The organism is Symbiopectobacterium sp. Eva_TO (genome assembly GCF_053848865.1).
The window spans coordinates 2991297-3914042 of the sequence record NZ_JBSPEY010000004.1; the positions used below are offsets into that span (position 1 = coordinate 2991297).

At 52.2% G+C, this 922746-nt stretch carries 735 protein-coding genes, 10 tRNA genes, 296 pseudogenes, 3 riboswitches and 3 other annotated features (2 of these 1047 running past the window's edge); of the genes and pseudogenes, 540 read left to right on the top strand and 501 right to left on the bottom strand.

The features are described 5' to 3' along the window. On the bottom strand, positions 1 to 86 hold the start of the coding sequence (locus ACWWJF_RS17865) for a hypothetical protein (RefSeq protein ID WP_455870180.1). Its footprint begins 154 nt before the window's first position; only the first 86 of its 240 coding nucleotides appear in the window; its start codon is at positions 84 to 86; its stop codon lies beyond the left edge, outside the window. A gap of 362 nt (positions 87 to 448) precedes the next feature. Further along, a pseudogene (locus ACWWJF_RS17870) lies at positions 449 to 700 on the bottom strand (IS4 family transposase); the annotation flags it as partial. A 101-nt stretch (positions 701 to 801) separates the two neighbouring features. On the opposite strand from ACWWJF_RS17870, the gene ACWWJF_RS17875 reads away from it, so the two are divergent. After that, positions 802 to 1245 (top strand): Hsp20 family protein, encoded by a 444-nt coding sequence (locus ACWWJF_RS17875; protein WP_455870181.1) that lies wholly within the window; start codon positions 802 to 804, stop codon positions 1243 to 1245. Between the two features lie 95 nt (positions 1246 to 1340). Here the strand turns inward: ACWWJF_RS17875 and ACWWJF_RS17880 are convergent, their stop codons facing one another. From ACWWJF_RS17880 to ACWWJF_RS17920, 9 genes and pseudogenes are all read right to left on the bottom strand, one after another. Beyond that, positions 1341 to 2522 carry a glycoside hydrolase family 10 protein gene (locus tag ACWWJF_RS17880; RefSeq protein ID WP_455870182.1) on the bottom strand — a complete coding sequence of 394 codons (1182 nt, stop codon included), beginning with the start codon at positions 2520 to 2522 and terminating at the stop codon, positions 1341 to 1343. Between the two features lie 58 nt (positions 2523 to 2580). Further along, positions 2581 to 3612, bottom strand: a pseudogene (locus tag ACWWJF_RS17885) (IS630 family transposase). Positions 3613 to 3718: 106 nt separating this feature from the next. Further along, positions 3719 to 4327, bottom strand: a pseudogene (locus tag ACWWJF_RS17890) (IS110 family RNA-guided transposase); the annotation flags it as partial. A gap of 167 nt (positions 4328 to 4494) precedes the next feature. Further along, the gene (locus ACWWJF_RS17895) at positions 4495 to 5130 is read right to left on the bottom strand and encodes an ORF6N domain-containing protein (protein WP_455870183.1); all 636 of its coding nucleotides are present in this window, start codon (positions 5128 to 5130) and stop codon (positions 4495 to 4497) included. 248 nt (positions 5131 to 5378) lie between these two features. Continuing rightward, positions 5379 to 5717: an antiterminator Q family protein gene (locus ACWWJF_RS17900; RefSeq protein WP_455870184.1), complete on the bottom strand. Its 339-nt coding sequence runs from the start codon at positions 5715 to 5717 to the stop codon at positions 5379 to 5381. A gap of 151 nt (positions 5718 to 5868) precedes the next feature. After that, positions 5869 to 6231 carry a RusA family crossover junction endodeoxyribonuclease gene (locus ACWWJF_RS17905; RefSeq protein WP_455870185.1) on the bottom strand — a complete coding sequence of 121 codons (363 nt, stop codon included), beginning with the start codon at positions 6229 to 6231 and terminating at the stop codon, positions 5869 to 5871. After that, positions 6228 to 6440, bottom strand: a pseudogene (locus ACWWJF_RS17910) (nuclease domain-containing protein); the annotation flags it as partial. The pseudogene ACWWJF_RS17910 and the gene ACWWJF_RS17905, both read right to left, overlap by 4 nt. A gap of 8 nt (positions 6441 to 6448) precedes the next feature. After that, positions 6449 to 7531: pseudogene (locus ACWWJF_RS17915) on the bottom strand (IS3 family transposase); the annotation flags it as partial. A gap of 147 nt (positions 7532 to 7678) precedes the next feature. Then, positions 7679 to 7801 carry a hypothetical protein gene (locus ACWWJF_RS17920; RefSeq protein ID WP_455870186.1) on the bottom strand — a complete coding sequence of 41 codons (123 nt, stop codon included), beginning with the start codon at positions 7799 to 7801 and terminating at the stop codon, positions 7679 to 7681. 70 nt (positions 7802 to 7871) lie between these two features. On the opposite strand from ACWWJF_RS17920, the pseudogene ACWWJF_RS17925 reads away from it, so the two are divergent. From ACWWJF_RS17925 to ACWWJF_RS17945, 5 genes and pseudogenes are all read left to right on the top strand, one after another. Then, positions 7872 to 8387: pseudogene (locus ACWWJF_RS17925) on the top strand (IS630 family transposase); the annotation flags it as partial. A gap of 35 nt (positions 8388 to 8422) precedes the next feature. Further along, positions 8423 to 9048 (top strand): annotated as a pseudogene (locus ACWWJF_RS17930) (transposase); the annotation flags it as partial. 183 nt (positions 9049 to 9231) lie between these two features. After that, positions 9232 to 9810 (top strand): annotated as a pseudogene (locus ACWWJF_RS17935) (DDE-type integrase/transposase/recombinase); the annotation flags it as partial. 418 nt (positions 9811 to 10228) lie between these two features. Beyond that, on the top strand, positions 10229 to 11482 hold the full coding sequence (glyA, locus tag ACWWJF_RS17940) for a serine hydroxymethyltransferase (RefSeq protein ID WP_455870187.1): 1254 nt from the start codon (positions 10229 to 10231) through the stop codon (positions 11480 to 11482). Between the two features lie 344 nt (positions 11483 to 11826). Then, positions 11827 to 12015 carry a hypothetical protein gene (locus ACWWJF_RS17945; protein WP_455870188.1) on the top strand — a complete coding sequence of 63 codons (189 nt, stop codon included), beginning with the start codon at positions 11827 to 11829 and terminating at the stop codon, positions 12013 to 12015. A gap of 9 nt (positions 12016 to 12024) precedes the next feature. Here the strand turns inward: ACWWJF_RS17945 and ACWWJF_RS17950 are convergent. Next, positions 12025 to 12719 (bottom strand): IS1 family transposase gene (locus tag ACWWJF_RS17950; RefSeq protein ID WP_455870189.1). Its coding sequence is split into 2 segments (ribosomal slippage): positions 12025 to 12479 and positions 12479 to 12719, totalling 696 coding nucleotides; the frame shifts between segments, so codons are not numbered across the junction. A 385-nt stretch (positions 12720 to 13104) separates the two neighbouring features. Here ACWWJF_RS17950 and ACWWJF_RS17955 point away from each other — a divergent pair. The 4 genes and pseudogenes from ACWWJF_RS17955 to ACWWJF_RS17970 all read left to right on the top strand — a co-directional run. Beyond that, a complete protein-coding gene (locus tag ACWWJF_RS17955) occupies positions 13105 to 14778 on the top strand; it encodes an autotransporter outer membrane beta-barrel domain-containing protein (RefSeq protein ID WP_455870190.1) in 1674 nt (557 codons plus the stop codon). Positions 14779 to 14861: 83 nt separating this feature from the next. Next, positions 14862 to 15257 (top strand): annotated as a pseudogene (locus ACWWJF_RS17960) (helix-turn-helix domain-containing protein); the annotation flags it as partial. Between the two features lie 73 nt (positions 15258 to 15330). After that, positions 15331 to 16499, top strand: a protein-coding gene (locus tag ACWWJF_RS17965) for an IS3 family transposase (RefSeq protein ID WP_455868400.1) whose coding sequence is annotated in 2 segments (ribosomal slippage) — positions 15331 to 15586 and positions 15586 to 16499 — 1170 coding nt in all. Because the reading frame shifts where the segments join, the coding sequence is not laid out codon by codon here. 8 nt (positions 16500 to 16507) lie between these two features. Then, positions 16508 to 17155, top strand: a pseudogene (locus ACWWJF_RS17970) (integrase core domain-containing protein); the annotation flags it as partial. A 135-nt stretch (positions 17156 to 17290) separates the two neighbouring features. Here the strand turns inward: ACWWJF_RS17970 and ACWWJF_RS17975 are convergent. After that, positions 17291 to 18103 (bottom strand): annotated as a pseudogene (locus ACWWJF_RS17975) (IS4 family transposase); the annotation flags it as partial. Between ACWWJF_RS17975 and ACWWJF_RS17980 the strand changes: the two are divergent. The 6 genes from ACWWJF_RS17980 (at position 18093) to ACWWJF_RS18005 (ending at position 23277) form a co-directional block, all read left to right on the top strand. Further along, positions 18093 to 18368 (top strand): hypothetical protein, encoded by a 276-nt coding sequence (locus ACWWJF_RS17980; RefSeq protein ID WP_455870191.1) that lies wholly within the window; start codon positions 18093 to 18095, stop codon positions 18366 to 18368. The pseudogene ACWWJF_RS17975 and the gene ACWWJF_RS17980 overlap by 11 nt on opposite strands. An 84-nt stretch (positions 18369 to 18452) precedes the next feature. Beyond that, complete coding sequence (locus ACWWJF_RS17985) at positions 18453 to 18896, top strand: hypothetical protein (protein ID WP_455870192.1); 444 nt, start codon at positions 18453 to 18455, stop codon at positions 18894 to 18896. 135 nt (positions 18897 to 19031) lie between these two features. Further along, positions 19032 to 20180 (top strand): 3-phenylpropionate MFS transporter, encoded by a 1149-nt coding sequence (locus tag ACWWJF_RS17990; RefSeq protein WP_455870193.1) that lies wholly within the window; start codon positions 19032 to 19034, stop codon positions 20178 to 20180. A gap of 111 nt (positions 20181 to 20291) precedes the next feature. Beyond that, the gene (locus ACWWJF_RS17995) at positions 20292 to 20966 is read left to right on the top strand and encodes a DUF1007 family protein (protein ID WP_455870194.1); all 675 of its coding nucleotides are present in this window, start codon (positions 20292 to 20294) and stop codon (positions 20964 to 20966) included. Next, entirely contained in the window at positions 20957 to 22015 is a 1059-nt protein-coding gene (locus ACWWJF_RS18000; protein WP_455870195.1) for a nickel/cobalt transporter, read from the top strand. The genes ACWWJF_RS17995 and ACWWJF_RS18000 overlap by 10 nt, the downstream gene beginning before the upstream one ends. A 131-nt stretch (positions 22016 to 22146) precedes the next feature. Beyond that, on the top strand, positions 22147 to 23277 hold the full coding sequence (locus tag ACWWJF_RS18005) for an ABC transporter substrate-binding protein (protein WP_455870196.1): 1131 nt from the start codon (positions 22147 to 22149) through the stop codon (positions 23275 to 23277). A gap of 187 nt (positions 23278 to 23464) precedes the next feature. Here ACWWJF_RS18005 and ACWWJF_RS18010 read toward each other — a convergent pair whose 3' ends face one another. The 4 genes from ACWWJF_RS18010 to suhB form a co-directional block, all read right to left on the bottom strand. After that, positions 23465 to 24268 carry an ABC transporter ATP-binding protein gene (locus tag ACWWJF_RS18010; protein WP_455870197.1) on the bottom strand — a complete coding sequence of 268 codons (804 nt, stop codon included), beginning with the start codon at positions 24266 to 24268 and terminating at the stop codon, positions 23465 to 23467. After that, positions 24265 to 25341: a FecCD family ABC transporter permease gene (locus tag ACWWJF_RS18015; RefSeq protein ID WP_455870198.1), complete on the bottom strand. Its 1077-nt coding sequence runs from the start codon at positions 25339 to 25341 to the stop codon at positions 24265 to 24267. Before ACWWJF_RS18015 ends, ACWWJF_RS18010 begins: the two co-directional genes overlap by 4 nt. A 3-nt stretch (positions 25342 to 25344) precedes the next feature. Beyond that, the gene (locus ACWWJF_RS18020) at positions 25345 to 26469 is read right to left on the bottom strand and encodes an ABC transporter substrate-binding protein (protein WP_455870199.1); all 1125 of its coding nucleotides are present in this window, start codon (positions 26467 to 26469) and stop codon (positions 25345 to 25347) included. A 183-nt stretch (positions 26470 to 26652) separates the two neighbouring features. After that, the gene (gene suhB, locus ACWWJF_RS18025; protein ID WP_438814002.1) at positions 26653 to 27456 is read right to left on the bottom strand and encodes an inositol-1-monophosphatase; all 804 of its coding nucleotides are present in this window, start codon (positions 27454 to 27456) and stop codon (positions 26653 to 26655) included. A 215-nt stretch (positions 27457 to 27671) separates the two neighbouring features. Between suhB and ACWWJF_RS18030 the strand changes: the two genes are divergently transcribed. The 13 genes and pseudogenes from ACWWJF_RS18030 to sseB all read left to right on the top strand — a co-directional run bounded on the left by ACWWJF_RS18030 (position 27672) and on the right by sseB (position 39214). After that, positions 27672 to 28840 (top strand): IS3 family transposase gene (locus ACWWJF_RS18030; protein WP_455868740.1). Its coding sequence is split into 2 segments (ribosomal slippage): positions 27672 to 27927 and positions 27927 to 28840, totalling 1170 coding nucleotides; the frame shifts between segments, so codons are not numbered across the junction. A 285-nt stretch (positions 28841 to 29125) separates the two neighbouring features. Further along, positions 29126 to 29776, top strand: a pseudogene (gene trmJ, locus ACWWJF_RS18035) (tRNA (cytosine(32)/uridine(32)-2'-O)-methyltransferase TrmJ); the annotation flags it as partial. A 165-nt stretch (positions 29777 to 29941) separates the two neighbouring features. Continuing rightward, positions 29942 to 30436, top strand: coding sequence for a Fe-S cluster assembly transcriptional regulator IscR (gene iscR / locus ACWWJF_RS18040; RefSeq protein WP_264623420.1), 495 nt, complete (start codon positions 29942 to 29944; stop codon positions 30434 to 30436). Between the two features lie 74 nt (positions 30437 to 30510). After that, on the top strand, positions 30511 to 31725 hold the full coding sequence (locus ACWWJF_RS18045; RefSeq protein WP_455870200.1) for an IscS subfamily cysteine desulfurase: 1215 nt from the start codon (positions 30511 to 30513) through the stop codon (positions 31723 to 31725). Between the two features lie 24 nt (positions 31726 to 31749). Continuing rightward, complete coding sequence (iscU, locus tag ACWWJF_RS18050; protein WP_455870201.1) at positions 31750 to 32136, top strand: Fe-S cluster assembly scaffold IscU; 387 nt, start codon at positions 31750 to 31752, stop codon at positions 32134 to 32136. Between the two features lie 73 nt (positions 32137 to 32209). Next, complete coding sequence (iscA, locus tag ACWWJF_RS18055) at positions 32210 to 32533, top strand: iron-sulfur cluster assembly protein IscA (RefSeq protein WP_196905571.1); 324 nt, start codon at positions 32210 to 32212, stop codon at positions 32531 to 32533. 87 nt (positions 32534 to 32620) lie between these two features. Beyond that, positions 32621 to 33139, top strand: coding sequence for a co-chaperone HscB (gene hscB, locus ACWWJF_RS18060; RefSeq protein WP_455870202.1), 519 nt, complete (start codon positions 32621 to 32623; stop codon positions 33137 to 33139). Between the two features lie 88 nt (positions 33140 to 33227). Further along, entirely contained in the window at positions 33228 to 35078 is a 1851-nt protein-coding gene (gene hscA, locus ACWWJF_RS18065) for a Fe-S protein assembly chaperone HscA (RefSeq protein WP_455870203.1), read from the top strand. 2 nt (positions 35079 to 35080) lie between these two features. After that, a complete protein-coding gene (gene fdx / locus ACWWJF_RS18070; RefSeq protein WP_264643637.1) occupies positions 35081 to 35416 on the top strand; it encodes an ISC system 2Fe-2S type ferredoxin in 336 nt (111 codons plus the stop codon). 12 nt (positions 35417 to 35428) lie between these two features. Continuing rightward, positions 35429 to 35629, top strand: coding sequence for a Fe-S cluster assembly protein IscX (gene iscX / locus ACWWJF_RS18075; RefSeq protein ID WP_455870204.1), 201 nt, complete (start codon positions 35429 to 35431; stop codon positions 35627 to 35629). Positions 35630 to 35852: 223 nt separating this feature from the next. Further along, positions 35853 to 37060, top strand: a protein-coding gene (locus ACWWJF_RS18080) for an IS3 family transposase (protein ID WP_455870954.1) whose coding sequence is annotated in 2 segments (ribosomal slippage) — positions 35853 to 36174 and positions 36174 to 37060 — 1209 coding nt in all. Because the reading frame shifts where the segments join, the coding sequence is not laid out codon by codon here. 36 nt (positions 37061 to 37096) lie between these two features. Continuing rightward, complete coding sequence (gene pepB / locus ACWWJF_RS18085) at positions 37097 to 38392, top strand: aminopeptidase PepB (protein ID WP_455870205.1); 1296 nt, start codon at positions 37097 to 37099, stop codon at positions 38390 to 38392. 21 nt (positions 38393 to 38413) lie between these two features. After that, positions 38414 to 39214 (top strand): enhanced serine sensitivity protein SseB, encoded by an 801-nt coding sequence (gene sseB, locus ACWWJF_RS18090; RefSeq protein WP_455870206.1) that lies wholly within the window; start codon positions 38414 to 38416, stop codon positions 39212 to 39214. A gap of 35 nt (positions 39215 to 39249) precedes the next feature. Here sseB and ACWWJF_RS18095 read toward each other — a convergent pair. The 5 pseudogenes from ACWWJF_RS18095 to ACWWJF_RS18115 form a co-directional block, all read right to left on the bottom strand. Next, positions 39250 to 40040: pseudogene (locus ACWWJF_RS18095) on the bottom strand (MurR/RpiR family transcriptional regulator). 21 nt (positions 40041 to 40061) lie between these two features. Continuing rightward, positions 40062 to 40801, bottom strand: a pseudogene (gene sseA, locus ACWWJF_RS18100) (3-mercaptopyruvate sulfurtransferase); the annotation flags it as partial. Positions 40802 to 40813: 12 nt separating this feature from the next. Further along, positions 40814 to 41657, bottom strand: a pseudogene (locus tag ACWWJF_RS18105) (IS5 family transposase). Positions 41658 to 41911: 254 nt separating this feature from the next. Continuing rightward, positions 41912 to 43290, bottom strand: a pseudogene (locus ACWWJF_RS18110) (6-phospho-alpha-glucosidase). 13 nt (positions 43291 to 43303) lie between these two features. Continuing rightward, positions 43304 to 44170 (bottom strand): annotated as a pseudogene (locus ACWWJF_RS18115) (PTS transporter subunit EIIC); the annotation flags it as partial. Positions 44171 to 44286: 116 nt separating this feature from the next. Between ACWWJF_RS18115 and ACWWJF_RS18120 the strand changes: the two are divergent. Both ACWWJF_RS18120 and ACWWJF_RS18125 read left to right on the top strand, forming a co-directional pair. Further along, positions 44287 to 45120, top strand: a pseudogene (locus ACWWJF_RS18120) (IS4 family transposase); the annotation flags it as partial. A 180-nt stretch (positions 45121 to 45300) separates the two neighbouring features. Further along, positions 45301 to 45798: pseudogene (locus tag ACWWJF_RS18125) on the top strand (IS4 family transposase); the annotation flags it as partial. A 7-nt stretch (positions 45799 to 45805) separates the two neighbouring features. On the opposite strand, the pseudogene ACWWJF_RS18130 reads toward ACWWJF_RS18125, so the two are convergent. Further along, a pseudogene (locus ACWWJF_RS18130) lies at positions 45806 to 46513 on the bottom strand (PTS transporter subunit EIIC); the annotation flags it as partial. Between the two features lie 182 nt (positions 46514 to 46695). Between ACWWJF_RS18130 and ACWWJF_RS18135 the strand changes: the two are divergent. From ACWWJF_RS18135 to ACWWJF_RS18185, 11 genes and pseudogenes are all read left to right on the top strand, one after another. Continuing rightward, positions 46696 to 47726, top strand: a pseudogene (locus tag ACWWJF_RS18135) (IS630 family transposase). A gap of 320 nt (positions 47727 to 48046) precedes the next feature. Next, on the top strand, positions 48047 to 48478 hold the full coding sequence (ndk, locus tag ACWWJF_RS18140) for a nucleoside-diphosphate kinase (RefSeq protein ID WP_455870207.1): 432 nt from the start codon (positions 48047 to 48049) through the stop codon (positions 48476 to 48478). 191 nt (positions 48479 to 48669) lie between these two features. Next, positions 48670 to 49878: a bifunctional tRNA (adenosine(37)-C2)-methyltransferase TrmG/ribosomal RNA large subunit methyltransferase RlmN gene (locus ACWWJF_RS18145; RefSeq protein WP_455871161.1), complete on the top strand. Its 1209-nt coding sequence runs from the start codon at positions 48670 to 48672 to the stop codon at positions 49876 to 49878. Between the two features lie 192 nt (positions 49879 to 50070). Further along, positions 50071 to 50862: a type IV pilus biogenesis/stability protein PilW gene (gene pilW / locus ACWWJF_RS18150; RefSeq protein ID WP_455870208.1), complete on the top strand. Its 792-nt coding sequence runs from the start codon at positions 50071 to 50073 to the stop codon at positions 50860 to 50862. Continuing rightward, positions 50852 to 51841: a cytoskeleton protein RodZ gene (gene rodZ, locus ACWWJF_RS18155; RefSeq protein ID WP_455870209.1), complete on the top strand. Its 990-nt coding sequence runs from the start codon at positions 50852 to 50854 to the stop codon at positions 51839 to 51841. The genes pilW and rodZ overlap by 11 nt, the downstream gene beginning before the upstream one ends. Before the next feature lie 40 nt (positions 51842 to 51881). After that, a complete protein-coding gene (gene ispG, locus ACWWJF_RS18160) occupies positions 51882 to 53003 on the top strand; it encodes a flavodoxin-dependent (E)-4-hydroxy-3-methylbut-2-enyl-diphosphate synthase (RefSeq protein WP_455870210.1) in 1122 nt (373 codons plus the stop codon). A gap of 122 nt (positions 53004 to 53125) precedes the next feature. Continuing rightward, positions 53126 to 54400: a histidine--tRNA ligase gene (gene hisS / locus ACWWJF_RS18165; RefSeq protein WP_455870211.1), complete on the top strand. Its 1275-nt coding sequence runs from the start codon at positions 53126 to 53128 to the stop codon at positions 54398 to 54400. Between the two features lie 13 nt (positions 54401 to 54413). Further along, positions 54414 to 55034: a YfgM family protein gene (locus tag ACWWJF_RS18170; RefSeq protein WP_455870212.1), complete on the top strand. Its 621-nt coding sequence runs from the start codon at positions 54414 to 54416 to the stop codon at positions 55032 to 55034. Positions 55035 to 55044: 10 nt separating this feature from the next. Next, positions 55045 to 56226, top strand: a complete 1182-nt coding sequence (gene bamB, locus ACWWJF_RS18175; protein ID WP_455870213.1) for an outer membrane protein assembly factor BamB — start codon at positions 55045 to 55047, stop codon at positions 56224 to 56226. 144 nt (positions 56227 to 56370) lie between these two features. Continuing rightward, complete coding sequence (der, locus tag ACWWJF_RS18180) at positions 56371 to 57855, top strand: ribosome biogenesis GTPase Der (RefSeq protein WP_455870214.1); 1485 nt, start codon at positions 56371 to 56373, stop codon at positions 57853 to 57855. Between the two features lie 90 nt (positions 57856 to 57945). Then, a pseudogene (locus tag ACWWJF_RS18185) lies at positions 57946 to 58800 on the top strand (AEC family transporter); the annotation flags it as partial. 6 nt (positions 58801 to 58806) lie between these two features. On the opposite strand, the pseudogene ACWWJF_RS18190 reads toward ACWWJF_RS18185, so the two are convergent. Further along, positions 58807 to 59655, bottom strand: a pseudogene (locus tag ACWWJF_RS18190) (IS4 family transposase); the annotation flags it as partial. Between the two features lie 76 nt (positions 59656 to 59731). On the opposite strand from ACWWJF_RS18190, the gene ACWWJF_RS18195 reads away from it, so the two are divergent. After that, a protein-coding gene (locus ACWWJF_RS18195; RefSeq protein ID WP_455868400.1) for an IS3 family transposase occupies positions 59732 to 60900 on the top strand; the annotation gives its coding sequence in 2 pieces (ribosomal slippage) (positions 59732 to 59987 and positions 59987 to 60900; 1170 coding nt in all). A 220-nt stretch (positions 60901 to 61120) separates the two neighbouring features. Here the strand turns inward: ACWWJF_RS18195 and ACWWJF_RS18200 are convergent. After that, positions 61121 to 61711 carry a BRO-N domain-containing protein gene (locus tag ACWWJF_RS18200; RefSeq protein ID WP_455870215.1) on the bottom strand — a complete coding sequence of 197 codons (591 nt, stop codon included), beginning with the start codon at positions 61709 to 61711 and terminating at the stop codon, positions 61121 to 61123. Between the two features lie 460 nt (positions 61712 to 62171). Here ACWWJF_RS18200 and ACWWJF_RS18205 point away from each other — a divergent pair, with 460 nt between their 5' ends. From ACWWJF_RS18205 to ACWWJF_RS18215, 3 genes and pseudogenes are all read left to right on the top strand, one after another. Further along, complete coding sequence (locus ACWWJF_RS18205; protein WP_455870216.1) at positions 62172 to 62771, top strand: hypothetical protein; 600 nt, start codon at positions 62172 to 62174, stop codon at positions 62769 to 62771. Positions 62772 to 62898: 127 nt separating this feature from the next. Next, a pseudogene (locus ACWWJF_RS18210) lies at positions 62899 to 63171 on the top strand (helix-turn-helix domain-containing protein); the annotation flags it as partial. Positions 63172 to 63262: 91 nt separating this feature from the next. Beyond that, positions 63263 to 64068, top strand: a pseudogene (locus tag ACWWJF_RS18215) (transposase); the annotation flags it as partial. 7 nt (positions 64069 to 64075) lie between these two features. Here the strand turns inward: ACWWJF_RS18215 and ACWWJF_RS18220 are convergent. After that, positions 64076 to 64833 (bottom strand): annotated as a pseudogene (locus ACWWJF_RS18220) (IS4 family transposase); the annotation flags it as partial. A 93-nt stretch (positions 64834 to 64926) separates the two neighbouring features. Continuing rightward, complete coding sequence (locus ACWWJF_RS18225; RefSeq protein ID WP_455870217.1) at positions 64927 to 65517, bottom strand: recombinase family protein; 591 nt, start codon at positions 65515 to 65517, stop codon at positions 64927 to 64929. 44 nt (positions 65518 to 65561) lie between these two features. On the opposite strand from ACWWJF_RS18225, the gene ACWWJF_RS18230 reads away from it, so the two are divergent. Together ACWWJF_RS18230 and ACWWJF_RS18235 are read left to right on the top strand one after the other, a co-directional pair. Next, complete coding sequence (locus ACWWJF_RS18230; RefSeq protein ID WP_455870218.1) at positions 65562 to 66026, top strand: hypothetical protein; 465 nt, start codon at positions 65562 to 65564, stop codon at positions 66024 to 66026. Then, positions 66026 to 66568, top strand: coding sequence for a tail fiber assembly protein (locus tag ACWWJF_RS18235; RefSeq protein WP_455871162.1), 543 nt, complete (start codon positions 66026 to 66028; stop codon positions 66566 to 66568). The genes ACWWJF_RS18230 and ACWWJF_RS18235 overlap by 1 nt, the downstream gene beginning before the upstream one ends. On the opposite strand, the gene ACWWJF_RS18240 is transcribed toward ACWWJF_RS18235, so the two are convergent. The 29 genes from ACWWJF_RS18240 to ACWWJF_RS18380 all read right to left on the bottom strand — a co-directional run bounded on the left by ACWWJF_RS18240 (position 66551) and on the right by ACWWJF_RS18380 (position 88829). Further along, positions 66551 to 67720: a tail fiber protein gene (locus ACWWJF_RS18240; protein WP_455870219.1), complete on the bottom strand. Its 1170-nt coding sequence runs from the start codon at positions 67718 to 67720 to the stop codon at positions 66551 to 66553. The genes ACWWJF_RS18235 and ACWWJF_RS18240 overlap by 18 nt on opposite strands. Before the next feature lie 80 nt (positions 67721 to 67800). Next, positions 67801 to 68367, bottom strand: coding sequence for a phage tail protein I (locus tag ACWWJF_RS18245; protein ID WP_455870220.1), 567 nt, complete (start codon positions 68365 to 68367; stop codon positions 67801 to 67803). After that, positions 68357 to 69481 (bottom strand): baseplate assembly protein, encoded by a 1125-nt coding sequence (locus ACWWJF_RS18250; RefSeq protein WP_455870221.1) that lies wholly within the window; start codon positions 69479 to 69481, stop codon positions 68357 to 68359. Before ACWWJF_RS18250 ends, ACWWJF_RS18245 begins: the two co-directional genes overlap by 11 nt. After that, the gene (locus tag ACWWJF_RS18255; RefSeq protein WP_455871163.1) at positions 69472 to 69834 is read right to left on the bottom strand and encodes a GPW/gp25 family protein; all 363 of its coding nucleotides are present in this window, start codon (positions 69832 to 69834) and stop codon (positions 69472 to 69474) included. Before ACWWJF_RS18255 ends, ACWWJF_RS18250 begins: the two co-directional genes overlap by 10 nt. Positions 69835 to 69854: 20 nt before the next feature. Next, entirely contained in the window at positions 69855 to 70496 is a 642-nt protein-coding gene (locus ACWWJF_RS18260; protein ID WP_455870222.1) for a phage baseplate assembly protein V, read from the bottom strand. After that, positions 70493 to 71677, bottom strand: coding sequence for a phage late control D family protein (locus ACWWJF_RS18265; protein WP_455870223.1), 1185 nt, complete (start codon positions 71675 to 71677; stop codon positions 70493 to 70495). Before ACWWJF_RS18265 ends, ACWWJF_RS18260 begins: the two co-directional genes overlap by 4 nt. Beyond that, positions 71665 to 71907 carry a tail protein X gene (locus tag ACWWJF_RS18270; RefSeq protein ID WP_455870224.1) on the bottom strand — a complete coding sequence of 81 codons (243 nt, stop codon included), beginning with the start codon at positions 71905 to 71907 and terminating at the stop codon, positions 71665 to 71667. The genes ACWWJF_RS18265 and ACWWJF_RS18270 overlap by 13 nt, the downstream gene beginning before the upstream one ends. Before the next feature lie 150 nt (positions 71908 to 72057). Then, positions 72058 to 72939, bottom strand: a complete 882-nt coding sequence (locus ACWWJF_RS18275) for a phage tail protein (protein ID WP_455870225.1) — start codon at positions 72937 to 72939, stop codon at positions 72058 to 72060. Beyond that, positions 72939 to 75377: a phage tail tape measure protein gene (locus tag ACWWJF_RS18280; RefSeq protein ID WP_455870226.1), complete on the bottom strand. Its 2439-nt coding sequence runs from the start codon at positions 75375 to 75377 to the stop codon at positions 72939 to 72941. The genes ACWWJF_RS18275 and ACWWJF_RS18280 overlap by 1 nt, the downstream gene beginning before the upstream one ends. Positions 75378 to 75404: 27 nt before the next feature. Beyond that, positions 75405 to 75530, bottom strand: a complete 126-nt coding sequence (locus ACWWJF_RS18285) for a hypothetical protein (RefSeq protein WP_455870227.1) — start codon at positions 75528 to 75530, stop codon at positions 75405 to 75407. Further along, positions 75499 to 75822, bottom strand: a complete 324-nt coding sequence (locus ACWWJF_RS18290; protein ID WP_455870228.1) for a phage tail assembly protein — start codon at positions 75820 to 75822, stop codon at positions 75499 to 75501. The genes ACWWJF_RS18285 and ACWWJF_RS18290 overlap by 32 nt, the downstream gene beginning before the upstream one ends. Positions 75823 to 75844: 22 nt before the next feature. Next, positions 75845 to 76369 carry a phage major tail tube protein gene (locus ACWWJF_RS18295; protein ID WP_455870229.1) on the bottom strand — a complete coding sequence of 175 codons (525 nt, stop codon included), beginning with the start codon at positions 76367 to 76369 and terminating at the stop codon, positions 75845 to 75847. Between the two features lie 36 nt (positions 76370 to 76405). After that, on the bottom strand, positions 76406 to 77842 hold the full coding sequence (locus tag ACWWJF_RS18300) for a phage tail sheath subtilisin-like domain-containing protein (RefSeq protein WP_455870230.1): 1437 nt from the start codon (positions 77840 to 77842) through the stop codon (positions 76406 to 76408). Then, complete coding sequence (locus tag ACWWJF_RS18305) at positions 77839 to 78462, bottom strand: hypothetical protein (RefSeq protein WP_455870231.1); 624 nt, start codon at positions 78460 to 78462, stop codon at positions 77839 to 77841. Before ACWWJF_RS18305 ends, ACWWJF_RS18300 begins: the two co-directional genes overlap by 4 nt. Continuing rightward, positions 78437 to 78934: a Gp37 family protein gene (locus tag ACWWJF_RS18310; RefSeq protein WP_455870232.1), complete on the bottom strand. Its 498-nt coding sequence runs from the start codon at positions 78932 to 78934 to the stop codon at positions 78437 to 78439. The genes ACWWJF_RS18305 and ACWWJF_RS18310 overlap by 26 nt, the downstream gene beginning before the upstream one ends. Next, on the bottom strand, positions 78931 to 79383 hold the full coding sequence (locus ACWWJF_RS18315; protein WP_455870233.1) for a DUF1320 domain-containing protein: 453 nt from the start codon (positions 79381 to 79383) through the stop codon (positions 78931 to 78933). The genes ACWWJF_RS18310 and ACWWJF_RS18315 overlap by 4 nt, the downstream gene beginning before the upstream one ends. A 14-nt stretch (positions 79384 to 79397) precedes the next feature. Then, on the bottom strand, positions 79398 to 79751 hold the full coding sequence (locus tag ACWWJF_RS18320) for a DUF2190 family protein (RefSeq protein ID WP_455870234.1): 354 nt from the start codon (positions 79749 to 79751) through the stop codon (positions 79398 to 79400). A gap of 3 nt (positions 79752 to 79754) precedes the next feature. After that, entirely contained in the window at positions 79755 to 80693 is a 939-nt protein-coding gene (locus ACWWJF_RS18325; protein ID WP_455870235.1) for a hypothetical protein, read from the bottom strand. Then, positions 80686 to 81699, bottom strand: coding sequence for a peptidase (locus tag ACWWJF_RS18330; RefSeq protein WP_455870236.1), 1014 nt, complete (start codon positions 81697 to 81699; stop codon positions 80686 to 80688). The genes ACWWJF_RS18325 and ACWWJF_RS18330 overlap by 8 nt, the downstream gene beginning before the upstream one ends. Before the next feature lie 289 nt (positions 81700 to 81988). Further along, positions 81989 to 82444 carry a phage virion morphogenesis protein gene (locus ACWWJF_RS18335; protein WP_455870237.1) on the bottom strand — a complete coding sequence of 152 codons (456 nt, stop codon included), beginning with the start codon at positions 82442 to 82444 and terminating at the stop codon, positions 81989 to 81991. Further along, positions 82441 to 83274: a phage head morphogenesis protein gene (locus ACWWJF_RS18340; RefSeq protein WP_455870238.1), complete on the bottom strand. Its 834-nt coding sequence runs from the start codon at positions 83272 to 83274 to the stop codon at positions 82441 to 82443. The genes ACWWJF_RS18335 and ACWWJF_RS18340 overlap by 4 nt, the downstream gene beginning before the upstream one ends. Continuing rightward, positions 83258 to 84718, bottom strand: a complete 1461-nt coding sequence (locus ACWWJF_RS18345) for a DUF935 domain-containing protein (RefSeq protein ID WP_455871164.1) — start codon at positions 84716 to 84718, stop codon at positions 83258 to 83260. Before ACWWJF_RS18345 ends, ACWWJF_RS18340 begins: the two co-directional genes overlap by 17 nt. Next, positions 84718 to 86034, bottom strand: a complete 1317-nt coding sequence (locus ACWWJF_RS18350) for a phage terminase large subunit family protein (protein WP_455870239.1) — start codon at positions 86032 to 86034, stop codon at positions 84718 to 84720. The genes ACWWJF_RS18345 and ACWWJF_RS18350 overlap by 1 nt, the downstream gene beginning before the upstream one ends. After that, positions 86031 to 86582, bottom strand: coding sequence for a DUF3486 family protein (locus tag ACWWJF_RS18355; RefSeq protein ID WP_455870240.1), 552 nt, complete (start codon positions 86580 to 86582; stop codon positions 86031 to 86033). Before ACWWJF_RS18355 ends, ACWWJF_RS18350 begins: the two co-directional genes overlap by 4 nt. A 2-nt stretch (positions 86583 to 86584) precedes the next feature. After that, entirely contained in the window at positions 86585 to 86896 is a 312-nt protein-coding gene (locus tag ACWWJF_RS18360) for a hypothetical protein (RefSeq protein WP_032116669.1), read from the bottom strand. Between the two features lie 2 nt (positions 86897 to 86898). Then, positions 86899 to 87222, bottom strand: a complete 324-nt coding sequence (locus ACWWJF_RS18365; protein WP_016858261.1) for a hypothetical protein — start codon at positions 87220 to 87222, stop codon at positions 86899 to 86901. Then, the gene (locus ACWWJF_RS18370) at positions 87219 to 87797 is read right to left on the bottom strand and encodes a hypothetical protein (protein ID WP_455870241.1); all 579 of its coding nucleotides are present in this window, start codon (positions 87795 to 87797) and stop codon (positions 87219 to 87221) included. Before ACWWJF_RS18370 ends, ACWWJF_RS18365 begins: the two co-directional genes overlap by 4 nt. Before the next feature lie 37 nt (positions 87798 to 87834). Then, positions 87835 to 88437, bottom strand: a complete 603-nt coding sequence (locus tag ACWWJF_RS18375) for a transglycosylase SLT domain-containing protein (RefSeq protein ID WP_455870242.1) — start codon at positions 88435 to 88437, stop codon at positions 87835 to 87837. Positions 88438 to 88475: 38 nt separating this feature from the next. Further along, the gene (locus ACWWJF_RS18380) at positions 88476 to 88829 is read right to left on the bottom strand and encodes a putative holin (protein ID WP_455870243.1); all 354 of its coding nucleotides are present in this window, start codon (positions 88827 to 88829) and stop codon (positions 88476 to 88478) included. A gap of 276 nt (positions 88830 to 89105) precedes the next feature. On the opposite strand from ACWWJF_RS18380, the gene ACWWJF_RS18385 reads away from it, so the two are divergent. After that, entirely contained in the window at positions 89106 to 89873 is a 768-nt protein-coding gene (locus ACWWJF_RS18385; RefSeq protein WP_455870244.1) for a DNA adenine methylase, read from the top strand. 29 nt (positions 89874 to 89902) lie between these two features. Here the strand turns inward: ACWWJF_RS18385 and ACWWJF_RS18390 are convergent, their stop codons facing one another. After that, positions 89903 to 90940, bottom strand: coding sequence for a hypothetical protein (locus tag ACWWJF_RS18390; protein ID WP_455870245.1), 1038 nt, complete (start codon positions 90938 to 90940; stop codon positions 89903 to 89905). An 88-nt stretch (positions 90941 to 91028) separates the two neighbouring features. On the opposite strand from ACWWJF_RS18390, the gene ACWWJF_RS18395 reads away from it, so the two are divergent. From ACWWJF_RS18395 to ACWWJF_RS18465, 15 genes are all read left to right on the top strand, one after another. Beyond that, positions 91029 to 91313, top strand: a complete 285-nt coding sequence (locus ACWWJF_RS18395; RefSeq protein ID WP_455870246.1) for a hypothetical protein — start codon at positions 91029 to 91031, stop codon at positions 91311 to 91313. A 57-nt stretch (positions 91314 to 91370) separates the two neighbouring features. Further along, positions 91371 to 91691 (top strand): IclR family transcriptional regulator, encoded by a 321-nt coding sequence (locus ACWWJF_RS18400; protein ID WP_455870247.1) that lies wholly within the window; start codon positions 91371 to 91373, stop codon positions 91689 to 91691. Positions 91692 to 91703: 12 nt separating this feature from the next. Next, on the top strand, positions 91704 to 92654 hold the full coding sequence (locus tag ACWWJF_RS18405; protein ID WP_455870248.1) for a DUF3102 domain-containing protein: 951 nt from the start codon (positions 91704 to 91706) through the stop codon (positions 92652 to 92654). Continuing rightward, positions 92654 to 94441 (top strand): integrase catalytic domain-containing protein, encoded by a 1788-nt coding sequence (locus tag ACWWJF_RS18410; protein WP_455870249.1) that lies wholly within the window; start codon positions 92654 to 92656, stop codon positions 94439 to 94441. The genes ACWWJF_RS18405 and ACWWJF_RS18410 overlap by 1 nt, the downstream gene beginning before the upstream one ends. A 12-nt stretch (positions 94442 to 94453) precedes the next feature. After that, on the top strand, positions 94454 to 95608 hold the full coding sequence (locus tag ACWWJF_RS18415) for an AAA family ATPase (RefSeq protein ID WP_455870250.1): 1155 nt from the start codon (positions 94454 to 94456) through the stop codon (positions 95606 to 95608). An 11-nt stretch (positions 95609 to 95619) separates the two neighbouring features. Continuing rightward, entirely contained in the window at positions 95620 to 95922 is a 303-nt protein-coding gene (locus ACWWJF_RS18420; RefSeq protein WP_455870251.1) for a hypothetical protein, read from the top strand. Positions 95923 to 95924: 2 nt separating this feature from the next. Next, the gene (locus ACWWJF_RS18425) at positions 95925 to 96155 is read left to right on the top strand and encodes a hypothetical protein (RefSeq protein WP_455870252.1); all 231 of its coding nucleotides are present in this window, start codon (positions 95925 to 95927) and stop codon (positions 96153 to 96155) included. A 31-nt stretch (positions 96156 to 96186) separates the two neighbouring features. Further along, on the top strand, positions 96187 to 96717 hold the full coding sequence (locus ACWWJF_RS18430; RefSeq protein WP_455870253.1) for a host-nuclease inhibitor Gam family protein: 531 nt from the start codon (positions 96187 to 96189) through the stop codon (positions 96715 to 96717). After that, positions 96714 to 96884, top strand: coding sequence for a hypothetical protein (locus ACWWJF_RS18435; protein ID WP_455870254.1), 171 nt, complete (start codon positions 96714 to 96716; stop codon positions 96882 to 96884). The genes ACWWJF_RS18430 and ACWWJF_RS18435 overlap by 4 nt, the downstream gene beginning before the upstream one ends. A 236-nt stretch (positions 96885 to 97120) precedes the next feature. Beyond that, positions 97121 to 97750, top strand: a complete 630-nt coding sequence (locus ACWWJF_RS18440) for a LysE family translocator (protein WP_455870255.1) — start codon at positions 97121 to 97123, stop codon at positions 97748 to 97750. Between the two features lie 16 nt (positions 97751 to 97766). Next, entirely contained in the window at positions 97767 to 97946 is a 180-nt protein-coding gene (locus tag ACWWJF_RS18445; RefSeq protein WP_290605674.1) for a hypothetical protein, read from the top strand. Positions 97947 to 98083: 137 nt separating this feature from the next. Continuing rightward, on the top strand, positions 98084 to 98506 hold the full coding sequence (locus tag ACWWJF_RS18450) for a gp16 family protein (RefSeq protein ID WP_455870256.1): 423 nt from the start codon (positions 98084 to 98086) through the stop codon (positions 98504 to 98506). After that, positions 98500 to 98874 (top strand): Mor transcription activator family protein, encoded by a 375-nt coding sequence (locus ACWWJF_RS18455; protein WP_455870257.1) that lies wholly within the window; start codon positions 98500 to 98502, stop codon positions 98872 to 98874. Before ACWWJF_RS18450 ends, ACWWJF_RS18455 begins: the two co-directional genes overlap by 7 nt. 106 nt (positions 98875 to 98980) lie before the next feature. Further along, positions 98981 to 99223: a DUF551 domain-containing protein gene (locus tag ACWWJF_RS18460; protein ID WP_022547376.1), complete on the top strand. Its 243-nt coding sequence runs from the start codon at positions 98981 to 98983 to the stop codon at positions 99221 to 99223. Further along, positions 99224 to 99868 carry a hypothetical protein gene (locus ACWWJF_RS18465; RefSeq protein ID WP_455870258.1) on the top strand — a complete coding sequence of 215 codons (645 nt, stop codon included), beginning with the start codon at positions 99224 to 99226 and terminating at the stop codon, positions 99866 to 99868. A 179-nt stretch (positions 99869 to 100047) separates the two neighbouring features. Here ACWWJF_RS18465 and ACWWJF_RS18470 read toward each other — a convergent pair. Next, positions 100048 to 100614: pseudogene (locus tag ACWWJF_RS18470) on the bottom strand (IS4/Tn5 family transposase DNA-binding protein); the annotation flags it as partial. A 134-nt stretch (positions 100615 to 100748) separates the two neighbouring features. On the opposite strand from ACWWJF_RS18470, the gene ACWWJF_RS18475 reads away from it, so the two are divergent. Together ACWWJF_RS18475 and ACWWJF_RS18480 are read left to right on the top strand one after the other, a co-directional pair. Then, a complete protein-coding gene (locus ACWWJF_RS18475; protein WP_455871280.1) occupies positions 100749 to 100991 on the top strand; it encodes a hypothetical protein in 243 nt (80 codons plus the stop codon). Further along, positions 100933 to 101142 (top strand): helix-turn-helix domain-containing protein, encoded by a 210-nt coding sequence (locus tag ACWWJF_RS18480; RefSeq protein WP_455870259.1) that lies wholly within the window; start codon positions 100933 to 100935, stop codon positions 101140 to 101142. Before ACWWJF_RS18475 ends, ACWWJF_RS18480 begins: the two co-directional genes overlap by 59 nt. Positions 101143 to 101194: 52 nt before the next feature. On the opposite strand, the pseudogene ACWWJF_RS18485 reads toward ACWWJF_RS18480, so the two are convergent. Beyond that, positions 101195 to 102648 (bottom strand): annotated as a pseudogene (locus tag ACWWJF_RS18485) (mannitol dehydrogenase family protein). 110 nt (positions 102649 to 102758) lie between these two features. Between ACWWJF_RS18485 and ACWWJF_RS18490 the strand changes: the two are divergent. The 6 genes and pseudogenes from ACWWJF_RS18490 to ACWWJF_RS18515 form a co-directional block, all read left to right on the top strand. Next, the gene (locus tag ACWWJF_RS18490; protein ID WP_455869330.1) at positions 102759 to 104090 is read left to right on the top strand and encodes an IS4 family transposase; all 1332 of its coding nucleotides are present in this window, start codon (positions 102759 to 102761) and stop codon (positions 104088 to 104090) included. A 184-nt stretch (positions 104091 to 104274) separates the two neighbouring features. Then, a protein-coding gene (locus ACWWJF_RS18495) for an IS5 family transposase (RefSeq protein WP_455869069.1) occupies positions 104275 to 105119 on the top strand; the annotation gives its coding sequence in 2 pieces (ribosomal slippage) (positions 104275 to 104620 and positions 104620 to 105119; 846 coding nt in all). Positions 105120 to 105237: 118 nt separating this feature from the next. Next, a complete protein-coding gene (locus ACWWJF_RS18500; RefSeq protein ID WP_455870260.1) occupies positions 105238 to 106278 on the top strand; it encodes an IS481 family transposase in 1041 nt (346 codons plus the stop codon). Between the two features lie 133 nt (positions 106279 to 106411). Next, positions 106412 to 107580 (top strand): IS3 family transposase gene (locus ACWWJF_RS18505; RefSeq protein WP_455869332.1). Its coding sequence is split into 2 segments (ribosomal slippage): positions 106412 to 106667 and positions 106667 to 107580, totalling 1170 coding nucleotides; the frame shifts between segments, so codons are not numbered across the junction. A gap of 152 nt (positions 107581 to 107732) precedes the next feature. Beyond that, a complete protein-coding gene (locus ACWWJF_RS18510) occupies positions 107733 to 107945 on the top strand; it encodes a PLP-dependent transferase (RefSeq protein WP_455869333.1) in 213 nt (70 codons plus the stop codon). Positions 107946 to 108054: 109 nt separating this feature from the next. Beyond that, a pseudogene (locus ACWWJF_RS18515) lies at positions 108055 to 108483 on the top strand (integrase core domain-containing protein); the annotation flags it as partial. Between the two features lie 49 nt (positions 108484 to 108532). Here ACWWJF_RS18515 and ACWWJF_RS18520 read toward each other — a convergent pair. Next, entirely contained in the window at positions 108533 to 108802 is a 270-nt protein-coding gene (locus tag ACWWJF_RS18520; protein WP_455870261.1) for a KilA-N domain-containing protein, read from the bottom strand. Positions 108803 to 108912: 110 nt separating this feature from the next. On the opposite strand from ACWWJF_RS18520, the gene ACWWJF_RS18525 reads away from it, so the two are divergent. The 3 genes and pseudogenes from ACWWJF_RS18525 (at position 108913) to ACWWJF_RS18535 (ending at position 110557) form a co-directional block, all read left to right on the top strand. Further along, positions 108913 to 109320 (top strand): hypothetical protein, encoded by a 408-nt coding sequence (locus tag ACWWJF_RS18525; protein WP_455871165.1) that lies wholly within the window; start codon positions 108913 to 108915, stop codon positions 109318 to 109320. Positions 109321 to 109333: 13 nt separating this feature from the next. Continuing rightward, positions 109334 to 109408, top strand: a tRNA-OTHER gene (locus ACWWJF_RS18530). Positions 109409 to 109517: 109 nt separating this feature from the next. Next, positions 109518 to 110557: pseudogene (locus ACWWJF_RS18535) on the top strand (IS481 family transposase). A 160-nt stretch (positions 110558 to 110717) separates the two neighbouring features. Here ACWWJF_RS18535 and ACWWJF_RS18540 read toward each other — a convergent pair. From ACWWJF_RS18540 to ACWWJF_RS18565, 6 genes and pseudogenes are all read right to left on the bottom strand, one after another. Next, a complete protein-coding gene (locus ACWWJF_RS18540) occupies positions 110718 to 111641 on the bottom strand; it encodes an IS5 family transposase (RefSeq protein ID WP_455870262.1) in 924 nt (307 codons plus the stop codon). 297 nt (positions 111642 to 111938) lie between these two features. Continuing rightward, a pseudogene (locus ACWWJF_RS18545) lies at positions 111939 to 112559 on the bottom strand (IS3 family transposase); the annotation flags it as partial. A gap of 186 nt (positions 112560 to 112745) precedes the next feature. Further along, positions 112746 to 113913 (bottom strand): annotated as a pseudogene (locus ACWWJF_RS18550) (IS3 family transposase). Between the two features lie 68 nt (positions 113914 to 113981). Further along, positions 113982 to 114665 carry an IS21-like element helper ATPase IstB gene (gene istB, locus ACWWJF_RS18555; protein WP_455870263.1) on the bottom strand — a complete coding sequence of 228 codons (684 nt, stop codon included), beginning with the start codon at positions 114663 to 114665 and terminating at the stop codon, positions 113982 to 113984. 14 nt (positions 114666 to 114679) lie between these two features. Next, positions 114680 to 116209 carry an IS21 family transposase gene (gene istA / locus ACWWJF_RS18560; protein WP_455870264.1) on the bottom strand — a complete coding sequence of 510 codons (1530 nt, stop codon included), beginning with the start codon at positions 116207 to 116209 and terminating at the stop codon, positions 114680 to 114682. A 192-nt stretch (positions 116210 to 116401) separates the two neighbouring features. Then, positions 116402 to 116988: pseudogene (locus ACWWJF_RS18565) on the bottom strand (transposase); the annotation flags it as partial. Between the two features lie 128 nt (positions 116989 to 117116). Between ACWWJF_RS18565 and ACWWJF_RS18570 the strand changes: the two are divergent. Further along, positions 117117 to 118526 (top strand): phage tail fiber protein, encoded by a 1410-nt coding sequence (locus ACWWJF_RS18570; RefSeq protein ID WP_455870265.1) that lies wholly within the window; start codon positions 117117 to 117119, stop codon positions 118524 to 118526. 559 nt (positions 118527 to 119085) lie between these two features. Here the strand turns inward: ACWWJF_RS18570 and ACWWJF_RS18575 are convergent. The 3 genes and pseudogenes from ACWWJF_RS18575 to ACWWJF_RS18585 form a co-directional block, all read right to left on the bottom strand. Further along, on the bottom strand, positions 119086 to 120858 hold the full coding sequence (locus ACWWJF_RS18575) for a hypothetical protein (protein WP_455870266.1): 1773 nt from the start codon (positions 120856 to 120858) through the stop codon (positions 119086 to 119088). 852 nt (positions 120859 to 121710) lie between these two features. Then, a pseudogene (locus tag ACWWJF_RS18580) lies at positions 121711 to 123041 on the bottom strand (IS4 family transposase). Positions 123042 to 123119: 78 nt separating this feature from the next. Then, a complete protein-coding gene (locus tag ACWWJF_RS18585) occupies positions 123120 to 123443 on the bottom strand; it encodes a tyrosine-type recombinase/integrase (protein ID WP_455871166.1) in 324 nt (107 codons plus the stop codon). A 122-nt stretch (positions 123444 to 123565) separates the two neighbouring features. Here ACWWJF_RS18585 and ACWWJF_RS18590 point away from each other — a divergent pair, with 122 nt between their 5' ends. After that, complete coding sequence (locus ACWWJF_RS18590) at positions 123566 to 124606, top strand: IS481 family transposase (RefSeq protein ID WP_455868673.1); 1041 nt, start codon at positions 123566 to 123568, stop codon at positions 124604 to 124606. Positions 124607 to 124645: 39 nt separating this feature from the next. Here ACWWJF_RS18590 and ACWWJF_RS18595 read toward each other — a convergent pair whose 3' ends face one another. Beyond that, entirely contained in the window at positions 124646 to 125425 is a 780-nt protein-coding gene (locus ACWWJF_RS18595) for a phage integrase Arm DNA-binding domain-containing protein (protein ID WP_455870267.1), read from the bottom strand. Then, positions 125403 to 125642 carry an excisionase gene (locus ACWWJF_RS18600; protein WP_455869951.1) on the bottom strand — a complete coding sequence of 80 codons (240 nt, stop codon included), beginning with the start codon at positions 125640 to 125642 and terminating at the stop codon, positions 125403 to 125405. The genes ACWWJF_RS18595 and ACWWJF_RS18600 overlap by 23 nt, the downstream gene beginning before the upstream one ends. A 115-nt stretch (positions 125643 to 125757) precedes the next feature. On the opposite strand from ACWWJF_RS18600, the gene ACWWJF_RS18605 reads away from it, so the two are divergent. Continuing rightward, positions 125758 to 126926 (top strand): IS3 family transposase gene (locus ACWWJF_RS18605; protein WP_455870163.1). Its coding sequence is split into 2 segments (ribosomal slippage): positions 125758 to 126013 and positions 126013 to 126926, totalling 1170 coding nucleotides; the frame shifts between segments, so codons are not numbered across the junction. A gap of 223 nt (positions 126927 to 127149) precedes the next feature. Here ACWWJF_RS18605 and istB (ACWWJF_RS18610) read toward each other — a convergent pair. The 3 genes from istB (ACWWJF_RS18610) to xseA form a co-directional block, all read right to left on the bottom strand. Then, positions 127150 to 127905 (bottom strand): IS21-like element helper ATPase IstB, encoded by a 756-nt coding sequence (istB, locus tag ACWWJF_RS18610; RefSeq protein WP_455868472.1) that lies wholly within the window; start codon positions 127903 to 127905, stop codon positions 127150 to 127152. Between the two features lie 14 nt (positions 127906 to 127919). Then, entirely contained in the window at positions 127920 to 129449 is a 1530-nt protein-coding gene (gene istA / locus ACWWJF_RS18615) for an IS21 family transposase (protein WP_455868378.1), read from the bottom strand. Between the two features lie 560 nt (positions 129450 to 130009). Continuing rightward, entirely contained in the window at positions 130010 to 131386 is a 1377-nt protein-coding gene (gene xseA / locus ACWWJF_RS18620) for an exodeoxyribonuclease VII large subunit (protein WP_455870268.1), read from the bottom strand. Between the two features lie 181 nt (positions 131387 to 131567). On the opposite strand from xseA, the gene guaB reads away from it, so the two are divergent. Both guaB and guaA read left to right on the top strand, forming a co-directional pair. Continuing rightward, a complete protein-coding gene (guaB, locus tag ACWWJF_RS18625; protein ID WP_455870269.1) occupies positions 131568 to 133031 on the top strand; it encodes an IMP dehydrogenase in 1464 nt (487 codons plus the stop codon). A 111-nt stretch (positions 133032 to 133142) separates the two neighbouring features. Continuing rightward, positions 133143 to 134720: a glutamine-hydrolyzing GMP synthase gene (gene guaA, locus ACWWJF_RS18630; RefSeq protein ID WP_455870270.1), complete on the top strand. Its 1578-nt coding sequence runs from the start codon at positions 133143 to 133145 to the stop codon at positions 134718 to 134720. 126 nt (positions 134721 to 134846) lie between these two features. Here the strand turns inward: guaA and ACWWJF_RS18635 are convergent, their stop codons facing one another. Next, positions 134847 to 135482 carry a glycoside hydrolase family 25 protein gene (locus ACWWJF_RS18635; RefSeq protein WP_455870271.1) on the bottom strand — a complete coding sequence of 212 codons (636 nt, stop codon included), beginning with the start codon at positions 135480 to 135482 and terminating at the stop codon, positions 134847 to 134849. A 196-nt stretch (positions 135483 to 135678) separates the two neighbouring features. After that, positions 135679 to 135897: pseudogene (locus tag ACWWJF_RS18640) on the bottom strand (DUF2000 family protein); the annotation flags it as partial. 305 nt (positions 135898 to 136202) lie between these two features. Between ACWWJF_RS18640 and ACWWJF_RS18645 the strand changes: the two are divergent. Continuing rightward, positions 136203 to 136706 (top strand): annotated as a pseudogene (locus ACWWJF_RS18645) (IS4/Tn5 family transposase DNA-binding protein); the annotation flags it as partial. A 226-nt stretch (positions 136707 to 136932) separates the two neighbouring features. Then, complete coding sequence (locus ACWWJF_RS18650) at positions 136933 to 137973, top strand: IS481 family transposase (protein WP_455868660.1); 1041 nt, start codon at positions 136933 to 136935, stop codon at positions 137971 to 137973. Between the two features lie 126 nt (positions 137974 to 138099). On the opposite strand, the gene ACWWJF_RS18655 is transcribed toward ACWWJF_RS18650, so the two are convergent. From ACWWJF_RS18655 to ACWWJF_RS18670, 4 genes and pseudogenes are all read right to left on the bottom strand, one after another. Beyond that, positions 138100 to 138333, bottom strand: a complete 234-nt coding sequence (locus ACWWJF_RS18655) for a hypothetical protein (protein WP_455870272.1) — start codon at positions 138331 to 138333, stop codon at positions 138100 to 138102. Positions 138334 to 138337: 4 nt separating this feature from the next. Beyond that, positions 138338 to 139669, bottom strand: a pseudogene (locus tag ACWWJF_RS18660) (IS4 family transposase). Between the two features lie 111 nt (positions 139670 to 139780). After that, positions 139781 to 140949, bottom strand: a protein-coding gene (locus tag ACWWJF_RS18665) for an IS3 family transposase (RefSeq protein ID WP_455870163.1) whose coding sequence is annotated in 2 segments (ribosomal slippage) — positions 139781 to 140694 and positions 140694 to 140949 — 1170 coding nt in all. Because the reading frame shifts where the segments join, the coding sequence is not laid out codon by codon here. A gap of 61 nt (positions 140950 to 141010) precedes the next feature. After that, positions 141011 to 141376 (bottom strand): annotated as a pseudogene (locus tag ACWWJF_RS18670) (IS4/Tn5 family transposase DNA-binding protein); the annotation flags it as partial. A gap of 647 nt (positions 141377 to 142023) precedes the next feature. On the opposite strand from ACWWJF_RS18670, the gene ACWWJF_RS18675 reads away from it, so the two are divergent. Then, entirely contained in the window at positions 142024 to 143394 is a 1371-nt protein-coding gene (locus ACWWJF_RS18675) for an amino acid permease (RefSeq protein WP_455870273.1), read from the top strand. Positions 143395 to 143819: 425 nt separating this feature from the next. Here ACWWJF_RS18675 and ACWWJF_RS18680 read toward each other — a convergent pair. Next, positions 143820 to 144664, bottom strand: a protein-coding gene (locus ACWWJF_RS18680; RefSeq protein ID WP_455871167.1) for an IS5 family transposase whose coding sequence is annotated in 2 segments (ribosomal slippage) — positions 143820 to 144319 and positions 144319 to 144664 — 846 coding nt in all. Because the reading frame shifts where the segments join, the coding sequence is not laid out codon by codon here. Positions 144665 to 144765: 101 nt separating this feature from the next. Between ACWWJF_RS18680 and ACWWJF_RS18685 the strand changes: the two genes are divergently transcribed. Then, positions 144766 to 145233: a hypothetical protein gene (locus ACWWJF_RS18685; RefSeq protein ID WP_455870274.1), complete on the top strand. Its 468-nt coding sequence runs from the start codon at positions 144766 to 144768 to the stop codon at positions 145231 to 145233. Here ACWWJF_RS18685 and ACWWJF_RS18690 read toward each other — a convergent pair. From ACWWJF_RS18690 to ACWWJF_RS18700, 3 genes are all read right to left on the bottom strand, one after another. Further along, a protein-coding gene (locus tag ACWWJF_RS18690) for an IS1 family transposase (RefSeq protein WP_455870275.1) occupies positions 145208 to 145902 on the bottom strand; the annotation gives its coding sequence in 2 pieces (ribosomal slippage) (positions 145208 to 145659 and positions 145659 to 145902; 696 coding nt in all). The genes ACWWJF_RS18685 and ACWWJF_RS18690 overlap by 26 nt on opposite strands. A 294-nt stretch (positions 145903 to 146196) precedes the next feature. Next, positions 146197 to 146595 carry an H-NS family histone-like protein gene (locus ACWWJF_RS18695; RefSeq protein WP_455870276.1) on the bottom strand — a complete coding sequence of 133 codons (399 nt, stop codon included), beginning with the start codon at positions 146593 to 146595 and terminating at the stop codon, positions 146197 to 146199. Positions 146596 to 146867: 272 nt separating this feature from the next. Beyond that, the gene (locus tag ACWWJF_RS18700; RefSeq protein ID WP_455871168.1) at positions 146868 to 147377 is read right to left on the bottom strand and encodes an IS5 family transposase; all 510 of its coding nucleotides are present in this window, start codon (positions 147375 to 147377) and stop codon (positions 146868 to 146870) included. Positions 147378 to 147417: 40 nt separating this feature from the next. On the opposite strand from ACWWJF_RS18700, the gene ACWWJF_RS18705 reads away from it, so the two are divergent. After that, complete coding sequence (locus tag ACWWJF_RS18705) at positions 147418 to 148458, top strand: IS481 family transposase (protein ID WP_455868673.1); 1041 nt, start codon at positions 147418 to 147420, stop codon at positions 148456 to 148458. Between the two features lie 151 nt (positions 148459 to 148609). On the opposite strand, the pseudogene ACWWJF_RS18710 reads toward ACWWJF_RS18705, so the two are convergent. Beyond that, a pseudogene (locus ACWWJF_RS18710) lies at positions 148610 to 149940 on the bottom strand (IS4 family transposase). 180 nt (positions 149941 to 150120) lie between these two features. On the opposite strand from ACWWJF_RS18710, the gene ACWWJF_RS18715 reads away from it, so the two are divergent. Then, on the top strand, positions 150121 to 150897 hold the full coding sequence (locus tag ACWWJF_RS18715) for a hypothetical protein (RefSeq protein ID WP_455870277.1): 777 nt from the start codon (positions 150121 to 150123) through the stop codon (positions 150895 to 150897). Here ACWWJF_RS18715 and ACWWJF_RS18720 read toward each other — a convergent pair. Beyond that, positions 150872 to 151945 (bottom strand): annotated as a pseudogene (locus ACWWJF_RS18720) (IS4 family transposase); the annotation flags it as partial. The gene ACWWJF_RS18715 and the pseudogene ACWWJF_RS18720 sit on opposite strands and share 26 nt — an antisense overlap. A gap of 87 nt (positions 151946 to 152032) precedes the next feature. On the opposite strand from ACWWJF_RS18720, the gene ACWWJF_RS18725 reads away from it, so the two are divergent. Next, positions 152033 to 153240, top strand: a protein-coding gene (locus tag ACWWJF_RS18725) for an IS3 family transposase (protein WP_455871169.1) whose coding sequence is annotated in 2 segments (ribosomal slippage) — positions 152033 to 152354 and positions 152354 to 153240 — 1209 coding nt in all. Because the reading frame shifts where the segments join, the coding sequence is not laid out codon by codon here. On the opposite strand, the gene ACWWJF_RS18730 is transcribed toward ACWWJF_RS18725, so the two are convergent. Then, a complete protein-coding gene (locus tag ACWWJF_RS18730; protein ID WP_455870278.1) occupies positions 153232 to 153555 on the bottom strand; it encodes an IS4/Tn5 family transposase DNA-binding protein in 324 nt (107 codons plus the stop codon). The genes ACWWJF_RS18725 and ACWWJF_RS18730 overlap by 9 nt on opposite strands. 201 nt (positions 153556 to 153756) lie before the next feature. On the opposite strand from ACWWJF_RS18730, the gene ACWWJF_RS18735 reads away from it, so the two are divergent. Then, a complete protein-coding gene (locus ACWWJF_RS18735; RefSeq protein ID WP_455870279.1) occupies positions 153757 to 153927 on the top strand; it encodes a hypothetical protein in 171 nt (56 codons plus the stop codon). Positions 153928 to 153941: 14 nt separating this feature from the next. Here the strand turns inward: ACWWJF_RS18735 and ACWWJF_RS18740 are convergent. After that, positions 153942 to 154154, bottom strand: a pseudogene (locus ACWWJF_RS18740) (IS110 family transposase); the annotation flags it as partial. A gap of 12 nt (positions 154155 to 154166) precedes the next feature. Then, positions 154167 to 155011 (bottom strand): IS5 family transposase gene (locus tag ACWWJF_RS18745; RefSeq protein ID WP_455870280.1). Its coding sequence is split into 2 segments (ribosomal slippage): positions 154167 to 154666 and positions 154666 to 155011, totalling 846 coding nucleotides; the frame shifts between segments, so codons are not numbered across the junction. Positions 155012 to 155153: 142 nt separating this feature from the next. On the opposite strand from ACWWJF_RS18745, the pseudogene ACWWJF_RS18750 reads away from it, so the two are divergent. The 4 genes and pseudogenes from ACWWJF_RS18750 (at position 155154) to ACWWJF_RS18765 (ending at position 159514) form a co-directional block, all read left to right on the top strand. Next, positions 155154 to 156184: pseudogene (locus ACWWJF_RS18750) on the top strand (IS630 family transposase). A 281-nt stretch (positions 156185 to 156465) separates the two neighbouring features. Beyond that, positions 156466 to 156562: riboswitch (TPP riboswitch) on the top strand. 37 nt (positions 156563 to 156599) lie between these two features. Next, complete coding sequence (gene thiM, locus ACWWJF_RS18755; protein WP_455870281.1) at positions 156600 to 157403, top strand: hydroxyethylthiazole kinase; 804 nt, start codon at positions 156600 to 156602, stop codon at positions 157401 to 157403. Next, positions 157391 to 158215: a bifunctional hydroxymethylpyrimidine kinase/phosphomethylpyrimidine kinase gene (gene thiD / locus ACWWJF_RS18760; RefSeq protein ID WP_455870282.1), complete on the top strand. Its 825-nt coding sequence runs from the start codon at positions 157391 to 157393 to the stop codon at positions 158213 to 158215. Before thiM ends, thiD begins: the two co-directional genes overlap by 13 nt. Positions 158216 to 158473: 258 nt before the next feature. Continuing rightward, complete coding sequence (locus ACWWJF_RS18765; protein WP_455870283.1) at positions 158474 to 159514, top strand: IS481 family transposase; 1041 nt, start codon at positions 158474 to 158476, stop codon at positions 159512 to 159514. Positions 159515 to 159868: 354 nt separating this feature from the next. Here ACWWJF_RS18765 and ACWWJF_RS18770 read toward each other — a convergent pair whose 3' ends face one another. Further along, positions 159869 to 160903, bottom strand: a complete 1035-nt coding sequence (locus tag ACWWJF_RS18770; RefSeq protein WP_455870938.1) for an IS630 family transposase — start codon at positions 160901 to 160903, stop codon at positions 159869 to 159871. A 105-nt stretch (positions 160904 to 161008) separates the two neighbouring features. Here ACWWJF_RS18770 and ACWWJF_RS18775 point away from each other — a divergent pair. The 6 genes and pseudogenes from ACWWJF_RS18775 to ACWWJF_RS18800 form a co-directional block, all read left to right on the top strand. Continuing rightward, positions 161009 to 161722, top strand: a pseudogene (locus tag ACWWJF_RS18775) (IS4/Tn5 family transposase DNA-binding protein); the annotation flags it as partial. Positions 161723 to 161788: 66 nt separating this feature from the next. After that, positions 161789 to 162957 (top strand): IS3 family transposase gene (locus ACWWJF_RS18780; protein WP_455868400.1). Its coding sequence is split into 2 segments (ribosomal slippage): positions 161789 to 162044 and positions 162044 to 162957, totalling 1170 coding nucleotides; the frame shifts between segments, so codons are not numbered across the junction. 9 nt (positions 162958 to 162966) lie between these two features. Then, positions 162967 to 163593 (top strand): annotated as a pseudogene (locus tag ACWWJF_RS18785) (IS4 family transposase); the annotation flags it as partial. A 115-nt stretch (positions 163594 to 163708) separates the two neighbouring features. Next, positions 163709 to 164212 (top strand): annotated as a pseudogene (locus ACWWJF_RS18790) (helix-turn-helix domain-containing protein); the annotation flags it as partial. A gap of 118 nt (positions 164213 to 164330) precedes the next feature. Further along, the gene (locus ACWWJF_RS18795) at positions 164331 to 165662 is read left to right on the top strand and encodes an IS4 family transposase (RefSeq protein ID WP_455869047.1); all 1332 of its coding nucleotides are present in this window, start codon (positions 164331 to 164333) and stop codon (positions 165660 to 165662) included. 8 nt (positions 165663 to 165670) lie between these two features. After that, positions 165671 to 166223 (top strand): annotated as a pseudogene (locus ACWWJF_RS18800) (integrase core domain-containing protein); the annotation flags it as partial. Between the two features lie 34 nt (positions 166224 to 166257). Here ACWWJF_RS18800 and ACWWJF_RS18805 read toward each other — a convergent pair. Both ACWWJF_RS18805 and ACWWJF_RS18810 read right to left on the bottom strand, forming a co-directional pair. Then, on the bottom strand, positions 166258 to 166437 hold the full coding sequence (locus ACWWJF_RS18805; RefSeq protein ID WP_455870284.1) for an Arm DNA-binding domain-containing protein: 180 nt from the start codon (positions 166435 to 166437) through the stop codon (positions 166258 to 166260). A gap of 166 nt (positions 166438 to 166603) precedes the next feature. Next, positions 166604 to 166675, bottom strand: a tRNA-Arg gene (locus ACWWJF_RS18810). Positions 166676 to 166868: 193 nt separating this feature from the next. Between ACWWJF_RS18810 and ACWWJF_RS18815 the strand changes: the two are divergent. The 3 pseudogenes from ACWWJF_RS18815 to ACWWJF_RS18825 all read left to right on the top strand — a co-directional run. Beyond that, positions 166869 to 167552 (top strand): annotated as a pseudogene (locus ACWWJF_RS18815) (integrase arm-type DNA-binding domain-containing protein); the annotation flags it as partial. A 147-nt stretch (positions 167553 to 167699) separates the two neighbouring features. Then, positions 167700 to 168244, top strand: a pseudogene (locus ACWWJF_RS18820) (transposase); the annotation flags it as partial. 180 nt (positions 168245 to 168424) lie between these two features. Continuing rightward, positions 168425 to 169087 (top strand): annotated as a pseudogene (locus ACWWJF_RS18825) (DDE-type integrase/transposase/recombinase); the annotation flags it as partial. Positions 169088 to 169206: 119 nt separating this feature from the next. On the opposite strand, the pseudogene ACWWJF_RS18830 reads toward ACWWJF_RS18825, so the two are convergent. Beyond that, positions 169207 to 170415, bottom strand: a pseudogene (locus tag ACWWJF_RS18830) (IS256 family transposase). A gap of 117 nt (positions 170416 to 170532) precedes the next feature. Here ACWWJF_RS18830 and ACWWJF_RS18835 point away from each other — a divergent pair. From ACWWJF_RS18835 to ACWWJF_RS18845, 3 genes and pseudogenes are all read left to right on the top strand, one after another. Continuing rightward, positions 170533 to 171227, top strand: a protein-coding gene (locus tag ACWWJF_RS18835; RefSeq protein WP_455870285.1) for an IS1 family transposase whose coding sequence is annotated in 2 segments (ribosomal slippage) — positions 170533 to 170788 and positions 170788 to 171227 — 696 coding nt in all. Because the reading frame shifts where the segments join, the coding sequence is not laid out codon by codon here. 15 nt (positions 171228 to 171242) lie between these two features. Next, a pseudogene (locus ACWWJF_RS18840) lies at positions 171243 to 172085 on the top strand (aldo/keto reductase); the annotation flags it as partial. A gap of 20 nt (positions 172086 to 172105) precedes the next feature. Next, entirely contained in the window at positions 172106 to 173155 is a 1050-nt protein-coding gene (locus ACWWJF_RS18845; RefSeq protein WP_455870286.1) for an NAD(P)-dependent alcohol dehydrogenase, read from the top strand. 9 nt (positions 173156 to 173164) lie between these two features. Here ACWWJF_RS18845 and ACWWJF_RS18850 read toward each other — a convergent pair. From ACWWJF_RS18850 to ACWWJF_RS18875, 6 genes and pseudogenes are all read right to left on the bottom strand, one after another. Then, positions 173165 to 173773 (bottom strand): annotated as a pseudogene (locus ACWWJF_RS18850) (STAS domain-containing protein); the annotation flags it as partial. Positions 173774 to 173798: 25 nt separating this feature from the next. Continuing rightward, positions 173799 to 174644, bottom strand: a pseudogene (locus ACWWJF_RS18855) (IS5 family transposase). A gap of 120 nt (positions 174645 to 174764) precedes the next feature. After that, positions 174765 to 175725: pseudogene (gene yjiA, locus ACWWJF_RS18860) on the bottom strand (GTPase). A 45-nt stretch (positions 175726 to 175770) separates the two neighbouring features. After that, on the bottom strand, positions 175771 to 175974 hold the full coding sequence (locus tag ACWWJF_RS18865; protein WP_195313178.1) for a YbdD/YjiX family protein: 204 nt from the start codon (positions 175972 to 175974) through the stop codon (positions 175771 to 175773). 107 nt (positions 175975 to 176081) lie between these two features. Beyond that, on the bottom strand, positions 176082 to 178247 hold the full coding sequence (locus ACWWJF_RS18870; RefSeq protein WP_455870287.1) for a carbon starvation CstA family protein: 2166 nt from the start codon (positions 178245 to 178247) through the stop codon (positions 176082 to 176084). Between the two features lie 512 nt (positions 178248 to 178759). Continuing rightward, positions 178760 to 179677, bottom strand: coding sequence for an EamA family transporter (locus ACWWJF_RS18875; RefSeq protein WP_455870288.1), 918 nt, complete (start codon positions 179675 to 179677; stop codon positions 178760 to 178762). A 289-nt stretch (positions 179678 to 179966) separates the two neighbouring features. Here ACWWJF_RS18875 and ACWWJF_RS18880 point away from each other — a divergent pair, with 289 nt between their 5' ends. Continuing rightward, positions 179967 to 180761 (top strand): SDR family NAD(P)-dependent oxidoreductase, encoded by a 795-nt coding sequence (locus ACWWJF_RS18880; RefSeq protein WP_455870289.1) that lies wholly within the window; start codon positions 179967 to 179969, stop codon positions 180759 to 180761. Positions 180762 to 180832: 71 nt separating this feature from the next. On the opposite strand, the gene dppF is transcribed toward ACWWJF_RS18880, so the two are convergent. The 7 genes and pseudogenes from dppF to ACWWJF_RS18915 all read right to left on the bottom strand — a co-directional run bounded on the left by dppF (position 180833) and on the right by ACWWJF_RS18915 (position 188448). Next, positions 180833 to 181828: a dipeptide ABC transporter ATP-binding subunit DppF gene (dppF, locus tag ACWWJF_RS18885; protein ID WP_455871170.1), complete on the bottom strand. Its 996-nt coding sequence runs from the start codon at positions 181826 to 181828 to the stop codon at positions 180833 to 180835. 8 nt (positions 181829 to 181836) lie between these two features. Continuing rightward, positions 181837 to 182817, bottom strand: a complete 981-nt coding sequence (gene dppD / locus ACWWJF_RS18890; protein ID WP_455870290.1) for a dipeptide ABC transporter ATP-binding protein — start codon at positions 182815 to 182817, stop codon at positions 181837 to 181839. Positions 182818 to 182830: 13 nt separating this feature from the next. Then, a complete protein-coding gene (dppC, locus tag ACWWJF_RS18895; RefSeq protein ID WP_455870291.1) occupies positions 182831 to 183733 on the bottom strand; it encodes a dipeptide ABC transporter permease DppC in 903 nt (300 codons plus the stop codon). A gap of 14 nt (positions 183734 to 183747) precedes the next feature. Continuing rightward, complete coding sequence (gene dppB / locus ACWWJF_RS18900) at positions 183748 to 184767, bottom strand: dipeptide ABC transporter permease DppB (RefSeq protein ID WP_455870292.1); 1020 nt, start codon at positions 184765 to 184767, stop codon at positions 183748 to 183750. Positions 184768 to 184924: 157 nt separating this feature from the next. Continuing rightward, on the bottom strand, positions 184925 to 186532 hold the full coding sequence (gene dppA / locus ACWWJF_RS18905) for a dipeptide ABC transporter periplasmic-binding protein DppA (protein WP_455870293.1): 1608 nt from the start codon (positions 186530 to 186532) through the stop codon (positions 184925 to 184927). A gap of 601 nt (positions 186533 to 187133) precedes the next feature. Continuing rightward, positions 187134 to 188164, bottom strand: a pseudogene (locus ACWWJF_RS18910) (IS630 family transposase). Positions 188165 to 188298: 134 nt separating this feature from the next. Then, positions 188299 to 188448 (bottom strand): hypothetical protein, encoded by a 150-nt coding sequence (locus ACWWJF_RS18915; protein WP_455870294.1) that lies wholly within the window; start codon positions 188446 to 188448, stop codon positions 188299 to 188301. 323 nt (positions 188449 to 188771) lie between these two features. Here ACWWJF_RS18915 and dps point away from each other — a divergent pair, with 323 nt between their 5' ends. Together dps and ACWWJF_RS18925 are read left to right on the top strand one after the other, a co-directional pair. Continuing rightward, positions 188772 to 189275, top strand: coding sequence for a DNA starvation/stationary phase protection protein Dps (gene dps, locus ACWWJF_RS18920; protein ID WP_455870295.1), 504 nt, complete (start codon positions 188772 to 188774; stop codon positions 189273 to 189275). A 127-nt stretch (positions 189276 to 189402) separates the two neighbouring features. Beyond that, a pseudogene (locus ACWWJF_RS18925) lies at positions 189403 to 190011 on the top strand (IS110 family RNA-guided transposase); the annotation flags it as partial. 29 nt (positions 190012 to 190040) lie between these two features. Here the strand turns inward: ACWWJF_RS18925 and ACWWJF_RS18930 are convergent. Then, positions 190041 to 191209 (bottom strand): IS3 family transposase gene (locus ACWWJF_RS18930; RefSeq protein ID WP_455868400.1). Its coding sequence is split into 2 segments (ribosomal slippage): positions 190041 to 190954 and positions 190954 to 191209, totalling 1170 coding nucleotides; the frame shifts between segments, so codons are not numbered across the junction. Positions 191210 to 191370: 161 nt separating this feature from the next. Between ACWWJF_RS18930 and ACWWJF_RS18935 the strand changes: the two are divergent. The 4 genes and pseudogenes from ACWWJF_RS18935 to mqo all read left to right on the top strand — a co-directional run bounded on the left by ACWWJF_RS18935 (position 191371) and on the right by mqo (position 197273). Continuing rightward, a pseudogene (locus ACWWJF_RS18935) lies at positions 191371 to 192401 on the top strand (IS630 family transposase). A gap of 119 nt (positions 192402 to 192520) precedes the next feature. After that, complete coding sequence (locus ACWWJF_RS18940; RefSeq protein ID WP_455870296.1) at positions 192521 to 194053, top strand: phage tail fiber protein; 1533 nt, start codon at positions 192521 to 192523, stop codon at positions 194051 to 194053. A 561-nt stretch (positions 194054 to 194614) separates the two neighbouring features. Then, the gene (gene mlaA, locus ACWWJF_RS18945; RefSeq protein ID WP_455870297.1) at positions 194615 to 195400 is read left to right on the top strand and encodes a phospholipid-binding lipoprotein MlaA; all 786 of its coding nucleotides are present in this window, start codon (positions 194615 to 194617) and stop codon (positions 195398 to 195400) included. Between the two features lie 325 nt (positions 195401 to 195725). Further along, on the top strand, positions 195726 to 197273 hold the full coding sequence (mqo, locus tag ACWWJF_RS18950; protein ID WP_455870298.1) for a malate dehydrogenase (quinone): 1548 nt from the start codon (positions 195726 to 195728) through the stop codon (positions 197271 to 197273). Between the two features lie 15 nt (positions 197274 to 197288). On the opposite strand, the pseudogene ACWWJF_RS18955 reads toward mqo, so the two are convergent. From ACWWJF_RS18955 to ACWWJF_RS18990, 8 genes and pseudogenes are all read right to left on the bottom strand, one after another. Further along, positions 197289 to 198319, bottom strand: a pseudogene (locus ACWWJF_RS18955) (IS630 family transposase). A 76-nt stretch (positions 198320 to 198395) separates the two neighbouring features. After that, positions 198396 to 199436 carry an IS481 family transposase gene (locus ACWWJF_RS18960; RefSeq protein WP_455868660.1) on the bottom strand — a complete coding sequence of 347 codons (1041 nt, stop codon included), beginning with the start codon at positions 199434 to 199436 and terminating at the stop codon, positions 198396 to 198398. A gap of 197 nt (positions 199437 to 199633) precedes the next feature. Beyond that, positions 199634 to 200242, bottom strand: a pseudogene (locus ACWWJF_RS18965) (IS110 family RNA-guided transposase); the annotation flags it as partial. A 102-nt stretch (positions 200243 to 200344) separates the two neighbouring features. Beyond that, a pseudogene (locus tag ACWWJF_RS18970) lies at positions 200345 to 200461 on the bottom strand (IS5/IS1182 family transposase); the annotation flags it as partial. 37 nt (positions 200462 to 200498) lie between these two features. After that, positions 200499 to 201706 (bottom strand): IS3 family transposase gene (locus ACWWJF_RS18975; protein WP_455871153.1). Its coding sequence is split into 2 segments (ribosomal slippage): positions 200499 to 201385 and positions 201385 to 201706, totalling 1209 coding nucleotides; the frame shifts between segments, so codons are not numbered across the junction. Between the two features lie 91 nt (positions 201707 to 201797). Further along, a pseudogene (locus tag ACWWJF_RS18980) lies at positions 201798 to 202115 on the bottom strand (transposase); the annotation flags it as partial. Next, a protein-coding gene (locus ACWWJF_RS18985; protein WP_455868400.1) for an IS3 family transposase occupies positions 202115 to 203283 on the bottom strand; the annotation gives its coding sequence in 2 pieces (ribosomal slippage) (positions 202115 to 203028 and positions 203028 to 203283; 1170 coding nt in all). The pseudogene ACWWJF_RS18980 and the gene ACWWJF_RS18985, both read right to left, overlap by 1 nt. 128 nt (positions 203284 to 203411) lie before the next feature. Then, a protein-coding gene (locus ACWWJF_RS18990) for an IS5 family transposase (protein WP_455869069.1) occupies positions 203412 to 204256 on the bottom strand; the annotation gives its coding sequence in 2 pieces (ribosomal slippage) (positions 203412 to 203911 and positions 203911 to 204256; 846 coding nt in all). Positions 204257 to 204426: 170 nt separating this feature from the next. Between ACWWJF_RS18990 and ACWWJF_RS18995 the strand changes: the two genes are divergently transcribed. The 6 genes and pseudogenes from ACWWJF_RS18995 to ACWWJF_RS19020 all read left to right on the top strand — a co-directional run bounded on the left by ACWWJF_RS18995 (position 204427) and on the right by ACWWJF_RS19020 (position 208961). Next, positions 204427 to 205121, top strand: a protein-coding gene (locus tag ACWWJF_RS18995; protein ID WP_455870299.1) for an IS1 family transposase whose coding sequence is annotated in 2 segments (ribosomal slippage) — positions 204427 to 204670 and positions 204670 to 205121 — 696 coding nt in all. Because the reading frame shifts where the segments join, the coding sequence is not laid out codon by codon here. Between the two features lie 100 nt (positions 205122 to 205221). Beyond that, a complete protein-coding gene (locus ACWWJF_RS19000) occupies positions 205222 to 205482 on the top strand; it encodes a FimD/PapC C-terminal domain-containing protein (RefSeq protein WP_455871171.1) in 261 nt (86 codons plus the stop codon). 110 nt (positions 205483 to 205592) lie between these two features. After that, a pseudogene (gene stbD / locus ACWWJF_RS19005) lies at positions 205593 to 206480 on the top strand (fimbrial usher protein StbD); the annotation flags it as partial. A 127-nt stretch (positions 206481 to 206607) separates the two neighbouring features. Further along, positions 206608 to 207939 (top strand): IS4 family transposase, encoded by a 1332-nt coding sequence (locus ACWWJF_RS19010; RefSeq protein WP_455870300.1) that lies wholly within the window; start codon positions 206608 to 206610, stop codon positions 207937 to 207939. A gap of 7 nt (positions 207940 to 207946) precedes the next feature. After that, positions 207947 to 208246 (top strand): annotated as a pseudogene (locus ACWWJF_RS19015) (fimbrial protein); the annotation flags it as partial. Between the two features lie 22 nt (positions 208247 to 208268). Continuing rightward, positions 208269 to 208961: a fimbria/pilus periplasmic chaperone gene (locus tag ACWWJF_RS19020; protein ID WP_455870301.1), complete on the top strand. Its 693-nt coding sequence runs from the start codon at positions 208269 to 208271 to the stop codon at positions 208959 to 208961. Between the two features lie 10 nt (positions 208962 to 208971). Here ACWWJF_RS19020 and mnmC read toward each other — a convergent pair whose 3' ends face one another. After that, positions 208972 to 210990 (bottom strand): bifunctional tRNA (5-methylaminomethyl-2-thiouridine)(34)-methyltransferase MnmD/FAD-dependent 5-carboxymethylaminomethyl-2-thiouridine(34) oxidoreductase MnmC, encoded by a 2019-nt coding sequence (gene mnmC / locus ACWWJF_RS19025; protein WP_455870302.1) that lies wholly within the window; start codon positions 210988 to 210990, stop codon positions 208972 to 208974. 162 nt (positions 210991 to 211152) lie between these two features. Between mnmC and fabB the strand changes: the two genes are divergently transcribed. Then, entirely contained in the window at positions 211153 to 212367 is a 1215-nt protein-coding gene (gene fabB, locus ACWWJF_RS19030) for a beta-ketoacyl-ACP synthase I (RefSeq protein ID WP_455870303.1), read from the top strand. Between the two features lie 63 nt (positions 212368 to 212430). On the opposite strand, the gene ACWWJF_RS19035 is transcribed toward fabB, so the two are convergent. The 3 genes and pseudogenes from ACWWJF_RS19035 to ACWWJF_RS19045 form a co-directional block, all read right to left on the bottom strand. Beyond that, entirely contained in the window at positions 212431 to 213636 is a 1206-nt protein-coding gene (locus ACWWJF_RS19035) for a flagella biosynthesis regulator Flk (protein WP_455870304.1), read from the bottom strand. Between the two features lie 119 nt (positions 213637 to 213755). After that, entirely contained in the window at positions 213756 to 214007 is a 252-nt protein-coding gene (locus ACWWJF_RS19040) for a hypothetical protein (RefSeq protein WP_455870305.1), read from the bottom strand. A 98-nt stretch (positions 214008 to 214105) separates the two neighbouring features. After that, a pseudogene (locus ACWWJF_RS19045) lies at positions 214106 to 214883 on the bottom strand (DMT family transporter); the annotation flags it as partial. 96 nt (positions 214884 to 214979) lie between these two features. On the opposite strand from ACWWJF_RS19045, the gene ACWWJF_RS19050 reads away from it, so the two are divergent. From ACWWJF_RS19050 to ACWWJF_RS19100, 11 genes and pseudogenes are all read left to right on the top strand, one after another. After that, on the top strand, positions 214980 to 215756 hold the full coding sequence (locus ACWWJF_RS19050) for an AraC family transcriptional regulator (protein ID WP_455870306.1): 777 nt from the start codon (positions 214980 to 214982) through the stop codon (positions 215754 to 215756). A gap of 90 nt (positions 215757 to 215846) precedes the next feature. Continuing rightward, on the top strand, positions 215847 to 216974 hold the full coding sequence (gene pdxB / locus ACWWJF_RS19055) for a 4-phosphoerythronate dehydrogenase PdxB (protein WP_455870307.1): 1128 nt from the start codon (positions 215847 to 215849) through the stop codon (positions 216972 to 216974). 102 nt (positions 216975 to 217076) lie between these two features. After that, positions 217077 to 218087: an aspartate-semialdehyde dehydrogenase gene (locus ACWWJF_RS19060; protein WP_455871172.1), complete on the top strand. Its 1011-nt coding sequence runs from the start codon at positions 217077 to 217079 to the stop codon at positions 218085 to 218087. Beyond that, positions 218087 to 218908, top strand: a complete 822-nt coding sequence (gene truA / locus ACWWJF_RS19065; RefSeq protein WP_455870308.1) for a tRNA pseudouridine(38-40) synthase TruA — start codon at positions 218087 to 218089, stop codon at positions 218906 to 218908. Before ACWWJF_RS19060 ends, truA begins: the two co-directional genes overlap by 1 nt. Before the next feature lie 78 nt (positions 218909 to 218986). Next, positions 218987 to 219660: pseudogene (locus ACWWJF_RS19070) on the top strand (DedA family protein). A 213-nt stretch (positions 219661 to 219873) separates the two neighbouring features. Then, positions 219874 to 220791, top strand: coding sequence for an acetyl-CoA carboxylase, carboxyltransferase subunit beta (gene accD, locus ACWWJF_RS19075; RefSeq protein WP_455870309.1), 918 nt, complete (start codon positions 219874 to 219876; stop codon positions 220789 to 220791). A gap of 87 nt (positions 220792 to 220878) precedes the next feature. Beyond that, on the top strand, positions 220879 to 222147 hold the full coding sequence (gene folC / locus ACWWJF_RS19080; protein WP_455870310.1) for a bifunctional tetrahydrofolate synthase/dihydrofolate synthase: 1269 nt from the start codon (positions 220879 to 220881) through the stop codon (positions 222145 to 222147). Then, positions 222137 to 222826: a cell division protein DedD gene (dedD, locus tag ACWWJF_RS19085; RefSeq protein ID WP_455870311.1), complete on the top strand. Its 690-nt coding sequence runs from the start codon at positions 222137 to 222139 to the stop codon at positions 222824 to 222826. Before folC ends, dedD begins: the two co-directional genes overlap by 11 nt. A 360-nt stretch (positions 222827 to 223186) precedes the next feature. Then, positions 223187 to 223687, top strand: coding sequence for a colicin V production protein (gene cvpA, locus ACWWJF_RS19090; protein ID WP_455870312.1), 501 nt, complete (start codon positions 223187 to 223189; stop codon positions 223685 to 223687). 21 nt (positions 223688 to 223708) lie between these two features. Beyond that, positions 223709 to 225226 carry an amidophosphoribosyltransferase gene (gene purF, locus ACWWJF_RS19095; protein WP_455870313.1) on the top strand — a complete coding sequence of 506 codons (1518 nt, stop codon included), beginning with the start codon at positions 223709 to 223711 and terminating at the stop codon, positions 225224 to 225226. A gap of 202 nt (positions 225227 to 225428) precedes the next feature. Next, on the top strand, positions 225429 to 225998 hold the full coding sequence (locus ACWWJF_RS19100) for a UbiX family flavin prenyltransferase (protein ID WP_455870314.1): 570 nt from the start codon (positions 225429 to 225431) through the stop codon (positions 225996 to 225998). Between the two features lie 212 nt (positions 225999 to 226210). Here ACWWJF_RS19100 and ACWWJF_RS19105 read toward each other — a convergent pair. Further along, positions 226211 to 227379, bottom strand: a protein-coding gene (locus ACWWJF_RS19105) for an IS3 family transposase (protein WP_455868400.1) whose coding sequence is annotated in 2 segments (ribosomal slippage) — positions 226211 to 227124 and positions 227124 to 227379 — 1170 coding nt in all. Because the reading frame shifts where the segments join, the coding sequence is not laid out codon by codon here. An 81-nt stretch (positions 227380 to 227460) separates the two neighbouring features. Here ACWWJF_RS19105 and yfcE point away from each other — a divergent pair. Then, positions 227461 to 227972: pseudogene (yfcE, locus tag ACWWJF_RS19110) on the top strand (phosphodiesterase). A gap of 85 nt (positions 227973 to 228057) precedes the next feature. After that, on the top strand, positions 228058 to 228651 hold the full coding sequence (gene yfcD, locus ACWWJF_RS19115; protein WP_455870315.1) for an NUDIX hydrolase YfcD: 594 nt from the start codon (positions 228058 to 228060) through the stop codon (positions 228649 to 228651). Between the two features lie 52 nt (positions 228652 to 228703). Here the strand turns inward: yfcD and ACWWJF_RS19120 are convergent. Continuing rightward, positions 228704 to 229529, bottom strand: a pseudogene (locus ACWWJF_RS19120) (hypothetical protein). A 200-nt stretch (positions 229530 to 229729) separates the two neighbouring features. Between ACWWJF_RS19120 and ACWWJF_RS19125 the strand changes: the two are divergent. From ACWWJF_RS19125 to ACWWJF_RS19140, 4 genes and pseudogenes are all read left to right on the top strand, one after another. Then, a protein-coding gene (locus ACWWJF_RS19125; protein WP_455870316.1) for an IS5 family transposase occupies positions 229730 to 230574 on the top strand; the annotation gives its coding sequence in 2 pieces (ribosomal slippage) (positions 229730 to 230075 and positions 230075 to 230574; 846 coding nt in all). A gap of 186 nt (positions 230575 to 230760) precedes the next feature. After that, entirely contained in the window at positions 230761 to 231780 is a 1020-nt protein-coding gene (locus tag ACWWJF_RS19130) for an IS110 family RNA-guided transposase (protein WP_455870317.1), read from the top strand. 278 nt (positions 231781 to 232058) lie between these two features. Beyond that, a pseudogene (locus ACWWJF_RS19135) lies at positions 232059 to 232208 on the top strand (glutathione S-transferase); the annotation flags it as partial. Positions 232209 to 232311: 103 nt separating this feature from the next. After that, positions 232312 to 233352, top strand: a complete 1041-nt coding sequence (locus ACWWJF_RS19140) for an IS481 family transposase (protein ID WP_455868673.1) — start codon at positions 232312 to 232314, stop codon at positions 233350 to 233352. A 94-nt stretch (positions 233353 to 233446) separates the two neighbouring features. On the opposite strand, the pseudogene ACWWJF_RS19145 reads toward ACWWJF_RS19140, so the two are convergent. Together ACWWJF_RS19145 and ACWWJF_RS19150 are read right to left on the bottom strand one after the other, a co-directional pair. Continuing rightward, positions 233447 to 234466, bottom strand: a pseudogene (locus ACWWJF_RS19145) (IS4 family transposase); the annotation flags it as partial. 96 nt (positions 234467 to 234562) lie between these two features. Continuing rightward, on the bottom strand, positions 234563 to 234958 hold the full coding sequence (locus ACWWJF_RS19150) for an IS4/Tn5 family transposase DNA-binding protein (RefSeq protein ID WP_455870318.1): 396 nt from the start codon (positions 234956 to 234958) through the stop codon (positions 234563 to 234565). 258 nt (positions 234959 to 235216) lie between these two features. On the opposite strand from ACWWJF_RS19150, the gene ACWWJF_RS19155 reads away from it, so the two are divergent. After that, a protein-coding gene (locus ACWWJF_RS19155; protein ID WP_455871153.1) for an IS3 family transposase occupies positions 235217 to 236424 on the top strand; the annotation gives its coding sequence in 2 pieces (ribosomal slippage) (positions 235217 to 235538 and positions 235538 to 236424; 1209 coding nt in all). Positions 236425 to 236462: 38 nt separating this feature from the next. Then, positions 236463 to 236909, top strand: a pseudogene (locus tag ACWWJF_RS19160) (glutathione binding-like protein); the annotation flags it as partial. Positions 236910 to 237002: 93 nt separating this feature from the next. Here ACWWJF_RS19160 and pta read toward each other — a convergent pair. The 3 genes from pta to ACWWJF_RS19175 all read right to left on the bottom strand — a co-directional run bounded on the left by pta (position 237003) and on the right by ACWWJF_RS19175 (position 241280). Beyond that, positions 237003 to 239141, bottom strand: a complete 2139-nt coding sequence (pta, locus tag ACWWJF_RS19165; protein ID WP_455870319.1) for a phosphate acetyltransferase — start codon at positions 239139 to 239141, stop codon at positions 237003 to 237005. A gap of 93 nt (positions 239142 to 239234) precedes the next feature. Next, on the bottom strand, positions 239235 to 240437 hold the full coding sequence (ackA, locus tag ACWWJF_RS19170) for an acetate kinase (protein ID WP_455870320.1): 1203 nt from the start codon (positions 240435 to 240437) through the stop codon (positions 239235 to 239237). Between the two features lie 172 nt (positions 240438 to 240609). Continuing rightward, a protein-coding gene (locus tag ACWWJF_RS19175) for an IS1 family transposase (protein ID WP_455871173.1) occupies positions 240610 to 241280 on the bottom strand; the annotation gives its coding sequence in 2 pieces (ribosomal slippage) (positions 240610 to 241061 and positions 241061 to 241280; 672 coding nt in all). Between the two features lie 92 nt (positions 241281 to 241372). Here ACWWJF_RS19175 and ACWWJF_RS19180 point away from each other — a divergent pair. Further along, entirely contained in the window at positions 241373 to 242704 is a 1332-nt protein-coding gene (locus tag ACWWJF_RS19180) for an IS4 family transposase (protein WP_455868936.1), read from the top strand. On the opposite strand, the gene ACWWJF_RS19185 is transcribed toward ACWWJF_RS19180, so the two are convergent. Then, on the bottom strand, positions 242679 to 242777 hold the full coding sequence (locus ACWWJF_RS19185) for an IS1 family transposase (RefSeq protein ID WP_455870321.1): 99 nt from the start codon (positions 242775 to 242777) through the stop codon (positions 242679 to 242681). The genes ACWWJF_RS19180 and ACWWJF_RS19185 overlap by 26 nt on opposite strands. Before the next feature lie 182 nt (positions 242778 to 242959). Between ACWWJF_RS19185 and ACWWJF_RS19190 the strand changes: the two genes are divergently transcribed. From ACWWJF_RS19190 to yfbR, 3 genes are all read left to right on the top strand, one after another. Next, positions 242960 to 244128, top strand: a protein-coding gene (locus ACWWJF_RS19190) for an IS3 family transposase (protein ID WP_455870322.1) whose coding sequence is annotated in 2 segments (ribosomal slippage) — positions 242960 to 243215 and positions 243215 to 244128 — 1170 coding nt in all. Because the reading frame shifts where the segments join, the coding sequence is not laid out codon by codon here. 272 nt (positions 244129 to 244400) lie between these two features. After that, positions 244401 to 245615: a pyridoxal phosphate-dependent aminotransferase gene (locus ACWWJF_RS19195; RefSeq protein ID WP_455871174.1), complete on the top strand. Its 1215-nt coding sequence runs from the start codon at positions 244401 to 244403 to the stop codon at positions 245613 to 245615. 112 nt (positions 245616 to 245727) lie between these two features. Then, positions 245728 to 246327 carry a 5'-deoxynucleotidase gene (gene yfbR, locus ACWWJF_RS19200; RefSeq protein ID WP_455870323.1) on the top strand — a complete coding sequence of 200 codons (600 nt, stop codon included), beginning with the start codon at positions 245728 to 245730 and terminating at the stop codon, positions 246325 to 246327. Positions 246328 to 246663: 336 nt separating this feature from the next. On the opposite strand, the pseudogene ACWWJF_RS19205 reads toward yfbR, so the two are convergent. From ACWWJF_RS19205 to ACWWJF_RS19225, 5 genes and pseudogenes are all read right to left on the bottom strand, one after another. Beyond that, positions 246664 to 247428: pseudogene (locus ACWWJF_RS19205) on the bottom strand (SLC13 family permease); the annotation flags it as partial. 22 nt (positions 247429 to 247450) lie between these two features. After that, a protein-coding gene (locus ACWWJF_RS19210) for an IS3 family transposase (protein ID WP_455871153.1) occupies positions 247451 to 248658 on the bottom strand; the annotation gives its coding sequence in 2 pieces (ribosomal slippage) (positions 247451 to 248337 and positions 248337 to 248658; 1209 coding nt in all). A gap of 92 nt (positions 248659 to 248750) precedes the next feature. Beyond that, a pseudogene (locus ACWWJF_RS19215) lies at positions 248751 to 249851 on the bottom strand (SLC13 family permease); the annotation flags it as partial. 165 nt (positions 249852 to 250016) lie between these two features. Continuing rightward, on the bottom strand, positions 250017 to 250676 hold the full coding sequence (locus tag ACWWJF_RS19220; protein WP_455871175.1) for a sugar phosphatase: 660 nt from the start codon (positions 250674 to 250676) through the stop codon (positions 250017 to 250019). Positions 250677 to 250704: 28 nt separating this feature from the next. Continuing rightward, positions 250705 to 250998: pseudogene (locus tag ACWWJF_RS19225) on the bottom strand (YfbU family protein); the annotation flags it as partial. A 68-nt stretch (positions 250999 to 251066) separates the two neighbouring features. On the opposite strand from ACWWJF_RS19225, the pseudogene ACWWJF_RS19230 reads away from it, so the two are divergent. The 3 genes and pseudogenes from ACWWJF_RS19230 to ACWWJF_RS19240 form a co-directional block, all read left to right on the top strand. Further along, positions 251067 to 251855 (top strand): annotated as a pseudogene (locus ACWWJF_RS19230) (ISL3 family transposase); the annotation flags it as partial. A 170-nt stretch (positions 251856 to 252025) separates the two neighbouring features. Continuing rightward, a pseudogene (locus ACWWJF_RS19235) lies at positions 252026 to 252279 on the top strand (ISL3 family transposase); the annotation flags it as partial. Positions 252280 to 252354: 75 nt separating this feature from the next. Next, positions 252355 to 253523 (top strand): IS3 family transposase gene (locus tag ACWWJF_RS19240; RefSeq protein WP_455870324.1). Its coding sequence is split into 2 segments (ribosomal slippage): positions 252355 to 252610 and positions 252610 to 253523, totalling 1170 coding nucleotides; the frame shifts between segments, so codons are not numbered across the junction. 3 nt (positions 253524 to 253526) lie between these two features. Here the strand turns inward: ACWWJF_RS19240 and ACWWJF_RS19245 are convergent. Next, positions 253527 to 255071 carry a DUF5906 domain-containing protein gene (locus ACWWJF_RS19245; RefSeq protein WP_455870325.1) on the bottom strand — a complete coding sequence of 515 codons (1545 nt, stop codon included), beginning with the start codon at positions 255069 to 255071 and terminating at the stop codon, positions 253527 to 253529. Between the two features lie 106 nt (positions 255072 to 255177). On the opposite strand from ACWWJF_RS19245, the pseudogene ACWWJF_RS19250 reads away from it, so the two are divergent. Next, positions 255178 to 255985 (top strand): annotated as a pseudogene (locus ACWWJF_RS19250) (IS5 family transposase). On the opposite strand, the gene ACWWJF_RS19255 reads toward ACWWJF_RS19250, so the two are convergent. From ACWWJF_RS19255 to ACWWJF_RS19270, 4 genes are read right to left on the bottom strand one after another with little or no spacing between them, the layout of a single operon-like run. Then, a complete protein-coding gene (locus ACWWJF_RS19255) occupies positions 255974 to 256300 on the bottom strand; it encodes a primase-helicase zinc-binding domain-containing protein (RefSeq protein ID WP_455870326.1) in 327 nt (108 codons plus the stop codon). The pseudogene ACWWJF_RS19250 and the gene ACWWJF_RS19255 sit on opposite strands and share 12 nt — an antisense overlap. Next, a complete protein-coding gene (locus ACWWJF_RS19260) occupies positions 256281 to 256628 on the bottom strand; it encodes a hypothetical protein (RefSeq protein ID WP_455871176.1) in 348 nt (115 codons plus the stop codon). Before ACWWJF_RS19260 ends, ACWWJF_RS19255 begins: the two co-directional genes overlap by 20 nt. 15 nt (positions 256629 to 256643) lie before the next feature. Next, on the bottom strand, positions 256644 to 257222 hold the full coding sequence (locus ACWWJF_RS19265; protein WP_455870327.1) for a hypothetical protein: 579 nt from the start codon (positions 257220 to 257222) through the stop codon (positions 256644 to 256646). Beyond that, positions 257219 to 257413 carry a hypothetical protein gene (locus ACWWJF_RS19270; RefSeq protein WP_455870328.1) on the bottom strand — a complete coding sequence of 65 codons (195 nt, stop codon included), beginning with the start codon at positions 257411 to 257413 and terminating at the stop codon, positions 257219 to 257221. Before ACWWJF_RS19270 ends, ACWWJF_RS19265 begins: the two co-directional genes overlap by 4 nt. A gap of 169 nt (positions 257414 to 257582) precedes the next feature. Here ACWWJF_RS19270 and ACWWJF_RS19275 point away from each other — a divergent pair, with 169 nt between their 5' ends. After that, complete coding sequence (locus ACWWJF_RS19275) at positions 257583 to 258914, top strand: IS4 family transposase (protein WP_455868936.1); 1332 nt, start codon at positions 257583 to 257585, stop codon at positions 258912 to 258914. Here the strand turns inward: ACWWJF_RS19275 and ACWWJF_RS19280 are convergent. After that, positions 258889 to 259155, bottom strand: a complete 267-nt coding sequence (locus tag ACWWJF_RS19280) for a hypothetical protein (RefSeq protein WP_455870329.1) — start codon at positions 259153 to 259155, stop codon at positions 258889 to 258891. The two genes, ACWWJF_RS19275 and ACWWJF_RS19280, sit on opposite strands and share 26 nt — an antisense overlap. A 136-nt stretch (positions 259156 to 259291) precedes the next feature. Between ACWWJF_RS19280 and ACWWJF_RS19285 the strand changes: the two genes are divergently transcribed. Beyond that, complete coding sequence (locus ACWWJF_RS19285) at positions 259292 to 259471, top strand: hypothetical protein (protein WP_455871281.1); 180 nt, start codon at positions 259292 to 259294, stop codon at positions 259469 to 259471. A 14-nt stretch (positions 259472 to 259485) separates the two neighbouring features. On the opposite strand, the gene ACWWJF_RS19290 is transcribed toward ACWWJF_RS19285, so the two are convergent. Beyond that, positions 259486 to 260330, bottom strand: a protein-coding gene (locus ACWWJF_RS19290; RefSeq protein ID WP_455870330.1) for an IS5 family transposase whose coding sequence is annotated in 2 segments (ribosomal slippage) — positions 259486 to 259985 and positions 259985 to 260330 — 846 coding nt in all. Because the reading frame shifts where the segments join, the coding sequence is not laid out codon by codon here. Between the two features lie 611 nt (positions 260331 to 260941). Beyond that, positions 260942 to 261259, bottom strand: coding sequence for a helix-turn-helix transcriptional regulator (locus ACWWJF_RS19295; RefSeq protein ID WP_455870331.1), 318 nt, complete (start codon positions 261257 to 261259; stop codon positions 260942 to 260944). 210 nt (positions 261260 to 261469) lie between these two features. On the opposite strand from ACWWJF_RS19295, the gene ACWWJF_RS19300 reads away from it, so the two are divergent. Continuing rightward, positions 261470 to 262393: an IS5 family transposase gene (locus tag ACWWJF_RS19300; protein ID WP_455870332.1), complete on the top strand. Its 924-nt coding sequence runs from the start codon at positions 261470 to 261472 to the stop codon at positions 262391 to 262393. Between the two features lie 77 nt (positions 262394 to 262470). Here ACWWJF_RS19300 and ACWWJF_RS19305 read toward each other — a convergent pair. The 3 genes and pseudogenes from ACWWJF_RS19305 to ACWWJF_RS19315 all read right to left on the bottom strand — a co-directional run. Further along, positions 262471 to 263157 (bottom strand): annotated as a pseudogene (locus ACWWJF_RS19305) (site-specific integrase); the annotation flags it as partial. Positions 263158 to 263189: 32 nt separating this feature from the next. Continuing rightward, positions 263190 to 264230, bottom strand: coding sequence for an IS481 family transposase (locus ACWWJF_RS19310; protein ID WP_455868660.1), 1041 nt, complete (start codon positions 264228 to 264230; stop codon positions 263190 to 263192). Between the two features lie 84 nt (positions 264231 to 264314). Continuing rightward, a pseudogene (locus ACWWJF_RS19315) lies at positions 264315 to 264899 on the bottom strand (tyrosine-type recombinase/integrase); the annotation flags it as partial. A 170-nt stretch (positions 264900 to 265069) separates the two neighbouring features. On the opposite strand from ACWWJF_RS19315, the pseudogene ACWWJF_RS19320 reads away from it, so the two are divergent. Further along, positions 265070 to 265306 (top strand): annotated as a pseudogene (locus tag ACWWJF_RS19320) (IS1 family transposase); the annotation flags it as partial. A gap of 368 nt (positions 265307 to 265674) precedes the next feature. Further along, entirely contained in the window at positions 265675 to 266157 is a 483-nt protein-coding gene (gene sixA / locus ACWWJF_RS19325) for a phosphohistidine phosphatase SixA (protein ID WP_455870333.1), read from the top strand. A gap of 52 nt (positions 266158 to 266209) precedes the next feature. Here sixA and smrB read toward each other — a convergent pair. Both smrB and ACWWJF_RS19335 read right to left on the bottom strand, forming a co-directional pair. Further along, positions 266210 to 266476: pseudogene (gene smrB / locus ACWWJF_RS19330) on the bottom strand (endonuclease SmrB); the annotation flags it as partial. Positions 266477 to 266656: 180 nt separating this feature from the next. Further along, positions 266657 to 266962 (bottom strand): annotated as a pseudogene (locus ACWWJF_RS19335) (endonuclease SmrB); the annotation flags it as partial. 315 nt (positions 266963 to 267277) lie between these two features. Here ACWWJF_RS19335 and prmB point away from each other — a divergent pair. The 21 genes and pseudogenes from prmB (at position 267278) to ACWWJF_RS19440 (ending at position 289402) form a co-directional block, all read left to right on the top strand. Further along, a complete protein-coding gene (gene prmB / locus ACWWJF_RS19340) occupies positions 267278 to 268210 on the top strand; it encodes a 50S ribosomal protein L3 N(5)-glutamine methyltransferase (protein ID WP_455870334.1) in 933 nt (310 codons plus the stop codon). Positions 268211 to 268294: 84 nt separating this feature from the next. Next, positions 268295 to 269380, top strand: a complete 1086-nt coding sequence (aroC, locus tag ACWWJF_RS19345; protein WP_455871177.1) for a chorismate synthase — start codon at positions 268295 to 268297, stop codon at positions 269378 to 269380. 7 nt (positions 269381 to 269387) lie between these two features. Next, the gene (gene mepA / locus ACWWJF_RS19350) at positions 269388 to 270215 is read left to right on the top strand and encodes a penicillin-insensitive murein endopeptidase (RefSeq protein ID WP_455870335.1); all 828 of its coding nucleotides are present in this window, start codon (positions 269388 to 269390) and stop codon (positions 270213 to 270215) included. Positions 270216 to 270218: 3 nt separating this feature from the next. Continuing rightward, positions 270219 to 271022, top strand: coding sequence for a sulfite exporter TauE/SafE family protein (locus ACWWJF_RS19355; protein ID WP_455870336.1), 804 nt, complete (start codon positions 270219 to 270221; stop codon positions 271020 to 271022). Then, on the top strand, positions 271019 to 271591 hold the full coding sequence (locus ACWWJF_RS19360; RefSeq protein WP_455870337.1) for an elongation factor P hydroxylase: 573 nt from the start codon (positions 271019 to 271021) through the stop codon (positions 271589 to 271591). Before ACWWJF_RS19355 ends, ACWWJF_RS19360 begins: the two co-directional genes overlap by 4 nt. 22 nt (positions 271592 to 271613) lie before the next feature. Then, positions 271614 to 271811: pseudogene (locus ACWWJF_RS19365) on the top strand (YfcL family protein); the annotation flags it as partial. Positions 271812 to 271869: 58 nt separating this feature from the next. Beyond that, positions 271870 to 272564, top strand: a protein-coding gene (locus ACWWJF_RS19370) for an IS1 family transposase (RefSeq protein WP_455870338.1) whose coding sequence is annotated in 2 segments (ribosomal slippage) — positions 271870 to 272110 and positions 272110 to 272564 — 696 coding nt in all. Because the reading frame shifts where the segments join, the coding sequence is not laid out codon by codon here. 546 nt (positions 272565 to 273110) lie between these two features. Then, positions 273111 to 273554: an NADH-quinone oxidoreductase subunit A gene (locus ACWWJF_RS19375; RefSeq protein ID WP_455870339.1), complete on the top strand. Its 444-nt coding sequence runs from the start codon at positions 273111 to 273113 to the stop codon at positions 273552 to 273554. A 17-nt stretch (positions 273555 to 273571) separates the two neighbouring features. Then, positions 273572 to 274246 (top strand): NuoB/complex I 20 kDa subunit family protein, encoded by a 675-nt coding sequence (locus tag ACWWJF_RS19380; protein ID WP_222157560.1) that lies wholly within the window; start codon positions 273572 to 273574, stop codon positions 274244 to 274246. A 112-nt stretch (positions 274247 to 274358) separates the two neighbouring features. Then, positions 274359 to 276158, top strand: coding sequence for an NADH-quinone oxidoreductase subunit C/D (nuoC, locus tag ACWWJF_RS19385; RefSeq protein WP_455870340.1), 1800 nt, complete (start codon positions 274359 to 274361; stop codon positions 276156 to 276158). Positions 276159 to 276160: 2 nt separating this feature from the next. Next, a complete protein-coding gene (gene nuoE / locus ACWWJF_RS19390) occupies positions 276161 to 276694 on the top strand; it encodes an NADH-quinone oxidoreductase subunit NuoE (protein WP_455870341.1) in 534 nt (177 codons plus the stop codon). Then, complete coding sequence (gene nuoF / locus ACWWJF_RS19395; RefSeq protein WP_455870342.1) at positions 276691 to 278040, top strand: NADH-quinone oxidoreductase subunit NuoF; 1350 nt, start codon at positions 276691 to 276693, stop codon at positions 278038 to 278040. The genes nuoE and nuoF overlap by 4 nt, the downstream gene beginning before the upstream one ends. 117 nt (positions 278041 to 278157) lie before the next feature. After that, on the top strand, positions 278158 to 280884 hold the full coding sequence (gene nuoG, locus ACWWJF_RS19400) for an NADH-quinone oxidoreductase subunit NuoG (protein ID WP_455870343.1): 2727 nt from the start codon (positions 278158 to 278160) through the stop codon (positions 280882 to 280884). Continuing rightward, entirely contained in the window at positions 280881 to 281858 is a 978-nt protein-coding gene (nuoH, locus tag ACWWJF_RS19405; RefSeq protein WP_455870344.1) for an NADH-quinone oxidoreductase subunit NuoH, read from the top strand. The genes nuoG and nuoH overlap by 4 nt, the downstream gene beginning before the upstream one ends. A 13-nt stretch (positions 281859 to 281871) precedes the next feature. Then, positions 281872 to 282414, top strand: coding sequence for an NADH-quinone oxidoreductase subunit NuoI (gene nuoI, locus ACWWJF_RS19410; RefSeq protein ID WP_222157554.1), 543 nt, complete (start codon positions 281872 to 281874; stop codon positions 282412 to 282414). A 10-nt stretch (positions 282415 to 282424) separates the two neighbouring features. After that, entirely contained in the window at positions 282425 to 282973 is a 549-nt protein-coding gene (nuoJ, locus tag ACWWJF_RS19415) for an NADH-quinone oxidoreductase subunit J (protein ID WP_455870345.1), read from the top strand. Continuing rightward, entirely contained in the window at positions 282970 to 283272 is a 303-nt protein-coding gene (nuoK, locus tag ACWWJF_RS19420; protein WP_455870346.1) for an NADH-quinone oxidoreductase subunit NuoK, read from the top strand. The genes nuoJ and nuoK overlap by 4 nt, the downstream gene beginning before the upstream one ends. Then, a complete protein-coding gene (gene nuoL / locus ACWWJF_RS19425; RefSeq protein ID WP_455870347.1) occupies positions 283269 to 285119 on the top strand; it encodes an NADH-quinone oxidoreductase subunit L in 1851 nt (616 codons plus the stop codon). The genes nuoK and nuoL overlap by 4 nt, the downstream gene beginning before the upstream one ends. A 144-nt stretch (positions 285120 to 285263) precedes the next feature. After that, on the top strand, positions 285264 to 286799 hold the full coding sequence (gene nuoM / locus ACWWJF_RS19430; RefSeq protein WP_455870348.1) for an NADH-quinone oxidoreductase subunit M: 1536 nt from the start codon (positions 285264 to 285266) through the stop codon (positions 286797 to 286799). A 6-nt stretch (positions 286800 to 286805) separates the two neighbouring features. After that, the gene (nuoN, locus tag ACWWJF_RS19435; RefSeq protein WP_455870349.1) at positions 286806 to 288263 is read left to right on the top strand and encodes an NADH-quinone oxidoreductase subunit NuoN; all 1458 of its coding nucleotides are present in this window, start codon (positions 286806 to 286808) and stop codon (positions 288261 to 288263) included. 107 nt (positions 288264 to 288370) lie between these two features. Further along, positions 288371 to 289402: pseudogene (locus tag ACWWJF_RS19440) on the top strand (IS630 family transposase). 68 nt (positions 289403 to 289470) lie between these two features. On the opposite strand, the gene ACWWJF_RS19445 reads toward ACWWJF_RS19440, so the two are convergent. Further along, positions 289471 to 290511 (bottom strand): IS481 family transposase, encoded by a 1041-nt coding sequence (locus ACWWJF_RS19445; RefSeq protein ID WP_455868660.1) that lies wholly within the window; start codon positions 290509 to 290511, stop codon positions 289471 to 289473. 213 nt (positions 290512 to 290724) lie between these two features. Between ACWWJF_RS19445 and istA (ACWWJF_RS19450) the strand changes: the two genes are divergently transcribed. The 3 genes and pseudogenes from istA (ACWWJF_RS19450) to ACWWJF_RS19460 all read left to right on the top strand — a co-directional run. Beyond that, positions 290725 to 292254 (top strand): IS21 family transposase, encoded by a 1530-nt coding sequence (gene istA / locus ACWWJF_RS19450; RefSeq protein ID WP_455868471.1) that lies wholly within the window; start codon positions 290725 to 290727, stop codon positions 292252 to 292254. A gap of 14 nt (positions 292255 to 292268) precedes the next feature. After that, a complete protein-coding gene (gene istB / locus ACWWJF_RS19455; RefSeq protein WP_455868472.1) occupies positions 292269 to 293024 on the top strand; it encodes an IS21-like element helper ATPase IstB in 756 nt (251 codons plus the stop codon). Between the two features lie 101 nt (positions 293025 to 293125). Next, positions 293126 to 293515 (top strand): annotated as a pseudogene (locus ACWWJF_RS19460) (transporter substrate-binding domain-containing protein); the annotation flags it as partial. Between the two features lie 58 nt (positions 293516 to 293573). On the opposite strand, the pseudogene rumB reads toward ACWWJF_RS19460, so the two are convergent. After that, positions 293574 to 293693, bottom strand: a pseudogene (rumB, locus tag ACWWJF_RS19465) (23S rRNA (uracil(747)-C(5))-methyltransferase RlmC); the annotation flags it as partial. A gap of 71 nt (positions 293694 to 293764) precedes the next feature. On the opposite strand from rumB, the gene ACWWJF_RS19470 reads away from it, so the two are divergent. The 4 genes from ACWWJF_RS19470 to clpA all read left to right on the top strand — a co-directional run bounded on the left by ACWWJF_RS19470 (position 293765) and on the right by clpA (position 297942). Next, positions 293765 to 294933, top strand: a protein-coding gene (locus ACWWJF_RS19470; protein WP_455868400.1) for an IS3 family transposase whose coding sequence is annotated in 2 segments (ribosomal slippage) — positions 293765 to 294020 and positions 294020 to 294933 — 1170 coding nt in all. Because the reading frame shifts where the segments join, the coding sequence is not laid out codon by codon here. A 118-nt stretch (positions 294934 to 295051) separates the two neighbouring features. Next, positions 295052 to 295243: a hypothetical protein gene (locus ACWWJF_RS19475; RefSeq protein ID WP_430359721.1), complete on the top strand. Its 192-nt coding sequence runs from the start codon at positions 295052 to 295054 to the stop codon at positions 295241 to 295243. A gap of 74 nt (positions 295244 to 295317) precedes the next feature. Beyond that, entirely contained in the window at positions 295318 to 295635 is a 318-nt protein-coding gene (clpS, locus tag ACWWJF_RS19480; RefSeq protein ID WP_196906873.1) for an ATP-dependent Clp protease adapter ClpS, read from the top strand. Between the two features lie 30 nt (positions 295636 to 295665). Then, positions 295666 to 297942 (top strand): ATP-dependent Clp protease ATP-binding subunit ClpA, encoded by a 2277-nt coding sequence (gene clpA, locus ACWWJF_RS19485; protein WP_455870350.1) that lies wholly within the window; start codon positions 295666 to 295668, stop codon positions 297940 to 297942. A gap of 179 nt (positions 297943 to 298121) precedes the next feature. Here the strand turns inward: clpA and infA are convergent, their stop codons facing one another. The 5 genes from infA to trxB form a co-directional block, all read right to left on the bottom strand. Next, complete coding sequence (infA, locus tag ACWWJF_RS19490) at positions 298122 to 298340, bottom strand: translation initiation factor IF-1 (RefSeq protein WP_455870351.1); 219 nt, start codon at positions 298338 to 298340, stop codon at positions 298122 to 298124. A gap of 128 nt (positions 298341 to 298468) precedes the next feature. Next, positions 298469 to 299182 (bottom strand): leucyl/phenylalanyl-tRNA--protein transferase, encoded by a 714-nt coding sequence (aat, locus tag ACWWJF_RS19495; protein ID WP_455871178.1) that lies wholly within the window; start codon positions 299180 to 299182, stop codon positions 298469 to 298471. Continuing rightward, positions 299182 to 300924, bottom strand: a complete 1743-nt coding sequence (gene cydC, locus ACWWJF_RS19500) for a heme ABC transporter ATP-binding protein/permease CydC (RefSeq protein ID WP_455871179.1) — start codon at positions 300922 to 300924, stop codon at positions 299182 to 299184. Before cydC ends, aat begins: the two co-directional genes overlap by 1 nt. A gap of 19 nt (positions 300925 to 300943) precedes the next feature. Further along, complete coding sequence (gene cydD / locus ACWWJF_RS19505) at positions 300944 to 302707, bottom strand: heme ABC transporter permease/ATP-binding protein CydD (protein ID WP_455870352.1); 1764 nt, start codon at positions 302705 to 302707, stop codon at positions 300944 to 300946. Between the two features lie 236 nt (positions 302708 to 302943). Beyond that, complete coding sequence (gene trxB, locus ACWWJF_RS19510; protein ID WP_455870353.1) at positions 302944 to 303903, bottom strand: thioredoxin-disulfide reductase; 960 nt, start codon at positions 303901 to 303903, stop codon at positions 302944 to 302946. Positions 303904 to 304449: 546 nt separating this feature from the next. Between trxB and lrp the strand changes: the two genes are divergently transcribed. From lrp to ACWWJF_RS19545, 7 genes and pseudogenes are all read left to right on the top strand, one after another. After that, entirely contained in the window at positions 304450 to 304944 is a 495-nt protein-coding gene (lrp, locus tag ACWWJF_RS19515; RefSeq protein WP_455870354.1) for a leucine-responsive transcriptional regulator Lrp, read from the top strand. Positions 304945 to 305061: 117 nt separating this feature from the next. Then, positions 305062 to 308502 (top strand): DNA translocase FtsK 4TM domain-containing protein, encoded by a 3441-nt coding sequence (locus tag ACWWJF_RS19520; protein WP_455870355.1) that lies wholly within the window; start codon positions 305062 to 305064, stop codon positions 308500 to 308502. A gap of 157 nt (positions 308503 to 308659) precedes the next feature. Beyond that, positions 308660 to 309271 (top strand): outer membrane lipoprotein chaperone LolA, encoded by a 612-nt coding sequence (lolA, locus tag ACWWJF_RS19525; RefSeq protein WP_455870356.1) that lies wholly within the window; start codon positions 308660 to 308662, stop codon positions 309269 to 309271. Positions 309272 to 309278: 7 nt separating this feature from the next. After that, positions 309279 to 310622 carry a replication-associated recombination protein A gene (locus tag ACWWJF_RS19530; RefSeq protein ID WP_455870357.1) on the top strand — a complete coding sequence of 448 codons (1344 nt, stop codon included), beginning with the start codon at positions 309279 to 309281 and terminating at the stop codon, positions 310620 to 310622. 97 nt (positions 310623 to 310719) lie between these two features. Beyond that, positions 310720 to 312015 (top strand): serine--tRNA ligase, encoded by a 1296-nt coding sequence (gene serS / locus ACWWJF_RS19535; RefSeq protein ID WP_455870358.1) that lies wholly within the window; start codon positions 310720 to 310722, stop codon positions 312013 to 312015. Positions 312016 to 312181: 166 nt separating this feature from the next. Beyond that, the gene (locus ACWWJF_RS19540; RefSeq protein ID WP_455870359.1) at positions 312182 to 313330 is read left to right on the top strand and encodes an MFS transporter; all 1149 of its coding nucleotides are present in this window, start codon (positions 312182 to 312184) and stop codon (positions 313328 to 313330) included. 181 nt (positions 313331 to 313511) lie between these two features. Next, positions 313512 to 314801, top strand: a pseudogene (locus tag ACWWJF_RS19545) (IS4 family transposase); the annotation flags it as partial. 83 nt (positions 314802 to 314884) lie between these two features. Here the strand turns inward: ACWWJF_RS19545 and ACWWJF_RS19550 are convergent. The 5 genes and pseudogenes from ACWWJF_RS19550 to ycaO form a co-directional block, all read right to left on the bottom strand. Continuing rightward, positions 314885 to 315925, bottom strand: a complete 1041-nt coding sequence (locus tag ACWWJF_RS19550; protein ID WP_455868673.1) for an IS481 family transposase — start codon at positions 315923 to 315925, stop codon at positions 314885 to 314887. A gap of 83 nt (positions 315926 to 316008) precedes the next feature. Then, positions 316009 to 316206 (bottom strand): annotated as a pseudogene (locus tag ACWWJF_RS19555) (LysR family transcriptional regulator); the annotation flags it as partial. Positions 316207 to 316230: 24 nt separating this feature from the next. Next, positions 316231 to 317261, bottom strand: a pseudogene (locus ACWWJF_RS19560) (IS630 family transposase). Positions 317262 to 317374: 113 nt separating this feature from the next. Continuing rightward, a protein-coding gene (locus tag ACWWJF_RS19565; protein WP_455870360.1) for an IS5 family transposase occupies positions 317375 to 318219 on the bottom strand; the annotation gives its coding sequence in 2 pieces (ribosomal slippage) (positions 317375 to 317874 and positions 317874 to 318219; 846 coding nt in all). A gap of 529 nt (positions 318220 to 318748) precedes the next feature. After that, a complete protein-coding gene (ycaO, locus tag ACWWJF_RS19570; protein WP_455870361.1) occupies positions 318749 to 320506 on the bottom strand; it encodes a 30S ribosomal protein S12 methylthiotransferase accessory factor YcaO in 1758 nt (585 codons plus the stop codon). Positions 320507 to 320776: 270 nt separating this feature from the next. Between ycaO and serC the strand changes: the two genes are divergently transcribed. The 7 genes and pseudogenes from serC to ACWWJF_RS19605 all read left to right on the top strand — a co-directional run bounded on the left by serC (position 320777) and on the right by ACWWJF_RS19605 (position 329525). Next, the gene (gene serC, locus ACWWJF_RS19575; protein WP_455870362.1) at positions 320777 to 321862 is read left to right on the top strand and encodes a 3-phosphoserine/phosphohydroxythreonine transaminase; all 1086 of its coding nucleotides are present in this window, start codon (positions 320777 to 320779) and stop codon (positions 321860 to 321862) included. A gap of 141 nt (positions 321863 to 322003) precedes the next feature. After that, entirely contained in the window at positions 322004 to 323290 is a 1287-nt protein-coding gene (gene aroA / locus ACWWJF_RS19580) for a 3-phosphoshikimate 1-carboxyvinyltransferase (RefSeq protein WP_455871180.1), read from the top strand. 186 nt (positions 323291 to 323476) lie between these two features. Continuing rightward, the gene (cmk, locus tag ACWWJF_RS19585) at positions 323477 to 324166 is read left to right on the top strand and encodes a (d)CMP kinase (RefSeq protein WP_455870363.1); all 690 of its coding nucleotides are present in this window, start codon (positions 323477 to 323479) and stop codon (positions 324164 to 324166) included. Positions 324167 to 324289: 123 nt separating this feature from the next. Then, the gene (rpsA, locus tag ACWWJF_RS19590) at positions 324290 to 325963 is read left to right on the top strand and encodes a 30S ribosomal protein S1 (RefSeq protein ID WP_455870364.1); all 1674 of its coding nucleotides are present in this window, start codon (positions 324290 to 324292) and stop codon (positions 325961 to 325963) included. Between the two features lie 100 nt (positions 325964 to 326063). Beyond that, entirely contained in the window at positions 326064 to 326348 is a 285-nt protein-coding gene (gene ihfB / locus ACWWJF_RS19595) for an integration host factor subunit beta (RefSeq protein WP_455870365.1), read from the top strand. Positions 326349 to 326585: 237 nt separating this feature from the next. Continuing rightward, positions 326586 to 328205: pseudogene (locus tag ACWWJF_RS19600) on the top strand (methyl-accepting chemotaxis protein). A 111-nt stretch (positions 328206 to 328316) separates the two neighbouring features. Then, positions 328317 to 329525, top strand: a pseudogene (locus ACWWJF_RS19605) (IS256 family transposase). Positions 329526 to 329591: 66 nt separating this feature from the next. Here ACWWJF_RS19605 and hisIE read toward each other — a convergent pair. From hisIE to hisG, 8 genes are read right to left on the bottom strand one after another with little or no spacing between them, the layout of a single operon-like run. After that, entirely contained in the window at positions 329592 to 330206 is a 615-nt protein-coding gene (gene hisIE, locus ACWWJF_RS19610) for a bifunctional phosphoribosyl-AMP cyclohydrolase/phosphoribosyl-ATP diphosphatase HisIE (protein ID WP_455870366.1), read from the bottom strand. Next, entirely contained in the window at positions 330200 to 330976 is a 777-nt protein-coding gene (gene hisF, locus ACWWJF_RS19615; protein ID WP_455870367.1) for an imidazole glycerol phosphate synthase subunit HisF, read from the bottom strand. Before hisF ends, hisIE begins: the two co-directional genes overlap by 7 nt. Then, a complete protein-coding gene (gene hisA / locus ACWWJF_RS19620) occupies positions 330958 to 331695 on the bottom strand; it encodes a 1-(5-phosphoribosyl)-5-[(5-phosphoribosylamino)methylideneamino]imidazole-4-carboxamide isomerase (RefSeq protein WP_455870368.1) in 738 nt (245 codons plus the stop codon). The genes hisF and hisA overlap by 19 nt, the downstream gene beginning before the upstream one ends. 5 nt (positions 331696 to 331700) lie before the next feature. Then, positions 331701 to 332291 carry an imidazole glycerol phosphate synthase subunit HisH gene (gene hisH / locus ACWWJF_RS19625; RefSeq protein WP_455870369.1) on the bottom strand — a complete coding sequence of 197 codons (591 nt, stop codon included), beginning with the start codon at positions 332289 to 332291 and terminating at the stop codon, positions 331701 to 331703. Beyond that, positions 332291 to 333358, bottom strand: a complete 1068-nt coding sequence (gene hisB, locus ACWWJF_RS19630; RefSeq protein ID WP_455870370.1) for a bifunctional histidinol-phosphatase/imidazoleglycerol-phosphate dehydratase HisB — start codon at positions 333356 to 333358, stop codon at positions 332291 to 332293. The genes hisH and hisB overlap by 1 nt, the downstream gene beginning before the upstream one ends. 15 nt (positions 333359 to 333373) lie before the next feature. Beyond that, positions 333374 to 334444: a histidinol-phosphate transaminase gene (gene hisC / locus ACWWJF_RS19635; protein ID WP_455870371.1), complete on the bottom strand. Its 1071-nt coding sequence runs from the start codon at positions 334442 to 334444 to the stop codon at positions 333374 to 333376. Then, positions 334441 to 335760, bottom strand: coding sequence for a histidinol dehydrogenase (gene hisD / locus ACWWJF_RS19640; RefSeq protein ID WP_455870372.1), 1320 nt, complete (start codon positions 335758 to 335760; stop codon positions 334441 to 334443). Before hisD ends, hisC begins: the two co-directional genes overlap by 4 nt. 5 nt (positions 335761 to 335765) lie before the next feature. Then, positions 335766 to 336665, bottom strand: coding sequence for an ATP phosphoribosyltransferase (gene hisG / locus ACWWJF_RS19645; RefSeq protein ID WP_455870373.1), 900 nt, complete (start codon positions 336663 to 336665; stop codon positions 335766 to 335768). 66 nt (positions 336666 to 336731) lie between these two features. Continuing rightward, positions 336732 to 336853 (bottom strand) — a sequence feature (His leader region). 373 nt (positions 336854 to 337226) lie between these two features. Between hisG and ACWWJF_RS19650 the strand changes: the two genes are divergently transcribed. Continuing rightward, a complete protein-coding gene (locus ACWWJF_RS19650; protein ID WP_455870374.1) occupies positions 337227 to 338048 on the top strand; it encodes an SDR family oxidoreductase in 822 nt (273 codons plus the stop codon). A 54-nt stretch (positions 338049 to 338102) separates the two neighbouring features. Here the strand turns inward: ACWWJF_RS19650 and ACWWJF_RS19655 are convergent. Further along, positions 338103 to 339272 (bottom strand): annotated as a pseudogene (locus ACWWJF_RS19655) (methyl-accepting chemotaxis protein); the annotation flags it as partial. 677 nt (positions 339273 to 339949) lie between these two features. On the opposite strand from ACWWJF_RS19655, the pseudogene ACWWJF_RS19660 reads away from it, so the two are divergent. Beyond that, a pseudogene (locus ACWWJF_RS19660) lies at positions 339950 to 340177 on the top strand (transposase); the annotation flags it as partial. Between the two features lie 180 nt (positions 340178 to 340357). Then, positions 340358 to 341337: pseudogene (locus ACWWJF_RS19665) on the top strand (IS3 family transposase); the annotation flags it as partial. Positions 341338 to 341501: 164 nt separating this feature from the next. Here ACWWJF_RS19665 and ACWWJF_RS19670 read toward each other — a convergent pair. Continuing rightward, positions 341502 to 342346, bottom strand: a pseudogene (locus ACWWJF_RS19670) (IS5 family transposase). A gap of 32 nt (positions 342347 to 342378) precedes the next feature. Between ACWWJF_RS19670 and ACWWJF_RS19675 the strand changes: the two are divergent. From ACWWJF_RS19675 to ACWWJF_RS19695, 5 genes and pseudogenes are all read left to right on the top strand, one after another. Next, positions 342379 to 342825: pseudogene (locus ACWWJF_RS19675) on the top strand (2-hydroxycarboxylate transporter family protein); the annotation flags it as partial. Positions 342826 to 342885: 60 nt separating this feature from the next. Next, positions 342886 to 343730: pseudogene (locus ACWWJF_RS19680) on the top strand (IS5 family transposase). A 10-nt stretch (positions 343731 to 343740) separates the two neighbouring features. Beyond that, positions 343741 to 344556, top strand: a pseudogene (locus tag ACWWJF_RS19685) (2-hydroxycarboxylate transporter family protein); the annotation flags it as partial. Between the two features lie 194 nt (positions 344557 to 344750). Continuing rightward, positions 344751 to 345506, top strand: coding sequence for a flagellar brake protein (locus tag ACWWJF_RS19690; RefSeq protein ID WP_455870375.1), 756 nt, complete (start codon positions 344751 to 344753; stop codon positions 345504 to 345506). Between the two features lie 348 nt (positions 345507 to 345854). Further along, the gene (locus ACWWJF_RS19695) at positions 345855 to 347219 is read left to right on the top strand and encodes an APC family permease (RefSeq protein WP_455870376.1); all 1365 of its coding nucleotides are present in this window, start codon (positions 345855 to 345857) and stop codon (positions 347217 to 347219) included. An 85-nt stretch (positions 347220 to 347304) separates the two neighbouring features. On the opposite strand, the gene sbcB is transcribed toward ACWWJF_RS19695, so the two are convergent. After that, positions 347305 to 348735 carry an exodeoxyribonuclease I gene (sbcB, locus tag ACWWJF_RS19700; RefSeq protein WP_455871181.1) on the bottom strand — a complete coding sequence of 477 codons (1431 nt, stop codon included), beginning with the start codon at positions 348733 to 348735 and terminating at the stop codon, positions 347305 to 347307. A gap of 180 nt (positions 348736 to 348915) precedes the next feature. Here sbcB and ACWWJF_RS19705 point away from each other — a divergent pair, with 180 nt between their 5' ends. The 3 genes and pseudogenes from ACWWJF_RS19705 to ACWWJF_RS19715 all read left to right on the top strand — a co-directional run. After that, positions 348916 to 349158, top strand: a complete 243-nt coding sequence (locus ACWWJF_RS19705; protein ID WP_455870377.1) for an Arm DNA-binding domain-containing protein — start codon at positions 348916 to 348918, stop codon at positions 349156 to 349158. Between the two features lie 117 nt (positions 349159 to 349275). After that, on the top strand, positions 349276 to 349887 hold the full coding sequence (locus tag ACWWJF_RS19710; RefSeq protein ID WP_455870378.1) for a hypothetical protein: 612 nt from the start codon (positions 349276 to 349278) through the stop codon (positions 349885 to 349887). A gap of 15 nt (positions 349888 to 349902) precedes the next feature. After that, positions 349903 to 350274: pseudogene (locus ACWWJF_RS19715) on the top strand (tyrosine-type recombinase/integrase); the annotation flags it as partial. Positions 350275 to 350354: 80 nt separating this feature from the next. On the opposite strand, the pseudogene ACWWJF_RS19720 reads toward ACWWJF_RS19715, so the two are convergent. The 3 genes and pseudogenes from ACWWJF_RS19720 to ACWWJF_RS19730 all read right to left on the bottom strand — a co-directional run. Further along, positions 350355 to 351565 (bottom strand): annotated as a pseudogene (locus tag ACWWJF_RS19720) (IS256 family transposase). Between the two features lie 503 nt (positions 351566 to 352068). Then, a protein-coding gene (locus ACWWJF_RS19725; protein WP_455868400.1) for an IS3 family transposase occupies positions 352069 to 353237 on the bottom strand; the annotation gives its coding sequence in 2 pieces (ribosomal slippage) (positions 352069 to 352982 and positions 352982 to 353237; 1170 coding nt in all). Between the two features lie 71 nt (positions 353238 to 353308). Next, a pseudogene (locus ACWWJF_RS19730) lies at positions 353309 to 353491 on the bottom strand (phage tailspike protein); the annotation flags it as partial. Between the two features lie 147 nt (positions 353492 to 353638). Between ACWWJF_RS19730 and ACWWJF_RS19735 the strand changes: the two are divergent. After that, positions 353639 to 353902: an Arc family DNA-binding protein gene (locus ACWWJF_RS19735; protein ID WP_455870379.1), complete on the top strand. Its 264-nt coding sequence runs from the start codon at positions 353639 to 353641 to the stop codon at positions 353900 to 353902. 178 nt (positions 353903 to 354080) lie between these two features. Continuing rightward, complete coding sequence (locus ACWWJF_RS19740; protein WP_455870380.1) at positions 354081 to 354713, top strand: hypothetical protein; 633 nt, start codon at positions 354081 to 354083, stop codon at positions 354711 to 354713. Between the two features lie 526 nt (positions 354714 to 355239). Here the strand turns inward: ACWWJF_RS19740 and ACWWJF_RS19745 are convergent. Continuing rightward, positions 355240 to 356448: pseudogene (locus tag ACWWJF_RS19745) on the bottom strand (IS256 family transposase). 245 nt (positions 356449 to 356693) lie between these two features. On the opposite strand from ACWWJF_RS19745, the gene ACWWJF_RS19750 reads away from it, so the two are divergent. The 3 genes and pseudogenes from ACWWJF_RS19750 to ACWWJF_RS19760 all read left to right on the top strand — a co-directional run. Next, on the top strand, positions 356694 to 357599 hold the full coding sequence (locus ACWWJF_RS19750) for an IS630 family transposase (protein WP_455871182.1): 906 nt from the start codon (positions 356694 to 356696) through the stop codon (positions 357597 to 357599). Positions 357600 to 357677: 78 nt separating this feature from the next. Further along, a pseudogene (locus ACWWJF_RS19755) lies at positions 357678 to 359008 on the top strand (IS4 family transposase). Between the two features lie 189 nt (positions 359009 to 359197). Then, positions 359198 to 359335, top strand: a pseudogene (locus tag ACWWJF_RS19760) (IS630 family transposase); the annotation flags it as partial. Between the two features lie 144 nt (positions 359336 to 359479). Here the strand turns inward: ACWWJF_RS19760 and ACWWJF_RS19765 are convergent. After that, positions 359480 to 360649, bottom strand: a complete 1170-nt coding sequence (locus ACWWJF_RS19765) for an O-antigen polymerase (RefSeq protein WP_455870381.1) — start codon at positions 360647 to 360649, stop codon at positions 359480 to 359482. A gap of 269 nt (positions 360650 to 360918) precedes the next feature. Here ACWWJF_RS19765 and ACWWJF_RS19770 point away from each other — a divergent pair. After that, a pseudogene (locus ACWWJF_RS19770) lies at positions 360919 to 362058 on the top strand (IS4 family transposase); the annotation flags it as partial. A 59-nt stretch (positions 362059 to 362117) separates the two neighbouring features. Here ACWWJF_RS19770 and ACWWJF_RS19775 read toward each other — a convergent pair. Further along, positions 362118 to 362909, bottom strand: a pseudogene (locus ACWWJF_RS19775) (integrase core domain-containing protein); the annotation flags it as partial. A 93-nt stretch (positions 362910 to 363002) separates the two neighbouring features. Between ACWWJF_RS19775 and ACWWJF_RS19780 the strand changes: the two are divergent. Next, positions 363003 to 363164: pseudogene (locus ACWWJF_RS19780) on the top strand (transposase); the annotation flags it as partial. Between the two features lie 126 nt (positions 363165 to 363290). On the opposite strand, the gene ACWWJF_RS19785 reads toward ACWWJF_RS19780, so the two are convergent. Next, positions 363291 to 364010: a Mom family adenine methylcarbamoylation protein gene (locus tag ACWWJF_RS19785; RefSeq protein ID WP_455870382.1), complete on the bottom strand. Its 720-nt coding sequence runs from the start codon at positions 364008 to 364010 to the stop codon at positions 363291 to 363293. Continuing rightward, positions 363955 to 364167, bottom strand: coding sequence for a Com family DNA-binding transcriptional regulator (locus ACWWJF_RS19790; RefSeq protein WP_455870383.1), 213 nt, complete (start codon positions 364165 to 364167; stop codon positions 363955 to 363957). The genes ACWWJF_RS19785 and ACWWJF_RS19790 overlap by 56 nt, the downstream gene beginning before the upstream one ends. Positions 364168 to 364527: 360 nt before the next feature. Between ACWWJF_RS19790 and ACWWJF_RS19795 the strand changes: the two genes are divergently transcribed. Next, a complete protein-coding gene (locus ACWWJF_RS19795; RefSeq protein WP_455870384.1) occupies positions 364528 to 365193 on the top strand; it encodes a gp53-like domain-containing protein in 666 nt (221 codons plus the stop codon). A 9-nt stretch (positions 365194 to 365202) separates the two neighbouring features. Here the strand turns inward: ACWWJF_RS19795 and ACWWJF_RS19800 are convergent. The 18 genes and pseudogenes from ACWWJF_RS19800 to ACWWJF_RS19885 all read right to left on the bottom strand — a co-directional run. Beyond that, positions 365203 to 365277, bottom strand: a pseudogene (locus ACWWJF_RS19800) (tail fiber assembly protein); the annotation flags it as partial. Beyond that, complete coding sequence (locus tag ACWWJF_RS19805; RefSeq protein ID WP_455870385.1) at positions 365267 to 366544, bottom strand: phage tail protein; 1278 nt, start codon at positions 366542 to 366544, stop codon at positions 365267 to 365269. The gene ACWWJF_RS19805 and the pseudogene ACWWJF_RS19800, both read right to left, overlap by 11 nt. Then, on the bottom strand, positions 366544 to 367095 hold the full coding sequence (locus tag ACWWJF_RS19810) for a YmfQ family protein (RefSeq protein ID WP_455870386.1): 552 nt from the start codon (positions 367093 to 367095) through the stop codon (positions 366544 to 366546). The genes ACWWJF_RS19805 and ACWWJF_RS19810 overlap by 1 nt, the downstream gene beginning before the upstream one ends. After that, the gene (locus ACWWJF_RS19815) at positions 367086 to 368165 is read right to left on the bottom strand and encodes a baseplate J/gp47 family protein (RefSeq protein ID WP_455870387.1); all 1080 of its coding nucleotides are present in this window, start codon (positions 368163 to 368165) and stop codon (positions 367086 to 367088) included. The genes ACWWJF_RS19810 and ACWWJF_RS19815 overlap by 10 nt, the downstream gene beginning before the upstream one ends. Next, positions 368166 to 368603, bottom strand: a complete 438-nt coding sequence (locus tag ACWWJF_RS19820; protein WP_455870388.1) for a phage GP46 family protein — start codon at positions 368601 to 368603, stop codon at positions 368166 to 368168. After that, entirely contained in the window at positions 368600 to 369205 is a 606-nt protein-coding gene (locus tag ACWWJF_RS19825; RefSeq protein WP_455870389.1) for a phage baseplate assembly protein V, read from the bottom strand. Before ACWWJF_RS19825 ends, ACWWJF_RS19820 begins: the two co-directional genes overlap by 4 nt. Beyond that, positions 369198 to 370313, bottom strand: coding sequence for a phage baseplate assembly protein (locus tag ACWWJF_RS19830; RefSeq protein ID WP_455870390.1), 1116 nt, complete (start codon positions 370311 to 370313; stop codon positions 369198 to 369200). The genes ACWWJF_RS19825 and ACWWJF_RS19830 overlap by 8 nt, the downstream gene beginning before the upstream one ends. Further along, entirely contained in the window at positions 370306 to 371655 is a 1350-nt protein-coding gene (locus tag ACWWJF_RS19835) for a DNA circularization protein (RefSeq protein ID WP_455870391.1), read from the bottom strand. The genes ACWWJF_RS19830 and ACWWJF_RS19835 overlap by 8 nt, the downstream gene beginning before the upstream one ends. Before the next feature lie 9 nt (positions 371656 to 371664). After that, entirely contained in the window at positions 371665 to 373797 is a 2133-nt protein-coding gene (locus tag ACWWJF_RS19840; protein WP_455870392.1) for a tape measure protein, read from the bottom strand. Positions 373798 to 373921: 124 nt separating this feature from the next. Next, positions 373922 to 374386, bottom strand: coding sequence for a hypothetical protein (locus ACWWJF_RS19845; protein ID WP_455870393.1), 465 nt, complete (start codon positions 374384 to 374386; stop codon positions 373922 to 373924). A gap of 9 nt (positions 374387 to 374395) precedes the next feature. Next, on the bottom strand, positions 374396 to 374761 hold the full coding sequence (locus tag ACWWJF_RS19850; RefSeq protein ID WP_455870394.1) for a phage tail tube protein: 366 nt from the start codon (positions 374759 to 374761) through the stop codon (positions 374396 to 374398). 9 nt (positions 374762 to 374770) lie between these two features. After that, positions 374771 to 376276 (bottom strand): phage tail sheath subtilisin-like domain-containing protein, encoded by a 1506-nt coding sequence (locus ACWWJF_RS19855; RefSeq protein ID WP_455870395.1) that lies wholly within the window; start codon positions 376274 to 376276, stop codon positions 374771 to 374773. Between the two features lie 3 nt (positions 376277 to 376279). Then, complete coding sequence (locus ACWWJF_RS19860; protein WP_455870396.1) at positions 376280 to 376519, bottom strand: DUF2635 domain-containing protein; 240 nt, start codon at positions 376517 to 376519, stop codon at positions 376280 to 376282. 16 nt (positions 376520 to 376535) lie between these two features. Next, positions 376536 to 377078 (bottom strand): phage protein Gp37, encoded by a 543-nt coding sequence (locus ACWWJF_RS19865; protein ID WP_455870397.1) that lies wholly within the window; start codon positions 377076 to 377078, stop codon positions 376536 to 376538. Continuing rightward, positions 377078 to 377494: a gp436 family protein gene (locus tag ACWWJF_RS19870; protein ID WP_455870398.1), complete on the bottom strand. Its 417-nt coding sequence runs from the start codon at positions 377492 to 377494 to the stop codon at positions 377078 to 377080. The genes ACWWJF_RS19865 and ACWWJF_RS19870 overlap by 1 nt, the downstream gene beginning before the upstream one ends. A gap of 47 nt (positions 377495 to 377541) precedes the next feature. Continuing rightward, a complete protein-coding gene (locus tag ACWWJF_RS19875; RefSeq protein ID WP_455870399.1) occupies positions 377542 to 378489 on the bottom strand; it encodes a Mu-like prophage major head subunit gpT family protein in 948 nt (315 codons plus the stop codon). Then, complete coding sequence (locus ACWWJF_RS19880) at positions 378489 to 379637, bottom strand: phage protease (protein ID WP_455870400.1); 1149 nt, start codon at positions 379635 to 379637, stop codon at positions 378489 to 378491. Before ACWWJF_RS19880 ends, ACWWJF_RS19875 begins: the two co-directional genes overlap by 1 nt. A 240-nt stretch (positions 379638 to 379877) precedes the next feature. Further along, entirely contained in the window at positions 379878 to 380354 is a 477-nt protein-coding gene (locus tag ACWWJF_RS19885) for a phage virion morphogenesis protein (protein ID WP_455870401.1), read from the bottom strand. Between the two features lie 38 nt (positions 380355 to 380392). Between ACWWJF_RS19885 and ACWWJF_RS19890 the strand changes: the two genes are divergently transcribed. Further along, positions 380393 to 380475: transfer RNA gene (locus tag ACWWJF_RS19890), tRNA-OTHER, on the top strand. Positions 380476 to 380478: 3 nt separating this feature from the next. Here the strand turns inward: ACWWJF_RS19890 and ACWWJF_RS19895 are convergent. From ACWWJF_RS19895 to lysC (ACWWJF_RS19930), 8 genes are read right to left on the bottom strand one after another with little or no spacing between them, the layout of a single operon-like run. After that, positions 380479 to 381807 carry a phage minor head protein gene (locus tag ACWWJF_RS19895; protein WP_455870402.1) on the bottom strand — a complete coding sequence of 443 codons (1329 nt, stop codon included), beginning with the start codon at positions 381805 to 381807 and terminating at the stop codon, positions 380479 to 380481. Beyond that, on the bottom strand, positions 381791 to 383323 hold the full coding sequence (locus ACWWJF_RS19900; RefSeq protein ID WP_455870403.1) for a DUF935 domain-containing protein: 1533 nt from the start codon (positions 383321 to 383323) through the stop codon (positions 381791 to 381793). The genes ACWWJF_RS19895 and ACWWJF_RS19900 overlap by 17 nt, the downstream gene beginning before the upstream one ends. After that, positions 383323 to 384990, bottom strand: a complete 1668-nt coding sequence (locus ACWWJF_RS19905) for a hypothetical protein (protein WP_455870404.1) — start codon at positions 384988 to 384990, stop codon at positions 383323 to 383325. The genes ACWWJF_RS19900 and ACWWJF_RS19905 overlap by 1 nt, the downstream gene beginning before the upstream one ends. Before the next feature lie 39 nt (positions 384991 to 385029). Continuing rightward, a complete protein-coding gene (locus tag ACWWJF_RS19910; protein WP_455870405.1) occupies positions 385030 to 385614 on the bottom strand; it encodes a DUF3486 family protein in 585 nt (194 codons plus the stop codon). A 10-nt stretch (positions 385615 to 385624) separates the two neighbouring features. Beyond that, positions 385625 to 385915 carry a VpaChn25_0724 family phage protein gene (locus ACWWJF_RS19915; RefSeq protein ID WP_010618208.1) on the bottom strand — a complete coding sequence of 97 codons (291 nt, stop codon included), beginning with the start codon at positions 385913 to 385915 and terminating at the stop codon, positions 385625 to 385627. Then, positions 385912 to 386220: a DUF2730 family protein gene (locus tag ACWWJF_RS19920; protein WP_058948931.1), complete on the bottom strand. Its 309-nt coding sequence runs from the start codon at positions 386218 to 386220 to the stop codon at positions 385912 to 385914. Before ACWWJF_RS19920 ends, ACWWJF_RS19915 begins: the two co-directional genes overlap by 4 nt. Next, positions 386210 to 386365 carry a TraR/DksA family transcriptional regulator gene (locus tag ACWWJF_RS19925; protein WP_455870406.1) on the bottom strand — a complete coding sequence of 52 codons (156 nt, stop codon included), beginning with the start codon at positions 386363 to 386365 and terminating at the stop codon, positions 386210 to 386212. Before ACWWJF_RS19925 ends, ACWWJF_RS19920 begins: the two co-directional genes overlap by 11 nt. Positions 386366 to 386368: 3 nt before the next feature. Then, positions 386369 to 386704 (bottom strand): Rz1-like lysis system protein LysC, encoded by a 336-nt coding sequence (gene lysC, locus ACWWJF_RS19930; RefSeq protein ID WP_455870407.1) that lies wholly within the window; start codon positions 386702 to 386704, stop codon positions 386369 to 386371. Between lysC (ACWWJF_RS19930) and ACWWJF_RS19935 the strand changes: the two genes are divergently transcribed. Further along, entirely contained in the window at positions 386703 to 386855 is a 153-nt protein-coding gene (locus ACWWJF_RS19935) for a hypothetical protein (protein ID WP_455870408.1), read from the top strand. The genes lysC (ACWWJF_RS19930) and ACWWJF_RS19935 overlap by 2 nt on opposite strands. 47 nt (positions 386856 to 386902) lie before the next feature. On the opposite strand, the gene ACWWJF_RS19940 is transcribed toward ACWWJF_RS19935, so the two are convergent. The 13 genes from ACWWJF_RS19940 to ACWWJF_RS20000 all read right to left on the bottom strand — a co-directional run bounded on the left by ACWWJF_RS19940 (position 386903) and on the right by ACWWJF_RS20000 (position 395419). Continuing rightward, a complete protein-coding gene (locus ACWWJF_RS19940) occupies positions 386903 to 387388 on the bottom strand; it encodes a lysozyme (RefSeq protein WP_455870409.1) in 486 nt (161 codons plus the stop codon). 142 nt (positions 387389 to 387530) lie between these two features. Further along, positions 387531 to 387959, bottom strand: coding sequence for a Mor transcription activator family protein (locus tag ACWWJF_RS19945; RefSeq protein ID WP_455870410.1), 429 nt, complete (start codon positions 387957 to 387959; stop codon positions 387531 to 387533). Next, the gene (locus ACWWJF_RS19950; protein ID WP_455870411.1) at positions 387956 to 388189 is read right to left on the bottom strand and encodes a hypothetical protein; all 234 of its coding nucleotides are present in this window, start codon (positions 388187 to 388189) and stop codon (positions 387956 to 387958) included. The genes ACWWJF_RS19945 and ACWWJF_RS19950 overlap by 4 nt, the downstream gene beginning before the upstream one ends. 363 nt (positions 388190 to 388552) lie before the next feature. After that, positions 388553 to 389086: a gp16 family protein gene (locus ACWWJF_RS19955; RefSeq protein ID WP_455870412.1), complete on the bottom strand. Its 534-nt coding sequence runs from the start codon at positions 389084 to 389086 to the stop codon at positions 388553 to 388555. Further along, the gene (locus ACWWJF_RS19960; RefSeq protein WP_455870413.1) at positions 389083 to 389424 is read right to left on the bottom strand and encodes a DUF7694 domain-containing protein; all 342 of its coding nucleotides are present in this window, start codon (positions 389422 to 389424) and stop codon (positions 389083 to 389085) included. Before ACWWJF_RS19960 ends, ACWWJF_RS19955 begins: the two co-directional genes overlap by 4 nt. Before the next feature lie 2 nt (positions 389425 to 389426). Continuing rightward, positions 389427 to 389882, bottom strand: a complete 456-nt coding sequence (locus ACWWJF_RS19965) for a hypothetical protein (protein WP_455870414.1) — start codon at positions 389880 to 389882, stop codon at positions 389427 to 389429. After that, positions 389879 to 390382, bottom strand: coding sequence for a hypothetical protein (locus ACWWJF_RS19970; RefSeq protein WP_455870415.1), 504 nt, complete (start codon positions 390380 to 390382; stop codon positions 389879 to 389881). The genes ACWWJF_RS19965 and ACWWJF_RS19970 overlap by 4 nt, the downstream gene beginning before the upstream one ends. A gap of 78 nt (positions 390383 to 390460) precedes the next feature. Continuing rightward, on the bottom strand, positions 390461 to 391087 hold the full coding sequence (locus tag ACWWJF_RS19975; RefSeq protein WP_455870416.1) for a DUF3164 family protein: 627 nt from the start codon (positions 391085 to 391087) through the stop codon (positions 390461 to 390463). 94 nt (positions 391088 to 391181) lie between these two features. Further along, entirely contained in the window at positions 391182 to 391415 is a 234-nt protein-coding gene (locus ACWWJF_RS19980) for a hypothetical protein (protein ID WP_455870417.1), read from the bottom strand. Between the two features lie 392 nt (positions 391416 to 391807). Continuing rightward, positions 391808 to 392020: a hypothetical protein gene (locus ACWWJF_RS19985; protein WP_010618224.1), complete on the bottom strand. Its 213-nt coding sequence runs from the start codon at positions 392018 to 392020 to the stop codon at positions 391808 to 391810. Positions 392021 to 392022: 2 nt separating this feature from the next. Next, the gene (locus ACWWJF_RS19990; protein ID WP_455870418.1) at positions 392023 to 392964 is read right to left on the bottom strand and encodes an AAA family ATPase; all 942 of its coding nucleotides are present in this window, start codon (positions 392962 to 392964) and stop codon (positions 392023 to 392025) included. Positions 392965 to 393035: 71 nt separating this feature from the next. Continuing rightward, a complete protein-coding gene (locus ACWWJF_RS19995) occupies positions 393036 to 395135 on the bottom strand; it encodes a Mu transposase C-terminal domain-containing protein (protein WP_455871183.1) in 2100 nt (699 codons plus the stop codon). A 29-nt stretch (positions 395136 to 395164) separates the two neighbouring features. Beyond that, positions 395165 to 395419: a helix-turn-helix domain-containing protein gene (locus ACWWJF_RS20000; protein WP_455870419.1), complete on the bottom strand. Its 255-nt coding sequence runs from the start codon at positions 395417 to 395419 to the stop codon at positions 395165 to 395167. A gap of 115 nt (positions 395420 to 395534) precedes the next feature. On the opposite strand from ACWWJF_RS20000, the gene ACWWJF_RS20005 reads away from it, so the two are divergent. Both ACWWJF_RS20005 and ACWWJF_RS20010 read left to right on the top strand, forming a co-directional pair. Next, a complete protein-coding gene (locus ACWWJF_RS20005; protein ID WP_455870420.1) occupies positions 395535 to 396179 on the top strand; it encodes a helix-turn-helix domain-containing protein in 645 nt (214 codons plus the stop codon). A 234-nt stretch (positions 396180 to 396413) separates the two neighbouring features. Then, positions 396414 to 397459: pseudogene (locus tag ACWWJF_RS20010) on the top strand (IS3 family transposase); the annotation flags it as partial. A gap of 38 nt (positions 397460 to 397497) precedes the next feature. On the opposite strand, the pseudogene ACWWJF_RS20015 reads toward ACWWJF_RS20010, so the two are convergent. The 4 genes and pseudogenes from ACWWJF_RS20015 to ACWWJF_RS20030 all read right to left on the bottom strand — a co-directional run. Continuing rightward, a pseudogene (locus ACWWJF_RS20015) lies at positions 397498 to 397758 on the bottom strand (helix-turn-helix domain-containing protein); the annotation flags it as partial. Positions 397759 to 397807: 49 nt separating this feature from the next. Continuing rightward, a protein-coding gene (locus tag ACWWJF_RS20020; protein ID WP_455868400.1) for an IS3 family transposase occupies positions 397808 to 398976 on the bottom strand; the annotation gives its coding sequence in 2 pieces (ribosomal slippage) (positions 397808 to 398721 and positions 398721 to 398976; 1170 coding nt in all). Between the two features lie 138 nt (positions 398977 to 399114). After that, positions 399115 to 399363, bottom strand: a pseudogene (locus ACWWJF_RS20025) (Arm DNA-binding domain-containing protein); the annotation flags it as partial. Next, positions 399344 to 400372 (bottom strand): annotated as a pseudogene (locus ACWWJF_RS20030) (IS630 family transposase). The pseudogenes ACWWJF_RS20025 and ACWWJF_RS20030, both read right to left, overlap by 20 nt. A 107-nt stretch (positions 400373 to 400479) precedes the next feature. On the opposite strand from ACWWJF_RS20030, the pseudogene ACWWJF_RS20035 reads away from it, so the two are divergent. Next, positions 400480 to 400668, top strand: a pseudogene (locus ACWWJF_RS20035) (transposase); the annotation flags it as partial. 121 nt (positions 400669 to 400789) lie between these two features. Further along, complete coding sequence (locus ACWWJF_RS20040) at positions 400790 to 401809, top strand: IS110 family RNA-guided transposase (RefSeq protein ID WP_455869016.1); 1020 nt, start codon at positions 400790 to 400792, stop codon at positions 401807 to 401809. Positions 401810 to 402151: 342 nt separating this feature from the next. Here ACWWJF_RS20040 and ACWWJF_RS20045 read toward each other — a convergent pair whose 3' ends face one another. From ACWWJF_RS20045 to ACWWJF_RS20070, 6 genes and pseudogenes are all read right to left on the bottom strand, one after another. Continuing rightward, the gene (locus tag ACWWJF_RS20045) at positions 402152 to 403225 is read right to left on the bottom strand and encodes a hypothetical protein (protein ID WP_455870421.1); all 1074 of its coding nucleotides are present in this window, start codon (positions 403223 to 403225) and stop codon (positions 402152 to 402154) included. 32 nt (positions 403226 to 403257) lie between these two features. After that, positions 403258 to 403419: a hypothetical protein gene (locus ACWWJF_RS20050; RefSeq protein ID WP_455870422.1), complete on the bottom strand. Its 162-nt coding sequence runs from the start codon at positions 403417 to 403419 to the stop codon at positions 403258 to 403260. Between the two features lie 56 nt (positions 403420 to 403475). Further along, on the bottom strand, positions 403476 to 404807 hold the full coding sequence (locus ACWWJF_RS20055; protein WP_455870423.1) for an IS4 family transposase: 1332 nt from the start codon (positions 404805 to 404807) through the stop codon (positions 403476 to 403478). 119 nt (positions 404808 to 404926) lie between these two features. Continuing rightward, positions 404927 to 405619 (bottom strand): annotated as a pseudogene (locus ACWWJF_RS20060) (Rpn family recombination-promoting nuclease/putative transposase); the annotation flags it as partial. A 346-nt stretch (positions 405620 to 405965) separates the two neighbouring features. Beyond that, on the bottom strand, positions 405966 to 406196 hold the full coding sequence (locus ACWWJF_RS20065; protein WP_455870424.1) for a helix-turn-helix transcriptional regulator: 231 nt from the start codon (positions 406194 to 406196) through the stop codon (positions 405966 to 405968). Between the two features lie 167 nt (positions 406197 to 406363). Next, a pseudogene (locus tag ACWWJF_RS20070) lies at positions 406364 to 407394 on the bottom strand (IS630 family transposase). Positions 407395 to 407531: 137 nt separating this feature from the next. On the opposite strand from ACWWJF_RS20070, the gene ACWWJF_RS20075 reads away from it, so the two are divergent. From ACWWJF_RS20075 to ACWWJF_RS20105, 7 genes and pseudogenes are all read left to right on the top strand, one after another. Beyond that, a protein-coding gene (locus ACWWJF_RS20075) for an IS3 family transposase (protein ID WP_455868400.1) occupies positions 407532 to 408700 on the top strand; the annotation gives its coding sequence in 2 pieces (ribosomal slippage) (positions 407532 to 407787 and positions 407787 to 408700; 1170 coding nt in all). A gap of 9 nt (positions 408701 to 408709) precedes the next feature. Then, a complete protein-coding gene (locus ACWWJF_RS20080; RefSeq protein ID WP_455870425.1) occupies positions 408710 to 408853 on the top strand; it encodes a hypothetical protein in 144 nt (47 codons plus the stop codon). 21 nt (positions 408854 to 408874) lie between these two features. After that, positions 408875 to 409834 (top strand): annotated as a pseudogene (locus ACWWJF_RS20085) (ABC transporter permease). Positions 409835 to 409868: 34 nt separating this feature from the next. After that, positions 409869 to 410828: an iron chelate uptake ABC transporter family permease subunit gene (locus ACWWJF_RS20090; RefSeq protein WP_455870426.1), complete on the top strand. Its 960-nt coding sequence runs from the start codon at positions 409869 to 409871 to the stop codon at positions 410826 to 410828. Continuing rightward, positions 410825 to 411583, top strand: coding sequence for an iron ABC transporter ATP-binding protein (locus tag ACWWJF_RS20095; protein ID WP_455870427.1), 759 nt, complete (start codon positions 410825 to 410827; stop codon positions 411581 to 411583). Before ACWWJF_RS20090 ends, ACWWJF_RS20095 begins: the two co-directional genes overlap by 4 nt. Before the next feature lie 152 nt (positions 411584 to 411735). Beyond that, entirely contained in the window at positions 411736 to 412077 is a 342-nt protein-coding gene (gene tmaR, locus ACWWJF_RS20100; protein ID WP_252318555.1) for a PTS system regulator TmaR, read from the top strand. 95 nt (positions 412078 to 412172) lie between these two features. Beyond that, positions 412173 to 413341 (top strand): IS3 family transposase gene (locus ACWWJF_RS20105; protein ID WP_455870428.1). Its coding sequence is split into 2 segments (ribosomal slippage): positions 412173 to 412428 and positions 412428 to 413341, totalling 1170 coding nucleotides; the frame shifts between segments, so codons are not numbered across the junction. Between the two features lie 12 nt (positions 413342 to 413353). Here ACWWJF_RS20105 and ACWWJF_RS20110 read toward each other — a convergent pair. After that, a pseudogene (locus ACWWJF_RS20110) lies at positions 413354 to 413806 on the bottom strand (IS4/Tn5 family transposase DNA-binding protein); the annotation flags it as partial. A gap of 65 nt (positions 413807 to 413871) precedes the next feature. Here ACWWJF_RS20110 and ACWWJF_RS20115 point away from each other — a divergent pair. Further along, positions 413872 to 414048: pseudogene (locus ACWWJF_RS20115) on the top strand (IS630 family transposase); the annotation flags it as partial. 99 nt (positions 414049 to 414147) lie between these two features. Then, positions 414148 to 414891 (top strand): annotated as a pseudogene (locus ACWWJF_RS20120) (ComEC/Rec2 family competence protein); the annotation flags it as partial. 145 nt (positions 414892 to 415036) lie between these two features. On the opposite strand, the pseudogene ACWWJF_RS20125 reads toward ACWWJF_RS20120, so the two are convergent. Then, positions 415037 to 415504, bottom strand: a pseudogene (locus ACWWJF_RS20125) (IS4/Tn5 family transposase DNA-binding protein); the annotation flags it as partial. Between the two features lie 238 nt (positions 415505 to 415742). Here ACWWJF_RS20125 and msbA point away from each other — a divergent pair. From msbA to ACWWJF_RS20155, 6 genes are all read left to right on the top strand, one after another. Then, positions 415743 to 417491 carry a lipid A ABC transporter ATP-binding protein/permease MsbA gene (gene msbA, locus ACWWJF_RS20130; protein ID WP_455870429.1) on the top strand — a complete coding sequence of 583 codons (1749 nt, stop codon included), beginning with the start codon at positions 415743 to 415745 and terminating at the stop codon, positions 417489 to 417491. Then, positions 417488 to 418480, top strand: coding sequence for a tetraacyldisaccharide 4'-kinase (gene lpxK / locus ACWWJF_RS20135; protein ID WP_455870430.1), 993 nt, complete (start codon positions 417488 to 417490; stop codon positions 418478 to 418480). Before msbA ends, lpxK begins: the two co-directional genes overlap by 4 nt. A gap of 44 nt (positions 418481 to 418524) precedes the next feature. Beyond that, positions 418525 to 418707: a Trm112 family protein gene (locus tag ACWWJF_RS20140; protein WP_291971880.1), complete on the top strand. Its 183-nt coding sequence runs from the start codon at positions 418525 to 418527 to the stop codon at positions 418705 to 418707. Beyond that, entirely contained in the window at positions 418704 to 419450 is a 747-nt protein-coding gene (gene kdsB, locus ACWWJF_RS20145; protein WP_455870431.1) for a 3-deoxy-manno-octulosonate cytidylyltransferase, read from the top strand. Before ACWWJF_RS20140 ends, kdsB begins: the two co-directional genes overlap by 4 nt. Positions 419451 to 420337: 887 nt before the next feature. Beyond that, a protein-coding gene (locus tag ACWWJF_RS20150; RefSeq protein ID WP_455871153.1) for an IS3 family transposase occupies positions 420338 to 421545 on the top strand; the annotation gives its coding sequence in 2 pieces (ribosomal slippage) (positions 420338 to 420659 and positions 420659 to 421545; 1209 coding nt in all). 277 nt (positions 421546 to 421822) lie between these two features. Beyond that, entirely contained in the window at positions 421823 to 422056 is a 234-nt protein-coding gene (locus tag ACWWJF_RS20155; RefSeq protein WP_455870432.1) for a hypothetical protein, read from the top strand. A 535-nt stretch (positions 422057 to 422591) separates the two neighbouring features. Here the strand turns inward: ACWWJF_RS20155 and ACWWJF_RS20160 are convergent. The 13 genes and pseudogenes from ACWWJF_RS20160 to ACWWJF_RS20220 form a co-directional block, all read right to left on the bottom strand. Continuing rightward, on the bottom strand, positions 422592 to 423161 hold the full coding sequence (locus tag ACWWJF_RS20160) for a plasmid pRiA4b ORF-3 family protein (RefSeq protein WP_455870433.1): 570 nt from the start codon (positions 423159 to 423161) through the stop codon (positions 422592 to 422594). A 37-nt stretch (positions 423162 to 423198) separates the two neighbouring features. Beyond that, positions 423199 to 424866: a terminase large subunit gene (locus ACWWJF_RS20165; RefSeq protein WP_455870434.1), complete on the bottom strand. Its 1668-nt coding sequence runs from the start codon at positions 424864 to 424866 to the stop codon at positions 423199 to 423201. Further along, positions 424844 to 425221, bottom strand: a complete 378-nt coding sequence (locus ACWWJF_RS20170; protein WP_455869996.1) for a phage terminase small subunit P27 family — start codon at positions 425219 to 425221, stop codon at positions 424844 to 424846. Before ACWWJF_RS20170 ends, ACWWJF_RS20165 begins: the two co-directional genes overlap by 23 nt. A gap of 143 nt (positions 425222 to 425364) precedes the next feature. Continuing rightward, positions 425365 to 425772, bottom strand: coding sequence for an HNH endonuclease (locus ACWWJF_RS20175; RefSeq protein WP_455870435.1), 408 nt, complete (start codon positions 425770 to 425772; stop codon positions 425365 to 425367). 231 nt (positions 425773 to 426003) lie between these two features. After that, on the bottom strand, positions 426004 to 426300 hold the full coding sequence (locus ACWWJF_RS20180) for a head-tail connector protein (protein WP_455870436.1): 297 nt from the start codon (positions 426298 to 426300) through the stop codon (positions 426004 to 426006). After that, a pseudogene (locus ACWWJF_RS20185) lies at positions 426293 to 426538 on the bottom strand (phage head closure protein); the annotation flags it as partial. The pseudogene ACWWJF_RS20185 and the gene ACWWJF_RS20180, both read right to left, overlap by 8 nt. A gap of 114 nt (positions 426539 to 426652) precedes the next feature. After that, complete coding sequence (locus ACWWJF_RS20190; RefSeq protein WP_455870437.1) at positions 426653 to 426853, bottom strand: phage head completion protein; 201 nt, start codon at positions 426851 to 426853, stop codon at positions 426653 to 426655. Further along, entirely contained in the window at positions 426811 to 428037 is a 1227-nt protein-coding gene (locus ACWWJF_RS20195) for a phage portal protein (RefSeq protein ID WP_455870438.1), read from the bottom strand. The genes ACWWJF_RS20190 and ACWWJF_RS20195 overlap by 43 nt, the downstream gene beginning before the upstream one ends. Beyond that, a pseudogene (locus ACWWJF_RS20200) lies at positions 428022 to 428572 on the bottom strand (HK97 family phage prohead protease). The gene ACWWJF_RS20195 and the pseudogene ACWWJF_RS20200 overlap by 16 nt, the downstream one beginning before the upstream one ends. Before the next feature lie 14 nt (positions 428573 to 428586). Next, entirely contained in the window at positions 428587 to 429777 is a 1191-nt protein-coding gene (locus ACWWJF_RS20205; RefSeq protein ID WP_455870439.1) for a phage major capsid protein, read from the bottom strand. A gap of 252 nt (positions 429778 to 430029) precedes the next feature. Next, positions 430030 to 430425: an antiterminator Q family protein gene (locus ACWWJF_RS20210; RefSeq protein WP_455869992.1), complete on the bottom strand. Its 396-nt coding sequence runs from the start codon at positions 430423 to 430425 to the stop codon at positions 430030 to 430032. A gap of 44 nt (positions 430426 to 430469) precedes the next feature. Beyond that, positions 430470 to 430649, bottom strand: coding sequence for a hypothetical protein (locus ACWWJF_RS20215; protein WP_455870440.1), 180 nt, complete (start codon positions 430647 to 430649; stop codon positions 430470 to 430472). 216 nt (positions 430650 to 430865) lie between these two features. Beyond that, a complete protein-coding gene (locus ACWWJF_RS20220; protein WP_455868634.1) occupies positions 430866 to 431789 on the bottom strand; it encodes an IS5 family transposase in 924 nt (307 codons plus the stop codon). A 340-nt stretch (positions 431790 to 432129) separates the two neighbouring features. Here ACWWJF_RS20220 and ACWWJF_RS20225 point away from each other — a divergent pair, with 340 nt between their 5' ends. Next, on the top strand, positions 432130 to 433053 hold the full coding sequence (locus ACWWJF_RS20225; RefSeq protein WP_455868634.1) for an IS5 family transposase: 924 nt from the start codon (positions 432130 to 432132) through the stop codon (positions 433051 to 433053). A gap of 172 nt (positions 433054 to 433225) precedes the next feature. On the opposite strand, the gene ACWWJF_RS20230 is transcribed toward ACWWJF_RS20225, so the two are convergent. After that, positions 433226 to 433441, bottom strand: coding sequence for a hypothetical protein (locus ACWWJF_RS20230; RefSeq protein WP_455870441.1), 216 nt, complete (start codon positions 433439 to 433441; stop codon positions 433226 to 433228). Between the two features lie 140 nt (positions 433442 to 433581). On the opposite strand from ACWWJF_RS20230, the gene ACWWJF_RS20235 reads away from it, so the two are divergent. After that, the gene (locus ACWWJF_RS20235) at positions 433582 to 434505 is read left to right on the top strand and encodes an IS5 family transposase (RefSeq protein ID WP_455868634.1); all 924 of its coding nucleotides are present in this window, start codon (positions 433582 to 433584) and stop codon (positions 434503 to 434505) included. Positions 434506 to 434551: 46 nt separating this feature from the next. Here the strand turns inward: ACWWJF_RS20235 and ACWWJF_RS20240 are convergent. The 10 genes and pseudogenes from ACWWJF_RS20240 to ACWWJF_RS20285 all read right to left on the bottom strand — a co-directional run. After that, a pseudogene (locus ACWWJF_RS20240) lies at positions 434552 to 435031 on the bottom strand (DNA primase); the annotation flags it as partial. Positions 435032 to 435181: 150 nt separating this feature from the next. Further along, positions 435182 to 437152, bottom strand: coding sequence for a DUF927 domain-containing protein (locus ACWWJF_RS20245; RefSeq protein WP_455870442.1), 1971 nt, complete (start codon positions 437150 to 437152; stop codon positions 435182 to 435184). Next, positions 437133 to 437480: a hypothetical protein gene (locus ACWWJF_RS20250; protein WP_455871184.1), complete on the bottom strand. Its 348-nt coding sequence runs from the start codon at positions 437478 to 437480 to the stop codon at positions 437133 to 437135. The genes ACWWJF_RS20245 and ACWWJF_RS20250 overlap by 20 nt, the downstream gene beginning before the upstream one ends. 15 nt (positions 437481 to 437495) lie before the next feature. Then, the gene (locus ACWWJF_RS20255) at positions 437496 to 438074 is read right to left on the bottom strand and encodes a hypothetical protein (protein WP_455870443.1); all 579 of its coding nucleotides are present in this window, start codon (positions 438072 to 438074) and stop codon (positions 437496 to 437498) included. Further along, a complete protein-coding gene (locus tag ACWWJF_RS20260) occupies positions 438071 to 438265 on the bottom strand; it encodes a hypothetical protein (protein ID WP_455870444.1) in 195 nt (64 codons plus the stop codon). Before ACWWJF_RS20260 ends, ACWWJF_RS20255 begins: the two co-directional genes overlap by 4 nt. After that, entirely contained in the window at positions 438258 to 439238 is a 981-nt protein-coding gene (locus tag ACWWJF_RS20265; RefSeq protein ID WP_455870445.1) for a hypothetical protein, read from the bottom strand. Before ACWWJF_RS20265 ends, ACWWJF_RS20260 begins: the two co-directional genes overlap by 8 nt. A 70-nt stretch (positions 439239 to 439308) precedes the next feature. Next, positions 439309 to 439626: a helix-turn-helix transcriptional regulator gene (locus ACWWJF_RS20270; protein ID WP_455870446.1), complete on the bottom strand. Its 318-nt coding sequence runs from the start codon at positions 439624 to 439626 to the stop codon at positions 439309 to 439311. Between the two features lie 153 nt (positions 439627 to 439779). Further along, positions 439780 to 440712 (bottom strand): tyrosine-type recombinase/integrase, encoded by a 933-nt coding sequence (locus ACWWJF_RS20275; protein WP_455870447.1) that lies wholly within the window; start codon positions 440710 to 440712, stop codon positions 439780 to 439782. Between the two features lie 23 nt (positions 440713 to 440735). After that, positions 440736 to 441943 (bottom strand): IS3 family transposase gene (locus ACWWJF_RS20280; RefSeq protein ID WP_455871153.1). Its coding sequence is split into 2 segments (ribosomal slippage): positions 440736 to 441622 and positions 441622 to 441943, totalling 1209 coding nucleotides; the frame shifts between segments, so codons are not numbered across the junction. Positions 441944 to 442035: 92 nt separating this feature from the next. After that, positions 442036 to 442353, bottom strand: a pseudogene (locus ACWWJF_RS20285) (Arm DNA-binding domain-containing protein); the annotation flags it as partial. 182 nt (positions 442354 to 442535) lie between these two features. Between ACWWJF_RS20285 and ACWWJF_RS20290 the strand changes: the two are divergent. After that, positions 442536 to 443316 (top strand): annotated as a pseudogene (locus ACWWJF_RS20290) (YcbJ family phosphotransferase); the annotation flags it as partial. Between the two features lie 5 nt (positions 443317 to 443321). Here ACWWJF_RS20290 and elyC read toward each other — a convergent pair. Then, the gene (gene elyC, locus ACWWJF_RS20295) at positions 443322 to 444050 is read right to left on the bottom strand and encodes an envelope biogenesis factor ElyC (RefSeq protein WP_455871185.1); all 729 of its coding nucleotides are present in this window, start codon (positions 444048 to 444050) and stop codon (positions 443322 to 443324) included. Positions 444051 to 444297: 247 nt separating this feature from the next. On the opposite strand from elyC, the gene cmoM reads away from it, so the two are divergent. The 5 genes from cmoM (at position 444298) to ACWWJF_RS20320 (ending at position 452395) form a co-directional block, all read left to right on the top strand. Next, positions 444298 to 445083: a tRNA uridine 5-oxyacetic acid(34) methyltransferase CmoM gene (cmoM, locus tag ACWWJF_RS20300; RefSeq protein ID WP_455870448.1), complete on the top strand. Its 786-nt coding sequence runs from the start codon at positions 444298 to 444300 to the stop codon at positions 445081 to 445083. Then, entirely contained in the window at positions 445080 to 446402 is a 1323-nt protein-coding gene (gene mukF, locus ACWWJF_RS20305; protein ID WP_455870449.1) for a chromosome partition protein MukF, read from the top strand. The genes cmoM and mukF overlap by 4 nt, the downstream gene beginning before the upstream one ends. Beyond that, on the top strand, positions 446383 to 447105 hold the full coding sequence (gene mukE, locus ACWWJF_RS20310) for a chromosome partition protein MukE (RefSeq protein WP_455870450.1): 723 nt from the start codon (positions 446383 to 446385) through the stop codon (positions 447103 to 447105). The genes mukF and mukE overlap by 20 nt, the downstream gene beginning before the upstream one ends. Positions 447106 to 447107: 2 nt before the next feature. Then, a complete protein-coding gene (gene mukB, locus ACWWJF_RS20315) occupies positions 447108 to 451547 on the top strand; it encodes a chromosome partition protein MukB (RefSeq protein ID WP_455870451.1) in 4440 nt (1479 codons plus the stop codon). A 563-nt stretch (positions 451548 to 452110) separates the two neighbouring features. Beyond that, positions 452111 to 452395 carry a hypothetical protein gene (locus ACWWJF_RS20320; protein WP_455870452.1) on the top strand — a complete coding sequence of 95 codons (285 nt, stop codon included), beginning with the start codon at positions 452111 to 452113 and terminating at the stop codon, positions 452393 to 452395. Between the two features lie 136 nt (positions 452396 to 452531). Here the strand turns inward: ACWWJF_RS20320 and ACWWJF_RS20325 are convergent. After that, positions 452532 to 453573, bottom strand: a pseudogene (locus tag ACWWJF_RS20325) (IS481 family transposase). Between the two features lie 449 nt (positions 453574 to 454022). Here ACWWJF_RS20325 and ACWWJF_RS20330 point away from each other — a divergent pair. Both ACWWJF_RS20330 and ACWWJF_RS20335 read left to right on the top strand, forming a co-directional pair. Then, the gene (locus ACWWJF_RS20330) at positions 454023 to 454814 is read left to right on the top strand and encodes a hypothetical protein (RefSeq protein ID WP_455870453.1); all 792 of its coding nucleotides are present in this window, start codon (positions 454023 to 454025) and stop codon (positions 454812 to 454814) included. Positions 454815 to 455020: 206 nt separating this feature from the next. Then, positions 455021 to 456352, top strand: a pseudogene (locus tag ACWWJF_RS20335) (IS4 family transposase). Between the two features lie 175 nt (positions 456353 to 456527). On the opposite strand, the pseudogene ACWWJF_RS20340 reads toward ACWWJF_RS20335, so the two are convergent. From ACWWJF_RS20340 to ACWWJF_RS20365, 6 genes and pseudogenes are all read right to left on the bottom strand, one after another. After that, positions 456528 to 457606: pseudogene (locus ACWWJF_RS20340) on the bottom strand (IS3 family transposase); the annotation flags it as partial. A 147-nt stretch (positions 457607 to 457753) separates the two neighbouring features. Beyond that, on the bottom strand, positions 457754 to 457876 hold the full coding sequence (locus tag ACWWJF_RS20345; RefSeq protein WP_455868630.1) for a hypothetical protein: 123 nt from the start codon (positions 457874 to 457876) through the stop codon (positions 457754 to 457756). A 74-nt stretch (positions 457877 to 457950) separates the two neighbouring features. Beyond that, a pseudogene (locus ACWWJF_RS20350) lies at positions 457951 to 458739 on the bottom strand (helix-turn-helix domain-containing protein); the annotation flags it as partial. Between the two features lie 78 nt (positions 458740 to 458817). Then, positions 458818 to 459021, bottom strand: a complete 204-nt coding sequence (locus ACWWJF_RS20355; protein WP_455870454.1) for a hypothetical protein — start codon at positions 459019 to 459021, stop codon at positions 458818 to 458820. Between the two features lie 189 nt (positions 459022 to 459210). After that, a pseudogene (locus ACWWJF_RS20360) lies at positions 459211 to 459840 on the bottom strand (transposase); the annotation flags it as partial. Between the two features lie 185 nt (positions 459841 to 460025). After that, a protein-coding gene (locus tag ACWWJF_RS20365; protein ID WP_455868802.1) for an IS1 family transposase occupies positions 460026 to 460720 on the bottom strand; the annotation gives its coding sequence in 2 pieces (ribosomal slippage) (positions 460026 to 460477 and positions 460477 to 460720; 696 coding nt in all). A 67-nt stretch (positions 460721 to 460787) separates the two neighbouring features. On the opposite strand from ACWWJF_RS20365, the gene ACWWJF_RS20370 reads away from it, so the two are divergent. Both ACWWJF_RS20370 and ACWWJF_RS20375 read left to right on the top strand, forming a co-directional pair. Next, positions 460788 to 461336, top strand: coding sequence for a DUF882 domain-containing protein (locus tag ACWWJF_RS20370; protein WP_455870455.1), 549 nt, complete (start codon positions 460788 to 460790; stop codon positions 461334 to 461336). 82 nt (positions 461337 to 461418) lie between these two features. Continuing rightward, positions 461419 to 462051, top strand: a complete 633-nt coding sequence (locus ACWWJF_RS20375; protein ID WP_455870456.1) for an MBL fold metallo-hydrolase — start codon at positions 461419 to 461421, stop codon at positions 462049 to 462051. A gap of 43 nt (positions 462052 to 462094) precedes the next feature. On the opposite strand, the gene ACWWJF_RS20380 is transcribed toward ACWWJF_RS20375, so the two are convergent. The 6 genes and pseudogenes from ACWWJF_RS20380 to ACWWJF_RS20405 all read right to left on the bottom strand — a co-directional run. Further along, positions 462095 to 463285 carry an amino acid aminotransferase gene (locus ACWWJF_RS20380; RefSeq protein ID WP_455870457.1) on the bottom strand — a complete coding sequence of 397 codons (1191 nt, stop codon included), beginning with the start codon at positions 463283 to 463285 and terminating at the stop codon, positions 462095 to 462097. A 230-nt stretch (positions 463286 to 463515) separates the two neighbouring features. Next, complete coding sequence (locus tag ACWWJF_RS20385) at positions 463516 to 464601, bottom strand: porin (protein WP_455870458.1); 1086 nt, start codon at positions 464599 to 464601, stop codon at positions 463516 to 463518. Positions 464602 to 464915: 314 nt separating this feature from the next. Continuing rightward, the gene (asnS, locus tag ACWWJF_RS20390) at positions 464916 to 466316 is read right to left on the bottom strand and encodes an asparagine--tRNA ligase (protein WP_455870459.1); all 1401 of its coding nucleotides are present in this window, start codon (positions 466314 to 466316) and stop codon (positions 464916 to 464918) included. A 161-nt stretch (positions 466317 to 466477) separates the two neighbouring features. Then, positions 466478 to 467683 (bottom strand): nicotinate phosphoribosyltransferase, encoded by a 1206-nt coding sequence (pncB, locus tag ACWWJF_RS20395; RefSeq protein ID WP_455870460.1) that lies wholly within the window; start codon positions 467681 to 467683, stop codon positions 466478 to 466480. 229 nt (positions 467684 to 467912) lie between these two features. Beyond that, a protein-coding gene (locus ACWWJF_RS20400; protein WP_455870461.1) for an IS3 family transposase occupies positions 467913 to 469081 on the bottom strand; the annotation gives its coding sequence in 2 pieces (ribosomal slippage) (positions 467913 to 468826 and positions 468826 to 469081; 1170 coding nt in all). Between the two features lie 72 nt (positions 469082 to 469153). After that, positions 469154 to 469887 (bottom strand): annotated as a pseudogene (locus ACWWJF_RS20405) (DDE-type integrase/transposase/recombinase); the annotation flags it as partial. A gap of 124 nt (positions 469888 to 470011) precedes the next feature. On the opposite strand from ACWWJF_RS20405, the pseudogene ACWWJF_RS20410 reads away from it, so the two are divergent. From ACWWJF_RS20410 to ACWWJF_RS20435, 6 genes and pseudogenes are all read left to right on the top strand, one after another. Then, a pseudogene (locus tag ACWWJF_RS20410) lies at positions 470012 to 470845 on the top strand (IS4 family transposase); the annotation flags it as partial. Positions 470846 to 471025: 180 nt separating this feature from the next. Then, positions 471026 to 471523, top strand: a pseudogene (locus ACWWJF_RS20415) (IS4 family transposase); the annotation flags it as partial. Between the two features lie 8 nt (positions 471524 to 471531). Beyond that, positions 471532 to 472083, top strand: a pseudogene (locus tag ACWWJF_RS20420) (integrase core domain-containing protein); the annotation flags it as partial. A 97-nt stretch (positions 472084 to 472180) separates the two neighbouring features. Next, positions 472181 to 472762, top strand: a pseudogene (locus tag ACWWJF_RS20425) (oligopeptide/dipeptide ABC transporter ATP-binding protein); the annotation flags it as partial. 266 nt (positions 472763 to 473028) lie between these two features. After that, positions 473029 to 473196 (top strand): ribosome modulation factor, encoded by a 168-nt coding sequence (rmf, locus tag ACWWJF_RS20430; RefSeq protein WP_455870462.1) that lies wholly within the window; start codon positions 473029 to 473031, stop codon positions 473194 to 473196. 196 nt (positions 473197 to 473392) lie between these two features. Beyond that, positions 473393 to 473626, top strand: a complete 234-nt coding sequence (locus tag ACWWJF_RS20435) for a hypothetical protein (protein ID WP_455870463.1) — start codon at positions 473393 to 473395, stop codon at positions 473624 to 473626. A 27-nt stretch (positions 473627 to 473653) separates the two neighbouring features. On the opposite strand, the gene ACWWJF_RS20440 is transcribed toward ACWWJF_RS20435, so the two are convergent. After that, positions 473654 to 474822, bottom strand: a protein-coding gene (locus ACWWJF_RS20440; RefSeq protein ID WP_455870163.1) for an IS3 family transposase whose coding sequence is annotated in 2 segments (ribosomal slippage) — positions 473654 to 474567 and positions 474567 to 474822 — 1170 coding nt in all. Because the reading frame shifts where the segments join, the coding sequence is not laid out codon by codon here. A 73-nt stretch (positions 474823 to 474895) separates the two neighbouring features. Here ACWWJF_RS20440 and ACWWJF_RS20445 point away from each other — a divergent pair. Beyond that, positions 474896 to 476038 (top strand): annotated as a pseudogene (locus ACWWJF_RS20445) (IS256 family transposase); the annotation flags it as partial. Positions 476039 to 476094: 56 nt separating this feature from the next. On the opposite strand, the gene ACWWJF_RS20450 reads toward ACWWJF_RS20445, so the two are convergent. Continuing rightward, positions 476095 to 476184: transfer RNA gene (locus tag ACWWJF_RS20450), tRNA-Ser, on the bottom strand. 335 nt (positions 476185 to 476519) lie between these two features. On the opposite strand from ACWWJF_RS20450, the pseudogene ACWWJF_RS20455 reads away from it, so the two are divergent. Both ACWWJF_RS20455 and ACWWJF_RS20460 read left to right on the top strand, forming a co-directional pair. Beyond that, positions 476520 to 477551, top strand: a pseudogene (locus ACWWJF_RS20455) (IS630 family transposase). A 68-nt stretch (positions 477552 to 477619) separates the two neighbouring features. Beyond that, positions 477620 to 478464, top strand: a protein-coding gene (locus ACWWJF_RS20460) for an IS5 family transposase (protein ID WP_455869069.1) whose coding sequence is annotated in 2 segments (ribosomal slippage) — positions 477620 to 477965 and positions 477965 to 478464 — 846 coding nt in all. Because the reading frame shifts where the segments join, the coding sequence is not laid out codon by codon here. Positions 478465 to 478582: 118 nt separating this feature from the next. On the opposite strand, the pseudogene ACWWJF_RS20465 reads toward ACWWJF_RS20460, so the two are convergent. Beyond that, positions 478583 to 479152 (bottom strand): annotated as a pseudogene (locus ACWWJF_RS20465) (integrase core domain-containing protein); the annotation flags it as partial. Then, a protein-coding gene (locus ACWWJF_RS20470; protein ID WP_455868400.1) for an IS3 family transposase occupies positions 479149 to 480317 on the bottom strand; the annotation gives its coding sequence in 2 pieces (ribosomal slippage) (positions 479149 to 480062 and positions 480062 to 480317; 1170 coding nt in all). The pseudogene ACWWJF_RS20465 and the gene ACWWJF_RS20470, both read right to left, overlap by 4 nt. A gap of 74 nt (positions 480318 to 480391) precedes the next feature. Here ACWWJF_RS20470 and ACWWJF_RS20475 point away from each other — a divergent pair. Further along, positions 480392 to 480493 (top strand): annotated as a pseudogene (locus tag ACWWJF_RS20475) (phosphatase); the annotation flags it as partial. 37 nt (positions 480494 to 480530) lie between these two features. On the opposite strand, the gene ACWWJF_RS20480 reads toward ACWWJF_RS20475, so the two are convergent. The 7 genes from ACWWJF_RS20480 to ACWWJF_RS20510 form a co-directional block, all read right to left on the bottom strand. Beyond that, positions 480531 to 481793, bottom strand: a complete 1263-nt coding sequence (locus tag ACWWJF_RS20480; protein WP_455870464.1) for an Arm DNA-binding domain-containing protein — start codon at positions 481791 to 481793, stop codon at positions 480531 to 480533. A gap of 30 nt (positions 481794 to 481823) precedes the next feature. Next, positions 481824 to 482075, bottom strand: coding sequence for an excisionase family protein (locus ACWWJF_RS20485; protein ID WP_455870465.1), 252 nt, complete (start codon positions 482073 to 482075; stop codon positions 481824 to 481826). A gap of 309 nt (positions 482076 to 482384) precedes the next feature. Continuing rightward, positions 482385 to 482594 carry a ParE family toxin-like protein gene (locus ACWWJF_RS20490; RefSeq protein ID WP_455870466.1) on the bottom strand — a complete coding sequence of 70 codons (210 nt, stop codon included), beginning with the start codon at positions 482592 to 482594 and terminating at the stop codon, positions 482385 to 482387. After that, entirely contained in the window at positions 482584 to 482898 is a 315-nt protein-coding gene (locus ACWWJF_RS20495; protein WP_455870467.1) for a hypothetical protein, read from the bottom strand. Before ACWWJF_RS20495 ends, ACWWJF_RS20490 begins: the two co-directional genes overlap by 11 nt. A 278-nt stretch (positions 482899 to 483176) precedes the next feature. Then, positions 483177 to 484196 (bottom strand): IS110 family RNA-guided transposase, encoded by a 1020-nt coding sequence (locus ACWWJF_RS20500; protein WP_455869016.1) that lies wholly within the window; start codon positions 484194 to 484196, stop codon positions 483177 to 483179. Between the two features lie 153 nt (positions 484197 to 484349). Next, a complete protein-coding gene (locus tag ACWWJF_RS20505) occupies positions 484350 to 485102 on the bottom strand; it encodes a Rha family transcriptional regulator (protein WP_455870468.1) in 753 nt (250 codons plus the stop codon). Positions 485103 to 485168: 66 nt separating this feature from the next. Continuing rightward, a complete protein-coding gene (locus tag ACWWJF_RS20510; RefSeq protein ID WP_455870469.1) occupies positions 485169 to 485684 on the bottom strand; it encodes a hypothetical protein in 516 nt (171 codons plus the stop codon). Between the two features lie 269 nt (positions 485685 to 485953). Here ACWWJF_RS20510 and ACWWJF_RS20515 point away from each other — a divergent pair, with 269 nt between their 5' ends. After that, the gene (locus tag ACWWJF_RS20515) at positions 485954 to 486376 is read left to right on the top strand and encodes a DUF1640 domain-containing protein (RefSeq protein WP_455870470.1); all 423 of its coding nucleotides are present in this window, start codon (positions 485954 to 485956) and stop codon (positions 486374 to 486376) included. Between the two features lie 815 nt (positions 486377 to 487191). Here ACWWJF_RS20515 and ACWWJF_RS20520 read toward each other — a convergent pair. The 4 genes from ACWWJF_RS20520 to ACWWJF_RS20535 all read right to left on the bottom strand — a co-directional run bounded on the left by ACWWJF_RS20520 (position 487192) and on the right by ACWWJF_RS20535 (position 491733). Further along, positions 487192 to 487761, bottom strand: a complete 570-nt coding sequence (locus tag ACWWJF_RS20520) for a hypothetical protein (protein WP_455870471.1) — start codon at positions 487759 to 487761, stop codon at positions 487192 to 487194. A 20-nt stretch (positions 487762 to 487781) separates the two neighbouring features. Then, positions 487782 to 490166: a fimbria/pilus outer membrane usher protein gene (locus ACWWJF_RS20525; RefSeq protein WP_455870472.1), complete on the bottom strand. Its 2385-nt coding sequence runs from the start codon at positions 490164 to 490166 to the stop codon at positions 487782 to 487784. A 10-nt stretch (positions 490167 to 490176) separates the two neighbouring features. Then, positions 490177 to 490872 carry a fimbria/pilus chaperone family protein gene (locus ACWWJF_RS20530; RefSeq protein WP_455870473.1) on the bottom strand — a complete coding sequence of 232 codons (696 nt, stop codon included), beginning with the start codon at positions 490870 to 490872 and terminating at the stop codon, positions 490177 to 490179. 99 nt (positions 490873 to 490971) lie between these two features. After that, complete coding sequence (locus ACWWJF_RS20535; RefSeq protein ID WP_455870474.1) at positions 490972 to 491733, bottom strand: hypothetical protein; 762 nt, start codon at positions 491731 to 491733, stop codon at positions 490972 to 490974. A 469-nt stretch (positions 491734 to 492202) separates the two neighbouring features. Between ACWWJF_RS20535 and ACWWJF_RS20540 the strand changes: the two genes are divergently transcribed. The 4 genes from ACWWJF_RS20540 to ACWWJF_RS20555 all read left to right on the top strand — a co-directional run bounded on the left by ACWWJF_RS20540 (position 492203) and on the right by ACWWJF_RS20555 (position 495283). Next, positions 492203 to 493126 (top strand): IS5 family transposase, encoded by a 924-nt coding sequence (locus ACWWJF_RS20540; protein WP_455870475.1) that lies wholly within the window; start codon positions 492203 to 492205, stop codon positions 493124 to 493126. A 469-nt stretch (positions 493127 to 493595) separates the two neighbouring features. Beyond that, positions 493596 to 493982, top strand: a complete 387-nt coding sequence (locus tag ACWWJF_RS20545) for a coiled-coil domain-containing protein (protein WP_455871186.1) — start codon at positions 493596 to 493598, stop codon at positions 493980 to 493982. Positions 493983 to 494089: 107 nt separating this feature from the next. Next, on the top strand, positions 494090 to 495130 hold the full coding sequence (locus ACWWJF_RS20550; RefSeq protein ID WP_455868660.1) for an IS481 family transposase: 1041 nt from the start codon (positions 494090 to 494092) through the stop codon (positions 495128 to 495130). A gap of 75 nt (positions 495131 to 495205) precedes the next feature. After that, positions 495206 to 495283, top strand: a tRNA-Gly gene (locus ACWWJF_RS20555). Between the two features lie 71 nt (positions 495284 to 495354). Here ACWWJF_RS20555 and ACWWJF_RS20560 read toward each other — a convergent pair. After that, positions 495355 to 495978, bottom strand: a complete 624-nt coding sequence (locus ACWWJF_RS20560; RefSeq protein ID WP_455870476.1) for a lambda exonuclease family protein — start codon at positions 495976 to 495978, stop codon at positions 495355 to 495357. Further along, positions 495962 to 496438 (bottom strand): annotated as a pseudogene (locus tag ACWWJF_RS20565) (recombinase RecT); the annotation flags it as partial. The gene ACWWJF_RS20560 and the pseudogene ACWWJF_RS20565, both read right to left, overlap by 17 nt. A 71-nt stretch (positions 496439 to 496509) precedes the next feature. On the opposite strand from ACWWJF_RS20565, the gene ACWWJF_RS20570 reads away from it, so the two are divergent. After that, positions 496510 to 497678 (top strand): IS3 family transposase gene (locus ACWWJF_RS20570; RefSeq protein ID WP_455868400.1). Its coding sequence is split into 2 segments (ribosomal slippage): positions 496510 to 496765 and positions 496765 to 497678, totalling 1170 coding nucleotides; the frame shifts between segments, so codons are not numbered across the junction. A gap of 7 nt (positions 497679 to 497685) precedes the next feature. On the opposite strand, the pseudogene ACWWJF_RS20575 reads toward ACWWJF_RS20570, so the two are convergent. From ACWWJF_RS20575 to ACWWJF_RS20615, 9 genes and pseudogenes are all read right to left on the bottom strand, one after another. Then, positions 497686 to 497955, bottom strand: a pseudogene (locus ACWWJF_RS20575) (recombinase RecT); the annotation flags it as partial. Beyond that, entirely contained in the window at positions 497952 to 498260 is a 309-nt protein-coding gene (locus ACWWJF_RS20580; protein ID WP_455870477.1) for a hypothetical protein, read from the bottom strand. The gene ACWWJF_RS20580 and the pseudogene ACWWJF_RS20575, both read right to left, overlap by 4 nt. A gap of 108 nt (positions 498261 to 498368) precedes the next feature. Then, the gene (locus ACWWJF_RS20585) at positions 498369 to 498497 is read right to left on the bottom strand and encodes a protease FtsH-inhibitory lysogeny factor CIII (RefSeq protein WP_222159407.1); all 129 of its coding nucleotides are present in this window, start codon (positions 498495 to 498497) and stop codon (positions 498369 to 498371) included. Positions 498498 to 498642: 145 nt separating this feature from the next. Next, positions 498643 to 498879: a hypothetical protein gene (locus tag ACWWJF_RS20590; RefSeq protein WP_455870478.1), complete on the bottom strand. Its 237-nt coding sequence runs from the start codon at positions 498877 to 498879 to the stop codon at positions 498643 to 498645. Beyond that, positions 498876 to 499079 (bottom strand): hypothetical protein, encoded by a 204-nt coding sequence (locus ACWWJF_RS20595; RefSeq protein WP_455870479.1) that lies wholly within the window; start codon positions 499077 to 499079, stop codon positions 498876 to 498878. Before ACWWJF_RS20595 ends, ACWWJF_RS20590 begins: the two co-directional genes overlap by 4 nt. Positions 499080 to 499097: 18 nt before the next feature. Then, complete coding sequence (locus tag ACWWJF_RS20600) at positions 499098 to 499517, bottom strand: hypothetical protein (RefSeq protein WP_455870480.1); 420 nt, start codon at positions 499515 to 499517, stop codon at positions 499098 to 499100. A 31-nt stretch (positions 499518 to 499548) separates the two neighbouring features. Further along, positions 499549 to 500717, bottom strand: a protein-coding gene (locus tag ACWWJF_RS20605) for an IS3 family transposase (protein ID WP_455868400.1) whose coding sequence is annotated in 2 segments (ribosomal slippage) — positions 499549 to 500462 and positions 500462 to 500717 — 1170 coding nt in all. Because the reading frame shifts where the segments join, the coding sequence is not laid out codon by codon here. A 197-nt stretch (positions 500718 to 500914) separates the two neighbouring features. Next, positions 500915 to 501286, bottom strand: a complete 372-nt coding sequence (locus ACWWJF_RS20610; RefSeq protein WP_455870481.1) for an antitermination protein — start codon at positions 501284 to 501286, stop codon at positions 500915 to 500917. Between the two features lie 499 nt (positions 501287 to 501785). Continuing rightward, a complete protein-coding gene (locus ACWWJF_RS20615; protein ID WP_455868446.1) occupies positions 501786 to 502475 on the bottom strand; it encodes a helix-turn-helix domain-containing protein in 690 nt (229 codons plus the stop codon). Positions 502476 to 502521: 46 nt separating this feature from the next. On the opposite strand from ACWWJF_RS20615, the gene ACWWJF_RS20620 reads away from it, so the two are divergent. Together ACWWJF_RS20620 and ACWWJF_RS20625 are read left to right on the top strand one after the other, a co-directional pair. Beyond that, on the top strand, positions 502522 to 502749 hold the full coding sequence (locus tag ACWWJF_RS20620; protein WP_455868470.1) for a YdaS family helix-turn-helix protein: 228 nt from the start codon (positions 502522 to 502524) through the stop codon (positions 502747 to 502749). Positions 502750 to 502946: 197 nt separating this feature from the next. After that, positions 502947 to 503189 (top strand): CII family transcriptional regulator, encoded by a 243-nt coding sequence (locus tag ACWWJF_RS20625; protein WP_455868447.1) that lies wholly within the window; start codon positions 502947 to 502949, stop codon positions 503187 to 503189. A gap of 719 nt (positions 503190 to 503908) precedes the next feature. Here the strand turns inward: ACWWJF_RS20625 and ACWWJF_RS20630 are convergent. Then, the gene (locus tag ACWWJF_RS20630) at positions 503909 to 504472 is read right to left on the bottom strand and encodes a helix-turn-helix domain-containing protein (protein WP_455868448.1); all 564 of its coding nucleotides are present in this window, start codon (positions 504470 to 504472) and stop codon (positions 503909 to 503911) included. A gap of 143 nt (positions 504473 to 504615) precedes the next feature. On the opposite strand from ACWWJF_RS20630, the gene ACWWJF_RS20635 reads away from it, so the two are divergent. The 11 genes from ACWWJF_RS20635 (at position 504616) to ACWWJF_RS20685 (ending at position 510906) form a co-directional block, all read left to right on the top strand. Beyond that, the gene (locus ACWWJF_RS20635) at positions 504616 to 504825 is read left to right on the top strand and encodes a transcriptional regulator (RefSeq protein ID WP_440866682.1); all 210 of its coding nucleotides are present in this window, start codon (positions 504616 to 504618) and stop codon (positions 504823 to 504825) included. 104 nt (positions 504826 to 504929) lie between these two features. Beyond that, the gene (locus ACWWJF_RS20640) at positions 504930 to 505208 is read left to right on the top strand and encodes a CII family transcriptional regulator (protein WP_455868449.1); all 279 of its coding nucleotides are present in this window, start codon (positions 504930 to 504932) and stop codon (positions 505206 to 505208) included. Positions 505209 to 505283: 75 nt separating this feature from the next. Beyond that, the gene (locus ACWWJF_RS20645; RefSeq protein WP_455868450.1) at positions 505284 to 505616 is read left to right on the top strand and encodes a hypothetical protein; all 333 of its coding nucleotides are present in this window, start codon (positions 505284 to 505286) and stop codon (positions 505614 to 505616) included. 286 nt (positions 505617 to 505902) lie between these two features. Next, positions 505903 to 506412 carry a replication/maintenance protein RepL gene (locus tag ACWWJF_RS20650; RefSeq protein WP_455868451.1) on the top strand — a complete coding sequence of 170 codons (510 nt, stop codon included), beginning with the start codon at positions 505903 to 505905 and terminating at the stop codon, positions 506410 to 506412. 66 nt (positions 506413 to 506478) lie between these two features. Continuing rightward, positions 506479 to 508134, top strand: a complete 1656-nt coding sequence (locus tag ACWWJF_RS20655; protein WP_455868452.1) for a DEAD/DEAH box helicase family protein — start codon at positions 506479 to 506481, stop codon at positions 508132 to 508134. Further along, a complete protein-coding gene (locus ACWWJF_RS20660) occupies positions 508088 to 509047 on the top strand; it encodes a primase-helicase zinc-binding domain-containing protein (protein WP_455868453.1) in 960 nt (319 codons plus the stop codon). The genes ACWWJF_RS20655 and ACWWJF_RS20660 overlap by 47 nt, the downstream gene beginning before the upstream one ends. 82 nt (positions 509048 to 509129) lie before the next feature. Continuing rightward, complete coding sequence (locus tag ACWWJF_RS20665) at positions 509130 to 509567, top strand: recombination protein NinB (RefSeq protein WP_455868454.1); 438 nt, start codon at positions 509130 to 509132, stop codon at positions 509565 to 509567. 199 nt (positions 509568 to 509766) lie between these two features. After that, complete coding sequence (locus ACWWJF_RS20670; RefSeq protein ID WP_455868455.1) at positions 509767 to 510057, top strand: DUF1364 domain-containing protein; 291 nt, start codon at positions 509767 to 509769, stop codon at positions 510055 to 510057. Next, positions 510054 to 510416, top strand: coding sequence for a RusA family crossover junction endodeoxyribonuclease (locus ACWWJF_RS20675; RefSeq protein WP_455868456.1), 363 nt, complete (start codon positions 510054 to 510056; stop codon positions 510414 to 510416). Before ACWWJF_RS20670 ends, ACWWJF_RS20675 begins: the two co-directional genes overlap by 4 nt. After that, positions 510413 to 510571: a helix-turn-helix domain-containing protein gene (locus tag ACWWJF_RS20680; RefSeq protein ID WP_455868457.1), complete on the top strand. Its 159-nt coding sequence runs from the start codon at positions 510413 to 510415 to the stop codon at positions 510569 to 510571. Before ACWWJF_RS20675 ends, ACWWJF_RS20680 begins: the two co-directional genes overlap by 4 nt. Next, positions 510568 to 510906 (top strand): antiterminator Q family protein, encoded by a 339-nt coding sequence (locus tag ACWWJF_RS20685; protein WP_455868458.1) that lies wholly within the window; start codon positions 510568 to 510570, stop codon positions 510904 to 510906. The genes ACWWJF_RS20680 and ACWWJF_RS20685 overlap by 4 nt, the downstream gene beginning before the upstream one ends. A gap of 2 nt (positions 510907 to 510908) precedes the next feature. Here ACWWJF_RS20685 and ACWWJF_RS20690 read toward each other — a convergent pair whose 3' ends face one another. Beyond that, positions 510909 to 511220, bottom strand: a complete 312-nt coding sequence (locus ACWWJF_RS20690) for a hypothetical protein (protein WP_455868459.1) — start codon at positions 511218 to 511220, stop codon at positions 510909 to 510911. 319 nt (positions 511221 to 511539) lie between these two features. On the opposite strand from ACWWJF_RS20690, the gene ACWWJF_RS20695 reads away from it, so the two are divergent. Then, positions 511540 to 512337: an ORF6N domain-containing protein gene (locus tag ACWWJF_RS20695; RefSeq protein ID WP_455868460.1), complete on the top strand. Its 798-nt coding sequence runs from the start codon at positions 511540 to 511542 to the stop codon at positions 512335 to 512337. A 265-nt stretch (positions 512338 to 512602) separates the two neighbouring features. Here the strand turns inward: ACWWJF_RS20695 and ACWWJF_RS20700 are convergent, their stop codons facing one another. Then, positions 512603 to 512827 carry a YdiH family protein gene (locus ACWWJF_RS20700; protein WP_455868461.1) on the bottom strand — a complete coding sequence of 75 codons (225 nt, stop codon included), beginning with the start codon at positions 512825 to 512827 and terminating at the stop codon, positions 512603 to 512605. A gap of 280 nt (positions 512828 to 513107) precedes the next feature. On the opposite strand from ACWWJF_RS20700, the gene ACWWJF_RS20705 reads away from it, so the two are divergent. The 4 genes from ACWWJF_RS20705 (at position 513108) to ACWWJF_RS20720 (ending at position 515800) form a co-directional block, all read left to right on the top strand. Then, complete coding sequence (locus ACWWJF_RS20705) at positions 513108 to 513596, top strand: ricin-type beta-trefoil lectin domain protein (RefSeq protein WP_455868462.1); 489 nt, start codon at positions 513108 to 513110, stop codon at positions 513594 to 513596. Positions 513597 to 513865: 269 nt separating this feature from the next. Beyond that, entirely contained in the window at positions 513866 to 514198 is a 333-nt protein-coding gene (locus ACWWJF_RS20710; protein ID WP_455868463.1) for a phage holin, lambda family, read from the top strand. A gap of 2 nt (positions 514199 to 514200) precedes the next feature. Continuing rightward, positions 514201 to 514650, top strand: a complete 450-nt coding sequence (locus ACWWJF_RS20715; protein ID WP_455868376.1) for a lysozyme — start codon at positions 514201 to 514203, stop codon at positions 514648 to 514650. A gap of 109 nt (positions 514651 to 514759) precedes the next feature. Then, on the top strand, positions 514760 to 515800 hold the full coding sequence (locus ACWWJF_RS20720) for an IS481 family transposase (RefSeq protein ID WP_455868377.1): 1041 nt from the start codon (positions 514760 to 514762) through the stop codon (positions 515798 to 515800). A gap of 56 nt (positions 515801 to 515856) precedes the next feature. Here the strand turns inward: ACWWJF_RS20720 and ACWWJF_RS20725 are convergent. Both ACWWJF_RS20725 and istA (ACWWJF_RS20730) read right to left on the bottom strand, forming a co-directional pair. Continuing rightward, positions 515857 to 516129: pseudogene (locus tag ACWWJF_RS20725) on the bottom strand (ATP-binding protein); the annotation flags it as partial. 14 nt (positions 516130 to 516143) lie between these two features. Beyond that, positions 516144 to 517673 (bottom strand): IS21 family transposase, encoded by a 1530-nt coding sequence (gene istA / locus ACWWJF_RS20730; RefSeq protein ID WP_455868378.1) that lies wholly within the window; start codon positions 517671 to 517673, stop codon positions 516144 to 516146. A gap of 282 nt (positions 517674 to 517955) precedes the next feature. On the opposite strand from istA (ACWWJF_RS20730), the gene ACWWJF_RS20735 reads away from it, so the two are divergent. From ACWWJF_RS20735 to ACWWJF_RS20750, 4 genes are all read left to right on the top strand, one after another. Then, the gene (locus ACWWJF_RS20735) at positions 517956 to 518645 is read left to right on the top strand and encodes a Rha family transcriptional regulator (protein ID WP_455868379.1); all 690 of its coding nucleotides are present in this window, start codon (positions 517956 to 517958) and stop codon (positions 518643 to 518645) included. After that, positions 518617 to 519093, top strand: coding sequence for a hypothetical protein (locus ACWWJF_RS20740; protein ID WP_455868380.1), 477 nt, complete (start codon positions 518617 to 518619; stop codon positions 519091 to 519093). The genes ACWWJF_RS20735 and ACWWJF_RS20740 overlap by 29 nt, the downstream gene beginning before the upstream one ends. Beyond that, positions 519065 to 519256 (top strand): Rz1-like lysis system protein LysC, encoded by a 192-nt coding sequence (gene lysC, locus ACWWJF_RS20745; protein ID WP_455868381.1) that lies wholly within the window; start codon positions 519065 to 519067, stop codon positions 519254 to 519256. Before ACWWJF_RS20740 ends, lysC (ACWWJF_RS20745) begins: the two co-directional genes overlap by 29 nt. 212 nt (positions 519257 to 519468) lie before the next feature. After that, positions 519469 to 520002, top strand: coding sequence for a phage antirepressor N-terminal domain-containing protein (locus ACWWJF_RS20750; RefSeq protein WP_455868382.1), 534 nt, complete (start codon positions 519469 to 519471; stop codon positions 520000 to 520002). Between the two features lie 135 nt (positions 520003 to 520137). On the opposite strand, the gene ACWWJF_RS20755 is transcribed toward ACWWJF_RS20750, so the two are convergent. Next, the gene (locus ACWWJF_RS20755; RefSeq protein ID WP_455868383.1) at positions 520138 to 520344 is read right to left on the bottom strand and encodes a hypothetical protein; all 207 of its coding nucleotides are present in this window, start codon (positions 520342 to 520344) and stop codon (positions 520138 to 520140) included. 139 nt (positions 520345 to 520483) lie between these two features. On the opposite strand from ACWWJF_RS20755, the gene ACWWJF_RS20760 reads away from it, so the two are divergent. From ACWWJF_RS20760 to ACWWJF_RS20920, 33 genes and pseudogenes are all read left to right on the top strand, one after another. After that, a complete protein-coding gene (locus ACWWJF_RS20760) occupies positions 520484 to 520615 on the top strand; it encodes a hypothetical protein (protein ID WP_455868384.1) in 132 nt (43 codons plus the stop codon). A gap of 10 nt (positions 520616 to 520625) precedes the next feature. Next, positions 520626 to 520841, top strand: a complete 216-nt coding sequence (locus ACWWJF_RS20765; protein WP_455868385.1) for a hypothetical protein — start codon at positions 520626 to 520628, stop codon at positions 520839 to 520841. 203 nt (positions 520842 to 521044) lie between these two features. Then, a pseudogene (locus ACWWJF_RS20770) lies at positions 521045 to 521275 on the top strand (phage regulatory protein/antirepressor Ant); the annotation flags it as partial. Between the two features lie 70 nt (positions 521276 to 521345). After that, a complete protein-coding gene (locus ACWWJF_RS20775) occupies positions 521346 to 522803 on the top strand; it encodes a glycosyltransferase family 2 protein (protein ID WP_455868386.1) in 1458 nt (485 codons plus the stop codon). Continuing rightward, a complete protein-coding gene (locus tag ACWWJF_RS20780) occupies positions 522785 to 523384 on the top strand; it encodes a hypothetical protein (RefSeq protein WP_455868465.1) in 600 nt (199 codons plus the stop codon). Before ACWWJF_RS20775 ends, ACWWJF_RS20780 begins: the two co-directional genes overlap by 19 nt. Further along, positions 523377 to 523745 carry an HNH endonuclease gene (locus ACWWJF_RS20785; RefSeq protein WP_455868387.1) on the top strand — a complete coding sequence of 123 codons (369 nt, stop codon included), beginning with the start codon at positions 523377 to 523379 and terminating at the stop codon, positions 523743 to 523745. The genes ACWWJF_RS20780 and ACWWJF_RS20785 overlap by 8 nt, the downstream gene beginning before the upstream one ends. Positions 523746 to 523927: 182 nt before the next feature. Continuing rightward, positions 523928 to 524419 carry a terminase small subunit gene (locus tag ACWWJF_RS20790; RefSeq protein ID WP_455868388.1) on the top strand — a complete coding sequence of 164 codons (492 nt, stop codon included), beginning with the start codon at positions 523928 to 523930 and terminating at the stop codon, positions 524417 to 524419. A gap of 2 nt (positions 524420 to 524421) precedes the next feature. After that, positions 524422 to 526080: a terminase large subunit gene (locus ACWWJF_RS20795; RefSeq protein WP_455868389.1), complete on the top strand. Its 1659-nt coding sequence runs from the start codon at positions 524422 to 524424 to the stop codon at positions 526078 to 526080. A gap of 82 nt (positions 526081 to 526162) precedes the next feature. Then, positions 526163 to 528097 (top strand): phage major capsid protein, encoded by a 1935-nt coding sequence (locus tag ACWWJF_RS20800; RefSeq protein ID WP_455868390.1) that lies wholly within the window; start codon positions 526163 to 526165, stop codon positions 528095 to 528097. Positions 528098 to 528135: 38 nt separating this feature from the next. After that, positions 528136 to 528303 carry a hypothetical protein gene (locus ACWWJF_RS20805; protein WP_455868391.1) on the top strand — a complete coding sequence of 56 codons (168 nt, stop codon included), beginning with the start codon at positions 528136 to 528138 and terminating at the stop codon, positions 528301 to 528303. After that, entirely contained in the window at positions 528303 to 529661 is a 1359-nt protein-coding gene (locus tag ACWWJF_RS20810; protein WP_455868392.1) for a phage portal protein, read from the top strand. Before ACWWJF_RS20805 ends, ACWWJF_RS20810 begins: the two co-directional genes overlap by 1 nt. After that, positions 529658 to 531223 carry a phage portal protein gene (locus tag ACWWJF_RS20815; protein ID WP_455868393.1) on the top strand — a complete coding sequence of 522 codons (1566 nt, stop codon included), beginning with the start codon at positions 529658 to 529660 and terminating at the stop codon, positions 531221 to 531223. Before ACWWJF_RS20810 ends, ACWWJF_RS20815 begins: the two co-directional genes overlap by 4 nt. Beyond that, on the top strand, positions 531220 to 531546 hold the full coding sequence (locus ACWWJF_RS20820) for a head-tail connector protein (RefSeq protein WP_455868394.1): 327 nt from the start codon (positions 531220 to 531222) through the stop codon (positions 531544 to 531546). The genes ACWWJF_RS20815 and ACWWJF_RS20820 overlap by 4 nt, the downstream gene beginning before the upstream one ends. Positions 531547 to 531555: 9 nt before the next feature. Then, on the top strand, positions 531556 to 531897 hold the full coding sequence (locus ACWWJF_RS20825) for a phage head closure protein (protein WP_455868395.1): 342 nt from the start codon (positions 531556 to 531558) through the stop codon (positions 531895 to 531897). After that, positions 531890 to 532339, top strand: coding sequence for an HK97-gp10 family putative phage morphogenesis protein (locus ACWWJF_RS20830; protein WP_455868396.1), 450 nt, complete (start codon positions 531890 to 531892; stop codon positions 532337 to 532339). Before ACWWJF_RS20825 ends, ACWWJF_RS20830 begins: the two co-directional genes overlap by 8 nt. Next, positions 532336 to 532683, top strand: a complete 348-nt coding sequence (locus ACWWJF_RS20835; RefSeq protein WP_455868397.1) for a hypothetical protein — start codon at positions 532336 to 532338, stop codon at positions 532681 to 532683. Before ACWWJF_RS20830 ends, ACWWJF_RS20835 begins: the two co-directional genes overlap by 4 nt. Before the next feature lie 64 nt (positions 532684 to 532747). Then, a complete protein-coding gene (locus ACWWJF_RS20840) occupies positions 532748 to 533455 on the top strand; it encodes an immunoglobulin domain-containing protein (protein ID WP_455868466.1) in 708 nt (235 codons plus the stop codon). Between the two features lie 17 nt (positions 533456 to 533472). After that, positions 533473 to 533847, top strand: a complete 375-nt coding sequence (locus tag ACWWJF_RS20845; protein WP_455870482.1) for a phage tail assembly chaperone — start codon at positions 533473 to 533475, stop codon at positions 533845 to 533847. 23 nt (positions 533848 to 533870) lie between these two features. Further along, positions 533871 to 534146: a phage tail assembly protein T gene (locus ACWWJF_RS20850; RefSeq protein ID WP_455868467.1), complete on the top strand. Its 276-nt coding sequence runs from the start codon at positions 533871 to 533873 to the stop codon at positions 534144 to 534146. A gap of 65 nt (positions 534147 to 534211) precedes the next feature. After that, a complete protein-coding gene (locus ACWWJF_RS20855; RefSeq protein ID WP_455868399.1) occupies positions 534212 to 534373 on the top strand; it encodes a YebO family protein in 162 nt (53 codons plus the stop codon). A gap of 57 nt (positions 534374 to 534430) precedes the next feature. Next, positions 534431 to 535599 (top strand): IS3 family transposase gene (locus ACWWJF_RS20860; RefSeq protein WP_455868400.1). Its coding sequence is split into 2 segments (ribosomal slippage): positions 534431 to 534686 and positions 534686 to 535599, totalling 1170 coding nucleotides; the frame shifts between segments, so codons are not numbered across the junction. Positions 535600 to 535830: 231 nt separating this feature from the next. After that, positions 535831 to 536085 (top strand): hypothetical protein, encoded by a 255-nt coding sequence (locus ACWWJF_RS20865; RefSeq protein ID WP_455868401.1) that lies wholly within the window; start codon positions 535831 to 535833, stop codon positions 536083 to 536085. A 61-nt stretch (positions 536086 to 536146) separates the two neighbouring features. After that, on the top strand, positions 536147 to 539437 hold the full coding sequence (locus ACWWJF_RS20870) for a phage tail tape measure protein (protein ID WP_455871187.1): 3291 nt from the start codon (positions 536147 to 536149) through the stop codon (positions 539435 to 539437). After that, positions 539437 to 539793 carry a phage tail protein gene (locus ACWWJF_RS20875; RefSeq protein ID WP_455868403.1) on the top strand — a complete coding sequence of 119 codons (357 nt, stop codon included), beginning with the start codon at positions 539437 to 539439 and terminating at the stop codon, positions 539791 to 539793. Before ACWWJF_RS20870 ends, ACWWJF_RS20875 begins: the two co-directional genes overlap by 1 nt. Before the next feature lie 49 nt (positions 539794 to 539842). Next, complete coding sequence (locus ACWWJF_RS20880; protein WP_455868404.1) at positions 539843 to 540595, top strand: phage minor tail protein L; 753 nt, start codon at positions 539843 to 539845, stop codon at positions 540593 to 540595. Positions 540596 to 540598: 3 nt separating this feature from the next. After that, on the top strand, positions 540599 to 541327 hold the full coding sequence (locus ACWWJF_RS20885; protein WP_455868405.1) for a C40 family peptidase: 729 nt from the start codon (positions 540599 to 540601) through the stop codon (positions 541325 to 541327). Further along, positions 541311 to 541916 carry a tail assembly protein gene (locus ACWWJF_RS20890; RefSeq protein WP_455868406.1) on the top strand — a complete coding sequence of 202 codons (606 nt, stop codon included), beginning with the start codon at positions 541311 to 541313 and terminating at the stop codon, positions 541914 to 541916. Before ACWWJF_RS20885 ends, ACWWJF_RS20890 begins: the two co-directional genes overlap by 17 nt. Before the next feature lie 56 nt (positions 541917 to 541972). Continuing rightward, positions 541973 to 545419 carry a host specificity protein J gene (locus ACWWJF_RS20895; protein WP_455868407.1) on the top strand — a complete coding sequence of 1149 codons (3447 nt, stop codon included), beginning with the start codon at positions 541973 to 541975 and terminating at the stop codon, positions 545417 to 545419. Positions 545420 to 545503: 84 nt separating this feature from the next. Next, entirely contained in the window at positions 545504 to 546481 is a 978-nt protein-coding gene (locus ACWWJF_RS20900) for a DUF6453 family protein (protein WP_455868408.1), read from the top strand. 33 nt (positions 546482 to 546514) lie between these two features. Next, positions 546515 to 548035: a phage tail fiber protein gene (locus ACWWJF_RS20905; RefSeq protein ID WP_455870483.1), complete on the top strand. Its 1521-nt coding sequence runs from the start codon at positions 546515 to 546517 to the stop codon at positions 548033 to 548035. A gap of 231 nt (positions 548036 to 548266) precedes the next feature. Continuing rightward, positions 548267 to 548368 (top strand): annotated as a pseudogene (locus tag ACWWJF_RS20910) (phosphatase); the annotation flags it as partial. A 90-nt stretch (positions 548369 to 548458) separates the two neighbouring features. Continuing rightward, positions 548459 to 548695: pseudogene (locus ACWWJF_RS20915) on the top strand (transposase); the annotation flags it as partial. 171 nt (positions 548696 to 548866) lie between these two features. Then, a pseudogene (locus ACWWJF_RS20920) lies at positions 548867 to 549138 on the top strand (IS3 family transposase); the annotation flags it as partial. A gap of 51 nt (positions 549139 to 549189) precedes the next feature. On the opposite strand, the pseudogene ACWWJF_RS20925 reads toward ACWWJF_RS20920, so the two are convergent. The 4 genes and pseudogenes from ACWWJF_RS20925 to ACWWJF_RS20940 all read right to left on the bottom strand — a co-directional run. After that, positions 549190 to 549351, bottom strand: a pseudogene (locus ACWWJF_RS20925) (IS481 family transposase); the annotation flags it as partial. Positions 549352 to 549360: 9 nt separating this feature from the next. Further along, positions 549361 to 550529, bottom strand: a protein-coding gene (locus ACWWJF_RS20930; protein ID WP_455868400.1) for an IS3 family transposase whose coding sequence is annotated in 2 segments (ribosomal slippage) — positions 549361 to 550274 and positions 550274 to 550529 — 1170 coding nt in all. Because the reading frame shifts where the segments join, the coding sequence is not laid out codon by codon here. 72 nt (positions 550530 to 550601) lie between these two features. Beyond that, positions 550602 to 551483: pseudogene (locus ACWWJF_RS20935) on the bottom strand (IS481 family transposase); the annotation flags it as partial. Positions 551484 to 551586: 103 nt separating this feature from the next. Further along, positions 551587 to 552153, bottom strand: a complete 567-nt coding sequence (locus tag ACWWJF_RS20940) for a lipoprotein (protein ID WP_196906906.1) — start codon at positions 552151 to 552153, stop codon at positions 551587 to 551589. Between the two features lie 167 nt (positions 552154 to 552320). Here ACWWJF_RS20940 and ACWWJF_RS20945 point away from each other — a divergent pair. Both ACWWJF_RS20945 and ACWWJF_RS20950 read left to right on the top strand, forming a co-directional pair. Beyond that, positions 552321 to 553528, top strand: a protein-coding gene (locus ACWWJF_RS20945) for an IS3 family transposase (RefSeq protein ID WP_455871188.1) whose coding sequence is annotated in 2 segments (ribosomal slippage) — positions 552321 to 552642 and positions 552642 to 553528 — 1209 coding nt in all. Because the reading frame shifts where the segments join, the coding sequence is not laid out codon by codon here. A gap of 37 nt (positions 553529 to 553565) precedes the next feature. Further along, positions 553566 to 554357: pseudogene (locus ACWWJF_RS20950) on the top strand (integrase core domain-containing protein); the annotation flags it as partial. A gap of 124 nt (positions 554358 to 554481) precedes the next feature. On the opposite strand, the gene ACWWJF_RS20955 reads toward ACWWJF_RS20950, so the two are convergent. The 3 genes and pseudogenes from ACWWJF_RS20955 to ACWWJF_RS20965 all read right to left on the bottom strand — a co-directional run. Then, positions 554482 to 555689 (bottom strand): IS3 family transposase gene (locus ACWWJF_RS20955; protein WP_455871188.1). Its coding sequence is split into 2 segments (ribosomal slippage): positions 554482 to 555368 and positions 555368 to 555689, totalling 1209 coding nucleotides; the frame shifts between segments, so codons are not numbered across the junction. A gap of 91 nt (positions 555690 to 555780) precedes the next feature. Then, positions 555781 to 556044, bottom strand: a pseudogene (locus ACWWJF_RS20960) (helix-turn-helix domain-containing protein); the annotation flags it as partial. Positions 556045 to 556127: 83 nt separating this feature from the next. Beyond that, positions 556128 to 556838: pseudogene (locus ACWWJF_RS20965) on the bottom strand (IS5 family transposase); the annotation flags it as partial. Positions 556839 to 556914: 76 nt separating this feature from the next. Here ACWWJF_RS20965 and ACWWJF_RS20970 point away from each other — a divergent pair. Next, positions 556915 to 557154, top strand: a complete 240-nt coding sequence (locus ACWWJF_RS20970) for a hypothetical protein (protein ID WP_455868475.1) — start codon at positions 556915 to 556917, stop codon at positions 557152 to 557154. Here ACWWJF_RS20970 and ACWWJF_RS20975 read toward each other — a convergent pair. The 6 genes and pseudogenes from ACWWJF_RS20975 to ACWWJF_RS21000 form a co-directional block, all read right to left on the bottom strand. Next, a pseudogene (locus ACWWJF_RS20975) lies at positions 557101 to 557670 on the bottom strand (transposase); the annotation flags it as partial. The gene ACWWJF_RS20970 and the pseudogene ACWWJF_RS20975 overlap by 54 nt on opposite strands. Before the next feature lie 22 nt (positions 557671 to 557692). Then, positions 557693 to 558724 (bottom strand): annotated as a pseudogene (locus tag ACWWJF_RS20980) (IS630 family transposase). 106 nt (positions 558725 to 558830) lie between these two features. After that, a pseudogene (locus tag ACWWJF_RS20985) lies at positions 558831 to 559346 on the bottom strand (IS110 family RNA-guided transposase); the annotation flags it as partial. A 1-nt stretch (position 559347) separates the two neighbouring features. Then, positions 559348 to 560516, bottom strand: a protein-coding gene (locus ACWWJF_RS20990; protein ID WP_455870484.1) for an IS3 family transposase whose coding sequence is annotated in 2 segments (ribosomal slippage) — positions 559348 to 560261 and positions 560261 to 560516 — 1170 coding nt in all. Because the reading frame shifts where the segments join, the coding sequence is not laid out codon by codon here. A 74-nt stretch (positions 560517 to 560590) separates the two neighbouring features. Further along, positions 560591 to 560695, bottom strand: a pseudogene (locus tag ACWWJF_RS20995) (IS5/IS1182 family transposase); the annotation flags it as partial. Positions 560696 to 560776: 81 nt separating this feature from the next. Next, positions 560777 to 560953, bottom strand: a pseudogene (locus ACWWJF_RS21000) (multidrug efflux MFS transporter MdtH); the annotation flags it as partial. A gap of 532 nt (positions 560954 to 561485) precedes the next feature. Between ACWWJF_RS21000 and rimJ the strand changes: the two are divergent. From rimJ to murJ, 4 genes and pseudogenes are all read left to right on the top strand, one after another. Further along, complete coding sequence (gene rimJ / locus ACWWJF_RS21005) at positions 561486 to 562070, top strand: ribosomal protein S5-alanine N-acetyltransferase (RefSeq protein WP_455870485.1); 585 nt, start codon at positions 561486 to 561488, stop codon at positions 562068 to 562070. Between the two features lie 11 nt (positions 562071 to 562081). Further along, positions 562082 to 562735: a YceH family protein gene (locus tag ACWWJF_RS21010; protein ID WP_455870486.1), complete on the top strand. Its 654-nt coding sequence runs from the start codon at positions 562082 to 562084 to the stop codon at positions 562733 to 562735. Positions 562736 to 562776: 41 nt separating this feature from the next. Then, positions 562777 to 563710: pseudogene (locus ACWWJF_RS21015) on the top strand (Gfo/Idh/MocA family protein). 114 nt (positions 563711 to 563824) lie between these two features. Next, positions 563825 to 565360 carry a murein biosynthesis integral membrane protein MurJ gene (murJ, locus tag ACWWJF_RS21020; protein ID WP_455870487.1) on the top strand — a complete coding sequence of 512 codons (1536 nt, stop codon included), beginning with the start codon at positions 563825 to 563827 and terminating at the stop codon, positions 565358 to 565360. A 59-nt stretch (positions 565361 to 565419) separates the two neighbouring features. Here murJ and argS read toward each other — a convergent pair whose 3' ends face one another. The 4 genes and pseudogenes from argS to ACWWJF_RS21040 all read right to left on the bottom strand — a co-directional run bounded on the left by argS (position 565420) and on the right by ACWWJF_RS21040 (position 571824). Continuing rightward, on the bottom strand, positions 565420 to 567150 hold the full coding sequence (gene argS, locus ACWWJF_RS21025) for an arginine--tRNA ligase (protein WP_455870488.1): 1731 nt from the start codon (positions 567148 to 567150) through the stop codon (positions 565420 to 565422). A 238-nt stretch (positions 567151 to 567388) separates the two neighbouring features. Next, a pseudogene (locus tag ACWWJF_RS21030) lies at positions 567389 to 568556 on the bottom strand (IS3 family transposase). Positions 568557 to 569334: 778 nt separating this feature from the next. Further along, entirely contained in the window at positions 569335 to 570375 is a 1041-nt protein-coding gene (locus ACWWJF_RS21035; protein WP_455870489.1) for an IS481 family transposase, read from the bottom strand. A 117-nt stretch (positions 570376 to 570492) separates the two neighbouring features. Then, entirely contained in the window at positions 570493 to 571824 is a 1332-nt protein-coding gene (locus tag ACWWJF_RS21040; protein ID WP_455870490.1) for an IS4 family transposase, read from the bottom strand. 139 nt (positions 571825 to 571963) lie between these two features. Here ACWWJF_RS21040 and ACWWJF_RS21045 point away from each other — a divergent pair. The 3 pseudogenes from ACWWJF_RS21045 to ACWWJF_RS21055 form a co-directional block, all read left to right on the top strand. Further along, positions 571964 to 572242 (top strand): annotated as a pseudogene (locus ACWWJF_RS21045) (VOC family protein); the annotation flags it as partial. 60 nt (positions 572243 to 572302) lie between these two features. Further along, positions 572303 to 573146: pseudogene (locus tag ACWWJF_RS21050) on the top strand (IS5 family transposase). A gap of 10 nt (positions 573147 to 573156) precedes the next feature. Continuing rightward, a pseudogene (locus tag ACWWJF_RS21055) lies at positions 573157 to 573375 on the top strand (VOC family protein); the annotation flags it as partial. A 148-nt stretch (positions 573376 to 573523) separates the two neighbouring features. Here ACWWJF_RS21055 and ACWWJF_RS21060 read toward each other — a convergent pair. From ACWWJF_RS21060 to ACWWJF_RS21080, 5 genes and pseudogenes are all read right to left on the bottom strand, one after another. Next, positions 573524 to 574218 (bottom strand): annotated as a pseudogene (locus ACWWJF_RS21060) (IS1 family transposase). Positions 574219 to 574416: 198 nt separating this feature from the next. Next, a complete protein-coding gene (cmoB, locus tag ACWWJF_RS21065; RefSeq protein ID WP_455870491.1) occupies positions 574417 to 575388 on the bottom strand; it encodes a tRNA 5-methoxyuridine(34)/uridine 5-oxyacetic acid(34) synthase CmoB in 972 nt (323 codons plus the stop codon). Next, a complete protein-coding gene (gene cmoA, locus ACWWJF_RS21070) occupies positions 575385 to 576128 on the bottom strand; it encodes a carboxy-S-adenosyl-L-methionine synthase CmoA (RefSeq protein WP_455871189.1) in 744 nt (247 codons plus the stop codon). The genes cmoB and cmoA overlap by 4 nt, the downstream gene beginning before the upstream one ends. 127 nt (positions 576129 to 576255) lie before the next feature. Then, positions 576256 to 576651: an MAPEG family protein gene (locus tag ACWWJF_RS21075; protein ID WP_455871190.1), complete on the bottom strand. Its 396-nt coding sequence runs from the start codon at positions 576649 to 576651 to the stop codon at positions 576256 to 576258. A 192-nt stretch (positions 576652 to 576843) separates the two neighbouring features. After that, on the bottom strand, positions 576844 to 577656 hold the full coding sequence (locus ACWWJF_RS21080) for a DUF72 domain-containing protein (protein ID WP_455871191.1): 813 nt from the start codon (positions 577654 to 577656) through the stop codon (positions 576844 to 576846). A gap of 391 nt (positions 577657 to 578047) precedes the next feature. Between ACWWJF_RS21080 and aspS the strand changes: the two genes are divergently transcribed. From aspS to ruvB, 6 genes are all read left to right on the top strand, one after another. Beyond that, the gene (aspS, locus tag ACWWJF_RS21085) at positions 578048 to 579832 is read left to right on the top strand and encodes an aspartate--tRNA ligase (RefSeq protein WP_455871192.1); all 1785 of its coding nucleotides are present in this window, start codon (positions 578048 to 578050) and stop codon (positions 579830 to 579832) included. A 6-nt stretch (positions 579833 to 579838) separates the two neighbouring features. Continuing rightward, entirely contained in the window at positions 579839 to 580282 is a 444-nt protein-coding gene (gene nudB, locus ACWWJF_RS21090) for a dihydroneopterin triphosphate diphosphatase (RefSeq protein WP_264624941.1), read from the top strand. Positions 580283 to 580305: 23 nt separating this feature from the next. Beyond that, the gene (locus ACWWJF_RS21095) at positions 580306 to 581049 is read left to right on the top strand and encodes a YebC/PmpR family DNA-binding transcriptional regulator (protein ID WP_455870492.1); all 744 of its coding nucleotides are present in this window, start codon (positions 580306 to 580308) and stop codon (positions 581047 to 581049) included. A gap of 49 nt (positions 581050 to 581098) precedes the next feature. After that, positions 581099 to 581620 carry a crossover junction endodeoxyribonuclease RuvC gene (gene ruvC / locus ACWWJF_RS21100; protein ID WP_455870493.1) on the top strand — a complete coding sequence of 174 codons (522 nt, stop codon included), beginning with the start codon at positions 581099 to 581101 and terminating at the stop codon, positions 581618 to 581620. 82 nt (positions 581621 to 581702) lie between these two features. Further along, on the top strand, positions 581703 to 582323 hold the full coding sequence (gene ruvA, locus ACWWJF_RS21105; protein WP_455870494.1) for a Holliday junction branch migration protein RuvA: 621 nt from the start codon (positions 581703 to 581705) through the stop codon (positions 582321 to 582323). 10 nt (positions 582324 to 582333) lie between these two features. Next, positions 582334 to 583335, top strand: a complete 1002-nt coding sequence (ruvB, locus tag ACWWJF_RS21110) for a Holliday junction branch migration DNA helicase RuvB (protein ID WP_455870495.1) — start codon at positions 582334 to 582336, stop codon at positions 583333 to 583335. Between the two features lie 7 nt (positions 583336 to 583342). Here the strand turns inward: ruvB and znuB are convergent. The 4 genes and pseudogenes from znuB to ACWWJF_RS21130 form a co-directional block, all read right to left on the bottom strand. After that, positions 583343 to 584056: pseudogene (gene znuB / locus ACWWJF_RS21115) on the bottom strand (zinc ABC transporter permease subunit ZnuB). Beyond that, positions 584053 to 584531: pseudogene (gene znuC / locus ACWWJF_RS21120) on the bottom strand (zinc ABC transporter ATP-binding protein ZnuC); the annotation flags it as partial. The pseudogenes znuB and znuC, both read right to left, overlap by 4 nt. An 11-nt stretch (positions 584532 to 584542) precedes the next feature. Next, a protein-coding gene (locus ACWWJF_RS21125) for an IS3 family transposase (RefSeq protein ID WP_455870496.1) occupies positions 584543 to 585711 on the bottom strand; the annotation gives its coding sequence in 2 pieces (ribosomal slippage) (positions 584543 to 585456 and positions 585456 to 585711; 1170 coding nt in all). Positions 585712 to 585784: 73 nt separating this feature from the next. Then, a pseudogene (locus tag ACWWJF_RS21130) lies at positions 585785 to 586072 on the bottom strand (ATP-binding cassette domain-containing protein); the annotation flags it as partial. A 73-nt stretch (positions 586073 to 586145) separates the two neighbouring features. Here ACWWJF_RS21130 and znuA point away from each other — a divergent pair. The 5 genes and pseudogenes from znuA to ACWWJF_RS21155 all read left to right on the top strand — a co-directional run. Further along, positions 586146 to 587213 carry a zinc ABC transporter substrate-binding protein ZnuA gene (znuA, locus tag ACWWJF_RS21135; RefSeq protein WP_455871193.1) on the top strand — a complete coding sequence of 356 codons (1068 nt, stop codon included), beginning with the start codon at positions 586146 to 586148 and terminating at the stop codon, positions 587211 to 587213. Between the two features lie 12 nt (positions 587214 to 587225). Then, complete coding sequence (gene mepM, locus ACWWJF_RS21140; protein ID WP_455870497.1) at positions 587226 to 588587, top strand: murein DD-endopeptidase MepM; 1362 nt, start codon at positions 587226 to 587228, stop codon at positions 588585 to 588587. Between the two features lie 140 nt (positions 588588 to 588727). After that, positions 588728 to 589699 carry a lauroyl-Kdo(2)-lipid IV(A) myristoyltransferase gene (lpxM, locus tag ACWWJF_RS21145; protein WP_455870498.1) on the top strand — a complete coding sequence of 324 codons (972 nt, stop codon included), beginning with the start codon at positions 588728 to 588730 and terminating at the stop codon, positions 589697 to 589699. A 335-nt stretch (positions 589700 to 590034) separates the two neighbouring features. Continuing rightward, positions 590035 to 590970, top strand: a complete 936-nt coding sequence (locus tag ACWWJF_RS21150; RefSeq protein WP_455870499.1) for a Tar ligand binding domain-containing protein — start codon at positions 590035 to 590037, stop codon at positions 590968 to 590970. Beyond that, positions 590930 to 591232, top strand: a pseudogene (locus tag ACWWJF_RS21155) (methyl-accepting chemotaxis protein); the annotation flags it as partial. The gene ACWWJF_RS21150 and the pseudogene ACWWJF_RS21155, both read left to right, overlap by 41 nt. 101 nt (positions 591233 to 591333) lie before the next feature. Here the strand turns inward: ACWWJF_RS21155 and ACWWJF_RS21160 are convergent. Both ACWWJF_RS21160 and ACWWJF_RS21165 read right to left on the bottom strand, forming a co-directional pair. Then, positions 591334 to 592292: pseudogene (locus tag ACWWJF_RS21160) on the bottom strand (IS3 family transposase); the annotation flags it as partial. Positions 592293 to 592352: 60 nt separating this feature from the next. Beyond that, positions 592353 to 592661, bottom strand: coding sequence for an IS4/Tn5 family transposase DNA-binding protein (locus ACWWJF_RS21165; protein ID WP_455870500.1), 309 nt, complete (start codon positions 592659 to 592661; stop codon positions 592353 to 592355). Between the two features lie 192 nt (positions 592662 to 592853). On the opposite strand from ACWWJF_RS21165, the gene ACWWJF_RS21170 reads away from it, so the two are divergent. After that, complete coding sequence (locus tag ACWWJF_RS21170; protein WP_455870501.1) at positions 592854 to 593084, top strand: DNA polymerase III subunit theta; 231 nt, start codon at positions 592854 to 592856, stop codon at positions 593082 to 593084. A 263-nt stretch (positions 593085 to 593347) separates the two neighbouring features. Here the strand turns inward: ACWWJF_RS21170 and ACWWJF_RS21175 are convergent. Further along, a protein-coding gene (locus ACWWJF_RS21175; protein WP_455868400.1) for an IS3 family transposase occupies positions 593348 to 594516 on the bottom strand; the annotation gives its coding sequence in 2 pieces (ribosomal slippage) (positions 593348 to 594261 and positions 594261 to 594516; 1170 coding nt in all). 164 nt (positions 594517 to 594680) lie between these two features. On the opposite strand from ACWWJF_RS21175, the gene zwf reads away from it, so the two are divergent. Together zwf and ACWWJF_RS21185 are read left to right on the top strand one after the other, a co-directional pair. After that, positions 594681 to 596156 carry a glucose-6-phosphate dehydrogenase gene (gene zwf, locus ACWWJF_RS21180; RefSeq protein WP_455870502.1) on the top strand — a complete coding sequence of 492 codons (1476 nt, stop codon included), beginning with the start codon at positions 594681 to 594683 and terminating at the stop codon, positions 596154 to 596156. A gap of 178 nt (positions 596157 to 596334) precedes the next feature. Continuing rightward, entirely contained in the window at positions 596335 to 596976 is a 642-nt protein-coding gene (locus ACWWJF_RS21185; RefSeq protein WP_455870503.1) for a bifunctional 4-hydroxy-2-oxoglutarate aldolase/2-dehydro-3-deoxy-phosphogluconate aldolase, read from the top strand. Between the two features lie 59 nt (positions 596977 to 597035). Here the strand turns inward: ACWWJF_RS21185 and ACWWJF_RS21190 are convergent. Then, positions 597036 to 597437: pseudogene (locus tag ACWWJF_RS21190) on the bottom strand (ATP-grasp domain-containing protein); the annotation flags it as partial. Between the two features lie 180 nt (positions 597438 to 597617). After that, positions 597618 to 598349: pseudogene (purT, locus tag ACWWJF_RS21195) on the bottom strand (formate-dependent phosphoribosylglycinamide formyltransferase); the annotation flags it as partial. A 416-nt stretch (positions 598350 to 598765) separates the two neighbouring features. Between purT and ACWWJF_RS21200 the strand changes: the two are divergent. The 8 genes and pseudogenes from ACWWJF_RS21200 to ACWWJF_RS21235 all read left to right on the top strand — a co-directional run. Further along, positions 598766 to 599973, top strand: a protein-coding gene (locus ACWWJF_RS21200; RefSeq protein WP_455871194.1) for an IS3 family transposase whose coding sequence is annotated in 2 segments (ribosomal slippage) — positions 598766 to 599087 and positions 599087 to 599973 — 1209 coding nt in all. Because the reading frame shifts where the segments join, the coding sequence is not laid out codon by codon here. 38 nt (positions 599974 to 600011) lie between these two features. Next, a pseudogene (locus tag ACWWJF_RS21205) lies at positions 600012 to 601079 on the top strand (IS4 family transposase); the annotation flags it as partial. A 133-nt stretch (positions 601080 to 601212) separates the two neighbouring features. Continuing rightward, a pseudogene (locus ACWWJF_RS21210) lies at positions 601213 to 602254 on the top strand (IS481 family transposase). 350 nt (positions 602255 to 602604) lie between these two features. Further along, positions 602605 to 603111, top strand: a complete 507-nt coding sequence (ftnA, locus tag ACWWJF_RS21215) for a non-heme ferritin (RefSeq protein ID WP_455870504.1) — start codon at positions 602605 to 602607, stop codon at positions 603109 to 603111. 104 nt (positions 603112 to 603215) lie between these two features. Continuing rightward, a pseudogene (locus tag ACWWJF_RS21220) lies at positions 603216 to 603632 on the top strand (helix-turn-helix domain-containing protein); the annotation flags it as partial. Between the two features lie 72 nt (positions 603633 to 603704). After that, positions 603705 to 604872, top strand: a pseudogene (locus tag ACWWJF_RS21225) (IS3 family transposase). A gap of 3 nt (positions 604873 to 604875) precedes the next feature. Beyond that, positions 604876 to 605508 (top strand): annotated as a pseudogene (locus ACWWJF_RS21230) (integrase core domain-containing protein); the annotation flags it as partial. 60 nt (positions 605509 to 605568) lie between these two features. After that, positions 605569 to 606357 (top strand): annotated as a pseudogene (locus tag ACWWJF_RS21235) (IS4 family transposase); the annotation flags it as partial. A gap of 334 nt (positions 606358 to 606691) precedes the next feature. Here the strand turns inward: ACWWJF_RS21235 and ACWWJF_RS21240 are convergent. Then, a pseudogene (locus tag ACWWJF_RS21240) lies at positions 606692 to 606853 on the bottom strand (CAP-Gly protein); the annotation flags it as partial. Between the two features lie 235 nt (positions 606854 to 607088). Between ACWWJF_RS21240 and ACWWJF_RS21245 the strand changes: the two are divergent. Together ACWWJF_RS21245 and ACWWJF_RS21250 are read left to right on the top strand one after the other, a co-directional pair. Then, the gene (locus tag ACWWJF_RS21245; protein WP_455870505.1) at positions 607089 to 607415 is read left to right on the top strand and encodes an ankyrin repeat domain-containing protein; all 327 of its coding nucleotides are present in this window, start codon (positions 607089 to 607091) and stop codon (positions 607413 to 607415) included. 224 nt (positions 607416 to 607639) lie between these two features. Continuing rightward, positions 607640 to 608026: a DUF4354 family protein gene (locus tag ACWWJF_RS21250; RefSeq protein ID WP_455870506.1), complete on the top strand. Its 387-nt coding sequence runs from the start codon at positions 607640 to 607642 to the stop codon at positions 608024 to 608026. Positions 608027 to 608085: 59 nt separating this feature from the next. On the opposite strand, the gene ACWWJF_RS21255 is transcribed toward ACWWJF_RS21250, so the two are convergent. After that, entirely contained in the window at positions 608086 to 609249 is a 1164-nt protein-coding gene (locus ACWWJF_RS21255; protein WP_455871195.1) for an IS256 family transposase, read from the bottom strand. A gap of 13 nt (positions 609250 to 609262) precedes the next feature. Between ACWWJF_RS21255 and ACWWJF_RS21260 the strand changes: the two are divergent. Beyond that, a pseudogene (locus ACWWJF_RS21260) lies at positions 609263 to 609896 on the top strand (IS1 family transposase). Here the strand turns inward: ACWWJF_RS21260 and ACWWJF_RS21265 are convergent. Beyond that, the gene (locus tag ACWWJF_RS21265) at positions 609871 to 610008 is read right to left on the bottom strand and encodes a hypothetical protein (protein ID WP_455871282.1); all 138 of its coding nucleotides are present in this window, start codon (positions 610006 to 610008) and stop codon (positions 609871 to 609873) included. The pseudogene ACWWJF_RS21260 and the gene ACWWJF_RS21265 overlap by 26 nt on opposite strands. Before the next feature lie 745 nt (positions 610009 to 610753). Continuing rightward, complete coding sequence (locus ACWWJF_RS21270) at positions 610754 to 611794, bottom strand: IS481 family transposase (protein ID WP_455868660.1); 1041 nt, start codon at positions 611792 to 611794, stop codon at positions 610754 to 610756. Positions 611795 to 612013: 219 nt separating this feature from the next. On the opposite strand from ACWWJF_RS21270, the gene ACWWJF_RS21275 reads away from it, so the two are divergent. The 4 genes and pseudogenes from ACWWJF_RS21275 (at position 612014) to ACWWJF_RS21290 (ending at position 615464) form a co-directional block, all read left to right on the top strand. Further along, on the top strand, positions 612014 to 612358 hold the full coding sequence (locus ACWWJF_RS21275) for a YebY family protein (protein ID WP_455870507.1): 345 nt from the start codon (positions 612014 to 612016) through the stop codon (positions 612356 to 612358). Positions 612359 to 612629: 271 nt separating this feature from the next. Then, positions 612630 to 613475: pseudogene (locus ACWWJF_RS21280) on the top strand (IS5 family transposase). A 73-nt stretch (positions 613476 to 613548) separates the two neighbouring features. Beyond that, positions 613549 to 614392, top strand: a pseudogene (locus tag ACWWJF_RS21285) (IS5 family transposase). Positions 614393 to 614405: 13 nt separating this feature from the next. Then, positions 614406 to 615464, top strand: a pseudogene (locus ACWWJF_RS21290) (malate/lactate/ureidoglycolate dehydrogenase). 38 nt (positions 615465 to 615502) lie between these two features. On the opposite strand, the gene ACWWJF_RS21295 reads toward ACWWJF_RS21290, so the two are convergent. The 4 genes from ACWWJF_RS21295 to ACWWJF_RS21310 all read right to left on the bottom strand — a co-directional run bounded on the left by ACWWJF_RS21295 (position 615503) and on the right by ACWWJF_RS21310 (position 620733). Next, a complete protein-coding gene (locus ACWWJF_RS21295) occupies positions 615503 to 615694 on the bottom strand; it encodes a YebW family protein (RefSeq protein WP_455870508.1) in 192 nt (63 codons plus the stop codon). 74 nt (positions 615695 to 615768) lie between these two features. Then, complete coding sequence (gene rsmF, locus ACWWJF_RS21300) at positions 615769 to 617187, bottom strand: 16S rRNA (cytosine(1407)-C(5))-methyltransferase RsmF (protein ID WP_455870509.1); 1419 nt, start codon at positions 617185 to 617187, stop codon at positions 615769 to 615771. Between the two features lie 168 nt (positions 617188 to 617355). Continuing rightward, a complete protein-coding gene (locus tag ACWWJF_RS21305) occupies positions 617356 to 619587 on the bottom strand; it encodes an MlaD family protein (RefSeq protein ID WP_455870510.1) in 2232 nt (743 codons plus the stop codon). Continuing rightward, a protein-coding gene (locus ACWWJF_RS21310) for an IS3 family transposase (RefSeq protein WP_455868400.1) occupies positions 619565 to 620733 on the bottom strand; the annotation gives its coding sequence in 2 pieces (ribosomal slippage) (positions 619565 to 620478 and positions 620478 to 620733; 1170 coding nt in all). The genes ACWWJF_RS21305 and ACWWJF_RS21310 overlap by 23 nt, the downstream gene beginning before the upstream one ends. Before the next feature lie 280 nt (positions 620734 to 621013). Here ACWWJF_RS21310 and ACWWJF_RS21315 point away from each other — a divergent pair. The 3 genes from ACWWJF_RS21315 to prc all read left to right on the top strand — a co-directional run bounded on the left by ACWWJF_RS21315 (position 621014) and on the right by prc (position 624378). Beyond that, positions 621014 to 621520: a GAF domain-containing protein gene (locus tag ACWWJF_RS21315; protein WP_455870511.1), complete on the top strand. Its 507-nt coding sequence runs from the start codon at positions 621014 to 621016 to the stop codon at positions 621518 to 621520. 84 nt (positions 621521 to 621604) lie between these two features. Beyond that, complete coding sequence (gene proQ, locus ACWWJF_RS21320; RefSeq protein WP_455870512.1) at positions 621605 to 622306, top strand: RNA chaperone ProQ; 702 nt, start codon at positions 621605 to 621607, stop codon at positions 622304 to 622306. 20 nt (positions 622307 to 622326) lie between these two features. Then, entirely contained in the window at positions 622327 to 624378 is a 2052-nt protein-coding gene (prc, locus tag ACWWJF_RS21325; RefSeq protein ID WP_455870513.1) for a carboxy terminal-processing peptidase, read from the top strand. An 89-nt stretch (positions 624379 to 624467) separates the two neighbouring features. Here prc and ACWWJF_RS21330 read toward each other — a convergent pair. Next, a protein-coding gene (locus ACWWJF_RS21330) for an IS3 family transposase (protein WP_455868400.1) occupies positions 624468 to 625636 on the bottom strand; the annotation gives its coding sequence in 2 pieces (ribosomal slippage) (positions 624468 to 625381 and positions 625381 to 625636; 1170 coding nt in all). 83 nt (positions 625637 to 625719) lie between these two features. Here ACWWJF_RS21330 and ACWWJF_RS21335 point away from each other — a divergent pair. Together ACWWJF_RS21335 and ACWWJF_RS21340 are read left to right on the top strand one after the other, a co-directional pair. Next, a pseudogene (locus ACWWJF_RS21335) lies at positions 625720 to 626253 on the top strand (IS4 family transposase); the annotation flags it as partial. A 135-nt stretch (positions 626254 to 626388) separates the two neighbouring features. Then, positions 626389 to 627519, top strand: coding sequence for a hypothetical protein (locus tag ACWWJF_RS21340; RefSeq protein ID WP_455870514.1), 1131 nt, complete (start codon positions 626389 to 626391; stop codon positions 627517 to 627519). Between the two features lie 75 nt (positions 627520 to 627594). On the opposite strand, the pseudogene ACWWJF_RS21345 reads toward ACWWJF_RS21340, so the two are convergent. From ACWWJF_RS21345 to ACWWJF_RS21355, 3 genes and pseudogenes are all read right to left on the bottom strand, one after another. Continuing rightward, a pseudogene (locus tag ACWWJF_RS21345) lies at positions 627595 to 627926 on the bottom strand (IS5/IS1182 family transposase); the annotation flags it as partial. A gap of 63 nt (positions 627927 to 627989) precedes the next feature. After that, a pseudogene (locus ACWWJF_RS21350) lies at positions 627990 to 628064 on the bottom strand (helix-turn-helix domain-containing protein); the annotation flags it as partial. A gap of 80 nt (positions 628065 to 628144) precedes the next feature. Beyond that, entirely contained in the window at positions 628145 to 628513 is a 369-nt protein-coding gene (locus tag ACWWJF_RS21355) for a KilA-N domain-containing protein (RefSeq protein WP_455870515.1), read from the bottom strand. A 109-nt stretch (positions 628514 to 628622) separates the two neighbouring features. Here ACWWJF_RS21355 and ACWWJF_RS21360 point away from each other — a divergent pair, with 109 nt between their 5' ends. After that, positions 628623 to 629024 carry a hypothetical protein gene (locus ACWWJF_RS21360; RefSeq protein ID WP_455869127.1) on the top strand — a complete coding sequence of 134 codons (402 nt, stop codon included), beginning with the start codon at positions 628623 to 628625 and terminating at the stop codon, positions 629022 to 629024. A gap of 34 nt (positions 629025 to 629058) precedes the next feature. Here ACWWJF_RS21360 and ACWWJF_RS21365 read toward each other — a convergent pair whose 3' ends face one another. After that, positions 629059 to 630099 (bottom strand): IS481 family transposase, encoded by a 1041-nt coding sequence (locus tag ACWWJF_RS21365; RefSeq protein ID WP_455870516.1) that lies wholly within the window; start codon positions 630097 to 630099, stop codon positions 629059 to 629061. A 183-nt stretch (positions 630100 to 630282) separates the two neighbouring features. On the opposite strand from ACWWJF_RS21365, the gene ACWWJF_RS21370 reads away from it, so the two are divergent. Next, positions 630283 to 630358, top strand: a tRNA-Lys gene (locus tag ACWWJF_RS21370). 227 nt (positions 630359 to 630585) lie between these two features. Here ACWWJF_RS21370 and ACWWJF_RS21375 read toward each other — a convergent pair. After that, positions 630586 to 630960: an IS4 family transposase gene (locus tag ACWWJF_RS21375; RefSeq protein ID WP_455870517.1), complete on the bottom strand. Its 375-nt coding sequence runs from the start codon at positions 630958 to 630960 to the stop codon at positions 630586 to 630588. Here ACWWJF_RS21375 and ACWWJF_RS21380 point away from each other — a divergent pair. Beyond that, positions 630856 to 631589, top strand: a pseudogene (locus ACWWJF_RS21380) (IS3 family transposase); the annotation flags it as partial. The gene ACWWJF_RS21375 and the pseudogene ACWWJF_RS21380 sit on opposite strands and share 105 nt — an antisense overlap. A 166-nt stretch (positions 631590 to 631755) precedes the next feature. On the opposite strand, the pseudogene ACWWJF_RS21385 reads toward ACWWJF_RS21380, so the two are convergent. The 8 genes and pseudogenes from ACWWJF_RS21385 to rluE all read right to left on the bottom strand — a co-directional run. Continuing rightward, positions 631756 to 632673: pseudogene (locus ACWWJF_RS21385) on the bottom strand (JmjC domain-containing protein); the annotation flags it as partial. A gap of 96 nt (positions 632674 to 632769) precedes the next feature. Further along, a complete protein-coding gene (phoQ, locus tag ACWWJF_RS21390; RefSeq protein WP_455870518.1) occupies positions 632770 to 634221 on the bottom strand; it encodes a two-component system sensor histidine kinase PhoQ in 1452 nt (483 codons plus the stop codon). Between the two features lie 2 nt (positions 634222 to 634223). Next, positions 634224 to 634904 carry a two-component system response regulator PhoP gene (gene phoP / locus ACWWJF_RS21395; RefSeq protein ID WP_195313029.1) on the bottom strand — a complete coding sequence of 227 codons (681 nt, stop codon included), beginning with the start codon at positions 634902 to 634904 and terminating at the stop codon, positions 634224 to 634226. A 215-nt stretch (positions 634905 to 635119) separates the two neighbouring features. Continuing rightward, positions 635120 to 636490 carry an adenylosuccinate lyase gene (gene purB / locus ACWWJF_RS21400; RefSeq protein WP_455870519.1) on the bottom strand — a complete coding sequence of 457 codons (1371 nt, stop codon included), beginning with the start codon at positions 636488 to 636490 and terminating at the stop codon, positions 635120 to 635122. 148 nt (positions 636491 to 636638) lie between these two features. Continuing rightward, the gene (gene hflD, locus ACWWJF_RS21405) at positions 636639 to 637265 is read right to left on the bottom strand and encodes a high frequency lysogenization protein HflD (protein WP_455870520.1); all 627 of its coding nucleotides are present in this window, start codon (positions 637263 to 637265) and stop codon (positions 636639 to 636641) included. A 3-nt stretch (positions 637266 to 637268) separates the two neighbouring features. Beyond that, complete coding sequence (gene mnmA / locus ACWWJF_RS21410) at positions 637269 to 638375, bottom strand: tRNA 2-thiouridine(34) synthase MnmA (protein ID WP_455871196.1); 1107 nt, start codon at positions 638373 to 638375, stop codon at positions 637269 to 637271. A gap of 106 nt (positions 638376 to 638481) precedes the next feature. Next, complete coding sequence (locus tag ACWWJF_RS21415; RefSeq protein ID WP_455870521.1) at positions 638482 to 638949, bottom strand: NUDIX hydrolase; 468 nt, start codon at positions 638947 to 638949, stop codon at positions 638482 to 638484. After that, on the bottom strand, positions 638942 to 639568 hold the full coding sequence (gene rluE, locus ACWWJF_RS21420; protein WP_455870522.1) for a 23S rRNA pseudouridine(2457) synthase RluE: 627 nt from the start codon (positions 639566 to 639568) through the stop codon (positions 638942 to 638944). Before rluE ends, ACWWJF_RS21415 begins: the two co-directional genes overlap by 8 nt. Positions 639569 to 639699: 131 nt before the next feature. On the opposite strand from rluE, the gene icd reads away from it, so the two are divergent. Beyond that, a complete protein-coding gene (gene icd / locus ACWWJF_RS21425) occupies positions 639700 to 640953 on the top strand; it encodes an NADP-dependent isocitrate dehydrogenase (protein ID WP_455870523.1) in 1254 nt (417 codons plus the stop codon). Between the two features lie 104 nt (positions 640954 to 641057). On the opposite strand, the gene ACWWJF_RS21430 is transcribed toward icd, so the two are convergent. The 4 genes and pseudogenes from ACWWJF_RS21430 to istA (ACWWJF_RS21445) form a co-directional block, all read right to left on the bottom strand. Next, the gene (locus ACWWJF_RS21430) at positions 641058 to 641192 is read right to left on the bottom strand and encodes a hypothetical protein (RefSeq protein ID WP_455871283.1); all 135 of its coding nucleotides are present in this window, start codon (positions 641190 to 641192) and stop codon (positions 641058 to 641060) included. A 45-nt stretch (positions 641193 to 641237) separates the two neighbouring features. Further along, positions 641238 to 641657 (bottom strand): annotated as a pseudogene (locus ACWWJF_RS21435) (DDE-type integrase/transposase/recombinase); the annotation flags it as partial. A gap of 95 nt (positions 641658 to 641752) precedes the next feature. Continuing rightward, positions 641753 to 642508 carry an IS21-like element helper ATPase IstB gene (istB, locus tag ACWWJF_RS21440; protein ID WP_455868472.1) on the bottom strand — a complete coding sequence of 252 codons (756 nt, stop codon included), beginning with the start codon at positions 642506 to 642508 and terminating at the stop codon, positions 641753 to 641755. A gap of 14 nt (positions 642509 to 642522) precedes the next feature. Further along, positions 642523 to 643751: pseudogene (istA, locus tag ACWWJF_RS21445) on the bottom strand (IS21 family transposase); the annotation flags it as partial. Positions 643752 to 643785: 34 nt separating this feature from the next. Here istA (ACWWJF_RS21445) and ACWWJF_RS21450 point away from each other — a divergent pair. Continuing rightward, positions 643786 to 644987 (top strand): annotated as a pseudogene (locus tag ACWWJF_RS21450) (IS3 family transposase). Here ACWWJF_RS21450 and ACWWJF_RS21455 read toward each other — a convergent pair. Both ACWWJF_RS21455 and ACWWJF_RS21460 read right to left on the bottom strand, forming a co-directional pair. After that, on the bottom strand, positions 644951 to 645145 hold the full coding sequence (locus tag ACWWJF_RS21455) for a hypothetical protein (RefSeq protein WP_455870524.1): 195 nt from the start codon (positions 645143 to 645145) through the stop codon (positions 644951 to 644953). The pseudogene ACWWJF_RS21450 and the gene ACWWJF_RS21455 sit on opposite strands and share 37 nt — an antisense overlap. Positions 645146 to 645327: 182 nt before the next feature. Beyond that, positions 645328 to 646004: pseudogene (locus tag ACWWJF_RS21460) on the bottom strand (transposase); the annotation flags it as partial. Positions 646005 to 646092: 88 nt separating this feature from the next. Here ACWWJF_RS21460 and ACWWJF_RS21465 point away from each other — a divergent pair. Beyond that, positions 646093 to 646353: pseudogene (locus tag ACWWJF_RS21465) on the top strand (CoA-binding protein); the annotation flags it as partial. 36 nt (positions 646354 to 646389) lie between these two features. On the opposite strand, the gene hspQ reads toward ACWWJF_RS21465, so the two are convergent. Beyond that, a complete protein-coding gene (hspQ, locus tag ACWWJF_RS21470; protein WP_455870525.1) occupies positions 646390 to 646698 on the bottom strand; it encodes a heat shock protein HspQ in 309 nt (102 codons plus the stop codon). Between the two features lie 193 nt (positions 646699 to 646891). On the opposite strand from hspQ, the pseudogene yccX reads away from it, so the two are divergent. After that, positions 646892 to 647170: pseudogene (yccX, locus tag ACWWJF_RS21475) on the top strand (acylphosphatase). Positions 647171 to 647177: 7 nt separating this feature from the next. Here yccX and tusE read toward each other — a convergent pair. Then, a complete protein-coding gene (gene tusE / locus ACWWJF_RS21480; RefSeq protein WP_455870526.1) occupies positions 647178 to 647507 on the bottom strand; it encodes a sulfurtransferase TusE in 330 nt (109 codons plus the stop codon). 154 nt (positions 647508 to 647661) lie between these two features. Next, positions 647662 to 648321, bottom strand: a complete 660-nt coding sequence (gene yccA, locus ACWWJF_RS21485; RefSeq protein ID WP_455870527.1) for an FtsH protease modulator YccA — start codon at positions 648319 to 648321, stop codon at positions 647662 to 647664. Positions 648322 to 648731: 410 nt separating this feature from the next. Here yccA and ACWWJF_RS21490 point away from each other — a divergent pair. Beyond that, positions 648732 to 648819: transfer RNA gene (locus ACWWJF_RS21490), tRNA-Ser, on the top strand. 102 nt (positions 648820 to 648921) lie between these two features. Here the strand turns inward: ACWWJF_RS21490 and ACWWJF_RS21495 are convergent. After that, positions 648922 to 649017: pseudogene (locus tag ACWWJF_RS21495) on the bottom strand (tyrosine-type recombinase/integrase); the annotation flags it as partial. Positions 649018 to 649087: 70 nt separating this feature from the next. Here ACWWJF_RS21495 and ACWWJF_RS21500 point away from each other — a divergent pair. After that, a pseudogene (locus tag ACWWJF_RS21500) lies at positions 649088 to 650295 on the top strand (IS256 family transposase). A gap of 9 nt (positions 650296 to 650304) precedes the next feature. Here ACWWJF_RS21500 and ACWWJF_RS21505 read toward each other — a convergent pair. Both ACWWJF_RS21505 and ACWWJF_RS21510 read right to left on the bottom strand, forming a co-directional pair. Further along, the gene (locus ACWWJF_RS21505) at positions 650305 to 650598 is read right to left on the bottom strand and encodes a leucine-rich repeat domain-containing protein (RefSeq protein ID WP_455870528.1); all 294 of its coding nucleotides are present in this window, start codon (positions 650596 to 650598) and stop codon (positions 650305 to 650307) included. After that, positions 650576 to 651744, bottom strand: a protein-coding gene (locus ACWWJF_RS21510; protein WP_455870529.1) for an IS3 family transposase whose coding sequence is annotated in 2 segments (ribosomal slippage) — positions 650576 to 651489 and positions 651489 to 651744 — 1170 coding nt in all. Because the reading frame shifts where the segments join, the coding sequence is not laid out codon by codon here. The genes ACWWJF_RS21505 and ACWWJF_RS21510 overlap by 23 nt, the downstream gene beginning before the upstream one ends. A 181-nt stretch (positions 651745 to 651925) precedes the next feature. On the opposite strand from ACWWJF_RS21510, the gene ACWWJF_RS21515 reads away from it, so the two are divergent. The 3 genes from ACWWJF_RS21515 (at position 651926) to ACWWJF_RS21525 (ending at position 654809) form a co-directional block, all read left to right on the top strand. Beyond that, positions 651926 to 652786: a pyocin knob domain-containing protein gene (locus tag ACWWJF_RS21515; protein WP_455870530.1), complete on the top strand. Its 861-nt coding sequence runs from the start codon at positions 651926 to 651928 to the stop codon at positions 652784 to 652786. Positions 652787 to 652869: 83 nt separating this feature from the next. After that, positions 652870 to 654077 (top strand): IS3 family transposase gene (locus ACWWJF_RS21520; RefSeq protein ID WP_455871197.1). Its coding sequence is split into 2 segments (ribosomal slippage): positions 652870 to 653191 and positions 653191 to 654077, totalling 1209 coding nucleotides; the frame shifts between segments, so codons are not numbered across the junction. Between the two features lie 51 nt (positions 654078 to 654128). Beyond that, the gene (locus ACWWJF_RS21525) at positions 654129 to 654809 is read left to right on the top strand and encodes a phage tail fiber protein (RefSeq protein ID WP_455871198.1); all 681 of its coding nucleotides are present in this window, start codon (positions 654129 to 654131) and stop codon (positions 654807 to 654809) included. A gap of 607 nt (positions 654810 to 655416) precedes the next feature. Here ACWWJF_RS21525 and ACWWJF_RS21530 read toward each other — a convergent pair. After that, positions 655417 to 655746 carry a GNAT family N-acetyltransferase gene (locus ACWWJF_RS21530; RefSeq protein WP_455870531.1) on the bottom strand — a complete coding sequence of 110 codons (330 nt, stop codon included), beginning with the start codon at positions 655744 to 655746 and terminating at the stop codon, positions 655417 to 655419. Between the two features lie 280 nt (positions 655747 to 656026). On the opposite strand from ACWWJF_RS21530, the gene rluB reads away from it, so the two are divergent. The 5 genes and pseudogenes from rluB to ACWWJF_RS21555 all read left to right on the top strand — a co-directional run. Next, the gene (gene rluB / locus ACWWJF_RS21535; RefSeq protein ID WP_455870532.1) at positions 656027 to 656899 is read left to right on the top strand and encodes a 23S rRNA pseudouridine(2605) synthase RluB; all 873 of its coding nucleotides are present in this window, start codon (positions 656027 to 656029) and stop codon (positions 656897 to 656899) included. Between the two features lie 137 nt (positions 656900 to 657036). Beyond that, positions 657037 to 657216, top strand: coding sequence for a hypothetical protein (locus tag ACWWJF_RS21540; RefSeq protein WP_455870533.1), 180 nt, complete (start codon positions 657037 to 657039; stop codon positions 657214 to 657216). Between the two features lie 183 nt (positions 657217 to 657399). Next, positions 657400 to 658362 (top strand): annotated as a pseudogene (locus ACWWJF_RS21545) (IS256 family transposase); the annotation flags it as partial. A gap of 73 nt (positions 658363 to 658435) precedes the next feature. Beyond that, positions 658436 to 659604 (top strand): IS3 family transposase gene (locus ACWWJF_RS21550; protein ID WP_455870534.1). Its coding sequence is split into 2 segments (ribosomal slippage): positions 658436 to 658691 and positions 658691 to 659604, totalling 1170 coding nucleotides; the frame shifts between segments, so codons are not numbered across the junction. Between the two features lie 9 nt (positions 659605 to 659613). After that, positions 659614 to 660117, top strand: a pseudogene (locus ACWWJF_RS21555) (ATP-binding protein); the annotation flags it as partial. 115 nt (positions 660118 to 660232) lie between these two features. Here the strand turns inward: ACWWJF_RS21555 and ACWWJF_RS21560 are convergent. Both ACWWJF_RS21560 and ACWWJF_RS21565 read right to left on the bottom strand, forming a co-directional pair. Then, a pseudogene (locus ACWWJF_RS21560) lies at positions 660233 to 660904 on the bottom strand (tyrosine-type recombinase/integrase); the annotation flags it as partial. Positions 660905 to 661122: 218 nt separating this feature from the next. Continuing rightward, positions 661123 to 661198 (bottom strand) — tRNA-Asn (locus tag ACWWJF_RS21565). A gap of 180 nt (positions 661199 to 661378) precedes the next feature. Between ACWWJF_RS21565 and ACWWJF_RS21570 the strand changes: the two genes are divergently transcribed. The 7 genes and pseudogenes from ACWWJF_RS21570 to ACWWJF_RS21600 form a co-directional block, all read left to right on the top strand. Next, positions 661379 to 661618: a hypothetical protein gene (locus ACWWJF_RS21570; RefSeq protein ID WP_455870535.1), complete on the top strand. Its 240-nt coding sequence runs from the start codon at positions 661379 to 661381 to the stop codon at positions 661616 to 661618. Positions 661619 to 661683: 65 nt separating this feature from the next. After that, positions 661684 to 662378 (top strand): IS1 family transposase gene (locus ACWWJF_RS21575; protein ID WP_455870536.1). Its coding sequence is split into 2 segments (ribosomal slippage): positions 661684 to 661927 and positions 661927 to 662378, totalling 696 coding nucleotides; the frame shifts between segments, so codons are not numbered across the junction. A 16-nt stretch (positions 662379 to 662394) separates the two neighbouring features. After that, positions 662395 to 662839, top strand: a pseudogene (locus ACWWJF_RS21580) (IS5 family transposase); the annotation flags it as partial. A gap of 97 nt (positions 662840 to 662936) precedes the next feature. After that, positions 662937 to 664144 (top strand): IS3 family transposase gene (locus tag ACWWJF_RS21585; protein ID WP_455871199.1). Its coding sequence is split into 2 segments (ribosomal slippage): positions 662937 to 663258 and positions 663258 to 664144, totalling 1209 coding nucleotides; the frame shifts between segments, so codons are not numbered across the junction. 240 nt (positions 664145 to 664384) lie between these two features. Next, positions 664385 to 665425, top strand: coding sequence for an IS481 family transposase (locus ACWWJF_RS21590; protein ID WP_455868660.1), 1041 nt, complete (start codon positions 664385 to 664387; stop codon positions 665423 to 665425). Between the two features lie 135 nt (positions 665426 to 665560). Then, positions 665561 to 665815 (top strand): annotated as a pseudogene (locus tag ACWWJF_RS21595) (serine hydrolase); the annotation flags it as partial. Between the two features lie 174 nt (positions 665816 to 665989). Beyond that, positions 665990 to 666127, top strand: a pseudogene (locus ACWWJF_RS21600) (serine hydrolase); the annotation flags it as partial. A gap of 336 nt (positions 666128 to 666463) precedes the next feature. Here the strand turns inward: ACWWJF_RS21600 and ACWWJF_RS21605 are convergent. Next, positions 666464 to 667390, bottom strand: a complete 927-nt coding sequence (locus ACWWJF_RS21605) for a hypothetical protein (RefSeq protein ID WP_455870537.1) — start codon at positions 667388 to 667390, stop codon at positions 666464 to 666466. A 170-nt stretch (positions 667391 to 667560) separates the two neighbouring features. Here ACWWJF_RS21605 and ACWWJF_RS21610 point away from each other — a divergent pair, with 170 nt between their 5' ends. The 5 genes and pseudogenes from ACWWJF_RS21610 (at position 667561) to ACWWJF_RS21630 (ending at position 671196) form a co-directional block, all read left to right on the top strand. Then, positions 667561 to 667827, top strand: a complete 267-nt coding sequence (locus ACWWJF_RS21610; protein ID WP_455870538.1) for a DUF3811 domain-containing protein — start codon at positions 667561 to 667563, stop codon at positions 667825 to 667827. Between the two features lie 238 nt (positions 667828 to 668065). Further along, positions 668066 to 668675: pseudogene (locus ACWWJF_RS21615) on the top strand (IS256 family transposase); the annotation flags it as partial. A gap of 230 nt (positions 668676 to 668905) precedes the next feature. Further along, positions 668906 to 669462 (top strand): annotated as a pseudogene (locus ACWWJF_RS21620) (transposase). Positions 669463 to 669571: 109 nt separating this feature from the next. Then, a protein-coding gene (locus tag ACWWJF_RS21625) for an IS1 family transposase (protein WP_455868638.1) occupies positions 669572 to 670266 on the top strand; the annotation gives its coding sequence in 2 pieces (ribosomal slippage) (positions 669572 to 669815 and positions 669815 to 670266; 696 coding nt in all). Between the two features lie 216 nt (positions 670267 to 670482). Then, positions 670483 to 671196: an oligogalacturonate-specific porin KdgM family protein gene (locus ACWWJF_RS21630; RefSeq protein WP_455870539.1), complete on the top strand. Its 714-nt coding sequence runs from the start codon at positions 670483 to 670485 to the stop codon at positions 671194 to 671196. Between the two features lie 61 nt (positions 671197 to 671257). Here ACWWJF_RS21630 and ACWWJF_RS21635 read toward each other — a convergent pair whose 3' ends face one another. Continuing rightward, positions 671258 to 672721 carry a pyridoxal phosphate-dependent decarboxylase family protein gene (locus ACWWJF_RS21635; RefSeq protein ID WP_455870540.1) on the bottom strand — a complete coding sequence of 488 codons (1464 nt, stop codon included), beginning with the start codon at positions 672719 to 672721 and terminating at the stop codon, positions 671258 to 671260. Between the two features lie 8 nt (positions 672722 to 672729). Continuing rightward, entirely contained in the window at positions 672730 to 674124 is a 1395-nt protein-coding gene (locus ACWWJF_RS21640; RefSeq protein WP_455870541.1) for a diaminobutyrate--2-oxoglutarate transaminase, read from the bottom strand. A 287-nt stretch (positions 674125 to 674411) separates the two neighbouring features. On the opposite strand from ACWWJF_RS21640, the pseudogene ACWWJF_RS21645 reads away from it, so the two are divergent. The 5 genes and pseudogenes from ACWWJF_RS21645 to ACWWJF_RS21665 all read left to right on the top strand — a co-directional run. Continuing rightward, positions 674412 to 674505: pseudogene (locus ACWWJF_RS21645) on the top strand (VF530 family DNA-binding protein); the annotation flags it as partial. A gap of 304 nt (positions 674506 to 674809) precedes the next feature. After that, positions 674810 to 675358 (top strand): annotated as a pseudogene (locus ACWWJF_RS21650) (IS4/Tn5 family transposase DNA-binding protein); the annotation flags it as partial. A gap of 101 nt (positions 675359 to 675459) precedes the next feature. Beyond that, positions 675460 to 675816: pseudogene (locus ACWWJF_RS21655) on the top strand (helix-turn-helix domain-containing protein); the annotation flags it as partial. 43 nt (positions 675817 to 675859) lie between these two features. Continuing rightward, a pseudogene (locus ACWWJF_RS21660) lies at positions 675860 to 676237 on the top strand (ATP-binding cassette domain-containing protein); the annotation flags it as partial. Between the two features lie 161 nt (positions 676238 to 676398). Continuing rightward, positions 676399 to 676809, top strand: a complete 411-nt coding sequence (locus ACWWJF_RS21665) for a nitrous oxide-stimulated promoter family protein (protein ID WP_455870542.1) — start codon at positions 676399 to 676401, stop codon at positions 676807 to 676809. A 30-nt stretch (positions 676810 to 676839) separates the two neighbouring features. Here ACWWJF_RS21665 and ihfA read toward each other — a convergent pair whose 3' ends face one another. The 9 genes and pseudogenes from ihfA to ACWWJF_RS21710 form a co-directional block, all read right to left on the bottom strand. Further along, entirely contained in the window at positions 676840 to 677136 is a 297-nt protein-coding gene (gene ihfA / locus ACWWJF_RS21670) for an integration host factor subunit alpha (RefSeq protein WP_009112984.1), read from the bottom strand. Positions 677137 to 677140: 4 nt separating this feature from the next. Next, positions 677141 to 679528: a phenylalanine--tRNA ligase subunit beta gene (gene pheT / locus ACWWJF_RS21675; protein WP_455870543.1), complete on the bottom strand. Its 2388-nt coding sequence runs from the start codon at positions 679526 to 679528 to the stop codon at positions 677141 to 677143. A 15-nt stretch (positions 679529 to 679543) separates the two neighbouring features. Continuing rightward, a complete protein-coding gene (pheS, locus tag ACWWJF_RS21680; protein ID WP_455870544.1) occupies positions 679544 to 680527 on the bottom strand; it encodes a phenylalanine--tRNA ligase subunit alpha in 984 nt (327 codons plus the stop codon). 55 nt (positions 680528 to 680582) lie between these two features. Then, positions 680583 to 680707 (bottom strand) — a sequence feature (Phe leader region). Continuing rightward, a complete protein-coding gene (gene pheM, locus ACWWJF_RS21685; protein WP_455871200.1) occupies positions 680658 to 680702 on the bottom strand; it encodes a pheST operon leader peptide PheM in 45 nt (14 codons plus the stop codon). Its footprint overlaps the feature before it by 45 nt. A gap of 239 nt (positions 680708 to 680946) precedes the next feature. Continuing rightward, the gene (gene rplT / locus ACWWJF_RS21690; RefSeq protein WP_009112987.1) at positions 680947 to 681303 is read right to left on the bottom strand and encodes a 50S ribosomal protein L20; all 357 of its coding nucleotides are present in this window, start codon (positions 681301 to 681303) and stop codon (positions 680947 to 680949) included. Positions 681304 to 681345: 42 nt separating this feature from the next. Then, a complete protein-coding gene (rpmI, locus tag ACWWJF_RS21695) occupies positions 681346 to 681543 on the bottom strand; it encodes a 50S ribosomal protein L35 (protein ID WP_455871201.1) in 198 nt (65 codons plus the stop codon). A gap of 97 nt (positions 681544 to 681640) precedes the next feature. Continuing rightward, positions 681641 to 682183, bottom strand: coding sequence for a translation initiation factor IF-3 (gene infC, locus ACWWJF_RS21700; RefSeq protein WP_455871202.1), 543 nt, complete (start codon positions 682181 to 682183; stop codon positions 681641 to 681643). Then, the gene (thrS, locus tag ACWWJF_RS21705) at positions 682146 to 684116 is read right to left on the bottom strand and encodes a threonine--tRNA ligase (RefSeq protein ID WP_455871203.1); all 1971 of its coding nucleotides are present in this window, start codon (positions 684114 to 684116) and stop codon (positions 682146 to 682148) included. The genes infC and thrS overlap by 38 nt, the downstream gene beginning before the upstream one ends. 330 nt (positions 684117 to 684446) lie before the next feature. Then, positions 684447 to 685163 (bottom strand): annotated as a pseudogene (locus ACWWJF_RS21710) (IS5 family transposase); the annotation flags it as partial. A 79-nt stretch (positions 685164 to 685242) separates the two neighbouring features. On the opposite strand from ACWWJF_RS21710, the gene ACWWJF_RS21715 reads away from it, so the two are divergent. Beyond that, complete coding sequence (locus tag ACWWJF_RS21715; protein WP_455868475.1) at positions 685243 to 685482, top strand: hypothetical protein; 240 nt, start codon at positions 685243 to 685245, stop codon at positions 685480 to 685482. On the opposite strand, the gene ACWWJF_RS21720 is transcribed toward ACWWJF_RS21715, so the two are convergent. Next, on the bottom strand, positions 685429 to 686433 hold the full coding sequence (locus ACWWJF_RS21720; RefSeq protein ID WP_455871204.1) for an IS110 family RNA-guided transposase: 1005 nt from the start codon (positions 686431 to 686433) through the stop codon (positions 685429 to 685431). The two genes, ACWWJF_RS21715 and ACWWJF_RS21720, sit on opposite strands and share 54 nt — an antisense overlap. A 67-nt stretch (positions 686434 to 686500) precedes the next feature. Next, positions 686501 to 686704: pseudogene (locus ACWWJF_RS21725) on the bottom strand (transposase); the annotation flags it as partial. Positions 686705 to 686892: 188 nt separating this feature from the next. Here ACWWJF_RS21725 and ACWWJF_RS21730 point away from each other — a divergent pair. Beyond that, positions 686893 to 687924, top strand: a complete 1032-nt coding sequence (locus ACWWJF_RS21730; protein WP_455870545.1) for an IS630 family transposase — start codon at positions 686893 to 686895, stop codon at positions 687922 to 687924. A 48-nt stretch (positions 687925 to 687972) separates the two neighbouring features. Here the strand turns inward: ACWWJF_RS21730 and ACWWJF_RS21735 are convergent. After that, positions 687973 to 688230 (bottom strand): annotated as a pseudogene (locus ACWWJF_RS21735) (transposase); the annotation flags it as partial. Between the two features lie 199 nt (positions 688231 to 688429). Between ACWWJF_RS21735 and ACWWJF_RS21740 the strand changes: the two are divergent. Then, positions 688430 to 689257, top strand: a pseudogene (locus tag ACWWJF_RS21740) (helix-turn-helix domain-containing protein); the annotation flags it as partial. Between the two features lie 7 nt (positions 689258 to 689264). On the opposite strand, the gene ACWWJF_RS21745 reads toward ACWWJF_RS21740, so the two are convergent. Beyond that, a protein-coding gene (locus ACWWJF_RS21745) for an IS3 family transposase (protein ID WP_455869332.1) occupies positions 689265 to 690433 on the bottom strand; the annotation gives its coding sequence in 2 pieces (ribosomal slippage) (positions 689265 to 690178 and positions 690178 to 690433; 1170 coding nt in all). 74 nt (positions 690434 to 690507) lie between these two features. Between ACWWJF_RS21745 and ACWWJF_RS21750 the strand changes: the two are divergent. Further along, positions 690508 to 690723 (top strand): annotated as a pseudogene (locus ACWWJF_RS21750) (IS481 family transposase); the annotation flags it as partial. Positions 690724 to 690783: 60 nt separating this feature from the next. On the opposite strand, the pseudogene ACWWJF_RS21755 reads toward ACWWJF_RS21750, so the two are convergent. Beyond that, positions 690784 to 690891: pseudogene (locus ACWWJF_RS21755) on the bottom strand (IS1 family transposase); the annotation flags it as partial. Further along, positions 690892 to 691764 (bottom strand): annotated as a pseudogene (locus tag ACWWJF_RS21760) (IS4 family transposase); the annotation flags it as partial. Positions 691765 to 691890: 126 nt separating this feature from the next. On the opposite strand from ACWWJF_RS21760, the gene ACWWJF_RS21765 reads away from it, so the two are divergent. Next, entirely contained in the window at positions 691891 to 693222 is a 1332-nt protein-coding gene (locus ACWWJF_RS21765) for an IS4 family transposase (protein ID WP_455870546.1), read from the top strand. On the opposite strand, the pseudogene ACWWJF_RS21770 reads toward ACWWJF_RS21765, so the two are convergent. From ACWWJF_RS21770 to ACWWJF_RS21780, 3 genes and pseudogenes are all read right to left on the bottom strand, one after another. After that, positions 693223 to 693696, bottom strand: a pseudogene (locus tag ACWWJF_RS21770) (IS4/Tn5 family transposase DNA-binding protein); the annotation flags it as partial. It abuts the gene before it with no gap. 78 nt (positions 693697 to 693774) lie between these two features. Then, complete coding sequence (locus tag ACWWJF_RS21775) at positions 693775 to 694104, bottom strand: IS1 family transposase (RefSeq protein ID WP_455870547.1); 330 nt, start codon at positions 694102 to 694104, stop codon at positions 693775 to 693777. 48 nt (positions 694105 to 694152) lie between these two features. After that, complete coding sequence (locus ACWWJF_RS21780) at positions 694153 to 694425, bottom strand: IS1-like element transposase (protein WP_455870548.1); 273 nt, start codon at positions 694423 to 694425, stop codon at positions 694153 to 694155. 207 nt (positions 694426 to 694632) lie between these two features. On the opposite strand from ACWWJF_RS21780, the gene ACWWJF_RS21785 reads away from it, so the two are divergent. The 4 genes and pseudogenes from ACWWJF_RS21785 to ACWWJF_RS21800 all read left to right on the top strand — a co-directional run bounded on the left by ACWWJF_RS21785 (position 694633) and on the right by ACWWJF_RS21800 (position 698055). Further along, complete coding sequence (locus ACWWJF_RS21785) at positions 694633 to 695553, top strand: pentapeptide repeat-containing protein (protein WP_455870549.1); 921 nt, start codon at positions 694633 to 694635, stop codon at positions 695551 to 695553. A gap of 81 nt (positions 695554 to 695634) precedes the next feature. Beyond that, a pseudogene (locus ACWWJF_RS21790) lies at positions 695635 to 695838 on the top strand (transposase); the annotation flags it as partial. A 67-nt stretch (positions 695839 to 695905) separates the two neighbouring features. After that, entirely contained in the window at positions 695906 to 696910 is a 1005-nt protein-coding gene (locus tag ACWWJF_RS21795) for an IS110 family RNA-guided transposase (protein WP_455871205.1), read from the top strand. A gap of 104 nt (positions 696911 to 697014) precedes the next feature. Further along, the gene (locus ACWWJF_RS21800) at positions 697015 to 698055 is read left to right on the top strand and encodes an IS481 family transposase (protein ID WP_455870550.1); all 1041 of its coding nucleotides are present in this window, start codon (positions 697015 to 697017) and stop codon (positions 698053 to 698055) included. A 114-nt stretch (positions 698056 to 698169) separates the two neighbouring features. Here ACWWJF_RS21800 and ACWWJF_RS21805 read toward each other — a convergent pair. The 3 pseudogenes from ACWWJF_RS21805 to ACWWJF_RS21815 form a co-directional block, all read right to left on the bottom strand. Next, positions 698170 to 698331 (bottom strand): annotated as a pseudogene (locus tag ACWWJF_RS21805) (acyl-CoA thioesterase); the annotation flags it as partial. 34 nt (positions 698332 to 698365) lie between these two features. Continuing rightward, positions 698366 to 699575 (bottom strand): annotated as a pseudogene (locus ACWWJF_RS21810) (IS256 family transposase). A gap of 77 nt (positions 699576 to 699652) precedes the next feature. Further along, positions 699653 to 700054, bottom strand: a pseudogene (locus tag ACWWJF_RS21815) (OsmC family protein); the annotation flags it as partial. Positions 700055 to 700288: 234 nt separating this feature from the next. Between ACWWJF_RS21815 and tus the strand changes: the two are divergent. Further along, on the top strand, positions 700289 to 701218 hold the full coding sequence (gene tus / locus ACWWJF_RS21820; RefSeq protein WP_455870551.1) for a DNA replication terminus site-binding protein: 930 nt from the start codon (positions 700289 to 700291) through the stop codon (positions 701216 to 701218). Between the two features lie 10 nt (positions 701219 to 701228). On the opposite strand, the gene fumC is transcribed toward tus, so the two are convergent. After that, entirely contained in the window at positions 701229 to 702626 is a 1398-nt protein-coding gene (gene fumC / locus ACWWJF_RS21825; protein ID WP_455870552.1) for a class II fumarate hydratase, read from the bottom strand. Positions 702627 to 702816: 190 nt separating this feature from the next. On the opposite strand from fumC, the gene manA reads away from it, so the two are divergent. The 3 genes from manA (at position 702817) to add (ending at position 706697) form a co-directional block, all read left to right on the top strand. Next, a complete protein-coding gene (gene manA / locus ACWWJF_RS21830) occupies positions 702817 to 703989 on the top strand; it encodes a mannose-6-phosphate isomerase (protein WP_455870553.1) in 1173 nt (390 codons plus the stop codon). 47 nt (positions 703990 to 704036) lie between these two features. Further along, positions 704037 to 705599 (top strand): YdgA family protein, encoded by a 1563-nt coding sequence (locus tag ACWWJF_RS21835; protein ID WP_455870554.1) that lies wholly within the window; start codon positions 704037 to 704039, stop codon positions 705597 to 705599. 105 nt (positions 705600 to 705704) lie between these two features. Further along, complete coding sequence (gene add / locus ACWWJF_RS21840; protein WP_455870555.1) at positions 705705 to 706697, top strand: adenosine deaminase; 993 nt, start codon at positions 705705 to 705707, stop codon at positions 706695 to 706697. Positions 706698 to 706748: 51 nt separating this feature from the next. On the opposite strand, the gene ACWWJF_RS21845 is transcribed toward add, so the two are convergent. The 3 genes from ACWWJF_RS21845 to ACWWJF_RS21855 form a co-directional block, all read right to left on the bottom strand. After that, positions 706749 to 707105 (bottom strand): hypothetical protein, encoded by a 357-nt coding sequence (locus ACWWJF_RS21845; protein WP_455870556.1) that lies wholly within the window; start codon positions 707103 to 707105, stop codon positions 706749 to 706751. Then, positions 707102 to 708270, bottom strand: a protein-coding gene (locus tag ACWWJF_RS21850) for an IS3 family transposase (protein ID WP_455868400.1) whose coding sequence is annotated in 2 segments (ribosomal slippage) — positions 707102 to 708015 and positions 708015 to 708270 — 1170 coding nt in all. Because the reading frame shifts where the segments join, the coding sequence is not laid out codon by codon here. Before ACWWJF_RS21850 ends, ACWWJF_RS21845 begins: the two co-directional genes overlap by 4 nt. Positions 708271 to 708313: 43 nt before the next feature. Beyond that, positions 708314 to 708538: a hypothetical protein gene (locus tag ACWWJF_RS21855; protein ID WP_455870557.1), complete on the bottom strand. Its 225-nt coding sequence runs from the start codon at positions 708536 to 708538 to the stop codon at positions 708314 to 708316. A 92-nt stretch (positions 708539 to 708630) separates the two neighbouring features. Between ACWWJF_RS21855 and ACWWJF_RS21860 the strand changes: the two are divergent. From ACWWJF_RS21860 to ACWWJF_RS21870, 3 genes and pseudogenes are all read left to right on the top strand, one after another. Continuing rightward, positions 708631 to 709138 (top strand): annotated as a pseudogene (locus ACWWJF_RS21860) (IS1 family transposase); the annotation flags it as partial. A 114-nt stretch (positions 709139 to 709252) separates the two neighbouring features. Next, complete coding sequence (locus tag ACWWJF_RS21865) at positions 709253 to 710584, top strand: IS4 family transposase (protein ID WP_455870558.1); 1332 nt, start codon at positions 709253 to 709255, stop codon at positions 710582 to 710584. A 9-nt stretch (positions 710585 to 710593) separates the two neighbouring features. Continuing rightward, positions 710594 to 710719 (top strand): annotated as a pseudogene (locus tag ACWWJF_RS21870) (IS1 family transposase); the annotation flags it as partial. A 59-nt stretch (positions 710720 to 710778) separates the two neighbouring features. Here the strand turns inward: ACWWJF_RS21870 and ACWWJF_RS21875 are convergent. Both ACWWJF_RS21875 and ACWWJF_RS21880 read right to left on the bottom strand, forming a co-directional pair. Continuing rightward, positions 710779 to 711818: pseudogene (locus ACWWJF_RS21875) on the bottom strand (IS481 family transposase). A gap of 170 nt (positions 711819 to 711988) precedes the next feature. Continuing rightward, positions 711989 to 713320, bottom strand: a complete 1332-nt coding sequence (locus ACWWJF_RS21880) for an IS4 family transposase (protein ID WP_455870559.1) — start codon at positions 713318 to 713320, stop codon at positions 711989 to 711991. A 388-nt stretch (positions 713321 to 713708) separates the two neighbouring features. Here ACWWJF_RS21880 and osmB point away from each other — a divergent pair, with 388 nt between their 5' ends. Further along, positions 713709 to 713921, top strand: coding sequence for an osmotically-inducible lipoprotein OsmB (gene osmB, locus ACWWJF_RS21885; RefSeq protein ID WP_455870560.1), 213 nt, complete (start codon positions 713709 to 713711; stop codon positions 713919 to 713921). Positions 713922 to 713963: 42 nt separating this feature from the next. Here the strand turns inward: osmB and yciH are convergent, their stop codons facing one another. The 5 genes from yciH to ACWWJF_RS21910 form a co-directional block, all read right to left on the bottom strand. After that, positions 713964 to 714290, bottom strand: coding sequence for a stress response translation initiation inhibitor YciH (gene yciH / locus ACWWJF_RS21890; RefSeq protein ID WP_455870561.1), 327 nt, complete (start codon positions 714288 to 714290; stop codon positions 713964 to 713966). After that, complete coding sequence (pyrF, locus tag ACWWJF_RS21895) at positions 714287 to 715024, bottom strand: orotidine-5'-phosphate decarboxylase (RefSeq protein WP_455870562.1); 738 nt, start codon at positions 715022 to 715024, stop codon at positions 714287 to 714289. The genes yciH and pyrF overlap by 4 nt, the downstream gene beginning before the upstream one ends. A 224-nt stretch (positions 715025 to 715248) precedes the next feature. Next, positions 715249 to 716418, bottom strand: a complete 1170-nt coding sequence (lapB, locus tag ACWWJF_RS21900) for a lipopolysaccharide assembly protein LapB (protein WP_455870563.1) — start codon at positions 716416 to 716418, stop codon at positions 715249 to 715251. Between the two features lie 12 nt (positions 716419 to 716430). Further along, complete coding sequence (locus tag ACWWJF_RS21905) at positions 716431 to 716736, bottom strand: LapA family protein (RefSeq protein WP_455870564.1); 306 nt, start codon at positions 716734 to 716736, stop codon at positions 716431 to 716433. Positions 716737 to 716849: 113 nt separating this feature from the next. Continuing rightward, positions 716850 to 717068 (bottom strand): hypothetical protein, encoded by a 219-nt coding sequence (locus ACWWJF_RS21910; protein ID WP_455870565.1) that lies wholly within the window; start codon positions 717066 to 717068, stop codon positions 716850 to 716852. 163 nt (positions 717069 to 717231) lie between these two features. On the opposite strand from ACWWJF_RS21910, the gene ACWWJF_RS21915 reads away from it, so the two are divergent. Continuing rightward, positions 717232 to 717330, top strand: a complete 99-nt coding sequence (locus ACWWJF_RS21915; RefSeq protein WP_455870566.1) for an IS1 family transposase — start codon at positions 717232 to 717234, stop codon at positions 717328 to 717330. Here the strand turns inward: ACWWJF_RS21915 and ACWWJF_RS21920 are convergent. Further along, complete coding sequence (locus ACWWJF_RS21920) at positions 717305 to 718636, bottom strand: IS4 family transposase (RefSeq protein WP_455870567.1); 1332 nt, start codon at positions 718634 to 718636, stop codon at positions 717305 to 717307. The two genes, ACWWJF_RS21915 and ACWWJF_RS21920, sit on opposite strands and share 26 nt — an antisense overlap. A gap of 122 nt (positions 718637 to 718758) precedes the next feature. Between ACWWJF_RS21920 and ACWWJF_RS21925 the strand changes: the two genes are divergently transcribed. Both ACWWJF_RS21925 and ACWWJF_RS21930 read left to right on the top strand, forming a co-directional pair. Beyond that, a complete protein-coding gene (locus tag ACWWJF_RS21925) occupies positions 718759 to 718977 on the top strand; it encodes an IS1-like element transposase (RefSeq protein WP_455871206.1) in 219 nt (72 codons plus the stop codon). Positions 718978 to 719012: 35 nt separating this feature from the next. After that, positions 719013 to 719343: pseudogene (locus ACWWJF_RS21930) on the top strand (IS1 family transposase). Positions 719344 to 719808: 465 nt separating this feature from the next. Here the strand turns inward: ACWWJF_RS21930 and pgpB are convergent. Further along, positions 719809 to 720576, bottom strand: coding sequence for a phosphatidylglycerophosphatase B (pgpB, locus tag ACWWJF_RS21935; RefSeq protein WP_455870568.1), 768 nt, complete (start codon positions 720574 to 720576; stop codon positions 719809 to 719811). A gap of 311 nt (positions 720577 to 720887) precedes the next feature. Between pgpB and ribA the strand changes: the two genes are divergently transcribed. Continuing rightward, positions 720888 to 721487: a GTP cyclohydrolase II gene (gene ribA, locus ACWWJF_RS21940; RefSeq protein WP_455870569.1), complete on the top strand. Its 600-nt coding sequence runs from the start codon at positions 720888 to 720890 to the stop codon at positions 721485 to 721487. 88 nt (positions 721488 to 721575) lie between these two features. Here the strand turns inward: ribA and acnA are convergent. Then, positions 721576 to 723678: pseudogene (acnA, locus tag ACWWJF_RS21945) on the bottom strand (aconitate hydratase AcnA); the annotation flags it as partial. On the opposite strand from acnA, the pseudogene ACWWJF_RS21950 reads away from it, so the two are divergent. Further along, positions 723679 to 724014, top strand: a pseudogene (locus ACWWJF_RS21950) (integrase core domain-containing protein); the annotation flags it as partial. A 40-nt stretch (positions 724015 to 724054) separates the two neighbouring features. On the opposite strand, the gene ACWWJF_RS21955 reads toward ACWWJF_RS21950, so the two are convergent. The 3 genes and pseudogenes from ACWWJF_RS21955 to ACWWJF_RS21965 form a co-directional block, all read right to left on the bottom strand. Further along, a protein-coding gene (locus ACWWJF_RS21955) for an IS3 family transposase (RefSeq protein WP_455869332.1) occupies positions 724055 to 725223 on the bottom strand; the annotation gives its coding sequence in 2 pieces (ribosomal slippage) (positions 724055 to 724968 and positions 724968 to 725223; 1170 coding nt in all). A 103-nt stretch (positions 725224 to 725326) separates the two neighbouring features. Next, positions 725327 to 726368: pseudogene (locus tag ACWWJF_RS21960) on the bottom strand (IS481 family transposase). A 94-nt stretch (positions 726369 to 726462) separates the two neighbouring features. Beyond that, positions 726463 to 728232 (bottom strand): inositol phosphate phosphatase SopB, encoded by a 1770-nt coding sequence (locus tag ACWWJF_RS21965; RefSeq protein WP_455870570.1) that lies wholly within the window; start codon positions 728230 to 728232, stop codon positions 726463 to 726465. Between the two features lie 356 nt (positions 728233 to 728588). On the opposite strand from ACWWJF_RS21965, the pseudogene ACWWJF_RS21970 reads away from it, so the two are divergent. Beyond that, positions 728589 to 728792, top strand: a pseudogene (locus ACWWJF_RS21970) (transposase); the annotation flags it as partial. Positions 728793 to 728943: 151 nt separating this feature from the next. Here the strand turns inward: ACWWJF_RS21970 and ACWWJF_RS21975 are convergent. Beyond that, a protein-coding gene (locus ACWWJF_RS21975; RefSeq protein WP_455870571.1) for an IS3 family transposase occupies positions 728944 to 730112 on the bottom strand; the annotation gives its coding sequence in 2 pieces (ribosomal slippage) (positions 728944 to 729857 and positions 729857 to 730112; 1170 coding nt in all). Positions 730113 to 730180: 68 nt separating this feature from the next. Beyond that, complete coding sequence (locus tag ACWWJF_RS21980; protein WP_455870572.1) at positions 730181 to 730408, bottom strand: hypothetical protein; 228 nt, start codon at positions 730406 to 730408, stop codon at positions 730181 to 730183. Positions 730409 to 730487: 79 nt separating this feature from the next. On the opposite strand from ACWWJF_RS21980, the pseudogene ACWWJF_RS21985 reads away from it, so the two are divergent. Next, positions 730488 to 731204, top strand: a pseudogene (locus ACWWJF_RS21985) (IS5 family transposase); the annotation flags it as partial. A 60-nt stretch (positions 731205 to 731264) separates the two neighbouring features. Here the strand turns inward: ACWWJF_RS21985 and ACWWJF_RS21990 are convergent. From ACWWJF_RS21990 to ACWWJF_RS22010, 5 genes and pseudogenes are all read right to left on the bottom strand, one after another. Further along, positions 731265 to 732305: pseudogene (locus tag ACWWJF_RS21990) on the bottom strand (IS481 family transposase). Positions 732306 to 732487: 182 nt separating this feature from the next. Next, positions 732488 to 733819: an IS4 family transposase gene (locus tag ACWWJF_RS21995; RefSeq protein WP_455870573.1), complete on the bottom strand. Its 1332-nt coding sequence runs from the start codon at positions 733817 to 733819 to the stop codon at positions 732488 to 732490. A 78-nt stretch (positions 733820 to 733897) separates the two neighbouring features. Then, positions 733898 to 734089: a DNA polymerase III subunit theta gene (locus tag ACWWJF_RS22000; RefSeq protein ID WP_455871207.1), complete on the bottom strand. Its 192-nt coding sequence runs from the start codon at positions 734087 to 734089 to the stop codon at positions 733898 to 733900. 15 nt (positions 734090 to 734104) lie between these two features. After that, a protein-coding gene (locus ACWWJF_RS22005) for an IS3 family transposase (protein WP_455870574.1) occupies positions 734105 to 735312 on the bottom strand; the annotation gives its coding sequence in 2 pieces (ribosomal slippage) (positions 734105 to 734991 and positions 734991 to 735312; 1209 coding nt in all). A 240-nt stretch (positions 735313 to 735552) separates the two neighbouring features. Next, positions 735553 to 736247 (bottom strand): IS1 family transposase gene (locus ACWWJF_RS22010; RefSeq protein ID WP_455870575.1). Its coding sequence is split into 2 segments (ribosomal slippage): positions 735553 to 736004 and positions 736004 to 736247, totalling 696 coding nucleotides; the frame shifts between segments, so codons are not numbered across the junction. Positions 736248 to 736305: 58 nt separating this feature from the next. Here ACWWJF_RS22010 and lpxL point away from each other — a divergent pair. From lpxL to prs, 5 genes and pseudogenes are all read left to right on the top strand, one after another. Beyond that, positions 736306 to 737049 (top strand): annotated as a pseudogene (lpxL, locus tag ACWWJF_RS22015) (LpxL/LpxP family Kdo(2)-lipid IV(A) lauroyl/palmitoleoyl acyltransferase); the annotation flags it as partial. A 235-nt stretch (positions 737050 to 737284) separates the two neighbouring features. Further along, positions 737285 to 738493 (top strand): IS256 family transposase, encoded by a 1209-nt coding sequence (locus ACWWJF_RS22020; RefSeq protein WP_455870576.1) that lies wholly within the window; start codon positions 737285 to 737287, stop codon positions 738491 to 738493. A 152-nt stretch (positions 738494 to 738645) separates the two neighbouring features. Beyond that, complete coding sequence (lolB, locus tag ACWWJF_RS22025; RefSeq protein ID WP_455870577.1) at positions 738646 to 739269, top strand: lipoprotein insertase outer membrane protein LolB; 624 nt, start codon at positions 738646 to 738648, stop codon at positions 739267 to 739269. Between the two features lie 2 nt (positions 739270 to 739271). Beyond that, on the top strand, positions 739272 to 740147 hold the full coding sequence (gene ispE / locus ACWWJF_RS22030; RefSeq protein WP_455870578.1) for a 4-(cytidine 5'-diphospho)-2-C-methyl-D-erythritol kinase: 876 nt from the start codon (positions 739272 to 739274) through the stop codon (positions 740145 to 740147). 153 nt (positions 740148 to 740300) lie between these two features. Then, on the top strand, positions 740301 to 741248 hold the full coding sequence (gene prs, locus ACWWJF_RS22035) for a ribose-phosphate diphosphokinase (protein WP_195313487.1): 948 nt from the start codon (positions 740301 to 740303) through the stop codon (positions 741246 to 741248). 48 nt (positions 741249 to 741296) lie between these two features. Here the strand turns inward: prs and ACWWJF_RS22040 are convergent. The 4 genes and pseudogenes from ACWWJF_RS22040 to ychH all read right to left on the bottom strand — a co-directional run. Continuing rightward, positions 741297 to 742143 (bottom strand): annotated as a pseudogene (locus ACWWJF_RS22040) (IS3 family transposase); the annotation flags it as partial. A 174-nt stretch (positions 742144 to 742317) separates the two neighbouring features. Continuing rightward, positions 742318 to 742685: pseudogene (locus ACWWJF_RS22045) on the bottom strand (transposase); the annotation flags it as partial. Between the two features lie 126 nt (positions 742686 to 742811). Then, a complete protein-coding gene (locus ACWWJF_RS22050) occupies positions 742812 to 743768 on the bottom strand; it encodes an IS630 family transposase (RefSeq protein ID WP_455870579.1) in 957 nt (318 codons plus the stop codon). 313 nt (positions 743769 to 744081) lie between these two features. Then, a complete protein-coding gene (gene ychH, locus ACWWJF_RS22055; protein WP_222160621.1) occupies positions 744082 to 744354 on the bottom strand; it encodes a stress-induced protein YchH in 273 nt (90 codons plus the stop codon). A gap of 364 nt (positions 744355 to 744718) precedes the next feature. Here ychH and pth point away from each other — a divergent pair, with 364 nt between their 5' ends. The 3 genes and pseudogenes from pth to ACWWJF_RS22070 all read left to right on the top strand — a co-directional run. After that, positions 744719 to 745306 carry an aminoacyl-tRNA hydrolase gene (gene pth / locus ACWWJF_RS22060; protein WP_455870580.1) on the top strand — a complete coding sequence of 196 codons (588 nt, stop codon included), beginning with the start codon at positions 744719 to 744721 and terminating at the stop codon, positions 745304 to 745306. Between the two features lie 127 nt (positions 745307 to 745433). Further along, a complete protein-coding gene (gene ychF, locus ACWWJF_RS22065; RefSeq protein WP_455870581.1) occupies positions 745434 to 746528 on the top strand; it encodes a redox-regulated ATPase YchF in 1095 nt (364 codons plus the stop codon). A 94-nt stretch (positions 746529 to 746622) separates the two neighbouring features. After that, positions 746623 to 747353, top strand: a pseudogene (locus ACWWJF_RS22070) (helix-turn-helix domain-containing protein); the annotation flags it as partial. A gap of 7 nt (positions 747354 to 747360) precedes the next feature. Here ACWWJF_RS22070 and ACWWJF_RS22075 read toward each other — a convergent pair. Beyond that, a pseudogene (locus ACWWJF_RS22075) lies at positions 747361 to 748525 on the bottom strand (IS3 family transposase). Positions 748526 to 748635: 110 nt separating this feature from the next. Then, complete coding sequence (locus ACWWJF_RS22080) at positions 748636 to 749055, bottom strand: coiled-coil domain-containing protein (protein ID WP_455870582.1); 420 nt, start codon at positions 749053 to 749055, stop codon at positions 748636 to 748638. A 324-nt stretch (positions 749056 to 749379) separates the two neighbouring features. Here ACWWJF_RS22080 and ACWWJF_RS22085 point away from each other — a divergent pair, with 324 nt between their 5' ends. From ACWWJF_RS22085 to ACWWJF_RS22095, 3 genes are all read left to right on the top strand, one after another. Further along, positions 749380 to 750126: an ORF6N domain-containing protein gene (locus ACWWJF_RS22085; RefSeq protein ID WP_455870583.1), complete on the top strand. Its 747-nt coding sequence runs from the start codon at positions 749380 to 749382 to the stop codon at positions 750124 to 750126. 18 nt (positions 750127 to 750144) lie between these two features. After that, positions 750145 to 751016 (top strand): IS5 family transposase gene (locus ACWWJF_RS22090; protein ID WP_455871208.1). Its coding sequence is split into 2 segments (ribosomal slippage): positions 750145 to 750517 and positions 750517 to 751016, totalling 873 coding nucleotides; the frame shifts between segments, so codons are not numbered across the junction. A gap of 530 nt (positions 751017 to 751546) precedes the next feature. Next, positions 751547 to 752362: a C1 family peptidase gene (locus ACWWJF_RS22095; RefSeq protein ID WP_455870584.1), complete on the top strand. Its 816-nt coding sequence runs from the start codon at positions 751547 to 751549 to the stop codon at positions 752360 to 752362. A 92-nt stretch (positions 752363 to 752454) separates the two neighbouring features. Here the strand turns inward: ACWWJF_RS22095 and ACWWJF_RS22100 are convergent. Beyond that, positions 752455 to 752625: pseudogene (locus ACWWJF_RS22100) on the bottom strand (transposase); the annotation flags it as partial. Between the two features lie 253 nt (positions 752626 to 752878). Here ACWWJF_RS22100 and ACWWJF_RS22105 point away from each other — a divergent pair. The 6 genes and pseudogenes from ACWWJF_RS22105 to ACWWJF_RS22130 form a co-directional block, all read left to right on the top strand. Next, a complete protein-coding gene (locus tag ACWWJF_RS22105; protein ID WP_455870585.1) occupies positions 752879 to 753481 on the top strand; it encodes a site-specific integrase in 603 nt (200 codons plus the stop codon). Positions 753482 to 753663: 182 nt separating this feature from the next. After that, positions 753664 to 753852, top strand: a complete 189-nt coding sequence (locus ACWWJF_RS22110) for an AlpA family phage regulatory protein (RefSeq protein ID WP_455870586.1) — start codon at positions 753664 to 753666, stop codon at positions 753850 to 753852. A gap of 40 nt (positions 753853 to 753892) precedes the next feature. Beyond that, positions 753893 to 754587, top strand: a protein-coding gene (locus ACWWJF_RS22115; protein WP_455870587.1) for an IS1 family transposase whose coding sequence is annotated in 2 segments (ribosomal slippage) — positions 753893 to 754136 and positions 754136 to 754587 — 696 coding nt in all. Because the reading frame shifts where the segments join, the coding sequence is not laid out codon by codon here. A 13-nt stretch (positions 754588 to 754600) separates the two neighbouring features. Continuing rightward, positions 754601 to 754681, top strand: a pseudogene (locus ACWWJF_RS22120) (transposase); the annotation flags it as partial. A 71-nt stretch (positions 754682 to 754752) separates the two neighbouring features. Then, positions 754753 to 755921 (top strand): IS3 family transposase gene (locus ACWWJF_RS22125; RefSeq protein ID WP_455870571.1). Its coding sequence is split into 2 segments (ribosomal slippage): positions 754753 to 755008 and positions 755008 to 755921, totalling 1170 coding nucleotides; the frame shifts between segments, so codons are not numbered across the junction. Between the two features lie 7 nt (positions 755922 to 755928). Then, a pseudogene (locus ACWWJF_RS22130) lies at positions 755929 to 756111 on the top strand (IS110 family transposase); the annotation flags it as partial. On the opposite strand, the gene ACWWJF_RS22135 reads toward ACWWJF_RS22130, so the two are convergent. After that, entirely contained in the window at positions 756058 to 756297 is a 240-nt protein-coding gene (locus ACWWJF_RS22135) for a hypothetical protein (protein ID WP_455870588.1), read from the bottom strand. The pseudogene ACWWJF_RS22130 and the gene ACWWJF_RS22135 overlap by 54 nt on opposite strands. A gap of 76 nt (positions 756298 to 756373) precedes the next feature. On the opposite strand from ACWWJF_RS22135, the pseudogene ACWWJF_RS22140 reads away from it, so the two are divergent. From ACWWJF_RS22140 to ACWWJF_RS22150, 3 genes and pseudogenes are all read left to right on the top strand, one after another. Further along, positions 756374 to 757093, top strand: a pseudogene (locus ACWWJF_RS22140) (IS5 family transposase); the annotation flags it as partial. Between the two features lie 57 nt (positions 757094 to 757150). Further along, positions 757151 to 757988: pseudogene (locus ACWWJF_RS22145) on the top strand (methyl-accepting chemotaxis protein); the annotation flags it as partial. A gap of 119 nt (positions 757989 to 758107) precedes the next feature. Then, positions 758108 to 759100, top strand: a complete 993-nt coding sequence (locus ACWWJF_RS22150) for a 2-hydroxyacid dehydrogenase (RefSeq protein WP_455870589.1) — start codon at positions 758108 to 758110, stop codon at positions 759098 to 759100. A gap of 106 nt (positions 759101 to 759206) precedes the next feature. On the opposite strand, the pseudogene ACWWJF_RS22155 reads toward ACWWJF_RS22150, so the two are convergent. Beyond that, positions 759207 to 759332 (bottom strand): annotated as a pseudogene (locus ACWWJF_RS22155) (IS630 family transposase); the annotation flags it as partial. Positions 759333 to 759400: 68 nt separating this feature from the next. Between ACWWJF_RS22155 and ACWWJF_RS22160 the strand changes: the two are divergent. Both ACWWJF_RS22160 and ACWWJF_RS22165 read left to right on the top strand, forming a co-directional pair. After that, positions 759401 to 760569 (top strand): IS3 family transposase gene (locus ACWWJF_RS22160; RefSeq protein ID WP_455868400.1). Its coding sequence is split into 2 segments (ribosomal slippage): positions 759401 to 759656 and positions 759656 to 760569, totalling 1170 coding nucleotides; the frame shifts between segments, so codons are not numbered across the junction. Between the two features lie 15 nt (positions 760570 to 760584). After that, the gene (locus tag ACWWJF_RS22165; protein ID WP_455871209.1) at positions 760585 to 760926 is read left to right on the top strand and encodes a YqaJ viral recombinase family protein; all 342 of its coding nucleotides are present in this window, start codon (positions 760585 to 760587) and stop codon (positions 760924 to 760926) included. Between the two features lie 72 nt (positions 760927 to 760998). Here ACWWJF_RS22165 and ACWWJF_RS22170 read toward each other — a convergent pair. Next, positions 760999 to 761076, bottom strand: a tRNA-Gly gene (locus ACWWJF_RS22170). A 16-nt stretch (positions 761077 to 761092) separates the two neighbouring features. Further along, positions 761093 to 761545 carry a hypothetical protein gene (locus tag ACWWJF_RS22175; protein ID WP_455871210.1) on the bottom strand — a complete coding sequence of 151 codons (453 nt, stop codon included), beginning with the start codon at positions 761543 to 761545 and terminating at the stop codon, positions 761093 to 761095. Between the two features lie 429 nt (positions 761546 to 761974). Between ACWWJF_RS22175 and ACWWJF_RS22180 the strand changes: the two are divergent. Beyond that, positions 761975 to 762202, top strand: a pseudogene (locus ACWWJF_RS22180) (DNA cytosine methyltransferase); the annotation flags it as partial. Here the strand turns inward: ACWWJF_RS22180 and ACWWJF_RS22185 are convergent. Beyond that, positions 762197 to 763150, bottom strand: coding sequence for an omptin family outer membrane protease (locus ACWWJF_RS22185; RefSeq protein ID WP_455871211.1), 954 nt, complete (start codon positions 763148 to 763150; stop codon positions 762197 to 762199). The pseudogene ACWWJF_RS22180 and the gene ACWWJF_RS22185 sit on opposite strands and share 6 nt — an antisense overlap. Positions 763151 to 763498: 348 nt before the next feature. Then, a protein-coding gene (locus ACWWJF_RS22190) for an IS3 family transposase (RefSeq protein ID WP_455871212.1) occupies positions 763499 to 764706 on the bottom strand; the annotation gives its coding sequence in 2 pieces (ribosomal slippage) (positions 763499 to 764385 and positions 764385 to 764706; 1209 coding nt in all). Between the two features lie 491 nt (positions 764707 to 765197). On the opposite strand from ACWWJF_RS22190, the pseudogene ACWWJF_RS22195 reads away from it, so the two are divergent. Further along, a pseudogene (locus ACWWJF_RS22195) lies at positions 765198 to 765559 on the top strand (transposase); the annotation flags it as partial. 180 nt (positions 765560 to 765739) lie between these two features. Then, positions 765740 to 766585: pseudogene (locus ACWWJF_RS22200) on the top strand (IS3 family transposase); the annotation flags it as partial. Between the two features lie 34 nt (positions 766586 to 766619). Here ACWWJF_RS22200 and ACWWJF_RS22205 read toward each other — a convergent pair. Continuing rightward, positions 766620 to 767021, bottom strand: a complete 402-nt coding sequence (locus ACWWJF_RS22205; protein WP_455870590.1) for a DUF1640 domain-containing protein — start codon at positions 767019 to 767021, stop codon at positions 766620 to 766622. Between the two features lie 431 nt (positions 767022 to 767452). On the opposite strand from ACWWJF_RS22205, the gene ACWWJF_RS22210 reads away from it, so the two are divergent. The 10 genes and pseudogenes from ACWWJF_RS22210 to ACWWJF_RS22255 all read left to right on the top strand — a co-directional run bounded on the left by ACWWJF_RS22210 (position 767453) and on the right by ACWWJF_RS22255 (position 776078). Then, positions 767453 to 768621, top strand: a protein-coding gene (locus ACWWJF_RS22210) for an IS3 family transposase (RefSeq protein WP_455870571.1) whose coding sequence is annotated in 2 segments (ribosomal slippage) — positions 767453 to 767708 and positions 767708 to 768621 — 1170 coding nt in all. Because the reading frame shifts where the segments join, the coding sequence is not laid out codon by codon here. 3 nt (positions 768622 to 768624) lie between these two features. Continuing rightward, positions 768625 to 768849, top strand: a pseudogene (locus ACWWJF_RS22215) (Rha family transcriptional regulator); the annotation flags it as partial. 161 nt (positions 768850 to 769010) lie between these two features. Further along, the gene (locus ACWWJF_RS22220) at positions 769011 to 770231 is read left to right on the top strand and encodes a tyrosine-type recombinase/integrase (protein ID WP_455870591.1); all 1221 of its coding nucleotides are present in this window, start codon (positions 769011 to 769013) and stop codon (positions 770229 to 770231) included. Between the two features lie 151 nt (positions 770232 to 770382). Continuing rightward, on the top strand, positions 770383 to 770700 hold the full coding sequence (locus ACWWJF_RS22225; RefSeq protein ID WP_455870592.1) for a helix-turn-helix transcriptional regulator: 318 nt from the start codon (positions 770383 to 770385) through the stop codon (positions 770698 to 770700). Between the two features lie 13 nt (positions 770701 to 770713). Further along, the gene (locus ACWWJF_RS22230) at positions 770714 to 771964 is read left to right on the top strand and encodes a hypothetical protein (RefSeq protein ID WP_455870593.1); all 1251 of its coding nucleotides are present in this window, start codon (positions 770714 to 770716) and stop codon (positions 771962 to 771964) included. A 105-nt stretch (positions 771965 to 772069) separates the two neighbouring features. Next, entirely contained in the window at positions 772070 to 772579 is a 510-nt protein-coding gene (locus ACWWJF_RS22235) for a hypothetical protein (RefSeq protein WP_455870594.1), read from the top strand. A 183-nt stretch (positions 772580 to 772762) separates the two neighbouring features. After that, positions 772763 to 773341 (top strand): hypothetical protein, encoded by a 579-nt coding sequence (locus tag ACWWJF_RS22240; protein WP_455870595.1) that lies wholly within the window; start codon positions 772763 to 772765, stop codon positions 773339 to 773341. A 15-nt stretch (positions 773342 to 773356) separates the two neighbouring features. After that, the gene (locus ACWWJF_RS22245) at positions 773357 to 773704 is read left to right on the top strand and encodes a hypothetical protein (protein WP_455871213.1); all 348 of its coding nucleotides are present in this window, start codon (positions 773357 to 773359) and stop codon (positions 773702 to 773704) included. Further along, a complete protein-coding gene (locus tag ACWWJF_RS22250; RefSeq protein WP_455871214.1) occupies positions 773685 to 774644 on the top strand; it encodes a toprim domain-containing protein in 960 nt (319 codons plus the stop codon). Before ACWWJF_RS22245 ends, ACWWJF_RS22250 begins: the two co-directional genes overlap by 20 nt. Positions 774645 to 774785: 141 nt before the next feature. Further along, positions 774786 to 776078, top strand: coding sequence for a primase-helicase family protein (locus tag ACWWJF_RS22255; protein WP_455870596.1), 1293 nt, complete (start codon positions 774786 to 774788; stop codon positions 776076 to 776078). Positions 776079 to 776117: 39 nt separating this feature from the next. On the opposite strand, the gene ACWWJF_RS22260 is transcribed toward ACWWJF_RS22255, so the two are convergent. The 9 genes and pseudogenes from ACWWJF_RS22260 to ACWWJF_RS22300 form a co-directional block, all read right to left on the bottom strand. Beyond that, a complete protein-coding gene (locus tag ACWWJF_RS22260; protein WP_455868985.1) occupies positions 776118 to 777158 on the bottom strand; it encodes an IS481 family transposase in 1041 nt (346 codons plus the stop codon). Positions 777159 to 777345: 187 nt separating this feature from the next. Then, positions 777346 to 777576, bottom strand: a pseudogene (locus ACWWJF_RS22265) (phage regulatory protein/antirepressor Ant); the annotation flags it as partial. A 203-nt stretch (positions 777577 to 777779) separates the two neighbouring features. Beyond that, a complete protein-coding gene (locus ACWWJF_RS22270; RefSeq protein WP_455868385.1) occupies positions 777780 to 777995 on the bottom strand; it encodes a hypothetical protein in 216 nt (71 codons plus the stop codon). Between the two features lie 10 nt (positions 777996 to 778005). Then, positions 778006 to 778137, bottom strand: coding sequence for a hypothetical protein (locus ACWWJF_RS22275; RefSeq protein ID WP_455868384.1), 132 nt, complete (start codon positions 778135 to 778137; stop codon positions 778006 to 778008). 47 nt (positions 778138 to 778184) lie between these two features. Continuing rightward, on the bottom strand, positions 778185 to 779516 hold the full coding sequence (locus ACWWJF_RS22280) for an IS4 family transposase (RefSeq protein WP_455870597.1): 1332 nt from the start codon (positions 779514 to 779516) through the stop codon (positions 778185 to 778187). A 70-nt stretch (positions 779517 to 779586) separates the two neighbouring features. Continuing rightward, the gene (locus ACWWJF_RS22285) at positions 779587 to 779901 is read right to left on the bottom strand and encodes a hypothetical protein (protein WP_455870598.1); all 315 of its coding nucleotides are present in this window, start codon (positions 779899 to 779901) and stop codon (positions 779587 to 779589) included. A gap of 10 nt (positions 779902 to 779911) precedes the next feature. Then, complete coding sequence (locus ACWWJF_RS22290; RefSeq protein WP_455868382.1) at positions 779912 to 780445, bottom strand: phage antirepressor N-terminal domain-containing protein; 534 nt, start codon at positions 780443 to 780445, stop codon at positions 779912 to 779914. Positions 780446 to 780626: 181 nt separating this feature from the next. After that, positions 780627 to 780875, bottom strand: a pseudogene (locus ACWWJF_RS22295) (phage antirepressor N-terminal domain-containing protein); the annotation flags it as partial. A 204-nt stretch (positions 780876 to 781079) separates the two neighbouring features. Further along, positions 781080 to 782287 (bottom strand): IS3 family transposase gene (locus ACWWJF_RS22300; RefSeq protein ID WP_455871215.1). Its coding sequence is split into 2 segments (ribosomal slippage): positions 781080 to 781966 and positions 781966 to 782287, totalling 1209 coding nucleotides; the frame shifts between segments, so codons are not numbered across the junction. Positions 782288 to 782663: 376 nt separating this feature from the next. Here ACWWJF_RS22300 and ACWWJF_RS22305 point away from each other — a divergent pair. Continuing rightward, positions 782664 to 783508, top strand: a protein-coding gene (locus tag ACWWJF_RS22305; protein WP_455870599.1) for an IS5 family transposase whose coding sequence is annotated in 2 segments (ribosomal slippage) — positions 782664 to 783009 and positions 783009 to 783508 — 846 coding nt in all. Because the reading frame shifts where the segments join, the coding sequence is not laid out codon by codon here. A gap of 21 nt (positions 783509 to 783529) precedes the next feature. Here ACWWJF_RS22305 and ACWWJF_RS22310 read toward each other — a convergent pair. Genes ACWWJF_RS22310 through ACWWJF_RS22320 form a run of 3 tightly spaced genes read right to left on the bottom strand, consistent with a single transcriptional unit; the run spans position 783530 to position 785222 of the window. Continuing rightward, a complete protein-coding gene (locus ACWWJF_RS22310) occupies positions 783530 to 784618 on the bottom strand; it encodes a CfaE/CblD family pilus tip adhesin (protein ID WP_455870600.1) in 1089 nt (362 codons plus the stop codon). A 50-nt stretch (positions 784619 to 784668) separates the two neighbouring features. Beyond that, positions 784669 to 784920 carry an ANR family transcriptional regulator gene (locus ACWWJF_RS22315; protein WP_455870601.1) on the bottom strand — a complete coding sequence of 84 codons (252 nt, stop codon included), beginning with the start codon at positions 784918 to 784920 and terminating at the stop codon, positions 784669 to 784671. Then, the gene (locus tag ACWWJF_RS22320) at positions 784905 to 785222 is read right to left on the bottom strand and encodes a hypothetical protein (RefSeq protein WP_455870602.1); all 318 of its coding nucleotides are present in this window, start codon (positions 785220 to 785222) and stop codon (positions 784905 to 784907) included. Before ACWWJF_RS22320 ends, ACWWJF_RS22315 begins: the two co-directional genes overlap by 16 nt. Positions 785223 to 785855: 633 nt before the next feature. Here ACWWJF_RS22320 and ACWWJF_RS22325 point away from each other — a divergent pair. The 7 genes from ACWWJF_RS22325 to ACWWJF_RS22355 all read left to right on the top strand — a co-directional run bounded on the left by ACWWJF_RS22325 (position 785856) and on the right by ACWWJF_RS22355 (position 791079). Beyond that, a protein-coding gene (locus tag ACWWJF_RS22325) for an IS1 family transposase (protein WP_455870603.1) occupies positions 785856 to 786550 on the top strand; the annotation gives its coding sequence in 2 pieces (ribosomal slippage) (positions 785856 to 786099 and positions 786099 to 786550; 696 coding nt in all). Positions 786551 to 786699: 149 nt separating this feature from the next. Further along, a protein-coding gene (locus ACWWJF_RS22330; protein WP_455871216.1) for an IS3 family transposase occupies positions 786700 to 787907 on the top strand; the annotation gives its coding sequence in 2 pieces (ribosomal slippage) (positions 786700 to 787021 and positions 787021 to 787907; 1209 coding nt in all). Between the two features lie 148 nt (positions 787908 to 788055). Further along, positions 788056 to 788885, top strand: a protein-coding gene (locus tag ACWWJF_RS22335) for an IS5 family transposase (protein ID WP_455870604.1) whose coding sequence is annotated in 2 segments (ribosomal slippage) — positions 788056 to 788401 and positions 788401 to 788885 — 831 coding nt in all. Because the reading frame shifts where the segments join, the coding sequence is not laid out codon by codon here. Between the two features lie 301 nt (positions 788886 to 789186). Next, positions 789187 to 789315 carry a protease FtsH-inhibitory lysogeny factor CIII gene (locus tag ACWWJF_RS22340; protein ID WP_222159407.1) on the top strand — a complete coding sequence of 43 codons (129 nt, stop codon included), beginning with the start codon at positions 789187 to 789189 and terminating at the stop codon, positions 789313 to 789315. A 111-nt stretch (positions 789316 to 789426) separates the two neighbouring features. Further along, positions 789427 to 789735: a hypothetical protein gene (locus tag ACWWJF_RS22345; RefSeq protein WP_455870605.1), complete on the top strand. Its 309-nt coding sequence runs from the start codon at positions 789427 to 789429 to the stop codon at positions 789733 to 789735. Beyond that, positions 789732 to 790472 carry a phage recombination protein Bet gene (gene bet, locus ACWWJF_RS22350; RefSeq protein WP_455870606.1) on the top strand — a complete coding sequence of 247 codons (741 nt, stop codon included), beginning with the start codon at positions 789732 to 789734 and terminating at the stop codon, positions 790470 to 790472. Before ACWWJF_RS22345 ends, bet begins: the two co-directional genes overlap by 4 nt. Beyond that, complete coding sequence (locus ACWWJF_RS22355; RefSeq protein ID WP_455870607.1) at positions 790456 to 791079, top strand: lambda exonuclease family protein; 624 nt, start codon at positions 790456 to 790458, stop codon at positions 791077 to 791079. Before bet ends, ACWWJF_RS22355 begins: the two co-directional genes overlap by 17 nt. A 72-nt stretch (positions 791080 to 791151) precedes the next feature. Here the strand turns inward: ACWWJF_RS22355 and ACWWJF_RS22360 are convergent. Then, positions 791152 to 791229, bottom strand: a tRNA-Gly gene (locus ACWWJF_RS22360). A 16-nt stretch (positions 791230 to 791245) separates the two neighbouring features. Then, positions 791246 to 791698 carry a hypothetical protein gene (locus ACWWJF_RS22365; RefSeq protein ID WP_455871217.1) on the bottom strand — a complete coding sequence of 151 codons (453 nt, stop codon included), beginning with the start codon at positions 791696 to 791698 and terminating at the stop codon, positions 791246 to 791248. Positions 791699 to 791808: 110 nt separating this feature from the next. On the opposite strand from ACWWJF_RS22365, the gene ACWWJF_RS22370 reads away from it, so the two are divergent. From ACWWJF_RS22370 to ACWWJF_RS22380, 3 genes are all read left to right on the top strand, one after another. Further along, positions 791809 to 792600, top strand: a complete 792-nt coding sequence (locus ACWWJF_RS22370) for a BRO-N domain-containing protein (protein ID WP_455870608.1) — start codon at positions 791809 to 791811, stop codon at positions 792598 to 792600. A 161-nt stretch (positions 792601 to 792761) separates the two neighbouring features. Next, a complete protein-coding gene (locus ACWWJF_RS22375; RefSeq protein WP_455870609.1) occupies positions 792762 to 793475 on the top strand; it encodes a Rha family transcriptional regulator in 714 nt (237 codons plus the stop codon). 116 nt (positions 793476 to 793591) lie between these two features. Then, the gene (locus ACWWJF_RS22380) at positions 793592 to 794113 is read left to right on the top strand and encodes a Rha family transcriptional regulator (RefSeq protein ID WP_455870610.1); all 522 of its coding nucleotides are present in this window, start codon (positions 793592 to 793594) and stop codon (positions 794111 to 794113) included. Here ACWWJF_RS22380 and ACWWJF_RS22385 read toward each other — a convergent pair. From ACWWJF_RS22385 to ACWWJF_RS22395, 3 genes and pseudogenes are all read right to left on the bottom strand, one after another. Beyond that, positions 794078 to 795217, bottom strand: a pseudogene (locus ACWWJF_RS22385) (IS4 family transposase); the annotation flags it as partial. The gene ACWWJF_RS22380 and the pseudogene ACWWJF_RS22385 sit on opposite strands and share 36 nt — an antisense overlap. A gap of 17 nt (positions 795218 to 795234) precedes the next feature. Beyond that, positions 795235 to 796403 (bottom strand): IS3 family transposase gene (locus ACWWJF_RS22390; protein WP_455868400.1). Its coding sequence is split into 2 segments (ribosomal slippage): positions 795235 to 796148 and positions 796148 to 796403, totalling 1170 coding nucleotides; the frame shifts between segments, so codons are not numbered across the junction. Between the two features lie 43 nt (positions 796404 to 796446). After that, the gene (locus tag ACWWJF_RS22395) at positions 796447 to 796662 is read right to left on the bottom strand and encodes an IS4/Tn5 family transposase DNA-binding protein (protein WP_455870611.1); all 216 of its coding nucleotides are present in this window, start codon (positions 796660 to 796662) and stop codon (positions 796447 to 796449) included. A 144-nt stretch (positions 796663 to 796806) separates the two neighbouring features. On the opposite strand from ACWWJF_RS22395, the gene ACWWJF_RS22400 reads away from it, so the two are divergent. The 8 genes from ACWWJF_RS22400 to ACWWJF_RS22435 all read left to right on the top strand — a co-directional run bounded on the left by ACWWJF_RS22400 (position 796807) and on the right by ACWWJF_RS22435 (position 800141). After that, entirely contained in the window at positions 796807 to 797091 is a 285-nt protein-coding gene (locus ACWWJF_RS22400; protein WP_455870612.1) for a hypothetical protein, read from the top strand. A gap of 9 nt (positions 797092 to 797100) precedes the next feature. Beyond that, positions 797101 to 797283 carry a hypothetical protein gene (locus ACWWJF_RS22405; protein WP_455870613.1) on the top strand — a complete coding sequence of 61 codons (183 nt, stop codon included), beginning with the start codon at positions 797101 to 797103 and terminating at the stop codon, positions 797281 to 797283. Between the two features lie 113 nt (positions 797284 to 797396). Then, on the top strand, positions 797397 to 797606 hold the full coding sequence (locus ACWWJF_RS22410; protein ID WP_455870614.1) for a hypothetical protein: 210 nt from the start codon (positions 797397 to 797399) through the stop codon (positions 797604 to 797606). Next, positions 797596 to 797805 carry a ParE family toxin-like protein gene (locus ACWWJF_RS22415; RefSeq protein WP_455868414.1) on the top strand — a complete coding sequence of 70 codons (210 nt, stop codon included), beginning with the start codon at positions 797596 to 797598 and terminating at the stop codon, positions 797803 to 797805. Before ACWWJF_RS22410 ends, ACWWJF_RS22415 begins: the two co-directional genes overlap by 11 nt. Before the next feature lie 14 nt (positions 797806 to 797819). Further along, entirely contained in the window at positions 797820 to 797981 is a 162-nt protein-coding gene (locus tag ACWWJF_RS22420; protein WP_455868413.1) for a protease FtsH-inhibitory lysogeny factor CIII, read from the top strand. Positions 797982 to 798184: 203 nt separating this feature from the next. Then, the gene (locus ACWWJF_RS22425; protein ID WP_455870615.1) at positions 798185 to 798370 is read left to right on the top strand and encodes an excisionase; all 186 of its coding nucleotides are present in this window, start codon (positions 798185 to 798187) and stop codon (positions 798368 to 798370) included. Further along, a complete protein-coding gene (locus tag ACWWJF_RS22430) occupies positions 798348 to 799472 on the top strand; it encodes a phage integrase Arm DNA-binding domain-containing protein (RefSeq protein ID WP_455870616.1) in 1125 nt (374 codons plus the stop codon). Before ACWWJF_RS22425 ends, ACWWJF_RS22430 begins: the two co-directional genes overlap by 23 nt. Before the next feature lie 198 nt (positions 799473 to 799670). After that, positions 799671 to 800141, top strand: a complete 471-nt coding sequence (locus tag ACWWJF_RS22435; protein ID WP_455870617.1) for a GNAT family N-acetyltransferase — start codon at positions 799671 to 799673, stop codon at positions 800139 to 800141. A gap of 289 nt (positions 800142 to 800430) precedes the next feature. Here the strand turns inward: ACWWJF_RS22435 and ACWWJF_RS22440 are convergent, their stop codons facing one another. The 3 genes and pseudogenes from ACWWJF_RS22440 to rnm all read right to left on the bottom strand — a co-directional run bounded on the left by ACWWJF_RS22440 (position 800431) and on the right by rnm (position 803450). Beyond that, positions 800431 to 801051, bottom strand: coding sequence for an L-threonylcarbamoyladenylate synthase (locus tag ACWWJF_RS22440; protein WP_455870618.1), 621 nt, complete (start codon positions 801049 to 801051; stop codon positions 800431 to 800433). A 278-nt stretch (positions 801052 to 801329) separates the two neighbouring features. Then, a complete protein-coding gene (locus ACWWJF_RS22445; RefSeq protein WP_455869016.1) occupies positions 801330 to 802349 on the bottom strand; it encodes an IS110 family RNA-guided transposase in 1020 nt (339 codons plus the stop codon). Positions 802350 to 802515: 166 nt separating this feature from the next. Beyond that, positions 802516 to 803450, bottom strand: a pseudogene (gene rnm / locus ACWWJF_RS22450) (RNase RNM). Between the two features lie 237 nt (positions 803451 to 803687). Then, positions 803688 to 803791: a sequence feature (Trp leader region), on the top strand. A gap of 66 nt (positions 803792 to 803857) precedes the next feature. On the opposite strand from rnm, the gene ACWWJF_RS22455 reads away from it, so the two are divergent. The 6 genes and pseudogenes from ACWWJF_RS22455 to ACWWJF_RS22480 all read left to right on the top strand — a co-directional run bounded on the left by ACWWJF_RS22455 (position 803858) and on the right by ACWWJF_RS22480 (position 811478). After that, positions 803858 to 805444: an anthranilate synthase component 1 gene (locus ACWWJF_RS22455; protein WP_455870619.1), complete on the top strand. Its 1587-nt coding sequence runs from the start codon at positions 803858 to 803860 to the stop codon at positions 805442 to 805444. Next, positions 805444 to 807126 (top strand): annotated as a pseudogene (gene trpD / locus ACWWJF_RS22460) (bifunctional anthranilate synthase glutamate amidotransferase component TrpG/anthranilate phosphoribosyltransferase TrpD). The gene ACWWJF_RS22455 and the pseudogene trpD overlap by 1 nt, the downstream one beginning before the upstream one ends. 7 nt (positions 807127 to 807133) lie before the next feature. After that, positions 807134 to 808509 (top strand): annotated as a pseudogene (gene trpCF / locus ACWWJF_RS22465) (bifunctional indole-3-glycerol-phosphate synthase TrpC/phosphoribosylanthranilate isomerase TrpF). A gap of 68 nt (positions 808510 to 808577) precedes the next feature. Continuing rightward, a pseudogene (trpB, locus tag ACWWJF_RS22470) lies at positions 808578 to 809757 on the top strand (tryptophan synthase subunit beta). Next, the gene (gene trpA, locus ACWWJF_RS22475; RefSeq protein ID WP_455870620.1) at positions 809757 to 810563 is read left to right on the top strand and encodes a tryptophan synthase subunit alpha; all 807 of its coding nucleotides are present in this window, start codon (positions 809757 to 809759) and stop codon (positions 810561 to 810563) included. The pseudogene trpB and the gene trpA overlap by 1 nt, the downstream one beginning before the upstream one ends. A gap of 221 nt (positions 810564 to 810784) precedes the next feature. Then, a pseudogene (locus ACWWJF_RS22480) lies at positions 810785 to 811478 on the top strand (IS1 family transposase). Positions 811479 to 811493: 15 nt separating this feature from the next. Here the strand turns inward: ACWWJF_RS22480 and ompW are convergent. Next, complete coding sequence (gene ompW, locus ACWWJF_RS22485; protein ID WP_455870621.1) at positions 811494 to 812132, bottom strand: outer membrane protein OmpW; 639 nt, start codon at positions 812130 to 812132, stop codon at positions 811494 to 811496. 282 nt (positions 812133 to 812414) lie between these two features. Here ompW and ACWWJF_RS22490 point away from each other — a divergent pair, with 282 nt between their 5' ends. From ACWWJF_RS22490 to yciA, 4 genes are all read left to right on the top strand, one after another. Next, positions 812415 to 812828 (top strand): YkgJ family cysteine cluster protein, encoded by a 414-nt coding sequence (locus tag ACWWJF_RS22490; RefSeq protein ID WP_455870622.1) that lies wholly within the window; start codon positions 812415 to 812417, stop codon positions 812826 to 812828. Between the two features lie 89 nt (positions 812829 to 812917). After that, positions 812918 to 813670, top strand: coding sequence for a YciC family protein (locus ACWWJF_RS22495; protein ID WP_455870623.1), 753 nt, complete (start codon positions 812918 to 812920; stop codon positions 813668 to 813670). Positions 813671 to 813852: 182 nt separating this feature from the next. After that, positions 813853 to 814407 (top strand): septation protein A, encoded by a 555-nt coding sequence (locus tag ACWWJF_RS22500; RefSeq protein ID WP_455870624.1) that lies wholly within the window; start codon positions 813853 to 813855, stop codon positions 814405 to 814407. A gap of 27 nt (positions 814408 to 814434) precedes the next feature. Further along, the gene (yciA, locus tag ACWWJF_RS22505) at positions 814435 to 814869 is read left to right on the top strand and encodes an acyl-CoA thioester hydrolase YciA (protein ID WP_455870625.1); all 435 of its coding nucleotides are present in this window, start codon (positions 814435 to 814437) and stop codon (positions 814867 to 814869) included. Positions 814870 to 815055: 186 nt separating this feature from the next. On the opposite strand, the gene tonB is transcribed toward yciA, so the two are convergent. After that, positions 815056 to 815808 (bottom strand): TonB system transport protein TonB, encoded by a 753-nt coding sequence (tonB, locus tag ACWWJF_RS22510; protein ID WP_455871218.1) that lies wholly within the window; start codon positions 815806 to 815808, stop codon positions 815056 to 815058. A 138-nt stretch (positions 815809 to 815946) separates the two neighbouring features. Between tonB and ACWWJF_RS22515 the strand changes: the two genes are divergently transcribed. Both ACWWJF_RS22515 and ACWWJF_RS22520 read left to right on the top strand, forming a co-directional pair. Further along, complete coding sequence (locus tag ACWWJF_RS22515; protein ID WP_455870626.1) at positions 815947 to 816243, top strand: YciI family protein; 297 nt, start codon at positions 815947 to 815949, stop codon at positions 816241 to 816243. A gap of 217 nt (positions 816244 to 816460) precedes the next feature. After that, a pseudogene (locus ACWWJF_RS22520) lies at positions 816461 to 818002 on the top strand (methyl-accepting chemotaxis protein); the annotation flags it as partial. Positions 818003 to 818010: 8 nt separating this feature from the next. On the opposite strand, the gene ACWWJF_RS22525 reads toward ACWWJF_RS22520, so the two are convergent. Further along, positions 818011 to 819179 (bottom strand): IS3 family transposase gene (locus tag ACWWJF_RS22525; protein WP_455870627.1). Its coding sequence is split into 2 segments (ribosomal slippage): positions 818011 to 818924 and positions 818924 to 819179, totalling 1170 coding nucleotides; the frame shifts between segments, so codons are not numbered across the junction. Between the two features lie 266 nt (positions 819180 to 819445). Then, positions 819446 to 819618, bottom strand: a pseudogene (locus ACWWJF_RS22530) (YciY family protein). Between the two features lie 203 nt (positions 819619 to 819821). Between ACWWJF_RS22530 and cls the strand changes: the two are divergent. The 4 genes and pseudogenes from cls to ACWWJF_RS22550 form a co-directional block, all read left to right on the top strand. After that, on the top strand, positions 819822 to 821282 hold the full coding sequence (gene cls, locus ACWWJF_RS22535; RefSeq protein ID WP_455870628.1) for a cardiolipin synthase: 1461 nt from the start codon (positions 819822 to 819824) through the stop codon (positions 821280 to 821282). A gap of 94 nt (positions 821283 to 821376) precedes the next feature. Beyond that, entirely contained in the window at positions 821377 to 821700 is a 324-nt protein-coding gene (locus tag ACWWJF_RS22540; RefSeq protein ID WP_222160700.1) for an HI1450 family dsDNA-mimic protein, read from the top strand. A 134-nt stretch (positions 821701 to 821834) separates the two neighbouring features. Next, positions 821835 to 822541, top strand: a pseudogene (locus ACWWJF_RS22545) (transposase); the annotation flags it as partial. A gap of 198 nt (positions 822542 to 822739) precedes the next feature. After that, positions 822740 to 823183, top strand: a pseudogene (locus ACWWJF_RS22550) (IS3 family transposase); the annotation flags it as partial. Positions 823184 to 823200: 17 nt separating this feature from the next. Here the strand turns inward: ACWWJF_RS22550 and oppD are convergent. The 4 genes and pseudogenes from oppD to ACWWJF_RS22570 form a co-directional block, all read right to left on the bottom strand. Next, positions 823201 to 824136: pseudogene (gene oppD / locus ACWWJF_RS22555) on the bottom strand (oligopeptide ABC transporter ATP-binding protein OppD); the annotation flags it as partial. 9 nt (positions 824137 to 824145) lie between these two features. Continuing rightward, complete coding sequence (oppC, locus tag ACWWJF_RS22560; RefSeq protein ID WP_455870629.1) at positions 824146 to 825048, bottom strand: oligopeptide ABC transporter permease OppC; 903 nt, start codon at positions 825046 to 825048, stop codon at positions 824146 to 824148. Positions 825049 to 825059: 11 nt separating this feature from the next. Then, a complete protein-coding gene (oppB, locus tag ACWWJF_RS22565; protein ID WP_455870630.1) occupies positions 825060 to 825980 on the bottom strand; it encodes an oligopeptide ABC transporter permease OppB in 921 nt (306 codons plus the stop codon). 100 nt (positions 825981 to 826080) lie between these two features. Further along, positions 826081 to 826626: pseudogene (locus ACWWJF_RS22570) on the bottom strand (ABC transporter substrate-binding protein); the annotation flags it as partial. Between the two features lie 139 nt (positions 826627 to 826765). Between ACWWJF_RS22570 and ACWWJF_RS22575 the strand changes: the two are divergent. Together ACWWJF_RS22575 and ACWWJF_RS22580 are read left to right on the top strand one after the other, a co-directional pair. Continuing rightward, positions 826766 to 828097, top strand: coding sequence for an IS4 family transposase (locus tag ACWWJF_RS22575; protein ID WP_455870631.1), 1332 nt, complete (start codon positions 826766 to 826768; stop codon positions 828095 to 828097). A 139-nt stretch (positions 828098 to 828236) separates the two neighbouring features. Further along, positions 828237 to 829277 (top strand): IS481 family transposase, encoded by a 1041-nt coding sequence (locus ACWWJF_RS22580; RefSeq protein ID WP_455868660.1) that lies wholly within the window; start codon positions 828237 to 828239, stop codon positions 829275 to 829277. 235 nt (positions 829278 to 829512) lie between these two features. Here ACWWJF_RS22580 and ACWWJF_RS22585 read toward each other — a convergent pair. Then, positions 829513 to 829590, bottom strand: a pseudogene (locus ACWWJF_RS22585) (thymidine kinase); the annotation flags it as partial. Positions 829591 to 830201: 611 nt separating this feature from the next. Between ACWWJF_RS22585 and hns the strand changes: the two are divergent. Beyond that, entirely contained in the window at positions 830202 to 830609 is a 408-nt protein-coding gene (gene hns / locus ACWWJF_RS22590; RefSeq protein WP_455870632.1) for a histone-like nucleoid-structuring protein H-NS, read from the top strand. Between the two features lie 40 nt (positions 830610 to 830649). Here hns and ACWWJF_RS22595 read toward each other — a convergent pair. The 3 genes and pseudogenes from ACWWJF_RS22595 to ACWWJF_RS22605 form a co-directional block, all read right to left on the bottom strand. Further along, positions 830650 to 831846 (bottom strand): annotated as a pseudogene (locus ACWWJF_RS22595) (IS256 family transposase). A gap of 187 nt (positions 831847 to 832033) precedes the next feature. Beyond that, a complete protein-coding gene (gene galU, locus ACWWJF_RS22600; RefSeq protein WP_455871219.1) occupies positions 832034 to 832948 on the bottom strand; it encodes a UTP--glucose-1-phosphate uridylyltransferase GalU in 915 nt (304 codons plus the stop codon). Positions 832949 to 833195: 247 nt separating this feature from the next. After that, positions 833196 to 833900: pseudogene (locus tag ACWWJF_RS22605) on the bottom strand (integrase core domain-containing protein); the annotation flags it as partial. 76 nt (positions 833901 to 833976) lie between these two features. Here ACWWJF_RS22605 and ACWWJF_RS22610 point away from each other — a divergent pair. Next, a protein-coding gene (locus ACWWJF_RS22610; RefSeq protein WP_455870633.1) for an IS3 family transposase occupies positions 833977 to 835145 on the top strand; the annotation gives its coding sequence in 2 pieces (ribosomal slippage) (positions 833977 to 834232 and positions 834232 to 835145; 1170 coding nt in all). A gap of 40 nt (positions 835146 to 835185) precedes the next feature. Here ACWWJF_RS22610 and rssB read toward each other — a convergent pair. Both rssB and rssA read right to left on the bottom strand, forming a co-directional pair. After that, on the bottom strand, positions 835186 to 836202 hold the full coding sequence (gene rssB / locus ACWWJF_RS22615) for a two-component system response regulator RssB (RefSeq protein ID WP_455870634.1): 1017 nt from the start codon (positions 836200 to 836202) through the stop codon (positions 835186 to 835188). Positions 836203 to 836312: 110 nt separating this feature from the next. Further along, positions 836313 to 837227: a patatin-like phospholipase RssA gene (gene rssA, locus ACWWJF_RS22620; RefSeq protein WP_455870635.1), complete on the bottom strand. Its 915-nt coding sequence runs from the start codon at positions 837225 to 837227 to the stop codon at positions 836313 to 836315. 150 nt (positions 837228 to 837377) lie between these two features. Here rssA and ACWWJF_RS22625 point away from each other — a divergent pair, with 150 nt between their 5' ends. Further along, positions 837378 to 837854, top strand: a complete 477-nt coding sequence (locus tag ACWWJF_RS22625; protein WP_455870636.1) for a YchJ family metal-binding protein — start codon at positions 837378 to 837380, stop codon at positions 837852 to 837854. A 140-nt stretch (positions 837855 to 837994) separates the two neighbouring features. Continuing rightward, positions 837995 to 838843 (top strand): formyltetrahydrofolate deformylase, encoded by an 849-nt coding sequence (gene purU, locus ACWWJF_RS22630; RefSeq protein ID WP_455871220.1) that lies wholly within the window; start codon positions 837995 to 837997, stop codon positions 838841 to 838843. A gap of 437 nt (positions 838844 to 839280) precedes the next feature. Here the strand turns inward: purU and ACWWJF_RS22635 are convergent. Next, a pseudogene (locus ACWWJF_RS22635) lies at positions 839281 to 839799 on the bottom strand (helix-turn-helix domain-containing protein); the annotation flags it as partial. Positions 839800 to 839954: 155 nt separating this feature from the next. Here ACWWJF_RS22635 and ACWWJF_RS22640 point away from each other — a divergent pair. Further along, positions 839955 to 841155, top strand: a pseudogene (locus tag ACWWJF_RS22640) (IS256 family transposase). 392 nt (positions 841156 to 841547) lie between these two features. Here ACWWJF_RS22640 and ACWWJF_RS22645 read toward each other — a convergent pair. After that, entirely contained in the window at positions 841548 to 842174 is a 627-nt protein-coding gene (locus tag ACWWJF_RS22645; RefSeq protein WP_455870637.1) for a trimeric intracellular cation channel family protein, read from the bottom strand. 22 nt (positions 842175 to 842196) lie between these two features. Continuing rightward, a riboswitch (glycine riboswitch) is annotated at positions 842197 to 842307 on the bottom strand. Further along, a riboswitch (glycine riboswitch) is annotated at positions 842308 to 842400 on the bottom strand. It lies immediately after the preceding riboswitch. Between the two features lie 141 nt (positions 842401 to 842541). Between ACWWJF_RS22645 and xthA the strand changes: the two are divergent. Then, positions 842542 to 843352 (top strand): annotated as a pseudogene (xthA, locus tag ACWWJF_RS22650) (exodeoxyribonuclease III). A gap of 46 nt (positions 843353 to 843398) precedes the next feature. Here xthA and ACWWJF_RS22655 read toward each other — a convergent pair. Next, the gene (locus ACWWJF_RS22655) at positions 843399 to 843644 is read right to left on the bottom strand and encodes a DUF1496 domain-containing protein (RefSeq protein WP_455870638.1); all 246 of its coding nucleotides are present in this window, start codon (positions 843642 to 843644) and stop codon (positions 843399 to 843401) included. 76 nt (positions 843645 to 843720) lie between these two features. Here ACWWJF_RS22655 and ACWWJF_RS22660 point away from each other — a divergent pair. After that, a pseudogene (locus ACWWJF_RS22660) lies at positions 843721 to 844881 on the top strand (IS3 family transposase). Between the two features lie 77 nt (positions 844882 to 844958). Here the strand turns inward: ACWWJF_RS22660 and ACWWJF_RS22665 are convergent. The 3 genes from ACWWJF_RS22665 to ACWWJF_RS22675 all read right to left on the bottom strand — a co-directional run bounded on the left by ACWWJF_RS22665 (position 844959) and on the right by ACWWJF_RS22675 (position 848654). Further along, entirely contained in the window at positions 844959 to 846887 is a 1929-nt protein-coding gene (locus ACWWJF_RS22665; protein WP_455870639.1) for a DNA topoisomerase III, read from the bottom strand. A gap of 2 nt (positions 846888 to 846889) precedes the next feature. Continuing rightward, the gene (locus ACWWJF_RS22670) at positions 846890 to 847441 is read right to left on the bottom strand and encodes an NAD(P)H nitroreductase (RefSeq protein ID WP_455871221.1); all 552 of its coding nucleotides are present in this window, start codon (positions 847439 to 847441) and stop codon (positions 846890 to 846892) included. Between the two features lie 265 nt (positions 847442 to 847706). Beyond that, a complete protein-coding gene (locus ACWWJF_RS22675) occupies positions 847707 to 848654 on the bottom strand; it encodes a hypothetical protein (protein ID WP_455870640.1) in 948 nt (315 codons plus the stop codon). A 185-nt stretch (positions 848655 to 848839) separates the two neighbouring features. Between ACWWJF_RS22675 and ACWWJF_RS22680 the strand changes: the two are divergent. The 6 genes and pseudogenes from ACWWJF_RS22680 to pncA all read left to right on the top strand — a co-directional run. Continuing rightward, positions 848840 to 849802, top strand: a pseudogene (locus tag ACWWJF_RS22680) (IS481 family transposase); the annotation flags it as partial. Positions 849803 to 849873: 71 nt separating this feature from the next. After that, positions 849874 to 851042 (top strand): IS3 family transposase gene (locus ACWWJF_RS22685; protein ID WP_455868400.1). Its coding sequence is split into 2 segments (ribosomal slippage): positions 849874 to 850129 and positions 850129 to 851042, totalling 1170 coding nucleotides; the frame shifts between segments, so codons are not numbered across the junction. An 85-nt stretch (positions 851043 to 851127) separates the two neighbouring features. Next, complete coding sequence (gene sppA, locus ACWWJF_RS22690) at positions 851128 to 852978, top strand: signal peptide peptidase SppA (RefSeq protein WP_455871222.1); 1851 nt, start codon at positions 851128 to 851130, stop codon at positions 852976 to 852978. A 164-nt stretch (positions 852979 to 853142) separates the two neighbouring features. Further along, positions 853143 to 854474, top strand: coding sequence for an IS4 family transposase (locus ACWWJF_RS22695; protein ID WP_455868420.1), 1332 nt, complete (start codon positions 853143 to 853145; stop codon positions 854472 to 854474). Positions 854475 to 854490: 16 nt separating this feature from the next. Continuing rightward, a complete protein-coding gene (ansA, locus tag ACWWJF_RS22700) occupies positions 854491 to 855462 on the top strand; it encodes an asparaginase (RefSeq protein ID WP_455870641.1) in 972 nt (323 codons plus the stop codon). A gap of 38 nt (positions 855463 to 855500) precedes the next feature. Continuing rightward, a pseudogene (gene pncA / locus ACWWJF_RS22705) lies at positions 855501 to 856155 on the top strand (bifunctional nicotinamidase/pyrazinamidase). Between the two features lie 31 nt (positions 856156 to 856186). Here pncA and ACWWJF_RS22710 read toward each other — a convergent pair. Beyond that, positions 856187 to 856468 carry a YeaC family protein gene (locus ACWWJF_RS22710; protein WP_455870642.1) on the bottom strand — a complete coding sequence of 94 codons (282 nt, stop codon included), beginning with the start codon at positions 856466 to 856468 and terminating at the stop codon, positions 856187 to 856189. Positions 856469 to 856565: 97 nt separating this feature from the next. Continuing rightward, a complete protein-coding gene (gene msrB / locus ACWWJF_RS22715; protein ID WP_455870643.1) occupies positions 856566 to 856985 on the bottom strand; it encodes a peptide-methionine (R)-S-oxide reductase MsrB in 420 nt (139 codons plus the stop codon). A 349-nt stretch (positions 856986 to 857334) separates the two neighbouring features. Between msrB and gapA the strand changes: the two genes are divergently transcribed. Both gapA and ACWWJF_RS22725 read left to right on the top strand, forming a co-directional pair. Next, the gene (gene gapA / locus ACWWJF_RS22720) at positions 857335 to 858330 is read left to right on the top strand and encodes a glyceraldehyde-3-phosphate dehydrogenase (protein ID WP_455870644.1); all 996 of its coding nucleotides are present in this window, start codon (positions 857335 to 857337) and stop codon (positions 858328 to 858330) included. A 72-nt stretch (positions 858331 to 858402) separates the two neighbouring features. Then, positions 858403 to 859273, top strand: a pseudogene (locus ACWWJF_RS22725) (D-hexose-6-phosphate mutarotase). Between the two features lie 92 nt (positions 859274 to 859365). On the opposite strand, the gene ACWWJF_RS22730 reads toward ACWWJF_RS22725, so the two are convergent. From ACWWJF_RS22730 to ACWWJF_RS22740, 3 genes are all read right to left on the bottom strand, one after another. Beyond that, the gene (locus tag ACWWJF_RS22730; RefSeq protein WP_455870645.1) at positions 859366 to 860220 is read right to left on the bottom strand and encodes an aldo/keto reductase; all 855 of its coding nucleotides are present in this window, start codon (positions 860218 to 860220) and stop codon (positions 859366 to 859368) included. A 121-nt stretch (positions 860221 to 860341) separates the two neighbouring features. Beyond that, entirely contained in the window at positions 860342 to 861091 is a 750-nt protein-coding gene (locus ACWWJF_RS22735; RefSeq protein ID WP_455870646.1) for a MipA/OmpV family protein, read from the bottom strand. A 301-nt stretch (positions 861092 to 861392) separates the two neighbouring features. Then, positions 861393 to 862237 (bottom strand): IS5 family transposase gene (locus ACWWJF_RS22740; RefSeq protein WP_455870647.1). Its coding sequence is split into 2 segments (ribosomal slippage): positions 861393 to 861892 and positions 861892 to 862237, totalling 846 coding nucleotides; the frame shifts between segments, so codons are not numbered across the junction. A 132-nt stretch (positions 862238 to 862369) separates the two neighbouring features. On the opposite strand from ACWWJF_RS22740, the gene ACWWJF_RS22745 reads away from it, so the two are divergent. From ACWWJF_RS22745 to ACWWJF_RS22760, 4 genes and pseudogenes are all read left to right on the top strand, one after another. After that, positions 862370 to 863152 carry an ATP-binding cassette domain-containing protein gene (locus tag ACWWJF_RS22745; protein WP_455870648.1) on the top strand — a complete coding sequence of 261 codons (783 nt, stop codon included), beginning with the start codon at positions 862370 to 862372 and terminating at the stop codon, positions 863150 to 863152. Positions 863153 to 863293: 141 nt separating this feature from the next. Beyond that, positions 863294 to 863679 (top strand): annotated as a pseudogene (locus ACWWJF_RS22750) (ATP-binding cassette domain-containing protein); the annotation flags it as partial. Positions 863680 to 863739: 60 nt separating this feature from the next. Continuing rightward, a protein-coding gene (locus ACWWJF_RS22755) for an IS5 family transposase (RefSeq protein ID WP_455870649.1) occupies positions 863740 to 864584 on the top strand; the annotation gives its coding sequence in 2 pieces (ribosomal slippage) (positions 863740 to 864085 and positions 864085 to 864584; 846 coding nt in all). Positions 864585 to 864594: 10 nt separating this feature from the next. Next, positions 864595 to 864798: pseudogene (locus ACWWJF_RS22760) on the top strand (ABC transporter ATP-binding protein); the annotation flags it as partial. A gap of 130 nt (positions 864799 to 864928) precedes the next feature. Here the strand turns inward: ACWWJF_RS22760 and ACWWJF_RS22765 are convergent. Beyond that, a pseudogene (locus ACWWJF_RS22765) lies at positions 864929 to 865102 on the bottom strand (Bcr/CflA family drug resistance efflux transporter); the annotation flags it as partial. On the opposite strand from ACWWJF_RS22765, the gene ACWWJF_RS22770 reads away from it, so the two are divergent. The 3 genes and pseudogenes from ACWWJF_RS22770 to ACWWJF_RS22780 all read left to right on the top strand — a co-directional run bounded on the left by ACWWJF_RS22770 (position 865020) and on the right by ACWWJF_RS22780 (position 869686). Then, positions 865020 to 866510: an ABC transporter substrate-binding protein gene (locus tag ACWWJF_RS22770; protein WP_455870650.1), complete on the top strand. Its 1491-nt coding sequence runs from the start codon at positions 865020 to 865022 to the stop codon at positions 866508 to 866510. The pseudogene ACWWJF_RS22765 and the gene ACWWJF_RS22770 overlap by 83 nt on opposite strands. Then, a pseudogene (locus ACWWJF_RS22775) lies at positions 866507 to 868248 on the top strand (ABC transporter permease subunit). The gene ACWWJF_RS22770 and the pseudogene ACWWJF_RS22775 overlap by 4 nt, the downstream one beginning before the upstream one ends. A gap of 245 nt (positions 868249 to 868493) precedes the next feature. Continuing rightward, positions 868494 to 869686: pseudogene (locus tag ACWWJF_RS22780) on the top strand (multidrug effflux MFS transporter). 24 nt (positions 869687 to 869710) lie between these two features. On the opposite strand, the pseudogene ACWWJF_RS22785 reads toward ACWWJF_RS22780, so the two are convergent. Beyond that, positions 869711 to 870967 (bottom strand): annotated as a pseudogene (locus tag ACWWJF_RS22785) (D-amino acid dehydrogenase). Between the two features lie 282 nt (positions 870968 to 871249). Here ACWWJF_RS22785 and ACWWJF_RS22790 point away from each other — a divergent pair. The 3 pseudogenes from ACWWJF_RS22790 to ACWWJF_RS22800 all read left to right on the top strand — a co-directional run. Beyond that, positions 871250 to 872059: pseudogene (locus tag ACWWJF_RS22790) on the top strand (SpoVR family protein); the annotation flags it as partial. A 100-nt stretch (positions 872060 to 872159) separates the two neighbouring features. After that, a pseudogene (locus ACWWJF_RS22795) lies at positions 872160 to 873199 on the top strand (IS481 family transposase). A 58-nt stretch (positions 873200 to 873257) separates the two neighbouring features. Further along, positions 873258 to 873998: pseudogene (locus ACWWJF_RS22800) on the top strand (SpoVR family protein); the annotation flags it as partial. A 52-nt stretch (positions 873999 to 874050) separates the two neighbouring features. On the opposite strand, the gene fadR reads toward ACWWJF_RS22800, so the two are convergent. Beyond that, positions 874051 to 874770 carry a fatty acid metabolism transcriptional regulator FadR gene (fadR, locus tag ACWWJF_RS22805; protein WP_455870651.1) on the bottom strand — a complete coding sequence of 240 codons (720 nt, stop codon included), beginning with the start codon at positions 874768 to 874770 and terminating at the stop codon, positions 874051 to 874053. Between the two features lie 231 nt (positions 874771 to 875001). On the opposite strand from fadR, the pseudogene nhaB (ACWWJF_RS22810) reads away from it, so the two are divergent. From nhaB (ACWWJF_RS22810) to dsbB, 4 genes and pseudogenes are all read left to right on the top strand, one after another. Then, a pseudogene (gene nhaB / locus ACWWJF_RS22810) lies at positions 875002 to 875196 on the top strand (sodium/proton antiporter); the annotation flags it as partial. Between the two features lie 180 nt (positions 875197 to 875376). Next, a pseudogene (nhaB, locus tag ACWWJF_RS22815) lies at positions 875377 to 876627 on the top strand (sodium/proton antiporter NhaB); the annotation flags it as partial. Between the two features lie 74 nt (positions 876628 to 876701). Continuing rightward, a protein-coding gene (locus tag ACWWJF_RS22820; protein ID WP_455868685.1) for an IS3 family transposase occupies positions 876702 to 877870 on the top strand; the annotation gives its coding sequence in 2 pieces (ribosomal slippage) (positions 876702 to 876957 and positions 876957 to 877870; 1170 coding nt in all). A gap of 323 nt (positions 877871 to 878193) precedes the next feature. Then, positions 878194 to 878724, top strand: coding sequence for a disulfide bond formation protein DsbB (gene dsbB, locus ACWWJF_RS22825; protein WP_455870652.1), 531 nt, complete (start codon positions 878194 to 878196; stop codon positions 878722 to 878724). A 72-nt stretch (positions 878725 to 878796) separates the two neighbouring features. Here the strand turns inward: dsbB and ACWWJF_RS22830 are convergent, their stop codons facing one another. Further along, the gene (locus ACWWJF_RS22830) at positions 878797 to 879057 is read right to left on the bottom strand and encodes a hypothetical protein (RefSeq protein WP_455871223.1); all 261 of its coding nucleotides are present in this window, start codon (positions 879055 to 879057) and stop codon (positions 878797 to 878799) included. A gap of 43 nt (positions 879058 to 879100) precedes the next feature. Between ACWWJF_RS22830 and ACWWJF_RS22835 the strand changes: the two genes are divergently transcribed. From ACWWJF_RS22835 to ACWWJF_RS22860, 6 genes and pseudogenes are all read left to right on the top strand, one after another. After that, positions 879101 to 880135 carry an IS630 family transposase gene (locus ACWWJF_RS22835; RefSeq protein WP_455870938.1) on the top strand — a complete coding sequence of 345 codons (1035 nt, stop codon included), beginning with the start codon at positions 879101 to 879103 and terminating at the stop codon, positions 880133 to 880135. A gap of 167 nt (positions 880136 to 880302) precedes the next feature. Then, positions 880303 to 881634 carry an IS4 family transposase gene (locus tag ACWWJF_RS22840; RefSeq protein ID WP_455870653.1) on the top strand — a complete coding sequence of 444 codons (1332 nt, stop codon included), beginning with the start codon at positions 880303 to 880305 and terminating at the stop codon, positions 881632 to 881634. Between the two features lie 170 nt (positions 881635 to 881804). Beyond that, complete coding sequence (locus ACWWJF_RS22845) at positions 881805 to 882845, top strand: IS481 family transposase (RefSeq protein WP_455870654.1); 1041 nt, start codon at positions 881805 to 881807, stop codon at positions 882843 to 882845. 422 nt (positions 882846 to 883267) lie between these two features. Further along, entirely contained in the window at positions 883268 to 885205 is a 1938-nt protein-coding gene (locus tag ACWWJF_RS22850; protein WP_455870655.1) for an exoribonuclease II, read from the top strand. 324 nt (positions 885206 to 885529) lie between these two features. Then, a complete protein-coding gene (locus ACWWJF_RS22855) occupies positions 885530 to 885736 on the top strand; it encodes a carbon starvation CstA family protein (RefSeq protein ID WP_455871224.1) in 207 nt (68 codons plus the stop codon). Further along, positions 885715 to 886622, top strand: a pseudogene (locus tag ACWWJF_RS22860) (carbon starvation CstA family protein); the annotation flags it as partial. The gene ACWWJF_RS22855 and the pseudogene ACWWJF_RS22860, both read left to right, overlap by 22 nt. Before the next feature lie 82 nt (positions 886623 to 886704). Here the strand turns inward: ACWWJF_RS22860 and ACWWJF_RS22865 are convergent. The 3 genes and pseudogenes from ACWWJF_RS22865 to ACWWJF_RS22875 all read right to left on the bottom strand — a co-directional run bounded on the left by ACWWJF_RS22865 (position 886705) and on the right by ACWWJF_RS22875 (position 889245). Then, a protein-coding gene (locus ACWWJF_RS22865) for an IS5 family transposase (protein WP_455870656.1) occupies positions 886705 to 887519 on the bottom strand; the annotation gives its coding sequence in 2 pieces (ribosomal slippage) (positions 886705 to 887204 and positions 887204 to 887519; 816 coding nt in all). Between the two features lie 11 nt (positions 887520 to 887530). Then, a pseudogene (locus tag ACWWJF_RS22870) lies at positions 887531 to 888076 on the bottom strand (transposase); the annotation flags it as partial. Between the two features lie 4 nt (positions 888077 to 888080). Next, positions 888081 to 889245, bottom strand: a pseudogene (locus ACWWJF_RS22875) (IS3 family transposase). A 72-nt stretch (positions 889246 to 889317) separates the two neighbouring features. Between ACWWJF_RS22875 and ACWWJF_RS22880 the strand changes: the two are divergent. Both ACWWJF_RS22880 and rnd read left to right on the top strand, forming a co-directional pair. Next, positions 889318 to 889440: pseudogene (locus ACWWJF_RS22880) on the top strand (IS256 family transposase); the annotation flags it as partial. 86 nt (positions 889441 to 889526) lie between these two features. Next, positions 889527 to 890654, top strand: coding sequence for a ribonuclease D (gene rnd / locus ACWWJF_RS22885; protein WP_455870657.1), 1128 nt, complete (start codon positions 889527 to 889529; stop codon positions 890652 to 890654). A gap of 48 nt (positions 890655 to 890702) precedes the next feature. Here rnd and minE read toward each other — a convergent pair whose 3' ends face one another. From minE to minC, 3 genes and pseudogenes are all read right to left on the bottom strand, one after another. Beyond that, positions 890703 to 890972 carry a cell division topological specificity factor MinE gene (gene minE, locus ACWWJF_RS22890; RefSeq protein ID WP_222160745.1) on the bottom strand — a complete coding sequence of 90 codons (270 nt, stop codon included), beginning with the start codon at positions 890970 to 890972 and terminating at the stop codon, positions 890703 to 890705. Between the two features lie 3 nt (positions 890973 to 890975). Then, positions 890976 to 891787 (bottom strand): annotated as a pseudogene (gene minD, locus ACWWJF_RS22895) (septum site-determining protein MinD). A 22-nt stretch (positions 891788 to 891809) separates the two neighbouring features. Continuing rightward, the gene (gene minC, locus ACWWJF_RS22900) at positions 891810 to 892496 is read right to left on the bottom strand and encodes a septum site-determining protein MinC (RefSeq protein WP_455870658.1); all 687 of its coding nucleotides are present in this window, start codon (positions 892494 to 892496) and stop codon (positions 891810 to 891812) included. Between the two features lie 133 nt (positions 892497 to 892629). On the opposite strand from minC, the pseudogene ACWWJF_RS22905 reads away from it, so the two are divergent. Continuing rightward, a pseudogene (locus ACWWJF_RS22905) lies at positions 892630 to 892794 on the top strand (YcgL domain-containing protein); the annotation flags it as partial. A gap of 350 nt (positions 892795 to 893144) precedes the next feature. Next, positions 893145 to 894208 (top strand): annotated as a pseudogene (locus tag ACWWJF_RS22910) (IS3 family transposase); the annotation flags it as partial. Here ACWWJF_RS22910 and ACWWJF_RS22915 read toward each other — a convergent pair. The 4 genes and pseudogenes from ACWWJF_RS22915 to ACWWJF_RS22930 form a co-directional block, all read right to left on the bottom strand. Then, a pseudogene (locus tag ACWWJF_RS22915) lies at positions 894207 to 894353 on the bottom strand (hypothetical protein); the annotation flags it as partial. The pseudogenes ACWWJF_RS22910 and ACWWJF_RS22915 sit on opposite strands and share 2 nt — an antisense overlap. Positions 894354 to 894568: 215 nt before the next feature. Further along, positions 894569 to 895138, bottom strand: coding sequence for a Slp family lipoprotein (locus ACWWJF_RS22920; protein ID WP_455870659.1), 570 nt, complete (start codon positions 895136 to 895138; stop codon positions 894569 to 894571). Positions 895139 to 895204: 66 nt separating this feature from the next. After that, positions 895205 to 895906, bottom strand: coding sequence for a tRNA (adenosine(37)-N6)-threonylcarbamoyltransferase complex dimerization subunit type 1 TsaB (gene tsaB / locus ACWWJF_RS22925; RefSeq protein ID WP_455870660.1), 702 nt, complete (start codon positions 895904 to 895906; stop codon positions 895205 to 895207). Between the two features lie 73 nt (positions 895907 to 895979). Beyond that, entirely contained in the window at positions 895980 to 897905 is a 1926-nt protein-coding gene (locus ACWWJF_RS22930) for an ATP-dependent DNA helicase (RefSeq protein ID WP_455870661.1), read from the bottom strand. A 194-nt stretch (positions 897906 to 898099) separates the two neighbouring features. Between ACWWJF_RS22930 and ACWWJF_RS22935 the strand changes: the two genes are divergently transcribed. Continuing rightward, a complete protein-coding gene (locus tag ACWWJF_RS22935; RefSeq protein WP_455870662.1) occupies positions 898100 to 898447 on the top strand; it encodes a RidA family protein in 348 nt (115 codons plus the stop codon). Between the two features lie 40 nt (positions 898448 to 898487). Here the strand turns inward: ACWWJF_RS22935 and ACWWJF_RS22940 are convergent, their stop codons facing one another. Further along, positions 898488 to 898652: a YoaH family protein gene (locus ACWWJF_RS22940; RefSeq protein WP_455870663.1), complete on the bottom strand. Its 165-nt coding sequence runs from the start codon at positions 898650 to 898652 to the stop codon at positions 898488 to 898490. Between the two features lie 319 nt (positions 898653 to 898971). On the opposite strand from ACWWJF_RS22940, the gene pabB reads away from it, so the two are divergent. The 3 genes from pabB (at position 898972) to ACWWJF_RS22955 (ending at position 902567) form a co-directional block, all read left to right on the top strand. Further along, positions 898972 to 900348, top strand: coding sequence for an aminodeoxychorismate synthase component 1 (gene pabB, locus ACWWJF_RS22945; protein WP_455870664.1), 1377 nt, complete (start codon positions 898972 to 898974; stop codon positions 900346 to 900348). Next, the gene (locus ACWWJF_RS22950) at positions 900345 to 900962 is read left to right on the top strand and encodes a CoA pyrophosphatase (protein ID WP_455870665.1); all 618 of its coding nucleotides are present in this window, start codon (positions 900345 to 900347) and stop codon (positions 900960 to 900962) included. The genes pabB and ACWWJF_RS22950 overlap by 4 nt, the downstream gene beginning before the upstream one ends. Before the next feature lie 240 nt (positions 900963 to 901202). After that, a complete protein-coding gene (locus tag ACWWJF_RS22955; protein ID WP_455870666.1) occupies positions 901203 to 902567 on the top strand; it encodes an L-serine ammonia-lyase in 1365 nt (454 codons plus the stop codon). A 149-nt stretch (positions 902568 to 902716) separates the two neighbouring features. Here ACWWJF_RS22955 and ACWWJF_RS22960 read toward each other — a convergent pair whose 3' ends face one another. The 3 genes and pseudogenes from ACWWJF_RS22960 to ACWWJF_RS22970 all read right to left on the bottom strand — a co-directional run bounded on the left by ACWWJF_RS22960 (position 902717) and on the right by ACWWJF_RS22970 (position 906074). Further along, the gene (locus tag ACWWJF_RS22960) at positions 902717 to 904267 is read right to left on the bottom strand and encodes a TerC family protein (RefSeq protein WP_455870667.1); all 1551 of its coding nucleotides are present in this window, start codon (positions 904265 to 904267) and stop codon (positions 902717 to 902719) included. 458 nt (positions 904268 to 904725) lie between these two features. Continuing rightward, positions 904726 to 905475, bottom strand: a pseudogene (locus ACWWJF_RS22965) (IS3 family transposase); the annotation flags it as partial. Between the two features lie 299 nt (positions 905476 to 905774). Then, positions 905775 to 906074 carry a transposase gene (locus ACWWJF_RS22970; RefSeq protein ID WP_455869719.1) on the bottom strand — a complete coding sequence of 100 codons (300 nt, stop codon included), beginning with the start codon at positions 906072 to 906074 and terminating at the stop codon, positions 905775 to 905777. Between the two features lie 90 nt (positions 906075 to 906164). Here ACWWJF_RS22970 and ACWWJF_RS22975 point away from each other — a divergent pair. Then, positions 906165 to 906491, top strand: a pseudogene (locus ACWWJF_RS22975) (mannose/fructose/sorbose PTS transporter subunit IIA); the annotation flags it as partial. 21 nt (positions 906492 to 906512) lie between these two features. Here the strand turns inward: ACWWJF_RS22975 and ACWWJF_RS22980 are convergent. Both ACWWJF_RS22980 and ACWWJF_RS22985 read right to left on the bottom strand, forming a co-directional pair. Then, positions 906513 to 907544, bottom strand: a pseudogene (locus ACWWJF_RS22980) (IS630 family transposase). A 113-nt stretch (positions 907545 to 907657) separates the two neighbouring features. Then, positions 907658 to 908472, bottom strand: a pseudogene (locus tag ACWWJF_RS22985) (IS5 family transposase). 254 nt (positions 908473 to 908726) lie between these two features. Between ACWWJF_RS22985 and ACWWJF_RS22990 the strand changes: the two are divergent. The 5 genes and pseudogenes from ACWWJF_RS22990 to ACWWJF_RS23010 all read left to right on the top strand — a co-directional run bounded on the left by ACWWJF_RS22990 (position 908727) and on the right by ACWWJF_RS23010 (position 911727). After that, entirely contained in the window at positions 908727 to 908849 is a 123-nt protein-coding gene (locus ACWWJF_RS22990; RefSeq protein ID WP_455868630.1) for a hypothetical protein, read from the top strand. A 147-nt stretch (positions 908850 to 908996) separates the two neighbouring features. Then, positions 908997 to 910075, top strand: a pseudogene (locus ACWWJF_RS22995) (IS3 family transposase); the annotation flags it as partial. 58 nt (positions 910076 to 910133) lie between these two features. Next, positions 910134 to 910385 carry a hypothetical protein gene (locus ACWWJF_RS23000; RefSeq protein WP_455870668.1) on the top strand — a complete coding sequence of 84 codons (252 nt, stop codon included), beginning with the start codon at positions 910134 to 910136 and terminating at the stop codon, positions 910383 to 910385. Between the two features lie 60 nt (positions 910386 to 910445). After that, positions 910446 to 910649 (top strand): annotated as a pseudogene (locus ACWWJF_RS23005) (transposase); the annotation flags it as partial. A gap of 67 nt (positions 910650 to 910716) precedes the next feature. Beyond that, positions 910717 to 911727, top strand: a complete 1011-nt coding sequence (locus ACWWJF_RS23010; RefSeq protein WP_455871225.1) for an IS110 family RNA-guided transposase — start codon at positions 910717 to 910719, stop codon at positions 911725 to 911727. 40 nt (positions 911728 to 911767) lie between these two features. Here the strand turns inward: ACWWJF_RS23010 and ACWWJF_RS23015 are convergent. The 7 genes and pseudogenes from ACWWJF_RS23015 to ACWWJF_RS23045 all read right to left on the bottom strand — a co-directional run. Then, positions 911768 to 912691 (bottom strand): annotated as a pseudogene (locus ACWWJF_RS23015) (IS5 family transposase). A gap of 56 nt (positions 912692 to 912747) precedes the next feature. Continuing rightward, a complete protein-coding gene (locus ACWWJF_RS23020) occupies positions 912748 to 912966 on the bottom strand; it encodes a hypothetical protein (protein ID WP_455870669.1) in 219 nt (72 codons plus the stop codon). A 37-nt stretch (positions 912967 to 913003) separates the two neighbouring features. Further along, on the bottom strand, positions 913004 to 914002 hold the full coding sequence (locus ACWWJF_RS23025; RefSeq protein ID WP_455871226.1) for a bile acid:sodium symporter family protein: 999 nt from the start codon (positions 914000 to 914002) through the stop codon (positions 913004 to 913006). A gap of 150 nt (positions 914003 to 914152) precedes the next feature. Beyond that, positions 914153 to 915199, bottom strand: a complete 1047-nt coding sequence (locus tag ACWWJF_RS23030) for an oxidoreductase (protein WP_455870670.1) — start codon at positions 915197 to 915199, stop codon at positions 914153 to 914155. Positions 915200 to 915357: 158 nt separating this feature from the next. After that, a pseudogene (locus ACWWJF_RS23035) lies at positions 915358 to 916036 on the bottom strand (IS1 family transposase). Between the two features lie 63 nt (positions 916037 to 916099). Continuing rightward, positions 916100 to 916453 (bottom strand): annotated as a pseudogene (gene araC, locus ACWWJF_RS23040) (arabinose operon transcriptional regulator AraC); the annotation flags it as partial. A 120-nt stretch (positions 916454 to 916573) separates the two neighbouring features. Continuing rightward, a pseudogene (locus ACWWJF_RS23045) lies at positions 916574 to 917101 on the bottom strand (ABC transporter permease subunit); the annotation flags it as partial. Between the two features lie 73 nt (positions 917102 to 917174). On the opposite strand from ACWWJF_RS23045, the pseudogene ACWWJF_RS23050 reads away from it, so the two are divergent. Next, positions 917175 to 918339, top strand: a pseudogene (locus tag ACWWJF_RS23050) (IS3 family transposase). 64 nt (positions 918340 to 918403) lie between these two features. On the opposite strand, the pseudogene araG reads toward ACWWJF_RS23050, so the two are convergent. Then, a pseudogene (gene araG, locus ACWWJF_RS23055) lies at positions 918404 to 919662 on the bottom strand (L-arabinose ABC transporter ATP-binding protein AraG); the annotation flags it as partial. A gap of 37 nt (positions 919663 to 919699) precedes the next feature. Next, positions 919700 to 920907, bottom strand: a protein-coding gene (locus ACWWJF_RS23060; protein ID WP_455870574.1) for an IS3 family transposase whose coding sequence is annotated in 2 segments (ribosomal slippage) — positions 919700 to 920586 and positions 920586 to 920907 — 1209 coding nt in all. Because the reading frame shifts where the segments join, the coding sequence is not laid out codon by codon here. 524 nt (positions 920908 to 921431) lie between these two features. Here ACWWJF_RS23060 and ACWWJF_RS23065 point away from each other — a divergent pair. After that, on the top strand, positions 921432 to 922746 hold the 5' portion of the coding sequence (locus tag ACWWJF_RS23065; protein ID WP_455870671.1) for a ribulokinase. Its footprint extends 371 nt past the window's final position; the window shows 1315 of its 1686 coding nt (coding positions 1-1315); it begins with the start codon at positions 921432 to 921434; its stop codon lies beyond the right edge, outside the window.

The window sequence follows — 922746 nt, forward strand, 5'->3', positions numbered from 1 at the left end:
TTGCGGCCAAAATCGGTGACCACATTGCGCATATCGATAAAGGCTTGCTGCAACGATTTGTTGTTATCCAGCAAAAAGGCCAGCATGTCGTAGAAGGCGATGCGGTCTTTGGCGGAAAAGGTTTTTTGATAAATCCAGTGGATAGTAGTGTTAATGTGCGGTTTAACAGCGAGAAAATCGACATTTAATCGAGATGACATATTTTACTCCAAAAAATGGTAGGTAACTTGAAAATGCCTTATATGCCCCCAATATATTTACTATTGAAGATCAACTTTGCTCTTTAACACAGACCCTCAAGGAGGGCATATGACTTCTTATCGTTCTTTATCTCTAATTCCTACCTTCAGTAATTATCTTCCTGATCGCATTACCCAAATGGATCGGCTGTTTAGTCGACTCACCGGTGAAAAGCCTCTTGGCGATAATCCAGCTTATAACCACCTCGTTATACACATCTCTGTTCGTGCCTGAGCGCGCGTAGCGTTTCGGCGGCCGTCATGACTTTCTGCAAGCCTTTCCAGATAGTTTTTGCGCCTGGTTCACCGTCGCCTTTTCGAGCAAGAAAGCCTCCGAGTTGCGCAACTAAGCGCAATACTTCGTTTAGCTTAGGGCGGCCCTTGGGCATACGCTTGTTCATCAGTAGGTAAGCGCCATGAGTCTCGTCGGAATCAAAGAACAACATTGCGCCCAGCTCTGGACCATATCGTTATACACATCTTTCTAACGCACTGTTTAATCAATGAGTTACGGGTTTATCTCAGAGTGGCATTTTGAACCTCAAAAAGCCAATGGGATGGCTTGAATGCCTTAATTCACGGGGTTCTGAGCATCCTGTTCAAAAAATGGCCAAAAGATGTGTATAACGATATGGCTTATAACCTACGTCAAAAAGACAAGAATCATTATGAGCTAACGTTTAGCGTGCCGGGTTATTCACAAGATGAACTGGATATTTCTGTGCACAATCACCAGATAACCATCAGCGGTAAAGCGATCGATGAGAAAAATGAATCAGAAGATGAAAAAGAAGGTGTAAAATGGTTACATCAAGGCATTAGTAAAAATGGATTTTCTGTAAGTTTCAGCCTTGAGCATCGAATAACGATTCAACAGGCAAATCTAGATAAAGGATTATTAACACTGCAATTTACCTACGAGATCCCTGAACAGGAAAAACCACAGAAGATTCCCATTGGCGTTCAAAATGAATCCGGGTGTGTCCTTGAACACAACGCTGCTTAATCATAGCGCCCCTAATTGGGGCGTTTTTTTCAAAATCTAATTATACAGTTATGAATCTAATTACTAATAAAATCATAAAGTTATATTAACTTGCATTAAGATCTCTCGTGCTCCTGCCACCGTCTCTTCATATATTGAACGACTTGTTGTGTTTGTGATTCTCTTAAAAAAAGATGACGAAATAACACACATCCTTTTACTTCTGGTAAAGAATCATTCAGATCTAATTGCCGGGTTATTTCAGGTACTCCACCTTCAATAGACCAATCAGGCTCTACATTAGACGGTGTACCTACCTTATAAAGTGCCATTCCGATATATAATTTCGTTTTGGTTTGTTTTACTGTTTCTGCCCACCATCTGGTAATAACATCATAACGAGCAACCTGACGAGCGAAAGGCCAATATACTTGAGGTACAATATAATCAATAATTTCTTCAATAACCCATTTTCGTGTGTCTGCATACGCAGAATCGTAATTTGGGTTTCCTGCCTGCGTATCTGAACCTAATGGGTCATCTTTTTTGTTTCGCCATACTCCCGCTGGACTAATTCCGAATGCTACTTGAGGATTTATTTCCTTTATTTTTTCATGACATTTTTTCACTAAAGAATAGGTGTTATTTCTTCTCCAGTCCGCTTTGCTATTAAACCCTTGGCCATGTTTTTTATAAGTCACATCATCATTTAATTTTGAGTTAGATGATTCATAATAGAAGTAATCATCAAAGTGAATGCCATCAACTTCATAGTTTTTCACGACTTCTTCGATGATATTTACCATCCAGTCCCTCACTTCAGGGATGCCCGGATTGAGAACAAACCTATTATAGGCGGTGCCTACCCAGTCAGCGTGCGTTTTAAACACACTAGCAGGAGAATCTGATGATGAATTGTTAAGCTCTTCAATAGTGGATGGGTCTGTATTCATTGATATGCGATAAGGATTTAGCCATGCGTGTAACTTAATACCTCGAGAATGAGCTTGTTCTATCGCATAAGAAAGTGGATCAAAACCAGGATTTTTTCCTAATACCCCTGTCAAATATTTAGACCATGGAAGTATTTCGGAACGATATAATGCATCAGCGCAAGGTTTAATCTGAAGCATGATAGTATTCATGTTCATTTTCTTTATTTCGTCAAGAATGAGTATTAGTTCATTTTTCTGCGCATTGATTCTTTCTTCATCATTAGTAATGCTTAGGGTGGATTTAGAAGGCCAATCAAGATTGATAACGCTTGATACCCATGTTGCTCTCAATTGTTTTTGCATAATATGCATCCTTATTTTAAGTAAGTTAATAAGAACTAAATAGCTGTTCCTAATACCGCTACACTTTTGCCTGTCCATGTTTTCCACTGGGAAACGGGCTGACGGTTTCCATGAAGCGGCGAACCTTGTTCAGTCACTGCCACATTGAACAGCATTGATGATTGCGGGTGATGGTTTCATGCAACGCCTGCCATAACCGCTCTACATGATTTAGCCATGGTGAGTACACCGGCTGATAAATAACCCTGAATTTCGGGTTTTCTTCCAGCCAGCGCTGCGTCTCCTGGCTTTTGTGAATAATGTAGTTATCAACTATCAGCGTGAGCGTTTTTGCCCGTCTGTACGTTGCTCTCAGATGCTCTAACATACTGATAAACAAACACGAACTTTTACTGTTTCCTCCAACATCGCTGACTTTTCCCGTCCCGCTGTGTAATGCACCCGCCAGATAATATTTCTCGTTCTGGCCCGGCGTCACGATGCGTTTCTGCTTCCCGCGAACCTGCCAGTCCGCGCCAATTTTGGGATTCAGATGAATATCCACTTCGTCTTCGTAAAAGACGGGATGTTCCGCGCTGCATTGTTCCAGCGCCATCGCGATGGCCTCCATTTTTTCTTCCTTATGCGGGTCGCGGATACGCAGCGTAGGAGCTGCGCGTCGCCACACCAGACCGGCAGAAGGCCGCCAACGGCGCACCGTGGAAGCATGCAACTGGCAACCGGTTATCTCATTGATTTTTATCGCTAGCAGTTCCGTGCTCCAGCGCGAACGCTGATAGCCAAAATCATGAGGGGAACGCTTTACGAGCTGGATTAACAGTGCGCAGATCTGTTCAAACGGCCAGCGACGGCCACGACCGGGCCGCAGAGATTTGAGGCCTTCAATGCCGTACAGGGTGAGCCAGTTAATCCATCTGCCGATTGACGAACGGGCGCAGCAAAGCATTCTGGCGACATCGCTCACGCGCTCGCCCCGGTGCAACATCAGGATGGCGGTCAGCCTGCGGGCGTGATTCTTGTCACGCGTTTTATGGAGAGTTTTCTTCATCAGGCGTCGTTCGTTACGGGGTATCGGTGCTATGCTCGACATCGCTCAGTCCGGTTGATGATTTGGGATCTTTATCGATTGATCAGATCGCTCAACTCGGACTGAGTTCCCTTCAGGTGATCTACTATTCGGAACAGTTATTTAGAGAGAGTGCCTGCCCAAGTTCTCTTTCGAGCTCTGCTATCTGCCCAACCAAATATTGGTAATGATCGTGTAATCGAAGCAGCAACTGTGCCAGATAAGGTGGCAAGTCATTATCAGCCAGAACAGCTGAAAGCCTTTTGATTACCGCAATACCTTTCGGCATGCTGATACCAAACTCCAGTAAAAAAGCATGCATTTGGTTAGTCGTTTTAACGTTGTCTCTGACCAACGACTCCCTGACGCGATGCAAGGCTCGCATAGCCTGCTGAGCCTCAGTTCTTGGCTGCACAAACCGCATGGAAGGGCGTGATCCGGCTTCGCATATTGCTTCGGCATCAACGAAATCGTTCTTGTTGCTCTTGACAAAAGGGCGGACAAACTGCGGAAAGATCAACTTTACTTCATGCCCCAGCTCACTGATCCGACGAGCCATAAAATGGGCACCGGCGCAGGCTTCCATTACAACGGTAGTAGGTGTACACGTAGCCAGAAACTCGATGAGTTTGGTGCGGGTAAACTTTTTCCGCAGTAATGCGTTGCCTGATTTATCCTGACAATGAATGTGAAAAGAATGTTTGCCGAGATCGATACCAATAAGCGTGACGTTTTGCATGATGGCCTTCTCCATAAAGAAACACCCTGTCAGCGTACCGCTCACAGGGTGGGGGTGACCATCTCATTAAGCCCCAACCACCAGAGGGAGTTGAGGCTTCATGTCCTGCGCACTTTTGCCCCAGCATGGGGGTATTATGTGTTCGAACGTTCGAACAGTCAAGCACTTTATCTGATCGTTTGATCAGTATTTTCAATAAGTGGTTTATTTAATCGCGTAGGACTGGCATCACCAGACATAACTAATGTGCGATAGCCAAAATCCTGTAGTGTCTGAACGAGCAGATGGACATCGCGCCGCAGTTTTCGGATATACTCACCATCGACACAGTCCTTGCCATCGATATTAATAATCTGATGTTGTCTATTTCGGTAACAAACCAGCCAACGCCCTTCTCTCGGTATCGTGACAGTGATGGCAGAATCAGTATCGAAGAGATCTCGCTGACGTTGATTGAAGTAACAGTCCTCCAACTTTTCGAATACTTCCCATGCTTGATCGGTTTCGAGCATCTTGGCGTGACGGGCCGCTCCGCGTTCTGTCCAGAGCATCAGATGCCGGACGTTGCGAGCGATTTTCACAAAGGGACAATTAGTCACCTTGTACTTGAACTCACGTAATTTCTCGCCCTCGAGCTTGAAGTAGTGCTTACCTTCAACAAAGCGATCTATGTTGCGACCGTAGTTTTTCTTTACGTTTTCGCAATCGGTTCCATATAGATTAGCGAGTAACTCGGTCGTTACTACAGGAATAGACTTGAAAGAAATAGGGGATAATGATTCAACTGAAATTTGATTAGCCACAATTGGCCTCCTTTGGATTTTAAGTTGAGATCACCAGTTAGTAGTTGGTGATCGGGTGTCAACTAGAGCATCCAAAGCCGCTCCGGGCATATTCCCCATTCGGGTGTTTTATTACGCCTCTCCACCCGATCTTTGTCTGGATGTAGTTATGCCGGATCGCAGGCATAAAAAAGCCGCAAAGCTATCGGGTGCGGATGACCGCTCTGGAATTTCTAGTGCGGCCAGTATCTCGATAGCCGTATGCGTTGTCAAGCCGCCTCCAAAAGTTCAGCCACGCGGCCTGCAATGTAGGCTTCAGCGCGTGAAAGACATGCAGTAATATAATTGGGCCGACTTTCAAGTTTTCTGGCTATCGCCCTGCACGACACTTTCCCCCTGTAATACGCCACCACGATATCGTATCCCAGCGGGTCGAAATGCTTGAGCCGCCCTACCGCCCGGTCAACTATCTCACCGTCGGCATCAGACAGCATGGGCCGGATATCGCTGCTGGCCGTGACGAGGGGCCATGCTGCCTTGTACTCGGTGCCAATGCGTGAGCCGCTCCAGTTTCCCCATGCCGTCAACAGGTATCGAATATCTTTCATGTCACCGCCCCCCAGTTTTTGCCGTTCCTGATGCTGTAGATATGCTGCTTGCTGGTCTCGAATTTCCTCGCCACCTCAGCCACCGGCATACCGGAGGTCAGTAATGCCCTAATAAGCGGAATGTCACTCTCAGTAAGTCGTCCTCGTGGTCTCATGCTGCCTCCAATTCCGTGATGACGATATCCAAACTGCCTCCACGCTCTTGCTGCCCGCTTTTTACCCTGAAATCGTCTATCTGTTCGTCGTCCAGCATGAATCCGGCGTGCGTGAGCGAATCGAAAACCGCCTTTTGCAGGTTGTCGAGGTCACGGCGTCGTTTGTCTGGTGCGTGGGCGGTGATGGCGATTTTCAGTCTTGCTGAGGTGTTGATATCGAGGTTTTGCTGCTGGATTATCTGGGTGATGCTTTGTCGGTATGCTTTGCCTTTCTCGCTGATGTAGTGCCGATGTCGTGCGTGTCGCCAGTATGTGTTTAACGATGGTGGCCACGGCAGTTTCAGGTGATATTCGGTCATCGCTTAATCTTCCCCTCCTCTAGCAAAACGGTCTGCGTCCTGATAATGCCCTCAAGATGATGCAGTCGGGCATATTCAGCATCGGTGATACGCGTACGGCGGTCTATTTCGTCGTGACACCCCGAACAGGCCCATGCGCCAAAAAGGTCGTCAGGCTTCATTCCTGTGCCGCAAATTCCTGACATTCGATAATGGGCCAGCACTACGGTTGTAGTGGTCAACTAATATTGGCCACCGCATTAGACTGTATGTAGAACAGTCGCTCAGATTCGTTTGGAGTTAAGCCGCCGTTATACCAGTGAGGCCGGATAGCGCTGTAATACCCCGTGATGTAGCGGATAATCGCGTCCTGGGCTTCGCTGAAGCTGTTGTAACCCTTTGTCGGCACCCATTCTGTCTTCAGGCTGCGGAAGAACCGCTCCATTGGCGCATTATCCCAGCAGTTACCCCGCCGACTCATACTCTGCTTTATCCGGCAGCGCCACAGGGCTTGCCGGTATTGACGGCTGGTATAGTGGCTGCCCTGGTCGCTGTGGAACATGACTCCTGTTGGTTGTCCCCGGAGTTCCCAGGCCATCTGCAACGCTTTAACTGTCAGCGCCGAGTCCGGCGACGTCGACATGGCCCAGCCCACCGGTTTGCGGGCGAACAGGTCTAGCACCACCGCAAGGTAAGCCCAGCATTTGCCCGTCCAGATGTAGGTCACATCGCCGCACCAGACCTGATCCGGCGCGGTAACCGCGAACTGGCGGTTGAGATAGTTCGGTATTTCAACGTGTTCATTGCCGCCGCGTTTGTATTTGTGAGCCGGTCGCTGGCAGCTGGCGATACCCAGCTCCTTCATCAGCTTGCCAGCCAGCCAGCCAGCGCCCCATTTTGACACCAGAGCTGCCGGTGACGATGGTCGCGATACTTCGAGCGCCGGCAGAGCCGCCGCTGGCGTTCCAGGCTTCCATGACGCGGCTACACTTAACCACGCGCTCACCGTCGGGTTCATTAGCGGAAGCCTGCCAGTGCCTGTAGCTGCTGCGATGTACCTCAAAAGTTTGGCACAACGCCGTGACCGGGTATCGCGCCCTCAGCCTGTCGACTACCGTGAACCGTTGAGTGAGTCCGACATTAAGAGCGCCGTAGCCTTTTTTAGGATTTCGTTCTCCATTTCAAGGCATTGGACTTTTTTCTTCATCTCACGCAGCTCGAGCTGTTCAGGGGTAAGAGGAAGTCCCGTTGGCGTTTTTCCCTGTCGTTCAAGGCGAAGCTTATTGACCCAGCGACTAATGGCAGAATGGCTGACATTAACCCATATCGTTATACACATCTTTTGGCCATTTTTTGAACAGGATGCTCAGAACCCCGTGAATTAAGGCATTCAAGCCATCCCATTGGCTTTTTGAGGTTCAAAATGCCACTCTGAGATAAACCCGTAACTCATTGATTAAACAGTGCGTTAGAAAGATGTGTATAACGATATGACATTAACCGCCTCTGCGGACTTAACGTATGTGTAGCCGTGGTCGACAACCAGCTTTGCGGCTTCGAGCTTAAATTCCGCCGTAAAATGTTTACCCATGAGGTCACCTGTCGTGTTGATGAGGTGAGCATATCACCTCCGATCAGGTGGCCAGTATCAGTGTGCCACTACACAGGGAACAAAACTGGCATATGGCTGGATGCCTGCGGGAAAAAAATCTCAGCCAGTGGAAACCACCGGTAGTCGTACCCGTCTGAACATCATGGGAGCCCTGAACCTGAACGACATCGGCAGCACGGTGGTTCGGGAGTACGACAGCATCAACAGTCTCAATATCGCCCGCTTTTTTATCGCCATCCGGGAAACTTACCCGATAAGACAGAAGGTGCATATCATACTCGACGGAGCGGGTTACCACCGGGCGGAGCTGGTGAAAAAGTGGGCATATGTGATGAATATCGACCTCCACTATCTGCCGCCTTACAGCCCGAATCTGAACCCGATAGAAAGACTGTGGAAAGTGATGAATGAAAAGGTGAGAAACAACCGCTACTTCGCTTCACCAAAGGCGTTTCGGCAGGAAATACACCACTTCTTCCGCAATATATTACCGGGACTGGCGGGGGGCTTGTCGCGCAGGATTAATGACAACTTCCAGACGCTGAAAAATGCAACTTCAAGTTAATCGAGTATATGTCTAACAATCATGCTAATTTTGAAATGACCGGGATCCTGTTAGGGCAAGAAGTCCGTAAGCGTAAAACTCCGCAAGAGAAAATCGCCATCATTCAGCAGACAATGGAGCCGGGGATGAACGTCTCCCATGTAGCCCGCCTGCATGGCATCCAGCCCAGCCTTTTGTTTAAGTGGAAGAAGCAATACCAGGAAGGAAGCCTCACCGCCGTTGCGGCCGGAGAAGAAGTGGTTCCAGCTTCGGCGCTGGCGACTGCCCTCAAGCAGGTCCGGGAGCTACAGCGCCTTCTGGGTAAGAAGACGATGGAAGTTGAGATCCTCAAAGAAGCAGTGGAGTACGGCCAGTCGCGAAAATGGATAGCGCACGCGCCCTTGTTGCCAAAGGACGGGGAATAGCTCTGGTCAGCCGCGCCATGAGCGTGTCGCGTGCGCAGCTGTCACTGCGGGTTAACCGTTCTGCCGACTGGCTGGACAGGCGCAGCAACCGGCGTAATGACGAAGCTGATGCTGAGATATTATCGGACATCCTCCGTATCATCAGCGACATGCCCAGTTACGGTTACCGCCGAGTGTGGGGTATCCTGGGTAAGCAACGTCGTGCAGAGGGACTTCCACCGGTGAACGCCAAACGGCTTTACAGGATAATGAGCGAGCATAACCCATATCGTTATACACATCTTTTGGCCATTTTTTGAACAGGATGCTCAGAACCCCGTGAATTAAGGCATTCAAGCCATCCCATTGGCTTTTTGAGGTTCAAAATGCCACTCTGAGATAAACCCGTAACTCATTGATTAAACAGTGCGTTAGAAAGATGTGTATAACGATATGAGCATAACCTGCTGTTGTTGCATGATAAAACTGAACGTCCGAAGCGGGAGCATAAAGGCAAAATCGCGGTAGCAGAGAGCGATATGCGCTGGTGCTCAGATGGCTTCGAGTTCGGTTGTGACAACGGCGAGAAGCTGCGGGTGACGTTCGCACTGGACTGCTGCGACCGGGAGGCCATAGACTGGGCAGCGAGCACCAGGGGTTATGACAGTTCAACCGTGCAGGATGTGATGCTGAGGTCGGTGGAAAAACGCTTCGGTAGCGCGCTGCCGGATAAACCAGTGCAATGGCTGACGGATAATGGTTCAGCGTACACAGCGCATGAAACGCGGAAGTTCGCCAGAGAACTGAATCTGGAGCCCTGCACAACAGCAGTGAGCAGTCCACAGAGTAACGGCATGGCAGAACGGTTCGTGAAGACGATGAAGGAAGATTACATCGCTTTCATGCCAAAACCCGATGTGCGAACAGCGCTGAAGAATCTTGCAGCGGCGTTCAATCATTACAATGAAAACCATCCGCACAGTGCGCTGGGATACAACTCCCCAAGAGAATATCGGCGCCAGTGGGCATCGTTAACTTAAGATACAAAAGCTGTCCGGAGATGGTGGGTCAAGATCAGTGGAAAACATGGACAGGCAAAAGTGTAGCGGTATTAGGAGCAGCTATTTAGCATGGTGACTCCAGGTGTTTTTATAAGATGTGTTTTAAATGCATCTTATTCGAGCATTGACCCGTTGTAAATCCCTGCTTTGTGTTGGTGTTTATTGTGCCAACGGGAACACAATAATGAAGAAAATGCAGGATGCAGATGAAGAAAACTCCCTTGCCTGCACATGAAGTCATTAGGCCGCTAAGCCTTGTGCTGCTTGAAGCTAATCGTTTGTGTAAAAACCTCTGTCAAGCCCTATCATGCAAGGGGATAAACGGTTTACACTATAGGCCAATACCCGTTGCGGGCATTTTTACTGTACATATAGTTAGCTGAGTCAGGAGATGCGGATGTTAAAGCGTGAAATGAACATTGCCGATTACGATGCCGAACTGTGGCACGCGATGCAGCAAGAAGTGGTGCGTCAGGAAGAGCATATTGAACTGATAGCGTCAGAAAACTACACCAGCCCACGTGTTATGCAGGCTCAAGGGTCTCAGTTAACCAACAAATATGCGGAAGGATATCCCGGTAAACGTTACTACGGCGGCTGCGAATATGTTGACATCGTAGAGCAACTGGCGATTGACCGTGCTAAAGCGCTGTTCGGTGCTGACTACGCTAACGTGCAACCGCACTCCGGTTCCCAGGCCAACTTTGCCGTGTATACCGCGCTGCTGCAACCGGGTGATACCATTCTGGGGATGAACCTGGCTCACGGCGGTCACCTGACCCATGGCTCTCCGGTTAACCTGTCTGGCAAACTGTACAAAGTGATTCCTTACGGTATCGATGAAAGCGGTAAAATCGATTACGAAGAAATGGCTGAACTGGCACAAACCCACAAACCGAAAATGATCGTAGGTGGTTTTTCTGCTTACTCAGGCGTGGTTGACTGGGCGAGAATGCGTGAAATCGCTGACAGCATTGGTGCTTATCTGTTTGTGGATATGGCACACGTTGCGGGTCTGGTCGCGGCTGACGTTTATCCTAACCCAGTTCCTCATGCGCATATCGTCACGACCACTACCCATAAAACGCTGGCGGGTCCGCGCGGCGGCCTGATTCTGGCCAAGGGTGGTGATGAAGAACTGTACAAAAAACTGAACTCTGCCGTCTTCCCTGGCGGCCAGGGCGGCCCATTGATGCACGTTATCGCCGGTAAAGCGGTTGCGCTGAAAGAAGCGATGGAACCTGAGTTCAAAGTTTACCAGCAACAAGTGGCGAAGAATGCCAAGGCCATGGTTGAGGTGTTCCTGACGCGCGGTTTCAACGTGGTTTCTGGTGGCACCAGCAACCACCTGTTCCTGCTCGATCTGGTAAGCAAAAACCTGACCGGTAAAGAAGCCGATGCCGCTCTGGGTTGCGCTAATATTACCGTTAACAAAAACAGCGTGCCGAACGATCCGAAGAGCCCGTTTGTTACCTCCGGTATCCGTATCGGTACGCCAGCGGCAACCCGTCGTGGCTTCAAGGAAGCGGAAGTGCGTGAGCTGGCAGGCTGGATCTGTGACGTTCTGGATAACATCAATGACGAAGCGACCATTGAACGCGTGAAACAAAAAGTCCTCGCTATTTGTGAGCGTTTCCCGGTTTATGCCTGATAGCCAGTCACCGATAAGTTAACGCCAGCCCTCGGGCTGGCGTTTTTTTTACCGCTCTTTCTCACCATCTTCGCGTAAGCCTCTGATATATCAGCCCTGACCCTCTGATAGCAAGAATCAGAATATGAAAGTTTTCTCCCGCGCCCCGTCTACCCTTTGAGACAGTTCTGATAGCAAACATGCTGTTTCCAGGAGGTTTGCTTTTAATTAATAATCATAAATTATGTTTATTCATGGTTATTAATTAATAAACTATCAATATAAGTGGAATGATTAAATATCAATAATTTATTATATATTGGGAGAAGTACCGGATGAGGTCTTCGTCATTCAAAGTCAAACCGTTGGTGGTGGCAGTAAGTGCTGTACTAGGCGTTCTTTCTACTTACCCATCATCCGCTGCATCGATCGATGTTTCCACCAACATCAGCGGCCTGATCATCACAACTGCGCAGGATTATCTGAGCATAACCAATACCGGTACGATCACCGGAACCGATTTCGGCGTCACCAATACCTCAACCATTGGGTAATGACTCCAATTAGTAGAACATGTTTTTTTCGATGAAGGCTCCGATGACTTTTTCGTGGATCTTGACGGAGCGCGAGAAGCAAATCGTTTTACGCGCCAGTCGTTTAATGCGGGTACGGAGCGTCAGGTTATTGCGCTCTATGCGTTGCGTGAAGATCTTGCCAGTCAGATGTTTCTGCTTCGGAACCTCTCTTGCATAGCTGCCCCAGTTGTCACTGGTAATCATGCCGATGTTGAACGATGTCAACAGAGCCAGCAATTCACGGCAGGTCTCATCGGTTCGGGGGCTAAAAGTGTAGGCCAGAACACCGCCCGTTTTGGTATTGTAAGCGTACCAGAGCCAGTGCTGTAGCGCCTTACTGCCAACGAAGCTCCATTGCTCATCAAGTTCACAGATAAGGGCGACGTCGGCGTGAGCAACGGGAGAAGACGTTATCCTGCGGGGCGAGAGCTTTTTAAAGCCCGGATGACCGTATTGATGCCGATTTTCAACGTTCTGGCGGTATCGCTAACACCGGCACCGTTGAAGGCCATATCAACGATCTGCTCTTTGACTCCCGGCTTTCGCGCTTCATAGCGGTAGGTAAGCTGGAATACACGGCGACAGCAGTGACACCGGAAGCGTTCGCGCTTAGTTGGACTAAGGCCATGTCGATAAACTTTATCTGAATGGCAGCGAGGGCAATGAACAAAAACAGTAACCACGTGGAAACCTCAAATAGCGGCAGAATATCACAAAAGCCAACTATTTGAAGGTATTACCAACCATTGGTACGCTCAGCAACGCTGGCGTTATCACAGGTAGTGATGGGATTTACAACACCGGGTCGATCGGTCCATTAACCAACTCCGGTTTAATTTCTGCCAGTGACAACAGTGGTATTGGAGTGATGCGGGTAACATTGATTCGCTGTTTAACACCGGCACCATTTCGGGACATAAGGGCGTTTACCTCGAGAACAGCAGCTTTCTGGGGGAATTCAACAACTCCGGGTATATCGAAGGTGATGAAGATACGGCCGTTTTAATCAACGCGAGCAACCTATGCTCTTTCGAGAACTCTGGTGAGATCAGTGGTGACAAGGGCATCGTGCTGGAAAATGACGCCATGCTGTATGAATTCGTCAACTCCGGTGTGATTTCCTCTGATAACGACGCCGCCATCCTGCTCAACAGTTCCAGTATCTATTCCACTAGTAACACCGGATTGATTACCGGTGACGCGGGGATCGTTCTGGAAAATGATGCCAGCGTAGCGTCATTAATTAACGGCGATACCATCAACGCGAGCTTAGGTATTGGCGTGTTTGGTGACAATGTCGAAGAGTTAAGTTCGATTGGATCTATTTCCAACACTGGCCTTATTGATGCTGACGATGGGCTGATTGTATCAGGCGGCGGGTATGTAGGTACCTTCTTCAACTCGGGTACCCTGAGTGCCAATCTGGGTATCGGTGCGTTTGGTAACCCGGAAGACGCTGTCGGTACGATCGCCGCCATTAATAACAGCGGACTGATTGATGTGGAGGATGACCTGGTGGTGGAAGGTGGTTCCTATGTCGGGACATTTTTCAACTCGGGCTCCATCGACACCAATATCGCCATGGGAATTTACAACGGTGGTACCCTTGGCTCCCTCAGCAATGAAGGCATTATCAGCGGTGAGTCTGCCGCCCTCTCCATTGATGGCGGGAGTATCGGGTCGATTTATAACGATGGGGTGATTGCAGGAAATATCTACTCTACCAGCGGCCTGACCTTCTTTGGCAGTGAAGGCGAGGACATCGGGACCTTGACTGGCTATGACAAAGGCAGTATCGGCACCATTTCCATTGCGGCCGGTGACCTGACTTTTGTTACGGGCAATACGGTGCTGAATGACAACGTCATTCTGGGGGAAGGTCAACTGGTGAATGGCTCAGCCCAACTGATGGTCAACAATGTGCTCACGATCGACGGCGACTATCAGCAGGGCGGCGGTGCCTGCCTGCTGTTTGGTGTCAATAACTACCTTGCTACCAACGGTGATATCAACGCCTACAACGGGTATGGCCGCCTGGTGGTGTCCGGCAGCGCCAATATCGTCAGCGGATCTCACGTGGGGCTAATGGGTAACGGCCAATATGCGTTTGCACAAGGGCAGCGCTATGTGGTGATTCGGGCAAACAGTGATGGTACCGATTACAACGCCGACAAACTGGATTACTGGGCTGAGAATTACACCGGACTGCTTACCGGTAATACGGTAACGCACGGTAGCACCAGCGATCTGGTGGTGACGCTCGGTGACTGCAATGGCGACTACAAGCCGATTGGTTACGCGACGACGTCAAACGCCATCTCCGCATTGAACGGCCTGTTTAACTATGGTGGTACGGAGTCGTCCCTGCTCAATCTGTTTAACGCCGGCGCTGCGGTAGGCGATACAGCAGAGGCTAACCGTGCGGGGGCGCAACTTAGCCCAGCGGCGATCGCCTCAGCCTCGGTACAGGCGGCAGCACTGCCCGCCATGTCGGTACTGGACGTATTGGCGCAACGCGGTGAAGCCATTCGTCTGGCAGGCGCAGGCAGCGGTATTTCGACCGGGGAAAATGATGACGGTCCGGTAGCGTGGGGGCAAGCCTTTGGCGGCAAGGTCAACCGAGGTCAGCAGGGGGATATCGCGGGTTACGACGGACACTTCGTTGGCGTGATGTTAGGGGGCGATGGTGAGGTCAACGATAATTGGCGTCTGGGGGGATTAGGTGTATTAGTCGCGACTTGATCTGACACTGGACCTTGAAAGGTTGAGAGTTACCGGTTTTGATATGGGTGTCGAATCCTTATACAAAACACGAGGTAACTCTCATGCTTCATACTAACAATCCCATCATCAAACACAAAGCCGGCCTGCTCAATCTCGCCGAAGAACTCGGTAACGTATCAAAAGCCTGTAAAATCATGGGGGTGTCACGCGACACGTTTTATCGCTATCAGGAACTGGCGGCAGAAGGCGGCATTGACGCTCTGGTTAACCAAAACCGCCGGGTTCCCAACCTGAAAAACCGTGCTGATGAAGCCACTGAACGTGCGGTTGTTGATTACGCCATTGAGTTCCCGGCTCATGGCCAGCACCGGACCAGTAATGAGCTGCGTAAAAAAGGCGTCTTCATTTCTGGCAGCGGTGTGCGCTCCATCTGGCAACGACACGATCTGGAAAACTTTCGTAAGCGCCTGAAGGCACTTGAGGAAAAAGTTGCCAGATGTAGTGGCACACTGATACTGGCCACCTGATCGGAGGTGATATGCTCACCTCATCAACACGACAGGTGACCTCATGGGTAAACATTTTACGGCGGAATTTAAGCTCGAAGCCGCAAAGCTGGTTGTCGACCACGGCTACACATACGTTAAGGCCGCAGAGGCGGTTAATGTCAGCCATTCTGCCATTAGTCGCTGGGTCAATAAGCTTCGCCTTGAACGACAGGGAAAAACGCCAACGGGACTTCCTCTTACCCCTGAACAGCTCGAGCTGCGTGAGATGAAGAAAAAAGTCCAATGCCTTGAAATGGAGAACGAAATCCTAAAAAAGGCTACGGCGCTCTTAATGTCGGACTCACTCAACGGTTCACGGTAGTCGACAGGCTGAGGGCGCGATACCCGGTCACGGCGTTGTGCCAAACTTTTGAGGTACATCGCAGCAGCTACAGGCACTGGCAGGCTTCCGCTAATGAACCCGACGGTGAGCGCGTGGTTAAGTGTAGTCGCGTCATGGAAGCCTGGAACGCCAGCGGCGGCTCTGCCGGCGCTCGAAGTATCGCGACCATCGTCACCGGCAGCTCCGGTGTCAAAATGGGGCGCTGGCTGGCTGGCAAGCTGATGAAGGAGCTGGGTATCGCCAGCTGCCAGCGACCGGCTCACAAATACAAACGCGGCGGCAATGAACACGTTGAAATACCGAACTATCTCAACCGCCAGTTCGCGGTTACCGCGCCGGATCAGGTCTGGTGCGGCGATGTGACCTACATCTGGACGGGCAAATGCTGGGCTTACCTTGCGGTGGTGCTAGACCTGTTCGCCCGCAAACCGGTGGGCTGGGCCATGTCGACGTCGCCGGACTCGGCGCTGACAGTTAAAGCGTTGCAGATGGCCTGGGAACTCCGGGGACAACCAACAGGAGTCATGTTCCACAGCGACCAGGGCAGCCACTATACCAGCCGTCAATACCGGCAAGCCCTGTGGCGCTGCCGGATAAAGCAGAGTATGAGTCGGCGGGGTAACTGCTGGGATAATGCGCCAATGGAGCGGTTCTTCCGCAGCCTGAAGACAGAATGGGTGCCGACAAAGGGTTACAACAGCTTCAGCGAAGCCCAGGACGCGATTATCCGCTACATCACGGGGTATTACAGCGCTATCCGGCCTCACTGGTATAACGGCGGCTTAACTCCAAACGAATCTGAGCGACTGTTCTACATACAGTCTAATGCGGTGGCCAATATTAGTTGACCACTACAAGAGAAGGCATCGTACTTACTGATGCTCAAATCGCTGCACTGGAGAAGAAGGCGCACGACGACGAAGCCTGTGGTGAAATAGAGACTGCTCACCCGGGTTATCTGGGGTCGCAGGACACCTTCTACGTGGGTAATCTGAAAGGTGTTGGCCGTATCTACCAGCAGACGTTCGTGGATACGTACTCGAAAGTGGCGCACTGCAAGCTTTACACGAGTAAAGCACCGATCTCTGCCGCCGACCTGCTCAATGATCGCGTGCTGCCGTTCTACGAAGCTCAGGGGCTGCCAATGCTAAGAATACTGACGGACAGGGGGACGGAGTACTGCGGTAAAGTGGAACAACATGACTATCAGCTGTACTTGGCTATCAACGATATAGACCATACGAAAACGAAAGCGATGTCTCCGCAGACAAACGGTATCTGCGAGCGCTTCCATAAAACTATTTTGCAGGATTTTTATCAGGTTGCGTTCCGTAAGACGTTATACGAGGACCTAGAAAGTCTACAAAAGGATCTGGACAACTGGTTGTGGCATTACAATAATGAGCGAACTCATCAGGGTAAAATGTGCTGCGGGCGTACGCCAATGGCCACGTTACTTGATGGTAAACGAGTCTGGGCAGAAAAAAATCTGAACCAGATTTAATCTGACAGACACCTGTATAAATAACCGGTAACTGTCAGATCAGGTCTGAGCTAATACAGGTTATTACTCGTGCACGGGATTTCATTCAGCGTTTCGGCATGTCTCGTTTTCAACCTTATACCTATAGCCACCTCGTTATACACATCTCTGTTCGTGCCTGAGCGCGCGTAGCGTTTCGGCGGCCGTCATGACTTTCTGCAAGCCTTTCCAGATAGTTTTTGCGCCTGGTTCACCGTCGCCTTTTCGAGCAAGAAAGCCTCCGAGTTGCGCAACTAAGCGCAATACTTCGTTTAGCTTAGGGCGGCCCTTGGGCATACGCTTGTTCATCAGTAGGTAAGCTCCATGAGTCTCGTCGGAATCAAAGAACAACATTGCGTCCAGCTCTGGACAGGTTCGTCCCATACGCATTAAATAGGCGATGCGCCATGCCACGATCATGAACAGCGCCAATGCCCGCTCAATGCGATCCACGGTCGATAACTGTAACGCTTCGACACAGCAGCCGTTCTTCAGCACATTGAAGAACATCTCGATTTCCCATCTAGCCCGATACCAGTCGATCAGCTCCACGATATCTTCTCGTCCTTCAGGTACGCGATTGCTCAGCAACCGCCACTCGACCGGCTTCACGCCTGCTGGCGGCTCAATTTCCTTGGCTATCACACAAGTCACTGCCAACCCGCAACGCAGCGACACTTGCTTCACGCGCAGCACCTGTTTCACCGTACGCGCCTTCTGCCCCGCGCGAGCCGCCATAACGAATTGGATTTCTCCCACCGGCACGGTCTTTCCAACCTTCTGCCAAAGCTTCTCATTACAGTCCAGACTGCGATTATGAGTCGAACGGATCAACCAGTCAGCCGGAGTGCCAAGGTCATCAGCGAGCTGCATCAACGCCTTGATATCCGCTTCGCGATCGGCTAAGTACACCAGACGTGTGTTTGGCAACTCCGATCCGCGTCATCATGCCGATCAACTGGCGCAGCGCGGTGATTTGCAACATGGCACGCTGTGTGTCGCCCCTTTTCACTTAACCACCTATACGCGCATTACGCGTGTCGACAGGCCCTTACATATCTATATCGAGGGGGATGGGCGCGCCTGGCGCGATCGCTACCGGGTATCGGGCGACCCCACGCCGCGACGTGCGATGGGGCTGGCATTAGCGGCGGAGGATACGGCGACCAACGTGGTTTATCTGGCGCGTCCCTGACAATTTACTGCTGCCGAGCACGCCTCTGCTTGCCGCCCTGAATACTGGACGGGAAAACGTTTTGCACCCGATGTTGTTGCGTCGATGGATGCGGCCATTTCCCACTACTTGCGCCAGACACCGGGGCAACCGGTGGTGTTGACCGGGTACTCTGGCGGTGGCGCTATTGCGGTGTTGATTGCTGCACGGTGTAAAGACATTGCCCTGCTACGCACGGTGGCGGGCAACCTCAATCATGTCGCGGTTAATCGCTTACACCGTGTCGCCCCCATGCCCGATTCGCTTAACCCGGCCGATGTCGCGAGCGAGATTGCCGCAGTACCACAACTGCATTTCAGCGGCGATACCGATCGCATTGTGCCTTCGGTTATTGCCCACTTTTTTGTTTCTGCTGTCGGGCGTTGTGCCGATGTGCGTGAAGTGCACGATATGGATCATGAGGGCGATTGGCCTGCGCTTTGGCCTGCCTTATTGCAGATGCGTGTCCCCTGTGAAGACCCTGCGCAGCGTTCTCAGCTCCGCGCCTGATAAACTGAATTTTGCGAGCCCACGCTGGGAAGCCATCGCCTTACCTGTTAGGCTAAGACGCCTTTTTAGGGCGCGATGATCGGGCTGTAGCCGCCGTAGTGACGCTATGTGCTGCGCAGTTGACAAGGAGAGACGATGGTTTTGCAATCCACCTACTGGCTGGCGCTCAGTTATTTCACCTACTTTTTCTGCTACGGCATTTTCCTGCCGTTCTGGAGCGGCTGGCTAAAAGGGGAAGGCCTTAGCGCGGAAAACATCGGTTTGCTGCTTGGTGCCGGTCTGGTCGCGCGCTGTATAGGGAGTCTCTTCATTACGCCTTGTGTAAAAAATCCCGCTCATCTTATTAATGCGATACGTCTTTTGGCGTTGTTGTCACTGCTCCTTGCGCTGGGTTTCTGGCTGGGAAATGCCTGGGTATGGTTGCTGCTGGTGATTGTGGGTTTTAATCTGTTCTTTTCACCGCTGGTGCCGCTCAACGATGGGTTGGCCGCCACCTGGCAACGCCAGATCGCTATGGATTATGGCAAAGTGCGCGTCTGGGGCTCGATAGCCTTTGTGATTGGCTCTGCTGTCACCGGTGAATTGGTGGCCGCCTGGGGGCACACGGCAATCCTGGCAACGCTGACCGCCGGGTTGGTTTGTATGCTGTTGGGCATGTTGCTGCGACCTTCTGTGATGCCACTGGCCAGCGCGGGGGGCGAGCACGCTGCGGCGGTAACCCCCTGGCCGCAATTGTTACGTGAAGCGGGCGTGTGGCGCTTTCTGCTTTGCGTGGCGTTGTTGCAAGGGGCGCATGCGGCCTATTACGGTTTCAGTGTTATCTACTGGCAGGATGCCGGGTATTCGCCAGCGGTGATAGGCTATTTGTGGTCGCTGGGGGTGGTGGCTGAAGTGGTGGTGTTTATGTTCAGTAAACGCTGGTTTGCGCGTTTCAGCGCCCGCGACCTGTTGCTGCTGTCAGCGGTGGCAGGCATTGTTCGCTGGGGGCTGATGGGGGCCACCGTAGCGCTACCCTGGCTGATTGTGATACAGATATTGCACTGCGGTACCTTTACTCTGTGCCACCTGGCCGCCATGCGCTTTATCTCTGCGCGTAGCGGTGGCGACGTGCTGCGTTTGCAGGCTGTCTACTCGGCACTGGCAATGGGCGGCAGCATTGCGGTGATGACGGTGGTGTCGGGATTTTTGTTTGAACATCTGCAACACGCTACCTTCTGGGTGATGGCGGCGCTAGTGGTTCCCGCGCTGTTTTTGCGACCCTCCACGCCCGTTCAGCACGCATAGACCGGGTATCAGGTTCATTTTGGAATAGGATGACGAGGTAAAGTGATTTTGTCATCAGTCTGACACCTGGAAAATCCGGGTGTCATTATCTGCGTCAAGAGACGATACATTATGTTACTTTATAACACTTTCAGTCGCTGTAGTGCTCGGTTAGGGTGGCGGTGGGGTGTGTTGTTCTCGCTGCTGTCGCTTGCCTCGCCTTCGGTGTGGGCGCATCCCCACAGTTTTATTGATATCCAAACCACGGTTGAAGGTGAGAATGACACCATCACCGGGTTGCGTATGCACTGGACGATGGACCCGATCACCTCAGCAGATCTGCTCTACGATGCGGGCAAGGCGAAAAGTGACTCTGAAATCTGGAAAAAGCTGGCGGCGGAAGTGATGGCGAACGTGTTGGGCCAGCACTATTTTACTGAGATCTACCGGGATAACGCAGCGGTGAAATTTCAACCGCTGCCGACAGAATATCATCTGTCGCGTCAAGGTAACAAAGCGGTGCTGGAGTTTGTGCTGCCGCTGGCGCATCCACAGCCTTTGAAAGGCGCGCCGCTACAGATTTCTACCTATGACCCGACTTATTTTGTCGATATGTCCTATCAGGATAAAAACGCTGTCCGCCTCGCGCCTGTGCTGGCGGAACACTGTAAAACAGCGCTATTTACCCCGAAACCCAGCGCTGATTTACGTTCTTATGCGCTGTCGCTGGATAAAGCCGATGCCCCCGATGAGGATCTGGCGCTGGGCAAACAGTTTGCACAACAAATTACGCTGGAATGCCACTGACTGTGTTTGAAAAACGAAAACGTCATCACACCTTGAGACTGTGTCTTGGCCTGTGGCCGTTAGTGGTTTTTTTACTGCTGTTGGCGCTGGGGGCTCAGGTGGTGCTGCGCTACTGGCCGGATATTCTGCTGCAAAGCGTTGCCTGGCAGAAGGTGATGCATCAACAGATGTCAGCGCTGCTTGAGGCGGTGCACGAACAGCCGCATCAGGCGGGGCTGAGCCTGCTGGCGTTCAGTCTGGTCTACGGCATCTTGCACGCGGTGGGGCCGGGACACGGTAAAGTGGTGATCGCCACCTACCTTGCCACCCATCCGACGCAGCTTAAAAATAGTCTGAAACTGACGCTGGCATCCTCGCTGCTGCAAGGCATGATGGCGATTGGGTTAGTGAGCGTCACGTTGGGGGTTTTGCAACTCTCCAGCCGGGCACTGCACGCCAGCAGTTTCTGGATGGAAAAGGCCAGTTTTATGCTGGTGGCGCTACTGGGATTGTGGCTCAGCGTGCGCGCCCTTAAACGTCTGTGGGCGGCTATTACCCATGCCCGACATGCCAGCAAACCAAATATTCAGCGTATTCACGTGTTAACCGCAGAGGCGCGGCCGTTACCGTTAGCGCCGTTATCGCCCGTGACGGATGATGGCGTATGCGGTTGCGGCCATCGTCATCTCCCCTCCCAGGAGGAATTGCAACGTGGTGATGGCTGGCGTACCCGAGTGGCGATTGTGTTTGCTATGGGGTTGCGTCCCTGCTCGGGGGCTATCCTGGTGCTGTTGTTCTCCAAAGTGATCGGTGTGTTTGCCTGGGGCGTTGCTTCTGCACTCGCCATGGCGCTGGGCACGGCCATTACCCTCTCGGTGTTGGCGCTGCTGGTGTTCTTTTGCCGCCGAGTGATTGAACGTATGGGTCGCTCACGTTCGCCTACGTTGTGGCAACAGACCGCCTGGAGCACGTTGTCGCTGGCGGGTGGTATGGTACTGTTTGGCGTGGGGGTTCTGCTTTATATCTCGGCGCAACCTGCCATTAACGGTGGTATCCGTCCGTTCTCCTGACGTGCCTGATTCTGGTTTTTCTCTCTGAACGTGCCTGACGTCAAAAATCCATTGCGTCTGCTCTGGCGCGCAGCATATTATTTTAAAGATGATAATGAGTCTCATTATTCATATAAAAACCAGGGATAAAAATGAAGAAAACGCTACATTGGATAGCTACCATCGCGTTATGGAGTGTCACCTGCCTGTCGTATGCCGCCCCAATCATTATCGAAGATGTTAGTGGTCGCAAGGTTGAAATTGCCGCAGAAGCCAAACGCATCATTTTAGGCGAAGGGCGACAGATTTACCTGCTGGCGGCCTTTGACACCGAAGCACCGTTTAAACGCGTGGTTGGTTGGCGTGACGATCTGCCCAAAGCAGATTTTGATGGCTATAAGGCCTATGAAAAACAGTACCCGAGCATCACATCGCTGCCAACGTTTGGCGGCGCGAAAGACGGCACCTTTAACGTTGAGCAGGCGTTAACGCTCAAACCTGATTTGGTGCTGATGAACCTGGAGTCAAAAGCGGCGACGGATGAAGGCAAACTGATTGAAAAGCTGGGGCAGTTGGGTATTCCGGTGGTGTTTATCGATTTCCGCGAGAAGCCGTTTGAGAATGCGGAAAAGAGCATCCGTATCATGGGGCAACTGCTGAACAAGCCGCAGCGTGCCGAGGAGATCGTTCAGTTTCGCCGCGAGCAGATCGCCGTGGTGGAAGATCGCCTGAAAAATTATCAGGGACCGCGTCCGAAAGTCATGATCGATCGTGCTGGCGGCTATGATGATGAGTTATGCATGTCCTTTGGTGATGAGAACTTTGGCAAAATGGTGGAAGTCGCCGGTGGAAGCAATATCGCCAAAACGGCGATCCCCGGCACCTTTGGTACCTTGAATCCGGAATTTATCATTAGCGCTCGTCCGGATGTGGTGATTGTCACGGGGGCTAACTGGAATAATTACAACACGGCGAACAAGTGGGTTGGCGTGGGGCCTGGGGCGGACACGACGGAAGCCACCAAACGTCTGACTGCGTTGATGCAGCGTTCTGCGTTCAAAACCTTGCCGGTAGCGACCAACGGCAATGCCCACGCTATCTGGCACCAGTTCTACGATAGCCCGTATCAGTTTGTTGCGATTCAGGCGATGGCGAAATGGCTGCATCCGGATTTGTTTAAGTATATCGATCCGGACGCGACGTTCAGAACCTTTCATGAGAAGTTCTTGCCGCTGCCGTATCAACCGGGATATTGGGTAACGCTGCCACCGCAGCAGAAATAATTACCCATAAAAAAGCCCGCATAACGAGGGTTTGAATTGATGACAAAGTCATTTTCCCCTTTGCCATCCCCGGCGAAAGCCGGGGGTCTCTGTGAGAAGAAACGCGTTTCATCTGCAAGAGATTCCCGCTTGCACGGGAATGACGGAGGTGGGTGACAATGGCCGTTTTAGATGGGATCGTCAGCAATCATATCGTCGGTTCAGACACCAACCCATCAATCATCACTTGCGGTATGTCCAGCGAACAGCGCTCAATGCGCCCGCGTACGCCATACACCTGCGCCAAACTATCAGCGCTGATCACTTCGGCAGGCGCGCCGTCGGCAATCAGCTCACCGTTTTTCAGCATCAGCACATGGTCGCCGTGACGTAGGGCGATATTGATGTCGTGCACCACCACTAGCGTGACGATATTGCGCTTGCGCGTCTCTTTACGCACCAAATCCATGACGTGAAACTGGTAGTTGAGATCCAGCGCGCTTAACGGTTCATCCAGTAACAGCAGGGAAGGTTGGCGAATCAGCGATTGCGCCAGCCCTACCAGCTGTTTTTGGCCGCCGGAGAGTTGGTCCAGATAGCTCATTGCCAGATGTTCAATACCGAGCTGGCGCAGCAGCGTCAACACTTCATTCTCTTTCTCGCGTGAGTTCAAACCACCGGAAGCCCGCTGCGCCACGATGATCGACTCCAGCACGTGCAAATGCACGCCTGCGGGCAAGGATTGTGGCAGATAAACCACCTGCTCGGCACGATTGGCGAACGGCAATTGCATCAGTTCGGTATCGTCCAGATGCAGTTCACCGTTGGCGTTGCCTAGTCCGGCCAGTGCCCGCAGCAGCGTTGATTTACCGCTGCCGTTGGGGCCAAGCAGCACCGTGATTTTACCGCGCGGCAACAGCGGCACATTGAGGTTGTGAATGATTTGTCGTTTCGGATAACCGGCTTCGAAACGGGAGATACGCAAACCGGTGTGCGACAACGTCTGCTTCATACATTCCCCCGGTGGCGCAGAATAATACTCAGGAAGAAGGGCACCCCAACCAGCGATGTCACGATCCCAACAGGAATAATCACGCCGGGGATCAGGTTTTTAGACGCCACCGATGCCAGTGATAACACCAGTGCACCAATCAGGGCGCTGGCGGGCAAATAAAAGCGATGATCTTCGCCGAATACCATGCGGGCAATGTGTGGCGCAACCATACCAATAAAACCGATCGGGCCGACAAACGCCACCGACAGCGCAGAGAGAATACTGATGCGTAGCAGCGTCGCCAGACGTAAACGGCGCACGTTGATGCCAAAACTGGTGGCGCGATCTTCCCCGAGACGCAAGGCGGTGAGCTTCCATGAGCTCATAAACGACAGCGGCATTAATACCACCAGCGCCAACAGCAGTACGCCCAGCTTTTCCCATGAGGCGCGCGCCAGGCTGCCCATGGTCCAGAACACCAGTCCTTGCAAGGTATATTCATTGGCGATGAATTGCAGCATCGATACCAGCGCATTGAAGGTGAACACCAGCGCGATACCGAACAGGACCACGCCGGACGTCGCGACGTTGGTCCAGCGGGTAATGCCATCAAGTAACAGTGCGGCCATTAGCGCAAAGAGAAAGGCGTTGGCGGAGATAAACCACTGAGCCGGAATGCCGGGGATACCAATCCCCAGCACAATCGCCAGGGCAGCACCGAAGGCGGCCGCTGAGGAGACGCCCAGCGTGAACGGGCTGGCTAGCGGGTTATTCAGGATAGTTTGCATCTCTGCGCCTGCCAACCCTAAGGCCAGACCGACGATCAGCGCCATCAGCGCGTAGGGCAGGCGAATATCCCACACAATCACCCGCGTGCCGGCATCGGCCTGCGCGGGGTTAGTCAGCGTTTGCCAGAGCACATCAAGTGAAAGCCCGGATGGCCCCATGGTGAAATCCAACAGCAGGGAAGCCACGATGGCGGCGATCAGCAGCAGCATGATCAGCAACCGATGGCGCAGAATATCTTGATAATGACGGAGGATATCCGAGTCAGCCGCCTTTTGGCGGCTGATGTCAGTGGTTGTACTCATCGACTACTTGGCCAACTTTTGACTGAAGATAAACGGTGTGTCTGGAAGCGTGGTAAAGCGACGCACGATATCGTGGTAAGTTTGATCCGGATTTAACGTTACCAGCGCTTGCGGATAGGCAATTTTCGCCAGATATTCCATGCCGACAATGTTATACGGATGGTTATAGAAATGGTGATACACCCCGTAAACCTGACCGGCCTTAATGGCGGGAACCTGATCGATACCCGGGCGGCTTAGCAGCACATCAGCTTTGGACTGAATATCCTCAGCGGTGGCGTTATAGCCGAAAGACAGAATTTTGTTGGCGCTGTTGCCGCGTTTGGAACCGGTCATGATGTAAACATCCGGTTTTTCCGCAATCACTTTTTCCAGTGAGATAAAACCAGTGGCACCCGGCAGCAGATCGGCGGCGATATTGGTCACCCCAACCGCTCTCAGCAAACCGCCCCAGCCGTTATCTTTATGGCTAAAGCAGCAGGCATAGCTGTTACCCGCGATAGGTTCGATAAACACGCGCGGTTTTGGCGTAATCGCTGCGGTTTTTTGCTGAATGTCTGCGGAGTGCTGACGGTAGAAGTCGGTATAGGCTTTAGCGTTCTCTTCACGGTTAAGCACCTTGCCGAGCAGATCGATGCTGTCTGCGGTGTTCTTGGCCGGATCGATTTCATAATCGACAAACAGCAATGGAATGTGCAGTTCGTTCAGCTTGTTAACGACGCCATTGCCTTCCAGTGACGCTTTGGCACGCAGTTGCGCCACCATCAAATCCGGTTTTTTCACCAGCACGCTTTCCAGCTCGATATCGCCTTTGTCACCAAAGCCCATATCAAGGATGTTTTCTGCGTCCGGCCATTTGCCCTTCAACAGGTTCCAGGTAGCGGTATCCTGTTTTTTCGGCAGGTTGTTCCACGCCACTAAACGCTGGAATGGATCGTCGCGATCCAGCAGAGCCAGCGCCATAATATCGCGCCCGTCTTGCAGCACCAGATGCTTCGGCTCTTGTTGCAGCGTAACGGTATTGCCCGCCATATCGGTGACAGTTAAAGGATATTGTGTGGCGTGGCTGAAAAACGGTGTGGCAAGGAGTGCGGTGAAAAACAGCGAGTTGATGGATTTTTTAAACATGGTGTCGTCCCGTTACCACCTGTCCTGATGAATTAGGCCTCTCCTAATACAAATCAGACAGATGTAATGCATTTGATAATCATTATCGTATTACCATACGCCAAAACTTAACAGGAACGCAATGTAAGGAAAAATATCAGATGTTGCCCCGCCCACGAACGGCGAACGGGACAAAGGACTGCCTTAGCGTTTCAGGGCTTCGCTAAGTTGTTCACGAATGGCTGCCAGAATGGACTTCACCACGCGCGGGTTGCCCGCCACCAGATTGCCAGAAGCGAGATAGTTGTGGCCGCCGACGAAGTCAGTCACGATACCGCCTGCTTCACGCACCAGCAGCTCGCCACCAGCGAAATCCCAGGGTTTCAGGCCAATCTCGAAGAAACCGTCTACGCGGCCCGCAGCCACATAGGCCAGATCCAGCGCGGCAGAACCGGTGCGACGGAAGTCAGCGCAGGTGGTAAACAGGGCTGACACCATATTGATGTAAGGGGTCGCGTGCTGTTTCTGCTTGAAAGGGAAGCCGGTCGCCAGAATGGTGCCTTCCAGATCGCGCGCGTTGCCGCTGCGCAGACGATAGCCGTTCAGCTGTGCGCCCTGACCGCGCGTGGCGGTAAACAGCTCATTGCGCATCGGATCGTAAACCACAGCGACTTCAGTGCGGCCTTTAATGCGCACTGCAATGGAAACAGCAAAATGGGGGAGACGTTTAACGAAGTTGGTGGTGCCATCCAGCGGATCGATAATCCATTGCACTGTGTCGTCTTCACCGACTACTTCGCCACATTCTTCACCGATAATGGTGTGCTGGGGGTAGGATTTGCGAATCACCTCAATAATCAGGCGTTCGGCGTCGCGGTCAACGTTGGTAACGAAGTCGTTGGTGCCTTTTTGGCTCGCTTCAACGGCGTCAGGGGTTTCATAATTCTTGGCAATTAAATTACCGCCCTTGCGCGCAGCGCGCACAGCGATGTTAAGCATCGGATGCATGGTATCGTCCACTAGGATGTTAAAGAACAGAAAGCGAGGCGCAGTATAGCAGGGGAAAGAGAAAATAGCGAAGTCTGTGATACACTAATCTTGTTTTTCACTCTTTTTCTTTTTTCTTACTGCTGTAGTGGCACACTGATACTGTAGTGGCACACTGATACTGGCCACCTGATCGGAGGTGATATGCTCACCTCATCAACACGACAGGTGACCTCATGGGTAAACATTTTACGGCGGAATTTAAGCTCGAAGCCGCAAAGCTGGTTGTCGACCACGGCTACACATACGTTAAGGCCGCAGAGGCGGTTAATGTCAGCCATTCTGCCATTAGTCGCTGGGTCAATAAGCTTCGCCTTGAACGACAGGGAAAAACGCCAACGGGACTTCCTCTTACCCCTGAACAGCTCGAGCTGCGTGAGATGAAGAAAAAAGTCCAATGCCTTGAAATGGAGAACGAAATCCTAAAAAAGGCTACGGCGCTCTTAATGTCGGACTCACTCAACGGTTCACGGTAGTCGACAGGCTGAGGGCGCGATACCCGGTCACGGCGTTGTGCCAAACTTTTGAGGTACATCGCAGCAGCTACAGGCACTGGCAGGCTTCCGCTAATGAACCCGACGGTGAGCGCGTGGTTAAGTGTAGCCGCGTCATGGAAGCCTGGAACGCCAGCGGCGGCTCTGCCGGCGCTCGAAGTATCGCGACCATCGTCACCGGCAGCTCCGGTGTCAAAATGGGGCGCTGGCTGGCTGGCAAGCTGATGAAGGAGCTGGGTATCGCCAGCTGCCAGCGACCGGCTCACAAATACAAACGCGGCGGCAATGAACACGTTGAAATACCGAACTATCTCAACCGCCAGTTCGCGGTTACCGCGCCGGATCAGGTCTGGTGCGGCGATGTGACCTACATCTGGACGGGCAAATGCTGCGCTTACCTTGCGGTGGTGCTAGATCTGTTCGCCCGCAAACCGGTGGGCTGGGCCATGTCGACGTCGCCGGACTCGGCGCTGACAGTTAAAGCGTTGCAGATGGCCTGGGAACTCCGGGGACAACCAACAGGAGTCATGTTCCACAGCGACCAGGGCAGCCACTATACCAGCCGTCAATACCGGCAAGCCCTGTGGCGCTGCCGGATAAAGCAGAGTATGAGTCGGCGGGGTAACTGCTGGGATAATGCGCCAATGGAGCGGTTCTTCCGCAGCCTGAAGACAGAATGGGTGCCGACAAAGGGTTACAACAGCTTCAGCGAAGCCCAGGACGCGATTATCCGCTACATCACGGGGTATTACAGCGCTATCCGGCCTCACTGGTATAACGGCGGCTTAACTCCAAACGAATCTGAGCGACTGTTCTACATACAGTCTAATGCGGTGGCCAATATTAGTTGACCACTACACTGCCGAGTCAACATGTTAGAGAATATTCGTATCGTTCTGGTGGAAACCTCGCACACGGGCAACATGGGGTCCACCGCCAGAGCGATGAAAACCATGGGGTTAAAGACATATCGTTATACACATCTTTTGGCCATTTTTTGAACAGGATGCTCAGAACCCCGTGAATTAAGGCATTCAAGCCATCCCATTGGCTTTTTGAGGTTCAAAATGCCACTCTGAGATAAACCCGTAACTCATTGATTAAACAGTGCGTTAGAAAGATGTGTATAACGATATGGGTTAAAGAACCTCTATCTGGTGAACCCACTGATCAAACCGGATTCACAGGCGATCGCACTGGCCGCCGGTGCCAGCGATATTATTGGTAACGCCACGCTGGTCAATACCTTGGATGAAGCGCTGGTTGGCTGCAACCTGGTGGTTGGCACCAGCGCGCGTTCCCGTTCGCTGCCTTGGCCAATGCTCGAACCGCGCGAATGTGGCGTGCGCGGTGCGCACGAAGCGCAGCACGCACCGGTGGCGCTGGTGTTTGGCCGCGAGCGCGTGGGGTTAACCAACGATGAACTGCAAAAGTGCCACTATCACGTCTGCATTCCCGCCAATCCCGAGTACAGTTCGTTAAATCTGGCGATGGCAGTACAACTGATCGCTTATGAAGTGCGCGTTGCGCATTTGGATTTGCAGGCGCAGGGAGCACCGCAGATTGCGAAAGAACCTTACCCGCTGGTTGACGATCTGGAACGCTTCTATACCCATCTGGAAGAAACGCTGCACTACACCGGTTTTATTCGTAAGGCTCATCAGGGGCAGGTGATGCACAAGCTGCGCCGTTTATTTACCCGTGCCCGCCCGGAAGAGCAGGAGTTAGCCATTCTGCGCGGCATTTTAAGCTCGGTACAAAAAAACCGGCATGACGGTCAGGAATAGAAAAGTAGCGAAGAAATACTTGAGTGAATTACTTGGTTAAATAGTTGACTAAAATACTCGGGAATGTCAGACTCAAAGGGTGCTATGTAAGTACATGCATTCACAGTGCATGTTTATAATAACCGTGTTCGATAATAAGCTGTTTTATCTACAGGTACCACTATTATGAGACTGACATCAAAAGGCCGTTATGCCGTTACCGCCATGCTTGATGTGGCGCTACACTCCAAAGAAGGGCCGGTTCCTTTGGCGGATATTTCCGAGCGGCAGGGAATATCGCTGTCGTATCTGGAACAACTGTTCTCTCGCTTGCGCAAAAACGGGCTGGTTTCCAGCGTCCGTGGTCCGGGCGGTGGTTACCTGCTGGGCAAAAACGCCAATGAAATCGCCGTTGGTGCCGTGATCTCTGCCGTAGACGAATCCGTCGATGCGACCCGTTGCCAGGGGCGTGAAGGCTGCCAAGGTGGCGATCGCTGCCTGACGCACACGCTGTGGCGCGATCTCAGCGACCGTATCACCGATTTCTTGAACAATATCACGCTGGACGAACTGGTGAATAATCAGGAAGTGCTGGACGTGGCGGATCGTCAGGATGCTGACATTCGTCGTACCGCCAACGGACGTATTCAAGAAACCATTAATGTTAATCTGCGTGCCTGACAGTTCATCCTCGCAGGAATAATAAAAACAAAACGCATTGTACGTTTTGAAGTGATGTAAGGAGTTTATGAGCAATGAAGTTACCCATTTATCTAGACTATTCAGCCACGACGCCGGTTGACCCGCGCGTGACTGAAAAAATGATGCAGTTTTTTACCCTGGACGGTACGTTTGGCAACCCGGCTTCCCGTTCTCACCGCTTTGGTTGGCAGGCGGAAGAGGCAGTGGATATCGCGCGTAACCAAATCGCCGATCTGGTGGGTGCCGATCCGCGTGAAATTGTGTTCACGTCCGGAGCGACCGAAGCCGACAACCTGGCTATCAAAGGTGCCGCCAACTTCTATCAGAAGAAAGGCAAGCACATCATTACCAGCAAGACCGAACATAAGGCCGTGCTGGATACCTGCCGTCAGTTAGAGCGTGAATGCTTTGAGGTCACTTACCTCGCGCCGCAGCGTAACGGCATTATTGACCTGCACGAACTCGAAGCGGCAATGCGTGAAGACACCATTGTGGTTTCCATCATGCACGTGAACAACGAAATTGGTGTGGTACAAGACATTGCCGCTATCGGCGAGATGTGCCGCAGCCGTGGTATCGTGTTCCACGTTGATGCCACGCAGAGCGTGGGCAAACTGCCTATCGATCTCAGCAAGATCAAAGTCGATTTAATGTCTTTCTCTGGTCATAAAATCTATGGCCCGAAAGGCATCGGCGCGCTGTATGTGCGTCGTAAACCCCGTATCCGTATTGAAGCGCAAATGCACGGCGGCGGTCACGAACGCGGTATGCGTTCCGGCACCTTGCCCGTGCACCAGATTGTCGGCATGGGCGAAGCGTACCGTATTGCCAAAGAAGAAATGGTGGCAGAAGTTGCTCGCCTGAGCGCACTGCATCATCGCTTGTGGAACGGTATCAAGGATATTGAAGAAGTGTACCTTAACGGTGACCTGGAGCAGGGCGCACCGAATATCCTGAACGTCAGCTTTAACTATGTTGAGGGTGAATCCCTGATCATGGCGCTAAAAGACCTGGCTGTCTCCTCTGGTTCTGCCTGTACCTCTGCGAGCCTGGAGCCATCCTATGTGCTGCGTGCGCTGGGCATGAATGATGAATTGGCGCACAGCTCGATCCGCTTTTCTCTCGGCCGTTTTACTACCGAGGAAGAGATCGACTACACCATCGATTTGGTCCAGAAATCCATCGGACGTCTGCGTGACCTTTCCCCGCTGTGGGAGATGTTCAAGCAGGGCGTGGATCTGACCACCATCGAATGGGCTCATCATTAATTCGCAGCACGGAGAACGTTAATCATGGCATACAGCGAAAAAGTTATCGATCATTACGAAAATCCGCGCAACGTCGGCTCCTTTGACAACGCCGATCCTTCGATTGGCAGCGGCATGGTGGGTGCACCGGCGTGTGGCGACGTAATGAAATTACAGATCAAAGTCAGCGACAACGGCATTATCGAAGACGCACGTTTCAAAACCTACGGTTGTGGCTCCGCCATTGCTTCCAGTTCGCTGATCACTGAATGGGTGAAAGGCAAGCCTCTGGACGAAGCCGAAGCGATCAAGAACACCCAGATCGCCGAGGAACTGGAACTGCCTCCGGTGAAAATTCACTGTTCTATTCTGGCGGAAGATGCGATCAAAGCAGCGATCGCGGATTACAAAAGCAAACGCACAGCGAAATAATCTGTCGGTGAACCGTGCTGCCCGGCGTGACCCCGTTGGGCAGAAGGCGTGCTAACGATATTTAGGTTGTTGTATGTCTATTTCTCTTAGCGATAGCGCAGCACAACGTGTAAGCGCTTTTATGGCAAATCGAGGCAAAGGCGTCGGTCTGCGCTTGGGTGTGCGGACGTCAGGTTGTTCTGGCATGGCTTATGTGCTTGAGTTTGTTGACGACCTTAACGACGACGATGTGGTGTTTGAGGATAAAGGGGTAAAGGTCATCATTGATGGCAAAAGCCTGGTTTATCTCGATGGCACGCAGTTGGATTTCGTCAAAGAAGGTCTGAACGAAGGATTCAAGTTCAATAATCCCAACGTTAACGGCGAATGCGGCTGCGGCGAAAGCTTTACGGTCTGATTCGTTTTGCCCGTGTTAACGGGAGCATGCTCGTGACGCATTGGCGCAGGGCCGCTACCCGTTAGCGCCAGAATGTCCGAGTGCACTATGGATTACTTTACGTTATTCGGGCTGCCGTTTCACTACGATGTGGATGGCAGCCTGCTCCTTTCTCGTTATCAGGAACTGCAACGTCAGTTCCATCCCGATCGTTTTGCCACGCAGCCCGAACGGGAGCGTCTGCTGGCTGTACAGCAGGCGGCAACGGTTAATGATGCATACCAGTCGCTGAAACATCCGCTGAAACGCGCAGAATATATGTTATCGTTGCACGGTTTTGATCTGAGTAACGAGCAGCATACGATGCGCGATACTGCCTTTTTGATGGAGCAACTGGAGCTGCGCGAGCAGTTGGATGCGATTTCACATCAGGAAGAGGCTGAAGCCGCACTGGCCGATTTTGCCAACCAGTTAACCGCCATGACACGGCAGCGCACGGCGCAGATGCAGTCCGAATTGGCGCAGGCATCGTGGTCGGCGGCGGCCGATACGGTGCGTAAACTCCGCTTTTTGGATAAGCTGCAACAGCAGGTGGAACAACTCGAAGAACAACTGCTGGACCGCTAATCTGCGCAATGATGCACATTATCGAATAACGTTTTTTTATTTCGTCGGCTCAACTGTGGCTCCGACAGCCAATTGATGGAAGCTCAATATGGCCCTATTACAAATTAGTGAACCTGGCCTCAGCGCAGCACCACACCAGCGCCGTCTTGCCGTGGGTATTGATCTCGGCACCACCAATTCGCTGGTGGCAACGGTGCGCAGCGGAGAAGCACAGCCGCTGGCGGATGCCGAAGGGCGCGAACTGTTACCATCGGTGGTGCGCTATGATTCCGAAAGTATCGATGTCGGCTGGGCGGCACTGGCGCAGGCGGTAAACGATCCCGCCAACACCGTCAGTTCCGTTAAGCGACTGATGGGCCGTTCGCTGGCTGATATTCAGCAACGTTATCCCCATTTGCCGTACCATTTTCAGGCCAGTGACAACGGCTTGCCTGTGTTGCAAACGGCGACGGGCAATAAAAACCCGATTCAGGTTTCTGCCGATATTCTCTCTGCGCTCGCGGTGCGTGCTGAAGCAGCGCTGGGCGGTGTGCCGGATGGTGTAGTGATCACCGTTCCTGCCTATTTCGATGACGCTCAGCGTCAAGGTACCAAAGATGCGGCGCGCCTGGCCGGGCTGCATGTGCTGCGCTTGCTCAATGAGCCGACGGCGGCAGCCATCGCTTACGGGCTGGATTCGGGTAAGGAAGGGGTGATTGCCGTCTACGATCTGGGCGGTGGCACCTTTGATATCTCCATCCTGCGTTTAAGCCGTGGGGTGTTTGAAGTGCTGGCAACCGGTGGTGATTCTGCGCTCGGCGGTGACGATTTCGATCACCTGTTGGTGGAGTGGCTGCGCGAGCAGGCCGGCGTCGACGATCGTTCCGATGCGCGCGTGCAGCGTGAATTGATTGAAACAGCCTTGCATGCCAAGGTTGCGCTCAGCGCCGCGCCGTCAGTGACGGTACAGGTTGGCACCTGGAAGGGCGAACTGAGCCGCGAACAGTTCGATGCGCTTATCGATCCGCTGGTGAAACGCACGCTGCTTTCCTGCCGTCGGGCGCTGAAAGACGCGGGCGTTCAGGCCGATGAGGTACAGGAAGTGGTGATGGTGGGCGGCTCGACCCGCGTGCCATTGGTGCGCACTCGCGTCGGCGATTTCTTTGGCCGCACGCTGTTGACCGCCATCGATCCGGATAAAGTGGTGGCGCTGGGTGCGGCCATTCAGGCGGATATTTTGGTGGGTAACAAGCCAGACAGCGAGATGTTGCTGCTGGATGTGATCCCGCTGTCGCTTGGTCTGGAAACCATGGGCGGTCTGGTCGAGAAAGTGATTCCGCGTAACACCACCATCCCGGTGGCGCGTGCGCAGGAGTTCACCACGTTTAAAGACGGTCAGACCGCCATGATGATCCACGTGCTGCAAGGTGAACGCGAACTGGTGCCGGATTGCCGCTCGTTGGCACGATTCTCGCTGCGTGGCATTCCGCCGTTGCCCGCCGGTGGTGCCCATATTCGTGTTACCTTCCAGGTAGATGCGGATGGCCTGCTGAGCGTCACGGCAATGGAGAAATCCACGGGAGTGGAAGCCGCGATTCAGGTCAAACCGTCGTATGGGTTGAGCGATGATGAAATTGCCGCGATGATCACGGATTCGATGCAGAATGCGCAGAGTGACGTTGCTGCGCGCATGCTGGCAGAGCAGAAAGTCGAAGTTGCACGGGTGCTGGAAAGCGTGCAAAGCGCGCTGGCCGCCGATGCGGATTTGCTGAGTGCCGAAGAACAGACGGCTATCGTTCAGGCGGTCTCGGCACTGCAACAGGTGAGTGCCGGTGATGACGTTGCGCAGATTGAAGCCGCAATAAAAACAGTAGATCAACAAACCCAGGGGTTCGCTGCGCGTCGTATGGATGCTTCCATTCGTCGGGCGCTGGCAGGACACTCTGTGGATGAGGTGTGAGCATGCCTAAGATAGTTTTTTTACCGCATCAGGATCTGTGTCCTGAAGGTGCGGTATTGGAAGCCAAAGTGGGTGAGACGATTTTGGACGTCGCCCTGCGCAATGGTATTGAAGTCGAACACGCCTGCGAGAAATCCTGCGCGTGCACCACCTGCCATTGCATTGTGCGCGAAGGATTTGATTCTCTCGCGGAAAGCACAGAAGATGAAGACGACATGCTGGACAAAGCTTGGGGGCTGGAGCCCGAAAGCCGTCTGGGCTGTCAGGCGCGTGTCGCGGGCGACGACCTGGTGGTTGAGATCCCGCGTTACACCATTAACCATGCCCGCGAGCATTAACAGGAGCTGAACATGGGATTGACCTGGACAGACAGCCGTGCCATTGGTGAAGCTCTGTATGACGCGTTTCCCGACACGGATCCGAAAACGGTGCGTGTTACCGACCTGCATCGCTGGATTTGCGAACTGGACGATTTTGATGACGCGCCGGAAGCGTCCAACGAAAAAATCCTGGAAGCAATACTGCTGGTGTGGTTAGACGAAGCAGAATGACAATTAGGGGCTGCCTGACGGGCGGCCCTTTTTTTCAGCACCATCACCCTGAATAATTCGAATTGAAACATGATGGGTATAGGCTGCTGTTGAAAATAATATCCACGGAGCTGATATGACAAGCGAAGCTATTGATGTAGCCCCCTGTAACACCAGACAGTAGCTGTATCTCCAGATAAGAGATAGGCTTAGATATATGTCTAACAATCATGCTAATTTTGAAATGACCGGGATCCTGTTAGGGCAAGAAGTCCGTAAGCGTAAAACTCCGCAAGAGAAAATCGCCATCATTCAGCAGACAATGGAGCCGGGGATGAACGTCTCCCATGTAGCCCGCCTGCATGGCATCCAGCCCAGCCTTTTGTTTAAGTGGAAGAAGCAATACCAGGAAGGAAGCCTCACCGCCGTTGCGGCCGCAGAAGAAGTGGTTCCAGCTTCGGCGCTGGCGACTGCCCTCAAGCAGGTCCGGGAGCTACAGCGCCTTCTGGGTAAGAAGACGATGGAAGTTGAGATCCTCAAAGAAGCAGTGGAGTACCGCCAGTCGCGAAAATGGATAGCGCACGCGCCCTTGTTGCCAAAGGACGGGGAATAGCTCTGGTCAGCCGCGCCATGAGCGTGTCGCGTGCGCAGCTGTCACTGCGGGTTAACCGTTCTGCCGACTGGCTGGACAGGCGCAGCAACCGGCGTAATGACGAAGCTGATGCTGAGATATTATCGGACATCCTCCGTATCATCAGCGACATGCCCAGTTACGGTTACCGCCGAGTGTGGGGTATCCTGCGTAAGCAACGTCGTGCAGAGGGACTTCCACCGGTGAACGCCAAACGGCTTTACAGGATAATGAGCGAGCATAACCTGCTGTTGTTGCATGATAAAACTGAACGTCCGAAGCGGGAGCATAAAGGCAAAATCGCGGTAGCAGAGAGCGATATGCGCTGGTGCTCAGATGGCTTCGAGTTCGGTTGTGACAACGGCGAGAAGCTGCGGGTGACGTTCGCACTGGACTGCTGCGACCGGGAGGCCATAGACTGGGCAGCGAGCACCAGGGGTTATGACAGTTCAACCGTGCAGGATGTGATGCTGAGGTCGGTGGAAAAACGCTTCGGTAGCGCGCTGCCGGATAAACCAGTGCAATGGCTGACGGATAATGGTTCAGCGTACACAGCGCATGAAACGCGGAAGTTCGCCAGAGAACTGAATCTGGAGCCCTGCACAACAGCAGTGAGCCGTCCACAGAGTAACGGCATGGCAGAACGGTTCGTGAAGACGATGAAGGAAGATTACATCGCCTTCATGCCAAAACCCGATGTGCGAACAGCGCTGAAGAATCTTGCAGCGGCGTTCAATCATTACAATGAAAACCATCCGCACAGTGCGCTGGGATACAACTCCCCAAGAGAATATCGGCGCCAGCGGGCATCGTTAACTTAAGATACAAAAGCTGTCCGGAGATGGTGGGTCAAGATCATGACAAGCGAAGCTATGCAGATTTCACTCTCCACCCAGCCTGCTGATGCACGCTGGGGAGAAAAAGCGTCGTTGAGCGCGAACGAACAGGGATTCACCATTCATCTGCCCGAAACGGGGGCGCTGGGCATTATTCAACGCGCAGCGCGCAAAATCGACGGGCAAGGTATCAAACACGTCAAACTGGTGGGCGAAGGCTGGGATCTGGAAACCAGCTGGGCGTTCTGGCAAGGCTACCGCGCACCGAAAGGTAAACGTACTGTCGAATGGGCACCGTTGGAAGAGGCACAGCGCAAGGCGCTGGATCTGCGCTTGAAAGTTGTTGATTGGGTCCGCGACACCATTAACCTGCCCGCTGAAGATTTGGGGCCAGAACAACTGGCAACGCGTGCGGTGGATTTGCTGCACGATGTGGGCGGCAACGCTGTTAGCTACCGCATCACCAAGGGTGAAGATCTGCGCGATCAAAACTATATCGGGCTGCATACGGTAGGACGTGGTTCTGAACGTCAGCCAGTGTTGTTGGCGTTGGATTTTAACCCGACAGGTAACCCGGATGCGCCGGTGTTTGCTTGTCTGGTGGGCAAGGGCATCACCTTTGACAGCGGCGGCTACAGCTTGAAGCCGGGTGGCTTTATGGATTCGATGAAATCCGATATGGGCGGCGCGGCGCTGGTTACCGGTGCGCTGGCGCTGGCAATTGCACAAGGGTTAACCCGTCGCGTAAAACTCTACCTGTGCTGCGCCGACAATATGGTGAGCGGTAATGCCTTCCGTCTCGGTGACATTTTGCGCTATCGCAACGGTAAAACCGTCGAAGTGATGAACACCGATGCAGAAGGGCGTCTGGTGCTGGCGGATGGCCTGATTGATGCCAGTGCGCAAGCACCACAGTGGATTATCGACTGCGCCACGCTCACTGGTGCGGCCAAAACCGCGTTGGGTAACGACTATCACGCGCTGTTCAGCTTTGATGATGCCTTTGCTGAACGCCTGCTCACCAGCGCAAAACAGGAAAACGAACCGTTCTGGCGTTTGCCACTGGAAGAGTTTCACCGTTCACAACTGCCGTCCAGCTTTGCCGAACTAAATAACGTTGCAGGCGCGGCGCACAGCGCGGGTGCCAGCACGGCGGCGGCGTTCTTGTCGCATTTTGTCTCGTCCTACCAGAAAGGGTGGCTGCATATCGACTGTTCTGCCACCTACCGTAAAGGGGCTGTGGAGCAGTGGGCGACCGGAGCGACTGGTCTGGGCGTGCGTACGCTGGCCAACCTGCTGCTGAGCGAAAGTGAATAAGGCGTGAGTGATAACAACCGTATGACATTTACCCCGCAAAACAAGTTGGAAGAGGTGCTGATGAAGGCGGCGACCGAGCCCGCCCATCGGCCTGAGTTTTTCACCGAACTGATGGACGCTACCGTCTATATCATTGGCGGCAGCGATGATGTGAGCGAACAGGGGGCCAGCACCCTGCCAGTGGGCAGCCAGGTTGAGATTCAGCATTGGGAAAAACCCGACGGCAGTACCGCTATTCCGTTTTTCTCGTCGCTGGAAGCCTTGCAGATGGCTATTTCAACGGAAGCCGCCTTTCTGGCGCTGCCAGCCCGCTCGCTGTTTGAATTAACGCAGGGGCAGACGTTGTTCCTTAACCCTAAACTCCCCTACGGCAAAGAGTTCCTGCCGCAAGAGGTGGAACACATGCTGGCGGGTGAAGGCAATGGCTTTGTGCAAAGCCGTGTGGTTGACGAGCCAGTAGAAGTGCATCTCAGCCAGCCGGAACCGTCGCCGGACCAAATGATCGATTCCCTGACGCAACTGCTTGCCAAGCATCGCCCGGTGCGCCGTGCGTGGGTTGTGCAGATCCAGGAAGGTGAAGCCGAACCCAATCTGCTGATCGGTCTGGAATTGGTCGATTTGGATGAAGTGGAGACGGTTATCCAGGCGGTGGGCACGGTTGCCAGCGATACCGTCGTCGGCGATCAGCCGGTGGATATTTGTATCGTCGATAAGGATGAAAAGGGCGGCGTAAGCCACTATTTTCTGCACCACGCCACGCCGTTTTATGAACGTAAGTGGGGTAGCTTCCTGCGTGAGTTCAAACAAACGAGCAAAGCGTAATTTACCTTGTGCATCCCCTGTTCAGGGGATGCCATCTAGACCGTGTTGCCCGTGGTTGCCCGCAGCAGCAGTAAATCAATCAGCAACACCAAATTAGACTCGAACGAGCTAACCTCTCCCGCTTCGGCCGCAAAATGAATAGCGTCATCATGCAAGCGAAAATGCAAATCTGCCACGTTGGCTAACGGATTAAACGATGCACGAGTGAAGGCGACCACGGTCATGCCGATGTTTCTGGCGATCTGCGCTTTTTCAACCACCTGCTCGGTTTCTCCACTGCGCGAGATAGCGATAAAGATGCGGTATTTGGGGGCATTGCTAAGAAAAATCCCTTTGCTGTCCACCAGACCGGAGACAAACGCATCCTTACCCAGTATTTGCAGCTTTTTCGCGAAGTACTCGGTAAACAGGTGGGAGAACCCGGCACCGTAAAGAAAAAAATGGCTCTCGTGACGCAGGATATGGCAGAAGGGTCCATCAGCGCGGGCGTCACGTAGGTGAAGGTTTTTTCGTAATTGACGACAAAATGGCGATAGGCTTCGGGGATGCCATCGTTGGCAACCGACGTGGGGGTTGCCGGAAAAGAACGTGGTGTATCGGCGAGCAACTGCTTGCAGTGATAGATAAATTCGCTGTAGCCGCTAAACCCCATTTTTTGGCACAGGCGCATAATGGTTGCCGTCGAGACATAGGTTTGCTGCGCCAGTTCACGCACGGTGATCTTGCCGACCAGCGACGCGTGCTCGGCGATAAACACCAGCACGCGGTGTTCCGCGCGCGTCAAATCTCTGCCGTGGTGAACCAGTGATGTCAGCCGGCTATCCATGGTGCTGCTCCTGCGCGGCAATCAGCCTAATGTGATAGGGGTATCATCACGGGCGCCCCATTCGCTCCAGGCACCGTCATACAGCTTGACATTGGACACGCCCAGCTGCGCAAGCGCCAGGATCACCACTACGGCGGTGACGCCAGAGCCGCAACTGGCAACAATCGGCGGCTGAAATCCAGGTCCGCTTTGTGCAGAATCGTCGCCAGCTCAGGGCTGGGTTTCAGGGTGCCCTGTGTCACCAGGTCTCCCCACGGCACGTTCAGGCTGCCGGGAATATGGCCGCGACGCAGGCCGGGGCGCGGTTCATCCACTTCACCGCGAAAACGCGGGGCAGGGCGCGCATCGACGATTTGCGCCGAGCCGTCACGGCTGATCGCCAATATCTGTTCCCGAGAGCGGATCGCGCCTTCGATTAACACGACATTAAAATGTGCTGGCGTGGGGTGTACGTCTCCCTGCTCAATCGGATAACCCTGGGCTTTCCACTCCGCCAGCCCGCCAGAAAGAATCGCCACCTGACGAGCGCCGAAGTGGGTTAGCATCCACCAGGCACGCGGAGTGGAAAACAGGTTACCTTCATCGTAAATTACCAGCGGTTGCTGGTCGCTGATGCCCAATTCACCCATCGCTTTGGCGAACGCTTCTGCGCTGGGCATCATGTGGGGCAATGCGGTGTTGGGATCGGACAGGGTTTCAATATCAAAAAAAACCGCGCTGGGCAGATGCCCCGCACGGTATTCAGCATGGATATCCCGGCTAGGCTGTGTCCCTTAATTACATAACCTCTGGTAAAACAGGCGGATGCAGCCCAGTTTCAACATTGCCAGATAATTCCTCGCCGTTTTGTCGTAACGTGTCGCAATGCGACGGTATTCTTTCAGACGGCCAAAGCACCGCTCAACAACGTTCCGATTGCGGTAGGCGTCACGATCGAGCTTTGAACGACCATCCACCGCCATTTTTTCAGTGGATTTTCGGGGGATGACAGTTTTTATACCTCTTTTTTTCAGCTCGTTACGTAATACATGCCCGGAGTACGCCTTGTCAGCGAGTACCGCATGACCACGGCGTTTCATACTGCCGTTCTGGCGTTGAACACCAATACCGTCCAAAAGACGTAGTGCAAACTGACTTTCATGAGCCTGAGCGGGGCTCAACACGATGTTTAACGGAAGACCACTTCCGTCTGTAGCCATATGGATTTTGGTGCCAAAACCACCTCGAGAGCGACCCAGCCCATTATCTCCGGTGATATCGGGATGTTTTTTTGAGCACCGGCAGCACATTTCAGCGCCCTGATATTGCTACCATCCAGCGCAGTCGCTGACCAGTCCACGAGGCCATGGGCATCAAGTGATGAAAGTAACTTATTAAAAATAATGTTAATGACTCCCGATTTTGACCATCGGTTAAAGCGGTTATAAACGTTTTCCATGGGCCGTATCGCTCAGGTAAATCACGCCATGTGGCACCAGAGCACAGCCCCCAGAACATGCCATTGATAATCATGCGATGCTCAGCCCATGGGCGTCCGGCCTGTGGTGTTGCTGGTTCAACAGGGAGTAAGGGCTGGATGATAGCCCATGCGTCATCGGGAAGGTCGTAGCGAGCCATAGTTCAAAATGATGTAGAAAAAAAAAGTTATTATAACTCATGGGATTAAGGGACACAGCCTAGTTTCACCCGGGGGTAACATGCGCTCATCGATCAGTGTGATGTCATCGGAAGCCAGATGCTCCGCGAGCCAGTCGGCAGAAACAAACGGGAAGAAGAAGCTGACATATAAACCCCACGCATGGGCAGTTCGTGCTGCCCTGAGTGAAACAGTGGTAAATATTGTCAGCCATTTTTCCTTTTCCGACAAGCAGCTATTCGGATTTGCCTGCGTTCACCGCCACGCCGTCACGGTAGGCCTGTTTTAACTGCGGCCAATATTCCTGGTTTGCCGCGATCATCTCATCAAGGATCGCTTTGGCATGCTGCATGGTGGGCACGGTGCGATTGAGCGTAAATGCCTGCAATGCTTTCTCGTAGCTGCCTTCAAGGGTCGCTTCCACCAATAACTGCTCGGATGCCAACTGTTGTTCCAGTAGCGCACGGTGGAACGTCGGCACATTGCCCATGCGAACCGGTTCCGGTCCGTTTGCCGTGATATACGCGGGTACTTCCACCATCGCATCATAGGGTAGATTGGCAATAGCCCCTTTGTTCTCAACGATCACCAGATGGCGCTGGCGCAGGTCGAACGCCAGTGAGCAGGCAACGTCGACAATAAATGCGCCGTGCACGCCAACGTGGAACGCGTCCGGCAAAATCCCGGTTTGTTTGTAGGTCGCGGCGGCGGCAAACAGTTTCTTCTCGGGCCCGTCCATTACTTCGTTGGCGCGAGTGTAGTTAGGGTCCTGGTGCGCGACGATCTCATTAGGCATCAGGTAGTACTGCAAATAAGGGTTCGGCACGTATTCTGGGAAGTGATCCATCACCGGTTTGATATTGCGCCAGGTTTTCACCCAGGATGGATCCGCATGTTGCGGATCGGTGTCTGCGGCATTGGCGGTTAGCAGGCCATAACGGGCGATGTGCTCGCGTAACTCCGGCAAACGATCTTCACCCTCGACCAGTACGCGGGTAAACCAGCCAAAGTGATTTAGGCCGAAGTAATCAACGGTAATTTCCTCGCGTTTTACACCCAGCACTGCGGCGATATTGCGCATCGCAGCCACCGGCATGTCGCAGATATTCAGTACCCGGGCATCAGGGCGCAGGCGGCGGATCCCTTCCGCGACAATGGCCGCCGGATTGGAGTAGTTAACAATCCAGGCATCTTTATGTGCAAAGCGCTCAACCAGATCGATCAGTTCAACCATCGGCAGGATGGTGCGCAAGCCGTAGGCCAATCCACCGGGGCCGCAGGTTTCCTGCCCGACTACGCCGTGACGTAGCGGGATCTTCTCATCCTGCTCGCGCATTTTGTATTGTCTAACGCGCATCTGTGCAAACACAAAATGCGCACCAGAAAACGTCACTTCTGGATCGGTGGTGACACAGAAACGAATGCTGTCGCTGTGATCGCGAATCACCTTTTCGACCACCGGCGCGATGGTGTCCTGACGTTGATTGTCGATGTCGTACAAGCGGATTTCAGCCAGCGGGAAATCCGCCAGGCGCACCATCAGGCTTTTCACGATGCCGGGGTATAGGTACTGCCGCCACCGGCAATGGTCAGGATGAAAGGGGGTTTGGTCATCGTCTGTCTCCTTTTAAAGCGCATTTTCTACGGCTTCACGAACGGTTTTTACATGCAGGCCATACACCACCTGGACATTGTTGCCCTGGCGGATAACGGCTTTGGCGCCAGTGGTTTTCAACTGCTGGTCATCAACCAGCGCTGTGTCTTTCACTGTCACCCGCAATCGGGTGTAGCAGTTGTCGACCACCTCAATATTGGGTTTGCCGCCGAGTCCGGCGATAACAGTGGCACCGTCGGGGAGGTTGCTGCCTTTTTCCTGCGCTTTACTCTGATAGTCGGTTTTGGAGTAGAGTCGCGTCTCTTCTTCATTCGCTTCACGCCCGGGTGTCGGCATGTCGAAGTACAGGATCAGAGTGCGGAACACAAAGAAGTAGATCACCGACATGATCAGACCGACCGCGATGTACATCGGCCAGTTGGATTTGGCGATGCCCAGTGGCAGGTTATACAGTAGAAAATCGATCACGCCGTTAGCGCCAATGGCATGCACGCCAAGCAGCGAGAACAGCACCATTCCTAGCCCGGTCAACACCGCGTGCACCACAAACAGTAACGGCGCGACGAACAGGAAGGAGAACTCCAGCGGCTCGGTGACGCCGAGCAGGAAATAGGTAAAGGCAGCAGGAATCAGGATGGCCTTGGCGGCAATGCGTTTTTCTGGCTTAGCGGTGACATACATCGCTAGTGCCGCTGCGGTCAGGCCTAACATTTTACTGATTCCGCGCGCATCCCAGGCGACGGTTGGACTCAGTTGTGTGACGCTGGGGCAGGCCATTTCAGCGAAATAAATATTACGCGCACCCTGATACAGCTTGCCGCACACATCGGCGGTTCCACCGAGTTCGGTATAAAGGAACGGGGTGTAGACCACCTCGTTATACACAAGTCCGCAACGCATTATATGCCAAGGGTTAGCGAGCTGAAATAGGCAGCCGGTGGGGTTGTAAATGAAGTGAAACCGACGTGTACTATCGCCATTTACGGCGCTGAAAAATGACACGGGATTCAGATGGCTGGGCACACCAAGAACTGGAAGGGGTAAATCTTGGTGACACGAGGCTCAATAAGCGCGCCAAAGGGTTTTTGATACGGCTGGCTGAGAATCCGCAAGCCAGCATTCCGCATGCGTGCCTCGGATGGTCTGAGACGCTGGGTGCTTACCGCTTCATGGAGAACCAAGCATTCGAATGGCGAGACATTCTGCAACCTCACTGGCAGCGTACGCAGGAAAGGATCCGAGAACACGAGGTTGTGCTGTGTATCCAAGACACTACCGAGCTTGACTTCAACGGGCAGCAAATCCAAGGCTTGGGTCCCTTGAACTACGAAGCCAGGCGTGGTCTGTATCTGCATCCGACCTACGCGGTCAGTCCGGATCGCGTGGGGTTGGGCGTACTGGATGCGTGGATGTGGGCAAGAGAGCCGAAGGATGCAGACGGAAAACGCGATGGGATCAAGGAGAGTACGCGCTGGCTCGAGGGATACGAGCGAGTTGCTGAACTCGCCTCGGAGTTGCCAAACACACGTCTGGTGTACTTAGCCGATCGCGAAGCGGATATCAAGGCGTTGATGCAGCTCGCTGATGACCTTGGCACTCCGGCTGACTGGTTGATCCGCTCGACTCATAATCGCAGTCTGGACTGTAATGAGAAGCTTTGGCAGAAGGTTGGAAAGACCGTGCTGGTGGGAGAAATCCAATTCGTTATGGCGGCTCGCGCGGGGCAGAAGGCGCGTACGGTGAAACAGGCGCTGTGCGTGAAGCGAGTGTCGCTGCGTTGCGGGTTGGCAGTGACTTGTGTGATAGCCAAGGAAATTGAGCCGCCAGCAGGCGTGAAGCCATATCGTTATACACATCTTTTGGCCATTTTTTGAACAGGATGCTCAGAACCCCGTGAATTAAGGCATTCAAGCCATCCCATTGGCTTTTTGAGGTTCAAAATGCCACTCTGAGATAAACCCGTAACTCATTGATTAAACAGTGCGTTAGAAAGATGTGTATAACGATATGGCGTGAAGCCGGTCGAGTGGCGGTTGCTGAGCAATCGCGTACCTGAAGGACGAGAAGATATCGTGGAGCTGATCGACTGGTATCGGGCTAGATGGGAAATCGAGATGTTCTTCAATGTGCTGAAGAGCGGCTGCTGTGTCGAAGCGTTACAGTTATCGACCGTGGATCGCATTGAGCGGGCATTGGCGCTGTTCATGATCGTGGCATGGCGCATCGCCTATTTAATGCGTATGGGACGAACCTGTCCAGAGCTGGACGCAATGTTGTTCTTTGATTCCGACGAGACTCATGGAGCTTACCTACTGATGAACAAGCGTATGCCCAAGGGCCGCCCTAAGCTAAACGAAGTATTGCGCTTAGTTGCGCAACTGGGAGGCTTTCTTGCTCGAAAAGGCGACGGTGAACCAGGCGCAAAAACTATCAGGAAAGGCTTGCAGAAAGTCATGACGGCCGCCGAAACGCTACGCGCGCTCAGGCACGAACAGAGATGTGTATAACGAGGTGGGTGTAGACCAGATGATGCAACCCGGTCGGGATCAGAATACGTTCAAGGAAGCCGTAAATCGCTACCCCAAACGGTCCTGCGCCTTTAATCGCAAAGGCCAGTGCGCTAATACCGTGTTGGGCATAGGGCCAGACGGCGCTCATGACAAAGCCGAGCAATATCGCGCTGGGGATGGCCAGAATGGTGACAAAACAGTGGCCTGAGTAGATAGCCATCACGCCGTTAAACTGTTTGCTGGAATAACGGTTAAACAGATAACCGGCAAAGGCACCGATGAGGATACCGGCGAACACGCCCATTTCCAGCACTTGTACGCCCAGCACCATGCCTTGCCCGGCAGGACGCATCTCTGCGGCAGGCACCAGTTTGCCCTGAAGTTGTAGCGTAATGTTCATTGCGTTGATGAAAATGATAAAGGTCACTAACCCGATCAGGGCGGCATAGCCTTTGTCACGCGTGGCAAGGCCAATGGGGATGCCGACGGCAAACACCAGCGCCAGGTTGGCCAGGATGGCAACGGCGGATTTGGCGATCAGTTGACCAAAATTCTGAATAATGGGGTGGTGCAGCAAAGGCAGATATTCGGCAAGGTTGCCGTTACCGAACACATTACCAAACGCGATAAATAACCCGACGATTGGCAGGATCAGCACCGGACCGTACAGCGATTTGCCGAAATTCTGCAGCGCATTAACGGCTCTTTTCATTTTTTGCCCTCTTCGTGGCTATTGTTAAGGGTAACGTCTGTCAGGTGTCACCTGAGAAGGTGTAGCGTACGGGTAAAGACTAAATAACTGTTCCGAATAGTAGATCACCTGAAGGGAACTCAGTCCGAGTTGAGCGATCTGATCAATCGATAAAGATCCCAAATCATCAACCGGACTGAGCGATGTCGAGCATAGCACCGATACCCCGTAACGAACGACGCCTGATGAAGAAAACTCTCCATAAAACGCGTGACAAGAATCACGCCCGCAGGCTGACCGCCATCCTGATGTTGCACCGGGGCGAGCGCGTGAGCGATGTCGCCAGAATGCTTTGCTGCGCCCGTTCGTCAATCGGCAGATGGATTAACTGGCTCACCCTGTACGGCATTGAAGGCCTCAAATCTCTGCGGCCCGGTCGTGGCCGTCGCTGGCCGTTTGAACAGATCTGCGCACTGTTAATCCAGCTCGTAAAGCGTTCCCCTCATGATTTTGGCTATCAGCGTTCGCGCTGGAGCACGGAACTGCTAGCGATAAAAATCAATGAGATAACCGGTTGCCAGTTGCATGCTTCCACGGTGCACCGTTGGCTGCCTTCTGCCGGTCTGGTGTGGCGACGCGCAGCTCCTACGCTGCGTATCCGCGACCCGCATAAGGAAGAAAAAATGGAGGCCATCTCGATGGCGCTGGAACAATGCAGCGCGGAACATCCCGTCTTTTACGAAGACGAAGTGGATATTCATCTGAATCCCAAAATTGGCGCGGACTGGCAGGTTCGCGGGAAGCAGAAACGCATCGTGACGCCGGGCCAGAACGAGAAATATTATCTGGCGGGTGCATTACACAGCGGGACGGGAAAAGTCAGCTATGTTGGAGGAAACAGTAAAATTTCATGTTTTTTATCAGTATGTTATATCATCTGAGAGCAACGTACAGACGGGCAAAAACGCTCACGCTGATAGTTGATAACTACATTATTCACAAAAGCCGGGAGACGCAGCGCTGGCTGGAAGAAAACCCGAAATTCAGGGTTATTTATCAGCCGGTGTACTCACCATGGGTAAATCATGTAGAGCGGTTATGGCAGGCGTTGCATGAAACCATTACCCGCAATCATCAATGCTGTTCAATGTGGCAGTTACTGAACAAGGTTCGCCGCTTCATGGAAACCGTCAGCCCGTTTCTCAGTGGAAAACATGGACAGGCAAAAGTGTAGCGGTATTAGGAACAGCTATTTAGCATTGAATTGCGCGGTGAATCTGGTTATCTTATTGTTTTAAAAACAAATTACCCAAAAGGTAACAAATTACTCTGGGAACTGTGATCGCACAGCGATTGCCATGACGCGGGTATTTGCCCACCCGTGTGGCTATGTGTGCAATGACGAGACAAAAAGATACGATTTTTTTAAGAAAATGTTATATAAGCCGATAGGCAAGGGAATGTTGCCACCCTATAATCGGCGCCACTTTCACTGACTGGTATGATAATTCTTTTCATCCGGTCGTTATTAGTGTGTGACATAATGAGGTCAATATGACGGTAGAACGTACCTTTTCCATCGTAAAACCCAATGCCGTAGCCAAGAATGCCATCGGTGCTATTTATGCGCGTTTTGAAAGCGCCGGATTCACGCTGGTGGCTGCCAAAATGGTGCAATTAACCCGTGCGCAGGCGGAAGGTTTCTATGCCGAGCACCAAGGCAAGCCGTTTTTTGATGGCCTGGTGGATTTCATGACCTCTGGCCCGATCATGGTGCAGGTGTTGGAAGGGGAAAACGCCATTCAGCGCAACCGTGAAATCATGGGCGCGACGAATCCGGCGAATGCGCTGGCAGGTACACTGCGCGCTGACTACGCAGACACTTTTACCGAAAATGCGGTACACGGCTCCGATTCTCCGGAATCTGCTGCACGTGAGATCGCTTATTTCTTCAGTGCTGAAGAGATCTGCCCGCGCCTGCGTTAATCCGGTGCGGCGGTTTTTCTCGCATCAAGCGTAAAAAAACGCGACGGCGGTAGCATCGCTGTTTTAAACTTTGTACAATGCCGCGCCCCCGATGAGCACGCACTGTTTGTCCGGGGCGTTTCTTATTCATATTATCGTCATCTGTCGCGCCACAACGTGTAATAACGAGGCCAAGAGTTACCATTATGAGCATGTCCCAATCTCCGTCTTTAGCGGAAAGCACCACCCTGTCTGCCGCCACCTGTTCCTCCACTGCTACCGATGCTGCACCTGTCGTGAAAACCGACGGCGAAAAGATCAATCTGTTGGATTTGAATCGCCAGCAAATGCGCGCTTTTTTTGCCTCAATTGGTGAAAAGCCTTTCCGCGCTGATCAGGTGATGAAGTGGATGTATCTCTACTGTAGCGATGATTTCGCCGAAATGACGGACATCAACAAGGTGCTGCGTCAGAAGTTACAGCAGATCGCCGAGATCCGTGCGCCGGAAGTGGTCGCTGAACAACGTTCTTCTGATGGCACCATCAAATGGGCGATACTGGTCGGTGGGCAACGGGTCGAAACCGTGTACATCCCGGAAGAAGATCGTGCCACGCTCTGCGTATCCTCGCAGGTGGGCTGCGCCCTTGAATGCAAGTTTTGTTCGACCGCGCAGCAGGGGTTCAACCGCAACCTGCGCGTATCGGAAATTATTGGCCAGGTGTGGCGTGCCGCGAAAATCATCGGTGCTCAGAAAGTCACCGGTCAGCGCCCAATCACTAACGTGGTGATGATGGGCATGGGTGAGCCGTTGCTGAACTTGAACAACGTGGTGCCCGCCATGGAGATCATGCTGGATGATTTCGGTTTTGGTTTATCCAAACGCCGCGTGACGCTTTCTACCTCTGGTGTAGTACCGGCGCTGGATAAATTGGGTGATATGATCGATGTTGCTTTGGCGATATCGCTGCACGCGCCGACGGATGATATCCGTAATGAAATCATGCCCATCAACAAAAAGTATGACATCGCGACCTTTTTAGCCGCTGTGCGTCGCTATCTGGAGAAATCCAATGCCAATCAGGGGCGCGTTACGGTGGAATACGTGCTGCTGGATCACATCAATGATGGCACCGAACATGCGCATCAGCTTGCCGAGTGTTTAAAAGATACCCCCTGCAAGATTAACCTGATTCCCTGGAACCCGTTCCCGGGGGCGTCCTATGGTCGCAGTTCCAAAAGCCGCGTAGATCGTTTCTCCAAGGTGCTAATGGAGTATGGTTTTACCACCATTGTGCGTAAGACGCGCGGTGACGATATTGATGCGGCGTGTGGTCAATTGGCTGGCGAAGTGGTCGATCGTACCAAGCGTACGCTGCGCACCAAACGCGCGGGTGAACCAATTCAGGTTAAAGCGGTCTAATGTGACTTAATGTGCTTGGCGAAATGGCATTTGGCATCGAATCAGGGTGCTAAACGCCTTTCATCGGCATATGATGGCGTCCGCGTAGCTAGCATGTATTGGCTGAATACGTGCTGGTGTTTACCGCGTTAGCGACAATGCGGGATGCGACAGCGAGCGGACAGGGAATCCGTTTTTTAGCGGAGGGTCAGGATGACACCTCGTATTCAGCAAGATTATGTACAACGTCAAGAGTATGTACAGCGTCGTGTTTTATTCGCGCTCGGCATCGTAGTGCCACTGTTGAGTGGGTGTGCCAAGGTGCAGCGCCCGTCGGCGACCGAAGCGTTGGTCACTACGCGGTTGCAACTGGGTATGGCATACCTGAAACGAGACGATCTTGACGCGGCGCGGCGCAACTTGTCGAGTGCCGTTGAGGCCGCTCCACTCGATTACCGTACCCAACTGGGTATGGCGTTGTACGAACAGCGCATTGACGAATACGGTGCGGCAGAACGGCGTTATCAAACCGCGTTGCGTCAGGCACCGGAAAATGCCAGCGTAATGAATAATTACGGTGCGTTTCTCTGTAGTTTAGGGCAGTATGTAGCGGCGCAGAAACAGTTCAGCACTGCGGCGCAACACCCTGATTATCGAGAAATTGCGCAGGCTTTGGAAAACGCGGGATACTGCCATTTCAAAGCGGGAAAATGTGATGAGGCACGCACATTGTTAGTTCGGGCGCTACACTATGACCCGACAAAAGGCGACAGGGTGCTCAGTGAAGTGGGGCATCGACTGACTGCCCAACACTTTAACGAAGCCAGGCGCCTTTTGGATATTTATCACCATAGCCTTCCAGCCAGCGCTGAGAGTCTGTGGTTAGAGATTCGTTTCGCCGCGTTGGCGGGCCGTGATGATGAGCGTAACTATCATGGCGACAGGCTGGCGCGAAGTTTTCCACACTCTAAACAGTACCAGCAGTTCTTAGCTAATGAATACTGAAGCCACTCTAGAAAATACCACCCCTGCCACTCCTGGCGAGCGTCTGCGTCAGGCGCGTGAGCATATGGGATTGACACAGCAAACTGTCGCTGAACGTTTATGCCTCAAAGTGACCACCGTGCGAGAGATCGAAGAGGGCAGCACCTCTCCTGATTTAGCAACTACCTTTTTGCGCGGTTATATCCGCTCTTATGCCAAGCTGGTGCATTTGCCGGAAAGCGAACTGCTGCCTGCGTTGGATAAACACGTGGTGCCGAGAATCGCCAACGTGGCGTCAATGCAAGGCTTTGCCTTAGGAAAAAGCCGTAAGAAACGCGATGGCTGGTTGATGACTTTTACCTGGCTGGTGGTGCTTACCGTGCTAGGGTTAACCGGTGCCTGGTGGTGGCAGAATTATCAGGTGCAGCAGCAAGAGATCAGTTCTATGATCGATCATGCTGCGGCTAACACGCCGGAAGAGGCTGATAGTCAAACGGCGGTTCCGTTCGCCACGACCGGCTCACAGGCTATCGATTTGACGCAGATTGCGCCGGCCGCGCCGGAAGGTGCAAACACCACCGCGAATTCAGCGTCGGTGAATTCGTCTGCTGCAAATGCAGCAACGACTACGGGTGCGCCGGTGACGCCAGCGCATGCGGGTAATGGGCATCAGCCTGTTGCACCGGTTACCACGCCCCCTTCTACTGCTACAGAGCCCGCTGCTTCACAGAGCGCAACGCCTGTCAGTGACAACGGCAATACCATTGCCATGACCTTCAGCGCCGATTGCTGGCTGGAAGTGATCGATGCGGCAGGCAAAAAACTCTACAGCGGCGTGCAGCGCAGCGGCAGTGTGTTAAACCTGAGCGGTCAGGCGCCTTATCGCTTGAAGATCGGCGCACCGGCAGCAGTGCAAATTCAGTATCAAGGTAAACCGGTGGATTTGAGCCGGTTTGTAAGAAGCAACCAGATTGCTCGTCTGACGCTGGCAGCGGAGTAATTTCCGGTGCCGGTGATGCTGTAAATGTGGAGAAGAAGTAATGCATAACCCTGCACCCATCGTCCGTCGCAAATCAACGCGCATTTACGTCGGCAAGGTGCCTGTTGGTGACGGCGCGCCGATTGCCGTGCAGTCGATGACTAACACCCGAACCACCGATGTGGACGCCACAGTAAAACAGATCAAGTCCCTTGAACGGGTTGGCGTGGATATTGTTCGCGTCTCCGTGCCTACCATGGACGCAGCGGAAGCGTTTAAGCTGATCAAACAGCAGGTTAACGTTCCGCTGGTGGCCGATATCCACTTTGACTACCGTATCGCGCTGAAAGTGGCGGAATACGGCGTGGACTGCCTGCGTATCAATCCCGGCAATATCGGCAACGAAGAGCGTATTCGCTCGGTGGTCGATTGCGCGCGCGATAAAAACATTCCGATTCGCATCGGGGTCAACGGCGGTTCTCTGGAAAATGATCTTCAGGAAAAATACGGTGAACCCACGCCGGAAGCGCTGTTGGAATCTGCAATGCGTCACGTTGACATCCTCGATCGCCTCAACTTCGATCATTTCAAGGTGAGTGTGAAAGCGTCGGATGTGTTTCTGGCCGTGCAATCTTACCGTTTACTGGCGGCGCGTATCGATCAGCCGCTGCATCTGGGGATTACAGAAGCGGGCGGCGCACGCAGCGGTGCGGTCAAATCGGCTATCGGCCTAGGGCTGCTGCTGTCGGAAGGCATTGGCGACACGCTGCGTATTTCGCTGGCGGCCGATCCGGTTGAAGAAGTCAAAGTCGGCTTTGATATCCTGAAATCGCTGCGTATTCGCGCGCGTGGTATCAATTTCATCGCTTGCCCTACCTGCTCTCGCCAGGAATTCGATGTTATCGGCACGGTCAACGCGCTGGAACAGCGTCTGGAAGATATCATTACGCCGATGGACGTTTCCATTATAGGTTGCGTGGTCAACGGGCCGGGCGAAGCGCTGGTCTCAACGCTGGGCGTGACCGGCGGTAACAAGAAAAGCGGCTTTTATGAAGATGGCGTGCGCCAGAGAGAGCGCTTTGACAACGACGACATGATTGACCAACTGGAAGCGAAAATTCGCGCCAAAGCGGCTATGCTGGATGAAAATAAACGCATCACGGTCAATGTGGTGGACAAATAATCAGCCTCGCATCGTCAGTGACTGTTAAACCCGGCGGTGGCTTTAACTTTGAACAGAGCACATTGAACCCCCTATAATCGGGTCCATTGGAAAAACGATTTTAAAACGCATAGAGAACTGACGTGGCAAAAAATATCCAAGCCATACGCGGCATGAATGATTATCTGCCTGCTGAAACGGCCTTATGGCAGCGTATCGAAGATAGCCTGAAAAAAGTACTCCGCAGTTACGGTTACAGTGAAATCCGTCTGCCCATCGTTGAGCAGACGCCGTTGTTTAAACGGGCGATTGGCGAAGTGACCGATGTGGTTGAAAAAGAGATGTACACCTTTGACGACCGTAACGGCGATAGCCTCTCACTGCGCCCGGAAGGGACCGCAGGCTGCGTACGTGCCGGTATTGAACACGGTATCCTTTATAATCAGGAACAGCGCCTGTGGTATATGGGGCCGATGTTCCGTCACGAACGTCCGCAAAAAGGGCGCTACCGTCAATTCCATCAGTTAGGCTGTGAAGTGTTTGGTCTGCAAGGACCGGATATCGATGCCGAACTGATCCTGCTCAGTGCGCGCTGGTGGCGCGAACTGGGTATCGCCGAACACGTGGCGCTGGAACTGAACTCCATCGGTTCGTTGGAAGCGCGGGCGCGCTACCGTGATGCGTTGATCGCGTTTCTGGAACAACACAAAGATCAGTTGGATGAAGATTGCTTGCGTCGCATGTACACCAACCCGCTGCGCGTATTGGATTCCAAAAACGCGCAGGTGCAGGCACTTCTCAATGATGCGCCGGTGTTGACGGACTATCTGGATGACGAATCTCGCCAACACTTTGAGCAACTGGGTGAACTTTTAACGCAAGCGGGTATCCCATTTACGGTGAATCCGCGGTTGGTGCGCGGTCTGGATTATTACAACCGCACGGTGTTCGAGTGGGTCACCACCAGTCTGGGTTCGCAGGGCACGGTGTGCGCGGGCGGCCGTTATGACGGCATGGTAGAACAGCTCGGTGGGCATGCCACACCTGCTGTCGGTTTTGCCATGGGGCTGGAGCGTTTGGTGCTGTTAGTGCAGTCGGTTAACCCTGATTTCACCGCACTGCCTGGCGTTGAGGTGTATCTGATTTCCTCTGGCGTTGGCACGCAGTCAGCGGCCATGCAACTGGCTGAAACACTGCGTGATGCGCTGCCTGAGCTGAAACTGATGACCAACTATGGCGGCGGAAATTTCAAGAAACAGTTTGCTCGCGCGGATAAATGGGGCGCTCGTATTGCGCTGGTGCTGGGCGAGAACGAAGTGGCTTCCGGTCAGGTAGTGGTGAAAAATCTGAGCAGCGGCGAGCAGGATACATTGGCGCAGGCGGACGTTGCCGCGCGTCTGGCAACGTTACTGGGTTGAGGAGAGAGACACCGTGGAAGTCTATACCACTGAGAATGAGCAAGTTGATGCGTTGTGCCGCTTTTTGATTGAAAACGGTAAAGCGTTGGTGGTGGGGATTGTGCTCGGTATCGGTGCCCTGGTCGGGTGGCGTTACTGGCAGAATCATCAGTCTGAAGGGGCCATGTCTTCCTCGTTGGCTTACCAGCAGGCCAGTGAAGCATTGGCGAAAGGTGATGCGGCGGGCGTTTCGGCGGCGGAAAAATTCTCGGCTGAGAATAAGAGCAGCTATGGCGTGTTGTCTTCCTTGCAACTGGCGCGCTATCACGCCGATAAAGGGGAGTTCGCTCAGGCGGAAACCCAATTGCGCACAGCGTTGACGCAAACCAAAGATGTCGATCTGCAAGCATTGACCGCGCTGCGTTTGGCGCGCGTTCAGGTGCAGCAGGGTAAAGCCGATGACGCATTGAAAACGCTGGATACCATCACACAGGCGGGATGGGCTGCCATGGTGGCTGATGTGCGCGGCGATGCCTTGGTGAGCAAAGGCGATAATGCGGCTGCACGTGCGGCATACGATAAAGGGGTGGCGGCGAATCCGCCACAGGCATTGCAGGCGTTTCTGCGTATGAAATTAAATAATCTGCCGGGCTAAGAGGAACGTCATGCAATTGCGTAAAACACTTGTGGTTGGAATGCTTTCTCTGGCTTTTTTGAGCGGATGTTCGCTGTTTAGCGGTGAAGAAGACGCGGTAACTATGTCGCCGCTGCCCAAGGTTGAGAATCAGTTTACGCCAACCAAAGTTTGGAGCAGTTCTGTGGGGAGCGGCCTTGACGGGCACTACTCCAATTTGCGTCCAGCCTGGCAGGGCGATCGCGTTTTTGCCGCCGACCGTAAAGGTCTGGTGAAGGCGATGGACTTGGCAAACGGCAAAGAGCTGTGGCGTGCCGATCTGTCTACCAAACGTGGGCTACTCTCGTCGCGTGAATCCGCGCTGCTTTCCGGCGGTGTGTCGGTCTCTGGCGATCGTGTCTATGTCGGCAGTGAGCGCGCAGAGGTGTTTGCGCTTAATGCGGCAGACGGTACCCTTGCATGGCAAGCCACGGCAGCGGGTGAAGTATTATCACGCCCGGTGGTGAGTGATGGCGTGGTACTGGTGCACACTAGCAACGGTATGCTGCAAGCGCTAAATGAAAGTGACGGTACCATTAAATGGACCGTAAACCTGGATATCCCGACGCTGTCGCTGCGCGGTGAATCTGCGCCTGCAATCGCGTTTGGTGCTGCTATTGTCGGCGGTGACAATGGTCGTGTAAATGCAGTGCTGATCAACCAGGGGCAACTGATTTGGCAGCAACGCATTTCTCAACCGAGCGGTGCGACCGAAATCGATCGTTTGAACGATGTGGATACGACGCCGGTGGTGGCTGGTGAGCTGGTGTATGCACTCGGCTATAACGGCAACATGACGGCGCTCCATCTGCGCTCTGGCCAGATCGTGTGGAAACGCGAACTGGGCAGCGTGCAGGATTTTGTCATCGATGGCGATCGTATCTACGTCGTGGATCAAAACGATCGCGTGGTCGCTCTCAGCACCAATGGCGGCGTGAATCTGTGGCGACAAAGCGATCTGCTGCACCGTAACCTGACCGGACCGGCGCTGTATAATGGCTATCTGGTGGTGGGGGACTCCGAAGGTTATCTGCACTGGATCAATACTGCGGATGGTCGTTTCGTGGCGCAGCATAAAGTGGACAGTTCCGGTTTCCTTAGCGACCCGGTGGTGGCTAGCGACAAGCTGTTGATTCAGTCCAAGAACGGCGACGTATACGCGTTTATCCGCTAGAGAACAGAATGTATCTGGGCTGCACCGCGCAGACGGGGTGAGCCTTGAAACGGCTCCTGAATGCATCAGGGGCCGTTTCGTCTTTTAAATGTCAGCGAGTCGATTTTCTGTAACATATTGAAATATAATAAATGAGGTTGTGAAATGATACCTGTCGTCGCGCTCGTTGGGCGCCCGAATGTGGGAAAATCTACCCTGTTTAACCGCCTGACGCGTACCCGTGACGCCCTGGTGGCGGATTTTCCTGGGCTGACGCGTGACCGTAAATACGGCTGGGCGGAAGTGGAAGGGCAGGAGTTCATGATCATTGATACCGGTGGTATCGACGGTTCGGAAGAGGGCGTGGAAACCCGTATGGCAGGGCAGTCGCTGCTCGCCATTGAAGAAGCGGATATCGTGCTGTTTATGGTAGATGCGCGCGCCGGCCTGATGCCTGCCGATCTGGGCATCGCACAGCATTTGCGCAGACGCGAGAAAGTCACCTTCCTGGTCGCCAACAAAATTGATGGCGTGGATGCGGATATCGCAATGGCGGATTTCTATTCGCTGGGGCTGGGTGAGGTCTATCCCATGGCAGCTTCCCACGGGCGCGGTGTTACTTCGTTGCTGGAAAACGTGTTGCTGCCTTACGCCAAGCAGGAAGATGAACCGGTTGAACTGACGGAAGAAGAGGCTAACGCTGCCTATTGGGCGGAACAGTTAGGCGAAAATAGCGATGAGCCAGAGGACACCGAAGATGACTTCGATCCGGAAAGTATGCCCATTAAACTGGCTATCGTCGGTCGCCCCAATGTGGGCAAGTCCACCCTGACCAACCGTATTCTGGGCGAAGACCGTGTGGTGGTGTATGACATGCCGGGCACCACCCGCGACAGCATTTACATTCCGATGGAACGCGATGGCCGCGAGTATGTGCTGATCGACACCGCTGGCGTACGTAAACGTGGCAAGGTCAAGGAAACCGTCGAAAAATTCTCGGTGATCAAAACGCTGCAAGCGATCGAAGATGCCAACGTGGTACTTCTGGTTATCGATGCGCGCGACGGCATTTCCGATCAGGATCTCTCGCTGTTGGGCTTTATTCTTAATGCGGGACGTTCGCTGGTTATCGCGGTGAACAAATGGGATGGGCTGTCGCAAGAGATCAAAGAGCAGGTGAAAGACATGCTCGACTTACGTCTCGGGTTCATCGATTTTGCGCGCGTGCATTTTATCTCTGCGCTGCATGGCAGCGGCGTCGGTAACTTGTTTGAGTCGGTGCACGAAGCGTATACCTGCGCTACCAAGCGTGTGAACACCTCACTGTTGACGCGTATCATGCAGATGGCCGTTGACGATCACCAGCCGCCGCTGGTTCAGGGCCGCCGCGTGAAGCTGAAATACGCTCACGCCGGGGGGTACAACCCGCCGATTGTGGTGATCCACGGCAATCAGGTTAAAGATCTGCCGGATTCCTACAAACGCTATCTGATGAACTACTACCGTCGTTCGCTGAACGTGATGGGCACGCCGATTCGCATTCAGTTCAAAGAGGGGGAAAACCCCTTTGCCGAGAAGCGCAATACTCTCACGCCCAATCAGTTGCGTAAGCGTAAGCGCTTGATGCAGCACATCAAGAAAGGCAAGTAATTAGAATGGGGCGGAATCGATGATCCGCCCCATTTTTATTATGGCCTTTGAATCAGCAATGGCCGTCAACCCTGTGTGAAAGTGTACGTTATGTCTTGGGAAACCTGGAGTTTTGCCTTTAATGTCACCATGCCTAACTTGTTAATCCTGTTGATTGGCATGGGGCTGCGCCGTTTGGGGCAGCTGGATGACGCCTTTTGCGATTCGGCAATGAAGTTGGTGTTTAATCTGGCGCTGCCCTTTCTGCTGTTTTTCAGCGTGGCGACCAGTCAACAGTCAATTGCCATGCATCTCCCGATGATCCTCTATGGTGCCGTAGGTACCGTAACCACGTTTTTATTGCTCGAGTATGCGGCTGTTTATCTGGTGAAAGATCCCCGTGAGCGCGGTATTTTTGTTCAGGGAGGTTTTCGATCCAACACTGGCATTATGGGTTTGGCGTTTGCGGTACGCGCTTATGGTGAGCAGGGGATTGCGGTCGGCTCGCTCTACCTGACGGTCACTGTTATCTTGTTCAACGTGCTGTCCGTGATCACCCTAACGCGCAGTATACGGCGGGGGCAGGATGGCGGCCGCGTCAGCAAGAAAGCGCTGTTAACCAGCATTGCGACCAATCCGCTGATTATTGGGCTGTTACTGGGAGTGGGCTATTCTCAGTCTGGCTTGGCACTGCCCGACGTGGTGCGACAAACGGGTCAGCAGATCTCCGGGCTGGCGCTGCCATTGGCATTGCTGTGTGCCGGGGCGAGTCTTGATTTTAAAACCATGTTGCGCACCAGTAACGTCGCGGCGCTCTCCACCGTTGCCAAACTGGTGGTGGTGCCAGGCCTGCTGACGCTCGGTGGCTGGCTGGTAGGCTTTCGCGGTGTGCAGTTGGGGATCATTTTTCTCTTTGCCTCGACCCCGACGGCGGCAGGCAGCTATGCCATGACACGGGCTATGGGCACCTCGTTATACACATCTCTGTTCGTGCCTGAGCGCGCGTAGCGTTTCGGCGGCCGTCATGACTTTCTGCAAGCCTTTCCAGATAGTTTTTGCGCCTGGTTCACCGTCGCCTTTTCGAGCAAGAAAGCCTCCGAGTTGCGCAACTAAGCGCAATACTTCGTTTAGCTTAGGGCGGCCCTTGGGCATACGCTTGTTCATCAGTAGGTAAGCTCCATGAGTCTCGTCGGAATCAAAGAACAACATTGCGTCCAGCTCTGGACAGGTTCGTCCCATACGCATTAAATAGGCGATGCGCCATGCCACGATCATGAACAGCGCCAATGCCCGCTCAATGCGATCCACGGTCGATAACTGTAACGCTTCGACACAGCAGCCGTTCTTCAGCACATTGAAGAACATCTCGATTTCCCATCTAGCCCGATACCAGTCGATCAGCTCCACGATATCTTCTCGTCCTTCAGGTACGCGATTGCTCAGCAACCGCCACTCGACCGGCTTCACGCCTGCTGGCGGCTCAATTTCCTTGGCTATCACACAAGTCACTGCCAACCCGCAACGCAGCGACACTCGCTTCACGCGCAGCGCCTGTTTCACCGTACGCGCCTTCTGCCCCGCGCGAGCCGCCATAACGAATTGGATTTCTCCCACCGGCACGGTCTTTCCAACCTTCTGCCAAAGCTTCTCATTACAGTCTAGACTGCGATTATGAGTCGAGCGGATCAACCAGTCAGCCGGAGTGCCAAGGTCATCAGCGAGCTGCATCAACGCCTTGATATCCGCTTCGCGATCGGCTAAGTACACCAGACGTGTGTTTGGCAACTCCGAGGCGAGTTCAGCAACTTGCTCGTATCCCTCGAGTGTAGTGGCACACTGATACTGGCCACCTGATCGGAGGTGATATGCTCACCTCATCAACACGACAGGTGACCTCATGGGTAAACATTTTACGGCGGAATTTAAGCTCGAAGCCGCAAAGCTGGTTGTCGACCACGGCTACACATACGTTAAGGCCGCAGAGGCGGTTAATGTCAGCCATTCTGCCATTAGTCGCTGGGTCAATAAGCTTCGCCTTGAACGACAGGGAAAAACGCCAACGGGACTTCCTCTTACCCCTGAACAGCTCGAGCTGCGTGAGATGAAGAAAAAAGTCCAATGCCTTGAAATGGAGAACGAAATCCTAAAAAAGGCTACGGCGCTCTTAATGTCGGACTCACTCAACGGTTCACGGTAGTCGACAGGCTGAGGGCGCGATACCCGGTCACGGCGTTGTGCCAAACTTTTGAGGTACATCGCAGCAGCTACAGGCACTGGCAGGCTTCCGCTAATGAACCCGACGGTGAGCGCGTGGTTAAGTGTAGTCGCGTCATGGAAGCCTGGAACGCCAGCGGTGGCTCTGCCGGCGCTCGAAGTATCGCGACCATCGTCACCGGCAGCTCTGGTGTCAAAATGGGGCGCTGGCTGGCTGGCAAGCTGATGAAGGAGCTGGGTATCGCCAGCTGCCAGCGACCGGCTCACAAATACAAACGCGGCGGCAATGAACACGTTGAAATACCGAACTATCTCAACCGCCAGTTCGCGGTTACCGCGCCGGATCAGGTCTGGTGCGGCGATGTGACCTACATCTGGACGGGCAAATGCTGGGCTTACCTTGCGGTGGTGCTAGACCTGTTCGCCCGCAAACCGGTGGGCTGGGCCATGTCGACGTCGCCGGACTCGGCGCTGACAGTTAAAGCGTTGCAGATGGCCTGGGAACTCCGGGGACAACCAACAGGAGTCATGTTCCACAGCGACCAGGGCAGCCACTATACCAGCCGTCAATACCGGCAAGCCCTGTGGCGCTGCCGGATAAAGCAGAGTATGAGTCGGCGGGGTAACTGCTGGGATAATGCGCCAATGGAGCGGTTCTTCCGCAGCCTGAAGACAGAATGGGTGCCGACAAAGGGTTACAACAGCTTCAGCGAAGCCCAGGACGCGATTATCCGCTACATCACGGGGTATTACAGCGCTATCCGGCCTCACTGGTATAACGGCGGCTTAACTCCAAACGAATCTGAGCGACTGTTCTACATACAGTCTAATGCGGTGGCCAATATTAGTTGACCACTACATCCTCACGATGACGCAGGATGCGGCGCATGGTCTGCTTCTCGGCGTCGAAGATGGCCTCTTTAAGCCATATCGTTATACACATCTTTTGGCCATTTTTTGAACAGGATGCTCAGAACCCCGTGAATTAAGGCATTCAAGCCATCCCATTGGCTTTTTGAGGTTCAAAATGCCACTCTGAGATAAACCCGTAACTCATTGATTAAACAGTGCGTTAGAAAGATGTGTATAACGATATGTCTTTAAGCTGGTTGGTAATGCTGTAGATACGGCGGCACTCTTCGGCCAGCAGGGGGAGTTGCCGGACTTCAAAGTGTTGAGGGGAGGGTACGCCCGTTACGCGGCGCAGGGCGTACCATATGGCGCTCCTCCATGCCCGGTCGAAGTTGAAGCCGTTCGCCATGCTCCAGACCAGATGGGTCAGGCAACGAGTATCATCATCGTTGAACAGTTCGGCGGCTTGGGGTTGGTATTGTGGGATCTTGGTTTCTTTGTCGAGGATATCCAATACCCATTTACGGAACTCTTTGGCGATCGGCGTGTTGGCGAACATCGCAATCAGGTGAGCGCCGCGCAGGGAGAAGATGCGAGTGTTTTGCATATCGCCATTGGCGTCAGGCAACTTAATTACCGCAGTCATCTGAGTTGTAAATTCGTCTTTGTTTCTGTTAAAAATTTTGGTTACTGCTGTTTTGGGGTTCGCGTATTTCAAGGCTAACCCAATTTGGGTTGACCTCAGCCAGATAGATTGCTCACGGTGAATAATTTCAAGCTGAGCGTTATGGAATGAAATATGGTTCTTCATTGCTAGACTCCTTGTGTGTATTAGGAGCCGTCACGCCGGTGGTATACGGTTGGTGACGACCTGTACGGGGATACCACTACCGGACACAAGTAACCGGCCTGATCGAAATCAGCCCCGCACAGGCCGTCATAGAAGATTGCAGGCAATAAAAAAGCGCCATGCAATTTTTTAATCGGGCGCTGTGCGCCTTGCGTCATGCGGGGTGGTATTCCCGGCACCTGAATTTGCAGATGCAGAGCGACTATAGCGCATGGGTTATCCTTGCGTCAATGCTATTTTGGGATTTCAAGGACGTTAGCTTTTTGAATCGAGGCATGTTTGTGGGTATTTTATAAAATGTATAAATTGAAATTTTGAGAACATAATATCGCGAAAAATAAGGTGAAAAATAGATATCAGTATATATTATGCAAATGCATAATATATACAGCAGTGGTAATTAGATTGGTCGGAGGATGATATGAATATTAAGGATTATATTTCTGCATATGCTTTCAAAGATGTTGAAGCAGCATATCGATTGGCGATAGAGGATAAAAAGCATTTAGAGTTCGCGCAACGTCTCATAGTCGTAAGAATGAGCCATGAAAACCCAGTTAGCTCGCAATACTGCAGATATAAACAGTTAAATGATAATTTGATTCTAATACATAGCTGTCGTCATTACCCTGTTCAGGAAAATAAAGTTGTCGCAGTAAATGTAATAAATAAAGTAGCAGTAGATTTGAAATCAAATCAGGATGTTGTTAAGTTCCAGCTGGAACAGCTTCCAGGTGTTTTAAAACAATTCCTGGAGTCAAATAATGCAACGTGCGTTCATGAAGAACATCCAGTGCGTCGAATTGTTACATTACTATCAGGAATTACGTATTCTGAATCACAAGATGTCAGTTATAAAGCGAGAAGTTTTTTAGAAGAAACTATAAATGGAAAGACATTTAAATCCTTTGGTAATGAGATAAACATAGGGAGTTTTGATTTTAATCTACTAAAAAAACATGTTAACAGAATCAGTGAGTGGATTGCTACCATAAGTGAACCAATAGATATTGCAGATTGAATTGGGCTTTGTTGAATAAATCAAATGTATTAGTCGCGACTTGATCTGACACTGGACCTTGAAAGGTTGAGAGTTACCGGTTTTGATATGGGTGTCGAATCCTTATACAAAACACGAGGTAACTCTCATGCTTCATACTAACAATCCCATCATCAAACACAAAGCCGGCCTGCTCAATCTCGCCGAAGAACTCGGTAACGTATCAAAAGCCTGTAAAATCATGGGTGTGTCACGCGACACGTTTTATAGCTATCAGGAACTGGCGGCAGAAGGCGGCATTGACGCTCTGGTTAACCAAAACCGCCGGGTTCCCAACCTGAAAAACCGTGCTGATGAAGCCACTGAACGTGCGGTTGTTGATTACGCCATTGAGTTCCCGGCTCATGGCCAGCACCGGACCTGATGTAGCCCCCTGTAACACCAGACAGTAGCTGTATCTCCAGATAAGAGATAGGCTTAGATATATGTCTAACAATCATGCTAATTTTGAAATGACCGGGATCCTGTTAGGGCAAGAAGTCCGTAAGCGTAAAACTCCGCAAGAGAAAATCGCCATCATTCAGCAGACAATGGAGCCGGGGATGAACGTCTCCCATGTAGCCCGCCTGCATGGCATCCAGCCCAGCCTTTTGTTTAAGTGGAAGAAGTAATACCAGGAAGGAAGCCTCACCGCCGTTGCGGCCGGAGAAGAAGTGGTTCCAGCTTCGGCGCTGGCGACTGCCCTCAAGCAGGTCCGGGAGCTACAGCGCCTTCTGGGTAAGAAGACGATGGAAGTTGAGATCCTCAAAGAAGCAGTGGAGTACCGCCAGTCGCGAAAATGGATAGCGCATGCGCCCTTGTTGCCAAAGGACGGGGAATAGCTCTGGTCAGCCGCGCCATGAGCGTGTCGCGTGCGCAGCTGTCACTGCGGGTTAACCGTTCTGCCGACTGGCTGGACAGGCGCAGCAACCGGCGTAATGACGAAGCTGATGCTGAGATATTATCGGACATCCTCCGTATCATCAGCGACATGCCCAGTTACGGTTACCGCCGAGTGTGGGGTATCCTGCGTAAGCAACGTCGTGCAGAGGGACTTCCACCGGTGAACGCCAAACGGCTTTACAGGATAATGAGCGAGCATAACCTGCTGTTGTTGCATGATAAAACTGAACGTCCGAAGCGGGAGCATAAAGGCAAAATCGCGGTAGCAGAGAGCGATATGCGCTGGTGCTCAGATGGCTTCGAGTTCGGTTGTGACAACGGCGAGAAGCTGCGGGTGACGTTCGCACTGGACTGCTGCGACCGGGAGGCCATAGACCACCTCGTTATACACATCTCTGTTCGTGCCTGAGCGCGCGTAGCGTTTCGGCGGCCGTCATGACTTTCTGCAAGCCTTTCCAGATAGTTTTGCGCCTGGTTCACCGTCGCCTTTTCGAGCAAGAAAGCCTCCCAGTTGCGCAACTAAGCGCAATACTTCGTTTAGCTTAGGGCGGCCCTTGGGCATACGCTTGTTCATCAGTAGGTAAGCGCCATGAGTCTCGTCGGAATCAAAGAACAACATTGCGTCCAGCTCTGGACAGGTTCGTCCCATACGCATTAAATAGGCGATGCGCCATGCCACGATCATGAACAGCGCCAATGCCCGCTCAATGCGATCCACGGTCGATAACTGTAACGCTTCGACACAGCAGCCGTTCTTCAGCACATTGAAGAACATCTCGATTTCCCATCTAGCCCGATACCAGTCGATCAGCTCCACGATATCTTCTCGTCCTTCAGGTACGCGATTGCTCAGCAACCGCCACTCGACCGGCTTCACGCCTGCTGGCGGCTCAATTTCCTTGGCTATCACACAAGTCACTGCCAACCCGCAACGCAGCGACACTCGCTTCACGCGCAGCGCCTGTTTCACCGTACGCGCCTTCTGCCCCGCGCGAGCCGCCATAACGAATTGGATTTCTCCCACCGGCACGGTCTTTCCAACCTTCTGCCAAAGCTTCTCATTACAGTCCAGACTGCGATTATGAGTCGAGCGGATCAACCAGTCAGCCGGAGTGCCAAGGTCATCAGCGAGCTGCATCAACGCCTTGATGATGCGGCGTGCGGTATTTGAAGCCAAAACGTGCGATAAATGGCAGGCTACTTTTCTTTCCATCAGTGCAACGAAATTACACTGTCATTTTTCATCAGAGGCACTTTGGTCTGTTTGAGTGGTACGATCAACGGGACAATATTTGTAGATGCTGGTCAATGAAACACCATACAGTAATGCAAGCTGTTTTCTGCTATGACCATTCGCCAATAATTTTTGAGCTTCCTGTTGCTGTGCAAAAGATAGCGACTGAGGTCTGCCGCCAATACGTCCCCTAATTCTTGCTGCTGCTAAACCTGCCTTAGTACGCTCAACAATCAGTTCTCGCTCCATCTGTGCCAACGCGCTCATCACATGAAAGAAAAAACGGCCAGCGGACGTAGAGGTATCAATGGCATCCGTCAAACTATGAAAATGAATGCCTTCATCTTCCAGTTTGGATATTAAAGTAATCAAATGTTTAATGCTGCGACCCAGTCTATCCAACTTCCAGACGACTAAGGTGTCACCCGATTTCAGTGCATTTAACGCGCGTTTTAATCCGGGTCTCTGGTCTGTTTTTCCGCTGATTTTATCCTCAAAAATCAGCTCACAATTTGTACAAATGAGTGATTTTCGCTGTAAATCGGTGTTTTGGTCATTTTTTGACACCCTCATATAGCCTATTTTTGCCATTTTAGCCTCTTATTCTCCCTCTGAAAGCCTTGTCATCGCTGGTTTTGGGCAAAATATTAGCTAAATTCCCGATTTTAGAAAACCTTGGTTTGTTGGAAACGGTAGATTGTGCAAAAAATGCACTGGATAAACGTACCGGCGGAACGGTCAATGGAGGGGTCACATTAGGGCAAAATTTGACCATTTCATGGGGAGGTAGAACCGCCACTTATCAAGAGAATGGCGACATTCATGGGCCATTCTGGGGTGGGCATCTCAGCGGCTGGGTGGATAACAGAGTCAATGGTCGCGCTACCTGGGATTATGTCAATACTACGTTCGTAAAAGATATTCGATTGGGCCATATGCAGGAGATTCAGATATGGCGAGGCACGGGTTATCGTGATGAACCTCATTATGTAATAACCGGCGTGTATAACGGAAACGTTGATACCTATGTGGATTATGTTCAGCGCCGGATCTTACAGAAAAACGTTAATGGTAACTGGATAAATGTGTGGTTTATGTGATGAAAAATATTAAAAATTTCAAACGCTACCATCCTGACTCTGTTGATAAAAAATGGCTAGAACACGCTGTCGGGGCGATTTTCCTTATCTCGGAAGATGGTCAGGACTGGTATGCGTGCCAGAAAAGCTTTCAGCCCGATACGATGAAAGTCGAGTATGAAGCCGACGGAGTTATACGCTCGATGGGCTACGATATCAGCGGTTTCTGTCCCGAAGGATGCAGCATAGCAGAAGTATTAGCATGGCCTCAGGAGGCCGCCCCTAACCGAAAATGGTGTTTTATCGATGGTGAGGTTGTTCCACGCATTTATACAGCAGATGAACTCAGGGAGCAAGCGACCCATAAACGAGACTATCTGCTTGAACAGGGAGCAAAAATTATAGCCCCGCTTCAGGACGCCGTAGACCTCGACATGGCGACAGACACCGAAAAAGTGGCGCTACTGGCGTGGAAAAAATACCGAGTGCTGCTTAATCGGCTCGATATCAGCAACGCGCCAGATATCGCTTGGCCAGATCCTCCTTCAGAAACCAATGGCTAGAGCGACAGTTTCAAGACCATTATCCACCGTCACTCTGACTGTCGCGTTATCGACCAGATGGGCTGACTGGGACTGCTCATCGGCCCAGAAGTTTATCGCCGCGCCAGCATAGCCGATACAGAACAATCCTGTGGTGGGAAACTTTATGGGCAGCGGGAAATCGTATGTTCCTGACCCTTTGTCTTTTCCGTATCTCGCCCACTGGATAATTAACCCCGTATCCCCGCATTTCCACCATCCGTTGACCTCGCGCTTCGCCGTATTCGGTTGGCCGTAGGCCCCTTTGGGCTGGAAGGTATTTCTCAGGTAAACGTTCAGCCATTGATTGCCCCACATGCTACCGTAGATATTGCCGTCATGGGCTATCCTTGCAGCTCCGGCATACACGGAAGAAGGGGCACGAAAACCACCGTCTTTATGGAAAACGTACTCACCACCACCGTCACTGCCGTTGTTCAGTCGAACACCATCACCGCCCTTGTCTTTGTAGAGCCACATGCGAACGCTACCATCCTGATTATGAATACCCAGATGCTTGCGATCATCTCCCTTCAGTGAGAGTACACCACCCTGTGAAATAATGTCGCCATTGACCGTTCCGCCAGTCCGTTTATCCAGCGCATTTTTTGCACAATCTACCGTGTCCAACAAACCAAGGTTTTTTATAAATTGATTTTTGTCCGGGATGTCGGCGCCGTTGTCATTTTTTGCCAGTTTCTGACTCAACAGTTGCATGACGTTTTCAGCAAATTTGGGGTTATTGCTAATCGCTTGCGCCAGCTTGTTCAGCGTATCTAAATCTGATGGCGCATGGTCGACCACCGCATTCAGCCTGTCATTGACAATTTTCACTGCTTTGGGGGTCGCGGCTTCCGTTTCACTGTTGCTCTGATTCGCATTGCTGAGCTTGACGAAACCTTTTTCACTTACGCTCGCATCCGGGTGGTTTCGGGAGCGCGTATGCGCAGTCAACGCCGCTTCGGCCTCTTTTAATTGCTGCTTTAACCAGACGGTGCGATTCGCCAGTTCACGCGCGGGTCGGTTGGTGATGCCCTCTGGCCCACCCAATACCGGGTCGGAGGTCTCTATCTGGTAGATACCGTCCGCCCATTCGGCCTGTTCTTTTAAATAGCTCATGTCTTTTTTCTCCATCGTGCTTATTCCATCATGGGCGGATTGTTGGTCACAGTGTAGTCTTTTTTCGTGTATATATTAACTGTTTTTGCATACTTTTAACTGCTGCCATGATTATAGTGTCCGTTGTAAGTTGCCTGTGCGTTATAGCGCAACGGCACCGCCGTATAATCCAGCGCCACCAGTTCGCTTCTCGCCGGCGCAAAGGCCGCCAGCGTCTCGCGTAATTTGGCCGCCTGGTCGTTGGTGATCAAGGTATTGAGCACCACCCGGTACAGCGCCCAGTGCGTTTCGCTATCGGGGTAATCTTTCGCCTGTTCAGGTTTAAGGGCCGCTACCCCTTCGGTTATCGTCACCTCCCCAAACCCCAGTGCCCGTATCATGGCGCGAATCGACCAGGGGGTGCCTTTATGGCGATGCAGCGTGATGGCGGATTTCAGCATCGCCCGGCGGGCATCATCCGATTCTGCCAGAGACCAGCCATTGATCCCGGTTAACGCCAGCTGCTCTGCCAACCAGGGCAAGGCCGACGCCTCGGTCATATCCAGCAGATAAACCAGCAGCGGCGTCAGGTCAATTTGCTGTAACCGTGCAGCCTGCGCCGCCAGCGCCTGAAAATGTTTCTCTGCCGCCAGCAAGGGCGGTAGCAGGCTGTTATCGGTCATCGCTGCTCTCCGTGCCCAGGGTTAACTTAATGTCGCTACAATGCGCCCATTGCTGCGCTGCCAGTACCGTCGGCTCAAGGGTAGTGAAACTCGTGAGCTGCACCCGGTAAACGCCGTGAACCGAAAGTGCCGCGATAATCTGGCTGGGCACAATATCCCGTCCCAGCTGTTTAGCCTGGCGGGCCACATACTGCTCAGCGGCCTGCCGCGCCTGTTTCAGTACCGGCTCCCCCGGCTGGCTGGCATAACAGGTCAGCTGTGCGGTAATGGTATAGTCAACCTTTTCAGGGGCCAGCACCTGCACCGTATCGTTCAGCGGGCGCACCCGCTCTTCCGAGCACAGGGCCGTCACCAGGCTGAGCACCGTCTTGTCCGGCAGCCCGCTGGTCAGCAGCGGATACAGATTGACCGTGCCGGGTTTCGGTCGGGTCACCGCCACATCGCAAATCCCCGGATGCGCACTCATGGCATGAAAACGATAGGCTTCACGGGAACCGGCGGTACTGAAGGACGCCGGAGCCAGACGAATACGGTTGCGTAAATGCTCATCGTCTTCAGCGTCTGAGCCGCCTTCGCTTGGCGTGGTATTGGTCACCTGGATATCCCCGTCATCGATGGCCTCCATCAGGGTACTGATTTGCGCCGGTTGCCAGCCGTTCCCTTGTATACCCGCTTCGCTGCAGGTCGCACTCACCGTCACCGTGGAGGCTGTTGGTGTTAACCTGACTTCGCTGTCGGTGGTAAATAGCAGGCTGTCCGTGGCGCTGAGCCGTGTGCCGGCTGGTATCGGTATCGTCACCGAGGGCGGGGCCGCCAGTGAAAATTGCACCGTGGTGCGTGCCGGTTGCGCCGGGAGACGGTAAACGCCGACCAGCTCGGCCAGATAGTCCAGCATCGGCGCACGGGCAAAGGCCACCAGGTTTTGTTCGGCGGCGGATTGAATGGCACTGCGCACCAGGGTTTCCCGGTAGGCGAACAGGTCAATCAATAGCCGCTCAGCCTGCGCCGGCCACAGGGTTTTACCGCTGGCCGCTTCATAGGCAGCAATCATCTCGCGGGTAATGGCTTGGGCGTCTGCGTTCACAAACTGCGGCTTCTCGAGGGTTAACGCCATGCCACCTCCGTTTGTTGGTGAGCCTGACGGCCTGGCAGTCGCCAGCGCAGCAGGAGATTAACCCGCTCACCCTGCGCAGCCAGCGTGACCTGATGTAATTCGCATCGGGGCTCCCAGCGTCTGATGGCCTCCACCGTTTCCCGCACCACATGCGGCAAGGCCCGTTCTACTGGCATATCTAAATAGCGGTGCAGGTCACTGCCAAAATCCGGTCGATGCGGGTCACTGCCTTTTGGAGTGCCTAAAATCAGTCTTAGACACTGCTGAATATCCTCGACGCCACTGACCCGTTCACCCGACGCATGCAACGCAGGTTGCCAGTCTGCGCTGCTGAGAACTGTCATTGTGTTCATCATGAGAGTTCCTCCCTTGCTTATAACGGCTTGCCGGTAGGCTTACCGTCATGCCCGTTACTGTGTTGGTGGTTTTGTAGCGACACCCGACCCGCCTGGATATCACCGCTGGCCTGGAGCGTGCCGTCAATGATGGCGGCCGCGCCACTGCCGCCCGAACCGCTCATGCCGCCCTGGTAAGTCAGTCGCTTTTGCACCGTCAGGTTGCCCGTTGTGACGGTGTCAGGCGCATCCAGCAGCAAGGTGTGACTTGCCTTCACCGTCGCATTTTGCGTCTGAATGAGCACGGTGGCCTGGGTGGTCAGCGTCAGGGTCTGTATCTTGCCCCCGATAGTCATCGCGTGGTTTTTTCGGTCATACTCGACAAAAGTCCCGTCGGCAAAATCCACCCGCCGTTTATCGCGGTTCGCCACCGCCGAGCGGTCTACCTCGGAATACACCGCCCCTAACACCACGCCGTCATCGCCGTCAGCATCCAGCAGCAGACTCACCTGCTCACCTAAATCCGGTAGCCCGTAATCCTTGTTATTCTGGGTATTGCGTTGCAATACCGGCAGCCAGGCGGTGCGCAGGTTATCACAGGTCGGCAGCCGTACCCGAACACGGACGTTTTGCTCATCAATCTGGCTCACGGTACCGAACATCAATTGCAGTCCTTTCATGGTGGTGTTTCTCCGCGTATCGTCTCTTTTTCACTCAGCAGACCCACGCTGCCATCGCCTTTCACCCCTATCACCTGTGGGGTCGCCGACGTATCCGCGCGAGCTGTTTTCCTGTTCATGCGCGCCATCGGCCCCTGGCCCAGGGTGAGTTCACAGCTGTAACCGCTTTGGCGCGACAGGGCATGGCGAACTTCAGTCATCAGCCATACCCCGGACAGGCGACCAAAATCGGCCAGGCGCACGGTTAACCCGGCTCGATACGCCGTATTGCCCGCCAGCGCTACCGTCGCCACCCGTTGATATTCATTATGCCGGTTCAGGCCCGCGCACACCTTGGCGGTCGCTTCTTCCCGGCTCCGTGCCCGGCTGTGCAGTCTTAAGGTATCGGCGCTGGTTGAACGTCCCTGTTTTTGAGGTGCCGTTTCTCGCGCCACGTCGCCTATCGTGCCATCGGCCTTGATACCGACCGTGACCAGTTGTTTGCGCTGGCTGTCCTGGTATTTCACCTTGCCTTGTTGGTAGATACGGTTAAGCGTATCGCGCAGGCTGTAATGGCTGACGGCTTGCGGGGTAATGACGTTAACTGGCGAGGCTTCTCGCAATCTGACGCGCTCAGAAAAAATCAGCCTGCTCGGCGTGACTTTAACGATATAGCCGTACTCCTCCGCCAGACGGCGCAAAAAAGCCAGATCGGTTTCATGTTGTTGTGTCACACGATCAAGGGGCAGTGGCGCAATATGGCCTTCCAGTGTCAGGTGGTGTTTTTGTGCAATCCGCCGGGCGATGGCCGCCAGGCTGGTCTGCTCAAACGCCCGGTAGCTCCGGGTGCGCAACGCAGTGGTCACCGAGGCGGATAACCCACGCAGCGACACCGTATCTGGCGGGCCACTGAGTTCTATTTCATCAATCGAAAAGGTGCCACAGGGACGTAATGGCGCGCCGACCCTGCCGAGCGCCAATGAGAGCGTGTCGCCTTTACCCGGATACCAGGCCCCACGCCAGCGCCCGGCACTGTCTTCCAGCTCCACCGTCAGCTCATCAGACTGGCCACTGAGCTGATCGGTAAAGCGGATCCCGAGCACGTCCGGGGTGATATCGTGCGTGATGTCCTTTTGGCCATAATGCAGGGTCCAGGTCGGGGTTGGTACCGCCTGTTGTCTTTGTGTCGTTAACGACACCATGGCGGCGTCTCCTCAACGGTGTCCTGCGCGTTAATCAGCGGGATAGCCAGGGTGATGCCGGCAGGCAACACCGGTGTAATGGGGATATCAGGATTGGCGGCAATGATCCGCACATAGCCCAATGCGTCACCGTAATAGTGGGCGGCCAGCGCATCCCAGCGCTCGCCCTCACGGGTAATATGCTGCCAGGCGCCCTGGCTGTGTGCTTTTTCATGTTGACTTACAGACATTGTTCTTCCTCCAGGTATCAGTGCCCATTGAAATCTGACCCATCCTGCCAAAGTAAAACTGACCCACCTGTTTTTGTTTGGAATCGCTTATTCCTCAGGGGGTAGCGCTTAAATGGGCACACCAGGTCAGTTTCGGATCGGTAGTGACACCTAGCGACGCGTCACCAGATGGCCGGTCAAGCGGCTTAGCAGCGGGGCTACGTCGTTCCAGGTACTGACCGCACCGCCCACCTGACCGGCCACCGTATCCAGCACCCCGGGCAGTGCCTGGCTGGTACCGGGCGTCAGGCTGCCCAGCGTGTTCTTCGCCTGGCTGGCTGTGGTCGCCACCTTGCCCGCGGCACGGGTCAGGCTACTTGCCGCCGGAAAATGGGCTTCCAGGCCGGCCAACAACGGCTGCGCCTGTATCAACGGGGTGGCCACCTCACCCAGGCTATTAATGACCCCAGGGACGCGCGTTAACGCCGCGACCGGATCCGTTTTCATCTGGCGCGCCACCCGGATCGCCTGTGAGGCCGTAGCCAGTGCCGACTGCGCCTGACGGGCCAGACCCATCGCCCGCGATAGCGGTGTACCGCTGCCGATCGCCGGTGTTAGCCCGGCGGCTTTTCTGTTCAGTGTCGTGGCCATCGCCGGCGGCTTAAGCGGCTGGCGCAGATCGCCGGTAAATTCACGCAGACTGATATCGACCTCCAGGCATTGTGCGATACCGTCGGCATGGGCTAACAGCGTGCGACCGGTAAGCGTGGTGATCACAAAATGCCCCAGGTACTCGCCATTGCCGAGCACAAACGCCAGTGCCTGATGGGCACGACAGGCGGCCTGTAGCCGTTGCCATTGCGCGGTCGGTTGACAGTACTGCTGATGAAATCGCACGCTGAGGCGATATTCATCCCCTTTATCGCCGACCCACTGCAGGCCGGGCTTGCGGCCAATGCGCGCCTGTTCGGCAAACTCACCGCCGAGGGTCGCTTCCAGTGCGGTAAAGCCGGTCTGTAGCTGCACTTCAATCTCACCGAGGATCGCCAGCATCAGTGAAAGGCCCGCCGTTGTTGTTGGTGCATCAGCTGCGCCAGGCGTTTTTCCAGCTCACGGACACTGATAGCCAGGGCTTCGCGTAACGCCGCTGGGGCCGCCTGGGACTGACCGTTCATCACAATCTGCGGCGCAAAGGTGATCTGCATGCCTGAAAATGCCTTCCCCTGACCGGCAGAGGGGATCGGGGTATCAGGCCAGCGGGGTACACGCGGGGACGGCGGTTGCATCAGCGGCATCAGGCCGCCGACGGCGCGCTCTAATGCGGGCGTGGTGCGGGTAATGCCCACCACCGCGCCCTGCACAATATTGTCCCCCAATCCGGCAAACACCGTTGAGGGACTGTGTATGCCGAGCGTCTCCTTAAACCAGCCCGACACACTGTCACCAAAATGGACAATCGTCTCTTTGGCGGCGGTTAAACGACTTTTAATCCCGTTGACCAGGCCATCAATCAGCTGGCGACCTGCATCGGTAAAATTGGCGGGCAGTTCAACATGGAAATAGCCCATCACCCCGGCGAAGGCTTTATAGAACAGTCCCACGGGCGACCAGTTAAGGATAAGTGCACCCACATCAGCCATACCGCCGGAAAACGCCTGTTTCACCTCGGCCCAACGGGCCTGAAAGAAAGCGCTTATCGGCGCCCAGTAGCGGACAATCAGGTAAGCGCCAGCAGCAATTGCGGTGATGGCCAGTCCAATAGGGGTAAACATCAGTGCCCGCCCCAACCACAGCAGCGCATGACCCGCCAGGCGCAGGCCTGTCACCAGCCCACCGGCCAACACCTTACCTAATCGTCCCGCACTGCCCGCGAAGCGGCTTAAGCGACCACCCATGCCAAAGGCGGTGCTGAGTAATAACCAGCCGGTACGCAGCCGGGTAAACCCGCCCCACAGCAGGCGTATCGGTGAACCCAGCAGATTAAGTGCCAGACGAACAGCCAGCAGTGCGCCCTTAAACAGCAGGAGCGCACCCACGGTTTTGGCGATACCGCTGACCAGTTGCGAGTGGGTTTTGACCCAGGCATTGGCGGTGCTCACATAAGGGAGTACCGTCGCGGCTAAACTCCCTACCGCCGGTTTGAGGGCATCACCGAGACTCAGCGACAAATCCTGACTGGCGATAGCCAGCTTTTTCATCTGTTCAGTCGGTGATTCAAGCCGTTTTTTATAGTCACTGCCTAATATATCCTTGTCAGCGGCGGCCAGGGCCTGGGCGCGGATTTGCCGGTACTTGTCCATATTGGCCAGCATCGGACGCACAAAGGCCATCACCTGCATATCGGCAAACAGTTCACCTAACCCAAAGTTCTGTTGCAGGGCCAGTAACGCCTTATCGCGCGCGGTATCATTCTGTAGCGCCATCGCCGATTTAAATTGCGCCAGCGCCTCGGGACTCTTTTGCGCCAGATAGGCTTGCAGGGTATTCATCATCCCTTCAATCGGCGAAATCCCGTGCGCTTTTTGCTGCATTAAGGATTTTTTAATATCGATACCGACATCCGCAAAACGTTTTTGGGTTTCAGGAGCATACAGTTTTTCAAGAAAGTTATTAAAATTGTTCGCCGCTTTATCGGTGCTACCGGCACCGATTTTGGCTACCTGCAAGGCAGCGACCATCTCCGCCACCGCCGCTTTACCCTGGGCTATGTTGGCCATTTGTGGGGCCAGCTCCGGCAACCACTTGACCTGGTCAGCGATTTCAAATGACCCTGCCTTACCCCCTTGCGCCATGATGTTCTGTACCGCAGCAAACTCTTTCGCGGCAATGCCCAACGACTGCTGGGTGGTCACCGCCGCCTGTGCCCACAGTTCAGCGGAGGTGCGGGTGGCGGTTGCGCCGCGGGCGATGTGTGGCAGGTAGGCGCGAATAGCGTCCAGGCTGTCAATGTTATTGCCAATAAGCGCACTGGTGGCGGCCTGTAAATCATCCTGCGTCTGGTTGTATTGCTGGCTCCAGGCGCGGATATCGTTACCCAGCGCCGCCTGGGTGGCACCGTCGTAACCGGCGGTGATACCCATATCGACCAGATTGTCCTGAAAGGTCATCGACTGCTTGACAGACGGCGCGACCGCGCCCACCGCTGCCGCCGTGGTGGCACCTAACGCCAGCCCTTGCCCCATAAGGGCCTGTCGTTGTTGTCCGGCAATCTGACTGGCCATCATAGTGTGATGTAAACGGCGATGCTGTTGCTCGAGACGGGAAAGCGTCTGGCCCACCCGACCCAGCTCGCTATTGAGGTGACGCGCAGCCTGCCCGCCCAACTGACCGTAGCGGGTCATTGCCTGAGTCAGTTGTTGCTGGCGGGTCTGCAGACGACGGGTGGTGTCCCCTAACAGATTGAGGCTACGCCGTGAATCGCCCATCGCCGAGCGAAAGGCACCGGCCACCGCTCCCTTAATCACCACCCCAATCGAAAATGTACTCGACACCACGTCACCTGCCTTTGTTACCGCTGATTAACGGTTACCGTTTTGCCCCTGTTCCTGCCGGATTTGGGCGGCGGCTTCCTGTAAATAGTCCTCAAACTCCATCACCGTCAGCGCATCCAGCTCACTGGGCTGCCAGCGGAACCATCTCGCCAACAGCGCCTGTGCCTGACGCAGTGCCTTCGGCGAGTGCATCCAGCCCCGCAAACTGACGAAAGTGGCCTTGCAACTGTTGATAATCCACCAAATCCATATTGTCGATATCTTCCGGTATCAGGCCGGTCATGCGGGCAATCAACAGGCTGTCCCAGTCATTGACGTTTTCACTTAAGCGACGTACCGCCTTGATGTCACTGACCTTGAGCCGGTTTAAGCTGACCTGGGTTAGCCTTTCACCACTGCCCAGGGCATAAGGGTATTGCAAGCTATAATGAATACGGTCTGTCATCATCACTCCTCGGATTGTCAGGTTAAGCACCCAGATTGGCGCGATAATCGGTGAGCCTATCTTCACCGTTGATTTTAAAAATATTGGCGATCACATCCAGCTCCAGCAGCACCTGGCCATCCATCACCTGCTTGATATAGCTGCAGGTAAAACTGCTGCTCATCTCCGGCACCTCATGCTGCTTAAAGCTGCCCAGCACGTTTTTGCTGAACATCACCGTCATAAACACCGCCACCGGCAGTTCATCTTGGCGACCCTGTGCCGGATTATAGCGCTGCAGGCTGCCGCGACATTGCAGTGGATACGCCTTGAAGGGATTGGCGGTACGCAGCGCCACTTCTTCATACAGGCTGGTCCAGTGAATCTCCCCTTCCAGCTTGTCAAACCCTGCCGGTAACTGAATTTTGCCTATCATCCCCAGCGCCTGATGCTCCTGCTGCACCACGTTGATTTCCGGTAGTTTGATTTCTTTTGCCCGACCTATCAGACTATTGCCGTCCAGATAGACATTGGCATTGGTCATAAAATGCAGTGCATTACCCGCCATGACGCGCTCCTTCTTCTGTTTTTTGCTGTCTGGTTATCATGATGAGACCTTGCTTTTCAGTATCGTCAGATATTCATCGGTGATTTCTGTTTCAAAGGTCAGATGCTCCATGGGTGGCGGCGGGGTGTATTTGTAATTCAGTTTCAACTGCCCCAGACTGAGCGCATCCTTGGTGTTGTTCGCCGGGTCATACCAGCAGTGAAAGCCCAGCAGCGCACCATCGGCAATCAACCTCCTGCCATAGCCATTGACCGATTCGGTCAGCGCATCAATCAGCCCCTGATTAATGGGGCGATCAATATATTGCAGACTGAAATGGCGGATAGATTCATTAATCATGTCCCCGGTACGCCGCACATTTTCAAAATTCTTCAGATGCGTCACGGTCGGCCAGGCCGCGGTGCGGTTGCCCCACAGGCGTAATCCGCTACCAAAGCTGTTAAATACCGTGGTAATGCCGTTCTGGTTAAGCAGATTGACCTCGCTATTGGCATCGTCAATGCGCGCACTTAACGGGCGCTCAATGCCCACAATGCCCATCAGTGCCTGATTGGAAGACGACCACCAGAACCCTTTTTCCCGATCCACTTTTGCCCGCAGACCCGCCGCGCGCGCCGAGAGCGGCTCCAGGCGAGTCTGGTTTGTTGCCTTGTCATAGACCTTGACCTGCGGATAACACAGGCGTACCCGGTCAGAGGCGGTATTAAAATTAATCGTGCCTTGTGGCCCCCGTCCGGCTATCGCCTGGGCAAACGTCGTCCCCGCTGGGGCATCAATATAGGCGATGGCCTCACATTGGTCGGCCAGGGCAATCATGGCGGTGGCCACGGTATTGAAGTGCGAGAAGCCCGGTGCAATCAGCAGCTTCGGGCGAAAGCCAAACAGGCTGTCGGCATTTTCCAGCGCTTTCATACCGGTACGCTGGTCAGCGGCATTGGTGGTACCCAAAACTTCAGCGGCGGTCACTTTTGAGACATCCTGGGTGTTATAGGTCACACTGACCGTGCCACCCTGTGCAATGCCGCCGGTGATGACGCGGGTGACTTTTCCGGTTGCGGATGCCACGGTATAGTCGGTCGCCACCTGATAGGTGGTCTGCCCATCGGCGCTTTTCACCACCATATCGCCCACGGGTAACTGGCTCAGTGTGGCACTGTGGTGCGTGCTATCGAAGGTGACACTTTCTGCGGTTATCGTTTTCTGATGGCTTTTGGGATCAAACACATTGACCACCAGAACCGTCCCGACACCGTGGTCATAGATAGCGCGCAAGGCTTGCGGCAGGGTAAATCCACTTCGCTCATCGCCAAACTGAGCGGCATCTTTTTCCGATGTACACAGGGTCAGGGTATTGACCGGGCCTGTCGGCGCGGTACCGACCAGCCCAATCACGGACGATTCTCCCGTTTTGACCGGACGGGATCCGCGTTCAATTTCCAGCGTATCAACGCCGTGATGGTGCTCTCTACTCATGGGGTGACCTCGTTACTTTTGGTGTCTGATGGCACTTTGCCGCGTTTTCTGCCGGTCATCACTAACGCTGTGCTGACCGGCGCTTCGACGGGCCTGGCCTCATCAGAGGGAAGCGCCACGGTGTCGCCCGATGAGGTGATTGCCTGTGCCAACGGTGCCGTCACGATGGGGTCGACGGGGGTTGCCGCTTCCTGACCCAGAAAGGTTAAATAGCCCTGGGCTTCCAGCCCCAGCACATAATCGTTATCCATCGGCAAGGTCACTTCCTGACCCGGCCAGAACATCACATCCAGGATGCGGCCATCCGGTAAACGTAATGAAGCACCCCCCATCTGTTGGCCGTCATAACGATAACGGGCCGGTTTGCCGGTCGGCTGTTGAGCCTGTTGTGATCGTTGTTCAAAATCAGTCAACGGTTTTGCCGGTTCAAAGGGCGGATCGGGATAATCAAAGCCCAGAAAAGTCAGATAGCCCTGCGCTTCCAGCGAGACAATAAACGGATGATCGACCGGCACATCGACCACCTGACCGGGATAAAACATCACATCCTGGGTACGGCCATCAGCCAGACGCAGGGGGGCCCCATTCGGGGATTCACCGTTGTAGCGAAACTTCGCCATAAGCCACCTCGTTATTCTCTGTCTTCATGAACGCTTCCCGGGTACGCGGTAAAGCCTCCTGCGGGGCGTCCTGCACAAACCAGGTTTCGGTCGCCACCGTCAGCGCGTATTGCCATAAGCCCTCGGATTGCCCCAAAAAGACCTCATCAATCAACCACAGCGGGCGGCGACAGTCGGGTGGCATAAAGCCCCCGACGGCCTGACGCAGCGTATCGAGCAGGGCAATCGCCCCGTCGTTACCGTTAAGCTGACGCATCACCAGGGTCAGCGTGAAATGCAGCACACGGGGCTGGAATACCATGCCCACATCCTGAATGTCGCCAAAACGCGAGCGGGCAAAACTGAGCAGCACCGCGCCGAGTGGATGATTGAGATGAAAGCGTTCCGGCTGCTCAGGAAAGAAGGTGACCTCCAGCTGCGGTAAGCGTTTTGTCAGCAGGCCCAGGAGGGCGCGCATGATATCGAGCGTCATTCAAACTCCTCCAGTAAGCCACCCGGGCCACTAAAGCGCGCGGGACGGGCAAGGACATGAAAAGCCCCCGGCTCGGGGAGCACCTGACCACTGGCAGCGATACCTAACGTCAATTTTCCGTCACGCAAGGCTTCCAGCATTTTCAGGCTGCCGCGATACACCTCTTTTATCGCCTCGGGCAGTTGGCCTTCGGGACGACGCAAGTACAGCCGATGACTGACCAGATTGACCGCCATATCGCGCAGTACCGTGGGAACGGTCTGCAGCGGCAGGACGTAACGCCCGCGCAGATGAGCATCAATCAGCTCATCGGCATAGCGGATAGCGTCGTTCAGCACCTTGTCGTTGATCGCATTGGGCAACCTGCCCCCGGTCAAACCCTCGCCAGAGACATCCTGCGTTAGCTGAACCAGCGTATGGCGCGACAGCAATTGCCCGATATCCTCCAACGTGCAGTAGGCCATCAGATACCTCTGACCATTCGGATGATCTCACCTGCCGCGGTAGCGGCATCCAATGCTACTCCCACCGTTGAAGCAGGCAGCCCGCCACCGGTTAACGCGCTTTCTGATACCACTCGGCCTTCACTGTCGGCCTTGAGCAGCTGGCCGGCGCTAATCGCGGCACCGGCCTCTACCGCCATGATGCCCAGCACATGAATCGGTACGCTGTCGCCTTTTTTACCGGAGACCTCGGCGACACCCAGTTCCGTCCCGGTGCCCTTAAAGGGTTTTGCCGTGATGCCCACCAGTCGATGGACGGTTAAATCTTCCACCGCCACGACGGTGGTGGTGAGTACCACCTGTTGCGTCACCATCTTTTACGCTCCTTTAATGCCACTAATCAGATACCCGGCTTCACTGCCCACCACCGCGACCTTGTAAATATCGGTGTAGCGGATATTGACCACCTTGCCGCCAACACTGTCAAAGCGATCGGCCAGCGGCATACCCTGTCGGCGGAAGGTATAACCAAAGGAAGGCATATGCTCATCCGCGCTATCACTGCCGGCTGACGGAAAATTGACAACATGCAGCATCAGGTTATCTTTCCACAGGTCGGTAGTGGTTTTACCGTCTTTCGCCAGCTGAACGGGCGCGCCAATCAGCACCTCATCCACCTGGAATAAATCTTTTAAAATTTCTGTGGTGATACGCTTGCGTTCATTCCCGCCGAGCGCCTTCTGTAGCACCTCATGGAAGCGCAACAGCGCCATCACACTGGCCCCCATGGTAATGACGTTGGGGCGCAGGCCGATATTGGCCCGCACCACTTCCATCCCGGCTTCAATCTCTTTCAGCGGATCGCCATTTTTCTTGTTCCAGGCGGCCTCGCCCGTCAAGGCTTTGGTGGCGTTGCTGGCATAGACTGAGGCAGATTGGGCCAGCTCGGCGACATACTGCTCACGGCGCAACAAAATACCGTCGGTGGCGCGTTTAATCGCCTTGATTTCTTCATTGAACATCGATTCTGCCTGTTCGCGGTGATCGACCGGCACCGCTAAATCATGCTCATCGAGCACGATATCGGTGAACGCCTGTTTTTCTCTTAACAGGATATTGCTGTTGGCCCCGACCGCGCGTTTGGTTTCATACAGCGCCAGCCGTCCTTTACCAAAGGTCGGCACCTTAACGCCTTCTTTTTCTACCCTGACGAGAGGAAACAGCTTTTCCCCAATCAGGCTGGCATTGCGGTATTCAGCGGCAATGTGGGTCAGCACCGGGTCGTTGGCCCGTTTGCTTTTTAAATAATCAGACATGGGACTCTCCTGTCAGGCAGCGTTTCACCGCCGCTTCGTAAGGGATGGACTCACGCGCCTTAAGCGCCATCGCCTGTTGATGCAGCGCATCCGGATCGGCGGCCTGCTCAGTAAAGGCAGCGCACCCTTGCGGTGTAGCGCGTCTGCCCGACACCGCCTGTGGGCGAAAATCAACCAGCGGGGTGGATGAGGTGAGCAGCGATTTGACCGCTTCTACCAGCGGACGGGTGTGACTGCCTTCGGTAAACTCCAGCGGTTTTTCGCTGTGGGTCAATGCATCCAGTAACGCGACGACAACCGGTTGTCCCGCCGGGGCCAGTCGTCCGTCGTTCATCAGCGTTTCGGCAAAGGCCACATTGGCGTCATGAGCCACTTTAGCGGCCTGCGCCGCCTTTTCGGCCTGATGGACGCTAATCTGTTGCTTTAACACCGCGTTCTCGGCTTCCAGCTGTTTTTCGGTTTCGGTTTTTTCCACAGTGAGGCTCTCCGTTGTGGGATAAGGGTTGACGACCTTAGCGTCAGAAAATGCCAGGGTCTCGGTGGTTAGCGCAGGGGGTTCAGATGGAGTACCCACATAGTGGCTCAGTAACGCCCGTAACCGAAGTAGCAGCGAGTCGTGGCTGCCATCCAGCAGATCTTCGGTAAACTCCACCACCCCGTCCTCGGTATCTGCAAAAGAAACCGCGCGTAGCCCTTTGACGGCAGGCGGTTGTGCGCCAAGAAAACCGACATGGCGTAAATACAGGGCACCCGGGGCCGGATTATTCGGCGCGTGGGGTAAATAGAACGACGCCGAGATTTTTTTGTAGCGGCCCGCCGTTACCAGTTCAGAAAAAGCCGGATCAACCTGCTGCGGCTCTGCCAGCAGATCACGTCCTTGCGCCGACAGCCTTTTGATCCAGCCGTAAGCGGGTGCATCGGTGGTTGGATGGCCGGTCACTATCGGGGCTTCATGTAACGCCGGATCGTAGGCATCCGCACAGGCGCGCAAATCCTGTTCGCTCACGTTCAGGACTTGCCCATGGCTATCCGTATGCCGACCGCGCGTAAAAATATGCAGGGATTTCATGGCACCTCCATTAACATCATGGCAGCAGTGTATGCCGGGTCGGCGCATTTCCCTTTTAAAGGGCTTTAAAGATTTTCATTTGCGTCTTTTTTGAAGACAAATGAATGACGAGGCGGCTATCAGGAATAACCGCGTCAGGAAGGGGTTTATAAAGCTTTATAAAGGGCGGAAACGCGCTCGGGTATCGCGTTGTATCATTTAAGCACCCGAACGTGTCAGGCAGCGCTTAGCAGAGGCTAGCCTGTTGCAAATAATCAAGCACTTCATCGAGCAGCTGGCGTTTGACTTCAGCCTGTAGCTGTCCCGTCTCAGATACCGGCAGATACGGACGGGGTGGTAGCGTCACTGACCCACCGCGCCCCGCTTTCCCACCCTGTTGATGAAGTCGGGCATAAACGCGATGGGTGCCGACCATCGCCTGATGCGCATCATAGTCCGGCGTCACGCTGCGGCGTAAATACCCGTCCTGGGAGAGCGTCATGCCCTGGCGGGCGAGGGCCGCAACCGAGGGTTGCCAGCGTGGACGCCCCTGCGCCTCAAAGTTCAGGTCGGTGGCGGTTTTCAGCGTTTCAGACCAGCGTCGCATCAGCGGGGTCAGGTCGTAAGCCGCTTTCTCCAGTTGATTCAGCGCCTGTTTAATGTCGTTATCGGTTATTTCAACCGAGAGAATAGTAGCGGTCATTCCGGTCTCCCCAGGGTGTTAACGGCCAAGGGGTGTAACGGCCCCTGATAGCGGCTTAAGTCCGGTCGATAGCCTTCACCGGGATTATACGACCAGCCGATATCCGGGGAAAACACCGTATGATTGTCGAGCGTTAGCTGGGCCACTGGCCGCATTTCGCCGGTTTTGCGCGAGACCACCTGCAACGACCAGCGCAGACGGTCACCGGACGTTTCCACCGTAAGCCCGCGCGCCTTAACGTCACGCGCAGACAAGGCAATCATGCTACAGCGACAGCGCCAGCCATTGGGCGGGTAGAGTGCACGCCATACCGGGTCATCGGCAGGAAACACCCGGCCATGCAGCGCCAGATGGCTTTTGCGGGTACGGTTATCGCGTATCGCCACATACATCCAGTAGGGACGCGCCGCAACATTCTCCCGCATTTCAGCCCAGCGCCCGGCGTTGTACAGGGTAGTCAGATTGGTGCGGTAAATCGTCTCCAGTCGCGGCGGGCTACCCAGCTGCACCGTCACCGGCTCACCGCTGACCGGGTCGGTGGTGGCCTGCTCGCCCCACCATCCCTTGGCCTGCAGTACCGGGGTCAATTCCTGGGCAAACCACTGCCCAGTTTTGCCTTCCACCAGGGCGGTTTGCAGCGCCTGATACATGTCCTGCAGAATATCGAGTCGCGTCACCTTGGCCACCGTCGCGCTCTGCGCATGGGCGGCTTGCCAGACGTCCTGCCAATCCCAGGAAAAGGTAAAGCCTTTGGCTTTTAAGTAGGCTATCGCCCGTTTGGGCGGCAGGCTAAACAGCGCCGTCAGTTCGTTATCATTGAGTGTCGGCATGTAACCTCCCCCAGACGTTGGCAACAAACATCACCCGGGTTAAGGTCTCCTGGAGGGCGTCTGCCTGCATCTCGGGGTAGAGTGCGGTCAGTTTCTCCCTCAGTTCGCGGGGAGCTAAACCGGATTGTACGGCTTGAAATAAGGGTGCCAGTAGCGGTTGTAGCGTCTTATCCAACGAGCCACTTTTCATCAGGCTGTCCAGTGCCCGGTCAAGCTGCGCCTGGGCATCGTGCATGTTCTGCGTCTCGCCTTCGGCAAAGGCCAGCGAGGGAGCAGAGGGGGAAGGGGTTTCCTGTTGGCTTTCCATCAGCAAATCCCCCGGTTGCAGGCCATATTCACGCTGATAGTATTGCGCGCTGAAAAAGCCCGCCGTTTGCGCCAGACTCAGGTCACGCTTGGCCTGCACCTCATCGATGGTCTCCTGCTCCCACAGTCGCCATGTTGGCACGGGGACATCACCAAAGTTCAGTTCAACCAGCCAGCGGAGTATCTGATTCACCGCACTCATCACCATCACCGCATCGCCATCGCGGATATCGGCGGCCACTTCCAGCCCGGCCTGGGCGGAAGCGTGATTGGTTTCGGCTTCGGTAGTCTGGTTCTGCCCCAGCAGCGCAATGGTAATTTCACTGCGCGCCATCTCAATCAGGTCTTTGTACAGACTGCTCGACGCACCTTTGGTGGCGGGCTCCTTGAATTCAATACTGCTGTCATCCGGGATAACCGCCACCGCATCCTGCACCATCTGCTCGAGGGAGTGCAGCAGCGGGCCGATATGCGCCTGGTCCTGGCCGCGCGGATGATACCCAACTACCCAGGGGGTGCCGTACTTTTCACTAAAGCGCATCCAGAACGACCAGCCGGCCTTCTTGAACGTCACCGGCCAGAAGCACAGCGACAGGTCGGCAAAGCCGTAGGGGTTATCAAAGGTGGCGTCTTGGGTCGCCACCACAAATTTGCGCGGCGGTAATAACTCGCCCGCCAGTCCCGACTGCTGGGCCTGAAAGCGCAGGCGGTTCTCCGCATCAAAGGTAAACCACTCGGGGGGCTTAGCCACCACATCGGTCACTACCAGATGGCGACCGTCTTTTGCCCAGGTCAGTTCGGCGGGTTGATAGCCAAAAAAGGCGGCGTCCAGCAGTTCACCGATGAGTCGGTTCATGTCCCACTGTGCTAGCGTCTGTTCAATAAAACGCACCACCAGGGCGGGCGCTTGCCCCACCTCCAGTCCGTGCTCCAGGCATTTGACCGCCGATTTACGTCGCCGGATACTGCTGCCGACCAGGGGTTCGGCGCGTAACTGGCGGTAGACGCTAATCGCCTGGCCTCTGGCGCGTAATATCGGGTCGGGATTGGGTAAATGGCCGAACAGTTGCCCCAGGCCCGCCGGACTGCGGGCGCGGGTGGCAATGTCACTGAACAACGCTTTTTTATCGATAATCATCAATATCCCTCCAGCAAGGATGAGGCCTGCCGTGGGCAACAGGAGTAAGCGCGCACCGGGCCGTGGGGTTGGTCGGCGGCGTTAAGCGCTAAAAACAGCGCCCAGGCACGGTCAGCGTGCCCGGCGGCATCGCTCTCGGCGACAAAACGGGGCGCGCCAGTCGGACTCATCACTTTTTTCAGTTTATGCAAATCGGCCCGTAATGCACCATCACCCTGTGGCAGTCGCAAGCGCCGGTCTTCAAATACCTCTTTACCGCGTGTCGCCAGCGTCAGCTTGTTGGGGGGCGTGAATAACACCCCTTCGACCCGCGTACTGCCATGACGGCGTTTGGCATCTTCCACCGGCTTTTCGCCGAGACCAGTCTGGTCGATACAGCACCGCAGCACCCGGTAGTGGGCAAAGACCGCATCGAGCAGCGCATCCTGCTCGGCAAAGGGGGCACGCTTGCGGGTAATGATGTCGCGTGTCCAGTACACATCGCCCACCTGTTCAATCACCCATATCACAAACAGGTCATGGCGAAGACCGATATCGACACCGACAAAACAGGGGCCACCCTGATAGTGCTCAGGCTTGCCCGCCTGCGGGTGTTCAACGCCGTCAATCAGGTCATAGGAAAGCCAGGCAGCGGCTTCATCCAGCCAGTGCAGTTCAAATTCCTGCGCCCAGGCGTCTTCATCATTGAGCGCCTGTTTGAGGGCGGCCACATCCCGTGGCAGGCCGTCTTTGACCGCCTGGTAAATATCGACCCGATGGCGTGACCAGATGCTGTCCAGTGACGGGTCGGTCATCAGCTCATAAAACTTATTGCCCTTGCCATTGGGGGTGGAGGTAACGCGCAGCTTGTAGCCATTTGATATCACCGGAAACAGCGCTGCCCAGATTTTGCGGCTATCGGCATGAAAGGCAAATTCATCGAGAAAGACATTGGCGGCAAAGCCGCGCGCCGTATCCGGGTTGGCGGGGAGTGCGGTAATACGCGAGCCGCCGGGCAGCTCCGCCTCCAGCATGGTGTAACGCTTGCTGCCTGGGCCTTTCACGCTGCCTTCGATTTCACGGATGGCCAGACCGTACGCCTGGCAATGCTTTTTGACCCCTTCCTCCATCGCCTCTTTGGCCTGGCGCTCACCGCGTGAGAGAATGACCCAGCGGGTGCGACCGCCACGGGCCTCGGTCTCAAAGCAGTCGTCAACCAGCTCTAGCGTGGTGGTAAAGGTTTTGCCGGTCTGGCGGGCAAACTGGCCGATTTTAAAGCGCGACCGGTCGAGGAGCCAGTGCTGTTGGTAAGGGTAAAGCTCGAGTGCCGCGCTCATTGGATGATCCCGTAAATCTGTTGACGGACACGCTGCACGGTTTCCAGGCTGACGTGACCGTCGTTGTTTTTGACTTCCTGCTCCAGCTCATCGAGACGGGCGGCGATTTTCTCGCGTACCTCCGCCTGATAGCGTTTGAGACTCACTGACGAGCGGGTCAGGGTGGCAATACTTTTGCCCACCTTGGCTAACAGAGAGGCGCGCTCTGCCGGCTCCATCTCTTCATCACTGGCCTCACGCACATCAATCAGCGCGGTCAGGATATCGGCCTGAATGGTGGCGATAATCGCCTCTGAGCGCTTATCCTGGTCGTCTTCCGCCCCTTCGGTAATGACGCGTGCCATCTCGGTGGCTTCACGAATGGCGGCAAAGCGGCGCTGCACTTTCTGGCCGTAACGGGAAATCTGCGCCCGACCAATGCTATAGCCTTTCTCACGCAGCAACGTCTCCAGCTCGCGGTAGCCACTGAAATTGCGCTCGGTCAGCGCCCGGTCGAGCCATTCACGCACCGATGGGGGCAATACCTCGATATGACTGCGCGGTGCCATCGTCACTCTCTCCAGTATTTGGCCGGGCGGGCAATGCCGGGGATATCGTCGGTGACGTATTCCACCAGATTGACCCCTTCCGGCATCAGTGTGGCGGTCCATGAGCGTGCGGGCGGTCGGGTCAGGCGTACCAAGCTTAAGCCCTCAAGGAACAGTAACTCTTTTTGCAGCTCCAGCATGGTCATGTCCGGGTAGAGCGAATGGCCCACATCCCACAGCAGCCGGTCATTGGCCGGATAGGGCCGCGCCTTGTTGACCACCTGCAGTAATACCCAGCGCAACCCTTCGCGGCGCGCCTGTTCGGTCTCTATCATCCTTATCCTCCTGCCACCTGACGCAGTTGTATCGTTTCCAGCTTCTGGTAAATCGCGTCTAACCGGGACTCCACCACCTGCTGATAATGAATAAATTCGTCGCGCCGGACATAACGTTCCGGCACCTCCACCTTGAATTCCAGCACCTCGCGCTCAAGGCGTGCCCCTTTATCGGACGCGTCGCGCATCAACCGCTCGAGTGACGCAAACCGCTCGGCCTGACGCTTTTCCGTCTCCCGGATAAACCAGCGGGCCAGCCCGGCGAGAAAGCCTGCCAACCCAAACAGGTAGCTCACCAGTACCCAGAAATCGACCTGTAATGTCATGGTGTTAATCCTTCAATATAATCCAGTAACCCGTTTATCTGTGCCCGCCAGACCTGACATTGCTGCCCGTTGTCGGTGATATTGGCGAGGATATCGCGCTGGGTGACCGGGCTGGGTCTGAGCGGCTCACCAGCGGACGTAATGGTCCTGGACGTGTTGCCAGTGCCGCGGGTAAGGGCGGCAGGGACTGAACCGTTAACGTCTGGCAGCCCGAGGGCGGCGTTGTAGTGTTGCACGAAGCCACGAGTAAATACGCAGGCCACAGCATGAGCCTGACCTGTTTCATCTTGCCAATGTTGGGTAACATCCTCTATCCGCCGGGTTAAGTGTTGGGTTTGGGTGCGAAGCTGCGCAATGCGATTCAGGTAGTGCTGTTCGGCCTGATGCGCCAGCTTCACCTGATGGGTAAAACGCTGTTGCAGCGCTTGCAGGGTTTGCGCGGCCTGCTCGGCGCGCTGTTTTTCCTGAATGGCAAACGCCTCACGCAGCTGACTGATTGTTGCCGCGCAACGTTCGGTTGAGCGACCTACGCTGTGTGTGTAGCCGTGCCACCAGATGCCCGACAGCAGCGCCATTATCAGCACCCCGCCGAGGCTTTTGAGGCTGACTGCACTAAACACAGCTTGCCCCTCCCCAGGTCAGGTAACGCGGTGCCAGGCTTTTTAAAATACGGCGGGGATAATGGCGATTCTCACGCCAGGCACTTGCGCCGCGTCCGGCATTCACCCGCTCAATGCTGTCAAACCAGCGCTGGCCGTCGTAGCCCTGCCGTTTTGCAAGACGGCGGTCACGCTGTACCCAGCCCAGGCCACCGTTGTAGGCCGAGAGCGTCATCGCCATGCGCTCACACGCATTCACCGCCGACAGGCGTTGCCATAGCCAGCGGTCGAAACTCACCAGCGCCCGCAGGCTCCAGCCGGGATTAAGCGGCGCTTTGGCTGCCAGTTCCGGCATTACTTCCCCAATCCATGCCGTGGTCGCGGGCATAAACTGCCCCAGCCCCTGCGCGCCGATGCGGTTGGTGATACCCGGCTGCCAACTGCTTTCGTGGTCAATCTGGGCGGCAAAATCCGCCACCGGCGCATTAAGGCCCCATACCAGACGGGCGTTGCGTATCAGGTCAGCCCGGTATGGCAGTGCTGCGGGCGGGGGATGGGCGGCATTCGCATCAAAGGCACCACCCAGCAGTAGCATCAGCAAAAAGAACAGCATCATGCCGGGTGGGTTATCGGGGTGTTGGTGGTTATTCATCATCACAGCCCCATCGCCACGCCAAGGCAGACTGCGGCCACAATCACCGCTCGGCGCAGCTGCGCGGCGGCAAACACCTGATGGCAGCCGCCGCGCACCAGATGTCGACCCTGTGCTACCTCCGGGTGGTCATGGTGCAGGTATTGACCGGGACGGGCCTTGGGGAACAGCGAGCGGTCAAGCCAGTAACCTACGACTGCCGCCAGGGTGATCAAGGCCAGCTTGTAGAGTACCACCGGTAATTGCTGCGGTGAGACCAGGGCAATCACCAGCAACAGACCAGCCGCGGTGAGCAACCAGCCGCCGAGGCGTGGGGTTTTAAAGGGGGGTAACATCAATTTTTTTCGGGTTTTCATTACTGTCTCCCTCAATATCAGGCAGACAGTGTGACAAAGTAGTGCGCTAAACGCTTTTAAAGCGGTTTACTAGTGGGAATGGCAGGGCGTGGTTAGATTATCCTCAGCAATTGCCCCGAATGTGGCAAGGGAAAAAGCGCGACCCACCCGGTGCGCTAACACCGGACAGGCCGTCAACACACAGACCCGACCTGTGAGTCAACCGTGGCGCTTTCCGTTCTCGAGAACAGGAAAGAGTCTACCTTAATTTCCATTAGTGAAAAAGGCTTACAGACAATGCAGCAAAATTTCTTACCGATACTGCCCTGGATAGGCGGTAAACGACGGCTGGCCAAACAGATTTTACCGCGCTTCCCGGCGCACACCTGCTACGTGGAGCTGTTTTGTGGCGCAGCGGCGCTCTTCTTTATGAAGTCACCCAGCAAAGCGGAAGTGATTAACGATATCAACGGTGAGCTGGTCAATCTCTATCGGGTGCTGAAACACCATCTGGAAGAGTTTATGCGCCAGTTTAAATGGGCGCTGGTCAGCCGGGCAATGTATCAATGGTTGAAAATGACCCCGACCGAGACCTTAACCGATATCCAGCGGGCGGCACGCTTCTACTACCTGCAAAAACAGGCGTTCGGCGGCAAAGTCGCTGAACACACCTTTGGCGTGACCACCACCACGGGGCCACGCCTGAACCTGCTACGCATGGAAGAAGAGCTGTCGCTCGCTCATCTGCGATTATCACGCACCATCATTGAACAGCTTGATTGGGCCAGCTGCATCGCTCGCTATGACCGTCCGCACACGCTATTTTACTGCGACCCGCCGTACTGGGGCACAGCGGGCTATGGCGTGGATTTTGGTCTGGCGCAATATGAAAAACTGGCGGGTATGGGACGAGACCTGGCGGGCATGATGATTATTTCGGTCAATGATATTCCTGAAATGCGAGAAGTGTTTCAGGACTTTGCGATGGAGAGTGTACCGATTCGTTATAGCCTCAACAGCAATCAGCCCACCCAACGGCGTGAGCTGATTATTACCGTTAAATAACCCCCTCCGCTGCAACGGAGAGGGATGGGTCATGCGCGGCTGCGGGCGGCTTTTTTCTCTGCCATTGCCGTCAAGGTGCGTTTAGCCACTTCGCGTGTTTCGCCGGGAATATGTCGAAAGGCGGTTAACACTTCCGCCTCTTCCTCATCCCGCACCACATCGAGCGCACTGGCTTCATCACTACGCTCACCTGTCATCACGTAATTGAGATCGACCCCTAACGCTTTCGCCGCGATTAAGTAGCCCGCATCCGGATGTCGCTCACTTTTTTCGTAGTTGTACTGAGTGAGTTTTTTGACCCCACAGCGTTCGGCGAAGATTTCTTGGCTAAGCCCCAACCGCAGGCGCTCGGATTTGAGGCGTTCTCCCACGCCTTCTAGCGTCAGCGTAACCCACTGCTGTGCATCAACGGGTGTTTGTTCATCGCTCGCAGCAACCGACGAGGTTTTGCCCGCCAGTTGCTGGCTTAGCTGTTGCAGTTGCTTCTCTTTTTCAGCCACCAGTTGCTGACTGCGCTTAAGCGCCGCTTCATCTTTACGCAATGCTGCCTTTAACTCCCTGACTGACATACGGTCGACCTCATCTAGCGTCAAGCCCGCAATGGTGCCGCCTTCGGCCAGTTCGGCGAGATCTTCGTCGTCTTCTAACATCAGCTCATAGAGTTTAGATTTTCCCAAATCTAAAAACGTTGAGAGGTTTGGTGCCAACTTTGGATTCATGTATTTGATTGTTGCCTGCATGATTCTAGCGGCTGTGCCATAGTTGAGACCCAATTGATTAGTGATAACTTTTGTGAATTCCCCATGAGGTTCATTCTCTTTCAGAATAATCAGCCTCTTCCCAGCCTCCAGCATGGCTTCGGCACTTTGTGCCATATAGAAGCGCGCTTCATGCACAATGCGCTCGCGTTCATAGGGTAAGCCATCGCCGAAACGCGCCATCACCTCCTGTTGGGCGCTCTTTTCTGCACTTTTTTCAGGGTATGCAATTGCCCCTCCCCCCCCCGCAATCGTGATATTGTCCGCCGTACTGACAGACAGGCTGGTTGCCGCTTTTTTCTTTGCCATACAGGTCTCCTTTAGGCCGATAACAGCCCGTGGTCTTTAACGGTGATAAGAAATATACAAAAACAGACAAAAAAGACTTTACATTATTTTGTATGTTATTGTATATTTATTTTTAACTTTTTATGACGGAGATAACACCATGTCACTGCAACACCCCGCTGACTTTAAGCGCTGTTTTTATGACCATGTCTACCAGCACTATCGCTCCATGAGGGCTTGGGCTAAGGCCAACGACTTTAACCACAATCATGTATCTATGCTACTGAATGGCCGCTGCCAAGGTTGGCGCGGGGAAGCGCGCAAAATCAAACAGGCCATTGAACAGATAATGGGTTCCCCCATGCCATCGGGCAAAAAGCGCCATAAAAAATAACATTCGCCTGTTTCACTGACGGTAACACAATTTCCATTAATGAAAAAGAGGCATCCGATGAAAAACACCTTATTACTGCACCCTTCTTCACGTACACGGCGGGCGCTGCGTATTTTAAAAGCCATGAAAGGGCATTACCGCGACGGCCTGTCTAATAAAGCCTTGGCGGCGCTAATCAATGACTCTGCGGCCAATATCAGTCGCACCCTGCCGTTTTTAGTGGAAGAGGGCATGGTTGAGCGGCGCTTCAATGGGAATTACGCCCTGAGTGAAGAATTGATACAGATTGCCCTTGCCTTTTTTGATGAAACCGAACGTGCACAAATCAAGATGGCAGAAAGGCATGGCCGCTGCGTAGCCTCATCGTCAAAACTGTAAGAGGAAAAAATAATGGGTAGAAAAGCATTACCGATGACGGCTGAAATCACCCCCGAACAGCCTTTGACACCGGATTTAATGAACAACCTTAATGCCCTGGCTGAACATCAGCAGGCCATTATGGATAAGTACGGCGAGGGTCTGCCCTATGAGCGTGAGCGCATTGTGCATGAGGCGCGCTTTTATATGGCACAGAGTGCCGAAGCCATGCTAGAGGCTGGGAAGAGGCTGATTATTCTTAAAGAGAATGAGCCGCATGGGGAATTCACAAAAGTTATCACTAATCAATTGGGTCTCAACTATGGCACAGCCGCTAGAATCATGCAGGCAACAATCAAATACATGAATCCAAAGTTGGCACCAAACCTCTCAACGTTTTTAGATTTGGGAAAATCTAAACTCTATGAGCTGATGTTAGAAGACGACGAAGATCTCGCCGAACTGGCCGAAGGCGGCACCATTGCGGGCTTGACGCTAGATGAGGTCGACCGTATGTCAGTGCGGGAATTGCGGGCAAAACTGCGAGAAACAGAAACCATGCTCGAAGCTAGCCGCGACCGAGTCAGAGAAAAAGAAGAAAAAATCAATAAACTGAGTGACAAGCTGATGCTCGATCAACCTCGACCATCAGGGGAAGAAGGCATACGTCAGCTCCGTGAAGAGATTGGCCTGGTGGGCTTTGATGTCAAGGCCATATTAATGGGGCGCTTTCGGGAAGGGCTGGAAAAACTGAGCAGCCACAGTGGTGATATCACATCCCACGCTGATTATTTAGCGGGCCTGCTTAATGATATTGAGTTTGAAATCAATGTGTTACGCAGTGATTTTGCACTACCCCACCACGCAGTATCAGCGTTGGTTCCTGACTGGGCAAAAGCCGATGCGGATGCCGACGATGCCGATTTTCAGTTACCGGAACACCTGCGCGGCACTGGACAGGATAATGTCGAGGAGGTGGTGTAATGAACCCCATCCTGACCGAACGCCTGTTAACAATAGCCCAAACCGCCGAAAGAGCTGGGCATGGGGGCAAAGACGCGGTGTATCAGACCGGATGTCAGGCACTCGGTATTTCCAAAGCCACGCTGCTGCGAAAAATCAAGCAGGTCAGTTATAAACCGCCGCGCAAACAGCGGGTGGATTATGGCACCAGCGCCCTGACACGCGACGAAGCCCTGTTGATATCGGGCGTTATCATGGAAGCAGAACGTAAGAATGGCAAACGCCTCTACAGTCTGCGAAAGACGGTTAACGACCTGCGGGCTAATAACCTGATTGATGCCGGGTATATTGATAATGAAACCGGTGAGTGGTTCGCCCTGTCGGTCGATGCCATCAGCCGGGCATTGTACCACTATCGTCTACACCCTAATCAGTTACGGGCACCGGCCCCGTGTGTCCAACTAAAAACTGACCATCCCAATCATGCCTGGCAGCTGGATGCGTCGCTGTGTGTGCTCTATTACCTGAAAAATCCCGATAAAAAACGCACGACACGCGATAGCGGCCTGCGCATGATGACAGAGGCGGAATTTAACAAGAACAAGCCCAAAAATCTGGCCCGTATTGTTAATGACCGCATCTGGTCATTTGAACTGACCGACCATACCAGTGGCTGGATTTACGCCGAGTACCGTTTCGGCGGCGAAACGGCGCAAAACTTTACCGATGTGCTGATTAATGCCATGCAAGAACGCGGTGGGGCCGACGTACTGCATGGCGTGCCACGCATCCTTTATACCGACCCCGGTTGTGCCCTGGTCTCGTCCACCCTGCGCAACCTGTGTAAAGCCCTTGGTATTCAACTTATCGCCCATAAAGCCGGTAATGCCCGCGCTACCGGCTCCGTGGAAAAGGCGCGCGACATTCTCGAGTGCCATTTTGAATCCGGCCTGCGGTTTGTGCAAGTCAATCATATTGATGAACTGAACCGCCTGGTCGGGTTATGGCGTAAAAAGTATAACCGCACCGCACTGCATCGCCGTACCGGCATGACTCGTACCGACTGCTGGTTACGCATTACCCCTGGACAGTTAATCAAGGCGCCGTCGGTTGAAGTATGCCGTGAACTGGCCGTCAGTCTGCCGGAAAGTCGTAAGGTTGACACCTATCTTCGCGTGTCGTTTAACGGCAAACAATATGACGTTAGGGGGGTGCCGGGTGTTTGTAACAACGATTGGCTACAGATAGTCCGTAATCCCTGGCGCGACAGTGAAGCGCAGGTGGTGATGATGAATGAGGACGGCATGGAAGTCTTTTACCGGGTACCGGAAGTGGTGAAAGACGAGTACGGTTTTCCCCTCAACGCACCAACACTCGGCGAATCCTTCAAGGCATTACCCCACACCCCTGCGCAACACCATCTGGCGGAAGTCGAGCAGGCGATGTATGGCACTACCTGTCCCACCGAAACCGCTGCCGCGCAAAAAGCCAAGGCGCTGCCACTGGGCGGTCGCTTTAACCCTTATCTTGACAATGAACGCGATACCCCGCCGATTTACCTGCCCAAACAGGGTCAGGTCTCCACGGTTTGCGCCCCGCGTTTTGAAGAACGCTTAAACCCGGTCGTGGTGGTTCAACAGTTGCGAGCGCGTTTCCAGTCGGCGGGCAAGACCTGGCGCAGTGAATTTTACACCACGCTAACCCAGCGCTTCCCGGACGGGATTCCTGCTGACCAGGTCGATGCGCTGGGTGATGAGCTGATGGCCCAGTCCACCGAGGTGGTGGTCAGTCTGGCCAGTCACGGTTAACGGGAGGCCATCATGCTGAAACTGAAAACCCTGTTACAACAATACAATCTGACCCAGGCGGCACTGGCCCGTGCACTTGACCTTTCCGAGGCGACACTGGCGCAGATAGTCAACCACCATCAGTGGCCGAAACAGGACACCGACGCGCTAAAACAGCGTATCCGGGCCTGGTTACGTGACCAGGGTATCTCGGCGGACGACTGCTTTAACGGGGTAACGCCCAGCGGCAAGGAAAAGCGCCCACTACCTAGCAATGAGGAAGACACCATGTTACTAAAAAAACAGGTATTACTGCCTGCCACCAAAAAGCATTTTGGGCTGTTTCGCGCCCCATTTGATGACAACGCAGTACAAGGTCATGAAGATGTGTTTTTAACCCCTGAAAGCCGTTATGTGCGTGAGGCATTGTACCAGACCGCCCGCTATGGCGGCTTTATCGCCGTTATCGGCGAATCCGGTTCGGGTAAAAGCACGCTGCGACGTGACCTGACTGACCGTATTTATCGGGAAAACGCCCCGGTGGTGGTGATTGAACCCTACGTGCTGGCGATGGAAGACAACGACCATCAGGGCAAAACCCTGAAAGCCGCCAGTCTTGCCGAGGCTATTGTCCATACCCTGGCCCCACTGGAAAAACTCAAACGCTCACCCGAAGCCCGCTTTCGTCAGCTACACCGACTATTAAAAGAGAGCAGCCGCGCCGGGTACAGCCATGTACTGGTGATTGAAGAAGCCCATTGCCTGCCCATCCCGACCTTAAAGCACCTCAAACGCTTCTTTGAGCTGGAAGATGGCTTTAAAAAACTGCTGTCCATCGTCCTGCTGGGACAACCCGAACTGGGCGACAAGTTATCCGAACGCCTGTTAGCGGTCAGGGAAGTGGTACAGCGCTGCGAGGTAATTGACCTGCCGCCGCTGGATGAACACCTGAACGACTTTCTTGATTTCAAATTTAAACGCGTCGGTGGCGACACGAACAAAGTCCTTGGCCCTGATGCGATACCGGCACTGCGTCAACGCCTAAGCTGGCTGCGCCCGAAAAAAGACACGCCGGTCAGCCTGCTTTATCCCCTGGCTATCGGCAATCTGGTGACCGCCGCCATGAACCTGGCCGCGCAAAACGCCATCCCGGTTATCGATGCCAATATTATTCACAGTGTGCATTAAAGGAGGCTTTTATGCTCAACCCCGCCGTGACCATTAAAAACCCGTCAGCGATGACCTACCGGGCCATCCAGCAGCAGTTCAGGCAATGCCTGTCGGTGATGGACAAACTCAGCCAGGAAGGCTTTACCGTCAGTCAGTTTACCGTTGATGGCTATAGTCGCCCGACCATTACCCTGCTGCATGACCGACGGTGTGATGCCTTACATCAAAAGGGCCATGCCGTTCGCTATGCCCTGGGTACTGACCATCAGGGCCGCTGGGAAAAATACCAGTTCCTGCAAGATAACTGCCGAATCACCTGGGAGGTACGTTAATCATGAAAACACGCCCTGTCCGTATTACCGCACGACAATGGGTTTATCTGGCAAAAACCGTCGATATGCCCGAACAGGACTATGAAACCTATTTATCGATTTGCGAAAACTGCCGTGATGTTAATGAACAGGATGGCTGCCTCGGTGACATTGCGGCCCGATACAACATGAATTTATTTGAGCATATTCAACACACTGACGCCCTTGAGGACATTATTTTCGAGCGCGTTTAATTCCCGACGTTGTTAATGAAAAGGTAAAAAGATGGCAAAGAAAATAACGCGGCTTAAAGCCGTGGCGGCTTCCTGCACCCCGCAAACCCGTGAGCAGGTCATAAATGATATTAAAAATCTGGGCGATATCCAGCGGGAAATGACCCGACTGGAGACACAGATTAATGATGAAATTGCGCGGTTAACCCATCAACATGCGGCTGATATCGAAGCCATGAAAGCCCGCATCACCCTGTTGCAAAGAGGTATCCAGACCTGGTGCGAGGCCAACAGGGAGGAGCTTACCCAAAACGGCAAAACCAAAACCGCCAACCTAATAACCGGCGAGGTGTCATGGCGTAACCGCCCACCGTCCGTTTCGCTAAAAGGGATGGACGATATCCTGCAGGCGCTGGAAGAAAGCGGACAGACCGACTGCATTATTCGCAAGGCACAGGTGGATAAAAATGCCCTGCTAAAAAATCAGGACACCATCCAGCGACTGAATATTCCCGGCATTACGTTTCGCAACCAGCTTGAGGATTTCATTATTACCCCCTTCGAGCAGGAGGTGACCTCATGAGCTATCAGGAAATAAAACCTCTGCGCGGCCAGATTGAAAAGCGCCTTAACCGTGCCATGCATCATCTGCGGGCAGACCATTCTGCCGCTGCGTATTGTGAATTTCAACATGCCTTCGAGATATTGGCCGAACTCATCGTCACCTTAGATAAGGAAAACGCGTTATGAGTATTACCTGCATCAGCGGCCATCAGGCAACAAACCACCTCAATCCCATCCAGGCAAACATCACTCAACAATCGGAAAGTGGTGAGTGGGGGATTGACCTTATCCTGGCCTGCCCCCATTGCGGTCGGCAATATGCTGCCTGGGTACCTAACGGGGACTTCGTGTTTTTAACCGGTATTACGGCAAATTCGCGCCCGCGACGCCATTCGTCATCAAACGCACGAGGCAAATAAACCATGAACCTTGACCTTTGGTTAGTTTTTTTAGGCGGTGCCTTGCTCAGTGCGGTATTACCGGGTGCAGGCGCTATCCTCACGCTTAACCATGCCTTCCAGCGTGGATGGCGCAAAACGCTACCGCTTATTGCCGGCCAGGCGACCGCGTTAGCCTTGATGGTACCCATTGTGGCACTGAGCACGGAAGCGTTGCGCGCTTCAGCAACAGCCTGGCTATTACTGAAAAGCATTAGCGTACTCTGGCTACTGTTTGCTGCCTACCGAACCTGGCGCGCACCGGTCATCATGGATGCCTACGATGTCGTCACATTGACCCGTGGCGCGCAACGGTTCTGCTGGGGTTTTCTGACCGATATCACCAACGCCAAAGCGCTCGCTTTCCTGCTTGCGACACTGCCGGTCTTTCTTAATCCGTCCCAATCGTTAGGGCCACAAATTACCCTCATGACCTTGACGATGGTGATGGTCGATGCGCTGATGATGACGCTCTACGCGCTCATTGCCGCCCGCTTGCGGCCTTATTTTCAATCGCCAGAAAACCGTCAACAACAAAACCGCCTGTTTGCCGGTTTCCTGGTGTTCATTGCGGTCAGTCTTTGTTTTATTGAACATCCGACCTTAATTCAGTAAAAGAGGAGAAATCACCATGTGGATATTAATTTTAGCGCTATACGCCAGCCCCTATGCCGGTAATGCTTTTTCCACGCTGCATACACAGGAGTTTGACACGGCAACCGCCTGTCAACAGGCCGCCAAACAGTTCGCAGAAAAATTTGAAACGGTCAAGGATATGGATGCCAAGGCGATTTGCGTGAAGAAGTCATAGCGAAAAAGCGGCGTTTACTGCATTCAATTGTATAATAACGATATTCATTTTATAATCCTTAAAAACCCGAAGGATTATTTTTTTATTCATGGCATAAGGAATCTTGACCCCGACCACGACGATAAAGGACACCCCCGATGACCCGACAAAAATACCTGCAGTTAATCCATATTGCCGCCCAGCACCTCAAACTGGATGACGCGACTTACCGCCAGATGCTGCACAGGCTAACGGGGCAAACATCGGCAAAAACCCTGAATATCGGTCAACTGGCGCAAGTGCTAAACGCCCTGAAGACACAAGGCTTTCGTATCCAGCCGACTCAACCCACGACGAAAAAGCAGACCGACCGTCCGCAAATCCAGAAAATGCAGGCTCTGTGGCAGGCAATGGCCGATGAGGGCATTGTCCGGGATGCGTCAGCAACAGCCCTGGCCCACTTTGTTAAACGGGAAACCGGCTGTGATTCGCCTTACTGGCTGGATAGCCAGCAGGCCAGCCAGGTTATCGAGAAACTCAAGCAGTGGCAAAAACGCGTGGTGAGGGCAACCTCATGCTAGAGAATACCTTTCGCAGTAAAGGGCCGGAGTTACTGGTTGAGCTGGCCGAACACACGGCGCAGACCGTCAGACAGATTATCGATGTTGACCCCGCTGTTGCCAGTCAGATAGGCGATGCCGTCGCCAGCCAAATGATGCAGGTCTGGGGCGGGCAGAATGTCTATTTTCCCATGGGGTTGATGTGGAAAATTAATCAGCGTGACCGGGAGATATTTGCCGATTTCAATGGACATAACCATCGCGCCCTGGCACGCAAGTACGAAGTCTCACTACAGTGGATTTATTCCGTGATCAAACGGGTTAAAAAAGAAGAACTGGCCCGCATCCAGGGCAATCTGTTTGAAGATGAAGATAAGCCGCCTCGATGACTGTTTCTTGTTTCACGCAGTGAAACGTCGGAGAGAAAAACATAACCTATACACCAGATAGTGAGTATTGGGTTAATGCTAACCAGACAATAGAAGGATATTTCATATGCTCGATTCATCAGCTGATGGTTGGATCTCTTGTCAAAATCAACTTCCAGCTCCTGAACAATGGGTGCTAGTTTACTCTAGCTATGGGGATATGAAGGTCTGCTTTCTGAGCCAAAGAAGGGAGTGGGATGACGGTGATTTCTACAATGATGTCCATGGAGTTACTCACTGGATGCCGCTGCCACCTGTTCCGCGAGAAAGCACTAATGAGCCCTGGCAACACGGGGCGAAGGAGGACTGAATGATAGATGCATCGCTGTTGGATCTGCCTTGGGCAACTCTGGTAACACTGGCCTCTGGCTACATCGGTTATTTTATTGCCAATGTCGGTCTGAAAGAACACCATAAACCCATTGATATTCTCTTCTCCACACTGATTTTTAGCCTGTTGCCGACAGCAATATACCACGTGACACTATGGTGTGGCGTCAATGCTTACACGGCAACGTTATTGCCAGTGTTATTGGCATTGACCCTGGGTGCATCGTGGCGTAAATATGGGCGTAAACGGTTGTACGCGTTTCTCCGGAAGCATAATATCTCGTGGTCTGATGGTACCCACTCTGCCTGGCAACAAATGTTTGGCCTGACGGATTATCGGGTGACCGAATTATTTGTGGTACTAAAGGATGGTTCGGGCTTGCTGTCACGATTGCCTGGACGCTTCGAGGGACTTCCAAATGGGCCTTTTACACTGGGTAATAACGGCGATGTCATTCTCTATGTCACGCATAGAAGTTCGGCAAATAGCGATGAGTGGGTAGAGTATGGGGATGTTATTCATCAGGACTACGGCGCTCTTGCCACTTACATCCCTGCAGATCAAATTACCAGAATAGACATCAGGAGAAGAGAAGCAAAGCCATCATGCTCTTCTACCGACTGAACTGGATACGACTTCAAGCAGCAACATGATTTCAAGAATCGATTAATTTGAGTGATGATTCCTGTTTCACTATGTGTAACTTAATCACCCTGACTTGTCCCAGATAGATCCAGTTTGTCCCAGGTAGATCCACATTTATCGCACGTTTCCCTTTTAAATATCTCACGTCCTATCACCTTGATATCCGCTTCGCGATCGGCTAAGTACACCAGACGTGTGTTTGGCAACTCCGAGGCGAGTTCAGCAACTCGCTCGTATCCCTCGAGCCAGCGCGTACTCTCCTTGATCCCATCGCGTTTTCCGTCTGCATCCTTCGGCTCTCTTGCCCACATCCACGCATCCAGTACGCCCAACCCCACGCGATCCGGACTGACCGCGTAGGTCGGATGCAGGTACAGACCACGCCTGGCTTCGTAGTTCAAAGGACCCAAGCCTTGGATTTGCTGCCCGTTGAAGTCAAGCTCGGTAGTGTCTTGGATACACAGCACAACCTCGTGTTCTCGGATCCTTTCCTGCGTACGCTGCCAGTGAGGTTGCAGAATGTCTCGCCATTCGAATGCTTGGTTCTCCATGAAGCGGTAAGCACCCAGCGTCTCAGACCATCCGAGGCACGCATGCGGAATGCTGGCTTGCGGATTCTCAGCCAGCCGTATCAAAAGCCCTTTGGCACGATTATTGAGCCTCGTGTCACCAAGATTTACCCCTTCCAGTTCTTGGTGTGCCCAGCCATCTGAATCCCGTGTCATTTTTCAGCGCCGTAAATGGCGATAGTACACGTCGGTTTCACTTCATTTACAACCCCACCGGCTGCCTATTTCAGCCCGCTAACCCTTGGCATATAAGGCGTTGCGGACTTGTGTATAACGAGGTGACGTTAGGCATGTCGAAAACAGAGAGTGGGAGATGTGGGGAAAATGCATCTGTTGCAAATGCTACCGGTGTCGCAGTTGCTACCACGATCGCAATCGTTTTTACTCACAAACTGATACCATCAGAGGGCAGAATTCGTTGCTGTCTGGGAGCAGCGGAAATAACACAGCCAATTAATTTAATTAAAAAACCATATGCCAATAATAATAAATCTGGATGTGGTGCTGGCACAAAAGAAGATGCGATCGCGTGAGCTGGCCCAACGTATCGGCATTACCGAACAAAATTTGTCATTATTAAAATCAGGTAAGGTGAAAAGCATTCGCTTTGCAGCGTTGGAAAAAATCTGTGAGGTACTGGAATGCCAGCCCGGCGACATTCTTGCTTGTCGCCGGGAAGAGTAGCGATGCGGTGTGGTGATTGAGTGTGGTGTTAGTCGGACAGATTTTGGGCCAGTTAGGTGGCAACGGCCAACGCGCCTTTGTCACGCAGGCGCAAGTAAGCGTCGGTCAACGCGTGTACCAACGGCAGGTCGGTGCGCCGGTCATCACCAAATACCGCCGTCAGCGCCAGTAGGCCCTGTACGCGAGCCTCATCGTCCGGAGTGGATGCCACTATGCTCTGTAAGGCTGTCTTCAGCGGATCGCGAATATCAATCGCCGCGCCGCGATCGTCGATCCCGCCAATATAGCGCATCCATCCAGCCACACCGAGGATCAGCGCTTCGCAACGGCTGCCATTGCGCCGATGCCAGCGCAACCCGTCGAGCAGGCGCTGCGGTAACTTTTGCGATCCGTCCATGGCTATCTGCCAGGTGCGATGGTGCAGCGCAGGGTTGGCAAAGCGCGCGAGCAGACGTTCGGCATAGCTGTCAGATCAACGCCGGAGATGGTTAACGTCGGGGCTTGTTCTGCCAGCATCAGGTGGCGCACAGCCCGGCGGAAGTGCGCATCGGACATGCAGTCGCTGATATGGGCGTAACCCGCAAGATAGCCAAGATAAGCTAAAAACGAGTGGCTGCCGTTCAGCATCCTGAGCTTCATGGTTTCATAAGGTGCAACATCCTCTACCAGTTGTACCCCTGCCGCCTCCCAATGCGGTCTGCCCAGCGTAAAACGCTCCTCCACAACCCATTGAATATAAGGCTCACAGGCAATAGCACAGGGATCGTCAACGCCAATCGCCTGCGCCACCTCGTGCAGTGTTTGCGCAGTCGCGGCAGGCACGATGCGATCCACCATGGTGGAAGGGAAAGCCACTTCACGTTCAATCCATGCTGCCAGCGTGGGGGCAATCAGGCGGGCAAAATCAAGCACCGCGCGTTGGGCGGCCTTGCCGTTTTCTGGCATGTTATCGCAGGAGAGCACGCTAAAAGGGGAAATGCCCTGCGCGTGGCGGCGGCGCAACGCTTCGGTAATGATGCCCGGCACTGATAGCGGCTCGCGTGGATAACGCAAATCATGCTGGATATGGGCATTGGTGGTGTCCAGATTGCCGTGTGCCCCCGCCAGACAATAGCCTTTTTCCGTAATGGTCAGGGAAACAATCTCCGTTTGTGCATCGGCAAGCTGTGCCAAAATGGCCTCTTTGCCTTCAATGGCAGCGTGCAGCGAGGCGCACACTGCGCCCACTATGATAGCCTGATTGCCACTTTCCCCTTTTTCCAACACGGTAAACAGGTGCTGCTGTTCACGCAGCGCTGAAATCAGGCTGTCATCGCTGAACAGCACCACTTCGCACAGCCCCCAATCCCCGCCTTCTTGGTTAAGAACGCGGTGCGTGAGTAGCGCCTGATGGGCTCGGTGAAAAGCGCCAAACCCAATATGTACAACACGCGGGCGTAGGGCTCGGCGATCGTAGCGAGGTACATCGACATTTTCCGGCAGGGTTATAGTCACCTCGTTATACACAAGTCCGCAACGCCTTATATGCCAAGGGTTAGCGGGCTGAAATAGGCAGCCGGTGGGGTTGTAAATGAAGTGAAACCGACGTGTACTATCGCCATTTACGGCGCTGAAAAATGACACGGGATTCAGATGGCTGGGCACACCAAGAACTGGAAGGGGTAAATCTTGGTGACACGAGGCTCAATAATCGTGCCAAAGGGCTTTTGATACGGCTGGCTGAGAATCCGCAAGCCAGCATTCCGCATGCGTGCCTCGGATGGTCTGAGACGCTGGGTGCTTACCGCTTCATGGAGAACCAAGCATTCGAATGGCGAGACATTCTGCAACCTCACTGGCAGCGTACGCAGGAAAGGATCCGAGAACACGAGGTTGTGCTGTGTATCCAAGACACTACCGAGCTTGACTTCAACGGGCAGCAAATCCAAGGCTTGGGTCCTTTGAACTACGAAGCCAGGCGTGGTCTGTACCTGCATCCGACCTACGCGGTCAGTCCGGATCGCGTGGGGTTGGGCGTACTGGATGCGTGGATGTGGGCAAGAGAGCCGAAGGATGCAGACGGAAAACGCGATGGGATCAAGGAGAGTACGCGCTGGCTCGAGGGATACGAGCGAGTTGCTGAACTCGCCTCGGAGTTGCCAAACACACGTCTGGTGTACTTAGCCGATCGCGAAGCGGATATCAAGGCGTTGATGCAGCTCGCTGATGACCTTGGCACTCCGGCTGACTGGTTGATCCGCTCGACTCATAATCGCAGTCTGGACTGTAATGAGAAGCTTTGGCAGAAGGTTGGAAAGACCGTGCCGGTGGGAGAAATCCAATTCGTTATGGCGGCTCGCGCGGGGCAGAAGGCGCGTACGGTGAAACAGGCGCTGCGCGTGAAGCGAGTGTCGCTGCGTTGCGGGTTGGCAGTGACCTGTGTGATAGCCAAGGAAATTGAGCCGCCAGCAGGCGTGAAGCCGGTCGAGTGGCGGTTGCTGAGCAATCGCGTACCTGAAGGACGAGAAGATATCGTGGAGCTGATCGACTGGTATCGGGCTAGATGGGAAATCGAGATGTTCTTCAATGTGCTGAAGAACGGCTGCTGTGTCGAAGCGTTACAGTTATCGACCGTGGATCGCATTGAGCGGGCATTGGCGCTGTTCATGATCGTGGCATGGCGCATCGCCTATTTAATGCGTATGGGACGAACCTGTCCAGAGCTGGACGCAATGTTGTTCTTTGATTCCGACGAGACTCATGGCGCTTACCTACTGATGAACAAGCGTATGCCCAAGGGCCGCCCTAAGCTAAACGAAGTATTGCGCTTAGTTGCGCAACTGGGAGGCTTTCTTGCTCGAAAAGGCGACGGTGAACCAGGCGCAAAAACTATCTGGAAAGGCTTGCAGAAAGTCATGACGGCCGCCGAAACGCTACGCGCGCTCAGGCACGAACAGAGATGTGTATAACGAGGTGGGTTATAGTGGCGATACTTTGCTTTTTATCAGTCATTTATTTTTTTGCAGGTGATCATGAGCCAAAGGTAGCTGTGATTTTGCACTGGCGCAACGGGGGGATTGTAGTGGTCAACTAGGCTGTGTCCCTTAATCCCATGAGTTATACTAACTATTTGTTTCTACATCATTTTGAACTATGGCTCGCTACGACCTTCCCGATGAAGCATGGGCTATCATCCAGCCCTTACTCCCTGCTGAACCAGCAACACCACAGGCCGGACGCCCATGGGCTGAGCATCGCATGATTATCAATGGCATGTTCTGGGTGCTGTGCTCTGGTGCCCCATGGCGTGATTTACCTGAGCGATACGGCCCATGGAAAACCGTTTATAACCGCTTTAACCGATGGTCAAAATCGGGAGTCATTAACATTATTTTCAATAAGTTACTTTCATCACTTGATGCCCATGGCCTCGTGGACTGGTCAGCGACTGCGCTGGATGGTAGCAATATCAGGGCGCTGAAATGTGCTGCCGGTGCTCAAAAAAACATCCCGATATCACCGGAGATAATGGGCTGGGTCGCTCTCGAGGTGGTTTTGGCACCAAAATCCATATGGCTACAGACGGAAGTGGTCTTCCGTTAAACATCGTGTTGAGCCCCGGTCAGGCTCATGAAAGTCAGTTTGCACTACGTCTTTTGGACGGTATTGGTGTTCAACGCCAGAACGGCAGTATGAAACGCCGTGGTCATGCGGTGCTGGCTGACAAGGCGTACTCCGGGCATGTATTACGTAACGAGCTGAAAAACAGAGGTATAAAAACTGTCATCCCCCGAAAATCCACTGAAAAAATGGCGGTGGATGGTCGTTCAAAGCTCGATCGTGACGCCTACCGCAATCGGAACGTTGTTGAGCGGTGCTTTGGCCGTCTGAAAGAATACCGTCGCATTGCGACACGTTACGACAAAACGGCGAGGAATTATCTGGCAATGTTGAAACTGGGCTGCATCCGCCTGTTTTACCAGAGGCTATGTAATTAAGGGACACAGCCTAATATGTATTAGTCGCGACTTGATCTGACACTGGACCTTGAAAGGTTGAGAGTTACCGGTTTTGATATGGGTGTCGAATCCTTATACAAAACACGAGGTAACTCTCATGCTTCATACTAACAATCCCATCATCAAACACAAAGTCGGCCTGCTCAATCTCGCCGAAGAACTCGGTAACGTATCAAAAGCCTGTAAAATCATGGGGGTGTCACGCGACACGTTTTATCGCTATCAGGAACTGGCGGCAGAAGGCGGCATTGACGCTCTGGTTAACCAAAACCGCCGGGTTCCCAACCTGAAAAACCGTGCTGATGAAGCCACTGAACGTGCGGTTGTTGATTACGCCATTGAGTTCCCGGCTCATGGCCAGCACCGGACCAGTAATGAGCTGCGTAAAAAAGGCGTCTTCATTTCTGGCAGCGGTGTGCGCTCCATTTGGCAACGACACGATCTGGAAAACTTTCGTAAGCGCCTGAAGGCACTTGAGGAAAAAGTTGCCAGAGAAGGCATCGTACTTACTGATGCTCAAATCGCTGCACTGGAGAAGAAGGCGCACGACGACGAAGCCTGTGGTGAAATAGAGACTGCTCACCCGGGTTATCTGGGGTCGCAGGACACCTTCTACGTGGGTAATCTGAAAGGTGTTGGCCGTATCTACCAGCAGACGTTCGTGGATACGTACTCGAAAGTGGCGCACTGCAAGCTTTACACGAGTAAAGCACCGATCTCTGCCGCCGACCTGCTCAATGATCGCGTGCTGCCGTTCTACGAAGCTCAGGGGCTGCCAATGCTAAGAATACTGACCGACAGGGGGACGGAGTACTGCGGTAAAGTGGAACAACATGACTATCAGCTGTACTTGGCTATCAACGATATAGACCATACGAAAACGAAAGCGATGTCTCCGCAGACAAACGGTATCTGCGAGCGCTTCCATAAAACTATTTTGCAGGATTTTTATCAGGTTGCGTTCCGTAAGACGTTATACGAGGACCTAGAAAGTCTACAAAAGGATCTGGACAACTGGTTGTGGCATTACAATAATGAGCGAACTCATCAGGGTAAAATGTGCTGCGGGCGTACGCCAATGGCCACGTTACTTGATGGTAAACGAGTCTGGGCAGAAAAAAATCTGAACCAGATTTAATCTGACAGACACCTGTATAAATAACCGGTAACTGTCAGATCAGGTCTGAGCTAATACAACTGTAGTGGCACACTGATACTGGCCACCTGAGCGGAGGTGATATGCTCACCTCATCAACACGACAGGTGACCTCATGGGTAAACATTTTACGGCGGAATTTAAGCTCGAAGCCGCAAAGCTGGTTGTCGACCACGGCTACACATACGTTAAGGCCGCAGAGGCGGTTAATGTCAGCCATTCTGCCATTAGTCGCTGGGTCAATAAGCTTCGCCTTGAACGACAGGGAAAAACGCCAACGGGACTTCCTCTTACCCCTGAACAGCTCGAGCTGCGTGAGATGAAGAAAAAAGTCCAATGCCTTGAAATGGAGAACGAAATCCTAAAAAAGGCTACGGCGCTCTTAATGTCGGACTCACTCAACGGTTCACGGTAGTCGACAGGCTGAGGGCGCGATACCCGGTCACGGCGTTGTGCCAAACTTTTGAGGTACATCGCAGCAGCTACAGGCACTGGCAGGCTTCCGCTAATGAACCCGACGGTGAGCGCGTGGTTAAGTGTAGCCGCGTCATGGAAGCCTGGAACGCCAGCGGCGGCTCTGCCGGCGCTCGAAGTATCGCGACCATCGTCACCGGCAGCTCCGGTGTCAACATGGGGCGCTGGCTGGCTGGCAAGCTGATGAAGGAGCTGGGTATCGCCAGCTGCCAGCGACCGGCTCACAAATACAAACGCGGCGGCAATGAACACGTTGAAATACCGAACTATCTCAACCGCCAGTTCGCGGTTACCGCGCCGGATCAGGTCTGGTGCGGCGATGTGACCTACATCTGGACGGGCAAATGCTGGGCTTACCTTGCGGTGGTGCTAGATCTGTTCGCCCGCAAACCGGTGGGCTGGGCCATGTCGACGTCGCCGGACTCGGCGCTGACAGTTAAAGCGTTGCAGATGGCCTGGGAACTCCGGGGACAACCAACAGGAGTCATGTTCCACAGCGACCAGGGCAGCCACTATACCAGCCGTCAATACCGGCAAGCCCTGTGGCGCTGCCGGATAAAGCAGAGTATGAGTCGGCGGGGTAACTGCTGGGATAATGCGCCAATGGAGCGGTTCTTCCGCAGCCTGAAGACAGAATGGGTGCCGACAAAGGGTTACAACAGCTTCAGCGAAGCCCAGGACGCGATTATCCGCTACATCACGGGGTATTACAGCGCTATCCGGCCTCACTGGTATAACGGCGGCTTAACTCCAAACGAATCTGAGCGACTGTTCTACATACAGTCTAATGCGGTGGCCAATATTAGTTGACCACTACACCACTACAGATCCAGGAGTAGAAAACTTATGCTCGTTTCTCCTAACTTATCGCGTTTTCTTCTAGCTGCGGCTCAGTCGTGGCGATTTTTGTCTGCTATTTTAGGAAGATGCCTACCATCCACACGCATAGAAAGGTCTGCGCGATGAAACTGGAATCCCTCGTGTTACACCACGGCTACACCTCAGAAGCAACCACCAAATCTGCTGCCGTGCCGATTTACCAGACAACCTCTTACACGTTTGATGATACGCAGCATGGCGCTGACCTGTTCGATCTCAAAGTGGCGGGCAATATCTACAGTCGCATCATGACATATCGTTATACACATCTTTCTAACGCACTGTTTAATCAATGAGTTACGGGTTTATCTCAGAGTGGCATTTTGAACCTCAAAAAGCCAATGGGATGGCTTGAATGCCTTAATTCACGGGGTTCTGAGCATCCTGTTCAAAAAATGGCCAAAAGATGTGTATAACGATATGGCCATAGACTGGGCAGCGAGCACCAGGGGTTATGACAGTTCAACCGTGCAGAATGTGATGCTGAGGTCGGTGGAAAAACGCTTCGGTAGCGCGCTGCCGGATAAACCAGTGCAATGGCTGACGGATAATGGTTCAGCGTACACAGCGCATGAAACGCGGAAGTTCGCCAGAGAACTGAATCTGGAGCCCTGCACAACAGCAGTGAGCAGTCCACAGAGTAACGGCATGGCAGAACGGTTCGTGAAGACGATGAAGGAAGATTACATCGCCTTCATGCCAAAACCCGATGTGCGAACAGCGCTGAAGAATCTTGCAGCGGCGTTCAATCATTACAATGAAAACCATCCGCACAGTGCGCTGGGATACAACTCCCCAAGAGAATATCGGCGCCAGCGGGCATCGTTAACTTAAGATACAAAAGCTGTCCGGAGATGGTGGGTCAAGATCACTCTATTTTTATCTATAATTGAAGCCAATAGACATAGCGAATAGCTAATGCAGGTAAAACCCAAATGCCTGATTCAACGCCGCCATGCATTATCTTTAATGCGTTATTACCTAACGATTTTGCTATCTTACGAGTCCCCTTGCTTTTTAAAAAAGCCGAAGGTCTCTGTGATTCAGTCGCTCTACCTTGTGCAACGGCAGCGCGGTGCAGGTCATTCAGGCAGTAACGCCCGAAAGCATCCTGACGGACGACGGTATTTTCAATGACAACTAATTTAGACATAACAATTTCTCCATAATTAAACGGATGTGGTTATCAGAGGGCTAACGGGTAAAATTTTGCAGATGGGCGGTCAGATCGCTTACACTTGGCTTAACACAGGAGGATCCGCTATGGGCCAGGTTGCATTTGATACATTGCAGGCATCAGAAGAGCTTCAAACCGCCGGGCTTACCAGTCAGCAGGCCAAGGCGATCTCGCTCGTCGTACGCAAGTCTCATGAGGTGGCGGATGTCGCTACCAAGGCTGATATCGCTGAGGTAAATCGGAATGTCGCCGATGTGCGTAAGGACCTGTCCGCAGAGATAGCCGATGTGCGTAAGGATATGGCTCATCGCTTCGAAAAGAGCGAGGCGCAGATATCTGACGTTCGTAAGGATATGCAATTAGTCCGCAAGGATTTACAGCTTGAGATGGCGGGTATTTGCTCCGAGCAGAAGTTAATTCGCTGGATGCTGAGTGCTGGAGTTTTGGGTATTCTCTCTCTGGTTGTGAAAGCTTTTCTCGTCACAGCCCTTTAATTAATTTGTCTCAGGGTTGTTAGCTCAGTTGGTAGAGCAGCGGACTCTAATCCATCGGTCGCAGGTTCGAATCCTGCACAACCCACCATATTAGGTGTATTAGTCGCGACTTGATCTGACACTGGACCTTGAAAGGTTGAGAGTTACCGGTTTTGATATGGGTGTCGAATCCTTATACAAAACACGAGGTAACTCTCATGCTTCATACTAACAATCCCATCATCAAACACAAAGCCGGCCTGCTCAATCTCGCCGAAGAACTCGGTAACGTATCAAAAGCCTGTAAAATCATGGGTGTGTCACGCGACACGTTTTATCGCTATCAGGAACTGGCGGCAGAAGGCGGCATTGACGCTCTGGTTAACCAAAACCGCCGGGTTCCCAACCTGAAAAACCGTGCTGATGAAGCCACTGAACGTGCGGTTGTTGATTACGCCATTGAGTTCCCGGCTCATGGCCAGCACCGGACCAGTAATGAGCTGCGTAAAAAAGGCGTCTTCATTTCTGGCAGCGGTGTGCGCTCCATCTGGCAACGACACGATCTGGAAAACTTTCGTAAGCGCCTGAAGGCACTTGAGGAAAAAGTTGCCAGAGAAGGCATTGTACTTACTGATGCTCAAATCGCTGCACTGGAGAAGAAGGCGCACGACGACGAAGCCTGTGGTGAAATAGAGACTGCTCACCCGGGTTATCTGGGGTCGCAGGACACCTTCTACGTGGGTAATCTGAAAGGTGTTGGCCGTATCTACCAGCAGACGTTCGTGGATACGTACTCGAAAGTGGCGCACTGCAAGCTTTACACGAGTAAAGCACCGATCTCTGCCGCCGACCTGCTCAATGATCGCGTGCTGCCGTTCTACGAAGCTCAGGGGCTGCCAATGCTAAGAATACTGACGGACAGGGGACGGAGTACTGCGGTAAAGTGGAACAACATGACTATCAGCTGTACTTGGCTATCAACGATATAGACCATACGAAAACGAAAGCGATGTCTCCGCAGACAAACGGTATCTGCGAGCGCTTCCATAAAACTATTTTGCAGGATTTTTATCAGGTTGCGTTCCGTAAGACGTTATACGAGGACCTAGAAAGTCTACAAAAGGATCTGGACAACTGGTTGTGGCATTACAATAATGAGCGAACTCATCAGGGTAAAATGTGCTGCGGGCGTACGCCAATGGCCACGTTACTTGATGGTAAACGAGTCTGGGCAGAAAAAAATCTGAACCAGATTTAATCTGACAGACACCTGTATAAATAACCGGTAACTGTCAGATCAGGTCTGAGCTAATACATATAAATAACCGGTAACTGTCAGATCAGGTCTGAGCTAATACACATCAACTCGGCTTTGTTGAATAAATCAGAACTTGTACGACTGTGCCCCAGGTCGATTGTTACGTGATGCGAATACTGTTCGGCATTCCTAATAGCGTGATCCGGTTAAGCGCTTTGACCATCGCCATGGCTTCACCCACCTGAGCATCGTAGTCACGCAGACTTAGATGACCACCCAGAAGCGTTTTGAACCGGAACATGGCCGTTTCAGCCACTGAGCGTCGGTGATAGCCCACTTTCTTTTTCCAGGTATCGTTGCTGCCGCTCAGGCGCTGATTTGCAACAGCGTGGTTACGCTCGTGGTAGTGGTCCGGCCAATATTGCGCCCCCCTTCGCGGCGGGATAAGCGGCCTTATTTTCTTCCTCAGCAGAGCATCATGGCAGTAACCTGTATCGTAAGCGCCGTCAGCCGATGTCTCTCTGATTTTCCGGTGGGTCTGGTTTATCAGTGCCGGTAGAGCCTGGGCATCAGTCGTACCACTGAGCGACAAATCCGCACAGATAATCTCATGCGTCGCACTGTCTACTGCCAGATGCAGCTTACGCCACACCCTGCGTCTGTCGGCACCATGCTGCCGGACTTTCCATTCGCCTTCGCCAAAGACCTTCAGGCCGGTTCTATCAATGACCAGATGTGAGATTTCACCACGGGTTGGCGTTTTTATGCTGATGTTCACTGTCTTTGCTCGCTTGCTGAGCAGCGAATAGTCTGGACAATGCAGCGACAATTTAATCAGTTTAAAAATCGAGTCAACAAAACCCTGTAAAGCCCTCAATGAAAGGCCAAACACGCGTTTCATCATCAGGACTGTGGTGATGGCCATATCTGAGTAGTGGAGCGGTCGTCCACGCCGTTCAGTAGTCGTTTTTTCCGTCCATGCAGCAATGGCTGATTCATCTAGCCATACGGTTAGAGAACCGCGCTGCTTGAGGGCCTTGTTATAGGAGGGCCAGTTAGTGATTTTAAAATTTTGTTTTGCCATGGAGACCTGATGTTGAAACAACTATGGTGATCTGATCCGATGATTACCCAAACTTTCTATTTATTCAACAAAGCCCATCAACTCTTGTTCCGAACTACCCTTTTCCCATTCTTCAGGCGAGTGATTATTTCGGCTAGCCTCCCATATAACTATTTTACAGAGGGAATTACCATGAGCGCATGGTACAAAACCGGAGCCATCGCTGCCACCAACGGTAGCAAAATCATTACGGGCACAGGAACGCAATTCACTCATCCATTTGATCTTGACCCACCATCTCCGGACAGCTTTTGTATCTTAAGTTAACGATGCCCGCTGGCGCCGATATTCTCTTGGGGAGTTGTATCCCAGCGCACTGTGCGGATGGTTTTCATTGTAATGATTGAACGCCGCTGCAAGGTTCTTCAGCGCTGTTCGCACATCGGGTTTTGGCATGAAGGCGATATAATCTTCCTTCATCGTCTTCACGAACCGTTCTGCCATGCCGTTACTCTGTGGACTGCTCACTGCTGTTGTGCAGGGCTCCAGATTCAGTTCTCTGGCGAACTTCCGCGTTTCATGCGCTGTGTACGCTGAACCATTATCCGTCAGCCATTGCACTGGTTTATCCGGCAGCGCGCTACCGAAGCGTTTTTCCACCGACCTCAGCATCACATCCTGCACGGTTGAACTGTCATAACCCCTGGTGCTCGCTGCCCAGTCTATGGCCTCCCGGTCGCAGCAGTCCAGTGCGAACGTCACCCGCAGCTTCTCGCCGTTGTCACAACCGAACTCGAAGCCATCTGAGCACCAGCGCATATCGCTCTCTGCTACCGCGATTTTGCCTTTATGCTCCCGCTTCGGACGTTCAGTTTTATCATGCAACAACAGCAGGTTATGCTCGCTCATTATCCTGTAAAGCCGTTTGGCGTTCACCGGTTGCGTATTCGCATGCGATCGATCATCGATTCGCATCTAAGGTCGATCACGTTTTCGCATCGTAATCGATCACCCGGGAACCTAACTTTTTTATCGTTTTAGCGTGTTTCTTCTGCGCTTTCCACTGCCAGGCTATTTTTCCTTAATGATTCTCCCTGAAGCTCCACTCTGTGAGAGTTGTAGTGGTCAACTAATATTGGCCACCGCATTAGACTGTATGTAGAACAGTCGCTCAGATTCGTTTGGAGTTAAGCCGCCGTTATACCAGTGAGGCCGGATAGCGCTGTAATACCCCGTGATGTAGCGGATAATCGCGTCCTGGGCTTCGCTGAAGCTGTTGTAACCCTTTGTCGGCACCCATTCTGTCTTCAGGCTGCGGAAGAACCGCTCCATTGGCGCATTATCCCAGCAGTTACCCCGCCGACTCATACTCTGCTTTATCCGGCAGCGCCACAGGGCTTGCCGGTATTGACGGCTGGTATAGTGGCTGCCTTGGTCGCTGTGGAACATGACTCCTGTTGGTTGTCCCCGGAGTTCCCAGGCCATCTGCAACGCTTTAACTGTCAGCGCCGAGTCCGGCGACGTCGACATGGCCCAGCCCACCGGTTTGCGGGCGAACAGGTCTAGCACCACCGCAAGGTAAGCCCAGCATTTGCCCGTCCAGATGTAGGTCACATCGCCGCACCAGACCTGATCCGGCGCGGTAACCGCGAACTGGCGGTTGAGATAGTTCGGTATTTCAACGTGTTCATTGCCGCCGCGTTTGTATTTGTGAGCCGGTCGCTGGCAGCTGGCGATACCCAGCTCCTTCATCAGCTTGCCAGCCAGCCAGCGCCCCATTTTGACACCGGAGCTGCCGGTGACGATGGTCGCGATACTTCGAGCGCCGGCAGAGCCGCCGCTGGCGTTCCAGGCTTCCATGACGCGGCTACACTTAACCACGCGCTCACCGTCGGGTTCATTAGCGGAAGCCTGCCAGTGCCTGTAGCTGCTGCGATGTACCTCAAAAGTTTGGCACAACGCCGTGACCGGGTATCGCGCCCTCAGCCTGTCGACTACCGTGAACCGTTGAGTGAGTCCGACATTAAGAGCGCCGTAGCCTTTTTTAGGATTTCGTTCTCCATTTCAAGGCATTGGACTTTTTTCTTCATCTCACGCAGCTCGAGCTGTTCAGGGGTAAGAGGAAGTCCCGTTGGCGTTTTTCCTGTCGTTCAAGGCGAAGCTTATTGACCCAGCGACTAATGGCAGAATGGCTGACATTAACCGCCTCTGCGGCCTTAACGTATGTGTAGCCGTGGTCGACAACCAGCTTTGCGGCTTCGAGCTTAAATTCCGCCGTAAAATGTTTACCCATGAGGTCACCTGTCGTGTTGATGAGGTGAGCATATCACCTCCGCTCAGGTGGCCAGTATCAGTGTGCCACTACAAGTTGTGGATCAGCCGATCCAGGAAGGCATCTGCCGCCGTCGGGTTTTCCATCACTCCGTACCATTGCTCCACCGGCAACTGGCTGATAAGGATCGTGCTGGTTTGCCCATATCGCTCTTCCGTTATTTCCAGCAAGTCATTGCATTGCCGCGTTGTGATAACTTCAAGACCAAGGTCGTCCAAGATAAGAAACTCTATTTTTTGAAGCTGTTTCAGTTGCTTAAGCCAGCTGCCGTCCAGTCGGCCCTGCTCAAGCTGATCCAGCAGCCGACCCATGCGCCAGTATTGAACGCTTCTCTTTTGCCGGCACGCCTGCTCGCCCAGGGCACAACCTACCCAGCTTTTTCCGCTGCCAGTTGGCCCTGTTATCAGGATATTCTTGCTGTGGGTGATGTAATGCCCGTTCAGAAGCTCGCGCATCTGTTCGGCCTTTAACCCTCGGGAGACCGGATAGTACATACCCTCAGGGGTTGCACCGTGGCGCAACCGTGCCTGCTTTCTCAACCGCCCAACACGGCTGTTTTCACGATTCAGTAGCTCTTCTTCGACAAGTAACCCCAGGCGTTCTGCGAACCCCAGCTCATTGTATGTACCAGGTGCCTCACGCTGGCGTATCATGCCATCGGCCATTGCCGACAGCTTCAGCGTTCTAAGTTTGGTTAGCAGGTCATCAGTCATAACGACTCCCTTTTTCAGTGGTAATATTTTGGACCACGCAGATTCTCGTGCTCCAGTGGAAGCTGTAACTCTCTATTTCCTTTAACTGTTTCTCCGATGCCCTCCCTGTTGTGACGCAGCAGATTCTCGATAAAACGCCTTTCCGGATGGTTCAGCCCGCAGGCCTTGTCACAGGCTTTTTCCAGCCGTTCGGCACCGTATTTTTTCTGGAGCGACAGTAGGCCGAGAACAGCCCGATAAGCCTGCTCAGGATGATTCTTCGCGTTTAGCATCGCTTCCACCACCTGCCGGGTCGCCTTGCCGGTTCTCGCGGCATTATCCAGCAGCTTTTCAGGTGTCCAGCTGCTGTGCCCGCGGTGATTGACCGGCATGTGTGCCGGATTCGTGCTGTGGCTGTACTGCCGATCGCTGCGAGGGTGCTGAGCCACGCAGCGGCCCTTATGCCAGACCTGGACCAACGTCTGACCCGCTTTTACCGACAGCCTTTCACCAACCAGCTCATGGGGAACGGAGTACCAGTGGCGGTCGTATTCGACGTGATAGTCAGGAGCGACCTTCACCGCACGGTATTCGGTGTATTCATAGGGCATGGCTGGCAACGGCTGCAGGCACGGCGCATCGAGCAGCGCAAAGCGCTGCGCTCGGCTCTGGCCCCCATAACCTTTTATTGGCCGGTTATTCAGCTCGGTCATCAGCTCACTGAGCCTGACGTTGAGCGCATGCATCGTATGGAAGGTTTCATTGCGTATTCGCGCCAGGAGCCACCTTTCGACCAGCAGGACGCCGTTTTCCACTTTGGCCTTGTCTTTCGGTTTGTAGGGTCTGGCTGGCATCACTACCGTGCTGTAATGCGAGGCCAAAGACTGATAGCTGTCGTTGATGACCGGCTCGTAGCGATCTGCTTTGCTCACCGCGCTACGCAGATTATCGGGTACCAGCAGGGCTGGAACGCCGCCGAGGAAGGTCAGGCAGTGGCTGTTAGCATTCAGCCAGCTCATCATGTCCTGACCGGGGCAGGCTTCTGCATAGGTATAATTTGACGCTCCCATGACAGCGACGAAGATGGCGACCCGGCGCACATTTCCCGTATCGGGGTCGGATACCGGCACCGTGGGCCCGCAGAAGTCGATGAACAGCTTCTCACCGGCACGGTGGGTCTGGCGCATCGAGCGTTTCTGGCATTTCTTCCATTGGCGATAACAACGGCAGAACTGAGAGTAGCCCAGCGCCATTTCTCCGGTTTCGGTGCTGTATTCTATCCACAACAGCTGCCTGGTAACCCCTGGCCGTCTTAGCTCGGTATCGATATACAGCCAGTCTGGCGCGATAAGCTCCGAGGTGCGCATTCTGCGGGTGGGGAACAGCATCTTTTCCAGTTTTTCTGGCAAGAGCGCATCAGGCAATGGCCACGACAGCGATGCGGCGGTAAAACGGGAGAGCACCTCATAAACTGTGGAAGGGCTGACCCTAAGAGCAGCGGCGATGGTGCGATTAGACTGGTTGCACTCAAATTTGAGTTTGAAGATCTGAAGACAAGTCTCCATGGGACTCCTGCTTTTTCTCTTTCTGGCCATCGTTATCTCCATTTCAGTAGAAACTGCGAACGGAGAGGAGGTTAGAAGAGTTAAGTCCCGGAGTGATCGATACGACGCGAATCAGTGATCGACCTTAGATGCGAAATCGTGATCGATTGTCATGCGAATCACTGATCGATCACGATGCGAATATGCAACCGGTGGAAGTCCCTCTGCACGACATTGCTTACGCAGGATACCCCACACTCGGCGGTAACCGTAACTGGGCATGTCGCTGATGATACGGAGGATGTCCGATAATATCTCAGCATCAGCTTCGTCATTACGCCGGTTGCTGCGCCTGTCCAGCCAGTCGGCAGAACGGTTAACCCGCAGTGACAGCTGCGCACGCGACACGCTCATGGCGCGGCTGACCAGAGCTATTCCCCGTCCTTTGGCAACAAGGGCGCGTGCGCTATCCATTTTCGCGACTGGCGGTACTCCACTGCTTCTTTGAGGATCTCAACTTCCATCGTCTTCTTACCCAGAAGGCGCTGTAGCTCCCTGACCTGCTTGAGGGCAGTCGCCAGCGCCGAAGCTGGAACCACTTCTTCTCCGGCCGCAACGGCGGTGAGGCTTCCTTCCTGGTATTGCTTCTTCCACTTAAACAAAAGGCTGGGCTGGATGCCATGCAGGCGGGCTACATGGGAGACGTTCATCCCCGGCTCCATTGTCTGCTGAATGATGGCGATTTTCTCTTGCGGAGTTTTACGCTTACGGACTTCTTGCCCTAACAGGATCCCGGTCATTTCAAAATTAGCATGATTGTTAGACATATATCTAAGCCTATCTCTTATCTGGAGATACAGCTACTGTCTGGTGTTACAGGGGGCTACATCAATTCACTCATCCATTAAACGGTGTAGCAGCAGGGCGGATGTTATTATTACCCGCTGCTGGCACTGTTCAGATTTATGAAATTGAGTCTGTGCAATCTGATACACAATTAACGCTGGTATCTGCGTTCACTGGCACCATGGGAACGGGTAAAGCCTATGCTATTCCCACCTCTCCGACGGTTTCCATTGAGCAGTTTGCGCATGAATTTGCAGCAACGCTTGCCTATTACCATCAGCAGTTGTCGGGTTGGCAGCAGATATTAACCGGGACGGGAAACGTTACGTTGACCACGCCAGACGGTCAGACCGTTACCGTTCGCTCGCAACGGGCGTGGGATACGGCGCTGAATGGGAAAGCCAATTCCAGCGATGTTTTCCTGTTGAAAGGCGCGCTGGGAACCAATGACCTGAACAATGTTATCGGGACCGATTACCAGGGTATCTGGTGGCAGAATGCGACCGCAAACGCCACGGCGGCAAGGAACTATCCTGTGGTGTCCGCTGGGAACCTGCTTGTGCTCTACAACAATGTGACCAGCTACGGCATTACGCAGATTTATATCACCCCTGTTTCAAAGCGCATTTTTATCAGAAGCAAGCCAACACCGAGCGATGCATGGACAACATGGGATGAGTTTTGGACTAGCGCAAATCTGCCAAACCCCGCAACGCTTGATACTGCGCAAAACATAACTGGGCTAAAGCAATTTCGTAGGAATTCAGAAGCGTTCATGATCTTCCCTGCTGAACAAGGAAAGTCGTCGTTCATCCGAGGAAGTGACGCTGATGGAAATTCAAGATGGTATTTGGGTTCCGGTGGTGACAACGTAAATACGCTAACGTTGCATAACTATAAAGCAAGTAACGGGATCTATTTCAACGAAAACAGCGATATATCGATTAATCCGGCTTGTGGTAAACGTATTTACCAATGGACATACCCGCTACTGGCGGCAGGGCTGAATGCTGTATCCGACGCCAACGGCTTCTGGAAAACAGCAAGCCCGGTTGTGAAGCTGTTTGCTGACGGCACCAGCGAACTCACCAGCGAAGCCGAGGGCATCACCACCGAACGCCTGAGCGAAGGGGTGTACCGCATTTCCGGCTGTCTGGGCCTGAACGCCGATCGCGCCTGGGGCGGTTATGAGGGCGGTATCGATGTACCGATGTGCCGCAACAAGCTACCGCGCCTGTGGGTGGACTATGGCGGCGATGAGGGGAGTTCGCAGATAAACCCGGATGGCTCGATGGTCATTCGGACCTATCACCGGCCACATCCGGATGCGCCCGCTTTCGCCCGCAATGAGATTGAAGGCTACGCGAACGGCGACCCGATAGATATCCCGCGCGACACCTTCATATCAGTGCGCGTGCAGATGCCAGAATGCGAGGAATCAAAGCTGAAGGTGATGCACAGTAATGTTTACTGTAACACCGTAGCAAGCTAAACGAAAAGCCCACGCCGCTCGGCTATAAGGTCGAGCGCATCCTCAAGCGTAGGGAGTAGGTAGAGGGCATATCGTTATACACATCTTTCTAACGCACTGTTTAATCAATGAGTTACGGGTTTATTTCAGAGTGGCATTTTGAACCTCAAAAAGCCAATGGGATGGCTTGAATGCCTTAATTCACGGGGTTCTGAGCATCCTGTTCAAAAAATGGCCAAAAGATGTGTATAACGATATGGGTAGAGGGGGGCATACCTCGTAACATTGGAAACGTTGAAACGCTTCGTGTACATATATGAGTACATTAATTTAAATTGATTTACATTTAAGGTTTTTAAAAACACATAGTTAAAATAATTATTCGTTATATCCAGCGCATTACGGTATTCTCCCCTACGCGTTAGCTTTTTCTCGTTGTAGTGATCGAATACATCCACATCAGGATTGCCGTCGAATTTTTTATAAAAAAGTTCGCTCAACCCTATTATAACGATAATAGAGTGTATCCGCAATAACAATTGTTCTCATATCCCTCCCAAATACGGACGAAGCCTATCGATTAAAAACCACTTTTATCAATAAAGTTTATTTTATCTTTTTTATATATTTTTGTCAGTATATTCACCAGACTTAGATAATCACTCGCAACAAAAGCATTATCGTCTCCAACACAGAACTCTCTCCAAAACTTAATATGTTCATCATCTTCTTTTGTGGAGGCCAATGAAATGTAAAAGATATCTACCTCGTTTGTCTTATAAATTTTATTATAAGTTAATAAACCCTCTTTTATTCTTTTACAAATTTTGTAATCCTGATGAAGCTTTCTGGATAAATGTTTCGGCCCCTGAGCGCTATCATCCCCATCAGTAACCATGATAATGACCTTTTTAGCATTATGACCCTTCGCAATCACAGGTAGCGATCGCAGCAAACCACTGCTAGTGTCAGTCGCTCCTCCCATAACACTCATTTTCTGAAATTGATTGATAACGTCAGGATTAGAGGTTAATTCAATTAGATAAGAGGGCGGCGACTGTCTATATTTCATTTCCTTAACAAAATTATTCAGCTTATATAAAAAGTTAGGTCTTTTTGATGAATCATAGTAGCTCTTATCAAAACACATGTGATAAAACATGCTATTATTTATATGATAAGGAAAGTAGGTATAAGTAGTGACTGACCTGTCAGAAAACAAATTCTCATCCTTCAAAGTTTCATTGAAATTAATAGTTTTAGAAGTTACAATACTCAAATAATGACGTGCTATTTCGTTTAAATTTTTAACATGATCATAATGACGATTTAGTTCATGAGGATGCGCCCGCAAATTAGCACGAGAATCAGCATCACAGCTGTAAAAAGGAATATTTTTCTCCGAATATGTAGTACACCATTTTTTATCAACCATTTGTGGCATGGTAAGATTCAAACCACGTGCAACGACTTTTTCATAAAAAGAGGTGATTAACTCATCCTGTTGTTTAATATTAGTTGTTTTACCTAAGTGTTTGTTATACCAAAAATTGAAATCAACACTTTTACTTTGGAACTTCGCATACCTTTTTTTGAGCTTCCCGGCAAAAGAACAGCCTGTTTCTTTTCCACCAAAAAGGCTTGTTTTACTCAATTTAACAGGAACACCAACATTAAAAGGAACAATGCCAATGGTGTTTTTCTCGTTATTATTTAAAATAGCGTGAGAAAAATGCACTACCGCCTTTTTTAAAATATTGTATTTAATATCAGAAGACCCACGAATCTTCGAGGACATTGAGTCAGAAACGTCTACAATAAAAACGAAATCCGTAGGGATACTGTGCTTTTCCACCGATTTTCTTACCGTACCGGCGGAACTGTCTGCACGAACGATGACATCATCGCTAAATCCAACTCCGTTATATTTTTTGAAGATAGGATGTAATTTCGCAATCCCTGTTGCATTATAATCAATTGACGTTAATTCTTTTGCATTGTTACGGTTTAGATTGACAATAACGTCCAGATCGTTATCGGTAAAATTTATGTTGGGCAAATAATAATTCAAATAGTGACTCAGAAGTTTTTCATTGGCCTCCTTATTTCCATGCTTAACAGCACATTCTTTATCCGTTACGTAATCGCAGCGATCGTTTATCGCAATGGCTAATGTCCCCTGATTCATCGCATCTGCCAATCGGGCACGGGTTGACTGGAAATGCGCCCCATCAAGTGCAAAAGAAAAAAACATCAATAACATTGGAAACATAATAGCAAACGGCAATGTCATTGCCCCAGACTCTCTGCGGAATATCAACAGAAAGAAATTAATAGCGTATTTTATCTTCATGACGCTCCCTGAAATAATTATCGAACTCCAAAAACTCACCCAGGGATTACCGCGTTACTCACAGAGATATTTCTTACTGATAGCCTATTGCAAGCATCCCTTTTACTTTACATTATTGCTCGATTATACCAGAAGCGTTTATAATTCACTAAATGATATGGTGTAACGAATCAACAGACAATCCGGTAATCAACTGAATACAGGCTTTGCTGAATAAATAGAACTTTTAGGTGACTGGCGGCTCTGATCACTACATTCGTTTCAACATCAGGTCCCGATGGCAAAGCAAAAGTTTAAAATCACCAACGGGTCCGCCTACAACAATGCGCTCAGGCAGCGGGGGGACCTGTGCCTATATCGTTATACACATCTTTCTAACGCACTGTTTAATCAATGAGTTACGGGTTTATCTCAGAGTGGCATTTTGAACCTCAAAAAGCCAATGGGATGGCTTGAATGCCTTAATTCACGGGGTTCTGAGCATCCTGTTCAAAAAATGGCCAAAAGATGTGTATAACGATATGACCTGTGCCGTGTTATGGCGTAAAAATGCGGTGTGAATGTGATTTGTCACGCTTAAGGAAGGGAGTCGGCAAGTCGAAATGAGCGGTAAGTTATTGATAAAAATGTTGTGTATTGTCGTGCTTTGTTGTGTTTTGTCGCCTATTTTTTGAGCGATAAATTCAAGCGATATATTGATATTTATAGTTTTTATGTGTTTTAACTCTGCTGCTCAGCTAACAGCGGGATGAAAATTACGGCATTTAGATTCAGAGAGTTACAAGCAATCGATCGAAATTACTCGAAATTCGATCGAAATTATTCAATCTCAGCCCACTCCGACCCACCTCGTTATACACATCTCTGTTCGTGCCTGAGCGCGCGTAGCGTTTCGGCGGCCGTCATGACTTTCTGCAAGCCTTTCCAGATAGTTTTTGCGTCTGGTTCACCGTCGCCTTTTCGAGCAAGAAAGCCTCCCAGTTGCGCAACTAAGCGCAATACTTCGTTTAGCTTAGGCGGCCCTTGGGCATACGCTTGTTCATCAGTAGGTAAGCGCCATGAGTCTCGTCGGAATCAAAGAACAACATTGCGTCCAGCTCTGGACAGGTTCGTCCCATACGCATTAAATAGGCGATGCGCCATGCCACGATCATGAACAGCGCCAATGCCCGCTCAATGCGATCCACGGTCGATAACTGTAACGCTTCGACACAGCAGCCGTTCTTCAGCACATTGAAGAACATCTCGATTTCCCATCTAGCCCGATACCAGTCGATCAGCTCCACGATATCTTCTCGTCCTTCAGGTACGCGATTGCTCAGCAACCGCCACTCGACCGGCTTCACGCCTGCTGGCGGCTCAATTTCCTTGGCTATCACACAAGTCACTGCCAACCCGCAACGCAGCGACACTCGCTTCACGCGCAGCGCCTGTTTCACCGTACGCGCCTTCTGCCCCGCGCGAGCCGCCATAACGAATTGGATTTCTCCCACCGGCACGGTCTTTCCAACCTTCTGCCAAAGCTTCTCATTACAGTCCAGACTGCGATTATGAGTCGAGCGGATCAACCAGTCAGCCGGAGTGCCAAGGTCATCAGCGAGCTGCATCAACGCCTTGATATCCGCTTCGCGATCGGCTAAGTACACCAGACGTGTGTTTGGCAACTCCGAGGCGAGTTCAGCAACTCGCTCGTATCCCTCGAGCCAGCGCGTACTCTCCTTGAGCCCATCGCGTTTTCCGTCTGCATCCTTCGGCTCTCTTGCCCACATCCACGCATCCAGTACGCCCAACCCCACGCGATCCGGACTGACCGCGTAGGTCGGATGCAGGTACAGACCACGCCTGGCTTCGTAGTTCAAGGGACCCAAGCCTTGGATTTGCTGCCCGTTGAAGTCAAGCTCGGTAGTGTCTTGGATACACAGCACAACCTCGTGTTCTCGGATCCTTTCCTGCGTACGCTGCCAGTGAGGTTGCAGAATGTCTCGCCATTCGAATGCTTGGTTCTCCATGAAGCGGTAAGCACCCAGCGTCTCAGACCATCCGAGGCACGCATGCGGAATGCTGGCTTGCGGATTCTCAGCCAGCCGTATCAAAAGCCCTTTGGCACGCTTATTGAGCCTCGTGTCACCAAGATTTACCCCTTCCAGTTCTTGGTGTGCCCAGCCATCTGAATCCCGTGTCATTTTTCAGCGCCGTAAATGGCGATAGTACACGTCGGTTTCACTTCATTTACAACCCCACCGGCTGCCTATTTCAGCCCGCTAACCCTTGGCATATAAGGCGTTGCGGACTTGTGTATAACGAGGTGACTCCGACCCTCTTACATCACGGTACTTATCGGTCATCTCGGATGACTTATGTCCTAGCAGTTTTTGCGCGTAATCCCTCCCTTTCTCATCAGTGTATAGACGCGCTGCAAGGCTCCTGATTTCGTGAAATGAAGGAGCGTTACGTTCCCATGTTAGTCCTGATAATCGACGTGCTTTCAAAAATGCTCTGGAAATCGTGTCCTGAGAAAATTGCTGGTGTTTAGCGTCTGCGACGATATGCGCTACGCCGTTGTTTAATTCACTGAACTGGTTCAGTACATCGGCAAGGCATAAATTGTATTAGTCGCGACTTGCTCTGACACTGGACCTTGAAAGGTTGAGAGTTACCGGTTTTGATATGGGTGTCGAATCCTTATACAAAACACGAGGTAACTCTCATGCTTCATACTAACAATCCCATCATCAAACACAAAGCCGGCCTGCTCAATCTCGCCGAAGAACTCGGTAACGTATCAAAAGCCTGTAAAATCATGGGGGTGTCACGCGACACGTTTTATCGCTATCAGGAACTGGCGGCAGAAGGCGGCATTGACGCTCTGGTTAACCAAAACCGCCGGGTTCCCAACCTGAAAAACCGTGCTGATGAAGCCACTGAACGTGCGGTTGTTGATTACGCCATTGAGTTCCCGGCTCATGGCCAGCACCGGACCAGTAATCAGCTGCGTAAAAAAGGCGTCTTCATTTCTGGCAGCGGTGTGCGCTCCATCTGGCAACGACACGATCTGGAAAACTTTCGTAAGCGCCTGAAGGCACTTGAGGAAAAAGTTGCCAGAGAAGGCATCGTACTTACTGATGCTCAAATCGCTGCACTGGAGAAGAAGGCGCACGACGACGAAGCCTGTGGTGAAATAGAGACTGCTCACCCGGGTTATCTGGGGTCGCAGGACACCTTCTACGTGGGTAATCTGAAAGGTGTTGGCCGTATCTACCAGCAGACGTTCGTGGATACGTACTCGAAAGTGGCGCACTGCAAGCTTTACACGAGTAAAGCACCGATCTCTGCCGCCGACCTGCTCAATGATCGCGTGCTGCCGTTCTACGAAGCTCAGGGGCTGCCAATGCTAAGAATACTGACGGACAGGGGGACGGAGTACTGCGGTAAAGTGGAACAACATGACTATCAGCTGTACTTGGCTATCAACGATATAGACCATACGAAAACGAAAGCGATGTCTCCGCAGACAAACGGTATCTGCGAGCGCTTCCATAAAACTATTTTGCAGGATTTTTATCAGGTTGCGTTCCGTAAGACGTTATACGAGGACCTAGAAAGTCTACAAAAGGATCTGGACAACTGGTTGTGGCATTACAATAATGAGCGAACTCATCAGGGTAAAATGTGCTGCGGGCGTACGCCAATGGCCACGTTACTTGATGGTAAACGAGTCTGGGCAGAAAAAAATCTGAACCAGATTTAATCTGACAGACACCTGTATAAATAACCGGTAACTGTCAGATCAGGTCTGAGCTAATACACATAAATTGAGGCAGTCGATGCGGGTTGTCTGGGAGAACGCAAGCATCATGCCTGTTTTCCCCTGCTTGATGTAAAGGCGTCCGTCTTTGATATCCTCCCAGCGTAGCGCCCGTATATCTCCTAAACGTTGACCTGTGACTAAAGCAAGGTCAAGACAGGGCCCAGCCCATGCGGGTAATGTATCCGCTGCCTTGCGTATAAGCCTCCACTCATCCAGCGTTATACGCTCCCTCTGAATGTCCACCCGCTGGTTACGCGTAACCTCGGCTGGATTGCTTTTGAGTAGCCCCTCGGCAATGGCCTCACGAAACAAGTCAAGCAGCAATGCTCTGATGCGGTTCGCCATTGTGACTTTTCCTGCTCTTACCCACTGATTAAGGAACGAGGCAATGTCTTTGGTTTCTACTTTCTGAAGAGCAAATTCGCCTAAATGGGCGTTAACGGCTTTCAGGTATTTATTGTACTCGCTCATCGTTTTCGGTTTGAGTTTCCGTCCTTCGAGTATCGTCAGATAGCGTTCAGTCCATTCACTCACTGTAGTCACCTGTGTGCCGTTGATGCGGTCAACGAGCGGTGATTGTTTTGATGAGCCATAAATTGCCATATTGGCGGCTATGGCTTGCGTAATGGCCTCTTGTCGATGGCGGCCCAGGCCATATTCTTTTCCTGTGCGTGGGTCACGGTAGCAAAAATAGCCGCCATTGCGCGGTTGCAGGTTTGGCGGCAAGTCGCGGTTCTTATGACTTCTCCGGCGTGCCATGTCTTATCCTCGATAACAGGGCGGGATGAAGGTAACTTGATGAGCGAAGGTTTTTGTTCTGGGTGAGCTTGCAGGCATTTTCCTCAACCAGATACTCGCGCCCATCTCGTATCGGTGCGGGAAAAATCATTCCGTTCCTGACCAGTCGCCTGACGGTTTCCATACAACGCGGACGGGGTTGCCGCCGATTCCACTCGGATAAGGTGATGTATGCCATTATTTACCTCTGCTAAAATTAAGCCGCTGCGCCATTTGTCATTGTAGTGGCACACTGATACTGGCCACCTGAGCGGAGGTGATATGCTCACCTCATCAACACGACAGGTGACCTCATGGGTAAACATTTTACGGCGGAATTTAAGCTCGAAGCCGCAAAGCTGGTTGTCGACCACGGCTACACATACGTTAAGGCCGCAGAGGCGGTTAATGTCAGCCATTCTGCCATTAGTCGCTGGGTCAATAAGCTTCGCCTTGAACGACAGGGAAAAACGCCAACGGGACTTCCTCTTACCCCTGAACAGCTCGAGCTGCGTGAGATGAAGAAAAAAGTCCAATGCCTTGAAATGGAGAACGAAATCCTAAAAAAGGCTACGGCGCTCTTAATGTCGGACTCACTCAACGGTTCACGGTAGTCGACAGGCTGAGGGCGCGATACCCGGTCACGGCGTTGTGCCAAACTTTTGAGGTACATCGCAGCAGCTACAGGCACTGGCAGGCTTCCGCTAATGAACCCGACGGTGAGCGCGTGGTTAAGTGTAGCCGCGTCATGGAAGCCTGGAACGCCAGCGGCGGCTCTGCCGGCGCTCGAAGTATCGCGACCATCGTCACCGGCAGCTCCGGTGTCAAAATGGGGCGCTGGCTGGCTGGCAAGCTGATGAAGGAGCTGGGTATCGCCAGCTGCCAGCGACCGGCTCACAAATACAAACGCGGCGGCAATGAACACGTTGAAATACCGAACTATCTCAACCGCCAGTTCGCGGTTACCGCGCCGGATCAGGTCTGGTGCGGCGATGTGACCTACATCTGGACGGGCAAATGCTGGGCTTACCTTGCGGTGGTGCTAGACCTGTTCGCCCGCAAACCGGTGGGCTGGGCCATGTCGACGTCGCCGGACTCGGCGCTGACAGTTAAAGCGTTGCAGATGGCCTGGGAACTCCGGGGACAACCAACAGGAGTCATGTTCCACAGCGACCAGGGCAGCCACTATACCAGCCGTCAATACCGGCAAGCCCGGTGGCGCTGCCGGATAAAGCAGAGTATGAGTCGGCGGGGTAACTGCTGGGATAATGCGCCAATGGAGCGGTTCTTCCGCAGCCTGAAGACAGAATGGGTGCCGACAAAGGGTTACAACAGCTTCAGCGAAGCCCAGGACGCGATTATCCGCTACATCACGGGGTATTACAGCGCTATCCGGCCTCACTGGTATAACGGCGGCTTAACTCCAAACGAATCTGAGCGACTGTTCTACATACAGTCTAATGCGGTGGCCAATATTAGTTGACCACTACACTTCTTGGATACCAAACCATGAACACTATGCAGGCCATCGAGCAAAAAGCCAAGCAGCCAGTCATTCAGCAGTCATATGTATTAGCTCAGACTAGGTCCTCGTATAACTTCTTACGGATGCGTATTCGCATGCGATCGATCATCGATTCGCATCTAAGGTCGATCACGTTTTCGCATCGTAATCGATCACCCGGGAACCTAACTTTTTTATCGTTTTAGCGTGTTTCTTCTGCGCTTTCCACTGCCAGGCTATTTTTCCTTAATGATTCTCCCTGAAGCTCCACTCTGTGAGAGTTGTGGATCAGCCGATCCAGGAAGGCATCTGCCGCCGTCGGGTTTTCCATCACTCCGTACCATTGCTCCACCGGCAACTGGCTGATAAGGATCGTGCTGGTTTGCCCATATCGCTCTTCCGTTATTTCCAGCAAGTCATTGCATTGCCGCGTTGTGATAACTTCAAGACCAAGGTCGTCCAAGATAAGAAACTCTATTTTTTGAAGCTGTTTCAGTTGCTTAAGCCAGCTGCCGTCCAGTCGGCCCTGCTCAAGCTGATCCAGCAGCCGACCCATGCGCCAGTATTGAACGCTTCTCTTTTGCCGGCACGCCTGCTCGCCCAGGGCACAACCTACCCAGCTTTTTCCGCTGCCAGTTGGCCCTGTTATCAGGATATTCTTGCTGTGGGTGATGTAATGCCCGTTCAGAAGCTCGCGCATCTGTTCGGCCTTTAACCCTCGGGAGACCGGATAGTACATACCCTCAGGGGTTGCACCGTGGCGCAACCGTGCCTGCTTTCTCAACCGCCCAACACGGCTGTTTTCACGATTCAGTAGCTCTTCTTCGACAAGTAACCCCAGGCGTTCTGCGAACCCCAGCTCATTGTATGTACCAGGTGCCTCACGCTGGCGTATCATGCCATCGGCCATTGCCGACAGCTTCAGCGTTCTAAGTTTGGTTAGCAGGTCATCAGTCATAACGACTCCCTTTTTCAGTGGTAATATTTTGGACCACGCAGATTCTCGTGCTCCAGTGGAAGCTGTAACTCTCTATTTCCTTTAACTGTTTCTCCGATGCCCTCCCTGTTGTGACGCAGCAGATTCTCGATAAAACGCCTTTCCGGATGGTTCAGCCCGCAGGCCTTGTCACAGGCTTTTTCCAGCCGTTCGGCACCGTATTTTTTCTGGAGCGACAGTAGGCCGAGAACAGCCCGATAAGCCTGCTCAGGATGATTCTTCGCGTTTAGCATCGCTTCCACCACCTGCCAGGTCGCCTTGCCGGTTCTCGCGGCATTATCCAGCAGCTTTTCAGGTGTCCAGCTGCTGTGCCCGCGGTGATTGACCGGCATGTGTGCCGGATTCGTGCTGTGGCTGTACTGCCGATCGCTGCGAGGGTGCTGAGCCACGCAGCGGCCCTTATGCCAGACCTGGACCAACGTCTGACCCGCTTTTACCGACAGCCTTTCACCAACCAGCTCATGGGGAACGGAGTACCAGTGGCGGTCGTATTCGACGTGATAGTCAGGAGCGACCTTCACCGCACGGTATTCGGTGTATTCATAGGGCATGGCTGGCAACGGCTGCAGGCACGGCGCATCGAGCAGCGCAAAGCGCTGCGCTCGGCTCTGGCCCCCATAACCTTTCATTGGCCGGTTATTCAGCTCGGTCATCAGCTCACTGAGCCTGACGTTGAGCGCATGCATCGTATGGAAGGTTTCATTGCGTATTCGCGCCAGGAGCCACCTTTCGACCAGCAGGACGCCGTTTTCCACTTTGGCCTTGTCTTTCGGTTTGTAGGGTCTGGCTGGCATCACTACCGTGCTGTAATGCGAGGCCAAAGACTGATAGCTGTCGTTGATGACCGGCTCGTAGCGATCTGCTTTGCTCACCGCGCTACGCAGATTATCGGGTACCAGCAGGGCTGGAACGCCGCCGAGGAAGGTCAGGCAGTGGCTGTTAGCATTCAGCCAGCTCATCATGTCCTGACCGGGGCAGGCTTCTGCATAGGTATAATTTGACGCTCCCATGACAGCGACGAAGATGGCGACCCGGCGCACATTTCCCGTATCGGGGTCGGATACCGGCACCGTGGGCCCGCAGAAGTCGATGAACAGCTTCTCACCGGCACGGTGGGTCTGGCGCATCGAGCGTTTCTGGCATTTCTTCCATTGGCGATAACAACGGCAGAACTGAGAGTAGCCCAGCGCCATTTCTCCGGTTTCGGTGCTGTATTCTATCCACAACAGCTGCCTGGTAACCCCTGGCCGTCTTAGCTCGGTATCGATATACAGCCAGTCTGGCGCGATAAGCTCCGAGGTGCGCATTCTGCGGGTGGGGAACAGCATCTTTTCCAGTTTTTCTGGCAAGAGCGCATCAGGCAATGGCCACGACAGCGATGCGGCGGTAAAACGGGAGAGCACCTCATAAACTGTGGAAGGGCTGACCCTAAGAGCAGCGGCGATGGTGCGATTAGACTGGTTGCACTCAAATTTGAGTTTGAAGATCTGAAGACAAGTCTCCATGGGACTCCTGCTTTTTCTCTTTCTGGCCATCGTTATCTCCATTTCAGTAGAAACTGCGAACGGAGAGGAGGTTAGAAGAGTTAAGTCCCGGAGTGATCGATACGACGCGAATCAGTGATCGACCTTAGATGCGAAATCGTGATCGATTGTCATGCGAATCACTGATCGATCACGATGCGAATATGCAAGCGGTAAGTTATTGATAAAAATGTTGTGTATTGTCGTGCTTTGTTGTGTTTTGTCGCCTATTTTTTGAGCGATAAATTCAAGCAATATATTGATATTTATAGTTTTTATGTGTTTTAACTCTGCTGCTCAGCTATCAGTCGGAACAGGAATAAGTGTGCGCGGAGTGAAAAACAAACGATAAGGTGCTTTGGATTGCTGAAAAACCGACCGAAAACGGTCATTTTTAGCTATTGCTGTCATTTCTTCCCACCTTCGTCATTCCCGCTTAGGCAGGAATCTCCCGTTGGTTATACGCCTTTCTTCTGGCGGAGATCTCTAGCTTTCACCGAGGATGACGAAAAGATACGCGTCTTTACCATCAGTCTGAAGTGCTAAGACGTTTTCCTGCGTGCGCGCTTTTTAGCATCTGGCGTGACCTGCGTAACCTGGCTTTCTATCCAGCCGTCCTGTAATCGGGTTTTTAGCGTGTCGCCCGGTGCTGCCTGAGTCGTGGCGCGTAAAACCTGCCCAGAGGGGGTGGTGGTCACGTTATAGCCACGCGCCAGCGTTTTTAGTGGGTTGACGCCTTCCAAATGGGAACAAACCTCACCCAAGCTCTGTTTATTCTCACTCAGTTGCCGGGTGATAAGCCGCTGTAATTGATACTGCATCTGTTGCAGGTGTTGCTGCGCACGATGAATACGTGAAAGCGGTTGCTGCTGCGTCAGCCGCTGCTGCAAACGCTCATTGCGCAGGGTCGCGCGCCGCAGTTGCTGCTGCATGCTCTCATCAAGCCTGCGCCGCAGGGTGATCAATTGGTTAAGCTGACGCGCCAAGCGTAACTGCGGATGTTGTTGCTGCAAACGGTGGTGAAGTCGGGCGAAATCGCGCTGGTGCTGGGCCAGTGAATAATCCATCGCCATTTCCAGCCGCTGACGTTGTGCATGTAGCTGGCGCAGCAGTTCGTTGCGATCGCGACTGACCAACTCTGCCGCCGCCGACGGGGTCGGAGCGCGTAAATCCGCCACGAAGTCGGCAATGGTGACGTCGGTTTCATGGCCGACAGAACTCACAATAGGAATACGACTGGCGAAAATGGCGCGAGCCACCCGTTCATCGTTAAAGCTCCAGAGGTCTTCCAGTGAACCGCCGCCGCGCCCAACGATCAGTACATCGCACTCTTGTCGTTGATTGGCACGTTGAATGGCGCGAACCATTTGCGCTGGAGCCTCTTCGCCTTGCACCTGGCTCGGATAAATCACCACCGGTAGGGCGGGATCGCGCCGCTGTAGCACATGCAGGATATCATGCAGAGCCGCGCCGCTAGGTGAAGTAATGACGCCGACGCTGCTGGCAGGGCGGGGGAGCGCCTGTTTGAATGACTGATCGAACAATCCTTCTGACGCTAACCGCTGCTTAAGCTGTTCGAACTGCTGTTGCAACAGGCCATCGCCTGCGGGTTGCATGCTTTCTGCCAGCAGTTGGTAATCACCGCGCGGTTCGTACAGGGTGATGGTAGCGCGCAGCAACACTTGCTGCCCGTTTTGTGGACGAAACGTCACACGGCGATTACTGGTGCGAAACATGGCGCAGCGCACCTGAGCTCGCTCGTCTTTCAGGGTAAAGTACCAGTGACCGGAGGCGGGTTGGGAGAAGTTGGATATCTCGCCGCACAGCCAGATTTGCCCCATTTCCATTTCCAACAGTTGCCGGACGGTTTGATTGAGGCGGCTGACGGTAAAAATAGCGGATGAAGGCGCTTGGGACATGGCGTTGGCTAACCCGATTTAGTGAGCGAGATCAAATTTTAAAACAGAGGGTTAATTAACCGATATTACCTTGCCTGAAAGGTTAATCAAGTTTTTTTATAAAAAAAGCTGGAGGCAACCGATTACGCTCTGTATAATGCCACGGCAATATTTTATCGCATCCCCACATGAGATATTGCCCATGCTACGTATTGCCAAAGAAGCACTGACGTTTGATGACGTCCTCCTGATCCCAGCTCACTCGACCGTTCTGCCGAACACTGCCGATCTCACCACCCAGCTCACAAAAACGATTCGTTTGAATATTCCTATGCTTTCTGCTGCCATGGATACCGTGACGGAATCCGGTTTGGCCATCGCTCTGGCGCAGGAAGGCGGCATCGGTTTCATCCATAAAAACATGTCGATTGAGCGCCAGGCGGAAGAAGTCAGCCGGGTAAAACGCCATGAAAGCGGCGTGGTTGTTGATCCGCAAACCGTGACGCCAACCACCACGCTGCGTGAAGTCAAAGCGCTAACCGAACGTAACGGCTTTGCCGGCTATCCGGTAGTAACTGACGATAACGAACTGGTCGGCATTATCACTGGCCGTGACGTACGTTTTGTGACTGATTTGGAACGCCCGGTGAGTGCCGTGATGACGCCGAAAGACCGTCTGGTAACGGTGCGTGAAGGCGAAGCGCGCGAAGTGGTGCTGCAAAAAATGCACGAAAAACGCGTTGAGAAAGCGCTGGTGGTGGATGGCAGCGTCCATCTGCTCGGCATGATCACCGTGAAAGACTTCCAGAAAGCCGAGCGTAAACCTAACGCTTGTAAAGACGAACACGGTCGTCTGCGCGTAGGAGCGGCAGTTGGCGCAGGTGCGGGCAACGAAGAGCGCGTCGATGCGCTGGTTGCGGCCGGTGTTGACGTACTGCTGATCGACTCCTCGCACGGCCACTCTGAGGGCGTATTGCAGCGTATTCGTGAAACTCGCGCTAAATACCCCGATCTGCAAATCATCGGCGGCAACGTTGCCACTGGTGCCGGTGCCAAAGCGCTGGCTGAAGCAGGCGTGAGCGCTGTGAAAGTCGGTATTGGCCCAGGCTCTATTTGTACCACCCGTATCGTTACCGGCGTGGGTGTACCGCAGATCACCGCGATTTCCGACGCGGTAGCAGCGCTTGAAGTTACTGGCATTCCGGTCATTGCTGATGGTGGCATCCGTTTCTCCGGTGACATCGCCAAAGCCATCGCTGCGGGTGCAGCCTGTGTGATGGTAGGTTCTATGCTGGCGGGCACGGAAGAATCTCCGGGTGAGATCGAGCTGTATCAAGGCCGTTCCTTTAAATCTTACCGTGGGATGGGCTCGTTGAGTGCCATGTCTAAAGGCTCTTCTGACCGTTATTTCCAGAGCGATAATGCGGCAGATAAACTGGTGCCGGAAGGGATCGAAGGGCGAGTGGCTTATAAAGGCCGCCTGAAAGAGATCGTGCATCAGCAGATGGGCGGCCTGCGTTCCTGCATGGGCTTGACCGGTTGCGGCACCATTGACGCACTGCGCACTCAGGCCGAATTTGTTCGCATCAGCGGTGCAGGCATTCAGGAAAGCCATGTGCACGATGTGACCATCACCAAAGAATCTCCGAACTATCGGATGGGTTGATTGAGCCCACATGCCAATCTGCCGATGTGATGGCTGATTTGACAGAAACCCGGTAAACTTCGCCAGGTTCTCTTATTTTTTGCTCCTTACGTATTTTGGAATACGCCTCTCATGACAGAAAATATTCATCAACACCGCATACTCATTCTGGATTTTGGTTCGCAGTACACGCAACTGGTCGCGCGCCGCGTGCGTGAACTGGGCATTTATTGCGAGCTCTGGGCATGGGACGTTACCGAAGCACAGATTCGCGAATTTAACCCGAACGGCATCATCCTTTCCGGTGGCCCGGAAAGCACCACCGAGCACAACAGCCCGAGCGCGCCGGAATATGTGTTCCAGGCCGGTGTGCCGGTGTTGGGTGTGTGCTATGGCATGCAGACCATGGCAATGCAGCTGGGTGGACATGTAGAAAGCTCCAGCGAGCGTGAGTTTGGTTATGCTCAGGTTGAAATCAAAGCGGAAAGCGCGCTGCTGCGCGATATTCAGGATGCGCTGAGTGAAAGCGGTGCGCCGCTGCTTGACGTATGGATGAGCCACGGCGATAAAGTAACGGCCATTCCATCTGATTTCGTCACCGTTGCCAGCACCGATACCTGCCCGTTTGCCATTATGGCTAACGAAGAGAAACGCTTTTATGGCGTACAGTTCCATCCGGAAGTGACGCATACCCGTCAGGGACAGCGCATGCTGGAACGCTTTGTACGTGATATCTGCCAATGTTATGCGCTGTGGACACCGGCAAAAATCATTGATGACGCGGTAGTGCGCCTGCGGGAACAGATTGGCAACGATCGTGTGATCCTGGGCCTATCCGGTGGTGTTGACTCCTCTGTGACGGCGATGCTGCTGCACCGTGCCATTGGCGATCTTTTGACCTGCGTGTTCGTGGATAATGGCCTGCTGCGTTTGAACGAAGCGGATCAGGTGCTGGAAATGTTCGGCGATCACTTTGGTCTTAATATCGTGCATGTGGCTGCGGAAGATCGTTTCCTGTCTGAATTGGCCGGTGAAAACGATCCGGAAGCCAAACGCAAAATCATTGGTCGCGTGTTTGTCGATGTGTTCGATGAAGAAGCAAGCAAGCAAACCGAGGTGAAATGGTTGGCGCAGGGCACCATCTATCCTGACGTGATTGAATCAGCGGCGTCCAAGACCGGTAAGGCACACGTTATTAAATCTCACCACAACGTGGGTGGCCTGCCGAAAGAGATGAAGCTGGGTCTGGTTGAGCCGCTGAAAGAGCTGTTCAAAGATGAAGTGCGTAAAATTGGTCTTGAACTGGGCTTGCCGTACAACATGCTGTACCGCCATCCGTTCCCCGGCCCAGGCCTTGGGGTGCGCGTGTTGGGCGAAGTGAAGAAAGAGTACTGCGATCTGCTGCGCCGTGCCGATGCCATCTTCATCGAAGAACTGCACAACGCTGACCTGTACCACAAGGTAAGCCAGGCCTTTACGGTGTTCCTGCCGGTGCGTTCCGTAGGCGTGATGGGCGACGGTCGTAAATACGACTGGGTGGTCTCTCTGCGTGCGGTCGAAACTATCGACTTTATGACCGCGCACTGGGCACACCTGCCTTATGACTTCCTGGGCCGCGTTTCCAACCGCATTATCAACGAAGTCGATGGCATTTCCCGCGTGGTTTACGACGTGTCTGGCAAGCCGCCTGCGACGATTGAGTGGGAATAATCGCCGTTTAACGTAGAGGATTGCCCTGCAACGGTATTACATCTGGCAGCATCATCTACATCGACCTCAGCGGAGAATGTCCTGTGACATTCTCCGCTAGTTTTAGCGTGTTTCTCGATTCAAGCGTTAGCGCTGTGGGTTGATCTTACTGATCAAGACGTTGCCATTTATGCCTTTTATCGTCCCGTGAGATGAATATTCCCAGAAACTCCAGTTTCCTTTTCCCCAGGGATATAACGTATCAGGGTGGTCAGGCTCTGTTCTCCAGTGTTCGGGCCAGATTTTTATTTTCCGAAAGAAATTATCATGTAATTCCCATGCAACGCTGTTCTTCCAGGTATCAATATTGGTTTTGATGTACAAATTATTGGTACAGATGGGAAGGTCTGAATCAATAATATGTTGTATCAAATGGTAAAGGTTATTCGCCATTTCATTTTTGGTGGCAGTCTTATTACTTCCGACCTTATTATTGACTTCAAAGGCAAAAGCATCTTTGTTGGTAAATCCTGCCTCTTTCAGCGTGTTTACTATGGTTCTTGCCTGTGCTTCTGGCGTGCTGGATTTGGCTCGGAAAATATGCCAGGCCCCGGAAGCGATACCTGCCACTCTGGATTTTCGGAAATTTTCAGAAAACGTCGGGTCAATATAGGTCTCACCTTCTCCCAAGCGAGAAAACGCCATACTGACACCGTCTTCTTTTACTTTATCCCATTCAATGGTTCCCTGGAATCTGGAGATGGCAATAATGTTATTGTTCATAATCATTCCTCTCTGTTTGTGCTTGAATAATAGTCCTTTGGGTGTCAAAACGATAAGGCGCTACCCTGTTCAGGTAATGACATCTCATTTTTGGACAACGCAGAGAGAGAATTTCATTAAACTGTATATAAACCATCGGCAAATAAAACGGTGCCTCACTACTGAGGCACCCGATGTATATCGGCTATATCGTGATTTATTTATGCAGCGATAGTCCTTTTATCACTTTATCCACTGTTTTTTTCGGACCGCGCATTGCAAGACCAACAAGATTAAGGTTATTGGCATCTTCAGTCATAAATACCGCTCGGTTAGCATCGTCATGACCGGTCAAGAACATGGCGTGTACGTAAGGAATCAACATCAGTTCACGTTCAAGCCCCTTGCGATGCGCTGTTTGCAACCCGCTAAGGTCCACCTCGTTATACACAAGTCCGCAACGCCTTATATGCCAAGGGTTAGCGGGCTGAAATCATATCGTTATACACATCTTTCTAACGCACTGTTTAATCAATGAGTTACGGGTTTATCTCAGAGTGGCATTTTGAACCTCAAAAAGCCAATGGGATGGCTTGAATGCCTTAATTCACGGGGTTCTGAGCATCCTGTTCAAAAAATGGCCAAAAGATGTGTATAACGATATGGGCTGAAATAGGCAGCCGGTGGGGTTGTAAATGAAGTGAAACCGACGTGTACTATCGCCATTTACGGCGCTGAAAAATGAGACGGGATTCAGATGGCTGGGCACACCAAGAACTGGAAGGGGTAAATCTTGGTGACACGAGGCTCAATAAGCGTGCCAAAGGGCTTTTGATACGGCTGGCTGAGAATCCGCAAGCCAGCATTCCGCATGCGTGCCTCGGATGGTCTGAGACGCTGGGTGCTTACCGCTTAATGGAGAACCAAGCATTCGAATGGCGAGACATTCTGCAACCTCACTGGCAGCGTACGCAGGAAAGGATCCGAGAACACGAGGTTGTGCTGTGTATCCAAGACACTACCGAGCTTGACTTCAACGGGCAGCAAATCCAAGGCTTGGGTCCCTTGAACTATGAAGCCAGGCGTGGTCTGTACCTGCATCCGACCTACGCGGTCAGTCCGGATCGCGTGGGGTTGGGCGTACTGGATGCGTGGATGTGGGCAAGAGAGCCGAAGGATGCAGACGGAAAACGCGATGGGATCAAGGAGAGTACGCGCTGGCTCGAGGGATACGAGCGAGTTGCTTGATCTTGACCCACCATCTCCGGACAGCTTTTGTATCTTAAGTTAACGATGCCCGCTGGCGCCGATATTCTCTTGGGGAGTTGTATCCCAGCGCACTGTGCGGATGGTTTTCATTGTAATGATTTGTATTAGTCGCGACTTGATCTGACACTGGACCTTGAAAGGTTGAGAGTTACCGGTTTTGATATGGGTGTCGAATCCTTATACAAAACACGAGGTAACTCTCATGCTTCATACTAACAATCCCATCATCAAACACAAAGCCGGCCTGCTCAATCTCGCCGAAGAACTCGGTAACGTATCAAAAGCCTGTAAAATCATGGGTGTGTCACGCGACACGTTTTATCGCTATCAGGAACTGGCGGCAGAAGGCGGCATTGACGCTCTGGTTAACCAAAACCGCCGGGTTCCCAACCTGAAAAACCGTGCTGATGAAGCCACTGAACGTGCGGTTGTTGATTACGCCATTGAGTTCCCGGCTCATGGCCAGCACCGGACCAGTAATGAGCTGCGTAAAAAAGGCGTCTTCATTTCTGGCAGCGGTGTGCGCTCCATCTGGCAACGACACGATCTGGAAAACTTTCGTAAGCGCCTGAAGGCACTTGAGGAAAAAGTTGCCAGAGAAGGCATCGTACTTACTGATGCTCAAATCGCTGCACTGGAGAAGAAGGCGCACGACGACGAAGCCTGTGGTGAAATAGAGACTGCTCACCCGGGTTATCTGGGGTCGCAGGACACCTTCTACGTGGGTAATCTGAAAGGTGTTGGCCGTATCTACCAGCAGACGTTCGTGGATACGTACTCGAAAGTGGCGCACTGCAAGCTTTACACGAGTAAAGCACCGATCTCTGCCGCCGACCTGCTCAATGATCGCGTGCTGCCGTTCTACGAAGCTCAGGGGCTGCCAATGCTAAGAATACTGACGGACAGGGGGACGGAGTACTGCGGTAAAGTGGAACAACATGACTATCAGCTGTACTTGGCTATCAACGATATAGACCATACGAAAACGAAAGCGATGTCTCCGCAGACAAACGGTATCTGCGAGCGCTTCCATAAAACTATTTTGCAGGATTTTTATCAGGTTGCGTTCCGTAAGACGTTATACGAGGACCTAGAAAGTCTACAAAAGGATCTGGACAACTGGTTGTGGCATTACAATAATGAGCGAACTCATCAGGGTAAAATGTGCTGCGGGCGTACGCCAATGGCCACGTTACTTGATGGTAAACGAGTCTGGGCAGAAAAAAATCTGAACCAGATTTAATCTGACAGACACCTGTATAAATAACCGGTAACTGTCAGATCAGGTCTGAGCTAATACACTTTATCGATTGATCAGATCGCTCAACTCGGACTGAGTTCCCTTCAGGTGATCTACTATTCGGAACAGTTATTTAGCTTTCTTTATTACCGTTTCAGCATCATCATCGCGCAATATTTTTAACTGCAAACGACACGCCTCACTTTTATGTTTAAATAAATCAGCGTTATCTACATTAAGGGCTTTAATCCCTGTATGTTTTAAAATTTCTTTTTCAATTAATGACTTTTCAATTTTAATTTTATTTTGATTATTCTTATAACGACTGATATAGTGGTCTCTCACTTTGGGGTCTTTGGTCACCTCGTTATACACATCTCTGTTCGTGCCTGAGCGCGCGTAGCGTTTCGGCGGCCGTCATGACTTTCTGCAAGCCTTTCCAGATAGTTTTTGCGCCTGGTTCACCGTCGCCTTTTCGAGCAAGAAAGCCTCCCAGTTGCGCAATTAAGCGCAATACTTCGTTTAGCTTAGGGCGGCCCTTGGGCATACGCTTGTTCATCAGTAGGTAAGCTCCATGAGTCCCGTCGGAATCAAAGAACAACATTGCGTCCAGCTCTGGACAGGTTCGTCCCATACGCATTAAATAGGCGATGCGCCATGCCACGATCATGAACAGCGCCAATGCCCGCTCAATGCGATCCACGGTCGATAACTGTAACGCTTCGACACAGCAGCCGTTCTTCAGCACATTGAAGAACATCTCGATTTCCCATCTAGCCCGATACCAGTCGATCAGCTCCACGATATCTTCTCGTCCTTCAGGTACGCGATTGCTCAGCAACCTCCACTCGACCGGCTTCACGCCTGCTGGCGGCTCAATTTCCTTGGCTATCACACAAGTCACTGCCAACCCGCAACGCAGCGACACTCGCTTCACGCGCAGCGCCTGTTTCACCGTACGCGCCTTCTGCCCCGCGCGAGCCGCCATAACGAATTGGATTTCTCCCACCGGCACGGTCTTTCCAACCTTCTGCCAAAGCTTCTCATTACAGTCCAGACTGCGATTATGAGTCGAGCGGATCAACCAGTCAGCCGAAGTGCCAAGGTCATCAGCGAGCTGCATCAACACCTTGATATCCGCTTCGCGATCGGCTAAGTACACCAGACGTGTGTTTGGCAACTCCGAGGCGAGTTCAGCAACTCGCTCGTATCCCTCGAGTCAGCGCGTACTCTCCTTGAGCCCATCGCGTTTTCCGTCTGCATCCTTCGGCTCTCTTGCCCACATCCACGCATCCAGTACGCCCAACCCCACGCGATCCGGACTGACCGCGTAGGTCGGATGCAGGTACAGACCACGCCTGGCTTCGTAGTTCAAGGGACCCAAGCCTTGGATTTGCTGCCCGTTGAAGTCAAGCTCGGTAGTGTCTTGGATACACAGCACAACCTCGTGTTCTCGGATCCTTTCCTGCGTACGCTGCCAGTGAGGTTGCAGAATGTCTCGCCATTCGAATGCTTGGTTCTCCATGAAGCGGTAAGCACCCAGCGTCTCAGACCATCCGAGGCACGCATGCGGAATGCTGGCTTGCGGATTCTCAGCCAGCCGTATCAAAAGCCCTTTGGCACGCTTATTGAGCCTCGTGTCACCAAGATTTACCCCTTCCAGTTCTTGGTGTGCCCAGCCATCTGAATCCCGTGTCATTTTTCAGCGCCGTAAATGGCGATAGTACACGTCGGTTTCACTTCATTTACAACCCCACCGGCTGCCTATTTCAGCCCGCTAACCCTTGGCATATAAGGCGTTGTGTAGTGGTCAACTAATATTGGCCACCGCATTAGACTGTATGTAGAACAGTCGCTCAGATTCGTTTGGAGTTAAGCCGCCGTTATACCAGTGAGGCCGGATAGCGCTGTAATACCCCGTGATGTAGCGGATAATCGCGTCCTGGGCTTCGCTGAAGCTGTTGTAACCCTTTGTCGGCACCCATTCTGTCTTCAGGCTGCGGAAGAACCGCTCCATTGGCGCATTATCCCAGCAGTTACCCCGCCGACTCATACTCTGCTTTATCCGGCAGCGCCACCGGGCTTGCCGGTATTGACGGCTGGTATAGTGGCTGCCCTGGTCGCTGTGGAACATGACTCCTGTTGGTTGTCCCCGGAGTTCCCAGGCCATCTGCAACGCTTTAACTGTCAGCGCCGAGTCCGGCGACGTCGACATGGCCCAGCCCACCGGTTTGCGGGCGAACAGGTCTAGCACCACCGCAAGGTAAGCCCAGCATTTGCCCGTCCAGATGTAGGTCACATCGCCGCACCAGACCTGATCCGGCGCGGTAACCGCGAACTGGCGGTTGAGATAGTTCGGTATTTCAACGTGTTCATTGCCGCCGCGTTTGTATTTGTGAGCCGGTCGCTGGCAGCTGGCGATACCCAGCTCCTTCATCAGCTTGCCAGCCAGCCAGCGCCCCATTTTGACACCGGAGCTGCCGGTGACGATGGTCGCGATACTTCGAGCGCCGGCAGAGCCGCCGCTGGCGTTCCAGGCTTCCATGACGCGGCTACACTTAACCACGCGCTCACCGTCGGGTTCATTAGCGGAAGCCTGCCAGTGCCTGTAGCTGCTGCGATGTACCTCAAAAGTTTGGCACAACGCCGTGACCGGATATCGCGCCCTCAGCCTGTCGACTACCGTGAACCGTTGAGTGAGTCCGACATTAAGAGCGCCGTAGCCTTTTTTAGGATTTCGTTCTCCATTTCAAGGCATTGGACTTTTTTCTTCATCTCACGCAGCTCGAGCTGTTCAGGGGTAAGAGGAAGTCCCGTTGGCGTTTTTCCCTGTCGTTCAAGGCGAAGCTTATTGACCCAGCGACTAATGGCAGAATGGCTGACATTAACCGCCTCTGCGGCCTTAACGTATGTGTAGCCGTGGTCGACAACCAGCTTTGCGGCTTCGAGCTTAAATTCCGCCGTAAAATGTTTACCCATGAGGTCACCTGTCGTGTTGATGAGGTGAGCATATCACCTCCGATCAGGTGGCCAGTATCAGTGTGCCACTACAGTACAGACCACGCCTGGCTTCGTAGTTCAAGGGACCCAAGCCTTGGATTTGCTGCCCGTTGAAGTCAAGCTCGGTAGTGTCTTGGATACACAGCACAACCTCGTGTTCTCGGATCCTTTCCTGCGTACGCTGCCAGTGAGGTTGCAGAATGTCTCGCCATTCGAATGCTTGGTTCTCCATGAAGCGGTAAGCACCCAGCGTCTCAGACCATCCGAGGCACGCATGCGGAATGCTGGCTTGCGGATTCTCAGCCAGCCGTATCAAAAGCCCTTTGGCGCGCTTATTGAGCCTCGTGTCACCAAGATTTACCCCTTCCAGTTCTTGGTGTGCCCAGCCATCTGAATCCCGTGTCATTTTTCAGCGCCGTAAATGGCGATAGTACACGTCGGTTTCACTTCATTTACAACCCCACCGGCTGCCTATTTCAGCCCGCTAACCCTTGGCATATAAGGCGTTGCGGACTTGTGTATAACGAGGTGGGGATAGATAGGTAGACATAAATATATCAACATCCACCGGTTTAAATTTAATCGGCATAGCGTCGATAAACTCCTGTAAAAATAGTGTTTAAAAAAAACCATGATGTAATGTTATCGGCTCCTTGTATTCCATAAAGCGTTCATTAAATCTGGCATTTTTTTAATCATCACAATACCTATAGATTAAGCAAAAAATTACACTGGCTTTATCACCGTGAGAGCATTCCCCCTTTGACATGTCGCTTATGGCTGAAGTCGTACTACATCGCTCGGATGTCAGGGAAGACAGCCGTCGTTTCAATGCTGGTCTAAAAATGTACACAGGCAGTATTTTCGTGGGGCCGATCGACAAATCGCGGCAAGAAATCAGTGCAATCTGTTTCGCCCACCACTATTCTCTGACAAACGGTAGACATCAGCGTATTTTCATCTGACGAACACCGTAAAAATAACATTACACAAACGTAAAATGACGCGAGTATTCGCATCGTGTCTGCTTCACTCTGACAGAGGGTTACATTAATGGATGGTCAACAACACGACGGGACTCTGAAACGCGGCTTAAAAAACCGTCATATTCAGTTGATTGCCCTGGGTGGTGCCGTCGGCACCGGGCTGTTTTTAGGGATTGCTGCCACCATAAAAATGGCAGGTCCTTCCGTACTTCTGGGCTATGCCATCGGCGGTATTATCGCGTTTCTCATCATGCACCAATTGGGAGAGATGGTCGTCGAAGAACCTGTTGCAGGCTCTTTTAGCCATTTTGCCTATAAATATTGGGGTGATTTCGCTGGGTTCGCTTCTGGCTGGAACTATTGGGTGCTCTACGTGCTGGTCGCAATGGCCGAACTGACTGCTGTGGGCATCTATGTGCAATACTGGTGGCCTGATATTCCCACTTGGGTTTCTGCCGCCGTCTTTTTCCTGGTGATTAATGCCATTAACCTCGCCAATGTCAAAGTGTACGGTGAGATGGAATTCTGGTTTGCCATCATCAAGGTCGTAGCAATTATCGGCATGATCGTATTTGGTGGCTGGCTGCTGTTAAGCGGTCAGGGCGGACCGGAAGCCACGGTGAGCAATCTGTGGGCGCAGGGCGGATTTTTCCCGAATGGCATCAACGGTCTGGTGATGGCAATGGCGGTCATCATGTTCTCGTTTGGTGGCTTGGAACTGGTAGGTATCACCGCAGCAGAAGCGGATAATCCGGAAACCAGCATCCCGCGTGCTACCAATCAGGTCATCTACCGTATTCTGATCTTTTATATCGGCTCGCTGGCTATTCTGCTGTCGCTCTACCCTTGGGGAAAAGTCGTGGAAGGGGGGAGCCCGTTTGTCATGATTTTCCACAACCTCGACAGTAATGCCGTGGCAACCATTCTCAACATTGTGGTGTTGACAGCAGCATTATCGGTCTACAACAGCTGCGTGTACTGTAACAGCCGTATGCTTTACGGCCTTGCCAAGCAAGGTAATGGCCCGAAAGCGCTATTAACCGTCGATAGACGCGGTGTGCCTGTTGTTGCCATTGGTATATCTGCCGCCGCCACTGCGCTGTGCGTTCTGATCAATTACCTGATTCCGGGCAAAGCGTTCGAACTCCTGATGGCATTGGTGGTGTCTGCACAGGTGATAAACTGGGCCATGATCAGCTTGGCGCACCTGAAATTCCGCAAAGCCAAAGAGCAGGAAGGCGTGCAGACTAAATTCAAAGCGCTGCTCTATCCGCTGGGCAATTATATTTGCCTGCTGTTCCTGGCCGGCATTTTAGTGATCATGTTCATCACTCCAGGGATTCAGATTTCCGTTCTGCTGATTCCAGTATGGCTGGTCGTGCTTGGCATCGGTTATGCCATGAAACAGAAAAAACAACGGGTCGCAACCACCCGATAAGTGATATGAAAACGACCCTCCCCCCACCGTCATTCCCGCGAAAGCGGGAATCTCTTGCAGAAGATTTTCGCAGTGCTCCCCGGCTTTCGCCGAGGATGACGAGGGGGGAAGTGGCTTTACCGTCAGAGTAAAACGGACTGTTTTGAAGGGGTTGTGAATATGACTGGCAGCACATGAATAGTTATTGTTGCAATCAAAAGCACAGGGTAAGACTGTACTTTAGTACATCTGGTATTAATAAATTAAAAGAATTATGGTTAGAGCATAAGAATGAGGGAATAGAGTCGAAAAAAAAGTGATCCTCCAGAAGATGATCATACGCCAAATTGGCCAACACCAGGGAAAAATTTTGCATATATTATTGCGAACAACAGATATGTTGTCAATCGTTGGCCATGCCAGTGAAATCAATTAGGCTGTGTCCCTTAATTACATAACCTCTGGTAAAACAGGCGGATGCATCCCAGTTTCAACATTGCCAGATAATTCCTCGCCGTTTTGTCGTAACGTGTCGCAATGCGACGGTATTCTTTCAGACGGCCAAAGCTCCGCTCAACAACGTTCCGATTGCGGTAGGCGTCACGATCGAGCTTTGAACGACCATCCACCGCCATTTTTTCAGTGGATTTTCGGGGGATGACAGTTTTTATACCTCTGTTTTTCAGCTCGTTACGTAATACATGCCCGGAGTACGCCTTGTCAGCGAGTACCGCATGACCACGGCGTTTCATACTGCCGTTCTGGCGTTGAACACCAATACCGTTCAAAAGACGTAGTGCAAACTGACTTTCATGAGCCTGACCGGGGCTCAACACGATGTTTAACGGAAGACCACTTCCGTCTGTAGCCATATGGATTTTGGTGCCAAAACCACCTCGAGAGCGACCCAGCCCATTATCTCCGGTGATATCGGGATGTTTTTTTGAGCACCGGCAGCACATTTCAGCGCCCTGATATTGCTACCATCCAGCGCAGTCGCTGACCAGTCCACGAGGCCATGGGCATCAAGTGATGAAAGTAACTTATTAAAAATAATGTTAATGACTCCCGATTTTGACCATCGGTTAAAGCGGTTATAAACGGTTTTCCATGGGCCGTATCGCTCAGGTAAATCACGCCATGGGGCACCAGAGCACAGCCCCCAAAACATGCCATTGATAATCATGCGATGCTCAGCCCATGGGCGTCCGGCCTGTGGTGTTGCTGGTTCAGCAGGGAGTAAGGGCTGGATGATAGCCCATGCTTCATCGGGAAGGTCGTAGCGAGCGATAGTTCAAAATGATGTAGAAACAAACAGTTATTATAACTTATGGGATTAAGGGACACAGCCTAGTTACCATTGGTGATTTTTAGAAAACAAAAATATCTATCATGTTGGTTTATCAACCAGCACTATCGAAAACCATAAACTGCATTCTGCGGTTTTTTTTGTGTGGTGAAAATATGGCTTGGTACAAAACGGGAACCATCGCTGCCACTAACGGCAGCAAAATCATTACGGGCACAGGAACCCAATTCACTAATCCATTAAACGGTGTATCAGCAGGGCGGATGTTATTATTGCCAGCTGCTGGCACTGTTCAAATTTATGAAATTGAGTCTGTACAATCCGATACACAATTAACGCTGGTATCTGCGTTCACTGGCACAACGGGAACGGGTAAAGCCTATGCTATTCCCACCTCTCCGACTGTTTCCATTGAGCAGTTTGCGCATGAATTTGCCTCAACGCTTGCTTATTACCAGCAGCAGTTATCAAGCTGGCAGCAGATATTAACCGGAACGGGAAACGTTACGTTGGTAATGACTCCAATTAGTAGAACATGTGTTTTTCGATGAAGGCTCCGATGACTTTTTCGTGGATCTCGACGGAGCGCGAGAAGCAAATCGTTTTACGCGCCAGTCGTTTAATGCGGGTACGGAGCGTCAGGTTATTGCGCTCTATGCGTTGCGTGAAGATCTTGCCAGTCAGATGTTTCTGCTTCGGAACCTCTCTTGCATAGCTGCCCCAGTTGTCACTGGTAATCATGCCGATGTTGAACGGTGTCAACAGAGCCAGCAATTCACGGCAGGTCTCATCGGTTCGGGAGCCAAAAGTGTAGGCCAGAACACCGCCCGTTTTGGTATTGTAAGCGTACCACAGCCAGTGCTGTAGCGCCTTGCTGCCAACGAAGCTCCATTGCTCATCAAGTTCACAGATAAGGGCGACGTCGGCGTGAGCAACGGGAGAAGACGTTATCCTGCGGGGCGAGAGCTTTTTAAAGCCCGGATGACCGTATTGATGCCGATTTTCAACGTTCTGGCGGTATCGCGAACACCGGCACCGTTGAAGGCCATATCAACGATCTGCTCTTTGACTCCCGGCTTTCGCGCTTCATAGCGGTAGGTAAGCTGGAATACACGGCGACAGCACTGACACCGGAAGCGTTCGCGCTTAGTTGGACTAAGGCCATGTCGATAAACTTTATCTGAATGACAGCGAGGGCAATGAACAAAAACAGTAACCACGTGGAAACCTCAAATAGCGGCAGAATATCACAAAAGCCAACTATTTGAAGGCATTACCCTGCAAACGATCAAAGAAAATCGGATCCTGATTGATACGCATGCTAATACACCAGCGGTATTAATTTTTCCGCCATTTTAATCGGGTCTTTGGGGGATAAAAACTTTTTGTCAAGGAAGGCGAAACGCAGGTGGTGATAACGATCGCAGATTAGAAAAGATATGCATAGAGTACAACGTTACTCCATGCATAACAAGACAAGTGATGCGCGCTAATACGGCAAGGAAGAGAACAAATTAAATCTCGAAATCTTCCAGCGTTTTGCTTCCGCCATCAATGGCTTCACGGATCGCTTTCGGCGTGCGGCCTTGGCCGGTCCAGGTTTGCTCGGTGCCATTCTCATCAATATATTTATATTTCGCCGGACGAGGATCGCGTTTGGCCTTGGCCGGTTTGGATTTCACGCTTTCCAGCAGTTCAGCCGGATCAATACCGTCTTCAAGAAGCTGAGCACGAATGGCATCCAGTTTTGCCAAACGTTCTGCCTGCTCTTTCTGAATTTTGCTGTCTTCTTCGCGGCGCTCTTCCACAATTGCAGTGAATTTGCTTAACAGGTCTTCCAGGGTTTCAAGATCGGTATCTCGGGCCTGAGCGCGAAGAGAACGAATATTACTTAGCACGTCAAAACTCATCATGGTGTTCCTTTAAAAAGAAGAGACATTATTAGCTTAAAAGATATTTTTTGATTTTCCAATATACACCAGATACGCCGGCATGAAATATTTTTTTATAGCGTCTTATGTAAAAAAATGCGTAACGCGAGGCGCGGGTAAAGCAGGGACGTTAATCGTTAGTTGGTTAATAACACAACGCCTCGTGGTTACCTCTATTTATTAATTCATCACTTAACCATCCAGGCTTTGTTGAATAAATCAGAACTTGTAACGACTGTGCCCCAGGTCGATTGTTACGTGATGCGAATACTGTTCGGCATTCCTAATAGCGTGATCCGGTTAAGCGCTTTGACCATCGCCATTGCTTCACCCACCTGAGCATCGTAGTCACGCAGACTTAGATGACCACCCAGAAGCGTTTTGAACCGGAACATGGCCGTTTCAGCCACTGAGCGTCGGTGATAGCCCACTTTCTTTTTCCAGGTATCGTTGCTGCCGCTCAGGCGCTGATTTGCAACAGCGTGGTTACGCTCGTGGTAGTGGTCCGGCCAATATTGCGCCCCCCTTCGCGGCGGGATAAGCGGCCTTATTTTCTTCCTCAGCAGAGCATCATGGCAGTAACCTGTATCGTAAGCGCCGTCAGCCGATGCCTCTCTGATTTTCCGGTGGGTCTGGTTTATCAGTGCCGGTAGAGCCTGGGCATCAGTCGTACCACTGAGCGACAAATCCGCACAGATAATCTGTATTAGTCGCGACTTGCTCTGACACTGGACCTTGAAAGGTTGAGAGTTACCGGTTTTGATATGGGTGTCGAATCCTTATACAAAACACGAGGTAACTCTCATGCTTCATACTAACAATCCCATCATCAAACACAAAGCCGGCCTGCTCAATCTCGCCGAAGAACTCGGTAACGTATCAAAAGCCTGTAAAATCATGGGGGTGTCACGCGACACGTTTTATCGCTATCAGGAACTGGCGGCAGAAGGCGGCATTGACGCTCTGGTTAACCAAAACCGCCGGGTTCCAAACCTGAAAAACCGTGCTGATGAAGCCACTGAACGTGCGGTTGTTGATTACGCCATTGAGTTCCCGGCTCATGGCCAGCACCGGACCAGTAATCAGCTGCGTAAAAAAGGCGTCTTCATTTCTGGCAGCGGTGTGCGCTCCATCTGGCAACGACACGATCTGGAAAACTTTCGTAAGCGCCTGAAGGCACTTGAGGAAAAAGTTGCCAGAGAAGGCATCGTACTTACTGATGCTCAAATCGCTGCACTGGAGAAGAAGGCGCACGACGACGAAGCCTGTGGTGAAATAGAGACTGCTCACCCGGGTTATCTGGGGTCGCAGGACACCTTCTACGTGGGTAATCTGAAAGGTGTTGGCCGTATCTACCAGCAGACGTTCGTGGATACGTACTCGAAAGTGGCGCACTGCAAGCTTTACACGAGTAAAGCACCGATCTCTGCCGCCGACCTGCTCAATGATCGCGTGCTGCCGTTCTACGAAGCTCAGGGGCTGCCAATGCTAAGAATACTGACGGACAGGGGGACGGAGTACTGCGGTAAAGTGGAACAACATGACTATCAGCTGTACTTGGCTATCAACGATATAGACCATACGAAAACGAAAGCGATGTCTCCGCAGACAAACGGTATCTGCGAGCGCTTCCATAAAACTATTTTGCAGGATTTTTATCAGGTTGCGTTCCGTAAGACGTTATACGAGGACCTAGAAAGTCTACAAAAGGATCTGGACAACTGGTTGTGGCATTACAATAATGAGCGAACTCATCAGGGTAAAATGTGCTGCGGGCGTACGCCAATGGCCACGTTACTTGATGGTAAACGAGTCTGGGCAGAAAAAAATCTGAACCAGATTTAATCTGACAGACACCTGTATAAATAACCGGTAACTGTCAGATCAGGTCTGAGCTAATACACATAATTCGCTGTGCAGTATCATCAGCTTTGATTGACTGATTTAATTCTGATTCCAGCGCTGTTATTTGCTCGACAAGGTAAAGATCACCTCGTTATACACATCTCTGTTCGTGCCTGAGCGCGCGTAGCGTTTCGGCGGCCGTCATGACTTTCTGCAAGCCTTTCCAGATAGTTTTTGCGCCTGGTTCACCGTCGCCTTTTCGAGCAAGAATGCCTCCGAGTTGCGCAACTAAGCGCAATACTTCGTTTAGCTTAGGGCGGCCCTTGGGCATACGCTTGTTCATCAGTAGGTAAGCTCCATGAGTCTCGTCGGAATTAAAGAACAACATTGCGTCCAGCTCTGGACAGGTTCGTCCCATACGCATTAAATAGGCGATGCGCCATGCCACGATCATGAACAGCGCCAATGCCCGCTCAATGCGATCCACGGTCGATAACTGTAACGCTTCGACACAGCAGCCGTTCTTCAGCATATTGAAGAACATCTCGATTTCCCATCTAGCCCGATACCAGTCGATCAGCTCCACGATATCTTCTCGTCCTTCAGGTACGCGATTGCTCAGCAACCGCCACTCGACCGGCTTCACGCCTGCTGGCGGCTCAATTTCCTTGGCTATCACACAAGTCACTGCCAACCCGCAACGCAGCGACACTCGCTTCACGCGCAGCGCCTGTTTCACCGTACGCGCCTTCTGCCCCGCGCGAGCCGCCATAACGAATTGGATTTCTCCCACCGGCACGGTCTTTCCAACCTTCTGCCAAAGCTTCTCATTACAGTCCAGACTGCGATTATGAGTCGAGCGGATCAACCAGTCAGCCTGAGTGCCAAGGTCATCAGCGAGCTGCATCAACGCCTTGATATCCGCTTCGCGATCGGCTAAGTACACCAGACGTGTGTTTGGCAACTCCGAGGCGAGTTCAGCAACTCGCTCGTATCCCTCGAGCCAGCGCGTACTCTCCTTGAGCCCATCGCGTTTTCCGTCTGCATCCTTCGGCTCTCTTGCCCACATCCACGCATCCAGTACGCCCAACCCCACGCGATCCGGACTGACCCGTAGGTCGGATGCAGGTACAGACCACGCCTGGCTTCGTAGTTCAAGGGACCCAAGCCTTGGATTTGCTGCCCGTTGAAGTCAAGCTCGGTAGTGTCTTGGATACACAGCACAACCTCGTGTTCTCGGATCCTTTCCTGCGTACGCTGCCAGTGAGGTTGCAGAATGTCTCGCCATTCGAATGCTTGGTTCTCCATGAAGCGGTAAGCACCCAGCGTCTCAGACCATCCGAGGCACGCATGCGGAATGATGGCTTGCGGATTCTCAGCCAGCCGTATCAAAAGCCCTTTGGCGCGCTTATTGAGCCTCGTGTCACCAAGATTTACCCCTTCCAGTTCTTGGTGTGCCCAGCCATCTGAATCCCGTATCATTTTTCAGCGCCGTAAATGGCGATAGTACACGTCGGTTTCACTTCATTTACAACCCCACTGGCTGCCTATTTCAGCCCGCTAACCCTTGGCATATAAGGCGTTGCGGACTTGTGTATAACGAGGTGGGGCTAACCCAGTGACTGTTATCGTATAATTATCTGAATTTAAAGGAATATTGCCATGTTGCCAGCAGTGACTTCCGAATCTATCGCTCTGTTACCCCTTTATCCCCGCGATCGGCAGCACGCTGCCTTGACGCCCGCCTCAGTGATGAATCAAACCCACCTCAGGCCGCATGGACACTTGGTTTATCGTTTTCAGGATCGGTTCTTCTGGTGTGAGCATGATGATGTTTCCTCGCTACGCAGTCGGGTGAGTTATATCAATACGCTGATTAATCATATCCGGCAGACGATGCCCAACCGGGATCAACCGCTGACGCTGATTTCACTTGGCGCAGGTGGGTTGCTGATGAAGTCCTTTATTCATGTGCAGTTGCAAGGCAATGGGTATCAGGACATCAACTGGCGGGTGATCGATGTCGAATACGGGCCTGATGGAACTCAACGCTGTCTTTCACATCGCGACAGTCTTGATGCCTTTGTCGCGTTAACGAAGGAAAAACTGGCTGTTTACGGTTCTGACCAACGCTATTTTAATACTTTTATGGACGGGAACGGTGCAACGAATGACAGAGGCCGCGGCGCTACCGTGCTGCTGGGCATTGATCCGCCTACTTCATCGTCACAGGCTTTGGGCATGGCATGCTTTGATCCGCAAAGTATGTCGGTCAAGGGGCGCCCCGTTGAAGATATCACCGACGCCAATTGTCTCTATTTGATCGCCTGCGATCCTGAATATAAAGAGCAGGTACACCATGCGATAGCGGCGCTGGCACGTGGCGATCGCGTAGTAACCCTAGGCCACCTCGTTATACACATCTCTGTTCGTGCCTGAGCGCGCGTAGCGTTTCGGCGGCCGTCATGACTTTCTGCAAGCCTTTCCTGATAGTTTTTGCGCCTGGTTCACCGTCGCCTTTTCGAGCAAGAATGCCTCCGAGTTGCGCAACTAAGCGCAATACTTCGTTTAGCTTAGGGCGGCCCTTGGGCATACGCTTGTTCATCAGTAGGTAAGCGCCATGAGTCTCGTCGGAATCAAAGAACAACATTGCGTCCAGCTCTGGACAGGTTCGTCCCATACGCATTAAATAGGCGATGCGCCATGCCACGATCATGAACAGCGCCAATGCCCGCTCAATGCGATCCACGGTCGATAACTGTAACGCTTCGACACAGCAGCCGTTCTTCAGCACATTGAAGAACATCTCGATTTCCCATCTAGCCCGATACCAGTCGATCAGCTCCACGATATCTTCTCGTCCTTCAGGTACGCGATTGCTCAGCAACCGCCACTCGACCGGCTTCACGCCTGCTGGCGGCTCAATTTCCTTGGCTATCACACAAGTCACTGCCAACCCGCAACGCAGCGACACTCGCTTCACGCGCAGCGCCTGTTTCACCGTACGCGCCTTCTGCCCCGCGCGAGCCGCCATAACGAATTGGATTTCTCCCACCGGCACGGTCTTTCCAACCTTCTGCCAAAGCTTCTCATTACAGTCCAGACTGCGATTATGAGTCGAGCGGATCAACCAGTCAGCCGGAGTGCCAAGGTCATCAGCGAGCTGCATCAACGCCTTGATATCCGCTTCGCGATCGGCTAAGTACACCAGACGTGTGTTTGGCAACTCCGAGGCGAGTTCAGCAACTCGCTCGTATCCCTCGAGCCAGCGCGTACTCTCCTTGAGCCCATCGCGTTTTCCGTCTGCATCCTTCGGCTCTCTTGCCCACATCCACGCATCCAGTACGCCCAACCCCACGCGATCCGGACTGACCGCGTAGGTCGGATGCAGGTACAGACCACGCCTGGCTTCGTAGTTCAAGGGACCCAAGCCTTGGATTTGCTGCCCGTTGAAGTCAAGCTCGGTAGTGTCTTGGATACACATGATGTAGCCCCCTGTAACACCAGACAGTAGCTGTATCTCCAGATAAGAGATAGGCTTAGATATATGTCTAACAATCATGCTAATTTTGAAATGACCGGGATCCTGTTAGGGCAAGAAGTCCGTAAGCGTAAAACTCCGCAAGAGAAAATCGCCATCATTCAGCAGACAATGGAGCCGGGGATGAACGTCTCCCATGTAGCCCGCCTGCATGGCATCCAGCCCAGCCTTTTGTTTAAGTGGAAGAAGCAATACCAGGAAGGAAGCCTCACCGCCGTTGCGGCCGGAGAAGAAGTGGTTCCAGCTTCGGCGCTGGCGACTGCCCTCAAGCAGGTCCGAGAGCTACAGCGCCTTCTGGGTAAGAAGACGATGGAAGTTGAGATCCTCAAAGAAGCAGTGGAGTACCGCCAGTCGCGAAAATGGATAGCGCACGCGCCCTTGTTGCCAAAGGATGGGGAATAGCTCTGGTCAGCCGCGCCATGAGCGTGTCGTGTGCGCAGCTGTCACTGCGGGTTAACCGTTCTGCCGACTGGCTGGACAGGCGCAGCAACCGGCGTAATGACGAAGCTGATGCTGAGATATTATCGGACATCCTCCGTATCATCAGCGACATGCCCAGTTACGGTTACCGCCGAGTGTGGGGTATCCTGCGTAAGCAACGTCGTGCAGAGGGACTTCCACCGGTGAACGCCAAACGGCTTTACAGGATAATGAGCGAGCATAACCTGCTGTTGTTGCATGATAAAACTGAACGTCCGAAGCGGGAGCATAAAGGCAAAATCGCGGTAGCAGAGAGCGATATGCGCTGGTGCTCAGATGGCTTCGAGTTCGGTTGTGACAACGGCGAGAAGCTGCGGGTGACGTTCGCACTGGACTGCTGCGACCGGGAGGCCATAGACTGGGCAGCGAGCACCAGGGGTTATGACAGTTCAACCGTGCAGGATGTGATGCTGAGGTCGGTGGAAAAACGCTTCGGTAGCGCGCTGCCGGATAAACCAGTGCAATGGCTGACGGATAATGGTTCAGCGTACACAGCGCATGAAACGCGGAAGTTCGCCAGAGAACTGAATCTGGAGCCCTGCACAACAGCAGTGAGCAGTCCACAGAGTAACGGCATGGCAGAACGGTTCGTGAAGACGATGAAGGAAGATTACATCGCCTTCATGCCAAAACCCGATGTGCGAACAGCGCTGAAGAATCTTGCAGCGGCGTTCAATCATTACAATGAAAACCATCCGCACAGTGCGCTGGGATACAACTCCCCAAGAGAATATCGGCGCCAGCGGGCATCGTTAACTTAAGATACAAAAGCTGTCCGGAGATGGTGGGTCAAGATCAGTGTCTTGGATACACAGCACAACCTCGTGTTCTCGGATCCTTTCCTGCGTACGCTGCCAGTGAGGTTGCAGAATGTCTCGCCATTCGAATGCTTGGTTCTCCATGAAGCGGTAAGCACCCAGCGTCTCAGACCATCCGAGGCACGCATGCGGAATGCTGGCTTGCGGATTCTCAGCCAGCCGTATCAAAAGCCCTTTGGCACGCTTATTGAGCCTCGTGTCACCAAGATTTACCCCTTCCAGTTCTTGGTGTGCCCAGCCATCTGAATCCCGTGTCATTTTTCAGCGCCGTAAATGGCGATAGTACACGTCGGTTTCACTTCATTTACAACCCCACCGGCTGCCTATTTCAGCCCGCTAACCCTTGGCATATAAGGCGTTGCGGACTTGTGTATAACGAGGTGATCTATGGTCACCCCCATTTTTGCAACACTGATCTTTGATTAATGGAGGGCTTGCTTAAATCTATCCGGCGTCTTTATGGCCAAGGATGCCCGCGCCACGATGAGTTTCGCACCTGATATTCCTAAAAAGGCCATCGGCTTCATTGAGCCATTTTCATTTTTTGGTTTTATATCAGGCCGTCAGGCCGTTCATGTCATCAATAATCAGTCTTCGCAAAACCAGATGGGTAACTTCGTAAATTGCTGACTGTTAGACCAGCATTACTGTTCAAACACGGTATTTCGTGTCGTTATTGCCCAAGCTATTCGAGCTAATTTATTTGCTAATGCACAGCACACAACGCAAGAATGTTTCCTGCCCAACTGAGACCTTACCCAATCAGCTAATCTCCCTGATTGATGGTCAATTCTTAGGATAAATACCCGCGCACATTGAACAAGCAATCGGCGAAGGTTTTTATCTCCACGCTTGCTAGGCTGTGTCCCTTAATTACATAACCTCTGGTAAAACAGGCGGATGCATCCCAGTTTCAACATTGCCAGATAATTCCTCGCCGTTTTGTCGTAACGTGTCGCAATGCGACGGTATTCTTTCAGACGGCGAAAGCTCCGCTCAACAACGTTCCGATTGCGGTAGGCGTCACGATCGAGCTTTGAACGACCATCCACCGCCATTTTTTCAGTGGATTTTCGGGGGATGACAGTTTTTATACCTCTGTTTTTCAGCTCGTTACGTAATACATGCCCGGAGTACGCCTTGTCAGCGAGTACCGCATGACCACGGCGTTTCATACTGCCGTTCTGGCGTTGAACACCAATACCGTTCAAAAGACGTAGTGCAAACTGACTTTCATGAGCCTGACCGGGGCTCAACACGATGTTTAACGGAAGACCACTTCCGTCTGTAGCCATATGGATTTTGGTGCCAAAACCACCTCGAGAGCGACCCAGCCCATTATCTCCGGTGATATCGGGGTGTTTTTTTGAGCACCGGCAGCACATTTCAGCGCCCTGATATTGCTACCATCCAGCGCAGTCGCTGACCAGTCCACGAGGCCATGGGCATCAAGTGATGAAAGTAACTTATTAAAAATAATCTTAATGACTCCCGATTTTGACCATCGGTTAAAGCGGTTATAAACGGTTTTCCATGGGCCGTATCGCTCAGGTAAATCACGCCATGGGGCACCAGAGCACAGCCCCCAAAACATGCCATTGATAATCATGCGATGCTCAGCCCATGGGCGTCCGGCCTGTGGTGTTGCTGGTTCAGCAGGGAGTAAGGGCTGGATGATAGCCCATGCTTCATCGGGAAGGTCGTAGCGAGCCATAGTTCAAAATGATGTAGAAACAAACAGTTAGCATAACTCATGGGATTAAGGGACACAGCCTAGATCACCTGAAGGGAACTCAGTCCGAGTTGAGCGATCTGATCAATCGATAAAGCTCCCAAATCATCAACCGGACTGAGCGATGTCGAGCATAGCACCGATACCCCGTAACGAACGACGCCTGATGAAGAAAACTCTCCATAAAACGCGTGACAAGAATCACGCCCGCAGGCTGACCGCCATCCTGATGTTGCACCGGGGCGAGCGCGTGAGCGATGTCGCCAGAATGCTTTGCTGCGCCCGTTCGTCAATCGGCAGATGGATTAACTGGCTCACCCTGTACGGCATTGAAGGCCTCAAATCTCTGCGGCCCGATCGTGGCCGTCGCTGGCCGTTTGAACAGATCTGCGCACTGTTAATCCAGCTCGTAAAGCGTTCCCCTCATGATTTTGGCTATCAGCGTTCGCGCTGGAGCACGGAACTGCTAGCGATAAAAATCAATGAGATAACCGGTTGCCAGTTGCATGCTTCCACGGTGCGCCGTTGGCGGCCTTCTGCCGGTCTGGTGTGGCGACGCGCAGCTCCTACGCTGCGTATCCGCGACCCGCATAAGGAAGAAAAAATGGAGGCCATCGCGATGGCGCTGGAACAATGCAGCGCGGAACATCCCGTCTTTTACGAAGACGAAGTGGATATTCATCTGAATCCCAAAATTGGCGCGGACTGGCAGGTTCGCGGGAAGCAGAAACGCATCGTGACGCCGGGCCAGAACGAGAAATATTATCTGGCGGGTGCATTACACAGCGGGACGGGAAAAGTCAGCTATGTTGGAGGAAAAAGTAAAATATCGTGTTTTTTATCAGTATGTTAGAGCATCTGAGAACAACGTACAGACGGGCAAAAACGCTCACGCTGATAGTTGATAACTACATTATTCACAAAAGCCGGGAGACGCAGCGCTGGCTGGAAGAAAACCCGAAATTCAGGGTTATTTATCAGCCGGTGTACTCACCATGGGTAAATCATGTAGAGCGGTTATGGCAGGCGTTGCATGAAACCATTACCCGCAATCATCAATGCTGTTCAATGTGGCAGTTACTGAACAAGGTTCGCCGCTTCATGGAAACCGTCAGCCCCTTTCCCAGTGGAAAACATGGACAGGCAAAAGTGTAGCGGTATTAGGAACAGCTATTTACATAACGCTAATTATTTAAGGGTATAAGCGTAACCGAGAAGAATATAATGCCAGCTCGGCATACACAGAAGGTAAGGGGGATTGGGGGGACAAGTGTGAAAACCCGTACCATTTTGCTTTGCTTTTACTCAGCGGTGAATGAATGTCTGGTCAGGCAATCGTCCTTTGACGGGAGGTGAATACAAATCAATTTACACTCTCTGGTTTGATGATTATCCTGAATATGTTTTGCTGTGACAGTACCACAGTAAATTGATGTTGCGATGACTCGGGGTGCCCTTCTTTGTGGAGGCTGAGAAATACCCGTACCACCTGATCTGGATAATGCCAGCGTAGGGAAGTCTCGGTATTCCGATCGGCTACCGTCTTCTTGCACGCCGGTTGGGAGTGATAATGAACGACCTGCCCACCGATTTTTCTGCTGCCCACGCGGCGGCAGTTTTGCACGATTTCTCAACGGCTTCGCCGTTAGTCCATTGCTTGACCAACGATGTGGTCCAGTCTTTTACCGCCAATGTGTTGCTGGCGCTCGGGGCATCCCTGGCGATGGTGGTGGATCCGGGCGAGGCGGCGCAGTTTGCTGCGTTGGCCGATGCACTTCTGATTAATGTAGGCACCTTAGAATCAACGCGTGCCGATGCGATGTTGGCCGCTGTACATAGCGCTAATCAAGCGGGAAAACCCTGGGTGCTGGATCCTGTCGCGGTTGGCGGGTTGCGCTTTCGCACCGATTTTGTGCGCGAATTGCTGCCTTGCAAACCGGCGGCGATTCGCGGTAATGCTTCGGAAATTATCGCGCTATCTGGCGTCGCTTCGCAGGGCCGAGGCGTTGACAGCCATGACGCATCCTTTACTGCCATCCCGGCCGCTCGCGAACTGGCGGCGCGCTGGTCAACCGTGCTGGCGGTGACGGGAGAGGTGGACTACGTCACGGACGGTGTACGCGTTTGGGCGATAAACGGTGGCCATCCGGTGATGACACGCGTAGTGGGTACCGGGTGTGCACTCTCTGCGGTCGTTGCAGCATTCTGCGCCCGTGGTGAAGACTTGTTGTCTCAAGTTGCGACAGCCTGTGCAGTAATGGCGCAAGCAGGGGAGCGTGCCGCCGCGCAGTCCAACGGGCCAGGCAGTTTTACACCTGCATTTTTGGATGCGCTTGCGCTATTGCGTCAGGAGGCTCAGACATGTGCCTTATAAAAGAGAACGCACCCCGAATAAATGCGTTAACGATAGCAGGCACCGATCCCAGCGGTGGAGCCGGGATCCAGGCCGATCTAAAAACGTTCTCTGCCCTGGGCGCCTATGGCACCAGCGTGATCACTGCGCTGGTGGCGCAAAATACTCAGGGTGTGCAGTCGGTTTATCGTATCGAACCTGACTTTGTGGCGGCTCAACTGGATTCTGTATTGAGCGATGTGCGTATTGATAGCGCGAAGATCGGCATGCTGGCGCAAAGTGATATTGTTGAAGCCGTTGCTGAACGCCTGCAACGCTATGCTGTCCCTTATATTGTGCTGGACACGGTGATGCTGGCAAAAAGCGGCGATCCGTTACTGGCGCCTGAAGCAGTCGCTGCGATTCGTGAGACGCTGTTGCCGCGCGTGTCACTGATAACCCCTAATCTGCCGGAGGCGGCGGCGCTGTTGGCGTGCAATGCGGCGACGACAGAAAGTGAGATGAAAGCTCAAGGGCAAGGGTTGCTGGAGATGGGATGCCAGGCGGTGTTGATCAAGGGGGGGCACTTGAGTGACACGGAGAGTCCGGATTGGCTGTTTCAACGTGGGCATGCACCGCAACGTTTCTGCGCACCACGGGTAAACACCCGCCACACTCATGGTACAGGATGTACGTTGTCTGCGGCGCTGGCGGCGCTACGCCGCCGCCACCACGATTGGGAAAATACGGTGCAAGCGGCGAAGCATTACCTCCAGCATGCATTACTGGCGGCAGATTCATTGGAGGTGGGTCAGGGGATTGGTCCCGTGCATCATTTTCATCAATGGTGGTAGCCTGCTATGATGGTGGTAGCTTGCTATGGATGAAGCGGTCGGCGGCGATAAGCCGCCGACATTGAGGCTTGATGCCGGTGGGATCAGAAAGAGATGATCCTGGCGGTAAACCTGTTGAGCAATAACAAACGGCACAACAGCACTGATGCAATAAACTGTATTAGTCGCGACTTGATCTGACACTGGACCTTGAAAGGTTGAGAGTTACCGGTTTTGATATGGGTGTCGAATCCTTATACAAAACACGAGGTAACTCTCATGCTTCATACTAACAATCCCATCATCAAACACAAAGCCGGCCTGCTCAATCTCGCCGAAGAACTCGGTAACGTATCAAAAGCCTGTAAAATCATGGGTGTGTCACGCGACACGTTTTATCGCTATCAGGAACTGGCGGCAGAAGGCGGCATTGACGCTCTGGTTAACCAAAACCGCCGGGTTCCCAACCTGAAAAACCGTGCTGATGAAGCCACTGAACGTGCGGTTGTTGATTACGCCATTGAGTTCCCGGCTCATGGCCAGCACCGGACCAGTAATCAGCTGCGTAAAAAAGGCGTCTTCATTTCTGGCAGCGGTGTGCGCTCCATCTGGCAACGACACGATCTGGAAAACTTTCGTAAGCGCCTGAAGGCACTTGAGGAAAAAGTTGCCAGAGAAGGCATCGTACTTACTGATGCTCAAATCGCTGCACTGGAGAAGAAGGCGCACGACGACGAAGCCTGTGGTGAAATAGAGACTGCTCACCCGGGTTATCTGGGGTCGCAGGACACCTTCTACGTGGGTAATCTGAAAGGTGTTGGCCGTATCTACCAGCAGACGTTCGTGGATACGTACTCGAAAGTGGCGCACTGCAAGCTTTACACGAGTAAAGCACCGATCTTTGCCGCCGACCTGCTCAATGATCGCGTGCTGCCGTTCTACGAAGCTCAGGGGCTGCCAATGCTAAGAATACTGACGGACAGGGGGACGGAGTACTGCGGTAAAGTGGAACAACATGACTATCAGCTGTACTTGGCTATCAACGATATAGACCATACGAAAACGAAAGCGATGTCTCCGCAGACAAACGGTATCTGCGAGCGCTTCCATAAAACTATTTTGCAGGATTTTTATCAGGTTGCGTTCCGTAAGACGTTATACGAGGACCTAGAAAGTCTACAAAAGGATCTGGACAACTGGTTGTGGCATTACAATAATGAGCGAACTCATCAGGGTAAAATGTGCTGCGGGCGTACGCCAATGGCCACGTTACTTGATGGTAAACGAGTCTGGGCAGAAAAAAATCTGAACCAGATTTAATCTGACAGACACCTGTATAAATAACCGGTAACTGTCAGATCAGGTCTGAGCTAATACAAATCATTACAATGAAAACCATCCGCACAGTGCGCTGGGATACAACTCCCCAAGAGAATATCGGCGCCAGCGGGCATCGTTAACTTAAGATACAAAAGCTGTCCGGAGATGGTGGGTCAAGATCACCTACTGCCTTTATCTGCAACTTTGCCTCGGCAGCTTTAGCTCTAGCTGTGGGTAATGAGATATCAGGATATTCACCCATTACGAGCCACCTCGTTATACACAAGTCCGCAACGCCTTATATGCCAAGGGTTAGCGGGCTGAAATAGGCAGCCGGTGGGGTTGTATACTCGATTAACTTGAAGTTGCATTTTTCAGCGTCTGGAAGTTGTCATTAATCCTGCGCGACAAGCCCCCCGCCAGTCCCGGTAATATATTGCGGAAGAAGTGGTGTATTTCCTGCCGAAACGCCTTTGGTGAAGCGAAGTAGCGGTTGTTTCTCACCTTTTCATTCATCACTTTCCACAGTCTTTCTATCGGGTTCAGATTCGGGCTGTAAGGCGGCAGATAGTGGAGGTCGATATTCATCACATATGCCCACTTTTTCACCAGCTCCGCCCGGTGGTAACCCGCTCCGTCGAGTATGATATGCACCTTCTGTCTTATCGGGTAAGTTTCCCGGATGGCGATAAAAAAGCGGGCGATATTGAGACTGTTGATGCTGTCGTACTCCCGAACCACCGTGCTGCCGATGTCGTTCAGGTTCAGGGCTCCCATGATGTTCAGACGGGTACGACTACCGGTGGTTTCCACTGGCTGAGATTTTTTTCCCGCAGGCATCCAGCCATATGCCAGTTTTGTTCCCTGTGTCGGGTGGACGCCATCGATGAACAGGATGGGTTCATCGTCACCGGCTTTTTGTTTCAGCTCGTTGTAGGTTTCCACAAACGCCTGCTGCGCTTCTGCACTGAATTTATGTGGGATACCGACAGGCTTTCGATAACTGAAGCCGTTGCGGTGCAGCCATTTAGTCATTCCCGGAACGGTGTAGCGGATACCCCACCAATCAACAACCTGTTCAATGATAGCCTGTGTAGTGGGAAGAAGGTTGTTCGTCAGAGATGTGGTGAGTTCAGCGGTTTGCTCTTCGCTGAGATGACTATCAGAGCCGCCATTCTCAGGCGCAAGTTTCTCACCCTTTAGCCAATCATTTAGATGACGGCGTACCGTGGTTTCGTGAATAAGTTGCGATTGTGCAATCATTCCTGGCGTCCAGCCATCGGCAGACAATAGGACACACCGTATCCGATCGCGCACATGATGGTCACGACTTGTTTGGTGAAGATTCCTTAACTTTTTTTTCTGCTCTTCAGTGGGATGAATGTTCATAACCATGAAATGGGTATTGTTCATGGAAAATCAAGCATCTTCAATGATTACGAGTATAAATGAAGTGAAACCGACGTGTACTATCGCCATTTACGGCGCTGAAAAATGACACGGGATTCAGATGGCTGGGCACACCAAGAACTGGAAGGGGTAAATCTTGGTGACACGAGGCTCAATAAGCGTGCCAAAGGGCTTTTGATACGGCTGGCTGAGAATCCGCAAGCCAGCATTCCGCATGCGTGCCTCGGATGGTCTGAGACGCTGGGTGCTTACCGCTTCATGGAGAACCAAGCATTCGAATGGCGAGACATTCTGCAACCTCACTGGCAGCGTACGCAGGAAAGGATCCGAGAACACGAGGTTGTGCTGTGTATCCAAGACACTACCGAGCTTGACTTCAACGGGCAGCAAATCCAAGGCTTGGGTCCCTTGAACTACGAAGCCAGGCGTGGTCTGTACCTGCATCCGACCTACGCGGTCAGTCCGGATCGCGTGGGGTTGGGCGTACTGGATGCGTGGATGTGGGCAAGAGAGCCGAAGGATGCAGACGGAAAACGCGATGGGCTCAAGGAGAGTACGCGCTGGCTCGAGGGATACGAGCGAGTTGCTGAACTCGCCTCGGAGTTGCCAAACACACGTCTGGTGTACTTAGCCGATCGCGAAGCGGATATCAAGGCGTTGATGCAGCTCGCTGATGACCTTGGCACTCAGGCTGACTGTTTGATCCGCTCGACTCATAATCGCAGTCTGGACTGTAATGAGAAGCTTTGGCAGAAGGTTGGAAAGACCGTGCCGGTGGGAGAAATCCAATTTGTAGTGGCACACTGATACTGGCCACCTGATCGGAGGTGATATGCTCACCTCATCAACACGACAGGTGACCTCATGGGTAAACATTTTACGGCGGAATTTAAGCTCGAAGCCGCAAAGCTGGTTGTCGACCACGGCTACACATACGTTAAGGCCGCAGAGGCGGTTAATGTCAGCCATTCTGCCATTAGTCGCTGGGTCAATAAGCTTCGCCTTGAACGACAGGGAAAAACGCCAACGGGACTTCCTCTTACCCCTGAACAGCTCGAGCTGCGTGAGATGAAGAAAAAAGTCCAATGCCTTGAAATGGAGAACGAAATCCTAAAAAAGGCTACGGCGCTCTTAATGTCGGACTCACTCAACGGTTCACGGTAGTCGACAGGCTGAGGGCGCGATACCCGGTCACGGCGTTGTGCCAAACTTTTGAGGTACATCGCAGCAGCTACAGGCACTGGCAGGCTTCCGCTAATGAACCCGACGGTGAGCGCGTGGTTAAGTGTAGCCGCGTCATGGAAGCCTGGAACGCCAGCGGCGGCTCTGCCGGCGCTCGAAGTATCGCGACCATCGTCACCGGCAGCTCCGGTGTCAAAATGGGGCGCTGGCTGGCTGGCAAGCTGATGAAGGAGCTGGGTATCGCCAGCTGCCAGCGACCGGCTCACAAATACAAACGCGGCGGCAATGAACACGTTGAAATACCGAACTATCTCAACCGCCAGTTCGCGGTTACCGCGCCGGATCAGGTCTGGTGCGGCGATGTGACCTACATCTGGACGGGCAAATGCTGGGCTTACCTTGCGGTGGTGCTAGACCTGTTCGCCCGCAAACCGGTGGGCTGGGCCATGTCGACGTCGCCGGACTCGGCGCTGACAGTTAAAGCGTTGCAGATGGCCTGGGAACTCCGGGGACAACCAACAGGAGTCATGTTCCACAGCGACCAGGGCAGCCACTATACCAGCCGTCAATACCGGCAAGCCCTGTGGCGCTGCCGGATAAAGCAGAGTATGAGTCGGCGGGGTAACTGCTGGGATAATGCGCCAATGGAGCGGTTCTTCCGCAGCCTGAAGACAGAATGGGTGCCGACAAAGGGTTACAACAGCTTCAGCGAAGCCCAGGACGCGATTATCCGCTACATCACGGGGTATTACAGCGCTATCCGGCCTCACTGGTATAACGGCGGCTTAACTCCAAACGAATCTGAGCGACTGTTCTACATACAGTCTAATGCGGTGGCCAATATTAGTTGACCACTACAATTCGTTATGGCGGCTCGCGCGGGGCAGAAGGTGCGTACGGTGAAACAGGCGCTGCGCGTGAAGCGAGTGTCGCTGCGTTGCGGGTTGGCAGTGACTTGTGTGATAGCCAAGGAAATTGAGCCGCCAGCAGGCGTGAAGCCGGTCGAGTGGCGGTTGCTGAGCAATCGCGTACCTGAAGGACGAGAAGATATCGTGGAGCTGATCGACTGGTATCGGGCTAGATGGGAAATCGAGATGTTCTTCAATGTGCTGAAGAACGGCTGCTGTGTCGAAGCGTTACAGTTATCGACCGTGGATCGCATTGAGCGGGCATTGGCGCTGTTCATGATCGTGGCATGGCGCATCGCCTATTTAATGCGTATGGGACGAACCTGTCCAGAGCTAGACGCAATGTTGTTCTTTGATTCCGACGAGACTCATGGCGCTTACCTACTGATGAACAAGCGTATGCCCAAGGGCCGCCCTAAGCTAAACGAAGTATTGCGCTTAGTTGCGCAACTCGGAGGCTTTCTTGCTCGAAAAGGCGACGGTGAACCAGGCGCAAAAACTATCTGGAAAGGCTTGCAGAAAGTCATGACGGCCGCCGAAACGCTACGCGCGCTCAGGCACGAACAGAGATGTGTATAACGAGGTGATTACGTGTATTAGTCGCGACTTGCTCTGACACTGGACCTTGAAAGGTTGAGAGTTACCGGTTTTGATATGGGTGTTGAATCCTTATACAAAACACGAGGTAACTCTCATGCTTCATACTAACAATCCCATCATCAAACACAAAGCCGGCCTGCTCAATCTCGCCGAAGAACTCGGTAACGTATCAAAAGCCTGTAAAATCATGGGTGTGTCACGCGACACGTTTTATCGCTATCAGGAACTGGCGGCAGAAGGCGGCATTGACGCTCTGGTTAACCAAAACCGCCGGGTTCCCAACCTGAAAAACCGTGCTGATGAAGCCACTGAACGTGCGGTTGTTGATTACGCCATTGAGTTCCCAGCTCATGGCCAGCACCGGACCAGTAATGAGCTGCGTAAAAAAGGCGTCTTCATTTCTGGCAGCGGTGTGCGCTCCATCTGGCAACGACACGATCTGGAAAACTTTCGTAAGCGCCTGAAGGCACTTGAGGAAAAAGTTGCCAGAGAAGGCATCGTACTTACTGATGCTCAAATCGCTGCACTGGAGAAGAAGGCGCACGACGACGAAGCCTGTGGTGAAATAGAGACTGCTCACCCGGGTTATCTCACCTCGTTATACACAAGTCCGCAACGCCTTATATGCCAAGGGTTAGCGGGCTGAAATAGGCAGCCAGTGGGGTTGTAAATGAAGTGAAACCGACGTGTACTATCGCCATTTACGGCGCTGAAAAATGACACGGGATTCAGATGGCTGGGCACACCAAGAACTGGAAGGGGTAAATCTTGGTGACACGAGGCTCAATAAGCGTGCCAAAGGGCTTTTGATACGGCTGGCTGAGAATCCGCAAGCCAGCATTCCGCATGCGTGCCTCGGATGGTCTGAGACGCTGGGTGCTTACCGCTTCATGGAGAACCAAGCATTCGAATGGCGAGACATTCTGCAACCTCACTGGCAGCGTACGCAGGAAAGGATCCGAGAACACGAGGTTGTGCTGTGTATCCAAGACACTACCGAGCTTGACTTCAACGGGCAGCAAATCCAAGGCTTGGGTCCCTTGAACTACGAAGCCAGGCGTGGTCTGTACCTGCATCCGACCTACGCGGTCAGTCCGGATCGCGTGGGGTTGGGCGTACTGGATGCGTGGATGTGGGCAAGAGAGCCGAAGGATGCAGACGGAAAACGCGATGGGCTCAAGGAGAGTACGCGCTGGCTCGAGGGATACGAGCGAGTTGCTGAACTCGCCTCGGAGTTGCCAAACACACGTCTGGTGTACTTAGCCGATCGCGAAGCGGATATCAAGGCGTTGATGCAGCTCGCTGATGACCTTGGCACTCCGGCTGACTGGTTGATCCGCTCGACTCATAATCGCAGTCTGGACTGTAATGAGAAGCTTTGGCAGAAGGTTGGAAAGACCGTGCCGGTGGGAGAAATCCAATTCGTTATGGCGGCTCGCGCGGGGCAGAAGGCGCGTACGGTGAAACAGGCGCTGCGCGTGAAGCGAGTGTCGCTGCGTTGCGGGTTGGCAGTGACTTGTGTGATAGCCAAGGAAATTGAGCCGCCAGCAGGCGTGAAGCCGGTCGAGTGGCGGTTGCTGAGCAATCGCGTACCTGAAGGACGAGAAGATATCGTGGAGCTGATCGACTGGTATCGGGCTAGATGGGAAATCGAGATGTTCTTCAATGTGCTGAAGAACGGCTGCTGTGTCGAAGCGTTACAGTTATCGACCGTGGATCGCATTGAGCGGGCATTGGCGCTGTTCATGATCGTGGCATGGCGCATCGCCTATTTAATGCGTATGGGACGAACCTGTCCAGAGCTAGACGCAATGTTGTTCTTTGATTCCGACGAGACTCATGGAGCTTACCTACTGATGAACAAGCGTATGCCCAAGGGCCGCCCTAAGCTAAACGAAGTATTGCGCTTAGTTGCGCAACTCGGAGGCTTTCTTGCTCGAAAAGGCGACGGTGAACCAGGCGCAAAAACTATCTGGAAAGGCTTGCAGAAAGTCATGACGGCCGCCGAAACGCTACGCGCGCTCAGGCACGAACAGAGATGTGTATAACGAGGTGGGGTTATCTGGGGTCGCAGGACACCTTCTACGTGGGTAATCTGAAAGGTGTTGGCCGTATCTACCAGCAGACGTTCGTGGATACGTACTCGAAAGTGGCGCACTGCAAGCTTTACACGAGTAAAGCACCGATCTCTGCCGCCGACCTGCTCAATGATCGCGTGCTGCCGTTCTACGAAGCTCAGGGGCTGCCAATGCTAAGAATACTGACGGACAGGGGGGACGGAGTACTGCGGTAAAGTGGAACAACATGACTATCAGCTGTACTTGGCTATCAACGATATAGACCATACGAAAACGAAAGCGATGTCTCCGCAGACAAACGGTATCTGCGAGCGCTTCCATAAAACTATTTTGCAGGATTTTTATCAGGTTGCGTTCCGTAAGACGTTATACGAGGACCTAGAAAGTCTACAAAAGGATCTGGACAACTGGTTGTGGCATTACAATAATGAGCGAACTCATCAGGGTAAAATGTGCTGCGGGCGTACGCCAATGGCCACGTTACTTGATGGTAAACGAGTCTGGGCAGAAAAAAATCTGAACCAGATTTAATCTGACAGACACCTGTATAAATAACCGGTAACTGTCAGATCAGGTCTGAGCTAATACAGATTACGAGCGTCTTCTCTTTCCCATCGAAACGGTAGCGCAGCCGCCACACCTTTTTCCCCGCTGGCGTGATAAACAAGAACAGGCCTCCAGAGTCGGCGAGGCGATAGCCCGAATCCCTGGGCTTAGCGGTTTCTATATGTTTAACGGTCAGCATGTGGGCACAATCTCGCAGGCAGTTTTATCGGTGCCCACAATATGCCCGCAAAAGATTACCGCAGTCAACGAACCTTGACGAACGCAAGAGAACGCCGATTTGTTCGATGTGTTGTATTTGTGGGTGGTTAGTGAACGTTGGCGGAGGTTGGCGAACTGAGTAATTGTGTCCCCAGCAGGAATCGAACCTGCAATTAGCCCTTAGGAGGGGCTCGTTATATCCATTTAACTATGGGGACATTGTTTAAGGTTGTTTTGGCTGCTTCACCCTTGTTTGTATCGTACCGCAAATTACTTCTTTTCATCAATTGCTTTGTGCTGTTTAGTCTCTTTTTGTTCGCTGTTGTTTTTATTTTCCGTCGGTTTGTTCACTTGCTATTGCGTACATATTGAGTACACAATGATCTTGTTTGATGTGTACAGGATATAAACATGGCACTCAGTGACACAAAGCTACGCAGCATCAGCGGTAAAGCGTATGAAGGTTCACCGGAGATCTCTGACGGTGACGGCCTTAGCGCCCGCATAACCCCGTCTGGTACGGTAACCTTCCAGTTTCGTTACCGCTGGAATGGTAAGCCCGTTCGTCTCACTGTTGGTCGGTATCCAGCCACAACCCTTAAAGATGCACGCGTTATCGTTGGTGAGATGCGTACATTGTACATGAAGGGCATAAACCCCAAAAATTATTTTGCCCGCAGTGACGGTATGTTGACGCTTAAGGAATGCCTGGACCAGTGGTGGGACAAGTATGCATCAACACTCAAGCCAAACACACAAACATTGTACCGTTCCGTTGTGTACAACACTATGTACACGCAATTTGAGGAAATGCCTGTACAAAACATCCCTGTCGCAATGTGGGTGGTATTCTTCGATAAACAAGAAAAGGCCAACAGCAAGAAGGCTCGTGTATTGCTTGTCCAGTTGAGATCAGTAATAAACTGGTGCATAAGCAGACAGTTGATCCCGTCATGTGAGTTATCAAAACTGAGCGTCAAAAATATTGGTAAAAAACCAGATATAGGCAGTCGAGTTTTGACGTATACGGAACAGGCCAAAGTCTGGATAGCCTTAGAAAACTCAAAAATCACATCATCCAACAGGGTACTTCATCTGTATTAGTCGCGACTTGATCTGACACTGGACCTTGAAAGGTTGAGAGTTACCGGTGATGTAGCCCCCTGTAACACCAGACAGTAGCTGTATCTCCAGATAAGAGATAGGCTTAGATATATGTCTAACAATCATGCTAATTTTGAAATGACCGGGATCCTGTTAGGGCAAGAAGTCCGTAAGCGTAAAACTCCGCAAGAGAAAATCGCCATCATTCAGCAGACAATGGAGCCGGGGATGAACGTCTCCCATGTAGCCCGCCTGCATGGCATCCAGCCCAGCCTTTTGTTTAAGTGGAAGAAGCAATACCAGGAAGGAAGCCTCACCGCCGTTGCGGCCGGAGAAGAAGTGGTTCCAGCTTCGGCGCTGGCGACTGCCCTCAAGCAGGTCCGGGAGCTACAGCGCCTTCTGGGTAAGAAGAGGATGGAAGTTGAGATCCTCAAAGAAGCAGTGGAGTACCGCCAGTCGCGAAAATGGATAGCGCACGCGCCCTTGTTGCCAAAGGACGGGGAATAGCTCTGGTCAGCCGCGCCATGAGCGTGTCGCGTGCGCAGCTGTCACTGCGGGTTAACCGTTCTGCCGACTGGCTGGACAGGCGCAGCAACCGGCGTAATGACGAAGCTGATGCTGAGATATTATCGGACATCCTCCGTATCATCAGCGACATGCCCAGTTACGGTTACCGCCGAGTGTGGGGTATCCTCATATCGTTATACACATCTTTTGGCCATTTTTTGAACAGGATGCTCAGAACCCCGTGAATTAAGGCATTCAAGCCATCCCATTGGCTTTTTGAGGTTCAAAATGCCACTCTGAGATAAACCCGTAACTCATTGATTAAACAGTGCGTTAGAACGATGTGTATAACGATATGGGGTATCCTGGGTAAGCAACGTCGTGCAGAGGGACTTCCACCGGTGAACGCCAAACGGCTTTACAGGATAATGAGCGAGCATAACCTGCTGTTGTTGCATGATAAAACTGAACGTCCGAAGCGGGAGCATAAAGGCAAAATCGCGGTAGCAGAGAGCGATATGCGCTGGTGCTCAGATGGCTTCGAGTTCGGTTGTGACAACGGCGAGAAGCTGCGGGTGACGTTCGCACTGGACTGCTGCGACCGGGAGGCCATAGACTGGGCAGCGAGCACCAGGGGTTATGACAGTTCAACCTTGCAGGATGTGATGCTGAGGTCGGTGGAAAAACGCTTCGGTAGCGCGCTGCCGGATAAACCAGTGCAATGGCTGACGGATAATGGTTCAGCGTACACAGCGCATGAAACGTGGAAGTTCGCCAGAGAACGGAATCTGGAGCCCTGCACAACAGCAGTGAGCCGTCCACAGAGTAACGGCATGGCAGAACGGTTCGTGAAGACGATGAAGGAAGATTACATCGCCTTCATGCCAAAACCCGATGTGCGAACAGCGCTGAAGAACCTCGCAGCGGCGTTCAATCATTACAATGAAAACCATCCGCACAGTGCGCTGGGATACAACTCCCCAAGAGAATATCGGCGCCAGCGGGCATCGTTAACTTAAGAGACAAAAGCTGTCCGGAGATGGTGGGTCAAGATCACTTCCGCTAGAAGAAGATGAGGATAAGGTTAGGTCGATTTGGAAAATTAGACCCTGTACATGATTCTGTGTAAATGCCTTTCTCAGTAGTGACCGTCCAGGCGGTCACCGAACTCGATAATAAAACGGCTCATTGCCATACGCCAGTCCCGCAGTGGCATCGTCCATTTCTGTTAGGCCGACTGGATTGCCAGCCACACCACCTTTTTCACTTCGTCGTCAGTCGGGAACACCTTGCGTTTTTTAATCGCATGCCGGATCACACTGTTCAGCGACTCGATGGCGTTGGTTGTGTAGATGACTTTGCGGATATCTGCCGGGTAAGCGAAGAACGTTGCCAGATTGCTCCAGTTCGTCTGCCAGCTCCGGCTTATCTGTGGATAGCGGCTGTCCCATGCGCTGGCGAATGCTTCCAGCGCCTGCTGGCCTGCTTCTTCCGTAGCGGCCTGATAGATGGCTTTCAGGTCGCGTTTGACGGCTTTGTAGTCCTTCCAAGAGACGAACCTCAGGCTGTTGCGTACCATGAGCACGATGCACAGCTGGATGCGAGCTTCCGGATACACCGCGTTGATGGCGTCCGGGAAGCCTTTCAGACCGTCGACACAGGCGATGAGGATATCGTTCAGGCCGCGGTTTTTTAGTTCTGTCAGCACATTGAGCCAGAACTTCGCGCCCTCGTTTTCGGCCAGCCACATACCCAGCAGTTCTTTCTGGCCCTCGATGTTGATACCCAGTGCCAGGAACACGGATTTATTGATGACGCGACTGTCCTGCCGGACCTTCAGGATGATACAGTCAAGGTAAACAATGGGATAGACTGCATCCAGTGGACGATTTTGTCATTCAGTAACCTGTTCCATCACGGCGTCGGTGACCTTCGAGACCAGCGCCGGTGAGACATCCGCGTCATACAGCTCTTTGAACGCAGACGCTATCTCGCGGGTGGTCATCACTCTGGCGTACAGGGACAGGATTTGGTTATCCATCCCGGTGATCCGGGTCTGGTTTTTCTTCACCAGTTGTGGTTCGAAGGAGCCATCACGATCGCGCAGAGTACGTAGTTCCAGAGGGCCATCGCCGGTGGTCACGGTGTTTGTGGAATAGCCGTTGCGGGAGTTGGCCCCCGGTTTGGGCTGATTTTTATCGTAGCCCAGATGGTGGGACATTTCGGCGTTGAGAGCAGCCTCAACGCTGATTTTCTTCAGCAGGCGATCGAATTGGCTGAGAGCGTCAGGGGTTTTGAGATTTTTGGCCAGTTCGTTAGCCAGAGCCTGCAACTGTTTTTCGTCCATAAATTAACCTGTTTTTGATGTTGGATTGAACATATCAAAATCAGGCAATTACACAAATTGGTAATGCTTTCAAATAGTTGGATTTTGTGATATTCTGCCGCTATTTGAGATTTCCACGTGGTTACTGTTTTTGTTCATTGCCCTCGCTGCCATTCAGATAAAGTTTATCGACATGGCCTTAGTCCAACTAAGCGCGAACGCTTCCGGTGTCAGTGCTGTCGCCGTGTATTCCAGCTTACCTACCGCTATGAAGCGCGAAAGCCGGGAGTCAAAGAGCAGATCGTTGATATGGCCTTCAACGGTGCCGGTGTTCGCGATACCGCCAGAACGTTGAAAATCGGCATCAATACGGTCATCCGGGCTTTAAAAAGCCCTCGCCCCGCAGGATAACGTCTTCTCCCGTTGCTCACGCCGACGTCGCCCTTATCTGTGAACTTGATGAGCAATGGAGCTTCGTTGGCAGTCAGGCGCTACAGCACTGGCTCTGGTACGCTTACAATACCAAAACGGGCGGTGTTCTGGCCTACACTTTTGGCCCCCGAACTGATGAGACCTGCCGTGAATTGCTGGCTCTGTTGACACCGTTCAACATCGGCATGATTACCAGTGACAACTGGGGCAGCTATGCAAGAGAGGTTCCGAAGCAGAAACATCTGACTGGCAAGATCTTCACGCAACGCATAGAGCGCAATAACCTGACGCTCCGTACCCGCATTAAACGACTGGCGCGTAAAACGATTTGCTTCTCGCGCTCCGTCGAGATCCACGAAAAAGTCATCGGAGCCTTCATCGAAAAACACATGTTCTACTAATTGGAGTCATTACCATTTTTTGATACCGCCGAAGTGTATGGCCCTTATTTAAATGAAGACGTCGTCGGTGAGGCCTTAAAACCTTTACGCGATCGCGTGGTTATCGCGACAAAATTTGGCTTTAACATAGGCAAGGACAACAAACAGCAAATGTTGAACAGTCGCCCAGAGCATATCCGTGAGGCCGTAGAAGGTTCATTGCGTCGCCTTAAGACGGATGTTATCGATCTTCTCTATCAACACCGGGTTGATCCCGATGTCCCGATTGAAGATGTCGCAGGAACCGTGAAAGATCTGATCGCCGAAGGCAAAGTGAAACATTTTGGCCTTTCAGAAGCCGGGGTTCAAACCGTGCGTCGCGCTCATGCCATACAACCAGTTACCGCGCTGCAAAGTGAATATTCCCTATGGTGGCGCGAACCAGAGCAAGCAATACTTCCGCTGCTTGAAGAACTCGGCGTTGGGTTTGTGCCCTTCAGCCCTCTGGGCAGAGGCTTTCTGACCGCTACAATCAAAGCCGAAACCACCTTTGCAGAGAATGATTTCCGCAAAACGGTTCCTCGTTTCTCCACTGACGCTCTGAAAGCCAACGAAAAGCTGGTGATATTACTGGCAGAACTGGCAGCAGAACGTCACGCCACTCCTGCGCAAATCGCACTGGTTTGTCTATTGGCGCAAAAGCCATGGATTGTGCCTATTCCGGGTACCACGAAGTTGCATCGGCTAGAAGAAAACCTGGCTGCAACAGAAATCATACTCACGCCAGCAGACTTGCAGAAAATTACCCAGGCGTTGGAAACGGTGAACATTGTAGGTGAACGTTATCCGGCTGTATTGCAAGCACATGTTGGTCGTTAATCTTCACAGAGATAGTTGTCATGTTTAAAACCATTAAAGCCATTGGCACCGATACGGCAACCAATCCGTTAACAACATTCAGTATTAAACGCCGCGGATTACTGGACGATGACGTTGAGATGGACATTCTCTATTGCGGCATCTGCCATTCCGACCTTCATCAGCTCAAAAATGATTTTGGTGCAGCACACTACCCGATGGTCCCTGGGCACGAAATCGTAGGTCGAGTTACCGCGGTGGGCCGTGCCGTAACCCGATTTCAACCGGGTGATTACGCCGCGGTGGGCTGCATTATTGACGCATGCGGCGAATGTCCAGCCTGCCGCAGCGACCTCGAACAGTTCTGCGAATCCGGCACTACGCTCTCATTTAACTCACCGGATAAACATCTGGGGGGAATGACCTACGGTGGATTCGCACAAACCTACGTCTGTCGTGAAAAATACACGTTGAAAATGCCCGCAACGTTGGATCTGGCGTCAGCCGCACCGCTGCTTTGCGCCGGCATTACGGTGTACTCCCCGCTTAAACACTGTCAGGCCGGCGCGGGGAAAGTGGTGGGCATTCTCGGCATCGGAGGGCTCGGGCACGTCGCAATCAAAATTGCCAAAGCAATGGGCGCACAAGTGGTGGTATTTACCACATCGGAAGCCAAGGTTGCAGATGCAACTCGCCTTGGCGCACATCAGGCGGTGCTATCGACCGATCCACAACAGATGGAAAAATTTGCTAGTAAGGTCGATCTGATTCTCGATACAGTTTCTGCCAAACATGACGTCAATGCATACCTTAAATTACTGAAAATCGATGGCTCCGTGGTGCTGGTTGGGTTGCCGCCGGAACCGATCGAGATTGGCGCATTTAATGTCGTTAAAGGGCGTCGCAGCTTCTCTGGTTCGAATATCGGTGGCATTGCAGAAACCCAGGAAATGATTGAGTTTTGCGCTAAACACGGCATTACTGCTGATATCGAACTCATCAGTGCCAGTCAGGTTAATGATGTATTTTCTCGTCTGGAAAAAGGCGATGTAAAATATCGATTTGTTTTGGATATGTCTACGCTGCAATAACTTGCATCATCAGGGCGGGCTGTCCGCCCTCAGCGAATCCGTCTCTTTACACGCTTTACTCTGAATCAGCCGTAATGCCAAATACAGGTCCGGCACCAGGATCAAATCGTGTACTTTACTGTCGGAACGGTCCATACGAAACCAGCGGGTTAACTCGGTTCGCCGTCCTGCGAGCACCAAATTAATTCCGCGTTGTTTAAGCTCGCGTTTCAATTCATCGATAGCTGCCAGCACGCTGACATCGGCGTGGGTAAAGCTGGCTACCGCATCAATCACCACCCAGCGCGGTTGAGAGGTATCACTATCCACCAGATCTGTGATGCGGCTTTTAAAATAGGCAACGTTGAAATAGGTTAATGGGGAATTGAAACGGTACATGATAACGCCGTCCACCGGTCTGATATCATTGTCATTGCCGTTATCTAATGAATGAATCATGCCTTGCGCGTTGACACCGAGCAAATGCTCAGTGGGTCGAAATACCGTTTGCAGGAATTGCAGCAACCCTAGCAACACCGCTAATCCAATACCCGGAATAATGCCCACCAGCAGCACACTCAGAAAAGTAAACAGTGCCAGATAGAATGCCGGGCGATTGCGCTTACGCAGTTGGAATATGCAGCGTAAATCTAGGCTGTGTCCCTTAATTACATAACCTCTGGTAAAACAGGCGGATGCAGCCCAGTTTCAACATTGCCAGATAATTCCTCGCCGTTTTGTCGTAACGTGTCGCAATGCGACGGTATTCTTTCAGACGGCCAAAGCACCGCTCAACAACGTTCCGATTGCGGTAGGCGTCACGATCGAGCTTTGAACGACCATCCACCGCCATTTTTTCAGTGGATTTTCGGGGGGATGACAGTTTTTATACCTCTGTTTTTCAGCTCGTTACGTAATACATGCCCGGAGTACGCCTTGTCAGCGAGTATCGCATGACCACGGCGTTTCATACTGCCGTTCTGGCGTTGAACACCAATACCGTCCAAAAGACGTAGTGCAAACTGACTTTCATGAGCCTGACCGGGGCTCAACACGATGTTTAACGGAAAACCACTTCCGTCTGTAGCCATATGGATTTTGGTGCCAAAACCACCTCGAGAGCGACCCAGCCCATTATCTCCGGTGATATCGGGATGTTTTTTTGAGCACCGGCAGCACATTTCAGCGCCCTGATATTGCTACTATCCAGCGCAGTCGCTGACCAGTCCACGAGGCCATGGGCATCAAGTGATGAAAGTAACTTATTGAAAATAATGTTAATGACTCCCGATTTTGACCATCGGTTAAAGCGGTTATAAACAGTTTTCCATGGGCCGTATCGCTCAGGTAAATCACTCCATGGGGCACCAGAGCACAGCCCCCAGAACATGCCATTGATAATCATGCGATGCTCAGCCCATGGGCGTCCGGCCTGTGGTGTTGCTGGTTCAGCAGGGAGTAAGGGCTGGATGATAGCCCATGCTTCATCGGGAAGGTCGTAGCGAGCCATAGTTCAAAATGATGTAGAAACAAACAGTTAGTATAACTCATGGGATTAAGGGACACAGCCTAGCTGCATTCAGCACACCACCTCTCGCAAGCAGTGAAGAGGTGGTGTGTTGATGATAAGTCACATCAGACGGGCAAAACCGTCACGGATTTCCTGCTCGGGCAATTCCTGCCCGATAAAGACCATGATGCAGCCGCGCTTTTCTTCCGGCAGCCACTCTCTGTCCCAGTCCGCGCTATACAGACGCTGAACGCCCTGAAACAGCAGGCGACGATCGTCACCGTTGATGGCCAGTATGCCTTTGTAACGCAGCAGGTTATCGGCATATTTGAGCAAGAAACCTTCCATCACGTCGGAAACCGCTGCAAAATCCACCGCGTGATCCAGTTCCACCACAATAGACTCCACGTTGTTCTGCTGCGGTGCAACGAAACGGAACAGCAGCGCTTTTACCGCCAGCTTGTCGTTAAGCATAAAGCCATCGACGTTGAACAACAGGCTGAGATCGATCTCGCCGTTGACCACGGTGTAAATCGGCGCGCGCGCGTTGATGCGCTGCAAACGCTGAAGCAGTGCGTCATCCTGACCTGCCACGTCGGTTTTGGTCAGCAAGGATGCGATCGGCGTAACCAATTTGCGATTGGGCGATGGTGAACTGATCGAGCTGTTGCTGCGCATGCACCGCATCCACCAGCGTGATGATGCCATCCAGCATAAAGCGTTCGCAAATCAGCTCATTGGAGAAGAAGGTTTGGGTGATCGGGCCGGGATCGGCCATGCCAGTACACTCAATCACTACGTGATCGAAATCCAGTGCGCCTTTATCGATACCATCCACCAGATCGAGCAGCGCATCCGCCAACTCATTGGCGCGGGGGCAGCAGATACAACCGTTGCTGAGTGTGGTAATGGTGCTGGCACGTTCGCCAATCAGCGCATCATCAATCGGCACTTCGCCGAACTCATTCTCAATAACGGCAATTTTATAACCATGGTCGGCATTGAGAATATGCCGGAGTAGGGTGGTTTTTCCTGCCCCAAGAAATCCGGACAGAATGGTGACATGAATCGGCTGCGTCATCGCGGCTCCTGATAATAATGCGTTTTCTTCCTGTATTGGGCGAGGTTAACAGCAGCGCATGCCGCCTTTGCCATCGCCGCCGTAGCGAGCCTGTTGCCGCTCACGGAAGAACTCTTCGTAGGTCATCGGCGGTTGATCGGGATGGTTGGTTTGCATGTGCTGAACATAGGTTTCATAGTCCGGAATCCCAATCAGCATGCGTGCAGCCTGCCCCAGATACTTTCCCGCTTTGCCAAGGTTGCCAAACATAGCTGGTCTCCTAAAAAAACTACCCCGTATATATCTTATACGGGGTATGGCGACTCGTCATCTTTACCACCGCACTCTGCGGCGGTAAAGATACGGGTATTCGTGTATCAGTGACCGTTAGAGATCTTCACGCCGCCTGCCGGAACCGGTACATAATCAGTTTCGCCATCGGTAAGCTTATCTTCCTGACGCGCTTCAATCGCCACTTTCACACCGTAGGCAATTATGCTGTACACCACGAACAGGAACAGGATGCTCAGGCCCGCGTTAGTGTAGTTATTGATCACGATGTGGTTCATGTTGGCAATCTGCTGTGCACTCAGATCAGCACCGCCCTCGGCAATCTTCTGTTTAAACATGTTAGCCATGTAGAAGAAGCCTTCCAACTGCGGGTTATCGCTGAACAGTTTCAGGCACAGCGCCCAGGTGGTGCAGATCAGCAACCACACAGCAGGCACCACGGTGACCCAAATGTACTGCGCGCGTTTCATCTTGATCAGGACTACCGTACCCAGCACCAGCACCAGCACCAGCGCCACAGCGGCCAGCATCTGGTTGGAGATACCGAACAGCGGCCACAGGCTCTTCACGCCGCCCAACGGGTCGACCACGCCTTGATACAACAGGTAGCCCCACAGACCGACGCAGCCCGCCGTACCGATGATACCTGCTACCAGTGAATCGGTTTTCTTCAGGAACGGAACGAAGTTACCCAACAGGTCTTGCAGCATGAAGCGACCAGAACGGGTGCCTGCGTCCAGTGCCGTCAGGATAAACAGCGCTTCGAACAGGATACCGAAGTGATACCAGAAGCCCATATTGGCGCCAGGAATAATCTGGTGGAACACGTGCGCAATACCGACTGCCAGCGTCGGTGCACCGCCTGCGCGGTTCAGCACGGAAGGTTCACCAATATCTTTCGCCGTTTGCATGATCTGCTCAGGAGAGATAACGAAGCCCCAGGAGCTAACGGTCGCAGCAGCGTGTGCAGAGACTTCTTGCAGCTGCGCCATGATCATCGGCGCATCCGCCGTACCCAACTGGTGCAGGTTAGGCATGGTGATGCCTAACGCCGCTGGCGGGGTGTTCATGGCAAAGTAGAGTCCCGGTTCAATGATGGACGCTGCCACCAGTGCCATGACCGCTACGAAGGATTCCATCAGCATTGCGCCGTAACCGATAAAGCGCGCGTCGTTTTCATTCGCCAGCAGTTTCGGGGTAGTACCGGAAGCAATCAGGGCATGGAAACCAGACACGGCACCACACGCGATAGTGATAAACAGGAACGGGAACAGGGTACCTTTCCATACCGGACCAGTGCCGTCAACGAACTGCGTCACCGCAGGCATTTTCAGATCCGGGTTCAGGATCACGATACCGATAGCCAGACCAACGATAACGCCGATTTTCAGGAACGTTGCCAGATAGTCGCGCGGTGCCAGAATCAACCATACCGGCAGCAGAGCGGATACAAAGGCATAGCCAATCAGCGTAAAGGTAATGGTAGTGTCTTTAAAGGTCAGCGCAGGGCCCCAGTAAGGGTCATGAGCCACTACGCAACCAAACCAGATAGCCATGACCAGCAGCACGATACCGATAACAGACACTTCCGCTACGCGGCCTGGGCGCAGGTAACGCATGTAGATACCCATAAACAGCGCGATCGGCACCGTAGAACATACGGTGAACACGCCCCACGGGCTTTCTGCCAACGCTTTCACCACGATCAACGCCAACACCGCCAGGATGATGATCATGATCAGGAAGCAGCCGAACAGCGCGATAGTGCCCGGAACCGGACCCAGCTCTTTCTTGACGATTTCACCCAGTGACGCACCGTTACGCCGCGTGGAGAGGAACAGCACCATGAAGTCCTGCACGGTACCGGCCAGTACCACACCTGCCAGCAGCCACAGCGTGCCCGGCAGGTAACCCACTTGCGCCGCCAATACCGGCCCTACCAGCGGGCCTGCGCCTGCGATAGCCGCAAAGTGGTGACCGAACAGAACGTTGCGGTTGGTGGGCACATAGTTCAGGCCATCGTTGTTAACCACCGCAGGCGTTGCGCGGGTCGGGTCCAACTGCATGACTTTCTGTGCGATATAAAGACTGTAGTAGCGATAGGCCACCAGATAGACGGATACGGAAGCGACGATAATCCACAGTGCGCTCACGTGTTCGCCACGGCGCAGCGCAACCACGCCAAGGCAAAATGCCCCGATGACGGCAAGCATCATCCAGGGAATGTGTTTGAGTATGGTACTGCTTTTCATAAGACATCCTTCAGGCAAATTAAGTCTTAATGGTCTGTTTTTTAATCTTTATCGAACAATATCGAGCATCCACCACGTCGTTGGCGTCCATGTTGGACAAGGCAGGAATCGTTGACTGTGTGGGGTGTGGTGATGGCGCGACGATACAGGAATGCGAGAGAGCGCGCAGAACCAATTTGTATCGACGGTGGCATAGCGCATTAAGCGGTTAGAATTACACGCTAAGCAGTTGGGGAACATGCAGCATCAGACTCGCATCGGTACTCAATGCACGGGCGGCAACGCTTTTACCTGCCATGCACGAATGTCGATCGTGCGGCGATACTCCTTGAGCGGCGTAGGGCTACCAATGCCCAGCGTGGCAAATCTCGGTTTTTGGCTGAACACGAGGGAAAAATTGTCCTGCCATATCAAGAACCACAGACATTGCTGCTTTTCTGCAATTTTACGATCGTCCCTCCGATATCGGATTGCAGAAAAGCGGCATAACAACAGGGTGTGATGAGGTTTCGTTAAGATGTGCTGCGAGCCCGCGCCAACAAAGCAAGACGTCCACCAAACACATTGACCAGCAGCCCAACCATGATCAGCAGCGCGCCAGCCACCTGAAGCAGGGTCATGTGTTCGTCAAGAAACAGCGCAGCGCTCAGCATGCCAAACACTGGTACCAACAGGGTCAACGGGGCGACGCGCCAGGTTTCATAACGCCCGAGCAGACTGCTCCAGATACCAAATCCCATGATGGTAGCAACAAACGCCAGATAGCCCAGCGCCAACACTGTCGTCATATGCATGTTGGTCAGGCTGGCAACTATCGCCTCCTGGCCGTCAAACATCCAGGAGCAGAGAAAGAACGGCCCAATCGGCACCAACGCACTCCACACCACCAGCGACATCACATTCAACCTCGCACCGTGGCGGCTCATGATGACTTTGTTGCTGATATTACCGAATGCCCAAGAGAGTGCGCCGCCTAACGTCAGCAGCATCGTGAGCAGCGTCAATCCGGTGGTGGTCTGGTTCAGCATGCCGCCTTCCGCCAGTACAAACATACCCAGCGTAGCAATGGCAATGCCAAGGAAATGGTTCCAACGCAGTGCTTCACCCAGCAGCAGCGCCCCCAGCAACAGGGTGAAGAAACCCTGCGCTTGCAGCACCAGCGAGGCGATGCCTGCTGGCATACCGAGTTTTATCGCCAGAAATAGAAAGGCAAACTGGCCGAAACTGATGGTCATACCATAGGCGACCAGCCAGCGCAGCGGCAAACGCGGGCGCGGCACAAAAAAGACGGCAGGCAGCGCCACCAGTGTAAAACGCAGCCCCGCCAGCAAAAACGGTGGCATTCCCTGCAACCCGACTTTGATAACCACAAAATTAGCGCCCCAGGCAACCACCACGCACAGCGCCAACAGCCAATCTTTTACCGACATTTCATTCCCCAGCGGATGAGCAACCGCTTCGCTCGCGCTCTTTCATCATCCTAAAATGAAACATCGCTCACAAAAACACAAGTAAGCGAATCTTATGGCTACAGCGCCTTGCCCTTGGCTGAGTGGGAGATTATCAACGTTTTAGCAAAGGTCTTTCGCCTGCGTGGGGATAAAAAAAGAGAACAGAGTGGCCTACAATAGGGAACGGTTTCCGGTTGGCGGCCGGGTTTTTGGTCGTCGCTAACGCCGAGCAAGGCACGGCGTCCATTCCTCGGAGGAAGGTTTCTGTATGAATATTGATCTGTCAGGAAAAACGGCGTTGGTCACCGCGTCCAGCAGCGGCATTGGGCATGCGATTGCGGCGGGACTGGTGGAAAGCCATGCCGAGGTGATCGTGAATGGCCGCAGCAGTTCGTCGGTTGATGCGGCGATGTCCCGTTTGCAACAGCAGTTCCCGCAGGCCCGTCTTCGCGGTGCCGTGGCCGATCTTGGCAGTGCCGAAGGGGTAACAGCGCTGCTGGATCAAGTACCGTTCGTGGATATTCTGGTGAATAATGCCGGTATTTACGGTCCGCGTGATTTCTATGACACCGACGACGCGGTGTGGGAAGACTACTGGCAAACCAACGTGATGTCGGGCGTTCGTCTGTCACGCGCTTTCCTGCCAGGCATGGTGGCGAAACAGTGGGGGCGGGTGGTGTTTATCTCCTCAGAATCCGCACGCAACATTCCTGCCGACATGATTCACTACGGCGTATCGAAAACGGCGCAGTTGGCGCTGGCGCGCGGATTGGCAAAAAGGGTTGCGGGCTCTGGCGTAACGGTGAACAGTGTGCTGCCGGGCCATACGATTTCCGACGGCTTCGCCACCATGATGCAAGATGAAGTGGCACGCACAGGCAAATCCTTTGAGGTACTGGCGCGGGAATTCGTGATGGCGCACCGCCCCAGTTCGGTCATTCAGCGTGCCGCCAGCGTGGAAGAGGTCGCCAATATGGTACTCTATATCTGTTCGCAGCAAGCGTCTGCCACCTCAGGCGCGGCGCTACGCGTTGATGGCGGAGTGGTCGACGATATTCTTTAACGAATAGAACGCGTTCTTCACGTAAAAAAAACGCGGGCTGCTTTTGCCCGCGTTTTTCATCTCAAGCGAACTCACCGTGAACCGGCTTCATCCCTGTCGACGGCAAAGCAGGCAATCAGTTGATCGCCATAGGCTTTCAACGTCGGCTGGAACTGGACGCAGGTATCAAAACGATGCTGGCAGCGCGCGTTAAACGCACAGCCCGGCGGCGGATTGAGCGGGCTGGGCAGTTCCCCAATCAGCTTGATACGCTCGCGGCGCAACGCCGGGTTCAGGCGTGGTGTCGCTGACAGCAGCGCTTGGGTGTAAGGGTGGCGCGGATTGTTGAAGATCTCCTCCTTGCTGCCCTTCTCCACGCAGCGGCCCAAGTACATCACCATCACTTCATCGGCAATATGCTCAACCACCGACAGATCATGGGAGATGAACACGTAGGACAGACCCAACTCTTGTTGCAGGTCCATCATCAGGTTCAGCACCTGTGCACGCACCGATACGTCGAGTGCCGACACCGGTTCATCGGCAATCACCACGTCAGGGTCTAGCATCAGGCCACGCGCAATGGCGATACGCTGACGCTGGCCGCCGGAGAACATGTGTGGATAGCGGTCGTAATGCTCGGTTTTCAGGCCAACCTTTGCCATCATCGATAGTGCTTTTTCACAACGCTCGGCTTTGGACAGTTCAGTATTGATCAGCAACGGCTCTTCCAGGATCTGCCCCACCTTCTTACGCGGGTTGAGCGATCCGTAAGGATTCTGGAACACGATCTGGATCTTCTGGCGACGCAACTTCTGCGCGGCAGGATCCGGTTTCAACAGATCCTGCCCCTGATAGTAAAGCTCACCCTCAGACGGAGTTTCGATCATGGTCAGCAAGCGGCCAAGGGTCGATTTACCACACCCTGATTCTCCCACCACCGCCAGCGTTTTGCCACGCTCCAAGGTGAAGGAGACGCCGTCCAGCGCTTTCACCGCGCGCTCAGGGGCAAAGAACCCTTTTTTTACCGGGTAATGTTTCTTTAAATCGATCGCCTGCAACAGGTAATGCTGCCCGGCGGCATTCATGCTCTGGCTCATGCGACGGGCCTCCCCTCATCATCGAGCGGTGTATGACATTTCACCTGACGGCCCGGAATGTCACGCAATTCGGGCTTTGCTTCACGGCAACGCGCACTGGCGTAGGGGCAGCGAGGGTTAAGCAAGCAGCCCAACGGTCGGTCATATTTGCCCGGTACTACGCCCGGCAGCGAGGCCAGACGCGATTTATCAACCGCAAATTCCGGTAACGCACGCAGCAACGCCTGAGTATACGGGTGGCGCGGCGCATGGAAGATATCCGCCGCTTTACCGGATTCCACGACCTGACCGGCATACATCACGATGATGTGGTGGGACGCTTCCGCCACCAGCGCCAAATCGTGGGTGATCAGGATCAGCGCCATGTTTTCCCGCTGCTGCAATTCCAACAGCAGTTCAATGATCTGCGCCTGAATGGTCACGTCCAGTGCAGTAGTCGGTTCATCGGCGATCAGCAGTTTGGGCCGACAGGCAATCGCCATTGCGATCATCACGCGCTGGCTCATCCCACCTGACAGTTGGTGCGGATACACGTCTAACCGCGAAGCCGGATCGGGGATGCCTACCTGCGTCAGCAAATCGATAGCACGCTGATAGCGCGTTTTACGATTACCGCCCTGATGCACCTTGATGGCTTCCATAATCTGGTAGCCTACGGTGTAGCAGGGATTAAGGCTGGTCATCGGGTCCTGAAAGATCATCGCCACTTCGGAGCCGACCAACTGACGCCGCTCTTTTTCCGAAATGCTTTTCAGATCGCGCTGGTTGAATTCCAGCTTGTCTGCCATCACTTTGCCGGGGAAGTCAATCAACCCCATGATAGCCAGCGAACTGACCGATTTACCGGAGCCGGATTCACCGACAATGCCGACCACCTGCCCTTGTTCTACTTGGTAACTGATACGGTCAACGGCGCGGAACGGGTTATTCCCTTCGCCAAAATGCACCGACAGTTTTTCTACGTTGAGTAATGCCATCTCTTCCCCCGGATCACTGCTTGAGTTTGGGGTCGAGAGCGTCACGCAAGCCGTCCCCCATCAAGTTAAACGCCAACACCGCGAGCAGGATCGAAAGGCCAGGGAAGGTCACGACCCACCAGGCACTTTGCGCAAACTGCAACACGTCGGCCAGCATGGTGCCCCACTCCGGTGTTGGCGGCTGTGCGCCCATGCCGAGGAAACCAAATGCGGCCATGTCGAGGATGGCGTTGGAGAAACCCAATGACGCCTGCACGATGAGCGGTGCCAGACAGTTGGGGAAGATATTGATGAACATTTGGCGCATCGCGCCAGCCCCCGCCACGCGGGAAGCGGTAACGTAATCGCGGTTGACCTCAACCAGCACCGCCGCGCGCGTCAGGCGCACATAGTGCGGCAGCGCCACGAAGGTCAGCGCCAGAGACGCATTGACAATGGACGGTCCGAACACCGCCACCAGCACCAACGCCAGCAGCAGGCTGGGCAGCGCCAGCATGATATCCACTACGCGCATGATAAGGGTGTCCACCATGCCGCCAAAGTAGCCAGCCAGCAAACCGAGAACCACACCCATAATCAGTGACAGCACCACCACCAGACAGCCGACCAGCAGCGACAAGCGTGCGCCGTACATCAGGCGCGAAAGAATATCGCGGCCCACATCGTCAGTGCCAAGCAGAAACTGCCAGCTACCGCCTTCCTGCCATACCGGCGGACGCAGTAACGCATCGCGGAACTGCTCGGCGGGCGCATGCGGTGCCAGCACGTTGGCGCCAATGGCGATAATCAACATCAGCACCACATACACCAGGCCCACCACCGCGCCTTTGTTACGTTTAAAGTAATGCCAGAATTCCTGTAGCGGGGTCATCGGCACGGGCGCATTATCAACAGCCGGTTCAGTGACTTGAGTCATCTTCGCCTCTCCCCTTATTTCTTGTGTCGAATGCGCGGATTCACCACGCCGTACAACAGATCGACCAGCAGGTTGACCAGAATGATCATGGTCGCCACCAGCAGCACGCCCCCCTGCCCCACCGGATAGTCGCGGCGTTGCAGCGCATCAATCAACCAGCGTCCCAGTCCCGGCCAGGAGAAGATGGTTTCGGTCAGAATAGCCCCTGCCAACATCGTCCCTACCTGAAGACCGATCACGGTGACCACTGGCAACATGGCGTTGCGCAGCGCATGCACCACGATGACACGCAGGCGACTCAGCCCTTTGGCGCGCGCGGTACGGATATAATCCTCACCCAGGACTTCCAGCATGGTGGAGCGGGTCATCCGCACGATCACCGCCAACGGGATCGTGCCCAGCACCACGGCGGGTAAAATCATGTGCATCACGGCATCGATAAAATCGCCCGGCTCACCGAAGAACAGGGTATCTATCAGCATAAAGCCGGTCAGCGGCAAACTGTCGTCGAGAAACACCGTATCGCTGATACGGCCCGAGACAGGCGTCAGATTGAGGTTGACCGACACCAGCATGATCAACATCATGCCCCACCAGAAAATCGGCATGGAGTAGCCGGTCAGTGCCAGACTGACAGACGTGTGATCGAAAATGGAACCGCGTTTAACCGCTGCCAGCACGCCAACCGGAATACCGACAACCACGGCAAACAGCATCGCGCAGACACCCAGTTCCAGGGTGGCCTTGAAGCGCGGCACAAACTCATCCCACACCGGGATGCGGCTCTTGAGGGAAATACCCAGATCGCCGTGCAGCACACCGTTGATATAGGTGACATATTGCTGCCATAGGGGCTTATCAAGCCCCAGCTCAGCCAGCAGCTGCGCATGGCGCTCAGGAGAAAGGCCGCGTTCGCCAGCCATAATCATCACCGGGTCGCCGGGGATCATGTGCACAAAGGCAAACGTCAGTAGGGTAATACCAATAAACGTTGGGATAACCAGCCCCAAACGCCGGAGTATGAACTGAAACATATCCCGAACTCTCTGTATATAAGTGCCTGACGGCTCATAGGCTGACAGGCTTATCAATGCTCACAGCTAGATTTTTACGGGCACCCTGGCCCCGCCCCAAACGAACCAATGGTACGTTTGGGGCGGGGCCAGGGTGCCCATGAAATGGCAGGCTGAATTAATCCAGGGTCACGTTATTGAAGCTGTGTACGCCACGCGGCTCGATCACATAACCTTTCACGTTCTTACGGATAGGTTCATAGACCGTGGAGTGAGCAACAATCAGAGCAGGAGCCTGATCGTGCATCACAACCTGTGACTGTTTGTACAGATCAATACGTTTCTGGTGATCGGACGTTTCGCGCGCAGGCTGAATCAAGTCTTCAAACGGCTTGTAGCACCACTTGGAGTAGTTAGAGCCTTTTTCTGCCGCGTCACAGCTGAACAGGGTCGCGAAGAAGTTATCCGGATCCCCGTTATCGCCGGTCCACCCCATCAACACCGTCTGATGTTCACCCGCTTTGGCGCGTTTCAGATACTCGCCCCACTCGTAGGTGACAATCTTGGCTTTCACGCCAACTTTGGCCCAGTCAGACTGGATCATTTCCGCCATACGGCGTGCGTTCGGGTTGTACGGACGTTGCACTGGCATCGCCCACAGATCCACGGTGAAGCCGTCAGCCATACCCGCTTCTTTCAGCAAGGCTTTAGCTTTTTCCGGATCGTAGGAGTAATCCTTCACATCGTCGTTAAAGCCCCACATGGTCGGTGGGATCAGGTTCTTGGCCGCCTGGCCCGCGCCCTGATACACCGCGTCAATGATGGCGCCTTTGTTTACCGCATAAGTCAGTGCCTGACGCACTTTGACGTTATCCAGTGGTTTTTTCTGCACGTTGAAAGAGAGGTAACCCACGTTCAAGCCCGGTTTTTCCAGCAGCGTGATGTTTTTGTCTTCTTTCATGCGGGACAGATCGGCCGGGTTAGGATACGGCATGATCTGGCACTCATCTTTTTGCAGCTTGGCATAGCGCACGGACGCATCCGGCGTGATGGAGAACACCAGGCGATCGATGCCCGGTTTCTTGCCCCAGAAGCCATCAAACGCTTTGTAGAGAATACGGGAGTCTTTCTGGTACTGCTGCAACTGGAACGGACCGGTACCGATCGGGTTCAGGTCGATCTTCTCCGGGGTGCCTGCTTTAAGCATGTTGGCACCGTACTCTGCGGACATAATCGACGCAAAGTCCATCGCCAGGTCGGCCAGGAACGGCGCTTCCGGACGGGTCAGCACGAAACGAACAGTATAGTCGTCCACTTTTTCGATTTTGCTGATCAGCTCCGGCATGCCCATGCCTTGATAGTATTCGTAGCTGCCGCCAGACACTTTATGATACGGATGGTTCGGATCTTGCTGACGCAGGAAGGAGAACAGCACGTCTTCCGCATTGAATTCACGCGTCGGCTTAAACTCTTTGCCGTCTTGCCACTTCACGCCTTTGCGCAGATGGAAAGTATAGGTTTTGCCATCTTCGCTGATGTCCCATTTTTCTGCCAGGCCCGGTTCAATTTCGGTAGTACCGCTTTTGAATTCAACCAGACGGTTATAAATAGGAATTGAGCTGGCATCAAAGGTGGTGCCGGACGTAAACAGTTGCGGGTTAAAACCTTCAGGAGAACCTTCGGAGCAATAGACCAGGGTTTTTGCCTGGAGACCGGCTGCCACAGACATGGCCAGCAAGCCGAGTCCGATTTTGAGCACCCTTGATTTTGCCAAGGATTTTTCCATTACGTGTACTCCATTGTGGATGTTGTGTGTTGATGAAAGTCAGACCAGGATATTTTTACTCGCCGCCGACAAGAGGCCGTTCTCATCAGCATCGACGCAGCGCGTCATGTGGTGGCTGTGGTCTGTACTTTTTTGCCCGAAGGCTATAATTCACTTAATAAGGAGGGATACGAGGCAGTATATGAGAGTGGCCTGCGGATAGGTTTGCGAACCCGGCATCAGCCTGACAATCCGTTGTCCCCCCTTCCAACCCCGTCAATGTGGCAACAGATCACCCTAACGTCAATATAATGGGTGTGGATTTACAAAATCGCCACATCTTCGACAATAGCATACAATCTGAAAAGTTATAAAAAAAATTAAACAAAATTACAAAAATCAATCAAAACACCAGATAATAATCTTTAAATTTTTGTTAAAACAGAAATTATCACCATGAAAAAAACATGAAACATCTTATGTCAAATGATGAATCAATGAGCAACAACGCTTGTTAAAAACGTTAATGTCAGGTAAAAATTCCGAAAGAACATAAGAATTAGTGATAACCATCAAAGACATCATTAGCCTGGCGCTAACTAAATAGCTGTTCCTAATACCGCTACACTTTTGCCTGTCCATGTTTTCCACTGGGAAACGGGCTGACGGTTTCCATGAAGCGGCGAACCTTGTTCAGTCACTGCCACATTGAACAGCATTGATGATTGCGGGTGATGGTTTCATGCAACGCCTGCCATAACCGCTCTACATGATTTACCCATGGTGAGTACACCGGCTGATAAATAACCCTGAATTTCGGGTTTTCTTCCAGCCAGCGCTGCGTCTCCCAGCTTTTGTGAATAATGTAGTTATCAACTATCAGCGTGAGCGTTTTTGCCCGTCTGTACGTTGCTCTCAGATGCTCTAACATACTGATAAAAAACACGAACTTTTACTGTTTCCTCCAACATCGCTGACTTTTCCCGTCCCGCTGTGTAATGCACCCGCCAGATAATATTTCTCGTTCTGGCCCGGCGTCACGATGCGTTTCTGCTTCCCGCGAACCTGCCAGTCCGCGCCAATTTTGGGATTCAGATGAATATCCACTTCGTCTTCGTAAAAGACGGGATGTTCCGCGCTGCATTGTTCCAGCGCCATCGCGATGGCCTCCATTTTTTCTTCCTTATGCGGGTCGCGGATACGCAGCGTAGGAGCTGCGCGTCGCCACACCAGACCGGCAGAAGGCCGCCAACGGCGCACCGTGGAAGCATGCAACTGGCAACCGATTATCTCATTGATTTTTATCGCTAGCAGTTCCGTGCTCCAGCGCGAACGCTGATAGCCAAAATCATGAGGGGAACGCTTTACGAGCTGGATTAACAGTGCGCAGATCTGTTCAAACGGCCAGCGACGGCCACGACCGGGCCGCAGAGATTTGAGGCCTTCAATGCCGTACAGGGTGAGCCAGTTAATCCATCTGCCGGTTGACGAACGGGCGCAGCAAAGCATTCTGGCGACATCGCTCACGCGCTCGCCTCGGTGCAACATCAGGATGGCGGTCAGCCTGCGGGCGTGATTCTTGTCACGCGTTTTATGGAGAGTTTTCTTCATCAGGCGTCGTTCGTTACGGGGTATCGGTGCTATGCTCGACATCGCTCAGTCCGGTTGATGATTTGGGAGCTTTATCGATTGATCAGATCGCTCAACTCGGACTGAGTTCCCTTCAGGTGATCTACTATTCGGAACAGTTATTTAGACACAAAAGTGGTTTAACAGCACAGGAGTGCTTACAGGCGCTTATAGCGCGGTTTTCTGGCCTGCCGTTCCCTGTCGATGGCAAACAGCAGGGCAACACCAGAAAGCAAATCCGGCACAACGTCCGTTTTTGTACCAAAGCGGCCATTGTACAACCGCCCCAGCGGCGGACGAGCAACCAATCACCAAACAGATCATTCGTCAATTCGACTTCGTACCAGCGGGCACCTCGAAAAACCTCAGATTCGATAAATGACGGCGAAAAACTGACAGCAGAATCAGAGACTTGTTTGTTTTTTGTTCGTGATTTGAGCAAAAATAACTCAGATTGAACAATAAGCAAGCGTTTTTAAAAATCAAAAATGAAGACGTCTAGGTTTTTCAAGGTGCCCAATAAAACAGCGATAGCTTTGATAGGGAGCAAGATTTTAAAACGCTGCTATACTTACTCATCTAAACGAAATTCAAAACAAGCTGTTACGAACTATTAAGAGGATGAGTCATTATGAGTACCGCTAAACTGGTTAAAACGAAATCTTCTGAACTCATTTTTACGCGCAATGATGTGGATGAAGAGATAAAAACGTCTACCATCGCCACACTTAAACGTATTGTTATTGAGCTGGTAGATCTGGCGCTTATCACCAAACAGGCGCACTGGAATATGCGCGGGAACAATTTTATCGGCGTACATGAAATGCTGGACGGTTTCCATACCACTATTCTGGAGCATCAGGATACAATTGCCGAACGTGTCGTGCAATTAGGCGGCGTTGCCTTGGGGACCGTACAGGTCACCAATGATAAAACGCCGCTGAAAAGCTACCCGACCAACATTCATACGGTACAGGACCATCTGAAAGCGCTGGCCGATCGCTATGGCATTGTTGCCAACGATGTGCGCAAGGCTATTACCGAAGTCGAAGATGACGATACGGCCGATATCTTTACGGCGGCTTCGCGCGACCTGGATAAATTCCTGTGGTTTATCGAATCTAACATCGAATAAACTAATCTCAGTGCCGGCACAGTGCACCCCGCAAAGGCTGACGGCATGCTCGTCGGCCTAATGAGATGGTCACCCCCACCCTGTGAGCGGTACGCTGACAGGGTATTTCTTTATGGAGAAGGCCATCATGCAAAACGTCACGCTTATTGGTATCGATCTCGGCAAACATTCTTTTCACATTCATTGTCAGGATAAATCAGGCAAGGCATTACTGCGGAAAAAGTTTACCCGCACCAAACTCATCGAGTTTCTGGCTACGTGTACACCTACTACCGTTGTAATGGAAGTCTGCGCCGGTGCCCATTTTATGGCTCGTCGGATCAGTGAGCTGGGGCATGAAGTAAAGTTGATCTCTCCGCAGTTTGTCCGCCCTTTTGTCAAGAGCAACAAGAACGATTTCGTTGATGCCGAAGCAATATGCGAAGCCGGATCACGCCCTTCCATGCGGTTTGTGCAGCCAAGAACTGAGGCTCAGCAAGCTATGCGAGCCTTGCATCGCGTCAGGGAGTCGTTGGTCAGAGACAACGTTAAAACGACTAACCAAATGCATGCTTTTTTACTGGAGTTTGGTATCAGCATGCCGAAAGGTATTGCGGTAATCAAAAGGCTTTCAGCTGTTCTGGCTGATAATGACTTGCCACCTTATCTGGCACAGTTGCTGCTTCGATTACACGATCATTACCAATATTTGGTTGGGCAGATAGCAGAGCTCGAAAGAGAACTTGGGCAGGTACTTTCTCTAAATAACTGTTCCGAATGTAGTGGTCAACTAATATTGGCCACCGCATTAGACTGTATGTAGAACAGTCGCTCAGATTCGTTTGGAGTTAAGCCGCCGTTATACCAGTGAGGCCGGATAGCGCTGTAATACCCCGTGATGTAGCGGATAATCGCGTCCTGGGCTTCGCTGAAGCTGTTGTAACCCTTTGTCGGCACCCATTCTGTCTTCAGGCTGCGGAAGAACCGCTCCATTGGCGCATTATCCCAGCAGTTACCCCGCCGACTCATACTCTGCTTTATCCGGCAGCGCCACAGGGCTTGCCGGTATTGACGGCTGGTATAGTGGCTGCCCTGGTCGCTGTGGAACATGACTCCTGTTGGTTGTCCCCGGAGTTCCCAGGCCATCTGCAACGCTTTAACTGTCAGCGCCGAGTCCGGCGACGTCGACATGGCCCAGCCCACCGGTTTGCGGGCGAACAGATCTAGCACCACCGCAAGGTAAGCCCAGCATTTGCCCGTCCAGATGTAGGTCACATCGCCGCACCAGACCTGATCCGGCGCGGTAACCGCGAACTGGCGGTTGAGATAGTTCGGTATTTCAACGTGTTCATTGCCGCCGCGTTTGTATTTGTGAGCCGGTCGCTGGCAGCTGGCGATACCCAGCTCCTTCATCAGCTTGCCAGCCAGCCAGCGCCCCATTTTGACACCAGAGCTGCCGGTGACGATGGTCGCGATACTTCGAGCGCCGGCAGAGCCGCCGCTGGCGTTCCAGGCTTCCATGACGCGACTACACTTAACCACGCGCTCACCGTCGGGTTCATTAGCGGAAGCCTGCCAGTGCCTGTAGCTGCTGCGATGTACCTCAAAAGTTTGGCACAACGCCGTGACCGGGTATCGCGCCCTCAGCCTGTCGACTACCGTGAACCGTTGAGTGAGTCCGACATTAAGAGCGCCGTAGCCTTTTTTAGGATTTCGTTCTCCATTTCAAGGCATTGGACTTTTTTCTTCATCTCACGCAGCTCGAGCTGTTCAGGGGTAAGAGGAAGTCCCGTTGGCGTTTTTCCCTGTCGTTCAAGGCGAAGCTTATTGACCCAGCGACTAATGGCAGAATGGCTGACATTAACCGCCTCTGCGGCCTTAACGTATGTGTAGCCGTGGTCGACAACCAGCTTTGCGGCTTCGAGCTTAAATTCCGCCGTAAAATGTTTACCCATGAGGTCACCTGTCGTGTTGATGAGGTGAGCATATCACCTCCGCTCAGGTGGCCAGTATCAGTGTGCCACTACAGAATAGTAGATCACCTGAAGGGAACTCAGTCCGAGTTGAGCGATCTGATCAATCGATAAAGCTCCCAAATCATCAACCGGACTGAGCGATGTCGAGCATAGCACCGATACCCCGTAACGAACGACGCCTGATGAAGAAAACTCTCCATAAAACGCGTGACAAGAATCACGCCCGCAGGCTGACCGCCATCCTGATGTTGCACCGGGGCGAGCGCGTGAGCGATGTCACCAGAATGCTTTGCTGCGCCCGTTCGTCAATCGGCAGATGGATTAACTGGCTCACCCTGTACGGCATTGAAGGCCTCAAATCTCTGCGGCCCGGTCGTGGCCGTCGCTGGCCGTTTGAACAGATCTGCGCACTGTTAATCCAGCTCGTAAAGCGTTCCCCTCATGATTTTGGCTATCAGCGTTCGCGCTGGAGCACGGAACTGCTAGCGATAAAAATCAATGAGATAACCGGTTGCCAGTTGCATGCTTCCACGGTGCGCCGTTGGCGGCCTTCTGCCGGTCTGGTGTGGCGACGCGCAGCTCCTACGCTGCGTATCCGCGACCCGTATAATGAAGAAAAAATGGAGGCCATCGCGATGGCGCTGGAACAATGCAGCGCGGAACATCCCGTCTTTTACGAAGACGAAGTGGATATTCATCTGAATCCCAAAATTGGCGCGGACTGGCAGGTTCGCGGGAAGCAGAAACGCATCGTGACGCCGGGCCAGAACGAGAAATATTATCTGGCGGGTGCATTACACAGCGGGACGGGAAAAGTCAGCGATGTTGGAGGAAACAGTAAAAGTTCATGTTTTTTATCAGTATGTTAGAGAATCTGAGAGCAACGTACAGACGGGCAAAAACGCTCACGCTGATAGTTGATAACTACATTATTCACAAAAGCTGGGAGACGCAGCGCTGGCTGGAAGAAAACCCGAAATTCAGGGTTATTTATCAGCCGGTGTACTCACCATGGGTAAATCATGTAGAGCGGTTATGGCAGGCGTTGCATGAAACCATTACCCGCAATCATCAATGCTGTTCAATGTGGCAGTTACTGAACAAGGTTCGCCGCTTCATGGAAACCGTCAGCCCGTTTCCCAGTGGAAAACATGGACAGGCAAAAGTGTAGCGGTATTAGGAACAGCTATTTAGTTACCATTGGTGATTTTTAGAAAACAAAAATATCTATCATGTTGGTTTATCAACCAGCACTATCGAAAACCATAAACTGCATTCTGCGGTTTTTTTGTGTGTGGTGAACATATGTCTTGGTACAAAACGGGAACCATCGCTGCCACTAACGGCAGCAAAATCATTACGGACACAGGAACCCAATTCACTAATCCATTAAACGGTGTATCAGCAGGGCGGATGTTATTATTGCCAGCTGCTGGCACTGTTCAAATTTATGAAATTGAGTCTGTACAATCCGATACACAATTAACGCTGGTATCTGCGTTCACTGGCACAACGGGAACGGGTAAAGCCTATGCCATTCCCACTTCACCCAGTGTTTCCATTGAACAGTTTGCTCACGAATTTGCCTCAACGCTTGCTTATTACCAGCAGCAGCTATCAGGCTGGCAGCAAATCTTAACGGGTAGCGGAGATGTTACCTTAACGGCGCCAGACCGCCAGACCGTTACCGTTCGCTCACAGCAGGCTTGGGATGCTGCGCTAACCGGGAAAGCCAACTCTAGTGATGTTTTCCTGTTGAAAGGCTCGCTGGGAACCAATGACCTGAACAATGTCATCGGGACGGATTACCAGGGTATTTGGTGGCAGAATGCGACCGCTAATGCCACGGCGGCAAGGAACTATCCTGTGGTGTCCGCTGGGAACCTGCTTGTGCTCTACAACAGTGTGACCAGCTACGGCATTACGCAGATTTATATCACCCATGTTTCAAAGCGCATTTTTATCAGAAGCAAGCCAACACCGAGCGATGCATGGACAACATGGGATGAGTTTTGGACTAGCGCAAATCTGCCAAACCCCGCAACGCTTGATACTGCGCAAAACATAACTGGGCTAAAGCAATTTCGTAGGAATTCAGAAGCGTTCATGATCTTCCCTGCTGAACAAGGAAAGTCGTCGTTCATCCGAGGAAGTGACGCTGATGGAAATTCAAGATGGTATTTGGGTTCCGGTGGTGACAACGTAAATACGCTAACGTTGCATAACTATAAAGCAAGTAACGGGATCTATTTCAACGAAAACAGCGATATATCGATTAATCCGGCTTGTGGTAAACGTATTTACCAATGGACATACCCGCTACTGGCGGCAGGGCTGAATGCTGTATCCGACGCCAACGGCTTCTGGAAAACAGCAAGCCCGGTTGTGAAGCTGTTTGCTGACGGCACCAGCGAACTCACCAGCGAAGCCGAGGGCATCACCACCGAACGCCTGAGCGAAGGGGTGTACCGCATTTCCGGCTGTCTGGGCCTGAACGCCGATCGCGCCTGGGGCGGTTATGAGGGCGGTATCGATGTACCGATGTGCCGCAACAAGCTACCGCGCCTGTGGGTGGACTATGGCGGCGATGAGGGGAGTTCGCAGATAAACCCGGATGGCTCGATGGTCATTCGGACCTATCACCGGCCACATCCGGATGCGCCCGCTTTCGCCCGCAATGAGATTGAAGGCTACGCGAACGGCGACCCGATAGATATCCCGCGCGACACCTTCATATCAGTGCGCGTGCAGATGCCAGAATGCGAGGAATCAAAGCCGAAGGTGATGCACAGTAATGTTTACTGTAACACCGTAGCAAGCTAAACGAAAAGCCCACGCCGCTCGGCTATAAGGTCGAGCGCATCCTCAAGCGTAGGGAGTAGGTAGAGGGGGGCATACCTCGTAACATTGGAAACGTTGAAACGCTTCGTGTACATATATGAGTACATTAATTTAAATTGATTTACATTTAAGGTCTTTAAAAACAAATAGTTAAAATAATTATTCGTTATATCCATTTAACTATGAAGACTTCAGTGAGGACATTATACGCATTTTGGCCGTAAGCATAAGCACATGAATGTGCGATTGATTAATATCCCGTCAATCGGTGGCAAAAAAGTGTGAAGAATGTGCGTGTGCAAGGCATTGGAGCTGAGTCTCTGCACCATAAAAACCCGTTTTTGGGCTTGCTAATTCAGTAACACACGCATTAATAAGCACTATTACGTTAGCTTTCCTCGATGAAGCGCAATAAAATGTTACACAACCAACGACCATTTCTTGTCAGAATGCGTTCTTCGCAGTCAATGCGTTGAAACGGGTCGGGGGGATGCTGTACGGTTGTAACGTGGGCGAAACGCAATTTTATCAGGGAGAATCACTATGAATAACCGTTTGAGTGGGGTGGTGCTGGCCAGTGTCATGCTGGTTGGGTGCGCCAGCTCTTCGGATAAAACAACCCAAGGGTGTTCCGACCCACTTGAGGGATTCAACCGCACCATGTTCAACTTTAACTACAATGTGCTGGACCCGTATGTCGTCCGGCCGGTAGCTGTTGCCTGGCGTGACTATGTGCCGAAACCCGCTCGCAATGGGTTGAGCAATTTCCTCAGTAACCTGGAAGAACCCGCCGCGATGGCAAACTATTTTGTGTCGGGCGATCCTTATAAGGCCATGATCCACTTTAACCGCTTCTTCCTGAACACCCTGTTGGGGATGGGGGGATTATTCGATCTTGCCTCGGTGGCGAATCCGAAGCTGGCAAAAGAAGAACCGCGCAGATTCGGTACTAGCTTGGGAAGTTACGGCGTGGGAAATGGTCCGTATGTGGTATTGCCGGGTTATGGCAGCGCGACGCTGCGTGAAGACGGTGGCGGCATGGTTGATACACTCTATCCGGTTCTGAGTTACCTGACGTTCTGGGCTTCCGCTGGTAAATGGGTCGTGGAAGGGGTAGAGACGCGAGCACAACTGCTGGATTCGGATGGTCTGCTGAGAAACTCATCCGATCCATATCTGATGGTGCGCGAGGCCTATTTCCAACGTCATGATTTCCTGGCGCGCGGTGGCCGTCTGACTCCACAAGAGAACCCGAACGCCGCTGCCATCGAAGATTCTCTTCAGGAGATCGATGCGCCTGATCCGGTTCCCGCTACACCTGCCAAATAGCCCTTTCTCTGGCATCACACGTAAAAAGGCTCCCGGTGGAGCCTTTTGCTTTATGTCCATTCATCCGAAATAAAACACTGCAATAATCCGAGCCAATACGGTGTTCCCACTGCTTGTTAATCAATAACAGTTGTATTGTTATTTTTTATTTAATTACAAAAATTTATTTTCACTGTCTTTGTAACAATAATGTTGTGCGGATGTGCGCTGTAGCACGCATTTTACACGAAGCCTGGCTGTCGTGTGGGAATGACGCACGTTCGGGATGGTTGGAGTAGCGATTCACCTGCAACAACAAAATTAGAATAAACAGAGGTATAGAAGTATGAAAAAACTACGGGCTTTGGTCTTGTGCCTGAATCTGGCGGGAACCGCCGCGTTGCCCGCATGGGCGGAAAGTACAGCGGATACTGCAAAAACCACCGATGTGGTACTGATCGGTGGTGGTGTCATGAATGCCACCCTTGGGACTTATCTTCAGGAACTGCAACCCGACTGGTCAATCACGATGGTTGAGCGTCTGGATAAGGTTGCCGAAGAAAGCTCCAACGGTTGGAATAACGCAGGCACCGGCCACTCGGCTTTTATGGAACTGAACTACACGCCTGAAAAAGCCGACGGCGCTATAGATATCAGTAAAGCGGTTGAGATCAGCGAAGCGTTCGAGATTTCACGTCAGTTCTGGTCTTACCAGGTCAAGAATGACGTGCTACACGATCCGAATCTGTTTATCAACAGCGTGCCGCACATCAGCTTTGTCTGGGGCGATGAGAATACCGCCTTCCTGAACCAGCGCTATAAGGCGTTGCAGCACAGTACGTTGTTCCGTGGCATGGAGTTCAGTGACGATCACGCCACGATCCAATCCTGGGCTCCTCTGGTGATGGAAGGGCGCGATCCTGCGCAGAAAGTGGCTGCTACGCGCATGCCGATTGGCACCGATGTCAATTACGGTGAAATCACGCGTCAGCTGGTTGCCGGACTACAGACCAAAACCAACTTCTCACTGCGCTTGAATGCAGAAATTCGCGAGATAAAGCGTAATGCGGACCACACCTGGAGCATTATCTATGCGGATTTGAAGGACGGTGAGAAAGAGCATGCCATCAATGCCAAGTTTGTCTTTATTGGCGCGGGCGGGGCGGCACTGCCGTTATTGCAAAAATCCGGTATTCCCGAAGCGGATCTCTATGGTGGCTTCCCGGTGGGCGGAGAGTTTCTGGTCACCGACAATCCTGACATCGTAAAACGCCATATGGCAAAAGTGTATGGCAAAGCCTCCGTGGGCGCACCGCCGATGTCCGTGCCGCATCTGTATACACGTATCTTTAACGGTAAACCCGCGCTGCTGTTTGGGCCTTTTGCTACGTTCTCCAGCAAGTTCTTGAAAAATGCTTCCCTGTGGGATTTACCGGGCTCTGTCACGTTGTCAAATCTGATGCCGATGACGCATGTCGGGCTGGATAATTTCGATCTGGTGAAATACTTGATCGGACAGGTGATGATGGATGATGACGATCGTTTCGCTGCTCTGAAAGAGTATTTCCCCGAGGCCAAAAAGGAAGACTGGCGCTTGGCGGTTGCCGGACAGCGGGTTCAGGTTATCAAAAAGGATGCGGATAAAGGTGGTGTACTGAAGTTGGGCACCGAGATCGTCAGCTCGCTGGATGGCACTATCGCTGCGCTGCTGGGCGCTTCTCCTGGTGCGTCAACCGCAGCACCGATCATGCTGAGTCTGCTGGAAAAAGTGTTTAAGCAACAGGTAGCAACGCCAGAATGGCAGGGTAAACTGAAGGCGATCGTGCCGTCTTACGGCAAAAAACTGGATGGTGATATCGATCTTACCAACCAGATCCGCCGCTATACTAAATAGCTGTTCCTAATACCGCTACACTTTTGCCTGTCCATGTTTTCCACTGGGAAACGGGCTGACGGTTTCCATGAAGCGGCGAACCTTGTTCAATAACTGCCACATTGAACAGCATTGATGATTGCGGGTAATGGTTTCATGCAACGCCTGCCATAACCGCTCTACATGATTTACCCATGGTGAGTACACCGGCTGATAAATAACCCTGAATTTCGGGTTTTCTTCCAGCCAGCGCTGCGTCTCCCGGCTTTTGTGAATAATGTAGTTATCAACTATCAGCGTGAGCGTTTTTGCCCGTCTGTACGTTGCTCTCAGATGATCTAAAATACTGATAAAAAACACGAAATTTTACTGTTTCCTCCAACATCGCTGACTTTTCCCGTCCCGCGGTGTAATGCACCCGCCAGATAATATTTCTCGTTCTGGCCCGGCGTCACGATGCGTTTCTGCTTCCCGCGAACCTGCCAGTCCGCGCCAATTTTGGAATTCAGATGAATATCCACTTCGTCTTCGTAAAAGACGGGATGTTCCGCGCTGCATTGTTCCAGCGCCATCGCGATGGCCTCCATTTTTTCTTCCTTATGCGGGTCGCGGATACGCAGCGTAGGAGCTGCGCGTCGCCACACCAGACCGGCAGAAGGCCGCCAACGGCGCACCGTGGAAGCATGCAACTGGCAACCGGTTATCTCATTGATTTTTATCGCTAGCAGTTCCGCGCTCCAGCGCGAACGCTGATAGCCAAAATCATGAGGGGAACGCTTTACGAGCTGGATTAACAGTGCGCAGATCTGTTCAAACGGCCAGCGACGGCCACGACCGGGCCGCAGAGATTTGAGGCCTTCAATGCCGTACAGGGTGAGCCAGTTAATCCATCTGCCGATTGACGAACGGGCGCAGCAAAGCATTCTGGCGACATCGCTCACGCGCTCGTCCCGGTGCAACATCAGGATGGCGGTCAGCCTGCGGGCGTGATTCTTGTCACGCGTTTTATGGAGAGTTTTCTTCATCAGGCGTCGTTCGTTACGGGGTATCGGTGCTATGCTCGACATCGCTCAGTCCGGTTGATGTGTATTAGCTCAGACCTGATCTGACAGTTACCGGTTATTTATACAGGTGTCTGTCAGATTAAATCTGGTTCAGATTTTTTTCTGCCCAGACTCGTTTACCATCAAGTAACGTGGCCATTGGCGTACGCCCGCAGCACATTTTACCCTGATGAGTTCGCTCATTATTGTAATGCCACAACCAGTTGTCCAGATCCTTTTGTAGACTTTCTAGGTCCTCGTATAACGTCTTACGGAACGCAACCTGATAAAAATCCTGCAAAATAGTTTTATGGAAGCGCTCGCAGATACCGTTTGTCTGCGGAGACATCGCTTTCGTTTTCGTATGGTCTATATCGTTGATAGCCAAGTACAGCTGATAGTCATGTTGTTCCACTTTACCGCAGTATTCCGTCCCCCTGTCCGTCAGTATTCTTAGCATTGGCAGCCCCTGAGCTTCGTAGAACGGCAGCACGCGATCATTGAGCAGGTCGGCGGCAGAGATCGGTGCTTTACTCGTGTAAAGCTTGCAGTGCGCCACTTTCGAGTACGTATCCACGAACGTCTGCTGGTAGATACGGCCAACACCTTTCAGATTACCCACGTAGAAGGTGTCCTGCGACCCCAGATAACCCGGGTGAGCAGTCTCTATTTCACCACAGGCTTCGTCGTCGTGCGCCTTCTTCTCCAGTGCAGCGATTTGAGCATCAGTAAGTACGATGCCTTCTCTGGCAACTTTTTCCTCAAGTGCCTTCAGGCGCTTACGAAAGTTTTCCAGATCGTGTCGTTGCCAGATGGAGCGCACACCGCTGCCAGAAATGAAGACGCCTTTTTTACGCAGCTCATTACTGGTCCGGTGCTGGCCATGAGCTGGGAACTCAATGGCGTAATCAACAACCGCACGTTCAGTGGCTTCATCAGCACGGTTTTTCAGGTTGGGAACCCGGCGGTTTTGGTTAACCAGAGCGTCAATGCCGCCTTCTGCCGCCAGTTCCTGATAGCGATAAAACGTGTCGCGTGACACACCCATGATTTTACAGGCTTTTGATACGTTACCGAGTTCTTCGGCGAGATTGAGCAGGCCGGCTTTGTGTTTGATGATGGGATTGTTAGTATGAAGCATGAGAGTTACCTCGTGTTTTGTATAAGGATTCGACACCCATATCAAAACCGGTAACTCTCAACCTTTCAAGGTCCAGTGTCAGATCAAGTCGCGACTAATACAGTTGATGATTTGGGATCTTTATCGATTGATCAGATCGCTCAACTCGGACTGAGTTCCCTTCAGGTGATCTACTATTCGGAACAGTTATTTAGAGAGAGTGCCTGCCCAAGTTCTCTTTCGAGCTCTGCTATCTGCCCAACCAAATATTGGTAATGATCGTGTAATCGAAGCAGCAACTGTGCCAGATAAGGTGGCAAGTCATTATCAGCCAGAACAGCTGAAAGCCTTTTGATTACCGCAATACCTTTCGGCATGCTGAGACCAAACTCCAGTAAAAAAGCATGCATTTGGTTAGTCGTTTTAACGTTGTCTCTGATAAGAGATTCCCTGACCCGATGCAGTGCTCGCATCGCCTGCTGAACCTCCGTTTTCGGCTGAACAAAACGCATTGACGGCCGGGATGCGGCTTCACATATCGCCTCTGCATCAACAAAATCATTTTTATTGCCCTTGACAAACGGGCGCACAAATTGCGGAGAGATAAGTTTTGCTTCATGGCCGCTATCATTGATACGCCGCGCCATAAAGTGTGCACCGGCACAAGCTTCCATAACAACAACCGAGGGCGGGCACGTCGCCAAAAACTGCATTAGCTTTGTGCGGGTAAACTTCTTACGCAGAAGCGCTTTACCTGACTTATCCTGGCAATGAATATGAAAAGAATGTTTACCGAGATCGATACCAATAAGCGTGACGTTTTGCATGATGGCCTTCTCCATAAAGAAACACCCTGTCAGCGTACCGCTCACAGGGTGGGGATGACCATCTCATTAAGCCAAATTACGTTCGCTGTTAGGCTGTGTCCCTTAATTACATAACCTCTGGTAAAACAGGCGGATGCAGCCCAGTTTCAACATTGCCAGATAATTCCTCGCCGTTTTGTCGTAACGTGTCGCAATGCGACGGTATTCTTTCAGACGGCCTGATCTTGACCCACCATCTCCGGACAGCTTTTGTATCTTAAGTTAACGATGCCCGCTGGCGCCGATATTCTCTTGGGGAGTTGTATCCCAGCGCACTGTGCGGATGGTTTTCATTGTAATGATTGAACGCCGCTGCAAGATTCTTCAGCGCTGTTCGCACATCGGGTTTTGGCATGAAGGCGATGTAATCTTCCTTCATCGTCTTCACGAACCGTTCTGCCATGCCGTTACTCTGTGGACTGCTCACTGCTGTTGTGCAGGGCTCCAGATTCAGTTCTCTGGCGAACTTCCGCGTTTCATGCGCTGTGTACGCTGAACCATTATCCGTCAGCCATTGCACTGGTTTATCCGGCAGCGCGCTACCGAAGCGTTTTTCCACCGACCTCAGCATCACATCCTGCACGGTTGAACTGTCATAACCCCTGGTGCTCGCTGCCCAGTCTATGGCCTCCCGGTCGCAGCAGTCCAGTGCGAACGTCACCCGCAGCTTCTCGCCGTTGTCACAACCGAACTCGAAGCCATCTGAGCACCAGCGCATATCGCTCTCTGCTACCGCGATTTTGCCTTTATGCTCCCGCTTCGGACGTTCAGTTTTATCATGCAACAACAGCAGGTTATGCTCGCTCATTATCCTGTAAAGCCGTTTGGCGTTCACCGGTGGAAGTCCCTCTGCACGACGTTGCTTACGCAGGATACCCCACACTCGGCGGTAACCGTAACTGGGCATGTCGCTGATGATACGGAGGATGTCCGATAATATCTCAGCATCAGCTTCGTCATTACGCCGGTTGCTGCGCCTGTCCAGCCAGTCGGCAGAACGGTTAACCCGCAGTGACAGCTGCGCACGCGACACGCTCATGGCGCGGCTGACCAGAGCTATTCCCCGTCCTTTGGCAACAAGGGCGCGTGCGCTATCCATTTTCGCGACTGGCGGTACTCCACTGCTTCTTTGAGGATCTCAACTTCCATCGTCTTCTTACCCAGAAGGCGCTGTAGCTCCCGGACCTGCTTGAGGGCAGTCGCCAGCGCCGAAGCTGGAACCACTTCTTCTGCGGCCGCAACGGCGGTGAGGCTTCCTTCCTGGTATTGCTTCTTCCACTTAAACAAAAGGCTGGGCTGGATGCCATGCAGGCGGGCTACATGGGAGACGTTCATCCCCGGCTCCATTGTCTGCTGAATGATGGCGATTTTCTCTTGCGGAGTTTTACGCTTACGGACTTCTTGCCCTAACAGGATCCCGGTCATTTCAAAATTAGCATGATTGTTAGACATATATCTAAGCCTATCTCTTATCTGGAGATACAGCTACTGTCTGGTGTTACAGGGGGCTACATCATTCTTTCAGACGGCCAAAGCACCGCTCAACAACGTTCCGATTGCGGTAGGCGTCACGATCGAGCTTTGAACGACCATCCACCGCCATTTTTTCAGTGGATTTTCGGGGGATGACAGTTTTTATACCTCTGTTTTTCAGCTCGTTACGTAATACATGCCCGGAGTACGCCTTGTCAGCGAGTACCGCATGACCACGGCGTTTCATACTGCCGTTCTGGCGTTGAACACCAATACCGTCCAAAAGACGTAGTGCAAACTGACTTTCATGAGCCTGACCGGGGCTCAACACGATGTTTAACGGAAGACCACTTGTAGTGGTCAACTAATATTGGCCACCGCATTAGACTGTATGTAGAACAGTCGCTCAGATTCGTTTGGAGTTAAGCCGCCGTTATACCAGTGAGGCCGGATAGCGCTGTAATACCCCGTGATGTAGCGGATAATCGCGTCCTGGGCTTCGCTGAAGCTGTTGTAACCCTTTGTCGGCACCCATTCTGTCTTCAGGCTGCGGAAGAACCGCTCCATTGGCGCATTATCCCAGCAGTTACCCCGCCGACTCATACTCTGCTTTATCCGGCAGCGCCACAGGGCTTGCCGGTATTGACGGCTGGTATAGTGGCTGCCCTGGTCGCTGTGGAACATGACTCCTGTTGGTTGTCCCCGGAGTTCCCAGGCCATCTGCAACGCTTTAACTGTCAGCGCCGAGTCCGGCGACGTCGACATGGCCCAGCCCACCGGTTTGCGGGCGAACAGATCTAGCACCACCGCAAGGTAAGCCCAGCATTTGCCCGTCCAGATGTAGGTCACATCGCCGCACCAGACCTGATCCGGCGCGGTAACCGCGAACTGGCGGTTGAGATAGTTCGGTATTTCAACGTGTTCATTGCCGCCGCGTTTGTATTTGTGAGCCGGTCGCTGGCAGCTGGCGATACCCAGCTCCTTCATCAGCTTGCCAGCCAGCCAGCGCCCCATTTTGACACCAGAGCTGCCGGTGACGATGGTCGCGATACTTCGAGCGCCGGCAGAGCCGCCGCTGGCGTTCCAGGCTTCCATGACGCGACTACACTTAACCACGCGCTCACCGTCGGGTTCATTAGCGGAAGCCTGCCAGTGCCTGTAGCTGCTGCGATGTACCTCAAAAGTTTGGCACAACGCCGTGACCGGGTATCGCGCCCTCAGCCTGTCGACTACCGTGAACCGTTGAGTGAGTCCGACATTAAGAGCGCCGTAGCCTTTTTTAGGATTTCGTTCTCCATTTCAAGGCATTGGACTTTTTTCTTCATCTCACGCAGCTCGAGCTGTTCAGGGGTAAGAGGAAGTCCCGTTGGCGTTTTTCCCTGTCGTTCAAGGCGAAGCTTATTGACCCAGCGACTAATGGCAGAATGGCTGACATTAACCGCCTCTGCGGCCTTAACGTATGTGTAGCCGTGGTCGACAACCAGCTTTGCGGCTTCGAGCTTAAATTCCGCCGTAAAATGTTTACCCATGAGGTCACCTGTCGTGTTGATGAGGTGAGCATATCACCTCCGCTCAGGTGGCCAGTATCAGTGTGCCACTACAGTAGCGCACAATGATGTTTTTTTACTTACTCGCAGCGCAGCTTAGGCTGTGTCCCTTAATTACATAGCCTCTGGTAAAACAGGCGGATGCAGCCCAGTTTCAACATTGCCAGATAATTCCTCGCCGTTTTGTCGTAACGTGTCGCAATGCGACGGTATTCTTTCAGACGGCCAAAGCACCGCTCAACAACGTTCCGATTGCGGTAGGCGTCACGATCGAGCTTTGAACGACCATCCACCGCCATTTTTTCAGTGGATTTTCGGGGGATGACAGTTTTTATACCTCTGTTTTTCAGCTCGTTACGTAATACATGCCCGGAGTACGCCTTGTCAGCCAGCACCGCATGACCACGGCGTTTCATACTGCCGTTCTGGCGTTGAACACCAATACCGTCCAAAAGACGTAGTGCAAACTGACTTTCATGAGCCTGACCGGGGCTCAACACGATGTTTAACGGAAGACCACTTCCGTCTGTAGCCATATGGATTTTGGTGCCAAAACCACCTCGAGAGCGACCCAGCCCATTATCTCCGGTGATATCGGGATGTTTTTTTGAGCACCGGCAGCACATTTCAGCGCCCTGATATTGCTACCATCCAGCGCAGTCGCTGACCAGTCCACGAGGCCATGGGCATCAAGTGATGAAAGTAACTTATTGAAAATAATGTTAATGACTCCCGATTTTGACCATCGGTTAAAGCGGTTATAAACGGTTTTCCATGGGCCGTATCGCTCAGGTAAATCACGCCATGGGGCACCAGAGCACAGCACCCAGAACATGCCATTGATAATCATGCGATGCTCAGCCCATGGGCGTCCGGCCTGTGGTGTTGCTGGTTCAGCAGGGAGTAAGGGCTGGATGATAGCCCATGCTTCATCGGGAAGGTCGTAGCGAGCCATAGTTCAAAATGATGTAGAAACAAATAGTTAGTATAACTCATGGGATTAAGGGACACAGCCTAGTTTTAAATTTTTACATGGTGGGATTTAATGGATTTTTACTCTGATTTTTGGTAATACCTTCAAATAGTTGGCTTTTGTGATATTCTGCCGCTATTTGAGATTTCCACGTGGTTACTGTTTTTGTTCATTGCCCTCGCTGCCATTCAGATAAAGTTTATCTACATGGCCTTAGTCCAACTAAGCGCGAACGCTTCCGGTGTCAGTGCTGTCGCCGTGTATTCCAGCTTACCTACCGCTATGAAGCGCGAAAGCCGGGAGTCAAAGAGCAGATCGTTGATATGGCCTTCAACGGTGCCGGTGTTCGCGATACCGCCAGAACGTTGAAAATCGGCATCAATACGGTCATCCGGGCTTTAAAAAGCTCTCGCCCCGCAGGATGACGTCTTCTCCCGTTGCTCACGCCGACGTCGCCCTTATCTGTGAACTCGATGAGCAATGGAGCTTCGTTGGCAGTAAGGCGCTACAGCACTGGCTCTGGTACGCTTACAATACCAAAACGGGCGGTGTTCTGGCCTACACTTTTGGCCCCCGAACCGATGAGACCTGCCGTGAATTGCTGGCTCTGTTGACACCGTTCAACATCGGCATGATTACCAGTGACAACTGGGGCAGCTATGCAAGAGAGGTTCCGAAGCAGAAACATCTGACTGGCAAGATCTTCACGCAACGCATAGAGCGCAATAACCTGACGCTCCGTACCCGCATTAAACGACTGGCGCGTAAAACGATTTGCTTCTCGCGCTCCGTCGAGATCCACGAAAAAGTCATCGGAGCCTTCATCGAAAAACACATGTTCTACTAATTGGAGTCATTACCCTGAATTGCAAGGTGGCAGCCAGCTCGTGGTCCCTTACTCGGGAGCCTTGGCGCAGGTCAGTTTTTCCACCTTGCAAGGGAGGGCTGTGCTGATCGCCACGCAACTTGAGGACGGGAGTTTTCCCCCAATGGGCGCGGATGTGGTAACGGCGGCAGGCGACAGCGTTGGCATGGTCGGGCAAGGTGGGCAAATCTACGCCCGCCTTGCCGAAGAACGCGGCACCTTACAGGTGGTATGGGGCCCGCAGGCTGGGGAACAATGTGCGGTCAGCTACCGTTTACCGTCGCGCGGCAGCGACGCTTTCACACATCTTGAGCTGCCTTGTCAGCTTCGGAGGTCGCCATGACATCGCGTATCATATTCTGGCTGGCCGTGCTGTTACTCGGGAGCCAGACGGCTTACAGCGCCTGTATTCGGGTCACCAGTGCCACCTCCTTATCGTAGGCAGCGCGCAATGCAGGCTATACCGCGACCGCCTGGAATGGCGCGTGCGATACCTGTAACGGCAGAAACATTGGTATGCCCGGCGTGATAAGCTTTAGCAGCGGCACCTTTCAGCCCTCAGGTACTTTGTTGGCGAGCAGCTCAATCAGCTTTCTGAGTCAGGGCGCGCAGACGGCGTTTACTGCTAATCAAATCTTGTTTCGCTGTGCGGTCGCGGATGCCAGCAGCCTGTTCGAGATGTATGCCACCAATGGCGATAGCGGCTATGCCGGAATGTATGCGGCCAGTGAGATTGACAGTGCCTACTACAGCTATGTGCGCAATGTTGCGGTCAGACTTACCCATTTAAAGAGTGGAGCCTACTTTTCCCGCTACTGGCAGGGTCGGCAACTGACGCCCTCCGACTGGTTCTCCGATGGCACCTATATCTATATTCCGGACAGCGCCTTCAGCGATATTTTGATGGAAGTGTTCCGTATCGACAGCACCACGTGGTATGGCAACGCCTATAATCGCTACACCTACCTCTACAGCCAGCCTCACGGCTATACCGCGTTTAAAGGCCCGGGACTCAGCGCTAATGTGACTGAGGGGGCTGATTCTGCAACCAAATATGAAGGATGGCCCTATGACTGGCCTGGTACCTGGAGCCTGTACGCGACGGGGGTGACCTTTGTACGCGGTGCGTCTTGTCGCGTGGATGATTTTCCGAATGTCGTGATGCTGCCGTTGATCACCGCTAATCAGTTGCGTCAGGGCGGCACCAGCCGTGCGGGGTTCTCCGTCACCATACAGTGTGAATCCGGGGCACTATCTAGCACCAATGTGTCAACCCTCACGGCGGCGAATGTCTCGATGGGTTTTTTGGTGAACAAGCCCGCCGCGGTGGCGGCGGCTTAACCCACCTCGTTATACACAAGTCCGCAACGCCTTATATGCCAAGGGTTAGCGGGCTGAAATAGGCAGCCAGTGGGGTTGTAAATGAAGTGAAACCGACGTGTACTATCGCCATTTACGGCGCTGAAAAATGACACGGGATTCAGATGGCTGGGCACACCAAGAACTGGAAGGGGTAAATCTTGGTGACACGAGGCTCAATAAGCGTGCCAAAGGGCTTTTGATACGGCTGGCTGAGAATCCGCAAGCCAGCATTCCGCATGCGTGCCTCGGATGGTCTGAGACGCTGGGTGCTTACCGCTTCATGGAGAACCAAGCATTCGAATGGCGAGACATTCTGCAACCTCACTGGCAGCGTACGCAGGAAAGGATCCGAGAACACGAGGTTGTGCTGTGTATCCAAGACACTACCGAGCTTGACTTCAACGGGCAGCAAATCCAAGGCTTGGGTCCCTTGAACTACGAAGCCAGGCGTGGTCTGTATCTGCATCCGACCTACGCGGTCAGTCCGGATCGCGTGGGGTTGGGCGTACTGGATGCGTGGATGTGGGCAAGAGAGCCGAAGGATGCAGACGGAAAACGCGATGGGATCAAGGAGAGTACGCGCTGGCTCGAGGGATACGAGCGAGTTGCTGAACTCGCCTCGGAGTTGCCAAACACACGTCTGGTGTACTTAGCCGATCGCGAAGCGGATATCAAGGCGTTGATGCAGCTCGCTGATGACCTTGGCACTCCGGCTGACTGGTTGATCCGCTCGACTCATAATTGCAGTCTGGACTGTAATGAGAAGCTTTGGCAGAAGGTTGGAAAGACCGTGCCGGTGGGAGAAATCCAATTCGTTATGGCGGCTCGCGCGGGGCAGAAGGCGCGTACGGTGAAACAGGCGCTGCGCGTGAAGCGAGTGTCGCTGCGTTGCGGGTTGGCAGTGATTTGTGTGATAGCCAAGGAAATTGAGCCGCCAGCAGGCGTGAAGCCGGTCGAGTGGCGGTTGCTGAGCAATCGCGTACCTGAAGGACGAGAAGATATCGTGGAGCTGATCGACTGGTATCGGGCTAGATGGGAAATCGAGATGTTCTTCAATGTGCTGAAGAACGGCTGCTGTGTCGAAGCGTTACAGTTATCGACCGTGGATCGCATTGAGCGGGCATTGGCGCTGTTCATGATCGTGGCATGGCGCATCGCCTATTTAATGCGTATGGGACGAACCTGTCCAGAGCTGGACGCAATGTTGTTCTTTGATTCCGACGAGACTCATGGCGCTTACCTACTGATGAACAAGCGTATGCCCAAGGGCCGCCCTAAGCTAAACGAAGTATTGCGCTTAGTTGCGCAACTCGGAGGCTTTCTTGCTCGAAAAGGCGACGGTGAACCAGGCGCAAAAACTATCTGGAAAGGCTTGCAGAAAGTCATGACGGCCGCCGAAACGCTACGCGCGCTCAGGCACGAACAGAGATGTGTATAACGAGGTGGGCTTAACCTGGTTGCTGGATAATCAGTACGGTAGCGGAGCGGGCGAGGCTTCTGGCGTCGGTATCCGTATTTTCAACAACCGAGGGCAAGCCATCAATCTACTGCCGGATTTAACCTCATACGGCACCGGCAACCCGCGCGGGTGGTATGCCTTTAAAGAATTAACCACCAGGGTCTCTGCAGGTAGCACAGAAATTTATGCCGGAGATTTTACCGCATCGCTGGAAGCGATTAATCAACAACCGATTACACCGGGGACAGTCAATGCGCAATTGCAGATCATGGTCAGTTTCCAGTAGCGCGCAGAAAGCCATCAGCGGGATGCTGTGCGTGCTTTTCTTGATGGGGGAGGAGCCTGCATTCGCTGTGGTCAATGTTGAAGGCACTCGCGTTATTCTGCACAACGGCGAGATGTCCACATCGCTAATGCTGTCCAATTCAGAAAAACAGCCCACGCTGGTACAGATCTGGAGTGATGCGGGCGATCCGCTGCTCCCACCCGAGCGTGCTACAACGCCGTTGATCGCCGTACCGCCGGTATTCAGTATGAAGCCGGGTGAGGAGCGTTCTTTGCGTTTGTTGCTCACCTCGCGTCAGGGGTTTGCCAATGACAAGGAATCGCTGCTGTGGCTCAACGTCTATCAAATTCCACCGAACACTGCAGAGATGACGCGCCACACGCAAAGCGTGGTGTTGCCGCTGCGCTTGCGCTTGAAGGTGTTTATTCGGCCAGCCGGGCTGGGCGACCCTAATGAGTCTGATGGCGAACAACTGCGTTTTCGTTTGCTGCAAGCGGCGGACGGGCAACAGTTGCAGGTCGCTAATCCCACCTCCTGGCATATGACGCTGACCGACATCAGCTATGCTGAACAGCGTCTGGGCTGCATGATGGTGGCTCCGGCGTCCAGCGTAAACCTGCTGATAAATCGTTCGATCGTCGGACAGTCGCTCAGCTATCAGCTCATCAACGATACCGGTACCCACTGGCGTTATTCCACGACACTATCTCCTTGAGCGTAACTGATTACACCGTGCGGCCTTTCAGTAGCTTTCTCACCCAAAAACGATTCGGGTTCAACGCGGCGAGCGTTGATGCATCGAGCGGCAACGGTTCTCCGTACAGTTGCCCTGCCAGAATTTCGGCAGCCAACGGGGCAGAGCACAATCCGCGCGATCCTAGCGCACCGATAATGAACAGATCCTTATGAACCGGTGCCACGGCCACACGTTCTGGCGTGTACTGCTGTACGTCAAGTGACGCGTATTGATGTAGCGTCAGTGCGTGATCCGGCGCGGCACCGAGCAGCGGCAGATGATCGCGCGTAGCACAGCGCACGCCCTGACGTGCTGCGTTGCCGCTGACGTCAATGTCATTCACCCACGTTGCATCGGGCAAGCAGGCCGCGAGGCGCTGGTGGTTTTCCTGCTGCTCGTCTGCGCTAAACGTGGTGGCAACCACGCCTCGCTGGTAGCTGGCACCGATACAGTGCTGCTGGTGACGAGGGCTGACGGGAGTCAGATAGCCATCGTAACAAAGGACGCGTTGCAAGCTTTGTAGCACCGGCGTAGTCGGGATATGACTTACCTGACCGCGCACCGCATAGCTGGGGAGATGCTGAGTTTGCGACCAGTCGCTGAGCTGGTGTCCATTCGCCAGGATCACCACAGGATGGGTTTTTTGCTGCCCGTTTGCCAACCTCAGTTGCCAGCCGGATGCATTTTTTTCCAGCGCAGAGACGCGAGTAGCAAAATGCACGACCAACCCGAGCGATTGTGCGTGTTTCAGCGCATGGGTCGTGAGCTCTGCCGGGCACAGCCAGCCACCTTCGGCATAGCTCACACCTGAAAAACCTATCGCCAATCCGGCCGTTGCATCCATCTCATCAGTGCTGAGCGGCGTAACTACCTCTATCGGCCAGTTGCCGTGCAAGATTTGCGTGATTTTGCGCGCGCTTTTTTCATCGTAGGCAATCTGATTAACACCGCACCAGTCATGTTCATAGGCGATACCGGCTTGCAGCAGTGAATCGTACTGGCGACGGGCAAAACCAAAAGCGGTGGCAAAAAAGCGGGAAAGCGCATCGTGTTTGTCGTTGAGTAACGGGTAAAGGGCTCCCTGACGGTTACCGGATGCGCCTAACGCTGGTGCCTCATCTTCACAATAGAGTGTCACGTACGCGCCGCGTTGCAGCAGCGCCAGTGCTGTCAGTACGCTGGCAATACCACCGCCAATAATAGCGATATCCTCTATCGCGCTCGCGGCCGGGCGTGAATACCAGGGGGTTGCCGCCGGCGCCAGGATGGCGTTCGGTAATACGCCGCGCAGCATTTCGCGTTTTTGCCCGTAGCCCTTGATCTTTTCCACATCAAAACAGGCTTGCTGTAGCCCCCGACGCACAAACCCTGCGGCAGTGAATGTCGCAAAGGTACCCTGTGCCCGGCACAGACGTGCCATGGCGTGAAACAGGTTATCTGTCCACATATCCGGGTTTTTGGACGGGGCAAAGCCATCGAGAAACCAGGCGTCAACCTGATGCGTCAGGGAATCGTCCAGCGTTGGCAGCAAGTCGTTGATATCGCCAAACCACAGGTCAAGAGTGATGGCACCGTCAGCCAGAATCAGGCGATGACAGCCCGGCAGCTCCGACGGCCATGCCTGCCGCAGCGCTTCGGCGTAAGGTCCGAGTGTCGGCCAGTGGGCGTGCGCCTGTTCCAGATCGGCCACGCGCAACGGGAATTTTTCAAAGCTGATAAAGTGCAGGCGCCGCAGCGTGGCCTGCGGATGCTGCGCGCGAAAATGGGCGAATGCTTCCCATAGCGTCAAAAAGTTCAGGCCAGTGCCAAATCCGGTTTCTGCAATGATGCACAGCGGGCGTGAATGCTCAACAAAGCGCGCCGGAAAGAGATTGCCTTGCAAGAAAACGTAGCGGGTCTCTTCCAACCCATCCTGATTTGAGAAGTAAACGTCATCAAACTGTTGCGAAACAGGTGTACCCTGTTCGTTCCAGGAGAGCGTACCGTGCTGAATAGCATGGTCTTTCACGATAATTGACTCATTTTTAAAGCGATAGCGTGATTTTACTCAGCCAGTGTCGAGCGCGCAAATTTTGTAAAAGGTTGGGTGATTGGACTTGTTCAGCTTACATCTGTACGCTAAAGTGCGTGACGAAATCCCAAAATACATTTATGCGGAAAGAGGTATTGAATGAAACGTGCAGTGATTACTGGCCTGGGGATCGTCTCAAGCATTGGTAATAACCAGCAGGAAGTCCTGACATCGTTGCGGGAAGGTCGCTCGGGTATTACGTTCTCACAAGAGCTGAAAGATTCCGGTATGCGTAGTCACGTCTGGGGCAATGTGAAGCTGGATACTGCCGGCCTCATTGAACGTAAGGTCGTGCGTTTCATGAGCGATGCCTCTGTCTATGCTTTTTTGTCGATGGAACAAGCCATTGACGATGCCAAGCTGGCACCTGAGGTTTACCAAAATAGCCCGCGCGTCGGTTTGATTGCCGGTTCCGGCGGTTCAGCGCGTTCTCAAGTGTTTGGCGCGGATGCCATGCGCAGCCCACGGGGCCTGAAAGCAGTTGGTCCGTATGTGGTGACCAAAGCGATGGGGTCTGCGGTGTCCGCCTGTCTTGCAACGCCTTTTAAAATTCAGGGCGTGAACTACTCCATCAGTTCTGCCTGCGCCACCTCTGCACACTGTATTGGTAATGCGGTAGAGCAGATCCAACTGGGTAAACAGGACATCGTATTTGCTGGTGGCGGTGAAGAGCTATGCTGGGAACTTGCCTGTGAATTTGATGCCATGGGCGCGTTGTCTACCAAATATAACGAAACGCCTGAAAAAGCGTCCCGTACCTATGATGCCGATCGTGACGGTTTTGTTATCGCCGGTGGCGGCGGTATGGTGGTCGTGGAAGAACTGGAACATGCTCTGGCGCGTGGTGCACATATTTACGCCGAAGTGGTGGGATACGGTGCAACCTCTGACGGTGCCGACATGGTTGCGCCGTCCGGTGAAGGCGCCGTGCGCTGCATGAAGCTTGCGATGCAGGATGTGGATACCCCTATCGATTATATCAACACCCATGGTACTTCTACGCCGGTGGGTGACGTGAAAGAGTTGTGGGCGATTCGTCAGGTGTTTGGCGACGCGGTGCCGCCCATCTCGGCAACCAAGGCAATGACCGGGCACTCCCTCGGCGCAGCGGGCGTACAGGAAGCGATCTACTCTCTACTGATGCTGGAGCACGGTTTTATTGCGCCGAGCATTAACGTTGATACGCTGGATGAGTTGGCGCAGGACATGAACATCGTGACACAACCGACTGAGCGTAAGCTGACTACGGTAATGTCCAACGGTTTTGGCTTCGGCGGCACTAATGCTACGTTGGTGATGCGTAAGTTAGCGTAATTGATATACCCTAAACCGTCTGTTTTGCTGAACCGGGGCCTTGTGCCCCGGTTTTTTTGTCGGTTAAAACAGTACCCACAGCAAAAATATCACCACGCAAACGCTGACAATGGGCCAAAACAGCGGTTTGTTGAACACGGCTTGGAGAGCAGGTGGTAAGACAGCAACCAGCGGGTTGGCAATCGGCTGCGGATGCGGGAACAGGCTCTGTATCGTCAGTTCCCCGTCGGAAGCGCGCTGCATGAGGTGAGCGAACAAAAAGGTCACCAGTTCGTTGAGTTGCGGTTGGGTAAACAGTGTTTGTACCCCGGCATTGAAACGGTTTTGACTGTAGTCCAGCAACAACTGTCGCTCATTGGCCTCCAACGCGGGTTGAAACAGAGTGTACAAGGTGGAGTGAGTCGCGGTCATTGGGGGTTGCGCCGCATTGCCTGCGGTCGACGTTGTTGCCAAAGTCGCGGGTGCATCGCTGCGCCCATTGCCAGTGGTCAGCAGATGATGCAGGTCAGTTTGCGTTTGCAAATATTGCATCAGGAGCGGCAAATGACGAGCGGGGATCGGCGTGCCCGGCGGCTGGTGTTGCATTGCCGTCAATGACGTCCAGATTTTTTCCGTCGATTCGCCCAGTAGCGCGGACAATCTCACCACCATCTGATTCAGGCTGTTCTGCTCGACGCTGGATAACGGACGTTGCAGCAGGGCAGTGGTCGCGGCATTGGTGAGCGCATTTTGCACCAGCGTTGTGGCAAGCGCGGGTGCTCTGTCTGACGCGGCATTTAGCGGTGCCGCATCGGGCGGTGTTTGCAACATGGTCAGCACCCGTTGTAACGGAGGCTGCGTCAGCGCTTTGAGTTCGGTATGACCAAATTCCTGACGTAAAAATTGAGTGACGCGCTGGCTGTTGTTTTCTTGCGGCAGCAGATCGGTCAGGCGTTGCAATAACGGATGGCGGGCGCTGCTTTGCTGTGTTTGAGCCTGCACCAGTTGGTTCTGCAATGACTGCTCGGTGGCGGTAAAATGCTGTCCGAGCAATGTCTGGTTTGGCGCCAGACCAATGTCCAGACGTAGTGTGGTCCAGATGGCATTGTTACTCAGTGACGTTAGCGCCTGTAGCTTGACCACCAGCGTATCCAGCGTGGCGCGCTGGGTAAAGCTGAGCGGGGAGTTCGCCGCCGCCGTATTGGATGAGGAAGAGTCAATGGCCGAAGTCGGCGATGCGGGGGGGCGATCTCCCGGCGTCGGGGTTCCCGGACTGCTGACTGGCTGCATGATGGACTCCTCACTGCGTGAAAAGCACCCTGCATTCCCCGGGAGCCCTGAATAGGCAACGGAAATCATAGCAAGGTGTCTGGTGCGAGAATAGTCAGATCATAGGGGAAAATGCCTTCTTATTTGCGGTTTGCTTCCACTTCATGGATTTGGCTGCGAGACGTATCGCTATCCGGTGCGCAAACTGCATTGTGCTCAGCGCGCGGAGTACGCATATGCTGCGCCATGACAACCCCGAGTAATACCAGAATCCCGCCTACGATGTGGTAGCTGTGCAGTGTTTCATGCAGCAACGGGCTTTGTTGAATAATAGGGAATCGTGCTGTTTTACTATGCCCATTTTGGTAGAAAATGCTTATCACCTCAGGCATTCCGTTTTCTCATGATGCTTAACTGCATGATTTTACGTTGCTGGAAACAATCGTTTTACTGGGCTGGTAGCATAAAATCTGTTTATTCAACAAAGCCGCAGCAACGTGACGGCGATCAGTGCGGTAAACACCGGTGTCAGATTAATGAAAATACTGGCGTTATTGGCCCCGATGCGCATCACCCCGACGATCCACATCCACGGAGCAAGGATCGAGGCGAAAATACCGGCGAACAGTACCAGCGGTAGATTTTGCGCGTTCAGGGCAATGCTTTGTGCCAACAATAAGTTCGGCAGCAACAGCACGACACCAAAGGCAATCTGCACGTAGAGCGACACCCAGGTGGGCAGAGCAATGGACCAGCGTTTAGGTTAACACGCCGTACAAGGCGTAGGCTAACGCAGCAATAAACATCATTACCTCGCCGCGCCCGATGCCCTGCGCCAGAATCAGAGTCGGATGTCCACCGCTGATAAGCCAACTGATGCCGAAAAAGGAGAGCAGACTGCCGCACAGTAAGCTCAAGGTGGGCACCACGCCGAGCAACGGAATGCTGATCAATACCGTGAGCAAGGGGATCAACGAAACCATAATGCCCATCATCAGCGCACTGATGCTGTGTGCGGCATAGTAGGCCATGCTTTGGTAGAGTACCATGCCGAGAAACCCTAGAAACAGCAATTTTCCCCAGTGTAGCCTGATGGTGCCCGCGTGTCGTCGCAACTGAGGCAACATAAAGGGCGTCAGTACCAGCAGAGCCAATAGCCAGCGGTAGAATGACATCGCTGCTGGATCGATGACACCAACGGAAAGTTTATTAACGATCACGTTAAATGACCAAAACAAGACGGCGATAAGGGGGAATAACAGTTGCATGATAACAATTCTCATTAACGTGGTAAGTCAGTTTACGACAGGCGGGTTTGTTCTATATAGTGAAAATAAGACATCCTGAATGGCAAGACAGACAACATGACGCGACAACGTTCTTACTACCGTCCTGAAGGCATACCGCCGAATGGGGTGTTTTTGCGTACCGAAGCGGTTAGCGCGGATACGGAATACCTGCCTCATCGTCATGAGTGGGGGCAATTGTTGTATGTGGTTTCTGGCGTTGTGGTACTGCGTCTCGCACAGGAGCGTTTTTGGGCGCCGACCCATTTTGCTATCTGGTTGCCTCAGGGGGTTGAGCACGCTTGCTACAACCAACGTCAGGCCACCATTCGCACCATCAATTTTGATGCGCGCTGGTATGCAGAACTTTCCGAAACGCCGTGCCTGCTTGAGGTTGGCCCGCTGTTTAAGGCGATTCAGGATGATTTGTTCGCGCGCGACGTACTGATCCCTCACGATAAACCCGACCTGCGCTTGTGTCGTGTGTTGTGCGATCAAATGACGGTGGCGCCGCGCCAACGCAATTACTTGCCAGGAACCGACGATCGCCTGTTGGCTCCTGTGTTGCATGCGCTGGAGCAGTGCCCGGCGGATAACCGTACGCTGGCGCAATGGGCAACTGAGGTCTACAGCACGGAACGCACGCTGTCGCGGCGCTGTCAGGCATTACTCGGTATGTCGTTCAGCGAGTGGCGACAACGGCTACGCTACCTGCAAGCGTTGGCCTTGTTGCGTCAGGGCATGAGCGTGCAGTCTGTAGCGCTGGAAGTCGGCTACAGCTCTTCATCGGCGTTTATCGCCATGTTTCGCCAGCAAAGTGGGTCCACGCCGGAAGGGTATCGAACCAGACCTTAATCGATGGGGATAGCGTTGGGATTCTTCACCATTCGGTGGCAAAATAGTGCCCCTGTTTTTCTTGCAAGCGTTGCCTGACCGGGGTCGTACATGAAAATTGTGGTTGATGAGAATATGCCATATGCGCGCGAGCTGTTCAGCCGCGTGGGTGAGGTAGTGGCCGTGCCGGGAAGGCCGTTGCCCGTTGAGGCGTTGACACAGGCACACGCCCTGATGGTGCGCTCCGTCACGCTGGTTAACGCCGCGCTGTTAGCGGATTCGGGCGTGACCTTCGTCGGCAGCGCCACGGCGGGTACCGATCACGTGGATGAGGCCTGGCTGCGTGAGCAGGGGATCGGATTTTCAGCCGCGCCGGGTTGCAATGCCATCGCGGTGGTGGAATACGTTTTTTCTGCGCTGCTGATGCTGGCGGAGCGAGATGGCTTTCAGTTGCGCGACAAAACCGTCGGGATTGTCGGTGTGGGCAACGTCGGACGGCGTTTGCAGGCTCGCCTCAACGCCTGGGGGGGTAAGACGTTACTGTGCGATCCCCCTCGCGCCCGCAAGGGGGATGTTGGCTCCTTTTTACCGCTGGATGCGCTGTTGCGTGACGCGGATATTGTCACGTTGCATACGCCCTTGACCAAGGGTGGCCCAGATAACACTCTGCACCTGATTGATGACGCGGTGCTCGCCGCCTTGCCCGCAGGCCGTATTTTGATCAACGCGTGTCGCGGGCCAGTGGTTGATAACGCAGCCCTGCTGCGGGCGTTACAGCAAGGCAAGGATCTGCGCGTGGTGCTGGACGTGTGGGAACCGGAGCCGGGGCTTTCGCTGGATTTGCTGGCGCGTGCGGACGTGGGTACGGCGCATATTGCTGGCTATTCGCTGGAAGGCAAGGCGCGCGGTACCACGCAAGTGTTTGAGGCGTTGTGCCAGTTTCTCGGGCAGCCTCAGCAAGTGCCGCTGTCATCGCTGTTGCCTGCCCCGGATATCACGGATGTGCACGTAACGGCCCCTCTCGATCAAGCGTTGCTGAAGCGTCTGGTGCATCTGGTGTATGATGTACGCCGCGACGATACGCTGTTGCGCCAGTCTGCGGGTCAAGCTGGCGGATTTGATCGTCTGCGTAAACACTATCAGGAGCGCCGCGAATGGTCTTCGCTGCGTGTCACTTGTTCTGATGAGTCCAGTGTGGCCTGTCTGAATGCATTGGGTTTCACTGCCGTCTTGCCGTAATACGGTGAGAGGGAGTCATGAAATACGACGTTTTTAGCGTAGGGTATTCGGGTGGCGATATATCGCCCGAGCAAGAGGTATTGACGAATGGGGGAACACCACATGTCTGACGGCTGGAATATTGCTCTATTGGGCGCAACGGGTGCGGTGGGAACGGCGCTGCTGGAGTTATTGCAAGAGCGCGCGTTTCCCGTAGGCACGCTCTATCCGCTCGCCAGCGAACGCAGCGTGGGGGAATCCGTGAGGATCAACGGCACATCCTGGCAAGTCGAGGATGCGGCCGAGTTTGATTGGTCTCAGGCACAGTTGGCCTTCTTTGTCGCGGGCAGCGAAACGAGCGCACGCTATGCGGAAGAAGCTGGTAACGCAGGTTGCCTGGTGATTGATAGCAGCGATCTGTTCGCGCTGGAGCCGGATGTCCCGTTGGTTGTGCCGGGGGTCAACACCCATGTGCTGGCGGATTACCGTAATCGCAATATCGTCGCGGTGGCAGACAGTCTGGTGAGTCAGCTGCTGCTGGCTATTAAACCGCTGATCGAGCAAGCCGGGCTGTCACGTCTTCACGTCACCAATCTGCTCTCTGTGTCTGCGCTGGGCAAAGTGGCGGTAGACGATTTGGCCGGGCAGAGTGCCCGTTTGCTGAACGGCATTCCACCGGAACCGGGCTTGTTTGCCAAACAGCTGGCGTTTAATGTGCTGCCGTTTCTGGCGGATGGGCAAGGCAGTGTGGCACAAGAGCGTCGACTGGTGGATCAAGTGCGTAAGGTGTTACAGGACGAAGGGCTGCCTATCTCCGTCAACTGCTTACAGGCTCCGGTGTTTTACGGCCACGCACAAGTCGTGCATCTTGAGGCATTACGACCGCTGTCTGCGGAGGAAGCCCGGGATGAACTCGCACGCGCTGAAGATGTTCAGCTCAGCGATGAAGACGACTACCCGACGCAAGTGGAAGATGCTTCTGACAACGTTCAGCTCAAGATTGGTTGCCTGCGCAATGATTACGGCATTCCCGAACTGCTGCAATTCTGGTCGGTTGCGGATAACGTACGCTTCGGCGGCGCGTTGATGGCGGTGGAAACGGCAGAACGGCTGGTGCAGGAGTATCTGGGGTAATGTCAGACAGTAATTTGCCGCAGCAGTCTGCTGGTATCAAGGTGGCGCTGGGCATTGAGTATGACGGCAGCCGCTATTATGGCTGGCAGCGTCAGGCTGAAGTAGAGAGCGTGCAAGGGCATCTGGAACAGGCGCTGAGTAAAGTGGCCGATGAGCCGATTACAGTGTTTTGCGCCGGTAGAACCGATGCTGGCGTGCACGCTACCGGACAAGTGGTGCACTTCACCACCCAGGCTCAGCGCAAAGATGCCGCCTGGACCATGGGCGTCAATGCCCATTTGCCAGCAGATATCTCCGTGCGCTGGGTGAAAACCGTCGATGATGATTTTCATGCACGTTTCAGCGCCACGGCACGTCGTTATCGGTACCTTATCTATAATCATCGCCTGCGCCCGGGGGTACTGGCGCGTGGCGTAACGCAGTTCCACTTCCCGTTGGATGCGGCGCGCATGGAACGCGCCGGGCAAAGCCTGCTGGGTGAGAATGATTTTACCTCGTTTCGCGCCGTGCAATGCCAATCGCGCACGCCGTGGCGCAATGTAAATCATTTAAAGGTTACGCGTCATGGTGCTTACATCGTGGTAGATATTAAAGCTAATGCGTTTGTTCATCATATGGTGCGCAATATTGTTGGTAGCCTGATGGAAGTGGGATGCGGTAATCAGCCTGAATCCTGGATAGCCGAACTGCTGGCGGCTAAAGATCGCACTCTGGCTGCCGCCACTGCGCGCGCCGACGGTCTTTATCTGGTAGCAGTAGGTTATCCGGCACGTTTCGAACTGCCTGTTGCGCCAATGGGCCCGCTGTTTCTGGAAGATTGACCCGTGGCGGACAGTTGTATCGCACCACGCTAAACACTAGAGGATTCTCACGGCATTGCGCCGTGAAACATGCACATGATGGAACTTGTCGCGTTTATACGCTTTATCATCGATTTTATTCTGCATATTGACGTTCACCTTGCGGAACTGGTTGCGCAATACGGTGTCTGGATTTATGCCATTCTGTTTTTAATCCTGTTTTGCGAAACAGGTCTGGTGGTGACGCCATTTCTGCCGGGGGATTCCCTGTTGTTTGTCGCCGGCGCGCTGGCGGCGTTGCCCACTAACGATCTGGATGTACACACTATGGTGGCGCTGATGGTTGTGGCGGCCATACTGGGAGATGCGGTCAATTACACCATCGGGCGTTTGTTCGGGGAAAAGCTGTTCAGTAACCCCGATTCGAAAATTTTTCGCCGCAGTTATCTGGATAAAACGCATCAATTTTATGCCCGTCACGGCGGTAAAACGATTATTCTGGCGCGCTTCGTACCGATTGTGAGAACATTCGCGCCGTTTGTCGCCGGTATGGGTCATATGCGCTACCACCATTTTGCTCTCTATAATGTGGTAGGGGCATTACTGTTTACTTACCAGGTTACCTGTTCGGCGACCTGCCGATTGTGCAAGAAAACTTGAAGTTATTGATTGTCGGGATTATTTTCATCTCTATTTTGCCAGGAATCATTGAAATCTGGCGGCATAGACGAGCGGCGGCCCGGGTGAAGAGTGCGTCGGGTTCACAAGAATAAACGCGGTAATCGCTCCGGTTTGACCAGTTTTCTATCCACAGTCCCGGAGTGTTATGGTTTAATTAGCGGCATTTATGGTCTGTCCCTGATGACGACCTGCGTTATCGGTGCCTTGCAATACGGGTGAAAACACCGGTTCAGGCTGCGGTAAACGGGCGTAGTGACGGGGCAGAGCGGACTGGCCACGGCCAGGTTCAAGCAGAAAGGTTATCAATGAGCTGGATTGAACGAATTCTTAACAAGAGCAACATTACACCGACCCGCAAGGCCAATATTCCTGTAGGGGTATGGACCAAATGTGACAGTTGTGGTCAGGTGCTTTATCGCGCTGAATTGGAGCGTAACCTTGAGGTGTGTCCCAAGTGCGACCACCACATGCGACTTTCTGCCCGTGCGCGCTTGAATGCGTTTCTGGATAAGGATAGCGTGGTTGAGCTGGGTAGTGAGCTGGAGCCCAAGGATGCGCTGAAGTTCAAAGACTCGAAGAAATACAAAGATCGTCTGGTTGCTGCACAAAAGCAGTCTGACGAAAAAGACGCGTTGGTGGTGATGAAAGGCACGTTGTATGGCATGCCGGTGGTTGCTGCTTCCTTTGAATTTGCCTTTCTGGGCGGTTCCATGGCCTCTGTGGTCGGCGCGCGTTTTGTGCGTGCGGTTGAGCAGGCGTTGGAAGATGGCTGTCCGCTAGTGTGTTTCTCCGCCAGCGGCGGTGCGCGTATGCAGGAAGCGCTGATGTCGCTGATGCAAATGGCGAAAACCAGCGCAGCGTTGGCAAAAATGCGCGAGCGCGGTCTGCCCTATATTTCGGTCTTGACCGACCCGACCATGGGCGGTGTTTCCGCCAGTCTGGCGATGCTCGGCGATTTGAATATTGCTGAACCGAAAGCGCTAATCGGTTTTGCCGGTCCGCGCGTTATCGAACAGACGGTACGTGAAAAATTGCCACCAGGTTTCCAACGCAGTGAATTTCTGCTGGAAAAAGGGGCGATTGACATGATCGTGCGCCGCCCGGAAATGCGCTTTAAGCTAGCCAGCATACTGTCTCGGCTGACCAACCACCCCGAGCCGGTGGACACCGCTGAGGTTCGTCCGCCGGAAGTGACCACTGAACCGCAGGATGATGCGCAATAAGTGACACGTGAACAGGGTGCAGCAGGATTGTCCTTAGGCCGTTCTGTGCACCCTGTATCAATGAACCGTAAGCCAGTGAACGGGACCATGGAAAATCTTCTCATTCCCCAAGCCACGTCGCCTTTGGCCGCGTGGCTTCATTATCTGGAGCACCTGCACGCCACTGCCATTGACATGGAATTGACGCGTGTTAAACAGGTTGCCGACCGTCTTCATCTGCTGCGTCCGGCCCCAACGGTGTTTACCGTCGCGGGTACCAACGGAAAAGGCACTACCTGTTGTACGCTGGAAGCCATTTTGATGGCGGCGGGTTTACGTGTCGGTGTTTACAGTTCTCCCCATCTGCTGCGTTATACCGAGCGTGTGCGCATCCAAGGCCAGGAATTGCCGGAAAGCGCGCACACTAAGGCGTTTGCCGAGATCGAGGCAGGGCGTGGCGATGTCTCATTGACCTATTTCGAGTTTGGCACCCTTGCGGCACTGCATCTGTTCAGGCAGGCAAATCTGGATGTGGTGATTCTGGAAGTCGGGTTAGGTGGGCGTCTGGATGCCACCAATATTGTGGATGCTGACGTGGCGGTGGTTACCAGTATTGCGCTCGATCATACTGACTGGTTAGGGCATGACCGCGAAAGTATTGGTCGCGAAAAGGCCGGTATCTTCCGCGGTAATACTCCTGCCGTGGTGGGTGAGCCGGATATGCCCGCCTCTATTGCTGCTGTGGCCGAAGAGAAAGGGGCATTGTTGTTCAGGCGTGGTCGTGATTGGCACTTTGCGCTGGAAGGCGACGGCTGGTATTGGCAATCGGCTGACGGAGAGCGCATGACGCTGCCGCTGCCGAACGTGCCATTGCCCAATGCTGCTACGGCGCTGGCCGCGTTGCGCCAGGGGCCGATTGATGTCTCTCTGGCGGCTGTCGAGCAGGGGTTGCGTCGCGTTGCGTTACCGGGCCGGTTCCAAACGGTGAGTGAACAGCCGAAACTGATTCTGGATGTCGCACATAATCCCCATGCAGCAGCCTATCTGGCCGGGCGATTGGCGCAGTTGCCAAAAACGGGCAAAGTACGTGCGGTGATTGGTATGCTGGCCGATAAAGATATTCCCGGTACGCTGGCGCACCTCAAGCCCGTGGTGGATGAATGGTATTGCGCCCCGTTGGAGGGGCCACGTGGTGCCAGCGTTGAATTGATAGCGGCCCACCTGGAGCGCTGCCGGTCGTTTAAGGATGTCGCGACCGCCTGGCATCAGGCGATGCAAGATGCAGATACGCAGGATACCGTCGTGGTGTGCGGATCTTTTCATACGGTAGCGCATGTGATGGAAGCGCAGGAGGAGAGGGGGTCGAATGGCAAGTAAGTTTCAAAACCGTCTGGTCGGCACCATTATTCTGGTGGCTTTGGGCGTTATTGTGCTGCCAGCGCTGCTGGACGGCAAAAAGAAACATTACGAAGATGAGTTTGCCGCGATCCCGCTGGTGCCAAAGCCGGGTGACAGTACGGAGGCCGAATCGCTGCCTTCACTGAATCAGTCGTTGCCCAGTCAGCCGCCGGAAGGGGCACAGCAGGCGATGCAAGGACAACCGGCTCAGGGCGGTGTGACTGCACCTGAGGATGATGGCACTATGCAGGTGCCGCCGAGCAGTACGCCACCGTCGTCTTCCGCACCGATAGAAATTGCCCCGCCCGCTGTGGCAGCGCGCCCGGTACCCCCTAAAGTGGACGTGAAGCCGGAAACCAAACCCAAGGCGAAGCCAGAAATTAAACCGGAAGTGAAGCCGGAAGCCGCGCCCGCAGGACAAGCCTACTTGGTACAACTGGGCGCACTGAAAAATGCGGATAAGGTGAATGAAATTGTTGCCAAGCTGCGCCTGTCGGGATACCGCGCCTACACGGTGCCGTCGACACCCGTCGCGGGGGAGATAACCCGCATTTACGTCGGGCCGGATGCGTCAAAACAGAAATTACAGTCTGCCCTCGGCGAACTGCAACAACTGAGTGGGCTGACTGGGCAGGTCAGGAACTACAGCGCACGTTAAGGGTTGCCAGAGGGCTAATTCCGCTGAGGTTGTTGGTAAAGCCTACTAAAATGGTCATCCCCGCCCACCGCGTCATTTCCGTGCAGGCGGGAATCTTTTGCAGAAGTCACGTCTGCTTCTGTGGGAGATCCTCCGCTTACGCGGAGGATGACGAGGAAGAAAAGTGACTTTGTCAGTACGCCGCCAGCAAATTCACCTATCGGTGAAATCGTTGGGAAATAGGCTACGCAAACGTTTTCTTTTTCTGTTAGAATGCGCCGCGAACAGGATGATGAGCGGCGCTACGCTCTCTTGAGCTGGCGGTAATTACTGCTGGTGTGAGAGAGATTGTGTTGGCATCGTTCGTGAGTGAGAGAATTCATGGTTTGGGTTGATTACGTCATCATTGGCATTATTGGTTTCTCAGCGCTGGTCAGTTTGATCCGGGGCTTTGTTCGTGAGGCGCTTTCGCTGATCACCTGGGGCAGTGCATTCTTTGTTGCCAGCCATTATTACCCATACCTGTCGGTCTATTTCACGCGTGTTGAAGACGAGCTGGTGCGCAACGGGCTTGCCATCGCCATTCTGTTTATTGCGACATTGATTGTGGGAGCGATCGTCAACTATGTGATTGGTTCACTGGTTGAACGAACCGGGCTTTCAGGCACCGACAGAGTACTGGGCATTTGCTTTGGTGCATTGCGCGGTGTGTTGATTGTCTCTGCTTTGCTGTTCTTTTTGGATACCTTTACCGGTTTTTCACAAAGCGACGACTGGAAACGGTCTCAGCTTATCCCGCAGTTTAGCTATATCATCAGGTGGTTTTTCGACTACCTGCAAAGCACGTCAAGTTTCTTACCGCAGCACATAGAGCTGCGGTAGCGCTGATGAGGAAAAGACAACATGTGCGGTATTGTCGGTATTGCCGGTTTTACACCGGTAAACCAGTCGATTTATGACGCGTTAACGGTGTTACAGCATCGTGGACAAGATGCCGCAGGCATCGTCACCATCGACCCCATGAACTGCTTCCGCCTGCGTAAGGCGAACGGCCTGGTGAAGGACGTATTCGAGGCGCGTCACATGCAGCGCCTGCAAGGCAATATGGGCGTGGGGCATGTGCGTTATCCTACCGCAGGCAGCTCCAGCGCATCGGAGGCCCAGCCGTTTTATGTCAATTCCCCGTTTGGCATCACGCTGGCGCACAACGGTAACCTGACCAACGCTCATGAACTGCGCAAACAGCTGTTTGAGCAAGGGCGTCGCCACGTTAACACCACCTCAGATTCCGAGATTCTGCTCAATATCTTTGCCTGCGAGTTGGATCGTTTCCAACACTACCCGCTGGATGCCGACAACGTGTTTGCCGCCGTTGCCGCCACTCATAAAATGATTAGCGGTGCCTATGCGTGCGTTGGGATGATCATCGGGCACGGTTTGTTCGCTTTCCGCGATCCAAACGGTATCCGTCCGTTGGTGATCGGCAAGCGCGAACTGGCCGATGGCCGCATCGATTATATGGTGGCCTCGGAAAGCGTGGCGCTTGATACCCTTGGCTTTGAGTTCTTGCGTGACGTAGCGCCGGGAGAGGCGGTTTACATCACTGAGAAAGGGCAATTGTTTACGCGCCAGTGCGCCGAGAACCCGAAAAGCAATCCATGCCTGTTCGAGTATGTCTATTTTGCTCGCCCGGACTCTTTTATCGACAAAATTTCGGTCTACAGCGCCCGCGTGCGCATGGGCCAAAAGCTGGGCGATAAGATTGCCCGCGTGTGGGAAGATCTGGATATCGATGTGGTAATTCCTATCCCGGAAACCTCCTGCGATATCGCCTTGGAGATTGCGCGCATTATCGATAAGCCGTACCGCCAGGGCTTTGTGAAAAACCGCTATGTTGGCCGTACCTTTATCATGCCGGGTCAGGAACAGCGTAAAAACTCGGTGCGCCGCAAACTGAACGCCAACCGCGCCGAGTTCCGTGACAAAAACGTGCTATTGGTGGATGACTCCATCGTGCGCGGCACCACCTCGGAGCAAATTGTCGAGATGGCGCGTGAAGCGGGTGCACGCCGCGTTTATCTGGCCTCTGCCGCGCCGGAAATTCGTTTCCCCAACGTGTATGGTATTGATATGCCGAGCGCCAATGAGCTGATTGCCCATGGCCGCGAAGTGGAAGAAATTCGCAAGATTATCGGTGCTGATGCCCTGATTTTCCAGGATCTCGACGATCTGATCGCCGCTGCTCGGGAAGAAAACCCGGATATCGTGCAGTTTGAATGCTCGGTATTTAACGGTATCTACGTGACCAAAGATGTCGATCAGGGTTATCTCGACTATCTGGAAGGGCTGCGTAATGACGATGCCAAAGCGTTGCGCAGCCAGAACGAAGTCGAAGATCTGGAGCTGCATAACGAAGGCTGATGTCATTCAAGGCGAAAGCTGGGGATCCCTGTGCGAAGAAACAGGTTCCTTCTGTAAGAGATTCCCGCCTGCGCGGGAATGACTGACTTGTGAGCAACATCAGAGGGAGGTGCGTAAGCGTCTCCCTTTGTTGCTTATTGAGCGGGGATAAGGCAAAGTCTGCCCGTAATCCTTTTTGCACAGCAGCATCTCGAGGTTTGGCATGAAACGACTCATCATTGGACTTTCCGGTGCCAGCGGCGCGGTTTATTGCGTGCGCCTGTTACAGGTGTTACAACCGTTGGACGACGTGGAAACCCATTTGATCATGAGCCCGGCCGCCCGACAAACGCTGACGCTGGAGAGTGATTTCAGCGTACGCGATGTGCAGGCATTGGCGGACGTGGTGCATGACAGTCGTGACATTGCGGCCTCGCTGTCGTCCGGTTCATTTCGTACCGCGGGAATGGTAATTCTCCCTTGTTCCATCAAAACCCTTTCAGGGATTGTGCACAGCTACAGTGATAACTTATTGATTCGTGTCGCAGACGTAATATTAAAAGAGCGTCGCCCGTTAGTGTTGTGCGTGCGTGAAACCCCGTTGCACCTCGGGCACCTGCGCCTGATGACTGCAGCCGCAGAAATGGGAGCAGTGATCATGCCGCCCGTTCCCGCGTTTTATCACCGTCCGCAAACCTTGCAAGACGTGGTGGATCAAACGGTCAACCGTGTACTCGATCAGTTTGATATTACGTTGCCTGAAGCTCTGTTCACACGCTGGCAGGGCAGTTAACGCCGCCCAACCGTAAAAACACACCAATCAGGTGCAATTCCTCTCATCTTTTCCCTCGCTTTCTTGCCTGTCTGCGCAAGGTTTGCACTACGCTTAAGCGATGATGCGTTGTTATGGTGCAAATGTTGATTGATTTGCACCAAAATGTTGCCAGGGAAGCGCGCCGTCTCTTTCCTGATCAACACACTCATCATCACCTGATCTTGTAGTGGTCAACTAATATTGGCCACCGCATTAGACTGTATGTAGAACAGTCGCTCAGATTCGTTTGGAGTTAAGCCGCCGTTATACCAGTGAGGCCGGATAGCGCTGTAATACCCCGTGATGTAGCGGATAATCGCGTCCTGGGCTTCGCTGAAGCTGTTGTAACCCTTTGTCGGCACCCATTCTGTCTTCAGGCTGCGGAAGAACCGCTCCATTGGCGCATTATCCCAGCAGTTACCCCGCCGACTCATACTCTGCTTTATCCGGCAGCGCCACAGGGCTTGCCGGTATTGACGGCTGGTATAGTGGCTGCCCTGGTCGCTGTGGAACATGACTCCTGTTGGTTGTCCCCGGAGTTCCCAGGCCATCTGCAACGCTTTAACTGTCAGCGCCGAGTCCGGCGACGTCGACATGGCCCAGCCCACCGGTTTGCGGGCGAACAGGTCTAGCACCACCGCAAGGTAAGCCCAGCATTTGCCCGTCCAGATGTAGGTCACATCGCCGCACCAGACCTGATCCGGCGCGGTAACCGCGAACTGGCGGTTGAGATAGTTCGGTATTTCAACGTGTTCATTGCCGCCGCGTTTGTATTTGTGAGCCGGTCGCTGGCAGCTGGCGATACCCAGCTCCTTCATCAGCTTGCCAGCCAGCCAGCGCCCCATTTTGACACCAGAGCTGCCGGTGACGATGGTCGCGATACTTCGAGCGCCGGCAGAGCCGCCGCTGGCGTTCCAGGCTTCCATGACGCGACTACACTTAACCACGCGCTCACCGTCGGGTTCATTAGCGGAAGCCTGCCAGTGCCTGTAGCTGCTGCGATGTACCTCAAAAGTTTGGCACAACGCCGTGACCGGGTATCGCGCCCTCAGCCTGTCGACTACCGTGAACCGTTGAGTGAGTCCGACATTAAGAGCGCCGTAGCCTTTTTTAGGATTTCGTTCTCCATTTCAAGGCATTGGACTTTTTTCTTCATCTCACGCAGCTCGAGCTGTTCAGGGGTAAGAGGAAGTCCCGTTGGCGTTTTTCCCTGTCGTTCAAGGCGAAGCTTATTGACCCAGCGACTAATGGCAGAATGGCTGACATTAACCGCCTCTGCGGCCTTAACGTATGTGTAGCCGTGGTCGACAACCAGCTTTGCGGCTTCGAGCTTAAATTCCGCCGTAAAATGTTTACCCATGAGGTCACCTGTCGTGTTGATGAGGTGAGCATATCACCTCCGATCAGGTGGCCAGTATCAGTGTGCCACTACAGCTCGCTAATGGCGACGGAGCGGGTACTCGATATTTTTACCCGCAGCGGCGCCGAGTGGCTGATTCTTTTGGGGGATTTCCTCAATCACGGCCCGCGCAATCCACTGCCGGAGGCTTATCAGCCTGCCTATGTGGCGAGCCGATTGAATGCGTTTGCCCGTCAAATTGTGGCGGTGCGCGGTAACTGTGATAGCGAAGTGGATCAGATGCTGCTCGACTTTCCGATCACAGCACCGTGGCAGCAGGTGCTGTTGCCGCAGCAGCGTCTTTTCCTGAGCACGGTCATCTCTACCATCCTCAGCATCTTCCGCCGTTGCAGGCAGGCGATGTGCTGGTGTATGGGCACACCCACCTTCCCGTGGCTGAGCGTCAGGGGGAGATCTACTGCTTTAATCCGGGCTCTGTCAGCTTGCCAAAGGGGGGCAATGTGCCCAGCTATGGCATGTTGTCACAGGGGGAGCTTCAAGTTTTACCGTTAATGGGTGGCGAGCCTATTGCACAGGTGACTATTAGTCACTAAGTTATCAACGATCTTGCACGACTAACGCTTAGTACGTTTAAAACAGACGCGCGTCGCAACGCGCCAATACTGAAGGGTTCAGAGGATGGTGGAGCAAAGTCAAGCGGCAGGGACCGAGTGGGTGGATATTGTTGACGAGAACAATGACGTTATCGCCCAGGCCTGCCGCCAACAAATGCGCTCTCAACGTTTACGTCACCGCGCCACCTATATCGTTGTTCATGACGGCATGGGAAAAATACTGGTTCAACGCCGTACCGAAACAAAAGATTTCTACCCTGGTTGGTTGGATGCGACAGCCGGGGGAGTAGTGCAAACCGGCGAGCACATGCTCGAGTCGGCCCGTCGTGAAGCGGAAGAGGAACTGGGCATTGCCGGTGTGCCTTTTGCCGATCATGGCCTGTTCTATTTTGACGGTGACAATTGTCGTGTCTGGGGGGCGTTATTCAGTTGCGTTACCCACGGCCCGTTTGCCTTGCAGGAAGAGGAAGTGGCCGAGGTGTGCTGGATGACACCGCAGGAGGTCACGGCACGCTGCGATGAGTTCACGCCGGATTCGCTCAAAGCCCTGTCGCTGTGGATGAGCCGTTACAACGAGCAAAGCTACGGCAAACCCATTACGCGTGACCCAGTGAAAACCGATGATGAGGTTGCCGCATCGGACGACGCTGAAGAGTAATTGGATTAGGCTGTGCTGCGGGGCTATCAGTGGTGGCCCGCAGCACAGACCATTATGCGGCAACGACAGCCTGTCGCGAGCCGGGACACACCAGTTGACGGCTCTTGATGTGGTACATCTCCAGATCCTCACGCAGGAAGAATGCCATCTCCCACGGATTTTTGTGAATGAACGCCTCGCGTACCTGTTCGAACAGCGGATTGTGTGGCGGGATCAGATAGGCATTCGCCCTCAATCAAGGTGTAGTTCCACTCAATAGCGCGTTCAAAGGTGTAGTGTGAGCGTTCATCCATCGCAAAGAAACAGTGTGGGTTGCGTTTGAATTGCCGGGATTTGAACGTCTCAGGGAAGGTGATAAGAAACACATCATTGTCCACCGAAGAGAGAAACGCCAGAACCGTGGTATGGGGTTGCTCTTGCGCCATAGTGACCAGCACGCCTACCTTGTTTTTGAAATCATGGTGTTCCGTCTCTGGCAACCCATTAAGTGGCGTAAACGCCACCGCGCGTTCTTCCCGCGTATCCTGAGGATAGCGATAGTCTGGTGCGCGGATATCCAGTACGCAGCTAAGCCCATACATCACCTGGCACTCACGCGGCTCCAGCAGCACCCAATCTTCATCCACCTCCGCCACGCGCCCTTTGTAAGAGGCGCGATAAACGAAAATGTTGGCATCAAATTGATCCACTCCGGTGCGATTATCAAGATGCAGTGTGGCGAAATCACCGACGGCCAGCGCGTGGCCTTTAGGGAAGAAAACCCGCAGTGCATTGTTAGTGCGCGGGTAGACGCCGCAAATGTGCATCACCACCTTTCCCTGCTGGTAGCAGGCTAAAACCCCCAGCGTCTGCTTGCCGAGACAGTGAACCAGATTCATGCTGTGCGTTCCTTACGAAGTGAATAGCGAAGCGCTAATATGTTGTTTTTCTGTTTATTTCGAGATTATTTGTCTGCGTGTACGCTGTCAATAGACCTTACCATGAAAACCGACTGGCCGATAATCATCGGGTTACACTAGGCTGTGTCCCTTAATCCCATGAGTTATACTAACTGTTTGTTTCTACATCATTTTGAACTATGGCTCGCTACGACCTTCCCGATGAAGCATGGGCTATCATCCAGCCCTTACTCCCTGCTGAACCAGCAACACCACAGGCCGGACGCCCATGGGCTGAGCATCGCATGATTATCAATGGCATGTTCTGGGGGCTGTGCTCTGGTGCCCCATGGCGTGATTTACCTGAGCGATACGGCCCATGGAAAACCGTTTATAACCGCTTTAACCGATGGTCAAAATCGGGAGTCATTAACATTATTTTCAATAAGTTACTTTCATCACTTGATGCCCATGGCCTCGTGGACTGGTCAGCGACTGCGCTGGATGGTAGCAATATCAGGGCGCTGAAATGTGCTGCCGGTGCTCAAAAAAACATCCCGATATCACCGGAGATAATGGGCTGGGTCGCTCTCGAGGTGGTTTTGGCACCAAAATCCATATGGCTACAGACGGAAGTGGTCTTCCGTTAAACATCGTGTTGAGCCCCGGTCAGGCTCATGAAAGTCAGTTTGCACTACGTCTTTTGGACGGTATTGGTGTTCAACGCCAGAACGGCAGTATGAAACGCCGTGGTCATGCGGTACTCGCTGACAAGGCGTACTCCGGGCATGTATTACGTAACGAGCTGAAAAACAGAGGTATAAAAACTGTCATCCCCCGAAAATCCACTGAAAAAATGGCGGTGGATGGTCGTTCAAAGCTCGATCGTGACGCCTACCGCAATCGGAACGTTGTTGAGCGGTGCTTTGGCCTTCTGAAAGAATACCGTCGCATTGCGACACGTTACGACAAAACGGCGAGGAATTATCTGGCAATGTTGAAACTGGGCTGCATCCGCCTGTTTTACCAGAGGTTATGTAATTAAGGGACACTGCCTAGATATATCGGTCAAATAAAAGGAAATGTAATGAACGCATCCCACCTCTTTAAGCGCGGAGCAGAATGATGGTTGAAAGAGTGAAGTCGGCAGGTGTGGAGCCTCGCAGATTTCCGGCATCATGGTGCCCAATACGGGATGCATAAAGCTCCCTCAGACTGGAGACTCCACAGCATGAAATATACACCGGTTGGCGTTGATATCGCAAAGCATCTGATTCAGGTTCACTTCGTCAATGAGCACACAGGTGAAGTGGTGGACAAGCAGCTGCGCAGCAAGGATTTTCTGACGTTCTTCAGTAACCGGGAGCCTTGCCTGATTGGCATGGAGGCCTGTGGAGGCTCTCAGCACTGGGCCCGGGAACTGGAAAAGCTGGGGCATAAAGTCCGGCTGATGCAGGGACGGTTCGTCAAGGCGTTCGTCATGGGCAACAAGAATGATGTCATGGATGCCCGCGCTATCTGGATGGCGGTACAGCAGCCAGGCAAGGCGATAGCCGTAAAAACGGAAGAACAGCAATCGGTACTGGTTCTGCACCGTTCACGCAGACAACTGGTGAAGTTCAGAACTGCACAGATTAACGCGCTGCACGGAACATTACTGGAGTTTGGCGAAACCATCCATAAAGGTCGGGCAGCGATGGACAGGGAGCTACCGGCTGCACTGGAGCGGCTGAAAACGAAGCTGCCGCCGTATCTCATCACCGTGCTGGAAGACCAGTACAACAGACTGAATGAGCTGGACATGCTGATAGATGGCCTTGAAAAACAGCTTAACAGCGTGGCCCGGCAGAACGAAACCTGTAAACGGCTGATGGAAATTCCCGGCGTGGGGCCGTTAATCGCCACAGCGGCAGTTGCCACCATGGGGGAAGCCTCAGCGTTTAAATCCGGCAGACAGTTCGCTGCTTATGTCGGTCTGGTGCCGAAGCAGACGGGTTCCGGGGGGAAAGTTCGGCTGCTGGGGATAAGCAAACGTGGTGACACCTATCTGCGAACGCTGTTTATCCATGGGGCAAGAGCCGCTTCGTTAGTTGCTAAAGGGCCTGGGCCATGGATAACGGAACTTAAAAAACGGCGTCCGACCGGTGTGGCTATCGTGGCGATGGCAAATAAGCTGGCGCGAACTGTGTGGGCGCTAGCCGCCCATGAGCGTAAGTACGATAAAAATCATGTCAGTATCAGGCCCTATTAATCGCTGATACCGATAACTATTTACTCTTAAAAAGGGTGGATGCAAAAAGGTTGCTCTGGTGGCCAGCGTGATGACAAAGACAGGTAAGACCGGGACTCGCTAAACCTGAATGATTTTTTGAGCTTAAAGCTCGCTAAGGAAATGAGGCGTGAGTCAGCGGATTACATAGGGGCTCGCAGCTTTATGGCTGCAAAAAAGCCGGATATAAAGCTGCAACCTACCCGTCAATGTCAAAATAATGGATGCCTTGCAAACGGGATGCGTTCATATAAAATATTATGCTGGTTATCTGGGGAAGGAAAACCTCATCCAATGTGCAAGCGTTGATGTGGTGCGTCGGTGAACTTGGCTTGCAGTTTGTCAGACATGATATAGGACACCGATACGGAGGAACCAATACAGCGGCATTTTACGCGCTCAACCCTAACCTGTATTAGTCGCGACTTGATCTGACACTGGACCTTGAAAGGTTGAGAGTTACCGGTTTTGATATGGGTGTCGAATCCTTATACAAAACACGAGGTAACTCTCATGCTTCATACTAACAATCCCATCATCAAACACAAAGCCGGCCTGCTCAATCTCGCCGAAGAACTCGGTAACGTATCAAAAGCCTGTAAAATCATGGGGGTGTCACGCGACACGTTTTATCGCTATCAGGAACTGGCGGCAGAAGGCGGCATTGACGCTCTGGTTAACCAAAACCGCCGGGTTCCCAACCTGAAAAACCGTGCTGATGAAGCCACTGAACGTGCGGTTGTTGATTACGCCATTGAGTTCCCGGCTCATGGCCAGCACCGGACCAGTAATCAGCTGCGTAAAAAAGGCGTCTTCATTTCTGGCAGCGGTGTGCGCTCCATCTGGCAACGACACGATCTGGAAAACTTTCGTAAGCGCCTGAAGGCACTTGAGGAAAAAGTTGCCAGAGAAGGCATCGTACTTACTGATGCTCAAATCGCTGCACTGGAGAAGAAGGCGCACGACGACGAAGCCTGTGGTGAAATAGAGACTGCTCACCCGGGTTATCTGGGGTCGCAGGACACCTTCTACGTGGGTAATCTGAAAGGTGTTGGCCGTATCTACCAGCAGACGTTCGTGGATACGTACTCGAAAGTGGCGCACTGCAAGCTTTACACGAGTAAAGCACCGATCTCTGCCGCCGACCTGCTCAATGATCGCGTGCTGCCGTTCTACGAAGCTCAGGGGCTGCCAATGCTAAGAATACTGACGGACAGGGGGACGGAGTACTGCGGTAAAGTGGAACAACATGACTATCAGCTGTACTTGGCTATCAACGATATAGACCATACGAAAACGAAAGCGATGTCTCCGCAGACAAACGGTATCTGCGAGCGCTTCCATAAAACTATTTTGCAGGATTTTTATCAGGTTGCGTTCCGTAAGACGTTATACGAGGACCTAGAAAGTCTACAAAAGGATCTGGACAACTGGTTGTGGCATTACAATAATGAGCGAACTCATCAGGGTAAAATGTGCTGCGGGCGTACGCCAATGGCCACGTTACTTGATGGTAAACGAGTCTGGGCAGAAAAAAATCTGAACCAGATTTAATCTGACAGACACCTGTATAAATAACCGGTAACTGTCAGATCATGTCTGAGCTAATACACCTAACCGCACCGTTCCCGTGCTTCAGGACACCTCGTTATACACATCTCTGTTCGTGCCTGAGCGCGCGTAGCGTTTCGGCGGCCGTCATGACTTTCTGCAAGCCTTTCCAGATAGTTTTTGCGCCTGGTTCACCGTCGCCTTTTCGAGCAAGAAAGCCTCCGAGTTGCGCAACTAAGCGCAATACTTCGTTTAGCTTAGGGCGGCCCTTGGGCATACGCTTGTTCATCAGTAGGTAAGCGCCATGAGTCTCGTCGGAATCAAAGAACAACATTGCGTCCAGCTCTGGACAGGTTCGTCCCATACGCATTAAATAGGCGATGCGCCATGCCACGATCATGAACAGCGCCAATGCCCGCTCAATGCGATCCACGGTCGATAACTGTAACGCTTCGACACAGCAGCCGTTCTTCAGCACATTGAAGAACATCTCGATTTCCCATCTAGCCCGATACCAATCGATCAGCTCCACGATATCTTCTCGTCCTTCAGGTACGCGATTGCTCAGCAACCGCCACTCGACCGGCTTCACGCCTGCTGGCGGCTCAATTTCCTTGGCTATCACACAAGTCACTGCCAACCCGCAACGCAGCGACACTCGCTTCACGCGCAGCGCCTGTTTCACCGTACGCGCCTTCTGCCCCGCGCGAGCCGCCATAACGAATTGGATTTCTCCCACCGGCACGGTCTTTCCAACCTTCTGCCAAAGCTTCTCATTACAGTCCAGACTGCGATTATGAGTCGAGCGGATCAACCAGTCAGCCGGAGTGCCAAGGTCATCAGCGAGCTGCATCAACGCCTTGATATCCGCTTCGCGATCGGCTAAGTACACCAGACGTGTGTTTGGCAACTCCGAGGCGAGTTCAGCAACTCGCTTGTATCCCTCGAGCCAGCGCGTACTCTCCTTGAGCCCATCGCGTTTTCCGTCTGCATCCTTCGGCTCTCTTGCCCACATCCACGCATCCAGTACGCCCAACCCCACGCGATCCGGACTGACCGCGTAGGTCGGATGCAGGTACAGACCACGCCTGGCTTCGTAGTTCAAGGGACTCAAGCCCATATCGTTATACACATCTTTTGGCCATTTTTTGAACAGGATGCTCAGAACCCCGTGAATTAAGGCATTCAAGCCATCCCATTGGCTTTTTGAGGTTCAAAATGCCACTCTGAGATAAACCCGTAACTCATTGATTAAACAGTGCGTTAGAAAGATGTGTATAACGATATGACTCAAGCCTTGGATTTGCTGCCCGTTGAAGTCAAGCTTGGTAGTGTCTTGGATACACAGCACAACCTCGTGTTCTCGGATCCTTTCCTGCGTACGCTGCCAGTGAGGTTGCAGAATGTCTCGCCATTCGAATGCTTGGTTCTCCATGAAGCGGTAAGCACCCAGCGTCTCAGACCATCCGAGGCACACATGCGGAATGCTGGCTTGCGGATTCTCAGCCAGCCGTATCAAAAGCCCTTTGGCGCGCTTATTGAGCCTCGTGTCACCAAGATTTACCCCTTCCAGTTCTTGGTGTGCCCAGCCATCTGAATCCCGTGTCATTTTTCAGCGCCGTAAATGGCGATAGTACACGTCGGTTTCACTTCATTTACAACCCCACCGGCTGCCTATTTCAGCCCGCTAACCCTTGGCATATAAGGCGTTGCGGACTTGTGTATAACGAGGTGGCTTCAGGATGGGGATAATCTACCGCTGTGGGAAACGGGCGCTGATGTAGCCCCCTGTAACACCAGACAGTAGCTGTATCTCCAGATAAGAGATAGGCTTAGATATATGTCTAACAATCATGCTAATTTTGAAATGACCGGGATCCTGTTAGGGCAAGAAGTCCGTAAGCGTAAAACTCCGCAAGAGAAAATCGCCATCATTCAGCAGACAATGGAGCCGGGGATGAACGTCTCCCATGTAGCCCGCCTGCATGGCATCCAGCCCAGCCTTTTGTTTAAGTGGAAGAAGCAATACCAGGAAGGAAGCCTCACCGCCGTTGCGGCCGCAGAAGAAGTGGTTCCAGCTTCGGCGCTGGCGACTGCCCTCAAGCAGGTCCGGGAGCTACAGCGCCTTCTGGGTAAGAAGACGATGGAAGTTGAGATCCTCAAAGAAGCAGTGGAGTACCGCCAGTCGCGAAAATGGATAGCGCACGCGCCCTTGTTGCCAAAGGACGGGGAATAGCTCTGGTCAGCCGCGCCATGAGCGTGTCGCGTGCGCAGCTGTCACTGCGGGTTAACCGTTCTGCCGACTGGCTGGACAGGCGCAGCAACCGGCGTAATGACGAAGCTGATGCTGAGATATTATCGGACATCCTCCGTATCATCAGCGACATGCCCAGTTACGGTTACCGCCGAGTGTGGGGTATCCTGCGTAAGCAACGTCGTGCAGAGGGACTTCCACCGGTGAACGCCAAACGGCTTTACAGGATAATGAGCGAGCATAACCTGCTGTTGTTGCATGATAAAACTGAACGTCCGAAGCGGGAGCATAAAGGCAAAATCGCGGTAGCAGAGAGCGATATGCGCTGGTGCTCAGATGGCTTCGAGTTCGGTTGTGACAACGGCGAGAAGCTGCGGGTGACGTTCGCACTGGACTGCTGCGACCGGGAGGCCATAGACTGGGCAGCGAGCACCAGGGGTTATGACAGTTCAACCGTGCAGGATGTGATGCTGAGGTCGGTGGAAAAACGCTTCGGTAGCGCGCTGCCGGATAAACCAGTGCAATGGCTGACGGATAATGGTTCAGCGTACACAGCGCATGAAACGCGGAAGTTCGCCAGAGAACTGAATCTGGAGCCCTGCACAACAGCAGTGAGCAGTCCACAGAGTAACGGCATGGCAGAACGGTTCGTGAAGACGATGAAGGAAGATTACATCGCCTTCATGCCAAAACCCGATGTGCGAACAGCGCTGAAGAATCTTGCAGCGGCGTTCAATCATTACAATGAAAACCATCCGCACAGTGCGCTGGGATACAACTCCCCAAGAGAATATCGGCGCCAGCGGGCATCGTTAACTTAAGATACAAAAGCTGTCCGGAGATGGTGGGTCAAGATCAGTGGGAAACGGGCGCTATCCTGCGATATTTAGCGAACCGCTACGCAACGGGCGGTTTCTGGCCCGAGGATTTATTAGCAAGAACGGAAGTGGATCGCTGGGCTGAATGGGCAAAATTGAATATTGCGCTTGGATTTACTGCCCCTGTGTTTTTGCGTGTGGTGCGTACACCAGAGGCTGAGCGTGACCTTCGTGCGATCGATACTGCTGTTAACGCTTTTGAGCAAAAGTTCGACATCGCCGAGCAGCAGCTTGCCAGACACCCATTTTTAGCTGGGGACGCATTTTCACTGGCTGATATTCAGTTTGGCCATGTGCTGTATCGTTACTACGATATTGGGATCAATCGTAAGCCTTTACCGCATCTACGCGCTTACTATGCAAAATTAATGCAACGCCCAGCCTTTCAAAAACATGTGATGGTGTCCTACGACGAATTGCGTGCGTGAGCGGAATTGACGTAAAAAAAATCCCCCCGCAACCTGCGTTGCGAGGGGATGGTACTGAAGTGGCGTACTACCACTTCAGTGGGTTACCCTAGATTATTGCTGGGTAGCCTGAATAGCAGTCAGTGCAACGGTATAAACGATATCGTCTACCAGCGCGCCACGGGACAGATCGTTCACCGGCTTGCGCATGCCTTGCAGCATCGGCCCGATGGAGATCAGGTCAGCAGAACGTTGTACCGCTTTGTACGTGGTGTTACCGGTGTTCAGATCCGGGAAGATGAACACGGTAGCTTGACCCGCAACCGGAGAATTCGGCGCTTTGGATTTCGCTACGTCAGCCATTACTGCTGCGTCGTATTGCAGCGGACCGTCGATCACCAGATCCGGTCGTTTTTCCTGTGCCAGACGGGTTGCTTCACGCACTTTTTCCACGTCGCTGCCCGCACCAGAGTTACCGGTGGAGTAGGAGATCATGGCAACGCGCGGATCGATACCAAATGCGGCGGCGGAATCGGCGGACTGAATCGCAATTTCGGCCAGTTGCTCTGCGGTCGGATCCGGGTTGATGGCGCAGTCACCGTAGACAAACACTTGTTCCGGCAGCAGCATAAAGAACACGGAAGAAACCAGTGAACTGCCCGGAGAGGTTTTGATCAACTGCAACGGCGGACGGATGGTGTTAGCGGTAGTGTGAACGGCACCGGAAACCAGACCGTCAACTTCGCCTTGTTCCAACATCAGGGTGCCCAGCACCACGTTGTCTTCCAGTTGCTCACGCGCGACCACTTCGGTCATGCCTTTGCTCTTACGCAGCTCAACCAGACGCGGAACATAGCGTTCGCGAACGGCATCCGGATCGACGATTTCGATGCCTTTGCCCAGTTCAACACCCTGTGCAGCAGCAACGCGTTGGATCTCTTCCGGGTTACCCAGCAGCACGCAATGCGCAATACCACGTTCGGCACAGATAGAGGCGGCCTTCACGGTACGCGGTTCGTCGCCTTCCGGCAGCACAACGCGTTTGCCTGCCTGGCGTGCCAGTTCGGTCAACTGATAGCGGAATGCCGGTGGAGACAGACGGCGAGAACGCTCGGATGCGGCGCTCAGGGATTCGATCCACTGGCTGTCGATGTGGCGAGCCACGTAGTCTTGGACTTTCTCAACGCGTTCGCTGTCGTCAGCCGGAACTTCCAGGCTGAAGCTTTGCAGGCTGAGTGAGGTCTGCCAGGTGTTGGTGTTCACCATAAATACTGGCAGGCCAGTCTGGAAGGCGCGTTCGCACAGTTTGGCGATGCTGGCATCGATTTCATAACCGCCGGTCAGCAGCACGGCACCGATTTCAACGCCGTTCATGGCAGCCAGACAAGCGGAAACCAGGACGTCAGGACGATCCGCAGAGGTTACCAGCAGGGAGCCCGGACGGAAATGTTCCAACATGTGCGGAATGCTGCGCGCGCAGAAGGTCACGGTTTTCACACGACGGGTCTGAATTTCGCCTTCGTTGATGATGCGGGCATTCAGGTGTTTTGCCATGTCGATCGCGCGAGTAGCGATCAAATCGAAGCTCCACGGCACACAGCCCAGTACCGGCAGCGGGCTGTTGGCAAACAGTTGTTTCGGATCGACGTTCGGCACGTCTGCTTTGCTGGAATCGTCGAAGATTTCAGACAAATCAGGACGGGTACGACCTTGCTCATCCACCGGAGCGTTCAGCTTGTTGATGATAACGCCGGTGATGTTTTTGTTCTTGCTGCCGCCAAAGCTGCTGCGAGCCAGTTCGATGCGCTCTTTCAACTGGTCCGGAGAGTCGTTGCCCAGTGCGATAACGAACACGATTTCGGCGTTCAGGGTTTTAGCGATTTCATAGTTCAGCGCGTTGGCAAACTGATGTTTGCGCGTCGGCACCAGACCTTCAACCAACACCACTTCTGCATCTTTGGTTTTTTCGTGGTAGTTGGCGATGATTTCTTCCATCAGCACGTCTTGCTGGTTGGAACTGAGCAGCGCTTCAACGTGGCTCATTTTCAACGGTTCAGCCGCAGTGATGGCTGAGTTGGCGCGGATGATGGTGGTGGTCTGGTCCGGCGTATTGTCGCTAGAACGCGGCTGCGCGATCGGTTTGAACACGCTCAGGCGCACGCCTTTTTGTTCCATGGAACGAATGACACCCAGGCTGACGCTTGTCAGACCAACGCTGGTGCCAGTGGGGATCAACATGATTGTACGGGACACGGCTAAACCTCTTTACGGTTGCTCGCTGAGTCAAAAACAGCTTGGTCAGAAACGACACCGTCAGCCTTGGCTGACGGTGTCGGATTACTTGTCTTACGCGGTGAGACGCAGGGCGTCTTGCGCGATAACCAACTCTTCGTTGGTCGGGATTACCAGCGCAGGGCGGCAGCCCTCTTTGCTGATGTTGCCGCCGTTGCCGAAGCGAGCAGCCAGGTTGCGTTCGTGGTCGACTTCAAAGCCCAGCAGGCCCAGTTTGTTCAGCGTCAGTTCACGTACCATGGCAGCGTTTTCTCCGATACCACCGGTGAAGATAACGGCGTCCAGACGGCCTTCCATCAGCGCACTGTAGGCACCGATGTATTTAGCCAGACGGTGGCAATACACGTCCATGGCACGTTTGGCATCCGCCTTGGTGGTGTAGTTGTCTTCAACATAGCGGCAGTCGCTGGTGACTTCAGTCAGGCCCAGCAGGCCAGATTCTTTGGTCAGCAGCTTGTTGATAGCCTCAACGCTCATGCCCAGGGAATCGTGCAGGTGGAAGATGATTGCCGGGTCGATGTCACCGCTACGGGTACCCATGACCAAACCTTCCAGCGGGGTCAGACCCATGGAGGTATCGACACACTTACCGTTACGCACTGCGGTTACGGAACCGCCGTTGCCCAGGTGGCAAGTGATCAGGTTAACTTCGTCAACCGGCTTGTTCAGCGCTTCTGCGGCCTGTTGAGTCACAAATAAGTGGCTGGTGCCGTGTGCGCCATAGCGGCGAACGTGATGCTCGGAGTACAGTTTGTACGGCAGGGCATACAGGTAGGATTCTTCCGGCATGGTCTGGTGGAATGCGGTGTCGAATACGGCAACGTTTTTGTCTGCCAGCGCCGGAAAGGATTTCAGCGCTTCGTCGATGCCAATCAGGTGAGCCGGGTTGTGCAACGGTGCGAAAGGCACGGAATCTTTGATGCCTTGCAGTACGTCGTCGTTGATCACGGCAGACTGAGTGAATTTCTCTCCGCCGTGTACGATACGGTGACCGATAGCAACCAGTTGCGCGGAGAGTTCCGGTTTCTGTGCCAGAATGGTGTTAACGATGAAGTTCAACGCTTCGCTATGTGCAGCGCCTGCGCCCAGCGCAGCTTCCTGCTTGGCACCATCCATTTTCCACTTGAGACGGGCTTCAGGAAGGTGGAAACACTCGGCCAGACCTGACAGGTACTCTTCCCCGTTAACAGCATCGATGATCGCGAACTTCAGGGATGAACTACCGCAGTTAAGAACCAGTACTAACTTACTCGACATGGAAGTACCTACTTGTTATACATGGTGAACAAATGTCAAACAGCGCGTAGCGTAGCCTAAACAGCCGCTGACATTTATGACTAACGTCATGGCACGGTGTGATTTCCCTGACATGACCATGAAAAAGCGCCGATATGGCCTATCCGCATAGCATACTGGGTAATCACTCCAATTAGTAGAACATGTGTTTTTCGATGAAGGCTCCGATGACTTTTTCGTGGATCTCGACGGAGCGCGAGAAGCAAATCGTTTTACGCGCCAGTCGTTTAATGCGGGTACGGAGCGTCAGGTTATTGCGCTCTATGCGTTGCGTGAAGATCTTGCCAGTCAGATGTTTCTGCTTCGGAACCTCTCTTGCATAGCTGCCCCAGTTGTCACTGGTAATCATGCCGATGTTGAACGGTGTCAACAGAGCCAGCAATTCACGGCAGGTCTCATCGGTTCGGGGGCCAAAAGTGTAGGCCAGAACACCGCCCGTTTTGGTATTGTAAGCGTACCAGAGCCAGTGCTGTAGCGCCTTATTGCCAACGAAGCTCCATTGCTCATCAAGTTCACAGATAAGGGCGACGTCGGCGTGAGCAACGGGAGAAGACGTTATCCTGCGGGGCGAGAGCTTTTTAAAGCCCGGATGACCGTATTGATGCCGATTTTCAACGTTCTGGCGGTATCGCGAACACCGGCACCGTTGAAGGCCATATCAACGATCTGCTCTTTGACTCCCGGCTTTCGCACTTCATAGCGGTAGGTAAGCTGGAATACACGGCGACAGCACTGACACCGGAAGCGTTCGCGCTTAGTTGGACTAAGGCCCACCTCGTTATACACAAGTCCGCAACGCCTTATATGCCAAGGGTTAGCGGGCTGAAATAGGCAGCCAGTGGGGTTGTAAATGAAGTGAAACCGACGTGTACTATCGCCATTTACGGCGCTGAAAAATGACACGGGATTCAGATGGCTGGGCACACCAAGAACTGGAAGGGGTAAATCTTGGTGACACGAGGCTCAATAAGCGTGCCAAAGGGCTTTTGATACGGCTGGCTGAGAATCCGCAAGCCAGCATTCCGCATGCGTGCCTCGGATGGTCTGAGACGCTGGGTGCTTACCGCTTCATGGAGAACCAAGCATTCGAATGGCGAGACATTCTGCAACCTCACTGGCAGCGTACGCAGGAAAGGATCCGAGAACACGAGGTTGTGCTGTGTATCCAAGACACTACCGAGCTTGACTTCAACGGGCAGCAAATCCAAGGCTTGGGTCCCTTGAACTACGAAGCCAGGCGTGGTCTGTATCTGCATCCGACCTACGCGGTCAGTCCGGATCGCGTGGGGTTGGGCGTACTGGATGCGTGGATGTGGGCAAGAGAGCCGAAGGATGCAGACGGAAAACGCGATGGGATCAAGGAGAGTACGCGCTGGCTCGAGGGATACGAGCGAGTTGCTGAACTCGCCTCGGAGTTGCCAAACACACGTCTGGTGTACTTAGCCGATCGCGAAGCGGATATCAAGGCGTTGATGCAGCTCGCTGATGACCTTGGCACTCCGGCTGACTGGTTGATCCGCTCGACTCATAATCGCAGTCTGGACTGTAATGAGAAGCTTTGGCAGAAGGTTGGAAAGACCGTGCCGGTGGGAGAAATCCAATTCGTTATGGCGGCTCGCGCGGGGCAGAAGGCGCGTACGGTGAAACAGGCGCTGCGCGTGAAGCGAGTGTCGCTGCGTTGCGGGTTGGCAGTGACTTGTGTGATAGCCAAGGAAATTGAGCCGCCAGCAGGCGTGAAGCCGGTCGAGTGGCGGTTGCTGAGCAATCGCGTACCTGAAGGACGAGAAGATATCGTGGAGCTGATCGACTGGTATCGGGCTAGATGGGAAATCGAGATGTTCTTCAATGTGCTGAAGAACGGCTGCTGTGTCGAAGCGTTACAGTTATCGACCGTGGATCGCATTGAGCGGGCATTGGCGCTGTTCATGATCGTGGCATGGCGCATCGCCTATTTAATGCGTATGGGACGAACCTGTCCAGAGCTGGACGCAATGTTGTTCTTTGATTCCGACGAGACTCATGGCGCTTACCTACTGATGAACAAGCGTATGCCCAAGGGCCGCCCTAAGCTAAACGAAGTATTGCGCTTAGTTGCGCAACTCGGAGGCTTTCTTGCTCGAAAAGGCGACGGTGAACCAGGCGCAAAAACTATCTGGAAAGGCTTGCAGAAAGTCATGACGGCCGCCGAAACGCTACGCGCGCTCAGGCACGAACAGAGATGTGTATAACGAGGTGACTAAGGCCATGTCGATAAACTTTATCTGAATGGCAGCGAGGCCAATGAACAAAAGCAGTAACCACGTGGAAACCTCAAATAGCGGCAGAATATCACAAAAGCCAACTATTTGAAGGCATTACCGTGTCGGGATCGTTCTCCGCTCGGTAAAAAAACAACCGCTCTGCCTTTATATGTAGTGGCACACTGATACTGGCCACCTGAGCGGAGGTGATATGCTCACCTCATCAACACGACAGGTGACCTCATGGGTAAACATTTTACGGTGGAATTTAAGCTCGAAGCCGCAAAGCTGGTTGTCGACCACGGCTACACATACGTTAAGGCCGCAGAGGCGGTTAATGTCAGCCATTCTGCCATTAGTCGCTGGGTCAATAAGCTTCGCCTTGAACGACAGGGAAAAACGCCAACGGGACTTCCTCTTACCCCTGAACAGCTCGAGCTGCGTGAGATGAAGAAAAAAGTCCAATGCCTTGAAATGGAGAACGAAATCCTAAAAAAGGCTACGGCGCTCTTAATGTCGGACTCACTCAACGGTTCACGGTAGTCGACAGGCTGAGGGCGCGATACCCGGTCACGGCGTTGTGCCAAACTTTTGAGGTACATCGCAGCAGCTACAGGCACTGGCAGGCTTCCGCTAATGAACCCGACGGTGAGCGCGTGGTTAAGTGTAGCCGCGTCATGGAAGCCTGGAACGCCAGCGGCGGCTCTGCCGGCGCTCGAAGTATCGCGACCATCGTCACCGGCAGCTCCGGTGTCAAAATGGGGCGCTGGCTGGCTGGCAAGCTGATGAAGGAGCTGGGTATCGCCAGCTGCCAGCGACCGGCTCACAAATACAAACGCGGCGGCAATGAACACGTTGAAATACCGAACTATCTCAACCGCCAGTTCGCGGTTACCGCGCCGGATCAGGTCTGGTGCGGCGATGTGACCTACATCTGGACGGGCAAATGCTGGGCTTACCTTGCGGTGGTGCTAGATCTGTTCGCCCGCAAACCGGTGGGCTGGGCCATGTCGACGTCGCCGGACTCGGCGCTGACAGTTAAAGCGTTGCAGATGGTCTGGGAACTCCGGGGACAACCAACAGGAGTCATGTTCCACAGCGACCAGGGCAGCCACTATACCAGCCGTCAATACCGGCAAGCCCTGTGGCGCTGCCGGATAAAGCAGAGTATGAGTCGGCGGGGTAACTGCTGGGATAATGCGCCAATGGAGCGGTTCTTCCGCAGCCTGAAGACAGAATGGGTGCCGACAAAGGGTTACAACAGCTTCAGCGAAGCCCAGGACGCGATTATCCGCTACATCACGGGGTATTACAGCGCTATCCGGCCTCACTGGTATAACGGCGGCTTAACTCCAAACGAATCTGAGCGACTGTTCTACATACAGTCTAATGCGGTGGCCAATATTAGTTGACCACTACAATACTGGAAATTATATTTTCACGCTCCGAATAAATAGCCTGACGAAAAGAAAGACTCACAGGATGCTTTATCTCCCTTTTTTTAAAAAGGGATTAGTGAAATTCTGCGGGGATATCAATGCACAATAACAGTGCAGCCGCCCGCAGCATTGCACTAAAATCGACGATCATTCTTCAAAAGGGGTAAACACAGGAGTACATTAGGCAGGTTATACTATTTCATCGCGAAATACGCTTTTCCTGAAAAAGGTTCGCTCTATCTATGATGTCTCCCATTGAGAAGTCTAAAAAGCTGGATAATGTTTGCTATGACATTCGCGGCCCGGTGCTAAAAGAAGCCAAGCGCCTGGAAGAGGAAGGAAATAAAGTACTCAAACTGAACATCGGCAACCCTGCGCCGTTTGGTTTCGATGCACCGGATGAAATTCTGGTCGATGTCATCCGCAATTTACCTACCGCGCAGGGTTACTGCGACTCCAAAGGACTTTATTCCGCGCGTAAGGCCATTGTGCAGCATTATCAACCGCGCGGAATGCGTGAAATGACACTGGAAGATGTGTATATCGGCAACGGCGTCTCCGAACTGATCGTGCAATCCATGCAAGCGTTGCTTAACACAGGCGACGAGATGCTGGTTCCTGCACCGGATTATCCGCTGTGGACCGCCTCCGTCTCGTTATCCAGCGGGCATGCGGTACACTATCTGTGTGATGAAGAAGCCGGATGGTTCCCCGACCTGGACGACATTCGCAGCAAGATCACTCCACGCACGCGCGGCATCGTGATCATTAACCCCAATAACCCTACTGGTGCCGTCTACAGCAAAGAGCTGTTGATGGAAATCGTGGAAATTGCACGCCAGCATAACCTGATTATTTTTGCTGACGAGATCTACGACAAAATTCTGTACGATGAGGCGCAACACCACTCCATCGCCGCGCTGGCACCGGATCTGCTGACGGTGACCTTTAACGGTTTATCTAAAACCTACCGGGTAGCCGGTTTCCGCCAGGGCTGGATGGTGCTGAACGGCCCGAAAAAGCATGCTAAAGGCTATATCGAAGGCTTGGAAATGCTGGCATCGATGCGTCTGTGTGCCAACGTGCCTATGCAACACGCCATCCAGACTGCGCTGGGCGGTTATCAGAGCATCAGTGAGTTCATCCACCCCTGTGGACGCTTGTATGAACAGCGTCTGCGCGCCTGGGAATTGATCAACCAGATCCCGGGCGTCTCCTGTGTCAAACCACAGGGAGCGCTTTACATGTTCCCGCGTATCGACGCCAAGCGTTTCAATATCCATGATGACCAGAAACTGGTGCTGGACCTGCTGTTGCAAGAAAAAGTGCTGCTGGTGCAAGGCACTGCATTTAACTGGCCGCATCCGGACCACGTCCGTATCGTTACGCTTCCGCGTGTAGATGAACTGGATTCCGCCATCCACAAACTGGGCCGTTTCCTGTCGCACTACCATCAGTAAGTCTCTGTTTGCATCATGCCAGCGCGCCATTTTTCACGACGCGCTGGCGTTTACATCCTTCCCGAGAGCGGCCACAATATCTGATTATGGTGCTGCCGTCTGAGAGAACATGATGAATCAGAGTCACTTTTTCGCCCATTTATCCCGTTTGAAACTGATTAGCCGCTGGCCACTGATGCGCAACGTGCGCACCGAAAACGTATCTGAGCATAGCCTTCAGGTGGCCTTTGTTGCTCACGCACTGGCGGTGATCAAAAACCGCAAATTCAATGGCAACCTGAACGCAGAACGCATCGGGATGCTGGCGATGTACCACGATGCCAGCGAGGTGCTGACCGGGGATATGCCAACCCCTATAAAATATTTCAATGCGCAGATCGCCCATGAGTACAAGAAGATAGAAAATCTGGCGCAGCGCAGCCTGATTGCCATGTTGCCGCCCGAATTACAGCAGGATTATCGCCAACTGATTGATGACAGTAGCTGTAGTGAAGAAGAGCACGCCATCGTCAAACAGGCGGATGCTCTGTGCGCTTACCTGAAATGCCTTGAAGAGCTTTCAGCCGGTAACAGCGAGTTCGCCCTTGCCAAAACTCGGCTGGAAAAGACGCTGCAACAACGCCAAAGCCCGGAGATGGACTACTTCATGGAGGTATTTATTCCGAGTTTTAGCCTGTCACTGGATGAGATTAGTCAGGGTTCCACGTTATAAGTCGATATCAGCGTACAACGCTGACGTTGATATCGGTATTTCTGTTAGTGCAGTTGAGGTTTCGTGTGCGAAAACCTGCGTGATTATCTGTACACCAAGGTGCACGCGCCCGACATGGGGCGGCTCAATCGCCGTCGCCCCATGGCCCCTGGCTTTTCGCAAGAAATTGTGCCGCTGCGCGGTCCCCTCGGCGTCCGTGTCCGCTATTCAGGCCGTCAGCGACGCGCTCCCGGCACGGCGCTGCCTTTCGCCGCGTCCATGCGGCTCACCCAGCGGCCCCGCTCACCTCGGCACAATTTTTCATGCGAATCCCAAAAAAACCAAAACCTATAATAATTAGAAGCCATATAGCCACGGCACCATGACAACACTAACAATCATCACCAGCACAGTGAACGGCACACCCACTTTGACTAAATCACCAAAGCGGTAGCCACCCGGGCCGAGCACCAGCGTATTCACCGGTGAAGAAACCGGTGTCATGAATGCCGCGGAGGCGGCGATAGCTACGATCATGGCGAAGGGATACGGCGAAACCCCCATCTGTGTTGCCGCGGCAATTGCTATCGGCGCCATCAACACGGCGGTAGCAGTGTTGGAAATAAAGAGTCCGATCGTCGCACACAACACAAACAGGCACACCAGCATCACCTGAGGCCCAGCACCCCCTGCAACGTCCATCAGGGCATTCACAATCAGCGTCACACCACCTGTCTGCTGGAGCGCCAGCGCAAAGGGCATCATCCCGACGATCAAAATCAGGCTCGGCCAATGGATCGCACGGTAAGCGCTTTCCATATCAATACAGCGAAATTTTCCCATCAGCAAACAGGCAATCAACGCAGCAATCGCATTGGGGATTTCGTCAGTCAGCATCATGGCTACCATCAGCGCCAGACAGAACAGCGCGTGCGGAGCCTGGCTCACCGCAGGCGCAACGTCATCCACTTCGGCAGGCAGATTCAACACCAGCATCACATGCTTTTGCGATTGCAGTTGGCGGATCATACGCCAGTCGCTAATCACCAGCAGGATATCGCCCAGTTGCAGCGGTTCGTCGGCCAGCAATCCGTCCATCGCCTCACCTGATCTTGACCCACCATCTCCGGACAGCTTTTGTATCTTAAGTTAACGATGCCCGCTGGCGCCGATATTCTCTTGGGGAGTTGTATCCCAGCGCACTGTGCGGATGGTTTTCATTGTAATGATTGAACGCCGCTGCAAGATTCTTCAGCGCTGTTCGCACATCGGGTTTTGGCATGAAGGCGATGTAATCTTCCTTCATCGTCTTCACGAACCGTTCTGCCATGCCGTTACTCTGTGGACTGCTCACTGCTGTTGTGCAGGGCTCCAGATTCAGTTCTCTGGCGAACTTCCGCGTTTCATGCGCTGTGTACGCTGAACCATTATCCGTCAGCCATTGCACTGGTTTATCCGGCAGCGCGCTACCGAAGCGTTTTTCCACCGACCTCAGCATCACATCCTGCACGGTTGAACTGTCATAACCCCTGGTGCTCGCTGCCCAGTCTATGGCCTCCCGGTCGCAGCAGTCCAGTGCGAACGTCACCCGCAGCTTCTCGCCGTTGTCACAACCGAACTCGAAGCCATCTGAGCACCAGCGCATATCGCTCTCTGCTACCGCGATTTTGCCTTTATGCTCCCGCTTCGGACGTTCAGTTTTATCATGCAACAACAGCAGGTTATGCTCGCTCATTATCCTGTAAAGCCGTTTGGCGTTCACCGGTGGAAGTCCCTCTGCACGACGTTGCTTACGCAGGATACCCCACACTCGGCGGTAACCGTAACTGGGCATGTCGCTGATGATACGGAGGATGTCCGATAATATCTCAGCATCAGCTTCGTCATTACGCCGGTTGCTGCGCCTGTCCAGCCAGTCGGCAGAACGGTTAACCCGCAGTGACAGCTGCGCACGCGACACGCTCATGGCGCGGCTGACCAGAGCTATTCCCCGTCCTTTGGCAACAAGGGCGCGTGCGCTATCCATTTTCGCGACTGGCGGTACTCCACTGCTTCTTTGAGGATCTCAACTTCCATCGTCTTCTTACCCAGAAGGCGCTGTAGCTCCCGGACCTGCTTGAGGGCAGTCGCCAGCGCCGAAGCTGGAACCACTTCTTCTGCGGCCGCAACGGCGGTGAGGCTTCCTTCCTGGTATTGCTTCTTCCACTTAAACAAAAGGCTGGGCTGGATGCCATGCAGGCGGGCTACATGGGAGACGTTCATCCCCGGCTCCATTGTCTGCTGAATGATGGCGATTTTCTCTTGCGGAGTTTTACGCTTACGGACTTCTTGCCCTAACAGGATCCCGGTCATTTCAAAATTAGCATGATTGTTAGACATATATCTAAGCCTATCTCTTATCTGGAGATACAGCTACTGTCTGGTGTTACAGGGGGCTACATCACGTCCATCGCCTCACCATTGCGGCGGATACCGACCACAGAAAGCCCGTAGCGGCTGCGGAAGCCTACGTCATAAAGCGTCTTACCAATGAGCTCAGAATCGGGGATCAGCGACACTTCCGCCATCCCCACATCGCGAGCTTGTTCAGAAAAGTATTCACCGCGCAGCACCATCGGTTCCAAGCGCTGAGAGGTGCAAAACTCACGCAAATCGACTTCAGAGGCTGACATATCAATCAGCAACACATCGTTTAACCGCAGTTCGGTGTTACCCGCCACGCTGACCATCACGCGACGGAACTTACGCCAGCGCTCAATCCCCACCACGTTGGCACCGTAGCGCTGGCGCAGACGCAAATCGTCCAGGCGGTGGCCGATAAAAGGTGAACCCGGCAGTATCGCCAAACGACGTGCTCTGCCCGTCAGCTTGTAATCGCGAATCAGCTCACGGAAGGTCTTGCGCTTCCAGCCCTCTTTATTCGCCGCTAGCGGATCGACACCGCTCAGCCAGAATCGAGCCACCAGCATGTAAGCAATGCCCAGCAGCAACACCACGACACCAATCGGGGTGACGCTGAAAAAGCCGAAACCGTGGTTGCCGTCACGCATCAACTCACTGCTTACCACCATGTTGGGCGGCGTCGCCACCAGCGTCATCATCCCGCTGATCAGGCCAGCAAAACTGAGCGGCATCATCAGCCGCCCCGGTGAGGTTTTCATTTTGGCCGAAACGCTCAGCACCACAGGGATAAAGATCGCCACCACACCGGTGGAACTCATAAATGCGCCCAGCGCCGCTACGGTCAGCATCAGTAGCACCAGCATCTTGATCTCACTGTTGCCCGCAACGCGAATCAGCCACTCCCCGACCTGATACGCCACGCCGGTTCTGACCAGCCCTTCGCCAATAACAAACAGCGCGGCAATAAGGATCACGTTGGGGTCGCTGAAGCCGACTAGCGCATCCGACAGCGTTAAGGTACCGCTCAACACAAAGGCGATGATAACCAGCAGCGCCACCACATCCATGCGTAGCTTATTTTTTCTAAACAATAAGATAGCGATGAACAGCAGGGATAACACCCAGAGCAGTTCGCGGTTCAAATGATTCTCCCCAAAAAACGCGTAAGCCAGCGGCAACACGGTCACTTATAACCGTCCAGACGGTAACAGCCTAAAAAATCACGCTTAACCCAAGTCTATTCTGGTAGTCTGCCATAAAAAAACCCCGCCGAGGCGGGGTTTTGATCATATTTAGTTACGCTTTTATCAATCGGTTAGCTTACTCACCTGCACACCGTTCGGCATAGGCGTCAAGGTCAGTTGCGTTAGCGATGTCAGAACCATATCAACGTCCTCTAACGCCAAGGTATCCGCCGGGGCATTAACGGCAATCACCTGACAACCTGCCGCTAATCCAGATTCCAATCCGGCAGGCGCATCTTCTACCACCACGCACTCATGCGGTTCCAGACTCAGGCTTGCAGCACCCAGCAGATAAGCATCCGGCTGCGGCTTACCGCGAGCCACCTGTTCGGCGGTGATAAACACCTGCGGCTGCGGCAATTGCCCGGCACGATGGCGCGCATGGGCGATAGGTACGGTGCCTGATGTCACGATAGCCCAGGGAATGCCGAGTGCGTTAAGACGTTCAAGGAGTTGGCTTGCGCCCGGCATCGCCTGCACGCCCTGCGTGTCAGACGCTTCGGTGCGCTCCAGTTCATCAAACTCACGCTGGATCTCCGCTTCGCTTTTACCCTGCAAAAAGTGGCGCAGCGAGGTGATCGCCTGTTTGCCATGGATAAAATCAAGCACCTCCAGGGGGGCGATATCATGGGCAACCGCCCAATTAACCCAGGCACGCTCCACGGCTGGTAGTGAATCCACCAACGTACCATCTAAATCAAACAGGAAATCTTTACACTCCACAACCACCTCTTTGTTTTGTTTCACCGGTTCAGGCATTGATGATTTGCGCAATCTCTACGGCGCTCAAATGATACTGACGCGGACAGGACACCCACACTGCCAGCATGCGGTTGTATTTTTCCCACATTTTAGTCTGTGCGTTGAAGCCGTGAGTACCGGAATCGAAATGCGGGTAACGCCCTTCCACATGCACCATGAAACGAACAAAGCCGAGATAGCGCGCTTCGGTCGCGGCATCAAAGCCCAAAAAGGCCAAGCGACGCTGATCCAGATCCTTGCGGTCTTTCAGGTTATCCCAGGAAACCTGCAAGGCGTGGTGCATTGGGTCTTCTCTTGTTGTGGTGGCTGAAGGCATGATAATGGTGCATTTAATCGCCAGAGGTCACCGCCATGGACGAAAAGTTTCTCTACGCTCATATTCTCAACCTGTCCGTTCCGTGGCAGGTAAGGTCCCTTTCTCTCGATGAAAATGCCGGTTCTGTTACTGTCACTGTTGGAATCGCTGAAAACACCCGGTTAGCCTGTCCGACCTGCGGTAAATCCTGTTCTGTTCACGATCACCGTCATCGTAAATGGCGGCACCTCGATACCTGCCAGTTCACCACGCTGGTTGAAGCAGAGGTTCCCCGCATTATGTGTCCGGAGCATGGCTGCCAGACGTTGCCTGTTCCGTGGGCAGGGCCTGGCAGCCGGTATACGCTGCTGTTCGAATCGTTTGTGCTCTCATGTCTGAAAATCAGCACCGTTGATGCTGTCAGGAAACAACTTAAGCTCAGCTGGAATGCGGTTGACGGCATTATGATCCGGGCCGTTAAGCGAGGTCTTGCCCGGATAAAAAAGCCATTATCCTCCCGTCATATGAATGTGGATGAGGTCGTCTTTAAAAAAGGGCATCGTTACATAACGGTGATCTCCGATCGCGATGGACGGGCGCTGGCCTTAACGGATGATCGCGGCACAGAGAGTCTCGCCGGCTATCTTCGCACGCTCACTGACGGGCAGTTGCTGGCTATCAAAACGCTCTCAATGGACATGAATGCAGGATATATAAGAGCAGCACGTATCCACTTACCCAGTGCGGTTGAGAAAATCGCCTTCGACCGCTTCCATGTAGCAAAGCAACTGGGCGAAGTGGTGGATAAAACCCGCCAGAATGAACATACGCACGGCTTTGTTGAATAAACAGATTTTATGCTACCAGCCCAGTAAAACGATTGTTTCCAGCAACGTAAAATCATGCAGTTAAGCATCATGAGAAAACGGAATGCCTGAGGTGATAAGCATTTTCTACCAAAATGGGCATAGTAAAACAGCACGATTCCCTATTATTCAACAAAGCCCATACGCACCTTCCTGTTGAAAGCCGGCGTCAGGCAAAGGGGACCCGCTTCCTGTGGCAGTACAGCGGGAAAAGCTGATATGGCTGCGTGCACAGATGAAGCTGACGAGCCAGTGCTGGGCGCTGAAAGAGCTGGCAAAGGATATCTGGAACAGGCCATGGAGCGAGGAAAGACGGAATGACAGGCAGATATGGCTGGCGCTGGCGGCCAACAGTGACGTTCCCATGATGAAAAATGCGGCGAAAACGATAGGAAAAAGGCTGTGTGTAGTGGCACACTGATACTGGCCACCTGATCGGAGGTGATATGCTCACCTCATCAACACGACAGGTGACCTCATGGGTAAACATTTTACGGCGGAATTTAAGCTCGAAGCCGCAAAGCTGGTTGTCGACCACGGCTACACATACGTTAAGGCCGCAGAGGCGGTTAATGTCAGCCATTCTGCCATTAGTCGCTGGGTCAATAAGCTTCGCCTTGAACGACAGGGAAAAACGCCAACGGGACTTCCTCTTACCCCTGAACAGCTCGAGCTGCGTGAGATGAAGAAAAAAGTCCAATGCCTTGAAATGGAGAACGAAATCCTAAAAAAGGCTACGGCGCTCTTAATGTCGGACTCACTCAACGGTTCACGGTAGTCGACAGGCTGAGGGCGCGATACCCGGTCACGGCGTTGTGCCAAACTTTTGAGGTACATCGCAGCAGCTACAGGCACTGGCAGGCTTCCGCTAATGAACCCGACGGTGAGCGCGTGGTTAAGTGTAGCCGCGTCATGGAAGCCTGGAACGCCAGCGGCGGCTCTGCCGGCGCTCGAAGTATCGCGACCATCGTCACCGGCAGCTCTGGTGTCAAAATGGGGCGCTGGCTGGCTGGCAAGCTGATGAAGGAGCTGGGTATCGCCAGCTGCCAGCGACCGGCTCACAAATACAAACGCGGCGGCAATGAACACGTTGAAATACCGAACTATCTCAACCGCCAGTTCGCGGTTACCGCGCCGGATCAGGTCTGGTGCGGCGATGTGACCTACATCTGGACGGGCAAATGCTGGGCTTACCTTGCGGTGGTGCTAGATCTGTTCGCCCGCAAACCGGTGGGCTGGGCCATGTCGACGTCGCCGGACTCGGCGCTGACAGTTAAAGCGTTGCAGATGGCCTGGGAACTCCGGGGACAACCAACAGGAGTCATGTTCCACAGCGACCAGGGCAGCCACTATACCAGCCGTCAATACCGGCAAGCCCTGTGGCGCTGCCGGATAAAGCAGAGTATGAGTCGGCGGGGTAACTGCTGGGATAATGCGCCAATGGAGCGGTTCTTCCGCAGCCTGAAGACAGAATGGGTGCCGACAAAGGGTTACAACAGCTTCAGCGAAGCCCAGGACGCGATTATCCGCTACATCACGGGGTATTACAGCGCTATCCGGCCTCACTGGTATAACGGCGGCTTAACTCCAAACGAATCTGAGCGACTGTTCTACATACAGTCTAATGGGGTGGCCAATATTAGTTGACCACTACACCAAATCGTAATGCTGGAGAAAATTCAGCAACCGTCCGGCACCGTTATTGTTCAGCCAATTGTGCAGATTATCGAAATAGCCCTTTTCCTGAGCATGAGCCGGATCTGGCTCCAGCACCAGATAGCGCCGCTCACGGATCCCCGCTTTCAATGCCTGTATGCTGTTGCTAGCAAATATCAGCCGGGCAAAGTTCGGCATTGGCTCCGGGTCAATCCCTTTCCGTTCAAGGTTAATCGAGTTCTCGCTGATGATGCCTTTCAGCCGATCACCTTCATAGTTGCGCCCTACCGTGACTTCATCGGCAAAGATCAGGAGCTTGTTCGCCATCGTTGCATTGAACTTCCCGGCGATCTGCCCGGCACCGTTGATATGTACCGCATACTGCCCGAGAATATCCTGTAGTGGACGCACCATTGTGCCTTTCCCCGTTCCGGGAATGGACTTCATCACAATAGCGACTGACGGCTTTTCATCCGGGCGCTGTATTAAATGTGCCATCCAGCGAATCAGATAGGCGTAGGTGGTCTCGTCCCCGGCACAAATCACCCGCCGCAGATGCTCGAGGTAAGGCGAACAATCCCCCGGCGTTGGCTCAACGGATAAGCCAGTGAACAGGTTATAGACGCTCTCCGGGCATTTTGACGGCGATGGATAGAAGCCCACGCCACCCGGCTTGTAGTTTTTCCCCGGCCAGTTCAGCCACGCCACACCAGCGGGTTTACGGGCTATACGTTCACAATGAAGAAAGTAGTTTCTAAACTGTGATATGTCCTCAAAGACATGCGTCACGCCGTTCACCTGACACGGTTTCAAGCTAACCACGCGATGCTTGCCGCCAATCGTCACATGCGTGTACGTCTCGTTGATCGCCTCCAGTATCTTGATATCTTCATCCGCCAGCGCTTCACCGTCAGCCAGTGCGCGATGTTCGGCTATCATCATGGCGGGGGTAAAATGGCTTAGCCCTTCGTTAAAGGCGAGCGTCGCAACCTCTAGCCCGTTCTGCTGGCGGTAGTCGTTCCAGTCCGCCTTGTGGTCAGTGGGCGGCAACGTCACCCAGCCAGAAACAGCGGTGGCGGCGCTCTCGGCCCTCTCCTTACCCTTGTTGCGCTCACCGGGCTTAATGTCGTTGTCGGCGGCAATGATGATTTTTGCTGCAGGATATTTTTCCCTTATTACCTTCGCAACGGGTAGCAGGTTGTCCGCGTCCATCGCCGCTACCGTAAAGGCATCCGGTCGTATCTGATGTACCGTCGTTGCTGTAGCGTAGCCCTCAGCAATCAGCACCATTTCAGCGCTCTGGGGGATGTAGCCCAGCGGAATAAATGCCCCTTTCTTTTTTGAACCGGCAATCAGGCGCTTGCGCCCGTCAGTGCCAATCACATGCGCACCCGTCACCGCGCCGTCTATCGTTCTAAGCGCCAACAGTATTGACCCGTCATCCAACAGCGAATGGGGGCCTTTCAGCCCCTTATTGTTGAGATAGACGGACTCTCCGCTATGGGTGGACTTCATCAATGCGGCGATCCAGTTAGCCATAGGAACCCTAGGCTGTGTCCCTTAATCCCATGAGTTATATTAACTGTTTGTTTCTACATCATTTTGAACTACGGCTCGCTACGACCTTCCCGATGAAGCATGGGCTATCATCCAGCCCTTACTCCCTGCTGAACCAGCAACACCACAGGCCGGACGCCCATGGGCTGAGCATCGCATGATTATCAATGGCATGTTCTGGGGCTGTGCTCTGGTGCCCCATGGCGTGATTTACCTGAGCGATACGGCCCATGGAAAACCGTTTATAACCGCTTTAACCGATGGTCAAAATCGGGAGTCATTAACCTTATTTTCAATAAGTTACTTTCATCACTTGATGCCCATGGCCTCGTGGACTGGTCAGCGACTGCGCTGGATGGTAGCAATATCAGGGCGCTGAAATGTGCTGCCGGTGCTCAAAAAAACATCCCGATATCACCGGAGATAATGGGCTGGGTCGCTCTCGAGGTGGTTTTGGCACCAAAATCCATCTGGCTACAGACGGAAGTGGTCTTCCGTTAAACATCGTGTTGAGCCCCGGTCAGGCTCATGAAAGTCAGTTTGCACTACGTCTTTTGGACGGTATTGGTGTTCAACGCCATAACGGCAGTATGAAACGCCGTGGTCATGCGGTACTCGCTGACAAGGCGTACTCCGGGCATGTATTACCTAACGAGCTGAAAAACAGAGGTATAAAAACTGTTATCCCCCGGAAATCCACTGAAAAAATGGCGGTGGATGGTCGTTCAAAGCTCGATCGTGACGCCTACCGCAATCGGAACGTTGTTGAACGGTGCTTTGGCCGTCTGAAAGAATACCGTCGCATTGCGACACGTTACGACAAAACGGCGAGGAATTATCTGGCAATGTTGAAACTGGGCTGCATCCACCTGTTTTACCAGAGGTTATGTAATTAAGGGACACAGCCTAACCTTCTCTTTGGCTGGCTTCTTCTCCGGAAGCGGTATCGCCATCACCTCAGCCACCTTTCTGGCAGCATCAGGAGCGCTGCACTGGAACACTTTCATCACCAAATCCAGCCCTGTACCGGCCCCACAGTGTGAGCAAAAGTAAGTGCCTCTCCCTTCCTTGTCGTCAAAACGATAACGGGTATTACCCCCACAGTGAGGGCATTCGCCCTCCTTGCGGTTGGTCGATATGTCGAGGCGCTGCAAGATGGCTTCCCAATGCCCGTTGGCCTTGAGGCGGATATCATCGACAAAAGTAGTCATACCCACCTCCGAGCGTTGACGTCATATCTGCCACCATCGACTGCCAGATTTCAGCACCGTAGGCGGTCAATCCGCACTCGGTGATGCACTTTTCCAATAACCGTATGGCAGCGTCCTCCCATAGCCTGTAGTTCTGCTGCAAGGCTTCCAGAAAATAGCTATCCACGAGGTCACGGACGCCTTTCACCCCACCAACTATCTGAACTTCAATAGGGGGTACCGTTTCAATCACAAAGTGCTCCCCACCATTGGTCGTGGTCAGATGGTCATACAGCACCGCCGAATACTGGTTAGCCAGCGCATTAAGGCGGAAGTTTTTTGTTACCAGTGTCATATTTCCCCCTCAGTGTGTGGTTGGCGCTTCCGGCATCCCGGACTCGTTCAGCGTTTTGATAAAGCTATCGTGCAACTCGGATAGCACCTCGCGCCCCATCTCGGAGAGGCCGCCGTTTTCATCGCGCATCTCCATATAAAACTGGATAGCGTTTAGCGTTCCCTGTTCCGCGCCGTATTTCTCAATCAGCGCCCCCTCGATGTTGTTAGCCATCGCGAAACGCTCAGCCGCCAGATACAGGTTCATCGCGCCATATTCGCCCTGATAAACCGCACATTCCTTGAACTCACCCGGACGCCATTCAACGGTAACGGTACCGTTGGCTTCACGTTGCTCACGGTTGAAGGCGTAAGCAATCAGCCAACGCCACAGCAGTAGCGCGTCATGGTTGGTATAGTCGTAGTCGGACTGCCCCCATTTGCGGGCAATCTCAAACGCCAAATTTAGGTCGTCATCCCACTCACCAGCGTCAAGGCGCGTCATGGCATCGGCGTAGGGTATGAGGTCTACATGCTCGTACAGGCGCTCAGCGGTGTGTTGCGAGATGTTGATACCGTCCGGGGTATTCTCGACGTGATAGCGACTCATGCGGCATCCTCCATCACAGCAGCCAACGTGCGGCTAACTTCGCAGTTGAGGTCACACTCTATACTGAGTAAGTCGATAAGAACCGGAGATACTTTCTCATCATTAGCCTTGTCAATAATGACTTCATACAGTGAACATGCTGCACTTGCACGGTATGCTGCGGTATCGAGAGAGATAGGTGTGTTACGCATGTGCCACCTCTTGAACTGTAACGATTTCCGTTATGGTTGAAGGTCACCTCGTTATACACAAGTCCGCAACGCCTTATATGCCAAGGGTTAGCGGGCTGAAATAGGCAGCCGGTGGGGTTGTAAATGAAGTGAAACCGACGTGTACTATCGCCATTTACGGCGCTGAAAAATGACACGGGATTCAGATGGCTGGGCACACCAAGAACTGGAAGGGGTAAATCTTGGTGACACGAGGCTCAATAAGCGTGCCAAAGGGCTTTTGATACGGCTGGCTGAGAATCCGCAAGCCAGCATTCCGCATGCGTGCCTCGGATGGTCTGAGACGCTGGGTGCTTACCGCTTCATGGAGAACCAAGCATTCGAATGGCGAGACATTCTGCAACCTCACTGGCAGCGTACGCAGGAAAGGATCCGAGAACACGAGGTTGTGCTGTGTATCCAAGACACTACCGAGCTTGACTTCAACGGGCAGCAAATCCAAGGCTTGGGTCCCTTGAACTACGAAGCCAGGCGTGGTCTGTATCTGCATCCGACCTACGCGGTCAGTCCGGATCGCGTGGGGTTGGGCGTACTGGATGCGTGGATGTGGGCAAGAGAGCCGAAGGATGCAGACGGAAAACGCGATGGGATCAAGGAGAGTACGCGCTGGCTCGAGGGATACGAGCGAGTTGCTGAACTCGCCTCGGAGTTGCCAAACACACGTCTGGTGTACTTAGCCGATCGCGAAGCGGATATCAAGGCGTTGATGCAGCTCGCTGATGACCTTGGCACTCCGGCTGACTGGTTGATCCGCTCGACTCATAATCGCAGTCTGGACTGTAATGAGAAGCTTTGGCAGAAGGTTGGAAAGACCGTGCCGGTGGGAGAAATCCAATTCGTTATGGCGGCTCGCGCGGGGCAGAAGGCGCGTACGGTGAAACAGGCGCTGCGCGTGAAGCGAGTGTCGCTGCGTTGCGGGTTGGCAGTGACTTGTGTGATAGCCAAGGAAATTGAGCCGCCAGCAGGCGTGAAGCCGGTCGAGTGGCGGTTGCTGAGCAATCGCGTACCTGAAGGACGAGAAGATATCGTGGAGCTGATCGACTGGTATCGGGCTAGATGGGAAATCGAGATGTTCTTCAATGTGCTGAAGAACGGCTGCTGTGTCGAAGCGTTACAGTTATCGACCGTGGATCGCATTGAGCGGGCATTGGCGCTGTTCATGATCGTGGCATGGCGCATCGCCTATTTAATGCGTATGGGACGAACCTGTCCAGAGCTGGACGCAATGTTGTTCTTTGATTCCGACGAGACTCATGGCGCTTACCTACTGATGAACAAGCGTATGCCCAAGGGCCGCCCTAAGCTAAACGAAGTATTGCGCTTAGTTGCGCAACTGGGAGGCTTTCTTGCTCGAAAAGGCGACGGTGAACCAGGCGCAAAAACTATCTGGAAAGGCTTGCAGAAAGTCATGACGGCCGCCGAAACGCTACGCGCGCTCAGGCACGAACAGAGATGTGTATAACGAGGTGGGTTGAAGGTGGGGTGATTTTGACCCTTCCTTGCACAGGTTGACGTCCAGCCCATATCAGGCGGCTGTCTTTGAACAGAGCGATGAAGGTGCGGCGATCTTGACGTGTGAACGACACTTTGCCGTAGGGCGTGGTCTCGTATTCGGGGATAATCCAGTAGGTATCAATAAACTCAGGGCGAGTTTGGGTAAAGCTCGGCTTGTCCCTGCCGATAAGGGCGGTATAGTTACACATAGCTACCTCGATAAGTACGTTATCGTTGGTGGTCAGAGGCCCGGTTAGTGTTGTAGCACTGCCGGGCTTCGTTGTTTGAGGTAAGCACTTGTCGTACAATTGGCTTACAACTTCACTATATACAGGAGTATACCAAGTGTCAACCATTAGTATCCAAGGTAAGGGAAGCAAGCAAATTGCTTTGCGTGTCGAAGCACCACTTGAAGAAGGGATTAAAAAAGCTCTTTCACAAGATGGTGATGCTTCTGTTTCAGCTTGGATAAAGCGAATTATCAGAAAAGAATTACAGTCACGAGGCATTGAACCCAAAGCCTGACTAGGCTGTGTCCCTTAATTACATAACCTCTGGTAAAACAGGTGGATGCAGCCCAGTTTCAACATTGCCAGATAATTCCTCGCCGTTTTGTCGTAACGTGTCGCAATGCGACGGTATTCTTTCAGACGGCCAAAGCACCGCTCAACAACGTTCCGATTGCGGTAGGCGTCACGATCGAGCTTTGAACGACCATCCACCGCCATTTTTTCAGTGGATTTTCGGGGGATGACAGTTTTTATACCTCTGTTTTTCAGCTCGTTACGTAATACATGCCCGGAGTACGCCTTGTCAGCGAGTACCGCATGACCACGGCGTTTCATACTGCCGTTCTGGCGTTGGACACTAATACCGTCCAAAAGACGTAGTGCAAACTGACTTTCATGAGCCTGACCGGGGCTCAACACGATGTTTAACGGAAGACCACTTCCGTCTGTAGCCATATGGATTTTGGTGCCGAAACCACCTCGAGAGCGACCCAGCCCATTATCTCCGGTGATATCGGGATGTTTTTTTGAGCACCGGCAGCACATTTCAGCGCCCTGATATTGCTACCATCCAGCGCAGTCGCTGACCAGTCCACGAGGCCATGGGCATCAAGTGATGAAAGTAACTTATTGAAAATAAGGTTAATGACTCCCGATTTTGACCATCGGTTAAAGCGGTTATAAACGGTTTTCCATGGGCCGTATCGCTCAGGTAAATCACGCCATGGGGCACCAGAGCACAGCACCCAGAACATGCCATTGATAATCATGCGATGCTCAGCCCATGGGCGTCCGGCCTGTGGTGTTGCTGGTTCAGCAGGGAGTAAGGGCTGGATGATAGCCCATGCTTCATCGGGAAGGTCGTAGCGAGCCATAGTTTAAAATGATGTAGAAACAAAGAGTTAGTATAACTCATGGGATTAAGGGACACAGCCTAGTCCGTTGCCATTCAGCGAAGCCAGTAGCTTGCAAGAGCCAATTGTGTTCTAATCCCTGTGAATTTCTAGGGCTAGAAATTATAAGCGTTGAAAGAAGGGCCGGACGTGGCCCTTTTTCTTTGCCTGTCGTCTGCACAAATGCCGAATCCGCCTTGTTATTCAATAGGTTGTCTGCACACACCCCCAACATATGAGTGTATGCTAAACCATTGATTGTATTGCGAGAGGTCACAGTGACCTCCGGCATGGGGATCTGGTGGTGGCGAGATTTTGCACTCCCCGATTTTGGGGAGCTCAAATGGAAGACATAATCATCATTTAACCACTTGATAAAATTACACTTCCTCACTTTGGCTAAGCTAAATATTAAGCTCAATGGGCCAGCCAAGGGGAAGGCTTCTTTCTGGCTGGCCTTCCCCAAGTCAATTAATCCCTCCGTTTGAAACGGAGGAATGCCACGTTGGAATATATCGCCCACTTTATTTAAGGCGTAGGGATACCCGTTCCGGTTATTACCGGAAATTATCGTTAACATAGCTAAACCTTAATTATTTATGAGCGTTGGCGTACGGGTTATGCACGTTTTCAACTTCAGGAATATTACGCATCCAATGCATTAAATCACTCAGCAGCCACGCGCAATGTTTTTCTGTTAATGCACGACGAGCGGGGAAGCGCCCTTTTAATTCCATGCGGTGTACCGAAGAACGAGATAGCGATGTAATGCGTTTACGCTCATCCTCGCGAACCAGACGGTCATAGGGTTCATTTAATTCATCCAAAATTACTTTGCGTTCTTCTTCTGTGGGATAGACATATTTATTGGACATTTCATTGCCTCTTTGAGAATAGTGTTTTGATGGCATGGTAGCGGCTCAATCTGGAAAGTAAATAGGAGGTGTGAGAGCTAGTTTGTGGATAACTCTCACTTAGTATTTTATTTGATGTCTCCTGATGCTTCCTGATGTTTCTAGACGCATCAATGCTTGTACGAAAAAAAGGGCTTTGTTGAATAAATAGAAAGTTTGGGTAATCATCGGATCAGATCACCATAGTTGTTTCAACATCAGGTCTCCATGGCAAAACAAAATTTTAAAATCACTAACTGGCCCTCCTATAACAATGCCCTCAAGCAGCGCGGTTCTCTAACCGTATGGCTAGATGAATCAGCCATTGCTGCATGGACGGAAAAAACGACTACTGAACGGCGTGGACGACCGCTCCACTACTCAGATATGGCCATCACCACAGTCCTGATGATGAAACGCGTGTTTGGCCTTTCATTGAGGGCTTTACAGGGTTTTGTTGACTCGATTTTTAAACTGATTAAATTGTCGCTGCATTGTCCAGACTATTCGCTGCTCAGCAAGCGAGCAAAGACAGTGAACATCAGCATAAAAACGCCAACCCGTGGTGAAATCTCACATCTGGTCATTGATGGAACCGGCCTGAAGGTCTTTGGCGAAGGCGAATGGAAAGTCCGGCAGCATGGTGCCGACAGACGCAGGGTGTGGCGTAAGCTGCATCTGGCAGTAGACAGTGCGATGCATGAGATTATCTGTGCGGATTTGTCGCTCAGTGGTACGACTGATGCCCAGGCTCTACCGGCACTGATAAACCAGACCCACCGGAAAATCAGAGAGGCATCGGCTGACGGCGCTTACGATACAGGTTACTGCCATGATGCTCTGCTGAGGAAGAAAATAAGGCCGCTTATCCCGCCGCGAAGGGGGGCGCAATATTGGCCGGACCACTACCACGAGCGTAACCACGCTGTTGCAAATCAGCGCCTGAGCGGCAGCAAGGATACCTGGAAAAATAAAGTGGGCTATCACCGACGCTCAGTGGCTGAAACGGCCATGTTCCGGTTCAAAACGCTTCTGGGTGGTCATCTAAGTCTGCGTGACTACGATGCTCAGGTGGGTGAAGCCATGGCGATGGTCAAAGCGCTTAACCGGATCACGCTATTAGGAATGCCGAACAGTATTCGCATCACGTAACAATCGACCTGGGGCACAGTCGTTACAAGTTCTGATTTATTCAACAAAGCCGAAAAAAAGTTTAAAATATTTTCTCGTCAGCCTGACTTTTTATTCTCGGAGGTGATAAATGGGTGTTTTTTAGCCAATTCATCCAATCTATCCATCCACCTATTCAGAGCGTCGAGTTTCTCCGGCAGGTACTGACTCCGGTTGTAAATACCCATCACCCCCGGCATAGCATGGCCTAGAAGCTGCTCTACGATATGTGGAGCTACGCCCATGTCATTAAGTCCGGTTGCAAGAGTGCGACGCAAGTCGTGGGGCGTCCACTGTGTATTGTGATTGAGTTTTTTCCATACCTTGCAGCCCCATATGCTAACTGCTGATCGGTGTTTCATTTCTCCCAATAAATATCCTGTTTTCAAATTACAATCTATCAAGCTCTTCATATATGGCCGGATTTTTTCTGGTATTGGTCTTATTATTGGTGAGTCGGTTTTGCTATGAGACCTAGGCACTTTCCATAGCCAATCATCAAGATCCCATTCGTCCCAGAGTGATAATCTAGCCTCCGAACTCCGGCAACCAAACACCATTAATATCTTTAGCCAAGATGAATAGTAAGGAAGAAATTTGTTTGTGTTATTCAGAGAATCCCATAACTGTCCAATTTCGACATCAGTTAAGACTCTGTCGCGCTTTGATTCCTTTTGGCCAACATCAGATACGACTAAATCATCAAGAGCATTGCTAATGTGTATTAGCTCAGACCTGATCTGACAGTTACCGGTTATTTATACAGGTGTCTGTCAGATTAAATCTGGTTCAGATTTTTTTCTGCCCAGACTCGTTTACCATCAAGTAACGTGGCCATTGGCGTACGCCCGCAGCACATTTTACCCTGATGAGTTCGCTCATTATTGTAATGCCACAACCAGTTGTCCAGATCCTTTTGTAGACTTTCTAGGTCCTCGTATAACGTCTTACGGAACGCAACCTGATAAAAATCCTGCAAAATAGTTTTATGGAAGCGCTCGCAGATACCGTTTGTCTGCGGAGACATCGCTTTCGTTTTCGTATGGTCTATATCGTTGATAGCCAAGTACAGCTGATAGTCATGTTGTTCCACTTTACCGCAGTACTCCGTCCCCCTGTCCGTCAGTATTCTTAGCATTGGCAGCCCCTGAGCTTCGTAGAACGGCAGCACGCGATCATTGAGCAGGTCGGCGGCAGAGATCGGTGCTTTACTCGTGTAAAGCTTGCAGTGCGCCACTTTCGAGTACGTATCCACGAACGTCTGCTGGTAGATACGGCCAACACCTTTCAGATTACCCACGTAGAAGGTGTCCTGCGACCCCAGATAACCCGGGTGAGCAGTCTCTATTTCACCACAGGCTTCGTCGTCGTGCGCCTTCTTCTCCAGTGCAGCGATTTGAGCATCAGTAAGTACGATGCCTTCTCTGGCAACTTTTTCCTCAAGTGCCTTCAGGCGCTTACGAAAGTTTTCCAGATCGTGTCGTTGCCAGATGGAGCGCACACCGCTGCCAGAAATGAAGACGCCTTTTTTACGCAGCTCATTACTGGTCCGGTGCTGGCCATGAGCCGGGAACTCAATGGCGTAATCAACAACCGCACGTTCAGTGGCTTCATCAGCACGGTTTTTCAGGTTGGGAACCCGGCGATTTTGGTTAACCAGAGCGTCAATGCCGCCTTCTGCCGCCAGTTCCTGATAGCGATAAAACGTGTCGCGTGACACCCCCATGATTTTACAGGCTTTTGATACGTTACCGAGTTCTTCGGCGAGATTGAGCAGGCCGGCTTTGTGTTTGATGATGGGATTGTTAGTATGAAGCATGAGAGTTACCTCGTGTTTTGTATAAGGATTCGACACCCATATCAAAACCGGTAACTCTCAACCTTTCAAGGTCCAGTGTCAGATCAAGTCGCGACTAATACAGCTAATGGCATATCGGCGGACACGACAAAACTTAAGCGCCTGCTTACACACCTGAAGAAGTTTCCCTGCACTCACCGGAACCGTTTTTTTCATTCGGTCGAAACATTGTAGCCAATAGCGAGTTTCACAATCCGATAAAGCCATATCCCCGACGTAAGGGTAGATATGCTTTTTTAATTGTAATAACTGTTTATCAACATCTGTGCGATTGTCCGTTGCGTAATGTTTTATCCAATACTCAATTGCATCTTTAACTGTTACAGGCTTTAGCGATTCTTGCTTGGTAAGCTTCAATTGCCGTTTTGGGTCTTTACCTTCTGACAGCCATGTGCGGCACTCATCACGCCTCTCTCTTGCTCGTTTGAGGCTCATATCTGGGTAACGTCCTAGGGTTACACGCTGTATCGTCCCGCTGTTGCGATAAGTGAACGTCCAGCTAATGCCTCCTACCGTCGACACTCTGACGCTCAATCCTGCGCCATCGGCAAAAAATTCATACTTCTTACGAGGTACTCCTAATAGATTTCTTAGCTTCTTATCCGAGAGTTTGTTTAATTCTCCACCCATTTTGTCATCTATTTGTTATTCGTATTGTTATGCATAATTTACTGCAAAAGCAGCAAAGCATGGAAGCACATAGAAACAACAACAAGATATAATTAGCTGTATTTTAATGTTTATTTACGGTTTTTTGAAAAGCATCTACAGCCATAGAAACAATATGTTGCTTTCTCTGTCTGACACCGTTCAACATCGGCATGATTACCAGTGACAACAGGGGCAGCTATGCAAGAGAGGTTCCGAAGCAGAAACATCTGACTGGCAAGATCTTCACGCAACGCATAGAGCGCAATAACCTGACGCTCCGTACCCGCATTAAACGACTGACGCGTAAAACGATTTGCTTCTCGCGCTCCGTCGAGATTCACGAAAAAGTCATCGGAGCCTTCATCGAAAAACACATGTTCTACTAATTGGAGTCATTACCTGATTTTTAACCCTGTAGTGGTGGCAAAAATGTTGTTTTTCGCTTTTTTTTGTTCTGTTGCCATACGGGAGCGTGACAAGGTCGTCACTTAACCTGATGATTCGTGTGTGTAATCTTGCCACGATGCGTGTTCTGGTGATGAAGTAAGGTATGACTATGCCTCAGCGGCCTACCCAAATCGGTTGACTCCAGCTTCCCATCTAAGGTAAAAAAGCGGTTCGTGCTTCGGTTAAATTTGCAACAAAATGACACGTGTTCCCCCCTGTCCAGACCTTGTATGCATGGCGGTTTCTTTATCGGGGAATATGTGTTAACAGCATAATATAACGAAGTTTTTTACTATAACAGTGTTATATGCAAGTTTTGATTATGCGTCATGGTGATGCAGTACCTGACGCAGCCAGTGATGCGCTTCGCCCGCTCAGTGCGCGCGGTGTTGAAGAGTCGCGTCAGATGGCTTTCTGGCTACATGACCAGGGTGTGGCTATTACGCGTGTTTTGGTGAGTCCTTATGTCCGCGCCCAGCAAACTCTGTCCACCTTGCGTGGTATCCTTTCCCTGTCTGATGAAGACGATTGCCTGCCAGCGCTGACGCCGGTCGGCGATGCCGCATTTGTCAGTGATTACCTGCTGGCGTTGGCCGGTGAGGGGATCGAATCGGAATTGATCGTCTCGCACCTGCCCTTGGTAGGGTATCTGGTGGCGGAACTCAGCCCGCAAACCGGAGCGCCGATGTTTGCCACCTCGGCGGTGGCCTGCGTTACTCTCGATGCGCAGTCGGGGGCTGGTGTGTTCGATTGGCAAATCAGCCCGTCACAGTTGGCGCTTAAATCCTGATCTGAGCTTGCGCCGTCGCAAATGTCAGGCGACAGCGCGCAAGCTGGGTGCATTAGCGCGACGGTTCAGTGCCCGCTTTTATCTGACCGTACGCCGCATCCAGTTCCACCAACACCAAAAGTGCGGCGTCACCGCCGAACTCTTTGGGTGCCTGATGGAAAGCCAGTACATCCGGATGTTGTGCCAGCCAGAGTGGCGTTTGCTGTTTGAGAATATGCTTACCGTGTCCGTGCATCACACAGGCGCAGTAAACGTGTTCACGGCGACAGGCCGCGAGCAGGGCACCTAGCTCTTGCTTGGCTTGCAACTGGGTTAATCCCATATCGTTATACACATCTTTTGGCCATTTTTTGAACAGGATGCTCAGAACCCCGTGAATTAAGGCATTCAAGCCATCCCATTGGCTTTTTGAGGTTCAAAATGCCACTCTGAGATAAACCCGTAACTCATTGATTAAACAGTGCGTTAGAAAGATGTGTATAACGATATGGGTTAATCCGCGCAGATCGAGAAACAGATCTGGGGAATAGTCGCCGCGCCGCAGTTTTTTTAGCTCGTAATGGCTGCTGCCGGGGCGTACGTAACGCGTGGGGCCGTCGCTGTCCAGTTGAGGCTGAAATTCGTCGGAAAAATAAAAGCTGGCATCCACTTGTTCCTGCAACGCCTTGCGCGGCGGCAGCTTATCTTCTACCTGATGGCGCTGGGGACGGTGTACATAGGTATCCTGGCGCAGCGTTTTGGTGCCGGCCACGGAGGCGCGGAATAGCTGTGCGTCGCCATCATTCAACGCGTGTTTTTTACTCATTCGGTCACCCCGGTGTGTCTCTCACGGTCCTTATTACGTCGGCGTATCTGCTTCCCGATGGGGCGGCCTGGCGTTAGGGCATCAATTCATACGGCATTTGCCATAAATGACATGGGCTCCAGTGTAACCTGTAATAGTGCCTGCGCTACCTTTTTAATAGCAAACCCGAAATTGCCAAACAACAGAAGGGGAGAATCGATTGATAGGCAACGCAGAGGATTTCTGCGCGGGCGGGGTGATATCTGCTGATTTGTCGTTGGCTTCATGGCAAACTAAGCGGCATTTCCGGACAGGTGGGGTCTGTGGAGGACTAACTTGGATAAAATTTTCGTCGACGAGGCGGTCAAAGACCTGCATACCTTGCAAGACATGCTGCGCTGGGCGGTAAGCCGTTTTAACGCAGCCGAGCTCTATTATGGACATGGCACCGATAACCCGTGGGATGAAGCGCTGCAACTGGTGCTGCCCACCCTGTATTTGCCCCTTGATTTCCCAGTGGATATGTATGGCTCGCGTCTGACGGTATCGGAGCGCCAGCGTGTGGTTGAGCGCGTTATTCGTCGCGTTAATGAACGTCTGCCAGTGGCTTACCTGACCAACAAAGCGTGGTTTTGCGGGTTGGAGTTTTTTGTTGATGAGCGCGTGTTGGTGCCGCGTTCGCCAATCGGCGAGCTGATTTCACAGCAGTTCGCTGGATTGATCGTCGATGAGCCGCAGCATATTCTCGATCTTTGCACTGGCAGCGGCTGCATCGCGATTGCGTATGCGCACGCCTTCCCCGATGCAGAAGTGGATGCTGTCGATCTCTCCAGCGATGCGTTGGCCGTCGCCGAGCTGAATATCCAGCAACACGGCCTGGAACAGCAGGTCACACCGATTCGTTCCGACTTGTTCCGCGCGCTGCCGCCGATCGCGTATGACCTGATTGTCACCAATCCCCCGTATGTGGATGCGGAAGACATGGCGGATTTGCCACAGGAGTTTCGCCGCGAGCCGGAACTGAGCCTTGCGGCGGGCAATGACGGGCTGGATTTGGTACGCCGCATTTTGGCCTGCGCGCCAGATTACCTTAATGAGCAGGGCGTGCTGATCTGCGAAGTGGGCAACAGCATGGTGCATTTGATGGATCAGTATCCGAATATTCCTTTTACCTGGCTGGAGTTCGAGCACGGTGGTGATGGCGTATTTATGCTGACAAAAGATCAACTGGTGGATTGCCACAGCCATTTTGCGGCGTATCGGCAATAAAAACACCGGTTATGCCGGGCTCGCCCCAGCAATATAAATCATAATGCAGTACAGAATAGCGATGTTACATAGAAAGGAGCCGTGATGGCAGGCAACAGTATTGGCCAGTTCTTCCGCGTCACCACGTTCGGCGAATCCCACGGTATTGCACTGGGATGTATCGTTGATGGCGTACCGCCGGGCATTCCGCTGACTGAAGCGGATCTGCAACGCGATTTGGATCGCCGTCGCCCCGGCACCTCGCGTTATACCACGCAGCGCCGCGAGCCGGATCAGGTGCGTATTTTATCTGGGGTGTTTGAAGGGGTCACCACGGGCACCAGCATTGGCCTGATCATCGAAAATACCGATCAGCGCTCTCAGGATTACAGTGCGATCAAAGACGTGTTCCGCCCTGGTCATGCCGATTATACCTACGAACAAAAATACGGCGTGCGTGACTATCGCGGCGGCGGCCGCTCTTCGGCCCGTGAAACCGCAATGCGTGTGGCCGCTGGTGCCATTGCCAAAAAATACCTGCAAATGATACACGGTATTCAGGTACGTGGTTATCTGGCGCAAATGGGCGATGTCACCTGTGAATTGAAAGCGTGGGATATCGTCGAGCAAAACTCGTTTTTCTGCCCCGACGCCGACAAGATCGATGCGCTGGATGAATTGATGCGTGCCCTGAAAAAAGAGGGTGACTCCATCGGCGCTAAAGTCAGCGTTGTCGCCGAATCGGTGCCCGCTGGTTTGGGTGAGCCAGTGTTTGACCGTTTGGATGCCGACCTGGCCCACGCATTGATGAGTATCAACGCGGTAAAAGGCGTAGAAATCGGCGATGGATTTGCGGTTGTCACCAAACGCGGCAGCGAAAACCGTGATGAAATTACCCCGCAAGGGTTCCAGAGCAACCATGCGGGCGGCGTGTTGGGTGGCATCAGCAGCGGACAGGCGATTGTTGCGCATCTGGCGCTGAAACCCACCTCGAGCATCACGGTGCCGGGGAAAACCATCAACCGCCAGGGTGAAGCAACGGAAATGATCACCCGTGGACGTCACGATCCCTGCGTGGGGATTCGTGTTGTGCCGATTGCGGAGGCAATGATGGCAATTGTATTGATGGATCATCTGTTGCGTCAGCGTGCCCAGTGTGCGGACGTCGTGAGTCAGGCTCCTCGTTGGTAAACTAAACATGAAAAAAGGGTGGGTGGGGGCCATTGCCGTGCTGTTAAGCGCGGGCGTATGGGCAAAAACCCCGTGGCAAGAGATCGCGCATCCGGTGCCGGGTACGGCGCAGGCCATTGGTGCGTTCTCTAACGGTTGTATTGTCGGTGCGCAGCCGTTGCCGTTGGAATCCGTGAATTATCAGGTGATGCGTGTCGATCAACGCCGCTATTTCGGTCATCCGGATTTGCTGGCGTTTATCACGCGACTAAGCGCTAATGTGAAAAAGCAGACTGGCGGTATTGTGCTGGTGGGCGATATGGGAATGCCGGCTGGCGGTCGATTCAGCAGCGGTCATGCCAGTCACCAGTCCGGTCTGGATGCGGATATTTGGTTACAGATGCCGCTGCAACGTTGGACGGCACAGCAACTCCTGAAACCGCAGCCTATCGATTTGGTCGCAGCCAATGGTCGTCAGGTCAACCCACGCTTGTGGCAGCCACAGGTGACGGCGTTGATCAAATTGGCCGCGCAGGATCATGAGGTCACCCGCATCTTTGTCAACCCGGCCATCAAGAAACAGCTGTGTCAGGAAGCGGGACAGGATCGTGACTGGCTGCGCAAAGTGCGTCCCTGGTTTGCTCACAGGGCGCATATGCACGTGCGGTTACGCTGCCCGGCAGACAGCCTGGAATGTCAGGATCAGGACGCGCCACCCGCAGGTGATGGGTGCGGTGCTGAATTGAGCAGTTGGTTTACGCCACGCCAGCCGACCCCTGAAGCGCCAGTGAAAACTCCACCTTCGCTACCGGCCTCGTGCCAGGCATTACTCGATAAACATCTGTTGGTGAACTAAGTCATGGAATGGTTTTTAGTCAGCCCCGAAATGCTCGGGGTGTTGTTTGCTTTTGCAGCACTTGCCGGTTTTATCGATTCTATCGCGGGGGGTGGTGGGTTACTCAGTATTCCAATTCTGCTCTCGGCAGGACTAAGCCCAGCGCAGGCGCTGGCAACCAATAAACTGCAAGCGGTTGGTGGATCTTTTTCTGCCAGTCTCTATTTTGTCCGTCAGCGCGCCGTGAGGTTAAGTGAACAGAAGCTGCCCATCGCCTTGACCTTTTTAGGCTCAACGTTTGGTGCCTGGTTGATTCAGCAGATTCACGCGGATTTTTTGCGCCAGATCCTGCCTGTTCTGGTGATCGGTATCGGGCTCTATTTCCTGTTAATGCCGAAAATTGGCGATGAAGATCGCCAGAAACGTTTGTCGGGCCTTCCGTTTGCCTTTTTGGCGGGCGGGTGTATCGGGTTCTATGACGGTTTTTTTGGCCCTGGCGCTGGTTCGTTCTACGCGCTGGCGTTTGTCACGCTCAGCGGTTTTAGCCTGCCTAAAGCCACGGCGCATGCCAAGGTGCTCAATTTCACTTCCAATTTTGGTGGGTTGCTGTTCTTTATTCTGGGCGGTCAGGTGGTCTGGGGCGTTGGGCTGGTGATGCTGGTCGGGCAGGTGTTGGGTGCCCGCCTCGGTGCTCGCATGGTGCTCAATAAGGGGCAAACGCTGATCCGTCCGATGCTGGTGATTGTGTCTGCCTGTATGAGCGTGAAGTTGATTTATGATAACCACGGCAGCGATATAGCCCAATGGATAGGACACCTCTGGTCATGACCACCTCTAGTGTAAGCACTACGCACGATTACCGCGATCTCATTACTTTGTTCGCACAGTGCTTTGAGCAGGACTATAACACTCGGCTGGTGAAAGGGGATGATGAGCCTATCTATCTGCCTGCTGATGAACAGTTTTCCTATCATCGTATTGTGTTCGCGCACGGGTTTTATGCCAGTGCATTTCATGAAATTTCTCACTGGTGCATTGCCGGTGAGGCGCGACGCAAGCTGGTGGATTTTGGCTATTGGTACTGTCCGGATGGCCGCGATGCGGCAACGCAGGGGCAGTTCGAGCAGGTAGAAATCAAGACACAGGCGTTTGACTGGCTGTTTTGCGTGGCTTCGGGCTTTGCCTTTAATGTCAGTTGCGACAATCTGGAAGGGAGTATTGAGCCGGATCGCATCGCGTTTCAGCGCACCGTACATGCACAAGTGATGACCTATCTGGAGCAAGGTATTCCGGCGCGTCCATTGCGCTTTATTCGTGCATTACAATCGTTTTACAATACGCCGCCGTTGACGGCGGAGCAGTTCCCGTATCCCGCCGATCTCAACTTATGCGGATAAACGTTAATAGTGAGGATGTTAGATGATCGCAGAATGTGAAGCGCGTATTCTTGCGCTGATTGATGATATGGTAGAGCATGCCAGCGATGATGAACTTTTTGCCGGTGGCTACCTGCGCGGTCATTTGACGCTGGGAGTGGCAGAGGCTGAAGAGGAGGGGGATACCTCGGTTCAGGCGCTCTATCAGCGCGTTTGCGACAGCGTACAGCAAGCGATTAAAGGTAATGCCTTCAAATAGTTGGCTTTTGTGATATTCTGCCGCTATTTGAGGTTTCCACGTGGTTACTGTTTTTGTTCATTGGCCTCGCTGCCATTCAGATAAAGTTTATCGACATGGTCTTAGTCCAACTAAGCGCGAACGCTTCCGGTGTCAGTGCTGTCGCCGTGTATTCCAGCTTACCTACCGCTATGAAGCGCGAAAGCCGGGAGTCAAAGAGCAGATCGTTGATATGGCCTTCAACGGTGCCGGTGTTCGCGATACCGCCAGAACGTTGAAAATAGGCATCAATACGGTCATCCGGGCTTTAAAAAGCTCTCGCCCCGCAGGATAACGTCTTCTCCCGTTGCTCACGCCGACGTCGCCCTTATCTGTGAACTTGATGAGCAATGGAGCTTCGTTGGCAGTAAGGCGCTACAGCACTGGCTCTGGTACGCTTACAATACCAAAACGGGCGGTGTTCTGGCCTACACTTTTGGCCCCCGAACCGATGAGACCTGCCGTGAATTGCTGGCTCTGTTGACACCGTTCAACATCGGCATGATTACCAGTGACAACTGGGGCAGCTATGCAAGAGAGGTTCCGAAGCAGAAACATCTGACTGGCAAGATCTTCACGCAACGCATAGAGCGCAATAACCTGACGCTCCGTACCCGCATTAAACGACTGGCGCGTAAAACGATTTGCTTCTCGCGCTCCGTCGAGATCCACGAAAAAGTCATCGGAGCCTTCATCGAAAAACACATGTTCTACTAATTGGAGTCATTACCCTCTTATCGTTATTTCTCACGCTTTCTAAGGTTTTTTATTTTATGAAAAGCTGTTTCTTATTTTTCAAATGAATGTTGCAAACTTTCAGCTGTTAACATTGGCGCTGACAATTGGGTTTTTTTACTAACTAAATTGACAAAAATGTGTGTTGGATCAAAAAATAACCCTATTAACGCTAAGGGGGACCGGGTTTTCCGCACGAAAATGGTATAGTGTTTGTGCATTATCACCTATCCTTTAGCTAGCAGGTTGTTAACAATTACACCCGCCAGAGCCAGACTGACTCGATTTAGCTGAAGTGTGAGAAGTGAGATGTTAACAAAACAGCGTGCATGTTAAGTTATGTGCTGTTATTTTTAGTAAGGTTGAAAAAAGGTTACAAAATAAAGGACGCAACCGCTGCAAAAAGCGCTTAACGTAGATGTATTCCGCACTGTTTGCAGGGTGATTATCCTTCCTTTTAATCGATGTGACGCCTTAACTGCCAATAGAGCAGGTGTTCAACGTCACTTTTGATGAGTAAGCAAGAGTATGTCAACAACGACTGAAATCCTCGCCCATCACTGGGCATTTGCGCTATTCGTTATCATCGCCCTCGGCTTGTGCGGCTTCATGCTGTTGGGCGGGTTCCTGCTAGGTGGGAGAGCCAGGGCAAGGGCAAAGAACGTTTCCTATGAATCCGGGATTGACTCGGTTGGCTCTGCGCGCATGCGCCTGTCCGCCAAGTTCTATATGGTTGCCATGTTTTTCGTTATTTTCGACGTTGAAGCCCTGTATCTCTATGCCTGGGCCGTTTCCATTCGGGAAAGCGGCTGGCTGGGCTTCATCGAAGCTGCCATTTTCATTTTGGTGTTGTTGGCGGGGTTGGTCTACCTGGTTCGTATCGGCGCGCTCGACTGGACGCCGACGCGTTCAAAACGGCAGGTTATCAAGTCTGACTTTCCGGTTAACACTACCAACACTCATCCGCAGTAACAGCGAGGCACTTTAAGATGGACTATACGCTCACCCGCATAGAGCCGGACGGTGAGAATGACCGTTATCCCCTGCAACGCCAGGAGATCGTTACCGATCCTCTGGAACAGCATGTTCACCGTAGTGTCTTCATGGGAAACCTGGAGCATGCTTTACACGACACGGTCAACTGGGGCCGCAAGAATTCACTGTGGCCTTATAACTTCGGTCTTTCCTGCTGCTATGTGGAAATGGTGACCTCGTTCACTGCCGTGCATGACGTGGCGCGCTTTGGCTCTGAAGTATTACGTGCTTCACCGCGTCAGGCTGACTTCATGGTGGTGGCTGGAACCTGTTTTACTAAAATGGCTCCGGTGATCCAACGCCTGTACGAACAGATGCTGGAGCCGAAATGGGTCATTTCCATGGGCGCGTGCGCTAACTCCGGCGGCATGTACGATATCTACTCTGTGGTGCAGGGCGTCGATAAGTTCCTGCCGGTGGACGTCTATATCCCGGGTTGCCCGCCGCGTCCTGAAGCGTATATGCAAGCGCTGTTGCTGCTCAAAGAGTCTATTGGTCAAGAGCGCCGCCCTCTGTCATGGGTGGTGGGAGAGCAGGGCGTGTATCGCGCCAACATGCAATCCGAGCGCGAACGCAAACGTGAAGAACGTATTGCGGTGACGAACCTGCGTTCGCCCGACGAGATTTAATCTGTTAATGGCAAGCAGATTGGCTGCGTAATACTACTCTCACAGGGTAGCAAGATAATAAACGGCAGCCGCACCATTAACAGAATGGCAAAATTACCGTGGTGATATATTTATGACAGATTTAACGACGCACGACCTCGCGCAGCCGGCCTGGGCTACCCGCGATGACCGGGATGATCCCGTCGTTGGCGAGCTGTGTAACCGTTTTGGACCCGAAGCCTTTACCGTGCAGGCAACCCGTACCGGGATGCCGGTTGTATGGGTAAAGCGTGAGCAATTACTGGACGTTGTCACGTTCCTGAAGAAACTCCCCAAACCCTATGTGATGCTGTTCGATCTGCATGGGATGGACGAGCGCCTGCGCACACACCGTGAAGGCTTGCCTGCCGCAGACTACTCTGTCTTCTACCACTTCATCTCCATTGAACGTAATCGCGACATCATGATCAAGTTGCCATTGTCTGAAAATGACCTGCGCCTGCCGACCATGGTGAAACTGTTCCCTAACGCCAACTGGTATGAGCGTGAAGTATGGGACATGTTCGGTATTACGTTTGATGGACACCCGCACCTGACGCGCATCATGATGCCGCAGACGTGGGAAGGTCACCCGCTGCGTAAAGACTACCCGGCGCGTGCCACCGAATTAGATCCCTTTGTGCTGACCAAGCAGAAAGAAGATCTGGAAATGGAATCTCTGACTTTCAAGCCCGAAGACTGGGGCATGAAGCGCGGGACGGAAAACGAAGATTTCATGTTCCTTAACCTCGGTCCGAACCACCCCTCATCACACGGGGCGTTCCGCATCATCCTTCAACTGGATGGTGAAGAGGTTGTCGATTGTATTCCTGATGTGGGCTATCACCACCGTGGTGCGGAGAAAATGGGCGAGCGCCAGTCATGGCACAGCTATATCCCGTATACCGACCGTATCGAGTACCTGGGCGGCTGCGTCAATGAAATGCCCTATGTGTTAGCCGTAGAGAAACTGGCAGGGATCGTGGTGCCGGAACGTGTGAACGTTATCCGCGTCATGCTCTCAGAGCTGTTCAGAATAAACAGCCACCTGCTCTACATCAGTACCTTTATTCAAGACGTCGGTGCCATGACGCCGGTCTTTTTTGCCTTTACCGATCGCCAGAAAATTTATGATTTGGTGGAAGCCATCACCGGTTTCCGTATGCACCCGGCCTGGTTCCGCATCGGTGGAGTGGCACACGATCTGCCGCGCGGCTGGGAACGTCTGCTGCGTGAGTTTTTGGACTGGATGCCCAAGCGTCTGGATACCTACGTTACGGCTGCGCTGAAAAACACCATCCTCAAAGGACGTACTCAAGGCGTAGCGGCGTACAACGCTAAAGAAGCGCTGGAGTGGGGCGTCACTGGGGCGGGGTTGCGTGCTACCGGTATCGCGTTTGACGTGCGTAAATGGCGTCCGTATTCCGGCTATGAAAACTTTGACTTTGAAGTACCGTTCGGCGATGGCATCAGTGACTGCTATGCCCGCGTGATGCTGAAAGTGGAAGAGCTGCGCCAGAGTCTGCGGATTCTGGAACAGTGCCTGAACAATATGCCGGAAGGTCCGTTCAAAGCCGATCACCCGCTGACTACGCCGCCGCCGAAAGAGCGCACGTTGCAGCACATTGAAACGCTGATCAACCACTTCCTCCAGGTGTCCTGGGGCCCGGTGATGCCGGAAAACGAATCGTTCCAGATGATCGAAGCGACGAAAGGCATCAACAGTTATTACCTGACCAGCGACGGCGGCACCATGAGCTACCGCACACGTATTCGCACCCCAAGCTACGCGCACTTGCAGCAGATCCCTTCCGTGATTCGCGGTTGTCTGGTATCTGACCTGATCGTGTACCTCGGGAGTATTGATTTCGTTATGTCAGATGTGGATCGCTAATTATGCATGATCAAGACACTCAACAACCTATTAACGCCGCAGCCGATGCCGCGCCGAACGAGTCTGTTTTTGTATTGAGCGACGCTGAGCTCGATGCCATCGAACATGAAAAACATCACTACGAAGATGCGCGCGCGGCGTCCATCGAAGCGCTGAAAATTGTTCAGAAACATCGTGGCTGGGTGCCGGATGGTGCTATCCATGCCATTGCCGATATTCTGGGGATTCCGGCCAGCGATGTGGAAGGCGTGGCGACGTTTTACAGCCAGATTTTCCGTCAACCGGTTGGGCGTCACGTGATTCGCTATTGCGACAGCGTGGTGTGCTACATCAACGATTTTCAGGGCGTGCAAGCGGCACTGGAACGAAAACTGAAGATCAAGCCCGGTCAAACCACCTTTGACGGTCGTTTTACCCTGTTGCCGACCTGCTGCCTGGGCAACTGTGACAAAGGCCCGTCGATGATGATCGACGAGGATACGCACAGCCATGTCAAGCCTGACGATATCGATTCGCTATTGGAGCCGTATCAATGAGTATGAACAGGATTTTGACGCCCGAACAGCATCCGCTGACCTGGCGTCTGCGTGATGACAAGCAGCCGGTATGGATTGACGAATACCGCGCAAAGAATGGGTATGCGGCGGCGCAGAAAGCGCTCAGCGGCATGGCACAGGATGAAGTGGTTAGCCTGGTAAAAGACGCGGGCCTGAAAGGGCGCGGCGGTGCAGGCTTCTCCACCGGTCTGAAATGGAGCCTAATGCCGAAAGACGAAAGCATGAACATTCGCTATCTGCTGTGTAATGCGGATGAGATGGAGCCGGGCACTTACAAAGACCGTTTGCTGATGGAACAACTGCCGCACCTGCTGGTGGAAGGCATGTTGAACAGCGCATTCGCCCTCAAAGCCTATCGCGGCTATATCTTTCTGCGTGGCGAATACGTAGAGGCTGCCGTTAACCTGCGTCGCGCCATCGAAGAAGCTAAACAGGCGGGCCTGCTTGGTAAAAATATTCTCGGCAGCGGATTCGATTTCGAGCTGTTCGTGCACACCGGTGCCGGGCGCTATATCTGTGGTGAAGAAACCGCGCTGATCAACTCATTGGAAGGCCGCCGCGCGAATCCGCGCTCCAAGCCACCGTTCCCTGCCTCTGCCGGTGCATGGGGCAATCCGACCTGTGTAAACAACGTGGAAACCCTGTGTAACGTGCCTGCGATTATCGCGCACGGTGCCGAATGGTATCAGGGGCTGTCTGCTGGCAAGAGTAAGGATGCGGGCACCAAGCTGATGGGATTCTCTGGCCGTGTGAAAAACCCCGGTTTGTGGGAACTGCCGTTTGGCACCTCAGCGCGTGAGATTTTGGAAGACTACGCGGGCGGCATTCGCGACGGGCTTAAATTCAAAGCCTGGCAGCCGGGCGGCGCGAGTACCGACTTCCTCACCGAAGCGCACCTTGACTTGCCGATGGATTTCGAACATATCGCCAAGGCAGGCAGCCGTCTCGGCACCGCGTTGGCCATGGCGGTCGATCACGAGATCAACATGGTGGGGCTGACTCGCAATCTGGAAGAGTTTTTTGCCCGTGAATCCTGTGGCTGGTGTTCGCCGTGCCGCGATGGTTTACCGTGGAGTGTGAAGATCCTGCGTGCGCTGGAGCGAGGCGAAGGGCAACCCGGCGATATTGAAACGCTGGAGCAACTGTGCCGCTTCCTCGGGCCGGGCAACACCTTCTGCGCCCATGCGCCAGGTGCCGTTGAGCCGCTGCAAAGTGCTATCAAGTATTTCCGTGACGAATTTGAAGCGGGTATTGCGCCGCAATATCTGGGAAATACCAAAGCGATTGGCGGTATTCAGCCGAACCTGCTGAAAGAGCGTTGGTAATCAATCCGACAATAACAGGAGACGAAGCACGTCTCCGCTGGCGGATAGCCTGCTCTTATTACAGAATTTTTGATTAGCGCCTGTGGCAACACGGGCCATTATGGAAGCATGCTGACTATGGCTACGATTCATGTAGACGGCAAAGAGTATGAGGTGAACGGCTCGGACAACCTGCTAGAGGCTTGTCTGACGCTGGGGCTTGATATTCCTTACTTTTGCTGGCATCCCGCGCTGGGTAGCGTCGGTTCCTGCCGCCTCTGCGCGGTGAAGCAGTACCAGAATGCGGAGGACACGCGTGGCCGTCTGGTCATGTCCTGCATGACCCCCGCAACCGATGGCGCGTTTATCGCCATCGACGATGAGGAAGCCAAACTGTTCCGTAAAACCATCGTCGAATTCCTGATGACCAACCACCCGCACGACTGCCCGGTCTGCGAAGAGGGTGGCAACTGTCATTTGCAGGATATGACGGTGATGACGGGACACAACTTCCGCCGTTATCGCTTTACCAAACGTACTCACCGCAATCAGGATCTGGGGCCGTTTATCTCTCATGATATGAACCGCTGCATCGCCTGCTATCGCTGTGTGCGCTACTACAAGGATTACGCCGGTGGCACCGATCTGGGTGTGTATGGTGCCCATGACAACGTCTACTTTGGCCGTCCTGAAGATGGCGTACTGGAAAGCGAATTTTCCGGCAACCTGGTCGAAGTGTGTCCTACCGGGGTGTTCACCGATAAAACCCACTCTGCGCGCTATAACCGCAAATGGGATATGCAGTTTGCGCCCAGTGTCTGCCAGCAGTGCAGCGTCGGGTGTAACACCAGCCCGGGCGAACGTTACGGTGAGCTGCGTCGTATCGAAAACCGCTACAACGGTAGCGTGAACCACTATTTCCTGTGTGACCGTGGCCGTTTTGGTTATGGCTACGTCAACGCGAAAGATCGTCCGCGTCAGCCATTGCAGCGTCGTGGCGATGACTGGATTGCCCTGAACGCCGATCAAGCGCTGCAAGGGGCGGCTGATGTGCTGCGCCAGTCAAAACGTGTCATCGGCATTGGCTCTCCGCGTGCCAGCGTAGAAAGCAACTTTGCGCTGCGTGAACTGGTGGGCGCGGAAAGCTTCTACACCGGTATTGCTCACGCTGAGCAGGCGCGTCTACAACTGATCCTCAACGTGTTGCGCGACAGCGGTGTACGCACCCCGATGCTGCGTGATATCGAAAGCTATGACGCCGTGCTGGTGCTGGGTGAAGATTTGACCCAAACCGGCGCGCGTATCGCGCTGGCGGTACGTCAGGCGGTGAAGGGGAAAGCGCGTGAAATGGCGGCTGCGCAAAAAGTAGCAGACTGGCAGATTGCGGCAATTCTCAACATCGGTCAACACGCCAAGCATCCGCTGTTTATGACATCGGTAGATAAAACGCGTCTGGATGATATCGCTGCCTGGAACTACCGTGCACCGGTAGAGGATCAGGCGCGCTTTGGCTTCGCCATCGCTCATGCGTTGGATGAAAATGCCCCGACAGTCACCGATTTGGATGCTTCTCTGGCACCGAAAGTTGACGTTATCGTGCAGGCACTGGCTGGTGCGAAAAAACCGCTGATTATCTCTGGTACCCATTCTGGTAGCGAAGCGATTATCGAAGCGGCTGCCAACGTGGCGAAAGCGCTTAAACAACGCGGTTCTGATGTCGGAGTGACCTTTGTTGCCTCCGCTGCAAACAGTATTGGCCTGTCAATGATTGGCGGCGATTCGCTGGACGATGCGCTGGCACAGTTGGAGAGCGGTGCTGCCGATAGCGCGGTGGTGCTGGAAAACGATCTCTATCGTCATGCCCCGCAGGCACGTGTGGATGCGGCGCTGGCTAAAGCCACCAATCTGATCGTGCTGGATCATCAGCGCACCGCGATCATGGATAAAGCGTCGTTGATTCTCTCTGCCGCCAGCTTTGCTGAAAGCGACGGTACGCTGATCAATCAGGAAGGCCGCGCTCAGCGTTTCTTCCAGGTGTACGATCCGGCCTACTATGACAACAGCGTGGTAATGCTGGAAAGCTGGCGTTGGTTGCATTCGCTGGCGACCATCTATCAGAGTCGTAAGGTCGATTGGACACAACTGGATCACGTGATTGATGCCTGTGTGACGGCGTTGCCGCAGTTAGCAGGTATCAAAGACGCTGCGCCAGACGCCAATTTCCGTATCAACGGGCAGAAACTGGCACGTTCACCCAATCGCTCCAGTGGCCGTACCTCAATGCGCGCCAATATCAGCGTGCATGAACCGCGTCAGCCACAAGATAAAGACACGATGTTCGCCTTCTCAATGGAAGGAAACAACAGCCCGACAGCCGCGCGCCAGCAGATTCCGTTTGCCTGGTCTCCCGGTTGGAACTCACCTCAGGCATGGAACAAATTCCAGGACGAAGTGGGCGGTCACCTTCGCCACGGCGATCCGGGTGTGCGCTTGATCGAAGCGGGCGAAGGCCAACTGGGTTACTTCGACGCCATTCCGGCAGCGTTTAACGCACAGCCTGGACAGTGGCGTGTAGCACCTTACTACCACCTGTTCGGCAGTGAAGAGATGACACAGCGCTCTACATTTATCCAACAACGTATGGATGAGGCTTACGTGATGGTCAGTCTCGCCGATGCGGCGCTGCTGGGCGTTAACGCAGGCGCGCTGCTTGAGCTGCGCTGTCAGGGGCAGACCCTGCGTCTGCCGCTGCGCCTGAGCGACGCTTTGCGTCAGGGACAGGTTGGATTGCCGTTAGGGTTCCCGGGTATTGCGCCGTCTTTGGCAGGGGCAACCATTGAAAGTCTGCGGGAGGCTGCACAATGAGCTGGTTAACACCGGAGGTTATGGATACCTTGATCGCCGTCGGCAAAGCCGTGGTGATCCTGCTGGTGGTAGTCACCTGCGGCGCATTCATGAGTATGGGCGAACGTCGTCTTCTCGGGCTGTTCCAGGGGCGTTACGGTCCAAACCGTGTAGGCTGGGGCGGGTCGTTGCAGCTGGTCGCTGACATGATCAAGATGTTCTTCAAAGAGGACTGGGTGCCGCGCTTTACCGACCGCGTAATTTTCACGCTGGCACCGGTGATTGCCTTTACTTCGCTATTGCTTTCGTTTGCCATTGTGCCGGTTACTCCGACCTGGGGTGTTGCCGATTTAAACATCGGCCTGCTGTTCTTCCTGATGATGGCGGGGCTGGCGGTGTATGCCGTGCTGTTCGCCGGTTGGGCGAGCGGTAACAAATACTCTCTGTTGGGGGCGGTGCGTGCATCAGCACAAACGCTGAGCTACGAAGTGTTTCTCGGCCTATCGCTGATGGGTGTGGTCGCACAGACGGGCTCGTTCAACATGCGCGATATCGTCGAATCCCAAGCGCACTTATGGAACGTGATTCCGCAGTTCTTCGGTTTTGTGACGTTTGCTATCGCCGGTGTGGCGGTGTGTCACCGCCATCCTTTCGACCAACCGGAAGCGGAGCAGGAACTGGCGGATGGTTACCACATTGAATATTCCGGTATGAAATTCGGTCTGTTCTTCGTGGGGGAATACATTGGCATCGTGACCGTATCGGCTCTGATGGTAACGCTGTTCTTCGGTGGCTGGCATGGGCTATTCTTACCGCCTTTCGTTTGGTTTGCGCTGAAAACCGGCTTCTTCATGATGATGTTCATCCTGATCCGTGCCTCGTTGCCGCGTCCGCGCTATGACCAGGTGATGACCTTCGGGTGGACCGTCTGTTTGCCGTTAACGCTGCTCAATCTGTTGGCGACGGCGGCCGTGATTTTGTACAACGCACACTAAAGGGAACTGAACCATGAAGATAAAAGACATTGTGGTTGGTTTCGGTACCCAGGTACGCAGTATCTGTATGGTCGGGTCCAACGCCTTCAAAAAGCGTGAAACCAAAATGTATCCGGAAGAGCCGGTTAACCCACCCCCACGCTACCGTGGCCGTATTGTGCTGACGCGCGATCCGGATGGTGAGGAGCGCTGTGTTGCTTGTAACCTGTGCGCCGTGGCCTGTCCGGTCGGCTGTATCTCGTTGCAGAAAGCGGAAATGAAGGATGGCCGCTGGTATCCCGAATTTTTCCGCATCAACTTCTCGCGTTGCATTTTTTGCGGGTTTTGCGAAGAAGCGTGCCCGACCACCGCGATTCAGCTGACGCCGGATTTTGAAATGGGCGAGTACAAGCGCCAGGATCTGGTGTACGAAAAACAGGATCTGTTGATCTCAGGGCCCGGTAAATACCCGGAATACAACTTCTACCGGATGGCGGGTATGGCTATCGATGGGAAAGAGAAGGGCGACGCCGAAAACGAAGCCAAACCCATTGATGTCAAAGGCCTGTTGCCCTAAGGAGCCGAGCATGGAATTCGCGTTTTATGCATCGGGGTTAATCGCCATTCTGGCGACCATACGTGTGATTACCCACACTAACCCCGTACATGCATTGTTGTATTTAATCGTCTCGCTGCTGGCTATCTCCGGCGTATTTTTCTCGCTGGGGGCCTATTTCGCCGGTGCGGTGGAAATCATCGTTTATGCCGGTGCCATCATGGTGCTGTTCGTGTTTGTGGTGATGATACTCAACCTTGGCAACAGCGTAACCGAGCAGGAAAGCGCCTGGCTGAAGCCGGGGGTGTGGATTGGTCCTGGTCTGCTTTCGCTGCTGCTGCTGATTGTGGTGGTCAGGTCGATTTTCAGCCTAAGCGGCGCGGAAATTTCCGGTGCGGTAATCGACGCCAAAGCCGTGGGGATCACGCTGTTTGGGCCGTATGTGCTGGCGGTTGAACTGGCCTCCATGCTGCTGCTGGCCGGGCTGGTGGTTGCGTTCCACGTAGGCCGTGAAGACAAAATGCTCGATAAGCAGCCGAAAGAAGATGCAGAGAAAAAACTGGTGGAGGAGCGAGCATGATCCCGTTACAACATGGGCTGGCCTTGGCTGCCATTTTATTTCTGCTCGGGCTGACTGGTCTGATTATTCGGCGTAACCTATTTTTTATGCTGATCAGTCTGGAAGTGATGATCAATGCCGCCGCGCTGGCGTTTGTGGTTGCCGGCAGCTATTGGGGGCACGCGGATGGACAGGTGATGTATGTTCTGGCGATCACGCTGGCGGCAGCGGAAGCCAGTATCGGTCTGGCGCTCTTGCTCCAGATGTATCGCCGTCGTCATACCCTGAATATCGATACTGTCAGTGAGATGCGCGGATGAACTTACTCTACTTAACAATATTATTCCCGCTGCTCGGCTTTTTACTGTTGGCATTTTCACGCGGTCGTTGGTCGGAAAACACCGCCGCTACCGTGGGCGTAGGTTCTATCGGGTTGGCCGCATTGACCACCTGCTGGGTCGCGATTGATTTCTTTGTGCAGCACCATGAAGGCGGCGTAACCTTTTTCAATCAACATCTGTGGACCTGGATGGCTGTAGGCAACTTTGATATTGCCTTCCGTCTGGCGCTGGATGGCCTGTCTCTTACCATGCTGTCGGTGGTTACGGGGGTAGGCTTCTTTATCCATCTGTTTGCCTCCTGGTACATGCGTGGTGAAGAGGGGTACTCTCGCTTCTTCGCCTACACCAACCTGTTTATTGCCAGCATGGTGATTCTGGTGTTGGCGGACAACCTGCTGCTGATGTATCTCGGCTGGGAAGGGGTAGGGCTCTGCAGTTATCTGCTGATCGGTTTCTACTACACCAATCCGAAGAACGGTGCAGCGGCGATGAAAGCCTTCGTCGTGACGCGCGTCGGTGACGTGTTCCTGGCGTTCGCGCTGTTCATCCTGTTCAAAGAGCTGGGCACGCTCAATTTCCGCGAACTGATAGTGTTGGCACCGCAGAAACTGGCAGAAGGGTCTCCGGCGATTACCTGGGCAACGCTGATGTTGCTGGGCGGCGCTGTGGGTAAATCTGCCCAGTTGCCGCTGCAAACTTGGCTGGCGGATGCGATGGCAGGTCCGACTCCCGTCTCTGCGTTGATTCACGCTGCGACGATGGTGACGGCAGGGGTTTACCTGATTGCCCGTACGCACGGCTTGTTCCTGATGGCGCCAGATATGCTGCATCTGGTGGGCGTTGTCGGTGCCGTAACACTGGTGCTGGCGGGGTTTGCCGCACTGGTACAGAGCGACATCAAACGCGTGTTGGCCTACTCCACCATGAGCCAGATCGGTTACATGTTCCTGGCGTTGGGCGTGCAGGCGTGGGACGCGGCGATTTTCCACCTAATGACGCATGCCTTCTTTAAAGCATTGCTGTTCCTGGCCTCCGGCTCGGTGATTCTTGCCTGCCATCACGAACAGAACATCTTCAAGATGGGCGGGCTGCGTAAAACGATTCCGCTGGTGTATGTCAGCTTCCTGATTGGCGGCTCGGCGTTGGCAGCGCTGCCGTTGGTTACCGCAGGCTTCTTCAGTAAAGATGAAGTTCTGGCGGGCGCCTGGGCTAACGGTCATATGGATCTGATGATGGCGGGGCTGGCCGGGGCGTTTATGACGTCGCTTTATACCTTCCGCATGATTTTCATCGTGTTCCATGGTGAAGCGAAGACCAAAGCGCACGCAGGCAAAGGACTGTCTCACCACATTCCTTTGCTGGTGCTGATGGTGCTCTCCACTTTCGTTGGTGCACTGATTGTGCCGCCGTTGCACGGCGTGCTGCCGCAGACCACGGAACTCGGCCATGACCGTACTTTGACGCTGGAAATCGCGTCTGGCGTGGTAGCGATTGCCGGTATTCTGCTGGCTGCCGTGCTGTGGCTGGGTAAACGTCAGTTCGTGACCAGCGTAGCGCAGAGTGCACCGGGTCGCTTCTTCTCCACTTGGTGGTTCCACGCCTGGGGATTTGACTGGCTGTATGACAAAGTCTTCGTACAACCGTATCTGGCGATTGCCAAACTGCTACAGCGCGATCCGTTGAACGCGATGATGGGCTTGCCTGCCGTGGTGGTGCGTTGGGGCAACAAAGGGTTGACCGTCAGTCAGAATGGTCAACTGCGCTGGTATGTTGCGTCAATGGGCGTAGGGGCGCTTGTGGTGCTGGCATTGTTACAGTTTATCTGATGGCCTGTTATTTGATGAAACAGTGCCGTGAGATAAACGCGATGAAAGACACGCAGTAATGATGCGCAGGGGCGGGAGGCCAAGAGTAATGGCTTCCGCCACAGCAAGTTTTCAGATTTCTTAAAATTAGGGACGCAAAACGCCATGCTACTACCTTGGCTAATACTTCTCCCCTTTATCGGCGGCCTGCTGTGCTGGCAGCTCGAGCGCTTTGTCACCCGCGTGCCGCGCTGGATCGCACTGATATCGATGGGGTTAACGCTGGTGCTGTCGCTGCTGCTTTGGTCGCAGGGCGGGTACTCTTTAACGGCGCAGGCTGATGTGCCGCTCTGGCAGTCTGAATACAACGTGTCGTGGATTCCGCGCTTCGGTATCGGTATCCACCTGGCTCTGGATGGGTTGTCGCTGCTGATGGTGGTGCTGACCGGTCTGCTGGGGGGGTTGGCAATCCTCTGTTCGTGGAATGAAATTCAGCGTTATCAGGGGTTCTTCCACCTGAACCTGCTGTGGATCATGGGCGGTGTGATTGGCGTGTTCCTGGCAATTGATATGTTCCTGTTCTTCTTCTTCTGGGAGATGATGCTGGTGCCGATGTATTTCCTCATCGCACTGTGGGGACACAAAGGTTCCGACGGGAAAACGCGTATTACTGCGGCCACCAAGTTCTTCATCTACACCCAGGCCAGCGGTCTGATCATGCTGATTGCCATTCTGGCGCTGGTGTTTGTGCATCACGATGCCACCGGGGTGTGGACCTTTAACTACACCGATTTGTTGAAAACCCCGATGTCGCGCGGCGTGGAATACATGCTGATGCTGGGCTTCTTTATCGCCTTTGCCGTGAAAATGCCTGTGGTGCCGCTGCACGGCTGGTTGCCGGATGCGCACAGTCAGGCTCCTACGGCGGGTTCTGTTGACCTGGCGGGTATCTTGCTGAAAACCGCGGCCTACGGCCTTCTGCGTTTCAGCCTGCCGCTGTTCCCCAATGCATCCCATGAATTTGCTCCCATCGCGATGTGGCTAGGCGTTATCGGTATCTTCTACGGCGCCTGGATGGCGTTTATGCAGACCGATATCAAGCGCCTGATTGCCTACACTTCGGTGTCACATATGGGCTTTGTAATGATCGCCATCTACTCCGGTAGCCACCTGGCGTATCAGGGGGCGGTCATTCAAATGATTGCGCACGGGCTTTCTGCGGCCGGTCTGTTTATTCTTTGCGGCCAGCTTTACGAACGCCTGCATACGCGCGATCTGCGCCAGATGGGCGGCCTGTGGGCGCGTATTCGTTTCTTGCCTGCATTGTCGCTGTTTTTTGCGGTGGCGACCTTGGGTATGCCTGGCACCGGCAACTTCGTCGGCGAGTTTATGATTCTGTTCGGTAGCTACCCTGTGGTGCCGGTGATCACCGTGATTTCGACGTTTGGTTTGGTGTTCGCCTCCGTCTACTCGCTGGTGATGATGCAACGCGCATACTACGGCACGCCAAAATCCGAGGAAAAACTGCCGGGGCTGTCCACCCGTGAATTGTCGATGGTGATGTTGCTGGTGGTATTGCTGGTGCTGCTCGGGTTGTTCCCGCAGACCATCCTGAATACGTCTGATGCGGCAATGGCTAATATCCAGCATTGGTTTATGTCATTAGTGACTGATTCAACACTTTCAACGACAAGGCCGTAATTCGCCATGACAATAACTCTTCAACACCTGGTCGCGCTTCTGCCGCTGTTAATCGTCGGTTTGACCGCCGTGGTTGTGATGCTGTGCATTGCGTGGCGACGCAACCATTTCTTCAATGCCACTGTCACGGTGATCGGTCTTAACATCGCGTTGTTCTCGCTGATTTTGGTGGGTAACGCCGGTCCGATGGACGTGACACCGCTGCTGCGGGTAGACGGTTTCTCGATGTTCTACAACGCGTTAGTGCTGCTCGCCAGCCTGGCAACCTGCACGTTCGCTTACCCGTGGCTAGAAGGCTATCCAGATAACCGCGACGAGTTTTATCTGCTGGTGGCGATTGCTGCATTGGGCGGGGTTCTGCTGGCAAGTGCTAACCATTTGGCGTCGCTGTTCATCGGCATTGAACTTATTTCACTGCCGCTATTCGGTCTGGTGAGCTATGCGTTTCGTCAGCGTCGCTCGCTGGAAGCGGGCATCAAATACATGCTGCTTTCTGCTGCCGCCTCGTCCTTCCTGCTGTTTGGGATGGCGCTGGTGTATGCCGATTCGGGTAGCCTGAGCTTTGCCAGCCTGGGTGCGCGTATGGCGGATCGCACGCTGCATGAGCCGCTGCTGCTGGCCGGCCTCGGTATGATGATTGTCGGTTTGGGGTTCAAACTCTCGTTGGTGCCGTTCCACCTCTGGACGACGGATGTGTATCAAGGTGCCCCGGCGCCAGTGTCGACCTTCCTGGCGACCGCCAGCAAGATCGCCATTTTTGGTGCAGTCATGCGTCTTTTCCTCTATGCACCGATGGTTGACAGTGACTCGGTTAGAACCGCACTGGGTGTGATCGCGTTTGCCTCCATCCTGTTTGGTAACCTGATGGCGGTTGCGCAAAGCAATATTAAACGTCTGCTCGGTTACTCTTCCATCGCTCACCTCGGTTACCTGCTGGTGGCACTGATTGCCGTGCAAACTCACCAGTTGGCATTGGAAACGGTCGGTGTCTATCTGGCGGGTTATCTGTTCAGCAGCCTGGGGGCCTTCGGGGTTGTCAGTCTGATGTCCAGCCCGTACCGTGGACCGGACGCGGATTCCCTGTTCTCTTATCGCGGGCTGTTTTGGCATAAACCGATTCTGTCTGCGGTCATGACGGTGATGATGCTCTCTCTGGCCGGTATCCCGATGACGCTGGGCTTCTTCGGAAAATTCTATGTGCTGGCCGTGGGCGTTGATGCCAAGCTGTGGTGGCTGACGGGTGCGGTGGTGGTGGGGAGTGCTATAGGTCTTTACTACTATTTGCGTGTCATGGTTAGCCTGTATCTGACCGCACCGCAAGAACGTCAGCGTGATACGCCCAATAACTGGGCGCTGACCGCTGGCGGCGTGGTGGTGCTGATTTCCGCCATCGCGGTACTGCTGCTGGGCCTGTATCCACAGCCGCTGATTTCACTGGTGCAGATGGCGCAGCCGCTGATGTAATGCACTAAATAACTGTTCCGAATAGTAGATCACCTGAAGGGAACTCAGTCCGAGTTGAGCGATCTGAGCAATCGATAAAGATCCCAAATCATCAACCGGACTGAGCGATGTCGAGCATAGCACCGATACCCCGTAACGAACGACGCCTGATGAAGAAAACTCTCCATAAAACGCGTGACAAGAATCACGCCCGCAGGCTGACCGCCATCCTGATGTTGCACCGGGGCGAGCGCGTGAGCGATGTCGCCAGAATGCTTTGCTGCGCCCGTTCGTCAATCGGCAGATGGATTAACTGGCTCACCCTGTACGGCATTGAAGGCCTCAAATCTCTGCGGCCCGGTCGTGGCCGTCGCTGGCCGTTTGAACAGATCTGCGCACTGTTAATCCAGCTCGTAAAGCGTTCCCCTCATGATTTTGGCTATCAGCGTTCGCGCTGGAGCACGGAACTGCTAGCGATAAAAATCAATGAGATAACCGGTTGCCAGTTGCATGCTTCCACGGTGCGCCGTTGGCGGCCTTCTGCCGGTCTGGTGTGGCGACGCGCAGCTCCTACGCTGCGTATCCGCGACCCGCATAAGGAAGAAAAAATGGAGGCCATCGCGATGGCGCTGGAACAATGCAGCGCGGAACATCCCGTCTTTTACGAAGACGAAGTGGATATTCATCTGAATCCCAAAATTGGCGGGGACTGGCAGGTTCGCGGGAAGCAGAAACGCATCGTGACGCCGGGCCAGAACGAGAAATATTATCTGGCGGGTGCATTACACAGCGGGACGGGAAAAGTCAGCGATGTTGGAGGAAACAGTAAAAGTTCGTGTTTTTTTATCAGAATGTTAGAGCATCTGAGAGCAACGTACAGACGGGCAAAAACGCTCACGCTGATAGTTGATAACTACATTATTCACAAAAGCCGGGAGACGCAGCGCTGGCTGGAAGAAAACCCGAAATTCAGGGTTATTTATCAGCCGGTGTACTCACCATGGGTAAATCATGTAGAGCGGTTATGGCAGGCGTTGCATGAAACCATTACCCGCAATCATCAGTGCTGTTCAATGTGGCAGTGACTGAACAAGGTTCGCCGCTTCATGGAAACCGTCAGCCCGTTTCCCAGTGGAAAACATGGACAGGCAAAAGTGTAGCTGTATTAGGTGTATTAGCTCAGACCTGATCTGACAGTTACCGGTTATTTATACAGGTGTCTGTCAGATTAAATCTGGTTCAGATTTTTTTCTGCCCAGACTCGTTTACCATCAAGTAACGTGGCCATTGGCGTACGCCCGCAGCACATTTTACCCTGATGAGTTCGCTCATTATTGTAATGCCACAACCAGTTGTCCAGATCCTTTTGTAGACTTTCTAGGTCCTCGTATAACGTCTTACGGAACGCAACCTGATAAAAATCCTGCAAAATAGTTTTATGGAAGCGCTCGCAGATACCGTTTGTCTGCGGAGACATCGCTTTCGTTTTCGTATGGTCTATATCGTTGATAGCCAAGTACAGCTGATAGTCATGTTGTTCCACTTTACCGCAGTATTCCGTCCCCCTGTCCGTCAGTATTCTTAGCATTGGCAGCCCCTGAGCTTCGTAGAACGGCAGCACGCGATCATTGAGCAGGTCGGCGGCAGAGATCGGTGCTTTACTCGTGTAAAGCTTGCAGTGCGCCACTTTCGAGTACGTATCCACGAACGTCTGCTGGTAGATACGGCCAACACCTTTCAGATTACCCACGTAGAAGGTGTCCTGCGACCCCAGATAACCCGGGTGAGCAGTCTCTATTTCACCACAGGCTTCGTCGTCGTGCGCCTTCTTCTCCAGTGCAGCGATTTGAGCATCAGTAAGTACGATGCCTTCTCTGGCAACTTTTTCCTCAAGTGCCTTCAGGCGCTTACGAAAGTTTTCCAGATCGTGTCGTTGCCAGATGGAGCGCACACCGCTGCCAGAAATGAAGACGCCTTTTTTACGCAGCTCATTACTGGTCCGGTGCTGGCCATGAGCTGGGAACTCAATGGCGTAATCAACAACCGCACGTTCAGTGGCTTCATCAGCACGGTTTTTCAGGTTGGGAACCCGGCGGTTTTGGTTAACCAGAGCGTCAATGCCGCCTTCTGCCGCCAGTTCCTGATAGCGATAAAACGTGTCGCGTGACACACCCATGATTTTACAGGCTTTTGATACGTTACCGAGTTCTTCGGCGAGATTGAGCAGGCCGGCTTTGTGTTTGATGATGGGATTGTTAGTATGAAGCATGAGAGTTACCTCGTGTTTTGTATAAGTGCATATTCGCATCGTGATCGATCAGTGATTCGCATGACAATCGATCACGATTTCGCATCTAAGGTCGATCACTGATTCGCGTCGTATCGATCACTCCGGGACTTAACTCTTCTAACCTCCTCTCCGTTCGCAGTTTCTACTGAAATGGAGATAACGATGGCCAGAAAGAGAAAAAGCAGGAGTCCCATGGAGACTTGTCTTCAGATCTTCAAACTCAAATTTGAGTGCAACCAGTCTAATCGCACCATCGCCGCTGCTCTTAGGGTCAGCCCTTCCACAGTTTATGAGGTGCTCTCCCGTTTTACCGCCGCATCGCTGTCGTGGCCATTGCCTGATGCGCTCTTGCCAGAAAAACTGGAAAAGATGCTGTTCCCCACCCGCAGAATGCGCACCTCGGAGCTTATCGCGCCAGACTGGCTGTATATCGATACCGAGCTAAGACGGCCAGGGGTTACCAGGCAGCTGTTGTGGATAGAATACAGCACCGAAACCGGAGAAATGGCGCTGGGCTACTCTCAGTTCTGCCGTTGTTATCGCCAATGGAAGAAATGCCAGAAACGCTCGATGCGCCAGACCCACCGTGCCGGTGAGAAGCTGTTCATCGACTTCTGCGGGCCCACGGTGCCGGTATCCGACCCCGATACGGGAAATGTGCGCCGGGTCGCCATCTTCGTCGCTGTCATGGGAGCGTCAAATTATACCTATGCAGAAGCCTGCCCCGGTCAGGACATGATGAGCTGGCTGAATGCTAACAGCCACTGCCTGACCTTCCTCGGCGGCGTTCCAGCCCTGCTGGTACCCGATAATCTGCGTAGCGCGGTGAGCAAAGCAGATCGCTACGAGCCGGTCATCAACGACAGCTATCAGTCTTTGGCCTCGCATTACAGCACGGTAGTGATGCCAGCCAGACCCTACAAACCGAAAGACAAGGCCAAAGTGGAAAACGGCGTCCTGCTGGTCGAAAGGTGGCTCCTGGCGCGAATACGCAATGAAACCTTCCATACGATGCATGCGCTCAACGTCAGGCTCAGTGAGCTGATGACCGAGCTGAATAACCGGCCAATGAAAGGTTATGGGGGCCAGAGCCGAGCGCAGCGCTTTGCGCTGCTCGATGCGCCGTGCCTGCAGCCGTTGCCAGCCATGCCCTATGAATACACCGAATACCGTGCGGTGAAGGTCGCTCCTGACTATCACGTCGAATACGACCGCCACTGGTACTCCGTTCCCCATGAGCTGGTTGGTGAAAGGCTGTCGGTAAAAGCGGGTCAGACGTTGGTCCAGGTCTGGCATAAGGGCCGCTGCGTGGCTCAGCACCCTCGCAGCGATCGGCAGTACAGCCACAGCACGAATCCGGCACACATGCCGGTCAATCACCGCGGGCACAGCAGCTGGACACCTGAAAAGCTGCTGGATAATGCCGCGAGAACCGGCAAGGCGACCCGGCAGGTGGTGGAAGCGATGCTAAACGCGAAGAATCATCCTGAGCAGGCTTATCGGGCTGTTCTCGGCCTACTGTCGCTCCAGAAAAAATACGGTGCCGAACGGCTGGAAAAAGCCTGTGACAAGGCCTGTGGGCTGAACCATCCGGAAAGGCGTTTTATCGAGAATCTGCTGCGTCACAACAGGGAGGGCATCGGAGAAACAGTTAAAGGAAATAGAGAGTTACAGCTTCCACTGGAGCACGAGAATCTGCGTGGTCCAAAATATTACCACTGAAAAAGGGAGTCGTTATGACTGATGACCTGCTAACCAAACTTAGAACGCTGAAGCTGTCGGCAATGGCCGATGGCATGATACGCCAGCGTGAGGCACCTGGTACATACAATGAGCTGGGGTTCGCAGAACGCCTGGGGTTACTTGTCGAAGAAGAGCTACTGAATCGTGAAAACAGCCGTGTTGGGCGGTTGAGAAAGCAGGCACGGTTGCGCCACGGTGCAACCCCTGAGGGTATGTACTATCCGGTCTCCCGAGGGTTAAAGGCCGAACAGATGCGCGAGCTTCTGAACGGGCATTACATCACCCACAGCAAGAATATCCTGATAACAGGGCCAACTGGCAGCGGAAAAAGCTGGGTAGGTTGTGCCCTGGGCGAGCAGGCGTGCCGGCAAAAGAGAAGCGTTCAATACTGGCGCATGGGTCGGCTGCTGGATCAGCTTGAGCAGGGCCGACTGGACGGCAGCTGGCTTAAGCAACTGAAACAGCTTCAAAAAATAGAGTTTCTTATCTTGGACGACCTTGGTCTTGAAGTTATCACAACGCGGCAATGCAATGACTTGCTGGAAATAACGGAAGAGCGATATGGGCAAACCAGCACGATCCTTATCAGCCAGTTGCCGGTGGAGCAATGGTACGGAGTGATGGAAAACCCGACGGCGGCAGATGCCTTCCTGGATCGGCTGATCCACAACTCTCACAGAGTGGAGCTTCAGGGAGAATCATTAAGGAAAAATAGCCTGGCAGTGGAAAGCGCAGAAGAAACACGCTAAAACGATAAAAAAGTTAGGTTCCCGGGTGATCGATTACGATGCGAAAACGTGATCGACCTTAGATGCGAATCGATGATCGATCGCATGCGAATACGCAGCAGAAGGGCAAATTCAGTGATTTTGCCGCCATGAAAGGCAAGCGCATCGGGATGGAAAACGGTACCACGCACCAGAAGTACATGAATGACAAGCATCCGGAAGTACAGACAGTCTCCTACGACAGCTATCAAAATGCGGTGCTGGATTTGAAAAACGGACGCATCGACGGCGTTTTCGGTGATACGGCGGTGGTCAATGAGTGGATCAAGAACAACCCGGAACTGGCAACCGTTGGCGAACATGTCACTGACGCGGAATACTTCGGCACCGGTCTCGGTATCGCCGTTCGTCCTGATGACAAAGCACTGCTGGCAAAATTGAACGGCGCACTGGAAGCCATCAAAGCAGACGGTACCTATAAAGCCATCAACGACAAATGGTTCCCACAATAAGTCAGAGTCTGCTCAACAAGCGCCCTCGGGCGCTTGTTTTGTCTCTTTTTCCTGAGCATTACCCACGCCGCAATAGCGTTAGCACCTCATAGTGCGCGGTATGCGGGAACATATCGAACAGTTGCACCTGGACAATCCGGTATCCCGGCAACAGACTGGTATCACTTGCCATGGTCTGTAGTGGCACACTGATACTGGCCACCTGAGCGGAGGTGATATGCTCACCTCATCAACACGACAGGTGACCTCATGGGTAAACATTTTACGGCGGAATTTAAGCTCGAAGCCGCAAAGCTGGTTGTCGACCACGGCTACACATACGTTAAGGCCGCAGAGGCGGTTAATGTCAGCCATTCTGCCATTAGTCGCTGGGTCAATAAGCTTCGCCTTGAACGACAGGGAAAAACGCCAACGGGACTTCCTCTTACCCCTGAACAGCTCGAGCTGCGTGAGATGAAGAAAAAAGTCCAATGCCTTGAAATGGAGAACGAAATCCTAAAAAAGGCTACGGCGCTCTTAATGTCGGACTCACTCAACGGTTCACGGTAGTCGACAGGCTGAGGGCGCGATACCCGGTCACGGCGTTGTGCCAAACTTTTGAGGTACATCGCAGCAGCTACAGGCACTGGCAGGCTTCCGCTAATGAACCCGACGGTGAGCGCGTGGTTAAGTGTAGCCGCGTCATGGAAGCCTGGAACGCCAGCGGCGGCTCTGCCGGCGCTCGAAGTATCGCGACCATCGTCACCGGCAGCTCCGGTGTCAAAATGGGGCGCTGGCTGGCTGGCAAGCTGATGAAGGAGCTGGGTATCGCCAGCTGCCAGCGACCGGCTCACAAATACAAACGCGGCGGCAATGAACACGTTGAAATACCGAACTATCTCAACCGCCAGTTCGCGGTTACCGCGCCGGATCAGGTCTGGTGCGGCGATGTGACCTACATCTGGACGGGCAAATGCTGGGCTTACCTTGCGGTGGTGCTAGACCTGTTCGCCCGCAAACCGGTGGGCTGGGCCATGTCGACGTCGCCGGACTCGGCGCTGACAGTTAAAGCGTTGCAGATGGCCTGGGAACTCCGGGGACAACCAACAGGAGTCATGTTCCACAGCGACCAGGGCAGCCACTATACCAGCCGTCAATACCGGCAAGCCCTGTGGCGCTGCCGGATAAAGCAGAGTATGAGTCGGCGGGGTAACTGCTGGGATAATGCGCCAATGGAGCGGTTCTTCCGCAGCCTGAAGACAGAATGGGTGCCGACAAAGGGTTACAACAGCTTCAGCGAAGCCCAGGACGCGATTATCCGCTACATCACGGGGTATTACAGCGCTATCCGGCCTCACTGGTATAACGGCGGCTTAACTCCAAACGAATCTGAGCGACTGTTCTACATACAGTCTAATGCGGTGGCCAATATTAGTTGACCACTACAATATGAATGCGAATTGATTAAAACCCCGTCAATTCACCTGTACACTCTAGTGAAATCGAAAAGAGCGTCAAGCCATCCCATTGAGGCAGCACAGAGCAGTTTGTCAAAGTTTGATGCAGGTAACGCAATTGATGATTTTCATGCAGGGTTGTTGCTTCAATACGTGTGCTGTTACCGATGACATCACCGGACGATTTCTTGCTTCTTGGCAACACAGCGCGCGTGCAGGTGATAAAATAAAGAGTAAATGGCTGATGTGGGACACTCAGCTTGGTGTCGCATTAATGAAGATGGATGAATAATGAGTAACCGCAGTGTGGGGATTGAAAATAGGTGGGGGCAGGTTACCCACGTTGATGCAACGTCGGAGATTCGTATGGAGAGCCGTCCCTGGACTCATTCTGACAGCGTTCTGCTGGAAAAACAGCAGCAAAAACTGCAACCGCCATCGATGTATAACGTGATTTTAAACAATGATGATTACACCCCGATGGAATTTGTTATTGACGTTCTGCAAAAGTTCTTTTCTTATGATATTGAACGCGCAACGCAACTTATGCTGACGGTTCACTACGAAGGGAAGGCTGTCTGTGGTGTTTTCAGTGCCGATGTGGCTGAAACCAAGACGGTGCAAGTTAATCGCTATGCAAGGGAAAATGAGCACCCGTTGCTCTGTACGCTAGAAAGGGCCTGATATCAGGTAATTTATTGTGGGGAGGCGCCTATGCTTAATCAAGAACTGGAACTCAGTCTCAACATGGCTTTCGCCAGAGCGCGTGAGTGCCGCCACGAGTTTATGACCGTGGAGCATTTGCTACTGGCGTTGCTCAGCAACCCGGCAGCGCGCGAAGCGTTGGAAGCATGCTCGGTGGATTTGGCTGCACTTCGCCAGGAGCTGGAAACGTTCATCGAACAGACCACCCCGACGTTACCGCAAAATAATGAAGAACGTGAAACGCAACCGACGCTGAGTTTTCAGCGCGTATTGCAACGTGCCGTGTTCCACGTTCAGTCTTCTGGCCGCAGTGAAGTCTCTGGTGCCAACGTGCTGGTGGCTATCTTTAGCGAGCAGGAATCGCAGGCGGCTTATCTGCTGCGTAGGCATGATGTGAGTCGGCTTGATGTGGTGAACTTCATTTCCCACGGCACGCGCAAAAAAGAGCCTGGTCAGGCACCAAGCTCGGAAAACCCTGTCAACGAAGAGCCGGTAGGTGGGGAGGATCGCATGGAAAACTTCACCACTAACCTCAATCAATTGGCTCGCGTTGGCGGTATCGATCCCCTAATTGGGCGTGAGAAAGAGCTGGAGCGCACCATTCAGGTGCTGTGCCGTCGGCGTAAGAACAATCCGCTGCTGGTCGGCGAATCTGGCGTAGGGAAAACGGCCATTGCGGAAGGTCTAGCCTGGCGCATTGTTCAAGGCGATGTGCCGGAAATGATGGCCGGTTGCACGCTCTATTCTCTTGATATCGGTTCGCTGCTGGCGGGTACCAAGTATCGTGGCGATTTTGAAAAACGTTTCAAAGCGCTGCTCAAGCAACTGGAACAGGATCAAAGCAGTATCCTGTTTATTGATGAAATCCACACCATTATCGGTGCGGGAGCGGCTTCAGGTGGACAGGTCGATGCGGCTAATTTGATTAAACCGCTACTCTCCAGTGGCAAGATTCGGGTTATCGGTTCTACCACGTACCAGGAATTCAGCACTATCTTTGAAAAAGACCGTGCTTTGGCGCGTCGTTTCCAAAAAATCGATATTACTGAGCCAAGCGTCGAAGAGACCGTACAAATCATTAATGGGCTCAAACCGAAATATGAAGCTCACCATGATGTGCGTTACACGGCTAAAGCCGTGCGTGCCGCTGTTGAACTGTCGGTCAAATACATCAACGATCGCCACCTGCCGGATAAAGCTATCGATGTGATCGATGAGGCTGGCGCACGCAGTAGTTTGCTGCCGGTCAGCAAACGCAAAAAAACGGTGAACGTTTCAGATATTGAATCGGTGGTGGCGCGCATCGCCCGTATCCCCGAAAAGACCGTTTCAGCCAGCGATCGCGATGTGCTGAAAAACCTGAGTGACCGCTTGAAGATGCTGGTGTTCGGTCAGGATAACGCTATCGAAGCGCTGAGTGAGGCTATCAAGATGAGCCGCGCCGGTTTGGGCAGTGAACGCAAGCCTGTCGGTTCTTTCCTGTTTGCCGGGCCGACCGGGGTTGGTAAAACGGAAGTCACCGTGCAACTGGCGAAAGCGATGGACATTGAGCTTCTGCGCTTTGATATGTCGGAATACATGGAGCGCCACACGGTGAGCCGCCTGATCGGTGCGCCTCCCGGCTACGTTGGTTTCGATCAGGGGGGATTGTTGACTGACGCGGTGATCAAACATCCGCATTCGGTGTTGCTGCTCGATGAAATTGAAAAAGCGCATCTGGATGTCTTTAACCTGCTGTTGCAGGTGATGGATAATGGTACGCTGACCGACAATAACGGTCGCAAGGCGGATTTCCGTAATGTAATTGTCGTCATGACCACCAATGCGGGCGTGCAAGAAACACAGCGCAAATCGATTGGCCTGATTCAGCAGGACAACAGCAGCGATGCGATGGAAGAGATTAAAAAGATCTTCACGCCGGAATTCCGCAACCGCCTGGATGGCATCATCTGGTTTAACTATCTGTCAACGCAGATCATTCAGCAGGTGGTGGATAAATTCGTCGTGGAACTGCAAGCGCAGTTGGACGCCAAGGGCGTGTCGTTGGAAGTCAGCGAAGATGCGCGTAACTGGCTGGCGGATAAAGGCTATGACAAGGCGATGGGCGCGCGGCCAATGGTGCGTGTTATTCAGGAAAACCTCAAAAAACCGTTGGCAAACGAACTGCTGTTTGGCTCGTTGGTGAATGGAGGCTCCGTGAAGGTGGAACTGGATAGCGCGACGAAAGCACTAACTTACAGCTTCCACAGTGCGCAAAAGCTGAAAGCGGAAGGGACTGTACACTAAGTGTGTCATTGAGCAGTAAAAGAAAAAGCAGTGCGAAAGCACTGCTTTTTTTGTCTTGGTTGTGGCGAGTACCGCCACGCGCAATCTGTACCAAAAGCAAAAGCCCTTACCTGAATAGGGAAGGGCACATAAGGCGGGTACATCCTCAGGTGTCGCTATGCTAGCGACAGGTGAACCGATTAACGGCTACGGAAGACAATGCGGCCTTTACTCAGGTCGTACGTGGTCAGCTCTACAGTGACTTTGTCACCCGTCAGGATGCGGATATAGTTTTTACGCATTTTACCGGAGATATGAGCGGTAACCACGTGTCCGTTTTCCAACTCAACGCGGAACATGGTGTTAGGCAGTGTATCAAGCACGGTGCCTTGCATTTCAATATTGTCTTCTTTGGCCATCGAATCCTCTAGGGTTAACTACCTTAACTTTTTTAACGGGCACGATAATGCCGAAAAACCGGCATTATGTAAAGGAGCGTTGATGATCTCAGCAGCAACTTTCGGATAAGAAGGGCGTATGAGCACGCTTATCTTTCTCCAACAGGCGCTAGTGGCAGTGCTTGTGGCTGCCAACTGGACGCCGCGAGAGGAGCATCCTGCAATGCGCGTAGTGCCGTAAGATACGTCTCGCGTGAGACTTCGGTGGCACCGAGAGAAGCCGTGTGAGCGTTTAGCACCTGGCAATCGAGCAACAGCCCTCCACAACGCACAAAATACGTGACAAGGGCAACCAGCGCGCATTTAGACGCGTTATCTCGGTTGCTGAACATCGACTCGCCGCAAAACAGCTTTCCTTGCGCAATGCCATACAGCCCACCCACCAATTCATCCTGGTGCCAGACTTCGATGGAATGTGCGTGCCCCAGCTCATGCAGCGTGCAGTAAGCGGCAATCATCTCTGGGCTAATCCAGGTTCCTTCCTGACGCGCGTGTGCACAGGCGTGTATCACGGCGCTGAACGCAGAGTTAAGCGTGACGTGAAAAGGCTGCTTGCGCATGAACTTGTGCAGGCTACGGCTGATATGGAGCCCTTCAGGATGCAATATGGCGCGTGGATCGGGAGACCACCACAGAATGGGATCGCTGGGAGAGTACCAGGGAAAAATGCCACCTCGATATGCCGCCAGCAATCGGTCTGGCGAAAGGTCTCCACCAAAGGCCAATAAACCGTTGGGATCAGACAACGCCTTCTCCACCGGAGGAAAAAGCGTGGTATTGGATGAAAGTTGAAATAGCTGCATCATGCCTGCCGGATGGCGTGTTGATGGAATTGCCAATAGCGGCCGCGTGCTGCCAGCAGATCGGCGTGGTGCCCCTGCTCAACCAGACGACCATTATCCAGTACGCAAATACGATCCAGATACGCCAGATCGTGCAGACGATGGGTAATGATGATAACCGTTTTGCCGTGGGTGTTTTCACGCAGTAGATGCAGAATTTTTTGCTCGGTATCGGCATCCAATCCTTCGGTCGGTTCATCCAACAGCACCAAGGGAGCAGGGTGGAGTAAGGCGCGAGCAAATCCAAGGCGGCGCTGTTCCCCGCCTGATAGTTGGCGTCCGCCCTCACCGATCCAGGCATTAAGGCCCTCTGGCGTTTCCAGTAAATTACCTAGTCCTACCTGTTCCAACTGTTGGCTCAGTTGGGCATCGCTGGCTTGCGGTGCGGCCAGCAGCAAGTTGTCGCGCAGCGTCGCGCTAAAAATATGTATCCGCTGCGGCACCACGCTCATCATGTCACGCAGTGCCGGTTCACTCCACTGTGCGAGTGGCAGACCGTTCAGGGTAATGCTTCCTGCATCGCAGTCCCAGGCGCGGGTCAGTAATTGCAATAGCGTTGACTTGCCACACCCGGTACGTCCCAGCAGCGCAATGTGTTCGCCCGGCGCGATATCCAGCGTAATGTCCTGCAATACCGGCAGCGGTTGGCCCGGATAAGTGAAGCTTACCTGCTGTAGTGATAGCGTTGCCGTGGTGGTTAACGTTGCGGAGGGGGTTGCCGTTGTGAAAACCACCGCAGGTTGCTGACGCAGAATCTGGTCAACGCGCGTGGCTGATGCGATCACCTGACCCAGGTGTTGAAACGCACCGGTAACCGGACCTAATGCTTCAAACGCAGCCAGTGCGGCAAATACAAACAGAGCGATCAACGCTCCCGGTTGCGTATCACCGCCAATTCCCGCCGCTGCCAGCCAGAGAATGGCGGTAACGGTAACACCAGTGCAGAGCAACATCAGTGCCTGCGACAGGCCCGTCAGGCGCGCCTGACGCTGTTGCTGTGTCAGCCAGGCCTGTTCTGTGTCGGTGAGCTGGCTGCGAAAGGCGGTCTGCGCGCCAAACAGGGTCAATTCGGCTTGCCCTTGTAGCCAGGTAGTTAACTGCGTGCGATAACGTGAGCGCAGCAGCGTGAGATGGGTGCCAATCGGTTTGCCCGCACGGTAGAACACCAGCGGGAGCAAAGCTAACAGCAGCAACATAATGGTGCCGAGGGTCAATGCCAGCGAGGCGTCAAGCCAGCTAAGCCCGTAAGTCACCACCAGGATCACCACCAGCGCGCTGACCAATGGCCATATCACGCGCAAGTAAAGGTGATCGAGCGTATCAACATCGGCAACCAGACGGTTGAGCAAATCGGCCTGACGAAACCGGGCTAATCCCCCTGGTGAAAGTGGGAGCGTGCGCGAAAAGGTAAACACGCGCAGGTGTTGCAGCACGCGGAAAGTCGCGTCATGGCTCACCAGACGCTCGGCATAACGCCCGGCGGTACGTAGGATCGCCGCACCGCGCACACCCACCGCAGGCAGCATATAGTTGAAGGTCATCAATCCGGCAAGGCCTGCCAGTGATGCCCCTGCCAGAAACCAGCCGGAGAGCGTCAACAGCCCAATACTTGCTAATAATGTGACAATGGCGAGTACTATGCCAATGCTCAGCCGCCAAATGTGGCGACGATAGAGCAGGAGAAAGGGTTTCAGTACCTGCAACGGACTATTCTGCGACATATTAGTAAGCTCCCTGACGCTGTGCCAGAAGATCGGCAAACGGGCCTGACTGCTGACGTAGCGTGTCATAGTCACCCTGCTGTACCAGTTGTCCTTTTTCCATCACCCATACGCTATCATAATAGCGAGTGTCATCAAGGCGATGCGTCACCAGCAGGGTGGTTTGCTGACGTGCGGCGTTTCCCAAGGCGTGCATCACGTGCTGTTCACTGTGGGAATCCAGGCTGGCCGTTGGTTCATCCAGAAGGAGCAACTGCGAGTGCTTTAACAATGCCCGCGCAACGGCAACGCGTTGTGCCTGTCCGACAGAGAGTCGCGCTGCGCCATCACCCACGACGGTATCAAGACCCTGCGGCAACAAGGGCAGAAACTCGTGCACGTAAGCGCGTTCTACCGCGTGTTGCAACGTGTCCTCACTGGCCTGTGGGTTCCCCAATAGAATATTGCTGCGCAACGTTTCTTCTGGTAAATGCGGATTTTGTCCTAACCAACTGATGTGTTTACGCCATGCAGTCGCATCCAGCGCATGCAGTTCCTGCCCGTTGATACATAACGAACCACGATAGGGCAAAAAACCGAGCAGTACGTTAAGCAACGAACTTTTCCCGGCACCGCTCACGCCGACCAGCGCCACCCGCTGTCCCGGTTTGAGCGTAAAGGTCAGAGGCTCGGTTAGCGCACCGCCAGTGGGCGATAGCACCACCAGTTGGTGAGCCTGAATGGTAATCGTCTCAGCGTCAAAAGGCTGAGTGCCGAGACCGACCTCTTCCGCTTCAGCGGTAAGAAAGCTCACCAGCGATTCCGCGGCGCCTACGGCCTGCGCTTTCGCGTGATAAAATGTGCCCAGATCGCGCAACGGTTGAAAGAACTCGGGGGCGAGAATCAAGACCAGAAAGCCAGCAAACAGGGTGACGCCGGTGCCATAATGGCCGAAATCCAGCTCGCCAAGGTAAGAAAAGCCAAAATACACCGCGACGACCGCGATGGAGATAGACGCAAAAAACTCCAATACGCCGGAAGAAATAAACGCCATACGCAACACTTCCATGGTGCGACTGCGAAAATCCGCCGATGCCCGACGAATGTCATCCACTTCGGCAGCCCCGCGATGGAATAGTCGCAACGTTTCCATGCCGCGCAACCGATCGAGGAAATGGCCGTTCAGGCGTGCCAGTGCCAGAAAATTGCGGCGATTGGCATCTGCGGCCCCCATGCCGACCAGCGCCATAAACAGCGGGATCAGCGGGGCGGTAACCAGCAAGATGAGTGCCGCCGCCCAGTTGATGGGAAACACAGCGGCCAGAATTAGCAGAGGAATCAAGGCTGCAAGATACATTTGTGGCAGATAGCGCGCATAGTAATCCTGCATATCTTCGACTTGTTCCAAAATAAGCGTCGCCCAACTGCCGGCTGGCTTTCCCTGCACCCAGGCGGGCCCCAAGCGCTGTAATTTTTCCAGCACCTGATGGCGAATTTGTTGCCGTACTGCCTCGCCACAGCGAAAGCCCACCTGCTCGCGCAGTAAGTGCGTGAGCGCGCGTGCGGCAAACAAGCCAATAAGCAGCATGAACTCGCCGACGAGTGTCTGACGAGGCACGTGCTCAATAATCAAGGCATGCAACAATGTTGCCAATACCCACGCCTGTGCCACGATCAGAAGACCGCTTACCACCCCAAGTAATAAAGAGAGGCGGAGCCAGCGTTGTGCCAGTTTGCTCTGTTGTTTTAGCCAGCGAGCAAGTTGTTGCTGTCGAGTCTGTTTCATAGAGTACCGGGCTGCGCTATACAGAGGGGAATACCCAAAAAGCCAACCTTTATGTAACTGTTATATAACAAAAAGTAGGCGGGTATTCAGCGTGGCCTCATCTTACCGCGCTAAAGTGAAGGTGCAAACCAAAAGGAGGGAGAAAATGCGGGGAGAGATCAATTTTCCCAAAAGGGAGCCAAAAGAATCCCCTTATTCAGGTGGTACGATCTGAATAAGGGGAAAAGGGCAGAATATTATCGGGTAGCGAGGCCATCCAAATAGCGCTCTGCATCCAGCGCGGCCATGCAACCGGTGCCCGCCGAGGTAATGGCCTGACGGTAGATGTGATCCATCACGTCGCCTGCGGCAAACACACCAGGGATGCTGGTCTGTGTAGCGTTGCCGTGGATGCCGGATTGTACCTTGATATAGCCGTTTTCCAGCGCCAGTTGACCGTCAAAAATGGCAGTGTTTGGGCTGTGGCCGATGGCGATAAATACGCCAGCCAGCGCCAGTTCTTCACTCTCATCCGTGCGGGTTTTACGAATACGAACGCCAGTCACGCCCATGTCATCGCCCAGAACTTCGTCCAGCGTGCGATCGGTGTGCAATACAATATTGCCGCTTTGCACTTTGTCCATCAGACGGTCGATCAGGATTTTCTCTGCGCGGAAGCTGTCACGACGGTGGATTAAGTGAACTTGCTGAGCAATGTTAGACAGGTAAAGTGCTTCTTCCACCGCGGTATTGCCGCCACCGACTACGGCGACCCGCTGGTTACGATAAAAGAATCCGTCACACGTGGCGCAGGCAGACACGCCTTTACCTTTAAAGGCTTCTTCGGAAGGCAGACCGATGTAGCGTGCGGAGGCACCGGTCGCCACGATCAGGGCATCACAGGTATATTCTTCGCTGTCGCCAAACAGACGAAACGGGCGTTGTTGCAAATCAACGCGCTGGATGTGATCGAAAATGATCTCGGTGTTGAACTTTTCAGCATGAGCGTGCATGCGGTCCATCAGCAATGGCCCGGTAAGCCCTTCCGCGTCGCCCGGCCAGTTTTCCACTTCTGTCGTGGTTGTCAACTGCCCGCCTTTTTCCATGCCGGTGATCAACACCGGATGCAGGTTAGCGCGCGCGGCGTACACCGCAGCGGTATAGCCCGCTGGGCCAGAACCTAAAATCAATAGCTTGTGGTGCTTGACGGTACCCATGTGTTCCTCTTTTTTGCAACGGTCTACTTAACACCGATTGTAAGGAAATTACCGGGCTAAAAAAAGTAGGCAGCAAAATTGTTACCTATTTGTTTAATCGGTTGTGTCGATAACCCATACAATTCACTGATAAGACAGCGTCATTTATTAGCGAAATGATTGAAAATGGTCTTACCGAGCGCACAGTAGGGTTTTATTTGGCAGTTTCTTCTGATTTTCATTGTTTTGCTTTGACAATCGGCTACCGTTTTGCGAAAACATCTAAGGAAGAGGAAACTATTTGTATGTGAATGGTTGAAAGCTCGGTTTTTCTTTATGTTGTCGCTTTTACCGTGCGACCGCTGATGGTGCGTTTATAACAGGACAGACAGGGTGTTATGCACGCAGGGATGACATTGCGGTGCGCCGCGGCGGTGAAAGGAGAGTGACGTAAAGCTACCCTTGATATACAAAATAGACAGCGCGTCTTCTTTTAGGGCTGCTCTGATACATGATGTGGGTCGGAGTGTAGCAAGGGCAAGGATGTAGTGAAGAGAGACAATAAGAATGGTAGACACGAAAAAACGACCGGGAAAAGATCTTGATCGCATCGATCGCAATATCCTGAAAGAATTACAAAAAGACGGCCGAATCTCTAACGTTGAACTTTCCAAACGCGTAGGGCTTTCTCCTACACCGTGCCTGGAACGCGTGCGCCGCTTGGAGCGTCAGGGCTTTATCAATGGCTATACCGCATTGCTGAACCCGCATTACCTCGATGCTTCACTGCTGGTGTTTGTTGAGATCACGCTAAACCGCGGTGCGCCTGATGTTTTTGAGCAGTTCAACACTGCTGTGCAAAAATTGGAAGAAATTCAGGAGTGTCATCTGGTCTCCGGGGATTTCGACTATTTGCTGAAAACACGCGTGCCGGATATGTCCGCATACCGTAAGCTGCTGGGTGAAACATTGCTACGATTGCCGGGTGTGAACGATACCCGTACCTACGTGGTGATGGAAGAAGTAAAACAGAGCAATCGTCTGGTGATCAGAACGCGCTAAACGCAGGGGTGCAAAGCCCGCTAATTTCAGCTACACTCCTGTGAATATATACAGTCACAGCGCCGAGTTTGCCTCGGAGTTTTGTCATGAACATGCACAGGACCCCTGGAGAGACGCTTGAGCCAGGAATATACCGAAGACAAAGACGTGGCGCTGAAGAAACTCAGCGGCAGCCGTCGTTTATTGGAAGCGATTTTAATCGTTGTTGCGCTATTCGCCGTTTATTTGAGCGTAGCGCTGGTTAGCTTCAGTCCGTCCGACCCGAGCTGGTCACAAACTGCCTGGCATGAGCCCATTCATAATCTGGGCGGTGGTGTCGGCGCTTGGCTGGCCGATACGCTGTTTTTCATCTTTGGCGTGCTGGCTTATGCCATTCCACCGATCATGCTGTCGCTGTGCTGGGTCGCCTTTCGCCAGCGCGATAATCAGAGCGATGTCGATCTGTTTACTCTCTCTTTGCGCCTGATTGGTACGTTGGCGCTGATCCTCACGTCCTGCGGTCTAGCCGCGCTCAATTTGGACGATCTCTACTATTTTGCCTCTGGTGGTGTGCTGGGCAGTTTGCTGAGCAGTTCAATGGTCCCGCGTTTCAACAGCATGGGGGCCACGCTGATTCTGCTCTGCATCTGGGCAGCGGGGTTGACGCTGTTTACCGGTTGGTCATGGTTGACGATTGCGGAAAAAATCGGCGGCGCGGTTTTAGGCCTTCTGACGTTCTTCTCCAACCGTTCTCGCGCAGAAGATAACTACCGCGATGAGGATGACGATTTGCACGACAATGCGGATCGGGAGGGCGAACAACCCGATACATTAACCGCGTCAACTGAGGCAATAGCCGAAGACGTGGATGAATATGACATATTGCTTGCACCCGCTGCGCGTGAGCGCGCTGTTGATGAAACAGAGCAAAACATTACGGTAAGTGGCGTTGACGCAACGGATCATCTTGTTCCGGTGCAGGAGTTGGTTCCGGTTGATACGGTGCCAGACTCAACGATCGCGCCCAGAGCATTCACCCCGGCTACGCCAGCAACGGCTGGCAGTCATGATACCCACGGACAGGATTCACTGCCGCCGCTTTACGCGTTTGAGTTGCCGCAAGCTGCTGTGCAGGAAAATAACGCGTTATCCGCCTTTTCGCCGGCGACGGTGCCCGATCGCGATTGCACGCCGCCGTTGGGTTCTATTCATGATCTGGGGGCACCCGCTGTGGCCGCAGCCACGCCTGCGTCTAGCGATGCCGTGCCCTTTATGCCTCCCTTTACGGCCGCAGGGGAGGATAATTCTCTGGTGAAACAAGGCATGGGTCCGGAATTGCCACGTCCGAATCCGGTGCGTATTCCTACCCGGCGTGAACTGGCGTCTTATGGCATCAAGTTGCCGTCACAGCGTCAGGCAGAAGAGCAAGAGCGAGAAGCGCAACGTTTGGCACAGTCCCAGCCTGAAACGATTGAAAGGGTTGCACCCGAAGAGTCTGACGTTGACGAGGCCGCACAAGAGGCTGCTCTGCGTCAGGCTTATCTGGAGCAACAAGAGCAACGCTACGGCGAGGACTATGCCGAACGCGAGCAGGATGAAGAGGCACTGTTGCAGGCACAATTGGCGCAGGCGTTTGCTCAGCAGCAACAGGCGCGTTATGACGTTAGTGCGCAGCCAGAAGGTCCGAGCACAACGCAAGCCGTCGAGCCCGTAGGCACAAAAGAGCTGGCCTCAGCCAGTGTGACGGCAGCATTTATCGCCGGTGTTGCTGCGGATGCCGATGCGAATGAGCCTGCCTTTTCTTTCTCGCCGTTTAACGATTTGGTGGATGAGTCGCCAAAAGCGCCGCTGTTTACTTTGTCGCCAGCCGATGTGGCTGAATCGGCGCAGGATTCTGCCCCCCCATCGCCCACATGGCCTGCGGCAACTGGCGACGATGATAGCCTGGCAACGCGCGCACATCCGGTGGTGGAGCCTCAACATAGCGAGGATTTCGCCGATGAGGATGAGCCTGAAAGCGGTGCCACGCCTTCGTTGATGGATAGTCTTATTCATCCGTTTTTGGTGCGTAACGATCAGCCTCTGCAAAAGCCAACCACACCATTGCCGACGCTGGAACTGCTCACAGCACCGCCGGAAAGTGAAGCGCCGGTGGACCATTTCGAGCTTGAGCAGACCGCGCGTCTGATTGAAGCGCGTCTGGCGGATTATCGTGTTACCGCCAGCGTGGTGGGTTACGATGCAGGGCCAGTGATCACCCGTTTTGAACTGGACTTGGCTCCCGGCGTGAAGGCCGCACGTATTTCCAACCTGTCGCGTGACCTGGCGCGTTCGCTGTCAGTCGTAGCGGTGCGCGTGGTGGAAGTTATCCCCGGTAAACCTTATGTCGGTCTGGAACTACCGAATAAACTCCGCCACACCGTTTATCTGCGCGAAGTGCTCGATTGCAAGGCATTCCGTGATAACCCGTCACCGCTGGCAGTGGTGCTGGGCAAAGATATTGCTGGTCAACCGGTGGTCGCCGATCTGGCGCGTATGCCCCACTTGCTGGTGGCAGGGACGACAGGGTCGGGTAAATCTGTCGGCGTAAACACCATGATCATCAGCATGCTGTATAAGGCGACGCCGCAAGATGTGCGCTTTATCATGATCGACCCCAAAATGCTTGAGCTGTCGGTCTACGAAGGTATCCCGCATTTGCTGACCGAAGTGGTCACTGACATGAAAGATGCGGCGAATGCGTTGCGCTGGTGCGTCGGTGAAATGGACCGTCGCTATAAGCTGATGTCCGCATTGGGCGTGCGCAATCTGGAAGGCTATAACGAGCGGGTGAAAGCGGCGGAAGCGATGGGGCGTCCGATCCCTGACCCGTTCTGGAAACCCGGCGACAGCATGGATACTACACCGCCCGTGCTGGAGAAATTACCCTTTATCGTGGTGATGGTGGATGAATTTGCCGATCTGATGATGGCGGTTGGCAAAAAGGTGGAAGAGCTGATCGCTCGCCTGGCGCAGAAAGCGCGCGCGGCGGGTATCCACCTGGTGCTGGCGACGCAGAGGCCTTCCGTGGATGTTATCACTGGCCTCATCAAGGCCAATATTCCAACGCGTATCGCTTTTACCGTGTCGAGCAAAATTGATTCACGTACCATCCTCGATCAGGGCGGTGCTGAATCGCTGCTGGGAATGGGGGATATGTTGTACATGGCACCAAACTCCTCCATTCCGGTGCGTGTGCATGGCGCGTTCGTTCGCGACCAGGAAGTTCATGCCGTGGTCCTGGATTGGAAAGCGCGCGGGCGTCCGCAGTACATTGACAATATCACCAGTGGCAGCGATGACGGTGAAGGCGGTAATCTGGAATTTGGCGGCTACGAAGATTTGGATCCGCTGTTCGATCAGGCCGTGGCCTTTGTTGTAGAAAAACGGCGAGCCTCCATTTCTGGCGTGCAACGTCAATTCCGCATCGGCTACAATCGTGCCGCGCGTATTGTGGAACAGATGGAAATGCAAGGCATCGTTAGCGCTCCGGGGCATAATGGCAACCGAGACGTGTTGGCACCGCCGCCCATGGACTGATGCCATTTACAGACAATTCGTCTACCGCATCGCGTGATTCTCAGGCAATAGTTATAGGTAGCACGGCGAGCAGTAGGTCGTGCAGTACGACATGTGCAAAGTACGATAGTCAGACCGCGATGGCGGTCTTTTGAATCGACAGCAAAGGATGTAAATAATGAGAAGAGGCTTAGTGGCAGGCGTGCTGATCGCCGGGATGACGTCCAGCGCGGTTTATGCCGATGCGGCGAGCGATTTACAGAGCCGACTGAACAAAGTGAACAGCTTCCATGCGACGTTCACCCAGAAAGTCACTAGCGCTGAAGGGACGGCGGTGCAGGAAGGTCAGGGGGAACTCTGGCTGAAGCGGCCAAATCTGTTCAACTGGAAGACCACCGCGCCGGATGAAAGCGTGCTGATCTCTGATGGCAAGACGCTGTGGTTCTATAACCCGTTCGTTGAACAGGTGACAGCGACCTGGCTGAAAGAAGCCACGGGCAATACGCCCTTTATGCTCATCACACGAAACGATGCCAGCGAATGGGGCCAGTATAACGTGCGTCAGCAAGGGGATGACTTTGAGTTAACGCCGAAAGCGGCCAAGGGCAACCTGAAACAGTTTGCCATCAACGTCAATGCCAGCGGCACCATCAAGAGCTTTGTCGCGACTGAGCAGGATGGGCAATGCAGCAGCTATACTCTGCAAAACCAACAAAACGGCGCTGTGGATAGCAGCAAGTTCACCTTTACGCCGCCGAAAGGCGTGACGCTGGACGATCAACGGCAGTGAGGCCATCGTGAGTAACCTGTCGCTGGATTTTTCGGACAATAGCTTTCAGCCGCTTGCAGCGCGTATGCGACCCGCTACGTTGGAGCAATATATCGGTCAACAGCATCTGCTAGGCGCAGGTAAGCCCTTGCCGCGAGCGATAGAGGCGGGGCAGTTACACTCCATGATTCTATGGGGGCCGCCCGGCACCGGAAAAACCACGCTGGCAGAGCTGATTGGTCGTTACGGACACGCTGACGTTGAGCGGATCTCGGCCGTGACCTCCGGGATCAAAGAGATTCGTGAAGCGATAGAGCGTGCGCGGCAAAATCGCGATGCCGGGCGACGCACCATCCTGTTCGTAGATGAAGTACATCGATTCAACAAGAGCCAGCAGGATGCTTTTCTGCCGCACATTGAAGATGGCACCATCACTTTCATCGGCGCAACCACCGAAAACCCTTCGTTTGAGCTTAATTCGGCACTGCTGTCGCGTGCGCGCGTCTATTTACTGAAGGCACTCACCGCAGAAGACATCGAACAGGTGTTACAGCAGGCGATGACCGATACCGCACGAGGATTTGGCGGGCAGAACATCGTATTGCCACCTGAGACGCAGCGATTGCTGGCGGAACTGGTGAATGGCGATGCGCGCCGCGCGTTGAACAGTCTGGAAATGATGGCGGATATGGCCGAGGTCGATGCGCAGGGCAACCGGGTGCTAACCCCCGAACTGCTGCACGAAGTGTCGGGCGAACGTAGCGCGCGCTTTGATAACAAGGGCGACCGTTACTATGACCTTATTTCTGCATTGCATAAATCGGTGCGAGGTTCCGCACCTGATGCCGGATTGTACTGGTATGCACGCATTATTACCGCAGGTGGCGATCCGCTGTATGTTGTACGGCGTCTGTTGGCGATAGCCTCTGAAGATGTGGGCAATGCCGATCCGCGGGGAATGCAGGTGGCGATCGCCGCCTGGGATTGTTTCACCCGCGTGGGGCCGGCAGAAGGGGAACGCGCTATTGCTCAGGCGATTGTGTATCTGGCTTGTGCACCCAAGAGTAATGCCGTCTACACCGCCTTTAAAGCGGCGATGCAGGATGCCAGAGAGAAACCGGATTACGACGTGCCGGAGCATTTGCGCAATGCGCCCACCAAACTGATGAAAGAGATGGGACTGGGTGCGGAATACCGCTACGCCCATGATGAACCCAATGCCTACGCGGCGGGTGAAGACTATTTCCCGCAAGCGATGGCGCAAACGCGTTACTATCAGCCAACGTCACGCGGTCTGGAAGCCAAAATTGGTGAAAAGCTAGCCTGGCTGACTGCACAGGATCAAAATAGCCCGACAAAACGCTACCGCTGAACTAGGCGTTGCGGTAAGGTTATAAAGTTCTTTTCTACCGCGCGACGGGTGTCGCGCAACGTAAAATTTCACCAAAAAACATTAAAACAGGATTAGCATGCTCGATCCCAATTTACTGCGTAATGAGCTAGACGCAGTTGCCGAAAAGCTACTGGCTCGCAGAGGTTTTAAACTGGATGTAGACACGCTGCGTCAACAAGAAGAACGCCGCAAAGTGCTACAAGTAGAAACGGAAAGTCTGCAAGCAGAGCGTAACTCCCGATCGAAAGAGATTGGTGCGGCTAAATCTCGTGGTGAAGATATCGAACCGTTGCGCCGCGAAGTGAATACCCTGGGTGAAAAGCTGGATGCGGCCAAGGCCGAGCTGGATGCCTTGCAAAATGCCATTCGTGAACTGGCGTTAACCATTCCGAATATGCCGGACGACACTGTGCCGTTGGGCAAAGATGAGCATGATAACCAAGAAATCAGCCGCTGGGGTGAGCCACGTCAGTTTGATTTCCCGGTGCGCGATCATGTTGATTTAGGCGAATTGGCGAAAGGCGTCGATTTTGCTGCTGGTGTTAAATTGACCGGTGCGCGTTTCGTTGTCATGAAAGGACAAATTGCTCGCCTGCACCGTGCGCTGTCACAATTTATGCTGGATCTGCATACCGAACAGCACGGTTATCAGGAAGCCTACGTGCCTTACCTGGTTAACCACGCTACGCTGTACGGTACCGGCCAGTTGCCGAAGTTTGGTGAAGACCTGTTCCATACTAAACCGTTGGATGAAGAAGCGGAAAGCAGCAATTATGCGCTAATCCCGACGGCGGAAGTGCCGTTGACCAATCTGGTGCGTGATGAAATTCTGGACGAAGAAACGCTGCCGATCAAAATGACGGCGCACACCCCGTGTTTCCGCTCTGAAGCGGGTTCCTATGGTCGTGATACCCGCGGCCTGATCCGTATGCACCAGTTTGACAAAGTGGAGTTGGTGCAGATTGTGCGCCCGGAAGACGCCATGGATGCGTTGGAAACGCTGACGACGCATGCGGAAACCGTGCTGCAACTGCTGCAACTGCCTTATCGCAAGGTGCTGCTGTGTAGCGGTGACATGGGCTTTGGCTCAACCAAAACCTACGATCTGGAAGTGTGGCTGCCAGCGCAGAATACCTACCGTGAAATCTCTTCTTGCTCCAACATGGGGGATTTTCAGGCTCGACGCATGCAAGCGCGCTGCCGCAGCAAGAGCGACAAGAAAACGCGTCTGGTGCATACACTGAACGGTTCCGGTCTGGCGGTTGGGCGTACACTGGTTGCCGTGCTGGAAAACTATCAGCAGGCGGACGGGCGTATTGCCATTCCTGATGTACTGCGTCCTTATATGGGTGGGTTGGCGTTTATCGGCTAAACATGCCGCTGTCTCGTTATCAAAAGCGCCTTTCGGGGCGCTTTTTTGAATTATGACGCCCCAGTATCACAAAACGTGCGGCCTGAGTTTGCCCTCGTTGACTTTTAAACGTGCAGTGGCATGATGCGCACACACTTCCTTGTTGTATTGGTTACCCACGCCCACTATGTCTGCTTTTTCTCGCCCAGTGCTGTTATTGCTCTGCGGCCTTATGCTGCTTACGGTTTGTATCGCTGTACTGAATACGTTGGTTCCGTTATGGCTTAACTATCAGCATGCTTCCGTGTGGCAGGTAGGCGTTGTGGGGTCATCCTATTTTACGGGTAACTTGCTGGAGACGCTGTTGGCCGGACGCTTGATTCTCCGTCAAGGATTTAATCGCAGCTATTACCTTGCGGCGTTGCTGTTTGCGTTGGCAACGCTGGGGCTGATGTTTTCCACGGACGTAACCAGTTGGCTGGTATGGCGTTTTGTAGCAGGTGTTGGTTGTGCGTTGATATGGGTTGTGGTGGAAAGTGCGCTGTTGTGCAGCGGCTCATCCACGCACCGTGGTCAACTGCTGGCAGCTTATATGGTTGCCTATTATCTGGGAAGCGTCGTTGGCCAGATTTATGTCGGCCTGCTGCCGACCGCTGTAGCGAGTGTTATTCCCTGGATGGTCATGCTGATTGTGCTTGCCGTGTTACCGTTGCTGTGTACCCGTTTACCGCGTCTGGTGCAGCCGGAGCATCCGGTCCATGTGGGTAAAATGCTGCGTAAACGCAGTGCGCGTCTTGGCATCAATGGCTGTGTGATTTCCGGCGTGATCCTGGGGTCGCTGTATGGGTTGATGCCGCTTTATCTCTCCCACAATGGCACCAGCGATGCCGACGTGGGTTATTGGATGGCGTTGTTGATTGGTGCCGGTATTGTCGGTCAGTGGCTGGTGGGGCGCATGGCAGATCTCTATGGGCGTTTGTTGGTGCTGCGTGTGCTGGTGTTTGCCGTTATTGTCGCCTGCGTTGCGTTACTGAGCGTTGGACATCTGGTAATGGCTCCTGCGTTGTTTTTGCTGGGCGGAGCGGGATTTACGCTGTATCCGGTAGCTATGTCCTGGGCGTGCGAAAAGGTACGTCATGAAGAGCTGGTGGCGATGAACCAGTCATTGCTGCTCAGTTACACTGTCGGCAGCCTTGTTGGTCCCAGTATGGCGGCCGCGCTGATGCAAACTTATTCTGATCGCGTGCTGTTTGTGCTGATTGCTACGGTATCGCTGGTTTATCTGGTCATGCTGCTGAAGAAAAGCGATCGCCATCCTAAACCGTTGGCGGCATAAATGTCACTTTAGGCCACCTCGTTATACACAAGTCCGCAACGCCTTATATGCCAAGGGTTAGCGGGCTGAAATAGGCAGCCGGTGGGGTTGTAAATGAAGTGAAACCGACGTGTACTATCGCCATTTACGGCGCTGAAAAATGACACGGGATTCAGATGGCTGGGCACACCAAGAACTGTAAGGGGTAAATCTTGGTGACACGAGGCTCAATAAGCGTGCCAAAGGGCTTTTGATACGGCTGGCTGAGAATCCGCAAGCCAGCATTCCGCATGCGTGCCTCGGATGGTCTGAGACGCTGGGTGCTTACCGCTTCATGGAGAACCAAGCATTCGAATGGCGAGACATTCTGCAACCTCACTGGCAGCGTACGCAGGAAAGGATCCGAGAACACGAGGTTGTGCTGTGTATCCAAGACACTACCGAGCTTGACTTCAACGGGCAGCAAATCCAAGGCTTGGGTCCCTTGAACTACGAAGCCAGGCGTGGTCTGTACCTGCATCCGACCTACGCGGTCAGTCCGGATCGCGTGGGGTTGGGCGTACTGGATGCGTGGATGTGGGCAAGAGAGCCGAAGGATGCAGACGGAAAACGCGATGGGCTCAAGGAGAGTACGCGCTGGCTCGAGGGATACGAGCGAGTTGCTGAACTCGCCTCGGAGTTGCCAAACACACGTCTGGTGTACTTAGCCGATCGCGAAGCGGATATCAAGGCGTTGATGCAGCTCGCTGATGACCTTGGCACTCCGGCTGACTGGTTGATCCGCTCGACTCATAATCGCAGTCTGGACTGTAATGAGAAGCTTTGGCAGAAGGTTGGAAAGACCGTGCCGGTGGGAGAAATCCAATTCGTTATGGCGGCTCGCGCGGGGCAGAAGGCGCGTACGGTGAAACAGGCGCTGCGCGTGAAGCGAGTGTCGCTGCGTTGCGGGTTGGCAGTGACTTGTGTGATAGCCAAGGAAATTGAGCCGCCAGCAGGCGTGAAGCCGGTCGAGTGGCGGTTGCTGAGCAATCGCGTACCTGAAGGACGAGAAGATATCGTGGAGCTGATCGACTGGTATCGGGCTAGATGGGAAATCGAGATGTTCTTCAATGTGCTGAAGAACGGCTGCTGTGTCGAAGCGTTACAGTTATCGACCGTGGATCGCATTGAGCGGGCATTGGCGCTGTTCATGATCGTGGCATGGCGCATCGCCTATTTAATGCGTATGGGACGAACCTGTCCAGAGCTAGACGCAATGTTGTTCTTTGATTCCGACGAGACTCATGGCGCTTACCTACTGATGAACAAGCGTATGCCCAAGGGCCGCCCTAAGCTAAACGAAGTATTGCGCTTAGTTGCGCAACTCGGAGGCTTTCTTGCTCGAAAAGGCGACGGTGAACCAGGCGCAAAAACTATCTGGAAAGGCTTGCAGAAAGTCATGACGGCCGCCGAAACGCTACGCGCGCTCAGGCACGAACAGAGATGTGTATAACGAGGTGACTTTAGGCTGGCTAATGTGTATTAGCTCAGACCTGATCTGACAGTTACCGGTTATTTATACAGGTGTCTGTCAGATTAAATCTGGTTCAGATTTTTTTCTGCCCAGACTCGTTTACCATCAAGTAACGTGGCCATTGGCGTACGCCCGCAGCACATTTTACCCTGATGAGTTCGCTCATTATTGTAATGCCACAACCAGTTGTCCAGATCCTTTTGTAGACTTTCTAGGTCCTCGTATAACGTCTTACGGAACGCAACCTGATAAAAATCCTGCAAAATAGTTTTATGGAAGCGCTCGCAGATACCGTTTGTCTGCGGAGACATCGCTTTCGTTTTCGTATGGTCTATATCGTTGATAGCCAAGTACAGCTGATAGTCATGTTGTTCCACTTTACCGCAGTACTCCGTCCCCCTGTCCGTCAGTATTCTTAGCATTGGCAGCCCCTGAGCTTCGTAGAACGGCAGCACGCGATCATTGAGCAGGTCGGCGGCAGAGATCGGTGCTTTACTCGTGTAAAGCTTGCAGTGCGCCACTTTCGAGTACGTATCCACGAACGTCTGCTGGTAGATACGGCCAACACCTTTCAGATTACCCACGTAGAAGGTGTCCTGCGACCCCAGATAACCCGGGTGAGCAGTCTCTATTTCACCACAGGCTTCGTCGTCGTGCGCCTTCTTCTCCAGTGCAGCGATTTGAGCATCAGTAAGTACGATGCCTTCTCTGGCAACTTTTTCCTCAAGTGCCTTCAGGCGCTTACGAAAGTTTTCCAGATCGTGTCGTTGCCAGATGGAGCGCACACCGCTGCCAGAAATGAAGACGCCTTTTTTACGCAGCTGATTACTGGTCCGGTGCTGGCCATGAGCCGGGAACTCAATGGCGTAATCAACAACCGCACGTTCAGTGGCTTCATCAGCACGGTTTTTCAGGTTGGGAACCCGGCGGTTTTGGTTAACCAGAGCGTCAATGCCGCCTTCTGCCGCCAGTTCCTGATAGCGATAAAACGTGTCGCGTGACACCCCCATGATTTTACAGGCTTTTGATACGTTACCGAGTTCTTCGGCGAGATTGAGCAGGCCGGCTTTGTGTTTGATGATGGGATTGTTAGTATGAAGCATGAGAGTTACCTCGTGTTTTGTATAAGGATTCGACACCCATATCAAAACCGGTAACTCTCAACCTTTCAAGGTCCAGTGTCAGATCAAGTCGCGACTAATACAGCTAATGAGCTTTTGCCTGCCTCCACAATATTGTTCCATAACGCTTCTGCTACCGGGCTCAGGCGCTGTCTGGCGTTGCGAATCAGGTAAAAGATACTGGTCAGGTTTAACTCGTCAGGGGCGATAGCGGCCAATTTGCCCTGTTGTACCCAGGGTGCGGCGTAGTGATCGGGTAAGTAGCTAAATAGCTGTTCCTAATACCGCTACACTTTTGCCTGTCCATGTTTTCCACTGGGAAACGGGCTGACGGTTTCCATGAAGCGGCGAACCTTGTTCAGTAACTGCCACATTGAACAGCATTGATGATTGCGGGTAATGGTTTCATGCAACGCCTGCCATAACCGCTCTACATGATTTACCCATGGTGAGTACACCGGCTGATAAATAACCCTGAATTTCGGGTTTTCTTCCAGCCAGCGCTGCGTCTCCCGGCTTTTGTGAATAATGTAGTTATCAACTATCAGCGTGAGCGTTTTTGCCCGTCTGTACGTTGCTCTCAGATGCTCTAACATACTGATAAAAAACACGAACTTTTACTGTTTCCTCCAACATCGCTGACTTTTCCCGTCCCGCTGTGTAATGCACCCGCCAGATAATATTTCTCGTTCTGGCCCGGCGTCACGATGCGTTTCTGCTTCCCGCGAACCTGCCAGTCCGCGCCAATTTTGGGATTCAGATGAATATCCACTTCGTCTTCGTAAAAGACGGGATGTTCCGCGCTGCATTGTTCCAGCGCCATCGCGATGGCCTCCATTTTTTCTTCCTTATGCGGGTCGCGGATACGCAGCGTAGGAGCTGCGCGTCGCCACACCAGACCGGCAGAAGGCAGCCAACGGCGCACCGTGGAAGCATGCAACTGACAACCGGTTATCTCATTGATTTTTATTGCTAGCAGTTCCGTGCTCCAGCGCGAACGCTGATAGCCAAAATCATGAGGGGAACGCTTTACGAGCTGGATTAACAGTGCGCAGATCTGTTCAAACGGCCAGCGACGGCCACGACCGGGCCGCAGAGATTTGAGGCCTTCAATGCCGTACAGGGTGAGCCAGTTAATCCATCTGCCGATTGACGAACGGGCGCAGCAAAGCATTCTGGCGACATCGCTCACGCGCTCGCCCCGGTGCAACATCAGGATGGCGGTCAGCCTGCGGGCGTGATTCTTGTCACGCGTTTTATGGAGAGTTTTCTTCATCAGGCGTCGTTCGTTACGGGGTATCGGTGCTATGCTCGACATCGCTCAGTCCGGTTGATGATTTGGGATCTTTATCGATTGCTCAGATCGCTCAACTCGGACTGAGTTCCCTTCAGGTGATCTACTATTCGGAACAGTTATTTAGGCTGTGTCCCTTAATTACATAACCTCTGGTAAAACAGGCGGATGCAGCCCAGTTTCAACATTGCCAGATAATTCCTCGCCGTTTTGTCGTAACGTGTCGCAATGCGACGGTATTCTTTCAGACGGCTAAAGCACCGCTCAACAACGTTCCGATTGCGGTAGGCGTCACGATCGAGCTTTGAACGACCATCCACCGCCATTTTTTCAGTGGATTTTCGGGGGATGACAGTTTTTATACCTCTGTTTTTCAGCTCGTTACGTAATACATGCCCGGAGTACGCCTTGTCAGCGAGTACCGCATGACCACGGCGTTTCATACTGCCGTTCTGGCGTTGAACACCAATACCGTCCAAAAGACGTAGTGCAAACTGACTTTCATGAGCCTGACCGGGGCTCAACACGATGTTTAACGGAAGACCACTTCCGTCTGTAGCCATATGGATTTTGGTGCCAAAACCACCTCGAGAGCGACCCAGACCATTATCTCCGGTGATATCGGGATGTTTTTTTGAGCACCGGCAGCACATTTCAGCGCCCTGATATTGCTACCATCCAGCGCAGTCGCTGACCAGTCCAGGAGGCTATGGGCATCAAGTGATGAAAGTAACTTATTGAAAATAATGTTAATGACTCCCGATTTTGACCATCGGTTAAAGCGGTTATAAACGGTTTTCCATGGGCCGTATCGCTCAGGTAAATCACGCCATGGGGCACCAGAGCACAGCACCCAGAACATGCCATTGATAATCATGCGATGCTCAGCCCATGGGCGTCCGGCCTGTGGTGTTGCTGGTTCAGCAGGGAGTAAGGGCTGGATGATAGCCCATGCTTCATCGGGAAGGTCGTAGCGAGCCATAGTTCAAAATGATGTAGAAACAAACAGTTAGTATAACTCATGGGATTAAGGGACACCGCTTAACATTCTCCAAGATTTATCCGCGAGGGAATACGAACAAAGCAGTATAAAGCAAAATTTGACTTGGATCATATCGTGAAAATTTAGTGGGGTGAAACCCCTCTGCGATCTGCACCAAAGCCATATTAAATAATTGAAATTATTAAATAAAAATATTTTAAAAAATTATAAAAAGAGTTGAGTGCAGGGGGTAGAATACCGTGAAAAAGAGTTAAATGATATGCGTTTTTGTATCATTTCTGTGTTATGGGTTGCTGCAAATTAATTAAAAATTCACCATTCAATAACAATAAGTGCAATATTCTTCATTTTCTGCGAAATGCCGAATTATTCGAATTATGCAGCATAATTGGATGATGAAATCTTGCGTGTTGCTGGAAAATTGATCGAAAAAAGCAAGGTTATCGTTCGAGGTCACTACAGTGTGAATGCTCCCCGGCGTTAACCGGGGAGGACGGGCGATACGGCATTAGCCCCAGAAACGACGCTTCGCCGCTTGCAGTTTCTCGTAAGCCGCCAGCAGCGATTGGTGTGCGGGCAATGTGGAGAAGGTGTCATCGACGTCAAACAGCCCATAGAAACACTGCTCACCAGCAATCGCTGCGCTCGCGGCGTCGACGGTGTCGCTGCCGTACATCTTCACAAACGCATCATAATACTGCGATGGCTCGCGCTCTTCGTCCAACGCCAGCGTCAACAGCGTCTGCAAACAGCGGTAGTAGTTGCTGCGCGATGGGCTGAAGACGGAGCCGTTGAAATCCTGCGTCCATTCCGCCCAGATTAACGCCTGTTCCAGATCGCCGCCTGCCAGCGCCAGCATCGCTTTTAATTCACCAATACGCAGCGTAAGCCAGCCGTTATCCTTGCCGGTTGCCAGCCCCAGCAATTCGCTCACGCGGGTGAAGTCATCGAAACCTTCATCATCCAACTGGGCAATCAGATCGAGATACGCCTGTTTTTCCAACTGGCTGCCGGGCAGGGAGAGGATAGTCTCGCGTAAATGCACGCCCATATTGTTGTTTGCCAACAGCAGATCGTCTACCGGATAAATGTCGGACATCCCCGGTACAATAATGCGGCAAGCATACACTGACAGGTGCTCGTAATCGGCGATGTACACCTCTTTGTGCTCTTTGTGGAAAATGGCCATCAAGGTAGCAAATTCCTGCTCGGTGCTGCCTTTAAAGCTCCAGTCGACAAAGGGATAATCCGCGTCGGTTTTAAACAAATCCCAGGAGATCAAACCACTGGAATCGATAAAGTGGGTTTCCAGATTGGCATGATCCGCCACATCATCATTGTCGAAGCTCGGCGGGGTAAACACATCGAGATCTTTCAACCCGCGTCCTTGCAGCAGTTCGGTGGCAGTACGCTCCAGCGCGACGCCGAAATCCGGGTGCGCACCGAAAGAGGCGAAGCAGGTGCCGTTACTGGGGTTGAACAGCACCACGCAGATCACTGGATAATTACCGCCCAACGAGGCGTCATAGGCAAGGATCGGGAACCCTTCTTTTTCCAGCGTGGCGATGGCTTCCACCACGCCAGGATAACGTTGCAACACGCTGTCCGGGATGGTTGGCAGGCTGATGGCTTCAGCAATAATGCGGTTTTTGATGTGGCGTTCGAACACCTCAGACAACCCCTGCACACGCGCTTCATTGGCGGTGTTGCCAGCGGACATCCCGTTGGAAACGTAGAGGTTACCGATGATATTCATCGGGATGTAGACGGTGGTGTCATCGGATTGACGGGTAAACGGCAGGGCGCAGATGCCACGTTCGTCGTTGCCGGATTGCAGATCCACCAGCATGCTGGCGCTCAATTCGTTATCAGGATCGTAAAATGCGCGCAGGTGATCATCCAGAATCCCCTGTGGCAAGCTGTTATCGTCCGGCAGCGGGAACCATTGCTCGTTCGGGTAATGCACGAAATCGCCGTTAGCGATTGACTTGCCCAAATAGAAGTCTGCAAAGAAGTAGTTGGTGGAAAGACGCTCGAAATATTCACCTAAGGCTGAAGCCAGGGCTGCTTTCTTGCTGGCGCCTTTGCCGTTCGTAAAGCACAATGGGCAATCTTTGTCGCGAATATGCACGGACCAGACGTTAGGCACCGGGTTCAGCCAGGAGGCTTCTTCGATGTTGAACCCCAGGTCACGGAGTTGCTGTTGAAAACGGGCGATGGAGTCTTCCAGGGCGGCGTCTTTGCCTGGGATGAACGTTTGGCTCATGATTGTCACTTTTCTCTTTTATGGGACGTGCATCATACGGACTTTTCACGGACAACTCCACGCTGTCGCCGTGCGGGTTTTATACGGGAAAGCGTAATAAGGATTGCAGCGGGAAGGAGCCAGTGATAAAAACAAATGATGACGGTTGCTGCAAAAAAACCATGATGGCTGCTGCAAATAGCCAACGTGGTTGTTGCAAAAAATCATAATAGTCGCTGTAAAACAGTCAAAACGTTAAAAATAGTCGTACTAAACACGTGGTGAGGGGAAATGACACAAGTTTTCAATTTTAGCGCCGGTCCAGCTATGCTGCCGGTTGAAGTGCTGCGTCGTGCCGAGCAAGAGTTGTGTAACTGGCGTGGGCTGGGAACGTCCGTAATGGAAATCAGCCACCGCAGTAAAGAATTTATGCAGGTGGCGGAGGAAGCCGAGCAGGATCTGCGCGATTTGTTAAAGATCCCCTCCAACTACAAAGTGCTGTTCTGCCAAGGGGGCGCGCGCGCGCAGTTTGCGGCCGTGCCACTCAATCTGCTGGGTGACAGCACTAAAGCTGACTATATCGACGGTGGCTATTGGGCGCACAGTGCGATTAACGAAGCAGAAAAATACTGCAAACCGAACGTTATTGAAGTGAAAACCCGCATTGACGGCCTGCGCGCCGCCAAACCGATGCGTGAATGGGCTCTGTCTGACGATGCCGCTTTTGTGCACTACTGCCCGAATGAAACCATTGATGGTCTGGCAATTGAAGAAACGCCTGACTTTGGCGACAAGATTGTGGTTGCTGACTTCTCCTCTAGCATCCTGTCCTGCCCGAACGATGTCAGCCGTTTCGGCGTGATTTATGCCGGTGCGCAGAAAAACATTGGCCCTGCTGGTTTAACCTTGGTGATTGTGCGCGATGACCTGTTGGGTAAATCCCGCAGCGTGCTGCCGTCGGTACTGGATTATAAAATCCTGGCGGACAATGACTCCATGTACAACACGCCGCCGACCTTCGCCTGGTACCTTTCTGGCATGGTATTCAAATGGCTGAAAGAGCAGGGTGGCCTGGTTGAAATGAAAAAACGCAATCGCGAGAAAGCGGATCACCTTTACGGCGCTATCGATAGCAGCGATTTCTACCGTAACGACGTGCTGGCCGCCAACCGCTCACGCATGAATGTGCCGTTCCTACTCGGTGATGACGCGCTGGATAAACTGTTCCTGGAAGAGTCTAAAGCGGCTGGGTTGCATGCGCTGAAAGGCCACCGCGTCGTGGGAGGGATGCGTGCATCGCTGTACAACGCGATGCCGCTGGAAGGTGTACAGGCGCTGACTGCCTTTATGGCGGATTTTGAACGTCGCCACGGCTAATACCGCAGCGAGTGACGCCGTGGTTTGCCCGCGGCGTTGCAGGTCGTACCGTTGCCGCAGAACGTAAAGCGGCAACTTGTTTCCAGTAAACCCCGGTGTGTACCGGGGTTTCTTATGTTGATGACAGGAGTTAAGAGTTACATGCAGGAATCCCTTACCCTACAGCCTATTTCTCTGATCGATGGCGTGATTAACCTTCCCGGTTCGAAAAGCGTCTCTAACCGCGCTTTGTTGCTGGCGGCATTGGCAACGGGGACGACGCGTTTGAAAAACCTGCTCGATAGCGATGACGTTCGCCATATGCTGGACGCGTTGCAACTGTTAGGCGTGCAATACCAGCTTTCGCCCAGCCGCACCGAGTGCGACGTCACTGGTATTGGTGGACCGTTCAGCGCGTCGCAACCGTTAGAACTGTTTCTTGGCAATGCGGGCACGTCGATGCGTCCGCTGGCCGCCGCGTTATGCTTGACGCAAGGCGATATTGTTTTGACCGGTGAGCCGCGTATGAAAGATCGCCCGATCGGCCATCTGGTAGATGCGTTGCGCCAAGGTGGCGCGACCATCGACTACCTTGAGCAGACCAACTATCCGCCATTGCGCCTGCACGGCGGTTTCCAGGGGGGGGAGATCGCTGTGGATGGCCGCGTCTCCAGCCAGTTCCTGACCGCGTTGCTGATGACAGCGCCGTTGGCGAACAAAGACACCCGCATCAGTATCAAAGGCGATTTGGTGTCCAAGCCCTATATCGATATCACGTTGCGCATGATGAAAGATTTTGGCGTTGAGGTGCACAACGAGAATTACCAGCACTTCAGCGTACAGGGCAACCAGCAATACCATGCGCCAGGTGAGTATCTGGTGGAAGGTGATGCCTCTTCCGCTTCCTATTTTTTGGCGGCGGCGGCCATTAAAGGCGGAACGGTCCGTGTCACGGGCGTGGGACGTAACAGCGTGCAAGGCGATATCCGTTTTGCTGACGTGCTGGAAAAAATGGGTGCCATTATTCGTTGGGGTGATGACTATATCGAGTGTCAGCGCAGTGAGTTGCATGCCATCGATATGGGCATGAATCATATCCCCGATGCGGCCATGACGATTGCTACGACCGCGCTGTTTGCCGAAGGTGGCACCACGACGCTGCGCAATATCTACAATTGGCGCGTAAAAGAGACCGATCGTCTTGCGGCAATGGCGACTGAGCTGCGCAAAGTCGGTGCGACGGTGGAAGAGGGGAACGATTATATTCGTATTACGCCTGCCCCTCAGTTACGTTTTGCCGAGATCGGCACCTACAACGATCACCGTATGGCGATGTGTTTCTCGCTGGTGGCATTATCCGATACACCAGTGACCATTCTCGACCCCAAATGTACGGCAAAAACTTTCCCGGACTATTTTCAACATTTGGCGCGTCTGAGCCACGGTTAATAACCGGACGGTAGTTGCAATTTCCCTGTAGGGCGGGCCTATGCCCGCCCTCAGTTTTGCAAGGCATCTTCTGAAATTTTATCTTTCTCCGGGTGTTAGGTTAACGGTTTTGCTCGTTGGCGCGTATAATGAGGCACCGTAAGTCGTAACAGACCTCGCGGTTGACCCGAGTAATAGGAGAAAGAGATGGCGGTAACGGCACCGGTAATAACGGTTGATGGGCCGAGTGGCGCAGGCAAGGGAACGCTGTGCAAGGCGTTGGCAGAAACATTGCAGTGGAATTTGTTGGACTCGGGCGCGATTTATCGCGTGCTCGCCTTGGCTGCCTTACATCATCAGGTTGATATCGGTTCGGAAGAAGCTTTAGTGCCGCTGGCGTCGCACCTTGACGTGCGTTTCGTTGCTGAAGACGGGCAATTGAATGTGATTCTGGAAGGTGAGGACGTCAGTAACGAAATTCGTAATGAAACGGTCGGTAACACTGCCTCGCAGGCGGCCGCTTTTCCGCGAGTGAGAGAAGCCTTATTGCGTCGGCAGCGTGCGTTTCGCGAAACGCCGGGACTGGTCGCGGACGGCCGCGATATGGGTACGGTGGTGTTCCCCGATGCGCCTGTGAAGATTTTTTTGGATGCGAGTGCGGAAGAACGTGCACAACGACGCATGCTACAGTTGCAGGAAAAAGGCTTTAATGTTAACTTTGAACGTCTTTTGTCCGAGATAAAAGAACGGGATGCGCGAGATCGGAGTCGTCCGGTAGCACCGTTAGTCCCTGCCGCAGACGCGCTGGTGTTGGATTCGACCGATATGTCTATTGATGACGTTATTGCGAAATCGCTCAGTTATGCGCGTGAAATCCTTGCTCAATCACAGAGTTGATTGAGGCGCGGTATAGCATTGTTTTTTTAACCTTGTTGTAAGGATAACAGCAGGGCATGTGAAACAACCCCATCAAGCAGGATGCCAGATGGACGTTAAATTGAAACCCTTAAGATTAACAACATGACTGAATCTTTTGCTCAACTCTTTGAAGAATCGCTGAAAGAAATCGAAACTCGTCCGGGTTCCATCGTTCGCGGAGTTGTCGTTGCTATTGATAAAGATGTCGTACTGGTTGACGCCGGTCTGAAATCTGAATCTGCCATTCCGGTAGATCAATTCAAAAACGCACAAGGCGAACTCGAAATCCAGGTGGGTGACGAAATTGACGTTGCCCTGGACGCGGTAGAAGACGGTTTCGGCGAGACCCTGCTGTCTCGTGAGAAAGCGAAACGCCACGAAGCCTGGCTGATTCTGGAAAAAGCCTACGAAGAAGCTGCGACCGTTACCGGTGTTATCAACGGTAAAGTGAAAGGCGGCTTCACGGTTGAACTGAACGGCATCCGTGCGTTCCTGCCGGGTTCTTTGGTTGACGTTCGCCCGGTTCGCGACACGATGCACCTGGAAGGCAAAGAGCTTGAGTTTAAAGTGATCAAGCTGGATCAGAAACGCAACAACGTTGTCGTTTCCCGCCGTGCCGTTATCGAATCCGAGAACAGCGCTGAGCGCGATCAACTGCTGGAAAACCTGCAAGAAGGCATGGAAGTTAAAGGTATCGTTAAGAACCTCACTGACTACGGTGCATTCGTTGACCTGGGTGGCGTTGATGGTCTGCTGCATATCACTGATATGGCGTGGAAACGCGTTAAGCATCCGAGCGAAATCGTCAATGTTGGCGATGAGATCACCGTGAAAGTGCTGAAGTTCGACCGCGAACGTACTCGTGTGTCCCTGGGTCTGAAACAGCTGGGCGAGGATCCGTGGGTTGCTATCGCTAAGCGCTACCCGGAAAACACCCGTCTGACCGGTCGTGTGACCAACCTGACTGATTACGGCTGCTTCGTAGAAATCGAAGAAGGGGTTGAAGGTCTGGTACACGTATCTGAAATGGATTGGACCAACAAAAACATCCATCCGTCCAAAGTGGTTAACGTGGGCGACGTGGTTGAAGTTATGGTTCTGGATATCGACGAAGAACGTCGTCGTATCTCCCTGGGCCTGAAACAATGCAAATCCAACCCGTGGCAGCTGTTCTCTGAAACCCACAACAAGGGTGACCGCGTAGAAGGTAAGATCAAGTCTATCACTGACTTCGGTATCTTCATCGGTCTGGATGGCGGTATCGATGGTCTGGTACACCTGTCTGACATCTCTTGGAACGTGGCTGGCGAAGAAGCCGTTCGCGAATACAAGAAAGGTGACGAAATCGCCGCTGTTGTTCTGCAAGTTGACGCAGAGCGCGAGCGTATCTCCCTGGGCGTTAAGCAACTGGCGGAAGACCCGTTCAATAACTATCTGTCACTGAACAAAAAAGGTGCGATCGTAACGGGTAAAGTCACTGCTGTTGACGCAAAAGGTGCTACAGTTGAATTAGCAGACGGCGTTGAAGGTTACCTGCGTGCTTCTGAAGCATCTCGTGACCGTGTAGAAGATGCTACGCTGGTTCTGAACGTCGGCGATGAAGTTGAAGCTAAATACACCGGTGTTGATCGTAAAAACCGTGTTGTAAGCCTGTCTGTACGTGCGAAAGACGAAGCGGATGAGAAAGACGCTATCGCTACCGTAAACAACAAACAGGAAGAAGGTAACTTCTCCAGCGCAATGGCTGAAGCGTTCAAAGCAGCTAAAGGAGAGTAATAGGGTGGGGTGAGTCGGCCATGCGGCTGGCTCATTCTGTTACGGTAGTAAGTCAATCGTGGCTATCCAATATTGATATAACCACGCACTTGGAGGAATTATGACCAAGTCTGAACTGATCGAAAGGCTTGCTGGACAGCAATCTTATATCCCGGCCAAGGTGGTTGAGGATGCAGTGAAAGAGATGCTCGAGCAGATGGCGGCAACGCTGGCTGATGGTGATCGCATTGAGATCCGAGGGTTCGGCAGTTTTTCACTTCACTACCGTGCACCACGCGTTGGGCGCAATCCGAAAACCGGTGAAAAGGTGGAGCTGGAAGGTAAATACGTTCCCCACTTCAAACCAGGTAAAGAACTGCGCGATCGTGCAAATATTTATGGCTGATACGCCGAGATAATCTGCACGGAACACCGTGTTATTACTTGCAATAGACTGTAATGTCTAGCTTTTTAGAAAGGCACCTGTAAAAGGGTGCTTTTTTATTGCCCTTGAACCCAACTATCTTGCAATCGTTGTCAATATTGCGAGCTTTCCGCCAAAAGCGCAAAGCGCCGATAAACTCGCCCGTTATGTCAACCTATAACCTTATTAACTCTATGGTTTACTTTGTAAGGGAATAATATGTTGAAAAATATATCGATTCGTACAGGGTTATTAGCGTTGCTCGGGGTGATGGCTGCTCTGTTGTTGCTGGTAAGCGCCACGGGGATCATTGCCATTAATAAAAGTTACGATGCGCTCGTGGTGCTAAATCGTATTCAGGGCGTGGAACTGGGCAATTTGGCGAGCAGTAACACCAATATGCAGCGCGTGCGTGTAGCGGCTTCTTTTGCGATTCGCGCGTTGGAAACGCAGCAGTGGGATGATGCCATGGCGGCGGCGGGCCGTTCCGGGCAATATGCCAGTGCGGCGAAGGACGATCTTGATCGCTTTTTTGCGGCAACCGAGGGCACCGGGCAGGGAAAAATACTGGCTCAGGATATCGCCCAAGCCTATAAAAATTATTACGAAAATGGCATTTTACCGATGCTCGATGCGCTAAAAAGTCGCGACATTGAGCGTTATTACCAATATCAGGTCACCCAACTCAAGCAACTTGGGACCGTTTTTGATAAAGCCAACAAAACCTATTTCGACTATGCCCAGCAGGCCGGGGTCAATCAGCTAACGCAGGCTTCAGAAGGCCGGGTGCATATGCTTTGGCTTATTGGTGCGAGCTGCGCCGCTGTAGTAGTGTTGATTGTGGTGTCATGGTTGATGCTGCGCGCGTTGCTGCTCAAACCTCTCACTAGTGCCATCAACCACCTGGAATTTGTCGCTGCGTGTGATTTAACCCAAACCTTGCCCACATCGGCAAAGAATGAGCTGGGGCGCTTAAACAGCGCATTGCACGATATGCAGCAGTCGTTATCAGATTCAGTGGTGCGTGTGCGGGAAGCCAGCGAGCAGATAGATGTAGGTAGCCGTGAACTGGCGCAAAGCAATGAAGATTTATCACGCCGCACCGAGGAGTCTGCCGCGTTGCTGCAGGAAACCGCGGCCAGTATGGAGCAACTGACGGCTACGGTGCGCAACAACGCGGACAATGCACGCCAGGGACATGCGTTGGCAGAAGATGTGGCGCAAACGGCGCAGCAGGGCAACAAAGTGGTGCAGGAAGTAATGGCGAAAATGCAGGAGATTGCGACCAGCGCCAACAGCATTGGTAATATCCTCGGGGTGATTGACGGCATTGCGTTCCAAACCAACATACTGGCGTTGAACGCAGCGGTGGAAGCCGCGCGTGCAGGTGAACAAGGGCGTGGTTTTGCGGTAGTGGCCAACGAAGTAAGAACGCTTGCACAGCGGAGCGCGCAAGCGTCAAAAGAGATTCATGCGCTGATCGTGGACTCCAACACGCGCGTCAGCTAAGGGTCAACCCTGACGGCTCAGGCCAGTGAAACCATGTCCGCCATTTCAACGCAGATTAGTAACGTTAACGCGTTGATGAAGGAAATCGCGCAGGCATCCCAGGAACAGAGCCACGGTATCGATCAGGTCAATATTGCGGTCACGCAGATGGAAGTGGTTGCACAGCAAAATGCATCGCTGGTAGAGGAAGCGACGATGGCAACCCGCTCGCTGGAGGATCAATCAAGGCAGCTGATTTTGGCTATGGATACCTTTAAAGTGCGGCGTGTACAACCGTTGCCGGGGACCACATTGTCAGCATCGGCACTGCTGACACACGCGCCACTGTAGGTTGTTGCTGAAGAGTAAAAGGGAAATTCCGGGCCAGGCGACCCTGTACATGATTCTGTGTAATTGCCTGATTTTGATATGTTCAATCCAACATCAAAAACAGGTTAATTTATGGACGAAAAACAGTTGCAGGCTCTGGCTAACGAACTGGCCAAAAATCTCAAAACCCCTGACGCTCTCAGCCAATTCGATCGCCTGCTGAAGAAAATCAGCGTTGAGGCTGCTCTCAACGCCGAAATGTCCCACCATCTGGGCTACGATAAAAATCAGCCCAAACCGGGGGCCAACTCCCGCAACGGCTATTCCACAAACACCGTGACCACCGGCGATGGCCCTCTGGCACTACGTACTCCGCGCGATCGTGATGGCTCCTTCGAATCATAACTGGTGAAGAAAAACCAGACCCGGATCACCGGGATGGATAACCAAATCCTGTCCCTGTACGCCAGAGGGATGACCACCCGCGAGATAGCGTCTGCGTTCAACGAGCTGTATGACGCGGATGTCTCACCGGCGCTGGTCTCGAAGGTCACCGACGCCGTGATGGAACAGGTTACTGAATGGCAAAATCGTCCACTGGATGCAGTCTATCCCATTGTTTACCTTGACTGTATCATCCTGAAGGTCCGGCAGGCCAGTCGCGTCATCAATAAATCCGTGTTCCTGGCACTGGGTATCAACATCGAGGGCCAGAAAGAACTGCTGGGTATGTGGCTGGCCGAAAACGAGGGCGCGAAGTTCTGGCTCAATGTGCTGACAGAACTAAAAAACCGCGGCCTGAACGATATCCTCATCGCCTGTGTCGACGGTCTGAAAGGCTTCCCGGACGCCATCAACGCGGTGTATCCGGAAGCCCGCATCCAGCTGTGCATCGTGCACATGGTACGCAACAGCCTGAGGTTCGTCTCTTGGAAGGACTACAAAGCCGTCACACGCGACCTGAAAGCCATCTATCAGGCCGCTACGGAAGAAGCAGGCCAGCAGGCGCTGGAAGCATTCGCCAGCGCATGGGACAGCCGCTATCCACAGATAAGCCGGAGCTGGCAGACGAACTGGAGCAATCTGGCAACGTTCTTCGCTTACCCGGCAGATATCCGCAAAGTCATCTACACAACCAACGCCATCGAGTCGCTGAACAGTGTGATCCGGCATGCGATTAAAAAACGCAAGGTGTTCCCGACTGACGACGCAGTGAAAAAGGTGGTGTGGCTGGCAATCCAGTCGGCCTAACAGAAATGGACGATGCCACTGCGGGACTGGCGTATGGCAATGAGCCGTTTTATTATCGAGTTCGGTGACCGCCTGGACGGTCACTACTGAGAAAGGCATTTACACAGAATCATGTACAGGGTCGGCCAGGCCGCAATTTCCCTTGCAGTGATACTACTATTTGCTATGACGAGCTTTCAGTCGGCCGATAATGGTTGCCAGATCCAGTTCCTGATCCTGCAACAACACCAGCAGGTGATACATCAAATCGGCGGCTTCGTTAGTCAACTCTTCGGTATCGTGTACGGTGGCGGCCAGTGCGGTCTCCAGCCCTTCTTCGCCGACTTTCTGCGCAATGCGTTTGGTGCCACTGGCATACAGTTTTGCGGTATAAGCGCTAGCCGGGTCTGCCTGTTTACGGCTCGCTAACAATTGCTCGAGCTGATGCAAGAATAACCATTCATGCTGTGCCGGGGCAAAACAGCTGCTGGTGCCTTGGTGGCAGGTTGGACCGATGGGGTTCGCCAGTACCAACAGGCTGTCATTATCACAGTCTGGTGTAATGCTCACTACGTTAAGGAAGTGGCCGGAGGATTCTCCCTTGGTCCACAGCCGCTGCTTAGTGCGGGAATAAAAGGTGACCTTGCCGCTCTGTTCAGTCGTTTCCAGCGCTGCCTGATTCATGTACCCCAGCATCAACACTTCACCGGATACCGCATGTTGCACAATGGCGGGGATCATCCCGTCGGTTTTTTCCCAATCAAGTTGGGCCTTCTGTTGTTGGCTTAACACGCTCTAATCTCCACACCTTGTTGCTTAAGGTATTGCTTTAATTCGCCAATATTGATGATTTGCTTATGGAATACTGATGCGGCCAGCGCACCATCCACTTGAGCCTGCTCAAAGGCGTGTAAAAAGTGCTCTGGTGTACCGGCCCCGCCAGAGGCGATCAATGGAACATGGCAGCGTTCACGCACCAATTTCAGCTGTTCCAGATCGTAACCGTTACGTACGCCATCCTGATTCATCATGTTGAGCACAATTTCACCGGCACCACGTTGTTGCACTTCCTGCACCCAATCCAGCGTTTCCCACTGGGTAACACGGGTGCGGCTTTCATCACCGGTATACTGATTCACATGATAACTCCCAGTAACGCTGTCATACCAAGTATCGATACCGACCACGATGCACTGCACTCCATAACGATCGGCAAGGCGAGTGATCAAGGTAGGATCGGCCAGCGCTGGGGAGTTGATTGAAATTTTATCAGCACCGAACGAGAGGATTTGCCCGGCATCTTCGACACTTTTGATGCCACCGGCTACGCAGAAAGGGATATCAATCACTTCTGCCACGCGGGATACCCAGCTTTTGTCGACCACACGTCCGTCAGACGATGCGGTGATATCGTAAAAGACCAGTTCGTCTGCGCCTTCCTGAGCATAACGCTGTGCTAGCGGAACGATATCGCCGATGATTTCATGGTTGCGGAATTGCACCCCTTTTACCACCTGACAGTCACGCACGTCGAGACAGGGAATTATCCGTTTTGCCAGCATGCGATGGCCTCCGTTACATTGAATTTGCCTTCGAGCAACGCTCGTCCGACGATCACTCCTTTCACACCGCTGCCACGCAGATTGGCGATATCCTGCAACCCGCCAATGCCACCAGAAGCCTGGAACGCAATCTGTGGATAGCGTTGGCATACCGCGCGATAGAGTTCTACGTTGGAACCGCTCAGCGTGCCGTCACGGGAAATGTCGGTACACAGCACGTGTTTCAGACCAAATGGTTGATATTCCTCGATGACTTGCTCCAGCGTGACTCCGGAATTTTCCTGCCAGCCACTGATCGCAACCTGCTTGACTCCTGCATTATCAATGTGCACATCCAGCGCCAGTACCAACGCATCAGCACCATAACGTGTAAACCACGCCTGTACCAACTCTGGCTGTTTAACGGCGGTAGAGCCAATCACGACGCGGGTCGCTCCGGCTTCTAGCAGTGCAACGACATCTTGCTCGGTACGGATACCGCCACCCACCTGTACTGGCACACTCACGCCAGCTAACAGGGTTTTCAGTAACGGAATCTGGCGTGCCGCGGGATCTTTTGCGCCGGTCAAATCCACCAGATGTAACACTTCAGCGCCCTGTTGCTGATAGGCTTGTAAACGGGGGAGGGGATCACTGCCATACTGGCGTTGCTGACCATAGTCACCCTGATGAAGACGAACCACCTGTCCGTCGATAAGATCGAGTGCGGGGATAATCATGCTGATTACATCTCCAGAAAGTTTTTCAGCAACTGAGCGCCGGCGGCCCCAGAGCGTTCTGGGTGAAATTGCACGCCGTAGAAGTTGTCCTTCTGCACTGCGGCGGTGAAGGCTTCACCATACTCTGCTTGTGCGATGGTGTTGGCACATACCGGCATGGCATAGCTGTGCACAAAGTAGAAGTAGGCACCTTCATCAATGCCTTGGAACAGACGGTGTCCTGCCTGCGGTGTGACTTGATTCCAGCCCATGTGTGGTAGCGGCAGGCCGCGATCCTGCATTTTTTTTACCGCAGTTGGAATGATATTCAACGTATCAATCCCACCATTTTCATCGCTGGCAGAGCCGAGCAGTTGCATGCCGAGACAGATACCGAGCACCGGTTGGGTGCAGGCCTTGATCAGCGGAATCAAGTCGCGGGCGGTAAGTTGGTCCATGGCGGCCTGTGCGGTGCCGACACCGGGTAGAAACAGTTTGTCGGCGCGTAGCACCACCTCAGGATCGCGGCTCACCACCGGGTCATAGCCCAGTCGACGCACCGCATAGGTGACGGAGGCGAGATTGGCGCAACCAGTGTCGAGAATCACCACGTTCATCACAGCACCCCTTTTGAACTGGGCAGGGTATCACCCTCCACACGAATGGCTTGGCACAGCGTGCGGCCAAACACTTTGAACAGGCTTTCTACGCGATGGTGATCGTTACGGCCTTTGGTTCTCAAATGCAGCGTGCACCCCATGGCATAGGAGAGCGAGCGGAAGAAGTGCTCGACCATTTCCGTGCTTAAATCGCCTACGCGCTGGTAGTTAAATTCGGCTTTATATTCCAAATGTGGACGTCCGGAAATATCCAGCGCGCAGCGTGCCAGACACTCATCCATCGGCAGCACAAAGCCAAAACGACCGATGCCACGCTTGTCGCCCAGCGCTTTGTTAAGTGCTTCGCCCAAAGCGAGACCGGTGTCTTCCACCGTGTGGTGATCGTCGATGTAAAGATCGCCTTTCACATCGATGTTCATACGGAACCCACCGTGGGTGGCAATCTGGTCGAGCATGTGGTCGAAGAAACCGACGCCGGTGTGGATCTTGCTGCCGCCTTCCTGATCCAGCCACACTTCGACATTAATGGCGGTTTCCCGCGTCACGCGATTCACCAGTGCGTGGCGGTTGCGTTGGGTGAGCTTGTCGGTGATGGTCTGCCAGTCAAGTCCATCACGCTGATAGCGTAATCCGGTGATCCCCATGTTTTGTGCCAACTGCACGTCCGTTTCGCGATCGCCAATCACGTAACTGTTGGCGCTGTCCATCGGGTTCTGTTGCAAAAAGGCATCCACCAGCGCGGTTTTAGGTTTGCGACACGCACAGTTATCAGCAGGAAGATGCGGACAAATCAGCACCTCTTCGAATTCAATGCCCTGCGAGGTAAGAATCTGCATCATCAACTGATGCGGCGGATCGAACGTTTCCTGTGGGAAACTGGGTGTGCCAAGCCCGTCTTGATTGGTGATAATCACCAGCTTGAAACCGGCTTTCTGCAAGCTCAGCAGGGAAGGGATGACGGCAGGCTCCAGCGCCAGTTTATCTAAACGGTCAACCTGGAAGTCTTGCGGCGGCTCGGTAATCAGCGTGCCGTCGCGGTCAATAAAAAGAAATTTCTGTCCCATGTCTGCTCCTGAAGATTACTCGTTAGTGCCGGATAAGGCGCGCAGTGCGGCAACCACCTGCTGGCATTCGCCACGGCTGCCGATAGTGATGCGCAGGCATCCGAAAAGGCCGGGCTGTTTGTTCTGATCGCGTAAAATAATGCCCTGATCCCACAGTGTTTTGAAGACATTACTGGCGGCGGCGAAACGTACCAATATATAGTTGCTGGCGCTGTCGAACACCTGTTCCACACAAGGTAACGGTGCCAGCGCGGCCATCAGCCAGGAGCGGTTTTCAGCAATCTCTGCGACGCGTTCACGCATCGTACCGATCCCAGCGTCATCCAGCTCTTGTGCGGCGATATCCGCCACCAGCGTTGAAAGCGGGTAAGGTGCGATGACCTTCAGCAACAGCGCGATCACGGGCTCATTCGCCAGCGTAAAACCGCAACGCAACCCTGCCAGCGCAAACGCTTTGGAAAGGGTACGCAGCACCACCAGATGCGGATAGTCTGCCAGCCAGCCTGCAACCGTGGAACCAGGGTTGAATTCGATATAGGCTTCATCCACCACCACCAACGCTTTGCCCACAGCCAATGCCAACAGCTTGCGCAGATCGTCTGCGTCAAGGACGTTGCCAGTTGGGTTGTTGGGGCTACACACGTAAATCAGTTTTACGTTATTGAGATTGTCTGCAATAGCGGGCAAGTCTAGCTGCCAATCTGCTTTGCTGGGCACCGTGCGGCGTTCAACGCCCAGGGTTTCCGCACTGACGCCATACATGCCGTAGGTGGGAGGGCAATAAAGCACGGCATCTTGCCCCGGTTCGCAAAAAGCACGGATTAGCAGTTCGATCCCTTCGTCTGCGCCGCGACTGACCAGTACCTGTTCCGGCTTCACTCCTGCGTAGGTAGCATAGCGCTCAATGACAATAGGTGGCTGGCATTCAGGATAACGGTTCAATGTCTGTGCGGTGAGCTGAAATTCAGGTGCCTGGAAATATTCGTTGGCATTGAGCCACACATCACCTTTGCCGCCCAGACGGCGTGCCGACTGATACGGCGTAAGAGTGCGTACATTAGCACGTGCCAATTGTTCAATGCTCATTGGGACTCCTTCTCTTTCAGGGCAGCGACGCGCAGTGTGACGGCATTCTTGTGGGCGACCAGTTGTTCCGCCTGAGCCAACACCTCAATGGTAGGCGCCAGACGCAGAAAACCTTGCGCAGTTAACTGTTGAACGGTCATCCGTTTCTGGAAATCCGCCAGCCCAAGACTGGAGTAGGTGGCGGTATAGCCATAGGTCGGCAGTACGTGGTTGGTGCCAGAGGCGTAATCCCCTGCGGATTCCGGTGACCAGTCACCAAGGAACACAGAGCCTGCGCTAGTGATGCGTGCAACCAGCGCTTCGGGGTCGCGGGTTTGAATGATCAAGTGCTCAGGGCCGTACTGATTGCTGATGTCAATGCACTGTGCTAAATCGCGCGCCACAATGGCGCGGCTGCTGTCCAGCGCCTGACGCGCGATCTCTGCACGCGGCAACTGGGCTAACTGCTGTTGCACTGCCTGCGCGACGGCGCGGGCCAATGCGGCATCCGGCGTGACCAGAATCACTTGGGAGTCCGGGCCGTGCTCTGCCTGCGATAACAGATCGGAGGCCACAAACGCTGGGGTTGCGCCGCTGTCGGCGATCACCAACACTTCGGAAGGACCAGCAGGCATATCGATAGCCGCGCCGTCCAGACGCTGGCTCACCTGACGCTTGGCTTCGGTCACATAAGCATTGCCAGGGCCAAAAATCTTGGCGACGCGGGGAACGCTCTCGGTGCCAAACGCCATCGCAGCGATGGCCTGTGCCCCACCCAGTTGGAATACTTCCTGTACACCGCTCAGTTGGGCGGCATACAGAATTTCATCGGCAATCGGCGGTGGCGAACAGAGAATCACACGGCGACATCCGGCAATGTGCGCCGGGGTTGCCAGCATCAGCACCGTGGAGAACAGCGGTGCGGAGCCACCGGGAATATACAGGCCGACGCTATCAATAGGGCGTGTTACTTGTTGGCAGCGCACGCCCGGTTGGGTTTCCACATCGACGGGCGGTAAACGCTGCGCGTTGTGGAAGGTCTCAATATTACTGACGGCGATTGCCATTGCCTGTTTGATATCCGTGCCCAGTCGCGCGGCAGCGGCAGAAATTTGCTCCGGCGTAACGCGAATGCTCTCCACGTCAACCTTGTCAAACTGGGCGCTCAACGCACGCAGTGCGCCGTCACCTTCGGCTTTTACCCGATCGAGAATCTCGTTCACGCTGCGAGTAATGCGATCGGAGGCCGAAATGGCAGGGCGTGTCAGCAACTGCTGGCGCTCTTGTTCAGTGCACTGTTCCCATTCAATAAGCGTATCGAAATTGCGGCTGGTCATGGCGGTTACTCCATCATTTTCTCGATAGGCAGCACCAGAATGGAACTGGCGCCCAGCGTCTTGAGCCGTTCCATCGTTTCCCAGAACAGGGTTTCGCTACTGACCATGTGCATGGCAACGCGACTTTGATCGCCCGCCAGCGGCAGGATAGTCGGACGTTCTGCGCCAGGCAGCAGGGCAATCACTTCATCAAGACGCTCACTTGGGGCGTGCAGCATGATGTATTTCGATTCGCGCGCCTGAATGACGCCTTGCATACGGGTCAGCAGTTTATCGATCAACTGCTGTTTCTCGGCGGGCATCTCGCCGTCACGTTGAATCAGGCAGGCTTTGGAGCGGTAGATAACGTCGACTTCGCGCAGGCCGTTTGCTTCCAGCGTGGCACCGGTAGACACCAGATCGCAAATGGCATCGGCCAACCCGGCGCGCGGCGCGACTTCCACTGAACCGTTTAACAGGCAGGATTTAAAATTGATCCCTTGTTTGTCGAAGTATTTTTTCAGCAGGTGCGGGTAAGAGGTGGCGATACGTTTGTTATCAAGGCACTGTGGGCCGGTATAGTCTTCATCCAGCGGCATGGCCAGTGACAGGCGGCAAGCGCCAAAATCGAGGCGACGCAGCATAAAATAACGCGGGTCTTCCCCCTGCGCCCGGCGGTTGAGCAACTCTTCTTCCAGCACGTTTTCACCGATGATGCCCAGATCGACCACACCGTCCATAACCAGACCAGGGATATCGTCATCACGCACACGCAGGATATCGATAGGCATATTTTCTGCAAACGCGATTAAACGCTGCTGCTGTAAATTAATTTTAATACCGCAGCGCGCCAGCAATTCCCGGGAATCATCGCTCAGTCTGCCTGATTTTTGCATTGCAATGCGTAAACGTGTTTTATCCAGCATGGAAACCTCTTTTACCTGTCAAAATGGATGCGCTGCTAACCACCACTTTTTGTTCATCATTGGGCCATAAAAAAAACCTCGGAAGATGATCTTCCGAGGGCTCTCTTTAGGTTCTGCGCCACTGGAAGATCCGAACGTCTTCCAGCACCAACTGCCTGAAAGACTAATCAGGATGATGGTGATTTGATAGAACGCGTAACATAAAAAATTCTCTTAAATAAACAGCACTAATTGCATTGCCAATAAACCTAAACCATCTCACTGTCGTTGTGCAACCTTTTTTTGTTACGCGCAGCGTCGCGCCATTTATTTACGGAAAAAGCACAAGCGAATTTTGTAACTGCAATGATAAATAGTCACATTATCGTCGGCGGTTAACGGATTAAATAGGATAATCTGCCAGTGAATGGTGCGGGTTAGAACGATGCTAGGGTTTTACGCAACGCTGCATTTTTCCTGGTCGCGCCGTGGGCAGAGTAAGCGAAAAGTTGTCTTGTCGGATACGAGGCGGCAATTCGAGAGTAGAAAGAAAGTAACCTCAGACAGCCGGGAGTGATGTCGATGAAAAAGGTGTCAATCGTAGGATTAGGGTGGCTAGGCATGCCGTTAGCGTTAGCGCTCAATGCGCGTGGCTACCGGGTAACGGGGACCAAAACCACGGCTGACGGTGTGGAAGCGGCGCGCATGAGTGGGATTGCCTGCTATGCGTTGCACTTAACGCCTGAGTTGGTGTGTGATACCGACGATCTCGACAGCGTATTGAATGTTGATGCTTTAGTGATCACGCTCCCCGCCAGCCGCACGGCGCAGGGGGGGGAGAACTATCTGCTGGCCGTTCAACAATTGGTGAACAGTGCGTTGGCGCACGGCGTTCCGCGCATCCTGTTTACCAGTTCGACTTCGGTGTATGGAAAAGGCGCAGGGACGATGCGTGAGTCCTCTGCGTTGCATCCGGAAACGGCAGCGGGATATGTTCTGGTACAGTTAGAGCAATGGTTGCACGCCTTGCCCAATACCTCAGTGGATATTCTACGACTGGCTGGACTGGTGGGACCCAATCGACACCCCGGACGCTTTTTATCGGGGAAAACCAATCTTCCCGATGGGGATGTCGGCGTTAACCTTGTGCATCGCGATGACGTGATTGCTGCGATTGAGCTCTTGTTACAACTGCCTGCGGGTGGCCATCGCTATAATCTCTGCGCGCCACAGCATCCCAGCAAGCGTGCGTTTTACATTGAACAGGCGCATCGTCTCGGCGTTGTGCCTCCGCAATTTAACGCCGAGAGTGAGCAAAGCGGGCGAATCATTGACGGGCAGCGTATCTGCCGTGAACTGGGGTTTGAGTACCAATACCCCGATCCCATGACCATGCCCTGGTAAGTGATTCCATCATGCCTCTGTTGACTGCCGCGGTGTTTACCCGCGGCAGTCAAGTCAGCGTCGGAAGTGGGTCCAATCCTGCGCATTGCCTGCAACCGGCGCTTTTGCTGGCAGAGCCTGGGTTGCCGGACGCGCCAGCCGCGACGGTGGCGCCGTTTGCGTATCGCCAAGCCGGAAGGTTGCCATCAGTTGCGTCAACACAATAGCTTGTTCTTCCAACGTGTTAGCACTGGAGGACGACGCGCTAACCAGCGTGGCATTTTGCTGCGTGGTGCTGTCCAGTTTCGTAATGGCGCGTGAGATCTGTTCAATGCCACGGCTCTGCTCTTCCGAGGCTGACGAAATCTCTTCCATTATGTCGTTTACCCGAGCGACCGAATTGACGATGCTCTCCATGGATTGTCCGGCCTCCGCCACCAACTGACTGCCCACGCCGGTGCGCTCCAGGGATTCATTGATTAACGCGGCAATATCCTTGGCAGCCTGGGAGCTCGGTTACGAAAGGGCTCGCACTTCACCCGCCACTACGGCAAAGCCGCGTCCTTGCTCGCCAGCGCGTGCCGCTTCGACCGCGGCGTTAAGCGCCAGAATATTGGTCTGGAACGCGATGTCGTTAATCACAGTCGTGATATCGGCAATCTTTTTGGCACTGGCGGCGATATCATCCATGGTAGTGACAACGTTGCGCACCACCTCTCCGCCTTTCTGTGCATTTTGCGCGGCTTCGGAGGCTATTTGGCTGGCATGCCGCGCGTTATCGGTGTTGTTTTTTACCGTTGACGTCAATTGTTCCATGCTGGCGGCGGTTTCGACCACAGCGGCCGATTGTTGTTCGGTGCGCGAAGCCAGATCGCTATTGCCTGCGGCAATCTCTGCCGCAGAAGATGATACCCGGCCAACGCTGTCGCGCACATCGGCAATCACGTGATGTAATCGGTTATTCATTTGCGCCATGGCCTCCGTGAGTCTACCCAGTTCATCATTGCTGTCGGACTGGATGGTGGCGGTCAAATCACCGCTGGCGATCCGTTCCGCCAGCGCCAGGTTGCGCTGCACTGGGCGTGAAATCTGGCGCACGATATAAAAGGTGATCAACATACCGATCAACACGGCAATCGCGCCTATCACCAGCGTGATATAGGCAGAACCGTAGGCCAGTCGGTCGTTTTGATCTTTGATAGAGGCAATCAGCGATTTAATCACCGCACTGCTTTTGTCTCCACCCACTTTTACTGCGTTTTCAGTTTTCTTCAACGTCGCCATTGCGCTGTGGTGCTCCTGATGCAGCGTAACGTAGCGCTGCGTATAGCGCCAAAGCTCATCGAGCAGTCCATGCGTCTCTGCGGGAAGCGTCGGCAGCACCGCCTGATAAGCGTGCTGTGCGGCCTGATAACGGGTATCCAGTGCCTTTGCCGCGTCGTCGGTGTCGCTTTGATACAGCACGCTGGCTAACTGCTTGAGTGCCGCGCTCAGGTAGGCGATATCATCTGCCCGTTGGTACTCTGACAGCCCTAATGGCTGCGCAACAATGCCGTCGCGAAAACGCTGAATGGCGTCCTGACCGTCCAGTTCGGCAATCTGTTTTTTTAAGGCCACGGTATTCTGAGACGCCAGGGCCATCTCTTTTATCGCCTGTTGGAAATCGGCCAGGATACGTTCCAGCGCTTGCAGATCGTTCTGCTCTTCAGGGCGCCAGGGCAGTGAATGCGCGCTTTGCGTCAGTTCGGCGGCATGTTTTATGAAATTGCTTAGCACGGTCTGGGTGGCATCATCGGGGGTATAAAAATACTTGAGTCGATTGATTTTTGCTTGATGTAGCCCCCTGTAACACCAGACAGTAGCTGTATCTCCAGATAAGAGATAGGCTTAGATATATGTCTAACGATCATGCTAATTTTGAAATGACCGGGATCCTGTTAGGGCAAGAAGTCCGTAAGCGTAAAACTCCGCAAGAGAAAATCGCCATCATTCAGCAGACAATGGAGCCGGGGATGAACGTCTCCCATGTAGCCCGCCCGCATTGCATCCAGCCCAGCCTTTTGTTTAAGTGGAAGAAGCAATACCAGGAAGGAAGCCTCACCGCCGTTGCGGCCGGAGAAGAAGTGGTTCCAGCTTCGGCGCTGGCGACTGCCCTCAAGCCATATCGTTATACACATCTTTTGGCCATTTTTTGAACAGGATGCTCAGAACCCCGTGAATTAAGGCATTCAAGCCATCCCATTGGCTTTTTGAGGTTCAAAATGCCACTCTGAGATAAACCCGTAACTCATTGATTAAACAGTGCGTTAGAACGATGTGTATAACGATATGCCCTCAAGCAGGTCCGGGAGCTACAGCGCCTTCTGGGTAAGAAGAAGATGGAAGTTGAGATCCTCAAAGAAGCAGTGGAGTACTGCCAGTCGCGAAAATGGATAGCGCACGCGCCCTTGTTGCCAAAGGACGGGGAATAGCTCTGGTCAGCCGCGCCATGAGCGTGTCGCGTGCGCAGCTGTCACTGCGGGTTAACCGTTCTGCCGACTGGCTGGACAGGCGCAGCAACCGGCGTAATGACGAAGCTGATGCTGAGATATTATCGGACATCCTCCGTATCATCAGCGACATGCCCAGTTACGGTTACCGCCGAGTGTGGGGTATCCTGGGTAAGCAACGTCGTGCAGAGGGACTTCCACCGGTGAACGCCAAACGGCTTTACAGGATAATGAGCGAGCATAACCTGCTGTTGTTGCATGATAAAACTGAACGTCCGAAGCGGGAGCATAAAGGCAAAATCGCGGTAGCAGAGAGCGATATGCGCTGGTGCTCAGATGGCTTCGAGTTCGGTTGTGACAACGGCGAGAAGCTGCGGGTGACGTTCGCACTGGACTGCTGCGACCGGGAGGCCATAGACTGGGCAGCGAGCACCAGGGGTTATGACAGTTCAACCGTGCAGGATGTGATGCTGAGGTCGGTGGAAAAACGCTTCGGTAGCGCGCTGCCGGATAAACCAGTGCAATGGCTGACGGATAATGGTTCAGCGTACACAGCGCATGAAACGCGGAAGTTCGCCAGAGAACTGAATCTGGAGCCCTGCACAACAGCAGTGAGCCGTCCACAGAGTAACGGCATGGCAGAACGGTTCGTGAAGACGATGAAGGAAGATTACATCGCCTTCATGCCAAAACCCGATGTGCGAACAGCGCTGAAGAACCTTGCAGCGGCGTTCAATCATTACAATGAAAACCATCCGCACAGTGCGCTGGGATACAACTCCCCAAGAGAATATCGGCGCCAGCGGGCATCGTTAACTTAAGATACAAAAGCTGTCCGGAGATGGTGGGTCAAGATCAGACGGGTTGATAAGGATCATCGACCCGATTTACTCAAAAATAAATGGCAGCTTATCTGGCACGATTATAAAGTTGGTGTGATCCCGCTACCGCTATTTATTCTGGCTGGTGGATTAGGCTGTGTCCCTTAATTACATAACCTCTGGTAAAACAGGCGGATGCAGCCCAGTTTCAACATTGCCAGATAATTCCTCGCCGTTTTGTCGTAACGTGTCGCAATGCGACGGTATTCTTTCAGACGGCCAAAGCACCGCTCAACAACGTTCCGATTGCGGTAGGCGTCACGATCGAGCTTTGAACGACCATCCACCGCCATTTTTTCAGTGGATTTTCGGGGGATGACAGTTTTTATACCTCTGTTTTTCAGCTCGTTACGTAATACATGCCCGGAGTACGCCTTGTCAGCCAGCACCGCATGACCACGGCGTTTCATACTGCCGTTCTGGCGTTGAACACCAATACCTTCCAAAAGACGTAGTGCAAACTGACTTTCATGAGCCTGACCGGGGCTCAACACGATGTTTAACGGAAGACCACTTCCGTCTGTAGCCATATGGATTTTGGTGCCAAAACCACCTCAAGAGCGACCCAGCCCATTATCTCCGGTGATATCGGGATGTTTTTTTGAGCACCGGCAGCACATTTCAGCGCCCTGATATTGCTACCATCCAGCGCAGTCGCTGACCAGTCCACGAGGCCATGGGCATCAAGTGATGAAAGTAACTTATTAAAAATAATGTTAATGACTCCCGATTTTGACCATCGGTTAAAGCGGTTATAAACGGTTTTCCATGGGCCGTATCGCTCAGGTAAATCACGCCATGGGGCACCAGAGCAGAGCCCCCAGAACATGCCATTGATAATCATGCGATGCTCAGCCCATGGGCGTCCGGCCTGTGGTGTTGCTGGTTCAGCAGGGAGTAAGGGCTGGATGATAGCCCATGCTTCATCGGGAAGGTCGTAGCGAGCCATAGTTTAAAATGATGTAGAAACAAACAGTTAGTATAACTCATGGGATTAAGGGACACAGCCTAGTAGCCCTGAATTGCGTCAACGATACCTTATCAAGTGATATTGTCGTGATGGTTGTGACCCTGGCATTTTTCGGGTTCGCTTGTGGCGAATTTGGCCGCCGTTTACCGCTGGTAGGCAAAATGGGGGCCGCTGCCATTTGCGCCACCTTTATTCCCTCAGCCTTGGTTTATTACGGACTGTTACCACAGGCGGTGGTGGCATCAGTCAGTACCTTTTATCACGACAGCAATATTCTGTATCTCTACATATGCTGCATCATTGTGGGCAGTACACTCAGTATGAACCGTAATACCTTGATTCAAGGATTCTTACGCATCTTTATTCCCATGTTATGCGGTGAAGTGGTTGGCATGCAAACGGGGATGGCGGTGGGCATCGCTCTGGGGATGGATCCGTTTCATCTGTTTTTCTTTTTAGGCTGTGTCCCTTAATCCCATGAGTTATACTAACTGTTTGTTTCTACATCATTTTAAACTATGGCTCGCTACGACCTTCCCGATGAAGCATGGGCTATCATCCAGCCCTTACTCCCTGCTGAACCAGCAACACCACAGGCCGGACGCCCATGGGCTGAGCATCGCATGATTATCAATGGCATGTTCTGGGGGCTCTGCTCTGGTGCCCCATGGCGTGATTTACCTGAGCGATACGGCCCATGGAAAACCGTTTATAACCGCTTTAACCGATGGTCAAAATCGGGAGTCATTAACATTATTTTTAATAAGTTACTTTCATCACTTGATGCCCATGGCCTCGTGGACTGGTCAGCGACTGCGCTGGATGGTAGCAATATCAGGGCGCTGAAATGTGCTGCCGGTGCTCAAAAAAACATCCCGATATCACCGGAGATAATGGGCTGGGTCGCTCTTGAGGTGGTTTTGGCACCAAAATCCATATGGCTACAGACGGAAGTGGTCTTCCGTTAAACATCGTGTTGAGCCCCGGTCAGGCTCATGAAAGTCAGTTTGCACTACGTCTTTTGGAAGGTATTGGTGTTCAACGCCAGAACGGCAGTATGAAACGCCGTGGTCATGCGGTGCTGGCTGACAAGGCGTACTCCGGGCATGTATTACGTAACGAGCTGAAAAACAGAGGTATAAAAACTGTCATCCCCCGAAAATCCACTGAAAAAATGGCGGTGGATGGTCGTTCAAAGCTCGATCGTGACGCCTACCGCAATCGGAACGTTGTTGAGCGGTGCTTTGGCCGTCTGAAAGAATACCGTCGCATTGCGACACGTTACGACAAAACGGCGAGGAATTATCTGGCAATGTTGAAACTGGGCTGCATCCGCCTGTTTTACCAGAGGTTATGTAATTAAGGGACACAGCCTAGTGTTACCCATTATGGCGGGGGGGATTGGCGAAGGGGCGATTCCGCTTTCAATTGGCTACGCGCTGCTGCTGAATCAGGATCAGGCCGAAGCACTGGGTCATATGTTGCCCATCGTGATGCTGGGGAGCCTCACCGCCATTATCCTGGCGGGAATATTGAATCAACTTGGCAAGCGCTTTCCACATCTGACCGGAGAGGGGGCGTTGATGTCTGACAACATGTACCTCAGCAACAGCACGCCCGCCTTGTCTGCGCACCCCGGTGCGGGCTGCGCGAAGCCCGAATTAGCGTCTATAGCTGCGGGAGCGCTACTCGCCATGCTGCTCTACATGGTGGGGGTGGAAATATTCCGAGTCTGCGGGTTGCCCACTCCGGTTGGTATGCTGTTTCTGGCGATCGCGCTGAAACTGATAAACGGGATTTCACCCTCACTGCTGGCAGGCTCGCAGGTGGTGTATAAATTCTTTCAGACGGCGGTGACCTATCCGATTCTGTTTGCGGTAGGGGTTGCGATGACATCCTGGCAAGCGTTGGAAGAGGCCCTGACATTAGCGAATCTGCTGGTGATTGTTTCCACCGTGCTGTCATTGGTGATTACTGGCTTTCTGGTGGGCAAAAAGATTGGCATGCATCCTATCGATGTTGCCATTATTTCTTGTTGTCAGAGTGGGCAGGGAGGAACGGGAGATGTCGCCATTTTGAGTGCGGGAGAGCGGATGGCATTAATGCCTTTCGCACAAGTCGCTACCCGCGTTGGCGGTGCATTGAGCGTGTCATTGGCGCTTGTGTTGCTGAATACCATGTTGGTCTGAATGCCTGATACGTATTGGCTTGACGCCAGGCCTCTCCACACCGTAACGTTAAGAGGTTCAGCATCATGTCCCGCACGCCATGCAATTATAGGGTCGCTACGGCTGAGCTAAAGTTTAATAATCCGTTGCCGATACTGATGTGATGTTTTTTTCATGCGATTGGCTGCCGATGTGCATAGACCATTCATTTCATGATGGGGATAGGTGTGGTGGAACAGAATTCCAAAGAACAGTTTGTTAAGCGCAATAAATTGGCTATCTGCGCGACGTTACGCGACTTGCAAAAAAATGATATTACTGTGATGGTCAATCATGCGCGCGGGCAATTTATCAGCAAGATTCTGGATGTACTGCCAGACGATAACCTCTTTGTTTTCGACCTCGGTGGTGTGGAAACCGAAAACAGTCGCGCATTGTACGCGGGCGATCTTGCTTTCGTGGCTGAGCCGGCGGGCGCAAAAGTAGAATTCAAATCCAGCATCGCCCGCACTGTTAATTTTCAAGGTTTACCGGCGTTCACTGCCCAGGTACCGCCGGAACTCTTCTACATACAGCGCAGAAACTATTTTCGTATTACAACGCCAGTGTGGCCACCGCTGCTGTGTCGCGGTGAACTGGTGGATAAGACGCCGTTTCAGTTTGAAATCAAAGATATTTCCCTCGGTGGTTTAGGGCTGTTTACCGAACGTGACATGAGCGACGTGATGTCTCCGGGCGACATTCTGGAAAATGTCGAGATGGATCTGGATGAATACGGCTTCTTTTGCGTCGATATGCAACTGGTGGGGCAGGCTGACAGTAAGGTCGTTGACAGCAAAGGCGAAGTGAAAGTGATGAAGCGGCTGAGCTTTTTCCCGGCGCTTTCGGCCTTCCAGGAGCGCGATTTGCAGCAAGTGATCTATGAATTGGAGCGCTTGCAAATCCAAAAAAGAAAGCGTTTTCAGGATTGATTCCGGACAGTGCCCGATAGAATAATATTTTTTTACATTTAGGTCGGCAAGAATACCACCTAATGTCATTAAGAATAACACTATAGCTTGTCAGAACACCCCGATTAGGGCATTATACGCGCCCTGTAAATAACCGACGCTTCACTAGCGTCGGTTATTTTTTTGCATCAATACATGACGCAACATCTGTGTTTTCAACCAAGAGGCCGGACATCGATCCGAATAGATAATCAGTATTCTGTGTGCCAAACGGCCACGATGAGGAAAGGAAAATGGGGCAATTTCTCAATAGGGCACCGGCGTTTGTCGGTCCAGCGTTGTCTGTTGTGGGAATAGGAGAGGCTTATCATGTCTGTTAACAGTGCCTCTCCGGCTTCGCAACGTGCTCAGTTAAGAAAAACCCTGACGCTGTGGCAGGTGGTCATGATGGGGCTCGCGTACATGCAGCCAATGACCATTTATGATACTTTCGGCATCGTGACCAATTTGACGGATGGCCATGTCGCCACCGCCTATGGCTTTGCACTGATTGGTATCCTGTTTACTGCTGTCAGCTACGGCAAACTGGTACGCCGTTTTCCTTCCGCAGGCTCAGCCTACACTTACGCGCAAAAGGCGATCAGCCCGCACGTCGGCTTTATGGTTGGCTGGTCTTCGTTGCTCGATTATCTGTTTATGCCGATGATCAACATTCTGCTGGCGAGAACCTATCTGGAAGCGATTTTCCCCGGAGTACCGGCCTGGATTTTCGTGGCAGGGTTGGTCGCACTGATGACGATGTTCAACCTGCGCGGTATCAACATTGTTGCCAACCTGAACTCGATTATCGTAGTGGTGCAGGTGGCGATCATGGCGGTGTTCCTTGGCTTGTTGATTCACGGTGTCTCGCAAGGTGAAGGCGCAGGTACGCTGGTGAGCACGCGACCGTTTTGGTCCGAGAATGCGCACGTTGTGCCGATGATTACCGGCGCGACCATTCTGTGCTTTTCTTTCCTGGGCTTTGATGGCATCAGTTCGTTGTCAGAAGAGACTTCGGATGCCGGACGCGTGATCCCGAAAGCGATATTCCTGACCGCACTGATTGGCGGTGTGATCTTTATCGTGGTGTCTTATTTCCTGCAACTCTATTTCCCAGACGTTGCCCGATTCGATTCGCCAGAATCTTCCCAGCCAGAAATCATGCTGTATGTGGCAGGGAAATTCTTCCAATCAATTATCCTGGTGTTCTCCTGTGTTACCGTACTGGCTTCTGGTATGGCCGCGCATGCGGGGGTGTCTCGCCTGATGTATGTCATGGGACGTGATGGCGTGTTCCCAGAACGTTTCTTCGGCTATATCCACCCGCAATGGCGCACGCCGTCGCTGAACGTACTGCTGGTCGGTGTGGTGGCGCTCTCTGCGGTCTCATTCGATCTGGAAGTGGCAACGGCGTTGATTAACTTTGGTGCGCTGGTGGCATTTACCTTTGTTAACCTGTCGGTGATTTCGCAGTTCTATCTGCGTGAAGGCCGTAACCGCACGCTGAAAGACACCTTCCACTATCTGGTGTTGCCGCTGTTAGGCGCATTGGCAGTGGGGGCGCTGTGGCTCAATCTGGAGAAAAGCTCCATGACGTTGGGGCTGATCTGGGCATCTATTGGCCTGATCTACCTGGCGTTTGTGACTCGTACTTTCCGTGAGCCGGTGCCGCAGTGCAGCGAAGAACTGCTGTGAGGGTATAGCGGGTAACAGCACGGTTCGACCTTTAGCCGGTTCACGATGTGAACCGGCTTTTTTGTCTTTAACACCGTAAAAAAAATCAGCCGACCAAGGTCTGTGTATAGACAAACAGGGCTTTTAGTAACTCGGCTTTACGCTTGTCGTCTTCGTGCTGAGCATAAAGCTCTTGTAAATGTGAGACATAGTCTTGAAGACGCTCAGGCGTGAATACCGCTTTGCGGTGCTGTAACCAACGCTGTTGCTCACTGTCATCCAATGTGCCGGGAAAGTTTCTGGCGCGATAACGGAATAATAAGTGCGCGATGCGATTGTCATTAAATGACAGATCCAACGCAGGCAGGTTCTTTGCTGCCGTTTGCTGAATAATGTTCATGGCAGCCCGGTCGGCATCGCCAAAAAAACCATCGTATAACCGCATATCCACGTCACTGTCCGGCGTGAAGGGCGGCGCATCGGCATAGAGCGCAACCACTTTTTCGCGAAGATCGCTGCGTTGACGTAACACCGCCAGGTTATCGAGACAACGCTGGCGATCGATCCCCAGTCGAGCAGTATCTTCTGGGCGCAGCGTGTTGGCGGGGGCCAGCACCGGGCATTTATTGATATGCACCAGTTTGACGGGGGCCGGGCTTTGCTCCGGTGCCAGACGCTCACGCGGGGTATAGAGCCTTTCACGGAGCGCATCAGCATCCAGTTCAAGCAGCGGAGCGATATCTCCGGCCAGATCGCACAAGATGACTGCATTGCGATTTTCCGGGTGCCAGGCCAGCGGCACCACCCAACTGGTATTGCCGCGCGCCGCGCCAAACATCCCGCTGACATGCACCAGCGGCTTCATTTGGGGAATATCGATAAGCTGGCTGACTTTGTTTTTATTGCGTAGCGCAAACAGATACTGGAACAGCTTCGGCTGAACTTGCTTAAACAACTTCGCCATGGCAATGGTGGCATACACATCGGACATGGCATCGTGGGCGTGTTCGTGTGCAACGCCATTGGCCTGTGTCAGGTGTTCCAGACGAAAACTGGGCAAGCCATCATCATTCAACGGCCACTCGATACCGTCCGGGCGCAAAGCGTAGCAAGCGCGCAGCGCATCCAGCAAATCCCAGCGAGAATTTCCGTGCTGCCAGCTGTACGCATAGGGATCGTAGAAATTGCGGTAGAAAATGTTGCGGCTCACCTCATCGTCGAAGCGAATATTGTTGTACCCCATGATGCAGGTGTTCGGCACGCTGAAGGCGGCATGAATCTGGCGCGCAAATTCCGCTTCGCAAACCCCTTTGGCTTGCGCGAGTTGCGGCGTAATGCCAGTGATGAGCACCGCTTCCGGTTCGGGCAGGTAGTCATCCGTGGGCTGGCAATAGATAACCAGAGGCTCACCAATGATATTGAAGTCCATATCGGTACGCAGACCGGCAAACTGTGCCGGGCGATCGCGGGCAGGGTGTTTACCGAAGGTTTCATAATCATGGATAAAGTACGTTAGCTGTATTGGTGTGTCGCTCATTGTCTTATTGGTCGCTCTCATGCGTCATTTTGTCTATTACAACCAGTATATTACGTCGATTTAATGTCTTGCTTTGTCCTACTCAGTCCATGAAAGTATTAAATTGCATTTGCTAGTCCGATGGTATTTGTGTACATAATCGGTACACATTCCAATTTACCGCGTGTACACAATACTATCATGGCCCTCAGTGACACAAAACTGCGCTCATTACTTGGGAAATCACAAGGATCACGAACAGAACTAACGGACGGCGACGGCCTATCCGCTAGAGTATCACCAAAGGGAGCCATAGCCTTTCAATTTCGCTACCGTTGGAATGGTCAGCCTCAGCGCTTAACAATCGGAAAGTACCCGGCTATGCCCATATCGTTATACACATCTTTTGGCCATTTTTTGAACAGGATGCTCAGAACCCCGTGAATTAAGGCATTCAAGCCATCCCATTGGCTTTTTGAGGTTCAAAATGCCACTCTGAGATAAACCCGTAACTCATTGATTAAACAGTGCGTTAGAAAGATGTGTATAACGATATGGGCTATGCCACTCAAAGACGCCCGCGTTCTCGTTGGTGAACTACGGTTAATGTACGACAGGAGTGATGATCCGCGTAACTATTTTTCTAACTCCGGGGACAACAAGGAATTAACGCTAGCCGAATTCATTGACCGCTGGCGGCAGGATTATGTACACACGCAGTTGCGTCCCAAAACGGCCGCACTTTATGAGGCCGTAGCGGTAAGAATAATCCGTGATGAGTTTCCCGGTAGACCGATAGATACCATCAACGTGCGGGAGTGGATGGATTACTTCACGGAACAGGAGCGGATCAATAGTAAACGGGCTAGAACTCTTTTTGTGCAAACCAAATCAGCTATAAATTGGTGCATCCGCAGACAGTTGATCAACGGCTCATCTCTGATGAAAATCAGCCCGAAAGATATCGGCACGCGGTCAGACCGCGGTGAGCGGGTTTTCACTTACACGGAATTGGCAAAGATATGGATAGCGATAGAGCACAGCCGAGCCACGACGCCCAACAAGCTCCTTCATCAAATGTCGATGCTATGGGGTTGCCGCAATACTGAGTTGCGCGAATCGGTATCCAGAGAGTTCGATATGGAAGATTTTATATGGACGGTGCCCGGTTAAAGGAGCAAGGCAAAAAGCGCCATCAGACGTCCCGTATTCGACCAGATAAAGCCGATGCTGGAGAGGCTTATGGATGCCTACGGGGATGTCCTTTTCCCCGGTCAGCGGCTTTCTGAGCCCATGACTATCGCTGCCGCAAACCGGTTTATTATCCGTTTGCGCGAGGGCATGGATTTGGGGTACTGGAGGGCGCACGATTTCAGGCGTTCGCTATCAACCAGATTATCAGAGGAAGGGATTGCGCCGCACGTCACTGAGAAAATGCTAGGACACGAGCTTGGCGGCGTGATGGCCGTGTACAACAAGCATGACTGGCTGAAAGAGCAGAAAGAGGCATACGAACTGTATGCAGATAAAATATTCTGGCACATTAAGAATTTGAAGTGATCCCCTGTGATTGCCTGACCGCCCAATCTTCTACCGCCGATTTCAGGGACCCTGTACATGATTCTGTGTAAATGCCTTTCTCAGTAGTGACCGTCCAGGCGGTCACCGAACTCGATAATAAAATGGCTCATTGCCATACGCCAGTCCCGCAGTGGCATCGTCCATTTCTGTGAGGCCGACGGGATTGCCAGCCACACCACCTTTTTCACTGCGTCGTCAGTCGGGAACACCTTGCGTTTTTTAATCGCATGCCGGATCACACTGTTCAGCGACTCGATGGCGTTGGTTGTGTAGATGACTTTGCGGATATCAGCCGGGTAAGCGAAGAACGTTGCCAGATTGCTCCAGTTCGTCTGCCAGCTCCGGCTTATCTGTGGATAGCGGCTGTCCCATGCGCTGGCGAATGCTTCCAGCGCCTGCTGGCCTGCTTCTTCTTCCGTAGCGGCCTGATAGATGGCTTTCAGGTCGCGTGTGACGGCTTTGTAGTCCTTCCAAGAGACGAACCTCAGGCTGTTGCGTACCATGTGCACGATGCACAGCTGGATGCGGGCTTCCGGATACACCGCGTTGATGGCGTCCGGGAAGCCTTTCAGACCGTCGACACAGGCGATGAGGATATCGTTCAGGCCGCGGTTTTTAGTTCTGTCAGGACATTGAGCCAGAACTTCGCGCCCTCGTTTTCGGCCAGCCACATACCCAGCAATTCTTTCTGGCCTTCGATGTTGATACCCAGTGCCAGGAACACGGATTTATTGATGACGCGACTGTCCTGCCGGACCTTCAGGATGATACAGTCAAGGTAAACAATGGGATAGACTGCATCCAGTGGACGATTTTGCCATTCAGTAACCTGTTCCATCACGGCGTCGGTGACCTTCGAGACCAGCGCCGGTGAGACATCCGCGTCATACAGCTCGTTGAACGCAGACGCTATCTCGCGGGTGGTCATCCCTCTGGCGTACAGGGACAGGATTTGGTTATCCATCCCGGTGATCCGGGTCTGGTTTTTCTTCACCAGTTGTGGTTCGAAGGAGCCATCACGATCGCGCGGAGTACGTAGTTCCAGAGGGCCATCGCCGGTGGTCACGGTGTTTGTGGAATAGCCGTTGCGGGAGTTGGCCCCCGGTTTGGGCTGATTTTTATCGTAGCCCAGATGGTGGGACATTTCGGCGTTGAGAGCAGCCTCAACGCTGATTTTCTTAAGCAGGCGATCGAATTGGCTGAGAGCGTCAGGGGTTTTGAGATTTTTGGCCAGTTCGTTAGCCAGAGCCTGCAACTGTTTTTCGTGCATAAATTAACCTGTTTTTGATGTTGGATTGAACATATCAAAATCAGGCAATTACACAAATTTATGTACAGGGTCAAACCCTTGAATATCACTCCAGAAGCCGCATTCTGCCCAGATTCCCCCCAGCCAGTTCCCCAAGCTTTTATCGCTGCATCCATAGACCCAACAGGAAGAATGAAGCATCTTTCACGACCAGTCCCTACAATCTTGGCAGCGACGTTAGTTGTGTGATCTACAAGTTGAATACCTCCTGTTATTCTATAGCCCTTGCCGTCACATCCATAAATAGTATCGCCCGTCAACTGGGAGTGCCTTGCCGCTGCCTTTATTGCATACGTGTCGTCAGTCGTCCAGTCTCCTACGGCTCCGAAATCTTCTAATGTATATCTTTCTTTTATTTTGTCATGAACAGTTCTCTGCACAGTATCATTGCCAGGCTGCTTTACAACAATAAGAGCGTCACCCATTCCGGCGCCGGAATTAGACAACTCCTGCCTCTGTAGTGGTCAACTAATATTGGCCACCGCATTAGACTGTATGTAGAACAGTCGCTCAGATTCGTTTGGAGTTAAGCCGCCGTTATACCAGTGAGGCCGGATAGCGCTGTAATACCCCGTGATGTAGCGGATAATCGCGTCCTGGGCTTCGCTGAAGCTGTTGTAACCCTTTGTCGGCACCCATTCTGTCTTCAGGCTGCGGAAGAACCGCTCCATTGGCGCATTATCCCAGCAGTTACCCCGCCGACTCATACTCTGCTTTATCCGGCAGCGCCACAGGGCTTGCCGGTATTGACGGCTGGTATAGTGGCTGCCCTGGTCGCTGTGGAACATGACTCCTGTTGGTTGTCCCCGGAGTTCCCAGGCCATCTGCAACGCTTTAACTGTCAGCGCCGAGTCCGGCGACGTCGACATGGCCCAGCCCACCGGTTTGCGGGCGAACAGGTCTAGCACCACCGCAAGGTAAGCCCAGCATTTGCCCGTCCAGATGTAGGTCACATCGCCGCACCAGACCTGATCCGGCGCGGTAACCGCGAACTGGCGGTTGAGATAGTTCGGTATTTCAACGTGTTCATTGCCGCCGCGTTTGTATTTGTGAGCCGGTCGCTGGCAGCTGGCGATACCCAGCTCCTTCATCAGCTTGCCAGCCAGCCAGCGCCCCATTTTGACACCGGAGCTGCCGGTGACGATGGTCGCGATACTTCGAGCGCCGGCAGAGCCGCCGCTGGCGTTCCAGGCTTCCATGACGCGGCTACACTTAACCACGCGCTCACCGTCGGGTTCATTAGCGGAAGCCTGCCAGTGCCTGTAGCTGCTGCGATGTACCTCAAAAGTTTGGCACAACGCCGTGACCGGGTATCGCGCCCTCAGCCTGTCGACTACCGTGAACCGTTGAGTGAGTCCGACATTAAGAGCGCCGTAGCCTTTTTTAGGATTTCGTTCTCCATTTCAAGGCATTGGACTTTTTTCTTCATCTCACGCAGCTCGAGCTGTTCAGGGGTAAGAGGAAGTCCCGTTGGCGTTTTTCCCTGTCGTTCAAGGCGAAGCTTATTGACCCAGCGACTAATGGCAGAATGGCTGACATTAACCGCCTCTGCGGCCTTAACGTATGTGTAGCCGTGGTCGACAACCAGCTTTGCGGCTTCGAGCTTAAATTCCGCCGTAAAATGTTTACCCATGAGGTCACCTGTCGTGTTGATGAGGTGAGCATATCACCTCCGATCAGGTGGCCAGTATCAGTGTGCCACTACACTTGAACATGCGAGCCATCTTCATTTTCAATGTATATGGGAATCTGGTTATCAGGGATCGTCGGATCTGTGTCGATGGCTCCAATATAGATTTTACCGTTGGCGTTGGCCTTGAAAGAGCGTGCGAGCATGAAAAGTTGACTGGGTTGGCTTACAACAATGTTTGGTGTGATATCCGCCATTATTTTCTCCGGGCGTGAGTAGTCCCCACAGAGCGTGTCTGCGGTAATTGTTTAAGAATCAGTGAGGTAGAATAACTGTGGTATTATTGTGGATATAAACATTTGATCATAAGATGCCGATCCACTTGTTTAAGTGAGGCGTCGAAAATGGGAAGAGGTGACCCACAATTCAATTTGCGTTTGCCATACGAGTTAAAAGAAAAGGTTATGCAGCGTGCCAAGATGAACGAACGCTCTTTAAATGCTGAATTGATACAGATAGTTCAAGATGCCATGGTTCAGCCGACGCCGATTTTAGGCTATCGTGACGAGGCTGAGAGGCTGGCTAGCATCCATGCTGAAGAGTTCAAGAAAATTGTTTTTGAAACGCTAAAAAGCATGTACAAGAATGACTTAAATGAGTCCTCCTGAGATAAATGATCTAGGTCAAGTTATCCACAGGCAGTGCACCACAACCTGTCTTGCGTTTTACAAAAAATTATGATTCAGCAGTTGCTTACTCGTTCGCTTTCGTTCACACTTGAATTACCTGATAGGTAATCGATTCACGTGCGCAAGAAAAAGGACTCCTGATCACTCTGGAGGACATATGCAAACAGCAACTAAGAACGCAACCATGCCATACATGATCCCGGAAGCAGACTTTGACAGAAAGCTAAGTGTTGTCAGAAACAACATTGAGCACACCCATGCTTTCCTGCAAAAAGGCGCAGTAGACTTCTCACTGCCTGGCTTTGTTGTGCCTTTTGGTTATCGCTTGGTTAAGTCTCGTAACGATGAACATTACCGTTTAGTTACTGATGCTCAGGATCCGGAAACCGTCTATGCTGTGAAGCTTATTATCCGCGACGACATCATAGATGCAAAGAAAACATGTACGCAGATATTGGTGTGGAGAATTGTGCAGGCTCGGCATGAAAATACGGTGCGTGGCCTGCCGAAACTCTTCTTCCAATTCTTTCTTGAAAGTTACTCAATAGTCGTGTCTGATGAAGAGCAAACCATTGATGGTCGACGCTTTTGGGAGACGATGATATCGTGGGCCATGTCTACAACTGGCTATCATGTATACGTATCAGATGGTACGCAAGAGTCTCGCCCATTGACGTTTATGACTTCTTGGGATGACTTTTATACTACATGGGCTGAATTCTGTTGGGGTAATGACAAAGACTGTCATAGTCACCGCCTATTATTGATAAGCAAAGATAGACTTCACTGAACAATCAAACTAAACCCGGCACGCCGGGTTTTCTTTTGCCATTCCCATCACATCTACCCTGACTAAGGAGGTTGGGATGAGTGAGTCTACGTCAGCTGAAATTTATCGTGACATAAAGAAAATAATAAAAAAATTATGCTTACTGGCAATAGTCTTGTGTGTGATTTCCTTGGTTATCTTTGCGGCATTTCAGGTGCATAACCATTTCGATAAAAAGGACAGGGAGCGCAATATCTTAAGCAAGGCGCTACCTTTCACAACAAACCATAAGCCATCGGTATACACACTCTGATTTTGGTGATGAATCTAAATTGGAGTTGTGGTTTATCGGTGATTCCGATGCGCACGCAATAGTCAAGATTGGCGGAAGTTATTCAGTATTCACCACCACATCAGGCTATGGAAGCATCAACTTTTATCATCGGGCTGGGGATGCCTGCGACTATGTATCGGCGTCTTATGATGATGGGAAAATTAGCGGCGTAACATGCGGGACCCTGTACATGATTCTGTGTAAATGCCTTTCTCAGTAGTGACCGTCCAGGCGGTCACCGAACTCGATAATAAAACGGCTCATTGCCATACGCCAGTCCCGCAGTGGCATCGTCCATTTCTGTTAGGCTGACTGGATTGTCAGCCACACCACCTTTTTCACTGCGTCGTCAGTCGGGAACACCTTGCGTTTTTTAATCGCATGCCGGATCACACTGTTCAGCGACTCGATGGCGTTGGTTGTGTAGATGACTTTGCGGATATCAGCCGGGTAAGCGAAGAACGTTGCCAGATTGCTCCAGTTCGTCTGCCAGCTCCGGCTTATCTGTGGATAGCGGCTGTCCCATGCGCTGGCGAATGCTTCCAGCGCCTGCTGGCCTGCTTCTTCCGTAGCGGCCTGATGGATGGCTTTCAGGTCGCGTGTGACGGCTTTGTAGTCCTTCCAAGAGACGAACCTCAGGCTGTTGCGTACCATGTGCACGATGCACAGCTGGATGCGGGCTTCCGGATACACCGCGTTGATGGCGTCCGGGAAGCCTTTCAGACCGTCGACACAGGCGATGAGGATATCGTTCAGGCCGCGGTTTTTTAGTTCTGTCAGCACATTGAGCCAGAACTTCGCGCCCTCGTTTTCGGCCAGCCACATACCCAGCAGTTCTTTCTGGCCCTCGATGTTGATACCCAGTGCCAGGAACACGGATTTATTGATGACGCGACTGTCCTGCCGGACCTTCAGGATAATAAAGTCAAGGTAAACAATGGGATAGACTGCATCCAGTGGACGATTTTGCCATTCAGTAACCTGTTCCATCACCGCGTCGGTGATCTTCGAGACCAGCGCCGGTGAGACATCCGCGTCATACAGCTCGTTGAACGCAGACGCTATCTCGCGGGTGGTCATCCCTCTGGCGTACAGGGACAGGATTTGGTTATCCATCCCGGTGATCCGGGTCTGGTTTTTCTTCACCAGTTGTGGTTCGAAGGAGCCATCACGATCGCGCGGAGTACGTAGTTCCAGAGGGCCATCGCCGGTGGTCACGGTGTTTGTGGAATAGCCGTTGCGGGAGTTGGCCCCCGGTTTGGGCTGATTTTTATCGTAGCCCAGATGGTGGGACATTTCGGCGTTGAGAGCAGCCTCAACGCTGATTTTCTTCAGCAGGCGATCGAATTGGCTGAGATCGCCAGGGGTTTTGAGATTTTTGGCCAGTTCGTTAGCCAGAGCCTGCAACTGTTTTTCGTCCATAAATTAACCTGTTTTTGATGTTGGATTGAACATATCAAAATCAGGCAATTACACAAATTTATGTACAGGGTCAGGAATGACATTAACTAACAATAACGGTCTAAATAACTGTTCCGAATAGTAGATCACCTGAAGGGAACTCAGTCCGAGTTGAGCGATCTGATCAATCGATAAAGATCCCAAATCATCAACCGGACTGAGCGATGTCGAGCATAGCACCGATACCCCGTAACGAACGACGCCTGATGAAGAAAACTCTCCATAAAACGCGTGACAAGAATCACGCCCGCAGGCTGACCGCCATCCTGATGTTGCACCGGGGCGAGCGCGTGAGCGATGTCGCCAGAATGCTTTGCTGCGCCCGTTCGTCAATCGGCAGATGGATTAACTGGCTCACCCTGTACGGCATTGAAGGTCTCAAATCTCTGCGGCCCGGTCGTGGCCGTCGCTGGCCGTTTGAACAGATCTGCGCACTGTTAATCCAGCTCGTAAAGCGTTCCCCTCATGATTTTGGCTATCAGCGTTCGCGCTGGAGCACGGAACTGCTAGCGATAAAAATCAATGAGATAACCGGTTGCCAGTTGCATGCTTCCACGGTGCGCCGTTGGCGGCCTTCTGCCGGTCTGGTGTGGCGACGCGCAGCTCCTACGCTGCGTATCCGCGACCCGCATAAGGAAGAAAAAATGAAGGCCATCGCGATGGCGCTGGAACAATGCAGCGCGGAACATCCCGTCTTTTACGAAGACGAAGTGGATATTCATCTGAATCCCAAAATTGGCGGGGACTGGCAGGTTCGCGGGAAGCAGAAACGCATCGTGACGCCGGGCCAGAACGAGAAATATTATCTGGCGGGTGCATTACACAGCGGGACGGGAAAAGTCAGCGATGTTGGAGGAAACAGTAAAAGTTCGTGTTTGTTTATCAGTATGTTAGAGCATCTGAGAGCAACGTACAGACGGGCAAAAACGCTCACGCTGATAGTTGATAACTACATTATTCACAAAAGCCGGGAGACGCAGCGCTGGCTGGAAGAAAACCCGAAATTCAGGGTTATTTATCAGCCGGTGTACTCACCATGGGTAAATCATGTAGAGCGGTTATGGCCACCTCGTTATACACAAGTCCGCAACGCCTTATATGCCAAGGGTTAGCGGGCTGAAATAGGCAGCCGGTGGGGTTGTAAATGAAGTGAAACCGACGTGTACTATCGCCATTTACGGCGCTGAAAAATGACACGGGATTCAGATGGCTGGGCACACCAAGAACTGGAAGGGGTAAATCTTGGTGACACGAGGCTCAATAAGCGCGCCAAAGGGCTTTTGATACGGCTGGCTGAGAATCCGCAAGCCAGCATTCCGCATGCGTGCCTCGGATGGTCTGAGACGCTGGGTGCTTACCGCTTCATGGAGAACCAAGCATTCGAATGGCGAGACATTCTGCAACCTCACTGGCAGCGTACGCAGGAAAGGATCCGAGAACACGAGGTTGTGCTGTGTATCCAAGACACTACCGAGCTTGACTTCAACGGGCAGCAAATCCAAGGCTTGGGTCCCTTGAACTACGAAGCCAGGCGTGGTCTGTACCTGCATCCGACCTACGCGGTCAGTCCGGATCGCGTGGGGTTGGGCGTACTGGATGCGTGGATGTGGGCAAGAGAGCCGAAGGATGCAGACGGAAAACGCGATGGGATCAAGGAGAGTACGCGCTGGCTCGAGGGATACGAGCGAGTTGCTGAACTCGCCTCGGAGTTGCCAAACACACGTCTGGTGTACTTAGCCGATCGCGAAGCGGATATCAAGGCATTGATGCAGCTCGCTGATGACCTTGGCACTCCGGCTGACTGGTTGATCCGCTCGACTCATAATCGCAGTCTGGACTGTAATGAGAAGCTTTGGCAGAAGGTTGGAAAGACCGTGCCGGTGGGAGAAATCCAATTCGTTATGGCGGCTCGCGCGGGGCAGAAGGCGCGTACGGTGAAACAGGCGCTGCGCGTGAAGCGAGTGTCGCTGCGTTGCGGGTTGGCAGTGACTTGTGTGATAGCCAAGGAAATTGAGCCGCCAGCAGGCGTGAAGCCGGTCGAGTGGCGGTTGCTGAGCAATCGCGTACCTGAAGGACGAGAAGATATCGTGGAGCTGATCGACTGGTATCGGGCTAGATGGGAAATCGAGATGTTCTTCAATGTGCTGAAGAACGGCTGCTGTGTCGAAGCGTTACAGTTATCGACCGTGGATCGCATTGAGCGGGCATTGGCGCTGTTCATGATCGTGGCATAGCGCATCGCCTATTTAATGCGTATGGGACGAACCTGTCCAGAGCTGGACGCAATGTTGTTCTTTGATTCCGACGAGACTCATGGAGCTTACCTACTGATGAACAAGCGTATGCCCAAGGGCCGCCCTAAGCTAAACGAAGTATTGCGCTTAGTTGCGCAACTCGGAGGCTTTCTTGCTCGAAAAGGCGACGGTGAACCAGGCGCAAAAACTATCAGGAAAGGCTTGCAGAAAGTCAGACGGCCGCCGAAACGCTACGCGCGCTCAGGCACGAACAGAGATGTGTATAACGAGGTGGGTTATGGCCATATCGTTATACACATCTTTCTAACGCACTGTTTAATCAATGAGTTACGGGTTTATCTCAGAGTGGCATTTTGAACCTCAAAAAGCCAATGGGATGGCTTGAATGCCTTAATTCACGGGGTTCTGAGCATCCTGTTCAAAAAATGGCCAAAAGATGTGTATAACGATATGGGTTATGGCAGGCGTTGCATGAAACCATTACCCGCAATCATCAATGCTGTTCAATGTGGCAGTTACTGAACAAGGTTCGCCGCTTCATGGAAACCGTCAGCCCGTTTCCCAGTGGAAAACATGGACAGGCAAAAGTGTAGCGGTATTAGGAACAGCTATTTAGTAACTGACTTACTTCCCTTTGCTTTATCTGCTGGGGATGTTATTCATCTTGACGGAGATTACTGGTCTTGATTTTAACGCAACCCCTCCGATAGATAACAAGTCGTTGGGGTTGCTATTTGTTATCTTTTCTTTGGTAAAACCGAATAAAAAATATAAAAAACAAAAATCAACATAAACTGGAGTGATATGTATTTAACTCCATAGGTAACATCTTTCCTAATTGCAACTAGTATAAGCGAAACAATAGGGAAGTAGAAAAAGATCATCCCTTTTTCTTTTGCTATCTTGTAAAAGTAAGAAAGAAGGAATCCTATTATCAATCCATCTACCACAACACCGACATATCCTAGAGAGTGAATTCCGTGAGAAAAAATAAAAGCCCCGCCCTTGTCGTCATATAGTTTGGGCTCGGCAATGTTTAACCCAAGAGACTCCGTTTTACTTAGCCCAAAAATAGAAAAAATGAAACTTGGTATTATAAAAAGAATTGGTTGTAATAGACTACCAATCCCACTGTACTCAAAGCCATCAAAAAGGTGAGTTCTGATTTCATTGGCAAGAGTAGCTATTGTGAAATGGGTTTCGTAAATTATCGCATAACCAATTGCGGAAAATATATTACCCCCAGATGTTGCAGTATCCTCTCTTATATACAATCCTATGCCTGCAACTAAAGCAACGATAAAAGCTATTAGCATTGATTTTATTATGCTTCTAATGCTAACTCCTTTTACCATTAATCTGTGTGCAAAAATACAAACGAGAAGAATTAGCAGTGACTCTCTTCTTCCCTGAATGAATATTGAAGTGGTAATCACAACGCCTATTAAAATAATTATTGTTTTTTTGAATCTACCTGCACTGCCGGACATTGAAGATAAAATTGAGAAGACAGATAAAAGTCCTGACGTGGAAATCAAAACATCTTTTAATTCATTATCACTTAATTCAAATATTGGAGAGTAAGGTGTATTTAAAAATGTTATGTAGCCACCATAAAAACTCACTCCCCACAAAAAAAGAGATACTGATAAAAGCATATAAAGCACTGAAGAAAAGTGCTGAAAATATGGCTTTGATATAGTTGATAGTCTTGGTGTGCGCATTCTGTAGTTTATATAATAACCAGTTGCTACAGATAAATACCCTACAGCGAAAACCAACAGAACGCTTTCTGGAACGCCATCAATATCCATGGCCCCCAATGGCTTCAAGTCTGGATAAGACATATAGATGAAGCCAAATAACACATAAAAACCAGATAAGGCAGAAAACAACCAAAAGGCCATCACTCACCACCAATAATCAATAGGTTTGAAATTCATACATAACATTATGAATTATTTAACAACAAACTCATATTGTAGTCTATCATGCATGCAGCGAGCAATTGCAAATACCTAAACGAGATCACCTCCGCACCCACCCTATCCCACCTCGTTATACACAAGTCCGCAACGCCTTATATGCCAAGGGTTAGCGGGCTGAAATAGGCAGCCGGTGGGGTTGTAAATGAAGTGAAACCGACGTGTACTATCGCCATTTACGGCGCTGAAAAATGATACGGGATTCAGATGGCTGGGCACACCAAGAACTGGAAGGGGTAAATCTTGGTGACACGAGGCTCAATAAGCGCGCCAAAGGGCTTTTGATACGGCTGGCTGAGAATCCGCAAGCCAGCATTCCGCATGCGTGCCTCGGATGGTCTGAGACGCTGGGTGCTTACCGCTTCATGGAGAACCAAGCATTCGAATGGCGAGACATTCTGCAACCTCACTGGCAGCGTACGCAGGAAAGGCTCCGAGAACACGAGGTTGTGCTGTGTATCCAAGACACTACCGAGCTTGACTTCAACGGGCAGCAAATCCAAGGCTTGGGTCCCTTGAACTACGAAGCCAGGCGTGGTCTGTACCTGCATCCGACCTACGCGGTCAGTCCGGATCGCGTGGGGTTGGGCGTACTGGATGCGTGGATGTGGGCAAGAGAGCCGAAGGATGCAGACGGAAAACGCGATGGGATCAAGGAGAGTACGCGCTGGCTCGAGGGATACGAGCGAGTTGCTGAACTCGCCTCGGAGTTGCCAAACACACGTCTGGTGTACTTAGCCGATCGCGAAGCGGATATCAAGGCGTTGATGCAGCTCGCTGATGACCTTGGCACTCCGGCTGACTGGTTGATCCGCTCGACTCATAATCGCAGTCTGGACTGTAATGAGAAGCTTTGGCAGAAGGTTGGAAAGACCGTGCCGGTGGGAGAAATCCAATTCGTTATGGCGGCTCGCGCGGGGCAGAAGGCGCGTACGGTGAAACAGGCGCTGCGCGTGAAGCGAGTGTCGCTGCGTTGCGGGTTGGCAGTGACTTGTGTGATAGCCAAGGAAATTGAGCCGCCAGCAGGCGTGAAGCCGGTCGAGTGGCGGTTGCTGAGCAATCGCGTACCTGAAGGACGAGAAGATATCGTGGAGCTGATCGACTGGTATCGGGCTAGATGGGAAATCGAGATGTTCTTCAATGTGCTGAAGAACGGCTGCTGTGTCGAAGCGTTACAGTTATCGACCGTGGATCGCATTGAGCGGGCATTGGCGCTGTTCATGATCGTGGCATGGCGCATCGCCTATTTAATGCGTATGGGACGAACCTGTCCAGAGCTGGACGCAATGTTGTTCTTTGATTCCGACGAGACTCATGGCGCTTACCTACTGATGTATTAGCTCAGACCTGATCTGACAGTTACCGGTTATTTATACAGGTGTCTGTCAGATTAAATCTGGTTCAGATTTTTTTCTGCCCAGACTCGTTTACCATCAAGTAACGTGGCCATTGGCGTACGCCCGCAGCACATTTTACCCTGATGAGTTCGCTCATTATTGTAATGCCACAACCAGTTGTCCAGATCCTTTTGTAGACTTTCTAGGTCCTCGTATAACGTCTTACGGAACGCAACCTGATAAAAATCCTGCAAAATAGTTTTATGGAAGCGCTCGCAGATACCGTTTGTCTGCGGAGACATCGCTTTCGTTTTCGTATGGTCTATATCGTTGATAGCCAAGTACAGCTGATAGTCATGTTGTTCCACTTTACCGCAGTACTCCGTCCCCCTGTCCGTCAGTATTCTTAGCATTGGCAGCCCCTGAGCTTCGTAGAACGGCAGCACGCGATCATTGAGCAGGTCGGCGGCAGAGATCGGTGCTTTACTCGTGTAAAGCTTGCAGTGCGCCACTTTCGAGTACGTATCCACGAACGTCTGCTGGTAGATACGGCCAACACCTTTCAGATTACCCACGTAGAAGGTGTCCTGCGACCCCAGATAACCCGGGTGAGCAGTCTCTATTTCACCACAGGCTTCGTCGTCGTGCGCCTTCTTCTCCAGTGCAGCGATTTGAGCATCAGTAAGTACGATGCCTTCTCTGGCAACTTTTTCCTCAAGTGCCTTCAGGCGCTTACGAAAGTTTTCCAGATCGTGTCGTTGCCAGATGGAGCGCACACCGCTGCCAGAAATGAAGACGCCTTTTTTACGCAGCTCATTACTGGTCCGGTGCTGGCCATGAGCCGGGATGATGTAGCCCCCTGTAACACCAGACAGTAGCTGTATCTCCAGATAAGAGATAGGCTTAGATATATGTCTAACAATCATGCTAATTTTGAAATGACCGGGATCCTGTTAGGGCAAGAAGTCCGTAAGCGTAAAACTCCGCAAGAGAAAATCGCCATCATTCAGCAGACAATGGAGCCGGGGATGAACGTCTCCCATGTAGCCCGCCTGCATGGCATCCAGCCCAGCCTTTTGTTTAAGTGGAAGAAGCAATACCATATAGCGCGGCAAATCATTTGATACCGAAAGGCAAAATATTTGATACGCTCAAAAATCACACAAATAAAAATTATTTGATACCAATTGCTGTACTGATGTAACGCTTTTATTGTCCCTAAAACATCATGAACTTGGTTTTAATGTTTCCGGCTTAGGATAAGGTTGCACTTTAAATAATTTTGTGTTGAGGCGCTTCTTCGCGCGTTTGTCCAAAAAGCGGATATATCGGAACTGCTGGAAGCGATGAACAGTTGCACGCGCTATATTGGCCCTCAGGTATTCTCCTCGCTTGCCGCCTCGCGTGATCGCGTTGCGGGCTATTTCGTGATACCACTCACCATCAAGCTCATAGAATCGTGAGTAATGGCTGCCGATATATTCAAAATTACTCGCCTGATACACCACGCCACAACGCCCACAGCGCTCATCTGCAAAGGATTGTACCCATTGCACCTGAGGATAAAGTAACCTGATAGTTTTCAGTGCGTAGCTGATCGCTCGTGACTCTGAATTTTTAGGCATGTCATCATGCAGCCATAAGCGGTTAAGCTCCATATACTCACGATTCCCCGTGCCAGAGACCACTTTTGCGCCACTGTTAGGATTCAGGGCGTATCCCCACTGCATCACGCCAACCAAAGCCCTGCCGGAGAATACCCCAAGATGTAGCCAGGAATTATTAACAAACCGCCGGCTATAATGCCGACTTGTTACAATGACCCGGGCCAGCCAGCAGGCGATGGTTTCTACCCGCAATTCGTGTGAGCCGTATCCAACAATCTGGTCATTATCGAAAATGGGCTGGGGTGGTGTGAGAATGCGTGACGTATGTGCGCGCTTCATTTCCGGTCTCCGACTGGCGTTCGGAGACGCTGGCTGAGGGACTGTTCATCCTCATTTCATTAAATGCTTTACAACGCGGACACTTGATCTGGATGTAAATCGCGTTTGCTTTTGCCAGCAACCGGTGACAACCACAGCAACGTATCTCTTGTAACATCTTCTGATATCCCTACTTAATCAAGGAATATCATGTTACACATCAAGTATTGTGAATGTGATTAAGCCACTGTAATTGATCTGTTTTGACGATCGATAACAGTTTATTGATCGTCGATATCGCTGATGTTTTATGTTATCCGACAGGGGGTAAGTAGTGCGATTTCACTGTACATAAAACACCCCAAAATAGATTAAAATTTAATCAAAACCTCGATTTTAGCCCTAAATCGGCATTTTGGCTAAAATTTGAACGGTAAATACAGTGTTTTTTGTCATATATTTTCCTCATCAAGCCATGATTTAGCCTTATTTTGGCAGGAAACAGGCAAAATCCTTTTTTACAAAAAACCTTGGTTTGTTGGAAACGGTAGATTGTGCAAAAAATGCACTGGATAAACGGACTGGCGGAACGGTCAATGGCGACATTATTTCACAGGGTGGTGTACTCTCACTGAAGGGGGATGATCGCAAGCATCTGGGTATTCATAATCAGGATGGTAGCGTTCGCATGTGGCTCTTCAAAGACAAGGGCGGTGATGGTGTTCGACTGAACAACGGCAGTGACGGTGGTGGTGAGTACGTTTTCCATAAAGACGGTGGTTTTCGTGCCCCTTCTTCCGTGTATGCCGGAGCTGCAAGGATAGCCCATGACGGCAATATCTACGGTAGCATGTGGGGCAATCAATGGCTGAACGTTTACCTGAGAAATACCTTCCAGCCCAAAGGGGCCTACGGCCAACCGAATACGGCAAAGCGTGAGGTCAACGGATGGTGGAAATGCGGGGATACGGGGTTAATTATCCAGTGGGCGAGATACGGAAAAGACAAAGGGACAGGAACATATGATTTCCCGCTGCCCATAAAGTTTCCCACCAAAGGATTGTTCTGTATCGGCTATGCTGGCGCGGCGATAAACTTCTGGGCCGATGAGCAGTCCCAGTCAGCCCATCTGGTCGATAATGCGACCGTCAGGGTGACCGTGGATAACGGTCTTGAAACGGTGGTTCTGGCGATTGGTTTCTGAAGGAGGATCTGGCCACTCAATATCCAGAGTTTTGCTGATATCGACACGGTTTAGCAGCACGCGGTATTTTTCATTACCACTCAATCGTTAACCAACCATTGGCACCATCGCCACCGTTACCGCCAGCAGTGCCAGAGATGCGTGTTCCACCACCACCACCTCCTCCTGCACCATAACCGTAAGCAGGTCGGGCATGGTGTGCTCCCTGAGACCCGACATGCCCGCCTGAGCCGCCGCCACCAAAAGCACAGGAAGCGCCACTGGCAGCGGTCAGATAAAAAGTGCTCATACCCTTCAGGTTGCCTCCTATCGCCGTCTCGCCATAGGGATAACCGGCACCACCATAGCCATTTGTTCCTCCGACTCCCGGCGGCCCACCATCACCGCCGGGTAACGTGAGTAAATCGCCTAGCGCCGTTAGGCCACCGTTCCCACCTTTTATCCCTGAATGATTCGGCGCTCCTCCTGCGCCGCCTTTGCCACCACAACCTATCGTAATGGTTATCTGTTCACCCGGCGTCACCTTCACAGCTTCGCGGATAACAGCTTTTCCAGCACCGCCGCCACCGCCACCAGAGGTATAACCGTTCAGATAACCAAGCCCACCACCACCTCCTCCCCCCGCTCCACAGCCTGAAACATAAACGGTCGTAATGCCTTCTGGAACGGCAAACACACTACCGTTAAAAAAGGTAGAAAAGCGAGGTTCCAACAAACCAAGGTTTTTTATAAATTGATTTTTGTCCGGGATGTCGGCCCCATTCTCATTTTTTGCCAGTTTTTGACTCAAAATTTGCATGACGTTTTCAGCAAATTTGGGGTTATTGCTGATGGCCTGTGCCAGCTTGTTCAGCGTATCTAAATCGGATGGCGCTTTGTCAACAACCGCATTCACCCGCTCATTGACCGCCTTGGGTGTCGCGGCGGTGGTCTCATCCTCGCTGCGAGGGGAACTGTTTAACTGCACTATCCCTTTACGGTGCACCGTGGCTTCCTGAATACCGTCCTGGGTCGCCAGTTTGCCGAGGCCCAGATGCGTGCGCGCCTTTTCCTGTGCTCCTTTGCCCGCTGCCGCAATCTCCGCCAATGCCTGGGTTTTCAGTAACGCCTCCTGACCGATAATCGCCCGGATAGCCAACGTCAGCTGGTTTAGCTTGCCCTTATCCGGGCGGATGCCCGCGGCGTCCAGCAAGGCCAGTTGTTCGGCTTGCTGGATATTGAACCAGTCCTCCCCCGGCCAGCTGATACCCTTGTGGCCGTCACCCTCGGTAAACCATAACGGCGTAGTGCTATGGGTTTCTTTCAGCGGCGGCATGGTGGCTATGCCGCTGTTGTTATCTAAAAAATACATTAGCCTTTCTCCTTTTTGTCAGCATACACATAGCGAAAGTCCTGATGCGCCGGCTTATAGCGGTTTAACAGGCATTCGAGTATCCCGGCGTAATAAATCCGCAGCGGCGTGGTGATGGGGTCAAGCACATGCATCGGGCGATAGTCCACGCGGGTCTCAATCGTCACCATCGTGACCCACTGATTATCCGACAAGGTGCTCAGGCTCACCGTAAAGCCATAAGACCGCGCCAGGTCAATGTAAAACTGCCGGTTGAGGCTCGGTTTCATGCGCAGTTTGGTGGCCGCATAGCGCTGGCGCTCATCGATACCGGCATCCTCGCCGATATCACAGTCCGGTAGCCCTAAAAAACGCTCCCAGTCAGCCAGCAACAGTGTGGCGGTCAGCGGAAAACGCTCGCTTAGCAATTGCTCGGCGCGTTCGGTGACGCGTGCTGTGCTGCGGGCCAGGCCGTCGGCCAGCGACGCCAGCAGCGTATCCGGCGCTTTGTTCCAGGCCAGGCCATTAGGCAGCAGTTGCAGCAGTGCGCGTTGGTGTGCTTTTAAAGCCATGTGATATCCCCCATCACCAGTAGCTCGGTTTTTCCGCTACTGACCGGCGTCAGCGGGGTTTTCAGGGCGTAATCCTCCAGTCCGCCTATCCCGGACAGCACGCGCCAGAATGCCGAGGGCAACAGGGTTTCGCCTGGTTTGGCCGCGGTGTAAAACAGTTGCCTGAGCGCCTCGCGGATACGGGCCTGGTTATCCGGGGTATTGGGGGCGATACGCAGCGTGATATCGACCTTTTTTGCTCCCGGCGCAAACACCGTCACCGTCGGCCCCTCCGGTTGGCCGACCCACTCGCCGGTGGCCGGGTCCCGGTGGCGCGCGAGATAGTCGGTCACCCGCGCAATATCGGTCGGGCCGGGGAAGATATCCGGGTGATGGTCCATCACGAAGGTCACGCCCACTGTGCCCGCCCCGTTCCAGGTAGGCAGACACCAGCTGCGGGTGACGCCCGGCACCTCGCGCGCCCAGCGTTCGTAATCCCAGCGTGTGCCGCCACCCGGTGGAAACTGCACCCGATACAGCAGGCGCGACAGCAATTCCTCCACGCGCTCGCGATCAGCGCCGCCACGAATACCGGGGGCTTCCGTCAGCGCCTGCTGGGCCACCCCGGCGACCGGGGTGACAAAACTGAGTGATTGCCCCGCGCCGCAATCCCCCGCCAGCCCCGGCTGGTCGGCCTCGACGTTGACCGTTACGCTGCCGGCCTTGCCCGCGGCGGCGTCTGTCAGGCGGTAAAGCGCGCCGTCGGCCCGTTGCAAACGCGCCCCAACAGGCACACTGGCGGCATCATACAGCGACAGCCTAACCGGGCCGCTGGCCCGGGCGGCCTGCTTGCGCACCACGCCCCAAAAGGCGCAATGTTTGAGCAACTCGCTCTCATCGGCGTCGCTCGGAATAATCTGCCGGGCTATCCAGACCAGGTGCTCATGCTCCAGCGCCGACAGCCCGGCCTGCGCCATCGCCATGGCACCCAGCAGACTGTCCTGGGCCGGTAGCGCGCCCGGCAGGCGTTGCGCCACATCCTGCTGCGTCTGGCTGATAAGCTCACCGAGCGTGGGTATCTGATACGGCATTTACATCCCCTCCAAACGGGCTTTAAAGGTAAACGGGCGCGCACTGCCGTCCTTGAGCGTCAGTCGCACGGTCAGCCGCAGCCAGCCCGGCAGCGGCGCACTCGCCTGGCAATGCAACTGGCTGATCATCCCGGCCTCCAGCAGGCCACGCAGCGCCTCATCGGCGTAGGCTTCCGCCCGCGCCAATACCGCAGGCAGCGCCTTTTCCCGTGACAGCAGCCACAGCCGCGAGCCAACCGGGCGGTCGCGATAACTGTCCGCCCACCACCCGCGCCGGTCATGGCCGCCATCCGGCAAACGGTCGGAGACCTCAGCGCGCCGGTCGGTAAACAGGCAAAGCAGTACCGTGGTCGTCAGGCTGTCGTCGGCGAGTAAATCCGCGCCCGCCTGTACCAGCCCGCCCTCGCCATTCATCCAGCGCAGCGCCGCGTCGCTCATTGCGGCCCCCCGGTCAGACTGCCCTGGCCATTTTCCTGATGGCGGTGGGTGCTGTGTTTGACACCGCCGATAACGGCTTCCGGTGCGGTGAAGGTGCCTTTGGATCCAGCGTTGCCTTCTATCGCCATGTTCTGCTTCACGGTCACACTCTTTGCTATTTCCACATCACCGGTAAACCGCGCGGTCGGGGTGTTAAACACCGCCTCCTGCTCAGCGACCACTTCCAGCGTTTTACAGGTGATGATGCAGCGGCCATCCTGAGTCAGACGCAGGCGATGCCCTTCATAGTGATACAGGCCGCTATCCCCGGCGGGCAGCCCGGTCGGTCGATAACGCCGGTCTTCTACCACTAGCACGGTCGCCTGATCACGACTGCCGCCCAGGCAGGCAAACACCACCTCAGCCCCCGGCAACGGCACACTGATATGCCCGTATTGCTGCGGGCGCTCGACCTCATCGAAGGTTTCGCCGTCCAGCGCCGTTAACTGGACGTTTTGCGCTTTCAGGCCGTCATTCACCCCGGTCAGGATGCCCCGCCCGAACAACAGGCGGATCCCGCGCATCACCGGGGCAAGCAGGCGTTGCAGTGCGATATTACTCATCGAGTTTATTCCCCTGGTTAAGCCAGGCCCGCACCAGGCCGTCGACGCCGCCGTCAGTACCGCCCGCCTGACGCTCGGCTTCTGTCGGCACGATAAACGCCTCGCGCGGGGCCAGTGTTAACGTTGTGCGTTCCCCGTTGTCTGCATCGAGATCAAACTGTACCTGGCTAATCAACAGGTCACGACTGACCATCGACAGACGCGGCGCAATGACGCGGGTTAGCTGGTTGGTCTGCCACAGTTCGCCGCTTTCGCGCCGCCAGCCCTTGACCACGGCGGTAAAGCGCTCTGACTGGGCCAATGCCCGGCGGCTTTCCCGAAGCGCGCGCGCCCGTGCGGTGGCGGGGGTCAGTGTGCTGTCAGCCAGAATGACTTTGGGGCGGTAACGCCCCATCGCGGGATCGTCGCTTTCTCCCTTGGGCGCGGCACGCAGCGCGTTGGTGTTGGCATCGCCCGCTTGACCGCCTCCGCTGCCATGCCCCTTAATCAGATACTGGCGGTAACGGTCGCGCCAGTCCTCGCTGTACTCGGCGGACAACAGATTGTCACCCAGACGCAGGGTGTCAGTGGCGGTGTTCGCCGCCTGGGTAAACACCAGATCGCCGGCGGCATCACTGGTCACCAAAACGCCCCGGTGACGCGCCGCCCGGCTCAGCACATCCGCCACGCTTTCAGACAGTTCAAGGGTAAAGGAGGTAAAGGGTTTGGCGGCCTCGGGATCAGACACCGCCCAGCGCACCGCAATGCCAAAAGGGCTGCACAGGTCTTGCGCAATCTGTTGCAGGGTGCGCTGACGCCATTGACCGCCCGGATAGACCGCCGAACAGTCCACCAGATCGCCGGTTTTATCCCGGCCCTTTATCGTGACCTGTGCCGCGTCGGCTCCCATCTTGTGCGACACGCTGTCCAGGTAGCCGGTGATGACCGGTTGCCCGTCAAGGGTCAGCGCCAGCGTTCCGCCGGCGCGCAGGCTGTCCGGCAACGCCTGGCCGGGCATCATGATCCCGAGGGTAAAATCACCGGCCAGACGCGACAGCCCGCGGGTAATACTGACCGAAAGCCAGTGGGTGAAAATCCGGTTGTCGATGCGCAACGCCACCTCAGCCACCGAGCACCTCCACGCGCTCGCCACCCGGCACAAACAGCGGATGACGCAGCCGGTTGCGACGAATAAAGCGCGCCGTATCACGCGCATCGCCGCTGATGCGGTACAGGATCACCAGCGCCGGCTCGGTGGTTGTCACTGCGGCCTGGGTTAGGCCCGGTAACGCCACGCCGCGATGGGATAAATCCGCCACAAAGGCGCGGCTTAACGCCCGCACCTGCAAGGCCAGGGTCTGATAGCCCAGCGCCGAGCTGGTCAGGGCACACGCATCCAGGCGGTGCGCCACCTGCTGGCTGACGCGCACCACATCCGGCGTACTTTCCAGCCAGACGTTGCCGTTGTCACTGAGCGGGCGCGGGGCGGGCGAGACCGTGCGTGGCAACACCGGCGCCGGTGCGTTTTGGCTGACCGCCGCCAGACTGGCGGTGAGCAGGGACGACAACATCTGTACCTGCACCACGGCTACCGCCAGGCGCAGCGTATTGTGCAATAGCTGCATCGTGGCGCGGGTAGCCGGTTGCAGCCCCTGCCTATCGCGCTGGCGGTCCTGACGGACCAGCGTGCTGTCCAGCCGGTCGGCCAACTGGACTATCTGGTGCTGGAGTGCGCCAGGCTGCGGGGAGACCGGCGCGCGTGCCCGGTTTTTTATCTGCTCAGGTTGGGGGTAAGCCGGCAGGCGCTGTATGCCCTGAAAAATGCCCTTGAAGGCCAGCGCCAGGCGGTCGGGGGTGCTGATAAGCCCCTGGATATTGCCGCGCAGGGCCGTGAATGAGGCGGTAAAGCTCTGCATATCGGCCAGCAGCCCCAGACCATTGAGGGCGCTTTCCAGCGTGTTGGCCTGCTCGCTAACGGTATCCATCAACGCCTGCGCGTCATGCAGCGAGGCCTGCCAGCCATCAGCCAGGGTTGAAAAGAGTGCGGCCAGTGTGCTGTCGCCCTGGCGATTGACCACCCCGGCGGTATCTTGCGCCACCGTAGGGGCGGTCTCATCAGCCACCGGCACCACCGTGACGGTAAACTCCACCAGACGCTGGTTATCGACGCTGTAGCGGCTTTCAAAATGTTCAACCAGCACCGACAGCGTACCCCAGTCAGGGTGCAACAGCTCGCCCGGTCCCGGCGCATTCAGCGCCTGCGTCAGCCGTACCCGTTGCGCCTGTGCATCATCGCCGGTCAGTGACAGGGTGAAGGTGTGCTCAGGCAGTTTTTTTCCTAAATCGTCTGCCCCGCCGTGTTCGCGTAGCGGATATTCCCGCCGCACTACCCTGCGACCGCCGCGACTGCGCTGCTCTTTGTAAACCCAGAAAGGCACGCCGCGAAAGCGGCCCTGACCGGTACTTTTCATCTGCTTACCTCAATAAATACGGTAGTTGTCGCCGTTATACACATCCAGATTTAACCCAAAGGCGTTGCTGTCGGTGACGGCGCTGTTTTGCAACACCAGTCCCGGCCCGAGCGCGATACGCATATCCGCCTGGGCTTTCACGGGCGGCTGCACCTTCTGTTGCGCGTCCTTATCGTCCCACTTAGCGTAGATATCGCCCAGCCAGCCGCCGAGTTTTTCGCCGAGTACGCTACCCAGCATCGAGCCGGCCACCGCCCCAATCGGGCCACCGATGGCGCCGACGAGGCCGCCCACCGTTGCCCCGGTGGCTGACCCCAGCGCACCGCCTTTATCCTCGGCGCTAGCATTCTTATCCAGCAGCGTCGGGGCCAGTGACAACGCCGTCAGCGCCGGGCCACCCAGGCGCATTGTACCGCGACCGAGTGCCCCGGCAGACCGTCCCAGCCAGCCGGTGAAACCGGTGAGCTGCGCCGTTGCCCCACCCAGCAGGCCACGCGCGCGCTGTCCCATATCGCGCAACCCGCCACCCACACCGGACAGCCAGCGCCCGACCGTGCTCACGCCCGGTAGCCGGCTTAACCGTGCGCCAGTGCGATTGACCAGGCCGCCAAAGAAGCCTGAGACGGCGGAGGCCGCCCGCCCCAGGCGGGAGCGCGGCACCGGGGCCGCTGGACGACCGGGACGCACGCGAGCGCCTTTACGGCGGGTGCGACCGTTGCCATCGACATAAGTCTCACTGCCACCCCCGACGCCGCCCGCCGGCCAGTTGGTGACAAACACGCTCACCGGCGCGCCCATGCCGCCGCCCATCGCAAACGGTGCGGGACCAGGCAAAGCCGCCGGGGCATTTTTGCCGCGCCCCCGCCACCACCGATAAGCCCGCCACGGGTAACGCACCGGTGCACTGGCCAGCCCCCAGGCGGGACGGGCTATCGCCATGCCGACACGGGCCAGTTTCGAGGCGACATAAATCGCCAGAATGGCCTTGGCGGTGTTGGCGGCGTATTTGCCGATGTTGTCGATAGTCTCGCCATAGCCAGCTTTGCGCAGCGCCATCAACTCGGCGTTGACCCGGTTAAGGCCATTTTTAAACAGCGTGACGCCACGCCGGGCACTGTCGAATACCCCGTTAAAACGGCTGGCCAGCCTGTCGGCCCATTGGTCCTGCAAACCGCTTTCCTGCGCCTCGCCGGCAAAATCCAGAAAGTCTTTTAACTCGGTTTTAAGCCGTTTAAAGGGCCCTTGATTCATCACCTTGACGGCGAACTGCTGCCAGACATCACCCAGCTGGGAAGTGAGTCCCGTCCACGAGTTCATCGCGTCTTTTTGCGCGCCCTTGGCCTGCTCGCGCAGCGCCTGGAACAACAGCGCAACCGATTTTGCCCCGAGTAACCCTTTTTCGCCTTGCTGGGTCAGTTCATTACGGCTTTTGCCGAGCTTTTCTGCCAGCACGCTATAGACGTCAATGCCATAGCCGGTCAACAGGCTCGCATCCTGCGCCTGAATGCTTTTGCGCGAATACATCTGTTTGAGCTGAAGGGCGGCTCCCTGGGCTTCCGGCAGCGTCCAGCCGTGTCGCGCCCCCTGGTCTTCCAGCAGGGTAATAAAGTGGCGCGCTTCTTCACGACGCATGCCAAACCCCCGACTGGCGGTGTATTCCTGCACCACCCCTTGCAATCCCCAGGTGGAGTCCTTGGCATTCTGTAGCGCCCATTTCAGGTCAGCGTCGGTCTGGGCTTTATCGTGATGGTTCAGGGAGTTCAGACGCAGCGTCATGTTTTCCATCGCCGCCGCCGGGTCGATAAAGGCTTTTTTCAGGCCAACCAGGGCCGCGCCCCCGGCCAGCAACCCGTAAAGGCGTGCTACGCCGCCATAGGCCGCTTTGGCGCGCGTCTCCAGATGGTCAAAACCGGATGACACCGACGCCAGCCCCAGGCGCAGACCGCTAAAGGTGCGCTGGCCCTGGTGGCCCAGCCGGTCAAGCTGACTCCCCAGGATATTTGCCCGAAGACCGAGACCGTGCAGGGAGGCGCCGCCTTGTCGCCCCATGCCGACCAGACTTTGACCAAACAGCCGCGCCTGCCGGGGCAGGTTGCCCAGCAGGTCAACAATGACGGCGGCTTTGACTTTTTTTTCTGCCATCGGTTACTCACGCTGTAAAAGTTGAGTGGCTTGCTGGCAGTGCCGGTAAAGCCGGATTAACGGCAGGGAAAGCGCCCAGTCCATGCCCGATTTCGTGACGGTTGCGAGCATCAGCGCCGCTTCCTCAATGTTTTCCCGACACTGCATCCAGTCGCCCCGCATCAGCCGCCAGCTGGCCGGCCAGCGCGCTACCGCCCAGACGCTGGGCGATGATAAGGCGTTCAATATCGCGCGCCGACAGGCTTTTCAGTTGCAGCAGCGACAACGGGCCGTTGAGGTCGCCCAGCCGGGCAACCTGCCGGCGCAGCAGTTCAAACTCCACCATCGCCGGCGAACGCACTAATTCCGAGCCGTTAGCCGTCTGTACCACCCGCTCGGCGGCCAATTCGGCATCAATAATGTCTTTGCCGGTTAATGGCCGCAGGGTGACGTCCGTATGGCGCTGTTCATCATCACCGCTGCCGGTGACCAGACCGTCAACCAGGGTCAGTTGCCCGCGCGCCAGTTCGTCGGCGACACTGGCGATATCCGGCGACACCCCTTCAACCTCGTGGGCCGCCGCCACCAGGGTTTCCATGCTGTGGGTCATGCTTGCTCCTTACGCCACACGCTGGCTGCGAATGGCGGTAAATTTGGCGGAGATTTCGCCCGCGTCCGTCAGGGACTCTTCCCCGTTGCTCCAGGCGTTGGTCATCATATGGGTTTCGCCGGAATCGGCGGCAAACTCCAGTGTGACATCGTGCCAGCCGTTGATGACGTCCACGCTCAGGTCCCCCCGCGCCGGGAATTTGCATTCCAGCGTGGCGGCGCGAGGTGTCGACTTATAGCCGTAGACGCGCGCGCCGGTCACTTCCTCGCGTTTTTCCCCGGACGGGGTAAAGGTGGCCCCCGTCATCGTCGGGTATTCCTGCCCGTTAACCCGGACAATGGCCTTGCCCTGGTATTGGTATTTGCCAAATGCCATCGTGCCCCCTTACAAAATGAACTGAATTTGTTCTGCGAAAATGCGGAACTGGTTGACCACATCCGGCCTGCACAGTACGTCTACCCGATTGCGGTCATTGTTGTTGCGCTCGACAATCAGGCTGTCACGGAAGCGCTCGAAGTTCTCAATCAGCCCCGCCTCCAGCCACTCTATCGCCAGCGCCAGTAACTGGGTGCGAATAATGGCCGGTGTCACCATCGCCTGCCCCGGTGCCACCGGCGTACCGTCGTTGGCCAGCTTATGGCGCGGAAAGCGCTGGGTGATGCGTACCCGGGTGGAATAGCGCAGATAGGACAGCGTCGCCACGGTATTCACATCGAGGTAAGACGGATCCGGATCGCCATAGGCGTTGGTGCGATAGGTGGTGATTTGCCGCTCAATCTGCACCCCATCGTCGGCCCCCACGGTCACGGTAGCGATGCCGTCATACAGCAGCTGGTTACGCTCATTGGAGCGCAGCCGGTCAGACAATGCCGGCGCCAGCCGCCGGGGCAGGCGCAGGCTTTGCAGCGGGCGCGCCGGATCGAGACTTAAGTGTTTTGCGCCAATGGCGCACAGGGTGGCCGCCCACAGATAGGCCGGCTCGGGGGCGCGCTGAATGCCGCTACAGGTCAGCAGAAAATCGTTACGTGCCTTGCCGAACTGGGTGATTTCCCCCAGACTGCCGGTATGGGCGGCCCAGGCGATGCCGTCGGACATTTTGGCCGGTCCCCAGCGGTCACGCAGCGCCTCGCTTAATAATTTTAGGTTGGCGGTATCGAGGTAGGGCATGACGATATGGTGATATTGGGTATCGCCCAACGCAGCAATACTGTTAGCCAGATCAGGGTTCGTCGCCCGTGCAGCAGGGGCAGCCATCGCCACTGCCAGCCCCGGTGGGGTTATCTCGCCATCGTAATAATTCAGGCGGATATCCTGCGCCGAGTATTCAGAAATAAACCGCGCCGTCAGGGTCACCACCGTTTGATCGGCAGTGACATTCTCACCCCCCGGTGCGGCAGACACCGCGGTCACCGGCAGCGACGGCAGGGCATTAATCGCCAGGGCCAGCGCATCGCCGACCGCCTTACCCTGCTGGCCTTTCTCCACGGTGACGCGCACCCGCACACCGCCCAGATAGACATTCAGTACCCCGGCCTGTTGTGCGGTGCCCGATAAGGTCAGGCTGCCGGCATCGGCCTTGCCCGCCCCGTTACCCTGCGCCATCACGGTTAACACTGCATCGGGGTTATCGGTCAAAAATTCCCTCACCATCGCTGCCAGCATCGAACCCTGGCCCCAGAGTGTTGCCGCATGATCGGCGCGGGTGATGCGGACCGGCGTGTCTACTGCGCCGCTGCCGTCTACCTTGCCGTCCTTGATGGCGGCCTGACCCAACATCAGCACCTGGGTCAGCGTGGTCGGGGTGCCGGTGACGGCCTGCGAATTATCAATCTCAATATGCGTCAGCGGGAGTCGAACCCCGGCGCTGATTTCATTAAAGCTCATGGTCATGCATTAGTTCTCCTTTTTATTCACGGCAGTCGGCGGTGACTTCTGCCGGGATCCTGCTATTTTTCGAGGCGCGGAGGTTTCCAGCACATCATTAAAACGCAGCCGGCGTAGCCAAAAGCCATTGCGTGGTACCCAGGCCCCGTCATCCGGTAACATCCGCAGGGAGTTCGGCTCGCGCACCGCCCGCTCCGGGGCCGGCACCACAAAAATCATCGGCAAGTCAAAGGGGTTAGGAAAGCGCATCGCGGCATTGTCGGTGTCATTCATGGTCGTTGTTCTCTCCGCGCAGGGGGATATGGGCGGCTAACGGCAGGCTGCCGTCCGTCTGGGTAAAGGTTTGATAATGGCGCAGGTACGCATCCACGCCGTCATCCTGAAGCAAAGGCGGCACCGGCTCCTCGCAGGTGAAATAAGTGCCATACAGCACCACGCCATGTTGCCCCTGTTGCTCGGTGTACAGATTGCGCCCTTCTTCAAAGCGCATCGGTCCGGCATGACCGGGACGAAAACCCGACAAGCCCGCTATCAGCCGCGCCACTATCTGGTAGAGGCCGGGGCGGTCGCCCTCGGCACCATTGATAACCTCGGCCACCACGTAAAAAACAAAACGGCTGTCAATCACCCCTTTCACTTGACCCGCCTGCGCGCCCAGCCACACCAGATATACAGAGGGCGGTGTCAGTAGCACATCACGCAGCCCCGCCTCGCTCCAGTCGCCGGGATGGGTGGTGATCTCGCGCAACGTCTTGCCAAACACGTCATGTAGCCGCGCCAGCAAGGCGTTTTCGGTAGACACAATCATCAGATAAACCCTTTCTGCTGACGCCCGAATACCGAGGCGTCGGCCTGCATCTGCGGCAGGTCGGCACTGTCGGGGGCCTGGTTATCGCTATCCACCCCGAGCGGCAGCTCGCCGTTTTTCACCGCCTCCAGCCAGCGCAGCGCATCCTGGTAACGCTGGCGGGTCTGTTCGGTGGCCCGCTCGTCATTCAGGTAGTAAAACGCCAGGGTGCAGGCATGCTGTTTCAGCACCGACGGCACCACCGAGAGTGGCAGCGCGTAACGGGCCGCGATAAAGCTGTCCATCAGCGTGCTGGCATCACTGAGCGCCTGCGCCACCTTCTGCCGGGCTGCCGCCTCATCACTACGCCAGTCGACCAGTCTTTCTATCAACGGGGCGCTATAACGGGCGCGTAAATCCTGCTCACTGGCATACATCCCTTGACTCTCCGTTAATGACCGTTAAAACCCGGTTTAAAGGGCGTTTAGAGCGCATCCGCCACCAACAGCGTCAGCTTGCCTTTCATTTCGTTAGAGACCGTGGTGCTGCCCTCGGCCAGTAATTCCCGCTCCAGTAACTGGGTGGCGGTTTTCTCCAGCTCCACCGGCACCACCAGATGGGTCGGGCGAATACCCAGCTTGCGACCGCCATCGGCAGTAAAGCCGCGCATGGCGCTCCAGCCTTTCCAGAGGTTATCCAGCGTCAGTGACGCCTGCATGCGGTAAGCCATCTGCCAGAAGCCGTAGCCCACATTGCGCCGGGCCGAGGCACCAAAGACAAATTCGTTATCGGTAAACGCCCGCCCCTCATCGACCTTGGTCAGGGCGAGTAACTCCGGCGGGCGGCGGTTCTGGAAAATCAGCGGTTTAAGCGCGCGTGAGCAGTCCAGCAGATACCAGACCGCCCCCTCGTAGTCTTTTTCTGTTGCCCCGGTGCCGGTTTTTTCAATCAACTGATTGGCAACCTTTTTGGCGGTGCCGGTGCCATCGACCTTCGGATAGACCGGATGCTCGCTATCAAAAAAAGGTTTACCGTCGTAGCAGTCGGTTTTATTGCCGTCGCGCAAGGCGGTAAACACCAGTTCGTCCGGTTGTGCGGCGGCAGCGCGCCCCATTTCCTGAAACAGCGGGGTATACACACCCAGATTATCATCCTCGAAATCATCGCGGGTAATGGCCACCGTGCCTTCATAGGTCTTGTTATTGATGGTGTAACCGTAGACTTTCATCTGCTGGATACTGCGTGCACCGACCCACTCACGAAAAGCCGGAAACTGCCCCAGCCAGCCGTAGGTATTGGATTTAGACGTCGAGGGCACGCTGGTCGCCACCTGCTGATAGTGGGACGGGGCCATCGCCAGCCCGTTCTGAAACTCCTTGCGAAAGCCGGTCATCAGGGCGGTGATTTGTGACGGGGTGATCGGGGTTGGCATTATTGTGCGTCCTCGGTTTTGATTTTCTGGAACGCCGCCGGGGTCATCCCCAGCACGCGCGCGGCCTGTAACTCTTCCGCCGACAGGGCGACGGTGGCGGTTTTTTCACGGTTTTCGGGCGGCAGCGCCAGGGTTTCAGTCTGCACCCGGGTCAGGGCGGCTATCGGCTGGCGCGTCGCCAGCTGCGCCGACAGGGCTGTCACACCCATCTGGTCGCCGAGTGTTTCCAGGTAGGCGCGCTCGGATTTCAATATCCGCCCGTCCTGCTCGGCCTGGTCCAGCGTCTGCGCCAGGGTAGTTTTTCCCAGGTCGGCGGACAGTGACACCACCTGCTCACGCACCGCGTTATAGGTCTCGACCGGGACATAGCGGCGTAAATCCACGGCCTCAGTCAGAGCGTGGGTTTTCAGCGCGTTCAGGTCAGCGGACAGCGCCGCCATAGTGGTTTCCAGCGCGGCGGCCTTGTCCGCCTGGTTTTTTAGCGTGGTCAGGGCAGACAGGGCGGCGGTGGCGATCTCATCGGTCAGATCGCCGCCCTCCGGCACCGTCAGGCCCAGCGCGGCCAGCAGCGCGTTTAACGATGGATTCATTGCAGGCTCCTTAGGGGAGGAAGGGAAAACAGTTAACGCCTGGTACAGGTCATCGGCGCTCAGGGCGACCACCGGGCGCATGCCCGTCAGACCCGGATCGCCGGTAATGGCCAACATTCTTAGCTCAAGGGGTTCGCCGCTGCGCGCGTCATAGCCCATCACCGGCGAAAAATAGGGGAATTCATTGTTTTTCAGGCGCTCAAGCGCCGGCGGGTTCCAGTCCGGCTTGACCCAGACCCCGGTGTTGTCGTCCCAGCGAAAACGCGCCGGGGCCGCCGGAACAAAGCCGGCTGCCGGGGCCGCTTCCGGTTTAAACAGCGTCTGGTGGTTATAATCGATTTTGACAGGCTGATTGAGCGCCACCACCCGCGCCACCATGCGGTTAAACGCGGCCTCGTTAATCAGCCAGCCCTCGGCGGGCGTCTCGGGGCGACCGTCACGCGCCCGGACATGGCCGGCGGGCATCACCTGACACCAGCCGTCATGATCAAAGGGCGAGAGCGTCGCGGCGTTGAGCACCGCATAGGCTATCTTGGGAACAGGGGGTTTTGTCGTCATGCCGCCAGTGTGGCAGCCTGAGCGCGGACGGTGGGATTACGCTACATTACCAATCAACGGGGTGGGCAGTTTTACTTTCGCAGGGGGGGCAGATTTCAATCGGCACTGACACAACGGCGGGCGATCGCCTGAATAACCCCGTTCAAAACCCCTTCAAAAACGCCGTAGCGCGTTCAAAAGATTTTTTTGGTGCAATGTACCCCTTCTCCGTCATCATCGCGTGGTGGGGCGCACAGGCGTTTATGGGTGCAGGGCGTTGGTCAGGCGTTGCGCCAGGGCGTCGAGGATATCCCGCTCGCCGGTCGGATCCAGTCCCATAAACGGTCGGGCCGGGATGGCCGCCGGCCCCGGACGCATCCCCGGTTTGCCGCCCCACTGATGGATGGCCGCCTGCGGCGCATTGGCCCCGATACGCGCCCAGCTATCCCCCCAGTCGATGCCCACCGAGCGCGCCATATCGCCCTCACGGGTTAACACCTTGATCGGGCTATAGCCGCGCCGCTCACGCCAGCGGCGATACGGATCGCTCAAGGGTGCCCAGGCCGCTCCGGTATCCGGCGCGCGTTCGCGCTCAAACGCCTGCTCAGTGGCCGAAAGGAGGCTGGCGGCGACGATACGGGTGATCGCCTTGCCGTCTTCGCCAACGCGTTGCAGTTCAGCAAACAGAGTTTGCAGGCGCTTGCGATCAATCACTGCGGTTAATTCAGTCTGTGACATCTTGCCCTCCAGGGGCTTTGTGACTACTCTATATACAGGTCGATGTACTCTTAACGGTAAAGCGGTGTGTCCCTGTTAACCGGTGAAAACATTTATGCGGGTTCAACTCCCGTCATCGACCTCATCAATTACGTCCCTCAATGACATCAATCCATCCACCGATAATATCTTCCCTGATTTTTCTCAGGTCTGCTCGATAGGCATTAATGACCACATCCAGGCTATCAGGATGTTTCCTCACACCGTAAGGGGCATTCACCGCGATTTTCATGTGTCCGTCGTCAGCGGTTTTCGCAATGAAAATCAGGTTGTTGTGGCGTTTATCCCAGAGTACAGCTTGCGGCTTTGCCAACAAACCAAGGAGTGCGGCCACATCCTCAGGCAACAATGCCACCCCGGTTTTAGGGTGCTTGTCACTGTCGGCATGCAACAGGTTTTTTTCGCTTATCACCAGCAGACGGGCCGGTGCTTGCCCCGTGCGCGCCTGTACCGCACGGGCAATGGCTTCCGGCAAAAAGCCCAGCGTGTGAATGCCGTTGCCGGCACGCCGGCTTTGCATAATGCGCGTGGCCCACAGCGAAAAACTCAACTGACGCGCCGGGCTGTTGTTCAGCTCCTGCACCACGGCTTCACGCAGCGCCGCGTCTTTGACCTCAAGGAGTTTGCGGATCATGGTCTGGTCAACACCGAACGCCGCCGCACCGGGGTGATAGGACCAGCCCACATCCGGCGTCATTTTTACCTTGCCATCATCAAAGGTGGTCACGGGGGTGGTAACGATTTCCCCACTACGCTTATCGACACCCGCCTCGGCCTCATGAGTGTGTAGCTGACCGGCCTCTTCCGTAACGCGCAGGCCCAACGCATTCAGTCGGCGTTTTGACAAGGCGCGTACCCGGCAGCGGCAGTTAAACCCGTTGGGCGGGTAATGGCTTTGCCAGAAGGGGTGATCGTACCGAAAAACCTTGCCATGCAGGGCGGCATGCGAGGGCCGGGTGCGGCTATCCCCGACGGCGACATACTGCCAGTAGGGATAAAGGTCTGCGGTGGCCATCATCTGTGCATAGCGCCCGGCATTATAGGCGACGCGGGTATTGACGTTATATATCGTCGCCAGACGGCGGGCGCTGCCCAGTTGCACGGCGTCGGCATTGCCCTGGCTGTCCACCACCACCTGTTTCCCCCACCATCCTAGCGTTTGCAGCCGGGGCGTCAGCGTGTCAATAAAGTCTTGCCGTGATATTCCCTGGGCAATGGCCCGGTCCACTTCGTCACGGATCGCACTCAGGACGTCCAGCCGCGCCGCCTTGGCGACGGTAAACATCCGGGCGTGAACGGCCGCCTGTTGCTCAAACCAGTTCCAGGTGATGTGATAGCCCTTGGCGCGGAAGTAGGCGATAGCCTCTTTCGGCGGCAGACGGGCGACGACGCCCAAATCAATCGGTTGTGGCATCGAGACGCCCCCACACTTCCAGCGCAAAGGTGGCGCGGGTCAGCAGTTCAATCAGCGCGCGGTCGTCCATCTCGGGATAGAGGATCGCCGCCTGCTCCAGCGCCGCCTCTGGCCCCTGCTCACGGATAGCGGCTATCACCGTTGCCAGTAACGGGTCGGCACTGGCGTTCAACCCTGTAGCGTCGAGTGCTGTCTCCACCGCGTCGCTTATCGGCGCTGCCGGTGTGAAGGTCGCTGATAGCGCCGTGTGCGCCACCGCCGGTGGCGACGAGACGGTAAACACCGCCTCATTGCCATCCGGCACCGGAATGCGCAGCTTATCGTAGATCCAGGACACCGGTATCGCCATGCCGGTCGCCAGTTTGGGAATAGCCTCGGCAAAGCTGGCCATATCCTCACATTCCAGCGTATCAAACACCAGGCGGGGGAGTCGCCGCGGGTCAAGCGGGACCGGGCTGTTCAGCGCCAGCAGCGGATAAATCAGATCACGGTTAAAGGTCCGTGACAGCTGGCGTAAATCGGCGTTGCGGATCTCCTTGCGTACCGCATTATGCACCTCGCCCAGCGAGCGCGCGCCTTTATCGCCGGCCTCTGAGGTCAGTGTCCCGCCGAGGATCGCTTTAGATATCGCGCGCTCTCCCCAGGCAATCATCGCCATAAACGGGTCAGAATGACCGTTAGCGGCGGCCTCAAACTCCAGGCTCATGCCGGCGGGAATAATCCCCCCGGCCCGGCGGCCAATATCCATCACCGCCCGCATCAGGGCGCTTTTCTGCTCGGCACTCGCGCCGCTGGGGTATTTCCCCACCCGCAGCGGCAGCCCGTAAATCTCCAAAAACTCGGCGAAATCCCGCACGCTGTAATTCTTGAAGATAAACGGCCAAATCAGCGTGCGTACCAGCCCCTGGGTGCCGGGGTAGCCGGTTTTGGCTTTGGCCTCATGGCAAATCCAGCCAAACGGCTGTAACGCCTGCCCGGACTGGCTGCCGTCGCGTAACCGTAGTTCGCGGTAGTCGTCGGGATTGACGCAGAACAACGCCGGATCGCGCCAGTGGACAGCGGTCGGGAAAAATTCGCCGCCACGCCGGGGACCCCAGATAATTTCCTGCATCGCATAGCCTTTGAGAAGGGCGTCGGTGGCGTCAAACAAGGCATTGTCAAACCAGGGCGCATCGGTGAGCCGCGCTTCCAGCGCCACCGCCTGGGCTTTCTCCTGGGCGTTGGGGTTATCCGGCGGCTGAATACGCCATTCCACGCTGTGCAGCGCCAAGCGTCGCTTGCTGAGTTCAGAAAACAGATGGGTGTCTTTTTCTTCCAGATCGGCGGCCAAATCCACCAGGGCGGTCATGTCACCGTGCTCTGCCGCCCGCAAACAGAGCGCGGCACGGTTAGGGGTAATACCGGACGCCGGATGCTCGGGCACCCGGCTGGCCACCTGGGGAATATCGGTCTTTGCCGTCTGGCTGTCCGGTGAAAACACCAGCGGTTGACCCTGAATATCTACCAGCCGTTTCATTACCAGCACCCCCGCTCATCGGCGTTATCATCGTCATCGCCCACCTCATCGGCATATTCCATCGCCCGGATGCGGGCGGGCAATGCCTGACAGGCCGCCTCATCCAGCACAAAACCGTCCAGCGCGGCGGCGCGGTTGGCCATACAGAGCGCCACCGCATAGTCACCGTGGCGGCGCGCCCCCTGAACGCCTGACGACGTATCCTTGCTGCGGCCCTTGTCAATTTGCGGTATCCCGTTCACCACCTTGATATGCAGCAAATCATCCAGTGTCGACTGATGGCGGGCCAGGGTCAGGTTTTGCGCTTCCAGCTCGCCTTTTAGTTTAGGCATCCACTCGGCATACCATTTTGCCGAGAGCGTGACGCAATCCACCATGTCCGGGCCGAAATGCAGCCGGGCGGCCTCGGCCAGATAGCCGCCGTTGCCGGTGGCGTCAAAGGCGGCCCCCACCAGACGCGGCAGCCGGGTCAGGATAGTGAGCATTATCTGCTTTTGCTGGTCATAGGTGACGTTGCGCAGCTCGACGCGCAGCGCCTCGCGCTTGCTTAAATCCGGGGCGATGGCCAGCACCACAAACACCGACAGATCGCCCTTGCGGGCAAAGTCCTCGCCGAAACAGTAACGACAATCCGGTGCAAGGGTCGCCAGCACCGCCTCGAGATGCGCCTGACACCAGGCCTCCACTTCAGCTTCGCGCTGCGCGGCGCTCCACAGTTCAAATACCGCTGGGGCTTCAAAGCGCAGCAGGGGGACACGGCCTGCCGGGGCCATCGCCGCCTCAATCAGCGGGCGGGAAAGATAAGCACCGCCCGACTTGCGCGGCACGCAGCCGTATTCCTCCTCGGCACATTCCGTATTGGGCGCATTTTTATACAGGTTATCGCGCCACGCTTTTTCGGCGTCAGGCGACCACACCTGCCCGGTGACCGTGCAGATACGGCGATACAGTCCTTCGCCAATGGCCTCATCGAGCGTGATGCGGTGCAGGCTGTAATTCTTGCGCCCTTCGCGGGCGTCCTGAATATAGGCATTAAACGGGTTATCGACCCCGTTATGGGTGGAAATCAACCGCACCCGTGCGCCCCACATGTTGAGCGCCAGCGCCGCCTTGAGCAGTGCTTCCAGGGACTCATGGAACGCCGCCTCGTCAATCACCACGTCGCCCTGCAAGCCGCGGAGGTTGGACGGGCGAGAGCTTAACGCCTGAATTTTAAAGCCGCTGTGGGGAAAGCGGATCATGTACTGGAGAATTTCCTCGTGCTTCTCGCTGTCCCAGAAGGTGGACTCGTAAACATCGGCCTGAGCCAGCTGGTTAAAAGCGCGGGCAAACAGCGCGCAGGCGGCAATATATTCCAGCGCCATCTCCTTCTTGCTGCCGACGTAAAACACATTGCGTCCGCCATCGCGCCGCGCCTTGCTGGCGGTGATGACGTTACGCCCGGCCTCGGCCCAGGTCAGGCCGGTACGGCGGGATTTTTCGGCAATGCACACCGGGCTGTCGTCGAGGAACCAGCGTTGTTGATAAGGTAAAAACACCGGTTCATTTTCGGGTAACGTCAGCGATTCGGGCACATCGACGCCGCAGGCGCGGGTGGCCTCGCGCAGGTCAATTTTGCGCGGGTCGGTCAATCGGTGCATCGGGGCCGGTTGTTCAGCGGTTCGCATTGTCTGTTTCCATTAAAAATCAAACTGTTAAAAAATGCATTAGGCCTTACCCAGCAAAATGTCGCGGATTTTGCTTTCCATCTGGTGACTCATGCCCTCTTGTCCACGGAGCGCTTCACTGACGGCATTCGCCGCTTCCTCAGCATAAGCCTGGCGGATTTGTGCCTCGCGCTTGTGGCTCATCTCTGCCGTGCGCTCCAGGCGCTGGGCGGCCAACATGGCTTCTTTCAGAAAATCAATATCAATCTCGTCGTTATCCTGGCTGGCAAGCTGGTGCTTGCGGATGCCCTTGAACAGCAGGGAGCGCGCCATCTCCATAATCAGCCGCGAGGTTTCGCCGGTGGGTTTTTCGCCCAGTTCGGCGGTCAGGGCGCTGGTCTGCTCACGCAGCTCGCGTAAATCCCGCGCCACGCGCTCGTTTTGGGTCGCCAGCCGGTTCACCCCTGAGCGGGACAGTTGTTGCTCGACCGGGAGGCCTGCGGCATCAATCAGGCGGTTAATCTCGTCCACAATTTGTAACTGGGTAATGCGTTTTTCTCGCAGCAGGGCAAACAGGCGTTGACGAATATCCGCCGGTAATAAATCCACCTTACTGGCGCGCCCGCGCGTGAAGTTTTCTTCCATCGCGGCCTCCCTAGCGCCGACGCGGCTTCTTCACGCCCGGCACGGTCGCGCGACCCTCGGCGACCTCCTGCCCGCGCCCGCTCAGATGGGCCACCAGATAGCCGCCGGGCAAGGTGTCAAGCCGCAACAGGTCCTGCTCCGCCAGCCAGGCCAGCAACACGCGCACCCGGTCGCGCGACACCTTATGGCCGTAGGCGTCGAGGCAGTCTTGTAGCACCGATTCATTTAATTCGCCGTGATACTCATTCAGTGAACGCACTATCACCAGGCGCTGGTCTTGCGTCAAAATATCGTCAATCATCCGTCACTCCGGTAAAGGGCTTTTTCCACCAGTAACTCCAGCTGATGCGTCACCGCCTGCAAGCTGGCGCGGGTTTCTTTCAAATCGCCGCGCAGCTCGGTGATTTCCACTTTCAGGGCATGCACCGTCTGCGCCGACGGCGTGGTCCCCAGGCGGGTTTCTACCGTCAGCAGACGGGCGTTAAGGTGCTCGACCTGCTCGCGTCCGGCAAAGGAGCGGCGCATCAGCCACATAAACAGCGCGCCGGCGGTGCTGGTTGCCGATAAGGCCGGCGCGATATACTCCTTCAGCACGTTAACCCACACGGGCACGCTCCCGCCGGGCCTGGCAGGCTACACAGCAGCGCGCCTGCGGTAATACCGCCAGCCGGGCCGGGGCAATCCTGTGGCGACAGTCCTCGCAATAGCGCGGCGACGCAGGGTCTGGCAAGGGGGTGTTAATTGGCATCATCGTTTACTCATCATGCGTTTGCTCTTGTCGGTAATGCTCGGCCTGGCGCAAGGCGGCCTTGTCGGCGTTGCACTGCTTAATCACGGCCAGCAGTTGCAGGGAATACTCTACGTTGGCCCCAAAGGTCAACGGCTCCGGCGGCAGCGGAGCCGGGCAGGCTGCCAGTAATGCCTCAGGGAGCGGCACCGGCGGCAACGTCACCACTTTCACGGGCGTCGCGGCGCACCCGGTCAGCCACAGGGCCAGGCACAGGCTCACGGGCGCAATTGACCCGCGATAACCGCTGGCGTACCTGCTGGCGGCCTTTTTCACTTTCTCCGCGCTGTTGCTGTTTTTCATGCTCAACGGTCTGCTCCAGGGTATGAAAGACCTGCTGCGTCTGCCGCTGCTCGGCCAGCGCCTGCCAGGCGGCATCGCGCTCCTGACGCAGGGTACAGAGCGCGGTTTCCCGCAGGCGTTCACGCTGCCAGAGCCAGCCACCGCCCCCTAACAGCGAGGCCAGCAGACACAGGGTGAAGACGATTTTTAAACTGCCCGTCACCCTTTATCCTCGGGGGTGGGCAGTCCGTGCCGGCACAGCCATTCATCGGCGGCGCGCCGATTGACCAGACCGTTCAGCGTGACGCCCTTCACCTTGACCCAGCGCCGCAGCTCATCGCAGGCCGCCGGAATATTGCCGGCATTCAGGCGCTTTAGCAGGGTCGAGCGCGCAAAGGCCCCCGCCCCGACATTGTGAATAAACGCCGCGAGCGCCACACGCTGCCCGTCTGATAGCGGCACGGTGACCTGCTGGTCAATCACGGCGAAAGCCTGGCGCATATCCGCCGCCAGCAGGGCTTCACATTGCGCCGGCGTTTGGGTCGTCTCGGGGGTGATATCGCTACCGGTATGGCCGTAGCACACCGTCAGCACCCCGCCGCTGTCGGCATAGGGCTGGGGGGCGTGACCTTCCCAGAACGCGGTATAGCAGGCGGCCAGCGCCAGTGTGCCGGCACCGGACAGGGCCAGCAGTTTTTTACGCAAGGGTTCGGGCAAAGCGGGCATGGCGGTCTCCTTAACGCGCTGATGCGCACAAGGATAGGGCGTTAACAGACAGGGCGGGGATTACGCTCCGTTAACAATCCGTCCCCTGGGGGCCTGTCGATTGTCCGGGCGTGTCGCGGGGTCAGTGGGCGAAGAGGTCTGGCTGGGTACGGCGGGCGTGGAGTTGGCGCTGGGTGGCGATAATATGGTAAATCTGCTGCTGACCGAGCCGGTATTCGCGGCGCAGGCTCTCGATGGGGGTCCCCTTGAACCAGCGGCTGAATATCTCATCATCGCGCAAGGCGTTAAACAGGGTATCGCCCTTGGGCAGGTAATAATTGCGCCCACCGGCATAGGCGGCCAGCGCGGCGGCCTGCTTGCGCGCCAGCAGACGCGCTCGCACGGGGTCAAAGCCCTGGCGTTGCAGCTCGTTGTCCATCACATCCACCAGAGCGCCCAGCAACTGCGGCCACTGGCGCTGCAAGGTCTCCTCCGCCACGGTCTCCATACGGTCAATCAGGGCATGCAGGTGCGGCGTATCCTGCAATAAATCCGGTTGTTCGGCATTCATAGGCGATCTCTTTTTTGCGATTGTAGATTAACATGATTGGCGTTTTTGATAGAAAACACCCCAATGGCTTTCTCTGGCCTCTGTAGCGCTTCACCGTCTGTGGCTACTGCATCGTTATTCACCGAAAGCCGGGCAACACCCCCCGCCAAAGTAGACCAGGCCATTATCAGCAGCCCCCAGGTAAAGGCGAGACGAATTTTAAACGTTTTGGGATAAATAATAATCTCCACGTTACAGTCTCATCAGCAGGTGCTTTGTCAACGTTTATTATTGCGTGGATAACGGCGTAACAACAAACGTTCAGTGGAAATAATCATACAGGGAGGAAAGCGTGAAAGTATCAAGGCTCAGGGCTATTGCGCAGAGGATGTAAAGCAAATTTTGACAGAGGCGAGACGTCATTCAGGCAGCGCGGAAGCTCGGTTGTATTTTAAACCGGTGGTGACAGCAAGAGAACGATATAGCCAACCGACTTAAAAATGATTACAGCCGATGCCATGATATGTGGCAAATAAGACATAGCTGGTTTTTATCAAAATAATGTCGCTTGGCTATACAAATCCCGTCTGAGCGGCGGGATTTGTACGCGGGGATTATGCCTGTGCCTGATAACGGTCGCAGACACGGGTATAACTTTCTGCCGGCGTATCCGGCGGAAGCTTTGCCAGCATGCTGCGTCGGTGCCAGCGCTTGAGGCTTTCAAGCACCTTGACGGCCAGCGCACTATCCTGATTAAGCCAGGCCAACTGCGCCACCCCCAGGCCGCCGTTCTCCTTGGCTGTGGTGCGCCTTATCCAGGCATTAAGCGCCACCTCATCGCCGGACTGTACGAACCCCTGGCGGTGCATGGTCTGCCAGATGGACAGGATTTTGGCGACAGGTGAAGCAGGTTTAACGCCGCGTAAAGCGGGCTTTGAACGCACCTTAAAGCCCTTTTTCTTAAACGCTTCCAGCACCCTGACCAGCTCGGGTACGGTCATATCCCGGCAGCTGGTTTTTGTGCGACACACCTTGCCAAGCGCCGCGCGGTAGGTCTCGTCATCAAGCTGGAGTTGACGCCGGGCAAGGTGAATGAGTTTGATAAGTGTTGAGCGGTCCACGTATTCTCTCCTGTTTCGCAGCATCATGGCTTATGCCGCCAGGCAAAAGGCAGCTTTTCCGGCAGCACCCACAGATGCCGCATGTTAGCGACATTGACCACATCCTGTGCAGCCGGATAGACCTCGACCGCATCCTGCCCGGCAAAACCGACCGCATCCTTAATCTCTTGCAGCCTGTCCCACGATATCCCGTCTTTCCAGCGCCCGTTACCGCCAAGGGCCAGCAGATTGACCGTCAATCGGTAAATGCCGTTACCTTCATCGAATACCTGAACCAGCACCTCGGGATGGATAAACATCTTTAGCCGGCGAGGGTCATGGTTCTGCGGCGGCCACTGGGCGACGGGAATGGATAATAATTCCATGCTTAACTCCTCACGACCGGCGTCGGGTCAAAGGGTAAATAGCGCAGCACCTGCGCGCTGATATCCTGCCCGCTGCTGGCGCAGCGGCATCGGGTGGGGGAAAGTGTCAGATACGCCAGCATAAAGGCGGGCACGCCGTCTTTTTTCTGTGCCCAGCCCTGGGTTTCTGCCACCACGCAAACCTGCTCATAGCCTTTTGCGCCGGTAGCCAGCCGCGCAACCCAATCGGGCAACGACCGACCTTCCACCCAGGGATAGCCAGGGCGGGGGCTTGTGGTTCGACTGCCCAGGGCATAGAAGCCGTTAAGCTCTGCCAGCACGCCATCCAGCACGGCCCGGCGCAGCGTATCAATCAGCTCACCGGGCTTGAAGCCCGTGCGTTGAGCCAGGTCACTACAGGTCAGGCGCGGGGTAAGATGCAGTTGTTCAAGGACCTGTTTCATCACAATATGGCTCATGCTGAAACCTCCCGGGACGGTGTTGCTTCACGCTGTGCTTCACTAATGCAATGCTGAGCCGCATGCCAGAAATGCCCGACCGCCTTACGGATAAACCGGGCAGCCAGACGCTTGTCGGCGGCGGTGCTGAGGCCACGGTTATAGAGGGCCAACGCCTGCTCGCCGGCATCCAGCGCTTCATTGATAAGGTTGTCGGGGGCGAAAGCGGCGTCCGTCGTCTGCGGTGGATCTTGCGGCAGCAGACGCCGGGCGAGGCGGTGTAATTTGCGGATTTTTTCATCTGCCATTATTGCCCCCATGCCGCCAGCGCGTAGCTGTTCAATCATGATGTCAACCTCAACGGCGGCCGCGCAGACCTGCCCGACGTTCTGCTCATGAGTAAGGAAACGCGATAGCGCCCCGGCCAGTTGGCCGCAGGCATCAATGGTTTTCAACATTTGCCGGTCATGGCCCCAGCGCGCCAGGGCGGCATCATAAATAGACTGTTCATTCACTGACATAATATGTCCTCGGCTACATTTTGCGCGCACGAAGCCCTGACGCACGCGCCGGATTTAAAACAATCGATTAAAAAGGCATTACAGTCTGGAGATATCGAGCAGCAATTGTGTATATTCTTTGCCCGCCTCCCGTTGATAAAAACGAATATAACGGGTCGAGCCGCTGACTTTTATTGAGTCCGTCACGGCGCGCATAGCCTCTTGCCAGTCTTCATCATCAATATCAAGGTCTCGTAGTGATAGCACGCTATTGATGTCAATATATCCCTGTTTATTGACATTGAAAGCGCGGTTGACCAGCGCCATCAATTTGGCATCGGCACCGCCTGACCATTTAGTAATACAGGCCTCTATTTTTTCTTTTGCGACCTGAATACGCTCATCAAAAATACGGTGCTCATCCACCGCTCTACGCACACGTCGCTCGCCGTCAAAGCTGGTCAGCGTCACATTACCTTTAGTGGCCCCATAATTGACGCCGTACTCTGCGGCGGACAGGTCGATAAAATCGCTTATCTGCTGCATGGCGCGCTGTTTGAACGCGGCCATTTGACACCGTAGTTGAAGCGCCTCGTCAAACAGGGCATTGACCAGCTCGTCGCGCATGTCATCAACGGGTTTGATAGTGTCAGTGGGCACCAGGTGACCCTGTGCGTTGCGCCGGTAGCCCGCCGGGATGGAGGGCATGGTATTTAGCTCGTTCATCGTCAGCCTCATGTTTACTTTTTGCGATTATCACTGGCGGCTATCGCCAGCGGTATGATGATAAAAAACAGCAGTGCCACAAAATTGTCCTCATTCATGGCCACTCCCAATACACCAGACACCCCTCAATCTGGCGGGCGTACACCTGACGGCGCTCCCCCTGGCAGCAAAGGGTGATTTCCGTCGCGTTATCCCTCTCCTCCGGGCGTACCGGCGGGGTGATTTTTATAAAGGGGCGCTGGCAGTAACGCCGGGTATGCAGGATGTCGCTGCCCGCCTGACGTAGCCGGCTGCGCACGGCGTTCATGGCATCAAACATGTTCATCATGGTGACCTGTCCTTTTCAGTATTTTCATTAATAGCCGAGCCTCACACAGTAGCCTGCTCAGTAAAACCGGCCCCGACTCGGACGGCACGGCCCGCCCGGACAGCAATGCGCGTAAGGTGCCCCAGGCGGCGTACCACGCCTGACGCCGGCTTGGGCCAGAGAGATAACAGCCCAGTTGCAGCGCTTCCCAGCTATCTACATCAAATCCCTGCCACCGGTAATACTGTTGCTGGGCCGGGGGCAAGGTCGCCGCCGCCATCTCATACCGGTCCAGCCAGAGGTACGGCGTTGCCCCCCGTGACAGGGTAATATTGGGCCGGATAGTGCCATCAACGTTATAGCGTGCGTAGCGGGCCATAAGCCGCAGGGCGCGGACTTCATGGCGTACAGGGTTATTCATCACTGGCTCTCCTGAGTAACTGATTCATGTCATGACAGACCTGCATCATCACCTCCTGTGCATCCGGCAGCACATAGAGCGCGTCTCCCCGGTTGCCAAACGACACTAACAGGCTGTGTGACGATTCCAGCGAGACGGACACCACCCGCCGGGTATTGAGCAGCACCTGGCGTCCGGCGCTATCGGTAAAGAGCACACCGCCCATACTCACCCCCTGGCCGGCAGCAGGTCGGTATCGGTATACACCTCCCTGAACGCCGCCTTGATGTATTTTTCCCCCAGCTGGGCCTGTGCATCACCGCTGGCCATCAGCCATGCCTGGCGCAGGGTGTGCGACAACACCCGCAAGGCACCGGCTTTCTGGGCAATGGCCTGTACCAGCGTCAGCTCACTTTCGCCGGTAATGCCCCAGGCGGCAGCAATCGCGGCCACATCCGCTTTTTTGGCCTTTAACAACCGTTTGGAGCGGGCGATACGGCTGTACAGCCGGGCCAGATCATCCGCACCCTGGGTTGAACGGGCCGATTTCGACAGGCCGCGCGGGTTACCAATCAGCACCATCCCGACCCCGGTCGCATCCTGAATAGCGCGCAGCTGCTCCAGCCCGTCAATGCCCAGGTGATCCGCCTCATCGACAATCACCAGCCCGTGAGTGCCGGTCAGCCGCCGCCGAATTGCACGCGCCAGCGTCCCCTTGTTTCTCGGCAGGTCGCTCAGGCCCAGCGCTTCCGCCAGCTCCAGCAGACACTCGGTGATGCTGGCGTGAGCCGGGGAAAGGGTCACCATCCAGGTATTGGCATGCTGGCAGTACTGGCGGGCGGCAAAGGTTTTGCCCACCCCCGGCACCCCGACAATCACATTCATGCACTGCGCTAACCGGACAAACTGGAACACTGCCCATATCTCCCTGACCGTGGCCGTCTCCACAAACTGCGGCGGCGCGGGCAAGGTCTTTTTTTGCTGATAATCCGTCAGCCAGCGGGTTAACAGTTCACCGACCCGCTGGTTATTTCCGGTGTAACTCCCTTTGATAAAGTTGGATATCACCGCCCCTGACTGCCCGGTCTCGCGCGCCATCTGCGCCTGGGTTACCTGACCTGAGTCAATCAGTTGATGCAGCGTCTTGATAAGATCATCGTTTTGGGTCATCATCCTGCCTCCTTGATAGAAAGTGCTTGTGTGTTTCAATGAGCCATCGGTTAGCCGACCAGATGGCTTTTTTACAACAGCGGATCCGCATCCTGCTGGGCTTCAAGTAGCGCCAGCCCACGCTGTAAGGCCCCTTCGGTATCCCAGTCATCCGCCTGAACTTCACACTCCACCGCCTGTTTCACGGCCGCATTACCCACTGTGCGGTAAACATTGCCAGGCAACCAGTCGCCTTCCGTCACTGCGGGCAGGGTGACGGTGTTTTCTGCCTCGGCCAACGCCACTTTCTCTTCGCCGCGTTTGCGCATCCCCTTGATACGCTGCTGGCGGTTGTGGTATTCCGCCGTCACCGGGAAGGCCTGGCGCTTGTTGCCATCCCAGACGGCTTCACAGAGGTAGGAGCCATCCATGCGGCGCACGATCACCTTGCTGGCATCGTGAATGTCGTAGTTCACCAGCACCTTGTGTCCGTGCTCATCCGCCAGTTTGGCGGCGTAGTAAATGTTGTTGAGGAAACGGATTTCACAACGGGCGACGGTGCGTTCGGTCTGCGGCATGAACAGGTCGCGTAGCTCAAACTGCGTCAGCCATTCCAGCTCGGTGGCTTCGTTTTCCAGCTTCCAGCGGCGAAACTCGGCCGGACTGTAATGCTGACCATCGGGACGTTTGGGCAACTCACTGTGCGGGCGGGCGTTGTACCACTCCACCCCGGCCTTGATTTCATCAATCAGCATCTCCCAGGAGGGCAGCTTGCGCAGCGTGGTCTGCTGGGCGATAGTCAGCTCACCGCCCTTTGATTGGGCGTTCAACGCCGATTTAAGCGCCTTGCCGGTCTTGCGCACGGTTTCCCGGTCAGCGCCGGTGCCGTAGTAGGTGGCAAAATGGCGGGCAATGCGCATCGGCAAGGTGCGATTAAGCCGTTCAATAATGCCGCGCCCTTGCGGATTGCCGGGAATACCGGTCGGATGTTCAATATTCAGGCGGGTTAAAATACCGGTAATATCCGCATCGAGTGTGTTGTTGGTTTCACCGCTGCCATTATCCGAATAATAGAGAAACGGCTTGCCGTGGGTGGCAATGCCATACCGCAGGGCATCGGTGACGGCGATCACGTTCTCGGAGAGCGACAGGCTCCAGCCGGTGATATAGCGGCAGCTGCCATCGATAATAAAGGTCACTTCCGGCGAAAAGGGCTGGCCGTGGTCGGGATGGGCGACTTTCATCTTCATGCCGTGACCGTCGCCAATCCAGACGTAGTTCACTGGCAGGCTGGTCCAGTCGCGGCGAATAAACCCTTCCAGCTGGCGATATTCACTGCCGGTCTTGCGCCCGCGCTGTTTCACGGTTTCAGGGAGTTTCTCCATGGCATACAGCACGGCGTCATAGGAAGGCTGCGCGGCCAACATCAGCGGCTCGTCCGCATAGCGCTGTTGCCATTCGGCGCAAAAATCCGCATACGCTTCTTTCATGCTGCACCCGTTCGGCTTGCGATAGTGGGCCAGATAGTCATGTAACCAGGCGATGTGCTCCGGTTTGACCACCTCGCGCTTACCCGGAGCCAGCACTATCAGGCGCTCGGAGGGCGTGGCGGCTTTTTTGTAGTCGGCCAGCCAGCGCTTGAGGGTGATTTCGCTGAGTTGACGGTTTTTGCCTTTCTTGGCATTGGCCACCTGTGCCGCTTGAGCGATACCCTCGGGCAACTGGCCGGTTTTCGCCTGCTGGACAATAAAGCGGATCGCCTGCGCACAGCTATAACGGGGCTGTTGCCCTATGGTGAGGATATGCTGCACCAGTAACATCCGCGCATCGGCAATCTGGCGCTGCTTATCCGTCAAGTCGGCTAATCTGTCCCCAATCAATGCCGGGCAACGGCGGTAAACGTCCAGCTTGCCGGCTTTTTCGAGGTCTGGGGTGGCCTTTGATACCTCTGTTTTACTGGCAGCCGCATCCGCAGGGGCAGCAGTCATCATCTGCTGGAGATGACGCTCGCGGAGTACGCGCCGGGCTTCCGCTGGCAGGCAATCAATGTGGTACTCGTAAGCCTTTGTTCCAGAACGCTTCCGAAACCATTCTGGTTTAGCATCAACAATTTTATTTAATTTATTACGAATGTTGTGCTCCATTTTCGGTAAGTCCGGTAAACCGATACATTCCTTCGCTGTGAGCCATATAAACATTGCCCATATCCTATTGATTAATATTATTTACTTTTTAAGTAGCGGCTTGGCCAAATGACGGAAGGTTCAACACCGATAAAATTAGCAATAATTTGTTCATATTTCGGGCAGTGCCTGTAAAAAGCATTCCTGAGAGATCCTTCAACTAATCCTGATGACAATGACAAAGAAGGTAACGTTGTTCCCTTTTTCTCAATGGCAGCATTGATGGCCTTGATAGACCAATCCTGCCCCTGATCCACAAACAGAAAAGTCAAATCTTGTTTATGTTGCTCCACTGTGTGATCCTTTCTGGTTAACTACGACGATAACTTTTTTTGATAAGGAATATGAGTAACAGCATTCGTTTTTAAAACCGAAATCAACTTTTATTTGCGGTTTATTCGCAAAAATATGCAAACTCCATTTTTTTATTATTTCTTAGGGGGTTACGTGGAAAACACCGAAAAAACTGAACTTAGCAAAAAGCGGTTCTTTTCTTGCGAGGGAATAAACCGTTTTCCTGAACGACTTAGATATGCAATGAATGGCATGTCAAACATTGAGCTAGCTAGGCGTTGTTCCTTGTCAGAGTCAGCCATAAGGAATTATCTAACAGGAAAAAGTTATCCATCTCTTGATAGATTGGCTTCTATCGCTGAGGCGTGTGATAGCCCTTTGCAATGGCTAGCAGTCGGCACAGAGGCTACACATAAAAACGAAAACAACTCGCTTTTATGTGCGAATCCGAGTGAGTCACAACCGGTAGACTTTTTTGAGAGATTGGATTTACATGATTTAGTTGCAATATTAAAAACATTAGAAATTGAAGAAAGAGATGCGTTGACTAGAATGCTTGGCCGCAAAGGTGTCGATGTTTTAACTCTCTTACTAGAGGAAGGAAGCTTAGATCTGCTTTCTCTTGAAGGAGAAAAAAGGGAAGCAGCCCTAAGTTTGCAGGAACTACCGCCTGATCGCGTCAGAGAGATTTTGCGTAGAATCAAGCAATGTAGTACCCTTGAGGAGGAAGTAAATTATAAGCATCAGGCCAGTGCCTGAGGTACTGGTCAAATTTTAATGCCCTGTATACTTCATATGTGCTGAAACTCTTTTAAAAGCGGTGTTAAGGCCGTTGTGGTAAGTATCAAATGTTTTGCCTATAGGCCCTTTTTTGTTGCTTTTTTGTTCATCGGTATCAAATACGTAAATCAGCCCTAAGCCTAAGAAATCCCACGAATTCCCGCCAGATCCCGCCAATTCCCGTAAGTATCAAATAAATCACTTCTTTATAACCAGGAAGGAAGCCTCACCGCCGTTGCGGCCGGAGAAGAAGTGGTTCCAGCTTCGGCGCTGGCGACTGCCCTCAAGCAGGTCCGGGAGCTACAGCGCCTTCTGGGTAAGAAGACGATGGAAGTTGAGATCCTCAAAGAAGCAGTGGAGTACCGCCAGTCGCGAAAATGGATAGCGCACGCGCCCTTGTTGCCAAAGGACGGGGAATAGCTCTGGTCAGCCGCGCCATGAGCGTGTCGCGTGCGCAGCTGTCACTGCGGGTTAACCGTTCTGCCGACTGGCTGGACAGGCGCAGCAACCGGCGTAATGACGAAGCTGATGCTGAGATATTATCGGACATCCTCCGTATCATCAGCGACATGCCCAGTTACGGTTACCGCCGAGTGTGGGGTATCCTGCGTAAGCAACGTCGTGCAGAGGGACTTCCACCGGTGAACGCCAAACGGCTTTACAGGATAATGAGCGAGCATAACCTGCTGTTGTTGCATGATAAAACTGAACGTCCGAAGCGGGAGCATAAAGGCAAAATCGCGGTAGCAGAGAGCGATATGCGCTGGTGCTCAGATGGCTTCGAGTTCGGTTGTGACAACGGCGAGAAGCTGCGGGTGACGTTCGCACTGGACTGCTGCGACCGTGAGGCCATAGACTGGGCAGCGAGCACCAGGGGTTATGACAGTTCAACCGTGCAGGATGTGATGCTGAGGTCGGTGGAAAAACGCTTCGGTAGCGCGCTGCCGGATAAACCAGTGCAATGGCTGACGGATAATGGTTCAGCGTACACAGCGCATGAAACGCGGAAGTTCGCCAGAGAACTGAATCTGGAGCCCTGCACAACAGCAGTGAGCAGTCCACAGAGTAACGGCATGGCAGAACGGTTCGTGAAGACGATGAAGGAAGATTACATCGCCTTCATGCCAAAACCCGATGTGCGAACAGCGCTGAAGAACCTTGCAGCGGCGTTCAATCATTACAATGAAAACCATCCGCACAGTGCGCTGGGATACAACTCCCCAAGAGAATATCGGCGCCAGCGGGCATCGTTAACTTAAGATACAAAAGCTGTCCGGAGATGGTGGGTCAAGATCAGGCCATGAGCCGGGAACTCAATGGCGTAATCAACAACCGCACGTTCAGTGGCTTCATCAGCACGGTTTTTCAGGTTGGGAACCCGGCGGTTTTGGTTAACCAGAGCGTCAATGCCGCCTTCTGCCGCCAGTTCCTGATAGCGATAAAACGTGTCGCGTGACACACCCATGATTTTACAGGCTTTTGATACGTTACCGAGTTCTTCGGCGAGATTGAGCAGGCCGGCTTTGTGTTTGATGATGGGATTGTTAGTATGAAGCATGAAAGTTACCTCGTGTTTTGTATAAGGATTCGACACCCATATGTAGTGGTCAACTAATATTGGCCACCGCATTAGACTGTATGTAGAACAGTCGCTCAGATTCGTTTGGAGTTAAGCCGCCGTTATACCAGTGAGGCCGGATAGCGCTGTAATACCCCGTGATGTAGCGGATAATCGCGTCCTGGGCTTCGCTGAAGCTGTTGTAACCCTTTGTCGGCACCCATTCTGTCTTCAGGCTGCGGAAGAACCGCTCCATTGGCGCATTATCCCAGCAGTTACCCCGCCGACTCATACTCTGCTTTATCCGGCAGCGCCACAGGGCTTGCCGGTATTGACGGCTGGTATAGTGGCTGCCCTGGTCGCTGTGGAACATGACTCCTGTTGGTTGTCCCCGGAGTTCCCAGGCCATCTGCAACGCTTTAACTGTCAGCGCCGAGTCCGGCGACGTCGACATGGCCCAGCCCACCGGTTTGCGGGCGAACAGGTCTAGCACCACCGCAAGGTAAGCCCAGCATTTGCCCGTCCAGATGTAGGTCACATCGCCGCACCAGACCTGATCCGGCGCGGTAACCGCGAACTGGCGGTTGAGATAGTTCGGTATTTCAACGTGTTCATTGCCGCCGCGTTTGTATTTGTGAGCCGGTCGCTGGCAGCTGGCGATACCCAGCTCCTTCATCAGCTTGCCAGCCAGCCAGCGCCCCATTTTGACACCAGAGCTGCCGGTGACGATGGTCGCGATACTTCGAGCGCCGGCAGAGCCGCCGCTGGCGTTCCAGGCTTCCATGACGCGACTACACTTAACCACGCGCTCACCGTCGGGTTCATTAGCGGAAGCCTGCCAGTGCCTGTAGCTGCTGCGATGTACCTCAAAAGTTTGGCACAACGCCGTGACCGGGTATCGCGCCCTCAGCCTGTCGACTACCGTGAACCGTTGAGTGAGTCCGACATTAAGAGCGCCGTAGCCTTTTTTAGGATTTCGTTCTCCATTTCAAGGCATTGGACTTTTTTCTTCATCTCACGCAGCTCGAGCTGTTCAGGGGTAAGAGGAAGTCCCGTTGGCGTTTTTCCCTGTCGTTCAAGGCGAAGCTTATTGACCCAGCGACTAATGGCAGAATGGCTGACATTAACCGCCTCTGCGGCCTTAACGTATGTGTAGCCGTGGTCGACAACCAGCTTTGCGGCTTCGAGCTTAAATTCCGCCGTAAAATGTTTACCCATGAGGTCACCTGTCGTGTTGATGAGGTGAGCATATCACCTCCGATCAGGTGGCCAGTATCAGTGTGCCACTACAATATCAAAACCGGTAACTCTCAACCTTTCAAGGTCCAGTGTCAGATCAAGTCGCGACTAATACACTTTACCTTCTGATAACCATGTGCGGCACTCGTCACGCTTCTCTCTTGCTCGCTTGAGGCTCATTTCCGGGTAACGCCCTAATGTCACGCGCTGTATCGTGCCACTGTTACGATAAGTGAAAGTCCAGCTAATACCGCCTACCGTCGATACCCTGACGCTCAAGCCTGCGCCATCGGCAAAAAATTCATATTTCTCCCGAGGGACCCCTAAATAGCTGTTCCTAATACCGCTACACTTTTGCCTGTCCATGTTTTCCACTGGGAAACGGGCTGACGGTTTCCATGAAGCGGCGAACCTTGTTCAGTCACTGCCACATTGAACAGCATTGATGATTGCGGGTAATGGTTTCATGCAACGCCTGCCATAACCGCTCTACATGATTTACCCATGGTGAGTACACCGGCTGATAAATAACCCTGAATTTCGGGTTTTCTTCCAGCCAGCGCTGCGTCTCCCGGCTTTTGTGAATAATGTAGTTATCAACTATCAGCGTGAGCGTTTTTGCCCGTCTGTACGTTGCTCTCAGATGCTCTAACATACTGATAAAAAACGAACTTTTACTGCTTCCTCCAACATCGCTGACTTTTCCCGTCCCGCTGTGTAATGCACCCGCCAGATAATATTTCTCGTTCTGGCCCGGCGTCACGATGCGTTTCTGCTTCCCGCGAACCTGCCAATCCGCGCCAATTTTGGGATTCAGATGAATATCCACTTCGTCTTCGTAAAAGACGGGATGTTCCGCGCTGCATTGTTCCAGCGCCATCGCGATGGCCTCCATTTTTTCTTCCTTATGCGGGTCGCGGATACGCAGCGTAGGAGCTGCGCGTCGCCACACCAGACCGGCAGAAGGCCGCCAACGGCGCACCGTGGAAGCATGCAACTGGCAACCGGTTATCTCATTGATTTTTATCGCTAGCAGTTCCGTGCTCCAGCGCGAACGCTGATAGCCAAAATCATGAGGGGAACGCTTTACGAGCTGGATTAACAGTGCGCAGATCTGTTCAAACGGCCAGCGACGGCCACGACCGGGCCGCAGAGATTTGAGGCCTTCAATGCCGTACAGGGTGAGCCAGTTAATCCATCTGCCGATTGACGAACGGGCGCAGCAAAGCATTCTGGCGACATCGCTCACGCGCTCGCCCCGGTGCAACATCAGGATGGCGGTCAGCCTGCGGGCGTGATTCTTGTCACGCGTTTTATGGAGAGTTTTCTTCATCACGCGTCGTTCGTTACGGGGTATCGGTGCTATGCTCGACATCGCTCAGTCCGGTTGATGATTTGGGATCTTTATCGATTGATCAGATCGCTCAACTCGGACTGAGTTCCCTTCAGGTGATCTACTATTCGGAACAGTTATTTAACAAAGCTGCGTATGTGATGAATATCGATCTCCACTATTTGCCGCCTTACAGCCCGAATCTAAATCCGATAAAAAGGCTGTGGAAAGTGATAAATGAACAGGCGAGAAACAACCGGTTCTTCCACGGTATATTACCGAGACTGGCAGGGGCCTTTTCACATAGGAAATGTAATGAACGCATCCCACCTCTTTAAGCGCGGAGCAGAATGATGGTTGAAAGAGTGAAGTCGGCAGGTGTGGAGCCTCGCAGATTTCCGGCATCATGGTGCCCAATACGGGATGCATAAAGCTCCCTCAGACTGGAGACTCCACAGCATGAAATATACACCGGTTGGCGTTGATATCGCAAAGCATCTGATTCAGGTTCACTTCGTCAATGAGCACACAGGTGAAGTGGTGGACAAGCAGCTGCGCAGCAAGGATTTTCTGACGTTCTTCAGTAACCGGGAGCCTTGCCTGATTGGCATGGAGGCCTGTGGAGGCTCTCAGCACTGGGCCCGGGAACTGGAAAAGCTGGGGCATAAAGTCCGGCTGATGCAGGGACGGTTCGTCAAGGCGTTCGTCATGGGCAACAAGAATGATGTCATGGATGCCCGCGCTATCTGGATGGCGGTACAGCAGCCAGGCAAGGCGATAGCCGTAAAAACGGAAGAACAGCAATCGGTACTGGTTCTGCACCGTTCACGCAGACAACAGGTGAAGTTCAGAACTGCACAGATTAACGCGCTGCACGGAACATTACTGGAGTTTGGCGAAACCATCCATAAAGGTCGGGCAGCGATGGACAGGGAGCTACCGGCTGCACTGGAGCGGCTGAAAACGAAGCTGCCGCCGTATCTCATCACCGTGCTGGAAGACCAGTACAACAGACTGAATGAGCTGGACATGCTGATAGATGGCCTTGAAAAACAGCTTAACAGCGTGGCCCGGCAGAACGAAACCTGTAAACGGCTGATGGAAATTCCCGGCGTGGGGCCGTTAATCGCCACAGCGGCAGTTGCCACCATGGGGGAAGCCTCAGCGTTTAAATCCGGCAGACAGTTCGCTGCTTATGTCGGTCTGGTGCCGAAGCAGACGGGTTCCGGGGGGAAAGTTCGGCTGCTGGGGATAAGCAAACGTGGTGACACCTATCTGCGAACGCTGTTTATCCATGGGGCAAGAGCCGCTTCGTTAGTTGCTAAAGAGCCTGGGCCATGGATAACGGAACTTAAAAAACGGCGTCCGACCGGTGTGGCTATCGTGGCGATGGCAAATAAGCTGGCGCGAACTGTGTGGGCGCTAGCCGCCCATGAGCGTAAGTACGATAAAAATCATGTCAGTATCAGGCCCTATTAATCGCTGATACCGATAACTATTTACTCTTAAAAAGGGTGAATGCAAAAAGGTTGCTCTGGTGGCCAGCGTGATGACAAAGACAGGTAAGACCGGGACTCGCTAAACCTGAATGATTTTTTGAGCTTAAAGCTCGCTAAGGAAATGAGGCGTGAGTCAGCGGATTACATAGGGGCTCGCAGCTTTATGGCTGCAAAAAAGCCGGATATAAAGCTGCAACCTACCCGTCAATGTCAAAATAATGGATGCCTTGCAAACGGGATGCGTTCATATAATTAATCATAACTTCCAGACGCTAAAAAATGCAACTTTAAGTTAATTGAGTATATACCGTAATTATTACAGCTAGATCCGGGATGATACATTATCTAATAAATAGCCATATAACTCAGCTCGGCCTCTTTGGTTAAACAACATTTGTTCAGTATTATTTAGTTCTAAAAATGATTTTACAAATTTAGTCAGAGATCCATAAGGTGTTTTGTTTAAGTTATTTGCTATGGAATTCATTGCATTAGACACAAACAAACCACATGCGTTAGGTGCATTTTCTTGGAGTGATTCTTTCACTACTGAAACTTCATTTGTGCCAAGAAATTCGGCAAGTGTTTTTATGAAATTCATTTCTTTGTTATTTAGATAATTTGTACTATCAAACAATATTGCTGATTTATCTCCCGACTCAGTCGTAGACAACCCAAACAAAACCCAATGACCTCTAAACAATAGGGGAATAAAATCTCCTGGTGAAGGTATTTGTTTTCCTTTATTGTCAATGTTTAGTAATGTAGACAATAATTTTTGTGGTATATGTTCATTATCAATAGCAGTAGCGGCTATTTCTACCGCATCATGGAATTTAAAACCACCTTCTTTACTATTTAGTGATTTAGAAATGGAGTTTAACTCCGCTGATGTGATTAATCGGTTTGTGTGGAAAAATGATGAGCTGACGGGTTCTCCATCATCAACACAGACACAAAAGTTTACATTCTTATTTATTTCTTCTAAAATTTCTTCTCTCTGTTGTGATCTTTCTTGTGTTTCAAAACCCGCCATGATTAAGATTTTATCAGGTATAGACCATGCCTCTTCTGGTATTGTATTTTTATTTCTTCCTTGCACAATCTCCCATAACTTTAAACTATCTTTTCCTAACTGTTCCTTTATATGGGGATGCCCCTCTTCTTTTCCTGTATACAAATCGAAAAGAAAAGATTCAGCCTCTAATCCAGCAGGGCTATTCTCACATGCTAGTGTAAACAAACAATCAATACTAAAATCATCGTTATTTCGAGCGGCACTTTTTAAAGCATCAAGTGAAGGAAAGTTATATGCATATTCTATTTTGTTATTCTCTTTTGCATGAACAGAATATGTACTTAATGATAGTGGGTAAGAAACAGAAAGTGCAGTCATTTGCAGTCCTTATTATTTTAATAAATATAAAGTCAATTCTTCAGATTGTTTAACTCCGCATCGTTTAACCCTGTGGAAAGCTTAATGACTTCTCTGTCAACACCATTAGCAAGAAGCTGACGGGCGATCTGAATTCGGGTTTCATGTTGGCCTTCCTGTCGGCCTTTCAGCTTCAGCTGCTCTGCAATAGTCATAAAATCCTCCCGGTAAGTCGGTGCTTTTTCCGCAAGGGTGCGTATAAATCACCTCGTTATACACATCTCTGTTCGTGCCTGAGCGCGCGTAGCGTTTCGGCGGCCGTCATGACTTTCTGCAAGCCTTTCCAGATAGTTTTTGCGCCTGGTTCACCGTCGCCTTTTCGAGCAAGAAAGCCTCCGAGTTGCGCAACTAAGCGCAATACTTCGTTTAGCTTAGGGCGGCCCTTGGGCATACGCTTGTTCATCAGTAGGTAAGCTCCATGAGTCTCGTCGGAATCAAAGAACAACATTGCGTCTAGCTCTGGACAGGTTCGTCCCATACGCATTAAATAGGCGATGCGCCATGCCACGATCATGAACAGCGCCAATGCCCGCTCAATGCGATCCACGGTCGATAACTGTAACGCTTCGACACAGCAGCCGTTCTTCAGCACATTGAAGAACATCTCGATTTCCCATCTAGCCCGATACCAGTCGATCAGCTCCACGATATCTTCTCGTCCTTCAGGTACGCGATTGCTCAGCAACCGCCACTCGACCGGCTTCACGCCTGCTGGCGGCTCAATTTCCTTGGCTATCACACAAGTCACTGCCAACCCGCAACGCAGCGACACTCGCTTCACGCGCAGCGCCTGTTTCACCGTACGCGCCTTCTGCCCCGCGCGAGCCGCCATAACGAATTGGATTTCTCCCACCGGCACGGTCTTTCCAACCTTCTGCCAAAGCTTCTCATTACAGTCCAGACTGCGATTATGAGTCGAGCGGATCAACCAGTCAGCCGGAGTGCCAAGGTCATCAGCGAGCTGCATCAACGCCTTGATATCCGCTTCGCGATCGGCTAAGTACACCAGACGTGTGTTTGGCAACTCCGAGGCGAGTTCAGCAACTCGCTCGTATCCCTCGAGCCAGCGCGTACTCTCCTTGATCCCATCGCGTTTTCCGTCTGCATCCTTCGGCTCTCTTGCCCACATCCACGCATCCAGTACGCCCAACCCCACGCGATCCGGACTGACCGCGTAGGTCGGATGCAGATACAGACCACGCCTGGCTTCGTAGTTCAAGGGACCCAAGCCTTGGATTTGCTGCCCGTTGAAGTCAAGCTCGGTAGTGTCTTGGATACACAGCACAACCTCGTGTTCTCGGATCCTTTCCTGCGTACGCTGCCAGTGAGGTTGCAGAATGTCTCGCCATTCGAATGCTTGGTTCTCCATGAAGCGGTAAGCACCCAGCGTATCAGACCATCCGAGGCACGCATGCGGAATGCTGGCTTGCGGATTCTCAGCCAGCCGTATCAAAAGCCCTTTGGCACGCTTATTGAGCCTCATGTCACCAAGATTTACCCCTTCCAGTTCTTGGTGTGCCCAGCCATCTGAATCCCGTGTCATTTTTCAGCGCCGTAAATGGCGATAGTACACGTCGGTTTCACTTCATTTACAACCCCACTGGCTGCCTATTTCAGCCCGCTAACCCTTGGCATATAAGGCGTTGCGGACTTGTGTATAACGAGGTGGCGTATAAATCCCTCGCCGTCAATGGTATTTCCTGCCTGAGCTATATAATATAATAAACTCTTGCATTGTTCTTTGGAATATTGCCATTTTTCTATTAGATTAGCTAACTCTACAACAAGTTCCAACATATCTCGCATTCGGATGTGCTTTTGTACCAGTTGCAGGAGAGCTACTCGGCGGTGCGTCAGAATCTCCTCATCCGGTATGGTGGTAATATCAACCAGCGGAAAGGCTTGTCTATAGACTGATTCTGCCAGTTCAGGGTCAGCAAAGCAATCGAGCCATTGGGTGCTGTACGGATAGGGCGACATGGTGCCATGGTAGAACAGTAGCGGGATCACTACCGGCAAAGTGTCGTTGCCTTGTTCAAGGTGCCGCTGCATGGCGGCCACACTGTACCGTAAAAGCCTGAATGCCATTAGCTTTTCAGGGCGGCTCTGGTGCTCGACTACTGTGTATATATAACCTTTCCCCGAATTCGTCTGCACGGAGTATAGTATATCTGAACACTGGGTACGCAAGTCATCTTCGATAAAGCTGCCTGACTCCATCGCAAGAGTACTAAAATCACAGTGTTCTCGCAGATGAGGGGATAAATGGGCTTCTAGAAAGTCTCTGGCTATAGCAATATCGCCTAGGAACTTTTTGAACACGGCATCATGTTGGGATAGTGGGGATTTAGACATATTTACACTTATTTTAACATACAGTGCGCTACATTACCGTTTCTGAGCATCTGGAGGCAAGAAGTATTGAAATTATGAGTATAGTGCATAAAAATTTTTCGACAAATATGTTAAATAGGGGTGGGACGGATTTGGGACACACAAAGATTTGAATCGGTTTTCAAGCCTTTGCATGTTTTCGCATCTTGGGACGTGTGAGCGCGGTAGAATGCGGTAATTGACTGTATTATAAGGGGGTTCTAGGAACTTCTAAGCCGTAGGTCGTAGGTTCGAGTCCTACAGGGCGCGCCAATAAAATCAATAGGTTATGTAAATACCCCTCTCAAAAATTAAAATAACAGGTGCTTTAACGGGTGCTGTTAACTTTTTGATCTTCGACCCATTCTTCATAATCTCTTTCAGGCCAGCCTAGGAAAGTACCGCTTCTACTTTTCTGTGGAGCAGGAAAATCTTTCTTTTTCGCCCACATCCGCCACAAGGTAGGATGGCTTTTGCTGGTCAACTGGCACATTTCTTTAAGTCCGATATAACGGGTTGCCATTTTTATAAACCTCTCTTTAATATTAAGCTGCTTCACTATTCGTCATAACGGTGAGCAATCAGGAAGTTGTGAATCGTAGGAATGGGGTTTGTAGTGATGTAATGAAGGAGAGTTAGTCTGTCGTGACCAATGTATTTAACTTGATATACTTACCGCCCTAATCTCTTTTGGGCGGTAGTTCTAAATAGCTGTTCCTAATACCGCTACACTTTTGCCTGTCCATGTTTTCCACTGGGAAACGGGCTGACGGTTTCCATGAAGCGGCGAACCTTGTTCAGTAACTGCCACATTGAACAGCATTGATGATTGCGGGTAATGGTTTCATGCAACGCCTGCCATAACCGCTCTACATGATTTACCCATGGTGAGTACACCGGCTGATAAATAACCCTGAATTTCGGGTTTTCTTCCAGCCAGCGCTGCGTCTCCCGGCTTTTGTGAATAATGTAGTTATCAACTATCAGCGTGAGCGTTTTTGCCCGTCTGTACGTTGCTCTCAGATGCTCTAACATACTGATAAAAAACACGAACTTTTACTGTTTCCTCCAACATCGCTGACTTTTCCCGTCCCGCTGTGTAATGCACCCGCCAGATAATATTTCTCGTTCTGGCCCGGCGTCACGATGCGTTTCTGCTTCCCGCGAACCTGCCAGTCCGCGCCAATTTTGGGATTCAGATGAATATCCACTTCGTCTTCGTAAAAGACGGGATGTTCCGCGCTGCATTGTTCCAGCGCCATCGCGATGGCCTTCATTTTTTCTTCCTTATGCGGGTCGCGGATACGCAGCGTAGGAGCTGCGCGTCGCCACACCAGACCGGCAGAAGGCCGCCAACGGCGCACCGTGGAAGCATGCAACTGGCAACCGGTTATCTCATTGATTTTTATCGCTAGCAGTTCCGTGCTCCAGCGCGAACGCTGATAGCCAAAATCATGAGGGGAACGCTTTACGAGCTGGATTAACAGTGCGCAGATCTGTTCAAACGGCCAGCGACGGCCACGACCGGGCCGCAGAGATTTGAGGCCTTCAATGCCGTACAGGGTGAGCCAGTTAATCCATCTGCCGATTGACGAACGGGCGCAGCAAAGCATTCTGGCGACATCGCTCACGCGCTCGCCCCGGTGCAACATCAGGATGGCGGTCAGCCTGCGGGCGTGATTCTTGTCACGCGTTTTATGGAGAGTTTTCTTCATCAGGCGTCGTTCGTTACGGGGTATCGGTGCTATGCTCGACATCGCTCAGTCCGGTTGATGATTTGGGATCTTTATCGATTGTTCAGATCGCTCAACTCGGACTGAGTGTAGTGGCACACTGATACTGGCCACCTGATCGGAGGTGATATGCTCACCTCATCAACACGACAGGTGACCTCATGGGTAAACATTTTACGGCGGAATTTAAGCTCGAAGCCGCAAAGCTGGTTGTCGACCACGGCTACACATACGTTAAGGCCGCAGAGGCGGTTAATGTCAGCCATTCTGCCATTAGTCGCTGGGTCAATAAGCTTCGCCTTGAACGACAGGGAAAAACGCCAACGGGACTTCCTCTTACCCCTGAACAGCTCGAGCTGCGTGAGATGAAGAAAAAAGTCCAATGCCTTGAAATGGAGAACGAAATCCTAAAAAAGGCTACGGCGCTCTTAATGTCGGACTCACTCAACGGTTCACGGTAGTCGACAGGCTGAGGGCGCGATACCCGGTCACGGCGTTGTGCCAAACTTTTGAGGTACATCGCAGCAGCTACAGGCACTGGCAGGCTTCCGCTAATGAACCCGACGGTGAGCGCGTGGTTAAGTGTAGTCGCGTCATGGAAGCCTGGAACGCCAGCGGCGGCTCTGCCGGCGCTCGAAGTATCGCGACCATCGTCACCGGCAGCTCTGGTGTCAAAATGGGGCGCTGGCTGGCTGGCAAGCTGATGAAGGAGCTGGGTATCGCCAGCTGCCAGCGACCGGCTCACAAATACAAACGCGGCGGCAATGAACACGTTGAAATACCGAACTATCTCAACCGCCAGTTCGCGGTTACCGCGCCGGATCAGGTCTGGTGCGGCGATGTGACCTACATCTGGACGGGCAAATGCTGGGCTTACCTTGCGGTGGTGCTAGACCTGTTCGCCCGCAAACCGGTGGGCTGGGCCATGTCGACCTCGCCGGACTCGGCGCTGACAGTTAAAGCGTTGCAGATGGCCTGGGAACTCCGGGGACAACCAACAGGAGTCATGTTCCACAGCGACCAGGGCAGCCACTATACCAGCCGTCAATACCGGCAAGCCCTGTGGCGCTGCCGGATAAAGCAGAGTATGAGTCGGCGGGGTAACTGCTGGGATAATGCGCCAATGGAGCGGTTCTTCCGCAGCCTGAAGACAGAATGGGTGCCGACAAAGGGTTACAACAGCTTCAGCGAAGCCCAGGACGCGATTATCCGCTACATCACGGGGTATTACAGCGCTATCCGGCCTCACTGGTATAACGGCGGCTTAACTCCAAACGAATCTGAGCGACTGTTCTACATACAGTCTAATGCGGTGGCCAATATTAGTTGACCACTACATATGGATATTTACGGTTTTTTGAAAAGCATCTACAGCCATAGAAACAATATGTTGCTTTCTTCCGCGTCACTCTACATCGCAGGTGGTTTGCAGAGCTATTCGCGTCTGATTGATGACGTCAATAAAGCGTTAGACAAGAAGTAATCTGACAGCACGATGTTTGCCATGAAACCTGTCTATTTGTCGGCTGTATTTATCCTGTTGGCGGGGATGATCGTTGCCAGCCTGTTCGTTGGTGCCGGTCAGGTGACTCTGGATGCCGTGTGGCGCGACCCGATTATGCGCGATATCTTTTTGATCAGCCGTGTTCCGCGCACGCTGGCGCTGCTGCTGGCGGGCAGTGCCATGAGCGTGGCCGGTTTGATCATGCAGTTGTTGACGCAGAATCGCTTTGTCGAGCCATCGCTGGCGGGGACCACACAGTCCGCCAGCCTGGGGTTGCTGGTGGTGATGGTGTTAATGCCCTCCGCCTCGCTGCTGGTGAAAATGACTGTTGCCAGTCTGTTTGCCATGGCCGGCACCGTGTTGTTTATGCTGCTGTTGCGGCGCATCGTGCTGAAATCGGCGCTGGTGGTGCCGTTGGTAGGTATTATGCTGGGCGCGGTCATCGGCGCGATAACCACCTTCGCTGCGATGCATTTTGACTTGTTGCAGTCGCTAAGCGGCTGGGAGTCAGGTGATTTCTCCGGTGTGCTGCGCGGACGTTACGAACTGCTGTGGCTGGTGGGCATTCTTACGCTGATTGCCTGCTAGACGGCAGACCGCTTCACTGTTGCGGACATGGGGCGCGAGTTTTCCGTCAACGTCGGTCTCAACTATCGACAAGTGATGCTGCTCGGGCTGGCAATTATTGCCATCATCAGCGGGGTGGTGATGGTGGTGGTCGGTACGCTGCCTTTCCTCGGTCTGATCGTGCCTAACCTGATCAGTATGCTGCTTGGTGACAATGTGCGTAAAACCATTCCTTCGGTGTGCCTCCTTGGCGGGGGATTGGTGTTGCGGTGCGACGTGATTGGGCGGGTGATTCGTTATCCGTTTTAGATCCCGGTGAGTGTGATTCTGGGCGTCATTGGCGCGGTGGTGTTCCTTATCCTGTTGTTGAGTCAAAAACGCCATTTCAGTTAACGAGATAAAACTATCCCGCAGCGATAGCGGATTGATGGCCGTTATCGCTACGCCCGCGAAACGCTTGTGGTTACTCGGCGCGTTGGCGTTGACGACGATCGTTATTTTTATGACCATCAAACTCGGCAGCAATTTGCAGTACATTCTGGTGCATCGTGGTCTGACGTTAGCCACCATGCTGCTGGTGGCATTTGACGCCAGCACCTCCACGCTGCTGTTTCAAACGGTGACCAACAATCGCATCCTCACGCCGTCCATTATGGGTTTCGAAAACCTGTTTGTGCTGATTCAAACGCTGATCATCTTTGTTTTTGGGGCCAAAGGCATTCCCTGGGTGGGCGTCAGCGGCAAATTTCTGTGTGAAGCGCTACTGCTGGTGATGTTCTCTGCTGTGCTTTATCGCTGGCTGTTTCTGGGGCGGCGCGACAACCTGCATCTGGTGCTGCTGGTCGGCATTATCTGCGGCACGCTGTTTCGTAGCGCTTCTAGCCTGATGCAGCGTCTACTGACGCCCACGGAGTTTGTCGTATTGCAATGGCGTATGTTTGCCACCTTTACCCGCGCAGTGCCGGAGCTGATCGCGTTGACCGCGCTGATCGTAGTGATGGTTGCCATCGTTATCTGGCGGCGGCGTTTCGAGCTGGATGTGCTGGCGTTGGGGCGTAACAGCGCGGTGAATCTGGGTATCAACTTCAACCGCAGCGTCATCCTGATTCTGCTGCTGGTGTCGGTACTGGTGGCGGTTTCTACTGCGCTGGTCGGCCCGCTCACTTTTCTGGGCTTTATGGTGGCCAATCTGGCTTATCTGGTGGCTGGCTCCAGCCAGCATCGCATTTTATTGCCCACGGCATTTCTGCTTGGGGTGATATCCCTGGTCGGCGGGCAACTGATCCTGGAGCACCTGCTGAACATGGCGGGAGCTTTGTCCGTCGTGATTGAATTTATCGGTGGGACACTGTTTATCTTGTTGTTATTGAAAAAGGTTGCCGTGTGATTGAGATCGAGCATCTAACCAAGGCCTATTACGATCAAGTGGTGCTGAATGACATTACCGCCACCATATCTCGGGGTGGCGTAACGTCAATCATTGGGCCTAACGGGGCAGGGAAATCCACCCTATTATCGGTCATAAGCCGCTTACTGGCGGCGGATAGCGGTCGCGTTACCGTCAATGGAATGGATATTGCCACTACGCCCGGTGAGCAGATGGCGACCTGTCTCTCGGTGTTGCGCCAGGAAAACCGTTTCACCAGCCGCCTCACCGTTGAAGAGTTGGTTGGTTTTGGTCGCTATCCCTATACCAAAGGGCGATTGAATGCTGACGATCGCACTCGCATTGCCGATGCATTGGCTTTCCTCAATCTCACCGAGTTTAAAGATCGTTTCCTGGACGAACTGTCCGGCGGTCAGCGCCAGCGCGCTTATGTGGCGATGGTATTGTGCCAGGATACCGAATACGTGCTGCTGGATGAGCCGTTGAACAATCTCGATATGAAACACGCGGTAGCGATGATGAAACAGATTCGTCGCGCAGCGGATGAGCTGGGAAAAACCATCGTATTGGTCATTCATGATATCAATTTTGCGTCGGCCTACTCGGATTACATTATTGCTATGCGCAAAGGGCAAATTGTTTACAACGGCAAGCCGGAAGAAGTGATGGTTTCCTCGGTGCTGGAATCTATTTTTGATACCCAGGTGGAGATTGAACAGGTACGCAATCAACGTATTGCCGTCTATTATCGTTGATATTGTCACCGATTTACCCCTTTGAAGGGGCGGAAGTCGGCGTAACTGAAAAACCGACTTGTCGAGCATAGTCACTCCCCTGTATCGTGAGCGGAGTGACGGTCAACACACCGTTGATCTCAAAGTTAACTGATCCACGTGAGGGGATAACAATGGATAAGGCGACCAAGCCCTGTTTCCAGGATGTGCTCGAGTTTGTGCGAATTTTCCGTCGCAAGAACAAATTGCAACGTGAAATTGTCGATAACGAGAAGAAAATCCGTGATAACCAGAAGCGGGTGCTGCTTCTGGATAACCTGAGCGAATACCTGAAACCGGGCATGAGTATTGAAGATGTGCAGGGCATTATTGCCACCATGCGCGGTGACTATGAAGATCGCGTGGATGAATACATCATCAAGAATGCCGATCTGTCGAAAGAGCGTCGCGATCTCTCGAAGAAACTGAAAGAGATGGGCGAAATGAAGTGCGCCGTGCCGGGCAAAGAGGCGTAAGCGTACATCCTTTTTCATCAGGTGTAGTGGCACACTGATACTGGCCACCTGATCGGAGGTGATATGCTCACCTCATCAACACGACAGGTGACCTCATGGGTAAACATTTTACGGCGGAATTTAAGCTCGAAGCCGCAAAGCTGGTTGTCGACCACGGCTACACATACGTTAAGGCCGCAGAGGCGGTTAATGTCAGCCATTCTGCCATTAGTCGCTGGGTCAATAAGCTTCGCCTTGAACGACAGGGAAAAACGCCAACGGGACTTCCTCTTACCCCTGAACAGCTCGAGCTGCGTGAGATGAAGAAAAAAGTCCAATGCCTTGAAATGGAGAACGAAATCCTAAAAAAGGCTACGGCGCTCTTAATGTCGGACTCACTCAACGGTTCACGGTAGTCGACAGGCTGAGGGCGCGATACCCGGTCACGGCGTTGTGCCAAACTTTTGAGGTACATCGCAGCAGCTACAGGCACTGGCAGGCTTCCGCTAATGAACCCGACGGTGAGCGCGTGGTTAAGTGTAGTCGCGTCATGGAAGCCTGGAACGCCAGCGGCGGCTCTGCCGGCGCTCGAAGTATCGCGACCATCGTCACCGGCAGCTCTGGTGTCAAAATGGGGCGCTGGCTGGCTGGCAAGCTGATGAAGGAGCTGGGTATCGCCAGCTGCCAGCGACCGGCTCACAAATACAAACGCGGCGGCAATGAACACGTTGAAATACCGAACTATCTCAACCGCCAGTTCGCGGTTACCGCGCCGGATCAGGTCTGGTGCGGCGATGTGACCTACATCTGGACGGGCAAATGCTGGGCTTACCTTGCGGTGGTGCTAGACCTGTTCGCCCGCAAACCGGTGGGCTGGGCCATGTCGACGTCGCCGGACTCGGCGCTGACAGTTAAAGCGTTGCAGATGGCCTGGGAACTCCGGGGACAACCAACAGGAGTCATGTTCCACAGCGACCAGGGCAGCCACTATACCAGCCGTCAATACCGGCAAGCCCTGTGGCGCTGCCGGATAAAGCAGAGTATGAGTCGGCGGGGTAACTGCTGGGATAATGCGCCAATGGAGCGGTTCTTCCGCAGACTGAAGACAGAATGGGTGCCGACAAAGGGTTACAACAGCTTCAGCGAAGCCCAGGACGCGATTATCCGCTACATCACGGGGTATTACAGCGCTATCCGGCCTCACTGGTATAACGGCGGCTTAACTCCAAACGAATCTGAGCGACTGTTCTACATACAGTCTAATGCGGTGGCCAATATTAGTTGACCACTACACATCGCGTTTTCCGTCTGCATCCTTCGGCTCTCTTGCCCACATCCACGCATCCAGTACGCCCAACCCCACGCGATCCGGACTGACCGCGTAGGTCGGATGCAGGTACAGACCACGCCTGGCTTCGTAGTTCAAGGGACCCAAGCCTTGGATTTGCTGCCCGTTGAAGTCAAGCTCGGTAGTGTCTTGGATACACAGCACAACCTCGTGTTCTCGGATCCTTTCCTGCGTACGCTGCCAGTGAGGTTGCAGAATGTCTCGCCATTCGAATGCTTGGTTCTCCATGAAGCGGTAAGCACCCAGCGTCTCAGACCATCCGAGGCACGCATGCGGAATGCTGGCTTGCGGATTCTCAGCCAGCCGTATCAAAAGCCCTTTGGCGCGCTTATTGAGCCTCGTGTCACCAAGATTTACCCCTTCCAGTTCTTGGTGTGCCCAGCCATCTGAATCCCGTGTCATTTTTCAGCGCCGTAAATGGCGATAGTACACGTTGGTTTCACTTCATTTACAACCCCACCGGCTGCCTATTTCAGCCCGCTCACCCTTGGCATATAAGGCGTTGCGGACTTGTGTATAACGAGGTGACCATAACCCGCAATCATCAATGCTGTTCAATGTGGCAATTACTGAACAAGGTTCGCCGCTTCATGGAAACCGTCAGCCCGTTTCCCAGTGGAAAACATGGACAGGCAAAAGTGTAGCGGTATTAGGAACAGCTATTTAGACACAACAATCTAAACTAATATACTGTATTTTAATGATTATTGTCCTGAACAAGAAAAGCATATGCATGTCTAAAAACCACTTATCACTTTCTTAGTGAGCCAATGATCGTACTGTCCAACAGCTTTTGGCTCTCTTGTGTCGCCGTCGCCGGGCTGATTTTTTGGTTTCAATGGGCTCCGTTGCCTTATGGTTTACGACAAGGGTGGCAGTGCGCGCTACTGCGTGTGGCTCATTTGCAATGTGGAATAACTTTACTGCTGCTGCCGTTGCAATGGGGCATATTTAAGGGCATCAGCCTGACATCCCTACCGGCTAATATCTGGTCCGTACCGCTGGTTTCTTTTGTTACGACGCCCTTGGTGTTGTTAGCACTGCCGCTGGCGTCGTTCCCCCCGTTAAGTTACAGCACTTGGTGGCTGGCGGATCGATCGTTGGATGTGGTGTTCATGGTGCTCAAGCCGCTGCAACGCGGTTGGATAACGATTGACGAACATTACCTTGCCTGGAGCCTACTCGGGTGGTGCGGTGTCATTATCTGGCGCTTTGGCTGGTGGCGGGTCTATCCTGCTAGCGTGGCGGCGTTAGTGCTGTATCTGGTACTGCAACGGGCTGCAGATCCGCAACCGGAGTGGCGAGTGGATATGCTGGATGTGGGGCACGGATTAGCCGTTGTTATCGAACAGGAGGGGCATGCAGTCCTGTTTGATACAGGCAGCCAGTGGCCGGGCGGAGACATGGCGCAGTCAGGACAAATCAGTGTACGTTTTTTCAACGAACGCTGGCAGGTTTTACCCATATCGTTATACACATCTTTCTAACGCACTGTTTAATCAATGAGTTACGGGTTTATCTCAGAGTGGCATTTTGAACCTCAAAAAGCCAATGGGATGGCTTGAATGCCTTAATTCACGGGGTTCTGAGCATCCTGTTCAAAAAATGGCCAAAAGATGTGTATAACGATATGTCCTTGAGCCCATCGCGTTTTCCGTCTGCATCCTTCGGCTCTCTTGCCCACATCCACGCATCCAGTACGCCCAACCCCACGCGATCCGGACTGACCGCGTAGGTCGGATGCAGATACAGACCACGCCTGGCTTCGTAGTTCAAGGGACCCAAGCCTTGGATTTGCTGCCCGTTGAAGTCAAGCTCGGTAGTGTCTTGGATACACAGCACAACCTCGTGTTCTCGGATCCTTTCCTGCGTACGCTGCCAGTGAGGTTGCAGAATGTCTCGCCATTCGAATGCTTGGTTCTCCATGAAGCGGTAAGCACCCAGCGTCTCAGACCATCCGAGGCACGCATGCGGAATGCTGGCTTGCGGATTCTCAGCCAGCCGTATCAAAAGCCCTTTGGCACGCTTATTGAGCCTCGTGTCACCAAGATTTACCCCTTCCAGTTCTTGGTGTGCCCAGCCATCTGAATCCCGTGTCATTTTTCAGCGCCGTAAATGGCGATAGTACACGTCGGTTTCACTTCATTTACAACCCCACTGGCTGCCTATTTCAGCCCGCTAACCCTTGGCATATAAGGCGTTGCGGACTTGTGTATAACGAGGTGGGTTTTACCCTATCGTGAGCGGCTATTGCCGTTTTGGTATCATCAGTGGTTTGGCGTAAAGCGCGATAGTGAGTAGAATAAGCGGCTATTTATAAATAATTCAGGTTTAATGCATGCTGAATGATAAAGATCTCTCCACCTGGCAGACCTTCCGTCGCCTGTGGCCGATGATTTCTCCCTTTAAGGCGGGCTTAGCCGCGGCGGCAATTGCGCTTATCATCAATGCGGCGGGTGACACGCTGATGCTCTCGCTGTTGAAACCTTTGCTGGATGAAGGGTTTGGGAAAACCGATCGCAGCATTCTGCTGTGGATGCCACTGGTGGTGATGGGCCAGATGCTGGTACGCGGGGTAACCGGTTATGTGTCCGCCTACTGCGTCTCTTGGGTATCGGGGAAGGTGGTCATGCATATGCGCCGTCGCTTGTTCAGCCACATCATGGGCATGCCCGTAGGCTTCTTCGATCAGCAATCAACGGGAACGCTGCTCTCTCGCATTACCTATGATTCTGAGCAGGTGGCTTCGTCCTCATCCGGCGCGTTGATTACGTTGGTGCGTGAAGGTGCATCGATTATCAGTCTGTTTGTGCTGATGTTTTACTACAGTTGGCAACTGTCTATTATCCTGATTGTTATCGCTCCCATCGTGGCTATTGCGATCCGCGTGGTATCTAAACGCTTTCGTAATATCAGCAAAAATATTCAGAACACCATGGGGCAGGTGACGGCCAGCGCCGAGCAGATGCTGAAAGGCCATAAAGAAGTGCTGATTTTCGGCGGTCAGGACGTTGAAGTGGCGCGTTTTGATAAAGTCAGTAACCGGATTCGTACCCAAGGCATGAAAATGGTTTCGGCGTCAGCGATTTCTGATCCGATTATCCAGTTGATTGCGTCTCTGGCGCTGGCATTTGTGCTCTATGCCGCCAGCTTCCCGAGTGTGATGGATACGCTGACGGCCGGGACCATTACCGTGGTGTTCTCCTCGATGATCGCCCTGATGCGTCCGCTTAAATCGTTAACTAACGTCAATGCCCAGTTTCAACGCGGCATGGCAGCCTGCCAAACGCTGTTTGCCATTCTGGATATGGAGCAGGAGAAAGACGAAGGTACGCGAGTGCTGGAAAGGGCAGAAGGCGATTTGGAATTCCGCAACGTCAGTTTTTCCTATCCGACCAAAGAGACATTGGCGTTGAGGAATGTCAGTCTGCACATTCCTCCGGGTAAAACGGTGGCGTTGGTTGGGCGTTCGGGTTCCGGCAAGTCCACTATCGCCAACCTGATCACGCGTTTTTACGACATTCAATCCGGCGAGATCCTGCTGGATGGGCATGACCTGCGCGACTATACGCTCTCCTCGCTGCGTCGTCAGGTCGCACTAGTGTCGCAACACGTGCACCTGTTTAACGACACCATTGCTAATAATATCTCGTATGCCTGCGGCGATCGCTACTCGCGAGAAGACATCGAGCGCGCAGCTAAAATGGCCCATGCGATGGACTTTATTAGCAAAATGGATAACGGACTGGATACGATTATCGGTGAAAATGGCGTATTGCTCTCTGGCGGGCAACGTCAGCGTATCGCCATTGCACGCGCATTACTGCGTGATTGTCCGATGCTGGTGCTGGATGAAGCCACGTCAGCACTGGATACCGAATCAGAACGAGCGATTCAGGCTGCGCTGGATGAGCTGCAAAAAGATCGTACCGCGTTGGTGATTGCGCACCGTTTGTCTACCATCGAGAGTGCTGACGAGATTCTGGTCGTTGAGGACGGGCAGATTATTGAACGCGGGCCGCACGCGGAGCTGCTGGCGAAAAATGGCGCTTACGCACAGTTGCATAAAATGCAGTTTGGCGAATGATAGCGCGCATCTGGTCTGGTGCATCGCGGCTCTACTGGCTGCTGGTCCCTTTGGCGATGTTGTACGGACTGATAACGGAGGTTATCCGCTATAGCTACCGTGCTGGCTGGCGTCGTGCCTGGCACGCGCCTATCCCGGTAGCGGTTGTGGGAAACCTGACCGCCGGGGGAAATGGTAAAACGCCGCTGGTGGTCTGGCTGGTGGAGCAACTGCAACGTCAAGGGTATCGCGTTGGCGTGGTATCGCGAGGCTACGGTGGCAAGGCGGAGCGCTATCCGCTGGTGGTTGATGCCTCGGTATCTACGGCGCAAGCGGGAGATGAGCCAGTGCTGATTTACCAGCGCACGGGCGCTGCGGTGGCGGTATCCCCTGTGCGGAGCGATGCCATTGAAGCGCTACTGGCGCGTCAGCCGCTTGATGTGATTGTCACCGATGATGGTTTGCAGCACTATGCGCTGGCGCGGGATATCGAGATTGTGGTGGTGGACGGTGAGCGTCGTTTTGGTAACGGCTGGTGGCTGCCCGCCGGGCCGATGCGTGAACGGGCCGATCGTTTGCGCAGTGTGGATGCCATTGTGGTTAACGGTGGCGTATCCCAGTCCGGCGAAATAGCCATGCATTTGCAACCGGGTGACGCGATTAATGTACTCACGGGGGAAACCTGCCCGGTGGCGACGTTGACCGGAAGTGTCTCCATGGCGGGCATTGGTCATCCGCCCCGATTTTTTGCCACGCTAAGGGCTCAAGGCGTAAACGTTGTGCGCGAAGTCACGTTTGCCGATCATCAAACTTATTTGCCAGAAGCCATTCAAGCGCTGACAGAGGATAATCAGCAGCCATTGCTGATGACGGAAAAAGATGCGGTGAAGTGCCGCGCTTTCGCTCAGGCTAACTGGTGGTACGTGCCGGTAGATGCGCAACTTGCCGAGCCTGGAGCATCGCTATTGCTGGATAAGATAACGTCACTGTTGCCTTCGCCGCGCGCGTAACGTGGCTACCTATTTTGTTTGTAAGCACCTTTAATGGAGGATGCATGGATCACCGTTTACTCGAGATCGTTGCCTGTCCGGTATGCAACGGACGCCTGTACTACAACAAAGAGAAGCTGGAACTGATTTGTAAAGCGGATGCTTTGGCCTATCCGGTACGTGATGGTATTCCGGTTCTGCTGGAAAACGAAGCGCGTAAAATTCCCGCCGATGAGATAACACAATGAGTTATAATGCGATCATACCTGCGCGCTATGCCTCGACGCGCTTACCGGGAAAGCCGCTGGCCGATATCAACGGTAAGCCGATGGTGGTGCATGTGATGGAACGCGCCCTGGAATCCGGTGCCAGCCGTGTTATTGTCGCGACGGATCATCCTGACGTTCAACGTGCGGTGGAACTGGCTGGCGGGGAAGTGTGTCTGACTAGCCCCGATCACCATTCTGGTACGGAACGTTTGGCAGAGGTTATCGAACGTTACCAATTCCCGGATGATGAAATCATCGTTAACGTCCAAGGGGATGAACCCTTGATTCCTCCGGTGATTATTCGTCAGGTGGCGGATAATCTGGCCGTGTGTCAGGCCGGGATGGCGACGTTAGCCGTACCTATCACCACTGCAGAAGAGGCGTTTAACCCCAATGCGGTAAAAGTGGTGATGGATGCGCAGGGTTATGCGCTCTATTTTTCCCGCGCCACCATTCCTTGGGATCGCGAGCGTTTTGCTCAAAACAAGGAGACGATTGGCGACCACTTCTTACGCCATATTGGCATCTACGCATATTGCGCAGGGTTTATCCGTCGTTATGTGACCTGGCAACCCAGTAGCCTTGAGCAGATTGAACTGCTCGAACAGTTGCGTGTGCTGTGGTACGGCGAGAAAATCCATGTCGCGGTAGCGCAGGCTGTGCCCAGCGTCGGCGTAGATACGCCAGAAGATTTACAGCGCGTGCGTGCGGCGATGCTGTAACGCTTGCTACTACGCCCCCACCGTCATTCCCGCGAAGGCAGGAATCTCTTGCGAAGAAACGCCTTTATTCTCGCAGAGATCCCCGGCTTTCGCCGAGGATGACGAAGGGGAACGTGATGTTTTTATCTAATCCCCCCACTTGCTTGTGACATCACTTCTCGCCTTGCGCCAAAACTGGCATACCGCCTGCCGATGGCACTTTATTTGATCTATATTGAAGAAATTGACGGCGGTCCACCGCATGATGACACGCGGAATCCTGAAGCAGGAGCAAGGTTTAGCAACGTATGGAACATTTGAAGGCTGAATTAAGCACGGTGTTGGGGGAAAAATTAAGCCGGCTCGAACGCATCAGTGAGCAACCCTACGCACACTTATACGCCCTGTATGAAAGCTACATTAAAATAAATAACAAATAAAAATAATTACTTAATATTAAATGTCAGATATAAAATGACATCCTGTTATACTCAATGTTACTCAAAACCCGTGATAAAACGGTGCAAGCATTAGAGCAACTAGAGACAACTTTTTCGGCAAAATGGACGTGCCAATCACAGATGACGGGGAAGGTAGGCCAGCCAGAGAAGAGGCTTTTCCTTAAGTGATCTGGATAACGGATAGGCGGCTCTCCACATCGTCCATTTCGTCCAGAAATCGCGTTTCAGGGAAAAAAGGCCGTTTTACCTGTACCACCTGTACCAAATGAATTTTTAAATTATTAATCAATATGTTACAATGGTTCAGGTGCTTTTTGACCTGTATCAAAGCTGTACCAGCCTGTACCATGTGTACCTGATGTAGCCCCCTGTAACACCAGACAGTAGCTGTATCTCCAGATAAGAGATAGGCTTAGATATATGTCTAACAATCATGCTAATTTTGAAATGACCGGGATCCTGTTAGGGCAAGAAGTCCGTAAGCGTAAAACTCCGCAAGAGAAAATCGCCATCATTCAGCAGACAATGGAGCCGGGGATGAACGTCTCCCATGTAGCCCGCCTGCATGGCATCCAGCCCAGCCTTTTGTTTAAGTGGAAGAAGCAATACCAGGAAGGAAGCCTCACCGCCGTTGCGGCCGCAGAAGAAGTGGTTCCAGCTTCGGCGCTGGCGACTGCCCTCAAGCAGGTCCGGGAGCTACAGCGCCTTCTGGGTAAGAAGACGATGGAAGTTGAGATCCTCAAAGAAGCAGTGGAGTACCGCCAGTCGCGAAAATGGATAGCGCACGCGCCCTTGTTGCCAAAGGACGGGGAATAGCTCTGGTCAGCCGCGCCATGAGCGTGTCGCGTGCGCAGCTGTCACTGCGGGTTAACCGTTCTGCCGACTGGCTGGACAGGCGCAGCAACCGGCGTAATGACGAAGCTGATGCTGAGATATTATCGGACATCCTCCGTATCATCAGCGACATGCCCAGTTACGGTTACCGCCGAGTGTGGGGTATCCTGCGTAAGCAACGTCGTGCAGAGGGACTTCCACCGGTGAACGCCAAACGGCTTTACAGGATAATGAGCGAGCATAACCTGCTGTTGTTGCATGATAAAACTGAACGTCCGAAGCGGGAGCATAAAGGCAAAATCGCGGTAGCAGAGAGCGATATGCGCTGGTGCTCAGATGGCTTCGAGTTCGGTTGTGACAACGGCGAGAAGCTGCGGGTGACGTTCGCACTGGACTGCTGCGACCGGGAGGCCATAGACTGGGCAGCGAGCACCAGGGGTTATGACAGTTCAACCGTGCAGGATGTGATGCTGAGGTCGGTGGAAAAACGCTTCGGTAGCGCGCTGCCGGATAAACCAGTGCAATGGCTGACGGATAATGGTTCAGCGTACACAGCGCATGAAACGCGGAAGTTCGCCAGAGAACTGAATCTGGAGCCCTGCACAACAGCAGTGAGCAGTCCACAGAGTAACGGCATGGCAGAACGGTTCGTGAAGACGATGAAGGAAGATTACATCGCCTTCATGCCAAAACCCGATGTGCGAACAGCGCTGAAGAATCTTGCAGCGGCGTTCAATCATTACAATGAAAACCATCCGCACAGTGCGCTGGGATACAACTCCCCAAGAGAATATCGGCGCCAGCGGGCATCGTTAACTTAAGATACAAAAGCTGTCCGGAGATGGTGGGTCAAGATCACTGTACCATGTGTACCCAACAACTGTGCCACTTTCCGGCAGCACGTAGCCCAAACTCCTCATGCCAGCCAGAGAAAAAGCTTTCTTCTTGGCTGAATTGCTAATCCCTTATATCAATTAACCATTTCGGGAAGGTATAACGCATATCGTTATACACATCTTTCTAACGCACTGTTTAATCAATGAGTTACGGGTTTATCTCAGAGTGGCATTTTGAACCTCAAAAAGCCAATGGGATGGCTTGAATGCCTTAATTCACGGGGTTCTGAGCATCCTGTTCAAAAAATGGCCAAAAGATGTGTATAACGATATGGGTATAACGATTTTCGTTACGCCTGATGCTATAGCTAAAGTAAAGCGATGCTCAAAAAAGAGCTTGGTAAACATCACGGCTACTGATGCAGACAATGATTCCGGTGAAACAACGGAATTAAACAAAATCAATGGGTTAGGTAATCAGCCTAAATCGGAGTAATTAAATAAAATCAATTGGTTATGCCAAATTAATGTAGCGTTGTTGTCCTGACATCTCTCGAATCAGGGGGGTGTAAATTACCAGCAATCTGATAGATGACCTACCCAGAAAGTGTAGGTTGCATGTTCCGACCTACGAAATTTTCGTAGGTTCTGGGAGGCTCTACAGAAGGTTGGTTGTTTTATGAACTACGAAAGTTTTGTAGTTCTGAACCACGTGACTTTAAGTCACACGGTTAGGTCGCTGCACAAATCCGAAATAGGCATTATTATTCAACAGGTTATCTGTGCGCAAGCACCTAAGGATTACTGATTTTGCGCGTATCTTTTAGCGGTGCACAAAATTTGAGCGATGCAATAATCGTTGCACCGAGTAACCAAGGCAATAATATTGACGTGGTTCATGGAGACGTTTTGCAAGTCAGTAACGCTGACGCACAAATATTGAGCGACACAGGGATTCCGGCGCCGGTCTGCACAAATCTCCAATCGGCATTAACATTCAATAGGTTATCTGCACATACCCCATTCGCATGTTAAGAATATAAATCAATCAAACGCTGATTGATGATTTTAAGGTCATAAGCTCGTTCGGCTATGTCAACCATCAACCACTCGTGTAATTCTTCTCGCTCTGGATTGTTAACATCCTGAATGTCTTCAAGCTTTTGGTAGTACCCCCAAACTCCACCGGAGTCTTCAGCCGGACAAGTTTCCGCTCCCTTTATACAGATGGGGAGATGGGGTAATTCCTGATCAGGCAATGATGATTCTTCAAGCAAAATGCAGTGATCCCAGTTGTCTCCGAAGTCGTATACATAAACTATTTCTTCCCCTTTCTTACGAAGGAGTTTATTCAAAGGAACACCGGTACTATCTTGTAAGTAAGGTTCTTCGTGGTCATCTATAATCATCCCATATACCAAATTCCCTTTTTCAAATCCGTACATGTGGCTATTTGTCCACCCCATAGCTAATTGTATAACCATGTGTAGTTCATCAAGAGGTATTATCTTCGGAACAATCAAACGTCGCCAAATAAGCGGCTTACTGTCAACTAATGTAATCTTTATTTGATACAAATCCTTTCCCGAAAATTCACCCATCATTGTTTTCCCTTAGCTAAATGTAGTTTCTTTAATCTCACACCCCGCTGAATTCTGCAAGCCGTTTCTGTTGCTCATCGCTCAACGAGTAGGCAAACTCTTCATGCTCTGCCTGTAGCGTACCGAACGCCATCAGGAACGCGATAGCAGGGTCAATCTTGTTGGCAGACTTCTTCTTATTCGGCTTGATATTGGCGTTAGCGTCGCTCTCCACCACCACATTTCCCATTGCCCATGCCAGCACCGGATCCCCGTTGTGCCGGATAATCTGGCGGTTAACGAATACCTCAGCAGACTTCGCTACTGGACTGAATCGCATATAGGTTTGGGGGAATGGCTCTACATCCAGCCCCGCGCCCTGTAGCTGGGTTCTCAGGTGGGTAGCGTTCCATGTATCAAAGCCAATCAGCCGGATATTAAATCGTTCACTATCTTTGAGAATATCATCCCGTATGCGGTCATAGTCGATGCAATCCCCCTTCGTGGTGCGTATCCAGCCCGCTTTGGCCCACTGGCGATAGATAGCCCGGTTCTTGTTGGCGATATTCTCAAGCTGCGCTTCTGGTAGATAGTGGCGAGTGAGCAGCAAGATTTCATTTTCACCGGGGAAGGCATAGCACACGCTGGTTATATCGCCCGTGGAGGACAAATCCAGTCCGGCATAGCAATCCCGCCCTTTGAGGTCTTCGCCGCTGTAGTCGGCTTTACAGGCGTCCCATGCGCCCGTTCCCATCCACGGCGTCGCTCCTTGGCACCAGATATTAAAACGCTTGGTCAGCATCTCCACCCACTGCGAGGGGATGCCACGCGCTTTCTGTATGGTGTCAACCAGCGCCGCCTTATCGACGGATACGCCCAGATTGGGATTGGCCTTTACCCATTGCTGGGGGTCGTCCACTTCGTTTTCGTCGTCGAGTTCATAAATCAGCGCAAACAGGGATTCGTTCGTTTCTTCGCCCGCCAATATCTGGCAACAGTAGTCGTAGTGCTGCTTACAGGCGGAAACCACATTGCTTCCGGCGGTGGTGATAGCGAACAGCAGTCCCTCAGGACGTGCGCCCATACCCAACTCAAGGGCTGAATAAACGGCGTTATCCGGGTGGAGGTGGTATTCATCCACGATAGCGAGGCTTGGGTTCGTTCCCTCGATGGTGGCGGCCTTGGCAGCCAGCGGCTTAAGCAGACTATTTGATTTCGGGTAAATCAGTTTATGCTGCTGGATAGTAAGCCGCTTTCTCAGTGCTGGGGAAATTAGGCTCATCTGGCGAGCATCATCAAACACAATCCGTGCTTGGTCTCGGCTCACCGCCGCCGTGTAGATATCGTGCTGCCCCGGCTCCATCACGAGAAAGTAGTTAGCCAAGATCGCCGCCAGTGTTGATTTAGCGTTTTTGCGCGGTACTTGAATGTAGGCGCTACGATACTTACGCCTTCCCGTCTCTGCATCCTTGAAGCCAAGGATATTGGCGAGGGCGAATTGCTGCCACGGCGCAAGATGAATCGGTTGGCCTCGAAGCGGCCCCTTAACATGCGGGCAAAGGGTGGAAAACGCGATAAAGCGCCCTACAGCCGCTGTATCGAAGCGGTAAAGGGGGTTATTCAGGTCGTTAACATAGCGGTCAACCGTCTGTTTCAGGCGCGTACAGGCGGGAATATTGCCATTTCTGACCCCCTCGGCGTATTTATGCCATGCATTTTCTGGCATTCAATAATTTCTCAATGTCATCTTCTTCCTCAATTTCTACCGGATTACGGCGACGAGATACGGGGTCAAAGCCCAGCAGGGAGGCCATTTTTATCATGATGCGTTCGGCATCGGCCTTTGCTGCCAACGATGGATTGCGGGACTCCGCGCCACGGCTGCCTTCAACCGAAAAACCACGCTCAGCAATGTCCGCTATCGCTTTACGGTAAATGGAATAGTTGACGCAATATAACTCAAGACTGTTCCAGTCAGCCGGGTTCAAATCTCCTCGTTCTGCCATGAATTTTGCTTTGGCTTTCCACTCTGTAGCGGCTATCTCGTCGAGATAATCCGGGGCTTTAGGTGCTCTCTTCATAATCTACTGTTTCCTATAAAATTTCTGTATTTCAAAAAATTGCCGCGCATAAAAATTTGAGGAGGCGGTCGGTGCCAGCAAGGTAGGGGCCTTGTCCTCAAAACTCCCCCCACCTATCTATTTTATATTTATAAGCATTTGATCTAATTATTTTTAATGCCATTAAGGTTATACTCGTGTATCCAGTCATTACGATGGGCGGCCTTCTCTTCTTGTTCACGGAACATGCCAGCTTGACGTTGCTCTTTAGCTATCGGATCTTGCTGAATAGTTTTGCGGTTATGGCAGCCTTGGCACAAAGATTGATGGTTATCCTTCCACCAGAACAGCACATCACTGCCACCATCGATAGGGATAATGTGATCCACTATCTTCGCGGGGGTATAAATCCCTTTGCTCTCACACATCACACAAAGCGGATGTTCTTTCAAATACATAAGTCGGTACTTATCCCACTGTGGGGTATAACCTCTCTCTCTTCGCGTTCCTCGCTTTCTGTCCTGTCGTCGTCTGGCTGCTTGCTTATGCAGCTCACACTTGCCAGACTTCACACGCTTAAAGCCATATCGTTATACACATCTTTTGGCCATTTTTTGAACAGGATGCTCAGAACCCCGTGAATTAAGGCATTCAAGCCATCCCATTGGCTTTTTGAGGTTCAAAATGCCACTCTGAGATAAACCCGTAACTCATTGATTAAACAGTGCGTTAGAAAGATGTGTATAACGATATGGCTTAAAGCAGCCCGGCTCTGTGCATCTTCTTAATGGTTGGTATGGCATTTAATAAATTCCCACGTCACGGTAATAATTCCATAGGCTCTTTGTGGTAAACGGTAACTCGCTGGCTTTGTCGCCGGCTCTCACTGCTTCCCGGTTCTCGTACCAGAAGCCTATCAGTAGAAGGCATCCCACCTTTAGCGCCGGAGTGAATGCCATCTCATCGCCGAACGGCTTGCCGATATGCTTCTGGCAGACATCTAGCGCGGCCTCGATATACCCTTGTATCAGGGTGTCTTCGTCGTCTTTATCAAGGCGACAGTGCAGTTTCACTTCTGCCAGCGTGATCAGTTCAGCCACGTTTCACGCCTCCCTTACACAGCAACTCAAGACGGGTGCCTTTATCGTCTGGGATCGGCGGACCGATAATATTCAGCATTTTTCCGGCAAACGGCCCGGTTAGGCACAGCAATCGTGACGCTGCAGATACATCACGGCGGTGACGCATCCACACACGTATTGTCGCCTCGGCAGATACCGCGCCTGCCGCTACACGTTCACGTCCGCTAATGCCTGTTACCTGCGCCCATACCGTAGCTCATATCGTTATACACATCTTTCTAACGCACTGTTTAATCAATGAGTTACGGGTTTATCTCAGAGTGGCATTTTGAACCTCAAAAAGCCAATGGGATGGCTTGAATGCCTTAATTCACGGGGTTCTGAGCATCCTGTTCAAAAAATGGCCAAAAGATGTGTATAACGATATGACCGTAGCTGTATCACGCCACGTTTTAATGGGCTGACCGCCCGCATCACGGATTGTGGTAAAGTGTTGGATGGTCACCCGGTGACGTAATCCGCCCGCTCTCATGGGGTCGTCTCCTGCTTCACCTTCACTTCCTGCTGCCATGCCTGACTAAACTCATCGCCACCTTCACGAGGTGATAACCCTTCACGCTCACGGGCTTCATTGGGACTCATCACCCCGGACTTAATCGCGGTCTCGTAGCTCTCAAAGCGCTCTTGTGGGTTCGAGCGCAGCAGGTCAGCAGAATCAAATTCAATTTGATAGCGCACATTGGGTATGCTGGACTCCACCAGTAGCGCCGCCTTGATTTGCTGCTCAAAGTTGGTCAGCCACGGGCGAATGGTCATGGTCAGAAAGGCACGGCTGGCTTCGCTAAAGTTGCTGTAGGTGCTGTTGCTGTACTCTTGCAGAAAAATAGGACTCACATTGAACATGCGCCCGACGTCCTCAATCGTCATGCGGCGAGAGGCGAGCCATTCCGCATCTTGATTGCTCATGCCCAGCTTTTCATACTGCATATTGCCTTCGAGAATCGGCGTCTTGCCTGCATTCCTCGCCCCCTTGTAGCGCTCCAGCGCCTCAAGCGCCTTGACGCCTTTAACGCCGTCGAGCCAGTCACCCGATTTGATAATCCCCGCCGCCATCATCCCATCTTTCATGATGCTGGCACCGTGGCGCTGTTGGGCCAGTCCAAGCCCTAGCGTTTCCCGGCATTGTGTTATGGGTGAGCGCCCCATAAAGCCGTCATCTGTGGCATACCTGAGGTGCAGTACTTCATGTTGTAAGTAAGTTCTCGACTTACCGCTATATGGCTCTGTAACGGTATAGGCGTAACGATGGTCGCCAATCTGGTTCACCGTCACGGCTTGCGGCGGGTAAGGGTGTAAGCTTTTGGGCTGTCCGTCCCTTCCCCACTCAATGACTGCATAGGCGTTACCGTTCAGCAGACAGTGGCGCATCAGCGTCCGCTTGAACTGGTAGGCCGTCTGGCAGTCGTTGGGGGCTTCGTTCAGCAGGTGATCAACCGGGTGGTCACTGAGCCATTCCCGCGCCTCCTGCCCGTCATGGTGCGTGACCCGGTACAGGTAGCAGGGCATGGCTGCGACGGCTTCGCTAATCACCGTCACGGCATTCATCACAGCGGGTAGCGATTCCGCCGTTGTCGGCGATACATATTCCCCGGAGGCGGAGTTAGGGACGCCTGCCAGAGAGAGAAACTCATCTATCGTCATGCTGCGTGATTCGTTCTTGCGTCTGAAGGGCCACATGTTCACACCGCCACCCATTGCAGCCAGCGGCGGTGGTGATCTGCTAAATTTTTAGCTGATTGATGCAGTGACCTTCTGGCAATCTCGACAGCGCTTTCAGGATAGGCGGGAAGGCTGGTTATAGTATTTCCTTTAGCTCAGCGCGTTGCACGGTTCTCACGTGGGGTTTACGGGCAATATTCCAATAGTCTTTCACTGCACGGAAGCCAAAGCTCATTCCAGTGATATCACCACGCTCTACCATCGTCAGCACATCCCGGCCTAACTGCGTATCCGGGGGATTCAGGGCGAAGTGCAGCCCGGTTTCATCTTCATGCAATGCCAGTGTGCCGGAAGCCGTTCTGCCCAATAAGCTCTTGGGGTCATGCTCCCAGAGCGCCAGGACATCCTGACCCGCCGCCAGATGGTCACGGAAGGCATAGGGGGCGAACTGTTCAACAAATTCATCGAACAGCACATGCGACAGGCTATTCCACTTCACCGCATACCCGGTCAGCGCTTGGTCTTTCCGGGTAAGGGTGGCTGTGCGGATTTCGATATCATGGGTATTCATTGAGTGAGTCACCCTTAACCACCCGTTCCGCCGCTTCCTGCCGCTTTGATTTCCAGCACTTTGATAGCGTTGGAGTCAACCAGCCCGCCGCCGAGGTACTTGCTGGTATGCAGCTTGAAGAAGTTCGGCTCGGTGATCGCATCTGGACGGGTACGGGTGCCGGTCTCGTGGTCAACGATGGTATAGCCGCGCTTGAAGTCGCCTACCGCCAATACCGCCTTGCCCGCTGCCGCATCCGGCATGTACTCAAGGTAATGCACGGGATGACCTAACAACATATCAGGGTCGCCTGCCTGCATCCGGTCGCGCCAAATGTAATCGCCGTTGCTGTTCTTCAGCTTTTGCAGCGTCGCGGCGGTATTGGAGTTCATTACCCATACGGCATTTTTGCGGTATTGCTTCTTCAGCTTGAATATCAGGTCGATTAGCTCGTCAGCCGTTGGCGCAGCGCCGGCGGTTACCAATTTTTCCAGCTTGCCAAACTCTCTGTCTTTATCGTTTTTGGCTTCACGGGTATAGGCCAGAAAGCCTTTAGCTTTTTTGTCGCCATCCCCCGTAACCAAATCGGTTTCTTCGGTCTCGGTAAAGGTGTCGGCGATTTCCTCGGTCAGCCAGGAGAGAATATCGACGTCGCTAAAATCAAGAATTTCCTGCGTGGTCTTGGGGTAGGCATATATCGGGAAGAGCTTTATGCTCACCTCGGCTAACTTTGAGGTATTCGTTTCTGCATGTGCAGTGCCCTCTACACCGTGCGTGACAGTAGCCCCACCCAGCGACACCAGTTTTTTATATTCGTTACTGTGAACCCGCTTCACGGTACAAATCTGGCGCATCTCGGAGTTATCCGTCAGACGGCGCATAATCTGTTTATCGAGTTCAGGAATAACCGTGTAGCCACCATCGGCTGGCGTACTGGTTGATAATGAGCGGGTATCACCAGTCATCACGTAGTGGCGTAATTCTGCGTTGGTAAGCGGCTGGCTCGCCGGGGGAGTGATATCAGTCTTGGAGCGCATTTCTTCAGCAATAGATTCATAGCGGGAAATATCGGTATTCAGGGAATCAGCCTGTGAACGTAATTCATCAAACTGTTTCGCTTCTTCGTCATTCAGGCTGCGTTTTTCCTGTTCAGATTGCGTTAATAGGGTGCGCATCTGTTCAGCAATAGCCGTTTTTTGCTGACGCAATTCAATTAATTTTTTCATGGCATCTCTGTCTGTTTGGGAATAAACCTGCAACACCATAAAAAAGCGCAGCGGTTACTGTGTGAAGGATAACCGCCGCTACCACAAAAAGTATTGCAAGGATTTAGTTATGTCTGAACTGGAGATATTTTACACCTGCCGAATGAAGAAATAAATATAATCAATGATGCTCTGATTTAACGTGAACGAAAATAAACGGCCACGAACGAATATGAAAAGCATTTATTTATCCAGAGGCAATTATTTTTATTGTCAGCGCTGGTAAATATTCTCTTTTTGTACGAGTTTATCCATCTCAAGGGTGATATCAGCCATTGCAAGACAGCCCTCGACAAAGCCTTCAGCAGCCTGTAGCCGCTTGATAACCAACACCCTTGAAATGCCGAGACGGTTAGCAATGGTGCTCACTGACTGGCGTTTTAAGTAATGCAGATGGATAAATTGATGGTAATAGCTGTTGTAATGCTTTAGCCGTCTAATAGCCGCATCTATCTTTATACCGTCATCATCACAGCAACTGGGTAGTGATTTTTTACTGGAAGGAATAACCCCCTTCATAAATATCGATGTCGTCTTCCATTTTCCATCAATACCCTCATCCGCCGCCCACGCTCCCCACCTTTCAAGCACAAGCTGAATATCCCGCATAATAGGGCCTTAATGTCAGAAGAGGATGGGGTATTTTAACATGACTATCTGTATATCGGCAGCGAGTCCTCTATCTTTCTGGTGACCTCGAATATCGATTCAAGCAGCACCTCCTGATTCTCTATTCCGCTGCGGATACGCTGTAACTCGATAAGCGTCAGTACCTGATAAACATGCTCAGGTTCGATGCCGCTATTAATTAGCGTCTGACAGTCTGCCTGCATATGCTGTATTTCTCCTGCGGATAGTGGCATGTCCGTATCTCCTATTAGTGAGGTGCCTAATCATGTATCCCGGCGTAAAGCGTGAGCTGGGTAGGCCAGCCAGAGAAGAGGCTTTTCCTTTGGCTGGCGATGTTGGTTTAGCAGATGTGCAAACATCAGCGGTAGGGCTTTGTTGAATAAATCAGAACTTGTAACGACTGTGCCCCAGGTCGATTGTTACGTGATGCGAATACTGTTCGGCATTCCTAATAGCGTGATCCGGTTAAGCGCTTTGACCATCGCCATGGCTTCACCCACCTGAGCATCGTAGTCACGCAGACTTAGATGACCACCCAGAAGCGTTTTGAACCGGAACATGGCCGTTTCAGCCACTGAGCGTCGGTGATAGCCCACTTTCTTTTTCCAGGTATCGTTGCTGCCGCTCAGGCGCTGATTTGCAACAGCGTGGTTACGCTCGTGGTAGTGGTCCGGCCAATATTGCGCCCCCCTTCGCGGCGGGATAAGCGGCCTTATTTTCTTCCTCAGCAGAGCATCATGGCAGTAACCTGTATCGTAAGCGCCGTCAGCCGATGCCTCTCTGATTTTCCGGTGGGTTTGGTTTATCAGTGCCGGTAGAGCCTGGGCATCAGTCGTACCACTGAGCGACAAATCCGCACAGATAATCTCATGCGTCGCACTGTCTACTGCCAGATGCAGCTTACGCCACACCCTGCGTCTGTCGGCACCATGCTGCCGGACTTTCCATTCGCCTTCGCCAAAGACCTTCAGGCCGGTTCCATCAATGACCAGATGTGAGATTTCACCACGGGTTGGCGTTTTTATGCTGATGTTCACTGTCTTTGCTCGCTTGCTGAGCAGCGAATAGTCTGGACAATGCAGCGACAATTTAATCAGTTTAAAAATCGAGTCAACAAAACCCTGTAAAGCCCTCAATGAAAGGCCAAACACGCGTTTCATCATCAGGACTGTGGTGATGGCCATATCTGAGTAGTGGAGCGGTCGTCCACGCCGTTCAGTAGTCGTTTTTTCCGTCCATGCAGCAATGGCTGATTCATCTAGCCATACGGTTAGAGAACCGCGCTGCTTGAGGGCCTTGTTATAGGAGGGCCAGTTAGTGATTTTAAAATTTTGTTTTGCCATGGAGACCTGATGTTGAAACAACTATGGTGATCTGATCCGATGATTACCCAAACTTTCTATTTATTCAACAAAGCCGTTTCAGTAGTTTCAGTGGTTTCAAAAAAAACATCCTATTGATACATAATGGATTTAACAAAAAAACTGAAACCACCATACCCCATTTTGAAACTACTCCCCCAAACTTTGAAACTACCCCGGCGACAAAGTACTATTTCTTTGCAAGCATATATATGTTTCATTCAGTGGTTTCAAAACCTCCTTAAGTGGCTTTGTTGAATAAATAGAAAGTTTGGGTAATCATCGGATCAGATCACCATAGTTGTTTCAACATCAGGTCTCCATGGCAAAACAAAATTTTAAAATCACTAACTGGCCCTCCTATAACAAGGCCCTCAAGCAGCGCGGTTCTCTAACCGTATGGCTAGATGAATCAGCCATTGCTGCATGGACGGAAAAAACGACTACTGAACGGCGTGGACGACCGCTCCACTACTCAGATATGGCCATCACCACAGTCCTGATGATGAAACGCGTGTTTGGCCTTTCATTGAGGGCTTTACAGGGTTTTGTTGACTCGATTTTTAAACTGATTAAATTGTCGCTGCATTGTCCAGACTATTCGCTGCTCAGCAAGCGAGCAAAGACAGTGAACATCAGCATAAAAACGCCAACCCGTGGTGAAATCTCACATCTGGTCATTGATGGAACCGGCCTGAAGGTCTTTGGCGAAGGCGAATGGAAAGTCCGGCAGCATGGTGCCGACAGACGCAGGGTGTGGCGTAAGCTGCATCTGGCAGTAGACAGTGCGACGCATGAGATTATCTGTGCGGATTTGTCGCTCAGTGGTACGACTGATGCCCAGGCTCTACCGGCACTGATAAACCAGACCCACCGGAAAATCAGAGAGGCATCGGCTGACGGCGCTTACGATACAGGTTACTGCCATGATGCTCTGCTGAGGAAGAAAATAAGGCCGCTTATCCCGCCGCGAAGGGGGGCGCAATATTGGCCGGACCACTACCACGAGCGTAACCACGCTGTTGCAAATCAGCGCCTGAGCGGCAGCAACGATACCTGGAAAAAGAAAGTGGGCTATCACCGACGCTCAGTGGCTGAAACGGCCATGTTCCGGTTCAAAACGCTTCTGGGTGGTCATCTAAGTCTGCGTGACTACGATGCTCAGGTGGGTGAAGCCATGGCGATGGTCAAAGCGCTTAACCGGATCACGCTATTAGGAATGCCGAACAGTATTCGCATCACGTAACAATCGACCTGGGGGCACAGTCGTTACAAGTTCTGATTTATTCAACAAAGCCTCCTTAAGTAGTTTCACGGTAGTTTCAGAGGTGAAAATAAAATCATTAAATAACATTGCCTTATTAAATATTATTACATTTGAAACCACTGAAACCACCTAACTTGCCTCATGTGAAAAACTACTCTTCTTCCTTGGCAGTGAGCGTTATCAGCAAATAGGCTTTTTGCTGAATCCCCCCGAGATGTTCAAGGCGAGGGGTGAGTACCTGATAGCCCTTTCCCTTGGCTGGCTTCTTCAAACGCTCTGACTCATGAAGCGTTTTGGCAAATTGCGTCGAGTCATACCCTTTCGCCATCTCTTCCTTGAAAGGCTTGGGCAGCACGTAGAACACCACAGGGTCGCCATAGCGCTTAGAGACACGATACCCGGCAAGATTGGGAATAATTAATGCCTGCTCGTGGCTTTGTTGAATAAATAGAAAGTTTGGGTAATCATCGGATCAGATCACCATAGTTGTTTCAACATCAGGTCTCCATGGCAAAACAAAATTTTAAAATCACTAACTGGCCCTCCTATAACAAGGCCCTCAAGCAGCGCGGTTCTCTAACCGTATGGCTAGATGAATCAGCCATTGCTGCATGGACGGAAAAAACGACTACTGAACGGCGTGGACGACCGCTCCACTACTCAGATATGGCCATCACCACAGTCCTGATGATGAAACGCGTGTTTGGCCTTTCATTGAGGGCTTTACAGGGTTTTGTTGACTCGATTTTTAAACTGATTAAATTGTCGCTGCATTGTCCAGACTATTCGCTGCTCAGCAAGCGAGCAAAGACAGTGAACATCAGCATAAAAACGCCAACCCGTGGTGAAATCTCACATCTGGTCATTGATGGAACCGGCCTGAAGGTCTTTGGCGAAGGCGAATGGAAAGTCCGGCAGCATGGTGCCGACAGACGCAGGGTGTGGCGTAAGCTGCATCTGGCAGTAGACAGTGCGACGCATGAGATTATCTGTGCGGATTTGTCGCTCAGTGGTACGACTGATGCCCAGGCTCTACCGGCACTGATAAACCAAACCCACCGGAAAATCAGAGAGGCATCGGCTGACGGCGCTTACGATACAGGTTACTGCCATGATGCTCTGCTGAGGAAGAAAATAAGGCCGCTTATCCCGCCGCGAAGGGGGGCGCAATATTGGCCGGACCACTACCACGAGCGTAACCACGCTGTTGCAAATCAGCGCCTGAGCGGCAGCAACGATACCTGGAAAAAGAAAGTGGGCTATCACCGACGCTCAGTGGCTGAAACGGCCATGTTCCGGTTCAAAACGCTTCTGGGTGGTCATCTAAGTCTGCGTGACTACGATGCTCAGGTGGGTGAAGCCATGGCGATGGTCAAAGCGCTTAACCGGATCACGCTATTAGGAATGCCGAACAGTATTCGCATCACGTAACAATCGACCTGGGGCACAGTCGTTACAAGTTCTGATTTATTCAACAAAGCCCCTGCTCGTTATAATCCAGCGGCGCAAAGCGGCTCATGCCGTATGCACTCAGAAACGCCTCCGCTTGCTCAATGATCTGCTCGAACTCTTTGTTACCCGTCCCGAATGCAGCAATCCATTCATTGAACACATGCTGTAATGCATCGCGGCAACCTTGAGCTTCCCACCCGGTTATGACTTTCCCCATGATCAATGCGGCTTCAATGACGGCGAAACGGTCGGTCACTCGATGCACCTGTTCCCCGTAGCTTTCAGGAATAAGTGACTTCCAGCGACATTTAGCCTCTTTGTACGCCTCGATAGCCTCTTGCTTACGGGTCGATAGGTATTGGATCCACTCCCGGCCCGCTGCCCCGTGATTTTTTAGCCACGCGTCTTTCAACGCATCCGCATGATCTTTACAATTTGCGTATTCATATAATTGGGTCGGATGTGTAACCGGTATATTGAGCAAACGCACCAGTTGCCCAGCCTTAACCCATATCGTTATACACATCTTTTGGCCATTTTTTGAACAGGATGCTCAGAACCCCGTGAATTAAGGCATTCAAGCCATCCCATTGGCTTTTTGAGGTTCAAAATGCCACTCTGAGATAAACCCGTAACTCATTGATTAAACAGTGCGTTAGAACGATGTGTATAACGATATGGCCTTAACCTTGATACCAGCACCTTTCAGATGAGTTTCAAGATCACATTCTCCTGTGCTTATAACAGCGGTTTTCCAGTATTTTTGTACACGATTACCGCCATCTTTGTGGCCTTGTAATTTACCTTTTCCATTAAATAATGTGTAGGAGCATGTATAGACATTTTGCGGCGTACTCTCTCCGATTTCATCTAGCGCCATAAGGCCGTGGTTATGGGCTTCGGCCTCGTTCGCTATCCCTAGCGCCGTACCGTACCAAGACAAACGTTGTGGCTCCGGGTTGCCATACAAGCTAGAACCTAAATCCTGTGCGGTCGTCTTACCGGCGGTAGACTGTGCATACAGATGAACGCCGAACCCATCAGCGCCTACGAGCGACAGCATGGGGGCAGCAAGAGCAACACCAACGGTTAGCATCTGGAACGGATTTCCCTCGGCCAGACGCGCCACATTCTGACGCCAGCTTTCCGCCGTTCCCTCGATGCTGTAGGCTTCTGCGGCTGCGGTTCCTCCATTAAACAGAATCGGCTGCTCTGGCTCACCGATGATTGAACCATCGGGCATGATATAGGCCCCTTTATGCCAGCCAGCGCGAGGGGTTATGCTCCACATCTCTTTCCCTGCTGAACGTTGCAGCCAGTCGCCCAACGTTGCTCGCAATCCTGATTTAGTCGTCACGGCAACGCTGCCCGCTTTTAGGATGCGCCATCCTTCACGTTCGCCAATGTCGGCGGCCCGTATTGCCTTTCGTGTAACCGCTTTTTGCCTGTCATCGAACCACTCCAGAATTAAGTAACTCTCTTTTTCGTCGTGCCCCTTACCAATGACGTTGATAGCCGAGCATAACCATTGCTCCTTATTAACTATTTCACCGGTATCTTTATCCATTTTTGGCTCGACCCAATACACGCCCTCCTCACGGCTCTCAATCCGGGGCTTCAGCGGGTCAGGCGTTTTCTTCGCTTTCTTTCCGCCTTCAATGACGGTTAAAGTTGTTGATGCCACCATCTTCTCCTCAATCTGCTCGACTTCCTCTGCCATCAGTATTTCTGGCACCGTTGTACTTGCCACAAAAGTCCGCTGTAGCGCCTCTACGCCGTTCTGCTGGCGGTAATCATTCCAGTCGGCCTTATGGTCAGTTGGCGGCACGGCAAACAGGCAAGAAGCGGCACGTGCGGCTTCCTCGGCAGCATGCTTACCGACGTTCTTACCCTCCGGGGTCACATCGTTATCTCCGGCTATGATGATTGGCGTTTGTGGCCAGCGCTCCCGTGCAACCTGAGCGACAGATAGCAGGTTGCCCGCATCAATGGCCGCCAGTATGACCTCAGCGCCACACACAGCCAGACTCAACGCTGTGGCATAGCCCTCGGTGATCACCACGCTATCGGGGTTCTCGGGAATATTGCCGACGGGAATAAAGGCCCCTTGCTTTTTCGTACCCACGAGCAGGCGCTTCTCTCCAGTGGGCCGTATGGTCTGAGCACCTGTTACCGTACCCGCCATCGTGCGCAGTACCAGCAGCAGCGAACCATCCTTGAGCAATGGGTGGGGACCTTGCAGCCCCTTATTGTTGAGATAGACGGACTCACCCATATGGGTAGCTTTCATCAATGCTGCCACTCGCTCGGCTATCGGGCGCAGAGGCTTCTCTTTGGCTGGCTTCTTCTCCGGCAGCGGCATAGACATCACCTCCGCCACCATTGCGGTTGCCTCGGGTGCAGTGCATTGCTTTACCTTCATCACTAAATCCAATCCCGTTCCTGAACCACAGTGCGAGCATAAATATGTGCCACGCCCCTCTAAGTCGTCGAAGCGATAGCGGGTCTGACCCCCACAGCTGGGGCACTCGCTTTCCTTGCGGTTGGTCGATATGCCGAGGCGCTCCAGAATTGGCTCCCAATGCCCGTTAGCCTTGAGGCGGATATCATCGACAAAAGTAGTCATACCCACCTCCGAGCGTTGACGTCATATCCGCCACCATCGACCGCCAGATTTCAGCACCGTAGGCCGTCAATCCGCACTCGGTGACGCACTTTTCCAACAACCGTATGGCAGCGTCCTCCCATAGCCTGTAGTTCTGCTGCAAGGCTTCCAGAAAATAGCTATCCACGAGGTCACGGACGCCTTTCACCCCACCAACTATCTGAACTTCAATAGGGGGTACCGTTTCAATCACAAAGTGCTCCCCACCATTGGTCGTGGTCAGATGGTCATACAGCACCGCCGAATACTGGTTATCCAGCGCATTAAGGCGGAAGTTTTTTGTTACCAGTGTCATATTTCCCCCTCAGTGTGTGGTTGGCGCTTCCGGCATCCCGGACTCGTTCAGCGTTTTGATAAAGCTATCGTGCAACTCGGATAGCACCTCGCGCCCCATCTCGGAGAGGCCGCCGTTTTCATCGCGCATCTCCATATAAAACTGGATAGCGTTTAGCGTTCCCTGTTCCGCGCCGTATTTCTTAATCAGCGCCCCCTCGATGTTGTTAGCCATCGCGAAACGCTCAGCCGCCAGATACAGGTTCATCGCGCCATATTCGCCCTGATAAACCGCACATTCCTTGAACTCACCCGGACGCCATTCAACGGTAACGGTACCGTTGGCTTCACGTTGCTCACGGTTGAAGGCGTAAGCAATCAGCCAACGCCAAAGCAGCAGCGCGTCATGGTTGGTATAGTCGTAGTCGGACTGCCCCCATTTGCGGGCAATCTCAAACGCCAAATCTAGGTCGTCATCCCACTCACCAGCGTCAAGGCGCGTCATGGCATCGGCGTAGGGTATGAGGTCTACATGCTCGTACAGGCGCTCAGCGGTGTGTTGCGAGATGTTGATACCGTCCGGGGTATTCTCGACGTGATAGCGGCTCATGCGTCATCCTCCATCACAGCAGCCAAGGAGCGGCTAACTTCGCAGTTGAGGTCACACGCTATACTGAGTAAGTCGATAAGAACCGGAGATACTTTCTCATCATTAGCCTTATCAAGAATGACTTCATACAGTGAACATGCTGCACTTGCACGGAATGCTGCGGTATCGAGAGGAATAGGTGTGTTACGCATGTGCCACCTCCTGAACTGTAACGATTTCCGTTATGGTTGAAGGTGGGGTGATTTTGACCCTTCCTTGCACAGGTTGACGTCCAGCCCAGATTAGGCGGCTGTCTTTGAACAGGGCGATGAAGGTGCGGCGGTCTTGGCGTGTGAACGACACTTTGCCGTAGGGCGTAGTCTCGTATTCGGGGATAATCCAGTAGGTATCAATAAACTCGGGGCGAGTTTGGGTGGTAGCAACCATAGCGGTGGCCTCTTTGCTAAGTTCTATCGAACCTCGCTCCTCACTACGAAATGAGGTGGCGAGACGTATCGGGGTTCGTAGACCGGTAGCAAAGAACCCGGCGAGCGCGGACGCTCCCCCGTTACGCCTCACCATTATAGGGGCACAACGCAGGTCACGGACGTAAAAAAACCGCTCTTTTAAGCGGCTTATGTCCGCTTTGCTAGTCGGGCTACGAAACCCGGCACCCGTTTTGTTTGGGTGCTGGTGATGACTATAGTACAGATTGCCAGTAGCTTGCAAGGGCAAATTGTGGTGTAATTCGTTCGATTCCTCACAAGTAATCAACTGCATGACTCGAAAGGCCGGACTAACCGCTGGCCCTTTTTCTTTGCCTAGTGCCTGCACAAAATCCGATTTATGATTGATATTCAGTAGGTTATCTGCACATGCCCCCACCATATGAGTGTATGCTAAACCATTAATTGTATTGCGAGAGGTCACAGTGACCTCCGGCATGGGGCTACGGTGCTGGCGAGATTTTGCGCTCACGAGGGTTTTCGCCGATTCTGGCGAAAAGTGGGAGCCGGAATTATCATTTAACCAATTGATAAAATTACACTTCCTCACTTTGGCTAAACTAAATATTAAGCTCAATGAGCCAGCCAAGGAGAAGGCTTCTTTCTGGCTGGCCTTCCTCAAGTCAATTAATCCCTCCGTTTCAAACGGAGGAATGTCGCACTGAAATATATCGCTCACTTTATTTAAGGCGCAGGGATACCCGTCCCGGTTATTACCGGAAATTATCGTTAACATTGGGAAACTTTAATTATTTATGAGCATTGGCGTACGGGTTATGCACGTTTTCCACTTCAGGAATATTACGCATCCAATGCATTAAATCACTCAGCAGCCACGCGCAATGTTTTTCTGTTAATGCACGACGAGCAGGGAAGCGCCCCTTTAATTCCATGCGGTGTACCGAAGAACGAGATAGCGATGTAATACGTTTACGCTCATCCTCACGAACCAGACGGTCATAGGGTTCATTTAATTCATCCAAAATTACTTTGCGTTCTTCTTCTGTGGGATAGACATATTTATTGGACATTTCATTTCCTCTTTGAGAATAGTGTTTTGATAGCATGGTAGCGGCTCAATTTGGAAAGTAAATAGGAGGTGTGAGAGCTAGTTTGTGGATAACTCTCACTTGGTATTTTATTTGATGTCTCCTGATGCTTCCTGGTGTTTCTAGACGCATCAATGCTTGTACGAAAAAAAAGTTTAAAATATTTTCTCGTCAGCCTGACTTTTTATTCTCGGAGGTGATGAATGGATGTTTTTTAGCCAATTCATCCAGTCTATCCATCCACCTATTCAGAGCGTCGAGTTTCTCCGGCAGGTACTGACTCCGGTTGTAAATACCCATCACCCCCGGCATAGCATGGCCTAGAAGCTGCTCTACGACATGTGGAGCTACACCGATATCATTGAGCTTGGTTGCGAAAGTCCGGCGCAGGTCGTGGACTGTCCACTGTGTATTGTGATTGAGCTTTTTCCATATCCCACAGCCCCATACGCTAACTGCTGGTTGATGTTTCATTTCTCCCAATAAATATCCTGTTTTTAGATTACAGGCTCTCAACTTTTTCATATATGGCCAGATTTTTTCTGGTATTGGTCTTATTATTGGAGCATCGTTTTTGCTATGCCCTTTGGGGACTTTCCATAGCCAGTTATCAAAATCCCATTCATCCCAACGGGACAATCTAGCCTCAACACCTCTACAGCCAAATACTATTAATATTCTTAACCAAGCTGAATAATAAGGCTGAAAGGAATTTGTATTATTTATAGCATTCCATAGCTGACCGACTTCTATATCAGTTAATACTCTATCGCGCTTTGACTCTTTCTGACCAACATCAGATACGACTAAATCATCAAGAGCATTGCTAATGGCATATCGGCGGACACGACAAAACTTAAGTGCCTGCTTACACACCTGTAGGAGTTTACCCGAACTTACTGGAACAGTTCTGTTCATTCGGTCGAAGCATTGCAACCAATATCGAGTTTCACAATCGGACAAAGCCATATCTCCAATATAAGGATAAACGTGTTTTTTTAATTGCTGTATACGATTGTTGATGCTACTGACCCGGCCCATAGCATAATGCTCTATCCAATATTCTATCGCATCCCTAACCGTTACAGGCTGATCTTGACCCACCATCTCCGGACAGCTTTTGTATCTTAAGTTAACGATGCCCGCTGGCGCCGATATTCTCTTGGGGAGTTGTATCCCAGCGCACTGTGCGGATGGTTTTCATTGTAATGATTGAACGCCGCTGCAAGATTCTTCAGCGCTGTTCGCACATCGGGTTTTGGCATGAAGGCGATGTAATCTTCCTTCATCGTCTTCACGAACCGTTCTGCCATGCCGTTACTCTGTGGACTGCTCACTGCTGTTGTGCAGGGCTCCAGATTCAGTTCTCTGGCGAACTTCCGCGTTTCATGCGCTGTGTACGCTGAACCATTATCCGTCAGCCATTGCACTGGTTTATCCGGCAGCGCGCTACCGAAGCGTTTTTCCACCGACCTCAGCATCACATCCTGCACGGTTGAACTGTCATAACCCCTGGTGCTCGCTGCCCAGTCTATGGCCTCCCGGTCGCAGCAGTCCAGTGCGAACGTCACCCGCAGCTTCTCGCCGTTGTCACAACCGAACTCGAAGCCATCTGAGCACCAGCGCATATCGCTCTCTGCTACCGCGATTTTGCCTTTATGCTCCCGCTTCGGACGTTCAGTTTTATCATGCAACAACAGCAGGTTATGCTCGCTCATTATCCTGTAAAGCCGTTTGGCGTTCACCGGTGGAAGTCCCTCTGCACGACGTTGCTTACGCAGGATACCCCACACTCGGCGGTAACCGTAACTGGGCATGTCGCTGATGATACGGAGGATGTCCGATAATATCTCAGCATCAGCTTCGTCATTACGCCGGTTGCTGCGCCTGTCCAGCCAGTCGGCAGAACGGTTAACCCGCAGTGACAGCTGCGCACGCGACACGCTCATGGCGCGGCTGACCAGAGCTATTCCCCGTCCTTTGGCAACAAGGGCGCGTGCGCTATCCATTTTCGCGACTGGCGGTACTCCACTGCTTCTTTGAGGATCTCAACTTCCATCGTCTTCTTACCCAGAAGGCGCTGTAGCTCCCGGACCTGCTTGAGGGCAGTCGCCAGCGCCGAAGCTGGAACCACTTCTTCTGCGGCCGCAACGGCGGTGAGGCTTCCTTCCTGGTATTGCTTCTTCCACTTAAACAAAAGGCTGGGCTGGATGCCATGCAGGCGGGCTACATGGGAGACGTTCATCCCCGGCTCCATTGTCTGCTGAATGATGGCGATTTTCTCTTGCGGAGTTTTACGCTTACGGACTTCTTGCCCTAACAGGATCCCGGTCATTTCAAAATTAGCATGATTGTTAGACATATATCTAAGCCTATCTCTTATCTGGAGATACAGCGACTGTCTGGTGTTACAGGGGGCTACATCACCCTAACCGTTACAGGCTTTAGTGATTCTTGTTTAGTCAGCTTCAGCTGTCGGCGGGGATCTTTACCTTCAGATAGCCATGTTCGGCACTCATCCCGCTTCTCTCGAGCGCGCTTGAGACTCATATCTGGATAGCGCCCCAACGTTACTCGCTGTATTATGCCGCAGTTACGATAGGTGAATGTCCAGCTAATGCCTCCTACCGTCGATACCCTGACACTAAGGCCCGCAGCATCCGCAAAGAATTCGTACTTTTCCCGAGGCACCCCCAGTAGATTTTTTAGCTTCTTATCCGAGAGTTTGTTTAATTCTCCGCCCATCATGCAGCCTCATCTGTTATTCGTATTGTTATGCATAATTTACTGCAAAAGCAGCAAAGCATGGAAGTGATTAGAAACAATGACTACTTGTAAGATACTGTATTTTAATGATTCATGAGTTGTTCATGAAAAGCATATGCACACGCAGAAACAGATAATCATTTTCCCTGTATGACAATAACGGCAACGCCATGCCGCTGTTGGAGAAAAGCTATTTTTTCAATACATTGCGCAGCAAGAAGCGTACAAGCTTTCTATGCTGGCGCGCGAGGGGGATGTACGCTTGCCGACGGTGTACGGTGTGGTGATCACCCAGGAAGCCCCCTACAAAGAGCTGATGTTGATTGAGCGCCTGCGCGGTGTATCAGTCGAAGCGCCAACGCGCACCCCCGAGCGTTGGACATCGCTGATGGATCATGTGGTTGAAAGCGTGCTGCTCTGGCACCGCATCTATAGTCACGGCTGTGTGGGCAGCGTGATAGCACGCAGGATAACGATTGGCTCAGTTGGTACAAACAGCGGCTGGAGGTGCTTTGGTCAACGTTATTGAATGTAGGTGCACCGTTACTGACACAGGAAGAGCGCAGCGTGTTGTACCGCTCGCGCCAGTGTATTGATGCCTTGTTTGATGATTTTGATGACGGTTGCGTGTTGGTGCACGGTAATTTATCGCTGCGCAGTATGCTCAAAGACCCGCGCAGCGATAAATTGCTGGCGATGATCAACCCCGGCATGATGTTGTGGGCTCCCAGGGAATATGACATGTTTCGTCTGTGCGAGCCGGGTATGTCGGAAGCGTTACTCTACCGCTATCTGCAAAAAGCACCGTTGGCGGAAAATTTTGTCTATCGTCGCTGGCTTTACGTTATTTGGGAAGCGGTTTCCCGCTACCTTCACACCGGACAATTGGATCGCGCGCTGTTCGATCGCGCCACGCGCGAATTGACGCCCTGGCTGGAATAGACCTCTCAGTGCGACGCCGCTTCTGGCGGCGCTTCGCTGCCTTTTAACCGTTGCCACAGTATGCCCAGCGTTTCATACCAGGCGCGTTCGCTGTGAGACAGATAAAACGCTGAAGGGAATATTTTTTCCCACGGATTGAGCGCGTTGGTAATGGCCAACTGATTGGCGGGGGCCGGTATAGGATGCAGTCCTTGCGCCTGGAAGAACACCATGGCTCGCGGCAGATGACTGGCTGATGTCACTAGCAGAAAAGGCTGTTGCCCGATAAGGGCCGCCGTGCCCGCAGCTTCTTCTTCCGTGTCGCGCGGCGTATCCAGCGTGATGATATCCTCGCGCGGAATTCCCAGACTCTCCGCGACCAACGCAGCGGTTTGTGCGCTGGTCATCGGATTTCCCTGTGCGGCTGCGCCAGTGAAAATCAGTTTTGCGCCGGGATTGGCATGATAAAGACGCACGCCTTCTGTCACCCGTGACAGGCTGTTACCGATTAAATTGGCGCTCGGTGCCCATGCCGGGTTGTAGGTATAGCCGCCGCCCAGCACCACGATATACGGAATCGGTGCTGCGCTTGCCTGCCAGGTCGTGTAGTGGCTTTCCAACGGCAGCAGCAGCTTATCGGCGATGAGTTGCACACTCAGCAGCAATAACGCCAGCCAGGCGCAGGAAATAACGGCTTTTCCCCCTCGTTGCCAGCGCGAGAACCACTGCAGCGCCAGACCAACGCCCATCAGCACCAGCAATAATGGGAGCGGTTGCAGCAATCCGCCAACGACTTTTTTAGGGTAAACAGCATGAAATCAGGTTCCCTTTGGGTGAAAAAACGGCATCCGGCAAAATATCGTGCGGTCAGGCGGTTTATTCTCGTGCCGCCTGTGCCAGAATAACAGGTTGAAGAAAATATGGCGTTATACCCGAATATCGGGTATATGAGGGCACTCCGTGCCGCACGATCGCCCTAACGATGGCGTGGAACGCAGCGCAATGCAAGATCGCAATTTTAACGATATCGCCGAAAAGTTTGCCCGTAATATCTATGGCACCACTAAAGGCCAGGTGCGTCAGGCGGTGCTGTGGCAGGATCTGGATGCGTTGCTGAAAACATTGCCTGACCGGCCTTTGCGGATTCTTGATCCGGGCGGTGGTGAAGGGCACATGGCCTGTCGGTTGGCGGCTTTAGGACATCAGGTCTTGTTGTGCGATGTTTCAGATGAGATGATTCACCGCGCCAGCAGCATCGCTCAGGAACAGGGCGTAGCCGATAATATGCGTTTCGTTCACTGTGCCGCGCAGGATATTGCGAATCATATGGCGTATCCGGCGGATTTAATCTTGTTCCATGCAGTGCTGGAATGGGTAGGCGATCCGCAGGCGATATTGCGGACGTTAACTGATTGTCTGGCTCCTGACGGTGTTTTTTCGCTGATGTTTTATAATCATCATGCACTTTTGCTGCGCAATGTGGTGCTGGGTAATTTTGCCTATGTGCAAGCCGGTATGCCAAAGCGCAAACGACGTTCGTTGTCGCCGGATCATCCCCTCGATCCCCAGCAGGTTTATGGCTGGCTTGATGCGTTGGGGATGACGATTGAAGGAAAGACCGGTGTACGGGTGTTTCATGACTACTTGCAGAACAAGCAGCAACAAATCGATAATTTCGAGGAATTGTTAGCGTTGGAACAGCGCTATTGTCGCCAGGAGCCTTTTGTTAGCCTGGGACGCTATATTCATGTCATGGCGCGTAAACGCCCTATAAAGGATGCTCTATGAGTGATTTTTCCCAGACAGTGCCGGAACTGGTTGCCTGGGCGCGAAAAAATGATTTTTCCCTGTCACTCCCCACCGAACGCCTGGCGTTTCTGCTGGCGATCGCCACGCTGAACGGCGAGCGGATGGATGGCGAAATGAGCGAAGGGGAACTGGTGGATGCCTTTCGTCACGTCAGCAAGGGATTTGAACAAACCCATGAAACCGTGGCAATGCGTGCCAATAACGCCATCAACGATTTGGTGCGCCAGCGTTTGGTGAATCGCTTTGTCAGTGAAATGGCGGATGGCAATGCCATCTACCGGCTGACGCCGCTCGGTATTGGCATCACCGACTATTACATCCGCCAGCGCGAGTTTTCGACGCTGCGCCTGTCTATGCAACTCTCTATTGTAGCGCAAGAACTGTTGCGCGCGGCGGAGGCCGCAGAAGAGGGGGGCGATGAGTTCCACTGGCACCGTAATGTATTCGCGCCACTTAAATATTCGGTCGCGGAAATTTTTGACAGTATCGATCTTTCTCAGCGTGTGATGGACGAGCAGCAGCAGGGGGTGAAAGATGATATCGCTGCGCTGCTGACGCAAGATTGGCGCGCCGCCATCTCCAGTTGTGAGCATTTGCTGACAGAAACCTCCGGCATCCTGCGTGAATTGCAGGACACATTGGAAGCGGCGGGCGATAAGTTGCAAACCAGCTTGTTGCAGATCCAGGAAGCGACGATGCAGCATCCTGAGCTTGAGTTTGTCGATAAACTGGTGTTCGATTTGCAAGCCAAGCTTGACCGCATCATCAGTTGGGGACAGCAAACTATCGATCTGTGGATTGGCTATGACAGGCACGTCCACAAGTTTATCCGTACCGCCATTGATATGGATAAAAACCGGGTATTCGCTCAGCGCCTGCGCCAGTCTGTGCAAAATTATTTTGACCAGCTCTGGGCGTTGACCTTTGCCAATGCCGATCGTCTGCTGGACATGCGCGATGAAGAGCTGGCGCTTCGCAGTGATGAAGTGACAGGCGAATTGCCGCCTGAACTGGAGTATGAAGAATTCAGCGAAATGCGCGAACAGATCGCCGCGCTGATAGAAGCGGCGCTGCAAAAATATAAAACTGAGCGCACCCCGCTCAACCTGGCGGACGTGGTACGCGATTACCTAAGTCACTATCCCCGGGCACAGCATTTTGATGTGGCACGAATCGTGGTCGACCAGGCGGTGCGTCTGGGTGTGGCCGAAGCGGATTTCACCGGATTGCCTGCGCTATGGCAGTCAATCAATGATTACGGAGCCAAGGTACAGGCCCATGTCATCGACAACTATTGATAAAATCATGCCAGCTAAACTGGCAACGGCGTTAGCCAATACCCTGTTTCCCGCGCTCGATAGCCAACTGCGTGCGGGACGACATATCGGCGTGGAAGAGCTGGAGAACCATGCTTACCTGATGGATTTTCAGGACGTGTTGGAGGAGTTCTACGCACGCTATAACGTGGAACTGATCCGCGCGCCGGAAGGTTTCTTCTATCTGCGTCCGCGATCGACCACCCTGATCCCGCGCTCGGTGCTGTCCGAGTTGGACATGATGGTGGGAAAAATTCTCTGCTATCTCTACCTCAGTCCGGAGCGACTGGCGCAAGAGGGCATTTTCACTCAGCAGGAACTTTATGAAGAGCTGTTGAGTCTGGCCGATGAAAACAAGTTGCTGAAGTTGGTCAACCAACGTTCAACCGGCTCGGATCTTGACCGGCAGAAATTGCAGGAGAAGGTCAGAACCTCGTTGAATCGCCTGCGGCGCTTGGGGATGGTCTACTTCATGGGCAACGACAGCAGCAAATTCCGTATCACCGAAGCGGCGTTTCGTTTCGGTGCCGACGTGCGCAGCGGCGACGATGCACGTGAAGCACAGTTGCGCATGATCCGTGATGGCGAAGCACTGCCGTTAGACAGCGGCCTATCGTTGAACGATGAGGTCGAAGAGGGTGAAAGTGCGCAAGACAATGCGGCAGAGAGTGGAGAGGAAGAATAACAATGATTGAACGCGGTAAATTTCGTTCACTGACGCTGGTCAACTGGAACGGTTTTTTTGCCCGGACGTTCGATTTGGACGAACTGGTTACCACGCTGTCCGGCGGTAACGGTGCGGGAAAATCGACGACGATGGCGGCCTTTATCACCGCGCTGATCCCCGATTTGACGCTGCTGCATTTCCGTAATACTACGGAGGCGGGGGCCACCAGCGGCTCACGCGATAAAGGGCTGCATGGCAAGCTGCGCGCCGGCGTGTGTTATGCCACGTTGGACGTCGTCAATTCCCGCCATCAACGCGTGTTGGTCGGGGTGCGCCTGCAACAGGTTGCAGGGCGCGATAAAAAAGTCGATATCAAACCCTTTGCCATTCAAGGATTGCCCACCACGTTGCAGCCGACGCAGGTGCTGACCCAGTCATTGGGCGAACGCCAGGTTAGGGTATTGACGTTGCTAGAACTGAAAGATCGTGTGGAACAGATGGAGGGCGTGCTGTTCAAACAGTTCAACTCCATTACCGATTACCATGCGTTGATGTTTGATTTGGGCGTGGTGCCTCGTCGGTTACGTTCCGCTTCCGATCGCAGTAAATTCTATCGTCTGATCGAAGCCTCTCTGTACGGCGGGATCTCCAGTGCCATCACCCGATCGCTACGTGATTACCTTCTGCCGGAAAATAGCGGGGTGCGCAAGGCGTTCCAGGACATGGAAGCGGCATTGCGGGAAAACCGTATGACACTGGAAGCCATCCGGGTGACGCAATCGGATCGCGATCTGTTCAAACACCTGATTTCAGAAGCCACTTCCTACGTGGCTGCTGACTATATGCGCCATGCCAATGAGCGGCGGGTGCATTTGGATGGTGCGCTGGCGCTGCGTCATGACCTGTTCGGTAGTCGCAAGCAGTTGGTGCATGAGCAGTACCGTCATGTGGAAATGGCGCGCGAATTGGCGGAACAAACGGACGCCGAAAGCGATTTGGAAACCGATCACCAGGCTGCCAGCGATCACCTTAACCTGGTGCAAACGGCGCTGCGTCAGCAGGAGAAGATTGAGCGTTACGACGCAGATCTGGAAGAACTGCGTTCGCGTCTGGAAGAGCAGGACATCGTGGTAGAAGAAGCGCGCGAGCAGCTCGAAGAACACGACGCGCGCGCCCAGGCTGCCGAGCAGGAAGTGGATGAACTAAAAAGCCAACTCGCTGACTACCAGCAGGCGCTGGACGTGCAGCAGACTCGGGCGATCCAGTACCAGCAGGCGCAACAGGCATTGGAGCGGGCTCGCTCGCTTTGCCAGTTGCCGGACTTAACGGCGGATAACGCCGATGAGTGGCTGGAAACCTTCCACGCGCGGGAGCAGGAGGCGACCGAACTGTTGCTGCAACTGGAACAAACCCTGAGCGTTTCCGATGCGGCACATAACCAATTTGAACAAGCCTATCAGCTAGTCTGCAAAATTGTGGGTAACGTTTCGCGTAGCGAGGCCTGGCAGGCGGCGCGTGATGTGCTGCGCGACAGCACCTCGCAGCGCTATCAGGCAGAACGTGTGCATCCTTTGCGCGGTCGTCTGGCCGAACTGGAACAGCGCCTGCGCGAGCAGCAAGAAGCGGAACGTCTGCTGCAAGAGTTTGGCAAACGCTATGGTCAGCCCTGTGAGCCGGAAGATTTGGACAGCTTGCAGCAGGAACTGGAACTGAAGATTGAAACCCTCTCTGCGCTGGTCGCGGAAGCCGGGGAGCGTCGTTTGGCGCTGCGTCAGGAACTGGAGCAGACCCAGCAACAAATCCAGACATTAACCGCGCGTGCACCGGTGTGGCTGGCTGCACAGGAAGCCCTGACGCAATTAAGTGAACAGAGCGGGGCGACGTTTGCTGATGGTCAGGAAGTGACCGAGCATTTGCAACAACTGCTGGAGCGTGAGCGTGAAATCACGGTCGAGCGTGATGAGGTAGCGGCGCGTAAACGTCACATCGACGATCAAATTGAGCGGTTAAGTCAGCCAGGTGGTGCGGAAGATCCACGGATGGCGGCGCTGGCAGAACGCTTTGGCGGCGTGTTGCTGTCCGAAATTTATGATGACGTGACGCTGGACGATGCGCCGTACTATTCCGCGCTCTACGGGCCATCACGCCACGGCATCGTTGTGGCCGATCTGTCGCTGATGCGTGAGCAGCTTGAAGGGTTGGAGGATTGTCCGGAAGATCTCTATCTGATCGAAGGGGATCCGCAATCGTTCGATGACAGCGTCTTTGCAGTAGAAGAGTTACAAAAAGCGGTGGTGGTTAAAATCGCCGATCGCCAGTGGCGCTATTCGCGTTTCCCTGAAGTGCCGTTGTTTGGTCGCGCGGCGCGCGAAAACCGGCTGGAGAGTCTGCGCGACGAACGTGAAGCGCTGGCACAGCAGTACGCCACGCTGTCGTTTGACGTGCAAAAGACGCAGCGTTTGCATCAGGCCTTCAGCCGTTTTATCGGTTCTCATCTGGCTATTGCGTTCGATGACGATCCTGAGGCGGCACTGCGTCCCTTGAGCTCACGTCGCGGTGAGTTAGACCGTGCCATTAACAATTTTGACGCAGAAAACCAGCAGCAACGTCAGCAATACGACCAGGATAAAGAGTGTGTTTCATTGCTGAACCGCCTGATCCCACGCGTCAGCCTGCTGTGTGATGATACCTTGCACGACCGGATCGAGGAGATTCGCGACGAGCTGGATGCCGCAGAAGAGTCCGCGCAATTTATTACGCAGCACGGTACGTCGTTGGCGAAACTGGAGCCATTGGTGGCGGTGCTGCAAAGCGATCCACAGCAGCATGAACAGCTGCGAGCACAGTACACCCAGGCGCAAAGTGCACAGCGCCAGGCGAAACAGCAGGCGTTTGCCTTAACGGAAGTGGTGCAACGGCGTCCTCATTTCAGCTATAGCGACTCAGCGGACATGCTGGGGGAAAATGCCGATTTGAATGACAAATTGCGCCAACGGTTGGATCAGGCAGAAACCGAGCGTACCCGTTCGCGTGAACAATTGCGTCAGCAGCAGGCGCAGTTAACGCAGTACAGCCAGGTGCAGGCTTCGTTGCGCAGTGCGCATGACGCAAAAAATGAAATGCACAAAGAGCTTATTCAGGAGTTGCAGGAGATCGGCGTGCGCGCGGATGCGGATGCAGAAGCTCGCGCCCGTACTCGCCGTGATGAATTGCATGCTGCCTTGAGTGCCAACCGCACGCGCCGTAATCAGTTGGAGAAGCATATTACCTTCTGTGAAGCGGAAATGGATGGCTTGCAGAAAAAATTGCGCAAAGTGGAACGTGATTATCACCAGATGCGCGAACAGGTGGTGACCGCGAAGGCGGGTTGGTGTGCCGTCATGCGCCTGGTGAAATACAATGGCGTGGAGCGCCGTTTGCACCGTCGTGAACTGGCCTACATGGACGCTGACGAATTGCGTTCCATGTCGGATAAAGCGCTGGGGGCATTGCGACTGGCGGTTGCGGATAATGAACATCTGCGTGATGTGCTGCGCGCATCGGAAGATCCAAAGCGGCCAGAGCGCAAAGTGCAGTTCTATATCGCGGTTTATCAGCATCTGCGTGAGCGTATTCGTCAGGACATTATTCGTACCGATGATCCGGTTGAAGCCATTGAGCAGATGGAAATTGAACTCAACCGCCTGACGGAAGAACTGACCGCGCGTGAGAAAACGCTGGCGATCAGTTCCAAGAGCGTGGCAAACATTATTCGCAAAACCATCCAGCGTGAGCAAAACCGCATACGCATACTGAACCAGGGCTTGCAGGCGGTTGCGTTTGGGCAGGTGAAAAGCGTGCGCTTGAACGTCAACGTGCGTGAAACACACACCACGCTGCTCAATGTGCTCTCGGAACAGCAAGAGATGCATCAGGACCTGTTCAGCAGCAACAGGTTGACCTTCTCGGAAGCGCTGGCAAAACTTTATCAACGCCTCAACCCTGAAGTGGATATGGGGCAACGCACGCCGCAAACCATCGGTGAGGAACTGCTCGATTACCGCAACTACCTTGAGATGGAAGTGGAGGTTAATCGCGGTGCCGATGGCTGGTTGCGTGCAGAGAGTGGCGCGCTTTCCACCGGTGAAGCGATCGGGACTGGGATGTCGATTCTGGTGATGGTAGTGCAGAGCTGGGAAGATGAATCCAAGCGCCTGCGCGGCAAAGATATTATTCCTTGCCGTTTACTGTTCCTCGATGAAGCGGCGCGTCTGGATGCGAAATCCATCGCCACGCTATTCGAACTGTGCGAGCGGTTGGAAATGCAGTTGGTGATTGCTGCACCGGAAAATATCAGTCCGGAAAAAGGCACCACCTATAAGCTGGTGCGTAAAGTGTTCCAGAATCAGGAGTATGTGCACGTGGTCGGACTGCGTGGTTTCGGCAGTGAGAATGAAGCGCCGCAGGTACAGGCATCGTAGCAGCACGCTTACGGTATGGTGGGCAGAAATGGTGCCAGTCCTGCTTGAAACCGTGATACCTGTTTACCAACGTTATTCCCGCGAAGGCGGGAATCTCGCGCAGAAGAAACGCGTTTATTCTTTCAGGAATCCCCGGCTTTCGTCGAGGATGAAAAGAGGGAAGTCGGGGATGACGAGTTGTTGACGTGACGTAATCATCAGTCTGAGAGGCCGTGTTAAACGGCCTCTTTTTTTTGTCTCTTAGTTTCCCTGATTGGCGCCGCGAACATGACGGACCAGTGAAATAAACCTGCGGTAAGTGGCGCAAAAAACATTGTCTCTTTATATACTAACGATAATGATGAGCGAATAATTAAAGTGGCAGGTCATCTCAACGTTTTGCGCTATTTGATGACAATCAGTTTCTGCATAACGTGAATTAGGGAGTCATATCCATTGGACCTTGTGGCTTTCATTGCCGATAAAAATATCGTGGCTGATATCGCGTTTAGTGAATTACAGGGGATGAATGGATGTTGTTATGTGAGCAAAAAGCGCAGAGCACACTGTGCCGTGTTGGCGCGATGTGGGCCTTGAGCCTGTTTTCTTTCTATGCGTTGTCGGCTAGCGGGCAGGCGGCGGTAATTTCCCATGCAGCGCCGGGCGTTTCTTCACACACCGCAGGCTCTGCGTCTCATGAAACCAGCGCGGCGGCGTTACAGGCGTTGGCGGCGAAAGGCGTTAAACCGCATTATCTTTCACTCTACGCACTGCACCCGGCACAACGACTGTGGGCGGATGAGCACGCCGTGGTGCAGCTTCAGCAACAGTTGGCGGAAGTCGCGCTGTCAGGAGTACAGCGGCATTAAAATATCGTCATTATGATTCAATGAGTTATAATGCATCGTTCGAAATTACTCGAAATTCGATCGAAATTATTCAATCTGTTTCCATTCAGCTCCCCGGACATCGCGGTACCTATCATTTATACAGGTGTCTGTCAGATTAAATCTGGTTCAGATTTTTTTCTGCCCAGACTCGTTTACCATCAAGTAACGTGGCCATTGGCGTACGCCCGCAGCACATTTTACCCTGATGAGTTCGCTCATTATTGTAATGCCACAACCAGTTGTCCAGATCCTTTTGTAGACTTTCTAGGTCCTCGTATAACGTCTTACGGAACGCAACCTGATAAAAATCCTGCAAAATAGTTTTATGGAAGCGCTCGCAGATACCGTTTGTCTGCGGAGACATCGCTTTCGTTTTCGTATGGTCTATATCGTTGATAGCCAAGTACAGCTGATAGTCATGTTGTTCCACTTTACCGCAGTACTCCGTCCCCCTGTCCGTCAGTATTCTTAGCATTGGCAGCCCCTGAGCTTCGTAGAACGGCAGCACGCGATCATTGAGCAGGTCGGCGGCAGAGATCGGTGCTTTACTCGTGTAAAGCTTGCAGTGCGCCACTTTCGAGTACGTATCCACGAACGTCTGCTGGTAGATACGGCCAACACCTTTCAGATTACCCACGTAGAAGGTGTCCTGCGACCCCAGATAACCCGGGTGAGCAGTCTCTATTTCACCACAGGCTTCGTCGTCGTGCGCCTTCTTCTCCAGTGCAGCGATTTGAGCATCAGTAAGTACGATGCCTTCTCTGGCAACTTTTTCCTCAAGTGCCTTCAGGCGCTTACGAAAGTTTTCCAGATCGTGTCGTTGCCAGATGGAGCGCACACCGCTGCCAGAAATGAAGACGCCTTTTTTACGCAGCTGATTACTGGTCCGGTGCTGGCCATGAGCCGGGAACTCAATGGCGTAATCAACAACCGCACGTTCAGTGGCTTCATCAGCACGGTTTTTCAGGTTGGGAACCCGGCGGTTTTGGTTAACCAGAGCGTCATATGCCGCCTTCTGCCGCCAGTTCCTGATAGCGATAAAACGTGTCGCGTGACACCCCCATGATTTTACAGGCTTTTGATACGTTACCGAGTTCTTCGGCGAGATTGAGCAGGCCGGCTTTGTGTTTGATGATGGGATTGTTAGTATGAAGCATGAGAGTTACCTCGTGTTTTGTATAAGGATTCGACACCCATATCAAAACCGGTAACTCTCAACCTTTCAAGGTCCAGTGTCAGATCAAGTCGCGACTAATACAGATTATTAATATCGATGGTAAGAACTGTGTCGACGGCGAGTATATCCGAAAACTGCGGCGCGATGTCCATCTACTTGTCGAGACACTACAGAATTTTGGCTATCGTACGCTGGTAATGTCTGGAGATACTAACCCTAGCCGATTAGATAAACCGCTTATTGAAAAATACTGATCAAAAGATCAGTTAAATGCTTGACTGGTCAGCCGGTAGACCACATAATACCCCCATGCTGCGGCAAAAGCGCGCAGGACATGAAGCCTCGACTCCCTCTGGTGGTTGGGGCTTTTTACTTATCGCAAAATCTTTAAACATCAGAATATAATATATTCTAAGATAAATTATAAGCATGGAATATATTATGATGCCTGTCGACTCGTTTAGTATTCAAAGCGGAAAATGGCCTTCACCTCATGAGCTACCATCCAGTTTTGGGCTACCACATCGCACCTTCGCTGAGTGGGTCTATCAAGTAAAAAACGAGCCGGTGGATTTTGATAGTAAACCCAAACCCCCATGCGAGTCATCCGCCAAACGTACATTGATGGCAGTTCTTCGGAAGCTTGTTGGAGTGTTCCAACGTAAACAATCCTCACAGATATCGTCGCAGGGTCAACCAACAAGTCGCCTGTTGGATATTGGTAGTACTGGATTGATTGGAAAAAAACCGCAGACAAAAGATGTTCTGCGCTATTTTGAACAGTTGATCAAAGATATTGATATCCTTTGGGCTGAAATAACTCATGGAAAGCCTGAGCTTTTATATGACCAAGTAGCTCGGCGTAGTTTTAACAGAGAAATGCTGGAAGTAGAACTCGCAAATAAGTCTCCCATGACCTGTGCTTTAATAGCTATAAACTTTGAAGGAAAATATGGAAACCATCTCCGTGGTATTCTGACATTTGCTGCCAAACAAATTGAGCATAAAGATCCGGTACAGGTTTCGATTATTGATAAATATGCGAGCTTAATTGAGGATTTAATCATAGTCCTAGATTGGAGACTATTTATCCGTAATAAATCTGTTAATTCTCTGCTTGATATCCCATATCGCACTGAGGCTGATCTCCACTGTTACAGTGAACCGACATCGAAAGACATTGAGGCACTATCTGCCGTAGGCATAGTACTATCGAAATAGCTTTAATACTTTAAATGCATGATAGTATCGCGTTGTGTTTCGACTCACATCGTGCAGGCTGAGAGGTCTGCGGGTTCAAGTCACCTCGTTATACACAAGTCCGCAACGCCTTATATGCCAAGGGTTAGCGGGCTGAAATAGGCAGCCGGTGGGGTTGTAAATGAAGTGAAACCGACGTGTACTATCGCCATTTACGGCGCTGAAAAATGACACGGGATTCAGATGGCTGGGCACACCAAGAACTGGAAGGGGTAAATCTTGGTGACACGAAGCTCAATAAGCGTGCCAAAGGGCTTTTGATACGGCTGGCTGAGAATCCGCAAGCCAGCATTCCGCATACGTGCCTCGGATGGTCTGAGACGCTGGGTGCTTAGCGCTTCATGGAGAGCCAAGCATTCGAATGGCGAGACATTCTGCAACCTCACTGGCAGCGTACGCAGGAAAGGATCCGAGAACACGAGGTTGTGCTGTGTATCCAAGACACTACCGAGCTTGACTTCAACGGGCAGCAAATCCAAGGCTTGGGTCCCTTGAACTACGAAGCCAGGCGTGGTCTGTACCTGCATCCGACCTACGCGGTCAGTCCGGATCGCGTGGGGTTGGGCGTACTGGATGCGTGGATGTGGGCAAGAGAGCCGAAGGATGCAGACGGAAAACGCGATGGGCTCAAGGAGAGTACGCGCTGGCTCGAGGGATACGAGCGAGTTGCTGAACTCGCCTCGGAGTTGCCAAACACACGTCTGGTGTACTTAGCCGATCGCGAAGCGGATATCAAGGCGTTGATGCAGCTCGCTGATGACCTTGGCACTCCGGCTGACTGGTTGATCCGCTCGACTCATAATCGCAGTCTGGACTGTAATGAGAAGCTTTGGCAGAAGGTTGGAAAGACCGTGCCGGTGGGAGAAATCCAATTCGTTATGGCGGCTCGCGCGGGGCAGAAGGCGCGTACGGTGAAACAGGCGCTGCGCGTGAAGCGAGTGTCGCTGCGTTGCGGGTTGGCAGTGACTTGTGTGATAGCCAAGGAAATTGAGCCGCCAGCAGGCGTGAAGCCGGTCGAGTGGCGGTTGCTGAGCAATCGCGTACCTGAAGGACGAGAAGATATCGTGGAGCTGATCGACTGGTATCGGGCTAGATGGGAAATCGAGATGTTCTTCAATGTGCTGAAGAACGGCTGCTGTGTCGAAGCGTTACAGTTATCGACCGTGGATCGCATTGAGCGGGCATTGGCGCTGTTCATGATCGTGGCATGGCGCATCGCCTATTTAATGCGTATGGGACGAACCTGTCCAGAGCTGGACGCAATGTTGTTCTTTGATTCCGACGAGACTCATGGAGCTTACCTACTGATGAACAAGCGTATGCCCAAGGGCCGCCCTAAGCTAAACGAAGTATTGCGCTTAGTTGCGCAACTGGGAGGCTTTCTTGCTCGAAAAGGCGACGGTGAACCAGGCGCAAAAACTATCAGGAAAGGCTTGCAGAAAGTCATGACGGCCGCCGAAACGCTACGCGCGCTCAGGCACGAACAGAGATGTGTATAACGTGTATTAGCTCAGACCTGATCTGACAGTTACCGGTTATTTATACAGGTGTCTGTCAGATTAAATCTGGTTCAGATTTTTTTTCTGCCCAGACTCGTTTACCATCAAGTAACGTGGCCATTGGCGTACGCCCGCAGCACATTTTACCCTGATGAGTTCGCTCATTATGTAGTGGTCAACTAATATTGGCCACCGCATTAGACTGTATGTAGAACAGTCGCTCAGATTCGTTTGGAGTTAAGCCGCCGTTATACCAGTGAGGCCGGATAGCGCTGTAATACCCCGTGATGTAGCGGATAATCGCGTCCTGGGCTTCGCTGAAGCTGTTGTAACCCTTTGTCGGCACCCATTCTGTCTTCAGGCTGCGGAAGAACCGCTCCATTGGCGCATTATCCCAGCAGTTACCCCGCCGACTCATACTCTGCTTTATCCGGCAGCGCCACAGGGCTTGCCGGTATTGACGGCTGGTATAGTGGCTGCCCTGGTCGCTGTGGAACATGACTCCTGTTGGTTGTCCCCGGAGTTCCCAGGCCATCTGCAACGCTTTAACTGTCAGCGCCGAGTCCGGCGACGTCGACATGGCCCAGCCCACCGGTTTGCGGGCGAACAGGTCTAGCACCACCGCAAGGTAAGCCCAGCATTTGCCCGTCCAGATGTAGGTCACATCGCCGCACCAGACCTGATCCGGCGCGGTAACCGCGAACTGGCGGTTGAGATAGTTCGGTATTTCAACGTGTTCATTGCCGCCGCGTTTGTATTTGTGAGCCGGTCGCTGGCAGCTGGCGATACCCAGCTCCTTCATCAGCTTGCCAGCCAGCCAGCGCCCCATTTTGACACCAGAGCTGCCGGTGACGATGGTCGCGATACTTCGAGCGCCGGCAGAGCCGCCGCTGGCGTTCCAGGCTTCCATGACGCGACTACACTTAACCACGCGCTCACCGTCGGGTTCATTAGCGGAAGCCTGCCAGTGCCTGTAGCTGCTGCGATGTACCTCAAAAGTTTAGCACAACGCCGTGACCGGGTATCGCGCCCTCAGCCTGTCGACTACCGTGAACCGTTGAGTGAGTCCGACATTAAGAGCGCCGTAGCCTTTTTTAGGATTTCGTTCTCCATTTCAAGGCATTGGACTTTTTTCTTCATCTCACGCAGCTCGAGCTGTTCAGGGGTAAGAGGAAGTCCCGTTGGCGTTTTTCCCTGTCGTTCAAGGCGAAGCTTATTGACCCAGCGACTAATGGCAGAATGGCTGACATTAACCCATATCGTTATACACATCTTTTGGCCATTTTTTGAACAGGATGCTCAGAACCCCGTGAATTAAGGCATTCAAGCCATCCCATTGGCTTTTTGAGGTTCAAAATGCCACTCTGAGATAAACCCGTAACTCATTGATTAAACAGTGCGTTAGAAAGATGTGTATAACGATATGACATTAACCGCCTCTGCGGCCTTAACGTATGTGTAGCCGTGGTCGACAACCAGCTTTGCGGCTTCGAGCTTAAATTCCGCCGTAAAATGTTTACCCATGAGGTCACCTGTCGTGTTGATGAGGTGAGCATATCACCTCCGATCAGGTGGCCAGTATCAGTGTGCCACTACACTTTCGTTTTCGTATGGTCTATATCGTTGATAGCCAAGTACAGCTGATAGTCATGTTGTTCCACTTTACCGCAGTACTCCGTCCCCCTGTCCGTCAGTATTCTTAGCATTGGCAGCCCCTGAGCTTCGTAGAACGGCAGCACGCGATCATTGAGCAGGTCGGCGGCAGAGATCGGTACTTTACTCGTGTAAAGCTTGCAGTGCGCCACTTTCGAGTACGTATCCACGAACGTCTGCTGGTAGATACGGCCAACACCTTTCAGATTACCCACGTAGAAGGTGTCCTGCGACCCCAGATAACCCGGGTGAGCAGTCTCTATTTCACCACAGGCTTCGTCGTCGTGCGCCTTCTTCTCCAGTGCAGCGATTTGAGCATCAGTAAGTACGATGCCTTCTCTGGCAACTTTTTCCTCAAGTGCCTTCAGGCGCTTACGAAAGTTTTCCAGATCGTGTCGTTGCCAGATGGAGCGCACACCGCTGCCAGAAATGAAGACGCCTTTTTTACGCAGCTCATTACTGGTCCGGTGCTGGCCATGAGCCGGGAACTCAATGGCGTAATCAACAACCGCACGTTCAGTGGCTTCATCAGCACGGTTTTTCAGGTTGGGAACCCGGCGGTTTTGGTTAACCAGAGCGTCAATGCTGCCTTCTGCCGCCAGTTCCTGATAGCGATAAAACGTGTCGCGTGACACCCCCATGATTTTACAGGCTTTTGATACGTTACCGAGTTCTTCGGCGAGATTGAGCAGGCCGGCTTTGTGTTTGATGATGGGATTGTTAGTATGAAGCATGAGAGTTACCTCGTGTTTTGTATAAGGATTCGACACCCATATCAAAACCGGTAACTCTCAACCTTTCAAGGTCCAGTGTCAGATCAAGTCGCGACTAATACATATAACGAGGTGGTCTATGGCCTCCCGGTCGCAGCAGTCCAGTGCGAACGTCACCCGCAGCTTCTCGCCGTTGTCACAACCGAACTCGAAGCCATCTGAGCACCAGCGCATATCGCTCTCTGCTACCGCGATTTTGCCTTTATGCTCCCGCTTCGGACGTTCAGTTTTATCATGCAACAACAGCAGGTTATGCTCATATCGTTATACACATCTTTCTAACGCACTGTTTAATCAATGAGTTACGGGTTTATCTCAGAGTGGCATTTTGAACCTCAAAAAGCCAATGGGATGGCTTGAATGCCTTAATTCACGGGGTTCTGAGCATCCTGTTCAAAAAATGGCCAAAAGATGTGTATAACGATATGGGTTATGCTCGCTCATTATCCTGTAAAGCCGTTTGGCGTTCACCGGTGGAAGTCCCTCTGCACGACGTTGCTTACGCAGGATACCCCACACTCGGCGGTAACCGTAACTGGGCATGTCGCTGATGATACGGAGGATGTCCGATAATATCTCAGCATCAGCTTCGTCATTACGCCGGTTGCTGCGCCTGTCCAGCCAGTCGGCAGAACGGTTAACCCGCAGTGACAGCTGCGCACGCGACACGCTCATGGCGCGGCTGACCAGAGCTATTCCCCGTCCTTTGGCAACAAGGGCGCGTGCGCTATCCATTTTCGCGACTGGCGGTACTCCACTGCTTCTTTGAGGATCTCAACTTCCATCGTCTTCTTACCCAGAAGGCGCTGTAGCTCCCGGACCTGCTTGAGGGCAGTCGCCAGCGCCGAAGCTGGAACCACTTCTTCTCCGGCCGCAACGGCGGTGAGGCTTCCTTCCTGGTATTGCTTCTTCCACTTAAACAAAAGGCTGGGCTGGATGCCATGCAGGCGGGCTACATGGGAGACGTTCATCCCCGGCTCCATTGTCTGCTGAATGATGGCGATTTTCTCTTGCGGAGTTTTTACGCTTACGGACTTCTTGCCCTAACAGGATCCCGGTCATTTCAAAATTAGCATGATTGTTAGACATATATCTAAGCCTATCTCTTATCTGGAGATACAGCTACTGTCTGGTGTTACAGGGGGCTACATCAACCAGAGCATCAGTGATTATATTTATTTCTGCATTAGACAGGTGTAAAATATCTCCTGTTCAGACATGACTAAATCCTTGGGTAATGACTCCAATTAGTAGAACATGTGTTTTTCGATGAAGGCTCCGATGACTTTTTCGTGGATCTCGACGGAGCGCGAGAAGCAAATCGTTTTACGCGCCAGTCGTTTAATGCGGGTACGGAGCGTCAGGTTATTGCGCTCTATGCGTTGCGTGAAGATCTTGCCAGTCAGATGTTTCTGCTTCGGAACCTCTCTTGCATAGCTGCCCCAGTTGTCACTGGTAATCATGCCGATGTTGAACGGTGTCAACAGAGCCAGCAATTCACGGCAGGTCTCATCGGTTCGGGGGCCAAAAGTGTAGGCCAGAACACCGCCCGTTTTGGTATTGTAAGCGTACCAGAGCCAGTGCTGTAGCGCCTTACTGCCAACGAAGCTCCATTGCTCATCAAGTTCACAGATAAGGGCGACGTCGGCGTGAGCAACGGGAGAAGACGTTATCCTGCGGGGCGAGAGCTTTTTAAAGCCCGGATGACCGTATTGATGCCGATTTTCAACGTTCTGGCGGTATCGCGAACACCGGCACCGTTGAAGGCCATATCAACGATCTGCTCTTTGACTCCCGGCTTTCGCGCTTCATAGCGGTAGGTAAGCTGGAATACACGGCGACAGCAGTGACACCGGAAGCGTTCGCGCTTAGTTGGACTAAGGCCATGTCGATAAACTTTATCTGAATGGCAGCGAGGGCAATGAACAAAAACAGTAACCACGTGGAAACCTCAAATAGCGGCAGAATATCACAAAAGCCAACTATTTGAAGGCATTACCGCACACTTCATGGAATTCATCGATCATCATCGCCGCAGATGGCTGGCGCTGGGCGGGGCCGCATTGGGAGCAGCCATGCTACCGGGGCAGGCGTTTGCCACGCCATCAACCCCACGTCCACGTATTCTCACGCTAGCAAACCTCAATACCGGCGAGTACCTTAAAACTGAATTCTTCGATGGCCGCCGTTACAACAAAGATGAATTGTCCCGTCTGAACCACTTCTTCCGTGATTATCGCGCCAATAAAATCAAAACCATCGATCCTACGCTGTTTGACCAACTCTATCGCTTGCAAGTGATTTTAGGCACCAACAAACCGGTGCAGCTGATTTCGGGGTACCGCTCGGTGGACACCAACAATGAAATGCGCAGCCATTCGCGCGGTGTGGCCAAACAGAGCTATCACACCAAAGGGCAGGCGATGGATTTTCACATCGAGGGTGTGCAACTGGCCAATATTCGCAAAGTGGCGCTGAAACTGAAGGCGGGTGGCGTAGGCTACTATCCGAAAAGTAATTTCGTGCACATTGATACCGGGCCGACGCGGAGCTGGTGACCCTTAACGCTAATAGACCCCGTGGCCTGACCGTGTAATGATGGCGGTCACGTAAGGGTGCTTTTTCGTGAAGTGGAGTGCTATGAAATACCAGATTGTTCCCGTGACGGCGTTCAGCCAAAACTGTACGTTGTTGTGGTGTGAGGAAACCCGTGACGCGGCGATTGTTGACCCCGGTGGCGAAGCGGAAAAAATCAAACGTGCCGTCGCGCAGTGCGACATCAAAGTATCGCAAATCCTGTTGACGCATGGACATCTCGATCACGTCGGTGCGGCTCAGCAACTGGCCGATCACTATCAGGTGCCGATTATCGGCCCGCATCCCGCTGATGCTTTCTGGCTTGATGGTTTGCCCGCACAGAGCCGCATGTTTGGCCTGACAGAGTGTGCGCCGTTAACCCCGACGCGCTGGTTGCAAGAAGGGGATTCGGTGACGGTGGGCAACACTGAGTTGTCCGTGTTGCACTGTCCGGGACATACACCGGGCCACGTGGTGTTTATCGACAAGGTATCGCGTCTGGCGCAGGTGGGCGATGTGATCTTTAATGGCGGTGTCGGGCGTAGTGATTTCCCGCAGGGCGACCATCAGGCGTTGATTACGTCTATCCGCACCAAGTTGTTCCCACTCGGGGACGATATCACCTTTATTCCTGGACACGGCCCGATCTCGACGCTGGGGCAGGAGCGTAAGACCAATCCTTTTGTGCATGATTAATGCACTGGCATCCCCCGACTAGCAGGGGATGCCTGGCGGCATATTACAGCACGGCCACAATGGCTTCGCATAGCGGAGCCATGTTTTCCGGCGTCATACCTGCCACGTTAACCCGTCCAGAGTTCACCGCATAGACCGCAAACTCATCGCGTAGACGCAATACTTGATCTTTGGTCAGGCCGCTGAACGAAAACATGCCATTCTGCTGAATGATAAAGGAGAAGTCCTGCGCCGCGCCTTTTTCCTGCAAGGTATTGACGAACAGATGACGCATGCGTTGAATGCGCTCGCGCATCGCCGTCAGTTCCTGTTCCCACAGCGTACGCAACGTCTCGTTGCCGAGGATGGTTGCCACCACCGCCGCACCGTGTGCCGGTGGGTTGGAGTAGTTGGCGCGGATGATGGATTTCACCTGGCTAAACGCTTTGTCTGCCACATCGGCATTGGCCGCGACCAGGGTGCAGGCACCGACACGTTCGTTATACAAGCCAAAGTTCTTCGAATAGGAGCTGGAGACCAGTAATTCCGGGTGGGAAGCAGCGAAAATACGCAGACCCTCGGCATCCTCTTCCAACCCGCGAGCAAAGCCCTGATAGGAAAAATCAAACAGCGGCAGCCAACCCCTCTGAGCGGACAAGTCAGCCAGCGCTTGCCACTGCTGCGCCGTAGGATCGATACCGGTCGGGTTATGGCAACAGCCATGGAATAACACCACGTCGCCCGCCTGAACCGCTTCGAGGCTTTTGACCATGCCATCAAAGTCCAGCGCGTGGTTAGCGGCATCGTAGTAGTGATAATCACACACTTCCAGCCCGGCAGCCTGAAACACGTTTTTATGGTTAGGCCAGCTCGGGTTACTTACCCAAATACGCTTAGCGGAGGTCTGGTTGGCGATAAACTCTGCGGCAATACGCAGGCCACAGGTGCCACCCGGCGTCTGTGCGCTACGCGCACGCTTTTCACTGATTATCGCGCTTTGTTTGCCGAACAGTAGCTCTTGCGTACGCAGGGCGAACTCGGGCAGGCCATCGATCCCGAGATAGTTTTTGGTGGCTTCATTTTCCAGCAAAAATTGTTCTGCTTTTTTTACGCTGGCCAGCACCGGTGTCTTTCCGGTTTCATCTTTGTATACGCCGATACCCAGGTTGATTTTTTGTGGACGAGAGTCGGCGCGAAACAGATCGGCCAGGCCAAGAATCGGGTCAGCGGCAGCGGCAGTAATATGTTCAAACATTGATGGCTATTCCATGACAGAGGTTAGGCAAGAACCTTCAGGTTACCGCTAGCCATAAGCTTTGCCAACCGTTTGCGATCAAAATGCAGGTGAAATAACAGGAAAAATTGTGGCGGGAGCGATAGCCATAAATGGCGCTAATAGTCAGGGGAGAGAAAACAAAAAGACAGGGCGCAAGGCCCTGTCTTTTTCGTTATCAGACTGCGTAATGCAGTGGTGATAAAACGAAATTAGAACTGATAGGTCAGACCAACAGCAACAACGTCATCAGAGCTCACGCCGTATGCATTGTCATCTTTCAGCAGGTTGATTTGGTAATCAACATAGGTAGAGAAGTTTTTGTTGAACGCGTAAGTACCGCCAACGCTCACGTATTTGGTGATGTAGTCGTTGGTTTTGGTAACAGACGTGTCGTCTTTAGCCTTGGCAGCAACATAGGCCAGAGACGGAGTCAGACCGAAATCGAAGTTGTACTGAGCAACAGCTTCAAACACGGTAGTTTTGTCAGCAACGCCAGTATATTTGCTGCCATCAATGTAGCTCAGATTACGGTATTCACCGTAGGTGGTGGCAACGTAGATGCTGTTAGCGTCATATTTCAGACCAACAGCAGCAGCTTCCGCGTTCTGACCTTTACCACCAGGATAGGCACGTTGAGCGTCAGTGCGGCTGTAGGTAGCATAAGAACCGATGATGCTTACACCGATCGGAGATGCGTACTCCAGTGAAGTACCCCAGCCGTCGCCATTCTGTGCGGATTCATCAGCACGTTTGTTGGTGGTGCTTTCGGTGTTCTTACCTTGGTATTGCAGACCAAAGTTCAGGCCATCAACCAGACCGAAGAAACCTTTGTTGCGGTAAGTAGCAACACCACCAACACGCTGAGTCAGGTTGTCGGTGTATGCTGAATCACCGCCGAATTCCGGCAGAACGTCGGTGTAGGAGATACCGTCGTATGCGATACCCAGGTTACGACCGTAGTCCAGAGAGCCGAAATCAGTCACTTTAAAACCAACGAAAGCGTAACGGGTCTTGTCGCCACTTTGAGCTGATTCAGGGTGATTGCCTTTGAATTCATATTCAAAACGGCCATAACCTGTCAGGTCGCTGTTGATTTGAGTTTCGCCTTTAAAACCCAGACGAACGTAGGTTTTGTCGCCTTCGTTGCTGTTGTCATCGGAGAAATAACGCAGGCCGTTAACTTTACCGTTCAGGTCCAGTTTGTTGCCGTCTTTGTTGTAGATTTCAGCTGCGTTTGCTGCGCCAACAGCTAACAAAGCCGGGATTACTACTGCAAGAATATTGCGTTTCATCATTATTACCCTCATTGGTGTTTTAAGACACCCGCCGCTGCCATTAACAATTCTCGAAAAAAGTAATAAAACTCTTACGGAACTATCACTGGAAGTTTGGTGCCCTCCTGTGTCTGAACGCAGTGTTCCATTCACTCGCCCGTTAATCTACCCTTGAAATGATACTAAGTTCGTAATAAGGTAATGAAAAGAAATATTGTGTTTCAAATTGTAAATATTAGAGAACTTTGTGAGCCTTATCTGAAAGAAAAAAAAAGGCCGCGAAATATTCGCGGCCTTTTTTCTAGTTATTTGTTTTACTTATGTTTAATGCGTATTTAGAAACTGGCGTTGCGCGGAGTGCGAGGGAAAGGGATCACATCGCGCACATTTTGTACACCGGTAACATAGGCAATCAGACGTTCAAATCCGAGGCCAAAACCGGAGTGCGGAATGGTGCCGTAGCGACGCAGATCGCGATACCACCAGTAATCTTCTTTATTAAGCCCCATCTCTTCCAGACGGCTGTCCAACTGCGCCAGACGCTCTTCACGCTGAGAACCACCGATGATTTCACCGATGCCCGGTGCCAATACGTCCATGGCTGCGACGGTTTTGCCGTCTTCATTCATACGCATATAGAAAGCTTTGATGTCTTTCGGGTAGTTTTTTACCACCACTGGCGCTTTGAAGTGCTGTTCTGCCAAATAACGCTCATGCTCGGAGGCAAGATCGACGCCCCAGAACACCGGATTTTCGAAGGTGTGTCCGCAATTGAGAAGGATCTCAATCGCATCGGTGTAATCCACCTGGGCGAAATCTGCACTGACGAAGTTTTCCAGACGGCTGATCGCTTCTTTATCTACACGCTCAGCAAAAAACGCCATGTCATCGGCGCGCTCTTCGAGCACGGCTTTGAACACGTATTTCAAGAGGCTTTCTGCCAGCGCTGCGGCATCGTCCAGAGTCGCAAAGGCCACTTCCGGCTCGATCATCCAGAATTCCGCCAGATGGCGGCTGGTGTTAGAGTTTTCGGCACGGAACGTGGGGCCAAAGGTGTACACATTGGAAAGCGCACAAGCGTAGGTTTCACCGTTCAATTGGCCTGAAACAGTCAAGAAAGCCTCTTTGCCGAAGAAATCTTCACTGAAATCCACTTTGCCCGCATCGGTACGCGGCAGGTTTTCCAGATCCAGCGTGGAAACGCGGAACATCTCACCGGCACCTTCGGTATCCGACGCAGTGATAAGCGGCGTAGAGACCCAAAAATAACCGTTCTCATGAAAGAAGCGGTGAATGGCCTGGGCCAGCGTATGGCGCACGCGTGCTGCGGCACCGATCAGGTTAGTGCGCGGGCGCAGGTGCGCGACTTCACGCAGGTACTCAATGCTGTGACGTTTTGCCGCCATCGGGTAGGTGTCCGGATCGTCCACCCAGCCCACCACCTCAACGGCGGTGGCTTGAATTTCGAAAGACTGACCTTCACTCGGCGACGCAACCACGGTACCCGTGATGATCACAGAGCAGCCGGTGGTCAATTTCAGAACGTCATTCTGGTAATTGGGAAGATTATTATTTACGACCGCCTGTAACGGATTAAAGCAGGAACCGTCATAGACGGCGATAAAGGAGATACCGGCTTTAGAATCTCTCCGGGTACGTACCCAGCCGCGCACGGTGACTTCACTGTCAACGGCGACACGGCCTTGCAGTACGTCGACTACAGGCACTACGCTCATAAAATTCTCTCTTCTCAATGAATGATATTTAACGGGTCAACCCCTAAGGGTGATTTGCTATGTTACTTGCCGTCTGGCAGGACACAAGCAGAAATCACCGGAATGCGTCAAGTTTTGCGCATTCCGGTAACGTTGGGTTAAATACTGAGCAGTCGAGGAGACTAACTGGCTTTTCTGATACGCGGCAGATCGAAGGCTTTGCGCAGTGCGGAAATAAATGCGGCGTCATGGCAGATGGTTTTGCCGGGGCTGTCGGAGAGTTTCGCCACCGGGCGACCGTTACACTCCACCAGTTTGATGACGATATTCAGCGGTGTAACGCCTGGAATATCGCAGGTCAACCGCGTGCCGATGCCAAACACCAGATTGATACGCTGAGAAAAATGGCGATAAAGCGTAAGCGCTTTTTCCAGATGCAAGTTATCGGAGAACACCAGCGTCTTACTCATGAGGTCAATGCCTAACCGTTGATAATGCGCGATGGCATTTTCGCCCCAATCGATCGGATCTCCGGAATCATGACGCAGACCCTGATAGGCATTAGCGAAATCGAGATCGAAATCGCGCAGGAACGCATCCATGGTAATGCAATCCGTCAGCGCGATACCAAGCTGATCGGGGTATTCCACTAACCAGGCGTGCAGTGCGGCACGTTGGCTGTTAGCCAATGTTGCACCGAGTTGCTGGTGCGCCTGGAACCATTCATGCGCCTGTGTTCCCAACGGTGTCAGCCCCAAGCGGCGCGCCAGGTCGTAGTTGCTGGTGCCAATCAAATAGGGGAATTCTTGCTGTAATACGCTCACGATCTCGTGTTGCACGTCGCGGGAAAAACGACGCCGGGTGCCAAAATCCATCAGTTTGAAATGGCTCAGGTCGATACCCTGACTGCGTTCACGGAACTGCGCCAGCGTGCAGCGCAACTGCGCCACGGCGTGCACGGCGCTAACGTCGGGCGTGCGCGAGCGGTGCACCACTTCACTGATCACCGCCAGCAAGGGAACTTCCCATAAAATCACTTCGCGCCACGGGCCGCGAATGCGAATATCCAGTTTGCCGTGATGGTTGCTCACGGTAACTTGCTGCGGGTTAAAGCGGAAATGGCGTAGCCACTGTAAATAATCTGCGGTAAAAAAAGGCAGCGTAGAGAGGTAAGCGAACTCATCGTCGCTGAGTGACAGTTGGCTCATCAGCGCAATCTGCGCGGTGATAGCCTCTGCATAACTCCCTAACAGCTCATCGCCGCGGCAGCGGAATTCCGCTGTAACGTCCACATCATAATAATGATGAAACACCGCTTGCTGCATATGAAGCTTGTACGCATCCGTATCCAGCAATGAGTTCAAAATCGGGGAAGGGTGTAAAGTCATAATGCGTTACAGCATCCTCGTCAGACGCGTTTCCACTATCAAAATCATCAGCAACGTTCGGTTAGTATACCTTGATTCACGCTGCATTGTCGCTATCACCAGATAACAGGGTCTTCTCTTGTTGTGGTGGCTGAAGGCATGATAATGGTGCATTTAATCGCCAGAGGTCAACGCCATGGACGAAAAGTCTCTCTACGCTCATATTCTCAACATGTCCGTTCTGTAGTGGTCAACTAATATTGGCCACCGCATTAGACTGTATGTAGAACAGTCGCTCAGATTCGTTTGGAGTTAAGCCGCCGTTATACCAGTGAGGCCGGATAGCGCTGTAATACCCCGTGATGTAGCGGATAATCGCGTCCTGGGCTTCGCTGAAGCTGTTGTAACCCTTTGTCGGCACCCATTCTGTCTTCAGGCTGCGGAAGAACCGCTCCATTGGCGCATTATCCCAGCAGTTACCCCGCCGACTCATACTCTGCTTTATCCGGCAGCGCCACAGGGCTTGCCGGTATTGACGGCTGGTATAGTGGCTGCCCTGGTCGCTGTGGAACATGACTCCTGTTGGTTGTCCCCGGAGTTCCCAGGCCATCTGCAACGCTTTAACTGTCAGCGCCGAGTCCGGCGACGTCGACATGGCCCAGCCCACCGGTTTGCGGGCGAACAGATCTAGCACCACCGCAAGGTAAGCCCAGCATTTGCCCGTCCAGATGTAGGTCACATCGCCGCACCAGACCTGATCCGGCGCGGTAACCGCGAACTGGCGGTTGAGATAGTTCGGTATTTCAACGTGTTCATTGCCGCCGCGTTTGTATTTGTGAGCCGGTCGCTGGCAGCTGGCGATACCCAGCTCCTTCATCAGCTTGCCAGCCAGCCAGTGCCCCATTTTGACACCGGAGCTGCCGGTGACGATGGTCGCGATACTTCGAGCGCCGGCAGAGCCGCCGCTGGCGTTCCAGGCTTCCATGACGCGACTACACTTAACCACGCGCTCACCGTCGGGTTCATTAGCGGAAGCCTGCCAGTGCCTGTAGCTGCTGCGATGTACCTCAAAAGTTTGGCACAACGCCGTGACCGGGTATCGCGCCCTCAGCCTGTCGACTACCGTGAACCGTTGAGTGAGTCCGACATTAAGAGCGCCGTAGCCTTTTTTAGGATTTCGTTCTCCATTTCAAGGCATTGGACTTTTTTCTTCATCTCACGCAGCTCGAGCTGTTCAGGGGTAAGAGGAAGTCCCGTTGGCGTTTTTCCCTGTCGTTCAAGGCGAAGCTTATTGACCCAGCGACTAATGGCAGAATGGCTGACATTAACCGCCTCTGCGGCCTTAACGTATGTGTAGCCGTGGTCGACAACCAGCTTTGCGGCTTCGAGCTTAAATTCCGCCGTAAAATGTTTACCCATGAGGTCACCTGTCGTGTTGATGAGGTGAGCATATCACCTCCGCTCAGGTGGCCAGTATCAGTGTGCCACTACAAACTTCCGCGTTTCATGCGCTGTGTACGCTGAACCATTATCCGTCAGCCATTGCACTGGTTTATCCGGCAGCGCGCTACCGAAGCGTTTTTCCACCGACCTCAGCATCACATCCTGCACGGTTGAACTGTCATAACCCCTGGTGCTCGCTGCCCAGTCTATGGCCTCCCGGTCGCAGCAGTCCAGTGCGAACGTCACCCGCAGCTTCTCGCCGTTGTCACAACCGAACTCGAAGCCATCTGAGCACCAGCGCATATCGCTCTCTGCTACCGCGATTTTGCCTTTATGCTCCCGCTTCGGACGTTCATTTTTATCATGCAACAACAGCAGGTTATGCTCGCTCATTATCCTGTAAAGCCGTTTGGCGTTCACCGGTGGAAGTCCCTCTGCACGACGTTGCTTACCCAGGATACCCCACACTCGGCGGTAACCGTCACTGGGCATGTCGCTGATGATACAGACGATGTCCGATAATATCTCAGCATCAACTTCGTCATTACGCCGGTTGCTGCGCCTGTCCAGCCAGTCGGCAGAACGGTTAACCCGCAGTGACAGCTGCGCACGCGACACGCTCATGGCGCGGCTGACCAGAGCTATTCCCCGTCCTTTGGTAACAAGGGCGCGTGCGCTATCCATTTTCGCGACTGGCGGTACTCCACTGCTTCTTTGAGGATCTCAACTTCCATCTTCTTCTTACCCAGAAGGCGCTGTAGCTCCCGGACCTGCTTGAGGGCACCTCGTTATACATAAGTCCGCAACGCCTTATATGCCAAGGGTTAGCGGGCTGAAATAGGCAGCCGGTGGGGTTGTAAATGAAGTGAAACCGACGTGTACTATCGCCATTTACGGCGCTGAAAAATGACACGGGATTCAGATGGCTGGGCACACCAAGAACTGGAAGGGGTAAATCTTGGTGACACGAGGCTCAATAAGCGTGCCAAAGGGCTTTTGATACGGCTGGCTGAGAATCCGCAAGCCAGCATTCCGCATGCGTGCCTCGGATGGTCTGAGACGCTGGGTGCTTACCGCTTCATGGAGAACCAAGCATTCGAATGGCGAGACATTCTGCAACCTCACTGGCAGCGTACGCAGGAAAGGATCCGAGAACACGAGGTTGTGCTGTGTATCCAAGACACTACCGAGCTTGACTTCAACGGGCAGCAAATCCAAGGCTTGGGTCCCTTGAACTACGAAGCCAGGCGTGGTCTGTACCTGCATCCGACCTACGCGGTCAGTCCGGATCGCGTGGGGTTGGGCGTACTGGATGCGTGGATGTGGGCAAGAGAGCCGAAGGATGCAGACGGAAAACGCGATGGGCTCAAGGAGAGTACGCGCTGGCTCGAGGGATACGAGCGAGTTGCTGAACTCGCCTCGGAGTTGCCAAACACACGTCTGGTGTACTTAGCCGATCGCGAAGCGGATATCAAGGCGTTGATGCAGCTCGCTGATGACCTTGGCACTCCGGCTGACTGGTTGATCCGCTCGACTCATAATCGCAGTCTGGACTGTAATGAGAAGCTTTGGCAGAAGGTTGGAAAGACCGTGCCGGTGGGATAAATCCAATTCGTTATGGCGGCTCGCGCGGGGCAGAAGGCGCGTACGGTGAAACAGGCGCTGCGCGTGAAGCGAGTGTCGCTGCGTTGCGGGTTGGCAGTGACTTGTGTGATAGCCAAGGAAATTGAGCCGCCAGCAGGCGTGAAGCCATATCGTTATACACATCTTTCTAACGCACTGTTTAATCAATGAGTTACGGGTTTATCTCAGAGTGGCATTTTGAACCTCAAAAAGCCAATGGGATGGCTTGAATGCCTTAATTCACGGGGTTCTGAGCATCCTGTTCAAAAAATGGCCAAAAGATGTGTATAACGATATGGCGTGAAGCCGGTCGAGTGGCGGTTGCTGAGCAATCGCGTACCTGAAGGACGAGAAGATATCGTGGAGCTGATCGACTGGTATCGGGCTAGATGGGAAATCGAGATGTTCTTCAATGTGCTGAAGAACGGCTGCTGTGTCGAAGCGTTACAGTTATCGACCGTGGATCGCATTGAGCGGGCATTGGCGCTGTTCATGATCGTGGCATGGCGCATCGCCTATTTAATGCGTATGGGACGAACCTGTCCAGAGCTGGACGCAATGTTGTTCTTTGATTCCGACGAGACTCATGGCGCTTACCTACTGATGAACAAGCGTATGCCCAAGGGCCGCCCTAAGCTAAACGAAGTATTGCGCTTAGTTGCGCAACTCGGAGGCTTTCTTGCTCGAAAAGGCGACGGTGAACCAGGCGCAAAAACTATCAGGAAAGGCTTGCAGAAAGTCATGACGGCCGCCGAAACGCTACGCGCGCTCAGGCACGAACAGAGATGTGTATAACGAGGTGGGGTTATCTGGGGTCGCAGGACACCTTCTACGTGGGTAATCTGAAAGGTGTTGGCCGTATCTACCAGCAGACGTTCGTGGATACGTACTCGAAAGTGGCGCACTGCAAGCTTTACACGAGTAAAGCACCGATCTCTGCCGCCGACCTGCTCAATGATCGCGTGCTGCCGTTCTACGAAGCTCAGGGGCTGCCAATGCTAAGAATACTGACGGACAGGGGGACGGAGTACTGCGGTAAAGTGGAACAACATGACTATCAGCTGTACTTGGCTATCAACGATATAGACCATACGAAAACGAAAGCGATGTCTCCGCAGACAAACGGTATCTGCGAGCGCTTCCATAAAACTATTTTGCAGGATTTTTATCAGGTTGCGTTCCGTAAGACGTTATACGAGGACCTAGAAAGTCTACAAAAGGATCTGGACAACTGGTTGTGGCATTACAATAATGAGCGAACTCATCAGGGTAAAATGTGCTGCGGGCGTACGCCAATGGCCACGTTACTTGATGGTAAACGAGTCTGGGCAGAAAAAAATCTGAACCAGATTTAATCTGACAGACACCTGTATAAATAACCGGTAACTGTCAGATCAGGTCTGAGCTAATACAACTTAAGATACAAAAGCGGTCCGGAGATGGTGGGTCAAGATCACCTGCGAGTTGGCGACGTTGGTCGGCATTCGTCATGAATATCTTGACCGTTTGCCCCATGCGTTTTCCGGCGGTCAGCGCCAGCGTATCGCCATTGCGCGCGCGCTTTCAGCGCAGCCGGATATCATTTTATTGGACGAACCCACGTCAGCGTTGGATATTTCTGTTCAGGCACAAATTCTGAATTTACTGGTGCTGCTACAGCGACAGCGTAAACTTACCTACGTGCTGATATCGCATAATATTTCTGTTATCCGTCACATGAGCGATCGTGTAGCCGTCATGTATTTAGGGCAAATCGTTGAATTAGGCACGGCGCACAGTGTCCTGAACCAGCCGCGCCATCCCTATACCCGTTTGTTGCTGGAGTCGGTTCTTCGGCTTGACAGGCTGTTGTTGCAACAGGCCGGAGAAGAGATGAAAACGGGCGAATTACCCAGTAATCGACGGTTACCTCAGGGCTGCTTTTTTCGAGAACGTTGCCCTTATGCGGGCGCTGATTGTGGACAGCCCCAATTACTGACGCTGCTAAATGAAACCGATGGCATACGCTGTTGGCTTGCGGCTGGAGGCTTATAAGAATATTCCTATTTTCGCGGGTTCCAAGAAAAGAATAGCAAGCCCTTTTTTTCTATGGGGTAAAAACCTGGGGAAAGGCTTCCCGAAGATCAACCGTTATGCATACAGGAGATAACGTTCGCTGCGAAGCATATAGCATTAATGTGACAGGATAGTGAATTTTTAGCCTTGACCTTCGTGCCCAGAATCGCTATTGATACCATGTGGGTGCTCGAAAAGCAGTCACTGTTTTCTTTCCACCAGATGAACAATGAGGGAAATGAGGCATGAAGAGACAGAAACGAGATCGTTTGGAACGTGCGCAATCGCGCGGCTATCAAGCAGGACTTTCCGGAAAGTCAAAGGAACTTTGTCCTTATCAATCTATTAATGCCCGATCTGAATGGTTGGGAGGCTGGCGGCAAGCCATGGAGGACAGGGCGGTTACCACGTAGTCTCCTTTTGTACCGGTGCCTATTGTACCGGTCTCATTGATTTGTCCTTAATGACCTCCGCACATTTGCGGAGGTTTTTGCTTTTTAAAGCAAGCCACAGGATATACAACGTGTCGTGCAGCGAAGCGTAATAAGTCAAGGCGCGCAGAGAGAAGATGTTTCGTCGCACAGCGATGAATCAACAGCATGATATTAAATGAGAAAGGAAACGGTCAAGAGAACGGCGTTTTTTGTGAAGAACTTATCCTCAGCAATATTGATGCTCAGTCGTGCGGGTATCGATATTCCAAACGGCATGTTCCCCCTCCACACCATTTACTGTAAATACACGCGCGAAAAACGAAAAGCAGAGCAGTTGGCTATCACTTCAATCAAGCCGATCTTTAGCGTCGCATCAACGGCAAGGCGAAAGAAAGGTTACCTGGATTGATAAAACAATATTATGTAAGTGTAGTGGTCAACTAATATTGGCCACCGCATTAGACTGTATGTAGAACAGTCGCTCAGATTCGTTTGGAGTTAAGCCGCCGTTATACCAGTGAGGCCGGATAGCGCTGTAATACCCCGTGATGTAGCGGATAATCGCGTCCTGGGCTTCGCTGAAGCTGTTGTAACCCTTTGTCGGCACCCATTCTGTCTTCAGGCTGCGGAAGAACCGCTCCATTGGCGCATTATCCCAGCAGTTACCCCGCCGACTCATACTCTGCTTTATCCGGCAGCGCCACCGGGCTTGCCGGTATTGACGGCTGGTATAGTGGCTGCCTTGGTCGCTGTGGAACATGACTCCTGTTGGTTGTCCCCGGAGTTCCCAGGCCATCTGCAACGCTTTAACTGTCAGCGCCGAGTCCGGCGAGGTCGACATGGCCCAGCCCACCGGTTTGCGGGCGAACAGGTCTAGCACCACCGCAAGGTAAGCCCAGCATTTGCCCGTCCAGATGTAGGTCACATCGCCGCACCAGACCTGATCCGGCGCGGTAACCGCGAACTGGCGGTTGAGATAGTTCGGTATTTCAACGTGTTCATTGCCGCCGCGTTTGTATTTGTGAGCCGGTCGCTGGCAGCTGGCGATACCCAGCTCCTTCATCAGCTTGCCAGCCAGCCAGCGCCCCATTTTGACACCAGAGCTGCCGGTGACGATGGTCGCGATACTTCGAGCGCCGGCAGAGCCGCCGCTGGCGTTCCAGGCTTCCATGACGCGACTACACTTAACCACGCGCTCACCGTCGGGTTCATTAGCGGAAGCCTGCCAGTGCCTGTAGCTGCTGCGATGTACCTCAAAAGTTTGGCACAACGCCGTGACCGGGTATCGCGCCCTCAGCCTGTCGACTACCGTGAACCGTTGAGTGAGTCCGACATTAAGAGCGCCGTAGCCTTTTTTAGGATTTCGTTCTCCATTTCAAGGCATTGGACTTTTTTCTTCATCTCACGCAGCTCGAGCTGTTCAGGGGTAAGAGGAAGTCCCGTTGGCGTTTTTCCCTGTCGTTCAAGGCGAAGCTTATTGACCCAGCGACTAATGGCAGAATGGCTGACATTAACCGCCTCTGCGGCCTTAACGTATGTGTAGCCGTGGTCGACAACCAGCTTTGCGGCTTCGAGCTTAAATTCCGCCGTAAAATGTTTACCCATGAGGTCACCTGTCGTGTTGATGAGGTGAGCATATCACCTCCGCTCAGGTGGCCAGTATCAGTGTGCCACTACACTCAGCCAATTCGATCGCCTGCTGAAGAAAATCAGCGTTGAGGCTGCTCTCAACGCCGAAATGTCCCACCATCTGGGCTACGATAAAAATCAGCCCAAACCGGGGGCCAACTCCCGCAACGGCTATTCCACAAACACCGTGACCACCGGCGATGGCCCTCTGGAACTACGTACTCCGCGCGATTGTGATGGCTCCTTCGAACCACAACTGGTGAAGAAAAACCAGACCCGGATCACCGGGATGGATAACCAAATCCTGTCCCTGTACGCCAGAGGGATGACCACCCGCGAGATAGCGTCTGCGTTCAACGAGCTGTATGACGCGGATGTCTCACCGGCGCTGGTCTCGAAGGTCACCGACGCCGTGATGGAACCGGTTACTGAATGGCAAAATCGTCCACTGGATGCAGTCTATCCCATTGTTTACCTTGACTGTATCATCCTGAAGGTCCGGCAGGACAGTCGCGTCATCAATAAATCCGTGTTCCTGGCACTGGGTATCAACATCGAGGGCCAGAAAGAACTGCTGGGTATGTGGCTGGCCGAAAACGAGGGCGCGAAGTTCTGGCTCAATGTGCTGACAGAACTAAAAAACCGCGGCCTGAACGATATCCTCATCGCCTGTGTCGACGGTCTGAAAGGTTTCCCGGACGCCATCAACGCGGTGTATCCGGAAGCCCGCATCCAGCTGTGCATCGTGCACATGGTACGCAACAGCCTGAGGTTCGTCCCTTGGAAGGACTACAAAGCCGTCACACGCGACCTGAAAGCCATCTATCAGGCCGCTACGGAAGAAGCAGGACAGCAGGCGCTGGAAGCATTCGCCAGCGCATGGGACAGCCGCTATCCACAGATAAGCCGGAGCTGGCAGACGAACTGGAGCAATCTGGCAACGTTCTTCGCTTACCCGGCAGATATCCGCAAAGTCATCGACACAACCAACGCCATCGAGTCGCTGAACAGCGTGATCCGGCATGCGATTAAAAAACGCAAGGTGTTCCCGACTGACGACGCAGTGAAAAAGGTGGTGTGGCTGGCAATCCAGTCGGCCTAACAGAAATGGACGATGCCACTGCGGGACTGGCGTATGGCAATGAGCCGTTTTATTATCGAGTTCGGTGACCGCCTGAACGGTCACTACTGAGAAAGGCATTTACACAGAATCATGTACAGGGTCCTCAGAGGCGTTTTGTTTTTATCTGGCGGTGAGGGAGGGATTCGAACCCTCGATACGTTTTCACGTATACACACTTTCCAGGCGTGCTCCTTCAGCCACTCGGACACCTCACCGGATTGTTCGCCAGCAGTATGCTGCGGCGACGGGCGCTAATGTAGGTAAATTGCCGGGCAGCGTCAATGAGTTTATGCAACAAAATGCGCGTTTAGTTAAACTTAATGCAATTTGCTGATTTACTGACCTATTCTAGTTTAAATAGGGCGCTATCAATGTGTTAAATTTTCGTTATGGCTGCGGCGCAGGCTGCCAGTGTCAGTGAGAAATGGTATGCTGGCGGTGAAATGCCTAAATAACTGTTCCGAATAGTAGATCACCTGAAGGGAACTCAGTCCGAGTTGAGCGATCTGATCAATCGATAAAGATCCCAAATCATCAACCGGACTTAGCGATGTCGAGCATAGCACCGATACCCCGTAACGAACGACGCCTGATGAAGAAAACTCTCCATAAAACGCGTGACAAGAATCACGCCCGCAGGCTGACCGCCATCCTGATGTTGCACCGGGGCGAGCGCGTGAGCGATGTCGCCAGAATGCTTTGCTGCGCCCGTTCGTCAATCGGCAGATGGATTAACTGGCTCACCCTGTACGGCATTGAAGGTCTCAAATCTCTGCGGCCCGGTCGTGGCCGTCGCTGGCCGTTTGAACAGATCTGCGCACTGTTAATCCAGCTCGTAAAGCGTTCCCCTCATGATTTTGGCTATCAGCGTTCGCGCTGGAGCACGGAACTGCTAGCGATAAAAATCAATGAGATAACCGGTTGCCAGTTGCATGCTTCCACGGTGCGCCGTTGGCTGCCTTCTGCCGGTCTGGTGTGGCGACGCGCAGCTCCTACGCTGCGTATCCGCGACCCGCATAAGGAAGAAAAAATGGAGGTCATCGCGATGGCGCTGGAACAATGCAGCGCGGAACATCCCGTCTTTTACGAAGACGAAGTGGATATTCATCTGAATCCCAAAATTGGCGCGGACTGGCAGGTTCGCGGGAAGCAGAAACGCATCGTGACGCCGGGCCAGAACGAGAAATATTATCTGGCGGGTGCATTACACAGCGGGACGGGAAAAGTCAGCTATGTTGGAGGAAACAGTAAAAGTTCGTGTTTGTTTATCAGTATGTTAGAGCATCTGAGAGCAACGTACAGGCGGGCAAAAACGCTCACGCTGATAGTTGATAACTACATTATTCACAAAAGCCGGGAGACGGAGCGCTGGCTGGAAGAAAACCCGAAATTCAGGGTTATTTATCAGCCGGTGTACTCACCATGGGTAAATCATGTAGAGCGGTTATGGCAGGCGTTGCATGAAACCATTACCCGCAATCATCAATGCTGTTCAATGTGGCAGTGACTGAACAAGGTTCGCCGCTTCATGGAAACCGTCAGCCCGTTTCCCAGTGGAAAACATGGACAGGCAAAAGTGTAGCGGTATTAGGCTGTGTCCCTTAATCCCATGAGTTATACTAACTGTTTGTTTCTACATCATTTTAAACTATGGCTCGCTACGACCTTCCCGATGAAGCATGGGCTATCATCCAGCCCTTACTCCCTGCTGAACCAGCAACACCACAGGCCGGACGCCCATGGGCTGAGCATCGCATGATTATCAATGGCATGTTCTGGGTGCTGTGCTCTGGTGCCCCATGGCGTGATTTACCTGAGCGATACGGCCCATGGAAAACCGTTTATAACCGCTTTAACCGATGGTCAAAATCGGGAGTCATTAACATTATTTTCAATAAGTTACTTTCATCACTTGATGCCCATGGCCTCGTGGACTGGTCAGCGACTGCGCTGGATGGTAGCAATATCAGGGCGCTGAAATGTGCTGCCGGTGCTCAAAAAAACATCCCGATATCACCGGAGATAATGGGCTGGGTCGCTCTCGAGGTGGTTTTGGCACCAAAATCCATATGGCTACAGACGGAAGTGGTCTTCCGTTAAACATCGTGTTGAGCCCCGGTCAGGCTCATGAAAGTCAGTTTGCACTACGTCTTTTGGACGGTATTGGTGTCCAACGCCAGAACGGCAGTATGAAACGCCGTGGTCATGCGGTACTCGCTGACAAGGCGTACTCCGGGCATGTATTACGTAACGAGCTAAAAAACAGAGGTATAAAAACTGTCATCCCCCGAAAATCCACTGAAAAAATGGCGGTGGATGGTCGTTCAAAGCTCGATCGTGACGCCTACCGCAATCGGAACGTTGTTGAGCGGTGCTTTGGCCGTCTGAAAGAATACCGTCGCATTGCGACACGTTACGACAAAACGGCGAGGAATTATCTGGCAATGTTGAAACTGGGCTGCATCCGCCTGTTTTACCAGAGGTTATGTAATTAAGGGACACAGCCTAGGAACAGCTATTTAGCCAGGAGAGACCATGTATCCCGTCGATTTACATGTATTAGCTCAGACCTGATCTGACAGTTACCGGTTATTTATACAGGTGTCTGTCAGATTAAATCTGGTTCAGATTTTTTTCTGCCCAGACTCGTTTACCATCAAGTAACGTGGCCATTGGCGTACGCCCGCAGCACATTTTACCCTGATGAGTTCGCTCATTATTGTAATGCCACAACCAGTTGTCCAGATCCTTTTGTAGACTTTCTAGGTCCTCGTATAACGTCTTACGGAACGCAACCTGATAAAAATCCTGCAAAATAGTTTTATGGAAGCGCTCGCAGATACCGTTTGTCTGCGGAGACATCGCTTTCGTTTTCGTATGGTCTATATCGTTGATAGCCAAGTACAGCTGATAGTCATGTTGTTCCACTTTACCGCAGTACTCCGTCCCCCTGTCCGTCAGTATTCTTAGCATTGGCAGCCCCTGAGCTTCGTAGAACGGCAGCACGCGATCATTGAGCAGGTCGGCGGCAGAGATCGGTGCTTTACTCGTGTAAAGCTTGCAGTGCGCCACTTTCGAGTACGTATCCACGAACGTCTGCTGGTAGATACGGCCAACACCTTTCAGATTACCCACGTAGAAGGTGTCCTGCGACCCCAGATAACCCGGGTGTGTAGTGGTCAACTAATATTGGCCACCGCATTAGACTGTATGTAGAACAGTCGCTCAGATTCGTTTGGAGTTAAGCCGCCGTTATACCAGTGAGGCCGGATAGCGCTGTAATACCCCGTGATGTAGCGGATAATCGCGTCCTGGGCTTCGCTGAAGCTGTTGTAACCCTTTGTCGGCACCCATTCTGTCTTCAGGCTGCGGAAGAACCGCTCCATTGGCGCATTATCCCAGCAGTTACCCCGCCGACTCATACTCTGCTTTATCCGGCAGCGCCACAGGGCTTGCCGGTATTGACGGCTGGTATAGTGGCTGCCCTGGTCGCTGTGGAACATGACTCCTGTTGGTTGTCCCCGGAGTTCCCAGGCCATCTGCAACGCTTTAACTGTCAGCGCCGAGTCCGGCGACGTCGACATGGCCCAGCCCACCGGTTTGCGGGCGAACAGGTCTAGCACCACCGCAAGGTAAGCCCAGCATTTGCCCGTCCAGATGTAGGTCACATCGCCGCACCAGACCTGATCCGGCGCGGTAACCGCGAACTGGCGGTTGAGATAGTTCGGTATTTCAACGTGTTCATTGCCGCCGCGTTTGTATTTGTGAGCCGGTCGCTGGCAGCTGGCGATACCCAGCTCCTTCATCAGCTTGCCAGCCAGCCAGCGCCCCATTTTGACACCAGAGCTGCCGGTGACGATGGTCGCGATACTTCGAGCGCCGGCAGAGCCGCCGCTGGCGTTCCAGGCTTCCATGACGCGACTACACTTAACCACGCGCTCACCGTCGGGTTCATTAGCGGAAGCCTGCCAGTGCCTGTAGCTGCTGCGATGTACCTCAAAAGTTTGGCACAACGCCGTGACCGGGTATCGCGCCCTCAGCCTGTCGACTACCGTGAACCGTTGAGTGAGTCCGACATTAAGAGCGCCGTAGCCTTTTTTAGGATTTCGTTCTCCATTTCAAGGCATTGGACTTTTTTCTTCATCTCACGCAGCTCGAGCTGTTCAGGGGTAAGAGGAAGTCCCGTTGGCGTTTTTCCCTGTCGTTCAAGGCGAAGCTTATTGACCCAGCGACTAATGGCAGAATGGCTGACATTAACCGCCTCTGCGGCCTTAACGTATGTGTAGCCGTGGTCGACAACCAGCTTTGCGGCTTCGAGCTTAAATTCCGCCGTAAAATGTTTACCCATGAGGTCACCTGTCGTGTTGATGAGGTGAGCATATCACCTCCGCTCAGGTGGCCAGTATCAGTGTGCCACTACACGCAGAGGCTAAACGGAAAAACATCCGCCTGTTTGCCATCACCGATCATGGTCCAGACATGGCAGATGCGCCGCACTATTGGCACTTTATGAATATGCCTGTCTGATGGTTTAATCTTTTGTTGTGTATGTGTTTTATTGCTATATGATCTTGCTGTGGGGCATATGCGGGGCATTTTGCGCAATCTTGCTGTTGATTAGCGCTATCTGATCGTCATTATTCCCTGGCATCCAATCTCCATATACTTGATAAAGCATCTGCGGGCTAGAGTGGCCCATCTGGGAAGCTATAAAGTAGGGGTTGGCCCCTGCCGAAAGCATCCAGCACGCGAAAGTGTGTCGAGACTGATACGCCTTTCTGTGCCGAATCCCCGCCTTTCGTGAAGCAGATGTCCACGTTTGCCTTATTGACTCTGAAGAATAGCAAATGCCTCCCGCCCCATTTCTACACGATACAGACGGGGAAAAGACAAAGGTGCATTCATCATGTCTTGTTTTTCCGTGTTGGCGTGTATGTACTGTTACTATATGCTTAGCGCCCATCCTCGTTATTGCCATCTGATTTTTCAGAGCCTGCAACGCTCTATCATTCAGCTTGATGATCCGGTCTGTTCCCGCGTCTGTTTTCGGCACCGAGAATATTTTGGCTGTAGTGATGTTTCTTCTCACGCACAGAGTTCCATCCTTCATGTCTATATCTTCCCATGCCAAAGAGCACAGCTCTCCGTGACGCATTCCGGTGAAGAAGGCCAGCGTCCATAAGTTACGAGTCTGATCGCTTGGCAGCGCAGTTATTAGCCTGTCAAACTCGTCTTCAGATAGCGGGTCTGGACGAACCTTTGCCTTGCGCAGCATCTTCACTGAATACTTAAGATCCGCATCCATATACCCATTTTCTTTTCCGAAGGCGAATACTGACAGCGCCGTTGACATGTACGAGTTCACCGTTACAACGCTGCGTCCCTTTTTACCATTGCCTGACAAATGAAATCCCTCAATAAGCTCGTTACGCATTTTTGCCAAATCTTGCTTACGTATACCAGAAACGGGGACATTTACACCGAGAGTAATTACGATAGAACGAACTTTATTGCGGTATCTGATCATGGTGTTCTCAGATATTTCGTACCGCTTAATATTCAGCCATTTATTGAATAGCTGCATCACAGTGAGTGATGAATTTTCTGTTTTGTTTGATGATGATTTCGGAAATTTATCATCATAATTAAACGTGCCCGTTTTTATCGCGTAGACTACCGATTGCCGCAACTCCCCCGCAATCTTCCTGTTTTTGGGTGTGTCAGGCACCCCGATGGATTCCCTGCATCGCCTTCCTTCATGCATAAACCAGATGCGGAGCATACCTCCGTGACACTCCACACCAGTCGGATATTGCTTCTTCATAGCCCTCTCCTTGTTGAAATGGATCGCCATTTAAGCAGATTTTTTTTCTCTTTGCTTTGCTGCTGGCATTCTCTGAATCCACTCATCAACCAACTCACGATTGTAGAAACACGGCGCTGTTTCTCCAGGCTCTCCATTTCCTGAAACTTTTTTATATTCACGGCCTTCCATCCATGACGTGTCTCGTGCGTGCTTTATAGTACTTGCCTTTAATCCAGTTACAGCCATAAGTAAGCTCTCAGAAACCCACTTATTCGGAACAATTTGAATCACTTCAGGCATAGACACCTCACTTTCTCAGAATTTTCTCTAACGAGTAACACGCGCGCATAAGCAGATAGGCAATCACTGTCAGGAACATAAAGAGCATTGGTATGGGTAGGGTGGTGTTGACATCCTCGATAACAGGGCGGGATGAAGGTGCTGGGGCAGATCGTAGAGGTTTGCCTTGCTGTTCGAGGATATCGATAACCTTTCTGTATCCGTTTCCAGCCATTTTACGACTTTATCCAATTGGGTTTCTTCCGGGTGATAGCTCCCCATGAGGGCAGCATTACCCGCGAATGCGTAATTCATAGGGTGCTCCTGTTATTATTGTGTTATTTGTGTATTATATTTTGCATGGCTCATGGTTTTCCAATTTCGGCCATTATCTTTAGATAACATGCGCCAGCAGAGGGAAAGCCGGATTGATAAATAGCCTGTTCGTCGAATACGTCTTGCATGGATATGCCCTTCGCGGTACAGGCGTTCAAATCGCTTCGCCCGCTCTCTTATCCCGATGGGAATTTTAGGTTTCATTCTCTTTCTCCGTTTGATATTTGATTAATGCCTGAGTTGCACGACTGTGACGACGGCGGGCATTATGCAATTCACGTTTTTTCTGATTCAGCGCCATAATGTGCTGGCTGGTATGCGCAATAGCATTGTGATATTCAGGTGTTCCAGGTATGAGGTGTGCATCAATCTCGCGTGATGTGTGAAGATAATCTCGTATCGATGCGTAATATTGGTTCCTTAATATTTTCACGACCTGCTGGCATTTCACGATAGCTTTAGATGCTGCGATAATGCGGGCAACGATAACTTCCTGTGATTGCTTCATGATTTTTTATATGAACGCATCCCGTTTGCAAGGCATCCATTATTTTGACATTGACGGGTAGGTTGCAGCTTTATATCCGGCTTTTTTGCAGCCATAAAGCTGCGAGCCACTATGTAATCCGCTGACTCACGCCTCATTTCCTTAGCGAGCTTTAAGCTCAAAAAATCATTCAGGTTTAGCGAGTCCCGGTCTTACCTGTCTTTGTCATCACGCTGGCCACCAGAGCAACCTTTTTGCATTCACCCTTTTTAAGAGTAAATAGTTATCGGTATCAGTGATTAATAGGGCCTGATACTGACATGATTTTTATCGTACTTACGCTCATGGGCGGCTAGCGCCCACACAGTTCGCGCCAGCTTATTTGCCATCGCCACGATAGCCACACCGGTCGGACGCCGTTTTTTAAGTTCCGTTATCCATGGCCCAGGCTCTTTAGCAACTAACGAAGCGGCTCTTGCCCCATGGATAAACAGCGTTCGCAGATAGGTGTCACCACGTTTGCTTATCCCCAGCAGCCGAACTTTCCCCCCGGAACCCGTCTGCTTCGGCACCAGACCGACATAAGCAGCGAACTGTCTGCCGGATTTAAACGCTGAGGCTTCCCCCATGGTGGCAACTGCCGCTGTGGCGATTAACGGCCCCACGCCGGGAATTTCCATCAGCCGTTTACAGGTTTCGTTCTGCCGGGCCACGCTGTTAAGCTGTTTTTCAAGGCCATCTATCAGCATGTCCAGCTCATTCAGTCTGTTGTACTGGTCTTCCAGCACGGTGATGAGATACGGCGGCAGCTTCGTTTTCAGCCGCTCCAGTGCAGCCGGTAGCTCCCTGTCCATCGCTGCCCGACCTTTATGGATGGTTTCGCCAAACTCCAGTAATGTTCCGTGCAGCGCGTTAATCTGTGCAGTTCTGAACTTCACCTGTTGTCTGCGTGAACGGTGCAGAACCAGTACCGATTGCTGTTCTTCCGTTTTTACGGCTATCGCCTTGCCTGGCTGCTGTACCGCCATCCAGATAGCGCGGGCATCCATGACATCATTCTTGTTGCCCATGACGAACGCCTTGACGAACCGTCCCTGCATCAGCCGGACTTTATGCCCCAGCTTTTCCAGTTCCCGGGCCCAGTGCTGAGAGCCTCCACAGGCCTCCATGCCAATCAGGCAAGGCTCCCGGTTACTGAAGAACGTCAGAAAATCCTTGCTGCGCAGCTGCTTGTCCACCACTTCACCTGTGTGCTCATTGACGAAGTGAACCTGAATCAGATGCTTTGCGATATCAACGCCAACCGGTGTATATTTCATGCTGTGGAGTCTCCAGTCTGAGGGAGCTTTATGCATCCCGTATTGGGCACCATGATGCCGGAAATCTGCGAGGCTCCACACCTGCCGACTTCACTCTTTCAACCATCATTCTGCTCCGCGCTTAAAGAGGTGGGATGCGTTCATTACATTTCCTCATGCGACCTGAAGATATTTATCGTGGGTAAATTCACCGTTCCAGCCTTTCTTCATCGGAAGCTCGCCTTTCAAATAGTGGCGATACAGCCATTTGGCACCTTCTTTTAAAAGAATGACTTCATAGAATTGCTTCTTGCCTTTTTCGGTGTTAACGGTGACCGTTTTTTCGGTGAAATATTTATCGCGCGCATAAGCCTTTACACGCCATTCATAAGGCTTGTTTTCCTCTTTCTGTCCGTCGTAGAGGAAATTACGCTCTGCCAAGAACAGATTTACCCCCATAACATTCACACCATTAAGTTGCTTGCAGAACTGGACTGGCGTCATTCCTGTTTGGAATAAGTTTTGCAAGCAATGAATCTCTTCTTCTTGCTTTTTGTTAACCAATGCCAGACGTTGCTTTTCCTCTGCTAATTCGGCAGCGAGGCGCAGTGCATCGGGATATGTTTGCGGGATGGCGGGTTTCTTGGCTTGTTCTTCCAGTTCACGCCAGCGTTTGGCGACTTTATGGCGAAGCTCAATGCTGTACCCCATGACGAGTGTCATCGTTAGGTCTTGGTCAAGCAAAAACTCCTGATAGGTGCGTCCTTTGCTGTCTTTGTAATCGGCGGAAAAGTCCGCCGATTGAATATTGAGCGCCTCGAACATTTTGCGGCAATCAGCAAGAACGTCTTTATGCTGTTTTCCAGTTAGCTCCGCAATCTCGCGGCTGGACATGGTTAATGTTTGTGCAATAGTTAAATTTTGCATACAGATATACCTCGTTGGTTAAAACGATAATGGAACCCCGGCACGATACCGGGGCGGGATTAGTGGTTAGTGACGCTGTAGGAACTGGTTAACGTTCGCCTGTTGCCATTTTTCGAGTGCATGGGTCATCACGCCGTAATGCTGCTGCGTGCTCTCTTCAAGCATCCGCTGCATTTCAGCAAGCACGATAGCCTCATATTCACGATTGCGAAGGATGCGGCGCATGGTCTGCTTCTCAGCGTCGAAGATGGCACCTTTGAGCGTGTTGGTAATGCCGTAAATACGGCGGCACTCTTCGGCCAACAGGGGAAGTTGCCGGATTTCGAAGTGCTGAGGTGAGGGTACGCCCGTTACGCGGCGCAGGGCGTACCATATGGCGCTCCTCCATGCCCGGTCGAAGTGGAAGCCGTTCGCCATGCTCCAGACGAGGCGAGTCAGGCAATCAACATCATCATTGCTGAATAGTTCGGCTGCTTGGGGTTTGTATTGTGGATGCTCGTATTTGCCAGTCTTGCGGATTGAGGGAAGTACCTCACTTGTTACCCACTTGCGGAAGCTATCGGGCAAGGTGCCTTGCTTCACAGCGTCACGGCAACGTAGTACCAAGGGCTTTGTTGAATAAACAGATTTTATGCTGGCAGCCCAGTAAAACGATTGTTTCCAGCAACGTAAAATCATGCAGTTAAGCATCATGAGAAAACGGAATGCCTAAGGTGACAAGCATTTTCTGCCAAAAAGAGTATGGCAAAACAGCATGATTCCCTATTATTCAACAAAGCCGGCTAACGGGTAAAATTTTGCAGATTGGCGGTCAGATCGCTTACACTTGGCTTAACACAGGAGGATCCGCTATGGGCCAGGTTGCATTTGATACATTGCAGGCGTCAGAAGAGCTTGAGACTGCTGGCATCTCTAGAGAACAGGCCAGGGCGATTTCGCTCGTCGTACGTAAGTCTCACGAAGTGGCGGATGTCGCTACCAAGGCTGATATTGCCGAAGTGAAGCGCGATATCGCTGACGTTCGCAAAGAGATAGCCGATGTCCGCAAGGACCTATCCTCAGAGATAGCCGATGTCCGTAAAGATATGGAAGCTCGCTTCGAGAAGAACGAAGCTCAGATGCAGGCTCGCTTCGAGAAAACTGAAGCTCAGATAGCCGATGTCCGTAAGGATATGACTGCCGGTTTTGATAAACTTGGCATGCAGATGACCATCCGGCTCGGGCTAATGGTAGCTGCCGCCGTGAGCATCATTGCTGCCATTCTCAAAATGTGACGCCAGCCGCCCGGCGATGTTATTGATAATGAATTATCTTTTACCAAAGGCGCATTGGCTGGTATCAATGCATATCTGTATAATATATCTTAAAATTAACTCTATTGCTCATTAGTCAATTATGGTCGCATAAGCATTTTTACGAATTCATCTCGCATTTTTGGAGTGAGTTGATACCGGACGATACTGGTACCCATTTCCTCTAAGTCCAGAATAATATTGCCTTTTTTATCGTGATAAACCTCTAGGCTATAGATATGTGAGCACCAGTGTTCAATACTGGTTGGGGTAAGTAGCGTGTTATTGTAATACATAGTGTATGATTCCTTTCGTTGATATAATGGGTGCCTTTTTTACACAAGAAGGGGCTTTGTTGAATAAACAGATTTTATGCTACCAGCCCAGTAAAACGATTGTTTCCAGCAATGTAAAATCATGCAGTTAAGCATCATGAGAAAACGGAATGCCTGAGGTGATAAGCATTTTCTACCAAAATGGGCATAGTAAAACAGCACGATTTACTATTATTCAACAAGGCCACTTTGAGCCATATCGTTATACACATCTTTTGGCCATTTTTTGAACAGGATGCTCAGAACCCCGTGAATTAAGGCATTCAAGCCATCCCATTGGCTTTTTGAGGTTCAAAATGCCACTCTGAGATAAACCCGTAACTCATTGATTAAACAGTGCGTTAGAAAGATGTGTATAACGATATGACTTTGAGCCCGTGGTGACACGGGCGTTGATTATTTTCTTCGCAGTTGGTGAATGCGGCTCTCTGTAGTACTTTTAATAATCCTGTAGCAAGTATATCAAAAATAGTCCTCAATAAATCTGAATGTTACATTCTCTTCAAGCTGTGCTATCTCTCTGATGTCGCGCATGCTTGATAAATCTAGCGTTACTGTTATTTCCGCGGATAAATTCAAGAACTTATTATTTGCTTTGAGTAAGTGATTGTGCTGCCATATATCGGTATCTTCCTTCATATTAAATAGATTGGGAAATCCACCATCCATAATGACCTTGGTGCTCGTTGAATCTCCATCCAGAGTGAGTTTATCGAGTTTTATGTTTACTGACGGAGTTTTTGCCCAATAAGATGCCCCATTGCCGAAGCTGAATTTTAGCTCGATATCCCCACTTCTTTCTTTGTCGCAATTCACATTCACTGTCGCTCGCTTGCTTATCGTACTGTCATTCTCTAGCATGGCACGAGTTATATCGCCATAATCAAGTATCCGCGGTGACACATCGATATTGCAGAACCTTGTTTTGAACATGGGCTCCAGTCCTGAATCTCTTATTAATTGTGCGCATACAGGTCTCATAAAATTACTGGTGATTACCATTATAACAAATATGCGAATAATTATTTTCATTTTGCTTTCCTTTTATCTTTTTATCGGCAAACTGCCGGCACGGTTTCATACGGCTCGTCGTCTTTCGGTGGCTCGGGGCTTATTGCAAAGTCCAGTGTGCAACGCCGTCCGCTATCGTCCTCAATAATGAGGCCGTTGTGGGTATGCTGTTCGTCCAGATAGATATCGCTGTCGGTGCCGGTGATGCTTAGATAGTTCCCCTTACCGTCCAGTACCGCCATACCTTGCGGGAATGATTTGCCGTCAGGTTTTGTGACCTGCAGCAGGATTTTCCGATGCCTTTCGGCCTTCAGGCTGACACGACTGACGGCGCCCCGTCCGGCTTCAGTAATGCTCGCTGCATTACTTACCTCCACATTGCGTGGTAGTCCCTGTGTCACCAGCTCAACGCGTGAGCGGCTATAGGGGGTAACGGAAGGGACGGCAGCACGGCCACTGCCGTTAGTCCATATCGTACCGGAGGGCGTCTGTATCCGCGCATGGGGTAATCCTGGGACACTGACCACACCAAAGGTATCGTGTACGCTGTGTGGCGAGAAAAGCATGCCATGACCATCGTGCATGACGCTGCCGTTCATGCTGGCTGACCAGGAATGGCTGTCGTGACCGTTATAGCTGTAGTTGCCATAGAGGCGTGTATAGCGCGGCTGCAGGTTCAGTGAGCCGTTAAAGCCATAACGCCGATGGTCTGATGTCGAGGTGCCGACACTGTAGCCAAGGGTGTCATTAAGCTGCTGGCTGACACTGGCGGAAGCACGGGTATAACGTCCCTCTTTGCTGGCAGAAAAACTGGTATGAGCCTTACCTAGCGGTAGGCTGACATGCAGGTAATACATGTCGTCATCACGCTGCCCGCTGCGTGGTGACATACTGAGCGAGACGCTGGCAGGGCCGACATTTCGACTCCAGCTGATGCTGGGGTAATTGTCGGCTGTGTTATCAAACCGTTCACTGCGGGTCATGCCGAGAGAGAAAAAGCCCAGCATCTCATTGTTCCACCCCAAGCTGGCGCCATACATCCGTTTCTGCGCGCCGCGGCGTGAAGTATCAGGCTGAGGGCTATCTGTCAGATAGCGGAAACCCGGGGTATGAAACGCTGCACTGAGGGTGGCCGACAGGTTACCCCCTAACGCCATGTTGTGCCCCGCCTGGGTAATGGTGCCCTGCGTGCCAGTGCGTGCATCCCGTGCCGCCATGAAGCGGAAATAGGTCGATGAGTCTTTCCACAGACTAGTCTCGGCATTGAGGCCGACAGACGTGTAGCGCTGAGCCGCCATCAAGCCAGTGGTCATATTGGTGTTTAACGCTTTTACCGGAAAAGTGGCGGTGGCGGTAACGAAGCCATTGCTTTTCAGTTCATTGGCACCCCGTCCAGTCTCACGGGGTTGGCCGATAGCCGCTGTCCAGCCCTGTTGTACAGGAACGAAATTCGAGCTGAATGACGCTGCGGGGACGATAAAGCGCCGTTGTCCACCGCTGTTTTCAATGACCGAAACCTCCAGGTCCTGCGAGGCGTTGTTCAGCGGCAGGTTATCTAACACAAAGGGGCCTGCGGGCACCAGTGTCGAGTATATCAGCGCGCCGCCTTGACGGACCTCGACCCGTGCGGCTGAGGGGGCAATGCCGGTGACGCGCACGCCATTATCGGTTTTGAGTAATGCGCTTTCCGGCCTGACTTGAAGCCCGTTAAACGCCGGGGCGGAAAACAGCGGGCTGTTGAGCGTGAGTTGTCCCGCCTGTAAGGTTGATTTAACGGCCGGAAACGTTCGTTGCACCCAAGCGCTCTGGTGGTGAAATCGTGCTTTATCGCCGTGACCGGAGTAAGAGTCATAGCTGCGCACTATCCAGTTATCCGCATTAAAGCCGCTTTCGGTATGGCCATAAAACGTCTGTGACCGACTATAGCGACTGTGATTACCGGTGGCATAGAGGTTGTAGTTAAGCAGTGCCGCGCTCCCGCCACTGACGTACACCGCTTTCGGGGCGCTGTTATCAATGAGCTGTGGAGGCACCAATAGCTCAACACGCTGACGGCCAGGCTGCAGTTTGACTTCAGTCCCTGTGGGCAGAGCAGGGCAGGCACCCTGTTGTGCCTGCGCTGGTCCCTCAGATTGTTTCGTGAGGATGCCTGCCGCCTTCAGAAAGTTGGCGTCGGCACATAAGGCGCCCTGGTCGTTGAAGGTCGCAGAGACGGTGCCGCGCGGCGTGCCGTTGACCACCAGAGTGAGGTGGTTGATACCCGGTGGAAATCGGGAGGCAGTCTGAAAATAGGTGGCCACCGAAACAGGAATGCCACGTGCGCGCAAAATATCGGTATCAAACATCGCCAGGGATTGTGCCAGCCCCTCTGGCGGACATAAGGCCAGGGCCAATGCAAGTCGGCTGGGGGTAAGATGTCGTTTCATGCCAGGCCCCTTATGATGCCGTGACCGGCAGTTCAACCGGGTCCAGCATATAGCTGTACAGCGATGCCGGCGTGAGCTTGACGCCGGTGACTGACGCTTTCGCCGGCAGACTGACGGACAGGGTTTTACCGGGCAAGAGATAACTGCCGGGCAGGCTGAGCGTTCGCTGAGAAGGTAATAAGGTCAGCCCCGGATGAAAGCGCACCACATAGGGGGAAGGGTTATGCACCGTCAACGTGTTGTTATCCACTTTCCACTGCAGATGTTTCCAGGGGGCATAATCACGCTTGAGGCCTTTGGGACGCACAATAACGGGAATATTCTGGGCAATATTGATACTGATACTATTGCCGACTTTCTCCCCTTTGGGTGGAATGCCTTCAAATGTTACCCTGGCCATACGTTCAGTTTTCAGATTGGCGGTATTTTTCAGTAGAAAGCGCACAATCTGGGTATCATCTGGCTCGATACGCGAGACAGGAGGCGTAATGGTCACCAGTTTTTCCGGGTCTTCCGGCAGAGGCTCAAGTGTGGTGAGCATTATTAAAGGCGAAGAAGACTCATTTTTGACTGGGAAGGCATTTTCTCCTGCATCCGCTTCAATAATGACTGAGGAAGTATGGAGTTTAAGATGACCCGCCACTGCGAGGAGTGGCGTAAATGCTATTATTATAAAAGACAGCATGATGCCATGTTTATTTTTCATTGTGGGATTCCTGCGTTATCAAAGTAAAATTTATATTTTGTCTTTTCAAATAAGGCAGCAAGCTCTTGCTGCCTTATTATTAATAATTAGCAGATTGTATTAAATGTAGAAAATAGTGAAGGTACTTGAACCTTCAAAGGTAATTTCGTCTGTCAAGTCTCTTTTTGTTGCATCATAATAAAAATACGGTTTTGGTATGACATCAACAGTAAAGGTTTTTGCTTTATCTGTGAGTCCTGGAGTCCCACTTTTAGAAGTATATGTCCAATATTTAGATAAATCAGAGCTTCCTATAAGGCGTCTTTTTATCCAGTCAAGTGTGCTGGTTTTGGCGTCATTAAGTGTGATGCCGGTTGACGTGTATGTATGTGTGCCAGTATCATCTGTACTAGTTGCATTGTTAAACTCAAAAAAATATCCTCCAATTTTAGTGCCTGATTTGAGTCCTGATAATGGTTTAAAGCCAAATGAATTGGACAGGTCCTGTCCCTCTATATCTGTACCAATAAGATTCCAGGGTGCAAAACTTCTGTAATTATCGGTAACTTTAAATCCTGCAGAAGCCAAGCTATCACAGGTGATAGTTAATGTGGCTTTTTTTTCGTTAGGGTATACAGCTACGTCTTTATTCAATTTTCGTCCAAGAAAAGTCGAGCCACTTATTTTTGTCTCATGCGCTTCTGTAAAAACGTTACCTAAATCAATGACTGGATTATCAAAAGATACGTGGCAAGTGGTTGGAAGATATTTTCCCTTGATGGTTAAATTAGCATTATCTCCAGCCAATGCATTAAAAGAAGATAATGTCAAACTCAGCAAGGAAACAGTAGTCAGTATTTCTTTATAACTATTAACTCTCATTTTATCACCTTGTAATTAAACCTGTATTGATTACAGCATTAGCCCAGAGAAACTCATCCAGATGTTCTGGATGTCATCATTATCGGATAACAAATGCTGCACATTAATAATGTGTTTATGTATGCGTAAATAGTTCGTTATTACCTCCTTGCATGCCAAGTTAACATTCACAATAAGCAAAATGCCTAAATGGTTCAGCTCTAATAGAACCTTGCATTTGCTGAAAGGAACTTACTCAACCCAAACAAAAAGGTAAATAAAATAAATTCGATCATTTCGATCGGATTTATTGATCTTTGTTTTTTTGTTTTTTATCAAAAATATATCATTCAAGGCGAGTGTATAAATTTAAAACATAACGAATAATCTTAATTCGTATCAATATAGTAAAGTGGGCTTTGTTGAATAAATAGAAAGTTTGGGTAATCATCGGATCAGATCACCATAGTTGTTTCAACATCAGGTCTCCATGGCAAAACAAAATTTTAAAATCACTAACTGGCCCTCCTATAACAAGGCCCTCAAGCAGCGCGGTTCTCTAACCGTATGGCTAGATGAATCAGCCATTGCTGCATGGACGGAAAAAACGACTACTGAACGGCGTGGACGACCGCTCCACTACTCAGATATGGCCATCACCACAGTCCTGATGATGAAACGCGTGTTTGGCCTTTCATTGAGGGCTTTACAGGGTTTTGTTGACTCGATTTTTAAACTGACTAAATTGTCGCTGCATTGTCCAGACTATTCGCTGCTCAGCAAGCGAGCAAAGACAGTGAACATCAGCATAAAAACGCCAACCCGTGGTGAAATCTCACATCTGGTCATTGATGGAACCGGCCTGAAGGTCTTTGGCGAAGGCGAATGGAAAGTCCGGCAGCATGGTGCCGACAGACGCAGGGTGTGGCATAAGCTGCATCTGGCAGTAGACAGTGCGACGCATGAGATTATCTGTGCGGATTTGTCGCTCAGTGGTACGACTGATGCCCAGGCTCTACCGGCACTGATAAACCAGACCCACCGGAAAATCAGAGAGGCATCGGCTGACGGCGTTTACGATACAGGTTACTGCCATGATGCTCTGCTGAGGAAGAAAATAAGGCCGCTTATCCCGCCGCGAAGGGGGGCGCAATATTGGCCGGACCACTACCAGGAGCGTAACCACGCTGTTGCAAATCAGCGCCTGAGCGGCAGCAACGATACCTGGAAAAAGAAAGTGGGCTATCACCGACGCTCAGTGGCTGAAACGGCCATGTTCCGGTTCAAAACGCTTCTGGGTGGTCATCTAAGTCTGCGTGACTACGATGCTCAGGTGGGTGAAGCCATGGCGATGGTCAAAGCGCTTAACCGGATCACGCTATTAGGAATGCCGAACAGTATTCGCATCACGTAACAATCGACCCGATGGGGCACAGTCGTTACAAGTTCTGATTTATTCAACAAAGCCAGTAAAGTGATGAAACGGTAAAAGATAAAATCTGTAATTTTGAGAAAAATAGGTCTTATTAATCGTGTATTACATGATTGGAAATGCATTGATTGCGCTGGATATTAACTTATGCTCAAAGCATTATTTGATATACAACTGTAAATATATTATCTCACTGATATTACTTTAGTAAAAGCAGACGGCCACTGAGATTCGGTTGCCTTTCCCTGCGCCACGGCGGCACGGTGTAAATCACTCAGGCAGTAACGTCCGAAAGCATCCTGACGGACGACGGTATTTTCAATGACAACTAAGTTAGACATAACGATTTCTCCATAATTAAACGGATGTGGTTATCAGAGGGCTAACTTGTAAAATTTTGCAGATTGGCGGTCAGATCGCTTACACTTGGCTTAACACAGGAGGATCCGCTATGGGCCAGGTTGTATTTGATACTCAAGAGTTCGTAGAAACGCTAGAAAACGCCGGGTTGCCCAAAGACCAGGCCAAGGCGATATCTCTTGTTGTGCGAAAATCACACGAAGTAGCAGATCTTGCTACAAAGCGCGATCTCGACGATGTGCGCAAAGACCTGTCTGCTGATATTGCCGAGGTGAAGCGTGAGATAGCAGATGTGCGTAAGGACCTGTCCGCAGAAATTGGCAACGTGCGCAAGGATATGGAAATCGTCCGCAGGGATTTACAGCTTGAAATGGCGGGTATTCGCGCTGAGCAGAAGTTAATGTGCTGGATGCTGAGCGCTGGAATTTTGGGTATTCTCTCTCTGGTTGTGAAAGCATTTCTCGTTACGGCTCTTTAATCAATTGTATTAGTCGCGACTTGATCTGACACTGGACCTTGAAAGGTTGAGAGTTACCGGTTTTGATATGGGTGTTGAATCCTTATACAAAACACGAGGTAACTCTCATGCTTCATACTAACAATCCCATCATCAAACACAAAGCCGGCCTGCTCAATCTCGCCGAAGAACTCGGTAACGTATCAAAAGCCTGTAAAATCATGGGGGTGTCACGCGACACGTTTTATCGCTATCAGGAACTGGCGGCAGAAGGCGGCATTGACGCTCTGGTTAACCAAAACCGCCGGGTTCCCAACCTGAAAAACCGTGCTGATGAAGCCACTGAACGTGCGGTTGTTGATTACGCCATTGAGTTCCCGGCTCATGGCCAGCACCGGACCAGTAATGAGCTGCGTAAAAAAGGCGTCTTCATTTCTGGCAGCGGTGTGCGCTCCATTTGGCAACGACACGATCTGGAAAACTTTCGTAAGCGCCTGAAGGCACTTGAGGAAAAAGTTGCCAGAGAAGGCATCGTACTTACTGATGCTCAAATCGCTGCACTGGAGAAGAAGGCGCACGACGACGAAGCCTGTGGTGAAATAGAGACTGCTCACCCGGGTTATCTGGGGTCGCAGGACACCTTCTACGTGGGTAATCTGAAAGGTGTTGGCCGTATCTACCAGCAGACGTTCGTGGATACGTACTCGAAAGTGGCGCACTGCAAGCTTTACACGAGTAAAGCACCGATCTCTGCCGCCGACCTGCTCAATGATCGCGTGCTGCCGTTCTACGAAGCTCAGGGGCTGCCAATGCTAAGAATACTGACGGACAGGGGGACGGAGTACTGCGGTAAAGTGGAACAACATGACTATCAGCTGTACTTGGCTATCAACGATATAGACCATACGAAAACGAAAGCGATGTCTCCGCAGACAAACGGTATCTGCGAGCGCTTCCATAAAACTATTTTGCAGGATTTTTATCAGGTTGCGTTCCGTAAGACGTTATACGAGGACCTAGAAAGTCTACAAAAGGATCTGGACAACTGGTTGTGGCATTACAATAATGAGCGAACTCATCAGGGTAAAATGTGCTGCGGGCGTACGCCAATGGCCACGTTACTTGATGGTAAACGAGTCTGGGCAGAAAAAAATTTGAACCAGATTTAATCTGACAGACACCTGTATAAATAACCGGTAACTGTCAGATCAGGTCTGAGCTAATACAAATCAATTCTGCCACTTGGGTCGGTAGCTCAGTGTGGAAGAGCGTACGTGTTCCCCAACCGTAAGATGCGGGTTCGATTCCTGCTCGACCCTCCAGCTTTCAGCAACTCCGTTCCCGCGTCAGGCGACTCACCTGTTTGCACAGCCGCCCGACGACGTGCATGTACTCATGCGGCTACCTTGGCTAAATGTCTAATAGCCTCAAGTTCTCTTTCAAGTTCAGCCAGGAACTGCGTTAAAGCCTCTTCTATTTCAGCAATCCGTTTATCGTCCTGATGAATTCTCAACTGGTAATAGACAAGGTCTGGCGGTAGCCTATCGTCATAGCTGACAAAATCACACCATTTCCTGCCCGTACACATCATTTGCGCATGCATCTGTAGGATGTATTGCTGTTTTGGTTTGCCTGTCTTAATGGTCTCTAAATGCGTCCATGTGTTGGGGCATTTTATTTCTATCAGGCCATCATTTCCGACCAAGCCATCAGGCGACGCACCAAATCCTACGATCTCTGGATGGGGAATAAATCCCACTTCTGTAACTTCTGCGTCAAACTGGTTAAGCAGGTACATCTCCCGCGCTACCGGTTCAAGTTCAGTGCCACGCTGCATGGCGGCGTTTGAGTAACTTTCTTCGATCTTTCCGGTCAGGCGCTGGCAGATAAGCTCTGCCATATAGTTCTGGCGGCTGGCGGAATAGCCCGATTTGTTTTTTGCCATCACGTCAGATAAGCGACTGGCGGTCACGTTACCGCAACGGGCGGCAAACCATTCATCACTCCGCTGTTGCATGATCCACCTCACTATATTCTGCGTCGACGGGAATGCTTTTCTTGATGCGCTCCTTCTCTGCATTGCCGATAATCTGGCGCTCTTCCTGCGTGAGGCTCTTCCATGTTTCAGCGAAGACTTCCATGCTAATCTGAGCCGCCTCTTCGCACCTGGCAATGAGTGCAGGGCGGCGCTCATCCGTCTCTTGTCCAGCAACAACACTTGCTGGCGTGCTTTCTATAATCCGTTCCGCTTCGTCACTGTCGTAAATGCCCGCGAAGCCAAATGCCATGCGTGCACACTGAATAAGTGACTTGTGGCGCAGCATACGGGTGGGGTGTGATTGCCACGGCTGGGTATTGCGCTTACACTCGCCCATGTATTCGGTAACTACAGTAGGGTGTTTGCGATCTTTGCGGTAAATCCTGCAAGTCGATGCGCCCTCGTCCTTATCGTAGCTGAATTCCATTCCGTCGAACTGTAGTGGCACACTGATACTGGCCACCTGATCGGAGGTGATATGCTCACCTCATCAACACGACAGGTGACCTCATGGGTAAACATTTTACGGCGGAATTTAAGCTCGAAGCCGCAAAGCTGGTTGTCGACCACGGCTACACATACGTTAAGGCCGCAGAGGCGGTTAATGTCAGCCATTCTGCCATTAGTCGCTGGGTCAATAAGCTTCGCCTTGAACGACAGGGAAAAACGCCAACGGGACTTCCTCTTACCCCTGAACAGCTCGAGCTGCGTGAGATGAAGAAAAAAGTCCAATGCCTTGAAATGGAGAACGAAATCCTAAAAAAGGCTACGGCGCTCTTAATGTCGGACTCACTCAACGGTTCACGGTAGTCGACAGGCTGAGGGCGCGATACCCGGTCACGGCGTTGTGCCAAACTTTTGAGGTACATCGCAGCAGCTACAGGCACTGGCAGGCTTCCGCTAATGAACCCGACGGTGAGCGCGTGGTTAAGTGTAGTCGCGTCATGGAAGCCTGGAACGCCAGCGGCGGCTCTGCCGGCGCTCGAAGTATCGCGACCATCGTCACCGGCAGCTCCGGTGTCAAAATGGGGCGCTGGCTGGCTGGCAAGCTGATGAAGGAGCTGGGTATCGCCAGCTGCCAGCGACCGGCTCACAAATACAAACGCGGCGGCAATGAACACGTTGAAATACCGAACTATCTCAACCGCCAGTTCGCGGTTACCGCGCCGGATCAGGTCTGGTGCGGCGATGTGACCTACATCTGGACGGGCAAATGCTGGGCTTACCTTGCGGTGGTGCTAGACCTGTTCGCCCGCAAACCGGTGGGCTGGGCCATGTCGACGTCGCCGGACTCGGCGCTGACAGTTAAAGCGTTGCAGATGGCCTGGGAACTCCGGGGACAACCAACAGGAGTCATGTTCCACAGCGACCAGGGCAGCCACTATACCAGCCGTCAATACCGGCAAGCCCTGTGGCGCTGCCGGATAAAGCAGAGTATGAGTCGGCGGGGTAACTGCTGGGATAATGCGCCAATGGAGCGGTTCTTCCGCAGCCTGAAGACAGAATGGGTGCCGACAAAGGGTTACAACAGCTTCAGCGAAGCCCAGGACGCGATTATCCGCTACATCACGGGGTATTACAGCGCTATCCGGCCTCACTGGTATAACGGCGGCTTAACTCCAAACGAATCTGAGCGACTGTTCTACATACAGTCTAATGCGGTGGCCAATATTAGTTGACCACTACAAACTGAGGATGTTCGTTAATGATCCGCGCCCATCCATCGACACCAACAACCGGGACAATCCCGCCCTTATCAGGGAATGCGTAAATCTCTTTCGTCCACGGGTTAAGCCCGTACTGGTTGGCAACGATAAGTAGGGCGGTAAATTGCTCGTCCGTGACGTTACCCCCCTTGAACGCCGTATTCTTAAGGGTATCCATCAAATCTGTATCCTGCTCCATACCGAGACGCTCAGCCAGTTTTCCAGCCATTGTTGCTAATGCTGTGCTCATGCTGCATCCTCCGTGCTGTTCTGCCTGTCATAAATCCAAAAAGCCCGCTCCACCTTCACGCGGTGAAATATGGCGTCGAATACTCGCTGACTCTCGGCTTCCTGATAATCAACGTCGCTATCTTCCATGTACTCACAGGCTTGCTCTGTGTAAGCATCAGGCCAGTGCTTTCTGAGCGGATCACGAAACCGTTCGATAGACTTCTCCGCCAATTGCTCAGCCTCTGCGTAACAGTCCTCAATTACCTCATCCGGCATATCTTCCATGATTTTTCGAATTGCTGATAACTTGTTTAGGCTAAGCATGTTTCGCCCTCCGCAATAATTTCATAGCTGAAATCCATTTCTCTTTGTTTGCGTAAAGAACGGCTTCCCGGCAGAGTTCTTGTGCTTTGATAAAATACGGATTAGATTTCACGGCTCACCTCGTTGGTTTAACGTGTCTTTAAGCCATTTAGCAGCGGCTTTAATGATGTTAATAATTCGGTCTAACTGTGTTTCCGAGCGGCCAGCAATAGGCCACCCTGCAAAGGCATATTGCATGGCGTTCTCCGTTTAACTATTTGGATTGATGTATAATTTTGCCGACGAATATCGGCGCGGGTATAAAGAGGCAGTTCAGTGTTATCTATTATCAGTGTGATGTTGATTGCGGCGATAAGCGGATGATGGGAATGCTGAAAGTGTTTCAGTCATAGATACCCGTTAATTTTTTCACCTGCTTTTTGAGCCACTTATTTTCCTCCACCAGAAATGCGATGGTTGATTTGTATACCCTTGTCTCATGGTCGTCATATGGGTGAGTATTTATGCTCATCAAATAACGTGAATCATTAATATTATTGCTGCCGTTGGTGACAGCGACCATGTTACCGAAATCAGGATGATTGAAGGTCGTGATATGAGGTTTATTAAGTTGCATCATTCAATTCTCCGTTGGCTATCAAAATATTTTCGCTTCTCCCAATCTTCCCGACATTCTTTGCAGCAGAAATTACCCTCGGTTGGCTCTTCGCAATTATAGCAACGTCCGTTAACGGGTAATTGCTGCTGCGGATAATGGGTGATCAGGTGTTGGCGAAAGACTTCTTCGTTTTGGCTGGCTACATCGACATCATCTGCCATAACGCTATTTAATGCTCCTCAATCATTTAATAATTTCCGGGTATTGTCCGTGAGTTGTGCTTGATATTTCTCAACCATCCTCGCGGCATAAGCAAGTGCGTCCTCACGGTCCGAGAAGTCGCCGATGGCCTGTAGCAAGCCGTCACTGCCACGGATGTAAACGATAAAGAAATCAGGATTATCATTTTCTTGCATTATATCGCCGTAGTCGTCATAGGTTGCGCCCGACAGGATGATTTCAGTCACAATAGTCCCCGGTGCTATCAGGTGGTCGAATTCGTCAATGAGCTTTTGCATGGTGGTCTCCGTGTTAAGTGCCTGCTTTGGTGACCCTCTCAGGCGGCGAGGGTTCTCGTGTACCCCTACACGGAAATTAGCGCCTTTGGGACTTGTAAAACCAGTAACTGGACTTTGTAAAGATTCTGAATTGTTCCACAAATGAAGAAGTGTCAATTAGGTAATGTAGTGGTCAACTAATATTGGCCACCGCATTAGACTGTATGTAGAACAGTCGCTCAGATTCGTTTGGAGTTAAGCCGCCGTTATACCAGTGAGGCCGGATAGCGCTGTAATACCCCGTGATGTAGCGGATAATCGCGTCCTGGGCTTCGCTGAAGCTGTTGTAACCCTTTGTCGGCACCCATTCTGTCTTCAGGCTGCGGAAGAACCGCTCCATTGGCGCATTATCCCAGCAGTTACCCCGCCGACTCATACTCTGCTTTATCCGGCAGCGCCACAGGGCTTGCCGGTATTGACGGCTGGTATAGTGGCTGCCCTGGTCGCTGTGGAACATGACTCCTGTTGGTTGTCCCCGGAGTTCCCAGGCCATCTGCAACGCTTTAACTGTCAGCGCCGAGTCCGGCGACGTCGACATGGCCCAGCCCACCGGTTTGCGGGCGAACAGATCTAGCACCACCGCAAGGTAAGCCCAGCATTTGCCCGTCCAGATGTAGGTCACATCGCCGCACCAGACCTGATCCGGCGCGGTAACCGCGAACTGGCGGTTGAGATAGTTCGGTATTTCAACGTGTTCATTGCCGCCGCGTTTGTATTTGTGAGCCGGTCGCTGGCAGCTGGCGATACCCAGCTCCTTCATCAGCTTGCCAGCCAGCCAGCGCCCCATTTTGACACCGGAGCTGCCGGTGACGATGGTCGCGATACTTCGAGCGCCGGCAGAGCCGCCGCTGGCGTTCCAGGCTTCCATGACGCGGCTACACTTAACCACGCGCTCACCGTCGGGTTCATTAGCGGAAGCCTGCCAGTGCCTGTAGCTGCTGCGATGTACCTCAAAAGTTTGGCACAACGCCGTGACCGGGTATCGCGCCCTCAGCCTGTCGACTACCGTGAACCGTTGAGTGAGTCCGACATTAAGAGCGCCGTAGCCTTTTTTAGGATTTCGTTCTCCATTTCAAGGCATTGGACTTTTTTCTTCATCTCACGCAGCTCGAGCTGTTCAGGGGTAAGAGGAAGTCCCGTTGGCGTTTTTCCCTGTCGTTCAAGGCGAAGCTTATTGACCCAGCGACTAATGGCAGAATGGCTGACATTAACCGCCTCTGCGGCCTTAACGTATGTGTAGCCGTGGTCGACAACCAGCTTTGCGGCTTCGAGCTTAAATTCCGCCGTAAAATGTTTACCCATGAGGTCACCTGTCGTGTTGATGAGGTGAGCATATCACCTCCGATCAGGTGGCCAGTATCAGTGTGCCACTACACTGCTCAAGTCATAACTACCCCTGCTTTGTGGTGCTGTTGTACTGGGCATTGAAATTTTTACATCTCAGATACCCCGCCTGAAATAAAGCCACATTCTCCAAGCAGCACGACCCAGCCTCAAATTTAATGAACGAGCCGTGATGTATACGTCTGCCTTGCTCTGGCGGTAATGCCATACTCCGTTTTCGGTTTGCTGTACCAGATGCGATGGTTAAGACGTCTGGTAATATCGTACTTTTCAGCGAAACGGTTAATTTGCTCTCTGAACTTGTCCAGTAAGCCGAAATTAATCCGTGGTGCACGTTTGCGCTTGAAGGCCAATTCGATTCGGTTAAGCGCTTTGCGTTTTTCTGGCTTCTGCCCCAATGCCTTGTCGATACGGGATGTCACCAGTTCACGGCGGATGGCTTCTGCCTTGCGTCTGGCATGACGTCGAATAGCGGCGTTGGTTTTGTTAACAGGGTTAACGGATTTACGGTAAATGATAGTAGCCATATTGCCTCCAACAGATGGTTTTGGTGGTGTGGTGAACGGGTATAGTCCTGGTGTTGGTTATAATTTTATTCAGCCCACTACACCCCAAAAACATCTGGGCAAAGGTTCGGCACGTTGTCGGTGCCTTCCGTAGAGCTCGAACTCATTTCGTCGGCTCGTTGTAAAGATCATGAGACCGTGTGTCTCAATGCCGCAATAATGCCAATAGGATTTAATAAAGTCAATACCATTGGGTATAAATTTGCTTTTCTAGGCATAACTATTTAAATCTAAATGTGATTTTTTTGTCTTATTAAGTGTCTGAAAGGTTTTTTTGTTACAAGGGTTGATATTTACAAAAGAAAAGAAGAGTATTGGTTGGTGCTGTAATTATGTACAGTTTTTTGGGTTTGGAGATGCCAGGGATTGGGAGATAAGGAATGTCACTTGGATATGTAAGGGTAGGTCCTGGAGATTACCGCCGACGATCCGCTGCAATTTGGATTGGTAGCGCGAAAGCTTATCGTTTCAGGTTTTTGCCTATGTATACTATAACTCCGATGATACTTGCTAAATCACCGACTGCTATCAATGGAATCCGCTGGTCGGCAGACATCAAAAAACCATTATCGCCTCCTGCAACAAACTTATACACAGACTCAGAATTGTGAACTTTGGCATATACGTAGTCGTTATAACCAGGTGTTTCGGTGCTATCGACAATTATAGTGGACCCCTCACTCATTTCACTGAAACCTGTCGAACGCCGCAAAACATATGCCTTGCAATTTTCGGATGCTACTTCACGAGGAGCGATAGCATAATCTGATGTTTTAACTACCCCTTCCCAAATAGGAATGAGGGAAACTCTAGCATAGTGATCTTTTTGCTCAGGAGTGTCATATTCTGTAGCTTCATCCTTTAGCATGGGGCCGGAGTTCAAGGCAAGCCATTCTGGACGAACATTCAAAGCCATTGCAATTTCAACAACGTAGCCAGAGTTTTTAGTTTTTCCATCTAATATTTTCCATATAGTTGGTTGAGCTAAGCCGGCTGCTTCGGCTAGCTTCCCCTGTGACATGCCTCGCTTATTCATAGCGAGCTTCAGTCTTTCTGAGAGTGTTGAGTGTGCGCTGTTCATGGTTGAAAACATATAACTCTGGGTATCGCCAGTCAAATGCCCAAAGGCATTGATTTTTTCTAGACTCATAGTTATTATGTTTTTGGTTTAAATCTTAAGGGTATATTTATCTATGGTGAACACGGCGATCCAAAAAGCTATCCAAGCTTTAGGCAGCCAGCAAAAACTGGCTTCGGCGGTTGGAATTAAGCAGCCAAATGTTTGGTGCTGGTTGCACAATAAAAAAAGAGTATCACCAGAGAATGTTAACGCTATCGTTGAGGCGACTGGTGGCCTAGTTAAGGCGTACGAAATTCGACCTGATTTACCTCAACTGTTCCCCCGCCCGGAACAGAACGCTTAACCAGCAGTACCGCTCTTTACAACGGACACTCGTCCTACGGAAGCCACCGACAACGTGGCGAACGCAACATCCCACAGTAACAAACTCACTGTGACTGCCTCACGGCTTCGTCACGTCTGTTGATTACCAAATTACAGGTGCCGTGTATCTACACGCGCATTCAATAACCTGTTTTTTCAACAAGGAAATCATCACAGATGAACCACACAACACAAAGCAAGAAAGCACGTCAGATTGAATCCCAGCTATTGAGCAAGCTGGCGTTATTCGGTCAGAGAAAGTTCGCTGATTTTCTGAACTTAGACGAATCCCAGATAAGCCGGATGAAAGTAGCCAAGGGGAAGGAGAAACATTTTTTCTTTGGGCTGATGAGTTTGGCTCTAGCGATTCTGGAATGGGGAGTTAACGACGACGAGCTAGTGCATCTGGAAAATTTTTAAATTTCATAATTACCTCACTTTTGAGCATGAAACGGATTTTTAGGCTTGCTGCGATGTCCAGCTCGAAAGAGCGCTACATCAGGTATGCATACTGAGCTGCCTGTTTCTTGCTGCTTTCTGTCGCGCAACTGAATTACCAGCTGAGCCAGTACATCAGCCGTTCCGACTCTTTTAAATACCGTAAGTTGGCCTGTAGCTATTGTTTCTTTCTTCTCCGCCCGGTGCGCGATGGCACGAGCTAGATTCTTGTGTCTGTTTCTTGGCATTTGAATTCTCCAACTGGTTAGCTTTGGTGATGATGGCTACACCTGAATAGCGGCGGTGTTTTTCGCACGGTTCTCTCCGCTGCAAGGCGTGTTTTTACACCACACTTTCGTGTCATCATCCCAAAGCAAATCACTTTGGCGGGGTGAATCACCCACAAGTCTATTGTTAAAGAGCACACATCCGTTTGAGTTACCCAGCGTCCTGCTGATGGACTAACTATGCGACAAAGAATAAAATGAATCAATAGAAACTTGCATAAAAAAGTCCATAATGACTTGTTGTTTATAATTCTCCAGAGAATTTATTTTGATTAGATTCTATTGCGGTGTTGTTTATGCTGTGATTTTATACAGTTGCTGTGACGCTGGTGGGGGGGTGTTAATGGGCTCTGTTCTTGATAGGGTTGGTGCGGGTGATTATGTGTATCGCCCCGCACCGAAAGATATGTCGGATTATCTTGATAAGGTGGGTATGTATATTTGTTGTGCAGGACCGCGCAATATTGATTGGTCGGTAATTTTCGCCAGTGGAACCCGCTCATCATCTACTGATAAGAATGATTCTCCGGCTCCATTAAAATGATAGGCAAACACAGATACAACTCCGGCAATAACAGCTACAACCAGATCACCCGTAAGCGGAATCTGGTGTGGATCTACAACAACTATCGCGCCCCTTGGGGCTTTGCTTATGCCAGTGTTTCCAGTCATTACATATGCCTGGTAATGATCTGGTACTTCTGATATCCAGTTGATTGTATTGCCAGTATCACCCTCTGCGTCCCATAGAGATAGTTGTCTTGAGATGTCAACACCCTCTATCCGACCAGATCCATCACCCCAGATATTACCCTGACCGCCGATCAACCAATCTGAACTTACACCCATCGCTACGGCAAGTTTTGGTGAATCCTTAGATGTAGCATTCTCCCCTCGCAGAATTTTGGATATTGTCGATTGAGAAACCCCAGACTTTTTCGCCAATGCGGTCTGGTTCTGGTTCCCTGTTTCTTTCATGGCGAACGCCAGTCTTTCCGATAGTGTTTTCATACTCAGTAAAATAATTCTACAAAGAATATCGTTAAAAGTCCATGTGGACTTGACTATTTCAATTCCCTAAAGCATAATTCATTCTGATTTATGTAAAAGGGAATACCGCTATGAATGCCGTTATCAAAAGGGCTATTGAGATTGCTGGCTCCCAGTCTGAGTTGGCTCGCCGAGTAGGAACGGGCCAGCCATCAATTAGCAAGTGGCTTAAAGGTTCAGAGATAAGCGCACGCTTCATATCCTCGATCGTGATGGCGACTGACGGAAAGATTAGTGCTGCTGAGCTTCTCAACTCAATGGCAAAAGCAAAAAACCAATAATCTTCACCGCTCTTTACAAACTTAACCGGTGGGTGCTTCACCCCCAATAACACAGTGGCACCCCACAGGGTTGTCACGCCTTAACAACAAGGAAAGTATCACAGATGAACCACGCAACACAAAGCAAGAAAGCCGCTCACATCGAGTCGGCATTACTCAACAAGTTAGCCCTGATGGGACAGAAAGCCTTTGCCGCTGCCATGAACGTACCTGAGTACCAGGTTAGTCGCTGGAAGAATGGTCTGTTTCGCCAGGTGAGCATGATGCTGGCCGTGCTGAACTACGGCATTGCCGATGATGAAATGGCTGAGTTAGCCAAACGGCTGGCGGGGTATTTGACCAAAGAAAAAGCCGGTCAGTGGGAGAACACTTTTCCGGCGTAACAAACAACAAAACATTTGATTTGAGAAGGAATTATACATGAAAAACACGAAATTTGTCAATCCAGTCAGGGGGCCATGATGGACCGTTTTGAATACGCCACCCAGGTCATGATGCCGGATAAATTTCATCCTGATGATGGGGCATGGATACGGCAAATGCTGCTGGAACTTCGATACACAACCCGGCTCAAAGTAGCACTGGAATACGCGAATGTTTATCAAAAAATCTGGGAGTCAGAGCCGATTTCCTTCAAAAAGGATAATCAGGCCAGGCATGAAGCCAACACCCGGTTACGTGAATTTGTCCGCAAGTATGCGGCTTACAGTCGGGGGAAAGTGACCACCCCCGAGTGGCTTCAGGACAGCACTAGCCAGAACAAACAGGCCACGCTGACGGTGCCAGGATGAGCACGGTGCTACAGACCTCACCGTTCTGGGCAGGTTCTTTTCTGGCTAGTGTTACTAACCTCATGTTTTCACGGTACAAAAACCTGAAACCCTAAGGTCAAGGTCAACGGCAGATCGAGTCTACGAGTCTGCTGCTATAAGAATAAGAAGTGGCGAATTTTAACGTCATGAAAAATAAAGATATTTTTTCCTAAAATTGACACCCATGTCAGCATACGCGCCATGCATGTCAAAACATTAAAAATCAATAAGTTACAAGAAGCTAAATGTTATAAAAAAGTTATAAATGTTAAAATTGTTAACGAGTATGGGGTTTTATATGAACACGAAGACCGCAAGGCAGATCATCGAAGAAATGGACCTGCCAGAGGGTAAACAGCACAACTTTGTTCAGGTTTATGAGTCTGGATTTGAGCTTCTTAAGTCACTTGGCCGTAAACGAGATTTAGCCACCGTCATGGTCTATCTGCACCTAATCCAGAATGCAGATCGTAACTCTGGCGCAACTTACAGTGATGTTGAATCTATGGCCAAAGATACCGGCCTATCCGGTCGCAGTGTTTACCGCGCAATAAAAATCCTGACAAACGCGGGTCATCTGCGGAGTCGTTACAAAAACCTTTTCGAGATAAACCCGGAGGGGTCATGGAAGGGGTACACCAAACGTAAAAATAACGCGATGTTCATGATGAGCGACGAAAAGGCGATGAGCAAAGGCGTAAGGCTGCGGCTAAATCCTGGAAGTAAACACGCGAAAGCCATCACTGTTCCAGCGACGTTTGAACCTGTATTTTAAAAGAACGCCCTGTTCTGACGACTTGACGGGACTCAGAACAGGCAAACAACAAGGAATGCATTAACGATGTTAACCATAACACTAAAAACCCGGCAGGTAACAGCATTAAATTTGCTGCGCCAGCACTGGAAGCAGCAACGTACCCTGCTACTTTCTGCACCAGTCGGGTTCGGTAAGACCGCGATATCGGCATTCATCACCGACGGTTTTGTCAGTCGCGGCCTTCGCGTGATGTTTGTCGCCCCGTTCACCGTGTTGCTTGACCAGACGGCGACCCGCTTTGTTGCATACGGCCTGCCTGCCGATGAAATCAGCTATGTGTGGCGTGACCATCCGTTGCATGATCCCGATAAGCTGGTACAGATTGCCAGTGCTGACACCCTGATACGCCGACCGTTTCCGGACAATATTGATTTACTGATTGTTGATGAAGCCCATATGCGGCGCAAAAAGCTGCTGGAAATCATCCGGGATACCGATATCAAGGTGGTAGGGTTATCGGGTACACCTTTCGCGGCCTGGATGGGAAAATACTACGAGAAGCTCATCAAGCCCACCACGATGCGTGAGTTGATAAGCCTCGGGGATTTAAGCCCGTATGAGTTCTACGCACCAGATCGTCCAGATGTGAGCGGCGTCAGGACATCGAATCTGGCCGCTTATGGGCAGGACTACAACGAGGAGCAACTGGCGGTCATCATGGGGGATGCCACGCTGGTTGGCAACATTGTACGCAACTGGCTGGAAAACGGCGAAGACAGGCCAACGGTCTGTTTTTGCGTTAATGTCAGTCATGCTAACTATGTCACACGAGAGTTTATAAAATCTGGCGTGAATGCTGAAGTGATGACCGCGGATACGCCGCATGATGAACGTCAGTTAATCATTACCCGGTTTGAAACCGGCGCAACGAAAGTCATCGTCAATGTTGGCGTACTGGTAGCCGGTTTTGACAGTGATGTGCGTTGCATCATTTACGCACGCCCGACGAAGTCTGAGATACGCTGGGTCCAATGTCTGGGGCGGGGGCTTCGCACCGCTTCAGGCAAAGAAAAATGCATTATCTTCGATCACTCGGGCAGTGTTCACCGGCTGGGTTTTCCCGATGAAATCGAGTACGACGCATTGCCGGCTTCCTCCGATGGGATGTGCTCCCAGACAAATAACCGTCAGCGCCCAGAAAAATCTGACAAGCCGAAAGCCTGCACGCAGTGCCATTACATGAAGCCTGCGGGTGTTTATGTTTGCCCTAAATGCGGTTTCAAGCCACTGGGTGGGGAAGATGTGCCTGTTGACGAAAGTCGGGGATTGACGAAGCTGAATGGCAAGATGCGGATTTATACTCGCGATGAGAAGCAGGCGTGGTGGAGTCAGATAAAATTCTACCAGCGGTCGTGCGAATATGCCGGAAAGCCACTGAGTGATGGATGGTGTAGCCATCTGTTCCGCGACAAGTTTGGTCACTGGCCCCGAAACCTGCACGATACCCCACAAGATATCTCTCCCGAAGTACTGAATTTCATCAAATCACGCCAAATCGCCTTTGCCAAAGGACGCGCCCGTCAGGTTGATACCCATGACAATGCGCCTTCGCGTCCAGCAGACGTGGAGGGTGAGAAAAGCACTACGCAACATATCATTGATATGCGTGAAGCATTATTGAGGAGAAAACCCCATGAAAACCATCGACGCGGTGATTGGGCGATGGGCGGAGATATTTAATTATTATGGCCTGCCCCCCATTGCCGGAAAAAAACATTATCAGGGTGATTGTCCAATATGCGGAAGAAAGGGCAAGTTCAGAATAGACAACAAGGAGGCTCGCGGCGAATGGATTTGTACTTGCGGGGCGGGAGATGGCTGGAAACTGCTTGAGTTAACGCAAGAAAAGGATTTCAAGACACTCGCAAGAGAGATAGACCGGCTTATAGGCAATACCTACCAACCGCAACAGCAGCAAACATTACAGCCGGTAAAGGAATTTCGAACACGGGTAATCAGTAGATTTTCCACGCTTCTTCCCCTCAGAAATACCGACGCACAGCACTATTTCTCCAGCCGGGGAATTCACGAGTTACCCGTCAGTCATCTTCGATTCAATCCGCATGAGACAACCCATGACGGCGTTTTTCAGTCATTGTGGGCGATGGCAACGGATGACAAGGGGGCAGGATGTTATCTGCACAGGACACTTCTTGATAACGCCAGAAAAGCCTCGATTACGGTAAATAAAAAAATGTCGAAGCTCCAGGAGGATAACTACCTCAATTTTGCAGGCTCAGTCGCTATCAGAATGTTCCCGGTATCGACCACGCTGGGGGTAGCCGAGGGAATAGAAACCGCGCTTTCCTGTAAACAACTGTATGGATGCAATACATGGTCAACGCTTAATGCAGGTTTTCTTCGCAAGTTCAGGGCACCAAAGGGGGTAAGGCATTTAATTATTTTTGCCGACACAGACCCTAATGGTGCGGGACTTGCGGCAGCGTTTGAGTGTGGGCACAGAAATATGCTTCATAACAATGACGTTGAACTGGTCAGCATACGTTGGCCGCAATCGGGAGATTTTAATGACATGCTTCAGAATGGCGCAAAGGTCTATCAGCAGCAATTAAGAAAAACGGAGGCGGCATGACAGCATATCTAACAGAATTAATCGTGGGGCTGCTGGCAATGGCAGCCCTTTTTGTTTGGGTGGGTAAATTCAGGAGTCGGTGATGGATAAAACACGCTTCCTGCTGCGTGATGAGCGAATACGAAAAAACTTGAAAGCGTTTATTGATTCCCTGCCCACCGACCCACACCGCCCCCTCGAAATCACCATCAACGATGCTAAACGGACATTGCCGCAGAACGACCTGTTCCATGCGTTATGCACCGATGTTTCGCGTCAGGTGGTGTGGGCCGATAAACCGCGCCCGCTGCTGGACTGGAAGGCGCTGTTTGTTTCGGGACATGCCATCGCTACTGGCAGGCCGGGGGAGGTGGTTACGGGGCTGGAGGGGGCGTTTTGCAGCCTCCGCGAGAGCACGGCTCAGATGGGCGTAAAGCGCATGAACAGTTTGATTGAGTACGCCCAGGCCTGGGCGGTCGGCAACGGCGTCAGGCTGCGCGAGGTGCGTTATTCAGGGGATTATTTCGGGAGAGTCGGATGAAGAAAACCAGTTTCAGGTACGACGGGTTAACCGGTGAAGAGGCCGCTCACCTTGTCAGGCATTACGAAGACAAGGGTTATCGCGCTGTCAGGTCACTGAGCAGCGACCCGAAATACTGGGATGTCGTCGTCACCCTTCCTGAACAGCAGTACCTCAAACCAACGCCACGCTCAATGGTTAACAGGATGTGGAGGTAGATATGGCGAATCTTGGAAAAGAGGCCAGAGGCCGAGAGTGTCAGGTGAGGCTCTCGGGTATCTGTAACGGCAACGCGGAAACTGTAGTGCTGGCCCATTACCGAATGTCCGGCATTTGCGGCACCGGAATGAAGCCTGATGACCTTTTTGGCGCATGGGCCTGTTCTGCCTGTCACGATGAAATCGACCGCCGTACGCGTATCACCGATGCCGACTATGCCGGGCTGCATCATCTGGAAGGCGTCATGCGCACACAGGCGATTTTACTGGCGCAGGGGAAGATTAAGCGATGACCGAATATCACCTGAAACTACCGTGGCCTCCCAGCCTAAACACCTACTGGTGGCACGCACGACATCGGCACTACATCAGCGAGAAAGGCAAAGCATACCGACAAAGCATCATCCAGATAATCCAGCAGCAACACCTCGATATCAACACTCCCGCAAGACTGAAAATCGCCATCATCGCCAACGCTCCAGACAAACGACGCCGTGACCTCGACAACCTGCAAAAGGCGGTTTTCGATTCGCTCACTCACGTTGGATTCATGCAGGACGACGAACAGATAGATGATTTCAGGGTAAAGCGTGGTGAGCGGGTGAAGGGTGGCGGTCTGGATATCGTCATCACTGAATTGGTGGTGACATGAGAAAACGAGTGCAACTCACGGCGCAAGATATCCCGCTTATCCGTGCGCTGCTGGCCTCCGGTATGCCGGTGGCGGAGGTGGCGAGGAAATTCGAGACCAGCAAGCAGCATATCTACAGCATCAGGAACGGAAAAAACTGGGGGACGGTGAAATGAGAGATATTCGATACCTGTTGACGGCATGGGGAAACTGGAGCGGCTCACGCATTGGCACCGAGTACAAGGCAGCATGGCCAATCGCCACGGCAAGCAGCGATATCCGGCCCATGCTGTCCGATGCCGACGGTGAGACAGTTGACCGGGCGGTAGGGAGACTGAAGCACTTCGACCCGCTGGGCTACGATATCGTGGTAGCGTATTACAAGGGCAAGGTGTCGTGCAGGGCGATAGGCCAGGAGTTAGGGAAGCCCACCTACTACATCACAGGCTTCCTTGCTCGCGCCGAGGCTTACATAGCGGGTAGAGTTGCCGATCTTTTGGAAGTGGCCTGATGTTAGACTGAGGCTACAAAAAACGCCTTAATAATCAGTGAGACGACGCCAGCAATAAGTGCGCTAAGCATCCAGCGGATGAGTTTTTGTTCGGAACGAATACCTGCCATTTCAAGCTGCAAATCTTTGCGAACATCAGTGATTTGAAATGTTAAATCTTTACGAACGTCTTCAAGGTCACGTGTTGTGGCTACATCGGCCACTTCGTGAGACTTTCGGACAGCAATAGAAATAGCCTTAGCTTGGTCTTTGGGCAACCCGGCGTTTTCTAGCGTTTCTACGAACTCTTGAGTATCAAATGCAACTTGGCCCATGGGAAATCCTCCTGTTTTAATCCAAGTGTAAGCGATCTGACCGCTAATCTGCAAAATTTTGCAAGTTCGGTTTGACAAGCTCGCAAAACCTATCGTAGGCTGACCGCACTGGAACCAATAAGCGGTCATCCGCACCCGATAGCCATGCGGCTTTTTTATGCCCGTAAAACGGCGTAATCACATCCGAAGGCCGGGTGGAGAGGCGTAATACAATACCCGAGAGGGGAATATGCCCGGAGCGTCTTATTGGGCTCTAGTTGACACCTGGCTACCAGCTACTAACTGGTGACCATGACTAAAACCAATAAGGAGGCCAATTATGGCTAATCATATCTCTACTGAATCTATCCCTGTGGTTCTATTCCAGAATATTCCAGTTGTTACTACGGAGTTACTCGCGAAGTTGTATGGTACCGAGCCAGATTACATCCGTAAAAATTACAGTCGAAATACGGAACGCTTTATTTCTGGGAAGCACTATTTCATGCTTGAGGAGCAGCAGTTACGAGACTTCAAGCACAGCATGTCTTTAAGACCTTCTGTGAAAATAGCCCCCAATGTTCGCAGCCTCATCCTGTGGACAGAGCGAGGGGCGGCCAGGCACGCCAAGATGCTTGAGACCGATCAGGCATGGAAAGTGTTCGAGCAACTGGAAGATTGCTACTTTAACAGTGAATGCGCTAACCATAAGCAACGCTACCAACCCGAAGTACGAGAGCCACTAACCGCCGACGATACATCCCATTTAGCTCGGCTTATCTGGGGCATGGCTAACGGCTTCCGATTTGGGCGCTCATGGAGCAATGCCATATGGCATGCACTGCGTTATGCGGCTGGCGTTTCGTCCCCACAGCATTTTGGCGTGAGTCATATCCCGATCCTCGCGGAAGAGTGCCAACGCATTTACAGTTTCACTAATGCGCTAAAAGAGGTCATGTGCGACGCTGAAAAGCAAGCTGTCCGGCGAGTGCTCAAGAATCGGGAGGATGCGGATGCTGTAGTATCAGAAATGAAGCAGTTGCTTGATGAAACCAATCAATCGCACAATCTGTTGCTGACGAATACATTGGCGCGATGGCAACAAGCGGATATCCAGCACTTTCTACAGCGGCATTGACGGGACTGAGGCTAAATAACTGATCAAACGATCAGTGAAACGCTTGACTGTTATAACGTTATAACACATAATACCCCCATTCTGCGACAGGAGCGCGCAGGACATGAAGCCTCAACTCCCTCTGGTGGTTGGGGCTTTTGTCTATTGACAGCGCATGATTGCTGAATAAAATCATCGGGTCTCACATCTAAATTTGTTGTTCCCTCTATATCAGTTTGGTACAGATGTGCGATAGGGCCCCGGTTAATGCCGGGGCTTTTCTTTTCTAGCGGTTTCCTCGCTGGCCATCGGCTTTGCATTTTGGGCAGAAGCGCGATAAAAACTCGCAAAGCCCTGTGGTTTTATCATTGGAGCATGATGAGTGAAGTAATGTGCTGAATTCTGATTCCAATTGTTCAAATTTCTTCAGGTAATCGGTAGGGCTTAGCTCCTCGGACAGTCTGCGAAGATATTCAAACGCAAGTTGGCGGGCTGTTGGTTTATTGTTCATGGCGATGTCCTTTTCGTTATGGGTAGGCAGTCTGATAAGTACTGGTAACTCAAGTTAAGCATAATTCGTGTTTGACGCATTTTTCAAGGCTACGCTCCGGCGTGGCCTTTTTTCTGACCGACAGCCACCCTAGACGAGGTGGAGCGATGAAATCTATGGAAAAATACACCACCGGCTCCGCCTAAAGCTGAAGCCTTACTGCGTGCCTCCGTGGTGATTTTTTATACACTGACGGAGTTTCATTAAACACATTAACATAAGGAAAATTGCAATGAAAAAAATGAAACTGGCAATACTGACTACCTGTCTCTGCCTCTCGGTGCCGGTGTCTTTTAGCGCCTTGGTCGCATCTGATGTCACCGAAAATATAATGACGGGAGCACAGGTTCACACCGTGACCCAAACGGTCAAATCGGGTTTTATCTCAATAGCGAATGGTCGTAATTGCGCAGTAGCAAGTGCAGATAATCATAGTAGCATTCTGTCGCCTTGCCCATCGCAACCGTCTCAGCCAGAAGAAATTATCACGGTCTATTATATTGAGCTGCAAAATGGCATGTGTTTAGAGGACAGGGGCGGTAGCACAGTGGCGTTAAAAAGATGCCGTATTGGTGACGGCAAGCAGCAGTGGAAAAGGGGGGTTAACGCAGGAACTGAGTTGAAAAATGTGGTGACCGGAAAATGTCTTACCACTCAAGGGTTAAACAAGCAATTGAAAGTGGCGTCCTGTAACGGCTCGCCGGCTCAGTATTGGAAACTGCCTCAGTAACCCACAACCCATGATGAGATGAAGGCTGCCTTAGGGTCATATCGTTATACACATCTTTCTAACGCACTGTTTAATCAATGAGTTACGGGTTTATCTCAGAGTGGCATTTTGAACCTCAAAAAGCCAATGGGATGGCTTGAATGCCTTAATTCACGGGGTTCTGAGCATCCTGTTCAAAAAATGGCCAAAAGATGTGTATAACGATATGCCTTAGGGTGGCCTTTTTCCTTACTGTTTTGTTTAAAATCCGCCCTAAGTAAGCCGTCAATATGCCTGAAAAAGAGCCTGCATTCTGGTACGCCTTTATCAACTGGATACAACGTCATCAGACTGAATTTGGCTATGCGACGCTGGCGGCCTTGTTTTCTTTTTTGCGCAACGCGTGTGTCAAAAGTTCATGGAGTCGACGCTTATTCGATGCGATGTCATGCAGTGCCCTGGCATTCTTTGTCAAACCCTTACTGAGTCTGGTTGAAAATATTTTTAACTGGTCCTTACCTGACGCGACACCAGAATTACTAGCAATTTATATTGGTTATGTGGGAACAGATTATATCCGTGAGCGCATAAAGGCGTTTACACGACATAGGGATCTGAAGTAACGATGCAAATGAGTTCGCAAGGATTAGCACGGATAAAGGCGTTTGAGGGCATTAAGCTCAATGCCTATCAATGCAGCGCTGAAAAATGGACTGTCGGCTACGGGCATACCACCGGCGTCAAGGCAGAGGATGTTATTACGCCAGCGCAGGCGGACACTTTTCTGCGTGACGATATCGACGCTGTGGTTGAAGAGCTGAATGCCTTGATAACCGTGCCGGTGAGCCAGAATCAGTTTGATGCATTGTGTTCACTGGTTTTCAATATCGGCATCGGGGCTTTTGGCACTTCGACGTTGCTTAAGAAGCTGAATGAAGGTGATTACTCTGGTGCAGCGGCAGAGTTTCCCAAATGGTGCCATGTCACCGTCAAGGGTAAAAAATTACCGCTGCCCGGCTTGATTAAGCGCCGCCAGGAAGAGAAAGCTCTGTTTGAATCAGTGATTAATAACTGAATTAAAGTGTATTAGTCGCGACTTGATCTGACACTGGACCTTGAAAGGTTGAGAGTTACCGGTTTTGATATGGGTGTCGAATCCTTATACAAAACACGAGGTAACTCTCATGCTTCATACTAACAATCCCATCATCAAACACAAAGCCGGCCTGCTCAATCTCGCCGAAGAACTCGGTAACGTATCAAAAGCCTGTAAAATCATGGGGGTGTCACGCGACACGTTTTATCGCTATCAGGAACTGGCGGCAGAAGGCGGCATTGACGCTCTGGTTAACCAAAACCGCCGGGTTCCCAACCTGAAAAACCGTGCTGATGAAGCCACTGAACGTGCGGTTGTTGATTACGCCATTGAGTTCCCGGCTCATGGCCAGCACCGGACCAGTAATGAGCTGCGTAAAAAAGGCGTCTTCATTTCTGGCAGCGGTGTGCGCTCCATCTGGCAACGACACGATCTGGAAAACTTTCGTAAGCGCCTGAAGGCACTTGAGGAAAAAGTTGCCAGAGAAGGCATTGTACTTACTGATGCTCAAATCGCTGCACTGGAGAAGAAGGTGCACGACGACGAAGCCTGTGGTGAAATAGAGACTGCTCACCCGGGTTATCTGGGGTCGCAGGACACCTTCTACGTGGGTAATCTGAAAGGTGTTGGCCGTATCTACCAGCAGACGTTCGTGGATACGTACTCGAAAGTGGCGCACTGCAAGCTTTACACGAGTAAAGCACCGATCTCTGCCGCCGACCTGCTCAATGATCGCGTGCTGCCGTTCTACGAAGCTCAGGGGCTGCCAATGCTAAGAATACTGACGGACAGGGGGACGGAGTACTGCGGTAAAGTGGAACAACATGACTATCAGCTGTACTTGGCTATCAACGATATAGACCATACGAAAACGAAAGCGATGTCTCCGCAGACAAACGGTATCTGCGAGCGCTTCCATAAAACTATTTTGCAGGATTTTTATCAGGTTGCGTTCCGTAAGAAGTTATACGAGGACCTAGAAAGTCTACAAAAGGATCTGGACAACTGGTTGTGGCATTACAATAATGAGCGAACTCATCAGGGTAAAATGTGCTGCGGGCGTACGCCAATGGCCGCGTTACTTGATGGTAAACGAGTCTGGGCAGAAAAAAATCTGAACCAGATTTAATCTGACAGACACCTGTATAAATAACCGGTAACTGTTAGATCAGGTCTGAGCTAATACAGAAGCTCGCGCATCTGTTCGGCCTTTAACCCTCGGGAGACCGGATAGTACATACCCTCAGGGGTTGCACCGTGGCGCAACCGTGCCTGCTTTCTCAACCGCCCAACACGGCTGTTTTCACGATTCAGTAGCTCTTCTTCGACAAGTAACCCCAGGCGTTCTGCGAACCCCAGCTCATTGTATGTACCAGGTGCCTCACGCTGGCGTATCATGCCATCGGCCATTGCCGACAGCTTCAGCGTTCTAAGTTTGGTTAGCAGGTCATCAGTCATAACGACTCCCTTTTTCAGTGGTAATATTTTGGACCACGCAGATTCTCGTGCTCCAGTGGAAGCTGTAACTCTCTATTTCCTTTAACTGTTTCTCCGATGCCCTCCCTGTTGTGACGCAGCAGATTCTCGATAAAACGCCTTTCCGGATGGTTCAGCCCGCAGGCCTTGTCACAGGCTTTTTCCAGCCGTTCGGCACCGTATTTTTTCTGGAGCGACAGTAGGCCGAGAACAGCCCGATAAGCCTGCTCAGGATGATTCTTCGCGTTTAGCATCGCTTCCACCACCTGCCAGGTCGCCTTGCCGGTTCTCGCGGCATTATCCAGCAGCTTTTCAGGTGTCCAGCTGCTGTGCCCGCGGTGATTGACCGGCATGTGTGCCGGATTCGTGCTGTGGCTGTACTGCCGATCGCTGCGAGGGTGCTGAGCCACGCAGCGGCCCTTATGCCAGACCTGGACCAACGTCTGACCCGCTTTTACCGACAGCCTTTCACCAACCAGCTCATGGGGAACGGAGTACCAGTGGCGGTCGTATTCGACGTGATAGTCAGGAGCGACCTTCACCGCACGGTATTCGGTGTATTCATAGGGCATGGCTGGCAACGGCTGCAGGCACGGCGCATCGAGCAGCGCAAAGCGCTGCGCTCGGCTCTGGCCCCCATAACCTTTCATTGGCCGGTTATTCAGCTCGGTCATCAGCTCACTGAGCCTGACGTTGAGCGCATGCATCGTATGGAAGGTTTCATTGCGTATTCGCGCCAGGAGCCACCTTTCGACCAGCAGGACGCCGTTTTCCACTTTGGCCTTGTCTTTCGGTTTGTAGGGTCTGGCTGGCATCACTACCGTGCTGTAATGCGAGGCCAAAGACTGATAGCTGTCGTTGATGACCGGCTCGTAGCGATCTGCTTTGCTCACCGCGCTACGCAGATTATCGGGTACCAGCAGGGCTGGAACGCCGCCGAGGAAGGTCAGGCAGTGGCTGTTAGCATTCAGCCAGCTCATCATGTCCTGACCGGGGCAGGCTTCTGCATAGGTATAATTTGACGCTCCCATGACAGCGACGAAGATGGCGACCCGGCGCACATTTCCCGTATCGGGGTCGGATACCGGCACCGTGGGCCCGCAGAAGTCGATGAACAGCTTCTCACCGGCACGGTGGGTCTGGCGCATCGAGCGTTTCTGGCATTTCTTCCATTGGCGATAACAACGGCAGAACTGAGAGTAGCCCAGCGCCATTTCTCCGGTTTCGGTGCTGTATTCTATCCACAACAGCTGCCTGGTAACCCCTGGCCGTCTTAGCTCGGTATCGATATACAGCCAGTCTGGCGCGATAAGCTCCGAGGTGCGCATTCTGCGGGTGGGGAACAGCATCTTTTCCAGTTTTTCTGGCAAGAGCGCATCAGGCAATGGCCACGACAGCGATGCGGCGGTAAAACGGGAGAGCACCTCATAAACTGTGGAAGGGCTGACCCTAAGAGCAGCGGCGATGGTGCGATTAGACTGGTTGCACTCAAATTTGAGTTTGAAGATCTGAAGACAAGTCTCCATGGGACTCCTGCTTTTTCTCTTTCTGGCCATCGTTATCTCCATTTCAGTAGAAACTGCGAACGGAGAGGAGGTTAGAAGAGTTAAGTCCCGGAGTGATCGATACGACGCGAATCAGTGATCGACCTTAGATGCGAAATCGTGATCGATTGTCATGCGAATCACTGATCGATCACGATGCGAATATGCAATATGAGCCTGAGACAGAGTGGCGGTTTCATCGCTAACCACTCTTGGGCCACTCATGTCTACGAGGCAGGCTCTATCATCAAAAGGAAATAAGCGATGCAATTAGTGGAAATAAAGAAATTTGATCTTGTAGCGAATACTATGGCGATTGCTGAGGGTGTTGAGAAAGATCATGACACCATTATCAAGCTTGTTGACCGTAACAAAGCCGATCTGGAAGAGTTCGGGCCACTCGGATTTGAAATCCGTATGGTTGAAAGAAGTCAAGGTGGTGGCAAGCCTCTTCGTATTGCATTTCTCTACGAGCAGCAAACTACACTCTTAATTACCTACATGCGCAATAATGATGCCGTTCGTGTATTCAAGAAGAAGCTGGTTTCCGAGTTCTTCCGTATGCGCAAGGCATTAGCGGGCAAGAAGATGGATCGCAATATTGCCAGGCTTGAGTACAAGCCAATGACTGATGCTATCAAGCATGAGCGCGAGGCACATGGCAAGACGATTGCCCCACACCATTTCAGCAACGAGGCCGACCTGATTAACCGGATAGCACTTGATATGACGGCGGTTAAATTCCGTGTTCATCACGAAATAGGTAAGCAGGAGAGTATCCGCGACTACCTGCCCCCTGAGCAGATTCACTGCATTACCGAACTGCAACGCGCCAACACGGTATTCATTGGTATGGGATGGGACTTTGAGCAACGCAAGGCCACGCTGATGGGAATATTTAACAAAAACCATCGCCAACCGCTGATTGAAGAGCAGTACAGACTGGCAGCATGATGCGCTGGAAACTTATTTGGGTGATTGCTGCCTTGCTGGCATTGATGACCGGCGCGGCGAAGGAAGAGTCACTATGTCTATCAGGGATACCGTAATCGCTATTTTGCTTGCTCTCATTGCTATGCTGTCATTCGGCGTCTACTACTACCACGACGCGTACAGTGATAAAACGGAAGACCTCGAAGCAGCAGCGCGGAAACAACAGCAGGCCGAAACTATCGCTGGAAATGTGATCCAGTCAATGCGTATCTTCAACGCCATCACGCGGGCCAATCACGATGAAAAACAGCAGATACAGCGGCGGTCTGAAACTACCGTGGTTTACATTCGTGAAAAGTTATCGACTGATGAGTGTGCTAGTCGGCCTGTTCCTGATGATGTCGTTAGCAAGCTGCGAGAGCACGCGGACAGAATTCGTAATGGCTCCAGTAGTCCCCATCCCCGCTGAACTTTTACAGGACTGTCCAGCACCAAAAATTCCGTATCAAATGAACTACGGCAAGAGTGTAGCGCTGAATGAAGAACTGCTGACCGTTATTGAGAAGTGTAACGCCGACAAGCGAAGCATTCGTGAAATCGAAGGATCCGGGAAGAATTTACCTGCCAAGTAGCTGTGCAACTCTGTGAAGAAGTGGCAAGGCTGCGAAACCAAACAATGATCCTCGGCACCGTCCGGGGTTTTTTTTCGCCTGCGCTTCATACGCGCATATCAACAAACCCTGAGGCTATTCACAAAAGCGACCTTGGAGAACGCCAGTAATTGGTGTGCTCAGGGGCTGGCTGTTCGTGTGATCTAAGGTCTCTTTTTTGAAGGTAAACACCAATGAACAAGATGATCGTTACTGCAACATTTTACGGCACGGAACTTTACGTTATTGAGCACAATGGCGAGCCTCATGTGCCAATGAAACCCATTGTTGAAGGCATGGGGATGACTTGGCAGTCTCAATTAGAGAAGTTAAAACAACGCTTTAAATCAACTGTAACGGAAATCGTTATAGTTGCTTCTGATGGCAAGGAGAGAAAAATGGCTTGCCTTCCTTTGCGCAAACTTGCTGGATGGCTCCGTACCATCTATCCCAATAAGGTCAAGCCCGAAATCCGTGACAAAGTGGTTCAGTATCAAGAGGAGTGTGATGACGTGCTCTATGAATACTGGACAAAAGGACAAGTCATTAATCCCCGTAAGCGTAGCGTTATGCAAGAACTCAATGCAGCTTGCGCTGAATTAAAAAGTGACAAAGCCGTTGCTAGCGTGTTTGGCACGGGATTGAACGAGTGGAAAGGCATCAAGGCAGCACATGCGAAGAAAATTAAAGTGCTGATTGAAGAAGCTCAATTGTTGCTGACATTTTAAGGGGGAGACCATGAGCAATATTCCTGCTCCCGAATGCTTTTGCTGGCGCGTCGCGGATGCCTACATGTACCACCTGATGGCAACTAACCGTCGCCCGGTATACCGCTATCAGGCTGGTGATATCGAAGTCTGCCGCTATTTTCTTTGTGGTTTCCTTGATGACCACTTATCGAAAATATCGCCGCCGAAAAGGGCTGCATTTTGTCTTCGTTTGCTTGAGCCGTTTACTTTGACACCTGATCCTCGCGCCATCATCTGTGGGGGTAAAGCCATATCGTTATACACATCTTTTGGCCATTTTTTGAACAGGATGCTCAGAACCCCGTGAATTAAGGCATTCAAGCCATCCCATTGGCTTTTTGAGGTTCAAAATGCCACTCTGAGATAAACCCGTAACTCATTGATTAAACAGTGCGTTAGAAAGATGTGTATAACGATATGGGGTAAAGCCCCTATGTTGAATCGTCGAGGTGTCCGGTACATGAATGCATTAATGCACCAATACGGGGATACCCTAATGGATGTCGGCGTTAAAGATGAGCGAGGAGTGCTTGTTTTACCACCAGAAAGCGACTGGGCAAACCTGAAATTCAGCGATGTCTTGTTTGAATAAGGGAAGCCGAATGAAAGACTACACGCCATTCATTGAAAAGCATGTGGTCGCTGAACTGGTGAAACAGGGCTATGAGCCATCGGTTGCCCTGAAGGGGGCAGACAGGGCGATAGACCACTACCGCTGTTCAAGCTCAGCATCAGGGAAGGGGAAGATGTTTGACGATTGCTTTCGCATAGCAAAGGCATGGGCGATGAAGTACCAGCCGAAAACCAAAAATCGATAAGCCTCGTATCTCGCGGGACTTTTTTTCGCCTGTAGTCAATCAAACCGTGCATTCGCGTGCACTTCACTAGAGAGCTTTCCGTCGTGTGAGTCTGAGATAGGGCGGTGGATCACATCGTTCCGCTCTCGGCTGCCCATGTCTACGCGAACAGGCTCGCACCACAGAAGGGAAATACGCTGCAATATCCCGTTAATGATCAATCAATGTCCATGACCAGCCTTGAAATAGCTGATCTGGTAGAAAAGCGGCACGACAACGTTAAGCGCACCATCGAAACGCTGATAGAAAAAAGCGTAATAGCGTCTCCTCAAGTTGAGGAAAAGCCAACTGCCGGGCGTCCGATGTTGATTTACGTTTTTGAAGGGGAGCAGGGTAAGCGCGATAGCATTGTTGTAGTCGCTCAACTGTCCCCGGAGTTCACTGCTAAACAAATCCACACGGTAGCCAACTGTCCTAACCCGAAAAATCAGCATTCAACCTGGTTGATTACTTATCGGAGAAAATATGCAGGTCATTATTGATAATGTTCCGTATGCGCCTGTCTGTCATCCTTCTGCCCGGATCGGAATTGCTATCTCTACGCACAATCGCGCTGACGTTCTACGTCGCGCCCTGACGCAACATCTGCAGTTTTTACCCGCTGGCGCGCGAGTGGTTGTTGTAGACGACGGGTCAAATCCTGCCGCTTCAGTACCCGCGGGTGTGCAACGGGTTCGCCATGAAACATCATTCGGCATTGTCGCATCGAAGAACGCCAGCCTGGCCGCGCTGATGGATGCCGGATGCGAACATTTGTTTCTGTGGGATGACGATGCGTGGCCGATCACCGATAACTGGCATGTGCCCTATATCGCGTCGCCAGAACCACATCTGGCTTATCAGTTTCTTGACCTGGCTGGACCAAGAAAGCTGAAAGATATAGCAGTGCTTTATCGCGATGATAAACACGTTGCTTATACCGGACAACGTGGCGTGATGCTCTACTACCACCGCAGCGCCATTGAAAAAGTCGGCGGATTCGACTGGATTTACGGGCGCGGCATGTACGAACACAGCGACCTCGCCATGCGCATACATAATGCCGGGCTGACTACCTGGGCTTTTGCTGATGTCGTGGGTTCAGAAAAGCTCATTCATTCTCTTGATGAATATGAACACGTTACTCGGTCAGTTCCTCGACCTGATCGCGAAGCGCTAGTTAAACGAAATGTAAAAATTCACAACGGGCGGCGCGATACGGGGTATGTCGGTTATGTCGAATACCGACGCCAGCACGACGTTGTGATCACAACATTACTGACGAGCCAACCTGACCCGCAGCGCGGTAGCAGAATGCAGCCTGACCCGGCGGCGCTTGAGGTATGGGCTAAATCAATTCAGGATGCTGACGCCGTAGTGCTGGCTGACCAACTAACCTCCACACCTGATGGCGCTCAACGGGTGACAGTTCCTGATGTTGCAATGAACGTCTATTTCCGCCGCTGGCTGCACGTCTGGCAGTACCTGCGTGATCACCCTGAATACCGGTTCGTCTGGTGTACCGATGGAACCGATGTCGAAATGCTGAGCGCGCCGTGGGATGACATGGAGGCCGGGAAGACTTACGTCGGCTCCGAACCGAAGACTTATGCCGATGTATGGGCGAAGCAGAGCCATCCCGAACGCATCTATCAGGCGTTCCTCGAAGGCCATCGCAACGACGTGATGCTTAACGCCGGGCTGCTGGGCGGAACGCGTGATGATGTTATGGCATTCGCTCACGGCATCATTCGCCTGTATTACCGAATCGAAAGCTATCGGTTCTGGAAGATGGAACAACCGGCGGCCGCAGTAGGCGACATGATCGCCTTTGGCATCGTTGCACAGTCATTTGCTGACCGGCTTATCACCGGCCCGCAGGTTCACACCGTGTTCAAGACGGATGGACTCGGTAAGGAGAATGCCTGGTGGAAACACAAATAAAGTTTGTTGTTGTTGGGCATCACTCAAGAGAGCCACAGGCGAGGGCACTGGCTTATCAAATCGGCCCAACTTCCCACGTCATGATTGACCCTGAGGATCATGGCGCAGCCTGGGGCCATCGTCGGGCGCTTGAGTGGGCCGCTGGGCTGGATTTTCGGGTGGTGATCATTGAAGACGATGCACTACCGGTTGCTGGGTTTGTCAATAAGGCTGCTGAATGGCTGAGCCGCTTCCCTGATTCTTTGTGCTCCTTCTATCTTGGCACCGGACGTCCGCCGCAATATCAAATGCAAATCGCCGAGAGGTTGATAGTGGCTGACAAGATGCGGGCAGACCACATCACGCTAACGCGCCTCATACATGGTGTTTGCTATAGCGTGCCGCCGCAGCATGTCGATCGCGTGCTGTCCCGCTGGGACAACAGCAAACCCGCTGATTACGCCGTGGGTGATGCATACGGTGGCAGCGTCATCTATCCCTGTTACTCATTGGTGGACCATGCCGATGGTGAACCGGTAGAGCGTCACCCTGATGCCACTGCACGCACAGAGCGCCGCAGGGCCTGGAGGCTACATGTCTAAATTGAAAACGTTGCAGCCGAGACTGAAAGCCATCGACACCCGCAGGATAAAGCCGGTCTTTGGCGAGCATAGGCGCGTGAGTGGCAGCGCTAGGGTAAGCCTGAAGCGGCGTATTTATGCGCGTGACGGTGGTCACTGCTGCATGTGTGATCGTGTTGTTGACCTGCACGATAGCGAACTGGATCACCGGGTGGCGCTGCAGTTTGGTGGCAACAATGGAGAAGCTAACCTTTGGACGCTCTGCATTGAATGTCACTCAGGCAAGTCAGCGCGTGAAGCCTCGACGGGTCAGCCTGATGAGGAGGCGCTGAAGCATTACATTCCCGACGATGGCCTGGGGCCGAACATCGTGGTGATCTGACCATCGTGACAAGGGTTCTCAATATCACTTCGCCATTGGCTGAGTTTGAAATCATTAAAAATAAAATGATATTTATTCTCATTTAACAATGAGGGGGGGGGGGTTGGGTGTTAACCTCGATCGCCTTGGGCACCGCACTCCCTCTCACGCACAGAAAAAATTCCCCTCTGGAGGGGGTAAACATGTTAACAGCACAAAAGCGTAAATTCGCTCTCGCGCTGATGTCCGGGATGTCCCAGAAAGCGGCGGCAATAAAGGCGGGATACTCAGAGAAATCCGCGCGGTCAAAGGGGTCGCAGCTTGCTAAAGACCCGGAGGTCATCGCGTTTATAAAGCGAAAAAAGAATGAAAAAGTCGACGTTGATGATGAACCCGCGTACCGCCGAAATGTTTATACCCCAGCAGTAAACGCGCCCGGAGAAAAAACGCCTCGCACGACATTGACGCCCAGTCAATTTGAAGACCCTCTGGCGTTTCTTAAGTGGGTGATGAATGACACGGGAAATGAAATTGAAACCCGGAAAGATGCAGCAAAAGCGATGCTGCCTTATAAGCATCCCAAGATGGGGGATACCGGTAAAAAGGACGCCAAAAGCGACGCGGCCAGAAAAGCAGCCAATAAATTTGCCGTCCCACAACCGCCTAAACTGGTGGTAAATAACCGCGAGACATAGCTATGCCTGAATGGACAACCGCCTGCCCTGACTGGGCCGAGCGCCTGAAAAAAGGTCAGTCGATTATTCCTGCGCCGATTTACCCGCAGCAGGCTGAAATAGCCCTCAACGTTTTCAGACAACTGAAGATTGTGGATGCACCAGGATCGCCTACTTTCGGTGAAGCCTGTGCGCAGTGGGTGTTCGATCTGGTGGCCGCATTGTTTGGTTCTTACGATGCTGAAACCGGACGTCGGCACATCACGGAAGTGTTTGTTTTGATACCGAAGAAGAACTCAAAGTCTACGCTTGCCGCCGGGATCATGATGACGGCGTTGCTGCTCAACTGGCGACAGGCTGCCGGATACACCATTATTGCACCGACGGTTGAGGTTGCCACTAACGCGTTCAATCCCGCCCGGGATATGGTGAAGCGTGACGATGACCTTGATGACCTGTGTCAGGTTCAGACCCACATCCGGACTATCACCCACCGCGGCACAGATACCACCTTGAAAGTGGTGGCGGCTGATCCCAATACGGTTTCGGGCATCAAGTCGGTTGGCACGCTGATAGATGAATTATGGCTTTTCGGGAAGCAGCACAACGCTGACGATATGCTGCGCGAGGCGATAGGTGGCTTAGCATCGCGGCCTGAAGGTTTTGTGATGTACACCACCACGCAGTCGAACGATCCGCCGGCCGGCGTGTTCAGACAAAAACTTCAGTATGCCCGCGATGTGCGCGACGGAAAAATAGTCGATCCACATTTCCTGCCCGTTATTTTTGAACATCCTCCTGAAATGGTGGCCAGCGGCGAACATCTGCTGGTGGAAAACCTTGCAATGGTTAACCCTAACCTGGGCTTTTCGGTGGATGAGAAATTTCTTTATCGGGAGTTCAGGAAAGCCAAAGACGCCGGGGAAGAGGAATTCCGCGGCTTTATGTCAAAACATGCCAATGTTGAAATCGGCCTTGCCCTACGCGCTGACCGCTGGGTCGGCGCTGATTTCTGGGCGCAGCAGGCGCATAAAGTCAGCTTTGAGGAAATACTCCAGCGCGCTGAGGTGATCACCGTTGGTATTGATGGCGGGGGGCTGGATGACCTGCTGGGCCTGTCGATGATTGGGCGGGATAAAACGACACGCGAGTGGCTGGCATGGAGTCACGCCTGGGCGCATATGATAGCGCTGGAAAGGCGAAAAAGTGAGATCCCGAAACTCAGGGACTTCGAAAAGGCGGGTGACCTGACCATCGTGAAACGGGTCGGAATGGATGTCGAACAGGTTGTTGAGTATGTGAGCCGTATTCAGGATGCTGACCTGCTGGATAAAATTGGTATTGACCCCTCCGAGGTCGGGCAGATCCTTGACGCCCTGAGCGCGGCAGACATTCCCGCTGAATCAGTGGTGGGTGTCAGTCAGGGATGGCGTCTTGGCGGCGCGATAAAAACGACTGAACGCAAGCTTGCGGAAGGCGTGCTTATTCATGGTGGACAGCCGATGATGGCCTGGTGCGTGGGAAATGCGAGGGTTGAACCGAAAGGCAACGCCATTCTGATCACCAAGCAGGCCAGCGGCAAGGGCAAGATTGATCCGCTGATGGCGCTGTTCAATGCCGTTTCCCTGATGGCCCTTAACCCCGAACCTGCAAAAAAAGATTACCAGGTATTTTTCGTATAACAAACACGTCAGTTAATGACCCGCTCATTACTGGGGATCCCTCAGCGCACAGGCGGGTTTTTTCATTTCTGGAGGACAGAAAATGACGCTTAAGCGCGCCTGTACCCTCATGACGGTGAAGTCGGTAAATGAGGATGATCGGATTATTACCGGCATCGCCTCCACGCCGTCACCCGATCGTGACGGTGACATCATGGAGCCAGAGGGGGCGAAATTCCGTAGTGACACGCCGTTCCTCTGGCAGCACGACCGCTCGCAACCTATCGGCACCTGCACACCAAAAATGGTGAAGGAAGGATTGCAGATCACCGCAACGTTGGTGAAACCAACGTCTGACATGCCATCGCCGTTGGTCGCCCGTCTCGATGAGGCATGGGCATCGATAAAGGCGGGGTTAGTCCGGGGACTGTCTATCGGCTTCCGGCCGATTGACTATTCCTTCCTTGACGAAGGGGGTATCCGCTTTTTGTCCTGGGACCTGCTTGAAGTCTCGGCTGTAACTATTCCGGCAAATGCCGAATGTTCCATCCAGACCGTTAAATCGTTCGATCGCCAGCTTCTCGCCGCGTCAGGCAATGAGAAGCCGGTAGTGAAAACCGCTAAAACCGCTGGCGCTACAGCAACCAATACCAAAAAAGGAATCAATTCGATGAATATCGCAGAACACATTAAGAGCTTCGAAGCGAAACGTGCGGCGCTGGCAGCCTCCCTTGATGAAGTGATGTCCAAAGCAGCCGAAGAGGGGCGAACGCTGGATGCTGAGGAAGAGGAATGCTACGACAACACCTCCGCAGAAATCAAATCTGTGGATGCGCACCTTAAACGTCTGCGCGACATGGAAAGCAATATGGCAGCGACCGCTAAGCCGGTTTCTAAAGCCGCTAATGGTGAAGTCACTACTGTTAAGGCCGCTACACCGGGGATTATCCGCGTCGACCAGAAGCTGGAGAAAGGTATCGCCTTTGCCCGTTTCGCGAAAGCACTGGCCGCTGCTAACGGCAGCCGTTCTGAAGCGCTGGAGATCGCCCGTAAACAGTATCCTGATGATGCGAAGCTTCACCATGTGCTGAAAGCCGCGGTGGGTGCCGGTACCACCACCGATCCTACTTGGGCTGGCGCGCTGGTGGAGTATCAGGAATATGCGCAGGATTTTGTTGAATTCCTCCGTCCGCAGACCATTATCGGTCGATTTGGCCAGGGTGGCATCCCGGCCCTGCGTCAGGTGCCGTTCAACATCCGTATTCCGGCGCAGACGTCCGGCGGCTCAGCGAACTGGGTGGGACAGGGTAAGGCAAAACCGCTGACTAAATTCGACGTTGAGTCGATCACATTCAGCTTTGCCAAGGTGGCGGCTATCGCGGTACTGACCGATGAGTTGATCCGCTTTTCCAATCCGGCCGCCGATGCACTGGTGCGTAACGCGCTCGCTGAAGCGGTCATTGCTCGCCTGGATACTGACTTTATCAACCCGGCAAAAGCTGAAGTTGCTAACGTTTCCCCTGCATCCGTCACTCATGGCATTGCTGCGATCCCGTCCACCGGCAGCCCGGATGAGGATGCTGCTGCCGCCTTTGGGGTTTTCGTTGCCGCTAACCTGCAACCAAACGGCGCGGTCTGGTTGATGTCCAGCACTACCGCGCTGGCGCTGTCCATGCGTAAGAATGCTCTGGGTCAGAAAGAATACCCTGACATGACGTTGCTTGGCGGTACCTTCCAGGGGCTTCCGGTCATTGTTTCCCAGTACGTTGGTAGCCAACTGGTGTTTGTGAACGCGCCGGATATTTATCTGGCTGATGATGGTGGCGTGGCGGTGGATATGTCTCGTGAAGCATCGCTGGAAATGGAAAGTGAACCCACCGGCGACAGCATCACGCCTGCCGGCACTGAACTGGTCTCCATGTTCCAGACCAACAGCGTGGCTATCCGCGCCGAGCGCTGGATTAACTGGAAGCGCCGTCGCACAGCAGCGGTAGCGGTTATTTCTGGTGTGAACTACAGCGCCAACCAGGGCAGCTAAACGGCGGAAGGAGGGCGGGGGAAACCCCGCCGTATTGCATGGCAAAAATCAGATATCTGCAACGTACCCATGCTCCCGTTCCGGGCGACGTGAAAGCCGTGGACAATCGGTGCGCAAAGGTGCTGGTGCTGCTTGGCAAGGCGGACTATTTCACCGGTGCGCGTACCGATGGCAAAAAGAATAAGCGAAAAGCGGAGAACGGCTAATGTGGAATCCTTTGCGGAGAAAACAGGGAAAAGAAAAAGCCCTGCAGCAGCCTATCAGCCGCGGAGGCTGGACGTCATTATTCGGCTTTATTCATGAACCCTTCGCCGGGGCATGGCAGCGTAACCTTGAAATTAATCAGGACACCGTGCTTTCTTATTATGCTGTATTCGCCTGCATCTCGCTGATTGCGAGTGATATCGCCAAGATGCCGCCACGGCTGATGCGTCGTGACTCAGGAGGGGTCATGCAGGAGGTAAAAGCAGGAGACATTCCGGCACTGTACAAAAGACCCAATGCCTTTCAGAACCGAATACAGTTCTTTGAGCACTGGCTGAACTCCAAGCTGTGCCACGGGAATACGGTGGCGTTAAAAATACGTAATAACACCGGAAAAATTACCGAACTCAGGCTGCTGGACTGGAACAAGGTTACTCCACGGGTGGCGGATGATGGTTCGATCTTCTACCAGATAAACCCGGACAATATGGCCGGAATTGAATCGTCGGTTACAGTCCCTGCTCGTGAGGTGATACACGATCGCTTCAATTGTCTTTTCCACCCGCTCATCGGTTTATCTCCTCTTTACGCTGCTCGTCTGGCGGCGATGCAGGGACATCACATACAGGAAAACTCAGCTTATTTTTTCCGTAACGGCGGAAAGCCAAGCGGTGTGATTGAGGTGCCCGGGTCCCTAACTGAAGAGAACGCCAGAAAAATTAAAGATAACTGGGATACCGGATATTCCGGAGAGAATGCTGGGAAGACCGCCATTCTGAGTAACGGTGCTAAGTACAACCCGACAACGGTATCAGCTGCTGATGCGCAAACCGTCGAACAACTGAGCATGACAGCACAGATCATATGTTCCGTGTTTCATGTCCCGGCCTATAAAGTGGGTATCGGTGATCTCCCCACGCACGACAATATTGAAGCGCAGGACCAGCAATATTATTCGCAGTGCCTTCAGTCGCTCATTGAGTCGATAGAGTTGCTTCTGGATGAAGCCTTTGATCTCGATGGCGAAACGGGAACTGAGTTTGATGTAAATGCGCTGTTGCGTATGGACAGCGAGCGCCGCATCAAATCTCTCGGGGAGGGCGTGAAAAATACCATTCTGACGCCAAATGAGGCGCGCAAGAGTGAAAATCTGCCGCCTTTACCCGGCGGTGATGCGCTGTATCTTCAGCAGCAAAACTTCAGCCTTGAAGCACTGGCCCGGCGTGATGCTTCTGATGATCCGTTTGCTAAATCCGTTGCCGACAGCCGTACGACACCTGACGAATCAGGCGGGAAGGCGATGTCTGAATCTGAACTGACAGCGGCAAAAGCCATGATAAGAGGATTGTTAGCCAAATGAATGAACGTGAACTTTCCCTTATCAGGGCGCTGGGGGAGGAATTTTCTCAGGCACTCGGCGAGCTACGTGGATCTTTCAGAAAAAGCCTCAGCGACCATCAGCAGGCAACGGAAGAGAAGCTGAGCATGCTCGCTCAGGAGGTTGCGACCCTGAGGGATTTTCCGGCGCCAGATTTTTCCACCTTGCTTGCCGATGCGGTGGCATCTGTTCCGGCTCCCGAAATTCCTCAGTTGCCGGATATCGGCGCTATGGTCAGTGCGGCCGTAGCGGAAATCCCAGCACCGCAGGACGGCAAAAGCGTGACAGTGGATGAGATCCTTCCTGTTTTGGAAGACCTTGTCAGCAAAGCCGTTGGTGAAATACCCGCGCCGAAGGACGGTAAAGACTACGATCCGGCTGTGCTTATGCAGGCCGTTGACGATGCAGTCAGTGCGGCCGTAGCGGAAATCCCAGCACCGCAGGACGGCAAAAGCGTGACAGTGGATGAGATCCTTCCTGTTTTGGAAGACCTTGTCAGCAAAGCCGTTGGTGAAATACCCGCGCCGAAGGACGGTAAAGACTACGATCCGGCTGTGCTTATGCAGGCCGTTGACGATGCAGTCAGTGCGGCCGTAGCGGAAATCCCAGCACCGCAGGACGGCAAAAGCGTGACAGTGGATGAGATCCTTCCTGTTTTGGAAGACCTTGTCAGCAAAGCCGTTGGTGAAATACCCGCGCCGAAGGACGGTAAAGACTACGATCCGGCTGTGCTTATGCAGGCCGTTGACGATGCAGTCAGTGCGGCCGTAGCGGAAATCCCAGCACCGCAGGACGGCAAAAGCGTGACAGTGGATGAAATCCTTCCTGTTTTGGAAGACCTTGTCAGCAAAGCCGTTGGTGAAATACCCGCGCCGAAGGACGGTAAAGACTACGATCCGGCTGTGCTTATGCAGGCCGTTGACGATGCAGTCAGTGAAGCCGTAGCCGCCATCCCAGCACCGCAGGATGGTAAAAGCGTGACGGTAGAAGAAGTCAGGCCAGTGTTGCAGGAACTTATTACGGCGGTGATGCCGGAAATTCCTGATGTTAACGCTCTCATCAGTGAGGCAATCGCAGAGATTCCCACGCCGGAACCTGGCAAACCCGGTGAAGATGGCCGTGATGCGCTTGCACTGGAATTACTGACTTTTATTGATGCGTCAAAAAGTTACCCACGGGGGTCTTATGCCACCCATAACGGTGGACTCTGGCGGGCTTACGAGAAAACTCACGGGACACATGGCTGGGAATGCATAGTCGATGGTGTGTCAGGCGTTGATATCAGCATGGATGGTCTGCGCCACTTTATTGTCACTGTTAACCGTGCAAGTGGAGCCAGCGAGAAAAAAGCTTTCGATGTACCAGTTATGGTGTACCGCGGCGTATTCAAATCAGGCGACGAATATCTGCCCGGCGATACGGTCACATGGGGGGGTTCACTCTGGCATTGTGATACCAGGACTCAGGATAAGCCTGGTGAGACCGGTTCTTCCGGATGGACGCTAGCTGCGAAGCGTGGGCGAGACGGGAGGGATAAAACGTGATTGAGTTTGTGACGTTGTCACAGGTAAAAGAGCACTTGCGCATTGATGATGACTCCAGTGATGACGATCTGCTTCTGAAAATTCAGTCCGGTAGCGCGGCGATCCTGTCTTATATCCAGGGTAGCCGGGAACGGGTTGTCGAAGGTAATGGCCGCCTGGTTGAAGGGGAGCCACTAAAGAGAGTACAGGCAGCGCTACTGGTATTACTTGGATACCTTGACCGAAACCGCAACGGAGAAGAGGAAGAGAAACTAAATCAGGGGGAACTCCCGCTCTCTGTGACGATGCTGATTTACGATCTCCGACGACCAACGATTATTTAGGGAGGAATTATGTTGGCAGGACGGTTACGCCACCGCGTCACCCTCCAGAACTTCACCACAACCCGCGATGCTGGTGGTCAGCCTATCAAGACGTGGTTTGATGCTGCTACTGTGTGGGCCGAGGTTGCACCTATAAGCGGGCGTGAGCGGGTGGCTTCTGGTGTGGTATCTGCCGAGGCGACGATCCGCGTGTGGATGCGTCACCGCCGTGATGTATCGGCGGCGTCACGGTTACTGTGCCTGAATGGGCCGTTTAAAGGCTTAACGCTGGACATTATCGGGCCACCTATTCCAGACGGTAAGTGCACTCGGTTGGAAATATTGTGCAAGCAGGGGGTGAAGCGTGATTGATTTTGGTCTTGATTTCTCCGGCCTGAACGATATTGCCAGAGATTTGGAAAAGTTGAGTCGGGCAGAAAACAACAATGTGCTGCGTGATGCCACTCGCGCCGGTGCCGAAGTGTTGAAGGAGGAGGTTATCGCACGCGCCCCGGTTCGCACCGGGAAAATGCGTAAAAACGTTGTGGTGGTTACTCAGAAATCACGGCGAAAGGGAGAAATCTCATCTGGCGTGCATATTCGCGGTGTGAATCCCCGAACGGGTAACAGCGACAACACCATGAAGGCGGAAAACCCGCGCAATGCCTTTTACTGGCGCTTTGTCGAAATGGGTACGTTGAATATGCCTGCGCATCCTTTTGTCAGACCAGCATTTGATGTCAGGCAAGAGGAAGCCGCTAACGCCGCCATTGCACGCGCAAACCGCGCTATCGATGAGGTGCTGAGTAAATGACCGAAACCGATATTCACCCACTGATAGCCGGGATAGCAAACGGTAATGTTTATCCGTACATCATTCCGCTGAATAACGAGGGTGAGCCAGCGATTTCCCCACCGTGGGTGGTGTTCTCGTTTGTGTCGCAACCCTCCGCTGATGTGTTATGCGGCCCGGCAGAAACTACCTCATCTATTCAGTTTGATGCTTACGCAAAAACGATGGCGCAGGCGCGTGAAATTTGTGGCACTGTTATTGTTGCTTTGTCACCACTTGGCCCCGGCGAACAACTGAAAACACACGGCTACGACACTGAAACGGCACTTTATCGCGCAACGGTAGAATTACAGTTCGTTGATTAACCCCACCCTAACACCCGTTCACCATCAACCCGCCACTGCGCGGGTTTTTCTTTTGGAGAAAGCTATGTCAGCCCTTTATGAAAAATCACAGAAGACGGTAATTAAAATCTCGTCTGCGCCGACGACCGCTGAAGATATGGCATCAGCGACATACATTGATTTAACCTGCACCATCAAAGAAATCCAGTTCACCGGGGGCCAGAAAAACGACATTGATGTCACCACGTTGTGCTCGGATGAACAGGAAAACATTAACGGTCTGCCCGCCCAGTCTGAAATTTCGCTGAGTGGCAACTTCTACCGCAGTCCGGCGCAAGATGCGCTACGTGATGCCTATGACAATGACACCCGCTATGCGTTTCAGGTGATCTTCCCGTCTGGCAACGGCTTTCAATTTTTGGCTGAAGTACGCCAACATACCTGGTCATCGGGTACTAATGGCGTGGTAGCGGCTACGTTCTCTCTGCGTCTGAAAGGCAAGCCGACAAACATTGTGCCGACGCCATTGGCGTTGACAACCAATCTGCCCGCCACAAAATCAGCAACGGCTGGATCGGCATTAACGTTAACGGTAGCGGCCAGTGGTGGCATAACGCCATACACCTATAAGTGGAAGAAAGGCGGTACCGTAGTGAGCAGTCAGACAGCCGCGACATTCAACAAGGCCAGCGCGGTAGCCGGTGATGCGGGTGTTTATACCTGTGAGGTGACAGATTCGGCACTATCGCCGGTTACCCTCACATCCGCATCCTGCACCGTCACCATTAGCTAACCCGGAGCAACAACCGCATGGCAAAGAAAAGCATTAAATCGCTGGCGCTGGCTCCCGGTGCTGGCTTTCTCACGAAGGCTATCGAGGTGCCAGAGTGGGAAGGGGTGAACGTCACTCTACGGGAACCCTCCGCAGAGGCGTGGTTACGTTGGCAGGATGCTGTGAAAACCGGCGATGACAGCGAAGTGTTATCTGTATCTGAACGCGCCCGCCGTCATCTTCACGCCGATGCCACGCTGTTTATCGATATTCTGCGTGATGAAGAGGGTGAACCTGTGTTTTCAGTCGATAATCTCGAAGAGGTGGAAAGCGTTTATGGTCCTGTACATAGTCGCTTGCTGCGTCAGGCGCTGGACATCATCAACGACGCGGAGGTCGCCAAAAAAAAGTAACTCAACCTGGCATGCAGTTTTTGATGGCGCTGGCGCTCCGACTTGGGCGCACGCTGTCAGAAATGCGTCAGACGATGACAGCCAGCGAGTTGATGATGTGGATTGAGTACGACAAACTTTCCCCCATCAGTGATGCTCGGGGAGATATTCAAACGGCGCAGATTGTCAGTGCTGTTTGGGGTGCGCAGGGGGTAAAAGTGGCTCTGACTGACGCTATGCTTGACTGGTCAGGCAAGGAAGAGGAGGACACTGACCCGTTTGGCAATCTGGAGGCGTTTCTTTCTCAGGCTGCGAGTTAAGTAGATCCCCATGCTAACTGGTGTTAGGTTGTAACCACCTGTTACTTAAGATATGGGGATTTTAAATGAGTACCTCCGGATGGATTATAGTTTTTCTGATTGCCCGAATTATAGACTTGTTTATCTGGTATCTGTTAAACCGTAGTAGCGTTAGAGCCAATGATCAGATAAAAATCTTACAAGAAATAAATGAAAAACAATCCGCGCAAATTGTAGTGGCACACTGATACTGGCCACCTGATCGGAGGTGATATGCTCACCTCATCAACACGACAGGTGACCTCATGGGTAAACATTTTACGGCGGAATTTAAGCTCGAAGCCGCAAAGCTGGTTGTCGACCACGGCTACACATACGTTAAGGCCGCAGAGGCGGTTAATGTCAGCCATTCTGCCATTAGTCGCTGGGTCAATAAGCTTCGCCTTGAACGACAGGGAAAAACGCCAACGGGACTTCCTCTTACCCCTGAACAGCTCGAGCTGCGTGAGATGAAGAAAAAAGTCCAATGCCTTGAAATGGAGAACGAAATCCTAAAAAAGGCTACGGCGCTCTTAATGTCGGACTCACTCAACGGTTCACGGTAGTCGACAGGCTGAGGGCGCGATACCCGGTCACGGCGTTGTGCCAAACTTTTGAGGTACATCGCAGCAGCTACAGGCACTGGCAGGCTTCCGCTAATGAACCCGACGGTGAGCGCGTGGTTAAGTGTAGTCGCGTCATGGAAGCCTGGAACGCCAGCGGCGGCTCTGCCGGCGCTCGAAGTATCGCGACCATCGTCACCGGCAGCTCTGGTGTCAAAATGGGGCGCTGGCTGGCTGGCAAGCTGATGAAGGAGCTGGGTATCGCTAGCTGCCAGCGACCGGCTCACAAATACAAACGCGGCGGCAATGAACACGTTGAAATACCGAACTATCTCAACCGCCAGTTCGCGGTTACCGCGCCGGATCAGGTCTGGTGCGGCGATGTGACCTACATCTGGACGGGCAAATGCTGGGCTTACCTTGCGGTGGTGCTAGACCTGTTCGCCCGCAAACCGGTGGGCTGGGCTATGTCGACGTCGCCGGACTCGGCGCTGACAGTTAAAGCGTTGCAGATGGCCTGGGAACTCCGGGGACAACCAACAGGAGTCATGTTCCACAGCGACCAGGGCAGCCACTATACCAGCCGTCAATACCGGCAAGCCCTGTGGCGCTGCCGGATAAAGCAGAGTATGAGTCGGCGGGGTAACTGCTGGGATAATGCGCCAATGGAGCGGTTCTTCCGCAGCCTGAAGACAGAATGGGTGCCGACAAAGGGTTACAACAGCTTCAGCGAAGCCCAGGACGCGATTATCCGCTACATCACGGGGTATTACAGCGCTATCCGGCCTCACTGGTATAACGGCGGCTTAACTCCAAACGAATCTGAGCGACTGTTCTACATACAGTCTAATGCGGTGGCCAATATTAGTTGACCACTACAAATCAACATTATCATCGATAAATCTAAATAACTGTTCTAAATAATTCTCCACTCTTGTCTCGCCCTTGTAAGACAAAGGATTGGATCACGGCTTTGTTGAATAAACAGATTTTATGCTGGCAGCCCAGTAAAACGATTGTTTCCAGCAACGTAAAATCATGCAGTTAAGCATCATGAGAAAACGGAATGCCTAAGGTGACAAGCATTTTCTGCCAAAAAGAGTATGGCAAAACAGCATGATTCCCTATTATTCAACAAAGCCTCAAAGCGTCATAAAATTTATATTATTATCAGGTGCGCCGTAAAACCCCGTACTTTAGGGCGGGGAGGATGTCAAGATTGTAAAAGCTGCACAGTTAAGTATTTGGGCACTGGTGATACGTTAGAACAAATGAAAAAATCATCGCCAGATAAAAGCATGGCACCAATTGTAGGAGAGTCAATTGCATACTATGTTGGATTAGAAGCCTGTAAATAACACATTGATAATCGATACAAACCCGCCCAGTGCGGGTTTTTTATTGCCCGGAGAAAATAAAATGGCAACCCTACGCGAATTGATTATTAAGATTTCTGCCAACTCTCAGTCTTTTCAATCTGAAATTAATCGCGCTTCGCGTATGGGGTCAGATTATTATAAAACCATGCAGAATGGCGGGCGACAAGCGGCGGCGGCATCGCGTGAAAGCCAGCGCGCATTGGCAGAAGTGAATGCACAGCTTGCCTCTGTAAAATCTACGGCGCTGGGCATGACGAGTGCATTGGCTGGTGCATTTGCTACCGGGCATCTCATTAACCTTGTCGATCAGTGGAATATGGTCAATGCGAGGCTTAAACAGGCGTCGATATCGACGCAAGACTTCACCAGTAATCAGGCCGCGTTGATGGCACTTAGCCAAAGAACGGGTACCGCTTTTGCAGATAATGCAGGGTTATTTGCCCGCTCAGCCGCTTCATTGCGTGAATACGGTTACTCATCGCAGGACGCGTTAAAGGTTACCGAAGCATTGGCTACCGGCCTTAAACTTTCTGGTGCGGGTGTTCAGGAATCCAGTTCTGTTATTACCCAATTCAGCCAGGCATTGGCACAGGGTGTGCTGCGTGGTGAAGATTTTAACTCTGTAAACGCAAATGGTGATCGCGTTATTCGTGCGCTGGCCGCAGGGATGGGGGTGGCGCGCAAAGACCTAAAGGCAATGGCTGACCAAGGACAGCTAACCGCTAATAAAGTTGTGCCAGCCCTAATCAGTCAGTTGGGCGCAATGCAAAATGAATTTGCGGCAATGCCAGCCACTGTTGGCGGATCAGTAACTAAAGTTCAAAACGCTTTTCAACAATGGGTGGGCGGGGTTAATCAGACATCCGGTGTGACGGCCACCCTGTCAGGAACACTGGATTCGTTAACCGATAATATTGATGGTGTAGCGACCGCTGCCGGTGCGCTGGTGGCTGTTGGTGCCGCTCGTTACTTTGGGAATATGGCGTCAGGCGCATACAGTGCTACGGCTGGGTTAATTTCTGCTGCAAAAAGCGAGGTGGCATTAGCTGAAGCACAATTACGAGGGACTCAGATTGCTACCGCTTGCGCCAGGGCTGCCGTTTATCGCGCACAGCAGGCGTTAATCGCGGCGCAGGGGACGGAAGCACAAGCAGCGGCAGAAAAGCGGCTGGCGGCAACACAAACAGTCTTAACGCGAAACATCACAGCGAGAACAGCGGCACACACCGCGTTAAATAGTGTCACTGCGGTTGGTTCTCGTCTTATGGCTGGAGCTCTTGGGCTTGTTGGTGGTATTCCTGGCTTGATTATGCTGGGTGCTGGTGCCTGGTATATGTATTATCAAAACCAAGAGCAAGCCCGCCAATCTGCTATTCAGTATGCCAGTACGCTTGATGACATTGTTGCCAAGTCAAAAGAAATGAATGTTGTGCAACTCAAAGGGGCTATTGCGGATTCTGGTAGCTCGATTGATGCGTTAAAGGCAAGACTCAGTGAGTTAAAAGATGCTCAAGAAACCGCTGCTGCAGAAGTAGAAAAGTATAATAAGCACGCAAGGGCCGTTGGCGGTGATGGTGGTGGTTATGCTGTAAATGCGGCCAACGCTCAGCGTGAATATGAGAAGGCGAGCCGCGATGTGTCAGATGCAACTGAACAACTCAATAATGCCATTGCTAATCAATCACGCCTTCAAGATGAGTTAAATAATAAAGTTTCTGTTTCATCGGCTGTTTTTCAAAAGATACAGCGTGAATTAGTCAGTACTTATAAATTAGCGGAAGGTGTTGCAGACGCGATGGCAATAACCGTTCAGTTCATGGATGAGTTGAACAGTAAAAAGGTAGGTGGCGTTACTCAGCAAATAGAGAATGAGGCATACACAAAATATATTAAGCAGCAGCAAGAGAGCCTTGAGTTGTTACGCAAGGAAGGGATTGAACGTGCAAAATTAAAAGCCATTCAGGATGCAACGAAGAGAGGGGCGTTGAAGGTAGACACGGCAGGGAGTGTTGCTACTGGTCAAGATGCTCAGATTGAAAGGATTCAGGCTAATGCCGTAGAGGAATACCATCTTCAGCAGGCAGGGAAGGATAGAAATAAAAAGTCATCACTGCAAAAAACCGAAGATGCTTACAAACGCATTAATGAGCAACTGAGGGAACAGCTTGCATTAGATGGGCAATCTTCTGAGTTAGCTAAGATGAAATACAAAATTTCTCAGGGGGATTTGGCAGCAATATCGGCAAAGCATAAAGCCGAGTTGCTTCATAATGCAGATCTTATTGATCAGGCAGAAATACGGAAGAAAGCTACTGAATACGAGAATGGGTTGATTGATTCAAATGCCAATGCAAAGGCAGCTAACGACGCTAACCTTGTCGGTTTCGGCGAGGGTTCCCGCGTTCGTGAGCGTATGCAGGAAATGATCAGCATTCGCCGCGAGTTTATCCAGAAAGATGATGAGCTACGGCGTCAGCATCAGGCTGGTGAAATTGATGACGAATTTTTCAATCGAGCCATTGCCCTGAATAAGCGCTATCTGGATAAACGTCTGAATGACCAGCAGATGTATTACACCTCATTGGATGATCAGCGCAATAACTGGATGGGGGGCATGCGTGATGGTTTTGCCGATTGGGCTGATGATGCCACCGATTATGCAACTCAGGCGTCACAGGGCATGAAAACGGCGATGAGTGGTGCCGTTGGCTCCATCACTGAAATGCTGAACGGCAATAAAAATAGCTGGAAGGACTGGGGTGTTAGCGTACTGAAGATTATCCAGAACGTGCTGGTTAATATGGCGGTGGCAAACGCAGCTCAATCTGCCAGCGGTGTTTTTGGTAGCTTGTTTAGTGCCGGGGCATCAGCGTTTTCCGGTGCAGCGTCGGCGTCAAGCAATGCTTTTACAACTGGCGCATACAACAATCTTTCGTTCAATGCTCAGGGGGGTGTTTATCAATCACCGTCGCTCAGTGCCTACAGCGGTGGTGTGTACAGCACGCCTCGGTTGTTTGCTTTTGCTAAAGGGGCTGGAGTGTTTGGTGAGGCCGGGCCGGAGGCGATTATGCCACTGACTCGTGCTGCAAATGGTTCGCTCGGTGTCAGGGCGATCATGCCGGATGTTTCAGCGTTGGGCGGCGGTGCTCCTCAGGTGACGGTAAATATTTCCAGCAACGGGCAAGTAAGCCAAACGTCAACACCGGGTTATGAACAGTTTGGGCGTGAAATAGGTCAATTTGTCGATCAGCGGTTTCAGGTCCTGTTGCAGAAAGAAATGGGGCAAGGAAAAAGTCTGAATGCAGCAATGAAAGGAAGGAGAGGGGGATAATGGCTATCGAGACATTCACCTTCTGTCCCCGCGTCAATCCAGAGGGGGCATTTACACAGCGAACCCGATCGATACAGTTCGGTGACGGGTACACGCAGCGGGCAGGCGATGGGATTAACGGCGAGTCACAAAGCTGGCCGTTAACGTTTGTTGGCGATGATGCCCATATTCAGCCAATTATTGCATTTCTGCGTCGCCACAAGGGGTATATGTCGTTTCGATGGGTGAACCCGCTTGCTGAGTTAGGGCTGTACTGCTGCCCTGATGGATTTAACGTTACCGCATTGGGTAAAAACAGCCGTGGCGATCAGGTATTTCAACTCACAGCAACGTTTGTGACGGCCTACCATCCGTAAACCTCATTAAGTATCTCATCAAGACTAAATACCTTATTACGGGATTTTTATGTCATTAAATACTGACTCCCAAAAACTGGAGCCGGGCGATCGCGTGCGCCTGTTTGAAGTGGATTGCACGGCATTTGATGGCCCGGAACTGTATTTCCACAGTCATCCCATCGCTCATACCTCAGAGGAAATTGAGGCGGCGGGTGACGATGAAGCAAAGATACTCGCCAAATCGATCTGGTGGCAGGGCAAAGAATACAAAGCCTGGCCCACGCAGGTCGAAGGGCTGGAAATGACCAGCGATGGCAGTGCCCCGACGCCCACACTGGCGGTGGGTAATATCGATGGCACCATTACGGCGCTCTGTCTGGCTTATCAGAATCTGGCACAGGCCACGGTGCGTGTTCACACCACGTTTGCGCACTATCTTGATGCGCGAAATTTTCCTGAAGGTAACGCCGATGCCGATCCAACGCAGGAGCGGTTAGAAGTCTGGTATATCGACAGCAAAACCGCAGAAGACGACGAATCAGTCAGCTTCAAATTGTCATCCCCTGCAGACCTGCAAGGCATCATGATCCCCACCCGGCAGATACACAGCCTGTGCACCTGGTGCATGCGTGGTCAGTATCGGGGGGCATCCTGTGGCTATACCGGCACAAACTATTTTGATGCAGAGGGTGATCCTGTTAGCGATCCGGCGTTGGATGAATGCTCAGGGTTGCTATCGACCGGCTGTAAGCCGCGTTTTGGTGAAGATGCTGAATTACCTTTCGGCGGTTTCCCCGGCTCCGCGCTGATTAAGAGGTGAATAGTGAAACTCAGCAAATTAATCATTACAGAAGTACTGGCCCACGCCGAGCACGTCTATCCGTACGAAGCATGTGGACTGATTGTGCAGAGCGGCCGGAAACAGCGCTACGTGCGCTGTCGCAATCAGGCGCTGGAGCCGGAAGAGCATTTCACGATGAACCCGGAGGATTACGCGGAAGCAGAGGATAGCGCGACCATCATTGCCATTGTTCACAGTCACCCTGATGCGACCACGCAACCGAGTCATGTTGATCAGGCTGAATGTGATGTGTCACAACTGCCTTGGGTTATCGCCAGTTGGCCTGAGGGGGATATTCGCACCATTATGCCTACGGAGGGTATCAAGCCGTTGCTGGGGCGTCCTTTTGTGCATGGCATCTGGGATTGCTACGCCATTGTGCGTGACTGGTATCTGTTGGAGCGAGGCATAACGCTGCCCAATTTTGAACGTTCAGATGGATGGTGGAACCGTAGCGAAGACCTTTACATGAAACATTACGCCGAGGCGGGATTTACTGCTGTCAATGGTGAGCTACAACCCGGTGATGTCATCATTATGCAGGTGAGAGCCAGCGAGCCAAACCACGCAGGGATTTATGTCGGCAGCGGTGAAATGATCCATCACATGTACAACCAGTTGAGCCAGAAAGTGCCCTACGGCGGCTACTGGCTGGACAGGACCATAACCCGCCTACGTTATACGGGAGGCGTTAATGTCGGTAGCCATTGAGTACCAACCCCTGAAAACCATCCGCCTCTATGGCGTTCTGGGCGCAACGTTTGGTCGCGTTCATAAACTGGCAGTAGAAAGCCATCAGGAAGCTATCAAGGCGCTCAGCGTGATCATCCCCGGCTTTGAAAAGTTCCTGCTGATCAGCAAGGCGCGGGGGTTAACTTACGCGGTATTTGACGGTAAGCGGAATCTTACTCGTGATGAGTTGGATTTTACTATCAGCCATGAAATCCGTATTGCTCCAGTAATTATTGGGAGCAAAAAGGCGGGATTGTTTCAAACAATTTTGGGGGCGGTTCTTCTGGCCGCAGCTATATGGAACCCAGCCTCATTAATACCCGCTAAAGCACTTCTTTCCGTTGGCGCAATGGGCGCATCGATGATGCTTGGCGGCGTGGTGCAGATGCTAACCCCTGTTCAGGGGGGTCTTGCCATGCGCGAATCCCCTGACAACAAACCGTCCTACGCATTCGGCGGACCGGTCAACTCCATCGCTCAGGGTAATCCGGTGCCCATCCTGTATGGACGTCGCCGAATCGGTGGCGCAATTATCTCAGCGGGTATCTACGCAGAAGATCAGCAGTAATCATTCCGTTCACTTCTTAAGCCGTTCTCAGCGGTTTTTTTATTTCTGGAGCATTCATGACGATTCATGGTCGTAAAGGGGGCGGCGGTAATGCCCGGACGCCGGTTGAGTCGCCGGATTCTATTCAGTCTACGTCCTACGCAAAAATCCTGCTGGCGCTGGGGGAGGGTGAATTTAGCGGTGGGCTGGATGGTTCGCGGGTTTTTCTGGACGGTACGCCGATCACTGATACCAATGGCAACGCAAACTTTTCAGGCGTGACGTGGGAGTTTCGTTCCGGCACGCCCGATCAATCCTATATCCCCGGTTTCCCCGGCGTTGAGAATGAAATTACCGTCAGCACAGAATTAACCAGCCAGACAGCCTGGGTGCGTTCGCTCACCAATACCCAACTTTCCGCTGTGCGTCTGCGCTTTTCGTGGTCTGCGCTCCAGCAACAACTGGATAACGGCGATGTAGTGGGTTATCGCATTGAGTACGCGATTGATGTGGCTACGGACGGTGGCAGCTATCAGGAACTGCTGAAAACAGCGGTCGACGGTAAGACTATGACGAAATATGAGCGCAGCCACCGTATTGACTTACCTGATGCAACAACCGGCTGGCAAATCCGCGTGCGTCGCATTACGCCGAATTCAACGAGCAACCGCATTGCCGATAAAATGGTCATTGATGCCATCACGGAAGTCATTGATGCGAAATTACGTTACCCGGAAACTGCGCTGCTGTTTGTTCAGTTTGATGCGAAGCAGTTCCAGAATATCCCGGTGATTTCCTGTGAGCCTAATGGGCGTATTATCCGCGTTCCCTCAAATTATGATCCGGTAGCCCGCACTTACAGCGGGGCATGGAACGGCACCTTTAAATGGGCGTTCACCAATAACCCGGCTTGGGTGTATTACGACATCCAAATCAGCGATCGCTTTGGTCTTGGCAACCGCATCAAGGCTGAAAATCTCTCGGTTTCGAAGTGGACGCTGTACCAGATTGCGCAGTATTGCGATCAGCAAGTTCCAGATGGCCGTGGCGGTGTCGGCACCGAGCCACGTTTTTTGTGCGACGTATATATCCAGTCACAGGAAGAAGCCTGGACCGTGCTTAACGATCTGGCTGCCATTTTTCGCGGTGCCACGTTCTGGGGTAATAACCAGATGAACGTCATTGCCGATATGCCGCGTGACATTGATTACATCGTCACGCGCGCCAACGTGAAAGACGGGAAATTTACTTACAGCAACGCCAGCGAGAAAACTCACTACAGCACAGCGATGGTGTCCTGGTCCGATCCCGAAAACGGTTATCAGGATGCTGTTGAAGCCGTCAATGATAACAAGCTGGTTAAACGTTACGGGATTAAACAGGCCGAAGTGACGGCGATTGGTTGTATTCGCCAGACGGAGGCGATCCGCCGTGGTAAATGGATTTTGCACACCAATGATGCGGACCGGGCCATTGCGTACACGATGGGGCTGGATGGCGATATTCCTGTGCCTGGCTCAATTGTAGGTGTGGCTGATTCATTACTGGCAGGACGTCCATTAGGGGGGCGTATCAGCGCGGTTGACGGGCGTAACATCACGCTCGATCGCGTCTCTTCTGCTGCCGTTGGTGAGCGCTTGATTGTCAATCTGCCTAGCGGGAAAGCAGAAGGGCGTACCATTGAGGCGGTAAACGATAAAATCATTACGGTCACAACAGATTACAGCGAAACGCCGATCGCAGAATCTGTCTGGGCGATAGATGCCACTGATTTAGCTTTGCAACTGTACCGTATTGTTGGTGTGGCCGAGGCGGATGGCGGTCTGTCATTCGATATCACCGGCGTCGAGTATGACCCGGACAAATGGGACAAGATTGATAACGGCGCGCGCATTGAATCGTGTCCGATCAGCGTTATTCCTCCTTCCGTGCAACCCGCACCTGCAAATGTCGAGATCGGTAGTTACAACACGGTCGATCAGGGCATAAACATGACGACATTGCGGGTGACGTGGGATCGGGCTGAAAGTGCCATCGCGTATGAAGCGCAATGGCGACGGGATAACGGCAACTGGATAAATGCAGCGCGTACTTCTGCGTTGGGTTTTGAAGTCTCTGGCATTTACGCCGGACAATATCAGGCGCGTGTCCGGGCAATCAATGCGGCTGAAATCTCCAGCATGTGGGCCAACGCGCAGGAAACCCGGCTTAACGGCAAAGAGGGCAACCTGCCTGCACTGGCGAGCTTCACCACAACGCCACTTGTTTTCGGTATCCAGCTGAACTGGAATTTCCCCGCTGACACTGACGATACACTGAAAACGGAAATTCAGTATTCCCCGACGAGCGACGGGCAGAATGCGCTGTTACTGTCTGATGTGGCGTATCCTACGCGCACCTATCAACAAATGGGGCTCAGCGTAGGCCAGGCGTTCTTTTACCGTGCCCGCATTGTTGACAAGTCTGGCAATCAGGGACCGTGGACGAACTGGATACGCGGAGGATCCAGCACAGACGTAAGCGATATTACGGATGTGATTGTGGGTGAAATCACTGAAACCGACGCATGGAAATCTCTGGTCGGTGAGGTTGAGAACAATACCCAGCAAATCTCGGGTGGCATGCTGAACAGCATTGAACAGGCTAAAGCCATTATCCGTAACAGCCTGGCGAACGACGCTGAAACACGACGCTGGCGCGCGCAGAACGGCGACCGGGTGGCAGAAATCACCGAAACGCGGGCTGCAATTGCAAATGAAGTCGAGTCCAGGACAATTGCGCTGCTGGAAATGCAGTCAAGTATTGGTACCACTAACAGCAATTTGACCCGGCTGGAACAGACGGTGACCACGCTGGATGCGACCACAGCGCAGCAGCTAACCCACCTCAACAGCCAGATGACCGATCCTGTTACTGGCCTGACCGCAAATGCATCGGCGGTGGAGGGGCTGCAAACCGCTGTCACCAGCATTGATGGGCAGCTTACGACGCAAGCCACACAGATTACGCAACTTACCTCAACGGTTAACGGCGTCACGACCGAAATAAGCGATATCAGGAGTATCGTTAATGCTACGGATGCGCAGCTGTCGGCCTATCGCACACTGCGCATTAAGGTTGATGCGAATGGGCGCCAATATGTTGCGGGTATGACGCAGAGCATTGAGGACACGGACCAGGGTATGCAGTCGAATACCATTTTTCTGCAAGACCGATTCTCGATCATGAATGCGGCTGGGGGAAATCCGCAATTAATATTCACCACGCAAGGCAATCAGGTGATTATTAATTCTGCGGTTATTGGTGAGGGCACAATCACTGACCTGATGATTGGTGACGTCATCAAGTCGAAGACTTTGGGGGCGGGCGGAAAACCTCTCTGGCAACTTGATAAAAATACCGGGATGACCATGACAGGCAAGAGCACAACCAGCGGATATTTAACGCTAGACGGCAATGCACTCCAATATTTTGATAACACCAACGCAAGGAGAATTCTTCTTGGTGGCGTGTTGGCACTTTAGGGCTATTTTGATATGTTTGAAGTCTATTCCAAAATGCTAGGGCGGAATTTTTCGCTATACGAGAACAACAGAACGCTATCGTTTTTGGGTAGGGTAAAAAATGATGCTGAGTGGAATACGATACCACGCAAGCCTAGCCTCAACTCCAAACTAATATATTTGATGATAGTGCCAATTACCGTAGGAAGCGGATTTGGAAATAATACATATGCCACACTGGCAAATATTGACTTGTCTAGTAATCGTGAGCAGATTCGCTTTACTTGGTTTGAAATGACGAGCAGCGAGGATCCATTTTATAAGGCTGGGCCGATACCATCACCAAACTCAGGTCAAATAACTATTGATGTCTATGAGATTGATGGCAGTGAATCAGGAACCTATGGGCTCGTGCTTCAAAACTCCACGGACTATCTATCCATAACGGACGCAAGCCGACTCGGTTGTTGTGTGTGGGTTTACAGTGGGAATATTCAGAGCGGCTTTTCTATTCCATCCAACATCCCTGGCTACGAAAGCTGCATAATATTTACGAACTGGAATGATAATGGGTGCGTACTAAGTTTAGATGAAGAAAAACGCGTTCGTATTTATTCATCAGAATTCACCTGGAACCCGACCGTGGAGCGAACCAACTACGATTTGAACATCAAAATTGTTGCGTTCTCTAGCGGGTTCACGATCCCGCTCACAGGTTTTGAGGCGGGTTTATTGATCTGGAATGAAAACGGCGTTCTCACCTTCTCCTCAGACTACCCTCCAGTAAAGGTCGCCAAATTCGTTGATTATAGCGGTACGGGATCATTCCTGAACCGAGTGATAGACCTCGGAGGGGAAGGGTACATGGTCCCAATTACCAAGTCTATTGGGGGGCTGTATCGCAGCTATATCCAGCGGGAGCGCTTTGCGGCAGTCGGTCTTAGTATGAGTGGAAGGAATGTAACGATAAGAAAATCGGTCGAGCTGATGGATTATAACGGACACAATACTTTTTCAAACCCATCAATTCTTGTTCCGAACTACCCTTTTCCCATTCTTCAGGCGAGTGATTATTTCGGCTAGCCTCCCATATAACTATTTTACAGAGGAATTACCATGAGCGCATGGTACAAAACCGGAGCCATCGCTGCCACCAGCGGTAGCAAAATCATTATGGGCACAAGAACGCAATTCACTAATCCATTAAACGGTGTAGCAGCAGGGCGGATGTTATTATTACCCGCTGCTGGCACTGTTCAAATTTATGAAATTGAGTCTGTACAATCCGATACACAATTAACGCTGGTATCTGCGTTCACTGGCACAACGGGAACGGGTAAAGCCTATGCTATTCCCACCTCTCCGACGGTTTCCATTGAGCAGTTTGCGCATGAATTTGCCTCAACGCTTGCTTATTACCAGCAGCAGTTATCAAGCTGGCAGCAGATATTAACCGGAACGGGAAACGTTACGTTAACCACGCCAGACGGTCAGACCGTTACCGTTCGCTCGCAACGGGCGTGGGATACGGCGCTGAATGGGAAAGCCAATTCCAGCGATGTTTTCTTGCTGAAAGGCGCGCTGGGAACCAATGACCTGAACAATGTTATCGGGACGGATTACCAGGGTATTTGGTGGCAGAATGCGACCGCTAATGCCACGGCGGCAAGGAACTATCCTGTGGTGTCCGCTGGGAACCTGCTTGTGCTCTACAACAGTGTGACCAGCTACGGCATTACACAGATTTATATCACCCCTGTTTCAAAGCGCATTTTTATCAGAAGCAAGCCAACACCGAGCGATGCATGGACAACATGGGATGAGTTTTGGACTAGCGCAAATCTGCCAAACCCCGCAACGCTTGATACTGCGCAAAACATAACCGGACTAAAGCAATATCGTAGAGATTCAGAAGCGTTTATGATTTTCCCGGCTGCACAAGGAAAGTCATCATTTATTCGTGGTAATGAAGTTGATGGAAGTTCCAGATGGTACTTGGGTTACGGTGTTGACAACGTAAATACGCTAACGTTGCATAACTATAAAGCAAGTAACGGGATCTATTTCAACGAAAACGGCGATATATCGATTAATCCGGCTGATGGTAAACGTATTTACCAATGGACATACCCGCTACTGGCGGCAGGGCTGAATGCTGTATCCGACGCCAACGGCTTCTGGAAAACAGCAAGCCCGGTTGTGAAGCTGTTTGCTGACGGCACCAGCGAACTCACCAGCGAAGCCGAGGGCATCACCAGCGAGCGCCTGAGCGAAGGGGTGTACCGCATTTCCGGCTGTTTGGGGCTGAATGCCGATCGTGCCTGGGGCGGTGATGAGGGCGGTATCGATGTGCCGATGTGCCGTAACAAGTTACCCCGCCTGTGGGTGGACTATGGCGGCGATGAGGGAAGTTCGCAGATAAACCCGGATGGCTCTATGGTCATTCGTACCTATCACCGGCCACACCCGGATGCGCGCGTTTTCGCCCGCAATGAGATAGAGGGCTACACGAACGGCGACCCGATCGACATCCCGCGTGACACCTTCATATCGGTACGCGTGCAAATGCCAGAACGTGAGGAGCTCAAACCGAAAGTAATGCACAGTAATGTTTACTGCAACACCGTAGTGAATTGAAATGATAGCGTCCGGTGGTAATGTCGGGCGCTTCATTCACATCAATGAAACCAATCGTTCACAGATTCCCACCACTAAGCTGTGTGAATGCCAAGGATGGCGTGGGGCATATATGGGGCAAAAAATTGCCGCAAGGTAACTCCGTATCACTAAGTAACAGGAACCCGCTTGCGACAATGCTTTATTTAACTATATTTGACTCGATATCACTATCTGTTAACCTGTGTCATTCATCTTATGAATATGCGCGTGTGGCCGCGATTGGTGGATGGTGTTGGCATCCTGCGTGGTATTGAATCCAATATCAAAAATCGTCAGGGTGACATTGACTGTGATGTAGCCCCCTGTAACAGCAGACAGTAGCTGTATCTCCAGATAAGAGATAGGCTTAGATATATGTCTAACAATCATGCTAATTTTGAAATGACCGGGATCCTGTTAGGGCAAGAAGTCCGTAAGCGTAAAACTCCGCAAGAGAAAATCGCCATCATTCAGCAGACAATGGAGCCGGGGATGAACGTCTCCCATGTAGCCCGCCTGCATGGCATCCAGCGCAGCCTTTTGTTTAAGTGGAAGAAGCAATACCAGGAAGGAAGCCTCACCGCCGTTGCGGCCGGAGAAGAAGTGGTTCCAGCTTCGGCGCTGGCGACTGCCCTCAAGCCATATCGTTATACACATCTTTTGGCCATTTTTTGAACAGGATGCTCAGAACCCCGTGAATTAAGGCATTCAAGCCATCCCATTGGCTTTTTGAGGTTCAAAATGCCACTCTGAGATAAACCCGTAACTCATTGATTAAACAGTGCGTTAGAAAGATGTGTATAACGATATGCCCTCAAGCAGGTCCGGGAGCTACAGCGCCTTCTGGGTAAGAAGAGGATGGAAGTTGAGATCCTCAAAGAAGCAGTGGAGTACCGCCAGTCGCGAAAATGGATAGCGCACGCGCCCTTGTTGCCAAAGGACGGGGAATAGCTCTGGTCAGCCGCGCCATGAGCGTGTCGCGTGCGCAGCTGTCACTGCGGGTTAACCGTTCTGCCGACTGGCTGGACAGGCGCAGCAACCGGCGTAATGACGAAGCTGATGCTGAGATATTATCTGTATTAGCTCAGACCTGATCTGACAGTTACCGGTTATTTATACAGGTGTCTGTCAGATTAAATCTGGTTCAGATTTTTTTCTGCCCAGACTCGTTTACCATCAAGTAACGTGGCCATTGGCGTACGCCCGCAGCACATTTTACCCTGATGAGTTCGCTCATTATTGTAATGCCACAACCAGTTGTCCAGATCCTTTTGTAGACTTTCTAGGTCCTCGTATTGTAGTGGTCAACTAATATTGGCCACCGCATTAGACTGTATGTAGAACAGTCGCTCAGATTCGTTTGGAGTTAAGCCGCCGTTATACCAGTGAGGCCGGATAGCGCTGTAATACCCCGTGATGTAGCGGATAATCGCGTCCTGGGCTTCGCTGAAGCTGTTGTAACCCTTTGTCGGCACCCATTCTGTCTTCAGGCTGCGGAAGAACCGCTCCATTGGCGCATTATCCCAGCAGTTACCCCGCCGACTCATACTCTGCTTTATCCGGCAGCGCCACAGGGCTTGCCGGTATTGACGGCTGGTATAGTGGCTGCCCTGGTCGCTGTGGAACATGACTCCTGTTGGTTGTCCCCGGAGTTCCCAGGCCATCTGCAACGCTTTAACTGTCAGCGCCGAGTCCGGCGAGGTCGACATGGCCCAGCCCACCGGTTTGCGGGCGAACAGGTCTAGCACCACCGCAAGGTAAGCCCAGCATTTGCCCGTCCAGATGTAGGTCACATCGCCGCACCAGACCTGATCCGGCGCGGTAACCGCGAACTGGCGGTTGAGATAGTTCGGTATTTCAACGTGTTCATTGCCGCCGCGTTTGTATTTGTGAGCCGGTCGCTGGCAGCTGGCGATACCCAGCTCCTTCATCAGCTTGCCAGCCAGCCAGCGCCCCATTTTGACACCAGAGCTGCCGGTGACGATGGTCGCGATACTTCGAGCGCCGGCAGAGCCGCCGCTGGCGTTCCAGGCTTCCATGACGCGACTACACTTAACCACGCGCTCACCGTCGGGTTCATTAGCGGAAGCCTGCCAGTGCCTGTAGCTGCTGCGATGTACCTCAAAAGTTTGGCACAACGCCGTGACCGGGTATCGCGCCCTCAGCCTGTCGACTACCGTGAACCGTTGAGTGAGTCCGACATTAAGAGCGCCGTAGCCTTTTTTAGGATTTCGTTCTCCATTTCAAGGCATTGGACTTTTTTCTTCATCTCACGCAGCTCGAGCTGTTCAGGGGTAAGAGGAAGTCCCGTTGGCGTTTTTCCCTGTCGTTCAAGGCGAAGCTTATTGACCCAGCGACTAATGGCAGAATGGCTGACATTAACCGCCTCTGCGGCCTTAACGTATGTGTAGCCGTGGTCGACAACCAGCTTTGCGGCTTCGAGCTTAAATTCCGCCGTAAAATGTTTACCCATGAGGTCACCTGTCGTGTTGATGAGGTGAGCATATCACCTCCGCTCAGGTGGCCAGTATCAGTGTGCCACTACATATAACGTCTTACGGAACGCAACCTGATAAAAATCCTGCAAAATAGTTTTATGGAAGCGCTCGCAGATACCGTTTGTCTGCGGAGACATCGCTTTCGTTTTCGTATGGTCTATATCGTTGATAGCCAAGTACAGCTGATAGTCATGTTGTTCCACTTTACCGCAGTACTCCGTCCCCCTGTCCGTCAGTATTCTTAGCATTGGCAGCCCCTGAGCTTCGTAGAACGGCAGCACGCGATCATTGAGCAGGTCGGCGGCAGAGATCGGTGCTTTACTCGTGTAAAGCTTGCAGTGCGCCACTTTCGAGTACGTATCCACGAACGTCTGCTGGTAGATACGGCCAACACCTTTCAGATTACCCACGTAGAAGGTGTCCTGCGACCCCAGATAACCCGGGTGAGCAGTCTCTATTTCACCACAGGCTTCGTCGTCGTGCGCCTTCTTCTCCAGTGCAGCGATTTGAGCATCAGTAAGTACGATGCCTTCTCTGGCAACTTTTTCCTCAAGTGCCTTCAGGCGCTTACGAAAGTTTTCCAGATCGTGTCGTTGCCAGATGGAGCGCACACCGCTGCCAGAAATGAAGACGCCTTTTTTACGCAGCTCATTACTGGTCCGGTGCTGGCCATGAGCCGGGAACTCAATGGCGTAATCAACAACCGCACGTTCAGTGGCTTCATCAGCACGGTTTTTCAGGTTGGGAACCCGGCGATTTTGGTTAACCAGAGCGTCAATGCCGCCTTCTGCCGCCAGTTCCTGATAGCGATAAAACGTGTCGCGTGACACCCCCATGATTTTACAGGCTTTTGATACGTTACCGAGTTCTTCGGCGAGATTGAGCAGGCCGGCTTTGTGTTTGATGATGGGATTGTTAGTATGAAGCATGAGAGTTACCTCGTGTTTTGTATAAGGATTCGACACCCATATCAAAACCGGTAACTCTCAACCTTTCAAGGTCCAGTGTCAGATCAAGTCGCGACTAATACACTTAATCCGTCAACTGAATGGCAATTTGACCCGGTTTTACCTCAATACCTTTTGCCAGTTTTTTGGCTAAGGCTTCCGTTTTGCTATTTTCATCACTGAGCACATAGGCTGGTTTCTGATCAAAATAGTTCTTCAATGCCTGATTTAAATAGGGCGTCAGCGTTTTGAACACGGTATCCATCTTCTCTGGTGTCACTTGATAATCCACCAGTTCCATTTCTTTGAGGTAAATGGCGCTGTTAGTTTTATCAAACACCGGTTGTGCTTTCAGAGTAAGCACAGCATCCGCTGACTGGGCACCCAGCAACGAACTGATGTCCACCTTGGCATGGCCTGATAGGGTGACTTTGCCCGGTTCGGCACGTCCGATCTGGCTGCTGAGATCGTTCAACACGATGGTGGCATCGACTACGCCTGGAATGCCGATCTGTTTTTTAAAATCATTGTGTTTTTGCAGATAACGGTTTACATCTTGCTCGCTAAGAGAATATTGCGTGAGCCGATCGCAGCCACTAACAAGTAACGTCAGCGCCACTGCGGCAATGGCGGCTATCCCTGATTTTTTCATTGATGTTCCTCTGCACGTGCTGTGTTTCTGAAGTATGGCTGTTTAACGATAGAAAGGGTGCCTTGAGCTTAGCAGATGATGTAGCCCCCTGTAACACCAGACAGTCGCTGTATCTCCAGATAAGAGATAGGCTTAGATATATGTCTAACAATCATGCTAATTTTGAAATGACCGGGATCCTGTTAGGGCAAGAAGTCCGTAAGCGTAAAACTCCGCAAGAGAAAATCGCCATCATTCAGCAGACAATGGAGCCGGGGATGAACGTCTCCCATGTAGCCCGCCTGCATGGCATCCAGCCCAGCCTTTTGTTTAAGTGGAAGAAGCAATACCAGGAAGGAAGCCTCACCGCCGTTGCGGCCGGAGAAGAAGTGGTTCCAGCTTCGGCGCTGGCGACTGCCCTCAAGCAGGTCCGGGAGCTACAGCGCCTTCTGGGTAAGAAGAGGATGGAAGTTGAGATCCTCAAAGAAGCAGTGGAGTACCGCCAGTCGCGAAAATGGATAGCGCACGCGCCCTTGTTGCCAAAGGACGGGGAATAGCTCTGGTCAGCCGCGCCATGAGCGTGTCGCGTGCGCAGCTGTCACTGCGGGTTAACCGTTCTGCCGACTGGCTGGACAGGCGCAGCAACCGGCGTAATGACGAAGCTGATGCTGAGATATTATCGGACATCCTCCGTATCATCAGCGACATGCCCAGTTACGGTTACCGCCGAGTGTGGGGTATCCTGCGTAAGCAACGTCGTGCAGAGGGATTTCCACCGGTGAACGCCAAACGGCTTTACAGGATAATGAGCGAGCATAACCTGCTGTTGTTGCATGATAAAACTGAACGTCCGAAGCGGGAGCATAAAGGCAAAATCGCGGTAGCAGAGAGCGATATGCGCTGGTGCTCAGATGGCTTCGAGTTCGGTTGTGACAACGGCGAGAAGCTGCGGGTGACGTTCGCACTGGACTGCTGCGACCGGGAGGCCATAGACTGGGCAGCGAGCACCAGGGGTTATGACAGTTCAACCGTGCAGGATGTGATGCTGCGGTCGGTGGAAAAACGCTTCGGTAGCGCGCTGCCGGATAAACCAGTGCAATGGCTGACGGATAATGGTTCAGCGTACACAGCGCATGAAACGCGGAAGTTCGCCAGAGAACTGAATCTGGAGCCCTGCACAACAGCAGTGAGCCGTCCACAGAGTAACGGCATGGCAGAACGGTTCGTGAAGACGATGAAGGAAGATTACATCGCCTTCATGCCAAAACCCGATGTGCGAACAGCGCTGAAGAACCTTGCAGCGGCGTTCAATCATTACAATGAAAACCATCCGCACAGTGCGCTGGGATACAACTCCCCAAGAGAATATCGGCGCCAGCGGGCATCGTTAACTTAAGATACAAAAACTGTCCGGAGATGGTGGGTCAAGATCACCGGCTCATGGCCAGCACCGGACCAGTAATGAGCTGCGTAAAAAAGGCGTCTTCATTTCTGGCAGCGGTGTGCGCTCCATCTGGCAACGACACGATCTGGAAAACTTTCGTAAGCGCCTGAAGGCACTTGAGGAAAAAGTTGCCAGAGAAGGCATCGTACTTACTGATGCTCAAATCGCTGCACTGGAGAAGAAGGCGCACGACGACGAAGCCTGTGGTGAAATAGCGACTGCTCACCCGGGTTATCTGGGGTCGCAGGACACCTTCTACGTGGGTAATCTGAAAGGTGTTGGCCGTATCTACCAGCAGACGTTCGTGGATACGTACTCGAAAGTGGCGCACTGCAAGCTTTACACGAGTAAAGCACCGATCTCTGCCGCCTACCTGCTCAATGATCGCGTGCTGCCGTTCTACGAAGCTCAGGGGCTGCCAATGCTAAGAATACTGACGGACAGGGGGACGGAGTACTGCGGTAAAGTGGAACAACATGACTATCAGCTGTACTTGGCTATCAACGATATAGACCATACGAAAACGAAAGCGATGTCTCCGCAGACAAACGGTATCTGCGAGCGCTTCCATAAAACTATTTTGCAGGATTTTTATCAGGTTGCGTTCCGTAAGACGTTATACGAGGACCTAGAAAGTCTACAAAAGGATCTGGACAACTGGTTGTGGCATTACAATAATGAGCGAACTCATCAGGGTAAAATGTGCTGCGGGCGTACGCCAATGGCCACGTTACTTGATGGTAAACGAGTCTGGGCAGAAAAAAATCTGAACCAGATTTAATCTGACAGACACCTGTATAAATAACCGGTAACTGTCAGATCAGGTCTGAGCTAATACATTTGAAGGCATTACCGAGTTTCTGTTGAATGATCTTGACCCACCATCTCCGGACAGTTTTTGTATCTTAAGTTAACGATGCCCGCTGGCGCCGATATTCTCTTGGGGAGTTGTATCCCAGCGCACTGTGCGGATGGTTTTCATTGTAATGATTGAACGCCGCTGCAAGGTTCTTCAGCGCTGTTCGCACATCGGGTTTTGGCATGAAGGCGATGTAATCTTCCTTCATCGTCTTCACGAACCGTTCTGCCATGCCGTTACTCTGTGGACGGCTCACTGCTGTTGTGCAGGGCTCCAGATTCAGTTCTCTGGCGAACTTCCGCGTTTCATGCGCTGTGTACGCTGAACCATTATCCGTCAGCCATTGCACTGGTTTATCCGGCAGCGCGCTACCGAAGCGTTTTTCCACCGACCGCAGCATCACATCCTGCACGGTTGAACTGTCATAACCCCTGGTGCTCGCTGCCCAGTCTATGGCCTCCCGGTCGCAGCAGTCCAGTGCGAACGTCACCCGCAGCTTCTCGCCGTTGTCACAACCGAACTCGAAGCCATCTGAGCACCAGCGCATATCGCTCTCTGCTACCGCGATTTTGCCTTTATGCTCCCGCTTCGGACGTTCAGTTTTATCATGCAACAACAGCAGGTTATGCTCGCTCATTATCCTGTAAAGCCGTTTGGCGTTCACCGGTGGAAATCCCTCTGCACGACGTTGCTTACGCAGGATACCCCACACTCGGCGGTAACCGTAACTGGGCATGTCGCTGATGATACGGAGGATGTCCGATAATATCTCAGCATCAGCTTCGTCATTACGCCGGTTGCTGCGCCTGTCCAGCCAGTCGGCAGAACGGTTAACCCGCAGTGACAGCTGCGCACGCGACACGCTCATGGCGCGGCTGACCAGAGCTATTCCCCGTCCTTTGGCAACAAGGGCGCGTGCGCTATCCATTTTCGCGACTGGCGGTACTCCACTGCTTCTTTGAGGATCTCAACTTCCATCCTCTTCTTACCCAGAAGGCGCTGTAGCTCCCGGACCTGCTTGAGGGCAGTCGCCAGCGCCGAAGCTGGAACCACTTCTTCTCCGGCCGCAACGGCGGTGAGGCTTCCTTCCTGGTATTGCTTCTTCCACTTAAACAAAAGGCTGGGCTGGATGCCATGCAGGCGGGCTACATGGGAGACGTTCATCCCCGGCTCCATTGTCTGCTGAATGATGGCGATTTTCTCTTGCGGAGTTTTACGCTTACGGACTTCTTGCCCTAACAGGATCCCGGTCATTTCAAAATTAGCATGATTGTTAGACATATATCTAAGCCTATCTCTTATCTGGAGATACAGCGACTGTCTGGTGTTACAGGGGGCTACATCACTGGCCATGAGCCGGGAACTCAATGGCGTAATCAACAACCGCACGTTCAGTGGCTTCATCAGCACGGTTTTTCAGGTTGGGAACCCGGCGGTTTTGGTTAACCAGAGCGTCAATGCAGCCTTCTGCCGCCAGTTCCTGATAGCGATAAAACGTGTCGCGTGACACACCCATGATTTTACAGGCTTTTGATACGTTACCGAGTTCTTCGGCGAGATTGAGCAGGCCGACTTTGTGTTTGATGATGGGATTGTTAGTATGAAGCATGAGAGTTACCTCGTGTTTTGTATAAGGATTCGACACCCATATCAAAACCGGTAACTCTCAACCTTTCAAGGTCCAGTGTCAGATCAAGTCGCGACTAATACACCTAATAGCGTGATCCGGTTAAGCGCTTTGACCATCGCCATGGCTTCACCCACCTGAGCATCGTAGTCACGCAGACTTAGATGACCACCCAGAAGCGTTTTGAACCGGAACATGGCCGTTTCAGCCACTGAGCGTCGGTGATAGCCCACTTTCTTTTTCCAGGTATCGTTGCTGCCGCTCAGGCGCTGATTTGCAACAGCGTGGTTACGCTCGTGGTAGTGGTCCGGCCAATATTGCGCCCCCCTTCGCGGCGGGATAAGCGGCCTTATTTTCTTCCTCAGCAGAGCATCATGGCAGTAACCTGTATCGTAAGCGCCGTCAGCCGATGCCTCTCTGATTTTCCGGTGGGTCTGGTTTATCAGTGCCGGTAGAGCCTGGGCATCAGTCGTACCACTGAGCGACAAATCCGCACAGATAATCTCATGCGTCGCACTATCTACTGCCAGATGCAGCTTACGCCACACCCTGCGTCTGTCGGCACCATGCTGCCGGACTTTCCATTCGCCTTCGCCAAAGACCTTCAGGCTGGTTCCATCAATGACCAGATGTGAGATTTCACCACGGGTTGGCGTTTTTATGCTGATGTTCACTGTCTTTGCTCGCTTGCTGAGCAGCGAATAGTCTGGACAATGCAGCGACAATTTAATCAGTTTAAAAATCGAGTCAACAAAACCCTGTAAAGCCCTCAATGAATCTATGGTCACCCCCATTTTTGCAACACTGATCTTTGATTAATGGTGGACTTGCTTAAATCTATCCGGCGTATTTATGGCCAAGGATGCCCGCGCCACGATGAGTTTCGCACCTGATATTCCTAAAAAGGCCATCGGCTTCATTGAGCCATTTTCATTTTTTGGTTTTATATCAGGCCGTCAGGCCGTTCATGTCATCAATAATCAGTCTTCGCAAAACCAGATGGGTAACTTCGTTAAATTGCTGACTGTTAGACCAGCATTACTGTTCAAACACGGTATTTCGTGTCGTTATTGCCCAAGCTATTCGAGCTAATTTATTTGCTAATGCACAGCACACAACGCAAGAATGTTTCCTGCCCAACTGAGACCTTACCCAATCAGCTAATCTCCCTGATTGATGGTCAATTCTTAGGATAAATACCCGCGCACATTGAACAAGCAATCGGCGAAGGTTTTTATCTCCACGCTTGCTAATACCCATATCGTTATATACATCTTTCTAACGCACTGTTTAATCAATGAGTTACGGGTTTATCTCAGAGTGGCATTTTGAACCTCAAAAAGCCAATGGGATGGCTTGAATGCCTTAATTCACGGGGTTCTGAGCATCCTGTTCAAAAAATGGCCAAAAGATGTGTATAACGATATGGCTAATACCCAGCAGAGTATTCTTCCCTCCAGTACTGTATTGGCGGGGTACAAGACCGGTGGAAGCGGCAAAATTACGACTGTTTTCATATTGCTTGCCATCGCCTAACTGTGATGACAAAACGCTGGCTGTTATCGGTCCAACACCAGGGATGGTCATTAAATGCTGGCCAGTTTCATCTAAATAGCTGTTCCTAATACCGCTACACTTTTGCCTGTCCATGTTTTCCACTGGGAAACGGGCTGACGGTTTCCATGAAGCGGCGAACCTTGTTCAGTCACTGCCACATTGAACAGCATTGATGATTGCGGGTAATGGTTTCATGCAACGCCTGCCATAACCGCTCTACATGATTTACCCATGGTGAGTACACCGGCTGATAAATAACCCTGAATTTCGGGTTTTCTTCCAGCCAGCGCTGCGTCTCCCGGCTTTTGTGAATAATGTAGTTATCAACTATCAGCGTGAGCGTTTTTGCCCGTCTGTACGTTGCTCTCAGATGCTCTAACATACTGATAAACAAACACGAACTTTTACTGTTTCCTCCAGCATAGCTGACTTTTCCCGTCCCGCTGTGTAATGCACCCGCCAGATAATATTTCTCGTTCTGGCCCGGTGTCACGATGCGTTTCTGCTTCCCGCGAACCTGCCAGTCCGCGCCAATTTTGGGATTCAGATGAATATCCACTTCGTCTTCGTAAAAGACGGGATGTTCCGCGCTGCATTGTTCCAGCGCCATCGAGATGGCCTCCATTTTTTCTTCCTTATGCGGGTCGCGGATACGCAGCGTAGGAGCTGCGCGTCGCCACACCAGACCGGCAGAAGGCCGCCAACGACGCACCGTGGAAGCATGCAACTGGCAACCGGTTATCTCATTGATTTTTATCGCTAGCAGTTCCGTGCTCCAACGCGAACGCTGATAGCCAAAATCATGAGGGGAACGCTTTACGAGCTGGATTAACAGTGCGCAGATCTGTTCAAACGGCCAGCGACGGCCACGACCGGGCCGCAGAGATTTGAGGCCTTCAATGCCGTACAGGGTGAGCCAGTTAATCCATCTGCCGATTGACGAACGGGCGCAGCAAAGCATTCTGGCGACATCGCTCACGCGCTCGCCCCGGTGCAACATCAGGATGGCGGTCAGCCTGCGGGCGTGATTCTTGTCACGCGTTTTATGGAGAGTTTTCTTCATCAGGCGTCGTTCGTTACGGGGTATCGGTGCTATGCTCGACATCGCTCAGTCCGGTTGATGATTTGGGATCTTTATCGATTGCTCAGATCGCTCAACTCGGACTGAGTTCCCTTCAGGTGATCTACTATTCGGAACAGTTATTTAGAGAGAGTGCCTGCCCAAGTTCTCTTTCGAGCTCTGCTATCTGCCCAACCAAATATTGGTAATGATCGTGTAATTGAAGCAGCAACTGTGCCAGATAAGGTGGCAAGTCATTATCAGCCAGAACAGCTGAAAGCCTTTTGATTACCGCAATACCTTTCGGCATGCTGATACCAAACTCCAGTAAAAAAGCATGCATTTGGTTAGTCGTTTTAACGTTGTATCTGACCAACGACTCCCTGACGCGATGCAAGGCTCGCATAGCCTGCTGAGCCTCAGTTCTTGGCTGCACAAACCGCATGGAAGGGCGTGATCCGGCTTCGCATATTGCTTCGGCATCAACGAAATCGTTCTTGTTGCTCTTGACAAAAGGGCGGACAAACTGCGGAGAGATCAACTTTACTTCATGCCCCAGCTCACTGATCCGACGAGCCATAAAATGGGCACCGGCGCAGGCTTCCATTACAACGGTAGTAGGTGTACACGTAGCCAGAAACTCGATGAGCTTGGTGCGGGTGTAGTGGTCAACTAATATTGGCCACCGCATTAGACTGTATGTAGAACAGTCGCTCAGATTCGTTTGGAGTTAAGCCGCCGTTATACCAGTGAGGCCGGATAGCGCTGTAATACCCCGTGATGTAGCGGATAATCGCGTCCTGGGCTTCGCTGAAGCTGTTGTAACCCTTTGTCGGCACCCATTCTGTCTTCAGGCTGCGGAAGAACCGCTCCATTGGCGCATTATCCCAGCAGTTACCCCGCCGACTCATACTCTGCTTTATCCGGCAGCGCCACAGGGCTTGCCGGTATTGACGGCTGGTATAGTGGCTGCCCTGGTCGCTGTGGAACATGACTCCTGTTGGTTGTCCCCGGAGTTCCCAGGCCATCTGCAACGCTTTAACTGTCAGCGGCGAGTCCGGCGACGTCGACATGGCCCAGCCCACCGGTTTGCGGGCGAACAGATCTAGCACCACCGCAAGGTAAGCCCAGCATTTGCCCGTCCAGATGTAGGTCACATCGCCGCACCAGACCTGATCCGGCGCGGTAACCGCGAACTGGCGGTTGAGATAGTTCGGTATTTCAACGTGTTCATTGCCGCCGCGTTTGTATTTGTGAGCCGGTCGCTGGCAGCTGGCGATACCCAGCTCCTTCATCAGCTTGCCAGCCAGCCAGCGCCCCATTTTGACACCGGAGCTGCCGGTGACGATGGTCGCGATACTTCGAGCGCCGGCAGAGCCGCCGCTGGCGTTCCAGGCTTCCATGACGCGGCTACACTTAACCACGCGCTCACCGTCGGGTTCATTAGCGGAAGCCTGCCAGTGCCTGTAGCTGCTGCGATGTACCTCAAAAGTTTGGCACAACGCCGTGACCGGGTATCGCGCCCTCAGCCTGTCGACTACCGTGAACCGTTGAGTGAGTCCGACATTAAGAGCGCCGTAGCCTTTTTTAGGATTTCGTTCTCCATTTCAAGGCATTGGACTTTTTTCTTCATCTCACGCAGCTCGAGCTGTTCAGGGGTAAGAGGAAGTCCCGTTGGCGTTTTTCCCTGTCGTTCAAGGCGAAGCTTATTGACCCAGCGACTAATGGCAGAATGGCTGACATTAACCGCCTCTGCGGCCTTAACGTATGTGTAGCCGTGGTCGACAACCAGCTTTGCGGCTTCGAGCTTAAATTCCGCCGTAAAATGTTTACCCATGAGGTCACCTGTCGTGTTGATGAGGTGAGCATATCACCTCCGCTCAGGTGGCCAGTATCAGTGTGCCACTACAATGCAGCAATGGCTGATTCATCTAGCCATACGGTTAGAGAACCGCGCTGCTTGAGGGCCTTGTTATAGGAGGGCCAGTTAGTGATTTTAAAATTTTGTTTTGCCATGGAGACCTGATGTTGAAACAACTATGGTGATCTGATCCGATGATTACCCAAACTTTCTATTTATTCAACAAAGCCGATCAGTTGAATAAACTGACGTAATCCGAGAGCGATACCCACCAGTAAGGCCGCCCAACCCAGATCGTCAACAAAGCGTATGGAAATTAGCGGGAATACTACAAAAAAACCCAGAACCACCAGCATATTGTCTAATAAAAGGAAATATTTGCCGAGACTCCGAGCTTGTGACATCAGAGGCATGTTTCACCACAAAAGAAAAAAAGAAAGAGTTACAACACGTCTATTTTGTACCCTAATCAGATGGCAAGATAGTCTTTACAGAACAATATTTTTTTATCGTTCCGAGCGTCTGCGATTGCAACGTGAATGACTTTTTTTTAACCAAAATGCGGCGATGTTGGCGTAATTGCGTAATAAGTCACCGCAGGAAGTTTTACGCCAGAGAATTGATGCGGTTATAGTCATATCGTTATACACATCTTTCTAACGCACTGTTTAATCAATGAGTTACGGGTTTATCTCAGAGTGGCATTTTGAACCTCAAAAAGCCAATGGGATGGCTTGAATGCCTTAATTCACGGGGTTCTGAGCATCCTGTTCAAAAAATGGCCAAAAGATGTGTATAACGATATGGGTTATAGTAGCTAGTATCGACGTTTTTCGTGGTCAGGTGTGTGACTCCCTGTTCGAGGGCTGGTTTTCCAGTTAAACCTGTACTGCAAATTATCGCGATAAATTTTTCTTATCGAACAACGAAAAAAACGAGGCAGAGATGTTTGGCTATCGTTCAACCCCGGCACGGGTATACATGACAACGGATAGGCTGGTCGTGCGTTTAGCCCACGAGCGTGATGCCTGGCGTCTGGCGGAATACTATGCGGAGAATCGTGATTTTTTAAAACCCTGGGAGCCGGTGCGTGATGCCAGCTATTGTTACCCTTCAGGTTGGCAAGCGCGGCTTAGTGTGATCAACAACATGCATAAGCAAGGGGCGGCTTATTACTTCTTGCTGCTCGATCCGAATGAGAATGAAGTGTATGGGGTTGCCAATTTCAGTAACGTCCTGCGTGGCTCCTTCCACGCGTGCTATCTGGGCTATTCGCTCGGAGATAAATGGCAGGGGCAGGGCATGATGTATGAAGCCTTACAGCCCGCGCTGCGCTATATGCAGCGCCAACAGCACATGCACCGAATTATGGCCAACTACATGCCGCACAATCAGCGCAGCGGTAATCTGCTGACGCGATTGGGCTTTGAACGTGAGGGCTATGCTAAAAAATACTTGTTAATCGACGGTACCTGGCAGGATCACGTTCTGACTGCCTTGACGAATGAACAATGGACGCCTCAGCGATAGGAGCTCAGAGAATGAAATATCAGTTTGATGCCAAAGCGTTGCGCGTGGTGGGCTGTTTGTTGGAAAAACAGATCACCACGCCCGAACAGTACCCCATGTCGCTAAATGGCGTGGTAACGGCCTGCAATCAGAAAACCAACCGCGAGCCGGTGTTGGAGCTCAGTGAGAGCGAGGTTCAACAAACGCTCGATGTGCTGGTTAAAAAGCACGTCGTCAAAACCCTCAGCGGCTTTGGTAATCGCGTGATGAAGTATGAGCACCGGTTCTGCAACTCTGAATTCGGCGATCTGAAGTTTTCTTCCGCAGAAGTGGCGCTGGTCACGACGCTGTTGCTGCGCGGGGCGCAAACGCCGGGTGAATTGCGCACCCGAGCGGCGCGCTTGCATGAATTTGCGGATGTCGATGAAGTCGAACAGACGTTGACACTGTTGCAAACGCGGGAAGATGGCCCCTTTGTGGCGCGCTTGGCGCGCGAGCCGGGTAAGCGGGAGCATCGGTTTATGCACCTGTTTGGCGATGATGAACCCGTTGCATCCGCCACTGACAGCGCTGAAGATCGCATGCCGGCTGACACGACGGATCTCGCGCAGCGAGTGCTGGTGCTGGAGCAAGACGTGGCCGAATTAAAACAGCAATTGGCGCACTTGCTGTCGCAACAACTCTAAGTATTGTCCGAGGGAATGACTCCCTGACTGAAGGTGACACAATGAATACAGCGAAAACGGACGCAGGGCGGATCCGTATCGGTATGGTTGGACTGGGTTCGATTGCGCAAAAGGCCTATCTTTCTGTGCTGAGCCAGGAAAAACACTGGACGTTTGCCTGCGTGTTTTCTCCGGATAAGCAAAAAATGCGCACGCTTTGCCAGCAATATCGCCTGTCAGGTTATTCGTCACTGCAAGCGCTGGCGAGTGTGTGCGATGCTGTGATGGTACACAGCAGCACGGCCAGCCACTACGACGTTATCAGCACGTTACTGCACCTTGGCATGCAAGTGTATGTCGATAAACCGCTGGCGGAAACTCTGCCGCAGTCTGAAGCGCTGCTAGCGTTAGCCGACCGGCAGGGAAAAACCGTGATGGTTGGATTTAACCGCCGTTTCGCTCCCGGCTATCAATCGCTCAAATCAACGTTACTGCATCCAGATTCTGTTCGGGTGGAAAAACACCGTGCGGATAACGTGGGTCCGCAATCGGCGCGTTTTACCCTGTTGGATGACTATCTGCACGTGGTTGACACGGCACTGTGGCTGGCGGGTGAGGGGCGGCGTTACAAGGTGGCGTCATTCGCAATAATGCGGCAGGGCAGCTTGTTTTGCTGAACATCTGTTTGCTTCCTCAACCAGCCAGGTCGTCACCAGCATGCATCGTTGTGCGGGCAGTCAGCGCGAGGCGGTGCAGATGATCGGGCACGGAGCTATTCACCACGTCGATAATCTCAGTGATTGCTGGCAGGAAAGCGGTGGCATTATCACGCGCTCCCCGGCTCCGTCTTGGCAAAGTATTTTGGAACAGCGCGGTTTTGTGGGGGCAGTTCACCATTTTGCCGACTCACTTGAGAAAGGTGTTCAACCCCAAACATCAGGCGAGCAGGCGATTCTGGCGCAGAGAGTGGTTGAGTCGCTGCTCACATCATGCTGAATCCTGCTGTGAGCTATCATCAAGGGTGGTTATTCCGCCCCTGATGCGTAGACTGTCGCCACGCCTGGCGGGTTGCGTTCCGCTGTAACTCTCGACACAACAGAATCGAATCGGATGAACTTATTAAAATCATTGGCCGCGCTCAGTTCAATGACCATGCTATCGCGCGTTTTGGGCTTTATCCGCGATGCCATTGTCGCACGGGTATTTGGCGCTGGGGTGGCGACTGACGCCTTTTTCGTCGCCTTTAAACTGCCGAATTTACTACGTCGCGTTTTTGCCGAGGGGGCTTTCTCGCAGGCATTTGTTCCAATACTGGCTGAATACAAAAGCCAGCAAGGGGATGAAGCAACACGAACCTTTCTTGCCTACGTGTCAGGCATGTTGACGCTTGTGCTGGCATTGGTGACCGTGGCCGGGATGATCGCTGCGCCCTGGGTTATCGTGGTGACGGCTCCGGGATTTGCCGCCACGCCCGATCGGTTTGCGCTGACCTCGGCACTGTTGCGCATCACTTTCCCGTATATTTTGCTGATATCGCTGACCTCGATGGTGGGCTCGGTTTTAAACACCTGGAATCGCTTCTCCGTCCCGGCGTTTGCACCGACATTTCTCAATATCAGCATGATTGGTTTTGCCCTGTTCGCCACACCTTATTTTGATCCGCCTGTGTTAGCGTTGGCTTGGGCGGTGTTGCTCGGCGGGGTGCTGCAATTGGTTTACCAACTGCCGCATCTTAAAAAGATCGGGATGTTGGTATTGCCGCGCTTTAAATGGCGTCACCCCGGCGTCGGGCGAGTGATGAAACTGATGGCTCCAGCGATTCTAGGCGTATCAGTGAGCCAAATCTCGTTGATCATTAACACTATATTTGCCTCTTTTCTCAGTGAGGGGGCGGTCTCTTGGATGTACTACGCTGACCGACTGATGGAGTTTCCGTCCGGTGTACTGGGTGTCGCTTTAGGCACGATTTTGCTGCCATCGCTAGCGAAAAGCGTCGCCAGTGGCGATCAGGAAGCCTATTCACACCTGATGGATTGGGGGCTGCGTCTCTGCTTTCTGTTGGCGTTGCCGAGTGCGGTGGCGTTAGGCATTTTGTCGAAACCGTTGATTGTTGGGCTGTTCCAGTATGGCAAGTTTAGCGCACTGGATGCATTGATGACTCAGCGGGCGTTGATTGCCTACGCCATCGGGTTGATGGGGCTGATTGTGGTAAAAGTGTTGGTTCCGGGGTTCTATTCTCGGCAGGATATCAAAACGCCGGTGAAAATTGCATTGGTGACGTTGGCGCTGACGCAGGTCATGAACCTGATCTTTATCGGGCCGTTGCAGCATGCTGGGCTGGCACTTTCCATTGGATTGGCATCGTGTCTGAATGCCGGGCTGCTCTATTGGCAGTTGCGTAAACAGCTGCTTTTCCAGCCACGTCAGGGGTGGGGCACCTTTCTGGTCAAACTGCTTATCGCGGTGCTTGCCATGTCGGCGGTATTGATCGCGTTGCTAGTGTGGATGCCAGCCTGGGACATCGGCGGCATGACAGTGCGTATTTCGCGCCTGATGCTGGTGGTGGTGGCCGGTGCGGGGACCTACTTTGTGATGCTTGCGTTGCTTGGCTTCCGTCCGCGCGATTTTGCGCGCCGGGGTATGTGATCGGACCCAATAAAAAACGGTGGCTCAGGCCACCGTTTTTTATGACACGACGCCGTTGATTACATTTTATCGACGGTTTCAATGCCTAGGGTGCTTAACCCTTGTTTCAGCGTTTCTGCGGTCAACAGGGCCAGTTTCAGGCGGCTTTGACGTACAGCATCACTGTCGGCGTTCAGAATTGGGCAATGCTCGTAGAAACTGGAGAACAGACCGGCAAGATCGTACAAGTAGGCACACATCACGTGCGTCGTACCTTCGCGCGCCACAGTAGTGATGGTTTCTTCAAACTGCATCAGGCGGGTTGCCAGCGCCGTTTCTTTCCCATCATTCAGTACCACAGGCTGTGTCAGTGCGGCTTTATCCAGATTGGCGCGTTTGAAAATCGAGGCAACGCGGGTGTAGGCATACTGCATATAGGGCGCAGTGTTGCCTTCAAACGCGAGCATATTATCCCAGTCAAACACGTAGTCAGTGGTACGGCTTTTTGACAGATCGGCATATTTTACCGCCCCGATGGAGACAACGCGCGCCAGTTCACGCAACTCGTCTTGTTCCATATCTGGGTTTTTACCCGCTATCAGCGTCAATGCGCGCTCATAGGCTTCGTCTAACAGGTCTGCCAGCTTGATGGTGCCGCCCGCGCGGGTTTTAAACGGCTTGCCATCTTTGCCCAACATCATGCCGAACATATGGTGTTCCAACGATACCGATTCCGGCACATAGCCTGCTTTACGCACGATAGTCCACGCCTGCATCAAATGCTGGTGCTGGCGGGAATCGATATAGTAGAGAACACGATTGGCGCCCAGCGTCTCATAACGGTACTTGGCGCAGGCTATGTCGGTGGTGGTGTAGAGATAACCGCCATCTTTCTTTTGAACGATGACGCCCATCGGTTCGCCTTCCTTGTTTTTAAACTCATCAAGGAAAACCACCGTTGCTCCTTCACTTTCAACGGCCAGGCCTTTTGCCTTCAGATCGGCAACAATCTCCGGCAGCATCGCGTTGTAGAGGCTTTCTCCCATTACGTCTTTTTTGGTCAGAGTGACATTCAAACGATCGTAGGTGAGCTGGTTTTGTGTCATGGTGACGTCAACCAGTTTGCTCCACATTTCGCGGAAATAAACGTCGCCGCTCTGTAACTTAACCACGTAGTGGCGAGCGCGCTCAGCGAAAGCGGCATCTTCATCGTAACGCAGTTTGGCTTCGCGATAGAAGGCTTCCAGATCGGGCAATACCAGTTCGCCGGAGGTGTCTTTCTGCACATCTTCCAGATGGGCAATCAACATACCGAAATGTGTCCCCCAGTCACCCACGTGGTTAGCGCGGATAACCTTGTGTCCGAGAAACTCAAGTGTGCGTACCGCAGCATCACCAATAATGGTGGAGCGCAGGTGGCCGACGTGCATTTCTTTGGCGACGTTAGGCGCAGAATAGTCAACCACGATGGTTTGCGGTGTGACCGGAGTGATACCCAACTTAGGTGTGTTCAAAGCCCGTTCGGTTTGTTGTGCTAACCATTGTGCATCCAGAAACAGATTGATAAACCCCGGACCGGCGATCTCTGTTTTGGCGACAATACCCTCCAACGACAGATGCTGAACTACCGTCTCTGCCAGTTGTCGTGGAGCAAGCCCAAGTTTTTTCGCCGCTGCCATGACGCCATTGGCCTGGTAATCACCAAACTGAGCCTTGGCAGACTGGCGCACCTGCGGGTCTGTGCCGTTGGGCGCACCTGCTGCAACCAATGCCTGGCTGACTTTTTCCGAAAGAAGAGCCTGAATATTCACCTGGATACCTTTAATAAAAATTTAGCCCCCGCTTATACCATATTTGGGCTTAGACGTCAGCAGGGCGAGCCTTCCCCGCGAGAATTTTCCTGAGAAAATGCAAGGGGGATAGAGCACGAAGAGGGGGGGAACGCGTCGAAAAAGGAGACAAAGAAGAAGAAAAAATACCTGCGCTAGCGAAAAATAGTTAACGCTTTCTTCCCCGATGATTGGTTCCGATACGGGCTTTGTGTAGTGGTCAACTAATATTGGCCACCGCATTAGACTGTATGTAGAACAGTCGCTCAGATTCGTTTGGAGTTAAGCCGCCGTTATACCAGTGAGGCCGGATAGCGCTGTAATACCCCGTGATGTAGCGGATAATCGCGTCCTGGGCTTCGCTGAAGCTGTTGTAACCCTTTGTCGGCACCCATTCTGTCTTCAGGCTGCGGAAGAACCGCTCCATTGGCGCATTATCCCAGCAGTTACCCCGCCGACTCATACTCTGCTTTATCCGGCAGCGCCACAGGGCTTGCCGGTATTGACGGCTGGTATAGTGGCTGCCCTGGTCGCTGTGGAACATGACTCCTGTTGGTTGTCCCCGGAGTTCCCAGGCCATCTGCAACGCTTTAACTGTCAGCGCCGAGTCCGGCGAGGTCGACATGGCCCAGCCCACCGGTTTGCGGGCGAACAGGTCTAGCACCACCGCAAGGTAAGCCCAGCATTTGCCCGTCCAGATGTAGGTCACATCGCCGCACCAGACCTGATCCGGCGCGGTAACCGCGAACTGGCGGTTGAGATAGTTCGGTATTTCAACGTGTTCATTGCCGCCGCGTTTGTATTTGTGAGCCGGTCGCTGGCAGCTGGCGATACCCAGCTCTTCATCAGCTTGCCAGCCAGCCAGCGCCCCATTTTGACACCAGAGCTGCCGGTGACGATGGTCGCGATACTTCGAGCGCCGGCAGAGCCGCCGCTGGCGTTCCAGGCTTCCATGACGCGACTACACTTAACCACGCGCTCACCGTCGGGTTCATTAGCGGAAGCCTGCCAGTGCCTGTAGCTGCTGCGATGTACCTCAAAAGTTTGGCACAACGCCGTGACCGGGTATCGCGCCCTCAGCCTGTCGACTACCGTGAACCGTTGAGTGAGTCCGACATTAAGAGCGCCGTAGCCTTTTTTAGGATTTCGTTCTCCATTTCAAGGCATTGGACTTTTTTCTTCATCTCACGCAGCTCGAGCTGTTCAGGGGTAAGAGGAAGTCCCGTTGGCGTTTTTCCCTGTCGTTCAAGGCGAAGCTTATTGACCCAGCGACTAATGGCAGAATGGCTGACATTAACCGCCTCTGCGGCCTTAACGTATGTGTAGCCGTGGTCGACAACCAGCTTTGCGGCTTCGAGCTTAAATTCCGCCGTAAAATGTTTACCCATGAGGTCACCTGTCGTGTTGATGAGGTGAGCATATCACCTCCGCTCAGGTGGCCAGTATCAGTGTGCCACTACACTATGCCCATTTTGGTAGAAAATGCTTATCACCTCAGGCATTCCGTTTTCTCATGATGCTTAACTGCATGATTTTACGTTGCTGGAAACAATCGTTTTACTGGGCTGGTAGCATAAAATCTGTTTATTCAACAAAGCCTCCGATACGTTGACTTTCCCTTGTTTTAAAATGTTTAAAAATTGCATATGCCGCAATGGCAATAAGCAGAACCGATAAAATGGCTAAAATCATAATTATTTCTCTGTATACTATTGCGATACGATAACAAATTACCTGTTTTTGTTAGGTGTTACAATGTAGGTCAAGAGGTTTAAGATTAATCTTTTCTTTTAAGAATATTCCTTAAATCCGTATAATTTACGTATGAATTAGACGTAATAAGTTATTGTGGACCATTTGTTGCGCTGTGTTTATAAATTCCGCTGCCGTTCGATATCCTTATCAAATACGGTGATGTGAATAACAATGAAGGGATATAGCACGCCGTGATTTTTATCACTTTATGTTTCAGAATGTTACAGTATCTGTTGCATGAGCTCGTAGGCTTTTTGTGCTGTGGCTGACGATCCAGAGCGCGTTACACCTGACTTGTGTCGGAGAGGTATGCAAAAAATGCGCTAGGCGTTACTACTCGAAAATTAATAATTTGTATTAGCTAAGACCTGATCTGACAGTTACCGGTTATTTATACAGGTGTCTGTCAGATTAAATCTGGTTCAGATTTTTTTCTGCCCAGACTCGTTTACCATCAAGTAACGCGGCCATTGGCGTAAGCCCGCAGCACATTTTACCCTGATGAGTTCGCTCATTATTGTAATGCCACAACCAGTTGTCCAGATCCTTTTGTAGACTTTCTAGGTCCTCGTATAACTTCTTACGGAACGCAACCTGATAAAAATCCTGCAAAATAGTTTTATGGAAGCGCTCGCAGATACCGTTTGTCTGCGGAGACATCGCTTTCGTTTTCGTATGGTCTATATCGTTGATAGCCAAGTACAGCTGATAGTCATGTTGTTCCACTTTACCGCAGTACTCCGTCCCCCTGTCCGTCAGTATTCTTAGCATTGGCAGCCCCTGAGCTTCGTAGAACGGCAGCACGCGATCATTGAGCAGGTCGGCGGCAGAGATCGGTGCTTTACTCGTGTAAAGCTTGCAGTGCGCCACTTTCGAGTACGTATCCACGAACGTCTGCTGGTAGATACGGCCAACACCTTTCAGATTACCCATGTAGAAGGTGTCCTGCGACCCCAGATAACCCGGGTGAGCAGTCTCTATTTCACCACAGGTTTCGTCGTCGTGCGCCTTCTTCTCCAGTGCAGCGATTTGAGCATCAGTAAGTACGATGCCTTCTCTGGCAACTTTTTCCTCAAGTGCCTTCAGGCGCTTACGAAAGTTTTCCAGATCGTGTCGTTGCCAGATGGAGCGCACACCGCTGCCAGAAATGAAGACGCCTTTTTTACGCAGCTCATTACTGGTCCGGTGCTGGCCATGAGCCGGGAACTCAATGGCGTAATCAACAACCGCACGTTCAGTGGCTTCATCAGCACGGTTTTTCAGGTTGGGAACCCGGCGGTTTTGGTTAACCAGAGCGTCAATGCCGTCTTCTGCCGCCAGTTCCTGATAGCGATAAAACGTGTCGCGTGACACCCCCATGATTTTACAGGCTTTTGATACGTTACCGAGTTCTTCGGCGAGATTGAGCAGGCCGGCTTTGTGTTTGATGATGGGATTGTTAGTATGAAGCATGAGAGTTACCTCGTGTTTTGTATAAGGATTCGACACCCATATCAAAACCGGTAACTCTCAACCTTTCAAGGTCCAGTGTCAGATCAAGTCGCGACTAATACACCTAAAGACACCTCGTTATACACATCTCTGTTCGTGCCTGAGCGCGCGTAGCGTTTCGGCGGCCGTCATGACTTTCTGCAAGCCTTTCCTGATAGTTTTTGCGCCTGGTTCACCGTCGCCTTTTCGAGCAAGAAAGCCTCCCAGTTGCGCAACTAAGCGCAATACTTCGTTTAGCTTAGGGCGGCCCTTGGGCATACGCTTGTTCATCAGTAGGTAAGCTCCATGAGTCTCGTCGGAATCAAAGAACAACATTGCGTCCAGCTCTGGACAGGTTCGTCCCATACGCATTAAATAGGCGATGCGCCATGCCACGATCATGAACAGCGCCAATGCCCGCTCAATGCGATCCACGGTCGATAACTGTAACGCTTCGACACAGCAGCCGTTCTTCAGCACATTGAAGAACATCTCGATTTCCCATCTAGCCCGATACCAGTCGATCAGCTCCACGATATCTTCTCGTCCTTCAGGTACGCGATTGCTCAGCAACCGCCACTCGACCGGCTTCACGCCTGTTGGCGGCTCAATTTCCTTGGCTATCACACAAGTCACTGCCAACCCGCAACGCAGCGACACTCGCTTCACGCGCAGCGCCTGTTTCACCGTACGCGCCTTCTGCCCCGCGCGAGCCGCCATAACGAATTGGATTTCTCCCACCGGCACGGTCTTTCCAACCTTCTGCCAAAGCTTCTCATTACAGTCCAGACTGCGATTATGAGTCGAGCGGATCAACCAGTCAGCCGGAGTGCCAAGGTCATCAGCGAGCTGCATCAACGCCTTGATATCCGCTTCGCGATCGGCTAAGTACACCAGACGTGTGTTTGGCAACTCCGAGGCGAGTTCAGCAACTCGCTCGTATCCCTCGAGCCAGCGCGTACTCTCCTTGAGCCCATCGCGTTTTCCGTCTGCATCCTTCGGCTCTCTTGCCCACATCCACGCATCCAGTACGCCCAACCCCACGCGATCCGGACTGACCGCGTAGGTCGGATGCAGGTACAGACCACGCCTGGCTTCGTAGTTCAAGGGACCCAAGCCTTGGATTTGCTGCCCGTTGAAGTCAAGCTCGGTAGTGTCTTGGATACACAGCACAACCTCGTGTTCTCGGATCCTTTCCTGCGTACGCTGCCAGTGAGGTTGCAGAATGTCTCGCCATTCGAATGCTTGGTTCTCCATGAAGCGGTAAGCACCCAGCGTCTCAGACCATCCGAGGCACGCATGCGGAATGCTGGCTTGCGGATTCTCAGCCAGCCGTATCAAAAGCCCTTTGGCACGCTTATTGAGCCTCGTGTCACCAAGATTTACCCCTTCCAGTTCTTGGTGTGCCCAGCCATCTGAATCCCGTGTCATTTTTCAGCGCCGTAAATGGCGATAGTACACGTCGGTTTCACTTCATTTACAACCCCACCGGCTGCCTATTTCAGCCCGCTAACCCTTGGCATATAAGGCGTTGCGGACTTGTGTATAACGAGGTGGCTTTGAGCGTGCGTTGTTACAGTTAGCGGATGTGCTGTCATTAGATTTGTCGCAATTTGAAGCGGATCATATTGCGCTGCGCTGCAACCAAAATACGACGGCTGCGCAATGGAAAGAAACGTTATTAACGCTGGGGGTATTAATTTCTGAAAATCAAATTAACGGACGCCCTATTTGCCTTTTTTCGCTTAACGAAAAAATAACCATCGGCCCGTTGAGCATTGACTGTATTGAATTACCCTGGCCTGGTCAGCGTTTTTACCCCACTGAAGGTTGGGAGCATGTCGAATTAGGCTGTGTCCCTTAATCCGATGAGTTATACTAACTGTTTGTTTCTACATCATTTTGAACTATAGCTCGCTACGACCTTCCCGATGAAGCATGGGCTATCATCCAGCCCTTACTCCCTGCTGAACCAGCAACACCACAGGCCGGACGCCCATGGGCTGAGCATCGCATGATTATCAATGGCATGTTCTGGGTGCTGTGCCTGGTGCCCCATGGCGTGATTTACCTGAGCGATACAGCCCATGGAAAACCGTTTATAACCGCTTTAACCGATGGTCAAAATCGGGAGTCATTAACATTATTTTCAATAAGTTACTTTCATCACTTGATGCCCATGGCCTCGTGGACTGGTCAGCGACTGCGCTGGATGGTAGCAATATCAGGGCGCTGAAATGTGCTGCCGGTGCTCAAAAAAACATCCCGATATCACCGGAGATAATGGGCTGGGTCGCTCTCGAGGTGGTTTTGGCACCAAAATCCATATGGCTACAGACGGAAGTGGTCTTCCGTTAAACATCGTGTTGAGCCCCGGTCAGGCTCATGAAAGTCAGTTTGCACTACGCCTTTTGGACGGTATTGGTGTTCAACGCCAGAACGGCAGTATGAAACGCCGTGGTCATGCGGTACTCGCTGACAAGGCGTACTCCGGGCATGTATTACGTAACGAGCTGAAAAACAGAGGTATAAAAACTGTCATTCCCCGAAAATCCACTGAAAAAATGGCGGTGGATGGTCGTTCAAAGCTCGATCGTGACGCCTACCGCAATCGGAACGTTGTTGAGCGGTGCTTTGGCCGTCTGAAAGAATACCGTCGCATTGCGACACGTTACGACAAAACGGCGAGGAATTATCTGGCAATGTTGAAACTGGGCTGCATCCGCCTGTTTTACCAGAGGTTATGTAATTAAGGGACACAGCCTAGTATTAGCCGGCAGTCCTGAGACCTTGCATGCACGCGCTCTGGATTGTCTTTCCGGTAGTGCGCTGGCTTCACCGCGTATTACCCTAAAGTTCAGCCAACCAGGCAGCGATAAAGAACGCTTGCCCAATCCCACGTTAGCCGTGAGCGATGGGACAGTCACTATCAAGTTTCATCCGTATTCAATCCGTGAAGTCATTGCCAGCGAGCAGGAGTAAGCCTGTGCCTGATACTGACTGAAAGCTTTTGGTAAAATTTGTGTGACGCGTAATGGATGGCATTGGGGCAATCCTGCCCTCTGTGACTCGGCTCTCCTTTGCATTTTATTCAGATGCCATATTTATCCTAAAGCGGTAATGACTCCAATTAGTAGAACATGTGTTTTTCGATGAAGGCTCCGATGACTTTTTCGTGGATCTCGACGGAGCGCGAGAAGCAAATCGTTTTACGCGCCAGTCGTTTAATGCGGGTACGGAGCGTCAGGTTATTGCGCTCTATGCGTTGCGTGAAGATCTTGCCAGTCAGATCTTTCTGCTTCGGAACCTCTCTTGCATAGCTGCCCCAGTTGTCACTGGTAATCATGCCGATGTTGAACGGTGTCAACAGAGCCAGCAATTCACGGCAGGTCTCATCGGTTCGGGGGCCAAAAGTGTAGGCCAGAACACCGCCCGTTTTGGTATTGTAAGCTTACCAGAGCCAGTGCTGTAGCGCCTGACTGCCAACGAAGCTCCATTGCTCATCAAGTTCACAGATAAGGGCGACGTCGGCGTGAGCAACGGGAGAAGACGTTATCCTGCGGGGCGAGAGCTTTTTAAAGCCCGGATGACCGTATTGATGCCGATTTTCAACGTTCTGGCGGTATCGCAAACACCGGCACCGTTGAAGGCCATATCAACGATCTGCTCTTTGACTCCCGGCTTTCGCGCTTCATAGCGGTAGGTAAGCTGGAATACACGGCGACAGCACTGACACCGGAAGCGTTCGCGCTTAGTTGGACTAAGGCCATGTCGATAAACTTTATCTGAATGGCAGCGAGGGCAATGAACAGAAACAGTAACCACGTGGAAACCTCAAATAGCGGCAGAATATCACAAAAGCCAACTATTTGAAGGCATTACCGTAACGCGATTATGCATTATGAAATTTTCCAAAAGCAAATAAAAAGCGCAGTTAGAAATATCAAAAAGCAGATTCTGGACCGGGACCCGATGTTGCGATAAATAGAAAGTAAAACCCCGGCGCGAAGCCGGGGCGAGATGCTACGGATTACGTGCCACAATCACAGCACGCAATGGTGTGGGGTAACCTTCGCAGGTTTTACTGCGATCGTTAGGATCGAGAAAATCGGCCAGTGATTCTGTGGTCATCCATGAGGTTCTGCGCTGTTCCTCGAGGGTAGTGACGCACTGATCGACGATACGCACATCGACAAAACCGCACTTTTCCAACCAGCGTACCAGCGCCGGAGCTGAGGGTATAAAGTAAACATTGCGCATTTGCGCGTAACGCTCGCCAGGCACTAGCACGGCATTCTCATCGCCCTCGATAACCAGAGTTTCCAGCACCAGTTCTCCGCCGGAAACCAACTGATTTTTCAACTGCCACAGATGATCGAGCGGCGAGCGGCGATGGTAAAGCACGCCCATAGAGAACACGGTATCAAAGGCAGCGAGTTCCGGCAGTTGTTCGATACCAAGCGGTAAGACATGCGCACGTTGATCGTTACCAAGCAGCTTGCGTACGGCTTCAAATTGGCAAACGAAAAGCTGCATCGGGTCGATCCCCACAGCCAGATACGCACCGGCACCAACCATGCGCCATAGGTGATAACCGCTGCCGCAGCCGACATCCAATACCAGACGCCCCTGCAAGGCGCTGATATGCGGCGTTAGCCGCTCCCATTTCCAATCGGAGCGCCATTCGGTGTCGATATTGACACCGTAAAGCGAATAGGGGCCTTTACGCCACGGCATCAGTTGACGCAGGCGCACTTCCAGCCCTTCACGCTGTCCATTGCTGAGATCCGGCTGTAACACCGCGGTGACGCTGTGTAGCACATTTAGCTGCGAGGGCGTTAGTTCAGGCAAGGCTTCAACGGCATTGAACCATTGCTTAAATTTGCCGTGCAGTGATTCCCGTTGCCATGCACTCAGTTGGGCTGGCAGCGTATTTAACCAATGGCTCAATGGGCCTTTCGCGATAAGCTGATAAAAATTGCCGAAATCGATCACGCCTTATCCTCAGCTTTTAGCGCCAATAACGAACCAAAATTAAAGCACTGGAACCACACTTCACTGTGTTGAAATCCAGCGTGCGCCAGACGAGATTTATGGGTCTCCACCGAATCGGTCAGCATTACGTTTTCCAGCATATTGCGCTTTTGGCTGATCTCTAATTCGCTGTAGCCATTTGCGCGTTTGAAATCGTGGTGCATGTTGAATAACAGTTCACCCACTTTGCTGTCTTCAAAGCTGAACTTCTCCGATAACACCAGCGCACCACCGGGGTTCAAGCCTTGATAGATACGCGTTAACAGCGTTTGCCGTTCTTCCGGTGCCAGGAATTGCAAGGTGAAATTGAGTACCACCAGGGAGGCATTTTCGATGACGATGTCGCTGATATCTGCTTCGATGACCTTGACGGGAGTGGCTGCGCGAAAAGCATCAATGTGGCTGCGACAGCGTTCAATCATCGCGGGTGAGTTGTCAACGGCGATAATGTTGCAACCCGTGGTGTGAATATTACTCCGCATCGACAGCGTAGCGGCACCCAGCGAGCAGCCCAGATCGTAAATCTGAGTATCTGGTTTGACGAAACGTTCGGCCAACATGCCGATCATGGAAATAATATTCGAATAACCGGGGACGGAGCGCTGAACCATATCGGGAAAGACTTCAGCGACGCGTTCGTCAAAGGTCCAATCACCGAGGTGGGCTATGGGAACAGAAAAAAGCGTATCGCGATTTGGCATGATGGACACGAAATTACAGTGCGGTTAATAAAAAAGGTGGGGCAGTCTAGCAAATACGGATAAGAAAGTCTGTTTCCTTGCGGCGCGCCACATCACATACGGCGGCGCACCAACATCACGCGCGTGGCTAATAGAGCGTGAGCACCAATTCCCAGGGAAGGTAGTAAAGATTGAACAGCGACATCAATACCAGTGAGGCGTAGGTAGCGGCCATTCCGGTACGACGCCAGCGGAATTCACGTTGACGCAAGCCCACGTAGTGAAAGATCCGGCCAATAATCAACAAAATACCGCACAGGTGAATCATGGCGATCAAGGCACCGTTCATTTCCATCAGCACCAGAAGAATAGCGCCGATGGGGAGGTATTCTACGGCATTGCCATGCATCCGAATGGCGGTCTGTAATTCATAAAAACCACCGTCTCCGTAAGCTACGCGGTATTGCATACGCAGTTTAACCACATCGAGAGACAGTTTTACCAGCAACAATGCGCCAAGCACCACATAGAGCGCGCTTACCATGTTCCACTCCATTGTCGGGCAAACATTGCCTGACAGAAAATATTAACCGACTTCGGCTGCTAGAATGATAACTGTCTGCTGTCAGACTGTCGCCTGTAATGTCTGCTTTAAAAAAAAAAGCAGTTCAAAACCTGAAGTTATAATAAAAAATGCTAAAAAAAGCCTTTTAATACGTTGCTGTTTTATATTTGTTTAAAATAAGGCGTCCTGTTGCGGCCAGTCAGGGCGCGGCGGGCAGGCAGCGATAACCGGCTCTAATAACGGCCATATCGCCAGTGCCAGCGGGAGTACATTGCCAATGTCAGGCGTATGGATAAACAGATACGGAGAATGCTCCTGCCAGACCTTCAGTTTATCAATCCAGGGAGCAAACCAGCGCAAATTGTCTGCAATATCTTCATTGCCAATAAAACGGATGGCGGGGTGCTGTGCGGTCAACAGCGCATGAACCGGCAAACGCGGTTTTTTTCGCTGGGCTTCCAGCAGAGCGGGCGTATCCGGCCGCGCGTGGTGCACAGGGCGACTGTCGAGCATGATCCTATCGATTGCACGCTGTGCAAGCCCTTGGTTCAGTTGCCTTTCATCCTCACCTTTGGCAAAAAATGCAAGGTGGCGAACTTCGACACCGTAGCTGAATTCCTGCGGCAGCGTATCGAGAAAACGCCATAAATCGGGGAGTTGCTCGGGCGAAAAGGCTGCAGGAAGCTGCAACCAGAATTGTCCAACACGCGAGGCGAGCGGTTGCAGGCAATGAAAAAACTGACGCGTTTCCTCTTCACAGTAGCGTAACCCTGCCTGATGACTAATGGTGGCAGGAAATTTGAAACAGAAACGGAAACTGTCAGAGGTCATGTCCCGCCAACGCAATACACTGTCGGCACTGGGCAGCGCATAAAACGTGGTGTTACCTTCAACACAGTTGAAATATCGCGCGTAGTCAGCCAGCGTGCGCAGTCCGAACTTGTGCCACGCGGGATGTTGCCATTGTGGTAAGCCAATAAACATTCCGTTGCAACCCATTAACAGAGTGAAGAACAGTAAAACATTTTTTTAACCGAGAGGGAATTCTCACAATTCTTGCGACATATCACTGCCCGGAAACCGCTTCACTCTTATCGTTCCGGGGAATATCCTTTATAATAGCCACCTTTTTTTACTGAACAGCAATCCAGAACAACCATTCCGCGCAAAAAAACACCGTTGTGACCTGATGCGTGGGGAAATGCCGCTGTGTGTGGAACCCGTGTGTTTTATAGAACCGATGGGTTTTATGAAGCCTGAGTTTGCGCTCACTGTGACGATGCGGTCTGGCCGGTGCTCTCAGGCGTGGTTGTTGTAGGTGTGATTATATCTCGTTGAGATGATTTCTAGCGTGATTGCTCAAAAGGACATCGTAATGCGTACTGAATATTGTGGACAACTGAACGCGTCCCATGTGGGCCAGGAAGTGACATTTTGCGGTTGGGTTAACCGTCGCCGCGATCTGGGTGGTTTGATCTTTATCGATATGCGTGACCGCGACGGCGTGGTCCAGGTGTTTTTCGACCCCGATCGGCAGGATGCTTTCACTTTGGCGTCAGAACTGCGTAACGAATTCTGTATTCAACTGACCGGTGTGGTACGTGCGCGCCCTGAAAGCCAGGTGAATAAGGATATGTCTACGGGCGAAGTGGAAGTGTTTGCGACCGCGCTGACGATTATCAACCGCTCAGAGCCGCTGCCGCTGGATGCTAACCAAACCAACACCGAAGAAGCGCGTTTAAAATACCGCTATCTTGATTTGCGCCGCCCTGAAATGGCGACGCGGTTAAAAACTCGCGCGCGTATTACCAGTTTTGTGCGTCGCTTTATGGACAGCCACGATTTTCTGGATATTGAAACGCCGATGCTGACCAAAGCCACGCCTGAAGGGGCACGTGATTACCTGGTACCAAGCCGAGTGCACAAGGGCAAATTCTATGCGCTGCCGCAATCGCCGCAGCTGTTCAAGCAATTGCTGATGATGTCCGGTTTCGACCGTTACTACCAGATTGTTAAATGCTTCCGTGATGAGGATCTGCGTGCGGATCGCCAGCCGGAATTTACCCAGATCGACGTCGAAACCTCCTTCATGACGGCACCGCAGGTGCGTGAAGTGATGGAAAAACTGGTGCGCGAACTGTGGCAAGAAATTTTAAGCATCGATCTGGGGGATTTCCCGATCATGACGTTTGCTGAAGCCATGCGTCGCTTTGGCTCCGACAAACCTGACCTGCGTAACCCGTTGGAACTGGTTGATGTCTCCGATCTGCTCAAAACGATCGACTTTAAAGTGTTCTCCGGTCCGGCTAACGATGCCAAAGGTCGTGTGGCGGTGATTCGCGTTCCGGGCGGTGCACAATTGAGCCGCAAACAGATTGATGAATACGGCAAATTTATCGAGATCTACGGTGCCAAGGGTCTTGCCTATATTAAAGTGAATGAAAAAGCGAAAGGGCTCGAAGGCATTTCCAGTCCCGTGGCTAAATTCCTCAATGAAACGCTGCTGCCAGCGCTGTTAGAGCGCACTGTAGCCGAAGACGGAGACATTCTGTTCTTCGGTGCAGATAGCGCGAAAGTGGTGACGGATGCATTGGGTGCGCTGCGTCTTAAACTGGGACGCGATCTCGGCCTGACCAATCTGGCAAGCTGGAAACCGCTGTGGGTCATCGACTTCCCGATGTTTGAAGACGATGGCGAAGGCGGGTTGGCCGCCATGCACCACCCGTTTACTTCACCGCGAGATATGACGCCTGAAGCCCTGGAAAGTAACCCGGTTTCCGCCATCGCTAACGCGTACGATATGGTACTGAACGGCTATGAAGTAGGCGGTGGTTCCGTGCGTATTCACAGCAGCGCAATGCAGCAGACCGTGTTCCGTATTCTGGGGATCAACGAGCAGGAACAGCGTGAAAAATTTGGCTTCCTGTTGGATGCATTGAAATACGGTACACCGCCGCATGCTGGTCTGGCGTTCGGTCTGGACCGTCTGGTGATGTTGTTGACCGGTACTGAAAACATTCGTGACGTGATCGCTTTCCCGAAAACCACCGCAGCAACCTGTCTGATGACGGATGCACCGAGTTACGCCAACCCTGCAGCCTTGGAAGAGCTGTCTATTGCAGTGGTGACGAAAGCCAAACCTGTGCAGTATGCGGAGTAACCGCCGATGGCTTATAAGCGTCCCGTTTCGGCCCTGATCGTTATTTATGCTCAGGATACCGGACGGGTGCTGATGCTTCAGCGTCGCGACGATCCCGATTTTTGGCAGTCGGTTACCGGCAGCCTTGAGGAAGGTGAAACTGCGGCGCTTACCGCGCAGCGCGAAGTCAAAGAAGAAGTTAACATCGATATCGCCGCTGAGGGATTATCACTGTTTGACTGTCAGCGCTGTGTCGAGTTTGAGCTCTTTGCTCATTTGAGACGTCGCTATGCCCCTGGCATCACGCACAACATGGAACACTGGTTCTGTCTGGCGTTGCCGAGTGAACGAGAGGTTATTCTCACCGAGCATCTTGCCTACCGTTGGTTAGCGGCGCCTGAGGCGGCGCAACTGACCAAATCGTGGAGCAACCGGCAGGCGATTGAAGAATTTGTTATTTATCCGGCCTGAAGAGGCTTTTTTCGGAGATTTTTATGGCAGGTCATAGTAAGTGGGCCAACACAAAACATCGTAAAGCGGCGCAGGATGCAAAACGCGGCCAAATCTTTACCAAAATTATCCGCGAACTGGTGACAGCGGCGCGTTTGGGCGGCGGTGATCCAGGCTCTAACCCGCGTCTGCGTGCGGCTATCGATAAAGCGCTCTCCAACAACATGACGCGCGATACCCTGAACCGTGCTATTGCGCGTGGCGTCGGTGGTGATGAAGACAACAACATGGAAACCATCATTTATGAAGGTTATGGTCCTGGCGGTACGGCGGTGATGGTGGAATGTCTGAGTGACAACCGTAACCGTACCGTATCCGAAGTACGCCATGCTTTTACCAAATGCGGTGGTAACCTGGGCACCGATGGTTCTGTTTCCTATCTGTTCACCAAAAAAGGCGTTATCTCTTATGCGCCAGGCTTGGATGAGGATCAGGTGATGGACGCGGCGCTGGAAGCTGGTGCGGATGACGTCGTGACCTACGACGACGGCGCGATTGACGTCTTTACTCCGTGGGAAACCTTCGGTCAGGTGAAAGATGCGCTGGATGCTGCCGGTCTGAAATCCGAGTCCGCAGAAGTATCCATGATCCCGTCGACCAATGCCGATATGGATGCTGATACCGCACCGAAACTGATGCGTCTGATCGACATGCTGGAAGACTGTGATGATGTGCAGGAAGTGTATCACAACGGTGAAATTTCCGACGAGGTAGTGGCAACACTATAATGGTGTTTTCGCAGCTTGTGGTTAACGCGCCTTCAGGGGGCGATGTGCTATGGCGCTAATTCTAGGCATCGACCCCGGCTCACGCGTCACCGGATATGGCATCATTCGCCAGCAAGGGCGTCAGCTCAGCTATGTTTGCAGCGGCTGTATTCGCACCGGGGTGGACTATCTCCCTACGCGATTGAAGCTGATCTATGCTGGGGTGAGCGAGATAATCACCCAGTTTCAGCCCGATTGTCTGGCGATAGAACAAGTTTTTATGGCCAAAAATGCGGATTCAGCCCTGAAACTGGGGCAGGCCCGCGGCGTGGCGATTGTGGCGGGTGTCAATCAAGGGTTACCCATTTTTGAATACGCTGCCCGGCAAGTAAAACAAACGGTTGTCGGCACTGGTGCGGCAGAAAAAAGTCAGGTGCAGCATATGGTGCGTACCTTGCTAAAGTTGTCAGCGAATCCGCAGGCGGACGCCGCCGATGCGCTCGCTATTGCCATTACGCACTGTCATTTGAGTCAGAATCTGACACGCATCGGCCCCGACAGGTTGAATTTAGTGCGCGGGCGGCTGCGTTGAACATCAGGCTGGATATTCATCCAGCCTTTTTTATGCTATAAGCTAGCAAAAAGGTTTTAACGTAACGAAAAGGAAGGTCAACGTGATTGGTCGTCTCAGAGGCATCATTCTGGAAAAACAACCGCCGCATGTGCTGATCGAAGTCAACGGGGTTGGCTACGAGGTCCATATGCCGATGACCTGCTTTTATGAACTGCCCGATTTGAACCAGGAAGCGGTCATTTTCACCCAGTTTGTGGTGCGGGAAGATGCACAGTTATTGTTTGGTTTTAACAACAAGCAAGAACGTGCGTTATTTCGTGAGTTGATTAAAACCAACGGTGTTGGGCCGAAACTGGCGCTGGCAATCCTCTCAGGGATGTCCGCGCAGCAGTTCGTGAGCGCCGTTGAACGAGAAGAGATCGCTATGTTAATCAACCTGCCGGGAGTCGGTAAGAAAACAGCAGAGCGGTTGGTAGTAGAAATGAAAGACCGCTTCAAAGGCATGAGTGGAGACCTGTTTAATCCCGCTACCATTGATGTTCCTCTTAGCAGTTCAGCATCCACCGCAGCACCCGAAGAAGATGCGGAAAGTGAAGCGGCTTCAGCGCTGGTGGCTTTGGGGTATAAACCGCAGGAAGCCAGCCGGATGGTATCCAAAATCGCCCGACCCGGTGCGGACTGTGAGACGCTGATCCGCGAAGCGCTGCGCGCAGCACTGTAAGGGGATTGCCATGATTGAAGCCGACCGCCTGATCTCTGCGCAAGAAATGCCTGAAGAAGAGATCATTGACCGTGCGATCCGTCCGCGCATGCTGGCGGAATACGTCGGACAGCCTCAGGTGCGCGAGCAGATGGAAATCTTTATTGAGGCGGCACGCAAACGGGGTGATGCACTGGATCACTTGCTGATTTTTGGTCCGCCCGGTTTAGGAAAAACAACGCTCGCCAATATCGTTGCCAATGAGATGAACGTGAACCTGCGCACCACATCAGGCCCGGTGTTGGAGAAGGCCGGCGACCTGGCCGCACTGTTGACCAACCTTGAACCGCATGATGTGTTATTTATCGATGAAATCCACCGTTTGTCGCCCGTGGTGGAAGAAGTGCTCTATCCCGCGATGGAAGATTATCAACTGGATATCATTATCGGTGAGGGACCTGCCGCGCGTTCGATTAAACTCGATCTTCCCCCGTTTACTCTGATTGGCGCGACGACCCGTGCTGGCTCTTTGACGTCACCACTGCGCGATCGTTTTGGCATTGTGCAACGGCTCGAGTTCTACAAGGTCGAGGATTTACAGCATATTGTCGGCCGCAGCGCGGCATGCCTTGGGCTGGATCTTACCGATGAGGGGGCGTTAGAAGTGGCTCGACGTTCCCGTGGCACGCCGCGTATTGCCAACCGTTTGCTGCGACGGGTCCGTGATTACTCAGAGGTAAAATCGAGTGGAGCCATTAATGCCGAAACTGCGAGGCTGGCCCTGGATATGCTGGCGGTAGACACGGAAGGCTTCGATTATATGGATCGCAAACTGCTGCTGGCCATCATCGATAAATTTACCGGTGGGCCTGTGGGGCTGGATAATCTGGCGGCGGCCATCGGTGAAGAGCGGGAAACCATTGAAGATGTGCTGGAGCCTTACCTGATTCAGCAGGGCTTTATTCAGCGTACGCCGCGCGGGCGTATTGCCACCGCGCACGCGTATCGCCATTTCGGTATCGATAGAACCTGACCCGCCTTCAGGCGGGTTGTTTACGAATCAGACTCAGCATAAACAGAAACGAGGCGCTGAGCACCACAGAAGGGCCTGCTGGGGTGTTGTAAAAGGCGGAGAAGATCAGGCCGCCGGTCACGGCGGGAATGATCAGCAATGAGGTGATGATCAGCGCACCGACAAATTTCATTGCCAGCCCGATGGTCAACGCGGTTACCAGCATCAGGATTAAACGGGTGCGTTGTAAATTGACACCGTCTACGTGTGCCAACTCCTGGCTGATAGTCATGGAAAGCAATGAACGCCATTGCCAACACATGATGGCAATCACTACCAGCACGCCCGGTCCAATCAACCACAAATCCTGCGTCGTTACCGACAGCAAATCAACAAACAGGTAGGTCATCAAGTCAACACGAATGTTGTTCATCAGGCTAACCACCACCAGCCTTAACGACAGCGCGCTGTGCGCCATGATGCCAAGCAGCGTGTCGATGGCAAGATACGGGCGTCGTTCAAGCCACACCAATCCCAGTGCCAGCAGTAGTGTTACCAGAATAACGGCGTAATAGACGTTGATATCCAACAGGAAACCGATGGCAACGCCCAGCAGAGAGGCATGGGCCAGCGTATCACCAAAATAAGACATCCGTCGTCAGACCACGAACGAACCGAGTGGACCGGCCGCACATGCGAGAAAAATACCGGCCAGCCAACCGGGGAGCAAAATGTCAATCATGCATCGTTGCCGCCCTGTCGTTTTAAAATAATGCGTCCGTTTAAATCGTGACGATGATTATGGTGGTGGCGATACACCGCCAGTTGCTTTTGCGCCGCGCGGGCCGAACATGGCAAGAAATTGAGGATGAAGAGAGACGACCTCTGGCGCACCCGAACAGTACACATGCTGATTCAGGCACAGTACTTCGTCGGTTTTGGCCATCACCAAGTGCAAGTCGTGTGAAACCATCAACACGCCGCAGTTAAACTCCTGCCGCAGCTGGTTGATAAGGTCGTACAGTGCCAATTGTCCGTTGACATCCACCCCCTGTGTCGGCTCATCCAACACCAGCAATTGAGGCTGATTGAGTAGCGCACGTGCCAGCAGCACCCGCTGAGTCTCGCCACCCGAGAGCTTTTGGCTTTTGTATCGGTTGATCCAACAAATGAGCGGCCTGGACCCGCTTGAGCGCAGGCAAAATATCCTGTTGCTTAACTGTAGTGGTCAACTAATATTGGCCACCGCATTAGACTGTATGTAGAACAGTCGTTCAGATTCGTTTGGAGTTAAGCCGCCGTTATACCAGTGAGGCCGGATAGCGCTGTAATACCCCGTGATGTAGCGGATAATCGCGTCCTGGGCTTCGCTGAAGCTGTTGTAACCCTTTGTCGGCACCCATTCTGTCTTCAGGCTGCGGAAGAACCGCTCCATTGGCGCATTATCCCAGCAGTTACCCCGCCGACTCATACTCTGCTTTATCCGGCAGCGCCACAGGGCTTGCCGGTATTGACGGCTGGTATAGTGGCTGCCCTGGTCGCTGTGGAACATGACTCCTGTTGGTTGTCCCCGGAGTTCCCAGGCCATCTGCAACGCTTTAACTGTCAGCGCCGAGTCCGGCGACGTCGACATGGCCCAGCCCACCGGTTTGCGGGCGAACAGGTCTAGCACCACCGCAAGGTAAGCCCAGCATTTGCCCGTCCAGATGTAGGTCACATCGCCGCACCAGACCTGATCCGGCGCGGTAACCGCGAACTGGCGGTTGAGATAGTTCGGTATTTCAACGTGTTCATTGCCGCCGCGTTTGTATTTGTGAGCCGGTCGCTGGCAGCTGGCGATACCCAGCTCCTTCATCAGCTTGCCAGCCAGCCAGCGCCCCATTTTGACACCAGAGCTGCCGGTGACGATGGTCGCGATACTTCGAGCGCCGGCAGAGCCGCCGCTGGCGTTCCAGGCTTCCATGACGCGACTACACTTAACCACGCGCTCACCGTCGGGTTCATTAGCGGAAGCCTGCCAGTGCCTGTAGCTGCTGTGATGTACCTCAAAAGTTTGGCACAACGCCGTGACCGGGTATCGCGCCCTCAGCCTGTCGACTACCGTGAACCGTTGAGTGAGTCCGACATTAAGAGCGCCGTAGCCTTTTTTAGGATTTCGTTCTCCATTTCAAGGCATTGGACTTTTTTCTTCATCTCACGCAGCTCGAGTTGTTCAGGGGTAAGAGGAAGTCCCGTTGGCGTTTTTCCCTGTCGTTCAAGGCGAAGCTTATTGACCCAGCGACTAATGGCAGAATGGCTGACATTAACCGCCTCTGCGGCCTTAACGTATGTGTAGCCGTGGTCGACAACCAGCTTTGCGGCTTCGAGCTTAAATTCCACCGTAAAATGTTTACCCATGAGGTCACCTGTCGTGTTGATGAGGTGAGCATATCACCTCCGATCAGGTGGCCAGTATCAGTGTGCCACTACAAACGCCGGGACGTAATCGCATAAAGCGACCCACGGTCAAGGGCAGGCTAGCATCCAGATGCAGTTTTTGCGGCACGTAGCCAATGCGTAAATTCGGTTGCTTATGCAGGGTGCCTACCGTGGGCGGCAGCAGTCCGAGCACCACGCGTACCAGCGTGGATTTTCCTGCGCCATTGGGCCCAAGCAGCGTGAGAATGCGGCCCGATTGCAGGTTCAGCGAAATGTCGCTAAGCACGTTACGTTCACCAAAGGCGACGGAAATGCGATCGAGCGAAACGAGTGTAGACATAAAATTTAGTTTGCAGAGTGTCTGTGACGTTATAATATTACAAAATTAACGGTAAATGAATGAGAAAACACGCATGTCAGCCAGCTTCACACCGAAAAAATCGCCAAATGAACAAAAATTGAAAGCCCTATTTGTCGCGGGTGCACTATTCTTTGCGGGTATCACTGTTGAAAGTGCTCAGGCGGCGGTCGTTACTTTCGTTCGTCCTCTCGGGTTCATTGCGGCGGCCATCGCCGATGGGGTAACGCCAACGGAGGTGCTATTGCCTGATGGCGCATCGCCTCACGATTATGCCCTGCGCCCGAGCGATGTCCAGCGTTTACAGTCGGCAGAGCTGGTTATTTGGGTTGGGCCGGAAATGGAAGCGTTTTTAACCAAGCCGCTGGCATCCCCCCATTCCGCTGCCCCGCAGATTTCGTTGGCAGGCTTGCCAGCCATTCAGAACGCGCTGATAAAAGAGAGTGGACATCACGATGATGAGCATGCTGAAGCGGAAGAGCACGAGCATCATGACGCCGCAGATCATGATGACGCCGATCATCAACACGAGCATGGAAGTGCTGATGCTCACCACGACCACGGCGCAGATGAAGACGCTCATGAAGGGCATCACCATGGCGAGTACAATATGCACATTTGGCTGTCCCCAGAGATGGCAAAGCAGACTGCAATCGCAATTCATGCAAAATTATTGGAACTAATGCCACAAAAGAAAGACAAACTAGACGCGAATCTGCTTAATTTTACAGATCAACTCGCGCAGACAGAAGAAAAAGTTGTTAATATGCTGGCACCTGTCAAGGGGAAGGGCTACTTCGTTTTTCACGATGCCTATGACTATTTTGAGAAGCGTTTCGGGTTAAGCCCGCTAGGCTATTTCACTATCAACCCAGCCATTCAACCCGGTGCACAGCGTTTACACCAGATACGAAAACAACTGGTTGAGCAGAAGGCCGTATGTGTCTTTGCTGAGCCGCAATTCAGGCCAGCGGTTATCAACGCTATTGCCAAAGGAACAGATGTACGCATTGGCGTACTGGATCCATTGGGAAGCAACATTGCGCTAAGTAAGGGCAGTTATGCCGAGTTTCTGTTACAGCTGTCCGATCAGTATAGCCGCTGCCTGGAGAAGAGATCATGAGGATGCCGATAAGTGCAGCAGATAGTCCGAACTATCGCTATAGCGTATAACAACTTGCCGCGACCCCATCGCATAATGCTGGGGTCGTTGAGTGTCATCACCCTGACCGTCGCCGTTTGGCGGCCCGTTGTCTATCCCCCCGCTGATGATACGCCTGTTACCGTCAAAGAAGCCCCGATTAACACTGCACCCACACCCATTCAAACAGTTACGCAACCGCAGACGCTCGCGCATGAAGCCAGTGAGCCGATGGATAGCGAAAGCATTGAGCAACCGACGCCGCCAGTGGCGATTCCTGCGGATGAACTGAGTACTACCGGCAGTGATGACAGCAGCGTGCATGAGTATGTGGTGTCGACGGGGGATACGCTAAGCAGTATTTTAACCCAGTACGGCATAGATATGGTTGACGTGACACTGCTGGCTAATAAACACGACGACCTGCGTAATCTCAAAATCGGGCAGCAACTCTCTTGGGCGGTCAACGATGACGGTGAGTTGCAGAGCCTGACATGGCAGATTTCGCGCCGTGAAACCCGTATCTATGAGCGCGGTGATAACGGTTTTAAAGAACGCGTTGAGATGCAGAAAGGGGAGTGGCACAACCGCGTTATCAACGGTCGCCTGAGTGGCAGTTTTGTGCAGAGCGCCAAAGCGGCGGGGCTGACTGACAGTGAAGTCAGTGCGGTGATCAAAGCGCTGCAATGGCAGCTCGATTTCCGCAAACTGCGTAAAGACGATAATTTCTCAGTATTGCTGTCTCGGGAAATTCTTGATGGCCGCAGTGAGCAGAGCGAATTGATCGGTGTTCGTCTTAACACTGGCGATAAGGATTACTTTGCTATCCGCGCGGCAGACGGCAAGTTCTACGATCGGGAAGGCTCTGGGTTGACCCGTGGCTTCATGCGTTTCCCTACCATGAAGCAATTCCGCGTCTCTTCGAATTTTAATCCGCGTCGTCTCAATCCCGTCACCGGGCGCGTGACGCCGCACCGCGGTGTGGATTTCTCCATGCCGGTAGGAACTCCGGTGCTGTCGGTTGGCGATGGTGAGGTGGTGGCCGCATCGCGCGGGCCGGATACTGGCAACTTCGTTGAGATCCGCCACGGGCGCCAATATACCACGCGCTATATGCACTTAAATCGCCTGCTGGTTAAACCTGGGCAGAAAGTGAAACGCGGCGATCGTATTGCGCTCTCCGGCAATACCGGACGCTCAACTGGCCCACATTTACACTATGAGTTCTGGATCAACCACCAAGCGGTAAACCCGTTGACGGCGAAACTACCGCGCTCGGAAGGGTTGGCGGGTCAGGAGCGTCGCGAGTACCTGGCGCTGGTCAGAGAGGTGACTCCGCAGCTCAAGTTTGATTAATATCTGGCATTGTTAATTTTCAGCCGACAGCTTGCTGTCGGCTGTTTTATTTATACCCGTCATGCGTTTATAGGTAAGATGATTGCAAAACCTGAGCGGACAATTATCATTACCCTATGTTGTATATGAAGAGTTAAGGCATGAATACAGAGAAAAAAAATAGCGCCGAGTTTATTCCAGAGTTCAAACGCGAATTTTATCTACCGCGTTATTGGGGAGTCTGGCTAGCCGCAGGAGCCATGGCGGCAACCGTTTATGTACCCGCTCGCTGGCGCGACCCGGTGTTGGGACAGTTGGGCAAGCTGGTAGGACGGTTTGCCAAAGGCGCGAGAAGACGAGCCAGAATCAATCTGCTCTATTGTTTTCCTGAACTGTCCGAATCAAAGCGGGAAGCGATTATCGACAGAATGTTTGCTACCGCACCGCAGGCGATGGTGATGATGGCCGAGGTGGCGGTTCGTGGTCCGGCTTATGTGCAGAAAAAACTGCGCTGGCACGGTTGGGAAATCGTCGAAGCGCTTCAGCAGCAAGAGCGCAATATCATCTTTTTGGTGCCTCATGGGTGGGGCGTTGATATTCCCGCTATGCTGATCTCTGCCAAAGGCCAAAAAATTGCGGCAATGATGCATAATCAAAAAAATCCGCTGGTAGATTATCTGTGGAACAGCGCACGCCTTTGCACTAATGCCCGCGTTCATGCCCGAAATGATGGCATCAAGCCTTTTATAAGTTCAATTCGTAATGGTTACTGGGGCTATTATCTGCCCGATCAGGATCACGGTCCTGAACACAGCGAATTTGTTGATTTTTTTGCCACCTACAAAGCTACCTTACCCTCTATAGGTCGTTTGATGAAGGTCTGTAAAGCCTCCGTGGTACCGCTGTTTCCGGTGTATAACGCCGCGGAAGGGGTACTGGATGTGGTGATCCGTCCACCAATGGATGACTTACTTGAGGCGGATGACGTCCAGATTGCACGCCGGATGAATGAAGAAGTCGAGCAATTGGTCAGCCCGAACCCGGAGCAGTACACCTGGATTTTGAAGCTGTTGAAAACCCGCAAACCGGGTGAGACAGAACCCTACTGCCGGGACGATCTCTTTCGCGACTAAGTTGCTCTCTAGCCAATGCGGCAGTAACAGGCGCTAGCCTGTTACTGCGTATTCTGTATTACCCTCAGCTGTCTCTCTTAGTACCCACTGCTAAATTACATGTTTTTTTTAATTATAATAAAAATATTTTAACGTAACCCTCAAGTGTATCAATAACATGTCGATAACCTTAATGCATTGAGCGTTACACAACTATGGACAATCTCGGCCCGCAGGTAGACTTGCGCGGTTTCCACGCAAGGAAGCATGGATTTGGTTCACTTCGATGAACCCCTAATCATTACCTTTTCAGGGCAAATATTATGAATTTTATCCGCGATACCAAAATAAGGACCATGCTGGTGCTTATCCTGATCCTGTTTTCCTTGCTGTGGGTCGGTGTTTCGGCGTTCGTGCTCTACTCGCTTAGCCAGCTTAACGATGAAATTGATCTCACCAATGTACAGCAAATTAACGGCGACATTATTAATGGTGCCAGCGGTCAATATTACCGTGCGAAAAGCGCATTGGATCGCGCCGCTGAAGCGAAAACCAGCAACAACCCAACGTTACTCGCTACTGAATTGCGCACCGCAGAGGAAGAGTTGGCCCGTTTAAAACAGGGCCTGGACACTTTTAAGGTGACCGATCACGCCAATATCAATAACGCGACGGTGGATGAAATCTATAACAGCTCCTATCGGCTGTATAGTCAGGCCATGGTTCCGATGTATGAGGCGTTGAAAGCCGATCGTGCGGATACCTTTCAACAGATCTCCAGCGGCGCTTATCGCGAACTGCGTCGTGATTTCACGACGGCTATCGACAAATACAACGCGGTTATTGCTGATTTAAAAGAGCAGGCACAGAAGCGCATTAGCGGTTGGGTGGAATGGTGCAAACGTATCCTGATTGCCGCGCTGACCGTAGGCGCGGTAATTGTGGTGTTGACCGATCGCTATCTGGCGGCGTTCGTGGTTCGTCCGTTGGAGCGCATTCAGCAGCACCTGGAAGTATTAGCTGAGGGCATTTTGCATACGCCTTTGGAGCAGATGGGGAAGAACTGTGTTGGCAGGTTGGCTCCTTTCGTTCAGCAAATGCAGAACAACTGGGTGAAGACCGTATCGGATATTCGCGGTAGTGCAGAAGAAATTTACCGCAGCGCCGGGGAAATTGCGTCGGGTAACACCGATCTTTCATCGCGCACCGAAGAGCAGGCAGGCATCAGCCTTAGAGCCGACTGCTGCCAGCATGGAGCAGTTGAGCGCAGTGGTGAAACAAAATGCGGATAACGCCAATCAGGCTAGTCTGGTTGCGAAGAACGCTTCACAGACCGCAAATGAAGGCGGTGATATCGTTAACGGCGTGATCAAAACCATGAGTACGATCAGCAGCAGCTCGCAAAAAATTGCCGATATCATTTCCGTGATTAACGGCATTGCCTTTCAGACCAACATTCTGGCGCTGAATGGGGCCGTTGAAGCCGCACGTGCAGGTGAACAAGGGCGAGGTTTTGCCGTACTGGCAGGAGAGGTACGTAACCTGGCTCAGCGTAGCGCTCAGGTGGCAAAAGAAATTGAAACGCTGATCGATGAATCCGTCAATAATGTCAAAATTGGCTCGGATCAGGTGGCCAGTATCAGTGTGCCACTACACTTCCGCGTTTCATGCGCTGTGTACGCTGAACCATTATCCGTCAGCCATTGCACTGGTTTATCCGGCAGCGCGCTACCGAAGCGTTTTTCCACCGACCTCAGCATCACATCCTGCACGGTTGAACTGTCATAACCCCTGGTGCTCGCTGCCCAGTCTATGGCCTCCCGGTCGCAGCAGTCCAGTGCGAACGTCACCCGCAGCTTCTCGCCGTTGTCACAACCGAACTCGAAGCCATCTGAGCACCAGCGCATATCGCTCTCTGCTACCGCGATTTTGCCTTTATGCTCCCGCTTCGGACGTTCAGTTTTATCATGCAACAACAGCAGGTTATGCTCGCTCATTATCCTGTAAAGCCGTTTGGCGTTCACCGGTGGAAGTCCCTCTGCACGACGTTGCTTACGCAGGATACCCCACACTCGGCGGTAACCGTAACTGGGCATGTCGCTGATGATACGGAGGATGTCCGATAATATCTCAGCATCAGCTTCGTCATTACGCCGGTTGCTGCGCCTGTCCAGCCAGTCGGCAGAACGGTTAACCCGCAGTGACAGCTGCGCACGCGACACGCTCATGGCGCGGCTGACCAGAGCTATTCCCCGTCCTTTGGCAACAAGGGCGCGTGCGCTATCCATTTTCGCGACTGGCGGTACTCCACTGCTTCTTTGAGGATCTCAACTTCCATCGTCTTCTTACCCAGAAGGCGCTGTAGCTCCCGGACCTGCTTGAGGGCAGTCGCCAGCGCCGAAGCTGGAACCACTTCTTCTGCGGCCGCAACGGCGGTGAGGCTTCCTTCCTGGTATTGCTTCTTCCACTTAAACAAAAGGCTGGGCTGGATGCCATGCAGGCGGGCTACATGGGAGACGTTCATCCCCGGCTCCATTGTCTGCTGAATGATGGCGATTTTCTCTTGCGGAGTTTTACGCTTACGGACTTCTTGCCCTAACAGGATCCCGGTCATTTCAAAATTAGCATGATTGTTAGACATATATCTAAGCCTATCTCTTATCTGGAGATACAGCTACTGTCTGGTGTTACAGGGGGCTACATCAGTGTCTTGGATACACAGCACAACCTCGTGTTCTCGGATCCTTTCCTGCGTACGCTGCCAGTGAGGTTGCAGAATGTCTCGCCATTCGAATGCTTGGTTCTCCATGAAGCGGTAAGCACCCAGCGTCTCAGACCATCCGAGGCACGCATGCGGAATGCTGGCTTGCGGATTCTCAGCCAGCCGTATCAAAAGCCCTTTGGCACGCTTATTGAGCCTCGTGTCACCAAGATTTACCCCTTCCAGTTCTTGGTGTGCCCAGCCATCTGAATCCCGTGTCATTTTTCAGCGCCGTAAATGGCGATAGTACACGTCGGTTTCACTTCATTTACAACCCCACCGGCTGCCTATTTCAGCCCGCTAACCCTTGGCATATAAGGCGTTGCGGACTTGTGTATAACGAGGTGACGTATGCCCGGCAGGCAAAAAAAATGCTATCATGCACGCTCACTGGCGGCCCTGAGGATAAGAACAATGGCGTATAATCTGGCTAACCTTCCTGCGCAAGAGATGGACAAAGTGAATGTTGATCTCGCAGCCTCTGGCGTGGCGTTCAAAGAACGGTACAACATGCCAGTCATTCCAGAAGTGGTTGAAAGAGAGCAACCGGAGCATCTGCGTGACTATTTTCGTGAACGCATCGCGTTCTACCGCCAACGTTCGTTGCAGTTCTCCCACCTCCCCTACGAACCCAAGGCAAAATAGCCTGGAATCTGCTGTCCAAAACACTTTTTTCGCTTGTATGTTATGCTCAACAGGTGGTTAATGGTAGGGCAAACCACCTTTTACCGAGAGAGGCAAATCAAATGAGTAAAGGCATGAACAGCAAAAAAAACAGCAAGAAAAAACCGTTGAAAACCGCAGCAGAAAAACGAGCGGATAAACGGTCCAAACGCGCTCAGCAAACAGATACGGTGAGTTGATGCTTTAGTTGTATTAGTCGCGACTTGATCTGACACTTGTAGTGGTCAACTAATATTGGCCACCGCATTAGACTGTATGTAGAACAGTCGCTCAGATTCGTTTGGAGTTAAGCCGCCGTTATACCAGTGAGGCCGGATAGCGCTGTAATACCCCGTGATGTAGCGGATAATCGCGTCCTGGGCTTCGCTGAAGCTGTTGTAACCCTTTGTCGGCACCCATTCTGTCTTCAGGCTGCGGAAGAACCGCTCCATTGGCGCATTATCCCAGCAGTTACCCCGCCGACTCATACTCTGCTTTATCCGGCAGCGCCACAGGGCTTGCCGGTATTGACGGCTGGTATAGTGGCTGCCCTGGTCGCTGTGGAACATGACTCCTGTTGGTTGTCCCCGGAGTTCCCAGGCCATCTGCAACGCTTTAACTGTCAGCGCCGAGTCCGGCGACGTCGACATGGCCCAGCCCACCGGTTTGCGGGCGAACAGGTCTAGCACCACCGCAAGGTAAGCCCAGCATTTGCCCGTCCAGATGTAGGTCACATCGCCGCACCAGACCTGATCCGGCGCGGTAACCGCGAACTGGCGGTTGAGATAGTTCGGTATTTCAACGTGTTCATTGCCGCCGCGTTTGTATTTGTGAGCCGGTCGCTGGCAGCTGGCGATACCCAGCTCCTTCATCAGCTTGCCAGCCAGCCAGCGCCCCATTTTGACACCGGAGCTGCCGGTGACGATGGTCGCGATACTTCGAGCGCCGGCAGAGCCGCCGCTGGCGTTCCAGGCTTCCATGACGCGACTACACTTAACCACGCGCTCACCGTCGGGTTCATTAGCGGAAGCCTGCCAGTGCCTGTAGCTGCTGCGATGTACCTCAAAAGTTTGGCACAACGCCGTGACCGGGTATCGCGCCCTCAGCCTGTCGACTACCGTGAACCGTTGAGTGAGTCCGACATTAAGAGCGCCGTAGCCTTTTTTAGGATTTCGTTCTCCATTTCAAGGCATTGGACTTTTTTCTTCATCTCACGCAGCTCGAGCTGTTCAGGGGTAAGAGGAAGTCCCGTTGGCGTTTTTCCCTGTCGTTCAAGGCGAAGCTTATTGACCCAGCGACTAATGGCAGAATGGCTGACATTAACCGCCTCTGCGGCCTTAACGTATGTGTAGCCGTGGTCGACAACCAGCTTTGCGGCTTCGAGCTTAAATTCCGCCGTAAAATGTTTACCCATGAGGTCACCTGTCGTGTTGATGAGGTGAGCATATCACCTCCGATCAGGTGGCCAGTATCAGTGTGCCACTACACCACTACAATTGACGGGTTTACGGGTCCTAGTCAAAAAGAGTACATTATTGCTGTAATAAAATTACAGCATCCTGCAACGAGGAGATGAACATGGCGGTAACTTCAACAGCCCAGGCGTGTGATCTGGTTATTTTCGGTGCGAAAGGCGATTTGGCGCGCCGAAAATTGCTGCCGTCTCTGTATCAATTGGAAAAAGCCGGTCACATTCACCCGGACACGCGCATCATCGGCGTGGGACGAGCAGAGTGGGATAAGGAAAAATATGTCAGCGTAGTCCGCGAAGCATTAGACACCTTCATGAAGGAGCCTATCGATGACGGACTGTGGCAAACGCTGAGCGGTCGGCTGGATTTTTGCAATCTCGATGTACAGGATACTGCCGGTTTCAAACGTCTGAGCAAAATGCTCGATCAAAAGAACCGTACCACCATCAACTATTTCGCCATGCCGCCCAGCACTTTCGGCGCAATTTGTCGCGGGTTGGGTGAAGCGGGGCTTAACAAGTCGCCGTCGCGCGTGGTGATGGAAAAACCGCTGGGCTCCGATCTGGCTTCTTCTCGCGAGATCAACAATCAGGTAGCCGAATATTTCGACGAGTGTCAGGTGTACCGCATCGACCATTATCTGGGTAAAGAGACGGTACTCAACCTATTGGCGCTGCGTTTTGCCAACTCGCTGTTCTCTGCCAACTGGGATCACCGCACCATCGACCACGTGCAGATCACCGTAGCGGAGGAGGTAGGCATTGAGGGGCGTTGGGGCTATTTCGACCAGGCTGGGCAGATGCGCGACATGATCCAGAACCATCTGTTGCAGATCCTGACCATGATCGCGATGTCCCCGCCGTCGGATCTGAGCACCGACCGGATTCGTGACGAAAAAGTGAAAGTGTTGCGTTCACTGCGCCGCATCGATCGTTCCAACGTGCATGAAACCACGGTGCGCGGCCAGTATACCGGCGGTTTTGTTCAGGGCCATAAAGTGCCAGGCTATCTGGAAGAAGAGGGTGCCAACAAAAGCAGCAACACCGAGACGTTCGTTGCGATCCGCGTGGATATTGATGACTGGCGTTGGGCGGGTGTGCCGTTCTATCTGCGCACAGGCAAGCGTTTGCCAACCAAGTGTTCGGAAGTGGTGGTTTATTTCAAAAATCCGGCGTTGAACCTGTTCCACGATTCTTACCAGCAACTGCCGCAGAATAAATTGATCATCCGCTTGCAGCCCGATGAAGGCGTTGAAATTCAAATTTTGAACAAAATTCCCGGGTTGGAACATAAACACCGTCTGCAAATCGTGAAGCTAGACTTGAGCTTCTCTGAAACCTTTAATCAGCAGCATTTGGCCGATGCCTACGAACGTCTGTTGCTGGAAACCATGCGCGGTATTCAGGCCCTGTTCGTGCGTCGTGATGAGACAGAAGAGGCCTGGAAATGGGTGGACTCCATCATGGAAGCCTGGGCGATGGACAACGATGCGCCGAAACCGTATCAGGCAGGCACCTGGGGGCCGGTGGCCTCTGTCGCCATGATCACCCGGGATGGCCGTTCCTGGAACGAAGTGGAATAAGCGATTGGCTGCTGCCGTACGGGTTACGTGCGGCAGTGCCCGGTAATCGATGGAATTTTTGTTTGTAATGTTTGACTAAAACTCGGTGCGGTCGGACGTCTGCTTTTGGCAGATCCCTGTGGCAGGGGCGCGCTATATGACTAATGATGCCTCCGGGCATGACAGTAGATGATGACGAATGAAAAACTGGAAAACGAGCGCAGAGCAAATTTTGACCACGGGTCCTGTGGTTCCAGTCATTGTAGTGAACAAACTGGAACACGCAGTACCGATGGCGAAAGCCCTGGTAGCGGGTGGCGTTCGAGTTCTGGAAGTCACGTTGCGTACCGACTGCGCAGTAGACGCGATCCGTGCCATTGCCAAAGAAATACCTGACGCGATTGTCGGTGCTGGCACAGTAACCAATCCGCAGCAGTTGGCGGATGTGATTGCTGCTGGCGCACAGTTCGCTATCAGCCCCAGCTTGACAGAGCCGTTACTGAAAGCTGCCTTGGAAGGTCCGATTGCGTTGATTCCGGGTATCAGCACCGTTTCTGAACTGATGCTGGGTATGGACTACGGTTTGCGTGAGTTCAAATTCTTCCCGGCGGAAGCGAACGGCGGCGTAAAAGCGCTGCAAGCGATTGCAGGTCCGTTCTCCCAGATCCGCTTCTGCCCGACTGGTGGTATCTCACTGAAAAACTACCGTGACTATCTGGCACTGAAAAGCGTGCTGTGCGTGGGCGGCTCCTGGCTGGTGCCAAACGATGCGCTGGAAAGCGGCGACTACGCACGCATTACCGAACTGGCACGCGAAGCGGTTGCAGGCGCTACAGCCTAAAACGTGATTACTACAAAAAAGCCACGCATTGCGTGGCTTTTTTTGAGGGGAGGAGGTGGTTATCCGGTCACTTTTACTGCACTGGCGACTGAGACTGCCAACCCCACTGCATCATCGATATTATCAGCCACGGCCAGCGCCACACCCATTCGGCGCTTACCTTCGATATTCGGTTTGGCGAAGAGGCGAATTTGCGTACCGGGGCGCAGAGCATGTTCTAATCCACTGTAGCTGACGTTATCGCTCACCAACTCAGGCAAGATAACGGCAGAAGCGGCAGGTCCATATTGACGTACTGCACCGACAGGCAAACCTAAAAAAGCGCGTACGTGAAGAGCAAACTCGGAAAGATCTTGCGAGATCAGCGTGACCATGCCGGTATCATGTGGGCGCGGTGACACTTCGCTGAAGATAACCTCATCGCCGCACACAAACAGCTCTACGCCAAACAGGCCATAACCCATATCGTTATACACATCTTTCTAACGCACTGTTTAATCAATGAGTTACGGGTTTATCTCAGAGTGGCATTTTGAACCTCAAAAAGCCAATGGGATGGCTTGAATGCCTTAATTCACGGGGTTCTGAGCATCCTGTTCAAAAAATGGCCAAAAGATGTGTATAACGATATGGCCATAACCCCCCAGTGCACTGACCACATCGCGGGCTATCTGCTGCGCACGCGCCAGAGCCCGTTCGCTCATCTGCTGAGGCTGCCATGACTCGCGATAGTCGCCGTCCTCCTGATGGTGGCCGATGGGCGCGCAGAAGTGGATACCGTCACTGGCGCTGACCGTTAATAACGTGATTTCGAAATCAAAGTTTACCAGACCTTCCACGATGACCTTACCGCCGCCCGCACGTCCACCTTCTTGTGCGTATTTCCAAGCCTGATCCCGTTGTTCTTCACAACGGATCAAACTTTGTCCTTTACCTGATGAACTCATGACCGGCTTAACGATGCAGGGGTAACCGATTTCGGCAATGGCCTGTTTGAACGTGTCTTCGCTGGCGGCAAAACGGTAGGACGAAGTGGGCAAACTCAGCGTTTCTGCCGCCAGACGACGAATGCCCTCGCGGTTCATGGTCAGACGCGTGGCCTTGGCACAGGGCACCACATGGTGGCCTTCCTGCTCTAACGTCTCCAGCATGTCGGTGGCAATGGCTTCAATTTCCGGCACAATGTAATCGGGACGCTCAAGTTCGATAACAGCACGCAATGCTGCACCATCCAGCATGTTAATGACGTGGCTGCGGTGAGCGATATGCATGGCGGGAGCATTGGTATAGCGATCGACACCAATCACCTCAACGCCCAGCCGCTGGCACTCTATCGCCACTTCTTTACCCAGTTCTCCGCAACCTAATAACATGACGCGCGTAGCGCTGTTCCAACCGTTAACATTATGCTTTCCCGCTCTGTATTGACATGGCGCGCAGTATAAAGGAAAACGTTTGCTTACGCATCAGCGACGAGGATATCAGAGACAGCAAACCATACACACAAACAGCACCGCTTGGCTTTCTCAGAGAATCGTGCCACGATTTTCTTTCCAGAAAACAGGATGGCACGCAATGAAAGCACCTCAGTCAGAAAAACGTCCGTATCCCCTCACGACCCACGGTGATACACGCATTGATAATTACTACTGGCTACGTGACGATGCGCGGGAAGATCCGGTCGAATTGTCGTATCTGTGATGTAGCCCCCTGTAACAGCAGACAGTAGCTGTATCTCCAGATAAGAGATAGGCTTAGATATATGTCTAACAATCATGCTAATTTTGAAATGACCGGGATCCTGTTAGGGCAAGAAGTCCGTAAGCGTAAAACTCCGCAAGAGAAAATCGCCATCATTCAGCAGACAATGGAGCCGGGGATGAACGTCTCCCATGTAGCCCGCCTGCATGGCATCCAGCGCAGCCTTTTGTTTAAGTGGAAGAAGCAATACCAGGAAGGAAGCCTCACCGCCGTTGCGGCCGGAGAAGAAGTGGTTCCAGCTTCGGCGCTGGCGACTGCCCTCAAGCAGGTCCGGGAGCTACAGCGCCTTCTGGGTAAGAAGACGATGGAAGTTGAGATCCTCAAAGAAGCAGTGGAGTACCGCCAGTCGCGAAAATGGATAGCGCACGCGCCCTTGTTGCCAAAGGACGGGGAATAGCTCTGGTCAGCCGCGCCATGAGCGTGTCGCGTGCGCAGCTGTCACTGCGGGTTAACCGTTCTGCCGACTGGCTGGACAGGCGCAGCAACCGGCGTAATGACGAAGCTGATGCTGAGATATTATCGGACATCCTCCGTATCATCAGCGACATGCCCAGTTACGGTTACCGCCGAGTGTGGGGTATCCTGCGTAAGCAACGTCGTGCAGAGGGACTTCCACCGGTGAACGCCAAACGGCTTTACAGGATAATGAGCGAGCATAACCTGCTGTTGTTGCATGATAAAACTGAACGTCCGAAGCGGGAGCATAAAGGCAAAATCGCGGTAGCAGAGAGCGATATGCGCTGGTGCTCAGATGGCTTCGAGTTCGGTTGTGACAACGGCGAGAAGCTGCGGGTGACGTTCGCACTGGACTGCTGCGACCGGGAGGCCATAGACTGGGCAGCGAGCACCAGGGGTTATGACAGTTCAACCGTGCAGGATGTGATGCTGAGGTCGGTGGAAAAACGCTTCGGTAGCGCGCTGCCGGATAAACCAGTGCAATGGCTGACGGATAATGGTTCAGCGTACACAGCGCATGAAACGCGGAAGTTCGCCAGAGAACTGAATCTGGAGCCCTGCACAACAGCAGTGAGCAGTCCACAGAGTAACGGCATGGCAGAACGGTTCGTGAAGACGATGAAGGAAGATTACATCGCCTTCATGCCAAAACCCGATGTGCGAACAGAGCTGAAGAATCTTGCAGCGGCGTTCAATCATTACAATGAAAACCATCCGCACAGTGCGCTGGGATACAACTCCCCAAGAGAATATCGGCGCCAGCGGGCATCGTTAACTTAAGATACAAAAGCTGTCCGGAGATGGTGGGTCAAGATCAGTGTATCCAAGACACTACCGAGCTTGACTTCAACGGGCAGCAAATCCAAGGCTTGGGTCCCTTGAACTACGAAGCCAGGCGTGGTCTGTACCTGCATCCGACCTACGCGGTCAGTCCGGATCGCGTGGGGTTGGGCGTACTGGATGCGTGGATGTGGGCAAGAGAGCCGAAGGATGCAGACGGAAAACGCGATGGGCTCAAGGAGAGTACGCGCTGGCTCGAGGGATACGAGCGAGTTGCTGAACTTGCCTCGGAGTTGCCAAACACACGTCTGGTGTACTTAGCCGATCGCGAAGCGGATATCAAGGCGTTGATGCAGCTCGCTGATGACCTTGGCACTCCGGCTCACTGGTTGATCCGCTCGACTCATAATCGCAGTCTGGACTGTAATGAGAAGCTTTGGCAGAAGGTTGGAAAGACCGTGCCGGTGGGAGAAATCCAATTCGTTATGGCGGCTCGCGCGGGGCAGAAGGCGCGTACGGTGAAACAGGCGCTGCGCGTGAAGCGAGTGTCGCTGCGTTGCGGGTTGGCAGTGACTTGTGTGATAGCCAAGGAAATTGAGCCGCCAGCAGGCGTGAAGCCGGTCGAGTGGCGGTTGCTGAGTAATCGCGTACCTGAAGGACGAGAAGATATCGTGGAGCTGATCGACTGGTATCGGGCTAGATGGGAAATCGAGATGTTCTTCAATGTGCTGAAGAACGGCTGCTGTGTCGAAGCGTTACAGTTATCGACCGTGGATCGCATTGAGCGGGCATTGGCGCTGTTCATGATCGTGGCATGGCGCATCGCCTATTTAATGCGTATGGGACGAACCTGTCCAGAGCTGGACGCAATGTTGTTCTTTGATTCCGACGAGACTCATGGCGCTTACCTACTGATGAACAAGCGTATGCCCAAGGGCCGCCCTAAGCTAAACGAAGTATTGCGCTTCGTTGCGCAACTGGGAGGCTTTCTTGCTCGAAAAGGCGACGGTGAACCAGGCGCAAAAACTATCTGGAAAGGCTTGCAGAAAGTCATGACGGTCGCCGAAACGCTACGCGCGCTCAGGCACGAACAGAGATGTGTATAACGAGGTGGGCATACGTGGGTATTGCTTCATGTGTATTAGTCGCGACTTGATCTGACACTGGACCTTGAAAGGTTGAGAGTTACCGGTTTTGATATGGGTGTCGAATCCTTATACAAAACACGAGGTAACTCTCATGCTTCATACTAACAATCCCATCATCAAACACAAAGCCGGCCTGCTCAATCTCGCCGAAGAACTCGGTAACGTATCAAAAGCCTGTAAAATCATGGGTGTGTCACGCGACACGTTTTATCGCTATCAGGAACTGGCGGCAGAAGGCGGCATTGACGCTCTGGTTAACCAAAACCGCCGGGTTCCCAACCTGAAAAACCGTGCTGATGAAGCCACTGAACGTGCGGTTGTTGATTACGCCATTGAGTTCCCGGCTCATGGCCAGCACCGGACCAGTAATGAGCTGCGTAAAAAAGGGCGTCTTCATTTCTGGCAGCGGTGTGCGCTCCATCTGGCAACGACACGATCTGGAAAACTTTCGTAAGCGCCTGAAGGCACTTGAGGAAAAAGTTGCCAGAGAAGGCATCGTACTTACTGATGCTCAAATCGCTGCACTGGAGAAGAAGGCGCACGACGACGAAGCCTGTGGTGAAATAGAGACTGCTCACCCGGGTTATCTGGGGTCGCAGGACACCTTCTACATGGGTAATCTGAAAGGTGTTGGCCGTATCTACCAGCAGACGTTCGTGGATACGTACTCGAAAGTGGCGCACTGCAAGCTTTACACGAGTAAAGCACCGATCTCTGCCGCCGACCTGCTCAATGATCGCGTGCTGCCGTTCTACGAAGCTCAGGGGCTGCCAATGCTAAGAATACTGACGGACAGGGGGACGGAGTACTGCGGTAAAGTGGAACAACATGACTATCAGCTGTACTTGGCTATCAACGATATAGACCATACGAAAACGAAAGCGATGTCTCCGCAGACAAACGGTATCTGCGAGCGCTTCCATAAAACTATTTTGCAGGATTTTTATCAGGTTGCGTTCCGTAAGAAGTTATACGAGGACCTAGAAAGTCTACAAAAGGATCTGGACAACTGGTTGTGGCATTACAATAATGAGCGAACTCATCAGGGTAAAATGTGCTGCGGGCGTACGCCAATGGCCACGTTACTTGATGGTAAACGAGTCTGGGCAGAAAAAAATCTGAACCAGATTTAATCTGACAGACACCTGTATAAATAACCGGTAACTGTCAGATCAGGTCTGAGCTAATACACTTCATGATCTGATGCTAAAAAAGAATGATTATTCTTTAGGTTATTAAATCGACGTGGCGTTTTTTATAAATATCCTGAGGTACGTTGAAATGAAATAAAAACCATTCTCAAATAGATGCGTTAAATAACCATTTCATGAAATTGAAAATCGTTATCAATTATTTTATGTTGATGATTAATAATGATTTATTTTTTATGTTAATTATATTTATAATAAAATGTTTTTTATTTTTTAACAGCAAGGCATAATGGGAAAAAATTGACTCACCTGCCAACCAGAGGGAATAAAAGATGCTTAAAAAAGAGATGATTCAACAATTAAACGATCAGCTAAACCTGGAATTCTATTCTGCTAATTTATACCTGCAAATGAGCGCATGGTGTGGTGATAAAGGGTTTGAGGGTGCGTCAGCATTCCTGAAGACACATTCTCAAGAAGAGATGGAGCATATGCAACGCCTCTTCAATTATTTAGATGATACCGGCAGCATGCCAATACTGGGGACCATCGCCGCACCGCCGGTTGATTTCGCCTCTCTGGCTGACGTGTTTGAACAAACCTATGAGCATGAGCAATTAATTACGCGAAAAATCAATGAGCTGGCTCATGCAGCAATGACGCAGCAGGATTATTCAACGTTCAACTTTTTACAATGGTATGTTGCTGAGCAACATGAAGAAGAGAAATTGTTTAAATCCATTCTCGACAAGTTGGCATTGGTGAGTACCGCGCAAGGGGGTCTGTTCTTTATCGATCAAGACCTGAAGAAAATGACGAGCGCACCGACTCAACAGTAATGTGTATTAGTCGCGACTTGATCTGACACTGGACCTTGAAAGGTTGAGAGTTACCGGTTTTGATATGGGTGTCGAATACTTATACAAAACACGAGGTAACTCTCATGCTTCATACTAACAATCCCATCATCAAACACAAAGCCGGCCTGCTCAATCTCGCCGAAGAACTCGGTAACGTATCAAAAGCCTGTAAAATCATGGGGGTGTCACGCGACACGTTTTATCGCTATCAGGAACTGGCGGCAGAAGGCGGCATTGACGCTCTGGTTAACCAAAACCGCCGGGTTCCCAACCTGAAAAACCGTGCTGATGAAGCCACTGAACGTGCGGTTGTTGATTACGCCATTGAGTTCCCGGCTCATGGCCAGCACCGGACCAGTAATGAGCTGCGTAAAAAAGGCGTCTTCATTTCTGGCAGCGGTGTGCGCTCCATCTGGCAACGACACGATCTGGAAAACTTTCGTAAGCGCCTGAAGGCACTTGAGGAAAAAGTTGCCAGAGAAGGCATCGTACTTACTGATGTAGTGGCACACTGATACTGGCCACCTGATCGGAGGTGATATGCTCACCTCATCAACACGACAGGTGACCTCATGGGTAAACATTTTACGGCGGAATTTAAGCTCGAAGCCGCAAAGCTGGTTGTCGACCACGGCTACACATACGTTAAGGCCGCAGAGGCGGTTAATGTCAGCCATTCTGCCATTAGTCGCTGGGTCAATAAGCTTCGCCTTGAACGACAGGGAAAAACGCCAACGGGACTTCCTCTTACCCCTGAACAGCTCGAGCTGCGTGAGATGAAGAAAAAAGTCCAATGCCTTGAAATGGAGAACGAAATCCTAAAAAAGGCTACGGCGCTCTTAATGTCGGACTCACTCAACGGTTCACGGTAGTCGACAGGCTGAGGGCGCGATACCCGGTCACGGCGTTGTGCCAAACTTTTGAGGTACATCGCAGCAGCTACAGGCACTGGCAGGCTTCCGCTAATGAACCCGACGGTGAGCGCGTGGTTAAGTGTAGCCGCGTCATGGAAGCCTGGAACGCCAGCGGCGGCTCTGCCGGCGCTCGAAGTATCGCGACCATCGTCACCGGCAGCTCCGGTGTCAAAATGGGGCGCTGGCTGGCTGGCAAGCTGATGAAGGAGCTGGGTATCGCCGCTGCCAGCGACCGGCTCACAAATACAAACGCGGCGGCAATGAACACGTTGAAATACCGAACTATCTCAACCGCCAGTTCGCGGTTACCGCGCCGGATCAGGTCTGGTGCGGCGATGTGACCTACATCTGGACGGGCAAATGCTGGGCTTACCTTGCGGTGGTGCTAGATCTGTTCGCCCGCAAACCGGTGGGCTGGGCCATGTCGACGTCGCCGGACTCGGCGCTGACAGTTAAAGCGTTGCAGATGGCCTGGGAACTCCGGGGACAACCAACAGGAGTCATGTTCCACAGCGACCAGGGCAGCCACTATACCAGCCGTCAATACCGGCAAGCCCTGTGGCGCTGCCGGATAAAGCAGAGTATGAGTCGGCGGGGTAACTGCTGGGATAATGCGCCAATGGAGCGGTTCTTCCGCAGCCTGAAGACAGAATGGGTGCCGACAAAGGGTTACAACAGCTTCAGCGAAGCCCAGGACGCGATTATCCGCTACATCACGGGGTATTACAGCGCTATCCGGCCTCACTGGTATAACGGCGGCTTAACTCCAAACGAATCTGAGCGACTGTTCTACATACAGTCTAATGCGGTGGCCAATATTAGTTGACCACTACATGATGCTCAAATCGCTGCACTGGAGAAGAAGGCGCACGACGACGAAGCCTGTGGTGAAATAGAGACTGCTCACCCGGGTTATCTGGGGTCGCAGGACACCTTCTACGTGGGTAATCTGAAAGGTGTTGGCCGTATCTACCAGCAGACGTTCGTGGATACGTACTCGAAAGTGGCGCACTGCAAGCTTTACACGAGTAAAGCACCGATCTCTGCCGCCGACCTGCTCAATGATCGCGTGCTGCCGTTCTACGAAGCTCAGGGGCTGCCAATGCTAAGAATACTGACGGACAGGGGGACGGAATACTGCGGTAAAGTGGAACAACATGACTATCAGCTGTACTTGGCTATCAACGATATAGACCATACGAAAACGAAAGCGATGTCTCCGCAGACAAACGGTATCTGCGAGCGCTTCCATAAAACTATTTTGCAGGATTTTTATCAGGTTGCGTTCCGTAAGAAGTTATACGAGGACCTAGAAAGTCTACAAAAGGATCTGGACAACTGGTTGTGGCATTACAATAATGAGCGAACTCATCAGGGTAAAATGTGCTGCGGGCGTACGCCAATGGCCACGTTACTTGATGGTAAACGAGTCTGGGCAGAAAAAAATCTGAACCAGATTTAATCTGACAGACACCTGTATAAATAACCGGTAACTGTCAGATCAGGTCTGAGCTAATACAACTTAGCCGATCGCGAAGCGGATATCAAGGCGTTGATGCAGCTCGCTGATGACCTTGGCACTCCGGCTGACTGGTTGATCCGCTCGACTCATAATCGCAGTCTGGACTGTAATGAGAAGCTTTGGCAGAAGGTTGGAAAGACCGTGCCGGTGGGAGAAATCCAATTCGTTATGGCGGCTCGCGCGGGGCAGAAGGCGCGTACGGTGAAACAGGCGCTGCGCGTGAAGCGAGTGTCGCTGCGTTGCGGGTTGGCAGTGACTTGTGTGATAGCCAAGGAAATTGAGCCGCCAGCAGGCGTGAAGCCGGTCGAGTGGCGGTTGCTGAGCAATCGCGTACCTGAAGGACGAGAAGATATCGTGGAGCTGATCGACTGGTATCGGGCTAGATGGGAAATCGAGATGTTCTTCAATGTGCTGAAGAACGGCTGCTGTGTCGAAGCGTTACAGTTATCGACCGTGGATCGCATTGAGCGGGCATTGGCGCTGTTCATGATCGTGGCATGGCGCATCGCCTATTTAATGCGTATGGGACGAACCTGTCCAGAGCTGGACGCAATGTTGTTCTTTGATTCCGACGAGACTCATGGCGCTTACCTACTGATGAACAAGCGTATGCCCAAGGGCCGCCCTAAGCTAAACGAAGTATTGCGCTTAGTTGCGCAACTGGGAGGCTTTCTTGCTCGAAAAGGCGACGGTGAACCAGGCGCAAAAACTATCTGGAAAGGCTTGCAGAAAGTCATGACGGCCGCCGAAACGCTACGCGCGCTCAGGCACGAACAGAGATGTGTATAACGAGGTGTGCTCAGGTGGGTGAAGCCATGGCGATGGTCAAAGCGCTTAACCGGATCACGCTATTAGGAATGCCGAACAGTATTCGCATCACGTAACAATCGACCTGGGGCACAGTCGTTACAAGTTCTGATTGGCTTTGTTGAATAAACAGATTTTATGCTACCAGCCCAGTAAAACGATTGTTTCCAGCAACGTAAAATCATGCAGTTAAGCATCATGAGAAAACGGAATGCCTGAGGTGATAAGCATTTTCTACCAAAATGGGCATAGTAAAACAGCACGATTCCCTATTATTCAACAAAGCCGTTCTGATTTATTCAACAAAGCCACCCACGCCATTTACCGGATCGTCTGATTTTGGCTCAACCATTGCGAAACCTAAGCTGCTGCCCAGGGTAGATAATAATATAGACACTGCCATAACCGTCGCTATACCTGCAATGATACTGCCCCATGATATTGTTTTGATATCTTTCGCTTCATATGCAACGCTCATGTTTTCTCCAGCTTATTGATGACGTTTTATGGATAAATATCAACGAGTATATGTGAGGGCCAATGAAGGCTAACGGTTTGGATTGAAATATGAAATTTGTGCATAAGTAGACAAGTAATTGCTGTTTAAATTCACAGATGATCATATATTGCGGGTTTTGATATTATCCACATTCTATTTATGGATGAATGTAATAAATTTGGAATAACGTATGAAAGTAATTGTCTATTTTGTAATGGCTATTTTATTTTCAGTATCAACCTTTGCGACTGCTTCAAATCTTGGAGATCTCATCTGGGAAGGTAAGAACAGCGAAGCAATTCAAATGATGAATAAAAGCCCTGAGTTGGTTAACACACAAAACAGCATCGGGTACACCCCGTTGCATCTCGCCAGTATGGTGGGTAACAAAGAGATCGTACTGTTTCTTGTAGATAAAGGCGTAAATGTTAACGCAACGGATGGGGAAGGGTATACCCCTCTAGTCAGAGCTAAAGCCAATCGGCATCAGGAAATCGTTGACATTCTGGTCAAGCATGGGGCAAAGGCAGTAAGGCCCTGAGCGTAGACAGGCGGTGACGCTAAGTCGTACCAGAGTGAGTTAGTAATACTGGACCCGCGTGAGCAGGTTCTTTTCTTATAATATCAGGAGATTAGAGTCTAAAATCCGTATTGTTCAAATAGTAAAACATCCCTTTAATAATGGTTTAGGTTAGCTGATGTACTATTTCAATAGGCTGTATCTTGTATATATACAGTAATCAAGACTAAAACCTACTGAAAGGAATGGATATGAAGATTTCAATGATTGTTGCCACTTTGGCTCTGGCTGGCTTTAGTTTTGCTGCAAATGCATCGATGCCTGATAATATAGTGGTATATGCTACAGTACAATCTAACGGCTCAATGTCCGTTGGCAATAAACTTGCTTATACCAAAAGTTTCGACGTGAGCGTGGTTAAGCTATTTGGTGATGACGTCGATTTGTCTAAGCTGTGCTTAAAGGCGTACTCCCCTGACAATAAAGCGTTCAGGCTTGATACGGTGGATGAAGAATTGACCACCGGTATTTTGAAAGAAGGTAAGTCTGTCAAAGGTATTGCCATGTTTGCTTCTGAAAGCGCTGCTGTGCTCGATGCAGCTGTTGTGAAAATAACTGATGATTGTAAATAATTCGTGATGGCGATTGTGTAAGAATCGACCCTGTACATGATTCTGTGTAAATGCCTTTCTCAGTAGTGACCGTCCAGGCGGTCACCGAACTCGATAATAAAACGGCTCATTGCCATACGCCAGTCCCGCAGTGGCATCGTCCATTTCTGTGAGGCCGACTGGATTGCCAGCCACACCACCTTTTTCACTGCGCCGTCAGTCGGGAACACCTTGCGTTTTTTAATCGCATGCCGGATCACACTGTTCAGCGACTCGATGGCGTTGGTTGTGTCGATGACTTTGCGGATATCAGCCGGGTAAGCGAAGAACGTTGCCAGATTGCTCCAGTTCGTCTGCCAGCTCCGGCTTATCTGTGGATAGCGGCTGTCCCATGCGCTGGCGAATGCTTCCAGCGCCTGCTGGCCTGCTTCTTCCGTAGCGGCCTGATAGATGGCTTTCAGGTCGCGTGTGACGGCTTTGTAGTCCTTCCAAGAGACGAACCTCAGGCTGTTGCGTACCATGTGCACGATGCACAGCTGGATTCGGGCTTCCGGATACACCGCGTTGATGGCGTCCGGGAAGCCTTTCAGACCGTCGACACAGGCGATGAGGATATCGTTCAGGCCGCGGTTTTTTAGTTCTGTCAGCAGATTGAGCCAGAACTTCGCGCCCTCGTTTTCGGCCAGCCACATACCCAGCAGTTCTTTCTGGCCCTCGATGTTGATACCCAGTGCCAGGAACACGGATTTATTGATGACGCGACTGTCCTGCCGGACCTTCAGGATGATACAGTCAAGGTAAACAATGGGATAGACTGCATCCAGTGGACGATTTTGCCATTCAGTAACCTGTTCCATCACGGCGTCGGTGACCTTCGAGACCAGCGCCGGTGAGACATCCGCGTCATACAGCTCTTTGAACGCAGAGGCTATCTCGCGGGTGGTCATCCCTCTGGCGTACAGGGACAGGATTTGGTTATCCATCCCGGTGATCCGGGTCTGGTTTTTCTTCACCAGTTGTGGTTCGAAGGAGCCATCACGATCGCGCGGAGTACGTAGTTCCAGAGGGCCATCGCCGGTGGTCACGGTGTTTGTGGAATAGCCGTTGCGGGAGTTGGCCCCCGGTTTGGGCTGATTTTTATCGTAGCCCAGATGGTGGGACATTTCGGCGTTGAGAGCAGCCTCAACGCTGATTTTCTTGGTAATGCCTTCAAATAGTTGGCTTTTGTGATATTCTGCCGCTATTTGAGGTTTCCACGTGGTTACTGTTTTTGTTCATTGCCCTCGCTGCTATTCAGATAAAGTTTATCGACATGGCCTTAGTCCAACTAAGCGCGAACGCCGGGAGTCAAAGAGCAGATCGTTGATATGGCCTTCAACGGTGCCGGTGTTCGCGATACCGCCAGAACGTTGAAAATCGGCATCAATACGGTCATCCGGGCTTTAAAAAGCTCTCGCCCCGCAGGATAACGTCTTCTCCCGTTGCTCACGCCGACGTCGCCCTTATCTGTGAACTTGATGAGCAATGGAGCTTCGTTGGCAGTAAGGCGCTACAGCACTGGCTCTGGTACGCTTACAATACCAAAACGGGCGGTGTTCTGGCCTACACTTTTGGCCCCCGAACCGATGAGACCTGCCGTGAATTGCTGGCTCTGTTGACACCGTTCAACATCGGCATGATTACCAGTGACAACTGGGGCAGCTATGCAAGAGAGGTTCCGAAGCAGAAACATCTGACTGGCAAGATCTTCACGCAACGCATAGAGCGCAATAACCTGACGCTCCGTACCCGCATTAAACGACTGGCGCGTAAAACGATTTGCTTCTCGCGCTCCGTCGAGATCCACGAAAAAGTCATCGGAGCCTTCATCGAAAAACACATGTTCTACTAATTGGAGTCATTACCATTTTCTTCAGCAGGCGATCGAATTGGCTGAGATCGTCAGGGGTTTTGAGATTTTTGGCCAGTTCGTTAGCCAGAGCCTGCAACTGTTTTTCGTCCATAAATTAACCTGTTTTTGATGTTGGATTGAACATATCAAAATAAGACAATTACACAAATTTATGTACAGGGTCTAAGACATATCGTTATACACATCTTTTGGCCATTTTTTGAACAGGATGCTCAGAACCCCGTGAATTAAGGCATTCAAGCCATCCCATTGGCTTTTTGAGGTTCAAAATGCCACTCTGAGATAAACCCGTAACTCATTGATTAAACAGTGCGTTAGAAAGATGTGTATAACGATATGGGTCTAAGAATCCCATTTAACTAAACCACCACCCCATCTTGTTATTATCAGTGGGTGGTGGTTAATTGTTTTGATATTATTATTGTTTAATTTTAAATGAGTAATGGTTTGTGGTAAGTTATCAGGGAAAATGTGGCTTTGTTGAATAAACAGATTTTATGCTACCAGCCCAGTAAAACGACTGTTTCCAGCAACGTAAAATCATGCAGTTAAGCATCATGAGAAAACGGAATGCCTGAGGTGATAAGCATTTTCTACCAAAATGGGCATAGTAAAACAGCACGATTCCCTATTATTCAACAAAGCCGTTCAACATACTCAAATCAAGGGAATCAGTTTTCCTTTCCAGAGAGTCTCGCATTCTTCCCACTGCAACGTCTCGTTGTTAACCCATACCCTGTGAGGAATTCTTTTCACATTCAGACCAAATCTCATAATATGTATTAGCTCAGACCTGATCTGACAGTTACCGGTTATTTATACAGGTGTCTGTCAGATTAAATCTGGTTCAGATTTTTTTCTGCCCAGACTCGTTTACCATCAAGTAACGTGGCCATTGGCGTACGCCCGCAGCACATTTTACCCTGATGAGTTCGCTCATTATTGTAATGCCACAACCAGTTGTCCAGATCCTTTTGTAGACTTTCTAGGTCCTCGTATAACGTCTTACGGAACGCAACCTGATAAAAATCCTGCAAAATAGTTTTATGGAAGCGCTCGCAGATACCGTTTGTCTGCGGAGACATCGCTTTCGTTTTCGTATGGTCTATATCGTTGATAGCCAAGTACAGCTGATAGTCATGTTGTTCCACTTTACCGCAGTACTCCGTCCCCCTGTCCGTCAGTATTCTTAGCATTGGCAGCCCCTGAGCTTCGTAGAACGGCAGCACGCGATCATTGAGCAGGTCGGCGGCAGAGATCGGTGCTTTACTCGTGTAAAGCTTGCAGTGCGCCACTTTCGAGTACGTATCCACGAACGTCTGCTGGTAGATACGGCCAACACCTTTCAGATTACCCACGTAGAAGGTGTCCTGCGACCCCAGATAACCCGGGTGAGCAGTCTCTATTTCACCACAGGCTTCGTCGTCGTGCGCCTTCTTCTCCAGTGCAGCGATTTGAGCATCAGTAAGTACGATGCCTTCTCTGGCAACTTTTTCCTCAAGTGCCTTCAGGCGCTTACGAAAGTTTTCCAGATCGTGTCGTTGCCAGATGGAGCGCACACCGCTGCCAGAAATGAAGACGCCTTTTTTACGCAGCTCATTACTGGTCCGGTGCTGGCCATGAGCCGGGAACTCAATGGCGTAATCAACAACCGCACGTTCAGTGGCTTCATCAGCACGGTTTTTCAGGTTGGGAACCCGGCGGTTTTGGTTAACCAGAGCGTCAATGCCACCTTCTGCCGCCAGTTCCTGATAGCGATAAAACGTGTCGCGTGACACCCCCATGATTTTACAGGCTTTTGATACGTTACCGAGTTCTTCGGCGAGATTGAGCAGGCCGGCTTTGTGTTTGATGATGGGATTGTTAGTATGAAGCATGAGAGTTACCTCGTGTTTTGTATAAGGATTCGACACCCATATCAAAACCGGGAACTCTCAACCTTTCAAGGTCCAGTGTCAGATCAAGTCGCGACTAATACACATGACTCGACTTCACCGCGCGCAGCCCTTATGATCGCGTTCAGATTCATTCTTGTAACTCGCTGATTAACGATAGTTAATTTTGCCACGTTATCAGCTCTGCACAGAGATACCACGATGAAAAAGATCGTTTTAGCGCTAACCCTTGCCACGCTTGGCGCTGATGCCGTTGCAGCCGCCCAGTTGGTGACGTTAAGCCGTCAGCAATATGGCGAACATTGGGCCTTTACTCGTGAAGAAGTCCAGTTAATTTGCCGCCCTGGTAAGGCTGTTTTTGCGTTGAACACCGGAACGCTGATGCAGTACCCGCTTAACGCGGCCGCACAGGCACAAATGAAAAATGGCCAGGTTAATGGGCAATCGATCGATGTCATTTGGCTTGACGACCCCACAGCACCGAGCAAGAAGAAAGATTTACAGCCATTCATCGAACGTGGTGAACAGCTTTGTACCGCAGGGTGATTTAAAAACTGACTACATTTCAGCCACATGTTAATGCATGGACAATAGTGCGTTGCCCAGAGGTGTGAAAGCTGTTCCAGTTATGAAACGAACTCCGCTGCAACACTGGTAATCAGTGAGAAGTTGGCTACGCTTTAAAGCGCAAGGCTGATTCAGCTTCCATAAATGCCAACTTTTAGCGCAAGGCTCTCTCCCAAGAGCCATTTCCCTAGGCAGTGTCCCTTAATCCCATGAGTTATACTAACTGTTTGTTTCTACATCATTTTTAACTATGGCTCGCTACGACCTTCCCGATGAAGCATGGGCTATCATCCAGCCCTTACTCCCTGCTGAACCAGCAACACCACAGGCCGGACGCCCATGGGCTGAGCATCGCATGATTATCAATGGCATGTTCTGGGTGCTGTGCTCTGGTGCCCCATGGCGTGATTTACCTGAGCGATACGGCCCATGGAAAACCGTTTATAACCGCTTTAACCGATGGTCAAAATAGGGAGTCATTAACCTTATTTTCAATAAGTTACTTTCATCACTTGATGCCCATGGCCTCGTGGACTGGTCAGCGACTGCGCTGGATGGTAGCAATATCAGGGCGCTGAAATGTGCTGCCGGTGCTCAAAAAAACATCCCGATATCACCGGAGATAATGGTCTGGGTCGCTCTCGAGGTGGTTTTGGCACCAAAATCCATATGGCTACAGACGGAAGTGGTCTTCCGTTAAACATCGTGTTGAGCCCCGTTCTGGCTCATGAAAGTCAGTTTGCACTAACGTCTTTTGGACGGTATTGGTGTTCAACGCCAGAACGGCAGTATGAAACGCCGTGGTCATGCGGTACTCGCTGACAAGGCGTACTCCGGGCATGTATTACGTAACGAACTGAAAAACAGAGGTATAAAAACTGTCATCCCCCGAAAATCCACTGAAAAAATGGCGGTGGATGGTCGTTCAAAGCTCGATCGTGACGCCTACCGCAATCGGAACGTTGTTGAGCGGTGCTTTGGCCGTCTGAAAGAATACCGTCGCATTGCGACACGTTACGACAAAACGGCGAGGAATTATCTGGCAATGTTGAAACTGGGCTGCATCCGCCTGTTTTACCAGAGGTTATGTAATTAAGGGACACAGTCTAGGCTGTGTCCCTTAATCCCATGAGTTATACTAAATATTTGTTTCTACATCATTTTTAACTATGGCTCGCTACGACCTTCCCGATGAAGCATGGGCTATCATCCAGCCCTTACTCCCTGCTGAACCAGCAACACCACAGGCCGGACGCCCATGGGCTGAGCATCGCATGATTATCAATGGCATGTTCTGGGTGCTGTGCCTGGTGCCCCATGGCGTGATTTAACTGAGCGATACGGCCCATGGAAAACCGTTTATAACCGCTTTAACTGATGGTCAAAATCGGGAGTCATTAAATTTATTTTCAATAAGTTACTTTCATCACTTGATGCCCATGGCCTCGTGGACTGCTCAGCGACTGCGCTGGATGGTAGCAATATCAGGGCGCTGAAATGTGCTGCCGGTGCTCAAAAAAACATCCCGATATCACCGGAGATAATGGTCTGGGTCGCTCTCGAGGTGGTTTTGGCACCAAAATCCATATGGCTACAGACGGAAGTGGTCTTCCGTTAAACATCGTGTTGAGCCCCGGTCAGGCTCATGAAAGTCAGTTTGCACTACGTCTTTTGGACGGTATTGGTGTTCAACGCCAGAACGGCAGTATGAAACGCCGTGGTCATGCGGTACTCGCTGACAAGGCGTACTCCGGGCATATATTACGTAACGAGCTGAAAAACAGAGGTATAAAAACTGTCATCCCCCGAAAATCCACTGAAAAAATGGCGGTGGATGGTCGTTCAAAGCTCGATCGTGACGCCTACCGCAATCGGAACGTTGTTGAGCGGTGCTTTGGCCGTCTGAAAGAATACCGTCGCATTGCGACACGTTACGACAAAACGGCGAGGAATTATCTGGCAATGTTGAAACTGGGCTGCATCCGCCTGTTTTACCAGAGGTTATGTAATTAAGGGACACAGCCTAATCTCCGAGCGTCAGCTTCGAGACGTTACGCGCCTTTTATTGCAAAAGGCAGGTTCACAGGCTGATGAGGCGCGCTGTGTTTCCGATCATTTGGTGAATGCTAACCTCAAGGGCCATGATAGTCATGGCGTCGGAATGTTGCCGCACTATGTGGAGTTCATCGCGAAAGGGATCATGCATCCCAATACGCCGGTGCGTTTGTTGCGTGACGGTGGCGCGGTATTGCAGTTCATCGGTGATCGTGGTTTTGGTCAGCGCACCGGTAAATAAGCGATGGAGCAGGCGATTGCCAGAGCAAAAACCACCGGTGTGTGCCTGATGACGCTGGCCTCCACATGCCAGCTTGGGCGGATTGGCACCTACGGTGAAATGGCTGCTGAAGCGGGGATGGTGGCGATTCATTTTGTCAACGTGAACGATTTGGATCCCATTGTAGCACCCTGGTGCGGCCGTGAGGCGCGTTTTGGCACTAACCCCATCTGCATTGCGTTTCCCAAAAGTGAACATAACCCACCGTTTGTGCTCGATTTTGCCACTAGCATTGTGGCGTTGGGGAAAACGCGTGTGGCCTATCTGGCGGGCAAGACGTTTGATGAAGAGGTGATGCTCGATAGTCAGGGCGTGTCTACCAACGATCCCAACGTGATGTGGGAAGATGAAAAACAGGGCGCGCTGAAACCCATTGCGCGCCATAAAGGCGGCGGGTTTGTGCTGGCGGCAGATATGCTGGCAGGGCTGCTTTCCGGAGGCGGTACAATCCAGCCGGAAAACGAACGAAAAGGCTCGATAATGAATAATATGACCACGATCGTTATCGATCCGGCGGCAATGGTATCGATGGACTGGCTGCAAAAAGAGTATGACGCCATGCTGGATTATGTACGGACCTGCCCGGCGGCGGATGCTGAACATCCGGTGCTGATTGCCGGTGAGCCGGAACGTATTGCCTGCGCGCAGCGTCAGGCTAACGGAATAACGCTGTCCGATCAGGAGTGGGCCAATATCGTTGCTGCGGGCGTGTCGTTAGGCATGACGGAGCAGGCGTTTGCTGTCATTTGATGCAGCATCATGGCGCGTATGCTTGTTGCACATACGCGTCAAAACTCGGCGCGTTCATGGGCCGGGATCCAGTAACCGTCGATAAAATCCTCTATGGGAAAACATCCCTCTCGGCGTAAATGCTGCTCATCCATCGCACTCAGGCACTGCGCTTCGTTAAAATAGGCATCAATGACCAGATTTTCGCAGCAGTGGCAGAGATAACAGATAAAGACAACCAGTGCGTACATAGGCGTTTACCCTCCCAGTCAGTGGCAGTAGCCCTAGCGAGAGTGTAGATGAAAATGAGGCACTGGGCGTTAAACTAACTCTGTTTAACTTGCTGCGTGCAGGCACCATCACGCACCAGTTCGCGCGGAAGGTTGTTTTTTATACGGCTGCCGATGCGTTTGGTTAATCCGATCAGCGTATGCTTATAGGTAAGTACCATCTCATAGCTGGTGGGGATCTCGTCAGGATAACTGTCACGCCCCTGATACCATTCACAAGCAAACGTGTCGCTGAGAGCGTAAGCGTGCGGTGCCTGTGCATCCGCCAGCGCAACGATGTCCTCATGTTGCCAGCGAAAACCTTTGGCATAGCGTTCCGCCAGTTTAAGACCAATGCGCGAGAAGCGTATTTTGCCAAACAGTGCGCTGAGTGCGGTGGGAAAAAGCCAAATTTCATTGTCACGTAGCCAGAGTTGTTGTTGCTCCGGGTTCCAGACCAGGCCCGCCTGATTGGCCGAAAGCGTCACCGCGTGTTTGTCTTTACCGGTTAACGGCGTGAAGGGAAACTTACCCACGTTAAAACGCGGTGCGGGTAATGGGGGGATGGTCGCAGTTTTGCGCAACCGCGCGACAAAGAAACCTTCACTGTCATAAATTTGCGGGAACACGTGGAGATATCCCTCTTCAGTCAGCGCATCTTCTGCGCCGGGAAAGAGGTCATGCAATGCGTCAATCGCACAGGCCTGAGGGAATGCATCGAGCAGATGCTGACACACCTGCTGATTTTCCTGTGCGTTGAGCGTACAGGTTGAGTAAATCAGCACACCGCCAGGCTTTAACGCATGAAACGCGCAAACGATCAGTTCCTTCTGGGTCTGCGCCAGTTCCGCCATACTTTCCGGTGACCAGTGGCGCATCGCATCCGAGTCTTTGCGTACTACCCCTTCGCCGGAACACGGAGCATCAAGCAGAATGGCGTTGAACGTTTCAGGCAGGGCAGCACCAAACACTCGTCCATCGAAGTGTGTCAGCGCGCTATTGTGTACGCCGCAGCGGCTGATATTGGCATGCAGCACCTTGACTCGGCTGGCCGAATACTCGTTAGCGACGATCCCGCCGTTATTGCCCAAACGCGCGGCAATTTGTGTGGTTTTCGAACCCGGCGCAGCGGCCACGTCCAGCACCAATGGCGATGGGGTTGTCTCACGTGACAATAACGCGCTTTCCTGCGCGTAAAACAATGCGCTGACTGGCAGCATTGAGCTGGATTCCTGCAAATAAAACAGTCCGCTCAAATGGCCAACCGTGTTACCCAATCGCAGTTGCGTTTCATCTGGGCTGACCACCCAAAATCCTTCTTTACACCAGGGGATTGGTGCTAGTTGCCAGCCCCAATCCGCGGCCAGTGTCAAAAAGTCATCCACGCTAATCTTCAACGTATTCACGCGCAGACTGCGTCTTAACGGGCGCTGGCAGGCAGCAATGAATTCATCCAGAGACAAATGCGCAGGCATGATGTCTTAAATCGCCTCGAGAAACGCGGAGGGCAAAGAAGGAGATAGGGGTTTCACCACGGTGGTAATATCTCGTTACAATAGCAGAACAGTGCGGGTAATATTCTGATAGTGTAACACAGTGCGCGGCTGCCGTCGCTCATCACGCGACGGCAGGATCAACGCAGGCTATTCAGGAATGGCGGTGCCCCATTCACGCCACTCTTTGGGTTCTTGGCCCAATAACAGAAAATGCTTACCGGGTGTTGCAATCGACGCTAAGGGAATCGCGGGCGGGGTTGCGAAGGCGATACCACCGCGAATGAACTGTTGGAAGGTGCCCGTTTTCAGTAAACCGCCACCCAAGCCAAACTCCAGGTTGTAGACGGATGCCAGCCAAAATACCGAGTTGCTGGGTACCAGATGCTGGTGTCGCTTGCTGATCCGCAGTGCCACCATCACCCTGTCGGACAGCGGCCCCAGAGACAGTCCAGTAAAGGTTCCCACTTCAACGCCGCGAAACAGTACCGGTGTTCCCACTTGCAACGCACCGGCTTCCGGCGCATCAACCACGATATTCAGCCCATCCTGATAACGGGAATCAGAAATGGTCGCCTGTTGCAACTCGAATTGACGCTGTTGAGCACCATTGCCTGGCTCGACATTAATGTAGGGCTGGAGCAAGGTTTCCAGATGATCGACGCCTGCTGCTGAGATCTGTGGAGTTACCACTGAAAAGCGCGTGCCGGCGCGGGCAAAGGCGTTGACGTACTCTGGGTAGAGCACCGCTTGCGCCAAGAGATCGTTGCGCTGCGCTGCCAATTTCAGAGAATCCAATCGACCGATCTCAATACCAAGGTAACGAATCGGCATACCAGCAGAGAGAGAACTGGCGTCATAAGTCCGCAATTCGATACGACTCCCGATCGCACGTGCAGCGGTTTCAGTGTTATACAGCAGCCGCTTTCCGCCTTTGGTTTCGGGTGCCCCTTCGAGATTATCGAAGCTAATGGCCCCTTTGATCGCCCGGTTGAAGGGCGCGGCCTGAACCGTTAGCCCGGAGGTGCTCAGTTGCACGCGGGCACCTCCCTCGGCCCAAAACACGCTGCGTTCGGTCAGCAGTTTGCGGTATTCCGGATGCAGGTAAACCTGGACTTCGAAGGTTTCTGCACCGGGACGAATACGCATAATTTCGCCGACCTGAAACTTGCGGTATAACACAACCGAGCCTTCCTGGATGTCTGGCAGGCTCTCGGTAACCAGCGTTAAGGTTGGGCTTAGCGTGTTGCCTTTGATGCCCTCCTGTGCATTATCCCGATCGCTAAACAAGGTATAGCGAGCTAATGGCTCACCTTGCGTACCGGGTAACACCATCACACCGCCGCTGAGCCACTCCTGCGGGCTGGCACCGATCATTTGCACGCCCTCCAACCCCAGCTTGACGTTCAACCTGCTGTTGACGATAAAGGTGCCGTCTTTGTGCAGCAGAGTGCGATATTCGGGTTCAATGGTGACATCGAAGGTGACGCCTTTCTCGGTCAACGTGCGCTGAATGATCTGCTCGATTTGTACACCATGCAGCAGAACCGGTTGGCCGACATCAATACCATAGCTTTGTGCGGCAGACAATTGAACGGTCAGTGTATCGGGACGTAATGCCTGCGTGCCATCAATCAGTGGGAATGTCTGACGCGGCTCCCCGTCACCGGGAATCAATGTCAGCGTTGGGCCGGTGAGCAGGCGGGAGAGGTTAAGATCGCTCAAGGTCAGCCGTGGCTTGGTCAGCTCAATGCGCGTGCCTTCACGCATCAGCGGCACGACAGAGGGATCGATAATCAACTGCCCGCTGACATTACCGTTGCTGGGGTCCAGCACCAGTTTTTGTACACTGCCTACTTCCAACCCCTGATACAGCAACGGTGTCTGCCCGGCTTTCAGCATATTGGCGGAGGGAAGCGTTAAGGTAATCGCCACCCCTCGCTGGCTTTGGGCCAGATTAGGATAGAGTCGGTAAGCCTGTTCAGCACTGGCCTTATCGCTATCATCCGGTGAATCAAACGCGATAGCGCCATTAACCAGTGCTGCCAGGCTTTGCATTTCCACTTTGGCACCGCCCGGGCTGATATCCGCCTTGATGCCAGACACGTTCCAAAAACGGCTCTCTTTTTTGATTAAATGAGTGAAGCGGCGTTCAATCAGGACGTCAACCGTCACGCCTTTATTATCTGGAGTTACGGTGTAATCGTACACTTTTCCGACTGGGATCTTGCGGTAATACACCCGCGAGCCCGCGTTGAGCGACCCTAAATCATAGGCATGAAGATGGACCAACAACTCCCCACTGTTAACCCGATATTTCGGTTGGGTATCCAGCGCAGAAAAGTGCGCTTTGTAGTGGTCAACTAATATTGGCCACCGCATTAGACTGTATGTAGAACAGTCGCTCAGATTCGTTTGGAGTTAAGCCGCCGTTATACCAGTGAGGCCGGATAGCGCTGTAATACCCCGTGATGTAGCGGATAATCGCGTCCTGGGCTTCGCTGAAGCTGTTGTAACCCTTTGTCGGCACCCATTCTGTCTTCAGGCTGCGGAAGAACCGCTCCATTGGCGCATTATCCCAGCAGTTACCCCGCCGACTCATACTCTGCTTTATCCGGCAGCGCCACAGGGCTTGCCGGTATTGACGGCTGGTATAGTGGCTGCCCTGGTCGCTGTGGAACATGACTCCTGTTGGTTGTCCCCGGAGTTCCCAGGCCATCTGCAACGCTTTAACTGTCAGCGCCGAGTCCGGCGACGTCGACATGGCCCAGCCCACCGGTTTGCGGGCGAACAGGTCTAGCACCACCGCAAGGTAAGCCCAGCATTTGCCCGTCCAGATGTAGGTCACATCGCCGCACCAGACCTGATCCGGCGCGGTAACCGCGAACTGGCGGTTGAGATAGTTCGGTATTTCAACGTGTTCATTGCCGCCGCGTTTGTATTTGTGAGCCGGTCGCTGGCAGCTGGCGATACCCAGCTCCTTCATCAGCTTGCCAGCCAGCCAGCGCCCCATTTTGACACCAGAGCTGCCGGTGACGATGGTCGCGATACTTCGAGCGCCGGCAGAGCCGCCGCTGGCGTTCCAGGCTTCCATGACGCGACTACACTTAACCACGCGCTCACCGTCGGGTTCATTAGCGGAAGCCTGCCAGTGCCTGTAGCTGCTGCGATGTACCTCAAAAGTTTGGCACAACGCCGTGACCGGGTATCGCGCCCTCAGCCTGTCGACTACCGTGAACCGTTGAGTGAGTCCGACATTAAGAGCGCCGTAGCCTTTTTTAGGATTTCGTTCTCCATTTCAAGGCATTGGACTTTTTTCTTCATCTCACGCAGCTCGAGCTGTTCAGGGGTAAGAGGAAGTCCCGTTGGCGTTTTTCCCTGTCGTTCAAGGCGAAGCTTATTGACCCAGCGACTAATGGCAGAATGGCTGACATTAACCGCCTCTGCGGCCTTAACGTATGTGTAGCCGTGGTCGACAACCAGCTTTGCGGCTTCGAGCTTAAATTCCGCCGTAAAATGTTTACCCATGAGGTCACCTGTCGTGTTGATGAGGTGAGCATATCACCTCCGCTCAGGTGGCCAGTATCAGTGTGCCACTACATGTGCAGTATGTCTCAATTCATCCTGTCACGTTTATGTGAATAAAAACGCAAAAGCGTATATCCTTCTTCTCCTGTGGAGACCTTGCCAGTATTGTCAGGCAGGGTTATTGACATTATGGGATGATGCCCCTGAGTTATCGATGCTTGTTGCGTCAATCGGTTAGGGGTGGCGTACTTCGGTATTTGGAAAAACTGAATTATTATTTATGAACAAACCATCATTTTATAGGGATCTTGTCAGCGATCTTACCGCACTGATTACGGGTGAACGCCGCTTTATCACTATTTTGGCCAACAGCAGTGCGCTTCTGTTTGAGCGCCTGGAAGGCGTCAATTGGGCGGGTTTTTATCTTCTGGATGATGACACGCTGTTTCTTGGGCCATTTCAAGGCCGGGTTGCCTGTGTGCGGATTCCTGCGGGCAAAGGCGTTTGTGGGCGCTCGATAGCGGAGAACCGCATTCAACGTGTCGATGATGTGCATGCTTTTCCTGGTCACATCGCCTGCGATGCCGCCAGTAATGCCGAGATCGTGTTGCCGCTTTCTGTGAACGGCCAACTGATTGGCGTGCTGGATATTGATAGCACGTCCTATGCGCGTTTTGACGCGGAAGACGAAGAAGGTCTTAAAGCGCTGGTCGCCGTGCTCTGCGCACAATTGCAACAGAGCGATGTGCTGATTTTTATCAATTATCTCACGCAGAGAGAAGGATAACGTAGCAATTGCTGATGGCGTCATTATAATGTCGCCTGTTCATGCCTGCGCTGGTTGGCAAACCCGTTGTAATCAGGAAATTTCATGGAAAATCAACCTAAGTTGAACAGTAGTAAAGATGTCATTGCCTTTTTGGCAGAACGGTTTCCGCTTTGTTTCACCACTGAAGGTGACACTCGGCCTTTGAAAATCGGTATTTTTCAGGATCTTGTCACGCGTGTGTCAGAGACTGACAGTGTGAGTAAAACGCAATTGCGTTCTGCATTGCGCCTTTATACCTCCAGTTGGCGTTACCTGTACGGCATCAAGCTGGGTGCGCAACGTGTGGATTTGGATGGCAATCCGTGCGGTGAATTGGAACAGCAGCATGTCGATCACGCTCGCAAGCAGTTAGAAGAAGCGAAAGCGCGCGTTCAGGCGCAGCGAGCTGAGCAGCGAGCAAAACGTCGCGCTGCGGGTGAAACTACCGATCAACCTGCGCGTCAGCGTAAACCTGCCCCGCGTCGCGAGCTCCCAGCAGCCGACAGTGCTCCGGGTCAACCTCGTTCCACTGCGCCGCGTGCTTCTGCGCCTCGCCAGCCCAAAGCGGCTACCGAGCGCGCGCCGCAACCGCAGCGTGTTAACGTGACGGATATTACCGCCCTGAAAATTGGTCAAGAGATCAAAGTCAGAGCGGGCAAAGACGCCATGGACGCTACGGTGCTTGAGATTGCCAAATGTGAAGTTCGGGTTCAACTGGCTTCCGGTCTGGCAATGATTGTGCGCGCAGAACACTTGCAGTTCTGATACGGAGGGCCAACCAGGGCATGAACACATTAATCCGAATGACGGTGCTTGCTGCCGCATTGCTCGCAGGCGTGAGCGTGGCTAAAGAAGCACCTGTCTCGCGCAGTGAAGCGATTGCGCGCAGTGAGATGATCACGCGTGCAGATCAGATTCCCCAACTGCACCAGGAGCTTCAGCATGCCACCGAGAGCGATCGCATTACATTGCGTTTCTTACGCTCGCACTACCGGCAGATAGCGCTCGATGAACAATTTTCCGAGAAAATTTTCAACCGCTATCTCAACATGCTGGACTACAGCCATAACGTGCTGTTGGCCTCCGATATCGCCGAATTTGCCAATCAAAAAGGGCAGTTGGGCGAAGACCTGAAAGGCGGCAAACTGGACGTGCCCTATGCGCTCTACAACCTGGCGCAAAAACGCCGTTTCGAGCGCTTGCAATATGCCCTCTCCGTATTAGAGAAACCTATTGATCTCACAGGAACAGACACCATTGAGTTGGATCGCAGCAAATCGCCGTGGCCACAAAATGTCGGTGAGCTGAACCGCCTGTGGGATGCCAAAGTGAAATATGACTGGCTGACGTTAAAACTCACCGGTAAAGATGATAAAGAGATCAAGGAAACGCTCACCAAGCGTTACCAGTTTGCCATCCGTCGTCTGGCGCAGAGCAACAGTGAAGACGTTTTTCAACTGGTGATGAATGCGTTTGCGCGAGAAATGGATCCTCATACCAGCTATTTATCACCGCGTAATACGGAACAGTTTAACACTGACATGAGCCTTTCTCTGGAAGGTATCGGCGCAGTGTTGCAAATGGATGATGATTACACGGTCATCAACTCCATGGTGGCGGGTGGCCCGGCGGCAAAAAGTAAAAGTATCACCGTTGGCGATCGCATTGTCGGCGTGGGACAAAACGGCAAACCGATGGTAGAAGTGATCGGTTGGCGGCTTGATGACGTGGTGGCGTTGATTAAAGGCCCCAAAGGCAGCAAGGTGCGACTTGAAATCTTGCCTGGTGGCAAAAGCACCAAAACCAAAACCGTCACTTTGACCCGTGAGCGTATTCGTCTGGAAGATCGCGCGGTGAAAATGTCGGTTAAAACCGTGGGCAAAGAGATCATCGGGGTGCTAGATATTCCCAGTTTTTACGTGGGCTTGACGGATGACGTCAAAGTGCAATTGCAAAAGCTGGAAAAACAGAATGTCAGCAGCATTGTGATTGACCTGCGTGGCAACGGTGGCGGTGCGCTGACTGAAGCGGTAGGGCTTTCCGGTCTGTTCATTCCCAGCGGCCCTGTGGTGCAAATCCGTGACAACAACGGCAAGGTGCGTGAAGACAGCGATACCGATGGCGTGGTCTACTATAAAGGTCCACTGGTGGTGCTGGTCGATCGTTTCAGTGCGTCGGCATCAGAGATTTTCGCTGCCGCCATGCAGGACTATGGCCGTGCATTGATTGTGGGTGAACCAACCTTTGGTAAAGGCACGGTGCAACAGTATCGCTCCTTGAACCGCATTTACGATCAGATGCTGCATCCGGCGTGGCCGGGATTAGGTTCCGTCTCCTACACCATTCAGAAGTTCTACCGTATTGATGGCGGCAGCACGCAGTTGCGCGGTGTCACGCCGGATATTCTGATGCCAACAGGCACAGAGGCAGTTGAAACCGGTGAGAAATTTGAAGATAACGCCTTGGTCTGGGACAGCATCAATGCGGCACGCTATGGCAAGCTGGGGGATCTGAAATCCTATATCAGTGCGCTGAAAGAGCAGCACCAGTCGCGTATTGCCAAAGATCCTGAGTTCCAATATATCATTCAGGATGTTGCCCGTTACAACGCCAATAAAGAGAAACGTAATATCGTTTCCCTTAATTACGCACAGCGTGAAAAAGAGAATAACGACGACGAAGCATTACGTTTGAATCGTCTTAACGAACGTTTCAAACGCGAAGGTAAAAAACCGCTGAAATCTCTGGATGATTTACCCAAGGATTATCAGGCTCCGGATGCCTATCTGGAAGAAACGGTGCATATTGCCAGCGATCTGTCGCACAGCGTGAAATAGCCTCACGCCACGCAGTACAGCCCCCTGTCAGCCTAACGCTTGACAGGGGGCTTAATGAGATGGTCACCCCCACCCTGTGAGTGTAGTGGTCAACTAATATTGGCCACCGCATTAGACTGTATGTAGAACAGTCGCTCAGATTCGTTTGGAGTTAAGCCGCCGTTATACCAGTGAGGCCGGATAGCGCTGTAATACCCCGTGATGTAGCGGATAATCGCGTCCTGGGCTTCGCTGAAGCTGTTGTAACCCTTTGTCGGCACCCATTCTGTCTTCAGGCTGCGGAAGAACCGCTCCATTGGCGCATTATCCCAGCAGTTACCCCGCCGACTCATACTCTGCTTTATCCGGCAGCGCCACAGGGCTTGCCGGTATTGACGGCTGGTATAGTGGCTGCCCTGGTCGCTGTGGAACATGACTCCTGTTGGTTGTCCCCGGAGTTCCCAGGCCATCTGCAACGCTTTAACTGTCAGCGCCGAGTCCGGCGACGTCGACATGGCCCAGCCCACCGGTTTGCGGGCGAACAGGTCTAGCACCACCGCAAGGTAAGCCCAGCATTTGCCCGTCCAGATGTAGGTCACATCGCCGCACCAGACCTGATCCGGCGCGGTAACCGCGAACTGGCGGTTGAGATAGTTCGGTATTTCAACGTGTTCATTGCCGCCGCGTTTGTATTTGTGAGCCGGTCGCTGGCAGCTGGCGATACCCAGCTCCTTCATCAGCTTGCCAGCCAGCCAGCGCCCCATTTTGACACCAGAGCTGCCGGTGACGATGGTCGCGATACTTCGAGCGCCGGCAGAGCCGCCGCTGGCGTTCCAGGCTTCCATGACGCGACTACACTTAACCACGCGCTCACCGTCGGGTTCATTAGCGGAAGCCTGCCAGTGCCTGTAGCTGCTGCGATGTACCTCAAAAGTTTGGCACAACGCCGTGACCGGGTATCGCGCCCTCAGCCTGTCGACTACCGTGAACCGTTGAGTGAGTCCGACATTAAGAGCGCCGTAGCCTTTTTTAGGATTTCGTTCTCCATTTCAAGGCATTGGACTTTTTTCTTCATCTCACGCAGCTCGAGCTGTTCAGGGGTAAGAGGAAGTCCCGTTGGCGTTTTTCCCTGTCGTTCAAGGCGAAGCTTATTGACCCAGCGACTAATGGCAGAATGGCTGACATTAACCGCCTCTGCGGCCTTAACGTATGTGTAGCCGTGGTCGACAACCAGCTTTGCGGCTTCGAGCTTAAATTCCGCCGTAAAATGTTTACCCATGAGGTCACCTGTCGTGTTGATGAGGTGAGCATATCACCTCCGCTCAGGTGGCCAGTATCAGTGTGCCACTACAGTTGGCAGTGACTTGTGTGATAGCCAAGGAAATTGAGCCGCCAGCAGGCGTGAAGCCGGTCGAGTGGCGGTTGCTGAGCAATCGCGTACCTGAAGGACGAGAAGATATCGTGGAGCTGATCGACTGGTATCGGGCTAGATGGGAAATCGAGATGTTCTTCAATGTGCTGAAGAACGGCTGCTGTGTCGAAGCGTTACAGTTATCGACCGTGGATCGCATTGAGCGGGCATTGGCGCTGTTCATGATCGTGGCATGGCGCATCGCCTATTTAATGCGTATGGGACGAACCTGTCCAGAGCTGGACGCAATGTTGTTCTTTGATTCCGACGAGACTCATGGCGCTTACCTACTGATGAACAAGCGTATGCCCAAGGGCCGCCCTAAGCTAAACGAAGTATTGCGCTTAGTTGCGCAACTGGGAGGCTTTCTTGCTCGAAAAGGCGACGGTGAACCAGGCGCAAAAATTATCTGGAAAGGCTTGCAGAAAGTCATGACGGCCGCCGAAACGCTACGCGCGCTCAGGCACGAACAGAGATGTGTATAACGAGGTGGCCTATGCCCTGATATCTGACAAAGAAACATCGCTAACTGTTATCTATAGATAATCTGTTTAGAATAAATATGTGATAAATATCTATTATCAACAAATTTGAGTCGCGACCAGAAAAGGATCTATACTATGTCACTTTCTATTCAAGGTAATTCACTATTCACATTCAATAGAACGCTTAGTGATGAAAATATCCAGCGCGCTATTAATAGTTCATCAAAAGATGAAGCCATACATGTTGGAATATGGGAAAAAATTAAAGATTGGTTTTGTGGAACCAAAGCAAGTGAAGCACTGGAAAAAATTTATGAGTTAACACATAGTAATGATGAACCTGCTACTGAATCTGTTTTGAAAAAAATTACTGCTTTTTATCAACTTAAGGAAATGGCACATCCAGCTTATCAAGATAGATTTCAGGCATTTATTACTCAAAACAACGAAGATGGTATATATACTTTTTCTTTTTCTATTAAAAATGTTATGGATGAGCGAGAATTAGTTTATGGGAGCACTGAAAAAGACGTTTGTTCTTTGAAAGAAAGAGAATTAACTAATAGTAGTGAATTATTAGACAATAATACTGTCATCCGTGAAGGTCTCGATGTAGCTTTAAATAAAGTAAAATACGATGGTAAGCAAAATAAATTAGAAGGCGTGTCTTTAGCAAATCATGGACGAGTAAATCTGCATTTATTGGATGAAGAGGCAAAACAAGAAATGGCTATTAATCAGCGTTTCGCCCAAAAATGGATTTTATTACAAATGAAATGTTTTGATTATTATGCCCAGCAACGCTCTTCGCTAGATTCTATTGATGGCATGGATATCACAAAAACAATAGGAACAGAAAATGAGTGGATTTATCATTTTGCTCAATCAATTAACGAAATAAGAAGAAATACACAAGAAAGTCTCGCCAAGGAAATTAATAATGAAATCAATCAGTTAAATGGATTTAAAATTTATTCTCATCCTAGTGAATTAGATGATGAACCTATATATGCAGTGCCATATAACCAAAGCAATAAACCTATTTATGATAATATTCAATTTAACTTTTATGATAATATTCAATTTAACTCATCAGAAATTCCATCTAGTAAACATTATAAAGGTCCAATAAATGGTGATATTTACGCAAGAATAGATAAAAAGAGTGTTGATAAATCAGAATTACTCAAAGAAATAGATAATTTTATATTAGAGAATAGTGAAAACTATCCATATGCATATAAGCATGTTAGAAAATACGCGTAAATTTTAAATGACACGTGGGCTTTGTTGAATAAATCAGAGTTAGCGGACAGGATGGTTCCCGCTTGAACACCTGTTTTATGTAATCCGGACGCTGGCCTGCATACCCAACAGCGTCATCCGGTTCAGCGCTTTGACCATCGCCATGGCTTCTCCCACCTGCGCGTCATAGTCTCGCAGGCTCAGGTGGCCACCCAGCAGAGTTTTGATACGGAACATCGCCGTTTCTGCCACTGAACGGCGGTGATAACCCACTTTCTTTTTACAGATGTCATTACTCCCGCTCAGATACTGATTCGCCACCGCATGGTTACGTTCATGGTACTTGTCCGGCCACTATTGCGCCCCGCTTCGCGGCGGGATAAGGGCCTGTTCTTCTTTCTCAGCAACGCATCGTGGCAGTAACGGGACGATGACACAGTATCCCCCATGCGGATATAGCGCCGGATAGTTTGGCGGGAACAGCCCAAATGAGGGGCAATAGCACGTATGGACATGCCTTGCCGACGAAGAACAGCAATCTCCACTATTAACTCCAATGTTAGCATCGGCAGCTCGCTTAAAACTGCCAGTTTTACCCATGGTGGGTCAGTTTTACATTGGCATGTGGGTCATTTCTACATCGGTACTAACAAATCACCTCCCTGGAGAGGTGATTCAGTGGTGCTTCGTTCATCATGACGGCAAAGCAGCAGGCTGTTGTGGCTCTATTTTTATCTATAATTGTTTCTTTTTTAAGCCAATAGACATAGCGAATAGCTAATGCAGGTACAACCCAAATGCCTGATTCAATGCCGCCATGCATTGTCTTTAATGCGTTATTAGCTAACGATTTTGCTATCTTACGAGTCCCCTTACTTTTGAAAAAAGCCGAAGGCCTCTGTGATTCAGTCGCTTTACCTTGCGCAACGGCGGCACGATGTAAATCATTCAGACAGTAAAGCCCGAAAGCGTCCTGACGAACGATGGTATTTTCAATGACAACTAATTTAGACATAACGATTCCTCCATAATTAAACGGATGTGGTTAGAAGGGGGGTACGGGTAAAATTTTGCAGATTGGCGGTCAGATCGCTTACACTTGGCTTAACACAGGAGGAGCCTCTATGGGCCAAGTTGCATTTGATACATTGCAGGCGTCAGAAGAGCTTCAAACCGCCGGGCTTACGAGTGAGCAGGCCAAGGCGATTTCGCTCGTCGTACGCAAGTCTCATGAGGTGGCGGATGTTGTTACCAAGCGTGACCTTGAAGACGTACGCAAAGAGATGCAAGCTCGCTTCGAGAAGACCGACGCGCAGATAGCCGATGTCCGCAAGGACCTGTCCGCAGAAATAGCCGATGTGCGTAAGGATCTGTCCGCAGAGATAGGCAATGTCCGTAAGGACCTGTCCGCAGAAATTGGCAACGTCCGCAAGGATATGGAAATCGTCCGCAGAGATTTACAACTTGAAATGGCAGGCATTCGCTCTGAGCAAAAATTAATGTGTATTAGCTCAGACCTGATCTGACAGTTACCGGTTATTTATACAGGTGTCTGTCAGATTAAATCTGGTTCAGATTTTTTTCTGCCCAGACTCGTTTACCATCAAGTAACGTGGCCATTGGCGTACGCCCGCAGCACATTTTACCCTGATGAGTTCGCTCATTATTGTAATGCCACAACCAGTTGTCCAGATCCTTTTGTAGACTTTCTAGGTCCTCGTATAACGTCTTACGGAACGCAACCTGATAAAAATCCTGCAAAATAGTTTTATGGAAGCGCTCGCAGATACCGTTTGTCTGCGGAGACATCGCTTTCGTTTTCGTATGGTCTATATCGTTGATAGCCAAGTACAGCTGATAGTCATGTTGTTCCACTTTACCGCAGTACTCCGTCCCCCTGTCCGTCAGTATTCTTAGCATTGGCAGCCCCTGAGCTTCGTAGAACGGCAGCACGCGATCATTGAGCAGGTAGGCGGCAGAGATCGGTGCTTTACTCGTGTAAAGCTTGCAGTGCGCCACTTTCGAGTACGTATCCACGAACGTCTGCTGGTAGATACGGCCAACACCTTTCAGATTACCCACGTAGAAGGTGTCCTGCGACCCCAGATAACCCGGGTGAGCAGTCGCTATTTCACCACAGGCTTCGTCGTCGTGCGCCTTCTTCTCCAGTGCAGCGATTTGAGCATCAGTAAGTACGATGCCTTCTCTGGCAACTTTTTCCTCAAGTGCCTTCAGGCGCTTACGAAAGTTTTCCAGATCGTGTCGTTGCCAGATGGAGCGCACACCGCTGCCAGAAATGAAGACGCCTTTTTTACGCAGCTCATTACTGGTCCGGTGCTGGCCATGAGCCGGGAACTCAATGGCGTAATCAACAACCGCACGTTCAGTGGCTTCATCAGCACGGTTTTTCAGGTTGGGAACCCGGCGGTTTTGGTTAACCAGAGCGTCAATGCCGCCTTCTGCCGCCAGTTCCTGATAGCGATAAAACGTGTCGCGTGACACCCCCATGATTTTACAGGCTTTTGATACGTTACCGAGTTCTTCGGCGAGATTGAGCAGGCCGGCTTTGTGTTTGATGATGGGATTGTTAGTATGAAGCATGAGAGTTACCTCGTGTTTTGTATAAGGATTCGACACCCATATCAAAACCGGTAACTCTCAACCTTTCAAGGTCCAGTGTCAGATCAAGTCGCGACTAATACATGAGTGCTGGAATTCTGGGTATTCTCTCTCTGGTTGTGAAAGCTTTTCTCGTTACGGCCCTTTAATCAATTCTGCCATCCTGGGTTGTTAGCTCAGTTGGTAGAGCAGTGGACTCTTAATCCATCGGTCGCAGGTTCGAATCCTGCACAACCCACCATATTTGGGATTAGTCGCTTCTGACAGCACCGTAACGCCCTCTGTAATCTTTAAAGCGTTCGTCTTTAGATGGGTCAATCTCTACTTTGACATAAACTCTATTTGCTTCCGCTGCGATCCGCTTCTCTTCGGCTAATATTACCCGTGCTTCCCATGCCAGCCACTTTTCTTCCCAATTAATTAACCGTGGGTGAGGCAGTCCTTTTTCACTGGCTTCAACTCACCTCGTTATACACATCTCTGTTCGTGCCTGAGCGCGCGTAGCGTTTCGGCGGCCGTCATGACTTTCTGCAAGCCTTTCCAGATAGTTTTTGCGCCTGGTTCACCGTCGCCTTTTCGAGCAAGAAAGCCTCCGAGTTGCGCAACTAAGCGCAATACTTCGTTTAGCTTAGGGCGGCCCTTGGGCATACGCTTGTTCATCAGTATGTAGTGGCACACTGATACTGGCCACCTGAGCGGAGGTGATATGCTCACCTCATCAACACGACAGGTGACCTCATGGGTAAACATTTTACGGCGGAATTTAAGCTCGAAGCCGCAAAGCTGGTTGTCGACCACGGCTACACATACGTTAAGGCCGCAGAGGCGGTTAATGTCAGCCATTCTGCCATTAGTCGCTGGGTCAATAAGCTTCGCCTTGAACGACAGGGAAAAACGCCAACGGGACTTCCTCTTACCCCTGAACAGCTCGAGCTGCGTGAGATGAAGAAAAAAGTCCAATGCCTTGAAATGGAGAACGAAATCCTAAAAAAGGCTACGGCGCTCTTAATGTCGGACTCACTCAACGGTTCACGGTAGTCGACAGGCTGAGGGCGCGATACCCGGTCACGGCGTTGTGCCAAACTTTTGAGGTACATCGCAGCAGCTACAGGCACTGGCAGGCTTCCGCTAATGAACCCGACGGTGAGCGCGTGGTTAAGTGTAGTCGCGTCATGGAAGCCTGGAACGCCAGCGGCGGCTCTGCCGGCGCTCGAAGTATCGCGACCATCGTCACCGGCAGCTCCGGTGTCAAAATGGGGCGCTGGCTGGCTGGCAAGCTGATGAAGGAGCTGGGTATCGCCAGCTGCCAGCGACCGGCTCACAAATACAAACGCGGCGGCAATGAACACGTTGAAATACCGAACTATCTCAACCGCCAGTTCGCGGTTACCGCGCCGGATCAGGTCTGGTGCGGCGATGTGACCTACATCTGGACGGGCAAATGCTGGGCTTACCTTGCGGTGGTGCTAGACCCATATCGTTATACACATCTTTCTAACGCACTGTTTAATCAATGAGTTACGGGTTTATCTCAGAGTGGCATTTTGAACCTCAAAAAGCCAATGGGATGGCTTGAATGCCTTAATTCACGGGGTTCTGAGCATCCTGTTCAAAAAATGGCCAAAAGATGTGTATAACGATATGGCGTAAAGCAGCCCCTTGCTGAAGTAATTCGTAAACTTCACCAGGTTGATACGGCGGCTCCGGCGGCGCGATATCCAGCTCATGACGTGATTGCGTAATAAACTCACCAAACCAACGCTGGAAGTGTTCCGATTGCTGCACCAGATCCAGCATCATTTTTTGCAGTACATCCAGCTCTTGGGGCAATACCGTGGCCGGATGTTCACGTTCAGGGATATCGGGATCGCTATAACGATAGCTCCCCAATTCAGGAGCCAGCACATAATCGGCAAAGCCACTGACCAGTTCGCGCCCGTTAGGCGAACGAAAGCCGACCGAATAGTTGAGTGCATTCTCCAATGAATAGCCTTTATGGGGAAAGCCAGGCGGAATATAGAGAATATCGCCTGGAGACATCAGCTCATCAATAATCGGCTCGAACGGATCAACCTGGAGAAGATCCGGGTGAGGGCAGTGCTGCTTCATGGGGATCGTTTCCCCGACGCGCCAGCGGCGCTGACCGGTTCCCTGAATGATGAAGACGTCATATTGGTCGATATGCGGCCCTACGCCGCCGCCCGGTACGGAGAATGAGATCATCAAATCATCGGTACGCCAGTCGGGAATATGACGAAACGGGCGCATCAGTGCCGCTGAGGCGTCATGCCAATGGTCGACGGCCTGTACCAGCAAGGACCAGTTGTGTTCACCTAAATGGTCAAAGCTGTCGAAAGGACCGTGGCTGACGTGCCATTTACCTGCATCGTGGCTAACTAAACGGCTGTCAACTTCGTTTTCCATTGCCAGCCCGGCAAGTTCATCGGGCGATATGGGATCGATGAAATCGGTAAAACCCTGTTTGATCACCACAGGGCGTTTTTGCCAGTAATTCGCCATGAAAGATGGCCAATCGAGATTCAGTTGATAATCCATACCATGTGTTCCAACAAAGGGGGGCTGTAAGAGTATAACCATTTCAGCGTCGGCGTTGCAGCACAGAGCGGTTGTGCGATTACAACAAGGCCGAGGTTAATCAGGATGTGGATGCTGGCGGCCGAAAATGGTTTCAACGCGGGCACCACCAAGGACACTGTCGGTGATGATAATTTCCCCTTCGTATTGCTCGATAATATCCAGCGCGACAGAGAGTCCAATACCCTGACCGGGGCGCAGCGTATCCGCTCGTTGACCACGTTGGAAAATCATCTCACGTTGGCTGCGTAGTATGCCGGGGCCATCATCGTCGATCAGTAAATGCAGGCGATGGTCCGAATACTGTGCGCTCACTTCAACAAACTCAAGGCTGTATTTGCAGGCGTTGTCGAGCACGTTACCCAGCACTTCCATAAAGTCGTTTTTCTCGCCGACAAAGGTCAATTCCGGGGAAATATCCAATGTGATGACGACGCCTTTACGTTGATACACTTTGTTCAGTGCGGAGCACAGGCCATCAAGCAATGCCGGAACGGAGTGCACTTCACGCAGCAGCAGGTTGTGTTCATAACGCATACTCGCGCGATGCAGGTAGTAGCCTATCTGTTGTGAGATACGACTGATTTGCGCCAGCATCACCGGTTCTACCTGCTCGATATGTACTTCTTTATCCGTGCGCAGCGCACGTAATGTGGTTTGAAGCACGGCAAGAGGCGTTTTTAGGCTATGCGTTAGATCAGTTAGCGCCGTGCGGTATTTTTGATAACGCTTACGTTCGTTGTTGAGCAGAATATTGAGGTTGCGTACCAGGCTATAAAGCTCGCGTGGTGTATTCTCATCAAGCTGTTCACGGGTGCCATTTTCCAAATCGGCAACCTGTTCCGCCAGCGTCTTGATCGGGTGCAAGCTACAGTGGGCGGCGAGCCAGAGCAAAGGCAGTACCAGCAGTAAATTGGCGATAAAAACATAGCTAAACCACTCCCAGACCATATCTGCCTGTTGCAGTTCCTGGGGAATCTTATCAATCACGACAATGGTCAGCGCAGGCAGACTTTCTGTGGCCGGGTAGGTATTGACGGCGATGGAGTGGGTAAACGGTGTTTCTTCAACCTTGCTGCTAAAGCGGGTCAGCTTACTGAGGAATTGTGCATAGCCTTTGAGTACCGCGCTGCTGGTCTGGGTGTTGGTATCAAGTTCGTGGTAATCAGTTTTTGTCAGACACTCGGGTTTTATCAGCGCTTCAAGTTCCGGTACTTCACGTTCGCGCCAGAGAATTTTGCCGTCCTGATCGTAAATCAGCACCAGCGTGGGATAGCTTATATCCATGTCAGACGGCATGGTGACGCTAAGCTGATGGTCCTTCCACTGCGCCAGACGGTAAAACAGGTTGCTTTCACCGCGGAGCAAACGGAATGACGTTTTATCGAAACTTACGCTATAGCCAATAATAGCGACGGCCCCATAAGACAACGACAGGGCCAGCACTATAGCGACAGCAGCAAGCAGAAAACGGACACGTAAGGAGAATGGCAGTCTTTTTACACGCATAGCTATGAAGAGGCGACCAAATCAAAACGATAGCCTTGGCCTCGTACGGTAGTGATGACGTCGGCATCATACACCAGTTGCAATTTTTTGCGCAGACGTCCCATCAACACATCAATAGTGTGGCTTTCACGCAATTCTGCATCAGGATAAAGTTGTAGCATGAGTGACTCCTTGCTGACCACCTTACCGTTGTTACGAATCAGCGTTTCAATAATCGTGTATTCAAATGCCGTGAGCTTAATCGGCGTACCCGCCACCATTAATTCACGACGCGACAGATCAATTTCGAACGGCGGTAAACTGATTAACTGTGAAGCCAAGCCGCTGTTACGCCGCATCAGCGCCTGCATTCGGGCAACGACTTCCTCGAGATGAAAGGGTTTCGTTACATAGTCATCAGCACCGGCTTCAAGTACGGCGACTTTATCCTGCCAGCTTTCTCGTGCTGTCAGCACCAGAATGGGCAGCTTCACTTGCTGATTGCGCCAACGGCGAATCAGCGTCATACCATCTTCAACGGGCAATCCCAAGTCCAGAATAGCGATATCAGGGGCATGTTCATGCAGGAAATAATCTGCTTCTTTAGCATCGGCAGCCGCATCAACCTGATGGCCCATTTCTTTCATCTGAACGGTGAGGTGATGGCGCAGCAACACATTATCTTCAACAACCAGTACGCGCATGACTTTATCCTTCATTGAACTAGACGATCCGGGCTATGCCTCCTAATTCTAACAAAAAAAGCAGAATTGAGCATTGGCGGTGGCGATGTGAATTATCCACAATCGCAGTAAACTAAATGTAAACAAACGTCGAGGGAATGGAGAAAAAACCTAACGCGAATCAATAATCAATCGCAAAGTAGGTACGAGGGGCGGTTACCCCCCGTACTTACACGTTATTTTAACGTGTCTACCAGCGTCACCGCGTGACCAATGTAGGTTGACGGCGTCATAGATTTTAGGCGTGTTTTTTCTTCTTCAGGCAGTTCCAGGCCGTCAATAAATGCCTGGATGCCTGCGCCGTCAACGCGTTTTCCACGTGTCAGTTCTTTCAGTTTCTCGTAAGGCTTCTCAATACCATAACGGCGCATGACCGTTTGGATAGGTTCTGCCAGCACTTCCCAGTTGTTGTCCAGTTCATCCAGCAGACGGTCGCGGTTCACTTCCAGTTTGCTGATGCCCTTCAGTGTCGCTTGATAAGCGATTAACGCATAACCGATACCCACACCTAAATTACGCAGTACGGTGGAATCGGTCAAATCACGCTGCCAGCGCGACACCGGCAACTTGGTTGCCAAATGGCTCAGTACGGCATTGGCCAGTCCCAGATTGCCTTCGGAGTTTTCGAAGTCGATAGGGTTCACCTTGTGCGGCATTGTGGAAGAACCAATTTCACCAGCGATGGTTTTCTGCTTAAAGTGATTCAGTGCGATATAACCCCAGATATCCCGATCGAAATCGATCAGAATTGTATTGAAGCGGGCTACGCAGTCAAACAGTTCCGCGATGTAGTCGTGCGGTTCAATCTGTGTGGTGTAGGGATTCCACTGAATACCCAGCGAGATGACGAAGCTTTCGCTGAATGTGTGCCAGTCCAGAGTAGGATAAGCGGCCAAATGGGCGTTGTAGTTACCCACGGCGCCATTGATTTTGCCAAGAATTTCGACCTGTTGCAGTTGGCGATATTGGCGCTCCATGCGGTAAACCACATTAGCAAACTCTTTGCCGATGGTCGATGGCGTTGCGGGCTGACCGTGAGTGCGGCAGAGCAGGGGAATGTCGCGATACTGCTGTGCCAACGTTTTAAGGGCATCAATAATGTGACGCCAGAACGGCAGAATGACATCACGGCGTGCGCAATCCAGCATCAAGGCGTGAGATAGGTTGTTAATATCTTCTGACGTACAGGCAAAATGGATAAATTCATTGACCGCATGCAGGCTTGGGACCGCAGCGACTTTTTCCTTCAGAAAATACTCGACCGCTTTAACATCATGATTGGTCGTGCGTTCGATGGTTTTGATACGCGCGGCGTCAGTTTCATTGAATTCTGCGACAATTTTATCAAGGAAAGCGTTTGCGTCGGCGTCAAATGCAGGAACTTCCTTGATTTCTGCACAGGCTGCCAATTTTTGCAGCCAGCGGACTTCAACCTGCACACGAAATTTCAGTAAACCAAATTCACTGAAAATAGCGCGTAACGTGCTGACTTTATCACCGTAGCGACCATCAATCGGGGACACGGCGGTCAGTGAGGATAATTCCATCGCAAGCAACTCCTGGGGTGTATTTATCAAAGTATAGGTTTAACAACACATAAATTAAAAACAATAGTATCAGCAACGCTTAGGCGTTGTGATGATGCATGGGTGGCCTCAGCGCCGTTTATTTATGTCACAAGCGGGCGCCCGTGGATTAGCAACGGGCCAGTATCTGTTTGGCTTCTTTTACCAAACGAGCACGAGAAAATATCAGCTGCAAACGTCCACCGCCGACCTGTTGCCACAGCACAGCCGCACGGATACCCGCCAGCAGCGCGGCGCGCACTTTAGCCTGCACTTGTGTATTTTTCAGCACTTCCGGGGAACCTGTTACCTGAATTCGTGGGCCCAGTGCGCTGATGACATCGACATAAATGCCAGCCAGAGCACTGATAATCGTCTCTGACATCAGCTCAAAATGTTCGAGTTGGCGTGATAGTTGGCTAATACGGTTACCCAATTCGTCGAGCGCTGCGCTATTACCGCTTAACTTGCGCTCAAGGGCAATCAAACTAAAGGCATAGCGGGATAATTCTGCGCCCACGCCCTTGGCGCTGCTGTTTAAAATTCCCAGCAAGGTTTCCAATCCGACCTTTACGTTACGCTCATCGCCACCGAATACTGCCACGGTAGAGCCGGGATTCATATCTAACAGGCTGTTGAGTGAGGTTTGCAGTACGTCATTATCGCAGTGACCATGGTGCGCCAGTTGTTGAACCAGATGGGCAGATTGGCAAACGCCCGCCAGGGCCAGCGTGATGTCCTGATAATTTTTAGCCACAGGCTACTCCTGTACTCGTTCTTCGATGATGCCACCGCCAAGACAAACCTCTCCCTGATAAAACACCGCAGACTGACCCGGTGTGACGGCAGCAACCGGCGTATCAAAACGAACGCTGATGCGTTCGCTATCCAGCGGGGTTACCGTACAGGGAATATCTTCCTGACGATATCGCGTTTTCACGGCACAGCGGAAAGGTTCAAGGCGCTGTTGGCGATCGACCCAATGCAACTGTTGCGCGATAAGTCCCTGTGACATCAGGCGTGGATGATTGTGTCCTTGCGCAACATACAGAATATTATTCGCGACGTCTTTATCAACCACATACCAGGGATCTTCGCTGCCCTCTTTGACACCGCCGATGCCTAGTCCTTTGCGCTGTCCCAGAGTGTGGTACATCAAGCCCTGATGCTGCCCCATGGGTTTGCCGTCATCGACAGACAGGATAGGTCCCGGTTGTGCAGGCAAGTAGCGCGCCAGAAAATCTCGGAATTTGCGTTCACCGATAAAACAGATACCGGTGGAATCTTTCTTTTGCGCGGTTGCCAGACCAAGGTGTTCTGCGATACGACGCACTTCAGGTTTTTCCAGTTCTCCCACCGGAAACAGGCTTTGTGAAATTTGCTGGTGGCTAAGAGTGTAAAGGAAATAACTTTGATCTTTGTTGCGGTCTTTTCCGCACAACAAACGCGTGGCACAGCCGCTGTCATGGCGGCGAACATAGTGGCCGGTAGCGATATAGTCGGCCCCAAGATCTTCAGCGGCAAACTCCAAAAACGCTTTGAATTTTATCTCTTTGTTACACAGGATATCAGGGTTGGGTGTGCGGCCTGCGCGGTATTCCGCCAGAAAATGTTCAAAAACATTATCCCAATATTCCGCAGCAAAATTGACGGTGTGCAGCACAATGCCCAATTTGTCGCATACGGCTTGTGCATCGGCCAGATCGGTGGCGGCAGAGCAATACTCTGTGTCATCGTCTTCCTCCCAGTTCTTCATGAACAGGCCTTCAACCTGATAGCCCTGTTGCTGTAACAGGTAGGCGGAAACGGAAGAATCGACACCGCCGGACATCCCGACAATGATTTTTTTCTGGCTGTTATCTGACATGGGCGTCTCACGAACTGAAGTGTTGACGCGCAGCTCAAAGGACTTCAACGCGTCAGCATGAAAAACAAGCGACATATTTTATCATGATGTTGCCCGAGCTGCATGGCTAATCCTGCGCATTGGGCATTTCAAAAGGCCAGTTAAAGGCTCCCAGCAAGCTGAGGGGATAGCGTTCTGTCGTCTGATAGCAGCGAATACTTTCTGCTACCAGCGGCGATCGCAGCTGTGTGGAATGCAGAATTTCCTCGGCGCTGAGCCAGTGACAGCAACTGATATCGCTGTCATGTGGGGTGGTTGGAAGTCTTGCAGGGAGATCAATGGCGAAGCAAAAACGCAGAAACGGGGTTTGGTCGGGGGCAATCCATTGGTGAAGACGTAAAAAAGCCTGCGGTGCTGCAGTGATGCCGGTTTCTTCCCACAGTTCACGTCGAGCCGACTGAATCAATGTTTCGTTAGCTTCAAGGTGCCCCGCGGGCTGGTTCCAGGTTGCTTTACCGCGAATCTCTTCTTCAACGATTAAAAAATGGTTTTCAGCCTGTACCACACAGGCCACGGTAACATGCGGTTTAAACATCGAGAATCTCTCTCCAGGTGCCAGGCGATAAATGATCCAGTGTCTGATTGGCCATACCGTAGCGTATTAAGCGTAGGGTTGGATAGCCTATGTGCGCTGTCATGCGACGAGCCTGACGGTTTCGCCCCTCATACAGCGTGATTTTTAGCCAACTGTCTGAAACGGTTTTTCTTTCGCGAATTGGTGGCACGCGTGCCCATAGCCACTCCGGGGGAGCAACAATTTCTGCACCTGCAGGCAATGTCTTGCCATCTTTCAACTGCAAGCCACTACGAAATTGCTGCAAATCTGCCTCTGTCGGGGTGCCTTCTACCTGAACATAATAGATTTTCGCGGTTTTTTTCCCCGGTTGAGTGAGTCGGGCTTGCAGTTTTCCGTCATTAGTGAGAATCATTAGACCCTCGCTATCACGATCCAACCGTCCTGCGGCATAAATATCTGGAAAAGGGATATAGTCTTTCAGGGTGGTGCGGCCTGCTTCATCGGTAAACTGCGGAAGCACGTCAAAAGGTTTGTTGAACAGAACGATGCGGCGCGGCGCAGTGGAAACCGCGCGTTTACGCGAAGTTTGCGAGCTGAATCGATTAAGATTTTGATTTTTAAACGATAATTTATTCATCATCTTTATAGCCGAGAGTTACAAAGGCATTATACTCGAAATGGTTTGCGATTGGCGCGGGCAAAATATTCAAGTAGTATTGACTCGCATCTTACAAATCATTAACAAAATTGCGCTCGAAGGAGAGGTTAATGGAAAGCAAAGTAGTTGTACCAACAGACGGACAAAAAATCACTGTTGATGCCCAAGGTAAGCTGAACGTTCCTAATAATCCGATCATCCCCTTTATCGAAGGCGACGGTATCGGCGTGGATGTGACTCCTGCGATGATCAATGTTGTTAATGCCGTAGTGAAAAAAGCTTATGACGGCAAACGCGCTATCTCATGGATGGAAATCTACACCGGTGAAAAATCCACCCAAGTGTATGGCAGCGACGTCTGGTTGCCGGAAGAGACGCTGGATTTGATTCGTGATTACCGTGTCGCTATCAAAGGACCATTGACTACGCCTGTCGGCGGCGGTATCCGTTCTCTGAACGTTGCCTTGCGTCAACAGCTGGATCTCTATATTTGCCTGCGCCCGGTTCGTTATTATGAAGGTACACCAAGCCCGGTTAAACAGCCTGAGCTGACTGACATGGTGATCTTCCGTGAAAACTCCGAAGACATTTATGCGGGTATCGAGTGGAAAGCCGGTACCGCTGAAGCAGACAAGGTAATCAAATTCCTGCGTGACGAGATGGGTGTGAGCAAGATCCGCTTCCCGCAACAGTGCGGTATTGGCATCAAGCCATGCTCTGAAGAGGGTACAAAGCGTCTGGTGTGTGCCGCTATTGAGTACGCCATCGTCAACGATCGTGAGTCTGTGACGTTGGTCCACAAGGGCAACATCATGAAATTCACCGAAGGCGCGTTTAAGGACTGGGGCTACCAACTGGCACGCGACGAATTCGGCGGTGAGCTGATCGACGGTGGACCGTGGGTTAAAATCAAGAACCCGAACAGCGGCAAAGATATTATCATCAAAGATGTGATTGCCGATGCGTTCCTGCAACAGATTCTGCTGCGTCCAGCGGAGTACGACGTTATCGCTTGTATGAACCTGAACGGTGACTACATTTCCGATGCGTTGGCTGCTCAGGTCGGCGGTATCGGTATCGCGCCCGGTGCCAACATTGGTGATGAATGCGCGCTTTTCGAAGCGACGCACGGTACAGCGCCGAAATATGCCGGTCAGGATAAAGTGAACCCCGGTTCAGTGATTCTTTCCGCGGAAATGATGCTGCGCCACATGCACTGGTTCGAAGCCGCCGACCTGATTGTTAAGGGTATGGAAGGGGCGATCAAGAACAAGACCGTGACCTACGATTTCGAACGTCAGCTGGAAGGCGCTAAGCTGCGGAAATGTAGCGAGTTTGCTCAAGACATTATCGATAACATGTAACCCACTGTTAAACATGGATTAACAATAGGGGCCAATTTTGGCCCCTTACTTTTTGCGCCAAAACCCTTTCCGACCCTGTACATGATTCTGTGTAAATGCCTTTCTCAGTAGTGACCGTCCAGGCGGTCACCGAACTCGATAATAAAACGGCTCATTGCCATACGCCAGTCCCGCAGTGGCATCGTCCATTTCTGTGAGGCCGACTGGATTGCCAGCCACACCACCTTTTTTAATTGCATGCCGGATCACACTGTTCAGCGACTCGATGGCGTTGGTTGTGTAGAATCGGGTTTTGGCATGAAGGCGATGTAATCTTCCTTCATCGTCTTCACGAACCGTTCTGCCATGCCGTTACTCTGTGGACTGCTCACTGCTGTTGTGCAGGGCTCCAGATTCAGTTCTCTGGCGAACTTCCGCGTTTCATGCGTTGTGTACGCTGAACCATTATCCGTCAGCCATTGCACTGGTTTATCCGGCAGCGCGCTACCGAAGCGTTTTTCCACCGACCTCAGCATCACATCCTGCACGGTTGAACTGTCATAACCCCTGGTGCTCGCTGCCCAGTCTATGGCCTCCCGGTCGCAGCAGTCCAGTGCGAACGTCACCCGCAGCTTCTCGCCGTTGTCACAACCGAACTCGAAGCCATCTGAGCACCAGCGCATATCGCTCTCTGCTACCGCGATTTTGCCTTTATGCTCCCGTTGCGTATTCGCATGCGATCGATCATCGATTCGCATCTAAGGTCGATCACGTTTTCGCATCGTAATCGATCACCCGGGAACCTAACTTTTTTATCGTTTTAGCGTGTTTCTTCTGCGCTTTCCACTGCCAGGCTATTTTTCCTTAATGATTCTCCCTGAAGCTCCACTCTGTGAGAGTTGTGGATCAGCCGATCCAGGAAGGCATCTGCCGCCGTCGGGTTTTCCATCACTCCGTACCATTGCTCCACCGGCAACTGGCTGATAAGGATCGTGCTGGTTTGCCCATATCGCTCTTCCGTTATTTCCAGCAAGTCATTGCATTGCCGCGTTGTGATAACTTCAAGACCAAGGTCGTCCAAGATAAGAAACTCTATTTTTTGAAGCTGTTTCAGTTGCTTAAGCCAGCTGCCGTCCAGTCGGCCCTGCTCAAGCTGATCCAGCAGCCGACCCATGCGCCAGTATTGAACGCTTCTCTTTTGCCGGCACGCCTGCTCGCCCAGGGCACAACCTACCCAGCTTTTTCCGCTGCCAGTTGGCCCTGTTATCAGGATATTCTTGCTGTGGGTGATGTAATGCCCGTTCAGAAGCTCGCGCATCTGTTCGGCCTTTAACCCTCGGGAGACCGGATAGTACATACCCTCAGGGGTTGCACCGTGGCGCAACCGTGCCTGCTTTCTCAACCGCCCAACACGGCTGTTTTCACGATTCAGTAGCTCTTCTTCGACAAGTAACCCCAGGCGTTCTGCGAACCCCAGCTCATTGTATGTACCAGGTGCCTCACGCTGGCGTATCATGCCATCGGCCATTGCCGACAGCTTCAGCGTTCTAAGTTTGGTTAGCAGGTCATCAGTCATAACGACTCCCTTTTTCAGTGGTAATATTTTGGACCACGCAGATTCTCGTGCTCCAGTGGAAGCTGTAACTCTCTATTTCCTTTAACTGTTTCTCCGATGCCCTCCCTGTTGTGACGCAGCAGATTCTCGATAAAACGCCTTTCCGGATGGTTCAGCCCGCAGGCCTTGTCACAGGCTTTTTCCAGCCGTTCGGCACCGTATTTTTTCTGGAGCGACAGTAGGCCGAGAACAGCCCGATAAGCCTGCTCAGGATGATTCTTCGCGTTTAGCATCGCTTCCACCACCTGCCAGGTCGCCTTGCCGGTTCTCGCGGCATTATCCAGCAGCTTTTCAGGTGTCCAGCTGCTGTGCCCGCGGTGATTGACCGGCATGTGTGCCGGATTCGTGCTGTGGCTGTACTGCCGATCGCTGCGAGGGTGCTGAGCCACGCAGCGGCCCTTATGCCAGACCTGGACCAACGTCTGACCCGCTTTTACCGACAGCCTTTCACCAACCAGCTCATGGGGAACGGAGTACCAGTGGCGGTCGTATTCGACGTGATAGTCAGGAGCGACCTTCACCGCACGGTATTCGGTGTATTCATAGGGCATGGCTGGCAACGGCTGCAGGCACGGCGCATCGAGCAGCGCAAAGCGCTGCGCTCGGCTCTGGCCCCCATAACCTTTCATTGGCCGGTTATTCAGCTCGGTCATCAGCTCACTGAGCCTGACGTTGAGCGCATGCATCGTATGGAAGGTTTCATTGCGTATTCGCGCCAGGAGCCACCTTTCGACCAGCAGGACGCCGTTTTCCACTTTGGCCTTGTCTTTCGGTTTGTAGGGTCTGGCTGGCATCACTACCGTGCTGTAATGCGAGGCCAAAGACTGATAGCTGTCGTTGATGACCGGCTCGTAGCGATCTGCTTTCTCACCGCGCTACGCAGATTATCGGGTACCAGCAGGGCTGGAACGCCGCCGAGGAAGGTCAGGCAGTGGCTGTTAGCATTCAGCCAGCTCATCATGTCCTGACCGGGGCAGGCTTCTGCATAGGTATAATTTGACGCTCCCATGACAGCGACGAAGATGGCGACCCGGCGCACATTTCCCGTATCGGGGTCGGATACCGGCACCGTGGGCCCGCAGAAGTCGATGAACAGCTTCTCACCGGCACGGTGGGTCTGGCGCATCGAGCGTTTCTGGCATTTCTTCCATTGGCGATAACAACGGCAGAACTGAGAGTAGCCCAGCGCCATTTCTCCGGTTTGTAGTGGCACACTGATACTGGCCACCTGATCGGAGGTGATATGCTCACCTCATCAACACGACAGGTGACCTCATGGGTAAACATTTTACGGCGGAATTTAAGCTCGAAGCCGCAAAGCTGGTTGTCGACCACGGCTACACATACGTTAAGGCCGCAGAGGCGGTTAATGTCAGCCATTCTGCCATTAGTCGCTGGGTCAATAAGCTTCGCCTTGAACGACAGGGAAAAACGCCAACGGGACTTCCTCTTACCCCTGAACAGCTCGAGCTGCGTGAGATGAAGAAAAAAGTCCAATGCCTTGAAATGGAGAACGAAATCCTAAAAAAGGCTACGGCGCTCTTAATGTCGGACTCACTCAACGGTTCACTGTAGTCGACAGGCTGAGGGCGCGATACCCGGTCACGGCGTTGTGCCAAACTTTTGAGGTACATCGCAGCAGCTACAGGCACTGGCAGGCTTCCGCTAATGAACCCGACGGTGAGCGCGTGGTTAAGTGTAGTCGCGTCATGGAAGCCTGGAACGCCAGCGGCGGCTCTGCCGGCGCTCGAAGTATCGCGACCATCGTCACCGGCAGCTCTGGTGTCAAAATGGGGCGCTGGCTGGCAAGCTGATGAAGGAGCTGGGTATCGCCAGCTGCCAGCGACCGGCTCACAAATACAAACGCGGCGGCAATGAACACGTTGAAATACCGAACTATCTCAACCGCCAGTTCGCGGTTACCGCGCCGGATCAGGTCTGGTGCGGCGATGTGACCTACATCTGGACGGGCAAATGCTGGGCTTACCTTGCGGTGGTGCTAGACCTGTTCGCCCGCAAACCGGTGGGCTGGGCCATGTCGACGTCGCCGGACTCGGCGCTGACAGTTAAAGCGTTGCAGATGGCCTGGGAACTCCGGGGACAACCAACAGGAGTCATGTTCCACAGCGACCAGGGCAGCCACTATACCAGCCGTCAATACCGGCAAGCCCTGTGGCGCTGCCGGATAAAGCAGAGTATGAGTCGGCGGGGTAACTGCTGGGATAATGCGCCAATGGAGCGGTTCTTCCGCAGCCTGAAGACAGAATGGGTGCCGACAAAGGGTTACAACAGCTTCAGCGAAGCCCAGGACGCGATTATCCGCTACATCACGGGGTATTACAGCGCTATCCGGCCTCACTGGTATAACGGCGACTTAACTCCAAACGAATCTGAGCGACTGTTCTACATACAGTCTAATGCGGTGGCCAATATTAGTTGACCACTACAATCAGGCAATGGCCACGACAGCGATGCGGCGGTAAAACGGGAGAGCACCTCATAGACTGTGGAAGGGCTGACCCTAAGAGCAGCGGCGATGGTGCGATTAGACTGGTTGCACTCAAATTTGAGTTTGAAGATCTGAAGACAAGTCTCCATGGGACTCCTGCTTTTTCTCTTTCTGGCCATCGTTATCTCCATTTCAGTAGAAACTGCGAACGGAGAGGAGGTTAGAAGAGTTAAGTCCCGGAGTGATCGATACGACGCGAATCAGTGATCGACCTTAGATGCGAAATCGTGATCGATTGTCATGCGAATCACTGATCGATCACGATGCGAATATGCACCCGCTTCGGACGTTCAGTTTTATCATGCAACAGCAGCAGGTTATGCTCGCTCATTATCCTGTAAAGCCGTTTGGCGTTCACCGGTGGAAGTCCCTCTGCACGACGTTGCTTACGCAGGATACCCCACACTCGGCGGTAACCGTAACTGGGCATGTCGCTGATGATACGGAGGATGTCCGATAATATCTCAGCATCAGCTTCGTCATTACGCCGGTTGCTGCGCCTGTCCAGCCAGTCGGCAGAACGGTTAACCCGCAGTGACAGCTGCGCACGCGACACGCTCATGGCGCGGCTGACCAGAGCTATTCCCCGTCCTTTGGCAACAAGGGCGCGTGCGCTATCCATTTTCGCGACTGGCGGTACTCCACTGCTTCTTTGAGGATCTCAACTTCCATCCTCTTCTTACCCAGAAGGCGCTGTAGCTCCCGGACCTGCTTGAGGGCAGTCGCCAGCGCCGAAGCTGGAACCACTTCTTCTCCGGCCGCAACGGCGGTGAGGCTTCCTTCCTGGTATTGCTTCTTCCACTTAAACAAAAGGCTGGGCTGGATGCCATGCAGGCGGGCTACATGGGAGACGTTCATCCCCGGCTCCATTGTCTGCTGAATGATGGCGATTTTCTCTTGCGGAGTTTTACGCTTACGGACTTCTTGCCCTAACAGGATCCCGGTCATTTCAAAATTAGCATGATTGTTAGACATATATCTAAGCCTATCTCTTATCTGGAGATACAGCTACTGTCTGGTGTTACAGGGGGCTACAGGGCAAGAGCTCCATGGTCAACGGGTTTATGCGTCACTTGCCGATATTCCTGCCAAGGTGGACATGGTCGATGTCTTTCGCCAGTCAGAGGCCGCTTACGAGGTAGCTAAAGAAGCTATCGCCATTGGTGCAAAAGTGCTGTGGTTACAAATTGGCGTCATAAACGAGCAGGCGGCGGTGTTGGCAAAAAATGCCGGACTTGAGGTGGTGATGGATCGCTGCCCGAAAATCGAGATTCCACGCTTAGGTCTTGCCAAGTAACTGGTCTGCACTTAATGCCGGCTACTGCAGCCGGCATTAATGCTGTAAGCGAGGCGCTCGCTGCTTGATCTCTTTAGCAAGCTCATCCAGAGAAGAGTGTCTGTTATTATCGGGCGTTTCTTGCATCAACTGTGCTTCCGCCAGATAGGTATGAATGGCTTGTCCTTGTTCATCTTCCATCACAACATGATACCAAGGTGAAGAGCGCAGCGTATCGTGGGCATCCAGTTCCTCCCACGCCGGGCTTACCAGCGAGTATTCAGGATCGATATCAATCACGACACCAGGGTATCCCAGCAGTTTATGACGAATCTGTTCTCCAATACCAAATTTACAGATAATCATAATGCCTCCTGAGATAATTTGACTCTGTAACCTTACTTCTATATGGGCGCGAACGCCCAGATTTCAAGTTGTATGTGGAACAGCGTATTTGCTAACGGAACGAGGTTATTTTACTGCTAATAGTATGAGGCATATTGTATCGCCGTGCAGGAAATAAAGGTGTCTGCCCATTGATGATTGAGGAGGCGTTTAGATGTCTGAACACTGTGTGACAGCCTATGTATACGGTGTGGTGCAGGGGGTTGGTTTTCGTTATCACACACAACAGCAGGCCTGACAGTTGGGCGTAAAAGGGTATGCCAGGAATTGTGAGGATGGCAGTGTGGAAGTGGTAGCCAGTGGTGAGCCGCAGCAGGTTGAACAACTTATCATTTGGCTAAAAGCGGGTGGACCGCGCAGTGCTCGTGTTGAGCGCGTTCTTGTCGAGCCTTGCGCGATGATGGATTACACGGGTTTTTCAATCCGCTATTAGCCGAATATCAGATGCATTTTACCGGCTTAGGTAGTCCTGCAATTTTGGTTGCCTGTTTGGCGGGGCCTTTCGGAAAGAGCCGATACAGGTAGCGGCTATTACCTTTTTCTTCGCCGTACTTTTGTTCCATCGCTTTTACCAGCATGCGAATCGCCGGTGAGGTGTTGAACTCCAGATAGAAGTGGCGAACAAAGCGCACCACTTCCCAATGGACATCTGTTAACGCGATATCTTCCTGCTTTGCCAGTAGCGGTGCGAGAGACTCACTCCAATCAGCGATGTTAAGCAAGTATCCCTGTGCATCCGTTTCTATAAAACGCCCTTCAAACTCCAACATAGTGCCTCGTAACCCCTGTTTTAAGCGAAGTGTAGCAAAGAAATTCAGTCGGAAGAATGGGGGATCAGGGAGAATAAAAAGGCCTGAGCGGCAGAGACGCCATACTCAGGCCCGTTACAGCAGTACAATGATAAAGGCAGAAGCCTCAATCCGGTTAGTCGTTGCGCATGATGCCTAAAATGCTCAACAAGCTCACGAACAGGTTATAAATGGAGACGTACAGGCTAACCGTGGCGCGAATATAATTCGTTTCACCACCGTGAATGATGTTGCTGGTTTCCCAGAGAATGGCACCGGCAGAAAACAGAATGAACAAGCCACTCAACGCAAGATGTAACGCCGGAAGTTGGAGGAACAGATTGGCAATCACCCCGACGATCAGAACAACAAATCCCGCCATCATCATCCCGGACAGGAATGACATATCCTTGCGCGTTGTTAGAATATAGGCAGAACAGCAGAAAAAGACCAGGGCCGTGCCGCCCAATGCAAGCATGATAATGTCAGAGGCGCCGGAGGCAATCAGTGAGCTCAGAATCGGGCCCAACGTGTACCCCATAAAACCCGTGAGCGCAAATGCTGCCAGAATACCTGCTGGACTGTTGGCGAGTTTGTGGGTCAAAAACATCAGACCGTAAAACCCTATCAGCATCAACAATAAGCCAGGCGCGGGAAAGTTTAGCACCGTACTGACGGTTGCGGTAAGCGCGGAAAAACCCAGAGTAAGTGATAAAAGGAAATACGTGTTACGCAGCACCTTGTGCGTGCTGAGCAGTGAGCTTTCCTGTCTGGAAGAGACCACAATACGATCCATGGCAGCGACTCTCTCTGTTAAATGATTATTATGACTCAGTAGGCCTTGTTGAATAATAGGGAATCGTGCTGTTTTACTATGCCCATTTTGGTAGAAAATGCTTATCACCTCAGGCATTCCGTTTTCTCATGATGCTTAACTGCATGATTTTACCTTGCTGGAAACAATCGTTTTACTGGGCTGGTAGCATAAAATCTGTTTATTCAACAAAGCCGACTCAGGATATCAGCATAGATGGTTGCATAGGGTTATTAAAGACGTTTTACCCTTCTTTACGCTGTGAAGTGCTAATTTTATAAGCATTATGATGATATTACGTCCAGTTAATGCTAAATAGGTTATTTTTAGCGCAGTTGAGCGTTATCAGGCTTTACAACCTGACGGGCTGTGTTTATAGTTCGCTTCGTTGTGGAGGGGTGGCCGAGTGGTTTAAGGCAGCGGTCTTGAAAACCGCCGAGTGTAACAGCTCCGTGAGTTCGAATCTCACCTCCTCCGCCACTTTTTTCAAGTACTTATCTGTAGTTTCCCATCTTGCTTTTCTCCCTGTTGGTATTCACTTGGTATACTTTGTTGGTATATCCATTTCGCTTAACTGCATGATTATTCACTTTTATTGATTAATGGTAAATCGAGAGTAGGGCTGATTTTTGTCTTGCGATCATAGGTAATCACCTGCATTTCGGTTTTGTGTCCAGACCCTGTACATAAATTTGTGTAATTGACTGATTTTTATATGTTCAATCCAACATCAAAAACAGGTTAATTTATGGACGAAAAACAGTTGCAGGCTCTGGCTAACGAACTGGCCAAAAATCTCAAAACCCCTGACGCTCTCAGCCAATTCGATCGCCTGCTGAAGAAAATCAGCGTTGAGGCTGCTCTCAACGCCGAAATGTCCCACCATCTGGGCTACGATAAAAATCAGCCCAAACCGGGGGCCAACTCCCGCAACGGCTATTCCACAAACACCGTGACCACCGGCGATGGCTCTCTGGAACTACGTACTCCGCGCGATCGTGATGGCTCCTTCGAACCACAACTGGTGAAGAAAAACCAGACCCGGATCACCGGGATGGATAACCAAATCCTGTCCCTGTACGCCAGAGGGATGACCACCCGCGAGATAGCGTCTGCGTTCAACGAGCTGTATGACGCGGATGTCTCACCGGCGCTGGTCTCGAAGGTCACCGACGCCGTGATGGAACAGGTTACTGAATGGCAAAATCGTCCACTGGATGCAGTCTATCCCATTGTTTACCTTGACTGTTTCATCCTGAAGGTCCGGCAGGACAGTCGCGTCATCAATAAATCCGTGTTCCTGGCACTGGGTATCAACATCGAGGGCCAGAAAGAACTGCTGGGTATGTGGCTGGCCGAAAACGAGGGCGCGAAGTTCTGGCTCAATGTGCTGACAGAACTAAAAAACCGCGGCCTGAACGATATCCTCATCGCCTGTGTCGACGGTCTGAAAGGCTTCCCGGATGCCATCAACGCGGTGTATCCGGAAGCCCGCATCCAGCTGTGCATCGTGCACATGGTACGCAACAGCCTGAGGTTCGTCTCTTGGAAGGACTACAAAGCCGTCACACGCGACCTGAAAGCCATCTATCAGGCCGCTACGGAAGAAGCAGGCCAGCAGGCGCTGGAAGCATTCGCCAGCGCATGGGACAGCCGCTATCCACAGATAAGCCGGAGCTGGCAGACGAACTGGAGCAATCTGGCAACGTTCTTCGCTTACCCGGCAGATATCCGCAAAGTCATCGACACAACCAACGCCATCGACTCGCTGAACAGTGTGATCCGGTATGCAATTAAAAAACCAAGGTGTTCCCGACTGACGACGCAGTGAAAAAGGTGGTGTGGCTGGCAATCCAGTCGGCCTCACAGAAATGGACGATGCCACTGCGGGACTGGCGTATGGCAATGAGCCGTTTTATTATCGAGTTCGGTGACCGCCTGGACGGTCACTACTGAGAAAGGCATTTACACAGAATCATGTACAGGGTCTAAGTTAAGGGAGACAGAATTTCTTTCCAAACAATCTTGCAGCCTTGCCACTGCGATATCTCTTTTTTCTCCTTCACCATGTGGGGAACTTTTCTCCCATGCTTTCCAAAAAGCATGATATTCTTCAGGATTATTAGGTGTCGTTATAGTTTGAGTAGATACGCTTGAATGTGTGGTAGGCATCACTGGTACTGTGTTTATTAACGCTGCTGAACGTGAATAGTTGTCATCTTTTATAGTGTAGTGGTCAACTAATATTGGCCACCGCATTAGACTGTATGTAGAACAGTCGCTCAGATTCGTTTGGAGTTAAGCCGCCGTTATACCAGTGAGGCCGGATAGCGCTGTAATACCCCGTGATGTAGCGGATAATCGCGTCCTGGGCTTCGCTGAAGCTGTTGTAACCCTTTGTCGGCACCCATTCTGTCTTCAGGCTGCGGAAGAACCGCTCCATTGGCGCATTATCCCAGCAGTTACCCCGCCGACTCATACTCTGCTTTATCCGGCAGCGCCACAGGGCTTGCCGGTATTGACGGCTGGTATAGTGGCTGCCCTGGTCGCTGTGGAACATGACTCCTGTTGGTTGTCCCCGGAGTTCCCAGGCCATCTGCAACGCTTTAACTGTCAGCGCCGAGTCCGGCGACGTCGACATGGCCCAGCCCACCGGTTTGCGGGCGAACAGATCTAGCACCACCGCAAGGTGAGCCCAGCATTTGCCCGTCCAGATGTAGGTCACATCGCCGCACCAGACCTGATCCGGCGCGGTAACCGCGAACTGGCGGTTGAGATAGTTCGGTATTTCAACGTGTTCATTGCCGCCGCGTTTGTATTTGTGAGCCGGTCGCTGGCAGCTGGCGATACCCAGCTCCTTCATCAGCTTGCCAGCCAGCCAGCGCCCCATTTTGACACCGGAGCTGCCGGTGACGATGGTCGCGATACTTCGAGCGCCGGCAGAGCCGCCGCTGGCGTTCCAGGCTTCCATGACGCGACTACACTTAACCACGCGCTCACCGTCGGGTTCATTAGCGGAAGCCTGCCAGTGCCTGTAGCTGCTGCGATGTACCTCAAAAGTTTGGCACAACGCCGTGACCGGGTATCGCGCCCTCAGCCTGTCGACTACCGTGAACCGTTGAGTGAGTCCGACATTAAGAGCGCCGTAGCCTTTTTTAGGATTTCGTTCTCCATTTCAAGGCATTGGACTTTTTTCTTCATCTCACGCAGCTCGAGCTGTTCAGGGGTAAGAGGAAGTCCCGTTGGCGTTTTTCCCTGTCGTTCAAGGCGAAGCTTATTGACCCAGCGACTAATGGCAGAATGGCTGACATTAACCGCCTCTGCGGCCTTAACGTATGTGTAGCCGTGGTCGACAACCAGCTTTGCGGCTTCGAGCTTAAATTCCGCCGTAAAATGTTTACCCATGAGGTCACCTGTCGTGTTGATGAGGTGAGCATATCACCTCCGATCAGGTGGCCAGTATCAGTGTGCCACTACAGACACAGCCTAGTTACCATTGGTGATTTTTAGAAAACAAAAATATCTATCATGTTGGTTTATCAACCAGCACTATCGAAAACCATAAACTGCATTCTGCGGTTTTTTTTTGTGTGGTGAAAATATGGCTTGGTACAAAACGGGAACCATCGCTGCCACTAACGGCAGCAAAATCATTACGTGCACAGGAACCCAATTCACTCATCCATTAAACGGTGTATCAGCAGGGCGGATGTTATTATTGCCCGCTGCTGGCACTGTTCAAATTTATGAAATTGAGTCTGTACAATCCGATACACAATTAACGCTGGTATCTGCGTTCACTGGCACAACGGGAACGGGTAAAGCCTATGCTATTCCCACCTCTCCGACGGTTTCCATTGAGCAGTTTGCGCATGAATTTGCCTCAACGCTTGCTTATTACCAGCAGCAGTTATCAAGCTGGCAGCAGATATTAACCGGAACGGGAAACGTTACGTTGACCACGCCAGACGGTCAGACCGTTACCGTTCGCTCGCAACGGGCGTGGGATACGGCGCTGAATGGGAAAGCCAATTCCAGCGATGTTTTCTTGCTGAAAGGCGCGCTTGGAACCAATGACCTGAACAATGTTATCGGGACCGATTACCAGGGTATCTGGTGGCAGAATGCGACCGCAAACGCCACGGCGGCAAGGAACTATCCTGTGGTGTCCGCTGGGAACCTGCTTGTGCTCTACAACAGTGTGACCAGCTACGGCATTACGCAGATTTATATCACCCCTGTTTCAAAGCGCATTTTTATCAGAAGCAAGCCAACACCGAGCGATGCATGGACAACATGGGATGAGTTTTGGACTAGCGCAAATCTGCCAAACCCCGCAACGCTTGATACTGCGCAAAACATAAGTGGGCTAAAGCAATTTCGTAGGAATTCAGAAGCGTTCATGATCTTCCCTGCTGAACAAGGAAAGTCGTCGTTCATGATGTAGCCCCCTGTAACACCAGACAGTAGCTGTATCTCCAGATAAGAGATAGGCTTAGATATATGTCTAACAATCATGCTAATTTTGAAATGACCGGGATCCTGTTAGGGCAAGAAGTCCGTAAGCGTAAAACTCTGCAAGAGAAAATCGCCATCATTCAGCAGACAATGGAGCCGGGGATGAACGTCTCCCATGTAGCCCGCCTGCATGGCATCCAGCCCAGCCTTTTGTTTAAGTGGAAGAAGCAATACCAGGAAGGAAGCCTCACCGCCGTTGCGGCCGGAGAAGAAGTGGTTCCAGCTTCGGCGCTGGCGACTGCCCTCAAGCAGGTCCGGGAGCTACAGCGACTTCTGGGTAAGAAGACGATGGAAGTTGAGATCCTCAAAGAAGCAGTGGAGTACCGCCAGTCGCGAAAATGGATAGCGCACGCGCCCTTGTTGCCAAAGGACGGGGAATAGCTCTGGTCAGCCGCGCCATGAGCGTGTCGCGTGCGCAGCTGTCACTGCGGGTTAACCGTTCTGCCGACTGGCTGGACAGGCGCAGCAACCGGCGTAATGACGAAGCTGATGCTGAGATATTATCGGACATCCTCCGTATCATCAGCGACATGCCCAGTTACGGTTACCGCCGAGTGTGGGGTATCCTGCGTAAGCAACGTCGTGCAGAGGGACTTCCACCGGTGAACGCCAAACGGCTTTACAGGATAATGAGCGAGCATAACCTGCTGTTGTTGCATGATAAAACTGAACGTCCGAAGCGGGAGCATAAAGGCAAAATCGCGGTAGCAGAGAGCGATATGTGCTGGTGCTCAGATGGCTTCGAGTTCGGTTGTGACAACGGCGAGAAGCTGCGGGTGACGTTCGCACTGGACTGCTGCGACCGGGAGGCCATAGACTGGGCAGCGAGCACCAGGGGTTATGACAGTTCAACCGTGCAGGATGTGATGCTGAGGTCGATGGAAAAACGCTTCGGTAGCGCGCTGCCGGATAAACCAGTGCAATGGCTGACGGATAATGGTTCAGCGTACACAGCGCATGAAACGCGGAAGTTCGCCAGAGAACTGAATCTGGAGCCCTGCACAACAGCAGTGAGCCGTCCACAGAGTAACGGCATGGCAGAACGGTTCGTGAAGACGATGAAGGAAGATTACATCGCCTTCATGCCAAAACCCGATGTGCGAACAGCGCTGAAGAATCTTGCAGCGGCGTTCAATCATTACAATGAAAACCATCCGCACAGTGCGCTGGGATACAACTCCCCAAGAGAATATCGGCGCCAGCGGGCATCGTTAACTTAAGATACAAAAGCTGTCCGGAGATGGTGGGTCAAGATCAGAAAGTCGTCGTTCATCCGAGGAAGTGACGCTGATGGAAATTCAAGATGGTATTTGGGTTACGGTGGTGGCAACGTAAATACGCTAACGTTGCATAACTATAAAGCAAGTAACGGGATCTATTTCAACGAAAACGGCGATATATCGATTAATCCGGCTGATGGTAAACGTATTTACCAATGGACATATCCGCTACTGGCGGCAGGGCTGAATGCTGTATCCGACGCCAACGGCTTCTGGAAAACAGCAAGCCCGGTTGTGAAGCTGTTTGCTGACGGCACCAGCGAACTCACCAGCGAAGCCGAGGGCATCACCACCGAGCGCCTGAACGAAGGGGTGTACCGCATTTCCGACTGTTTGGGGCTGAATGCCGATCGTGCCTGGGGCGGTGATGAGGGCGGTATCGATGTGCCGATGTGCCGTAACAAGTTACCCCGCCTGTGGGTGGACTATGGCGGCGATGAGGGGAGTTCGCAGATAAACCCGGATGGCTCTATGGTCATTCGGACCTATCACCGGCCACATCCGGATGCGCCCGCTTTCGCCCGCAATGAGATAGAGGGCTACACGAACGGCGACTCGATCGACATCCCGCGTGACACCTTCATATCGGTACGCGTGCAAATGCCAGAACGTGAGGAGCTCAAACCGAAAGTAATGCACAGTAATGTTTACTGCAACACCGTAGTGAATTGAAATGATAGCGTCCGGTGGTAATGTCGGGCGCTTCATTCACATCAATGAAACCAATCGTTCACAGATTCCAACCACTAAGATCTGCGTGCCGTGCACGTGTCGTACGGTGACGTAATGTGCCGTGTTATTGCGTAAAAATGCGGTGTGAATGCCAAGGATGGCTATCCTATCAGCCCACCATTGCATCATTTCTTTGCGCTTGTCGAGGTGCTACGGTTAAAGAAATAAATAGCTGTTCCGAATAGTAGATCACTTGGTAACTATAGGTGATTATTTTGCTACTCATCACTACCACTCCTGAGCCTTGATATAAAAGGCTTCTGGGACGGGAAGCTGATTATCCCTTGTGCCCAAGGCTTGTGAAGGGTGTGGCGGTATTAGGAGCAGCTATTTAGCGTGTGTTGAAGCACCTGAAAGCGGCTATAGCGAATGGGATTTCCTTCGTCAAATGTGGAGCGTTCAGCGGTCAAATTTGGGAGATTCTGATGTAGTCTGCAAGTCGAAATGGACGGTAACTTATTGATAAAAATGTCGTGTATTGTCGTGCTTTGTTGTGTTTTGTTGCCTATTTTTTGAGCACAAATATAACATAAGTATATGATAAATATCATATTATTATTTTAGACTTTCGCTGATGCTCCAACATCGCTGTTCCCAATCCGCCACGGCGCCAGCGCGGATGAATAGCAAAGGCGACCAAGCGGCAACGCGAGCCGCGACGCACCATGATTGCCAGCGCTACCGGGTTGTTGTTGACGCTCCAGATGCGGCTCTCGGTCAACGACAGACCCTCTGCGTTAAAGCGTGTGGCAAACGTCGGGCCATCGAGGGTGAAAGGGATCACATAATCCGTGAAGCATTCGGTCAATATGGCGACGAGCTGATGGCTGTCGTAGTGCGTGGCATCACGGCAGACCAGTGGTGAAATCGATGTCATGGACGTTTCCTATAGTGTCGGCGCTAGCGTATACGGTTCCCTGGAAACAGGATTATCGGTTGATATGCCGTTGTACTCAAACAAGATGCGCTTTTTAGCCTAAAATTCATGTAGAATGATCGGCCACTCGCGCTACGGGTACGGCGATGTGGCGATAAACAGGGAGGGCGTTGCCCGGATTCCTCTGTTAAACAGATACTCATCAGTGAGTTATGCGGAAATTAACGTTAACTCATTGTTTTATCCGACGCCTGTGAAGGCGACACTCTGAGGCTGCTCAATGAGCGAAAAGTTACAAAAAGTGCTGGCGCGTGCTGGCCACGGCTCACGCCGCGAGATCGAAGGCATTATTCAGGCAGGCCGTGTGAGCGTGGACGGCAAAATTGCGACGCTGGGCGACCGCGTCGAGGTAACCAAAGCAACCCGCATTCGTATCGATGGTCACGTGGTTTCTGTTAAAGAAACCGAAGAAGCGGTCTGTCGCGTACTGATTTATTACAAACCAGAAGGTGAGCTTTGCACCCGCAGCGATCCCGATGGTCGCCCGACGGTGTTCGATCGTTTGCCGAAAATGCGCGGTTCGCGCTGGGTGGCGGTAGGGCGTCTGGATGTGAATACATCCGGCCTGCTGCTGTTCACCACCGACGGCGAACTGGCAAACCGCTTGATGCACCCCAGTCATGAAGTGGAACGCGAATATGCGGTGCGTGTGTTTGGTGAAGTGGATGAGGATAAACTCAAGCTGCTGACCAAAGGCGTACAGCTTGATGACGGTCCTGCATCGTTCTGCACCCTGAAGTACAGCGGCGGTGAAGGATTAAACCAGTGGTATAACGTTACGCTGACAGAAGGGCGTAACCGAGAAGTGCGTCGTCTGTGGGAAGCGGTTGGCGTGCAAGTAAGTCGCCTGATTCGCGTGCGCTATGGCGACATTCCATTACCAAAAGGGTTGCCGCGCGGTGGCTGGACGGAAATGCCGCTCGAACAACTTAACTATCTGCGCGAACTGGTGCAATTGCCGGCGGAAACCACCAGCAAGCTGCCGGTTGAGCGTGAGCGTCGTCGGGTGAAAGCCAATCAAATTCGTCGTGCGGTAAAAAGTCACGGCCAGGCAGGTCCTGCGCGGCGTAGTGCGCCAAAGCGTAACGGCTAAGTGTGATATTAAAAGCGTGACGTTAAGGTAGCTGGTTTTACACGGGGTGTGTCGTCGCCACACCCGACCCTGTACATAAATTTGTGTAATTGCCTGATTTTGATATGTTCAATCCAGCATCAAAAACAGGTTAATTTATGGACGAAAAACAGTTGCAGGCTCTGGCTAACGAACTGGCCAAAAATCTCAAAACCCCTGACGCTCTCAGCCAATTCGATCGCCTGCTGAAGAAAATCAGCGTTGAGGCTGCTCTCAACGCCGAAATGTCCCACCATCTGGGCTCATATCGTTATACACATCTTTTGGCCATTTTTTGAACAGGATGCTCAGAACCATATCGTTATACACATCTTTTGGCCATTTTTTGAACAGGATGCTCAGAACCCCGTGAATTAAGGCATTCAAGCCATCCCATTGGCTTTTTGAGGTTCAAAATGCCACTCTGAGATAAACCCGTAACTCATTGATTAAACAGTGCGTTAGAAAGATGTGTATAACGATATGATCTGGGCTACGATAAAAATCAGCCCAAACCGGGGGCCAACTCCCGCAACGGCTATTCCACAAACACCGTGACCACCGGCGATGGCCCTCTGGCACTACGTACTCCGCGCGATCGTGATGGCTCCTTCGAACCACAACTGGTGAAGAAAAACCAGACCCGGATCACCGGGATGGATAACCAAATCCTGTCCCTGTACGCCAGAGGGATGACCACCCGCGAGATAGCGTATGCGTTCAAAGAGCTGTATGACGCGGATGTCTCACCGGCGCTGGTCTCGAAGGTCACCGACGCCGTGATGGAACAAGTTACTGAATGGCAAAATCGTCCACTGGATGCAGTCTATCCCATTTTTTACCTTGACTGTATCATCCTGAAGGTCCGGCAGGACAGTCGCGTCATCAATAAATCCGTGTTCCTGGTACTGGGTATCAACATCGAGGGCCAGAAAGAACTGCTGGGTATGTGGCTGGCCGAAAACGAGGGCGCGAAGTTCTGGCTCAATGTGCTGACAGAACTAAAAAACCGCGGCCTGAACGATATCCTCATCGCCTGTGTCGACGGTCTGAAAGGCTTCCCGGACGCCATCAACGCGGTGTATCCGGAAGCCCGCATCCAGCGGTGCACCGTGCACATGGTACGCAACAGCCTGAGGTTCGTCTTTTGGAAGGACTACAAAGCCGTCACACGCGACCTGAAAGCCATCTATCAGGCCGCTACGGAAGAAGCAGGCCAGCAGGCGCTGGAAGCATTCGCCAGCGCATGGGACAGCCGCTATCCACAGATAAGCCGGAGCTGGCAGACGAACTGGAGCAATCTGGCAACGTTCTTCGCTTACCCGGCAGATATCCGCAAAGTCATCGACACAACCAACGCCATCGAGTCGCTGAACAGTGTGATCCGGCATGCGATTAAAAAACGCAAGGTGTTCCCGACTGACGACGCAGTGAAAAAGGTGGTGTGTAGTGGCACACTGATACTGGCCACCTGATCGGAGGTGATATGCTCACCTCATCAACACGACAGGTGACCTCATGGGTAAACATTTTACGGCGGAATTTAAGCTCGAAGCCGCAAAGCTGGTTGTCGACCACGGCTACACATACGTTAAGGCCGCAGAGGCGGTTAATGTCAGCCATTCTGCCATTAGTCGCTGGGTCAATAAGCTTCGCCTCGAACGACAGGGAAAAACGCCAACGGGACTTCCTCTTACCCCTGAACAGCTCGAGCTGCGTGAGATGAAGAAAAAAGTCCAATGCCTTGAAATGGAGAACGAAATCCTAAAAAAGGCTACGGCGCTCTTAATGTCGGACTCACTCAACGGTTCACGGTAGTCGACAGGCTGAGGGCGCGATACCCGGTCACGGCGTTGTGCCAAACTTTTGAGGTACATCGCAGCAGCTACAGGCACTGGCAGGCTTCCGCTAATGAACCCGACGGTGAGCGCGTGGTTAAGTGTAGTCGCGTCATGGAAGCCTGGAACGCCAGCGGCGGCTCTGCCGGCGCTCGAAGTATCGCGACCATCGTCACCGGCAGCTCTGGTGTCAACATGGGGCGCTGGCTGGCTGGCAAGCTGATGAAGGAGCTGGGTATCGCCAGCTGCCAGCGACCGGCTCACAAATACAAACGCGGCGGCAATGAACACGTTGAAATACCGAACTATCTCAACCGCCAGTTCGCGGTTACCGCGCCGGATCAGGTCTGGTGCGGCGATGTGACCTACATCTGGACGGGCAAATGCTGGGCTTACCTTGCGGTGGAGCTAGACCTGTTCGCCCGCAAACCGGTGGGCTGGGCCATGTCGACGTCGCCGGACTCGGCGCTGACAGTTAAAGCGTTGCAGATGGCCTGGGAACTCCGGGGACAACCAACAGGAGTCATGTTCCACAGCGACCAGAGCAGCCACTATACCAGCCGTCAATACCGGCAAGCCCTGTGGCGCTGCCGGATAAAGCAGAGTATGAGTCGGCGGGGTAACTGCTGGGATAATGCGCCAATGGAGCGGTTCTTCCGCAGCCTGAAGACAGAATGGGTGCCGACAAAGGGTTACAACAGCTTCAGCGAAGCCCAGGACGCGATTATCCGCTACATCACGGGGTATTACAGCGCTATCCGGCCTCACTGGTATAACGGCGGCTTAACTCCAAACGAATCTGAGCGACTGTTCTACATACAGTCTAATGCGGTGGCCAATATTAGTTGACCACTACACGAACAGATGCGCGAGCTTCTGAACGGGCATTACATCACCCACAGCAAGAATATCCTGATAACAGGGCCAACTGGCAGCGGAAAAAGCTGGGTAGGTTGTGCCCTGGGCGAGCAGGCGTGCCGGCAAAAGAGAAGCGTTCAATACTGGCGCATGGGTCGGCTGCTGGATCAGCTTGAGCAGGGCCGACTGGATGGCAGCTGGCTTAAGCAACTGAAACAGCTTCAAAAAATAGAGCTTCTTATCTTGGACGACCTTGGTCTTGAAGTTATCACAACGCGGCAATGCAATGACTTGCTGGAAATAACGGAAGAGCGATATGGGCAAACCAGCACGATCCTTATCAGCCAGTTGCCGGTGGAGCAATGGTACGGAGTGATGGAAAACCCGACGGCGGCAGATGCCTTCCTGGATCGGCTGATCCACAACTCTCACAGAGTGGAGCTTCAGGGAGAATCATTAAGGAAAAATAGCCTGGCAGTGGAAAGCGCAGAAGAAACACGCTAAAACGATAAAAAAGTTAGGTTCCCGGGTGATCGATTACGATGCGAAAACGTGATCGACCTTAGATGCGAATCGATGATCGATCGCATGCGAATACGCAGCTACATCAGGGGCTACATCACATCGCCTCACGGGCATCCAGATACTCCGATTTATGAATATAAGCTGCTCGTACGCTGTTACGTTCTTGGTGGCTCATCTGGCGCTCAACCGCATCCTGTGACCACAAGCCAGATTCCATCAGGGCACTACAGGCCATTGCCCGGAATCCGTGGCCGCAGATTTCATCTTGCGTGTCATAACCCATCAGCCGCAGTGCCTTGTTGACCGTGTTTTCGCACATCGGTTTATACGGATTATGATCACCTGGAAATATCAGCTCCTGATGCCCGGAGATTTCCCGTATCTGTTTCAGAATAGCGATGGACTGAAGGGAGAGGGGAACGATATGTGGTATGAGCATTTTCGCACCACTCCCGGAATAGCGGACACCCGGGATGGCCCCGCGAGTGGCAGGAATGGTCCAGATTTTGTTTCTGAAATCGATCTCAGCCCAACGGGCAAAGCGAAGTTCGCTGGAACGGATGAACAGGTGCAGAGTGAGTGAGACTGCCAGACGTGTTAATTCTCGTCCTTGCTGGTATTCGCCAATCAGAGTCAACAGTTCCGGTAGTCGCTCCAGCGTAAGGGCAGGGTAGTGGCGTTTAACCGGAGGGGCGATGATACCGTCCAGATTTGCCGCCGGATTGTGTTCTATCAACTCCTGATGCACGGCATGACGCATGATGTCTTTGAAGGGTTTTGCGGATGATTTTAAGTTGCGGATTTTTGCGTCGTTAAGAGGCATTTGGGGGTCACTCCGTCATCGAACCAACTTGACCCCAAATCTGACCACCAAATTCTCCCGATGCGGAGGGAAAACTGAAAATGCATCGGGAAGACTTTTCACGCTAACTTATTGAATCTGAATCACATAGGGATTCGCAAAGCGGCATGAAAACAAGAATTTGGCTCCTCTGACTGGACTCGAACCAGTGACATACGGATTAACAGTCCGCCGTTCTACCGACTGAACTACAGAGGAATCGGTGAGTGCGGTGGATAATAGCGATAGCGTATGGGCTTGTCAAAGGGTGTGATGCACAATCTTTACTGATTGCCGATCTAATAATCAATTCTTCGAATTATCAGGGTGTTGATAAGTGATTTTATCATGATGTGTACGGCTCATCCTCAGGCCGTCAATCAGGGGTTGCACCCTGATATGGCAGAGTTTGCCTTATGCTGGTGCATTGGCTTGCCGCTTTCCTGGCTGCACCTTGCAGTGGCGATAAAGCAAAAAAGTAGGCCAACCATTTCTTTTCCTTATTTTACGGGCAACTGTGCTCACAAAATGAGTATGAGAATCGCAATGTTGAACAAAGTGGCGCGCTTCTTGCTACCTCAAAAGGGTAACTACTCAGGAGGCGAAAATGAATCTAAGGCGGCTCAAATATTTTGTTAAAATCGTTGGTAATGCCTTTAAATAGTTGGCTTTTGTGATATTCTGCCGCTATTTGAGGTTTCCACGTGGTTACTGTTTTTGTTCATTGCCCTCGCTGCCATTCAGATAAAGTTTATCGACATGGTCTTAGTCCAACTAAGCGCGAACGCTTCCGGTGTCACTGCTGTCGCCGTGTATTCCAGCTTACCTACCGCTATGAAGCGCGAAAGCCGGGAGTCAAAGAGCAGATCGTTGATATGGCCTTCAACGGTGCCGGTGTTCGCGATACCGCCAGAACGTTGAAAATCGGCATCAATACGGTCATCCGGGCTTTAAAAAGCTCTCGCCCCGCAGGATAACGTCTTCTCCCGTTGCTCACGCCGACGTCGCCCTTATCTGTGAACTTGATGAGCAATGGAGCTTCGTTGGCAGTCAGGCGCTACAGCACTGGCTCTGGTACGCTTACAATACCAAAACGGGCGGTGTTCTGGCCTACACTTTTGGCCCCCGAACCGAGGAGACCTGCCGTGAATTGCTGGCTCTGTTGACACCGTTCAACATCGGCATGATTACCAGTGACAACTGGGGCAGCTATGCAAGAGAGGTTCCGAAGCAGAAACATCTGACTGGCAAGATCTTCACGCAACGCATAGAGCGCAATAACCTGATGCTCCGTACCCGCATTAAACGACTGGCGCGTAAAACGATTTGGTTCTCGCGCTCCGTCGAGATCCACGAAAAAGTCATCGGAGCCTTCATCGAAAAACACATGTTTTACTAATTGGAGTCATTACCGTTTTGTTGACTCGATTTTTAAACTGATTAAATTGTCGCTGCATTGTCTAGACTATTCGCTGCTCAGCAAGCGAGCAAAGACAGTGAACATCAGCATAAAAACGCCAACCCGTGGTGAAATCTCACATCTAGTCATTGATGGAACCGGCCTGAAGGTCTTTGGCGAAGGCGAATGGAAAGCCCGGCAGCATGGTGCCGACAGACGCAGGGTGTGGCGTAAGCTGCATCTGGCAGTAGACAGTGCGACGCATGAGATTATCTGTGCGGATTTGTCGCTCAGTGGTACGACTGATGCCCAGGCTCTGCCGGCACTGATACCAGACCCACCGGAAAATCAGAGAGGCATCGGCTGACGGCGCTTACGATACAGGTTACTGCCATGATGCTCTGCTGAGGAAGAAAATAAGGCCGCTTATCCCGCCGCGAAGGGGGGCGCAATATTGGCCGGACCACTGATGTAGCCCCCTGTAACACCAGACAGTAGCTGTATCTCCAGATAAGAGATAGGCTTAGATATATGTCTAACAATCATGCTAATTTTGAAATGACCGGGATCCTGTTAGGGCAAGAAGTCCGTAAGCGTAAAACTCCGCAAGAGAAAATCGCCATCATTCAGCAGACAATGGAGCCGGGGATGAACGTCTCCCATGTAGCCCGCCTGCATGGCATCCAGCCCAGCCTTTTGTTTAAGTGGAAGAAGCAATACCAGGAAGGAAGCCTCACCGCCGTTGCGGCCGCAGAAGAAGTGGTTCCAGCTTCGGCGCTGGCGACTGCCCTCAAGCAGGTCCGGGAGCTACAGCGCCTTCTGGGTAAGAAGACGATGGAAGTTGAGATCCTCAAAGAAGCAGTGGAGTACCGCCAGTCGCGAAAATGGATAGCGCACGCGCCCTTGTTGCCAAAGGACGGGGAATAGCTCTGGTCAGCCGCGCCATGAGCGTGTCGCGTGCGCAGCTGTCACTGCGGGTTAACCGTTCTGCCGACTGGCTGGACAGGCGCAGCAACCGGCGTAATGACGAAGCTGATGCTGAGATATTATCGGACATCCTCCGTATCATCAGCGACATGCCCAGTTACGGTTACCGCCGAGTGTGGGGTATCCTGCGTAAGCAACGTCGTGCAGAGGGATTTCCACCGGTGAACGCCAAACGGCTTTACAGGATAATGAGCGAGCATAACCTGCTGTTGTTGCATGATAAAACTGAACGTCCGAAGCGGGAGCATAAAGGCAAAATCGCGGTAGCAGAGAGCGATATGCGCTGGTGCTCAGATGGCTTCGAGTTCGGTTGTGACAACGGCGAGAAGCTGCGGGTGACGTTCGCACTGGACTGCTGCGACCGGGAGGCCATAGACTGGGCAGCGAGCACCAGGGGTTATGACAGTTCAACCGTGCAGGATGTGATGCTGAGGTCGGTGGAAAAACGCTTCGGTAGCGCGCTGCCGGATAAACCAGTGCAATGGCTGACGGATAATGGTTCAGCGTACACAGCGCATGAAACGCGGAAGTTCGCCAGAGAACTGAATCTGGAGCCCTGCACAACAGCAGTGAGCCGTCCACAGAGTAACGGCATGGCAGAACGGTTCGTGAAGACGATGAAGGAAGATTACATCGCCTTCATGCCAAAACCCGATGTGCGAACAGCGCTGAAGAATCTTGCAGCGGCGTTCAATCATTACAATGAAAACCATCCGCACAGTGCGCTGGGATACAACTCCCCAAGAGAATATCGGCGCCAGCGGGCATCGTTAACTTAAGATACAAAAGCTGTCCGGAGATGGTGGGTCAAGATCAGTCTGCGTGACTACGATGCTCAGGTGGGTGAAGCCATGGCGATGGTCAAAGCGCTTAACCGGATCACGCTATTAGGAATGCCGAACAGTATTCGCATCACGTGTATTAGTCGCGACTTGCTCTGACACTGGACCTTGAAAGGTTGAGAGTTACCGGTTTTGATATGGGTGTCGAATCCTTATACAAAACACGAGGTAACTCTCATGCTTCATACTAACAATCCCATCATCAAACACAAAGCCGGCCTGCTCAATCTCGCCGAAGAACTCGGTAACGTATCAAAAGCCTGTAAAATCATGGGGGTGTCACGCGACACGTTTTATCGCTATCAGGAACTGGCGGCAGAAGGCGGCATTGACGCTCTGGTTAACCAAAACCGCCGGGTTCCCAACCTGAAAAACCGTGCTGATGAAGCCACTGAACGTGCGGTTGTTGATTACGCCATTGAGTTCCCGGCTCATGGCCAGCACCGGACCAGTAATGAGCTGCGTAAAAAAGGCGTCTTCATTTCTGGCAGCGGTGTGCGCTCCATCTGGCAACGACACGATCTGGAAAACTTTCGTAAGCGCCTGAAGGCACTTGAGGAAAAAGTTGCCAGAGAAGGCATCGTACTTACTGATGCTCAAATCGCTGCACTGGAGAAGAAGGCGCACGACGACGAAGCCTGTGGTGAAATAGAGACTGCTCACCCGGGTTATCTGGGGTCGCAGGACACCTTCTACGTGGGTAATCTGAAAGGTGTTGGCCGTATCTACCAGCAGACGTTCGTGGATACGTACTCGAAAGTGGCGCACTGCAAGCTTTACACGAGTAAAGCACCGATCTCTGCCGCCGACCTGCTCAATGATCGCGTGCTGCCGTTCTACGAAGCTCAGGGGCTGCCAATGCTAAGAATACTGACGGACAGGGGGACGGAGTACTGCGGTAAAGTGGAACAACATGACTATCAGCTGTACTTGGCTATCAACGATATAGACCATACGAAAACGAAAGCGATGTCTCCGCAGACAAACGGTATCTGCGAGCGCTTCCATAAAACTATTTTGCAGGATTTTTATCAGGTTGCGTTCCGTAAGACGTTATACGAGGACCTAGAAAGTCTACAAAAGGATCTGGACAACTGGTTGTGGCATTACAATAATGAGCGAACTCATCAGGGTAAAATGTGCTGCGGGCGTACGCCAATGGCCACGTTACTTGATGGTAAACGAGTCTGGGCAGAAAAAAATCTGAACCAGATTTAATCTGACAGACACCTGTATAAATAACCGGTAACTGTCAGATCAGGTCTGAGCTAATACACATCACGTAACAATCGACCTGGGGCACAGTCGTTACAAGTTCTGATTTATTCAACAAAGCCTCTATGCTTTTCCAGCATGGCATTAGCCGCCCCAAATGTAACACAAACAGTTAATGAGGCCATTGAGCCTTTACTCAAAGAACAGGATATTCCTGATATGGCTGTGGCCGTGTTGGTGCATGGCAAACCTTACTTCTTTTCACAAAAAACACGCTATTTGAGCTAGGGTCAGTGAGTAAAACCTTTAATGGTGTACTTGGCGGTGTGGCGGTGAGAGAAGGGTGAGATCTCGCTAAACGACCCCGCTCCTAAACATTGGCCAGCCTTGAATCACCTCGTTATACACAAGTCCGCAACGCCTTATATGCCAAGGGTTAGCGGGCTGAAATAGGCAGCCGGTGGGGTTGTAAATGAAGTGAAACCGACGTGTACTATCGCCATTTACGGCGCTGAAAAATGACACGGGATTCAGATGGCTGGGCACACCAAGAACTGGAAGGGGTAATTCTATCTGGGCTGGCAACCGCAATGGGGGCGGGGTGAAATGCGGCAATACTCAAATGGCAGCATTGGTTTGTTTGGCGCATTAGCTGCAAAAAACAGTGGAATGACCTATGAGCAGGCAATGCAACAACGCGTATTATCAAATGAATTTCTTGGCGTTCACAGAAAACCAGACGAGTAGACGGGGAGCGGAAATAGGGACGTTTAGTTAGCGGTTGTTCTGTACATGTTGTATCTTAATATGCAATTTAACATAATATAGATTATGCGAACCAATGGATGGTACTGCTGATACGTTCTTTTGCCTTCGACCTTCAAACGTACTGAGTTACAGTTATGGTTATGGTTATAAAACAAACCCTGTTTTGCAGGACTGGACGACCAGTCAACGGAGCGATGGAAAACGCTGAGCCTTCCATGCGTGATGCACATCCACCAACAATGACGGTCGCCACATTCTTCAAACACATCTCAACTACTGATATTGAATATATATCGGCTGAGGCTGCAAACTCAGTACTTCAGCCTTGGATAACAGCCTGTGTGGCGGTTTTCTAATATCGTTCTTGTAGAAAATCTTGATGCCCGGATACAACACGCTGTGTTCAGCAGAGACGACTTTTTCATAGGTTGCCATTTTGGTTTCAGGAGCTCCCCACCCGTCCATGCTCAATATTACCTGCACGTTAGGATCTGATTTTACTTTATCAAACCCCGTCACCATCTTTTTAGTAAAACGGTGAACCACTAACACTTTCGGTGGCAGATTATTTTTCACAACCAATGTTGAAAGATAATCAACGACTCTGTTGATATCCTTGTCGTTAATTGTTCCAATTCGGGCCCCCGGAATGGCTTTTCCCATCATGATAAATTCAGGGTCTATGCCTAGATGCACATCCGGTTGAGTAAGAAAAGACTCAAGGCGGGATATCTCACGGTGTAAATCGCTCAGCCCAGGCTGAACGTCCAGAATCAGAACTGCACCTGGTGTCATCCTCACCACAGACAGTGCTTTATCTATTTGCATGTTACTCATACGGTTACGATATACCCCATCTCGTCCAGGCTGGTTGCTTGCTACGGTAGCAATATACTCTAATCCTGGAATGACGGGCTTTGATGGGGCTGCATTTTCCCATTCCTGCGCTTCAGCGGTTAATTTTTTCCACAGTTCAGGGGCAGGATATTCACCGAGGATTCCCATCCTACGAGAGTTAAAATTACCATAATAAACAACCAGTCTGTTTGCCGGAATAATCCCAGTTCGGGCGCTTGTTGATACATAAAACTTGTCGATACCATCCACCCGTGGCGGTGTTGTTGACAGAGTGCCTTGGGCATTAGTAGGTAAAAAAACATTCAACGTTGTGGTAACCATTAATACCCAAAGTTTCTTCATAAGAGTCCTTTCATTTTTTCCTGGTGATACATTCACTGGTTATAATCTGAAGCAAAATAACGGCCAGGCCATATATATAAGCAGTTGACGTTCAATGGCATTGAAACCAATGTTAAATTAGCGAATTTACTCTACAATGGATTTTCTAACCCACAACGAGATGCCTTCCTATGCCCAGACTGACACAGAAAGACATGACAGAGAGTGAACAGCGACAGCTCAAAACGCTGCTGGATCAGGAAAGGAAAAAACGAGGTCGCACGTTAACCAACGCAGAGAATAACCGTATTAAAAACGACTATATCGATAAGCTGATGAAAGAACGGGAGGCGGCGGCTAAGCAGGTTCGCGCAGAACAGAAGAAAAATAAATTCAAACCTGATGCTAATGCCACCTATGAATGGTCTGCCAATACCCATGTGCGGGGACGCCGTTAGGCCCGTTGTTATGTAGGGTATTTATCGATAGGAAAGATTATAACGGATGAAATGGTACGAGTATTGGATTGTTGTCGTCGGCGTCTTAACCGCATGCAGTCTGGCTCATGATGTGATTAAGGCGCTCAGAACAGGCGTGTTTGAAGAAGTACTCAAGGACCCTGTAGACCCTGTACATAAATTTGTGTAATTGCCTGATTTTGATATGTTCAATCCAACATCAAAAACAGGTTAATTTATGGACGAAAAACAGTTGCAGGCTCTGGCTAACGAACTGGCCAAAAATCTCAAAACCCCTGGCGATCTCAGCCAATTCGATCGCCTGCTGAAGAAAATCAGCGTTGAGGCTGCTCTCAACGCCGAAATGTCCCACCATCTGGGCTACGATAAAAATCAGCCCAAACCGGGGGCCAACTCCCGCAACGGCTATTCCACAAACACCGTGACCACCGGCGATGGCCCTCTGGCACTACGCTCCGCGCGATCGTGATGGCTCCTTCGAACCACAACTGGTGAAGAAAAACCAGACCCGGATCACCGGGATGGATAACCAAATCCTGTCCCTGTAAGCCAGAGGGATGACCACCCGCGAGATAGCGTCTGCGTTCAACGAGCTGTATGACGCGGATGTCTCACCGGCGCTGGTCTCGAAGATCACCGACGCGGTGATGGAACAGGTTACTGAATGGCAAAATCGTCCACTGGATGCAGTCTATCCCATTGTTTACCTTGACTGTATCATCCTGAAGGTCCGGCAGGACAGTCGCGTCATCAATAAATCCGTGTTCCTGGCACTGGGTATCAACATCGAGGGCCAGAAAGAACTGCTGGGTATGTGGCTGGCCGAATAATCCCTTGTTTCTTTAGGTACGGGACGCCACTTACCGTCCTTATCCTTGAAACCATCACCGCGGCCTTGAGCGATCCACTGGTCAACGTTAGTCGGCCCCCAGTTATATGCCATCAACGTATCATCGAGATTTCCTTTGATGTAGCCCCCTGTAACACCGGACAGTAGCTGTATCTCCAGATAAGAGATAGGCTTAGATATATGTCTAACAATCATGCTAATTTTGAAATGACCGGGATCCTGTTAGGGCAAGAAGTCCGTAAGCGTAAAACTCCGCAAGAGAAAATCGCCATCATTCAGCAGACAATGGAGCCGGGGATGAACGTCTCCCATGTAGCCCGCCTGCATGGCATCCAGCCCAGCCTTTTGTTTAAGTGGAAGAAGCAATACCAGGAAGGAAGCCTCACCGCCGTTGCGGCCGGAGAAGAAGTGGTTCCAGCTTCGGCGCTGGCGACTGCCCTCAAGCAGGTCCGGGAGCTACAGCGCCTTCTGGGTAAGAAGACGATGGAAGTTGAGATCCTCAAAGAAGCAGTGGGTTCGCCAGAGAACTGAATCTGGAGCCCTGCACAACAGCAGTGAGCAGTCCACAGAGTAACGGCATGGCAGAACGGTTCGTGAAGACGATGAAGGAAGATTACATCGCCTTCATGCCAAAACCCGATGTGCGAACAGCGCTGAAGAACCTTGCAGCGGCGTTCAATCATTACAATGAAAACCATCCGCACAGTGCGCTGGGATACAACTCCCCAAGAGAATATCGGCGCCAGCGGGCATCGTTAACTTAAGATACAAAAGCTGTCCGGAGATGGTGGGTCAAGATCATTCAACAGAAACTCGGTAATGCCTTCAAATAGTTGGCTTTTGTGATATTCTGCCGCTATTTGAGGTTTCCACGTGGTTACTGTTTTTGTTCATTGCCCTCGCTGCCATTCAGATAAAGTTTATCGACATGGCCTTAGTCCAACTAAGCGCGAACGCTTCCGGTGTCAGTGCTGTCGCCGTGTATTCCAGCTTACCTACCGCTATGAAGCGCGAAAGCCGGGAGTCAAAGAGCAGATCGTTGATATGGCCTTCAACGGTGCCGGTGTTCGCGATACCGCCAGAACGTTGAAAATCGGCATCAATACGGTCATCCGGGCTTTAAAAAGCTCTCGCCCCGCAGGATAACGTCTTCTCCCGTTGCTCACGCCGACGTCGCCCTTATCTGTGAACTTGATGAGCAATGGAGCTTCGTTGGCAGTAAGGCGCTACAGCACTGGCTCTGGTACGCTTACAATACCAAAACGGGCGGTGTTCTGGCCTACACTTTTGGCCCCCGAACCGATGAGACCTGCCGTGAATTGCTGGCTCTGTTGACACCGTTCAACATCGGCATGATTACCAGTGACAACTGGGGCAGCTATGCAAGAGAGGTTCCGAAGCAGAAACATCTGACTGGCAAGATCTTCACGCAACGCATAGAGCGCAATAACCTGACGCTCCGTACCCGCATTAAACGACTGGCGCGTAAAACGATTTGCTTCTCGCGCTCCGTCGAGATCCACGAAAAAGTCATCGGAGCCTTCATCGAAAAACACATGTTCTACTAATTGGAGTCATTACCGGAAAAAGTTTCTTCCTGCATGTTTATTGCCTATCGGTTTATTTTATCAGTATGGATTCTACTATATTCTTAGACAAGTCATAAATGTAACATATTTTTAATATTGAATTGCTGCCACAATATCTTGGCGCATTAGATTAATACACCGTTGTCTTTACACGGTCGGTGCTGACGTTAATGTTATTTTTCTCGGAGAGATATAATGAAATTAAAGCTAGTTACATTGGCAATGGCTTCATTGGTCACACTCAACGCACATGCTACTGCCATTGATTATCAGCATGAATTTAAAGATTCATCAAACGGAGAGCACAATGATAGCTTTAAGTTTTCCACGCTTTTTGAGCAAGGTTTTGGGCTATCAGCAGAAGCGCACTGGGCTCAGCATCCCAATGATAAATCAGAAAAAAGTCCGTTCAGCGAACGGGTCAGCAGCGGTACTGAGGTGGTCGCCAGCTATACTTATGATGTTAACAAGACCTTTTCTTTGGAACCTGGGTTTTCGTTGGAGTCGACTGCCGACTACAATAGCTATCGCCCTTATCTGCGCGGCAAGACAAATATTACCGACGATTTCTCCATATCGCTGACCTATCGCCCTTATTATAAACGAATCAGTAAAAACATTGGAACCCAGAAACAAACATCCGAAAAAGGTTATAATTTAACGTCGACGATGTCGTATAAGTTTCTTAATGACTATACGTTTGAATATGAGCTGGATTATCAAAATTCCAACGAACAAAAGGCCGCCCCGTCAGAAAACAAGAAGTATGCGTTTAGCCATGATTTTAAATTAAGCTATCAATGGGATAAAAATTGGCGCCCTCACCTTGCTGTCGGTAATGTCCCCGCGGTAGACAAAGGAAATCATCGGCAAACACGCTATCGGATCGGGATTCAGTATAGTTTCTGATATATTGTGAGCGTAAAAAAGCCGACAACAGAAATGCTGTCAGCTTTCATTTTTCAGATCGCTACGCTTTTAGTAACTGCATCGCACACGCTTTCACACTTTCCAGCAAGATTTTAACGTCTGCCAGGCTAACGGTAGGATTCAGCAAGGTTAGTTTCAGGCAAGTCATTCCGTCGGCTTCGGTAACACCCACATTTGCGCTGCCAGAAGCAAGCAGTGTGTCACCAATGCGTTGGTTCAGCAAAGCGACGGTTGCCGCGTCATCAGATTCCGGGCGGAAACGGAACAGAACGCTGGCCAGCTGCGGTTGCATCACCAATTCAAGATGCGACTGCTCGGCCACAAACTGTGCAACCTGTTGTGCCAGCGTTACGCCATTATCAATGATTTTGGCGTACTGCTTTTTACCCAATGCCTCAAGACCCATCCACAATTTCAGAGCATCAAAACGGCGCGTAGTTTGCAGCGATTTTGACACCAGATTAGGAACTCCCTGCTCTTCATCGAAGCCTGAATTGAGGTAAGCCGCCTGATAGCGCATCAACTCATAATGACGGGCATCTTTCAGTAAAAATGCGCCGCAACTGATGGTCTGGAAGAATTGCTTGTGGAAATCCAATGTGACGGAATCCGCCAATTCAAGACCATCCAGGTAGTGGCGATATTTCTCAGAAAGCAAAAGCGCACCGCCCCATGCTGCGTCAACATGGAGCCAAATGTTCCGTTCGGCTGCCATAGCCGCAATCTCGGCTAAGGGGTCAATGGCGCCAGCATCGGTGGTTCCAGCTGTTGCAACAATGGCCAGCACTTGCTCACCATTGGCGCCGGCCTGTGCCAATTTTTCGGCCAAATCGCTGAGATCCATGCGCGAGAACGCATCCGTTTTTACCAGCGTAACAGATTGATATCCCAGTCCCATCAGTGCCATGTTTTTCTGCACGGAGAAATGGGCATTTTCGGAACACAGTACTTTGATTTTACGCAGATCGCCGGTTAAACCGTGCTGCTGAACGGAATGCCCCTGACGCGCAAAAAAAGCATCCCGAGCTAACATCAATCCCATCAGGTTGCTTTGGGTTCCGCCGCTGGTGAATACGCCAGCGTCACCCGCGGTATAACCTACTTGCTGGCGTAACCATTCGATCAGCTTCATCTCAATGATGGTCGCTGAAGGGCTCTGATCCCAGGAATCCATGCTTTGGTTGGTGGCGTTAATCAGCACTTCTGCCGCCTGACTGATCACCAAGCTTGGGCAATGTAAATGGGCAACACATTGCGCGTGATGCACGGACAAACTGTCTTTAAGAAAGTATTCAACGGCACGTTCAATGGCGGCCTGGTTGCCCAACCCCTGAGACGTGAAGGACAAATGAACACGTTCACGCAGTTGCTCAACGGTCTTGCCTTGATACATCTCGGGCTGCTGTAACCACGCCACAACAGCCTGAGCGCTCTGCTCGATAGCGTACTGATAGGCGGCGATGCTTTGCGCCGAACCTGACAGAATAGGGTTTATATCAGACATTTGATGGTTCACTCCGGTGAAACAGGCTTGACGCCAGCGCTCAGCAATGCACTTTCGAATTTATCGAGGAAAATATCCAACTCGGCATTGGTGATGAGCAGCGAAGGCAACAGACGCAATACGCAACCGTTGCGGCCACCTCTTTCAAGGATCAGGCCCGCTTCAAAACATTTTTTCTGCAACAGTGCAGAAAGTTCACCGTCAGCCGGGTAACATTCCATCTGATCCTGCGCTTCATGAGGTTTTACGATCTCAATGCCGATCATTAGACCAAGACCGCGCACATGACCAATCACTGGGTAGCGTTTTTGCAGTTCGGCCAGCTTGGCTTTCAGCCATTCACCTTGGGCGGCAACTTTATCTGCAATCCGATCGTCTTTGAGGATTTTGAGCGTAGTCAGACCGGTAGCCATCGCCAACTGGTTGCCACGGAAAGTGCCGGTGTGGTGACCCGGTGCCCAGGCATCGAACTGCTTTTTGATACCAAGCACTGCCAGCGGTAGACCGCCACCGACTGCTTTAGACATGACGATGATATCGGGCTCGATGCCTGCGTGTTCGAACGCGAACAGTTTGCCGGTACGGGCAAAGCCAGCCTGAACTTCATCGATAATCAGGATAATGCCATGCTCCTGAGTCACTTTACGAATACGTTGCAACCATTCTGTCGGTGCTGGGTTGACACCCCCTTCACCTTGAACGGCTTCAAGGATCACCGCGGCAGGTTTGCGTACCCCGCTTTCGACATCGTTGATCAGATTGTCAAAATAGTAGGTCAGCGCTTTAACGCCAGCCTCGCCGCCGATGCCCAGCGGGCAACGGTATTGGTTCGGATAAGGTATAAACTGCACTTCGGGCATCATGCCATCGACAGCTTCTTTGGGAGACAGGTTACCTGTGACAGAAAGCGCGCCGTGGGTCATACCGTGATAGCCTCCGGAGAAACTGATCACGCCAGAACGCCCGGTCACTTTTTTAGCCAGTTTTAGTGCGGCCTCAACAGCATCGGCACCGGAAGGCCCGGTAAATTGCAAGCAATATTCTTTGCCCTGACCTGGTAGCAATGACAGCAGATAAGATGAAAATTCATCTTTTAACGGCGTGGTCAGGTCAAGGGTGTGTAACGGTAAGCCACTGGTAATGACACTTTGAATGCTTTGAAGCACATCAGGATGATTATGACCAAGTGCCAGGGTTCCGGCACCGGCAAGGCAGTCAAGATATTGATTATTCTCAACATCAGTAATCCAAACGCCCTGCGCTTTGGCAATGGCCAAGGGCAATTTGCGTGGATAGCTCCTGACATTAGATTCAAATTCAGCTTGTCTTGCTAAAAAGGTTTCATTGCGTTGCGGTAATGAATTAGCACTCAAAGTATCAATACGGACTTTATCCGTCATCATATCACTCCTACAACCGGGGGTATGGTTAACTCCGGGTTGAATAATGGTTTAAGGGGTAAAAAACGCGGCTAATATATGTTGTTTGGGCAATGGACTCAATATTTTATTTTGTAGGGATATTGGTGAGATTTCGCGCAGATATAAATAACAAAAAAAGTATCAGGCAGACTTAATTTAGTTAAATTGTAACTAATTATACCATTGCTGGTTGTGTGCTTTTCTTGTAATCTGCCGGGGTTTTAGACGGGTTTTCTTAATCACAAAAATATGACCTTATCGGACGTGACATGACTGCTCACATTATCAAAAGATCCTCTTCATGGCATAACCCTTGAAATGCAAGTCAATGCGTTGGTTGAACGTTTTGGCTGGGTTAAACTCATATCGTTATACACATCTTTCTAACGCACTGTTTAATCAATGAGTTACGGGTTTATCTCAGAGTGGCATTTTGAACCTCAAAAAGCCAATGGGATGGCTTGAATGCCTTAATTCACGGGGTTCTGAGCATCCTGTTCAAAAAATGGCCAAAAGATGTGTATAACGATATGGGTTAAACTCACCTCGTTATACACAAGTCCGCAACGCCTTATATGCCAAGGGTTAGCGGGCTGAAATAGGCAGCCGGTGGGGTTGTAAATGAAGTGAAACCGACGTGTACTATCGCCATTTACGGCGCTGAAAAATGACACGGGATTCAGATGGCTGGGCACACCAAGAACTGGAAGGGGTAAATCTTGGTGACACGAGGCTCAATAAGCGCGCCAAAGGGCTTTTGATACGGCTGGCTGAGAATCCGCAAGCCAGCATTCCGCATGCGTGCCTCGGATGGTCTGAGACGCTGGGTGCTTACCGCTTCATGGAGAACCAAGCATTCGAATGGCGAGACATTCTGCAACCTCACTGGCAGCGTACGCAGGAAAGGATCCGAGAACACGAGGTTGTGCTGTGTATCCAAGACACTACCGAGCTTGACTTCAACGGGCAGCAAATCCAAGGCTTGGGTCCCTTGAACTACGAAGCCAGGCGTGGTCTGTACCTGCATCCGACCTACGCGGTCAGTCCGGATCGCGTGGGGTTGGGCGTACTGGATGCGTGGATGTGGGCAAGAGAGCCGAAGGATGCAGACGGAAAACGCGATGGGCTCAAGGAGAGTACGCGCTGGCTCGAGGGATACGAGCGAGTTGCTGAACTCGCCTCGGAGTTGCCAAACACACGTCTGGTGTACTTAGCTGTATTAGTCGCGACTTGATCTGACACTGGACCTTGAAAGGTTGAGAGTTACCGGTTTTGATATGGGTGTCGAATCCTTATACAAAACACGAGGTAACTCTCATGCTTCATACTAACAATCCCATCATCAAACACAAAGCCGGCCTGCTCAATCTCGCCGAAGAACTCGGTAACGTATCAAAAGCCTGTAAAATCATGGGGGTGTCACGCGACACGTTTTATCGCTATCAGGAACTGGCGGCAGAAGGCGGCATTGACGCTCTGGTTAACCAAAACCGCCGGGTTCCCAACCTGAAAAACCGTGCTGATGAAGCCACTGAACGTGCGGTTGTTGATTACGCCATTGAGTTCCCGGCTCATGGCCAGCACCGGACCAGTAATCAGCTGCGTAAAAAAGGCGTCTTCATTTCTGGCAGCGGTGTGCGCTCCATCTGGCAACGACACGATCTGGAAAACTTTCTCCAGCTGTTTTAGCAGAGGTTATGTAATTAAGGGACACAGCCTAGATGAACTGATCGCCACCTTGCCAGACGGATTGAATACCGTTGTCGGTGAACGTGGGGTGAAACTCTCCGGGGGGCAGAAACAGCGTTTATCCATAGCGCGGATTTTCCTTAAAAAGCCACCGATCCTGATTTTGGACGAGGCGACCTCCGCGTTAGATACGGCAACTGAACAGGCTATTCAGCAATCGCTAAGCGAACTATCAAGCGGACGTACTACGCTGGTGATCGCACACCGCCTGGCGACTATCCAGAACGCCGATCGTATCGTGGTGGTGGATGAGGGACGGATTATTGAGCAAGGCAGTCATCAGGATCTGCTCGATAACAGCGGCAGCTATGCCCGTCTGCATCAGGCCCAGTTTGGTCAGGCGTAACGGCTTCATCGCGATGCTGTAATCTTCAGGCGAGAGCACTGCCTCTCGCCGTTTTCCTCACTACTCCCTTTTTTCCCCGCTTTTTTTGACATTCATGGTATCTCACCCAATAAAATGCATTTAAAATACATTAATTGAAATAGCCGGATGAGAGGCCAACCGTGGCACGAAAACCGATGGGAAAATATCGTCTGCGAGAACTGCGCACCGTTCTGCTAATGATAGATCTTTATGAAAAGCATCATCCCGCAGAGGTGGAGTACGGCGATCGCTACCAGCAACTTTCTGCCTATGCCACTAACCGCCTTGAGCGCTGTCAGTTTGGCGAAGAGAAGCCTGCCTGTAAGCATTGCCCAATCCATTGCTATCAACCGGCCAAGCGCGAACAGATTCGCGCTATTATGCGCTGGTCGGGACCACGCATGTTATTGCACCACCCTATCCTGGCGATACGCCATCTAATTGATGATCACCGACCTGTACCGGCACATACACCACGGCAGGCCCCCACGACACGGGTGCATCAATCGCAAAATGCTAACGCCGAACAAGGCATAAAAAAAGGCCGCTGACGCGGCCTTTTTGTGAATTGCATGTAAGAACTACTCTTTGGGAGAGGCGTTCTCGACTCTGCTTTTGAGCTTTTGCCCTGGACGGAAGGTGACCACCCGGCGCGCCGTAATCGGAATATCTTCACCCGTTTTAGGGTTACGTCCCGGCCGTTGGTTCTTGTCGCGCAGATCGAAATTACCAAACCCCGATAACTTTACCTGCTCACCATTTTCCAGAGCACGGCGAACTTCTTCAAAAAAGAGTTCGACGAGTTCTTTGGCATCCCGTTTACTCAGCCCGAGCTTTTCAAACAGGTATTCTGACATTTCAGCTTTAGTAAGCGCCATAGGTTCAATCCCTCAAGGATGCTTGGAATCGCTGTTTTAGTGACTCTACGCATTGTGATATGGTAGCGGCAATATCCTCTTCTGCCAGTGTACGAGAGGTATCTTGCAATACCAGACTGATCGCCAGGCTCTTATACCCTTCTTCCACGCCCTTACCTCGGTACACGTCAAACAAGTTTACGCCAACTAACTGATTTGCGCCAACTTTCTTACATTCTGACAAAACTTCGCCTGCCGAAACGTTTTCTGCTACCACAACCGCGATATCACGACGGTTCGACGGGTAGCGAGAAATTTCGCTCGCATCAGGAACCACGCGGTCTGCGACCTTGTTCCAGCTCAATTCGAACACTACAGTACGGCCATTCAGATCCAGCTTACGTTCAAGCTCTGGATGGATTACGCCAATGAAACCAACCGGTTTCCCTGCCAGATAAATCGCTGCGCCCTGGCCCGGATGCAACGCCGGATGTGATTCGGCTTTGAACTCAATTTCCGAAAGTTTACCTGTCAGTGACAGCAGCGCTTCCAAATCGCCTTTAAGATCATAGAAGTCAACCGTCTGACGCGCCAGATCCCAATGTTCATCATAGCGATTCCCGGTAATCACGCCAGCTAACATAAGATCCTGACGAATACCGAGTTTATCCTGACTATCAGGAACGAATCTTAAACCGCTTTCAAAGAGGCGCAGACGGCTCTGCTGGCGGTTTTGGTTATACACCACCGCCCCAAGCAAACCGCTCCACAGCGACAGACGCATTGCTGACATTTCGGTGGAAATCGGGCTTGGCAGAATCAGCGCTTCTTCACCAGGATGAATCAGCGATTGCACTTTAGGATCGACAAAGCTATAGGTAATCGCTTCCTGATAACCGCGGTCAACCAGCAGCGTTTTCACACGCTTGAGCGAAAGCGCCGCTTCACGGTGCGATGTCATGGTGAGCGGTGCATGGGTCGGGATATTGGGAATATTGTTGTAGCCGTGAACACGAGCAACCTCTTCCACCAGATCCTCTTCAATCTCCATGTCAAAACGCCAGCTTGGTGCTACGGCGGTCCAGCCTGCATCAGTGCGTACCACGCTGCAACCGAGGCGAGTCAGGATGTCGCTTACCTGTTCGTCTGGGACGACATGCCCAATCAAACGGTCCAGTTTTTCTCTGCGCAGCGTAATGGTTGCACGGGCAGGTAAATGAGCGTCATTGGTCACATCAATCACCGGCCCGGCATTACCACCGCAAATACTCAGCAGCAGTTGGGTCGCACGTTCCATCGCTTTGTATTGCAACGCAGGATCGACACCACGTTCGTAACGGTGCGAGGCATCGGTATGCAAGCCGTGACGGCGGGCACGCCCGGTGATTGCCAGCGGATTGAAATAGGCACACTCGAGCAGCACGTTACGGGTTTCACCGTTAACCCCAGAGTGTTCACCGCCGAAAATACCGCCCATTGCCAGCGCTTTGTTGTGATCGGCAATGACCAGGGTGTCAGCATTCAACGTCGCTTCATTACCATCAAGCAGCGTCAGGGTTTCACCTTCTTGTGCCAGACGCACCACAATACCGCCGTCCAAGCGATCCAGATCGAAAGCGTGCATCGGCTGCCCTAACTCCAGCAGCACGTAGTTGGTCACATCCACTACGGCATCGATAGAGCGGATACCGCAACGACGCAACTTCTCGCGCATCCACAGCGGCGTTGCCGCCTTCACATCAATACCTTTCACCACGCGTCCCAGATAGCGCGGGCAAGCGTCAGACGCCTCTACGCGGATCGGGAAAGTATCGGAAACCGTTGCGGCGACCGGCGTAATATCCGGTGCCGTCAGCGGCAGTTGGTTCAGCACCGCAACATCACGGGCTACGCCAATGATACTCAAGCAGTCGGCACGGTTAGGCGTCACGCTGATTTCGATGGCGTTATCATCCAGCCCGAGATAGGCACGGATGTCAGTGCCGATCGGCGCATCGTGCGGCAATTCGATAATGCCGCTGTGGTCTTCAGAAATACCCAGTTCGGAGAACGAGCACAACATCCCTTCAGAAGGTTCACCGCGCAGCTTGGCGGCCTTGATTTTGAAATCGCCCGGCAGCACAGCACCAATCGTTGCAACAGCAACGCGCAGTCCCTGACGGCAGTTGGGTGCGCCACACACGATATCCAGCAGACGTTCACCACCTACGTTAACTTTGGTAACGCGCAGCTTATCGGCATTGGGATGCTCGCCGCATTCAACGACTTCGCCTATTACCACACCATGAAACGCCCCCGCAACTGCCTCAACGCCATCCACTTCCAGGCCGGCCATGGTAATTTGTTCTGACAGTTCGTCACTGCTGATCGCCGGGTTAACCCACTCGCGCAGCCAATGTTCACTGAATTTCATAATGCTGTACCCGCCTTACTTAAACTGTTTGAGGAAGCGAAGATCGTTTTCGAAGAATGCGCGCAAATCGGTTAGGCCATAGCGCAACATGGTCAGACGCTCCATCCCCATACCAAACGCGAAACCGGAGTACACTTCCGGATCGATGCCAACGTTACGTAATACGTTAGGGTGCACCATGCCGCAGCCCAGCACTTCAAGCCATTTGCCGTTTTTACCCATCACATCCACTTCTGCGGACGGTTCAGTAAACGGGAAATAGGACGGGCGGAAACGCACCTGCAAATCTTCTTCAAAGAAGTTACGCAGGAAATCGTGCAGCGTGCCTTTAAGGTTGGTAAAGCTGATGTTTTTATCCACGATTAGACCTTCCATTTGATGGAACATCGGCGTATGGGTTTGGTCGTAATCGTTACGATAGACACGGCCTGGCGCGATGATGCGGATCGGCGGCTGCTGTTTTTCCATGGTGCGAATTTGCACCCCCGACGTTTGGGTTCGCAGTAAACGCGTAGCATCAAACCAAAAGGTGTCATGATCGGCACGCGCAGGGTGGTGCCCCCGAATATTCAACGCATCGAAGTTGTAATAAGCATCTTCAATTTCCGGCCCAGTGGCTACCGAGAAACCCAACTCACCGAAGAAGGTTTCGATACGATCGATGGTACGAGTGACCGGATGCAAACCGCCGTTTTCCATGGTGCGTCCCGGCAGGGAAACATCGATGGTTTCTTCTGCCAGACGGGCGTTCAGCACCGCCGACTCCAACGTTTGTTTGCGGACGTTCAGCGCTTCTTGCACATCCTGCTTCGCCTGGTTGATGACCGCACCCGCCGCAGGGCGTTCGTCTGCGGGCAAATCGCGTAGCGATGTCATTTGCAGGGTTAAATGCCCTTTTTTGCCCAGGTATTCGACACGCAGATTATCCAGCGTCGCAATATCCTGAGCCGCGTCTATGGCTGTTCTGGCATTCGCTACCAGCTCTGCGAGATGTGGCATTGCATTCCTCTTCTTCTGCCTGTATGGCCAGTTATCATGATTAGAACCAAACGCAAATAAAAAAGCCTCCCGGCGGGAGGCTTCAAGCGCTATTTTTCGTTTCTTTTCTTACGCGCAAAGCCTCCTGAGATCAGGTGCTAAAGTAAAAAAAGAAACGGGAAATAGCAGTAGTCATACTTGCGTTACCTTAATGTCAATACGCTTGCGCGTCACCAGTGTCGATGTTTATCGCCAACAGCCTATCGGCGGCGGGCACGTTTACGGTAAAAATGTTACTACAAACAGCACTGTCTTATTGGAAATCGACCCGGATAAAAAGTCAATCACAACCGTTATGGATATCGCTCAATGTGACAGAAAGGACACACTGATTGCTCCTTAAACGAAAAGAGGGAGCAACGCTCCCTCTTTCCACTGGCTTACGCCAGGGCTGCTTTCGCTTTTTCAACCAGTGCAGAGAATGCCACTTTGTCGAATACGGCGATATCAGCAAGAATCTTACGGTCGATTTCAACAGAGGCTTTTTTCAGGCCGTTGATGAATTTGCTGTAAGACAAGCCATTTTGGCGAGCTGCTGCATTGATACGTGCAATCCACAGCTGGCGGAATTGACGTTTACGTTGACGACGGTCGCGGTAAGCGTACTGACCAGCTTTGATTACTGCCTGGAATGCAACACGATAAACGCGCGAACGGGCACCGTAGTAACCTTTCGCTTGTTTCAGAATTTTCTTGTGACGTGCACGAGCAACCACACCACGTTTTACGCGAGCCATATGCTCTCTCCTAAAGTCTTATTCTTGATTCAAAAAGGTTACTTATGCGTATGGCATACATGCGACAACCAGTCCCAGATCCCCTTTGGAGACCATACCCTTCGGACGCAGATGACGTTTACGTTTAGTCGCTTTTTTGGTCAGAATATGACGCAGGTTAGCATGCTTACGCTTAAAACCACCTTTGGCGGTCTTTTTAAAGCGTTTAGCGGCGCCACGTACTGTTTTGATCTTTGGCATGTTAATTTCCACTTCGCATTGTTGATATAATGAATCAGCTAAGGCGAACAAAACCCGCGCGATGCGGACACCGCACGGGTTCTATTACTTGAATGCCTTACTGTTTCTTCTTCGGTGCAAGCACCATGATCATCTGGCGGCCTTCGATCTTCGTAGGGAAGGATTCGACCACTGCCAGTTCACTCAGATCGTCACGAACGCGGTTAAGCACTTCGATACCAATCTGTTGGTGCGCCATTTCACGTCCGCGAAAACGCAGGGTGATTTTGGCCTTGTCACCGTCTTCCAGAAAGCGAACCAGGTTGCGTAGTTTGACCTGATAGTCGCCATCATCGGTACCAGGACGGAATTTAATTTCCTTAACCTGGATAACTTTTTGTTTCTTCTTCTGTTCCTTGGTGGCTTTACTCTTCTCGTAGAGGAACTTGCCGTAATCCATGATTCGGCAAACGGGCGGCTCGGCGTTAGGACTGATTTCAACTAAATCAGCACCTGCTTCCTCGGCTTTCTCTAACGCTTCATTCAGACTGACAATGCCAATCTGCTCGCCATCGACGCCTGTTAGACGTACCTCTTGCGCGCGAATTTCTCTATTGATGCGATTAGTACGCGCCGGTTGAACTCGTTTTCCGCCTTTTATACCTTAATTCCTCCAACTGATGAAGACTACGGCTGCGAATTTCTTGTTGCAGCTGCTTGATCACTTCGTTAACGTCGATGCTTCCCAAATCTTTGCCGCGACGGGTGCGAACGGCCACTTTGCCCGCTTCCACCTCTTTATCACCGCAAACAAGCATATAGGGAACACGTCGTAAAGTGTGCTCGCGGATTTTAAAGCCTATTTTCTCATTTCTCAAGTCCGCTTTTACACGAATACCTGCATCTTGCAGTTTTCGCGTCAATTCACTGACATATTCGGACTGTCCATCGGTGATATTCATCACCACAGCTTGCACCGGCGCTAACCAGGTTGGGAAGAATCCGGCGAACTCCTCGGTAAGAATACCGATGAAGCGCTCCATGGAGCCCAATATGGCGCGGTGAATCATCACCGGCACCTGGCGCTCGTTACTTTCGCCCACATAAGAGGCGTTTAAACGGCCCGGCAGTGAAAAGTCGAACTGCACCGTACCACATTGCCAGGCGCGATCCAAACAATCGTGCAAAGTAAATTCAATTTTCGGACCATAGAATGCTCCTTCACCCGGCTGATAATCAAACGGAATCCCGTTCTCTGTCAGCGCAGCCGCCAAATCGTGCTCAGCGCGATCCCACATCTCATCGCTACCGATGCGCTTTTCAGGGCGGGTGGAAAGCTTAACGACGATTTTTTCAAAGCCGAAGGTGCTGTACATGTCGTACACCATCTTGATACAGCTATTCACTTCTGCACGAACCTGTTCTTCGGTACAGAAGATATGGGCGTCATCCTGCGTAAATCCGCGCACACGCATCAACCCGTGCAGCGAGCCTGACGGTTCGTTGCGGTGGCAACTGCCGAATTCGGCCATGCGCAGCGGCAAATCGCGGTAAGATTTTAACCCCTGATTGAAAATCTGCACATGCCCCGGGCAGTTCATCGGCTTGATGCAATATTCCCGGTTCTCTGACGAAGTGGTGAACATGGCTTCTTTGTAGTTTTCCCAGTGCCCGGTTTTTTCCCACAGCACGCGGTCCATCATAAAGGGCCCTTTCACTTCCTGATACTGGTACTCTTTGAGCTTCATGCGCACAAAAGCTTCCAGTTCACGGAATACCGTCCAGCCATCGTTGTGCCAGAACACCATGCCTGGTGCTTCTTCCTGCATATGATACAGGTCGAGCTGTTTGCCAATTTTACGGTGATCGCGCTTGGCAGCTTCTTCCAGACGCTGCAAATAGGCACCCAACTGTTTCTTGTCTACCCAAGCCGTACCGTAGATACGCTGTAACATATTGTTTTTGCTATCGCCACGCCAATAAGCACCCGAGGTTTTCTGCAATTTGAAATGATGGCAGAAACGCATATTGGGCACATGCGGACCACGACACATGTCGATGTATTCTTCGTGGTGATACAAGCTGGGACGATCGTCGTGGCTGATGTTTTCATCCAGAATGGCGACCTTATAGGTCTCGCCACGCGCAGCGAAGACATCACGCGCTTCCTGCCAACTGACCTTTTTCTTGATAACGTCGTAATCTTTGTCGGCCAGTTCATGCATGCGTTTTTCAAGCAGATCGATATCTTCCTGCGTCAGCGTGCGATCTAAATCAACGTCATAGTAAAAACCATTATCGATGACCGGGCCGATCGCCATTTTGGTATCCGGCCAAAGTTGCTTAATGGCGTGTCCCAACAGATGCGCACAAGAGTGTCGCAGGATCTCCAGCCCATCTTGATCCTTGGCGGTAATAATCGCCAATTGTGCATCAGAATCGATCAGATCGCTGGCGTCCACCAGTTCACCGTTAACGCGGCCCGCGATACAGGCTTTCGCCAGACCCGGACCAATATCCAGTGCCACATCAAAAGGAGAAACGGCACGATCATATTGACGCTGACTTCCATCAGGAAGCGTAATAACAGGCATTCTAGTTCCCTTATTCACAGTGGTGACCCACATGAAAGATCACACAATAAACAATATTATTTAACTTTATCAGAAAGTTGTGTAGAAAAATCCACTTCACAACGCAAACCATGTACACTAAGATGTACAACAATCAAAATGTACCTACCCCGCTCTGCTGGTAAGTCCTTATAATATGGTACACGTCATAAGAGTCATGTTAAAGGAACAAGTAATTTGCCATCTTTGGCATTCACACCGCATTTTTACGCCATAACACGGCACATTACGTCACAAATCGGCTTTGTTGAATAAATCAGAACTTGTAACGACTGTGCCCCAGGTCGATTGTTACGTGATTCGAATACTGTTCGGCATTCCTAATAGCGTGATCCGGTTAAGCGCTTTGACCATCGCCATGGCTTCACCCACCTGAGCATCGTAGTCACGCAGACTTAGATGACCACCCAGAAGCGTTTTGAACCGGAACATGGCCGTTTCAGCCACTGAGCGTCGGTGATAGCCCACTTTCTTTTTCCAGGTATCGTTGCTGCCGCTCAGGCGCTGATTTGCAACAGCGTGTTTACGCTCGTGGTAGTGGTCCGGCCAATATTGCGCCCCCCTTCGCGGCGGGATAAGCGGCCTTATTTTCTTCCTCAGCAGAGCATCATGGCAGTAACCTGTATCGTAAGCGCCGTCAACCGATGCCTCTCTGATTTTCCGGTGGGTCTGGTTTATCAGTGCCGGTAGAGCCTGGGCATCAGTCGTACCACTGAGCGACAAATCCGCACAGATAATCTCATGCGTCGCACTGTCTACTGCCAGATGCAGCTTACGCCACACCCTGCGTCTGTCGGCACCATGCTGCCGGACTTTCCATTCGCCTTCGCCAAAGACCTTCAGGCCGGTTCCATCAATGACCAGATGTGAGATTTCACCACGGGTTGGCGTTTTTATGCTGATGTTCATTGTCTTTGCTCGCTTGCTGAGCAGCTAATAGTCTGGACAATGCAGCGACAATTTAATCAGTTTAAAAATCGAGTCAACAAAACCCTGTAAAGCCCTCAATGAATCTATGGTCACCCCCATTTTTGCAACACTGATCTTTGATTAATGGTGGGCTTGCTTAAATCTATCCGGCGTCTTTATGGCCAAGGATGCCCGCGCCACGATGAGTTTCGCACCTGATATTCCTAAAAAGGCCATCGGCTTCATTGAGCCATTTTCATTTTTTGGTTTTATATCAGGCCGTCAGGCCGTTCATGTCATCAATAATCAGTCTTCGCAAAACCAGATGGGTAACTTCGTTAAATTGCTGACTGTTAGACCAGCATTACTGTTCAAACACGGTATTTCGTGTCGTTATTGCCCAAGCTATTCGAGCTAATTTATTTGCTAATGCACAGCACACAACGCAAGAATGTTTCCTGCCCAACTGAGACCTTACCCAATCAGCTAATCTCCCTGATTGATGGTCAATTCTTAGGATAAATACCCGCGCACATTGAACAAGCAATCGGCGAAGGTTTTTATCTCCACGCTTGCTAATACCCAGCCGAGTATTCTTCCCTCCAGTACTGTATTGGCAGGGTACAAGACCGGTGGAAGCGGCAAAATTACGACTGTTTTCATATTGCTTGCCATCGCCTAACTGTGATGACAAAACGCTGGCTGTTATCGGTCCAACACCAGGGATGGTCATTAAATGCTGGCCAGTTTCATCTAGAGAGAGTGCCTGTCCAAGTTCTCTTTCGAGCTCTGCTATCTGCCCAACCAAATATTGGTAATGATCGTGTAATCGAAGCAGCAACTGTGCCAGATAAGGTGGCAAGTCATTATCAGCCAGAACAGCTGAAAGCCTTTTGATTACCGCAATACCTTTCGGCATGCTGAGACCAAACTCCAGTAAAAAAGCATGCATTTGGTTAGTCGTTTTAACGTTGTCTCTGACCAACGACTCCCTGACGCGATGCAAGGCTCGCATAGCCTGCTGAGCCTCAGTTCTTGGCTGCACAAACCGCATGGAAGGGCGTGATCCGGCTTCGCATATTGCTTCGGCATCAACGAAATCGTTCTTGTTGCTCTTGACAAAAGGGCGGACAAACTGCGGAGAGATCAACTTTACTTCATGCCCCAGCTCACTGATCCGACGAGCCATAAAATGGGCACCGGCGCAGGCTTCCATTACAACGGTAGTAGGTGTACACGTAGCCAGAAACTCGATGAGTTTGGTGCGGGTAAACTTTTTCCGCAGTAATGCCTTGCCTGATTTATCCTGACAATGAATGTGAAAAGAATGTTTGCCGAGATCGATACCAATAAGCGTGACGTTTTGCATGATGGCCTTCTCCATAAAGAAACACCCTGTCAGCGTACCGCTCACAGGGTGGGGGTGACCATCTCATTAGGCCAAACACGCGTTTCATCATCAGGACTGTGGTGATGGCCATATCTGAGTAGTGGAGCGGTCGTCCACGCCGTTCAGTAGTCGTTTTTTCCGTCCATGCAGCAATGGCTGATTCATCTAGCCATACGGTTAGAGAACCGCGCTGCTTGAGGGCCTTGTTATAGGAGGGCCAGTTAGTGATTTTAAAATTTTGTTTTGCCATGGAGACCTGATGTTGAAACAACTATGGTGATCTGATCCGATGATTACCCAAACTTTCTATTTATTCAACAAAGCCTCACAAATCTGTAAATAACTGTTCCGAATAGTAGATCACCTGAAGGGAACTCAGTCCGAGTTGAGCGATCTGAGCAATCGATAAAGATCCCAAATCATCAACCGGACTGAGCGATGTCGAGCATAGCACCGATACCCCGTAACGAACGACGCCTGATGAAGAAAACTCTCCATAAAACGCGTGACAAGAATCACGCCCGCAGGCTGACCGCCATCCTGATGTTGCACCGGGGCGAGCGCGTGAGCGATGTCGCCAGAATGCTTTGCTGCGCCCGTTCGTCAATCGGCAGATGGATTAACTGGCTCACCCTGTACGGCATTGAAGGCCTCAAATCTCTGCGGCCCGGTCGTGGCCGTCGCTGGCCGTTTGAACAGATCTGCGCACTGTTAATCCAGCTCGTAAAGCGTTCCCCTCATGATTTTGGCTATCAGCGTTCGCGCTGGAGCACGGAACTGCTAGCGATAAAAATCAATGAGATAACCGGTTGCCAGTTGCATGCTTCCACGGTGCACCGTTGGCTGCCTTCTGCCGGTCTGGTGTGGCGACGCGCAGCTCCTACGCTGCGTATCCGCGACCCGCATAAGGAAGAAAAAATGGAGGCCATCGCGATGGCGCTGGAACAATGCAGCGCGGAACATCCCGTCTTTTACGAAGACGAAGTGGATATTCATCTGAATCCCAAAATTGGCGCGGACTGGCAGGTTCGCGGGAAGCAGAAACGCATCGTGACGCCGGGCCAGAACGAGAAATATTATCTGGCGGGTGCATTACACAGCGGGACGGGAAAAGTCAGCTATGTTGGAGGAAACAGTAAAAGTTCGTGTTTGTTTATCAGTATGTTAGAGCATCTGAGAGCAACGTACAGACGGGCAAAAACGCTCACGCTGATAGTTGATAACTACATTATTCACAAAAGCCGGGAGACGCAGCGCTGGCTGGAAGAAAACCCGAAATTCAGGGTTATTTATCAGCCGGTGTTCTCACCATGGGTAAATCATGTAGAGCGGTTATGGCAGGCGTTGCATGAAACCATTACCCGCAATCATCAATGCTGTTCAATGTGGCAGTTACTGAACAAGGTTCGCCGCTTCATGGAAATCGTCAGCCCGTTTCCCAGTGGAAAACATGGACAGGCAAAAGTGTAGCGGTATTCGGAACAGCTATTTACAGTGCGGCACGTGGGCGGCACAAGACAACCCCATCAGTTTAAAAATCGAGTCAACGAAACCCTGTAACGCCCGGAGCGAAAGGTTAAACACGCGCTTTATCGTCAGAACAGTGGTGATAGCCATATCTGAATAGTGAAGCGGCCTGCCACGATGCTCAGGTGGTGTACTCTCAGTCCATGCAGCAATGGCTGACTCATCAAGCCATACTGTCAGGTCCCCCCGCTGCCTGAGCGCATTGTTGTATGCGGACCAGTTGGTGATTTTAAACTTTTGCTTTGCCATGGGGACCTGATGTTAAAACGAATGTAGTGATAAGAACCGCCAGTCACCTAAAAGTTAGATTTATTCAACAAAGTCGGCGGTAATGACTCCAATTAGTTGTATTAGTCGCGACTTGATCTGACACTGGACCTTGAAAGGTTGAGAGTTACCGGTTTTGATATGGGTGTCGAATCCTTATACAAAACACGAGGTAACTCTCATGCTTCATACTAACAATCCCATCATCAAACACAAAGTCGGCCTGCTCAATCTCGCCGAAGAACTCGGTAACGTATCAAAAGCCTGTAAAATCATGGGTGTGTCACGCGACACGTTTTATCGCTATCAGGAACTGGCGGCAGAAGGCGGCATTGACGCTCTGGTTAACCAAAACCGCCGGGTTCCCAACCTGAAAAACCGTGCTGATGTAGCCACTGAACGTGCGGTTGTTGATTACGCCATTGAGTTCCCGGCTCATGGCCAGCACCGGACCAGTAATGAGCTGCGTAAAAAAGGCGTCTTCATTTCTGGCAGCGGTGTGCGCTCCATCTGGCAACGACACGATCTGGAAAACTTTCGTAAGCGCCTGAAGGCACTTGAGGAAAAAGTTGCCAGAGAAGGCATCGTACTTACTGATGCTCAAATCGCTGCACTGGAGAAGAAGGCGCACGACGACGAAGCCTGTGGTGAAATAGAGACTGCTCACCCGGGTTATCTGGGGTCGCAGGACACCTTCTACGTGGGTAATCTGAAAGGTGTTGGCCGTATCTACCAGCAGACGTTCGTGGATACGTACTCGAAAGTGGCGCACTGCAAGCTTTACACGAGTAAAGCACCGATCTCTGCCGCCGACCTGCTCAATGATCGCGTGCTGCCGTTCTACGAAGCTCAGGGGCTGCCAATGCTAAGAATACTGACGGACAGGGGGACGGAGTACTGCGGTAAAGTGGAACAACATGACTATCAGCTGTACTTGGCTATCAACGATATAGACCATACGAAAACGAAAGCGATGTCTCCGCAGACAAACGGTATCTGCGAGCGCTTTGTAGTGGTCAACTAATATTGGCCACCGCATTAGACTGTATGTAGAACAGTCGCTCAGATTCGTTTGGAGTTAAGCCGCCGTTATACCAGTGAGGCCGGATAGCGCTGTAATACCCCGTGATGTAGCGGATAATCGCGTCCTGGGCTTCGCTGAAGCTGTTGTAACCCTTTGTCGGCACCCATTCTGTCTTCAGGCTGCGGAAGAACCGCTCCATTGGCGCATTATCCCAGCAGTTACCCCGCCGACTCATACTCTGCTTTATCCGGCAGCGCCACAGGGCTTGCCGGTATTGACGGCTGGTATAGTGGCTGCCCTGGTCGCTGTGGAACATGACTCCTGTTGGTTGTCCCCGGAGTTCCCAGGCCATCTGCAACGCTTTAACTGTCAGCGCCGAGTCCGGCGACGTCGACATGGCCCAGCCCACCGGTTTGCGGGCGAACAGATCTAGCACCACCGCAAGGTAAGCCCAGCATTTGCCCGTCCAGATGTAGGTCACATCGCCGCACCAGACCTGATCCGGCGCGGTAACCGCGAACTGGCGGTTGAGATAGTTCGGTATTTCAACGTGTTCATTGCCGCCGCGTTTGTATTTGTGAGCCGGTCGCTGGCAGCTGGCGATACCCAGCTCCTTCATCAGCTTGCCAGCCAGCCAGCGCCCCATGTTGACACCGGAGCTGCCGGTGACGATGGTCGCGATACTTCGAGCGCCGGCAGAGCCGCCGCTGGCGTTCCAGGCTTCCATGACGCGGCTACACTTAACCACGCGCTCACCGTCGGGTTCATTAGCGGAAGCCTGCCAGTGCCTGTAGCTGCTGCGATGTACCTCAAAAGTTTGGCACAACGCCGTGACCGGGTATCGCGCCCTCAGCCTGTCGACTACCGTGAACCGTTGAGTGAGTCCGACATTAAGAGCGCCGTAGCCTTTTTTAGGATTTCGTTCTCCATTTCAAGGCATTGGACTTTTTTCTTCATCTCACGCAGCTCGAGCTGTTCAGGGGTAAGAGGAAGTCCCGTTGGCGTTTTTCCCTGTCGTTCAAGGCGAAGCTTATTGACCCAGCGACTAATGGCAGAATGGCTGACATTAACCGCCTCTGCGGCCTTAACGTATGTGTAGCCGTGGTCGACAACCAGCTTTGCGGCTTCGAGCTTAAATTCCGCCGTAAAATGTTTACCCATGAGGTCACCTGTCGTGTTGATGAGGTGAGCATATCACCTCCGCTCAGGTGGCCAGTATCAGTGTGCCACTACACTTCCATAAAACTATTTTGCAGGATTTTTATCAGGTTGCGTTCCGTAAGACGTTATACGAGGACCTAGAAAGTCTACAAAAGGATCTGGAAAACTGGTTGTGGCATTACAATAATGAGCGAACTCATCAGGGTAAAATGTGCTGCGGGCGTACGCCAATGGCCACGTTACTTGATGGTAAACGAGTCTGGGCAGAAAAAAATCTGAACCAGATTTAATCTGACAGACACCTGTATAAATAACCGGTAACTGTCAGATCAGGTCTGAGCTAATACAAATTAGTAGAACATGTGTTTTTCGATGAAGGCTCCGATGACTTTTTCGTGGATCTCGACGGAGCGCGAGAAGCAAATCGTTTTACGCGCCAGTCGTTTAATGCCACCTCGTTATACACATCTCTGTTCGTGCCTGAGCGCGCGTAGCGTTTCGGCGGCCGTCATGACTTTCTGCAAGCCTTTCCTGATAGTTTTTGCGCCTGGTTCACCGTCGCCTTTTCGAGCAAGAAAGCCTCCCAGTTGCGCAACTAAGCGCAATACTTCGTTTAGCTTAGGGCGGCCCTTGGGCATACGCTTGTTCATCAGTAGGTAAGCGCCATGAGTCTCGTCGGAATCAAAGAACAACATTGCGTCCAGCTCTGGACAGGTTCGTCCCATACGCATTAAATAGGCGATGCGCCATGCCACGATCATGAACAGCGCCAATGCCCGCTCAATGCGATCCACGGTCGATAACTGTAACGCTTCGACACAGTAGCCGTTCTTCAGCACATTGAAGAACATCTCGATTTCCCATCTAGCCCGATACCAGTCGATCAGCTCCACGATATCTTCTCGTCCTTCAGGTACGCGATTGCTCAGCAACCGCCACTCGACCGGCTTCACGCCTGCTGGCGGCTCAATTTCCTTGGCTATCACACAAGTCACTGCCAACCCGCAACGCAGCGACACTCGCTTCACGCGCAACGCCTGTTTCACCGTACGCGCCTTCTGCCCCGCGCGAGCCGCCATAACGAATTGGATTTCTCCCACCGGCACGGTCTTTCCAACCTTCTGCCAAAGCTTTTCATTACAGTCCAGACTGCGATTATGAGTCGAGCGGATCAACCAGTCAGCCGGAGTGCCAAGGTCATCAGCGAGCTGCATCAACGCCTTGATATCCGCTTCGCGATCGGCTAAGTACACCAGACGTGTGTTTGGCAACTCCGAGACGAGTTCAGCAACTCGCTCGTATCCCTCGAGCCAGCGCGTACTCTCCTTGAGCCACCTCGTTATACACAAGTCCGCAACGCCTTATATGCCAAGGGTTAGCGGGCTGAAATAGGCAGCCGGTGGGGTTGTAAATGAAGTGAAACCGACGTGTACTATCGCCATTTACGGCGCTGAAAAATGACACGGGATTCAGATGGCTGGGCACACCAAGAACTGGAAGGGGTAAATCTTGGTGACACGAGGCTCAATAAGCGTGCCAAAGGGCTTTTGATACGGCTGGCTGAGAATCCGCAAGCCAGCATTCCGCATGCGTGCCTCGGATGGTCTGAGACGCTGGGTGCTTACCGCTTCATGGAGAACCAAGCATTCGAATGGCGAGACATTCTGCAACCTCACTGGCAGCGTACGCAGGAAAGGATCCGAGAACACGAGGTTGTGCTGTGTATCCAAGACACTACCGAGCTTGACTTCAACGGGCAGCAAATCCAAGGCTTGGGTCCCTTGAACTACGAAGCCAGGCGTGGTCTGTACCTGCATCCGACCTACGCGGTCAGTCCGGATCGCGTGGGGTTGGGCGTACTGGATGCGTGGATGTGGGCAAGAGAGCCGAAGGATGCAGACGGAAAACGCGATGGGCTCAAGGAGAGTACGCGCTGGCTCGAGGGATACGAGCGAGTTGCTGAACTCGCCTCGGAGTTGCCAAACACACGTCTGGTGTACTTAGCCGATCGCGAAGCGGATATCAAGGCGTTGATGCAGCTCGCTGATGACCTTGGCACTCAGGCTGACTGTTTGATCCGCTCGACTCATAATCGCAGTCTGGACTGTAATGAGAAGCTTTGGCAGAAGGTTGGAAAGACCGTGCCGGTGGGAGAAATCCAATTCGTTATGGCGGCTCGCGCGGGGCAGAAGGCGCGTACGGTGAAACAGGCGCTGCGCGTGAAGCGAGTGTCGCTGCGTTGCGGGTTGGCAGTGACTTGTGTGATAGCCAAGGAAATTGAGCCGCCAGCAGGCGTGAAGCCGGTCGAGTGGCGGTTGCTGAGCAATCGCGTACCTGAAGGACGAGAAGATATCGTGGAGCTGATCGACTGGTATCGGGCTAGATGGGAAATCGAGATGTTCTTCAATGTGCTGAAGAACGGCTGCTGTGTCGAAGCGTTACAGTTATCGACCGTGGATCGCATTGAGCGGGCATTGGCGCTGTTCATGATCGTGGCATGGCGCATCGCCTATTTAATGCGTATGGGACGAACCTGTCCAGAGCTGGACGCAATGTTGTTCTTTGATTCCGACGAGACTCATGGCGCTTACCTACTGATGAACAAGCGTATGCCCAAGGGCCGCCCTAAGCTAAACGAAGTATTGCGCTTAGTTGCGCAACTCGGAGGCTTTCTTGCTCGAAAAGGCGACGGTGAACCAGGCGCAAAAACTATCTGGAAAGGCTTGCAGAAAGTCATGACGGCCGCCGAAACGCTACGCGCGCTCAGGCACGAACAGAGATGTGTATAACGAGGTGTCCTTGAGCCCATCGCGTTTTCCGTCTGCATCCTTCGGCTCTCTTGCCCACATCCACGCATCCAGTACGCCCAACCCCACGCGATCCGGACTGACCGCGTAGGTCGGATGCAGGTACAGACCACGCCTGGCTTCGTAGTTCAAGGGACCCAAGCCTTGGATTTGCTGCCCGTTGAAGTCAAGCTCGGTAGTGTCTTGGATACACAGCACAACCTCGTGTTCTCGGATCCTTTCCTGCGTACGCTGCCAGTGAGGTTGCAGAATGTCTCGCCATTCGAATGCTTGGTTCTCCATGAAGCGGTAAGCACCCAGCGTCTCAGACCATCCGAGGCACGCATGCGGAATGCTGGCTTGCGGATTCTCAGCCAGCCGTATCAAAAGCCCTTTGGCACGCTTATTGAGCCTCGTGTCACCAAGATTTACCCCTTCCAGTTCTTGGTGTGCCCAGCCATCTGAATCCCGTGTCATTTTTCAGCGCCGTAAATGGCGATAGTACACGTCGGTTTCACTTCATTTACAACCCCACCGGCTGCCTATTTCAGCCCGCTAACCCTTGGCATATAAGGCGTTGCGGACTTGTGTATAACGAGGTGGTTTAATGCGGGTACGGAGCGTCAGGTTATTGCGCTCTATGCGTTGCGTGAAGATCTTGCCAGTCAGATGTTTCTGCTTCGGCACCTCTCTTGCATAGCTGCCCCAGTTGTCACTGGTAATCATGCCGATGTTGAACGGTGTCAACAGAGCCAGCAATTCACGGCAGGTCTCATCGGTTCGGGGGCCAAAAGTGTAGGCCAGAACACCGCCCGTTTTGGTATTGTAAGCGTACCAGAGCCAGTGCTGTAGCGCCTGACTGCCAACGAAGCTCCATTGCTTCATCAAGTTCACAGATAAGGGCGACGTCGGCGTGAGCAACGGGAGAAGACGTTATCCTGCGGGGCGAGAGCTTTTTAAAGCCCGGATGACCGTATTGATGCCGATTTTCAACATTCTGGCGGTATCGCGAACACCGGCACCGTTGAAGGCCATATAAACGATCTGCTCTTTGACTCCCGGCTTTCGCGCTTCATAGCGGTAGGTAAGCTGGAATACACGGCGACAGCACTGACACCGGAAGCATTCGCGCTTAGTTGGACTAAGGCCATGTCGATAAACTTTATCTGAATGGCAGCGAGGGCAATGAACAAAAACAGTAACCACGTGGAAACCTCAAATAGCGGCAGAATATCACAAAAGCCAACTATTTGAAGGCATTACCAAGTAGGCATTACCTTCTATTGAAGGTATATATCGCCAAACAGAATTGTTCAGACTATTAATTAAATTACGCATATTACCCTATTCCCAAGCCAACTAAGTGATGTAAGAATTTTTACTCTCAAAACACAATGTATAGATTGGTTAAATATGAACATAAATGGCACATCACCAAGCACTTTATTAAATTGTTTATCAGCTGCTGGAACGGGAACAGAAATCGCAATAAAAGAAGCCAAATCACCGAAAGGGATTATTGAGTTAATAATAAACGTATTTACTTTTGGTAGTATAACACGAGCTAATGATAAATTTTACAACCAAATAGTAGACATGATGGTCAACGCTTTGACTTGGGTAAATGAAAAAGACATTCAAGATGGCATGTGCATATTTCTAAATGATATCAATGGGTGCAAAGTAGTATTCAGCGTTGATGAAATAAATTCAAATCATGTCAATGTAGAAGTACAAAAAGATCATTACATCGAAAGGTGTAAAATTGACTCACAAAGGTTTTTTGATGTGTGTCGAACATTGATACTACGAAATGAGTTAAATATACCACAACATCCCGTAATTTTAACCGATAGTGGTAAGATGAACCTGCGCGGAGCAAACTTAGCTAACCAAGATTTCAAAAATATAAATCTGAGCAATGCAGACCTTTCTAATGCAAATTTATTCAGGGCTAATCTCATCGGTGTTAATATGACAAGTGCAGATCTTTCCAATGCTAATCTAGAAAGGGCTAACTTGGCTTATGCCGATTTATCCAGTACAAATTTATCCTCTGCAGATTTGGCCAGTGCAAATTTATACGATGTAGATTTATGCTATGCTGATTTATCCTGTGCAAATTTATCTGGTACGGATTTATCCAATGCGGATTTATCCTGTGCAGATTTATCCTGTGCAGATTTATCCTGTGCAAACTTATCCGGTGCAGACCTGAGTCAGGTTGACCTAACTTGCGCTAACCTAGTCAATACAAAATTAGATCATGATGCTCTTACGTTTGCTAAAAAACATCCAGGAGCTAATCTGAATACACGACCGATATTTGGTTAACTGCTGGGCTTTGTTGAATAAATAGAAAGTTTGGGTAATCATCGGATTAGATCACCATAGTTGTTTCAACATCAGGTCTCCATGGCAAAACAAAATTTTAAAATCACTAACTGGCCCTCCTATAACAAGGCCCTGAAGCAGCGCGGTTCTCTAACCGTATGGCTAGATGAATCAGCCATTGCTGCATGGACGGAAAAAACGACTACTGAACGGCGTGGACGACCGCTCCACTACTCAGATATGGCCATCACCACAGTCCTGATGATGAAACGCGTGTTTGGCCTAATGAGATGGTCACCCCCACCCTGTGAGCGGTACGCTGACAGGGTGTTTCTTTATGGAGAAGGCCATCATGCAAAACGTCACGCTTATTGGTATCGATCTCGGCAAACATTCTTTTCACATTCATTGTCAGGATAAATCAGGCAAGGCATTACTGCGGAAAAAGTTTACCCGCACCAAACTCATCGAGTTTCTGGCTACGTGTACACCTACTACCGTTGTAATGGAAGCCTGCGCCGGTGCCCATTTTATGGCTCGTCGGATCAGTGAGCTGGGGCATGAAGTAAAGTTGATCTCTCCGCAGTTTGTCCGCCCTTTTGTCAAGAGCAACAAGAACGATTTCGTTGATGCCGAAGCAATATGCGAAGCCGGATCACGCCCTTCCATGCGGTTTGTGCAGCCAAGAACTGAGGCTCAGCAGGCTATGCGAGCCTTGCATCGCGTCAGGGAGTCGTTGGTCAGAGACAACGTTAAAACGACTAACCAAATGCATGCTTTTTTACTGGAGTTTGGTATCAGCATGCCGAAAGGTATTGCGGTAATCAAAAGGCTTTCAGCTGTTCTGGCTGATAATGACTTGCCACCTTATCTGGCACAGTTGCTGCTTCGATTACACGATCATTACCAATATTTGGTTGGGCAGATAGCAGAGCTCGAAAGAGAACTTGGGCAGGCACTCTCTCTAGATGAAACTGGCCAGCATTTAATGACCATCCCTGGTGTTGTACCGATAACAGCCAGCGTTTTGTCATCACAGTTAGGCGATGGCAAGCAATATGAAAACAGTCGTAATTTTGCCGCTTCCACCGGTCTTGTACCCCGCCAATACAGTACTGGAGGGAAGAATACTCTGCTGGGTATTAGCAAGCGTGGAGATAAAAACCTTCGCCGATTGCTTGTTCAATGTGCGCGGGTATTTATCCTAAGAATTGACCATCAATCAGGGAGATTAGCTGATTGGGTAAGGTCTCAGTTGGGCAGGAAACATTCTTGCGTTGTGTGCTGTGCATTAGCAAATAAATTAGCTCGAATAGCTTGGGCAATAACGACACGAAATACCGTGTTTGAACAGTAATGTGTATTAGTCGCGACTTGATCTGACACTGGACCTTGAAAGGTTGAGAGTTACCGGTTTTGATATGGGTGTCGAATCCTTATACAAAACACGAGGTAACTCTCATGCTTCATACTAACAATCCCATCATCAAACACAAAGCCGGCCTGCTCAATCTCGCCGAAGAACTCGGTAACGTATCAAAAGCCTGTAAAATCATGGGGGTGTCACGCGACACGTTTTATCGCTATCAGGAACTGGCGGCAGAAGGCGGCATTGACGCTCTGGTTAACCAAAACCGCCGGGTTCCCAACCTGAAAAACCGTGCTGATGAAGCCACTGAACGTGCGGTTGTTGATTACGCCATTGAGTTCCCGGCTCATGGCCAGCACCGGACCAGTAATGAGCTGCGTAAAAAAGGCGTCTTCATTTCTGGCAGCGGTGTGCGCTCCATCTGGCAACGACACGATCTGGAAAACTTTCGTAAGCGCCTGAAGGCACTTGAGGAAAAAGTTGCCAGAGAAGGCATCGTACTTACTGATGCTCAAATCGCTGCACTGGAGAAGAAGGCGCACGACGACGAAGCCTGTGGTAAAATAGAGACTGCTCACCCGGGTTATCTGGGGTCGCAGGACACCTTCTACGTGGGTAATCTGAAAGGTGTTGGCCGTATCTACCAGCAGACGTTCGTGGATACGTACTCGAAAGTGGCGCACTGCAAGCTTTACACGAGTAAAGCACCGATCTCTGCCGCCGACCTGCTCAATGATCGCGTGCTGCCGTTCTACGAAGCTCAGGGGCTGCCAATGCTAAGAATACTGACGGACAGGGGGACGGAGTACTGCGGTAAAGTGGAACAACATGACTATCAGCTGTACTTGGCTATCAACGATATAGACCATACGAAAACGAAAGCGATGTCTCCGCAGACAAACGGTATCTGCGAGCGCTTCCATAAAACTATTTTGCAGGATTTTTATCAGGTTGCGTTCCGTAAGACGTTATACGAGGACCTAGAAAGTCTACAAAAGGATCTGGACAACTGGTTGTGGCATTACAATAATGAGCGAACTCATCAGGGTAAAATGTGCTGCGGGCGTACGCCAATGGCCACGTTACTTGATGGTAAACGAGTCTGGACAGAAAAAAATCTGAACCAGATTTAATCTGACAGACACCTGTATAAATAACCGGTAACTGTCAGATCAGGTCTGAGCTAATACATATAAATATAACGCCAGGTGTGGTGAGCCACACCTGGCGCTGTAAGCGATTCAATATTATTGGTTCAGCAATACGGTGGTTTTATATTCCCATAACCGATTGTAATTAACGTCATCCAGATCGCGCTGTGGGGCTGCATTGCCTTTGAATGGCCTGCTGGTCGTGGCGGCGGCACTCCACGGATTGAGCAAGTCATAGCCGCTATCCACCGTGCTGTCGGACCCTGTACATGATTCTGTGTAAATGCCTTTCTCAGTAGTGACCGTCCAGGCGGTCACCGAACTCGATAATAAAACGGCTCATTGCCATACGCCAGTCCCGCAGTGGCATCGTCCATTTCTGTGAGGCCGACTGGATTGCCAGCCACACCACCTTTTTCACTGCGTCGTCAGTCGGGAACACCTTGCGTTTTTTAATCGCATGCCGGATCACACTGTTCAGCGACTCGATGGCGTTGGTTGTGTAGATGACTTTGCGGATATCTTGCCGGGTAAGCGAAGAACGTTGCCAGATTGCTCCAGTTCGTCTGCCAGCTCCGGCTTGTCTGTGGATAGCGGCTGTCCCATGCGCTGGCGAATGCTTCCAGCGCCTGCTGGCCTGCTTCTTCCGTAGCGGCCTGATAGATGGCTTTCAGGTCGCGTGTGACGGCTTTGTAGTCCTTCCAAGAGACGAACCTCAGGCTGTTGCGTACCATGTGCACGATGCACAGCTGGATGCGGGCTTCCGGATACACCGCGTTGATGGCGTCCGGGAAGCCTTTCAGACCGTCGACACAGGCGATGAGGATATCGTTCAGGCCGCGGTTTTTTAGTTCTGTCAGCACATTGAGCCAGAACTTCGCGCCCTCGTTTTCGGCCAGCCACATACCCAGCAGTTCTTTCTGGCCCTCGATGTTGATACCCAGTGCCAGGAACACGGATTTATTGATGACGCGACTGTCCTGCCGGACCTTCAGGATGATACAGTCAAGGTAAACAATGGGATAGACTGCATCCAGTGGACGATTTTGCCATTCAGTAACCTGTTCCATCACCGCGTCGGTGACCTTCGAGACCAGCGCCGGTGAGACATCCGCGTCATACAGCTCGTTGAACGCAGACGCTATCTCGCGGGTGGTCATCCCTCTGGCGTACAGGGACAGGATTTGGTTATCCATCTCAGTGATCCGGGTCTGGTTTTTCTTCACCAGTTGTGGTTCGAAGGAGCCATCACGATCGCGCGGAGTACGTAGTTCCAGAGGGCCATCGCCGGTGGTCACGGTGTTTGTGGAATAGCCGTTGCGGGAGTTGGTCCCCGGTTTGGGCTGATTTTTATCGTAGCCCAGATGGTGGGACATTTCGGCGTTGAGAGCAGCCTCAACGCTGATTTTCTTCAGCAGGCGATCGAATTGGCTGAGATCGCCAGGGGTTTTGAGATTTTTGGCCAGTTCGTTAGCCAGAGCCTGCAACTGTTTTTCGTCCATAAATTAACCTGTTTTTGATGTTGGATTGAACATATCAAAATCAGGCAATTACACAAATTTATGTACAGGGTCCAAAATTCATGCGCCCGATGATGCAACGCATGAGCACGTTCCAGGTCATCGCCGGGACGCAGCGTAATTTCAGGTTTAAGCACAATCTGCGTGAACGCCCCTTTTTTACCTTCTACCATCGTGCCCTCAGCGCTGTCCCGATAAGTGCAAACCGATATGCCAGCCTCGGCACACAGATGCAGGTACCAGAGTTTATGGCATGCCGATGCTGAAGCGACAAGCAAATCTTCTGGATTCCAGCGTGTGGCATCACCCAAAAAAGCGGGATCAGATGAACCGGCGATGACCTGTTTATTACCCGCTGATATTTCATAATCACGACTGTAGGCTTTATAGGACTCCGTTCCGCAACTTTTGTTGCCAATCCATTCAATATGGACCTGATAATGATGCTCACGGTGTGACATAGTGGTTATCTCTGGTGGTTTTTAGAAAAACTACGATGCATCCTTAGCGTAGTTACAGTCCAGTAATTTACCGCGTGACTTGTTGAAATATTATGGGCACGATTCTCTGAATATCGGCAAATTTCCCCTCTCTTCGCTAGTAGGCTCGTTCGATAGCACCATTGCTGACCATGAATAGTCCTGATACATTATAAGTATGTTGTAACTAAAATAACCTATTATGCCTGGGGTGCTATGAACCACTATCAATTGATTGCTGCTCTTCACGACACCTTTTCCTCACTGGAACAGCAGATTGCAGAATTTCGCCAGTGTTTGGCCTCGCTTACGCTGCTCAACGCACGTGTGTTCACCCTTCCCATCGTAGAAAAAGGGAAAGAGCACGATCCCATAACCCAGATACCAGTCACGATGTTACAAGGCGAAGCGGCCTGTGAGGCGGGTCTGGTGCATTTTCAGCGTTTATTTATCCATCATTATGCTGAGACGGTAAGTAGCAAAGCGGCTATTCGCTTACCCGGTGCGCTGTGTTTTATGGTGACGGAGGCTGAATACGCGCATATCCGACAAGCCGTCGAGGCGATTAACACCTTGAAAGCCATGCTGGAGCAGTTGATTACCCGTGAATCCGGTTTGGCTACCGAGCAACGGTTTGAATTTGTACACGCCCACCTGCCCGGATTGATCACACTGAGTGCTTATCGCTCACTCACCCTGTTAACCGAACCCGACACAGTGCGCTTTGGCTGGGCTAATAAGCATGTGGTGAATACGTTGACGCGCGAGGCGGTATTAGAAAAACTGGAGAAAAGCCTTCAGGCAACTCGCGGAATTTCTCCCACAGAAAAAGCCACGTGGCACGCTCGGGTCACCCAGGAACTTATTGATATTAAAAAACTGCCGCAAGACGCTGTGTTGAAGATTAAACGACCGGTGAAAGTACAGCCGATCGCCCGGGTTTGGTATCAAGACGCGCAAAAACAGGTGCAACACCCCTGCCCGTCACCTTTATTAGTGCTGTGCCGCGATCCGTCACGCATTCCAGTCATTGGTGAGTTGGGAAACTACCTTGCCGACAGCGCGCAACCGAAATTCAGGCAGAAAGCGAAAGCGCTGCGGCTGCTGATTCCGCGCCTTCACCTCTATCTGGATGAAAGCGCGTAAGGCTCTGCCCTTATCCGATATGCAGGCTACCCACCATATCTTGCGGGCGCACCCATTCATCAAACTGTGACTCGGTTAAATAACCGAGTTTCAGCGCGGCGGCTTTAAGCGTTAATCCCTCTTTATGCGCCTTCTTGGCAATCTCTGCGGCTTTATCGTAACCGATGTGAGTGTTTAATGCGGTAACCAACATCAGAGAGTCATTAAGCAACTGTTCAATACGATCGCGGTTCGGCTCAATGCCTATGGCGCAATGCTCATCAAAGCTCTTCATGCCATCCGCCAGCAAACGAACCGATTGCAGGAAATTATGGATAACCATGGGGCGATAAACATTAAGCTCGAAATTCCCCGATGCTCCGCCCATATTCACCGCCACATCGTTGCCCATCACCTGGCAACATAGCATGGTCAGTGCTTCACACTGGGTCGGATTCACTTTCCCCGGCATGATGGAACTGCCTGGCTCGTTTTCCGGGATGCTCAATTCGCCAATGCCACAGCGCGGACCGGATGCCAGCCAGCGCACATCGTTGGCAATTTTCATCAGCGACGCAGCAAGTCCTTTCAATGAGCCGTGGCCATGCACCAGTGCATCACAGGTTGCCAAGGCTTCAAATTTATTGGGTGCGGTAACAAACGGTTGCCCGGTCAATTCGGCCAGCGCGCTGGCAACGCGAACCGCATATTCAGGGTGGGTATTGAGGCCCGTCCCCACCGCCGTGCCACCGAGTGCCAGCTCGCTCAAATGGGGGATGCTGTTCTCAATGTGCTTGCGATTATGTTGCAACATGGCGACCCAACCGGAAATCTCCTGCCCCAAGGTCAGCGGCGTTGCATCCTGCAAATGGGTGCGCCCGATTTTAACTATATCGCTGAACGCTTCGGCCTTGGACTGTAACGTAATCAACAACGCGTCAAGCTCCGGCAACAGATGAGTGTTGAGGGCAATGACAGCAGCCACATGCATTGCCGTGGGGAAGACATCGTTCGAACTCTGGCTTTTGTTAACATCATCATTGGGATGCACCAAACGCGCATTACCACGTTCCCCTCCCAGTAGTTCACTGGCGCGGTTGGCCAGCACTTCATTCATGTTCATGTTGCTTTGCGTGCCAGAGCCGGTCTGCCAGATCGCCAAAGGAAATTCGCCGGAATGTTTCTCAGCCAGCACCTCATCGGCGGCTTCAATGATCGCCGCGCTCTTGTCGTCCGGCAGCAGGCCAAGCGTGTTATTGACCTGTGCGGCCGCACGTTTGGTCAATGCCAAGGCAAAAATCAGCGCTTGCGGCATTTTTTCCTCAGAGATACGAAAATGCTCCAAAGAACGCTGCGTTTGTGCCCCCCACAGCTTATTGGCAGGAACATCAATCGGGCCTATGGAATCTTTTTCGATACGTGTCGTCATTGGTTTTTTCTCCTAACATTCCTAAAAAGGACGGGGATCATGGCCTTGTCTGGCATCGCGATTGAGAAAACATTAACATGCACATCAAGCACCATCGTCTGCAAGCAAAGGCAGTGTATTCATATTCAATGCATTTATTAACCTCTATAGTCACATATATTAACAAATTACATAACAATCGAGTGTGAACATGCAAAAAATGCGCAATAGCATCCAGCACTACGCCTGGGGAAGCACAACAGCATTAACAGAACTCTACGGCATTGAGAATAAAGACAATCTACCAATGGCAGAGCTTTGGATGGGAGCGCATCCCAAAAGCAGTTCATGGGTGGTCAATGAGCAGGGCCAGGAGCAGCGTTTACGTGACGTCATCAACGATGCGCCAGTAGAGACACTGGGTGCGGCGATCGCGGCACAGTTTGGGGAGCTGCCTTTTCTGTTTAAAGTCCTCTGCGCGGCACAACCGCTCTCTATTCAGGTTCACCCAAGCAAACCCGCCGCTGAGCAAGGTTTTGCCAAAGAGAACAGACTCGCAATCCCGCTCGATGCGCCACATCGTAACTATAAAGATGCCAATCACAAGCCAGAGTTGGTGTTTGCTTTAACGCCCTTTCAAGCGATGAACGGTTTTCGTGAACACGACGATATTGTGGCGCTATTGCAGCCCGTAGCCGGCGCACACCCGTCCATCACTGCCTATTTGCAGCAGCCCGATGACAAAAATCTGTCGATGCTGTTTGCCAATTTATTGAGTATGCGCGCAGAGATTAAAGATCGCGCCCTGGCGGTGTTAAAAGCAGCACTCACCTCACAGCAGGGTGAACCCTGGGCAACACTGCACAACATCATTCAGGAATACCCTAACGATAGCGGACTGTTTTCTCCGCTGTTGCTCAACGTCATCACGCTGCAACCGGGGCAAGCGATGTTTCTTTATGCGGAGACCCCGCATGCTTACCTGAACGGTGTAGCGCTGGAGGTGATGGCAAATTCGGATAACGTACTACGGGCTGGACTCACCCCTAAATATATCGACATTCCTGAACTGCTGGCGAATGTGAAATTTATCCCCAAACCGGCAAACCAGCTGTTAACTCAGCCGATTGAAGACGGTGAAACCTGCTATTTTCCCGTACCTGTCGCCGATTTTGCCTTTTCCCTGCATCATCTGAAGGATCAGCCACAAACGCTGAACCAACAGAGCACAGCCGTTGTCTTTTGTATCGATGGAAAGGCCACATTGATGAAAAATAGTCAGCGGCTTACGCTTCGCCCCGGCGAATCCTGCTTTTTGCGTGCGTCAGAGTCTCCCGTCAGCGTAGAGGGAAGTGGACGACTGGCACGCGTGTATAATGGTTAGACACTTTCTCCCCTTAAGGGATGCTTACTTAGAAAAGGAATCACACTATGAAGAAATCTCTGGTTGCCGTCGGAGTTATTGTAGCGCTGGGCGCCGTGTGGACAGGTGCGTCATGGTATACGGGCAAGCAATTAGCACAAAATATCGATACGGTTACTGCTGAATTTAACAAGCAGTTACAGGAAACCTATCCGAATTCAGGTTTCAAGCTGGTGTATCGTGATTATCAGGGAGGGGTGTTCAACAGCACGTTTTCACTGGTATTGCAGCCAGATGGTTCTGCATCAGAAACGCGTCCGTTAGCCCGCAAAAACGAAATAGTGCTCAACGAAACCGTTTCACACGGGCCACTTCCGCTCGCACTACTGAAAAAAATGAATTTACGTCCCAGCATGGCGCATATTCACAGCGAACTGGCTAACACGGAAGCGACCAAAGAACTGTTTGATAAACTTCAGAACCAACCGTTCTTCAGCGCAGAAACGCGCGTGGCATTCAATGGAGATAACGCTTCAGTTATCTCTCTGCGCCCACTCGATATTGACAGTGAAGGCACCAAATTTGCCTTCAGCGGCACTGATATTGCGTTAGACCTTGCTCACGATCTACGTAGCAGCCGAATTTCAGGCACGGTTTCTCACTTTTTATCAGAAACCACCAACTACGAAGTCGGCAAAGAGACTATCGTTCTCGAAGGCCTTGGGTTGGAAGCGAACAATCACCGCGGCAAGTTTAATCTGGATCTCGGCGATGGTAGCGTCACCCTGAAATCAATGAAGGTAACACCGCCAACAAGTGACCCTGTCACACTGAATAACTTCGTGATCAAAAGCACCATTAGCGAAGACGACAAAAACATCGCTGGCGCGATAACGTTGTCATTAGACGCACTGCTGCTCAAAGATCGTGATCTAGGTAGCATGAAGTTTACTTTCAGCTTTAACCAACTCGATGGTGAAGCGACGCAGCAGTTCGCCAAAACCTATAAGACGTTGAGTGCATCATTTCTGGAGTCTCCGTCTGCCATGGACCCACTGCGTTTTCAGTATGAACTGGGGCAATCATTACGCAATGCGCTGCCCAGCCTGCTGAAAGGCAACCCAAACTTTACCATCGCCCCCTTGAGCTGGAAAAATGCCAAAGGTGAAAGCACGCTCAACGCCTCGCTCAATTTGAGTAATCCTGCACAATCTACGGCGTTAACACCGCCAGCACAAAGCGATGAAGAAGGCGTGATCCGTCGTGCGGTTAAACAACTGGATGTGACGTTGAACGCGCCAATGGCGATGCTGGCGGAAGGTATCGTTCAGGCCGGAGGACAGGCACAATCGGATCAGGAACATCAGCAACTGATTTCCAGTGCGCAAGAGCAAGTGAAAATGCTGGCTGGCGTAGGCGAAATGAACCAAATCACCGTTACCAAAGATGACGCCATCACCAGTTCGCTGCACTATGCGGACAATCAGGTTGAGTTCAACGGGCGTAAAATCTCACTGGCGGAGTTTATTGCCCCCTTTATCGATATCCCTACTGATGAAGGTGACGAAGGCGATGATGCCGAGCCAGAAGCTCAAGACTCACCGGCAGCGGTCCCCCCGCAAGCGAAGTAATGTCTGTACCGCCTGTGCGCTATGGCAGGCGGTAATCCCCCAAATCCACTGAGTGAATGGTCATAGCGTTGGATAAACACACACTCGAGTCACACCAAAGCCATTATGATCGATCCTTCAATCCCGTTGACAGACATTCACCGCCACCTTGATGGCAACATTCGCGCACAAACGATCCTCGATTTAGCACGCCAGTTTAACGTCACACTCCCTGCGCAGACGCTTGAAACGCTGATCCCACACGTACAGGTCATCGACAAAGCGGCTAATCTGCTTGGCTTTCTGAAAAAACTGGATTGGGGCGTGGCCGTGCTCGGTTCTCTCGATGCCTGCCGCCGTGTTGCTTATGAAAACGTGGAAGATGCAGTGCGCGCCGGTCTTGATTACACCGAGCTGCGATTCTCACCCTATTATATGGCGCAGCGCCATGCACTTCCGCTGCAAGGCGTGGTCGAGGCGGTTATCGATGGTATACAAGCAGGCTGTCGCGATTACGACACCGATATCCAGCTGATTGGTATCATGAGCCGTACCTTTGGATCTGAGGCGTGCCAGCAAGAGCTGGATGCCCTGCTAGCCTGCCGCGACAAGATCGTAGCATTCGATCTCGCTGGGGATGAACTCGGCTTTCCGGGTGGTCTGTTTACTTCTCATTTTCGTCAGGCTCGTGATAACGATTGGCATATTACAGTTCATGCCGGTGAAGCGGCAGATGCTGAAAGTATCTGGCAGGCTATTCGGCAATTGGGTGCGGAACGCATTGGTCATTGTGTAGCCGCCATTGTTGATAAAACGCTAATGACTCATATGGCGCAGCAACAGATCGCCATTGAATCCTGCCTGACGTCAAATATTCAAACCAGTACTGTCATGTTGTTAGCGGAACATCCTCTGCCCCACTTTCTGCGCCATGGCATCCCCGCAACTATTAATACTGACGATCCAGCGGTGCAAGGGATCGAAATAACGAACGAATATCTCACCGCCGCCCCACAAGCTGGCCTAACCACCGGTGAAATTCGTCAGGCTCAGCAAAATGGATTAGCCGTCGCGTTTCTTTCCGAGCAAGACAGACAGCGCATTCGGGAAAAGGTGTAACGCAAGCGCGAACGCGCATAACCTCAAGCTCCCTGGGGCGATAGCTCGCCCCTACAGGCTAATAACCCGGTTTATCCAGCACAACCGGCTTAACAGACAGCAAATCAGGTATGACAGCGCAAAGGTCAACGCGCCATAGAGAACAATAAAACCATAGACGGACAAAAAGCTGAACATCGGGTATAGTCGATCATAAAGTGCGGTGTTGTTAATCTCTATGACGAAGATATTGTGCACCAGATAAATTCCCAACGTTTTACTGCCGACCTGACTGATCATCCCTTCCAACCAGTTAAAACGAGTGTGTAACATCAAATAAAACACGCAAACGGCTGAGAGTTGCAGCGGCAGGTTATAGAACTTCCCGTAAAAAAAGACAATTCCCCAGTGCTGAGTTGTAGTGGTCAACTAATATTGGCCACCGCATTAGACTGTATGTAGAACAGTCGCTCAGATTCGTTTGGAGTTAAGCCGCCGTTATACCAGTGAGGCCGGATAGCGCTGTAATACCCCGTGATGTAGCGGATAATCGCGTCCTGGGCTTCGCTGAAGCTGTTGTAACCCTTTGTCGGCACCCATTCTGTCTTCAGGCTGCGGAAGAACCGCTCCATTGGCGCATTATCCCAGCAGTTACCCCGCCGACTCATACTCTGCTTTATCCGGCAGCGCCACAGGGCTTGCCGGTATTGACGGCTGGTATAGTGGCTGCCCTGGTCGCTGTGGAACATGACTCCTGTTGGTTGTCCCCGGAGTTCCCAGGCCATCTGCAACGCTTTAACTGTCAGCGCCGAGTCCGGCGACGTCGACATGGCCCAGCCCACCGGTTTGCGGGCGAACAGATCTAGCACCACCGCAAGGTAAGCCCAGCATTTGCCCGTCCAGATGTAGGTCACATCGCCGCACCAGACCTGATCCGGTGCGGTAACCGCGAACTGGCGGTTGAGATAGTTCGGTATTTCAACGTGTTCATTGCCGCCGCGTTTGTATTTGTGAGCCGGTCGCTGGCAGCTGGCGATACCCAGCTCCTTCATCAGCTTGCCAGCCAGCCAGCGCCCCATTTTGACACCGGAGCTGCCGGTGACGATGGTCGCGATACTTCGAGCGCCGGCAGAGCCGCCGCTGGCGTTCCAGGCTTCCATGACGCGGCTACACTTAACCACGCGCTCACCGTCGGGTTCATTAGCGGAAGCCTGCCAGTGCCTGTAGCTGCTGCGATGTACCTCAAAAGTTTGGCACAACGCCGTGACCGGGTATCGCGCCCTCAGCCTGTCGACTACCGTGAACCGTTGAGTGAGTCCGACATTAAGAGCGCCGTAGCCTTTTTTAGGATTTCGTTCTCCATTTCAAGGCATTGGACTTTTTTCTTCATCTCACGCAGCTCGAGCTGTTCAGGGGTAAGAGGAAGTCCCGTTGGCGTTTTTCCCTGTCGTTCAAGGCGAAGCTTATTGACCCAGCGACTAATGGCAGAATGGCTGACATTAACCGCCTCTGCGGCCTTAACGTATGTGTAGCCGTGGTCGACAACCAGCTTTGCGGCTTCGAGCTTAAATTCCGCCGTAAAATGTTTACCCATGAGGTCACCTGTCGTGTTGATGAGGTGAGCATATCACCTCCGATCAGGTGGCCAGTATCAGTGTGCCACTACAAGTTAGCATCGTCAACACACAGAAACTGAGTAATGCCAGCGCAATTCCCGGTAAATAGTGACGTGCCGATAATGAGGTAGGTTGATATACCAATCCAAAATAGCCGCCAATCAGAAAACTGACCAGACCAAATACCTGGCTGGACATTAACAATGCCGGATGAATAAACGGGGGGATACCGAACAGGCTATTCATGATCTTCTCTATCAGCGTCAAATTAGCCAATAAGGGTAATGCCTTAAAATAGTTGGCTTTTGTGATATTCTGCCGCTATTTGAGGTTTCCACGTGGTTACTGTTTTTGTTCATTGCCCTCGCTGCCATTCAGATAAAGTTTATCGACATGGCCTTAGTCCAACTAAGCGCGAACGCTTCCGGTGTCAGTGCTGTCGCCGTGTATTCCAGCTTACCTACCGCTATGAAGCGCGAAAGCCGGGAGTCAAAGAGCAGATCGTTGATATGGCCTTCAACGGTGCCGGTGTTCGCGATACCGCCAGAACGTTGAAAATCGGCATCAATACGGTCATCCGGGCTTTAAAAAGCTCTCGCCCCGCAGGATAACGTCTTCTTCCGTTGCTCACGCCGACGTCGCCCTTATCTGTGAACTTGATGAGCAATGGAGCTTCGTTGGCAGTAAGGCGCTACAGCACTGGCTCTGGTACGCTTACAATACCAAAACGGGCGTGTTCTGGCCTACACTTTTGGCCCCCGAACCGATGAGACCTGCCGTGAATTGCTGGCTCTGTTGACACCGTTCAACATCGGCATGATTACCAGTGACAACTCACCTCGTTATACACAAGTCCGCAACGCCTTATATGCCAAGGGTTAGCGGGCTGAAATAGGCAGCCGGTGGGGTTGTAAATGAAGTGAAACCGACGTGTACTATCGCCATTTACGGCGCTGAAAAATGACACGGGATTCAGATGGCTGGGCACACCAAGAACTGGAAGGGGTAAATCTTGGTGACACGAGGCTCAATAAGCGTGCCAAAGGGCTTTTGATACGGCTGGCTGAGAATCCGCAAGCCAGCATTCCGCATGCGTGCCTCGGATGGTCTGAGACGCTGGGTGCTTACCGCTTCATGGAGAACCAAGCATTCGAATGGCGAGACATTCTGCAACCTCACTGGCAGCGTACGCAGGAAAGGATCCGAGAACACGAGGTTGTGCTGTGTATCCAAGACACTACCGAGCTTGACTTCAACGGGCAGCAAATCCAAGGCTTGGGTCCCTTGAACTACGAAGCCAGGCGTGGTCTGTACCTGCATCCGACCTACGCGGTCAGTCCGGATCGCGTGGGGTTGGGCGTACTGGATGCGTGGATGTGGGCAAGAGAGCCGAAGGATGCAGACGGAAAACGCGATGGGCTCAAGGAGAGTACGCGCTGGCTCGAGGGATACGAGCGAGTTGCTGAACTCGCCTCGGAGTTGCCAAACACACGTCTGGTGTACTTAGCCGATCGCGAAGCGGATATCAAGGCGTTGATGCAGCTCGCTGATGACCTTGGCACTCCGGCTGACTGGTTGATCCGCTCGACTCATAATCGCAGTCTGGACTGTAATGAGAAGCTTTGGCAGAAGGTTGGAAAGACCGTGCCGGTGGGAGAAATCCAATTCGTTATGGCGGCTCGCGCGGGGCAGAAGGCGCGTACGGTGAAACAGGCGCTGCGCGTGAAGCGAGTGCCGCTGCGTTGCGGGTTGGCAGTGACTTGTGTGATAGCCAAGGAAATTGAGCCGCCAGCAGGCGTGAAGCCGGTCGAGTGGCGGTTGCTGAGCAATCGCGTACCTGAAGGACGAGAAGATATCGTGGAGCTGATCGACTGGTATCGGGCTAGATGGGAAATCGAGATGTTCTTCAATGTGCTGAAGAACGGCTGCTGTGTCGAAGCGTTACAGTTATCGACCGTGGATCGCATTGAGCGGGCATTGGCGCTGTTCATGATCGTGGCATGGCGCATCGCCTATTTAATGCGTATGGGACGAACCTGTCCAGAGCTGGACGCAATGTTGTTCTTTGATTCCGACGAGACTCATGGCGCTTACCTACTGATGAACAAGCGTATGCCCAAGGGCCGCCCTAAGCTAAACGAAGTATTGCGCTTAGTTGCGCAACTGGGAGGCTTTCTTGCTCGAAAAGGCGACGGTGAACCAGGCGCAAAAACTATCAGGAAAGGCTTGCAGAAAGTCATGACGGCCGCCGAAACGCTACGCGCGCTCAGGCACGAACAGAGATGTGTATAACGAGGTGGTGACAACTGGGGCAGCTATGCAAGAGAGGTTCCGAAGCAGAAACATCTGACTGGCAAGATCTTCACGCAACGCATAGAGCGCAATAACCTGACGCTCCGTACCCGCATTAAACGACTGGCGCGTAAAATGTATTAGCTCAGACCTGATCTGACAGTTACCGGTTATTTATACAGGTGTCTGTCAGATTAAATCTGGTTCAGATTTTTTTCTGCCCAGACTCGTTTACCATCAAGTAACGTGGCCATTGGCGTACGCCCGCAGCACATTTTACCCTGATGAGTTCGCTCATTATTGTAATGCCACAACCAGTTTTCCAGATCCTTTTGTAGACTTTCTAGGTCCTCGTATAACGTCTTACGGAACGCAACCTGATAAAAATCCTGCAAAATAGTTTTATGGAAGCGCTCGCAGATACCGTTTGTCTGCGGAGACATCGCTTTCGTTTTCGTATGGTCTATATCGTTGATAGCCAAGTACAGCTGATAGTCATGTTGTTCCACTTTACCGCAGTACTCCGTCCCCCTGTCCGTCAGTATTCTTAGCATTGGCAGCCCCTGAGCTTCGTAGAACGGCAGCACGCGATCATTGAGCAGGTCGGCGGCAGAGATCGGTGCTTTACTCGTGTAAAGCTTGCAGTGCGCCACTTTCGAGTACGTATCCACGAACGTCTGCTGGTAGATACGGCCAACACCTTTCAGATTACCCACGTAGAAGGTGTCCTGCGACCCCAGATAACCCGGGTGAGCAGTCTCTATTTTACCACAGGCTTCGTCGTCGTGCGCCTTCTTCTCCAGTGCAGCGATTTGAGCATCAGTAAGTACGATGCCTTCTCTGGCAACTTTTTCCTCAAGTGCCTTCAGGCGCTTACGAAAGTTTTCCAGATCGTGTCGTTGCCAGATGGAGCGCACACCGCTGCCAGAAATGAAGACGCCTTTTTTACGCAGCTCATTACTGGTCCGGTGCTGGCCATGAGCCGGGAACTCAATGGCGTAATCAACAACCGCACGTTCAGTGGCTTCATCAGCACGGTTTTTCAGGTTGGGAACCCGGCGGTTTGGTTAACCAGAGCGTCAATGCCGCCTTCTGCCGCCAGTTCCTGATAGCGATAAAACGTGTCGCGTGACACCCCCATGATTTTACAGGCTTTTGATACGTTACCGAGTTCTTCGGCGAGATTGAGCAGGCCGGCTTTGTGTTTGATGATGGGATTGTTAGTATGAAGCATGAGAGTTACCTCGTGTTTTGTATAAGGATTCGACACCCATATCAAAACCGGTAACTCTCAACCTTTCAAGGTCCAGTGTCAGATCAAGTCGCGACTAATACAATTAAATGCACCATTATCATGCCTTCAGCCACCACAACAAGAGAAGACCCGGAGTAAGGGCCACCTCGTTATACACATCTCTGTTCGTGCCTGAGCGCGCGTAGCGTTTCGGCGGCCGTCATGACTTTCTGCAAGCCTTTCCAGATAGTTTTTGCGCCTGGTTCACCGTCGCCTTTTCGAGCAAGAAAGCCTCCCAGTTGCGCAACTAAGCGCAATACTTCGTTTAGCTTAGGGCGGCCCTTGGGCATACGCTTGTTCATCAGTAGGTAAGCGCCATGAGTCTCGTCGGAATCAAAGAACAACATTGCGTCCAGCTCTGGACAGGTTCGTCCCATACGCATTAAATAGGCGATGCGCCATGCCACGATCATGAACAGCGCCAATGCCCGCTCAATGCGATCCACGGTCGATAACTGTAACGCTTCGACACAGCAGCCGTTCTTCAGCACATTGAAGAACATCTCGATTTCCCATCTAGCCCGATACCAGTCGATCAGCTCCACGATATCTTCTCGTCCTTCAGGTACGCGATTGCTCAGCAACCGCCACTCGACCGGCTTCACGCCTGCTGGCGGCTCAATTTCCTTGGCTATCACACAAGTCACTGCCAACCCGCAACGCAGCGACACTCGCTTCACGCGCAGCGCCTGTTTCACCGTACGCGCCTTCTGCCCCGCGCGAGCCGCCATAACGAATTGGATTTCTCCCACCGGCACGGTCTTTCCAACCTTCTGCCAAAGCTTCTCATTACAGTCCAGACTGCGATTATGAGTCGAGCGGATCAACCAGTCAGCCGGAGTGCCAAGGTCATCAGCGAGCTGCATCAACGCCTTGATATCCGCTTCGCGATCGGCTAAGTACACCAGACGTGTGTTTGGCAACTCCGAGGCGAGTTCAGCAACTCGCTCGTATCCCTCGAGCCAGCGCGTACTCTCCTTGAGCCCATCGCGTTTTCCGTCTGCATCCTTCGGCTCTCTTGCCCACATCCACGCATCCAGTACGCCCAACCCCACGCGATCCGGACTGACCGCGTAGGTCGGATGCAGGTACAGACCACGCCTGGCTTCGTAGTTCAAGGGACTCAAGCCTTGGATTTGCTGCCCGTTGAAGTCAAGCTTGGTAGTGTCTTGGATACACAGCACAACCTCGTGTTCTCGGATCCTTTCCTGCGTACGCTGCCAGTGAGGTTGCAGAATGTCTCGCCATTCGAATGCTTGGTTCTCCATGAAGCGGTAAGCACCCAGCGTCTCAGACCATCCGAGGCACGCATGCGTAATGCTGGCTTGCGGATTCTCAGCCAGCCGTATCAAAAGCCCTTTGGCGCGCTTATTGAGCCTCGTGTCACCAAGATTTACCCCTTCCAGTTCTTGGTGTGCCCAGCCATCTGAATCCCGTGTCATTTTTCAGCGCCGTAAATGGCGATAGTACACGTCGGTTTCACTTCATTTACAACCCCACCGGCTGCCTATTTCAGCCCGCTAACCCTTGGCATATAAGGCGTTGCGGACTTGTGTATAACGAGGTGGCTAAAAACCCTGCTACGATCTGCTGCGCATTACCGTTTATGACCGGGAAATCATTTATCACCGCGCTCACCGTTATGGTACCAACAGCATTTACGGCAAACCTCGCGCGAAGCAATTAGGATTTTTCCACCTGCCCAGAGTACTTCCGACGATTATACTGAGATAAAGAGAGAGATGACCGACAAGGTCAGATTAAATAGTGCAAATATCGTATAATGCGATATTTTCCCGCCGTCGCGGGCGAAAAAATCAGGAGATCACCATGGTTGTGAAAAAAGGTTTCGTCGTTACTGCCCTTGCCGTAGCACTCGTCATGACGCTCAGCGGCTGTTCCAACATGTCCAAACGCGATCGTAATACCGCCATTGGCGCTGGGGCTGGCGCAGTCGGTGGGGCAATCCTGACCGGCGGAGGCACGCTGGGCACGCTGGGTGGTGCGGCCATTGGCGGCATTATTGGTCATCAGGTCGATTAATAGCGAGTGACAGCAGGGGTCTCCCTGCTGTCAGATTCTGTATTAACCGCCCGCCATCTTGAGCTTCAATCCTTTTGCTTCCAATAGCTGTTTTAGCAGATCGCGCTTATCGCCCTGAATCTCAATGGTGCCTTCTTTGACCGCACCGCCACAGCCACACTTCTTTTTCAGTTCTGCGGCCAACGCGGTGAGCGCGTCATCATCCAGATCGAGCCCCGTGATAATACACACACCCTTTCCTTTGCGCCCGCTGGTTTGCCGTTGAATGCGCACTACACCGTCGCCTTTGGCACGCGTTACCGGAGCGGGTTCTTCCTTGATGCGTCCGGTATCGGTGGAATAGACCAACCGACTGTTACTCTCACTCATGCCTGTGCTCCCACCAATAACGAATGCCGAATCTGCGCCAGCGTGTGCGCCGGATCGGCAGATTGGGTGATCGGACGCCCAATTACCATATAATCAACCCCTGCCGCCTGCGCCTGTTCCGGCGTCATAATGCGACGCTGATCGCCACTGGTGCTGCCCGCAGGACGAATACCCGGCGTGACCAACTTGAACGCGCTACCACAAACCTGCTTCAGTCGCTGTGCTTCCTGCGCAGAACACACCACACCATCCAATCCACAATCACGGGTCAGCTCCGCAAGGCGCTCAGCCTGCTGAGTCGGTGTCGCGGTGATGCCTAACGCCAGCAGATCGTCCGCCTCCATGCTGGTCAACACGGTAACGGCAATCAGTAACGGCGCATCGGCGCCAAAGGGCTGCAATGCCGCTTTCGCCGCTTCCATCATCCGCCGACCTCCACTGGCATGGACATTAACCATCCACACACCTAATTCTGCCGCAGCCGCCACCGCATGTTCGGCCGTGTTAGGGATATCGTGAAACTTTAGGTCGAGAAAAACGTCAAAGCCGCGCTGCTGTAACGCCTTAACAAATTGTGGACCGAAAAGGGTAAACATCTCTTTGCCCACTTTCAACCGACAATCCTGTGGGTTAATGCGATCGACAAACGCCAACGCCTGATTCTGGTCAGCATAATCTAATGCGACAACGATTGGCGACGTAACGGCATGCTGTGGGGTGATGTGTTCGCTCATGTGGCCCTCAGTTTTGCTTGGCGATTGAATCCGTGGAGTGAGATTGGTCCGCGTATGAAAATTTTCCGCCGCATTTTACCCTTCTCTCCCGCGAAAGCCCAGCGGCCCTGCTGGACCGCGCTGCATTTCGCGCGATGTTTGCCGTGAATGTGCTTTCAATAATAAGTATGTTGTAACTAAATTGCGTTTTATAAAATAGACAATAGTATAAGGCACACCTTACGCTATTGTCCGTCCAGACCACGAATCGGTTTGATGCTGGCCCATGAGCGGCATGAAGGACATTGCCAGTATAGGGATTGCGAGGTAAAGCCACACTTCTGGCAGCTATAGCGTGGTTTGGTGCGTATCTGTTCTCCCACCATATCGCGCAACACCAGCAAGCTCTCTTTGGCTCGACCATCTTCGGCTTCACTCAGGTGGAAATCCATCAGGCGATGGAAAACACGCATTGTCGGGTGACGCTGTAACTGGCGGTTGATGTAGACCTGTGCCACCTCAGCCCCTTCTTTGCGTTCCAGGATATCCGCCAACATCAGATCGGCGCTGGCACCGGTATTCTCTTCAACACAGCGTTTGAGAAAATCTTCCCATGCCTCCGACGCAGGCAAGTTCTGGTAACAGGTTTCAAGCATCGGCAGGGTTTCACTGACAAAGGCTTTATCTTGTTCCAGAACCTGCTGGAGCACCTCTACCGCAGGCGCATAGCGCTCCTGAGCGATATGAATGCGTCCCATCATGATCGACGCCCGAGCGCACGCTTTATCCGTTGCTGCACCCTTTTTCAGTAGCGTCAACGCTTTATCCAGATCGTCACTGCTCATCGCTTGCAGCGCCAGTTCGCAGTAGAAATGGGCGATTTCCGTATTCAACTGCGGCTGGCCGAGTTTGACCAGTTTTTCCGCAATATCGATCGCCTTCTGCCAGTCGCTGGTAGCCTGATAGATCTGCAACAGTTGTTGAAGCGCGCTGCGACGAAAATCCTCTTCATCCACCAGTTGGGTGAAGATCTCTTCAGCACGGTCATACAGCCCGGCGGCCATATAATCACGCCCGAGTTGCTGCACCGCCAGCAGGCGCTGTTCGAACGATAACGAAACGCTTTCCGTCAATGCCTGATGAATGCGAATAGCACGGTCGACCTCACCGCGTGAGCGGAACAGGTTACCCAGCGTCAGATGCCCCTCGAAGGTGTTACTCTCGTCCTTGATCATATCAAGGAACAGTTCCACCGCTTTATCCTGCTGATTAGAAAGCAAAAAGTTCACACCTGTCACATACTCTCGCGACAAGCGGTTGGCTTCCTGCTCCTTGTCCTGCTGCGCGCTTCTGCGACCCATGTACCACCCGTATGCGGCGGCCACCGGCAATAACAGAAACAGCAGTTCTAACATAGAGGAGGATCCTTAGTGGGAAACAGAGGGCGCAGAGGGCGGCGTTTCGCTCTCTGTTACAGACTGTTGCTGTTCCAGGCGTTTGATTTTACGTTGCGCACGGCCGAGGGTGATGCGCAATCGCAGGTAGAATAAACCGCAGATCACCCACCCCAGCACAAACCCGACTGCAAACAGCGTAGCAAGTAGCGTGGAAACACGATATTCGCCCTGTGCCAGCAGATAGTTGAAGGTGACAACCTGCTCGTTGTGCACCCCCAATGTAATGGAAATGATGAATATCGCCAGTACCAATAAGAAGATCAGCAAGTATTTCACGTTCTTGTTCCTGTGATATCGCCTTAACCTAATGATTATGCCAAATGTTGGCGCTAAACCCCATAGAATTATCCATTATAGCCGGAGAAAGGACGTGGCTAGCTGAGGTAGCATCAGACGATAGCGGCAGCACCGCCTGTTTTTGAACAACTCGATAATAAAAAGCGATGATCGACAAAATGCGATTCAGGCAAAAGCAATTTTATATAGGGCAAGAACGCGTGGCGGGCTTCAGCCGGAGGCATGAAATGGCCGCTGGCATTACTCCAAAAAGTCAGCTGCTGTTGAACAAATTTTAGCACCCCAGCGAAATGCACCTTGGTGGCATTCACAAAAGAAGAGTGTCCTTTAAGGGGGAACCTGTTTATCGGTTCTTCAGGGCAGGCTAGCACTGCGCACTGGATCTTGTAGGGCGCGTCGACAGGGATGATAAAAATGGTAATGCCTTCAAATAGTTGGCTTTTGTGATATTCTGCCGCTATTTGAGGTTTCCACGTGGTTACTGTTTTTGTTCATTGCCCTCGCTGCCATTCAGATAAAGTTTATCGACATGGCCTTAGTCACCTCGTTATACACATCTCTGTTCGTGCCTGAGCGCGCGTAGCGTTTCGGCGGCCGTCATGACTTTCTGCAAGCCTTTCCTGATAGTTTTTGCGCCTGGTTCACCGTCGCCTTTTCGAGCAAGAAAGCCTCCCAGTTGCGCAACTAAGCGCAATACTTCGTTTAGCTTAGGGCGGCCCTTGGGCATACGCTTGTTCATCAGTAGGTAAGCGCCATGAGTCTCGTCGGAATCAAAGAACAACATTGCGTCCAGCTCTGGACAGGTTCGTCCCATACGCATTAAATAGGCGATGCGCCATGCCACGATCATGAACAGCGCCAATGCCCGCTCAATGCGATCCACGGTCGATAACTGTAACGCTTCGACACAGCAGCCGTTCTTCAGCACATTGAAGAACATCTCGATTTCCCATCTAGCCCGATACCAGTCGATCAGCTCCACGATATCTTCTCGTCCTTCAGGTACGCGATTGCTCAGCAACCGCCACTCGACCGGCTTCACGCCTGCTGGCGGCTCAATTTCCTTGGCTATCACACAAGTCACTGCCAACCCGCAACGCAGCGGCACTCGCTTCACGCGCAGCGCCTGTTTCACCGTACGCGCCTTCTGCCCCGCGCGAGCCGCCATAACGAATTGGATTTCTCCCACCGGCACGGTCTTTCCAACCTTCTGCCAAAGCTTCTCATTACAGTCCAGACTGCGATTATGAGTCGAGCGGATCAACCAGTCAGCCGGAGTGCCAAGGTCATCAGCGAGCTGCATCAACGCCTTGATATCCGCTTCGCGATCGGCTAAGTACACCAGACGTGTGTTTGGCAACTCCGAGGCGAGTTCAGCAACTCGCTCGTATCCCTCGAGCCAGCGCGTACTCTCCTTGAGCCCATCGCGTTTTCCGTCTGCATCCTTCGGCTCTCTTGCCCACATCCACGCATCCAGTACGCCCAACCCCACGCGATCCGGACTGACCGCGTAGGTCGGATGCAGGTACAGACCACGCCTGGCTTCGTAGTTCAAGGGACCCAAGCCTTGGATTTGCTGCCCGTTGAAGTCAAGCTCGGTAGTGTCTTGGATACACAGCACAACCTCGTGTTCTCGGATCCTTTCCTGCGTACGCTGCCAGTGAGGTTGCAGAATGTCTCGCCATTCGAATGCTTGGTTCTCCATGAAGCGGTAAGCACCCAGCGTCTCAGACCATCCGAGGCACGCATGCGGAATGCTGGCTTGCGGATTCTCAGCCAGCCGTATCAAAAGCCCTTTGGCACGCTTATTGAGCTTCGTGTCACCAAGATTTACCCCTTCCAGTTCTTGGTGTGCCCAGCAATCTGAATCCCGTGTCATTTTTCAGCGCCGTAAATGGCGATAGTACACGTCGGTTTCACTTCATTTACAACCCCACCGGCTGCCTATTTCAGCCCGCTAACCCTTGGCATATAAGGCGTTGCGGACTTGTGTATAACGAGGTGGGCCTTAGTCCAACTAAGCGCGAACGCTTCAGGTGTCACTGCTGTCGCCGTGTATTCCAGCTTACCTACCGCTATGAAGCCCGAAAGCCGGGAGTCAAAGAGCAGATCGTTGATATGGCCTTCAACGGTGCCGGTGTTCGCGATACCGCCAGAACGTTGAAAATCGGCATCAATACGGTCATCCGGGCTTTAAAAAGCTCTCGCCCCGCAGGATAACGTCTTCTCCCGTTGCTCACGCCGACGTCGCCCTTATCTGTGAACTTGATGAGCAATGGAGCTTCGTTGGCAGTCAGGCGCTACAGCACTGGCTCTGGTACGCTTACAATACCAAAACGGGCGGTGTTCTGGCCTACACTTTTGGCCCCCGAACCGATGAGACCTGCCGTGAATTGCTGGCTCTGTTGACACCGTTCAACATCGGCATGGACTGGCAAGATCTTCACGCAACGCATAGAGCGCAATAACCTGACGCTCCGTACCCGCATTAAACGACTGGCGCGTAAAACGATTTGCTTCTCGCGCTCCGTCGAGATCCACGAAAAAGTCATCGGAGCCTTCATCGAAAAACACATGTTCTACTAATTGGAGTCATTACCATAAAAATATAATAACCGTCAATGTGTGAGGCTACCCCCTCAATCGCATTGATCATTCGGTACTCCGTTCCCCACTTTTCCAACGTAAAAATTTCGGTTGGGTCGTAAGGCAATTGCACCGTTTTACCTTTGAAGATAGTGTGCTGAGACACCAGGGTGACGTTCAACCTCAGATGTAAACTCTCTAGCGCATCCTGTAATGTGGTTCCATCTTTGGCGACCGCATGATTTAACGTGGCCCGTATCCCTGTCTTTATGCACCATGGGGACTTCAGCACCTTAGGAACCGGCTTCCGTTTGCAGTAATGTGTATTAGTCACAGAGACGATTTTACGTATCAGGCCGTTCACGGATATCCGTCGCAAGTGATCATCGCGGACCACGGCCCATCTGCTTGAAACACCAGAAAGGTTCACAGTATGAACCGCAAGGCATGACATCATAAGAGAGATCACTGATGCCCCTTTTTCACGTCATCATCACCTTGCTTTTCCTGAGGCGATCGCGTTAATGGACCACACCAGCGCTGCGCCAGTGTACAAGCCAGCACCACCAACACCCAGCTCATCAGGGTCGCCGCAATCAAATCCTGCGGCCAGTGCATGCCCAACGCCAAACGACTGGCCATTACCCCCGACGCCCACACCATCAATACCACCACAGTTTTATAGTGGCGCCGCGCCCACAACAACCCTACCGCCAGCAACGCCCAGGTTGCCGCGAATAGGGTGTGCCCTGACGGGAAGGCAAAACCCGTTTCAAATTGCCAATGGGCGCGCAGCCATTCAGGTATCTGCGTCTGTGCGCTCAGTTGTTCCGCCACCAGCCGCGCACGCTCGGGGCGTGGCAAAGAATAGAAATAGCGTTCATCGACCTGATACGCTTTTTCCAACCAGACCACAAAGGGGCGCGGCTCCTGAAGCCGCTTTTTAATTAACGACTTCATGCCCTGACCTACCAGTACAGTCAGCGCCATGATTGCCAGCACGCCCAGTGCCGGTTTGAAACGAAAACGTAAGCACCACAGAAACCAGAGCGCCAACAGCGCGCTGGTCACTATCCCCCAAGGTCGCGTCACCGTTTCCATGACCCAGAACAGTCCGCGCAGCCACAGTCCCTGTGTTTCAGGTTGCCATTGCCAGCCGCTCAACCCTACGGCAACCGGCAATATCAGCAAAATTCCCGCACCGAGGGCAGTGCGTTTGGCAATGTCGTACATAGCTTCCCCTGTTTCACCTTTCACTCACCAACACAGAAAAACACGGTTAAAAAGAGTGGGTGTAAATCGCAAATTTCTCATAAATTTATCATGAAATCTCCCTGCCTTCATCAATGGAACGTAAACTACTTCATCGTTATGTCAGTACCTGTGCTGCTGTACAAACATCGTGCTGTAGCACAAACCTGATCAATACATGCAGAACACCTGCGCGGTTTGCGTTTGGTTTTATTGCGCAATGGCGTTTTTACTGGTTAATTGCGTTATCCGGCAGTATGATATGCGCAATCTTTTTGTGTTGGAGATGTAAAATGCAGCTTAAACGGGTGGCCGAAGCAAAATTACCCACCCCCTGGGGCGATTTCCTCATGGTAGGATTCGAAGAGTTGGCCACAGGACACGATCACCTCGCGCTGGTTTTCGGTGATATCTCCGGTCCAGCGCCTGTTCTGGCACGTGTCCATTCCGAATGTTTAACCGGTGATGCATTGTTCAGCTTGCGCTGCGATTGCGGATTCCAACTGGAAGCCGCATTGGGCCATATTGCTGAAGAGGGGCGGGGTGTGCTGCTCTATCACCGACAAGAAGGGCGTAATATCGGCTTGTTGAACAAGATTCGTGCCTATGAGTTACAAGACCTGGGGGCCGATACCGTCGAAGCAAATCATCAACTCGGGTTTGCGGCTGATGAGCGCGACTTCACGCTATGTGCGGATATGTTCAAGCTGTTGGGCGTGAATGAAGTACGTTTGCTGACCAACAATCCGCAAAAAGTAAAAACCCTCAACGATGCAGGCATCAACATTGTTGAACGAGTGCCGTTAGTCGTGGGACGCAACCCTAAAAATGAGCGCTATCTGGCAACGAAAGCGACCAAAATGGGCCATATGTTGGATCTCCCTCCGCGTTAATGTGTGTCTATAGCGACTTGCCGCTATAAACAACACACTGACGTTGCTATCGAGGCCTTCGGGCCCCGATATTTCCGCCCACTGACCATCACAACATCTTGCGAATGACGTAGTGCAAAATACCGCCGTGCTGATAATAGGTCAGCTCATTACGGGTATCGATACGGCATCGAGTTTGAATAACCTGCGCGTGTCCCTGACTGTCCGTGAGGGTGACGTCCACCGTAGCTCCCGGCATCAAGGCTTGCAGGCACGCTATCGAGATACGCTCTTCACCCGTCAGCCCTAAGGTTTTACGCGTCACGCCAGGGGCAAACTCCAGCGGCAAAATCCCCATGCCAATCAAATTGGAGCGGTGGATGCGCTCAAACGACTCCGCAATCACCACTCTAACCCCGAGCAACCGCGGTCCTTTTGCTGCCCAGTCGCGGCTGGAACCCGAGCCGTACTCTTTTCCGGCAATCAACGCCAACGCTACCTGTTCATCCTGATAGCACATAGCCGCGTCGTAGATGGCCATAACGTTTTGTGAGGGGATATGCCGCGTGTAGCCCCCTTCCGTGCCTGGCACCATCTCATTGCGGATGCGTACATTGGCGAACGTGCCGCGCATCATCACCTCATGGTTACCCCGACGTGAACCGTAGGAGTTAAAATCCTCTACGCTGACCCCGCGATCGAGCAAGTAACGGCCCGCCGGGCTCTCTTTTTTGATGCTGCCCGCAGGAGAAATATGGTCGGTGGTAACCGAATCCCCCAACAGAGCAAGAATTCGCGCCCCGTGAATATCCTCTATCGGATCGGGGTCTTTGCCCATGGTGGTAAAAAAACGGGGTTTCACGAATATAGGTAGAATCCTGCGGCCATTCGTAGGTCGGGTTATCCCCTACGTCTATCGCCTGCCACTCGGGCGTACCTTCAAAAACAGCAGCGTACTCCTTATGAAACAGGTCGACGCTGACATGCTGCACCGCGTCGGAAACGTCCTTCGCCGAGGGCAAGATATCTTTCAAAACACCGGTTCACCGTTGTGTCCTTCACCCAGCAGATCGCGGGTCAAATCGAGCGTCATATTGCCCGCCAATGCATAAGCGACCACCAATGGAGGCGAGGCTAGCCAATTGGTTTTCACCAGCGGGTGGATGCGTCCCTCAAAGTTACGGTTGCCCGAGAGAACGGCACCAATCGTCAAGTCGGCGGCCTTAATTGCCTGTTCTATTGGTTCCGGCAATGGCCCTGAGTTACCAATACAGGTGGTACAGCCATACCCTACCAATTGAAACCCCAGCGCATCGAGATAAGGCATTAATCCCGCTTTGGCGAAATAATCCGGAACGACTTTGGAACCGGCTGCCAGCGAGGTCTTCACCCAAGGTTTACGTCGCAGACCGCGCTTTACCGCATGCTTTGCCAACAACCCCGCAGCCATCAAGACGCTGGGATTGGAAGTATTGGTGCACGAGGTGATCGCCGCAATCACGACAGCCCCCTGCCGTAGCGAAAAGGTTTCACCCGACCATGTCACGTCAACCGCATCGGCCCCCGCTTTGCCACTGCTGACATCCAGTTCGCGACTGGCGGTAAACGCAGCGGGCACCTGTGCCAACGCGACGCGATCCTGTGGGCGCTTTGGACCCGCCAGACTGGTTTCAACCGTCCCCATATCTAACGCCAACTGGCTGGTAAAACGGGGTTCATCCCCCGGATGCCGCCATAGCCCCTGTGCTTTGCTGTAAGCTTCTACCAGCGCTATCTGTTCGTCGCTGCGGTTGGTTAAGCGCAAATAGGCCAGGGTGACATCATCGATAGGAAAAAAGCCGCAAGTGGCACCATATTCGGGTGCCATGTTGGCAATGGTTGCTCGGTCCGCCAGGGCCAGGTTGTCCAGTCCATCGCCGTAAAATTCAACAAATTTTCCGACAACGCCGTGCTTACTCAGCATTTGTGTAACGGTAAGCACCAGGTCGGTTGCCGTGATCCCCTCCCCCAGCTTTCCGCTAAGCTTGAAACCCACCACATCTGGCAACAACATCGAAACCGGTTGTCCTAACATCGCGGCTTCGGCTTCAATACCACCAACGCCCCACCCCAGCACACCTAACCCGTTAATCATGGTGGTGTGTGAATAGGTACCGACCAGTGTGTCGGGATAGGCGATGATTTTGTCCTCCACGATTTCACACCATACGGCAAACGCTTCGGTAGCGCGCTGCCGGATAAACCAGTGCAATGGCTGACGGATAATGGTTCAGCGTACACAGCGCATGAAACGCGGAAGTTCGCCAGAGAACTGAATCTGGAGCCCTGCACAACAGCAGTGAGCAGTCCACAGAGTAACGGCATGGCAGAACGGTTCGTGAAGACGATGAAGGAAGATTACATCGCCTTCATGCCAAAACCCGATGTGCGAACAGCGCTGAAGAATCTTGCAGCGGCGTTCAATCATTACAATGAAAACCATCCGCACAGTGCGCTGGGATACAACTCCCCAAGAGAATATCGGCGCCAGCGGGCATCGTTAACTTAAGTGTATTAGCTCAGACCTGATCTGACAGTTACTGTAGTGGTCAACTAATATTGGCCACCGCATTAGACTGTATGTAGAACAGTCGCTCAGATTCGTTTGGAGTTAAGCCGCCGTTATACCAGTGAGGCCGGATAGCGCTGTAATACCCCGTGATGTAGCGGATAATCGCGTCCTGGGCTTCGCTGAAGCTGTTGTAACCCTTTGTCGGCACCCATTCTGTCTTCAGGCTGCGGAAGAACCGCTCCATTGGCGCATTATCCCAGCAGTTACCCCGCCGACTCATACTCTGCTTTATCCGGCAGCGCCACAGGGCTTGCCGGTATTGACGGCTGGTATAGTGGCTGCCCTGGTCGCTGTGGAACATGACTCCTGTTGGTTGTCCCCGGAGTTCCCAGGCCATCTGCAACGCTTTAACTGTCAGCGCCGAGTCCGGCGACGTCGACATGGCCCAGCCCACCGGTTTGCGGGCGAACAGATCTAGCACCACCGCAAGGTAAGCCCAGCATTTGCCCGTCCAGATGTAGGTCACATCGCCGCACCAGACCTGATCCGGCGCGGTAACCGCGAACTGGCGGTTGAGATAGTTCGGTATTTCAACGTGTTCATTGCCGCCGCGTTTGTATTTGTGAGCCGGTCGCTGGCAGCTGGCGATACCCAGCTCCTTCATCAGCTTGCCAGCCAGCCAGCGCCCCATGTTGACACCGGAGCTGCCGGTGACGATGGTCGCGATACTTCGAGCGCCGGCAGAGCCGCCGCTGGCGTTCCAGGCTTCCATGACGCGGCTACACTTAACCACGCGCTCACCGTCGGGTTCATTAGCGGAAGCCTGCCAGTGCCTGTAGCTGCTGCGATGTACCTCAAAAGTTTGGCACAACGCCGTGACCGGGTATCGTGCCCTCAGCCTGTCGACTACCGTGAACCGTTGAGTGAGTCCGACATTAAGAGCGCCGTAGCCTTTTTTAGGATTTCGTTCTCCATTTCAAGGCATTGGACTTTTTTCTTCATCTCACGCAGCTCGAGCTGTTCAGGGGTAAGAGGAAGTCCCGTTGGCGTTTTTCCCTGTCGTTCAAGGCGAAGCTTATTGACCCAGCGACTAATGGCAGAATGGCTGACATTAACCGCCTCTGCGGCCTTAACGTATGTGTAGCCGTGGTCGACAACCAGCTTTGCGGCTTCGAGCTTAAATTCCGCCGTAAAATGTTTACCCATGAGGTCACCTGTCGTGTTGATGAGGTGAGCATATCACCTCCGATCAGGTGGCCAGTATCAGTGTGCCACTATATACCGGTTATTTATACAGGTGTCTGTCAGATTAAATCTGGTTCAGATTTTTTTCTGCCCAGACTCGTTTACCATCAAGTAACGTGGCCATTGGCGTACGCCCGCAGCACATTTTACCCTGATGAGTTCGCTCATTATTGTAATGCCACAACCAGTTGTCCAGATCCTTTTGTAGACTTTCTAGGTCCTCGTATAACTTCTTACGGAACGCAACCTGATAAAAATCCTGCAAAATAGTTTTATGGAAGCGCTCGCAGATACCGTTTGTCTGCGGAAACATCGCTTTCGTTTTCGTATGGTCTATATCGTTGATAGCCAAGTACAGCTGATAGTCATGTTGTTCCACTTTACCGCAGTACTCCGTCCCCCCTGTCCGTCAGTATTCTTAGCATTGGCAGCCCCTGAGCTTCGTAGAACGGCAGCACGCGATCATTGAGCAGGTCGGCGGCAGAGATCGGTGCTTTACTCGTGTAAAGCTTGCAGTGCGCCACTTTCGAGTACGTATCCACGAACGTCTGCTGGTAGATACGGCCAACACCTTTCAGATTACCCACGTAGAAGGTGTCCTGCGACCCCAGATAACCCGGGTGAGCAGTCTCTATTTCACCACAGGCTTCGTCGTCGTGCGCCTTCTTCTCCAGTGCAGCGATTTGAGCATCAGTAAGTACGATGCCTTCTCTGGCAACTTTTTCCTCAAGTGCCTTCAGGCGCTTACGAAAGTTTTCCAGATCGTGTCGTTGCCAGATGGAGCGCACACCGCTGCCAGAAATGAAGACGCCTTTTTTACGCAGCTCATTACTGGTCCGGTGCTGGCCATGAGCCGGGAACTCAATGGCGTAATCAACAACCGCACGTTCAGTGGCTTCATCAGCACGGTTTTTCAGGTTGGGAACCCGGCGGTTTTGGTTAACCAGAGCGTCAATGCCGCCTTCTGCCGCCAGTTCCTGATAGCGATAAAACGTGTCGCGTGACACACCCATGATTTTACAGGCTTTTGATACGTTACCGAGTTCTTCGGCGAGATTGAGCAGGCCGGCTTTGTGTTTGATGATGGGATTGTTAGTATGAAGCATGAGAGTTACCTCGTGTTTTGTATAAGCATTCGACACCCATATCAAAACCGGTAACTCTCAACCTTTCAAGGTCCAGTGTCAGAGCAAGTCGCGACTAATACAACTTAGATAATCCTCGGGTATCATCAAAGGCACGCTTGTCCCCGATTCTTTGACGCGTAGACAATGTCAGAAATCCTGGCAATGATTTAGCGACCTTATTCCCAGGAGCGCCGGTGTTATATTGTTGCACCTCTTTATTTCCACCGTGAAGCAAAATGGTCTGTAACAGTTGTTGTTCCGCGCTGTCCAGCGAATGTCCCGGTAAACTGACACTGAAGGCTTGTTTCATCACGCCAGTGTCATGTTGATGCATTTTCACTGTTTCACGTTTAATTTCCGCATCCAACATACCGGTTCTGTCTTTACCACTCTTGCAGTTCCAACAAGGCATCGCACCAATTTCATTGGCGAGCAGAGCAACACGCAAAGCAGCTTTATAGGGTTCACCACCATCGCGATGGTGCGTTTTATTAGCCCAAATGGTTTTTAACTGCTGGCTTAGCGTTCGAACTTTTTGTGCATTTTCTGCTGTCGGATGTTGAGATAAATAGTCTCCCACCCAGCCTTTTGGTGGCGCAGTTACGCTTAAATCATCGCCGAGCAGCGTTTTCAGCGCCGCTTCGTTGTAACCATCCGCCTGTTTCCACCCCATATTGCCTATCAGCGCAAATTCGTTGACACCGAAGTTGAATGCCGCAACGTTCAGATTGACCGAGGCGTGATAAATATTGCCCTGTGCATCCCTTAACGGAACCTGCAACGGCTGCTGTTGACTCAGCTGAGCCCATGCCTGCATCTGGTCGTCCATCATGTCTTTTTCAGCCCCAATCCCTCCAGTAACCAATGATGTTGAAGCCAGATTCAGCGCCACCGTTTTTCCTTGTTCAGCGTCGCGCAGCAACTCAGGGCGGGCGAACAGCGCGGCAGTAACCACTTCCATAGCACGCGCTTGCGCACCTAAATAGCGTGCATCTGAATTTTTTGCCAATCCAAAAGGAGACAAGATGCCGTGACGAATCCCAGTAAACAGCCTTTGCGGCGTCCCCTTTTCACCGAGGACACTGAATTCTGACAGCCATAAATTCGTGGCATGTGAGGTTTCTTGTGAGGAGGAGGAAGCAATACCCTTGTCATTATAGTGGATATGGAAAATACCGTTCTCCTGCTGCTTCATTTGTCCGGCCGGCGTGAGCGTACACTGATAGTCCACATTGTTATATTGAAAACGCGTATCGATCGTTTCCCATTTCTGGGCATTTAGCACCTCGCGCAAACCCGCCGCAAAAGCTTGTTTGGCCTGTACTTTTGCTTCTTTTTTTGGAAACCCTAGATTGATAAACTCTTTCGTCAGCCCGTCTATCAATAGCGGCTTTATGGTTTTCGCTCTCTGCAAATCCTGTTTGGTGAGCGGTCTGTTTTCTGCGTGCAGTTTCTGATGAGTTTGATCCAACAATGACGAAGGATCACACCCCAATGCCACCATTGCGCTGGTAGCTGCGCTGGTAAAATGCCTTTCTAAAACGCCCAGAGTTTCTGTTGTGCAGGAGGAAATAACGACTTCACGTTGGCGTTCAACATTCGAGCTCTTTGGTGCGAGCAAATGTTTAACACGCTGTGCCACTGTACCTATAAAGGTTTTTTTCTTATCAGCCGCAATATCTAATGTTGGCCCGTCATTGATTTGCACTGCGGATTTTAGGTGATTCACCCACAATTTTGTGTTGTCAGACGTGACATGCCCCTCCGTTTTTGCACTACTATTCAGATTATTATTAACGTGATATTTCTGTCGTCGGATGCCCAAAAAACCATTTACGCTCATAGAATAACTCCTCCACTTATTGAGCGATAACGTTACTGATCCCGAATGCGATCAACTACTATTAAACGCCCAATTCAACGGTGATAGCGAAGACTCGCTGCTGAAGATGATAATTTCTACGTTGCGGGAGGATAGCCTACAGGCAAACCACGAACTGCTTCATCCCTGAATGATATTTCCTGAGCAAATAGAGCGATGTAAGGCATAAAGGAAAGCAGAGTGCCGCTGCAATCCTTACATCACTCAACCAGCGTTTGCGCTTTATAGATGCTCCGGTAATGGGCTTTGTTGAATAAATAGAAAGTTTGGGTAATCATCGGATCAGATCACCATAGTTGTTTCAACATCAGGTCTCCATGGCAAAACAAAATTTTAAAATCACTAACTGGCCCTCCTATAACAAGGCCCTCAAGCAGCGCGGTTCTCTAACCGTATGGCTAGATGAATCAGCCATTGCTGCATGGACGGAAAAAACGACTACTGAACGGCGTGGACGACCGCTCCACTACTCAGATATGGCCATCACCACAGTCCTGATGATGAAACGCGTGTTTGGCCTAATGAGATGGTCACCCCCACCCTGTGAGCGGTACGCTGACAGGGTGTTTCTTTATGGAGAAGGCCATCATGCAAAACGTCACGCTTATTGGTATCGATCTCGGCAAACATTCTTTTCACATTCATTGTCAGGATAAATCAGGCATGTAGTGGTCAACTAATATTGGCCACCGCATTAGACTGTATGTAGAACAGTCGCTCAGATTCGTTTGGAGTTAAGCCGCCGTTATACCAGTGAGGCCGGATAGCGCTGTAATACCCCGTGATGTAGCGGATAATCGCGTCCTGGGCTTCGCTGAAGCTGTTGTAACCCTTTGTCGGCACCCATTCTGTCTTCAGGCTGCGGAAGAACCGCTCCATTGGCGCATTATCCCAGCAGTTACCCCGCCGACTCATACTCTGCTTTATCCGGCAGCGCCACAGGGCTTGCCGGTATTGACGGCTGGTATAGTGGCTGCCCTGGTCGCTGTGGAACATGACTCCTGTTGGTTGTCCCCGGAGTTCCCAGGCCATCTGCAACGCTTTAACTGTCAGCGCCGAGTCCGGCGACGTCGACATGGCCCAGCCCACCGGTTTGCGGGCGAACCGGTCTAGCACCACCGCAAGGTAAGCCCAGCATTTGCCCGTCCAGATGTAGGTCACATCGCCGCACCAGACCTGATCCGGCGCGGTAACCGCGAACTGGCGGTTGAGATAGTTCGGTATTTCAACGTGTTCATTGCCGCCGCGTTTGTATTTGTGAGCCGGTCGCTGGCAGCTGGCGATACCCAGCTCCTTCATCAGCTTGCCAGCCAGCCAGCGCCCCATTTTGACACCGGAGCTGCCGGTGACGATGGTCGCGATACTTCGAGCGCCGGCAGAGCCGCCGCTGGCGTTCCAGGCTTCCATGACGCGGCTACACTTAACCACGCGCTCACCGTCGGGTTCATTAGCGGAAGCCTGCCAGTGCCTGTAGCTGCTGCGATGTACCTCAAAAGTTTGGCACAACGCCGTGACCGGGTATCGCGCCCTCAGCCTGTCGACTACCGTGAACCGTTGAGTGAGTCCGACATTAAGAGCGCCGTAGCCTTTTTTAGGATTTCGTTCTCCATTTCAAGGCATTGGACTTTTTTCTTCATCTCACGCAGCTCGAGCTGTTCAGGGGTAAGAGGAAGTCCCGTTGGCGTTTTTCCCTGTCGTTCAAGGCGAAGCTTATTGACCCAGCGACTAATGGCAGAATGGCTGACATTAACCGCCTCTGCGGCCTTAACGTATGTGTAGCCGTGGTCGACAACCAGCTTTGCGGCTTCGAGCTTAAATTCCGCCGTAAAATGTTTACCCATGAGGTCACCTGTCGTGTTGATGAGGTGAGCATATCACCTCCGATCAGGTGGCCAGTATCAGTGTGCCACTACAGGCAATAACGACACGAAATACCGTGTTTGAACAGTAATGCTGGTCTAACAGTCAGCAATTTAACGAAGTTACCCATCTGGTTTTGCGAAGACTGATTATTGATGACATGAACGGCCTGACGGCCTGATATAAAACCAAAAAATGAAAATGGCTCAATGAAGCCGATGGCCTTTTTAGGAATATCAGGTGCGAAACTCATCGTGGCGCGGGCATCCTTGGCCATAAAGACGCCGGATAGATTTAAGCAAGCCCACCATTAATCAAAGATCAGTGTTGCAAAAATGGGGGTGACCATAGATTCATTGAGGGCTTTACAGGGTTTTGTTGACTCGATTTTTAAACTGATTAAATTGTCGCTGCATTGTCCAGACTATTCGCTGCTCAGCAAGCGAGCAAAGACAGTGAACATCAGCATAAAAACGCCAACCCGTGGTGAAATCTCACATCTGGTCATTGATGGAACCGGCCTGAAGCTCTTTGGCGAAGGCGAATGGAAAGTCCGGCAGCATGGTGCCGACAGACGCAGGGTGTGGCGTAAGCTGCATCTGGCAGTAGACAGTGCGACGCATGAGATTATCTGTGCGGATTTGTCGCTCAGTGGTACGACTGATGCCCAGGCTCTACCGGCACTGATAAACCAGACCCACCGGAAAATCAGAGAGGCATCGGTTGACGGCGCTTACGATACAGGTTACTGCCATGATGCTCTGCTGAGGAAGAAAATAAGGCCGCTTATCCCGCCGCGAAGGGGGGCGCAATATTGGCCGGACCACTACCACGAGCGTAAACACGCTGTTGCAAATCAGCGCCTGAGCGGCAGCAACGATACCTGGAAAAAGAAAGTGGGCTATCACCGACGCTCAGTGGCTGAAACGGCCATGTTCCGGTTCAAAACGCTTCTGGGTGGTCATCTAAGTCTGCGTGACTACGATGCTCAGGTGGGTGAAGCCATGGCGATGGTCAAAGCGCTTAACCGGATCACGCTATTAGGAATGCCGAACAGTATTCGCATCACGTAACATGTATTAGCTCAGACCTGATCTGACAGTTACCGGTTATTTATACAGGTGTCTGTCAGATTAAATCTGGTTCAGATTTTTTTCTGCCCAGACTCGTTTACCATCAAGTAACGTGGCCATTGGCGTACGCCCGCAGCACATTTTACCCTGATGAGTTCGCTCATTATTGTAATGCTACAACCAGTTGTCCAGATCCTTTTGTAGACTTTCTAGGTCCTCGTATAACGTCTTACGGAACGCAACCTGATAAAAATCCTGCAAAATAGTTTTATGGAAGCGCTCGCAGATACCGTTTGTCTGCGGAGACATCGCTTTCGTTTTCGTATGGTCTATATCGTTGATAGCCAAGTACAGCTGATAGTCATGTTGTTCCACTTTACCGCAGTACTCCGTCCCCCTGTCCGTCAGTATTCTTAGCATTGGCAGCCCCTGAGCTTCGTAGAACGGCAGCACGCGATCATTGAGCAGGTCGGCGGCAGAGATCGGTGCTTTACTCGTGTAAAGCTTGCAGTGCGCCACTTTCGAGTACGTATCCACGAACGTCTGCTGGTAGATACGGCCAACACCTTTCAGATTACCCACGTAGAAGGTGTCCTGCGACCCCAGATAACCCGGGTGAGCAGTCTCTATTTCACCACAGGCTTCGTCGTCGTGCGCCTTCTTCTCCAGTGCAGCGATTTGAGCATCAGTAAGTACGATGCCTTCTCTGACAACTTTTTCCTCAAGTGCCTTCAGGCGCTTACGAAAGTTTTCCAGATCGTGTCGTTGCCAGATGGAGCGCACACCGCTGCCAGAAATGAAGACGCCTTTTTTACGCAGCTCATTACTGGTCCGGTGCTGGCCATGAGCCGGGAACTCAATGGCGTAATCAACAACCGCACGTTCAGTGGCTTCATCAGCACGGTTTTTCAGGTTGGGAACCCGGCGGTTTTGGTTAACCAGAGCGTCAATGCCGCCTTCTGCCGCCAGTTCCTGATAGCGATAAAACGTGTCGCGTGACACCCCCATGATTTTACAGGCTTTTGATACGTTACCGAGTTCTTCGGCGAGATTGAGCAGGCCGGCTTTGTGTTTGATGATGGGATTGTTAGTATGAAGCATGAGAGTTACCTCGTGTTTTGTATAAGGATTCGACACCCATATCAAAACCGGTAACTCTCAACCTTTCAAGGTCCAGTGTCAGATCAAGTCGCGACTAATACACGTAACAATCGACCTGGGACACAGTCGTTACAAGTTCTGATTTATTCAACAAAGCCCCGGTAATGCGCTAACCTACCTCGTTATACACATCTCTGTTCGTGCCTGAGCGCGCGTAGCGTTTCGGCGGCCGTCATGACTTTCTGCAAGCCTTTCCAGATAGTTTTTGCGCCTGGTTCACCGTCGCCTTTTCGAGCAAGAAAGCCTCCCAGTTGCGCAACTAAGCGCAATACTTCGTTTAGCTTAGGGCGGCCCTTGGGCATACGCTTGTTCATCAGTAGGTAAGCTCCATGAGTCTCGTCGGAATCAAAGAACAACATTGCGTCCAGCTCTGGACAGGTTCGTCCCATACGCATTAAATAGGCGATGCGCCATGCCACGATCATGAACAGCGCCAATGCCCGCTCAATGCGATCCACGGTCGATAACTGTAACGCTTCGACACAGCAGCCGTTCTTCAGCACATTGAAGAACATCTCGATTTCCCATCTAGCCCGATACCAGTCGATCAGCTCCACGATATCTTCTCGTCCTTCAGGTACGCGATTGCTCAGCAACCGCCACTCGACCGGCTTCACGCCTGCTGGCGGCTCAATTTCCTTGGCTATCACACAAGTCACTGCCAACCCGCAACGCAGCGACACTCGCTTCACGCGCAGCGCCTGTTTCACCGTACGCGCCTTCTGCCCCGCGCGAGCCGCCATAACGAATTGGATTTCTCCCACCGGCACGGTCTTTCCAACCTTCTGCCAAAGCTTCTCATTACAGTCCAGACTGCGATTATGAGTCGAGCGGATCAACCAGTCAGCCTGAGTGCCAAGGTCATCAGCGAGCTGCATCAACGCCTTGATATCCGCTTCGCGATCGGCTAAGTACACCAGACGTGTGTTTGGCAACTCCGAGGCGAGTTCAGCAACTCGCTCGTATCCCTCGAGCCAGCGCGTACTCTCCTTGATCCCATCGCGTTTTCCGTCTGCATCCTTCGGCTCTCTTGCCCACATCCACGCATCCAGTACGCCCAACCCCACGCGATCCGGACTGACCGCGTAGGTCGGATGCAGGTACAGACCACGCCTGGCTTCGTAGTTCAAGGGACCCAAGCCTTGGATTTGCTGCCCGTTGAAGTCAAGCTCGGTAGTGTCTTGGATACACAGCACAACCTCGTGTTCTCGGATCCTTTCCTGCGTACGCTGCCAGTGAGGTTGCAGAATGTCTCGCCATTCGAATGCTTGGTTCTCCATGAAGCGGTAAGCACCCAGCGTCTCAGACCATCCGAGGCAAGCATGCGGAATGCTGGCTTGCGGATTCTCAGCCAGCCGTATCAAAAGCCCTTTGGCGCGCTTATTGAGCCTCGTGTCACCAAGATTTACCCCTTCCAGTTCTTGGTGTGCCCAGCCATCTGAATCCCGTGTCATTTTTCAGCGCCGTAAATGGCGATAGTACACGTCGGTTTCACTTCATTTACAACCCCACCGGCTGCCTATTTCAGCCCGCTAACCCTTGGCATATAAGGCGTTGCGGACTTGTGTATAACGAGGTGGCGCTAACCGAGCTTCAAAATAGGCTCTTTTTTCCGGTGGGATTTTCTGGGCGATTGTTTCTGCGCATATTTCGCGCTTCTGACTTTCCATAAAGGCGACTGTCGATGCAGCAAAATCTGCATTGATCTTGACCCACCATCTCAGGACAGCTTTTGTATCTTAAGTTAACGATGCCCGCTGGCGCCGATATTCTCTTGGGGAGTTGTATCCCAGCGCACTGTGCGGATGGTTTTCATTGTAATGATTGAAAGCCGCTGCAAGGTTCTTCAGCGCTGTTCGCACATCGGGTTTTGGCATGAAGGCGATGTAATCTTCCTTCATCGTCTTCACGAACCGTTCTGCCATGCCGTTACTCTGTGGACGGCTCACTGCTGTTGTGCAGGGCTCCAGATTCAGTTCTCTGGCGAACTTCCGCGTTTCATGCGCTGTGTACGCTGAACCATTATCCGTCAGCCATTGCACTGGTTTATCCGGCAGCGCGCTACCGAAGCGTTTTTCCACCGACCTCAGCATCACATCCTGCACGGTTGAACTGTCATAACCCCTGGTGCTCGCTGCCCAGTCTATGGCCTCCCGGTCGCAGCAGTCCAGTGCGAACGTCACCCGCAGCTTCTCGCCGTTGTCACAACCGAACTCGAAGCCATCTGAGCACCAGCGCATATCGCTCTCTGCTACCGCGATTTTGCCTTTATGCTCCCGCTTCGGACGTTCAGTTTTATCATGCAACAACAGCAGGTTATGCTCGCTCATTATCCTGTAAAGCCGTTTGGCGTTCACCGGTGGAAGTCCCTCTGCACGACGTTGCTTACGCAGGATACCCCACACTCGGCGGTAACCGTAACTGGGCATGTCGCTGATGATACGGAGGATGTCCGATAATATCTCAGCATCAGCTTCGTCATTACGCCGGTTGCTGCGCCTGTCCAGCCAGTCGGCAGAACGGTTAACCCGCAGTGACAGCTGCGCACGCGACACGCTCATGGCGCGGCTGACCAGAGCTATTCCCCGTCCTTTGGCAACAAGGGCGCGTGCGCTATCCATTTTCGCGACTGGCGGTACTCCACTGCTTCTTTGAGGATCTCAACTTCCATCGTCTTCTTACCCAGAAGGCGCTGTAGCTCCCGGACCTGCTTGAGGGCAGTCGCCAGCGCCGAAGCTGGAACCACTTCTTCTCCGGCCGCAACGGCGGTGAGGCTTCCTTCCTGGTATTGCTTCTTCCACTTAAACAAAAGGCTGGGCTGGATGCCATGCAGGCGGGCTACATGGGAGACGTTCATCCCCGGCTCCATTGTCTGCTGAATGATGGCGATTTTCTCTTGCGGAGTTTTACGCTTACGGACTTCTTGCCCTAACAGGATCCCGGTCATTTCAAAATTAGCATGATTGTTAGACAGATATCTAAGCCTATCTCTTATCTGGAGATACAGCTACTGTCTGGTGTTACAGGGGGCTACATCACAGCAAAATCTGCATACTTGTCACTGTATTCGAGAATCATCTTTTCAAAATTAATCATACCAACAGATCCTCCCTTGTGGTCAGCACCATGCTGTATTAAAAATATACAACACCCTGTGCAAAGCACGTTGTAAGGGTAATGACTCCAATTAGTAGAACATGTGTTTTTCGATGAAGGCTCCGATGACTTTTTCGTGGATCTCGACGGAGCGCGAGAAGCAAATCGTTTTACGCGCCAGTCGTTTAATGCGGGTACGGAGCGTCAGGTTATTGCGCTCTATGCGTTGCGTGAAGATCTTGCCAGTCAGATGTTTCTGCTTCGGAACCTCTCTTGCATAGCTGCCCCAGTTGTCACTGGTAATCATGCCGATGTTGAACGGTGTCAACAGAGCCAGCAATTCACGGCAGGTCTCATCGGTTTGGGGGCCAAAAGTGTAGGCCAGAACACCGCCCGTTTTGGTATTGTAAGCGTACCAGAGCCAGTGCTGTAGCGCCTGACTGCCAACGAAGCTCCATTGCTCATCAAGTTCACAGATAAGGGCGACGTCGGCGTGAGCAACGGGAGAAGACGTTATCCTGCGGGGCGAGAGCTTTTTAAAGCCCGGATGACCGTATTGATGCCGATTTTCAACGTTCTGGCGGTATCGCGAACACCGGCACCGTTGAAGGCCATATCAACGATCTGCTCTTTGACTCCCGGCTTTCGCGCTTCATAGCGGTAGGTAAGCTGGAATACACGGCGACAGCACTGACACCGGAAGCGTTCGCGCTTAGTTGGACTAAGGCCATGTCGATAAACTTTATCTGAATGGCAGCGAGGGCAATGAACAAAAACAGTAACCACGTGGAAACCTCAAATAGCGGCAGAATATCACAAAAGCCAACTATTTGAAGGCATTACCAGGAATCTTAAACTCTGCTTCCCTACGTTAAACGACGAAGAACAAGAACGGCTTATTGCCGGTAACTTTGCGTCGCTGGGAATGGCGCTGGTCGAAACCGGGATTGCCTGGTTTTGGCCCAACGAGCGCATTCGTAAACTGTTCGACGTGCAAGGTTTACAAAATCTCCAACGCGCTCAAGAGAACAAACGCGGCGTGATTGTGGTTGGCGTGCATTTTATGTCGCTGGAGCTGGGTGGTCGTGCCATGGGTCAGTGCCAACCAATGATGGCGATGTATCGTCCACACAACAACCACTTGCTGGAGTGGGTGCAGACCAAAGGCAGAATGCGCTCCAATAAAGCGATGATTGATCGTCGAAATCTGAAGGCCATGGTCGCTGCTTTGCGTCAGGGAGAAGCCGTCTGGTTTGCTCCCGATCAAGATTACGGCCCGAAAGGCAGCACCTTTGCGCCCTTCTTCGCGGTCAGCGATGTGGCAACAACCAACGGAACTTACGTCCTTTCTCGTCTGTCCGGTGCAGCTATGCTGACTATCACGCTCATCAGGAAACTAGACCTTACTGGATATACGCTAATTATCGAGCCTGAACTGTTGGATTACCCGAAAAACGATGAATCTGCGGCAGCGACCTACATCAACAAGGTCATAGAACGCGAGATATTGCGCGCATCTGAGCAGTATCTCTGGGTTAACCGGCGCTTTAAAACTCGGCCGCAAGGCGAAAAATCACTATATATCTAAATGATACTGCCAAGGAAATAAGGAGAAATACCAATGAGTAAAATCACAATGATAATGATTGTTGTGGCTATCGTTGTGGGCGCAGGCAGCTATCTGGGATGGTGGTAGCAGAGAATCCGTAGACGATACGAGCAAGCAGCTCTCGTTACCCTACGACACAATTGACCCTGTACATAAATTTGTGTAATTGCCTGATTTTGATATGTTCAATCCAACATCAAAAACAGGTTAATTTATGGACGAAAAACAGTTGCAGGCTCTGGCTAACGAACTGGCCAAAAATATCAAAACCCCTGACGCTCTCAGCCAATTCGATCGCCTGCTGAAGAAAATCAGCGTTGAGGCTGCTCTCAATGCCGAAATGTCCCACCATCTGGGCTACGATAAAAATCAGCCCAAACCGGGGGCCAACTCCCGCAACGGCTATTCAACAAACACCGTGACCACCGGCGATGGCCCTCTGGCACTACGTACTCCGCGCGATCGTGATGACTCCTTCGAACCACAACTGGTGAAGAAAAACCAGACCCGGATCACCGGGATGGATAACCAAATCCTGTCCCTGTACGCCAGAGGGATGACCACCCGCGAGATAGCGTCTGCGTTCAACGAGCTGTATGACGCGGATGTCTCACCGGCACTGGTCTCGAAGGTCACCGACGCCGTGATGGAACCGGTTACTGAATGGCAAAATCGTCCACTGGATGCAGTCTATCCCATTGTTTACCTTGACTGTATCATCCTGAAGGTCCGGCAGGACAGTCGCGTCATCAATAAATCCGTGTTCCTGGCACTGGGTATCAACATCGAGGGCCAGAAAGAACTGCTGGGTATGTGGCTGGCCGAAAACGAGGGCGAGAAGTTCTGGCTCAATGTGCTGACAGAACTAAAAAACCGCGGCCTGAACGATATCCTCATCGCCTGTGTCGACGGTCTGAAAGGCTTCCCGGACGCCATCAACGCGGTGTATCCGGAAGCCCGCATCCAGCTGTGCATCGTGCACATGGTACGCAACAGCCTGAGGTTCGTCTCTTGGAAGGACTACAAAGCCGTCACACGCGACCTGAAAGCCATCTATCAGGCCGCTACGGAAGAAGCAGGCCAGCAGGCGCTGGAAGCATTCGCCAGCGCATGGGACAGCCGCTATCCACAGATAAGCCGGAGCTGGCAGACGAACTGGAGCAATCTGGCAACGTTCTTCGCTTACCCGGCTGATATCCGCAAAGTCATCTACACAACCAACGCCATCGAGTCGCTGAACAGTGTGATCCGGCATGCGATTAAAAAACGCAAGGTGTTCCCGACTGACGACGCAGTGAAAAAGGTGGTGTGGCTGGCAATCCCGTCGGCCTCACAGAAATGGACGATGCCACTGTGGGACTGGCGTATGGCAATGAGCCGTTTTATTATCGAGTTCGGTGACCGCCTGGACGGTCACTACTGAGAAAGGCATTTACACAGAATCATGTACAGGGTCTGCCGCATTCCTTTTTCACTGTCATACATTGCCGCTGGGCATCACTTGCAACGCATGGCACACTGTATCCATTCGACATGATGATGGGGTTTCTCTACCCTTAATAGGATATATGCAACATGTTAAGTCACACCGCCCGCGCCTTACGGCTCCTGCCTTTAGCCAGCTTACTGCTGACTGCCTGTACGTTGACCAAGCCCTCGGGTCCCAACGCAACGTTGGATTCGCCGGCCTGGTTACAACATAAGCAGCAGGTGCAACAATTGAGCCAGTATCAGACACGTGGCGCATTTGCCTATCTCTCCGATAGCAAGAAACTTTCGGCCAACTTTTTCTGGCAAGAGTCTTCCACGCAACGCTACCGTCTGCTGCTGACCAACCCGTTCGGCGGCACAGAACTGGAACTGCGCGCACAGCCCGATGGCATTCAAATCACCGATGGGCAAGATAAACGTTATATCGGCAAAGATGCCGAGTACATGCTGTCCCAATTGACCGGTATGCGTATTCCATTGACCAATCTGCGCCAGTGGATGATTGGCCTGCCGGGAGATGCGCAGCAGTTTACGCTGGATGAGCACGCGCGGCTCAGTACGGCAACGCTGGTACAAAACGGCTTTACGTGGGAAGTGAAATACCTCGGTTACGATGATAGCGTCACGCCCACCCTACCCAACGCCCTGGAACTGACGCAAGGCGAGCAACGCATCAAGCTGAAAATGAATAACTGGACGGTGCAATAAGCATGAGCGATGCGGCACAACTGACGCACTGGCCATCTCCGGCCAAACTAAACCTGTTTCTGTATATCACCGGTCAGCGCGCCGACGGGTATCACCTGCTGCAAACGCTGTTGCAGTTTCTGGATTATGGCGACACAGTCGACATCCGATTACGCAACGACGGCATTATCCAGCTACTCACCCCACTGCCCGGCGTGCCTGACGACACCAATCTGGCCGTACGCGCGGCTCGTTTGTTACAGGCCTACAGCCAGGAGCAGGGGCGCACACTGACCTATAACGGTGCTGACATCGCTATCGATAAATGCCTACCAATGGGCGGTGGTCTGGGCGGCGGATCTTCCAACGCTGCTACGGTGCTGGTTGCGTTGAATCATCTGTGGCAATGTGGCCTTGATGAGGACACGCTGGCGCAGTTGGGATTACGGCTAGGCGCAGATGTACCGGTGTTTGTACGCGGGCATGCCGCTTTCGCCGAAGGCGTTGGTGAGATACTGACACCCGCCTCACCACCGGAAAAATGGTATCTGGTGGTACATCCCGGCGTCACCATTCCGACCCCGTTGGTGTTTAGCGATCCGGACTTACCACGCGACACACCGGTACGCACATTAGATGAGCTACAAAAACAGACTTTCGTCAATGATTGTGAATCTACCGTAAGAAAACGTTTTCGCGAGGTTGAACAGCGACTTTCTTGGCTGCTAGAATACGCACCGGCGCGCCTGACAGGAACGGGAGCTTGTGTGTTTGCCGAATTCGACACCGAATTCGCCGCTCGTCAGGTGCTTGACCAGGCCCCGGAAACGCTGAACGGTTTTGTTGCGCGTGGCGTGAACACCTCGCCGCTGCACCGTGTGCTTTCCGGGCAACGTTAAGCGTTGAAAACATTTTTACCCCGTATGGCGGGTTTATGCATTAAGTTCAACGCTTAACTCATACACCCGTATGCATATTTTACCTGCTGCCTCGCAACGCCCTCGAGATACCGGGTACAATATTTCTCTGGACGCAAGCCTGAGGTTCTTCTCGTGCCTGATATGAAGCTTTTTGCTGGTAACGCTATCCCCGAACTAGCGCAACGTATTGCCAACCGTTTATACACCAGCCTGGGAGACGCTGCTGTAGGTCGCTTTAGCGACGGTGAAGTCAGCGTGCAAGTCAATGAAAACGTTCGTGGTGGCGACATTTTCATCATCCAGTCCACCTGTGCACCAACCAATGACAACCTGATGGAGCTGGTTGTCATGGTCGATGCTCTACGCCGCGCGTCAGCGGGACGTATTACCGCCGTTATCCCCTATTTCGGCTATGCTCGTCAGGACCGCCGTGTGCGTTCTGCTCGTGTACCGATCACCGCCAAAGTGGTCGCTGACTTTCTGTCAAGCGTAGGGGTTGACCGTGTGCTGACCGTGGACCTGCACGCAGAACAGATTCAAGGCTTCTTCGACGTTCCGGTCGATAACGTTTTCGGCAGCCCGATTCTGCTGGAAGACATGTTGCAGCAGAATCTGGAAAACCCGATTGTGGTTTCTCCGGATATCGGTGGTGTTGTGCGTGCACGTGCCATTGCTAAACTGCTGAACGACACTGACATGGCGATCATCGACAAACGTCGTCCGCGCGCCAACGTCTCTCAAGTGATGCACATCATCGGTGATGTCGCAGGGCGCGACTGCATTCTGGTCGACGACATGATCGATACCGGTGGCACACTGTGCAAAGCGGCAGAAGCATTAAAAGAACGCGGTGCCAAACGCGTCTTTGCTTATGCCACTCACCCGATTTTCTCCGGCAATGCGTATGACAACATCAAGAATTCGGTGATTGATGAAGTGATCGTCTGCGATACCATTCCACTGTCGGAAAATATCAAAGCACTGCCTAACGTGCGCACACTGACACTTTCGGGCATGCTGGCAGAAGCTATTCGTCGCATCAGCAACGAAGAGTCTATTTCTGCCATGTTTGAACATTAATCAACAGCGTCTGATCTTGACCCACCATCTCCGGACAGCTTTTGTATCTTAAGTTAACGATGCCCGCTGGCGCCGATATTCTCTTGGGGAGTTGTATCCCAGCGCACTGTGCGGATGGTTTTCATTGTAATGATTGAACGCCGCTGCAAGGTTCTTCAGCGCTGTTCGCACATCGGGTTTTGGCATGAAGGCGATGTAATCTTCCTTCATCGTCTTCACGAACCGTTCTGCCATGCCGTTACTCTGTGGACGGCTCACTGCTGTTGTGCAGGGCTCCAGATTCAGTTCTCTGGCGAACTTCCGCGTTTCATGCGCTGTGTACGCTGAACCATTATCCGTCAGCCATTGCACTGGTTTATCCGGCAGCGCGCTACCGAAGCGTTTTTCCACCGACCTCAGCATCACATCCTGCACGGTTGAACTGTCATAACCCCTGGTGCTCGCTGCCCAGTCTATGGCCTCCCGGTCGCAGCAGTCCAGTGCCGAACGTCACCCGCAGCTTCTCGCCGTTGTCACAACCGAACTCGAAGCCATCTGAGCACCAGCGCATATCGCTCTCTGCTACCGCGATTTTGCCTTTATGCTCCCGCTTCGGACGTTCAGTTTTATCATGCAACAGCAGCAGGTTATGCTCGCTCATTATCCTGTAAAGCCGTTTGGCTTTCACCGGTGGAAGTCCCTCTGCACGACGTTGCTTACGCAGGATACCCCACACTCGGCGGTAACCGTAACTGGGCATGTCGCTGATGATACGGAGGATGTCCGATAATATCTCAGCATCAGCTTCGTCATTACGCCGGTTGCTGCGCCTGTCCAGCCAGTCGGCAGAACGGTTAACCCGCAGTGACAGCTGCGCACACGACACGCTCATGGCGCGGCTGACCAGAGCTATTCCCATATCGTTATACACATTTTTCTAACGCACTTTTTAATCAATGAGTTACGGGTTTATCTCAGAGTGGCATTTTGAACCTCAAAAAGCCAATGGGATGGCTTGAATGCCTTAATTCACGGGGTTCTGAGCATCCTGTTCAAAAAATGGCCAAAAGATGTGTATAACGATATGAGCTATTCCCCGTCCTTTGGCAACAAGGGCGCGTGCGCTATCCATTTTCGCGACTGGCGGTACTCCACTGCTTCTTTGAGGATCTCAACTTCCATCGTCTTCTTACCCAGAAGGCGCTGTAGCTCCCGGACCTGCTTGAGGGCAGTCGCCAGCGCCGAAGCTGGAACCACTTCTTCTCCGGCCGCAACGGCGGTGAGGCTTCCTTCCTGGTATTGCTTCTTCCACTTAAACAAAAGGCTGGGCTGGATGCCATGCAGGCGGGCTACATGGGAGACGTTCATCCCCGGCTCCATTGTCTGCTGAATGATGGTGATTTTCTCTTGCGGAGTTTTACGCTTACGGACTTCTTGCCCTAACAGGATCCCGGTCATTTCAAAATTAGCATGATTGTTAGACATATATCTAAGCCTATCTCTTATCTGGAGATACAGCTACTGTCTGGTGTTACAGGGGGCTACATCACTGACGGTTTCCATGAAGCGGCGAACCTTGTTCAGTCACTGCCACATTGAACAGCATTGATGATTGCGGGTAATAGTTTCATGCAACGCCTGCCATAACCGCTCTACATGATTTACCCATGGTGAGTACACCGGCTGATAAATAACCCTGAATTTCGGGTTTTCTTCCAGCCAGCGCTGCGTCTCCCGGCTTTTGTGAATAATGTAGTTATCAACTATCAGCGTGAGCGTTTTTGCCCGTCTGTACGTTGCTCTCAGATGCTCTAACATACTGATAAACAAACACGAACTTTTACTGTTTCCTCCAACATAGCTGACTTTTCCCGTCCCGCTGTGTAATGCACCCGCCAGATAATATTTCTCGTTCTGGCCCGGCGTCACGATGCGTTTCTGCTTCCCGCGAACCTGCCAGTCCGCGCCAATTTTGGGATTCAGATGAATATCCACTTCGTCTTCGTAAAAGACGGGATGTTCCGCGCTGCATTGTTCCAGCGCCATCGCGATGGCCTCCATTTTTTCTTCCTTATGCGGGTCGCGGATACGCAGCGTAGGAGCTGCGCGTCGCCACACCAGACCGGCAGAAGGCCGCCAACGGCGCACCGTGGAAGCATGCAACTGGCAACCGGTTATCTCATTGATTTTTATCGCTAGCAGTTCCGTGCTCCAGCGCGAACGCTGATAGCCAAAATCATGAGGGGAACGCTTTACGAGCTGGATTAACAGTGCGCAGATCTGTTCAAACGGCCAGCGACGGCCACGACCGGGCCGCAGAGATTTGAGGCCTTCAATGCCGTACAGGGTGAGCCAGTTAATCCATCTGCCGATTGACGAACGGGCGCAGCAAAGCATTCTGGCGACATCGCTCACGCGCTCGCCCCGGTGCAACATCAGGATGGCGGTCAGCCTGCGGGCGTGATTCTTGTCACGCGTTTTATGGAGAGTTTTCTTCATCACGCGTCGTTCGTTACGGGGTATCGGTGCTATGCTCGACATCGCTCAGTCCGGTTGATGATTTGGGAGCTTTATCGATTGATCAGATCGCTCAACTCGGACTGAGTTCCCTTCAGGTGATCTACTATTCGGAACAGTTATTTAGGGTGGCGTTTTTTATTTCTCGTGGATATGGTCACGTATTGCACATAATATCGTTTGGCGTGGCAATAATATTGCATGCGAACAGTGGCTATGATTATTTACGGGGTCAACTACATCGCAGGAGGAATATAATCAGCACGCAAAGTGGGTATTATCTGCAAGCAGAAAAAAACATCCTGGCGCCTGCCGAACAAGCAGGCGTCTGGTATCATTAGGAATGAGGTTGCTGACGGCGGCAGCGTTTATCAAAATGCTTTACCCACCAATAGCGATCGGCGACGGCTTCACGGCCGCCAATGCGTGCCCCAACCAGCCAGGTCATGGCACCAGCGAAAATGGCCATTAGGTCGAAATAGGTAAAGTAGGCGGGCAAGTTCAGCTCAGGTAATTGGCTGATAATGGTGAAGGCGATCCCCCCGACCATTAACACCATACCGATGCCCATAAATACGTTGCCCAGCATGACAGCATTTTTGCGTTTCATCTGTCACCTCCTGTAAGGGTGAGGTAAAATACGTGACCGTTCGGAAAAATGAAAATGCTACGTAACCGTCCTTGTTCTGATGTAATTATAGACGCTGTAGGCAATAAGGTATTGCGTAGGCGATCACAGATAAGCAAATGTCGAAACGTTTTTTTACATTTAGTGCTGACCAAATGCGAATATAATTAATAACAAAATTGAATTATTACCAAAGTAAATTGTTTCCAGCCATTTTTTGCTACACGTTCGTCGAGCGCGCGACAAACAACCTGCTGAAGGCTTTTTCACTGCCCTACTCCTGTGTAAACTACGCGTTTGACTTTCTTTTATCGGGCGTCGCGAGACGCAAAATCTGGGACTTAACGTGAGCAGTATCAAATTAATCGTCGGATTGGCGAATCAGGGAGCCGAATACGCCGCCACGCGCCACAATGCCGGTGCCTGGTACGTTGACCAGTTAGCTGAGGCTTATCGGCAATCGCTTAAGGAAGAGGCTAAGTTCTTTGGCTATACCGCGCGCCTCACTCTGGCCGGTCATGATGTTCGCCTGCTGGTGCCAACCACCTTTATGAACCTCAGCGGTAAAGCCGTGGCGGCAATGGCAACCTTTTACCGCATCCAACCGGATGAAATTCTGGTAGCGCACGATGAACTGGATCTTTTACCTGGGGTTGCCAAACTGAAACTGGGCGGCGGACACGGCGGGCACAACGGCTTGAAAGACATCATGAGCAAATTAGGTAACAACCCTAATTTTCACCGCTTGCGCATTGGCATCGGCCATCCAGGCGATAAAAGTAAGGTTACCGGTTTCGTGCTGGGCAAACCACCCGCCAGTGAACACATGCGGATCGACGGCGCGATCGACGAAGCCATTCGCTGCACCGAGATTTTGCTGAAAGACGATATGGTGAAAGCAATGAATCGACTGCACGCCTATAAACCTGCGTGAAATGATATTCCCGCGCAGTCGGTTCGAGTTAATGCGCCATTCCGTGTATAATTGGCGCTAACGTATTTATTTGTTCAGATGAGAAACATAACCATCTGATTGATAAGCTATTTAAGGTGATAAAAATATGGGATTCAAGTGCGGTATCGTTGGGCTGCCTAACGTGGGTAAATCTACGCTGTTTAATGCATTGACCAAAGCCGGTATCGAAGCGGCCAACTTTCCGTTTTGCACCATAGAGCCCAACACTGGCGTGGTGCCGATGCCCGACCCGCGTTTGGACAAGCTGGCTGAGATTGTTAAACCGCAACGTATTCTCCCCACCACGATGGAGTTTGTTGATATCGCGGGTCTGGTAAAAGGTGCGTCCAAAGGTGAAGGTCTGGGCAACCAATTCCTGACTAACATTCGTGAAACGGAAGCGATCGGCCACGTGTTGCGTTGCTTCGAAAACGACAACATTATCCACGTTGCGGGCAAGGTCGATCCGGCAGACGACATTGATACCATCAACACAGAACTGGCGCTGGCGGATCTCGATACTTGCGAGCGTGCACTGCACCGTGTGCAGAAGAAAGCCAAAGGAGGCGACAAAGACGAAAAAATTGAACAGGCCGCGCTGGAAAAATGTCTGCCACAGTTGGAAAAAGCGGGTATGCTGCGCGCGCTGGATCTGAATGCTGAAGAGAAAGCAGCCATTCGTTACCTGAGTTTCCTTACGCTCAAGCCCACCATGTACATCGCTAACGTCAATGAAGATGGCTTTGAAAACAACCCTTACCTGGATCGGGTGCGCGAAATCGCTGCCAGCGAGGGTTCTGTGGTTGTCCCGGTGTGTGCCGCGGTAGAATCCGACATCGCCGAGTTGGACGATGCAGATCGCGAAGAATTTATGGCAGAACTGGGGCTGGAAGAACCGGGTCTGAACCGCGTGATCCGTGCCGGTTATGAACTGCTAAACCTGCAAACCTACTTTACAGCAGGCGTAAAAGAAGTGCGCGCCTGGACCATCCCTGTCGGTGCGACGGCCCCACAGGCTGCAGGTAAAATCCACACCGATTTTGAAAAAGGCTTTATTCGCGCGCAAACCATCGCGTATGAAGACTTTATCACCTACAAAGGTGAACAAGGCGCGAAAGAAGCAGGGAAAATGCGTTCTGAGGGCAAAGAATACATCGTTAAAGATGGCGATGTGATGAACTTCTTGTTTAACGTGTATTAGTCGCGACTTGATCTGACACTGGACCTTGAAAGGTTGAGAGTTACCGGTTTTGATATGGGTGTCGAATCCTTATACAAAACACGAGGTAACTCTCATGCTTCATACTAACAATCCCATCATCAAACACAAAGCCGGCCTGCTCAATCTCGCCGAAGAACTCGGTAACGTATCAAAAGCCTGTAAAATCATGGGGGTGTCACGCGACACGTTTTATCGCTATCAGGAACTGGCGGCAGAAGGCGGCATTGACGCTCTGGTTAACCAAAACCGCCGGGTTCCCAACCTGAAAAACCGTGCTGATGAAGCCACTGAACGTGCGGTTGTTGATTACGCCATTGAGTTCCCGGCTCATGGCCAGCACCGGACCAGTAATGAGCTGCGTAAAAAAGGCGTCTTCATTTCTGGCAGCGGTGTGCGCTCCATCTGGCAACGACACGATCTGGAAAACTTTCGTAAGCGCCTGAAGGCACTTGAGGAAAAAGTTGCCAGAGAAGGCATCGTACTTACTGATGCTCAAATCGCTGCACTGGAGAAGAAGGCGCACGACGACGAAGCCTGTGGTGAAATAGAGACTGCTCACCCGGGTTATCTGGGGTCGCAGGACACCTTCTACGTGGGTAATCTGAAAGGTGTTGGCCGTATCTACCAGCAGACGTTCGTGGATACGTACTCGAAAGTGGCGCACTGCAAGCTTTACACGAGTAAAGCACCGATCTCTGCCGCCGACCTGCTCAATGATCGCGTGCTGCCGTTCTACGAAGCTCAGGGGCTGCCAATGCTAAGAATACTGACGGACAGGGGGGGACGGAGTACTGCGGTAAAGTTGTAGTGGTCAACTAATATTGGCCACCGCATTAGACTGTATGTAGAACAGTCGCTCAGATTCGTTTGGAGTTAAGCCGCCGTTATACCAGTGAGGCCGGATAGCGCTGTAATACCCCGTGATGTAGCGGATAATCGCGTCCTGGGCTTCGCTGAAGCTGTTGTAACCCTTTGTCGGCACCCATTCTGTCTTCAGGCTGCGGAAGAACCGCTCCATTGGCGCATTATCCCAGCAGTTACCCCGCCGACTCATACTCTGCTTTATCCGGCAGCGCCACAGGGCTTGCCGGTATTGACGGCTGGTATAGTGGCTGCCCTGGTCGCTGTGGAACATGACTCCTGTTGGTTGTCCCCGGAGTTCCCAGGCCATCTGCAACGCTTTAACTGTCAGCGCCGAGTCCGGCGACGTCGACATGGCCCAGCCCACCGGTTTGCGGGCGAACAGGTCTAGCACCACCGCAAGGTAAGCCCAGCATTTGCCCGTCCAGATGTAGGTCACATCGCCGCACCAGACCTGATCCGGCGCGGTAACCGCGAACTGGCGGTTGAGATAGTTCGGTATTTCAACGTGTTCATTGCCGCCGCGTTTGTATTTGTGAGCCGGTCGCTGGAAGCTGGCGATACCCAGCTCCTTCATCAGCTTGCCAGCCAGCGCCCCATTTTGACACCAGAGCTGCCGGTGACGATGGTCGCGATACTTCGAGCGCCGGCAGAGCCGCCGCTGGCGTTCCAGGCTTCCATGACGCGACTACACTTAACCACGCGCTCACCGTCGGGTTCATTAGCGGAAGCCTGCCAGTGCCTGTAGCTGCTGCGATGTACCTCAAAAGTTTGGCACAACGCCGTGACCGGGTATCGCGCCCTCAGCCTGTCGACTACCGTGAACCGTTGAGTGAGTCCGACATTAAGAGCGCCGTAGCCTTTTTTAGGATTTCGTTCTCCATTTCAAGGCATTGGACTTTTTTCTTCATCTCACGCAGCTCGAGCTGTTCAGGGGTAAGAGGAAGTCCCGTTGGCGTTTTTCCCTGTCGTTCAAGGCGAAGCTTATTGACCCAGCGACTAATGGCAGAATGGCTGACATTAACCGCCTCTGCGGCCTTAACGTATGTGTAGCCGTGGTCGACAACCAGCTTTGCGGCTTCGAGCTTAAATTCCGCCGTAAAATGTTTACCCATGAGGTCACCTGTCGTGTTGATGAGGTGAGCATATCACCTCCGATCAGGTGGCCAGTATCGGTGTGCCACTACACACAGCCTAAGCTACCGACCCAAGGTGGCAGAATTGATTAAAGGGCTGTAACGAGAAAAGCTTTCACAACCAGAGAGAGAATACCCAAAATTCCAGCGCTCAGCATCCAGCGCATTAACTTCTGCTCAGCGCGAATACCCGCCATTTCAAGCTGTAAATCCTTGCGGACGATTTCCATATCCTTGCGCACGTTGCCAATCTCTGCGGACAGATCCTTACGCACATCGGCTATCTCTGCGAATAGGTCCTTACGGACATCGGCTATCTCACGCTTCACCTCGGCGATATCAGCGGACAGGTCTTTGCGCACATCGTCGAGATCGCGCTTTGTAGCAAGATCTGCTACCTCGTGTGATTTTCGCACAACAAGAGATATCGCCTTGGCCTGGTCTTTCGGCAACCCGGCGTTTTCCAGCGTTTCAACGAACTCTTGAGTATCAAATGCGACTTGGCCCATAGGGGATCCTCCTGTGTTAAGCCAAGTGTAAGCGATCTGAGCGCCAATCTGCAAAATTTTGAAAGTTCGGTTTGACAACGCACGCAGCTATCGGGATACTGACCGCACTAGAAGCAGTCAAGCGGTAATCCGCACCCGATAGCCATGCGGCTTTTTTATGCCCGTAAAACGGGCGTAAACACATCCGAAGGCCGGGTGGAGAGGCGTAATACAATACCCGGAAGGGGAATATGCCCGGAGCTACTTGACTTGCTCTAGTTGACGCCCGGCTACCAGCTACTACTAGCTGGCGGCTGCAAACTGAAAAAGTCAAGGATGCCAAATATGGCTACTCAAATCACTACTAAAAACTTATCATTAGTTAACTACCGCACTGTTCCTGTTGTAACCACTGAGATGCTGGCTCTACTTTATAAAACGGAACAAAAGTATATTCGACAAAATTATAGCAGAAATGAAAATCGCTTCGTCAGTGGTAAGCACTTCTATAAAGTTGAAAATGAAGAATTAAATCAGCTGCGAGCCTCTCAAAGAGGTTTGCAAATTTCTCCCAAAACTCGCAGTCTCATCCTCTGGACAGAACGAGGAGCAGCCAGACATGCAAAGATGCTTGAAACCGATCAAGCATGGGATGTGTTCGAGCAACTGGAAGATTGCTACTTCAATCTGAAAGAATCGAAACATCTAACGTGCAAAACAAAATCATTACCGGGCAAATTAACTATCGAACAACAAGAAGCCATCAAACAGTTAGTGATTAATCGTGGTCGAAGCGTTCCGCAAGAGCATCAGGGCAAAGCAACCATCACGCTGTGGTCAGCACTGAAAAGCCACTTCGGTTGCAGCTATAAAGAAATTCCCGAAGATAATTTTACCGAAGCGTTATCTCTCACCGCTCGTGTACCAATTGAGGGGGAATTTATCGGCAGAGCATCTTCACAAAATACCTTTCCTGCTATCTCTGGCAGAATTGTTCTCGACTATGCAGATGGCAGTGTGACACGGACAGAGGTGGTCGCCTCCAATTGTTTTATAGGTGATATTGAAACACTATTAGGCTGTGTCCCTTAATCCCATGAGTTATACTAACTGTTTGTTTATAAATCATTTTTAACTACGACTCGCTACGACCTTCCCGATGAAGCATGGGCTATCATCCAGCCCTTACTCCCTGCTGAACCAGCAACACCACAGGCCGGACGCCCATGGGCTGAGCATCGCATGATTATCAATGGCATGTTCTGGGGGCTGTGCTCTGGTGCCCCATGGCGTGATTTACCTGAGCGATACGGCCCATGGAAAACCGTTTATAACCGCTTTAACCGATGGTCAAAATCGGGAGTCATTAACATTATTTTTAATAAGTTACTTTCATCACTTGATGCCCATGGCCTCGTGGACTGGTCAGCGACTGCGCTGGATGGTAGCAATATCAGGGCGCTGAAATGTGCTGCCGGTGCTCAAAAAAACATCCCGATATCACCGGAGATAATGGACTGGGTCGCTCTCGAGGTGGTTTTGGCACCAAAATCCATATGGATACAGACGGAAGTGGTCTTCCGTTAAACATCGTGTTGAGCCCCGGTCAGGCTCATGGAAGTCAGTTTGCACTACGTCTTTTGGACGGTATTGGTGTTCAACGCCAGAACGGCAGTATGAAACGCCGTGGTCATGCGGTACTCGCTGACAAGGCGTACTCCGGGCATGTATTACGTAACGAGCTGAAAAACAGAGGTATAAAAACTGTCATCCCCCGAAAATCCACTGAAAAAATGGCGGTGGATGGTCGTTCAAAGCTCGATCGTGACGCCTACCGCAATCGGAACGTTGTTGAGCGGTGCTTTGGCCGTCTGAAAGAATACCGTCGCATTGCGACACGTTACGACAAAACGGCGAGGAATTATCTGGCAATGTTGAAACTGGGCTGCATCCGCCTGTTTTACCAGAGGTTATGTAATTAAGAGACACAGCCTAGAACACTTGGAAAAGCGTGGTGTCGTTGTGCTTACCAACGAAGATGAGCGCCGAAACTTCGTCAAAGAGAATCTGATGCGGTTGATTAACTGATCAAAAGATCAGCTAAAATACTTGACTGTCCGGACGTCCGGACACATAATACCCCCATGCTGCGGCAAAAGCGCGCAGGACATGAAGCCTCAACTCCCTCTGGTGGTTGGGGCCTTCGCTCTACGCTATTTTTTATCAAGCGGTCAGCATTCCTGTGCGAGAAGCTAAAGTGTTTTGTAAATGCATAAATATCTACACAAGTATAAAATCTCCTAGGAAAACAGGTAGTTACGACTAGAAGGCGTCTCCGGTAACATTTTGATTTATAGGCTATTTTTAGACTTGCATGGATTGTTACAGTCAGTAATATTTTTTCCAAAGAAATATTTTTATAGATATTGATTTATTAAAAATTGTATTTATAGTTTGCTTGGTCAGTTATGTGGTTCTCTCTTTATAGCATCTACTAGATAGGGGTAAAAATATGTTGGCTGACTTGGTAAAAAGAAGAAAGCGAGGCCTTGGATATATCCCTGATTTACCTGACATCAGAGATTATACTTATCAACCAAAAGACTCAGTAATGTCATCTCTTCCCCGCAATTTCAATATTGAGATTGATTTTCCTGTCTACGATCAGGGCAAAATTGGTTCATGTACGGCTAATGCATTGGCGGCTGCATTTCAATTTGAAAGAAAAAAACACAGAGAGTTACCCGATTTTATGCCGTCAAGGCTTTTTATTTACTTTAATGAACGCTTTATTGAAAGAAGTATTAATTATGATTCAGGAGCATCTTTACGTGATGGAATAAAAAGTCTTCATAAAGTTGGATGTTGTCCAGAAAGTATCTGGCCGTATGATGATACTCCCGCAGATGAAAGTACGGGGGAATTTCCGGCTAACTCTCTAGCTAAGAAAAAACCGAGCGATCAATGTTATGAAAATGCGCGGCAACATTTTATTACCCAATACCATCGAATCAAACAGGATATAAATCACATAAAGTTTTGTTTGGCTTCCGGTTCTCCTTTTGTTTTTGGTTTTACGGTATACAGTAACTGGTTTAATCAGAAAGAGTTACCAGTGGTGATACCTATGCCATCTGAAAAGGATAACGTGGAAGGAGGGCATGCTGTTCTTTGTGTGGGCTATGATGATAGTAAAGAACTGTTCAAGTTTCGCAATTCTTGGGGGGATAGTCTTGGAGAAAAAGGATATTTTTATATTCCATATGATTACTTGTTAGATAAAAGGTTGTCATCTGATTTTTGGGTCATCACTTGCGTGAAAAGTTAACTGAATGAATAAAAAATAGATTATTCCTATTCATCCTCTCATTCTTCAATGATTACTAATTTTAAGGCTGCGCACCTGCGTGACCATCTCATTAGGCCAAACACACGTTTCATCATCAGGACTGTGGTGATGGCCATATCTGAGTAGTGGAGCGGTCGTCCACGCCGTTCAGTAGTCGTTTTTTCCGTCCATGCAGCAATGGCTGATTCATCTAGCCATACGGTTAGAGAACCGCGCTGCTTGAGAGCCTTGTTATAGGACATATCGTTATACACATCTTTTGGCCATTTTTTGAACAGGATGCTCAGAACCCCGTGAATTAAGGCATTCAAGCCATCCCATTGGCTTTTTGAGGTTCAAAATGCCACTCTGAGATAAACCCGTAACTCATTGATTAAACAGTGCGTTAGAAAGATGTGTATAACGATATGGGTTATAGGAGGGCCAGTTAGTGATTTTAAAATTTTGTTTTGCCATGGAGACCTGATGTTGAAACAACTATGGTGATCTGATCCGATGATTACCCAAACTTTCTATTTATTCAACAAAGCCGGTCAACTATGGAAAGCTGTAAATCACATCACTGCATTCATGCCCTATTATTCTTCATGGATAAGAATATTGATTGTATTCGGTTGCCGCAGCGCTGAGGCCAGACTGTCAAAATGGAATGAATGGGATTTTGATAAGTGGCTGTGGATAGTACCGAAAGACCACAGCAAAACCGAGACGCCGATAATTAGACCGATACCCGAAAAGATACGACCTTACCTACAAGAGCTAAAAAGCCATAATTTAAAAACAGGATATTTATTGGGAGAACTAAAAAATACTGAAACAGTTAGTTCATGGGGCATCAGAGTATGGAAGATGCTTAATCAAGAACAGGCTTGGACACCTCACGATCTGCGCCGGACGCTGGCAACCCGACTCAATGATATGGGAGTCGCCCCGCATGTCGTAGAGCAGCTTCTAGGCCATGCTATGCCGGGAGTAATGGGTATTTATAACCGGAGTCAGTATTTGCCGGAGAAACTGGACGCGCTAAATCGGTGGATGGATAGACTTGATGAACTGGCAGCGAAGAGTGTGCTACCGGATGGATTAATTAAACGGTAGGTGAACGGATTTTTATTTATTAAAAATATTTCCATGTCAAAAATAAATGTATGGAAATAGAGAGAAATAAATCTGAATGTCCTATTCCAGGGTGGATAAGAATAACCGCTTCTCCGCCCTGTTTACTTTCTTATCTAACTCTGAAAACATGCTTAAAAATACTGAAACATGGAGATGATAGCGTGGCTCATAAATACGTTTACCCCACGGATGAAGAACGCCGCAAGTTGCTTAATTCCGTCAACGAACCCTACGAACGTTTTATTCGTGAAGATGAAAGGCACAAGCTTACCGCAATAGGAAAAATCAGTGCGTGGAAGTGGGAACAGGAAGGACGATTTCCCAAACGAATTGGTAATGCCTTCAAATAGTTGGCTTTTGTGATATTCTGCCGCTATTTGAGGTTTCCACGTGGTTACTGTTTTTGTTCATTGCCCTCGCTGCCATTCAGATAAAGTTTATCGACATGGCCTTAGTCCAACTAAGCGCGAACGCTTCCGGTGTCAGTGCTGTCGCCGTGTATTCCAGCTTACCTACCGCTATGAAGCGCGAAAGCCGAGAGTCAAAGAGCAGATCGTTGATATGGCCTTCAACGGTGCCGGTGTTCGCGATACCGCCAGAACGTTGAAAATCGGCATCAATACGGTCATCCGGGCTTTAAAAAGCTCTCGCCCCGCAGGATAACGTCTTCTCCCGTTGCTCACGCCGACGTCGCCCTTATCTGTGAACTTGATGAGCAATGGAGCTTCGTTGGCAGTCAGGCGCTACAGCACTGGCTCTGGTACGCTTACAATACCAAAACGGGCGGTGTTCTGGCCTACACTTTTGGCCCCCGAACCGATGAGACCTGCCGTGAATTGCTGGCTCTGTTGACACCGTTAAACATCGGCATGATTACCAGTGACAACTGGGGCAGCTATGCAAGAGAGGTTCCGAAGCAGAAACATCTGACTGGCAAGATCTTCACGCAACGCATAGAGCGCAATAACCTGACGCTCCGTACCCGCATTAAACGACTGGCGCGTAAAACGATTTGCTTCTCGCGCTCCGTCGAGCTCCACGAAAAAGTCATCGGAGCCTTCATCGAAAAACACATGTTCTACTAATTGGAGTCATTACCCCCGCCAATACAGTACTGGAGGGAAGAATACTCTGTTGGGTATTAGCAAGCGTGGAGATAAAAACCTTCGCCGATTGCTGTAGTGGCACACTGATACTGGCCACCTGATCGGAGGTGATATGCTCACCTCATCAACACGACAGGTGACCTCATGGGTAAACATTTTACGGCGGAATTTAAGCTCGAAGCCGCAAAGCTGGTTGTCGACCACGGCTACACATACGTTAAGGCCGCAGAGGCGGTTAATGTCAGCCATTCTGCCATTAGTCGCTGGGTCAATAAGCTTCGCCTTGAACGACAGGGAAAAACGCCAACGGGACTTCCTCTTACCCCTGAACAGCTCGAGCTGCGTGAGATGAAGAAAAAAGTCCAATGCCTTGAAATGGAGAACGAAATCCTAAAAAAGGCTACGGCGCTCTTAATGTCGGACTCACTCAACGGTTCACGGTAGTCGACAGGCTGAGGGCACGATACCCGGTCACGGCGTTGTGCCAAACTTTTGAGGTACATCGCAGCAGCTACAGGCACTGGCAGGCTTCCGCTAATGAACCCGACGGTGAGCGCGTGGTTAAGTGTAGTCGCGTCATGGAAGCCTGGAACGCCAGCGGCGGCTCTGCCGGCGCTCGAAGTATCGCGACCATCGTCACCGGCAGCTCTGGTGTCAAAATGGGGCGCTGGCTGGCTGGCAAGCTGATGAAGGAGCTGGGTATCGCCAGCTGCCAGCGACCGGCTCACAAATACAAACGCGGCGGCAATGAACACGTTGAAATACCGAACTATCTCAACCGCCAGTTCGCGGTTACCGCGCCGGATCAGGTCTGGTGCGGCGATGTGACCTACATCTGGACGGGCAAATGCTGGGCTTACCTTGCGGTGGTGCTAGACCGGTTCGCCCGCAAACCGGTGGGCTGGGCCATGTCGACGTCGCCGGACTCGGCGCTGACAGTTAAAGCGTTGCAGATGGCCTGGGAACTCCGGGGACAACCAACAGGAGTCATGTTCCACAGCGACCAGGGCAGCCACTATACCAGCCGTCAATACCGGCAAGCCCTGTGGCGCTGCCGGATAAAGCAGAGTATGAGTCGGCGGGGTAACTGCTGGGATAATGCGCCAATGGAGCGGTTCTTCCGCAGCCTGAAGACAGAATGGGTGCCGACAAAGGGTTACAACAGCTTCAGCGAAGCCCAGGACGCGATTATCCGCTACATCACGGGGTATTACAGCGCTATCCGGCCTCACTGGTATAACGGCGGCTTAACTCCAAACGAATCTGAGCGACTGTTCTACATACAGTCTAATGCGGTGGCCAATATTAGTTGACCACTACATGCTTGTTCAATGTGCGCGGGTATTTATCCTAAGAATTGACCATCAATCAGCGAGATTGGCTGATTGGGTAAGGTCTCAGTTGGGCAGGAAACATTCTTGCGTTGTGTGCTGTGCATTAGCAAATAAATTAGCTCGAATAGCTTGGGCAATAACGACACGAAATACCGTGTTTGAACAGTAATGCAGGTCTAACAGTCAGCAATTTAACGAAGTTACCCATCTGGTTTTGCGAAGACTGATTATTGATGACATGAACGGCCTGACGGCCTGATATAAAACCAAAAAATGAAAATGGCTCAATGAAGTCGATGGCCTTTTTAGGAATATCAGGTGCGAAACTCATCGTGGCGCGGGCATCCTTGGCCATAAAGACGCCGGATAGATTTAAGCAAGCCCACCATTAATCAAAGATCAGTGTTGCAAAAATGGGGGTGACCATAGATTCATTGAGGGCTTTACAGGGTTTTGTTTACTCGATTTTTAAACTGATTAAATTGTCGCTGCATTGTACAGACTATTCGCTGCTCAGCAAGCGAGCAAAGACAGTGAAGATCAGCATAAAAACGCCAACCCGTGGTGAAATCGCACATCTGGTCATTGATGGAACCGGCCTGAAGGTCTTTGGCGAAGGCGAATGGAAAGTCCGGCAGCACGGTGCCGACAGACGCAGGGGGTGGCGTAAGCTGCATCTGACAGTAGACAGTGCGACGCATGAGATTATCTGTGCGGATTTGTCGCTCAGTGGTACGACTGATGCACAGGCTCTACCGGCACTGATAAACCAGACCCACCGGAAAATCAGAGAGGCATCGGCTGACGGCGCTTACGATACAGGTTACTGCCATGATGCTCTGCTGAGGAAGAAAATAAGGCCGCTTATCCCGCCGCGAAGGGGGGCGCAATATTGGCCGGACCACTACCACGAGCGTAACCACGCTGTTGCAAATCAGCGCCTGAGCGGCAGCAACGATACCTGGAAAAAGAAAGTGGGCTATCACCGACGCTCAGTGGCTGAAACGGCCATGTTCCGGTTCAAAACGCTTCTGGGTGGTCATCTAAGTCTGCGTGACTACGATGCTCAGGTGGGTGAAGCCATGGCGATGGTCAAAGCGCTTAACCGGATCACGCTATTAGGAATGCCGAACAGTATTCGCATCACGTAACAATCGACCCGATGGGGCACAGTCGTTACAAGTTCTGATTTATTCAACAAAGCCCATTTTCAATTAAATCGTGTCGATGAGGTTGGCATGCTGCTGCGTGCCGTCAATCAATCAGGCATGAATTTTCGCACCTTTGTGGATGACGTGAACGGACAACTGAGAGAAGTCCGCAGCGCCTGCGGTGCTATCGCCCATGACAACCTGACATTAAGCCAGCGTTGCGAGGATACGGCGCAAAGCCTGCAAAATACGGCAGCATCGATGGAACAGTTGACCGCTACCGTCAAGAATAACGCGACCGCCTCTCACATGGCTTCGCAATGTGCCATGGATGCCAACAGCGCCGTTGACGTGGGTGGAAAAGCGGTACAGCAAGTTGCCAGCACGATGGACACCATGACGCAATCCAGCCAAGCGATTAACGATATTATTAACGTGCTGGACAATCTGGCCTTTCAAACCAATATCCTGGAGCTCAATGCCGCCGTAGAAGCGGCACATGCAGGCGATCAGGGGCGAAGCTTTCCCGTGGTAGCAGGCGAAGTGCGCACGCTGGCGCAGCGCGACCGCTGCCAAAGACATCGCGAGCATTATTGACACTACCATCGATAACATCAGTCGTAGTGACAAACTGGTGCACCACACCAGTGATTCGATGGGCAATATTCTTACTCAGGTACAACAGGTCACACAGTTGGTGGGTCAGATCAGTCTGGCAACCCAGGAGCAGTCCATTGGACTCAATCAGATTACTGATGCGGTTAATAATATTGACGAGCTAACACGCCAAAATACGCTGTTAGCCACTCACTCAAGCTCCGCGATCGACTGTCTGGAAAAGCAGATTTCCACCATGGCAGACGCTGTTTCTGTGTTCAGCACGGTGCGCAGATAATGACCTGATTTTTATGTGCTTTCTTTTTCAGCAAACCGCCGCGACATGACTGTCGGTGGTTTGTCTCGCCCTGGTTTTCTTGCTAGAGTAGCGGAAGTATTCTTGCCGAGAGACGCGTGATGAAAATCGCTATTTACAGCACCAAGCAGTACGACCGTAAATTTTTGGAAAAAGCGAACCAGCAGTTTGGTTACGAGCTTGAATTTTTTGATTTTATGTTAAGCGCGCAAACGGCCAAAACGGCGGTGGGCAGTCAGGCGGTATGTATTTTTGTTAACGATGACGGCGGCCGCGAGGTACTTACCGAACTGGCACAGTTAGGTGTAAAAACCCTCGCTCTGCGCTGTGCCGGGTTTAATAATGTGGACCTGGATGCGGCGAAAGCGTTAGGCATTAACGTGGTGCGTGTACCCGCCTATTCACCAGAAGCCGTTGCCGAGCATGCCGTTGGGCTGATGCTCAGCCTCAACCGCCGCATTCATCGCGCCTACCAGCGTACCCGCGATGCCAATTTTTCTCTTGAAGGCCTGATTGGATTCAATATGCATCAGCGCACGGCAGGGATCATCGGCACAGGGAAAATAGGCATCGCGACCATGCGTATCCTGAAAGGATTCGGTATGAAGCTGCTGGCCTTCGATCCCTATCCGAATCCTCAAGCGTTGGAGCTGGGCGCGCAGTACGTTGATTTGCACACGCTGTATGCGCAGTCTGATGTCATTTCTCTGCACTGCCCGCTGACCCCGGAGAATCACCATCTATTGAATGCTGACGCCTTTTCGCAAATGAAAGATGGTGTGATGATCGTCAATACCAGCCGTGGGGGGTTGATTGACTCACAGGCAGCCATTGACGCCTTGAAACAGCAAAAGATTGGCGCGCTCGGGATGGATGTGTATGAAAACGAACGCGACCTGTTCTTTGTTGATAAATCAAACGACGTGATTCAGGACGACGTGTTCCGTCGTTTATCCTCTTGTCACAACGTACTGTTTACCGGTCATCAGGCCTTTTTGACCGAAGAGGCATTGCTCAGCATTTCTCAAACAACCCTGAGTAACATCAAGCAACTTGCCCAGGGTGAATCCTGCCCTAATCAGTTGGGCGTATAACCCTGACCGGCGGGCAATAGAAACTCAGCCCGCCGGACACATCCCATTCAGTAACGATGATTCATCGCAACGTTTACCGTTGGCTAAATAGCTGTTCCTAATACCGCTACACTTTTGCCTGTCCATGTTTTCCACTGGGAAACGGGCTGACGGTTTCCATGAAGCGGCGAACCTTGTTCAGTAACTGCCACATTGAACAGCATTGATGATTGCGGGTAATGGTTTCATGTAGTGGCACACTGATACTGGCCACCTGATCGGAGGTGATATGCTCACCTCATCAACACGACAGGTGACCTCATGGGTAAACATTTTACGGCGGAATTTAAGCTCGAAGCCGCAAAGCTGGTTGTCGACCACGGCTACACATACGTTAAGGCCGCAGAGGCGGTTAATGTCAGCCATTCTGCCATTAGTCGCTGGGTCAATAAGCTTCGCCTTGAACGACAGGGAAAAACGCCAACGGGACTTCCTCTTACCCCTGAACAGCTCGAGCTGCGTGAGATGAAGAAAAAAGTCCAATGCCTTGAAATGGAGAACGAAATCCTAAAAAAGGCTACGGCGCTCTTAATGTCGGACTCACTCAACGGTTCACGGTAGTCGACAGGCTGAGGGCGCGATACCCGGTCACGGCGTTGTGCCAAACTTTTGAGGTACATCGCAGCAGCTACAGGCACTGGCAGGCTTCCGCTAATGAACCCGACGGTGAGCGCGTGGTTAAGTGTAGTCGCGTCATGGAAGCCTGGAACGCCAGCGGCGGCTCTGCCGGCGCTCGAAGTATCGCGACCATCGTCACCGGCAGCTCTGGTGTCAAAATGGGGCGCTGGCTGGCTGGCAAGCTGATGAAGGAGCTGGGTATCGCCAGCTGCCAGCGACCGGCTCACAAATACAAACGCGGCGGCAATGAACACGTTGAAATACCGAACTATCTCAACCGCCAGTTCGCGGTTACCGCGCCGGATCAGGTCTGGTGCGGCGATGTGACCTACATCTGGACGGGCAAATGCTGGGCTTACCTTGCGGTGGTGCTAGACCTGTTCGCCCGCAAACCGGTGGGCTGGGCTATGTCGACGTCGCCGGACTCGGCGCTGACAGTTAAAGCGTTGCAGATGGCCTGGGAACTCCGGGGACAACCAACAGGAGTCATGTTCCACAGCGACCAGGGCAGCCACTATACCAGCCGTCAATACCGGCAAGCCCTGTGGCGCTGCCGGATAAAGCAGAGTATGAGTCGGCGGGGTAACTGCTGGGATAATGCGCCAATGGAGCGGTTCTTCCGCAGCCTGAAGACAGAATGGGTGCCGACAAAGGGTTACAACAGCTTCAGCGAAGCCCAGGACGCGATTATCCGCTACATCACGGGGTATTACAGCGCTATCCGGCCTCACTGGTATAACGGCGGCTTAACTCCAAACGAATCTGAGCGACTGTTCTACATACAGTCTAATGCGGTGGCCAATATTAGTTGACCACTACACCCCGATATCGTAGGATTTGGCGCATCGCCTGATGGTCTTGTGGGGGATGATGGTCTGATTGAAATCAAGTGCCCCAATACATGGACGCATTTAGAGACCATTAAGACAGGCAAACCAAAACAGCAATATCTGCTCCAAATGCACGCACAAATGATGTGTACGGGCAGGAAATGGTGTGATTTTGTCAGCTATGACGACAGGCTACCGCCAGACCTTGCCTATTACCAGTTGAGAATTCATCAGGACGATAAACGGGTTGCTGAAATAGAGGAGGCGTTAATGCAGTTCCTGGCTGAACTTGAAAGAGAACTTGAGGCTATTAGACATTTAGCCAAGGTAGCCGCATGAGTGCATGCACGTCGTCGGGCGGCTGTGCAAACAGGTGAGTCGCCTGACGCGAGAGGGGGAGTTGCTGAAAGCTGGAGGGTCGAGCAGGAATCGAACCCGCATCTTACGGTTGGGGAACACGTACGCTCTTCCACACTAAGCTACCGACCCAAGGTGGCAGAATTGATTAAAGGGCTGTAACGAGAAAAGCTTTCACAACCAGAGAGAGAATACCCAAAATTCCAGCGCTCAGCATCCAGCGCATTAACTTCTGCTCAGAGCGGATACCCGCCATCTCAAGCTGTAAGTCCTTGCGGACTAAAGATATCTGAGCTTCAGTTTTCTCGAAGCGAGCCTGCATCTGAGCTTCGTTCTTCTCGAAGCGAGCGTCAATATCCTTACGCACATCGGCTATTTCTGCGGACAGGTCCTTGCGGACATCGGCTATCTGCGCGTCGGTCTTCTCGAAGCGAGCTTGCATCTCTTTGCGTACGTCTTCAAGGTCACGCTTGGTAGCAACATCCGCCACCTCATGAGACTTGCGCACAACGAGCGAAATAGCCCTAGCCTGTTCTCTGGAAATGCCAGCGTTTTCAAGCTCTTCTGACGCCTGTAATGTATCAAATGCAACCTGGCCCATAGCGGATCCTCCTGTGTTAAGCGAAATGTAAGCGATCTGACCGCCCATCTGCAAAATTTTACCCGTTAGTCCTCTGATAATCACATCCGTTTAATTATGGAGAAATTGTTATGACCAAAATTACCAGAGCAGATAACTACATCATTACCCTGCGCTGTCCCTGCCGGATTAGATACATGGTGACTGAATGATGGCAACAGCTTACTACAACGAAATGGCTTTGTTGAATAATAGTGAGTCATGCTGTTTTGCCAAGCCAGTTTTGGTAGAAAATGCTTGTCCCCTCAGGTGTACAGTTTTCTCATGAGGCCTAACTGCATGATTTTGCGTTGCGAGGATCCGTCGTTTCACTGGGCTGCCAGCATAAAATCTATTTATTCAACAAAGCCCAACGAAATTGATCCCTTCACCGCGCAGTAGCTAAGAAACCTGATTGCCGCTGGTCATATTGCGCCCGGTGATGTTGACGGACGCTCTATTGAGGAGGTGAACCCTTATGACTTGCGAAACTACACCCAGTGCCATTTCTTCGCCGGTATCGGCGTCTGGTCGTATGCCCTGCGCCGTGCCGGATGGACGGACAACAGGCCGGTCTGGACAGGCTCCTGTCCCTCCCAGCCTTTCAGCGCGGCTGGCAAAGGCAGCGGGTTTTCAGAAAGAGTATTTCAGGCCGACTGTGGTCATGAAATTATAATTCTCAATACCGGATATACCGCCTGGTTCGTTTACGGTCTCCGTCTCACTGCTGTAATCGATCATACGTGACTTGCCTTTTTTATTGGTTGTGCGATTCCAAGTGCCCTCAACATAAATTTTTGCATTAGGTGTCAAGTAGTAACCCACGTTTCCAGCGAGAGAGTAAAAATTCTGATTTTTAACATTTGATCTAAAAGTAATCTTTCTCAGGTAGTGTTCATCGTTGTCAGACGAACATACCCATCCACTATATTTAAAGCTGCCACCCAACTCAAAACGCTGATAACGGTAGCTACCCGAAAGTCCGATATATGGTATTTTAAAACGCTGCTTATAACCACCACCTGGCCCTCTAGATGTAGAAAACCCCTGTTCACGCAAGCCAGTCTCTTCATCTGTATAATCGTAGAAGCCGTAATCCAGAACACTGAAACTGTAGCGTTTTTCCTGATAACCAGCCATCACACCGAAACGATAATTAGGTTCATTTAGAAACCACCATTTTACGTTCAGACTAAATTCGTTTGCGTAGTTTAAGTGAGTGGCAGGATGTTCGCTATATTTTGTCCATTCTTTCTTGCTTTTATCTGCCCAGTCAGTGTCATCCATATAACCCCCACGACTGGAAATAGTTGTCCAGCCTGAAGCGCCAACTGATAATTGTGGAATCAGATTCCATTCAAGAGAGCCTTTAATGATTGCAGCCCTATTGTATTTCCAGTTGAGTTGACTCACTTTATACCCAGGATCATCTGTATAATAAACTCGTTCTTTAGTCTTGCCGCTAAGACTACCCATTTCAATTTCACCGCTAAGACTTTCGGGGGTAAAAATACGACTTTCCGCGCCAGCCATAGTGGAAAAAAAAACTGGTACGCTAATGCTGAGCGCAAGGATTGCAGGTTTCATTACTAACTCCTGATTCTTTACAAAGAAAATAATATTCACAAAGAGGCTTTGTTGAATAATAGGGAATCGTGCTGTTTTACTATGCCCATTTTGGTAGAAAATGCTTATCACCTCAGGCATTCCGTTTTCTCATGATGCTTAACTGCATGATTTTACGTTGCTGGAAACAATCGTTTTACTGGGCTGCCAGCATAAAATCTGTTTATTCAACAAAGCCCCTCCTTGTGTAAAAAAGCCACCCATTATATCAACGAAAGGAATCATACACTATGTATTACAAATAACACGCTACTTACCCCAACCAGTATTGATGATCTTGACCCACCATCTCCGGACAGCTTTTGTATCTTAAGTTAACGATGCCCGCTGGCGCCGATATTCTCTTGGGGAGTTGTATCCCAGCGCACTGTGCGGATGGTTTTCATTGTAATGATTGAACGCCGCTGCAAGATTCTTCAGCGCTGTTCGCACATCGGGTTTTGGCATGAAGGCGATGTAATCTTCCTTCATCGTCTTCACGAACCGTTCTGCCATGCCGTTACTCTGTGGACTGCTCACTGCTGTTGTGCAGGGCTCCAGATTCAGTTCTCTGGCGAACTTCCGCGTTTCATGCGCTGTGTACGCTGAACCATTATCCGTCAGCCATTGCACTGGTTTATCCGGCAGCGCGCTACCGAAGCGTTTTTCCACCGACCTCAGCATCACATCCTGCACGGTTGAACTGTCATAACCCCTGGTGCTCGCTGCCCAGTCTATGGCCTCCCGGTCGCAGCAGTCCAGTGCGAACGTCACCCGCAGCTTCTCGCCGTTGTCACAACCGAACTCGAAGCCATCTGAGCACCAGCGCATATCGCTCTCTGCTACCGCGATTTTGCCTTTATGCTCCCGCTTCGGACGTTCAGTTTTATCATGCAACAACAGCAGGTTATGCTCGCTCATTATCCTGTAAAGCCGTTTGGCGTTCACCGGTGGAAGTCCCTCTGCACGACGTTGCTTACGCAGGATACCCCACACTCGGCGGTAACCGTAACTGGGCATGTCGCTGATGATACGGAGGATGTCCGATAATATCTCAGCATCAGTTTCGTCATTACGCCGGTTGCTGCGCCTGTCCAGCCAGTCGGCAGAACGGTTAACCCGCAGTGACAGCTGCGCACGCGACACGCTCATGGCGCGGCTGACCAGAGCTATTCCCCGTCCTTTGGCAACAAGGGCGCGTGCGCTATCCATTTTCGCGACTGGCGGTACTCCACTGCTTCTTTGAGGATCTCAACTTCCATCGTCTTCTTACCCAGAAGGCACTGTAGCTCCCGGACCTGCTTGAGGGCAGTCGCCAGCGCCGAAGCTGGAACCACTTTTTCTCCGGCCGCAACGGCGGTGAGGCTTCCTTCCTGGTATTGCTTCTTCCACTTAAACAAAAGGCTGGGCTGGATGCCATGCAGGCGGGCTACATGGGAGACGTTCATCCCCGGCTCCATTGTCTGCTGAATGATGGCGATTTTCTCTTGCGGAGTTTTACGCTTACGGACTTCTTGCCCTAACAGGATCCCGGTCATTTCAAAATTAGCATGATTGTTAGACATATATCTAAGCCTATCTCTTATCTGGAGATACAGCTACTGTCTGGTGTTACAGGGGGCTACATCACCCCAACCAGTATTGAACACTGGTGCTCACATATCTATAGCCTAGAGGTTTATCACGATAAAAAAGGCAATATTATTCTGGACTTAGAGGAAATGGGTACCAGTATCGTCCGGTATCAACTCACTCCAAAAATGCGAGATGAATTCGTAAAAATGCTTATGCGACCATAATTGACTAATGAGCAATAGAGTTAATTTTAAGATATATTATACAGATATGCATTGATACCAGCCAATGCGCCTTTGGTAAAAGATAATTCATTATCAATAACATCGCCGGGCGGCTGGCGTCACATTTTGAGAATGGCAGTGATGTAGCCCCCTGTAACACCAGACAGTAGCTGTATCTCCAGATAAGAGATAGGCTTAGATATATGTCTAACAATCATGCTAATTTTGAAATGACCGGGATCCTGTTAGGGCAAGAAGTCCGTAAGCGTAAAACTCCGCAAGAGAAAATCGCCATCATTCAGCAGACAATGGAGCCGGGGATGAACGTCTCCCATGTAGCCCGCCTGCATGGCATCCAGCCCAGCCTTTTGTTTAAGTGGAAGAAGCAATACCAGGAAGGAAGCCTCACCGCCGTTGCGGCCGGAGAAAAAGTGGTTCCAGCTTCGGCGCTGGCGACTGCCCTCAAGCAGGTCCGGGAGCTACAGCGCCTTCTGGGTAAGAAGACGATGGAAGTTGAGATCCTCAAAGAAGCAGTGGAGTACCGCCAGTCGCGAAAATGGATAGCGCACGCGCCCTTGTTGCCAAAGGACGGGGAATAGCTCATATCGTTATACACATCTTTCTAACGCACTGTTTAATCAATGAGTTACGGGTTTATCTCAGAGTGGCATTTTGAACCTCAAAAAGCCAATGGGATGGCTTGAATGCCTTAATTCACGGGGTTCTGAGCATCCTGTTCAAAAAATGGCCAAAAGATGTGTATAACGATATGGGAATAGCTCTGGTCAGCCGCGCCATGAGCGTGTCGCGTGCGCAGCTGTCACTGCGGGTTAACCGTTCTGCCGACTGGCTGGACAGGCGCAGCAACCGGCGTAATGACGAAGCTGATGCTGAGATATTATCGGACATCCTCCGTATCATCAGCGACATGCCCAGTTACGGTTACCGCCGAGTGTGGGGTATCCTGCGTAAGCAACGTCGTGCAGAGGGACTTCCACCGGTGAACGCCAAACGGCTTTACAGGATAATGAGCGAGCATAACCTGCTGTTGTTGCATGATAAAACTGAACGTCCGAAGCGGGAGCATAAAGGCAAAATCGCGGTAGCAGAGAGCGATATGCGCTGGTGCTCAGATGGCTTCGAGTTCGGTTGTGACAACGGCGAGAAGCTGCGGGTGACGTTCGCACTGGACTGCTGCGACCGGGAGGCCATAGACTGGGCAGCGAGCACCAGGGGTTATGACAGTTCAACCGTGCAGGATGTGATGCTGAGGTCGGTGGAAAAACGCTTCGGTAGCGCGCTGCCGGATAAACCAGTGCAATGGCTGACGGATAATGGTTCAGCGTACACAGCGCATGAAACGCGGAAGTTCGCCAGAGAACTGAATCTGGAGCCCTGCACAACAGCAGTGAGCCGTCCACAGAGTAACGGCATGGCAGAACGGTTCGTGAAGACGATGAAGGAAGATTACATCGCCTTCATGCCAAAACCTGATGTGCGAACAGCGCTGAAGAACCTTGCAGCGGCGTTCAATCATTACAATGAAAACCATCCGCACAGTGCGCTGGGATACAACTCCCCAAGAGAATATCGGCGCCAGCGGGCATCGTTAACTTAAGATACAAAAGCTGTCCGGAGATGGTGGGTCAAGATCACATTTTGAGAATGGCAGCAATGATGCTCACGGCGGCAGCTACCATTAGCCCGAGCCGGATGGTCATCTGCATGCCAAGTTTATCAAAACCGGCAGTCATATCCTTACGGACATCGGCTATCTGAGCTTCAGTTTTCTCGAAGCGAGCCTGCATCTGAGCTTCGTTCTTCTCGAAGCGAGCGTCAATATCCTTACGGACATCGGCTATCTGCGCGTCGGTCTTCTCGAAGCGAGCTTGCATCTCTTTGCGTACGTCTTCAAGGTCACGCTTGGTAGCAACATCCGCTACCTCATGAGACTTGCGTACGACGAGCGAAATCGCCCGTGCCTGCTCTCTGGAAATACCAGCAGTCTCAAGCTCTTCTGACGCCTGCAATGTATCAAATGCAACTTGGCCCATGTGGAATCCTCCTCTTTTGAGCAAGTGTAACCCAGCAATCGTATTGACGGAAGATCAACCCATGCGCTATAGTCACTCTGCATCTGCAAATTCAGGTGCCGGGATTGCAAACCCGTCGATGAAACCGCGACAACGACACGCCGCGAGCGTGTTTTTTGTTGCCTGAAAGCTGCACCTCTATGGTGGGCTGGATGGGGGAGCCTCACGGCTCGCCGGGCGGTTTCTCCGGTTTTTGCAGCCCCGTTCAGCTCACCACCAATGAGTCTGCAAACTCTGGTGGTGATAACACAAAGAAACCATCGGAGTTCATCATGATACTTCAAACATCTCTTGCCGCTCCCAAAGTTACTATTCACAATGTAGTGGCACACTGATACTGGCCACCTGATCGGAGGTGATATGCTCACCTCATCAACACGACAGGTGACCTCATGGGTAAACATTTTACGGCGGAATTTAAGCTCGAAGCCGCAAAGCTGGTTGTCGACCACGGCTACACATACGTTAAGGCCGCAGAGGCGGTTAATGTCAGCCATTCTGCCATTAGTCGCTGGGTCAATAAGCTTCGCCTTGAACGACAGGGAAAAACGCCAACGGGACTTCCTCTTACCCCTGAACAGCTCGAGCTGCGTGAGATGAAGAAAAAAGTCCAATGCCTTGAAATGGAGAACGAAATCCTAAAAAAGGCTACGGCGCTCTTAATGTCGGACTCACTCAACGGTTCACGGTAGTCGACAGGCTGAGGGCGCGATACCCGGTCACGGCGTTGTGCCAAACTTTTGAGGTACATCGCAGCAGCTACAGGCACTGGCAGGCTTCCGCTAATGAACCCGACGGTGAGCGCGTGGTTAAGTGTAGCCGCGTCATGGAAGCCTGGAACGCCAGCGGCGGCTCTGCCGGCGCTCGAAGTATCGCGACCATCGTCACCGGCAGCTCCGGTGTCAAAATGGGGCGCTGGCTGGCTGGCAAGCTGATGAAGGAGCTGGGTATCGCCAGCTGCCAGCGACCGGCTCACAAATACAAACGCGGCGGCAATGAACACGTTGAAATACCGAACTATCTCAACCGCCAGTTCGCGGTTACCGCGCCGGATCAGGTCTGGTGCGGCGATGTGACCTACATCTGGACGGGCAAATGCTGGGCTTACCTTGCGGTGGTGCTAGACCGGTTCGCCCGCAAACCGGTGGGCTGGGCCATGTCGACGTCGCCGGACTCGGCGCTGACAGTTAAAGCGTTGCAGATGGCCTGGGAACTCCGGGGACAACCAACAGGAGTCATGTTCCACAGCGACCAGGGCAGCCACTATACCAGCCGTCAATACCGGCAAGCCCTGTGGCGCTGCCGGATAAAGCAGAGTATGAGTCGGCGGGGTAACTGCTGGGATAATGCGCCAATGGAGCGGTTCTTCCGCAGCCTGAAGACAGAATGGGTGCCGACAAAGGGTTACAACAGCTTCAGCGAAGCCCAGGACGCGATTATCCGCTACATCACGGGGTATTACAGCGCTATCCGGCCTCACTGGTATAACGGCGGCTTAACTCCAAACGAATCTGAGCGACTGTTCTACATACAGTCTAATGCGGTGGCCAATATTAGTTGACCACTACACAACGGTAAAGCTGTAACTACATCACTGGACGTTGCTGATTATTTTTGCAAGCTGCACAAGAACGTTATACGTAGCATTGAATCGCTCGATTGTTCCCCAAAATTCACTGAGCTCAATTTTGAGCCGAGTGAATACGCCGACAGCACAGGCCGCAAACTTCCAATGTATACCATGACCAAAGACGGCTTCGTCTTCCTCGTCATGGGCTTCACGGGAAAATGATTATCTGTTTCTGCGTGTGCATATGCTTTTCCTGAAGATCTATCAAATCATTAAAATACAGTATCTTATCCGCAATCATTGTTTCTAATCGCTTCTATGCTTTGCTATTCTTGCAGTAATTTATGAATAACATTACGAATAACAGATGAGGCTACGTAATGGGCGGAGAATTAAACAAACTCTCGGATAAGAAGCTAAAAAATCTATTGGGGGTACCTCGGGAGAAGTACGAATTCTTTGCGGATGGAGCGGGCCTTAGCGTCAGAGTATCGACGGTAGGTGGAATTAGTTGGACGTTCACTTATCGCAACAGCGGGACAATACAGCGTGTAACCCTAGGACGTTACCCAGATATGAGCCTCAAACGAGCAAGAGAGAGGCGTGATGAGTGCCGGACATGGCTATCCGAAGGTAAGGACCCACGCCGACAACTAAAGTTGACCAAACAAGAATCACTAAAGCCTGTAACCGTCAAAGATGCTCTCGATTACTGGGTTGAACATTATGCAATGAACAATCGCACCGATATTGACAGCAGATCAACACAATTGAAAAAGCACATATATCCATACATAGGCGATATGGCTTTGTCTGATTGTGAAACTCGCTATTGGCTACAATGTTTCGACCGAATGAAAAAAAAGGTTCCGGTGAGCGCAGGGAAGCTTCTTCAGGTGTGTAAGCAGGCGCTTAAGTTTTGTCGTGTCCGTCGATATGCTGTTAGCAATGCTCTTGATGATTTGACAATATCCGATGTCGGGCAGAAAGCATCAAAGCGAGATAGAGTATTAACCGATATCGAAATTGGGCAATTATGGGATACTGTTAATAACACAAACAAACTCCTACCTTACTATTCATCTTGTCTAAAGATATTAATGATTTTTGGCTGCCGAAGTGGTGAAGCTAGATTATCACGTTGGGACGAATGGGATCTTTCTGGTTGGCTATGGAAAGTGCCCAGATCTCATAGCAAAACCGACTCACCAATAATAAGACCAATACCAGAAAAAATACGTCCGTATATAGAGAAATTAAAAGCATGTAATTTCAATACAGGATATCTGCTGGGAGAAAAGAAGGACCAATCCGCAGTTAGTTCACTTGGATGTGAAGTATGGAAAAAACTCAATCACAATACACAGTGGACAGTCCACGACCTGCGCCGGACTTTCGCAACCAAGCTCAATGATATCGGTGTAGCTCCACATGTCGTAGAGCAGCTTCTAGGCCATGCTATGCCGGGGGTGATGGGCATCTATAACCGGAGTCAGTACTTGCCGGAGAAACTCGACGCTCTGAATAGATGGATGGATAGACTAGATGAATTGGCTAAAAAACACCCATTTATCACCTCCGAGAATAAAAAGTCAGGCTGACGAGAAAATATTTTAAACTTTTTTCGTACAAGCATTGATGCGTCTAGAAACATCAGGAAGCATCAGGAGACATCAAATAAAATACTAAGTGAGAGTTATCCACAAACTAGCTCTCACACCTCCTATTTACTTTCCAGATTGAGCCGCTACCATGCCATCAAAACACTATTCTCAAAGAGGCAATGAAATGTCCAATAAATATGTCTATCCCACAGAAGAAGAACGCAAAGCAATTTTGGATGAATTAAATGAACCCTATGACCGTCTGGTTCGCGAGGATGAGCGTAAACGCATTACGTCTCTATCTCGTTCTTCGGTACACCGCATGGAATTAAAGGGGCGCTTCCCTGCTCGTCGTGCATTAACAGAAAAACATTGCGCGTGGCTGCTGAGTGATTTAATGCATTGGATGCGTAATATTCCTGAAGTTGAAAACGTGCATAACCCGTACGCCAACGCTCATAAATAATTAAGGTCTAACCATGTTAACGATAATTTCCGGTAATAACCGGGACGGGTATCCCTGCGCCTTAAATAAAGTGGGCGATATATTCCAGTGCGGCATTCCTCCGATTGAAACGGAGGGATTAATTGACTTGGGGAAGGCCAGCCAGAAAGAAGGGTTTTGGTTGGGTAAATTGCGGATAGCGGCTCCTCGCGTCGTCCATTTCGTCGAGAAATGCGTTTTTGGCGTAAAACGTAAAATAACTGTACCAACTGTACCAAATCGAAATTTAATATTAATTATCATAATCTTAAGGTGGTACAGTTGTTTTTATATCTGTACCAGAACTGTACCAAACTGTACCACTTATACGCGGGGTAAAGCCTCTTCTGAATTGGCAGAGGCAGTTACTCGTAAGGCAAAAGGCGACTCGCGCAGTCAAAACCTTCTTTTCTTGGCTGGCCTACGGGGTCAAATGCTTGGCTCAGTCAAAGCGACAGCAACGGGCAGCGCCGAGGTCACAGTATCGATGACCTCTGAGAATTCAGCAGGTTACGGTAAATGGGAACCATGTTCTAGTTTAGCCAAAGTGAGGAAGTGTAATTTTATCAATTGGTTAAATGATGATTCCGGCTCCCACTTTTCGCCAGAATCGGCGAAAACCCTCGTTAGCGCAAAATCTCGTCACCACCAGATCCCCATGCCGGAGGTCACTGTGACCTCTCGCAATACAATCAATGGTTTAGCATACACTCATATGGTGGGGGTCTGTGCAGACAACCTATTGAATATCAAGCCTGAATCGGCATTTGTGCAGACGACAGGCAAAGAAAAAGGGCCACGTCCGGCCCTTCGAGTCATGCAGTTGCTCACTTGTGAAGAATCGAACGAATTACACCACAATTCCTACTTGCAAGCTACTAGCTTCGCTCCATACCAACAGACTAGTCAGGCTTTGGGGTCGATGCCTCTATTTTTTATTTCGCGACGAATGATGCGCTTAAGCCATGCGGAGATTGATTCGTCTCCATCCTGCTCCATGGCTTGCCGCATTGCTTTTTCAAGCCATGGCTCCACCCGAAAAGCAACTTGCTTATTTCCACGAGGCAAATTTGTGTTTGACATATGTTGTACACTAGGTTTAAGTTATAGGCGTCTGACAATGTACAGCACATTTAAGACCTTTGTAAAACAACGAAGCCCGGCAGTGCTACCAACACTAACCCATATCGTTATACACATCTTTTGGCCATTTTTTGAACAGGATGCTCAGAACCCCGTGAATTAAGGCATTCAAGCCATCCCATTGGCTTTTTGAGGTTCAAAATGCCACTCTGAGATAAACCCGTAACTCATTGATTAAACAGTGCGTTAGAAAGATGTGTATAACGATATGACACTAACCGGGCCTCTGACCACCAACGATAACGCAAGTATCGAGGTAGCTATGTGTAACTATACCGCCCTTATCGGCAGGGACAAGCCAAACTTTACCCAAACTCGCCCTGAGTTTATTGATACCTACTGGATTATCCCCGAATACTCAACTGTGCCCTACGGCAAAGTGTCGTTCACCCGCCAAGACCGCTGTACCTTCATCGCCCTGTTCAAAGACAGCCGCCTGATATGGGCTGGGCGTCAACCTGTGAAGAGATTCACTCAGGGTCTTAAAGACCCCAAGTCGCCAAAGGTGGGCGTTAAACGCTCTGCAAATCCCACATCGTCCGTTAAAGGGACGGAGTCACGCTCACAATTCAACCACTCTCCCGGACTATTAGTCCGCAAGATGTCGCATGAAGGCATAGAGGAAATCTCTATCCCCCAAGGTATGGTCAAAATCACCCCACCTTCAACCTCAACCATAACGGAAATCGTTACAGTTCAGGAGGTGGCACATGCGTAACACACAAATCCCTCTCGATACCGCAGCATTCCGTGCAAGTGCAGCATGTTCACTGTATGAAGTCATTATTGACAAGGCTAATGATGAGAAAGTATCTCCGGTTCTCCTTGACTTACTCAGTATAGCGTGTGACCTGAACTGTGAAGTTAGCCGCACGCTAGCTGCTGTGATGGAGGACGACTTATGAGCCGCTATCACGTCGAGAATACCCCAGACGGTATCAATATATCGCAGCACACCCCCGAGCGTCTGTACGAACATGTAGACCTCATCCCCTACGCCGAGGCCATGACGCGCCTTGACGCTGGTGAGTGGGACGATGACCTCGATTTGGCGTTTGAGATTGCCCGCAAATGGGGGCAGTCCGACTACGACTATACCAACCATGACGCGCTGCTGCTGTGGCGTTGGCTGATTGCTTACGCCTTTAACTATGAGCAGCGTGTGGCCAACGGCACCGTGACGGTTGAGTGGGATCCGGGCGAGTACCGGGAATGTGCGGTTTATCAGGGCGAATATGGCGCGATGAACCTTTATCTGTCCACTGAACGTTTCGCGATGGCTAACAACATTGAGGGGGAGCTGATTAAGAAATACGGCGCAGAACAGGGAACGATAATCGCTATCCAGTTCTATGGCGCCATGCGGGATGAAAACGGTGGTCTCTCCGAGATGGGGCGCAAGGTGCTATCCGAGTTGCACGATAGCTTTATCAAAACGCTGAACGAGTCCGGGATGCCGGAAGCGCCAACCACACACTGAGGGGGAAATATGGCACTGGTAACAAAAAATTTCCGCCTTAATGCGCTGGCTAACCAGTATTCGGCGGTGCTGTATGACCATCTGAACACGACCAATGGTGGGGAGCACTTTGTGATTGAAACGGTACCCCCTATTGAAGTTCAGATAGTTGGTGGGGTGAAAGGCGTCCGTGACCTCGTGGATAGCTATTTTCTGGAAGCCTTGCAGCAGAACTACAGGCTATGGGAGGACGCTGCCATACGGTTGTTGGAAAAGTGCGTCACCGAGTGCGGATTGACGGCCTACGGTGCTGAAATCTGGCAGTCGATGGTGACGGATATGACGTCAACGCTCGGAGGTGGGTATGACTACTTTTGTCGATGATATCCGCCTCAAGGCTAACGGGCATTGGGAGCCAATTCTGGAACGCCTCGGCATATCGACCAACCGCAAGGAGGGCGAATGCCCCCACTGTGGTGGTAAGACCCGCTACCGCTTCGACGACTTAGAGGGGCGTGGTACCTATCTATGCTCGCACTGTGGCGCAGGAACGGGGCTGGATTTGGTGATGAAAGTCAAGCAATGCACTGCACCCGAGGCTGCCACGATGGTGGCTGAGGTGATGGCGATACCTTTGAACCAGCAGGAAAAACCAAAGAAGCCAGCCAAAGAGAAGCCTCTACGCCCGATAGCTGAACGTGTGGCCGCATTGGTGAAAGATACCCATATGGGCGAGTCCGTCTATCTCAACAATAAGGGGCTGCAAGGCCCCCATTCGCTGTTTAATAACGGATCAATCCTGTTGCCGCTCAGGACGATAGACGGCGTAATAAGTGGCGCTCATGTGATTGGCACTGACGGGCGCAAGCGCCTGATTGCCGGTTCAAAAAAGAAAGGGGCATTTATCCCGCTGGGAGACATTCCCCAGAGCACTGAAACGGTGCTGATTGCCGAGGGCTACGCTACAGCGCTGACGGTGAAGCAGATACGACCGGATGCCTTTACGGTAGCGGCGATGGACGCGGACAACCTGCTACCCGTTGCGAAGGTAATAAGGGAAAAATATCCCGCAGCAAAAATCATCATTGCCGCCGACAACGACATTAAGCCCAGTGAGCGCAACAAGGGTAAGGAGAGGGCCGAGAGCGCCGCCACCGCTGTCTCTGGCTGGGTGACGTTGCCGCCCACTGACCACAAGGCGGACTGGAACGACTACCGCCAGCAGAACGGGCTAGAGGCTGCGACGCTCGCATTTAACGAAGGACTAAGCCATTTCACCCCATATCGTTATACACATCGTTCTAACGCACTGTTTAATCAATGAGTTACGGGTTTATCTCAGAGTGGCATTTTGAACCTCAAAAAGCCAATGGGATGGCTTGAATGCCTTAATTCACGGGGTTCTGAGCATCCTGTTCAAAAAATGGCCAAAAGATGTGTATAACGATATGATTTCACCCCAGCGATGATGATAGCTGAACATCGGGCGCTGGCTGACGGTGAAGCGCTGGCGGATGAAGATATCAAGATACTGGAGGCGATCAACGAGACGTACACGCATGTGACGATTGGCGGCAAGCATCGCGTGGTTAGCTTGAAACCGTGTCAGGTGAACGGCGTGACGCATGTCTTTGAGGACATATCACAGTTTAGAAACTACTTTCTTCATTGTGAACGTATCGCCCGTAAACCCGCTGGCGTAGCGTGGTTGAACTGGCCGGGGAAAAACTATAAGCCGGGTGGCGTGGGTTTCTATCCATCGCCGTCAAAATGCCCGGAGAGCGTCTATAACCTGTTCACTGGCTTATCCGTTGAGCCAACGCAGGGGAATTGCTCGCCTTACCTCGAGCATCTTCGGCAGGTGATTTGTGCCGGAGACGAAACGAGCTACGCCTATCTGATTGGCTGGATGGCACATTTAATACAGCGCCCGGATGAAAAGCCATCAGTCGCTATTGTGATGAAGTCCATCCCTGGAACGGGGAAAGGGACAATGGTGCGTCCACTACAGGATATTCTTGGGCAGTATGCGGTACATATCAATGGAGCCGGGCAGATCGCCGGGAAGTTCAATGCAACGATGGCGAACAAGCTCCTGATCTTTGCCGATGAAGTCACGGTTGGGCGCAACTATGAAGGTGATCGGCTGAAAGGCATTATCAGCGAGAAATCGATTAATCTTGAGCGGAAGGGGATTGACCCGGAGCCGATGCCGAACTTTGCCCGGCTGATATTTGCCAGCAACAGCACACAGGCGCTAAAAGCGGGGATCCGTGAGCGGCGCTATATGGTGCTGGAGCCAGACCCGACGCATGCTCAGGAAAAGGGTTATTTCGATAATCTGCATAACTGGCTGCATGATAACGGAGCCGCGCGATTGCTGCATTTTCTTCAACATTACGATTTGGGGGATTTCGACTGTTACCGCGCACCAGAAACAGCTGCATTGCAGGATGAGATATTGTTGGGGTTAACAGGATTTGACGCTTACTTGTATAGCGAACTCTCGAAGGACAAGCCTTTTAACGAGATGGCTAGAATTCCAGTATCAGAGCTTATCGATAAATATCTGATGTGGTGCAAGGAAAATGGCGAGCATGAAAAGCCCGCCGCCGCTCGTAGGCGAGTTGGTAGCACTCTAAGCAGAATGGGCTTGGAGAGTTCAGGACGCAGGGGGCGAAATCTGGGGGTTATTTACGAGTTACCTGCTGCGGATAGGCTACAGCTCACCTCGTTATATGTATTAGCTCAGACCTGATCTGACAGTTACCGGTTATTTATACAGGTGTCTGTCAGATTAAATCTGGTTCAGATTTTTTTCTGCCCAGACTCGTTTACCATCAAGTAACGTGGCCATTGGCGTACGCCCGCAGCACATTTTACCCTGATGAGTTCGCTCATTATTGTAATGCCACAACCAGTTGTCCAGATCCTTTTGTAGACTTTCTAGGTCCTCGTATAACGTCTTACGGAACGCAACCTGATAAAAATCCTGCAAAATAGTTTTATGGAAGCGCTCGCAGATACCGTTTGTCTGCGGAGACATCGCTTTCGTTTTCGTATGGTCTATATCGTTGATAGCCAAGTACAGCTGATAGTCATGTTGTTCCACTTTACCGCAGTACTCCGTCCCCCTGTCCGTCAGTATTCTTAGCATTGGCAGCCCCTGAGCTTCGTAGAACGGCAGCACGCGATCATTGAGCAGGTCGGCGGCAGAGATCGGTGCTTTACTCGTGTAAAGCTTGCAGTGCGCCACTTTCGAGTACGTATCCACGAACGTCTGCTGGTAGATACGGCCAACACCTTTCAGATTACCCACGTAGAAGGTGTCCTGCGACCCCAGATAACCCGGGTGAGCAGTCGCTATTTCACCACAGGCTTCGTCGTCGTGCGCCTTCTTCTCCAGTGCAGCGATTTGAGCATCAGTAAGTACGATGCCTTCTCTGGCAACTTTTTCCTCAAGTGCCTTCAGGCGCTTACGAAAGTTTTCCAGATCGTGTCGTTGCCAGATGGAGCGCACACCGCTGCCAGAAATGAAGACGCCTTTTTTACGCAGCTCATTACTGGTCCGGTGCTGGCCATGAGCCGGGAACTCAATGGCGTAATCAACAACCGCACGTTCAGTGGCTTCATCAGCACGGTTTTTCAGGTTGGGAACCCGGCGGTTTTGGTTAACCAGAGCGTCAATGCCGCCTTCTGCCGCCAGTTCCTGATAGCGATAAAACGTGTCACGTGACACCCCCATGATTTTACAGGCTTTTGATACGTTACCGAGTTCTTCGGCGAGATTGAGCAGGCCAGCTTTGTGTTTGATGATGGGATTGTTAGTATGAAGCATGAGAGTTACCTCGTGTTTTGTATAAGGATTCGACACCCATATCAAAACCGGTAACTCTCAACCTTTCAAGGTCCAGTGTCAGATCAAGTCGCGACTAATACAAATAATGACCTGCATATTTTCTCCGATAAGTAATCAACCAGGTTGAATGCTGATTTTTCGGGTTAGGACAGTTGGCTACCGTGTGGATTTGTTTAGCAGTGAACTCCGGGGACAGTTGAGCGACTACAACAATGCTATCGCGCTTACCCTGCTCCCCTTCAAAAACGTAAATCAACATCGGACGCCCGGCAGTTGGCTTTTCCTCAACTTGAGGAGACGCTATTACGCTTTTTTCTATCAGCGTTTCGATGGTGCGCTTAACGTTGTCGTGCCGCTTTTCTACCAGATCAGCTATTTCAAGGCTGGTCATGGACATTGATTGATCATTAACGGGATATTGCAGCGTATTTCCCTTCTGTGGTGCGAGCCTGTTCGCGTAGACATGGGCAGCCGAGAGCGGAACGATGTGATCCACCGCCCTATCTCAGACTCACACGACGGAAAGCTCTCTAGTGAAGTGCACGCGAATGCACGGTTTGATTGACTACAGGCGAAAAAAAGTCCCGCGAGATACGAGGCTTATCGATTTTTGGTTTTCGGCTGGTACTTCATCGCCCATGCCTTTGCTATGCGAAAGCAATCGTCAAACATCTTCCCCTTCCCTGATGCTGAGCTTGAACAGCGGTAGTGGTCTATCGCCCTGTCTGCCCCCTTCAGGGCAACCGATGGCTCATAGCCCTGTTTCACCAGTTCAGCGACCACATGCTTTTCAATGAATGGCGTGTAGTCTTTCATTCGGCTTCCCTTATTCAAACAAGACATCGCTGAATTTCAGGTTTGCCCAGTCGCTTTCTGGTGGTAAAACAAGCACTCCTCGCTCATCTTTAACGCCGACATCCATTAGGGTATCCCCGTATTGGTGCATTAATGCATTCATGTACCGGACACCTCGACGATTCAACATAGGGGCTTTACCCCACCTCGTTATACACATCTCTGTTCGTGCCTGAGCGCGCGTAGCGTTTCGGCGGCCGTCATGACTTTCTGCAAGCCTTTCCAGATAGTTTTTGCGCCTGGTTCACCGTCGCCTTTTCGAGCAAGAAAGCCTCCGAGTTGCGCAACTAAGCGCAATACTTCGTTTAGCTTAGGGCGGCCCTTGGGCATACGCTTGTTCATCAGTAGGTAAGCTCCATGAGTCTCGTCGGAATCAAAGAACAACATTGCGTCTAGCTCTGGACAGGTTCGTCCCATACGCATTAAATAGGCGATGCGCCATGCCACGATCATGAACAGCGCCAATGCCCGCTCAATGCGATCCACGGTCGATAACTGTAACGCTTCGACACAGCAGCCGTTCTTCAGCACATTGAAGAACATCTCGATTTCCCATCTAGCCCGATACCAGTCGATCAGCTCCACGATATCTTCTCGTCCTTCAGGTACGCGATTGCTCAGCAACCGCCACTCGACCGGCTTCACGCCTGCTGGCGGCTCAATTTCCTTGGCTATCACACAAGTCACTGCCAACCCGCAACGCAGCGACACTCGCTTCACGCGCAGCGCCTGTTTCACCGTACGCGCCTTCTGCCCCGCGCGAGCCGCCATAACGAATTGGATTTCTCCCACCGGCACGGTCTTTCCAACCTTCTGCCAAAGCTTCTCATTACAGTCCAGACTGCGATTATGAGTCGAGCGGATCAACCAGTCAGCCGGAGTGCCAAGGTCATCAGCGAGCTGCATCAACGCCTTGATATCCGCTTCGCGATCGGCTAAGTACACCAGACGTGTGTTTGGCAACTCCGAGGCGAGTTCAGCAACTCGCTCGTATCCCTCGAGCCAGCGCGTACTCTCCTTGAGCCCATCGCGTTTTCCGTCTGCATCCTTCGGCTCTCTTGCCCACATCCACGCATCCAGTACGCCCAACCCCACGCGATCCGGACTGACCGCGTAGGTCGGATGCAGATACAGACCACGCCTGGCTTCGTAGTTCAAGGGACACAAGCCTTGGATTTGCTGCCCGTTGAAGTCAAGCTCGGTAGTGTCTTGGATACACAGCACAACCTCGTGTTCTCGGATCCTTTCCTGCGTACGCTGCCAGTGAGGTTGCAGAATGTCTCGCCATTCGAATGCTTGGTTCTCCATGAAGCGGTAAGCACCCAGCGTCTCAGACCATCCGAGGCACGCATGCGGAATGCTGGCTTGCGGATTCTCAGCCAGCCGTATCAAAAGCCCTTTGGCACGCTTATTGAGCCTCGTGTCACCAAGATTTACCCCTTCCAGTTCTTGGTGTGCCCAGCCATCTGAATCCCGTGTCATTTTTCAGCGCCGTAAATGGCGATAGTACACGTCGGTTTCACTTCATTTACAACCCCACTGGCTGCCTATTTCAGCCCGCTAACCCTTGGCATATAAGGCGTTGCGGACTTGTGTATAACGAGGTGGCTTTACCCCCACAGATGATGGCGCGAGGATCAGGTGTCAAAGTAAACGGCTCAAGCAAACGAAGACAAAATGCAGCCCTTTTCGGCGGCGATATTTTCGATAAGTGGTCATCAAGGAAACCACAAAGAAAATAGCGGCAGACTTCGATATCACCAGCCTGATAGCGGTATACCGGGCGACGGTTAGTTGCCATCAGGTGGTACATGTAGGCATCCGCGACGCGCCAGCAAAAGCATTCGGGAGCAGGAATATTGCTCATGGTCTCCCCCTTAAAATGTCAGCAACAATTGAGCTTCTTCAATCAGCACTTTAATTTTCTTCGCATGTGCTGCCTTGATGCCTTTCCACTCGTTCAATCCCGTGCCAAACACGCTAGCAACGGCTTTGTCACTTTTTAATTCAGCGCAAGCTGCATTGAGTTCTTGCATAACGCTACGCTTACGGGGATTAATGACTTGTCCTTTTGTCCAGTATTCATAGAGCACGTCATCACACTCCTCTTGATACTGAACCACTTTGTCACGGATTTCGGGCTTGACCTTATTGGGATAGATGGTACGGAGCCATCCAGCAAGTTTGCGCAAAGGAAGGCAAGCCATTTTTCTCTCCTTGCCATCAGAAGCAACTATAACGATTTCCGTTACAGTTGATTTAAAGCGTTGTTTTAACTTCTCTAATTGAGACTGCCAAGTCATCCCCATGCCTTCAACAATGGGTTTCATTGGCACATGAGGCTCGCCATTGTGCTCAATAACGTAAAGTTCCGTGCCGTAAAATGTTGCAGTAACGATCATCTTGTTCATTGGTGTTTACCTTCAAAAAAGAGACCTTAGATCACACGAACAGCCAGCCCCTGAGCACACCAATTACTGGCGTTCTCCAAGGTCGCTTTTGTGAATAGCCTCAGGGTTTGTTGATATGCGCGTGTGAAGCGCAGGCGAAAAAAAGCCCCGCGAGATGCGAGGCTTATCGATTTTTGGTTTTCGGCTGGATACTAGCCAGCCAGGCAGCCAATTTGTGGAGTTGTAGGCAAAGCATTTTTTGTGGGCCACCTTGGGTAGGGATCATGATTTCCATGACCCCCTTGGCAAAGCGAGATTTCAACTTACCCGCCTGACCTTGGTATGCCAACCCCATACCCTCAATGATTGGGCGCATCGGAGTATAGGGTTCGCCGTTATGGTTGACGACATACAGAGCATTTCCATGAAACGGAACGGTGATTGTTTGCATAGCGTTTATTCCTTTTCTATGAAATGAACCTTTGCCGAAATAGAACGTCAGCCCACCGAAGGCTCGCCAGCACAAACTGACGCCCTCAAAGGCTCATTCCATAGGTTCAGGTTCGGTGTTGTTAGATGCGCTTTCGGTGCGCGGGGATATTGCAGGACACAAAAATCTGATCTTGACCCACCATCTCCGGACAGCTTTTGTATCTTAAGTTAACGATGCCCGCTGGCGCCGATATTCTCTTGGGGAGTTGTATCCCAGCGCACTGTGCGGATGGTTTTCATTGTAATGATTGAACGCCGCTGCAAGATTCTTCAGCGCTGTTCGCACATCGGGTTTTGGCATGAAGGCGATGTAATCTTCCTTCATCGTCTTCACGAACCGTTCTGCCATGCCGTTACTCTGTGGACGGCTCACTGCTGTTGTGCAGGGCTCCAGATTCAGTTCTCTGGCGAACTTCCGCGTTTCATGCGCTGTGTACGCTGAACCATTATCCGTCAGCCATTGCACTGGTTTATCCGGCAGCGCGCTACCGAAGCGTTTTTCCACCGACCTCAGCATCACATCCTGCAGGGTTGAACTGTCATAACCCCTGGTGCTCGCTGCCCAGTCTATGGCCTCCCGGTCGCAGCAGTCCAGTGCGAACGTCACCCGCAGCTTCTCGCCGTTGTCACAACCGAACTCGAAGCCATCTGAGCACCAGCGCATATCGCTCTCTGCTACCGCGATTTTGCCTTTATGCTCCCGCTTCGGACGTTCAGTTTTATCATGCAACAACAGCAGGTTATGCTCGCTCATTATCCTGTAAAGCCGTTTGGCGTTCACCGGTGGAAGTCCCTCTGCACGACGTTGCTTACGCAGGATACCCCACACTCGGCGGTAACCGTAACTGGGCATGTCGCTGATGATACGGAGGATGTCCGATAATATCTCAGCATCAGCTTCGTCATTACGCCGGTTGCTGCGCCTGTCCAGCCAGTCGGCAGAACGGTTAACCCGCAGTGACAGCTGCGCACGCGACACGCTCATGGCGCGGCTGACCAGAGCTATTCCCCGTCCTTTGGCAACAAGGGCGCGTGCGCTATCCATTTTCGCGACTGGCGGTACTCCACTGCTTCTTTGAGGATCTCAACTTCCATCGTCTTCTTACCCAGAAGGCGCTGTAGCTCCCGGACCTGCTTGAGGGCAGTCGCCAGCGCCGAAGCTGGAACCACTTCTTCTCCGGCCGCAACGGCGGTGAGGCTTCCTTCATGGTATTGCTTCTTCCACTTAAACAAAAGGCTGGGCTGGATGCCATGCAGGCGGGCTACATGGGAGACGTTCATCCCCGGCTCCATTGTCTGCTGAATGATGGCGATTTTCTCTTGCGGAGTTTTACGCTTACGGACTTCTTGCCCTAACAGGATCCCGGTCATTTCAAAATTAGCATGATTGTTAGACATATATCTAAGCCTATCTCTTATCTGGAGATACAGCTACTGTCTGGTGTTACAGGGGGCTACATCAGTGCTGCTTGGACAACGTGGCGATGTACGCAGCAGGTCACAGGAAGTCAAACCGCTCACGGCTAGATAGCGCCACGCCAAATTATTATTTATTCCCCTTCAATTTGCTGGCAGGTCCCAAATATGAGGAATTACACGTATGACAAACAAGCGTAGCGATGAAGGGGCCGATACCCTTCATAGTCTCGACAGACTTAATCGAAAGTGCAGACGCATTTCCAGACTAGGCTGTGTCCCTTAATTGCCTGAGTTATAGTAACCGTATGTTTCCACAGTATATTGAACTATGGCTCGCTACGACCTTCCCGATGAAGCATGGATGATCATCCAGTCTTTACTGCCTGCTGAACCAGCAATACCACGTGCCGGACGTCCATGGGCAGAACATCGTAAAATCATCAATGGTATGTTCTGGATTCTGTGCTCAGGTGCTCCATGGCGTGATTTACCTGAGCGATATGGTCCGTGGAAAACCGTATATAACCGCTTTAATCGGTGGTCAAAATCGGGTATGATTAACATTATTTTCAACAGGTTACTTTCTGCTCTTGATGCGCATGGTCTCGTTGACTGGTCTGCCACGGCGCTGGATGGCAGTAATATCCGGGCGCTGAAATGTGCTGCCGGTGCTCAAAAAAACATCCCGATATCGCCGGAGATAACTGTCTGGGTCGCTCTCGCGGTGGTTTTCGCACCAAAATCCATCTGGCAACAGACGGAAGTGGTCTCCCGTTAAACATCCTGCTGAGCCCCGGACAGGCTCACGAAAGCCAGTTCACATTACGTCTTCTGGACGGTATTGGTGTTCAGCGCCAGAATGGCAGCATGAAGCGTCGTGGTTATGCGGTGCTGGCTGACAAAGCTTATTCAGGGCATGCACTACGCAACGAGCTGAAACGAAAGGGGATAAAGGCAGTCATCCCCCGAAAAACGAATGAAAAAATGGCTTCGGACGGGCGCTCACGGTTCGCCAGTGACGCTTACCGTCATCGCAATGTAGTGGAAAGATGTTTTGGCCGATTAAAAGAATACCGCCGTATTGCCACACGTTATGACAAAACGGCGAGGAATTATCTGTCGATGGTTAAACTGGGCTGCATCCGCCTCTTTTACAAGAAGTTATGCAATTAAGGGACACAGCCTAGTTGACCACTACATAATAGGACTTGTAACTGGCATATAAAATATTTTGAGCACGCCGCTATAATGTCCCCCTGATTTAGTACTTAACGGGAATTCAGGAGTGGTCAGTGTAAGAGGAGCTGGCACACATAGAGAAACACCTGGAATTCCGGGTAAAACAACCTGACGGAGAATGTTCCTTTTATTAGTGTTATCCCATTGTATTTGCACACCGTTATTCACTTGTTGAAGTATACCAGTCGTTGGGTTTAAAACTGAGACATTATAATCTAATCTGTTGGCCGCCGTGCTTTTATCCGCACCATCTAGATATACGGAAAATTGCCCTGTAGGCCGTCCAGGTGCAGAGGTGCCCTCATCTTCGAAACGTAATATAACATGGTTACTTGATGAATTACTTCCATCGTAAAGACACATGTCAATACTAGTTTTACCTTTTGCAGTTCCCTGCTGTAGATTACCGGGGAAAATATCGAGATTGAGATTTACAACAGGTTGGGAAGCTGGAAATTGAGGAAAATAAATGGTTTGCATATTTTCGTCAGTTACAACAACATGTATATTATAAGTGCCATGTGCCGTTACATTGTTCTTTGCGTTAACGAAGTTAAGTTTTAATGCACCAGTCCAGTCACCAGTTGGTATCTCGCTCATACCTTGCTGATTCGCACGAATACTGAGACCTATAGGATTGTTACCCTCGCAAGGGAACCAATAACCCAACTCGTTTGCAGCGCAAGCATCACCTTGAAATGCTTTCAATTTAAAGTCAAATGTTTGACCTAAAGAGCTAGTTATTTTAAGTTTTATATCTGTTCCATAATTGGGATTATTATCGCCCTGACCGTAATATGTCATACGGCTACTATCCATAGTTCCTTTAGTAAGGCATGCACCATTTGTGGTATCTGTACTAGAAAGACAAACACCAGTCATAGCCGCTCCAGGATCATTCATATCATAAGGGAGTCCTGGACCCGAGTTTCTTGGAGAGAAGTTCCATATAAAAGGGACACCACTTTTATCAAATGAAATGGAATTAGACAAATTAACATCGCCTGCATTTGCTACGCCATAAACGAAAAAAAACATAAACATAATGTAAGCATGATAAATTATCACTCTCGTTTTTTCACATTTATGAAAAATCACTCTAACTCCTTATGTCTTTTATTATCAGTATTTTGGTGTAGGCGTGAATTATTAACAATATTCAAACCAAATATTTTCCTGCAAATTATACATCTGGCAATAGACCAGTCCCGATTCTCTTTATTTACTGCGCACATATAAGCTTTTTCCCAAAGTTTTGCAGCCACTACATATTCACTACGTCTTGCCATTTCACTTGCGCCAGTAGCAAGTTGTAAGAAGTTAAAATGGGTTATAACATCTTGCATGTTTCTTTTTCCGGCAGATTCACGGCCACAAGTCGAACAAGCCGCTGGCCTCCGGGGCTGACGGCCAGTTTCTGAGGGGTAATAACAAGCGCACCATCCGACGTCATATTAGCGGAGATTTCTTTTTCCAGAGGAGTGCCGGGATTAATGATTTTTTCCGTTACCCTGACGAAAGATACTTTATCGCTTCTGGAAAACACCTGAATCTGTGATGCACCTTTATTACCTATGCCGACTTCAATCGGATAGATATCCACTTCAGCATTTGCTGAGGCACAGTAATAAAGGACACAAAGCGCCATGGCTTTAACCAGCTGTTTTTTTCATTTACGCACCTTTGCTAAGAAAGATAATGCCTTTACTGATGGCAACTGATGTTTAACGTTACTGAACGCGCTGACTTTAATTATGAATATCAGGCAATGTTTGTTTTGACTGATTCCAAACATAAGCACTTCACTGCATGAGATATTATTAACTCGCTAATTAATCTTTCGATATGACCATAAAAAATGGCTTTCATATCTTTTTTTTATCGTGGTGAAGTCAGTTAACCTGAGCAGCATTACTTTCTGTTATTTAGCTTAGGATGTTTCCCAAGCTAAATAAAATCGTATAAACCTATCAATATTTAATCATTAATATCTTTTTCCTATCATTGTTATTTTATTGATCTGCAGGAACGATCAATAAAAGGAGGGGGCGGTGAGAAATGTGTAACTCTTTTGGCTCATTATAATTTATCTCCTTAATTTACAGATAGTTAAAAGCAGTCTGCAAAATGCACAAACTTTCTGTTATCTATCTTTATAAAAATAAAGTAATGAGGTGCCTTGTCATTTAAAACATAAACATAGGTGGTTAATTCTGTTTTTCTGGTAATGCCTTCAAATAGTTGGCTTTTGTGATATTCTGCCGCTATTTGAGGTTTCCACGTGGTTACTGTTTTTGTTCATTGCCCTCGCTGCCATTCAGATAAAGTTTATCGACATGGCCTTAGTCCAACTAAGCGCGAACGCTTCCGGTGTCAGTGCTGTCGCCGTGTATTCCAGCTTACCTACCGCTATGAAGCGCGAAAGCCGGGAGTCAAAGAGCAGATCGTTGATATGGCCTTCAACGGTGCCGGTGTTCGCGATACCGCCAGAACGTTGAAAATCGTCATCAATACGGTCATCCGGGCTTTAAAAAGCTCTCGCCCCGCAGGATAACGTCTTCTCCCGTTGCTCACGCCGACGTCGCCCTTATCTGTGAACTTGATGAGCAATGGAGCTTCGTTGGCAGTCAGGCGCTACAGCACTGGCTCTGGTACGCTTACAATACCAAAACGGGCGGTGTTCTGGCCTACACTTTTGGCCCCCGAACCGATGAGACCTGCCGTGAATTGCTGGCTCTGTTGACACCGTTCAACATCGGCATGATTAACAGTGACAACTGGGGCAGCCATGCAAGAGAGGTTCCGAAGCAGAAACATCTGACTGGCAAGATCTTCACGCAACGCATAGAGCGCAATAACCTGACGCTCCGTACCCGCATTAAACGACTGGCGCGTAAAACGATTTGCTTCTCGCGCTCCGTCGAGATCCACGAAAAAGTCATCGGAGCCTTCATCGAAAAACACATGTTCTACTAATTGGAGTCATTACCAAAAAATTAACGGGTATCTATGACTGAAACACTTTCAGCATTCCTGATGTAGCCCCCTGTAACACCAGACAGTAGCTGTATCTCCAGATAAGAGATAGGCTTAGATATATGTCTAACAATCATGCTAATTTTGAAATGACCGGGATCCTGTTAGGGCAAGAAGTCCGTAAGCGTAAAACTCCGCAAGAGAAAATCGCCATCATTCAGCAGACAATGGAGCCGGGGATGAACGTCTCCCATGTAGCCCGCCTGCATGGCATCCAGCCCAGCCTTTTGTTTAAGTGGAAGAAGCAATACCAGGAAGGAAGCCTCACCGCCGTTGCGGCCGCAGAAGAAGTGGTTCCAGCTTCGGCGCTGGCGACTGCCCTCAAGCAGGTCCGGGAGCTACAGCGCCTTCTGGGTAAGAAGACGATGGAAGTTGAGATCCTCAAAGAAGCAGTGGAGTACCGCCAGTCGCGAAAATGGATAGCGCACGCGCCCTTGTTGCCAAAAGACGGGGAATAGCTCTGGTCAGCCGCGCCATGAGCGTGTCGCGTGCGCAGCTGTCACTGCGGGTTAACCGTTCTGCCGACTGGCTGGACAGGCGCAGCAACCGGCGTAATGACGAAGCTGATGCTGAGATATTATCGGACATCCTCCGTATCATCAGCGACATGCCCAGTTACGGTTACCGCCGAGTGTGGGGTATCCTGCGTAAGCAACGTCGTGCAGAGGGACTTCCACCGGTGAACGCCAAACGGCTTTACAGGATAATGAGCGAGCATAACCTGCTGTTGTTGCATGATAAAACTGAACGTCCGAAGCGGGAGCATAAAGGCAAAATCGCGGTAGCAGAGAGCGATATGCGCTGGTGCTCAGATGGCTTCGAGTTCGGTTGTGACAACGGCGAGAAGCTGCGGGTGACGTTCGCACTGGACTGCTGCGACCGGGAGGCCATAGACTGGGCAGCGAGCACCAGGGGTTATGACAGTTCAACCGTGCAGGATGTGATGCTGAGGTCGGTGGAAAAACGCTTCGGTAGCGCGCTGCCGGATAAACCAGTGCAATGGCTGACGGATAATGGTTCAGCGTACACAGCGCATGAAACGCGGAAGTTCGCCAGAGAACTGAATCTGGAGCCCTGCACAACAGCAGTGAGCAGTCCACAGAGTAACGGCATGGCAGAACGGTTCGTGAAGACGATGAAGGAAGATTACATCGCCTTCATGCCAAAACCCGATGTGCGAACAGCGCTGAAGAATCTTGCAGCGGCGTTCAATCATTACAATGAAAACCATCCGCACAGTGCGCTGGGATACAACTCCCCAAGAGAATATCGGCGCCAGCGGGCATCGTTAACTTAAGATACAAAAGCTGTCCGGAGATGGTGGGTCAAGATCACACTTTCAGCATTCCCATCATCCGCTTATCGCCGCAATCAATATCACACTAGGCTGTGTCCCTTAATTACCTGAGTTATAGTAACCGTATGTTTCCACAGTATATTGAACTATGGCTCGCTACGACCTTCCCGATGAAGCATGGATGATCATCCACTCTTTACTGCCTGCTGAACCAGCAATACCACGTGCCGGACGTCCATGGGCAGAACATCGTAAAATCATCAATGGTATGTTCTGGATTCTGTGCTCAGGTGCTCCATGGCGTGATTTACCTGAGCGATATGGTCCGTGGAAAACCGTATATAACCGCTTTAATCGGTGGTCAAAATCGGGTGTGATTAACATTATTTTCAACAGGTTACTTTCTGCTCTTGATGCGCATGGTCTCGTTGACTGGTCTGCCACGGCGCTGGATGGCAGTAATATCCGGGCGCTGAAATGTGCTGCCGGTGCTCAAAAAAACATCCCGATATCGCCGGAGATAACGGTCTGGGTCGCTCTCGCGGTGGTTTTGGCACCAAAATCCATCTGGCAACAGACGGAAGTGGTCTCCCGTTAAACATCCTGCTGAGCCCCGGACAGGCTCACGAAAGCCAGTTCGCATTACGTCTTCTGGACGGTATTGGTGTTCAGCGCCAGAATGGCAGCATGAAGCGTCGTGGTTATGCGGTGCTGGCTGACAAAGCTTATTCAGGGCATGCACTACGCAACGAGCTGAAACGAAAGGGGATAAAGGCAGTCATCCCCCGAAAAACGAATGAAAAAATGGCTTCGAACGGGCGCTCACGGTTCGCCAGTGGCGCTTACCGTCATCGCAATGTAGTGGAAAGATGTTTTGGCCGATTAAAAGAATACCGCCGTATTGCCACACGTTATGACAAAACGGCGAGGAATTATCTGTCGATGGTTAAACTCATATCGTTATACACATCTTTCTAACGCACTGTTTAATCAATGAGTTACGGGTTTATCTCAGAGTGGCATTTTGAACCTCAAAAAGCCAATGGGATGGCTTGAATGCCTTAATTCACGGGGTTCTGAGCATCCTGTTCAAAAAATGGCCAAAAGATGTGTATAACGATATGGGTTAAACTGGGCTGCATCCGCCTCTTTTACAAGAAGTTATGCAATTAAGGGACACAGCCTAATAATAGATAACACTGAACTACCTCTTTATACCCTCGCCGATATTCCTCGGCATCATTAATACATCAATCCATATAGTTAAACGGAGAACGCCATGCAATATGCCTTTGCAGGGTGGCCTATTGCTGGCCGCTCGGAAACACAATTAGACCGAATTATTAACATCATTAAAGCCGCTGCTAAATGGCTTAAAGACACTCTTAATCAGAGAGGTGAGCCGTAATGAAATCGAATCCGTATTTTATCAAGGCACAAGAGCTATGCAGGGAAGCCGTTCTTTACGTAAACAAAGAGAAATGGATTTCAGCTATGAAATTATTGCGGAGGGCGAAACATGCTTAGCCTAAACAAGTTATCAGCAATTCGAAAAATCATGGAAGAGATGCCGGATGAGGTAATTGAGGACTGTTACGCAGAGGCTGAGCAATTGGCGGAGAAGTCTATCGAAAGGTTTCGTGATCCGCTCAGAAAGCATTGGCCTGATGCTTACACAGAGCAAGCCTGTGAGTACATGGAAGATAGCGACGTTGATTATCAGGAAACAGAAAGCCACCGCATATTCGACGCCATATTTCACCGCGTGAAGGTGGAGCGGGCTTTTTGGATTTATGACAGGCAGAACAGCACGGAGGATGCAGCATGAGCACAGCATTAGCAACAATGGCTGGAAAACTGGCTGAGCGTCTCGGTATGGAGCAGGATACAGATTTGATGGATACCCTTAAGAATACGGCGTTCAAGGGGGGTAACGTCACGGACGAGCAATTTACCGCCCTACTTATCGTTGCCAACCAGTACGGGCTTAACCCGTGGACGAAAGAGATTTACGCATTCCCTGATAAGGGCGGCATTGTTCCGGTTGTTGGTGTAGATGGTTGGGCGCGGATCATTAACGAACATCCTCAGTTCGACGGAATGGAATTCAGCTACGATAAGGACGAGGGCGCATCGACTTGCAGGATTTACCGCAAAGATCGCAAACACCCCTCTGTAGTTACCGAATACATGGGCGAGTGTAAGCGCAATACCCAGCCGTGGCAATCACACCCCACCCGCATGCTGCGCCACAAGTCACTTATTCAGTGCGCACGCATGGCATTTGGCTTCGCGGGCATTTACGACAGTGACGAAGCGGAGCGGATTATAGAAAGCACGCCAGCAAGTGTTGTTGCTGGACAAGAGACGGATGAGCGCCGCCCTGCACTCATTGCCAGGTGCGAAGAGGCGGCGCAACTGAGCATGGAAGTCTTCGCTGAAACGTGGAAGAGCCTCACTCAGGAAGAGCGCCAGATTATCGGCAAGGCAGAGAAGGAGCGCATCAAGAAAAGCATTCCCGTCGACGCAGAATATAGTGAGGTGGATCATGCAACAGCGGAGTGATGAATGGTTTGCCGCCCGTTGCGGTAACGTGACCGCCAGTCGCTTATCTGACGTGATGGCAAAAAACAAATCGGGCTATTCCGCCAGCCGCCAGAACTATATGGCAGAGCTTATCTGCCAGCTACTGACCGGAAAGATCGAAGAAAGTTACTCAAACGCCGCCATGCAGCGCGGCACTGAACTTGAACCGGTAGCGCGGGAGATGTACCTGCTTAACCAGTTTGACGCAGAAGTGACGGAGGTCGGGTTTATTCTTCACCCTGATATCGTAGGATTTGGCGCATCACCTGATGGTCTTGTGGGGGATGATGGTCTGATTGAAATCAAGTGCCCCAATACATGGACGCATTTAGAGACCATTAAGACAGGCAAACCAAAACAGCAATATCTGCTCCAAATGCACGCACAAATGATGTGTACGGGCAGGAAATGGTGTGATTTTGTCAGCTATGACGATAGGCTACCGCCAGACCTTGCCTATTACCAGTTGAGAATTCATCAGGACGATAAACGGGTTGCTGAAATAGAGGAGGCGTTAATGCAGTTCCTGGCTGAACTTGAAAGAGAACTTGAGGCTATTAGACATTTAGCCAAGGTAGCCGCATGAGTGCATGCACGTCGTCGGGCGGCTGTGCAAACAGGTGAGTCGCCTGACGCGAGAGGGGGAGTTGCTGAAAGCTGGAGGGTCGAGCAGGAATCGAACCCGCATCTTACGGTTGGGGAACACGTACGCTCTTCCACACTAAGCTACCGACCCAAGGTGGCAGAATTGATTAAAGGGCTGTAACGAGAAAAGCTTTCACAACCAGAGAGAGAATACCCAAAATTCCAGCGCTCAGCATCCAGCGCATTAACTTCTGCTCAGAGCGGATACCCGCCATCTCAAGCTGTAAGTCCTTGCGGACTAAAGATATCTGAGCTTCAGTTTTCTCGAAGCGAGCCTGCATCTGAGCTTCGTTCTTCTCGAAGCGAGCGTCAATATCCTTACGGACATCGGCTATCTCTGTGGATAGCTCCTTACGCACATCTGCTATCTGCGCGTCGGTCTTCTCAAAGCGGGCTTGCATCTCTTTGCGCACATCCTCAAGGTCACGCTTGGTAGCAAGGTCTGCAACCTCATGGGACTGACGCACGACAAGGGTTATAGCCTTGGCCTGCTCTCTATTAAGACCAGAGCTTTCCAGCTTCTCGACGAACTCTTGAGTATCAAATGCAACCTGGCCCATGGGAAATCCTCCTGTGTTAAGCCAAGTGTAAGCGATCTGACCGCCAATCTGCAAAATTTTACCCGTTAGTTCTCTAATAACCACATCCGTTTAATTATGGAGAAGTCGTTATGACCAAAATCACCAAAACACAACTCATGCTTTTTAAGTCTGCTGATTCAGATATCGAGCTACAGGGAACGCTTTATCAAGGCAAACCGGTGTTCTTCGCCGTCGAACTGGCAAAGGCTCTTGGATATAACGACCCACACCAGGCACTCAGCAAGCATTGTAAATCACTGATTAAACTTGATTCCGTCGAAACGACGGAATTGAATTTAGGCTTTTATCCGAAAGGCATCATTCTTGCGCCGGAATCCGACCTCTACCGTCTGATACTGAAAAGCAAGCTCCCCTCTGCCGAACGTGTGCAGGATTGGGTATGCGAAGAGGTGTTACCGGCATTACGTCAGCAGGGCAGCTACAGCATGAAGACAGCTCACCGTGACGAAGGTAGCGGCCTACCAGAATATCGCAAGGCGCGTGCTATGCAAATCCAGATGGAGATAGCCGAAAAGACCTTCCAGTGGGCTACAGGGCTTTCCGACGCCGCACGCCAAGCCGTTATCACCGGACTGATCAACCCGATCGCTGGACATGAAGTGATTCCAGTACCTGTGATTGAGGAAAAGCACTATACCGCTACGCAAATCGGCAAGATGTTCAATGTCTCGGCGAACAAGATTGGTCGTATCGCCAACGACAACAATATGAAAACGGAGGAGTACGGCGAATACTATCTGGACAAATCGCACTACAGCAACAAGCAGGTTGAAGCTTTCCGCTACAACGATAAGGCACTGGAAAAGTTCAATGACATTTTGCTTGCGGAGTTGGAGGCGGCAAACAGCGGACTCGTATAGCCATAAACCGAAACCCACCACCCCATTGACGAAATAAGAAATCATGCGCTATAGTCACTCTGCATCTGCAAATTCAGGTGCCGGAATTGCAAACCCGTCGATGAAACCGCGACAACGACACGCCGCGAGCGTGTTTTTTGTTGCCTGAAAGCTGCACCTCTATGGTGGGCTGGATGGGGGAGCCTCACGGCTCGCCGGGCGGTTTCTCCGGTTTTTGCAGCCCCGTTCAGCTCACCACCAATGAGTCTGCAAACTCTGGTGGTGATAACACAAAGAAACCATCGGAGTTCATCATGATACTTCAAACATCTCTTGCCGCTCCCAAAGTTACTATTCACAACGGTAAAGCTGTAACTACATCACTGGACGTTGCTGATTATTTTTGCAAGCTGCACAAGAACGTTATACGTAGCATTGAATCGCTCGATTGTTCCCCAAAATTCACTGAGCTCAATTTTGAGCCGAGTGAATACGCCGACAGCACAGGCCGCAAACTTCCAATGTATACCATGACCAAAGACGGCTTCGTCTTCCTCGTCATGGGCTTCACGGGCAAGAAAGCAGCAGCGTTCAAGGAAGCTTACATTGCGGAGTTTAACCGCATGGAGGCTCAATTATATGCACCAACATCTGATGAATCGATAAAAGTTACCATCCCCTCGGAAGGCCGCTGGTTAGTTTGCTACCAGCATAGACACCACAGAGTAATCAATATCGATGGTAAAGATTGTGTTGATGGCGAGTATATCCGAAAACTCCGACACGATGTTCATCTGCTCGTTCAGACACTACAAGATTTTGGCTATCGCACATTAGTTATGTCTGGTGATGCCAGCCCTACGCGCTTAGACAAACCTCTTATCGAAAAACACTAATCCACTAACCACTAACCACTAACCACTAACCACTAACCACTAACCACTAACCACTAATCCCTCCCCGGTATCGTGCCGGGGTTCCATTATCGTTTTAACCAACGAGGTATATCTGTATGCAAAATTTAACCATTGCACAAACATTAACCATGTCCAGCGTTGAAATCGCTCAGTTGGTTGGAAGCCGTCATGGCGATGTTAAACGCAGCATCGAAAGACTCGCGGCATCCATGGTAATCCAACTACCGCCAATGGCGAAAGTTGAAAATAAACAATCAAATAGCCCTAACCGGTTTTCTGAAGCTTACATTTTTGAGGGAGAACAAGGCAAACGCGACAGTATTATCGTCGTCGCTCAACTTTGCCCTGAGTTCACCGCCCGTCTGGTTGACCGCTGGCAAGAGCTGGAGAAGCTGGCAGCCCAACGAGCATTGCCAGAAAACTACATCTCAGCATTGGAAGCTCTGCTTGAGTCGAAAAAGAGTGAAGCAGCGCTGGCATTGGTTAACAAAAAGCAAGAAGAAGAGATTCATTGCCTGCAAAACCTCTTTCAGGTCGGCATGACGCCCGTCCAGTTCTGCAAGCAACTTAACGGCACCTCGTTATACACATCTCTGTTCGTGCCTGAGCGCGCGTAGCGTTTCGGCGGCCGTCATGACTTTCTGCAAGCCTTTCCAGATAGTTTTTGCGCCTGGTTCACCGTCGCCTTTTCGAGCAAGAAAGCCTCCCAGTTGCGCAACTAAGCGCAATACTTCGTTTAGCTTAGGGCGGCCCTTGGGCATACGCTTGTTCATCAGTAGGTAAGCGCCATGAGTCTCGTCGGAATCAAAGAACAACATTGCGTCCAGCTCTGGACAGGTTCGTCCCATACGCATTAAATAGGCGATGCGCCATGCCACGATCATGAACAGCGCCAATGCCCGCTCAATGCGATCCACGGTCGATAACTGTAACGCTTCGACACAGCAGCCGTTCTTCAGCACATTGAAGAACATCTCGATTTCCCATCTAGCCCGATACCAGTCGATCAGCTCCACGATATCTTCTCGTCCTTCAGGTACGCGATTGCTCAGCAACCGCCACTCGACCGGCTTCACGCCTGCTGGCGGCTCAATTTCCTTGGCTATCACACAAGTCACTGCCAACCCGCAACGCAGCGGCACTCGCTTCACGCGCAGCGCCTGTTTCACCGTACGCGCCTTCTGCCCCGCGCGAGCCGCCATAACGAATTGGATTTCTCCCACCGGCACGGTCTTTCCAACCTTCTGCCAAAGCTTCTCATTACAGTCCAGACTGCGATTATGAGTCGAGCGGATCAACCAGTCAGCCTGAGTGCCAAGGTCATCAGCGAGCTGCATCAACGCCTTGATATCCGCTTCGCGATCGGCTAAGTACACCAGACGTGTGTTTGGCAACTCCGAGGCGAGTTCAGCAACTCGCTCGTATCCCTCGAGCCAGCGCGTACTCTCCTTGAGCCCATCGCGTTTTCCGTCTGCATCCTTCGGCTCTCTTGCCCACATCCACGCATCCAGTACGCCCAACCCCACGCGATCCGGACTGACCGCGTAGGTCGGATGCAGGTACAGACCACGCCTGGCTTCGTAGTTCAAGGGACCCAAGCCTTGGATTTGCTGCCCGTTGAAGTCAAGCTCGGTAGTGTCTTGGATACACAGCACAACCTCGTGTTCTCGGATCCTTTCCTGCGTACGCTGCCAGTGAGGTTGCAGAATGTCTCGCCATTCGAATGCTTGTGTAGTGGTCAACTAATATTGGCCACCGCATTAGACTGTATGTAGAACAGTCGCTCAGATTCGTTTGGAGTTAAGCCGCCGTTATACCAGTGAGGCCGGATAGCGCTGTAATACCCCGTGATGTAGCGGATAATCGCGTCCTGGGCTTCGCTGAAGCTGTTGTAACCCTTTGTCGGCACCCATTCTGTCTTCAGGCTGCGGAAGAACCGCTCCATTGGCGCATTATCCCAGCAGTTACCCCGCCGACTCATACTCTGCTTTATCCGGCAGCGCCACAGGGCTTGCCGGTATTGACGGCTGGTATAGTGGCTGCCCTGGTCGCTGTGGAACATGACTCCTGTTGGTTGTCCCCGGAGTTCCCAGGCCATCTGCAACGCTTTAACTGTCAGCGCCGAGTCCGGCGACGTCGACATGGCCCAGCCCACCGGTTTGCGGGCGAACAGATCTAGCACCACCGCAAGGTAAGCCCAGCATTTGCCCGTCCAGATGTAGGTCACATCGCCGCACCAGACCTGATCCGGCGCGGTAACCGCGAACTGGCGGTTGAGATAGTTCGGTATTTCAACGTGTTCATTGCCGCCGCGTTTGTATTTGTGAGCCGGTCGCTGGCAGCTGGCGATACCCAGCTCCTTCATCAGCTTGCCAGCCAGCCAGCGCCCCATTTTGACACCGGAGCTGCCGGTGACGATGGTCGCGATACTTCGAGCGCCGGCAGAGCCGCCGCTGGCGTTCCAGGCTTCCATGACGCGGCTACACTTAACCACGCGCTCACCGTCGGGTTCATTAGCGGAAGCCTGCCAGTGCCTGTAGCTGCTGCGATGTACCTCAAAAGTTTGGCACAACGCCGTGACCGGGTATCGCGCCCTCAGCCTGTCGACTACCGTGAACCGTTGAGTGAGTCCGACATTAAGAGCGCCGTAGCCTTTTTTAGGATTTCGTTCTCCATTTCAAGGCATTGGACTTTTTTCTTCATCTCACGCAGCTCGAGCTGTTCAGGGGTAAGAGGAAGTCCCGTTGGCGTTTTTCCCTGTCGTTCAAGGCGAAGCTTATTGACCCAGCGACTAATGGCAGAATGGCTGACATTAACCGCCTCTGCGGCCTTAACGTATGTGTAGCCGTGGTCGACAACCAGCTTTGCGGCTTCGAGCTTAAATTCCGCCGTAAAATGTTTACCCATGAGGTCACCTGTCGTGTTGATGAGGTGAGCATATCACCTCCGATCAGGTGGCCAGTATCAGTGTGCCACTACATTGGTTCTCCATGAAGCGGTAAGCACCCAGCGTCTCAGACCATCCGAGGCACGCATGCGGAATGCTGGCTTGCGGATTCTCAGCCAGCCGTATCAAAAGCCCTTTGGCACGCTTATTGAGCCTCGTGTCACCAAGATTTACCCCTTCCAGTTCTTGGTGTGCCCAGCCATCTGAATCCCGTGTCATTTTTCAGCGCCGTAAATGGCGATAGTACACGTCGGTTTCACTTCATTTACAACCCCACTGGCTGCCTATTTCAGCCCGCTAACCCTTGGCATATAAGGCGTTGCGGACTTGTGTATAACGAGGTGACTTAACGGGGTGAATGTGATGGGGGTAAATCTGTTTCTGGCAGAGCGTAATTTCCTCTACGACGGACAGAAAGAGGAAAACAAACCTTATGAGTGGCGTGTAAAGGCTTATGCGCGCGATAAATATTTCACCGAAAAAACGGTCACCGTTAACACCGAAAAGGGCAAGAAGCAATTTTATGAAGTCATTCTTTTAAAAGAAGGTGCCAAATGGCTGTATCGCCACTATCTGAAAGGCGAGCTTCCGATGAAGAAAGGCTGGAACGGTGAATTTACCCACGATAAATATCTTCAGGTCGCATGAGGAAAAATTATGAAGCAATCACAAGAAGTTATCGTTGCCCGCATTATCGCAGCATCTAAAGATATTGTCGCGTGCGAAAAGGCGATGGTAACGCTGAAAGATATTTATCGTACCGCCATGTATCAATATTTCCGTAAGCATGGTGACCCTGGCATTGATGGCGGTCGACTTAGCCCGGGCTTTGTTGAATAAACAGATTTTATGCTACCAGCCCAGTAAAACGATTGTTTCCAGCAACGTAAAATCATGCAGTTAAGCATCATGAGAAAACGGAATGCCTGAGGTGATAAGCATTTTCTACCAAAATGGGCATAGTAAAACAGCACGATTCCCTATTATTCAACAAAGCCCTTAGCCCGGACAAACCGGAATATGAGGGAGTTATTAAACATACTGCCCCTTATTTTATCGCCCTCCTTAAGAAAAAACGTGAATTATACAATGCCCGTCGTCGTCACAGTCGGGCAACTCAGGCATTAATCAAATATCAAATGGAGAAGGCCCATGAAACCTAAAATACCCAAACGGATAAGAGAGCGGGAGAAGCGATTTAAGCGCTTATACCGTGAAGGACTTATCCATGCAAGACGCATACGACAAACCGGTTATTTATCAATACGACTTTCCCTCTACTGGCGCATGTTATCGAAAGATAATGGGCAGAGTTGGAAAACCATGAGTCATGCAAAATACGACACTCAAATAACAATCTAAAAACGGGAGCACCCATGAATTATGCATTCGCGGGTCATGCTGCCCTCATGGGGAGCTATCACCCGGAAGAAACTCACCTGGATAAATTGGTTAAATGGCTGCGAAACGCATACCGAAAGGTTATCGATATCCTCGAACAGGCAGGCAAGCCTATCAGAACTGCTTCAGTACGTTAATCAAGGCGGTTGCACGGCAGCCTGAAATCACCTTCACCAGCACACCCTGTGTGCCACGTTCACGCCCCCATTTCTACGATTTTTAAATCCTACCGCCAGCTCACCGCCATGACGAACGGTTGGGCGGCTTAATTTTAGCAGAGGTCATTATGGCATACATCACCTTATCCGAGTGGAACCGGCGGCAACCCCGTCCGCGTTGTATGGAAACCGTCAGGCGATTGGTCAGGAGCGGAATGATTTTTCCCGCACCGATACGAGATGGGCGCGAGTACCTGGTTGACGAAAATGCCTGCAAGCTCACCCAGAACAAAAACATTGGCCCATCCAGCGCCCTTCACCCCACCCTGTTATCGAGGATAAGACATGGCACGCCGGAGAAGTCATAAGAACCGCGATTTGCCGCCAAACCTGCAACCGCGCAATGGCGGCTATTTTTGCTACCGTGACCCACGCACAGGAAAAGAATATGGCCTGGGCCGCCATCGACAGGAGGCCATTACGCAAGCCATAGCCGCCAATATGGCAATTTATGGCTCATCAAAACAATCACCGCTCGTTGACCGCATCAACGGCACACAGGTGACCACAGTGAGTCAATGGTCTGAACGTTATCTGAGGATACTCGAAGGACGGAAACTCAAGCCGACAACGATGAACGAGTACAATAAATACCTGAAAGCCGTTAACGCCCATTTAGGTGAGTTTGCTATTCATAAAGTAGAAACCAAAGACATTGCCTCGTTCCTTAATCAGTGGGTAAAGGCAGGAAAACCGACAATGGCAAACCGCATCAGAACATTGCTGCTTGACTTGTTTCGTGAGGCCATTGCTGAAGGGGTCACCAAAAGCAATCCAGCCGAAGCTACGCGCAACCAGCGTGTAGAAATTCAACGCGAGCGCATAACGTTGGACGATTGGAAGGCTATCCGTAAAGCAGCAGATAAATTACCCGCATGGGTTGGCCCCTGCCTTGACCTGGCTCTACTCACAGGACAACGCCTAAGCGATGTTCAGGGCATGTGCTGGAGTGATTACCGAGATGGACGTCTTTACGTCAGACAAGAAAAAACAGGCATGATGTTGGCCATCGCGGAAACAACCCGCCTTGAATGTCTGAATCTTTCCCTTTTAGATGTGCTTCAGCAATTAAGAATATTAAATAATGGTAAATCTCACATTGTGGCGGATGAAAAACACAGTGTTCTCGCTAAGAGAACATTATCTGAAGTATTTATGAAAGCGCGTCGTGGATCAGGTTTGAAATGGGAAGGCACTGCTCCCTCTTTTCATGAAATCAGAAGTTTGTCAGCTCGCTTATATACTGAAGAGAAAGGGAAAGACTACGCACAAAAACTATTAGGGCATAAATCAGCAACCATGACCGACAAGTACCGAGATGTACGTGGCTCAGAGCATATCGTTATACACATCTTTCTAACGCACTGTTTAATCAATGAGTTACGGGTTTATCTCAGAGTGGCATTTTGAACCTCAAAAAGCCAATGGGATGGCTTGAATGCCTTAATTCACGGGGTTCTGAGCATCCTGTTCAAAAAATGGCCAAAAGATGTGTATAACGATATGGGCTCAGAGTGGACAGAGGTGTAATTATTTCGATCGAATTTCGAGTAATTTCGATCGATTAATTGTAAAAACCTGAATAAAAAGGATAATATTTCTCCGCCGATGTTGGAGCAACTGCTGCGTGAAGCGCATCAGCGGGGAGACAGCGCCCTGTGGCTTGAGGTGATTAGCAGCAATGCGGCAGGCATAGCCTTGTATGAAAGGATGGGGTTTACTCGGCAGGACACCCTGTGCGGCTTTACTGCACCACTGGCGAGTGGAACACTAAACATTACGGTAACATTAACGCGTTGCGATCCGGTCACCGTTATCGGCAGCATGATCGCAGCATCTGATGACGCGTTACCCTGGATGATCGATCCTTTGGGCACGGTCGCACTGCCGGCACAAGGATATCGCTGGGGCAATGACGCTTACGCCATTGTTGCCACCGCGTTTACCAAGCCACAGTTGCGGGCGCTTCATGTCACGCCTGCCGCCCGGCGGCAAGGTCATGCACGACGGGTACTTCAGGCCATATCGTTATACACATCTTTTGGCCATTTTTTGAACAGGATGCTCAGAACCCCGTGAATTAAGGCATTCAAGCCATCCCATTGGCTTTTTGAGGTTCAAAATGCCACTCTGAGATAAACCCGTAACTCATTGATTAAACAGTGCGTTAGAAAGATGTGTATAACGATATGACTTCAGGCACTGGCCGCGCAGTTCGAGGGGATTTCAACGCCTGTCGCCGTGCCGCAGGCGTTGACTCTGTTATTTTTACAAGCAGGCTGGGAACAGCATCCGATTACCCAATTTTTGCTGTGCCATTCGCTGTCGGAGTCTGAAAGCTGAATATAAGGCACAGGGTGCGCCTTTATCACTGAAACGGTGAGATATCACCGGTACCTTCACGCACAACAACCGGCGTGGAGTCAGTCAAATCAATTACCGTTGTGGGTTTTTGCCCCAAAAATCCACCGTGGATAATCAAATCTATCCGTTTGCCCAAATGATCCTGAATTTCCTCCGGATCGGACTCCGCAAAATCATTGCCCGGTAGCATCAATGTAGTCGACATCAGCGGCTCATTCAGCGCTTCCAACAGCGCCAGCGCAATCTCGTTAGAAGGCACACGCAAGCCGATGGTTTTGCGCTTTTCACTCATCAATCGACGCGGCACCTCTTTGGTGGCTTTCAAAATAAAGGTGTAGTTACCGGGCGTATTGTTTTTGATCAGGCGAAATGCTGCATTGTCCACATAGGCATAGGTGGATATTTCGGAAAGATCTCGACACACGATGGTGAAGTTGTGGTTGCTGTCCAGATGGCGAATTTGGCAAATGCGCTCCATCGTATTTTTCTCCCCCAGCATACATCCTAATGCGTAACCGGAATCGGTGGGATAAACCAGCACACCACCTTTACGCAGCACGTCAACAGATTGATTGATCAACCGTGGCTGAGGGTTTTGTGGATGAATATAAAAAAACTGACTCATGATACGTTATATGAACGCATCCCGTTTGCAAGGCATCCATTATTTTGACATTGACGGGTAGGTTGCAGCTTTATATCCGGCTTTTTTGCAGCCATAAAGCTGCGAGCCACTATGTAATCCGCTGACTCACGCCTCATTTCCTTAGCGAGCTTTAAGCTCAAAAAATCATTCAGGTTTAGCGAGTCCCGGTCTTACCTGTCTTTGTCATCACGCTGGCCACCAGAGCAACCTTTTTGCATTCACCCTTTTTAAGAGTAAATAGTTATCGGTATCAGTGATTAATAGGGCCTGATACTGACATGATTTTTATCGTACTTACGCTCATGGGCGGCTAGCGCCCACACAGTTCGCGCCAGCTTATTTGCCATCGCCACGATAGCCACACCGGTCGGACGCCGTTTTTTAAGTTCCGTTATCCATGGCCCAGGCTCTTTAGCAACTAACGAAGCGGCTCTTGCCCCATGGATAAACAGCGTTCGCAGATAGGTGTCACCACGTTTGCTTATCCCCAGCAGCCGAACTTTCCCCCCGGAACCCGTCTGCTTCGGCACCAGACCGACATAAGCAGCGAACTGTCTGCCGGATTTAAACGCTGAGGCTTCCCCCATGGTGGCAACTGCCGCTGTGGCGATTAACGGCCCCACGCCGGGAATTTCCATCAGCCGTTTACAGGTTTCGTTCTGCCGGGCCACGCTGTTAAGCTGTTTTTCAAGGCCATCTATCAGCATGTCCAGCTCATTCAGTCTGTTGTACTGGTCTTCCAGCACGGTGATGAGATACGGCGGCAGCTTCGTTTTCAGCCGCTCCAGTGCAGCCGGTAGCTCCCTGTCCATCGCTGCCCGACCTTTATGGATGGTTTCGCCAAACTCCAGTAATGTTCCGTGCAGCGCGTTAATCTGTGCAGTTCTGAACTTCACCTGTTGTCTGCGTGAACGGTGCAGAACCAGTACCGATTGCTGTTCTTCCGTTTTTACGGCTATCGCCTTGCCTGGCTGCTGTACCGCCATCCAGATAGCGCGGGCATCCATGACATCATTCTTGTTGCCCATGACGAACGCCTTGACGAACCGTCCCTGCATCAGCCGGACTTTATGCCCCAGCTTTTCCAGTTCCCGGGCCCAGTGCTGAGAGCCTCCACAGGCCTCCATGCCAATCAGGCAAGGCTCCCGGTTACTGAAGAACGTCAGAAAATCCTTGCTGCGCAGCTGCTTGTCCACCACTTCACCTGTGTGCTCATTGACGAAGTGAACCTGAATCAGATGCTTTGCGATATCAACGCCAACCGGTGTATATTTCATGCTGTGGAGTCTCCAGTCTGAGGGAGCTTTATGCATCCCGTATTGGGCACCATGATGCCGGAAATCTGCGAGGCTCCACACCTGCCGACTTCACTCTTTCAACCATCATTCTGCTCCGCGCTTAAAGAGGTGGGATGCGTTCATTACATTTCCTTAAACTTCGAATTTAGCGCGACATTTCGCATCCGTCGCGGTGCAACGCGTCTGCGGTCAACGGCAGTGCTGCCAGCACGGGATGTTGCCACACAGGCGTTACACCGCCAGGCAACCAGAGCTTGCGTCCCAACTCTATCCAGGCACAGGGACGGTTAAAATCAGAACCCTGCGAGGCATAGAGCTGAAAATCCTGCGCGTAACGCGCCAGTTGAGTTCGTTCGTCCGGCGCTTGTTGGCACTGGGCTACTTCCATCGCATCCCCCGTAGCTGCCACAAAACTGGCCAGCACCCGCTTGAGCCATTTGGGAGACAAATCATAGCGCCCAGGATGTGCCAGTACCGCCACACCGCCCGCATGATGAATAACATCAACGGCTTCTGCTATTGTACACCACTGCGGCGGGACATATCCGGTTTTCCTTTTGCCAGATAGGATTTGAACACCTGCCCCACATTGCTGGCTTTGCCCTGCTCCACCAGAAAACGGGCAAAATGACCACGTGTGATTTCTCCCTCTCCGGCAAGGCGCTGTGCCCCTTCCAGTGCGCCCGGAATACGCGCCTTCTCCAACCGTTCACTGATTGCCTGTGCACGCTGCCAGCGGCGCTCCTTCTGCTGTTCGAGCAGATGCGTCAGGGCGATGTGTTCGGGATCAATACCTAAACCGACAATATGAATCTCATGATTTTCCCGCAGGGTGGAGATCTCAACCCCAGGCACCAGCCGTAACGGCAGATTCAATGCGGCTATCGCCTTCTGCGCGGCAGCCACGCCTGCCAAGGTATCGTGATCGGTAATCGCCAGAACACCAACGCGCATCTCAACGGCACGTTGTACCAGTTCGCCGGGCGACAGTTCTCCATCCGAAGCGGTAGTGTGGCTGTGCAAATCAAACAGCGGACTGGGAGACAGAGCAACGGAAAGTTCGGACACACAGGCACCTATGGTTGTGAATGCTACTCAGGGGATCTGAGACGTGGGACATCATGCCATAAAACACCGCCGGAGGGGAACCACACGACTGCGGTGCTATACCGATAAAATAAAATGTGTTAACCCGTTGACAATGCGCTCATGAACTAGTTAACTAGTACGAAAATTCAGCAAATAGGTGGAAATGTGATAATGGCAACGCACTTTCTCGCAGTGGTAAATAGCAGCCTGCGCGGCAGCTTCAAAACCGGTGGTTGGTGTCGCTCTTCCCTGTGGCGGGTGGAGTATTAACGCATAGCTGTTATCACAACATGCAAAATCTCTAAACCCGCTTAATTAGCGGGTTTTTTTATGACTTATTGCTGTGCGATGACGTAAAACCGACATAAAACAAACAGCAGACAACCTGAGTAGCGACGATGCAAACATCAGCAACGATATCTTCATCCACCGATAAGCCGCAGCTTGAACTGCTGCGCATCAAAGCCGCTTATCGCGATAATCCGAGCGCGGTTTTTCATCAGTTGTGCGGCGCCCGGCCAGCCACGCTGCTGCTAGAATCCGCTGAAATTGATAGTAAACAGGATCTGAAAAGCCTGTTGATCATTGATAGCGCACTGCGTGTCACCGCACTGGGGCAGCAAGTCTCCATTCAAGCATTGACTGCTAATGGCGCGACACTACTGCCACTGCTTGACCAAATGTTACCGGCAGATATTGATGTCGCCGTGCGCCCCAACGGCCGTGAATTAATCTTCCCTGCGGTTGATACCCTTCAAGACGAAGATGCGCGTCTGCGTTCGCTGTCCGTGTTTGACGCACTGCGTCTGCTGAAAACGCTGGTAACCAGCCCTGCTAATGAGCGGGAAGCCATGTTCTTCGGTGGTCTGTTTGCTTACGATTTGGTTGCCGGGTTTGAAACGTTACCGCCACTGAGCCAACAGCAGCGCTGCCCGGATTACTGTTTTTATCTGGCAGAAACCTTGTTGATTCTGGATCACCAACAGCGCGTTAAACATTTACAGGCCAGTCTGTTCACGCCTGATGGCACCGAACGTCAACGCTTACAACATCGTCTGGCACAGTTAGGGCACCAGTTGCAGCAGCCAGCACCCGCGCTGCCACGCCAGACGTTAGTGGATATGGCGCTCAGTTGTAACCAGAGCGACGAAGAATACGGTGCCGTGGTACGTCAAATGCAGGAAGCAATTCGCATTGGTGAAATCTTTCAGGTGGTGCCGTCACGCCGTTTCTCCCTGCCATGCCCATCGCCACTGGCCGCGTACAAAACGCTAAAAGAGAACAATCCCAGCCCCTATATGTTCTTTATGCAGGATCAGGACTTCACCTTGTTTGGCGCATCGCCTGAAAGCTCGCTGAAATACGACGCGGATTCTCGTCAGATCGAAATCTACCCCATTGCCGGTACGCGCCCGCGTGGCCGTCGCGCGGATGGTTCACTGGATCGCGATCTCGACAGCCGTATCGAGCAGGAAATGCGCACTGACCATAAAGAGCTGGCAGAACACCTGATGCTGGTCGATCTGGCGCGTAACGATCTGGCGCGTATCTGTGAACCCGGTAGCCGCTACATGGCCGATCTGACCAAAGTGGATCGCTACTCTTTCGTGATGCATCTGGTTTCCCGTGTTGTCGGCACGTTGCGTAAGGATTTGGATGTACTTCACGCCTACCGGGCCTGCATGAACATGGGCACGCTGAGCGGTGCACCAAAAGTACGCGCTATGCAACTGATTGCCGAAAGTGAAAAAACGCGACGCGGTAGCTACGGCGGCGCAGTGGGCTATTTCACTGCTCACGGCGATTTGGACACCTGCATCGTTATCCGCTCTGCCTATGTTGAAGACGGTATCGCGACCGTTCAGGCCGGAGCGGGCGTGGTGCTCGACTCGCAGCCGCAAGCGGAAGCGGACGAAACCCGAAACAAAGCACGCGCGGTACTTCACGCCATTGCCACGGCTCACCATGCCGAGGAGATCTTCTGATGGCCAATATCCTGTTGCTCGATAACATTGATTCTTTCACCTATAACCTGGTGGACCAACTGCGCGCCAGCGGCCATAACGTGGTGATTTACCGCAATCAGGTGCCGGTGGACACCATCATTGCTCGACTGAAAACACTGGAAAAACCGGTTCTGATGCTCTCGCCCGGCCCAGGCACGCCGGCACAGGCCGGTTGCATGCCTGCGCTGTTAACCCAACTGCGTGGTCGCTTGCCAATTATTGGCGTCTGTCTGGGGCATCAGGCGATTGTTGAGGCCTATGGCGGCCACGTGGGCCAAGCCGGTGAAATTCTGCACGGTAAAGCCTCGGCCATTGAACACGATGGTCAGGCGATGTTCCAGGGATTGCCTAATCCCTTGCCGGTGGCACGTTACCACTCCCTGGTGGGCAGTCAGGTGCCGGATGAACTAACCGTCAATGCCCATTTTAATGGCATGGTTATGGCAGTGCGTCACGACGCCGATCGCGTCTGCGGCTTCCAGTTTCACCCCGAATCTATCCTGACTACTCACGGTGCCCGTCTGCTGGAGCAGACGCTGGCGTGGGCGCTGGCATAAGCCTTATCGCGACCCACAACGAAAAACATTACCGAATTTAAGGATATATTATGTACGCTTCTGTAAATATTCTGACCGCCGCTCCGTTCGATGCCACACTGGAAAAACAGGCCATTCTGGAAAAACTGTTTGGTGCTCAGGCCATTTCTCGCGCTGAAAGTCAGGCGCTGTTCAGTGCGATTGTGCACGGCGAGTTAGAGCCTGCACAGTTGGCCGCCGCCCTGATCAGCATGAAGGTGCGCGGCGAGCACCCGGAAGAGATCGCGGGTGCTGCTGCTGCCTTACTGGCGGACGCGCAGCCTTTCCCACGCCCTGATTACCTGTTTGCCGATATCGTCGGCACCGGCGGGGATGGCACCAACAGCATTAATATCTCAACGGCCAGCGCATTCGTTGCCGCCAGTTGCGGCGTGAAGGTTGCCAAGCACGGTAACCGCAGCGTCTCCAGCCGTTCCGGATCTTCCGATCTGCTGTCTGCATTCGGCATTAAACTGGACATGGCACCTGAACAATCACGTCAGGCGCTGGACGATCTGGGTGTCTGCTTTTTGTTTGCACCGCAATATCACACCGGATTTCGCCACGCGATGCCAATGCGTCAGTTGCTGAAAACCCGCACGCTGTTTAACGTGCTGGGCCCGCTGATTAATCCGGCGCGCCCGCCGCTTGCGCTGATTGGGGTTTACAGCCCGCATCTGGTGACGCCCATCGCCGAAACACTGCGTGTGCTCGGCTATCAACGCGCTGCTGTCGTGCACGGCGGGTGGTATGGATGAAGTCGCGTTGCACGCCCCTACTCAGGTAGCGGAACTGCGCGATGGGAAGGTGGAAACCTACGAGCTGACCCACCGTGATTTTGGTCTCGAGAGCGCCCCGCTTTCTGCACTCCAGGGCGTGCTGCCCGAAGAAAACCGTGATATTCTGGCGCGTCTGTTACAAGGCAAAGGTGAACACGCGCACGCAAATGCCGTGGCCGCCAACGTTGCATTACTGTTGCGTCTGTTCGGACAAGAAGATGTGCGCCAGAACGCGCAGCAGGCATTGGATGTTATTCACAGCGGGCAGGCTTATCAGCGCGTGACAGCGCTCGCAGCCAGAGGGTAAAGGTGCTATGCAAGAATCAGAACTGAACAAGACCGTACTGGGTAAAATCGTAAAGGATAAAGTGAGTTGGATTGTTGCGCGTCAGCAAGCACAGCCGTTATCCAGTTTTCAAGCGGATCTTGTTCCTAGCCAGCGCGATTTTTATGCGGCGCTCAAACATAAAAAGCCCGCGTTTATTCTGGAATGCAAAAAAGCATCGCCTTCCAAAGGGCTGATTCGCGAAGATTTTGATCCGGTGGCCATTGCTCGCGTCTACAGCGATTACGCCTCCGCCATCTCGGTGCTGACCGATGAGAAATATTTTCAGGGAAGTTTTGATTTTTTACCGCGCATAAGCGCCGTCGTCAGACAACCGGTACTGTGCAAAGATTTCATCATCTCGGAATACCAGATTTATCTGGCGCGCCATTATCAGGCCGATGCCATTCTGCTGATGCTCTCCGTACTGGACGATCACGAATACCGAGAGCTGGCCCAGGTGGCACACAGCCTGAAAATGGGCGTGTTGACAGAGGTGAGTAACGAGGCTGAGCTGGAACGGGCTATCGCGCTCAAAGCCCGCGTGGTCGGTATCAATAATCGCGATCTGCGCGATTTGTCTATCGATCTCGCTCGTACTTGCACACTGGCACCGCGTTTGCCTAAAAATGTTACGGTTATCAGTGAGTCCGGGATTCATAACGCGGCACAAATCCGCGAGCTCAGCGCCTACGCTAACGGCTTTCTAGTCGGCAGTTCGCTGATGTCAGAGCCCAATCTGTCGTTGGCGGTGCGCCGTCTAATCCTGGGTGAGAATAAAGTGTGCGGACTCACGCGTGCTATGGACGCCGCGGCGGCGTACAACGCCGGTGCTGTGTACGGTGGCTTGATTTTCGTGCCCTCCTCGCCACGTTATGTGACACCGGAATTCGCACCAACAGTAATGTCCGGTGCACCGTTGCGCTACGTTGGCGTATTCCGTAACGCGCCCACCGCTGAGATTGCACAGACGGCCCGACACCTGGGATTGTTCGCCGTGCAACTGCACGGCAACGAAAATCAGACCGCCATCGATGAGCTGCGTGCGTTGCTGCCCGGTACCTGCCAGATTTGGAAAGCGCTCAGCGTTGAAAAAAACTGCCCAAACGCGATTTTGCCGGTGTGAATCGCTACTTGTTCGATAACGGACAAGGTGGCAGCGGGGAGCGTTTTGACTGGAATTTATAGCATGAAGCCGATCTGAGTAACGTGCTCCTGGCGGGGGGCGTGAATGTGTTCAATAGCGCTAAAGCCGCACAGTTTGGTTGCGCCGGACTGGACGTTAATTCAGGTGTCGAAAGCGAACCCGGGATCAAAGACGCGGTGAAAATACATGCCGCTTTTGCCCCACTCTATCCGCAATAATCGCCCGGCAGTACGGCGCGACACGCTTTTATTTCTCGATTAGCACTGACAGGACAGACAGGAAAATTATGACGTTACTTAATCCTTACTTTGGTGAATTCGGCGGACAATATGTGCCGCAGATACTGATCCCCGCGCTACAACAATTGGAACAAGCCTTTGTTGACGCACAAAAAGATCCTGAATTTCAGGCCACCTTTACCGATTTACTGAAAAACTATGCCGGTCGCCCAACGGCGCTCACCCGTTGCCGTAACCTGACCCAGGGCACTCGCGCCACGCTGTATCTTAAACGGGAAGATCTGTTGCACGGCGGTGCACATAAAACCAACCAGGTGCTGGGTCAGGCGCTGTTAGCCAAGCGCATGGGGAAAACCGAGATCATCTCTGAAACCGGCGCAGGACAACATGGTGTAGCAACCGCGCTGGCATGTGCCCTGCTCAACCTGAAATGTCGCATCTATATGGGGGCTAAAGACGTTGAACGTCAGTCACCCAACGTGTTCCGTATGCGTCTGATGGGTGCCGGTGCACAGCGGCTCTTCCACGCTGAAAGATGCCTGTAATGAGGCGTTGCGCGACTGGTCCGGCAGTTATGACAAGGCGCACTACCTTTTAGGCACCGCAGCCGGCCCGCACCCGTTCCCGACGATTGTGCGTGAATTTCAGCGCATGATTGGCGAAGAAACCAAAGCGCAGATTCTGGAGCACGAAGGGCGTCTACCTGATGCTGTTATCGCCTGCGTCGGTGGCGGCTCCAACGCCATCGGCATGTTTGCAGATTTTATCGAAGAAACCCCGGTGCGTTTGATTGGCGTTGAACCAGCGGGGCTGGGTATTGAAAGCGGGCAACATGGCGCCCCCCTAAAACATGGTCGCGTCGGGATCTACTTTGGGATGAAATCGCCCATGATGCAAACGTCCGACGGCCAAATCGAGGAGTCCTACTCCATTTCTGCCGGACTGGATTTCCCGTCAGTGGGCCCCCAGCACGCCCACCTGAACAGCATCGGGCGCTCCGACTACGTCTCTATTACCGATGATGAAGCACTCGACGCGTTTCAGGAATTGTCCCGCCATGAAGGGATCATTCCAGCGCTGGAATCTTCCCACGCGTTGGCACATGCCTTGAAGATGATTCATCAGGAGCCTGGGAAAGAGCAACTGCTGGTGGTTAACCTCTCTGGCCGTGGCGATAAAGACATATTTACAGTGCACGATATTTTGAAAGGTCGGGGGGAGATCTGATGGAGCGTTATCAACAACGATTTGCGCAGTTGGCGGAAAAGCAGGAAGGTGCCTTTGTTCCCTTCGTCACCTTGGGCGATCCGACCCCGGCACTCTCATTGCAGATTATCGACACACTGATTGATGCCGGTGCCGATGCCCTAGAATTAGGCATCCCGTTTTCCGATCATCTGGCGGACGGTCCCACGATTCAAGCCGCGACATTGCGCGCCTTCGAGGCGGGAGTGACTCCAGGCCACTGCTTTGAGATGCTGGCGGCCATCCGCCAGAAGCACCCCACAATGCCTATTGGCCTGTTGATGTACGCCAATCTGGTCTTCAGCAATGGTATCGATGCCTTTTACCAGCGCTGTGCCGATGCAGGGGTTGATTCTGTGTTGATCGCCGACGTGCCGATTGAAGAATCTGCGCCCTTCCGCGCGGCCGCGTTGCGACACAACGTTGCACCCATCTTTATCTGCCCGCCTAACGCCAATGACGCCTTGCTCAGAGAGATTGCCTCTCATGGCCGTGGTTATACTTATCTATTGTCACGTGCGGGCGTGACGGGCGCGGAGAAGCGCGCTGAGCTACCGTTACACCACCTGATAGCCACACTGACGGAATATCACGCTGCCCCTGCCCTGCAAGGCTTTGGTATTTCCGAACCGTCACAGGTAAAAGAGGCTATCGCTTCCGGTGCCGCAGGTGCTATTTCAGGCTCAGCCATCGTACGTATCATCGAGCAGCATCGTCATCAGCCAGAAGTGATGCTGGCAAAACTGCATGATTTTGTCAGCCGTATGAAAGCCGCCACACGCGGCTAATTCAGGCTTTTTTCCCTTCCCCGTCAGGTTCCTTTCTGGCGGGGACAGCATTTTTCACTGCGTTATCCCGAAAACCCCACCGTTTATCGAATCTGTTCCCGCATATGGCAGTGGAAAAAATATTTTTTTGCACTGACAATACCCTGTTTATGATTATTTTTTGGGTAATGCCTTCAAATAGTTGGCTTTTGTGATATTCTGCCGCTATTTGAGGTTTCCACGTGGTTACTGTTTTTGTTCATTGCCCTCGCTGCCATTCAGATAAAGTTTATCGACATGGCCTTAGTCCAACTAAGCGCGAACGCTTCCGGTGTCACTGCTGTCGCCGTGTATTCCAGCTTACCTACCGCTATGAAGCGCGAAAGCCGGGAGTCAAAGAGCAGATCGTTGATATGGCCTTCAACGGTGCCGGTGTTCGCGATACCGCCAGAACGTTGAAAATCGGCATCAATACGGTCATCCGGGCTTTAAAAAGCTCTCGCCCCGCAGGATAACGTCTTCTCCCGTTGCTCACGCCGACGTCGCCCTTATCTGTGAACTTGATGAGCAATGGAGCTTCGTTGGCAGTAAGGCGCTACAGCACTGGCTCTGGTACGCTTACAATACCAAAACGGGCGGTGTTCTGGCCTACACTTTTGCCCCCGAACCGATGAGACCTGCCGTGAATTGCTGGTTCTGTTGACACCGTTCAACATCGGCATGATTACCAGTGACAACTGGGGCAGCTATGCAAGAGAGGTTCCGAAGCAGAAACATCTGACTGGCAAGATCTTCACGCAACGCATAGAGCGCAATAACCTGACGCTCCGTACCCGCATTAAACGACTGGCGCGTAAAACGATTTGCTTCTCGCGCTCCGTCGAGATCCACGAAAAAGTCATCGGAGCCTTCATCGAAAAACACATGTTCTACTAATTGGAGTCATTACCATTAAAAGCGATAGCCAACACCAAACATAAAGGTAAAGGGATCGAGACGGGTTCTGATCGATTGTGGGCCCAATGAAGAATTAAAACGCACATCGGTATCAATATTCATCCACCAGACTGAAGCATTAATCAGCCAGTTATTATCCAGGTTATAATCCAACCCAGCCTGTGCCGCCACACCCCAGGAATTTTTCACGCTAAGATCGCTCAATCCCAATCCCAGATTCTTGCCGCGATCGTTGAATTTCTCATCAAAGAACATGGTGTAGTTGATACCGACACCAAGATAAGGACGCAGTTTGTCTTTTGCATCCCGGAAATAATACTGCGCCATCAATGAGGGCGGCAGATGGCTGACCTGTGCGATATTACCGATGCCTTGCAACCCAACATTGTGCGTAAACGGGATTGCAGCCAGCAACTCCATGCCAATGTTGTCGGTGACCATGTAGCTGAACGTCAGCCCCAACTGCGTATCGTTATCGACTTTGAAAGAGCTGACGTTAAGCACCGTATCACCACCCGCATTCGGGCGCACGGTAGCCGTTCCTGCACACACAATAAAATCACCAGCTTGATGCGCCTGAGCGAAGACAGGCAGCAACGTTGCGACGAATAGAGCCAAAGACGTTTTTTTCATTATTACCCACTCTCTTTATATGGTTTAAAGTCGAGCGAAGAATACCTCTAAGTAGGTATTCTTGTTTTAAGCCAGATCACAACTTTTGTGCTAAAAAAGCGAAATCCTAAACACATCAAGATGCGCTAACCAATTAAAAAACCTAAAATTGATTTGCATCAATTTTCAATTCAGCACGAATTTAGTGCGCAGGTTAATTCTGCACCTTCACGGCGATCAATCAGTGGCGCTATAGTGAGTGTCTACCCGGCACCGTTGATGACGTAGTGGAAGAGGTAAACCATGGGGACGCCGAACCAGGAATCGAATAGCGGTGATAACCTCGACAGTTGCCTGCGATGCGGTGCCTGCTGCGGTTTTTTTCGCGTTTCATTTTACTGGGCAGAAGCTGATGACGGGGGCGGACTGACACCGGCAGGTCTGACAGAACCCATTACTCCATTTATTCGTTGTATGCAGGGCACCAACAGCAAGGCTCAATGTCGTTGTGCTGCGCTGGAAGGTGAGATCGGTCAGGCAGTCAGTTGCAACATCTATTCACAGCGTCCCTCTCCATGCCGTGAGTTTTTACGCTCCGGAGAGAACGGGGAGGAAAATGATGCCTGCAATCGAGCCAGAGCCCGCCCACTATTGCTTGCCCCCGCTGTAACCTGCCGAATAAATTTGCAGCGAATACCCTTTTCAGACGTGCAGTAAGGTGTAACCTTTTGAGGTAACAGGTTACAATGTGGATCATTGGGCGCAGTGACGCGTCGTTTTCACTGTTGAATAGCCAAGGAGCCTTCATGTCTATCACGGCCGGTACCCTCTACCGTGACACTATGAATTTTACGCGTAACCAACTTATCGGCCTGTTGTTGATGTCATTGCTCACGGCGGTCATTACTGTCATGTTAAATCAAGTATTGATACCGGCACCTGAACAATTACAGCTATTGAGTAATGTCAGCGGCGATCTCTCCAGCACCGGTCAGTTAGGGTTGCATGACCTGATTCAACAGATGACGCCCGAGCAGCAGATGGTGCTGCTCAAAGTTTCCGCTGCCAGCACCTTTGCAGCACAGGTCGGCAATGCCTTGCTGACTGGCGGAGTGCTGACGCTGGTAAGACAGGTTTCTGCCGGACAACCCACCAGTGCGCTACGCGCGATTGGTGGTTCCGCTCCGTTGCTGCCACGACTGTTCTTTTTGATTCTGGTGGGTACCATTTTGGTGCAACTGGGCATGCTGCTGTTAATTGTGCCGGGGGGGTTGCTGGCCATAGCAGTGAGTATGTCACCGGTGATCGCAGCGGTTGAGAATAAAGGCGTTTTCGCCTCCATCCGCCTCAGCGCAAAGCTCGCTTATAGCAATCTGAAGCTGGTTGCCCCAGCCGTACTTTTTTGGTTATTGGCTAAAGTTGCCCTACTGATGCTGGTTGCGCGTTTGCCGCTGGCATCGCCGACCACCATGGCAATTCTGATGAACGGGGTAAGCAACCTGATCTCTGCCATCTTTTTGATCTATCTTTTCCGTCTGTATATGTTGCTACGTCAATAATGCGTGAACATGCCGTCTGCGGGCGGCATGTTTGATTAACAGAAAAGTAATGTTCTGCAAATTCTTACGATAAAACAGGAAGCGGATGGCGCAATCAAGGATAATGACAATCAGCAGCAGACGATCGCCTACGGGTGAATGTAGTTAATCTTTGGCACCTCGCGTTGTAATAGGTCGATATAATGAAGCAACTTCTTGATTTCTTACTTTTAGTTATTTTTTTCGTCGTATACAAATTGCACGATATCTTTTGGGCAACCGGTGCGCTGATCGCTGCCACACTCGTTGCGTTCCTCTACAGCTGGTACAAATTCCGCAAGGTGGAAAAAACCATGCTGGTCACCGTGGTGTTGGTGGCGGTGTTCGGCGGGCTGACTATCTATTTCCATAACCCCGAATTCATCAAATGGAAAGTCACAATCATTTATGCGTTGTTCGCCGGTGCGTTACTGATCGGTCAGTGGTTTTTCAACAAGTCGCTGATTCAGAGCATGTTGGGCAAAGAGATTACGCTGCCGCAACCGGTTTGGCGTAAGCTGAATAGCGCCTGGGCGCTGTTCTTCATTGCCTGCGGACTGCTCAATATCTATGTTGCGTTCTGGTTGTCAGAAGGTTTGTGGATGAACTTCAAGGTATTCGGGCTGACAGGGCTCACCTTGTTGTTTACACTGGCCTGTGGCGTTTACATCTATCGCCATCTGCCGTCTGAGCAGAATAATAACGAAAGCAAACAGTAATCCTTTAAACGTTAACCTGAGACGACGATGAGTACTACTCAAACAGCACCTCACGGTGAGCTGGTTCTGCGCACGCTGGCTATGCCCGCTGATACTAATGCCAATGGCGATATCTTTGGTGGTTGGCTAATGTCGCAAATGGACATTGGCGGTGCCATCATGGCGAAAGATATTGCCGAAGGGCGCGTTGTCACTGTGCGCGTTGACGGCATGAGCTTCCTCAAACCCGTCGCTGTCGGTGATGTGGTTTGCTGCTATGCCCGCTGTCTGCGCACCGGGCGCAGTTCGTTGGATATCAATGTGGAAGTGTGGGTGAAGAAGGTCTCGACTGCCCCCATCGGGCAACGTTATCGCTCAACCCAGGCGCTTTTCACCTACGTGGCAGTGGATGAAGCGGGTCACCCCTGCGAATTACCATCCGGAAAAAGCCACTTTACCGCCCCCGACCCGGCCCAGAAATAATCGTGATGACAAAGCCACTTTCCCCTCGTCATCCTCGGTAAAAGTCGGGGATCTCCAGAAGAATAAACGCGTTTCTTAGGTAAGAGATTCCCGCCTTCGAGGGAATGACGGTGGGAGTTGGCAGTTTGTCAGTAACCTCAAGAACCGCATTTGCGGTTCTTTTTTTATTGATGTGCAGTGGCGAGTTTATTCAACTACGGCGCCACCATCAATTTTAAAGATGATGGTGACCTGCAAATCTTTACCCGGTTTTCCCGCTTCGTAACGCCATTTACGCATTGCTTGACGAATATCGCGTTCAAACATATTGCGCGGCTGTGCGTTCAGCACGCGGATATTGTCTACTCGCCCTTCACTATCCACATCAAACTGAAGCGTTGCCCTGCCTTCCACGCGCAGCGCAAACGCGCGTGCCGGATAATGCGGTTGCGCGCGGCTCAACGGGCGCGGCCCTGACGACTGCGCCGAGGCAGACGGTGCCGGAGCTTGACGTACAGGCGCATTGTCACGGGTTTTGCTGGCATCCTCTGAGGTAAACGGCGAGGGTGGCTGTTTCTCATCAGCCTTCTCTTGCGTCTTCTTCGGTTGCTCGACCTTTTTCTTCACCGGCTCCGTTTTCGGTTTCGGTTCTGGCTTTGGCTCAAGCAACGGGATCGCGACAGGCTGCGGCAAAGGTTCCGGCTCTGGCTCAGGTTGTTTCACTGCTTCGACCTGTGGTTCTGGCTCCGGCTCAGGCTGTGCAGCCTGCGGTGCGGGGGCCGCTTCCGTCGCCGCAGGTGCGACCATCACGACGCTGATCGGCTTCGTCGTCTGAGGAAGTTCAAGTGCGTCATTAAACGATGCGTATAACAATACGGCGATTAATCCACCATGAGCGCCAACAGAAAGTAAAAAAGACCATGATTGGCGGCGGATTCCTAATAAAGTTGTTTGCGGCATAATTTTTCGTTGTCCTCTTAGCCGCCCAAGTTTAAATGCAAATAGCAATCATATTCAATAAGAACCCGATAGTTTGTTAAAAAAACCACGGGCAGAGTATGATGGTGTTTTCACGCTATTCCCTTGAGGATTATCAAGATGTTGTACATCATTTTTGCTAAGGACGTTCCTGGTTCATTGTCAAATCGTCTGGCTGCACGCCCTGCCCATTTGGCACGCTTGCAAACCTTGCGCGATGAAGGTAGGCTGCTTACAGCAGGTCCACTCCCCGCCGTTGATAGTGAAACCCCCGGTGATGCTGGATTTACCGGTTCCGCGGTTATTGCCGAATTTCCCTCACTGACCGACGCACAGCACTGGGCTGATGCCGATCCTTACGTGGCCGCAGGCGTGTATCACAGCGTAATCGTAAAACCCTTCAAAAAGGTGTTTTAACCCTGCATTACCAACGGTTATTTTGTTTAAGACAGCATTTAAGATGCAGCAAAAGCGCCCGATTTAACGCATTTTTGCTGTATTACTGGCTGCATTTAAACGGCGTGTTTATTTCAGTTAATTTGAAAAACATCAGTAGCTGAAGGAAAAAGCTGAAATAATATAGTCATTTAACAATGCTATGGTACTGACTCTTGTTAATTGAGAGCCAGGACTTATGCTACCACGATTCGCGTTTCTGAAGGGAAAAGGGACATTGCTCCGCAGATTCCGACCCAGCATTTTTTTGGGGTTATTGCTGATTATCGGTTTGTTTTCGCTGCTACAACTGATGTCGATCGCGATTATTTCTAACACCATGAGCCAGGTGCAGCGCGATACCACGGCCAACGATCGATTACGTGAACAACAAGCACTTTTAGATCAGGCGCGTATGGCAGTAATGAACGCCAGCGATAAGTTAAACCGCGCGGTTATCTATCTAATGGTAGATAAGGAGACCGGCTCATTAGGCAGTTGGAATAGCCTGATGGAAGAGGCGCAAGTCTCTCTCAAACAGGCTCAGGACTATTATCAGCAGATCGAAAAACCTGACGACAATGACAGCGACAGTCAGGCGTTACTGCGTAGCTACCAACAACTGTATCAAGGGCTGGTTGAGTTGGCTGACGGTATCAAACAGAGCAATCAGATCGATATCTTTTTTATGGTGCCTATTCAGGCTTACCAGAATGATTTCACACAGAAATACGGACACTATCTGGCGAATAATACCGCACGACAGAAGCAGCACGGGGAACAATTTCTGGTTTCCCTCGACCGCACCCACACCATCTTCATGATTGTACTCGGACTGCTGTTAGCCGTGTCGTTTGGCGTGTGGGGTATCGTGAATCGGATCATCATTCGCCCCCTCAATCGCATTATTTATCACCTTGGGCGCATTGCATCCGGCGATCTCTCACAGCAGCTTAATGAGAACAGCGGCTGTACTCGCGAGATCGCCGTGTTAAACCGTAGCATGGCGCAAATGCAAACCGGGTTGACCGACCTCGTTAGCCAGGTTCGCCACGGTATTGAAGGCATGACGCAGCACGTTGACCGCGTCGCTGTGGATAATCAGACGCTGTTTTCACAGGCCAGTCTGCAAGCCACTGCGCTAAAAGCGACCACTGACAACATTCTTCAGTTGAATGAGCAACTGGCGCAGCACACCCAGCATACCGAGCAGGCAAGCCAGCATGCTCTGAAAACCAGTACCATGGCCGCTCACGGTGAGTTGATGATGAATGACGTGCATGCCGCAATGTCCGACATCACCGGACGCACCAAAGAGATGACGGATGCCATCGGGATGATCTAAAACGTGGCGTTTCAAACACACATTCTCTCATTGAATGCCGCCATTGAGGCAGCGCGAGCGGGTGAACTGGGACGCGGTTTTGCGGTGGTTGCCCGCGAGGTCGGCACATTGGCAGCGCAGAGTAGTCAGTCAGCGCAGCACATTAATGTGCTGATTCGCGACTCAGACAACAGCGTCGCGACCGGTGCCAAATTGGTCAAAAAATTGAGCGACAGCCTGCAAAACATTATCCGTTCCGCACAGGGCACTGGCACGTTCCTCAATGAAATCGCCGACATTTCTGCGCAGCAAACCCAGCATATTCAGGCGGTAACCGAGCGCATTCAAACCCTGAACGACACGGTTAAACAGAATGTCAGTCAGGTAGAAGCCAGTGCTGATACGTTTAACGCGTTATGTAGTGGTCAACTAATATTGGCCACCGCATTAGACTGTATGTAGAACAGTCGCTCAGATTCGTTTGGAGTTAAGCCGCCGTTATACCAGTGAGGCCGGATAGCGCTGTAATACCCCGTGATGTAGCGGATAATCGCGTCCTGGGCTTCGCTGAAGCTGTTGTAACCCTTTGTCGGCACCCATTCTGTCTTCAGGCTGCGGAAGAACCGCTCCATTGGCGCATTATCCCAGCAGTTACCCCGCCGACTCATACTCTGCTTTATCCGGCAGCGCCACAGGGCTTGCCGGTATTGACGGCTGGTATAGTGGCTGCCCTGGTCGCTGTGGAACATGACTCCTGTTGGTTGTCCCCGGAGTTCCCAGGCCATCTGCAACGCTTTAACTGTCAGCGCCGAGTCCGGCGACGTCGACATGGCCCAGCCCACCGGTTTGCGGGCGAACAGGTCTAGCACCACCGCAAGGTAAGCCCAGCATTTGCCCGTCCAGATGTAGGTCACATCGCCGCACCAGACCTGATCCGGCGCGGTAACCGCGAACTGGCGGTTGAGATAGTTCGGTATTTCAACGTGTTCATTGCCGCCGCGTTTGTATTTGTGAGCCGGTCGCTGGCAGCTAGCGATACCCAGCTCCTTCATCAGCTTGCCAGCCAGCCAGAGCCCCATTTTGACACCAGAGCTGCCGGTGACGATGGTCGCGATACTTCGAGCGCCGGCAGAGCCGCCGCTGGCGTTCCAGGCTTCCATGACGCGACTACACTTAACCACGCGCTCACCGTCGGGTTCATTAGCGGAAGCCTGCCAGTGCCTGTAGCTGCTGCGATGTACCTCAAAAGTTTGGCACAACGCCGTGACCGGGTATCGTGCCCTCAGCCTGTCGACTACCGTGAACCGTTGAGTGAGTCCGACATTAAGAGCGCCGTAGCCTTTTTTAGGATTTCGTTCTCCATTTCAAGGCATTGGACTTTTTTCTTCATCTCACGCAGCTCGAGCTGTTCAGGGGTAAGAGGAAGTCCCGTTGGCGTTTTTCCCTGTCGTTCAAGGCGAAGCTTATTGACCCAGCGACTAATGGCAGAATGGCTGACATTAACCGCCTCTGCGGCCTTAACGTATGTGTAGCCGTGGTCGACAACCAGCTTTGCGGCTTCGAGCTTAAATTCCGCCGTAAAATGTTTACCCATGAGGTCACCTGTCGTGTTGATGAGGTGAGCATATCACCTCCGATCAGGTGGCCAGTATCAGTGTGCCACTACATTACTGGCACAGACCGAACAGTTGCGCTCATCCATCACCCTCTTCACCCTGCCAACGTCAAACGCGCTGGATACGGAGCAACCCGCATCATCCGCACTATTGGGTATCGCGCGCTAGCAGCACACGGACAACACTAAACAATAACGGCCACAATGCGTGGCCGTTCAGATTGCTTACACGTCCGTTTAGACAACTACCACTCGTAGGCCACCGCATACAGCAGAGCACGACGCTGATGTTTCTGTTGCAGATAACGGGCTGAATATGCCGATAAGTGCGTGACTTGGCTTCCAACCAACGGCCTCTGCGCCGCTGAACCTGGCGTAACATGCGCCACCGGATCACTTCATTTCTGCTGCGTCTCATGACAACACTCTTTATCGAAAACGGGAGGGGGTGCGGCGTGGTAGTATAGCGCGTTCTCAGGTCAATCCAAGCGTCGTGCTCTTTTTGCTGTGTCTGTACCGGCAATTTCTTCCTATTCTATTCAGACGAAAGGAATTTCCTCTTTTGGCAAACTATGCGTACACTTTATGTCAATCGTGTGCCAAAGGGATCTGTGCGCTGCTATGACGACTTTTTACACTCTGTTGAGTTGGCTACTGGTTCTGGGTTACTGGCTGCTGATCGCTGGCGTTACGCTTCGTGTCTTGATGAAGCGCCGTGCGGTTCCTTCTGCAATGGCCTGGTTGCTGGTCATCTATATTCTGCCGCTGGTCGGTATCATCGCCTACCTTTCGTTTGGCGAGCTGCATCTGGGTAAGCGACGCGCCGAACGAGCCAGCCGCATGTGGCCATCAACGGCTAAATGGCTGCGGGAGTTGGCTGAGTATCGGCAGATCTTCGCCACTGAAAACAGTGAGGTGGCGCGCTCACTGTTCCAACTGTGCGAACGTCGTCAGGGGATCGGTGGTATCAAGGGATACCAGTTGCAGTTGCTGACCACTTTTGAAGATACCATCAAGGGGCTGGTGCGTGACATTGATCTGGCACGCAGCGACATCGAGATGGTGTTTTACATCTGGCAACCCGGCGGACTGGTTGAACAGGTCACTGCGGCCTTAAAGAAAGCGGCTCAGCGCGGTGTAACCTGTCGAATTTTGCTCGATTCTGCGGGCAGCGTCGATTTCTTTCACAGCACCTATCCCTCACAGATGCGCGAGGCTGGGATAGAGGTAGTGGAAGCCCTCAAGGTAAACCTGTTCCGTGCTTTTCTGCGTCGCATGGATTTGCGACAGCACCGCAAAGTGGTCCTGATTGATAATCGGATTGCCTATACCGGCAGCATGAACATGGTCGATCCACGCTTTTTCAAACAGGATGCAGGCGTCGGCCAGTGGGTCGATTTGATGGCGCGTATTGAAGGTCCGATCACCACCACCATGGGCATTATCTATTGCTGCGACTGGGAAATGGAAACGGGTCAACGCCTGTTGTTGCCGCCGCCAGATGTCGGTCTGATGCCGTTCGAACAGGAACGTGGGCATACCGTGCAGGTGATTGCATCAGGTCCGGGTTACCCCGAAGACATGATCCACCAAGCGTTGCTGACGGCCGTCTACTCCGCACGACACCAGTTGATCATGACCACGCCCTACTTCGTCCCCAGTGACGATCTGCTGCACGCTATCTGCACGGCGGCACAGCGCGGCGTCGATGTCAGCATTATCCTGCCGCACAAAAATGACTCCGTCTTGGTCGGTTGGGCCAGCCGTGCGTTTTTCAATGAATTATTTGCCGCTGGGGTAAAAATCTATCAGTTTCAAGATGGATTACTGCACACCAAAAGCGTGTTAGTCGACGGGCAACTCAGTCTGGTAGGCACCGTCAACCTGGACATGCGCAGCCTGTGGCTCAATTTTGAAATCACGCTGGTGATCGACGATGACGGTTTCGGCAGCGATCTGGCCTGCGTACAGGAAGATTACATCGCTCGCTCACGACTGATGGATGAAAGCAAATGGCAACAGCGTCCTTACTGGCAGCGTATTGTCGAGCGCCTGTTTTACTTTTTCAGCCCATTTTTGTGATGCTCTGGTTCCCGACAATCGCCGTGCGTTGCGCTGTCAATAGACGAGCCGTCATGTTCTAATAGTGCCATTACTGAATCTATGGAAATGCCTTATGGACCTGAACAACCGTCTTACGGAAGATGAAACGCTCGAGCAAGCTTACGATATCTTTCTTGAACTGGCGTCTGACAACCTCGACCCGGCGGATATTATCCTGTTCAATCTTCAATTTGAGGAGCGCGGTGGTGCAGAATTATTTGATCCCGCCGAGGACTGGCAAGAGCATGTCGATGTCGATTTGAATCCCGACTTTTTTGCAGAAGTGGTGATTGGTTTGGCGGAAAAAGATGGCGACCCGATCAACGACGTGTTTGCGCGTATTTTGATTTGCCGTGAAAAAGACAACAAGATGTGCCATATCTTGTGGCGTGAGTAACCCCTCTTCGTAACGGCCTGCTGATATGCAGGCCTTTTTTATGGTCAGCCTTGTAGCGGATTGTAGTGGCACACTGATACTGGCCACCTGATCGGAGGTGATATGCTCACCTCATCAACACGACAGGTGACCTCATGGGTAAACATTTTACGGCGGAATTTAAGCTCGAAGCCGCAAAGCTGGTTGTCGACCACGGCTACACATACGTTAAGGCCGCAGAGGCGGTTAATGTCAGCCATTCTGCCATTAGTCGCTGGGTCAATAAGCTTCGCCTTGAACGACAGGGAAAAACGCCAACGGGACTTCCTCTTACCCCTGAACAGCTCGAGCTGCGTGAGATGAAGAAAAAAGTCCAATGCCTTGAAATGGAGAACGAAATCCTAAAAAAGGCTACGGCGCTCTTAATGTCGGACTCACTCAACGGTTCACGGTAGTCGACAGGCTGAGGGCGCGATACCCGGTCACGGCGTTGTGCCAAACTTTTGAGGTACATCGCAGCAGCTACAGGCACTGGCAGGCTTCCGCTAATGAACCCGACGGTGAGCGCGTGGTTAAGTGTAGTCGCGTCATGGAAGCCTGGAACGCCAGCGGCGGCTCTGCCGGCGCTCGAAGTATCGCGACCATCGTCACCGGCAGCTCTGGTGTCAAAATGGGGCGCTGGCTGGCTGGCAAGCTGATGAAGGAGCTGGGTATCGCTAGCTGCCAGCGACCGGCTCACAAATACAAACGCGGCGGCAATGAACACGTTGAAATACCGAACTATCTCAACCGCCAGTTCGCGGTTACCGCGCCGGATCAGGTCTGGTGCGGCGATGTGACCTACATCTGGACGGGCAAATGCTAGGCTTACCTTGCGGTGGTGCTAGACCCATATCGTTATACACATCTTTTGGCCATTTTTTGAACAGGATGCTCAGAACCCCGTGAATTAAGGCATTCAAGCCATCCCATTGGCTTTTTGAGGTTCAAAATGCCACTCTGAGATAAACCCGTAACTCATTGATTAAACAGTGCGTTAGAAAGATGTGTATAACGATATGTGCTAGACCTGTTCGCCCGCAAACCGGTGGGCTGGGCCATGTCGACGTCGCCGGACTCGGCGCTGACAGTTAAAGCGTTGCAGATGGCCTGGGAACTCCGGGGACAACCAACAGGAGTCATGTTCCACAGCGACCAGGGCAGCCACTATACCAGCCGTCAATACCGGCAAGCCCTGTGGCGCTGCCGGATAAAGCAGAGTATGAGTCGGCGGGGTAACTGCTGGGATAATGCGCCAATGGAGCGGTTCTTCCGCAGCCTGAAGACAGAATGGGTGCCGACAAAGGGTTACAACAGCTTCAGCGAAGCCCAGGACGCGATTATCCGCTACATCACGGGGTATTACAGCGCTATCCGGCCTCACTGGTATAACGGCGGCTTAACTCCAAACGAATCTGAGCGACTGTTCTACATACAGTCTAATGCGGTGGCCAATATTAGTTGACCACTACACACCTCCTGACAGCGTTCCATGGCGTAGGGACACCGGGGAAAGAATGGACATCCCTGCGGTAAATGCAACAGATTGGGCGGATTACCGGGGATTGTGGCCAGCGTCTCGTCACTGACATCCAGACGGGGCACTGAATTAAGCAACCCTACCGAATAAGGGTGAGAGGGACGATAAAAGACATCGCGCGCGCTGCCATATTCCATAGTGCGACCCGCATACATCACCAACACCTTGTCACAAATGCCTGCTACCACGCCTAAATTGTGGGTAATCATGATGATGGAGGTGTTAAATTCCCGTTTTAAATCCGCAAGCAATGTCATCATTTGCGCCTGTACGGTGACATCCAGCGCCGTAGTCGGCTCATCGGCGATCAGCAGTTTGGGCTGACACAGCAGCGCCATGGCAATCATGACACGCTGACTCATCCCCCCCGAAAACTCATGGGGATACATTTTCATGCGCTGGCGTGCCTCTGGCATTCGCACCGCATCCAGCATATTCACCGCACCGTCAAACGCCTCGCTACGACTGCACCCTTGATGAAACATCAGGACTTCCATCAACTGCTCCCCAACGCGCATATAGGGATTAAGCGAGGTCATCGGATCCTGAAAAATCATGGCGATCTCTTTCGCCCGCAGCTTGTTCAGCGATTTTTCTGGCAGATTGAGAATTTCATGCCCCATGAAGCGGGCCGAACCGCTGGCCTGTCCATTTGCCGCCAGCAACCCCATCAGCGCAAACGCGGTCTGCGATTTTCCCGAGTCGGATTCTCCGACAATGCCCAGCGTTTCACCCTGTTCCACAGTAAACGTCAGCGCGTTCACCGCAGTGACATCCCCTTCCTCGGTAGCAAACCGCACGCTGAGATCCGTGACGCTGAGTAACGGGTGCAGCGCGCGCAGGTTATTCCCTTTCTGTTCTGCATGTTTCGCAATCATAGCAGCTCCTCAACGATCCTTCGGGTCCAAGGCATCCCGTAAGCCATCGCCGATAAAATTAAAACAAAACAGGGTGACACCCAAAAACGCAGCCGGGAACAGCAGCAGCCAAGGCGACACTTCCATTGAGTTCGCCCCGTCATTGAGCAGCGAGCCCCAACTGCTGAGCGGCTCTTGCACGCCCAGCCCAAGAAAACTTAAAAACGATTCGAACAGGATCATACTGGGAACCAGCAGTGACGCGTACACAACAACACCCAGCACATTCGGCACGATATGGCGCAACACAATGCCCGTGGTAGACACACCACACACCACCGCCGCTTCAATAAACTCTTTACGTTTGAGGCTAAGCGTCTGTCCGCGCACAATCCGCGCCATATCGAGCCATGACACCATGCCAATCGCAATGAAGATCAGCAGTAGCTGCTGTCCAAAAAAAGTCACCAGCAGGATGACGAAAAACATAAACGGAAATGAATTCAGGATCTCCAGCCAGCGCATCATGACAGAATCCACTTTGCCACACGCGTAGCCAGAAATGGCCCCGTACAAGGTGCCCACCAGCACGGCAATCAGCGCGGCAGCAATGCCCACCAGTAATGAAATTTTCCCGCCGATGGCAACGCGCACCAGCAGATCGCGGCCGTTAGAGTCGATACCAAAATAGTGCTTTGACGCCAAATCCGGTGCCTGAGACATCAGGGCGAAATCGGTATCGGCAAAATTGAAGGGAGACAACAACGGAGCCAACGTAACAAACAGCGTAATACTCCCCAGTACCATCAGACTCGCCACGGCAGCGCGGTGATGCATAAACCGCCGCCCGGCATCCTGCCATAGACTACGTCCCTTGATTTCCAATGATTGCCCCATCTTCATCAGCGTGTGATGATTTTGCTTTCTGAACATCCTCACCTCACTCAATAACGAATTTTGGGATCGATGACGGCATACAACACATCGATGATTGCATTAAACAGGATTGTCAAACTGCCCACCAGTATGGTTAGGCTAAGCACCAGAGAATAGTCCCGGTTCAATGCACCGTTAACAAACAGTTGTCCGATGCCTGGCAAACCGAAAATGGTCTCAATCACCATTGAACCAGTGATAATACCGACAAACGCTGGCCCCATGTAGGAGAGCACCGGCAGCAAGGCCGGTTTCAGCGCATGGCGCAAAATGATGTGGCGCATCGGCAGCCCTTTGGCGCGCGCGGTACGGATAAAATTGGCGTGCAGCACTTCAATCATCGCACCGCGCGTGATACGTGCGATACTGGCAATGTAAGAGAGTGAAAGCACCACCATCGGCAGTAACACATATTTACCTGTCCCACCGTTCCATCCCCTGGCGGGCAGCCAGCGCAGCGTGATGGAGAACACCAGCACCAAGAGTGGCGCGACCACAAAACTGGGGATCACTACACCGGTCATGGCAAATCCCATAATGGTGTAGTCCCAACGGCTATTTTGGTACAACGCCGCTACGATGCCTGCCGTCACGCCCAGAATCACGGCGAACACAAAGGCGGCCGCACCAAGTTTAGCGGAAACAGGAAACGCACTCGCCACCAGATCGTTAACCGAGTAGTCCTTATATTTAAAGGACGGACCAAAATCCCCCTGCGCCAATTGGAGCAGATAATTACCATATTGTTTCAATATCGGATCGTTGAGATGGTATTTGGCCTCAATATTTGCCATCACTTCCGGGGGCAAATTACGTTCGCCGGTAAAAGGACTTCCCGATGCTAACCGCATCATACAGAACGAAATCGTAATCAATATAAACAGCGTCGGTATCGCTTCCAGACAGAGACGCAGAATAAATTTCAGCATGGTTCTACCTATAAAGGCATTGCACCTGTGTCTGTGCTCGCCTTCTCTCTACCGATCATTTTTTCGGCAAGAGAGAAGCGATGCACATTAAGGGACGGCGTTAATGTTGCAAAATATAAAGATCTTTCACATGAATATTGTCGAGCGGATCATTTCCCGTCAGACCACCAACATAGGGTTTCACCAACCGGGTATTGGCGTAATAAAATACCGGGATCGTCACCGCATCGCGGTCCAATTGCGTTTCAGCCTGTTGATAAACAGTCGCACGTTCTTCTTCATTGGCCACTTGCAGTGATTTCGCTATAAGCGCATCAAACGCAGCGCTTTTGTAATGTGACCTATTTGAGCTACTGTCCGATAACATGCTGTTCAAAAATGACGACGGCTCATTATAATCCGCACACCACCCGGCGCGTGCCAAGTCGAAATTGCCCTGATGGCGTGTACTGAGAAACGTCTTACATTCCTGATTTTCCAATTTTACGTTCACACCAATATTTTGCTTCCAGAGCGACGCGGCCGCAATCGCCATTTTCTTATGCAGGTCGGAGGTATTATACAGCAGCGTCAACGTCAGCGGTTTTTCCGGTGTATACCCTGCTTCGGTTAACAACCGTTTTGCTTCAGCATTGCGTTTTTCCTGCGGTCAGGTAAACCCACCTCGTTATACACAAGTCCGCAACGCCTTATATGCCAAGGGTTAGCGGGCTGAAATAGGCAGCCGGTGGGGTTGTAAATGAAGTGAAACCGACGTGTACTATCGCCATTTACGGCGCTGAAAAATGACACGGGATTCAGATGGCTGGGCACACCAAGAACTGGAAGGGGTAAATCTTGGTGACACGAGGCTCAATAAGCGTGCCAAAGGGCTTTTGATACGGCTGGCTGAGAATCCGCAAGCCAGCATTCCGCATGCGTGCCTCGGATGGTCTGAGACGCTGGGTGCTTACCGCTTCATGGAGAACCAAGCATTCGAATGGCGAGACATTCTGCAACCTCACTGGCAGCGTACGCAGGAAAGGATCCGAGAACACGAGGTTGTGCTGTGTATCCAAGACACTACCGAGCTTGACTTCAACGGGCAGCAAATCCAAGGCTTGGGTCCCTTGAACTACGAAGCCAGGCGTGGTCTGTACCTGCATCCGACCTACGCGGTCAGTCCGGATCGCGTGGGGTTGGGCGTACTGGATGCGTGGATGTGGGCAAGAGAGCCGAAGGATGCAGACGGAAAACGCGATGGGCTCAAGGAGAGTACGCGCTGGCTCGAGGGATACGAGCGAGTTGCTGAACTCGCCTCGGAGTTGCCAAACACACATCTGGTGTACTTAGCCGATCGCGAAGCGGATATCAAGGCGTTGATGCAGCTCGCTGATGACCTTGGCACTCCGGCTGACTGGTTGATCCGCTCGACTCATAATCGCAGTCTGGACTGTAATGAGAAGCTTTGGCAGAAGGTTGGAAAGACCGTGCCGGTGGGAGAAATCCAATTCGTTATGGCGGCTCGCGCGGGGCAGAAGGCGCGTACGGTGAAACAGGCGCTGCGCGTGAAGCGAGTGTCGCTGCGTTGCGGGTTGGCAGTGACTTGTGTGATAGCCAAGGAAATTGAGCCGCCAGCAGGCGTGAAGCCGGTCGAGTGGCGGTTGCTGAGCAATCGCGTACCTGAAGGACGAGAAGATATCGTGGAGCTGATCGACTGGTATCGGGCTAGATGGGAAATCGAGATGTTCTTCAATGTGCTGAAGAACGGCTGCTGTGTCGAAGCGTTACAGTTATCGACCGTGGATCGCATTGAGCGGGCATTGGCGCTGTTCATGATCGTGGCATGGCGCATCGCCTATTTAATGCGTATGGGACGAACCTGTCCAGAGCTAGACGCAATGTTGTTCTTTGATTCCGACGAGACTCATGGCGCTTACCTACTGATGAACAAGCGTATGCCCAAGGGCCGCCCTAAGCTAAACGAAGTATTGCGCTTAGTTGCGCAACTCGGAGGCTTTCTTGCTCGAAAAGGCGACGGTGAACCAGGCGCAAAAACTATCTGGAAAGGCTTGCAGAAAGTCATGACGGCCGCCGAAACGCTACGCGCGCTCAGGCACGAACAGAGATGTGTATAACGAGGTGCCTCATCCCCCGTTCCTGATAGTTATAAGATGTATTAGTCGCGACTTGATCTGACACTGGACCTTGAAAGGTTGAGAGTTACCGGTTTTGATATGGGTGTCGAATCCTTATACAAAACACGAGGTAACTCTCATGCTTCATACTAACAATCCCATCATCAAACACAAAGCCGGCCTGCTCAATCTCGCCGAAGAACTCGGTAACGTATCAAAAGCCTGTAAAATCATGGGGGTGTCACGCGACACGTTTTATCGCTATCAGGAACTGGCGGCAGAAGGCGGCATTGACGCTCTGGTTAACCAAAACCGCCGGGTTCCCAACCTGAAAAACCGTGCTGATGAAGCCACTGAACGTGCGGTTGTTGATTACGCCATTGAGTTCCCGGCTCATGGCCAGCACCGGACCAGTAATGAGCTGCGTAAAAAAGGCGTCTTCATTTCTGGCAGCGGTGTGCGCTCCATCTGGCAACGACACGATCTGGAAAACTTTCGTAAGCGCCTGAAGGCACTTGAGGAAAAAGTTGCCAGAGAAGGCATCGTACTTACTGATGCTCAAATCGCTGCACTGGAGAAGAAGGCGCACGACGACGAAGCCTGTGGTGAAATAGAGACTGCTCACCCGGGTTATCTGGGGTCGCAGGACACCTTCTACGTGGGTAATCTGAAAGGTGTTGGCCGTATCTACCAGCAGACGTTCGTGGATACGTACTCGAAAGTGGCGCACTGCAAGCTTTACACGAGTAAAGCACCGATCTCTGCCGCCGACCTGCTCAATGATCGCGTGCTGCCGTTCTACGAAGCTCAGGGGCTGCCAATGCTAAGAATACTGACGGACAGGGGGACGGAGTACTGCGGTAAAGTGGAACAACATGACTATCAGCTGTACTTGGCTATCAACGATATAGACCATACGAAAACGAAAGCGATGTCTCCGCAGACAAACGGTATCTGCGAGCGCTTCCATAAAACTATTTTGCAGGATTTTTATCAGGTTGCGTTCCGTAAGACGTTATACGAGGACCTAGAAAGTCTACAAAAGGATCTGGACAACTGGTTGTGGCATTACAATAATGAGCGAACTCATCAGGGTAAAATGTGCTGCGGGCGTACGCCAATGGCCACGTTACTTGATGGTAAACGAGTCTGGGCAGAAAAAAATCTGAACCAGATTTAATCTGACAGACACCTGTATAAGGCTTTGTTGAATAAACAGATTTTATGCTACCAGCCCAGTAAAACGATTGTTTCCAGCAACGTAAAATCATGCAGTTAAGCATCATGAGAAAACGGAATGCCTGAGGTGATAAGCATTTTCTACCAAAATGGGCATAGTAAAACAGCACGATTCCCTATTATTCAACAAAGCCCCTGTATAAATAACCGGTAACTGTCAGATCAGGTCTGAGCTAATACATATAAGAGGACTGTAATAATGCGGTAGACTTTCCCGCGTTCATTGCCGAGTAATAAAAATAAAGCTGTGCCATGTTTATAACCCCAAAAGAGCGCTTTACCCGTGCAACGCGCGGCGGCGCATTGTATCATATTTTAAATAACCGGCGTGCCCGCTTGTCTATGCAGCTCCACGTGTCGTGAGAGACTACGAGTCGGGATAGTGACGCCATCACCGCCACAATGGTGTCGGTAATCGCTGTATATAAGGCAATGGGCAATTGCGAAAATTCCTATACTGAGGAAAACATTAACAGCATGAGCGATATTTAACGTAAATAATTAGCATTGTATGATATCGCCCCAAACGACGTGAAATCGCCCTCTTCTGAATAAGGGAACGAGTAACTTGATTTGTGTTTATCGACGCTGACAAAAGGTAAACGTTTCGGGTATAAAAAATGCTTATATCGCATCCTGTCGGCATCGCCGCTGACCGTTTTAACGCAACGTGCGTAGTAATACTCAAGTAACAAGTATTTCATTTGTTAACAACGTGGTTTTATTTACCTTAGTGGTAACGTGATATCGGTTTTAAAAACGCCATTTTTTAACAATATTACAAATTTGACTATTGCAGAAAATAAAATAGCCATCTATTATCACCCTACATACGCCACCAATAATATTATTTGAGATTATCACAATGAGCGAAGCACTAAAGGTTCTAAACAACATCCGTACTCTGCGCGCCCAAGCGAGAGAATGCAGCCTGGATACTTTGGAAGAAATGCTGGAAAAACTGGAAGTCGTTGTCAATGAGCGTCGTGACGAAGATAATCAGGCTCAGGCAGAAATCGAAGAACGTACCCGTAAATTACAGCAATATCGTGATATGTTGATTGCTGATGGCATCGACCCGAATGAACTGTTGCAATCTTTGGGTGCAGCAAAAACACCGGTCAAAAGCAAACGCGCTGCGCGCCCGGCAAAATATCAATATACTGATGAAAACGGTGAAGCAAGAACCTGGACTGGCCAAGGCCGTACCCCTGCCGTGATCAAGAAAGCCATTGAAGAGCAAGGTAAATCTCTGGACGATTTCCTGCTATAATTCCCAAGACCCTGTACATGATTCTGTGTAAATGCCTTTCTCAGTAGTGACCGTCCAGGCGGCCACCGAACTCGATAATAAAACGGCTCATTGCCATACGCCAGTCCCGCAGTGGCATCGTCCATTTCTGTGAGGCCGACGGGATTGCCAGCCACACCACCTTTTTCACTGCGTCGTCAGTCGGGAACACCTTGCGTTTTTAATCGTATGCCGGATCACACTGTTCAGCGACTCGATGACGTTGGTTGTGTCGATGACTTTGCGGATATCTGCCGGGTAAGCGAAGAACGTTGCCAGATTGCTCCAGTTCGTCTGCCAGCTCCGGCTTATCTGTGGATAGCGGCTGTCCCATGCGCTGGCGAATGCTTCCAGCCCCTGCTGGCCTGCTTCTTCCGTAGCGGCCTGATAGATGGCTTTCAGGTCGCGTGTGACGGCTTTGTAGTCCTTCCAAGAGACGAACCTCAGGCTGTTGCACGATGCACAGCTGGATGCGGGCTTCCGGATACACCGCGTTGATGGCGTCCGGGAAGCATTTCAGACCGTCGACACAGGCGATGAGGATATCGTTCAGGCCGCGGTTTTTTAGTTCTGTCAGCACATTGAGCCAGAACTTCGCGCCCTCGTTTTCGGCCAGCCACATACCCAGCAGTTCTTTCTGGCCCTCGATGTTGATACCCAGTGCCAGGAACACGGATTTATTGATGACGCGACTGTCCTGCCGGACCTTCAGGATGATACAGTCAAGGTAAACAATGGGATAGACTGCATCCAGTGGACGATTTTGCCATTCAGTAACCTGTTCCATCACGGCGTCGGTGACCTTCGAGACCAGCGCCGGTGAGACATCCGCGTCATACAGCTCGTTGAACGCAGACGCTATCTCGCGGGTGGTCATCCCTCTGGCGTACAGGGACAGGATTTGATTATCCATCCCGGTGATCCGGGTCTGGTTTTTCTTCACCAGTTGTGGTTCGAAGGAGCCATCACGATCGCGCGGAGTACGTAGTGCCAGAGGGCCATCCCCGGTGGTCACGGTGTTTGTGGAATAGCCGTTGCGGGAGTTGGCCCCCGGTTTGGGCTGATTTTTATCGTAGCCCAGATGGTGGGACATTTCGGCGTTGAGAGCAGCCTCAACGCTGATTTTCTTCAGCAGGCGATCGAATTGGCTGAGATCGTCAGGGGTTTTGAGATTTTTGGCCAGTTCGTTAGCCAGAGCCTGCAACTGTTTTTCGTCCATAAATTAACCTGTTTTTGATGTTGGATTGAACATATCAAAATCAGGCAATTACACAAATTTATGTACAGGGTCATTCCCAATCGGAATTGTTGTGCTTATTTAACAAAAAACCCCGTTTAACGGGGTTTTTTATATCTATTTTTCGTGACGCCCCGCGAAACACAAGGCAAAGCGCCATCGAATCAGGTTATTTCACATCATTTTCATTAACGGTTTCATTAAGCCATGCGGCAAAATCATTACCCAGCGTATTGTGACGCAGGCCGTATTCTACAAATGCACGCATGTAACCCAATTTGTTTCCGCAGTCATGACTTACACCTTTAAGGTGGTACGCTTCCACGGTTTCTTTTTCCATCAACATGGCAATGGCATCCGTTAATTGGATTTCATTACCCGCTCCCGGCGGTGTTTTTTCCAGCAGAGACCAAATATCAGCCGAAAGTACATAGCGACCGACAATAGCCAAATTAGAAGGTGCCTCTGACGCCTTGGGTTTTTCCACTACGCCCACCATCGGTGCACTGTCTCCAGGCTCTAATGTCTGCCCTTTGCAATCAACAACACCATAGCTGCTGACCTCTTCAACCGGTTCAACCATAATTTGGCTGTGACCCGTTTCAGAAAAACGAGCCAGCATTTCACTCAGGTTGTCTTTCTTCAGATTGGATTCAAATTCATCAATGATAACGTCGGGCAAAATAACAGCGACGGGTTCATCCCCCACTAAAGGGTATGCGCACATGACAGCGTGTCCCAATCCTTTCGCCAGACCCTGACGTACTTGCATGATGGTGACATGTTTCGGGCAAATAGACTGAACTTCTTCCAACAGTTGACGCTTAACGCGCTTCTCCAGCATCGCTTCCAGCTCAAAACTGGTATCGAAGTGGTTTTCAATGGAATTCTTGGATGAGTGTGTAACCAAAATGATTTCGTTCAAGCCTGCGGCAATACACTCATTGACGACGTATTGAATGAGCGGCTTATCAACCAGCGGCAACATTTCTTTTGGAATCGCTTTTGTTGCCGGCAGCATCCGAGTCCCTAGCCCTGCGACGGGGATGACCGCTTTTTTAACTTTTTTATTCACCGTTGACATAACAACCTCTGATATACCGTTCAAATAATGAACTTTATTGCCGGGTTTAATTCGTGGTACACCAGCCTGCCCGGCCAGAGACGACACCCGGTAAACACAATGGCTATGATAAAAATAAAACAACGCTTTATATAGTAGGAAATAAAAATTAATTACGAAAGCGAAGAGTATGCAAAAAATTGCATGATGTGTATTAGCTCAGACCTGATCTGACAGTTACCGGTTATTTATACAGGTGTCTGTCAGATTAAATCTGGTTCAGATTTTTTTCTGCCCAGACTCGTTTACCATCAAGTAACGTGGCCATTGGCGTACGCCCGCAGCACATTTTACCCTGATGAGTTCGCTCATTATTGTAATGCCACAACCAGTTGTCCAGATCCTTTTGTAGACTTTCTAGGTCCTCGTATAACGTCTTACGGAACGCAACCTGATAAAAATCCTGCAAAATAGTTTTATGGAAGCGCTCGCAGATACCGTTTGTCTGCGGAGACATCGCTTTCGTTTTCGTATGGTCTATATCGTTGATAGCCAAGTACAGCTGATAGTCATGTTGTTCCACTTTACCGCAGTACTCCGTCCCCCTGTCCGTCAGTATTCTTAGCATTGGCAGCCCCTGAGCTTCGTAGAACGGCAGCACGCGATCATTGAGCAGGTCGGCGGCAGAGATCGGTGCTTTACTCGTGTAAAGCTTGCAGTGCGCCACTTTCGAGTACGTATCCACGAACGTCTGCTGGTAGATACGGCCAACACCTTTCAGATTACCCACTTAGAAGGTGTCCTGCGACCCCAGATAACCCGGGTGAGCAGTCTCTATTTCACCACAGGCTTCGTCGTCGTGCGCCTTCTTCTCCAGTGCAGCGATTTGAGCATCAGTAAGTACGATGCCTTCTCTGGCAACTTTTTCCTCAAGTGCCTTCAGGCGCTTACGAAAGTTTTCCAGATCGTGTCGTTGTGTAGTGGCACACTGATACTGGCCACCTGATCGGAGGTGATATGCTCACCTCATCAACACGACAGGTGACCTCATGGGTAAACATTTTACGGCGGAATTTAAGCTCGAAGCCGCAAAGCTGGTTGTCGACCACGGCTACACATACGTTAAGGCCGCAGAGGCGGTTAATGTCAGCCATTCTGCCATTAGTCGCTGGGTCAATAAGCTTCGCCTTGAACGACAGGGAAAAACGCCAACGGGACTTCCTCTTACCCCTGAACAGCTCGAGCTGCGTGAGATGAAGAAAAAAGTCCAATGCCTTGAAATGGAGAACGAAATCCTAAAAAAGGCTACGGCGCTCTTAATGTCGGACTCACTCAACGGTTCACGGTAGTCAACAGGCTGAGGGCGCGATACCCGGTCACGGCGTTGTGCCAAACTTTTGAGGTACATCGCAGCAGCTACAGGCACTGGCAGGCTTCCGCTAATGAACCCGACGGTGAGCGCGTGGTTAAGTGTAGCCGCGTCATGGAAGCCTGGAACGCCAGCGGCGGCTCTGCCGGCGCTCGAAGTATCGCGACCATCGTCACCGGCAGCTCCGGTGTCAAAATGGGGCGCTGGCTGGCTGGCAAGCTGATGAAGGAGCTGGGTATCGCCAGCTGCCAGCGACCGGCTCACAAATACAAACGCGGCGGCAATGAACACGTTGAAATACCGAACTATCTCAACCGCCAATTCGCGGTTACCGCGCCGGATCAGGTCTGGTGCGGCGATGTGACCTACATCTGGACGGGCAAATGCTGGGCTTACCTTGCGGTGGTGCTAGACCGGTTCGCCCGCAAACCGGTGGGCTGGGCCATGTCGACGTCGCCGGACTCGGCGCTGACAGTTAAAGCGTTGCAGATGGCCTGGGAACTCCGGGGACAACCAACAGGAGTCATGTTCCACAGCGACCAGGGCAGCCACTATACCAGCCGTCAATACCGGCAAGCCCTGTGGCGCTTCCGGATAAAGCAGAGTATGAGTCGGCGGGGTAACTGCTGGGATAATGCGCCAATGGAGCGGTTCTTCCGCAGCCTGAAGACAGAATGGGTGCCGACAAAGGGTTACAACAGCTTCAGCGAAGCCCAGGATGCGATTATCCGCTACATCACGGGGTATTACAGCGCTATCCGGCCTCACTGGTATAACGGCGGCTTAACTCCAAACGAATCTGAGCGACTGTTCTACATACAGTCTAATGCGGTGGCCAATATTAGTTGACCACTACAATTCCGTAGGCCTCATCACACTGCATAAGCCTTCAATCTGTTGATAACATCAGCCGTAAGCGTCCACCGCGCCCCCAGACCTGACATTCAAAAGCAGCGCACTCATAGTTTAATTGGTTAAGATATGCTCCATCGAGGGTGCCGAGCGGAATAGCATTGTTTAACACCAACTGCTCCTCTCCTGCGTTCAGCATGGCATGCAAACCGGCTGAAATAAGGATGAGCCGTTGCAATCCTCGGTGATAGTAACCCACCAGCAGCGGGAAACGCCCATTAAGATTGGCCTGGCGCAGCAATTGGTTGACCTGCCGCAACAAGACAGGCAATTCGGGTAGGCGGTGTTGTTGGTTAGCCAGATGCGCTTGTAACAACCCGTTAAACAGTGTGCGCAGCAGCAGAGCTGCCAGCGTGCCGTTATTGTTCACGGCTTGCGTCACATCTAGACAATAGAATGCCAAGTCATCATCAGACAACGCGGCAATATCCAATACCAGCCCCGGTTGTTCCAATGACGTCAATTGACGGTAACGCACGCTGCAACCGGCCATTTTTTGTTGCACCGGAGGCTGTAGCTGCGCCAGTAGTTTATTGACCGCATCTGGCGATTGATTGAGTGAATCCATGTCCTCCATCAACTGCTCAACTTCGCTCAGTTGAGAAGTAAACATGTCGGGATACATGCAGGTCATCACGGCTTCGCGCAAGCGTGCATAATCGCGGATAGGTTTAAGCATCACGTCCTGCACGCCCAGGCGCAGCACTTTGGCAACATCCCCCATCTGACTGGTGGCAGACACCACCAGAATGGGCGTGCGATTATCTTGCAACCGGAGCGTTTCAACGAACTCAATGCCCCCCATTAGCGGCATTTCCAAATCGCACACGATCAAATCAGGGCGATAGTTTTGCATTATGGCTAATGCATCCACCCCATTGACAGCTTCACGCACAGATGCACCCAGCGATGTCAGATAGCCAGCGATCACGGAACGAAATACCGCTTCATCTTCAACAATCAAAATGTGCTTATCTGTTAATGGCTGACCCATTGATGACCTCATACGTCAACTTCATGCATATTCCCTCGCGTTGTTCGGCCTTACCCCCTACCACTCTACATTTTTAACCTTGTTGATACTTATCAGGCGCTGCTGCTCCACTAGCCTGCGTCTCGGTTTACCAGCAGTTGTAATTCATCTTGTTTTTTCTCCACAGCCAGTCGCCCTGCGGCAATCGCCTCTTGCGCACGGTGAAAATCCAGCGTGGCAATTTGTGGACAATAGGGCTGCACCACCACATCAGGCGGATCGCCAGCCATACGATGCATTTTTAAACGGTTTTCCAGCACCTGAATGGAGGCCGTCATGATATCCATCGCTGAAGGTGCACGGTTGGCACGCTGGCGCTGCAACCCCATGGACAAGCGCTGCCTGAGCTTGTGCTGCCAGTTGAGCGGCGTAGAATCCGCGTGCGTCTCTTCAGCCATCGCGGCCACGGACAGCATGTCGTCATGCCCCAGGGTCGCGTTATGCTGCAAATCCACAGCAATCACCACATCAGCGCCCAGTGCGCGAGCCAGAGAAACCGGCACCGGGTTCACCACAGCACCATCAACCAGCCAATAGGCATTGTGTCGCACGGGCGCAAGCAACCCCGGTATATTGCATGAGGCGCGGATCGCATGGTGCAGATCGCCCTCGGTAAGCCACAGTTCTCTCGCCGTTGTCAGGTTGGTGGCCACTGCCCCGAACTTGATAGCACATTCGTCGATCTGCTGGGTACGCAAGATGTGTCGCACCTGGTTAAATACCCGATCGCCGCGCAATAACCCGCCACGTTGCCAGGAGAGATCCATCAGGCGAATCACATCCCAATGATGAAACCCACTCACCCAGCGCGCCATGGCATTCAAACGATTGGTGGCATACGCTGCCCCCACCAAAGCGCCCACCGAATAACCCGCTACCACATCGATAACAATACCCATTTCAGTCAATGCCTGAATGACACCAATATGGGCCCATCCTTTCGCCGCATCCGATCCCAGCGCCAAACCAATCTTTCTTTGCCTCATGATATCCTTCTCATCTCGCTATTCATTTTAGCGCACATTGCCACTCACCGAGATTGTTAGGTAACATATCGCCACGACGTTGAGTTATTTTCACGCAAATATCGATATTTTTTAATTTTTTTACTGTTCGTCATACAACCAGGAGTTACCGTGCCGCGCCGCAAAGCTGTCCTCTGCGGGAGTGGTAAGCAGTATACCGCATGCTGCCTTCCCTATCTGCAACGGACCGACATTCCACCAACACCAGAAGCATTAATGCGTTCACACTATTGTGCTTACGTAGCCCATGACGTTGATTATCTTATCGCTACCTGGGATCCTGCGCTTCATCCCGAAAAATGGCGTGCTTCAATCACCGAAAGCGCTCAGGATACGCAGTGGCAACGATTGAATGTGCTGGCTGCCAGCTCAGGACGCGATACGGATGAAGGTTATGTTGAATTCGCTGCGCGCTATACCGACACCTCGCAGCCAGAGCGTACATCGCTGATGCGCGAGCGCTCACGCTTCCTTCGTCGCCTCGATCGCTGGTACTATGTAGACGGCGTGCATCTGCAAACCGGCAGAAACGATCGCTGTCCGTGCGGTTCGGACAAAAAATACAAACAGTGCTGCGGGCGTGGATAGGCGCGTAGTGTAAGGCAAAAAATGTAACCCGGTGGCATGCTTCCCCTTATCACGGCGATAAATCGCACGAACGTGGCAGCTTTCGGGGATGATGACAGACGATTTTGGACAGGGTTCTTATTTCCATGCAATCCCAAACGATGCAATCTCAGGCAATACAACGAAAAGTGTTGCGTACCATTTGCTCCGATGCAAAGGGGCTTATCGCAAAAATTACCAACATCTGCTACAAACACGAATTAAACATTGTGCAGAACAATGAATTTGTCGATCACCGCACCGGGCGCTTTTTCATGCGTACCGAATTAGAAGGGATCTTCAATGATACTACGCTGTTGGCCGATTTAGACGGCGCGCTGCCGGAAGGCTCCGTGCGCGAACTGAGTGATGCAGGCCGCCGTCGTATCGTGGTTCTGGTCACCAAAGAAGCGCATTGTCTGGGCGATTTGCTGATGAAGAGTGCCTACGGTGGCCTGGATGTGGAAATTGCCGCCGTGATTGGCAACCACGATACGTTGCAGACGCTGGTAGAACGTTTTGATATCCCGTTCCATCTGGTGAGCCATGAAGGGCTCTTACGAGAAGCGCACGACCAGTTGATGATTGAGCAGATTGATGCGTACAAACCGGATTACGTGGTATTGGCCAAATATATGCGCGTTTTGACGCCTGCTTTTGTGCAGCACTATCCAAATCAGGTGATTAACATCCACCACTCGTTCCTGCCTGCGTTCATCGGTGCACGGCCATACCATCAGGCCTATGAGCGCGGCGTGAAGATCATCGGTGCGACCGCCCACTACGTGAACGACAACCTGGATGAAGGTCCGATCATCATGCAGGATGTGATCAACGTGGATCACACCTATACCGCCGATGACATGATGCGTGCAGGCCGCGACGTCGAGAAAAACGTCCTGAGCCGCGCCCTTTACCGCGTGCTGGCACAACGTGTTTTCGTTTACGGTAATCGCACCATTATTCTTTAAGCCGCTGTTTTTCCACTCAACCTTGAGTGGAAAACCCGCAAGGCGCGTGAAAAAACGGCAAACAAACGCGTTTTTTTGCGTTCAGGCTTTACAGGGGCGTCGCATTTGATATGATGCGCCCCGCTTACCAAGAAAGCGCACAATCAGTTAGGCCATGGTGGGGTTCCCGAGCGGCCAAAGGGAGCAGACTGTAAATCTGCCGTCACAGACTTCGAAGGTTCGAATCCTTCCCCCTGTAGTGGCCAGTATCAGTGTGCCACTACAGTGTCCTGCGACCCCAGATAACCCCATATCGTTATACACATCTTTTGGCCATTTTTTGAACAGGATGCTCAGAACCCCGTGAATTAAGGCATTCAAGCCATCCCATTGGCTTTTTGAGGTTCAAAATGCCACTCTGAGATAAACCCGTAACTCATTGATTAAACAGTGCGTTAGAAAGATGTGTATAACGATATGAGATAACCCGGGTGAGCAGTCTCTATTTCACCACAGGCTTCGTCGTCGTGCGCCTTCTTCTCCAGTGCAGCGATTTGAGCATCAGTAAGTACGATGCCTTCTCTGGCAACTTTTTCCTCAAGTGCCTTCAGGCGCTTACGAAAGTTTTCCAGATCGTGTCGTTGCCAGATGGAGCGCACACCGCTGCCAGAAATGAAGACGCCTTTTTTACGCAGCTCATTACTGGTCCGGTGCTGGCCATGAGCCGGGAACTCAATGGCGTAATCAACAACCGCACGTTCAGTGGCTTCATCAGCACGGTTTTTCAGGTTGGGAACCCGGCGGTTTTGGTTAACCAGAGCGTCAATGCCGCCTTCTGCCGCCAGTTCCTGATAGCGATAAAACGTGTCGCGTGACACCCCCATGATTTTACAGGCTTTTGATACGTTACCGAGTTCTTCGGCGAGATTGAGCAGGCCGGCTTTGTGTTTGATGATGGGATTGTTAGTATGAAGCATGAGAGTTACCTCGTGTTTTGTATAAGGATTCGACACCCATATCAAAACCGGTAACTCTCAACCTTTCAAGGTCCAGTGTCAGATCAAGTCGCGACTAATACATGTAATTGCCTGATTTTGATATGTTCAATCCAACATCAAAAACAGGTTAATTTATGGACGAAAAACAGTTGCAGGCTCTGGCTAACGAACTGGCCAAAAATCTCAAAACCCCTGACGATCTCAGCCAATTCGATCGCCTGCTGAAGAAAATCAGCGTTGAGGCTGCTCTCAACGCCGAAATGTCCCACCATCTGGGCTACGATAAAAATCAGCCCAAACCGGGGGCCAACTCCCGCAACGGCTATTCCACAAACACCGTGACCACCGGCGATGGCCCTCTGGCACTACGTACTCCGCGCGATCGTGATGGCTCCTTCGAACCACAACTGGTGAAGAAAAACCAGACCCGGATCACCGGGATGGATAACCAAATCCTGTCCCTGTACGCCAGAGGGATGACCACCCGCGAGATAGCGTCTGCGTTCAACGAGCTGTATGACGCGGATGTCTCACCGGCGCTGGTCTCGAAGGTCACCGACGCCGTGATGGAACCGGTTACTGAATGGCAAAATCGTCCACTGGATGCAGTCTATCCCATTGTTTACCTTGACTGTATCATCCTGAAGGTCCGGCAGGACAGTCGCGTCATCAATAAATCCGTGTTCCTGGCACTGGGTATCAACATCGAGGGCCAGAAAGAACTGCTGGGTATGTGGCTGGCCGAAAACGAGGGCGCGAAGTTCTGGCTCAATGTGCTGACAGAACTAAAAAACCGCGGCCTGAACGATATCCTCATCGCCTGTGTCGACGGTCTGAAAGGCTTCCCGGACGCCATCAACGCGGTGTATCCGGAAGCCCGCATCCAGCTGTGCATCGTGCAACAGCCTGAGGTTCGTCTCTTGGAAGGACTACAAAGCCGTCACACGCGACCTGAAAGCCATCTATCAGGCCGCTACGGAAGAAGAAGCAGGCCAGCAGGCGCTGGAAGCATTCGCCAGCGCATGGGACAGCCGCTATCCACAGATAAGCCGGAGCTGGCAGACGAACTGGAGCAATCTGGCAACGTTCTTCGCTTACCCGGCAGATATCCGCAAAGTCATCGACACAACCAACGCCATCGAGTCGCTGAACAGTGTGATCCGGCATGCGATTAAAAAACGCAAGGTGTTCCCGACTGACGACGCAGTGAAAAAGGTGGTGTGGCTGGCAATCCCGTCGGCCTCACAGAAATGGACGATGCCACTGCGGGACTGGCGTATGGCAATGAGCCGTTTTATTATCGAGTTCGGTGACCGCCTGGACGGTCACTACTGAGAAAGGCATTTACACAGAATCATGTACAGGGTCCTAAACAGAGAGTGCGCCCACACTCACTGCACTTTAGCACATTGATCTTATTTGATTTCTCTATGAGCGGTGATGATATTATTTTGATAGAAATCACCGGACAATAAAAAGCAAACACACACCAGCTAATCTGCACAGGGTCAAGGTTGAGACTCAACGCCAGCAAAGGTAGCGTGATATGGTAAATCTCGATTCCCAGCAGTGAAAACGCAGAACTAGCGACAAAAACGTTAAAGTTGTTCTTCATCATATCCAGATAGCTGAAGACGATCAGATCCGTCTGCCACAATTGTTATTTGTTATGAAGAAGCAACGTTACACCGTTTTATTCACGATTACGGTGCGGTTCACCACATATCTCAGGCTTTTCCTTTCCAACTGCCCGGCGAATAGGAAAACACCGGCAGTTGCCATGACCACCGGATCGCCGCCAGGCGCAACGAGAGCCCCAAGGTAAAGGACACCAGCAGATTAATATCGTGGTTGATCTGTAACGCTTTCAGCCCGAGATAAAGCAGCGCCACCAGCAGTGATACGCTGGCATAGAGCTCTTTTCTGAGCACCATCGGCGTGCGGTTACAAAAGATATCACGCAGAATACCACCGAAGATCCCGGTGACAATCCCGGCCATAATGACCACGGTAAAGGAGTAGTTCAGCTTCTGCGCCACATTGCAGCCAATAATGGTAAAGGCAATCAGCCCCATGGCGTCAAGGATCAGGAACAGTCGATGCAAGTGATGCATGATACGGGCAATTACGATAGTGAACAGGCCTGCACCAATCGTCAGATAAATATACCCCGGGTGTTGCGTCCAGCCGATGGGATAGTTGCCGAGCAGGATATCACGAACTGTGCCACCGCCCAGTGCGGTGATAAAAGCGATCATCGCCACACCGAAAATATCCATGTTCCTGCGTCCGGCGGCCAATGCGCCAGACATGCCTTCTGCGGTAATTGCGATCAGATAGATGTAAATAAGCACACAAGTTTTCCTGTGAAATGTGCCTTTCCCCCTGTCCGTTTTACCTGAGAGTTTATGCAGCTCACGCCGCTTGCCCCTTCGGTGGGTGGCTACGCCGATAAACAACGTGCACACCGCTCTCCAGTCGGCGTATCAACAAGGTGCAGTAAGGTGGCCTGAGCGATTATGGGAGTTTGCGCCTTCGGCGGGTCGCGCGTTGCGCGATCCTATCTCCTGCGAGTTGCGAAGTATAAGGGCTTACTATCGCTACTTCAACCTTCCGTTCGCTCGCCAGACCTCGATATCATCCGCCGTGCACCGCTGGCGTGACCTTTGCCTGTTTTTTCTGATACCATCTGCGTCACAATTTCCTGATATGGCAGTGACGATGAAAGTTGTTTCTTTTAATATCAATGGGCTGCGTGCCCGCCCTCACCAACTGGCCGCTATCATCGCCCAGCATCAGCCGGATATAATTGGCTTGCAGGAAACCAAAGTCCACGATGATATGTTTCCCTTCGAAGAGATACGCAAGCTCGGCTATCAGGTCTACTATTACGGGCAAAAAGGCCATTATGGCGTCGCGCTGCTGTGTAAAGAGACACCGATTGCCGTGCGCTACGGCTTTCCCACCGATGAACCCGATGCGCAACGACGCATCATCATGGCAGATTTCGCCACGCCCGCAGGTACGCTGACCGTTATCAATGGCTATTTCCCACAGGGAGAGAGTCGCGACCATCCGGTAAAATTCCCGACCAAAACACGCTTTTATGCCGACTTGCAGACCTATCTGGCGCAGCATCACACCCCGGAGCAACCGCTGATTGTCATGGGGGATATCAATATCAGCCCGACGGATCTGGATATTGGCATTGGCGAAGAAAACCGTAAGCGCTGGCTGCGCACCGGTAAGTGTTCATTTTTACCTGAAGAGCGTGAATGGATGACGCGCTTGCTGGGATGGGGATTGGTCGATACCTTCCGCGCACTGGCGCCAGACACTACCGATCGCTATTCCTGGTTTGACTACCGCTCTGCCGGTTTTGACGACAATCGCGGCCTGCGAATTGATGTGATCCTCGCCAGTCAGGCATTGGCGGCACACTGCACGGCGAGCGATATCGATTACGGCATACGCGGTATGGAAAAAACCGTCCGACCACGCGCCGATTTGGGCCACGTTCTCCGGTCTTTAACACCTTGTGATGGCAGCCGCACGCGGCTGCCCCACCTTGGAAACCGTTACTGTTTAAGCACCTGCCAGATCAGATTATTCGTCCCCAGCGTTTGCCTGTCGCGTACACACTGCAACAACACGCCTTCCGTTCTCACCACCGCGCCTTCGGTATAATTACGATTCTCGAACACGCAGCAACGCATACAGTTGTTTTGCGGCTCTCGCCGCGTCGAACCGTTGTTATCGCCCCAAATCACACTGGGCGGTACGCCAACCACGATATCCGTATTCCCCCGCGAGGGCGTGGTCACCGCTGTAGTGGCACACTGATACTGGCCACCTGATCGGAGGTGATATGCTCACCTCATCAACACGACAGGTGACCTCATGGGTAAACATTTTACGGCGGAATTTAAGCTCGAAGCCGCAAAGCTGGTTGTCGACCACGGCTACACATACGTTAAGGCCGCAGAGGCGGTTAATGTCAGCCATTAGTCGCTGGGTCAATAAGCTTCGCCTTGAACGACAGGGAAAAACGCCAACGGGACTTCCTCTTACCCCTGAACAGCTCGAGCTGCGTGAGATGAAGAAAAAAGTCCAATGCCTTGAAATGGAGAACGAAATCCTAAAAAAGGCTACGGCGCTCTTAATGTCGGACTCACTCAACGGTTCACGGTAGTCGACAGGCTGAGGGCGCGATACCCGGTCACGGCGTTGTGCCAAACTTTTGAGGTACATCGCAGCAGCTACAGGCACTGGCAGGCTTCCGCTAATGAACCCGACGGTGAGCGCGTGGTTAAGTGTAGTCGCGTCATGGAAGCCTGGAACGCCAGCGGCGGCTCTGCCGGCGCTCGAAGTATCGCGACCATCGTCACCGGCAGCTCCGGTGTCAAAATGGGGCGCTGGCTGGCTGGCAAGCTGATGAAGGAGCTGGGTATCGCCAGCTGCCAGCGACCGGCTCACAAATACAAACGCGGCGGCAATGAACACGTTGAAATACCGAACTATCTCAACCGCCAGTTCGCGGTTACCGCGCCGGATCAGGTCTGGTGCGGCGATGTGACCTACATCTGGACGGGCAAATGCTGGGCTTACCTTGCGGTGGTGCTAGACCTGTTCGCCCGCAAACCGGTGGGCTGGGCCATGTCGACGTCGCCGGACTCGGCGCTGACAGTTAAAGCGTTGCAGATGGCCTGGGAACTCCGGGGACAACCAACAGGAGTCATGTTCCACAGCGACCAGGGCAGCCACTATACCAGCCGTCAATACCGGCAAGCCCTGTGGCGCTGCCGGATAAAGCAGAGTATGAGTCGGCGGGGTAACTGCTGGGATAATGCGCCAATGGAGCGGTTCTTCCGCAGCCTGAAGACAGAATGGGTGCCGACAAAGGGTTACAACAGCTTCAGCGAAGCCCAGGACGCGATTATCCGCTACATCACGGGGTATTACAGCGCTATCCGGCCTCACTGGTATAACGGCGGCTTAACTCCAAACGAATCTGAGCGACTGTTCTACATACAGTCTAATGCGGTGGCCAATATTAGTTGACCACTACACCGCAGTGGATTGCGCCCACACGGGCAGAGAGACCAGCGCGCTGACAAACAACATCATCTGTGATGATTTCATCCGTTCTGCTCCTTCGCGGCCTTTTTCGCCGTGGGTTTACGTGTTTTCTTCTGCGTTTTTTGTGGTGCTTGCAGCCCGCGGAATGCCGATGCGGACCGGTTTTGTCGTGCTTGCTCGATCAATCCACTCAAGGTTTGAGTGAGCGGTTGCATAAAATCCTGGTAGCGGCGCTGTTTTTCACTGATCAACGTTAATGTAGCTTCCCAGTTGGCGGTCATATCCGGCAATGCTGCGCTAGGCGGTAATGCGTGAATCAGCGCGCGCCCCGCTTCGCTGGCATGAATGTAACGCCCTTTTTTAAACAGAAAGTTTCGTTTAAAGAGTAGCTCAATAATGCCTGCACGCGTGGCTTCAGTGCCGAGTCCATCGGTTTCACGCAATATCTTCTTCAACGTTTTATCTTGCACAAAACGGGCAATACCGGTCATAGCCGAGAGCAACGTAGCATCGGTAAAAGGACGCGGAGGCTGGGTTTGCCGCTCCACCACTTCACCTTTTTCACACAGCAGCACATCCCCTTTAGCCACCACCGGCAACGGCAAGCCGTCGTTTTCGTCGTCGCGCTCCTTGGCACCCAGCAGCGCGCGCCAGCCCGCATCGGCCAGAAAACGGGCTTTGGCAATAAATGTTCCCCCAGCGATATCGAGGGTAATAACGCATTTACGAAACACCGCATCAGGGCAAAACTGCATCAGATACTGTCGGGCAATCAGCCCGTACACCTGACGCTCGTTCTCGCTTAGCAAGACGCTGGCGCTGCGCGCAGTGGGAATAATCGCATGGTGAGCATCGACTTTGCTGTCATCCCAGCAGCGATTGCGGCGTTCAAGATCGACGACCGGTTGCGGCAATAACCCGGAGGCATGCACCGTAATCGCATTGATAACCGCGTGACGCCCGGCAAAATGTTCTTCAGGCAGGTAACGGCAGTCCGAACGCGGATAGGTAATCAGCTTATGGGTTTCATACAAGAGCTGGCAGGTGTCCAGCACTAATTGTGCGCTCAGGTCAAAGCGTTTCGCGGCTTCAATTTGCAATGCGGAGAGAGAATAAGGCAGCGGTGCCGTTTCCGACTCACGCTTATCGCTGTAATCCGTTACGGTAGCCGGCTGCCCGGCAATGCGTTTGACCACATGCTCAGCCAAAGAACGGTGCAACAGACGCCCTTCTTCATCCTGATAAGGTTCACAGGATTCGCTCGGTTGCCACAGCGCGACAAAGCGTTCATCAGCAGGCGTGACAATATGCGCCTTGACCTCAAAGTAATCCTTGGAGACGAAGTTTTCGATCTCTTCATCGCGGCGTACCACAAGCCCCAGCACCGGCGTTTGCACCCGTCCGACGGAGAGCACGCCGTCATAGCCCGCATTGCGCCCTAATAGTGTGTAGGCGCGAGTCATGTTAATGCCATAGAGCCAGTCAGCACGCGAACGCGCCAGCGCAGAGACGCACAGTGGCACAAAGTCGCGGTTATCGCGCAGGCGTTCGACCGCACGCGTCACCGCCTGCGGGTTGAGATCGTTGATCAGGCAGCGCCGCACCTGCTGGCGTTTTTCCGGGGCCAGCGCCAAATACTCCAGCACTTCATCCACCAGCAGTTGCCCTTCGCGATCCGGGTCACCGGCGTGGATCACCTCTGACGCTTCCCCCAACAGCTTCTTGATGGCATTCAATTGTTTGCTCACTGATGGGCGCGGCATTAATAGCCATTTTTCGGGGATAATCGGTAGATCGGCCAACGACCAGCGCGCATAGCGGGCATCATAGGCATCGGGCTGAGCCTGCTCGAGCAGATGCCCGACGCACCAGGTGACGACATCCTGCGAACCGCAGGCGATGTAGCCGTCGCCTCGCCGATGCGGTTTGGGCAAGACATCGGCTATCGCCCTGGCAAGGCTGGGTTTTTCAGCAATAAACAGGCGCATTATCAGAAATAACGGACAAATTTTTCCGTGTCCACCGGCACAACCGTGGTGGACGCTTTCAGTTGCGGTGTTCCCAAATAGAGAAACCCGACAATTTCATCTTGTTCGCGGCAACCGAAGGCTTCACGCACCTGTTGGTGTTCAGTCCACAGGCCACTGCGCCAGATGCCGTTGAAACCCTGCGCCAGTGCAGCCATTTGCATCGCTTGCACCGCGCAGCCCGCGGAAACCACCTGCTCCCACTTAGGCACCTTGGGATTTTCTTCGCAGTGTGCAATCACGGTGATGACCATTGGGGCGCGAAACGGGGTTTGACGGGCTTTATCTTGTTCAGCAGCGTCCAGTCCATCCTGTTGAGCAGCAGCGTGTAAAACTTCACTCAGGCGGGCCAACCCCTCATCCTGTGCAATCACGAAACGCCACGGTTGCAGAGTGCCGTGATCTGGCGCGCGCATACCTGCATGAATAATATTGGCCAACGCGTCACCTTGCGGTGCCGGAGCAGCCAAACGCGAGGCAGAACGGCGATTAAGTAACAAGTCCAGTGCATCCATCATTTTTCTCCTGTTAACGGCCTGCATGAAAAATAGCGCCAAGCGTAGCCATCGCCTGTCATTGCGCTCCACGGTATCACAACTCGCGATGCGTCAGTAACGGTTTTATGGCAATCCTATCATAGCGGATACCGGCAATAATGCGGGGAGATTCTGAATGTTATCGGCCTTATTCAGGCGGTTGACCTATGATGATGTGCAAGCACAGAACGTCTGCCTGCGCATCCAAACAGTGACCAGCAACGTGCTCAATGCCGTGCCGCGATCACTCTGCGTCGTGACGCAAATGGTACACCTTTAACTGATTCCAGAAATCGAGGCCAATCAGCGTGTCATTTCCTGCACGACGAAAGGAGAACGCACCACCTTTATTGTGTCTGATACGGATAATACCTTGTTCTTCTTGCGCTTTTACTGGGGCAATACCACGCATGTTCACCACACCGTCTTCGGCAATAGTGATATCAGGATCGCCCGTTTCGCGCAGGGCAAAGGCTCCTACGGGAATACCCGATGCCGGTGACGCGATGTCCTGCTCTGTAAATGAGGACAGATTGGCAACGTTCTGGCACGATGCACCATCATTAATCGGCGCAGCGCAGGCAACCTGCAAAAGGTCACGGGCAGCCAAATATTGCCCACTACGCCACTGCGCTTTGGCCGCTTCGTTGCACAGTTTGGCCGAGACACCGCTGCGGCATAGCGCTGCCATAGTATCGGTATATTCTTGCGCCGGTGCCGCCGGGATGCCCGTCACGGCTGCGAACAGCGACTGCCCCTGCTTTTCCGCAGAGGCACGCGCTTCCCAACTGCTGCACGCTGAATCAATATGATCTTCGCACAGTTGCTTTAACTTTGCAGTATCAATCTCATACATCATTTTTTTGCAGGCACGTAGGTCGTTCCAACAGGTTTTACCCACTTCGGTTTTCGGCTGCGGCAGGTTGGCCAGGCAGGGTTGCTCCTCCTTGAGCACATAATTTAATTTGAACATCGGATCGGTGATGGTTTTACCGTCAGCAGACACTTCCATGGTGGAGTCTACCAATTCCTCCAACGTAACCCGTTTGAGTTTACTTCCTTCTAAACGGTAATGATGTAACGTGGTCTCGGTAGCAAACGATTGTTGTAGCAGCTCGTGATTTAACACACGAATCTGGCTTCTTGGTTCTTTATAAATACCACAGGTCAATCCAGAAACCGGATCGGCCAAAGCGTGGAATGACACAGAGGTCAATAGCAAAAGGAACAACACACGGACGTGCGTTAAAAAAGGCATGGTTCACTCCATTGATATGTATTAGTCGCGACTTGCTCTGACACTGGACCTTGAAAGGTTGAGAGTTACCGGTTTTGATATGGGTGTCGAATCCTTATACAAAACACGAGGTAACTCTCATGCTTCATACTAACAATCCCATCATCAAACACAAAGCCGGCCTGCTCAATCTCGCCGAAGAACTCGGTAACGTATCAAAAGCCTGTAAAATCATGGGGGTGTCACGCGACACGTTTTATCGCTATCAGGAACTGGCGGCAGAAGGCGGCATTGACGCTCTGGTTAACCAAAACCGCCGGGTTCCCAACCTGAAAAACCGTGCTGATGAAGCCACTGAACGTGCGGTTGTTGATTACGCCATTGAGTTCCCGGCTCATGGCCAGCACCGGACCAGTAATCAGCTGCGTAAAAAAGGCGTCTTCATTTCTGGCAGCGGTGTGCGCTCCATCTGGCAACGACACGATCTGGAAAACTTTCGTAAGCGCCTGAAGGCACTTGAGGAAAAAGTTGCCAGAGAAGGCATCGTACTTACTGATGCTCAAATCGCTGCACTGGAGAAGAAGGCGCACGACGACGAAGCCTGTGGTGAAATAGAGACTGCTCACCCGGGTTATCTGGGGTCGCAGGACACCTTCTACGTGGGTAATCTGAAAGGTGTTGGCCGTATCTACCAGCAGACGTTCGTGGATACGTACTCGAAAGTGGCGCACTGCAAGCTTTACACGAGTAAAGCACCGATCTCTGCCGCCGACCTGCTCAATGATCGCGTGCTGCCGTTCTACGAAGCTCAGGGGCTGCCAATGCTAAGAATACTGACGGACAGGGGGACGGAGTACTGCGGTAAAGTGGAACAACATGACTATCAGCTGTACTTGGCTATCAACGATATAGACCATACGAAAACGAAAGCGATGTCTCCGCAGACAAACGGTATCTGCGAGCGCTTCCATAAAACTATTTTGCAGGATTTTTATCAGGTTGCGTTCCGTAAGACGTTATACGAGGACCTAGAAAGTCTACAAAAGGATCTGGACAACTGGTTGTGGCATTACAATAATGAGCGAACTCATCAGGGTAAAATGTAGTGGCACACTTATACTGGCCACCTGAGCGGAGGTGATATGCTCACCTCATCAACACGACAGGTGACCTCATGGGTAAACATTTTACGGCGGAATTTAAGCTCGAAGCCGCAAAGCTGGTTGTCGACCACGGCTACACATACGTTAAGGCCGCAGAGGCGGTTAATGTCAGCCATTCTGCCATTAGTCGCTGGGTCAATAAGCTTCGCCTTGAACGACAGGGAAAAACGCCAACGGGACTTCCTCTTACCCCTGAACAGCTCGAGCTGCGTGAGATGAAGAAAAAAGTCCAATGCCTTGAAATGGAGAACGAAATCCTAAAAAAGGCTACGGCGCTCTTAATGTCGGACTCACTCAACGGTTCACGGTAGTCGACAGGCTGAGGGCGCGATACCCGGTCACGGCGTTGTGCCAAACTTTTGAGGTACATCGCAGCAGCTACAGGCACTGGCAGGCTTCCGCTAATGAACCCGACGGTGAGCGCGTGGTTAAGTGTAGTCGCGTCATGGAAGCCTGGAACGCCAGCGGCGGCTCTGCCGGCGCTCGAAGTATCGCGACCATCGTCACCGGCAGCTCTGGTGTCAAAATGGGGCGCTGGCTGGCTGGCAAGCTGATGAAGGAGCTGGGTATCGCCAGCTGCCAGCGACCGGCTCACAAATACAAACGCGGCGGCAATGAACACGTTGAAATACCGAACTATCTCAACCGCCAGTTCGCGGTTACCGCGCCGGATCAGGTCTGGTGCGGCGATGTGACCTACATCTGGACGGGCAAATGCTGGGCTTACCTTGCGGTGGTGCTAGACCTGTTCGCCCGCAAACCGGTGGGCTGGGCCATGTCGACGTCGCCGGACTCGGCGCTGACAGTTAAAGCGTTGCAGATGGCCTGGGAACTCCGGGGACAACCAACAGGAGTCATGTTCCACAGCGACCAGGGCAGCCACTATACCAGCCGTCAATACCGGCAAGCCCTGTGGCGCTGCCGGATAAAGCAGAGTATGAGTCGGCGGGGTAACTGCTGGGATAATGCGCCAATGGAGCGGTTCTTCCGCAGCCTGAAGACAGAATGGGTGCCGACAAAGGGTTACAACAGCTTCAGCGAAGCCCAGGACGCGATTATCCGCTACATCACGGGGTATTACAGCGCTATCCGGCCTCACTGGTATAACGGCGGCTTAACTCCAAACGAATCTGAGCGACTGTTCTACATACAGTCTAATGCGGTGGCCAATATTAGTTGACCACTACAGGGCAACCCTTTACTGCTCGCTTTGCCATCAAAAGGAACAGCGAGCAGGTATTATGTTTGGCGTTTTTGGAGATAACATGCGCACACTGTGGCGAATCTTTAGCGAACTCTTCAAGTGGACTTGGCGTCTGCTCAATTTCACCCGCGAGTTTATTCTTAACCTGTTTCTGATTGTGTTGATTCTGGGGGGTGCAGGTATTTATGCGCAGTTTAAAAATGCACCGCCCCAAACGCCTCATGGCGCGCTGCTCGTTGATATCACTGGCGTTGTCGTCGATAAGCCGACGGTCAATAATAAACTGCGTCAGTTGGACAGAGAATTTTTTGGTGCTTCCAGAAACCGCCGTCAGGAAAATTCGCTGTTTGATATTGTTAATACTATTCGTCAGGCCAAAACCGACAGCAATATTACCGGTATGGTGCTCGATCTGAGCGATTTCGTCGGTGCCGACCAACCCTCTCTGCAATATATCGGCAAGGCATTGCGTGAATTCCGCGACAGCGGCAAGCCCATTTTTGCGATCGGCGACAGTTACAGCCAAACGCAATACTATCTGTCCAGTTTCGCGACCAGCATTTCACTCACCCCGCAGGGTAATGTCGATCTGCGCGGTTTCGCCACCAATGGTCTCTATTACAAATCGCTGTTGGAAAAGCTGGATGTAACCAGTCACGTATTCCGCGTCGGTACCTACAAATCTGCGGTAGAGCCTTTCCTGCGTGACGATATGTCCCCCGAAGCGCGCGAAGCCGATATGCGCTGGGTCGGTCGATTGTGGCAAAACTACCTGAATACGGTTGCAGCAAACCGCCAAATTACACCACAACAGCTGTTCCCCGGTGCCAGCGCGATTATTGCTGGCCTTCAGGCGGTGCAAGGCGATCCGGCACGCTATGCGCTGGAAAACAAACTGGTGGACGAAGTGGCATCACGTTCGGTCATCGAACAGAAGCTGGTAAAAACCTTCGGCTGGGACACCAAAAATCAGAGCTTCAACTACACCAGCATTTACGACTACACCGAAAAACCGAACAATCAAAGCGGCGCAGAAATTGCGGTGATCTTTGCCAGCGGCGCTATTGTTGATGGTCCAGAACCCCCGGGGGTGGTCGGTGGTGATACCACGGCGGCTCAAATTCGTCAGGCCAGACTGGATCCTAAAATCAAGGCGATCGTGCTGCGCGTTAATAGCCCTGGAGGCAGCGTAACCGCTTCAGAGAAGATTCGCTCTGAGTTGATGGCAGTACGTCTGGCAGGCAAACCGATCGTGGTATCCATGGGCGGTATGGCCGCGTCCGGCGGCTACTGGATTTCCACACCAGCGAACGCCATCATCGCCAGTCCGAGCACCCTGACGGGTTCAATTGGGATATTTGGCGTGATCACCACGTTTGAAAATACCCTTGGCGCTATCGGCGTACATACCGATGGTGTGGCAACCTCGCCGTTAGCAGATCTCAGCATCACTAAAACGCTGCCGCCCGAGTTTGCGCAGATGATGCAAATCAGCATCGAGCGGGGTTATAAAAACTTCGTCGAACTGGTCGCGCAATCACGTAAGAAAAGCCCGGAAGAGATTGATAAAATCGCCCAGGGGCACGTATGGACCGGTGACGACGCCAAGACCAACGGGTTGGTCGATCAACTGGGTGACTTTGACGACGCGGTCAAAAAAGCCGCTGAACTGGCCAAGCTGGACCAATACCAGCTCAACTGGTTTGAAGAGCAGCCAAGCCTGCTGTATATGATGCTAAACCGCTTCAACGCCGCCGCTCATGCTTGGTTGCCGGCCCGACTTCAGGCCATGTTACCTGCTCCGGTAGCGCAGTTGGCTGAGGTGGTGCAAGCACAGCCTGCTTTGCTCAATACGTTTAACGATCCGCAACATCGCTATGCCCTTTGCATGGCCTGCGGTGAAGTGAAATAAACATCGTCACATAGGATTTTCCCTCAGCCCGGCTTATGTCACCTCGTTATACACAAGTCCGCAACGCCTTATATGCCAAGGGTTAGCGGGCTGAAATAGGCAGCCGGTGGGGTTGTAAATGAAGTGAAACCGACGTGTACTATCGCCATTTACGGCGCTGAAAAATGACACGGGATTCAGATGGCTGGGCACACCAAGAACTGGAAGGGGTAAATCTTGGTGACACGAGGCTCAATAAGCGTGCCAAAGGGCTTTTGATACGGCTGGCTGAGAATCCGCAAGCCAGCATTCCGCATGCGTGCCTCGGATGGTCTGAGACGCTGGGTGCTTACCGCTTCATGGAGAACCAAGCATTCGAATGGCGAGACATTCTGCAACCTCACTGGCAGCGTACGCAGGAAAGGATCCGAGAACACGAGGTTGTGCTGTGTATCCAAGACACTACCGAGCTTGACTTCAACGGGCAGCAAATCCAAGGCTTGGGTCCCTTGAACTACGAAGCCAGGCGTGGTCTGTACCTGCATCCGACCTACGCGGTCAGTCCGGATCGCGTGGGGTTGGGCGTACTGGATGCGTGGATGTGGGCAAGAGAGCCGAAGGATGCAGACGGAAAACGCGATGGGCTCAAGGAGAGTACGCGCTGGCTCGAGGGATACGAGCGAGTTGCTGAACTCGCCTCGGAGTTGCCAAACACACGTCTGGTGTACTTAGCCGATCGCGAAGCGGATATCAAGGCGTTGATGCAGCTCGCTGATGACCTTGGCACTCCGGCTGACTGGTTGATCCGCTCGACTCATAATCGCAGTCTGGACTGTAATGAGAAGCTTTGGCAGAAGGTTGGAAAGACCGTGCCGGTGGGAGAAATCCAATTCGTTATGGCGGCTCGCGCGGGGCAGAAGGCGCGTACGGTGAAACAGGCGCTGCGCGTGAAGCGAGTGTCGCTGCGTTGCGGGTTGGCAGTGACTTGTGTGATAGCCAAGGAAATTGAGCCGCCAGCAGGCGTGAAGCCGGTCGAGTGGCGGTTGCTGAGCAATCGCGTACCTGAAGGACGAGAAGATATCGTGGAGCTGATCGACTGGTATCGGGCTAGATGGGAAATCGAGATGTTCTTCAATGTGCTGAAGAACGGCTGCTGTGTCGAAGCGTTACAGTTATCGACCGTGGATCGCATTGAGCGGGCATTGGCGCTGTTCATGATCGTGGCATGGCGCATCGCCTATTTAATGCGTATGGGACGAACCTGTCCAGAGCTGGACGCAATGTTGTTCTTTGATTCCGACGAGACTCATGGAGCTTACCTACTGATGAACAAGCGTATGCCCAAGGGCCGCCCTAAGCTAAACGAAGTATTGCGCTTAGTTGCGCAACTGGGAGGCTTTCTTGCTCGAAAAGGCGACGGTGAACCAGGCGCAAAAACTATCAGGAAAGGCTTGCAGAAAGTCATGACGGCCGCCGAAACGCTACGCGCGCTCAGGCACGAACAGAGATGTGTATAACGAGGTGACCATAGGTATGCAACGTTCCGCCAATGGTTACATTCCGGTTTCAGGTCACCTGCAACAACAGCTGGCCAACATGCCGGAGTTCCATCGCCAGGAGACGCCTGATTTTACCATCCATGAATATGACCCGCTGATTGACTCCTCCGACATGACCCCTGCCGATTGTCAGGCTATCGCTGAGGATATTCAACAGCATTATGATGAGTATGATGGTTTCGTAATTCTGCACGGCACCGATACCATGGCCTTCACGGCATCTGCTCTCTCCTTCATTATGGAGAATTTAGCAAAACCACTCATTGTGACAGGGTCACAAATTTCGTTGGCCGAATTGCGTTCTGATGGGCAAACCAACCTGCTCAATGCGCTTTATGTCGCGGCTAATCACCCGGTGAATGAAGTCAGCCTGTTTTTCAATAACAAGTTACTGCGCGGTAACCGCACCACGAAAGCCCATGCTGACGGTTTTGATGCGTTCGCTTCCCCCAACTTCCCGACGCTGCTGGAGGCCGGTATTCACATACGCCGCCTGGTGTCAGCGCAGTCGGAAACCCCCAGCGCACCAGTGATCGTACATCCTATTACCCCACAACCGATCGGCGTGATTACCGTCTATCCAGGGATTTCAGCGGACGTAGTGCGTAACTTCCTGCGCCAGCCGGTCAAGGCGCTGATATTGCGTTCTTATGGTGTAGGTAACGCCCCGCAAAGCCCAGCGCTACTGGACGAACTGCGTCAGGCATCGGAGCGGGGTATTGTTGTGGTTAACCTCACTCAGTGCATTTCCGGACGGGTGAATATGGAGGGCTACGCCACTGGAAATGCGCTGGCGCAGGCTGGCGTGATCAGTGGTTTTGATATGACAGTGGAAGCCGCGCTGACTAAACTGCATTATCTGCTGAGCCAACCTGATTTAACCCCTGATACCATTCGCCAGTTAATGCAACAAGACCTGCGCGGCGAATTGACCCAGGACGCATAACCCGGATGCTGGAGCGAGCTGCCATGAACCATACCGCCATAAACTATCCCCTGTTGTTGGTTGATTTGCAGAATGATTTTTGTCCGGACGGCGCACTGCCTGTCGCTCAGGGTGACGTCACCATCGATGTTGCCAACCTAGCGATAGCGGCAGCACAGAAAGCCGGGATACTCGTCATCGCCAGCCAGGACTGGCATCCGGCCAATCATCTGAGCTTCGCCGACAATAACCCTGGTGCTGTCGTGGGAGAGCGTGGTGAACTGGCAGGATTAGCGCAAACATGGTGGCCAGTGCACTGCGTACAGGGCACGCGAGGTGCGGAGTGTCACCCCGCGCCTTCATCATGAGGCGTTTGATGCGGTGATACAGAAAGGCACTCAGCATGACATTGACAGTTACAGCGCTTTTTTCGACAACGGCAAACGCGCCGCCACCGCACTGGATAACCTGTTACGCCAACGTGGCATCACGCGTTTGATCATCATGGGGCTGGCAACGGACTACTGCGTAAAATTTAACGTGCTAGATGCGTTGGAACTCAGGTATGACGTGCAGATCGTTGAAGAGGGCTGTCGCGTGGTGAATCTCCAACCAGATGATAGCGAAGCAGCGCTGGCCGACATGGTGGCTCACGGAGCACGTCGTATTGGCCTGGCCGACGTTATCGCGGGATTAGCACACCACCCCGCATAACGTCGAGTCCCTGTGCATGCAGGGACCTCAGTTACTGACGTTCTCGCTGAATCAGGTTGTCGATGGCAAACGCCTGCTTCAGATCTTGCTTGCTTTTCATCACCAACTCACCGTCGGTATTGATGGTCATGTGTTCCGCATCAACGTTATGGCGTGATTGCCATAGCATCACCATTTGCAGGCAATTTTCTTTTTGCTCCTGCGTCAACGGTACGCCATCAGGCCATTTTCCCAGCTCCACGGCGGTTGCCAGGCGTTGGTAGATATCCGGCGTCAGCGCCGTCACAACTTCATCAAGCTGTTTGTCGAGCATCGTTATTCCATCCTGTCATTGCTATTTGTCATCAAGCTATTTGTCATCAAAGCCAAGCAAGCTGAAACGTTTTATCTACAGCAATTACGCGAAAATATCAGCCATCCACTTTCTCACCGTCGGTACCATCGATAAAGCTCAGCGAGGCCGAGTTAACGCAGTAACGCTCGCCGGTGGTTTGCGGTCCATCGGGGAACACATGCCCCAAATGGGCATCGCATTTACCGCAGCGAATTTCGATACGATGCATGTTATGTGAAAAATCTTCCAGATAACGGATTGCCCCCTTCGCCACGGACCGATCAAAGCTGGGCCAGCCGCATCCAGAGTCATATTTGTTGTCGGAGTAAAACAGCGCGCTTTGGCAGCACAGGCAGTGATATACCCCGGTGCGTTTATTGTGTAACAGTTTGCCTGAATAGGCAGGCTCAGTGCCGCGTTGCTGCGTCACGTACTGTTGCATTTCCGTCAACGTTCCCTTGCCTGCCGTTGCAGACGTTGAAGCTGGCTTATCCATGATTGTCTCGTCATCATTTTTGTTTGGCATAACTTAGTTTAACAAGAATTAACATCCTCATAACGTTTTTTCCGACTAAAATGAGGAGTAACCGACCAAGGCCTCAGCAATTGTGACACCTATCACATTTATCGGGCCTGCGGGCTTTATATTGGTGCAAACGCTCCCATTTAAGGGAAAGATGTTCCTAAGTTTCATTACGGCGCTTTTTCGTGCAACTGTTGCGCATCAGATTTGACTTGCCGCAACTATTGACACGATTCCGCTTGACGCTCAGCAAGGTTTTTGTAATTTTACAACCAACCTTTATTCACTAACCATTATTCACAAACCATAGCTGGTGGAATATATGACTATAAAAGTAGGTATCAACGGTTTTGGCCGCATCGGCCGCATTGTTTTCCGTGCTGCTCAGAAACGTTCTGACATTGAGATCGTTGCAATCAACGACCTGTTGGACGCTGACTACATGGCTTACATGCTGAAATACGACTCAACTCACGGCCGTTTTGACGGCACCGTTGAAGTGAAAGACGGTCAGCTGATTGTTAACGGCAAAAAAATCCGCGTTACCGCAGAAAGAGATCCGGCTAACCTGAAGTGGGACGAAGTTGGTGTTGACGTGGTTGCAGAAGCAACCGGTATCTTCCTGACTGACGAAACTGCACGTAAGCACATCACCGCTGGCGCGAAAAAAGTGGTTCTGACTGGCCCGTCCAAAGACAACACCCCGATGTTCGTTCGTGGTGCCAACTTTGACAAATATGCCGGACAAGATATCGTTTCCAACGCATCTTGCACCACTAACTGCTTGGCACCGCTGGCAAAAGTAATCAACGACAACTTCGGCATCATCGAAGGTCTGATGACCACTGTTCACGCCACCACTGCTACCCAGAAAACCGTTGATGGCCCGTCTCATAAAGACTGGCGCGGCGGCCGCGGCGCATCCCAGAACATCATCCCGTCCTCTACGGGTGCAGCCAAGGCTGTAGGTAAAGTTCTGCCGGAACTGAACGGCAAACTGACCGGTATGGCGTTCCGCGTTCCGACCCCGAACGTTTCTGTGGTTGACCTGACTGTTCGTCTCGAAAAAGCAGCAACTTACGAAGAAATCAAGAAAGCTATCAAAGCCGCTTCTGAAGGCGAGTTGAAAGGCGTTCTGGGCTACATTGAAGAGGACGTGGTTTCCACCGATTTCAACGGCGAAATTCTGACGTCTGTGTTCGATGCCAAAGCCGGTATCGCGCTGAACGACAACTTTGTGAAACTGGTTTCCTGGTATGACAACGAAACCGGCTACTCCAACAAAGTACTGGACCTGATAGCCCGCATCTCCAAATAAGGCGACGGTGCGATAAGCGATGCAAGGGGCGACATGATGCAACACGAAATACAAATAAAACAAGATAACATCATGAACGATAAATGTTTTTCACTTCCCATCAAATCTGAAATTTCATCCACGCTCAGTCAACGCCAGGTAGACCAACTGCCGGTCATTGTCGTTGATCATCCGCAGGTACGCGCAGCTGTCACGCTGCAAGGTGCCCATCTGCTGCACTGGCAGCCGCAAGGTGAAGTCCCAGTGCTTTGGTTGAGCGACAGCACGCCGTTCGCAGAGGGCGTCGCCATTCGCGGTGGTGTGCCGATCTGCTTCCCATGGTTTGGCCCGTTTGCGGAACCTAACCACGGTTTTGCCCGTTTACTGCCGTGGGAATTCACCGCGCACCGTGAAGATGCCAACGGCGTTGAGTTAACTTTCACCCTGCGTGATACGCCGGAGACGTTGGCAAGCTGGCCACACGCTTTTACGCTGACTGCGCGCTACAAGCTGGGTAAAACCTGCACGATCGAGTTAGAAGCGCAGGGTGATTACAGCATCACCAGCGCCCTGCACACCTACTTCCAGATTGGTGACATTGACCATATCCGCGTCAGCGGTTTGGGCGATACCTTTATCGATAAGGTCAATCAAGGCAAGTTGACGACGCAAGGTGGCGATCTGACGTTCACTGAGCGCACCGATCGCATCTATACGCATCCGCAAGCAGTGAGCAGCATAGTGGGACCCAACGCTGAAACGCACTATCGACGTGCACCACACGCACCACAGCGATGCGGTTGCCTGGAACCCGGCGGCGGAACTGTCTAAAACCATCGCCGACATGCCGGATGACGGCTATAAAACCTTTGTCTGCGTGGAAACGACTCGTGTGACTCAGCCGTTTGTTGCCACCCCCGCCGCACCAGCGCGTTTGACCACGGTGATTAGCGTAAAACGTTGATCAGCAAAACGGGTTTGCTTCGATAGATCCGAAATCGCCGCTCGCAGGCTTGCGGTCGGCGCTAACACGTAATGCTTCACTGCCCTCTCCCGCTACACAACATCCAACGACTGCTTACTGGTCGGGGCAGGAAAAGCGACATTCAGCGCAGCAATATCACCACTATCCAATTCCAACGTGAGCGCGCGGGCGTTTTCTTCAACATGGGCCACCGAACTCGCTTTCGGAATGGCAATCACGCCGGGTTGCCGCAATACCCAAGCCAGCATAATTTGTGCCGGCGTCGCCTGGTATTTGTGCGCTATGCGCATTATCACAGTATGAGAAAACAGGTTGCGGCGCAGCGTACCTGCTTGTGCTAATGGGCAGTAGGCCATCACCGGCACGGCGCGTGCCTGACACCAAGGCAGCAAATCAAACTCGATACCGCGCGAAGCAACATGATAAAGCACCTGATTAGTCATGCAGCGCTCACCGCCTGACAAGGACCAGAGTTCATTCATGTCTGCCACGTCCAGATTGGAAACACCCCACTGACGAATCTTGCCGGCCTGTTGCAGCGCCTCCATCGCCGTGATGGTCTCTTCCAACGGGATACCGCCGCGCCAGTGCAGCAGGTATAAATCCAGCACATCGGTTTGCAGCCGTTTCAGGCTGCGTTCACAGGCTTCAATCGCACGCGTGCCGCCCGCATTGTGGGGATAGACCTTGGAGACCAGAAATGCTTCGTCGCGCCGCCCGCGCAGAGCAGCCCCCACCAAGCTCTCCGCACCGCCGTCGGCGTACATTTCTGCGGTATCGATAAGCCTAAGTCCGAGATCAAGCCCCGCCTGCAAGGCTTTTATTTCACGCGCCTTCTCACTGGCCGCTTCCCCCATAAACCACGTGCCCTGCCCAACAGCGGGCAGCGTTGAACCATCAGGAAATCGAATCTGTCGGGTTGCCATCGCTATCCTCCTTGCATTCTGTTGAATACCCTAGCTGAGCCGTCGCGCGCCATAAACGTGCAAATGGGGTGAAATCACCCCATTATTGTGCGGCACTTGCCCTGCTTTAGCGCATCAGGTGTTAGAAGCGATAGCTCACACCCGCGCCAAACACCATGGTATAGCTGCGATCGACCATCGGGCTCTCTTTCACTTCATTCGCCAGGCGCACATAGCGTCCGGTGGCCCATGCGCTCCAGCTATCGTTGATACGGTAGTTGGTGCTCAACTCGGCGTACGGCGACCAATCACCATCCGGACTGTAAGCCCCTAACCCTGAGCGTGATGCCTCTTTGCCACTGATACCAAAGTAATAGCGGTTGAGTCTTTCGCTGCTCCAGGTCACACCGACGCCCGGCGTCAATGACCAGTCACCCAATTCGAAGCGATACAGGTAGGTGTTGTCCCACAGATAACCGTCGCTGTAGCCTAAGGTATCGGCCACCACAGAGGTGCGCAAAATCCCCCAAGACGCGGAGTGAAAATAGTCCAGACCCGCCATCAGCGTGCCACGGCGCTTATCCAGTTGCTTCATCTGCGCATCGTCGTTGTCACCCGGTTTGAATCCCAATGGAGAATGGAGTGCCGTTACCGACAGGCGGTTTTGTCCGTCATTCCACAGGTAATACCCCCCGCCCAGCCCGCGAAAATAAAAGTTGTCACTTTCATAGGTCACCATTGGCACCGGATACAGTGCATTATCGCCCCCGCGATACGGGCTGATGGAACCTAATACCCCGGCTCCCAGTGAGAAATCCGCCGCAACTGCCGTTGTTGCCGCCAGCGACCCTGCCAGCAGCAAAGAGGTATAAATCATAGATGATTTTTTCATAACGTTATTATTCCTATTACTGATATGAATTATCAAAATCGTATTTTGCTTATATCAATCATAATCGTTAAATGTGCAAACCGCATGGCATTAAAGCACATGCTGCAACTATCGTCATTCCAGATGAGCCTGAGGCATGAATGCCCAGAGGCTACCGCCATTGTAGCGGCATACTTCGCTGAGTGAGTTATTGAAATATCTTAAAAAGAGGTTTTCGCCAATGAGGAAATTTTGCAGATGCCAACTACGCTTAATGACAGGGAGATGAATGTTCCTGAGTTCGCGGGTTAGGCTGTGTCCCTTAATTACATAACCTCTGGTAAAACAGGCTGATGCAGCCCAGTTTCAACATTGCCAGATAATTCCTCGCCGTTTTGTCGTAACGTGTCGCAATGCGACGGTATTCTTTCAGACGGCCAAAGCACCGCTCAACAACGTTCCGATTGCGGTAGGCGTCACGATCGAGCTTTGAACGACCATCCACCGCCATTTTTTCAGTGGATTTTCGGGGGATGACAGTTTTTATACCTCTGTTTTTCCGCTCGTTACGTAATACATGCCCGGAGTACGCCTTGTCAGCGAGTACCGCATGACCACGGCGTTTCATACTGCCGTTCTGGCGTTGAACACCAATACCGTCCAAAAGACGTAGTGCAAACTGACTTTCATGAGCCTGACCGGGGCTCAACACGATGTTTAACGGAAGACCACTTCCGTCTGTAGCCATATGGATTTTGGTGCCAAAACCACCTCGAGAGCGACCCAGCCCATTATCTCCGGTGATATCGGGATGTTTTTTTGAGCACCGGCAGCACATTTCAGCGCCCTGATATTGCTACCATCCAGCGCAGTCGCTGACCAGTCCACGAGGCCATGGGCATCAAGTGATGAAAGTAACTTATTGAAAATAAGGTTAATGACTCCCGATTTTGACCATCGGTTAAAGCGGTTATAAACGGTTTTCCATGGGCCGTATCGCTCAGGTAAATCACGCCATGGGGCACCAGAGCACAGCCCCCAGAACATGCCATTGATAATCATGCGATGCTCAGCCCATGGGCGTCCGGCCTGTGGTGTTGCTGGTTCAGCAGGGAGTAAGGGCTGGATGATAGCCCATGCTTCATCGGGAAGGTCGTAGCGAGCCATAGTTTAAAATGATGTAGAAACAAATAGTTAGTATAACTCATGGGATTAAGGGACACAGCCTAAATGTTACATTATATTATATCATGTGATACATTATAACGTAACTTTACTGCACCACAGGGACCTGTCTGCATGCCGTTGCTGACCGTCAACAACCTAACTCTCAACCTTAATGGCATAACAAAACTCGACAACATCAGTTTTTCCCTGCATCCCGGTGAGCGTGTCGCACTCCTCGGGGCATCGGGTTCTGGAAAATCGCTTACTGCACGCGCCCTGTTAGGGTTGCCCCTTGCAGGCTCGATGATAAGTGGCGACATTCATTTTTCTGGGCAAAACAGATTAGCGCAGCAACCGCGCATTGCCGCCATTTACCAAGATACCTCGGCGGCACTGCATCCGCTGATCGGTGTCGGCAAGCAGTTGGTACTGGCGCTGCGCGCTAACGGCGCAGCATCCGCACGCACCGCGTGGGAGGCAGGGATCAGGTTACTGGCTACCGCCGGATTTTCTCAGCCGGAGCACATCGCCCATCGCTATCCCGGTGAACTTTCTGGCGGGCAACGTCAGCGAGTATGTATCGCACTGGCTCTCGCCAGTCAAAGCGCGCTGTTGATTGCGGATGAACCCACCACCGCACTGGACGTCATCACTCAGGCTCAGGTGCTACAGGCACTAAAGACCTATACCAGCGGTGCACCTGAACGTGCCTTGCTGTTTATTACCCACGATATCGCCGTGGCCGCTGCGCTTTGCTCGCGGGCATTGATTCTGTCCGATGGCAAGATCGTTGAACAAGGCACCATCGATGCATTAGTACGTCACCCACAACACCCTTACACCGTTGCGTTGATGACGGCTGCACGTCAACAGCGTCAGCTGGTATCTCAGAATGCGTTAGCGCTGGCGGGGTAACATAAGATGTGTGCTTCTGCATTGCACGCGGCCACGACGCCCCCCTTTCTGGCGATGCGTCAGGTAACGCATCGGTACCCGCGGCCAGGCACACGTTTCTGGCAACCCACGCAATATCATTGCGCGATAGATTCAATGACACTGTCACTTAACAAAGGTGAGCATGTGGGATTAGTCGGTGCATCCGGTGCCGGAAAATCAACGCTGCTGAAGATTTTATTGGGATTAGAAACGCCCGATTCAGGAAGTGTGAGCTCTCAGGGCCGTGCCGTTCTTCCGGCTTCCACCGCTGCACTACGCTGGCCATGGCGCACCGCCGATATCGGCATTGCAACGCGCTCTTGACGATGTCGCCTTGCCAGCATCACTGCTGCATCAGCGGGTGGGAACACTTTCCGGTGGCCAAGCACAACGGGTAGCCATTGCGCGCGCTGGCCTTGCGACCGGCTTTCCTGATCGCTGATGAACCGGTAAGCGGTTTGGATTTACCGTTACGCGAGCAGATAACGACATTATTTGGCCAACTAGGCTGTGTCCCTTAATCCCATGAGTTATACTAACTATTTGTTTCTACATCATTTTAAACTATGGCTCGCTACGACCTTCCCGATGAAGCATGGGCTATCATCCAGCCCTTACTCCCTGCTGAACCAGCAACACCACAGGCCGGACGCCCATGGGCTGAGCATCGCATGATTATCAATGGCATGTTCTGGGGGCTGTGCTCTGGTGCCCCATGGCGTGATTTACCTGAGCGATACGGCCCATGGAAAACCGTTTATAACCGCTTTAACCGATGGTCAAAATCGGGAGTCATTAACCTTATTTTCAATAAGTTACTTTCATCACTTGATGCCCATGGCCTCGTGGACTGGTCAGCGACTGCGCTGGATGGTAGCAATATCAGGGCGCTGAAATGTGCTGCCGGTGCTCAAAAAAACATCCCGATATCACCGGAGATAATGGGCTGGGTCGCTCTCGAGGTGGTTTTGGCACCAAAATCCATATGGCTACAGACGGAAGTGGTCTTCCGTTAAACATCGTGTTGAGCCCCGGTCAGGCTCATGAAAGTCAGTTTGCACTACGTCTTTTGGACGGTATTGGTGTTCAACGCCAGAACGGCAGTATGAAACGCCGTGGTCATGCGGTGCTGGCTGACAAGGCGTACTCCGGGCATGTATTACGTAACGAGCTGAAAAACAGAGGTATAAAAACTGTCATCCCCCGAAAATCCACTGAAAAAATGGCGGTGGATGGTCGTTCAAAGCTCGATCGTGACGCCTACCGCAATCGGAACGTTGTTGAGCGGTGCTTTGGCCGTCTGAAAGAATACCGTCGCATTGCGACACGTTACGACAAAACGGCGAGGAATTATCTGGCAATGTTGAAACTGGGCTGCATCCGCCTGTTTTACCAGAGGCTATGTAATTAAGGGACACAGCCTAGCCCAGCATTACGATATGGGAATGCTGTTGGTCTCCCATGATATCTCCACCGTGGCGACGCTGTGCCAACGCGTATTGGTCATGCATGAGGGGCAGATTGTCGAGGACAGGCCGTGTAACGCGCTGCTCTCCACGCCTGCCCATCCTCATACGCGGACGCTGCTGGCAGCCATCCCAACACTCACTGATTGTTATTGCTAATTTTTCCCTGAAAGGACGCTGTTATATTGTTAGTCTATCGTCGAATTTTTCCTTTACTGCTGATCGTTGGCGGTACCGGGCTTACTGGCTGCTTTGGCAACGAAGAGAAAACAGCAACGGAAGTTGCCAGCGCGCGCCAACCGAATGCGGCGGACAGCAAGCCGCCAAAAAACGGGGCCAGAGCGGGCACGATATTCAACGTACCGTTAAGAAAGCCGAAAGTGCGTGCGGCATCATCACCGTTTAACCGGTCACGCACAGCGCTAAACACCACCACGGCGGTACAACACACGGCAACGCTTTGCGATCGTATTCGCATCGCGATGCTGCAACCTTCCCGTGCGGGTCTGACACCCCTCAGCGATGACGCATTTAAGCTTTCGAGGTGGAGCACCAGCGAAACGCTGATCGTGCTGGATGAAAACGGTGATGCACAGCCAGCCCTGGCAACGGTCTGGCAGTCGATAAACGACACCACCTGGCGCTTCACCCTGCGTCCCGATGTGCGTTTCCACGACGGTGAACCGCTGACAGCGGCTGCCGTGGTCAATGCACTCAGCGCTGCGACGCGTGCCGCGCCCAAACCGCGTATTCTGGATGGCGTTACGTTGCACATCAGTGCTGATGGAGACCATGCGGTGCGGGTAACTACCGCCACCCCCGACCCCTTGTTGCCCCAGCGGCTATCCAGCCCACAACTGGCTATCCTCTCACCCAATGCGTATCAGGAAGGCCGTGTTGACCCGATCCGCCACGGTAGTGGCCCCTTTGTGTTAACCGCCGTTCAGGGCACCAGCCACGCTACCCTTGAGCGCTTTGACGGCTATTGGGGCACGCCTGCGCAAGCTTCAGGTCTTGATGTTGATTTCGTTCCAGATGGAACAGCCCGCGCCGCAGCGCTGCGAAGCGGCAGCGCGGATATTGTGGAGGCCGTGCCGGTCGCGCAAGCCCCCTTGATCGATCCAGCGCTAATCCATGAGGTGCCTATGCGGCGCACTAATACCCTGTATCTCAACACTCGCCTTGGCCCACTGCGTGATGCCGGACTGCATGCTGCTGTGCGCGATGCCGTTCAACGGGACGTGCTGGTAAAGAACGTGTATGAGAACCGGGCGGATATTGCCCACGGCTTGCTTGGCCCGGCGCTGCGTTGGGCTGCGCCGCTGCGCCATGCGGTAGACCAGCCGACCCCTGCACGCCATCCGCAGGGAGAGGTTATCAAACTGGCGACCTTCAGCGATCGTGCGGAGCTACCGGAAGTTGCCGTTTATCTGGCACAACAGTTAACCGCAGCCGGGTTTACCGTTCAGCAAGAAGTGCGTGAATACGCCCAAATTGAAGCCGATGCGTTAGCCGGAAAGTTCGATGCCTTTATCCTGTCGCGCGCCACGGTGCTGGATTCCGGCGATCCGGTGGCTTATCTCTACAGCGATTTCAGTTGCAAAGGATCGTTTAATCTCTCACAGCTGTGCGACCCTGCTGTCGATGAGGCGTTGCTCACCGCTGCCGCTATACCCGCCGGAGAAGCGCGGCGTAAGGCAATCATGGCAGCCGAACAGCGTATTCTCGCCACGGATGCGGCGATCCCCTTGCTGCACGAACGGGTGATTCAGGGCGAAGCGACTGGTGTACATCATGCGGCACGCGATCCGCGTGAACGGATGCTGGTTACACCACAAACACACATCACCAGGCTGATGCACCAACCATGATCGCATCTCCCTTACGTTTCGGAGCGGTTATCACTCCGCTGATATCCCGTGCCGTGAGCGCCTTTGCGGTCATCGCGCTCATTGGCTTGTTGCATTGGCTTTCCGGCAGCGATCCCGCACTCAGCGTACTGCGCGCCAAATCCGCCGAACAAGAGGCAACGCCCGAGGCGTTGCAAGCTATTCGCAGCCAACTCGGTCTCGACCAAGGCCCTATAGTGCTGTTGTGGCAGTGGTGGCCCGGTATATTACAGGGGGATGCAGGGCACTCCTGGATCTCTGGCAAGCCGGTATTACCCGCCATGTTAGACGCGGCAGGCGTATCGCTGACGCTGATGGGGGCGGCCTTAACGCTGGCCATACTGGTTGCTACGCTGCTGTGCGTTTCCACGCTGCGCAATGGGCTGAGTGGTAAGGTGAATAACAGCCACGGGGCTTGGGCGATGGCGTTCACTACCCTGCCAGAATATTTGCTGGCGTCCCTGCTGCCGCTGACCGGAGCAGTCTGGCTGCCGCTGTTTCCCCCGTATGGCTGGCACGGCGTACAGCATATGGTGCTGCCTGCGCTCTCGTTGGGGCTGCCCGCAGGGGGATTACTGGCACTCTTACTGGCGGATGCACTGCGCAGCACCTTCGCCGAGCCGTGGCTTATCACCTGGCGCGTGGCAGGCGTAAGCCAATTTGATTGCGCCATTGCGGTTCTGCGGCGCGCGCTGCCTGCGTTACTACCACAAATTGGCTTGATCACCGTAGGACTAACGGGGGTGCAGTGGCGGTAGAAAAGATCTTTGCTATCCCCGGTTTGGGTCGCGCCACACTTGGGGCCTCAGCCGCACAGGATCTGCCCGCCCTGCAATGCGGCGTTCTGCTGTTAGTGTTAATTGCAACGCTGAGCGGTGCCCTTGGCAACCTATTCCGCCAGTTGATACTGGGACGCGCGCTGCGCAGCGGATCCTTGCCCGCCCCAACCATAAGCCCAATCCGTCGTCCGCATTATGCCTTCCCAATGACTATTGCACTGGCGTTGGTGCTGCTGATCGCTGTCGGACTGACCCGCGATCCGCTGGCCTCTGATTTTCTTCGCTTACAATCCCCCAGTCTCGCGTTGCCGTTGGGCGCAGATGCCACCGGGCGCGATCTGCTGGCACGCGTGGCGCACGGTGCGTTTGCTACGCTTATCACCGCCACCGGCGTCAGCGCTGCCTGTTTGCTTCTCGGTATTCTGTTTGGACTTTTCCCGCGCCTTTTTATTGGTCCGATGGAGATAGCCAATGCGCTACCGCCGATGATGGCGGGCCTTATCGTCGTCGCCCTGACCGGGCCCTCTACCTATGGTGCGGCACTGGCGGTGATGCTGGTAAGTTGGGCACCGCTGGCAGCGCATACTGCCGCACTGGTTGAAGAGATACTTGCGCGCCCTTACGTGCGCATCACCCCACTGCTGGGGGTTGGCCGCTGGCATCGCTTCACGGGCTATGTGCTACCTGCACTGGTTGGCCCCGTCACGCGTCACGCCTTAGTGCGTTTTCCCGGTATCACACTGGCATTGACGGCGTTAGGTTTTCTCGGATTGGGACAACAACCGCCGTACCCTGAATGGGGGCGGATTGTCGCTGAAGGCATGCCTTATATTGAACGCGCCCCCTGGGCGGTTCTGGCCCCTGTTACTACGCTGATGCTGCTGGCAATATTGGCAGTCTCATTGGGGCAAATGACTCACAGAGCAAAAGGTTTAAAGTGACAGCGTCACTAAAAATAACTGAGCAGACTAAGTCTAGGTGGACGTGGCACGACCATCTCACCAGCGTAAGCCGCCGGATCGTCGCAAAACACCAAAAAACGCTTCTATCGTAGTAAAGCACGCCCGTTGTGTCGTACCATTCACTACAGTGTGGTTATGCAACCTGCCTTTCCTGACGATGACCAAAGGCAAGCACTACGTTATTCATTCACTTGCCAGGGAACGGAATTCACCTTGCCATGACCATACAAAGATTTGTGCTGTTGTTATTTATGTTAGTGCTGCTCGGCCCATTAGCCATCGATCTTTACCTTCCGGTGATCCCTGCCATCTCACAAGGTCTGAACAGCGATAACGCGACCATTCAATCAACCATTTCGTTTTTTATCATGATTATGGGATGGGGACAACTGGTGGCGGGTCCGTTGGTTGACCGTATAGGACGCCGCCCAATGGCACTGGTCGGAACCGTGATTTACATTGTGGGTGCCATCACGGCAGCGCTGGCGACCAGTGGGACGGTGTTCATTGCTTCCCGCGTACTGCAAAGCGTTGCCGTGTGTTGTACCGCCGTGGTGTGTTTAGCGCTGTGCGTGACCGGTTAAACGGTGATGATGCCGCACGCACTTTCAGCTTTCTTAACGGTACGTTGAATATCGTGCCCGCTCTGGCCCCGTTTTTTGGCGGCTTGCTGTCCGCCGCATTCGGTTGGCGCGCCTGCTTCTGGTTTTTGACGCTGTATGCCAGCCTTGTCCTGTTGCTCGCCCTGCGCTATCTGCCCGAAACCCGCCCGGCTGACACCCTGTGCCTGCTAGGTTTGCCCATCAAACAATATGCGCGAATCCTTTTTACCCCTCGCTTCATCGGCTTTGCTGGCTGCAATGCGGGCATTATGGGGATGGCCCTGACCTATCTGTCAGTGGCATCAGTGGTCTTGATGGTACATGGCGGTTTGTCACCGTTACAGTTCTCACTGGTGTTCGGCGCAAACGGCTTTTGGGTGATGGCAATGAGCCTTCTGGCAACGCGCGCGATCGTGAAAATTGGCCGCCCCGCTTGCCTGACGCTCAGCGTAATATTGATTGGCAGCGGTTTTTTGTTGCTGTGCGCTATAATCTTGTGGCTGCCAGATGCGCTACAGGAGCGTTGGTGGATCTTTATGGCTCAGGTGGTGGTAGCGTTTGCTGGCCTGGCGTTTGCCATCGGTCCAGCCACCAGCTATGCACTGGAACCTTATGCGAATGAAGCGGGTACGGCATCGGCGCTGGTAGGATTCGTGCAAATGGCAGGCGGCGCGTGTGTTGGGCTGGCGGTGATGGCGCTACCCTTCTCACCACAGAGCACGCTGGCGCTTGCCATGCTGTGCGCGACGCTGTTGGCGCTACGCGCCCAGCGTTTAAGCGCAAAGACGCGCGGCACGATTACGGCGCTCAGTTGAGCGCAGCGCGACAACCCGATGGATTTACGCGCTGGCGTAACGAAATATCGACAAATCGTCATGGGCAATGTCAGGCGTCTTACCAGACATGATATCCGCCAGCAGTTGCCCTGAACCGCACGCCATCGTCCAGCCTAAGGTGCCGTGTCCTGTATTAAGATAAAGATTGGCGAGCGGTGAACGGCCTACCAGCGGCGTGCCATCCGGTGTCATCGGGCGCAACCCGGTCCAGAACGTCGCCTGCGCTACTGGCCCTGCGTCAGGGTAAAGATCGCGAACCACCATTTCCAACGTTTCTCGGCGTTTAGGGTTGAGGGCTGTGTCAAAACCGACGATTTCTGCCATGCCCCCAGCACGAATACGACGGTCGAAGCACGTCACGGCCACTTTATACGTCTCATCAAGTACCGTTGAAACCGGTGCTGCGGCTTAGTTGGCAAGCGGCAGCGTTAATGAATAGCCTTTCAGGGGATAGACCGGCAGGTGCATCCACTGGCGTACCAACGCCGTCGAGTAGGAACCGCAGGCTACCACATAGGCATCCGCGGTTATTGTTTGCCCATTACAGCGCACCGCTGTGATGCGATCGCCAGCCACCTGCAACTGCTCGACGGATTCGCCAAAGCGAAAAGCCACACCCGCCGCCTGTGCCATTTCAGCGAGGCGCTGAGTAAACAATTGGCAATCACCAGTTTCATCATGGGGTAAACGCAGCCCGCCGCTGAGATTATGCGCCACCGAGGCGAGCGCAGGCTCCACGGTCGCCAGTTCCTGCGAGGTCAACAACTGGTACGGCACGTCAGCATCACGCAGAACTGCAATGTCGCGGCTGGCATTGTCATACTGCTGCTCGCTGCGAAACAGTTGCAGCGTCCCGCCTTGGCGTCCTTCGTACTAAATCGACGTGCGAGCACGCAATGCCTGCAAACAGTCACGGCTGTATTCTGCCAAGCGCACCATACGTGCCTTGTTGACCTGATAATGCGCAGAATCGCAGTTCATCAGCATCTGCCACATCCAACGCAACTGCTCACTGGAGCAATCGGGCCGGATGGCTAACGGCGCATGGCGCTGGAACAGCCACTTTATGGCTTTCAAGGGGATGCCGGGCGCAGCCCAAGGTGCGGAATAACCGGGGGAAATTTGCCCAGCGTTGCCCGCACTGGTTTCCAAGGCCGGTGCAGGCTGTCGGTCAATGACCGTGACGTCATGCACCGCCTGACACAAATACCACGCCGTGCTGACGCCAATAACGCCACTGCCTAAAATTACAACCCGCATGTTGACTTATCTCCATGATAACTCGCCGTTTGCGGCGCAATATGTTGCCTGAATCGCTACTACCCAAAATAAAAAGCTAATGTAACACGTGATTTACCGTTGTCACGCTTGGCTAACATACTATTTATCTATTATTACGCGGATGAAGTGCCGTTTTATGCTGCTGTTTTCGCGGCAATCTTTTCTGCCAAACACTGGTTTTCACGGCACTTTTATCAGAGTGAGCTACGATTAATAGAGTCTGCACGAAAGCGTGTAGAAGGCACTGTGGGGGGCGCGCTGATGGTGACAAAAACAAAGACTCGAGTACCGCAAGCTGAGACACGTTTGAATGATGGACCAGACTGGACGTTCGATTTGCTGCAAACCTACCTTGAGGAGATTGATCGGGTGGCGAAGCACTATCGCCTCGAAACCTATCCACATCAAATCGAGGTCATCACCTCTGAGCAAATGATGGATGCCTATTCGAGCATCGGTATGCCCATCAATTACTCCCATTGGTCTTTTGGTAAGCGGTTTATCGAAACCGAACAGCGCTATAAGCACGGTCAGCAAGGGTTGGCCTATGAGATCGTTATCAACTCCGATCCCTGTATCGCATATCTGATGGAAGAAAACACCATCACCATGCAAGCCTTGGTGATGGCGCACGCCTGCTATGGTCACAACTCCTTTTTTAAAGGTAACTATTTGTTTCGAAGTTGGACCGATGCAGGCACCATCGTTGACTACCTGATTTTTGCCCGTCAATACATCGCCCAATGCGAAGAGCGCTATGGCGTAGAAGAGGTCGAGCAACTGCTTGATTCCTGCCATGCGCTGATGAATTACGGCGTCGACCGCTACAAACGCCCGCAAAAGATTTCGCTGGAAGAGGAAAAACTGCGTCAGAAAAGCCGTGAGGCCTATTTGCAAAGTCAGGTCAATGAACTGTGGCGCACCCTGCCACGCCGCGATCCCGAGGTTTCGCTCGAAGCGGCGCGTCGTTTCCCACGCGAGCCGCAGGAAAATATTCTCTATTTTATGGAGAAGAATGCGCCGTTACTGGAACCCTGGCAGCGCGAAGTACTGCGCATTGTACGTAAAGTGTATTAGTCGCGACTTGATCTGACACTGGACCTTGAAAGGTTGAGAGTTACCGGTTTTGATATGGGTGTCGAATCCTTATACAAAACACGAGGTAACTCTCATGCTTCATACTAACAATCCCATCATCAAACACAAAGTCGGCCTGCTCAATCTCGCCGAAGAACTCGGTAACGTATCAAAAGCCTGTAAAATCATGGGGTGTCACGCGACACGTTTTATCGCTATCAGGAACTGGCGGCAGAAGGCGGCATTGACGCTCTGGTTAACCAAAACCGCCGGGTTCCCAACCTGAAAAACCGTGCTGATGAAGCCACTGAACGTGCGGTTGTTGATTACGCCATTGAGTTCCCGGCTCATGGCCAGCACCGGACCAGTAATCAGCTGCGTAAAAAAGGCGTCTTCATTTCTGGCAGCGGTGTGCGCTCCATTTGGCAACGACACGATCTGGAAAACTTTCGTAAGCGCCTGAAGGCACTCGAGGAAAAAGTTGCCAGAGAAGGCATCGTACTTACTGATGCTCAAATCGCTGCACTGGAGAAGAAGGCGCACGACGACGAAGCCTGTGGTGAAATAGAGACTGCTCACCCGGGTTATCTGGGGTCGCAGGACACCTTCTACGTGGGTAATCTGAAAGGTGTTGGCCGTATCTACCAGCAGACGTTCGTGGATACGTACTCGAAAGTGGCGCACTGCAAGCTTTACACGAGTAAAGCACCGATCTCTGCCGCCGACCTGCTCAATGATCGCGTGCTGCCGTTCTACGAAGCTCAGGGGCTGCCAATGCTAAGAATACTGACGGACAGGGGGACGGAGTACTGCGGTAAAGTGGAACAACATGACTATCAGCTGTACTTGGCTATCAACGATATAGACCATACGAAAACGAAAGCGATGTCTCCGCAGACAAACGGTATCTGCGAGCGCTTCCATAAAACTATTTTGCAGGATTTTTATCAGGTTGCGTTCCGTAAGACGTTATACGAGGACCTAGAAAGTCTACAAAAGGATCTGGACAACTGGTTGTGGCATTACAATAATGAGCGAACTCATCAGGGTAAAATGTGCTGCGGGCGTACGCCAATGGCCACGTTACTTGATGGTAAACGAGTCTGGGCAGAAAAAAATCTGAACCAGATTTAATCTGACAGACACCTGTATAAATAACCGGTAACTGTCAGATCAGGTCTGAGCTAATACACGTAAAGTCAGCCAATATTTTTACCCACAAAAGCAGACTCAGGTCATGAACGAGGGCTGGGCAACGTTTTGGCACTACACCATTCTCAATCATCTCTACGATGAAGGAAAATTGACCGAGCGCTTTATGATGGAGTTCCTGCACAGCCACACCAATGTGGTCTATCAGACTCCGTACAACAGCCCGTATTACAATGGCATTAACCCTTACGCGCTCGGGTTCGCCATGTTTCAGGATATCAAGCGTATTTGCCAGACACCAACGGAGGAGGACCGCTACTGGTTACCTGATATAGCAGGCAAGGACTGGCTGGAAACTCTGCATTTCGCCATGCAGAACTTCAAGGATGAAAGCGTTATCAGTCAGTTTTTGTCACCCAAGGTGATGCGCGATTTCCGGCTATTTACCGTGCTGGATGATGACCATAACAATTATCTGGAAATTGCTGCGATCCACGATGAGGAAGGCTACCGGATGATCCGTCAGGAGCTGTCCGCGCAGTATAACCTCAGCAATCAGGAACCCAATATTCAGGTCTGGAATGTGGATCTGCGCGGTAACCGCTCGCTGACGCTGCGCTATGTTCCTCATCACCGCGCACCGCTCGACAAGAGCAGCCACGATGTGATGAAACATGTACACCGACTGTGGGGATTTGATGTTTATCTGGAGCAACAGAATGCAGATGGCAGCGTAGAGTTGGTTGAACGCTGTCCGCCGCGTAATCCAGGTGTTAACTGAAGCCCGTGTCACGTGTCGCGCTCACACAGTGCGCGACACGTGGCGGCGTTAATTAGCGACGAACCTCAGCAATATCGCGCGGGATCTGGTTTTGCATGCTGTGCCAGATAGCGCCGCTCTCTTTTCCGTAGGTACGCACGGCATCCATCACGCGCTCGTGTTGACCTTCTTTCGCGATGGTTTCCAGACGAGCATAAAAATCAATAGCCAGCTTACGCGCTTCCGGGTTGGAGAAGTAGTAACGCCCAACCCGCATATACAGCCCTTTCAGCCCGTTAAGGATTAATCCATAAATCGGGTTGCCAGAAACAAACGCCAATCCGCGGAAAATAGCATAATCCAGTTGCGTAAAGGCATCGGCGTTGTCTTCGACACTGGCACGCTGTATTAATACCTCCTGACTCTTATCAGGGTGTTGACGCAGGGCGGTACGAATAAAGATCGCCGCAATATTGGTGCGCACAGCCAGCAGATTATCAATCAGTTGCGGCACACTGTCATGATCGAGTCTTGCCAGCGTTTCCAGGATATTCAGCCCTGATGTTTCCCAAAAATTATTAATTTTCGTGGGCTTACCGTGCTGAATCGTCAGCCAGCCATCACGTGCCAGGCGCTGTAACACCTCGCGTAACGTGGTTCGGGTTACCCCGATCAGTTCCGATAATTCACGTTCCGCAGGTAAGATAGAACCGGGAGGAAAACGATTATTCCAAATACTTTCGATAATATATTCTTCCGCGAATCCAGCAGGACTTTGCGCCTTGATAACCATGTGTGTGATGTTCCATTACGATATAAAAGCGGACTCATCATACCAGAGCAGTCCGCTATCAAATAGCGTGGCAGGGAGACAAAAACAGAATTCCGACAGAAACTGTGACACTTCACAAGCTGATTTATTTAAAAGTCACCGCATTGGGCTTAGTATTGACCACGTCGTTTACCGTCAGTGAACGGTAAGTCAGATTTCACACCGTTAGACAATAAGGGAACCGCAAAGAAAATGACGGACATGTCGATAAGACGCGCACTGCAAAATAATTTTCTGGGGCAATGCCCCGGTTGGTATAAATTAACCCTGCTGGGTTTCCTCATCCTCAATCCTCTGGTGTTTTTTTGTGTAAGTCCTTTTTTAGCGGGCTGGTTACTGGTCGCCGAGTTTATTTTCACGTTGGGCATGGCCCTGAAATGCTACCCGCTTCAACCCATATCGTTATACACATCTTTTGGCCATTTTTTGAACAGGATGCTCAGAACCCCGTGAATTAAGGCATTCAAGCCATCCCATTGGCTTTTTGAGGTTCAAAATGCCACTCTGAGATAAACCCGTAACTCATTGATTAAACAGTGCGTTAGAAAGATGTGTATAACGATATGGCTTCAACCTGGCGGGTTACTGGCTCTGCAAGCGGTGTTTATCGGCATGACAAGTCCAGAGCAGATCTGGCATGAAGTTTCTCGCAATATTCCCGTCATCACGCTGCTTATGTTTATGGTTGCGGGTATCTACTTTATGAAGCCGCTGCTGCTGTTCGTGTTCACGCGACTGTTGCTGCGTATCCAATCCAAGACGATGCTTTCACTCGCCTTCTGTCTGGCTGCCGCATTTCTGTCGGCTTTTCTGGATGCCTTGACCGTCATTGCTGTGGTGATTGGCGTCGCCACCGGGTTTTACGATATTTACCACCGGTACATTACAGGGCTGGATCAACAGGCCGAGGCCATCACCAATGAGCATGCACAAACGTTGGAACAATTTCGCGCCGTTCTACGCAGTCTGTTGATGCACGCGGGCGTGGGCACTGCCCTCGGCGGCGTGATGACCATGGTGGGTGAACCACAAAACCTGATTATTGCCAAAACTGCTGGCTGGGATTTTGCTAACTTTTTCTTGCGTATGTCCGCGGTTACCGTCCCAGTATTCCTGTGCGGTATTGCTACCTGCATTCTGGTAGAGCGTGTAAAAATTTGCGGCTACGGTGCCACACTGCCGGACACTGTGCGTCAGGTTCTGGAGGATTATGAACGTAAGACTAGTGCCGAACGAGCACCGCAAGAACGCGTTATGCTATGGATTCAGGGCGTTATTGCCATCTGGTTGATTGCAGCCTTGGCGTTTCATCTGGCGGAAGTGGGTTTAATCGGGCTGAGCGTTATTATTCTGGTTACTTCGTTTTGCGGCATCACCGAAGAACATGCCATTGGCAAAGCCTTTCAGGATGCGATGCCTTTTACGGCACTGCTTACCGTGTTCTTTGCCATCGTCGCGGTGATTATTGACCAGCAACTGTTCACACCGCTGATTCAGTTTGTGCTTCAGGGGTCGGCGCAAAACCAGCTTACACTGTTTTATCTGTTTAACGGCCTGCTCTCTTCTATTTCTGACAATGTATTCGTTGGCTCTATTTATATCAACGAAGCGCATCAGGCCTTTGTACAAGGCCGCATCTCACAGGAGCAGTTTGAGTTGTTGGCGGTAGCGATCAATACCGGTACTAACCTGCCTTCAGTCGCAACACCCAATGGACAGGCCGCCTTTTTCTTTTTGCTGACTTCGGCCCTGACCCCGCTCATTCGACTTTCTTATGGCAAAATGGTGGTTATGGCACTGCCCTATACGATAGTGATGATGTAGTGGCACACTGATACTGGCCACCTGAGCGGAGGTGATATGCTCACCTCATCAACACGACAGGTGACCTCATGGGTAAACATTTTACGGCGGAATTTAAGCTCGAAGCCGCAAAGCTGGTTGTCGACCACGGCTACACATACGTTAAGGCCGCAGAGGCGGTTAATGTCAGCCATTCTGCCATTAGTCGCTGGGTCAATAAGCTTCGCCTTGAACGACAGGGAAAAACGCCAACGGGACTTCCTCTTACCCCTGAACAGCTCGAGCTGCGTGAGATGAAGAAAAAAGTCCAATGCCTTGAAATGGAGAACGAAATCCTAAAAAAGGCTACGGCGCTCTTAATGTCGGACTCACTCAACGGTTCACGGTAGTCGACAGGCTGAGGGCGCGATACCCGGTCACGGCGTTGTGCCAAACTTTTGAGGTACATCGCAGCAGCTACAGGCACTGGCAGGCTTCCGCTAATGAACCCGACGGTGAGCACGTGGTTAAGTGTAGTCGCGTCATGGAAGCCTGGAACGCCAGCGGCGGCTCTGCCGGCGCTCGAAGTATCGCGACCATCGTCACCGGCAGCTCTGGTGTCAAAATGGGGCGCTGGCTGGCTGGCAAGCTGATGAAGGAGCTGGGTATCGCCAGCTGCCAGCGACCGGCTCACAAATACAAACGCGGCGGCAATGAACACGTTGAAATACCGAACTATCTCAACCGCCAGTTCGCGGTTACCGCGCCGGATCAGGTCTGGTGCGGCGATGTGACCTACATCTGGACGGGCAAATGCTGGGCTTACCTTGCGGTGGTGCTAGACCTGTTCGCCCGCAAACCGGTGGGCTGGGCCATGTCGACGTCGCCGGACTCGGCGCTGACAGTTAAAGCGTTGCAGATGGCCTGGGAACTCCGGGGACAACCAACAGGAGTCATGTTCCACAGCGACCAGGGCAGCCACTATACCAGCCGTCAATACCGGCAAGCCCTGTGGCGCTGCCGGATAAAGCAGAGTATGAGTCGGCGGGGTAACTGCTGGGATAATGCGCCAATGGAGCGGTTCTTCCGCAGCCTGAAGACAGAATGGGTGCCGACAAAGGGTTACAACAGCTTCAGCGAAGCCCAGGACGCGATTATCCGCTACATCACGGGGTATTACAGCGCTATCCGGCCTCACTGGTATAACGGCGGCTTAACTCCAAACGAATCTGAGCGACTGTTCTACATACAGTCTAATGCGGTGGCCAATATTAGTTGACCACTACATGACGCTGTTAGGCTGGCTGTGCGTTGCATTCGCATTAGTGCCTGCAACAGAACTGCTTACTGAATGGCAGTGGATAGCGCTACCAAAACTGTAAACACAGACGCATCGCTACGCACAACTATCGTGTATAGTGAACGGGTTACAACGCTTAGCCGTAGCGTGCGATCTGTCAAAGGATGGCAATCGCAGAAATGATATATAAATAGAGTATCAAATAAATAGATTGTTACGTTTTGCTCAGTGAAATGATGGCGGCATTGCCTGTACCGTCTTTGCCGCCAAATCGATCATTTTTTTAGCATGGAATATTCGTTATGTTGCCATTTCTTAACCGCTGCTCACGTGGGCGCGGTGCCTGGCTGTTAATGGCTTTGACGGCGTTTGCCTTTGAATTGGTCGCGCTTTATTTTCAGCATGTCATGTTGCTCAAACCTTGTGTGCTCTGTATTTACCAACGCAGCGCACTGTTCGGCGTGATGGGAGCCGGGTTGCTGGGTGCTATCGCCCCCGCGACCCTGCTGCGCTATCCAGCAATTTTCCTGTGGATCTACAGCGCTGTCGAAGGATTAAAGCTCGCCTGGGAGCACACCAATGTCATGCTGCATCCTTCACCGTTTGCCGTGTGTGATTTCTTTGTCAACTTCCCGTCATGGCTGCCGCTGGACAAATGGCTGCCCTCCGTCTTCGTCGCCTCTGGTGACTGTGCCGAGCGCCAATGGCAGTTCCTGTCACTGGTCATGCCGCAGTGGATGCTGGTCATTTTCGGTGCGTTTCTGGTGATGGGGGTACTGGTGCTGATTGCCCAGCCGTTCAAGCCTAAACGTCGCGATCTGTTTAGCCGCTAATCCTGTCGTTGCCAGATGGCCTGCGCCATCTGGCAATACAATAGCCTAAGATCTCGTCGACCGTCTGCGACCTCACTGGTGAAGCAAGAGGTCTAGGGGATACCTGAAACCTTTATGCGATGCGTCCAACGCCACAACGCGTACATGCCGGTTGCAAATAAACCATATTTCATCGCGATCGTTTGCCAGTATGTAATAGGCATCTGAGGTTTCAGAAGGATTAAAGCACCCCAGCACACGGTACGCTGTCCCCAGCGAAAATCCGCTTTGCAGCGGCAGCGGTCGAGGGCCGTTGTCCAACTCATGAATTCGTAGATATATACTCGTAATCATTGAAGATGCTTGATTTTCCATGAACAATACCCATTTCATGGTTATGAACATTCATCCCACTGAAGAGCAGAAAAAAAAGTTAAGGAATCTTCACCAAACAAGTCGTGACCATCATGTGCGCGATCGGATACGGTGTGTCCTATTGTCTGCCGATGGCTGGACGCCAGGAATGATTGCACAATCGCAACTTATTCACGAAACCACGGTACGCCGTCATCTAAATGATTGGCTAAAGGGTGAGAAACTTGCGCCTGAGAATGGCGGCTCTGATAGTCATCTCAGCGAAGAGCAAACCGCTGAACTCACCACATCTCTGACGAACAACCTTCTTCCCACTACACAGGCTATCATTGAACAGGTTGTTGATTGGTGGGGTATCCGCTACACCGTTCCGGGAATGACTAAATGGCTGCACCGCAACGGCTTCAGTTATCGAAAGCCTGTCGGTATCCCACATAAATTCAGTGCAGAAGCGCAGCAGGCGTTTGTGGAAACCTACAACGAGCTGAAACAAAAAGCCGGTGACGATGAACCCATCCTGTTCATCGATGGCGTCCACCCGACACAGGGAACAAAACTGGCATATGGCTGGATGCCTGCAGGAAAAAAATCTCAGCCAGTGGAAACCACCGGTAGTCGTACCCGTCTGAACATCATGGGAGCCCTGAACCTGAACGACATCGGCAGCACGGTGGTTCGGGAGTACGACAGCATCAACAGTCTCAATATCGCCCGCTTTTTTATCGCCATCCGGGAAACTTACCCGATAAGACAGAAGGTGCATATCATACTCGACGGAGCGGGTTACCACCGGGCGGAGCTGGTGAAAAAGTGGGCATATGTGATGAATATCGACCTCCACTATCTGCCGCCTTACAGCCCGAATCTGAACCCGATAGAAAGACTGTGGAAAGTGATGAATGAAAAGGTGAGAAACAACCGCTACTTCGCTTCACCAAAGGCGTTTCGGCAGGAAATACACCACTTCTTCCGCAATATATTACCGGGACTGGCGGGGGGCTTGTCGCGCAGGATTAATGACAACTTCCAGACGCTGAAAAATGCAACTTCAAGTTAATCGAGTATAGACGCTGTGGAACGATGGCATCACACGTAAGGTCACCTCGTTATACACAAGTCCGCAACGCCTTATATGCCAAGGGTTAGCGGGCTGAAATAGGCAGCCGGTGGGGTTGTAAATGAAGTGAAACCGACGTGTACTATCGCCATTTACGGCGCTGAAAAATGACACGGGATTCAGATGGCTGGGCACACCAAGAACTGGAAGGGGTAAATCTTGGTGACACGAGGCTCAATAAGCGCGCCAAAGGGCTTTTGATACGGCTGGCTGAGAATCCGCAAGCCAGCATTCCGCATGCGTGCCTCGGATGGTCTGAGACGCTGGGTGCTTACCGCTTCATGGAGAACCAAGCATTCGAATGGCGAGACATTCTGCAACCTCACTGGCAGCGTACGCAGGAAAGGATCCGAGAACACGAGGTTGTGCTGTGTATCCAAGACACTACCGAGCTTGACTTCAACGGGCAGCAAATCCAAGGATTGAGTCCCTTGAACTACGAAGCCAGGCGTGGTCTGTACCTGCATCCGACCTACGCGGTCAGTCCGGATCGCGTGGGGTTGGGCGTACTGGATGCGTGGATGTGGGCAAGAGAGCCGAAGGATGCAGACGGAAAACGCGATGGGCTCAAGGAGAGTACGCGCTGGCTCGAGGGATACGAGCGAGTTGCTGAACTCGCCTCGGAGTTGCCAAACACACGTCTGGTGTACTTAGCCGATCGCGAAGCGGATATCAAGGCGTTGATGCAGCTCGCTGATGACCTTGGCACTCCGGCTGACTGGTTGATCCACTCGACTCATAATCGCAGTCTGGACTGTAATGAGAAGCTTTGGCAGAAGGTTGGAAAGACCGTGCCGGTGGGAGAAATCCAATTCGTTATGGCGGCTCGCGCGGGGCAGAAGGCGCGTACGGTGAAACAGGCGCTGCGCGTGAAGCGAGTGTCGCTGCGTTGCGGGTTGGCAGTGACTTGTGTGATAGCCAAGGAAATTGAGCCGCCAGCAGGCGTGAAGCCGGTCGAGTGGCGGTTGCTGAGCAATCGCGTACCTGAAGGACGAGAAGATATCGTGGAGCTGATCGACTGGTATCGGGCTAGATGGGAAATCGAGATGTTCTTCAATGTGCTGAAGAACGGCTGCTGTGTCGAAGCGTTACAGTTATCGACCGTGGATCGCATTGAGCGGGCATTGGCGCTGTTCATGATCGTGGCATGGCGCATCGCCTATTTAATGCGTATGGGACGAACCTGTCCAGAGCTGGACGCAATGTTGTTCTTTGATTCCGACGAGACTCATGGCGCTTACCTACTGATGAACAAGCGTATGCCCAAGGGCCGCCCTAAGCTAAACGAAGTATTGCGCTTAGTTGCGCAACTGGGAGGCTTTCTTGCTCGAAAAGGCGACGGTGAACCAGGCGCAAAAACTATCTGGAAAGGCTTGCAGAAAGTCATGACGGCCGCCGAAACGCTAAGCGCGCTCAGGCACGAACAGAGATGTGTATAACGAGGTGGCCCTTACTCCGGGTCTTCTCTTGTTGTGGTGGCTGAAGGCATGATAATGGTGCATTTAATTGTATTAGTCGCGACTTGATCTGACACTGGACCTTGAAAGGTTGAGAGTTACCGGTTTTGATATGGGTGTCGAATCCTTATACAAAACACGAGGTAACTCTCATGCTTCATACTAACAATCCCATCATCAAACACAAAGCCGGCCTGCTCAATCTCGCCGAAGAACTCGGTAACGTATCAAAAGCCTGTAAAATCATGGGGGTGTCACGCGACACGTTTTATCGCTATCAGGAACTGGCGGCAGAAGGCGGCATTGACGCTCTGGTTAACCAAAACCGCCGGGTTCCCAACCTGAAAAACCGTGCTGATGAAGCCACTGAACGTGCGGTTGTTGATTACGCCATTGAGTTCCCGGCTCATGGCCAGCACCGGACCAGTAATGAGCTGCGTAAAAAAGGCGTCTTCATTTCTGGCAGCGGTGTGCGCTCCATCTGGCAACGACACGATCTGGAAAACTTTCGTAAGCGCCTGAAGGCACTTGAGGAAAAAGTTGCCAGAGAAGGCATCGTACTTACTGATGCTCAAATCGCTGCACTGGAGAAGAAGGCGCACGACGACGAAGCCTGTGGTAAAATAGAGACTGCTCACCCGGGTTATCTGGGGTCGCAGGACACCTTCTACGTGGGTAATCTGAAAGGTGTTGGCCGTATCTACCAGCAGACGTTCGTGGATACGTACTCGAAAGTGGCGCACTGCAAGCTTTACACGAGTAAAGCACCGATCTCTGCCGCCTACCTGCTCAATGATCGCGTGCTGCCGTTCTACGAAGCTCAGGGGCTGCCAATGCTAAGAATACTGACGGACAGGGGGACGGAGTACTGCGGTAAAGTGGAACAACATGACTATCAGCTGTACTTGGCTATCAACGATATAGACCATACGAAAACGAAAGCGATGTCTCCGCAGACAAACGGTATCTGCGAGCGCTTCCATAAAACTATTTTGCAGGATTTTTATCAGGTTGCGTTCCGTAAGAAGTTATACGAGGACCTAGACAGTCTACAAAAGGATCTGGACAACTGGTTGTGGCATTACAATAATGAGCGAACTCATCAGGGTAAAATGTGCTGCGGGCGTACGCCAATGGCCACGTTACTTGATGGTAAACGAGTCTGGGCAGAAAAAAATCTGAACCAGATTTAATCTGACAGACACCTGTATAAATAACCGGTAACTGTCAGATCAGGTCTGAGCTAATACAGCTACAATATTCCTCGCGGCAATCTGGCCGCCTATTACCCGGAAACCAATCCGTTAGTACCGCTCTCAAGCGTAGGTCATGAAACCTTTACATAGACCTCAAAATCGGTGCCCGTGATCATAACCCGCAGCCAGCGCGATACTGAAACTGAGCGACGTATCGCCTGATATACAGGCGTCTCGGCACTGGTCGGGACGCCTGCGTTCCACTCCTGTTACGCGATGCATTAGCGGTTATTCTCAAAACGCGAAGATTGCTCTCATTGATATACATCACGCTTGCCGCCAGCACGGGTTTCGCGTAAAACTGTCTGCCATTCATTAGTGTCGTTAATAACCGCATCTGGACATCTCTTTTACTCATTATGTTTCAAGATAATCCGCTACTTGCCCAGCTAAAACAGCAACTTCACTCCCAAACTCCGCGTGCTGAAGGCGTAGTGAAAGGCACTGATAAAGGGTTCGGCTTTTTGGAAGTCGACGCACAAAAAAGCTACTTTATTCCACCACCGCAGATGAAGAAGGTGATGCATGGCGATCGTATCGTTGCGACGCTCCACACCGATAAAGATCGTGAAATCGCAGAGCCGGAATCCCTGATTAAACCCTTTTTGACGCGCTTTGTTGGCCGCGTGCAGAAAAAGGATGACCGTTTTTCCATCCTGCCCGATCATCCGCTGTTGAAAGAGGCGATCCCCTGCTGTACCGGACGTGACGTCAATCACACCTTTCAGTATGGTGATTGGGCTGTGGCGGAAATGCGTCGCCATCCGCTCAAAGGCGATCGCAGCTTCCATGCTGAATTAACGCAATACATCACCACCGGCGACGATCCGCTTGCGCCGTGGTGGGTGACGTTGTCACGTCATAATCTTGAACGTACTGCGCCAGAAATGGACAGCGAATTGACGCTCAATGACGGCAATCTGACGCGCGAAGATTTGACCGCACTGACCTTTGTTACCATCGACAGCGCCAGCACCGAAGACATGGACGATGCGCTGTATGCTAAAGACAACAGCGACGGCACGCTGGAACTTACGATCGCCATTGCCGACCCTACCGCCTATGTGGAAGCGGGCAGCACGCTGGATAGGCTGGCGCGTCAACGTGCGTTTACCAACTACCTACCGGGATTCAATATTCCGATGCTGCCGCGCGTGCTTTCCGACGATCTCTGCTCGCTGCGCGCGCAGGAGCGCCGCCCGGCAGTGGTGTGCCGCGTCACCGTCGCGGCCGACGGTACGCTGGGCGATGATGTGCAGTTCTTTGCCGCCTGGGTAGAATCCAAGGCCAAACTGGTTTACGACAACGTTTCAGACTGGCTGGAGCAACAGGGGGAATGGCAGCCGGAGAACGATGCCGTTGCCGAGCAAATCCGTTTGTTGCACCGCATCGGTCTGGCCCGCAGCGCTTGGCGTGCCACCCACGCGCTGGTGTTTAAAGATCGTCCTGATTACCGTTTCCTGCTCGGTGAGCAGGGCGATGTGCTGGATATCGTGGTTGAGCAACGTCGTATCGCTAATCGTATCGTCGAAGAAACCATGATCACCGCCAATATCTGCGCCGCACGCATGCTTAAAGAGAAGCTTGGCTTCGGCATTTACAACGTGCACAACGGTTTCGAGCCAACTCAGGTCGATCAGGCCGTGACGGTGTTAAGCAACAACGGCATTGAAGCGGACGCTGCTGCGCTGTTGACCCTGGACGGCTTTTGCAAACTGCGCCGAGAGCTGGATGCGCAGCCGACGTCATTTTTAGACAGCCGCATTCGTCGCTTCCAAACCTTCGCCGAGGTTTCCACTACGCCAGGGCCGCATTTTGGTTTGGGGCTGGATGCGTATGCCACCTGGACCTCACCCATCCGCAAGTTTGGCGACATGATCAACCATCGCCTGCTGAAAGCAATTATTTGCCGACAGCCCGCTGAGAAACCGCAAGATGACATCACGCAACAAATGGCGGAGCGCCGTCGTTTAAACCGGATGGTCGAGCGTGACGTCGGTGACTGGCTGTATGCTCGTTTCCTGAAACCGAAAGCCGGGACTGATGCCCGCTTCCGCGCCGAGATCATAGATGTAACGCGTGGTGGTCTGCTTGTGCGTTTGCTGGACAACGGTGCCGTTGCCTTTATCCCGGCTTCGTTTATTCACGCAGTACGCGATGAGTTAGTCAGCAGCCAGGAAACGGGCACGGTCTCCGTCAAAGGTGAAGTGGTCTACCGCCAAAGCGATACGCTGGATGTGGTATTGACCGACGTGCACATGGAAACGCGCAGTATCATTGCCAAACCCGTAGCATAAACTTCTGATGTCGCCAACCTGCGGGTTGGCGACACCGATTTTCTCCGCATCAGATTCTCCCTGCCCCTATCATCATTAGCCAAAACTGAATTTAATTTACAAAAATTCACTCTTGCTCACATTTTCTCATCTGCACCTGCCGCGCATCACGCTGAAATACACTATGTTTTTAAGGGTTGCGCCGTTTGCCATGGCGCCACGCCCTAAAAGCCAGCAAAACTCTCGCCCCATTAGTTGGGTAACGAAGGAGCCGTTGTCATGAATAATGTCAAGAGCATAGTGATCTGGCTGTTGGTCGCATTAGCTGGGGCTATCGCCTTCGCGATGCTGGCCTTAAGCCGTGGAGAGCACGTTAATGCCGTGTGGTTGGTCATTGCCGCCATATCCTGCTACAGCATTGCCTACCGCTTTTACAGTCTGTTTATTGCTAAAAAAGTGTTTGAACTGGACGACCGTCGTGTCACGCCAGCTGAGCGTCACAATGACGGGTTGGATTATGTTCCCACTAACCGGGCGTCTATTTCGCCATGAACTCACCGTCTGCGCTGATCGGTACCACCGTTGAACAAGCCTCACAGGTGATCAACGGCTGGGGCTTTATGATCACACCGGAAGCGCTGAGTGAAATAGCCAAAGACGTGGGCGAAGCCTCTATTCTGTCACGTGCCGGGGGGCACCTACCTTTGCGGTGGGTATGGCGCATATCATCACCGAAATCTTTAACAGTCGGGCCATGATGGCATTCTGGTATCACTTCGCCATCCTGTTTGAAGCACTGTTCATTTTGACAGCTGTCGATGCCGGTACCCGCGCCTGCCGTTTCATGGTGCAGGATCTGGTCGACCACGCCATTCCTGGTATGGGCAAGAGCCACTCCTGGCTGGGTAACATGGCGGGCACCACGGTGGCGGTAGCCGGTTGGGGATTCTTTGTCTATCAGGGCGTTATCGATCCTCTCGGTGGGATTAACACCTTGTGGCCGCTGTTTGGTATCGGAAACCAGATGCTGGCTTCTATGGCGCTGATTCTTGGTACCGTTGTGCTGTTCAAAATGAAGAAACAGCGCTACGCCTGGGTAACTATACTGCCGACCATCTGGCTGTTTATCACTTCCATGACCGCCGGCTGGCAGAAAATCTTCCATGAAAAAGCCAGTATCGGTTTTCTGGCCCAGGCTAAACGTTTCTCGCAGGGTATTGAGCAAGGCACGTTAATCGCTCCAGCCAAGACCATCAAAGATATGGAAACCATTGTGTTCAGCAACCAGATCAACGCCGCACTGTGCGGGTTCTTTATTCTGGTAGCGGTTACCATGCTCATTTCCGCCTTTTTCGTGATTCGCCGTGCGCTGGCAAGCGAGACGCCGACGGCAAAAGAAGTGGCTGTTATATTACGTGAAGAAACAACGCACCGTTAACCGCCTCATTAACGGTGCTGTGTGCCGATGCCCGTCAGCAATGACGGGCATTTTTTTCCATTGTGATACTAGGCTGTGTCCCTTAATTACATAACCTCTGGTAAAACAGGCGGATGCAGCCCAGTTTCAACATTGCCAGATAATTCCTCGCCGTTTTGTCGTAACGTGTCGCAATGCGACGGTATTCTTTCAGACGGCCAAAGCACCGCTCAACAACGTTCCGATTGCGGTAGGCGTCACGATCGAGCTTTGAACGACCATCCACCGCCATTTTTTCAGTGGATTTTCGGGGGATGACAGTTTTTATACCTCTTTTTTTCAGCTCGTTACGTAATACATGCCCGGAGTACGCCTTGTCAGCGAGTACCGCATGACCACGGCGTTTCATACTGCCGTTCTGGCGTTGAACACCAATACCGTCCAAAAGACGTAGTGCAAACTGACTTTCATGAGCCTGACCGGGGCTCAACACGATGTTTAACGGAAGACAACTTCCGTCTGTAGCCAGATGGATTTTGGTGCCAAAACCACCTCGAGAGCGACCCAGCCCATTATCTCCGGTGATATCGGGATGTTTTTTTGAGCACCGGCAGCACATTTCAGCACCCTGATATTGCTACCATCCAGCGCAGTCGCTGACCAGTCCACGAGGCCATGGGCATCAAGTGATGAAAGTAACTTATTGAAAATAATGTTAATGACTCCCGATTTTGACCATCGGTTAAAGCGGTTATAAACGGTTTTCCATGGGCCGTATCGCTCAGGTAAATCACGCCATGGGGCACCAGAGCACAGCCCCCAGAACATGCCATTGATAATCATGTGATGCTCAGCCCATGGGCGTCCGGCCTGTGGTGTTGCTGGTTCAGCAGGGAGTAAGGGGTCTTCCCCGATCATGGTGGGAAGGCTCAGAACGCCATATCCAGCTTCCCGTAGTGGAACATCACTCCCAGCTTAAAGCGCTCCCAGTTTCGGTATCCCCTGGCTTTTATCCTCAGCAGCCTGATCTTGCTGTTCAGTGCCTCCGCATTTCCGTTTGAGACTCTGTGTCGCATGGCATTCAGGATCCCGTACAGCCTTTTTCCTATCGTTTTCGCCGCGTTTTTCATCATGGGAACGTCACTGTTGGCCGCCAGCGCCAGCCATCTCTGCCTGTCATTCCGTCTTTCCTCGCTCCATGGCCTGTTCCAGATATCCTTTGCCAGCTCTTTCAGCGCCCAGCACTGGCTCGTCAGCTTCATCTGTGCACGCAGCCATATCAGCTTTTCCTGCCTGGATTCGGTCATCCACTTATCGCTGTACTGCCACAGGAAGCGGGTCCCCTTTGCCTGACGCCGGCTTTCAACAGGAAGGTGCGGATGTTCATTCTGGCGGGTTTTATCCACCACTTCGCCCAGTTGCTTTGCTACATGGAAGCGGTCGAAGGCGATTTTCTCAACCGCACTGGGTATGTAGTGGTCAACTAATATTGGCCACCGCATTAGACTGTATGTAGAACAGTCGCTCAGATTCGTTTGGAGTTAAGCCGCCGTTATACCAGTGAGGCCGGATAGCGCTGTAATACCCCGTGATGTAGCGGATAATCGCGTCCTGGGCTTCGCTGAAGCTGTTGTAACCCTTTGTCGGCACCCATTCTGTCTTCAGGCTGCGGAAGAACCGCTCCATTGGCGCATTATCCCAGCAGTTACCCCGCCGACTCATACTCTGCTTTATCCGGCAGCGCCACAGGGCTTGCCGGTATTGACGGCTGGTATAGTGGCTGCCCTGGTCGCTGTGGAACATGACTCCTGTTGGTTGTCCCCGGAGTTCCCAGGCCATCTGCAACGCTTTAACTGTCAGCGCCGAGTCCGGCGACGTCGACATGGCCCAACCCACCGGTTTGCGGGCGAACAGGTCTAGCACCACCGCAAGGTAAGCCCAGCATTTGCCCGTCCAGATGTAGGTCACATCGCCGCACCAGACCTGATCCGGCGCGGTAACCGCGAACTGGCGGTTGAGATAGTTCGGTATTTCAACGTGTTCATTGCCGCCGCGTTTGTATTTGTGAGCCGGTCGCTGGCAGCTGGCGATACCCAGCTCCTTCATCAGCTTGCCAGCCAGCGCCCCATTTTGACACCGGAGCTGCCGGTGACGATGGTCGCGATACTTCGAGCGCCGGCAGAGCCGCCGCTGGCGTTCCAGGCTTCCATGACGCGGCTACACTTAACCACGCGCTCACCGTCGGGTTCATTAGCGGAAGCCTGCCAGTGCCTGTAGCTGCTGCGATGTACCTCAAAAGTTTGGCACAACGCCGTGACCGGGTATCGCGCCCTCAGCCTGTCGACTACCGTGAACCGTTGAGTGAGTCCGACATTAAGAGCGCCGTAGCCTTTTTTAGGATTTCGTTCTCCATTTCAAGGCATTGGACTTTTTTCTTCATCTCACGCAGCTCGAGCTGTTCAGGGGTAAGAGGAAGTCCCGTTGGCGTTTTTCCCTGTCGTTCAAGGCGAAGCTTATTGACCCAGCGACTAATGGCAGAATGGCTGACATTAACCGCCTCTGCGGCCTTAACGTATGTGTAGCCGTGGTCGACAACCAGCTTTGCGGCTTCGAGCTTAAATTCCGCCGTAAAATGTTTACCCATGAGGTCACCTGTCGTGTTGATGAGGTGAGCATATCACCTCCGCTCAGGTGGCCAGTATCAGTGTGCCACTACAAGGTGGTGTGGCTGGCAATCCAGTCGGCCTCACAGAAATGGACGATGCCACTGCGGGACTGGCGTATGGCAATGAGCCGTTTTATTATCGAGTTCGGTGACCGCCTGGACGGTCACTACTGAGAAAGGCATTTACACAGAATCATGTACAGGGTCTATACCGGCGTTGTTTTTGCAGTAGCCGACAGTTAAAAACAAGAGAACACGTTTTGAATTATCAGTTAATCAGCGACAACAATGGCCTGGAACAGGTTTGTCAGCAGGCGCGTCAGCACACGCAGGTCGCGCTGGATACCGAATTTGTCCGCACTCGCACCTATTATCCGCAGTTGGGTCTTATCCAGCTTTTTGACGGTGAAACCCTCTCTCTGATCGATCCCCTCACTATCAGTGCGTGGCAGCCGTTTGTGGCGCTGTTGCAAGATTCGCAGGTGACCAAGTTCCTGCACGCCAGCAGTGAAGATCTTGAGGTGTTTCTTAATGCGTTTGGCGTGTTGCCGCATCCGTTTATCGATACACAGATTTTGGCTGCCTTTCTCGGTAAACCCTTGTCGTATGGATTTGCTGCATTAGTGGCAGATTATCAAGGTGTGACGTTGGATAAGACCGAATCGCGTACCGACTGGCTGGCTCGTCCGTTGACTGAGAAACAGTGTGACTATGCCGCCGCAGATGTCTTCTATCTGTTGCCGATGGCTGAGAAGATTGTGGCCGAAACGCGTGAAGCCGGATGGCTGGACGCGGCGTTGGATGAATGCCGGTTACTGTGTCAGCGTAAACAGGACATCCTCGCGCCGGAATTGGCCTATCGTGAATTTGGTAACGCCTGGCAACTGCGTGGCAAGCAACTGGCTTGCCTGCAACTGCTTGCTCAGTGGCGTCTGAATCTGGCGCGCCAGCGCGACAGCTCAGTTAACTTTGTGGTAAGGGAAGAAAATTTGCTTCAGGTGGCGCGCTGCATGGCGTCCTCGTTGGGCGAGTTGAGAGCTCTTGGGCTGAGCGGCCCGGAAATTCGTTATCACGGTAAAACACTGCTCGATATTGTCGCCCAGGCCAATGCGCTACCGGAATCCCAGTATCCTGCGCCGATCGTGAATCTGATCGATTACCCAGGCTATAAGCGCGTGTTTAAAGATATCAAAACTCTGGTGACGCAGGTGAGTGAACGTAGCGGACTTTCCGCTGAGTTACTGGCATCACGGCGTCAGATTAACCGCTTGTTGAATTGGCATTGGAAGTTGTTTGCTCAGCAAGGTTCGGTACCTGAAATGTTGAACGGCTGGCGAGCTGAACTGTTCGCTGCGCCGCTGCGCGATTTGTTGACTCGCGAAGGGTAATAGCAGAATACCCCCCACATGGTGCGGGGGTTATTTAATTCCTTGGACTCATTTAGCGGGTTCTTCCGGTTCTGGCAGGGTGACGTTAAGTTCAAGCACGGAGATATCATCCCCTTTTTGCTCCAACTGAACTGTCACCATTTCCGGGTCGATCTGTACGTATTTACAGATCACCGCCAAAATATCCCGCTTTAACTGTGGCAAATAATGTGGCTCACTGTCGCCACGGCGGCGTTCCGCAACGATAATTTGCAGCCGCTCCTTGGCAATATTCGCGGTGTTTTTTTTGCGGGACAGAAAGAAATCGAGTAAGGCCATAATTTATCCCCCAAAAAGGCGTTTAAGAAAACTCTTTTTCTCTTCCTCAATGAAACGGTAGGGACGATCTTCACCCAGCAAGCGATCGACGGTGTCAGCGTAGGCTTTGCCTGCATCGGAAGCGATATCAAGGATCACCGGTTCCCCTGGTTTGATGCACGCAGTACGGACTGATCTTCGGGAATAACGCCAACCAGCGAAATACGAAGGATCTCCAGTACATCTTCCATGCTTAACATATCACCGCGGCTAACGCGGCCTGGATTGTAACGGGTGAGCAGCAGATGCTCTTTAATCGCATCCTGACCGTGTTCAGCCCGGCGTGATTTGGAGGCAATGATGCCGAGAATGCGGTCAGAGTCGCGCACCGATGACACTTCCGGGTTGGTGGTAATAATGGCTTCGTCGGCAAAATAGAGCGCCATCAATGCACCCGTTTCAATCCCAGCCGGGGAGTCGCAGATGATAAAATCAAACTCCATTTCTGCCAGCGTATCCAACACTTTTTCTACGCCTTCTCGGGTTAGTGCATCTTTGTCACGAGTTTGTGACGCGGGCAGAATATAGAGATTTTCCGTGCGCTTGTCTTTGATTAATGCCTGATTCAGCGTGGCATCACCTTGAATCACATTGACGAAATCGTAAACCACGCGGCGCTCGCATCCCATGATGAGATCGAGGTTACGAAGACCAATATCGAAGTCGATAACAACCGTCTTTTTACCTTTCTGGGCTAAACCGGTAGCAATGGCCGCGCTTGAAGTAGTCTTGCCAACGCCCCCTTTACCCGATGTAACAACAATAATGCGTGCCATAAATAGTTCCTTGTTAAAGGGCTTAGTCTAGAGGTTTTATGGTTAAATCGTTTGCGAGTTGGTCGAGCTTCAGACGCACGGCCTTCCCGAAATGGGCCGCTGGGATCTTGTCACTGAGCCAGTAGCGCCCAGCGATGGATACCAGTTCGGCTGCAAGATGCGTACAGAAGATTTGGCTCTGCACATCACCCGAGACGCCCGCCAGCGCTCGTCCCCGCATCATGCCGTAAATATGGATATTGCCATCGGCGATCACCTCTGCACCGGCGCTGACGCTGCTCAGTACGATTAAGTCGCCCTCTCTGGCATAAATCTGTTGGCCAGAACGAACCGGCGTAGTAATCACTTTGGTTTTGGCTATTGCTGGTGCAACGGGAATAGGCTCAGGTGCCCGACGCGGCGACTTACCTTCATTTAACAGCGGCAATCCCGCTTTGATAATGGCTTTTTTAAGTACCTCGTTCTTACAACCGCTCACGCCCACCACGTGTAACCCCGTAGAAATAATAGCGTGCTGGATAGATAACCAGTCTATTTCGTCCGTCAGGGCGGCAACATTAATAACCACAGGCGCATTTTTTAAAAATGCTGGAGCCTGCTCAATCTTTTCCTGTAATGCTTTAATAATTACCTCAGGTTGCGACTCATACAAATGAACAACCGATAAGGTAAAATTGCTGCCTTTTAACTCAATTGGCGTTTGTGACATCTATCCTGACTCAGTTTCAGCCTGTTAAATCCCTGGATTTGCATGGCAACATGATATTCCAGAGTGCTGTAAGCATGTTATAGTCACAATTATATACAGGCAAGATGACATTCCCATCTAATCGAGTAAAAAAATGTTTTGTGTGATCTATCGAAGCGCCAAACGCGATCAAACCTATCTCTATGTTGATAAAAAAGACGATTTTTCCCGCGTACCGGAAGCGCTGATGAAAAGTTTTGGTACACCGTATTTGATGATGCTATTACCGCTTGATGGCAGCAAAAAATTAGCGTCAGCCTGTAGTGGCACACTGATACTGGCCACCTGAGCGGAGGTGATATGCTCACCTCATCAACACGACAGGTGACCTCATGGGTAAACATTTTACGGCGGAATTTAAGCTCGAAGCCGCAAAGCTGGTTGTCGACCACGGCTACACATACGTTAAGGCATATCGTTATACACATCTTTTGGCCATTTTTTGAACAGGATGCTCAGAACCCCGTGAATTAAGGCATTCAAGCCATCCCATTGGCTTTTTGAGGTTCAAAATGCCACTCTGAGATAAACCCGTAACTCATTGATTAAACAGTGCGTTAGAAAGATGTGTATAACGATATGACGTTAAGGCCGCAGAGGCGGTTAATGTCAGCCATTAGTCGCTGGGTCAATAAGCTTCGCCTTGAACGACAGGGAAAAACGCCAACGGGACTTCCTCTTACCCCTGAACAGCTCGAGCTGCGTGAGATGAAGAAAAAAGTCCAATGCCTTGAAATGGAGAACGAAATCCTAAAAAAGGCTACGGCGCTCTTAATGTCGGACTCACTCAACGGTTCACGGTAGTCGACAGGCTGAGGGCGCGATACCCGGTCACGGCGTTGTGCCAAACTTTTGAGGTACATCGCAGCAGCTACAGGCACTGGCAGGCTTCCGCTAATGAACCCGACGGTGAGCGCGTGGTTAAGTGTAGCCGCGTCATGGAAGCCTGGAACGCCAGCGGCGGCTCTGCCGGCGCTCGAAGTATCGCGACCATCGTCACCGGCAGCTCCGGTGTCAAAATGGGGCGCTGGCTGGCTGGCAAGCTGATGAAGGAGCTGGGTATCGCCAGCTGCCAGCGACCGGCTCACAAATACAAACGCGGCGGCAATGAACACGTTGAAATACCGAACTATCTCAACCGCCAGTTCGCGGTTACCGCGCCGGATCAGGTCTGGTGCGGCGATGTGACCTACATCTGGACGGGCAAATGCTGGGCTTACCTTGCGGTGGTGCTAGACCTGTTCGCCCGCAAACCGGTGGGCTGGGCCATGTCGACGTCGCCGGACTCGGCGCTGACAGTTAAAGCGTTGCAGATGGCCTGGGAACTCCGGGGACAACCAACAGGAGTCATGTTCCACAGCGACCAGGGCAGCCACTATACCAGCCGTCAATACCGGCAAGCCCTGTGGCGCTGCCGGATAAAGCAGAGTATGAGTCGGCGGGGTAACTGCTGGGATAATGCGCCAATGGAGCGGTTCTTCCGCAGCCTGAAGACAGAATGGGTGCCGACAAAGGGTTACAACAGCTTCAGCGAAGCCCAGGACGCGATTATCCGCTACATCACGGGGTATTACAGCGCTATCCGGCCTCACTGGTATAACGGCGGCTTAACTCCAAACGAATCTGAGCGACTGTTCTACATACAGTCTAATGCGGTGGCCAATATTAGTTGACCACTACACCCATGTTAATAAATGCAGGTAGGTCTGCATATCGGGCAACTGCATTTTCAAAAAGATCGACCAACGACGTATAGTTATCCGGATTAATTTCGGCGGGCACGTTTGCCGGATAACGCGTTAACCAGATTTTCTCCAAGGTATCACTCCCAAGGTATTTTTTTAGTGGCATGATGATTCTCCCACCGCTCGTTTAATTAACATTATTTTAACTCAACTTACCAGTTGCTGCTGAGACAATATCGAGGTTGAGAGTTCGATCACTCCTTATTGTTAATCATATGTATCAAAAAAAATGAGGCGACCTGCGTCGCCTCGTTGTTCTCCGTTTTTCTAAGAGAGAAAAACCGTCATTTATTGCGTCACGATGGTCTCGATACGTGCCGGGCCCCAGTCATTGCCAAAGCCCCAACCTCGCCGGTAACACCAATCCCATCCCCACGGATCAGCCGCGCCGGGCGGCAAGATGACCTGCTGCGTTTCATTCCAGCGTTGATAACCCGTCACATTGATCACCACAAAGCGATAAGGCCTGCTGCCTATCTGACCTTGCTCCATTTCCGCGACCGAACCCACTACCGTCACCAGTCGCCCCTGAAAATCGAGAGGTTCAAGGAAGCCTTTGACGTTGGCAATAAATCGTCCTTCAGAAACGCTCTCCAACTGGGGCCGCGCCCAGCGATCCAGCGGTAGGCTGACAATCACCAATCGGGTTTTATCATTTTCGTTGTGAACGGCCACAACGCGACCGCCGAGACGCGCCTCCTGACCCAAGGCCATCTGCGGCATCAACGTGATTTGCGACAAACGGTCGTACGGTCTTTCTGAACTACTCTGGATGGATTCAGTAATCGAAGAACAGCCTGCCAGCAACAGTGCCAGCACCGCGAGCGTCACCTGTTTTGACCAATAAGAAATCGCCATAATACTGATCCCTTTGCCATTACCTACTCATTAGAGTAGGCAGTAATGCAATAAGTTGCGCGGTTATCAGGCGCGACCGGGTAATTTTTTCCAGGTGACATTGTTGCGCAGATAACGCGGCAAGGCATCGGCGACGGCGACCGTATTACCTGACTGCAACTGATGGCAGGCCAGCGGCAGCATATCCTGCGCCTGTGGCAGCAGCATATCGCCCGGCGTCAGAGCGATCTCCGCGTGGGCAGCCAGTGTCGGATACGCCTCCCACCCGGTTCCAACGGTCGCCCACTCACCACGCAGCGATAGGGTGCGCTCCAATACCTGCTGCGGCGTCAGCACGGCTTCATGTTCGTCGCCCTGCCAGTTACCGTCAACATCACGCTGATACTCGGCCCAATAGACCTCCCCCATTCTGGCGTCAATCGCCGCCAGAACGCGCGCTGCACCTGTGCGACGCCAAGCCCCCTGCGCCATCGTGGCGAGCGTGGAGATACCCAGCATCGGCAAATCTGCGCCTAACGCCAGCCCCTGAGCAATACCAATACCGATTCGCACACCGGTAAAACTGCCTGGACCTTGACCAAATGCCAGCGCATCCAGACTGTTCAACGCCACACCGGTTTCAGCCAGCACCTGTTGCACCATCGGCAACACGCGTTGGGTATGCTCACGTGGGCATACTTCATACAGGGAGAAAACTTGACCATCATTCCAGAGTGCAACGGAACAGGCTTCCGCCGCAGTATCGAGCGCTAAAATTCTCGTAGACATGCCGACCTCAGGCAGGGAAACAAAAATAACGCGGCGTAGCATAGCACACCGCGAATGGAATTACTCCGAGGCATCACACCGCCTCGGTGCGGGAAAGAAAACGGATCGCTTGAGTCAGATCGCGCGTGCGAGCAGCGGGCGGCAGGCTTTGCAGAAAGGTTTTGCCGTAAGGACGCATCACCAGACGGTTATCGCAGATAACGATAACGCCGCGATCGTCCACATCGCGAATCAAACGCCCCACCCCTTGTTTCAGGGTGATGACCGCATCGGGCAGTTGTACTTCGTCAAACGGATCGCCGCCGCGCAGGCGGCAATCTTCGATACGCGCTTTCAGCAGCGGGTCATCTGGCGAGGTAAACGGCAGTTTATCGATAATCACACAAGAGAGCGCATCACCGCGCACATCCACCCCTTCCCAGAAGCTGCTGGTCGCCACCAGCAACGCATTCCCCGCAGAGACAAACTGCGCTAACAGTTGTGCCTTGCTGGTTTCGCCCTGAAGCAACACGGGCAATGTCAGTGAGGCACGGAACTCTGCGGCCAGATCGCGCATCATTTGGTGCGAAGTACACAACATAAAGCAACGCCCGCTATTCGCCTCGATGAGAGGACGCAACTGAGTGGCCAACCGTTGTGCCGCACCCCGTTGCTGCAATTCCGGCAGAAAACGTGGCACGCAAAGCAGCGTCTGCTGTGCATAATCAAACGGGCTCGGCAGCAACATAGATTGCGCATGGTCCAATCCCAGGCGCTCGGTAAAATGCTCGACCCGGTCGTTAACCGACAGCGTCGCCGAGGTAAAGATCCATGCGGCCTTCTTCTCTTGCATCAGCTCACGAAAACGGTCCGCCACGGAGAGCGGTGTCAGCGCCAACACAAAATGCCGCGCATTGCATTCATACCAATAGCTGTAACCGGCCTGTTGCACATCCTGTAGCCGTTTGAGACGGGCGCGATACAGGGTCGCGCGTTCAAAGGCGGCATCCAGCAACGCCGAGCGCCCGAGCGACAGTTTGGCAACGTCATAGCAGAGTTCAAGCGCATCATCGAGCAACAGCAGCGCGCGTTGCAGCGAGGGTTGCGCCAACACATCACGCAGGTTGCCGCGAAAACCGGGCTCCCCCAGTGCCAGCCGAAAATCCTGTGTGCTTTGTGATAAGCGATCGGCGGATTTTTGCAGTTGAGCCGCATCGCGCACTTCGGTGCGATACGCGATAATGATATCTTTCGCCAGATCGAGCAATTGACGACTGGTGAGTTGCTGACCAAAGTAGTGACTGGCGATATCGGGGATCTGATGTGCTTCATCGAAAATAACCACATCGCTATCCGGGATAAGCTCAGCAAATCCGCTCTCTTTGACCACCATATCGGCCAGATAGATGTGATGGTTAACCACCACGACATCGGATTCCATCGCCTTACGCCGCGCTTTGACCACGAAGCATTCTTTATAATGCGGGCAATCGCTCCCCAGACAGTTGTCATTGGTGCTGGTGACTAACGGCCACACCGCACTATCTTCCGCCACGTCGGTGCAACTACTGATTTCACCATCTACCGTGGCCGATGACCATCCCCGCAAACGTACTAGTTCGCTCAGAGCTTCACCGCTCAGATCGCCGCCAGCCAGTGATTGTTGGTCCAGCCGCTCGATACACAGATAGTTCGATCGGCCTTTGAGTAACGCGACCTGCCCGGTGTAACCCAAGGCGGTGGCGATGCGCGGTAAATCACGTGAAAAAAGCTGATCTTGAAGGGCTTTCGAACCAGTGGAGACAATGACCTTGCGTTCAGAACGCAGCGCCGGAACCAGATAGGCATAGGTTTTGCCGGTCCCGGTGCCCGCTTCCACCACCAGTGCGTGTTGTTCGACAATGGCACGCTCTACCGCAGCAGCCATATCACGCTGAGGTTCACGCGGTTTAAAACCGTCAATGGCTCGCGCCAGGGTGCCTTCGGGAGAAAAATCGTCCTGTACGGAATGTTTTGTCACACACGCTCTCTATTTGTCACTGCCCAATTACCACAACCAAAACCGGAAGGGATGCGGTGAAGCTATTGTTCAATTATGCCCTGTGTCTGCCCAGGCAGCCACCCTGCATCGCGATCGCATCGCCTCACCCCACAGAATCATGGTAGGCTGCAAAACGATTTTTATCTTTTAGAATTGATGCAGGGAGACAACCAATGACAGACATTATCAGAATTCAACCAGAAGCCCGCTGGTCCGATGCCGTAATTCATAACGGTACCCTTTACTACACCAGCGTGCCGGAGAATCTGGATGCCGATGCTCAGGCGCAAACTGAAAGCACCCTGGCACAGCTTGATGCCATCCTGAGTCAGAATGGTTCAGACAAAACGCGTCTGCTGGATGTGACGATTTTCCTTGCTGATGCAGCAGACTTTAGCGCCATGAATGCCGCCTGGGATGCCTGGGTGGTGGCAGGCCAGGCGCCGGTACGCTGTACCGTAGAAGCGCGTCTGATGAACCCGAAATATAAAGTGGAAATCAAGACCATCGCCGCGCTGTAGTGCATTCTGAAAGTCGTCCGCTGAGCGCCTGCGTTAGGGCTTATTCATCCTCGTCACTTTCATCATAGGTGACCGTGTCACTTCTATGTAACCGCCGTAAGTCAGCGGCAACCAGTGCGATGGCCTCTCCACTACTCATACCTTGCGCCATCAGCGATTGAATACGTTCAACTGCGTCTTGCTGCTGCGAGTGGGTTAAGGGCATATCGTTATACACATCGTTCTAACGCACTGTTTAATCAATGAGTTACGGGTTTATCTCAGAGTGGCATTTTGAACCTCAAAAAGCCAATGGGATGGCTTGAATGCCTTAATTCACGGGGTTCTGAGCATCCTGTTCAAAAAATGGCCAAAAGATGTGTATAACGATATGGGTTAAGGGGGGCATATCATTAAACATTCAGTCAGCTTCCTTATACGCCGTGGGCGAATTGTGCTAGGCTGACGCACTGGCGTGGCCTATAAGCACGCATCATAACGCTAACAACGATATTAATCAGCACCTGCACGATGACATAACACCGATGGATTCTCGTTTACCTGATTTTCATAGACTGCCTTATCAGCCGGATGCCCTGCTGCACCTGTTTGCCCGATTCTCTCATCAGCCATGGGCCATGCTGCTGCACTCCGGTTTTGCCGATCACCAGCACAACCGTTTCGATATCATGGTGGTCGACCCGGTAGCAACGTTAACCACTCAGGGCGATGAGACGATCATCACGCGCGCGTACGGCACAGAGCGCTCCACACAAGATCCCTTCTTGTTGGTGCGCCAGACAATGACGCTGGCCGGGATCGCCGCGCACACGCATCCCGATATGCCTTTTCAGGGCGGTGCACTCGGTTTGTTTGGTTACGATCTCGGACGACGCGTCGAAACGCTTCCATCACAGGCAAAGCAAGATATCCACCTGCCGGACATGGCAGTGGGCATCTACGACTGGGCGCTGATCGCCGACCACCAACTGCAGACGCTTACGCTGGTGACCTATGGTAACCATGAAGCGCGGCTGGCCTGGTTATCCGCACCGCCAGATGTGACTTCCCTTGGCGATTTCCAACTGACTACCCCGTGGCAGTCCAATATGACACGGGATGAATACGGCATCCGCTTCCAACACATTCAAGCCTATCTGCGCGCAGGGGATTGCTATCAGGTCAATCTGGCACAGCGCTTCAGCGCAGGTTATCGCGGTGATGAATGGCAGGCTTTTCTCTCGCTCTCTGATGCCAATCGAGCCCCGTTTTCTGCGTTTATCCGCTTGCCGGAGCATTGCGTCATCAGCGTATCGCCAGAGCGTTTCTTGCAGCTACAAAATCAGCGCATTGAAACGCGCCCCATCAAGGGGACACTGCCGCGCGCTGCCGATCCACAGGAAGATGCGCGCCGCGCCAAGGCGCTTGCAGCCTCGCAGAAAGATCGCGCAGAGAATTTAATGATTGTCGACCTGCTGCGTAATGATATTGGCCGCGTTGCCGTACCCGGTAGCGTGCGGGTGCCTGCGCTGTTTCACGTTGAGCCGTTTCCGGCGGTGCACCATCTGGTCAGCACCATTGAGGCAAGGCTACCGGAAAACAGCCATGCCACGGATTTGCTGCGCGCCTGTTTTCCCGGTGGCTCCATCACCGGTGCGCCCAAAATTCGCGCCATGGAGATTATCGAAGAGCTGGAACCGCATCGCCGCAACGCCTATTGTGGCAGCATTGGCTATGTCAGCGTCTGTGGCACCATGGATACCAGCATTACCATTCGCACGCTGATTGCAGAACAGGGGCAGCTTCACTGCTGGGCGGGCGGTGGTATCGTGGCAGACAGCCAGGAGCAGGCGGAATACCTGGAAACCCTGGATAAACTGGGCCGAATTCTTCCTCTACTAAACACGGCGCACAGGTTATGAGTACAGTAATTCAGCCAGTTACCTTTCCATTCCCCCCGCTGACTGACAACTTGTCGAACTTCGTCACGCGCTTTCAGTTGCAGCGTGCACCGCAGGCCAAACCGGTGCGCCAAGTGCGTAAAGCGGCTGTGCTGGTGCCGATTGTGTGCCACTTTGATGCTCCGACGCTATTACTGACCCGGCGCGCCAGCACGCTGCGCAAGCATGCCGGGCAAGTTGCCTTCCCCGGAGGTGCCGCAAACAGTAGCGACGCCAGCTTGATCGCCACGGCATTGCGCGAAGCCCAAGAGGAAGTGTCTATTGCCCCTGAGGTTGTGACGGTGTTAGGCACCCTGCCGCCACTGGACAGTGTCAGCGGCTTTCAGGTCACGCCCGTGGTTGGGCTGTTACCGGCCAATATTCGCGTTGCGCCCAATGCGGATGAGGTGGCAGAACTGTTTGAAATGCCGTTGACCGATGCGTTTTCGCTGGCGCGCTACTATCCGCTGGATATTGAGCGACAGCGCCAAACGAACCGCGTTTATCTTTCCTGGTATCGGCAACAGTTTGTCTGGGGGCTGACTGCCGCCATCATTCGCCAGCTTGCTCTTCAAGTCTCCGCCTCAACCGACTGAAATGTAGCATTTTATTCTGATTATTCCCTACGAGGACATTAACCATACATAAACAGTGGTATTTCTATTCCCTTGATTATCCATGTCAAACGCAAGTGTGATGCGGATCTGCTATAAGTTATCTTCACCTGGTGCATAAGTTTTTTTCATGTGAAAAGCCCACTCCTGCCATATAAACCCCACTACAATAGCGCGATACAAGGAGTATTATTCTAATCTGCGCTTTTGAGGAGCTTTCGCGTGATAAGCGTTTTCGACATGTTCAAGATCGGTATTGGCCCTTCAAGCTCTCATACGGTCGGACCGATGAAAGCCGGTAAGCAATTTGTCGATGATTTGATTGAACTGGGTAAGCTTGGCGATGTTACCCGCATCGCCGTTGACGTTTATGGCTCGCTCTCCCTGACCGGGAAAGGACACCATACCGATATCGCCATCATTATGGGACTGGCGGGCAACATGCCCGATACCATCGCCATCGATGCCATTCCGGGATTTATCCGCGACGTGGAACAGCGCGAACGCTTGCTGCTGGCAAACGGTCAGCATGAAGTGGATTTTCCGCTGCACGGCGGCATGAATTTTCGCAGTGAAAATCTCTCCCTGCACGAGAATGGCATGACGATCACCGCTTTTGGCGGCGACCTCCCTCTGTATCGCAACACCTATTACTCCATCGGCGGTGGATTTATCGTTGATGAAGCCCACTTTGGACAAAGCAGCGCAGGTGTCGTTCAGGTGCCATTTCCCTTCCACTCGGCAAAAGAGATGCTGGTGCACTGTAAACAGCACGGTCTGTCCCTTTCCGGGTTGGTGATGAGCAATGAGTTGGCGCTACACAGCCGGGATGAGATTGAGCGCTACTTCGCTGATGTATGGCAAACCATGCATGCCTGCATAGAGCGCGGTATCAATACCGAAGGGGTGCTGCCCGGCCCGCTGAGCGTACCGCGCCGCGCCTCAGCGCTGCGTCGTATTCTGGGAGCCGCAGGCAAACACTCCAACGATCCGATGGACGTGGTCGATTGGGTTAACATGTTCGCACTCGCCGTGAATGAAGAAAACGCCGCTGGCGGCCGCGTCGTGACAGCGCCGACCAACGGCGCTTGCGGAATCGTTCCGGCGGTATTGGCTTATTACGATCACTTTATTGAGCCTATCACCACCGACATTGCCCTGCGTTACTTCCTGGCCGCCGGGGCGATTGGCATACTGTACAAGATGAATGCATCGATCTCCGGCGCGGAAGTTGGCTGTCAGGGTGAAATCGGTGTGGCCTGTTCCATGGCGGCAGCAGGCCTGGCGGAATTACTCGGAGCCAGTCCGGAGCAAGTATGCGTTGCAGCTGAAATTGGTATGGAACACAACCTAGGTCTCACTTGCGATCCTGTCGCGGGTCAGGTTCAGGTACCGTGCATTGAGCGCAATGCCATCGCCTCGGTGAAAGCCATCAATGCAACTCGCATGGCCATGCGTCGCACCAGCGAACCGCGCGTATCGCTCGATAAAGTGATTGAAACCATGTACGAAACAGGTAAAGACATGAATGCCAAGTACCGCGAAACCTCGCGTGGTGGTTTGGCCGTGAAAGTACAATGTGATTAACAGCGCATACGCCCACCGACATTCCTGCCCACCTCCGTCATTCCCGCGAAAGCGGGAACTTCTTGCCGAAGAAAAGCACTTTTTCTCGCAGAGATCCCCGGCTTTCGCCGGGGATGACGAAGGAAAAGTTACAGAGTCAGAAGCAAAGATTACTCTTCTTCATCCGCATAAGGATCGGCCAAACGCGTCACCCGCACAAGTTCGATTCGGTATTCCGATACGGCCATGATCTCAAAACGGAAGTGATGCAGTTCAATCACTTCGCCCACCTTGGGAATTTCATTGCTGTGTGCCAGCAACAACCCCGCCAACGACGCATATTCCTCTTTCGGATCGACCAGTTCATGGCTGTCCAGCACCTGTTGCAACGTGTGCAAATCGGTACCGCCCTTCACCAACCAGCCGCCCTCTTCGACCACAATATCCGGCGTTTCATCTTCATCCGGGAATTCACCGGCAATCGCTTCCAGAATATCCAACGGCGTCACCAACCCCTGTACCACACCAAACTCGTTGGTGACGACAACCAGACTGCCCTTGGCACGGCGCAGTACCGGTAGCAGATTGATAGCATCCAGCGTATCCGGCACCACCAGCGGCGGTGTGGCAGCAGCAAAGCTCTCTACATCTACACCGTTATCCAGCGCCACCAGCAATTCTTTGGCGCGCACCACACCGACCAACTCATCCAGAGAACCACGGCAAACTGGGAACAGGCAGTGCGGCGTATCCAGTAATTGCACGCGAATACCGTCAATCGAGCGTTCACTGTCCACCCAGGAGATCTCGGTGCGCGGAGTCATAACGCTGCGCAGCGAGCGCGATGCCAGCGTCAATACACCGCTGATCATGTAGCGTTCTTCTTCTGCGAAGGTTTCCATGGCAGGAGATGCTGGTTTGGCTTCTTCATCATCCGTGGCTTTACGCGCCCCCATCAAACGCAGGATCGCTTCGGCAGTCCGCTCGCGCATCGGGCGACGTGACTGGTGTTTGATGAAATTGCGGCGCGCAATCTGGTTAAACAGCTCAATGAGAATCGAGAAACCGATCGCAGCGTACAGGTAACCTTTCGGAATATGAAAACCGAAGCCTTCCGCCATCAAGCTCAAACCGATCATCAGCAAGAAACTAAGGCAGAGTACTACCACCGTCGGGTGGGCATTGACGAAGTTCATGAGTGGCTTGGATGCCAGCAGCATCAGCACCATCGCAATCACCACCGCCGTCATCATCACGCCGATATGGTTAACCATACCAACAGCCGTGATCACCGCATCCAGTGAGAAGACGGCATCCAGTACGACAATCTGTGCGACAACCGCCCAGAAACTGGCGTGAACCTTGGGCCCGTTATGCTCATGCGGCCGATTTTCCAGCCGTTCATGCAGCTCCGTGGTGGCTTTGAATAGCAAAAATAGCCCCCCCGCCAGCAAGATCATATCGCGCGCGGAGAAACCGTAACCAGCGATAGTGATCAGTGGGTTGGTCAGTTTCACCATCCATGAAATCAGAGACAACAGTCCCAGACGCATCAAGAGCGCCAGCGAGAGGCCGATGACACGGGCCTTGTCGCGCTGCTTCGGCGGCAACTTATCCGCCAGAATGGCGATGAACACCAGGTTATCGATGCCCAGAACGATTTCCAACACTACCAGCGTCAACAGGCCCGCCCAGATTGAGGGATCTAGCAAAAATTCCATGTCAGACTCCAGAAATGGTGCAAGCAGACAGCATCAACACCGTCGGTGTGATGTGGCGCAGCATAGGGGAAACAGCAAGAGAAGAAATACCGCCCTGGCGGCTATCGATAAATGGGTGACCCATCAGGTCAGCCCCAGAAACAGCACCGGCGCAGGCCGGCTGGGTAAGAAAGGATTGTCGGTGACGGTCCATATAGAGTGGGTCGAAACCCTGTGCTCCTAAGCAATTAAACAGGAGGCTACTCTAGCAGGTTGTTTCGAATTTTTACAAAGATTTCTTTGCTACCAAAAAACGCCAATACGCAACGTTTCTTAACATGCCCGTGATATTGTTCTCAATCACATAACAAACGACGTTTTAACCAGCAAATACGTAAGCAACGTCACACTATTTATTTTTTCAGTGGGTAAAATAAATCGGACATTGCACCCATGATGGGGAGCCCGAATTGTAGTGGTCAACTAATATTGGCCACCGCATTAGACTGTATGTAGAACAGTCGCTCAGATTCGTTTGGAGTTAAGCCGCCGTTATACCAGTGAGGCCGGATAGCGCTGTAATACCCCGTGATGTAGCGGATAATCGCGTCCTGGGCTTCGCTGAAGCTGTTGTAACCCTTTGTCGGCACCCATTCTGTCTTCAGGCTGCGGAAGAACCGCTCCATTGGCGCATTATCCCAGCAGTTACCCCGCCGACTCATACTCTGCTTTATCCGGCAGCGCCACAGGGCTTGCCGGTATTGACGGCTGGTATAGTGGCTGCCCTGGTCGCTGTGGAACATGACTCCTGTTGGTTGTCCCCGGAGTTCCCAGGCCATCTGCAACGCTTTAACTGTCAGCGCCGAGTCCGGCGACGTCGACATGGCCCAGCCCACCGGTTTGCGGGCGAACAGATCTAGCACCACCGCAAGGTAAGCCCAGCATTTGCCCGTCCAGATGTAGGTCACATCGCCGCACCAGACCTGATCCGGCGCGGTAACCGCGAACTGGCGGTTGAGATAGTTCGGTATTTCAACGTGTTCATTGCCGCCGCGTTTGTATTTGTGAGCCGGTCGCTGGCAGCTGGCGATACCCAGCTCCTTCATCAGCTTGCCAGCCAGCCAGCGTCCCATTTTGACACCAGAGCTGCCGGTGACGATGGTCGCGATACTTCGAGCGCCGGCAGAGCCGCCGCTGGCGTTCCAGGCTTCCATGACGCGACTACACTTAACCCATATCGTTATACACATCTTTTGGCCATTTTTTGAACAGGATGCTCAGAACCCCGTGAATTAAGGCATTCAAGCCATCCCATTGGCTTTTTGAGGTTCAAAATGCCACTCTGAGATAAACCCGTAACTCATTGATTAAACAGTGCGTTAGAAAGATGTGTATAACGATATGCACTTAACCACGCGCTCACCGTCGGGTTCATTAGCGGAAGCCTGCCAGTGCCTGTAGCTGCTGCGATGTACCTCAAAAGTTTGGCACAACGCCGTGACCGGGTATCGCGCCCTCAGCCTGTCGACTACCGTGAACCGTTGAGTGAGTCCGACATTAAGAGCGCCGTAGCCTTTTTTAGGATTTCGTTCTCCATTTCAAGGCATTGGACTTTTTTCTTCATCTCACGCAGCTCGAGCTGTTCAGGGGTAAGAGGAAGTCCCGTTGGCGTTTTTCCCTGTCGTTCAAGGCGAAGCTTATTGACCCAGCGACTAATGGCAGAATGGCTGACATTAACCGCCTCTGCGGCCTTAACGTATGTGTAGCCGTGGTCGACAACCAGCTTTGCGGCTTCGAGCTTAAATTCCGCCGTAAAATGTTTACCCATGAGGTCACCTGTCGTGTTGATGAGGTGAGCATATCACCTCCGCTCAGGTGGCCAGTATCAGTGTGCCACTACAAATTGAGGAGGTAGCAAGTGAGTATTGCAATTATGTTGTGCACTCACGGATCCACCGCCGGGCCACTGCTGAAAACAGCGGAAATGATTCTGGGTGAACAAAGTAACGTTGCCTGGATTGATTTCGTTCCCGGTGAAAATGCGGAAACGTTAATTGAGAAATATCAGGCTAAGCTCGAAACGTTGGATACGTCGCTTGGCGTGCTGTTTCTTGTTGATACCTGGGGCGGCAGTCCGTTCAATGCCGCCAGCCGTCTGGTCACGGATAAGGCCAACCATGACGTGATTGCCGGGGTGAATATACCAATGCTGGCAGAAACGTTTATGGCACGCGACGATAACCCTAAATAGCTGTTCCTAATACCGCTACACTTTTGTCTGTCCATGTTTTCCACTGGGAAACGGGCTGACGGTTTCCATGAAGCGGCGAACCTTGTTCAGTAACTGCCACATTGAACAGCATTGATGATTGCGGGTAATGGTTTCATGCAACGCCTACCATAACCGCTCTACATGATTTACCCATGGTGAGTACACCGGCTGATAAATAACCCTGAATTTCGGGTTTTCTTCCAGCCAGCGCTGCGTCTCCCGGCTTTTGTGAATAATGTAGTTATCAACTATCAGCGTGAGCGTTTTTGCCCGTCTGTACGTTGCTCTCAGATGCTCTAACATACTGATAAACAAACACGAACTTTTACTGTTTCCTCCAACATAGCTGACTTTTCCCGTCCCGCTGTGTAATGCACCCGCCAGATAATATTTCTCGTTCTTGCCCGGCGTCACGATGCGTTTCTGCTTCCCGCGAACCTGCCAGTCCGCGCCAATTTTGGGATTCAGATGAATATCCACTTCGTCTTCGTAAAAGACGGGATGTTCCGCGCTGCATTGTTCCAGCGCCATCGCGATGGCCTCCATTTTTTCTTCCTTATGCGGGTCGCGGATACGCAGCGTAGGAGCTGCGCGTCGCCACACCAGACCGGCAGAAGGCCGCCAACGGCGCACCGTGGAAGCATGCAACTGGCAACCGGTTATCTCATTGATTTTTATCGCTAGCAGTTCCGTGCTCCAGCGCGAACGCTGATAGCCAAAATCATGAGGGGAACGCTTTACGAGCTGGATTAACAGTGCGCAGATCTGTTCAAACGGCCAGCGACGGCCACGACCGGGCCGCAGAGATTTGAGGCCTTCAATGCCGTACAGGGTGAGCCAGTTAATCCATCTGCCGATTGACGAACGGGCGCAGCAAAGCATTCTGGCGACATCGCTCACGCGCTCGCCCCGGTGCAACATCAGGATGGCGGTCAGCCTGCGGGCGTGATTCTTGTCACGCGTTTTATGGAGAGTTTTCTTCATCAGGCGTCGTTCGTTACGGGGTATCGGTGCTATGCTCGACATCGCTCAGTTCGGTTGATGATTTGGGATCTTTATCGATTGCTCAGATCGCTCAACTCGGACTGAGTTCCCTTCAGGTGATCTACTATTCGGAACAGTTATTTAGGCTGTGTCCCTTAATTACATAACCTCTGGTAAAACAGGCGGATGCAGCCCAGTTTCAACATTGCCAGATAATTCCTCGCCGTTTTGTCGTAACGTGTCGCAATGCGACGGTATTCTTTCAGACGGCCAAAGCACCGCTCAACAACGTTCCGATTGCGGTAGGCGTCACGATCGAGCTTTGAACGACCATCCACCGCCATTTTTTCAGTGGATTTTCGGGGGATGACAGTTTTTATACCTCTGTTTTTCCGCTCGTTACGTAATACATGCCCGGAGTACGCCTTGTCAGCCAGCACCGCATGACCACGGCGTTTCATACTGCCGTTCTGGCGTTGAACACCAATACCGTCCAAAAGACGTAGTGCAAACTGACTTCCATGAGCCTGACCGGGGCTCAACACGATGTTTAACGGAAGACCACTTCCGTCTGTAGCCATATGGATTTTGGTGCCAAAACCACCTCGAGAGCGACCCTGCCCATTATCTCCGGTGATATCGGGATGTTTTTTTGAGCACCGGCAGCACATTTCAGCGCCCTGATATTGCTACCATCCAGCGCAGTCGCTGACCAGTCCACGAGGCCATGGGCATCAAGTGATGAAAGTAACTTATTGAAAATAATGTTAATGACTCCCGATTTTGACCATCGGTTAAAGCGGTTATAAACGGTTTTCCATGGGCCGTATCGCTCAGGTAAATCACGCCATGGGGCACCAGAGCACAGCACCCAGAACATGCCATTGATAATCATGCGATGCTCAGCCCATGGGCGTCCAGCCTGTGGTGTTGCTGGTTCAGCAGGGATAAGGGCTGGATGATAGCCCATGCTTCATCGGGAAGGTCGTAGCGAGCCATAGTTCAAAATGATGTAGAAACAAAAAGTTAGTATAACTCATGGGATTAAGGGACACTGCCTAGCTTCGAGGAGTTGATCGCCATCGCGCTTGAAGCGGGTCGCACTGGCGTGAAAGCGCTGAAAGCCGCTGAACCAGCGCCTGCCGCCAAACTGTAGTGGCACACTGATACTGGCCACCTGATCGGAGGTGATATGCTCACCTCATCAACACGACAGGTGACCTCATGGGTAAACATTTTACGGCGGAATTTAAGCTCGAAGCCGCAAAGCTGGTTGTCGACCACGGCTACACATACGTTAAGGCCGCAGAGGCGGTTAATGTCATATCGTTATACACATCTTTCTAACGCACTGTTTAATCAATGAGTTACGGGTTTATCTCAGAGTGGCATTTTGAACCTCAAAAAGCCAATGGGATGGCTTGAATGCCTTAATTCACGGGGTTCTGAGCATCCTGTTCAAAAAATGGCCAAAAGATGTGTATAACGATATGGGTTAATGTCAGCCATTCTGCCATTAGTCGCTGGGTCAATAAGCTTCGTCTTGAACGACAGGGAAAAACGCCAACGGGACTTCCTCTTACCCCTGAACAGCTCGAGCTGCGTGAGATGAAGAAAAAAGTCCAATGCCTTGAAATGGAGAACGAAATCCTAAAAAAGGCTACGGCGCTCTTAATGTCGGACTCACTCAACGGTTCACGGTAGTCGACAGGCTGAGGGCGCGATACCCGGTCACGGCGTTGTGCCAAACTTTTGAGGTACATCGCAGCAGCTACAGGCACTGGCAGGCTTCCGCTAATGAACCCGACGGTGAGCGCGTGGTTAAGTGTAGTCGCGTCATGGAAGCCTGGAACGCCAGCGGCGGCTCTGCCGGCGCTCGAAGTATCGCGACCATCGTCACCGGCAGCTCTGGTGTCAAAATGGGGCGCTGGCTGGCTGGCAAGCTGATGAAGGAGCTGGGTATCGCCAGCTGCCAGCGACCGGCTCACAAATACAAACGCGGCGGCAATGAACACGTTGAAATACCGAACTATCTCAACCGCCAGTTCGCGGTTACCGCGCCGGATCAGGTCTGGTGCGGCGATGTGACCTACATCTGGACGGGCAAATGCTGGGCTTACCTTGCGGTGGTGCTAGACCTGTTCGCCCGCAAACCGGTGGGCTGGGCCATGTCGACGTCGCCGGACTCGGCGCTGACAGTTAAAGCGTTGCAGATGGCCTGGGAACTCCGGGGACAACCAACAGGAGTCATGTTCCACAGCGACCAGGGCAGCCACTATACCAGCCGTCAATACCGGCAAGCCCTGTGGCGCTGCCGGATAAAGCAGAGTATGAGTCGGCGGGGTAACTGCTGGGATAATGCGCCAATGGAGCGGTTCTTCCGCAGCCTGAAGACAGAATGGGTGCCGACAAAGGGTTACAACAGCTTCAGCGAAGCCCAGGACGCGATTATCCGCTACATCACGGGGTATTACAGCGCTATCCGGCCTCACTGGTATAACGGCGGCTTAACTCCAAACGAATCTGAGCGACTGTTCTACATACAGTCTAATGCGGTGGCCAATATTAGTTGACCACTACAGTGTTACCATAACGCCTAAAACGCCCGAGGCGTGTTCTTACTCAGATTTTATGCATGACCACAGTGGCACTATTGGTAACGTGGTGGCTGAAAACAAAGAGGCTGTTGTGGTAGTTGATAAATTGCATGCTAATTGTTTGATAAAAATCTTTTTCGATGGTGAGTCGCCGGGCATGATCAACGACCAAATGGAGGCATTTAATTGCTATTACGGTGTTGGCACCGCCAGTGAGTTATCCGGCCGTGCGATTGTGTTAACGAATATCAGCGGTTATCCCCTGTCGCAGGGCTTTGTTGAATAAATAGAAAGTTTGGGTAATCATCGGATCAGATCACCATAGTTGTTTCAACATCAGGTCTCCATGGCAAAGCAAAATTTTAAAATCACTAACTGGCCCTCCTATAACAATGCCCTCAAGCAGCGCGGTTCTCTAACCGTATGGCTAGATGAATCAGCCATTGCTGCATGGACGGAAAAAACGACTACTGAACGGCGTGGACGACCGCTCCACTACTCAGATATGGCCATCACCACAGTCCTGATGATGAAACGCGTGTTTGGCCTAATGAGATGGTCACCCCCACCCTGTGAGCGGTACGCTGACAGGGTGTTTCTTTATGGAGAAGGCCATCATGCAAAACGTCACGTTTATTGGTATCGATCTCGGCAAACATTCTTTTCACATTCATTGTCAGGATAAATCAGGCAAGGCATTACTGCGGAAAAAGTTTACCCGCACCAAACTCATCGAGTTTCTGGCTACGTGTACACCTACTACCGTTGTAATGGAAGCCTGCGCCGGTGCCCATTTTATGGCTCGTCGGATCAGTGAGCTGGGGCATGAAGTAAAGTTGATCTCTCCGCAGTTTGTCCGCCCTTTTGTCAAGAGCAACAAGAACGATTTCGTTGATGCCGAAGCAATATGCGAAGCCGGATCACGCCCTTCCATGCGGTTTGTGCAGCCAAGAACTGAGGCTCAGCAGGCTATGCGAGCCTTGCATCGCGTCAGGGAGTCGTTGGTCAGAGACAACGTTAAAACGACTAACCAAATGCATGCTTTTTTACTGGAGTTTGGTCTCAGCATGCCGAAAGGTATTGCGGTAATCAAAAGGCTTTCAGCTGTTCTGGCTGATAATGACTTGCCACCTTATCTGGCACAGTTGCTGCTTCGATTACACGATCATTACCAATATTTGGTTGGGCAGATAGCAGAGCTCGAAAGAGAACTTGGACAGGCACTCTCTCTAGATGAAACTGGCCAGCATTTAATGACCATCCCTGGTGTTGGACCGATAACAGCCAGCGTTTTGTCATCACAGTTAGGCGATGGCAAGCAATATGAAAACAGTCGTAATTTTGCCGCTTCCACCGGTCTTGTACCCCGCCAATACAGTACTGGAGGGAAGAATACTCTGCTGGGTATTAGCAAGCGTGGAGATAAAAACCTTCGCCGATTGCTTGTTCAATGTGCGCGGGTATTTATCCTAAGAATTGACCATCAATCAGGGAGATTAGCTGATGGGGTAAGGTCTCAGTTGGGCAGGAAACATTCTTGCGTTGTGTGCTGTGCATTAGCAAATAAATTAGCTCGAATAGCTTGGGCAATAACGACACGAAATACCGTGTTTGAACGGCTTTGTTGAATAAATCAGAACTTGTAACGACTGTGCCCCAGGTCGATTGTTACGTGATGCGAATACTGTTCGGCATTCCTAATAGCGTGATCCGGTTAAGCGCTTTGACCATCGCCATGGCTTCACCCACCTGAGCATCGTAGTCACGCAGACTTAGATGACCACCCAGAAGCGTTTTGAACCGGAACATGGCCGTTTCAGCCACTGAGCGTCGGTGATAGCCCACTTTATTTTTCCAGGTATCCTTGCTGCCGCTCAGGCGCTGATTTGCAACAGCGTGGTTACGCTCGTGGTAGTGGTCCGGCCAATATTGCGCCCCCCTTCGCGGCGGGATAAGCGGCCTTATTTTCTTCCTCAGCAGAGCATCATGGCAGTAACCTGTATCGTAAGCGCCGTCAGCCGATGCCTCTCTGATTTTCCGGTGGGTCTGGTTTATCAGTGCCGGTAGAGCCTGGGCATCAGTCGTACCACTGAGCGACAAATCCGCACAGATAATCTCATGCGTCGCACTGTCTACTGCCAGATGCAGCTTACGCCACACCCTGCGTCTGTCGGCACCATGCTGCCGGACTTTCCATTCGCCTTAGCCAAAGACCTTCAGGCCGGTTCCATCAATGACCAGATGTGAGATTTCACCACGGGTTGGCGTTTTTATGCTGATCTTCACTGTCTTTGCTCGCTTGCTGAGCAGCGAATAGTCTGGACAATGCAGCGACAATTTAATCAGTTTAAAAATCGAGTCAACAAAACCCTGTAAAGCCCTCAATGAAAGGCCAAACACGCGTTTCATCATCAGGACTGTGGTGATGGCCATATCTGAGTAGTGGAGCGGTCGTCCACGCCGTTCAGTAGTCGTTTTTTCCGTCCATGCAGCAATGGCTGATTCATCTAGCCATACGGTTAGAGAACCGCGCTGCTTGAGGGCATTGTTATAGGAGGGCCAGTTAGTGATTTTAAAATTTTGTTTTGCCATGGAGACCTGATGTTGAAACAACTATGGTGATCTGATCCGATGATTACCCAAACTTTCTATTTATTCAACAAAGCCTGTTTGAACAGTAATGCTGGTCTAACAGTCAGCAATTTAACGAAGTTACCCATCTGGTTTTGCGAAGACTGATTATTGATGACATGAACGGCCTGACGGCCTGATATAAAACCAAAAAATGAAAATGGCTCAATGAAGCCGATGGCCTTTTTAGGAATATCAGGTGCGAAACTCATCGTGGCGCGGGCATCCTTGGCCATAAAGACGCCGGATAGATTTAAGCAAGCCCACCATTAATCAAAGATCAGTGTTGCAAAAATGGGGGTGACCATAGATTTTATTGGCATAACGCTGTGCAAACGCGGCGCACACCATTAATTGAATCTGATGAAAAATCATCAACGGCAGCACCATTGCACCAACAGCGGCCGCAGGAAACAGCACATTAGCCATAGGAATACCGTTCGCCAGACTCTTTTTGGAACCGCAGAACACGATGGTGATCTCATCTGCGGTATTGAAGCCCAATTTACGCGCAGCCAACGTATTAACCACCAGTACAATCGCCAATAGCAGAATCGAACAAATGACCACTGCAAGTAACGACCAGCCGTTAATTTGTGTCCAAATCCCCTGCACTACGGCTTCACTGAAGGCCACATAGACCACCAGGAGAATCGATGACCGGTCAGTAATATTAATCAATTTGCGATGGCGTTCGACCCAGTCCGCAATCAATGGACGAGAAAGATGCCCTAACACAAACGGCACCATCAGTTGCAGGATAATCGAGCCAATCGCGTGCAGCGTATCCGTCTCCCCGCCCTGGGTGTGCATCAACAGGCCGACAAGAATCGGAGATAAAAACACGCCAAGGATGCTAGACGCTGACGCGCTACAAATGGCAGCCGCCACATTGCCCCCCGCCATTGAGGTGTAGGCAATCGCCGATTGTACCGTGGCAGGCAGTGCACACAGGTAGAGAAACCCAAGATAGAGCGTCGGTGTCAACACGGTAGGCACCAGTGCGTTCATCCCCATGCCCAGTAGCGGAAAGAGCAAAAAGGTACTGGCGAACACCACCAGATGCAAACGCCAATGCCCCATGCCTGCGGTAATGGCTTCACGAGAGAGTTTTGCGCCGTGCATAAAAAACAGCAGCGCGATAGCTGCCGTGGTCAAATATTCAAAGAACGTTTTCACGTTACCTTCGCACGGAAAAACCGATGCTGTCAGCACCACCACAATCAATACCAGTAAGAATTTATCAATACGAAGGCGTTGTAACCATGACAATGGAGAGAATGAAGCCATTACAGGAACCTGCTGTTTTTGAAAAAAAACAGGCAATCTTACGATCGCCTTTATCAACGAAATGCTAACAAAATCAAAACTAACATTGCATCATAAGGAGATGAAATGATGAGGCACTATTCGATTTCGGTCTTATTGGTTTTTAACCATCACCGCACGTCGTTCCTGATGCGAGAGCAGGCCAAGTTCAATCAATTCCATCACCTGTATCGCCTGCGCGGCGGGCACCGGGTTTTCTCCCTTGCCTTGCAACGCATCACGCACCGCAGCGTAATAGGCAGGATAGTTACCAGGCAACGTGGTTACCGCCTGTTCGGCCATCACCCCATCCTGATGTAATGTGAGCACGCCATGACGGGAATCCAGCCCCCAATCCGTTTGCGGCGGACGTACACCGCTCCTCAAACGATCTTCTTGCGGATCAAGACCATATTTGATGAAACTGCCTTTAGTACCGTGCAGTGTAAATCGTGCAGACTCGGCGGCTACCAGCATACTGGCATGCAGTACCACTCGACGCTGTGGATAAATCAAGGTGGCATGGAAATAATCTGTGGCTTTGCCGCCTGGACGCAGTTGCGCCAGATCCACATTGACAGCCACTGGCAGCCCAAATAGCTGCAACGCTTGATCTAACAGATGTGGCCCTAAGTCATACCAGATTCCGCTGCCCACGCTGCCATCTTCACGCCAACGCTGGCGCACTTCCGGGCGGAAACGGTCAAAATGCGACTCAAGATAAACCACTTCACCCAACACATCTGTTTCAACTAACTGTTTTAGCGTTAGAAAATCGCTGTCCCAGCGACGGTTATGGAACACGGACAGTAATTTGCCACTGTGTGTCGCCACCTGTGCCAGCTCTTTCGCTTGTGACAACGTCACGGTAAAGGGCTTATCAACCACCATGTGTTTTCCCGCTAACAGCGCCTGTTTGGCCAAAGGGAAATGGGTTTCATTCGGGGTGGGAATAACAACCAGGTCAATATCTGCACGGCTGAACAGCGCTTGCGGATCGTCAACCACGGTGACGTCGGCCCAATCCGCATGCACTTTTTGCGCATCACTACTCGACACGGCAACCAGTTCCATACCCGGCACAGCGGTGATCAACGGCGCATGAAACGTCTTGCTGGCATAGCCATACCCTACCAGCCCGACGCGAATGGTATCACTCATGAATGTCCCCTCGGTAGTATTGTCCTTGTCATCAAGGCATTAGCAAGAGTATAGCATCAACAAAGGCAGCCCTGTATGCGCTTTAATGGCCGACAATAGTGAAAATATAAGAAAAGAATACTGCCGAAGCCATGTATAAAAATTGGTAATGACTCCAATTAGTAGAACATGTGTTTTTCGATGAAGGCTCCGATGACTTTTTCGTGGATCTCGACGGAGCGCGAGAAGCAAATCGTTTTACGCGCCAGTCGTTTAATGCGGGTACGGGCTCTATGCGTTGCGTGAAGATCTTGCCAGTCAGATGTTTCTGCTTCGGAACCTCTCTTGCATAGCTGCCCCAGTTGTCACTGGTAATCATGCCGATGTTGAACGGTGTCAACAGAGCCAGCAATTCACGGCAGGTCTCATCGGTTCGGGGGCCAAAAGTGTAGGCCAGAACACCGCCCGTTTTGGTATTGTAAGCGTACCAAAGCCAGTGCTGTAGCGCCTGACTGCCAACGAAGCTCCATTGCTCATCAAGTTCACAGATAAGGGCGACGTCGGCGTGAGCAACGGGAGAAGACGTTATCCTGCGGGGCGAGAGCTTTTTAAAGCCCGGATGACCGTATTGATGCCGATTTTCAACGTTCTGGCGGTATTGCGAACACCGGCACCGTTGAAGGCCATATCAACGATCTGCTCTTTGACTCCCGGCTTTCGCGCTTTATAGCGGTAGGTAAGCTGGAATACACGGCGACAGCACTGACACCGGGAGCGTTCGCGCTTAGTTGGACTAAGGCCATGTCGATAAACTTTATCTGAATGGCAGCGAGGGCAATGAACAAAAACAGTAACCACGTGGAAACCTCAAATAGCGGCAGAATATCACAAAAGCCAACTATTTGAAGGCATTACCTACTGTTTACTGTTCCATTCCAGCCAATCGGCCCAGTAAGCGCGGGGACGAAAATAGACCCAGCGGTGATACCAGCAATCACTGTGCGGCGAGAGACCGTAAAAATGTTTGGATTTTGGCGGAAAAAGCAGTAAATCCCCCGGATTACAGAAAAAATCAGTTTCCCCGTCAGATACCCGACCTTGGCCTTTGATGGTCAGGTTAATAATATAGCCTTTCATCCCATCCGGGCGGTCGATAAAGAAATCAAGCGGCCCGTCAGCCAGAATGGGCGTTAAACCCGCCACCAGATAAGAGTTAAAAGAATAGCCACGAAGCAATGGGTTTGATTGCGACTCATGCGTCATACGCTGGTACATCGGCCCTCCGGGAATCATCGGGTGCAAACAGAACCAGGTAGCAGTGCAATAAGTGACACTGTCATCTGCACCCGACATTCTCTTAGGCGAGTAGCCTATAAACACCTAACTGCTTATACGCTATACGGTTTTCTTCGCCATTTGTTTGTAACGGTCGAAAATAACCGCGGCGAGCAAAATCAAACCATGCACCACATACTGAGCAAACGGCGAAATGTTGAGCAGGTTCATCGCATTTTCCACCGTACCGAGGATCAGGCCCCCCGCCACCACGTAAGAAATCTTGCCAATCCCCCCTTTCAAGGAGACGCCGCCCAGCACACAGGCAGAGATTACGATCAGTTCATAGCCGATAGAGGTCATGGGCTGCCCGCTGGTCATACGTGATGCCAGAATGATCCCCGCGGCTGCCGATACCAACCCAGACAAAGCAAAAATAATGATTTTGGTGCGTACCACCGGTACACCGGCCAGACGCGCCGCCTCCTCATTGCCGCCAATCGCCAGGGTATTACGGCCAAAGGTGGTTTTATTGAGCAGCAGGCCAAACAAAATCATGCATACTACCGTTATCCAAATCGGCGCAGGCAGCCCCAGCCAGTTGGCATAACCCAAAGTAAAGAAACGCTCATCGACAATCCCTACTGCTGTAGTGGCACACTGATACTGGCCACCTGAGCGGAGGTGATATGCTCACCTCATCAACACGACAGGTGACCTCATGGGTAAACATTTTACGGCGGAATTTAAGCTCGAAGCCGCAAAGCTGGTTGTCGACCACGGCTACACATACGTTAAGGCCGCAGAGGCGGTTAATGTCAGCCATTCTGCCATTAGTCGCTGGGTCAATAAGCTTCGCCTTGAACGACAGGGAAAAACGCCAACGGGACTTCCTCTTACCCCTGAACAGCTCGAGCTGCGTGAGATGAAGAAAAAAGTCCAATGCCTTGAAATGGAGAACGAAATCCTAAAAAAGGCTACGGCGCTCTTAATGTCGGACTCACTCAACGGTTCACGGTAGTCGACAGGCTGAGGGCGCGATACCCGGTCACGGCGTTGTGCCAAACTTTTGAGGTACATCGCAGCAGCTACAGGCACTGGCAGGCTTCCGCTAATGAACCCGACGGTGAGCGCGTGGTTAAGTGTAGTCGCGTCATGGAAGCCTGGAACGCCAGCGGCGGCTCTGCCGGCGCTCGAAGTATCGCGACCATCGTCACCGGCAGCTCTGGTGTCAAAATGGGGCGCTGGCTGGCAAGCTGATGAAGGAGCTGGGTATCGCCAGCTGCCAGCGACCGGCTCACAAATACAAACGCGGCGGCAATGAACACGTTGAAATACCGAACTATCTCAACCGCCAGTTCGCGGTTACCGCGCCGGATCAGGTCTGGTGCGGCGATGTGACCTACATCTGGACGGGCAAATGCTGGGCTTACCTTGCGGTGGTGCTAGACCTGTTCGCCCGCAAACCGGTGGGCTGGGCCATGTCGACGTCGCCGGACTCGGCGCTGACAGTTAAAGCGTTGCAGATGGCCTGGGAACTCCGGGGACAACCAACAGGAGTCATGTTCCACAGCGACCAGGGCAGCCACTATACCAGCCGTCAATACCGGCAAGCCCTGTGGCGCTGCCGGATAAAGCAGAGTATGAGTCGGCGGGGTAACTGCTGGGATAATGCGCCAATGGAGCGGTTCTTCCGCAGCCTGAAGACAGAATGGGTGCCGACAAAGGGTTACAACAGCTTCAGCGAAGCCCAGGACGCGATTATCCGCTACATCACGGGGTATTACAGCGCTATCCGGCCTCACTGGTATAACGGCGGCTTAACTCCAAACGAATCTGAGCGACTGTTCTACATACAGTCTAATGCGGTGGCCAATATTAGTTGACCACTACAGTTTTTTTCAGGTGAAGCAGACGTAACCGTTGACATAATTGTGTGCTCCTTCGCGTTTACGCGACTACAGCGTTGATTTCGGGAGTTCGTAACATCGCCAGGCTCAGCGCTTTCTGCTCGCTTGCCTCTTCGTGTGAAAGTTCGCCTGAAATGGCACCTTCGCGCATCACGATGATACGGTCAGCCAGTCCCAGCACTTCGGGCAAATCGCTTGAGGCAAACAGCACCGCGATCCCCTGCTTGGCCAGCGCATAAATCACGTTATAAATTTCATGCTTAGCCCCTACATCAATGCCACGCGTCGGTTCATCCAGTAGGATCACCTTCATCTCTTCGAAGAGCCAACGGCCTAGAATTGCTTTTTGCTGATTGCACCAGAAAGGTTCATGATCAACTGTTCAGCGGAGGGGGTTTTGATGTTTAACGCCTGAATTCGACGCTCCGCATTCTCTTCTTCCCACTGGTTATTAATGAAAAACCCGGCTTTGAGACTCTTGCGACGCGCGCTGATATTGATGTTATCGCGTACCGAATGCACCGGAATAATGCCGTCCGCTTTACGATCCTCCGGGCACAGCATGATGCCCTGACGAATCGCATCCATCGGAGTTTTAATCGTCTGCGGCTCGCCATCCAGCAGCACATCACCGCCGGTGACACGCGTACCGCCGAACAGCGCTTTCATCAGTTCACTGCGTCCGGCGCCCACCAGCCCAAACAGACCAACAATTTCGCCCTGCCTGACGCTGAGTGATATCGGACTCTTCACGCCTGGCGCTTTTACCTCGCGCAGCGTAAAACGCTCCGGCCCTAATTCGCGCGGGGCATAACCTTAGATATCGCCCAAATCGCGCCCGACCATCGCCTGGACCAGCATTTAGTGATTCACCGCCGCCGTATCGTCAAACGTGCGCACATATTTGCCATCTTTAAACACAGTGATGGCATCGCTCAGCGCAAAAATCTCTTCCATACGGTGCGACACGTACAGGATCACCCGTCCTTCACTGCGCAGCTCACGAATCACGCGAAACAACTGCTCGATTTCACGCGCGGACAGCGAACTGGTAGGCTCATCAAAGGCGATGATCTTGGCGTTACGGGCCAACGCTTTGGCAATTTCCACCATCTGCCATTGCCCGATAGAGAGGTATTTGAGCGGCGTATCCGGATCGATATCCAGCCCGAGGTGTTCCAATTGCAACTTGGATTCGTAACGTAACAGGGATTTGTTGACGAGGCCCTTCTTGTGCGGCAATTGACCCAGGTAGATATTTTCTGCCATGGTCATTTCTGGCACCAGATGCAATTCCTGTGATCTTGACCCACCATCTCCGGACAGCTTTTGTATCTTAAGTTAACGATGCCCGCTGGCGCCGATATTCTCTTGGGGAGTTGTATCCCAGCGCACTGTGCGGATGGTTTTCATTGTAATGATTGAAAGCCGCTGCAAGGTTCTTCAGCGCTGTTCGCACATCGGGTTTTGGCATGAAGGCGATGTAATCTTCCTTCATCGTCTTCACGAACCGTTCTGCCATGCCGTTACTCTGTGGACGGCTCACTGCTGTTGTGCAGGGCTCCAGATTCAGTTCTCTGGCGAACTTCCGCGTTTCATGCGCTGTGTACGCTGAACCATTATCCGTCAGCCATTGCACTGGTTTATCCGGCAGCGCGCTACCGAAGCGTTTTTCCACCGACCTCAGCATCACATCCTGCACGGTTGAACTGTCATAACCCCTGGTGCTCGCTGCCCAGTCTATGGCCTCCCGGTCGCAGCAGTCCAGTGCGAACGTCACCCGCAGCTTCTCGCCGTTGTCACAACCGAACTCGAAGCCATCTGAGCACCAGCGCATATCGCTCTCTGCTACCGCGATTTTGCCTTTATGCTCCCGCTTCGGACGTTCAGTTTTATCATGCAACAACAGCAGGTTATGCTCGCTCATTATCCTGTAAAGCCGTTTGGCGTTCACCGGTGGAAGTCCCTCTGCACGACGTTGCTTACGCAGGATACCCCACACTCGGCGGTAACCGTAACTGGGCATGTCGCTGATGATACGGAGGATGTCCGATAATATCTCAGCATCAGCTTCGTCATTACGCCGGTTGCTGCGCCTGTCCAGCCAGTCGGCAGAACGGTTAACCCGCAGTGACAGCTGCGCACGCGACACGCTCATGGCGCGGCTGACCAGAGCTATTCCCCGTCCTTTGGCAACAAGGGCGCGTGCGCTATCCATTTTCGCGACTGGCGGTACTCCACTGCTTCTTTGAGGATCTCAACTTCCATCGTCTTCTTACCCAGAAGGCGCTGTAGCTCCCGGACCTGCTTGAGGGCAGTCGCCAGCGCCGAAGCTGGAACCACTTCTTCTCCGGCCGCAACGGCGGTGAGGCTTCCTTCCTGGTATTGCTTCTTCCACTTAAACAAAAGGCTGGGCTGGATGCCATGCAGGCGGGCTACATGGGAGACGTTCATCCCCGGCTCCATTGTCTGCTGAATGATGGCGATTTTCTCTTGCGGAGTTTTACGCTTACGGACTTCTTGCCCTAACAGGATCCCGGTCATTTCAAAATTAGCATGATTGTTAGACATATATCTAAGCCTATCTCTTATCTGGAGATACAGCTACTGTCTGGTGTTACAGGGGGCTACATCACTCCGGTAGGGGTTCTCTTTTTTACAGGTTGCTCTCCACAACCTGCGTTATCACTCTCGGTAAGACACATTCAATCTGGTTAGAGAAAAAACACGGACTTAGTATTTATCCTCCACAGTGCAACATTCAGACGCTGTATTTGTAGCGGGTATTTTGCGCAAGAATCTAGAGCATTATCACATCCCGAAACAATGACAGGTTTGTGCATAGATTTAGCGAATTTAACCAGCCGTTAACCTTTGATTGATGTCACAAAACCATGACAGGTGGCAGAAAAATGCATACTTCCAGCTAACCCCTCCTCACTGCGCGCTTTTCTGCTGACTATGGTATATGCATCCGGAATGTGCGTTCCCGCTTATCCCGTCCCATGACAACACGCACTTTTAAGCGCGATCCCCCTCCACTGTGACGCAACAACAGGAGCTGAACGATGAACGCGGGTGCAACAGCAATCGGCCTGGATTTTGGCAGCGATTCAGTGCGCGCACTGGCCGTTGACTGTCAATCTGGACAGGAGTTAGAAACCGAGGTGGTCTACTATCCACGCAGGCGAGAAGGACGCTACTGTCTGCCTGCGGAGAATCAATTCCGGCATCATCCACTCGACTATATAGAAGCTCTGCAACAGGCCGTGCAGGTGGTGGTGCAGCGACTCTCCGCCGAGCAGCGTATGCAGATCCGCACCATTGGCGTCGATACCACAGGCTCAACACCGGCCCCGATAGACGAACAAGGCCAGGTGTTGGCGCTACGCCCGGAATTTGCCGACAACCCCAACGCAATGTTTGTGCTGTGGAAAGATCACACTGCCATCGAAGAAGCGGAAGCCATCAATACGCTGTGTCGTAGCGGTCAGTTCCCCGATTACACAAAATACATCGGCGGTGTGTACTCCTCTGAATGGTTCTGGGCCAAGATTTTGCACGTCTCGCGCGCCGACAGTGCCGTACATCAGGCGGCGGTATCCTGGATTGAACTGTGTGACTGGGTTCCGGCCCTACTCTCGGGGACTCAAGCGCCGCACAACATAAAACGCGGACGTTGCAGCGCCGGGCATAAATCGCTGTGGCACCCCGACTGGGGCGGCGTTCCGCCAAAAGATTTTCTTCACGCTCTCGATCCATTGCTGACCAGCCATTTACAGTACCCACTGTTCACCGACACCTGGACCGCCGATTTACCGGTTGGCACCATCACTCCCGAATGGGCCGCCCGATTAGGGGTTCCCACCAACACCATACTGGCAGGAGGTGCGTTTGACTGCCACATGGGTGCCGTGGGCGCGGGCGCACAGCCCTATACGTTGGTCAAAGTTATCGGCACCTCCACCTGCGATATTCTGATCGCTGATGAGGATCGTGTAGGGACCACTCCGGTTGCCGGGATCTGCGGTCAAGTCGACGGCAGCGTAGTGCCCGGTTTTGTTGGACTGGAAGCAGGACAGTCCGCGTTTGGCGATATGTATGCCTGGTTTGGCCGGTTATTAGGTTGGTCATTGCAACTCGCAGTCCAACAACATCCCGAACTTCAGCCGCAGTTGGCGCACACGCAAGCCCACCTATTGGAATCTCTGACCCAGCGCTGGGCGGACAATCCTTCACTCGATCATCTGCCAGTGGTGTTGGACTGGTTTAACGGCCGACGGACTCCATTTGCCAATCAGCGACTGAAAGGCGTGATCACCGATCTCAACCTGGGTACGGATGCCCCGGTGCTGTTTGGCGGATTTATCGCCGCCACCGCCT

Bases quoted from the DNA above. Each gene is read 5' to 3' on its own strand.
- ACWWJF_RS17880 (WP_455870182.1), bottom strand. From the start codon at position 2,522: ATGCAAAAACAATTGAGAGCAACATGGGTATCAAGCGTTATCAATCTT.
- ACWWJF_RS17900 (WP_455870184.1), bottom strand. From the start codon at position 5,717: ATGAAAGATATTCGATACCTGTTGACGGCATGGGGAAACTGGAGCGGC.
- ACWWJF_RS17905 (WP_455870185.1), bottom strand. From the start codon at position 6,231: ATGACCGAATATCACCTGAAACTGCCGTGGCCACCATCGTTAAACACA.
- ACWWJF_RS17920 (WP_455870186.1), bottom strand. From the start codon at position 7,801: ATGGGTAAACATTTTACGGCGGAATTTAAGCTCGAAGCCGCAAAGCTG.
- glyA (WP_455870187.1), top strand. From the start codon at position 10,229: ATGTTAAAGCGTGAAATGAACATTGCCGATTACGATGCCGAACTGTGG.
- ACWWJF_RS17985 (WP_455870192.1), top strand. From the start codon at position 18,453: ATGGATGCGGCCATTTCCCACTACTTGCGCCAGACACCGGGGCAACCG.
- ACWWJF_RS17990 (WP_455870193.1), top strand. From the start codon at position 19,032: ATGGTTTTGCAATCCACCTACTGGCTGGCGCTCAGTTATTTCACCTAC.
- ACWWJF_RS17995 (WP_455870194.1), top strand. From the start codon at position 20,292: ATGTTACTTTATAACACTTTCAGTCGCTGTAGTGCTCGGTTAGGGTGG.
- ACWWJF_RS18000 (WP_455870195.1), top strand. From the start codon at position 20,957: ATGCCACTGACTGTGTTTGAAAAACGAAAACGTCATCACACCTTGAGA.
- ACWWJF_RS18005 (WP_455870196.1), top strand. From the start codon at position 22,147: ATGAAGAAAACGCTACATTGGATAGCTACCATCGCGTTATGGAGTGTC.
- ACWWJF_RS18010 (WP_455870197.1), bottom strand. From the start codon at position 24,268: ATGAAGCAGACGTTGTCGCACACCGGTTTGCGTATCTCCCGTTTCGAA.
- ACWWJF_RS18015 (WP_455870198.1), bottom strand. From the start codon at position 25,341: ATGAGTACAACCACTGACATCAGCCGCCAAAAGGCGGCTGACTCGGAT.
- ACWWJF_RS18020 (WP_455870199.1), bottom strand. From the start codon at position 26,469: ATGTTTAAAAAATCCATCAACTCGCTGTTTTTCACCGCACTCCTTGCC.
- suhB (WP_438814002.1), bottom strand. From the start codon at position 27,456: ATGCATCCGATGCTTAACATCGCTGTGCGCGCTGCGCGCAAGGGCGGT.
- iscR (WP_264623420.1), top strand. From the start codon at position 29,942: ATGAGACTGACATCAAAAGGCCGTTATGCCGTTACCGCCATGCTTGAT.
- ACWWJF_RS18045 (WP_455870200.1), top strand. From the start codon at position 30,511: ATGAAGTTACCCATTTATCTAGACTATTCAGCCACGACGCCGGTTGAC.
- iscU (WP_455870201.1), top strand. From the start codon at position 31,750: ATGGCATACAGCGAAAAAGTTATCGATCATTACGAAAATCCGCGCAAC.
- iscA (WP_196905571.1), top strand. From the start codon at position 32,210: ATGTCTATTTCTCTTAGCGATAGCGCAGCACAACGTGTAAGCGCTTTT.
- hscB (WP_455870202.1), top strand. From the start codon at position 32,621: ATGGATTACTTTACGTTATTCGGGCTGCCGTTTCACTACGATGTGGAT.
- hscA (WP_455870203.1), top strand. From the start codon at position 33,228: ATGGCCCTATTACAAATTAGTGAACCTGGCCTCAGCGCAGCACCACAC.
- fdx (WP_264643637.1), top strand. From the start codon at position 35,081: ATGCCTAAGATAGTTTTTTTACCGCATCAGGATCTGTGTCCTGAAGGT.
- iscX (WP_455870204.1), top strand. From the start codon at position 35,429: ATGGGATTGACCTGGACAGACAGCCGTGCCATTGGTGAAGCTCTGTAT.
- pepB (WP_455870205.1), top strand. From the start codon at position 37,097: ATGACAAGCGAAGCTATGCAGATTTCACTCTCCACCCAGCCTGCTGAT.
- sseB (WP_455870206.1), top strand. From the start codon at position 38,414: ATGACATTTACCCCGCAAAACAAGTTGGAAGAGGTGCTGATGAAGGCG.
- ndk (WP_455870207.1), top strand. From the start codon at position 48,047: ATGACGGTAGAACGTACCTTTTCCATCGTAAAACCCAATGCCGTAGCC.
- ACWWJF_RS18145 (WP_455871161.1), top strand. From the start codon at position 48,670: ATGTCCCAATCTCCGTCTTTAGCGGAAAGCACCACCCTGTCTGCCGCC.
- pilW (WP_455870208.1), top strand. From the start codon at position 50,071: ATGACACCTCGTATTCAGCAAGATTATGTACAACGTCAAGAGTATGTA.
- rodZ (WP_455870209.1), top strand. From the start codon at position 50,852: ATGAATACTGAAGCCACTCTAGAAAATACCACCCCTGCCACTCCTGGC.
- ispG (WP_455870210.1), top strand. From the start codon at position 51,882: ATGCATAACCCTGCACCCATCGTCCGTCGCAAATCAACGCGCATTTAC.
- bamB (WP_455870213.1), top strand. From the start codon at position 55,045: ATGCAATTGCGTAAAACACTTGTGGTTGGAATGCTTTCTCTGGCTTTT.
- der (WP_455870214.1), top strand. From the start codon at position 56,371: ATGATACCTGTCGTCGCGCTCGTTGGGCGCCCGAATGTGGGAAAATCT.
- ACWWJF_RS18200 (WP_455870215.1), bottom strand. From the start codon at position 61,711: ATGAAGAACCATATTTCATTCCATAACGCTCAGCTTGAAATTATTCAC.
- ACWWJF_RS18205 (WP_455870216.1), top strand. From the start codon at position 62,172: ATGAATATTAAGGATTATATTTCTGCATATGCTTTCAAAGATGTTGAA.
- ACWWJF_RS18225 (WP_455870217.1), bottom strand. From the start codon at position 65,517: ATGGCAAAAATAGGCTATATGAGGGTGTCAAAAAATGACCAAAACACC.
- ACWWJF_RS18235 (WP_455871162.1), top strand. From the start codon at position 66,026: ATGAAAAATATTAAAAATTTCAAACGCTACCATCCTGACTCTGTTGAT.
- ACWWJF_RS18240 (WP_455870219.1), bottom strand. From the start codon at position 67,720: ATGGAGAAAAAAGACATGAGCTATTTAAAAGAACAGGCCGAATGGGCG.
- ACWWJF_RS18245 (WP_455870220.1), bottom strand. From the start codon at position 68,367: ATGACCGATAACAGCCTGCTACCGCCCTTGCTGGCGGCAGAGAAACAT.
- ACWWJF_RS18250 (WP_455870221.1), bottom strand. From the start codon at position 69,481: ATGGCGTTAACCCTCGAGAAGCCGCAGTTTGTGAACGCAGACGCCCAA.
- ACWWJF_RS18255 (WP_455871163.1), bottom strand. From the start codon at position 69,834: ATGAACACAATGACAGTTCTCAGCAGCGCAGACTGGCAACCTGCGTTG.
- ACWWJF_RS18260 (WP_455870222.1), bottom strand. From the start codon at position 70,496: ATGAAAGGACTGCAATTGATGTTCGGTACCGTGAGCCAGATTGATGAG.
- ACWWJF_RS18265 (WP_455870223.1), bottom strand. From the start codon at position 71,677: ATGGTGTCGTTAACGACACAAAGACAACAGGCGGTACCAACCCCGACC.
- ACWWJF_RS18270 (WP_455870224.1), bottom strand. From the start codon at position 71,907: ATGTCTGTAAGTCAACATGAAAAAGCACACAGCCAGGGCGCCTGGCAG.
- ACWWJF_RS18275 (WP_455870225.1), bottom strand. From the start codon at position 72,939: ATGCTGGCGATCCTCGGTGAGATTGAAGTGCAGCTACAGACCGGCTTT.
- ACWWJF_RS18290 (WP_455870228.1), bottom strand. From the start codon at position 75,822: ATGACAGACCGTATTCATTATAGCTTGCAATACCCTTATGCCCTGGGC.
- ACWWJF_RS18295 (WP_455870229.1), bottom strand. From the start codon at position 76,369: ATGGCGGGTAATGCACTGCATTTTATGACCAATGCCAATGTCTATCTG.
- ACWWJF_RS18300 (WP_455870230.1), bottom strand. From the start codon at position 77,842: ATGAGTAGAGAGCACCATCACGGCGTTGATACGCTGGAAATTGAACGC.
- ACWWJF_RS18305 (WP_455870231.1), bottom strand. From the start codon at position 78,462: ATGGCGAAGTTTCGCTACAACGGTGAATCCCCGAATGGGGCCCCCCTG.
- ACWWJF_RS18310 (WP_455870232.1), bottom strand. From the start codon at position 78,934: ATGACGCTCGATATCATGCGCGCCCTCCTGGGCCTGCTGACAAAACGC.
- ACWWJF_RS18320 (WP_455870234.1), bottom strand. From the start codon at position 79,751: ATGGTGACGCAACAGGTGGTACTCACCACCACCGTCGTGGCGGTGGAA.
- ACWWJF_RS18325 (WP_455870235.1), bottom strand. From the start codon at position 80,693: ATGTCTGATTATTTAAAAAGCAAACGGGCCAACGACCCGGTGCTGACC.
- ACWWJF_RS18335 (WP_455870237.1), bottom strand. From the start codon at position 82,444: ATGACCGCTACTATTCTCTCGGTTGAAATAACCGATAACGACATTAAA.
- ACWWJF_RS18340 (WP_455870238.1), bottom strand. From the start codon at position 83,274: ATGCCGACACTCAATGATAACGAACTGACGGCGCTGTTTAGCCTGCCG.
- ACWWJF_RS18345 (WP_455871164.1), bottom strand. From the start codon at position 84,718: ATGATTATCGATAAAAAAGCGTTGTTCAGTGACATTGCCACCCGCGCC.
- ACWWJF_RS18350 (WP_455870239.1), bottom strand. From the start codon at position 86,034: ATGAGCGCGGCACTCGAGCTTTACCCTTACCAACAGCACTGGCTCCTC.
- ACWWJF_RS18355 (WP_455870240.1), bottom strand. From the start codon at position 86,582: ATGGCACCGCGCAGTCATATCGAGGTATTGCCCCCATCGGTGCGTGAA.
- ACWWJF_RS18360 (WP_032116669.1), bottom strand. From the start codon at position 86,896: ATGATAGAGACCGAACAGGCGCGCCGCGAAGGGTTGCGCTGGGTATTA.
- ACWWJF_RS18365 (WP_016858261.1), bottom strand. From the start codon at position 87,222: ATGACATTACAGGTCGATTTCTGGGTACTGGTGAGCTACCTGTTTGGG.
- ACWWJF_RS18370 (WP_455870241.1), bottom strand. From the start codon at position 87,797: ATGGCGCTGCTGTCGGGCATCTGGTGGCACGGCTACACACACAGCGTA.
- ACWWJF_RS18375 (WP_455870242.1), bottom strand. From the start codon at position 88,437: ATGATGCTGTTCTTTTTGCTGATGCTACTGCTGGGTGGTGCCTTTGAT.
- ACWWJF_RS18380 (WP_455870243.1), bottom strand. From the start codon at position 88,829: ATGAAAACCCGAAAAAAATTGATGTTACCCCCCTTTAAAACCCCACGC.
- ACWWJF_RS18385 (WP_455870244.1), top strand. From the start codon at position 89,106: ATGCAGCAAAATTTCTTACCGATACTGCCCTGGATAGGCGGTAAACGA.
- ACWWJF_RS18390 (WP_455870245.1), bottom strand. From the start codon at position 90,940: ATGGCAAAGAAAAAAGCGGCAACCAGCCTGTCTGTCAGTACGGCGGAC.
- ACWWJF_RS18400 (WP_455870247.1), top strand. From the start codon at position 91,371: ATGAAAAACACCTTATTACTGCACCCTTCTTCACGTACACGGCGGGCG.
- ACWWJF_RS18405 (WP_455870248.1), top strand. From the start codon at position 91,704: ATGGGTAGAAAAGCATTACCGATGACGGCTGAAATCACCCCCGAACAG.
- ACWWJF_RS18410 (WP_455870249.1), top strand. From the start codon at position 92,654: ATGAACCCCATCCTGACCGAACGCCTGTTAACAATAGCCCAAACCGCC.
- ACWWJF_RS18415 (WP_455870250.1), top strand. From the start codon at position 94,454: ATGCTGAAACTGAAAACCCTGTTACAACAATACAATCTGACCCAGGCG.
- ACWWJF_RS18420 (WP_455870251.1), top strand. From the start codon at position 95,620: ATGCTCAACCCCGCCGTGACCATTAAAAACCCGTCAGCGATGACCTAC.
- ACWWJF_RS18425 (WP_455870252.1), top strand. From the start codon at position 95,925: ATGAAAACACGCCCTGTCCGTATTACCGCACGACAATGGGTTTATCTG.
- ACWWJF_RS18430 (WP_455870253.1), top strand. From the start codon at position 96,187: ATGGCAAAGAAAATAACGCGGCTTAAAGCCGTGGCGGCTTCCTGCACC.
- ACWWJF_RS18435 (WP_455870254.1), top strand. From the start codon at position 96,714: ATGAGCTATCAGGAAATAAAACCTCTGCGCGGCCAGATTGAAAAGCGC.
- ACWWJF_RS18440 (WP_455870255.1), top strand. From the start codon at position 97,121: ATGAACCTTGACCTTTGGTTAGTTTTTTTAGGCGGTGCCTTGCTCAGT.
- ACWWJF_RS18445 (WP_290605674.1), top strand. From the start codon at position 97,767: ATGTGGATATTAATTTTAGCGCTATACGCCAGCCCCTATGCCGGTAAT.
- ACWWJF_RS18450 (WP_455870256.1), top strand. From the start codon at position 98,084: ATGACCCGACAAAAATACCTGCAGTTAATCCATATTGCCGCCCAGCAC.
- ACWWJF_RS18455 (WP_455870257.1), top strand. From the start codon at position 98,500: ATGCTAGAGAATACCTTTCGCAGTAAAGGGCCGGAGTTACTGGTTGAG.
- ACWWJF_RS18460 (WP_022547376.1), top strand. From the start codon at position 98,981: ATGCTCGATTCATCAGCTGATGGTTGGATCTCTTGTCAAAATCAACTT.
- ACWWJF_RS18465 (WP_455870258.1), top strand. From the start codon at position 99,224: ATGATAGATGCATCGCTGTTGGATCTGCCTTGGGCAACTCTGGTAACA.
- ACWWJF_RS18475 (WP_455871280.1), top strand. From the start codon at position 100,749: ATGTCGAAAACAGAGAGTGGGAGATGTGGGGAAAATGCATCTGTTGCA.
- ACWWJF_RS18480 (WP_455870259.1), top strand. From the start codon at position 100,933: ATGCCAATAATAATAAATCTGGATGTGGTGCTGGCACAAAAGAAGATG.
- ACWWJF_RS18490 (WP_455869330.1), top strand. From the start codon at position 102,759: ATGACACGGGATTCAGATGGCTGGGCACACCAAGAACTGGAAGGGGTA.
- ACWWJF_RS18500 (WP_455870260.1), top strand. From the start codon at position 105,238: ATGCTTCATACTAACAATCCCATCATCAAACACAAAGTCGGCCTGCTC.
- ACWWJF_RS18510 (WP_455869333.1), top strand. From the start codon at position 107,733: ATGAAACTGGAATCCCTCGTGTTACACCACGGCTACACCTCAGAAGCA.
- ACWWJF_RS18520 (WP_455870261.1), bottom strand. From the start codon at position 108,802: ATGTCTAAATTAGTTGTCATTGAAAATACCGTCGTCCGTCAGGATGCT.
- ACWWJF_RS18525 (WP_455871165.1), top strand. From the start codon at position 108,913: ATGGGCCAGGTTGCATTTGATACATTGCAGGCATCAGAAGAGCTTCAA.
- ACWWJF_RS18540 (WP_455870262.1), bottom strand. From the start codon at position 111,641: ATGGCAAAACAAAATTTTAAAATCACTAACTGGCCCTCCTATAACAAG.
- istB (WP_455870263.1), bottom strand. From the start codon at position 114,665: ATGACTGATGACCTGCTAACCAAACTTAGAACGCTGAAGCTGTCGGCA.
- istA (WP_455870264.1), bottom strand. From the start codon at position 116,209: ATGGAGACTTGTCTTCAGATCTTCAAACTCAAATTTGAGTGCAACCAG.
- ACWWJF_RS18570 (WP_455870265.1), top strand. From the start codon at position 117,117: ATGTTATTATTACCCGCTGCTGGCACTGTTCAGATTTATGAAATTGAG.
- ACWWJF_RS18575 (WP_455870266.1), bottom strand. From the start codon at position 120,858: ATGAAGATAAAATACGCTATTAATTTCTTTCTGTTGATATTCCGCAGA.
- ACWWJF_RS18590 (WP_455868673.1), top strand. From the start codon at position 123,566: ATGCTTCATACTAACAATCCCATCATCAAACACAAAGCCGGCCTGCTC.
- ACWWJF_RS18595 (WP_455870267.1), bottom strand. From the start codon at position 125,425: ATGGCACGCCGGAGAAGTCATAAGAACCGCGACTTGCCGCCAAACCTG.
- ACWWJF_RS18600 (WP_455869951.1), bottom strand. From the start codon at position 125,642: ATGGCATACATCACCTTATCCGAGTGGAATCGGCGGCAACCCCGTCCG.
- istB (WP_455868472.1), bottom strand. From the start codon at position 127,905: ATGACTGATGACCTGCTAACCAAACTTAGAACGCTGAAGCTGTCGGCA.
- istA (WP_455868378.1), bottom strand. From the start codon at position 129,449: ATGGAGACTTGTCTTCAGATCTTCAAACTCAAATTTGAGTGCAACCAG.
- xseA (WP_455870268.1), bottom strand. From the start codon at position 131,386: ATGTCCCAAGCGCCTTCATCCGCTATTTTTACCGTCAGCCGCCTCAAT.
- guaB (WP_455870269.1), top strand. From the start codon at position 131,568: ATGCTACGTATTGCCAAAGAAGCACTGACGTTTGATGACGTCCTCCTG.
- guaA (WP_455870270.1), top strand. From the start codon at position 133,143: ATGACAGAAAATATTCATCAACACCGCATACTCATTCTGGATTTTGGT.
- ACWWJF_RS18635 (WP_455870271.1), bottom strand. From the start codon at position 135,482: ATGAACAATAACATTATTGCCATCTCCAGATTCCAGGGAACCATTGAA.
- ACWWJF_RS18650 (WP_455868660.1), top strand. From the start codon at position 136,933: ATGCTTCATACTAACAATCCCATCATCAAACACAAAGCCGGCCTGCTC.
- ACWWJF_RS18675 (WP_455870273.1), top strand. From the start codon at position 142,024: ATGGATGGTCAACAACACGACGGGACTCTGAAACGCGGCTTAAAAAAC.
- ACWWJF_RS18685 (WP_455870274.1), top strand. From the start codon at position 144,766: ATGTTGGTTTATCAACCAGCACTATCGAAAACCATAAACTGCATTCTG.
- ACWWJF_RS18695 (WP_455870276.1), bottom strand. From the start codon at position 146,595: ATGATGAGTTTTGACGTGCTAAGTAATATTCGTTCTCTTCGCGCTCAG.
- ACWWJF_RS18705 (WP_455868673.1), top strand. From the start codon at position 147,418: ATGCTTCATACTAACAATCCCATCATCAAACACAAAGCCGGCCTGCTC.
- ACWWJF_RS18715 (WP_455870277.1), top strand. From the start codon at position 150,121: ATGTTGCCAGCAGTGACTTCCGAATCTATCGCTCTGTTACCCCTTTAT.
- ACWWJF_RS18730 (WP_455870278.1), bottom strand. From the start codon at position 153,555: ATGACACGGGATTCAGATGGCTGGGCACACCAAGAACTGGAAGGGGTA.
- ACWWJF_RS18735 (WP_455870279.1), top strand. From the start codon at position 153,757: ATGGCCAAGGATGCCCGCGCCACGATGAGTTTCGCACCTGATATTCCT.
- thiM (WP_455870281.1), top strand. From the start codon at position 156,600: ATGAACGACCTGCCCACCGATTTTTCTGCTGCCCACGCGGCGGCAGTT.
- thiD (WP_455870282.1), top strand. From the start codon at position 157,391: ATGTGCCTTATAAAAGAGAACGCACCCCGAATAAATGCGTTAACGATA.
- ACWWJF_RS18765 (WP_455870283.1), top strand. From the start codon at position 158,474: ATGCTTCATACTAACAATCCCATCATCAAACACAAAGCCGGCCTGCTC.
- ACWWJF_RS18770 (WP_455870938.1), bottom strand. From the start codon at position 160,903: ATGAACATTCATCCCACTGAAGAGCAGAAAAAAAAGTTAAGGAATCTT.
- ACWWJF_RS18795 (WP_455869047.1), top strand. From the start codon at position 164,331: ATGACACGGGATTCAGATGGCTGGGCACACCAAGAACTGGAAGGGGTA.
- ACWWJF_RS18805 (WP_455870284.1), bottom strand. From the start codon at position 166,437: ATGCTGACCGTTAAACATATAGAAACCGCTAAGCCCAGGGATTCGGGC.
- ACWWJF_RS18845 (WP_455870286.1), top strand. From the start codon at position 172,106: ATGTTTAAAACCATTAAAGCCATTGGCACCGATACGGCAACCAATCCG.
- ACWWJF_RS18865 (WP_195313178.1), bottom strand. From the start codon at position 175,974: ATGTTTGGCAACCTTGGCAAAGCGGGAAAGTATCTGGGGCAGGCTGCA.
- ACWWJF_RS18870 (WP_455870287.1), bottom strand. From the start codon at position 178,247: ATGAAAAGCAGTACCATACTCAAACACATTCCCTGGATGATGCTTGCC.
- ACWWJF_RS18875 (WP_455870288.1), bottom strand. From the start codon at position 179,677: ATGTCGGTAAAAGATTGGCTGTTGGCGCTGTGCGTGGTGGTTGCCTGG.
- ACWWJF_RS18880 (WP_455870289.1), top strand. From the start codon at position 179,967: ATGAATATTGATCTGTCAGGAAAAACGGCGTTGGTCACCGCGTCCAGC.
- dppF (WP_455871170.1), bottom strand. From the start codon at position 181,828: ATGAATGCCGCCGGGCAGCATTACCTGTTGCAGGCGATCGATTTAAAG.
- dppD (WP_455870290.1), bottom strand. From the start codon at position 182,817: ATGGCATTACTCAACGTAGAAAAACTGTCGGTGCATTTTGGCGAAGGG.
- dppC (WP_455870291.1), bottom strand. From the start codon at position 183,733: ATGACTCAAGTCACTGAACCGGCTGTTGATAATGCGCCCGTGCCGATG.
- dppB (WP_455870292.1), bottom strand. From the start codon at position 184,767: ATGTTTCAGTTCATACTCCGGCGTTTGGGGCTGGTTATCCCAACGTTT.
- dppA (WP_455870293.1), bottom strand. From the start codon at position 186,532: ATGGAAAAATCCTTGGCAAAATCAAGGGTGCTCAAAATCGGACTCGGC.
- dps (WP_455870295.1), top strand. From the start codon at position 188,772: ATGAGTACCGCTAAACTGGTTAAAACGAAATCTTCTGAACTCATTTTT.
- mlaA (WP_455870297.1), top strand. From the start codon at position 194,615: ATGAATAACCGTTTGAGTGGGGTGGTGCTGGCCAGTGTCATGCTGGTT.
- mqo (WP_455870298.1), top strand. From the start codon at position 195,726: ATGAAAAAACTACGGGCTTTGGTCTTGTGCCTGAATCTGGCGGGAACC.
- ACWWJF_RS18960 (WP_455868660.1), bottom strand. From the start codon at position 199,436: ATGCTTCATACTAACAATCCCATCATCAAACACAAAGCCGGCCTGCTC.
- ACWWJF_RS19010 (WP_455870300.1), top strand. From the start codon at position 206,608: ATGACACGGGATTCAGATGGCTGGGCACACCAAGAACTGGAAGGGGTA.
- ACWWJF_RS19020 (WP_455870301.1), top strand. From the start codon at position 208,269: ATGCTGTGCGTGCTTTTCTTGATGGGGGAGGAGCCTGCATTCGCTGTG.
- fabB (WP_455870303.1), top strand. From the start codon at position 211,153: ATGAAACGTGCAGTGATTACTGGCCTGGGGATCGTCTCAAGCATTGGT.
- ACWWJF_RS19035 (WP_455870304.1), bottom strand. From the start codon at position 213,636: ATGCAGCCAGTCAGCAGTCCGGGAACCCCGACGCCGGGAGATCGCCCC.
- ACWWJF_RS19040 (WP_455870305.1), bottom strand. From the start codon at position 214,007: ATGCCTGAGGTGATAAGCATTTTCTACCAAAATGGGCATAGTAAAACA.
- ACWWJF_RS19050 (WP_455870306.1), top strand. From the start codon at position 214,980: ATGACGCGACAACGTTCTTACTACCGTCCTGAAGGCATACCGCCGAAT.
- pdxB (WP_455870307.1), top strand. From the start codon at position 215,847: ATGAAAATTGTGGTTGATGAGAATATGCCATATGCGCGCGAGCTGTTC.
- ACWWJF_RS19060 (WP_455871172.1), top strand. From the start codon at position 217,077: ATGTCTGACGGCTGGAATATTGCTCTATTGGGCGCAACGGGTGCGGTG.
- truA (WP_455870308.1), top strand. From the start codon at position 218,087: ATGTCAGACAGTAATTTGCCGCAGCAGTCTGCTGGTATCAAGGTGGCG.
- accD (WP_455870309.1), top strand. From the start codon at position 219,874: ATGAGCTGGATTGAACGAATTCTTAACAAGAGCAACATTACACCGACC.
- folC (WP_455870310.1), top strand. From the start codon at position 220,879: ATGGAAAATCTTCTCATTCCCCAAGCCACGTCGCCTTTGGCCGCGTGG.
- dedD (WP_455870311.1), top strand. From the start codon at position 222,137: ATGGCAAGTAAGTTTCAAAACCGTCTGGTCGGCACCATTATTCTGGTG.
- cvpA (WP_455870312.1), top strand. From the start codon at position 223,187: ATGGTTTGGGTTGATTACGTCATCATTGGCATTATTGGTTTCTCAGCG.
- purF (WP_455870313.1), top strand. From the start codon at position 223,709: ATGTGCGGTATTGTCGGTATTGCCGGTTTTACACCGGTAAACCAGTCG.
- ACWWJF_RS19100 (WP_455870314.1), top strand. From the start codon at position 225,429: ATGAAACGACTCATCATTGGACTTTCCGGTGCCAGCGGCGCGGTTTAT.
- yfcD (WP_455870315.1), top strand. From the start codon at position 228,058: ATGGTGGAGCAAAGTCAAGCGGCAGGGACCGAGTGGGTGGATATTGTT.
- ACWWJF_RS19130 (WP_455870317.1), top strand. From the start codon at position 230,761: ATGAAATATACACCGGTTGGCGTTGATATCGCAAAGCATCTGATTCAG.
- ACWWJF_RS19140 (WP_455868673.1), top strand. From the start codon at position 232,312: ATGCTTCATACTAACAATCCCATCATCAAACACAAAGCCGGCCTGCTC.
- ACWWJF_RS19150 (WP_455870318.1), bottom strand. From the start codon at position 234,958: ATGACACGGGATTCAGATGGCTGGGCACACCAAGAACTGGAAGGGGTA.
- ackA (WP_455870320.1), bottom strand. From the start codon at position 240,437: ATGTCGAGTAAGTTAGTACTGGTTCTTAACTGCGGTAGTTCATCCCTG.
- ACWWJF_RS19180 (WP_455868936.1), top strand. From the start codon at position 241,373: ATGACACGGGATTCAGATGGCTGGGCACACCAAGAACTGGAAGGGGTA.
- ACWWJF_RS19195 (WP_455871174.1), top strand. From the start codon at position 244,401: ATGTCTCCCATTGAGAAGTCTAAAAAGCTGGATAATGTTTGCTATGAC.
- yfbR (WP_455870323.1), top strand. From the start codon at position 245,728: ATGAATCAGAGTCACTTTTTCGCCCATTTATCCCGTTTGAAACTGATT.
- ACWWJF_RS19245 (WP_455870325.1), bottom strand. From the start codon at position 255,071: ATGGCTAACTGGATCGCCGCATTGATGAAGTCCACCCATAGCGGAGAG.
- ACWWJF_RS19255 (WP_455870326.1), bottom strand. From the start codon at position 256,300: ATGACTACTTTTGTCGATGATATCCGCCTCAAGGCCAACGGGCATTGG.
- ACWWJF_RS19265 (WP_455870327.1), bottom strand. From the start codon at position 257,222: ATGAGTCGCTATCACGTCGAGAATACCCCGGACGGTATCAACATCTCG.
- ACWWJF_RS19270 (WP_455870328.1), bottom strand. From the start codon at position 257,413: ATGCGTAACACACCTATCTCTCTCGATACCGCAGCATACCGTGCAAGT.
- ACWWJF_RS19275 (WP_455868936.1), top strand. From the start codon at position 257,583: ATGACACGGGATTCAGATGGCTGGGCACACCAAGAACTGGAAGGGGTA.
- ACWWJF_RS19280 (WP_455870329.1), bottom strand. From the start codon at position 259,155: ATGTGTAACTATACCGCCCTTATCGGCAGGGACAAGCCGAGCTTTACC.
- ACWWJF_RS19295 (WP_455870331.1), bottom strand. From the start codon at position 261,259: ATGCCATCAAAACACTATTCTCAAAGAGGCAATGAAATGTCCAATAAA.
- ACWWJF_RS19300 (WP_455870332.1), top strand. From the start codon at position 261,470: ATGGCAAAACAAAATTTTAAAATCACTAACTGGCCCTCCTATAACAAT.
- ACWWJF_RS19310 (WP_455868660.1), bottom strand. From the start codon at position 264,230: ATGCTTCATACTAACAATCCCATCATCAAACACAAAGCCGGCCTGCTC.
- sixA (WP_455870333.1), top strand. From the start codon at position 265,675: ATGCAAGTTTTGATTATGCGTCATGGTGATGCAGTACCTGACGCAGCC.
- aroC (WP_455871177.1), top strand. From the start codon at position 268,295: ATGGCAGGCAACAGTATTGGCCAGTTCTTCCGCGTCACCACGTTCGGC.
- mepA (WP_455870335.1), top strand. From the start codon at position 269,388: ATGAAAAAAGGGTGGGTGGGGGCCATTGCCGTGCTGTTAAGCGCGGGC.
- ACWWJF_RS19355 (WP_455870336.1), top strand. From the start codon at position 270,219: ATGGAATGGTTTTTAGTCAGCCCCGAAATGCTCGGGGTGTTGTTTGCT.
- ACWWJF_RS19360 (WP_455870337.1), top strand. From the start codon at position 271,019: ATGACCACCTCTAGTGTAAGCACTACGCACGATTACCGCGATCTCATT.
- ACWWJF_RS19375 (WP_455870339.1), top strand. From the start codon at position 273,111: ATGTCAACAACGACTGAAATCCTCGCCCATCACTGGGCATTTGCGCTA.
- ACWWJF_RS19380 (WP_222157560.1), top strand. From the start codon at position 273,572: ATGGACTATACGCTCACCCGCATAGAGCCGGACGGTGAGAATGACCGT.
- nuoC (WP_455870340.1), top strand. From the start codon at position 274,359: ATGACAGATTTAACGACGCACGACCTCGCGCAGCCGGCCTGGGCTACC.
- nuoE (WP_455870341.1), top strand. From the start codon at position 276,161: ATGCATGATCAAGACACTCAACAACCTATTAACGCCGCAGCCGATGCC.
- nuoF (WP_455870342.1), top strand. From the start codon at position 276,691: ATGAGTATGAACAGGATTTTGACGCCCGAACAGCATCCGCTGACCTGG.
- nuoG (WP_455870343.1), top strand. From the start codon at position 278,158: ATGGCTACGATTCATGTAGACGGCAAAGAGTATGAGGTGAACGGCTCG.
- nuoH (WP_455870344.1), top strand. From the start codon at position 280,881: ATGAGCTGGTTAACACCGGAGGTTATGGATACCTTGATCGCCGTCGGC.
- nuoI (WP_222157554.1), top strand. From the start codon at position 281,872: ATGAAGATAAAAGACATTGTGGTTGGTTTCGGTACCCAGGTACGCAGT.
- nuoJ (WP_455870345.1), top strand. From the start codon at position 282,425: ATGGAATTCGCGTTTTATGCATCGGGGTTAATCGCCATTCTGGCGACC.
- nuoK (WP_455870346.1), top strand. From the start codon at position 282,970: ATGATCCCGTTACAACATGGGCTGGCCTTGGCTGCCATTTTATTTCTG.
- nuoL (WP_455870347.1), top strand. From the start codon at position 283,269: ATGAACTTACTCTACTTAACAATATTATTCCCGCTGCTCGGCTTTTTA.
- nuoM (WP_455870348.1), top strand. From the start codon at position 285,264: ATGCTACTACCTTGGCTAATACTTCTCCCCTTTATCGGCGGCCTGCTG.
- nuoN (WP_455870349.1), top strand. From the start codon at position 286,806: ATGACAATAACTCTTCAACACCTGGTCGCGCTTCTGCCGCTGTTAATC.
- ACWWJF_RS19445 (WP_455868660.1), bottom strand. From the start codon at position 290,511: ATGCTTCATACTAACAATCCCATCATCAAACACAAAGCCGGCCTGCTC.
- istA (WP_455868471.1), top strand. From the start codon at position 290,725: ATGGAGACTTGTCTTCAGATCTTCAAACTCAAATTTGAGTGCAACCAG.
- istB (WP_455868472.1), top strand. From the start codon at position 292,269: ATGACTGATGACCTGCTAACCAAACTTAGAACGCTGAAGCTGTCGGCA.
- clpS (WP_196906873.1), top strand. From the start codon at position 295,318: ATGGAGAGCCGTCCCTGGACTCATTCTGACAGCGTTCTGCTGGAAAAA.
- clpA (WP_455870350.1), top strand. From the start codon at position 295,666: ATGCTTAATCAAGAACTGGAACTCAGTCTCAACATGGCTTTCGCCAGA.
- infA (WP_455870351.1), bottom strand. From the start codon at position 298,340: ATGGCCAAAGAAGACAATATTGAAATGCAAGGCACCGTGCTTGATACA.
- aat (WP_455871178.1), bottom strand. From the start codon at position 299,182: ATGCAGCTATTTCAACTTTCATCCAATACCACGCTTTTTCCTCCGGTG.
- cydD (WP_455870352.1), bottom strand. From the start codon at position 302,707: ATGAAACAGACTCGACAGCAACAACTTGCTCGCTGGCTAAAACAACAG.
- trxB (WP_455870353.1), bottom strand. From the start codon at position 303,903: ATGGGTACCGTCAAGCACCACAAGCTATTGATTTTAGGTTCTGGCCCA.
- lrp (WP_455870354.1), top strand. From the start codon at position 304,450: ATGGTAGACACGAAAAAACGACCGGGAAAAGATCTTGATCGCATCGAT.
- lolA (WP_455870356.1), top strand. From the start codon at position 308,660: ATGAGAAGAGGCTTAGTGGCAGGCGTGCTGATCGCCGGGATGACGTCC.
- serS (WP_455870358.1), top strand. From the start codon at position 310,720: ATGCTCGATCCCAATTTACTGCGTAATGAGCTAGACGCAGTTGCCGAA.
- ACWWJF_RS19540 (WP_455870359.1), top strand. From the start codon at position 312,182: ATGTCTGCTTTTTCTCGCCCAGTGCTGTTATTGCTCTGCGGCCTTATG.
- ACWWJF_RS19550 (WP_455868673.1), bottom strand. From the start codon at position 315,925: ATGCTTCATACTAACAATCCCATCATCAAACACAAAGCCGGCCTGCTC.
- ycaO (WP_455870361.1), bottom strand. From the start codon at position 320,506: ATGAGCCAAACGTTCATCCCAGGCAAAGACGCCGCCCTGGAAGACTCC.
- serC (WP_455870362.1), top strand. From the start codon at position 320,777: ATGACACAAGTTTTCAATTTTAGCGCCGGTCCAGCTATGCTGCCGGTT.
- aroA (WP_455871180.1), top strand. From the start codon at position 322,004: ATGCAGGAATCCCTTACCCTACAGCCTATTTCTCTGATCGATGGCGTG.
- cmk (WP_455870363.1), top strand. From the start codon at position 323,477: ATGGCGGTAACGGCACCGGTAATAACGGTTGATGGGCCGAGTGGCGCA.
- rpsA (WP_455870364.1), top strand. From the start codon at position 324,290: ATGACTGAATCTTTTGCTCAACTCTTTGAAGAATCGCTGAAAGAAATC.
- ihfB (WP_455870365.1), top strand. From the start codon at position 326,064: ATGACCAAGTCTGAACTGATCGAAAGGCTTGCTGGACAGCAATCTTAT.
- hisF (WP_455870367.1), bottom strand. From the start codon at position 330,976: ATGCTGGCAAAACGGATAATTCCCTGTCTCGACGTGCGTGACTGTCAG.
- hisA (WP_455870368.1), bottom strand. From the start codon at position 331,695: ATGATTATCCCCGCACTCGATCTTATCGACGGACAGGTGGTTCGTCTT.
- hisH (WP_455870369.1), bottom strand. From the start codon at position 332,291: ATGAACGTGGTGATTCTCGACACTGGTTGCGCCAATCTCGCCTCCGTC.
- hisB (WP_455870370.1), bottom strand. From the start codon at position 333,358: ATGGGACAGAAATTTCTTTTTATTGACCGCGACGGCACGCTGATTACC.
- hisC (WP_455870371.1), bottom strand. From the start codon at position 334,444: ATGAGCATTGAACAATTGGCACGTGCTAATGTACGCACTCTTACGCCG.
- hisD (WP_455870372.1), bottom strand. From the start codon at position 335,760: ATGACCAGCCGCAATTTCGATACGCTTATTGAATGGGAACAGTGCACT.
- hisG (WP_455870373.1), bottom strand. From the start codon at position 336,665: ATGCTGGATAAAACACGTTTACGCATTGCAATGCAAAAATCAGGCAGA.
- ACWWJF_RS19650 (WP_455870374.1), top strand. From the start codon at position 337,227: ATGAAAAAGGTGTCAATCGTAGGATTAGGGTGGCTAGGCATGCCGTTA.
- ACWWJF_RS19690 (WP_455870375.1), top strand. From the start codon at position 344,751: ATGGGGATAGGTGTGGTGGAACAGAATTCCAAAGAACAGTTTGTTAAG.
- ACWWJF_RS19695 (WP_455870376.1), top strand. From the start codon at position 345,855: ATGTCTGTTAACAGTGCCTCTCCGGCTTCGCAACGTGCTCAGTTAAGA.
- sbcB (WP_455871181.1), bottom strand. From the start codon at position 348,735: ATGAGCGACACACCAATACAGCTAACGTACTTTATCCATGATTATGAA.
- ACWWJF_RS19705 (WP_455870377.1), top strand. From the start codon at position 348,916: ATGGCCCTCAGTGACACAAAACTGCGCTCATTACTTGGGAAATCACAA.
- ACWWJF_RS19710 (WP_455870378.1), top strand. From the start codon at position 349,276: ATGCCACTCAAAGACGCCCGCGTTCTCGTTGGTGAACTACGGTTAATG.
- ACWWJF_RS19735 (WP_455870379.1), top strand. From the start codon at position 353,639: ATGGGAAGAGGTGACCCACAATTCAATTTGCGTTTGCCATACGAGTTA.
- ACWWJF_RS19740 (WP_455870380.1), top strand. From the start codon at position 354,081: ATGCAAACAGCAACTAAGAACGCAACCATGCCATACATGATCCCGGAA.
- ACWWJF_RS19750 (WP_455871182.1), top strand. From the start codon at position 356,694: ATGAAGAAAACTCTCCATAAAACGCGTGACAAGAATCACGCCCGCAGG.
- ACWWJF_RS19765 (WP_455870381.1), bottom strand. From the start codon at position 360,649: ATGGCCTTTTGGTTGTTTTCTGCCTTATCTGGTTTTTATGTGTTATTT.
- ACWWJF_RS19785 (WP_455870382.1), bottom strand. From the start codon at position 364,010: ATGAAGCGCGCACATACGTCACGCATTCTCACACCACCCCAGCCCATT.
- ACWWJF_RS19790 (WP_455870383.1), bottom strand. From the start codon at position 364,167: ATGTTACAAGAGATACGTTGCTGTGGTTGTCACCGGTTGCTGGCAAAA.
- ACWWJF_RS19805 (WP_455870385.1), bottom strand. From the start codon at position 366,544: ATGTATTTTTTAGATAACAACAGCGGCATAGCCACCATGCCGCCGCTG.
- ACWWJF_RS19810 (WP_455870386.1), bottom strand. From the start codon at position 367,095: ATGGCTTTAAAAGCACACCAACGCGCACTGCTGCAACTGCTGCCTAAT.
- ACWWJF_RS19815 (WP_455870387.1), bottom strand. From the start codon at position 368,165: ATGCCGTATCAGATACCCACGCTCGGTGAGCTTATCAGCCAGACGCAG.
- ACWWJF_RS19820 (WP_455870388.1), bottom strand. From the start codon at position 368,603: ATGAGCGACGCGGCGCTGCGCTGGATGAATGGCGAGGGCGGGCTGGTA.
- ACWWJF_RS19825 (WP_455870389.1), bottom strand. From the start codon at position 369,205: ATGAGTAATATCGCACTGCAACGCCTGCTTGCCCCGGTGATGCGCGGG.
- ACWWJF_RS19835 (WP_455870391.1), bottom strand. From the start codon at position 371,655: ATGAAAAGTACCGGTCAGGGCCGCTTTCGCGGCGTGCCTTTCTGGGTT.
- ACWWJF_RS19840 (WP_455870392.1), bottom strand. From the start codon at position 373,797: ATGGCAGAAAAAAAAGTCAAAGCCGCCGTCATTGTTGACCTGCTGGGC.
- ACWWJF_RS19845 (WP_455870393.1), bottom strand. From the start codon at position 374,386: ATGACCCACAGCATGGAAACCCTGGTGGCGGCGGCCCACGAGGTTGAA.
- ACWWJF_RS19850 (WP_455870394.1), bottom strand. From the start codon at position 374,761: ATGGCATTTGGCAAATACCAATACCAGGGCAAGGCCATTGTCCGGGTT.
- ACWWJF_RS19855 (WP_455870395.1), bottom strand. From the start codon at position 376,276: ATGACCATGAGCTTTAATGAAATCAGCGCCGGGGTTCGACTCCCGCTG.
- ACWWJF_RS19860 (WP_455870396.1), bottom strand. From the start codon at position 376,519: ATGCGCTTTCCTAACCCCTTTGACTTGCCGATGATTTTTGTGGTGCCG.
- ACWWJF_RS19865 (WP_455870397.1), bottom strand. From the start codon at position 377,078: ATGATTGTGTCTACCGAAAACGCCTTGCTGGCGCGGCTACATGACGTG.
- ACWWJF_RS19870 (WP_455870398.1), bottom strand. From the start codon at position 377,494: ATGTATGCCAGTGAGCAGGATTTACGCGCCCGTTATAGCGCCCCGTTG.
- ACWWJF_RS19875 (WP_455870399.1), bottom strand. From the start codon at position 378,489: ATGCCAACCCCGATCACCCCGTCACAAATCACCGCCCTGATGACCGGC.
- ACWWJF_RS19880 (WP_455870400.1), bottom strand. From the start codon at position 379,637: ATGACGACAAAACCCCCTGTTCCCAAGATAGCCTATGCGGTGCTCAAC.
- ACWWJF_RS19885 (WP_455870401.1), bottom strand. From the start codon at position 380,354: ATGTCACAGACTGAATTAACCGCAGTGATTGATCGCAAGCGCCTGCAA.
- ACWWJF_RS19895 (WP_455870402.1), bottom strand. From the start codon at position 381,807: ATGCCACAACCGATTGATTTGGGCGTCGTCGCCCGTCTGCCGCCGAAA.
- ACWWJF_RS19900 (WP_455870403.1), bottom strand. From the start codon at position 383,323: ATGAAACGGCTGGTAGATATTCAGGGTCAACCGCTGGTGTTTTCACCG.
- ACWWJF_RS19905 (WP_455870404.1), bottom strand. From the start codon at position 384,990: ATGCGAACCGCTGAACAACCGGCCCCGATGCACCGATTGACCGACCCG.
- ACWWJF_RS19910 (WP_455870405.1), bottom strand. From the start codon at position 385,614: ATGGAAGAAAACTTCACGCGCGGGCGCGCCAGTAAGGTGGATTTATTA.
- ACWWJF_RS19915 (WP_010618208.1), bottom strand. From the start codon at position 385,915: ATGATTGACGATATTTTGACGCAAGACCAGCGCCTGGTGATAGTGCGT.
- ACWWJF_RS19925 (WP_455870406.1), bottom strand. From the start codon at position 386,365: ATGATGCCAATTAACACCCCCTTGCCAGACCCTGCGTCGCCGCGCTAT.
- ACWWJF_RS19935 (WP_455870408.1), top strand. From the start codon at position 386,703: ATGCTCAACGGTCTGCTCCAGGGTATGAAAGACCTGCTGCGTCTGCCG.
- lysC (WP_455870407.1), bottom strand. From the start codon at position 386,704: ATGAAAAACAGCAACAGCGCGGAGAAAGTGAAAAAGGCCGCCAGCAGG.
- ACWWJF_RS19945 (WP_455870410.1), bottom strand. From the start codon at position 387,959: ATGAATGCCGAACAACCGGATTTATTGCAGGATACGCCGCACCTGCAT.
- ACWWJF_RS19955 (WP_455870412.1), bottom strand. From the start codon at position 389,086: ATGATGCTGCGAAACAGGAGAGAATACGTGGACCGCTCAACACTTATC.
- ACWWJF_RS19960 (WP_455870413.1), bottom strand. From the start codon at position 389,424: ATGGAATTATTATCCATTCCCGTCGCCCAGTGGCCGCCGCAGAACCAT.
- ACWWJF_RS19965 (WP_455870414.1), bottom strand. From the start codon at position 389,882: ATGAGCCATATTGTGATGAAACAGGTCCTTGAACAACTGCATCTTACC.
- ACWWJF_RS19970 (WP_455870415.1), bottom strand. From the start codon at position 390,382: ATGTCAGTGAATGAACAGTCTATTTATGATGCCGCCCTGGCGCGCTGG.
- ACWWJF_RS19975 (WP_455870416.1), bottom strand. From the start codon at position 391,087: ATGAACGAGCTAAATACCATGCCCTCCATCCCGGCGGGCTACCGGCGC.
- ACWWJF_RS19980 (WP_455870417.1), bottom strand. From the start codon at position 391,415: ATGATGAACATGTTTGATGCCATGAACGCCGTGCGCAGCCGGCTACGT.
- ACWWJF_RS19985 (WP_010618224.1), bottom strand. From the start codon at position 392,020: ATGGGCGGTGTGCTCTTTACCGATAGCGCCGGACGCCAGGTGCTGCTC.
- ACWWJF_RS19990 (WP_455870418.1), bottom strand. From the start codon at position 392,964: ATGACCCAAAACGATGATCTTATCAAGACGCTGCATCAACTGATTGAC.
- ACWWJF_RS20005 (WP_455870420.1), top strand. From the start codon at position 395,535: ATGCAAACTCCATTTTTTTATTATTTCTTAGGGGGTTACGTGGAAAAC.
- ACWWJF_RS20040 (WP_455869016.1), top strand. From the start codon at position 400,790: ATGAAATATACACCGGTTGGCGTTGATATCGCAAAGCATCTGATTCAG.
- ACWWJF_RS20045 (WP_455870421.1), bottom strand. From the start codon at position 403,225: ATGACTGCACTTTCTGTTTCTTACCCACTATCATTAAGTACATATTCT.
- ACWWJF_RS20050 (WP_455870422.1), bottom strand. From the start codon at position 403,419: ATGACTATTGCAGAGCAGCTGAAGCTGAAAGGCCGACAGGAAGGCCAA.
- ACWWJF_RS20055 (WP_455870423.1), bottom strand. From the start codon at position 404,807: ATGACACGGGATTCAGATGGCTGGGCACACCAAGAACTGGAAGGGGTA.
- ACWWJF_RS20080 (WP_455870425.1), top strand. From the start codon at position 408,710: ATGGATATTTACGGTTTTTTGAAAAGCATCTACAGCCATAGAAACAAT.
- ACWWJF_RS20090 (WP_455870426.1), top strand. From the start codon at position 409,869: ATGGCCGTTATCGCTACGCCCGCGAAACGCTTGTGGTTACTCGGCGCG.
- tmaR (WP_252318555.1), top strand. From the start codon at position 411,736: ATGGATAAGGCGACCAAGCCCTGTTTCCAGGATGTGCTCGAGTTTGTG.
- msbA (WP_455870429.1), top strand. From the start codon at position 415,743: ATGCTGAATGATAAAGATCTCTCCACCTGGCAGACCTTCCGTCGCCTG.
- lpxK (WP_455870430.1), top strand. From the start codon at position 417,488: ATGATAGCGCGCATCTGGTCTGGTGCATCGCGGCTCTACTGGCTGCTG.
- ACWWJF_RS20140 (WP_291971880.1), top strand. From the start codon at position 418,525: ATGGATCACCGTTTACTCGAGATCGTTGCCTGTCCGGTATGCAACGGA.
- kdsB (WP_455870431.1), top strand. From the start codon at position 418,704: ATGAGTTATAATGCGATCATACCTGCGCGCTATGCCTCGACGCGCTTA.
- ACWWJF_RS20160 (WP_455870433.1), bottom strand. From the start codon at position 423,161: ATGGGTGAATTTTCGGGAAAGGATTTGTATCAAATAAAGATTACATTA.
- ACWWJF_RS20165 (WP_455870434.1), bottom strand. From the start codon at position 424,866: ATGCCAGAAAATGCATGGCATAAATACGCCGAGGGGGTCAGAAATGGC.
- ACWWJF_RS20170 (WP_455869996.1), bottom strand. From the start codon at position 425,221: ATGAAGAGAGCACCTAAAGCCCCGGATTATCTCGACGAGATAGCCGCT.
- ACWWJF_RS20190 (WP_455870437.1), bottom strand. From the start codon at position 426,853: ATGGCAGCAGGAAGTGAAGGTGAAGCAGGAGACGACCCCATGAGAGCG.
- ACWWJF_RS20195 (WP_455870438.1), bottom strand. From the start codon at position 428,037: ATGGGTGGCGGTGTGAACATGTGGCCCTTCAGACGCAAGAACGAATCA.
- ACWWJF_RS20205 (WP_455870439.1), bottom strand. From the start codon at position 429,777: ATGAAAAAATTAATTGAATTGCGTCAGCAAAAAACGGCTATTGCTGAA.
- ACWWJF_RS20210 (WP_455869992.1), bottom strand. From the start codon at position 430,425: ATGCGGGATATTCAGCTTGTGCTTGAAAGGTGGGGAGCGTGGGCGGCG.
- ACWWJF_RS20215 (WP_455870440.1), bottom strand. From the start codon at position 430,649: ATGCAGGCAGACTGTCAGACGCTAATTAATAGCGGCATCGAACCTGAG.
- ACWWJF_RS20220 (WP_455868634.1), bottom strand. From the start codon at position 431,789: ATGGCAAAACAAAATTTTAAAATCACTAACTGGCCCTCCTATAACAAG.
- ACWWJF_RS20225 (WP_455868634.1), top strand. From the start codon at position 432,130: ATGGCAAAACAAAATTTTAAAATCACTAACTGGCCCTCCTATAACAAG.
- ACWWJF_RS20235 (WP_455868634.1), top strand. From the start codon at position 433,582: ATGGCAAAACAAAATTTTAAAATCACTAACTGGCCCTCCTATAACAAG.
- ACWWJF_RS20245 (WP_455870442.1), bottom strand. From the start codon at position 437,152: ATGACTACTTTTGTCGATGATATCCGCCTCAAGGCTAACGGGCATTGG.
- ACWWJF_RS20255 (WP_455870443.1), bottom strand. From the start codon at position 438,074: ATGAGCCGCTATCACGTCGAGAATACCCCGGACGGTATCAACATCTCG.
- ACWWJF_RS20260 (WP_455870444.1), bottom strand. From the start codon at position 438,265: ATGCGTAACACACCTATTCCTCTCGATACCGCAGCATTCCGTGCAAGT.
- ACWWJF_RS20270 (WP_455870446.1), bottom strand. From the start codon at position 439,626: ATGCTATCAAAACACTATTCTCAAAGAGGAAATGAAATGTCCAATAAA.
- cmoM (WP_455870448.1), top strand. From the start codon at position 444,298: ATGCAAGATCGCAATTTTAACGATATCGCCGAAAAGTTTGCCCGTAAT.
- mukF (WP_455870449.1), top strand. From the start codon at position 445,080: ATGAGTGATTTTTCCCAGACAGTGCCGGAACTGGTTGCCTGGGCGCGA.
- mukE (WP_455870450.1), top strand. From the start codon at position 446,383: ATGTCATCGACAACTATTGATAAAATCATGCCAGCTAAACTGGCAACG.
- mukB (WP_455870451.1), top strand. From the start codon at position 447,108: ATGATTGAACGCGGTAAATTTCGTTCACTGACGCTGGTCAACTGGAAC.
- ACWWJF_RS20320 (WP_455870452.1), top strand. From the start codon at position 452,111: ATGTGGGCCTTGAGCCTGTTTTCTTTCTATGCGTTGTCGGCTAGCGGG.
- ACWWJF_RS20330 (WP_455870453.1), top strand. From the start codon at position 454,023: ATGGAATATATTATGATGCCTGTCGACTCGTTTAGTATTCAAAGCGGA.
- ACWWJF_RS20345 (WP_455868630.1), bottom strand. From the start codon at position 457,876: ATGGGTAAACATTTTACGGCGGAATTTAAGCTCGAAGCCGCAAAGCTG.
- ACWWJF_RS20370 (WP_455870455.1), top strand. From the start codon at position 460,788: ATGGAATTCATCGATCATCATCGCCGCAGATGGCTGGCGCTGGGCGGG.
- ACWWJF_RS20375 (WP_455870456.1), top strand. From the start codon at position 461,419: ATGAAATACCAGATTGTTCCCGTGACGGCGTTCAGCCAAAACTGTACG.
- ACWWJF_RS20380 (WP_455870457.1), bottom strand. From the start codon at position 463,285: ATGTTTGAACATATTACTGCCGCTGCCGCTGACCCGATTCTTGGCCTG.
- ACWWJF_RS20385 (WP_455870458.1), bottom strand. From the start codon at position 464,601: ATGATGAAACGCAATATTCTTGCAGTAGTAATCCCGGCTTTGTTAGCT.
- asnS (WP_455870459.1), bottom strand. From the start codon at position 466,316: ATGAGCGTAGTGCCTGTAGTCGACGTACTGCAAGGCCGTGTCGCCGTT.
- pncB (WP_455870460.1), bottom strand. From the start codon at position 467,683: ATGACTTTACACCCTTCCCCGATTTTGAACTCATTGCTGGATACGGAT.
- rmf (WP_455870462.1), top strand. From the start codon at position 473,029: ATGAAGAGACAGAAACGAGATCGTTTGGAACGTGCGCAATCGCGCGGC.
- ACWWJF_RS20435 (WP_455870463.1), top strand. From the start codon at position 473,393: ATGAGAAAGGAAACGGTCAAGAGAACGGCGTTTTTTGTGAAGAACTTA.
- ACWWJF_RS20480 (WP_455870464.1), bottom strand. From the start codon at position 481,793: ATGAAGAAGCAATATCCGACTGGTGTGGAGTGTCACGGAGGTATGCTC.
- ACWWJF_RS20485 (WP_455870465.1), bottom strand. From the start codon at position 482,075: ATGCCTGAAGTGATTCAAATTGTTCCGAATAAGTGGGTTTCTGAGAGC.
- ACWWJF_RS20490 (WP_455870466.1), bottom strand. From the start codon at position 482,594: ATGAAACCTAAAATTCCCATCGGGATAAGAGAGCGGGCGAAGCGATTT.
- ACWWJF_RS20495 (WP_455870467.1), bottom strand. From the start codon at position 482,898: ATGAAGCAATCACAGGAAGTTATCGTTGCCCGCATTATCGCAGCATCT.
- ACWWJF_RS20500 (WP_455869016.1), bottom strand. From the start codon at position 484,196: ATGAAATATACACCGGTTGGCGTTGATATCGCAAAGCATCTGATTCAG.
- ACWWJF_RS20505 (WP_455870468.1), bottom strand. From the start codon at position 485,102: ATGCAAAATTTAACTATTGCACAAACATTAACCATGTCCAGCCGCGAG.
- ACWWJF_RS20515 (WP_455870470.1), top strand. From the start codon at position 485,954: ATGGGCCAGGTTGCATTTGATACATTGCAGGCGTCAGAAGAGCTTGAG.
- ACWWJF_RS20520 (WP_455870471.1), bottom strand. From the start codon at position 487,761: ATGAAAATAATTATTCGCATATTTGTTATAATGGTAATCACCAGTAAT.
- ACWWJF_RS20525 (WP_455870472.1), bottom strand. From the start codon at position 490,166: ATGAAACGACATCTTACCCCCAGCCGACTTGCATTGGCCCTGGCCTTA.
- ACWWJF_RS20530 (WP_455870473.1), bottom strand. From the start codon at position 490,872: ATGAAAAATAAACATGGCATCATGCTGTCTTTTATAATAATAGCATTT.
- ACWWJF_RS20535 (WP_455870474.1), bottom strand. From the start codon at position 491,733: ATGAGAGTTAATAGTTATAAAGAAATACTGACTACTGTTTCCTTGCTG.
- ACWWJF_RS20540 (WP_455870475.1), top strand. From the start codon at position 492,203: ATGGCAAAACAAAATTTTAAAATCACTAACTGGCCCTCCTATAACAAG.
- ACWWJF_RS20545 (WP_455871186.1), top strand. From the start codon at position 493,596: ATGGGCCAGGTTGTATTTGATACTCAAGAGTTCGTAGAAACGCTAGAA.
- ACWWJF_RS20550 (WP_455868660.1), top strand. From the start codon at position 494,090: ATGCTTCATACTAACAATCCCATCATCAAACACAAAGCCGGCCTGCTC.
- ACWWJF_RS20560 (WP_455870476.1), bottom strand. From the start codon at position 495,978: ATGCAACAGCGGAGTGATGAATGGTTTGCCGCCCGTTGCGGTAACGTG.
- ACWWJF_RS20580 (WP_455870477.1), bottom strand. From the start codon at position 498,260: ATGCTTAGCCTAAACAAGTTATCAGCAATTCGAAAAATCATGGAAGAT.
- ACWWJF_RS20585 (WP_222159407.1), bottom strand. From the start codon at position 498,497: ATGCAATATGCCTTTGCAGGGTGGCCTATTGCTGGCCGCTCGGAAACA.
- ACWWJF_RS20590 (WP_455870478.1), bottom strand. From the start codon at position 498,879: ATGATGCAACTTAATAAACCTCATATCACGACCTTCAATCATCCTGAT.
- ACWWJF_RS20595 (WP_455870479.1), bottom strand. From the start codon at position 499,079: ATGGCAGATGATGTCGATGTAGCCAGCCAAAACGAAGAAGTCTTTCGC.
- ACWWJF_RS20610 (WP_455870481.1), bottom strand. From the start codon at position 501,286: ATGGCTACTATCATTTACCGTAAATCCGTTAACCCTGTTAACAAAACC.
- ACWWJF_RS20615 (WP_455868446.1), bottom strand. From the start codon at position 502,475: ATGAGTCTAGAAAAAATCAATGCCTTTGGGCATTTGACTGGCGATACC.
- ACWWJF_RS20625 (WP_455868447.1), top strand. From the start codon at position 502,947: ATGAACCACACAACACAAAGCAAGAAAGCACGTCAGATTGAATCCCAG.
- ACWWJF_RS20630 (WP_455868448.1), bottom strand. From the start codon at position 504,472: ATGAAAGAAACAGGGAACCAGAACCAGACCGCATTGGCGAAAAAGTCT.
- ACWWJF_RS20635 (WP_440866682.1), top strand. From the start codon at position 504,616: ATGAATGCCGTTATCAAAAGGGCTATTGAGATTGCTGGCTCCCAGTCT.
- ACWWJF_RS20640 (WP_455868449.1), top strand. From the start codon at position 504,930: ATGAACCACGCAACACAAAGCAAGAAAGCCGCTCACATCGAGTCGGCA.
- ACWWJF_RS20645 (WP_455868450.1), top strand. From the start codon at position 505,284: ATGATGGACCGTTTTGAATACGCCACCCAGGTCATGATGCCGGATAAA.
- ACWWJF_RS20650 (WP_455868451.1), top strand. From the start codon at position 505,903: ATGTTAAAATTGTTAACGAGTATGGGGTTTTATATGAACACGAAGACC.
- ACWWJF_RS20655 (WP_455868452.1), top strand. From the start codon at position 506,479: ATGTTAACCATAACACTAAAAACCCGGCAGGTAACAGCATTAAATTTG.
- ACWWJF_RS20660 (WP_455868453.1), top strand. From the start codon at position 508,088: ATGAAAACCATCGACGCGGTGATTGGGCGATGGGCGGAGATATTTAAT.
- ACWWJF_RS20665 (WP_455868454.1), top strand. From the start codon at position 509,130: ATGGATAAAACACGCTTCCTGCTGCGTGATGAGCGAATACGAAAAAAC.
- ACWWJF_RS20670 (WP_455868455.1), top strand. From the start codon at position 509,767: ATGGCGAATCTTGGAAAAGAGGCCAGAGGCCGAGAGTGTCAGGTGAGG.
- ACWWJF_RS20675 (WP_455868456.1), top strand. From the start codon at position 510,054: ATGACCGAATATCACCTGAAACTACCGTGGCCTCCCAGCCTAAACACC.
- ACWWJF_RS20680 (WP_455868457.1), top strand. From the start codon at position 510,413: ATGAGAAAACGAGTGCAACTCACGGCGCAAGATATCCCGCTTATCCGT.
- ACWWJF_RS20685 (WP_455868458.1), top strand. From the start codon at position 510,568: ATGAGAGATATTCGATACCTGTTGACGGCATGGGGAAACTGGAGCGGC.
- ACWWJF_RS20690 (WP_455868459.1), bottom strand. From the start codon at position 511,220: ATGGGCCAAGTTGCATTTGATACTCAAGAGTTCGTAGAAACGCTAGAA.
- ACWWJF_RS20695 (WP_455868460.1), top strand. From the start codon at position 511,540: ATGGCTAATCATATCTCTACTGAATCTATCCCTGTGGTTCTATTCCAG.
- ACWWJF_RS20700 (WP_455868461.1), bottom strand. From the start codon at position 512,827: ATGAACAATAAACCAACAGCCCGCCAACTTGCGTTTGAATATCTTCGC.
- ACWWJF_RS20705 (WP_455868462.1), top strand. From the start codon at position 513,108: ATGAAACTGGCAATACTGACTACCTGTCTCTGCCTCTCGGTGCCGGTG.
- ACWWJF_RS20710 (WP_455868463.1), top strand. From the start codon at position 513,866: ATGCCTGAAAAAGAGCCTGCATTCTGGTACGCCTTTATCAACTGGATA.
- ACWWJF_RS20715 (WP_455868376.1), top strand. From the start codon at position 514,201: ATGCAAATGAGTTCGCAAGGATTAGCACGGATAAAGGCGTTTGAGGGC.
- ACWWJF_RS20720 (WP_455868377.1), top strand. From the start codon at position 514,760: ATGCTTCATACTAACAATCCCATCATCAAACACAAAGCCGGCCTGCTC.
- istA (WP_455868378.1), bottom strand. From the start codon at position 517,673: ATGGAGACTTGTCTTCAGATCTTCAAACTCAAATTTGAGTGCAACCAG.
- ACWWJF_RS20735 (WP_455868379.1), top strand. From the start codon at position 517,956: ATGCAATTAGTGGAAATAAAGAAATTTGATCTTGTAGCGAATACTATG.
- lysC (WP_455868381.1), top strand. From the start codon at position 519,065: ATGGCTCCAGTAGTCCCCATCCCCGCTGAACTTTTACAGGACTGTCCA.
- ACWWJF_RS20750 (WP_455868382.1), top strand. From the start codon at position 519,469: ATGAACAAGATGATCGTTACTGCAACATTTTACGGCACGGAACTTTAC.
- ACWWJF_RS20760 (WP_455868384.1), top strand. From the start codon at position 520,484: ATGAATGCATTAATGCACCAATACGGGGATACCCTAATGGATGTCGGC.
- ACWWJF_RS20765 (WP_455868385.1), top strand. From the start codon at position 520,626: ATGAAAGACTACACGCCATTCATTGAAAAGCATGTGGTCGCTGAACTG.
- ACWWJF_RS20775 (WP_455868386.1), top strand. From the start codon at position 521,346: ATGCAGGTCATTATTGATAATGTTCCGTATGCGCCTGTCTGTCATCCT.
- ACWWJF_RS20785 (WP_455868387.1), top strand. From the start codon at position 523,377: ATGTCTAAATTGAAAACGTTGCAGCCGAGACTGAAAGCCATCGACACC.
- ACWWJF_RS20790 (WP_455868388.1), top strand. From the start codon at position 523,928: ATGTTAACAGCACAAAAGCGTAAATTCGCTCTCGCGCTGATGTCCGGG.
- ACWWJF_RS20795 (WP_455868389.1), top strand. From the start codon at position 524,422: ATGCCTGAATGGACAACCGCCTGCCCTGACTGGGCCGAGCGCCTGAAA.
- ACWWJF_RS20800 (WP_455868390.1), top strand. From the start codon at position 526,163: ATGACGCTTAAGCGCGCCTGTACCCTCATGACGGTGAAGTCGGTAAAT.
- ACWWJF_RS20805 (WP_455868391.1), top strand. From the start codon at position 528,136: ATGGCAAAAATCAGATATCTGCAACGTACCCATGCTCCCGTTCCGGGC.
- ACWWJF_RS20810 (WP_455868392.1), top strand. From the start codon at position 528,303: ATGTGGAATCCTTTGCGGAGAAAACAGGGAAAAGAAAAAGCCCTGCAG.
- ACWWJF_RS20815 (WP_455868393.1), top strand. From the start codon at position 529,658: ATGAATGAACGTGAACTTTCCCTTATCAGGGCGCTGGGGGAGGAATTT.
- ACWWJF_RS20825 (WP_455868395.1), top strand. From the start codon at position 531,556: ATGTTGGCAGGACGGTTACGCCACCGCGTCACCCTCCAGAACTTCACC.
- ACWWJF_RS20835 (WP_455868397.1), top strand. From the start codon at position 532,336: ATGACCGAAACCGATATTCACCCACTGATAGCCGGGATAGCAAACGGT.
- ACWWJF_RS20840 (WP_455868466.1), top strand. From the start codon at position 532,748: ATGTCAGCCCTTTATGAAAAATCACAGAAGACGGTAATTAAAATCTCG.
- ACWWJF_RS20845 (WP_455870482.1), top strand. From the start codon at position 533,473: ATGGCAAAGAAAAGCATTAAATCGCTGGCGCTGGCTCCCGGTGCTGGC.
- ACWWJF_RS20850 (WP_455868467.1), top strand. From the start codon at position 533,871: ATGGCGCTGGCGCTCCGACTTGGGCGCACGCTGTCAGAAATGCGTCAG.
- ACWWJF_RS20855 (WP_455868399.1), top strand. From the start codon at position 534,212: ATGAGTACCTCCGGATGGATTATAGTTTTTCTGATTGCCCGAATTATA.
- ACWWJF_RS20865 (WP_455868401.1), top strand. From the start codon at position 535,831: ATGGCAAAACAGCATGATTCCCTATTATTCAACAAAGCCTCAAAGCGT.
- ACWWJF_RS20870 (WP_455871187.1), top strand. From the start codon at position 536,147: ATGGCAACCCTACGCGAATTGATTATTAAGATTTCTGCCAACTCTCAG.
- ACWWJF_RS20875 (WP_455868403.1), top strand. From the start codon at position 539,437: ATGGCTATCGAGACATTCACCTTCTGTCCCCGCGTCAATCCAGAGGGG.
- ACWWJF_RS20880 (WP_455868404.1), top strand. From the start codon at position 539,843: ATGTCATTAAATACTGACTCCCAAAAACTGGAGCCGGGCGATCGCGTG.
- ACWWJF_RS20890 (WP_455868406.1), top strand. From the start codon at position 541,311: ATGTCGGTAGCCATTGAGTACCAACCCCTGAAAACCATCCGCCTCTAT.
- ACWWJF_RS20895 (WP_455868407.1), top strand. From the start codon at position 541,973: ATGACGATTCATGGTCGTAAAGGGGGCGGCGGTAATGCCCGGACGCCG.
- ACWWJF_RS20905 (WP_455870483.1), top strand. From the start codon at position 546,515: ATGAGCGCATGGTACAAAACCGGAGCCATCGCTGCCACCAGCGGTAGC.
- ACWWJF_RS20940 (WP_196906906.1), bottom strand. From the start codon at position 552,153: ATGAAAAAATCAGGGATAGCCGCCATTGCCGCAGTGGCGCTGACGTTA.
- ACWWJF_RS20970 (WP_455868475.1), top strand. From the start codon at position 556,915: ATGGCCAAGGATGCCCGCGCCACGATGAGTTTCGCACCTGATATTCCT.
- rimJ (WP_455870485.1), top strand. From the start codon at position 561,486: ATGTTTGGCTATCGTTCAACCCCGGCACGGGTATACATGACAACGGAT.
- ACWWJF_RS21010 (WP_455870486.1), top strand. From the start codon at position 562,082: ATGAAATATCAGTTTGATGCCAAAGCGTTGCGCGTGGTGGGCTGTTTG.
- murJ (WP_455870487.1), top strand. From the start codon at position 563,825: ATGAACTTATTAAAATCATTGGCCGCGCTCAGTTCAATGACCATGCTA.
- ACWWJF_RS21035 (WP_455870489.1), bottom strand. From the start codon at position 570,375: ATGCTTCATACTAACAATCCCATCATCAAACACAAAGCCGGCCTGCTC.
- ACWWJF_RS21040 (WP_455870490.1), bottom strand. From the start codon at position 571,824: ATGACACGGGATTCAGATGGCTGGGCACACCAAGAACTGGAAGGGGTA.
- cmoA (WP_455871189.1), bottom strand. From the start codon at position 576,128: ATGCCAAATCGCGATACGCTTTTTTCTGTTCCCATAGCCCACCTCGGT.
- ACWWJF_RS21075 (WP_455871190.1), bottom strand. From the start codon at position 576,651: ATGGTAAGCGCGCTCTATGTGGTGCTTGGCGCATTGTTGCTGGTAAAA.
- ACWWJF_RS21080 (WP_455871191.1), bottom strand. From the start codon at position 577,656: ATGTTTATTGGCTTACCACAATGGCAACATCCCGCGTGGCACAAGTTC.
- aspS (WP_455871192.1), top strand. From the start codon at position 578,048: ATGCGTACTGAATATTGTGGACAACTGAACGCGTCCCATGTGGGCCAG.
- nudB (WP_264624941.1), top strand. From the start codon at position 579,839: ATGGCTTATAAGCGTCCCGTTTCGGCCCTGATCGTTATTTATGCTCAG.
- ACWWJF_RS21095 (WP_455870492.1), top strand. From the start codon at position 580,306: ATGGCAGGTCATAGTAAGTGGGCCAACACAAAACATCGTAAAGCGGCG.
- ruvC (WP_455870493.1), top strand. From the start codon at position 581,099: ATGGCGCTAATTCTAGGCATCGACCCCGGCTCACGCGTCACCGGATAT.
- ruvB (WP_455870495.1), top strand. From the start codon at position 582,334: ATGATTGAAGCCGACCGCCTGATCTCTGCGCAAGAAATGCCTGAAGAA.
- znuA (WP_455871193.1), top strand. From the start codon at position 586,146: ATGTCAGCCAGCTTCACACCGAAAAAATCGCCAAATGAACAAAAATTG.
- lpxM (WP_455870498.1), top strand. From the start codon at position 588,728: ATGAATACAGAGAAAAAAAATAGCGCCGAGTTTATTCCAGAGTTCAAA.
- ACWWJF_RS21150 (WP_455870499.1), top strand. From the start codon at position 590,035: ATGCTGGTGCTTATCCTGATCCTGTTTTCCTTGCTGTGGGTCGGTGTT.
- ACWWJF_RS21165 (WP_455870500.1), bottom strand. From the start codon at position 592,661: ATGACACGGGATTCAGATGGCTGGGCACACCAAGAACTGGAAGGGGTA.
- ACWWJF_RS21170 (WP_455870501.1), top strand. From the start codon at position 592,854: ATGGCGTATAATCTGGCTAACCTTCCTGCGCAAGAGATGGACAAAGTG.
- zwf (WP_455870502.1), top strand. From the start codon at position 594,681: ATGGCGGTAACTTCAACAGCCCAGGCGTGTGATCTGGTTATTTTCGGT.
- ACWWJF_RS21185 (WP_455870503.1), top strand. From the start codon at position 596,335: ATGAAAAACTGGAAAACGAGCGCAGAGCAAATTTTGACCACGGGTCCT.
- ftnA (WP_455870504.1), top strand. From the start codon at position 602,605: ATGCTTAAAAAAGAGATGATTCAACAATTAAACGATCAGCTAAACCTG.
- ACWWJF_RS21245 (WP_455870505.1), top strand. From the start codon at position 607,089: ATGGCTATTTTATTTTCAGTATCAACCTTTGCGACTGCTTCAAATCTT.
- ACWWJF_RS21250 (WP_455870506.1), top strand. From the start codon at position 607,640: ATGGATATGAAGATTTCAATGATTGTTGCCACTTTGGCTCTGGCTGGC.
- ACWWJF_RS21265 (WP_455871282.1), bottom strand. From the start codon at position 610,008: ATGGACGAAAAACAGTTGCAGGCTCTGGCTAACGAACTGGCCAAAAAT.
- ACWWJF_RS21270 (WP_455868660.1), bottom strand. From the start codon at position 611,794: ATGCTTCATACTAACAATCCCATCATCAAACACAAAGCCGGCCTGCTC.
- ACWWJF_RS21275 (WP_455870507.1), top strand. From the start codon at position 612,014: ATGAAAAAGATCGTTTTAGCGCTAACCCTTGCCACGCTTGGCGCTGAT.
- ACWWJF_RS21295 (WP_455870508.1), bottom strand. From the start codon at position 615,694: ATGTACGCACTGGTTGTCTTTATCTGTTATCTCTGCCACTGCTGCGAA.
- rsmF (WP_455870509.1), bottom strand. From the start codon at position 617,187: ATGCCTGCGCATTTGTCTCTGGATGAATTCATTGCTGCCTGCCAGCGC.
- ACWWJF_RS21305 (WP_455870510.1), bottom strand. From the start codon at position 619,587: ATGCGGTGGCCAATATTAGTTGACCACTACAAAGCGCACTTTTCTGCG.
- ACWWJF_RS21315 (WP_455870511.1), top strand. From the start codon at position 621,014: ATGAACAAACCATCATTTTATAGGGATCTTGTCAGCGATCTTACCGCA.
- proQ (WP_455870512.1), top strand. From the start codon at position 621,605: ATGGAAAATCAACCTAAGTTGAACAGTAGTAAAGATGTCATTGCCTTT.
- prc (WP_455870513.1), top strand. From the start codon at position 622,327: ATGAACACATTAATCCGAATGACGGTGCTTGCTGCCGCATTGCTCGCA.
- ACWWJF_RS21340 (WP_455870514.1), top strand. From the start codon at position 626,389: ATGTCACTTTCTATTCAAGGTAATTCACTATTCACATTCAATAGAACG.
- ACWWJF_RS21355 (WP_455870515.1), bottom strand. From the start codon at position 628,513: ATGTCTAAATTAGTTGTCATTGAAAATACCATCGTTCGTCAGGACGCT.
- ACWWJF_RS21360 (WP_455869127.1), top strand. From the start codon at position 628,623: ATGGGCCAAGTTGCATTTGATACATTGCAGGCGTCAGAAGAGCTTCAA.
- ACWWJF_RS21365 (WP_455870516.1), bottom strand. From the start codon at position 630,099: ATGCTTCATACTAACAATCCCATCATCAAACACAAAGCCGGCCTGCTC.
- ACWWJF_RS21375 (WP_455870517.1), bottom strand. From the start codon at position 630,960: ATGGCTGACATTAACCGCCTCTGCGGCCTTAACGTATGTGTAGCCGTG.
- phoQ (WP_455870518.1), bottom strand. From the start codon at position 634,221: ATGCGTGTAAAAAGACTGCCATTCTCCTTACGTGTCCGTTTTCTGCTT.
- phoP (WP_195313029.1), bottom strand. From the start codon at position 634,904: ATGCGCGTACTGGTTGTTGAAGATAATGTGTTGCTGCGCCATCACCTC.
- purB (WP_455870519.1), bottom strand. From the start codon at position 636,490: ATGGAATTATCCTCACTGACCGCCGTGTCCCCGATTGATGGTCGCTAC.
- mnmA (WP_455871196.1), bottom strand. From the start codon at position 638,375: ATGTCAGATAACAGCCAGAAAAAAATCATTGTCGGGATGTCCGGCGGT.
- ACWWJF_RS21415 (WP_455870521.1), bottom strand. From the start codon at position 638,949: ATGTTTAAACCGCATGTTACCGTGGCCTGTGTGGTACAGGCTGAAAAC.
- rluE (WP_455870522.1), bottom strand. From the start codon at position 639,568: ATGAATAAATTATCGTTTAAAAATCAAAATCTTAATCGATTCAGCTCG.
- icd (WP_455870523.1), top strand. From the start codon at position 639,700: ATGGAAAGCAAAGTAGTTGTACCAACAGACGGACAAAAAATCACTGTT.
- ACWWJF_RS21430 (WP_455871283.1), bottom strand. From the start codon at position 641,192: ATGCAATTAAAAAAGGTGGTGTGGCTGGCAATCCAGTCGGCCTCACAG.
- istB (WP_455868472.1), bottom strand. From the start codon at position 642,508: ATGACTGATGACCTGCTAACCAAACTTAGAACGCTGAAGCTGTCGGCA.
- ACWWJF_RS21455 (WP_455870524.1), bottom strand. From the start codon at position 645,145: ATGGAGACTTGTCTTCAGATCTTCAAACTCAAATTTGAGTGCAACCAG.
- hspQ (WP_455870525.1), bottom strand. From the start codon at position 646,698: ATGATTATCTGTAAATTTGGTATTGGAGAACAGATTCGTCATAAACTG.
- tusE (WP_455870526.1), bottom strand. From the start codon at position 647,507: ATGTTGGAGTTTGAAGGGCGTTTTATAGAAACGGATGCACAGGGATAC.
- yccA (WP_455870527.1), bottom strand. From the start codon at position 648,321: ATGGATCGTATTGTGGTCTCTTCCAGACAGGAAAGCTCACTGCTCAGC.
- ACWWJF_RS21505 (WP_455870528.1), bottom strand. From the start codon at position 650,598: ATGCGGTGGCCAATATTAGTTGACCACTACACTATAAAAGATGACAAC.
- ACWWJF_RS21530 (WP_455870531.1), bottom strand. From the start codon at position 655,746: ATGACATCGATTTCACCACTGGTCTGCCGTGATGCCACGCACTACGAC.
- rluB (WP_455870532.1), top strand. From the start codon at position 656,027: ATGAGCGAAAAGTTACAAAAAGTGCTGGCGCGTGCTGGCCACGGCTCA.
- ACWWJF_RS21540 (WP_455870533.1), top strand. From the start codon at position 657,037: ATGGACGAAAAACAGTTGCAGGCTCTGGCTAACGAACTGGCCAAAAAT.
- ACWWJF_RS21570 (WP_455870535.1), top strand. From the start codon at position 661,379: ATGGCAGAGTTTGCCTTATGCTGGTGCATTGGCTTGCCGCTTTCCTGG.
- ACWWJF_RS21590 (WP_455868660.1), top strand. From the start codon at position 664,385: ATGCTTCATACTAACAATCCCATCATCAAACACAAAGCCGGCCTGCTC.
- ACWWJF_RS21605 (WP_455870537.1), bottom strand. From the start codon at position 667,390: ATGAAGAAACTTTGGGTATTAATGGTTACCACAACGTTGAATGTTTTT.
- ACWWJF_RS21610 (WP_455870538.1), top strand. From the start codon at position 667,561: ATGCCCAGACTGACACAGAAAGACATGACAGAGAGTGAACAGCGACAG.
- ACWWJF_RS21630 (WP_455870539.1), top strand. From the start codon at position 670,483: ATGAAATTAAAGCTAGTTACATTGGCAATGGCTTCATTGGTCACACTC.
- ACWWJF_RS21635 (WP_455870540.1), bottom strand. From the start codon at position 672,721: ATGTCTGATATAAACCCTATTCTGTCAGGTTCGGCGCAAAGCATCGCC.
- ACWWJF_RS21640 (WP_455870541.1), bottom strand. From the start codon at position 674,124: ATGATGACGGATAAAGTCCGTATTGATACTTTGAGTGCTAATTCATTA.
- ihfA (WP_009112984.1), bottom strand. From the start codon at position 677,136: ATGGCGCTTACTAAAGCTGAAATGTCAGAATACCTGTTTGAAAAGCTC.
- pheT (WP_455870543.1), bottom strand. From the start codon at position 679,528: ATGAAATTCAGTGAACATTGGCTGCGCGAGTGGGTTAACCCGGCGATC.
- pheS (WP_455870544.1), bottom strand. From the start codon at position 680,527: ATGCCACATCTCGCAGAGCTGGTAGCGAATGCCAGAACAGCCATAGAC.
- rplT (WP_009112987.1), bottom strand. From the start codon at position 681,303: ATGGCTCGCGTAAAACGTGGTGTGGTTGCTCGTGCACGTCACAAGAAA.
- rpmI (WP_455871201.1), bottom strand. From the start codon at position 681,543: ATGCCAAAGATCAAAACAGTACGTGGCGCCGCTAAACGCTTTAAAAAG.
- thrS (WP_455871203.1), bottom strand. From the start codon at position 684,116: ATGCCTGTTATTACGCTTCCTGATGGAAGTCAGCGTCAATATGATCGT.
- ACWWJF_RS21715 (WP_455868475.1), top strand. From the start codon at position 685,243: ATGGCCAAGGATGCCCGCGCCACGATGAGTTTCGCACCTGATATTCCT.
- ACWWJF_RS21720 (WP_455871204.1), bottom strand. From the start codon at position 686,433: ATGCAAAACGTCACGCTTATTGGTATCGATCTCGGCAAACATTCTTTT.
- ACWWJF_RS21730 (WP_455870545.1), top strand. From the start codon at position 686,893: ATGTCGAGCATAGCACCGATACCCCGTAACGAACGACGCCTGATGAAG.
- ACWWJF_RS21765 (WP_455870546.1), top strand. From the start codon at position 691,891: ATGACACGGGATTCAGATGGCTGGGCACACCAAGAACTGGAAGGGGTA.
- ACWWJF_RS21775 (WP_455870547.1), bottom strand. From the start codon at position 694,104: ATGAAGCAATGGAGCTTCGTTGGCAGTCAGGCGCTACAGCACTGGCTC.
- ACWWJF_RS21785 (WP_455870549.1), top strand. From the start codon at position 694,633: ATGAACATAAATGGCACATCACCAAGCACTTTATTAAATTGTTTATCA.
- ACWWJF_RS21795 (WP_455871205.1), top strand. From the start codon at position 695,906: ATGCAAAACGTCACGCTTATTGGTATCGATCTCGGCAAACATTCTTTT.
- ACWWJF_RS21800 (WP_455870550.1), top strand. From the start codon at position 697,015: ATGCTTCATACTAACAATCCCATCATCAAACACAAAGCCGGCCTGCTC.
- tus (WP_455870551.1), top strand. From the start codon at position 700,289: ATGAACCACTATCAATTGATTGCTGCTCTTCACGACACCTTTTCCTCA.
- fumC (WP_455870552.1), bottom strand. From the start codon at position 702,626: ATGACGACACGTATCGAAAAAGATTCCATAGGCCCGATTGATGTTCCT.
- manA (WP_455870553.1), top strand. From the start codon at position 702,817: ATGCAAAAAATGCGCAATAGCATCCAGCACTACGCCTGGGGAAGCACA.
- ACWWJF_RS21835 (WP_455870554.1), top strand. From the start codon at position 704,037: ATGAAGAAATCTCTGGTTGCCGTCGGAGTTATTGTAGCGCTGGGCGCC.
- add (WP_455870555.1), top strand. From the start codon at position 705,705: ATGATCGATCCTTCAATCCCGTTGACAGACATTCACCGCCACCTTGAT.
- ACWWJF_RS21855 (WP_455870557.1), bottom strand. From the start codon at position 708,538: ATGAATAGCCTGTTCGGTATCCCCCCGTTTATTCATCCGGCATTGTTA.
- ACWWJF_RS21865 (WP_455870558.1), top strand. From the start codon at position 709,253: ATGACACGGGATTCAGATGGCTGGGCACACCAAGAACTGGAAGGGGTA.
- ACWWJF_RS21880 (WP_455870559.1), bottom strand. From the start codon at position 713,320: ATGACACGGGATTCAGATGGCTGGGCACACCAAGAACTGGAAGGGGTA.
- osmB (WP_455870560.1), top strand. From the start codon at position 713,709: ATGGTTGTGAAAAAAGGTTTCGTCGTTACTGCCCTTGCCGTAGCACTC.
- yciH (WP_455870561.1), bottom strand. From the start codon at position 714,290: ATGAGTGAGAGTAACAGTCGGTTGGTCTATTCCACCGATACCGGACGC.
- pyrF (WP_455870562.1), bottom strand. From the start codon at position 715,024: ATGAGCGAACACATCACCCCACAGCATGCCGTTACGTCGCCAATCGTT.
- lapB (WP_455870563.1), bottom strand. From the start codon at position 716,418: ATGTTAGAACTGCTGTTTCTGTTATTGCCGGTGGCCGCCGCATACGGG.
- ACWWJF_RS21920 (WP_455870567.1), bottom strand. From the start codon at position 718,636: ATGACACGGGATTCAGATTGCTGGGCACACCAAGAACTGGAAGGGGTA.
- pgpB (WP_455870568.1), bottom strand. From the start codon at position 720,576: ATGTACGACATTGCCAAACGCACTGCCCTCGGTGCGGGAATTTTGCTG.
- ribA (WP_455870569.1), top strand. From the start codon at position 720,888: ATGCAGCTTAAACGGGTGGCCGAAGCAAAATTACCCACCCCCTGGGGC.
- ACWWJF_RS21965 (WP_455870570.1), bottom strand. From the start codon at position 728,232: ATGAGCGTAAATGGTTTTTTGGGCATCCGACGACAGAAATATCACGTT.
- ACWWJF_RS21980 (WP_455870572.1), bottom strand. From the start codon at position 730,408: ATGGCCAAGGATGCCCGCGCCACGATGAGTTTCGCACCTGATATTCCT.
- ACWWJF_RS21995 (WP_455870573.1), bottom strand. From the start codon at position 733,819: ATGACACGGGATTCAGATGGCTGGGCACACCAAGAACTGGAAGGGGTA.
- ACWWJF_RS22020 (WP_455870576.1), top strand. From the start codon at position 737,285: ATGGACGAAAAACAGTTGCAGGCTCTGGCTAACGAACTGGCCAAAAAT.
- lolB (WP_455870577.1), top strand. From the start codon at position 738,646: ATGTTAAGTCACACCGCCCGCGCCTTACGGCTCCTGCCTTTAGCCAGC.
- ispE (WP_455870578.1), top strand. From the start codon at position 739,272: ATGAGCGATGCGGCACAACTGACGCACTGGCCATCTCCGGCCAAACTA.
- ACWWJF_RS22050 (WP_455870579.1), bottom strand. From the start codon at position 743,768: ATGTCGAGCATAGCACCGATACCCCGTAACGAACGACGCGTGATGAAG.
- ychH (WP_222160621.1), bottom strand. From the start codon at position 744,354: ATGAAACGCAAAAATGCTGTCATGCTGGGCAACGTATTTATGGGCATC.
- ychF (WP_455870581.1), top strand. From the start codon at position 745,434: ATGGGATTCAAGTGCGGTATCGTTGGGCTGCCTAACGTGGGTAAATCT.
- ACWWJF_RS22080 (WP_455870582.1), bottom strand. From the start codon at position 749,055: ATGGGCCAAGTCGCATTTGATACTCAAGAGTTCGTTGAAACGCTGGAA.
- ACWWJF_RS22085 (WP_455870583.1), top strand. From the start codon at position 749,380: ATGGCTACTCAAATCACTACTAAAAACTTATCATTAGTTAACTACCGC.
- ACWWJF_RS22095 (WP_455870584.1), top strand. From the start codon at position 751,547: ATGTTGGCTGACTTGGTAAAAAGAAGAAAGCGAGGCCTTGGATATATC.
- ACWWJF_RS22105 (WP_455870585.1), top strand. From the start codon at position 752,879: ATGATTACCCAAACTTTCTATTTATTCAACAAAGCCGGTCAACTATGG.
- ACWWJF_RS22135 (WP_455870588.1), bottom strand. From the start codon at position 756,297: ATGGCCAAGGATGCCCGCGCCACGATGAGTTTCGCACCTGATATTCCT.
- ACWWJF_RS22150 (WP_455870589.1), top strand. From the start codon at position 758,108: ATGAAAATCGCTATTTACAGCACCAAGCAGTACGACCGTAAATTTTTG.
- ACWWJF_RS22175 (WP_455871210.1), bottom strand. From the start codon at position 761,545: ATGGGCCAGGTTGCATTTGATACATTACAGGCGTCAGAAGAGCTTGAA.
- ACWWJF_RS22185 (WP_455871211.1), bottom strand. From the start codon at position 763,150: ATGAAACCTGCAATCCTTGCGCTCAGCATTAGCGTACCAGTTTTTTTT.
- ACWWJF_RS22205 (WP_455870590.1), bottom strand. From the start codon at position 767,021: ATGGGCCAAGTTGCATTTGATACATTGCAGGCGTCAGAAGAGCTTGAG.
- ACWWJF_RS22220 (WP_455870591.1), top strand. From the start codon at position 769,011: ATGGGCGGAGAATTAAACAAACTCTCGGATAAGAAGCTAAAAAATCTA.
- ACWWJF_RS22225 (WP_455870592.1), top strand. From the start codon at position 770,383: ATGCCATCAAAACACTATTCTCAAAGAGGCAATGAAATGTCCAATAAA.
- ACWWJF_RS22230 (WP_455870593.1), top strand. From the start codon at position 770,714: ATGTTAACGATAATTTCCGGTAATAACCGGGACGGGTATCCCTGCGCC.
- ACWWJF_RS22235 (WP_455870594.1), top strand. From the start codon at position 772,070: ATGACACTAACCGGGCCTCTGACCACCAACGATAACGCAAGTATCGAG.
- ACWWJF_RS22240 (WP_455870595.1), top strand. From the start codon at position 772,763: ATGAGCCGCTATCACGTCGAGAATACCCCAGACGGTATCAATATATCG.
- ACWWJF_RS22250 (WP_455871214.1), top strand. From the start codon at position 773,685: ATGACTACTTTTGTCGATGATATCCGCCTCAAGGCTAACGGGCATTGG.
- ACWWJF_RS22255 (WP_455870596.1), top strand. From the start codon at position 774,786: ATGATGATAGCTGAACATCGGGCGCTGGCTGACGGTGAAGCGCTGGCG.
- ACWWJF_RS22260 (WP_455868985.1), bottom strand. From the start codon at position 777,158: ATGCTTCATACTAACAATCCCATCATCAAACACAAAGCTGGCCTGCTC.
- ACWWJF_RS22270 (WP_455868385.1), bottom strand. From the start codon at position 777,995: ATGAAAGACTACACGCCATTCATTGAAAAGCATGTGGTCGCTGAACTG.
- ACWWJF_RS22275 (WP_455868384.1), bottom strand. From the start codon at position 778,137: ATGAATGCATTAATGCACCAATACGGGGATACCCTAATGGATGTCGGC.
- ACWWJF_RS22280 (WP_455870597.1), bottom strand. From the start codon at position 779,516: ATGACACGGGATTCAGATGGCTGGGCACACCAAGAACTGGAAGGGGTA.
- ACWWJF_RS22285 (WP_455870598.1), bottom strand. From the start codon at position 779,901: ATGAGCAATATTCCTGCTCCCGAATGCTTTTGCTGGCGCGTCGCGGAT.
- ACWWJF_RS22290 (WP_455868382.1), bottom strand. From the start codon at position 780,445: ATGAACAAGATGATCGTTACTGCAACATTTTACGGCACGGAACTTTAC.
- ACWWJF_RS22310 (WP_455870600.1), bottom strand. From the start codon at position 784,618: ATGTTTATGTTTTTTTTCGTTTATGGCGTAGCAAATGCAGGCGATGTT.
- ACWWJF_RS22315 (WP_455870601.1), bottom strand. From the start codon at position 784,920: ATGCAAGATGTTATAACCCATTTTAACTTCTTACAACTTGCTACTGGC.
- ACWWJF_RS22320 (WP_455870602.1), bottom strand. From the start codon at position 785,222: ATGGCGCTTTGTGTCCTTTATTACTGTGCCTCAGCAAATGCTGAAGTG.
- ACWWJF_RS22340 (WP_222159407.1), top strand. From the start codon at position 789,187: ATGCAATATGCCTTTGCAGGGTGGCCTATTGCTGGCCGCTCGGAAACA.
- ACWWJF_RS22345 (WP_455870605.1), top strand. From the start codon at position 789,427: ATGCTTAGCCTAAACAAGTTATCAGCAATTCGAAAAATCATGGAAGAG.
- bet (WP_455870606.1), top strand. From the start codon at position 789,732: ATGAGCACAGCATTAGCAACAATGGCTGGAAAACTGGCTGAGCGTCTC.
- ACWWJF_RS22355 (WP_455870607.1), top strand. From the start codon at position 790,456: ATGCAACAGCGGAGTGATGAATGGTTTGCCGCCCGTTGCGGTAACGTG.
- ACWWJF_RS22365 (WP_455871217.1), bottom strand. From the start codon at position 791,698: ATGGGCCAGGTTGCATTTGATACTCAAGAGTTCGTCGAGAAGCTGGAA.
- ACWWJF_RS22370 (WP_455870608.1), top strand. From the start codon at position 791,809: ATGACCAAAATCACCAAAACACAACTCATGCTTTTTAAGTCTGCTGAT.
- ACWWJF_RS22375 (WP_455870609.1), top strand. From the start codon at position 792,762: ATGGTGGGCTGGATGGGGGAGCCTCACGGCTCGCCGGGCGGTTTCTCC.
- ACWWJF_RS22380 (WP_455870610.1), top strand. From the start codon at position 793,592: ATGCAAAATTTAACCATTGCACAAACATTAACCATGTCCAGCGTTGAA.
- ACWWJF_RS22395 (WP_455870611.1), bottom strand. From the start codon at position 796,662: ATGACACGGGATTCAGATGGCTGGGCACACCAAGAACTGGAAGGGGTA.
- ACWWJF_RS22400 (WP_455870612.1), top strand. From the start codon at position 796,807: ATGGGGGTAAATCTGTTTCTGGCAGAGCGTAATTTCCTCTACGACGGA.
- ACWWJF_RS22405 (WP_455870613.1), top strand. From the start codon at position 797,101: ATGAAGCAATCACAAGAAGTTATCGTTGCCCGCATTATCGCAGCATCT.
- ACWWJF_RS22410 (WP_455870614.1), top strand. From the start codon at position 797,397: ATGGGCATAGTAAAACAGCACGATTCCCTATTATTCAACAAAGCCCTT.
- ACWWJF_RS22415 (WP_455868414.1), top strand. From the start codon at position 797,596: ATGAAACCTAAAATACCCAAACGGATAAGAGAGCGGGAGAAGCGATTT.
- ACWWJF_RS22420 (WP_455868413.1), top strand. From the start codon at position 797,820: ATGAATTATGCATTCGCGGGTCATGCTGCCCTCATGGGGAGCTATCAC.
- ACWWJF_RS22425 (WP_455870615.1), top strand. From the start codon at position 798,185: ATGGAAACCGTCAGGCGATTGGTCAGGAGCGGAATGATTTTTCCCGCA.
- ACWWJF_RS22430 (WP_455870616.1), top strand. From the start codon at position 798,348: ATGGCACGCCGGAGAAGTCATAAGAACCGCGATTTGCCGCCAAACCTG.
- ACWWJF_RS22435 (WP_455870617.1), top strand. From the start codon at position 799,671: ATGTTGGAGCAACTGCTGCGTGAAGCGCATCAGCGGGGAGACAGCGCC.
- ACWWJF_RS22440 (WP_455870618.1), bottom strand. From the start codon at position 801,051: ATGAGTCAGTTTTTTTATATTCATCCACAAAACCCTCAGCCACGGTTG.
- ACWWJF_RS22445 (WP_455869016.1), bottom strand. From the start codon at position 802,349: ATGAAATATACACCGGTTGGCGTTGATATCGCAAAGCATCTGATTCAG.
- ACWWJF_RS22455 (WP_455870619.1), top strand. From the start codon at position 803,858: ATGCAAACATCAGCAACGATATCTTCATCCACCGATAAGCCGCAGCTT.
- trpA (WP_455870620.1), top strand. From the start codon at position 809,757: ATGGAGCGTTATCAACAACGATTTGCGCAGTTGGCGGAAAAGCAGGAA.
- ompW (WP_455870621.1), bottom strand. From the start codon at position 812,132: ATGAAAAAAACGTCTTTGGCTCTATTCGTCGCAACGTTGCTGCCTGTC.
- ACWWJF_RS22490 (WP_455870622.1), top strand. From the start codon at position 812,415: ATGGGGACGCCGAACCAGGAATCGAATAGCGGTGATAACCTCGACAGT.
- ACWWJF_RS22495 (WP_455870623.1), top strand. From the start codon at position 812,918: ATGTCTATCACGGCCGGTACCCTCTACCGTGACACTATGAATTTTACG.
- ACWWJF_RS22500 (WP_455870624.1), top strand. From the start codon at position 813,853: ATGAAGCAACTTCTTGATTTCTTACTTTTAGTTATTTTTTTCGTCGTA.
- yciA (WP_455870625.1), top strand. From the start codon at position 814,435: ATGAGTACTACTCAAACAGCACCTCACGGTGAGCTGGTTCTGCGCACG.
- tonB (WP_455871218.1), bottom strand. From the start codon at position 815,808: ATGCCGCAAACAACTTTATTAGGAATCCGCCGCCAATCATGGTCTTTT.
- ACWWJF_RS22515 (WP_455870626.1), top strand. From the start codon at position 815,947: ATGTTGTACATCATTTTTGCTAAGGACGTTCCTGGTTCATTGTCAAAT.
- cls (WP_455870628.1), top strand. From the start codon at position 819,822: ATGACGACTTTTTACACTCTGTTGAGTTGGCTACTGGTTCTGGGTTAC.
- ACWWJF_RS22540 (WP_222160700.1), top strand. From the start codon at position 821,377: ATGGACCTGAACAACCGTCTTACGGAAGATGAAACGCTCGAGCAAGCT.
- oppC (WP_455870629.1), bottom strand. From the start codon at position 825,048: ATGTTCAGAAAGCAAAATCATCACACGCTGATGAAGATGGGGCAATCA.
- oppB (WP_455870630.1), bottom strand. From the start codon at position 825,980: ATGCTGAAATTTATTCTGCGTCTCTGTCTGGAAGCGATACCGACGCTG.
- ACWWJF_RS22575 (WP_455870631.1), top strand. From the start codon at position 826,766: ATGACACGGGATTCAGATGGCTGGGCACACCAAGAACTGGAAGGGGTA.
- ACWWJF_RS22580 (WP_455868660.1), top strand. From the start codon at position 828,237: ATGCTTCATACTAACAATCCCATCATCAAACACAAAGCCGGCCTGCTC.
- hns (WP_455870632.1), top strand. From the start codon at position 830,202: ATGAGCGAAGCACTAAAGGTTCTAAACAACATCCGTACTCTGCGCGCC.
- galU (WP_455871219.1), bottom strand. From the start codon at position 832,948: ATGTCAACGGTGAATAAAAAAGTTAAAAAAGCGGTCATCCCCGTCGCA.
- rssB (WP_455870634.1), bottom strand. From the start codon at position 836,202: ATGGGTCAGCCATTAACAGATAAGCACATTTTGATTGTTGAAGATGAA.
- rssA (WP_455870635.1), bottom strand. From the start codon at position 837,227: ATGAGGCAAAGAAAGATTGGTTTGGCGCTGGGATCGGATGCGGCGAAA.
- purU (WP_455871220.1), top strand. From the start codon at position 837,995: ATGCAATCTCAGGCAATACAACGAAAAGTGTTGCGTACCATTTGCTCC.
- ACWWJF_RS22665 (WP_455870639.1), bottom strand. From the start codon at position 846,887: ATGCGCCTGTTTATTGCTGAAAAACCCAGCCTTGCCAGGGCGATAGCC.
- ACWWJF_RS22670 (WP_455871221.1), bottom strand. From the start codon at position 847,441: ATGGATGCACTGGACTTGTTACTTAATCGCCGTTCTGCCTCGCGTTTG.
- sppA (WP_455871222.1), top strand. From the start codon at position 851,128: ATGCGCACACTGTGGCGAATCTTTAGCGAACTCTTCAAGTGGACTTGG.
- ACWWJF_RS22695 (WP_455868420.1), top strand. From the start codon at position 853,143: ATGACACGGGATTCAGATGGCTGGGCACACCAAGAACTGGAAGGGGTA.
- ansA (WP_455870641.1), top strand. From the start codon at position 854,491: ATGCAACGTTCCGCCAATGGTTACATTCCGGTTTCAGGTCACCTGCAA.
- ACWWJF_RS22710 (WP_455870642.1), bottom strand. From the start codon at position 856,468: ATGCTCGACAAACAGCTTGATGAAGTTGTGACGGCGCTGACGCCGGAT.
- msrB (WP_455870643.1), bottom strand. From the start codon at position 856,985: ATGGATAAGCCAGCTTCAACGTCTGCAACGGCAGGCAAGGGAACGTTG.
- gapA (WP_455870644.1), top strand. From the start codon at position 857,335: ATGACTATAAAAGTAGGTATCAACGGTTTTGGCCGCATCGGCCGCATT.
- ACWWJF_RS22730 (WP_455870645.1), bottom strand. From the start codon at position 860,220: ATGGCAACCCGACAGATTCGATTTCCTGATGGTTCAACGCTGCCCGCT.
- ACWWJF_RS22735 (WP_455870646.1), bottom strand. From the start codon at position 861,091: ATGAAAAAATCATCTATGATTTATACCTCTTTGCTGCTGGCAGGGTCG.
- ACWWJF_RS22745 (WP_455870648.1), top strand. From the start codon at position 862,370: ATGCCGTTGCTGACCGTCAACAACCTAACTCTCAACCTTAATGGCATA.
- fadR (WP_455870651.1), bottom strand. From the start codon at position 874,770: ATGGTTATCAAGGCGCAAAGTCCTGCTGGATTCGCGGAAGAATATATT.
- dsbB (WP_455870652.1), top strand. From the start codon at position 878,194: ATGTTGCCATTTCTTAACCGCTGCTCACGTGGGCGCGGTGCCTGGCTG.
- ACWWJF_RS22830 (WP_455871223.1), bottom strand. From the start codon at position 879,057: ATGATTACGAGTATATATCTACGAATTCATGAGTTGGACAACGGCCCT.
- ACWWJF_RS22835 (WP_455870938.1), top strand. From the start codon at position 879,101: ATGAACATTCATCCCACTGAAGAGCAGAAAAAAAAGTTAAGGAATCTT.
- ACWWJF_RS22840 (WP_455870653.1), top strand. From the start codon at position 880,303: ATGACACGGGATTCAGATGGCTGGGCACACCAAGAACTGGAAGGGGTA.
- ACWWJF_RS22845 (WP_455870654.1), top strand. From the start codon at position 881,805: ATGCTTCATACTAACAATCCCATCATCAAACACAAAGCCGGCCTGCTC.
- ACWWJF_RS22850 (WP_455870655.1), top strand. From the start codon at position 883,268: ATGTTTCAAGATAATCCGCTACTTGCCCAGCTAAAACAGCAACTTCAC.
- ACWWJF_RS22855 (WP_455871224.1), top strand. From the start codon at position 885,530: ATGCTGGCCTTAAGCCGTGGAGAGCACGTTAATGCCGTGTGGTTGGTC.
- minE (WP_222160745.1), bottom strand. From the start codon at position 890,972: ATGGCCTTACTCGATTTCTTTCTGTCCCGCAAAAAAAACACCGCGAAT.
- minC (WP_455870658.1), bottom strand. From the start codon at position 892,496: ATGTCACAAACGCCAATTGAGTTAAAAGGCAGCAATTTTACCTTATCG.
- ACWWJF_RS22920 (WP_455870659.1), bottom strand. From the start codon at position 895,138: ATGGCGATTTCTTATTGGTCAAAACAGGTGACGCTCGCGGTGCTGGCA.
- tsaB (WP_455870660.1), bottom strand. From the start codon at position 895,906: ATGTCTACGAGAATTTTAGCGCTCGATACTGCGGCGGAAGCCTGTTCC.
- ACWWJF_RS22935 (WP_455870662.1), top strand. From the start codon at position 898,100: ATGACAGACATTATCAGAATTCAACCAGAAGCCCGCTGGTCCGATGCC.
- ACWWJF_RS22940 (WP_455870663.1), bottom strand. From the start codon at position 898,652: ATGCCCTTAACCCACTCGCAGCAGCAAGACGCAGTTGAACGTATTCAA.
- pabB (WP_455870664.1), top strand. From the start codon at position 898,972: ATGGATTCTCGTTTACCTGATTTTCATAGACTGCCTTATCAGCCGGAT.
- ACWWJF_RS22950 (WP_455870665.1), top strand. From the start codon at position 900,345: ATGAGTACAGTAATTCAGCCAGTTACCTTTCCATTCCCCCCGCTGACT.
- ACWWJF_RS22960 (WP_455870667.1), bottom strand. From the start codon at position 904,267: ATGGAATTTTTGCTAGATCCCTCAATCTGGGCGGGCCTGTTGACGCTG.
- ACWWJF_RS22970 (WP_455869719.1), bottom strand. From the start codon at position 906,074: ATGGGTAAACATTTTACGGCGGAATTTAAGCTCGAAGCCGCAAAGCTG.
- ACWWJF_RS22990 (WP_455868630.1), top strand. From the start codon at position 908,727: ATGGGTAAACATTTTACGGCGGAATTTAAGCTCGAAGCCGCAAAGCTG.
- ACWWJF_RS23000 (WP_455870668.1), top strand. From the start codon at position 910,134: ATGCATGACCACAGTGGCACTATTGGTAACGTGGTGGCTGAAAACAAA.
- ACWWJF_RS23010 (WP_455871225.1), top strand. From the start codon at position 910,717: ATGCAAAACGTCACGTTTATTGGTATCGATCTCGGCAAACATTCTTTT.
- ACWWJF_RS23020 (WP_455870669.1), bottom strand. From the start codon at position 912,966: ATGGCCAAGGATGCCCGCGCCACGATGAGTTTCGCACCTGATATTCCT.
- ACWWJF_RS23030 (WP_455870670.1), bottom strand. From the start codon at position 915,199: ATGAGTGATACCATTCGCGTCGGGCTGGTAGGGTATGGCTATGCCAGC.